756 protein-coding genes, 8 tRNA genes, 2 rRNA genes, 2 other RNA genes, 16 pseudogenes and 2 riboswitches (2 of these 786 only partly in view) are annotated in these 813580 nt (G+C 59.7%); of the genes and pseudogenes, 353 read left to right on the forward strand and 431 right to left on the reverse strand.

The genetic code is table 11. From position 1 onward, the window contains the following. The 3 genes in view from cobN to cobU are tightly spaced (at most 9 nt apart) and all read right to left on the reverse strand, a layout consistent with a single transcriptional unit that may run on beyond the window. Window positions 1–2446 carry the 5' portion of a cobaltochelatase subunit CobN gene (cobN, locus tag NBG89_RS08830; RefSeq protein WP_431322495.1) on the reverse strand. The gene continues 1337 nt to the left of window position 1, outside the view, so only the first 2446 of its 3783 coding nucleotides appear in the window; the start codon lies at window positions 2444–2446; its stop codon lies beyond the left edge, outside the window. A 9-nt stretch (window positions 2447–2455) separates the two neighbouring features. Further along, window positions 2456–3505 carry a cobalamin biosynthesis protein CobW gene (gene cobW / locus NBG89_RS08835; protein WP_431322496.1) on the reverse strand — a complete coding sequence of 350 codons (1050 nt, stop codon included), beginning with the start codon at window positions 3503–3505 and terminating at the stop codon, window positions 2456–2458. A gap of 5 nt (window positions 3506–3510) precedes the next feature. Next, window positions 3511–4035, reverse strand: a complete 525-nt coding sequence (cobU, locus tag NBG89_RS08840; RefSeq protein ID WP_431322497.1) for a bifunctional adenosylcobinamide kinase/adenosylcobinamide-phosphate guanylyltransferase — start codon at window positions 4033–4035, stop codon at window positions 3511–3513. Window positions 4036–4164: 129 nt separating this feature from the next. Then, window positions 4165–4561, reverse strand: a riboswitch (cobalamin riboswitch). A gap of 243 nt (window positions 4562–4804) precedes the next feature. On the opposite strand from cobU, the gene NBG89_RS08845 reads away from it, so the two are divergent. After that, a complete protein-coding gene (locus NBG89_RS08845; RefSeq protein ID WP_431322498.1) occupies window positions 4805–6595 on the forward strand; it encodes a chloride channel protein in 1791 nt (596 codons plus the stop codon). On the opposite strand, the gene NBG89_RS08850 is transcribed toward NBG89_RS08845, so the two are convergent. Then, complete coding sequence (locus NBG89_RS08850; protein WP_431322499.1) at window positions 6592–8046, reverse strand: cobyric acid synthase; 1455 nt, start codon at window positions 8044–8046, stop codon at window positions 6592–6594. The genes NBG89_RS08845 and NBG89_RS08850 overlap by 4 nt on opposite strands. Before the next feature lie 561 nt (window positions 8047–8607). On the opposite strand from NBG89_RS08850, the gene NBG89_RS08855 reads away from it, so the two are divergent. Together NBG89_RS08855 and NBG89_RS08860 are read left to right on the forward strand one after the other, a co-directional pair. Beyond that, a complete protein-coding gene (locus NBG89_RS08855) occupies window positions 8608–9606 on the forward strand; it encodes a glycine betaine ABC transporter substrate-binding protein (RefSeq protein ID WP_431322500.1) in 999 nt (332 codons plus the stop codon). 145 nt (window positions 9607–9751) lie between these two features. Further along, window positions 9752–10099 carry a hypothetical protein gene (locus NBG89_RS08860; RefSeq protein WP_431322501.1) on the forward strand — a complete coding sequence of 116 codons (348 nt, stop codon included), beginning with the start codon at window positions 9752–9754 and terminating at the stop codon, window positions 10097–10099. Between the two features lie 7 nt (window positions 10100–10106). Here NBG89_RS08860 and NBG89_RS08865 read toward each other — a convergent pair whose 3' ends face one another. Next, window positions 10107–10262: an entericidin A/B family lipoprotein gene (locus NBG89_RS08865; RefSeq protein ID WP_088694404.1), complete on the reverse strand. Its 156-nt coding sequence runs from the start codon at window positions 10260–10262 to the stop codon at window positions 10107–10109. Between the two features lie 92 nt (window positions 10263–10354). Then, entirely contained in the window at window positions 10355–11296 is a 942-nt protein-coding gene (locus tag NBG89_RS08870; protein WP_431322502.1) for a LysR family transcriptional regulator, read from the reverse strand. Between the two features lie 72 nt (window positions 11297–11368). On the opposite strand from NBG89_RS08870, the gene NBG89_RS08875 reads away from it, so the two are divergent. The 6 genes from NBG89_RS08875 to NBG89_RS08900 all read left to right on the forward strand — a co-directional run bounded on the left by NBG89_RS08875 (window position 11369) and on the right by NBG89_RS08900 (window position 16144). Continuing rightward, window positions 11369–11530, forward strand: coding sequence for a hypothetical protein (locus NBG89_RS08875; RefSeq protein WP_431322503.1), 162 nt, complete (start codon window positions 11369–11371; stop codon window positions 11528–11530). Between the two features lie 85 nt (window positions 11531–11615). Beyond that, a complete protein-coding gene (locus tag NBG89_RS08880; RefSeq protein WP_431322504.1) occupies window positions 11616–12428 on the forward strand; it encodes a class I SAM-dependent methyltransferase in 813 nt (270 codons plus the stop codon). A gap of 340 nt (window positions 12429–12768) precedes the next feature. Next, window positions 12769–12996, forward strand: a complete 228-nt coding sequence (locus NBG89_RS08885; protein ID WP_431322505.1) for a hypothetical protein — start codon at window positions 12769–12771, stop codon at window positions 12994–12996. 186 nt (window positions 12997–13182) lie between these two features. Continuing rightward, window positions 13183–14337, forward strand: coding sequence for a glycosyltransferase (locus NBG89_RS08890; RefSeq protein WP_431322506.1), 1155 nt, complete (start codon window positions 13183–13185; stop codon window positions 14335–14337). Window positions 14338–14627: 290 nt separating this feature from the next. Next, the gene (locus NBG89_RS08895) at window positions 14628–14825 is read left to right on the forward strand and encodes a hypothetical protein (RefSeq protein ID WP_431322507.1); all 198 of its coding nucleotides are present in this window, start codon (window positions 14628–14630) and stop codon (window positions 14823–14825) included. A gap of 299 nt (window positions 14826–15124) precedes the next feature. Next, window positions 15125–16144, forward strand: a complete 1020-nt coding sequence (locus NBG89_RS08900) for a GlxA family transcriptional regulator (RefSeq protein ID WP_088694409.1) — start codon at window positions 15125–15127, stop codon at window positions 16142–16144. Window positions 16145–16161: 17 nt separating this feature from the next. Here the strand turns inward: NBG89_RS08900 and NBG89_RS08905 are convergent, their stop codons facing one another. The 7 genes from NBG89_RS08905 to NBG89_RS08935 form a co-directional block, all read right to left on the reverse strand. Continuing rightward, window positions 16162–17493 (reverse strand): GGDEF domain-containing response regulator, encoded by a 1332-nt coding sequence (locus NBG89_RS08905; protein ID WP_431322508.1) that lies wholly within the window; start codon window positions 17491–17493, stop codon window positions 16162–16164. Window positions 17494–17677: 184 nt separating this feature from the next. Next, complete coding sequence (locus tag NBG89_RS08910) at window positions 17678–18508, reverse strand: response regulator (RefSeq protein WP_431322509.1); 831 nt, start codon at window positions 18506–18508, stop codon at window positions 17678–17680. A gap of 146 nt (window positions 18509–18654) precedes the next feature. Further along, the gene (locus tag NBG89_RS08915; protein ID WP_431322510.1) at window positions 18655–21168 is read right to left on the reverse strand and encodes a GcvT family protein; all 2514 of its coding nucleotides are present in this window, start codon (window positions 21166–21168) and stop codon (window positions 18655–18657) included. Window positions 21169–21375: 207 nt separating this feature from the next. After that, window positions 21376–21639 (reverse strand): hypothetical protein, encoded by a 264-nt coding sequence (locus tag NBG89_RS08920; protein ID WP_431322511.1) that lies wholly within the window; start codon window positions 21637–21639, stop codon window positions 21376–21378. 121 nt (window positions 21640–21760) lie between these two features. Then, on the reverse strand, window positions 21761–24301 hold the full coding sequence (locus tag NBG89_RS08925; RefSeq protein ID WP_431322512.1) for a mechanosensitive ion channel domain-containing protein: 2541 nt from the start codon (window positions 24299–24301) through the stop codon (window positions 21761–21763). Window positions 24302–24381: 80 nt separating this feature from the next. Continuing rightward, entirely contained in the window at window positions 24382–24939 is a 558-nt protein-coding gene (locus NBG89_RS08930; RefSeq protein WP_431322513.1) for a DUF924 family protein, read from the reverse strand. Between the two features lie 41 nt (window positions 24940–24980). Then, window positions 24981–26420, reverse strand: a complete 1440-nt coding sequence (locus NBG89_RS08935) for a DHA2 family efflux MFS transporter permease subunit (protein ID WP_431322514.1) — start codon at window positions 26418–26420, stop codon at window positions 24981–24983. Between the two features lie 302 nt (window positions 26421–26722). On the opposite strand from NBG89_RS08935, the gene NBG89_RS08940 reads away from it, so the two are divergent. Further along, window positions 26723–27835 (forward strand): acetate/propionate family kinase, encoded by a 1113-nt coding sequence (locus tag NBG89_RS08940; protein WP_431322515.1) that lies wholly within the window; start codon window positions 26723–26725, stop codon window positions 27833–27835. 10 nt (window positions 27836–27845) lie between these two features. Here NBG89_RS08940 and NBG89_RS08945 read toward each other — a convergent pair whose 3' ends face one another. Both NBG89_RS08945 and NBG89_RS08950 read right to left on the reverse strand, forming a co-directional pair. Beyond that, window positions 27846–28502 (reverse strand): CBS domain-containing protein, encoded by a 657-nt coding sequence (locus NBG89_RS08945; RefSeq protein WP_431322516.1) that lies wholly within the window; start codon window positions 28500–28502, stop codon window positions 27846–27848. A 300-nt stretch (window positions 28503–28802) separates the two neighbouring features. Further along, a complete protein-coding gene (locus NBG89_RS08950) occupies window positions 28803–29957 on the reverse strand; it encodes an amidohydrolase (RefSeq protein WP_431322517.1) in 1155 nt (384 codons plus the stop codon). 155 nt (window positions 29958–30112) lie between these two features. Between NBG89_RS08950 and NBG89_RS08955 the strand changes: the two genes are divergently transcribed. Further along, window positions 30113–30898, forward strand: a complete 786-nt coding sequence (locus NBG89_RS08955; protein WP_431322518.1) for an IclR family transcriptional regulator — start codon at window positions 30113–30115, stop codon at window positions 30896–30898. 212 nt (window positions 30899–31110) lie between these two features. Further along, window positions 31111–31470, forward strand: a complete 360-nt coding sequence (locus NBG89_RS08960; RefSeq protein ID WP_088694418.1) for a response regulator — start codon at window positions 31111–31113, stop codon at window positions 31468–31470. Between the two features lie 90 nt (window positions 31471–31560). Here NBG89_RS08960 and NBG89_RS08965 read toward each other — a convergent pair whose 3' ends face one another. From NBG89_RS08965 to NBG89_RS09010, 10 genes are all read right to left on the reverse strand, one after another. Further along, window positions 31561–33222 carry a phosphoethanolamine transferase gene (locus NBG89_RS08965; RefSeq protein WP_431322519.1) on the reverse strand — a complete coding sequence of 554 codons (1662 nt, stop codon included), beginning with the start codon at window positions 33220–33222 and terminating at the stop codon, window positions 31561–31563. Window positions 33223–33402: 180 nt separating this feature from the next. Beyond that, window positions 33403–34917: a glycerol kinase GlpK gene (glpK, locus tag NBG89_RS08970; protein WP_431322520.1), complete on the reverse strand. Its 1515-nt coding sequence runs from the start codon at window positions 34915–34917 to the stop codon at window positions 33403–33405. 149 nt (window positions 34918–35066) lie between these two features. Next, the gene (locus NBG89_RS08975; RefSeq protein WP_088694421.1) at window positions 35067–36791 is read right to left on the reverse strand and encodes an ABC transporter substrate-binding protein; all 1725 of its coding nucleotides are present in this window, start codon (window positions 36789–36791) and stop codon (window positions 35067–35069) included. A 78-nt stretch (window positions 36792–36869) separates the two neighbouring features. Further along, on the reverse strand, window positions 36870–37151 hold the full coding sequence (locus NBG89_RS08980) for a DUF2160 domain-containing protein (RefSeq protein WP_088694422.1): 282 nt from the start codon (window positions 37149–37151) through the stop codon (window positions 36870–36872). 16 nt (window positions 37152–37167) lie between these two features. Further along, the gene (locus NBG89_RS08985; RefSeq protein ID WP_088694423.1) at window positions 37168–37995 is read right to left on the reverse strand and encodes a carbohydrate ABC transporter permease; all 828 of its coding nucleotides are present in this window, start codon (window positions 37993–37995) and stop codon (window positions 37168–37170) included. Window positions 37996–38009: 14 nt separating this feature from the next. Next, a complete protein-coding gene (locus NBG89_RS08990) occupies window positions 38010–38876 on the reverse strand; it encodes a carbohydrate ABC transporter permease (protein WP_088694424.1) in 867 nt (288 codons plus the stop codon). 2 nt (window positions 38877–38878) lie between these two features. Next, complete coding sequence (locus NBG89_RS08995) at window positions 38879–39949, reverse strand: ABC transporter ATP-binding protein (protein WP_431322521.1); 1071 nt, start codon at window positions 39947–39949, stop codon at window positions 38879–38881. 11 nt (window positions 39950–39960) lie between these two features. Continuing rightward, window positions 39961–41037, reverse strand: a complete 1077-nt coding sequence (locus tag NBG89_RS09000) for an ABC transporter ATP-binding protein (RefSeq protein ID WP_431322522.1) — start codon at window positions 41035–41037, stop codon at window positions 39961–39963. A gap of 41 nt (window positions 41038–41078) precedes the next feature. Next, window positions 41079–42596, reverse strand: coding sequence for a glycerol-3-phosphate dehydrogenase (gene glpD, locus NBG89_RS09005; RefSeq protein ID WP_431322523.1), 1518 nt, complete (start codon window positions 42594–42596; stop codon window positions 41079–41081). Between the two features lie 213 nt (window positions 42597–42809). After that, window positions 42810–43628 (reverse strand): AraC family transcriptional regulator, encoded by an 819-nt coding sequence (locus NBG89_RS09010; RefSeq protein WP_431322524.1) that lies wholly within the window; start codon window positions 43626–43628, stop codon window positions 42810–42812. A gap of 108 nt (window positions 43629–43736) precedes the next feature. On the opposite strand from NBG89_RS09010, the gene NBG89_RS09015 reads away from it, so the two are divergent. Continuing rightward, window positions 43737–44948, forward strand: coding sequence for an MFS transporter (locus tag NBG89_RS09015; protein ID WP_431322646.1), 1212 nt, complete (start codon window positions 43737–43739; stop codon window positions 44946–44948). Window positions 44949–45029: 81 nt separating this feature from the next. Here NBG89_RS09015 and NBG89_RS09020 read toward each other — a convergent pair whose 3' ends face one another. The 9 genes from NBG89_RS09020 to NBG89_RS09060 form a co-directional block, all read right to left on the reverse strand. Beyond that, complete coding sequence (locus NBG89_RS09020) at window positions 45030–45797, reverse strand: SDR family NAD(P)-dependent oxidoreductase (RefSeq protein WP_431322525.1); 768 nt, start codon at window positions 45795–45797, stop codon at window positions 45030–45032. A gap of 400 nt (window positions 45798–46197) precedes the next feature. Continuing rightward, window positions 46198–47457: a glycerate kinase type-2 family protein gene (locus NBG89_RS09025; protein WP_431322526.1), complete on the reverse strand. Its 1260-nt coding sequence runs from the start codon at window positions 47455–47457 to the stop codon at window positions 46198–46200. A 41-nt stretch (window positions 47458–47498) separates the two neighbouring features. Beyond that, window positions 47499–49154 (reverse strand): GMC family oxidoreductase, encoded by a 1656-nt coding sequence (locus NBG89_RS09030; protein ID WP_431322527.1) that lies wholly within the window; start codon window positions 49152–49154, stop codon window positions 47499–47501. Window positions 49155–49166: 12 nt separating this feature from the next. Continuing rightward, window positions 49167–49946 (reverse strand): 3-ketoacyl-ACP reductase, encoded by a 780-nt coding sequence (locus tag NBG89_RS09035; protein ID WP_431322528.1) that lies wholly within the window; start codon window positions 49944–49946, stop codon window positions 49167–49169. Next, entirely contained in the window at window positions 49943–51448 is a 1506-nt protein-coding gene (locus NBG89_RS09040) for an FAD-dependent oxidoreductase (protein WP_431322529.1), read from the reverse strand. Before NBG89_RS09040 ends, NBG89_RS09035 begins: the two co-directional genes overlap by 4 nt. A gap of 21 nt (window positions 51449–51469) precedes the next feature. Next, on the reverse strand, window positions 51470–52585 hold the full coding sequence (locus tag NBG89_RS09045) for an ABC transporter ATP-binding protein (protein WP_306919061.1): 1116 nt from the start codon (window positions 52583–52585) through the stop codon (window positions 51470–51472). A 4-nt stretch (window positions 52586–52589) separates the two neighbouring features. After that, window positions 52590–53534: a carbohydrate ABC transporter permease gene (locus NBG89_RS09050; RefSeq protein ID WP_088694435.1), complete on the reverse strand. Its 945-nt coding sequence runs from the start codon at window positions 53532–53534 to the stop codon at window positions 52590–52592. Further along, window positions 53531–54484 (reverse strand): carbohydrate ABC transporter permease, encoded by a 954-nt coding sequence (locus NBG89_RS09055; protein WP_431322530.1) that lies wholly within the window; start codon window positions 54482–54484, stop codon window positions 53531–53533. The genes NBG89_RS09050 and NBG89_RS09055 overlap by 4 nt, the downstream gene beginning before the upstream one ends. Window positions 54485–54565: 81 nt before the next feature. After that, complete coding sequence (locus NBG89_RS09060) at window positions 54566–55825, reverse strand: ABC transporter substrate-binding protein (protein WP_088694437.1); 1260 nt, start codon at window positions 55823–55825, stop codon at window positions 54566–54568. Between the two features lie 332 nt (window positions 55826–56157). Here NBG89_RS09060 and NBG89_RS09065 point away from each other — a divergent pair, with 332 nt between their 5' ends. Beyond that, window positions 56158–57210 carry a LacI family transcriptional regulator gene (locus tag NBG89_RS09065; RefSeq protein ID WP_431322531.1) on the forward strand — a complete coding sequence of 351 codons (1053 nt, stop codon included), beginning with the start codon at window positions 56158–56160 and terminating at the stop codon, window positions 57208–57210. Window positions 57211–57409: 199 nt separating this feature from the next. Here NBG89_RS09065 and NBG89_RS09070 read toward each other — a convergent pair whose 3' ends face one another. Genes NBG89_RS09070 through NBG89_RS09090 form a run of 5 tightly spaced genes read right to left on the reverse strand, consistent with a single transcriptional unit; the run spans window position 57410 to window position 63357 of the window. Continuing rightward, window positions 57410–58921 (reverse strand): aldehyde dehydrogenase family protein, encoded by a 1512-nt coding sequence (locus NBG89_RS09070; protein ID WP_431322532.1) that lies wholly within the window; start codon window positions 58919–58921, stop codon window positions 57410–57412. Beyond that, a complete protein-coding gene (locus NBG89_RS09075; protein WP_431322533.1) occupies window positions 58915–59694 on the reverse strand; it encodes an enoyl-CoA hydratase/isomerase family protein in 780 nt (259 codons plus the stop codon). Before NBG89_RS09075 ends, NBG89_RS09070 begins: the two co-directional genes overlap by 7 nt. Then, window positions 59687–61300, reverse strand: coding sequence for an acyl CoA:acetate/3-ketoacid CoA transferase (locus NBG89_RS09080; RefSeq protein WP_431322534.1), 1614 nt, complete (start codon window positions 61298–61300; stop codon window positions 59687–59689). The genes NBG89_RS09075 and NBG89_RS09080 overlap by 8 nt, the downstream gene beginning before the upstream one ends. 9 nt (window positions 61301–61309) lie before the next feature. Further along, entirely contained in the window at window positions 61310–62314 is a 1005-nt protein-coding gene (locus NBG89_RS09085) for a Gfo/Idh/MocA family protein (RefSeq protein ID WP_431322535.1), read from the reverse strand. After that, window positions 62311–63357 (reverse strand): LacI family DNA-binding transcriptional regulator, encoded by a 1047-nt coding sequence (locus NBG89_RS09090; protein WP_431322536.1) that lies wholly within the window; start codon window positions 63355–63357, stop codon window positions 62311–62313. The genes NBG89_RS09085 and NBG89_RS09090 overlap by 4 nt, the downstream gene beginning before the upstream one ends. A gap of 257 nt (window positions 63358–63614) precedes the next feature. On the opposite strand from NBG89_RS09090, the gene NBG89_RS09095 reads away from it, so the two are divergent. Beyond that, a complete protein-coding gene (locus NBG89_RS09095) occupies window positions 63615–64781 on the forward strand; it encodes a dihydrodipicolinate synthase family protein (protein WP_431322537.1) in 1167 nt (388 codons plus the stop codon). Between the two features lie 911 nt (window positions 64782–65692). Here the strand turns inward: NBG89_RS09095 and NBG89_RS09100 are convergent. The 3 genes from NBG89_RS09100 to NBG89_RS09110 form a co-directional block, all read right to left on the reverse strand. Continuing rightward, window positions 65693–65769: transfer RNA gene (locus NBG89_RS09100), tRNA-Arg, on the reverse strand. A 50-nt stretch (window positions 65770–65819) separates the two neighbouring features. Continuing rightward, window positions 65820–66125 carry an ETC complex I subunit gene (locus NBG89_RS09105; protein ID WP_088694445.1) on the reverse strand — a complete coding sequence of 102 codons (306 nt, stop codon included), beginning with the start codon at window positions 66123–66125 and terminating at the stop codon, window positions 65820–65822. A gap of 186 nt (window positions 66126–66311) precedes the next feature. Continuing rightward, complete coding sequence (locus NBG89_RS09110; RefSeq protein ID WP_431322538.1) at window positions 66312–67958, reverse strand: phosphoethanolamine transferase; 1647 nt, start codon at window positions 67956–67958, stop codon at window positions 66312–66314. Window positions 67959–68139: 181 nt separating this feature from the next. On the opposite strand from NBG89_RS09110, the gene NBG89_RS09115 reads away from it, so the two are divergent. After that, window positions 68140–68216, forward strand: a tRNA-Pro gene (locus NBG89_RS09115). A gap of 218 nt (window positions 68217–68434) precedes the next feature. Further along, window positions 68435–69073, forward strand: a complete 639-nt coding sequence (locus NBG89_RS09120) for an outer membrane protein (protein WP_431322647.1) — start codon at window positions 68435–68437, stop codon at window positions 69071–69073. Window positions 69074–69133: 60 nt separating this feature from the next. Here NBG89_RS09120 and NBG89_RS09125 read toward each other — a convergent pair whose 3' ends face one another. Together NBG89_RS09125 and NBG89_RS09130 are read right to left on the reverse strand one after the other, a co-directional pair. Next, window positions 69134–69616, reverse strand: a complete 483-nt coding sequence (locus NBG89_RS09125; protein ID WP_431322539.1) for a DUF192 domain-containing protein — start codon at window positions 69614–69616, stop codon at window positions 69134–69136. Continuing rightward, window positions 69616–70194, reverse strand: coding sequence for a cold-shock protein (locus NBG89_RS09130; RefSeq protein WP_007535143.1), 579 nt, complete (start codon window positions 70192–70194; stop codon window positions 69616–69618). The genes NBG89_RS09125 and NBG89_RS09130 overlap by 1 nt, the downstream gene beginning before the upstream one ends. Before the next feature lie 194 nt (window positions 70195–70388). On the opposite strand from NBG89_RS09130, the gene gloA reads away from it, so the two are divergent. The 3 genes from gloA to NBG89_RS09145 all read left to right on the forward strand — a co-directional run bounded on the left by gloA (window position 70389) and on the right by NBG89_RS09145 (window position 72321). After that, window positions 70389–70829, forward strand: coding sequence for a lactoylglutathione lyase (gene gloA / locus NBG89_RS09135; protein ID WP_431322540.1), 441 nt, complete (start codon window positions 70389–70391; stop codon window positions 70827–70829). 156 nt (window positions 70830–70985) lie between these two features. Beyond that, the gene (locus NBG89_RS09140) at window positions 70986–72050 is read left to right on the forward strand and encodes a YcbK family protein (protein ID WP_431322541.1); all 1065 of its coding nucleotides are present in this window, start codon (window positions 70986–70988) and stop codon (window positions 72048–72050) included. Window positions 72051–72246: 196 nt separating this feature from the next. Next, window positions 72247–72321: transfer RNA gene (locus tag NBG89_RS09145), tRNA-Glu, on the forward strand. A 66-nt stretch (window positions 72322–72387) separates the two neighbouring features. Here the strand turns inward: NBG89_RS09145 and NBG89_RS09150 are convergent. From NBG89_RS09150 to NBG89_RS09160, 3 genes are all read right to left on the reverse strand, one after another. Further along, complete coding sequence (locus tag NBG89_RS09150; protein WP_431322542.1) at window positions 72388–73542, reverse strand: tyrosine-type recombinase/integrase; 1155 nt, start codon at window positions 73540–73542, stop codon at window positions 72388–72390. Next, entirely contained in the window at window positions 73532–73717 is a 186-nt protein-coding gene (locus NBG89_RS09155; RefSeq protein ID WP_431322543.1) for an XRE family transcriptional regulator, read from the reverse strand. Before NBG89_RS09155 ends, NBG89_RS09150 begins: the two co-directional genes overlap by 11 nt. Before the next feature lie 70 nt (window positions 73718–73787). Then, window positions 73788–74147, reverse strand: coding sequence for a hypothetical protein (locus tag NBG89_RS09160; RefSeq protein WP_431322544.1), 360 nt, complete (start codon window positions 74145–74147; stop codon window positions 73788–73790). Between the two features lie 41 nt (window positions 74148–74188). Between NBG89_RS09160 and NBG89_RS09165 the strand changes: the two genes are divergently transcribed. From NBG89_RS09165 to NBG89_RS09180, 4 genes are all read left to right on the forward strand, one after another. After that, entirely contained in the window at window positions 74189–74401 is a 213-nt protein-coding gene (locus tag NBG89_RS09165) for a hypothetical protein (RefSeq protein WP_431322545.1), read from the forward strand. Between the two features lie 295 nt (window positions 74402–74696). Beyond that, window positions 74697–75887, forward strand: coding sequence for an AAA family ATPase (locus NBG89_RS09170; RefSeq protein WP_431322546.1), 1191 nt, complete (start codon window positions 74697–74699; stop codon window positions 75885–75887). Window positions 75888–76375: 488 nt separating this feature from the next. Beyond that, a complete protein-coding gene (locus NBG89_RS09175; RefSeq protein WP_431322547.1) occupies window positions 76376–77347 on the forward strand; it encodes an MT-A70 family methyltransferase in 972 nt (323 codons plus the stop codon). A 172-nt stretch (window positions 77348–77519) separates the two neighbouring features. Further along, entirely contained in the window at window positions 77520–78458 is a 939-nt protein-coding gene (locus tag NBG89_RS09180; protein WP_431322548.1) for a hypothetical protein, read from the forward strand. Window positions 78459–78784: 326 nt separating this feature from the next. On the opposite strand, the gene NBG89_RS09185 is transcribed toward NBG89_RS09180, so the two are convergent. Together NBG89_RS09185 and NBG89_RS09190 are read right to left on the reverse strand one after the other, a co-directional pair. Then, the gene (locus tag NBG89_RS09185; RefSeq protein ID WP_431322549.1) at window positions 78785–79210 is read right to left on the reverse strand and encodes a hypothetical protein; all 426 of its coding nucleotides are present in this window, start codon (window positions 79208–79210) and stop codon (window positions 78785–78787) included. 10 nt (window positions 79211–79220) lie between these two features. Then, window positions 79221–80522, reverse strand: coding sequence for an AAA family ATPase (locus NBG89_RS09190; RefSeq protein ID WP_431322550.1), 1302 nt, complete (start codon window positions 80520–80522; stop codon window positions 79221–79223). Between the two features lie 570 nt (window positions 80523–81092). Here NBG89_RS09190 and NBG89_RS09195 point away from each other — a divergent pair. The 4 genes from NBG89_RS09195 to NBG89_RS09210 all read left to right on the forward strand — a co-directional run bounded on the left by NBG89_RS09195 (window position 81093) and on the right by NBG89_RS09210 (window position 84686). Next, window positions 81093–81659: a hypothetical protein gene (locus NBG89_RS09195; protein WP_431322551.1), complete on the forward strand. Its 567-nt coding sequence runs from the start codon at window positions 81093–81095 to the stop codon at window positions 81657–81659. Between the two features lie 244 nt (window positions 81660–81903). After that, window positions 81904–83205 (forward strand): phage major capsid protein, encoded by a 1302-nt coding sequence (locus NBG89_RS09200; RefSeq protein ID WP_431322552.1) that lies wholly within the window; start codon window positions 81904–81906, stop codon window positions 83203–83205. 1154 nt (window positions 83206–84359) lie between these two features. Then, the gene (locus tag NBG89_RS09205; protein ID WP_189638060.1) at window positions 84360–84509 is read left to right on the forward strand and encodes a hypothetical protein; all 150 of its coding nucleotides are present in this window, start codon (window positions 84360–84362) and stop codon (window positions 84507–84509) included. Window positions 84510–84611: 102 nt separating this feature from the next. Then, a tRNA-Glu gene (locus tag NBG89_RS09210) sits at window positions 84612–84686 on the forward strand. A gap of 282 nt (window positions 84687–84968) precedes the next feature. Here the strand turns inward: NBG89_RS09210 and NBG89_RS09215 are convergent. The 3 genes from NBG89_RS09215 to NBG89_RS09225 all read right to left on the reverse strand — a co-directional run bounded on the left by NBG89_RS09215 (window position 84969) and on the right by NBG89_RS09225 (window position 88522). Then, complete coding sequence (locus NBG89_RS09215; RefSeq protein WP_431322553.1) at window positions 84969–86300, reverse strand: NAD(P)/FAD-dependent oxidoreductase; 1332 nt, start codon at window positions 86298–86300, stop codon at window positions 84969–84971. Window positions 86301–86409: 109 nt separating this feature from the next. Further along, entirely contained in the window at window positions 86410–87636 is a 1227-nt protein-coding gene (locus NBG89_RS09220; RefSeq protein WP_431322554.1) for an adenylate/guanylate cyclase domain-containing protein, read from the reverse strand. A gap of 121 nt (window positions 87637–87757) precedes the next feature. Further along, the gene (locus NBG89_RS09225; RefSeq protein WP_431322555.1) at window positions 87758–88522 is read right to left on the reverse strand and encodes a TIM barrel protein; all 765 of its coding nucleotides are present in this window, start codon (window positions 88520–88522) and stop codon (window positions 87758–87760) included. 210 nt (window positions 88523–88732) lie between these two features. Between NBG89_RS09225 and NBG89_RS09230 the strand changes: the two genes are divergently transcribed. Then, on the forward strand, window positions 88733–89671 hold the full coding sequence (locus NBG89_RS09230) for a lytic transglycosylase domain-containing protein (RefSeq protein WP_431322556.1): 939 nt from the start codon (window positions 88733–88735) through the stop codon (window positions 89669–89671). Between the two features lie 288 nt (window positions 89672–89959). Here NBG89_RS09230 and NBG89_RS09235 read toward each other — a convergent pair whose 3' ends face one another. The 4 genes from NBG89_RS09235 to NBG89_RS09250 form a co-directional block, all read right to left on the reverse strand. Continuing rightward, complete coding sequence (locus NBG89_RS09235) at window positions 89960–90211, reverse strand: hypothetical protein (RefSeq protein WP_431322557.1); 252 nt, start codon at window positions 90209–90211, stop codon at window positions 89960–89962. A gap of 84 nt (window positions 90212–90295) precedes the next feature. After that, a complete protein-coding gene (locus tag NBG89_RS09240; RefSeq protein WP_431322648.1) occupies window positions 90296–90817 on the reverse strand; it encodes a DUF992 domain-containing protein in 522 nt (173 codons plus the stop codon). Window positions 90818–91046: 229 nt separating this feature from the next. Next, window positions 91047–91976, reverse strand: a complete 930-nt coding sequence (locus tag NBG89_RS09245) for a sugar ABC transporter substrate-binding protein (RefSeq protein ID WP_431322558.1) — start codon at window positions 91974–91976, stop codon at window positions 91047–91049. A 210-nt stretch (window positions 91977–92186) separates the two neighbouring features. After that, window positions 92187–92522 (reverse strand): group II intron maturase-specific domain-containing protein, encoded by a 336-nt coding sequence (locus NBG89_RS09250; protein ID WP_431322559.1) that lies wholly within the window; start codon window positions 92520–92522, stop codon window positions 92187–92189. Between NBG89_RS09250 and NBG89_RS09255 the strand changes: the two are divergent. After that, window positions 92426–93154 (forward strand): annotated as a pseudogene (locus NBG89_RS09255) (IS110 family transposase); the annotation flags it as partial. The gene NBG89_RS09250 and the pseudogene NBG89_RS09255 sit on opposite strands and share 97 nt — an antisense overlap. 206 nt (window positions 93155–93360) lie before the next feature. Here NBG89_RS09255 and NBG89_RS09260 read toward each other — a convergent pair. Continuing rightward, window positions 93361–94395 carry a sterol desaturase family protein gene (locus NBG89_RS09260; RefSeq protein WP_431322560.1) on the reverse strand — a complete coding sequence of 345 codons (1035 nt, stop codon included), beginning with the start codon at window positions 94393–94395 and terminating at the stop codon, window positions 93361–93363. A gap of 140 nt (window positions 94396–94535) precedes the next feature. On the opposite strand from NBG89_RS09260, the gene NBG89_RS09265 reads away from it, so the two are divergent. The 6 genes from NBG89_RS09265 to NBG89_RS09290 all read left to right on the forward strand — a co-directional run bounded on the left by NBG89_RS09265 (window position 94536) and on the right by NBG89_RS09290 (window position 100497). Next, the gene (locus tag NBG89_RS09265; RefSeq protein ID WP_431322561.1) at window positions 94536–95543 is read left to right on the forward strand and encodes a LacI family DNA-binding transcriptional regulator; all 1008 of its coding nucleotides are present in this window, start codon (window positions 94536–94538) and stop codon (window positions 95541–95543) included. A 95-nt stretch (window positions 95544–95638) separates the two neighbouring features. Then, complete coding sequence (locus NBG89_RS09270) at window positions 95639–96469, forward strand: sugar phosphate isomerase/epimerase family protein (protein ID WP_431322562.1); 831 nt, start codon at window positions 95639–95641, stop codon at window positions 96467–96469. Between the two features lie 37 nt (window positions 96470–96506). Next, window positions 96507–97634: an S-(hydroxymethyl)glutathione dehydrogenase/class III alcohol dehydrogenase gene (locus tag NBG89_RS09275; protein ID WP_431322563.1), complete on the forward strand. Its 1128-nt coding sequence runs from the start codon at window positions 96507–96509 to the stop codon at window positions 97632–97634. 277 nt (window positions 97635–97911) lie between these two features. After that, window positions 97912–98226, forward strand: coding sequence for a MocE family 2Fe-2S type ferredoxin (locus tag NBG89_RS09280; RefSeq protein WP_431322564.1), 315 nt, complete (start codon window positions 97912–97914; stop codon window positions 98224–98226). 6 nt (window positions 98227–98232) lie between these two features. Then, the gene (locus tag NBG89_RS09285) at window positions 98233–99456 is read left to right on the forward strand and encodes an NAD(P)/FAD-dependent oxidoreductase (RefSeq protein WP_431322565.1); all 1224 of its coding nucleotides are present in this window, start codon (window positions 98233–98235) and stop codon (window positions 99454–99456) included. A gap of 39 nt (window positions 99457–99495) precedes the next feature. Further along, the gene (locus NBG89_RS09290) at window positions 99496–100497 is read left to right on the forward strand and encodes a Gfo/Idh/MocA family oxidoreductase (RefSeq protein ID WP_431322566.1); all 1002 of its coding nucleotides are present in this window, start codon (window positions 99496–99498) and stop codon (window positions 100495–100497) included. A gap of 100 nt (window positions 100498–100597) precedes the next feature. Here NBG89_RS09290 and NBG89_RS09295 read toward each other — a convergent pair whose 3' ends face one another. The 8 genes from NBG89_RS09295 to NBG89_RS09330 all read right to left on the reverse strand — a co-directional run bounded on the left by NBG89_RS09295 (window position 100598) and on the right by NBG89_RS09330 (window position 108627). Continuing rightward, window positions 100598–100864, reverse strand: coding sequence for a hypothetical protein (locus NBG89_RS09295; RefSeq protein WP_088692048.1), 267 nt, complete (start codon window positions 100862–100864; stop codon window positions 100598–100600). 967 nt (window positions 100865–101831) lie between these two features. Beyond that, a tRNA-Lys gene (locus NBG89_RS09300) sits at window positions 101832–101907 on the reverse strand. A gap of 124 nt (window positions 101908–102031) precedes the next feature. Beyond that, window positions 102032–102943 (reverse strand): PhzF family phenazine biosynthesis protein, encoded by a 912-nt coding sequence (locus tag NBG89_RS09305; protein WP_431322567.1) that lies wholly within the window; start codon window positions 102941–102943, stop codon window positions 102032–102034. A 65-nt stretch (window positions 102944–103008) separates the two neighbouring features. After that, a complete protein-coding gene (locus NBG89_RS09310; RefSeq protein WP_431322568.1) occupies window positions 103009–103755 on the reverse strand; it encodes an NUDIX hydrolase in 747 nt (248 codons plus the stop codon). Continuing rightward, window positions 103752–104861 carry an endonuclease/exonuclease/phosphatase family protein gene (locus NBG89_RS09315; protein WP_431322569.1) on the reverse strand — a complete coding sequence of 370 codons (1110 nt, stop codon included), beginning with the start codon at window positions 104859–104861 and terminating at the stop codon, window positions 103752–103754. Before NBG89_RS09315 ends, NBG89_RS09310 begins: the two co-directional genes overlap by 4 nt. Before the next feature lie 68 nt (window positions 104862–104929). Beyond that, on the reverse strand, window positions 104930–105958 hold the full coding sequence (locus NBG89_RS09320; RefSeq protein ID WP_431322570.1) for an ABC transporter ATP-binding protein: 1029 nt from the start codon (window positions 105956–105958) through the stop codon (window positions 104930–104932). Next, a complete protein-coding gene (locus tag NBG89_RS09325; RefSeq protein ID WP_431322571.1) occupies window positions 105946–107640 on the reverse strand; it encodes an ABC transporter permease in 1695 nt (564 codons plus the stop codon). The genes NBG89_RS09320 and NBG89_RS09325 overlap by 13 nt, the downstream gene beginning before the upstream one ends. 9 nt (window positions 107641–107649) lie before the next feature. Then, window positions 107650–108627 (reverse strand): ABC transporter substrate-binding protein, encoded by a 978-nt coding sequence (locus NBG89_RS09330; RefSeq protein ID WP_431322572.1) that lies wholly within the window; start codon window positions 108625–108627, stop codon window positions 107650–107652. Between the two features lie 162 nt (window positions 108628–108789). Here NBG89_RS09330 and NBG89_RS09335 point away from each other — a divergent pair, with 162 nt between their 5' ends. Further along, window positions 108790–109848, forward strand: a complete 1059-nt coding sequence (locus NBG89_RS09335) for an aldo/keto reductase (protein ID WP_431322573.1) — start codon at window positions 108790–108792, stop codon at window positions 109846–109848. 25 nt (window positions 109849–109873) lie between these two features. Here NBG89_RS09335 and NBG89_RS09340 read toward each other — a convergent pair whose 3' ends face one another. Next, a complete protein-coding gene (locus NBG89_RS09340) occupies window positions 109874–111094 on the reverse strand; it encodes a PLP-dependent aminotransferase family protein (protein ID WP_431322574.1) in 1221 nt (406 codons plus the stop codon). A gap of 219 nt (window positions 111095–111313) precedes the next feature. On the opposite strand from NBG89_RS09340, the gene NBG89_RS09345 reads away from it, so the two are divergent. Then, window positions 111314–112414, forward strand: coding sequence for a branched-chain amino acid aminotransferase (locus tag NBG89_RS09345; RefSeq protein WP_431322575.1), 1101 nt, complete (start codon window positions 111314–111316; stop codon window positions 112412–112414). A 236-nt stretch (window positions 112415–112650) separates the two neighbouring features. On the opposite strand, the gene NBG89_RS09350 is transcribed toward NBG89_RS09345, so the two are convergent. Further along, window positions 112651–113100 carry a YidB family protein gene (locus NBG89_RS09350; protein WP_431322576.1) on the reverse strand — a complete coding sequence of 150 codons (450 nt, stop codon included), beginning with the start codon at window positions 113098–113100 and terminating at the stop codon, window positions 112651–112653. A gap of 152 nt (window positions 113101–113252) precedes the next feature. On the opposite strand from NBG89_RS09350, the gene NBG89_RS09355 reads away from it, so the two are divergent. Further along, window positions 113253–113510, forward strand: coding sequence for a GlsB/YeaQ/YmgE family stress response membrane protein (locus tag NBG89_RS09355; RefSeq protein ID WP_088692036.1), 258 nt, complete (start codon window positions 113253–113255; stop codon window positions 113508–113510). Window positions 113511–113600: 90 nt separating this feature from the next. Continuing rightward, window positions 113601–114188, forward strand: a complete 588-nt coding sequence (locus tag NBG89_RS09360; protein ID WP_431322577.1) for a class I SAM-dependent methyltransferase — start codon at window positions 113601–113603, stop codon at window positions 114186–114188. Window positions 114189–114237: 49 nt separating this feature from the next. Here NBG89_RS09360 and ilvC read toward each other — a convergent pair whose 3' ends face one another. The 3 genes from ilvC to NBG89_RS09375 all read right to left on the reverse strand — a co-directional run bounded on the left by ilvC (window position 114238) and on the right by NBG89_RS09375 (window position 117023). Beyond that, on the reverse strand, window positions 114238–115257 hold the full coding sequence (ilvC, locus tag NBG89_RS09365) for a ketol-acid reductoisomerase (RefSeq protein WP_088692034.1): 1020 nt from the start codon (window positions 115255–115257) through the stop codon (window positions 114238–114240). A 46-nt stretch (window positions 115258–115303) separates the two neighbouring features. Continuing rightward, the gene (locus NBG89_RS09370) at window positions 115304–115969 is read right to left on the reverse strand and encodes a TetR/AcrR family transcriptional regulator (RefSeq protein ID WP_026371979.1); all 666 of its coding nucleotides are present in this window, start codon (window positions 115967–115969) and stop codon (window positions 115304–115306) included. Window positions 115970–116117: 148 nt separating this feature from the next. After that, window positions 116118–117023, reverse strand: coding sequence for an AraC family transcriptional regulator N-terminal domain-containing protein (locus NBG89_RS09375; RefSeq protein WP_431322578.1), 906 nt, complete (start codon window positions 117021–117023; stop codon window positions 116118–116120). 189 nt (window positions 117024–117212) lie between these two features. On the opposite strand from NBG89_RS09375, the gene NBG89_RS09380 reads away from it, so the two are divergent. Beyond that, window positions 117213–118259: an NAD(P)-dependent alcohol dehydrogenase gene (locus tag NBG89_RS09380; protein WP_431322579.1), complete on the forward strand. Its 1047-nt coding sequence runs from the start codon at window positions 117213–117215 to the stop codon at window positions 118257–118259. 35 nt (window positions 118260–118294) lie between these two features. On the opposite strand, the gene NBG89_RS09385 is transcribed toward NBG89_RS09380, so the two are convergent. Both NBG89_RS09385 and NBG89_RS09390 read right to left on the reverse strand, forming a co-directional pair. Next, the gene (locus tag NBG89_RS09385) at window positions 118295–119566 is read right to left on the reverse strand and encodes an NAD(P)/FAD-dependent oxidoreductase (RefSeq protein WP_431322580.1); all 1272 of its coding nucleotides are present in this window, start codon (window positions 119564–119566) and stop codon (window positions 118295–118297) included. A gap of 129 nt (window positions 119567–119695) precedes the next feature. Continuing rightward, the gene (locus tag NBG89_RS09390; protein WP_431322581.1) at window positions 119696–120160 is read right to left on the reverse strand and encodes an Lrp/AsnC family transcriptional regulator; all 465 of its coding nucleotides are present in this window, start codon (window positions 120158–120160) and stop codon (window positions 119696–119698) included. 159 nt (window positions 120161–120319) lie between these two features. Here NBG89_RS09390 and NBG89_RS09395 point away from each other — a divergent pair, with 159 nt between their 5' ends. The 4 genes from NBG89_RS09395 (at window position 120320) to NBG89_RS09410 (ending at window position 123993) form a co-directional block, all read left to right on the forward strand. Further along, window positions 120320–121039: an aspartate/glutamate racemase family protein gene (locus NBG89_RS09395; RefSeq protein ID WP_431322582.1), complete on the forward strand. Its 720-nt coding sequence runs from the start codon at window positions 120320–120322 to the stop codon at window positions 121037–121039. A gap of 66 nt (window positions 121040–121105) precedes the next feature. Then, on the forward strand, window positions 121106–122023 hold the full coding sequence (locus tag NBG89_RS09400; RefSeq protein WP_431322583.1) for a bifunctional helix-turn-helix transcriptional regulator/GNAT family N-acetyltransferase: 918 nt from the start codon (window positions 121106–121108) through the stop codon (window positions 122021–122023). Between the two features lie 60 nt (window positions 122024–122083). Further along, window positions 122084–122695, forward strand: a complete 612-nt coding sequence (locus NBG89_RS09405) for a TetR/AcrR family transcriptional regulator (RefSeq protein ID WP_431322584.1) — start codon at window positions 122084–122086, stop codon at window positions 122693–122695. Window positions 122696–122763: 68 nt separating this feature from the next. Further along, on the forward strand, window positions 122764–123993 hold the full coding sequence (locus NBG89_RS09410) for an MFS transporter (RefSeq protein ID WP_431322585.1): 1230 nt from the start codon (window positions 122764–122766) through the stop codon (window positions 123991–123993). Here the strand turns inward: NBG89_RS09410 and NBG89_RS09415 are convergent. Then, window positions 123979–124395, reverse strand: coding sequence for a winged helix-turn-helix transcriptional regulator (locus NBG89_RS09415; RefSeq protein ID WP_431322586.1), 417 nt, complete (start codon window positions 124393–124395; stop codon window positions 123979–123981). The two genes, NBG89_RS09410 and NBG89_RS09415, sit on opposite strands and share 15 nt — an antisense overlap. Window positions 124396–124512: 117 nt before the next feature. On the opposite strand from NBG89_RS09415, the gene NBG89_RS09420 reads away from it, so the two are divergent. Then, the gene (locus NBG89_RS09420) at window positions 124513–125400 is read left to right on the forward strand and encodes an SDR family oxidoreductase (protein ID WP_431322587.1); all 888 of its coding nucleotides are present in this window, start codon (window positions 124513–124515) and stop codon (window positions 125398–125400) included. Between the two features lie 56 nt (window positions 125401–125456). On the opposite strand, the gene NBG89_RS09425 is transcribed toward NBG89_RS09420, so the two are convergent. Then, window positions 125457–126209, reverse strand: coding sequence for a pyridoxine 5'-phosphate synthase (locus NBG89_RS09425; protein WP_431322588.1), 753 nt, complete (start codon window positions 126207–126209; stop codon window positions 125457–125459). Between the two features lie 427 nt (window positions 126210–126636). Here NBG89_RS09425 and NBG89_RS09430 point away from each other — a divergent pair, with 427 nt between their 5' ends. Then, window positions 126637–127323, forward strand: a complete 687-nt coding sequence (locus NBG89_RS09430; protein ID WP_431322649.1) for a MerR family transcriptional regulator — start codon at window positions 126637–126639, stop codon at window positions 127321–127323. Between the two features lie 16 nt (window positions 127324–127339). On the opposite strand, the gene NBG89_RS09435 is transcribed toward NBG89_RS09430, so the two are convergent. Further along, window positions 127340–128467: an ATP-dependent DNA helicase gene (locus NBG89_RS09435; RefSeq protein ID WP_431322589.1), complete on the reverse strand. Its 1128-nt coding sequence runs from the start codon at window positions 128465–128467 to the stop codon at window positions 127340–127342. 146 nt (window positions 128468–128613) lie between these two features. Here NBG89_RS09435 and NBG89_RS09440 point away from each other — a divergent pair, with 146 nt between their 5' ends. Genes NBG89_RS09440 through NBG89_RS09450 form a run of 3 tightly spaced genes read left to right on the forward strand, consistent with a single transcriptional unit; the run spans window position 128614 to window position 130299 of the window. After that, window positions 128614–128994, forward strand: a complete 381-nt coding sequence (locus NBG89_RS09440) for a COG4315 family predicted lipoprotein (RefSeq protein ID WP_431322590.1) — start codon at window positions 128614–128616, stop codon at window positions 128992–128994. Between the two features lie 10 nt (window positions 128995–129004). After that, window positions 129005–129520 (forward strand): RNA polymerase sigma factor, encoded by a 516-nt coding sequence (locus NBG89_RS09445; RefSeq protein WP_431322591.1) that lies wholly within the window; start codon window positions 129005–129007, stop codon window positions 129518–129520. Next, entirely contained in the window at window positions 129517–130299 is a 783-nt protein-coding gene (locus NBG89_RS09450; protein WP_431322592.1) for an anti-sigma factor family protein, read from the forward strand. Before NBG89_RS09445 ends, NBG89_RS09450 begins: the two co-directional genes overlap by 4 nt. A gap of 3 nt (window positions 130300–130302) precedes the next feature. Here NBG89_RS09450 and NBG89_RS09455 read toward each other — a convergent pair whose 3' ends face one another. Genes NBG89_RS09455 through nthA form a run of 3 tightly spaced genes read right to left on the reverse strand, consistent with a single transcriptional unit; the run spans window position 130303 to window position 131892 of the window. Further along, a complete protein-coding gene (locus NBG89_RS09455; protein WP_088692016.1) occupies window positions 130303–130674 on the reverse strand; it encodes a nitrile hydratase accessory protein in 372 nt (123 codons plus the stop codon). Next, window positions 130661–131320: a nitrile hydratase subunit beta gene (nthB, locus tag NBG89_RS09460; protein ID WP_431322593.1), complete on the reverse strand. Its 660-nt coding sequence runs from the start codon at window positions 131318–131320 to the stop codon at window positions 130661–130663. Before nthB ends, NBG89_RS09455 begins: the two co-directional genes overlap by 14 nt. Beyond that, entirely contained in the window at window positions 131317–131892 is a 576-nt protein-coding gene (gene nthA / locus NBG89_RS09465; RefSeq protein ID WP_431322650.1) for a nitrile hydratase subunit alpha, read from the reverse strand. Before nthA ends, nthB begins: the two co-directional genes overlap by 4 nt. A 151-nt stretch (window positions 131893–132043) precedes the next feature. Between nthA and NBG89_RS09470 the strand changes: the two genes are divergently transcribed. Further along, window positions 132044–133324, forward strand: coding sequence for an SDR family oxidoreductase (locus tag NBG89_RS09470; RefSeq protein ID WP_431322594.1), 1281 nt, complete (start codon window positions 132044–132046; stop codon window positions 133322–133324). Beyond that, window positions 133324–133800 (forward strand): DUF2269 family protein, encoded by a 477-nt coding sequence (locus NBG89_RS09475; protein WP_431322651.1) that lies wholly within the window; start codon window positions 133324–133326, stop codon window positions 133798–133800. Before NBG89_RS09470 ends, NBG89_RS09475 begins: the two co-directional genes overlap by 1 nt. Here NBG89_RS09475 and NBG89_RS09480 read toward each other — a convergent pair. Next, a complete protein-coding gene (locus NBG89_RS09480; RefSeq protein ID WP_431322595.1) occupies window positions 133792–134385 on the reverse strand; it encodes a LysE family translocator in 594 nt (197 codons plus the stop codon). The genes NBG89_RS09475 and NBG89_RS09480 overlap by 9 nt on opposite strands. A gap of 160 nt (window positions 134386–134545) precedes the next feature. Between NBG89_RS09480 and NBG89_RS09485 the strand changes: the two genes are divergently transcribed. Beyond that, entirely contained in the window at window positions 134546–135394 is an 849-nt protein-coding gene (locus NBG89_RS09485; RefSeq protein WP_431322652.1) for an aldo/keto reductase, read from the forward strand. Window positions 135395–135428: 34 nt separating this feature from the next. Here the strand turns inward: NBG89_RS09485 and ilvN are convergent, their stop codons facing one another. Both ilvN and NBG89_RS09495 read right to left on the reverse strand, forming a co-directional pair. Beyond that, window positions 135429–136001 (reverse strand): acetolactate synthase small subunit, encoded by a 573-nt coding sequence (gene ilvN, locus NBG89_RS09490; protein ID WP_016554457.1) that lies wholly within the window; start codon window positions 135999–136001, stop codon window positions 135429–135431. 27 nt (window positions 136002–136028) lie between these two features. After that, window positions 136029–137822: an acetolactate synthase 3 large subunit gene (locus NBG89_RS09495; protein ID WP_431322596.1), complete on the reverse strand. Its 1794-nt coding sequence runs from the start codon at window positions 137820–137822 to the stop codon at window positions 136029–136031. A gap of 346 nt (window positions 137823–138168) precedes the next feature. Here NBG89_RS09495 and NBG89_RS09500 point away from each other — a divergent pair, with 346 nt between their 5' ends. After that, entirely contained in the window at window positions 138169–140241 is a 2073-nt protein-coding gene (locus NBG89_RS09500) for a helicase HerA domain-containing protein (RefSeq protein WP_431322597.1), read from the forward strand. A 12-nt stretch (window positions 140242–140253) separates the two neighbouring features. Here the strand turns inward: NBG89_RS09500 and miaA are convergent, their stop codons facing one another. Continuing rightward, window positions 140254–141144: a tRNA (adenosine(37)-N6)-dimethylallyltransferase MiaA gene (gene miaA, locus NBG89_RS09505; protein ID WP_431322653.1), complete on the reverse strand. Its 891-nt coding sequence runs from the start codon at window positions 141142–141144 to the stop codon at window positions 140254–140256. Between the two features lies 1 nt (window position 141145). Between miaA and serB the strand changes: the two genes are divergently transcribed. Both serB and NBG89_RS09515 read left to right on the forward strand, forming a co-directional pair. Beyond that, complete coding sequence (gene serB, locus NBG89_RS09510) at window positions 141146–142036, forward strand: phosphoserine phosphatase SerB (protein WP_431322598.1); 891 nt, start codon at window positions 141146–141148, stop codon at window positions 142034–142036. Continuing rightward, complete coding sequence (locus NBG89_RS09515; RefSeq protein ID WP_431322599.1) at window positions 142033–142599, forward strand: GNAT family N-acetyltransferase; 567 nt, start codon at window positions 142033–142035, stop codon at window positions 142597–142599. Before serB ends, NBG89_RS09515 begins: the two co-directional genes overlap by 4 nt. Before the next feature lie 78 nt (window positions 142600–142677). On the opposite strand, the gene NBG89_RS09520 is transcribed toward NBG89_RS09515, so the two are convergent. The 5 genes from NBG89_RS09520 to NBG89_RS09540 all read right to left on the reverse strand — a co-directional run bounded on the left by NBG89_RS09520 (window position 142678) and on the right by NBG89_RS09540 (window position 147956). Further along, on the reverse strand, window positions 142678–144273 hold the full coding sequence (locus tag NBG89_RS09520) for a DegQ family serine endoprotease (protein ID WP_431322600.1): 1596 nt from the start codon (window positions 144271–144273) through the stop codon (window positions 142678–142680). A gap of 188 nt (window positions 144274–144461) precedes the next feature. Then, window positions 144462–145391 carry a protease modulator HflC gene (gene hflC / locus NBG89_RS09525; protein ID WP_431322601.1) on the reverse strand — a complete coding sequence of 310 codons (930 nt, stop codon included), beginning with the start codon at window positions 145389–145391 and terminating at the stop codon, window positions 144462–144464. Window positions 145392–145394: 3 nt separating this feature from the next. Beyond that, complete coding sequence (gene hflK / locus NBG89_RS09530) at window positions 145395–146480, reverse strand: FtsH protease activity modulator HflK (protein WP_088692003.1); 1086 nt, start codon at window positions 146478–146480, stop codon at window positions 145395–145397. A gap of 153 nt (window positions 146481–146633) precedes the next feature. Continuing rightward, window positions 146634–147149 carry a dihydrofolate reductase gene (locus tag NBG89_RS09535; RefSeq protein ID WP_431322602.1) on the reverse strand — a complete coding sequence of 172 codons (516 nt, stop codon included), beginning with the start codon at window positions 147147–147149 and terminating at the stop codon, window positions 146634–146636. Window positions 147150–147161: 12 nt separating this feature from the next. After that, the gene (locus NBG89_RS09540) at window positions 147162–147956 is read right to left on the reverse strand and encodes a thymidylate synthase (RefSeq protein WP_431322603.1); all 795 of its coding nucleotides are present in this window, start codon (window positions 147954–147956) and stop codon (window positions 147162–147164) included. A 282-nt stretch (window positions 147957–148238) separates the two neighbouring features. Here NBG89_RS09540 and cmoA point away from each other — a divergent pair, with 282 nt between their 5' ends. The 6 genes from cmoA (at window position 148239) to NBG89_RS09570 (ending at window position 151370) form a co-directional block, all read left to right on the forward strand. After that, entirely contained in the window at window positions 148239–149000 is a 762-nt protein-coding gene (gene cmoA / locus NBG89_RS09545; RefSeq protein ID WP_431322604.1) for a carboxy-S-adenosyl-L-methionine synthase CmoA, read from the forward strand. Between the two features lie 14 nt (window positions 149001–149014). Further along, window positions 149015–149758 (forward strand): methyltransferase family protein, encoded by a 744-nt coding sequence (locus tag NBG89_RS09550; RefSeq protein WP_431322605.1) that lies wholly within the window; start codon window positions 149015–149017, stop codon window positions 149756–149758. A gap of 44 nt (window positions 149759–149802) precedes the next feature. Continuing rightward, window positions 149803–150172: a transfer-messenger RNA gene (gene ssrA / locus NBG89_RS09555) on the forward strand. Between the two features lie 127 nt (window positions 150173–150299). Further along, on the forward strand, window positions 150300–150809 hold the full coding sequence (locus NBG89_RS09560; protein WP_431322606.1) for an SspB family protein: 510 nt from the start codon (window positions 150300–150302) through the stop codon (window positions 150807–150809). A 50-nt stretch (window positions 150810–150859) separates the two neighbouring features. Continuing rightward, the gene (locus NBG89_RS09565) at window positions 150860–151054 is read left to right on the forward strand and encodes a DUF4169 family protein (RefSeq protein ID WP_431322607.1); all 195 of its coding nucleotides are present in this window, start codon (window positions 150860–150862) and stop codon (window positions 151052–151054) included. Window positions 151055–151151: 97 nt separating this feature from the next. Beyond that, complete coding sequence (locus tag NBG89_RS09570) at window positions 151152–151370, forward strand: ribbon-helix-helix domain-containing protein (protein WP_431322608.1); 219 nt, start codon at window positions 151152–151154, stop codon at window positions 151368–151370. Between the two features lie 102 nt (window positions 151371–151472). Here the strand turns inward: NBG89_RS09570 and NBG89_RS09575 are convergent, their stop codons facing one another. From NBG89_RS09575 to NBG89_RS09585, 3 genes are all read right to left on the reverse strand, one after another. Continuing rightward, window positions 151473–155216 carry an AsmA-like C-terminal region-containing protein gene (locus NBG89_RS09575; protein ID WP_431322609.1) on the reverse strand — a complete coding sequence of 1248 codons (3744 nt, stop codon included), beginning with the start codon at window positions 155214–155216 and terminating at the stop codon, window positions 151473–151475. A gap of 183 nt (window positions 155217–155399) precedes the next feature. After that, complete coding sequence (locus tag NBG89_RS09580) at window positions 155400–156812, reverse strand: FAD-binding oxidoreductase (RefSeq protein WP_431322610.1); 1413 nt, start codon at window positions 156810–156812, stop codon at window positions 155400–155402. A gap of 108 nt (window positions 156813–156920) precedes the next feature. Next, window positions 156921–157955: an aldo/keto reductase gene (locus tag NBG89_RS09585; RefSeq protein WP_431322611.1), complete on the reverse strand. Its 1035-nt coding sequence runs from the start codon at window positions 157953–157955 to the stop codon at window positions 156921–156923. Window positions 157956–158051: 96 nt separating this feature from the next. Here NBG89_RS09585 and NBG89_RS09590 point away from each other — a divergent pair, with 96 nt between their 5' ends. Both NBG89_RS09590 and NBG89_RS09595 read left to right on the forward strand, forming a co-directional pair. Further along, complete coding sequence (locus tag NBG89_RS09590; RefSeq protein WP_431319775.1) at window positions 158052–158954, forward strand: LysR family transcriptional regulator; 903 nt, start codon at window positions 158052–158054, stop codon at window positions 158952–158954. A 161-nt stretch (window positions 158955–159115) separates the two neighbouring features. After that, window positions 159116–160210: an AbrB family transcriptional regulator gene (locus tag NBG89_RS09595; protein ID WP_431322654.1), complete on the forward strand. Its 1095-nt coding sequence runs from the start codon at window positions 159116–159118 to the stop codon at window positions 160208–160210. On the opposite strand, the gene NBG89_RS09600 is transcribed toward NBG89_RS09595, so the two are convergent. Further along, a complete protein-coding gene (locus NBG89_RS09600; protein ID WP_431319776.1) occupies window positions 160170–161057 on the reverse strand; it encodes an AraC family transcriptional regulator in 888 nt (295 codons plus the stop codon). The two genes, NBG89_RS09595 and NBG89_RS09600, sit on opposite strands and share 41 nt — an antisense overlap. Window positions 161058–161090: 33 nt before the next feature. On the opposite strand from NBG89_RS09600, the gene NBG89_RS09605 reads away from it, so the two are divergent. Continuing rightward, window positions 161091–161498, forward strand: coding sequence for a DUF2000 family protein (locus NBG89_RS09605; protein ID WP_431319777.1), 408 nt, complete (start codon window positions 161091–161093; stop codon window positions 161496–161498). A 51-nt stretch (window positions 161499–161549) separates the two neighbouring features. Here NBG89_RS09605 and NBG89_RS09610 read toward each other — a convergent pair whose 3' ends face one another. The 4 genes from NBG89_RS09610 to NBG89_RS09625 all read right to left on the reverse strand — a co-directional run bounded on the left by NBG89_RS09610 (window position 161550) and on the right by NBG89_RS09625 (window position 167967). After that, the gene (locus tag NBG89_RS09610) at window positions 161550–162215 is read right to left on the reverse strand and encodes an OmpA family protein (RefSeq protein ID WP_431319778.1); all 666 of its coding nucleotides are present in this window, start codon (window positions 162213–162215) and stop codon (window positions 161550–161552) included. Between the two features lie 194 nt (window positions 162216–162409). Continuing rightward, entirely contained in the window at window positions 162410–163405 is a 996-nt protein-coding gene (locus NBG89_RS09615; protein ID WP_431319779.1) for a flagellin, read from the reverse strand. Window positions 163406–163654: 249 nt separating this feature from the next. Further along, window positions 163655–166807 (reverse strand): efflux RND transporter permease subunit, encoded by a 3153-nt coding sequence (locus NBG89_RS09620; protein WP_431319780.1) that lies wholly within the window; start codon window positions 166805–166807, stop codon window positions 163655–163657. Next, window positions 166804–167967 (reverse strand): efflux RND transporter periplasmic adaptor subunit, encoded by a 1164-nt coding sequence (locus NBG89_RS09625; protein ID WP_431319781.1) that lies wholly within the window; start codon window positions 167965–167967, stop codon window positions 166804–166806. Before NBG89_RS09625 ends, NBG89_RS09620 begins: the two co-directional genes overlap by 4 nt. A 396-nt stretch (window positions 167968–168363) precedes the next feature. On the opposite strand from NBG89_RS09625, the gene NBG89_RS09630 reads away from it, so the two are divergent. Next, window positions 168364–170850 (forward strand): ATP-dependent helicase, encoded by a 2487-nt coding sequence (locus NBG89_RS09630; protein WP_431319782.1) that lies wholly within the window; start codon window positions 168364–168366, stop codon window positions 170848–170850. 152 nt (window positions 170851–171002) lie between these two features. Here the strand turns inward: NBG89_RS09630 and NBG89_RS09635 are convergent, their stop codons facing one another. The 4 genes from NBG89_RS09635 to NBG89_RS09650 form a co-directional block, all read right to left on the reverse strand. Beyond that, window positions 171003–171398, reverse strand: a complete 396-nt coding sequence (locus tag NBG89_RS09635; RefSeq protein WP_431319783.1) for a hypothetical protein — start codon at window positions 171396–171398, stop codon at window positions 171003–171005. Window positions 171399–171743: 345 nt separating this feature from the next. After that, a complete protein-coding gene (locus NBG89_RS09640) occupies window positions 171744–172091 on the reverse strand; it encodes a hypothetical protein (RefSeq protein WP_431319784.1) in 348 nt (115 codons plus the stop codon). A gap of 32 nt (window positions 172092–172123) precedes the next feature. Further along, entirely contained in the window at window positions 172124–172525 is a 402-nt protein-coding gene (locus tag NBG89_RS09645) for a DUF488 domain-containing protein (RefSeq protein ID WP_431319785.1), read from the reverse strand. A 74-nt stretch (window positions 172526–172599) separates the two neighbouring features. Continuing rightward, complete coding sequence (locus tag NBG89_RS09650; RefSeq protein WP_431319786.1) at window positions 172600–173292, reverse strand: methyltransferase family protein; 693 nt, start codon at window positions 173290–173292, stop codon at window positions 172600–172602. A gap of 540 nt (window positions 173293–173832) precedes the next feature. On the opposite strand from NBG89_RS09650, the gene NBG89_RS09655 reads away from it, so the two are divergent. Both NBG89_RS09655 and pncA read left to right on the forward strand, forming a co-directional pair. Next, complete coding sequence (locus tag NBG89_RS09655; protein WP_431319787.1) at window positions 173833–174330, forward strand: hypothetical protein; 498 nt, start codon at window positions 173833–173835, stop codon at window positions 174328–174330. 397 nt (window positions 174331–174727) lie between these two features. Beyond that, the gene (pncA, locus tag NBG89_RS09660) at window positions 174728–175354 is read left to right on the forward strand and encodes a bifunctional nicotinamidase/pyrazinamidase (RefSeq protein WP_431319788.1); all 627 of its coding nucleotides are present in this window, start codon (window positions 174728–174730) and stop codon (window positions 175352–175354) included. Here the strand turns inward: pncA and NBG89_RS09665 are convergent, their stop codons facing one another. Beyond that, window positions 175355–175603 (reverse strand): DUF2164 domain-containing protein, encoded by a 249-nt coding sequence (locus tag NBG89_RS09665; RefSeq protein ID WP_431319789.1) that lies wholly within the window; start codon window positions 175601–175603, stop codon window positions 175355–175357. It lies immediately after the preceding gene. A 133-nt stretch (window positions 175604–175736) separates the two neighbouring features. Between NBG89_RS09665 and NBG89_RS09670 the strand changes: the two genes are divergently transcribed. Continuing rightward, a complete protein-coding gene (locus NBG89_RS09670; protein ID WP_431319790.1) occupies window positions 175737–176453 on the forward strand; it encodes an AzlC family ABC transporter permease in 717 nt (238 codons plus the stop codon). Window positions 176454–176455: 2 nt separating this feature from the next. Next, on the forward strand, window positions 176456–176764 hold the full coding sequence (locus tag NBG89_RS09675) for an AzlD domain-containing protein (protein WP_431319791.1): 309 nt from the start codon (window positions 176456–176458) through the stop codon (window positions 176762–176764). Window positions 176765–176779: 15 nt separating this feature from the next. On the opposite strand, the gene NBG89_RS09680 is transcribed toward NBG89_RS09675, so the two are convergent. Beyond that, the gene (locus tag NBG89_RS09680; protein WP_431319792.1) at window positions 176780–178615 is read right to left on the reverse strand and encodes an aminopeptidase P family protein; all 1836 of its coding nucleotides are present in this window, start codon (window positions 178613–178615) and stop codon (window positions 176780–176782) included. 280 nt (window positions 178616–178895) lie between these two features. Here NBG89_RS09680 and NBG89_RS09685 point away from each other — a divergent pair, with 280 nt between their 5' ends. Beyond that, window positions 178896–179069 carry a hypothetical protein gene (locus NBG89_RS09685; RefSeq protein WP_183754615.1) on the forward strand — a complete coding sequence of 58 codons (174 nt, stop codon included), beginning with the start codon at window positions 178896–178898 and terminating at the stop codon, window positions 179067–179069. Window positions 179070–179225: 156 nt separating this feature from the next. Here the strand turns inward: NBG89_RS09685 and NBG89_RS09690 are convergent, their stop codons facing one another. Genes NBG89_RS09690 through NBG89_RS09700 form a run of 3 tightly spaced genes read right to left on the reverse strand, consistent with a single transcriptional unit; the run spans window position 179226 to window position 181853 of the window. Next, window positions 179226–180104 (reverse strand): 50S ribosomal protein L11 methyltransferase, encoded by an 879-nt coding sequence (locus tag NBG89_RS09690; protein ID WP_431319793.1) that lies wholly within the window; start codon window positions 180102–180104, stop codon window positions 179226–179228. Window positions 180105–180118: 14 nt separating this feature from the next. Beyond that, window positions 180119–181246 (reverse strand): FAD-dependent oxidoreductase, encoded by a 1128-nt coding sequence (locus NBG89_RS09695; RefSeq protein ID WP_431319794.1) that lies wholly within the window; start codon window positions 181244–181246, stop codon window positions 180119–180121. Between the two features lie 4 nt (window positions 181247–181250). After that, window positions 181251–181853, reverse strand: coding sequence for an SCO family protein (locus NBG89_RS09700; RefSeq protein ID WP_431319795.1), 603 nt, complete (start codon window positions 181851–181853; stop codon window positions 181251–181253). Between the two features lie 354 nt (window positions 181854–182207). Here NBG89_RS09700 and NBG89_RS09705 point away from each other — a divergent pair, with 354 nt between their 5' ends. The 3 genes from NBG89_RS09705 to NBG89_RS09715 all read left to right on the forward strand — a co-directional run bounded on the left by NBG89_RS09705 (window position 182208) and on the right by NBG89_RS09715 (window position 185250). After that, window positions 182208–184172 carry a methyl-accepting chemotaxis protein gene (locus NBG89_RS09705; protein WP_431319796.1) on the forward strand — a complete coding sequence of 655 codons (1965 nt, stop codon included), beginning with the start codon at window positions 182208–182210 and terminating at the stop codon, window positions 184170–184172. A gap of 2 nt (window positions 184173–184174) precedes the next feature. After that, window positions 184175–184642, forward strand: a complete 468-nt coding sequence (locus NBG89_RS09710; protein WP_007534808.1) for a chemotaxis protein CheW — start codon at window positions 184175–184177, stop codon at window positions 184640–184642. 197 nt (window positions 184643–184839) lie between these two features. Continuing rightward, window positions 184840–185250 (forward strand): GFA family protein, encoded by a 411-nt coding sequence (locus NBG89_RS09715; RefSeq protein WP_431319797.1) that lies wholly within the window; start codon window positions 184840–184842, stop codon window positions 185248–185250. Between the two features lie 13 nt (window positions 185251–185263). Here NBG89_RS09715 and NBG89_RS09720 read toward each other — a convergent pair whose 3' ends face one another. Both NBG89_RS09720 and NBG89_RS09725 read right to left on the reverse strand, forming a co-directional pair. Beyond that, complete coding sequence (locus NBG89_RS09720; protein ID WP_431319798.1) at window positions 185264–185758, reverse strand: CreA family protein; 495 nt, start codon at window positions 185756–185758, stop codon at window positions 185264–185266. Between the two features lie 63 nt (window positions 185759–185821). Continuing rightward, complete coding sequence (locus tag NBG89_RS09725) at window positions 185822–186412, reverse strand: 3'-5' exonuclease (RefSeq protein WP_088692060.1); 591 nt, start codon at window positions 186410–186412, stop codon at window positions 185822–185824. 260 nt (window positions 186413–186672) lie between these two features. On the opposite strand from NBG89_RS09725, the gene NBG89_RS09730 reads away from it, so the two are divergent. After that, a complete protein-coding gene (locus NBG89_RS09730; RefSeq protein ID WP_431319799.1) occupies window positions 186673–187194 on the forward strand; it encodes a GNAT family N-acetyltransferase in 522 nt (173 codons plus the stop codon). A 33-nt stretch (window positions 187195–187227) separates the two neighbouring features. Here NBG89_RS09730 and ligA read toward each other — a convergent pair whose 3' ends face one another. The 9 genes and pseudogenes from ligA to aqpZ form a co-directional block, all read right to left on the reverse strand. After that, on the reverse strand, window positions 187228–189393 hold the full coding sequence (gene ligA / locus NBG89_RS09735; protein WP_431319800.1) for an NAD-dependent DNA ligase LigA: 2166 nt from the start codon (window positions 189391–189393) through the stop codon (window positions 187228–187230). Between the two features lie 108 nt (window positions 189394–189501). Next, window positions 189502–191175 (reverse strand): DNA repair protein RecN, encoded by a 1674-nt coding sequence (gene recN, locus NBG89_RS09740; protein ID WP_431319801.1) that lies wholly within the window; start codon window positions 191173–191175, stop codon window positions 189502–189504. 5 nt (window positions 191176–191180) lie between these two features. Beyond that, complete coding sequence (locus NBG89_RS09745) at window positions 191181–192050, reverse strand: outer membrane protein assembly factor BamD (protein ID WP_431319802.1); 870 nt, start codon at window positions 192048–192050, stop codon at window positions 191181–191183. 275 nt (window positions 192051–192325) lie between these two features. After that, the gene (lpxC, locus tag NBG89_RS09750) at window positions 192326–193282 is read right to left on the reverse strand and encodes a UDP-3-O-acyl-N-acetylglucosamine deacetylase (protein ID WP_431319803.1); all 957 of its coding nucleotides are present in this window, start codon (window positions 193280–193282) and stop codon (window positions 192326–192328) included. Window positions 193283–193570: 288 nt separating this feature from the next. Beyond that, the gene (gene ftsZ, locus NBG89_RS09755; protein ID WP_431319804.1) at window positions 193571–195295 is read right to left on the reverse strand and encodes a cell division protein FtsZ; all 1725 of its coding nucleotides are present in this window, start codon (window positions 195293–195295) and stop codon (window positions 193571–193573) included. Window positions 195296–195351: 56 nt separating this feature from the next. Then, complete coding sequence (gene ftsA / locus NBG89_RS09760; RefSeq protein ID WP_018858330.1) at window positions 195352–196683, reverse strand: cell division protein FtsA; 1332 nt, start codon at window positions 196681–196683, stop codon at window positions 195352–195354. Next, window positions 196680–197612: a cell division protein FtsQ/DivIB gene (locus tag NBG89_RS09765; protein ID WP_431319805.1), complete on the reverse strand. Its 933-nt coding sequence runs from the start codon at window positions 197610–197612 to the stop codon at window positions 196680–196682. The genes ftsA and NBG89_RS09765 overlap by 4 nt, the downstream gene beginning before the upstream one ends. After that, complete coding sequence (locus NBG89_RS09770; protein ID WP_431319806.1) at window positions 197600–198526, reverse strand: D-alanine--D-alanine ligase; 927 nt, start codon at window positions 198524–198526, stop codon at window positions 197600–197602. The genes NBG89_RS09765 and NBG89_RS09770 overlap by 13 nt, the downstream gene beginning before the upstream one ends. Window positions 198527–198754: 228 nt before the next feature. Continuing rightward, a pseudogene (aqpZ, locus tag NBG89_RS09775) lies at window positions 198755–199441 on the reverse strand (aquaporin Z). A gap of 216 nt (window positions 199442–199657) precedes the next feature. Between aqpZ and NBG89_RS09780 the strand changes: the two are divergent. Next, window positions 199658–200962 (forward strand): MFS transporter, encoded by a 1305-nt coding sequence (locus NBG89_RS09780; protein WP_431319807.1) that lies wholly within the window; start codon window positions 199658–199660, stop codon window positions 200960–200962. Between the two features lie 123 nt (window positions 200963–201085). Here the strand turns inward: NBG89_RS09780 and murB are convergent, their stop codons facing one another. The 12 genes from murB to mraZ all read right to left on the reverse strand — a co-directional run bounded on the left by murB (window position 201086) and on the right by mraZ (window position 214887). Beyond that, window positions 201086–202060, reverse strand: coding sequence for a UDP-N-acetylmuramate dehydrogenase (gene murB, locus NBG89_RS09785; RefSeq protein ID WP_088691958.1), 975 nt, complete (start codon window positions 202058–202060; stop codon window positions 201086–201088). Continuing rightward, entirely contained in the window at window positions 202057–203472 is a 1416-nt protein-coding gene (gene murC / locus NBG89_RS09790) for a UDP-N-acetylmuramate--L-alanine ligase (protein ID WP_088691957.1), read from the reverse strand. The genes murB and murC overlap by 4 nt, the downstream gene beginning before the upstream one ends. Next, window positions 203469–204593: an undecaprenyldiphospho-muramoylpentapeptide beta-N-acetylglucosaminyltransferase gene (murG, locus tag NBG89_RS09795; protein ID WP_431319808.1), complete on the reverse strand. Its 1125-nt coding sequence runs from the start codon at window positions 204591–204593 to the stop codon at window positions 203469–203471. The genes murC and murG overlap by 4 nt, the downstream gene beginning before the upstream one ends. 6 nt (window positions 204594–204599) lie before the next feature. Further along, window positions 204600–205754 carry a putative lipid II flippase FtsW gene (gene ftsW / locus NBG89_RS09800; protein WP_431319809.1) on the reverse strand — a complete coding sequence of 385 codons (1155 nt, stop codon included), beginning with the start codon at window positions 205752–205754 and terminating at the stop codon, window positions 204600–204602. 1 nt (window position 205755) lies between these two features. Continuing rightward, complete coding sequence (murD, locus tag NBG89_RS09805) at window positions 205756–207168, reverse strand: UDP-N-acetylmuramoyl-L-alanine--D-glutamate ligase (RefSeq protein ID WP_431319810.1); 1413 nt, start codon at window positions 207166–207168, stop codon at window positions 205756–205758. Between the two features lie 7 nt (window positions 207169–207175). Beyond that, on the reverse strand, window positions 207176–208276 hold the full coding sequence (gene mraY, locus NBG89_RS09810; RefSeq protein ID WP_431319811.1) for a phospho-N-acetylmuramoyl-pentapeptide-transferase: 1101 nt from the start codon (window positions 208274–208276) through the stop codon (window positions 207176–207178). Window positions 208277–208297: 21 nt separating this feature from the next. Then, complete coding sequence (locus NBG89_RS09815; protein WP_431319812.1) at window positions 208298–209731, reverse strand: UDP-N-acetylmuramoylalanyl-D-glutamyl-2,6-diaminopimelate--D-alanyl-D-alanine ligase; 1434 nt, start codon at window positions 209729–209731, stop codon at window positions 208298–208300. Beyond that, window positions 209728–211188: a UDP-N-acetylmuramoyl-L-alanyl-D-glutamate--2,6-diaminopimelate ligase gene (locus NBG89_RS09820; RefSeq protein WP_431319813.1), complete on the reverse strand. Its 1461-nt coding sequence runs from the start codon at window positions 211186–211188 to the stop codon at window positions 209728–209730. The genes NBG89_RS09815 and NBG89_RS09820 overlap by 4 nt, the downstream gene beginning before the upstream one ends. A 67-nt stretch (window positions 211189–211255) precedes the next feature. Then, window positions 211256–212998: a peptidoglycan D,D-transpeptidase FtsI family protein gene (locus NBG89_RS09825; RefSeq protein WP_431319814.1), complete on the reverse strand. Its 1743-nt coding sequence runs from the start codon at window positions 212996–212998 to the stop codon at window positions 211256–211258. A 2-nt stretch (window positions 212999–213000) separates the two neighbouring features. After that, the gene (ftsL, locus tag NBG89_RS09830) at window positions 213001–213405 is read right to left on the reverse strand and encodes a cell division protein FtsL (protein ID WP_431319815.1); all 405 of its coding nucleotides are present in this window, start codon (window positions 213403–213405) and stop codon (window positions 213001–213003) included. Window position 213406: 1 nt separating this feature from the next. Beyond that, the gene (gene rsmH, locus NBG89_RS09835; protein ID WP_088703409.1) at window positions 213407–214432 is read right to left on the reverse strand and encodes a 16S rRNA (cytosine(1402)-N(4))-methyltransferase RsmH; all 1026 of its coding nucleotides are present in this window, start codon (window positions 214430–214432) and stop codon (window positions 213407–213409) included. 17 nt (window positions 214433–214449) lie between these two features. Beyond that, complete coding sequence (gene mraZ / locus NBG89_RS09840; RefSeq protein WP_431319816.1) at window positions 214450–214887, reverse strand: division/cell wall cluster transcriptional repressor MraZ; 438 nt, start codon at window positions 214885–214887, stop codon at window positions 214450–214452. A 580-nt stretch (window positions 214888–215467) separates the two neighbouring features. Between mraZ and NBG89_RS09845 the strand changes: the two genes are divergently transcribed. Next, window positions 215468–215662 (forward strand): hypothetical protein, encoded by a 195-nt coding sequence (locus NBG89_RS09845; RefSeq protein WP_431319817.1) that lies wholly within the window; start codon window positions 215468–215470, stop codon window positions 215660–215662. 40 nt (window positions 215663–215702) lie between these two features. Here NBG89_RS09845 and rnpB read toward each other — a convergent pair. The 5 genes and pseudogenes from rnpB to NBG89_RS09870 form a co-directional block, all read right to left on the reverse strand. Beyond that, window positions 215703–216098, reverse strand: an RNA gene (gene rnpB, locus NBG89_RS09850) — RNase P RNA component class A. Between the two features lie 105 nt (window positions 216099–216203). Beyond that, window positions 216204–217399 (reverse strand): annotated as a pseudogene (locus tag NBG89_RS09855) (FAD-dependent oxidoreductase). Window positions 217400–217499: 100 nt separating this feature from the next. Next, on the reverse strand, window positions 217500–218024 hold the full coding sequence (locus NBG89_RS09860; protein ID WP_431319818.1) for a lytic transglycosylase domain-containing protein: 525 nt from the start codon (window positions 218022–218024) through the stop codon (window positions 217500–217502). A 261-nt stretch (window positions 218025–218285) separates the two neighbouring features. Continuing rightward, window positions 218286–219050, reverse strand: coding sequence for an N-acetylmuramoyl-L-alanine amidase (locus NBG89_RS09865; protein WP_431319819.1), 765 nt, complete (start codon window positions 219048–219050; stop codon window positions 218286–218288). Then, window positions 219047–219754 carry a TerB family tellurite resistance protein gene (locus tag NBG89_RS09870; RefSeq protein WP_431319820.1) on the reverse strand — a complete coding sequence of 236 codons (708 nt, stop codon included), beginning with the start codon at window positions 219752–219754 and terminating at the stop codon, window positions 219047–219049. Before NBG89_RS09870 ends, NBG89_RS09865 begins: the two co-directional genes overlap by 4 nt. A 365-nt stretch (window positions 219755–220119) precedes the next feature. Here NBG89_RS09870 and NBG89_RS09875 point away from each other — a divergent pair, with 365 nt between their 5' ends. The 3 genes from NBG89_RS09875 to NBG89_RS09885 all read left to right on the forward strand — a co-directional run bounded on the left by NBG89_RS09875 (window position 220120) and on the right by NBG89_RS09885 (window position 223071). Continuing rightward, complete coding sequence (locus NBG89_RS09875; protein WP_431319821.1) at window positions 220120–221331, forward strand: pyrophosphate--fructose-6-phosphate 1-phosphotransferase; 1212 nt, start codon at window positions 220120–220122, stop codon at window positions 221329–221331. A 58-nt stretch (window positions 221332–221389) separates the two neighbouring features. Next, window positions 221390–222025 (forward strand): LysE family translocator, encoded by a 636-nt coding sequence (locus NBG89_RS09880; RefSeq protein ID WP_088691941.1) that lies wholly within the window; start codon window positions 221390–221392, stop codon window positions 222023–222025. A 113-nt stretch (window positions 222026–222138) separates the two neighbouring features. Further along, entirely contained in the window at window positions 222139–223071 is a 933-nt protein-coding gene (locus tag NBG89_RS09885; RefSeq protein ID WP_431319822.1) for a transglycosylase SLT domain-containing protein, read from the forward strand. Here the strand turns inward: NBG89_RS09885 and NBG89_RS09890 are convergent, their stop codons facing one another. Further along, a complete protein-coding gene (locus NBG89_RS09890; protein ID WP_431319823.1) occupies window positions 223072–224451 on the reverse strand; it encodes a serine hydrolase domain-containing protein in 1380 nt (459 codons plus the stop codon). A 171-nt stretch (window positions 224452–224622) separates the two neighbouring features. Here NBG89_RS09890 and NBG89_RS09895 point away from each other — a divergent pair, with 171 nt between their 5' ends. The 4 genes from NBG89_RS09895 (at window position 224623) to NBG89_RS09910 (ending at window position 228780) form a co-directional block, all read left to right on the forward strand. After that, a complete protein-coding gene (locus NBG89_RS09895; RefSeq protein ID WP_431319824.1) occupies window positions 224623–225867 on the forward strand; it encodes a DUF3419 family protein in 1245 nt (414 codons plus the stop codon). Between the two features lie 50 nt (window positions 225868–225917). Further along, window positions 225918–226535, forward strand: a complete 618-nt coding sequence (locus NBG89_RS09900) for a class I SAM-dependent methyltransferase (RefSeq protein WP_431322655.1) — start codon at window positions 225918–225920, stop codon at window positions 226533–226535. A 131-nt stretch (window positions 226536–226666) separates the two neighbouring features. Further along, complete coding sequence (locus NBG89_RS09905) at window positions 226667–227464, forward strand: glycoside hydrolase family 25 protein (protein WP_088703416.1); 798 nt, start codon at window positions 226667–226669, stop codon at window positions 227462–227464. 83 nt (window positions 227465–227547) lie between these two features. Then, entirely contained in the window at window positions 227548–228780 is a 1233-nt protein-coding gene (locus NBG89_RS09910; RefSeq protein ID WP_431322656.1) for a lytic murein transglycosylase, read from the forward strand. A gap of 507 nt (window positions 228781–229287) precedes the next feature. On the opposite strand, the gene metF is transcribed toward NBG89_RS09910, so the two are convergent. From metF to NBG89_RS09930, 4 genes are all read right to left on the reverse strand, one after another. Continuing rightward, window positions 229288–230187: a methylenetetrahydrofolate reductase [NAD(P)H] gene (gene metF / locus NBG89_RS09915; protein ID WP_088691935.1), complete on the reverse strand. Its 900-nt coding sequence runs from the start codon at window positions 230185–230187 to the stop codon at window positions 229288–229290. A gap of 4 nt (window positions 230188–230191) precedes the next feature. After that, the gene (locus NBG89_RS09920) at window positions 230192–231214 is read right to left on the reverse strand and encodes an ArsR/SmtB family transcription factor (RefSeq protein ID WP_431319825.1); all 1023 of its coding nucleotides are present in this window, start codon (window positions 231212–231214) and stop codon (window positions 230192–230194) included. Between the two features lie 165 nt (window positions 231215–231379). Further along, window positions 231380–233029 carry an energy-dependent translational throttle protein EttA gene (ettA, locus tag NBG89_RS09925; RefSeq protein WP_431319826.1) on the reverse strand — a complete coding sequence of 550 codons (1650 nt, stop codon included), beginning with the start codon at window positions 233027–233029 and terminating at the stop codon, window positions 231380–231382. Window positions 233030–233209: 180 nt separating this feature from the next. Continuing rightward, complete coding sequence (locus tag NBG89_RS09930) at window positions 233210–233944, reverse strand: ribonuclease T2 family protein (RefSeq protein ID WP_431319827.1); 735 nt, start codon at window positions 233942–233944, stop codon at window positions 233210–233212. Window positions 233945–234101: 157 nt separating this feature from the next. Between NBG89_RS09930 and NBG89_RS09935 the strand changes: the two genes are divergently transcribed. The 4 genes from NBG89_RS09935 to NBG89_RS09950 are packed head-to-tail and all read left to right on the forward strand — an operon-like array spanning window position 234102 to window position 238880. Further along, window positions 234102–235031: an alpha/beta fold hydrolase gene (locus tag NBG89_RS09935; protein WP_431319828.1), complete on the forward strand. Its 930-nt coding sequence runs from the start codon at window positions 234102–234104 to the stop codon at window positions 235029–235031. A gap of 16 nt (window positions 235032–235047) precedes the next feature. Then, window positions 235048–236004: a DMT family transporter gene (locus tag NBG89_RS09940; RefSeq protein WP_431319829.1), complete on the forward strand. Its 957-nt coding sequence runs from the start codon at window positions 235048–235050 to the stop codon at window positions 236002–236004. Between the two features lie 18 nt (window positions 236005–236022). Then, entirely contained in the window at window positions 236023–237225 is a 1203-nt protein-coding gene (locus NBG89_RS09945; RefSeq protein ID WP_431319830.1) for a CaiB/BaiF CoA transferase family protein, read from the forward strand. Beyond that, window positions 237222–238880, forward strand: coding sequence for a thiamine pyrophosphate-binding protein (locus tag NBG89_RS09950; RefSeq protein ID WP_431319831.1), 1659 nt, complete (start codon window positions 237222–237224; stop codon window positions 238878–238880). The genes NBG89_RS09945 and NBG89_RS09950 overlap by 4 nt, the downstream gene beginning before the upstream one ends. Window positions 238881–238919: 39 nt before the next feature. Here the strand turns inward: NBG89_RS09950 and NBG89_RS09955 are convergent, their stop codons facing one another. From NBG89_RS09955 to NBG89_RS09965, 3 genes are all read right to left on the reverse strand, one after another. Beyond that, window positions 238920–239264: a RidA family protein gene (locus NBG89_RS09955; protein ID WP_007802370.1), complete on the reverse strand. Its 345-nt coding sequence runs from the start codon at window positions 239262–239264 to the stop codon at window positions 238920–238922. Window positions 239265–239336: 72 nt separating this feature from the next. Further along, window positions 239337–239675, reverse strand: coding sequence for a TIGR01244 family sulfur transferase (locus NBG89_RS09960; protein ID WP_431319832.1), 339 nt, complete (start codon window positions 239673–239675; stop codon window positions 239337–239339). Between the two features lie 69 nt (window positions 239676–239744). Further along, window positions 239745–240584, reverse strand: coding sequence for a DUF4432 family protein (locus NBG89_RS09965; RefSeq protein WP_431319833.1), 840 nt, complete (start codon window positions 240582–240584; stop codon window positions 239745–239747). Window positions 240585–240832: 248 nt separating this feature from the next. On the opposite strand from NBG89_RS09965, the gene NBG89_RS09970 reads away from it, so the two are divergent. Next, entirely contained in the window at window positions 240833–242167 is a 1335-nt protein-coding gene (locus NBG89_RS09970) for a L,D-transpeptidase family protein (RefSeq protein WP_431322657.1), read from the forward strand. 70 nt (window positions 242168–242237) lie between these two features. Here the strand turns inward: NBG89_RS09970 and NBG89_RS09975 are convergent, their stop codons facing one another. The 6 genes from NBG89_RS09975 to NBG89_RS10000 all read right to left on the reverse strand — a co-directional run bounded on the left by NBG89_RS09975 (window position 242238) and on the right by NBG89_RS10000 (window position 249788). Then, window positions 242238–242951, reverse strand: coding sequence for an AAA family ATPase (locus NBG89_RS09975; protein ID WP_431319834.1), 714 nt, complete (start codon window positions 242949–242951; stop codon window positions 242238–242240). Window positions 242952–243179: 228 nt separating this feature from the next. After that, window positions 243180–244331, reverse strand: coding sequence for an iron-containing alcohol dehydrogenase (locus tag NBG89_RS09980; RefSeq protein ID WP_431319835.1), 1152 nt, complete (start codon window positions 244329–244331; stop codon window positions 243180–243182). Continuing rightward, window positions 244328–245713, reverse strand: a complete 1386-nt coding sequence (locus NBG89_RS09985; RefSeq protein WP_431319836.1) for an aldehyde dehydrogenase family protein — start codon at window positions 245711–245713, stop codon at window positions 244328–244330. The genes NBG89_RS09980 and NBG89_RS09985 overlap by 4 nt, the downstream gene beginning before the upstream one ends. Before the next feature lie 107 nt (window positions 245714–245820). Continuing rightward, the gene (locus NBG89_RS09990) at window positions 245821–247188 is read right to left on the reverse strand and encodes a glutamine synthetase family protein (RefSeq protein ID WP_088692054.1); all 1368 of its coding nucleotides are present in this window, start codon (window positions 247186–247188) and stop codon (window positions 245821–245823) included. A gap of 147 nt (window positions 247189–247335) precedes the next feature. Then, window positions 247336–248889 carry an amino acid permease gene (locus NBG89_RS09995; RefSeq protein ID WP_431319837.1) on the reverse strand — a complete coding sequence of 518 codons (1554 nt, stop codon included), beginning with the start codon at window positions 248887–248889 and terminating at the stop codon, window positions 247336–247338. Window positions 248890–249014: 125 nt separating this feature from the next. Beyond that, window positions 249015–249788, reverse strand: a complete 774-nt coding sequence (locus NBG89_RS10000; protein WP_431319838.1) for an N-formylglutamate amidohydrolase — start codon at window positions 249786–249788, stop codon at window positions 249015–249017. 176 nt (window positions 249789–249964) lie between these two features. On the opposite strand from NBG89_RS10000, the gene NBG89_RS10005 reads away from it, so the two are divergent. The 6 genes from NBG89_RS10005 to NBG89_RS10030 all read left to right on the forward strand — a co-directional run bounded on the left by NBG89_RS10005 (window position 249965) and on the right by NBG89_RS10030 (window position 255427). Then, entirely contained in the window at window positions 249965–250837 is an 873-nt protein-coding gene (locus NBG89_RS10005; RefSeq protein ID WP_431319839.1) for a MurR/RpiR family transcriptional regulator, read from the forward strand. Window positions 250838–251017: 180 nt separating this feature from the next. Beyond that, complete coding sequence (locus tag NBG89_RS10010) at window positions 251018–252121, forward strand: ABC transporter substrate-binding protein (protein ID WP_431319840.1); 1104 nt, start codon at window positions 251018–251020, stop codon at window positions 252119–252121. A gap of 70 nt (window positions 252122–252191) precedes the next feature. Next, window positions 252192–253085 carry an ABC transporter permease gene (locus NBG89_RS10015; RefSeq protein WP_431319841.1) on the forward strand — a complete coding sequence of 298 codons (894 nt, stop codon included), beginning with the start codon at window positions 252192–252194 and terminating at the stop codon, window positions 253083–253085. Beyond that, on the forward strand, window positions 253082–253870 hold the full coding sequence (locus NBG89_RS10020) for an ABC transporter permease (RefSeq protein ID WP_088691919.1): 789 nt from the start codon (window positions 253082–253084) through the stop codon (window positions 253868–253870). The genes NBG89_RS10015 and NBG89_RS10020 overlap by 4 nt, the downstream gene beginning before the upstream one ends. 14 nt (window positions 253871–253884) lie before the next feature. Beyond that, window positions 253885–254946, forward strand: a complete 1062-nt coding sequence (locus tag NBG89_RS10025; RefSeq protein WP_431319842.1) for an ABC transporter ATP-binding protein — start codon at window positions 253885–253887, stop codon at window positions 254944–254946. 175 nt (window positions 254947–255121) lie between these two features. Then, window positions 255122–255427, forward strand: a complete 306-nt coding sequence (locus NBG89_RS10030) for an NIPSNAP family protein (protein ID WP_431319843.1) — start codon at window positions 255122–255124, stop codon at window positions 255425–255427. A 54-nt stretch (window positions 255428–255481) separates the two neighbouring features. On the opposite strand, the gene NBG89_RS10035 is transcribed toward NBG89_RS10030, so the two are convergent. From NBG89_RS10035 to NBG89_RS10055, 5 genes are all read right to left on the reverse strand, one after another. Further along, window positions 255482–256483 (reverse strand): ABC transporter ATP-binding protein, encoded by a 1002-nt coding sequence (locus NBG89_RS10035; protein ID WP_431319844.1) that lies wholly within the window; start codon window positions 256481–256483, stop codon window positions 255482–255484. 12 nt (window positions 256484–256495) lie between these two features. Next, window positions 256496–257578 (reverse strand): Gfo/Idh/MocA family protein, encoded by a 1083-nt coding sequence (locus NBG89_RS10040; protein WP_431319845.1) that lies wholly within the window; start codon window positions 257576–257578, stop codon window positions 256496–256498. Further along, window positions 257575–258417: a carbohydrate ABC transporter permease gene (locus NBG89_RS10045; protein WP_088691914.1), complete on the reverse strand. Its 843-nt coding sequence runs from the start codon at window positions 258415–258417 to the stop codon at window positions 257575–257577. Before NBG89_RS10045 ends, NBG89_RS10040 begins: the two co-directional genes overlap by 4 nt. Window positions 258418–258427: 10 nt before the next feature. Further along, complete coding sequence (locus NBG89_RS10050; protein WP_088691913.1) at window positions 258428–259375, reverse strand: carbohydrate ABC transporter permease; 948 nt, start codon at window positions 259373–259375, stop codon at window positions 258428–258430. 186 nt (window positions 259376–259561) lie between these two features. Continuing rightward, a complete protein-coding gene (locus NBG89_RS10055; RefSeq protein WP_431319846.1) occupies window positions 259562–260821 on the reverse strand; it encodes an ABC transporter substrate-binding protein in 1260 nt (419 codons plus the stop codon). A gap of 520 nt (window positions 260822–261341) precedes the next feature. Here NBG89_RS10055 and NBG89_RS10060 point away from each other — a divergent pair. Genes NBG89_RS10060 through NBG89_RS10070 form a run of 3 tightly spaced genes read left to right on the forward strand, consistent with a single transcriptional unit; the run spans window position 261342 to window position 263912 of the window. Further along, on the forward strand, window positions 261342–262226 hold the full coding sequence (locus tag NBG89_RS10060; protein WP_431319847.1) for a BadF/BadG/BcrA/BcrD ATPase family protein: 885 nt from the start codon (window positions 261342–261344) through the stop codon (window positions 262224–262226). Then, window positions 262223–262987 carry a GntR family transcriptional regulator gene (locus NBG89_RS10065; protein WP_007802416.1) on the forward strand — a complete coding sequence of 255 codons (765 nt, stop codon included), beginning with the start codon at window positions 262223–262225 and terminating at the stop codon, window positions 262985–262987. The genes NBG89_RS10060 and NBG89_RS10065 overlap by 4 nt, the downstream gene beginning before the upstream one ends. 49 nt (window positions 262988–263036) lie before the next feature. Next, window positions 263037–263912, forward strand: a complete 876-nt coding sequence (locus NBG89_RS10070; RefSeq protein ID WP_431319848.1) for a hypothetical protein — start codon at window positions 263037–263039, stop codon at window positions 263910–263912. A gap of 89 nt (window positions 263913–264001) precedes the next feature. On the opposite strand, the gene metH is transcribed toward NBG89_RS10070, so the two are convergent. Next, window positions 264002–267775, reverse strand: a complete 3774-nt coding sequence (gene metH / locus NBG89_RS10075; RefSeq protein WP_431319849.1) for a methionine synthase — start codon at window positions 267773–267775, stop codon at window positions 264002–264004. Window positions 267776–267947: 172 nt separating this feature from the next. Here metH and NBG89_RS10080 point away from each other — a divergent pair, with 172 nt between their 5' ends. Together NBG89_RS10080 and NBG89_RS10085 are read left to right on the forward strand one after the other, a co-directional pair. Further along, window positions 267948–269213, forward strand: coding sequence for an AGE family epimerase/isomerase (locus tag NBG89_RS10080; protein ID WP_431319850.1), 1266 nt, complete (start codon window positions 267948–267950; stop codon window positions 269211–269213). 154 nt (window positions 269214–269367) lie between these two features. Beyond that, a complete protein-coding gene (locus NBG89_RS10085; RefSeq protein ID WP_431319851.1) occupies window positions 269368–270621 on the forward strand; it encodes a D-arabinono-1,4-lactone oxidase in 1254 nt (417 codons plus the stop codon). Between the two features lie 33 nt (window positions 270622–270654). On the opposite strand, the gene NBG89_RS10090 is transcribed toward NBG89_RS10085, so the two are convergent. The 7 genes from NBG89_RS10090 to NBG89_RS10120 form a co-directional block, all read right to left on the reverse strand. Then, the gene (locus tag NBG89_RS10090; protein ID WP_431322658.1) at window positions 270655–271140 is read right to left on the reverse strand and encodes a heme-degrading domain-containing protein; all 486 of its coding nucleotides are present in this window, start codon (window positions 271138–271140) and stop codon (window positions 270655–270657) included. 94 nt (window positions 271141–271234) lie between these two features. After that, entirely contained in the window at window positions 271235–271846 is a 612-nt protein-coding gene (locus NBG89_RS10095) for a flavin reductase family protein (protein WP_431319852.1), read from the reverse strand. Window positions 271847–271849: 3 nt separating this feature from the next. Beyond that, window positions 271850–272590 (reverse strand): aspartate/glutamate racemase family protein, encoded by a 741-nt coding sequence (locus NBG89_RS10100; RefSeq protein ID WP_431319853.1) that lies wholly within the window; start codon window positions 272588–272590, stop codon window positions 271850–271852. A gap of 4 nt (window positions 272591–272594) precedes the next feature. Further along, the gene (locus tag NBG89_RS10105; RefSeq protein ID WP_431319854.1) at window positions 272595–273416 is read right to left on the reverse strand and encodes an ABC transporter permease; all 822 of its coding nucleotides are present in this window, start codon (window positions 273414–273416) and stop codon (window positions 272595–272597) included. 1 nt (window position 273417) lies between these two features. Next, entirely contained in the window at window positions 273418–274332 is a 915-nt protein-coding gene (locus NBG89_RS10110; RefSeq protein WP_431319855.1) for an ABC transporter permease, read from the reverse strand. Window positions 274333–274518: 186 nt separating this feature from the next. After that, the gene (locus NBG89_RS10115) at window positions 274519–275817 is read right to left on the reverse strand and encodes an ABC transporter substrate-binding protein (protein ID WP_431319856.1); all 1299 of its coding nucleotides are present in this window, start codon (window positions 275815–275817) and stop codon (window positions 274519–274521) included. Window positions 275818–275846: 29 nt separating this feature from the next. Continuing rightward, window positions 275847–276929 (reverse strand): ABC transporter ATP-binding protein, encoded by a 1083-nt coding sequence (locus NBG89_RS10120; protein WP_431319857.1) that lies wholly within the window; start codon window positions 276927–276929, stop codon window positions 275847–275849. Between the two features lie 268 nt (window positions 276930–277197). Here NBG89_RS10120 and NBG89_RS10125 point away from each other — a divergent pair, with 268 nt between their 5' ends. Next, window positions 277198–277911: a GntR family transcriptional regulator gene (locus NBG89_RS10125; protein WP_431319858.1), complete on the forward strand. Its 714-nt coding sequence runs from the start codon at window positions 277198–277200 to the stop codon at window positions 277909–277911. A 52-nt stretch (window positions 277912–277963) separates the two neighbouring features. Here the strand turns inward: NBG89_RS10125 and NBG89_RS10130 are convergent, their stop codons facing one another. Next, window positions 277964–278347, reverse strand: a complete 384-nt coding sequence (locus NBG89_RS10130) for a hypothetical protein (protein ID WP_088691897.1) — start codon at window positions 278345–278347, stop codon at window positions 277964–277966. Window positions 278348–278581: 234 nt separating this feature from the next. After that, a complete protein-coding gene (locus NBG89_RS10135; RefSeq protein WP_431319859.1) occupies window positions 278582–279262 on the reverse strand; it encodes an SIMPL domain-containing protein in 681 nt (226 codons plus the stop codon). 215 nt (window positions 279263–279477) lie between these two features. Between NBG89_RS10135 and NBG89_RS10140 the strand changes: the two genes are divergently transcribed. Further along, window positions 279478–279553 (forward strand) — tRNA-Ile (locus NBG89_RS10140). 289 nt (window positions 279554–279842) lie between these two features. On the opposite strand, the gene NBG89_RS10145 is transcribed toward NBG89_RS10140, so the two are convergent. Both NBG89_RS10145 and NBG89_RS10150 read right to left on the reverse strand, forming a co-directional pair. After that, entirely contained in the window at window positions 279843–280352 is a 510-nt protein-coding gene (locus NBG89_RS10145) for a hypothetical protein (RefSeq protein WP_431319860.1), read from the reverse strand. Between the two features lie 374 nt (window positions 280353–280726). Continuing rightward, a pseudogene (locus tag NBG89_RS10150) lies at window positions 280727–280848 on the reverse strand (damage-inducible mutagenesis protein); the annotation flags it as partial. Between the two features lie 180 nt (window positions 280849–281028). Here NBG89_RS10150 and dinB point away from each other — a divergent pair. After that, the gene (dinB, locus tag NBG89_RS10155) at window positions 281029–282120 is read left to right on the forward strand and encodes a DNA polymerase IV (RefSeq protein WP_431322659.1); all 1092 of its coding nucleotides are present in this window, start codon (window positions 281029–281031) and stop codon (window positions 282118–282120) included. 361 nt (window positions 282121–282481) lie between these two features. Here dinB and NBG89_RS10160 read toward each other — a convergent pair whose 3' ends face one another. Beyond that, window positions 282482–282952 (reverse strand): thermonuclease family protein, encoded by a 471-nt coding sequence (locus tag NBG89_RS10160; protein WP_431319861.1) that lies wholly within the window; start codon window positions 282950–282952, stop codon window positions 282482–282484. A gap of 111 nt (window positions 282953–283063) precedes the next feature. Here NBG89_RS10160 and NBG89_RS10165 point away from each other — a divergent pair, with 111 nt between their 5' ends. Next, a complete protein-coding gene (locus NBG89_RS10165) occupies window positions 283064–283264 on the forward strand; it encodes a hypothetical protein (protein ID WP_431319862.1) in 201 nt (66 codons plus the stop codon). Between the two features lie 169 nt (window positions 283265–283433). After that, the gene (locus NBG89_RS10170) at window positions 283434–284057 is read left to right on the forward strand and encodes an SOS response-associated peptidase (protein ID WP_431319863.1); all 624 of its coding nucleotides are present in this window, start codon (window positions 283434–283436) and stop codon (window positions 284055–284057) included. Window positions 284058–284464: 407 nt separating this feature from the next. On the opposite strand, the pseudogene NBG89_RS10175 reads toward NBG89_RS10170, so the two are convergent. From NBG89_RS10175 to NBG89_RS10185, 3 genes and pseudogenes are all read right to left on the reverse strand, one after another. Then, window positions 284465–284917 (reverse strand): annotated as a pseudogene (locus tag NBG89_RS10175) (hypothetical protein); the annotation flags it as partial. 283 nt (window positions 284918–285200) lie between these two features. Next, complete coding sequence (locus NBG89_RS10180; protein ID WP_431319864.1) at window positions 285201–288377, reverse strand: efflux RND transporter permease subunit; 3177 nt, start codon at window positions 288375–288377, stop codon at window positions 285201–285203. Window positions 288378–288411: 34 nt separating this feature from the next. Next, window positions 288412–289602 carry an efflux RND transporter periplasmic adaptor subunit gene (locus NBG89_RS10185; protein ID WP_431319865.1) on the reverse strand — a complete coding sequence of 397 codons (1191 nt, stop codon included), beginning with the start codon at window positions 289600–289602 and terminating at the stop codon, window positions 288412–288414. Window positions 289603–290014: 412 nt separating this feature from the next. Here NBG89_RS10185 and NBG89_RS10190 point away from each other — a divergent pair. The 4 genes and pseudogenes from NBG89_RS10190 to NBG89_RS10205 all read left to right on the forward strand — a co-directional run bounded on the left by NBG89_RS10190 (window position 290015) and on the right by NBG89_RS10205 (window position 293256). Then, window positions 290015–290805 (forward strand): annotated as a pseudogene (locus tag NBG89_RS10190) (DUF2092 domain-containing protein). Continuing rightward, window positions 290802–291131, forward strand: a complete 330-nt coding sequence (locus NBG89_RS10195; protein ID WP_431319866.1) for a hypothetical protein — start codon at window positions 290802–290804, stop codon at window positions 291129–291131. The pseudogene NBG89_RS10190 and the gene NBG89_RS10195 overlap by 4 nt, the downstream one beginning before the upstream one ends. A gap of 99 nt (window positions 291132–291230) precedes the next feature. After that, the gene (locus tag NBG89_RS10200; protein WP_431319867.1) at window positions 291231–292319 is read left to right on the forward strand and encodes a DNA topoisomerase IB; all 1089 of its coding nucleotides are present in this window, start codon (window positions 291231–291233) and stop codon (window positions 292317–292319) included. Window positions 292320–292446: 127 nt separating this feature from the next. Further along, window positions 292447–293256 (forward strand): Ku protein, encoded by an 810-nt coding sequence (locus NBG89_RS10205; RefSeq protein WP_088703427.1) that lies wholly within the window; start codon window positions 292447–292449, stop codon window positions 293254–293256. A 19-nt stretch (window positions 293257–293275) separates the two neighbouring features. On the opposite strand, the gene ligD is transcribed toward NBG89_RS10205, so the two are convergent. The 6 genes from ligD to NBG89_RS10235 all read right to left on the reverse strand — a co-directional run bounded on the left by ligD (window position 293276) and on the right by NBG89_RS10235 (window position 299311). Next, window positions 293276–295789, reverse strand: a complete 2514-nt coding sequence (ligD, locus tag NBG89_RS10210) for a DNA ligase D (RefSeq protein ID WP_431319868.1) — start codon at window positions 295787–295789, stop codon at window positions 293276–293278. Between the two features lie 2 nt (window positions 295790–295791). Beyond that, complete coding sequence (locus tag NBG89_RS10215) at window positions 295792–296625, reverse strand: Ku protein (protein WP_431319869.1); 834 nt, start codon at window positions 296623–296625, stop codon at window positions 295792–295794. 33 nt (window positions 296626–296658) lie between these two features. Further along, window positions 296659–296928, reverse strand: a complete 270-nt coding sequence (locus tag NBG89_RS10220; RefSeq protein WP_431319870.1) for a hypothetical protein — start codon at window positions 296926–296928, stop codon at window positions 296659–296661. Window positions 296929–297083: 155 nt separating this feature from the next. Further along, a complete protein-coding gene (locus tag NBG89_RS10225) occupies window positions 297084–297422 on the reverse strand; it encodes a hypothetical protein (protein ID WP_431319871.1) in 339 nt (112 codons plus the stop codon). A gap of 465 nt (window positions 297423–297887) precedes the next feature. Next, complete coding sequence (locus NBG89_RS10230) at window positions 297888–298913, reverse strand: substrate-binding domain-containing protein (protein ID WP_431319872.1); 1026 nt, start codon at window positions 298911–298913, stop codon at window positions 297888–297890. A 167-nt stretch (window positions 298914–299080) separates the two neighbouring features. After that, on the reverse strand, window positions 299081–299311 hold the full coding sequence (locus tag NBG89_RS10235) for a hypothetical protein (protein ID WP_431319873.1): 231 nt from the start codon (window positions 299309–299311) through the stop codon (window positions 299081–299083). On the opposite strand from NBG89_RS10235, the gene NBG89_RS10240 reads away from it, so the two are divergent. From NBG89_RS10240 to NBG89_RS10265, 6 genes are all read left to right on the forward strand, one after another. Continuing rightward, window positions 299229–300494: an ABC transporter substrate-binding protein gene (locus NBG89_RS10240; protein ID WP_431319874.1), complete on the forward strand. Its 1266-nt coding sequence runs from the start codon at window positions 299229–299231 to the stop codon at window positions 300492–300494. The two genes, NBG89_RS10235 and NBG89_RS10240, sit on opposite strands and share 83 nt — an antisense overlap. Window positions 300495–300580: 86 nt before the next feature. Further along, entirely contained in the window at window positions 300581–301567 is a 987-nt protein-coding gene (locus tag NBG89_RS10245; protein WP_431319875.1) for a carbohydrate ABC transporter permease, read from the forward strand. Continuing rightward, window positions 301567–302397 (forward strand): carbohydrate ABC transporter permease, encoded by an 831-nt coding sequence (locus NBG89_RS10250; protein WP_431319876.1) that lies wholly within the window; start codon window positions 301567–301569, stop codon window positions 302395–302397. Before NBG89_RS10245 ends, NBG89_RS10250 begins: the two co-directional genes overlap by 1 nt. A gap of 12 nt (window positions 302398–302409) precedes the next feature. After that, complete coding sequence (locus tag NBG89_RS10255) at window positions 302410–303438, forward strand: ABC transporter ATP-binding protein (RefSeq protein WP_431319877.1); 1029 nt, start codon at window positions 302410–302412, stop codon at window positions 303436–303438. A gap of 73 nt (window positions 303439–303511) precedes the next feature. Continuing rightward, window positions 303512–304297, forward strand: coding sequence for a ThuA domain-containing protein (locus NBG89_RS10260; RefSeq protein WP_016554600.1), 786 nt, complete (start codon window positions 303512–303514; stop codon window positions 304295–304297). 11 nt (window positions 304298–304308) lie between these two features. Continuing rightward, complete coding sequence (locus NBG89_RS10265) at window positions 304309–305415, forward strand: Gfo/Idh/MocA family protein (protein WP_431319878.1); 1107 nt, start codon at window positions 304309–304311, stop codon at window positions 305413–305415. A gap of 59 nt (window positions 305416–305474) precedes the next feature. On the opposite strand, the gene NBG89_RS10270 is transcribed toward NBG89_RS10265, so the two are convergent. Then, window positions 305475–306635, reverse strand: coding sequence for an aminotransferase (locus NBG89_RS10270; protein WP_431319879.1), 1161 nt, complete (start codon window positions 306633–306635; stop codon window positions 305475–305477). Window positions 306636–306726: 91 nt separating this feature from the next. Beyond that, the gene (locus NBG89_RS10275; protein ID WP_431322660.1) at window positions 306727–307374 is read right to left on the reverse strand and encodes a Crp/Fnr family transcriptional regulator; all 648 of its coding nucleotides are present in this window, start codon (window positions 307372–307374) and stop codon (window positions 306727–306729) included. 295 nt (window positions 307375–307669) lie between these two features. Between NBG89_RS10275 and NBG89_RS10280 the strand changes: the two genes are divergently transcribed. The 6 genes from NBG89_RS10280 (at window position 307670) to cydX (ending at window position 314573) form a co-directional block, all read left to right on the forward strand. Then, on the forward strand, window positions 307670–308248 hold the full coding sequence (locus tag NBG89_RS10280) for a GbsR/MarR family transcriptional regulator (RefSeq protein ID WP_037132914.1): 579 nt from the start codon (window positions 307670–307672) through the stop codon (window positions 308246–308248). A 4-nt stretch (window positions 308249–308252) separates the two neighbouring features. Further along, a complete protein-coding gene (cydD, locus tag NBG89_RS10285) occupies window positions 308253–309947 on the forward strand; it encodes a thiol reductant ABC exporter subunit CydD (protein ID WP_431319880.1) in 1695 nt (564 codons plus the stop codon). Next, window positions 309944–311632: a thiol reductant ABC exporter subunit CydC gene (gene cydC / locus NBG89_RS10290; protein ID WP_431319881.1), complete on the forward strand. Its 1689-nt coding sequence runs from the start codon at window positions 309944–309946 to the stop codon at window positions 311630–311632. Before cydD ends, cydC begins: the two co-directional genes overlap by 4 nt. Before the next feature lie 76 nt (window positions 311633–311708). Next, window positions 311709–313289, forward strand: coding sequence for a cytochrome ubiquinol oxidase subunit I (locus NBG89_RS10295; RefSeq protein WP_431319882.1), 1581 nt, complete (start codon window positions 311709–311711; stop codon window positions 313287–313289). A 6-nt stretch (window positions 313290–313295) separates the two neighbouring features. Beyond that, complete coding sequence (gene cydB / locus NBG89_RS10300) at window positions 313296–314450, forward strand: cytochrome d ubiquinol oxidase subunit II (protein WP_431319883.1); 1155 nt, start codon at window positions 313296–313298, stop codon at window positions 314448–314450. Window positions 314451–314462: 12 nt separating this feature from the next. Then, on the forward strand, window positions 314463–314573 hold the full coding sequence (gene cydX, locus NBG89_RS10305) for a cytochrome bd-I oxidase subunit CydX (RefSeq protein WP_018857158.1): 111 nt from the start codon (window positions 314463–314465) through the stop codon (window positions 314571–314573). 126 nt (window positions 314574–314699) lie between these two features. Here the strand turns inward: cydX and NBG89_RS10310 are convergent, their stop codons facing one another. Next, window positions 314700–315188: a GAF domain-containing protein gene (locus NBG89_RS10310; RefSeq protein WP_431319884.1), complete on the reverse strand. Its 489-nt coding sequence runs from the start codon at window positions 315186–315188 to the stop codon at window positions 314700–314702. Between the two features lie 367 nt (window positions 315189–315555). On the opposite strand from NBG89_RS10310, the gene NBG89_RS10315 reads away from it, so the two are divergent. From NBG89_RS10315 to NBG89_RS10325, 3 genes are all read left to right on the forward strand, one after another. Then, a complete protein-coding gene (locus tag NBG89_RS10315) occupies window positions 315556–315816 on the forward strand; it encodes a hypothetical protein (RefSeq protein WP_088695394.1) in 261 nt (86 codons plus the stop codon). A 62-nt stretch (window positions 315817–315878) separates the two neighbouring features. After that, window positions 315879–316364, forward strand: coding sequence for an NUDIX domain-containing protein (locus NBG89_RS10320; RefSeq protein WP_431319885.1), 486 nt, complete (start codon window positions 315879–315881; stop codon window positions 316362–316364). 115 nt (window positions 316365–316479) lie between these two features. Further along, entirely contained in the window at window positions 316480–317466 is a 987-nt protein-coding gene (locus tag NBG89_RS10325; protein WP_431319886.1) for a DMT family transporter, read from the forward strand. Window positions 317467–317545: 79 nt separating this feature from the next. Here the strand turns inward: NBG89_RS10325 and NBG89_RS10330 are convergent, their stop codons facing one another. From NBG89_RS10330 to NBG89_RS10350, 5 genes are all read right to left on the reverse strand, one after another. Further along, window positions 317546–317899, reverse strand: coding sequence for a hypothetical protein (locus NBG89_RS10330; protein WP_431319887.1), 354 nt, complete (start codon window positions 317897–317899; stop codon window positions 317546–317548). Between the two features lie 165 nt (window positions 317900–318064). Next, window positions 318065–318367 carry a hypothetical protein gene (locus NBG89_RS10335; protein ID WP_431319888.1) on the reverse strand — a complete coding sequence of 101 codons (303 nt, stop codon included), beginning with the start codon at window positions 318365–318367 and terminating at the stop codon, window positions 318065–318067. 102 nt (window positions 318368–318469) lie between these two features. Beyond that, window positions 318470–318892: a secondary thiamine-phosphate synthase enzyme YjbQ gene (locus tag NBG89_RS10340; protein ID WP_431319889.1), complete on the reverse strand. Its 423-nt coding sequence runs from the start codon at window positions 318890–318892 to the stop codon at window positions 318470–318472. An 86-nt stretch (window positions 318893–318978) separates the two neighbouring features. Continuing rightward, window positions 318979–319332, reverse strand: coding sequence for a DUF1428 domain-containing protein (locus NBG89_RS10345; protein ID WP_088695388.1), 354 nt, complete (start codon window positions 319330–319332; stop codon window positions 318979–318981). A 172-nt stretch (window positions 319333–319504) separates the two neighbouring features. Then, window positions 319505–320524: a LysR substrate-binding domain-containing protein gene (locus NBG89_RS10350; protein ID WP_431319890.1), complete on the reverse strand. Its 1020-nt coding sequence runs from the start codon at window positions 320522–320524 to the stop codon at window positions 319505–319507. A gap of 486 nt (window positions 320525–321010) precedes the next feature. On the opposite strand from NBG89_RS10350, the gene NBG89_RS10355 reads away from it, so the two are divergent. After that, entirely contained in the window at window positions 321011–322036 is a 1026-nt protein-coding gene (locus NBG89_RS10355) for a porin (RefSeq protein ID WP_431319891.1), read from the forward strand. Between the two features lie 224 nt (window positions 322037–322260). On the opposite strand, the gene NBG89_RS10360 is transcribed toward NBG89_RS10355, so the two are convergent. The 12 genes from NBG89_RS10360 to dnaG all read right to left on the reverse strand — a co-directional run bounded on the left by NBG89_RS10360 (window position 322261) and on the right by dnaG (window position 335847). After that, a complete protein-coding gene (locus NBG89_RS10360) occupies window positions 322261–322641 on the reverse strand; it encodes a DUF427 domain-containing protein (RefSeq protein WP_431319892.1) in 381 nt (126 codons plus the stop codon). Between the two features lie 142 nt (window positions 322642–322783). After that, on the reverse strand, window positions 322784–323671 hold the full coding sequence (locus NBG89_RS10365) for a DMT family transporter (RefSeq protein WP_431322661.1): 888 nt from the start codon (window positions 323669–323671) through the stop codon (window positions 322784–322786). A gap of 70 nt (window positions 323672–323741) precedes the next feature. Continuing rightward, window positions 323742–324542 (reverse strand): AraC family transcriptional regulator, encoded by an 801-nt coding sequence (locus NBG89_RS10370; protein ID WP_431319893.1) that lies wholly within the window; start codon window positions 324540–324542, stop codon window positions 323742–323744. Between the two features lie 111 nt (window positions 324543–324653). Further along, window positions 324654–324815, reverse strand: coding sequence for a hypothetical protein (locus NBG89_RS10375; RefSeq protein ID WP_431319894.1), 162 nt, complete (start codon window positions 324813–324815; stop codon window positions 324654–324656). A 103-nt stretch (window positions 324816–324918) separates the two neighbouring features. After that, window positions 324919–326109 carry a DUF930 domain-containing protein gene (locus NBG89_RS10380; protein WP_431319895.1) on the reverse strand — a complete coding sequence of 397 codons (1191 nt, stop codon included), beginning with the start codon at window positions 326107–326109 and terminating at the stop codon, window positions 324919–324921. Window positions 326110–326274: 165 nt separating this feature from the next. Beyond that, window positions 326275–326568, reverse strand: coding sequence for a GYD domain-containing protein (locus tag NBG89_RS10385; RefSeq protein ID WP_088695383.1), 294 nt, complete (start codon window positions 326566–326568; stop codon window positions 326275–326277). Window positions 326569–326776: 208 nt separating this feature from the next. Next, entirely contained in the window at window positions 326777–328828 is a 2052-nt protein-coding gene (gene rpoD / locus NBG89_RS10390) for an RNA polymerase sigma factor RpoD (RefSeq protein ID WP_088695382.1), read from the reverse strand. 455 nt (window positions 328829–329283) lie between these two features. Continuing rightward, the gene (locus tag NBG89_RS10395) at window positions 329284–329631 is read right to left on the reverse strand and encodes a GFA family protein (RefSeq protein WP_431319896.1); all 348 of its coding nucleotides are present in this window, start codon (window positions 329629–329631) and stop codon (window positions 329284–329286) included. 9 nt (window positions 329632–329640) lie between these two features. Then, window positions 329641–330678: an L-threonine 3-dehydrogenase gene (gene tdh / locus NBG89_RS10400; protein ID WP_431319897.1), complete on the reverse strand. Its 1038-nt coding sequence runs from the start codon at window positions 330676–330678 to the stop codon at window positions 329641–329643. 21 nt (window positions 330679–330699) lie between these two features. Next, complete coding sequence (locus NBG89_RS10405; RefSeq protein ID WP_431319898.1) at window positions 330700–331887, reverse strand: glycine C-acetyltransferase; 1188 nt, start codon at window positions 331885–331887, stop codon at window positions 330700–330702. A gap of 118 nt (window positions 331888–332005) precedes the next feature. After that, entirely contained in the window at window positions 332006–333862 is a 1857-nt protein-coding gene (gene recQ, locus NBG89_RS10410; RefSeq protein WP_431319899.1) for a DNA helicase RecQ, read from the reverse strand. After that, window positions 333862–335847, reverse strand: a complete 1986-nt coding sequence (gene dnaG / locus NBG89_RS10415; RefSeq protein WP_431319900.1) for a DNA primase — start codon at window positions 335845–335847, stop codon at window positions 333862–333864. Before dnaG ends, recQ begins: the two co-directional genes overlap by 1 nt. A gap of 661 nt (window positions 335848–336508) precedes the next feature. Here dnaG and NBG89_RS10420 point away from each other — a divergent pair. After that, entirely contained in the window at window positions 336509–337387 is an 879-nt protein-coding gene (locus NBG89_RS10420) for a hypothetical protein (RefSeq protein ID WP_431319901.1), read from the forward strand. On the opposite strand, the gene NBG89_RS10425 is transcribed toward NBG89_RS10420, so the two are convergent. Further along, entirely contained in the window at window positions 337388–337840 is a 453-nt protein-coding gene (locus NBG89_RS10425) for a GatB/YqeY domain-containing protein (protein WP_431322662.1), read from the reverse strand. It lies immediately after the preceding gene. A gap of 274 nt (window positions 337841–338114) precedes the next feature. Between NBG89_RS10425 and carA the strand changes: the two genes are divergently transcribed. Beyond that, window positions 338115–339320: a glutamine-hydrolyzing carbamoyl-phosphate synthase small subunit gene (carA, locus tag NBG89_RS10430; RefSeq protein ID WP_431322663.1), complete on the forward strand. Its 1206-nt coding sequence runs from the start codon at window positions 338115–338117 to the stop codon at window positions 339318–339320. A gap of 154 nt (window positions 339321–339474) precedes the next feature. Then, a complete protein-coding gene (locus tag NBG89_RS10435) occupies window positions 339475–339768 on the forward strand; it encodes a hypothetical protein (protein ID WP_431319902.1) in 294 nt (97 codons plus the stop codon). A 55-nt stretch (window positions 339769–339823) separates the two neighbouring features. Here NBG89_RS10435 and NBG89_RS10440 read toward each other — a convergent pair whose 3' ends face one another. Then, window positions 339824–340354, reverse strand: coding sequence for a dihydrofolate reductase family protein (locus NBG89_RS10440; RefSeq protein ID WP_431319903.1), 531 nt, complete (start codon window positions 340352–340354; stop codon window positions 339824–339826). Window positions 340355–340658: 304 nt separating this feature from the next. Here NBG89_RS10440 and NBG89_RS10445 point away from each other — a divergent pair, with 304 nt between their 5' ends. Beyond that, window positions 340659–340979 (forward strand): antibiotic biosynthesis monooxygenase family protein, encoded by a 321-nt coding sequence (locus NBG89_RS10445; protein WP_431319904.1) that lies wholly within the window; start codon window positions 340659–340661, stop codon window positions 340977–340979. Window positions 340980–340993: 14 nt separating this feature from the next. On the opposite strand, the gene NBG89_RS10450 is transcribed toward NBG89_RS10445, so the two are convergent. The 3 genes from NBG89_RS10450 to NBG89_RS10460 form a co-directional block, all read right to left on the reverse strand. Continuing rightward, window positions 340994–342397 (reverse strand): MATE family efflux transporter, encoded by a 1404-nt coding sequence (locus tag NBG89_RS10450; RefSeq protein WP_431319905.1) that lies wholly within the window; start codon window positions 342395–342397, stop codon window positions 340994–340996. Between the two features lie 144 nt (window positions 342398–342541). Beyond that, window positions 342542–343789: a TCR/Tet family MFS transporter gene (locus NBG89_RS10455; RefSeq protein ID WP_431319906.1), complete on the reverse strand. Its 1248-nt coding sequence runs from the start codon at window positions 343787–343789 to the stop codon at window positions 342542–342544. A gap of 121 nt (window positions 343790–343910) precedes the next feature. Then, window positions 343911–344849: a LysR family transcriptional regulator gene (locus NBG89_RS10460; RefSeq protein WP_431319907.1), complete on the reverse strand. Its 939-nt coding sequence runs from the start codon at window positions 344847–344849 to the stop codon at window positions 343911–343913. A 109-nt stretch (window positions 344850–344958) separates the two neighbouring features. Between NBG89_RS10460 and NBG89_RS10465 the strand changes: the two genes are divergently transcribed. Next, on the forward strand, window positions 344959–345954 hold the full coding sequence (locus NBG89_RS10465; RefSeq protein ID WP_431319908.1) for an aldo/keto reductase: 996 nt from the start codon (window positions 344959–344961) through the stop codon (window positions 345952–345954). Between the two features lie 37 nt (window positions 345955–345991). On the opposite strand, the gene ypfJ is transcribed toward NBG89_RS10465, so the two are convergent. Beyond that, window positions 345992–346909, reverse strand: coding sequence for a KPN_02809 family neutral zinc metallopeptidase (ypfJ, locus tag NBG89_RS10470; protein WP_431319909.1), 918 nt, complete (start codon window positions 346907–346909; stop codon window positions 345992–345994). 143 nt (window positions 346910–347052) lie between these two features. Beyond that, entirely contained in the window at window positions 347053–347361 is a 309-nt protein-coding gene (locus tag NBG89_RS10475) for a phosphatase PAP2 family protein (RefSeq protein ID WP_431319910.1), read from the reverse strand. Between the two features lie 324 nt (window positions 347362–347685). Between NBG89_RS10475 and NBG89_RS10480 the strand changes: the two genes are divergently transcribed. Both NBG89_RS10480 and carB read left to right on the forward strand, forming a co-directional pair. Then, window positions 347686–348714, forward strand: coding sequence for a zinc-dependent alcohol dehydrogenase family protein (locus NBG89_RS10480; RefSeq protein ID WP_431319911.1), 1029 nt, complete (start codon window positions 347686–347688; stop codon window positions 348712–348714). Window positions 348715–348886: 172 nt separating this feature from the next. Further along, window positions 348887–352372 carry a carbamoyl-phosphate synthase large subunit gene (gene carB / locus NBG89_RS10485; RefSeq protein ID WP_431319912.1) on the forward strand — a complete coding sequence of 1162 codons (3486 nt, stop codon included), beginning with the start codon at window positions 348887–348889 and terminating at the stop codon, window positions 352370–352372. A gap of 56 nt (window positions 352373–352428) precedes the next feature. Here the strand turns inward: carB and NBG89_RS10490 are convergent, their stop codons facing one another. After that, complete coding sequence (locus NBG89_RS10490) at window positions 352429–353460, reverse strand: alpha/beta fold hydrolase (RefSeq protein ID WP_431319913.1); 1032 nt, start codon at window positions 353458–353460, stop codon at window positions 352429–352431. A gap of 417 nt (window positions 353461–353877) precedes the next feature. Here NBG89_RS10490 and greA (NBG89_RS10495) point away from each other — a divergent pair, with 417 nt between their 5' ends. Together greA (NBG89_RS10495) and NBG89_RS10500 are read left to right on the forward strand one after the other, a co-directional pair. Further along, complete coding sequence (greA, locus tag NBG89_RS10495; protein ID WP_007534180.1) at window positions 353878–354354, forward strand: transcription elongation factor GreA; 477 nt, start codon at window positions 353878–353880, stop codon at window positions 354352–354354. A gap of 31 nt (window positions 354355–354385) precedes the next feature. Further along, the gene (locus NBG89_RS10500; protein ID WP_431322664.1) at window positions 354386–355435 is read left to right on the forward strand and encodes a glycosyltransferase family 4 protein; all 1050 of its coding nucleotides are present in this window, start codon (window positions 354386–354388) and stop codon (window positions 355433–355435) included. 9 nt (window positions 355436–355444) lie between these two features. Here NBG89_RS10500 and NBG89_RS10505 read toward each other — a convergent pair whose 3' ends face one another. The 4 genes from NBG89_RS10505 to NBG89_RS10520 form a co-directional block, all read right to left on the reverse strand. Next, window positions 355445–356467, reverse strand: coding sequence for a glycosyltransferase (locus NBG89_RS10505; RefSeq protein ID WP_431319914.1), 1023 nt, complete (start codon window positions 356465–356467; stop codon window positions 355445–355447). Continuing rightward, on the reverse strand, window positions 356464–357495 hold the full coding sequence (locus NBG89_RS10510) for a glycosyltransferase (RefSeq protein WP_431319915.1): 1032 nt from the start codon (window positions 357493–357495) through the stop codon (window positions 356464–356466). The genes NBG89_RS10505 and NBG89_RS10510 overlap by 4 nt, the downstream gene beginning before the upstream one ends. 12 nt (window positions 357496–357507) lie before the next feature. Further along, a complete protein-coding gene (locus NBG89_RS10515; RefSeq protein WP_431319916.1) occupies window positions 357508–358317 on the reverse strand; it encodes a glycosyltransferase family 2 protein in 810 nt (269 codons plus the stop codon). Between the two features lie 106 nt (window positions 358318–358423). Continuing rightward, window positions 358424–358891, reverse strand: coding sequence for an Lrp/AsnC family transcriptional regulator (locus tag NBG89_RS10520; protein ID WP_007534169.1), 468 nt, complete (start codon window positions 358889–358891; stop codon window positions 358424–358426). Window positions 358892–359126: 235 nt separating this feature from the next. Here NBG89_RS10520 and trxB point away from each other — a divergent pair, with 235 nt between their 5' ends. The 5 genes from trxB (at window position 359127) to NBG89_RS10545 (ending at window position 364053) form a co-directional block, all read left to right on the forward strand. Next, window positions 359127–360101, forward strand: a complete 975-nt coding sequence (gene trxB / locus NBG89_RS10525) for a thioredoxin-disulfide reductase (RefSeq protein ID WP_431319917.1) — start codon at window positions 359127–359129, stop codon at window positions 360099–360101. A gap of 23 nt (window positions 360102–360124) precedes the next feature. Then, complete coding sequence (locus NBG89_RS10530; RefSeq protein WP_007534166.1) at window positions 360125–361021, forward strand: LysR family transcriptional regulator VtlR; 897 nt, start codon at window positions 360125–360127, stop codon at window positions 361019–361021. Window positions 361022–361562: 541 nt separating this feature from the next. Continuing rightward, a complete protein-coding gene (locus tag NBG89_RS10535) occupies window positions 361563–361856 on the forward strand; it encodes an ArsR/SmtB family transcription factor (protein ID WP_088695360.1) in 294 nt (97 codons plus the stop codon). A 200-nt stretch (window positions 361857–362056) separates the two neighbouring features. Then, complete coding sequence (locus NBG89_RS10540; RefSeq protein ID WP_088695359.1) at window positions 362057–363178, forward strand: alkene reductase; 1122 nt, start codon at window positions 362057–362059, stop codon at window positions 363176–363178. Between the two features lie 71 nt (window positions 363179–363249). Continuing rightward, window positions 363250–364053 (forward strand): aminoglycoside phosphotransferase family protein, encoded by an 804-nt coding sequence (locus NBG89_RS10545; RefSeq protein WP_431319918.1) that lies wholly within the window; start codon window positions 363250–363252, stop codon window positions 364051–364053. A gap of 46 nt (window positions 364054–364099) precedes the next feature. Here NBG89_RS10545 and NBG89_RS10550 read toward each other — a convergent pair whose 3' ends face one another. Next, a complete protein-coding gene (locus NBG89_RS10550) occupies window positions 364100–365110 on the reverse strand; it encodes an NAD(P)H-binding protein (RefSeq protein WP_431319919.1) in 1011 nt (336 codons plus the stop codon). A 90-nt stretch (window positions 365111–365200) separates the two neighbouring features. Here NBG89_RS10550 and NBG89_RS10555 point away from each other — a divergent pair, with 90 nt between their 5' ends. After that, on the forward strand, window positions 365201–366112 hold the full coding sequence (locus NBG89_RS10555) for a LysR family transcriptional regulator (RefSeq protein ID WP_431319920.1): 912 nt from the start codon (window positions 365201–365203) through the stop codon (window positions 366110–366112). A 28-nt stretch (window positions 366113–366140) separates the two neighbouring features. Here NBG89_RS10555 and NBG89_RS10560 read toward each other — a convergent pair whose 3' ends face one another. Next, entirely contained in the window at window positions 366141–366422 is a 282-nt protein-coding gene (locus tag NBG89_RS10560) for a DUF2188 domain-containing protein (RefSeq protein WP_088695356.1), read from the reverse strand. Between the two features lie 228 nt (window positions 366423–366650). Between NBG89_RS10560 and NBG89_RS10565 the strand changes: the two genes are divergently transcribed. Next, window positions 366651–367748, forward strand: coding sequence for a calcium:proton antiporter (locus tag NBG89_RS10565; protein ID WP_431319921.1), 1098 nt, complete (start codon window positions 366651–366653; stop codon window positions 367746–367748). A gap of 20 nt (window positions 367749–367768) precedes the next feature. On the opposite strand, the gene NBG89_RS10570 is transcribed toward NBG89_RS10565, so the two are convergent. From NBG89_RS10570 to NBG89_RS10580, 3 genes are all read right to left on the reverse strand, one after another. Further along, window positions 367769–368923: a GGDEF domain-containing protein gene (locus NBG89_RS10570; RefSeq protein ID WP_431319922.1), complete on the reverse strand. Its 1155-nt coding sequence runs from the start codon at window positions 368921–368923 to the stop codon at window positions 367769–367771. Window positions 368924–369062: 139 nt separating this feature from the next. After that, complete coding sequence (locus NBG89_RS10575) at window positions 369063–370265, reverse strand: pyridoxal phosphate-dependent aminotransferase (protein WP_431319923.1); 1203 nt, start codon at window positions 370263–370265, stop codon at window positions 369063–369065. A 54-nt stretch (window positions 370266–370319) separates the two neighbouring features. Further along, the gene (locus tag NBG89_RS10580; protein WP_431319924.1) at window positions 370320–370619 is read right to left on the reverse strand and encodes a hypothetical protein; all 300 of its coding nucleotides are present in this window, start codon (window positions 370617–370619) and stop codon (window positions 370320–370322) included. A gap of 20 nt (window positions 370620–370639) precedes the next feature. On the opposite strand from NBG89_RS10580, the gene NBG89_RS10585 reads away from it, so the two are divergent. Genes NBG89_RS10585 through NBG89_RS10595 form a run of 3 tightly spaced genes read left to right on the forward strand, consistent with a single transcriptional unit; the run spans window position 370640 to window position 374960 of the window. After that, the gene (locus NBG89_RS10585; RefSeq protein WP_431319925.1) at window positions 370640–372976 is read left to right on the forward strand and encodes a marine proteobacterial sortase target protein; all 2337 of its coding nucleotides are present in this window, start codon (window positions 370640–370642) and stop codon (window positions 372974–372976) included. Beyond that, window positions 372973–373755, forward strand: a complete 783-nt coding sequence (locus NBG89_RS10590) for a class GN sortase (protein WP_431319926.1) — start codon at window positions 372973–372975, stop codon at window positions 373753–373755. The genes NBG89_RS10585 and NBG89_RS10590 overlap by 4 nt, the downstream gene beginning before the upstream one ends. A 56-nt stretch (window positions 373756–373811) precedes the next feature. Next, the gene (locus NBG89_RS10595) at window positions 373812–374960 is read left to right on the forward strand and encodes a PQQ-dependent sugar dehydrogenase (protein WP_431319927.1); all 1149 of its coding nucleotides are present in this window, start codon (window positions 373812–373814) and stop codon (window positions 374958–374960) included. 8 nt (window positions 374961–374968) lie between these two features. On the opposite strand, the gene NBG89_RS10600 is transcribed toward NBG89_RS10595, so the two are convergent. Next, the gene (locus NBG89_RS10600; protein WP_431319928.1) at window positions 374969–375454 is read right to left on the reverse strand and encodes a DUF3052 domain-containing protein; all 486 of its coding nucleotides are present in this window, start codon (window positions 375452–375454) and stop codon (window positions 374969–374971) included. A 112-nt stretch (window positions 375455–375566) separates the two neighbouring features. On the opposite strand from NBG89_RS10600, the gene NBG89_RS10605 reads away from it, so the two are divergent. From NBG89_RS10605 to NBG89_RS10615, 3 genes are all read left to right on the forward strand, one after another. Beyond that, window positions 375567–376481, forward strand: coding sequence for a DMT family transporter (locus NBG89_RS10605; RefSeq protein WP_431319929.1), 915 nt, complete (start codon window positions 375567–375569; stop codon window positions 376479–376481). Between the two features lie 465 nt (window positions 376482–376946). Beyond that, on the forward strand, window positions 376947–377162 hold the full coding sequence (locus tag NBG89_RS10610) for a cold-shock protein (protein WP_007534130.1): 216 nt from the start codon (window positions 376947–376949) through the stop codon (window positions 377160–377162). Between the two features lie 141 nt (window positions 377163–377303). Further along, window positions 377304–377711, forward strand: a complete 408-nt coding sequence (locus NBG89_RS10615) for a BA14K family protein (protein ID WP_088695347.1) — start codon at window positions 377304–377306, stop codon at window positions 377709–377711. 64 nt (window positions 377712–377775) lie between these two features. Here NBG89_RS10615 and NBG89_RS10620 read toward each other — a convergent pair whose 3' ends face one another. Beyond that, entirely contained in the window at window positions 377776–378423 is a 648-nt protein-coding gene (locus tag NBG89_RS10620; protein ID WP_431319930.1) for an MBL fold metallo-hydrolase, read from the reverse strand. Window positions 378424–378655: 232 nt separating this feature from the next. Between NBG89_RS10620 and NBG89_RS10625 the strand changes: the two genes are divergently transcribed. Together NBG89_RS10625 and NBG89_RS10630 are read left to right on the forward strand one after the other, a co-directional pair. After that, the gene (locus NBG89_RS10625) at window positions 378656–379264 is read left to right on the forward strand and encodes a DUF1236 domain-containing protein (protein WP_431319931.1); all 609 of its coding nucleotides are present in this window, start codon (window positions 378656–378658) and stop codon (window positions 379262–379264) included. 238 nt (window positions 379265–379502) lie between these two features. Further along, complete coding sequence (locus tag NBG89_RS10630; protein ID WP_431319932.1) at window positions 379503–379757, forward strand: hypothetical protein; 255 nt, start codon at window positions 379503–379505, stop codon at window positions 379755–379757. A gap of 190 nt (window positions 379758–379947) precedes the next feature. Here the strand turns inward: NBG89_RS10630 and NBG89_RS10635 are convergent. Then, a pseudogene (locus NBG89_RS10635) lies at window positions 379948–380059 on the reverse strand (branched-chain amino acid aminotransferase); the annotation flags it as partial. Between the two features lie 282 nt (window positions 380060–380341). Here NBG89_RS10635 and NBG89_RS10640 point away from each other — a divergent pair. From NBG89_RS10640 to NBG89_RS10655, 4 genes are read left to right on the forward strand one after another with little or no spacing between them, the layout of a single operon-like run. Next, window positions 380342–380839: a MarR family winged helix-turn-helix transcriptional regulator gene (locus NBG89_RS10640; RefSeq protein ID WP_431319933.1), complete on the forward strand. Its 498-nt coding sequence runs from the start codon at window positions 380342–380344 to the stop codon at window positions 380837–380839. Beyond that, on the forward strand, window positions 380840–381541 hold the full coding sequence (locus NBG89_RS10645) for a response regulator (protein WP_025581889.1): 702 nt from the start codon (window positions 380840–380842) through the stop codon (window positions 381539–381541). Between the two features lie 28 nt (window positions 381542–381569). Beyond that, window positions 381570–382949: an ATP-binding protein gene (locus NBG89_RS10650; protein WP_088695343.1), complete on the forward strand. Its 1380-nt coding sequence runs from the start codon at window positions 381570–381572 to the stop codon at window positions 382947–382949. Between the two features lie 6 nt (window positions 382950–382955). After that, on the forward strand, window positions 382956–383537 hold the full coding sequence (locus NBG89_RS10655) for a DUF1349 domain-containing protein (protein ID WP_431319934.1): 582 nt from the start codon (window positions 382956–382958) through the stop codon (window positions 383535–383537). Here NBG89_RS10655 and NBG89_RS10660 read toward each other — a convergent pair whose 3' ends face one another. From NBG89_RS10660 to NBG89_RS10675, 4 genes are all read right to left on the reverse strand, one after another. Then, the gene (locus tag NBG89_RS10660; RefSeq protein ID WP_431319935.1) at window positions 383538–383879 is read right to left on the reverse strand and encodes a tRNA-binding protein; all 342 of its coding nucleotides are present in this window, start codon (window positions 383877–383879) and stop codon (window positions 383538–383540) included. It lies immediately after the preceding gene. A gap of 13 nt (window positions 383880–383892) precedes the next feature. Continuing rightward, window positions 383893–384711: a pyrroline-5-carboxylate reductase gene (gene proC, locus NBG89_RS10665; RefSeq protein WP_431319936.1), complete on the reverse strand. Its 819-nt coding sequence runs from the start codon at window positions 384709–384711 to the stop codon at window positions 383893–383895. Beyond that, on the reverse strand, window positions 384712–385212 hold the full coding sequence (locus NBG89_RS10670; protein ID WP_007789996.1) for a YbjN domain-containing protein: 501 nt from the start codon (window positions 385210–385212) through the stop codon (window positions 384712–384714). It abuts the gene before it with no gap. A gap of 392 nt (window positions 385213–385604) precedes the next feature. After that, the gene (locus NBG89_RS10675) at window positions 385605–385865 is read right to left on the reverse strand and encodes an accessory factor UbiK family protein (RefSeq protein ID WP_088695340.1); all 261 of its coding nucleotides are present in this window, start codon (window positions 385863–385865) and stop codon (window positions 385605–385607) included. Between the two features lie 284 nt (window positions 385866–386149). Here NBG89_RS10675 and lgt point away from each other — a divergent pair, with 284 nt between their 5' ends. The 7 genes from lgt to NBG89_RS10710 all read left to right on the forward strand — a co-directional run bounded on the left by lgt (window position 386150) and on the right by NBG89_RS10710 (window position 392775). Then, entirely contained in the window at window positions 386150–387031 is an 882-nt protein-coding gene (gene lgt / locus NBG89_RS10680; protein WP_431322665.1) for a prolipoprotein diacylglyceryl transferase, read from the forward strand. Between the two features lie 25 nt (window positions 387032–387056). After that, window positions 387057–388157 carry a class I SAM-dependent methyltransferase gene (locus NBG89_RS10685; RefSeq protein WP_431319937.1) on the forward strand — a complete coding sequence of 367 codons (1101 nt, stop codon included), beginning with the start codon at window positions 387057–387059 and terminating at the stop codon, window positions 388155–388157. 96 nt (window positions 388158–388253) lie between these two features. Then, window positions 388254–389048 (forward strand): peptidoglycan editing factor PgeF, encoded by a 795-nt coding sequence (gene pgeF, locus NBG89_RS10690; protein ID WP_431319938.1) that lies wholly within the window; start codon window positions 388254–388256, stop codon window positions 389046–389048. A gap of 5 nt (window positions 389049–389053) precedes the next feature. Beyond that, the gene (locus tag NBG89_RS10695; RefSeq protein WP_431319939.1) at window positions 389054–390205 is read left to right on the forward strand and encodes a M24 family metallopeptidase; all 1152 of its coding nucleotides are present in this window, start codon (window positions 389054–389056) and stop codon (window positions 390203–390205) included. Window positions 390206–390358: 153 nt separating this feature from the next. Then, entirely contained in the window at window positions 390359–391186 is an 828-nt protein-coding gene (locus NBG89_RS10700; RefSeq protein ID WP_431319940.1) for a hypothetical protein, read from the forward strand. A gap of 106 nt (window positions 391187–391292) precedes the next feature. Continuing rightward, complete coding sequence (locus tag NBG89_RS10705; protein WP_431319941.1) at window positions 391293–392225, forward strand: ribose-phosphate pyrophosphokinase; 933 nt, start codon at window positions 391293–391295, stop codon at window positions 392223–392225. Window positions 392226–392481: 256 nt separating this feature from the next. Continuing rightward, a complete protein-coding gene (locus NBG89_RS10710; RefSeq protein ID WP_431319942.1) occupies window positions 392482–392775 on the forward strand; it encodes a Kazal-type serine protease inhibitor domain-containing protein in 294 nt (97 codons plus the stop codon). Between the two features lie 39 nt (window positions 392776–392814). Here the strand turns inward: NBG89_RS10710 and NBG89_RS10715 are convergent, their stop codons facing one another. From NBG89_RS10715 to NBG89_RS10730, 4 genes and pseudogenes are all read right to left on the reverse strand, one after another. Beyond that, complete coding sequence (locus tag NBG89_RS10715) at window positions 392815–393492, reverse strand: peroxiredoxin-like family protein (protein WP_088695332.1); 678 nt, start codon at window positions 393490–393492, stop codon at window positions 392815–392817. An 86-nt stretch (window positions 393493–393578) separates the two neighbouring features. Continuing rightward, window positions 393579–396833 carry an adenylate/guanylate cyclase domain-containing protein gene (locus NBG89_RS10720; protein WP_431319943.1) on the reverse strand — a complete coding sequence of 1085 codons (3255 nt, stop codon included), beginning with the start codon at window positions 396831–396833 and terminating at the stop codon, window positions 393579–393581. Window positions 396834–396945: 112 nt separating this feature from the next. Beyond that, window positions 396946–398400 (reverse strand): hypothetical protein, encoded by a 1455-nt coding sequence (locus NBG89_RS10725; protein ID WP_431319944.1) that lies wholly within the window; start codon window positions 398398–398400, stop codon window positions 396946–396948. Between the two features lie 84 nt (window positions 398401–398484). Next, window positions 398485–398859: pseudogene (locus NBG89_RS10730) on the reverse strand (EAL domain-containing protein); the annotation flags it as partial. Window positions 398860–399272: 413 nt separating this feature from the next. Between NBG89_RS10730 and NBG89_RS10735 the strand changes: the two are divergent. The 5 genes from NBG89_RS10735 (at window position 399273) to NBG89_RS10755 (ending at window position 404447) form a co-directional block, all read left to right on the forward strand. Further along, complete coding sequence (locus NBG89_RS10735) at window positions 399273–399887, forward strand: 50S ribosomal protein L25/general stress protein Ctc (protein WP_431319945.1); 615 nt, start codon at window positions 399273–399275, stop codon at window positions 399885–399887. Window positions 399888–400071: 184 nt separating this feature from the next. Further along, window positions 400072–402432: an EAL domain-containing protein gene (locus tag NBG89_RS10740; protein ID WP_431319946.1), complete on the forward strand. Its 2361-nt coding sequence runs from the start codon at window positions 400072–400074 to the stop codon at window positions 402430–402432. A 23-nt stretch (window positions 402433–402455) separates the two neighbouring features. Continuing rightward, window positions 402456–403175 (forward strand): substrate-binding periplasmic protein, encoded by a 720-nt coding sequence (locus NBG89_RS10745; RefSeq protein WP_431319947.1) that lies wholly within the window; start codon window positions 402456–402458, stop codon window positions 403173–403175. Between the two features lie 90 nt (window positions 403176–403265). Then, entirely contained in the window at window positions 403266–403982 is a 717-nt protein-coding gene (gene pth / locus NBG89_RS10750) for an aminoacyl-tRNA hydrolase (RefSeq protein ID WP_431319948.1), read from the forward strand. Window positions 403983–403985: 3 nt separating this feature from the next. Further along, window positions 403986–404447 (forward strand): GNAT family N-acetyltransferase, encoded by a 462-nt coding sequence (locus tag NBG89_RS10755; protein ID WP_431319949.1) that lies wholly within the window; start codon window positions 403986–403988, stop codon window positions 404445–404447. Between the two features lie 63 nt (window positions 404448–404510). Here NBG89_RS10755 and clpS read toward each other — a convergent pair whose 3' ends face one another. Continuing rightward, a complete protein-coding gene (gene clpS / locus NBG89_RS10760; RefSeq protein ID WP_088695416.1) occupies window positions 404511–404822 on the reverse strand; it encodes an ATP-dependent Clp protease adapter ClpS in 312 nt (103 codons plus the stop codon). Between the two features lie 179 nt (window positions 404823–405001). Between clpS and ychF the strand changes: the two genes are divergently transcribed. Then, entirely contained in the window at window positions 405002–406105 is a 1104-nt protein-coding gene (ychF, locus tag NBG89_RS10765; RefSeq protein WP_431319950.1) for a redox-regulated ATPase YchF, read from the forward strand. Window positions 406106–406127: 22 nt separating this feature from the next. Here the strand turns inward: ychF and NBG89_RS10770 are convergent, their stop codons facing one another. Next, window positions 406128–407207 carry a hypothetical protein gene (locus tag NBG89_RS10770; protein WP_431319951.1) on the reverse strand — a complete coding sequence of 360 codons (1080 nt, stop codon included), beginning with the start codon at window positions 407205–407207 and terminating at the stop codon, window positions 406128–406130. An 80-nt stretch (window positions 407208–407287) separates the two neighbouring features. Here NBG89_RS10770 and NBG89_RS10775 point away from each other — a divergent pair, with 80 nt between their 5' ends. Continuing rightward, window positions 407288–407758 (forward strand): MaoC family dehydratase, encoded by a 471-nt coding sequence (locus NBG89_RS10775; RefSeq protein WP_431319952.1) that lies wholly within the window; start codon window positions 407288–407290, stop codon window positions 407756–407758. Further along, window positions 407755–408222 carry a MaoC family dehydratase gene (locus NBG89_RS10780; RefSeq protein WP_431319953.1) on the forward strand — a complete coding sequence of 156 codons (468 nt, stop codon included), beginning with the start codon at window positions 407755–407757 and terminating at the stop codon, window positions 408220–408222. Before NBG89_RS10775 ends, NBG89_RS10780 begins: the two co-directional genes overlap by 4 nt. 299 nt (window positions 408223–408521) lie before the next feature. Here NBG89_RS10780 and NBG89_RS10785 read toward each other — a convergent pair whose 3' ends face one another. From NBG89_RS10785 to petA, 4 genes are all read right to left on the reverse strand, one after another. Then, window positions 408522–409064, reverse strand: coding sequence for an adenine phosphoribosyltransferase (locus NBG89_RS10785; RefSeq protein WP_088695319.1), 543 nt, complete (start codon window positions 409062–409064; stop codon window positions 408522–408524). 116 nt (window positions 409065–409180) lie between these two features. Beyond that, complete coding sequence (locus NBG89_RS10790; protein WP_088695318.1) at window positions 409181–410077, reverse strand: cytochrome c1; 897 nt, start codon at window positions 410075–410077, stop codon at window positions 409181–409183. A gap of 26 nt (window positions 410078–410103) precedes the next feature. Then, on the reverse strand, window positions 410104–411381 hold the full coding sequence (locus NBG89_RS10795) for a cytochrome b (RefSeq protein WP_431319954.1): 1278 nt from the start codon (window positions 411379–411381) through the stop codon (window positions 410104–410106). A gap of 13 nt (window positions 411382–411394) precedes the next feature. Next, window positions 411395–411973, reverse strand: a complete 579-nt coding sequence (gene petA, locus NBG89_RS10800; RefSeq protein ID WP_431319955.1) for a ubiquinol-cytochrome c reductase iron-sulfur subunit — start codon at window positions 411971–411973, stop codon at window positions 411395–411397. 286 nt (window positions 411974–412259) lie between these two features. Here petA and NBG89_RS10805 point away from each other — a divergent pair, with 286 nt between their 5' ends. Beyond that, window positions 412260–413192: an endonuclease/exonuclease/phosphatase family protein gene (locus NBG89_RS10805; protein ID WP_431319956.1), complete on the forward strand. Its 933-nt coding sequence runs from the start codon at window positions 412260–412262 to the stop codon at window positions 413190–413192. Here the strand turns inward: NBG89_RS10805 and NBG89_RS10810 are convergent. Beyond that, window positions 413148–415067 carry an ABC transporter ATP-binding protein gene (locus NBG89_RS10810; protein WP_431319957.1) on the reverse strand — a complete coding sequence of 640 codons (1920 nt, stop codon included), beginning with the start codon at window positions 415065–415067 and terminating at the stop codon, window positions 413148–413150. The two genes, NBG89_RS10805 and NBG89_RS10810, sit on opposite strands and share 45 nt — an antisense overlap. Window positions 415068–415249: 182 nt before the next feature. On the opposite strand from NBG89_RS10810, the gene NBG89_RS10815 reads away from it, so the two are divergent. Then, entirely contained in the window at window positions 415250–415459 is a 210-nt protein-coding gene (locus NBG89_RS10815) for a CopG family ribbon-helix-helix protein (protein WP_088695313.1), read from the forward strand. Between the two features lie 61 nt (window positions 415460–415520). Here NBG89_RS10815 and NBG89_RS10820 read toward each other — a convergent pair whose 3' ends face one another. Next, on the reverse strand, window positions 415521–417377 hold the full coding sequence (locus tag NBG89_RS10820) for an ABC transporter ATP-binding protein (RefSeq protein ID WP_431319958.1): 1857 nt from the start codon (window positions 417375–417377) through the stop codon (window positions 415521–415523). 384 nt (window positions 417378–417761) lie between these two features. Between NBG89_RS10820 and NBG89_RS10825 the strand changes: the two genes are divergently transcribed. After that, window positions 417762–418223 (forward strand): tRNA (cytidine(34)-2'-O)-methyltransferase, encoded by a 462-nt coding sequence (locus tag NBG89_RS10825; protein ID WP_431319959.1) that lies wholly within the window; start codon window positions 417762–417764, stop codon window positions 418221–418223. Window positions 418224–418420: 197 nt separating this feature from the next. Next, on the forward strand, window positions 418421–420067 hold the full coding sequence (locus NBG89_RS10830; RefSeq protein ID WP_431319960.1) for a Na/Pi cotransporter family protein: 1647 nt from the start codon (window positions 418421–418423) through the stop codon (window positions 420065–420067). A gap of 3 nt (window positions 420068–420070) precedes the next feature. Here NBG89_RS10830 and NBG89_RS10835 read toward each other — a convergent pair whose 3' ends face one another. Then, window positions 420071–420331, reverse strand: coding sequence for a hypothetical protein (locus tag NBG89_RS10835; protein WP_431319961.1), 261 nt, complete (start codon window positions 420329–420331; stop codon window positions 420071–420073). A gap of 166 nt (window positions 420332–420497) precedes the next feature. On the opposite strand from NBG89_RS10835, the gene hemF reads away from it, so the two are divergent. From hemF to NBG89_RS10850, 3 genes are all read left to right on the forward strand, one after another. Then, window positions 420498–421412 (forward strand): oxygen-dependent coproporphyrinogen oxidase, encoded by a 915-nt coding sequence (gene hemF, locus NBG89_RS10840; RefSeq protein ID WP_088695309.1) that lies wholly within the window; start codon window positions 420498–420500, stop codon window positions 421410–421412. Window positions 421413–421504: 92 nt separating this feature from the next. Further along, the gene (locus NBG89_RS10845; protein ID WP_088695308.1) at window positions 421505–421762 is read left to right on the forward strand and encodes a hypothetical protein; all 258 of its coding nucleotides are present in this window, start codon (window positions 421505–421507) and stop codon (window positions 421760–421762) included. Between the two features lie 120 nt (window positions 421763–421882). Beyond that, window positions 421883–422068 (forward strand): DUF1059 domain-containing protein, encoded by a 186-nt coding sequence (locus tag NBG89_RS10850; RefSeq protein WP_025581808.1) that lies wholly within the window; start codon window positions 421883–421885, stop codon window positions 422066–422068. Here the strand turns inward: NBG89_RS10850 and NBG89_RS10855 are convergent. The 3 genes from NBG89_RS10855 to NBG89_RS10865 are packed head-to-tail and all read right to left on the reverse strand — an operon-like array spanning window position 422065 to window position 424588. Beyond that, entirely contained in the window at window positions 422065–423321 is a 1257-nt protein-coding gene (locus NBG89_RS10855) for a CCA tRNA nucleotidyltransferase (protein ID WP_431319962.1), read from the reverse strand. The genes NBG89_RS10850 and NBG89_RS10855 overlap by 4 nt on opposite strands. Beyond that, the gene (locus tag NBG89_RS10860) at window positions 423318–423968 is read right to left on the reverse strand and encodes a CoA pyrophosphatase (RefSeq protein ID WP_431319963.1); all 651 of its coding nucleotides are present in this window, start codon (window positions 423966–423968) and stop codon (window positions 423318–423320) included. The genes NBG89_RS10855 and NBG89_RS10860 overlap by 4 nt, the downstream gene beginning before the upstream one ends. Then, window positions 423965–424588: a DUF1285 domain-containing protein gene (locus NBG89_RS10865; RefSeq protein ID WP_431319964.1), complete on the reverse strand. Its 624-nt coding sequence runs from the start codon at window positions 424586–424588 to the stop codon at window positions 423965–423967. The genes NBG89_RS10860 and NBG89_RS10865 overlap by 4 nt, the downstream gene beginning before the upstream one ends. A 158-nt stretch (window positions 424589–424746) precedes the next feature. On the opposite strand from NBG89_RS10865, the gene NBG89_RS10870 reads away from it, so the two are divergent. The 5 genes from NBG89_RS10870 to NBG89_RS10890 are packed head-to-tail and all read left to right on the forward strand — an operon-like array spanning window position 424747 to window position 432004. Further along, window positions 424747–425757 carry an AAA family ATPase gene (locus NBG89_RS10870; RefSeq protein ID WP_431319965.1) on the forward strand — a complete coding sequence of 337 codons (1011 nt, stop codon included), beginning with the start codon at window positions 424747–424749 and terminating at the stop codon, window positions 425755–425757. A gap of 12 nt (window positions 425758–425769) precedes the next feature. Continuing rightward, window positions 425770–426690, forward strand: a complete 921-nt coding sequence (locus NBG89_RS10875) for a DUF58 domain-containing protein (protein ID WP_431319966.1) — start codon at window positions 425770–425772, stop codon at window positions 426688–426690. Next, on the forward strand, window positions 426687–429500 hold the full coding sequence (locus NBG89_RS10880; protein WP_431319967.1) for a DUF4159 domain-containing protein: 2814 nt from the start codon (window positions 426687–426689) through the stop codon (window positions 429498–429500). Before NBG89_RS10875 ends, NBG89_RS10880 begins: the two co-directional genes overlap by 4 nt. 1 nt (window position 429501) lies before the next feature. Further along, a complete protein-coding gene (locus tag NBG89_RS10885) occupies window positions 429502–431571 on the forward strand; it encodes a hypothetical protein (protein WP_431319968.1) in 2070 nt (689 codons plus the stop codon). Between the two features lie 4 nt (window positions 431572–431575). Continuing rightward, window positions 431576–432004: a GNAT family N-acetyltransferase gene (locus NBG89_RS10890; protein ID WP_431319969.1), complete on the forward strand. Its 429-nt coding sequence runs from the start codon at window positions 431576–431578 to the stop codon at window positions 432002–432004. Here the strand turns inward: NBG89_RS10890 and NBG89_RS10895 are convergent. Together NBG89_RS10895 and NBG89_RS10900 are read right to left on the reverse strand one after the other, a co-directional pair. Then, window positions 431997–432264: pseudogene (locus NBG89_RS10895) on the reverse strand (MFS transporter); the annotation flags it as partial. The gene NBG89_RS10890 and the pseudogene NBG89_RS10895 sit on opposite strands and share 8 nt — an antisense overlap. Window positions 432265–432371: 107 nt before the next feature. Further along, a complete protein-coding gene (locus NBG89_RS10900) occupies window positions 432372–432872 on the reverse strand; it encodes a GNAT family N-acetyltransferase (RefSeq protein WP_088695415.1) in 501 nt (166 codons plus the stop codon). A gap of 269 nt (window positions 432873–433141) precedes the next feature. On the opposite strand from NBG89_RS10900, the gene NBG89_RS10905 reads away from it, so the two are divergent. Next, window positions 433142–434128 carry a glutathione S-transferase family protein gene (locus tag NBG89_RS10905; protein ID WP_431319970.1) on the forward strand — a complete coding sequence of 329 codons (987 nt, stop codon included), beginning with the start codon at window positions 433142–433144 and terminating at the stop codon, window positions 434126–434128. A 9-nt stretch (window positions 434129–434137) separates the two neighbouring features. On the opposite strand, the gene NBG89_RS10910 is transcribed toward NBG89_RS10905, so the two are convergent. Then, window positions 434138–434575, reverse strand: coding sequence for an NUDIX domain-containing protein (locus NBG89_RS10910; protein ID WP_431322666.1), 438 nt, complete (start codon window positions 434573–434575; stop codon window positions 434138–434140). A gap of 113 nt (window positions 434576–434688) precedes the next feature. Here NBG89_RS10910 and NBG89_RS10915 point away from each other — a divergent pair, with 113 nt between their 5' ends. The 4 genes from NBG89_RS10915 (at window position 434689) to NBG89_RS10930 (ending at window position 437825) form a co-directional block, all read left to right on the forward strand. Then, window positions 434689–435597, forward strand: a complete 909-nt coding sequence (locus tag NBG89_RS10915; protein WP_431319971.1) for a metallophosphoesterase family protein — start codon at window positions 434689–434691, stop codon at window positions 435595–435597. A gap of 150 nt (window positions 435598–435747) precedes the next feature. Next, window positions 435748–436308 carry a tetratricopeptide repeat protein gene (locus tag NBG89_RS10920; RefSeq protein WP_431319972.1) on the forward strand — a complete coding sequence of 187 codons (561 nt, stop codon included), beginning with the start codon at window positions 435748–435750 and terminating at the stop codon, window positions 436306–436308. Between the two features lie 166 nt (window positions 436309–436474). After that, the gene (locus NBG89_RS10925) at window positions 436475–436981 is read left to right on the forward strand and encodes an RNA polymerase sigma factor (RefSeq protein ID WP_431319973.1); all 507 of its coding nucleotides are present in this window, start codon (window positions 436475–436477) and stop codon (window positions 436979–436981) included. Window position 436982: 1 nt separating this feature from the next. After that, complete coding sequence (locus NBG89_RS10930) at window positions 436983–437825, forward strand: anti-sigma factor family protein (protein WP_431319974.1); 843 nt, start codon at window positions 436983–436985, stop codon at window positions 437823–437825. 109 nt (window positions 437826–437934) lie between these two features. On the opposite strand, the gene leuA is transcribed toward NBG89_RS10930, so the two are convergent. The 4 genes from leuA to NBG89_RS10950 form a co-directional block, all read right to left on the reverse strand. Further along, the gene (gene leuA / locus NBG89_RS10935) at window positions 437935–439650 is read right to left on the reverse strand and encodes a 2-isopropylmalate synthase (protein WP_431319975.1); all 1716 of its coding nucleotides are present in this window, start codon (window positions 439648–439650) and stop codon (window positions 437935–437937) included. Window positions 439651–439981: 331 nt separating this feature from the next. Beyond that, on the reverse strand, window positions 439982–441166 hold the full coding sequence (locus NBG89_RS10940) for a benzoate/H(+) symporter BenE family transporter (RefSeq protein WP_431319976.1): 1185 nt from the start codon (window positions 441164–441166) through the stop codon (window positions 439982–439984). 103 nt (window positions 441167–441269) lie between these two features. Further along, window positions 441270–441998, reverse strand: coding sequence for a class I SAM-dependent DNA methyltransferase (locus NBG89_RS10945; protein WP_431319977.1), 729 nt, complete (start codon window positions 441996–441998; stop codon window positions 441270–441272). A gap of 87 nt (window positions 441999–442085) precedes the next feature. Further along, window positions 442086–442673 carry an ATP-dependent Clp protease proteolytic subunit gene (locus NBG89_RS10950; RefSeq protein ID WP_431319978.1) on the reverse strand — a complete coding sequence of 196 codons (588 nt, stop codon included), beginning with the start codon at window positions 442671–442673 and terminating at the stop codon, window positions 442086–442088. Window positions 442674–442887: 214 nt separating this feature from the next. On the opposite strand from NBG89_RS10950, the gene NBG89_RS10955 reads away from it, so the two are divergent. Both NBG89_RS10955 and NBG89_RS10960 read left to right on the forward strand, forming a co-directional pair. Next, window positions 442888–443691, forward strand: a complete 804-nt coding sequence (locus NBG89_RS10955) for a DUF2076 domain-containing protein (RefSeq protein ID WP_431319979.1) — start codon at window positions 442888–442890, stop codon at window positions 443689–443691. Window positions 443692–443839: 148 nt separating this feature from the next. Then, the gene (locus NBG89_RS10960; protein WP_431319980.1) at window positions 443840–444634 is read left to right on the forward strand and encodes a glycosyltransferase family 25 protein; all 795 of its coding nucleotides are present in this window, start codon (window positions 443840–443842) and stop codon (window positions 444632–444634) included. A gap of 80 nt (window positions 444635–444714) precedes the next feature. On the opposite strand, the gene queF is transcribed toward NBG89_RS10960, so the two are convergent. The 5 genes from queF to NBG89_RS10985 all read right to left on the reverse strand — a co-directional run bounded on the left by queF (window position 444715) and on the right by NBG89_RS10985 (window position 451662). Continuing rightward, the gene (gene queF / locus NBG89_RS10965) at window positions 444715–445179 is read right to left on the reverse strand and encodes a preQ(1) synthase (protein ID WP_431319981.1); all 465 of its coding nucleotides are present in this window, start codon (window positions 445177–445179) and stop codon (window positions 444715–444717) included. Next, window positions 445180–446094 carry a CDF family cation efflux transporter EmfA gene (gene emfA / locus NBG89_RS10970; RefSeq protein ID WP_431319982.1) on the reverse strand — a complete coding sequence of 305 codons (915 nt, stop codon included), beginning with the start codon at window positions 446092–446094 and terminating at the stop codon, window positions 445180–445182. Between the two features lie 267 nt (window positions 446095–446361). Beyond that, window positions 446362–447081, reverse strand: a complete 720-nt coding sequence (locus NBG89_RS10975) for a DUF2161 domain-containing phosphodiesterase (protein WP_431319983.1) — start codon at window positions 447079–447081, stop codon at window positions 446362–446364. A gap of 15 nt (window positions 447082–447096) precedes the next feature. Then, complete coding sequence (locus NBG89_RS10980; RefSeq protein ID WP_431319984.1) at window positions 447097–449286, reverse strand: anthranilate synthase; 2190 nt, start codon at window positions 449284–449286, stop codon at window positions 447097–447099. 258 nt (window positions 449287–449544) lie between these two features. Next, complete coding sequence (locus tag NBG89_RS10985; protein ID WP_431319985.1) at window positions 449545–451662, reverse strand: TonB-dependent receptor domain-containing protein; 2118 nt, start codon at window positions 451660–451662, stop codon at window positions 449545–449547. Window positions 451663–451925: 263 nt separating this feature from the next. On the opposite strand from NBG89_RS10985, the gene NBG89_RS10990 reads away from it, so the two are divergent. Further along, window positions 451926–452777, forward strand: a complete 852-nt coding sequence (locus NBG89_RS10990; RefSeq protein ID WP_431319986.1) for an extensin family protein — start codon at window positions 451926–451928, stop codon at window positions 452775–452777. A 41-nt stretch (window positions 452778–452818) separates the two neighbouring features. On the opposite strand, the gene NBG89_RS10995 is transcribed toward NBG89_RS10990, so the two are convergent. Both NBG89_RS10995 and NBG89_RS11000 read right to left on the reverse strand, forming a co-directional pair. Then, the gene (locus NBG89_RS10995; protein ID WP_431319987.1) at window positions 452819–453085 is read right to left on the reverse strand and encodes a hypothetical protein; all 267 of its coding nucleotides are present in this window, start codon (window positions 453083–453085) and stop codon (window positions 452819–452821) included. A 49-nt stretch (window positions 453086–453134) separates the two neighbouring features. Further along, window positions 453135–454814: a formate--tetrahydrofolate ligase gene (locus tag NBG89_RS11000; protein ID WP_431319988.1), complete on the reverse strand. Its 1680-nt coding sequence runs from the start codon at window positions 454812–454814 to the stop codon at window positions 453135–453137. A gap of 159 nt (window positions 454815–454973) precedes the next feature. Between NBG89_RS11000 and NBG89_RS11005 the strand changes: the two genes are divergently transcribed. Both NBG89_RS11005 and NBG89_RS11010 read left to right on the forward strand, forming a co-directional pair. After that, window positions 454974–455486: a TIGR00645 family protein gene (locus NBG89_RS11005; RefSeq protein WP_431319989.1), complete on the forward strand. Its 513-nt coding sequence runs from the start codon at window positions 454974–454976 to the stop codon at window positions 455484–455486. Window positions 455487–455736: 250 nt separating this feature from the next. Next, complete coding sequence (locus NBG89_RS11010) at window positions 455737–456462, forward strand: LuxR C-terminal-related transcriptional regulator (RefSeq protein WP_431319990.1); 726 nt, start codon at window positions 455737–455739, stop codon at window positions 456460–456462. An 8-nt stretch (window positions 456463–456470) separates the two neighbouring features. Here the strand turns inward: NBG89_RS11010 and NBG89_RS11015 are convergent, their stop codons facing one another. The 3 genes from NBG89_RS11015 to NBG89_RS11025 form a co-directional block, all read right to left on the reverse strand. Further along, window positions 456471–457595: a DUF2333 family protein gene (locus NBG89_RS11015; RefSeq protein WP_431319991.1), complete on the reverse strand. Its 1125-nt coding sequence runs from the start codon at window positions 457593–457595 to the stop codon at window positions 456471–456473. Window positions 457596–457697: 102 nt separating this feature from the next. After that, window positions 457698–458771, reverse strand: coding sequence for a hypothetical protein (locus NBG89_RS11020; protein ID WP_431319992.1), 1074 nt, complete (start codon window positions 458769–458771; stop codon window positions 457698–457700). Window positions 458772–458845: 74 nt separating this feature from the next. After that, the gene (locus NBG89_RS11025; protein ID WP_007789867.1) at window positions 458846–459448 is read right to left on the reverse strand and encodes a thymidine kinase; all 603 of its coding nucleotides are present in this window, start codon (window positions 459446–459448) and stop codon (window positions 458846–458848) included. A gap of 235 nt (window positions 459449–459683) precedes the next feature. On the opposite strand from NBG89_RS11025, the gene NBG89_RS11030 reads away from it, so the two are divergent. The 8 genes from NBG89_RS11030 (at window position 459684) to ade (ending at window position 468601) form a co-directional block, all read left to right on the forward strand. Further along, window positions 459684–460640: a choline ABC transporter substrate-binding protein gene (locus NBG89_RS11030; RefSeq protein WP_088695278.1), complete on the forward strand. Its 957-nt coding sequence runs from the start codon at window positions 459684–459686 to the stop codon at window positions 460638–460640. A gap of 81 nt (window positions 460641–460721) precedes the next feature. Continuing rightward, the gene (gene choW / locus NBG89_RS11035) at window positions 460722–461567 is read left to right on the forward strand and encodes a choline ABC transporter permease subunit (RefSeq protein ID WP_088695277.1); all 846 of its coding nucleotides are present in this window, start codon (window positions 460722–460724) and stop codon (window positions 461565–461567) included. After that, window positions 461564–462616: a choline ABC transporter ATP-binding protein gene (gene choV, locus NBG89_RS11040; protein WP_431319993.1), complete on the forward strand. Its 1053-nt coding sequence runs from the start codon at window positions 461564–461566 to the stop codon at window positions 462614–462616. The genes choW and choV overlap by 4 nt, the downstream gene beginning before the upstream one ends. 32 nt (window positions 462617–462648) lie before the next feature. After that, a complete protein-coding gene (locus NBG89_RS11045; protein WP_431319994.1) occupies window positions 462649–463401 on the forward strand; it encodes a HugZ family protein in 753 nt (250 codons plus the stop codon). A 96-nt stretch (window positions 463402–463497) separates the two neighbouring features. Continuing rightward, the gene (locus NBG89_RS11050; protein WP_431319995.1) at window positions 463498–463815 is read left to right on the forward strand and encodes an ArsR/SmtB family transcription factor; all 318 of its coding nucleotides are present in this window, start codon (window positions 463498–463500) and stop codon (window positions 463813–463815) included. A 265-nt stretch (window positions 463816–464080) separates the two neighbouring features. Continuing rightward, window positions 464081–465409, forward strand: a complete 1329-nt coding sequence (locus NBG89_RS11055) for an aspartate aminotransferase family protein (protein WP_431322667.1) — start codon at window positions 464081–464083, stop codon at window positions 465407–465409. Window positions 465410–465663: 254 nt separating this feature from the next. After that, window positions 465664–466767: a branched-chain amino acid ABC transporter substrate-binding protein gene (locus tag NBG89_RS11060; RefSeq protein ID WP_431319996.1), complete on the forward strand. Its 1104-nt coding sequence runs from the start codon at window positions 465664–465666 to the stop codon at window positions 466765–466767. A 136-nt stretch (window positions 466768–466903) separates the two neighbouring features. Beyond that, window positions 466904–468601 (forward strand): adenine deaminase, encoded by a 1698-nt coding sequence (gene ade, locus NBG89_RS11065; RefSeq protein WP_431319997.1) that lies wholly within the window; start codon window positions 466904–466906, stop codon window positions 468599–468601. Between the two features lie 4 nt (window positions 468602–468605). Here ade and NBG89_RS11070 read toward each other — a convergent pair whose 3' ends face one another. Both NBG89_RS11070 and NBG89_RS11075 read right to left on the reverse strand, forming a co-directional pair. Beyond that, window positions 468606–470255, reverse strand: a complete 1650-nt coding sequence (locus NBG89_RS11070; protein WP_431319998.1) for an alpha-glucosidase — start codon at window positions 470253–470255, stop codon at window positions 468606–468608. 66 nt (window positions 470256–470321) lie between these two features. After that, complete coding sequence (locus NBG89_RS11075) at window positions 470322–470558, reverse strand: hypothetical protein (protein WP_431319999.1); 237 nt, start codon at window positions 470556–470558, stop codon at window positions 470322–470324. 150 nt (window positions 470559–470708) lie between these two features. Between NBG89_RS11075 and NBG89_RS11080 the strand changes: the two genes are divergently transcribed. Both NBG89_RS11080 and NBG89_RS11085 read left to right on the forward strand, forming a co-directional pair. After that, entirely contained in the window at window positions 470709–471629 is a 921-nt protein-coding gene (locus NBG89_RS11080) for a sugar kinase (RefSeq protein ID WP_431320000.1), read from the forward strand. Between the two features lie 156 nt (window positions 471630–471785). Then, window positions 471786–472952 (forward strand): glycosyltransferase family 4 protein, encoded by a 1167-nt coding sequence (locus NBG89_RS11085; RefSeq protein ID WP_431320001.1) that lies wholly within the window; start codon window positions 471786–471788, stop codon window positions 472950–472952. Between the two features lie 4 nt (window positions 472953–472956). Here the strand turns inward: NBG89_RS11085 and NBG89_RS11090 are convergent, their stop codons facing one another. After that, window positions 472957–473970: an alpha/beta hydrolase gene (locus tag NBG89_RS11090; protein ID WP_431322668.1), complete on the reverse strand. Its 1014-nt coding sequence runs from the start codon at window positions 473968–473970 to the stop codon at window positions 472957–472959. Window positions 473971–474129: 159 nt separating this feature from the next. Here NBG89_RS11090 and NBG89_RS11095 point away from each other — a divergent pair, with 159 nt between their 5' ends. Continuing rightward, complete coding sequence (locus tag NBG89_RS11095) at window positions 474130–474567, forward strand: MarR family winged helix-turn-helix transcriptional regulator (protein ID WP_431320002.1); 438 nt, start codon at window positions 474130–474132, stop codon at window positions 474565–474567. Window positions 474568–474578: 11 nt separating this feature from the next. On the opposite strand, the gene der is transcribed toward NBG89_RS11095, so the two are convergent. The 3 genes from der to NBG89_RS11110 form a co-directional block, all read right to left on the reverse strand. Beyond that, window positions 474579–476003: a ribosome biogenesis GTPase Der gene (der, locus tag NBG89_RS11100; RefSeq protein WP_431320003.1), complete on the reverse strand. Its 1425-nt coding sequence runs from the start codon at window positions 476001–476003 to the stop codon at window positions 474579–474581. Between the two features lie 15 nt (window positions 476004–476018). After that, on the reverse strand, window positions 476019–476702 hold the full coding sequence (locus NBG89_RS11105; protein ID WP_431320004.1) for a tetratricopeptide repeat protein: 684 nt from the start codon (window positions 476700–476702) through the stop codon (window positions 476019–476021). Between the two features lie 104 nt (window positions 476703–476806). Next, the gene (locus NBG89_RS11110; RefSeq protein WP_431320005.1) at window positions 476807–477391 is read right to left on the reverse strand and encodes an NnrU family protein; all 585 of its coding nucleotides are present in this window, start codon (window positions 477389–477391) and stop codon (window positions 476807–476809) included. 117 nt (window positions 477392–477508) lie between these two features. Here NBG89_RS11110 and NBG89_RS11115 point away from each other — a divergent pair, with 117 nt between their 5' ends. Then, a complete protein-coding gene (locus NBG89_RS11115; protein WP_431320006.1) occupies window positions 477509–478507 on the forward strand; it encodes a polysaccharide deacetylase in 999 nt (332 codons plus the stop codon). 71 nt (window positions 478508–478578) lie between these two features. Here the strand turns inward: NBG89_RS11115 and NBG89_RS11120 are convergent, their stop codons facing one another. The 3 genes from NBG89_RS11120 to NBG89_RS11130 all read right to left on the reverse strand — a co-directional run bounded on the left by NBG89_RS11120 (window position 478579) and on the right by NBG89_RS11130 (window position 482227). Beyond that, complete coding sequence (locus tag NBG89_RS11120) at window positions 478579–479472, reverse strand: amino acid ABC transporter substrate-binding protein (RefSeq protein WP_431320007.1); 894 nt, start codon at window positions 479470–479472, stop codon at window positions 478579–478581. Between the two features lie 156 nt (window positions 479473–479628). Beyond that, window positions 479629–480894 (reverse strand): peptide antibiotic transporter SbmA, encoded by a 1266-nt coding sequence (sbmA, locus tag NBG89_RS11125; protein WP_431320008.1) that lies wholly within the window; start codon window positions 480892–480894, stop codon window positions 479629–479631. A gap of 127 nt (window positions 480895–481021) precedes the next feature. Then, window positions 481022–482227, reverse strand: coding sequence for a YbfB/YjiJ family MFS transporter (locus tag NBG89_RS11130; protein WP_431320009.1), 1206 nt, complete (start codon window positions 482225–482227; stop codon window positions 481022–481024). Window positions 482228–482355: 128 nt separating this feature from the next. On the opposite strand from NBG89_RS11130, the gene NBG89_RS11135 reads away from it, so the two are divergent. After that, window positions 482356–482925: a PadR family transcriptional regulator gene (locus NBG89_RS11135; RefSeq protein WP_431320010.1), complete on the forward strand. Its 570-nt coding sequence runs from the start codon at window positions 482356–482358 to the stop codon at window positions 482923–482925. A gap of 4 nt (window positions 482926–482929) precedes the next feature. Here the strand turns inward: NBG89_RS11135 and map are convergent, their stop codons facing one another. The 7 genes from map to NBG89_RS11170 all read right to left on the reverse strand — a co-directional run bounded on the left by map (window position 482930) and on the right by NBG89_RS11170 (window position 488790). Then, the gene (gene map / locus NBG89_RS11140) at window positions 482930–483688 is read right to left on the reverse strand and encodes a type I methionyl aminopeptidase (RefSeq protein ID WP_088695258.1); all 759 of its coding nucleotides are present in this window, start codon (window positions 483686–483688) and stop codon (window positions 482930–482932) included. A gap of 105 nt (window positions 483689–483793) precedes the next feature. Further along, window positions 483794–484855: an LLM class flavin-dependent oxidoreductase gene (locus NBG89_RS11145; RefSeq protein ID WP_431320011.1), complete on the reverse strand. Its 1062-nt coding sequence runs from the start codon at window positions 484853–484855 to the stop codon at window positions 483794–483796. A 151-nt stretch (window positions 484856–485006) separates the two neighbouring features. Beyond that, on the reverse strand, window positions 485007–485423 hold the full coding sequence (locus NBG89_RS11150; protein ID WP_431320012.1) for a DoxX family protein: 417 nt from the start codon (window positions 485421–485423) through the stop codon (window positions 485007–485009). A 29-nt stretch (window positions 485424–485452) separates the two neighbouring features. After that, on the reverse strand, window positions 485453–485920 hold the full coding sequence (locus NBG89_RS11155; RefSeq protein ID WP_431320013.1) for an SRPBCC family protein: 468 nt from the start codon (window positions 485918–485920) through the stop codon (window positions 485453–485455). Window positions 485921–486021: 101 nt separating this feature from the next. Then, window positions 486022–487281, reverse strand: a complete 1260-nt coding sequence (locus NBG89_RS11160) for an RNA polymerase sigma factor (RefSeq protein WP_431320014.1) — start codon at window positions 487279–487281, stop codon at window positions 486022–486024. Next, window positions 487278–487652 (reverse strand): YciI family protein, encoded by a 375-nt coding sequence (locus NBG89_RS11165; protein ID WP_088695253.1) that lies wholly within the window; start codon window positions 487650–487652, stop codon window positions 487278–487280. The genes NBG89_RS11160 and NBG89_RS11165 overlap by 4 nt, the downstream gene beginning before the upstream one ends. 196 nt (window positions 487653–487848) lie before the next feature. Further along, window positions 487849–488790: an MYG1 family protein gene (locus NBG89_RS11170; RefSeq protein ID WP_431320015.1), complete on the reverse strand. Its 942-nt coding sequence runs from the start codon at window positions 488788–488790 to the stop codon at window positions 487849–487851. Between the two features lie 278 nt (window positions 488791–489068). Between NBG89_RS11170 and NBG89_RS11175 the strand changes: the two genes are divergently transcribed. Then, on the forward strand, window positions 489069–489539 hold the full coding sequence (locus NBG89_RS11175; protein WP_431320016.1) for a DUF995 domain-containing protein: 471 nt from the start codon (window positions 489069–489071) through the stop codon (window positions 489537–489539). A 93-nt stretch (window positions 489540–489632) separates the two neighbouring features. After that, on the forward strand, window positions 489633–490712 hold the full coding sequence (locus NBG89_RS11180; protein WP_431320017.1) for a helix-turn-helix transcriptional regulator: 1080 nt from the start codon (window positions 489633–489635) through the stop codon (window positions 490710–490712). Window positions 490713–490836: 124 nt separating this feature from the next. On the opposite strand, the gene glpK (NBG89_RS11185) is transcribed toward NBG89_RS11180, so the two are convergent. Continuing rightward, window positions 490837–492330 (reverse strand): glycerol kinase GlpK, encoded by a 1494-nt coding sequence (gene glpK / locus NBG89_RS11185; RefSeq protein ID WP_431320018.1) that lies wholly within the window; start codon window positions 492328–492330, stop codon window positions 490837–490839. Window positions 492331–492507: 177 nt separating this feature from the next. On the opposite strand from glpK (NBG89_RS11185), the gene NBG89_RS11190 reads away from it, so the two are divergent. The 3 genes from NBG89_RS11190 to xdhB are packed head-to-tail and all read left to right on the forward strand — an operon-like array spanning window position 492508 to window position 497124. Beyond that, the gene (locus NBG89_RS11190; protein WP_431320019.1) at window positions 492508–493284 is read left to right on the forward strand and encodes a 3-hydroxybutyrate dehydrogenase; all 777 of its coding nucleotides are present in this window, start codon (window positions 492508–492510) and stop codon (window positions 493282–493284) included. A 34-nt stretch (window positions 493285–493318) separates the two neighbouring features. Next, entirely contained in the window at window positions 493319–494785 is a 1467-nt protein-coding gene (xdhA, locus tag NBG89_RS11195) for a xanthine dehydrogenase small subunit (protein WP_431320020.1), read from the forward strand. Then, on the forward strand, window positions 494785–497124 hold the full coding sequence (gene xdhB, locus NBG89_RS11200; protein ID WP_431322669.1) for a xanthine dehydrogenase molybdopterin binding subunit: 2340 nt from the start codon (window positions 494785–494787) through the stop codon (window positions 497122–497124). The genes xdhA and xdhB overlap by 1 nt, the downstream gene beginning before the upstream one ends. Before the next feature lie 33 nt (window positions 497125–497157). Here the strand turns inward: xdhB and NBG89_RS11205 are convergent, their stop codons facing one another. Next, on the reverse strand, window positions 497158–497361 hold the full coding sequence (locus NBG89_RS11205) for a hypothetical protein (RefSeq protein ID WP_431320021.1): 204 nt from the start codon (window positions 497359–497361) through the stop codon (window positions 497158–497160). Between the two features lie 101 nt (window positions 497362–497462). On the opposite strand from NBG89_RS11205, the gene NBG89_RS11210 reads away from it, so the two are divergent. Then, entirely contained in the window at window positions 497463–498368 is a 906-nt protein-coding gene (locus NBG89_RS11210) for a LysR substrate-binding domain-containing protein (protein ID WP_431320022.1), read from the forward strand. Here NBG89_RS11210 and NBG89_RS11215 read toward each other — a convergent pair. Further along, window positions 498365–498697: a hypothetical protein gene (locus tag NBG89_RS11215; RefSeq protein WP_431320023.1), complete on the reverse strand. Its 333-nt coding sequence runs from the start codon at window positions 498695–498697 to the stop codon at window positions 498365–498367. The two genes, NBG89_RS11210 and NBG89_RS11215, sit on opposite strands and share 4 nt — an antisense overlap. Before the next feature lie 745 nt (window positions 498698–499442). On the opposite strand from NBG89_RS11215, the gene puuD reads away from it, so the two are divergent. From puuD to guaD, 3 genes are read left to right on the forward strand one after another with little or no spacing between them, the layout of a single operon-like run. Next, window positions 499443–500681, forward strand: a complete 1239-nt coding sequence (puuD, locus tag NBG89_RS11220) for a urate hydroxylase PuuD (protein WP_431320024.1) — start codon at window positions 499443–499445, stop codon at window positions 500679–500681. Further along, window positions 500678–501109, forward strand: coding sequence for a COG3650 family protein (locus tag NBG89_RS11225; RefSeq protein ID WP_431320025.1), 432 nt, complete (start codon window positions 500678–500680; stop codon window positions 501107–501109). Before puuD ends, NBG89_RS11225 begins: the two co-directional genes overlap by 4 nt. A gap of 41 nt (window positions 501110–501150) precedes the next feature. Beyond that, window positions 501151–502458, forward strand: a complete 1308-nt coding sequence (gene guaD, locus NBG89_RS11230) for a guanine deaminase (protein WP_431320026.1) — start codon at window positions 501151–501153, stop codon at window positions 502456–502458. 60 nt (window positions 502459–502518) lie between these two features. On the opposite strand, the gene NBG89_RS11235 is transcribed toward guaD, so the two are convergent. Then, window positions 502519–503412 carry a LysR family transcriptional regulator gene (locus NBG89_RS11235; RefSeq protein WP_431320027.1) on the reverse strand — a complete coding sequence of 298 codons (894 nt, stop codon included), beginning with the start codon at window positions 503410–503412 and terminating at the stop codon, window positions 502519–502521. 120 nt (window positions 503413–503532) lie between these two features. Here NBG89_RS11235 and NBG89_RS11240 point away from each other — a divergent pair, with 120 nt between their 5' ends. Next, window positions 503533–503928: a (R)-mandelonitrile lyase gene (locus NBG89_RS11240; protein WP_431320028.1), complete on the forward strand. Its 396-nt coding sequence runs from the start codon at window positions 503533–503535 to the stop codon at window positions 503926–503928. A gap of 13 nt (window positions 503929–503941) precedes the next feature. Then, window positions 503942–504931 (forward strand): aldo/keto reductase, encoded by a 990-nt coding sequence (locus tag NBG89_RS11245; protein WP_431320029.1) that lies wholly within the window; start codon window positions 503942–503944, stop codon window positions 504929–504931. Window positions 504932–505130: 199 nt separating this feature from the next. On the opposite strand, the gene NBG89_RS11250 is transcribed toward NBG89_RS11245, so the two are convergent. Next, entirely contained in the window at window positions 505131–505982 is an 852-nt protein-coding gene (locus NBG89_RS11250) for a LysR family transcriptional regulator (RefSeq protein ID WP_431320030.1), read from the reverse strand. 94 nt (window positions 505983–506076) lie between these two features. Here NBG89_RS11250 and NBG89_RS11255 point away from each other — a divergent pair, with 94 nt between their 5' ends. From NBG89_RS11255 to NBG89_RS11270, 4 genes are all read left to right on the forward strand, one after another. Continuing rightward, window positions 506077–507045: a quinone oxidoreductase family protein gene (locus NBG89_RS11255; protein ID WP_431320031.1), complete on the forward strand. Its 969-nt coding sequence runs from the start codon at window positions 506077–506079 to the stop codon at window positions 507043–507045. 76 nt (window positions 507046–507121) lie between these two features. Beyond that, window positions 507122–508264 carry an alpha-hydroxy acid oxidase gene (locus NBG89_RS11260; RefSeq protein WP_431320032.1) on the forward strand — a complete coding sequence of 381 codons (1143 nt, stop codon included), beginning with the start codon at window positions 507122–507124 and terminating at the stop codon, window positions 508262–508264. Between the two features lie 395 nt (window positions 508265–508659). Further along, window positions 508660–508890: a hypothetical protein gene (locus NBG89_RS11265; protein WP_431320033.1), complete on the forward strand. Its 231-nt coding sequence runs from the start codon at window positions 508660–508662 to the stop codon at window positions 508888–508890. Between the two features lie 351 nt (window positions 508891–509241). Continuing rightward, the gene (locus tag NBG89_RS11270) at window positions 509242–509922 is read left to right on the forward strand and encodes a hypothetical protein (protein ID WP_431320034.1); all 681 of its coding nucleotides are present in this window, start codon (window positions 509242–509244) and stop codon (window positions 509920–509922) included. A gap of 189 nt (window positions 509923–510111) precedes the next feature. Here the strand turns inward: NBG89_RS11270 and NBG89_RS11275 are convergent, their stop codons facing one another. Then, window positions 510112–511188 carry a DUF3616 domain-containing protein gene (locus NBG89_RS11275; protein WP_431320035.1) on the reverse strand — a complete coding sequence of 359 codons (1077 nt, stop codon included), beginning with the start codon at window positions 511186–511188 and terminating at the stop codon, window positions 510112–510114. A gap of 336 nt (window positions 511189–511524) precedes the next feature. Between NBG89_RS11275 and NBG89_RS11280 the strand changes: the two genes are divergently transcribed. Next, window positions 511525–511653, forward strand: a complete 129-nt coding sequence (locus NBG89_RS11280; protein WP_431320036.1) for a hypothetical protein — start codon at window positions 511525–511527, stop codon at window positions 511651–511653. Between the two features lie 33 nt (window positions 511654–511686). Here the strand turns inward: NBG89_RS11280 and NBG89_RS11285 are convergent, their stop codons facing one another. From NBG89_RS11285 to NBG89_RS11325, 9 genes are all read right to left on the reverse strand, one after another. After that, entirely contained in the window at window positions 511687–512097 is a 411-nt protein-coding gene (locus NBG89_RS11285; protein WP_431320037.1) for a DUF2442 domain-containing protein, read from the reverse strand. After that, window positions 512090–512290 carry a DUF4160 domain-containing protein gene (locus NBG89_RS11290; RefSeq protein ID WP_062369716.1) on the reverse strand — a complete coding sequence of 67 codons (201 nt, stop codon included), beginning with the start codon at window positions 512288–512290 and terminating at the stop codon, window positions 512090–512092. Before NBG89_RS11290 ends, NBG89_RS11285 begins: the two co-directional genes overlap by 8 nt. A gap of 217 nt (window positions 512291–512507) precedes the next feature. Next, on the reverse strand, window positions 512508–515975 hold the full coding sequence (locus NBG89_RS11295) for an AAA family ATPase (RefSeq protein WP_431320038.1): 3468 nt from the start codon (window positions 515973–515975) through the stop codon (window positions 512508–512510). A gap of 3 nt (window positions 515976–515978) precedes the next feature. Further along, window positions 515979–517205 (reverse strand): metallophosphoesterase family protein, encoded by a 1227-nt coding sequence (locus tag NBG89_RS11300; protein WP_431320039.1) that lies wholly within the window; start codon window positions 517203–517205, stop codon window positions 515979–515981. A gap of 550 nt (window positions 517206–517755) precedes the next feature. Then, window positions 517756–518019: a hypothetical protein gene (locus NBG89_RS11305; RefSeq protein WP_431320040.1), complete on the reverse strand. Its 264-nt coding sequence runs from the start codon at window positions 518017–518019 to the stop codon at window positions 517756–517758. Between the two features lie 1032 nt (window positions 518020–519051). Further along, window positions 519052–519573, reverse strand: coding sequence for a hypothetical protein (locus tag NBG89_RS11310; RefSeq protein WP_431320041.1), 522 nt, complete (start codon window positions 519571–519573; stop codon window positions 519052–519054). Between the two features lie 344 nt (window positions 519574–519917). Further along, a complete protein-coding gene (locus NBG89_RS11315) occupies window positions 519918–520232 on the reverse strand; it encodes a hypothetical protein (RefSeq protein WP_431320042.1) in 315 nt (104 codons plus the stop codon). Further along, window positions 520229–522001, reverse strand: coding sequence for a hemagglutinin repeat-containing protein (locus NBG89_RS11320; protein WP_431322670.1), 1773 nt, complete (start codon window positions 521999–522001; stop codon window positions 520229–520231). The genes NBG89_RS11315 and NBG89_RS11320 overlap by 4 nt, the downstream gene beginning before the upstream one ends. Then, window positions 521917–522399: a hemagglutinin repeat-containing protein gene (locus NBG89_RS11325; RefSeq protein WP_431320043.1), complete on the reverse strand. Its 483-nt coding sequence runs from the start codon at window positions 522397–522399 to the stop codon at window positions 521917–521919. Before NBG89_RS11325 ends, NBG89_RS11320 begins: the two co-directional genes overlap by 85 nt. Between NBG89_RS11325 and NBG89_RS11330 the strand changes: the two are divergent. Continuing rightward, window positions 522299–522622: pseudogene (locus tag NBG89_RS11330) on the forward strand (flotillin domain-containing protein); the annotation flags it as partial. The gene NBG89_RS11325 and the pseudogene NBG89_RS11330 overlap by 101 nt on opposite strands. 10 nt (window positions 522623–522632) lie before the next feature. Here NBG89_RS11330 and NBG89_RS11335 read toward each other — a convergent pair. The 9 genes from NBG89_RS11335 to NBG89_RS11375 all read right to left on the reverse strand — a co-directional run bounded on the left by NBG89_RS11335 (window position 522633) and on the right by NBG89_RS11375 (window position 528473). Next, window positions 522633–523373 carry a metallophosphoesterase family protein gene (locus NBG89_RS11335; RefSeq protein WP_431320044.1) on the reverse strand — a complete coding sequence of 247 codons (741 nt, stop codon included), beginning with the start codon at window positions 523371–523373 and terminating at the stop codon, window positions 522633–522635. Window positions 523374–523376: 3 nt separating this feature from the next. Further along, window positions 523377–523733 (reverse strand): hydroxyisourate hydrolase, encoded by a 357-nt coding sequence (uraH, locus tag NBG89_RS11340; protein WP_431320045.1) that lies wholly within the window; start codon window positions 523731–523733, stop codon window positions 523377–523379. After that, window positions 523730–524230, reverse strand: a complete 501-nt coding sequence (locus NBG89_RS11345; RefSeq protein ID WP_431320046.1) for an ureidoglycolate lyase — start codon at window positions 524228–524230, stop codon at window positions 523730–523732. Before NBG89_RS11345 ends, uraH begins: the two co-directional genes overlap by 4 nt. Before the next feature lie 4 nt (window positions 524231–524234). Further along, window positions 524235–524597: a HepT-like ribonuclease domain-containing protein gene (locus NBG89_RS11350; protein WP_431320047.1), complete on the reverse strand. Its 363-nt coding sequence runs from the start codon at window positions 524595–524597 to the stop codon at window positions 524235–524237. Further along, window positions 524594–524884, reverse strand: a complete 291-nt coding sequence (locus NBG89_RS11355) for a nucleotidyltransferase family protein (RefSeq protein WP_431320048.1) — start codon at window positions 524882–524884, stop codon at window positions 524594–524596. The genes NBG89_RS11350 and NBG89_RS11355 overlap by 4 nt, the downstream gene beginning before the upstream one ends. Before the next feature lie 55 nt (window positions 524885–524939). Continuing rightward, a complete protein-coding gene (uraD, locus tag NBG89_RS11360) occupies window positions 524940–525437 on the reverse strand; it encodes a 2-oxo-4-hydroxy-4-carboxy-5-ureidoimidazoline decarboxylase (protein WP_431320049.1) in 498 nt (165 codons plus the stop codon). Then, window positions 525437–526360, reverse strand: coding sequence for an allantoinase PuuE (gene puuE, locus NBG89_RS11365; RefSeq protein ID WP_431320050.1), 924 nt, complete (start codon window positions 526358–526360; stop codon window positions 525437–525439). Before puuE ends, uraD begins: the two co-directional genes overlap by 1 nt. Window positions 526361–526458: 98 nt before the next feature. Next, on the reverse strand, window positions 526459–527181 hold the full coding sequence (locus NBG89_RS11370) for a DUF1045 domain-containing protein (RefSeq protein ID WP_431320051.1): 723 nt from the start codon (window positions 527179–527181) through the stop codon (window positions 526459–526461). Between the two features lie 113 nt (window positions 527182–527294). After that, complete coding sequence (locus tag NBG89_RS11375; RefSeq protein WP_431320052.1) at window positions 527295–528473, reverse strand: NAD(P)/FAD-dependent oxidoreductase; 1179 nt, start codon at window positions 528471–528473, stop codon at window positions 527295–527297. Here NBG89_RS11375 and mnmD point away from each other — a divergent pair. Then, the gene (gene mnmD, locus NBG89_RS11380; protein WP_431320053.1) at window positions 528472–529188 is read left to right on the forward strand and encodes a tRNA (5-methylaminomethyl-2-thiouridine)(34)-methyltransferase MnmD; all 717 of its coding nucleotides are present in this window, start codon (window positions 528472–528474) and stop codon (window positions 529186–529188) included. The two genes, NBG89_RS11375 and mnmD, sit on opposite strands and share 2 nt — an antisense overlap. Window positions 529189–529362: 174 nt before the next feature. Here mnmD and NBG89_RS11385 read toward each other — a convergent pair whose 3' ends face one another. Both NBG89_RS11385 and NBG89_RS11390 read right to left on the reverse strand, forming a co-directional pair. After that, window positions 529363–530298 carry a HEPN domain-containing protein gene (locus NBG89_RS11385; RefSeq protein WP_431320054.1) on the reverse strand — a complete coding sequence of 312 codons (936 nt, stop codon included), beginning with the start codon at window positions 530296–530298 and terminating at the stop codon, window positions 529363–529365. A gap of 598 nt (window positions 530299–530896) precedes the next feature. Next, entirely contained in the window at window positions 530897–533737 is a 2841-nt protein-coding gene (locus NBG89_RS11390) for a response regulator (RefSeq protein WP_431320055.1), read from the reverse strand. Between the two features lie 259 nt (window positions 533738–533996). Here NBG89_RS11390 and NBG89_RS11395 point away from each other — a divergent pair, with 259 nt between their 5' ends. The 3 genes from NBG89_RS11395 to NBG89_RS11405 all read left to right on the forward strand — a co-directional run bounded on the left by NBG89_RS11395 (window position 533997) and on the right by NBG89_RS11405 (window position 537259). Continuing rightward, window positions 533997–534413, forward strand: coding sequence for a hypothetical protein (locus NBG89_RS11395; RefSeq protein ID WP_431320056.1), 417 nt, complete (start codon window positions 533997–533999; stop codon window positions 534411–534413). Window positions 534414–534746: 333 nt separating this feature from the next. Next, entirely contained in the window at window positions 534747–536417 is a 1671-nt protein-coding gene (locus NBG89_RS11400) for a DEAD/DEAH box helicase (RefSeq protein WP_431320057.1), read from the forward strand. A 200-nt stretch (window positions 536418–536617) separates the two neighbouring features. Further along, window positions 536618–537259, forward strand: coding sequence for a bleomycin resistance protein (locus NBG89_RS11405; RefSeq protein WP_431320058.1), 642 nt, complete (start codon window positions 536618–536620; stop codon window positions 537257–537259). On the opposite strand, the gene NBG89_RS11410 is transcribed toward NBG89_RS11405, so the two are convergent. Next, window positions 537256–538167, reverse strand: coding sequence for a DMT family transporter (locus NBG89_RS11410; RefSeq protein ID WP_431320059.1), 912 nt, complete (start codon window positions 538165–538167; stop codon window positions 537256–537258). The two genes, NBG89_RS11405 and NBG89_RS11410, sit on opposite strands and share 4 nt — an antisense overlap. A gap of 356 nt (window positions 538168–538523) precedes the next feature. On the opposite strand from NBG89_RS11410, the gene NBG89_RS11415 reads away from it, so the two are divergent. From NBG89_RS11415 to NBG89_RS11425, 3 genes are read left to right on the forward strand one after another with little or no spacing between them, the layout of a single operon-like run. Continuing rightward, complete coding sequence (locus tag NBG89_RS11415; RefSeq protein ID WP_088703096.1) at window positions 538524–539933, forward strand: circularly permuted type 2 ATP-grasp protein; 1410 nt, start codon at window positions 538524–538526, stop codon at window positions 539931–539933. Next, window positions 539933–540874, forward strand: a complete 942-nt coding sequence (locus NBG89_RS11420) for an alpha-E domain-containing protein (protein ID WP_431320060.1) — start codon at window positions 539933–539935, stop codon at window positions 540872–540874. The genes NBG89_RS11415 and NBG89_RS11420 overlap by 1 nt, the downstream gene beginning before the upstream one ends. Window positions 540875–540885: 11 nt before the next feature. Continuing rightward, a complete protein-coding gene (locus NBG89_RS11425) occupies window positions 540886–541710 on the forward strand; it encodes a transglutaminase family protein (protein ID WP_431320061.1) in 825 nt (274 codons plus the stop codon). Window positions 541711–541786: 76 nt separating this feature from the next. On the opposite strand, the gene NBG89_RS11430 is transcribed toward NBG89_RS11425, so the two are convergent. The 5 genes from NBG89_RS11430 to chvE all read right to left on the reverse strand — a co-directional run bounded on the left by NBG89_RS11430 (window position 541787) and on the right by chvE (window position 548305). Further along, a complete protein-coding gene (locus NBG89_RS11430) occupies window positions 541787–543220 on the reverse strand; it encodes an aldehyde dehydrogenase family protein (protein WP_431320062.1) in 1434 nt (477 codons plus the stop codon). A gap of 70 nt (window positions 543221–543290) precedes the next feature. Further along, window positions 543291–544286 (reverse strand): AraD1 family protein, encoded by a 996-nt coding sequence (araD1, locus tag NBG89_RS11435; RefSeq protein WP_431322671.1) that lies wholly within the window; start codon window positions 544284–544286, stop codon window positions 543291–543293. A gap of 111 nt (window positions 544287–544397) precedes the next feature. Continuing rightward, a complete protein-coding gene (gene mmsB, locus NBG89_RS11440; RefSeq protein WP_431320063.1) occupies window positions 544398–545606 on the reverse strand; it encodes a multiple monosaccharide ABC transporter permease in 1209 nt (402 codons plus the stop codon). Beyond that, on the reverse strand, window positions 545603–547141 hold the full coding sequence (gene mmsA, locus NBG89_RS11445) for a multiple monosaccharide ABC transporter ATP-binding protein (RefSeq protein WP_431320064.1): 1539 nt from the start codon (window positions 547139–547141) through the stop codon (window positions 545603–545605). Before mmsA ends, mmsB begins: the two co-directional genes overlap by 4 nt. A 99-nt stretch (window positions 547142–547240) precedes the next feature. Further along, window positions 547241–548305: a multiple monosaccharide ABC transporter substrate-binding protein gene (gene chvE / locus NBG89_RS11450; RefSeq protein ID WP_431320065.1), complete on the reverse strand. Its 1065-nt coding sequence runs from the start codon at window positions 548303–548305 to the stop codon at window positions 547241–547243. Between the two features lie 273 nt (window positions 548306–548578). On the opposite strand from chvE, the gene NBG89_RS11455 reads away from it, so the two are divergent. After that, window positions 548579–549586, forward strand: a complete 1008-nt coding sequence (locus NBG89_RS11455) for a LysR family transcriptional regulator (protein ID WP_431320066.1) — start codon at window positions 548579–548581, stop codon at window positions 549584–549586. A gap of 57 nt (window positions 549587–549643) precedes the next feature. Then, window positions 549644–550114, forward strand: a complete 471-nt coding sequence (locus tag NBG89_RS11460) for a hypothetical protein (protein ID WP_431320067.1) — start codon at window positions 549644–549646, stop codon at window positions 550112–550114. Here the strand turns inward: NBG89_RS11460 and NBG89_RS11465 are convergent, their stop codons facing one another. Beyond that, window positions 550115–550360, reverse strand: a complete 246-nt coding sequence (locus tag NBG89_RS11465; RefSeq protein ID WP_431320068.1) for a hypothetical protein — start codon at window positions 550358–550360, stop codon at window positions 550115–550117. A 151-nt stretch (window positions 550361–550511) separates the two neighbouring features. Here NBG89_RS11465 and iolG point away from each other — a divergent pair, with 151 nt between their 5' ends. Continuing rightward, on the forward strand, window positions 550512–551504 hold the full coding sequence (gene iolG / locus NBG89_RS11470; protein WP_431320069.1) for an inositol 2-dehydrogenase: 993 nt from the start codon (window positions 550512–550514) through the stop codon (window positions 551502–551504). A 142-nt stretch (window positions 551505–551646) separates the two neighbouring features. Here iolG and NBG89_RS11475 read toward each other — a convergent pair whose 3' ends face one another. Beyond that, window positions 551647–552462: an oxidoreductase gene (locus NBG89_RS11475; RefSeq protein ID WP_431320070.1), complete on the reverse strand. Its 816-nt coding sequence runs from the start codon at window positions 552460–552462 to the stop codon at window positions 551647–551649. 89 nt (window positions 552463–552551) lie between these two features. Between NBG89_RS11475 and NBG89_RS11480 the strand changes: the two genes are divergently transcribed. After that, window positions 552552–553001, forward strand: coding sequence for a winged helix-turn-helix transcriptional regulator (locus NBG89_RS11480; RefSeq protein WP_431320071.1), 450 nt, complete (start codon window positions 552552–552554; stop codon window positions 552999–553001). Window positions 553002–553035: 34 nt separating this feature from the next. On the opposite strand, the gene NBG89_RS11485 is transcribed toward NBG89_RS11480, so the two are convergent. Beyond that, on the reverse strand, window positions 553036–554259 hold the full coding sequence (locus NBG89_RS11485) for an ROK family transcriptional regulator (protein WP_431320072.1): 1224 nt from the start codon (window positions 554257–554259) through the stop codon (window positions 553036–553038). A 225-nt stretch (window positions 554260–554484) separates the two neighbouring features. Here NBG89_RS11485 and xylF point away from each other — a divergent pair, with 225 nt between their 5' ends. From xylF to NBG89_RS11505, 4 genes are all read left to right on the forward strand, one after another. Then, window positions 554485–555525 (forward strand): D-xylose ABC transporter substrate-binding protein, encoded by a 1041-nt coding sequence (gene xylF, locus NBG89_RS11490; RefSeq protein ID WP_431320073.1) that lies wholly within the window; start codon window positions 554485–554487, stop codon window positions 555523–555525. Between the two features lie 263 nt (window positions 555526–555788). Beyond that, a complete protein-coding gene (locus NBG89_RS11495; protein WP_431320074.1) occupies window positions 555789–557102 on the forward strand; it encodes a sugar ABC transporter permease in 1314 nt (437 codons plus the stop codon). A gap of 14 nt (window positions 557103–557116) precedes the next feature. After that, a complete protein-coding gene (locus NBG89_RS11500; protein WP_431320075.1) occupies window positions 557117–557911 on the forward strand; it encodes an ATP-binding cassette domain-containing protein in 795 nt (264 codons plus the stop codon). A 130-nt stretch (window positions 557912–558041) separates the two neighbouring features. After that, window positions 558042–558118 (forward strand) — tRNA-Arg (locus NBG89_RS11505). A 199-nt stretch (window positions 558119–558317) separates the two neighbouring features. On the opposite strand, the gene NBG89_RS11510 is transcribed toward NBG89_RS11505, so the two are convergent. Genes NBG89_RS11510 through NBG89_RS11530 form a run of 5 tightly spaced genes read right to left on the reverse strand, consistent with a single transcriptional unit; the run spans window position 558318 to window position 562954 of the window. Beyond that, entirely contained in the window at window positions 558318–558701 is a 384-nt protein-coding gene (locus tag NBG89_RS11510) for an FMN-binding protein (protein ID WP_431320076.1), read from the reverse strand. 13 nt (window positions 558702–558714) lie between these two features. Beyond that, complete coding sequence (locus tag NBG89_RS11515; protein WP_431320077.1) at window positions 558715–559590, reverse strand: FAD:protein FMN transferase; 876 nt, start codon at window positions 559588–559590, stop codon at window positions 558715–558717. A gap of 24 nt (window positions 559591–559614) precedes the next feature. Then, window positions 559615–560472, reverse strand: coding sequence for an aldo/keto reductase (locus NBG89_RS11520; protein WP_431320078.1), 858 nt, complete (start codon window positions 560470–560472; stop codon window positions 559615–559617). 43 nt (window positions 560473–560515) lie between these two features. Continuing rightward, the gene (locus NBG89_RS11525) at window positions 560516–561499 is read right to left on the reverse strand and encodes an aldo/keto reductase (RefSeq protein ID WP_431320079.1); all 984 of its coding nucleotides are present in this window, start codon (window positions 561497–561499) and stop codon (window positions 560516–560518) included. A gap of 15 nt (window positions 561500–561514) precedes the next feature. Then, entirely contained in the window at window positions 561515–562954 is a 1440-nt protein-coding gene (locus NBG89_RS11530) for an MFS transporter (RefSeq protein ID WP_431320080.1), read from the reverse strand. 131 nt (window positions 562955–563085) lie between these two features. Here NBG89_RS11530 and NBG89_RS11535 point away from each other — a divergent pair, with 131 nt between their 5' ends. The 6 genes and pseudogenes from NBG89_RS11535 to NBG89_RS11560 all read left to right on the forward strand — a co-directional run. After that, window positions 563086–563979: a LysR family transcriptional regulator gene (locus tag NBG89_RS11535; protein WP_431320081.1), complete on the forward strand. Its 894-nt coding sequence runs from the start codon at window positions 563086–563088 to the stop codon at window positions 563977–563979. A 114-nt stretch (window positions 563980–564093) separates the two neighbouring features. Beyond that, on the forward strand, window positions 564094–565170 hold the full coding sequence (locus NBG89_RS11540) for an alpha/beta hydrolase (RefSeq protein ID WP_431320082.1): 1077 nt from the start codon (window positions 564094–564096) through the stop codon (window positions 565168–565170). A gap of 157 nt (window positions 565171–565327) precedes the next feature. After that, a complete protein-coding gene (locus NBG89_RS11545) occupies window positions 565328–565825 on the forward strand; it encodes an N-acetyltransferase family protein (protein ID WP_431320083.1) in 498 nt (165 codons plus the stop codon). A gap of 348 nt (window positions 565826–566173) precedes the next feature. Then, entirely contained in the window at window positions 566174–567184 is a 1011-nt protein-coding gene (locus tag NBG89_RS11550; RefSeq protein WP_431322672.1) for an alpha/beta hydrolase, read from the forward strand. A 10-nt stretch (window positions 567185–567194) separates the two neighbouring features. Next, entirely contained in the window at window positions 567195–567611 is a 417-nt protein-coding gene (locus NBG89_RS11555; protein ID WP_431320084.1) for a carboxymuconolactone decarboxylase family protein, read from the forward strand. Beyond that, a pseudogene (locus NBG89_RS11560) lies at window positions 567608–568078 on the forward strand ((R)-mandelonitrile lyase); the annotation flags it as partial. The gene NBG89_RS11555 and the pseudogene NBG89_RS11560, both read left to right, overlap by 4 nt. Before the next feature lie 151 nt (window positions 568079–568229). On the opposite strand, the gene NBG89_RS11565 reads toward NBG89_RS11560, so the two are convergent. The 6 genes from NBG89_RS11565 to NBG89_RS11590 all read right to left on the reverse strand — a co-directional run bounded on the left by NBG89_RS11565 (window position 568230) and on the right by NBG89_RS11590 (window position 574704). Next, complete coding sequence (locus NBG89_RS11565; RefSeq protein ID WP_431320085.1) at window positions 568230–569828, reverse strand: MFS transporter; 1599 nt, start codon at window positions 569826–569828, stop codon at window positions 568230–568232. Further along, the gene (locus NBG89_RS11570) at window positions 569825–570268 is read right to left on the reverse strand and encodes a DoxX family protein (protein ID WP_431320086.1); all 444 of its coding nucleotides are present in this window, start codon (window positions 570266–570268) and stop codon (window positions 569825–569827) included. Before NBG89_RS11570 ends, NBG89_RS11565 begins: the two co-directional genes overlap by 4 nt. Before the next feature lie 162 nt (window positions 570269–570430). Beyond that, window positions 570431–572413, reverse strand: a complete 1983-nt coding sequence (locus NBG89_RS11575; RefSeq protein ID WP_431320087.1) for an amidohydrolase — start codon at window positions 572411–572413, stop codon at window positions 570431–570433. Beyond that, window positions 572413–572700: a XapX domain-containing protein gene (locus NBG89_RS11580; RefSeq protein WP_065377045.1), complete on the reverse strand. Its 288-nt coding sequence runs from the start codon at window positions 572698–572700 to the stop codon at window positions 572413–572415. Before NBG89_RS11580 ends, NBG89_RS11575 begins: the two co-directional genes overlap by 1 nt. Before the next feature lie 65 nt (window positions 572701–572765). Further along, complete coding sequence (locus NBG89_RS11585; protein WP_431320088.1) at window positions 572766–573455, reverse strand: hydrolase; 690 nt, start codon at window positions 573453–573455, stop codon at window positions 572766–572768. A gap of 316 nt (window positions 573456–573771) precedes the next feature. Beyond that, window positions 573772–574704 (reverse strand): VOC family protein, encoded by a 933-nt coding sequence (locus tag NBG89_RS11590; protein WP_431320089.1) that lies wholly within the window; start codon window positions 574702–574704, stop codon window positions 573772–573774. Window positions 574705–574814: 110 nt separating this feature from the next. Here NBG89_RS11590 and NBG89_RS11595 point away from each other — a divergent pair, with 110 nt between their 5' ends. Beyond that, window positions 574815–575714: a LysR substrate-binding domain-containing protein gene (locus NBG89_RS11595; RefSeq protein WP_431320090.1), complete on the forward strand. Its 900-nt coding sequence runs from the start codon at window positions 574815–574817 to the stop codon at window positions 575712–575714. A 40-nt stretch (window positions 575715–575754) separates the two neighbouring features. Here NBG89_RS11595 and NBG89_RS11600 read toward each other — a convergent pair whose 3' ends face one another. From NBG89_RS11600 to NBG89_RS11610, 3 genes are all read right to left on the reverse strand, one after another. Next, complete coding sequence (locus NBG89_RS11600) at window positions 575755–576441, reverse strand: gamma-glutamylcyclotransferase (protein WP_431322673.1); 687 nt, start codon at window positions 576439–576441, stop codon at window positions 575755–575757. A gap of 116 nt (window positions 576442–576557) precedes the next feature. Continuing rightward, the gene (locus tag NBG89_RS11605) at window positions 576558–577016 is read right to left on the reverse strand and encodes a Rid family hydrolase (RefSeq protein ID WP_431320091.1); all 459 of its coding nucleotides are present in this window, start codon (window positions 577014–577016) and stop codon (window positions 576558–576560) included. Between the two features lie 97 nt (window positions 577017–577113). After that, entirely contained in the window at window positions 577114–577950 is an 837-nt protein-coding gene (locus NBG89_RS11610; protein WP_431320092.1) for an alpha/beta fold hydrolase, read from the reverse strand. Window positions 577951–578991: 1041 nt separating this feature from the next. Between NBG89_RS11610 and NBG89_RS11615 the strand changes: the two genes are divergently transcribed. Then, entirely contained in the window at window positions 578992–579210 is a 219-nt protein-coding gene (locus NBG89_RS11615; protein WP_431320093.1) for a hypothetical protein, read from the forward strand. A 165-nt stretch (window positions 579211–579375) separates the two neighbouring features. Here NBG89_RS11615 and NBG89_RS11620 read toward each other — a convergent pair whose 3' ends face one another. Next, window positions 579376–579741, reverse strand: coding sequence for a hypothetical protein (locus tag NBG89_RS11620; protein WP_431320094.1), 366 nt, complete (start codon window positions 579739–579741; stop codon window positions 579376–579378). 1017 nt (window positions 579742–580758) lie between these two features. Between NBG89_RS11620 and NBG89_RS11625 the strand changes: the two genes are divergently transcribed. Next, on the forward strand, window positions 580759–581052 hold the full coding sequence (locus tag NBG89_RS11625; RefSeq protein WP_431320095.1) for a hypothetical protein: 294 nt from the start codon (window positions 580759–580761) through the stop codon (window positions 581050–581052). Window positions 581053–581097: 45 nt separating this feature from the next. Here NBG89_RS11625 and NBG89_RS11630 read toward each other — a convergent pair whose 3' ends face one another. The 5 genes from NBG89_RS11630 to NBG89_RS11650 all read right to left on the reverse strand — a co-directional run bounded on the left by NBG89_RS11630 (window position 581098) and on the right by NBG89_RS11650 (window position 588755). After that, complete coding sequence (locus NBG89_RS11630) at window positions 581098–582417, reverse strand: glucoamylase family protein (protein WP_431320096.1); 1320 nt, start codon at window positions 582415–582417, stop codon at window positions 581098–581100. A gap of 121 nt (window positions 582418–582538) precedes the next feature. Continuing rightward, window positions 582539–584986 (reverse strand): phosphoketolase family protein, encoded by a 2448-nt coding sequence (locus NBG89_RS11635; protein ID WP_431322674.1) that lies wholly within the window; start codon window positions 584984–584986, stop codon window positions 582539–582541. A gap of 68 nt (window positions 584987–585054) precedes the next feature. Next, entirely contained in the window at window positions 585055–586731 is a 1677-nt protein-coding gene (locus NBG89_RS11640) for an ABC transporter ATP-binding protein/permease (protein WP_431320097.1), read from the reverse strand. Window positions 586732–586931: 200 nt separating this feature from the next. Next, on the reverse strand, window positions 586932–587228 hold the full coding sequence (locus NBG89_RS11645) for a hypothetical protein (RefSeq protein WP_431322675.1): 297 nt from the start codon (window positions 587226–587228) through the stop codon (window positions 586932–586934). A 333-nt stretch (window positions 587229–587561) separates the two neighbouring features. After that, on the reverse strand, window positions 587562–588755 hold the full coding sequence (locus NBG89_RS11650; RefSeq protein WP_431320098.1) for an MFS transporter: 1194 nt from the start codon (window positions 588753–588755) through the stop codon (window positions 587562–587564). 431 nt (window positions 588756–589186) lie between these two features. On the opposite strand from NBG89_RS11650, the gene NBG89_RS11655 reads away from it, so the two are divergent. The 11 genes and pseudogenes from NBG89_RS11655 (at window position 589187) to NBG89_RS11705 (ending at window position 599520) form a co-directional block, all read left to right on the forward strand. Continuing rightward, on the forward strand, window positions 589187–590317 hold the full coding sequence (locus NBG89_RS11655) for an alpha/beta hydrolase (protein WP_431322676.1): 1131 nt from the start codon (window positions 589187–589189) through the stop codon (window positions 590315–590317). A gap of 170 nt (window positions 590318–590487) precedes the next feature. Next, entirely contained in the window at window positions 590488–592101 is a 1614-nt protein-coding gene (locus NBG89_RS11660; protein ID WP_431320099.1) for an arylsulfatase, read from the forward strand. Window positions 592102–592158: 57 nt separating this feature from the next. Continuing rightward, window positions 592159–593138, forward strand: a pseudogene (locus tag NBG89_RS11665) (AAA family ATPase). A 10-nt stretch (window positions 593139–593148) separates the two neighbouring features. Then, window positions 593149–594097: pseudogene (locus NBG89_RS11670) on the forward strand (DUF58 domain-containing protein). Window position 594098: 1 nt separating this feature from the next. Further along, window positions 594099–594614: a DUF4381 domain-containing protein gene (locus NBG89_RS11675; protein ID WP_431320100.1), complete on the forward strand. Its 516-nt coding sequence runs from the start codon at window positions 594099–594101 to the stop codon at window positions 594612–594614. Then, window positions 594601–595331: pseudogene (locus NBG89_RS11680) on the forward strand (VWA domain-containing protein); the annotation flags it as partial. The gene NBG89_RS11675 and the pseudogene NBG89_RS11680, both read left to right, overlap by 14 nt. A gap of 31 nt (window positions 595332–595362) precedes the next feature. Beyond that, window positions 595363–595686: a hypothetical protein gene (locus NBG89_RS11685; protein WP_431322788.1), complete on the forward strand. Its 324-nt coding sequence runs from the start codon at window positions 595363–595365 to the stop codon at window positions 595684–595686. Between the two features lie 115 nt (window positions 595687–595801). Next, window positions 595802–596776 (forward strand): formylglycine-generating enzyme family protein, encoded by a 975-nt coding sequence (locus tag NBG89_RS11690; protein ID WP_431320101.1) that lies wholly within the window; start codon window positions 595802–595804, stop codon window positions 596774–596776. Window positions 596777–596790: 14 nt separating this feature from the next. Then, the gene (locus NBG89_RS11695; protein WP_431320102.1) at window positions 596791–597768 is read left to right on the forward strand and encodes an HAD family hydrolase; all 978 of its coding nucleotides are present in this window, start codon (window positions 596791–596793) and stop codon (window positions 597766–597768) included. A gap of 68 nt (window positions 597769–597836) precedes the next feature. Then, window positions 597837–598367, forward strand: a complete 531-nt coding sequence (locus NBG89_RS11700; RefSeq protein WP_431320103.1) for a DUF1269 domain-containing protein — start codon at window positions 597837–597839, stop codon at window positions 598365–598367. 151 nt (window positions 598368–598518) lie between these two features. Further along, entirely contained in the window at window positions 598519–599520 is a 1002-nt protein-coding gene (locus NBG89_RS11705; RefSeq protein ID WP_431320104.1) for a DUF4105 domain-containing protein, read from the forward strand. A 67-nt stretch (window positions 599521–599587) separates the two neighbouring features. On the opposite strand, the gene NBG89_RS11710 is transcribed toward NBG89_RS11705, so the two are convergent. The 7 genes from NBG89_RS11710 to NBG89_RS11740 form a co-directional block, all read right to left on the reverse strand. Further along, window positions 599588–601327, reverse strand: a complete 1740-nt coding sequence (locus NBG89_RS11710; protein WP_431320105.1) for a tetratricopeptide repeat protein — start codon at window positions 601325–601327, stop codon at window positions 599588–599590. 155 nt (window positions 601328–601482) lie between these two features. Further along, window positions 601483–601803, reverse strand: coding sequence for a hypothetical protein (locus tag NBG89_RS11715; protein WP_431320106.1), 321 nt, complete (start codon window positions 601801–601803; stop codon window positions 601483–601485). A 202-nt stretch (window positions 601804–602005) separates the two neighbouring features. Beyond that, window positions 602006–603214, reverse strand: coding sequence for an adenylate/guanylate cyclase domain-containing protein (locus tag NBG89_RS11720; protein WP_431320107.1), 1209 nt, complete (start codon window positions 603212–603214; stop codon window positions 602006–602008). 144 nt (window positions 603215–603358) lie between these two features. Beyond that, complete coding sequence (locus tag NBG89_RS11725) at window positions 603359–604225, reverse strand: efflux RND transporter periplasmic adaptor subunit (protein WP_431320108.1); 867 nt, start codon at window positions 604223–604225, stop codon at window positions 603359–603361. Continuing rightward, window positions 604222–604431, reverse strand: coding sequence for a DUF1656 domain-containing protein (locus NBG89_RS11730; RefSeq protein WP_431320109.1), 210 nt, complete (start codon window positions 604429–604431; stop codon window positions 604222–604224). Before NBG89_RS11730 ends, NBG89_RS11725 begins: the two co-directional genes overlap by 4 nt. After that, entirely contained in the window at window positions 604428–606521 is a 2094-nt protein-coding gene (locus NBG89_RS11735) for an FUSC family protein (RefSeq protein ID WP_431320110.1), read from the reverse strand. Before NBG89_RS11735 ends, NBG89_RS11730 begins: the two co-directional genes overlap by 4 nt. Beyond that, on the reverse strand, window positions 606511–606978 hold the full coding sequence (locus NBG89_RS11740; protein ID WP_088695003.1) for a MarR family winged helix-turn-helix transcriptional regulator: 468 nt from the start codon (window positions 606976–606978) through the stop codon (window positions 606511–606513). Before NBG89_RS11740 ends, NBG89_RS11735 begins: the two co-directional genes overlap by 11 nt. Window positions 606979–607388: 410 nt before the next feature. On the opposite strand from NBG89_RS11740, the gene hisC reads away from it, so the two are divergent. Then, window positions 607389–608447, forward strand: a complete 1059-nt coding sequence (gene hisC, locus NBG89_RS11745; protein ID WP_431322677.1) for a histidinol-phosphate transaminase — start codon at window positions 607389–607391, stop codon at window positions 608445–608447. A 238-nt stretch (window positions 608448–608685) separates the two neighbouring features. After that, on the forward strand, window positions 608686–608910 hold the full coding sequence (locus tag NBG89_RS11750; RefSeq protein ID WP_088695005.1) for a hypothetical protein: 225 nt from the start codon (window positions 608686–608688) through the stop codon (window positions 608908–608910). 126 nt (window positions 608911–609036) lie between these two features. Here NBG89_RS11750 and NBG89_RS11755 read toward each other — a convergent pair whose 3' ends face one another. From NBG89_RS11755 to NBG89_RS11765, 3 genes are all read right to left on the reverse strand, one after another. Then, on the reverse strand, window positions 609037–609879 hold the full coding sequence (locus NBG89_RS11755; protein WP_431320111.1) for an aspartyl/asparaginyl beta-hydroxylase domain-containing protein: 843 nt from the start codon (window positions 609877–609879) through the stop codon (window positions 609037–609039). A 153-nt stretch (window positions 609880–610032) separates the two neighbouring features. After that, complete coding sequence (locus NBG89_RS11760; RefSeq protein ID WP_431320112.1) at window positions 610033–610374, reverse strand: SMR family transporter; 342 nt, start codon at window positions 610372–610374, stop codon at window positions 610033–610035. Window positions 610375–610390: 16 nt separating this feature from the next. Next, a complete protein-coding gene (locus NBG89_RS11765) occupies window positions 610391–610951 on the reverse strand; it encodes a TetR/AcrR family transcriptional regulator (protein ID WP_431320113.1) in 561 nt (186 codons plus the stop codon). A gap of 146 nt (window positions 610952–611097) precedes the next feature. Here NBG89_RS11765 and NBG89_RS11770 point away from each other — a divergent pair, with 146 nt between their 5' ends. Further along, on the forward strand, window positions 611098–611487 hold the full coding sequence (locus NBG89_RS11770; protein ID WP_431320114.1) for a group II truncated hemoglobin: 390 nt from the start codon (window positions 611098–611100) through the stop codon (window positions 611485–611487). Between the two features lie 8 nt (window positions 611488–611495). Beyond that, complete coding sequence (locus NBG89_RS11775) at window positions 611496–611864, forward strand: DUF423 domain-containing protein (protein WP_431320115.1); 369 nt, start codon at window positions 611496–611498, stop codon at window positions 611862–611864. Window positions 611865–612044: 180 nt separating this feature from the next. Here NBG89_RS11775 and NBG89_RS11780 read toward each other — a convergent pair whose 3' ends face one another. The 5 genes from NBG89_RS11780 to NBG89_RS11800 all read right to left on the reverse strand — a co-directional run bounded on the left by NBG89_RS11780 (window position 612045) and on the right by NBG89_RS11800 (window position 614947). Next, window positions 612045–612359: an antibiotic biosynthesis monooxygenase family protein gene (locus tag NBG89_RS11780; RefSeq protein WP_431320116.1), complete on the reverse strand. Its 315-nt coding sequence runs from the start codon at window positions 612357–612359 to the stop codon at window positions 612045–612047. 10 nt (window positions 612360–612369) lie between these two features. Next, the gene (locus tag NBG89_RS11785; RefSeq protein WP_431320117.1) at window positions 612370–612639 is read right to left on the reverse strand and encodes a hypothetical protein; all 270 of its coding nucleotides are present in this window, start codon (window positions 612637–612639) and stop codon (window positions 612370–612372) included. After that, window positions 612636–613043 (reverse strand): DUF2325 domain-containing protein, encoded by a 408-nt coding sequence (locus NBG89_RS11790; RefSeq protein ID WP_431320118.1) that lies wholly within the window; start codon window positions 613041–613043, stop codon window positions 612636–612638. The genes NBG89_RS11785 and NBG89_RS11790 overlap by 4 nt, the downstream gene beginning before the upstream one ends. A gap of 111 nt (window positions 613044–613154) precedes the next feature. After that, complete coding sequence (locus tag NBG89_RS11795) at window positions 613155–614444, reverse strand: TonB family protein (protein ID WP_431320119.1); 1290 nt, start codon at window positions 614442–614444, stop codon at window positions 613155–613157. 59 nt (window positions 614445–614503) lie between these two features. After that, a complete protein-coding gene (locus NBG89_RS11800; RefSeq protein WP_431320120.1) occupies window positions 614504–614947 on the reverse strand; it encodes a hypothetical protein in 444 nt (147 codons plus the stop codon). Between the two features lie 139 nt (window positions 614948–615086). Here NBG89_RS11800 and hemP point away from each other — a divergent pair, with 139 nt between their 5' ends. The 7 genes from hemP (at window position 615087) to NBG89_RS11835 (ending at window position 620068) form a co-directional block, all read left to right on the forward strand. Further along, window positions 615087–615269 carry a hemin uptake protein HemP gene (hemP, locus tag NBG89_RS11805; protein WP_431320121.1) on the forward strand — a complete coding sequence of 61 codons (183 nt, stop codon included), beginning with the start codon at window positions 615087–615089 and terminating at the stop codon, window positions 615267–615269. Window positions 615270–615278: 9 nt separating this feature from the next. Next, window positions 615279–616331 (forward strand): hemin-degrading factor, encoded by a 1053-nt coding sequence (locus NBG89_RS11810; RefSeq protein ID WP_431320122.1) that lies wholly within the window; start codon window positions 615279–615281, stop codon window positions 616329–616331. A gap of 8 nt (window positions 616332–616339) precedes the next feature. Then, on the forward strand, window positions 616340–617236 hold the full coding sequence (locus tag NBG89_RS11815; RefSeq protein WP_431320123.1) for a heme/hemin ABC transporter substrate-binding protein: 897 nt from the start codon (window positions 616340–616342) through the stop codon (window positions 617234–617236). A 2-nt stretch (window positions 617237–617238) separates the two neighbouring features. Further along, window positions 617239–618351, forward strand: a complete 1113-nt coding sequence (locus tag NBG89_RS11820; RefSeq protein WP_431320124.1) for a FecCD family ABC transporter permease — start codon at window positions 617239–617241, stop codon at window positions 618349–618351. Window positions 618352–618361: 10 nt separating this feature from the next. Then, on the forward strand, window positions 618362–619153 hold the full coding sequence (locus NBG89_RS11825) for a heme ABC transporter ATP-binding protein (protein WP_431320125.1): 792 nt from the start codon (window positions 618362–618364) through the stop codon (window positions 619151–619153). A 141-nt stretch (window positions 619154–619294) separates the two neighbouring features. After that, window positions 619295–619657 carry a DUF883 family protein gene (locus NBG89_RS11830; RefSeq protein WP_189638102.1) on the forward strand — a complete coding sequence of 121 codons (363 nt, stop codon included), beginning with the start codon at window positions 619295–619297 and terminating at the stop codon, window positions 619655–619657. Between the two features lie 9 nt (window positions 619658–619666). Further along, window positions 619667–620068: a hypothetical protein gene (locus NBG89_RS11835; RefSeq protein ID WP_431320126.1), complete on the forward strand. Its 402-nt coding sequence runs from the start codon at window positions 619667–619669 to the stop codon at window positions 620066–620068. A gap of 82 nt (window positions 620069–620150) precedes the next feature. Here NBG89_RS11835 and NBG89_RS11840 read toward each other — a convergent pair whose 3' ends face one another. Both NBG89_RS11840 and NBG89_RS11845 read right to left on the reverse strand, forming a co-directional pair. Then, the gene (locus NBG89_RS11840; protein WP_088695022.1) at window positions 620151–620705 is read right to left on the reverse strand and encodes an RNA polymerase sigma factor; all 555 of its coding nucleotides are present in this window, start codon (window positions 620703–620705) and stop codon (window positions 620151–620153) included. A gap of 9 nt (window positions 620706–620714) precedes the next feature. Further along, a complete protein-coding gene (locus tag NBG89_RS11845) occupies window positions 620715–620876 on the reverse strand; it encodes a NepR family anti-sigma factor (RefSeq protein WP_245312480.1) in 162 nt (53 codons plus the stop codon). Between the two features lie 301 nt (window positions 620877–621177). On the opposite strand from NBG89_RS11845, the gene NBG89_RS11850 reads away from it, so the two are divergent. The 5 genes from NBG89_RS11850 to NBG89_RS11870 all read left to right on the forward strand — a co-directional run bounded on the left by NBG89_RS11850 (window position 621178) and on the right by NBG89_RS11870 (window position 626554). Next, window positions 621178–621972 (forward strand): response regulator, encoded by a 795-nt coding sequence (locus NBG89_RS11850; RefSeq protein WP_431320127.1) that lies wholly within the window; start codon window positions 621178–621180, stop codon window positions 621970–621972. Between the two features lie 198 nt (window positions 621973–622170). Further along, entirely contained in the window at window positions 622171–623178 is a 1008-nt protein-coding gene (locus NBG89_RS11855) for a sensor histidine kinase (protein WP_431322678.1), read from the forward strand. A gap of 367 nt (window positions 623179–623545) precedes the next feature. Further along, a complete protein-coding gene (locus tag NBG89_RS11860) occupies window positions 623546–624907 on the forward strand; it encodes an NAD(P)-dependent oxidoreductase (RefSeq protein WP_431320128.1) in 1362 nt (453 codons plus the stop codon). A gap of 15 nt (window positions 624908–624922) precedes the next feature. Then, complete coding sequence (gene preA, locus NBG89_RS11865; RefSeq protein ID WP_088695027.1) at window positions 624923–626236, forward strand: NAD-dependent dihydropyrimidine dehydrogenase subunit PreA; 1314 nt, start codon at window positions 624923–624925, stop codon at window positions 626234–626236. 78 nt (window positions 626237–626314) lie between these two features. Next, window positions 626315–626554, forward strand: coding sequence for an SEC-C metal-binding domain-containing protein (locus NBG89_RS11870; RefSeq protein ID WP_431320129.1), 240 nt, complete (start codon window positions 626315–626317; stop codon window positions 626552–626554). 86 nt (window positions 626555–626640) lie between these two features. Here NBG89_RS11870 and ftrA read toward each other — a convergent pair whose 3' ends face one another. Then, window positions 626641–627639, reverse strand: a complete 999-nt coding sequence (gene ftrA, locus NBG89_RS11875) for a transcriptional regulator FtrA (protein ID WP_431320130.1) — start codon at window positions 627637–627639, stop codon at window positions 626641–626643. A gap of 68 nt (window positions 627640–627707) precedes the next feature. Here ftrA and NBG89_RS11880 point away from each other — a divergent pair, with 68 nt between their 5' ends. Together NBG89_RS11880 and NBG89_RS11885 are read left to right on the forward strand one after the other, a co-directional pair. Then, complete coding sequence (locus NBG89_RS11880; RefSeq protein ID WP_431320131.1) at window positions 627708–628121, forward strand: rhodanese-like domain-containing protein; 414 nt, start codon at window positions 627708–627710, stop codon at window positions 628119–628121. Between the two features lie 101 nt (window positions 628122–628222). After that, complete coding sequence (locus tag NBG89_RS11885; protein WP_431320132.1) at window positions 628223–629290, forward strand: glycosyltransferase family 4 protein; 1068 nt, start codon at window positions 628223–628225, stop codon at window positions 629288–629290. 34 nt (window positions 629291–629324) lie between these two features. Here the strand turns inward: NBG89_RS11885 and NBG89_RS11890 are convergent, their stop codons facing one another. Next, a complete protein-coding gene (locus tag NBG89_RS11890; protein WP_431320133.1) occupies window positions 629325–629981 on the reverse strand; it encodes a TetR family transcriptional regulator C-terminal domain-containing protein in 657 nt (218 codons plus the stop codon). 302 nt (window positions 629982–630283) lie between these two features. On the opposite strand from NBG89_RS11890, the gene NBG89_RS11895 reads away from it, so the two are divergent. From NBG89_RS11895 to hydA, 3 genes are all read left to right on the forward strand, one after another. Continuing rightward, window positions 630284–631537, forward strand: coding sequence for a Zn-dependent hydrolase (locus tag NBG89_RS11895; RefSeq protein WP_431320134.1), 1254 nt, complete (start codon window positions 630284–630286; stop codon window positions 631535–631537). Between the two features lie 64 nt (window positions 631538–631601). Next, entirely contained in the window at window positions 631602–632237 is a 636-nt protein-coding gene (locus NBG89_RS11900; protein ID WP_431320135.1) for a LysE family translocator, read from the forward strand. A gap of 16 nt (window positions 632238–632253) precedes the next feature. Next, a complete protein-coding gene (gene hydA, locus NBG89_RS11905; RefSeq protein WP_431320136.1) occupies window positions 632254–633711 on the forward strand; it encodes a dihydropyrimidinase in 1458 nt (485 codons plus the stop codon). A 9-nt stretch (window positions 633712–633720) separates the two neighbouring features. Here hydA and NBG89_RS11910 read toward each other — a convergent pair whose 3' ends face one another. Beyond that, window positions 633721–634134: a cupin domain-containing protein gene (locus NBG89_RS11910; protein ID WP_431320137.1), complete on the reverse strand. Its 414-nt coding sequence runs from the start codon at window positions 634132–634134 to the stop codon at window positions 633721–633723. Window positions 634135–634229: 95 nt separating this feature from the next. On the opposite strand from NBG89_RS11910, the gene NBG89_RS11915 reads away from it, so the two are divergent. The 7 genes from NBG89_RS11915 to NBG89_RS11945 all read left to right on the forward strand — a co-directional run bounded on the left by NBG89_RS11915 (window position 634230) and on the right by NBG89_RS11945 (window position 643812). Beyond that, window positions 634230–635018 carry an ABC transporter ATP-binding protein gene (locus NBG89_RS11915; protein WP_088695037.1) on the forward strand — a complete coding sequence of 263 codons (789 nt, stop codon included), beginning with the start codon at window positions 634230–634232 and terminating at the stop codon, window positions 635016–635018. 36 nt (window positions 635019–635054) lie between these two features. Further along, window positions 635055–635939: an ABC transporter permease gene (locus tag NBG89_RS11920; protein ID WP_088695038.1), complete on the forward strand. Its 885-nt coding sequence runs from the start codon at window positions 635055–635057 to the stop codon at window positions 635937–635939. Further along, window positions 635936–637063, forward strand: a complete 1128-nt coding sequence (locus NBG89_RS11925) for an ABC transporter permease (protein ID WP_431320138.1) — start codon at window positions 635936–635938, stop codon at window positions 637061–637063. The genes NBG89_RS11920 and NBG89_RS11925 overlap by 4 nt, the downstream gene beginning before the upstream one ends. Before the next feature lie 56 nt (window positions 637064–637119). After that, window positions 637120–638091 carry an ABC transporter substrate-binding protein gene (locus NBG89_RS11930; protein ID WP_431320139.1) on the forward strand — a complete coding sequence of 324 codons (972 nt, stop codon included), beginning with the start codon at window positions 637120–637122 and terminating at the stop codon, window positions 638089–638091. A gap of 396 nt (window positions 638092–638487) precedes the next feature. Then, window positions 638488–639678, forward strand: coding sequence for an efflux RND transporter periplasmic adaptor subunit (locus NBG89_RS11935; RefSeq protein WP_431320140.1), 1191 nt, complete (start codon window positions 638488–638490; stop codon window positions 639676–639678). A gap of 10 nt (window positions 639679–639688) precedes the next feature. Further along, window positions 639689–642982: an efflux RND transporter permease subunit gene (locus tag NBG89_RS11940; RefSeq protein WP_431320141.1), complete on the forward strand. Its 3294-nt coding sequence runs from the start codon at window positions 639689–639691 to the stop codon at window positions 642980–642982. 149 nt (window positions 642983–643131) lie between these two features. Beyond that, a complete protein-coding gene (locus tag NBG89_RS11945; protein WP_431320142.1) occupies window positions 643132–643812 on the forward strand; it encodes a Crp/Fnr family transcriptional regulator in 681 nt (226 codons plus the stop codon). 3 nt (window positions 643813–643815) lie between these two features. Here NBG89_RS11945 and ureG read toward each other — a convergent pair whose 3' ends face one another. From ureG to urtA, 16 genes are all read right to left on the reverse strand, one after another. Next, window positions 643816–644427, reverse strand: coding sequence for an urease accessory protein UreG (gene ureG / locus NBG89_RS11950; RefSeq protein ID WP_007790259.1), 612 nt, complete (start codon window positions 644425–644427; stop codon window positions 643816–643818). A 94-nt stretch (window positions 644428–644521) separates the two neighbouring features. Beyond that, on the reverse strand, window positions 644522–645193 hold the full coding sequence (locus NBG89_RS11955; protein ID WP_431320143.1) for an urease accessory protein UreF: 672 nt from the start codon (window positions 645191–645193) through the stop codon (window positions 644522–644524). Between the two features lie 6 nt (window positions 645194–645199). Continuing rightward, window positions 645200–645670 carry an urease accessory protein UreE gene (ureE, locus tag NBG89_RS11960; protein ID WP_431320144.1) on the reverse strand — a complete coding sequence of 157 codons (471 nt, stop codon included), beginning with the start codon at window positions 645668–645670 and terminating at the stop codon, window positions 645200–645202. Between the two features lie 96 nt (window positions 645671–645766). Then, window positions 645767–646618 carry a GGDEF domain-containing protein gene (locus NBG89_RS11965; protein ID WP_431320145.1) on the reverse strand — a complete coding sequence of 284 codons (852 nt, stop codon included), beginning with the start codon at window positions 646616–646618 and terminating at the stop codon, window positions 645767–645769. A 342-nt stretch (window positions 646619–646960) separates the two neighbouring features. Then, the gene (gene ureC, locus NBG89_RS11970; protein ID WP_431320146.1) at window positions 646961–648670 is read right to left on the reverse strand and encodes an urease subunit alpha; all 1710 of its coding nucleotides are present in this window, start codon (window positions 648668–648670) and stop codon (window positions 646961–646963) included. A 3-nt stretch (window positions 648671–648673) separates the two neighbouring features. Further along, window positions 648674–649303 carry a Urease operon accessory protein gene (locus tag NBG89_RS11975; protein WP_431320147.1) on the reverse strand — a complete coding sequence of 210 codons (630 nt, stop codon included), beginning with the start codon at window positions 649301–649303 and terminating at the stop codon, window positions 648674–648676. Window positions 649304–649319: 16 nt separating this feature from the next. Next, window positions 649320–649727, reverse strand: a complete 408-nt coding sequence (locus NBG89_RS11980) for a lysozyme inhibitor LprI family protein (RefSeq protein ID WP_431320148.1) — start codon at window positions 649725–649727, stop codon at window positions 649320–649322. A gap of 18 nt (window positions 649728–649745) precedes the next feature. Further along, entirely contained in the window at window positions 649746–650051 is a 306-nt protein-coding gene (locus tag NBG89_RS11985) for an urease subunit beta (RefSeq protein WP_431320149.1), read from the reverse strand. A 10-nt stretch (window positions 650052–650061) separates the two neighbouring features. After that, the gene (locus tag NBG89_RS11990; protein WP_431320150.1) at window positions 650062–650316 is read right to left on the reverse strand and encodes a DUF1272 domain-containing protein; all 255 of its coding nucleotides are present in this window, start codon (window positions 650314–650316) and stop codon (window positions 650062–650064) included. Window positions 650317–650323: 7 nt separating this feature from the next. Then, window positions 650324–650626 carry an urease subunit gamma gene (locus NBG89_RS11995; RefSeq protein ID WP_007533656.1) on the reverse strand — a complete coding sequence of 101 codons (303 nt, stop codon included), beginning with the start codon at window positions 650624–650626 and terminating at the stop codon, window positions 650324–650326. A 20-nt stretch (window positions 650627–650646) separates the two neighbouring features. Beyond that, window positions 650647–651468 carry an urease accessory protein UreD gene (locus NBG89_RS12000; protein WP_431320151.1) on the reverse strand — a complete coding sequence of 274 codons (822 nt, stop codon included), beginning with the start codon at window positions 651466–651468 and terminating at the stop codon, window positions 650647–650649. A gap of 180 nt (window positions 651469–651648) precedes the next feature. Next, a complete protein-coding gene (urtE, locus tag NBG89_RS12005) occupies window positions 651649–652344 on the reverse strand; it encodes an urea ABC transporter ATP-binding subunit UrtE (protein WP_431320152.1) in 696 nt (231 codons plus the stop codon). Window position 652345: 1 nt separating this feature from the next. Then, the gene (gene urtD, locus NBG89_RS12010) at window positions 652346–653101 is read right to left on the reverse strand and encodes an urea ABC transporter ATP-binding protein UrtD (protein WP_431320153.1); all 756 of its coding nucleotides are present in this window, start codon (window positions 653099–653101) and stop codon (window positions 652346–652348) included. Window positions 653102–653107: 6 nt separating this feature from the next. Then, entirely contained in the window at window positions 653108–654271 is a 1164-nt protein-coding gene (gene urtC / locus NBG89_RS12015; protein ID WP_431320154.1) for an urea ABC transporter permease subunit UrtC, read from the reverse strand. Beyond that, entirely contained in the window at window positions 654268–655887 is a 1620-nt protein-coding gene (gene urtB / locus NBG89_RS12020) for an urea ABC transporter permease subunit UrtB (protein ID WP_431322679.1), read from the reverse strand. The genes urtC and urtB overlap by 4 nt, the downstream gene beginning before the upstream one ends. A gap of 187 nt (window positions 655888–656074) precedes the next feature. Beyond that, the gene (gene urtA, locus NBG89_RS12025) at window positions 656075–657367 is read right to left on the reverse strand and encodes an urea ABC transporter substrate-binding protein (RefSeq protein WP_431320155.1); all 1293 of its coding nucleotides are present in this window, start codon (window positions 657365–657367) and stop codon (window positions 656075–656077) included. A gap of 219 nt (window positions 657368–657586) precedes the next feature. Between urtA and NBG89_RS12030 the strand changes: the two genes are divergently transcribed. Then, window positions 657587–660973: a hybrid sensor histidine kinase/response regulator gene (locus NBG89_RS12030; RefSeq protein WP_431320156.1), complete on the forward strand. Its 3387-nt coding sequence runs from the start codon at window positions 657587–657589 to the stop codon at window positions 660971–660973. Further along, window positions 660966–661877 carry a response regulator gene (locus NBG89_RS12035; RefSeq protein WP_431320157.1) on the forward strand — a complete coding sequence of 304 codons (912 nt, stop codon included), beginning with the start codon at window positions 660966–660968 and terminating at the stop codon, window positions 661875–661877. Before NBG89_RS12030 ends, NBG89_RS12035 begins: the two co-directional genes overlap by 8 nt. Window positions 661878–661906: 29 nt before the next feature. On the opposite strand, the gene NBG89_RS12040 is transcribed toward NBG89_RS12035, so the two are convergent. The 7 genes from NBG89_RS12040 to NBG89_RS12070 all read right to left on the reverse strand — a co-directional run bounded on the left by NBG89_RS12040 (window position 661907) and on the right by NBG89_RS12070 (window position 668530). Continuing rightward, window positions 661907–662878, reverse strand: a complete 972-nt coding sequence (locus NBG89_RS12040) for a 2-hydroxyacid dehydrogenase (RefSeq protein ID WP_431320158.1) — start codon at window positions 662876–662878, stop codon at window positions 661907–661909. A gap of 125 nt (window positions 662879–663003) precedes the next feature. Then, a complete protein-coding gene (locus NBG89_RS12045) occupies window positions 663004–664128 on the reverse strand; it encodes a branched-chain amino acid ABC transporter substrate-binding protein (protein ID WP_088695057.1) in 1125 nt (374 codons plus the stop codon). A 119-nt stretch (window positions 664129–664247) separates the two neighbouring features. Beyond that, on the reverse strand, window positions 664248–664601 hold the full coding sequence (locus tag NBG89_RS12050; RefSeq protein WP_088695058.1) for a DUF6867 family protein: 354 nt from the start codon (window positions 664599–664601) through the stop codon (window positions 664248–664250). A gap of 24 nt (window positions 664602–664625) precedes the next feature. Next, window positions 664626–665354, reverse strand: coding sequence for an ABC transporter ATP-binding protein (locus tag NBG89_RS12055; protein ID WP_007533642.1), 729 nt, complete (start codon window positions 665352–665354; stop codon window positions 664626–664628). Then, on the reverse strand, window positions 665354–666208 hold the full coding sequence (locus NBG89_RS12060; RefSeq protein WP_431320159.1) for an ABC transporter ATP-binding protein: 855 nt from the start codon (window positions 666206–666208) through the stop codon (window positions 665354–665356). Before NBG89_RS12060 ends, NBG89_RS12055 begins: the two co-directional genes overlap by 1 nt. Window positions 666209–666228: 20 nt before the next feature. Then, window positions 666229–667623 carry a high-affinity branched-chain amino acid ABC transporter permease LivM gene (gene livM, locus NBG89_RS12065; protein WP_431320160.1) on the reverse strand — a complete coding sequence of 465 codons (1395 nt, stop codon included), beginning with the start codon at window positions 667621–667623 and terminating at the stop codon, window positions 666229–666231. A gap of 4 nt (window positions 667624–667627) precedes the next feature. Beyond that, complete coding sequence (locus tag NBG89_RS12070; RefSeq protein WP_088695062.1) at window positions 667628–668530, reverse strand: branched-chain amino acid ABC transporter permease; 903 nt, start codon at window positions 668528–668530, stop codon at window positions 667628–667630. Window positions 668531–668973: 443 nt separating this feature from the next. Here NBG89_RS12070 and cysQ point away from each other — a divergent pair, with 443 nt between their 5' ends. The 3 genes from cysQ (at window position 668974) to NBG89_RS12085 (ending at window position 670936) form a co-directional block, all read left to right on the forward strand. Beyond that, window positions 668974–669768, forward strand: coding sequence for a 3'(2'),5'-bisphosphate nucleotidase CysQ (cysQ, locus tag NBG89_RS12075; protein WP_431320161.1), 795 nt, complete (start codon window positions 668974–668976; stop codon window positions 669766–669768). A gap of 129 nt (window positions 669769–669897) precedes the next feature. Further along, window positions 669898–670461 carry a DUF2793 domain-containing protein gene (locus NBG89_RS12080; RefSeq protein ID WP_431320162.1) on the forward strand — a complete coding sequence of 188 codons (564 nt, stop codon included), beginning with the start codon at window positions 669898–669900 and terminating at the stop codon, window positions 670459–670461. A gap of 58 nt (window positions 670462–670519) precedes the next feature. Further along, window positions 670520–670936 (forward strand): hypothetical protein, encoded by a 417-nt coding sequence (locus NBG89_RS12085; RefSeq protein ID WP_431320163.1) that lies wholly within the window; start codon window positions 670520–670522, stop codon window positions 670934–670936. A 16-nt stretch (window positions 670937–670952) separates the two neighbouring features. Here NBG89_RS12085 and NBG89_RS12090 read toward each other — a convergent pair whose 3' ends face one another. Next, window positions 670953–671693 carry a LuxR C-terminal-related transcriptional regulator gene (locus NBG89_RS12090; protein ID WP_431320164.1) on the reverse strand — a complete coding sequence of 247 codons (741 nt, stop codon included), beginning with the start codon at window positions 671691–671693 and terminating at the stop codon, window positions 670953–670955. Between the two features lie 404 nt (window positions 671694–672097). Between NBG89_RS12090 and NBG89_RS12095 the strand changes: the two genes are divergently transcribed. Next, complete coding sequence (locus NBG89_RS12095) at window positions 672098–672373, forward strand: DUF1153 domain-containing protein (protein ID WP_007533628.1); 276 nt, start codon at window positions 672098–672100, stop codon at window positions 672371–672373. A 322-nt stretch (window positions 672374–672695) separates the two neighbouring features. Then, entirely contained in the window at window positions 672696–672977 is a 282-nt protein-coding gene (locus tag NBG89_RS12100) for a GNAT family N-acetyltransferase (protein ID WP_088695065.1), read from the forward strand. A 103-nt stretch (window positions 672978–673080) separates the two neighbouring features. Here the strand turns inward: NBG89_RS12100 and NBG89_RS12105 are convergent, their stop codons facing one another. After that, window positions 673081–673431, reverse strand: a complete 351-nt coding sequence (locus NBG89_RS12105) for a hypothetical protein (protein ID WP_007790305.1) — start codon at window positions 673429–673431, stop codon at window positions 673081–673083. A gap of 442 nt (window positions 673432–673873) precedes the next feature. Here NBG89_RS12105 and ctrA point away from each other — a divergent pair, with 442 nt between their 5' ends. Further along, window positions 673874–674575, forward strand: coding sequence for a response regulator transcription factor CtrA (gene ctrA, locus NBG89_RS12110; RefSeq protein ID WP_003542362.1), 702 nt, complete (start codon window positions 673874–673876; stop codon window positions 674573–674575). Window positions 674576–674709: 134 nt separating this feature from the next. Here the strand turns inward: ctrA and NBG89_RS12115 are convergent, their stop codons facing one another. Continuing rightward, a complete protein-coding gene (locus NBG89_RS12115; protein ID WP_088695066.1) occupies window positions 674710–675072 on the reverse strand; it encodes a response regulator in 363 nt (120 codons plus the stop codon). A gap of 112 nt (window positions 675073–675184) precedes the next feature. Next, window positions 675185–675832 carry a histidine phosphotransferase ChpT gene (chpT, locus tag NBG89_RS12120; protein WP_431322680.1) on the reverse strand — a complete coding sequence of 216 codons (648 nt, stop codon included), beginning with the start codon at window positions 675830–675832 and terminating at the stop codon, window positions 675185–675187. A 190-nt stretch (window positions 675833–676022) separates the two neighbouring features. On the opposite strand from chpT, the gene NBG89_RS12125 reads away from it, so the two are divergent. Then, complete coding sequence (locus NBG89_RS12125) at window positions 676023–676622, forward strand: DUF1134 domain-containing protein (protein WP_431320165.1); 600 nt, start codon at window positions 676023–676025, stop codon at window positions 676620–676622. Window positions 676623–676742: 120 nt separating this feature from the next. After that, the gene (locus NBG89_RS12130; protein WP_431320166.1) at window positions 676743–677903 is read left to right on the forward strand and encodes a hypothetical protein; all 1161 of its coding nucleotides are present in this window, start codon (window positions 676743–676745) and stop codon (window positions 677901–677903) included. 2 nt (window positions 677904–677905) lie between these two features. Here the strand turns inward: NBG89_RS12130 and NBG89_RS12135 are convergent, their stop codons facing one another. Further along, on the reverse strand, window positions 677906–678724 hold the full coding sequence (locus NBG89_RS12135) for a TrmH family RNA methyltransferase (protein ID WP_431320167.1): 819 nt from the start codon (window positions 678722–678724) through the stop codon (window positions 677906–677908). Window positions 678725–678728: 4 nt separating this feature from the next. Continuing rightward, complete coding sequence (locus NBG89_RS12140) at window positions 678729–679115, reverse strand: hypothetical protein (RefSeq protein WP_431320168.1); 387 nt, start codon at window positions 679113–679115, stop codon at window positions 678729–678731. Window positions 679116–679157: 42 nt separating this feature from the next. Here NBG89_RS12140 and NBG89_RS12145 point away from each other — a divergent pair, with 42 nt between their 5' ends. After that, window positions 679158–680192, forward strand: coding sequence for an RluA family pseudouridine synthase (locus NBG89_RS12145; RefSeq protein ID WP_431320169.1), 1035 nt, complete (start codon window positions 679158–679160; stop codon window positions 680190–680192). 160 nt (window positions 680193–680352) lie between these two features. Further along, a complete protein-coding gene (gene rpoH, locus NBG89_RS12150; protein ID WP_088695072.1) occupies window positions 680353–681261 on the forward strand; it encodes an RNA polymerase sigma factor RpoH in 909 nt (302 codons plus the stop codon). A gap of 75 nt (window positions 681262–681336) precedes the next feature. Here rpoH and NBG89_RS12155 read toward each other — a convergent pair whose 3' ends face one another. Beyond that, the gene (locus NBG89_RS12155) at window positions 681337–683670 is read right to left on the reverse strand and encodes a hypothetical protein (protein ID WP_431320170.1); all 2334 of its coding nucleotides are present in this window, start codon (window positions 683668–683670) and stop codon (window positions 681337–681339) included. 60 nt (window positions 683671–683730) lie between these two features. Continuing rightward, window positions 683731–685029: an adenylosuccinate synthase gene (locus NBG89_RS12160; RefSeq protein WP_431320171.1), complete on the reverse strand. Its 1299-nt coding sequence runs from the start codon at window positions 685027–685029 to the stop codon at window positions 683731–683733. Window positions 685030–685226: 197 nt separating this feature from the next. Here NBG89_RS12160 and NBG89_RS12165 point away from each other — a divergent pair, with 197 nt between their 5' ends. After that, the gene (locus tag NBG89_RS12165) at window positions 685227–686144 is read left to right on the forward strand and encodes a DMT family transporter (protein WP_431320172.1); all 918 of its coding nucleotides are present in this window, start codon (window positions 685227–685229) and stop codon (window positions 686142–686144) included. Here NBG89_RS12165 and NBG89_RS12170 read toward each other — a convergent pair. Continuing rightward, window positions 686141–686986, reverse strand: coding sequence for a GNAT family N-acetyltransferase (locus tag NBG89_RS12170; RefSeq protein ID WP_431320173.1), 846 nt, complete (start codon window positions 686984–686986; stop codon window positions 686141–686143). The genes NBG89_RS12165 and NBG89_RS12170 overlap by 4 nt on opposite strands. Window positions 686987–687274: 288 nt before the next feature. Beyond that, entirely contained in the window at window positions 687275–687757 is a 483-nt protein-coding gene (gene greA, locus NBG89_RS12175) for a transcription elongation factor GreA (protein WP_431320174.1), read from the reverse strand. A 326-nt stretch (window positions 687758–688083) separates the two neighbouring features. Between greA (NBG89_RS12175) and NBG89_RS12180 the strand changes: the two genes are divergently transcribed. Then, the gene (locus tag NBG89_RS12180; protein WP_431320175.1) at window positions 688084–688461 is read left to right on the forward strand and encodes an SGNH/GDSL hydrolase family protein; all 378 of its coding nucleotides are present in this window, start codon (window positions 688084–688086) and stop codon (window positions 688459–688461) included. A gap of 757 nt (window positions 688462–689218) precedes the next feature. Here NBG89_RS12180 and NBG89_RS12185 read toward each other — a convergent pair. From NBG89_RS12185 to ung, 3 genes are all read right to left on the reverse strand, one after another. After that, window positions 689219–689827: an alpha/beta hydrolase gene (locus NBG89_RS12185; RefSeq protein ID WP_431320176.1), complete on the reverse strand. Its 609-nt coding sequence runs from the start codon at window positions 689825–689827 to the stop codon at window positions 689219–689221. Between the two features lie 11 nt (window positions 689828–689838). Next, window positions 689839–690771: a VOC family protein gene (locus NBG89_RS12190; protein WP_431320177.1), complete on the reverse strand. Its 933-nt coding sequence runs from the start codon at window positions 690769–690771 to the stop codon at window positions 689839–689841. 138 nt (window positions 690772–690909) lie between these two features. Next, entirely contained in the window at window positions 690910–691611 is a 702-nt protein-coding gene (gene ung / locus NBG89_RS12195; RefSeq protein WP_088695082.1) for a uracil-DNA glycosylase, read from the reverse strand. 153 nt (window positions 691612–691764) lie between these two features. On the opposite strand from ung, the gene NBG89_RS12200 reads away from it, so the two are divergent. The 4 genes from NBG89_RS12200 to NBG89_RS12215 all read left to right on the forward strand — a co-directional run bounded on the left by NBG89_RS12200 (window position 691765) and on the right by NBG89_RS12215 (window position 697083). Then, window positions 691765–693189: a phosphomannomutase gene (locus tag NBG89_RS12200; RefSeq protein ID WP_431320178.1), complete on the forward strand. Its 1425-nt coding sequence runs from the start codon at window positions 691765–691767 to the stop codon at window positions 693187–693189. Window positions 693190–693224: 35 nt separating this feature from the next. Beyond that, a complete protein-coding gene (locus NBG89_RS12205; RefSeq protein WP_431320179.1) occupies window positions 693225–694652 on the forward strand; it encodes a mannose-1-phosphate guanylyltransferase/mannose-6-phosphate isomerase in 1428 nt (475 codons plus the stop codon). 95 nt (window positions 694653–694747) lie between these two features. Further along, the gene (locus NBG89_RS12210; protein WP_431320180.1) at window positions 694748–696064 is read left to right on the forward strand and encodes a UDP-glucose dehydrogenase family protein; all 1317 of its coding nucleotides are present in this window, start codon (window positions 694748–694750) and stop codon (window positions 696062–696064) included. A gap of 2 nt (window positions 696065–696066) precedes the next feature. Beyond that, complete coding sequence (locus NBG89_RS12215) at window positions 696067–697083, forward strand: NAD-dependent epimerase (RefSeq protein WP_431320181.1); 1017 nt, start codon at window positions 696067–696069, stop codon at window positions 697081–697083. Between the two features lie 15 nt (window positions 697084–697098). Here NBG89_RS12215 and NBG89_RS12220 read toward each other — a convergent pair whose 3' ends face one another. The 6 genes from NBG89_RS12220 to NBG89_RS12245 all read right to left on the reverse strand — a co-directional run bounded on the left by NBG89_RS12220 (window position 697099) and on the right by NBG89_RS12245 (window position 706459). Beyond that, window positions 697099–698880 (reverse strand): putative bifunctional diguanylate cyclase/phosphodiesterase, encoded by a 1782-nt coding sequence (locus NBG89_RS12220; RefSeq protein ID WP_431320182.1) that lies wholly within the window; start codon window positions 698878–698880, stop codon window positions 697099–697101. A gap of 183 nt (window positions 698881–699063) precedes the next feature. After that, a complete protein-coding gene (locus NBG89_RS12225) occupies window positions 699064–699960 on the reverse strand; it encodes an NAD(P)-dependent oxidoreductase (RefSeq protein ID WP_431320183.1) in 897 nt (298 codons plus the stop codon). Then, window positions 699957–700940, reverse strand: a complete 984-nt coding sequence (gene denD / locus NBG89_RS12230; RefSeq protein WP_431320184.1) for a D-erythronate dehydrogenase — start codon at window positions 700938–700940, stop codon at window positions 699957–699959. The genes NBG89_RS12225 and denD overlap by 4 nt, the downstream gene beginning before the upstream one ends. Before the next feature lie 141 nt (window positions 700941–701081). Next, on the reverse strand, window positions 701082–704282 hold the full coding sequence (locus NBG89_RS12235) for an efflux RND transporter permease subunit (RefSeq protein ID WP_431320185.1): 3201 nt from the start codon (window positions 704280–704282) through the stop codon (window positions 701082–701084). 123 nt (window positions 704283–704405) lie between these two features. Then, window positions 704406–705596 carry an efflux RND transporter periplasmic adaptor subunit gene (locus NBG89_RS12240; RefSeq protein WP_431320186.1) on the reverse strand — a complete coding sequence of 397 codons (1191 nt, stop codon included), beginning with the start codon at window positions 705594–705596 and terminating at the stop codon, window positions 704406–704408. 41 nt (window positions 705597–705637) lie between these two features. Next, complete coding sequence (locus NBG89_RS12245) at window positions 705638–706459, reverse strand: alpha/beta hydrolase fold domain-containing protein (RefSeq protein ID WP_431320187.1); 822 nt, start codon at window positions 706457–706459, stop codon at window positions 705638–705640. A gap of 168 nt (window positions 706460–706627) precedes the next feature. Here NBG89_RS12245 and NBG89_RS12250 point away from each other — a divergent pair, with 168 nt between their 5' ends. Beyond that, window positions 706628–707539 (forward strand): LysR substrate-binding domain-containing protein, encoded by a 912-nt coding sequence (locus NBG89_RS12250; protein ID WP_431320188.1) that lies wholly within the window; start codon window positions 706628–706630, stop codon window positions 707537–707539. A 240-nt stretch (window positions 707540–707779) separates the two neighbouring features. Here the strand turns inward: NBG89_RS12250 and NBG89_RS12255 are convergent, their stop codons facing one another. Continuing rightward, entirely contained in the window at window positions 707780–708679 is a 900-nt protein-coding gene (locus tag NBG89_RS12255) for an SDR family oxidoreductase (protein ID WP_431320189.1), read from the reverse strand. 83 nt (window positions 708680–708762) lie between these two features. Continuing rightward, window positions 708763–709500 (reverse strand): SDR family oxidoreductase, encoded by a 738-nt coding sequence (locus NBG89_RS12260; RefSeq protein WP_431320190.1) that lies wholly within the window; start codon window positions 709498–709500, stop codon window positions 708763–708765. 122 nt (window positions 709501–709622) lie between these two features. Between NBG89_RS12260 and NBG89_RS12265 the strand changes: the two genes are divergently transcribed. The 3 genes from NBG89_RS12265 to NBG89_RS12275 are packed head-to-tail and all read left to right on the forward strand — an operon-like array spanning window position 709623 to window position 711500. Then, window positions 709623–710513, forward strand: coding sequence for a LysR family transcriptional regulator (locus NBG89_RS12265; RefSeq protein WP_431320191.1), 891 nt, complete (start codon window positions 709623–709625; stop codon window positions 710511–710513). A 47-nt stretch (window positions 710514–710560) separates the two neighbouring features. Then, window positions 710561–710881 carry a hypothetical protein gene (locus tag NBG89_RS12270; RefSeq protein ID WP_431320192.1) on the forward strand — a complete coding sequence of 107 codons (321 nt, stop codon included), beginning with the start codon at window positions 710561–710563 and terminating at the stop codon, window positions 710879–710881. A 28-nt stretch (window positions 710882–710909) separates the two neighbouring features. Beyond that, window positions 710910–711500 carry a DNA-3-methyladenine glycosylase gene (locus NBG89_RS12275; protein ID WP_431320193.1) on the forward strand — a complete coding sequence of 197 codons (591 nt, stop codon included), beginning with the start codon at window positions 710910–710912 and terminating at the stop codon, window positions 711498–711500. Between the two features lie 3 nt (window positions 711501–711503). Here the strand turns inward: NBG89_RS12275 and NBG89_RS12280 are convergent, their stop codons facing one another. From NBG89_RS12280 to NBG89_RS12290, 3 genes are read right to left on the reverse strand one after another with little or no spacing between them, the layout of a single operon-like run. Continuing rightward, window positions 711504–713045, reverse strand: coding sequence for a DHA2 family efflux MFS transporter permease subunit (locus NBG89_RS12280; RefSeq protein WP_431320194.1), 1542 nt, complete (start codon window positions 713043–713045; stop codon window positions 711504–711506). Continuing rightward, entirely contained in the window at window positions 713038–714264 is a 1227-nt protein-coding gene (locus NBG89_RS12285; protein ID WP_431320195.1) for an HlyD family secretion protein, read from the reverse strand. The genes NBG89_RS12280 and NBG89_RS12285 overlap by 8 nt, the downstream gene beginning before the upstream one ends. Then, a complete protein-coding gene (locus tag NBG89_RS12290) occupies window positions 714257–714721 on the reverse strand; it encodes a MarR family winged helix-turn-helix transcriptional regulator (RefSeq protein ID WP_431320196.1) in 465 nt (154 codons plus the stop codon). The genes NBG89_RS12285 and NBG89_RS12290 overlap by 8 nt, the downstream gene beginning before the upstream one ends. Window positions 714722–715130: 409 nt before the next feature. Here NBG89_RS12290 and NBG89_RS12295 point away from each other — a divergent pair, with 409 nt between their 5' ends. Beyond that, on the forward strand, window positions 715131–716306 hold the full coding sequence (locus NBG89_RS12295; RefSeq protein ID WP_431320197.1) for an efflux RND transporter periplasmic adaptor subunit: 1176 nt from the start codon (window positions 715131–715133) through the stop codon (window positions 716304–716306). After that, window positions 716303–719497: an efflux RND transporter permease subunit gene (locus NBG89_RS12300; protein WP_431320198.1), complete on the forward strand. Its 3195-nt coding sequence runs from the start codon at window positions 716303–716305 to the stop codon at window positions 719495–719497. The genes NBG89_RS12295 and NBG89_RS12300 overlap by 4 nt, the downstream gene beginning before the upstream one ends. Here NBG89_RS12300 and NBG89_RS12305 read toward each other — a convergent pair. The 4 genes from NBG89_RS12305 to NBG89_RS12320 all read right to left on the reverse strand — a co-directional run bounded on the left by NBG89_RS12305 (window position 719492) and on the right by NBG89_RS12320 (window position 723851). Beyond that, a complete protein-coding gene (locus tag NBG89_RS12305) occupies window positions 719492–720499 on the reverse strand; it encodes an acyltransferase family protein (RefSeq protein ID WP_431320199.1) in 1008 nt (335 codons plus the stop codon). The genes NBG89_RS12300 and NBG89_RS12305 overlap by 6 nt on opposite strands. A gap of 47 nt (window positions 720500–720546) precedes the next feature. Beyond that, on the reverse strand, window positions 720547–721812 hold the full coding sequence (locus NBG89_RS12310; protein WP_431320200.1) for an O-antigen ligase family protein: 1266 nt from the start codon (window positions 721810–721812) through the stop codon (window positions 720547–720549). Between the two features lie 10 nt (window positions 721813–721822). Beyond that, the gene (locus NBG89_RS12315) at window positions 721823–723094 is read right to left on the reverse strand and encodes a polysaccharide biosynthesis/export family protein (RefSeq protein ID WP_431320201.1); all 1272 of its coding nucleotides are present in this window, start codon (window positions 723092–723094) and stop codon (window positions 721823–721825) included. 76 nt (window positions 723095–723170) lie between these two features. Then, the gene (locus NBG89_RS12320) at window positions 723171–723851 is read right to left on the reverse strand and encodes a sugar transferase (RefSeq protein ID WP_431320202.1); all 681 of its coding nucleotides are present in this window, start codon (window positions 723849–723851) and stop codon (window positions 723171–723173) included. Between the two features lie 773 nt (window positions 723852–724624). On the opposite strand from NBG89_RS12320, the gene NBG89_RS12325 reads away from it, so the two are divergent. Together NBG89_RS12325 and NBG89_RS12330 are read left to right on the forward strand one after the other, a co-directional pair. Further along, entirely contained in the window at window positions 724625–724891 is a 267-nt protein-coding gene (locus NBG89_RS12325) for an exopolysaccharide production repressor protein (protein WP_088695106.1), read from the forward strand. Window positions 724892–725028: 137 nt separating this feature from the next. Continuing rightward, complete coding sequence (locus tag NBG89_RS12330; protein WP_431320203.1) at window positions 725029–726030, forward strand: glycosyltransferase family 2 protein; 1002 nt, start codon at window positions 725029–725031, stop codon at window positions 726028–726030. Between the two features lie 11 nt (window positions 726031–726041). On the opposite strand, the gene NBG89_RS12335 is transcribed toward NBG89_RS12330, so the two are convergent. Then, window positions 726042–727001 carry a glycosyltransferase family 2 protein gene (locus NBG89_RS12335; protein WP_431320204.1) on the reverse strand — a complete coding sequence of 320 codons (960 nt, stop codon included), beginning with the start codon at window positions 726999–727001 and terminating at the stop codon, window positions 726042–726044. A gap of 548 nt (window positions 727002–727549) precedes the next feature. Here NBG89_RS12335 and NBG89_RS12340 point away from each other — a divergent pair. The 6 genes from NBG89_RS12340 to NBG89_RS12365 all read left to right on the forward strand — a co-directional run bounded on the left by NBG89_RS12340 (window position 727550) and on the right by NBG89_RS12365 (window position 736019). Continuing rightward, window positions 727550–728668, forward strand: a complete 1119-nt coding sequence (locus NBG89_RS12340; protein ID WP_431320205.1) for an acyltransferase family protein — start codon at window positions 727550–727552, stop codon at window positions 728666–728668. A gap of 3 nt (window positions 728669–728671) precedes the next feature. Next, window positions 728672–729466 carry a glycoside hydrolase family 16 protein gene (locus tag NBG89_RS12345; RefSeq protein ID WP_431320206.1) on the forward strand — a complete coding sequence of 265 codons (795 nt, stop codon included), beginning with the start codon at window positions 728672–728674 and terminating at the stop codon, window positions 729464–729466. Between the two features lie 1265 nt (window positions 729467–730731). Continuing rightward, a complete protein-coding gene (locus NBG89_RS12350) occupies window positions 730732–731730 on the forward strand; it encodes a glycosyltransferase family 2 protein (RefSeq protein WP_431322681.1) in 999 nt (332 codons plus the stop codon). Further along, entirely contained in the window at window positions 731727–732653 is a 927-nt protein-coding gene (locus NBG89_RS12355) for a glycosyltransferase (protein WP_431320207.1), read from the forward strand. Before NBG89_RS12350 ends, NBG89_RS12355 begins: the two co-directional genes overlap by 4 nt. Next, on the forward strand, window positions 732650–733657 hold the full coding sequence (locus NBG89_RS12360; RefSeq protein WP_431320208.1) for a glycosyltransferase family 2 protein: 1008 nt from the start codon (window positions 732650–732652) through the stop codon (window positions 733655–733657). The genes NBG89_RS12355 and NBG89_RS12360 overlap by 4 nt, the downstream gene beginning before the upstream one ends. A 4-nt stretch (window positions 733658–733661) precedes the next feature. Next, window positions 733662–736019 (forward strand): polysaccharide biosynthesis tyrosine autokinase, encoded by a 2358-nt coding sequence (locus NBG89_RS12365; RefSeq protein WP_431320209.1) that lies wholly within the window; start codon window positions 733662–733664, stop codon window positions 736017–736019. Here NBG89_RS12365 and NBG89_RS12370 read toward each other — a convergent pair whose 3' ends face one another. Continuing rightward, window positions 736020–736757 (reverse strand): metallophosphoesterase family protein, encoded by a 738-nt coding sequence (locus tag NBG89_RS12370; protein WP_088695114.1) that lies wholly within the window; start codon window positions 736755–736757, stop codon window positions 736020–736022. It abuts the gene before it with no gap. Between the two features lie 159 nt (window positions 736758–736916). On the opposite strand from NBG89_RS12370, the gene NBG89_RS12375 reads away from it, so the two are divergent. Then, the gene (locus NBG89_RS12375; protein ID WP_431320210.1) at window positions 736917–738017 is read left to right on the forward strand and encodes a monooxygenase; all 1101 of its coding nucleotides are present in this window, start codon (window positions 736917–736919) and stop codon (window positions 738015–738017) included. Between the two features lie 3 nt (window positions 738018–738020). Here NBG89_RS12375 and NBG89_RS12380 read toward each other — a convergent pair whose 3' ends face one another. The 4 genes and pseudogenes from NBG89_RS12380 to NBG89_RS12395 all read right to left on the reverse strand — a co-directional run bounded on the left by NBG89_RS12380 (window position 738021) and on the right by NBG89_RS12395 (window position 742805). Beyond that, window positions 738021–738485, reverse strand: a complete 465-nt coding sequence (locus NBG89_RS12380) for an RrF2 family transcriptional regulator (RefSeq protein WP_088695116.1) — start codon at window positions 738483–738485, stop codon at window positions 738021–738023. 187 nt (window positions 738486–738672) lie between these two features. Then, window positions 738673–739875 (reverse strand): adenylate/guanylate cyclase domain-containing protein, encoded by a 1203-nt coding sequence (locus NBG89_RS12385; protein WP_431320211.1) that lies wholly within the window; start codon window positions 739873–739875, stop codon window positions 738673–738675. Between the two features lie 30 nt (window positions 739876–739905). Beyond that, window positions 739906–741525, reverse strand: coding sequence for an MDR family MFS transporter (locus NBG89_RS12390; protein ID WP_431320212.1), 1620 nt, complete (start codon window positions 741523–741525; stop codon window positions 739906–739908). 113 nt (window positions 741526–741638) lie between these two features. Beyond that, window positions 741639–742805, reverse strand: a pseudogene (locus NBG89_RS12395) (HlyD family secretion protein). Window positions 742806–742941: 136 nt separating this feature from the next. Between NBG89_RS12395 and NBG89_RS12400 the strand changes: the two are divergent. Continuing rightward, the gene (locus NBG89_RS12400) at window positions 742942–743844 is read left to right on the forward strand and encodes a LysR family transcriptional regulator (RefSeq protein ID WP_431320213.1); all 903 of its coding nucleotides are present in this window, start codon (window positions 742942–742944) and stop codon (window positions 743842–743844) included. 9 nt (window positions 743845–743853) lie between these two features. Here NBG89_RS12400 and NBG89_RS12405 read toward each other — a convergent pair whose 3' ends face one another. Continuing rightward, complete coding sequence (locus tag NBG89_RS12405) at window positions 743854–744111, reverse strand: hypothetical protein (protein ID WP_431320214.1); 258 nt, start codon at window positions 744109–744111, stop codon at window positions 743854–743856. Between the two features lie 345 nt (window positions 744112–744456). Continuing rightward, window positions 744457–746508, reverse strand: coding sequence for an NAD(+) synthase (locus tag NBG89_RS12410; protein WP_431320215.1), 2052 nt, complete (start codon window positions 746506–746508; stop codon window positions 744457–744459). Window positions 746509–746785: 277 nt separating this feature from the next. Between NBG89_RS12410 and NBG89_RS12415 the strand changes: the two genes are divergently transcribed. Together NBG89_RS12415 and NBG89_RS12420 are read left to right on the forward strand one after the other, a co-directional pair. Then, on the forward strand, window positions 746786–747871 hold the full coding sequence (locus tag NBG89_RS12415) for an NAD/NADP transhydrogenase subunit alpha (protein WP_431320216.1): 1086 nt from the start codon (window positions 746786–746788) through the stop codon (window positions 747869–747871). A 346-nt stretch (window positions 747872–748217) separates the two neighbouring features. Next, window positions 748218–749258, forward strand: a complete 1041-nt coding sequence (locus NBG89_RS12420) for a porin (RefSeq protein ID WP_431320217.1) — start codon at window positions 748218–748220, stop codon at window positions 749256–749258. A 163-nt stretch (window positions 749259–749421) separates the two neighbouring features. On the opposite strand, the gene NBG89_RS12425 is transcribed toward NBG89_RS12420, so the two are convergent. Both NBG89_RS12425 and NBG89_RS12430 read right to left on the reverse strand, forming a co-directional pair. Then, a complete protein-coding gene (locus NBG89_RS12425; RefSeq protein WP_431320218.1) occupies window positions 749422–749916 on the reverse strand; it encodes an RrF2 family transcriptional regulator in 495 nt (164 codons plus the stop codon). A 232-nt stretch (window positions 749917–750148) separates the two neighbouring features. Beyond that, a complete protein-coding gene (locus tag NBG89_RS12430; protein WP_431320219.1) occupies window positions 750149–751177 on the reverse strand; it encodes a CorA family divalent cation transporter in 1029 nt (342 codons plus the stop codon). Window positions 751178–751443: 266 nt separating this feature from the next. On the opposite strand from NBG89_RS12430, the gene NBG89_RS12435 reads away from it, so the two are divergent. Then, window positions 751444–752349 (forward strand): universal stress protein, encoded by a 906-nt coding sequence (locus tag NBG89_RS12435; RefSeq protein WP_431320220.1) that lies wholly within the window; start codon window positions 751444–751446, stop codon window positions 752347–752349. 46 nt (window positions 752350–752395) lie between these two features. Here the strand turns inward: NBG89_RS12435 and NBG89_RS12440 are convergent, their stop codons facing one another. After that, the gene (locus tag NBG89_RS12440; RefSeq protein ID WP_431320221.1) at window positions 752396–752740 is read right to left on the reverse strand and encodes an ArsR/SmtB family transcription factor; all 345 of its coding nucleotides are present in this window, start codon (window positions 752738–752740) and stop codon (window positions 752396–752398) included. 107 nt (window positions 752741–752847) lie between these two features. On the opposite strand from NBG89_RS12440, the gene NBG89_RS12445 reads away from it, so the two are divergent. Beyond that, window positions 752848–753594 (forward strand): glucose 1-dehydrogenase, encoded by a 747-nt coding sequence (locus tag NBG89_RS12445; protein WP_431320222.1) that lies wholly within the window; start codon window positions 752848–752850, stop codon window positions 753592–753594. Between the two features lie 206 nt (window positions 753595–753800). Here NBG89_RS12445 and NBG89_RS12450 read toward each other — a convergent pair whose 3' ends face one another. Then, on the reverse strand, window positions 753801–754544 hold the full coding sequence (locus tag NBG89_RS12450; protein WP_431320223.1) for an ROK family protein: 744 nt from the start codon (window positions 754542–754544) through the stop codon (window positions 753801–753803). Window positions 754545–754710: 166 nt separating this feature from the next. Here NBG89_RS12450 and NBG89_RS12455 point away from each other — a divergent pair, with 166 nt between their 5' ends. The 5 genes from NBG89_RS12455 to NBG89_RS12475 all read left to right on the forward strand — a co-directional run bounded on the left by NBG89_RS12455 (window position 754711) and on the right by NBG89_RS12475 (window position 761047). Continuing rightward, window positions 754711–757119, forward strand: coding sequence for a glucan 1,4-alpha-glucosidase (locus NBG89_RS12455; RefSeq protein ID WP_431320224.1), 2409 nt, complete (start codon window positions 754711–754713; stop codon window positions 757117–757119). Window positions 757120–757328: 209 nt separating this feature from the next. Further along, complete coding sequence (locus NBG89_RS12460) at window positions 757329–757532, forward strand: hypothetical protein (RefSeq protein WP_431320225.1); 204 nt, start codon at window positions 757329–757331, stop codon at window positions 757530–757532. A 190-nt stretch (window positions 757533–757722) separates the two neighbouring features. After that, entirely contained in the window at window positions 757723–758460 is a 738-nt protein-coding gene (locus tag NBG89_RS12465; RefSeq protein WP_431320226.1) for a response regulator, read from the forward strand. Continuing rightward, window positions 758460–759809 (forward strand): HAMP domain-containing sensor histidine kinase, encoded by a 1350-nt coding sequence (locus NBG89_RS12470; RefSeq protein WP_431320227.1) that lies wholly within the window; start codon window positions 758460–758462, stop codon window positions 759807–759809. Before NBG89_RS12465 ends, NBG89_RS12470 begins: the two co-directional genes overlap by 1 nt. Window positions 759810–760138: 329 nt before the next feature. After that, on the forward strand, window positions 760139–761047 hold the full coding sequence (locus NBG89_RS12475; protein WP_431320228.1) for a DUF1003 domain-containing protein: 909 nt from the start codon (window positions 760139–760141) through the stop codon (window positions 761045–761047). Between the two features lie 204 nt (window positions 761048–761251). Here the strand turns inward: NBG89_RS12475 and NBG89_RS12480 are convergent, their stop codons facing one another. From NBG89_RS12480 to NBG89_RS12500, 5 genes are all read right to left on the reverse strand, one after another. Next, window positions 761252–762304 carry an alpha/beta fold hydrolase gene (locus tag NBG89_RS12480; RefSeq protein ID WP_431320229.1) on the reverse strand — a complete coding sequence of 351 codons (1053 nt, stop codon included), beginning with the start codon at window positions 762302–762304 and terminating at the stop codon, window positions 761252–761254. 215 nt (window positions 762305–762519) lie between these two features. Continuing rightward, window positions 762520–762738 carry a hypothetical protein gene (locus tag NBG89_RS12485; RefSeq protein WP_431320230.1) on the reverse strand — a complete coding sequence of 73 codons (219 nt, stop codon included), beginning with the start codon at window positions 762736–762738 and terminating at the stop codon, window positions 762520–762522. Between the two features lie 243 nt (window positions 762739–762981). Next, window positions 762982–763713: a peptide-methionine (S)-S-oxide reductase MsrA gene (gene msrA, locus NBG89_RS12490; RefSeq protein ID WP_431320231.1), complete on the reverse strand. Its 732-nt coding sequence runs from the start codon at window positions 763711–763713 to the stop codon at window positions 762982–762984. Window positions 763714–763725: 12 nt separating this feature from the next. Beyond that, entirely contained in the window at window positions 763726–765492 is a 1767-nt protein-coding gene (locus tag NBG89_RS12495; RefSeq protein ID WP_431320232.1) for a cytochrome c biogenesis protein DipZ, read from the reverse strand. A gap of 134 nt (window positions 765493–765626) precedes the next feature. Beyond that, window positions 765627–766304, reverse strand: coding sequence for a type 1 glutamine amidotransferase domain-containing protein (locus tag NBG89_RS12500; protein WP_431320233.1), 678 nt, complete (start codon window positions 766302–766304; stop codon window positions 765627–765629). 230 nt (window positions 766305–766534) lie between these two features. On the opposite strand from NBG89_RS12500, the gene NBG89_RS12505 reads away from it, so the two are divergent. The 3 genes from NBG89_RS12505 to NBG89_RS12515 all read left to right on the forward strand — a co-directional run bounded on the left by NBG89_RS12505 (window position 766535) and on the right by NBG89_RS12515 (window position 768640). Then, entirely contained in the window at window positions 766535–767467 is a 933-nt protein-coding gene (locus tag NBG89_RS12505) for a LysR family transcriptional regulator (RefSeq protein WP_088695140.1), read from the forward strand. A gap of 137 nt (window positions 767468–767604) precedes the next feature. Beyond that, window positions 767605–768318, forward strand: coding sequence for an SDR family NAD(P)-dependent oxidoreductase (locus tag NBG89_RS12510; protein WP_431320234.1), 714 nt, complete (start codon window positions 767605–767607; stop codon window positions 768316–768318). Window positions 768319–768400: 82 nt separating this feature from the next. Further along, a complete protein-coding gene (locus tag NBG89_RS12515) occupies window positions 768401–768640 on the forward strand; it encodes a tautomerase family protein (RefSeq protein WP_088695202.1) in 240 nt (79 codons plus the stop codon). Window positions 768641–768733: 93 nt separating this feature from the next. Here NBG89_RS12515 and fabI read toward each other — a convergent pair whose 3' ends face one another. The 10 genes from fabI to NBG89_RS12565 all read right to left on the reverse strand — a co-directional run bounded on the left by fabI (window position 768734) and on the right by NBG89_RS12565 (window position 779297). After that, window positions 768734–769516, reverse strand: a complete 783-nt coding sequence (fabI, locus tag NBG89_RS12520) for an enoyl-ACP reductase FabI (protein WP_431320235.1) — start codon at window positions 769514–769516, stop codon at window positions 768734–768736. A 42-nt stretch (window positions 769517–769558) separates the two neighbouring features. Then, window positions 769559–770731 (reverse strand): acetate/propionate family kinase, encoded by a 1173-nt coding sequence (locus NBG89_RS12525; RefSeq protein ID WP_431320236.1) that lies wholly within the window; start codon window positions 770729–770731, stop codon window positions 769559–769561. A 4-nt stretch (window positions 770732–770735) separates the two neighbouring features. Beyond that, the gene (locus NBG89_RS12530) at window positions 770736–771704 is read right to left on the reverse strand and encodes a phosphate acetyltransferase (protein WP_431320237.1); all 969 of its coding nucleotides are present in this window, start codon (window positions 771702–771704) and stop codon (window positions 770736–770738) included. Window positions 771705–771763: 59 nt separating this feature from the next. Beyond that, entirely contained in the window at window positions 771764–774013 is a 2250-nt protein-coding gene (locus tag NBG89_RS12535; RefSeq protein WP_431320238.1) for a DUF3141 domain-containing protein, read from the reverse strand. Between the two features lie 324 nt (window positions 774014–774337). After that, window positions 774338–775102 (reverse strand): ABC transporter ATP-binding protein, encoded by a 765-nt coding sequence (locus NBG89_RS12540; RefSeq protein ID WP_431320239.1) that lies wholly within the window; start codon window positions 775100–775102, stop codon window positions 774338–774340. Continuing rightward, window positions 775099–776139: a FecCD family ABC transporter permease gene (locus NBG89_RS12545; protein WP_431320240.1), complete on the reverse strand. Its 1041-nt coding sequence runs from the start codon at window positions 776137–776139 to the stop codon at window positions 775099–775101. Before NBG89_RS12545 ends, NBG89_RS12540 begins: the two co-directional genes overlap by 4 nt. Then, a complete protein-coding gene (locus tag NBG89_RS12550; RefSeq protein WP_431320241.1) occupies window positions 776136–777152 on the reverse strand; it encodes an ABC transporter substrate-binding protein in 1017 nt (338 codons plus the stop codon). The genes NBG89_RS12545 and NBG89_RS12550 overlap by 4 nt, the downstream gene beginning before the upstream one ends. Before the next feature lie 178 nt (window positions 777153–777330). Next, a riboswitch (cobalamin riboswitch) is annotated at window positions 777331–777557 on the reverse strand. A 21-nt stretch (window positions 777558–777578) separates the two neighbouring features. Continuing rightward, complete coding sequence (locus NBG89_RS12555) at window positions 777579–777926, reverse strand: hypothetical protein (protein WP_431320242.1); 348 nt, start codon at window positions 777924–777926, stop codon at window positions 777579–777581. Between the two features lie 227 nt (window positions 777927–778153). Then, window positions 778154–778636 carry a peptide-methionine (R)-S-oxide reductase MsrB gene (msrB, locus tag NBG89_RS12560; RefSeq protein ID WP_431320243.1) on the reverse strand — a complete coding sequence of 161 codons (483 nt, stop codon included), beginning with the start codon at window positions 778634–778636 and terminating at the stop codon, window positions 778154–778156. Between the two features lie 265 nt (window positions 778637–778901). Further along, window positions 778902–779297, reverse strand: coding sequence for an organic hydroperoxide resistance protein (locus NBG89_RS12565; RefSeq protein ID WP_088695150.1), 396 nt, complete (start codon window positions 779295–779297; stop codon window positions 778902–778904). Window positions 779298–779450: 153 nt separating this feature from the next. On the opposite strand from NBG89_RS12565, the gene NBG89_RS12570 reads away from it, so the two are divergent. The 4 genes from NBG89_RS12570 (at window position 779451) to NBG89_RS12585 (ending at window position 781967) form a co-directional block, all read left to right on the forward strand. Continuing rightward, the gene (locus NBG89_RS12570) at window positions 779451–779957 is read left to right on the forward strand and encodes a MarR family winged helix-turn-helix transcriptional regulator (protein WP_431320244.1); all 507 of its coding nucleotides are present in this window, start codon (window positions 779451–779453) and stop codon (window positions 779955–779957) included. Between the two features lie 1137 nt (window positions 779958–781094). Beyond that, window positions 781095–781331 (forward strand): 30S ribosomal protein S21, encoded by a 237-nt coding sequence (gene rpsU, locus NBG89_RS12575; RefSeq protein WP_007791329.1) that lies wholly within the window; start codon window positions 781095–781097, stop codon window positions 781329–781331. A 64-nt stretch (window positions 781332–781395) separates the two neighbouring features. Continuing rightward, window positions 781396–781590 (forward strand): hypothetical protein, encoded by a 195-nt coding sequence (locus tag NBG89_RS12580; protein WP_431320245.1) that lies wholly within the window; start codon window positions 781396–781398, stop codon window positions 781588–781590. Window positions 781591–781709: 119 nt separating this feature from the next. Beyond that, window positions 781710–781967 carry a DUF982 domain-containing protein gene (locus NBG89_RS12585; RefSeq protein WP_007791322.1) on the forward strand — a complete coding sequence of 86 codons (258 nt, stop codon included), beginning with the start codon at window positions 781710–781712 and terminating at the stop codon, window positions 781965–781967. 130 nt (window positions 781968–782097) lie between these two features. Here NBG89_RS12585 and NBG89_RS12590 read toward each other — a convergent pair whose 3' ends face one another. Further along, the gene (locus NBG89_RS12590; protein WP_088695156.1) at window positions 782098–782397 is read right to left on the reverse strand and encodes a DUF2934 domain-containing protein; all 300 of its coding nucleotides are present in this window, start codon (window positions 782395–782397) and stop codon (window positions 782098–782100) included. Between the two features lie 183 nt (window positions 782398–782580). Here NBG89_RS12590 and NBG89_RS12595 point away from each other — a divergent pair, with 183 nt between their 5' ends. Then, window positions 782581–782841 (forward strand): YMGG-like glycine zipper-containing protein, encoded by a 261-nt coding sequence (locus NBG89_RS12595; RefSeq protein ID WP_431320246.1) that lies wholly within the window; start codon window positions 782581–782583, stop codon window positions 782839–782841. Between the two features lie 219 nt (window positions 782842–783060). Here the strand turns inward: NBG89_RS12595 and NBG89_RS12600 are convergent, their stop codons facing one another. Together NBG89_RS12600 and NBG89_RS12605 are read right to left on the reverse strand one after the other, a co-directional pair. Continuing rightward, complete coding sequence (locus tag NBG89_RS12600; RefSeq protein WP_431320247.1) at window positions 783061–783816, reverse strand: adenylate/guanylate cyclase domain-containing protein; 756 nt, start codon at window positions 783814–783816, stop codon at window positions 783061–783063. A gap of 88 nt (window positions 783817–783904) precedes the next feature. Continuing rightward, window positions 783905–784620 (reverse strand): annotated as a pseudogene (locus tag NBG89_RS12605) (3-keto-5-aminohexanoate cleavage protein). A 299-nt stretch (window positions 784621–784919) separates the two neighbouring features. On the opposite strand from NBG89_RS12605, the gene NBG89_RS12610 reads away from it, so the two are divergent. From NBG89_RS12610 to NBG89_RS12625, 4 genes are read left to right on the forward strand one after another with little or no spacing between them, the layout of a single operon-like run. Then, window positions 784920–785540: a TetR/AcrR family transcriptional regulator gene (locus tag NBG89_RS12610; protein ID WP_088695160.1), complete on the forward strand. Its 621-nt coding sequence runs from the start codon at window positions 784920–784922 to the stop codon at window positions 785538–785540. Further along, window positions 785537–786502 carry an HlyD family secretion protein gene (locus NBG89_RS12615; RefSeq protein ID WP_431320248.1) on the forward strand — a complete coding sequence of 322 codons (966 nt, stop codon included), beginning with the start codon at window positions 785537–785539 and terminating at the stop codon, window positions 786500–786502. The genes NBG89_RS12610 and NBG89_RS12615 overlap by 4 nt, the downstream gene beginning before the upstream one ends. Continuing rightward, the gene (locus NBG89_RS12620; protein WP_431320249.1) at window positions 786499–787449 is read left to right on the forward strand and encodes an ABC transporter ATP-binding protein; all 951 of its coding nucleotides are present in this window, start codon (window positions 786499–786501) and stop codon (window positions 787447–787449) included. Before NBG89_RS12615 ends, NBG89_RS12620 begins: the two co-directional genes overlap by 4 nt. After that, on the forward strand, window positions 787446–788606 hold the full coding sequence (locus NBG89_RS12625) for an ABC transporter permease (RefSeq protein WP_431320250.1): 1161 nt from the start codon (window positions 787446–787448) through the stop codon (window positions 788604–788606). The genes NBG89_RS12620 and NBG89_RS12625 overlap by 4 nt, the downstream gene beginning before the upstream one ends. A gap of 44 nt (window positions 788607–788650) precedes the next feature. On the opposite strand, the gene NBG89_RS12630 is transcribed toward NBG89_RS12625, so the two are convergent. Together NBG89_RS12630 and NBG89_RS12635 are read right to left on the reverse strand one after the other, a co-directional pair. Next, window positions 788651–789295, reverse strand: a complete 645-nt coding sequence (locus NBG89_RS12630) for a Vgb family protein (protein WP_431320251.1) — start codon at window positions 789293–789295, stop codon at window positions 788651–788653. A gap of 9 nt (window positions 789296–789304) precedes the next feature. Continuing rightward, window positions 789305–790525 (reverse strand): helix-turn-helix domain-containing protein, encoded by a 1221-nt coding sequence (locus NBG89_RS12635; RefSeq protein ID WP_431320252.1) that lies wholly within the window; start codon window positions 790523–790525, stop codon window positions 789305–789307. Window positions 790526–790647: 122 nt separating this feature from the next. Between NBG89_RS12635 and NBG89_RS12640 the strand changes: the two genes are divergently transcribed. From NBG89_RS12640 to NBG89_RS12660, 5 genes are all read left to right on the forward strand, one after another. After that, a complete protein-coding gene (locus NBG89_RS12640; protein WP_431322682.1) occupies window positions 790648–791451 on the forward strand; it encodes a DUF899 domain-containing protein in 804 nt (267 codons plus the stop codon). Beyond that, a complete protein-coding gene (locus NBG89_RS12645; protein WP_431320253.1) occupies window positions 791451–791732 on the forward strand; it encodes a hypothetical protein in 282 nt (93 codons plus the stop codon). The genes NBG89_RS12640 and NBG89_RS12645 overlap by 1 nt, the downstream gene beginning before the upstream one ends. A 142-nt stretch (window positions 791733–791874) precedes the next feature. Then, entirely contained in the window at window positions 791875–792753 is an 879-nt protein-coding gene (locus NBG89_RS12650) for an aldo/keto reductase (RefSeq protein ID WP_431320254.1), read from the forward strand. Window positions 792754–792985: 232 nt separating this feature from the next. Then, entirely contained in the window at window positions 792986–794446 is a 1461-nt protein-coding gene (locus tag NBG89_RS12655) for a CHAD domain-containing protein (protein ID WP_431320255.1), read from the forward strand. 220 nt (window positions 794447–794666) lie between these two features. After that, window positions 794667–795455, forward strand: coding sequence for a hypothetical protein (locus tag NBG89_RS12660; protein ID WP_431320256.1), 789 nt, complete (start codon window positions 794667–794669; stop codon window positions 795453–795455). A gap of 93 nt (window positions 795456–795548) precedes the next feature. Here NBG89_RS12660 and NBG89_RS12665 read toward each other — a convergent pair whose 3' ends face one another. Next, on the reverse strand, window positions 795549–796253 hold the full coding sequence (locus tag NBG89_RS12665) for an SDR family oxidoreductase (RefSeq protein WP_431320257.1): 705 nt from the start codon (window positions 796251–796253) through the stop codon (window positions 795549–795551). A gap of 129 nt (window positions 796254–796382) precedes the next feature. Here NBG89_RS12665 and NBG89_RS12670 point away from each other — a divergent pair, with 129 nt between their 5' ends. The 3 genes from NBG89_RS12670 to NBG89_RS12680 all read left to right on the forward strand — a co-directional run bounded on the left by NBG89_RS12670 (window position 796383) and on the right by NBG89_RS12680 (window position 798560). Beyond that, on the forward strand, window positions 796383–797291 hold the full coding sequence (locus tag NBG89_RS12670) for a LysR substrate-binding domain-containing protein (protein ID WP_431320258.1): 909 nt from the start codon (window positions 796383–796385) through the stop codon (window positions 797289–797291). A gap of 234 nt (window positions 797292–797525) precedes the next feature. Then, window positions 797526–797885: an RT0821/Lpp0805 family surface protein gene (locus NBG89_RS12675; RefSeq protein WP_088695171.1), complete on the forward strand. Its 360-nt coding sequence runs from the start codon at window positions 797526–797528 to the stop codon at window positions 797883–797885. Between the two features lie 381 nt (window positions 797886–798266). Then, complete coding sequence (locus NBG89_RS12680) at window positions 798267–798560, forward strand: DUF3175 domain-containing protein (protein ID WP_431320259.1); 294 nt, start codon at window positions 798267–798269, stop codon at window positions 798558–798560. Here the strand turns inward: NBG89_RS12680 and katG are convergent. Beyond that, on the reverse strand, window positions 798499–800679 hold the full coding sequence (gene katG / locus NBG89_RS12685) for a catalase/peroxidase HPI (RefSeq protein ID WP_431320260.1): 2181 nt from the start codon (window positions 800677–800679) through the stop codon (window positions 798499–798501). The two genes, NBG89_RS12680 and katG, sit on opposite strands and share 62 nt — an antisense overlap. Before the next feature lie 470 nt (window positions 800680–801149). Between katG and NBG89_RS12690 the strand changes: the two genes are divergently transcribed. Beyond that, window positions 801150–802349, forward strand: coding sequence for an IS256 family transposase (locus tag NBG89_RS12690; RefSeq protein WP_431320261.1), 1200 nt, complete (start codon window positions 801150–801152; stop codon window positions 802347–802349). Between the two features lie 483 nt (window positions 802350–802832). Here the strand turns inward: NBG89_RS12690 and NBG89_RS12695 are convergent, their stop codons facing one another. Next, window positions 802833–803756 (reverse strand): glycosyltransferase family 2 protein, encoded by a 924-nt coding sequence (locus NBG89_RS12695; RefSeq protein ID WP_431320262.1) that lies wholly within the window; start codon window positions 803754–803756, stop codon window positions 802833–802835. 180 nt (window positions 803757–803936) lie between these two features. Between NBG89_RS12695 and NBG89_RS12700 the strand changes: the two genes are divergently transcribed. The 6 genes from NBG89_RS12700 (at window position 803937) to NBG89_RS12725 (ending at window position 810450) form a co-directional block, all read left to right on the forward strand. Then, on the forward strand, window positions 803937–804728 hold the full coding sequence (locus tag NBG89_RS12700; protein ID WP_431320263.1) for an NAD-dependent epimerase/dehydratase family protein: 792 nt from the start codon (window positions 803937–803939) through the stop codon (window positions 804726–804728). Beyond that, window positions 804721–805500, forward strand: a complete 780-nt coding sequence (locus NBG89_RS12705) for a glycosyltransferase family 2 protein (RefSeq protein WP_431320264.1) — start codon at window positions 804721–804723, stop codon at window positions 805498–805500. Before NBG89_RS12700 ends, NBG89_RS12705 begins: the two co-directional genes overlap by 8 nt. Then, window positions 805497–806663: a DegT/DnrJ/EryC1/StrS family aminotransferase gene (locus NBG89_RS12710; protein ID WP_431320265.1), complete on the forward strand. Its 1167-nt coding sequence runs from the start codon at window positions 805497–805499 to the stop codon at window positions 806661–806663. The genes NBG89_RS12705 and NBG89_RS12710 overlap by 4 nt, the downstream gene beginning before the upstream one ends. Window positions 806664–806674: 11 nt before the next feature. Beyond that, the gene (gmd, locus tag NBG89_RS12715; RefSeq protein WP_431320266.1) at window positions 806675–807754 is read left to right on the forward strand and encodes a GDP-mannose 4,6-dehydratase; all 1080 of its coding nucleotides are present in this window, start codon (window positions 806675–806677) and stop codon (window positions 807752–807754) included. Window positions 807755–807756: 2 nt separating this feature from the next. Further along, on the forward strand, window positions 807757–808701 hold the full coding sequence (locus tag NBG89_RS12720; RefSeq protein ID WP_431320267.1) for a GDP-L-fucose synthase family protein: 945 nt from the start codon (window positions 807757–807759) through the stop codon (window positions 808699–808701). A gap of 735 nt (window positions 808702–809436) precedes the next feature. Next, a complete protein-coding gene (locus tag NBG89_RS12725; RefSeq protein WP_431322683.1) occupies window positions 809437–810450 on the forward strand; it encodes an aldo/keto reductase in 1014 nt (337 codons plus the stop codon). A 35-nt stretch (window positions 810451–810485) separates the two neighbouring features. On the opposite strand, the gene NBG89_RS12730 is transcribed toward NBG89_RS12725, so the two are convergent. The 4 genes from NBG89_RS12730 to NBG89_RS12745 all read right to left on the reverse strand — a co-directional run. Beyond that, window positions 810486–810725 (reverse strand): hypothetical protein, encoded by a 240-nt coding sequence (locus NBG89_RS12730; protein ID WP_431320268.1) that lies wholly within the window; start codon window positions 810723–810725, stop codon window positions 810486–810488. Window positions 810726–810901: 176 nt separating this feature from the next. Further along, window positions 810902–810978 (reverse strand) — tRNA-Met (locus NBG89_RS12735). Between the two features lie 247 nt (window positions 810979–811225). After that, window positions 811226–811340 (reverse strand): 5S ribosomal RNA (gene rrf, locus NBG89_RS12740). Between the two features lie 112 nt (window positions 811341–811452). Further along, a 23S ribosomal RNA gene (locus NBG89_RS12745) occupies window positions 811453–813580 on the reverse strand (it continues 672 nt past the right edge of the window).

Here is an 813580-nt window from a genome sequence, read left to right on the forward strand (position 1 = left end):
TCAACCGCGTTTCGATCTCCGCGAGAACAGCCTGAGTGGCATCCCAACCTTCCGGACAACCAAGCTCGCCGGCGACCAGACGTGCCGCAAGCAGTTCGATCCGCTCGACGGTATCGCCGTTCGTCCGCCATATAGCATCCCCAGCGCTTGCAAGAACATCAGGAAGCGGACCGCTCCAAGCCTCCGCCATGTCGCAATCGAGCGGGTCCAACTCCAAGCCCAGGTCCGCGGCAATAGCGCGCTGAAGGCTGCGGTCACCGCCCTGGCCGAGCCCGCGCGGAACCCGCGCCAGTGCAACCGTCAGATCCGTCAGCAGCCGGCCCTGCGGCGAGACGCCGAAAACATGCAGGCCGTCGCGGATCTGCATCTCCTTGAGATCGCAGAGATAGGCGTCGAGTTTCTTCAATGCCTCGGTCTCGCTTTCGCCCTTGTCGATGCCGGCATCGCGATCAAGGCCGATATCCGCGACGAGATCGAGGATCTGCTTGCTGAGAAGCCGGATTCGGCGCGGATCGCCGCCCGATGCCTCGTAATATTCGTCGACCAGCGCCTCCAGATCCTTCAGCGGCCCGTAACTCTCTGCACGCGTCAGCGGCGGCGTCAGGTGATCGATGATGACAGCAGCAGAACGACGCTTTGCCTGCGTTCCCTCACCGGGATCGTTGACGATGAAGGGATAGAGATGCGGCATCGGGCCAAGGATGGCTTCCGGGTAGCACTCCTCTGACAGCGCCAGCGCCTTACCGGGCAACCATTCGAGATTGCCGTGCTTGCCCATGTGAATAACGGCGTGAGCGCCGAACTCATGACGAAGGAATACATAGAAGGCGAGATAGCCATGCGGCGGCACGAGATCCGGCGAATGGTAGCTTTCCTTCGGATCGATGTTGTAGCCGCGCGCCGGTTGGATGCCGACCAGCACCTCGCCAAGCCGCATGAAAGGCAGCGCAAAGGCGCCCTCCACGACATAGGAATCAGCTTCCGGCTCACCCCAGCGCGCACCGATTTCATCCTGAATCTTTTTCGGAAGATTTCCGAAGAAAGCTTTGTAACGACTCAAGGAAAGCGATTCACGAATAAGCTTCCCGTCGCTGCCTGAGTTTGTCGGCCCCTCCATCAGGCGCCGGATCAACTGATCGCCGTCGGCAGGCACATCCTCTACCGCATAGCCGGCGCCGCGCATGGCTTTCAGAACCTCGACAGTGCCCGCTGGCGTATCCAGCCCGACGCCGTTGCCGAGCCTGCCATCGCGGTTCGGATAGTTCGCGAGGAGTAGCGCGACGCGCCTCTCACCAGCGCTAGTGGTGCGTAGCTTCGCCCAATTCGCGGCAAGCCTCGCGGTATAGCGCATCCGTTCGATGTCGGGCTCGCTGCCGACAATGTTGGCCTCGACCCTCGCATCGTAACGGGCCGCCGATTTGAAGGAGACGGCACGAGACAACACCCGCCCATCCACTTCGGGCAGAGCGACGTTCATGCCGAGATCGCGCGCAGAGAGCCCCTGCGAGGACGAGGCCCACGCCTGACGCGACGACGCTGAAAAGATCGCCTGAAGCACAACGGCATCATTGGCCTCGAGCACCGTCGGCTCGCGATCCGCGCCCGGCGCCGACACGGCAAAGCCTGTCGTGTTGATCACCACCGCGGGCTTGATGACATCAAACACGCTTTCCAGAATGCCCTTCGACACCGGATCCTTGAGGCTGTAGGCGAATACCGGCAACGGCCGGATGCCCTCCGCCAGCAGCGTGTCGACAAGAGCTTCGACCGGCCTTGTCTCGCCGCTTTGCACAAGCGCGCGATAGAAGCTGATAGCGACCGTCGGGAGACGCGTGTTGTCCCGAAGAGCGCGAAGCCGCTCGTCGCAGGCAGCCTTCCACTCGTCGACCCCAAGCACGCCCTTGCCCGGCCACCATATGCCCGCCTTCATCAGCGGCGACGCCGCTTCCGGCTTTTCCGCGCCTGACAGCATCGCACCGGCATAGGAGAGAAACGCCCGCGAATTGCCGTCGCCACCCTCGATGAGATATGCCCAAAGCGCGTTCAGATCCTCAAGCGGAACATTCGAAAACGGCGTCAAACCCGCATCGGGCTTCGAATCTCCCGGCAACACGGCGATCAGCGCGCCAGACCGCGCCGCTACTGCATGAAGCGCCTCCAGCGCATAGTGGAAGTAACTGGCGCCACCCAGCGCCCTGACGACGATCAGCTTCGCATGGCGAGCTGTCCGCTCGACATAGGCATCGACCGACATCGGATGCTTGAGGCTCATCAGACTTGCGAGCCGCAGCGAAAAGCCAGTCACCGCTTCGTCGTAAGCGGCGGCCATCGCTGCAAGCTCGGTATCGGCAGCCGACAGGAACAGGACCTTGCCGGGAGACTGACCGAGATCGATCGCCTCCTCGCCGTCGCTGATCGTTCCCTGCTGTGCCAGAAGCAGATGCATGGGTCTGCCTTATGCCAGCGCTTCGATCGCCTTGCGTACCGCCGCTTCGTCCATCTCGTGCAGGCCGATGACGACGAGGCGGGTGCCGCGCGCTTCGCCCGGCGCCCAGGCGCGATCGAAATAATGGTCGATGCGGCTTCCGACCGCCTGCAACTGCAGACGCATCGGCTTGTCGGGAACGTCGACGAAGCCCTTAAGCCGCAGCACGTCATGCTCGCCGATGATGCCCTTCAGCGCATCCACGAATGAGGCAGGCTCGGCAACCGGGCCAAGCTCGACCACGAAGCTGTCGAACTCGTCATGATCATGCGGCACGCCGTCCTCATGTTCGAGCTCGTGATGGGACTTGCGATTGACTACATCGTCTTCCGTTCCGACACCGAGCCCAAGCAGCACGCTCGCCGGGACCTCGCCGTTGCGCGCCTCGATCATCACGGGCTTGCGGGCGATACGCGAAGCGACCTCGTCGCGGACGCGGCCAAGGCCGGCGGTGTCGAGCAGGTCGGTCTTGTTGAGCACGATCAGATCGGCGCAGGTCAGCTGGTCCTCGAAAAGCTCCTCGATCGGGCTCTCATGGTCGAGCGACTCGTCTTCCACGCGGCGGGCCTCGACGGCATCGTGATCGTCGGCAAACCGGCCAGCGGCGACGGCGGCGCTGTCGACGACGGTAACGACGCCATCCACCGTGACCTGCGTGCGAATGTCCGGCCAATTGAAGGCCGCAACGAGCGGCTGCGGCAGCGCGAGACCAGAGGTTTCGATGACGATATGGTCGGGGCGCTGCTCGCGCTCCAAAAGCTTCGTCATCGTCGGAATGAAGTCGTCAGCAACCGTGCAGCAGATGCAGCCGTTGGTGAGCTCGATGATGTCGTCCTCGGTGCAATTCTCGGCGCCGCAGCCCTTGAGCACCTCGCCGTCGACACCGAGATCGCCGAACTCATTGATAATAAGCGCGATCTTCTTGCCGTTGGTGTTGGAAAGCAGATTGCGGATCATCGTCGTCTTGCCGGCGCCGAGGAAGCCGGTGATCACGGTCGCCGGGATTTTCTGCTGGTTCATGAAATTCAACCCTTCATCTTCAGCGGCAGTCCGGCCGCGATAAAATACACATCCGCGGCCTGAGCCGCGATCATTTGATGCAAGCGGCCGGCATGATCCCGGAACTCCCGGGCCATGCGGTTTTCCGGAACGATGCCGAGGCCGACCTCATTGGAAACGATGACAAGGCGCGCACGCGCCGTCGGCAGATACGCGGCAAGCGAGGCAAACTCGGCCTCAGTGTCGCGCTCTTCCATCATCAGGTTGGTGACCCAAAGCGTCAGGCAATCAACAAGGATCGCCCGTCCCTCGCCATCGATCGCCCGCAGGCAGCCGACCAGATCAAGAGGCTCTTCGTGGGTATGCCAGAGATCGCCACGGTCAGCCTTGTGCTTGTCGATACGGGCGCGCATCTCGTCGTCCCAAGCCCGACCCGTCGCCACGTAATGGCGCTCCAGGCCGATCGAGACGACTACTTGCTCGGCAAAGCGTGATTTTCCCGAGCGCGCACCGCCCAGGACAAACGTCGCGCCGGATGATAGAGGGCTCATCGTAGATGCTGTCCGATCTGCGGAAGCGATCCGGAAGAAACCGGAACGGCTGCAGAGCGCAGCCGGCAAATCTGTCTTTCAGCCATGACAACCTCCGTGCTGGCAGCGGGCATCGCCCAGGAATGGGCTTCTCGCCCGGCACGGTTGGCAGGTCTCCTGGCTCGCGGGTTTTGGCCGCGACCGGGGCAGACCGGAAACCGGTCGCCCCAGATCGTGCCAGCGGGTCCTCCTCGCCTTCCCGGCTGCATTTCATGAAAAGGCGGACGATTCGTAGACGTAAGAGGCGTCCTGCCCCGGTTGATCATGATGCACTGCCAGTGACTTTTCCGTCGCCACTTCCGCGCCACCCGCCTGCACCATCGCAGACTGTCAGCCACGCGAAACCAACGTCGGACGGAAAACCCTGACCGCTCTACAGTCGCGGGGTCGGCTATGATGACGGTGCCCTGATTGGGTCCACCGCTTCACATTCCCTTTTCATCCGCACCGATTCAACCGGTCCGGAACCATCCGTTATGAATTCATCGTTAGGCAAGGCCACTGGCGAAGTCAATCAAGCCGTCGCTGAGTGGAATGCTAATGCATGCCTAAAACCACACCAAGACGACCTTCTCTACCAAATTTATCGTCTTTTATCAGTAGTTTACGTCACAAATAATTATTGCCGGCGCCGGGCTTTTGCCGCAATTGCGTCGCAAGCGGGTCGCGCCATTGGCTTGCCCTTCCCTCACCGCACTTGATCGCGCCTGTACCTGCCTATTTTCCTGTCATGCTCCTAAAAATCAATATCCGCCGTTTCGGTCCGTTTCATACCCTTCTCGATATCGGGCGGATGCGCGCTCTGCTGCGGCGCAGCGAGATGGGGATGGTCATCGCCGGCGCGATGGTCGGGGTAATCTCCGGCCTGGCCGTGACAGGCATGAGCCTCGTTTCCCGCGAAATGCACAGTCTCATCTTCGGAATCAGCGACGTCGACAGGTTGAGCTCATCGCAGATCGACAACAAGCTCCTGTTGCTGACCGCACCGGTTTGCGGCGGCTTGCTGCTCGGGCTCTTGCTGTTTGTGCTTGCCAAGACCCGCAAGAAGCCAATGGTGGACCCGATCGAGGCAAACGCGCTGCATGGCGGTCGGCTATCTCTCACCGATAGTATTCTGGTTGCGGTCCAGAATCTCATTTCGAACGGCTTCGGTGCCTCGGTCGGCCTAGAAGCCGGCTACACGCAGTTGGCGGCAGGGCTGGCCTCTAAACTTGGCCTCAAACTACAACTTCGCCGCTCGGACCTACGTGTTCTCGTCGGATGCGGCGCAGCGGGAGCCATTGCAGCCGCTTTCAACGCACCGCTGACGGGCGCCTTCTATGCATTCGAGCTCATCATTGGCTCCTACACCATCGTTTCGCTGACGCCGGTCGTCGTTTCCGCACTGGTCTCGACGCAGATTGCGCGTCTGCTCGCCGGCAGCGATTTCCTGATCGACGTTGGCAGCTTCGGTACAGTCATGCCAGCCGACTATGTACCGGCCCTCCTCCTCGGCGCGTTTTGCGCGGGCATCGGGATCATGATCATGCAGGGCGTCGCCTGGATCGAGGAATTGGCTCGCAGGAGTTCCATCACAACGCCGCTGCGTCCTGCCCTTGGCGGCATCGTCGTCGGTCTGCTCGCGCTGATCACGCCGCAGGTGCTGTCAGCCGGCCACGGCGCGCTACACCTCAATCTCGGACGCGATATCGCGATCCCGGCACTTGTGGGTCTTTTCCTCCTGAAGGCCTTCGCCTCCGCTATCTCAATCGGCTCCGGCTTCAGAGGCGGCCTGTTCTTCGCGTCCCTTTTCATGGGGGCGTTGGTGGGGAAACTCTTCGCCTATTCCGCACCCTACTTCGCTCACGCCACGCTGACACCCGTCATCTACGCGGTCGTCGGCATGAGCTCGCTTGCGGTCGCCGTTATCGGCGGGCCACTGACGATGACGTTTCTCGCGCTCGAAATTACCGGCGACTTTCCAATTACCGCGCTGGTGCTGGCGGCGGTCATCACCTCCTCGCTCGTCGTGCGCAGCACCTTCGGCTACTCCTTCGCAACATGGCGCTTCCACCTGCGCGGCGAGAGCATTCGCAGCGCTCACGATGTCGGCTGGATCCGCAACTTGACTGTCGACCGCCTGATGCGCGCCGATGTTAAGACGGCCAACGCTGCCCTCACCATCGACGGATTCAAGGAACGCTTCCCCATCGGTTCGGCGCAGCGCGTGGTCCTGGTCGATGATACAGGCAAATACAGTGGCCTCGTTCTCGTCCCGGACATTTACGCAAACCTGACCGACACCGACGAAACCGGCAAGGATCTCAGCGAATTCATCCGCTACAAGAACGATTTCCTGCAGCCGCAAATGAACGCCAAGCAGGCAGCCGCCATCTTCGACAAGACCGAAAGCGAAGCCCTCGCCGTCGTCAACAATCTGATTGAGCGCAAGGTCGTCGGACAGCTGAGCGAGGCACATACGTTGCGCCGCTACAGCGAAGAGCTCGATCGCCGCCGCCGCGAAATATCCGGCGAGATCTAGCCGAAGAGTTCGTCAAGCCAGCGGCGGTCAAGACATGCTTCCAGCTCGGCTGCGACGTGGTCCAAGGCCTTCTCGACACCGGCACGATAATCGCTCGCCTCGCCGGAAAGGCCGAAACTCCGGAGCAACCGAGATCGATAGAAGTCGCTCGCGAAAAGCCCATGCAGATAGGTTCCGACAATTCGACCGTCTGCAGATACCGCACCATCCGGCTTTCCATCAACGATCGCGAACGGCCGGCCACAATCTTCTCCGGCCGTGATGCCGAGGTGGATCTGATAGCCGGAAAGCGGGGAGCCGTCCTCCACCGCTGTCGCAACACTGTTGCGGACGGTCTTTTGAGGCGCCATCTCCGTCTCCACGTCAAGCAACCCGAGACCCGCCACCTCCGTCGCATGCCCCTCAATACCCAGCGGATCATGCACCTTCCACCCGAGCATCTGATAACCGCCGCAAATACCGATAACCCGCCCGCCGCGCTTCACATGGGCCAGGAGGTCGGCATCCCAGCCCTGCGCACGCATATCCGCAAGGTCAGATATCGTTGATTTCGAGCCCGGCAGCACGACCAGTTGCGCATCCCCGGGCAGCCGCTCGCCCGCACGGACGAAAACCAACTCGACATCAGGCTCGGCTCTTAGCGGATCGAAGTCGTCGAAATTTGCGATCCGGGAAAAGACCGGCACGGCAATCTTGAGTGCGCCGCTGCCACCGCGTGCCAACCTCTCCAATGCCACCGAGTCTTCGGCCGGCAATCGCGATGCCTGCTTGAGCCATGGCACAACGCCAAAGCACGGCCAGCCGGTGAAGCGGCGCACCGCGTCGATGCCCGTGTCGAACAGCGAAACGTCACCGCGAAACTTGTTGATGATGTAGCCGGATATCATTGCCCGGTCTTCAGCGGAGAGGATCGTGTGGGTGCCGACCAGCGACGCGATCACGCCACCGCGATCGATGTCGCCAACGAGGACCACAGGCACGCCGGCGCGTGTCGCAAACCCCATATTGGCGATATCGCCGGCCCTGAGATTGATCTCGGCAGGCGAGCCAGCGCCTTCCACGATCACAAGATCCGTTCCGACCGAAACCTCGGAAAAGCTCTGCATGACGTAGTCGAGCAGTGCCGGTTTGAGCTTCTGATAGTCTCGTCCCCTGGCCTGCCCCCAGACCTTCCCTTGAACGATGATCTGGCTGCCGAATTCGGTCTGCGGCTTGAGCAGAACGGGGTTCATGTGCACCGAGGACGGCACCCGCGCGGCGAGCGATTGCAGCCACTGCGCGCGACCGATCTCGCCGCCGTCGTCAGCCACGGCAGCATTGTTGGACATGTTCTGGGGCTTGAAAGGACGAACCGAGAGGCCACGATTGGCAGCAAGCCGACAAAGACCCGCAACAAGAACGGTCTTGCCGACATCGGAGCCGGTCCCTTGCAGCATGATGGCCTTGGTCATTGTCGTGGAACTCCGGAGAACTCGACCCGGCCTACAACGGCGTCTCTGCTGCGGTCAATCTCAGGCGCTGAAAATGCGAAGGCCGCGTCAACCGTTCGGTTGCGCGGCCTGCCGAAATACGCTGGCGCGTTCGCCCATACACGACGAAGCTCACGTTCTCCGGGACGCACTACCTGATCCGGAGAAGCAGCGGTGTCCCCCGCTACGCAACAACAGATAGCGCCACATTGTTACCGGAAGGTTAGCAGCCCCTTGAGCAAAGATGAATTTCGGCATTTTCTGACTTTTCTCGACGATCAGGGCGGCGCTGGCAGCTTTGCCGGCGCGATCTTACGGCGCAGACGGTAACCTTTTGGTGAGACCGGCATTAACGATTTCAAATCATACGCTTAGACTCCGTACCTCAAGCGCAGAAGACAATTGATTTCCGCAACTGAACGCGTAGGCTGCGCATCAAGGTGCCAAGACGAGCACCACAGCGACAGCCCGGACAAACAGCACAAGGGGTCCCCGCAAGCGGAACGCCTAGGTTGTGGCCGCGGCAGCAAAAGGGAACGCAAGATGAGATCTCTCTGCACTTCAATCCTGCTCACCCTCGGAATTTATGCAGCGGCCGCATCTGCGCAGGCTGCCGACTGCGGTAACGTCACCATCGCCGAGATGAAGTGGGCTTCGGCCGGCATTGCCGCTAACTTCGATAAGTTCATTCTCGAGAAGGGGTACGGCTGCTCGGTCAAAATCGTCCCGGGCGACACGATGCCGACGTTCCTCTCGATGAACGGAAAAGGTGAGCCGGATATTGCTTCGGAGTTCTGGATCAATTCAGTGCGTACCGAACTCGATAACGCGGTCAGGGAGGGCAAGCTGATCCAGGCGGCCGAAATCCTCTCAGAGGGTGCGGTCGAGGGCTGGTGGATACCGAAATTTATCGCCGATGCCAATCCCGATATCCGCAGCGTAGAGGACGCGCTCAGGCATCCCGAGCTCTTCCCGGCACCAGGCAATTCATCGCAGGGCGCGGTCTATAGTTGTCCCGTCGGGTGGAGCTGCCAGATTTCAACGGCAAATCTGTTCCGCGCGCTTGGAGCCGACAAGAATGGGTTTCAGCTTGTTGAGACGAGCAGCCCGCAAGAACTTGATGATTCCATCGCAACCGCGTTCCAGAAAAAGATCGGCTGGCTTGGCTACTACTGGGCCCCGACAGCCATTCTCGGCAAATACGACATGACCCTCCTCAGCTTCGGCGTCGGTCATAACAAGGCAGAATGGGACAAATGCACATCGGTCCCCGGTTGCGCCCGGCCGCAAGTAAACTCTTATCCCGTCTCGCGGGCCTACACGATCGTCACAAAATCCTTCGCCGATCGGGCCGGACCAGCGATGGACTACTTGAAGGTCCGGTCATGGGACAACATGACGATCAACGAAGTGCTGGCCTGGCAGGACGAAAACCGCAAGAGCAACGAGGAAGCCACGATTTACTTCCTGCAGAACTATGCCGCCCTGTGGACCAAATGGGTTCCGACCGATGTCGCTCAGAAGGTCAAGGCCGCGCTCTAGGGCAAGCAAGACGATCGCCCGCCGAACGATCGGTCCGCGCATACGATGAGCACCTCTTCCCTGTGATGTTGCGGTTTTCCTATAAGCAGCGACTGCTTGCGCCCGAATCGCGCCAAACCGCTTGCCCCAGACAAGGAGAACAAAGATGACATCTGTTCCATTTCCCGACCGAGACACAATCGCTTCAAAGTTTGCGAGCCTTGGCGAGCAGGAAAAAGCCTACGTTGCCCTCTTGATGGAAAACGCGGCACAGGACGAAAACCTCATCGACGGCCTGCACCGCCACCTGAACAACGCCGCAGGCGCGCCATTCCTGAACACGCTGAAACTCGAGAACCTTGGGAAATGGATTGGCGAGGCGGCACCCGCCCGACTGCAGATACGCCTAATGGAGGCTGCGAAATCAAGCCAGCATCCCGCCTATGCGGCGTTCCGGACCGGTCTTTCGCGTTCCGGCGGGCTGGAAAAAGCCTACCCGCCGGCAGCGATCTGACGCGGCTTTACCGGGTGGCAGCGCGACCGACTGAACGACCTGCATCCTGCGTCGCATTGACGGCATTTGCCGTGTCGCGACCGATGCCGCGGATCGTGTTTCCACACGAAGAGAGCACGAGCAGAATTGCTAGGGCGGAGCCGATCTTGGCCATTGTCATCATTGCGAAATCCTTCTTTTTCAATCGTCCAGGCGCGGCGACTCCCGCCACGCGCGTTAAACCCCGGAGGAAGAAAAGAGGTCCCCGCTATGTTGTCAAGCGGCAACGGCCTTTGCTTTTTCGGCAAAGGCAAAGCGGATGCTTTCGGCGACAGCCCGCATCGGGTTGTTCATCTGTGACGCGGTAAGCAGCCTGATGTCGAAGGAACCAAGCTCGGGCAATCCTTCCTGCAGGCCGAGAATCGTCATCTCATCGGTGACGTAGGAGCGCGGCAGCGGCGCGATTGCCAGGTCGGAGATCACGGCCGCGCGCTGTGCCATGGTATGGCCGCTGAGAAAAGCGACACGATAACCGCGCTTCATGCGCTCAAGTTGAGACAGCGCCTCGGAGCGCCAGATGCAGCCATCCTCCCAGATCGAGATCGGTAGCGGCTCACGACGATGCGCCGTACCGCACTTGGCGCCGGCCCATACCAGTCGCTCCCGAAATACAATCTCGCCGTCAGTCGGCAGCGGACGAGTCGCGCAATTGATCAGCGCCAGATCCAGCCGCTGCTCCTCCATCCGCTTCTTGAGCCCGATGCTCATGTCGATGGTGACATCGACCATGATGCTCGGAAAACTCTCCGCGAAGCTTTTCAGGATGCTCGGCAGCAGTCGTTCGCCGATATCCTCCGGCGCGCCCAGCCGCACCACGCCACTGAGTTCGGGCATGATGAACCGCGAAACCGCCTCGTTGGACAAAGCGAGAATGTTGCGCGCGTAGGAAAGCAGCACCTCGCCGTGCTGGGTCAGGCTGACCGACCGCGCATCCCGCAGGAACAGCGTGGCACCAAGCTGTTCTTCGAGCTTCTTGATCTGCATGGAGACCGCCGATGGCGTCCGGTAGACCGCCTCGGCAGCGGTGGAAAAATTGCCGGTCTCTGCGATGGCAACGAAGGTGCGCAGCACGTCGTTATCAAGCAAAGGAATGGGACGGCGAAAGGGGATGCTCATCGTCACATCTTTCAATTTTTCTGAATTTGAATTCCATATCATTTTGTTTGATTGAAAGTCAACCCGGCAATACTCTTCCTTCCTAGCGGCTAATACTGATGAAAGGAGGCCGCGATGAACACTCTCAGCGCTATCTTTGACATCTTCTACGCATTCAGATCGCGACAGATCTCCCGCCAGACACGCAATCGCACGCGCGATCAGTTGGCGCGGCTGCCGAGACATCTCGCCGATGATCTCGATCTGCAAGCCTTGGGCATGACCGAGCCTCGCTGAGACGCGAGATCCCGTCAGCGGCTTCAAAGACACGGTGAAAGGCTCTAATATACGCTCCGCGGCGCGACTACGGAGCGTAACGACCATGGCGACGAACGACGCGTGTTTCCACGGCGACATCCCCGCAGCATATGATCGGTACATGGTGCCGATGTTGTTTGACCCTTATGCAGCTGATTTGGCGCAGCGCGTGGCGTCGATTGATCCGCACCGCGTTCTCGAGGTCGCAGCGGGGTCCGGCGCTCTGACGCGTGCGATGTCGTCAGCACTTCCGCACGCCGAAATCATCGCCACCGACTTGAACCAGGCCATGTTGGATGTCGCCGCATTGAGACATTCTGGGGGGCATGTCGTTTGGCAACAGGCTGACGCATCGAGCCTACCCTTCCCCGCGCAGACCTTTGACGCCATCGCTAGCCAGTTCGGCGTCATGTTCTTTCCCGATAGGGGCCGCGCCTACCGCGAAATCCTCCGCGTGCTGAAGCCGAAGGGCACGTTCTTTTTCAACACCTGGGACTCAGTCGAGAACAACGCCTTCGCAAAAGCCGTCAAGGCTTCGACGGATACCCTGTTTCGGGATGATCCGCTGAGCTTCTTCCAGCGCACGCCGCATAGTTACGTTGACGCCGAGGCGATCCTATTGGAGTTGGAACAAGCCGGCTTCCAGTCGGCGACCTTCGCAAGGGTCGAAAAGACTGCCCGTGCGCCCTCGGCAAGGGACGCGGCGACAGGCTTCTGCAAGGGCAGTCCGCTCCGCACGGAAATAGACGCCCGCCAGTCAAAGGTCGATGTCGTTGCTCGTGTGGCCGATACGCTAGAGCAGGTTTTCGGCATGGGACCGATCGAGGGCGGGATGTCTGCATTTGTATTCACAGCCGAGGCCCCGCGCCAGACCTAGCAGCTCTGGGCGATCCGTTTCCATGGCACAGAAGCAACCTCGGTCATCAAAGAAGGGGTCGACCGACTGCGTCGCCCATAAAGCCACCCAAAACGACTCTGACACCGTCGGAACATCCTGTGCGGAGCGACGTTCCCTTTATGCAACGCACCCTTTGTCGTTGCACTGACTGCGTTTCCCTCAACTGCAGTCACAGAGGCCCGGCGCTGTCCAAACCAGCACCGGGCTTTTCGCTCTCGCTCACCATTCACCTTTTAGATAATTCAGAGCCATCTAAAATACAGCTTGAAATCGCCGTCTCGGTAATGATGATGCTTGCCTTCAGCCAGGAGGGGTATCGATGTCACAATACCACGAGACGCGGCGGTTCAAATGCACCAGTGATGCTGGAAATGCCTGCGTCGTCATCGAACAGATCAGGATTGCTGATGAGGCAGTCGCCGGCCCACGGACAGATTACATGACTGTCGATGGCGAGGTCGCCAATCGACTCGACAAGAAGCACTTTCTGATCCTGATGAAGGGCGAGATCGTCAAGATTCAGAGAGCTCTAAGGAAAAAGCACTGAGCTGGCGTCAGCCGGCGTTGCCCCCTCGGAGGCCGTACGCCGTGGTGGTGTTCCTGCCAGCTCGGAATGGACTGAGATGTCGCCGAGCATATATGTCATCAGCGCGTCATCTGACAGTGATGTCTTAACGCACCGAGCGCTGCGACTCGTTTTTCATTCCGGCGCTGTTCACCGCTGGAATGACTGATGCTGTATATCATTGCCGTCGCCGGTGCCCTGCTGGCAGCCAATACCCTCAGCCTTCTGATCGCGGGGTGGCGGATTCGCTCCCGCCAAGACAGGACGCCAAGCGTCGCCACGCGTTCGCCTGTCTCGATCGTGATACCTCTTTGCGGAGTGGAACAATTCTCACGCGAGACACTCCAAAGCGCGCTTAGCCTGGATTGGCCCGACTACGAGGTCATCTTCTGCGTTGCCGACAGGGCCGATCCCATCATTGGTTTGGTCGAGCATGCCCTCCGAACAAAGCCGCTCGCAAAGGCGAAGCTCCTTGTCGGAGACGACCGCATCAGCGCAAATCCGAAACTCAACAACTGCGTCAAGGGTTGGAACGCGGCGTCGCATGAATGGGTCGTCCTTGCCGATTCCAACGTCATGATGCCGACGGACTATCTCACACGCTTGTTGGCCGCCTGGCGGCACGACAGCGGGCTTGTCTGCTCGACGCCACTTGGGTCCCGTCCCAACGGATTTTGGGCGGAGGTCGAATGTGCCTTCCTCAACACGCATCAAGCGCGTTGGCAATATGCCGGAGAGGCCCTTGGATTTGGCTTCGCGCAAGGCAAGAGCATGCTATGGCGCAAGAAGATGCTCGACGCCCACGGTGGCATTCAGGCACTTGCCGCAGAAATCGCCGAAGACGCCGCCGCCACAAAGCTGGTGAACAGCATGGGCCTCAAGGTGCATCTCGTCGCCGGGCCATTCGAGCAGCCCCTGGGGAGGCGGACCTTCAGCGAGATCTGGGCAAGGCAATGCCGCTGGGCGCGGCTGCGACGCGTCACCTTCCCGCACTTCTTCGCACCGGAGATCCTGCTCGGTGTAGCGCCACCCTTGTTGCTATGCTTGAGTGCTGCCTTCGTGTCTGGAGCCAGCCTCTTCGCAACAGCGTTAGCGGTTTTGTGCGCCGCCTACATGCCGGAGCTTACTCTTGCGGTTCGCAAGAATTGGCACCTGTCCCCGCTGTCACTCGTCGCAATGGTTACGCGCGATGCCTTGCTTCCAATCATCTGGATGCGGAGCTGGTTGGCGGGAAGCTTTGATTGGCGCGGAAACAGGATGGTGATTGGATCGCAGGAGTCGCGCCTCGAAGCTGGTGTAGCTGGCCCGATCGCAAGCCCCTAGCAACGGCCGGCATTCGACGCCGCTCGTATGCCCTTGGGTAAGACCGTGCCGGCGGTATGGCTGCAATGTTCGGCGGCACCGTGCTAAAGTGTCCCCTATCCCGCGAAATCCTCCTATTCGCTTTATCGTCGCAATTGCGATGAGCGCCTCTGCTCGGTCTGTGCACGTTGCCGCCATCATTCAAAAACACTGATGGTATCCATAAACTCTATTCGTTTGATTGATGGGAGCGAAACACCCATATTCTAATCATGAAACAAGCGTCATCCGACGAGGAAAGGAAAACGGACATGACGACGATTACCTTCAGGCACACCAAGACGCCCTCAAGCGAAGCCCATCTGCATATTGCTGACTACGCCCGCAAGCTGGTTCATGCATGGCATCAGTGGCAGGTTGCCCGCGAAATCGAATCCATGCCTTTCGACATGCGCAAGGACATTGGCTGGCCGTCAGCGGATGACGCGGATGAACGCAAGGTTATGTAATGAATCCGACATTCCTCCCCCGCGTGAAAGCGGCGCCTTGCCTTCGTGCAGCGCCGCTTTCTCCGTCTTTAGGGCCACCCAATTAAATCTTGAATTTCAGATACATGTATTCTGCAAAATCGCCTGTTTTTGAACTTTTGAAGACAACGATCGTCATTTGATCATCGTCAATTTCAGCAATGTCGCAAATTTGCTCTTGGCGGCCGCATTTATCCATGAGAATGTCGCTTTCAGGATATCGAAACGACGTATTCCAAGCAACGAATAGTGCATTCGCACCTCCAGCAGGGATTTGTCTCATGAACAAGATGTCGCATAAGCAACGGTCTCTCGTCTTCTTCATGGTCCCGCAGTTTACGATGCTGCCTTTCTCGGCGGCAATCGATACGCTGCGTATCGCCAATCGCATGCTTGGCTACCAAGCCTATACATGGCGGCTGACTTCGGTTGACGGGCAGAAGGTCTATTCTTCCTGCGGCATCGGCGTCGAAGCAAACACGTCGCTTTCCGACGAGCGCCGCAACCTCGGTGGCGAGCATCGCCCGAGCATGGTGCTGGTCTGTTCCGGCATTGATGTCGAGGACTTCAATAACAAGTCCGTCAGCGCCTGGTTGCGCGAATCCTACAATCGCGGCGTTGCCGTCGGCAGCCTCTGTACGGGCGCACATATCCTCGCGCAGGCGGGGCTTTTGAATGGCAAGCGCTGCGCGATCCACTGGGAAAACCTGCCGGGCTTTTCGGAAGCCTTTCCGCAGGCCGAGGTCTATGCCGATCTCTATGAGGTGGACAGCAATCTCTATACCTGTGCCGGCGGCACCGCGTCGCTCGATATGATGCTGAATCTGATCGGACAGGATTTCGGCGAAACACTGGTGAACCGAGTCTGTGAGCAGCACCTGACCGATCGCGTACGCAGCCCGAACGACCGCCAGCGCCTGCCGCTGCGCGCGCGTCTCGGCGTCCAGAATGCCAAGGTTCTTTCCATCATCGAACTCATGGAAGGCAATCTCTCCGAACCACTGTCGCTTCTGGAAATCGCAGACGGCGTCGACCTGTCACGCCGGCAGATCGAACGGCTGTTCCGCCAGGAAATGGGGCGCTCGCCGGCCCGTTATTATCTGGAAATACGACTTGATCGCGCCCGCCATCTGCTGGTGCAGTCTTCCATGCCGGTCGTCGAAGTGGCCGTTGCCTGCGGCTTCGTTTCGGCCTCGCACTTCTCCAAGTGTTATCGCGAACTCTATCATCGCTCGCCGCAGCAGGAGCGTGCAGAGCGCAAGATGACGATGGCAACAGCACGCCAGTCTATCGCAGCGTGATGTCAGCCCCGGGGCGGCTACTGGGCCGCCTCCTCCGTCATACGCGCGTCGGAATAGACCTGATTGCGCCCCCTGTGCTTGGCCATATAGAGAAACTGGTCAGCGGCGTTCAGATAGTTGTCGAAGGTTTCGTGGTCGGAAATTTCCGCAACGCCAATCGATACGGTAACGGAAAGCTCTTCGTCATCCGCCATAACCTTCAGACGTGAGATATCTGACCGTATCTCGTCACACAGCTTGCTCGCGGCAATCGAATCCATCATCGGGAACAGGATCGCAAACTCCTCCCCGCCAAGGCGCGAAAGCAGGTTGTCGCCCCCGTCGAAGATCGTCGCCAGCCGATCTGCAACCGCCTTCAGCACCTCATCGCCGATCTCATGCCCATAGGTGTCGTTCAGCCGCTTGAAATGATCGATGTCGAGCACCGCAACGGCGGCCGTGGCGTTCTGACGCAGGCAGTCATTCACCAGCTTCGGTCCGAGATCATAGAAATAGCGGCGATTGTAGAGCCCAGTCAGGTAGTCGCAGGCAGCAGCTGCCCGGAGCTGCTTCATCTGTGTCAAGGTCTCGACATTGTTGGCGATCCGGCACTGCAATTCTTCGGCCACGAACGGCCTGAAGAGAAAATCGGATGCACCGGCCTTCAGGAAGCTTGCAGAGAGCATGCGATCGTTCGAAGACGAAACCCCGATGATCCGCAGCCTGTCCGAGCCGAAGCGTCGCCGTATCCGCCGCGTCAATTCGTAGCCGCTAATGTCGGGCATATGATGATCCGTGACGACAATCTCGATATCGTCGTAGGCCTCGAGCGCGGCGAAGGCTTCGGGCCCGGACGCAGCCTCGACAACCACGTATTGCTGCGCTTCGAGCAGCCCGACAAGGACATGGCGCGCGGAATCAACATCGTCGACCACCAGAACCCGCGTTTTCCTGTTCGACAACACCCGTCTGACGCTGGCGACAACGTTGTCGAGCGCGAACTCATTGTCCTTCAGCACATAGTCGATAACATTGCGCTCCATGATGCGGTTGCGCGTATCGAGGTCGAAAGTGGCGGTGAAAACAATGGCCGGAATGCCAGCCTGTATGGTGCAGTCGAGCGCTTCGCCATAGGGCGCGTCCGGCAGATTGAGGTCGACAATCGCCATTGTGTAATCGCTCGGCGCATGGGCGATCGTTTCTTTAAGAATTTTCAAGGAAGAGCACGGCTTGACGTTTAGCCCGAGTTCCGCATGAAGGCGGTAGCAGAGAACGACGGAAAACATCCGGGAATCTTCAACCAGGAGTATCCATTGACCACCGAAACGTGGTCCGGATCCATCGCGATGGAGATCCTCCTGGAAAGCCATTCACCCCTATCCCCCAGAAAGCCGCAGCGGTCCGAATCGACCATCTTCTCGACTTATGTGAAGATAACTCACAGAAACACGCGTGAGAAGATATCGAGACTTGGCAATACTTGAAATTGCATAAATCTCGATTTCAAGCGGGTGGGAGCGCCTCCGCCTAACATCGTCGGGCGGAGGCAGTGTGTCAGGCAACGGCCCGTTCCTTGCGCATCGACTGGATCTGCAGCAGGGTATCGAGGTTCTGGTTGACGCGGCAGTAGAACTCCTCGTCGATGAACGGCCGTAGCATGAAGTCGTTGCCGCCGGCCTTAAGGAAGCGCGCCGACAGCAGCCGGTTCGACGATGACGACACGCCGATAATGCGCAACTCATGCGAACCGATGCTGGCGCGGATGCGCCGGGTCAGTTCGAAGCCATCGATATCGGGCATGTTGTAATCGGTGATCATCAAACCGATGTCGCGGTTGGCCTTGAGGATCTCAAGCGCCTTGGCACCGCTGTCGGCTGTGCTGACCCGGAAATTGTACCGCTTGAGGCGGCTCGACAACAGCGCGCGAGCCGTCGGGCTGTCATCGACGATCAAAACGTGATGACGATGGTTGGTCAGGAAGCGGCAGATAGACTCCGCAAGAAGATCGACGGCGAAGACGTTGTCCTTGAGGATGTAGTCGACGATGTCTTTGGCCATCAGCTTGTCGCGCATGCCTTCCTGGAAGGTCCCGGTGAAGACGATGGTCGGGATGCTGAGATCGACCAGGTATTCCAGTGCCTCGCCGTTCTCGGCACCCGGCAGATTGATGTTGGAGATGGCCAGCGTAATCGGGTCGGTCGACTTGTCGTAGGACAGCTGCAGATCTTCGAAATTCCGGCAGATTTCCACGTCGATATCGAACAGTTCCTTCAGCCGCTTGCCGATCATCGACGTGAATACGTTCGAATCCTCGGCCAGAATAACGCGCGCATCAGCAAACATGCCTCCGGAATATTGCATTCCCGAAATACCCAAAAACGCCATTTCGAAACCTTTTGATAAAACTCCTGTCCCCGGCTGAAATCGGTACAATACCTGATTTGAATAAGTATTAATCGGCAGCCTTCATTGACCAACAAAAAGGCGGCCACGAGGGCCGCCCTGATATTCTTCAAAACATGCTTAAGAGACTATGCGCGCAGCGCCGCATTGTCTGGATCGAAGGGGCTCTCGCCCACGACCGTCGCGTTGTACGTCGTGCCGAGGATCTTGATCTTGAGCTTCGTGCCTTCCTTCGCATAGTCGGGCCGCAGCATCGCCAGCGCCAGCGAGCGGTTGATGCGGAAGCCGAACGTGCCGTTTGTCGCACGCCCGACGAGCTCGCCCGCCTCATTGTAGATAGCCTCAGAACCGCGGGCATCGACATCATTACCCGTCTCAACGACCAGGGTGGCGAAGTTCCACTTCAAGCCCTTGTCCTTATAGGCCAGCAGTCCCTCGCGGCCGAGGAATTCCTTCTCCGGCTTGATGAAGCGGTCAAGCGCCGATTCGTAGGCGTTGTACTCGATCGACATTTCGCGGGGGATGAGGCGGTAGGACTTCTCGACCGACATCGACAGCATCGCGCGAATACCGAACGGTTTGATGCCGAATTCGGCCCCGGCTTCCATCAGCTTGTCGAAGATGTAGTTCTGCATCTCGATCGGATGATGCAACTCCCAGCCAAGCTCGCCGACGAAATTGACGCGCAAAGCATGTGCACTCGCAACGCCGATCGAGATCTCCTTGCCGGAAAGCCATGGGAAATCCTTGTTCTCAAGGCTCGTTCGCGTGAGCTTCTTGAGCAGGTCACGCGACTTCGGACCGGCAAGCACGAGCACGCCCAGCCGTTGGGTGATCTGCTGCAGACGAACGGAACCGTCGGTGGGCGCGAGCTTACGCAGATAGTCATGGTCATGCGCCTCATAGGCGCCGGCCGAGACGAGATAGAAGCGGTTCGGCGCCCATTCGTAGACCGTGAACTCGGCCCGCACGCCGCCATGGACCGTCAGCATGTGGCAGAGAGCGATGCGGCCGCGCTTCTTCGGGATAGCGTTGGCAAGGATCGATTCCAACCAGGCGCGCGCACCGGGGCCCGAAACCTCCATCTTCGCGAAGGCCGACATATCAAGCACGCCAACATTCTTGTGCACGTTCATGACTTCGTTGCCAACGTGCTCGAAGTAGTTCGACCGACGGAACGACCACCGCTCGAGAATGCGACCGTCCTCTTCAGGATCGGAGTGATTATGGTTGGTGAGAACATCCTCGCCGACACCGATCTGGTCCTTCGGCAGGTCGTAGCCTTCAGGTGCAAACCAGTTGGCGCGTTCCCAGCCATAAACAGAACCGAAAACGGCGCCCAGCTTCTTCAGGCGGTCGTAAACCGGCGTCGTCTTCAGCGGACGGGCGGCAGCACGCTCTTCATCGGGATAGTGCATGGTGAAGACGTTCGCGTAGGCCTCTTCGTTCTTCGCAACGAGGTATCCTTCGGTCGCGTAGGGGCCGAAGCGGCGGGGATCGACACCCATCATATCGACGGTCGGCTCGCCGTCCACGATCCATTCCGCCAACTGCCAACCGGCACCGCCCGCTGCGGTGATACCGAAGGAATGCCCTTCGTTGAGCCAGAAATTCTTGAGGCCCGGCGCCGGGCCGACAATCGGGTTACCATCAGGCGTGTAGGCGATGGCACCGTTATATACCTTCTTGATGCCGACCTCGCCGAAGGCCGGGACACGGGCAATGGCGGTCTCGATATGCGGCATCAGCCGATCGAGCTCTTCCTGGAAGAGTTCGTATTCGCTCTCGTCCGATGGACCGTTGACATAACAGACCGGTGCGCCGTGCTCATAAGGCCCGAGAATGAGGCCGCCGTTTTCCTCGCGCATGTACCACGCGCTGTCGGATTCGCGCAGCACGCCCATCTCTGGCAGACCCTTGGCCTTGCGCTCGAGGATGGCCGGATGCGGCTCGGTGACGATGTACTGGTGTTCGACCGGGATGACTGGAATGTTGATCCCGACCATCTCACCGGTCTTGCGGGCAAAGTTGCCGGTACAGCTGATGATATGCTCGGCGGTGATTTCGCCCTTGTCTGTCGTCACCTTCCACAGACCGTCCGGCTGCTGTTCGATCGCTGTGACGGTGGTGTTGCGGTAGATCGTAGCGCCACGGTCGCGTGCACCCTTGGCAAGCGCCTGTGTCAGATCAGCCGGCTGGATGTAGCCGTCATCGGGATGCTGGATCGCACCGAGCAGACCGTCGGTCTCGCAGAGCGGCCAGATTTCCTTGACCTGTTCGGGCGTCAGCACGTTCACCTTGACGCCGATCGTCTCGGCGATGCCGGCATAGTACATGTACTCGTCCCAGCGATCCTTGGTACGTGCCAGGCGGATGTTGGAGACTTGGCTGAAGCCGACATTCATGCCGGTTTCCTGCTGAAGCTCCTGATAGAAGCGAACCGAGTACTTGTGGATCTGACCAACCGAGTAGCTCATGTTGAACAGAGGCAGCAGACCAGCAGCATGCCACGTCGAACCGGAGGTCAGTTCCTTGCGTTCAATCAGGACGACATCGTCCCAGCCTTTCTTGGCAAGGTGATAAAGCGTCGAAACGCCAACGACGCCGCCGCCGATGACCACTGCGCGCGCATGTGTCTTCATGGAGAATAACCCTCTGTTCTACTAACCTGTCCGACGAATACCGCCGACGGAAATCGCCTTCACGAACTATGCAGCGAGGCCGAGCTTACCAAATGCCTGTTTACGACATGGGGAAAGCTTGCCGCGACTGCATGCAAATAGGCAAGCCGCAAAAGGCCTTTGGCCGAAAATCCGTGGACAAAAATTGTGATCAGAGAGACCCGTCGTTCACTTTACGACGGCCGATCCTTTGACGATGTCGATCGTTTCGCCACCGTCGAGGCCGATCCGGTCACCGTCGGGTGCGGTGATAAAGCAGCCCGACGCGCAGAACGTCTCCGATGCGCCGGGATCGAGCACAAGCTGCATCTTGTTGCCGCCCTCAGTGAGGACGATCACGACGGCGGCGCTGTCGGTATTAGTGATGGAAGCTGCGTGAGTCTGGCCTGCGGCCGCGAGTGAAAGAAACAGTACGACGGCAAATCTTGCCATACAGTGTGGCGCGGATGAAGCGCCCTCCCTTGGAGCGTCTCGGCGCTGCTGCCCCCAGCAACGAAAACCCGATTGCAGACGTTATATGGCGACCGCTCTGAACGGCCGCTGAACAACGCCTTCACCCCTTGAGATTGCCATCAGCCGCCTTGCCGCGCAACCGCCGCACCGTCCCAGCCTCTTCGTCCAATTCGCTCGCCTCGGAGACGTCCTCAATCTTCGCCGGCACCTTGCCTGCGGTAGTCGTGGTTCCGACCTGATCCGGCTGGCGATGGAACACGACATCGCTCTGAGGAAGCGGGATTTCGACCCCCTCTTCCCGGAACCTTTTGAGGATCGCGATACGCAGATCGTTCCGGACCTTCAAACCATCACCCATGTCGGCAAGCATGAAGCGAAGCTCGAAGTCCAGCGAATACGGCCCGAAGCGCAGGAACTCCACATGCGGCTCAGGATTGCGCAGGACCACGGGTACCGCGTTGACGAGCTCGAGCAGAATATCCATCACCTTCTGCGGATCGGAATCATAGCTCACCGAAACCGGAATTTCCGACCGGCCCATCTTGTTGCGATGGGTCCAGTTGCCCACGGAAGCATTGATCAGTTCGGAATTCGGAACAATGATCGACTGCTTGCGGAACGTCTCGATCTCGGTCGCGCGAACGGAAATCCGCTTCACGATGCCTTCGGCCGTGCCGGAGACGACGTGGTCGCCGACCTTGAACGGACGCTCGACGAGCAGGATCAGGCCGGAGACGAAGTTCGACACGATGTTCTGGAGGCCGAAACCGATACCGACCGACAGCGCGGAGGCAACAAGTGCGAAGCTTGAGAGGTCGATGCCCGCGGCGGAAACGCCGACAATCGCCGCAAGACCGACACCGAGATACCCGATGCCTGTCTTGACCGAATTCCGGACCCCGAGGTCGACATGGCTGCGCGCCATGATGTTGCCGTCAAGCCAGCGCTGGATCCAGCGCGTCAGCAGGTAGCCGCCCGCAAAGAGCAGAATGCCGGTCATTATCCCGATCAGCGAGATGCTGATCCCGCCCAGCCTGACCTCGGTAAGAAGGCGGTAGCCGATCAGTTCAAGATCCTGAATATGGAAACCCCATAGGAGCAGCACCAACGGAATCCCAACCATCAGCGCGATGGCCGAGATGCACATGCCAACCAACAGGCCCGCTTGGTCGATGGCGACGGGGCCGAGCTTGAAACGCTTCTGGAGGAACCGACCAAGCGATGTCTCGCCAAAAGTCTCGCTGCGTGAAATCGCTTTGCCGGACAGAAGACCAATATAGGTCGTGACGATGATGGCACCGGTGATGATCAGCTGCGTTGCAACGAAGCGCGCAAGCCCGACATAGCCGGTCAGCGCCGTTATGATCAGACCTGCGCCCAGCACGCGCAAAATGATCGCCATGCCGTGCGGCCAATGGCGTCCCGGCGCATCCGGATCCCCGTTTCGAGCCAACATCGGACGACCGAACGATGCCGCGATCAGGATGAAACCGATGATCAGGGCAGCTATCAGACTCTTGACGACGGTAAGGACGAGCGGAGATCCCATCGCTTCGCTGATGCTACCGAAGAGGTAATCAAGCGCGTTGACGATGGCCATCGCCAGCAGGCAGGCGCCGATCGAGCTCGCGCCACGGTTCGAAAGCTTGACGAGACGCCAGTGCGGTTCCTTCGGCGCAAACACTGCGTTGGTGAAACGCCTGACGAAATAGATCAGCCCGATCGCGCCGAAGAGCGCCCCGATGATCGGCGCAATATCCGGCCTCAGAACATTGAAACTATTGAGGAAGAAGTAAGACGTCACCAAGAGCGCCGCGAGAGCAAACGTCCGGATCAGGGTGGACCAGAAAGCGATGGAGAGACGGTTGATATACGAGGGCTGCTCGACCGTCTCCTTGCGCTGAAGGTAGCGGCCGAAGATGCGGTAGCCACCGGACAAGAGCACCAATGCCGTCACGAGCGACATCGCGATGGCCGCAAAGAACGCGAAAGCCTTGAACTTCAGTACGAATCCCAGCCAGCTGCCGAGGGCTTGGATGAACTCCGTGCCCTCCCGGACGAAGGCGCTCGCCGCATCATCGATAACGGAAAGCGAGACATCGGTGCGCCGCAGCAAGGTGGCAGCAAAGAGCTGTCGGCGGGTTTCGGCAATAAGGTTGCCAAGCTTGCCTGTGGAAGCGGACAGCGTTTCGGCATCACCGGTAACGGCGTTGATCTGGGCGCGCTCCGCGGTCAAAGCGTTGCGTTCTGTCGTAACGATCTCCGCTTCTGCTGGCTGACCCTCCTTCGGCGGATCGCCCAACTCGGCAAGGCGGTTCTTGATCTGATCGAGCCGCGGTCTGAGGCCAACGGAAATGTTCAGAACCGCGCGACCGAGTTCGTCGGTCTTTCCGGCGAGAGCCACCAACGCGTCGTCATCGTCGTTCTTCTGCTTGACGCCATCCTCCAGGGAGACGAGATCCTGCTTTGCTTTCTCGATCGCCTTCGCCGCCTGCTCGATTGGGCTGTCAGCGACAGACGCCTCGGTCGCCTGCGGCGGCGAGGCCTGCGGTGCGGCCGTCTGCGCGCCCGCGAGGTTCGCACCGGCGCCCGCCAGCGCTGCGACTAGGAAAATGCGAAGCAAGAGTTGTGTCGGCCGCAAAATATCCCCGCTCGGGTTGGCTGGATCAGATTGGATTCCAGCTTTTCATAAGAAAGAAAGGCGACAGAAAGGCGACGTGATCAGAAGCCTGTGCCCGGCTGTGCCAGATATTCCAGTTCTGCCGTCGTCGATTGACGTCCAACGAGAACATTGCGATGCGGAAAGCGACCGTAGGCCGCAATCACTTCCCGATGGCGAAGCGCATAGTCGATATATTCCTCGTCACCAAGCGCCTTGAACAGAGCGACTGAACGTTCCTGCTCTTCCAGATCTTCGCAATGCTCGAAAGGCATGTAGAAAAATGTCCGGCATTCCGGGTCAACCTGTTGATCCGCTCCAGCCTCCAACGCGAGCTTTGCCTCGCGCAGCGCAATCCCGTCGGTGGCAAAGGCGAGCGGTGTGGCCCGATATATGTTGCGTGGAAACTGGTCGAGCACGATCACCGCGGCAAGCCTGCTGTGCGGCGTCGAGCGCCATTCCTCCGTCACCCCGCGCGCGAGCGCAAGATGGGTGTCACGGAAGCGCCGGCGAATATTTCGATCGAGTTCCAACGCCGCCTTGAACCATTGATCCCGCCCGCACTCTTCGAACCAGAAGCCGTAGACCTCCTGAGGCGTGCAGACATATCCAAGTTCCATCTTTCCTCCCGACAAAGGTCGGTCGACCCCAAGTTGACCGACTATTTCGTACCGATCTTGTGACCTGACACCTCGGCGCCTGCATCCGGCGCCAACTGCAGGAAGCGCAATGACGATATGACGCCAATCGCACCAACGACAAGAAAGGCCCAGCGGAAATCGACGAGCTCCGGCCCCTCGACACCGCGCAAGGCAACGGAAATGTTGAGCACCGCTGCCGCAATCGCGACACCAAGCAGCATTGAAACCTGCTGTAGCATACTCGACAGCGTCGAAGCGGAACTGCGCTGTGCCGGATTGATATCGGCAAAAGCGAGAGTGTTCAGTGCCGTGAATTCCATCGACCGCGAGAGACCGGCAATCATCAGCAACACGTAGATGATGGCGCGCGGACACTCGGGCACCAGAAAGCCGCAGGCCGCAATCGACAATGCAGCGATCATGCCGTTGAAGAAGAGCACGGTCCGAAATCCGAGCTTGGCAAGCAGCGGCGTCGTCACGGCCTTCATGCCGAGATTTCCAAGGAAGTAGACCAAGAGATAGGCGCCGGCCTCGATCGAGCTCAAACCGAAGCCGAGTTGGAAGAGGAGCGGCAAGAGGAACGGCGTCGCATTGATCGCGACACGGCTCGCCGTTCCGGCTGAAAGGGTCGCGATGGCAAAGGTCTGCGCTCTGAAAGCGGACAGGTCGAGCAGCGGATTACTGACCCTAAGGAAATGCAGCGTCGCCATGACGGACAGGACAATGCCCGCCAGCAGCATCAGCAGGATTGGTAACAAACCACCGTGCGATTTCACCGAGAGTTCAAGCGCCGCAAGCAGGAAGGTCAACCCACTGGCGCTGAGAATGAACCCAAGCACATCCAGCCGCCCGGCCTCCTCCTCACGCTGTTCCGGCACGAAACGGAGAACCAGCGCCATGCCGAGCACCCCGATCGGCAGATTGATGAGAAAGTTCCAATGCCAGCTTGCATAGGTAGTGATGAAGCTGCCAAGCAGCGGACCGATGACCGGAGCCGTCAGCGCAGGCCAGGTAATCAGCGCGATCGCCTGGACGAGTTCGGATTTGCGGGCATTCTTCAGGACAATAATCCGGCCGACTGGCGTCATGAGTGCGCTACCGGCTCCTTGCACGGCGCGCGCGACTACAAACTCGGCAAGGCCGTCGGAGAGCCCGCAGAACAGCGAGGCAATCGTGAAGACGGCAATGGAGGCCATGAAGATCCGACGAGCGCCGAACCGATCCCCAAGCCATCCCGAGAGCGGAATGAAGGCCGCCATTGTCAACATGTAGACGGTGATGCCGATGCTCATCGATACGGGTTGAACGCCGAAACTGGCTGCCATCTGTGGGAGGGACGTGGTGACGATGGTGCCATCGAGAATCTGCATGAAAAACGAAACGGCAACGACCAGCGCGACAATCTTTGCCCTGCGGATGCTCTCCGCATCGTCTTTCTCTATCGTCTGCGTAGCTGTCATTGATCTGCCAATGTGAATTGGATGCCTTGGGAAAGAACAGGCAGAGAAGCCGAGTCCAATGTGTGCCTGATGGCAGTTCCGCTAGATAGGCCGATCAGCGTGGCGCGGAAAGAGAAAATCCTGAGATCTCAAAGGATTTTGATCTTCAAAAGACGGCCCACCCACGCCGTATGCAACTCGCTCTGCGCGAAGTTACGAAGCGAGAACAATTGACAGCTATACCTTCTGCGGCCACCGTGGCGCGCAAGAGCGGCGAAGCGGCGGCACCGCGCTCCCGACGCAGGGACTTGGAGCATAATTCGATGATCGACACGCTGCTTGTTCTCAACACCGGTTCATCGAGCCTCAAGTTTCAGATCTTCGAGGACAGGGACTTGAACGTGCTGATGAGCGGCAAGGTCACCGGCATTGGTGATACAGCTGAGCTGCGCGCAAAGCTCCCCGATGGACGGGAGACGCAAACCTCCCTGCCCGCGGACACTAATCACGATTCGGCCCTCAGCGCCGTAATGGACCTCATCGACGGCCACGACCATGCCTGGCGCACGGCGGCGATCGTCCATCGCATCGTCCACGGCGGGCAAGCTTTCGTAGAGCCTGTCATTGTCACCCCGGACGTCATGCGTCGTCTGGAAGCGTTGATCCCGTTGGCGCCGCTTCATCAGCCGCACAACCTCGCCGGCATAACCGCTTCGGCAAGGCTCGCAAGCGGAGCGCCTGACATCGCCTGCTTCGATACCGCCTTCCACGCAGGGCACGACATATTGACCAGCAGTTTCGCCCTGCCGCAGGAAATGCGCGACAAAGGCATACGCCGCTATGGCTTCCACGGGCTTTCCTATGACTGGATCTCGCGGGTATTGGCGCAGGACTACCCGGACCTCTATGCCGGCCGCGTCGTCGTCGGCCACCTCGGCAATGGCGCCAGCCTCTGCGCGTTGAAGAACGGTATCAGCGTCGATACCACGATGAGCATGACCGCGCTTGACGGCATACCCATGGGAACGCGTAGCGGATCAATCGATCCCGGCGCCGTCCTCTACATGCTTCACGACCTCGATCTTGGCGTCGAGACGGTTCAGGACATCCTCTACGAGCGCTCCGGCCTGAAGGGATTGTCCGGCATCAGCAACGACGTCGAGGCGCTGCTTCGCAGCGACGATCCGCAAGCCGCCTTCGCGCTGGAATACTTCGCCCTCAAGACGGCCCAGCATGCCGCGATGATGGCCGTCTCCATGGGTGGCATCGATGCTTTCGTCTTTACTGGCGGGATCGGCGAGCACGCCGCCCCCGTTCGCGAAGCAATCCTCAGAAGGCTCCGCTTCCTCGGCGATTTCAAGATGCTCGTGATCCCGACAAACGAGGAACGCCTTATGGCAACCTATGCCAGAAAGCTCCTCCGCTCGGCAGCATGAAGGTCGCCGACTAGGCCAGGCCCAGCTTGTCGATGAAGCCGCTGACGCCCTTGACGTTCTCCACCAGGACACGGATGGCGCGGCGCTCCAGTTCGCTGGAGACAGTCCCCTCAAGCACGGCCCTGGAATCCTGAACTGTTACCTTGATCGCATCGGTGTCGAGACCAAGGTCGCCCTGCAGTCGCGCGCGAATGGCACGAGCGAGGGCATCGTCACCGCTTGCCGTTCTCGCGGTTGGTGCTGCAACGATGCCCTTGAGGAGATCGATACGGCTGACAATGCCGAGAAGGCGCTTGCCGCTGACGACGGGAACGCGCTTCACCTTGCGCTGGAACATCACTTCGGCGATAGCAGCCGCCGGCGTATCCGGTGTGACACTGATCACGCTCGCGGACATGACATCTGAAACCCGCCAACTGCGGCTGCGGATATAGTTGTCGAAATCGACGAGTGACGTTTCATCAGAGTTACCGGCAGATCTGCCGCCACCAAACTCGATCCGCCGCATGAGGTCGCCCTCCGTCAGCACGCCACAAAGATTGCCGTCATTGTCGATGACAGGCAGGCCACTGATGTCCTTGGCAACCATCAGGTCGATTGCCTGATGTATGCTGCTGTCGGCGCTGATCGTCGTGATGTCGGTGTTCATGATGTCTTGAGCAAACATGATAATCCCATTGCGCTCTGGAGGAAGTCGAATGGTGCCGATCTGATGCCCGGCGCAAACAGCGCACATATCGGTCGCCAAAAATATTGCGCAAATCCACCCGCAAGTCGATCAGTGATCGTGATCTTAATTTCAACCAGAGAGTTTAGTTCAATTGCGAGCGCAAGCAATTGCGGAGACGATCAGCTGAACGGGGTCAAAGCCCCCTGGAAGCGGCACCTCGCCTTGCTCCAATCGTCGGCCGGAATGTTCAGTAGTTGAAATGTTCAGTAGTTGATAGGCAAGGCCAGTACGGCGCGCTCAGCCGAGAATGTTCCTGATGGCTCGCATGAAAACCCGCGAACCGGTTGCAATCAGCTCATCGGGAAAGTCGTAATCCGGGTTATGCAGTCGCGGATGGTCCTCGCCTGCCCCGAGAAAGAACATCGCAGCGGGCGCCACGGTCCGGAACAGACCGAAATCTTCCGATGCTTTCATTGGCAGCAGACTGCTTGTCTCGTCGTGGCTGACACCTTCGTCACCCAGAGCGCGCAGCAACACCGCAACCGCTTCGGCGGAATTGTAGCACTGGTGGAACACGTCCTCGTAGCTGATCTCCACCTGCAACCGTCCGGCCTTTGCCTCGGTCAACACAAGTTGCTCGGCGCGTGAGACCAAAGCGGCCATCGCTTCATCAGTCAGCGTGCGTAAGGTCGCCCAGATTTGCGCCTCACCGGGACTTATGCCGAAAGCCGGCTCACCGAGACGCGCATGCGTGACCGTGACCAGCGAGTAATCCGGTCCGAGCGGCCGATTGTTGCCCAATGCCGTCAGATCGCCAAGCAGCCGGGCCAGCACAAAAGTCGGTGCGGTGCCCTGCTCCGGATAGGAAGCATGCGATGTCTTGCCCTTCAGAACGACCTTCATTCCCCGCGACGCACAATTAACAGGTCCCTCTTTCAGGAGGACGTGTCCAAGCGGGATGCCCGGAAAATTGTGGAGCGAGAGCGACATGTCGGGCGTCAGCGAGGCAAACTTCGGATCCGCGAGCACCGCCGCTGCGCCCGCGCCATTTTCCTCGGCTGGCTGGAACATCAGGACTACCCGCCCTCTCGCAGGCCGCCTCCGTCCGAGCCGCTTCGCGAGTGCCATGAGGATGGCCATATGGCCGTCATGGCCGCAGAGGTGGCCCCTGCCTGGTACGGTCGAGCGGTGCGGAATATCGCCGATTTCCTCGATCGGCAGGCCGTCAAGCTCCGCACGGATCATGATGGTTGGTCCTGAGGTTACCCCCTCGTAGACAGCAGCAACGCCGTATCCGCCGATGCCAGCAACGATCTGGTCGGGTCCGGTGGTACTCAGCACTTCCGTTACCCGCAATGCGGTTTTCGCCTCCTCCCCGGAGACTTCTGGATTGCGGTGAAGCTCTCGTCGAAACATCTTGATTTCGCTGAGCTCTCCATCCGTCAAAAACATCGTCGACATCCTCGGAATACAAGTGGCCTTACCACGTGAGGCTCGAACCTAGCCTGTCCGTTTTTCATAGTCGATGGAGAAGTTCGCTGCATAAGCTCCCGCTTTTCGGCAACGACACATTTGTATATGTAAGTTGATATTCACAGGGGAAGTTGATGGAAGCAGAAGACGTCGATCGGTACCGTGCTCCGGCACTGGACAAGGGGCTCGATATCCTTGAGCTTTTGGCCGGCGTCGAGGAAGGGCTGACCCAAGCGGAGATCGCCAAACGTCTCGATCGCAGCCCGAACGAGTTCTATCGCATGCTCGACCGCCTCGTCCGGCGTGGCTACGTCACCAAGCTCGAGGGCGATCGGTTCACCCTCACGCTTAAACTGTTCGGCCTGTCCCAGTTGCATGCGCCAACGCGCCGACTGGCATCCTTCGCAACACCACTGATGCGTGACCTCGCTCAGCGGACCAAGCAGGCAAACCACCTGGTCGTTTTTGATCGCGGTTCGGCAGTGGTGATCGCCCAGCATGAGGCGCCGGATTATTGGGGTATCTCGATCCGCGTCGGCTCGCATATGAGCCTTTTCGACACCGGTTCCGGCCACGTGCTTCTCGCCTTCCGAAGCGACGAAGAGCGGAAGATGATGATCGCGGAACATGCCCGAAGCCGTGAAGAAGTCATCCTCGGCCCGGCATTTTACGAGCGGCTCGCCCATATTCGCGAGCGCGGCTACGAAATGATGGCGAGCGCTCAAACAGCCGGCGTCCATAATCTCTCGGCGCCGATCCTTGGGCCGGACGGACGCTGCATTGCAGCCCTCACCTGCCCCTATATCGCCCTGGTCAATGCGCCGGACGCGCCTGACATCAGCCAGACGATCGCCATGGTGATGAAGACTGCGGGCGAGCTTTCGCTTTTGGCCGGCTCTGACGTCAGGACACCGGCGTGAGTTTGAAGGATATCCGTCCTGGCCGCTTACCGCTGTGCAGCCTCGAAGTGCCCGCCACCGCAATTTTCAACACGATCCCACACGGCTTTAAGGCCATTGTCAGCTAGCGGTCGCATTAGAAACCCTGGCGACGCTGCGCGACGCCCCCAAGCAAACCATCGGATGGCTGGGCATGCTGCCGAGAGGCAGGCACGCAGCAGGGAAGATGACGCGTGAACGTATTATTGGTTGAGGATAATGTCCTGTTGGGAGACGCCGTGCGCGATCATATCGCGGCCGACGGTCATTCCGTCGACTGGTGCCTCAACCTTGCGGAAGCGACAGAGGCGGCCGGGACCGGCAGCTACGGCGTAATCCTGCTCGACCTGCGACTGCCTGATGGCAACGGCCTTACTCTGCTAAAGGCGCTTAGACGACAAGCAAATGCCGTCCCCGTCATTATTCTGACAGCGTATGACCAGGCCTCGGATCAGATCGAGGGCCTGCAAAGTGGCGCAGACGATTTCCTGGTGAAGCCCTTCGGGCTTTCCGAGCTTTCCGAGCGCATGAAAGCGGCAAACCGCAAGCATTAAGACTGATTTGGCCGCCCCAGAAAGAGGCGGCCAGTACCAGCGGGAGGCTCTCAGCCGCTGCGGCAGCAGAGCCGTCGCCCAGTTAGCTCATCACGGGATACTTGCAACCTTATCCGTCTGCCGGCGGCACGCCGCGAAGACATCCAGATGCGGATCATACACTTTGGTCGCAACGTCCATGAGCCCAAGCACGCTGTGGAAGAGGTTGTCATGCGAGCGCTCCACGTCGGTCTGCTTGGCCATACAGCTCATATCGAAGCCGGCGGATTTAGCGAGTTCGTCGCCGACCCAGACAAGGAACGGCACATGCGTCTGCTGTGACGGCGCCACGATATAGGGCGCACCGTGCAGATAAATGCCGTTCTCGCCAAGCGACTCACCGTGATCCGATAGATAGATCGCCGAACCAGCAACTTTGTCAGCATGCTGTTTCAGCTTATCGATCACCGTCGAAACGATGTGGTCTGTATAGAGGATCGTGTTGTCGTAGGCGTTAGTAATCTCCTGAGGCGTGCAACTGCCAAAGTCATTGGCCCGACAGTCGGGAACGAAACGTCGGAACTCGTCGGGGTAGCGCGCGAAGTAGGCTGGCCCGTGGCTGCCGAGCTGGTGCAGCACCAGCACGCTGTCGCCCTTCACATGATCGAGCCAGTCATCGACCTTGTCGAGCAGAATAGCATCAAGGCATTCACCGTCCTTGCAGAAGCGCGGATCGGCAGACTGCGGCAACGAAGTGTAGGCAACGCGGTCGGTGACATGATAGCTGCCAGTGTCATTATCCAGCCACGATACGTCTACCTTGGCGTGGCTCAGCACGTCGAGAAGGTTCTCGGTCGCAAGGCCCTTGCGGTGCGTATAGGCAGTCCGCGGGTAGATGGAGAACATGCACGGGATCGAGATTGCCGTCGCCGTGCCGCAACTGCTCGTTTTCGGGAAATAGACGACATTCCGCTTTTCGAGTTCCGGATTGGTTTTCTGCGAATACCCTCCAAGAGAAAAATCATCGGCACGCGCCGTCTCGCCCGCAACGATGATCGTCACGCGCGGCTTGTTCAGACCCGCCCGGTTGACCCGATGGGCATCTGTGCCAACCGGCTCGGCAACGACGTGCGCATCCTCCTCTGATGAAACGGCAAAGCGAATGGTGCTGGTGATCGGCACAAAAGGGTTCAGCCGCTCGAGAATGTCCCGGTGCGCCCGCCCGACGCCAGCAAAGGCGCGATAGTCGCCGAACCCGACGACCACGAAGACTGCCAGACAAGCCACGATCACGCCGGTGTTGTGAGCAAGTTTTGACAGCAGCGGGCGATGCCGGATGCGCACCCACATAATAAGAACTGACGGCACTATGCCGGTGAGCAACATATGAAGCGCAAAGCGCGGCGTTATCAGATGCCCTGCCTCCGCGCCCGTCGACACTGCAGCGTTGCGGATCATTTCCTTGTCCACGACCACACCGAACTGATCGGCAAACCAGGAGCCGGCGGCGGCCGCGAGAACGAAGAGGATCAAAAACGGCTTGGTGACATACTTGGCCGAAAAGGCCGTAATAATTGCCATGCTGACCGCTGAAATACCGATCACAAAAAGTACAAATGACAGATGATCGGTCGCGAAATAGCCGTACGCGGTGCTCCAGAACGATCTATTTGTCACCAGAAGCAAGTAGAGAGTGGTAACAAGGCAAAGCGTCACGCTGCCGATTGCAGGCCGCCGTTCAATCAGGCGGACCTTGGTGGCACTATCTTTCAATTGGTCGTCTCCGCGTCCAGATCTTAGCGTCGACGGCGGCAGGATCGAATCATAGATAGTCCACGGCGTCGACAATATTTGCCAGCCATGGCCAGATTTTCTGACAGTCACCTGAATGCTTGGGGACGAAGCGTCCAAAGGACGCGTAGAGAAATCAATTCCAGCGACGGCCTCAGGCGTTCAGACCAACTGATTGCCGTATTGCGCGCCCGACAAGGTGCGTGACACCGCGTTACGCCAGCCAGCGATCTTTGTCTGTCGCTCCGCCTCCTCCATGGCAGGCTGGAACCGCCGGCTGCACGCCCATGCCTTTCCGAAATTCTCCTGATCGGGCCAGGCTCCCGCTCTGGAACCGGCAAGCCAGGCAGCGCCCAGTGCCGTTGTCTCGACGACAGCTGACCGGTCCACCGGGTTGCCGACAACGTCGGCTAGACGTTGCATCGTCCAGTCGGAACTCGCCATGCCACCATCGACGCGCAGGACCGTCTCGATGTGATGGCCGCCCCAATCCTTCCGCATCGCGATGAGGAGATCGAGCGTCTGGTAGGCGACGGATTCGAGAACGGCATGTGCCAACTCCGCCGGCCCGCTGTTTCTGGTCAAACCGAAGATCGCACCCCGCGCCTCCGGGTCCCAATAGGGAGCACCGAGGCCCGTAAAGGCGGGCACGACATACACCTGCTGATTGGGATCTGCTCGCGTCGCCAGGGCGCCGCTTTCCGACGCCTGTGAAATGAGGCCAAGACCGTCACGCAGCCACTGAACGGCCGCGCCGGCGATGAAAATCGACCCTTCCAGCGCATAGGTCGTTTTGCCAGCTAGCCGATAGGCAATGGTCGTAATCATGCGGTTGCTGGAGGTGACGCAATCCTGCCCCGTATTCAGCAGGGCGAAGCAGCCTGTCCCATAGGTTGATTTCATCATGCCCGGCTTGAAGCAGGCATTGCCGATCGTCGCCGCCTGCTGGTCGCCAGCAACCCCGAGGATCGGGACCGGCGCGCCGAAGATATCAGCATCGGTGACGCCGAAGTCGTCAGCGCAGTCCTTGACTTCAGGGAGCATGGACGCCGGGATACGGAGAAGCCCGAGCAGCTCTTCGTCCCAGCGACCCTCCGTTATGTTGAAAAGCAGCGTTCGCGATGCATTGGTGGCGTCCGTCGCGTGAACACGTCCACCAGTCAGATTGAAGATCAGCCAGCTGTCGACAGTGCCGAAACATACCTCGCCGGCCTCGGCGCGTTCCCGCAATCCACTGACGTTGTCGAGCAGCCAGCGGAGCTTCGTGCCCGAAAAGTAAGGATCGAGAAGAAGCCCGGTCTTCGCGCTGAACAACTTCTCATAGCCGTCCGCCTTCAGACTGTCACAGACTTCCGCGGTCCGCCTGTCCTGCCATACGATCGCCTTGTGAAGCGGCCTACCCGACTTGCGCTCCCAGACGACCGTCGTCTCTCGCTGGTTGGTGATGCCGATCGCGGCGATATCAGCCAGCGGAATGTCGGCATTCGTCAGCGCTTGCCGCGCCGTGCTGACCACGCTCGTCCAGATTTCATCCGGATCATGCTCGACCCAGCCCGGCTGCGGATAGAATTGCTTGATCTCCTCTTGTGCAGACGAGATCATCTTCATCCCGGCGTCGAAGACGATCGCACGTGATGACGTCGTGCCTTGGTCGATCGCGAGAATATGGCCGCTCATTGTCTTCTCCGGCGCAATAGTTCGCCTTGCCGCCGCAAACGCGCCGGCTCATACGATAGGTCATTTCTAAGGGTGGTTGGTGCCGGCGGCGACCTAGCGCCGCCGGCATTGCTATTGGTCGGGCCTCGTACCCGACCAAAGGCCGCTGATCACTTCGACTGCCAGCTCTTGACCAGTTCGTCGTAGTTGACGGTAACCGGCTTTTCCTTCTCGTTCTCGATCTTCAACTGGGGAGCGAGGTTGCCCTTGGCCACCGCGTCCTTGTTCCAGTATTCCAGATCATGCTCTTCGGCGAGCTTCGGACCGATATCGCCCTGAACCTTCGCACGCTCCAGGCGTTGCAGCACCTTTTCCTGCTCACCGCAAAGCGAGTCCATGGCTTCCTGCGCGGTCTTCGCGCCGGAAGACGCATCACCGATTGCCTGCCACCACAGCTGCGCGAGCTTCGGATAGTCAGGAACGTTCGTGCCAGTTGGTGTCCATTGGACGCGAGCCGGAGAGCGGTAGAACTCAATCAAACCGCCAAGCTTCGGAGCGCGTTCGGTGAAGCTCTTATCGCGAATGGTCGATTCGCGAATGAACGTCAGACCAACGTGGCTCTTCTTCACATCGACCGTCTTCGACGTGACGAACTGCGCGTAGAGCCATGCCGCCTTAGCGCGGTCGACGGGCGTCGACTTCATCAGCGTCCAGGAACCGGCGTCCTGGTAGCCGAGCTTCATGCCGTCCTTCCAGTAGACGCCGTGCGGGGATGGCGCGAAGCGCCATTTCGGCGTGCCATCGTCGTTGACCACCGGCAGGCCCTTCTTGACGAAGTCTGCGGTGAAGGCGGTATAGGTAAAGATCTGCTGCGCGACCTCACCCTGGGACGGAACGGGACCGGCCTCGGAGAAGGTCATGCCCTGCGCGGCCGCCGGCGCGTACGCCTTCAGCCAATCCAGATACTTCTGGATCGAATAGACCCCTGCCGGGCCGTTGGTGTCACCGCCGCGCGCGACGCACGAGCCGACCGGCCGCGAGTTCTCGTCGACCTTGATGCCCCACTCGTCGACCGGCTTGCCGTTCGGAATGCCCTTGTCGCCGTTACCTGCCATGGAGAGCCAGGCGTCGGTGAAGCGCCATCCAAGCGACGGGTCCTTCTTGCCGTAGTCCATATGGCCGTAGACCTTCTTGCCGCCGATCTCGCGGCCGGTGAAGAACTCGGCGATATCCTCATAGGCCGACCAGTTGACCGGAACGCCGAGATCGTAGCCGTACTTCGCCTTGAAGTCGGCCTTGTTCTTCTCGTCGTTGAACCAATCGTAACGGAACCAATAGAGGTTCGCGAACTGCTGGTCGGGCAGCTGGTAGAGCTTGCCATCCGGGGCGGTGGTGAAGGACTTGCCAATGAAGTCGTCAACGTCGAGGCCCGGGTTCGTAACGTCCTTGCCTTCGTTCGCCATCCAGTCAGTCAGCGAGCGAGCCTGCTGGTAGCGCCAATGCGTACCGATCAGATCCGAGTCGTTGATGTAGGCGTCGTAGATGTTCTCGCCCGACTGCATCTGCGTCTGCAGCTTCTCGACGACGTCGCCTTCGCCGATCAGGTCGTGGGTGATCTTGATGCCGGTGATTGCGGTAAACGCCGGCGCCAGCACCTTGGATTCGTATTCATGCGTGGTCAGCGTTTCGGAAACCACCTTGATGTCCATGCCGGCGAAAGGCTTCGCCGCATCAACGAACCATTGCATTTCCTTTTCCTGGTCGGCGCGGGAAAGCGTCGAGAGCTCACCGACTTCCTTGTCCAGGAAGGTTTTCGCCTCATCCATGCCGGCGTAGGCGGAGCCCGCCATGGCCAGCAACATGCCTGCTGTTGTCGCTAGTAAATGCTTTCGCATAGTATCCTCCCAGGGTTGCGATTGCAGTCGTCACGTTTCAGGCGGCCAGTACCCCCGGCCATCTGTCTTTTCCTACCGTCACACGTAGCGGAAGACGCCGATGGCGTAGACTACGGAGAGGGCAAGAGCCCACCACAGGTTAGGTCCGACAAGACCCAACCATGCGAGATGAATGAATGCTGCGCCGAGCAGCGATACGAAGAGCCGATCTCCTCGCGTGGTTTCGAACCTGAGGATTCCCACACGCGGCGAACCGCCCGGTGCGAAATACTCCCAGACGCTCATGCCAACCAAGAGCATGAAAATCGTCAGGAAAAACAGTGCAGTCGGCAGCGTCCACGCCATCCAGGAAAAGTTCATGAGTGGTCCTCCCTTGTCAGACGCGGCCGAGCGCGAAGCCCTTGGCGATGTAGTTGCGTACGAAGTAGATGACGAGCGCGCCGGGAATGATGGTCAGCACACCGGCAGCCGCCAGAACGCCCCAATCCATCCCTGCAGCGGAGACGGTGCGCGTCATGATCGCCGAAATCGGCTTTGCGGCAGTCGTCGTCAGTGTCCGTGCAAGCAGAAGTTCCACCCACGAGAACATGAAGCAGAAGAAGGCGGCGACACCGATGCCTGATGCGATCAGCGGCATGAAGATCTTCACGAAGAAACGCGGGAAGGAATAGCCGTCAATGTAGGCGGTTTCGTCGATCTCCTTTGGCACACCGGACATGAAGCCTTCCAGGATCCAGACCGCGAGCGGCACGTTGAACAGGCAGTGGGCGAGCGCCACCGCTATGTGCGTGTCGATGAGGCCAAAGGCTGAGTAAAGCTGGAAGAACGGCAACGCAAAGACCGCCGGCGGTGCCATTCTGTTCGTCAGCAGCCAGAAGAACAGATGCTTGTCGCCCAGAAACCGGTAGCGCGAGAAGGCGTAGGCCGCGGGCAGCGCCGCCAGTACCGAGATCACCGTATTCATGACGACATAGATGATCGAATTGATGTAGCCGTTGTACCAGGACGGATCCGTAAAGATCACACCATAGTTGCGCAGTGTCGGGTTCTGCGGCCAAAGCGAGAAGGTGCCGGTGATCTCGGCATTCTCCTTGAAGCTCATATTGATCAGCCAATAGATCGGCAGCAGCAGGAAGATGATGTAGATCGTCGAAACGACCCAGGAGAAGTTGCCCGCAGGCTTGTATTTCATTGTCTGAGCCATGGTCCTCTCCTTTCTCAGGCGTTTGCGTCGCTGCTGGTCATGACGGTGTAGAAGACCCACGACAGCAGCAGGATGATCAGGAAGTAGATGATCGACATTGCCGCTGCGGGACCGAGGTCGAACTGGCCGACGGCCATCTTCACAAGGTCGATCGACAGGAACGTGGTCGAGTTGCCGGGGCCGCCGCCGGTGACGACGAAAGGCTCGGTGTAGATCATGAAGCTGTCCATGAAGCGCAGCAGCACGGCGATGAGCAAGACGCGGTTCATTTTCGGCAGCTGAATGTAGCGGAAGACGGACCAGCGCGACGCGCCGTCGATCTTCGCCGCCTGATAGTAGGCGTCCGGGATCGAAACGAGGCCGGCATAGCAGAGCAGCACCACAAGGCTTGTCCAATGCCAGACGTCCATCACGATGATGGTGATCCATGCATCGAGGGGGTCGCGGACATAGTTGTAGTCAAACCCCATTGCCTCAAGCGTATGGCCGAGGAGGCCGATGTCGACACGACCGAAAACCTGCCAGATGGTCCCGACCACGTTCCATGGGATGAGCAGCGGCAGCGCCATCAGCACGAGGCAGACTGGCACGCCGAGACCCTTCTTCGGCATGTTGAGCGCGATGAAGATGCCGAGCGGGATCTGCAGCGCCAGAATGATCAGTGAGAAGGCAAGGTTCCGCTGCAGCGCCGCCCAGAAGCGGTCGGAATGAAGCGTCTGCACGAACCAGTCCGTACCCGCCCAGAAGAACTCGTTGTTCCCGAACGTATCCTGCACCGAGTAGTTCACAACGGTCATCAGCGGAATAACGGCTGAGAAGGCCACCAGCACCAGAACCGGCAGAACCAGAAACCAGGCTTTGTTGTTCCAGGTCTTTTCCATGCTCAGCCCTCCCTGCCGACGCGCCAGGAATTGGCGTAAATATTGATTGCAGCCGGATCGAAGGTCACCCGCGCATCGGCCGGGATTTCAAAGTCCTCCGTCACGACGATGGCAATCGGCTGCCCGGCAAACGTCGCCCGTATGATCTTCTGCCGACCGATGTCCTCCACCCTGTTGACGCTGACAGGCATTCCCTCGCGGCCGAGATTGACGAATTCCGGACGGATGCCGAGCTCGGTCTTGGCCCCGGCAGCCGTTTGCGGTGCATAGTCCAATGACAGTGTCTCGCTGCCGATGCGGACGGCATTGCCCTGCAACTGCACCGGCAGAACGTTCATGCCCGGTGAGCCGATGAAGTAGCCGACGAACGTGTGGCTCGGTCGCTCGAAAAGCTCTGCAGGCGTGCCGATCTGGACAATCTGCCCCTCGTACATGACGACGACCTTATCGGCGAAGGTCAGCGCCTCCGTCTGATCGTGGGTAACATAGACCATGGTGAAGCCGAACTGCTTGTGCAGGCGCTTCAACTGCGAACGCAACACCCACTTCATATGCGGGTCGATCACGGTCAGAGGCTCGTCGAACAGGATCGCGTTGACATCGTTGCGGACCAATCCGCGACCCAGCGAGATCTTCTGCTTCTGGTCGGCCGTCAGGCCCTGTGCCTTGCGTTTAGCCATCCCGCCGAGATCGATCATCTCAAGAATATCGCGAACGCGGCGATCGACTTCCGGCTCGGCAACACCGCGATTGCGCAGCGGAAAGGCCAGATTGTCGTAGACGGTCATGGTGTCGTAGATGACGGGGAACTGGAACACCTGCGCGATGTTGCGCGCCTGCGTGGAAAGATTCGTCACATCGTTTCCATCGAACAGGATGCGGCCATGCGATGGCTGCAGCAGGCCGGAAATGATGTTCAACAGTGTCGTCTTTCCGCAGCCGGATGGACCAAGAAGCGCGTAGGCGCCGCCGTCCCTCCATTCGTGATCGACTTCGCGAAGCGCGTAGTCGGCGTCAGACTTCGGATTCGGTCCGTAGGCGTGGCGGATGTGGTCGAGCGTGATGCGTGCCATGTCCTTCTCCCTTACGCCTTTGCGCCAGTTGCGATTGCGCGACCGTCGGTGCCAAAAGCCATGACGTGACGCGTGTCGAGATAGATATCGACCTCGGTATCCGGATCGATGTTGTGAATGCCGTGGGCGAGCATGACCCAGCGCACGCCATCGAAATCCAGGTGCACGAAGCTCTCGGAGCCGGTGATCTCCGAGATCTGCGTGCGAGCTTGCAGCCTCGCCGCGGTCGGGGTTTGCAATGAAAGACCGAGGTGATGCGGATGGAAGGCGATCGTCACGGGACCATCGACCATTCCGGCCAGGTGCGAGGGCACCGGCAACATGTCCGCACCCTGCCTCTGGAACGCTCCGCCAACCTTTACGACATCAATGAAATTGAGTGGCGGATCAGCAAAGGTCTTCGCCGTCACAAGGTCGAACGGATTTCGATAGACCGATATGGTCGGCCCGAACTGCGTCACACGTCCTTCTGAAAGCGTCGCCGTGTTGCCGCCGAGCAGAAGCGCTTCGGAAGGCTCTGTCGTGGCGTAGACGAAGATGGCGCCGGATTGCGCGAATATCCTAGGCAATTCAGCCCGCAGTTCCTCGCGCAGCTTGTAGTCAAGGTTGGCGAGCGGCTCATCCATCAGCACCAGGCTGGCATTCTTGACGAGGGCGCGAGCAAGCGCCGTGCGCTGCTGCTGACCACCTGAGAGATTGAGCGGCGTGCGGTCCAGATAGGGCGTGAGGCGCAAAAGATCGGCGGCTTTGCGCACTTCCCGGTCGATCGTCGCCGTATCCTTACCCGCAATGCGCATCGGCGAGGCGATGTTCTCGTACACTGTCAGGGCCGGATAGTTGATGAACTGCTGGTAGACCATCGCGACATTGCGCTTCTGCACCGGCATGCCAGTCACATCAACACCGTCAAAATGGACCGAACCGCTGGTCGGCCGATCGAGCCCGGCCATCAGCCGCATCAGCGACGTCTTGCCGGACAGCGTCGGCCCCAGCAGCACATTCAGCGTGCCTTTTTCAAACGCAAGATCGGTCGCGTGGATGTGATACTCCCCGCCCACCATCTTTGCAGCGTTCCGCAATTCAAGCATTCCGGTTCCCGTGCCTCCTCAACAGCGGGGACATTACTGCTTCAACCAGCCATTTGTGCCGGTCGCGCAGCCATGTACTCCTCCAACAGCGCAGCCTGTTCCTTGGTCAGACGCAGGCCGTCCTTCGTTCTTCGCCAGAGCACATCGTCCGCGCTTCTGGCCCATTCGTGATCGATGAGATAGCGAACTTCGACCTCATAGAGATCGCCGCCGAAATAGCGTCCAAGCTCCTCGGCGCTGGCCGCACGGCCAAGCAGGACTGATGCCTTTGTGCCGTATCGGCGCAACAGCCGCCGGGCGTGACGGTCGGCGAGGAACGGATAGCGACCCTTCAGCTTTCCGACTTCCGCCTCATAGCCGGTCGCAGCGAAATCCCCGCCCGGCAGATGACTCTTAGCTGTCCAAGGCGTGCCTTTGCCGCCGATCGCCGCGGCGATCTTTTCCAGCGCATGCTCGGATAGCCGCCGATAGGTCGTGAGTTTGCCACCAAAGACGTTGAGCAGCGGGGCATCCTTGCCCTCGCCTTCGATCTTCAGCACGTAGTCGCGGGTCGCCTCCTGCGCCTTGGAGGCGCCGTCGTCGAACAGCGGCCGCACGGCCGAATAAGTCCAGACGATATCTTCCGGCCGCACGGGTTCCTTGAAATACTCGCTCGCCGCGTTGCAGAGATAGGTCGTCTCTTCCTCGGATATCTTCACATCTTTCGGATCGGCCGAGTAGTCACGGTCGGTGGTACCGATCAGCGTGAAGTCCTGCTCGTAGGGAATGGCGAAAATGATGCGGTTATCCGGATTCTGGAAGAAATAGGCCCGCGGATCGTCGAACTTCTTCTTCACGATGATGTGGCTGCCCTGCACGAGCCGTACATGGTGGGCTTCGTTCTGCCCGAAAGCCGCACGAATGACATGATCGACCCATGGACCGGCGGCATTCACCAGCATTCGCGACTGAAAGCTGTTGGATTGCCCGCTAACAGTGTCGATCGTTTCGATCGACCACAAGCCGTTCTCGCGCAGCGCCGAAACGACCTTCGTCCTTGGCATGATTAGCGCGCCGCGGTCGGCGGCGTCCCGGGCGTTGAGAACGACCATACGCGCGTCGTCGACCCAGCCATCCGAATACTCGAAGGCCTTCGTGAAAAGTGCTTTCAATGGTTTGGCAGCCGGATCGCGGCGCATGTCGAGAACCGCGGTCGGCGGCAAAAGCTTGCGACCGCCGAGATGATCATAGAGAAACAGTCCAAGCCGGATGAGCCACGCCGGGCGGATGCCGCCCTTGTGATAGGGCAGCACGAACCGCATTGGCCATATGATGTGCGGCGCCATTGCCCAGAGCACTTCGCGCTCCATCAGCGATTCGCGCACCAGACGAAATTCGTAGTGCTCGAGATATCGCAAGCCACCATGGATGAGCTTGGTCGCGCCGGAGGACGTGCCGGACGCAAAGTCGTTCATCTCGGCAAGCGCAACCGAATAGCCGCGCCCAACCGCATCACGCGCGATCCCGCAGCCATTGATACCGCCGCCGATAATGAAAAGATCGTGAATCTGACGGCTCACGTTCCCCCTCCGAGCCAAAATATACCGCAACGCAACATGCCTGCGCATTTGCGAAAGTAAATGCAATTAAATCGAAGATTATTCGAATGTCAAACGAATGTTTTTCGAATTTTCGAAACCCACAGGCTTGCTGTGAAGGTAGACGTCACACCGAGGCGCGGCGCCGATATCGCGCGGCCTTGCGAAACAGCGAATCCATCGTCCGGAAAACCCTCAATACTGTTCAGGTGCTCTGAAATAACTGCGGGGCGCGGCCCCCATCATCCGCCTGAACATGGTTGTAAAGGCGGCGACGCTGTCGTAACCGAGGTCGAGGGCAACGGCCGTAACGTTCTCCCCGGCGGCGAGGCGGGGCAAGGCGGTGAATACCGCAGCTTGCTGGCGCCAGATCGACAGACTGATTCCCGTCTCCTTCCGGAAGAATCGGGTGAAAGCACGTCGGCTCATGGCAAGCTGGTCCGCCCAATCGTCGATCACCAGCCGGGCGCTCGGACTTTCCATGAAGCCGCGGCAGAGCGCCGCCAAGCGAGTATCGGAGGGAACCGGCAATCCCAACGGCCTGTCAGGAAGCCGCAAGACCTCCTCAAGCAATAGCGCCATGACGAGATCGCGCCGGTCGCTCTTGGCGTCCGGCGGCGACACGGCCTCGATGAACAGTGCCCTGGCAAAGTCGGTCACGGCTACGACACGCACGACCGACGGCGGATCGGCCAAGGCACGGGGCGCGACATATGCGGACAGCATCGTGACATCGCCGAGCATGTCGACCGTGTGGACGAGACCCGCCGGGATCCAAAGCGCATGCTGCGGCGGTACCATCCAGCGCCCCTGTATGGACGACACCATGGCGACACCGGCGCGGGCATAGACGAACTGCGCACGGCTATGGCTGTGCGGCTTCACATGGTAGCCAGCCGGGTATTCCGACGGGATGGCGTAGACCGGCTCGGAGGCGGCCTCGATGGCTGCAAGACGCTCCACATGGAGCCTGGCCAGCTCGCTCATCGCCAACCCATGTCTGGATTTTGTCATTTTGGCCCACTCGCGAAATAACAAGACCAAAACACGAAAGCGGGACAGCGGCAAGTCCGCTATCTCCAGATCGTCAAGGGACGGAGTAAAATCGTGACAAACAGCGCAATGACGGCAGAGAGGCACTCTGCGGAACAGACGGTTTTCGGCATCATCATGGCGGTGAGCTTCTGCCATCTCCTAAACGATACCATGCAGTCGCTGATCCCCGCTCTCTATCCGATGATCAAGGACGGCTACGGCCTCGATTTCACGCAGATCGGCTTCCTTGGCCTGGTGTTTCAAGTCACTGCATCGCTCCTACAGCCGCTAATCGGCATCTACACTGACAAGCGCCCATTGCCCTACTCATTGTCTGCCGGCATGGGCTTCACGCTCATCGGTTTGGTGCTGCTCGCCTATGCGCACGCCTATTGGGTTCTGCTGATCGGTGCGGGCGTCGTCGGCCTCGGCTCCGCCGTATTCCATCCGGAATCCTCACGCGTTGCCCGGCTGGCATCAGGCGGACGCCATGGCCTTGCTCAGTCGCTATTCCAGGTTGGCGGCAACTTCGGCTCGGCGATCGGTCCGCTTTTGGCGGCCTTCATCGTGCTGCCGCGTGGCCAGCATAGCGTTGCATGGTTCTCGCTTGCAGCGCTGACCGGCATGATCATCCTGTGGCGCGTCGGCGCCTGGTATGCCGACCACCGCAAGAACAATGCCGGCCGCAAGGCAGCGGTACCTGCCGTACATCTCCCGCGCGCGAAGGTGATCGCGGCGATCGGCGTCCTCGCGCTGCTGGTGTTCTCGAAATACGTCTACATGACAAGCCTTTCGAGCTACTACACCTTCTACATGATCGAGCGATTCGGCGTGTCCGTGCAGCACGCGCAGATCCTGCTGTTCGTATTCCTCGGCGCCGTCGCCATCGGCACCGTCGCGGGCGGTCCCGTCGTCGACTGGTTCGGCACCAAGTTCGTGATCTGGTTCTCGATCCTCGGCGCCCTGCCCTTCACGCTTGCCCTGCCTTATGCCGACTACAGCTGGACTGTCTTCCTGACCTTCCTGATCGGCGTCATTCTCGCCTCGGCCTTCTCGGCCATTGTCGTCTTTGCGCAGGAGTTGGTTCCAGGTCGCGTCGGCATGATCGCCGGTCTGTTCTTTGGCTTTGCCTTCGGTATCGGCGGCATCGGCGCAGCAGGCCTCGGCATGGTGGCCGACCACATGGGCATCGAGTTCGTCTATAAGATCTGCTCGTATCTGCCGCTGCTCGGTCTGCTCACCATCTTCCTGCCCGATATCGGCAAAGGCCGCCGCCACGCCACGAAAGCGGGCAAGTAAGCGAGTTCTGCAGCGCACGGATGACAGGGGCCGAGATCACGATCTCGGCCCCTTTATTTTGCGCTGGCAAGTCTCGCGCACCTAGATAGCGGTGAACCCATTATCGACAAAGAGATGCGCGCCATTGACGAACATCGATTCGTCACTGGCGAGGTAGAGCGCGGCGCGCGCCACGTCCTCAGGCTCGCCGATCCGGCCCTGCTGAGCGGCAATGGCAGCGTCCGACACATCGACGCCAAGCTTCTGCAATTCGCTGACCTCACGCAATCCGTGCGGTGTGCGGATGAAGCCGGGGCAGACGGCATTGCAGCGAATGTTCCGGTCCCTGAACTCCACCCCGATCGCGCGCGCGAACATATGCACCGCGCCCTTGGTGGTGTCGTAGAGCACTTCCATCGGCGTTGCCGCCACTGCCGAGATCGATGAAGTGCAGACGATGGAACCACCACCCGCGGCTATCATCCCAGGCAGCACGGCCCGCGTCATCAGGAACATCGAACGCACGTTGACCGCATGGAGCCACTCCCACTCATCGAGCGTGGTCTCGAGGAACGGCTTGATGACGATCGTCCCCGCGTGATTGAAGAGCACCGTGACGGCGCCGAACCTTTCTTCCACACCCTTGACTGCCGCGATGACGGCGGCCTCTTCCGACACGTCGGCGATCCAGTAATCGGCGACATGGCCTGCCGCGCTGATCTCCTCCGCCGTTTGGCGAGCCGCCGCTTCATTCCGGTCAATGATCGCCACCTTGGCGCCCTCGGCAGCAAAGAGACGCGAGGCCGCCCCGCCCATGCCTGTCGCGCCACCTGAAACAATTGCGATCTTCCCTTTCAGCCGGTCGACCATGACCAATCCCCTTTTCCGTTGTTCAGCCTCGCTCACTCCTCGTCGAGGAACGCACCCGCACGCAGTGTTGAAGAGAGTCCCGTCCGATGTCCAGACGGTACGCCGAACCGCCGGTAACCTTACCAAATAACCAACAAAGCAGCTTTTGGTTGTCTCAAGGCGCGACACCGGGCATTTGTATTTTCAGCGGCTCACCATCAGCCGCGGTCCGGAGGGGTCCGGATCGATAGAGCCCGCCCCTGAGGGGCCTGGGGCGGGCTTCCTCAAACACAACAAAGACATAAGTGTTGGTGACGTCGTGCCGACAAGGCTTGCCGCGCACTGATTTACCGTTGCCTGCGCTTGACGCAGACGCAAACGACCGGCACACGCTAAAGCTGCTCGCCCATTCGCTGCCAGCCTACTTTACAAGAAAAGCGCGGAAATCATTCACGTTCGTACCCGTCGGTCCCGACACGAAGAGATCGCCCGCGAGGTTGAAGGCCGACCATGCATCGTGGCGCGCGAGGAACGCCCGCGCATCGCCGCCGGCGCTCCTGATGCGCGCCACCGTCCCGCCGTCGCAGAAGGCACCGGCATTGTCTTCGGACCCGTCGATGCCATCGGTATCCGCAGCCATCGCCACGACACCGTCGACGCCCTGAAGATCGATTGCTGCGGAGAGGAGAAACTCGGAGTTTCGTCCGCCTTTGCCGTATGTTCCAGATCCGATGCTGACGGTGGTCTCCCCACCGGAAAGCAGCACCAGAGGCTTTGCAACCGGAGGCGTCGCCAAAAACTCACGAGCAAGCGCCGCGTGCATCCGACCGATATCCTTCGCCTCGCCTTCGATCGAATCCGAAAGAATAAGAGGTTGCACGCCAAGGGATCTTGCACGCTCGGCAGCAGCCTCCAGGGACACCCGCGCCGAGGCAATCACATGGACCTCGTTGTTGGCGAACATGCGATCGCCGGCCCCTGGCGCTCTGGCGTTTCGGATACAGTCGATCACACGCGCCGGGAGATCGATCCGGTAATCCCGGATCACGCGCAGCGCCTCCTCGGCATCGCTGCTGTCAGGCACCGTTGGCCCCGACGCAACGAAGGCCGGATTGTCTCCCGGAACATCGGAAACGACAAGGCTGACGACCTTTGCCGGGTGAGCAAGAGCGGCGAGCCGCCCGCCCTTGATGCGAGAGAAATGCTTCCGCACGACATTCATGCCGGAGATCGGAGCACCCGACGCCAGGAGCGCTTCGTTCAGGGCGCTTTCGTCGGCGAGGGTGAAGCCGGTCGGTGGGGCCGGCAGAAGGGCAGAACCGCCACCGGATATCAGGGCGATAACCAAATCGTCGGAAGTCAGCCCGTGCAGATGGTTCATGAGCGCCTCGGCGGCGATGAGACCCGCTCTATCTGGGACGGGATGAGCCGCCTGTAGAATCTTGGTCGATCGGCAGTCCGCGACCGGCCCGTGCCTGGCAACAACCAGACCGTCGAATGGGTGAGACCAGGCGCGCTCGAACGCCGCCGCCATTTGGCTTGCTGCCTTTCCCGCTCCGACAACGATTGTCCTGCCTTTCGGCGGATCTGGCAGATGGCGAACCAATGCCTCGTACGGGTCGGCGGCCTTGACCGCCTCCTGAAACAGGGTTTGCAGGAAAGCGCGTGGATCGGAAGTCAAACCCTACTCCATTTTCAAAGTTCGCAGCCCGCACACTCGGTCTAGCTGACGACTGCCCTTGCCCTCGGTCGCGTTTCGTTGCGCTCGTGAGCAAAGATCGCTGCGGGCAACAGTGGCAGCCCCCGGATAAGGTCGGAGCCTCGTTCGCCAACCATGATTGTCGGTGCGTTGGTGTTGCACGATGGAACTCGCGGCATGACCGACGAATCGCACACGCGAAGCCCCTCGAGACCATGGACCTTGAGATCGAGACCGACAACAGATTCCGGTCCCGTCCCCATCTTGCAGGTGCCAACTGGATGGTGATCCGTCTTCGCGTTCGCACAGCCATAGTCGAAGAGCTGCTCGTCGGTCATGACCCTCGGGCCCGGCAGTCGCTCGGCCAGAACGTAGGGCTTGAGCGCGGCCTGCTGCATGATCTCCCGCGCGATCTTCAATCCTTCCAGTGACATGGCCTTGTCGTGCGGGTCGGACCAATAGTTCGGATCGATCAGAGGCGCAGCACCCGGATCAGCCGAGGAAAGCCGCACGGTTCCACGCGAACGTGGATGCAGGTAGGCCGAATTCAGGGTCACACCGGCATTTTTCAGCCGCTCGACCCCAGCCTCAATGCCGGATCCCAGACCAAGGTGGAACTGGATATCAGGCGACCGCGCGTCCGGATCGGCATACCAGAAGCCACCGGTCTCGAAGAGAGAAGAGGCAACCGGACCCGTTCGGAACAGGACATACTGGACACCCGCCCAGATCGTTCTGTGAAGCTTCGCGACGCCATCGTAGGTGTGGTCACCGGTGCACTCGGAAATGACGAAGAGATCGAGGTGGTCCTGCAGGTTGCCACCGACGCCAGCGAGGTCGTGGTGTACCTTCACCCCTACCGATCGAAGATGGTCCGCTGGGCCGATCCCCGATTGGAGGAGCAACTTGGGCGACCCGATCGCACCCGACGACACAAGTACCTCGCGTTCGGCGCGGACGATTTCGGGGCCCCGCTCCGTCGCGATCTCGACACCGACGGCGCGATGCCCCTCTAGGACGATGCGCGCGACCCTGGCGCCAGTCCGGACCACCAGGTTCTTTCGCGCCTTTATCGGGGAAAGATAGGCCAATGATGCCGAGGACCGACGGCGGTCGCGCTGCGTCAGCTGATAGAAACCGACGCCCGCCTGCTGCCGGCCATTGAAGTCGTGATTGTAGGGAATCCCAAGTTCCTGCCCAGCCCGGATATAGGCGTCGCAGATCGGCAACGGAGAGGCAGGCATCGAGACACCGAGGGGACCGCCATAGGAGTGAAAGTCATCGGCAAAGCGTTGATTGTCCTCGGCGCGCTTGAAGTACGGCAGTATGGAGCGATAGCCCCATCCCTCGCATCCGTCCTCGCTTGCCCAGAGGTCGTAGTCTGCGGCGTTACCCCGGGTATAGAGCTGCGCATTGATCGATGAGCCGCCGCCGATCACCTTCGCCTGCGTATAACGCAGCACCCTGCCCTTCATGTGCTTTTGCGGAACGGTCTCCCAGCCCCAGCTCGCGACGCCCTTCGTCATTTTCGCGAAGCCCGCGGGCATGTGGAACAAGGGATTCCAATCGCCGCCGCCCGCTTCAAGCAGCAACACGTTGACGCTGGGGTCTTCGCTGAGCCGGTTGGCCAGCACGCATCCCGCGGGACCGGCGCCGGTAATAATGTAGTCGAAACGCATATTTCTATCCCGTTACAAGCGAGGAATGGACAGGCCACCATCGGCGTCGATCACGGTGCCGGTGGCAAAACCGAAGTCGCCGGACGCCAATGCCGCACAGATTTTCCCGAGGTCATCAGCCTCGCCCCATCGTTTCATCGGCACGAGGCCACTTTCGATGAGGGCGTCATATTTCGATGTCACGCCGGCAGTCATGTCGGTCCGGATAATCCCGGGGCGCACCTCGAAGACGGCAATCCCCGAATCCGCGAGCCGCAGTGCGAGCCCCTGCGAGAAAGCGGCAAGACCAGCCTTGCTGATGCAGTAGTCCAATCGTTCCGGCGAACTCGCCTCGGCTGAGACCGAGGTGATGTTGATGATCGATCTCGGATGGGGAGCCGCTCCTGTCACGAGCATTGCCTTGACGACGGCCTGCGTGAAAAACACCGTGCCCCTGAGGTTCGTCGCCATGATCGTATCGAAGTTTTCCGGAAGCAGACTTAGGAAATCACCACGGACGACCGCTGCCATGCCGGCATTGTTGACGAGGCAATCGATGCGGCCGAAGTTCGAAAGCACCGCACGCACGGTCTCGTGATGCCTAGAAACATCCGAAACATCCGCCTGTAGATAAATCGCATCCACTCCGAAACCGCGAAGCTCGTTGATGACGTCCTGGCTCTCCTCTGCTGCTCCAACGCCCGTAATCACGATGTTGTAGCCGCCTTTAGCCAGTGCGGTCGCAATCCCGAGACCGATGCCGCGGCGTCCGCCGGTGACTATGGCGACTGGCCTTTCAACACCTTCCGTCATGCTTGCAGGTCCTTCGAAGCGATATGGTCGGCAACCCGCAATGCCTGACTGGCGACCGTGAGAGCCGGGTTAACCGCGGCCGAGGTCGGCAGGAAGCTGGCATCCACCACAAAGAGGTTCCGGTGGTCGTAGGAACGGCAATAAGGATCCAGCGGCGCGCTGGCGGGGTCGTTGCCGATCCTGACGGTGCCGCACTGGTGAGACGGCGTGCGTTTATCGAACGGCTTTGAAAGAACGATCGGGAATCCGATCGACTTGAGGACCGCCTTCAGCTTCTCGACCAGTTCGAGGTGTGCATCCCAATTCGTCCGTTGCCACTGCAGGACGATACGCTCCCCATCCACCCGTACGCGGCTTTCCGGGTGAGGTATATCCTCACTCATCGCATAGAAATCGATCGCATGGCCGGTGATGTTCTGGAGCAGCCATTCCGGTGCCCAGGGCAGTGAGCCCTTCAAGACCTTTGCCGAGATTCTGCCTAGCAACTGAACGTTCCCGAGCGGCGGACCACCGTTGCCATCCGACAGATAAAAATCATTGAACCCAAACGTCTTTTGATAGACAGACGTGTTCCGATAGGTCGGCGACACGGCGATCACCACCGACGAATTGTGGTTCATAAAGTTCCGCCCGACCTGATCGGAGGAATTCGCAAGCCCGTTCGGGTAACGCGCGTCAGCCGAACGCAGCAACAAGACAGCAGATTGGACAGCGCCGGCCGATAGAATGACCAGCTTCGGAGCGACAGCCAGGTCCTCGCCGTTCTTGCGGTAGCGGACCCGCACGATATTGCCGTTTCCGTCAGCCTCGAGCCTCGTCACCCTCGCGTTTGTCTCGAGGCGGACATTCGGATATTCCAAGGCCTTTAGCAACGCAGCGGTCTCCGCGTCCATTTTCCCATCGCGGGAATTGGGGTGCGCGTCCCAAGGTGTCCTGGCCTTGGACAGCCAAGCGTCGACGTTTACCCCCAACGGCAGCGAAAACGGGTGCAGGCCTTTCGCCTTAAGCCGCGCTCTGACATCGGCAATCGGCGGCTCGTCGGGAACCGGCGGATAGTCGTAGTTGACCGAGTGTACGGGCTCCGTCGGGTCGTCTCCGAGGTTTCCCCGAACCTCGTACATCCGTTCTGCGCGGCTATACCACGGCTCCAAAGCCTCATAGGGAAACGGCCATGCAGGCGAGACCCCTTCCCTATGGCGGATTTCCTCGAAATCCTCACTGCGATAGCGCGAAAGCACTGCGCCGTAGAATTTCGAATTGCCGCCGACATTGTAGTAGTTGCCGGGATTGAACGCGGTACCGTCCGCCTCGTACCACATCTCCTTCGGGCGAAAATGCCCACGCTGAAAGATGGCCCGTTGGTCGCGGTTCTCCGGGCAATCGGCAATGAAGTCGCCAGCCTCGAGGATCAGGATTTCGGCCCCGGCTGATGCCAACCCCGCGGCAACGGTGGACCCACCCACGCCCGACCCTATGATGACGATATCAGGAGTGCTGCTCATTTCCGAAAATCCGGCTTTCGACTACGCGATACGCGTCTGGCTTTGGGGATCGAAGAAGACCGCCTTGTCGAGATTGAACGCCAGGCGAGCGCTCTGCCCCGGCTGAATTCGGGCGTCCGCGCGTAGACGCGCCACGACTTCCTTCCCGCCAAGCTTTGTCACTGCAAATGTATCCGATCCCGCCGGTTCCACGACTTCGATCAGGCAATCGCTTTCGGCTAGCGCCTTAGCGTTACGGTCCGCGCCATCCGGGTCGGTCAGCGCCTCCGGTCGGATGCCGAAGACGATCTCCCGTCCCGCATGCGCCTCAAGCGCACCATTGCCTGCTGTGACCGGGAGCCGGACCGGCTCCCCGTGCGGACGGGCCAACGATACGGTCAGCCCGGCAGCACCCTTCTCGATCGTACCCGCGAGAAGATTCATGGCCGGCGACCCCATGAAATCAGCGACGAACATGTTGGCGGGGTTGTTGTAGATTTCCGCAGGCGTTCCGAATTGCTGCACCTCGCCATCTCGCATGACTGCGATCTTGGTTGCGAGCGTCATTGCCTCGATCTGATCATGGGTCACATAGACGATCGTCGTACCGGTCGCCTGGTGCAGCCGCTTGATTTCGATACGCATGTCGACACGCAGCTTGGCGTCTAGATTTGAGAGCGGCTCGTCAAACAGGAAGAGCTTGGGATCGCGCACCAGGGCGCGGCCCATAGCAACGCGTTGCCTCTGGCCGCCCGAAAGCTGGCTCGGCTTGCGATTGAGCAGATGGCCGATCTGAAGCACCTTGGCGACCTTGTCGATCGCCTTGTTGCGCTCCTCAACTGGTACGCCGCGCATCTCCATACCGAACGATATGTTCCCGGCGACCGTCATGTTCGGATAGAGGGCGTAGCTCTGGAACACCATCGCGATATCGCGCTTCGATGGATGCAGGTCGGCGATGCTTCGACCATCGACGCGAATGTCACCCTCCGTGATCGATTCCAGGCCGGCGATGGTGTTGAGCAACGTGGACTTGCCGCAGCCGGACGGGCCGACCAACACCAGGAAGCCGCCCTTCTCCAGTTCAAGGTTGATGCCCTTCAGGATCTCCAACGAGCCAAAACGCTTCTTGAGACCAGAAATTTCGAGGAAAGCCATTGGATTATCCTTTGACAGCGCCCGCCATCAGGCCACGCACAAAGTAGCGGCCGGCGAGAATGTAGACGAGGAGTGTCGGCAGGGCTGCGATCATCGCCGCGGCCATATTGACGTTATATTCAACGACACCCGTGGAGGTGTTGACGACGTTGTTCAGCGCCACGGTCATCGGCATGGAATCGCCCGTTCCCGCATAGGCCGAGGCAAACAGGAAGTCGTTCCAGATATTGGTGAACTGGTAGATGACCGTGACCACGATGATCGGCAACGAATTGGGCAGCATGATGCGTCGGAAAATCTGGAAGAAGCTTGCACCGTCCACCTGCGCAGCCTTCACCAACTCTGTCGGGAAAGCTTCGTAGTAGTTGCGGAAGAACAGCGTCGTGAAGCCAAGGCCGTAGATGACGTGAACGGTGACCAGATTGACCGTCGAATTACCGAAGCCCAGCGACACGCCGATCTGATTGCGCAGCGTTGCCCCGAAGCGTCCGAGGCTACCGAGGATGGTCGCCATGGGCAGGAGAACCGACTGGAACGGAATAAAGCAGGCAAACAGCATCAAGCCGAAGACCAGCGTATGGCCCGGGAAGCGCCACTTGGTCAGGATATAACCATTGAGCGCACCCATGATCGTTGAGATCGCCACGGCCGGAACGACCATCTTGATCGAGTTCCAGAAGTAGCCCTTGATGCCGGCGCAGGTCAGGCCGACACAGGCCTCGCCCCAGGCCTTGAACCAGGGATCGATGGTGGGTGCTTTCGGCAGCGAAAGCATGTTGCCGTTCTGGATCTCATCCATGGTCTTGAACGAGGTAACCAGCATGACGAACAGTGGCATCAGGTAGATGATCGCGAATATGACCAGCAGGCCGTAGATGAAGATCCGGCTGAACATTCTGCGGCGGGACGCGCTGGCTGCGTCGGACATGGTCGAGGTGACAGCGCTCATCGCGATTTCTCCCGCAGCTCGGAATAGAGATAGGGAACGATGATCGCCGAGATCGTCATCAGCATGATCACGGCACTCGCCGAACCGACCGCCATCTCATTCCGCTTGAACGTGTATTCGTACATGAAGTTGGAAGGCAGCCAGGCCGAGCCGCCGGGGCCACCGGATGTCAACGCCACCACGAGGTCGTAAGACTTGATCGCCATGTGGGCGAGCACAATGAAAGCCGACAGGAAGATCGGTCGCAGTAGCGGAATAATGATGCGCCGATAGAGCTGGACCGTGGTTGCGCCGTCGATCTGCGCCGCCTTCATGATCTCGCCATCGATGCCGCGAAGGCCGGCAAGAAACATCGCCATTACGAAGCCGGACGCCTGCCAGACGCCGGCGATCACGACGGTGTAGATCACGAAATCCTTGTTCTTGATCCAGTCGAAGTGGAAGCTCGTCCAGCCGAACTGATGCAGCGTCTGCTCAAGGCCAAGGCCCGGATCGAGGAACCATTTCCAGGCAACGCCGGTAACGATGAAGGAAAGCGCCATCGGGTAAAGAAAGATCGGTCGCAGTATGCCCTCGCCGCGGATCTTCTGATCCAACAAGATCGCCAGAAACAGTCCGAGCGCCAGGCAGATGCCGACATAGAGCACGCCGAAAATGCCCATATTGGTGATCGAAGTGTACCAACTGGAGGGCGGATCGCTTTCAAACGTCCAGCGCCAAAGCCGTTGATAGGCGCGCGGCCCCGTCAGGGCGTAGGACGGAAAGGTCTTGGAATTGGTGAAGGACAGATAGACCGTCCAGATGATGAAGCCGTAGACGAAAACAAGCGTGATGGCGAAACTCGGCGCGAGCACGATCTTCGGCAGCGCGTCCTGCAGCCGCGCGCGGATTGAAATTGGCGTTCCCCGGTGCGGCGCGAGAACGGTTTTATCTGTAGCGATGGTGCTCATGGGGTCATCTCCTCCAACGAGATCGTCCGTTGCGGAATCTTCCCCGCCACGAAGGGCGGGGAAGACCGTGGGAGGCCTTGATTACTTGGCGTCCTCGATAGCCTTGACGAGTTCTTCGACGGCCTGATCGGAGGTCTTGATCTGGCCATGTACGAACTTGGAGATGACGTCCTTGTAGGCATTCGCGACTGCCGGAGGAGCGCCATAGCCCTGCGCCAGCGAACCGAACAGCGTGCCGCCTTCGTTCGCCTTCTTCAGGTCGGCGATACCCTTCTTGCCGCAAGCGTCGAAGTCGGTATCCGGAACGTCAGTACGAGCAGGAACCGAGCCCTTGACGACGTTGAACGCAGACTGGAAGCTCTTAGACAGCGTTGCCTTGGCAAGCGCGACCTGCGCCGCCTTGCGATCATCAGGCACGTTGAACATGCCGAACATGTCGGAGTTATAGATCACGCTGCCGTCAGTGCCGGGGAAGCGGTAGCACAGGAAGTCCGTGTTCGGCGTCTTCTTGGCCGCAACGAATTCGCCCTTTGCCCAGTCGCCCATCACCTGAACGAGCGCATCGCCCTTGATGACCATGGCCGTTGCAAGGTTCCAGTCGCGTCCGGAGAAGTTCGGGTCGACGTAGGTGACGATCTTCTGGAGATTGTCGAACGACTTCTTCATCGTGTCCGATTTCAGCGACTCCTCGTCGAGATCGTTCATGGCCTTCTTGTAGAACTCGGGACCGCCCGTCGACAGCACGATCGAGTCAAACATGGTCGCTTCCTGCCAGTTTTGTCCACCGAGCGCCAACGGAACGACGCCGGCAGCCTTGGCCTTGTCGAGCAGCGCGATCAGGTCGTCGAAGGTCTTTGGCTCGGTGCCGCCGATCTTGTCCATGACAGCCTTGTTGATCCACAGCCAGTTGACCGAGTGAACGTTGACCGGGGCTGCAACCCACTTGCCGTCATAAACGGAGAACTTCTGCAGAGCCGCCGGAACCGCCTTGTCCCAGCCCTCGGCCTTCGCGGTCTCGGTGAGATCCCCCATGACGCCCGCCTGAGCATAATCGAGAACGGTGTAGCCGAGCATCTGCGAGGCCGTCGGATAGGTGCCCGCAGCGACCATGGCCTTGAGCGCGGTCATCGCCGCATCACCGCCACCGCCGGCGACCGGCACGTCCTTCCAGGCAAATCCTTCCTTCGCCAGATCCTGCTTGAGGACATTGAGGGCCGCAGCTTCGCCGCCCGACGTCCACCAATGCAGCATCTGCACTTCTTTCACGTCGGCGGCCTTGGCGGCGCCGAGGCCAGCCACCGTCATTGTCACCAAAGCAGTCGTCATCAAAAACTTGCGCATCGTTTTCCTCCCGGTTTGCAAGTTCACAAATGCGGAAAATCCGCGTTCAAAAGCCCGTGCACACTCCCCGCACAAAGGCTCTGGGTACCACGGCGCGAACGCCGCGTGGATTAATTTAAAACGTTATAAACTTAACCAAGTCAAGTGACCCGCTTTCCCTTTCCACGTTAGGAGCAACATCGATTTTGACCTGTTTTTGTTGATTTTTTAGACAAAGCTACAGAATAAATCGAACTGAGTCCAAAATTTAAAACGTTTCCAGTCCAGCATTGCATCGGCTTCGCTGTCGCGTTAGTGTCCCGCCATCCGTCCCCTTTGGAGGAAAGCCGAGCGTGTCTCGCATCGCAGTGCCGCCCACGACCAGATCGACCCGCAGGAGCGGCAAACCAACGCTGCGCACCATCGCGGACATGGCAGGCCTCGCCGTAACCACGGTGTCGCGAGCGCTGTCGGACGACCCGGTGATCAATCATGAAACCCGTAAGCGTGTCCGCGAGATCGCGATTGAGGTCGGCTATTCCCCCGATCGTGCCGCCCAGCGCCTGAAGACCGGCCGCACAAATGTCATCGCCATCCTGCTTGAGCCGCACGAGGAAATTCTCGGCTATGGTACCTCGATCATGTCCGGCATCGCCAAGGCGCTGCAAGGCACCGCCTACCATCTGATCGTCATGCCCAACCTGCCCCACACGACAAACATCGAGGCGGTCAACTACATCATGCGCAACCACATGGCCGACGGTTTGGTAATGTCGCGCACCGAGCCTTTCGACCCGCGCGTGCGATTGCTGATGGAGCACGATTTTCCGTTCGTCACGCATGGCCGCACCGAACTCTCCACCCCGCATCCTTATGTCGACTACGACAATTTCACCTTCGCCTACGAGGCAACCAAGCGGCTGATCGCCAAGGGACGCCGCAAGCCGGCCCTGATCAGCGGCCCGATGCAGTTCAGCTTCGGCAGCCATATCCTGCACGGCTTCATGACAGCCGTACGCGAAGCCGGCTGCGCCTATGAGGTCATCTCCGAAATAGACCTCGATCATCCGGCCGGCGCGATCCGCGACCGCATCGCCCGACGCCATGGCGAACCCGATCCGCCGGACGCCTTCACGTGCGGCGGCGAAGTCTGCGCGCTCGCCACTATAACAGGCATGAGCGACTGGGGACTTACACTCGGTGTCGAGTACGACATCGTCGCCAAGCAGACCTCGCAGCTCCTCTCCGCCATTCAGCCCAAGGTCGAGACCATCTACGAAGACCTGACAGCCACCGGAGAGCAGATAGGCCGCATCCTCAAGAAACGGATCAGCGGCGAGACGGATATGGACCAGTTGCAGGTGCTGCTGACGCCACAGCCTCCCCTTTCCGTTGGCTGCAATTGACAGCTGCATTGAGAAACCGCGAGTGCCGGAAATGACGTCCAAGCGTGGCGGCGTATCTTTGTGCATCGCAAAGTCCCGGGACACAGCCGCGAGGAAGTGAGGAGCGCGCGACTTCCAACGCGCGAACGTCGCGCAACCTGCGAATGCCCACCCAGCCATATTACCCCTCCTTTCTCTCACTTGAGTTCCTTCGGCAACCTTACCGCGGCATCCACCAGCCGGTGCGGCCGCCGATATGCATGTTGAGCGTCTTGGTCTCGGTGTAATCCTCCACTGCGTGACGACCGAGTTCACGCCCGAGGCCGGATTGCTTGTAACCACCGAACGGCAGCTCGGAGGCCCCGTCCATGAAGGTGTTCATCCAAATCGTTCCCGCTCTCACCTTGCGCCCGACGGTCAGACAGGTATCGAAATCGCGGCTCCAGACGCCTGCCGAAAGGCCGTAGTCGATCGCGTTTGCGATCTCGATCGCCTCCGCTGTAGTTTCGAACGTGAGCACGGAGAGGACAGGGCCGAAGACCTCTTCACGGGCAACCGCCATGCCGGGCGTCACGGCCTCTAGAATGGTCGGCGCCATATATTGTCCCATGCCGAGGTCGAGCTTCTCGCCGCCATGTGCGACTTGCGCCCCGCTGCTGGTCGCGCCGGCCACGTAGCCTGCGATCTTCTCCAAATGCTGCGGCGTGATGATAGCACCAACTTGCGTGGTTGGATCGAGCGGGTCGCCGACCTTGACGTCCTTCGAGAGTTCAGCGACGCGCTTGACCACATCGGAAGCGATGCTCTTGTGCAGGATCAGGCGGGAACCCGCATTGCAGCACTCACCAGCATTGAAATAGGCACCGAAGACTGCGGCGTCGCTGAATGCATCGAGATCCGCATCCGGGAACACGATTTGCGGGTTCTTGCCGCCGAGTTCCAGCGAGACCTTCTTCAACGTCTGCGCGGCGTTCGTCATGGTTAGCTTGCCGACACCGGTGGAGCCGGTGAACGAAACCATATCGACCTCCGGATGGGAGGCGAGCACTGCTCCGACCTCGGGTCCCGTACCGGTGACAATGTTGACGACACCGTCCGGAACGCCAGCTTCTTGCAGGATTTCGCCAAGCACGAGCGTCGATCCCGAAGTGAGCTCCGACGGCTTGACGACCGTGGTGCATCCGGCAGCAAGGGCAAAGGGAAGCTTTTGGCCGACGATCAGGAACGGAAAGTTCCATGGGGTAATGATCGAGACCACGCCGATCGCTTCGCGCAGCACGACGCCGAGCGTACCGTCTCCAAGCGTGTTGTAGCTTTCGCCGTGCAGATCCCGGGCAAGGGCCGCTGCATATCGCCAAATATCAACCGAGCCGGCTATTTCGCCACGCACCTGCGAGATCGGCTTGCCCGCCTCGATCGCATCCAGAAAGGCCAGTTCTTCCGCACGAGCCGCGATCAGATCGGCAGCCTTGAGCAAGATGGCCGAGCGTTCGGAAGCGGTCATCCGCGGCCACGGACCGTGATCGAAAGCCTTGCGGGCAGCAAGGATCGCCCGTTCGGCATCCGCCTTGCTGCCGGTCGGAAAGCGGCTCACAACGATGCCATGGCTCGGAGCAACGCGCTCGATCGGCTGGGCAGACCCAGCTTCCCACTTGCCGTCGACCAGCATCTTGAAGTCGCGGGCCTTGTGGTCGCTAAGCGCTCTCGGATTGACCAGAACCGTCATTACCATTCTCCCTTGAATTGAGCCGGGCGCTTCTCGCTGAAAGACGCGACGCCCTCTTTGAGATCGGCGGTTTTCGCGACTAGGATCGACCCCAGTGCCTCGACGGCAGTGCCGTTGTCCTCGCCATTTGCCGACGCGATCATCAGCTTCACGATCTCCAGCGCCGCAGGTCCTCTCGACGCGACCCGTCGCGCATATTCCTTGGCGGTATCAACCGCGTTTCCGCTTGATGTGACCGCGTCAACGATCCCGAGCACACGGGCTTCCTCGGCGGTGAATAGCTCACCACCCAGCGCCATGCGGCGAACCACCTGCGCCCCGAAGCGCTTCACAAGGCGTTGCGTGCCGGACCAGCCGGGAACCATGCCCAGTCCCGTTTCCGGAAGTCCGATCTTGATGTGCTCTTCGGCAATGCGAATATCCGCGACACCGGCAAGCTCCAGCCCGCCACCGAGAGCGTGGCCATTCAGGGCCGCAATCAGCGGCACCCTCAGTGTCGCAAGCCTTTCGAAAACGCGGTGTCCGTGGCGCACCCAGGCATGGCCGAACTCCTGCGGCCGCATTCCGCCCCACGCCTTGATATCGCCACCAGCCGAGAAACCCTTGCCCTCGCCCGTCAGGATCGCCGCGCGCACCTCGGCGTTCGCCTCGACTTCATCGGCCGCATCCGCCAATGCCTTCAGCATGTCCAGGTCAAGCGCATTCAGCTTCTCGGGCCGCGACACCGTCATGATCGCGACGTGATCCTCGACCTGGATTTTGACCGTGCCGCTAGCCATTGAAGACACCCTCCAGGACGCGGGTGCACTTCTTCGGCAGGGACAGACCGATGTTTGCTTCGCCGAAGAGCGTCGCATCCATGACCTTGAGGTCCTTTGCCACGATGAGCGGAAACTCGGATTGATCGAGGATGTGGGCCTTAAGGTCGATACCGGGTGCAATTTCCGTCAGAACAACCCCTTCCGGTGTCAGCTTCATCACGCACCGCTCGGTGATATAGGTGATGTCTTGCCCCTGCTCGATCGCCCGCTTGCCGGAGAAGGTGACATGCTCGACCTCGTTGACGAGCTTCTTCAGCTTGCCTTCCTTCTCGATGACAAGCTTGCCGTCGACGATGCCGAGCTTCGCGCCGGCATTGAACATGCCGGAGAACACGATCTTCTTCGCGCGCGCGGTGATATCGACAAAGCCGCCTGCCCCGGCAGTAACGTGAGGTCGGAAGGAAAGCTTCGAAACGTTGACCGAGCCATCCTTGCCGATCTCGAGGAACGAGAGGAGCGAAGCATCGAAGCCGGCGCCCTGGAAATAGGTGAACTGGTATGGCGACGGCATATAGGCATCCGCATTGGAAGCGCAGCCGAATGCGAAATCGAGCAATGGAACGCCACCGACAGCGCCCTGTTCGATCACCCAGGTGACCGAGCCGTGCAGCCCCTCCTCAAGCAGGATGCGCGGCACGTTGGCGGAAATACCGAATCCGAGGTTGACGCAGCTACCGGCCTCAAGCTCCTGGGCCACGCGGCGGGCGATGACCTTCTGGATATTGAATTCCGGAACACGGAACGTGTCGAGCGGCCGGAAAATCTCACCCGAAATGGCGGGATCATAGAGCGTCTGCGTTGTCTGCTTCTGGTCCGGATCGACGATGACATAGTCGACCAACATGCCAGGTACACGCACGTCGTGCGGCTTCAGCGAACCTTCCTTGGTGATCCGCTTAACCTGGGCAATGACGATGCCGCCATTGTTGCGGGCAGCAAGAGCCTGATCCAGACCGCCGAGATAGGCGCCTTCATGCTCATAGGTAAGGTTGCCGCGCTCGTCGGCCGTTGTTGCACGGATGATAGCGACCTGCGGCACGATCGACGGGAAGAACAGCCAGTCCTCTCCTTCGAACAGGACGCGCTTGACCACGGGTTCCTCGGCACCAAGGTCGTTCATCGCACACCCCTGCCGTCTCGGATCGACGAACGTGTCGATACCGACCTTCGTCAAAACGCCGGGGCGCTTGGCAGCGGCCTCCCGGTGAATATCGAACATGATGCCCGAGGGAATGTTGTAGGCAGGAATCTCGTTGTTCGTGATCATCTGCCAGATCAGCGGTGGCTCCGCGCTCGATGGCCCCGATGGATAGGAACCACCGAGGATCTTCTTCAGCAGTCCCTTCTTGGCGATATAGTCAACACCCTTGATACCGCTCATGTCACCGGCTGCGATCGGATGCAGCGTCGTGAGATCCCGGGGATGGCCAGTGCTGTCGAAACGCTCACCAATCGCCTTCAGCATCAGGTCAGGGCAACCGAGGCCGCTTGATGACGACACGGATACGACGGCTCCGTCGGGGATCAGTGCGGCAGCTTCAGCCGGAGTGATGTGCTTGCTCATCGGGATTACTCAAAGTCCTGTTTCGATTTTCACGGCAGAACCACGTTTGGCCGCCTCGACAACAGCAAGGCCGGTCGCGAGCGACCAGATTCCATCCTCCGCCGTTGCCGAAGGACGGCCTTTGCCGCCTACCGCAGCGTGGAACGCCTTCAGCGCAGTTTCGTAGAGATTGCTCGCATTGGTCGGCAGCTGCTGCTCGCCATCGACGTTCTTCAACGTCACCGTTCCAACCGGGCGCTGGGTCATGACATTGCGGCCGACCAGCGAGCCTTTGGTGCCATGCACCTCAAAGCCGGTTTCGGCATATTTGGTGGTGAAGGCATCATGAAACTGCGCGAGGATACCGTCCTCGAAACGCATCACGCCCATGACGCCATCTTCGACGCCGGGCTTACCCATCCCCGCCGCCTGCGAGAATGCAACGACCTCGACCGGATCACGCCCGAGCACGAACCGCAGCGTGTCGGTGTCGTGAACAGTGATGTCAAGAATGACGCCGGCACCGGCTTCCGGCTTGTCCAGTCGCCAGCCTTGCAAGTGGACCGGCAGATAGACGGCATGAAAGACGCGCGCGGCAAGCGGCTTGCCGATTTTGCCCGCAGCGATGGCGTCTCTCATGGCAATGTGGGTGGAGGCGTTGCGGAGATGGTGGTTCGTGGCGAGCACAACACCAGCGTCCTTTGCCGCCTTCGCCATGGCGTGCGCATCCCGCAGCGACATCGCCAACGGCTTTTCGCAAAGAACATGCTTGCCGGCACTCGCCGCAGCGATCGCCTGATCGCGGTGAAGTTCGTTGGTTGTCGAGATGTAAACCGCCTCGACATCAGGATCATTCACGAGGGCATCGACGTCAGTGACGAGCCTTGGTATCCCGTTCTCCGTCGCATAGGACCGGCCGCGCTCGGCGCTGGAGCTCATGACTGAGACGATATCGCCATCGGTTGCGCGGATAGCCCCGATCACCCATTCGCGCGCAATGGTGCTCGCGCCAATCAGCCCCCAACGAACCGTCATGCCATCTTCCTTCCTGCATTCTTCTGCGCGGCTCCACAGCTCTCGCGAACGACAAGCCGAACAGCGGTCGTCACGCTTTCGGGCTCCGCCTTCCCTGCATTGATCTGTTTGAGCAGAAGCTGGGCTGCCCGCCGGCCCATGCTTTGCGGATCAACGGAAATGGTCGTGAGCGCCGGGACTGCCGTCTGCGCCTCGATCACGTCGTCGAAACCGACGACAGCAAAATCACGACCCGGCTCCAGACGACGCGCGCGCAGGCCGTCACACACACCGAAGGCGACCGCATCATTGAAGCAGACCGCTGCTGTTGGCCGATCGCCAATCGCTATCGCTCGCCCGATCGCATCGACGCCGCCCGCCCTCGACGGCGCTGACGAGACAACGAGTTCCCCATGAAAGCCGAGGCCGGCCGCGCTCATGCCGTCGGCATAGCCCGCAAGACGCTCCTCGAAGACCGCCGTATCAGGAAATCCACCGAGAAACGCAATTCGGGTGTGACCCAAAGATGCCAGGTGCTCGACCGCCGCGGACGTCCCGCCCTGATTGTCGGAAACAATCGATGAGACTTTCGCACCAGGCAGGCTGCGAACAACGACGACGACCGGAATACCTGCGGCAACGAGCGGCTTGAAATCCGCCGCCTCGGTCGCGCGTGCAGGAGAGACGATGAGACCCGAGATTCCGTGTTCTCTCATGGAGGCAACAACTTCCCGCTGCCGGTCGATGCTCTCGCTCGTATTCGAGAGGAACTGCACGAACCCAGCTGACTGCACAACCATGTCGACGCCAACCGCAAGCTCGGCAAAGAAGCTGTTGGTCAGGTCATTGACGACAACACCGATGATCTTCGATTTCGCGCTCGCTTGGCGAAGGTTCGCAGCCCCACGGTTATAGACATAACCAAGCTCGCGCATCGCGGCATTGACCTTGACCCGCGTCCCCTCGTTCACGAGCGGCGACCCTTGCAACACCAGCGACACCGTCGACTTCGAGACGCCGGCAGCCTTGGCGATGTCAATGACGGTCACCCGCCCCTTGGTCATGAATTTCCTCCCGGCGTTCGCGCCAACTTGAATGCCACATAATTGGAACGTTCCAATATGTCAAGAGCAATTTCCGATGAGCGCAACGCTCAAACTCAATGGAGAACACCATCTATCTAACTGTATACACTGCATTTATCCTATAAAAATCAATCAAAATATCCTCGCCCTTGGTGAAAAAGGATGGATCAAAAGAATCTAATTGAAATTTGGAACGATCCAAATTATTGCGTTGTCTCCTGTCGAGGAGGATCGCAATGAGTTTGTTTTTAAATCTGCCGAACACTGACGACTGCCCCAGCGAGTACCGTCTTGTCGGGACGCCGATCGAGCGCCCGTCCACACCGCCGAAGTTCAACCGGATTGCCTACGCGGCCGCCCATGTCGTATCCGATCCTCGAAGGGAGCTCGACCCCTGGGGCCGTCCCGCGATCGACTGGGACACAACGATCGCCTTCCGCCGACACCTGTGGAGCCTCGGCTTCAAGATCGCCGAAGCAATGGATACCTCTCAGCGCGGCATGGGCCTTGATTGGGCTGGCGCGCAGGAATTGATCCGGCGTTCATTGGAGGAAGCTCGCACCATTCAGGGGGCGGATCTTGCATGTGGTGCCGGCACTGATCATCTGGCAGCATCCGATGCGCGATCGATCGACGACGCCATCAAGGCATACGAGACACAGATCGAGTTCGTGGAAAAGAACGGCGGCCGGGCCATCATGATGGCCAGCCGCGCCCTTGCCCGAGTGGCCTCCTCAGCGGACGACTACGTCAAGGTCTATGGCAGAATTCTCTCCCAGGCCAAGGACAAGGTCGTCTTACACTGGCTCGGAGACATGTTTGATCCGAACTTAGCCGGCTACTGGGGGAGCGCGCAGTTTGAACCGGCGCTCGAGTGCGTTCTCAGAATCATCAATGAGAACAGGGAGAAGGTCGAGGGGATCAAGATTTCGCTGCTCGACAACGCCAAGGAAGTGCAGTTGCGCAATCGGCTTCCGGAAGGCGTTCTGTGCTTCACCGGAGACGACTTCAACTATGCGGAGTTGATCGAAGGCGATGGCCGCCGCTATAGCCACGCCCTCCTCGGCATTTTCGATGCCGTTGCCCCTTCAGCGTCGAAAGCGTTGGCGTCGCTTGCCGCGGGTGATGCCGCCACCTTCCGATCCGTGATAGAGCCCACCGTTCCGCTCTCCCGCAAGATCTTCGAGGCGCCGACGCAGTACTACAAGGCCGGCGTCGTGTTCCTGGCCTGGCTGAACGGTCACCAGAGCCATTTCAGCCTTCCTGCTGGCCTGCAATCGGCGCGTGGCGTCAATCACTATGCCGACATTTTCCGCCTTGCCGACAAGGCAAACGTCCTCGACAAACCAGAGCTTGCCGTCGCACGCATGCGGCATTTCATGGGCGTATTCGGCATCGAGTGAACTACCGAAGAAGTGGCTTGCGCGGGGGCGTGGACAAGGGGAGCCGGGGACAGTTTCTGCGCTTAAGGCGCAGGTCGGGTCGGGATTGTACTTTTCCCAGCCACGAACTTTCCGCATGCCCTGGCTCATCTGGGCTCTTGTTCGGCTATCCTACTAATAGCTGCAGGGGCGGTCGTTGTTGAATCCGAGTGCACAAGCTGAGTTTAGCGAGGAGTTTTGGTTCCGCTGGCTGGTTGTCGAAGTGCAAGCAGATGCCATCATCGCAAGACTCATCAGCGCCCCGGCCACCAAAAAATTGCGAAGTCGGTTCATCTGTTTCTCCTTGGCAGGACCAAACATCATGATGTTGCTCCGAGAAAATTCGGAGGAATCTCGTCCTCCTCGGTCAACAGGCATCCGCCCCGCACTTGAGACAAACGGAGTTCGGCTCGACGCTTTCTGGCCAAGCGGCCTACTGAATTTCAGACCTCCGATCGAAGTCGACAACAGTCCCCTGTCGCGATGCCTCCTCTTGAGCCGCTTGGATGGCCTGCTGGATATAGTACACGACGAGGTCGTAGTCCGGGCTCTCCCGCGAGGCGATTTCCCACGCGACGTTTAGAGTAAAGACTAGTTGTTGGACAATCGTTTCAGTCATGACTGCGTACCCCCGAGCCACGAAAATCCTAGGGGCCGTCCAAGTTCACAGCAACCTCAACAGTCCGACCTACCGCGCGAAAATGTCACCAACGGTGTAGTAGGATTTACCATAGCGCTCACCAAGACCCCCAAACGACTTCGAGAGGCGGCTCCTGCCCCTTAGGATGCGCTAATTCCCGAGGGATGGATTGTTCCGCTGCCGTACCGCAAAGGCATGGGCCAACTGCAATATCCGGAGGAAATCGCCGGCAACATCGGCCCGGAGAAAAGAGTGGCGACCCCTGCAGGAATCGAACCTGCGACAACCTGCTTAGAAGGCAGGTGCTCTATCCAGCTGAGCTAAGGGGCCGAGTGACCTAGGCCTCAGGCCTTGGTCAAATCAGCGGGCATGAAAGCGGATCAATGCGTCCAAGGCTGTGTCCGCGTATAGCGGAAATTATCAGGGTAAGCCACAGTCTGACGCTGCGGATCCTTCGGAGCGATGACCCGATAGTCGATGCCGTTGCGCTTCGCATAAGCTTCAGCGAGTTCCTGCGTTTCGAATGTCAGCTTCAACTGCTGGCGCATATCCGAGGAAGACGTGTAACCCATGATCGGATCGATGGTACGCGGCGTCTCCTGATCGAACTCGAGCACCCAGGTATTTGTCTTTGCCTTACCGGACTGCATCGCGGTCTTGGCTGGACGGTAGATCTTGGCAGACATTGCTGCAACGCCTCCGAATTAGCGGGCTTTCACACTCGAAACTTCACACTGCCCCAATCCGAGGCCTCTCTTCATCCAAACTGTCGCACAAAGAGATGAATTTTGCTTACCGACGAATCCCTTCCTTTTCAAGAAAAAAGCCAAGGCGGCCGACGCTCGAGTTTCCAACCATTTCCGATAGCCTTCCTATCCAGCCGCCGCGTCACGGCATGCTGCAAAGAGGTCGAGCTTTGCATCGTACAGACTAGTTGCCACATCCATCAGCCCGAGGACGCTGTGGAAGAAATTGTCGTGGGAAGTGGGTTCCGCCGCCCGGCGCGCGAGGCAGTCCGTGTCGATCTTCGCGGCCGCGCTGAAGTCCGGCGCAAGCCATGCGATGATCGGCACATGCGTTTGTTGCGGCGGCGCAAGAAGATCGGGCGCTCCGTGCAGATATAGACCATTCTCGCCCAGCGATTCGCCGTGGTCCGACACATAAAGCATAGCGGTCGATTCGGAATTGCCATGCCGTTTTAGGATGTCGATCACCCTCGCCAAGACATGGTCGGTGAATAGAACCGTGTTGTCATAGGCATTGATGATTTCCTCCCGCGTGCAGGCGCCGAATTCGGCGGTCCGACAATCGGGGATGAAGCGGCGGAAATCGTCCGGATAGCGCTGATAGTAGCCGGGGCCGTGACTGCCGTTCTGGTGAAGGACGAGGACGCTATCGCCCTTTACGCCGGAGAGCCATTCATCCAGCCTATCGAGCAGCGCCGTATCCAGGCATTCACCGTCACGGCAAAAACGTGGATCGGCGGCATCTGGCAGGAAGCGGTAGGGAATGCGATTGGCAACTGTGTAGCTGCCCGTATTGTTGTCCCACCACTCCACTTTGACTTTCGCATGGCCGAGAATATCGGTCAGATTGTCGGTCTCGAGTCCCTTGCGTAGCGTATATTGCCGTTTCGGATAGACCGAGAACATGCAAGGGAGAGATACGCCGGTTGTCGTACCGCAACTCGTCGAATTGGTATAATAGACGACATCTCTCGCCTTCAGTTCCGGATTGGTCTCGCGGGAATATTCGCCGAGCGAGAAGTTTTGTGCACGCGCGCTCTCCCCAACCACGAGAACGATCACTCGCGGCTTATGATTCGGGTTCGATGAGCGCTGATGGGCATCCAAGCCCAGGGGGCGACGCGCGATGCTGCTGTCACTCTCCGATACAAACAGGTAGCGGGCGGCGTTGCCGATCGGAATGAAGGGGTTGAAGGATAGGATAATATCGCGATGCAGGCGTCCAACCGCTGCATAGGTCTGCGAAAAGCCGAGGCCCGCCGCCACGAACACGGCCAGGCACGGTAGAATGACAGCCATGTTCCAAGCAAATTTCTGCGGAAATGGTCGATGCACGACGCGAACCCAGAGAATAAACAGTGACGGCAACATTCCGGTGAAAAACAAATGCAAGAGAAAGGCCGGCGTAATGAGGTGCGCGGCTGCCTCTTGCGTCATGATCGCCGCATTTCGGATCATCTCCTTGTCGATGACGATGCCGTATTGATCAGTAAACCAAGCGGCCATCACCGAGACCAGCACGAAAAAAATCAGAGCCGGCTTAATGAGATATTTCACCGAAAAAGCTGTCATCGCAGCAATCGTAACCGCAACAATAGCGATGACGAAGGCGATGAAGGCCACCGGATAGATTGCGAGATGCGTATAAGCCCGTGTCCAGAAAGTCGCGTTGGCCACAGCAAGAATATAGACGGCGACGAGAACTGACAGCGTGACGCTGCCGAGGCACGGCCTTAGCCTCCGATGCTGCTGCGTCTCATCGAAATCATCCAATCCGCTCTCCGCGACCTAAATGGTGGCGGCATGATCCTGGCCGCTCGATCGTTGGCGCTGATGTCAACCTTTCCTGACACCAACCTGAACGAAGAGGGCGCTTGCATCAAGCATTGGGGAATACGCGATTTTAGATATTGCGGGCGCGAGGCGAACCGTGTATTGCCCTCCCTCGTCGGCACGGAGTGTAGCGCAGTCTGGTAGCGCATCTGGTTTGGGACCAGAGGGTCGGGAGTTCGAATCTCTCCACTCCGACCACTTTCCTCTTTCACAGCGTCACCAACGATCGCGGACTGATCCTCGAGCGAGAATTGCTGCGCCGTTTCCCCCTCGTTACAGCATCTGTTCTTGGCTCGCTCCAGGGGCGGCAATGGCACTAACACGCGAAAATTGCAAAGAAACCGATTGTTAAGGCTGCATAAGATATCGTTCACCATATTCAGCTGCACTTTGTTAACGCTACGGGGAACCTCATGATGTCGTCTTTGCGGATTTCGCTCACTCTCGTCGTGACCGCGCTTGCTCTGCCGGTCCGCGCTGCCGACCTCGCACCCGATCTCTCGGTGATGCCCGTTGCACCTGCCCCAGTTTTTAGCTGGACCGGACCATATGCCGGCCTGCGCGGCGGCATAGGGTTCCTGAATAGCGATTTCAGCGTACCCGGCGCCAGTTCGTCGGATGACTTTAACGGCGGCCTCGTTGGCGGCTTCCTCGGTGCGAACTACCAGATGGACAGCATCGTGATCGGTATTGAGGGCGACCTTTCCTACACCTGGAACAAGAAGGATCTGACTGTCCTTGGCACGCCCACGGAAGCAGGAACAGACGTTTCCGGCTCTGTCGTCGGTCGTGTCGGCTACGCCGTTGATCGTGCCCTGATCTTCGCGACAGCGGGCTGGGCCGCGACACGTGCCACGGTTGATACGCCGGCTGGCGACGAAGACAAGACCTTCAACGGCTGGACGGTCGGCGCGGGCCTCGACTATGCCTTTACCGACAACCTCTTCGGTCGGGCGGAATATCGCTACAACGATTACGGCAACGAAGATATCCAGGGAGCAAACGTCGATCTTGATGAACAAGTCGTCTCCGCGGGCATCGGCGTCAAGTTCTAGTCGCCGCCGCCGCTGACAGAGATCTCATGGCGGAGAACAGGCGCTCCGATGGGCGCCCTCCTACTTCTTCTTTGTGGTCGTCGCGCTCATCACCTTGTCGCCCGGCTTGATGCCGAGCTTGGCGGTCACGCCGGCATTGAGTTCGATCACGTACTTCACCTCCGTCATCGAATCGATGATGTCCCGGGAGTACGGCACCGCGTTCTGTTTGATGTTACGGATCGTGCCCGTCGAATCGACGAACAGCATATCGAGCGGCAGGATGGTGTTTTCCATCCACATCTGGACCCGCCGCGAAACGCCGAAATCGAAAATCATGCCGGCGTCGTCGGCCATCTCCTTGCGATACATCAGCCCACGCTGGCGCTGCTCGTTGGTATCGGCGATCTCGACCACGAAATTCAGCCGTTTGCCGGAGGCTGTCTGAATGATCAGCGGCTCCTTGTCGAAGGTCATCGGCTGTTGGGAGAAAGCCGGAAAGGCGAGGATGAAAAAAAGCGCCGCAAGGGCGCTTCTGATCCAATGGACGGCCGACATACGCATCAGTGCGCGCGGCTCACCGGGCTCGGCACGTCCGGATGGATCTCGGCGGCCATCAGTCCCTTGTCGCCATCACCGTAACGGACGAGGACGACCTGACCCGGACGCAACTCCGTGAGACCAAATCGGCGCAACGTTTCCATATGGACGAAAATGTCTTCCGTTCCCTCGCCGCGCGTCAGGAAACCGAAGCCCTTGGTGCGGTTGAACCACTTGACCAGCGCGCGTTCCAGCCCGCTCGTCGCCGTGACTTGCACGTGGGTGCGAACCGGCGGCAGCATCGAGGGATGTACCGCCGTCGACTGATCCATGGACAGGATCTTGAATGCCTGATAGCCGCGTTCACGGCGCTGGATCAGCGCAACGATCCGCGTGCCTTCGAGAATTGTCTGGTAGCCGTCTCGGCGCAGACAGGTCACATGGAGAAGGACATCCTGCATGCCGTTGTCAGGGACGATGAAACCGAAGCCCTTGGCCACGTCGAACCACTTGACGACGCCGGTGATTTCAATGAGGTCGACCGCTTCCCCCGCGAGTTGATCGAGGTCGGTGAATTCCTTTGATGAAATTCTGTCAGCCATGTCGCCAGCCCCTCAATACGCGTCACACTGTTACGGTTAACTGATTCTTGAGATCAAGATTAACATGTTGGTAACGGATTAGCGCAAGTCCTACTTTTCGATTATTCCCAGTTGCCAATCATACTCCGCTGTCTTGCCCGAAACTGGTGGTCCGCCACATAAGAACCCGACGCCCCGCTTAGAGAGGAAATAGAATGCGTTATCTCCACACCATGGTCCGCGTGAAAGATCTGGACGCCTCCCTGCATTTTTACACCACGCTCTTCGGTCTTGAGGAGGTCAGGCGCACGGAGAACGAGAAGGGCCGCTTCACGCTCGTCTTTCTTGCAGCTCCCGGCGACAAGGCCGACGCCAGTGCCAAGGGCGCGCCCTGCCTGGAGCTGACCTATAACTGGGACACCGAGGACTATACCGGCGGGCGCAATTTCGGTCACCTCGCCTATGAGGTCGATGACATCTATGCCACCTGCCAGACGCTGATGGACAGCGGCATCACGATCAATCGTCCGCCGCGCGACGGCCACATGGCCTTCGTGCGCTCGCCGGACGGTATCTCGATCGAGATTCTGCAAAAGGGCGGCAGCCTTCCGACCGCCGAGCCCTGGGCTTCGATGGGCAATACCGGCGCCTGGTAAGCCGAGGCTTTTGCGAGGCTTGCGACTTTTGCGATTTCGGACTTGCGTGTCCGCGTCACGCTTGCCGCAGCCGGGTGGCGCAGGCACTCTCCAGTCGACTCGAGGCGAAGCATGCGGTTTTCGCGCAGCTTTCGCCGTCCCCTGGAGAATGCTCGCGTGCTCGCTGTTGAAAAACGGATAGCTTTAGGACCCGCCCTTCTGATCGCCACATCGGCGCTGATGCTCAGCGGCTGCGTGTCGGAGAAAAAGGCCGCCGATGTCGCGTCCGTCCTCGCGCCGGTCGAGCCGGCAGCAGCTGCGCAGCAGGCCGCGGCAGCCACGCCGGTCCAACCAGGCTATCGCGATCCCATGGTCGCGAATGTATCGGGCGCTCAGCCAGCGCAGGCTCCGGACGCGCAGCCGATGGCAGCAGGATCAGCCGCTTCGGCTCCCGCAAACATCGGCGGACTGGCAATGCAATCAACCGGCATCAACGCGCAGGCGATGAGCATCTTCTCGGCGCGCGCAGTGTCGCAGAACAATCCGACCTCGACCCAATTGCAGCCCGCCGGCGGCAATGCCTACGCGCCGGTTGGTGTCAGCCCCGTACGCTCGAGCGTTTACAGTAGCCAGGTGCCGGTCGATCGGTCCCAACAGACGCAGCAGGGTCAACCCTTGTTGCCACAGCAGTCCTCACAGAACACGAGCACGCAGAGCGCGCCGGTGCAGAGCGCGTCACTTTCGACGGGAGCCCTGGCAGGGCAAACGGTAAATGCGCTCTACAGCGCGCCGAGGCAAAACCTGCTCGGCAGTCTTTCTGGACTGCTGCAAAAAGCCTCCCTGCCCGGCATGACGCGGATTGCGCCCAACGGCCTGCATCTTCAAAACGACAAGGTGGAAGTCGGCTGCTTCAAGCCAAACCTGATGGACGTGATCAAGGCGGTCGAGACGCATTTCGGCAAGCCGGTCATCGTCACATCGGGCTACCGCGACCCGAATCACAACCGCATGGTCGGCGGCGCCGAAGAATCCATGCACAAGACCTGTGACGCGGCCGACATTCAGATCGACGGCGTGTCAAAATGGGATATCGCAAGCTATGTCCGATCACTGCCGGATCGCGGCGGCGTCGGCACCTACTGCCATACCGACTCGGTACATCTCGATACCGGAAAGAACCGCGACTGGAACTGGGCTTGCGGCGGCAGGGCCGCTCCGGCGACCATCGCTCGCGCTTTGTGAGGCCGGCGCTTCGCCGTTCATAACGCTGCGTAAGCTCGCCTCGCGAATTCCTAACATGGACGAATAGCGTCTTGATTCGGCTACAATAAACGCCATTTCGCTCTCGCAAAAAATCCTGTCATTTTTTTGAAAAAAATCGAATTTGCCGCTTGCGGGATTCAAAGTGCCTGACTATAAGGGCGCCACCACGAAGGAAGCGCCCTTCGTCTATCGGTTAGGACACCAGATTTTCATTCTGGGAAGAGGGGTTCGACTCCCCTAGGGCGTGCCATCGTTGTTTAAAATCAATTACTTACGTTGCCGGGTCACCATCGAGTCACTTATTGATAAGTGACCGTCACTTTTCGGCTGCGCGAAGGCGCTTTACCTCGGCTGACCGCTTCTTCGCGGCGGCGGCGGCGCGGAACGCCATCGGCTCCTCATTCAGCTGATCCATGTAGATTGCCGTCGTCGTCGGCGACCGGTGGCCCATCGCTTTTTGCACTGTGAACAGGTCAGCACCGCCCTCGGCAATCTCGCTTCCGAATGTCCGCCGCAGTCCATGCAGGGTATAGCCCGGCTCCAGCCCGGCCTGCCGCGCCCAAACCTGCATCTGGTTTGAAAGGCTCTTTGGCGAGAATGGCTTGCCCGCCTGCGTCTTTAGGATCGTTCCGCCCTTCGACCGGTCCAGCGCGTTCAAGACCATCTCAAGCTCTGCCCTGACGACCACCGTAACCTTGACGCTGCCGCCATTGTTCTGGTTTTTTTGCGCCATGAATTCGATAACGGTGGCGACCTGTATCTGGTCGTTCTCATCGATGTAGCGCTTGGTCCGTAAATTGTCCCATTCGATTTTCGCGACATCGCCACGGCGACCGACACCGTAGCGGGCCAAGGCATAGGCGGTTCTCGCGCCGCTTCCCGGCTGATGGCGGCGCTCGAACTTCTCGCAGATATCGTCCGGCCAGACCTTTTCCGGCGAGGACGGCGGCAATTCCACTTGCTCGATATCAGAGCCCAAATTTCGCAAGCACCATTCCTCGCGGATGGCCGCGGCAAACAGCTTGCGGATCACGATCGCGACCCGCTTGGCCTTATGCGGCGCATGGGATGCGACGGTTTTGCGCAAGCACGGCAGCATTTCGGCCTCCGGCGTGTCAACCGGAGCCTCGGCGAAAGTCGCCTTCGATGTCTTCGTCATCGGCGCTTCGAGAAACGCCAGCGCATGCCGGACATGTCCCTTGATGGTCTTATGCTCATAGGCTTTCCATTCATCGCTCTTTTGCCAAGCGATGAAGGCATCCCGAAAGGTCGGCTTCTTGATGGCTGGCTTGGCCTCGGCGGCGGGCGCATCGACCAGCAGCCTAAGCTTTTCATAGGCGGCGGCGAATTCCTCCGAGCCGATATCCGCCGGGAGAGTCTTCTGACCGATCCGCGGATGACGAAAGACCAGTTTGCCGTTCTTTAGCTGGAGGACGTGGGGGAAGTCCAAGAATTTCGATTTACGAGCCATTGCCGCGCCCCCTAAGTGCCTCGATGGCCAGCGCCAGTATGGTCGGATACCGGAATGACCTGCCTTGCTCGATGTGCTGCAAGCTTCTCAGCGGCATCTTAAGAATTTCCGCCGCCCTGGACTGTGTTAATGCGCCGTCCCTGCGCCATTCCTTTACCGTTTCGCTCAGTTCCATTGCCCTTCCCTTTCGATCTGATGGCAGGAAGGTGTTATCCCCACGACGGGCAGAAGCAACTCGAACCCGCCTACGTGACGGGCCGCGAATCCAGCAATTTCTGAAAGGCCGAACGGGTATCCTGTTCTTGGTCTGGCAGGCTTTCGAAGGCTACATCCAGCGCTACCCGGTCCCAGATGACACGTTTGTTCACCTGCTTTGGCGGTGGCAAGCGGCCCTCTTTCACTAAGGTATCGAAGAGGCTAAGGCCGAGGCCGAGATAGCGGGCGGCGTCAAATCTACCAAGGCCGCGCGGCGGGTAGGCATGCGGATTTCCGGCTTTTTCAGACATATGGAGCGTCCCCTTTCCCTTCCAAAGGCAAGAAGGCGCTCCGATATGGCCTTCAAGTTTTTTCATCTTCAGCTTGATAACGATAGCCTGAAGTTCCATAATCTGGCAAGTTCCATAATCTGGAAAGCAAGGGTGACCCGATGAGTGACGACAGGCTCTCTAATCGTGAGGCGACCGAGCTTTACGGCCTTCGCCGTTTCGAAATTTTCGTCTTGCAGAGGCATGCGGGCTTCCCGCGTGGCGAAAAGCGCGTGCCGGAACTGAAAACAAGCCGGGTCAAATACTCGCGGCGCCAGATCGAAAAGTGGCGAGAGGGTATCCGCCGCCTCGCCGCCGAACTTAAGACCGCATGAACAGAGTAACGCCCGGCGGGACCGGGCGCTGGAAGGGAAACAAAAGTCACTGAGAATACCGACAATATAGCCCCTTCCCTGCGCCGATCCAAGCCCGCCGGTAGCGCCGTACGAAAGGCGAAACCGTAATGCAAGGCAGGCTCTGATATGCGCGGCGGGGCGCTCCATCCCCGCCTCAATTGCCCCATTGCCGGGGCCGCTCTCTCCCGCCGAATCTCAAAATATTGCCTTTTTGGAAATATTTCCCCGCACCTCCAGCGGACCTCCGGCGTCCCGACCTTGCTGGAGGGCCGCTGTGACTGACTCCGTTCCATCTCCATCTGTAATCCTCAAGCCGTACCGCTTCCGCGACGAAGCGACCATTCCGGTTCGCCCGTGGCTGATGCGCGGCCTGCTTCTTCGCCGCCAGGTAGGTGCCCTCATCGCCGCTGGCGGCGTCGGGAAGTCCGTCCTCGGCCTCGTTCTGGGCTTGCATATCTGTGCGGGCCGCGATTTTGGGCCATGGAAATGTCTCCGGGAATGCAGGGTGGCCGTTCTCTCGATCGAGGAGGATGAGGACGAACTCGACCGGCGACTGCATGCAATCCGCAATCACTATGGCTTCGGCCAAGACGACGCGGCCCAACTGTTCATCGTCACTATTGCCGCCCTACCCGTTCTGGCCGCCTGCAACAGCAAGGGGACCGTCGAGCCGACCAAGATTTGTGCTGAATTGGAAAGGCTATGCCGGGTGCAGCAGATCGAGGTTTTGATCGTTGACCCGCTGATCGAAGTCCTCCAGATCGCGGAGAATGACAACGGCCAAATGAAGGCCGGGACAGCGCTGATCCGCCAGATCGCCCGTCGGCTCAATATCGGTATTCTGCTGACGCATCATACAAGAAAGGGTGCTGTTTCGCCGGGCGACGCTGACGCGGCCAGAGGCGCAAGCTCCCTAATAGGCCTCGTCCGTACATGCTGGACGCTTTCGCCGATGAGCGAAGCCGAGGCAGCAGCTTTTGGCATAGACGACGCCGAGGAGGCCGCGCGGATCTTCCGCGCCGATAATGCGAAGTCCAACTACGAGCCGAGACGCGGCAAGGCGGTCTGGTTCAAATTCAAGAGCCTCACACTTGCAAATGGCAACGAGGAAAAGGCGATCGAGGGCGATAGCGTCGGCGTCCCAATCCGCTGGATTCCCCGCAACCGGCTAGGTGAGAAATCGATATTCGAGATCAACCGCGTCCTCGATCTGATCGACAAAGGCATGCCGGGAACGAGCGATCTCTTCGGCTTCAAGCGCAGTGGCGGCTCAGCAAGATGGGTCGGCTTTGTCCTCGTCCGCGAGTGGGAGTTCACGGAGCAGCAAGCCACCGACGTGATCGAGGATTGGAAAGACAGCAAGCTCCTCTACGAGAGCAAGTTTGAGGCGAGTAAGAGCCGTGGAGAAAAGCTCGGCGTCCGCGTTGATCCAACCAAAAGGCCATCCGAGGCAATGCCATGGTGACGTGTCCCAAACCCAAAAATATTTGGGAAATGGTGCCGACAAGAACGGCTTCCCAAATGTCTCAGGTGCCTAAGAGAAAAAAAGTTTGGGAAAGTACGTCCCAAAACCTCCCTTTAATTGGGAGGTATTTGGGACTGGCATACTTACCCAAAAGGTTTTTCTCGTTCCTCAAGGCACTTGGAGCCACCGCTGCTTGCAACCTCCAATGGAGGAGCGGCGATGAATAGGAGTTTCGTAGAGCTCGAAGTCAGGCCGGGCACACGCATACTTTACGACCATCAGGTCTTTCGATGCGAGGCCATTGCGCCGCTCCTGGCCGACGACGGCTCGGATCGCGGGCTGGTGCTGGTTTGGGAAACCCGCTGCCCTCATTGCTTCGCGCCGTTCTTTTTCACCACGGCAATGAACTGCGAGTTCCGGCCATCGCGGCGGTGCGCGGCGCATCGCGCTCCAGGCAGGCCGGTATTTCCGAAAATGGGGAGGAAAGCATGAACGACCTGATCGCGACGGACGTCGAATCCGCCGCCGCCTACATTGCCGAGCCATGGCACAAGGGCATCCAGTCGATCTTTGAAACCGGGCGGCGGCTGATCGAGATCCGGGATCGCTTCAAGGACGAACCGGGCAAATGGTCCCGCCTCGTCGGGCGCGACAAATGGGAGGGGCAAGGCATGCTGCCGTTCGGGCGTTCGCAGGCCCACCGGCTAATGACAATCGCTGCGGATCCGCGGCTCGTCCCACATGTGGGACGGCTCCCCGCCGATAGTATGACGCTCTACAATCTGACGAGGCTCCCAGCCGATCAGTTCACAGCTATGCTTGCGGACGGCACCATCAACGCTGACATGGACCGCAATGACGCGCGGATCGAGCTACAGAAGGCCGAACGGCTGGCGAAGCTGGAGGCTATCAGTCAAGGCAATCGCGCCCTGCAAAGCAACCAGCGATACAGCGTCTTGCTTGCCGATCCGCCGTGGCGCTACGAGTACCCGCCAATCGGCAGCGAGAACCGCCGCCCGGAGCGCCATTATCCAACGATGGGGCTGGACGAGATTTGCGCGCTGCCGATAGCCGATATCATAGCCGACGACGCGATTTGCTTCATTTGGGCGACTTCACCGATGCTGATGGAATGCGGGCAAGTTCTTGCCGCCTGGGGATTCCAGTACCGCGCGTCGGCAATTTGGGACAAAGGAGTCCCCGGCCTCGGCTACCATTTCCGTAACCAGCACGAACTGCTGCTGGTCGGCAAGCGCGGCGAGGTTCCCGCGCCACTGGCCGGAACGCAGCCGCCGTCGATCTTTCGCGAGCCGCGCCGCGAGCATAGCCAGAAGCCGGACTGCGTCCCGGAAATGATTGAGCGGCTTTATCCCCGTTTGGCAAAGATCGAGCTTTTCCGGCGTGGCCCCGCAAGGCCGGGCTGGGATGCATGGGGTAATCAGGCGAAGGCCGCGGATTAGCATCCGGCGGCGGGCCACTTTCCCGAATGGAGGAGAAAGGCATGAGCGACCAAGGATCGAACGGCCCATTCCTATTTGGGGCACCTGCTAAGGCTTGGCGCGCGAGTGGCACTCTGGACATCCGCACGACTGGTGTGACTAGCTGCCCCCCTAGTCTGATGGAGTGATTCGGATGCGTCACCTTGTCGTCGGCGCGGGAGCTTCTGTAGCGCAAGCTTCTGAACTCGGCGTACCCAAGGAGTTTTGGCCGCCTACAATGGCGAACTTTGCCCGCAAAACATGGGCGAACTACGCACCGTGGCCGTTCCTACAGGCCTTCCTGCAGTATAAAGGTGTCACGCTCGCGGCAGATAGCGATCCGAGAGAAGACTTCTACGTGCTCGAGCAAAACGGCAATGCCAATATCGAACAATTCATCGAATTCGCTTGGTCAATAAAAGACAATCTACCATCCGAATGGCATGGTGCTTGGAACGGCTTCATGCGTTTCGGCATAGGTGATCCTATCGCCCTTCTTATCAACCAAGGCTTTCAGAAGCACGGGATTGATTTCGTAGACCTACCTGTCACGCGAAGGATGCTCTCCAGATTCACCAGCGACGATTTAATCTTAAGCCTCAACTACGACACGCTTGTTGAAATAGGGCTTCAGCAAAACGAAACGAACTTCACCTACCTGCCGAATGTAACTCCTGCAATGAACATCCCTGTCTGCAAGCCGCACGGCTCGCTCAACATGGCTTTTGATGAAAACGGCTTTTCTTTCGGCGATCCTCGCAACCTTTTTCCCCTTTTCCAAACGGGTGATCCGAGGCTACCGTACGTTGGGTTGATACCCCCTCGGCTGAACAAAACATACGAGCAAACCCCGATGGCGCGGAAGATGCTTCTCCCCGTCGAAAGCAGAGCACCTCAAAGCATCGTAATGTGGGGGATCGGGATGACGGAAAGCGACATCGACCTGAACGAGATCTATAGGGGCTGGGCTAAGAAAGCTGAATTCGTTGACGTGATAAATCCGGATCCGAAGGTCGCGCCTCTAATTGAGACCGTGATCGGGCTTCCTGTGAGACGTTTTGCCGCCGCTGACGAGTGGCTACAGCAAGAATAGGCGACCGGATTGGCAGCCGGCAGCACCATTGCTGGCGTCCTATGGGCAATGGGGACAATCCTAGCGACGGTGGCTGTCCTCAGCGCGATTGGTTTGGCGAAATGGTGCGGGGACGGCCAACCTGACGCGCATTCCACGAAACGCCTACTGCGCTGCCGGTAAGCCCTTCGCGATGAGCAAACTGCGATTTCGTCCCATATGTGGGAGGCCGCACGAGGACGCTCGCCGCGCTAGAAAGGTGCCGTTGCCTGGCGCTTCTTTGCACCTTCCAATAGGTATCAATCCTTTGGCGGGCGCTCTGCTTTCACGCAGCCGCTATCCAAGTTTCACTTTGGGCCAGTCGAACTCAATACCTTTTCAAAAACGAAATCGTCGTTCTTTGTAACGACGTGGAGCGGCCCCCCGAAACTTTTTCGGAACGATGCTTGAAACTTTTGCAGTGTGGAGTTCGCCTTTGGATAGCCGTTTCCAACAATCAGCCCAGCGAGCTTAGGCATGTTGTAGCCGATACCACGGAGAAAAACCGCGGTGGCTTCGACTTGCTTCGCCCCATGCTCGATGTGCTTCCCTTTTAGTTCGACGATAACTGTCCCGACGCCTTGTTTTGTGACCACCCAATCGGCGCAGGTTGAATTCTTAATAACACAACCGTCCATTTGTATCTTGTGGTGAATTGTGTTCTGCGGATTAACGAAAACGGCCTTTCGACCGCGCTCTTCCACCTTTACATTGGACACCGTCGTGGTGTCCACGCAAGCCCCGTTAATCATTGGAAAACTCGACCTCCAGCAACTCGTTGAAGGTGCGCGACAGGTCGCCGGAAACCTCGTCAAGGTATTCGCCGTCTATCAGACCCTCCTCCGACATGATGTTAGACACCTTGCCATCAATGATAGCGTACGCAGTCGTTTCAGTTGCCTGTAACCAAGACCGTTGAGGCACGATACGCTCAATCTTCGCGGAAACTTTTTTGTCTGAGCCAGTGCCCAATTCACCAGCCTTCAACAGATTGTTGATCTTTGTCAGTACGTACGGACTGTGGGTCGTTACGAGCATCTTTTGCTGACGTGAGGATGATGCCGAAACCATGCTCGCAAGGTAGTCCAACAGTGTACTTTGAGCCGTGGGAAACAAATGAGCTTCCGGTTCCTCGATGAAGATTAGAGACGAGCCATCGTTGCGCAGGCCAAATAGCCCAGTGGAGCGCCAGTTACGAAGGGATATTACAAGCCACAATGGGAGCAGCTCTTGTTGGCCGGATGATAGGACGTTGAATTGGAGCTTTCGGCCATCTACCGTCTCGATGTACTCGTTATCACGTTCGAAACGAATTTCGCCGCCGAAAAGCGCCATGGTTAGTTGGTGTTCTTGGGATCCCTGCGAGGATTCTTGCAGCAGTCCCATCCGCAAACGCTCGCGCGCGGTCGTGTAAAGTCGCCCGAAACTTAGAGTGGCAGGGTCAAGGAGCCCGCTATATTCGAAAGCACCGACGCTCTTGCCGAGACTTGTAAACCAAGAGCGACCTGCGGGCACGAACACTTGGTCCCTGACATGCTGTCCATCAAGGATTTCGTCGAGAATTTCGTTATGGAACCTTTGTATTTGGGAAAGCACGCGCCACGGTCTAGTGGTTGAGAGCTCGCTCTGATCAGCGTCGTTCTGGAGCGCATTGTGGAAATTGCTATCCAGGATTTCATAGTGAGTGAGCAAATCCAAAGAGATCTTGAGTTCGACTTTGTTTGAGGGACGGCTCGCAGAACCTCGGCGCCTAATCTGAATCCAGAATGGGCCTGTCTCAAACCGGATCTTAAATACGCCGCTACCCCAAGCGGGCGACGGAAACCACTTTTCAAAGTCTTGTTTGATTCGCTCTTCCAGATCGTGGACAGAGAGCCGATCTTCTGCGGCAAATGGAAGGTTTATGATTGTATCATTAAAAAAGTAAAGAAGCTTGGAAATGACACTCTTTCCCGATGCCTGCGGCCCTATGAGCAAAGTTAGATTAGCAGGTGTAATTTCTGCAGACCTAATGCATGAGAAATTCGTGATCGTGAGTTGTTGCATGCGATGGAAGTCCAAGGAGGAGATAAGGCCAGATTGTTGTCGCAGGTTCACGTAAACTATTCGTTGTGTATGTTCCAGAGTGGCCACCCGGCATGACACTATTTTTCCCGGAGCGGTAGTGGACTGCGCCCACAGTCCCGATGCCTTGATGTGCACCAGCGGGATTTGGATTGCATCGAACGACAATGCCCAGAACGAAGCACAGAAGATCAGTGGCGGGGGGAAGGCACTAGAGGAAGGCCTACCTTCTAAGGACCGACGCGGGGGATCGCGTTCTAGTTTCCGGGTTATCGATTTTTAGGGTCTGTTTCCTTCATTGATACAGTTGTGCAATCCTACCTGAACACGCTCTGATCGGCCTTCACCGGGACTAACGTATGTTTTGTAGTTCTGCACGCCAGTCTCAATGGCGGGTTTTGGCCCTAAGCGGTCATTGGAAAACCCGTCAGAAAAATGGATAAAGGAACGCAGCTGCTATGAAACACCCGCGATTTGTCGAAGCCCCCCACATCGCGAGACGGTCCATGACTTCTCGTGCGAGACATGTGCTGCCGGCAACTTACGGAATCTATGTATGACCTGCGCCGCGTGTTTGGAGTGAATATGGCGATTGAGTCCCTGTATTGGAAAGAAGAGCTTGCCCGGATCGCGAAGAGCATTCGCCCGGCTTCCAAGCCGAAGCGTTGGTCGGAGCGTGCCGTTTGCGTAGTTGAGCGCGACGTGATGATTGGCTTTTTTATCGTCCGCAGGATGGTCGAATTGCATAAGGTGTCTTCAAAGATATCGAAAATGCAACTGGATGTGTTCAGCGCCCCCGTCGCAAAGAATGTGACGAAAATGAACCGATTCGCGCTTGACGAAAATTACAGCTGGAATGCGGAAAAGGCCGAGCGAAAGTCGGTTGCCTACATCTGCAACCAGTGCATCCATGCCTTTATTAGCTTTGTGGATCGCGGTCCCGATAGAAATTGGTCTAATTTGCTCGTGGTGTCGGACTACGACCGCAACAACGTCATTTGGCGGGTTCCATTCAAAACGATCAGTACCTTGTTCGAAGCGACGTCGAACGACTGGCCCGTGTCTATGGAAATGATCTACGACGCAAAACTAGCCGATTACAAGGTGACTACGAACTGAACGAGAATGCATACTGTCAGTCGGAAATCGACCTGACCGATGGTTATATCCAGCCCACGGTGAATTACAGTCGATGATCGTCCGACGGCCGCTTTTGGCGCAAACCAGCCGTGTGGCCCCTATCCACCAGCCTCGCCAAGCGGTCCCCGCCCGGCGACATGTCATTTCGGTAGCGAAACAATTTGTGGTATGATCGGCGCGTTGGATAAAGCGCCGGTGGCCCAGCCCGGCATTGGCAAGGTCGATGGCCCTCGCGCTTTCTCTTCTCAGCGCCGAGGGCCGTTTCATGCGCACGCCAGATACCGAATCCATCCTGAAAGCCGTAGAGGAGACATTTGGCGATGTCCGCGCCTACATGGACGACCAGTTCGGCCAGCGCGAGCGCAAGAGCGGCCTGATGTTCAAGACTTTGAATGACCGGCTGGATGAAACCAAGCGGCTGGCCATAGCCAACCGGCGGCAGATCGATACCGGCGCGAAAAGGCGCTCGTCGCCGCGCGCCATCCTTATCAAGAGCCTGACGGCGAGGGTGATGGCCATGGCGCTGAAGCACGGCGTGCCGGATCAACTTGCCGAGCAGCTTTACGGCGCGGGCAAGATTGTAGAGGCCACCCGCGATCCGGTCGGCTGGCTGAGAAAGGCCACGACAAATCCGGCCCGAACCGATGTTGCCGGGTGGGCCACCGAACTGGCGAATCCGGGCGTCTATGGCGGCGTGCTGGCCGAGATTTCACCGACATCGGTCTATGCCGCCCTGAAAGCGCGCGGGATCAGCGTGAACCTGACCGGCACCAGCGGCTTGAGATTTCCCGCCAGGGCGACGGGCTCGATCCCCTCGCCGTTCGTTGGCGAGGGCCAGCCGATCCCGGTAAGGCAGCTTAGCCTGTTGCAGGGCGCATACCTGACGCCGCACAAGTGCGCCGCGATTTCGCTTTTTACCTCCGAGCTTGCCAAGGCCTCGACGCCATCCGCCGAGGCTGTCATCGGGCAGGCGCTGGCGGAGGATATCGGCATTAGCGTCGATACCGCATTGCTCGGCAATGCGGCGGGGACCGCTACGCAGCCGCCCGGCCTCTTGTTCGGCGTGACTCCGCTGACGCCAGCGGCGGCAACCGATGCAGCAACCGCGGCAACCGCAGATATGGCGGCGCTGGCCGCGGCTATCAATCCGGCGGCGGCATCGCTCGTCTTCATCATGGGAAGCGCGCAGGCGGTCAATGCGGCCATGCTGGTGCCGGGATTCGGCGCGGTGGATGTCATCACCTCCGATACCGTCCCGGCAAAAACGGTCATCGCCCTCGATGCCGCCGATTTCGTCAGTTCCGTCGATGACGGCGAGGTCCGAGTAGAAAATGATGCGACGGTCATCAGCCGGGACGACCCAACCGCGGTCAGTAGCGGAACGTCCGGCGCGGGCGCGGATACCGCCGCGCCGCATGTCAGCCTGTGGCAGGTCGATTGCATCGCCATCCGGCTGATTGAGGATATTTCGTGGGCGATGCGCCGGGCGGGCCGGGTAAGCTTCGTCCAGAGCGTGAAATGGTGAATTCGCCAAGCCAAGTCAGGCAATTGGCGAATAGCGGGCGACGGCCTCGAAAGCCTGAGAGGCCGCCGCCTGTCAGGCAGGACACCACGCGATATTGTTACTCATGGCATTCTGGATGTAGTGTTGCGGCATCCAATGGAGGGCGTCAAAGATGGCGAAGTCATCGGACGACAAAGGTGGCGATAAAACTCACGGCACAGATCAAATGATAATCAAGACTCTCGGACGCAACCTCTCATACACGTTCCTGTTTGCAGCCCTTACCGCGATAGTCGTGACCCTAATCGTGGCGTTTTTTGATTGAGCTTGGGGTACCGAGTATCCCTCGGCGCGCTACAACCTTTCGAGGCGGGTATAAACCTCGCCGCCCGTATCGATCACCAATCGTCTGGCTGTCGGGGAAGACGAGTGCGCCGACACAGAGGCATAAGCGGCGGCGGGCCTGAGTTTAGGCTCGCCGCCCCATCATTGCCTCAGCTGACTAGCCATTGGAAAACGTCGTCAAGGTCGGCGGAATAGTCCGAACCGAAAACAACACAATTTCTGTCGTCTGCCAGCAGATATCCCCCTACTTCCGGGTCCGGATTCCTGACGAGCAAGAACCCGGCCTCTTTAGCAAGACGATAAGCGTCCATTTCGGGAGCGATGAACTCCCATTCTATGTCTATTATCATGGCGAGTGCCTTTTTCAGTTAGAAGAAAAAGTACCGCGCCGTGCGATGCCTGCCGTGTCATGAGAACGGTGCAATGCCGTGACCTAGCTTGCATTCGGTCCCTCCCGGCCATGTTCTCACAACGCCGAGGCAACACAAATCACTTTCGTGCGTCCCAACAGACGAGCGTAGATAGGTACGAAAGCGGAACGTGAATAAGTGACTCCCGGCGGCAATCGCGCCATTTCGATAAGTGACTCGGCTGTGCAAGCTATTGAAAACAAAACAAGTTGGCATACCCCTAGGGCGTGCCACTTCTCTTGATCTTCATGATCTTTCCCAGTCTAAATACAATACCTAAGGAATGATCCATATGCGGCCCTTGCCGCATGAAGATCAGGCCTCTGTCATCGGCAACGGGGCGCTCATTCGGCTTCACCTCAAGTCCAAATCCGGCTACGAACCGGTTTCGATACCATCGCAGTCGAGAAGACAGAGAAGATGGAAAAACAGAAAACAAAATCACGAGATTGGTTCGAGGTCATTGTCGGCAATGGCAACGTGAACGTCGGCATTGCCCGACTCTTGTTACTCGTGTTGGTATTCATTATCGTCTTCGGGACGATTATGTGGGCTATCCTGCCGCAGTAGCGACGATCGCCACACTCCCCGTCTAGGGCGTGCAGCTTCTCTTTACCGCGAAGCTCGAGCGTCTTGTCGAACCGCCGGTTCGTTCCTATTTCTTTGCCTAATGCGCCCTTCGTCTATCGGTTAGGACAACAGATTCTCATTCTGTAAAGAGGGGTTCGATTCCCCTAGGGCGTACCAGACCTCTCGATGACAAGCTGGGCCCAGACGGCGCGCAATAGCGATATAAAACTCGTCACGGTTGCGGATCCACAAGGGTCGACGCGCTGCCTTCGGGCACTTGGAGCTCTAGCATCGGGAGATCTCGCAGGCGCGGCAAGAGCCACTGTAACAGGTGCGGAGTCGACAAAGCCAAAGGAAGGCGAGCCGGATCCAGGCGCCGTAGCCGTGGCAAGCGCATTCGAAGTGGTGGCAGCGCGGCACCGAGTTAGGCAGCGCGTGCGAAGCGCTCCCCTCGCCCAATCAAAAGCCACTAATCAGTTCGACCTTCGAGCCGTCGCTGAAGCGCTCGAACCGGAACGCTTTCGGATCAACGACGGGCGTCCTGCTCATAACGATATCGGCCATCAGTCGTCCTGCCGCCGGCCCAATGCCGAAGCCGTGCCCGGAAAACCCGGTCGCGATGTGGAAGCCTGGAATGGAATCGACCGCCGAGATGACAGGTACGGCATCGGGCGTGACATCGATGTAGCCTCCCCAACGCTGGGCGATTTCCGCCTTCTCGAAGACCGGAAACGCCCTCTTCAGGCCTCCGAGTGCATCCTGCGTCAATTTTTTCGAGGGCACCGGATCGAGAACCCGGTGATATTCGAACGGACTCGCGTCATCCATCGACCAGCGCCGCGGAATGCGCAGTTCGTCAAAGAAGCGGCCAGCAAGGCGGAAGGACAGTGACTTCCACTCCGACCTCAATGCCGGCAGAAACGCTGCAGCGTAGCGGAATGAGGTTGGCACGATATCGACGATGTTGTCGTGCCCGCAGGCGACTGTATAACCGCCGTCCTGCCGTTTGCGGATGGCGAAATCCTTGGTCCAGATCGCCTGTTCCGGTCCACCGTTCAGCGGCTTTGTGCGCATCACGCTGTTCAGCACCTTCAGTTGCGGCAGGTCGATGCCGAAGCGCCCGGCAAACAGGCTGGACCAAGCCCCGCCGGCCAGAACCACAGCCTTGCAGGCGATCGCGCCACGCTCCGTCACCACGCCGCTGACGGCTCCCGCCGAGGTCTCGATGCCGCGGACGGCGCATTCCGTCAGAATGGTCGCTCCCTTGTCACGCGCCGCCTCGGCGATCGCCGGTGCCGCCTTTTGCGGCTCCGCCCGGCCGTCAGCCGGCGTGTAGAGCCCTCCGGCCATGCCCAGTCTCGAGCCGGGGATGGTTTCGGCGAACTCCCGCGCCGTCAGCATCCGGGATTCGATCTGATGGCCGTCGAGGTTGGTCCGCCAGCGCTCGTAGTCCGCGAGATCCTTCTCATTGGTGCAGGTGAAGATGATCCCCGCTCGTTTGAATCCCGTATCGCGCCCCGTGCGTTTGTCCAGGCCATCCCAGATCCTCAGCGCCTCCGCCATCAGCGGCACTTCACGCGGATCGCGCATCGCAATCCGCACCCAGCCCCAGTTCCGGCTGGACTGTTCCTTGCCGATCCCGCCCTTCTCGCAGAGCGTCACGCGCAAGCCGCGCTCAGCAAATTCCAGCGCCGAGGAGCAGCCGATGATGCCGCCACCGATCACAACGACATCGCATTCTTTCGGCAGCTCCTCGTCACCATGGACGGGAACAACATAAGGACCGGGCATCTGGGATTGTCTCCTGGCAGGGACTCAAGATCGTTCGGCTATCGTAGCCCTACAACCCCGCCATGCATTTAGGAACCCTATGCGCCCTTCGTCCCGGATACTGCAGCTTTCAGGATTGCTTGAAGGCAAAGACATCGACAGGTTCGCCTAGTCCCCGGAGGGGGAATGAGCCGAGGCTCTCCATGCCTTCCTGGCATGTGGCCATCTCGACGAATGCTCTGGAGAACAATACTGGCCGCTTGATCTCCTTCGTCAGGCTTTCCAGGCGCGAGGCGACGTTGACCGCAGGTCCGATGACCGTGAAGTCGAGCCGCCGTCGCGAGCCGATGTTGCCATACATCACGTCACCGACATGCACGCCGATGCCATAGCGCAGCACCTGGCGGCCTTCCCGCGCGTTCTGCTCGTTCAGCGCGGCAACAGCGCCCTCCGCCTCCTTGATCGCCAACAACAGATTCTGGCAGGCCATCGGATTGGTCAGCGGGAAGATCGCCAGCATGCCGTCTCCCATGAACTTAAGGATCTCGCCGCCGTGATTCTCGATCGGCTCCGACATCGCGTCGAAGTAGCCGTTCAGCAACTCGATAACGTCGTCGCGCGGCCAGTGATCCGAGATCGTGGTGAAGTCGCGCAGATCACAGATCAGTATCGCCGCCCCAACTGTCGCCCCGCTGCCGCGCGTCGTCGCGCCCGCAAGGATCTCTCCGCTGGCATGCGGCCCGACATAGGTCTCCAACAGCGTGCGTGCCAGAATGTTCTTTAGCCGGATCTCGGTCACCAGGGTCAAAGCTGGCAAAAGATCTTTGAGAAAAGCGATATGTTCGTCGGCGAAGCCACCGGGCCGATCACTGGAAAAGGTCGCGATATGGCGCTTGCCGAGCGTGTGTTCCATCGGCCAGGCGATATATTCCGTGAGCCCGTCATGGATCAACTCGTCATAGAACTGATGGTGGCCGTCACCGTCGTGCATCGCCTCGAGGTCTTTGCGGACTTCGATCGCGCCGCTGAAAATTTCGTTCACCGGGCTGTTGCGAAACTGCGGAGTCTTCTCAACGCCGTAGCCGAACGTATCGATCTTCGCTTCGGCCAATCCGACTTTCCAGAGAATACGTGCTCCGAGCCATTGGGGATGAAGCGTTCTGAAATGTAGCGACGCTCGCGCCACCGGGACGCCTTCATCCCGCAGCCGCTGGCACATCTGCACGAATATGTTGTCGATGAAGCGCTCATCGCGCGTTTCGGTGACTAGCCAATCGATGATCTTTCGTCGACGCGAGGGCCACACGCCTTCGCTCTGGTCCATGAAATACGAAGGCACGTCCGACAGGGATTGCATGGCTACGCTCCACAAATACAGTCGCCTCCCGATTGCGGGAAGACATTACTCATCCTTAGATGGTGCACGGCCCTGCAGATTGAAATGGCTGAGAACCATCCGAGTATGAATTACCCCGCTTTCAGCCAAGCATACGTCGGGTCGCTGCAATTGTCGCGGCGCTCTCTGCCAACGGTCTGTACTCCAGCCCGATTGCACCACAATAACCTTGTTCGACGAGCCAACCGACCCGTCGCTTAAGGTCGATATTGCCGCTACCGGGCTCGTTCCGTCCCGGATGATCAGCGATATGGACGTGGAAAACGCGGGCGATATTGCCGCCGATCACCTCGGCCGTTTCCTCGCCCATAACGGCGGAATGATAGACATCGTAGACAATGCCGATCTCGGGGCGCCCGGTTGCTTTTGCGATATCGAGGCCCTCGACCGTTGAGTGGAGGAAATAGCCGACGTGGTCGATCAACGTGTTGAGAGGCTCAAGACCAAGGCGAACCCCGCTGCCTTCAAGAATCTCGCCGGCGGCAGTCAGGGTTTCAATCAGCGCCGCCTTCTGCTCTTCGCGAGACTTGCCGGGAAGATCGTCACCCGCCTGCGCAATCAATGTGTGGGCACCGAGGCGCCTGGCCGTCTCCATCGAACTCTTCAGGCCTTTCAGGAATGCTTCCTTGTTGGCACGATCGGTCAGCGCGATCATCGGTTCAGCGACAAAGCTGGTGAGCTCTATGTCAGTTTCCGTCAGCGCCCATTCGATGCTGCCGATATCTTTGTTTGTCCATTTCCAAAATTCGACGGCCTCCACGCCATACCTGTGCGCAAGCCGGATCCTGTCTGCAAAGTTGTCGGCCTCGGCAGCGAACAGCCATTCGATGCAAGCGGAAAGTCTCATTGGCGGCCTCGCTGAATCGGGAACTATTCTTCCCGACAATAGTCGAGCGGCGGCAACAGGCATACGGCAAAAACCTTCCACGCGTCGTTTCTGTCTTGACGTCATATTCAGCATTGCTAACGTGTAAGGGCGTATTAATCTCCCAACTCCGCCCGTCATTCATTGACGGGCGTATCTTTTCCGGCTTGGACCAGGAATCGTAGAGAGACGATGGCGGCAGTGGGCGTATCGTTCGGCAAAGGCTTAATGATTCTCATTGCCGGCTTTCTGCTGGCGCTTCCCGAGATTGCCTTTTCCCAACCGCCAGCCGCTACATCGCATCGCGTCTGCGTCTACTCACTAGCGATACCTCAGTCCGGCGAGCGCCTTTGCATAACCCGCGAAACGTATGGCCGCGATCTCTGTGTCGCGATCGATCACTTCGCGCGGGAAAACCATCTGCCGCCGGAATATTTCGCCCGACTGATCTGGCGTGAAAGCAGCTTTCGAGCAGGCGCCGTCAGCCCCAAAGGCGCGCAGGGCATTGCCCAGTTCATGCCCGGCACTGCAAGGCTGCGCGGGTTGAGGGACAGTTTCGATGTTCTCGAATCCCTCAAGGAATCAGCACGCTATCTCGACGAGTTGCGAACACGCTTTGGCAATCTCGGCCTTGCCGCCGCAGCCTATAATGCCGGCGAGCAGGGACTCGCCGATTATCTTGACACAGGCTTGTTGCCTTTCGAAACGCGCAGCTACGTCCTGGCCATAACCGCGAATACGATCGAGCAATGGAAAAGCGATCCTCCGGTCGACGCCGCGCAATTTCTTAGTCCGGACAAACCCTTCATTGATGGCTGCATAGAGCTTGCCAGCAACCGCCGCCTGACCGAGAGCGCCTCGGCTCAACAGGGTCCATGGGCACCATGGGGCGCCCAGCTTGCGGCGAACAGCAGCGATGCCGCAGCACTTCGCCTGTTCACCGCGGTCGCACGTCAACTGCCGTCGCCGCTCGCGGGTGAAGAGCCGGTCATCGTGCGCATGCGTGACCACAGCTTCGGCTTCAGGCCGCGCTACGCAGCCCGTATCGGCAGGCAGACTCGCGCTGAAGCTGACAAGGTTTGTATGACTGTCCGCGCCGCTGGAGCCGCCTGCACCGTTTTTCGAAATTGAGATAGTTCCGATACCGCAGCGAAGACTTTTTGTGGCGCACCCATGAACATTGGCCCGGGTTGTGCGTTTCCCCCGTGGGAGGAAAAGGCCATGCATAGTACGCAAAACAGACAGATTAGAAATCCAGGGCCCCGGGGTAGTATCGCCAAGCAAGGCAGGCACACCGGTGCCGATTCCGCAGAAGAGCGCAAACTGCACAAACTTCTCGGACGCCACGTCCCCGAACACGAAATTCAGACGAACACCACTAGTAAGCCGCCGAAACTTCGATAGCCGCGGCCCAAAGTATCAGAAGACCAGGAAATCCGGGGCCGTCTGCTGGGAGGTCAACTTAAGCGTTCCATCAGGCTGGACCACGTATTTCTCGAACGTGCGGTAACCCCATTTTCCCAGGAACGTGTTATTGACCACCGTTCCCGGCGGGTACGGCGAGTGCGCGACGCGTCCATAGGTCAGGCTACCCGGAACAGGCTCCGGCGGCGGCCCAGTCGTGCTGCAGCCGGCGAGCGCCATCGCAATGAATATAGCGGCATACTTCATGGCTACTTCCTTTGCCGCCCCCAAAATCCTGGCCGCATACCTCCGCGGCCAGAATTACATATCACCGCCGGTGGCCGATTTACCTCAACCCTGCGGCGTTAGCGTCATGGACGTTCCGGTAGCAGCAACATTGATACCGAGCTGACCGGTCACGCTCAACGTCTGCAATTGGACCGAACCGCTGGTGCCGCCAACGAGGATATTGGCGCCCACACCGGCGACGAGCGTCGCTTCGGCAGACGCCCCCTGGTACAGACCGCCGAGGGAACCGCGATGGTATCCTGTCGTCGGTGCAAACACTGCCCACACAATCCGTCCGCGCGTGGTAAAGCCGACATCGACCCCCAGCTTGCGGATCGCGCCCGTATAGCGATCCGGCGCCCCACTGTTCGAAACCGGGCTAAAAACGCAGTCAACCGATTTGGCCGAACCAAGGACGTAACCGATACCGCCACCGACATCGCAAGTCAGGATCCCGATCTTGACCCCATCACTCAAATCGGGCTGGGGCTCATTGTAGGTGCTCACCAAATCGGCGGCGAAAACGCTCGAGGCCAGGGCTTGCATCAGGGATGCGGCAGCAACAACGGTTGCGATCTTCTTCATCATTTTCTCCTTGTATTGCACGGAGATAAATAGCGCATCGCACCGATTTACCAAGCTCGCGAACGCATGGCTGCCCTTCGGATCTTGCAGCCTAAAGAAACTGTCTGGACAGTAGTCCGCGCCGCTGCGACGGGCACAAAACACCGATCCGGGCCGCTGAAATAGCAGATCACGGCGAGGCAGTCGGCCTCGCCGTGATCTGTGTGCTCAGACCGTGAGGCGATCCGAGCTAGTTGAGGTTTTCGAACTGGCCCATATTCTGCCGAGTCACGAGCTGGAACGGAATCCAGACTTCGCGATCAAGCTTCTCGCCTCTCACTGCCTTCAGGGCTGCGTCGATCGATCCCTTGCCTTGGCCTTTAGCGTCCTGGAACACGGTGACCTTGAGGTCGCCGGCCTTCATTGCCTGCAGCGCCTCAGGCGTGGCGTCGATGCCGGCGACGAGGATCTTTTCAGTCGAGGCACCTGAATTCTTCAGCGCGGCAATGGCACCTAGCGCCATCTCGTCGTTGTTGGCGATGACCGCATCGAATTCCAGGCCCGACGTCAGCCAGTTCGAGACCAGATCAGCACCGTTGACGCGGCTCCAGCTTCCGACCTGCTCCTGAACCACTTTCAGGCCGCTGCATTCGGGTGTCTTGATGACGTCATGCACATCCTGCGTCCGCTGACGAGCAGCCTGACTCGTCAGGTCGCCGATCATGACAACAACATTTCCCTTGCCGCCGAGCATGCGACAGACTTCCTTCGTCTGCAGCGTCCCGGATTCGATTTCGTTGGAGCCGACAAACGCCTGCTGCTTGCCAAGAGTCGACAGATCGGTCGGCTGCACGTTCACGTAGATCAGCGGAATGCCGGCCTCTTCCGCAACCTTACTGAGCGCGGGAGTGCCGTCGGAATCGACGGGATCCACGATGATCGCCGATACGCCGCTGGTCGCAAAGTTGCGGACCTGATCGAGCTGCTTGTTGACGTCGGTCGTCGCATCCTCGATCTGCAATTCGACGCCGATCGATTTGGCATAGGCGTCCATGCCGTTGACGATCAGCGTCTGGAAGTTGTTCGACAGCGTCCCCATTGAAACGCCTATGCGTTCGGCGGCATGAGCTTGAGTTGCAAGCACCAGGGCGAGCGCGCTGGCGCTCAGGAATTTAAGCATATTCTCCTCCCAGAGATGATGCGGCACCCGATGTCCGCATCAAGACGGTAGCTGCGCCCACTCCCCTCGTCCGCGAAAATAGTGATGAAAAAACCTCAACTTGAGAGGTTCGCTGGCTCGGAAATCGGCATAGGGGGCGATCGATGTGATCGCACGCCCGCCACACCACCCGGCATGCGGGTCCGCACCGGGCGGTTCGAGAGATTGAGGTTAGACGAGCCTGGGCATTCCAAGTTGGTCAGCCCATCTGATGGTGAGGATGCTGTTGAGGAGCTTGCCGCTATTGCGCCACCAGCGACCGGCATTTGCTGCCACTTGCTGGGCCACCCCAGGTTTCGCTCCCCTTGCCATCATTTCCCGAAAGATCGTCCTGCTGTGCTTCCATTGCTTGAGCTGGATAGCCCTCACACGATGGCGCATCCACTCGTCCAGCACTTGCCAGAACCGAGGTGTTTGCGCCAGCCGGAAGTAGGCTTTCCATCCGCGTCGATCTTGGCGCGATTTTCCTTTCACTGGAACTGTCAAAATCCGTTTGGCTGGTGACATCGCTATCGCCGGGCAGCGAGAAGATGTCCCGCCACTCGGTCCCTGGCGGCGACATGCCGGCACTACTGGCGTGCCTGAATGCGCTGCGCGAGAAGGCACGCGCTCGTGAAGGCAAGCTCTATCGGGTGATCGCCATCCAAGAAGCAGGGCTCGATGGTTTCTCGATCCATCGAGCCCTCGCCGCGCAAGGCTGGATCACCAGCCATGTGGTCGACGCCGCATCGATCGCGGTGCCACGCAGGCACCGCCGCGCAAAAACGGACAAGATCGATGGCGAAACACTGGTTCGCACGCTGATGGCGTGGATGCGAGGCGAGCCACGGGTCTGCTCAATGGTGCGCGTGCCGACGGTTGAGGATGAGGATAGCCGCAGGATCGGCCGGGAGCGCAAGGCCCTGACCGCAGAGCGCACCATGCATATCACCCGGATCAAGGGGTTGCTCTTCAGTGTCGGCATCCGGGACTATGAGCCGACGCGTCGCGACCGGCGCGAGCGCCTGGAGGAGTTGCGGACGGGCGACAGCCAGCTGCTACCCGCCCATCTCAAGGCCCAGATCGGTCGCGAGCTCGACCGGCTCGATTTACTGGCCGAGCAGATCAAGCTCGTCGAGGCCGGCACTTTGCTTACAGCTGCCTTCAGACCCCGCCTCGCGGCGACGCCCTTGCTGTTCGGCTAACGGTTCCCATCACCAGGGCCCGCAGAGGACTCTCACCTCCAAGTCATCGGCCGGATACCATCTCGGCCAATCGGTGCTCGCGCACCGCGCGCCATGCCTGGCGCACCAACAAAAAGCCCGGCATATCGCCGGGCTCTGAGCTCAGGAGGATGATTGCTCTTTCAACTTGCCTGCTGCTGTTGCCGGGCTTTCTTTTCCTGGCGCCGGCGGGCCTGCTCCATGAACCGCTTGTCCATCCGCTTCTGCGCTTCCGCCGAACCGTCGTGGAAGGTTCCGAACCACTTGTCGAGCGGGATCACGCCGTCAGCGTAATTGCACTCGAAGTACTTGTGATGGAGGTAGTGGTCATATGCATGGGTATCGATCGCGCTGTCCTCGCCGAAGACGATCTTATCGAAGCCGGCGTGGCCAGGGGCTGGGGCAAGCCCCGCATGCACGAGATGAAACATCGCATGGACCGGGTTGGACGGCACGATCCAATGGATCAAGACGCCCGAGAAATAAAGCAAATGCTCCACGGGATGCATGGCCAGGCCTGACCACGGGCCGGGGTTGACGTTGTTGTGATGCAGCTTGTGGACGGCATGGTAGAGCGGCGGCCAGTGAATCAGGCGATGCACAAGGTAGAAATGCAAGTCGCGGAATGTCGGGATGAGAAGCATGACAATGCCGCAGTAGACCGGGTGATCCGCGAACGCGACATAGGGAACGATGCCGTTCGCAAATGCCCAGAGCGTTAACGCCTCGAAGGCGGTCCAGATCGGAACGGCGCTGGCAAAGGTCCAGATCACGTTGTCGACGGTCTGATTTCCGAAGAGGAACGCGTCATTGCCGACCGACGGCCATTTTGCGTTGTACTTGAAGCTCGTTCCCTGCTTGCGCTGCATATAGAGGCGCAGATGGAACATTCCGAAAAACACAAACACGAGCGCGGCATTGCGAACCAGGAGATAGGCGATCCAGCCGATAGAGAAGGTCTTCGTCGTTTCGAACGACGGCGTCGCGTAGAGCCAGAGAAGTGTCCCGATAACCGCGTAGAGGACGTTCCAGGGCATAAGATAGCCCGGATAGCCGAAGACCCATTTCAGGAATCGGATCGGCTGAACCGGCCAGACAAAGACAGGTGGGTAGGAAAGCAGCTTGGCGGGCGCCCAATCGCCCCGTTTGTTGCGCTTTCCGTAAAGTGTATCGTCCATCGCCACTCCTCCGCATCGAATATCTCTAAAAATACCGAAGTAGCGTGTGGGAGCCCACAGATTGCTTGAGGTGTTTTCCTCATTTTGCAACTGTGCTCCTATGCCGCCACTGACCGATAGTTTCGGCGGGAGGAGCAAACATGTCCAAAGTAACTTTGAAGGATGTCGCTCGAGAGGCGAAGCTCGGATTGGCGACAGTCGAGCGCGTCATCAATGGCCGCGGCGGCGTCACCGAGAAAACTATCGAGAAGGTTATCCGGGCGGCCAAGAAGCTGGAGTACGGGACACGCCAGTCGCATTTCAACCGCGGCGCAATCCGCATAGAGGTCATCCTCGTTCGCCCCGAAACGAGTTTCTTCGCGCGGTTGAATCAGGCCTTCGAACGGATCGCCGCGTCGCTGGACAAGAATGTCATATTGCACCGGACCTTCGTCAAGGAAAGCGATCCAGTTGGCATGGCGCGTCACGTCGCCAATCCGGCCTTCCGGCGTTCCGGACTGATCATATGCGCACCCGACGATGCGCATGTCAGCGCCAGTCTCCGAAAGGCCAGCGCAGCCGGCGTGGAAGTGGTTCAGATCGTTGCCCGCTGCGATCCTGATATCCCGTTCGTCGGCATTGACGACTACGCCGCGGGCCGTTGTGCCGCCTACTACATGACCGGCATGCTTGTTGCCCGCGCTGGAAAGCTGGTTGCACTCTGTCATAGCGGCGCCTACGCAAATCACCGTCAGCGCATCAAAGGGTTTTCCGACTACATCGAGGAGCACGGCCGCACGGAGCATTCCTTCTCGCTTGTCATGTTCGGCCATGACGACGATCTTCAATCGGCGGAGCTGTTGAGCGAGGCGCTTCGGCGCAACCCTGATATCATCGGCGTTTATTCGGCCGGCGGCGGCGACGAAGGCGTGGCGATCGTCCTGCAACAATGGGCAAAGCACAAAGACGTTTACTGGGTCGGCCACGAGCTGACGGACAAGAAGAAACGTCATTTGCAGTCCGGCCTCATGGACATATGCATCGACCAGACGCCCGAGGTTCAGGCACGACGGGCCGTCGACATGATCCTGCACAAGCTCGACATCATTCACACCGAGATCATCACCGATCCGGTACGCTTCATGACGATCAATGCCCAGAATGTTTAGCTACTGTGCATTTGATCAAAACGCCTCAGGGAGCACACTCGCCAACGCCGCAATTTCGTGCTGTCTAGCCCTCAACCGAACCTGAGGAGGCGCCGATGCAATCCCTATCCGTCTTCCAGTCGCTCTGGGCAATGGAGCGCCGCAGCGCCGTCCAGCCGGAACTGTCGCTTGAAGAGAGCATCGAGCAGATCGCGGAAGCCGGCTTCGATGGGGTGAGCGCCCACTGGTACGACCGCAGCTACGTCAGCCGCTTGCATTCGCTTCTGAAGCCGCACGGGCTGAAGGCCGAGGGCCAATGCTTCCCGAAGAGCCTGGACGATCTGAAGCCTGCGCTGGAGAACGCCGCCGAATACGGGGTCGCACACCTCTGCCTGCAGCCCGATGTCCGGCTTCGCCGCATCGAGAACTGTCTTCCGCTGCTCGAAGGCTGGCAGCGATTGAGTGAAGAGGCGAAGATTCCGGTCTATGTCGAGACCCATCGCGACCGGATGACCACCGACCTCTTCTTCACGCTCGATCTCTTGGATCAGCTTCCCAATCTCCGGCTGCTCGGCGATCTGTCGCATTTCCTTGTCGGGCGCGAATTCGCATGGCCCGTGTCGGCGGAAAACCATGACATGATCCATCGCATCCTCGACAGCTCATGGTCCTTCCATGGGCGGGTCGCGTCGCGCGAACAGGTGCAGATAGAAATCTCGTTCCCGCACCACCAGCCATGGCTCGATCTCTTCATGGACTGGTGGGAGTATGGTTTTCGAAGCTGGCGACGTCGGGCGGGCCTTGATGATACACTCGCCTTTACCTGTGAACTCGGGCCGAAGCCCTACGCCATCACCGGCCGCGACGGGGAGGACGCGACCGACCGGTGGGAAGAAGCACTATTGCTGAAAGAGCGGGTGAAAGAACTCTGGGCCCGCACCGCCTGACAATCGACCGCACGTAACAATCTGGGAGGAATTCGACATGGACGTTCGCGCCGCCGTTGCCGTTGAGGCTGGCAAGCCGCTTGAAGTGATGATCGTTCAGCTGGAGGGACCGCGGGCCGGCGAAGTGCTGGTCGAGGTGAAGGCGACGGGCATCTGCCACACCGACGACTTCACGTTGTCGGGCGCCGATCCGGAAGGCCTGTTTCCGGCGATCCTCGGCCATGAGGGTGCCGGCATCGTCGTCGATGTCGGCCCGGGCGTGACCTCGGTGAAGAAGGGCGACCACGTCATTCCGCTCTATACGCCGGAATGCCGCGAATGCCCGTCCTGCCTGTCGCGCAAGACCAATCTGTGCACCGCCATCCGCTCAACGCAAGGGCAAGGCCTGATGCCGGACGGCACCTCGCGGTTTTCGATCGGCAAGGACAAGATCCATCACTACATGGGCTGCTCGACCTTCGCCAATTACACGGTGCTGCCGGAGATTGCCGTTGCCAAGGTCAATCCGGACGCCCCGTTCGACAAGATCTGCTATATCGGCTGCGGCGTCACCACAGGCATCGGCGCCGTCATCAACACCGCCAAGGTGGAGATCGGATCGACGGCCATCGTCTTCGGGCTTGGCGGCATCGGTTTGAACGTCATCCAGGGCCTCAGGCTTGCTGGCGCCGACATGATCATCGGCGTTGATCTGAACAACGACAAGAAGGCCTGGGGCGAGCGCTTCGGCATGACGCATTTCGTCAATCCGAAGGAGGTCGGTGACGACATCGTTCCCTACCTCGTCAACATGACGAAGCGCGGAGCCGACCAGATCGGCGGCGCCGACTACACCTTCGACTGCACCGGCAACACCAAGGTGATGCGCCAGGCGCTGGAAGCCAGCCATCGCGGCTGGGGCAAGTCGGTGGTCATCGGCGTTGCCGGCGCCGGCCAGGAGATCGCCACCCGTCCCTTCCAGCTGGTCACCGGCCGCTCCTGGATGGGCACCGCCTTCGGCGGCGCCCGCGGCCGCACCGACGTCCCAAAGATCGTCGACTGGTACATGCAGGGCAAGATCGAGATCGACCCGATGATCACCCACACCCTGGCCCTCGAAGACATCAACAAGGGCTTCGAACTCATGCATTCCGGCGAAAGCATCAGAAGCGTGGTACTGTATTAGGCGTGTCGTAGTCTCGGTCCACAAAGACTGAACTTCCCTCGCAGCACCAGAGCGCGCCTGCAGCAATGGCGCGCCCTGGCTATGCCACAACTCTCTCGCCGGCCCGGCCGCTCCCGCCATAGCGGATGAAGTCTTTTCATCAGGAGCAGATCCCGTTCCGCACCCAACTCTCCGGGGCACGCTATCGACAATTGAGGTTTTTTGATCATTTTTTCTACCGCGCGAAACCGCGTTTTGGCCTAGCCTCAATCAAGCAATGCAAGCTTGGGAGGACCTGATGAGCGCGTGGATTAAGGCCTGTGGGATCGATGACATCGACAATGAGGACGTGATCCGTTTTGATCACGACGGCAAGACCTTCGCCATCTACCGGAGTCCTGATGACAGCTTCTATGCGACCGATGGAATGTGCTCCCACGAAAAGGTGCATCTCGCCGACGGATTGGTGATGGACAACATCATCGAGTGTCCAAAACACAATGGCAGGTTTGACTACCGCACCGGCGAGGCGCGCGGGGCCCCTGTCTGTGTCAATCTCAGAACCTACAGAACAAAGGTGGAAGACGGCAGCGTCTACCTCGGCCTGGAGTGACGCGCCATGCAGGAGTTTGTCATCGTCGGCGGCGGTCAGTGTGGCGCCAGAGCAGCGCTCGCGCTGCGCGATCAGGGATTTGACGGTCGCATCACCTTGATTGGCGAGGAACGGCACCTTCCCTATGAGCGTCCGCCCCTATCGAAGGAGCACCTGATGTCGTCGGAAGGCATCGAGCCTCCCTTCATCGTCAGCAGCGGCGTGCTCGCGGAGCGGTCGATCGAGATGATGACGGGTGACACCGCCGTCATATTGGACCGCGAGAGCCGTTCGGTAGAACTGGCGAGCGGACGCCGCGTTACCTATGATAAACTGCTGCTCGCGACAGGTTCGTCACCACGCAGGCTCCCCTCTCTGGAAGGCATGGAGCATGTCTTCTATCTGCGCACGCACGACGATGCACAGCGGCTGTCGCAGCGTCTTGTCCCCGGCGGACATCTGGCGATCATCGGCGCAGGCTTCATTGGTTTGGAGCTCGCTGCAGCGGCAAGGCAAAGAGGTCTCGAGGTCACGGTCATCGAAGCTCAGCCCCGCATCCTGATGCGGGCGGTACCGGAAGCGATCGCTTCGCGCGTTCATGCGCTCCACGAGAGACATAGCGTGCGCATCCTTTGCGGTACAAGCGCCGGGCGAATCGCGGCGCACGCCGCTGGCATCACTCTATCCCTGAACGAGGGTGAAGTGCTGGACGCAACGACCCTGGTCGTCGGCATCGGCGCCGAACCTCGCTGCGAACTCGCGCAACAGGCAGGCCTTTCGGTCGAGAACGGTATCGCCGTCAACGCCGCGCTGCAGACGAGCGATCCGGCGATCTATGCCGCTGGAGATTGCTGCTCCTTCCCCTACGGAGACAAGAGGATCCGTCTGGAAGCGTGGCGCAACGCGCAGGATCAGGGGGCGCACGCATCCGCCAATATGCTGGGCGCGGAAAAGCCTTATGAGATCATTCCCTGGTTCTGGTCGGACCAATACGATTTCTCGCTGCAGATCGCCGGCTTGGCCAATGAGGCAACGAGCACGATCACTCGGCAGATCGATGAAGAGACGGTGGTGCTATTTCATCTTGCCAACGATCAGCGGATCCTTGCGGCGAGTGGCTGGGGACGCGGCAACCGGATTGCGCGGGACATCAAAGTGGCCGAGATGTTGATTGCGCAGCGCGCAAGGCCCGCGCCGGACGCGTTATCGTCGGCCGCGGTGAGCTTGAAATCTCTCCTGTCACGGTCATAGACTTGCCGATAGGCAGCGATTTTTCGAATGGGAGGGGCAATGAAAGAGGCCAGGATCGGCATCATCGGAACCGGCGTCATGGGTGCCGATCACGCGGCCATTCTCGCGGACGGCGTCGCAAACGCTAGGCTGGTCGCCGTGCAGGATTTCGATCGCGGTCGCGCCGAAAACATTGCCGCATCCCTGAGCGTGCGCGCCATCGCGAATGCAGATGCGCTGATCAGCGATCGCGACGTCGATGCCGTGATGGTCTGCTCGCCTGATGGCACTCATGCAGCGCTGGCGCTGAAGGCGATTGCCGCGGGAAAGCCCGTCCTCGTCGAGAAGCCGCTGGCGGCAAGCCTGGAGGATGCCGAGGCGATCATTCGAGCGGAAGTCGCAGCCGGAAAGCGTCTCGTGCAGGTCGGTTTCATGCGGCGCTTTGATGCCGGTTACGTCGAGATGAAACAAGCGCTCGCCTCCGGTGAACTTGGGCGACCGCTTTTCCTCCATTGTGTTCACCGAAACGCCGTCGGCCCGGACTACCTCACATCGGAACTGGTGATTGCCAATTCCGCCGGCCACGAATTCGATATCGCTCGGTATCTTCTCGGTGAAGAGATCACCTCAGTGATTGTCGCCAGCCCACCGGCAACCCGAAACGCCCCGAACAGACAACCCCAGTTCATCTTGCTGCAAACTGCGTCCGGTGTCGTAGTCGACATCGAGGTCTTCACTGACGCGCAGTATGGCTACGACGTCCGTGCCGAACTCGTCTGCGAGGACGGAACCGTCGCTCTGGACCCCAGTCCGGCGACGACGCTCCGCGCCAAAGGCCACGATGGCTTTCGAACGCCTGCCGATTGGCGGCCACGGTTCCGGCAGGCCTATCGCGCACAGTTGGAAGCCTGGACGGCGGGCATTCTCACACGGACACCCTCAGGCTCAAGTGCATGGGACGGCTACATGGCAATGCTAGTAACAAAGGCCTGCCTGCATGCCTGGAAGACGGGAAACCGTGCGGCCGTCGAGCTCCCCGAAAGGCCGTCCTTGTATCGATGAAACGAACACCTGGGGGAGAATCTAGCTTGCAGCTGGCTCCCAATCGGAGGGGCGGCAAGCTATCAAACGAGAAGAGCCCCGCTTTACGCGAGGCTGTTCGCTATTCGCAAACCGTTCTGTACCTGGTGATGTAGTGGTTATGACTCCGGTGCTGGTAAGGCACCCGCCAGCATACGTCGCGGTAAGCGTAACGCGGCCGATCGTAGTCACGGTATCTTGGACCGTATCGGTAATAGCGAGGTGGTGGCGGATCGTCATAGTACCTTGGGCCGCCGGAGCCGAATTCGAAATAAACACCTTGCGCGCCGGCAGGAGCACTCACCAGTACTGCTGCGAGGCCGGCCACTGCGATAATCAACCGTTTCATGGTCAGTCTCCTTTCTATGGAGACTTAACGCGTTGACGTGGCGGTAGTTCAGCATTTTTTGGTCTTATAGGACCTAAGTCCTATCACCATCAGACATCTCAAACGCAAGAGAGCCCCGCGGTGTCGGCGGGGCTCTTGAAAATCGTGACATCTTAAAACGACGTGCCTAGGGCGGCACGGCCTGAACTGAAACGTCCTCGTTCCGATTCGGTTCCCGAGGATCCTTCCTTGCCTATGCCGGCCGTGGCGTAAACCCACGCGCGGTATCGATTAATGCACGCAATTGCTTCTCGTCGCCGACACCCTGGCGGTAAAACTCAATGATGATTGAGGCGATCCGCTCGGATTCATCCGAGGAGGCGTCGATTTCCTGCTCGTTACGGATGTGATCAAGCACGCGGTGGCAGACCGACAGGGTCTCTCGAATGCAACGGCTCGTCGCAGCGACTGTAGCGCTTGTGAGACATAGTAGTTCCCCCTCCTCCGGAGGCAGAAAGGAGCCCCGCAGGAAGCGGGGCAAATGACAGGGACGTTTGGAAAGGCCAAGGCGGGGTGTGCGGGTCGCCTTGGAACTCTACTGAGAACGCGACGTCGGACTGTTGGTTCCCATTATCTTGCGACGTCTTTCTGCTAGCCTCCCCAATGCCGGCGACACCGTCGAGCGATTGACAGTTTGCGAATACATTTGATCGACCGGTTGGAGAACGAATTGAATATCGCGATTGGCCTCATCCTGTCGAGAAAGCTGGAGGCTGAGCGCCTCCAAACGACTGAGAAAGTCACACGCGGCGTTGAAGCGATGCCGTTGCGGCCCGAATCCGCCAGTTGTTCCAACTCTCATGAAACCCAACAGCGCAGAGCTCCGGCGCTATGGGACCGAGAGCAACGGCAGCGGCGTCACGTTGGTGATTCGGGAGGAAGCCGCGACTTGAGAGCTTCCTCTTAAATCTTTGATATATAAGAAAAATGGTGGGTGATGTAGGGCTCGAACCTACGACCCGCTGATTAAGAGTCAGCTGCTCTACCAACTGAGCTAATCACCCGTAACCGCCGTGTTGCGCGGTGTGAGGGGGCGTATAAACAGGATCGTTCGGCTTGTCTAGCACCTGCCCGAAAATTCTTTGGTTAAAGACGAAGATTTTTGCGCATGGCTGAAATGCAATGAAATCAAAGGTCCAGCGTTCCGCTGGCGATACGCACCGCCTGCCCACCAATCCGGGCATTCGAGATCGCTCCGCCTTCGACATCCATATGCAGATGGATCAAGGATGGTCGACCCATCTCCACACCCTGCTCGATCATTACGCCGTGGTGTCCGTCCGTCAGGCGGTCGAAATGGTGAATGGTGCCGGATAGTGCGGCCACTGCCGCCCCGGTTGCCGGGTCCTCGACGATCCCCATGCCGCTTGCAAACATCCGCGCATGGAACTTCGCGGCATGATTTACACCACCCCGACAGTAGATATAGGCCGAGGCAAGTGCGCCATCGACGAAAGGAACGGTCGCTTCCCAAAGTTGCGGATCGAAATCCATTCGCTGCGCCGCGCCAACATCGTGAACTGGAATCATGAGGAACGGCACTCCCGCACTCCAAAGCGACGGTACGTGGTTCTCAAAGCCGATTTCCGTCGTCTTCAGCGACAACGCATTGGCGATCCCGAGCTTGTCGAGCGGCATGGTGATCTGCTGCGACTTCCGCGGCAGATCGAATTCGGCAAAACTCGCCTCCCCCTCCCGAAGCCGAACCGCGCAGCGCACCGGCCCGACATTTTCCTCCAGCACTGAAACGAGATCGATGGTCGATTTGCCGTGCGCGTGCTCGGCGAGAGCAATCGCGGTACCGACCGTCGGGTGTCCCGCAAAGGGCAACTCACGACCGGGCGTGAAAATACGAATCCGAGCCGTATAGGCTGGATTGTTTGCTGGTAGGACGAAGACCGTTTCAGAGAGGTTCATTTCCTTGGCGATCGCCTGCATGGCGTCGCCGCTGAGTTCGTCGCCATCGAAGATGACGGCGAGCGGATTTCCGGCGAGTCTGCGGTCAGTGAACACGTCATAGACGCTGTAGCTTCGCGCCACATCGGCCTCCTGTCTCGGTCCTCGTTTCGCCAAACTGCCCGACCGGGCGACCGAGCGCAAGGCGTTTAAGAGCCGTGCTTTTCTCCAAAGTACCAGTCGATCACGGGGAGCATTGCAATATTGTAGGGATGCACTTTCGGATCGGCCGAACGGATCGCAACCACGCCGGCAATCTCCTTGTCATCAGCAACCAGCATGTGTGCTTCGATCTTCTCAATCATCTCCTCGGCAGTCAGATCGAAGCGGAAGAGCCGCAGCACTGTCACCGTGCGCCTGACATGGCTTGCATAGTAGCGGTCACCGGCTTCGGCCTCGTTGAGGTCGAGGCCCGTTTCCTCCCTCACCTCGCGACGCATGTTCTCTTCGACGTCGCAGCGACCGCCGGAGATGTCCTCAGGTTCCAGCGAGCCGGCGGCAAAATACACCTGACCCGGATTGGCCGTGTGGCTCCCCATGCGGATAGCCACGAGCGCACTGTCTGAGCTTTCAAGGACGGGATAGGCGAACAGATGGATGCCCCCGTTCCTATTCAGCTGACGTCGCCACCACATGAATGTCGAGAATGGTATGAGGTGGCCCTCGGCAACCAAACCGGTATCCGTCAGAGCCAGTCGCTTCTGGAAAACCATCCTGCCATCAAACAGCGCAGGGTTTGCCGCCGTTTCCTTCTCCCAATTCTCCCGGATCGCCTCGCGCTCGGCGACATAGAAGGGATGGTCTCCGGCCAGGACCCGAAGATCCAGCCCGGCAATGGGAAATACGGTCTGTTCCGGCGGCCAGCCGGCGAAATCCTCGGAAAAATGAAGGTTCATATCAAATCCAATGTCATGACAACGGGGCAATGGTCGGAAGCCTTCGGTCGATCCCAGCCAGTGCGGGGATAACGCTCGACCTCCTGGCCGGGTGGGAAAACCGTACGGTAGGGCTGTCCATGCCGGACGATCTCCGGCATGCGACTGGCATTCGTTCTGGCGAGAACCGGCGAGAGCCAGATGTAATCAAGCTGACACAGCCACTGCTCTTCGGGTCCGCGGGCATGGTAGAGCGTCCAGCGATCGAGCGGATTACGGCGACGGACGACGTTCTCTGCAAAGCCATCATGGCTGAAAACGTCGAGTGCACTGATGCCCTCGTCCTGATGCTCGAAGCGGTATCCCGTGCGGCGGCGCCCGATGACGTCGACGCGCTCCTGATAATCGTTCATGTCGCCACATATAACGAACCGCTTGTCATCGGTGTGACCGCCGAAGCGGTCTTCGATGATGCGGCGTACCGCCAGCGCCTCGGCCCGCCGCACGGGCATCGTGCCAAGCCTGCTGTCGACGCCATTCGTGCGCGGCCCGTCCATCGATTTGAAATGGACCAAGTAGAGCGACAGCGGGACGCCACCGATCTCGAGCTCGAGTTCCAGGCAGTCCCGCTTGAAGATCTTGTCGTCGATGCGGTTGGTCAGCGCCAGTTGGTCGTTGAAGAGCCCCAGATCGCGATAGGTGAGCATCGCATGGCTCTTGATCTGCTTGAGCTCGATCTTCTGCCCATCGCGTGTCTCTTCACGCATCAGGACCGCAACATCGATCCCGCGGCTGTCGTTGCCCTCGACGAGATACTTTTGCCGGTAGCCGTTACCGACCATCCTGAAGAGATAACCGTATTCGAAAGCCTGCAGCGCTTCCATGTTATCGACTTCCTGCAGGCAGAGAATGTCGGCATCGGCGTCGGCAATCGCCAGCGCCGTCATCTGTCGGGTATCATCGGTGGAAGCGATCACCCGCGCCTGCTCGAGCTGCTGATAGACGCCTTCGCTGCGCACTTCGAAAAGCTTGATCACCCGGTCTTGGCGCAGCTGGTTGCGGAAACCGGTAAAATCGAAACGCGTCATCAGATTTTCAACGTTGAAAGTAGCAAGGCGGAGCGACATCGAGCATTTCCGATTGGCGTTATGCCATTAGTAGTGGCTAAGTCCCGCTTCGGAAAGACGTTTCGCGATCAGAGACGCCAAGCGGCGCGCACTACGACCCGCACGGATTCACCGACCTCAAGGCGCTTCCGGCTGAAAGCCCGAAGCGCCTGCCCGTCGGCAAGCAGCAGCCTCACTGCATAGCGCTCGCCTTCATAGAGGATGCTGCCGACGCGGGCAGGAATGCCCTCCCCTACGATCAGGACATCCTCCTGACGAGCCAGTATGTCTGCCTTCGGAAGATGGTCGGGCTCTATCGAGAACAACGGTTCGAGTGCGCTCCAGTCGAATTGCCTGATGTCACCAGCCGGAGATGGAAGTGAGAGAATTGCACCGCGGCCAATCAACCCGCCAACCAGTCGCCCCTCCGGATGGGCATAAATTTCCGCCGGCGGTGCAGCTTGCAGAAGGCGGCCTTCGGACATGACAGCGACATCGGTTGCCAACGCCATTGCTTCGCTCTGATCGTGCGTGACGTAGATCATCGTCGCGCCCGAGCGCTGGTGAAACTCGCGAAACGTTTCCTCCATCTCCTGCTTCAGGTGACGGTCGAGATTGGCGAGCGGCTCGTCGAGCAGCACGACGTCAGGTGACGAGACAAGGCAGCGTGCCAGCGCCACGCGCTGTCGCTGGCCACCCGAGAGATCGGCGGGGCGGCGCTCGGCGTAATCGGCGAGTCTTACCGTCGCCAGCGCCTCGCCTACTTTCTGTCTGTAAGTCTCGCCGGAGATACCGCGCACCTTCAGGGGATAGCCGACGTTGTCCGCGACACTCATATGCGGCCAAAGCGCATAGGATTGGAACACCATCGCCATGTTGCGCCATTCCGGCGGCAGCGAGCGGGAAGCGTCGGCGAGCAGCCGCTCCCCGAGATGGATGGAACCGTCCGTCGGCGCCTCGAAACCGGCGATCATGCGCAGTACCGTCGTCTTGCCACAACCCGACGGTCCGAGCAGTGCCAGAAAGCCGCCGTGCCGCACCCTCAGGGAAAAATCGGCCACCGCCGCACGACCGGTCCCGAAATCCTTCGCTAGGTGGTTGAGGATCAGTTCCGCCATGGGACGACCCCTCTCGGCAAGCGCTTTGCCATCAGTTCCAGAAGCAGCATCATGAACACGACCATAAGGACCACGAGCACAGACAGGGCCGATGCCAAATCGGAACTGCCGCTGTCGTCGAGATTGTAGATCGCCACGCCAAGCGTCTGTGTTCCCGCAGACCAGAGGAGTGCGGAAATCGTAAGCTCATTGCAAGCAATGAGGAAAACCAGAATGACCGACGCTCCCGCAGCCGGAGCAATCAACGGCACGGCAATATCGAAGAGCCGCCGGAAGAAGCCTGCCCCAGAGAGCCTTGCCGCCTCCTCAAGCGCAGGGTCGAGCTGGTGAAACGCACTGATGATCGGCTTCAGGCTCACGGCGAAGAAACTGGAAAGATAGGCGATCAAGATGATCCAGATCGTCCCGTAAAGGGTCACGTGCAGGATAGGAATCGGCGCGGCAAACACGAGAATGAAGGACACGGCCATGACGATGCCGGGCAGTGAATAGGGAATCTCGATCAGGCTTGAAACAGTGCGGCTGAAAAGGTCTTTACGTCGCTTCAGCGCGTAGGCCGCAAGCACAGTCACCACAAGGAGACACAGTGCCGTCCCGGCAGCAAGAGAAAGAGAATTGACAAAGGCCGTACGCGTAACAACTTGCCGGAAGAGGATTTCATGGAAGGCATTTGCCGACATCGTCTTGAAGGTGAGCGACACACCATAGGCGGGGACGAGCGCACCAGCGAGGAGCGCAAAGAACGGTGCTGCCAACATGAAGAAAAGGCAGAGCCAGAGCAGCGGCTGCACGACAAACTTCCAACCTCCCAACTCGAAGGCCGCGGTCGGGCCCGAAAGCCCAAGCACGCGGTAGTCGCGTCCACGCAAGGTACGGTCCTGAATGGCGAGTCCAGTAACGGAAATGATCGCGATGATCGCCGAAAGCACCGCCACGTCGCCGAAAGTCCGGCTTGTGAAGGAAGAGAACTTGGTGAAGATCAGCGTCGGAAGCGTGTAGATCGAGGCGGGTATGCCGAGAATGGCAGGAATGCCGAAGTTGCCTGTGCAGGAAACGAAGGAGATTGCGGCGCCGGCAATGATGCCCGGCAGCGAGAGCGGCAGAATGATATCGCGGAAAACCTGAAAGCTGCCGGCGCCGGCAAGACGGGCAGCCTCGACGCCATCGCGGGGTAACACCATCAAGCCGGCGCGAAGCGCGAGATAGACGAGTGGCGCATGCTGCACTCCATAGAGCAGCGAAATGCCGCCAACAGAGTAGAGAGGCTGCGGGGATCCGAGCGGAGGCGCAATGTGCAATGCCTTAAGCGGCGGGCTTGAAGGCCCGGACATCTGCACCCATGCCAGCGCTGTCACCTGCGGCGGTATCATCATCGGCAGCACGAACAGGAAACTCAGCACACCCTTGCCACGGATATCCGTCAGCGTCAGCAGGAACGCGAAGGTGCAGCCGATCGCAAGCGAAATCAGTGTGCCGAAGACGGCCGTGACAAGTGTGTAGTAGGTGGCCGACCAGAGCGCGGGATCGCTCAGCACGGCGCCAATACCATCATTTGAGAGTGCGGCGATGCCTGTCATCGCAAGCCGCGCCAGCGGCAGCACGCTCAGGATCAGGACAATGATAACAACAAAAGGAAACAGCCAGCCGGGCTGGCTGCTTCCGGAACGAACATATCCGTGCATCAGCAACGATCAGTTCGAGCTGTAAATGCCGGAGAAGGTCTTGAGGTCCTGATCGGTGTTCTTCAGTGCCTGGACGGCATTGATCGGCAGCACTTTGATGCTGTCGCGTGCCGGGAAGCCCTGCGGCAGCTTCATCCCGTTGCGAGCCGGGATATAGCCGAGCTTGAGGAAACCTTCCTGTCCCTTTTGAGAGAGGACGTAATCAACGAATTTCTTTGCAGCTTCGACATTCCTGGAGCTGGCGAGAATGCCGACCGGCTCCGTTACTGCGGAGACGCCTTCCGTCGGGAATACGAACTCGACCGGCGCGCCCTTGGCCTTTTCGCGGATCGGCATGTAGTCGACGATCATGCCGAATGCCTTTTCGCCCGAAGCGACCGACTTAAGGACCGCACCGTTGCCACCGGCAGCCGTCGCGCCGTTGGCGGCGAGATCCTTGTAGAAGTCCCAGCCGAGGCCGTCGACACCGGCCAGCGTCTGCGCGTGAATGAGGGCGGCGCCCGACGTCAGCGGGCTTGGCATGGTCATGAGACCCTTGGCTTCAACCTTCGTCAGATCCTTCCAACTGGTCGGCTTGAACGCAGCCGATGTGTTGTAAACAATGCCGGTGGTGATCAGCTTCGTGGAATAATAGTAGCCGTCAGTATCATAAAGCGAAGCGTCGTAGCTCGCGGCTTCCGGCGACTTGTATGCAAGCAATTTGCCGGCTTCCTTCAGGCGCTCGAGCGTCACCGTGTCGGCAATCAGCAGGACGTCGGCAACGGGATTGCCGGCTTCGATTTCCGCCTGCAGCTTTGCCATGATCTTCGGCGTGCCATCACGTACCCAGTCCACCTTGATGCCGGGATTGGCGGCCATGAAGCCATCGACGGTCGCCTGCGCATCTTCGTTCGGCTGGCTCGTGTAGAGAACGAGATTGGCGGCGGATGCCGGAATTGCAAGCAAGCTCGCTGCGAGCAGCGCGGCGGCGGAAACGATCGTCTTCATGGCGGATCCTCGATGGTGGGAGAGCTGTTCCTTAGCCATCGCGGATAACATGATTGTGACAGCCGGCTTCGCGACGCTAACGTGCAATCGTGCTCTTGACCCGCCTACCCCGCCCCTATCTTCTACCGCACGTTTTGACTCATGCATTTTTGGAGGACGCAAATGGAATACCGGCTTCTCGGCCGTTCCGGCCTCAAGATTTCGACTGTGACGATGGGCACGATGACGTTCGGCGGCCAAGGCTGGGCAAAGATGGTGGGCGATCTCGGGGTCACCGAAGCGCGCAGGCTCGTCGACATCTGCCTCGACGCCGGCGTCAACCTCATCGATACGGCTGACGTCTACTCACAGGGCGTCTGCGAGGAAATCCTGGGCGAGATCATTGGCGGGCCGCGAAAGAATGGCGTGCTGATCGCGACCAAGGCCCGCTTCCCGATGGGAGAAGGACCGAACGACGTTGGTTCCTCCCGCTACCATCTCATCAATGCGTGCGAAGCCAGCCTGCGACGCATGAAGACTGACGTCATTGATCTTTACCAGCTTCACGAATGGGATGGCCAAACGCCCCTCGAAGAAACCATGGAGGCGCTAGACACGCTCGTCCGCCAGGGCAAGGTCCGCTATGTCGGCTGCTCGAATTTCTCAGGCTGGCATATCATGAAGGCCCTTGGCGTCAGCGAGAGGGAAAAGCGCGAACGCTTCGTCAGCCAGCAGATCCACTACACGCTCGAAGCGCGCGATGCCGAGTACGAGCTACTCCCGATCAGCATCGACCAGGGGCTCGGCGTGCTCGTCTGGAGCCCGCTCGCGGCCGGCCTGCTTTCCGGCAAGCATCGCCGCAACCAGGCAGCACCGGAAGGCTCGCGTCAGTTCGCAGGTTGGACCGAGCCCCCGATCCGCGACGAAAACCGTCTCTGGAACATCGTGGAAACGCTGGTGGCGATCGCCGACGACCGTGCTGTGTCGGCAGCCCAGGTGGCGCTTGCTTGGTTGATAGGCCGCAAGGCTGTCACGTCAGTCATCATCGGTGGCCGCACCGAAGCCCAGTTCAAGGACAATCTGGCAGCCGCCGAGCTGAAGCTGACCGAAGACGAGCGCAAGCGCCTCGATGCGGTCAGCCTGCCACCTGTGCTTTATCCGTATTGGCACCAGCTCAACACTGCAAAAGACCGGCTGAGTGAGGCCGATCTGGAATTGTTCGGCCCGCACTTGAATCGTTAGTTGGTTCTGAAAAGTCGGCGGCCAATCAGCCGCCGATTTCACCGGCGATCAGCGCACCAAGGCGGCTGATCCCCTCCTCGATCATCTGATCGTTGGCGCAGGAGAAGCTGACGCGGAACGTGTTCTCGCCGGAGCCATCGGCGAAGAATGCCTTGCCGGGGACGAAAGCGACCTTGGCCGTTTCAAGCGACTTGGCGAGCAGCGTGGCACCATCCATGCCATCAGGCAGCGTCACCCAGATGAACATGCCGCCTTCCGGCTTGGTCCAGCTCGTACCGGCAGGCATGTACTTCTCAAGCGCAGCCAGCATGACATTCCGGCGATGACTGTAGACAGACTTGATCTTCGCGACCTGAGCATCAAAACCGCGTTCCGCGACGTGCGCGATCGCCATCTGATTGATCGTCGAGGAGTGCAGGTCGGCCGCCTGCTTCATCAGCACCAGCTTACGGATGACGGGAGCATTGGCAACGATGAAGCCGACGCGAAGACCTGGAGCCAGCGTCTTCGAGAAGCTGCCGCAATAGATCGTGCGGGTATCGTTGATGTGACCCTTCTTGGCAATTTCGGTCGCAAGGATCGGCGCGATCGGCGTCCCGTCGTAACGCAGTGACTGATAGGCTGCGTCTTCAATGACCGCGATATCGAGATCTTCTGCCAGGGCCAGGACGTTCTCTCGCCCCGCCTGATCGACTGTCTCGCCAGTTGGGTTGGCAAAATCGGCCGAGAGATAGGCGAATTTCACCTTGCCGCCCGCAGCCGACGCCTGCGCCTTATAGGAGTCCGGCGTGCGGTTGCCGTTCGGCGTCAGCTGGTCGTAGCTCGGCTCGTAGGCGTTGAAGGCCTGGAGCGCGCCGAGATAGGTCGGGCAGGTGACAAGTGCCGTATCATTGGGCGACAGGAAAAGCTTGCCGAGATAGTCCAAGCCCTGCTGCGAACCGGACACGACGAAGACGTTCTCAAGCTCGCACGGAATGTTGAGCGCGGCCATTTGCTTGACCAGCCATTCACGAAGCGGCTTGTAGCCTTCGCTGACCGAATACTGCAGCGCCGAGTTCACGGCTGAACTGTTGAAGATATCGGCGTAAGCCGCCTTGAATTCCTGATCGGGGAAAAGTGCCGGATCCGGAATTCCACCTGCAAAGGAAATGATGTCAGGGCGGTCGAGAAGCTTCAGGAGTTCGCGAATCTCCGATGCGCGCATACGTGAAGAACGCGTCGCGAATATGCTTTCCCAATTCAACATGGGCATTTCCTCGTAATTTTTTGTCTTTACGCGACAGAACCACGCAACAAAAGATAAGTCAACATTACTGACCTATTTGTTTGCTACCGTGACAATTTCAGGAAACGAGGGTCACTTCTATGATCAGAAGCCAGAACCGGCCGAAATCGATCTTTTCAAGACCCACTCTGTGGCGGTAGTGTCGCCGCCACTATCCAATATGCTATGAAGGTGCCAGCAATGCCCGCGTCGTCGAACACTCCTAAAATCAAGATCGAATTCCATACGTCGCCGGTCTCGGAGGCCGATCGAACTCAGGCCCTGGAATCGCCCGGCTTTGGAAAGGTCTTCACGGATCACATGGTTCTGGCACGGTGGACTCCCGAGCACGGCTGGCACGATGCGAAGGTTACGCCCAGACGGTCTTTGGAACTCGATCCTGCCAGCGCGGTGCTGCACTATGCTCAGGAAATCTTTGAAGGCATGAAAGCCTACAAGGCGGACGATGGTCGCATTCTGCTTTTCCGGCCTGAAGAGAACGCCCGCCGTTTTGCGCAGTCGGCGGCCAGGATGGCGATGCCCGCCGTTCCGACAGAGCTTTTCCTCAAGGCGGTCGAAGAACTTGTCCGTGTCGACAAGGAATGGATTCCATCAGGCGACGGCAGCCTCTACCTGCGCCCATTCATGTTCGCCAACGAGGCATTCCTCGGCGTCCGCCCCGCCCAGGAGTATATCTTCTGTATCATTGCCTCCCCTGTGGGCGCCTACTTCAAAGGTGGAGCGAAGGCGGTCTCCCTGTGGGTCGAGACTGAATATACCCGTGCAGCGGCCGGCGGCACCGGTGCTGCCAAATGTGGCGGAAACTACGCCGCCAGCCTCGTGGCACAGGCTGAAGCGGCGAAGAAGGACTGCGACCAAGTCGTGTTCCTTGATGCAGCGGAACATCGCTGGGTCGAAGAACTCGGCGGGATGAACGTATTCTTCGTCATGAATGACGGATCTGTCGTAACCCCGCCTCTCGGCGGCACGATCCTGCCGGGCATCACGCGCGCCTCGGTGATCGTTCTCGCCGAAGAAAGGGGCTTGCGCGTCGAGCAGCGTCCCTACTCGTTCGCGGAATGGCAGAACGATGCGGCCACTGGCAAGCTCGTGGAAGCCTTCGCTTGCGGAACCGCAGCAGTACTCGCGGGCATCGGCCTGGTGCGGCACGCGGGCGGCGAATTCCTGATCGGAGACGGACAAACCGGCAAGCTGACCAGCGAGCTGCGTCAGGAGCTCGTTGGCCTGCAGAAGGGCGTAACGAACGATGAGCGCGGCTGGACACGTCGCATCCTGGCCTGAGGTCAACGGGGCGGCGAGCAGCGGACCACCAGTAAATTCAGAGATTTAGAAACCGGGCGGCGCCCGGTTTTTTTGGCAGGACGAGAGTAAAAGTCATGGCTTGCGGCGCTATGCTTCAGCCGTTGGCAAAATCAAGGAGTTTCGGGGTGGTATCGGGAAAAACACTCCTTCGCCCCCGCTTCCCGACGGGAAACGGGGAAGATCTTTTCTGAGACTGCAGCTCGAACGTGCCGAGCTCAGGAATGGAACAGGGCCGCGATCTGCTCTTGCGTCGGCAGCTGGCCGCGCGGCGTCAGCTTGTCGACCACTCCAGGCAGAACGGTCGACAATTGGTTCAGTAGCTCCTGCTCACTGATTCCCGCCTGACGTGCGAGATCGCTGATCGTCTTGGAGCCCAGCGCATCATTGAGACTGCCAGGTGCGATCGGCCTGTTCTGCCCAGGCTGGACCCAGGAGTCGACAGTATCGCCCTGCCCGGCTTCCGTCAGCTTGCCGAGAAGACCGCCGAGACCGCCGAGCCCACCGAGAAGCCCGCCGTCACCGGCCTGCGGGTTGGTCTGCTGAGCGGCTGGATCCGTCTGGCTTCCTCCGCCGCCGAGGAGCTTCCCCACCAGCAACGCGCCAAGTGCGATCATGATCGGCTTCGATATATTTCCGCCTGGAACAGCGTCGTCAAAGATACCCATGCCATCCTCCTTTTCGATTTCTTCATTTCCATGAACAACAACTGTAGAATGAAAGCATAAGGTTCTCGCGAACCTTGAATTCCCCGACGAGCTATTTAGCTTAAACGGGAAGATGGTCTGAATATTCAACCAATCAAGGAGGGGAATGGCAGATGTCAGTAATCGGTTGGATTATCCTTGGACTGATCGCCGGGTTCATCGGCAGCAAGATCGTCAACAAGTCGGGCGCGGGCATGTTGATGGACATCGTCCTCGGGATCGTCGGAGCGATCGTCGGCGGCGTCATCTTCAGCTTCTTCGGCGCATCCGGCATAACGGGCTTCAATATCTACAGCCTCGTTGTCGCCGTCATCGGTGCCGTCGTCGTTCTCTGGCTGTACCACGCCGTCAGCGGGCGCCGTTCCATCTAGCTCTGTTTTTATGTCGACGGGATGAGCGCCGCCTCAAAGGCGGCGACTTTGTGCGTGTAACTCCGGCCTTGGGTCATCGGGCGAACGATCATGGCAAACGAGAGTACATCTTCATTCTACGACGACAACGCGGCCACCTATGCCGCGCGGCAACGCACGCTGCCGGTTCGACGGCTGGACGCCTTTTTGTCGCTGCTGCCGCCAGGTGCAGCCATTCTCGATCTGGGCTGCGGCGGCGGCCAGGACAGCGCCTACATGCTATCGAAGGGCTTCGACGTGACGCCGTCAGATGGATCGCCGGCGATCGCGCAGCAGGCGGAAACCCTTCTGAAGCGCCCTGTCGCCGTTCTGCGCTTCGAGGATTTGGATGAGGAAGAAGCCTTCGACGGAGTATGGGCCGAGGCGAGCCTGTTGCACGTCCCACGGGCAAACCTCTCTAATGTGCTGGAACGCATCCGCACTGCTCTGCGGCCGGGCGGCACCTTTCACGCCACCTTCAAGGCGGGTGAGGCCGAAGGGCATGACGGCTTTGGCCGCTACTACAACTACCCGTCGGCGGAACTGCTCTCGGAAATGCTGAGCAACGGCGGCTGGCATAACATCGTCATCAGCGAGGGCGATGGCACCGGCTACGACGGAAAGCCGACCCGGTGGCTCGCGGTACGGACGCAAAAATAAAGGCCGGAGCTTTCGCCCCGGCCCTCGTGAGCCAGCAGTTTGAAACCGCTTAGTTGACGGACTTGTCGACCAGCTTGTTCTTGCCAATCCAAGGCATCATGCCGCGAAGCTTCGCACCGACTTCCTCGATCTGGTGGCTGTCGTTCATGCGACGGATGCCCTTGAAGCGCGAACCGCCTGCCTTGTATTCCTGCATCCAGTCTGACGTGAACTTGCCGGTCTGGATGTCGTGCAGGACGCGCTTCATTTCAGCCTTGGTTTCAGCCGTGATGATGCGCGGGCCGGTGACGTATTCGCCCCACTCTGCCGTGTTCGAGATCGAGTAGTTCATGTTGGCGATACCGCCTTCATAGATCAGGTCGACGATGAGCTTCACTTCGTGCAGGCACTCGAAGTAGGCCATTTCAGGCGCGTAGCCAGCCTCAACCAGCGTTTCGAAGCCGGCGCGGATCAGCTCGACGAGACCGCCGCAGAGAACGACCTGTTCGCCGAAGAGGTCGGTCTCGCACTCTTCGCGGAAGTTGGTTTCGATGATGCCCGAACGGCCGCCGCCGACGCCGCAAGCGTAGGAGAGAGCGAGTTCAAGAGCATTGCCCGAAGCGTTCTGGTGAACGGCAACGAGGCAAGGAACGCCGCCGCCTTTCTGGTATTCGCCGCGAACCGTGTGGCCCGGGCCCTTCGGCGCGATCATGACGACGTCGAGCGAAGCCTTCGGCTCGATCAGGCCAAAGTGAACGTTGAGGCCGTGTGCGAAGGCGATTGCAGCGCCGTCACGGATGTTTCCGGCGATATCAGCCTTGTAGATGTCGGCCTGCAGCTCGTCAGGCGTCGCCATCATGATGAGGTCGCCCCACTTGGCGGCGTCGGCAACGGTCATGACCTTGAAGCCGTCGGCTTCCGCCTTCTTGATGGTTGCCGAACCGGCCTTAAGCGCGATCGCCACGTTGGCATGGCCGCTGTCCTTGAGGTTCAGGGCGTGTGCGCGACCCTGGGAACCGTAGCCGACGATGACGACGTTCTTCGACTTGATGAGGTTGAGATCTGCATCACGATCGTAATAGACGCGCATTTGAATTTCCTTCCCTTTGCTTGTCCTGTGACTGTTGTAAGTGGGATCAGCCGACCAGCGGCATCTCCGCCAAAACCTTTTCCGTGCCATACAGGCGCAGGAAGGCGGAAACGGCCCTCTCCGCCTGACGCGCGGTATCCTTGAGGCCCGGCTCGCCGAGCAGCATGCGAACATGCAGATCGGAAACGATCAGGCCGTAAAGCGTGTGATATGCCTCGTCGGCATCATGGAACCGAAGCAAGCCGGCGCGCTTGCCGGAATCGATCAGCCCCATGGCGCGGCGATCGATCTGGCGGCGACCCCGCTCCAGAAGCAGTTTGCCGAGCTTGGAGCCGTCGCGATGCGACTGACCGATGGCAAGACGGTTGAGCGCCAGTGAGACGTCGCCGGCGAGCACTTCTAGCAGATCCTTCGAGAAGATGACGAGGTGGTCGTGGAGGCTCGCCGAGGTCAGCCGCTCGCCATTTCGCTCGAAGGTGCGTACCTTACTCGCTTGGTAGGCGATCATGGCAGATAGCAGCCCGTCGCGGTCACCGAACCACTTATAGAGGCTTTCCTTGGAGCAATTTGCGGCGCGGGCAACGCCCGATGTCGTCAATGCCTTTTCGCCGCCATCTACGAGCAGCTGCAACGCTTGCTCTAGAACGGCGTTTTGGCGCGGCGAAAACTCGCTGGGCTCCAAATTATCGACAGACACGGCCTCACTCCCGATAAGTACCGTACGGTACGGTTCGCACGCTTTATGCTGCAAACCACTGTGCGCGTCAAGCGGCACAAAGGGAAAATTTCACGCTGCAGCGCAGCGCCGAATCTCAATACAGCTCCTGCCCCGACCAAATCCAACAACGCCAACGGGCGCCTCACGCACCATCAAGCGGTTCGCGTGCCGCCTCGACGTCTCGCACAGGCGACAGACCGTAGACCCGGCTGTATTCGCGACTGAACTGCGAAGGACTTTGATAGCCGACCCGATGCCCGGCCGTGCCGGCATCCAGCCGCTCGACCAGCATCAAACGACGTGCCTCATGCAGCCGCAGCTGCTTCTGATACTGCACCGGCGTCATCGCCGTGATGGATTTGAAATGATGATGGAAGGACGACACGCTCATATTGACCTGCTCGGCGAGATCCTCGATGCGCAGCGGCCGCGCGAAGTTCTGCCGCAGCCAGGCAATGGCCCGTGCGATGCGGTTGCCATGACTATCGGCGACCGCGATGTTGATCAGCCGGCCGCCATCGGGGCCTGTAAGCACGCGGTAGAGGATTTCCTGTTCGATCAGCGGCGCCATTGCTGTGATATCCTTCGGACTATCGAGCAAGCGCAAGAGCCGCACGGTCGCGTCCAGAAGCTCCGGTGTCGCGACATTGACTGCAATCCCGCGGCCTCTCCCCGGCATAGCCGGCCGCGGCATAGCGGCCCGGCTCAGCAATTCAAGGACCTTTTCGCTGTTGATCGCAAGCGTCAGACAGATATGCGGAACCTCCGCGCTCGCCTCGACCACCCGCCAGATGACAGGCAGATCGAGCGACGTCAGAAGGTAGTCGCCGGCGCCGTAGTTGATGACATCGGTGCCGAGACGAAGGCTCTTGGCACCCTGGATGACAATGGCGATGCAAGGTCGGTAGCTGCCGTGGCAAGGCGCGCTCGGCGTATGTCGGCGGCTGATCCCCAAACTCTCGATGGCAGTGCGGAATTCGCCCTCGGCGCCGGCATATCGAGCGGCGATCGAAGCGATCTCCTGATAGGGATTGAACGGCAGGGTCATGCGAAAGAAACCTTCATCTGCGGCGCCGGCGGGATGTGGACTATCTAGGATAGGTTCGAGCCCCCGAGAATAGCCCTTCCCCTCAATTTTGCAGGATCGTGCAAAAAGCTCGGAGGATCGCTCTACCGCACCGAAGACGTTCCGATGCATTTTCGGCCATCCGCCCAGCAACCCGAAAGGAAGTCCCGGATGCCTATTGCAAAAGGCTATGCCGCCACTGATGCATCTAAGCCGCTCACGCCCTTCACCTTCGAGCGCCGCGATCCCAATCCTGATGATGTCGTGATCGACATCAAGTTCGCCGGCATCTGCCATTCGGACATCCACACCGTCCGCAACGAGTGGAAGAATGCCGTTTACCCGATCGTACCGGGCCATGAGATCGCCGGTATCGTCTCGGCTGTCGGCTCGGCCGTGACCAAGTTCAAAGTCGGCGACCGCGTAGGCGTCGGCTGCTTCGTCGACAGCTGCGTCGGCTGCGCGACCCGCGACGTTGACCGCGAACAGTACATGCCCGGTCTCGTCGGCACCTACAATAGCGTGGAAGCCGACGGCAAGACGGCGACCCAAGGCGGCTATTCCGACTCGATCGTCGTCAAGGAAGGCTACGTCATGTCCATTCCGGACAACCTTCCACTCGACGCTTCGGCCCCGCTGCTCTGCGCCGGCATCACGCTCTACTCGCCGCTTCGCCACTGGAATGCCGGCCCGGGCAAGAAGGTCGCGATCGTCGGCATGGGTGGTCTCGGCCACATGGGCGTCAAGCTCGGCGCTGCCATGGGTGCTGATATCACTGTCCTATCCCAGAGCCTTTCCAAGAAGGAAGACGGGCTGAAGCTCGGCGCCAAGGAATATTATGCAACCAGCGACGAGGAAACCTTCAAGAAGCTTGCCGGCGCTTTCGACCTGGTAATCTGCACTGTCAGCGCTGAAATCGACTGGAATGCCTATCTCGGCCTGGTCAAGGTCGACGGCGCCTTCGTCGTGGTCGGCGCGCCGGAAAACCCCATCCCGGTTGCTGCCTTCGCGCTGATCCCGGGCCGCAAGAGCATTTCCGGCTCGATGATCGGCTCGATCAAGGAAACCCAGGAAATGCTCGACTTCTGTGGCGAGCACAACATCGTCTCGGAGATCGAGAAGATCAACATCCAGCAGGTCAACGAGGCCTACGAACGCGTTCTAAAGAGTGACGTGCGCTACCGCTTCGTCATCGATATCGCCTCGCTGGCGGCGTAACCAACGCAAAGGGCGGCTTCGAGCCGCCCTTTTTATTATGCGCGATTGTCGTCTCGCATTGTTTCCTTCTGGGTGATCAGCCGCGCGCTATGTTGGCCGCTAAGGTAAATCCAAAGCCAACTCCAGGCCACCGCAAAACGCGACCGTGTCCCGATCAGGAAGTAGATGTGGGCAATGCCCCATATCCACCAGGCGATCCAGCCTTTCAGCTTGATACGGCCAAAATCGATAATGGCTGCACTTTGCCCGATCGTCGCAAGGCTGCCCTGATGGCGATAGCGGAATGGTGGTGGCGTTGGTTTCCCCGCAAGGCGTGCCCGGATCACCTTCGCAGCATAGGCGCCCTGTTGTTTGGCAGCGGGCGCGATCCCCGGTACCGGCGCCCCTCCGTCCCGCGTAACGGCAGCCGTATCCCCGATGACAAAAACATCCGGATGCCCCGGAGCCGTCAAATCTCTCTCGACGACAACGCGCCCGGCCCTATCAGCCGCAACATCGAGCCACTTGGCGGCGGGCGACGCCTGAACACCGGCAGCCCAGACAATCGTGCGGCTCGGAATAAATCCCTCGCTCGTCTCGACGCCTTCTGTCATGCACTCCACGACGCGCTCGCCGATATGTAGCTCGACACCGAGCTCCTGAAGTGCCTTGCTGGCATAGGCGGAAAGCTCCTCGGCAAAGGTCGGAAGCACGCGCGGCCCCGCCTCGACGAGCACCACACGTGTCTTGCGCGTATCGATATTGCGGAATTCGCGCGGCAGCGTCTTGCGCGCAAGTTCGGCAATAATCCCGGCAAGTTCGACACCAGTCGGACCGGCCCCAACTATCGTGAACGTCAGGAGAGCGTCGCGGACAGCGGCATCGGTTTCCGTCTCGGCCCGCTCGAAAGCCAGCAACACACGCCGCCGGATTGTCGTCGCATCCTCCAGTGTCTTCAACCCGGGCGCGACCGGTTCCCACTCATCTCGCCCGAAATAGGCGTGCGTTGCCCCCGTGGCGAGCACGAGCGTGTCATAACGCAACGTCATGCCGTTACGCAAAGAGACTTCCTTCATAGCGGTATCGATACCAACCACCTCGCCTAGCAGCGTCGTCACATCCGGGCGGTCGCTATAGAGGTGTCGGATGGGCCAAGCGATTTCGGAGGTGGAAAGAATTGTCGTCGCTACCTGATACAGTAGCGGTTGGAAGAGATGATGATTGCGCCGATCGACCAGGGTGATGCGGACGCCAGCTCCCTTCAGACTGTTGACCAACTGCAATCCGCCGAAGCCGCCGCCGACAACGACGACATGGTGTTTGCTCATGACCTGCCTTTCCGTGCCATTTCGCTGTAGCGAATGTCGTTGATTGCAGGCAGCTTTCAACCGCTGTTTCAGCATAGCTCGCCTGCTTCCGGCGGTTATCGTGCGCGTCCAATTCGACGTTGAGGTCACTCAATGTGCATAGGCAACGGGTATCGATGTTCCGCTTTTCAACAATTCCATCGATATCGACGCGGACACGTCGAAGAGTTCGATCTTGCGGACAATCTGCTTGTAGATCACATCATAGTGCTCGACGCGCGGGAGCACGATCTTCAGAATGTAGTCGTGGTTCCCGGTAAGCCGGTGCGCTTCCACGATCTCCGGAATGCTGCCGATCACCCGGCGAAACGCGTCAATCCATTCGTCGGTGTGGTGCGCGGTCTTGATCAACGCAAATACCGTCGTCGGCACTCCCATCTTCTCTCGATTAAGCACGACGATCCGCCGTGCGATATGGCCGGTTTCCTCCAGTCGCTGGATGCGGCGAGAACACGCAGAGACCGATAGCGCGACCTTTTCGGAAAGCTCCGTCACCGAAATGCCCGCATCGGCTTGCAACAATTCCAGGATTCGTCGATCGCGATCGTCCAGCATCGGCCCCATAGATCTCGAGATATAATTTTGCACAATATCGGATATTTGCGCAAAACTACAGCGCAATCAGAGAGTTTCATACAAACAATGCAAACCATTTGCGCGATGATCAATGCATGATTTCGCCAATAGGAAATTCCAGACGGGAGCATGACAACAATGCAGACAATCGGATTGATTGGCGGGATGAGCTTCGAAAGCTCGGCGGTCTATTATCGCTTGATCAATGAGATGGTGCGCGAGCGCCTCGGCGGACTCACTTCGGCGGACTTGCTGATGCACTCGGTCAATTTCGAGGAGATCGTCGCTATGCAGAAAGCGGGCGACTGGGGCGCCGCCGCAAACCGGCTCGGCGATGTAGCTCTGCGTCTGCAGATCGCTGGCGCGCGTTGCGTACTCATCTGCACCAACACGATGCATCTCATTGCCGACCAGGTGGCCGCGCGTATCTCCGTGCCGCTGGTCCACATTATCGACGAGACCGCGAAATCGCTGAAGGCCTCCGGTCGCAAACGACCGCTGTTGCTTGCCACGCGATACACGATGGAGCACGGCTTCTATGCTAGCCGTATGAAGAGTTTCGGCATTGACATCGTTGTTCCTGAAGCCAGCGACCGAACTGTCGTACACGACATCATCTTCAACGAGCTCTGCGCCGGCAAAGTGCTCAACGGCTCGCGTGACAAGCTCATGCAGATTATCGAACGCGAGCGCGCCAAGGGCGCCGACAGCATCATTCTTGGCTGCACGGAAATCTGCCTGATCCTCGACCCGAAGCATCTGCCCCTACCCGGCTTCGACACGACGGAAATCCACGCGAGAGCCGCTGTCGAGTTCGCACTTAGTGATGAGGCGGTCCAGGAGGTCGTCGCCGCCTGAGCGATAAAAGTAGTTGACTCAGTCCAATAAAAGCAGGACAAAATCTTCTATCAGGAGATTTTGTCCATGTCCGACTCTGGCTTGATTGACACCGCGCGCGAGTTCAATCGTTTCTACACGAACTTCCTTGGGGTTCTTAACCGGGCCTATCTCGATACCGAGTTCACGCTGACCGACGCGCGCGTCCTCTTCGAGATCGGCTCCCGCAAGGGCGTCAGCGCCGGCGCACTTGCGCGCGATCTGCAACTCGACCCTGCCTATCTCAGCAGAATCCTGAAGCGTTTCCGCGCAGACGACCTGATCGAGACGAAGGCTGATCCCGGCGATCTGCGCAGTCAAATCATCACAGTCACCACTAAGGGACACAGCCAATTCGAGGAACTTGGCCGGCGCTCCAACGCTCAGATAGCGGAACGCTTCTCGAACCTCATCGACGGCGAGCCCCAAAGCGTGGTGTCGGCAATGGCTGCCATTCGGGCGCTTCTGGATCCCGAGGCCGCGCCTCCTCCGCTGATCATTCGCGCCCATCGCCCCGGCGATATCGGCTGGATCGTCCAGAGTCAGGGCAAGGCCTATACTGAAGAATACGGCTGGGATATGCGCTTCGAGGGTCTTGTTGCTGAGGTAGCGGGCAAGTTCCTGGCGAACTTCGATCCATCGATGGAGTATTGCTGGATCGCCGAGCGTGGCGGCATCAACATCGGTTCGATCCTTGTCACGAATGGTGGAGACGGTGTTGCGAAGCTCCGCCTGCTCTATGTCGACAAAGCGGCACGCGGGCTTGGCCTCGGCAAAATGCTGGTCGACGAATGCATCCGCTTTGCCAGGGCAAAGAAATATCGACAGATAACGCTCTGGACGAACGATGTCCTGCACGCGGCGCGCGGCATTTACTTGAAGGCCGGCTTCCGCCTTGTCTCCGAGGAGCGACACCGGATGTTCGGGCCGGAGGAAAACGGGCAGACCTGGGTTCTTGATCTCTGATCTGCGGGATCGAAAAAGTTTCGCTTGATTTGGAAACGATCATTTCCTAATTAGGTCGCCATGACCACGGCGACCCTTTCAACCCGGACACGCGGCAGACCGCGCGAGTTCGATCGCGATGTAGCGCTCGACAAGGCGCTGCAGGTGTTTTCCGAGCGTGGCTATCATGCCGCGTCAATCAGCGAACTCACCGAGGCCATGGGCCTTGCCTCGGGCAGCGTCTACAAGGCTTTCAAAGACAAGCGCGGCATATTCCTCGCAGCCTTCGACAGATATCGCACCGTGCGTCGCGGCCTGCTGGACGCACGCATGGCAAAAGTTGGAACCGGCCGTGAGAAAATCCGTGAGCTCCTGGCCCACTATGCGCTCTCGTCACATGGCGCCTCCGGCCGTCGCGGCTGCCTTGTCGTTAGCAGTGCGAACGACCTTGCACTCTTCGACGAGGAGGCAGCCGAACGTGTCGCAGCGGCCTTTATGGCCAACGAGAACCTGATCATCGATCTCCTCCGCCTCGGCCAAAGCGACGGCTCGATCGCAGCCGAGATTGACGTCGCGGCCACCGCCCGTACGCTCCTTTGCGTCACCAAGGGAATGCGCGTGGTGGGCAAAACGGGACGACGCGAGGAGGACATGGTCGCCGTCGCCGACACTGCAATGAAGCTTATTACGTGATCGGGTTGAGATCGACCTGCCTAAACGCGCAACCTTTCAACTATCCGATAGTCCCACCGGAGCCTACTATGAGTCTTTCGACCACCACGCGGGAAACCGTCGCGCCACAGACGATCTCGCCGTTGATGACATTTCTTTTCGCTGCCACCTGCGGGCTCGTCGCGGCCAATCTCTATTACGGCCAGCCGCTTGCAGGCCCGATTAGCGCATCCCTTGGCTTCACACCGGCAGCAACCGGCCTGATCGTCACCCTGACGCAGATCGGCTACGGGCTTGGCCTGTTGTTGATCGTTCCGCTCGGCGACCTGCTTGAAAATCGCCGACTTGTGCTGACACTCATTGCCATCTCAGCTGTCGCTTTGGTCGGCGCGGGCCTTTCGTCGACACCCGCGATGTTTCTTCTGGCCTCGCTATGCATCGGCCTTTCCTCGGTTGCCGTCCAGGTCCTTGTTCCCTTTGCTGCCCACATGGCGCCGGACGCAACGCGTGGCCGCGTCGTCGGCAATGTCATGAGCGGACTGCTCTGTGGCATCATGCTCGCACGGCCCTTCGCCAGCTTCGTTGCCGAGGCAACGTCCTGGCATATGGTCTACTTCCTGACTGCCGCTCTCATGATCGCGCTCGTCGTCATCCTGAGGGCCAACCTGCCGGTCCGGGTTCCCCACACGAGGCTCAGTTACGGCAAACTGCTTGCCTCGATGGCAGATCTTGCTCTCCATTCGCGCGTTCTCCAGCGACGTGCACTTTATCAGGCCGGCATGTTCGGCGCCTTCAGCCTGTTCTGGACCACAACGCCCCTACTGCTCGCGAGCCCTGAATTTGGGTTGACGCAGAACGGCATCGCACTGTTCGCGCTGGCCGGCGCAGCGGGTGCCATTGCCTCGCCAATCGCCGGACGCCTCGCCGACCGCGGGTTGACGAAAGCTGCCTCCACCCTGGCGATGCTGCTTGGAATGTCGGCCTTCCTGATCAGCCAATTCGCGACGGACGGCTCGCTGACAGCCCTCTCATTGCTGACGGTAGCGGCGATCCTGCTTGATTTCGGCGTGACGACCAATCTGGTCTGCGGTCAGCGCGCCATCTACGCGATCAGCGCCGAACATCGCAGCCGCCTGAACGGTCTCTACATGGCGACGTTCTTTACCGGCGGGGCGATCGGATCGGCGGTGGGTGGCTGGGCATACGCCACCGGCGGTTGGACGATGACCGCGTGGATCGGCTTCTGTTTCCCGGCCCTCGCGTTCCTTCTTTTCTTGACGGAAGCCCGCGGCCGGCAGCCAATCTCAGACGGCGGCTGAATCGAACCTGAGCCGGGCGGCGCGAACCAAATCATGGTTTTCTTCCGCCCAGTTCAGCAACAAGGCCAGGGTGCCGTAGAGGGAGTGGCCCAGATCGGTCATGCGATACTCGACACTCGGCGGCTTGGTCGGAAACACCTCCCGCTCGATATAGCCGTCGCGCTGCAGATCCCGCAGCGTCTGCGTCAGCATGCGCTGCGAGATGTCGGGGATCATCCGCCGCAGTTCGCCGAACCGATACGGACGCTTAGACAGAGCCTCGAGCATCAGCGTCGACCACTTGCCGCCAATCTGCTGCATCATGTCCCGCACCGGGCAATTGTTGAAATCAAGGTTGCTGAGATCGACGTCACGACGAACGCTGGAGGTCTTCTTCTTCAGGTTGACGACGGCGCCACTCATCCCTTGGTTCCCTTTTGGTAACGTAGAGCGGAAAAACTGCCTTCTTTACAGCGCGCAGTCAATTCCTAATCTATAGTTAGTCTCTTTTTGAGACCTTCACGAACCTAGAGGAAAGACATGAGCGAGACCATTCTCATCACTGGCGCCGCCGGCCAGCTCGGCCAGCGGGTCATTCATCACCTGCTCGAGACCGAAAAGGTTCCTGCCGCAAAGATCATCGCCGCGACGCGCGATCCCGCCAAGCTCGCAGACCTCGCCGCCAAGGGTGTCGTCACCCGCAAGGCGGATTTCGATGACACCGCCTCGCTAGAATCTGCCTTCACGGGCGTCGATCGGTTGCTGATCATCAGCACCGACGCGCTTACAGTCCCCGGTCAGAGGCTCAAGCAGCACAAGTCGGCGGTGGATGCAGCCATCAAGGCGGGCGTCAAGCACATCGCCTACACGTCGATGCCATCACCAGACAAATCGCTGGTGACTTTCGCACCGGACCACCTCGGCACCGAAAACGCCATCAAGGCGACGGGCATCCCTTACACCATCGTTCGCAATGCCTGGTACATGGACAACTATCTCCACGGCATGCCGCACAATCTCCAGTCCGGAAGCTGGTACACGGGCAGCGGCGACGGCAAGGTTTCGAACATCTCTCGCGAAGACTGCGCGCGGGCGATCGCAGCGTCCCTCGCCTCGGGCGCCAAACAGAGCGCGACCTATACGCTGACGGGAGCCGAATCCCTGAGCGCCGGCCAGATCGCCGCCGTCCTGGCCGATGCGGTTGGAAAGCCGTTGAAGGCCGTCAGTGTCACGGACGAACAACTCGGCCAGGGCATGCGCGGCGCCGGCCTACCCGACTTCGTCGCAGACATGCTGGTTTCTGCCGACGCCAACATCCGCGCCGGCAACTTTGATCTGGTAACAGCCGATTATGAAACGCTGACCGGCAAGAAGCCCGAAACGCTCAAGGACTTCTTCGTCGCACACAAGACCGCTCTTATTGCCTGAGTTGGTCCAGGAAGCCCGCTTCGCACCACCGGAGCGGGCTTCCAGCTATTGCCGTCTTAGATATCTTGGCCGCACGCCCGGCAGAACCGTCGCACCGTTTCCGCCATGCCGAATTCGAGTGCGTCCGCCGTCAATCCGTGTCCAATCGATACCTCGGCGAGCTTCGGAATGCGCCTTACGAGCGGCGGCAAATTAGCCACTGTCAGATCGTGTCCCGCATTGACGCCCAAGCCGATCGCCAGTGCCGCATCCGCCGTCTTGCCGAGCGCCTCCAGGATTGGCTCTGCCCGTTCGGGCGCGTCATAGCAGCCGCCATAGGGTCCTGTATAAAGCTCGATCCGGTCAGCGCCGACCGCCTTGGCGATCGCGACAGCCTCGGCGTCGCCGTCGCCGTCGGCGAACAGTGATACTCGCGTACCCATCTTCTTCAGCCGCGCAATGACGTCTGTCAGGAAGTCGCGGTGCTTGCGGAAGTCCCAGCCATGATCGGAGGTTGCCTGCGAGGGATCGTCCGGAACCAGCGTGACCTGTTCGGGTGCCACGCCAGCGCAGAGGTCCAGGAACTCATCGGTCGGGTAGCCCTCGATATTGAATTCGGCGTTCGGGAATTCGTCGTCGATCAGGTTTCGGATGACGGGCAGGTCCGAGAAACGGATGTGCCTTTGGTCGGGCCGTGGATGAACAGTCAATCCGCTCGCGCCGGATTGCAGGGCGATCCACCCTAGCCCCTCGACACTCGGCCACGGAAGGTCTCGGCGGTTGCGCAGCATCGCGATGGCATTGAGATTGACGGAAAGCGTGGTCGGCATGACAGGATTCCACTGAAGCAAAAAGATGATCGTTTCTAAGCCAATGGATCGGTACGGGCCAACGAGATTCGTACATGAATGCATGTGAATCTGTGATGAAGCGCCTGGTTCACCCATCGGCGCGACGCCTGAAGTACAACTGGTTCGATCTTCGCGCTCTAAGCGAGCAAAGCGTTTCTGCAACGTTGATTTTTCACGAGAACCCCCATCGCCAAAGACAACGTCCCAGCCAGATTGCGCTGCAAATTAAAAGTCACTAATTTTGATACTAACAAATTACGTCGATCACGAGTAACGTGTGCCCATGATATCGAAGCGAACGCCGCCAGGTGCTTCGATGCCCGAACCGGAAACGATAAGAGGGAACCCCACTCAACCACACCCTTTTGCAATTTGCAGACGCACCATGAGCGCAATGGGAGGGACCATGGCAGAAGGTTACAAGCACGGGTTCACGCCAGACCTAGCGACAAAAGCGCGACCACGGCACCGTTTCCTCCCTTCAGCGGCCCTCCCCGCCGACTTGCCCCGCGGAAGAGTAGCGATCGCCGACATGGCCAATGCCTTCGGTGTCACCCATCGAACCCTCCATTTCTACGAGGAAAAAGGGCTGATTTCGGCGAGTCGAATCGGCCTTATGCGCGTCTATGAGCCGGGCGACGTTATGCGCATGGCGGTCATCAACGCTTGCCGCGAGGCCGGTATGGCGGTGGCTGTGATCCAGGACCTGATGACTGACCTCGTGGAGGCCGACTCTCAGGAGGCCGCCGAGGCTTTATTTCGCGATGCGCTGGTGACCCGTAAACGCGAACTCAGCGCGGAAATGTCCACATTGCATCGGCAGATGCAGCAGGTCAGCGACCTTCTCGATCGCGAAGCAACCGAGGATCCGCCGCTCAACGACAATCAGAGCGGATCAACCCTCACGGATCAGGAGCTACGGTGCCTGGCGCTGATGGCGGCGGGGCTTTCGACCCAACGCATTGCGCGCACGCTCGACCTTCGAGATGACGCTGCACAATCACTTGAAGCCGGCATTATCCAGAAATTTCACGCCAACAATCGCTTTCAAGCGATAGCCAAGGCGGTCATGCTCGGTGTCGTCCAGGTCTGACGCCTAGGCAAATGGCCTAACGTACGATCGTCAGCGTCTCTGCTGCGCGCGTAATCGCGGTGTAGAGCCAGCGCTCGCGCGTATCGCGGAAGGCCCAGCTTTCGTCGAACAGAACGACATTGTTCCACTGCGAACCCTGCGCTTTGTGAACCGTCAGCGCATAGCCGTAATCGAACTCGTCGTAGCGCTTGCGCGTGTTCCAAGGGATCTCGCCTTCGACATCCTCGAAAGCCTGCTTCAGCAGTTTGATCTTCGCCGCGCCGCGATCCATGTCGTCGTCTTCAGGTCGGATCAACAGGTTTATACCCGGCTTAGTCGTCTCCTTGGACGACGTCATTACCTGCCAGAGCGAACCGTTGAGCAAACCCTTTGCCGGATCGTTGCGCAGGCAGACGAGTTTGTCCCCCGTTTGCGGATACTCGGCCGTAAAGCCCTTCAATTCGCGAAGGCGCTGATTGTACCGGCGTCGCGTTCGATTGGTGCCGACGAGCACCTGATCGGCATCGAGAACCAGCGACTGGTTCACTTCGTTCTTCGAAATCACCTGCGCGGCGCCGTAATCGCCATGCATGATCTCGTTGCCTTCGCGAACCTGCATGGCGAGCTTGATGATCGGATTGTCTCGCGCCTGCCGGTGAATGTCGGTCAGCAGATAGTCCGGCTCCTGATTGGTAAAATAACCGCCGCCGGAGACAGGCGGCAACTGGCCGGGATCCCCCAAAACGAGGATCGGCGTGCCGAAGCTCATTAGGTCTCTGCCAAGCGCTTCGTCCACCATTGAGCATTCGTCGACGATGATCAGCGCTGCCTTCGCAACAGGGCTTTGACGGTTGATCGTGAACATCGGAGCGATGGAAGTCTTCCCCGTCTCCTCATCCTCGACTGCTTCTTCTCCACGCGGACGATAGATCAGCGAGTGGATCGTCTTGGCATTGCTGGCACCGCGCGATCGCAACACCTGTGCCGCCTTTCCCGTAAAAGCGGCAAACAGCACATCGCCGTCCACATGCTCGGCGAAATGGCGCGCAAGCGTCGTCTTCCCCGTACCGGCATAGCCAAACAGGCGGAAAAGCGGTGTCCGCCCTTCCTTCAGCCATTGGGAAACGGCCTTGAGGGCTTCATCTTGTTGCGGAGCAAATTGCATCGTGAGTCGACTTGGCAGGATTCGCCTGACATAGGCAACCCCGAAAAATCTGGACGAACAGCGGATCGCAAGGGAATAAAACCGCCGTCGAAGGTGTCTCATGTCCGGCAACGCAATCAAGCGTGCCCAACACGTGAGGAGAGCCCATGAAATCCGTAAAGATCCTGATCGCCTTGGCCATTGCATCCGCCGCCGCGACGTCCGCTTTTGCGGCCCCGCCGGTCAAGGCCGTAAAATCCAGCAAGGGCGACGTTCTTGCCGGCGACAACGGCATGACTCTTTACACCTTCAAGAAGGACAAGATGGGCGTTTCCAATTGCTACGACGATTGCGCCAAGAATTGGCCGCCGCTGAAGGCCGCTAGCGGCGCGAAGCCAGAGGGGGCATACTCGATTGTCGAACGAAAGGACGGCACCAAGCAGTGGGCCAAGGACGGCATGCCGCTCTATTTCTGGGTCAAGGACAAGAAGATGGGCGATATCACCGGTGACGGCGTCGGCGGCAACTGGGATCTCGTCAAGCCGTGAGCGAACCGATTTGAAGACACCAGGGCAAGATAGCTTCGAGGGCCAGATCCTGGCCCTCCTTCCTTCGTTGAGACGCTACTCTCGCAGCCTCACCCGCTCCGACGCGGATGGGGAGGATTTGCTGCAGGATTGCGTCGAGAAGGTGCTAGCTCGTCGCGGACAATGGCGGGGTTTGAATCTGCGCGGCTGGGTGCTGACGATCATGACGAACCTTTATCGCAATGGCCGCCGCCAGACGGGTCGCGCGCCGTTCGTGGAGCTCGACAGCTCTGAGGACATCGTGTCGATGGATCCGCCCCCCGATCCACTGAAGCATTCGCGGCTGGAGGACGCGCTGAACAGCCTTTCGGAGGAAAGTCGTTCGGTGCTGATGCTGGTCGTCGTCGAAGGCTATACCTATCAGGAGGTCGCCACCGCCCTCGACATCCCGATCGGCACGGTTATGTCGCGCCTGTCACGCGCACGCCAACGGATAGGAGAGCGCATGAAGGCTGACAATGTCATTACGCTTCGGAGACCGAAATGAACGAGATCAACCAGACCGTGACCGAAGCGGATCTTCATGCCTATACCGACGGACGGCTTCCCGAGCAGGCACGCGCGCGCATCGAGGCATGGCTCAATGACAATCCGGATGATGCCGCCAAGGTGGCGGAATGGTCCACGCAAAATGCCGAAATCCGATCGCTCTTTGCACCTTATGAAAGATCCGCGGACGGTGACGCAGCGCTTGTCACCGGCAGCAGACAACCTGCAAACTGGCCGAAGCGCCTGGCGGCGGCGGCCGTGGTCATAGCGGTTTTCGGTCTTGGCGCGGTGAGCGGCCATTACGGCTCGACGCTGTTTGAAAAGCCGGATTTGCAACTGACGGAACTCGAAACACTTCCCAACGAAGCCCGTAACGCCTTCCTGATTTACGCCGGTGAAGTCCGCCATCCCGTCGAGGTCTTTGCCGACGAGGAAGCCCACTTGGCGACCTGGCTCGGCAAGCGGCTCGCCATTCAGAACCTTCGGGTTCCGAACCTGCAGGAGCTCGGCTTCAAGCTGGTCGGGGGGCGCCTGTTGCCCGTCGACGGCAGGCCGGGCGCGATGTTCATGTACGAGGATCAGGCCGGCGAACGGCTGACGGTCCTGGTCGGCCGCAACGCGAATAACGGATCGACCAGTTTCCGGTTCGCCTCGTCCGGCAATGTCGAAACCTTCTATTGGATCGACGGCGAACTCGGCTACGCCGTGACCGGCGAGGTCTCACGCGATGTACTGAGAAAAGTGGCGGAGGAATGCTACAGGCAGTTTCCGTCCTGAGTGTCAGCGCAGCGGATCGTTGGCAAGCTCGATCGGCTTACCGTGCGGCGTCGCCTCTGCCGCCCGCTGCCAGCTTTTCTGCAGATCGAGGATGATGTCGGCATCAGCGACGCCATGTTTGACGAGAATCGCCGAAAGGGCCGCCACCCAGCAATCGAAATAGTCACCGCCGTCTTCGGCGCGGCCGGGCTCGTGCAACTCCCGAGACAGGGTCTCTGCCCATTCGCTCCAGGTGAACAGGCCTCGCTCGTGCAGGTGCACGGTCATGGCGAAGGCTTCCGCAGCCCAAGGCTCCGGAAAAACCGGCTCGCCATCGGACGACTTCGGCAGTTGCGGCGATTGCGCGAGCGGTGAACGCGTCTCACACTGACTCAAGATAGCTCTCCCACGCATCGATCGAAACGCTGAGCGTCGGGTCGGCACCCTCGCCCCAGATCTCGCTGCCATCGAACACGACCGTATAGACCCATTGCGGATTTTCGCCCTTTCCATGCGCATTGTCGTCAGGAAAGACGAAGGAGCCCTGAACGGCCTCGACGACGCCGGCTTTTGAACGAGCGTAGCGGGGCAGCCGCGTGTGTGTCGTCGGATTGAAATTTATGGTTCGAACCCTGTCCCCGGCTGCAAAGCGGGGTGGCGTCGTGACAGGTCGGTCGCAAGGACCGCCCTTGGCGAGCACACCCGCCACCATGTCGGCCTTCAGGACACGCTTGGGCGCAGCTCCGTCCGTTTGCTTGTGGCCGGCATCGATCTCGTCAGCTGTCACGAAGCCGTGGCGCTGCAGGAGGACCTCCAGCGCCCGCGTCCAGATCTCATAATAGCTCGCGCCAAGATAATTCGCCGGCGGAATGTTCTCGCGCGCATGCCGGCTCTCATCGATATTCCAGGCGCCAAGCGCACCGCTGGAAAGCGTAAGACCGAGCGCACGCTTCTCCCACTCCGCATGGAAATACGGCTCGTCCTTTTCGGGTGCGACGGGGCCAAACCCCATCAGACCGCCAAGATCGTGCGGACCGTTCATGACGCATCTCCCGGCACAGTCGCAACACCCGTTCCGATCATCGCGTCACGGCTGACCAGATCGGCAAGCTGGTCCTCGCTCCACCCATCTGTGCCTTCCGGCCGCTCAGGAATGACGAGATATCGCAGCTCTGCCGTCGAATCCCAGACGCGGATCTTCTTGCAGTCAGGCAGTGTCACGCCGAATTCGGCCAGCACGCCGCGCGGGTCGATAACCGCACGCGAGCGATAGGCCGGTGCCTTGTACCAGACCGGCGGCAGGCCGAGCACCGACCAGGGGTAACAGGAGCAAAGCGTGCAGACGACGAGATTGTGCGTATCCTCAGTGTTGAACACAGCGCGCATGTGTTCCCCCTGACGGCCCGTATAGCCGAGGCTCGCGATCGCAGCCGTCGCATCGCGCCGCAGCCAGTCCGCAAAAGTGGGCTCGCTCCAGGCTCTGGCGACGACGCGCGCGCCATTGCGCGGACCGACCTTGGTCTCGTAGGCCTCCACGATCGCGTCGATCGCCGCCGGATCGATCAGCCCCTTCTCCGTCAGGACCGTCTCCAGCGCCCTCACTCGCGCCTGCATGTCGGTGTAGCGGTTATCGTGATCATGGTCATGCTGGTGATCGTCGTGGTGCACGAAATAATCCTCGGCCAATCTGAGGGTATCTTTAGGCTCTCGCGCGTGTCACGCCAAGACCTCTTCCAGATGCAACTTTTCGGTTAAGTTCGGTGTCATGAACATCCTGATTCTCGGCGCGACAGGCTTTATCGGCTCGGCGGTAGCATCCCGCCTGCTGGCTGACGGGCATAGTGTGACTGGCCTCGGCCGCAATCCGTCGCGTGCTCATCTAAAATTCCCTGATATCAAATGGATCGCAGCCGATCTGTCAAAAATGCTGCACGCCGAAGACTGGAGTGCGGTCATTGGAGGCTATGGCGCGGTCGTCAATTGCGCTGGCGCCCTGCAGGACGGTCTCTGCGACGACCTGGCGGCGACGCAATCCAAGGCGATGCAAGCGCTATTTGCGGCTGCACAAGAAACGCGCCCTCTCATAGTGCAGATATCAGCACGAACGAATGGCGCCGCTGCCGACCTGCCATTCCTGGCGACGAAACGTCACGCTGACGAAGCGCTCGCGGCAAGTGGCCTGCCTTGCGTAATCCTGCGCCCTGCCCTCGTCCTCGGCCGCAATAGCCATGGCGGTTCGGCCCTGCTGCGCGCGCTCGCGGCCCTGCCCTTCGGCATCCCCTTGGTCCATGCAACAAGTCCGGTTGCGACAGTCGCGCTTGACGACGTTGCGGCGGCCGTAAGCAACGCTGTCATGGGACAGTTCGGATCGTGCACTGACGCGGATCTTGCATCGACTGAGCAATTGACGCTCGCCAAACTCGTTACCCTCCACCGGCAATGGCTGGGTTTGCCGCATGCAGACGTGGTTTCCCTGCCTGAGATCGTTGCCCGACCTGTCACCCGGCTTGCGGATGCCGCCGGTCACCTTGGATGGCGATCACCCTTGCGTTCCACCGCCATGGCCGTCATGGCGGAAGGCGTTCAGCCAAACGCCGGCAGTAACCTAGGCATCGCGGCCGCGTCGGCGCAGGACACGCTGCGCACGAACCCGGCCGGGGTTCAGGATCTTTGGTTTGCCAGGCTCTATCTCCTGAAACCGCTGATGATTGCGACACTGTCGAGCTTCTGGCTGCTGTCGGGCGTTCTGCCTCTCCTCGACATTCAACGTGTCGCCACGCATTTCCACCCCCTGCTGCGGGAAGGCTCGGCCACGTCGCTTACCGTATTCACCTGCCTGATCGATGTGATGCTCGGTGCGGCCGTCCTCGTACGACCATTCGCCCGGAGAGCTATGCAGGGCATGATATTGGTCTCGCTGAGTTATCTAGCCGGTGCCACAATCATCGAACCCTCTCTGTGGCTCGACCCGCTTGGCCCCTTGGTGAAAGTGCTGCCGTCGCTGGTGCTGACATTGACCGCCCTCGCGATCGTGGATGAGAGATGATGCTCGAACAATTGCTGCTGCTGGCACACGTGATCGGCGCGACAGTCCTGTTCGGCACGGGCGCCGGGATCGCTTTCTTCATGGTGCTCGCCCACAGGACACGGGATCCGAAGCTGATCGCTCATGTCGCAGGGACCGTCGTCATCGCTGATACGTTGTTTACGGCGACGGCTGCAATTTTCCAGCCGGTAACAGGCTATATGCTGGCGAGACAGATCGGCTGGGAACTGACAGAGGGCTGGATCGCCCTCTCGCTGCTGCTCTACGTTTTTACCGGTCTTTTCTGGTTGCCGGTCGTCGGTATCCAGATTCGTATGCGAAACCTCGCCCGCGCGGCCGCCATGTCACGCACGGAGTTGCCCACCGACTATTTCCGGCTCTATCGCATCTGGTTTGCTTTTGGATTTCCGGCATTTTTCGCAGTTGTCGGCGTCCTGTGGCTGATGGTCAACAAACCGACGATCGCGCTATTTTAGCATCGGCCAGAGGCTGAGGACCAACAACACGGCCATGGTGATGTTGAACCATTTGAGCCGTGCAGGATCCGACAACCAATCGCGTAGTGCAGAGCCAAACCCGGCCCAGGTCGACACGCTCGGCACATTGACCAGCGCGAAGGCGCCTCCGACGATCAGGACACTCGCCAGGTAGATGTCGGGGATGGTGTAGGTCGCCATTGCGGTCACCGCCATGACCCATGCCTTCGGATTGACCCATTGGAAGGCCGCCGCCGACAGGAACGACATCGGCTTCGCGCCGCTTTTGCCTTCACCGAGAGTACGCGATGTCGCGATCTTCCAGGCGATCCAGGCAAGGTAGGCCCCACCAGCAAACTTCAGCGCCGCGTAAACAACTGGCGCCGTATGAAGCAGCGCGCCCAGTCCGAACCCGACGCCGATCAGCAGCGAGAAGAATCCCGCCCCGATGCCCAACATATGCGGAACGGTGCGGCGGAAGCCGAAATTCACGCCCGATGCGAAGAGCATCATGTTGTTGGGGCCGGGTGTTATCGACGTGGTAAAGGCAAACAGGACGAGTGCCAGGAATGTATCCAGCGGCATGAGACCTCCCAGAGGCCCGCGATTGCTTGGGCGAGCTCAATTGATTTAGGTCAATATAACTGACCTAAATCCGCCATTCCACGCAATCATTGTCATGGTGACAGGATTGGTGAAAGATTGCGGGGCCATACAATCTCGTTCGAAAGCCGGAATGATGACCATGCGAGATGACGCGATCCCAACCATCAGCTTTCCGAATGGTGCAGAGGTCCCCGCCCTCGGCCAGGGCACCTGGAACATGGGCGAGAATTCCACCGAGGCGAAGCGGGAAATAGAAAGCCTGCGCGCGGGCCTCGATCTCGGCATGACGTTGATCGATACTGCGGAAATGTATGCAGAAGGTGGAGCGGAGAAGATTGTAGGCGAAGCGATCCGAGGACGACGGGATGAGGTCTTTCTCGTCAGCAAGGTCTACCCCTGGAACGCCAGCCGGAAGGGGACGATCGAAGCCTGCGAAGGCAGCCTATCGCGCCTCGGCGCCGACCACCTCAACCTCTACCTGCTGCATTGGCGCGGCGATCACCCGCTCGCTGACACCGTCGAGGCCTTCGAAGCACTGAAGGCATCCGGCAAGATCGGCGCCTGGGGCGTTTCCAACTTCGATACTGTTGACATGGAGGAACTGCTGACGGTCCCCGGGGGACGCAATGTCGCCGCCAACCAGGTTCTCTACAACCTGTCGCGGCGTGGCGTTGAATACGATCTGCTACCCTGGTGTCAGAAACGTCGGATCCCGATCATGGCCTATTCGCCGATTGAGCAGGGACGCATCCTGCATCATCCGGAGCTGATCCGCATCGCCAAGGCCTATCAGGCGACGCCAGCGCAAGTGGCGCTTGCTTTCCTGCTGGAACGCGACGGTGTGATCGTCATCCCGAAGACGTCGAGCGCAACTCGCGCCGCCGAAAACCGGGACGCCGTCTCGCTCGACATTACCGATGGAGATTGGGCCGTGCTGGACGCCGCCTTCCCGCCTCCGGCAAGAAAAAGGCCGCTGGAGACGGTCTGATCCCCAGCGGCCTAAAGTGTCACTGCCTGGAGACTTACATGCCCTGCTGGCCACGGTTCATCGCGGCAATGCCGGTACGGCAGACCTCGATGAGGCCGAGTGGCTTCATGATCGACACGAACTGGTCGATCTTCGAGGACTTGCCCGTGATCTCCAGGATGAAGTGATCGACCGTCGCATCGACGACCTTCGCATGGAAGGCGTCGGCGAGCCGAAGCGTCTCGGCGCGGGTCTCGCCAGTGCCGACGACCTTGACAAGCGCCACTTCACGCTCGATCGGACGTTCCTGACCGAGTTCGCGGGCGCGTACCGTCAGATCAACCACCCGATGAACCGGAACGATGCGCTCAAGCTGCGCCTTGATTTGTTCGAGGACATGCGGCGTACCACGCGTCACGATGGTAATTCGCGACAGATGCGCCTGATGCTCTGTCTCGGAGACGGTCAGGCTCTCGATGTTGTAGCCGCGGCCGGAGAACAGGCCGATGACGCGGGCAAGGACGCCCGGCTCGTTGTCAACGAGGACCGAAAGCGTATGGCTCTCGGCCGCCGCCGTCTCTGGCGAGATGAAGTAGGCAGAGCCCGTCGGCTGAAGATGTGCGTTCATGATCGTGGGGTTTCCTCTACCTTGATATCAAACGAGCTGCCGGCCCTTGGCGTCGATCGCATTGGCGACCGCCTCGTCCGTGGCTTCATCCGGCAGCAGCATCTCGTTGTGAGCCTTGCCTGAGGGGATCATCGGGAAGCAGTTGGCGAGATTGGCGACGCGGCAATCGAAAATGACCGGCTTCTTCACGTCGATCATTTCCTGGATTGCGCCGTCCAGATCATCAGGCTTGTCGCAACGCAGACCAACGGCACCATAGGCTTCGGCGAGCTTGACGAAGTCAGGCATTGCCTCCGTATAGGAGTTGGACAGACGGTTGCCATGCAGCAGTTGCTGCCACTGGCGAACCATGCCCATGTACTGGTTGTTCATGATGAAGATCTTGATCGGCGCTTCGTACTGGATCGCCGTCGACATTTCCTGAATGCACATCTGGATCGAGGCATCGCCGGCGATGTCGATGACGAGGCTTTCGGGATGCGCGATCTGCACGCCGAGCGCTGCCGGCAGGCCGTAGCCCATGGTACCCAGGCCGCCCGAGGTCATCCAGCGGTTCGGCTTCTCGAAGCCGTAGAATTGCGCGGCCCACATCTGGTGCTGGCCGACTTCGGTCGTGATGTAGGTGTCGCGATCCTTGGTCAGCGCATAGAGGCGCTCCAGCGCATATTGCGGCATGATGACGTCGTTGCTCTTGGTATAGGCGAAGGAGTTGCGCGCGCGCCAGCGGGCGATATCGGCCCACCAATCGGCGGTCTGGCTCTTCTCCGGCTTCTTCGGCAGCGCCCGCCACAGGCGGACCATATCTTCCAGAACGCTTCCAACATCGCCGCGAATACCGAGATCGACGCGAACGTTCTTGTTGATCGAGGACGGGTCGATGTCGATATGGATCTTCTTCGAGTTCGGCGAGAAGGCATTGATGCGGCCGGTGATGCGGTCGTCGAAGCGGGCGCCGATGCAGACCATGACGTCGCAGTCATGCATCGCCATGTTCGCCTCGTAGGAGCCGTGCATGCCGAGCATCTTCAACCAGTTCTTGCCTGACGCCGGATAGGCGCCGAGGCCCATGAGCGTCGAGGTGATCGGGAAATCCGTCAGCTCGACCAGCTCGCGCAGCAGCTTGGTGGCCTCGGGGCCGGAATTGACAACGCCGCCGCCGCTATAGATGACCGGGCGCTTTGCGCTCGCCATCAGTTCAACGGCCGCCTGGATCTGGTGAAGATCGCCCTGAACCTTCGGCTGGTAGCTCTTCTGGATCGCATGGGCTGACGGCGGCGTATAGGTGCCGGTCGCAAACTGCACGTCCTTCGGAATATCGACGACAACAGGACCCGGACGGCCGGACTGCGCGATACGGAAGGCCTCGTGGATGATCGCGGCCAGATCATTGACATCCTTGACCAGCCAGTTGTGCTTGGTGCAGGGGCGCGTGATGCCCACCGTATCGCACTCCTGGAAGGCATCCGAGCCGATCAGCGAAGTCGGAACCTGGCCGGTCAGGCAGACGAGCGGGATCGAGTCCATCAATGCGTCCTGCAGCGGCGTGACGGCATTCGTCGCACCTGGACCGGAGGTAACGAGCATGACACCGACCTTGCCGGTGGAGCGGGCGTAGCCTTCGGCCGCATGGCCGGCGCCCTGCTCGTGGCGGACGAGAATGTGCTTGATATCGTCCTGCTGGAAGATCTCGTCGTAGATCGGCAGCACTGCGCCACCCGGATAGCCGAAGATATGCTCGACGCCGTTGTCCTTCAGCGCCTGAAGGACGATCTCCGCTCCCGTCATCCGATTGCCTGCTGCCTGATTGTCCGTGCCCGTCATGTTTCTTTTCCGTTTTGACTGCTGGGATTTGAGTTTTGTGGTCCGGAGCCCGAAATTCGGGCATAAAAAAAGGCCCCTGTGGGAGCCTTCGTCTAGCGCATGGGTGGCTATCGCCGGATGGTTACACCATCCTGCCCATGCGCCTTCCCACCACGATAAGAGCTGCTGCGATTTTCATGGGGCGAAGTGATAGACAGAAAATTTCGCATCGTCAACGCATGCCGAAATAAAAAATCGAGCGGCATCTTACCGGCCGAACATGTGCGAGAGAATGGCGCGCCTGTCGCAAAAAGACTTTCTTAAACGTTCGCTCATATCCTCCTTTGCTACCGCAGGGAGTAGCCCTTTGCTGAATAAGGACTTGCACACGTCAGGCAAGGCAGGCGAGCATGACCGCCGCGATGACCAGACCCCAGGCAACCGGTTTCTCGGTCGCGTTGTTGCGTGCAGCGGTTCTCGCGCCACTATCGCCGCCGTCGCCGAAGCCGGCGGCACCGAGTTGGCAGAACTGTGGTCGGTTGGCAGGCTGATTTCGATCAGCGTCGGGCGAAACCGTGTGGTCGCCCTTGTCTACTCCATGAACACCGGCAGCCACAGCTGGGGTGAAGGCGAGGACAACTACTTCCAGATCGAAACCGAACTGCTTGGCGAAGTCCGCGTCGACGAGGATGGTCGCGAGCAGTTCTCGACCGGCATCTCGCGCTACCCCTATCTCGGCGCCATCGCCCACCGCATTCGCGCAAGCGACCTCATGCGGATCTATGATGCTGGCACTGGAACGACGGCCGTCATCGGTAAGCTCACCCAGGACGAGAGCATCGACGCCGCGATCCACATCCCCTCAATGCTGTCGAAGCATTTTGCGATCGTCGGCTCAACCGGCGTCGGCAAGTCGACCGCCGTCTCACTCCTCCTGCATAAAGCGATCGAGGCCGACCCGAAGCTGCGCGTCCTGATTCTCGATCCGCATAACGAGTTTGCCGCTGCCTTCCCGAAGCACTCCGTCGTCGTCGACACGGATACGCTCGATCTGCCGTTCTGGCTGATGAGGCTAGAGGAGTTCGCGGAGGTCGTCTTCAGAGGTCGGGCGCCCATTCCCGAAGAGGTCGACATTTTGCGAGACTTGTTGCCGGAGGCAAAGCGCGCCTTCCGCGGTAGCGACAGTTCTCTTGTCAGGCGCACGACGGAGAAGAGTTCGATCACGGCGGACACACCGGTTCCCTACCGCATGGCCGATCTGCTGGCCCTGATCGACGAACGCATCGGCCGCCTTGAAGGCCGCAGCGAAAAGCCTCTGCTCAGGTCGCTGAAGATGCGCGTTCTCGCTGCCATCAACGATCCGCGCTACCACTTCATGTTCTCCAGCAACACGATCAGCGACACGATCATGGAGACGGTAGCGGAAATCTTCCGCATCCCCGGCGACAACAGGCCGATCTGCACCTTCCAGTTGTCCGGCATCCCCTCCGAGGTCGTGAACTCAGTCGCTTCGGTTCTTTGCCGCATGGCTTTTGAAATCGCATTGTGGAGCGACGGCGCCATCCACATGCTCGTCGTCTGCGAGGAAGCGCACCGCTACATTCCGTCGGATCCGAATCTAGGCTTCTTCCCGACAAGACAGGCAATCGCCCGCATCGCCAAGGAAGGCCGCAAATACGGTGTCTCGCTGGGAATCATCACCCAGCGTCCCGGCGAACTCGATCAGACGATCCTGTCGCAGTGCTCGACGCTGTTTGCCATGCGCCTTGCCAATGATCGCGACCAGGAAATCATTCGTTCGGCTATTCCAAATTCGTCAATCTCGACGACGAGTTTCATTTCTTCGATCGGCAACGGCGAGGCGATCGCCTTCGGTGAGGCGATCAGCGTTCCGATGCGAATGCGCTTCTCGCGCGTCGAGGAACGTTACTTGCCGAAGGCAAACGGCGCCAACGTGAAGGCTAGCGACGAGGATCCTGACAACGTAGACTTGCGCAAGATCGTGACGCACATGCGCGCTGTCAGCGGCCCCGATATTTCGGCGTTCCAGCAAAGCTATTCCGCCGCCATGCCGCCCAGCGGCCCCTATGAGGACGAGGACGACTATGACGACTTCGACGGGCCGCTCGCACCATCTTCCTACCCGTCGACACCAATGGTTGCCCGCGTACCAACAACACCGCCACTTGCCCCGATCGAACCCTATCGCCGGGATATGCTGCCGGGAGCGGCCTCCCCGCGCGAACCTCTAGCTTCCGCGGCACCGGAAACATCCATCGACAGTCGCCTGGAAGCTTTGAGGCGCGAAGTCCGCCGAGAACCGGCACCGGGACAAGGCGACAATCCAACGGTCGCAGGGAGCATTCGCCGCGAACCCGGCATGTCCCTGCGTGACAGCATACTGAAAAAACCGCTCAGCAGCCTCAATAACAAGGAATAGCGCCGCGCGGCCCTACGGCAGGCGCTCCCAGCTTTCGTCCATCTGGTTGCGAAACCAGGTCATCTGCCGCTTGGCATATTGCCGCGTCGCCGCCGCACCCCGCTCCAGAACTTCGTCGCGGGTGAGCTCGCCCCTCAGCATCGCCGCGATCTGCGAGACGCCGATCGCCTTCATCACGGGCATATCAGCGGACAGCGAAAGCGAGAGCAGCGCCTTCACCTCGTCCTCAGCCCCCTGCTCCAGCATCTTTTCAAATCGCCCGTTGATCCGCTGGTGGAGGACGGCTCGCTCCGGTTCGACGACGATCTTGCGGGCCATCGAGGGGTCGACGATCACAGGCCCGGCTTGTGTCTGGAAATTAACAATCGATCGGCCAGTCGCTTCGATAACCTCCAGCGCCCTTACGATCCGCTGCCCGTCCTGCGGGCGAAGACTGCTGGCAACCGCGGGATCGCGCTCTTGCAGTTGTCGATAAAGTTCGTCAGGCCCCTTCTCCTGCAGGCGCGAGCGGAGGCTGTTGCGCACGTCGTCCGGTATTGCGGGCATATCCGAAAGCCCGCCGGTCAACGCCCTGAAATAAAGGCCGGTTCCGCCAACGAAAATCGGCCTCCGCTGGTCAGCATGAAGGCGTTCCAGCAGATCCGTAACGTCGCGCAGCCATGCGCCTGTCGAATAGGCCCGACCTGCCGGGACATGACCGTAGAGGTAATGCGGCACGCCCTGCATATCCTCTTCAGAGGGCCGCGCTGTCAACACGCGCAGCGTGTCATAGACCTGCATGCTGTCGGCGTTGATGACGACGCCACCGTGCTCTTTCGCCAATTCGATGGCGAGCGCGGACTTGCCGCTGGCGGTCGGCCCGGTTATCAGGATCGCATTCAATGCGCTCAGAAGGTTTTCCATCATGGCCCTCGTTGCCACGCTTGTTGCCAATCCGTCAAATCCTGTTCTCACGCCCGTCATTGCCGAGCAGGCAGCCGATACGGTGAAAGCTTCCGGCCTCTATTGGCTGGCTGACGGAATCGCCTGCGATATCGCGTTGAGGGACGGGACGGATGCGGACGTCGCTCGAGCCGACATTCTCACCGTCATCGGCAGCGCTGCGATCGACCTCGTCGTCCAGGATGCCGAGACGCGCCGCAAAAAACTTCTGATCGCGGATATGGACTCCACCATGATCGGTCAGGAATGCATCGACGAACTTGCCGCCGAAGTGGGCCTTAAGGAAAAAGTCGCCGCAATTACCGCTCGGGCCATGAATGGTGAGATCGCCTTCGAGCCGGCACTGCGCGAGCGTGTCGCACTCTTGAAGGGCCTGCCGATCTCGGTCGTCGACGAGGTTATTTCCAAGCGCATCACATTGACTTCAGGCGGCCCAGAACTGATCGCCACCATGAAGTCCAAGGGACATTATACAGCGCTGGTCTCCGGCGGCTTCACCGTCTTCACCGGCCCCATCGCAAAAACGCTCGGCTTCAACGAGAACCGCGCGAACGTTCTGCTGGAAGAGAACGGTGTGCTCTCCGGTTTCGTATCTGAACCTATCCTCGGCAAACAAGCCAAGGTTGATGCGCTGAACGACATTTCAGACAAGCTTGGCATTTCGCCAGATGACGCCATTGCCGTTGGCGACGGCGCAAACGATCTCGGAATGCTTCAACTTGCCGGATCCGGTGTCGCGCTGCACGCCAAGCCGACCGTTGCCGCGCAAGCCAAAATACAGATCAATCACGGCGATCTCAGCGCCCTGCTCTATATCCAGGGCTACCGCAAAACCGATTTCGTAACGCCATGACAGTGATCCTAACGACCGATCGCCTGATTTTGCGCAATTGGACCGAAGAGGATCGGTCGCTTTTCCACGAAATCAATTCCGATCCCGACGTGATGGAATTTTTCGCTTTCCGTCGCGATCGCGCCGAAGCGGATTCTATGCTGGACACCATCCGCGATAGCATCGCAACGACAGGGCTCGGCTTCTACGCGATGGCTCTGAAGGAAACCGATGAGCCGATCGGCTTTTGCGGCCTCTGGAAACCGAAGCTCGAACCATTTCTTCCCGCCGGCACCATCGAAGTCGGCTGGCGTCTTGTAAGGCGGCATTGGGGCAAAGGCTATGCGACGGAAGCCGGAACAGCAGCACTACGCCACGGCTTCACCCAGTTCGATCCAAGCGAAATCGTTTCTTTTGCGGTGACAGACAACCATCGCTCCACCGCTGTCATGCACCGGCTTGGTCTGCATCATGAACCCGATCGCGATTTCGACCATCCCAGCATTCCAGACACTCATCCGCATCTGAAGCGCCACGTTCTCTATACGATCACCCGTCAGCAATGGGAGCGTCGTATCGGCTGACGCCGATTGCCTCCTCGCCGACACCTCGAAAGACGCAGCCATTCGATTTGGTGAGGGGGTGAGCGGGCCTTCGTCTCGCTATTCCATAGGCACGGCTACGAAGCGCAAGTCGCCGTTTGCCGACGCGATCATCATCTGCGCATTGCGCCGGCCTTCCTGCTTCAGCGACTGCACCTTCGCAGCCACCGCTTCAGGCGAGCGCATGAACTCCTGCGCCACCTCAACGATCACGTCGCCAGGCTTCAGGCCCTTTTCCGCCGCGAGCGAACCGGGTGTGACCTCAGCGACGAGCACACCGTCGACGCTTTCAGCGATGCCGAAGGTCTTCCGGGTCTCGGCGCTCAGTTCCGACAGCGAGAGGCCGAGGACATTCTTGGGATTCGTTGCATCGGGTGTCGCCTGATCCGTCTTGCCCTTGCCATCCGGCATAGGCTGGCTCTGCTGGTCATCGGGCTCATCCATATCCTGGTTTTCACCAGGATCCGGGTTGATGACACCACCCTTGTTGTTGGAGTCGGCATCGTTCGAAGCAGCCTGATCGCTGTCTTCGAGGCGGCCGAGCTTCACCTTCACGGTCTGCTCCTTGCCGTCGCGAAGAACGACGACGTCGACTTCCTTGCCCACCGGGCTCTCAGCCACCACCCGCGGTAAATCACGCATCTCGTTGACGGGCTTGCCGTCGAATTTCAGGATAACATCGCCGGCCTTGATCGAGCCGTCATCGACCGGCCCCCCCTTGATGACACCTGCGACCAGCGCACCCTTGGCGCTTGAAAGCCCCAGGCTATCCGCGACATCATCGGTAACCGGCTGGATACGCACGCCGAGCCAGCCACGGCGCGTTTCGCCAAACTCGCGCAACTGCTCGACGACGCCGGCCGCCAACTCGGACGGCACCGAGAAACCGATACCAATCGATCCGCCACTCGGCGAAATGATCGCCGTGTTGATACCGATAACCTCGCCCTTCATGTTGAAGAGCGGACCGCCGGAATTACCCTTGTTGATGGCCGCATCCGTCTGGATGAAGTTGTCGTAAGGCCCGGCGTTGATGTTGCGTCCGCGTCCCGAAATGATGCCGACGGTCACCGAACCACCGAAGCCGAACGGATTGCCGATCGCCATAACCCAGTCGCCGATGCGCATCACGCTGGAATCACCGAATTTCACAGCCGTCAGCGGCGCCTTTGGCTCCACCTTCAGCACCGAAAGATCGGTCTTCGTATCGGTTCCGATCAGCTTCGCCTTCAGCTTGCTGCCGTCGGCGAAATTGACTTCGATGTCGTCGGCACCTTCGATCACGTGGTTGTTGGTAACGATGTAGCCTTGCGGATCGATGACGAAGCCCGAACCCAGCGAGTTGACGTTGTGGTTACCGCCCTTGTTACCCTTCTGCTTGTTGAAGAAGTCGTTGAAGAACTCCTGGAAAGGCGAACCGTCGGGCGCGCGCGGCGCCGGGCCAACCCCTTCATCGTCCTTGACATTCTGTGACGTCGAAATGTTCACGACGGCATTGAGGAGCCCTTCAGCAAGATCGGCAACGGATGCTGGACCGTTCATCGATGGCGTGGCCTGTGCTTGGGCGGCGCCTGTGAAACCAATGTTAGCCAGAAGTGCGGCGCCGGCCAGGAGAGCGAGCGATCGTCTGAAGGTCGGGCGGGTCGTCGGGGCCATCAAGCATCCTCATTTCAAATAAAACGCACTCTGAGCACCAGCATAAGGCGGAATGATGGAGGGTGAAATCACCTTTTCGCGAAATCCCGTGCAATCTCTCCGCTGCGCTCACCATCATCATGCTGGAACGTAAAAAGGGCCGGCAAAGCTGCCGGCCCTTTGTGTTTTTGCAGATCCCGATACGCCGATCAGTTCGCCGGCGCGCTCGGCATCGCCGGCGGCGGTGCGTTTCGTGGCGCGCCGCTTGCGTCGTTGAAGAAACGGAAGAACTGCGAGTTTGGCGAGATCACCAGTGTCGTGTCCTGCGACGTCAGAGCCGTCGAATACGCGGCCATGGAGCGATAGAACTCGAAGAATGCCGGATCCTTGCTGAAGGCATCCGCAAACAACCGGTTCCGTTCTGCGTCGCCCTGGCCGCGCAAGACTTCAGAATCGCGTTGCGCCTCGGCGGTGATCTCAACCACCTGCCTGTCTGCGATAGCCCGGCGGCGCTGGCCTTCTTCCGTACCCTGCGCACGCAGGAGTTCGGCTTCGGCAAGACGCTCAGCGCGCATGCGGTCATAGGTCTTCGGCGCAACTTCGCGCGTCAGATCCGTACGACGGATGCGGACGTCCTGAATGTTGAGGCCGAGATCTTCGGCATCGCGATGCAGATCGTCGCGAACCTCAAGCATCATTGCCACACGCTCTTCCGACAGCGCGGCGTCGAAGTCGCGCAGACCGTAGACACGGCGAAGCGAAGAATCGAGCTGCGTGCGAAGGCGAGCTTCCGCTGCCTCGCGATCGCCCGAGACCGTTTCGCGGAACTTGCGGACGTCCCTGATGTCATAGACTACGAAGGCGTCGACATCGAAGGTCGCGCCACCACGAACCTGGACACGAATGTTGTCGAGGTCGAAGCGAAGCGCCTGTCGCTCCACGATCTGGACGCGGTCGGCATCCATGAAGGCGAACGGCAGCTTGAAGTAGATGCCCGGCTCGGTCTTCACAGACTGGATCTGACCGAAGCGGACAACGATTGCCTGCTCACGAGCGTTCACCACGAAAATCGAGGAGTAGAGCCCAACCAAGACAACGGCGAGGAGGCCGAGAATGAGAGGAAGCCTGTTCGATGTCATGGCTCAACCTCCCTGCTGTGCCGGTTTGCCGATCTCATTGAGCGGCAGGTAAGGAACCACCCCCTGCTTCTCGTCGATCACGACCTTCTTGGAATTCTTCAGAACCTGCTCCATCGTTTCGAGGAAGAGACGCGTCCGGGTTACCTCGGGCGCCTTCGCATATTGTTCGTGGATGAACGAAAAGCGCTGAGCCTCACCTTCGGCTTCCTTGACGACGCGATCCTTGTAGGCCGCTGCCGCTTCGCGGATCTGGGCCGCGTCACCGCGCGCCTGACCGAGCTTCTGGTTAGCATACTGATTGGCCTCTTCGACCAGTCGCTGCTTGTCCTGGTCGGCACGCTGCACTTCCTCGAAGGCATCCGCCACTTCACGCGGCGGCGCCACGTCCTGGATCGTCACCGCCCCGATGGAGATACCAGCCCTGTAGCGGTCCATCGTTCCCTGGACGATGTTGGCGACCTCCGTCTCGATCGGTTGACGATTGTCGCGGAATGCGTCCTGGGCGGGACGGCGGCCGACGACTTCGCGCATGGCGCTTTCTGCGACCTGCTGCAGTGTCTCAGCCGGGTTCTCGACGTTGAAAAGATATGCCTTCGGATCACTGACTGTGAAGAAGACGGAGAACTGGACGTTGAGGATATTCTGGTCGCCGGAAAGCATCAGCCCGCTCGGCGAGGAGGAAGACGTCGATGCTGAGCCGATATTCTGCTGCTGCATCGTCACCTTGACGATTTCGACGGTCTCCATCGGCCACAAATGGAAATGCAAGCCAGGTGTGGAAATCTCTTCCTTCGGATTACCGAAACGCAACTCGACGCCGCGCTCGTCCGGCTGGACTATGTAGATGCACTGGAAGAGCCAGAACACAACCAAAATCGCCGCCACAATGACGAGAACGCCGCCATTGAACCCGCCGGGTACAATGTTGCGCAGTTGATCCTGGCCACGCCGGATAATGTCTTCCAGATCGGGCGGGCCGCCCTTACCACCGCCGCCGCGCGGGCGGTTGGGCCCTTGCCCCCATGGTCCCTGATTGTTACCGCCGCCGCCCCAAGGGCCGCCGCCGCCATTCTGATTGCTCCAGGGCATCAAAACCTCGTTATTCGTTAAACTCCCGATCGCCCAACCCACGGGGGCGGCGGATACCGGCGATCGTGACCGTTATAGGTATCGCCGCATCCGCTTTCAACGCAGCATGAGGAACTTGGCGATATTTATTGGAAGATAGTTGCTTTTCAGCGGTTAGCGCCGATCATAGACAACGAATTTCGTAGGATAGCTATCCTTGTCGCCTGCCGGCACGTCAATGGTCTCAGTCGCCTTCCAGAGTGCCGGCTCAATCGCTGGAAACGAGGTGTCGCCGTCAACGGAGGTTTCGACGTGGGTGACGCACAACCGATCGGCCAGATCGACCGCCTGCGCATAAACCTGCCCACCACCGATAATGCAGATTTCGCCCTCGCCTTTCTGGCGCGCAATTTCCTCGGCAAGATTGACGGCTTCAGTCAACGAACCGGCCATGTGCACATCGGGGTGATCTATTGCCCCCGCCTGCCTGGAGATAACGATATTCGCTCGTCCCGGCAGCGGCTTGCCGATGGACTCGTAAGTTTTCCGGCCCATGATCACGGGCTTGCCAAGCGTTAGAGCCTTGAACCGCTTGAGATCGGTCGAGAGGCGCCATGGCATGTCGCCATCCCGCCCGATGATACCGTTGTTGGAAACGGCAACCACAATGGTCCTGCGAATTTCAGACATCAAACTCTCCGATCAGACGGCGATCGGCGCCTTGATGCTGGCATCGGCCTCGTAGCCGATCAGCTCGAAATCGTCGAATTTGAAACCGAAGATGTCCTTCACATCAGGGTTGATCCGCATGAAAGGCAACGGCTTCGGCGCGCGGGTAAGCTGTAGCTTCGCCTGCTCGAAATGATTGTGATAAAGGTGGGCGTCACCCAGCGTATGTACGAAATCCCCGAGCTTCAGGCCCGTCACCTGCGCCACCATCATGGTTAACAGCGCGTAGGAAGCAATATTGAACGGCACGCCGAGGAAGATGTCGGCCGAGCGCTGGTAGAGTTGGCAGGAAAGCTTGCCGTCGGCAACGTAGAACTGGAACAGGCAATGGCACGGCGGCAGCGCCATATCGTCAACCTCGGCCGGGTTCCACGCGGAAACGATATGCCGGCGTGAATTCGGATTCTTGACGATGCCCGCGACGAGATTGGCGATCTGATCTATGTGACCGCCGTCGGGAGCCGGCCAGGAGCGCCATTGGGCGCCATAGACCGGCCCAAGGTCGCCGTTTTCGTCCGCCCATTCATCCCAGATCGAGACGCCATTGTCCTTGAGATAGCCGATATTGGTGTCGCCACGCAGAAACCACAGAAGTTCGTGGATGATGGACCGCAGATGCAGTTTCTTGGTGGTCAAAACCGGAAACCCCTCATGCAGGTCGAATCGCATCTGATAGCCGAACACGGACCTCGTGCCCGTTCCGGTGCGATCGCCACGATCGGTTCCGTGTTCCATCACATGCTTCAAGAGGTCGAGATACTGCTTCATCGTTCGCCGCCGATTCCGTTTCCCGTCTATTTAAGCCCTTCGCTCTTCGAAACCAATCATTGCGCGCTGATTATCCCGGCAAATCTCGGAGGGGGGACCGGCGGAGGACGTCAGAGCACGACATGGCTCGCAATGCAGAACGGAGGCGCTTTCAGGCTAGCGTCAGGTTCACATGTCTCCCTCTACGTGGCGCGGGGGCGCTCCACGGGGATTCAACACGACAACCGACGGCATTTCATGCCATAACCCCCTTGGGAACCGCACGCGAGTTTGGGGGAAATCATGACAGAGAGCCTAGTACGGTTGCAGCTGCGAACGGAGCGGCGCGACGAAGTATTCGCCGAGCAGGACCAGCCTATTGGCGACTTTACCTTCAACGCGAAAGTCGCCGACGTCTTCGATGACATGGTCAGCCGATCGGTGCCCTATTACGAGGAAATGCAGCGGATGGTCTGCGAGCTGGCGCAAGATTTCGCCAGACCGGAGACCAATCTCTATGACATCGGATGCTCGACGGCGACGACATTGCTCACTCTCGATCGTGTAATCGATCCAACGGTCAATTTCGTCGGCATCGACAACGCCCCTGACATGCTGGAAAAGGCCAGACAGAAGATCGAGCAGGCAGACACGCAGCGATCGGTAGATCTCAAAGTCGCCGATCTCCACCAGGGTCTCCACATGGAAAATGCCAGCGTCGTCACGATGCTGCTGACGCTGCAGTTTATTCGCCCCCTATTTCGCGAGCGCCTGATGAAGATGATCTTCTCAGGATTAAACAATCAGGGGTGCCTGCTGCTTGTCGAGAAGCTGACCAGCGAGGATACGGCCTTCAACCGCTTGTTCATCCAGCATTATTACGACTTCAAGCGGCGCAACGGATACTCCGAAATCGAGATATCGCAGAAGCGCGAGGCGCTCGAGAATGTGCTCATCCCCTATCGCTTGGAAGAGAACATGCAGCTTCTGAAAGAAGTCGGATTCCGCAGCGTCGAGGTCTTTTTCCGCTGGTATAATTTCTGCGGCATCGTCGCCGTTAAGTAAGGTTGGGACGTCAGATGAAAGCAACCATGATCGGCATTGGGAACTTCTTCTTCAAATACCGCAATCAGGCGTTTCCGCTCATAATCGTAGCCTTGTTCCTGATGTCGCCGCCACCGACGGAAATTGCTGGAAGCGTCGCGGCAGAGCGTGTCAAAGACCTGATGGCGCTTCTGGTCATATTTTCCGGTCTGGCACTTCGAGCAAGTGTGATCGGCTACGCTTATATCAAGCGGGGTGGTCTGAAGAAGCGCGTCTATGCCAACGACCTGGTGACCGAGGGGATGTTCGGCGTCTGCCGCAATCCGCTCTATGTTGGAAACATGCTGATCTATGCGGGCGTATTCCTGTTGCATGGAAATCCGGTGGTCGCAATTCTAGGCATAGCGCTCTTTTTGTTCATCTACCAATGCATCGTCTATGCCGAAGAAGCGTTCCTTGAGGACAAATTTGGAGATGCCTATCGGGCCTATTGTGCCGACGTTCCTCGCTGGCTTCTCCGTTTCAGCAATTTTTCGACGTCGACCCAGGGGATGGTGTTCAATGTGAAGCGCGTGATCGCGAAGGACTATTCCACGGTCTCCGCCGCGTTGCTGGCTGTTCTCCTGATCGAGATCTACCGTGTCGTCGGCGCCACGAGTGTGCCACCTGTGCACGTCTATGCCCTCGCCTCCTTGATTGCGATCGTGGCTGCGGCAACCGGCGTAGTGAGCATGCTCAAGAAGCGCGGTGCCTTCAAAGAGCACAAGGCAACCTCCTAGGACGGTTGCCAACTGTCTCTCCACGACACGGTTTTGTGACAAGGCCTCTTCCCATCCATCGCGGAAAACACTATATCAGCCATGCCGGTCCTCGGGCCGGCTATGGCGATAAATGAGCGGTGTAATAAACCTATTGGACCCGGGGGCGGTACCCGGCGCCTCCACCAAAAACCGGCGGGCTGCCAAATCGATGGCCGGCTTTTGATGGGGGCGAAACAGGATCGACAAGGGTGTAAAGATCGTCTTTTTGCTCGGCATTGTACCGCCGTTATCGGGCTAAAATTGTAGTTGCAAACGACAACTATGCGGAAGCTCGTCTCGCTGCTTAATCGCGGTGTGACACTTCAAATAAAGCCCTAGTGGTTCGCACCTCTAGGCGGGGTCCGAAGGCACCTGGCAACAGAAGCCTTCACCTTCTCCCTTGTGCGCAAATCATGTATGGTTTGGTCAAGCGTGACTCGGCTCAGGCCTTTTCCGCGGCGTCTTAGCATGCCATACAGCCTTGGGAAACGAGTCCGAACCAAAAGAAAGACAGGAAAGCATGGGGCAGGATCACATCCGTTACGACATTCTGGCACAGGACGCACTGCGCGGCGTCATCCGCAAGGTTTTGTCTGAAGTTGCCGCGACGGGCCGCCTGCCGGGTGAGCATCATTTCTTCATCACCTTTCTCACTGGTGCGCCAGGTGTTCGCATTTCGCAGCATCTGAAGGCGAAGTATCCGGAGCAGATGACCATCGTCATCCAGCACCAGTTCTGGGAGCTGAAGGTCACAGAGACGAGCTTCGAGATCGGCCTTTCCTTCTCGGATGTTCCGGAAAAACTGTTCATTCCGTTCAACGCCATCCGCGGCTTCTACGACCCGTCCGTGAACTTCGAACTGGAATTCGATGTGCCTCTCGCCGACAGCGACGAGCTTCCGGCCGCAGAAATCACCGCTTATCCGGTGGCATCCGACAAGTCGGAGGAAACGCCCGCCGCCACAGCGGACGGCGAGGAAAAGAAGCCTGGTTCGGTCGTCTCGCTCGACGCCTTCCGAAAGAAGCAGTAAAACAAAGGGAAGCAACTGCTTCCCTTTTTCAATTCCGATCGAGGCCAGCCGTGACCGCCGAAGTCGTCAATCTCCGTCAGTTCAAAAAGAAACAGGCCCGCGCCGACAAGGAGAGACAGGCGGAGCAAAACCGCATCTCCTTCGGCCGCACCAAGACTGAAAAGCAGCTCACGAAGGCGCTCAACGAGAAAGCCGAACGCTCTCATCAACTAGGCCGGATCGAGAAACCCGAAGACGACAAATGAGCGCCCAGAGAAACGGAAAAGATTCAGAGATCAATCAGTTGGACGGTTTTCTGGAATCACATCCTCGGCAACTTGAATCGAATTCTGAAGCCTTGGGATGATCCGCAAGCACTCAGCGACCCTGCACGGACACCGCACCAGCTTCTCCCTGGAAGACGAATTCTGGCTTGAACTGAACACAATCGCCAAGGCGCGCGCAATTCCGCTCGCAGCCCTGATTTCCGATATCGATGATCAGCGCCAGCCGGAGAGCAACCTCTCGTCAGCACTACGCGTCTATGTCCTTCAATGGCTGAAATCCGAGAATATCAGTTAGGCTTTGCAACCGGCATGTCGATGCATTGCAGACTGTAAACCACCGGCAGTGACGGGTGGCAGAATTTCTATGATGGCAAAGCCCACGATGTCTCAGACGTGATTACTGCGGCATCTGCACGCCCGGCAGCCCAGGTATCGTTTTGAAATTGAGAGAGTTTTCGGGCGGTATCGCAAGCTGCTCCTGCGCACGCCGCGCGGCATCCGCGGCAGCCTTCTCTTGCGCCGCCCTGGCGCGTGCTTCAGCATCGGCTTTCGCCTTGGCTTCTGCCTCAGCCTTTGCCTTCGCTTCGGCTGCTTGTCTCTCGCGCTCGGCCTGCGCGGCCAAAGCTCTCAGACGCTGCTCTTCAGCTTGCTGCTCTGCTTCGAACGCCACAGCCTTCTGGCGTTCCGCGTCATTGAACTTGTAGAGAGCGACTTCGCGACGCAGTCGCTGCTTTTCCAGCACATTCGACTGCAGACGCTCGACGCGCCGGCGCTCGCGCTCGAAGGCGCGCAGCGACAGGAAACCGGTGATATCGGTAACGTCCATGGTACGCCCAGGTGACGCAAGCAGCCCCGAGAAGTCGAGGCGTACCGCAGGCTCCGCGCCGGGAAGCACCTCGCTGCCCGGATTCAGCGCAATATTGAGCGACGCATTGATGCGCTGCTGTGGCAGGTCGATCTGGCCGTTGCCAACAACCTTCGCCTGATCGGTCGTCACGCTGACGTTCTGAAAGCGCAGAACCCCGTCCGTCACGTTGAACGGAATGGCGGTCGGCGGCAGCTTCGCTTCGCCGTTATTGAGCAAGGTCTCGACGATCGGGTGGACTTTGCCGGCATTCAACTGATCCTGCATCGGATCAGTAGCGGCCAGCAACGGCGCCAGCATGCCAAGATTGAGCCCACGTACGCTGATATCACCGAGCTTCACTTCACCGGAGCCATTCAACGAACCGGCGATATCCTTCATCGACTTCCCCGAAGCTTCCAGAGAGAGTGCCAGCCCGAACTTCCCGTTTGCGACGGGAGCTCCATCGCGCGGCCACACGACCCCGGCGAGGTCCGCGTCCGCCAGAGTAAGCTTTGTCTGGAAGAAGCCCGTACCATCGGCGTTGGTAAAGAGCAGATTGCCGTTCAGGCTACCGCCATCCCAGCCGCCCTTGATGTCGTTCAGCTGGAGTTCGTCGCCTTTGTAGGCCACATTGGAGATGAAATCCGAAATCGGACCCGACCAGCCAGGCCAGAATTGCTTGGCCGAAAGCTTGAGGTTGACGTCCATGTCCTTGAAGACTGGCAAGCCCAACGCCGCGCCCGACAGGTCGCCTGTCGCCGCATCCGTCATTGGCCCGTAGACCGCTTCTCCGAGCCAGGCGGCATCGGCCTTGGAAAGTGCCAGCTCGCCCGTCGCCGTTGTCTTCTCCGCTTTGCGATCGACGGTCAGCACGCCGTTGAACTCGTTGTCGGCGGCATGTCCTGCGATATTCGCAAAGGCAATCTTGTTGCCATCAATGGTCGCGTTCGTCGTCAGTTTGAACGGCAAGCCCGTACCCATCTGCGGCATGGCGATACCGTTCATGACAAGATACGGATCAAGGTCCGCACTCTCCAGCGATACCGCAAGCTGCCCGTTCATGAAGGCCTGCGGACGAACATCCACCTTGCCGCCAGCGGTGAACGAGGTACGGTCGGTGGCAAACGTCAGCTGCGCATCCGCGGGCTCCGTGCCTTCAGCCTGCACCTTGAGTGTCAGACGGCCGTTCGCGTCCGCATCGACCGGCAAGGGATCGAGGCCGGCCTGCCCAAACAGGATCGACGTGACGCTGTTTTCGAGCGTCGCCTCCAGGCTTGTCGTACCCTTGCCCGTCAGCGCCAGAAGATCCGACATGCGATAATCGAGATTGACACGGCTGCCGTTGCTCACCCCGGCCAGCGTCAAGGTCAGACCGTCGCCCTCGTCTCCTCCAAGTGTCAACGCTCCGCGCAGGGCGGTATTGGTGTACCAGGCAGCGTTGCGCACGAGCCTGTCCATGACCGGATGCTGCGGCAGATGCTGCTTGAGCATGGTGAAGAACGAGCCCGGATCGGCCGATTTGAAGGTGATTTCTCCGGACCCCTTGTAGTCCAGCAAGGAGCCCTCGGCGCGACCCGTCGCGGTCACCTCGGCACCCGCCAGATTCTTGACGGAAAGCTTCTCGACGGCCAAAGCGCCGTCGGCAATTGCGAAGCTTGTTTCGACGTCGGCCGCTTCGACACCAAAGGCCGTAAATTTGTCGGCCTTGAGCCGCGCGTTGATTTTGTGATCAAGCACGTTGTCGCCGGCATCCTGACCGGTGAACAATCCTGTCAGCGCGCGTAGCGCATCCAGATCGAGCGCATCGCCGGCAAGCGCCACGTCCAGGGTCGGAGCTTGATTGGCCACCGCCTGCCGGTCCAGCCTGCCCTTGAGCGTCGCCTGCCCCACGGCAATTTCCAGATTGTCGAACGTCTGCCGGTCGTGCGTGAGATTGACATCGGCGGAAAAACCCGCCTGTCGCAGTTGCCGGATTGCAGGATCGACGGAGCCTGCAAGCCACGCCGCAAGGCCAGTGGGCTGGCTGGATGCCACGGTGAGCTGCCCCACGAAGGATGCTTGCCCCTGCAAATTAAGATTGCCTTGGCCCTCCACTTGCGTGCGACCGGGTAGCGTGCCGACCACATTGGCGATCGTCCACCCCTTGCCGGCGGGTTCGACATCAAGCTGAATGTCGCGGATCGTCGTGTCTCCGGCGACGATCGCCGGCAACCGGATGCTCGCCTTCCCCGGAACCTGCGGCACAGGGACTTGCGAAACGATCTGGATCAGCGCGTTCAGTCGCTGCCGGGCCGAAAGACTGGGGTCACGGTTCGTCTTGCCGTTTGCCCCCTGATTGCCGATACGATTGACATCGATCTGCTGGCCATTCGCAATCAGCAGGAATTGCGGCTTGCTTCCGGTGTCGAGTGTCGCCTCTCCGGTGACGACATAGGGATCGTCCGTAGGCCCGACCTCCAAACGATATTCCGGTATCCGAACGCTTTCGTTGGTGAGCTCGAACGTCCCTTTCAACCGTGGAGGAACATCGGCCTTGTCGGTCTTCTTGCCATTCCGGTTCTCGATCGACGCAGAAATCGTTCCCTGATAGTTCGGTCTGCGGTCTACGAGCTTGAGTTCACCATCCAGATCGACCGTCACGGGGTGCTTGTCAGGCTGCAGCCGCGTGCGCATCCGCAGGACTCCGTTCTCATCCGGCTGATTGCTGGCGATCGTGAAGTTGCCATGCTCGCCGTCCAGAGCTGCATCACCCTCGATCCGCCACGGACCGGCAAGCGACTTGGCCGACATCTCGGCGTTCAGACCCGTAACGTGCCGCGAGCGCCCCGATTGATCGTCGATGAACTGAAGATCGCCACCGCTGACGTGAACATTCTCGAGAACAACCGTCCTGGCCGGAATTTCAGGTTGACTGCCGCGCGTCCAGTCGAGCGTGCCATCCTTCAGCAGCCTCAGCTTCACCTTCGGGTTGACGACGCGCATGTCGAAGATCAGCGCTTCGCCCGACAGGAACGGCGCAAGTTCGGCGTCCATCGAGAACTGCTCGATCTGCACGATCGGCGATCCGTCGAATTCCTGCCCGACGCGCACGTCATGCAGCGTCACCGACGGAAACGGCAGCAGGCGCGCATCCACCGCACCATGGACCACGACCTTCTTGCCGATAATGCGGCTTGCCTGATCCTCGAAATTCTTTCGGAAGTCGGTCCAGTCGATAAACAGCGGTGCCAGCAGCGCCACGAACAGCGCCACCACAATCACTCCGCCCAAAAAGACGAGGAACCGGCCTACCAACTCAACATTTCTCCATCTGGGAATCCATCGCGGACACTAGAGCATGATACCGAAAGCTGTGAAGCAGCTTTCGGGCAACATCATGCTCTATTTACTTGATTTGGAGATGAATTCGCCTCATCGCCAGTCAATCTTCCGCTGCGTCAATCTCGGCCGGTCCACGACGCGGCGGAATTCCCGCTCTCAGCCGCGATGGAATATCTTGCCGGGATTGAAGATATCATCCGGATCGAGCGCCTTCTTGACCTGCCGCATGAGTTCGACGGTGCCGCCGAGCTCCTCTTCGAGAAATGCCATCTTACCCTGACCGATGCCGTGCTCACCAGTGCAGGTACCATCCATTGCCAGAGCGCGAGCGTTGAGCCTGCCGACAAAGGATTCGGCTACCGCAATGCCCTCCTCCGTCTTGTCGTCGAACAACAGAAGCACATGGAAGTTCCCATCGCCGGCATGCCCGACGATCATCGCCAGCAAACCATGTTCCTCGATATCGGCCTGCGTTTCGCCGATGCAATCGGCAAGACGCGAAATCGGCACGCAGACGTCCGTTGAGAGCGCGGCCATTTCAGGCGCCAGCGCTCGCGACGCCCAGTAGGCATCGTGCCGTGCCTTCCAAAGCTTGCTGCGCTCCTCGGCGTTGACTGTCCAAGAGAACTCACCGCCTCCGCATTCGGAGGCGATCTCGGCAAACTGCTCCGATTGCAGGGCAACGGTTTCGTCCGAACCGTGAAACTCGAGAAAGAGCGTCGGTTTTTCCTCGTAGCTGAGCTTTGAATAGGCATTGCACGCGCGAATTTGCAGCGCATCGAGAAGTTCGATACGGGCAACCGGAATGCCCATCTGGATGGTCATGATGACAGCATCGCAGGCAGCGCGAACGGTTGGAAACGCGCAGACGCCGCCGCCGATCTTCTGCGGAATACCTTGCAGCCGCAACGTTACTGAGGTCAAAATGCCCAGCGTGCCTTCCGCGCCGACAAAGAGCCGGGTCATATCGTAGCCGGCGGACGACTTGCGTGCGCGTCGCGCGGTGCGGATTTCCTCTCCGTTCGCGGTGACCGCGGTTACTGCAAGCACATTGTCCTTCATCGTGCCGTAACGCACGGCATTCGTTCCCGAAGCGCGTGTCGAGGTCATGCCGCCAATCGAGGCATTGGCGCCGGGATCGATCGGGAAGAACAGGCCAGTATCGCGGAGATAGGTGTTTAGCTCCTCCCGCGTCACGCCGGGCTCGACGGTACAGTCGAGATCCTCAGCATTGACTTCAAGAATCCGGTTCATTCGGCTGAAATCAATCGATATACCGCCGTTGGGCGCGTTAACTTGCCCCTCCAGCGACGAACCGGTACCAAAGCCGATGACCGGCACCTTGTGTTCGGCGCATATCTTCACCGCAGCCTTTACATCATCGGCACTCTCGGCAAAAAGCACGCCGTCGGGCAGCTGCGCCGGAATGTAAGTGGTGGTATGTGCGTGCTGCGCGCGAAAGGCTTGACCGGTCTGGAAGCGCTCACCGAAGCTCTGTTTCAGAACACCGAGGGCGGCGGCGATGCCAGCCTCGTTCCGTGTTCCGGTCTGTGCATCTTTGAGCGCCATCTCTTTGATCTCCTTCGCCTTCGCTGCCGGGAGGCAGGTTGGTATGAGACAAGAGACGGCGCCTGTCTAGTACAAGATTGGGAAGAACGGTTCCCTGCCGGGTGCCGCCTAGACCAACGGCGGATTGAGCCGCGCGAAGGCCTCCTGTCTGCGGTACGGGAAGTACGGATAGGGTGCAGTCACGGCACTCGCCTTATCGAGCTTTTCCACCTGTTCCTTCGACAAGGACCAGCCGACAGCACCGAAATTCTGGCGCAATTGTTCCTCGTTGCGCGCGCCGATGATGACACTGGAAACGGTCGGGCGACCGATCAGCCAATTGAGCGCGATCTGCGGGACGGTCTTGCCCGTCTCTTCGGAAATCTCGAACAGCACGTCGACGATATCATAAAGCTTCTCATCATCGACCGGCGGGCCGTAGTCGGCCGTCTGGTGCAGCCGGCTGCCTTCCGGCAACGGTTGGCCACGCCGGATCTTCCCGGTGAGGCGGCCCCAGGCAAGCGGACTCCAGACCAACGCGCCGACGCCCTGGTCGGCAGCAAGCGGCATCAGTTCCCATTCGTAGTCGCGACCGGCAAGAGAGTAGTAGACCTGATGCGCGACATAGCGCGGGTAGCCATGGCGCTCCGCGATCCCGAGCGACTTCATCAGCTGCCATCCCGCGAAATTGGAGACGCCGACATAGCGGATTTTCCCTGCCGCGATCAGCCCGTCCAATGTTGCGAGTACCTCTTCGATGGGTGTCGAGGCATCGAATGCATGAAGCTGCAGCAGGTCGATATAATCAGTCCTAAGCCGCTTCAACGCGTCATCAGTCGAGCAGATGAGGCGCGAGCGCGACGTTCCCCACTCAGCAGGTCCATCGCCCATCGGCAACGCGATCTTGGTCGAGATCAGTACGGCGTCGCGCCGGCCAGCGATCGCCTGGCCAAGGACTTCCTCGGAGGCGCCGCCCGAATAAACGTCTGCGGTGTCGAAGAAATTGACACCCGCTTCCAGCGAAATGTCGATCAGGCGCCGGGCTTCGGCTGCGTCCGTATTGCCCCATGCACCGAAGAGCGGACCCGAGCCTCCGAATGTTCCCGCGCCGAAGCTCAAAACCGGCACCCTGAGGCCTGATGCGCCGAGATTTCTATATTCCATGGTCGGTCTCCTGTTGTGGACTTCAGAAGAGATAGACACTGAATTTACCGTGATATAGATTGCCGGAAGGAAAACTATCCATGAATTGAAGTCATCATGAGCAGGCAAGACATCAATCGCTCCGGCGAAATGGAAGTCTTCGTGCGCGCCGTCGAACTCGGCGGCTTCACGGCCGCTGCCCGCGCCTGCCGCATGACACCGTCCGCCGTGAGCAAGCTTGTGGCAAGGCTTGAGGCCCGCCTTGGCGCTCGCCTCGTCAACCGTTCGACCCGCAAACTGCATTTGACGCCCGAAGGCTCCGCCTTTTACGAGCGCAGCGTTTCCATTCTTGCAGACATAGCGGAAGCCGAGCGCTACGCATCATCAGGCGAACAAGCCACAGGCCCCATCCGCATCAACACCAGCGCCTCCTTCGGCCACCATATTCTTGCGCCGCTGGTTTCCGAATTTCTGGCGCTCAATCCCGCCGTCACGCTCGACATCTCGCATACAGACGTCATCGTCGATCTGGTCGAGGATCGAGCCGATGTCGCGATCCGCGCCGGACCGCTGAAGAGCTCCAGCCTCATTGCGCGAAAGCTCGGCTTCACCCGCAAGCTGATCGTGGCATCGCCGGATTATTTGAAGCGCGAAGGCGAACCAAAGACCATCGCCGACCTGAAGCGCCATCGCCGCGTCGGCTTTTCCTACGCGCGCAGCGTTCAGGGCTGGCCCTTGCTCGATGGCGGCGAGACCATCGCGCTGCCGATTACCCCAGGCGTCCAGGTGGGCGACGGCGAAGCGATGCGATACATGGCGCTATCAGGCGCGGGGCTTGTCCGCCTCGCCACCTTCACCGTTCGCGCCGACATCGAGGCCGGGCGGCTGGTCCCGGTTCTCGAAAACATCAATCCGGGCGACATCGAGGAATTCTACGCCGTCTACATTGGCCAGGGCGGCCCGTTGCCGGCTCGCGTGCGGGCGCTGCTCGACTTCCTGGCGGAGCGCGTCAGCCTCTGACACCGCGAAACCGGCAGGATTTCGCAATTGACCGCTTCCCCGGCTGACGCCTATATCGACGCATATCCTCCGGTCTCCGGCCGGCCTCTTTGCCAGCCAGTGCTGCTCCCCTGTTTCGCTCGATCGCGGTTCCAGCATTTGGCAAGACATGCATGGGAATCATGCCGTTGCGCGACGCCAGCCGCTTCTTTCGATACGCCAGCCTGCCGCGGTGGATCCTCCTGCTCAGCGTCTCAACCCTGCTTGTAGTCGGGCTCGAAATGCTCGGGCTGCCAGCCTCGCTCCTGATCGGCCCGATGGTGGCGGCTATCATCCTTGCCTTGTCCATCGGTCAGGGATCGCTTCGGGTGCCGCGCTGGCCCCTCCTCTTCGGGCAGGCGCTCGTCGGCTTTCTGATGGCGCGCGCCATCACCGTCGACATCCTGAAGATGATGGCGACCGATGCGCCACTCTTTCTCGCGATGATCTTCTCCGTCATCGTTGCCGCGGCCGGTCTTGGCTGGCTGCTGACGCGATGGCAGGTCTTGCCGGGAACGACGGCGGTTTGGGGTTCCTCGCCAGGGGCAGCCTCCGCAATGGTCATCATGTCCGAAGCCTACGGTGCCGACGCCCGTCTCGTCGCGTTCATGCAGTATCTCCGGGTGGTCTTCGTCGCCGTGGCCGCCTCGGTCGTCTCGCGCCTGTGGGTTGCCGCCGATGGCGGCGCGCCGCCGGCATTCATCCTCTTCCCGCCGGTTGATTGGCAGGCGCTGGCCGCCACTGTCGCCCTCACCGGCCTGTCGGCCTATGTTGCCGTCCGCTTTCGCATCCAGGGTGGCACCATCACTGTGCCGCTGGTGCTCGGCTCACTGCTGCAGGGCTCAGGCTTGCTTACCATCGAGCTTCCGCTCTGGCTGCTGGCGATCAGTTACGCCTTGATCGGCTGGAACATCGGCCTGCGTTTTACCCGCGGCATCGTCATGCATGCTGCTCGTGCTCTCCCCCGCGTGGCTGCCTCAATCCTACTGCTGATGTCGATCTGCGGCTGCATGGCCCTTGCACTGCACAAATTCGCGGGCGTCGATCCGCTCACGGCCTACCTTGCCACCAGTCCCGGCGGCGCCGATTCTGTAGCGATCATCGCGGCGTCGAGCGACGTCGACGTGCCCTTCGTGATGGCGATGCAAACCGGCCGCTTCCTGGTGATCCTGTTTACCGGCCCAATGCTGGCACGCTTTATCGCGCGCCGATCCGGCCTTGCGGAGAAGCCCGTCTAAGGCTCGCCCACTGGCCTGGCGTCATGCCATAGGCCTTCTTGAAATGGCGCGTGAGATGACTCTGGTCTGCAAAGCCGGTCGCCGCCGCAACGTCCGAAAGTCCGTCACCCGCCCCGATCATGGCGCGCGCCTGCTGCAGGCGCCGCATGAGGAGATAGCGATGCGGGCTTGTCGCAAAGGCCGCTCTAAAGTGCCGCGCGAGGGAGAACCGGTCGAGACCGGTGACAGTCTCCAGCTGGCCGGATCGCACAGCTTCTGTCGCATGCGCTTCGAGATAATCGCGCGCCAATCTTGCGCGCTGCCACGCCACGTTCCCGAGCGGCCGCTGTGGGGTCTTCGCATGCTTTGCAAGTCCGCCTGCAACACGCGAAACGAAGTCGTCGACGAAGAGCTCGTCGAGTTCGCGATCCAGCTCGCCAAGTGCTGCGAGCAACGTACCGGCCAGCATGGGATCCCCGATGACAGGCTCGTCGACGAAAGGCAGCCCGATCTTGTCCACTTCCAGGCATTCGAGCAGCAGCGCCGGCTCCAGATAGAGCATCCGATATTGCAGGCCGTCATCGGTACCGGCACCGCCATCATGCTCTTCGTCCGGGTGAAGGACGATCACTTGCCCCGGCATGCTGAAGCGTCGCTGGCCGCGATAGGAGAAAGTCTGCACACCCTTGATCGTGACGCCGAGCGCATAGGTATCGTGGCGATGAAGCTCGAACGCTTTGCCGGAAAACTGCGCTTCCATCCGTTCGATGCCGGGAAAGCCCGGCGCAATCATGATCCCGTCTGCGCCGGGCTGCGCGCACAAACGTTCAAGACCCTCGAAGGCGTGACTGTTTACATCCTGGTCCAACGCGACTTTCGAACCCGCATGAAAGAGACTGGCATGTTTGATACCAAAATTGCGATCGTCCTGCGAAACAATCTTGCATCCTGGCAGAAGCTGAACGTCACCGCTTTCCTGATGAGCGGAATTGCCGGACAGAACCCAGAGATCATCGGTGAATCGTACAAGGATCGCGCAGGCAATCTCTATAATCCGCTCTCCATCCAGCCGATCATCGTCTTGTCGGCTGAAGGCGAGACGCTATCCGCAATTCACCGTCGCTCCCTGGAGCGCGGCATAACCTCGTCGCTGTTCATCGAGGAAATGTTCGCTACCGGCCACGACGCCGCCAACAGAGCCGCCTTTGCCGAATATGCGCCTGACAATGCCAAGGTTGTCGGCATAGCCATCCGGGCAGAGAAAAAGATCGTCGACAAGATCACCAAGGGTGCGACGATGCATCAATAACGAAAACGGCCGGGCGTTGGCCCGGCCGTTTTTCTTGACTGAAAATGTGGATCAGCTCTGGGTGACAGGCGCGATCTGGATTTCAACGCGGCGGTTCTGGGCGCGACCAGCTTCCGTAGCGTTGGAAGCGATCGGCTGCGACGGACCGAAACCGACGGCAGAAACACGGCGCGGATCGACGCCCTGCGTGCCGAGATAGTCGGCAACCGACATGGCGCGGCGCTGTGACAGATCCTGGTTGTGCTGCAGGCTGCCGGTGGAGTCGGTATGACCGTTCACGTCGATCAGGGTGCGGTTGAACTTGCGCAGGACGATCGCGACAGAATTCAGCGTCGGATAGAAACCAGCCTTCACGGCATCCTGATCAACATCGAACGTAATGTTGGACGGCATGTTCAGGATGATGTTGTCGCCGCGGCGGGTCACCGAGATGCCGGTTCCCTGGAGCTGAGCGCGCAGTTCGGATTCCTGCTGGTCCATGTAATTGCCGATCGCACCACCCGCGAGCGCGCCAACGCCGGCGCCGATCAGCGCAGCATTGCGACGTCCAACCGGCGAGCCGCCGACAGCCAAGCCGGCAAGCGCGCCAACGCCTGCACCCAGCAGCGCCCCACCTGAGGTGTTCGACATTTTCTGCTCGCCGGTATAGGGGTCGGTGGTGGTGCAGGCACTAAGGTAAGTTGCAGCAACAGACAAAAGTATGAATTTCTTGATCATGGACAGGCTTGTCTCCAATTCGGTGTTGATGCGACCAGTATTAAGGATTGCGGCAACAAGATGAAGCTGATGCTTCAGATACCGGAAATTGAGAAAAATGCACAGCTACTGCGGATCGTAAGCCACAGTGGCAGGCCGAGCAGTCATGTCGCCCATTGAGACACGGGCGAGGCGTCGCTTATCAAGACAACCTGTCAAAAGTTCTGGAAGAGTTGGCGAACTTTGTCGTAGCTGGCATTGGCGATGTTCAGTGACTGCAAACCTAGCTGCTCCTGCGTCTGCAGGGCCTGCAGCCGGCTTGACTGCTCCTCCATGTCCGCGTCGATCAGGCGGCTGATGCCGCGGGAATAGGAATCGTCCAGCGACTGCGCGAAGTCGCTCTGGATACTAATGCGCTTTTCGAGTGCGCCGAAGGCCGAGCCGACTGTTGTCATCTGGTTCAGCATCATGTCGACGACGGTGATCATCTCCGTCACCTGCGCCTGGGTCGTCGTGCTCGAAACCCCAATTTCGACTTGCCCTGCCGTGTTACCGGCCCCCTTCAGCATCACATAGTTTTGCGAGGCGCCGGCCTCGGTGGCAAAATACTGAGAGGTCAGAGCGCCATACTCGCCGGAACCAGTCGTGCGGTCATCGATCAGGTAGCGCGCATCCTTAGATGTAGTAGCTCCCACCGGCGCTAGATCGGCCTCGTAGCTTAGCATGTCGACCTTCACCGTTCCGTCGGAATAGCGGATGAAGGAAGACGGGATCTGCCTTGGCTTTGATGGATCGGCAGAATCGTCGATCGCAACCCAGTTGTCGCCGTTGAACTCTGCCGACTGCGCAACCGATCGCAGCTGATCTTTCAGCTGGGTGATGTCGGTGTTGATCTTGTCCTTGTCGACGCCGGACTCGGTCGCTGCGACCAGCTTCGCCTTGATCTCGCTGACGAGATCGATCGCGCTGTCGACCGCGTTGTAAGCTGTGCCCATGGTGGCAGCCGCGAGACCAAGGGCATCGCCAATGGCCGACTGGGCTTTCTGATCGGTTTTCAACGTCGAACTTATCGCCCAGTAGGCGCCATTGTCGGATGCTTTTTCCACTCTGAGGCCAGTAGTGACCTGCCTCTGGGTCTTGGTCATATCGCGACCGATGTCACGCAAAACATATAGCGCGGCATCCACCGAAGTGCGCCGATAAATGCTCAAGGTACTGTACTCCGAACACAACAATACACTGATACAAGCGAACCGTACCGCGAACGATCATTGTCCGGGAGCGCCTGAACGAGGCACCAGGGCGGCCCTCTGAAAACGCTGGAGGACCTATCGGCTTCAGTCGGAATGATTGCTGCCCATGCTTAAAAAACATCTAAAGTTCAGGGTAAATTCATCCAATCCTACAAGTTTTCATAAACTATAAGTCGCAGCCTTTGCCCGCCAGGGCAGCGGGCGGCTTTACTCCGCCGCTTGCAGTCGGCCTGCCTTTGATGCCGGGGCGCGCGAGGCGTGCGCCATTTCTTCGTGGAGGCGCTCTTCCTCGTGAGCATGCGGCTTCGCGAAGCGGGCAATCAGCAGGTAGGCGACCGGCGTGATGTAGAGCGTCACAAGTGTCGCAAAGCCGAGCCCCCCGACGATGACCCAGCCGAGTGCGATACGCGCCTCTGCGCCGGCCCCGTGCGCGAAGACCAGCGGGACGCCGCCGAGGATGGTCGCGATCATCGTCATCATCACAGGGCGTAGACGCAGCGCACACGCCTTCTCGATCGCCGTGCGTACTTCCTCCCCACGATCGCGCAGTTGGTTGGCGAATTCGACAATAAGAATGCCGTTCTTCGCCATCACGCCGACAAGCAGAACAAGACCGATCTGGCTATAGATATTCAGGCTCGATCCGGTGATAACAAGCGCGAAGACAGCGCATGCGAGCCCGAGTGGTACCGTCGACATGATGATGACCGACGACAGGACGCTCTCGAATTGCGCGGCCAGAACCAGGAAGATGATGACGATGGCAAAGCCGAAGGTTAGCGCCATGCCACTCGAATTCTCCTCCAGCGTTGCCGCTTCGGCGAGTGGGACGAGACGGGCGCCCGCCGGCAGGACCGACTTAGATATCTCGGTCACTTCCTTGACCGCGTTTCCCAGCGAGAGGCCGTTCTTCAAACCAGCCGTGATCGCCACCGACGCAAGCTGCTGTTCGCGGTTCAGCTGTGGCGCGACCGAGCCTTCCGTCAGCGATGCGATCACCGACATCGGAACGATCTTGCCGTCGCCCGTCTTCAGGAACACGTTCTCGAGATCAGTCGGATCGTCGAGCGGTCGGGTGTTCGAGGTGAGCAGCACGGGATAGGCTTCCCCCTTGACAAAAACATCGACGACCGACCGGCCCTCCAAGAGCGACTGCATCGCCGTTGAAAGACCCGTGATGTCGATGCCGAGATCGGACGCGCGCTCGCGGTCGATCGTCACCGACACCTGAGCCTGTGTCGGCTCGTTGGTCAGTCGCGGCGTGTCATAGTGGCCCGTCGCGTCGAGGACCTGCACCAACCGAGCGGCCGCGACAGTCAGCGCCTCGTGGTCGTTGCCGACAAGCGCCATCTGCAATCCATTGCCGGCGCCGCGAATGCGCAGGCTGTTCGACTGGATCGCATTGCCGCGCAGTGCCGGGACCTTTGCCGCCGCCTGGTTGATGTCGGTAACAATCTCCGCCTGCGTGCGTTGGCGTTCACCCCATGGCGCCAGTGTCAGCACCATGAAGCCGCTATTGACCTGCCCGCCCTGCCCTGAGATCGAAAAGACGTTGCTGATATCGCCGCTGTCGACGAGCGGTTGGAGATACTCTTCGACCCGTTGCATCTTGTCGCGGGTATATTCGAGACTGGAGCCTTGCGGCGTCGTCAGGCGCATCATCACGAGGGCGCGGTCTTCGTTCGGCGTCAGTTCGCTGCGAACTGTCTGGAACGCAAGAACAGCTGCTCCCGCGAAAAGCATGGATGCAACGATGACCACGAGTGGTGCATTCAGGCAGGCATGGAGCGACCAACGGTAAGCATTCGCGAACCAGGTTCCGAAACGACCGAGGATACCGTGATCCTCGAGCATTTCCTTCGTCAATATTCGCGACGCCAGCATCGGACATAAGGTCAAGGCGACGATCGATGAGAGACCAACCGAGAAAGCCAGCACGAAGCCGAACTCGCGGAACAGGCCGCCCACCTGCCCCGGCAGGAAGGACAGCGGAATGAAGACCGCGGCAAGCGTCGCGGTCGTGGCGATGACAGCAAAGAACACCTCGCGCGTGCCAAGCACGGCGGCCGCCCGCGGCCCCATGCCTTCCGAACGGCGGCGCACGATGTTTTCGAGGACGACGATCGCGTCGTCCACCACGAGACCCGTCGCCAGCACGATCGCGAGCAGCGTCAGGATGTTGATCGAGAAGCCGACGAGATAGACTGCCGCGAGTGTACCGATGAGGGCCACCGGCATACTGACGGCCGGAATGATCGTCGCGCGCCAATCTCTGAGGAAGAGATAGATCACGCCGGTGACGATGACGGCAGCGAGGATCAGCGCCAGCACGACCTCGTGTATCGCCCCTTGGATGAAGACCGCATCGTCACTGGTGATGGCGATCCGCGTCCCATCCGGAAGTGTCTTCGAAAGTTCAGCAACGGCATCCTTGATGCCGTTCGAGATATTCAGCGTATTCGACTGCGCCTGGCGGATGATGCCGAGGCCAATGCCGGGAACGCCGTTAGAACGCAGCGCCGTCTGCCCGTCGCGCGGTCCGAGCGTGACATTCGCCACGTCCCCGAGGCGCACGTGGTTCTGCAGGATGACGTTGGAGAAATCCTCCGGCGTCTGCAGGCTTGCCATCGCACGCACAACGATCGTCTGCGTCGGGCTCTTCAGCGATCCGGCCGGCACATCGAGTGCAGCGCTGGAAAGCGCCTTCGTCAGATCGCCAACCGTCAGCCCGCGGCTGGCGAGTTCGCTTTGGTTGACGTCGACGCGGAAGACCTTCTCCTGGTCGCCATAGGTTTCGACATCGGCAACGCCGTCGACCGAAGCAAGCCGATCGATAACCTGGTTTTCGACGAGAAGGGTCAAATCGTCCATGTTGAGTTTGGACGAGGTGACGGCAAGACGCATGATTGGTTGAGAATCGGAATCCGCCTTGACGATCTGCGGTGCATCCGCCTCCTCGGGCAGGCGATCGGCGATACGACCGATGGCGTCGCGCACATCGTTCGCCGCAACGGCGAGATCGACCGAGTCGGAGAATTCGAGTGTCACGCGGCTCTGGCCGAACTGAGAGCTGGACGAAATAGACTTGAGGCCACTGACACGGGCGGCCGCGCCCTCGATCACCTTCGTCAGTTCCTGGTCGATCGTCTGTGGAGAGGCACCGTCGAACGTGGTGCGAACCGTCACGACAGGCCGGTCGACATCAGGCAGTTCGCGCACTTCGATCCCGGCATAGGCCGCAAGGCCGGCGACGATCATGAGGGTATTGAAGACCAGCGCCAGGATCGGGCGCCGGACGAACAGCGCGGTAAAGGTCTGCTTGCCGGAAGCCGGCTTGTCCTGCATCTCGATCACGTTCATTGCGTGGCAGGCTCCGAGTTCGACGCGGCTTCGTTGGCAACCCGCACTGCACCGCCGTCACGGACGCGCTGCAGGCCTTCGGTAACGATCGCGTCGCCGTCCTTCAGATCGGCCTTGACGAGAATGTAGTCGGGGTTGCGCTGCACGATGCTGACGCGCACCTTGCCGGACTTGCCGTCGACAACCCGCCAGACAAAGGCCCCTTGAGAATCCCACTGCACCGAGAGCGGATCGACTGCCGGATACTGGTCGCCGCCAAACTTCATCCCGACATTGAACGACATGCCTGCGCGCAGTTCGTCCGATGCGTTGTCGATGCGGGCCCGCACGCGCATCGTGCGGCTGGCGGCGTCAATGCGATTGTCGATCGCTTCGACCACACCCGAGAAAACGCGACCAGGCCGAGCGACCGATGTTGCCTCGACCGGCTGGCCGACCGTGATCGTGTTGGCGAAGCGCTCCGGCACCCAATAGTCAACAAGAATTTCAGTCCGGTCGTCGAGGGTCGCGACCGGTGTGGTCGTCGAGACGTTGTCGCCAACATTGACTGGAATGATACCGACGATGCCATCGATCGGCGCAACGATGCTGCGGCGCTCAAGATTGAGCTCGGCGGCCTGCAGTTGCAGCCGCGCACCCTGCTCCGCGATCTCGGCATCGAAGACGTCCATCCGCGACACGCTGGATTTGATGTTATGGTAGAGGCTGGACTTTTCGATAGCGCTCTTCAGCGCAACGTCCGCCTGCCCGCGCGCGATGACCTGCTCTTCGCTATCGAGCTTTGCCAGAACCTGACCCTTGGTGATCTTGTCACCCGACTTGATCAGGATCTCGCGGATCGTGCCGCTCGCCTGCGGCATCACCACGACGGAGTGAATGGCGTCACCCGTGCCGATGGCGCTCAGCCGATCATTGACGATGCCACGAACAACGGCTTGTATGGCGACCAGAACGGGCGCATGGGCCCCGCCGCCGCGGCGCCTTGATTGTCCCTCTGCGTTAGCCGCAGGCTGCGGCGCCGTCCCCGGCGCCAGCTTGGAAACCTCAGCGAAACCGGCCCTGCGCAGCGTCTCTCCAGCACCGGGCACAAAGTAAACCCATCCGGCAAAGCCGGCCGCAATCACGACAAGGCAGATTATAAACTGCTTCCAGAATGGCATTCACGTCTCCAGAGGGAGAGAGGCTGGTCCAGGGTCTATCGAAAGAGGCGTTCGCAGGACAAATTGCCGCACGTCTGCGACAATATTGTCCCTTTGCTGATCACCGGCAAGCGAATTGACCCTTGATTACTGAATTGTAATTCAAGACTGAGTTACCACCGACGCATCTCCCAGCCGCTTGCATCCGTGTTGTAGAGTTTCGCCTTCAAGGTCAAATAACGGTTTTGTTTTCTGACCCGTAGCGACGATGGCGCTCGCTCCAGCCGCATGTGCAAGCAATTCCCGCAATCCAGCGCTCTTGCATACCTGACGTAGACTGAGGACAGCGACCCGAACAGGAATGAAAGCAGAACATCTTTTCTGGTCTTTCCAACCCGAATCACTACATTACGCGCCATGAGCAATAGTTTCGACGATATCCCTTTCTTCGATGAAGAGCCGGGCGAGCCGCCGCGCAAGCAGCCGGCCCCTGCCGCTCCCGTTACCGGAGGGCTCGCCGCCCGCGCCATGGCCGCTCGCGATGGCGGTAAGCGCCCCGATTATCTTTCTGGCCTGAATCCGGAACAGACCGAAGCCGTCGAAACGCTGGAAGGCCCGGTTCTCGTGCTCGCCGGCGCGGGCACCGGCAAGACACGCGTCCTAACCACCCGCATCGCCCATATCCTGAACACCGGCCGTGCATTCCCCTCGCAGATCCTCGCCGTCACCTTCACCAACAAGGCTGCGCGCGAGATGAAGGAACGTATCGCCGTGCTCGTCGGCGGCGCTGTTGAGGGCATGCCCTGGCTCGGCACATTTCACTCGATCGGCGTCAAGCTTCTGCGCCGCCATGCCGAACTCGTCGGCCTGCGCTCCGATTTCACGATCCTCGACACCGACGACGTCGTCCGCTTGATCAAGCAGCTCATCCAGGCGGAAGGCCTCGATGACAAACGCTGGCCCGCCAAGCAGTTTGCCGGCATGATCGACACCTGGAAGAACAAGGGCCTCGGCCCGGGGGACATTCCCGAAGGCGACGCCCGCGCCTTCGCCAACGGCAAGGGCCGTGAACTCTACTTCGCCTATCAGCAACGGCTTTCGACGCTGAACGCCTGCGATTTCGGCGATCTCCTTATGCACCCGATCGCGATTTTCCGGAGGAACCCGGATCTTCTCAAGGAATATCACGGCCGCTTCCGCTACATTCTCGTCGACGAGTATCAGGACACCAACACCGCCCAATACATGTGGCTGCGGCTGCTTGCGCAGCGCCCCAAGGGCGAGCCGCAAAACGTCTGCTGCGTCGGCGACGACGATCAATCGATCTATGGATGGCGCGGCGCCGAGGTGGACAACATCCTCCGCTTCGAGAAGGATTTCCCGGGCGCCAAGGTTATCAAGCTGGAGCGTAACTACCGGTCAACGGCACATATTCTTGGTGCCGCAGGCCATCTGATCGCCCACAACGAGGGCCGCCTCGGCAAGACCCTCTTCACCGACCGCAGAGATCCTGAAGACATCAAAGTCCAAGTGCACGCCTCATGGGATTCCGAGGAGGAAGCCCGCGCCATCGGCGAGGAAATCGAGCAGCTTCAACGCGGCGATGCCAGCGGCAAGCGGCATCTGCTGAACGACATGGCGATTCTGGTCCGCGCCTCATTCCAGATGCGCGAGTTCGAAGACCGCTTCGTAACCCTCGGCCTCAATTATCGCGTCATCGGCGGCCCCCGCTTCTACGAACGCCTCGAAATCCGCGACGCCATGGCGTATTTCCGCCTCGTCGCGCAGCCTGCCGACGATCTAGCCTTCGAGCGCATTATCAACACCCCGAAGCGCGGTCTCGGCGATACGACCGTGCGCGCGCTTCACGACTATGCCCGCGCCCGCGACATTCCGATGCTGGCGGCTGCGGCCGACATGATCGAGACGGACGAGCTGAAGCCGAAGGCGCGCAAGGCCCTCTTCGACGTTATACAATCCTTCCGCCGCTGGCAGGAAATGCTGGAGAACACGGCGCATACCGAACTCGCCGAGCAGATTCTCGAGGAGTCGGGCTACACCGACATGTGGAAGAACGACAAGTCGGCGGATGCGCCGACCCGCCTCGAAAACCTGAAGGAACTCATCCGCTCGATGGAGAGCTTCGAGTCGATGCGCGGCTTTCTCGAGCACGTCGCGCTGGTCATGGACGCCGAGCAGAACGAAAATCTCGACGCCGTCTCGATCATGACGCTCCACTCCGCCAAGGGCCTGGAGTTCGATACTGTCTTCCTGCCCGGCTGGGAGGAAGGCCTGTTCCCTCACCAACGTTCGCTCGACGAAAGCGGCCGCGCCGGTCTCGAGGAAGAGCGCCGCCTCGCCTATGTCGGCATCACCCGCGCCAAGCGGCGCTGCCATATCTGGTTCGTCTCGAACCGCCGCATCCACGGCCTCTGGCAATCGACGATCCCGTCGCGGTTCCTTGACGAACTGCCGGAAACGCATGTCGAAGTTGCTGAGACGGAGCAGAGCTATGGCGGCTATGGCCGGGGCGGCGGTTACGGCCAGTCCCGCTTCGACAAGGCCGATCCCTTCGCCAACTCCTCCTATACGACGCCCGGCTGGAAGCGCGCCCAGCAGAACAAGACGGACGCCACCCGCGACAACTGGGGCACCCGCTCCGGTCATGCCGTCGAACGCATCGGCTACGGCGAAAGCGGCCCGCGCGGCCGCACCATCGACGGCGAACTGGTGGCGAAATCCACCGCCACGGAACCCTCCAAATTCAAGACCGGCGACCGCGTCTTCCACCTGAAATTCGGCAACGGCAACATCGTGGAGATCGAGGGCAACAAGCTGACGATCGAGTTTGATCGCGCGGGACAGAAGCGCGTGCTCGATGGGTTTGTGGAACGGGTCTCCTAAAGCGAAGCCCGCCGGTTCGCAAAGCCCTATGAGCCCCTAGCGATACTGCAAGGCGCCCCTCACCCATTCGTGACTTCGTATGCCGTCGCCTCCCCCGTGTAGTGGGCCTCGTTTGCGCAGCTGCGGATCCAGCGCTAAAGCCTTTCTAGAATTTAAGAGGCACGTAGCTTCTTCTGTTCATTCAGTGCCGATACAAACTGGAACGCAGACACCGGCACAGCACCGAACGCAAACTGGCGCAACGTCGAAAGGAAGTTGGACTGCAACTCGGGTTGTATAAAGCCGCCGAACATCAGCATAAATGCCGCAAAAACCAAACCCTGGAGAATAGCGTATTCAGCTATTCGGGCTACGGATCGTTCCCGCAGGTTTTCGGGCGGAAAGAAACCAGCTAGTCCCTTCATCGCAAGCAAAAGGAGCGGAAACAGCAAACCAACCTTGAAGAGACTGGTCAGCGAGGAGGTCTCCTCAGTGAGGTACAAGCCCAGTGGAATGACAAACGCGGGCACGAGAAAGAAGAGATAGTCTCTGAGCACCTGGTTTTTCACTGTTCAGCTCCATATTTTGTCAATCAAAGATTGTAGTTTCCTGCAAATTGCTGTCAACGGACTGTGTGCTCGAAATTCTTTGTCAAACCGAGGACACGCTTTCCGTAATCCCTGAGTTCACCCTCAGGCTATAGAGTGACGCCCTCGACCCCGAGTTCCTTGCATACTGAACTCCCGCGCGCACCGATCGCGGGAGAGAAGGGGGACGCAGACGACGTTATTCGCTATCTTTGATCGTTGCCGTCCCGTACTGTCCGACCATTGCCTTTGCCTGCAACGAGATCGTCCTCGGACCTGATACCGAAGATACGCAAACGAGCCAGTCCGCGCTGGCATGGCGCCCGCTCACCCCAGGATCGTCATCGACCCCAGCCCCAGTATGTCGTTGAGTAATGCCAGCCCGATCCCGGCGGCGACGATGGCAATCCCGATCAAAAACAGCCGCCTGGCCCGATCATATTTGGCGGCGATGAGCGAATCCCTGGCCAGCAGATCGGCGAAGACCTTGACTTGCAAGGCAATCCCTGCCGTCAGCAGCAACATCGGCAGGATATCGATCCGGCTCCAGTCATTCGGATTCGAAGCCCAGCTACTCACGAAACTCAGGGAAAAACCGAGGATGATGCCGGCAGCCGTCAGCGAACCGTTGCGAAAGGTCGCATCGATCTTCTCCTCTGGACCGGGCTCGGTCATTGGCTTTGGCGCTGGGTGATCCTCCGCAGCCATTAGGCGCAGCCCTCCGCAGCAAAAGCCGCGCCGCGTTCTTCAAGCAGGCGCCGCAATACGCTCCGATGGCAGTGCTTCTCGTTCTCGCAATAGCAGCCGATTGAAAAATGGCTGGCGTGCGAAAGCGTGGCGAGCAGGTCGAGCACATGGCTCGCCTCCGGCACTTTCATTTCCTTCGTGAAGCTGCTCACGAAGGCCGCCCATTCAGCGTCCGTGGTCGCTGCCTTCGCTTCCGTCACCAGCGCCTGGCTCGGCGAAAGGACTGGGAGCCAGACGTCATAATAGTTGCGGCTGGAAAACTCTTCCTTCGGCACGCCCCGGGGCGGTCGCCGGACGGTGCCGATGCGTACGCCCTCGCCTTTTGCCCGCGGCGAACCCAATTGAACGACACTGATAGCCACTGCGCCCTCCCTCAACCTGACGCGATATTTACCGCAAGGGTCGCCTCCTCACCAGCCCGCCTCGGTTTGATGCATCACCAGATCCCCGGCAACAAACGCCATCGGACCTGACTACGGTACTCGGCATAACCGGCCAGGTTCCTCACAAGATACTTCTCCTCATCAAGCAGCCGTGCGACCAAGCCGCCAATGACGGGGAACACGACGAGCACACCCAAATAAGAACCGAGCGCCAGAGGCACACCGAAAAACATCGCCAGCGCCGAGGCATACATCGGATGGCGCACCACACCGTAGAGGCCGGTCGAAATCACCCGCTGCTCCGCCGTCACGCCGACTGTCGCCGCGGCAAACGAATTCTGCCGGAGCACGAAGAAGCAGCCGATAAAGCCAGCTGCGATCAATGCATTGCCGAGAAGCACGAGGGAGCTCGGCACAACCGACCAGCCGAACCTGTGGTCCAGCGCCGAAACCACGAGGAGCGCAAGGATCGCGATGCTGTTAAAGGACTGTATGCGCTTCTGCGACGGCTCGCGTTCCGCCGCCGGTCCGACGCTCATGCGCTTCCGGACCAGAGCCGGGTCGCGCTTGACGAAGTAGGCCGTAAGGGCTGCGCACCACCCGCAGAAATGTACGAGAAAAAGCCAGCCTTGCCAGTAAGATAGGGATCCCGCAGCTAGGAAGATCATTACCAGCATGACGAGACAAAACTTGACCGTCGCCACCGTTGCTTGCCGGCCGATACTCTGAACGCTACTCACCATCATCGTCACCACTCGCGTCTTGGTAGCGCGAGATCTCCTATCGGATAGATTGGCTGCATTGCGGGCGCGTCAATGGCGCACCAAGCGCTTTCGCGCGATCATGGCGGAAGAGTGCAACCACCCGAAAGCTTGGATCAAGACAGCTCGCTGTTGGAAAAGCGGCCGGGCGGACTTCCACGAGACGCATGCGGATTGAGTCGGGAGCCGATCTTGCATGGCACAGGCGCCTCCGCCATGCGAGATCGACAAAATGCCGCAGGCGGACCGCCAACGCTGAAGCACCTCAAAATGGCAAATCCGAGCAAGAACGCGACCGACGAGAGTGAGAACACCTCCGCCGGGCGCAAATCACTGGCCGGCAAAGCCAAACAAATCAACGGGATGAGATAGGTTGACGAAAGGTTAACTCGCTTCACCCAGCCGGTCAATCGGGCGAAGTTCATCATGATATTCCTGCTTTGACGTAGTGTGCAAATCGCCCTAGCCCCTTTGTGGCTGCCCATGAAAGGCGGATTTCACGATGAATTTGCAAAGGAGGTTCAAGTGACCAGTGTTTCCTCTATCGGAAGTGGCCTGTCCCAATACAGCTCCCTTTCCAGCCTCGACAAGAATGGCGACGGCATCATTTCAGCCGATGAGCTCGCTGCCGCCAACAGCAACTCGACATCCACCTCGTCGAAATCTGCGACGTCCACAAGCAGTGACGATGGCGCCAGTGTCACGCAGAAGATCGCCGGCGATATCCTGTCGATCATGCTGCAAATGCAGCAGTCGAGCGCGAGCGACGACGACAGCAGTACCGACGACGACTCCAAGGGCATTCTCGCCTCTCTGGACACCAACGGCGACGGCAAGCTGACAAGCGACGAGATCCTCTCCGCAGACACCTCCAGCATTGCGTCCAGCGCTTCCGGCTCTGACGATCCGATACTCGCTGAAGTGCTCGATGACATGCAGACGGCTCTGCGCGCCTATCAGAATACCTACGGCACGTCAGCCGCAGCCGACACCGGTAGCAACGACGAAGTTCAGACAGCCTGACCGATCGTTGACGGCTCCGCCGGGGGAGCCGAAAATGATCAGCGCAATTGATAGCGACAGCGCATTTTTGCCGCAAGCATTCAAAGTCACGCTTCCCTTGGTTGCCTCGAGCCGAGGCCAAGGACGAGAAAACGCACATTTCATTGAGATCAATCAGTGGCCCGATATCGCGCCGTCATCTCCGTCGAAAGCAAGGCGCAATAGAAATGGTTGCCGACACCATTGGCACATCTCGCAGCCCGGTTGCCGGTTCTGTGCTATGCTTACATCGCCTTTTACGGGCTGACGGACCCGACCTTTTCAAGGCTCGCTCCGCCCCTGCGGCGAAGCGTCTCGGCGCTTGCGCCTTCGTTCGGCCCTTGGCATGGTGCAATGCAAAATCGTGGGAGTCGCACCGATGAAAGCCTTGCTTCTAGTCGATATTCAGAATGGCTTTTGCCCGGGCGGCAATCTTCCGGTTCCCCACGGCGACGAGGTTGTTCCCATCGCAAACCGGCTGATCGAGAGCGGCAAATACGACCTGATCGTCGCCTCCCAAGACTGGCATCCGCCCGGCCATGGCAGTTTCGCCTCCTCAAATTTCGGCAAGAAGCCATTCGAACTGGGCACACTGTCCGGCAAGCCACAGATGATGTGGCCGGACCATTGCATTCAGGGCACGGCGGACGCGGAACTGCATCCCGACCTCAAGATGGGCAAGATTGATCTCATCCTGCAGAAGGGCGAGAATCGTGGCGTCGACAGCTACTCGGCCTTCCGCGACAATGATCAGGACGCGCTCACGGGGCTCGCCGACTTTCTCGAAGGGCAGGACGTCACGGAACTCGATGTTTGCGGCCTCGCAACCGACTATTGCGTGAAGTTCTCGGCATTGGATGCGACCGAAATGATGCCCGGCGTGCGGGTTCGCCTCATCGAGGACGCCAGCCGCGGCATTACCTCGGAAGGCGTTGCAGCGGCAATCGGGGAAATGCGCGCACGCGGCATTGACATCGTCACCAGCCGCCAAATTCTGGAAGGCTGATCACTCCGTCGCATTCCGTTGCAACTGATAGACGTCCTCGGAAAAGTCATCCATGCGTCTGGCGAGCGCGACTTGCGCGTCTTCAAGCCCCTTCCTGTAGTACGCGGCCCCAACTTCCTTCGCAAAGAATTCGAGAACGAACTCCGCTTTCAGGAGGCCGATCGGCTGGTCCAGTTCGCTGTCGAAATAATGCTGGATCCGCGCGATGAGTTCAGCCTTTTCCTCTTTCGAAAATTCGATCTGGTCCATCTTTGCTCCCCGAACGGCAATCAATCGCGCGTGCACCGTTCAGCGAAATCGATCGTTCAATCAAGGAAATTTGCTTGCGACAAATACCGCCCGTCCTTAGACGAGGGACAAAATTCCAGAAGGATTATCGCTGATGACTCGCGCTGATTTTTTCGACGGTTTGCGCGGTGGCTCGGCCGTAGCACTGGCCTCGGCCCCCTTCGGGGCGTTGTTTGGAGCGCTCGCGGTCGATAACGGCATGTCGCTCTCGGAACTGACCTTTATGAGTGCCACGGTCTATGCCGGCGCGAGCCAGATGGTCGGCATCGAGCTCTTTGGTCACAACGTCCAGGCGTGGCTGATCGTCGCCTCCATCCTGGCCGTCAACTTTCGCCATGTCCTCTATTCGGCGGCACTCGCCCCATATATCAAGCACTTCTCGCCGCTACAGAAATTCTTCACGTTTTTCCTGCTGGTCGATCCGCAATTTGCGGAAACGGTCAAACGGGGCGAAGCAGGCAAGCCGGTTACCTTCGTCTGGTATCTCGGCTTCGGCATCATCATCTACATACCGTGGGTCCTGGTAAGCCTGCTCGGCGGATTGCTCGGCAGCTACATCGGCGACCCGAAGTCGATCGGCCTCGACATCCTGCTGCCCGCCTATTTCCTCGGCATCGTCCTCGACTTCCGTCATCGCGACAATTTTGTCCCGGTCGCTTCTATCAGCGCGGTCGCCTCCGTCATCGCCTACCGCTACGTCGGCTCGCCTTGGCACGTCAGCCTGGGTGCCGCGGCGGGCATCATCCTTGCCGCCCTGTTCCCGCCTCCGCCGCACGAGCAGGAACTCGAATCCGAGCTGCACGAGGTATAACGATGGCCTTCGATCTTCACATGGCTCTCGTGATCGTCGCGGCGGCTGTTGCAACCTACGCAACCCGCATCGCCGGCTACATCCTCATCACCACGATGAAGCGCATTCCGCCGCGCATGGAGGCCGCGCTGGCCGCAGTCCCCGCCGCAGTCTTGACGACGCTTGTTGCGCCGGCCTTCTTCATCGGCGGCTGGGACTCGAAGCTCGCCCTGCTCGTGGCTCTCATCGTCGGTCTGCGCGCCTCGCACACCTGGATGCTGATTGTCGCCTGGCTCGTCGTCATGAGCTGGCGCCACACGATCGGCATGTGACGCCAGCGGCGATTCTCAATATTCCAGCGGCAGGGTCGCGTTCTCCAGCCATGCCTTGACGTCGTGGTCGTGGATCAGTGGCATCAGCGCCTCGCGGCTGCGCTGATGGTAGTTATTGAACCAATGCAGCTCGTCATGTGTCAGAAGTTCCGGAATAACCAGGCTGCGATCGATCGGGCAGAAGGTCAGCGTCTCGAAGCCGAGCATCGGCATGTCACCGCCGTCGATCGCTTCCGCCTCTCGGACATAGATCAGGTTCTCGATCCGAATCCCGAAAGCGCCGGGCCTGTAGTAGCCCGGCTCGTTCGAGAGAATCATGCCTGGCAGTAGCTCCTGCGTTGAGAGCCTGGAGATACGCTGCGGCCCTTCATGCACCGATAGATACGAACCAACGCCGTGGCCGGTGCCATGCGCGAAATCAACCCCTGCTCGCCAAAGCGCGATGCGGGCCAGCGGATCGAGGTCGCAGCCGCGCGTGCCCTTCGGAAAGCGCGCCGTGCTGATCTGGATCATTCCCTTCAGCACCAGCGTGAAGAAACGCTTTTGTTCTTCAGTGACCGACCCGATACCGACCGTGCGCGTAATATCCGTCGTGCCGTTGATGTACTGGGCGCCGGAATCGATCAGGAAGAGCTCTCCAGCCTCAAGCTTGCGGTTCGTTTCCGTTGTCACGCGATAGTGCATGATGGCCGCGTGTTCACCGGCACCGGAGATCGTGTCGAAGGAGATGTCCTTCAGCGGGTTCTGCATACTCTGGCCGACGCGGGCGCGTGCTGCTTCCAGCTTCTCCGCCACCTCGATTTCGGTCACGGTCCCCGGCTTCGTCTGCGACAGCCAGTGGAGAAATTCGACCATCGCCGCGCCGTCCTGCAGATGCGCGGCTGCGGAACCGTTGATCTCGACGTTGTTCTTGACGGCTCGCGGTAGCTTGGCGGGATCATTCCCTTCGACGACCTCACCACCTCCCTTGCGAATAATCTCCGCCAGGGCATACGAGGTAAGGTCCGGATCCACGAGAACTCGACCGCCATCCTTTGCAACCGCTGCCAGCCTCTTTTCGAGTTCCGAGGGAGGAAGCTGCGTACACATCTGCGCGAGATAGGCTTCGGCCTCGATACCAGTTTTGCGCTTATCGAGGAAAAGGTCCGCCTTACCGTCGGCATAGATGATTGCACGCGCCAGCGGGTGCGGCGTATGCGGCACGTCGGCACCGCGAATATTGAAGATCCAGGCGACCGAAGACGGATCCGCGATCAGCGCCGCCTTCAGGTTCTTCTTTGCAAGGTCAGCTGCGATCGTCGCGATCTTGTCGGTTGCGAGCACGCCCGCTTGCACGATGTTCTGGATCGTCACCTGCCCGAGCGGCTCTTGCGGCCTGTCGCTCCAGAGCTTGTCGAGAGGATTGTGAGGCAGGACAACGAGGGAACCGCCAATCTCGGCAAGTGCCTTTTCAAGTCGCCGCACTTCTGCGCCGGAATGCAGCCAGGGATCGATACCGAGGCGCAGTCCCTTGGAGCCGTTCTTCGCAAGCCAGGCACAAGGCGGTTCGTTCACAAGGTCCCCACCGGTGAAGACGGAGTTGTCTACTTGCTCGGCAAGTTGCGTCACGTAGCGTCCGTCCACGAAGACGATCGCCGCCGAACGCGTCACCAGCGCGACGCCCGCCGACCCCGTGAAGCCCGTCAACCATGACAAGCGCTCCGAACAAGCCGGGACATATTCACCGTTGAACTCATCGGCGCGCGGCACAAGAAAGGCGTCGATACCAAGCGCATCAAAACTTGCGCGCAAAGCCGAGACGCGATCGCGGCCGAATTGTGGCGTCGAGGTGACTTCAAAAGACTGGAACATGCTCAATAACCTGGTTTGTGTACGAATCCTTCACCGAAGGGATTGGGCTATGTTATCGGAATTTCAGGCGAATACGAGAAATTCGCGGAGTGATGCTTAAGCGAAAGCCGCCCAATAATTCGGCGGAAATGAGGCGCCGATTCAGAAACTGGCACGCTTTATGCATTCAACGCATGGCTCCCATGAATGAAACCCTCTCCCTCAGCTTTTCTAAATCGCTATATAGGCGCCATCAAACGGGTTCGAGACGAACCTGAAACGAAACAAAAGGAATTCAGATATGACTGCCCCTCTGTCGCGCTTCGCTTACAGCAGCCCGGTGCAGGCTGGCGAGCGCCAGACTGTGCGTCACATCATCGGCTCGCGCCGTCCGCTGCATGAGGATACCCTCAAGATGCTCGGCGCCGGCCAAAAGGTTACGCGCCATCAGGTCGCAACCAGCTACGCGTTCTGAGCAACTCGCCGCTCCCTTCTCCTCCTCCCTCACGGGACCGGCGATCAGAACAAGTGGAAGCCCGCTCGAGCGCTCCTCCTCCTTCGAGCTCGCGGGCATGACCGGGAAACTGGTCTCAAGGCGGTGCCATTGGCACCGCCTTTTCTTTTGCCCATCTCAGGGGCGGTCGAGATGGATCGTCACCCAACCGTTGCGCCAGATCGTGCGGACATGCCGCAAATGCGCACCATTATAGGCCGCCAGTACCTTCCAGCGCTGCGAGGCCAGAATACCGGAGAGGATAACGGAACCGCCGGGCGCCAGGTGATTGACGAGCTGTGGCGCCATTTTGATCAACGGTCGCGCCAGGATATTGGCGATGATCAGATCGAAAGGACCGTTGGCCGCAAACGTGGTCGAGTGAAACCCCGGCGCCGTCGCCGTTGAAATACCCGACGCGATCCCATTGCTTCTGATGTTCTCGGCCGCGACCCGCGTTGCGATCGGGTCGATATCGGTGGCGAGAACCGGAATGTTCCGCAGCTTCCTTACGGCAATCGCCAGAACGCCGCTGCCGGTTCCGAGGTCGAGCGCATTCCGTACCGGGCGGGAGCGAAGAACACGATCGATCGTCTCTAGGCATCCGGCCGTTGTCCCATGGTGACCGGTACCGAATGCCTGGCCCGCATCGATCTCGATAGCAATGTCGCCAGGCCGCGCCTTGTCGCGGTCGTGTGAGCCATGGACAAGAAACCGCCCTGCCCGAACCGGCTTCAGCCCCTCGAGTGATTTCGCGACCCAATCGACATCCGGGATAATCTCACGTTTGACCTTAGCGTCGGGAAAGCTCGTCTTCAGTGCTTCCTCGACACGAGCCCGAACTTGCGCCTCGTCCTCGCGCATCATGTAGACCGAGGCTTCCCAAATGTCCTTCTTCTCATCGATCTCAGTCGTCGCGATGGCGAAGTCTTCTTCGCCGAAGACATCGGACAGCAGGTCCAGAATCTCACCTGCCTGCACTTCGGTCGTCGTCACATAAAGGCGTATTTCACTCACAGTCCGTCTTTCTTCTATAGGGCGCCATCGATCCAGGGCGGCGACTGCGTATCATATCCCGACACGCTGCGGAGCAATTTTTGCGAGAACGCCGGTATCCGCAAAATCAGCGGCACGGCAAGATTGCGGATCGCGATTGCTATCGGATTGCTCATGGTGATTAACGATGTCAACTGATACGTCTGCTTCAGCACTGTTTTGACGGCCGGCATCCTGAGTTCGGTATACTCTCTCTCCCGCCCCTCGGAGATTAGCCAGGCGAGCCAGCATGCGTCCTCAATCCCAAGGTTCATCCCGCGCGCACCGGCTGGCGAATGTACGTGCGCGGCATCGCCGGCCAGAAACACATTGCCCTTTGCCATCGCGTCGACGTGGCGGAAGTGAATTCGAAAATCGGATGCCCATACGCGCTCGGCGACAGGCGCGGGATGTTGAATGCGGCTTTCGAAATCCGGGAGCGTCGAGATGTAGCGCAGCACATCGCGCGTAACAGGAATACGCCCGATGATACCGGGATCGACCAAGCTGATCTCGGCAAAGCCCGGATCGATCGGCGCAGCATAACGAAAGTCGGCCAGATAGAAGCTGCTCTCCAGCGACTGCCCAGGAAAATCGATGCCCACGGCTTTGCGCACCGCCGAATGGGATCCGTCCGCCCCGATCACGACATCGAAATCGGTGGTTTCCACCGAGCCGTTAGCCTTTCGCAGCGTCACCTGCGGTTTCGCAAGGTCGCCGGAAACCGTCTCCACGACGGTTTGCCACTCCGGAACGATCTCGTAATCGGAGAGCTTGCCAAGCAGCAAGCGCTCTGTATGTCCCTGCGCCAATGCGTAGATCGCGCCGTAGGGACCGCGAAGCCTGGTCGTGTCGAGGTCGACTAGCTGTCTCGCCTTAGCCGTGATCCGGAACCGCGCGATCTGCTGCGCTTCTTGCAGTATGGCATCGGTCACGCGGGAGGGTGAAAGCAGCGTCAGCGTCCTTGCATTGACGCCAAGTGCGCGGCTTTCCGTGAGCGACACAGGCCCGGCATCGCTATCGACGATGCGCGGAAGGTGTCCGCGCCGGGCCAGTTCAAGAGCGGCAGTCAGACCAGTCGCACCGGCCCCGGCGATCAAGATGCTGCGATGCCCTGACGCCATGCCGTCATCCCTTGCTGACGAGGTTCTCCAGTTTTTTTACAGCCGTATCGGGATTTTCGCCATAGGCGATGGTCCCGGAGAACCGCCCTGCTGAATCGAGCAGGAAGACGGAGGCAGTGTGGTCCATCGTGTAGTCGCCGTCCGGTTTGCTTTCGTCCACCGGAACCTTCTTGGCGTAAACCCGGTAACCCTTGATGACGTCGGCAACTTTGTCGGGAGCGCCAGTAATGCCGACGATCCGCTTGGAGACATTGGAGACGTACTCGTTCATGACTTCGGGTGTATCGCGCTCGGGATCGACAGTCACGAAATAGGCCTGCAGCTTTTTGCCTTCAGGATCTACCTTCTCCAGCCAACCGTTCATTTCAAACAGAGTCGTCGGGCAAACTTCTGGGCAATGCGTGAAGCCAAAGAAGAGTGCCGTCGGCTTGCCGCGGAAGGCCTGCTCGGTGATCGGCTTGCCGTCCTGGCCGACCAGCGTGAAAGGCACGCCGAACGGTCCCTCGGAGATCGCCTCGTTTGTTTTGGTGACATTGAGCGTCAGCCAGCCGAGAATTCCGGCCATTAGCAACACCGCAACCCAGACCGCTATGCGGACAGTCTTCATCTATCGAACCTCTGAGATCGGGATCATTCCCGCCTCCCGCGTGATATCGCCTCGTTCTCCGGGACGCAATTCAACAAGACGTTTTCCCAAAGGCGACCGATTGCCCCACCGACACACGGAAAAAGCGCAATCCCGACAGGAAAATAAAATATTTTCAAATACCTACCAAATTAATCAAGGGCGCCTGCAATCTTTGAGAGTTAGCAAATACTTAAAAATACACCTCTATATTTAGCCATGGATAGAACGCCCGCCGTTCTCGTGACATGACGTCTGCCTGGCACTTCAACCCCGGCTATCCGCGTGAGCGCCAGATGCATGCCGCGTCTCATCGCGGAGGGGGATGATCGTCAAATGACTGATATGAAAGTGCGCAAGAGCCTCTCTGTAGGCCAACGTTTGTGGACACTGGCCGGTGCGGCGTTCATTGGCTTCGGTTCGATGCTTGGGGTTGGTTGGTACCAGAACTCGGGCGCCGATCTCGCTCTGAGGCACGCCAACGAGATCCAGGCCAGTGTAGACCACATCAACGAGATGCGCGCCGCAAACCTTACTCTCATTCTTGCCGCCATGGACACCATCGTCGATCGCGGCGATCGCAGCGTCAAGCCCGAACGCTTGAAACTGATGAACGATGCAATCAGTGAGTTGCAGAGCAGCTCCAAGGAGATGCATCGCCTGGGAGAAGAGCTGAACGCAGGAGACCTGCTGTCTACCTACGATGCTGACGTGGCGGCCCTCGGGCAGAACATTGTCGGAAACCTAAAGGCTGCCGTCGAATCAGGCGCGCCAGACAGCGAATTCGACAAGCTGGATGACGCCATCGACGGCGGCGGCGACAAGGTGGGCTCGACACTGGACAAGCTCGCGCGCGAAGGCGGCGAACTAGCCAAGAAGCGGATTGATGACGCGGACGCGATCTCGCAGCAGGCGATCCAGATCCAGCTCGCACTTGGCGTCGTGGCCATACTGACGATGGCGATCCTGCAGTACATCCATGGTGGTGCCATTCGCCGCGGCATCGAGGGCGTGCGCAAGAGCATGCAGGGGATCATGCGTGGCGATCTCGATAGCCATGTTCCCGCCACCGACCGTGGCGACGAGATCGGCGACATGGCGCGCGCCGCCGAGAGCTTTCGCCTCGCCGCAGTCGAGAAGCTGGAACTCCAAGCGCGGAGCGAAAGCGAACGCCAGCAGAGCGATGCCGAACGCCGCAGCCGCGAAGCGGCAAAACTGGCGGATACCGAAGCCCTCAACAATGCGGTAAATGCACTGGGCCATGGCCTTACACGGCTCGCCGGCGGTGACGTGACTGTCACCATCGAGCAGCCTTTCAAGCAGGAACTGGAACGCCTCCGCAGCGACTTCAATCTGGCCACAGCCACCCTCCGCCAGACGATGGCCGGAATCTCCCAGAACGGCGTCTCCATTCAGGCGAACAGTCAGCAGATGCGCTCGGCGGCCGACGACCTTGCAAAGCGCACGGAACAGCAGGCCGCCTCGCTCGAGGAAACCTCCGCGGCCCTCGATCAGATCACGGCAACGGTCCGCAACGCTGCCAGCCGTGCCGAGGAAGTCAGCCACATGGTGGCCCATACCCGACAGAACACGACGAAATCAGATGTGGTCGTCACCGACGCCATGGCCGCCATGGAGCGAATCGCCACGGCCTCGCGCGAGATCGGAACGATCATCAACGTCATCGATGAGATCGCCTTCCAGACCAACCTCCTCGCCCTCAACGCCGGCGTCGAAGCAGCCCGCGCAGGCGAAGCCGGCAAGGGTTTTGCGGTCGTGGCGCAGGAAGTCCGCGAACTCGCCGGTCGTGCCGCCGGTGCCGCCAAGGATATCAAGGCCTTGATCGGAAAATCCGGTGCCGAAGTAAAGGCAGGCGGTGAACTCGTGACGGCAGCCGGTGAAGCGTTGCGCCAGATCGGGGAAGATGTTTTGCGCATCGACGAGCATGTTAAATCAATCGTAACCTCTGCGCGCGAACAATCCACCGGACTGAACGAAATCAATTCGGCCATCAGCCAGATGGACCAGGTCACTCAGAAAAATGCGGCCATGGTGGAAGAAACGAACGCAGCAAGCCACGCGCTCGCCACCGATGCCGACAGCCTGATCCACCTGATCCAGACATTCAAGATCGGCGAGGGCATGAATGCCCGTTCCACGCCGCGGGAAGCCACCGCAGTCTCGCATCCGAAACCATCTCCCGCACGAAGCCTGATCGGCAAGGTCGCGGGCGCATTCAGCGGCGGCGCAGCCGCCAGGGCCATGGCCGCACCGGCCGGAGACAACTGGGAAGAATTCTGATCATGAACAACACCATCATCAACCAGACCGGCTCGCATCTCGAGATCGTCTCCTTCCATCTCGGAGAGCAGGAATTCTGCATCGATATCATGGCGATCCGCGAAATCCGCGGCTGGGCGCCGGTAACGCCGATGCCTCACACACCGCCTTACGTGCTCGGCCTCATCAACCTGCGCGGCGCGGTGATCCCCGTTATCGACATGGCTTGCCGCCTCGGCATGAAGATGACCGAGCCATCCGAGCGCTCTGCGATCATCGTCACCGATATCGCCGGCAAGCTCGTCGGCCTGCTAGTCGAGCAGGTTTCCGACATGATGACCATCAAGAGCGAAGACCTGCAGCCGGCGCCGGAGATCATTCCGGAAGCGCAGCGCGCCTTCTGCCGCGGCATCGTGGCTCTCGAAAAGACAATGGTCTGCTTCCTGAACCTCGACACAGTCATTGCCGACGAGCTGGCACAGGCGGCTTGACGAGACCGGCGGGTTCGGCAAAACCCGCCATCCCAAGGGAACTTTGAGCCGCTCGCGCCGGAACCGGCGCGAGCGGCTTTTTTTCTGCATGCCATTCTTAGGGCCGCATTGCAGGCTATTTACTCACCGCGCGTTCCGCACAGCTTTGGCTGAACAAAGCACAGGGCGGGTGTTTGAAGAGCAACGGGGTACGGAACATGAGCGAGGCGAAGACCCGTCACACCGGGGGATGCGGCTGCGGCGCGATCCGCTACAGAATTGACGAAGCGCCGTTGGCGAGTGGCATCTGTCACTGCCAGACCTGCCGAAAGGTTGCTTCGGCTCCCACCTTGCCGTTCGTCACTTTCCCTGTGCGAACACTGGTCTATGAACAAGGAGCTCCGCGGGCCTTCGCCTCTTCGAAGGGCGTCGTGCGCACGTTCTGCGGCTTGTGCGGCTCTCCGCTCAGTTATCAAAACGATGTGGACCCCGACTTGATCGACATGATGACCGTCAGTCTCGACGAGCCGAATGCATATCACCCAACCTTTCACGTCTGGACGTCCGAAAAGGTGTCGTGGGATGTCATCTGCGACGAGCTACCGGCACACCCCAAAAGTCGCGACTAGCGCGGACGTGCTGCTATCGCGGCTTGCCGTTCTTCCACGTGACGTTCTGCCCATATAGCGGGATGGTGGAAATCGCCATCTTGGCCGAGCCGTCGGTCAGTTCGCGGGAATGCGAGAGATAGATCAACGTGTCATTCTCTTTGTCGTAGATCCGGTTGACGACCAGCTTCTTCCAGATCAGCGACATGCCTGTCTTGAATACTTCGTCACCGCCCTTCGACAGATCTATGTCGCCGATCTCGATCGGCCCTGTCTGGCGGCACGAGATGGAGTTGTTCGAGGGATCCTCGAACCAGTTGCCGTTCTTCACGCGGTCGATGACGCTGCGGTCGAAATAGGTGACGTGGCAGGTCACACCCTTCACTTGCGGGTCAGCCACCGCATCGATGATGATGTCGTTGCCGATCCAGTCGACCCCGACCTTGCCGACTTGATCAGCGGATGCCGTGCCGGCGCAGAGGCCGATGAGCGAGGCGGCAGCGAGCGCGGTGTAGCTTTTTCCGGACATGGCGATTCCCTGATTAGATCCGCATCTAAGGTAAGTGCGAGGGATGCCTTTACAAGGAAGGCTTCACGCCTTCCTGCAGGTGCAGGCCTCGTATCCGGTTGAAGTCAGTCGCCCTGGCTTCATGCCGATCAGCGCCGGAATGGCGTTGACCGCTGCGGCCCCGACTGTCTTTGCCATCGCAATCGCCGCATGAGCGCAGACGGCAGCGTCTTCGCCGGCATTGTGATGGGCGAAACGCAGGCCGAGATGCTCGGCGATCATGTTCAGCCGATGCGAGAGGAAGTGCGGCCAGATCCTCTGCGCCATCTTCAGGCTGCAGAGATAGGTCAATTCCGGATAGGATTGCCGATAGAGATCGAGGCTCGCGCGCCACACGCTGAAATCGAAAGAAGCGTTGTGCGCGATCATGGTCGCGCCCCGGAAATCATCGTGGAACTCGTCCATCACCTCCGGAAACTCCGGCGCGTCCTCAACATGCTCCGGCCGGATGCCATGGATGGCGATGTTCATGCCGGAGAAGCGCATCTCCTTCGGCCGGATCAGCCGCTCCTCGACGCGGGTGACCTTGCCGTCCTCGATCCATGCCAGCCCGACCGAGCAGGCACTGCCACGCTGTTCGTTGGCTGTCTCGAAATCAATGGCAATGGTTTTCAACGAGATTTCCGATTCGATTGCATTGATCTGGCATAGCTTCCCCGCCCTCTCCGCGCAAATCCGGCGGTTGACATCCGCAACCGGATTGCCAAACATGGCGCCCATGAACGGATCGATGACCACTACGCTTGTGCTGACGACCACCCTTGCGGGGTTGGCGGGAGCGATGGTGCGTTAGAAGCAGTCCGTCATCCCCTAAACCCTGCCGAGGCGAGCAGGGTTTGGAAACCGGCTCTCCTCAAACTGAAAAGGAGAGTTGCATGCAGAAAAATCCAAGCCGCAGAAAAATACCGGTCGGACTACTGATCCGAGCCATCCGTCCATCCGACACCGAAGCCCTGGCAACGCTGGTCAATCTGCCGGGCTTTCGCGCTGGGACCTTGCGTCCACCCTACCAGAGTATCGAAGAAACCCGCCGCCATCTCGAAAACAGCAATCCGGACGCGATGCGCCTCGTCGCGACGATTGACGAGCAGATCGTGGGCGACATCGGCATGACCCGCTATCGTGGTCGTCGCAACCACGTCGCCAGCATTGGCATGGGCGTGCATGACGATTTTACCGGCCGCGGCATCGGTAGCGCGCTGCTCGCGGCGATCATCGACGCCGCGGACAACTGGCTGAACGTCATGCGCCTGGAGCTGACCGTTTACACCGACAACGAAGCCGCCCTCGCCCTCTACAGAAAGTTCGGCTTCGAAGAGGAAGGCATACTTCGTGCCTACGCCTTCCGGGCCGGCAGCTACGTCGATGCTTATGCGATGGCGCGCATCAAGCGATAAAGGAACGCTTTGAGGTCGACGAAAACCGATTTCTCACCCGCTGATGAGCGCCAGCCACTCGTCCTCGTCCATCGTCTGGACACCGAGCTCGCGCGCCTTGTCGAGCTTGGAGCCCGCTCCCGGCCCCGCAACGACGATATCGGTCTTCTTTGACACCGACCCCGCGACCTTGGCGCCAAGGCTTTCAGCCCGCGCCTTGGCCTCGTCGCGCGTGAACTTCTCCAACGAACCGGTGAAGACGACAGTCTTACCGGCGACGGGGCTGTCTGAAGCTGAGACTTTCTCTGCCGGCAGGGGCGTCCCGTCGTTTAACTCAGCAAGCAGGCGCGAGATGACCTCGACATTGCGAGGTTCCTTGTAGAATTCGACGATCGCGCGCGCCACGATCTCACCGATGCCTTCAATAGCGTTGAGGTCGTTCCAGGCATCGCCGGAAAGCGACGAGGCAGCTTTCATCGCTGCCTCGAAATCGGTGTAGGTGCCGTAGGAGCGCGCCAAAAGCTTGGCCGTCGTCTCGCCGACGTGGCGGATGCCAAGCGCATAGATGAACCGGTGCAGTGCAATGTTCCGCCGCTCATTGATCGCCGTATAAAGCTTGCCGACGCTAACCTTGCCGAAGCCTTCAATGTTCTCGAGCTTGGTGAGCGAGCCAGCTTGCCGCTTCTCCAGCGTGAAAATATCTGGTGCTGTTCGGATCTGCAGTGACGGATCCTCGCTCTCGAAGAAGAAATCGACCTGCTTCGACCCCAGGCCCTCGATATCGAAGGCATTGCGCGAGACGAAGTGCTTCAGATGTTCGGTCGCCTGCGCACGGCAGATGAAACCACCGGTGCAGCGCGTGACTGAATCGAGCTTGCCCGTCTTCTCGTTCTTCTCTCGCACAGCATGGCTGCCGCAGACCGGGCATTTTTGCGGGAAATCGTAGTTGGCGGCGTTTGCGGGGCGCTTCTCCATGACAACGTCCAGCACCTGCGGGATAACGTCCCCCGCCCGCTGCACGACGACCGTATCACCGATCCGGATGTCGTGCCCGACTTCGCGAATACGTTCGCCCGAATTGCCGATGCCTTCGATGTAATCGGCGTTGTGCAATGTTGCATTGGTCACGACGACGCCGCCAACCGTAATTGGCGTCAGCCGTGCGACTGGCGTGAGCGCACCGGTGCGGCCTACCTGGATATCGATGTTCTCGACAGTCGTGAAAGCTTGCTCTGCCGGGAACTTATGCGCCGTGGCCCAGCGCGGGCTGCGGGAACGAAATCCGAGCCTTTGCTGCAGTTCCAGGCTATCGACCTTGTAGACGACACCGTCGATATCATAGTCGAGGTCAGGTCGCTTCAGGCCGATCTCATCGTAGTGGGCCAAAATATCGGCGACGGAATTCAGCCGCTTCATCAGCGGATTGACTGGAAAGCCCCAGCTCTTGAACACCTCGACCATCCCGAACTGCGTCTCGGAGGGCATGTCGGACATTTCGCCCCAGGCATAGGCGAAAAACCTCAGCTTGCGGCTCGCCGTTACCTTGGCGTCGAGCTGCCGCAGCGATCCGGCAGCGGTATTGCGGGGATTGACGTAGGTCTGCTTGCCCTCGGCTTCCATCTGCTTGTTGAGTGCCAGGAAGTCGCTCTTGGCCATGTAGACCTCGCCGCGCACCTCGACGATGGCGGGCGCCCCCGCAGGCAGTGTCTGGGGAATCTCCTTGATCGTGCGGATGTTGGCCGTGACGTTCTCGCCTGTTGTGCCGTCGCCGCGCGTTGCCGCGCTCACCATCCTGCCGTTCTCATAGCGGATCGACATGGAAAGACCGTCGATCTTCGGCTCCGCAGTAAAGGCAATCGACTGGTCCGGCAGCCGGCCGAGGAAGCGATAGACACTCGCGACAAAATCCTGCACGTCCTCCTGCGAGAACGTGTTGTCGAGCGACAGCATCGGCCGCGCATGGACAACGGGCGCGAAGGTTACCGAAGGGGCGACACCGACGCGCCGCGACGGACTGTCCTCGCGAACGAGTTCCGGAAAGCGCGCCTCGATCGCGTCGTTGCGCCGTTTCAGTGCATCATACTCGGCATCGGAAATCGCCGGGCGATCCTCGCCGTGATAAAGCTCGTCGTTGTGGGCGATCTCCTTGGCAAGCCGCTCAAGCTCGGCGGCGGCATCTTCGATCGTCAGGGCATCAACGGCTATGGCTTCGGTCGACATACGGCTCTCGCTCCACGGAATCTGGAGTCGGTTTTAGAGCAAAATGAGTGGATTGAAAGAGAGCGAGAGGTCCTCGTTTGCCCTCTCCCCAATTCGGCGATCAAGAATTCAACCGTTCCCGGCCAGCAGCCGGGCAGCCGCTGCCCTCGCCTCTTCCGTCACCGAGGCGCCTGCCAGCATGCGTGCGATTTCCTCGGTACGGTCGCCAGGCGCCATCGTCGCGACGCGTGTCGCGATCTTCTCGGAACCTTCGGCAGCGGGGCCTTTCGAAATCAGCAGATGCGTTGCCGCCCGCGCGGCGACCTGCGGCGCATGCGTGACCGAAAGCACCTGTACACGGTCGGAAAGCCGCTTCAGCCGCTGACCGATCGCATCGGCAACCGCCCCGCCGACCCCGGTATCGATTTCGTCGAAAACGAGCGTCGGTGCGGAACCGCGATCGGCAAGCGCCACCTTCAGCGCCAGCAGGAAGCGCGAAAGCTCACCGCCTGACGCCACCTTCATGATCGAACCAGGACGCGTGCCGGGATTGGTCTGAACGTGGAACTCCACCACGTCGATACCTTCAGAGGTCGCGTCCTCCGGATTGGTGGTGATCTCCACCATGAAGCGCGCACGTTCCAGCTTTAGTGCCGGCAGCTCCGCCATGACGGCAGCAGCCAGGGCGTCGCCGGCATGATGACGCTTGTCGGAAAGCGTCCGCGCCGCCGCGTCATAGTTCGCCCTGGCGACACCGACCTCGGCTTCGAGCTTGGCCAGCTTTTCCTCGCCGGCGTCGACATCGGCAAGATCGCTGATCATGCGGACCGCCAGCGCCGGCAGTTCGGTTACCGGAACGGAATATTTGCGGGAGGCGGCGCGCAAGGCAAACAAGCGCTCTTCGACGCGCTCGAGCTCCTTCGGATCGTATTCCGTCTTCCTCAGCGCAGCCTCGACTTCCATCTGGGCATTGGAGAGCTGGTCAAGAGCGGCGTCCAGAAGCGCCACGGTATCTTCCAGCAGGCCCGGGGCCTCGTGGCTCTTGCGCTCCAGCCTGCGCACGAGCGAGGCGATGTGCGGCACAGGAGAAGCATTGCCGTTGAGGAATTCCGAGGCCTCGGCAATATCGCCGGCGATTCGTTCGGCCTTCATCATTTTTTGGCGACGGTCGGCGAGTTCGTCCTCCTCGCCATCCAGCGGCGAAAGCTTTTCCAGCTCCTCGACGGACGACCGCAGATAGTCCGCCTCGCGGGCGGCATTCTCCACCTTCTCACGCTGCTTCTTCAGCGTCCGCTCGGTATCGCGCCAAATCCGGTAGAGGTTGGAAACGGCCGCAGCGTCTTCGTTCGCGCCGGCGAAGGCGTCGAGCAGGATACGATGGGCGTGGGTGTCGACGAGCGCACGATCATCATGCTGACCGTGAATCTCGACGAGCATCTGTCCAGCCTGGCGCATCAGCTGAACGCTGAGCGGCTGGTCGTTGACATAGGCCTTCGTGCGGCCGTCGGAGTTTTGGACACGACGGAAAATAAGATCGCCATCGTCATCGATGCCGTTTTCGCGCAGCAGCTTGCGGGCGCCGTGATCCGGGCCGACGTCGAAGACAGCCGTCACCTGCCCTTTGTCCTCGCCATGGCGAACAAGACCACCGTCTCCGCGCCCGCCAAGGGCGAGCGAAAGGCTATCGAGCAGGATGGATTTGCCAGCGCCGGTCTCCCCGGTCAGCACCGAGAGGCCGGTCTCAAAGGCGAGATCCAGCCGCTCGATCAGGACGATATCGCGGATCGAAAGCTGGATCAGCATTGGCCTCAGGTACCGAGCAGGAGTTTCTTGCCTGCGGCAGCAATCCACGAACCGGGGTTTTCACGCGGCTCGGTGCCACCACTCTTCAGCAGCTTGAAGGAATCCGCGTACCACTGACTGTCAGGATAGTTGTGGCCGAGAACCGCAGCTGCCGTTTGCGCCTCTTCGACAATGCCCATGGCGTAATAGGCTTCGACAAGACGCGCTAGCGCTTCTTCGATCTGGTTGGTATTCGGATACTTCTCGACGACCGTGCGGAAGCGCGAGATCGCCGCGAGATATTCCTTGCGTTCCATGTAGTAACGGCCGACCTGCATTTCCTTGCCGGCCAGCTGGTCACGCGCGAAGCGGATTTTCGCCTGCGCGTCATCGACGTATTCGGAATCCGGATAGTTGTCGATAACCGCCTGCATGGCCTCAACAGTCTTCGCAGCCGCGCGCTGATCCTGAGTGACATCCACGATCTGCTTCGAATAGGTCAGGCCGATCAGATACTGTACATAGGGAGCATCCTTCGACTTCGGATACTGCGCCATATAGCGGTTACCGGAGGCAAGAGCGTCGTCCAGACGGCCCTGACGGTATTTCACGAAGGTGCTCATCACGAGCGCCTTGCGCGCCCATTCCGAGAACGGGTTCTCGCGGTCGATCGCGTCGAACTTGCGCGCCGCTTCGGCCATATTGCCGGCCTTCATGTTGGCGAGGCCCTGCGTGTAGAGAACATCCGGCGGATCGCTCTCGACGCCGAGCTTGGTAATATCGATATCGGGGTCCGACTGGCATCCGGAAATTAAGGCACCTGCGCTCAGCACCAAGAGCGATGCGAACAAAGCGCGCGCTGTCTTCATCATACTTTCAGACCCTGCATAACCCATCGGAACAATCCCAACGCCGCCATCCCTCAACGGCAGCCACGCCTTGCTGGCGTTTCTAGCCACAAATGTGGAGCCAGAGCAACGCAATGATGACGCATTAACGCATTTTTGTGGCGATGCAGGCGATAAACACCGGTTTTACACCGCGAAAGCTGCGCCTGTTGTCGCTAAACATCTGCGGCAACACATGTATCGGGGAATCACCGTGAGTCTGTTCCCCATAAAGAAACCGCCTCCCGAAGGAGGCGGCCCTGGCCTAGTAAATGCGATGGAGGTCATGCCGACCAGGGAGCAAATTCCGGTGCGTTGACCCGGATGAAGTCCCGGGCAGCAACGCGCTGACGCGGCGCAGACGTCTCGACCACTTCGTAGGCGGTCGGATCGCTGAGCAACGCCTTGAGAGCATTGGCATTCATCTTGTGGCCGCCGCGATAGGAGCGATAGCAACCGATGAAAGGAACACCGGCTAGCGCGAGGTCACCAACGGCATCGAGTGCTTTGTGGCGCACGAACTCGTCCTTGGCGTAGCGCAGGCCTTCAACATTGATAACCGTATTATCGTCCGAGATGACGACGGAATTCTCAAGCGACGAACCAAGCGCGTGGCCGGAGGCCCAAAGACGCTCGACATCCCGCATGAAGCCGAAGGTACGAGCGCGCGACAGTTCGGACTTGAACGTCGCAGCCGTCATGTCGCCTTCCCACTTCTGCCGACCGATCAGCGGGCAGTCGAAATCGATCTCGACTTCGAAGCGCATGCCGTCATAGGGGCGGAACTCGCTCCACGAACCGCCATGCTCGATGCGAACCGGCTTGGTGACACGGATGTAGCGGCGCTTCACGCCAAGCGATACCAGGCCAACCTGTTCGATCGCTTCGATAAAGGGCATCGAGCTGCCGTCCATGATCGGCATTTCCGCGCCATCAACCTCGATCACGACGTTGTCGAGACCAAGCGCGTAGACTGCAGCCATGACATGCTCGATCGTCGCGACCGAGCGCGCCGGCGAGAAACCAAGAACGGTGCAGAGATCTGTATTGCCGACCTGCGAGGACACGGCACGATATTCGGAAACCTCGCCGTTCTCATGCATGCGATTGAAGACGACGCCAGTGTCAGCTTCTGCCGGGTTGAAGGTAATCGAAACGTCAGCACCGGAATGGACCCCGATGCCCGAAAGCGCGATCGGGCGCGATACTGTCGTTTGAAAACCCAACATGCCAATAACCATAAATTTTTGCCTTTATTATCCCTGGTGATCCGCTGTGGCTAACATGCCGAACCATCTGCCAGGGTTCATTTCACTCCGTCAAAGCCTCACCATAAAGCGCAAGAGGACGGTTTCTTGAGCACATACATACGTGCGCCGGGGTTCCAATCCAAATCACTGTTTCTTTCGCATTGTTACGAAAGCATGTCCTTGAAATAACAAGGCAATTAGCGCCGGATTCAAGGTTTTGAAACGGCAATGCCCGGGAGCGTACTCCCGGGCATCCTTGTGGCGATTCTATCCGTTGCCTCAGTTCGACTGGCGGCGCAGGAATGCAGGAATTTCAAGCTGATCGTCTTCCTGCATCATGCGAGCCTGTGGAACGGTACGGCCCTGATCGTCGAGATTTCCGCGACGTGGTGCGTAGAGGCTTGCTTCCGGAGAAAGCGGCCGGCGCTGCTGCGACGCGGCTGCCGGAGCGGATGTCATTTCCGGAGCAACTTCCTCTTCGCGACGACCAAGCGAGTTGGTGATCCGCTTCAGGAGACCCATCGGACCACGCTCCTCGTGAGCGTGAGACGGAGCGGCCGGCTGCGAGCGATGGTCAATCTCTGCCTGCACGACCGGCGGGAAATCCTCCACCTTCGGCATACGGACGGCCTGCTGGGCGGCCACCGGCTGCTGCATGACCGGCGCGGGTTGGCTGATAACCGGCTGCTGAACAGGCTGGCTCATGACTGGTGCATGAACCGGGGCCTGCTGAACCGGAGCCGGGCGAATGATTGGAGCGGCCTCCGGCGCAGCAAAGATCTTGCTCTGCGGACGGAAGGTCTCTTGCATCGCCGGCTGCTGAAGGGGAGCTGCTGCCCGTGGGGCGTGGATCTCAAGCTCGCGCTCCATTTCGACCTCCGCCGCGCGGATTGCCTGCGCAACTGGGTCGACAGGCTTCGGGGCCTGCTGCATGACAGGTGCAGGCTGAATTGCGGCCGGCGCCGGAGCGACGGCCGCGGAAGGACGGATAACCGGCTTTGCGACTGGCTGGAATGTCTTGCCGGCGGCTTCGTTGATCGCACGATCGATGCCGGTTGCAACAACGGACACGCGGATGATGCCCTCGAGAGATTCGTCAAAGGTCGCGCCGAGGATGATGTTCGCATCCGGATCGACTTCTTCGCGGATGCGGGTCGCGGCTTCATCGACTTCGAAGAGGGTCAGGTCACGACCGCCGGTGATCGAGATCAGCAGGCCCTGTGCACCCTTCATGGAGGTTTCGTCGAGCAGCGGGTTGGCGATTGCAGCTTCGGCAGCCTGCATAGCGCGGCCCTGGCCGGATGCTTCGCCGGTACCCATCATCGCACGGCCCATCTCGCGCATGACAGAACGGACGTCGGCGAAGTCGAGGTTGATGAGACCTTCCTTCACCATCAGATCGGTGATGCAGGCAACGCCGGAGTAGAGAACCTGGTCTGCCATCGCGAATGCATCGGCAAAGGTGGTCTTGTCGTTGGCGATGCGGAAAAGGTTCTGGTTCGGAATAACGATCAGGGTGTCGACCGACTTCTGCAGTTCCTGGATGCCCTGCTCGGCAAGCCGCATGCGGCGACCGCCTTCGAAGTGGAACGGCTTGGTAACGACACCAACCGTCAGGATGCCCTTGTTACGGGCTGCCTGCGCAACGACCGGAGCAGCGCCCGTGCCGGTGCCGCCGCCCATGCCGGCGGTGACGAAGCACATGTGCGTTCCGTTCAGGTGATCGACGATCTCGTCGATGCACTCTTCAGCAGCTGCGCGGCCGACTTCCGGCTGCGAACCAGCACCGAGACCTTCGGTGACGTTGGCGCCGAGCTGGATAATGCGCTCCGCCTTGGTCATCGTCAGCGCCTGGGCGTCCGTGTTGGCAACGACGAAGTCGACGCCCTGGAGGCCAGCGGAGATCATGTTGTTGACAGCGTTGCCACCGCCACCGCCAACACCGAACACGGTGATACGCGGCTTAAGCTCAGTGATATCCGGCTTTTGCAGCTTGATAGTCATGTTACCGTTCCTTCTCTTTATGGCCGCATCGCCACGCCGGCCAATTCACTCAATTATCAGAAGCTTTCCTTCAACCACTGCCCCATGCGGGCAAAGCGGCTGGTATTTCCCCCAAGCGACATGAGCAGACCGCTCTGTGACGCATGTGTTTCCTGGTCCGCGACCTGCGGATAGATCATCAGACCGACGGCGGTCGAAAAGGCAGGGCCCTTCGCTGCAGTCGGCAGGCCCGAGACGCCCATCGGACGACCGATTCTGACGTTGCGGGCAAGAATGCGGCGCGCAACTTCGGCAAGGCCGGTGAGCTGGCTCGCACCACCCGTCAGCACGACACGCTTGCCGACGATCGGGCTGAAGCCCGAGCGCTGTATGCGGTCGCGGATCAATTCCATTGTTTCCTCGATACGGGCGCTGACGATGCGCGATACCAAAGCGCGCGGCACCTGCGTCGGCAGGTCGCGTTCGTCTTCACCAATCGGCGGGATCGAAATCAATTCGCGCTCGTCCGAGGAATTCGGCATGGCGGACGCATGAACGACCTTCAGGCGTTCGGCATCTTCGATACGGGTCGAAAGACCGCGGGCCAGATCAGTGGTGACGTGATGGCCTCCGAGGCTGACGGCATCGGTGTGCACCAGCTTACCTTCCGCGAAGACGGAAATCGTCGTCGTGCCACCGCCCATGTCGATCGCAGCACAGCCGAGCTCGACTTCGTCGTCGACGAGAGCAGCCAAGCCGGAAGCGTAAGGCGTCGCAACGATTCCCTCAACCGAGAGATGCGCGCGATTGACGCTGAGTTCGAGGTTCTTCAGCGCAGTGCGCTCGGCGGTGACGACGTGCATGTCAACGCCGAGAACGTCACCATACATCGACAGCGGATCGCGAATACCGCGCTCGCCGTCTAGCGAGAAGCCGGTCGCCAGCGAATGCAGCACGGCACGATCCTGTCGCAGCGACTGCTGGCAGGCAGCCGACAGAACCTTCTTGAGGTCGTTCAGTTCGACTTCTTGGCCGCCAAGATCAATGGTTGCGGTGTAGATATCGCTCGTCAAGCGACCCGCAGTAACGTTGACGATCAGGCTCTCGACGGTCAGGCCGGCCATGCGCTCGGCGGCATCAACGGCAAGACGGATCACGCTTTCCAGCGCATCGAGGTCGGAAATCGCACCCGTCTTGATACCGCGAGAGCGCTGATGGCCGATCCCGATGATTTCAATGTTGTGCGTGCGACCGGGCAGCACCTGGCTTTCCTCGCGGGGGGTCAGGCGGCCGATCATGCAGACGACCTTCGTCGAGCCGATGTCCAGCACCGAAACGACATGGGACCGCTTCGACGAAAGCGGCTTCAGGCGCGGCAATCCGAAATGGGACGAACCGAACAAGCTCATATATTTTGCCCCGCCTTCTTCAAATCCTTGGTCCGCTGATCAAGCACAAGTTGCCGGCGCGCCATCGCTTCCGGCGTCAACTGAATTGCCGTGCGGTCGGTGAGCCTGAGATCAACCGCAGCGATATCGCGCTCCAGAAGGTCCTGCTCCTTCATGAACTTCGACAGCCGCGCCAATGCCAGATCGACATCGTCTTCCGGCAGTTTGACCGCAATGCCGTTGTCCATATGCAAATCCCATCGACGACCCGAAACCCAGACGTAGGCCTTCACCCGCGCCTTGATCTCCGGCCAGTTTGCGAACTCGGCTTCTAGCGAGGTTGCAGCAACCTCAGCACCGCGACCGACCACCAGGGGCAACTGCGAAAACTTGTTGTCGCGCAGCGGAGCGATGACCGAGCCACCCTTCTCCACGAGAGAAAGCTCCTGGCCATGCTGCCAGATGGCGTAGGCCTGGCGCTCCTTGAGCTTCACCTCGATCGTCTTCGGATAGATCTTGCGAACCTCGACGTTCTCGACCCAGGGCAGCTTGGCAATCTTCTGGCGCGCTGCATCAACGTCGAGCGCCACGAGCGAGGTTGTACCGTCCAGCCCCAACAACTGCAGAATCTCAATTTCAGAGGTCTCGGAATTACCGGACACTTTCACGTCATCGATCGCAAAGCCGGCAGCGGTCGTCGTCGCCTGTGCAACGGCCTCGGTGTGACCACCGAGCGACATGCCGTAAAGACCGGTCGCGGCAAAGAAAGCCAAGGCGGAGACCGTCCCGACATGAGCCGGAATGTGGATGCGGCCACTTCCGAGACTGACAAGAAAGCGAACGACACGCCGCAACGGGCGCGGCAGAATCAGCCGACCATCACCCTCGGGATACGAAGGCGCCGCCTGATGACTCGGGCGCCCTATTCTTTTAACCGTCACCGAGAACAAGAAGCGTCCTCCACCATCCAACGGAGAAATTCCCCAAACGAGTAGCCGGCATGAGCGGCCATTTCGGGCACCAGGGAGGTTGGCGTCATGCCCGGCTGAGTGTTGATTTCCAGCCAGATGATTTCGCCATCTTCGGAGAAGCGATCGTCATAACGAAAGTCGGAGCGACTGACGCCACGGCAACCAATTGCTTGATGCGCCCTTAACGCCAATGATTGTATTTTTTGGTAAATATTCGGTGAAATTTCCGCCGGAATGACGTGTTTCGATCCACCCGCGACGTACTTGGCATCGTAGTCGTAGAAGCCATGCCCCATCGGCACGACCTCGGTCACGCCGAGCACCTGATCCCCCATAACGCCGCAAGTCAGCTCTCGACCGTAGATGTAGCGCTCGACAAGAACCTGTTCGCCGTAGCGCCATTCCGGGGAGCTGATGATCTGCGGAGGATGGGATTGATCCTCCTGAACGATTACCACACCGAAGCTGGAGCCTTCTCGCACGGGCTTCACAACATAGGGCGGCTTCATCGGATGCTCTGCCGGAAAGGCGAAGCGATTGATCACCTCGGACTGAGCAACAGGAATACCGGCAGCGGCAGCAACCCCCTTGGCCTTCTCCTTGTCCATGGCAAGCGCCGACGCCAACACGCCGGAATGGGTATAAGGAATCTCGAGATATTCGAGGACGCCCTGGATCGTGCCGTCCTCGCCGTAGGGGCCATGCAGCGCATTGAAAACGGCATCAGGTCGTAATGCAGCAAGCTTCGCTGACACGTCGCGATCGACGTCGATCCGCGTCACCTGGAAGCCCTCAGCCTCAAGAGCATCCGCGCACGCCGTCCCGGAAGAAAGGCTTACCGGCCTCTCCGAAGAAAACCCACCCATCAGGACAGCGACATGCTTACGACTCATCAACACCCCCAAAAATAACCTGCACACTGAGTTCCGACGCTTGCACCAAGCTTGTTTCTCGTCCGAATCTCGTTCGGTGATGCAGGTGTATTAGAGCCCGATTATGGTTAATGAAGTGTTTACTTTCGTTAATTTTTGCCGCGGAAGGCCGCCAGGGCATGGCCGCGCAAGATGCAAAACCCCGCGGCAACGGCGCGTGCCGTGCGGGGTTTCCACAAGGAAATCGCATCAGTTCGGGGCTTCCTCGCCCGTTAACTTCCAAACAAGACCACCCAGAACACCGCCCACAAGCGGCGCGACCCAGAACAGCCAAAGCTGCCGCAAGGCCCAGCCGCCGACGAACAACGCCTGCCCTGTCGAGCGTGCAGGATTGACCGACGTCTTGGTGACCGGAATCGAAATCAGGTGAATCAACGTCAGTGCAAGACCGATGGCGATTGGCGCGAAACCTGCCGGCACCCTGGTGCTCGTCGAGCCTAAAATGATGAAGACGAAGAACGACGTCAGGACGATTTCGATCACCAGTGCAGAAGAAAGTGAATAGCCGCCCGGCGAATGCTCGCCATAACCATTCGCGGCAAAACCCCCGAGCTCGAAACCGGCCGCTGGCGACGGCATAGAGCACACCCGCGGCAACGATCGCGCCAATAACCTGCACCACAATATAAGGAATTACGCGACCCGCTGGGAACTTGCCGGCCACGGCAAGACCAACGGAAACTGCCGGGTTGAAGTGCCCACCGGAAATGCCGCCGACGGCAAAAGCCATTGTCAGGACCGTGAACCCAAAGGCAAATGCAACCCTACAAAGCCAATTCCAAGCTCGGGAAATGCTGCGGCGAGCACGGCACTGCCGCATCCACCAAACACGAGCCAGAACGTTCCAAGAAATTCTGCAATAAGACTTTTCTGCATATTTCCCTCCCACGCTCAACCAGAGCGTTCATGAGGAACGCTGCTTCATATTGATTCTGGTCAAGTGACTATGCGCGGCGTCGATGAGCTGAGAAAATGCAAAGCCTACTAATCTTTTTTTCGTTTATTGCCCTGCGGGCATTTGCGCCGCATTAAAATTGCGTTAAGAGCCGCCTGCCTTTCACAGGCATTTCTATGATCCCAATTGGAATGAAAATGTCAGACGCGATATCCAGAGTATCGCCGGCTCCCGCTTCATCGAACAGTGCGCAAGTCAACTCGCCGGCGCGCGTTCTGATCGCAAGCCTCGTCGGCACCACGATCGAATTCTTCGATTTCTACGTATATGCAACTGCCGCCGTGCTGGTCTTCCCGACGCTGTTCTTCCCGAACAGCGACCCGACGACCGCGCTGCTTGCGTCCTTTGCCACCTTCTCAATCGCCTTCTTCGCCCGTCCGCTCGGCGCCGTGGTCTTCGGCCATTTCGGCGACAGGATCGGCCGCAAGACGACGCTCGTCGCCGCCCTGCTCACCATGGGCATTTCGACGGTTGTGATCGGCCTTCTGCCCTCCTACGAATCGATCGGCGTCGTCGCGCCGCTGCTGCTCGCACTTTGCCGCTTCGGCCAGGGCTTCGGCCTCGGCGGCGAATGGGGCGGTGCAGTGCTGCTCGCCACAGAAAATGCGCCAGAAGGCAAGCGCAGCTGGTACGGCATGTTCCCGCAGCTCGGCGCGCCGGTCGGCCTGTTCCTGTCATCGGGTATCTTCTGGCTGCTGCTGCAGGTCATGTCTCAGGATGCGCTTCTCAGCTGGGGCTGGCGCGTTCCCTTCATCTCGTCCATCCTGCTGATCGTCATCGGTCTCTGGGTCCGCCTCTCGATCACCGAGACGCCGGCTTTCCAGAAGGCGATCGACAAGCAGGAGCGTGTAGCCGTCCCGGTTGCCGTGCTCTTGCGCAAGCACAAGCGCAGCCTGTTCCTCGGCACCTTCGTGGCGCTGGCAACCTTCGTACTGTTCTACATCGGCTCGGCTTACCTGCTGTCCTACAACGTCAAGGTCCTCAAGATCCCGTTCCTCGACGCGCTTGAGATTCAGATCGTCGGTTCTGTCGCCTTCGGTATCTTTATCCCGATCGTCGGCAAGCTTGCGGAGCGCTTCGGCCGCCGCGAGGTCCTGATCATCACCACCGTGCTGATCGGTATCTTCTCGTTCTTCCTGCCCGGGCTGATGACCGGCGGCGAAGGAAGCATCGTGGTCTTCGCGATCGTTGCGATGGCGCTGATGGGCATGACCTACGGCCTAATCGGCACGGCTCTTGCCGCGCCCTTCCCGACTGCCGTCCGCTACACTGGCTCGTCGATCACCTTCAACCTTGCCGGCATTTTCGGCGCTTCGTTGGCGCCCTACATCGCCACCTGGCTGCAGGCAAACTACGGCATGCAGTATGTCGGCTACTATCTCGGTCTCTCTGCTGTCATCACTCTGATCTGCATCCTGGCCTCGGGCCGCGACGAAATCTGAAATTAACCTGCATTGATAACAAAAAGGCCGCAAAATCAAGATTTTGCGGCCTTTTTGTTATCTATAGCACAAGCGGAACGAGCTACTTCCGGTCGCTCGTTGCAGGAACGTTCCCGACACTGGCTATTCGCTGGTTACGCCCTGGAAAGGGCGGACTTCGCGTCCTGGCATGAAGACGCCGAAACGCTTGATTTCCCACTCAAGCTTGATACCGGAATTCTCGAAGACCTCACGGCGGACCTGTTCACCGAGATATTCGAGATCGTATCCCGTCGCTTGCCCCATGTTGATCATGAAGTTGCAGTGGAGCGACGACATTTGCGCGCCACCGATTACCAGCCCGCGGCACCCCGCTTCATCGATCAGCTTCCAGGCGGAATGACCTTCGGGATTCTTGAAGGTCGAGCCGCCAGTCTTTTCGCGGATCGGCTGGACCGTCTCGCGATGGTTGCGTACGGCATCCATCTCGGCCCGGATCTTGGCGCGATCCTCGCCGTACCCTTCGAAGAGCACCGACGTGAAAATCAGATCGTTCGGCACGGACGAATGGCGGTAAGAGTAACCCATGTCCGCGTTCGACAAGACATGTTTATTGCCCTTGCGGTCAACCGCGTTCACCTCGACGAGCCGCTCACGCGTCTCCGCGCCGTTGGCGCCGGCGTTCATGCGTGCTGCGCCGCCGATGCTGCCGGGAATGCCATAGTAGAAGTGGAAGCCGCCGATGCCGTTATCCATTGCCATGGCCGCGACGTGCTTGTCCGGGCAGATCGCGCCGGCGCGGATGCGGTTCTCGCCCGCGAGCTCGACCGAGCCGAAGCCCTTAGCCGAAAGCCGCAAGACGACGCCAGGAATGCCACCATCGCGCACGAGAATGTTGGAGCCCACGCCGACGACAGTGACCGGAACCTCTTCCGGCAAAAGCTTGAGGAAAGCAATAAGGTCGTCCTCGTCGTGCGGCTGGAACATCAGTTCCGCCAAACCACCAGCGTGGAACCAGGTCACACGGTCCATCGGTGCATCCGGCGTGATTCTTCCACGGATGTCCTTTACACTGCCGCCGAGCGACGCAAGAAGCTTTTCCCCATTCACCTGTTTCATGCAGATATTCCCGAAAGGCTTTCCAATTGCTTGGGCAACGCTGCCGCCCAGTACGTGATACTCCCAGCCCCCAACAGAACCACAAAATCCCCGGGCTTTGCAATCTCTGCGACCATTTCAGGCAAAAGCTCTGGGGACGGCAGGAAGCGGGCCTCGCGGTGGCCACCGGATTTGATCCGCGACACCAGTGCCTCGGAGTTCACCCCTTCGATAGGATCCTCACCTGCGGCATAAACAGGCGCAAGGAAAATGCTGTCCGCGTCGTTGAAGCAGGACGCAAACTCCTCGAAGAGACTCGATAGCCGCGAATAGCGATGCGGCTGATGCACCGCGATCACGCGACCCTTGCAGGCCTCACGCGCAGCCCGCAGCACCGCTTTGATCTCAACCGGATGGTGGCCGTAGTCATCGAAGATCTGTACGCCGTTCCACTCACCGGTCAGAGTGAAACGACGCTTGACGCCGCCGAAGGAGGCGAGTCCCTTGGCGATGTCCTCGCTCGACATGCCGAGACGGTTGGCGACCGCGATCGCGGCAGTGGCATTGGAGATGTTGTGGCGTCCGGGCATCGGCATGACGAGATTGTCGAGCTTGATGACCTGTCCGGTTCGCCGGCGGCGGATCTCGACGTCGAAGATAGAACGCGGACCCTCGACACGGACATTCATGAAACGAACGTCAGCCTGAGGATTTTCGCCATAGGTAATGATCTTGCGGTCCTCGATGCGGCCAACCAGCGCCTGGACTTCGGGATGGTCGAGACACAGTACGCCGAAGCCGTAGAACGGCACGTTCTCGACGAACTGGCGGAATGCAGCGCGAACGGCATCAAAGTTGCCGTAGTGGTCGAGGTGTTCGGGGTCGATGTTGGTGATAACAGCGACATCGGCGGGGAGCTTCAGGAAGGTGCCGTCGGACTCGTCGGCCTCCACCACCATCCACTCACCCTCGCCCATGCGCGCATTGGTGCCGTAGGCATTGATGATGCCGCCGTTGATCACCGTCGGGTCGAGCCCACCCGCTTCCAGCAACGTCGCCACGAGCGAGGTCGTCGTGGTCTTGCCATGCGTGCCGCCGATCGCAATCGCATTGCGGAAACGCATCAGTTCGGCAAGCATCTCCGCCCGGCGTACGACCGGCAGCAGCTTTTCGCGCGCAGCCACGAGCTCGGGATTGTTTTTCTTGATCGCAGTCGAGACGACCACCACTTCAGCGTCACCGAGGTTCTCTGCCTTGTGACCGACGAAGACTTCGATGCCCTTGTCGCGCAGACGTTGCACGTTGGCGCTGTCGGCCTGATCCGATCCCTGCACGCGGTGACCGAGATTATGGAGCACCTCGGCAATGCCGCTCATGCCGATGCCGCCGATGCCGATGAAATGAACGAGGCCGATGGCCTTCGGCATTTTCATGCGCGTTTCCCCTTGAACTCTGCAATTGTACGTCGTGCCGCAATAGCCTCTACCATGTCGGCAAGCAAGTTCGCAGCATCGGGTTTACCCGCCTGCTTGGCTGCAGCGGCCATCCGGGCAAGCTTTTCCGGGTCGTTCATCACGTGGGTGAGGATCGAAGCGATCTTCTCGGGCGAAAGCTCGGCCTGCGCAATGACCTTGGCGCCGCCGGTCGCCGCAAGCGCTGCCGCATTCGCCGCCTGATCGTGATCCAACGCATGCGGATAAGGCACGAGCACTGCCGGGCGCCCGATCACGGAAATCTCCGAAACTGTCGATGCGCCGGAACGGCAGATGACGAGATGTGCCGCAGCAAGTCGTTCGGCCATGTCCGTGAAGAACGGCGCCGTATCCGCAGCCATCTTCAGTTGAGCGACGCAGGCGCTCAACATGCCCATATCTTCCGGCCGCACTTGCTGGGTGATGCGCAGGCGATCGCGAAGCCCGTCCTCAAGCAAGCTAATCGCCGTCGGCATCGTCTTGGAGAAATACTGCGCGCCCTGGCTGCCGCCAAAGACGACGAGATTGAAAGGCTCACCGGGATTGGATGGAGAATACGGCACTTTCGCCGCCTCGATGATTGCCGGGCGCACCGGATTGCCAGTTGTCACCGTCTTGTCGGGAAACTGCCCGCCGCCCTCAGGCAGGAACCCGCCCGCGATCGCCTGCACACGGCTCGCCAGCGCCTTGTTGGCGCGTCCCATCACCGCATTCTGCTCATGAATCATGGCAGGCACGCCAAGGCGCGTGGCGGCCAGCAGCGGCGGTACGGTCGGATATCCGCCGAAGCCGACAACCACCACGGGCTTGAGACGCGCGATCAGTTTCTTGGCGGCCCGCATACCGCTCCAGAGCGTCCACAGAGAGCGAGCGACGGCAACCGGGTTCTTCGAACCGATCGTCGCCGACGGCACGACGTGGATTTCGTCGGCGGGGAATTTGCCGGCATAACGCTCGGCACGGCTATCGGTGACCAGATGCACGGAATAGCCGCGTTCCTTCAGCTTGTGGGCCAGGGCCTCCGCAGGAAACACATGGCCGCCGGTCCCCCCGGCGGCAAGCAGGACGATGCCTTTGCTCATAGGCAGTTACTCCGCCGGCATACCGTGCGCGACGCGGAAGAGGCTCCGATCCTGCGCACGTTTTTCCGGCCTATGACGCGTCAGCGCAAGAATAAACCCGGCGGTGACGCAGATAGCGACCATGGACGAACCGCCATAGGAAATCAGCGGCAAGGTCATACCCTTTGCCGGCAGCAGTTCGAGATTGACGCCTACGTTGATGATCGACTGTATGCCGATCTGCAACACGAGGCCAGCGACGGCAAAGCGGTTGAAGTCGTTCCGTTCCTTGTAGGCATGCGAGAGACCGCGCAGCACGAGAACGGAAAACAGCGCGACCAGCGCCATGCAGAAGACGATGCCGAATTCCTCGGCTGCGACCGAAAAGATGAAGTCGGTATGCGCATCAGGGATGATACGTTTGACGATGCCCTCGCCCGGGCCTTGGCCGAACCAGTCGCCGCGGATGATCGCTTCGCGCGCCGTATCGATCTGGAAGGTGTCGCCTTCTCCGGTCAGGAACTTGTCGATGCGCAGCGCCACGTGCGGGAAGATGTAGTAGGCGCTGACGAGCCCGCCGACACCGCCTGCACCGAGCACGATGATCCATATCCACGGCATGCCGGCCATGAAGAACATGCCGCCCCAGACGGCGGTCGTCAGGATCGTTTGTCCAAGGTCAGGCTGTGCGACCAGAAGTGCTGCGACAATGCCGAAGAGGATGATGGCGAAGAGATTGCCTGGTATCTCAGGCTGCCTTGCGTGCTCGGCAAAGAGCCAAGCGCAAACGACCACGAAGGCGGGCTTCATGAATTCGGAGGGTTGGATCGAGATGCCGGCCAACGTGACCCAACGGCGGGAACCCTTGACTTCGACGCCGAAAAACAGTGCCAGCAGCATCATGCCGAGCGCAGCGATCAACAGGATGATCGCCGTGCGTCGCACCTGGCGCGGCGTCAGGAAGGACAGCCCAACCATCACGGCGAGTGACGGGATCATGAAAGCCGCATGGCGCTTGACGAAGTGGAACGGCTCCAGCCCGATACGCTCGGCAACGGCTGGCGAAGCGGCGAACGACAGCATGAAGCCGATGCCCATCAGGAAGATGAACATCGCCAGAAAAAAGCGGTCGATGGTCCAAAACCAATCGGCCAGAGGCCCACGTTCCGCGCGGCTTACCATGTCACTTATCTCCTGTTGCCGAATCGATCAGCATGGTGATTCCGTCGAGCGCTGCCACATGGCTGACAAATGCATCGCCCCTGACTTCAAAGTTCTTATATTGGTCGAAGCTTGCGCAAGCCGGGGATAGCATCACGGCCAGCGGGCCGCTTTCATCCTTTTCGGCATCCGCAGCCGCGTGCGCGACGGCGCGCTCCAGCGTACCGGAAATCTCGTATGGCACCGCCTCGCCAAGCGTCGCGGCAAATTCGGCCGCCGCCTCGCCAATCAGGTAGGCCTTAGCGATGCGTGGAAAGAAACCCGTCAGTGAGGTGATGCCTCCGGCTTTTGGCAATCCACCGGCAATCCAGTAGATGCGGTCATAGCTCGACAGCGCTGGAGCTGCCGCGTCAGCATTCGTAGCCTTGGAGTCGTTGACGAAAACGACGCTGCCGCGACGTCCGACCGGCTGCATGCGATGCTTGAGCCCAGGGAAGGACACCAACCCCGCACGTATTTCCTCTTCGGAGACACCGACTGCAAGGCACGCAGCAACCGCTGCCGCGGCATTCTGCGCGTTGTGGCCACCGCGTAGTGTCTGGATGCCGTCAAGATCGGCGATCGGCTTCGTCGCGCCTCCCGAGGCTCGGATGAGCTTCGTTCCTTCTGCATAGATGCCATAGGGAAGCGCATGGCGACGGGAAATTCGCGTAACCTTGCCGCCGGCTCGCTCGATACGATCTGCGATCATCTCGCAGTGGCTGTCGTCCACACCGACCACAGCGACACCGCTGCCGGCGACCAGACGCTCCTTGATGTCGGCATAGTGCTGTATCGTGCCATGACGATCGAGATGATCCGGCGTCAGGTTGAGCAGGATACCGGCGGACGGATTGAGCGTCGGCGCAAGGTCGATCTGGTAGGACGAGCATTCGACGACGTAAAAGCGTCCATCCTTCGGCGGGTCGAGCGTCAGCACCGCCGTCCCGATATTGCCGCCGAGCTGAGTGTCGCGACCGCTCGACTTCAGGATATGCGCGACCAGCGCGGTCGTCGTCGACTTGCCGTTGGTGCCGGTAATGGCAATGAACGGGCAATCGGGCGCGTGCGCCCGGCGCTCGCGCACGAAGAGCTCGACGTCGCCGACGACATCGACGCCGGCGGCACGCGCAAGATCAACCGTCCAGTGCGGCTTGGGGTGCGTCAGCGGCACGCCCGGTGAAAGCACGAAAAGCGACTGCGCGCTCCAGTCAATGGTACGCAGATCGGCGGTATGGATACCCTCGGCCGCCGCTTTGGTGACGCTATCCGGATTGTCATCCCAGGCGGTCACCTCGGCGCCGCCCAGTTTCAGCGCGCGCGCCGTGGCAAAGCCGGAACCGCCGAGCCCGAACAGCGCGACCTTCTTTCCTGACAGCGTCGTAACGGGGATCATCGCCGCCTCACCGCAGCTTCAGGGTGGAGAGGCCAAGCAGGGCGAGACCGACCGCGATGATCCAGAAGCGGATGACCACCTGGCTTTCCGTCCAGCCCTTCTTCTCGAAATGGTGATGGATCGGCGCCATCAGGAAGACCCGCCGGCCGGTCATCTTGAAGTACCCGACCTGGATGATGACAGAGAGCGTTTCCATCACGAACAGGCCACCGATGATCGCCATGACGATCTCGTGCTTGGTAGCGACGGCAACCGTACCGATCGTGCCGCCAAGCGCCAGCGAGCCGGTGTCGCCCATGAAGATTGCGGCGGGCGGCGCGTTGAACCAGAGAAAGCCGAGACCGGCGCCGATGACGGCCCCGAGCACCACCGAAAGCTCGCCGGTGCCCGGTACGAAGTTGATCTGCAGATAGTTTGCAAAGACGGCATTACCCGCGAGATACGCAATCACCCCGAAGGATGCTGCGGCGATCATCACCGGCACGATGGCGAGCCCATCGAGACCATCGGTCAGGTTCACGGCATTGCCGGCGCCGACGATCACGAAGCCGCCGAAGAAGACGAACATGATGCCGAGATTGATCATGAAGTCCTTGAAGAACGGGAACGCGATCGATGAGCCGAAGGTCGAGCCCGCGGTTCCGGATGCAAGTGCCGTTCGCATCATGAAGTAAACGGCAATGCCGGCGATCACGAACTCGATGCCGAGTCGCGCCTTGCCGGAGAAGCCTTTGTGGCTCTGCTTGGTGACCTTGAGGTAGTCGTCATAGAACCCGATCGCGCCGAAACCGAGGGTGACGAGCAGCGTGGCAACGACGTAGACGTTCGAAAGATCAGCCCACAGCAGCGACGACCCGACGATACCCGCGAGGATCATCAGGCCGCCCATGGTCGGCGTACCGGCCTTCTTGAAATGCGTCTGCGGACCGTCGGCGCGGATCGGCTGCCCCTTGCCCTGGCGGATGCGCAGCGAATTGATGATCGTCGGACCAAAGAGGAAGACAATGAAGGCGGACGTAAACAGGGAGGCGCCCGTGCGGAAGGTAATGTACCTGAACAGATTCAAGAATTTCAGGTGTTCCGACAGTTCGACAAGCCAAATCAGCATTCAGGGCCCCTTGTTACCCGCTCAAAAATCGCGTTGCGTGTCGGCAAATGGCGGGAATTTGTCAAGGAGCGCGGCGACGATCTTGCCGAAACCGATGCCCAGTGACGATTTTACCATCAGCACGTCGCCAGCCGCGACAGCGTTCAATACATATTCTGCTAGTTCTTCGGTCTTCTCGTAGTGGACGACCTGCACGCTCTCGGGGAGCGATTCCTTCAGCGCAACCATTTCGGGCCCGGCGAGCCAAACATGCTCGATACCGGCTGCGAGCAACGGCCCCGCCAGATCCGAATGAACTTTCTCCGCGTAGTCACCCATCTCCAGCATATCGCCAAGCACAGCGATGCGCCGCCCAGCGCCCGCTGGCACCGAACTCGCAAGCACAGCGATTGCCGCCCGCATCGAAGCAGGATTGGCGTTGTAGCTTTCGTCGATGACAGTGAAAGTGCCGTGGTCGATCGTCAGCCGATGACGGCGGCCCCTGCCCTTCTCCGGCTGGAGCGTCGCAAGGGCGGTGATTGCCTGGTGCATGTCCGCACCGACAAGCTTGACAACACCAAGGGCGGCCAGTGCATTTTCGGCGATGTGCCGGCCCGGTGCGCCGATCGCCACCTCCTTCGTATCGCCGTCAATGGTGATCCACAACGTCGAACTTTGATCGGAGCCGTTAAACTCCGCCAGGCGGAAATCCGCCTTGGCGTGCTGACCGAACGAATGGATGTGCTGGATACCTTGGGCCTGCGCGGTACGCTCCAGGAAGTTGAACTGATCGTTGTCGCGATTGAGCACGACCTGCCCGCCCGGCACGACGCCTTCGAAAATCTCCGCCTTGGCGGTCGCGATTTCCCGTATGCTCTTGAAATTGCCGAGATGAGCCGGCGCGATCGTCGTGACCACGGCGACATGCGGCCTGATCATCTTGACCAGCGGACGGATCTCGTCCGGATGGTTCATGCCCACTTCGAAGACGCCGAAATAGGTATCAAGCGGCATCCGGGCGAGCGTCAAAGGCACGCCCCAGTGATTGTTGAACGAGGCCACCGAAGCATGCACCTTGCCCGATGGGGACAAGACGCGCCGCAACATCTCCTTGGTCGTGGTCTTTCCGACTGAACCGGTCACGGCTATGATCTGGGCGCGAGAACGCGCACGCGAGGCAATCGCGAGCTTGCCGAGTGCCGCCAATACATCTTCGACGACGATCACTGGAACGGTGAGCCGCCCCATGGCGGGAAGGCGAGCTTCGCTGACGACGAGAAGAGCGGCGCCGTTTGCCATTGCCATCGACGCAAAGTCGTGGCCGTCAACGCGGTCGCCCTTGATGGCGAAGAAGGCTTCGCCGGGCGCAATGGAGCGGCTGTCGATGGAAATCCCGGTAGTGCCCTCAGGCAAAGTGCCGAACGGCCGCCCTGCCATGGCCGCAATCATGTCTTCCGTCGTCCAAAGCCAGTTCACGGTTTCAGCTCCTCCAAAGCCTTACGCAATTCCGCGTGATCCGAAAAAGGCAGGGTGACGCTCCCGATCGTCTGCCCTTCTTCGTGCCCCTTGCCGGCAACGATCAGCGTGTCGCCAGATGTCAGCATAGCAACCGCCGTGCGAATTGCCTCCGCGCGATCGCCGACCTCGGTTGCGCAGCCTGCGGCCGCCATGATCTCGGCACGAATGGACGCCGGCTCTTCCGAGCGCGGATTATCATCGGTGACGATCACCACGTCGGCCAGACGGCAGGCGATTTCACCCATGATCGGGCGCTTGCCGCGATCACGATCGCCGCCGCAGCCAAATACGACGATCACCCGGCCGGTCGTAAACGGCCGAACGGATTCCAGAACGTTGGAAAGCGCGTCGGGCTTATGTGCATAGTCGACATAAGCGAGTGCACCGTCCCTGGTGTGGCCCACCAATTCGAGACGGCCGGATGCGCCCTGCAGCTTTTCGAGCGCCGCCATGGCGACCTTCGCCGGCACGCCCGTCGACATCGCAAGACCCGCCGCCACAAGGGCGTTCGCGACCTGGAAATCGCCGGCAAGCGGAATATCGACCTCGAAGATTTCGTCGCCGGCATGGATTTCGGCCACCTGCTTGTGGCGGAAATGCTCGACGCGCTTCAGCGTCAGGTAGTCGCCCTTGCGACCAACGGTGCGAACATCGTGGCCCGCATCGCGCGCAGCTTTGACTGCTTGCTCCGACCACGCATCGTCGGCGAAAATCACCGCCGGTGCGCCCTTCGGCAGCAGCGTATCGAACAGCCGCATTTTCGCGGCCATGTAGCTTTCGACCGTCGGATGGTAGTCCATATGATCGCGGCCGAGATTGGTAAAGGCAGCGGCCGCGAGCCTGACGCCATCGAGGCGACCCTGATCGAGACCATGGCTGGAGGCTTCCATCGAGGCATGCGTGACACCCTCGTCGGAAAGCTCGGCCAGCAATTTGTGAAGCGACACCGGATCGGGTGTCGTTAGCGAGCCGTATTCGTTGCGTGTCGGCGAGACAACGCCCGTCGTGCCGATCATCGCGGCCGGATGTCCGGCATAGGCCCAGATCTGCCGGGTAAAGGAAGCGACAGACGTCTTGCCAGCTGTGCCGGTCACAGCAACCATCGTTTCCGGCTGCCTGGCATAAAAGTGAGACGCTGCGATCGACAGGAAGCGACGTGAATCGTTCACGACGAGAACGGGTATGGAAGTATCAATACTATGGGACGCAACGGCCACGACGGCGCCGCGTGTAGCCGCGTCCGCGATAAAGCCTGCTCCATCAGCCTTCGTCCCGGCGACAGCAACAAACACCATTCCGGGTTCGATCTTGCGGCTGTCGGACGAGACGCCTGAAACCGCCAGCGCTCCGACAGACCCAGCCAATTGATCTTCAAGTTCCGGAAATGCATCTCCGGCGATGTCTCGCAAGTTCATCGAATGTACTTTTCTCTCTCAAGCCGCCGCGCCCCCGTGGCGAATCGGCTCCGACATTCATTCAGACTCAATAAGACACCAACATGGCCGATCCGTCGTCACCGAACTTCGGTTCCACACCGAGAATAGGCGCTGCACGAGCAATAATGTTCTTCACCATAGGCGCTGCCGTGTACGCGGCGATGTTCTGCCCCTTCTCGCCATTGTGCGGTTCATCGCAGAACGTCAGCACCACATATTTCGGGTCATCGATCGGAAATGCCGCAAGGAAGGCGTTGAAATTGAGGTTCGACGCATAACGGCCGTTGACGACCTTGTCCGCCGTGCCGGTCTTGCCGCCGACGTTGAAGCCGGGAACGTCGGCATTACGGCCCGAGCCCTTGATGCCGTTCAGCTTGAAGAGATAACGAACGTCGTCGCTGGTCGTCTTCTTGACGACTACTTCTGCAACTTCGTCGGCCTGTTCGCGGTTACGCGGCAAGAAGGTCGGCTCAATCAGCTTGCCGCCATTGACGAGTGCCGCACCGGCAACCGCCGTCTGCAGCGGGGTCGTGGAAACGCCGTGACCGAAGGAGATCGTCACCGAGTTGATCTTCTTCCAGACCTTCGGCTGGCTCGGCATCTTCACCTCGGGTAGCTCGGTCCGCATCTTGGTTAGCAGACCGAGTTTCGTCAGATAGTCCTTCTGCGCATCGATGCCGACGATGTCGATGATACGGGCGGTACCGACGTTCGACGAGTACTGGAACACCTCGGGCAGCGTCAGCCAACGGCGCTGGCCGTGGAAGTCGTGGATGGTGAAGCCGCCGATACGGATCGGTTGCGTCGCATCAAAGCTGTCGTTGAGGCTGACCTTCCCGGTGTCGAGTGCCATTGCGAGGGAGAAGGTTTTGAAGGTTGACCCCATCTCGAACGTGCCGTTCGACATGCGGTTAAGCCATCCTTCCTTGGCGCCTTCCAACGGGTTGTTGGGATCGAAATCCGGGGCCGATGCCATTGCCAGCACTTCACCGGTATGAATATCGAGGATAACAGCGCCGGCGCCTTTTGCCTCGTAGTTCTTGACGGCATTGACGACGACGTCGCGCACGATGTTCTGGACACGGATGTCAATCGACAGGCGAACCGGCTCGAGCGGCTGGTCGCTTGTCATGCCGACTGAAGCGAGGTCGGCAAGACCCTGATCGTCAATGTATTTTTCCATGCCGGCAACGCCGCGGTTATCGATGTTGACGTAACCGAGGATGTGCGCCGCAGTCGGGCCGCCCGGATAGAAGCGGCGCTTCTCCGGCCGGAAGCCGATGCCGGGAATGCCGAGCGCGAGAATCTGGCTTTGCTGCTTCGGCGTCAGCTGGCGACGCAGCCAAGCAAAGTGGGAGGTGCGGTTTGCGAGCTTCTTATAGGTACCCTTCATGTCAAGGTCGGGCAGGACCGTGGCAAGTTTCTCGACCGCCTCGTCAGCGTCAACGACCTTATTCGGCTCGGCAAAGAGCGAGACCGTGCGGATATCGGTCGCCAGCACTTCGCCGTTTCGATCCAGGATATCCGGACGCGAGGCCATCAGACGATCCGGTGGCAGGATACTGGACACGACCTCGGGATCACGGATCGCGTATTCGACAAGACGCCCGCCGATGACGCAATAGACCCCGAGGAAACCGACGATCAGGAGCCCAACGCGGCTCTTGGCCTGTCCCGCCCTCTTCTTTCGCGATCCCTCAATCGGCATATTGCCGCCGAGGCGGTTGTGTGTGCCGGCGGAGAAATGCGCCTGGCTCTTCAAGACCATGATGCGTGAAAGAAACGACATCTCTACTCCACCGATCCGGTTGCCATCATGTCTTCTTCTTCGGCCTGTGGCGCTACTGCCTTCGGCTTTGCCTTTCCAGAACCGGCCTTCGCTTCGGTAACGTCAGGAACAGGGACCTGCGACTTCAACATCGGCAGTTCCTTGGTATGGACGAGCGACGTTGAAGCCGTTGGCTGCAACTGAAGCTCACCATTGTAGTTGTTGACGAGACGCTCGAGCCTGTTCGGCTGGGACAGCAGCGCCCAATCTGCCTTCAGCAGATCGATGGTATCCTTCTCGAGCTTGATCTCCGCTTCGAGGCGATGAACTTCCTCGAGCTTGAGCTCGGCATGGTGCTTGATCGTGTAAGTGACAGCCGCAGCCGCTGTCATGACACCGACGAGGATGAGGTCCAAGGTTCTCAGCATATCAGGCTCCGAGCTTTCCGAGACTCGCCAGATTCGGCAATCCGAAGATGGAAATATCTGCTGCTTCAGCGGGTGCCGCAGTGCGCAACCCTGCCCGCAACTTGGCTGACCGAGCCCGCGGGTTTGCAGCGGCTTCAGCCTCGCTTGCCGAGACCATGGGCTTGCCGATACGCTCAAAGGTCGCCGCACGCTCATGCGCCACCGGCAGATGACGGGAGCCCGAAGCCTTGCCCGCGCGATCGGAGAAGAACGTCTTGACGATCCGGTCCTCGAGCGAATGGAAGGTAACGACAACAAGACGTCCGCCGGGCTTCAGGACGCGCTCGGCCGCAAACAACGCCTGCGCCAGTTCGCCCAGCTCATCGTTGACGAATATCCGGAGCGCCTGGAAGACACGCGTCGCCGGATGAATCTTGTCCTTCATCTTGCGCGGCGTGACGAGCTCAATCAACCCGGCCAGATCGCGCGTGGTCTCGAATGGCTTTTCAGCCCGCCGCTTTTCAATCGCATGCGCGATGCGCGGCGACTGACTTTCCTCTCCGAGAAAATGAAAGATTCGAATCAGATCTGCGACCTTGGCGCGATTGACCACATCGGCCGCGGAAACGCCTGCAGCCGACATACGCATATCCAGAGGTCCATCCTTCTGGAACGAGAAGCCGCGCTCTGCTTCATCGATCTGCATTGAAGACACGCCGATGTCGAGCACGACCCCATCCAACCCTTCGGATGGAGCAGCCTCGGCCAATTGAGAGAACTGCGAATGAACGAGCTTCAAACGACCCTGGCTCTCCGCGACAAGGGCCTGACCGGCTTCGATAGCAGTCGGATCGCGATCCAAGGCGATCACACAGGCACCAGCGCCAAGAATGGCAGAAGTGTAGCCGCCGGCGCCGAAGGTGCCATCCAGAATGATTTTGCCGGGCAACGGCTCGAGCGCAACCAGAACCTCGTTGAGAAGAACCGGAATGTGGCGAACCGGTCCGCCACCGGCATCAATTGAATCTCCGCCAGGATTCGCCGCCATTCCGTTCCCTCGTACCGTTAGGAACGCCCGCCCGCCAGCCGACGCCCTCCTCGTGCCTGCATCTGGGCAGCCTGAAATGCCTGCGGCTGCCACAGCTGAAAATGATCCGCCCGACCGACGAAGGTCACCTCGTCCGAGATACCGGTGAAGTCGCGGATGAAATCCGTGACCATCAGCCGACCTTCCGCATCGAGCTTCATGAAGATACCGCCCCCGTGGATGAGAAGCGACATCTCGTTCGCGTCCGACGAAAACGGATCCTCCGCAGAAATCTGACGCTCGAATCTCTCCAGGAGATCCGGACCGCCGACACTGATCGCCGGAAACACAAAGTCCTGGAAGCAATAGAGCTCCTGAACATTGCGCTGCGCCAGCACGGATCGAAAGGCCGCCGGCACGGAAACCCTGCCCTTGGAATCGATTCTGTTGGTCGCATTTGAAAGGAAGCGGCCCATGACACGAAACATCCGTTCCCGAAAGAGCCCGGACTGAACTCACAAGCCCGGAACCTCGAAATTCAGGCACAGCTTCGCGAGCCGAATGAGCAAGACCCCATCCGGCGCTTCCGGAACGGAAGACACCTTGGCTTTGCGATTGGTGGGCACATACTTGCCCTTGCGCAGTGCATGAATGGGATAACATGGGACCATATGGGCGTCAATGGGAAACGCCCGTCTCACGATGAGCGCAGTATCGAAAATTTATAAGCTGTTAAGTTTAACAAAGGGTTAGGATCGCGCTTGCCGATGCCAGGCAGGCGCGCTTCAAGCACGCTCCGGAAGGCGGCACATGTTTCATATCGGTACAGCCAAATATGCGATTTCCAACAAAGGCTTAGGGCTCGCTCCTCAACGGTGGCGGACGCCGGTCGGAGGCGCCCGCATGAAGAGGTCTGCGGCCGCTATCTCCTTTGAAGTAGGCGACCAAGCTATTCGGATATTACCACGTGCAAAATAATAAGGAGCCGGAGAATTGAATTAGTTCAGCGCTACAGCATATTACTAAAAACTAAATAAGTAATCGTGGAGTAATGCTATGACAAACTTCACATTAAAGGGACTTCTTTACGGTCGCTTTGAGCCGGAAAAGCGTATTTCGTTGTCGCAGTCTGGCATGACGACCGATATCCAATGCGATTCCTGCGGCAAGATATTCAAACGCTGGTCCATTCTCGCCCGTAGCAGCACCACCTGCGATGAATGCCTGGCGAAGGCACCGACCGCCCACTAACAATCGTCAACATCAACAAGACACGTCTCTGCAAAGACAGTTCGCCAGCTGGCCTGTAAGCCGGGTTCTGTATGGCCCCGGCCAAAGCCGGAACGTGGCAGCCATTCCTCTGGGACAGCGTTTGCACGCTGCCTCACGCAACCCACCCGGATGACTGACCTGGAAACCGGCCGGAAGGCTCGCGCCTACCACGTCATCCCTATTCGGTCTTGCTCCCGGTGGGGTTTACCTTGCCATCGCCGTTACCGGAGATGCGGTGGGCTCTTACCCCACCCTTTCACCCTTACCTGCCGAGGCAGGCGGTTTGCTTTCTGTGGCACTTTCCCTGAGGTCGCCCTCGCCGGACGTTATCCGGCACCGTGTTTCCGTGGAGCCCGGACTTTCCTCACCCTACCGCCTTTCGGCATTGGTAAAGCGCGGCTGCCCGGCCAACTGGCACGGCTCCCTTAGCGGAGACGCGAAGCGAATGCCACTGAAATATCGTGGGTCTCTACGCATACATGCAATAGGCGACAAGGCACCTCCCCGACCGGATGCGTGCCTAACGGAAGACGGGCGTCAGCTCCCTGCCAAAGTCCTCGGCGCCGAGCCAGCCTTGCGTCATAACGATAGCGCCCAGTCGGCCGAGCTCATCGGATGACTTTGCGGCAACAAAATTGCCACCTGCCAAAACTGCAATTCGGGGAGAATCCGTATAGCCCACATAGGGATAGGCTGTTGTCGTGAAGCTTGCCACACACGGCGCGGAGGTGGTCGGGCAGCCAGCCAGAGCCGGCATTAGTTGGAGTGCCGTTGAGACCAGATTATCGCGCTCCAGCAGATCGCCGTCAGAGTGAAACCACGCCGCGATATCTTCGAGCGTTTCGAATGACCGCGCCTCAAGATCGCCGCCGAGTTTCAGATAGGTCCGACCGTCAGGGTACCGCACAGGCGGCAAGATAAAGACGTGGTCCTCGTCGCGGTCGCCAAAGACGATCGTTGAAGGCATTTTTGCGAAAATCGCCGTCTCCCGCTCGCCAAGTTCAAAGAACGCAACGGTGCGGGCAGCAACTCTGATCTCGATGGGCGCTGGCAGGAGATTGTTGAAATTGCTGAAGCCGCCGGCGGCGACCAGTACGCGCTCTGCAGTATAGCTCTTGCCGCCTGCGCGGACTTCGATGGATGCGCCTTGGTCGCGAACGGAGGTAACGGTCGCGTCGATGGCCGTCGCACCCGCGTCCTCGGCAAGTTTGGTTTGCGCCCGAACCAAAGCGCGCGGATTGATGTGGCCTGCCCGCAGCCCTTCGAAATAGCCGTCGAACGACGGATTGAGGGAAAACTGCGGAAAGCGCGCGCGCAACGCCGCCGGCGTCAACAATTCGACGTCGAGATTGAGCGTTTCGCTCACCTGCAACGCCCGACCGAGATACCCTTCACCCCGTCGCGTGGGCGGCCCGGCAAACAGACAACCCACTTGCGAGAAAAAGGAAATACCGCTTTTCGCTTCGATTTCCCCGTAGCGATCGAGCGATCGAGCGAGCGAGCCGCGAGCGTCGCCCAGACCATATCGTCGTCGAAGGACCGCGTGATGCGGGCCTCGTCATAGTGGCTGGCAAAAACACCATTATGGCTCTTGCGCTCGACCGGTTCACTGGGGCCGATGAGCGCAATACCCTCAATCATCCCGGAAAGATGGCGGGCAGCAGCCGCGCCCATCATTCCGCGCCCGACGATGATCACCTTGAAATCAACTGCCACGTGTCACCTCATTTCCGAGGCCAGATAACACAGGCGTGATGTTGAATCATATTGTTAAGTGCCTCGTCGAAGTGACTCTCGAACAGGCAGTTTCAGCTGATCAATCGAGCATCGCCAGGACTTTGCCGCAATAGGCCTTCGAGACCGGATTCATGCGGGTTGCGCCATGGCCGGCATTGTACTTCAGAATCGTGTCGCAGGTCTCACCACCGCCAAGCTGATGCGCCGCGGCCAGGTATTTCATGCCGAACTTGATGTTCGTCTCCGGATCGAACAATCCCTTACTCGTCCCCGAATAGCCCATCATCCTTGCCGTCGCCGGCTTGATCTGCATGAGACCTATTTCGCCCGCGCTACCGCGTGCATTCGGATTGAAATTACTCTCTACACGCACGACCGCTTGAGCAAGCTCGACCGGCACATTGTACTGGTTTGCGTATTTGACGATGAGAGCTGAATACTGGTTGGTCGTGGTCGTGAAGTCCGGCATCGCATAGCCACTAGTCCGGTCAACAGTCTTCAAAGGAACCGTCTGAGATCTTGCACCCCATTCGCCCGCGAACGCGCAATTCATACCCATCAACAGTGCGCCCGCGCACACTGTAGCAGAAATAAACCTATTCATTCAGTCTAATTACTCCGACCCAAAGAACTTCCGGATCTTGTTTGAAATAACAATCCGGACACATGCAGCAGATCTATGTTAGATATTCTGCAACAATTCTTTTTGTTTCAATTGACGACCGCTAGAAACCCCAAACAAAACAAGCGGTGCCGTTCGACGATTGGCGTTAGACCATCGCAATGAGGAGATAATAGGGAAATGATGTGGCGACGTAGCAGACTCTCGAAATCCCGGGAGTCAGCGCCACTTCAAAAGTACTACTTATGAGCAGTAACGCGGAAGCGACGCCAGCAGACGGTGCAGCGTGTCAATCGTCGAAAAATCCGCAATTCCGTCGATTCGGGCGGGCCGAAAATGCCGCTGGAAGGCCTCGACCTCGCCCGCCATCTTGTCGGAGAATTCGCCTGTAATTTCCGTCGCATAACCGTAGAGCGAGAGCATCGACTGCAGGGCTTCGACAGGTTGGCCGCGGTCGCCGCGTTGGAAAAATCTTCCACCGGAGATCGGCGCGGGCTCAACCCAGTGGCCGATACCGGCCCTGTGGAGCTCTGACCAAGGAAATTTTTCTCCCGGATCCACCTTCCGAATCGGCGCCACATCGGAGTGTCCGAGCACCCTCTCGGGGGCAATGGACCAACGTTGGCCGCAATCGCGACACAATTCGATGACCGCCCGAATTTGTTCTTGGGGATACTCTGGAAGTCCGCCAGGATGACCGGCATTGGCAATCTCGATCCCGATCGACAAAGAGTTGATGTCGGTCTCGCCCTGCCAGTAACTTTTGCCGGCGTGCCAGGCACGACGCTCCTCGGGCACCAGTTGGAGAACTGCGCCATCTTCACCTACGAAGTAGTGGCTCGACACCTGGCTTTCGTCGCGACAGAGCCACTCCAGCGCTCCCTCGGGCGTCGGCATGCCTGTGTAGTGAAGAAGGATCATGTTAGGCTTGCGCCCGTCCGCACGCTCGCCGTGATTGGGCGAAGGACGAACAGTTGCCTTCCGGTAATCGGCCTCGAATGAGGTCATGCGGCGCGGCGTTCCTTCTCGATCGCCTCGTAGGCTGCATTCAGCGCAGCCATACGCTCGTTGGCAATGGCATGGAACTCGGCCGGAACGCCGCGGGAAATCAGCCGATCCGGATGGTGTTCGCTCACAAGCCCATGATAACGGCGGCGAATCGTCGTGAAGTCGTCCGATGGCGAAACGCCGAGCACCTTGTAGGGATCGCGACCCATGGAGACATGGCGCGCGGCGATCCGTTCGAAGTGCTCTTCATTCATATGGAAGATCTCGCCGACGTGCCGCAGGAACGCCAATTCCTTTTCATGGATGAGCCCGTCGGCCTTGGCGATGTGGAAGAGACCGTCCAACACCTCTTCCAGTACCGGGCAATTGGCTGCGCATGTCACGCATAAGGACGAAAGACGTTCCGCATAGGCTTCATAACCGGCGACGTCCTGACGCGCCAGATTATAGAGGCGAGCGACATTCTTTGCCTGCTCGGGCGGGAATTCAAAGATCTCACGGAAGGCATTCACCTCCTTCTCGCTCACGATTCCGTCCGCCTTTGCCATCTTCGCCGACAGAGCGATGATGGCGACCGAGAAGGCGACCTTGCGGCGCGTCTCGGGATCACCCTCGAAAACTGTCCGGATAGCCTCGACCACAGCAGAAAGAACGTTACCCGCGGTGTTGCCTATGGCATTCAGCAGTTTTTCCCAGAAGGACATAAAGGTCTCTCGCAGTGCAAATAGGAGAAATACCTTGACCAAATAATGCCTGCCTTTGCAAGGCGGCGATTGGTCGTAGGGTTGAATAGACTTTTCACAATTCGTTTATGGTCATAGTGCGAAGCCTCGCAAGATCGCGTACGGGGCAGGTTCCAATTGCGGCCGGCGAGCGACGATCGCGCTTTCCACAGCCCTTCTGAAGTGCGATCTCGAGCTTGAAACGATTATATCATCGCTTCTGTCTATCTTCGCCGTTCCGGGCCCTATTTTCACAATAACTACACTTTACATGCCTCTTTCCCTGTCGCATCCATGCGTCAGGTAAGCAGCACGCAACAGCGCTGATATGAGACATTGGAGGGATCATGGCCAAACAGAAAGTCGCAATGCTCACGGCTGGAGGCCTGGCACCCTGTCTGTCGTCCGCGGTCGGCGGACTGATAGAACGCTACAGCGACGTGGCGCCTGACATCGAGCTTGTCGCCTATCGCTCCGGCTACCAGGGCGTGCTCCTCGGCGACAGCATCAAGATCACTGCCGACATGCGGGAGAAGGCGCCGCTTCTGCATCGCTATGGTGGCTCGCCAATCGGCAATAGCCGCGTCAAGCTCACAAATGCTGCCGATTGCGTGAAGCGCGGACTCGTCAAAGAAGGCGAAAATCCGCTGCGCGTGGCTGCCGAACGGCTCGCCAGCGATGGCGTCACCATCCTTCACACGATCGGCGGCGACGACACCAACACCACGGCCGCCGATCTCGCGGCATATCTCGCCGCCAATGGCTACAATCTGACGGTCGTCGGTTTGCCAAAGACGGTCGACAACGATGTCGTGCCCATCCGCCAGTCACTCGGCGCGTGGACGGCCGCCGAAGTCGGCGCGCACTTCTTCGACAACGTCAGCAACGAGCAGACGGCAGCACCGCGCACCCTCATCATCCATGAGGTCATGGGACGTCACTGCGGCTGGCTGACGGCGGCGACCGCCCGCGCCTATCTGCAGCGGACGAAGAATTATGAATATGTCGATGGATTGATGACGAATGCCAAGATGAAGAGCATCGACGCAGTCTATCTGCCCGAAATGGCATTCGATCTCGATGCGGAAGCGGCTCGCTTGAAGGAAGTCATGGACCGAACGGGCCATGCGACCGTATTCGTCTCGGAAGGCGCCTGCCTTGACGCCATCGTGGCGGAACGCGAAGCGGCCGGCGAGACCATCAAGCGCGACGCCTTCGGCCACGTGAAGATCGACACAATCAATGTCGGCGGTTGGTTCCAGAAGCAGTTCGCGGGCCTCATCAATGCCGAGCGCTCGCTGGTGCAGAAGTCCGGCTACTTTGCGCGTTCGGCCCCCGCCAACGGCGATGACCTTCGCCTCATTCAGAGCATGACCGACCTTGCCGTCGAAAGCGCGCTCAACAAGGTATCTGGCGTCACCGGTCACGACGAAGCGCAGAACGGCAAGCTCAGGACGATTGAATTTCCGCGCATCAAGGGTGGCAAAGCCTTCGATGTCTCAGCCGACTGGTTCGGCGAAGTCATGGATACGATTGGGCAGAAATACCGGACCGCATGATTGACTGACCGTTAATATGGTGTCTTTGTTTTTGCCCTAGGGAATAGGAGGAGATTCCATGTCGCTCGAAGCCTGGTTCGCTTTTGCCGCAGCGTCTGCAATCATGCTCGCCATCCCGGGCCCGACGATTCTCCTCGTCGTTTCCTATGCCCTCGGCCATGGACGCAAGACGGCGCTCGCGACGGTAACTGGCGTTGCGCTTGGCGACTTCACCGCGATGACCGCATCGCTATTCGGATTGGGGGCCGTGCTCGCGGCCTCCGCGACGCTGTTCACCGTGCTGAAGTGGATCGGCGGCGCCTACCTGATCTGGCTCGGAATCAAGCTCTGGCGTGCGCCGGTGATTTCCGAACCGATGGCAGACAATGACAACCTGCCCGAAAAGAAATCGCTCAAGGTTTTCCTCCACGCCTACGTCGTGACGGCTCTCAACCCGAAGAGCATCGTATTCTTCGTCGCATTCGTTCCGCAATTCTTGAATCCGTCTCAGCCGTTCTTCGGCCAGATGCTCATCATGGAAGCCACCTTCCTGGTGCTCGCAACCATCAATGCCTCCATTTATGCGCTGGCTGCAAACGCGGCACGCGGCCTGATCCGCAAGGCAAGCGTTCAGCGCGCAGTCAACCGTACCGGCGGCACTTTGCTCATTGCCGCAGGCGCCGTCACGGCCGGCTATCGCCGCATCGCCGCGTAAAGATTTTCGGCGGGTTGCAGCGAAGCAACGAATACGTTAATTGCGGAATCTGGGCTTAAGGTTTTTGATAACTTCTAACGCTGCCGGGGCGGCGCATTCACGAAAGTGAGAGTATGGTAGCGATCGGTTTTTCCGGCCTGAAACGCAGTCTCATCGTTTCGACGATGCTCTGCGGCGTTGTTGCCGGATGCACGAGCGTCGAATACACGTCGCAGGCAGAATTGACCGCAGCCCAGACCGTTGTTCCGACACCCAAGCCGGGCGAAGACGCTACGCTTGCAGCCGTGCCCGCCGGCGAGGGAGCGACGCAGACGGCGATGATCACCGCCGCCGATCAAGCGGCAACGGCTTTGGCAGCACCCGCTATGCCGGCGGCCGATCCTTCTCAGTTAAGCGGTCAAGTCCAGGCGACGACGGCAGCTGGTTATGCGCAGATTCCGCTTACACCGGAGATGACCGCGATTCAGTCCGTTGTGCCGATCCCGCGCCCGGGCACACCTTCCCCGTCGACGCAGCTCGCTTTTGCCGCGACGCCTCAGGCCGGTAGCGCCATCGCGGCGCTTTCCGCAATCGATACCACGCCGCATCCGATGATGGACTACGGCTTCGACACGTCGGGCCCATCCGACCCGCCGACTGCGCCTCCCATGTTCAGCGACAGTGACGACGATGGCGCCCCGACCGTTGAGAAGAGTGCGATCACCAAGATCATCGACAAGTACTCGAATCTTTACCAAGTGCCCGCTTCGCTGCTTCATCGCGTCGTCCATCGCGAAAGCCGATACAATGCGAAGGCCTATAACAAGCGCGGCTACTTCGGTCTGATGCAGATCAAGTACAATACGGCCAAGTCCATGGGCTACGAAGGCGAACCCGCCGGCCTGTTTGACGCCGAGACCAACATTAAATATGCCGCCAAATATCTTCGTGGCGCATGGCTCGTCTCCGACAACAGCGAAGACAATGCAGTCCGCCTTTATGCGCGCGGCTACTATTACGACGCCAAGCGCAAGGGCATGCAGGACGTCGCGAACGGCAACTACTGACTACTGCCGAGGCAGCGTCGCTAGAATCTCCTTCACTAGGACCTGTGGCTTATAACGGAGCCAACTCGGCGTCAGCCCGAGCCTGACGACGACAAGCTTGGCCGACGGCACGATCGCAACGCTCTGCCCATCGTGCCCCTCCATCCAGAAGGTGTCATCTGGCAGACCGGCCACGGCGCTGCTGTCGCCGCCCGGCGCGGCAAGCCAGGCCTGCGCCTGCGTATATTTGCCACCCGAGGCCATCGTCGGCGTCCTCATCGCAGTCATGAACCGCTCCGGCAACAGCCTCTGTCCATTCCAGACGCCGTCCTGAAGAAGGAACTGTCCGAAGCGCGCCCAGTCCCGCGCGGTGGCGTAAAGGTAGGAACTACCGGCAAAGGTGCCACGAGCGTCAACTTCCAGTACAGCGCTCGACATGCCGATCGGATCGAACAGTGCCGTTTTTGGATAGGTAAGCGCTGCCTGCAGGTTGCCTATCCTGTCCATCCATATCTTTGAGATCAGGACCGACGTGCCGCTCGAATAGTTGAAGCGCTCGCCGGGGCTCGCCTCCAACGGGAGGCTCGCTGGTAGCGCCGTCATATCGGGATCGAGATAGAGCATGCGTGTGACATCGGCGACCGTGCCATAACTCTCGTTGAAGGCCAGGCCGCTCTCCATGCCCAACAGATCGCTGAGCTTGATTTTCGAATAATCGCCGTCCTGCCACTCCGGCAGGAGTGCAGCGTCATCGAATGCGATCTTGTTGTCCAGCATCAGCCGGCCAACGATCGCCGCGTTTATGGTTTTCGTCATCGACCAGCCGATCAGCGGCATTGTCGGACTGAAACCATCCCCATAGCGCTCGGCAATGATACGGCCATTGTGAACGACGACAACCGCACGCATTGCCGGACCGGTCAAATCGCCGTCTGAAAGCAGCGCCTCCAAGTGGGTGTCATTAGCCTTCGCGACGGCATTGCCGTCCGGCCAGATAGCGTCGTTTTGCGGTTCTGGGGCGACCGGGTGATCGGCCACTGCGCCGGCCGCCGCTTCAAAGTCACCGTCCGGCACGCTGCTGCAGCCAAGCGTGCCGTGGTACATTGCATAGCCCGGTGCGAAGAGCCCGAGAATGCGCGCAGTAACCCGTTTTCCCTGCCTGTCGACAGCCACCCGTACCAGCCGCAACAACGGATTTCCCGGAGCTTGAACATCTTCATAGAGCACCTGCTCAGGATCGCGCCCTGCGAGAAACACGTTCGAGCAAACGATCTTGGCCGCATAACCGTCACCCACGCGCAGCAACTCAGGTGGCCTGGCATAAAGCCAAGCAGCGCCCGCAGCGACGATGACGACCAACAGAAGAGCAAGTGATTTCAAGAGACGCAGCACAAATCGCATGAACGATCCTCCTTGCTGCAAGAGAAGCAGGAAAGCTCGCCGCGCGAAAGGCCCAACGCCCCGCATGGTTTTCCATTTCTGCCAAACGAAGCCCCTGCCCACAGCCGGCGTCATCAAACTGTAGTGACGGCGCGCTAAACGCCCTGAACGCAAAAAGGGTGAAAGACTCATATGACGGAATTTGCACCGGATGCCGGCTTCCGCAAGAACCGGAAACTCAAGGCAGCTCTTCTCCGCCACAGTGCCTTTTCCAAGGCCGGCTTTTCTGAACGGCTTTTCGGCCTGTTGTTTTCCGGTTTGGTCTATCCGCAGATCTGGGAAGATCCCGATCTCGACATGCTTGCGATGGAGCTTCAGCCCCATCATCGCGTCGTGACGATCGGCTCCGGCGGCTGCAATATGCTCGCTTATCTTTCCAAGAGCCCGGCATCGATCGATGTCGTAGACCTCAATCCGCATCACATCGCCCTCAACCGCCTGAAGCTTGCCGCGTTCCGTCATCTTCCTAGCCATGCCGATCTCGTCCGCTTCCTCGCCACTCCGCGCGAGACATCGAACAGCCACGCATTCGACCAGTTCCTCGCTGCCAATCTCGACGAGCCGACCCGGACCTACTGGAACGGCCGCAAGTTCGGTCGCCGGCGCGTCACGGTGTTCGACCGCAATATCTACGAAACCGGTCTGCTCGGACGGTTTATCGGTGCAGCTCATCTTCTTGCCCGCCTCCACGGTGTCGACCTGACCGAGATGACGAAAGCGCGTTCGTTGCGCGAGCAGCGCCAATTCTTCGACGAGAAGATCGCGCCGCTCTTTGATAGACCGGTCGTACGCTGGATCACCGGTCGCAAGAGCTCGCTGTTCGGCCTAGGCATCCCGCCACAGCAGTATGATGAACTTGCAAGCCTCGCGGCGGATCAGTCGATCGCGCCGGTCCTGCGCCACCGTCTTGAGAAGCTCGCCTGCCACTTCCCGATGCAGGAAAATTATTTTGCCTGGCAGGCATTCGGTCGCCGCTACGCGCCGAAGGGCGAAGGTCCGCTTCCGACCTATCTCGAGCCCGCTCACTACGAGGCGATCCGTGCCAATGTGGATCGCGTCACCGTTCATCATGCAAGCTTCACCGAGCTGCTCGCTGGCGAACCCGCCGCCTCGCGCGATCGCTATATCCTTCTCGACGCGCAGGACTGGATGACGGATCAGCAGCTCAACGATCTCTGGGCCGAGATCAGCCGCACCGCCCGCGAAGGTGCAAGGGTAATTTTCCGCACCGCAGCCGAAAAGAGCATCATCGAAGGGCGTCTGTCGCCTGCAATCCGCGATCAGTGGACCTACATGGCAGAGAGCTCGCTCGAACTGACGGCATTGGATCGTTCGGCAATCTACGGTGGCTTCCACATCTACAGGAAGACGGCGTGAGCGAGCTCGGCGTGACCCCGGTCGCAAAGGACAACGGCCATGCCGCCCTGATGGACGGCATGTACCGTTATCAGCGCCACATCTATGATCTGACGCGCAAGTATTACCTGCTCGGCCGCGATCAGGCGATCCGCAATCTGAATGTGCCCGCCGGCGGAACCTTGCTGGAGGTCGGTTGCGGAACCGGTCGAAATCTGGCGCTGGCCCACAAATACTACCCGACGGCTCGGCTCTATGGCCTGGACATATCGCAGGAGATGCTGATCTCCGCGCGCAAGACATTCGAGACCAAAGCCACGCTCCCGGATTTCCGCGTCGCCGACGCGACGGCCTTCACACCACGGGAGTTCGGGGTTGGCGGCTTCGACCGCGTCCTCATCTCCTATGCCCTCTCCATGATCCCAGACTGGGAATGCGCAATCGATTCGGCCATCGCCGCCCTCGTCCCTGGTGGCGAATTGCACATCGTCGATTTTGGTCAGCAGGAACGACTGCCAGACTGGTTTGCTCGCCTCCTCAAGGCATGGCTGCGGAAATTTCATGTGTCGCCGCGCGCCGATCTGAGGCACGTCCTCGAGTCCCAAGCCTCTGAAAATCAAGCACGACTAATATTCGAGAGCATCTGCGGCGGATATGCCTGGCGGGCTGTCATTGTGACCAAACCTTGACATTTCGCTTGAAACTAACCGAATTTTTACGTTGTTATGGGAAATAGAGGGGACATTCCTCTGCTGGACGCGTCTATTACGAAGGTCGAGCTGTGGGGCAAAAATTCCATTCGTTTCGCGACGGAACATCTATGCGCCGGCTTCTGTTTTGCGTTTTGCCGTTGGCTGTCATGCTCGCCGGATGCACGTCATCGGGCTATGACTATCTCGAAACAGCGTCCGTAAAGCCAAAAACACGCTTTAAGGACACCGATCCTCAGGACTTCGGATCAAAGCATCCGGAGCTGCAACCGATCCACGGCATCGATGTCTCGAAGTGGCAAGGCGATATCGACTGGCAGACGGTCAAGAGTTCCGGCGTCGCCTTCGCTTTCATCAAGGCGACCGAGGGCAAGGATCGCGTCGATCCGCGCTTCAATGAGTACTGGCAGCGCGCTCGCGCTGTGGGTATTCCGCACGCTCCCTATCATTTCTACTATTTCTGCTCGACGCCCGACGAACAGGCCGACTGGTTCATCAGCAACGTGCCGAGGGAATCAATGCGCTTGCCGCCGGTCCTCGACGTCGAATGGAACTCGGAATCGAAGACCTGCCGCTATCGACCCGATCCGGCGACCGTCCGAGCACAACTCCAGCGCTTCATGGATCGTCTCGAGGCCTATTACGGCAAGCGCCCGATCATCTATACATCGGTCGACTTCCATCGCGACAATCTCGTCGGCTATTTCCAGAACTATCACTTCTGGGTTCGCTCCGTCGCGAAGCATCCTGAAGTTACCTATGCCGACCGCCGTTGGGCCTTCTGGCAATACACGTCGACTGGCGTCATCCCCGGAATCAAGGGGCCAACGGACATCAATGTCTTCGCGGGATCGACGCAGAACTGGCACAACTGGGTAGCCGCGGTATCCAAGGACACGAATTCTTAGTAACGTCCGGCGGTCTTTCTTGCTTCCGTCACAATCATTTGGGAAATCGACGGAAATTCCATTTGATGACGAGGATCGAAACTATGTACCGCTCGCCCGCAAGCCGCACGGCACTTGCACTCCTTTTTGCTGCCGGTCTCGCCACCGGCGCTGCCGCGCAGACGCCGGCACCGAGTGCACCGGCTTCGCAGACAGCTGCCCCGGCATGTGACGGTGATCTCTCCGAATTTCTGGCCGGCGTGAAGGCCGACGCGATCGCAGCAGGCGCATCCGCAGCGGCGGCAGACAAGGCGCTGGAAGGCGCACAGATCGACCAGAAAGTCTTGAGCCGCGACCGTGCCCAGGGCGTGTTTAAGCAGACCTTCCTGGAATTCTCGCAACGGACCGTCAGCCAGGCTCGCCTCGACGTCGGCCGCCAGAAGATGAAGCAATACGCCGATGTCTTCGCCCGTGCCGAGCAGGAATTTGGTGTGCCGGCCGGCGTCATCACCGCCTTCTGGGCAATGGAAACCGACTTCGGCGCCGTGCAGGGCGATTTCAATACCCGCAACGCCCTGGTCACGCTTGCTCACGATTGCCGCCGGCCGGAGCTCTTCCGTCCGCAGCTGATTGCCCTCATCGAAATGGTTCAGCACGGCGACCTCGACCCGGCAACCAACACCGGTGCCTGGGCCGGCGAAATCGGTCAGGTTCAGATGCTGCCCCGCGATATCGTCGCCTACGGCATGGACGGAGACGGTGATGGCCACGTACGCCTCAAGCAGAGCGGCCCCGACGCCATTCTGACCGCGGCCAAGTTCATCCAGCATCTCGGCTTCCAAAAGGGCCAGCCGTGGATCCAGGAGGTTACTCTCCCGGAAAACCTCCCCTGGGAAAAATCAGGTATCGGCGGCCCTCTGACGGCCGGTGAGTGGTTTGCCCTTGGGGTCACGCCGCGCGACGGCGACACGAGCTTCGGTAACCTGCATGGCGACCTTATACTGCCGCAGGGCCGCCTTGGTCCGACCTTCATCGCTTACCCGAACTTCCAGATCTACCTCGAATGGAACAAGTCGTTCATCTACACGACTTCGGCGGCCTATTTCGCGACCCGCCTCGCCGGCGCCGAGACCTATCTCAAGGGCACGCCCGAACAGGGGCTTTCCAACGATCAGATGAAGGAGCTGCAGACGAAACTCGGAACGCTCGGCCATGACGTTGGCAAGGTCGACGGCATCCTGGGTTCGGGGACGCGGGTTGCAATCCAGAAGGAACAGCAGCGTCTCGGCATACCGGCAGACGGCTGGGCAACACCGACGCTCCTCAATTCTCTCTGATCACGCCTCATTAAGCACTCGCTTCGGGCCGGGTTTCGCACCCGGCCTTTCATTTGCGCGGATTATTCCATGGTTTCAGAGGCTTCAAGCAAAGCCTTCATCTTGCCGCAAGTGTGAAGACAGGATCGCCGACTTTAACGGCAGGTTAAAATCTGTGAATATTTTTCTGCAGGAATTTATTTCACGATTTCAGCGAATTAGCGATAGCGCCGCGTCGACGATGTGACATTTTCGCCGCAGCGCAGTATAAAATCCGCTTTCCAAGCGACACAATCACGACATATTATCGCACCGTTAACGCGAGGAGACAGACATGGGACTTACACAATCCTTGAATGTCCTTTTGGTCAGCGCGGCGTTTGCATTTGTATTGACAATGCTTTTCATCTGAACGTCGTGGCAATCGAACAGTACCGAGACTCCTGAGTAGCGAAACAGTTCAATGAATCGGAAAGGCGCATCCCACGAGGAGATGCGCTTTTCTTTTTGTCTTCTGATGGAAGCAGCCTATGCGGCGGCACCGGCCTTTTTAGCGCCTTCCCGTGTGAAGCCGAGATTGGTCAGCACGGCCGAAACGAGCGGCGCCCGGTTCATGGTGTACAGGTGGAAATCTGTGAGCCCGCGACGGGCTAGATCCTCGATCTGTTCCGCAGCGACCTCGGCGGCTACCTTGGCTCTCTCCTCCGGCTTGTCGTCGAAGCCCGCAAAACGCTCATCGAGAAACGCGGGTATGACAGTGCCGCAGGCGCCGGCGAAGCGCTTCAGCTGCGTCAGGTTCTGGATCGGCATAATGCCGGGCACGATCGGAATGTTGACGCCAGCGGCCCGCACCTTTTCCAGATAGCGCTCGAAATTATCGTTATCGAAAAAGAACTGCGTCAGCGCCCGGGTTGCGCCGTTATCCGCCTTCTGCTTCAGCATGTCGATGTCGGCAGCCGTATCGCGACTCTCCGGATGCTTTTCGGGATAGGCGGAGACCGAAATCTCGAAATCACCGATCTCGCGCAGGCCGGCAACCAGCGCCGCCGCATTCGCATAGCCGCCCGGATGCGGCTGGTAGGGCGCCCCGACGCCTCCGGGCGCGTCGCCGCGAAGCGCTACGAAATGCTTCACGCCAACCTTGCGGAAGGTCTCGATGACGCCGTGCGTTTCATCCTTCGTCGCTCCAACGCAGGTAAGATGCGACGCTGTGGCAAGCGGGGTTTCAGCAATGAAACGCGAGACTGTCGCAAGCGTTGGTGCCTTGGTGGTGCCACCGGCGCCGTAAGTCACCGATACGAAGTCCGGGTTCCAGTCCTGCAACTCGCTGACCGTATTCCACAGCTGACCTTCCATCTCTTCCGACTTCGGCGGAAAAAACTCGAAGGAAATGCCGATCTTGCGGCGCGCGTCGCTGTTCAAAGCCATATGATTATCTCCCGGCAAGTATGGGTTCGGCACCTTCACTCGCTGAGGAGGCCATAAGGCGCCGGGGGTCGCGCGCAAGCCAAACAGTGACAGTGAGCCCCTGCCCGCTTTGATGACCCGGATGAAGATCGACGACCTGCTCGACATCCAGCCCAGCCTTGCGCAGCCAGTCGGATATAGACTGATGCGAGAAGCCGAGGCGAACGTGCGCATGCTCGTCACGAAGGTATTCCAGCCCATGCGGCGCCAGATCGATGATAACCAGCCGTCCGCCTGGCCGCAGCATGCGCGCTGCCTCACCGATTGCGATCTCGGGCTGATCGAAGAAGTGCAGTACCTGGTGTATCGTCACCACGTCAAAATCCTGGGCCTCAAACGGCAGATTCAGAATATCGGCGTGACGAACAGATGCCTTGGTGATTCCTGATTTATCGAGATTGGCGCGCGCCACGCTCAACATATCGCGGCTGGCATCCACACCGATCGCCCGGCGATAGAGGCCGGACAGCAGTTCAAGGATCCGCCCGGTTCCGGTGCCAAGATCGAGAAGCGAGTCAATCGGCTGGCTCCCAAGCATCCGAATGACGGCGGCATCGACCTCTTCGTCAGCCGCATGCAGACGGCGAAGCTCGTCCCACTCGGCGGCGTTGCGACTAAAATAGGCCTGCGCGCGCTCAGCCCGTTGACGCTTCACTGCAGCCAGGCGCTCGCTGTCACGCAGGATCACCGGATCATTCTCGGATGCATGCGCGAGCAGGCTGCGCACGAACGTCGCTGCCTTGCCATCCTGCCGGAGCCGGAAATAGGCCCATGCGCCCTCCTGGTAGCGATCGATGAGATCCGCTTCGCCCAGCAGCTTTAGGTGACGAGAGATACGAGGTTGGGACTGGCCGAGGATTTCGGTAAGATCAGTAACCGTCAGGTCACCGGCAGCCAACAGAGCCAACAGGCGCAGACGCGTCGGTTCGCCGGCCGCCCTGAGGACGTCCACCAACGCATCCAATCCAAGTCTGATAGGCTCACTCATACCCGATCCAATCAACATATAAAGATATCTTTATGTGATTTGAACAAGTGTGGCAAGCTGGAATTCCATCCGTTCACGAAATTAGCTGCTCGGATCGCGACATCGGTGCGCGCAAAAAAAGCCCCGGCGAACCGGGGCTTTTAGATCTGGAGCGATTTTAAGCGATCAGCGCGTCAGACGCTTGTAAGTTACCCGATGCGGGTTGATCGAGTCGACACCGAGACGGCGCATCTTGTCCTTTTCGTAGTCTTCGAAGTTGCCTTCGAACCATTCGACATGGCTGTCGCCTTCAAAGGCGAGGATGTGCGTCGCCAGACGGTCGAGGAACATGCGATCGTGGCTGATAATAACAGCGCAACCAGCGAAGTTCTCGAGCGCGTCCTCGAGTGCCGCCAGCGTTTCCGTGTCGAGATCGTTGGTAGGTTCGTCGAGCAGGATGACGTTGCCGCCGGCTTTTAGCATCTTGGCGAGGTGAACGCGGTTGCGCTGACCGCCCGAAAGCGTGCCGACCTTCTGCTGCTGGTCACCACCCTTGAAGTTGAAAGCACCGCAATAGGCACGGCTGTTCACTTCATGCTTACCGAGCTTGATGATGTCGTTGCCGCCGGAGATTTCCTCCCAGACGGTCTTGTTGCCGTCGAGGGCGTCACGACTCTGGTCGACATAGCCAAGATCGACAGTCTCACCGATACGGATTTCGCCGTTGTCGGGCTTTTCCTGGCCGGTGATCATCCGGAACAGCGTCGTCTTGCCGGCGCCGTTCGGACCGATGACGCCAACAATGCCCCCGGGCGGCAGCTTGAAGGTCAGGTTCTCGATCAGCATTGTATCGCCGTAGCCCTTGGTAAGATTCTCAGCCTCGATGACCACCTGGCCGAGACGCTCGCCGACGGGAATGACGATCTGCGCGTCGCCGGGACGACGATCGGCGGCGGCTGCCACCAGCTCGTCGTAGGCACGAATACGGGCTTTCGACTTCGCCTGACGGGCCTTCGGGCTGGAGGCGATCCACTCCTGTTCGCGCGACAACGCCTTCTGGCGGGAGGCTTCTTCGCGGCCTTCCTGCTGCATGCGCTTGGCCTTCGCCTGCAGGTAGGCCGAGTAATTGCCCTCGTAGGGAATACCACGGCCGCGGTCGAGCTCAAGGATCCAGCCGGTGACGTTGTCAAGGAAGTAACGGTCGTGGGTGATCATCAGCACGGCACCCGGATATTCGCGCAAGTGCTTTTCGAGCCAGGCGATCGTCTCGGCGTCGAGATGGTTGGTCGGCTCGTCGAGCAGCAGCAAGTCCGGCTGCGCCAGCAGCAGACGGCAGAGCGCCACGCGGCGCTTCTCACCGCCCGAGAGTTTTTCGACCGAGGAGTCGCCGGGCGGGCAGCGCAGCGCGTCCATCGCCATTTCGACCTGGCTTTCGAGGTCCCAGAGATTCTGGCTATCGATGATATCCTGGAGCTTGGCGCCCTCTTCCGCCGTCTCGTCGGAATAGTTCATCATCAGCTCGTTGTAGCGGTCGAGGATCGCCTTTTTCGGAGCAACACCTTCCATGACGTTTTCAAGAACGGTCTTGGAATTGTCGAGTTGCGGCTCCTGAGCGAGATAGCCGAGCGTAGCACCTTCGGCGAGCCAGGCCTCCCCCGTATATTCCTTGTCGAGACCGGCCATAATACGCAGCACGGTCGACTTACCGGCACCGTTCGGGCCGAGGATACCGATCTTGGCATCCGGATAGAAAGAAAGGTGGATATTCTCCAGCACCTTCTTGTTGCCGTACGCCTTGTTGAGGCCGGCCATATGGTAGATGAACTGACGTGCCATTGATTGCTCGCTCCGCGGGGGAATTTAAGTTTTGCCGCTATGTAGGCGAATTGGGTCAAAGGAGCAACGCGCGGCGGCCAAAAACCAGAGGCTTTTGTAACCGTCGTCGAGAACGGGACCTAGATGGCCACTGCTCTGCAGCAGACAGGCCCAAGCTTTGGCTTTCCGTGAGCGGCAAGATCAAAACCCTGCCGCGTCCACGACGCCATCATTGCAGCCGAACGACGTCCGCCCTGCTCCTTGGATGAGGTCGCGCAGGCTTGTTTCGCCATTCGATGTCGCGTCTTCCGAAAGGCCAATCGTGAGTTCACTGATGACGCGGTTTCCACCGGCACGCCGGCAACTCATCTTGACGCGATCTCCCGCGCCAGTCCCAAAGCTTTTATCAAATGCGGCCTTGATCGCCTCCGCCGTCAGCGGCTTGCCTACATTGGTCGCGAACAAATCGCGGACCGCCGAGGCATTGAGTTCGTCGATCAGCCGGACTGACGTGGCGAAATAGTCGTCGGCACTCAGCTTGGTGCACGTGCCGTGTTTGATCCACTCATGCCGTTCCAAGCCGGATTGCGTTCCGGGCATGGCCTTCTCGAGCGCGGCCTTGGTCGCGGCAGACAGCTCTACCTCCGGCAGTCTCTTCCAGTCGCCGTCCTTGTCCGCGGCGCGCAGGTTGCCGGAGACGTCGCAATAGTCCTTGCGCATCGGCCAGAGCCCATGCAGCGAGAAATTGGTTGCATCGAACCTGTCCTTGGTCTGGTTGCTGCATTCCGGTTTGCGCTGGTTGGTTTCACAAAATGCGGGTTGCCAACTGGCCGCCAGAATGAAGCGCGTTCTTCCCGCGGCATCCTCGGCTCCTGCAGCGCCCGCGGCCGTGATCGCAATCAGGAATACAGCCATGCGCAGAAATGGATTGCTCATCTTCATCCTCACAAAGAACAATTCATGAACAGGAAATCACGCCAAGTTCGTTTTCACAACCCTCAATCCGTAGGGTGCGAAAATCCCGTCGCATAAATATTTGGACGTGTTGCATTTTCTGGGTGATCTGATCTTCTCCCGCCAACGGGAGGATCTGATGTTCGCAGATACGCAAAGCCTTGAAACGGCGAACGCCTCGCTTGGTTTTCATCACGAACCGGCACAATTCGAGGCACGCGGAATTATCCTTGTCTCCCATGGACTGGCCGAGCATTCCAAGCGCTACGCCCGTTTCGCGGCAGCGATGGCGGCTCGCGGCTACCATGTCTTTGCCTTCGATCACCGTGGACATGGAGAAACGACTGCGCCGGATGCGCCGATCGGGCGTTTTGCCCGCAGGGACGGTATCCGGCAGGTGATCGACGATGTCGGCTCTGTCCGTGAATATGCGGCAAAGCGGTATCCCGGCCTGCCAGTCATCCTATTCGGGCATTCGATGGGAGGTCTCATCGCGCTTAACGCTGCGGTCACCCACCCCGAGAAATATGACGCCGTCGCCGTCTGGAATTCGAATTTCAACCCGGGCATCTCCGGGCGAGCCGCGCAGGCGATCCTGTTGGCCGAACGAGCCCTGAAAGGCTCCGATGTTCCGAGCGGTATCTTGCCGAAGCTCACCTTCGGCACTTGGGGAAAGTCCATTGCCAATCGTCGAACAGAGTTTGACTGGTTAAGTCGCGACCCGGTCGAGGTTGACAAATATATCGCCGACCCGCTGTGCGGCTTCGATGCCTCGGTGTCCCTCTGGCTCGATATCTTCGAACTGACGTTTCGCGCACCACAAACGCCGCATCTGGACCGGCTGCCGAAGCAGATACCCATCCACCTTGTAGGAGGCGGGCAGGATCCGGCAACAGATGGCGGAAAAGCGGTGATCTGGCTTTCAAACCATTTGAAAGCGCATGGCTTCTCCCGTATCACGACACAGATATATCAGGACATGCGCCACGAAACGCTGAATGAAATTGGAGCGGACGCGGCCATCACCGCATTCGCCGACTGGTGCGACGAAGCGATCGCAAGATCCTGAACTGAAGGATTTCGCGATGAGCCATGGTATTTCTTCCCGTCCCACCTCCACTTCGGAGGTTTCGACCGGCATTCTCCTGATGTTCCTGTCGGTGCTCGTATCGCCGATCATCGACATCTTCTCCAAGCTCGCGATCGCCACGATTCCTGCGGCAGAGATCACAGCCGCCCGCTTTGTCGTGCAAGCGCTGTGCATGTTGCCGATCGTCATCTGGCGCGGAAGCTGGAAAACCTTCTCCTGGCGGGCGAACATCTTTCACGCCATCCGCGGCGCCATCATAACCGTCTCCATGATCTCCTTTGTCGCGACACTGAAGTACATGCCGGTCGCCGACGCCATCGCGATCTTCTTCGTCGAACCGATCATATTGACGATCCTGAGTAGTATCTTCCTCAAGGAGACGATCGGTTGGCGCCGCTACACGGCCTGCGGCGTCGGATTCTTCGGCGCGATGCTGATCATTCAGCCAAGCTTCCAGGAGGTCGGCTACGTCGCGCTCCTGCCTGTGGTCAGCGCGTTCTGCATCGCCATATTCGCCTTGATGACCCGCGTGCTGTCGCACCGGGAAGATCCGTGGGCGATGCAGCTTCAGATGGGCGTCTGGGGTTTGCTCTTCTGCGCCATCCTGCTCGCACTCGGTAGCGGCACGGGCTCTGACGTCTTTGATGCGGTGATGCCGGATGGCCGCGGCTACCTCTACCTGCTCGGCGTCGGTGTCACGGCGGCCATTGCCGGCATCTTCGGCGTCTATGCCTACCGTGCGGCACCCGCCTCGATATTGGCACCCCTGCAGTATTTCGAGATCGTGTCGGCGACCATCTTCGCCTGGCTCGTATTCGGCGACTTTCCGGATGCGCTCAAGTGGCTCGGCATCCTGATCATTATCGCATCGGGCTTGTACATCATTTGGCGCGAGCGACGCTTTGCATCGAAGCCGGTATCCGATACACCTCAATCGGCCCTGGCGCCCTGATCTGCTCGTGGGAGGAACATGACGGACAATCAGCCCCAAAAGCCGCCTCTGTCTGGCATACGCGTGATCGAGCTTGCGCGGGTGCTCGCGGGTCCATGGGCGGGCCAGATGCTGGCCGATCTCGGCGCCGACGTGATAAAGGTCGAAAACCCGGATGGAGGCGATGACACCAGGCACTGGGGACCGCCCTTTGTCGAGTGTGCCGACGGCGAAAACCTCTCCGCCGCCTACTACCATGCGGCCAATCGCGGCAAGCGTTCAATTACTGCCGACCTGAAGCGTGAAGAGGATCAGGAACTGGTCCGCCGCCTTGTCGCCACAGCCGATGTCGTCATCGAGAACTTCAAGCTCGGCGGGCTTGTCAAATACGGTCTCGACTACGAGAGCCTGAAGAAAATCAACCCCAAGCTTGTCTATTGCTCGATCACGGGCTTCGGCCAGAACGGTCCCTATGCCAGCCTCGCGGGCTACGATTATATCGTTCAGGGCATGTCCGGCTTCATGTCGATTACCGGCGAACCCGACGGGCAGCCGATGAAAGCAGGCGTTGCGATCGCCGATATCTTTACCGGCATTTATGCGGTCGCAGCCATCGAGGCCGCGCTTATCCACACACAGAGGACGGGTGAAGGGCAGTTGGTCGATATGGCACTGCTCGATGTACAATCGGCCGTACTCGCCAACCAGAACATGAACTATCTGGTCTCCGGTCGGGCGCCCACGCGGCTTGGAAACGCGCATCCGAATATTTCCCCCTATGAAGTGGTGCCGGCCACCGATGGTTATCTGATCCTCGCGGTTGGCAATGACGGCCAGTTCCGCCGCCTGTGTGCGATCCTCGGCCTCGAGGGCATTGCCGACGACCCCCGCTTTTTGACGAACAAGGCGCGCGTCGCGAACCGTGACGAGCTCCGCAGGCTCGTTTCCACCGAAACGCTGAAATGGCAGAAGACCGACCTGTTGCGGGCCTGCGAGGCGGACGCGGTTCCTGCCGGCGCGATCAACACCATCGAGGAAATGTTTGCGGATCCACAAATTCAGGCGCGTGGGTTGCGGGTAGATCTCGCCGACGCAAAGGGCACCGTCATTCCCGGCGTCAGGACGCCGGTCGTGCTATCGCGGACGCCCTTGCGCTACGAGCGTCCGAGCCCGAGACTGGGGGAACATCAGGAGGAAGTTCTGGCGGAGCTCGCCGAACTTGAGAGGAAAAGACCATCATGAAAAAGACTGGCGGGGAACTGATCGTCGAGGCCTTGAAAGCGAATGGGGTGAAACGCCTCTCCTGCGTGCCCGGCGAGAGTTTCCTTGCCGTTCTCGATGCGCTTTATGACAGCGACATCGAGGTGATGGTCTGCCGCCAGGAAGGTGGCGCGGCCATGATGGCAGATACCTGGGGCAGGCTCACCGGCGAGCCCGGCGTGTGCATGGTCACCCGCGGCCCCGGTGCCACGAATGCTACCGCAGGATTGCACATCGCCCGGCAGGATTCCATTCCGATGATCCTCTTCATCGGGCAGGTCCAGCGCGACGCAAGGGAACGAGAGGCCTTTCAGGAGGTCGAGTTCCGCCGTGCCCTGACGGAATTCAGCAAGTGGGTGGGTGAGATCGACGACGCTGCGCGCATTCCGGAGTTCGTTACCCGCGCCTTTGCAATTGCAACCTCCGGCCGTCCGGGCCCAGTCGTGCTGTCACTGCCCGAAGACATGCTGCGCGATGAGGTCGAGGCGCCTCGCGCCAAACGCTATTCGCGCGTCGAAGCCCATCCCGGCCGCCGCCAGATCGACGACTTTTACCTGCGCCTACTAAAAGCGGAGCGACCGATGGTCATCGTCGGCGGCACGCGCTGGGATGCGGACGCGGTCGTCGACCTCAAGGCCTTCTCTGAGCGCTTCGCACTGCCTGTCGGCTGCTCGTTCCGTCGGCAGATGCTGTTCGACCATCTACACCCGAACTACGCCGGCGATGTTGGTATCGGTATCAACCCTGCACTAGCGAAGGAAATCAAGGAAAGCGATCTACTGATATTGCTCGGCGGTCGGATGTCCGAGATGCCGTCCTCCGGCTATACGCTGATCGACATCCCCTACCCGCAGCAATCGCTCGTCCACATTCATCCTGACCCCTCAGAGCTTGGCCGTGTCTACCGCCCCGACCTTGCAATCTGCGCGAGCCCGAGCGATTTCGTTGCCGATCTTGCTGATCTCGAGGCACCAAGCGAACTCAGATGGGCGGAGCGCGCCGAGCGGATGCACCAGGCCTACATCGCCTGGTCGACACCGCCTCAGACCGGTCCCGGCCCGGTCCACATGGGACCGATCATGGAGTGGATCGAGGCAAACACGCGCCCTGACACAATCTTCACCAACGGCGCCGGAAACTATGCCACCTGGCTGCACCGCTTCCATCGATTCCGTCAGTTCAACACCCAGGCGGCGCCGGCGTCCGGCTCCATGGGTTACGGCATGCCCGCCGCGGTGGCTGCCAAGCAGCTTTTCCCCGAACGCGAGGTCATATGTTTCGCCGGAGACGGCTGCTTCCTGATGCACGGCCAGGAATTTGCGACCGCCGTGCGCTATAACCTGCCGATCATCACCGTTGTCATCAACAACGGCATTTACGGCACCATCCGGATGCATCAGGAGCGCGAGTATCCGGGGCGCGTCAGCGGCACCGATCTGACCAACCCGGACTTTGCCGCTCTTGCCCGCGCCTACGGTGGCCATGGGGAAACGGTCGAGACGACGGAGAGCTTTGCAGCCGCCTTCGAGCGCGCAAGGGCGAGCGGCAAGCCCTCGATTATCGAGGTAAAGCTCGATCCGGAAGCCATTACGCCGACGCGTACCCTTTCCGAAATCGCCCAAACAAAAAGCCGGTGAACGAACCCACCGGCTTTCGAGATTTCAATGCCCGTCGACTTAGTCGAGGGCGGCCGTAACCGTAAACTCGACCTTGTACTTCGGGGCTGCAAGCTTGGCTTCGCTGGTTGCGCGAGCCGGCGTGTTCGCCGGATCAACCCAGGCTTCCCAGGCAGCATTCATTTCTGCGAAGTAGGACATGTCGGAGAGATAGATCAGCGTCTGCAGGATCTTCGACTTGTTCGAGCCGGCTGCAGCGAGCAGGCGATCGACTTCGGCGAGCGCCGACTTGCACTGTTCCGTGACGCTCTCGCCTTCGCCGACCTGGCCAGCGAGGTAAACGGTGTTGCCGTGGACAACTGCGCCGCTCATGCGGGCGCCGGCGTCGATACGCTTGATGCTCATGATGTTCTCCTGTTTACGAACGAACGACGCCGCTGGGATCGAGCGGCGCCGGATCTGGTTTGCCGATCAACGCTAGGCGCGAATGTGGTGCGTTTTCTGATAGATCGCGGTCGAGCGGGCGCCGGAGCGGCAGTAGCCGAGCATCGGGCGCGGGAATTCATCGAGCGCGTCGACCATGCCGGCGATCGCTTCCTCGGTGACGCCCATCGGGCCGACCGGCACGTGTGCCATATCGAGGCCGAGTTCCTTCGCCCGCGCTTCCACCAGAGCATAGGGTGTCTGGTCCGGGCTCTCGCCGTCCGGGCGATGGCAGACGATCGATTTGAAACCCAGGGTCTTGATCTGATCGAGATCCTCGACCGAAATCTGCCCGGAAACCGAATATTCGTCGTCGATCTGGCGAATGTCCATCGCTAATCCTCCTGAAATCTTGGGCTGAATGACTACGCCGCCCCATGGCCAGCGTCAACCGCAGATCACTCAAACGAAGGCGAAGCTGAGCGCATAATTTCGGCTCTCTCCGGGCTTCAGCATGACGAACTCACCCGATGCCTCCAACTCGGAGCGCGACACCCAACGATGTGATACCGGCTCAATACCGAGCACGTCGGCGGGCGCCTTCTGATTGCGCCAGATCTGCAGGTGCGGAAGCGTCTCGGCAAGGACGCGCACCTGAAGAACCTTGCCACCGGTCGCAGCAATAGGGCCAAGCCGGACCTCGGCAAAGCCACCCTCCGTTGCCGGCGCCTCTACACAGAAGATTCCACCCGGCTCCTCGCCGAAATTCCATGGGAATCCACCGCCATCGAGCATCTTGCCTTCGAGACGTGTGCCGTCATCGAACCATTTCCCGCCGATATTCATATGGTACATCAGGAAGGTCGGCACGATCTCGTCGCTCGCGTTGACGACCTTGTCCTTGAGATTGACCTCGCCTGTCCGCCCGTCGATGAACCAGTGGCGCTCGATACGGGCGGGCAAGCCTTCGACCGTCACGATGTCGATATCCGCCCGGCACTCGGCATTCCCGTTCTCGAATTTCGTCCAGAGAATCCTGGCTGCGTGGCCAGCTCCCGAACCATGCAGGGGATAGACCTTGCCATCAGTATGGCCTGGAACCGGTTCGCGGTGACGGATGTGGTCCGGTCCACAGGTAAAGAGGAAGCCTTGCACGGAATGCGAAATCCGTGCATCGCCGTCATCGGGAACCGCCGTCTTCGGAGCGATATCGACACCGTTGACGACACATCCGCCGACGTCCATCAGCGACGCTTCGTCCAGGATCAGTTTCGGCCCTGTTGCGGCAGCAAATTCAATCATCGTCCAACGTCCTCCCGGTAGCGGCCTCTGCAGCGTTATGTCTCGGCAGGGATTTCGTCAATCACGACGGCTCGCCTTGCCATGTGGAACTGGCTGGCCTCTCCAAATGTTTATGACTAAAGGAGAAATCACGGGATTTTTATCTTTTGTTCAGCACGATTCCATAAATTCCACACTAGCGTCAAAATTCGCGGGTGTGTGTCGACCAAGTCACTGAAGGGTATGAAGACGTGAATCGCTTTGTAATAATGGGATTGTCTGCCGCAACTGCCCTGCTCGTCATCGCTATCGCAGCGCCGTCTGCCGATGCCCAGCAGTTTTATAACGGACGGCAAGGCGACGTTGTTTTCGTGGCGCCGAACGGTGACATTCTCGATTATGTCCCGTCGGGCGCGGCTTATGCGCGCGATCGACGCGGCAACCGCGTGCTGGTCGATCCCTACGGCAATGTAATTGCGACCGAGATGCGCGCCCGCGGCTATTACCCACGCCCGCCGGTGCGCGACGCGTACAATGGCGATGCCTACTACGGCGACGATCCCTACGGCGATGGTCGTTACGCTGAGCGGGGCGCTGTGACGGGCTCGATCCCGCGCAACGCTCCGATCGACCGCCAGCCGCTCGATGATCAACCCTACCCGCAAGGAAACGACTACGCGTCCATCGAGCCGGACCAGCAATCACCAGATGTGACGCAGCCGAAGCCCTCTCAGGAGCCGGTGATCACCCTCAAGAACAAGTCGAAGTCGGAGATCGTCGCCTTGCAGGTGTTCCTTGATCGCGCCGGCGTGTCCCCTGGCGCGATCGATGGCCACATGGGCGCAAACGTGACGAAGGCGATCTATGCCTATCAGCAGATGACGGGCGAGACGCTCGATCCTAATAACACCGACGCAATTCTTGAGCAGCTGCGCATGAACGGCGGACTGCCGCTCGTCAGTTATACGATCACGCCTGCGGACGCCGCCGGCCCGTACGTTGCCGCCATCCCCGAGGACTATGCGCACAAGGCTGCGATGTCATCGCTCGGCTACACCTCGACGACAGAAATGCTCGCCGAGCGCTTCCATATGGACGAAGGATTCTTGAAGGAGATGAACCCGGGCGTCGATTTCACGGTCCCCGGCACGATCGTCAAGGTCGTCAATCCCGGTGAAGTGAAGGTGGGATCAGTCGCGCGCATCATTGCCGACAAGGGCCGCAAGCAGGTCTTTGCTTATGACAACGCTGGCAACCTGATTGCCGCCTACCCCGCCTCGATTGGCTCCACCGATACGCCTTCGCCATCAGGCACGGTGACCGTCGAGCGCGTCGCCTTCAATCCGGGCTACACCTACAATCCGAAGATCAATTTCCAGCAGGGCGCCAACGACAAGATCCTGAACATTCCGCCAGGTCCGAACGGCCCGGTCGGCACCGTCTGGATGGCACTCTCCAAGCCGACTTACGGCATTCATGGAACGCCAGAACCATCGAAGATTGGCCGTACCCAGAGCCACGGCTGTATCCGCCTGACGAACTGGGATGCCACCGAACTGGCAAAGATGGTCAAGCCGGGCGTTACAGTCGAGTTCACCGACTGACCTATCCTGCCCGTTCCACCACCAAAAAATGCGCCCCAGCGGGCGCATTTTGTTTTTCGGACAATTTCCGCTAGGCCGCCGAGCGGATCAGCGGGCCAGTGCTGCGCGCCGGCTCCGGAAGCTTCACCGGGACCTTGCCCATGATCTCTTCAGCAAAACAGCGAGCGTTCTCCCGCGCCTTGTCGAGGTTGCTGACGCGAGCGGGATCGAGGGAGTAGAGCGTGCCCCCGCAATCAAAGAGATCGCGGAAGGCCGACCGCTCGATGATCGCGGTATCGAGCACCGGAACCTGCCGCTCGCTCAGCAGCGACTTGACGATCGAGAGTGCCCGCGTCGTCACCATCGAGTTGACGCGCGTCAGCACGACCGAGTGCCCGATGCGGATACCGGCCTTCTCATCGAGATATTGCAACAGTTCGAGGACCTGCGCGCCTCCCCTGGCGTCCATGGCGCATCCCTGTATCGGGATCAGCACGTGGTCGGAGAGCCCGATCGCCGTCGCAAGCAGCGGGTTCCGCGCGCCCGGAAGATCGATGATGAAGTAGTCCGTACTGTGCTTGTTTTCCGAAATGTGCAGCGGCAGCGATGCCGACGTGACGAAATCGATCACCGAGATATTCGCCACATGCCCGGACACCTCATGCCATCGCGTGATCCAATGCTGTGGATCGGCATCGAGGATTGTCACCCGATAGCCCTTCTGGGCAAGTTCGGTAGCGAGAAGAAGAACGGCTGTCGTCTTGCCGGCGCCGCCCTTGGTGTTTGCGAAAGTGATGACTGGCATGGTCGGTCCTCGAAGGGATGCGAGCCTCTCTATGGCTCTGTCGCGCACTCTCGGAAGCATTGTGCGGTTAACGCATCCTTTCCAATCATGGTTAATAACTTCTAAACGCAACGCCTGAAATTGCGGCCGGCATTTCTTGCACTCGCGCGAATGGCCACGCGCCAGGACAAACAAAGCCCGGAAAGCAAGGCTTTCCGGGCCACTTCAGGTCCGCCATCTTCTCTAAGTTCAGAAGCAATCCTTAAAGAGCGCCTTGGTATTTTCGAGCGTCATCTTGACCGGATTACCGCCGGCGCTTGGATCTTCGATCGCCATTGCCGAAAGTTCATCGATTCGATCCGGCTTGATCCCCATCGCGGACAGGCTGTCGGGAACGCCGAGTTCGGAACGGAGCTGCAGCACGTAGCTATAAAAGCCGTCGAAGCCTCCGGTGATGCCGAGATAGGCCGCTGCACGCGCGATCTTCTCCTCGATCGCCGAGCGGTTAAAGCGCAGCACAGCCGGCATCACCACAGCGTTCGTCATGCCATGGTGGGTGTTGTAAACGGCGCCGATCGGGTGCGACAGCGCGTGGATGGCGCCGAGGCCCTTCTGGAAGGCGACCGCGCCCATGGCGGCAGCCGACATCATGTTGGCGCGGGCTTCGAGATCGGTGCCTTCCTTGTAGGCGCGCGGCAGGAATTCCTTGACGAGGCGCATGCCTTCCAGCGCGATGCCTGCTGACATCGGATGATAGAAGGGCGAGGAATAGGCTTCCAGGCAGTGCGCGAAAGCATCCATGCCGGTACCGGCGGTGATGATCTTCGGCATGCCGACCGTCAGTTCGGGATCGGCAATAACGACGCCCGGCAGGAACTTCGGATGGAAGATGATCTTCTTCACATGCGTTTCGGAATTGGTGATAACGCTGGCGCGACCGACTTCCGAGCCGGTGCCGGCCGTCGTCGGCACCGCCACGATCGGCGCGATGCCCTCGAGGCTGGCGCGCGTCCACCAGTCGCCAATATCCTCGAAGTCCCAGACGGGCCGCGTCTGGCCGGCCATGAATGCTACGCATTTACCGAGATCGAGGCCGGAACCGCCGCCGAAGGCAACCACACCATCATGGCCACCATCCTTGAAAGCCTTGACGCCGGCCTCGAGGTTCTTGTCGTTCGGGTTCGGATCAACGTCGGCGAAGATCGCGCGGCCGAGACCGGCGTCTTCGAGAATGTCGAGCGCCGTCTTGGTGATCGCCATCGACGCCAGGCCGCGATCGGTGATCAGCAACGGCTTCTTCATACCGAGGCTCTTGCAAGCGTCCGCCAGTTCCTTGATGCGCCCCCGGCCGAGCTTGAAGGCTGTCGGATAGCTCCAATTGGCTGTGATGTTGCTGGTCATGCTGTGACTTTCTTCAGATGGTAGGATTTCGGACGTGTCAGATTGTGGAAGCCGATGATCGACAGTGAGCCGCCACGGCCGGTTTCCTTGACGCCGGTCCAGCAGAGCGCCGGATCGAGATAGTCTGCGCGGTTCATGAACACAGTGCCGGTTTCGATCTCGCGACCAAGCCGCCCTGCCCGCTCGGGGTCCTTCGTCCAAAGCGAAGCCGTCAGGCCGTACTGGCTGTCGTTCATCAGGGCGATCGCTTCGTCGTCGCTCTTCACCTTCATGATGCCGACGGCAGGGCCGAAGGTTTCTTCCCGCATGAATGCCATCGAGTGGTCGACGTTGACGAGGATCTGTGGGGCGAGATAGGCGCCGCCATCGTCCTGGGGAAACAGCTTCGGATCGACCAGCGCCTTGGCACCCTTGGAGACCGCATCGGCGATCTGCTCGCGCACGACCTTGGCGAAACGCTTGTTGGCCATCGGGCCGAGCGACGTTTCCGGGTCAAGCGGATTTCCGAGCTTGTAGTTCGAGACCCATGCGACCGACTTCTCGACGAAGCTGTCATAGAGCGATTCATGCACATAGATGCGCTCGATACCGCAGCAGCACTGCCCGGAATTATAGGTCGCACCGTCCATCAGCGTATCGACGGCAGCATCGAGGTCGGCGTCCTCCATGACGTAGCCCGGATCCTTGCCGCCAAGCTCGAGACCAAGACCGGTAAACGTGCCGGCCGCCGCCCGCTCCATTGAACGCCCGCCTTCGACCGAACCGGTGAAGTTCACGAAATTGAAGCTGCCGGCGGCGATCAGCGCAGACGTCGTCTCATGATCGAGGAAGACGTTCTGGAAGACGTCCTCGGGAACGCCTGCCTCGACGAAGGCCTGCACCAGCCGCTCGCCGACGAGAAGTGTCTGCGACGCATGCTTCAGCACAACCGTATTGCCCGCCATCAGCGCTGGCGCGATCGTGTTGATCGCCGTCATGTATGGATAATTCCACGGCGCCACAACGAACACGACGCCATGCGCATCGCGCTCGATGCGGCGCTCGAACTTGTCGCTCTCTTCGACGACCAGCGGCGCCAACGCCTCGGCAGCGATCGATGCGACATAGTTGGAACGCTCGTTAAAGCCCTTGTACTCGCCGCCATAGCGGATCGGGCGACCCATCTGCCAGGCAAGCTCGGGCACGACGACGTCGGACATTTCATTGAGCCGTGCAACGCCCTTCAGCACAAGCTGAACACGATCTTCCAGCGGTCGCTTCGCCCAGGCCTTCTGCGCTTTGCGCGCACGCGCCACCGCCTCCTTCGCCGCTTCCAGCGAAAGCGCCAGACGCTCGGCGTAAACCGATCCGTCGACCGGTGAAATGCATTGGATCATTCCCATGATCTTCATCCTATGTTTTCGCATGCCGAAACCGGCGGACACCCCAAACAATCTCCTCAGATATGGAAATCGTGTGACGGGACGCCATCCGGCCTTGGCTACGCCTATTATGCTCTTTCGAAACCGCGCGCCACTTCCCAGTCGGTGATGCGACGATCGTACTCTTCCTGCTCCCACTCGGCAGCACGGGTATAGTGGTCGATGACGTCATCGCCGAAGGCACTGCGCAGCATCTTCGATTTCGTCATGGCAACCGTTGCCGCGCGTAACGTGCGCGGGATCTCGCGGACGCGGCGAGCGCCGTAGGCGTCACCGACAAACGGCGCCTCGAGTTCCATCTTGTTCTCGATGCCATCGATGCCCGCGGCAAGGAGCGCCGCGAAGGCGAGATAGGGATTGAGGTCCGAGCCGCCGACGCGGCACTCGATGCGGATCGCCTTAGTCTCGTCGCCGCAAAGACGGTAACCGGCGGTGCGATTGTCCTTGCTCCAGATCGCCTTTGTCGGCGCGAATGTGCCGGCCATGAAGCGTTTGTAGGAGTTGATGTAAGGCGCAAGGAAATAGGTGATCTCGCTGGCATGTGCGAGCAGACCGGCAATGTAGTTTTCCATCAACGGCGACATGCCGTATTTGCCCTTCTCGTCGGCAAAGAGCGGCGTCTTGCCGTCCGCGCTCCAGAGAGACTGGTGAATGTGCGACGAGCTGCCGGCGGCGTTGTAGTGCCATTTGGCAAGGAAGGTGATTGCTCTGCCCTTTGACCAGGCGATCTCCTTACAGCCGTTCTTGATGATCGCATGGCGGTCGGCCATCGTTAGCGCGTCGGCATAGCGCACGTTGATCTCTTCCTGACCGGCGGATGCTTCGCCCTTCGAATTCTCGACAGGAATGCCGGCTCCCTGAAGCCCGGTGCGGATTGCCCGCATGACCTCTTCTTCCTTGGTCGTCTGGAAGATGTGGTAGTCCTCGTTATAGGCGCTGGCGAGCTTCAGGTTGCGATAGCCTGAGGCATGCGCCGACTCGTAGGTCTGATCGAACAGGAAGAACTCGAGTTCGGAGGCCATGAAAGCCTTCATGCCCATGTCTTCGAGGCGCTTGACCTGCTTCTTCAGGATGGCGCGCGGCGAATGCGGCACCTCTTCATGCGTGTGGTGGTCGAGCAGATCGCAAAGCACAAGCGCCGTGCCTTCAAGCCACGGAATGCGCCGCAGCGTTGAGAGGTCCGGCTTCATCGTGTAGTCGCCGTAACCCTTTTCCCAACTCGTCGCCTTGTACCCGGAGACAGTTTCCATCTCCATGTCGGTGGCAACGAGATAGTTGCAGCTGTGCGTTTCCTTCCATGCGCTCTCGAGGAAGTATTCGGCCTGGAAACGCTTGCCCATCAAGCGGCCCTGCATATCCACCTGGCATGCCAGAACCGTGTCGATGCGCCCGTCGGCAACATCCTGCTTGAGATCGTCGAGAGTATAGATGCTCATATTGAATCCGCCTGAACCTTGAACTGAAAAATCGGGGCAACGAAAGAGCATGCCGTGAAACGGACGCGCCGTATCTGATGCGTTTTCGTTGAGCCGGGATACGGGGCCGCCAGAGCGGCCCCGCGGTTATGGAGGGAAGTCGAAACCTCAGGCCTCGCCGACGGCCTTTTCGGCAGCCGCAATCTCGGCCTGACGGCGCGCGACTTCGTCGCCGATCGGCGGCCCCTTGAAGCGGCGGCTTTCGAAGCCGAACCATACGATCGCAGTCAGCAAGAGGAAGCCGACGGTAACGTAAAGCGCAGCGCCGTTCGGCGGCTGGATGCCAATGACGAAGATCAGGACCATCGCGATGATCGACAAGACTGCAAACAGCTTGAACATGCCTTCACCGAGGTTCCACGGACCCATCTTGTCCCACTTCGATGTGCCCCAAGCGAAGAGGCCGAGCGTGATCGGGATCGCGAAGGAGAAGAAGAGGAAAATGACCGTGCACGAGACAACGATCGTGTAAACCGGCGTCTCACCGATCTTCATGAAGTCGAGTGAGGTGAACCAAACGAACAGTACCGACAGGATCGATCCCGTCCAGATGGCCGCGACCGGCGTGCGATGCTTCGGGCTGACCTTCGACAGCGCCTTTGAGGCCGGCAGACCGCCGTCACGCGAGAAGGCGAAGATCATGCGCGAAACCGACGTGACGGTTGCCAGACCGCACAGCCACTGGCTGACGAAGATGGCAAGGTAGAGCAGATCCTTGACGACGGGGTTTACCTGACTGTCCATTGCCCAGAAGAACACGTTCCAGCCCTGCTTTGCCGCATCGTCCATGTTCGGCAGCATCAGCACGAAGGCGCAAAGCATGATGTAGCCGAAGAGCGCAGACCACAAAACGGAAGAGACCATACCGCGCGGAACGGAATGAGCGGCCTTGACTGTTTCTTCCGACGTGTGCGCCGAAGCGTCGTAGCCGGTGATCGTGTAGATCGGCAGCAAAAGGCCGAGCAGGAATACCCAAGTGCCCGAAGTCGACGGCCAGACGTTGCCGCCCGCTTCGCCTGAATAGTTGGCGAAGGTGAAAAGGCGGGCCAAATCGTAGGACGGAGCAGCGAGCAAGCAGACTGCGGCAAGAGCGATTGCCGTTGCGAAGATCAGATAGCCCGAAAAGTCCGTGAGCTTCGCAGTCAGTCCGATCCCCATGTGGTTTACCAGCGCCTGAGCGCCGGTAATGACAACCAGGAAGAGGATGCGAACTGTCGTCGTGTCCGTCAGACCGAAGTAGCTCGTCCCGAAGGAGCCCATGAAGAAGTAATAGGTACCGACGTTGATCGCGCCGAGAACCGTGACGAGGCCGAGCAGGTTGAACCACGCGGTGAGCCAGCCGGTGAAGCGGTTGCCGAGGATTGAACCCCAGTGGTAGAGGCCGCCCGCGGTCGGATAGGCCGAGCTGATTTGCGCCATGGCCACGGCGAAGACCAGCGAGACGAAGCAACCGACCGGCCAGCCGATACCGATGGCCGCGCCGCCGGCACCCGCCGTGGCTTGCGCCAGCGAGTTGATGCCGCCGGAAAGAATGCAAATGATTGAAAACGAGACGGCAAAGTTCGAGAACGAGCTCATCCGCCGTTCCAATTCCTGGGCATAGCCCATGGAATGCAGGATATGCATATCCTGCTTCTTGTCGTGATCCGTGTAGTCGGACATGACTTCCCCCTGTTTAGCGATCAGCCGCGGGATTGCGGGTGATCATCCAGTGCCAAAGTGCCCGTGACGTTTTCGCCTACGGGCGATCGCAGTTAGACTGCTCCCTGGGGTCTTTTTCTTTGTTTTCAGGCGTCCAGGCTTTGCCGGAGAAGCCCTGTCAGATAGTCGGCCACGACCCCTTGACCGTCTTGATCTGAGATGAGGTCGTTGCGGACCTCGATCATTACATTGCGCAGCCCGTTCGAAAGCCCGTGCAGAACCAGCGTGTGCGTCACGCCATCCGCAGGGCCATAGGGCTCGTTGCGTTCGATTTTGTAGAGAGGCGAGCCGGTCAACGCCACGTTCAAAACGCTGTCAGCGAAACGGCTGTCTTTGTCATGCAATATACCAATTTCCACGGCCCGCATCTTGCCGTGATACACCGGAGTGAAACTATGGATCGTCGCGATCACCGTCTCCTGCCCCCTCGCCTTGCGATCGCGAATCAGTGCGCGAATGGCGTCGTGGAAAGGAATATACAACGCTTCGGTTCGCGCGAGGCGTTCTTCCGCATTGAGGCCGGCGTTGCCCGGTATTTCGTAGATTTCGCTCTTCTCGGGCATGGCGCCAGCTGACTCCGGCGGCCTGTTGCAATCGTAGATCAATCGCGAAAATCGCTGGTGGATGAGAGTGGCATCGAGGGTTCGGGAAATCCCGCGTGCAACCGCCAACGCGCCCGGATCCCATGCGATGTGGCTTTCCAACGCCTCGGCGGACAGACCGAGTGTCCCGTACCGCTCAGGAAGCAACCGGGACGCATGTTCGCAGATCACCAGTAACGAGCTCCTGCCGTTCGGCCGTTCGACCGTAACGCACTCGCCTTCCGCTTCGCTTAGGACCTTGAACTGAGCAGGCACCACAGCCGCATCCCGATCATTAATAAAAAATGTACAAGAAAAGAATTCTTCAGGTTCCGACGACTGTCAAGCACGCCCTGAAAATTTCTTTTCATGACAGCAGTTGACATGGATTGTGACAGCGTTGTTAACTTTCAGTGGGAAAGTGGCACAAGACCAATCCCGGGGAGCAAGTAAGCGTGACCGCTGCGTCGAAGACAGTTTCGGACGTAATCCATTCGCATTTCGGCACGCTCACGCGGGCCGAAAAGCAATTGGCAGAGAGCCTGTTGGACAACTACCCCGTCTCCGGACTGGGGAGCATCACGACGATTGCGGAGAACGCCGGTGTGTCGACACCGACAGTCGTGCGCATGGTTCAAAAGCTTGGTTTCAAGGGCTATCCCGATTTTCAGGCGCACTTGCACCAGGAAGTCGAAGCGACGATCTCAAACCCGATCACCAAGCATGACCGCTGGGCCTCCAACGCGCCGGGCACGCATATTCTCAACCGTTTCGCCGACGCCATCATGGGCAACCTACGCCAGACACTGAGCGCGCTCGATACCGCAACCTTCGACAATGTTGCCTCGTTGTTGTCGGATCGCAAGCGCAGCCTTTATTTTATCGGCGGACGCATCACCGGCGCGCTGGCCGAGTACTTCTTTACCCATATGCAGGTCATTCGGCCGAACACCGCGTTGCTGTCTTCCAACTCCAGCAGTTGGCCGCAATACGTGCTCAACATGAATCCCGGCGACCTCCTGGTTATCTTCGATATCCGTCGCTACGAGCAGGAAATGGTCAGCCTCGCGACGGCCGCCCGCAAGAGTGGAGCCGAGATCGTCGTCTTCACAGATCAATGGGGGTCGCCAGTCGCCAAGCTCGCGCGTCACACGTTTCGTGTCCAGATCGAGGCGCCATCGGCATGGGACTCTTCCGTCGTCACTCTCTTCATCGTCGAGGCACTGATCGAGGCCGTTCAGAGCTCAACCTGGGATGAGACGAAGGAACGCATGAAGACCCTGGAGGGTCTGTTCGAGCAAACCAGGCTCTTCCGCAAACTTAGTTAGGAGGGAAAATAAGACAGACAGATGACGTGAAGCATTTGAGCGAACAACGTGTCGTAAACGAAGCATCGCCGCCAACTGCCTGCTATACAAAGAAAAAAGAAGGTCATCAAACTGTCACGAAAGCTTCACGTTACGTCAGTAACAGCATCGTCGGACACTGAAACCCGAAGGAGAACAACAGTGATCTCTAATATTTCAAAAATGCTCTCGCTTTCTACTGCGATTGTCGTTGCTTCTACTGCAATCGCAGCTGCTGAACCAAGCGCTGAACTCATCGCTGCCGCCAAGAAGGAAGGCACGCTGACGACGATCGCGCTTCCGCACGACTGGTGCGGCTACGGCGACGTCATTGCCGGCTTCAAGGCCAAGTACGGCCTCGAGGTCAACGAACTGAACCCGGACGCAGGCTCGGGCGATGAAATCGAAGCAATCAAGGCCAACAAAGGCAACACCGGCCCGCAGGCTCCTGACGTTGTCGACGTCGGCCTCTCCTTCGGTCCGTCGGCCAAGGCCGAAGGCCTGATCCAGCCGTACAAGGTCTCCACTTGGGACTCCATTCCCGACAGCGCCAAGGATGCTGACGGCTTTTGGTACGGCGACTACTACGGCGTTCTCTCCTTCCTCGTGAACAAGGACCTCGTCAAGGAATCTCCGGCTGACTGGGCTGACCTGAAGAAGAGCGACTACGCCAACACTGTTGCTCTCGCCGGCGATCCGCGCAGTGCAAACCAGGCCGTACAGGGCGTGTTCGCTTCCGGTCTTTCGGCTGCAGGTGGCGACGCCGCAAAGGCCGGCGAGGAAGGCCTGAAGTTCTTTGCCGAACTCAACAAGAGCGGGAACTTCGTTCCGGTCGTCGGAAAGGCCGCACCGTTTGCTCAGGGCTCAACCCCGATCATCGTCGCGTGGGACTACAATGCCCTTTCCTGGGGTCAAAGCCTGAAGGGCAACCCTCCGTTTGAAGTTGTCGTTCCGAAGACCGGCGTTGTTGCCGGCGTTTACGTTCAGGCGATCTCGGCCTTCGCTCCGCATCCGAACGCTGCAAAGCTCTGGATGGAATATCTCTACTCCGACGAAGGTCAGCTCGGCTGGCTGAAGGGCTATTGCCATCCGATCCGCTTCAACGATCTGGCAAAGAACAACAAGATCCCGAAGGACCTTCTTGACAAGCTCCCGCCGGCCGCTGCGTATGAGAAGGCAATCTTCCCGACGCTCGAACAGCAGGCAGCAGCCAAGGAAACCATCACCAAGAACTGGGATTCGGTGGTCGGCGCCAACGTCAAGTAATGTTTGAAACTGCCTCTCCGCCGCGAGGCGGAGAGGCGTCCAGTCAGTTGCCCGATAAGGCCGTCCGTCTATGAGCAGTGTTTCAACCGCCGTCGTCAGCACCACGCCCCTGATAAACCGTGACAGAGTGATCGACTGGCTCGGCATCGCGCCATTCATGATCTTCGCGCTGATGTTCTTGATCATCCCGACGGTTTATCTGGTAGCGGGCGCTTTCCTTACGCCCGAAGGCGACCTGACCCTCAGGAACATTGCCGACCTGTTCACGCCGTCGATCCTCAGTGCCTATTGGATCAGTATCAAGGTGTCGGTGGCATCGGCCCTCGGTGGCGCGTTGATTGGCTTCTTTCTCGCCTGGGCAGTCGTCCTCGGCGGCCTGCCGAACTGGGTTCGTTCGGGCCTCCTGACCTTCTCCGGTGTTGCCTCCAATTTCGCGGGCGTGCCCCTCGCCTTCGCCTTCCTCGCCACGCTCGGACGCACCGGTCTCGTAACCGTTTTGATGCGTGACTGGCTTGGCTTCAATCTCTATTCCACCGGCTTTAACCTGCTGAGCTTCTTCGGTCTCACCATCACCTATATGTACTTCCAGATCCCGCTGATGGTGCTGATCCTGACGCCGGCGCTCGACGGCATGAAGAAGGAATGGAAGGAAGCAGCATTGATCCTCGGCGCGACCAATGGCCAGTACTGGCGCATGGTCGCCTTCCCGATCCTCTGGCCGAGCCTGATGGGCACGACACTACTTCTCTTCGCAAACGCCTTCGGTGCGATCGCCACCGCGTATGCCTTGACCGGTAGCTCGCTCAACATCGTGCCGATCTTGCTCTATGCGCAGATCCGCGGTGACGTGCTTCACAATGCCAACCTCGGCTACGCCCTTGCCCTCGGCATGATCGTCATCACCGGTCTGTCCAACCTCCTCTATATCCTGCTGCGCATGCGCGCCGAACGGTGGCAAAAATGAAGACATCACGCCTTGGAGCTTGGATCGCCATTGCGATCGGCGCGATCTACTTTGTCCTGCCGCTCATCGCCACCGTTGAATTCTCACTGCGTATGCGCCGCGGCACCTACAGTTTCGACGCCTACGCTTCGGTTTTCTCCGATGCGCAATTTCGCGAGACCTTCGGCTATTCGATGCTGATGGCGTTGCTGACGATCGTTTTCGGCATGCTGCTCGTGGTTCCGACGGCCTATTGGGTGCGGCTGCGCTTGCCGCAGATCCGTCCTATCGTCGAGTTCATCACGCTGCTGCCGCTGGTTATCCCGGCAATCGTGATCGTGTTCGGCTACCTCAGAATGTATAATTCGTCGTCGATCCTCCCGCTCACCGGCTCGACCTCGGGTACGAATATCCTGCTCGTCCTGTCCTACATGACGCTGTCGTTGCCCTACATGTACCGCGCCGTCGACACCGCCATGCGCGCAATCGACGTGCGTACGCTCACCGAGGCGGCGGAAAGCCTCGGCGCAAGTTGGACGACGATCATGTTCAAGTGCATTTTCCCGAACGTCATGAGCGGCGTGCTCTCGGGCGCCTTCATCACACTTGCAATCGTCATGGGCGAATTCACCATGGCCGCGCTCCTCAATCGTCCGGCCTTCGGGCCATACCTCCAGCTGGTCGGCGCCAACCGCGCCTACGAGCCGTCGGCCTTGGCTGTCATCGCCTTCTCGATCACCTGGCTCAGCATGGGCCTGCTGCAACTCGTCTCCCGCTTCCACAAAGCCGCCCCGGCTAAGTCGTAAGGTATCTGGTTTTCATGGCTTTTCTCGAACTCGCAAACCTCAAGAAATCCTTCGGCAACACGCAGGTCGTGCATGACTTCAACATGCAGATCGAGAAGGGTGAATTTATCTCCTTCCTTGGCCCATCGGGCTGCGGCAAGACGACCGTTCTGCGCATGATCGCGGGCTTTGAAACGCCTTCGGGCGGCCGCATCGCGATCGGCGGCAAGGAGCAGAACAATCTGAAGCCCAACAAGCGCAATATCGGCATGGTCTTCCAGGCTTATGCGCTGTTTCCCAACATGACCGTTCACGACAACGTCGCCTTCGGCCTGAAAGTCGCCGGCACGCAACCCGCCGAGATTGATGCCCGCGTCAAGGAAATGCTCGGGCTGATCAAGCTCGACCATCTTGCCGACCGCTACCCCTATCAGCTCTCCGGTGGCCAGCAGCAGCGTGTTGCGCTTGCCCGCGCGCTTGCCGTGCGTCCGCAGGTCCTGTTGCTTGACGAACCACTGTCTGCTCTCGACGCCAAGATCCGCGTATCGCTTCGCGAGGAAATCCGCGCCATCCAGCAGAAGCTCGGCATCACCACCGTCTTCGTGACACACGATCAGGAAGAAGCTCTCTCGATCTCCGACCGCATCGTCGTCATGAACGCCGGCCGCGCCGACCAGATCGGCACGCCGTTCGAGATCTACAACACGCCCGCGACGCGCTTCGTCGCTTCCTTCGTCGGCACGCTCAACATGATCGAAGCGAAGGTCGTTGATCCGGCCGCTAACCGAATCCAGATCGGCGATCAGGGCGTGACCTTGAAGCAGTCGGTCGCCGCCTTCAACGCCGGTGATACCGTATCACTGGCGCTCCGTCCGGAAGCCGGCTCACTGGCCGAGGGAACGCCGAGCGATACGAAGCTGACGGGCCAAGTCGTGTCCGCCCACTTCCTCGGCTCGGTCATCCGCACGCGCATGAACGTCGGCGGCAATGTCATTTCCTTCGACATGTTCAATAGCCCAGGCGTTACCCCTCCGGCAGCCGGCGAAACAGTGACGCTTCGCTTCATGGCAGCTGATCTGCTCGTCATCCGCGACTGATCGGGCACTCCGCGTCCACTTTTGCGGTTTTGCCACGCGCGTTTCCGGATTTCCGGCGCTGTATTTTACAGCGTCGGAAATTGCATCAACGACAGCTGAAACGCTTTCGTTCAGAAAAGTGAGCGTCATTTCCCCGCCAAGACGACGCCGGCACGGCCCCAAACAGGATGTTTCAATGATTACCTGCTACCTGCGTTATACGATCGACCCATACAAGATCGCCGAATTCGAGGAATATGCGCAGCTCTGGATCCCGATCGTCAATCGAATGGGCGGCACCCATCACGGCTATTTCCTGCCATCCGAGGGCGCCAACAACATTGCCGTCGCGCTGTTTTCGTTCCCGAACCTCGCGACCTACGAAGACTATCGCACGCGCATGGCAAGCGACCCGGAATGCCAGGCCGCGTTCGATCTCGACAAGCGGAACCGCAGCATCATCAGCTACGAGCGCAGTTTCATGCGCCCCGTTCTTGGCTGATCGGTAGAAATGGAAAGCCCCGCTCGATGGCGGGGCTTTTGGTTTGTGGCAGACTTAGCGGATCGCCTTGTCGTTCGCATCGAAGCGATGCATGTGGCTCGTGTCCGGCGTCGCATAGACGATCTCATCGGGCTCATACTTGTGCTCCCCGAAGAGCCGCGCGGTGATAAGACCGCACTGCTCGGATTCGAGATAGATGATCGTATCCGCACCGAGATGCTCGACATGCACGACCTTCGCCCGCCAAGTGCCCTGCTCGCGCGAAAGGGTCAAATGCTCCGGGCGGACGCCAACGGTCTTTGCGCCGCCGTCGGCGACCTTGTCACCTGGAATGAAGTTCATCATCGGCGAGCCGATGAAGCCTGCAACAAACGTATTTGCCGGGCGGTTGTAGAGTTCCATCGGCGAGCCGACCTGCTCGATCGCACCGGCATTCAGCACCACGATCTTGTCGGCAAGCGTCATCGCCTCGACCTGGTCGTGGGTGACGTAGATCATGGTCGCCTTCAGGCTGCGGTGCAGCCGGGCGATCTCGAGACGCGTCTGGACACGCAAGGCGGCATCGAGGTTCGACAGCGGCTCATCGAAGAGGAAGAGCGCCGGCTCGCGCACGATCGCGCGACCGATAGCGACACGCTGACGCTGACCACCGGAGAGTTCCGCCGGGCGCCGGGCGAGATATGGTTCAAGCGACAGCATCGAGGATGCCTTGGTCACCCGCTTGTCGATCTCCTCTTTCGCCGTGCCGGCTTGCCTGAGCCCAAGACCCATATTGTCCTTGACCGTCAGGTGGGGATAGAGCGCGTAGGACTGGAACACCATCGCGATGCCGCGTTTGGCGGGAGGCGTCAACGTCTCCTCTTTGCCATTGATGAATACGGCGCCAGAGGTGACGTCCTCCAATCCGGCAATGCTGCGCAAAAGGGTTGACTTGCCGCAGCCCGAAGGTCCGACGAAAATGACGAACTCGCCGTCCTTGACCTCCAGGTCGATGCCCTTCAGCACCTCATGCGTGCCGTAGGTCTTGCGGATAGATTTGAGTTGAAGCGATCCCACTAGTCGTATTCCTTACAGTTTGACCGGCTCTTGGAGCTTGACGGCTTGGCCGGTACGCACGCTTTCGTCGGCGGCGAGGCAGATGCGCAGCGAAGCGACAGCGTCTGCCATGTGGCGGTTGAGGTCGATGTCCTCGCGAATGGCTTTCAGCATGAAGGCCTGTTCGCGGTCGCAGAGTTCCTGATGGCCTGGCTCGCCTGCCATCGTCATGTCCTGGTCCGGTCGGATGAACTTGCCGTCGGGTCCCGTTTCCGCAGTGTGCAGGCGAATAACCGAGGTCTTGGTGTGAGCGTCGATATCGTCGGACTTGGCGTTCGGGTCCATGACGATCGAGACCGATCCCTTCGGCGACATGATGTCCTTCACGAAGAAGGCTGTTTCCGAGATCATCGGCCCCCAGCCGGCCTCGTACCAGCCGACGGAACCATCCTCGAACTGCACCTGAAGCTGCCCATAGTTGTACATGTCAGGCGCGATTTCGTCGGAGAGCCGCAGCCCCATCCCTCGTACTTCCACCGGCTTGGCATCGGTGATCTGGCACATGACATCGACATAGTGCACGCCGCAATCGACGATCGGCGAGGTCGTCTCCATCAGCGATTTGTGCGTCTCCCACGTCGGACCACTGGACTGCTGGTTGAGATTCATACGGAAGACATACGGCCCACCGAGCTTGCGTGCCTCCTCGATCAGTCGCATCCAGGAGGGATGGTGGCGAAGGATATAGCCGATCACCAGCTTCCGCCCGGCCTTCTTCGCCGCCGCCACGACACGCTCCGCATCGGCTACCGTCGTAGCAAGCGGCTTCTCGACAAAGACGTCGCAACCGGCCTCGAAGGCAGCGACCGCATAGTCAGCATGCGTGTCGGAATAGGTGCAGACTGCGCAGAGATCCGGCTTCAACTCGGCAAGCGCTGCCTGGAAATCCGAGTAGATCTCGTAGCCCTGCAATTCCTCCGGCAGCTTTGGTTTGGACCGGTTGACCAGCCCGACAATCTCGAAGCCGGGATTGTTGTGATAGGCCAGCGCATGGCTGCGTCCCATATTGCCGAGGCCGGCGACGAGAACGCGGATTGGCTTGTCGGACGCACTCACTTGACCGCTCCCGAGGTGATACCGCGGATGAGCTGCCGCGAGAAGATGACGTAGAGAACGAGGATCGGCAGGATTGCCAGCGAAAGTGCCGCAAGCACTGCGTTCCAATTGGTCACGAACTGCCCGATGAAGATCTGCGAGCCGAGGGTGACGGTCTTCGTCGCCTCAGCCGGCGCGAGGATCAGCGGGAACCAGAGATCGTTCCAGATCGGGATCATCGTGAAGACGGCGACCGTGGCCATAGCTGGCCGCACCAGCGGCAGCACCAGCCGGAAGAAGATCGAATATTCCGAGAGCCCATCGATGCGGCCTGCATTCTTCAGGTCATCGGAGACGGTCCGCATGAATTCCGACAGGATGAAGATCGCCAGCGGAATGCCTTGCGCGGTGTAGACGAGGATCAGCGCCGTCAGCGTGTTGACGAGGCCGGCTGCCACCATCCCCTGCAGGATGGCGACCGTGCCGAGGCGGATCGGGATCATGATACCGATCGCCATGTAGAGACCGGTTAGCGTGTTGCCCCTGAATTTGTATTCAGAGAGCGCGAAAGCCGCCATCGCGCCGAACAGCAGCACGAAGAAGATCGAAACGACCGTGACGATGAAGCTGTTCTGGAAATAGGTCGCGAAGTCACCCTGCCCCAGCACCGTTTGATAACCGACAAGGCTGAAGGTCGAAGGTGTCGGCACCTGCATCGGCGAGCGGAAGATCGCGTTGCGGTCCTTGAACGAGTTGATGATCGTCAGGAACACCGGGAAGATGGCAACCAGCGTATAGCCAATGAGCGCCAAGTGTACGAGACCGGTGCGGATGGGGGATGTGCGTGCTCTGTTGGACATGGCGCACTCCTCAGAACTGGTACCGGCGCATGCGCCGCTGGATGGCAAAAAGGTAGAACGACACGCCGGCGAGAATGATCAGGAACATGACTGTAGCGATTGTGGCGCCCATCGAGCGGTCGCCAAGCTGCAGCTGGAAACCGAAGAAGGTGCGATAGAGCAGAGTGCCCAAGATATCAGTCGACATATCGGGTCCGGCAAGCGCACCCTGCACGGTGTAGATCAGGTCGAAGGCATTGAAGTTGCCGACGAAAGTCAGGATCGAGATAATGCCGATGGCAGGCAGGATAAGGGGCAGCTTGATCTTCCAGAACTGTGCCCATCCGGTGATGCCGTCACACTCGGCGGCCTCGATCACCTCTTCCGGGATGCTGAGCAGCGCCGCGTAGATCAGCATCATCGGAATGCCGATATATTGCCAGTTGGAGATCAGCGACACGGCAACCAGCGCCGGCCCCGACTGTCCGAGCCATGGAGCGAAGAACGACTTCATGCCGACGAGGCTCATCAGCCACGGAGCTACGCCCCAGATCGGCGACAGGATGAGCTTCCAGATGAAGCCGACAATCACGAAGGAGAGCAGCGTCGGCAGGAACATGGCCGTGCGGTAGAACGCTACGAAACGAAGCCGCGGCGTCGACAGCAGCGCCGCCAACGCGATGCCGATCGGGTTCTGCACGCACATGTGGATGACGAAGAAGATGAAGTTGTTGACTAGCGCGTTCCAGAAGTCATGTGCCCAGCGGGCATCGCCGAACAACACCTTGTAGTTCGCAAAGCCGACGAAGGCAGGCACGCCATCAACGGTGTTGTAGAACGAAAGCCGCAGCGTTTCGATCAGCGGCAGGATCATGATCGCCGAATAGACGAGGAATGCCGGGAAGAGAAAGACGCCGATGTGCCAGCGCACGGGGCGCTTGATTGGAACGACATCGACAGCGGATAGGGCTTCGCTCATGGCTTTTGCCTGTTCTTCTTGGCTGCACCTGGCGCGGCGCATCTGACACGGCGGGCAGAACGCCCTTCGCTCTATTCGTCTCCCCGTCCCTTCGGGTTTCGAAGGAGGCGGGGAGAGGAAAAGCGGACACGAAATTGGCTTTGAGCCGGAGTGAGGGACGGCTGATGCCGTCCCTCACATCGCAAATCACTTGCCCGGCTTGAACCAGCCATTCAGGCCGTCCTGCAGCTTCTTGGCGGCATCAGCCGGCGTAACAGTGCCGTTGATGACGTTTGCAGAAGCGACCCAGGTCTCGTTTTCGAGGTTCGGCGTACCGCGCGACAGGATCTGGTAGGTCGAGCGGATCGTCGACTTGAACGGGCCACGCCAGGAGACGAATTCCTGGGCCAGCGGATCGCTCATCTTCACCGGCGTCGAGTTCAGGCTGAAGAAGCCCGGCAGCGCGTTGGCATAGATTTCGGCAAATTCCGGCGAAGCGACCCAGGTGAGGAACTTCTTGGCTTCCTCGGCATGGGTGCTCTTGGCGTTCAGGCTGACGCCGATATCCGGATGGTCGGAGATATAGCCCTGGTCACCGGCCTTCGGAACCGGCGGCGGGAACGCGCCCATCTTGAACTGGGCCTGACTGTTAAACAGCGAAATCTCCCAGGAACCGGCCGGATAGATCGCGGCGCGGCCGAGCGTGAAGAGGTTCTGGCTGTCCGAATAGGTCTGGGCTTCGAAACCGTCGCCGAGATAAGGCTTCCACTTGGCGAGTTGCTCGAAAGGCTGGACCCATTCCGCATCGGTCAGCTTCTGCTTGCCGCCAACGAGTGCCAAGCGGCCATCTTCACCCTTCCAGTAGTTCGGGCCGATGTTCTGGTAGCCCATGGTCGCGGCTTCCCAGAGATCCTTCGTACCCATGGCCATCGGGATATAGGTGCCGTCAGCCTTGATCTTGTCGAGGGCGGCGAAGAATTCTTCTTCAGTCTTGGGAACCGAGATGCCGAGCTTATCGAAGGCATCCTTGTTGTAGATGAAACCATGGATGACCGAGGCCATCGGCACGCAGAAGGTGGACTTGCCGTCATCTGTCGTCCAGGCCGCCTTGGCGACGGCCGAGAAGTTCTCGATGCCCGGCAGGCTCGTTAGATCAGCGATCTGTTTCTTGTTGAAGAGTTCGAGCGAGGCGTCAAACGGGCGGCAGGTGATGATGTCACCAGCGGAACCGGCATCCAGTTTGGCGTTCAGCGAGGCGTTGTATTCGGTCGGCGCGGTCGGCGAGAAAACGAGCTTGATGCCCGGGTTCTTGGCTTCGAATGCCGGGATGATCTTTTCCTGCCAGATCTGCAGGTCGTCGTTGCGCCAACTTTCAATCGTCAGCGTGACGTCGGCGGCATGAGCAACGCCAACTGATGTCAGTAGGCTGGATGCCAGCAAGAAGCCCTTAAGTGCGGTGTTCTTCATTTCCCTCTCCTGTTTTATGCGCCGATGAGGCGCTGTTCCTGACCTGAAACAAGCGTTCGCGTGCATGAGGTCACACGCAACGCCACTTTAAGGGCCGTCAACAACTGCCGGCCCGAAGCTCAACCGGCACGACAGGTCACCCCGTCGGCCAGACAGCGTACCCGAACAAGAAACCGATCCGGCACAGCCATGAAAGGGAAAACTGATGGCGAGAACGGCTTGCAGGCGGCAGAGCCGCCACGGCCGAGTCCGCATTTCATCGAGTGGCCCGGCTTATCTCTGTCCTGCCGGTTTATCGCTGCCCGATGCGCTGTTCCCTTTGAGTTGAATTAAGGCCAAAAAAATACCAATTGTCCAGCCAATTTTAACATCGAAGCAACAGAAATGCCGCATTAAAAATTTTATCACTTAAAATCAATGGCATAAAAAGATGAACTTTTGCCACGCTTTGCACTTGGTAAATGGTATTTTTTTGGTATTGTAATGAAAACAAGGGGAATGAGCGGATTTTGGTGGTTCAATGACAGAACTTACGATCGGCATTGATGGCGGTGGTTCCAGCTGCCGTGCCGCAGTGACGGATGCGACAGGACGTGTCCTGGGTCGTGGCACGGCCGGCCCATCGAACATCCTGTCCGACCTCGACAATTCATTGCTCAACATCATTGCATCGGCCAAGAACGCGTTGAGCGACGCCGGCCTGCCCCCTGAAACCGTTTCCAGCGTAGCAGCCGTCATCGGCGTCGCCGGCGCAAATGTCGGCGACTATGCCGAACGGATCGAGCGCGCCCTGCCCTTCGCCAAACGTCGTATCGTCACCGATGCGACCACCGCGCTCCAAGGCGCACTGGGCGATTCGGACGGCGTAATCGGCGCCTTCGGCACCGGCTCTGTCTACAATGCGCGCCACAACGGAAAGCTTTACGGCATCGGCGGCTGGGGCTTCATTGTCGGCGATCAGGCAAGTGGCGCCCGTCTCGGCCGTGACCTGTTGGAACAGTCCTTGCTAGCGCACGACGGCGTGCGCCCCTCCTCGCCTGCGACTCAGACGGTCATGGCCGAGTATGGCGACGATCCCGAGCGTGTCGTGGAATTTGCCCATGTCTCCCGCCCCAATGACTTCGCTCGTTATGCGCCTGTCGTCTTTGAGGCTGCCGCTAAGGGGGACCCTGTTGCGACGGCGATCGTGCGGAACGCAGCGGCCTCGATCAGCGAGAGCCTTGATGCGCTGCTCTGGCCGGAGTGCGAGGCGATCTGCCTGTTGGGTGGACTCGCGAGAGCTTACCGTCCATGGCTTGCAGAACGTCACATTAGCCTGCTGCGAGAGCCCAGGGGAGATGTCCTGCAGGGCGCCATCGATCTCGCGGTAAAGTTTTTGCACGAGGAAGGAACAGGCGCGGCATGACCGACGATTTCGCAAGCCTCCTTTCCCCCGAGCGCCTTCAAGCCGGCGGCACTGGCCCGCTTTATGTCAAATTGCGCCGAACGCTGGAAGATGCCATTCGCACGGGCACCCTCAGCCATGGCGACGCCCTGCCGCCCGAACGCGATATCGCGGAATTTGCAACGGTCAGCCGGGTGACTGTGCGCAAGGCGATCGATGAGCTTGTTGCCGACGGCCTGCTTGTCCGCCGCCACGGCTCCGGCACCTTCGTGACGAAGCCCGTGTCGAAGGTCGAACAGCGCCTGTCACAGCTCACCTCCTTTACCGAGGATATGGCCCGTCGCGGCATGACCTCGCGCTCCGAATGGCTCCACAAGGGCATTCATACACCCTCGCCCGATGAAATGATGATTCTCGGCCTCGCAACCGATGTCAGAGTTTCACGCCTCAGCCGTCTGCGCATTGCCGACGATCAGCCGCTGGCAATTGAAAACGCCAGCGTCTCCGGCGAATTCCTTCCGGATCCCTTCGTCGTGACGACGTCGCTCTATGCGGAACTTGAGCGTCGCCAGGTCCGCCCGGTGCGCGCCGTGCAGCGGATTTCCGCGACAAACATGAAGGAGGCCGACGCCCATCTCCTCGGCGTCCCCGTCGGCGCCGCGGGGCTGTCGATCGAACGCATCTCCTATCTGGGTTCCGGGCGCGCGGTCGAGTTCACCCGCTCGCTCTATCGCGGCGACGCCTATGATTTTGTCGCCGAACTGACAATCGGTGCGCCGTGATGCCTGGTCGCATTGAAGGGACGACCAAGGGCGTCTATTCAATATGCCCATGACGACTCGCATCACGATCCTCGACAGCATCTCCGATCCCGGAAATCCCGCAAAGCCGAACGACGACAGCTTCGGCTATAACGACGCCTGCGCCTTCGTCATCGACGGTGCGACGGGCCTCGGCGATCGCCAGTATATGGATGAGGCAGGCAGCGACGCCGCCTGGATCGCCCGGCATTTCGCCCGCGGCTTTCAGGATCAGATCACTCGTGAGTCCAGTGTCTCGGAAGTTGCACGCGGTCTGTCGCTGGCAGCCCACGCAACGTTCCTGAGCCGCCACGAGAGTGTGCCGCGTTACGCCTGGCCATTGACCGCGTTCGCGATGCTGCATCAGACAGCCGATAGCTTCCATTTCATCGGCCTCGGCGACTCCTGCCTTTTTCTACTGGAGGAAAACGGCTTCGCCACCATGCACATGGCAATTCCGGGCGCCTACCAGCATGAACAGAACCAGGCGCGAAAGCACATTGCGCGAACGGGCGGCATCACGAAGGAAGGCGGCGCGCTCGGCAATTCCGAGACCCTCGCCTTGTTGCGCCAGCATCGCGAGCGGCAGAATACGCCGGAGAGCGGGGTTTGGACCCTCGGCCTCGTACCGGAGGCCGCCGACCATCTGGTTTCCGAGCGGCTTGATATCAGAGGCAGGGCGCATGCGATCGTCTGCAGCGATGGCTTCTCGGACCTCGCGGTCCTCTACGCGGCCTATGATTCCGAAAGCCTCGTGCGCACCGCGCGCGAAAAGGGTCTGCGGTCGATGGTGGAGGAACTCAGGCGCTTCGAACGCGAGATCGATCCGGAGGGGCTGCGCTATCCGCGCTATAAGCAGAGCGACGACACCACGGCCCTGCTCGTCGAATTGGTGCCCAGCACCTGAGACGGTTTCCGATTCAGTTTCAGCGCCTTGCGGCGACAAGCTGAATCAATCTGTCCAGTTCTTGAATCAAATCCTGAAGACGCAGCCGGTCAGGCCGCGTCCTCGATGTCCTCGTCACGCTTGCGCGGCACGTAGTTCAAAACCGGCCCAAGCCAACGCTCGACCTCAGCAACGTCCATGCCCTTACGGTTCGCGTAATCCTCGACCTGATCCCGCTCCACCTTGGCGACGCCGAAGTAGTAGGAGTCGGCGTGGCCGATGTAGATGCCGGAAACGGAAGAACCCGGCCACATCGCGTAGCTTTCGGTGAGCTTCACCCCTGCCGCCTTCTCGGCATCGAGCAGGCCGAACAGCGTCTTCTTCTCGGTGTGGTCTGGCTGCGCCGGATAGCCCGGTGCCGGGCGGATACCGGCATATTCCTCGGTGATGAGCTGCTCGTTGCTGAGATGCTCGTCCTTGGCGTAGCCCCAATATTCGCGACGCACCTGTTCGTGCATACGCTCGGCGAACGCTTCCGCGAAGCGGTCGGCCAGCGCCTTCACGAGGATCGACGAGTAGTCGTCGTTGGCGCGTTCGAAGCGTTCCGCGATCGCAACCTCCTCGATACCGGCCGTAACGACGAAGCCTCCGACATAGTCCTGAACGCCGCTCTCGACAGGCGCAACGAAGTCCGACAGCGCAACGTTCGGCCGGCCGTCGCGTTTCGACAACTGCTGACGCAGTGTGAAGAAGGTGGCAAGCTCTTCCTTGCGGCTATCATCTTTGAACAGACGGATATCGTCGCCAACCGCGTTCGCCGGCCAGAAGCCGATGACGGCGCGCGGGTGGAACCACTTCTCGTCGATGATCTTCGTCAGCATCGCCTGCGCATCGGCCCAAAGCGCACGCGCTGCCTCGCCCTGTTTCTCGTCCTCGAGAATAGCCGGGAACCGGCCTCGCAACTCCCAGGTCTGGAAGAACGGCGTCCAGTCGATGTACTTGGCGATGTCAGCCAGATCGTAGCCGTCGAAGACCTTGGTGCCGAGGAAGCTCGGCTTGGTCGGCTTGTAGGCCGCCCAATCGACCTGCTGCGCGTTCTCGCGGGCGCGGGCGAGCGGCAGACGCACCTTCTCGGCCTCGCTGCGCGCATGCGCCGCCGCCACCTTCGCGTATTCGGCGCGGATGTCAGCCACATAGTCGTCGCGACCCTCAGGTGACAGCAGCGAAGAAACGACGCCGACCGCACGGCTGGCATCGGTCACATAGACTGTCTGCCCCTTGTTGTAGCCCGGATGGATCTTGACGGCCGTGTGGACACGGCTGGTCGTGGCACCCCCGATCAGCAGCGGCAGATCCAGTCCCTGGCGCTCCATTTCAGCAGCCACATGCACCATCTCGTCGAGCGACGGCGTGATCAGGCCGGAAAGACCGATGACGTCGACCTTCTCGGCAACAGCAGTCTCGAGGATCTTCGTTGCCGGCACCATGACCCCGAGATCGATGATCTCGTAATTGTTGCAGGCGAGCACGACGCCGACGATGTTCTTGCCGATGTCGTGGACGTCGCCCTTCACGGTCGCCATCAGGATCTTACCGGCAGCCTTCCGATCATCGCCACCGTTCTGGCGCTTCTCTTCCTCCATGTAAGGAAGGAGTACGGCAACCGCCTGCTTCATCACGCGGGCGGACTTGACGACCTGCGGCAGGAACATCTTGCCGGAACCGAAGAGATCGCCGACCACGTTCATGCCGGCCATCAGCGGGCCTTCGATGACGTGCAGCGGCCGTTCTGCCTGCTGGCGGGCTTCCTCGGTGTCGGCCTCGATATATTCGGTGATGCCGTTGACGAGCGCGTGCTCCAGCCGCTTGGCGACTGGCCATTCACGCCAGGCAAGATCCTGCACCTTCGCTTCGCGGGTGCCGGCGCCACGGAAGCGTTCGGCAACCTCAAGCAGCCGCTCTGTCGCATCGGCGCGGCGGTTCAGCACCACGTCTTCGCAGGCTTCGCGCAGCTCCGGATCGATCTGGTCGTAGACGGCGAGCTGGCCGGCGTTGACTATACCCATGTCCATACCCGCCTGAATGGCGTGGTAGAGGAACACGGCATGCATCGCCTCGCGCACCGGCTCATTGCCGCGGAACGAGAAGGAAAGGTTCGAGACGCCGCCCGAGATATGCACGAGCGGCATAGTCTTGCGGATCGTCCGCGTCGCCTCGATGAAGTCGACGCCGTAATTGTTGTGCTCTTCGATGCCGGTCGCGACCGCGAAGACGTTCGGATCGAAGATGATGTCTTCAGGAGGGAAGCCTGCCTTTTCGGTCAGGAGCTTGTAGGCACGGGCGCAGATCTCGACCTTGCGCTCGTAGCTGTCCGCCTGCCCCGTCTCGTCGAAGGCCATGACGACAACAGCAGCACCATAAGCATGCAGCAGCTTCGCCTGCGCCAGGAAGTTCTCTTCGCCTTCCTTGAGCGAGATCGAGTTGACGATCGGCTTGCCCTGGACACGCTTCAGGCCGGACTCGATGATCGAGAACTTCGAGCTATCGATCATGACAGGCACGCGCGCAATATCGGGCTCGGCAGCGATCAGGTTCAGGAACTCGACCATCGCCTTTTCGGAATCGATCAGACCTTCGTCCATGTTGATGTCGATGATCTGCGCGCCGTTTTCCACCTGGTCGCGCGCGACGTCGAGCGCTGCCGTGTAGTCGGCATTGGTGATCAGCTTGCGGAATTTGGCGGAGCCCGTGACGTTCGTGCGCTCGCCGACGTTGACGAAGGGAATGTCCTTGGTCAGCTCGAAAGGCTCCAGGCCCGACAGCGACATGAAGGGGCGATGCTCGGGGATCGGACGCGGCTTGTGCTTGGCAACGACCTCAGCAATCGCCTTGATGTGCTCCGGCGTCGAGCCGCAGCAGCCTCCGACGATGTTGACGAGGCCCTCGCGGGCAAACTCATCGATCTGCGCCGCCATCAGTTCCGGCGTCTCGTCATACTGGCCGAATTCGTTGGGCAGGCCGGCATTCGGATAGGCGCAGATGAAGGTGTCGGCAACGCCCGATAGCTCCTGCAGGTGCGGACGCATGGCGTTGGCGCCAAGTGCGCAGTTGAGGCCGATCGTGAACGGATTGGCATGACGCACCGAGTTCCAAAAGGCCGACGGCGTTTGGCCGGACAGAGTACGGCCGGAAAGGTCGGTGATCGTGCCCGAGATCATGACAGGCAGGCGGACGCCCTTGGCCTCGAAGCGCTCTTCGCAGGCAAAAATCGCTGCCTTAGCGTTCAGCGTGTCGAAGATCGTCTCGATCAGGATGATATCGGCGCCGCCATCGATCAGGCCGTCGATCTGCTCCGCATAAGCTGAACGCAGGTCATCGAAGGTGACGGCGCGGAAGCCCGGATTGTTGACATCGGGAGAGATCGACGCGGTACGGTTCGTCGGGCCAATCGCGCCGGCGACGAAGCGGCGACGCCCATCCTCGCGCTCGGCGCGGATTGCCGCACGACGCACGATCTCGGCGCCTTCCTTGTTTAGAGCGTAGACTTCGCCTTCCATCGCGTAGTCGGCCTGCGCGATCCGTGTCGACGAGAACGTATTGGTCTCGAGAATGTCGGCGCCAGCCTTGGCGTACTTGTAATGGATCTCTTCGATCGCATCCGGCTGCGTCAGGATCAGAAGATCGTTGTTGCCTTTCTGGTGGCAGGCACAGCCGATGAAGCGGTCACCACGGAAATGGTCTTCATCGAAGCCCAGTCCCTGGATCTGCGTGCCCATGGCGCCGTCAAGAACGAGGATGCGTTCGCTGGCGGCTTTCTTAAGCGCAGCAAACACTTCACTACCGTCGCGCTTTGCCCCTTCGGAACCAAACAGAGTATCAAACACGGGCGGACTCCTTGACGTCGTTGCAGACCAGCTGACCAAATCACATAAAGATATCTTTATGTCAATATATGCCTGTCATGTGGCGCCTTTGCGGCGCTTGACAGATGACAGACTCGGGCGGCCCCTATATAGGCGGTTGCGAAGGATTTGTGCACGAAATCGGAGGAGTATCATGGCACCTGCAAACGGTGACGCCGCGCTCGGAAACTGGACCACCCGCACCTACCACCGCAACTGGCTTCTTGCACAAGCAAACGGGCTCTTCGATTTCTTCCAGCACAATTCCATCAACCCAAAGGGCGGTTTCTTCGATCTCGACGACACCGGCAAGCCGCTCAATGCCGCGGGCCAGGTCCGTCCGATCCATATCGCGTCGCGCGCCGTTCACTGCTTCGCGATCGGCACGTTGCTCGGTCGTCCGGGTGCCGCCGACGTCGTGGATCACGGCATGCAGTACATCTGGAAGCATCACCGCGACACCAAGAACGGTGGCTACTTCTGGTCTCTTGACGACAACGGCCCCGTCGATTCAAACAAGCAGGGCTACGGCCACGCCTTTGTCCTGCTCGCAGCCTCCTCCGCAAAAACAGTCGGCCATCCGCTTGCCGACGGCATGCTTGCCGACATCACCGACGTCCTGAACACGAAGTTCTGGGAAGCCGCGCACGGCGCCATCGCCGAAGAGTTCACCGCCGACTGGCAGCCTCTCGACGGCGGCAACTATCGTGGCCAGAACTCCAACATGCACCTGACCGAAGCGCTGATGGCTGCCTTCGAGGCAACTGGCAACCGCGACTATCTCGCCAAGGCCGAAAGCATTGCCGACCTCGTCATTCGTCGTGCCGCCGGCTCCGTCGGCTGGCGCGTGGCCGAACACTTCAGCACCGATTGGGTCCTCGACAAGAATTACTATCATCCGAACGAAATGTTCCGCCCGGCAGGTACCACCCCCGGTCATTGGCTGGAATGGGCGCGCCTCCTTCTTCAGCTCTGGGTGCTTGGCAACAAGAAGCATGACTGGATGCCGGATGCAGCCAAGAGCCTGTTCTCGCAGTCGATCGCCCTCGGTTGGGACGATAGTAAAGGCGGCTTCTTCTATACGCTCGACTGGCAAGACAAGCCCGCCAAACGCAACAAGCTGTGGTGGCCTGCTTGCGAGGGCGCCGGCGCCGCGCACTTCCTCAACGAACACCTGCCGAGTGACTACCATGAGGAACACTACCGCAGGATCTGGAATGTGATCGAACGCTCCTTCATCGATCACAAGAATGGCGGCTGGCATGAGGAACTGACGGAAGACCTGGTGCCTGCCCATACGATCTTCCCTGGCAAGGGCGACATCTACCACGCCCTGCAGGCGTGCCTGATCCCCCTCTTCCCGGCGAACGGAAGCCTGACCAAGGTCATTTCCGAAGCGGGCGGGCAAGATCTGATTTGAAGCGCACGCCACCTCAATGGCGCTCGGCCATCATTTCCAGTGGTATCGCGTCGGCGCCGTGACTAGAACGGCGGACGCGACGCACCGGCAGAAACGACGACTGGTCGTTGGAATGGCTGTGCGATAGAAAACAAATCGGTGCGAGGTTTTGTCTATGACGCGGGTTCCAACGACCAATTGGGCAGCAAGTTTTCACTATGGCTTTCGCGACTGCCTATACCCGTCTTCCGTGGACGCGGTTTGCGAAATCGTGGCGCGTTCGCCAAAGATAAAAGCGGTGGGCTCGGGCCATTCATTCAACGCAATCGCCGATGGCGAAGTGGCCCTGTCGCTTGCCGAGCTACCGATCAACCCTGTGATCGAAGGCGATGGAACACAGGTTTCCGTTGGCGGTCATTGCACCTATGGAGAGCTTGCACTTTTCCTCCATCGGCATCATCTCGCCGTTCATAATCTAGCCTCGTTGCCACATATTTCGATTGCCGGAGCAATTGCCACGGCAACGCATGGATCAGGCAACCGAAATGGCAACCTGGCGACAGCGGTTTCCGGGCTTGAAATTGTTTCAGGCGACGGTCGCCTCATAAAGGTAGTACGCGGTGATGCCGATTTCCCGGGAATGGCAGTACATCTGGGCGCGCTTGGCATCGTCACGCGGGTAACGCTTGACGTCCAGCCGGAATTTCAGGTCGCGCAGTACGTTTACGAGGGATTGGCCTGGGACAAGCTGTTGGCCAACCTCGATGAGATCATGGCCGCGGGCTACAGTGTCAGTGTGTTCACGCAATGGGGTCAACAAGCCGGATCGATTTGGGTCAAGAGAACCGCATCAGCCGATGAGTGGCCCACCGCCATCCACGGCGCAGCGCGCGCGATGGTCAACAGGCATCCCATAAGCGGATTGGATGCGCAAAATTCCACGGAACAGTTGGGGCAGCATGGCCGATGGTCCGACAGGCTCCCGCACTTCAAGATGGGGTTCACGCCCAGCAACGGCGAGGAGATACAGTCCGAGTTCCACATTCCGCGGGAATACGGAGCAGCCGCTGTCGACGCGTTGCTGTCAATCCGTGAAAGGTTTGCGCATTTGGTGCAAGTAGCGGAATTCCGGACAGTCGCCGCCGATGAACTGTGGCTCAGCCCTCAATATCACCGAGACACGCTCTCGATCCATTTTACCTGGGTTCGGAACCAGGAAGCAGTCAACGCGGCCGTGGAGCAAATTGAGCAAGCGCTCTTGCCCTTCGCGGCCTTGCCGCATTGGGGCAAGGTCTTCACCGGGCGCCACATCGGCGCCAAATATGAAAAGCTTCCCGAGTTTGCGCGCCTTCGAGACAGGATGGATCCGGAACGGACGTTCTCTAACCCATGGTTGGAAAACGCCATATTCGGTTCAAGTGGAAACTAGACGACGTCCGCAAACGAGGTTGTCTACCTGACATCACGCCAGACGCAGTGCATCGAGATCCTTCGCCAACATCAGTGCCAGTGCCTCGACCGCAAGGTTGTGGTCGTCGCGTTGCGGCAGCCCCGAGACTGTGACCGCGCCGATGCAGCCAGTGCCCTTCACATTGATCGGGAAGCTGCCGCCGTGCGGTGCATAATCGGCATCAGCGAGGCCGTTGTCGGCGACAGTCTTGCCCTTCTGCTTGAGATCGAGACCGATCGCGTAGCTGCTCTTGAAATAACGCAGCACCAGATTGCGCTTGCGCCGCACCCACTGGACGTTGTCCGGCGTGACGCCCGGGAGCGCAGCATAGAAGACCGGCATCGAATGCAGCGTAATATCGATCGCAATTCCGAGGCCACGTTCGGTTCCAAGCTCCTGCAGGAGCTTGCCGAGCTGCCATGCGGTCGTGAGATCGAAGGTATCGAAACTCAATACCTTTTCCTGTTCCGCGATCCGCTTGAGGTCTTCTTCGGGCATGGTCACGTGGGCTCCCTCTCCTGCAAGGCTTTTTTCTGAAGAAATGCAAGCGGAGGGGAAAAGTAAAGCGGAATCGTAGCGATGCCACGGAGCTTTACAATTTGGGAGTCAGCATTTCGAAGCGGTCGCGGATCGTCGAACAGGTATCACCGCCGAGACGCGCAATGGCGTCAACCTCTGCAGGATCGACGCGTAGCCTTTCCGGATCGACGACGCCGTCGCGATAGTGCGCATAGACGATTTCGCCCATGATGATCTGCCGGGACTTGCCGAGCTCCAGCGTGAGGTGACGCCTGCACTCGAAGGCTGCCGGCGCTTCCGCGATCCACGGCGAGGCGACTTTCTGGCCGGGGACTGCTGTCAGACCGGCCTCCCTCAGTTCATCGACGCCGCGAGGATATTTCGAGCCGCAGACATGCATCGCCTCCGCGATGGCAAAGGACACGATGTTGACCGTGAAGACCTCGGTCATTCGGATGTTGTGACCAGTGTCCTTAAAGGACATATCGGGATTATTCTCGACACCAAGCGCCAGGATCGGCGGATCGGCCGAGAGGCAGTTGAAGAAACTGAAGGGTGCGGCATTGGTCCGGCCGTGTTCGTCCACTGTCGTCACCAGCGCGATCGGCCGCGGAATGATCGTGCCGATCATCAGCTTGTAGCGTTCGCGCTCGGAGAGCGTCGCGAAATCGAAGGACACGGTCACGGATCAGCCTGTCGCCCGGATCGGCGCAAAGGCGCTCATCGCGCCTGCAAACGGCTTCGCCAGCGGCGATGCGTAGGAACCGCGCTTGCTGGTCGATAATCCGAGTGAGACCAATGTCTCCGCCTGCTTAACCGCCGCAGCCACCCCGTCGACCACGGGCACGCCGTAGATATCCTGTAGATCGCGAGCGAGATCCGTCATGCCGGCGCAGCCAAGCACGATTGCCTCCGCGCCATCCTCTGACAGCGCCCGTTCGATCTCGGCACGCAGCTTGCCAATAGCGCCCGAGGCGGGATCTTCGAGCTGAAGGACCGGTATGTCAGAGGCGCGCACCTTGACGCGTCCGCCCATGCCGTAGCGTCGGACAAGATTGTCGATCAGCACGCGTGAGCGCTCCAGCGTCGTCACGACGGTAAACCTCTGCGCCAGAAAGCCGGCAGTGGCGACCGCAGATTCGCAAAGTCCAAGCACCGGTACGTCGGCAAAGCTGCGTGCCGCATCGAGCCCCGTATCATCGAAGCAGGCGATGATCGCGGCATCATATGCGCCAGCCCGCTCCCTGAGTTCACTCAGCAGTCCGGGAACTGCAAGTGCCCCGTCATAGTGTCCCTCGATCGACGCTGGCCCCATACGAGAGGTCGCGGCGACGATGTCGGTGCCGGAGGCCGCGACAGCGCGAGCCGCGACGGCTGCCTTCTCGGTCATGGACACTGTCGTATTGGGATTGACCAGAAGAATGCGCATTGGATCAGCTTATCTTTGCCTGACGCCGGCGCAGCATGAGCATGATGCCGAGCGCAACGAGAATGATGGTGAAGGAAAACAGGGTCGTCACCGTGCCAAGCGCATAGAGCACCGGCGTCGTGACATTGGTGGTCATGCCGTAGATTTCGAGCGGCAGCGTATTATAGCTCCCTGACGTCATGAGTGTGCGGGCGAACTCGTCGTAAGAAAGCGTGAAGCCGAACAGCCCGACGCCGATCAGGCTCGGCGCGATCATCGGCAGCACGACATGCCGGAAGGTCTGCCAGGAGGTCGCTCCAAGATCGCGCGCAGCCTCCTCATAGGCTGGCGAAAAGCGGTTGAAGACGGCGAACATGATCAGCACGCCAAACGGCAGCGTCCATGTCAGATGCGCGCCGAAGGCAGAGGAGTACCAGGCGGGCTTCAGGCCGCTTTGCTGGAAAACCACGCCGATCCCGAGCGAAATGATGATCGATGGCACCACGAGACTTGCGACCGTCGCATAGAAAAGCACGGTCGATCCGCGGAACCGGCGGCGAAACGCCAGACCCGCAAGCAGCGAGACGACGACAGTAACGACCATCACCATCAGCCCCAGCGTGAATGAGCGGCGGAAGGATGCGCCGAAATCCCCGACCGCCTGCTTCTCGAACAGATTGAAAAACCAATGCAGCGAGACGCCGTTCAGCGGGAATGTCAGGCCGCCATCCGGGCCCTGGAAGGACAGGATCAGGATTGCCGACAGCGGCCCGTACAGGAACAGCACGAAGACGAGGAAGAAGGCTGCGAGCACATAGAATTCGAAGGTACGCTTCTCGTGGTTCATCTCACAGCTCCTTCCGGATATCGACGACGCGCAGGATCGCTGCGACCATCATCAAGACGACCACAAGCAGGACGACCGCATTGGCAGCCGCTGCCGGATACTGCAGCAGCGACATCTGGTTCTTCATCATCAGCGCGACCGAGGCGCTCTGGCCACCGGACATGACCTGCACCGTCGAGAAGTCTGCCATGACGAGAGTGACGACGAAGATCGTCCCGATCGCCATGCCGGGCTTTGCCAGCGGCAGTACGACATTCCAGAGGATCTGCCAGCCGCTGGCGCCGGCGTCGCGCGCCGCCTCAAACAGCGAGCGATCGATACGCATCAGCGTGTTGAAGATCGGCGTGACCATGAACAGCGTGTAGAGATGCACCATCGCGAGAACGACGGCGAAATCGGAGTAGAGAAGCCATTCGATCGGCTGCGGCACGATGCCCATCTGGACCAGCGCTGAATTGACCAGACCGTTGCGACCGAGCACCGGGATCCAGGAAATCATGCGGATAATGTTGGAGGTCATGAACGGCACGGTGCAGACCAGAAACAGGATCATCTGCGTGGTCGTCCGGCGGATGTGAAAGGCGAGGAAGTAGGCGACCCAGAAGCCGATGACGAGCGTCAGTCCCCAGACGATCACCGTAAATTTCAGTGTATTGAGATAGGTTTTCCAAGTGACCCATGAACCGAGCGTGTCGGTGTAGTTCATGGTGAGAAATGCCGGGTAGAGACCGGCGAAGTCATAATCCCAGAAACTGACGACGGCGATCATGGCGATCGGCAGGATGAAGAAGAAGCCGAGAATGAGGATCAGCGGCATTGCCTGCAGATAGGAGGCAGCCCATGCCGGCCATCCGAACCTCCCACGGCTTGTCTGTTCCGATTGTTGGTCGGCCTGCGAAGACGCGATCGTCGCCATGTTCCGGTCTCTCCGTTGTCGATGCCCTCCCCCCAAAGGAACTGGGGAGAGGGCCTGGCAGAAGCGGTTTGCCCTAGAGCCGGACGATTTTAGGTCGAGCCGACCTAAAATCTGAATCCGCCTCTAAATCATAAAGTTAGAGCGGGATTTCAGCCGAAAACCACCTACACTTTTCGGCATCCCGCTTTAGGCGGCGATGAATTCGTTCCAGCGGCGAACCATGTAGCGGTCTTCGTCCATGACGGAGTTCCAGCACGCCACATGACCCATGCGCTCTTCGAACGAACCACCGTCGCGAACGGCACCAGCCTTCTCCATGACCTTGCCTTCCGGCGAGAGGATATCGCCCTGCGCCGGCTTGCCTTCGATCCAGTAGCCCCACTCGTCGGCCGTCATGAAGTTCTTGGCCGTGTCCATGCAGGCGGAATAGTAGCCTTGGCGGTTGAGATAGCCGCCGACCCAGCCGGACGTATACCAGTTGATGTACTCGTAAGCTGCGTCGAGCTGGGCGCCCTTGAGGTGTGAGGCAAGGCCGAGACCGCCGCCCCACGAGCGATAGCCTTCCTTGAGCGGCTGATACTTGCAGGCGATGCCCTTGGAGCGGACCGCGGCGACGGCCGGCGACCACATGGACTGGATCACGACTTCGCCCGACGCCATCAGGTTGACCGACTCGTCGAAGCTCTTCCAGAAGGCGCGGAACTGGCCATCCTGCTTCGCCTTGATCAGGAACTCGATCGTCTTGTCGATCTCTGCCTTGGTCATGTCGCCCTTGTCGGCGTACTTGATGTTGCCGAGCGCTTCCATGATCATCGCGGCGTCCATGATGCCGATCGACGGGATGTTGAGGATCGAGGTCTTGCCCTTGAACTTCGGATCCATGATATCGGCCCAGGTGGTGATATCGCGGCCGACGAGATCGGGGCGGATGCCAAGCGTATCGGCATTGTAGATGGTCGGCATCATGGTGAAGAGTTCGGTTTCGCCCTTGGCGAAGGTCTTGGCATCCGCGCTCTCGACATAGCCGACAGTGTGCGGTGCCGTGCCCTGCGCGATGACGCTGTCCGGCTTCAGCTTGCCGTTCTTGAAGAGCGGGACGACCTTGTCGTAGTACTTCAGCTTCTTGACATCCATCGGCTGGATGACACCGGTCGGATAGACCTTCTTCAGGATCCAGTATTCGATATCGGCGATGTCGTAGCTATCAGGCTGCGTCACGGCGCGCTGTGCAGCGGCGTCGGAATCGGTCGCCGTCATCTCGAGCGTGATGCCGAGGTCCTTCTTGCACTGCTCGGCAATCGCGTTGATGTTCGAGACGCCGGTGCCGAACTGGCGAAGCGTGATGTTCGACTGCGCCCAGATGGTCGGGAAGCCGGTGATCAGGCCGGAGCCGGCGGCCGCACCGAGGGCAGCAGCCCCAGTCTTGAGCAGGCTGCGGCGAGAAATCCCCGCTGCCGTCTTGGTCGTTTTCGTTTCAGTTGTCATGTCAGTTCCCCTTCTTTTTGCTGGTGAGGTTATGCGCGGCCAAGGAGGACCGCGTCCTCCAGAGCCCAACTCAGAGACACCGCATCGCCGACCGATACGGGTTTGGCGAAGTAATCGCCGTCACTCGCGATGACCGTGAAGTCGTCACTGCCCGCGCCGGCAACGGTCATCTTCACCGAGGCGCCGCGATATTCGATGTTGGAGACGACGCCGTTGAAGCCGAGCGTCTTGTCGCTTGCCGCATCGAGCCGGACCCGGTCGGTGCGAACACCGATGTCGACAGCATCGCCAGCCATCTTGCCGTTACCCCGCACCGAGAAGGTCTGCCCCTCCGGCACCTCGAGCGTGGTGACGCCGTCCAACGAGGACACAACGCGGCCGGAGAGAACATTGTGGTCACCCATGAAGCGGGCGACGAACGCTGTAGCCGGTTCCTCGAACACCTTCCGCGGTGTTGCCGCCTGCTCGATCTTGCCGTCATTCATGATGACGATGATATCGGCGAGCGCCATCGCCTCTTCCTGGCTGTGCGTGACATGGACGAAGGTAATGCCGAGCGTCTTTTGCAGCTTCTTGAGCTCGGCACGCATGCGGATCTTCAGGAACGGATCAAGCGCCGATAGCGGCTCGTCGAGCAGCAGCGCTTCAGGATCGGTGATCAGCGCGCGCGCCAGCGCCACGCGCTGCTGCTGGCCGCCGGAAAGCTGTGCCGGTCGCCGCGTCGCATAGGCGTCCATCTGCATCAGCTTCAGCATCTCCAGCGCCTTGGCGCGACGCTCTTCCTTCTCGACACCCTTCATCTTCAGGCTGAAGGCGACATTGTCGACGAGATCGAGATGCGGAAACAGCGCATAAGACTGGAACATCATCGCCGTGCCGCGTTTGGCAGGCGGAAAGTCCGTGACAACAGTGTTGCCAAGCCGGATGTCGCCCGAGGAAATGCTCTCATGTCCAGCAATCATGCGCAGTGTCGACGTTTTGCCGCAGCCGGAAGGCCCGAGAAAGCAGCAGTAGGAACCGGCCGGAATCTTCAGGCTGATGGAATGGACCGCCGTGGTGGCGCCATACACCTTGGAAACGGATACGATATCGATCTCTGCGGCTTTCGACATTGGTCTTCCTCTGTTTGAGAAAGACAATGCATCTGCCATGCCAGTTTCCATTGCCGCGCATCAAGCGGCGGTAAATCAAAGGCTTGCCATCAGGATTGCGCCAGATATGAAAAATCGGGCGGCATATGAATATGCACACAAAATAGGCTATCGTCTGCAATTCGTGCAGAACATCGTATACAATTTAGCCGAAACTTTGCGCACAAATTCCATTTAACTTTTGCGCGAAACGCAGATATCATTTCCCGGTCAAAAGGTATCCGAGTTCATGAAGTCCACCGCAACGGCCCTGCAGATCGCAGAGGATTCAGCCGACACAGGCGCACAACAGATCCGCGACGCGATCCGCGATGCGATCGTCGAGCGCCGCCTTTCGCCGGGAACCAAATTGTCGGAGAGCGATGTCGGCAATCTGTTCAACGTCAGCCGTACGCTCGCTCGCGCCGCCTTGCAGGCTCTTTCTTATGAAGGCCTGGTCAGCGTCGAGAAGAACCGTGGAGCGTTCGTCGCCTACCCCTCGCCAGAGGAAGCGCGCCAGATCTTTGCCGCCCGCCGTCTCGTCGAGCCCGGAATCTTGCGCGAGGCAGCAGCCAAGATTACGCCTTCGCAAATCCAGCACCTGAAGCAATTACTGCTCGAAGAAGGGCGCCTGATCGGCGAGCGCGGCCAGACGGCACGGCGCGCCGAGATCAAGGCGTCAGGCGACTTTCACCTGATGCTTGCCGGCATATCCGGAAACGCCATCATGCAGCGATTCATGGATGAACTGGTTGCCCGCTCGTCGCTGGTGATTGCTCTTTACGGCCAATCGACCATATCGAGTTGCGGCCATTCCGAGCATGGCGACATCGTCGCCGCAATCGAACGGAATGATCTTGACGAGGCATGCAGACTGATGCTGCACCATATTGCGCACATCGAGGCCGATCTCGACCTGCGCGAACGCAAGAGCGTCGGCCTCAAGGAGGCCTTCGAACTATAGCAAATTTTCACGTGGGAGCGGGATTGCGGCCATATGACCGCAATCCAGCAACTCAATTGCCGGAGCGACGCTCGGCTGTCTGTTCTGCCACGGCGACAATATCAGCCGTGCCGTTTGCAAGCAGGCGCTTGCGCACGAGGACGCCCATGACACGGGCGGCAGTCGAGAAACTCATCTGGTCGAGCGGTCCTTCGCCTTCCCAGGGTTTGGTAAGCCGTTCGGTCACGGCTCCGACGATGTTCATCGGAACGATATCGTCGCATAGACGCATCGCTTCGAAGACCTGACTGATGGGTACAACGCGTCCTTCGAAGGTGACGATCGGTTCTGTGAGTTCCGTATCCCACTCTTCAAAGGCATAGAGGGCTTCGCGGAAGAGTTCCTGAAGGGTGAACGGGGCGTGTCCATTGTGAAGCGGCGGCAAGGCATTCGTCATGTCTGTCTCCTCTTTAGGGCTAGTGCCATTCCTCCTCTTCGGCCGGCAGCGACGTGGGAAACAGAACTCAGGGTTCCCTGCGGGCCGAAAACACGATCGATGTTATAGTGTAATATATGCGTGATAAAGCCTTTTATTGCCCGAAGGTTCCACGGCGTTCGACAAAAACAAACAGGCCATTGATATTGCAGCGAATATCAATGGCCATTGGTCACGGATCAAACCCGTTGACGATCAGTGAGCGATCGAAAATGTCACGTTGACCGTAACATTGTAGCTGGTTTCACCGCCCTGAACCGGCACGGCTGAGTCTGCCGCCTCCTTCATCATGGCAGCCCGTAAGACCGGTACCGGCTGCGCACGCGGCGACGTCTCGCTGATCTCGATCACGCGCCCGAGTTTGACATCGGCAGCCCCGGCCAGAGTCCTTGCCCTCTCAATGGCGTTGGCGACGGCTTTCTTTCGCGCCTCTTCCATCACCTTCTCCGGCTTGTCATTCGTGAACTGAATGTCTCCACCCTGGTTGATGCCGAGCGTGACAGCTTCGTCGAGGATGGCGCCGAGCCTGGACAAGTCGCGGACGCGCACGCTTAGCGAATTGCTGACCTGGTAAGCGATCAATTCCGGCGGCTTAGGCTGGCCATCGTTGGACTGCGGGTAGTTAAATTGCGGCTGCACGGCAAAACCTGAGGTCTGCAGATCCCGCTCCGCGATGCCCGCCTTTTTCAGCGCGGCAAGGACATCGCTCATCGCCTTGTTATTTTCGTCGAGCGCCTCGCGCGCCGTCTTCGCCTGTTTCACGACGGAAAGGTTGAGCACCGCCATGTCGGGCGCGATACTCGCCTGCCCTTCGCCGCTAACGGAAATCACGGCCTCACGCGGCTGCGAATCAGCCGCCAGCGCCGGCAGCGCCATAGTAGCGGTCGGAAGACCAAGCAGAAGGCTGAAGACGATTGTTCTGGTGTTCGGCAGCACGGTGTTTCACTCCCTGATTGTGAAGTCTCGAGTGTCGTCTTGCCGATTGATTGTGAAGCTATTGCGGCAGTCCCTTGTGAGCGCTGGAGAATTGCGTTAGAGCGGAACCCGTTCCGGGGAACCATTGCGCCGGACACGGCAGCCAAACCGCTGCAGGGCCTGTAGCTCAATGGTTAGAGCCGGCGGCTCATAACCGCTTGGTTGGGGGTTCGAGTCCCTCCGGGCCCACCATTTTCCTCCGATCTGGGGCCGTTCGCGACAACGATAGCAGCCGTATTTCCGGGCACGCTGCGAATTCTCTGCCGGCGATGAAAATTATTTAATATCAGTGGCATATTGGGAGTTTCATGGCGCTTGGCGAGCGCTTCATGCCCGCTTAGATTGGAGTTCAAATCTCTCCTAGACGACCTCCTGCACAATCGGCGCCGCGTTGCGCCGCAAAGAAAGACGAGCCGAGAGCAGACTTTCCGTTCACGACCCTCTTGACCGCCGTCAGCCGAGCCAAGACCCTTGCCCGTCGTCACCGCTTCGTTGGGCACCCCTTTACCAGTCGAGATATCTGGTCTCGCGCCCCCGTGAGTTCAAAGCCGGTGCTGTATTCCACATCCGCCTCGACGGCGTACATAGTGGCGAAATCAACGCCAGATGTGAGGGCGGCAAGCAACTTCGGATGTTTTGAGAGAACAGTCGTTCGCCGATCGGGACTATTCCCGTCGAGGCGGATCGTCTCTTTATACCTCCCAATCTCGAAGCGCGCCGATCGCAGGCCCATCTCACCAACCGTGGCATCGCCAATCTCGAAAATGAGACCGTTCTTGGCGTCGCAGCGCACCATGTAACAAGCCTCGTTGTCTGTCGCATCAACGAGAGAGCATGTTCCGACCGCTCCGGCATGCGAACCGGTAAGCTTGACCCATGGAGCAGGCGGCTCGACTTCCTGTGCGAGCACGGGCAATGCCGTAAGGCACGCGCCAAACACACAGGCTGCAACGCCAACCATGACTGCGACTTCCGGTCTGCTGAACCTCATCCTATCCTCGTTTTTCTACGACGTTGCGAGCCCAATAGCGTCTCGACGTGGGCGCGCTTGTCAAGATCGATTAACAGGAGACGCAGACCAGCAGGCGGATAGCGCTTGCGATCGCCTCACTTGCTCTGAAAAGCAGCTTCAGCGATCGCGACAGGATCAACTGCTCATGGTAATCTATCTCTCTGCCGAGACGTTCATCTTGTTGGGGTTGCTGAGGACTGAGGGGGCGGTGCGATAGGCAAGCCGAAGCCGATCAACGACCTTTATTCGTGCGTTCGAAAAGGGTGGAGAGATGCGGGAATGCAACCTTCGGCTCATCAAACGCGCTTTGGCGTCACCGAGCGTATCAATGTGCAGGCCCGGAACAAAGAGGTCACGGGACCTGACCCGCCACCAGCAAACTCGTGGATTGCCCCGAAGGACAGTCCACCACCCGGTAGATGGTCATCGATATTTGCGAGACGCCGAATGGCACGGTCTGCTTCCGGCGTGTCATGCCGCCTTCGAGATGCGAAATGCGTTCCCGAAGCTCGGTGATGACGGGGGTGCGCCGGATTGCGCCATCTGTGGCCTTCGTCAATTCAAGGGTTCCGTCTCGTTCAAAAGCGGGTATGTTCCAGGATGAACGGTGCAGACGGCATCGACCGGTGTCAGGCTCTTCCTGAAGCGCACATCGATGGTTGACCCAACCCTACTCGCGGCGCGGACCCGCAAGATCATCCATATCGACATGGACGCCTTCTATGCTTCCGTCGAACAGAGGGACAATCCGGAGCTTCGCGGCCAGCCGGTTGCCGTCGGCAGTTCGGAGGCGCGCGGGGTGGTAGCGGCTGCAAGCTACGAGGCACGCAAGTCCGGGGTCCATTCGGCAATGCCGTCAGTGACGGCAAAGCGGAAATGCCCCGGCCTCATCTTCGTGAAGCCGCGCTTCGACGTCTACAAGGCCGTGTCCGCCCAGATCAGGGAAATCTTCGCCGAATACACGCCGCTGATCGAGCCGCTGTCTCTCGATGAAGCCTATCTCGACGTGACCGAAAACCTCAAGGGCATGGAGATTGCAACCGACATTGCTCTCGAAATCAGAGCAAAGATCAAAGCGGTAACTGGCCTGAACGCATCGGCTGGCATTTCCTACAACAAGTTTCTGGCCAAAATGGCGAGCGATCTGAACAAGCCGAATGGTCAGGCGGTGATCACGCCGAAGAACGGGCCGGCCTTCGTCGCCGCCCTCCCCGTCAAGAAGTTCCACGGCGTCGGTCCGGCGACCGCCGAGAAGATGCATCGTCTCGGTATCGAGACGGGAGCCGATCTGCGCGACAAGGACATCGAGTTCCTGGTCTGGCATTTCGGCAAGTCAGGGCCGTACTTCTATGGCATCGCACGCGGCATTGACGAGCGTCAGGTGAAGCCAGACCGGGTGCGCAAATCGATCGGAGCGGAAGACACTTTCGCCGAGAATATTCATGCCTATGGCCAGGCAGTGGACGAATTGAAACCGTTAGTCGCCAAGGTCTGGCGTTACTGCGACGCAAACAGCATCACGGGCAAGACCATCACACTTAAGGTCAAGTACGCCGACTTCACGCAGATCACCCGCGCCAGGACGATTGGCGAACCGTTCCGATCCGCAGAGGAAATCGAGGAGACAATTTGCGTGTTGCTGGAGTCCGTCTTTCCGACGCGGAAAGGGATACGCCTCCTCGGTGTGACGCTCTCCTCCCTGGAGCGCCAGACCGACATGGGCATAGAGCAATTGGTACTGCTGTGACGTGCCCCTAGCCTATCTCCGTCCGTCGCTACCACGCGGTACGGGCAGTACCCAGCGCGAACGAATGGGAGGACGATACATGCGCAACGTGGGATTTCACCGACATGACACAGTTTCCCGGACAGCTAAGTTTGTGCTGAGCAAGGTGCTTGAGCAGTTCTTCGACGTTGCGCTTCTCAGTAAGCGGAAATGTAAAAGTCATCCAAGTTCCTCCAAATAGCAGACTTCGTAAGCCATTTAAGGTTTGAACTGTTCTGCACCGCAACAAGAATTTTTAAATGAAATAATTAAAATCGATTAGCATTTTAGTTCAAAAGTTTAAAATCGATTTAAGAACTCAAGGACTTGAAAAGCGACTAGCTCAACCGCACCACGGTCGCGGTGTCGGCGGGCATCTGGTTCCACCACAGACGAACGGAACTGCCAGCCCCTCGCCGATCATGATGCTGCTGACATCGTGCCCGCCCGCATAAAGAACTGCACAGGAGCGACCATAATTGCATCGGTCAGTTCCTTCGGTATCCGGCTTGCACGCGCAAGGAACCCTTGTGAGTTTGACCGGACCGGCCACCACCAATTCCTTGAGGCGTGCCGTCGCACGGTCGCCAAGTTCCTTTTCGGATGTACAACGCGGACTGAACACCTCGGGCGCATTGTAGCCGACGAGCCGGGTACCGCTGATCTCGCCTTCGACATGGATTGTATCGCCATCGGTGACCGTGAACCTCGACGACGCGAACTCGTTCCTGGCCGACGACGGCACCACGGTTGCCGCGTGGAACTTGCTGCCGGTGACAAACTGAAAGCATGCAATCACAGCTAGGACTACCACTGCCGCTAGGAACCTCTTCGCGCTCCAACTCGGGCGATACGACCGCCGGCTGGTGAACCTCGGTTGACGGTAGCTGGGTAAACGGTGATGACTGGACGATGATGTCCGTGGTTGAAATTGGACGACGTTGGAGCGATTTCCGAGCGCCTCGAAGACCTTTCTCCACTGCTTGTCGGTGAGAGCGAAGCTGTCGCCACTACGATTGATGCGAGCCAGGATGTCGGTGAGGAACTTTCGCTGCCACGCGTTCAGATTGGAGCGGCGCAACGCGACCTCGATATCCTTTCTGAGATTACTGGCGGTTTCCATTGAACACCCGATCCTGTTTGACGGACTTTAGACCGCAAACAACTAAGGGATGCTTTCAGCGGCAACTGGTGCCGGAAGTCGAAAGGAGTCGATGCCCTTATCCGGTTGATGCCTTGAATGTTCGGCCGGGATATCCGACGTTCGGCTGCAGACACAGGGAGATGACTGCCGCATGTGTAATCTCTACCGGATGGATGATCGCGACTGGGTCAACAAGTGGGCGCAGGATGCCGAGAGCCTGATCAACCCTATGCCGGCATACCAGATCAACCCGGATCAATGGGCACCTGTCATCCGAAACACATCCGATGGCACAAGGCAGCTCGCGAACTGCCGCTGGGGCCTTCCCTCTCCGCCATATATGCAGCGGAAGGCGGCGGAGGCCCGAGCCGAAAAGCTGCGGAAAAAGGGACTGCCCGTCGACATAGGCGAACTGCTACGGATGGAGCCGGACGGCGGCGTAACGAACATCCGAAATCTGACTTTGCCACATTGGAAGCGCTGGTTCGGCGTGGAACACCGATGCCTCGTGCCCGTGACAACCTTCGCGGAGCCGGACCCGGCGAGCAAGGATGAGGGCGGAAAGACCCCGAACGCCTGGTTCTCGGCTGGCCCCGAAAACATCGCCCACCTCGCCGTCCTGTCGATTTCCACGGCGTGGTCGACTTCGAATGAGTTTGTCTTCTTGACTAAGTCACTTAGTTTCCTGAAGCGCACGATCCTGGCCAAGCGAGAGAATTTTCGATCTGCCTTTCTGGGGTCAATTTTGACCTGTCGCACGGTTCACGGAGGCTGATATCGAGCGCCTGCTGCAGGACCCTGGCAAGGTGTTGCCCTGGAGGCGGGACCCGAGAGGTCAGCCTACCCGTTGGTGACCTCTCAAGCCCTCTCAGGGGACTCGAAGGTACCCCTGCGTGTCCTTTTTTGGCGGAAGGACAAGGCCAACTTAGTCAGAGCGTGCACGCTTGAAAAGTTGGACCAAGGTCCGACCGCAAGGAGGGAGGCTGCAGGAGGGTTTGTCCGCGACATCCCAAAGCCTCCCTCATCCTTCGGGGCAGAAGGACAAGGTGCAGTTAGCGCATGCGGAGCGATTGGGTAGTCGGACCAAGGTCTGACGAATTCACAACCATTTTGCGAATCGAGACCGATACGTCCCGGCACCCAATCACCCAGCGTACTGAAGACCGTGAAAGCAAAAGAAAATCACAATCCGTGAGCTAGGACCTTTTGGCAGGCCGGAGACAACCGCGCCATATTCTCTCTAAGGCAGGCGATGCCGCGTCCGCCGCCAAGCGGAACGGCGCGGCAGTAAGATCGGAAGTCCGGCCCGCAGGCCTCGCGAGCAATGACCATCTCCTCCCGCGGCGAAAGCTGCGGTGCGGCCGTTGCTGCGGGCGCGGCAGCTTTAGGTGTGCCAGCATCCGGCGTTGCTGGCGCGTTCGACGCCCCTGAAGACGATTTCGGAGTGGCGGCGCTGCCGCTTCCGCCGAGCGCGCTGATTGCCTGCTTGCATCCCGACGACAGCGACGCTTCATGCTGCTGCAGGCAGGCAAGGGCCTCCTTGCCACCCGGCGTGACACCGGAGCAATCGGAAATGAAATCGGTACGGCAAGCGGATTTTATTGCGTTGCGCTGCGCGTCGGTCGGCTGTTGTGCCAAGGCGCTCGCGAACAAGGCGACGACGCCGATCGCGGACAAGCCAAGTCTCATTTTCCACATGCCATGTTTCAGGGATGCGATTTCCAGTGATGACGAGAAATTCTCCATAGTTCCTCTCCTGCGGAAATCACAGTGTCGACCATGTCGGCATCGTGAGGCTGCTCCTAACCCTCTCCTTCCGAGGGCGCTTCCTTGCTTTATCCACGGGGCGATCAAGCGCGACGCGCCTGTGTGCTTCCCAAGCCGAGGATCGCAATTCTCAATGCGGTATCATTTCCGTTCAGCGGTCTGTCGCCGCATCGCTTGATGTCTGCGCGCCCGGAATCGGCAGCGCACGGCGCTTCCGATATTCCTCGAAATGCTGCAGGATCACGTAGAAGGACGGCACCAGCAAAACCGCCAGGCACGTCGATGCGATCATGCCGCTGAAGACGGAAATACCGATCGATCGGCGGGCGTTGGCGCCAGCCCCCGTCGCCAGCACCAACGGCAACACGCCGAGGATGAAGGCGAACGAGGTCATCAGGATCGGGCGGAAACGCAGTCGCGCCGCAAGCACGGCGGCAGCGGCAATCTCCATGCCCTGCATGCGTTTTTCCCGTGCATATTCAACGATCAGGATGGCGTTCTTGGAGGAAAGCGCGATGAGCAGAATGAGACCTATCTGCGTGTAGAGATTATTTGCGACCCCGAGCGCCGTCAGTGCGCCGACCGTCCCGAGCAGAGCAAGGGGAACGGCGAGAATAACGGCGAACGGCAATATCCAGCTTTCGTACTGTCCGGCCAAAACGAAATAGACCAGAAGAATGGCAAGACCAAAGACGTAGTAGATCTGGCTACCCACCGCCCTTTCCTGATAGGACAGCGCTGTCCACTCGAAGCCGGCGCCAGGCGGCAGTGTCTGATCGGCGATCTGCTCCATGACATCGAGCGCCTGCCCCGAACTGAAGCCGGTGGCGGGGCCGCCGACGATCGTGGCGGTTGGATAGAGATTGTAGAGGCTGATCAGCGACGGGCCTGGCGAGCTTTTAACGTCAATTACCGTACCAAGCGGGACCATGCTGCCATCGCCAGCCTTGACCTTTAGATTACGGATATCATCCGGCCGCACGCGAAAATCCGGAGTCGCTTGCACATAGACCTGGAAGGTCCGGCCGAACTTATTGAACTGGGTGACATAACTCGAACCGACATAACCTGAGAGAGCCGAGAACACCTGCCCGACTGTGACGCCGAGCGTCTCGGCCTTGATGCGGTCGACCGACACCTCAAGCTGCGGAGCGTCCGCGCGGAACGACGTCTGCAGCCGCTGCAGCGAGGATTGCGAATTTCCGTGCTCGACGATCGTATCGGCCAACGTCTGCAATAGCGAGAAATCGAAGCTGCCGTCCTTGAGCAGCACCTGCATGGTAAAGCCGCTGGCATTGCCGATACCCTGGATTGCCGGTGGGACCACGACCAGAGTATTGGCTTGCATGACACTTTCCAGAGCGCCGTTCAAATGCTTGTATATCGACAGCAGGTCCTGGCCTTTTTCCTTTCCGCGCACGTCCCAGTCCTTGAGAATGACGTAGGCGACACCGGCATTCGGCAGGCTTGCGCTGTTGTCGAGGACCGAAATGCCGCTGATCGTCAGAACCTGGTCGACGCCCGGCGTCTGCTCCGCGATTGCGCTGACTTGCTGCATCACGGCATCGGTACGTTCCTTCGACGCACCATCAGGCAACTGCGCACTGATCAGCACGTAGCCTTGATCCTCGATCGGGAGGAAGGCCGTCGGAAGCCGGGTCAGCCCCCAAAAGGCGACCCCGATCAGCGCCAAGCCAACAAGCACTGCGACCGCGCTGTTGCGCACGAGGCCGCCAACGAGCCTGGAGTAGCCGTTCTCGGCCGCATCATAGACTCGGTTGAAGCCGCGATAGAAGAGGTTGCGCTTTTCCGGCGGCACGGGCGGTCGCAGCCAAAGAGCACATTGCGTCGGCTTCAGCGTGATGGCGTTGATCGCGCTGATCAGCGCGGTCGCGGCGATGACAAGCGCAAATTGCCGGTAGAGCTGTCCGGTTAGGCCCGGCAGGAAGGCGGCCGGAATGAAGACGGCCATGAGGACCAGCGTAATACCGATGACGGGGCCGAGGAGCTCGTCCATCGCCTTCTCTGCCGCCTGTCTGCCGGGCATCCCCTCCTCAATGTGACGCGCAACCCCCTCGACGATGACGATCGCGTCATCAACGACGATGCCGATCGCAAGCACGATCGCAAACAGCGTCGACAGATTGACGGTGAAACCGAGGGCCGCCATCGCAGCAAATGCCCCGATAATCGTCACCGGAACGGTTGTCGCCGGCACGAGCATGGCCCGCCAATTCTGCAGGAAGAGCAGGATCACGATCAGGACCAGAACGCCGGCCTCGATCAGCGTCACGTAGACTTCGCGGATCGACGCCTTGACGAATTTCGTCGTATCAAACGGCATGCTGTATTCGAGGCCGGGCGGAAAGCTCTTCGAAAGCTCCGCCATCTTCGCCCTGACGGTCTCGGCCACCGCGATGGCATTCGCCTCCGGCAACTGGAAAATGCCGATACCGGTCGCCGGTCGCCGGTTCTGCAGGAAGGACTGGCTATAGGTCTGCGCCCCGAGCTCGACACGACCGATGTCGCGGACACGCGTGATCCTGCCGCCGCCTGTGGAATCGACCTTGACGATGATGTCTTCGAAGTCAGGGGCGTCGTTCAGTCGGCCGCTGACGTTGAGCGTGTACTGGAAGTCCTGCCCGCTTGGCACCGGCGGCAATCCTACCTGCCCTGCGGTGACCTCCTGGCTCTGTTGCTGTACCGTGTTGATGATGTCCTGCGGCGTCAGCCCCCGGGCTTGCAGGAGATCCGGGTCCATCCAGATCCGCATGGCATACTGGCCGGCGCCGAAGACGCTGACATTGCCGACGCCGGGAAGCCGCGCAAGTTCGTTCTGCAGGTTGATGACGGCATAGTTCGACAGAAACAGGCTGTCGTAACGGCTATCCGGCGAAGTAAGGCTGACGAAACCGAGGATCGATGTCGACTTCTTCTGTGTCGTCACGCCCTGCACCTGCACTGCCTGCGGCAGCGACGGCATCGCTATCGCAACGCGGTTCTGGACCAGGACCTGCGCCTGGTCGGGGTCCGTGCCGATGGCAAAGGTGACGGTTAGCGAATATGTGCCGTCGCTGGCGCTGGTCGACTGCATGTAGAGCATGTTTTCGACGCCGTTGACCTGCAGTTCTATCGGCAAGGCAACGGTATCGACGAGGGTCTTGGCGCTCGCGCCCGGATAGCGCGTCGTCACCTGTACGGTGGGCGGAACCACATTGGGATATTGAGCGACAGGCAACTGAAACAGCGCCACCGCGCCAATCAGGACGATGACCAGGGCAAGAACATTGGAGAGCACCGGCCGCTCGATGAAGAAGCGCGAGATCATCTGCTTCGCCTCCTGTATCGGGCCGGGTCTCGGTTCATGGGACTTTCGATCCGCTCGGATCCCCTATTGCAGAGGCGGCGTCTATCGTGCCTTTCTCAGGCGTAACCTTCATATCGGGCACGGCCCGTTGGATCCCGGCCATGACGACCCAATCCCCTGCGTCGAGACCCGACTCGATGACCCGCATCGAGCCATTGCGCTGGCCTATTTTGACGAGCTTCTGTTCAATCACGTCGTCCTGCCCTAGCACCAGCACATAGCTGCCCTGTTGGTTGGTGCCGATCGCATCATCGCGGACGAGAAGCGCCTCCTCCTTGTGGGCAACCGGAACACGAACGCGGACGAAAAGGCCCGGCAGGAGTGCGTGGTCCATGTTGTCGATAATACCCCGAACCGAAAGCGTGCCCGTCGAAGCATCGATCTGCGGCGCCACGTAGTCGAGGTGACCCTTGTGCGGATACCCCTCCTCATCGCCGAGCCCGATTTCCACCGGTATGCTCGGGAGGTCAGCCTGAGTCAGCTTACTTCCTGCCTTTGCGAGGCTCTGCTTGATCATCAGCACCTGCGCTTCACTGACGTTGAAATAGACATAGAGTGGGTCGGTCTGAACAATCGTGGCAAGCTTTGTCGGGCCGGACACGCCGACCAAGGCTCCGACATCAACGAGGTGGTCGGTCACCGTGCCGTCGAAGGGCGCCACCACTTCGGTATATCCGAGGTTGATGTTTGCGAGATCGAGGCTCGCCTGCGCGTTCAAAATGGCGGCGTTTGCTTCGTCAAGCGTCGCCTTGGCGCTGTCGACAGCCGTCTGCGTCGTCACTTCCTGCTTCATGAGATTGAGCTGCCGGTCGTATTCCTGCTTCGCCCCGACTTGCGACGCCTGCTGCGAGGCCAGTTGCGCCTGCGCCTGGTCGACCTGTGCCTTATAGGTGTCCCGCTGGATGCTGAAGAGGCGGTCGCCCTTCTTCATCGGCGTACCGTCCTTGTAGTCTATTGATTCCAGAAAGCCCTGCACGCGGGCTTCGATGTCGACAGCGTTGATCGCGTCTGTATTGCCCGTCAGCTCAAAATATTCAACCACCGGCTGCCGTAGCGGTTGCGCCACATTTACCTTCGGCGGCGGCGGCGGCACGTAAGCATTGCTGCCGCTGTCGCATGCCGATAAGGCAGCGACCACAGTCAAAATAACGATAAGATGCAGCCCTCGATACGACCTATCGCGCATTTTTCTGCCCCGATGCATGCACGAGCTTCGGATTTCATGCGTGCCCCTGGCGGATCCCACCACTCCATACGCCGGGGCGGAGTGTAGTATCAGACAATATTTCCGCATTTCCGCGAAAGGCAATAGTAGCGCACGCGATAAATAGTTGGCGATACGGGCCGAAATGTGTGACAAAAGATGAACTTACAGTTACATTTCGGCCGCAAGAAAAAGAAACGTACAGTAGCCGAACCCCTGTCCAGAATCGGATCGAGGGGGCTGGGCCGTTCGTTTTCCGCGTCCTAACAAGCACGCCTTCCAAAGGAGTAGCTTTGTCTACGCCTTTCTGACGATGGCAATGCCGCCGGCAACCTCAAGGTACGCTGCATTCACCGCGCACCCAATCTACCATTGTAAAAAAAGAGGGCGTGACATGTCGAAATTCACGATGCTGGCGCCATTCAGGGCACGACTTGCCATCTGCGCGATCACTGCCGGATTGAGCTTTCCAACGGCGCATGGGCGGACGATTCGAAAGAACTCCTGAAGGCGATGTCCGACTATATGGCGGCGCAGAAGACGTTCTCCTTCGACTATGTCTCGTCGGTGGAGGCGGTGACGCCAGCCTTTGAAAAGCTACAATTCGTCAGCTCCGGCACCGCCACCGTCAGCCGACCAGACAAGATCCGGCTAACGCGGATCGGCGGCTTTGCCGACCTGGATGTTGGCTTCGACGGGACGAAACTGACGGTACATGGCAAGAATCTCGACGCGTACGCCCAGGTCGATGCCAAAGGGACCTTGGACGAGCTTTTTGATCGGCTGCAAAACGCCGGTGCGGAAATCCCCGGCTCCGATCTCCTGCTTTCAAACAGCTTCGATGCGCTGATGGACGGCGTAACCGAAGCCAAGCATATCTCAAGCGCCGTCGTCGATGGTGTGGAATGCGAATATCTGACCTTCCGCAAGAACGGCGTCGATTGGCAGATCTGGATCGAGGCCGGTTCTAAGCCAATACCGATACGCTACATCGTCACCAGCAAACATGTGGTGCAGGCACCACAATACATGCTTGAGGTCCGAAACTTCCGCACCGGCGAAAATGCGAAGCTGGCAGATTTCGCGATCAAAATTCCCGGAGACGCAAAGAAGGTTGACCTCAGTGAACTCGGTCAGATCGATGAACTGCCAGCGCCAACCGAGCCGATGGGAGATGCACAATGAAAACTGTCGTACGGGTTTTCGCCTTTGCGCTCGTAGTTGCGTTTACCTGCCTTGACGTCAACATGGAGGGAAGCGACCTGACCACCTTGACCGTCAGGGCGTTGCCCCCCGCCGAGGCCGAAATCGGCCGCCCCCTGACGCCGCTCTCCTATGCAGGCGCCGCCCGTCGCACGACACGCCGCGTTGTACGAAGGACAAATGTCTATCTCAGCACCCTTCCTGCCGGCTGTGTTTATGGAGCTTACCACGGAGGGTATTACTACCGCTGCGGATCACTCTATTATGCAAAGAGCGGCGCCACCTATGTTCAGGTGGTCATCGAATAGCGGGCTCGCCCTGCGTTCCAGCAGCCATCGGTGGAGCCGCCAAAAGGTTGCCGTCGCTTAATCGGAACCTACCGACGGCAACGGCGTTTCACGCTCATTGTGGACCAGAGAGCGACTTATAAACAGCAACTTGACGAGAAACCGGCGGCTGCGCCTGGCGAGCTACCGGCGCTCGGCGGTCTGGTCTTCATCGCGAACCTGGAGACTGGCATAACAAGGCGGGCCGTAAAGAACGGGTTTGTCTATTACGACGCCGAAGGCACACGCATCAGCGACCGGACGGAACTCGAGCGTATCTCGGCGCTCGCAATTCCACCCGCCTACACCGAGGTTCTGATCTCCGCCGACGCGAATTCGCACCTTCAGGCGACGGGCCGCGACGCGCGAGGCCGCAAGCAATATCGCTACCACTCCGAATGGACCGCGGCGAGAGAAAGAAGCAAGTTCGAACGGCTCGCAGATTTCGGATCGGCGCTGCCCGCGATCCGCAGGAAGGTAGACTCCGACCTCCGGCGACGGACACCCAACATCGATAAGGCACTCGCAACGATCGTTTGGCTGCTCGATAACCTTTACATCCGCGTCGGCAATGCGAGCTACGCTGCTAAGAACGCGTCCTTTGGCCTGACGACACTGCGCAACAAGCATGTGAAAATATCGGGATCGAGCATTCACTTCCGCTTCAAGGGCAAATCAGGGAAGGAATGGCGCCTGAGCCACAGCGACAGGCGCATCACCCGTGCCGTGCGCATGCTGCAGGAACTACCCGGCCAGCAACTTTTCCAGTACATCGATGACGATGCGATCTGCCACCCCATCCAGTCACAGGATGTCAACAGCTACATAAGACAAGCATCCGGAGCCGACTTCAGTTCCCGCCAATTCCGCACCTGGGGCGCAACCCAGATGGCCGCTACCGCCCTTGCTACGGTCGAACCACATGAAAGCCAACGAGGACGCACTCGGCAGATTAACATCGTCGTCGATACAGTTGCCGCCCGGTTGGTCAACACCCGCGCGGTGTGCCGCTCGTCCTACATCCATCCAAAGGTATTCGAAAGCTTCGAGACCGGCAAACTTGCCAAGCTCGCGAGTGCCCGACCGAGCCGAAGTGCCAGACTGCTGCGCTGGATGGATCAGGATGAAATTGCCGTGCTGCGCTGGCTCAAGCGTCTTACTCTGCGTTGAGAGCGCTATCCCTCGGTATTTGCACGTTTTGCGACGCTTGCCATGGAACCAAACTGTTGCTCGCGCCGTTATGGGGAATTACCGCAAATGCGGCCAAGGGAGATGGCGCCAGAGCGCCAGGGCGCAAATGGCACGTCAGACCTATTGGAAGGGCTATCTCAAGCTGTCACTCGTCACTGCCGCGGTGTCGCTGACACCGGCGACGACTGATAGCAATCAGCTCCGATTTCACGTCCTGAACCGAAAGACAAAGAACCGCGTCGAAAGCCGCTACGTCGACAGCGTCACCCACAAGCCGATCGCCGACAAGGATCAAGCCCGAGGTTATCCGCGCGGCGAAGACGACTATGTCATTCTCGAAGACAAGGAACTCGATGAAGTCGGCCTGGAAAGCACGAAGACGATCGACATCGATACCTTCGTGCCGCGCGGCTCGATCGACTGGATCTGGTACGACAAACCACATTTTCTGACGCCGGAGGACAAGGTCGGCACGGAAGCCTTCTGCGTGATCCGTGAATCCATGAAGGCGAACGATGTCGTCGGCATAGCGCGGCTTGTTCTCTACCGGCGTGAGCGCGCGGTGCTTTTGGAACCGCAAGGCAAGGGCATTATTCTCTGGACGCTTCATTTCGGCGACGAAGTTCGCCCGCCGGCCGCAACCCTGGACAGCCACAGCAAGGTTGATGACACCGTGCTCTCCCTGATGAAAAAGCTCGTCAAGGACCGGACGGAGGATTGGCAGCCCGCCATGGTGCAGGATCCGATCCAGAAGCGCCTGAGAGCCATGATCCGGGCGAAGCAGAAGAGCCTTGTTAAAGCCGCACCGCCTTCATCCAAGCGGCCGGCATCCAAACCGACGGGCAATGTCGTCAACATCATGGATGCCCTGAAGAAGAGCCTCGCCAAGGAAACGGGACGTCCGAAATCTCATTGAGAGACCGCAGCCGCTTCCGCTACTTTCGCTTCTCAAGGGGAACGGCGGCGGCGAAGAAATCCGCCCATGGATCGCTGCGCAAGGCATCGAGGCGTGCCGGGGCGTTGTCGACCGTGAAATAGGCCGGACCGATTTCCTCGGTCAGCTCGTTCCACTCAAGCGGCATCGAAACAGCTGCCCCCGGACGTGCACGCGTCGAATAGGCGGCGACTGCCGTGTTGCCGCGGCCGTTGCGCAGATAGTCGATGAAGATCTTGCCGTTCCGCTTCGCCTTCGTGGCGGTCGCGAGATATTTGTCCGGATGATCCTTGGACATGCCATCGGCCAGCGCCTTCGCGAAGGCCTTGACCGGCGCCCAGCCGGCCTTCGGTTTCAGCGGCGTCACGACATGCAGCCCCTTGCCGCCGGACGTCTTGACAAAGGCCGCGAGGCCCGCAGCTTCCAGACGCTCCTTCAGTTCGTAGGCCGCGGCGATCACCTCGGCCCAGCTAACGTCTTCGGCCGGGTCAAGGTCCATCGTGATCATGTCGGGCCGCTCCCAGCTCGCTGTCGTCGCGCCCCAGGGATGGATCTCCAGCACGGCCGATTGGACGAGGGCCACCATCCCGTCAAAGTCGGTGATGCGCAGCAACTTCTCGCCACCCCTGTCCTTCGGATCGGTGATCTGCTCGATATGCGAGTTCATGCCCTTCCAGGCGTGCTTTTGAAAAAACCGCTGTCCGGCGATGCCGTCGGGACACCGCAACAGTGCCAACGGCCGCTTGGTCACATAGGGTTCGACGAAGCGCCATACTCGGGCATAATAGCTGGCCAGGCCCTGTTTGGTGACCCCCTCCTCCGGCCAGTAGATGCGATCGGGATGGGTGAGCGCGACGCTGGATTGAGGCAGTTCCTGAGCAGTCGTCGTTGTTGCTTCGGGCATCACGTCCTCTGGCGCCTTGTCTTCTCTCAACCCGCGAAACGCGGCATGCCGCAAATTGTTGTCCGCCGACCATGCCTGAAACTCAACCTCGGCAACGAGCTTCGGTTTGACGTAGACGAGCCCTCGACGCTCCTCTGCGGTGAGCTCATCGTCAAACGAACTCTCCGTCTGCTCCATCGCCGACAGTATCTCATAGAGCTCATGCGCGACATTGACGCTGAAACCCGTTCCGACCCGGCCAACATGCTCCAGCTTGCCATTGCGGTAAACGCCCATTGCCAGCGAGCCGATCGCATTATTCATCGCGGTCGAAGGCACATAGCCGCCGATCACCAGTTCCTGCCTCTGCAGGCATTTCGATTTGACCCAGTCGCCGGTACGCCCCGACACGTACTCGCTGTCAGCCAGTTTTGAAATAATCCCCTCGAGCCCGAGCTGGCGGGCATGATCCAGCACAACGGCACCCTTCTCGGTAAAGTGCTCGCTGTAGCGAAGTCTCGCGTCGACATCGGCAAGCAGGTCCGCGAGCAAGGCTTTGCGGCTGGTCAGCGAGACCTGCTGCAGGTCGTACCCATCGAGATAAAGCAGATCGAAGGCATAGAACACGAAGCGATCGTGACGGGCTGTGCTGAGGTCGTTCTGCAAGGCCGAAAAGTCCGAAGCGCCGGTTTCGCGCTCGACGACGATTTCGCCATCGAGGATCGCCGACTTTGCCGGCAGTGCGGCAAACGCCTCGACGATTTCCGGGCCAAACTTGCCGGTCCAGTCGAGCCCGCTGCGGGTCAGCAGGGTTGCCCTGCCCTTCTCAAGCCGAACCTGCAGCCGATATCCGTCGAACTTGATCTCGTGAATCCATCCTTCTCCTGACGGAGGCTTGGCCTTGAGCTTGGCAAGCTCAGGCTCGATGAAAACAGGCATCGCCGCCTTCTCGGCCCCCTTCGGCCACTCGTGACGTTTTGGCTTCGCTGGGCTTCCTGCAGACTTAGAAGAGACGGACTTTGGCGCTCCCTTGGGACGAGAGTTCCAGGTGGCGTCAGGGTGCTTCGCCACTTCCTCGATCTTGCGGCCGGTTTTCACCGATTCAGGCCGCTGCTTGAGAATGTTGCCCTTGTGGGTAGCCTCCGCATCCTCTGCCTTGATGAGCAACCAGTTTTCCTGGCGCTCGCCCGGCTTGCCATGCATGCGAACCAGATGCCAGCGGCCGCTCAGTTTCTCGCCGTCGAGGTCAAATTCGAGATGGCCCTTCTTGTAGCCCTTGTGGGGATCGCCATTCGGCGTCCATGTGCCACGATCCCAGACCAGCACCGTGCCGCCGCCATACTGGCCCTTCGGGATGATGCCTTCGAAGTCGCCATAGTCCAGCGGATGGTCCTCGACATGGACGGCAAGCCGCTTCTCATCGGGATTGAGGCTCGGGCCACGCGTGACGGCCCAGCTCTTCAGCACCCCGTCGAGCTCGAGCCGGAAGTCATAGTGGAGCCTTGTCGCGTCGTGCTTTTGAATGACGAAGCTAAGCGCGGCTTGTGCTGGAGGCTTGCCGCCACGCCGGCTCCCCCGCGGCTCCGGCGTTACCTTAAAATTGCGTTTGGCTTGATAGGCCTCCAGAGCCATCGTCAGCTCGCCTTCGTCTGCCCGCTATCGGCCCGCGCTGCCCTTCTGGCTCGCGGCTTAGCGCTCAGTTTGGCGCTCTGGCGCAGGGCATCCATGAGATCGATGACCTTGCCCTGCGGCTTTGGCTTCGCCTTCGGCAGTTCCCTGCCCTCGATCTTCGCCTTCACCAGCTCCGAGAGCGCCGTCTCGTATCGATCCTCGTATTCCTGCGGATTGAAGGTCCCCTTCTTCGTGCCAATGATGTGGCCGGCCAGTTCGAGCATTTCCTTGTCGAACTTCATCTCAGGAATGTCCTTGAAGACCGTGTCCGGCTTGCGGACCTCGTAGTCGAAGCTCAGGGTCGTCGCGATGATATAGTCGTCCTGCGGCCGGATCAGGACCGTACGGTTCCGGCGGAAGAGCACCGCTTCCGCGATCGCGGCAACCTTCTGATCGCGCATCGCACGGGCGATCAGCCCGAGTGCCTCTTCGTCATCCTCGCTGACGGGCGCCAAGTAGTAGGGTTTGTCAAAATAGAGCTTGTTGATTTCGCTGTAGGGCACGAAATTCTGGACGTTCAGAACCTTGTCGCTCTCCGGCATGACGCCGGCAATCTCATCACCCTCTATGACGATGTATTCGCCATTGTCCAGCTGGTATCCCTTGACCTGGTCATCACGCTCAACTGCCTTGCCGGTCTCGCTATCGACGAACTGCCGCTCGACCCGATGGCCGGTCTTCCGATTGATGATGTTGAATGAGATGCGCTCCGAGGTCGAAACCGCCGTGTATAGTCCCACGCTGCAAACAAGGTCTCCAACCTTGAGATGGCCTTTCCAGCTTGCCCGCGCTGCCATGGCATTCCCCTCAGGTGTTGTTTTGCATTCCCCTCAGGTGTTGTTTTGCAATTTGCGCTTCCGCCGCTCATCAATGGCTATGATCTTCTCGACGGATGCGATCTCATCGCCCGTGACGACTGGCACCGGGTCGGCAGCGATAGCCTCGAGGACTTCCTTCGACAGTCCCCCATTGCGAATGACCCATTCCAGCGTCTCGCGAGTCTGACGCTCGGCCTTAAGCTGAGCATAGAGCGCAATGATCAGCCTGTCCCGGGCATCCACCTGCTTGCTCTTGCGATCAATTTTCCGGATCTGAGGCACCTGATCACCCGCCTGCGTCGACAACGAAGGGATTCAATGGATCTGAGGCGAAAAAGTTCCGGCGCTCGGCTGCGGGCGCCGGATTTTTTCCTTGCCTGCAGCCCGATGGGCCAAACAGGAACCGCCGACACCCTTTCGGCGCTGCCGTTAGTGTTTTACGGATCGGTCGGGATACTGGAACCAGTGACCGAAACTGGATCGCTCGCTGGAAATGTTCCTTCCAGTCCTTCGTCCAGCTGTTCGTCCATTGCGGTCTGATCGCCGGCAGCACGAGCGCTTGGCCGCGCTTTCAATCGGTCGGCGCTCGCCCCATCCGTATCGGCTGCCGCCATCACAGCCTGGGCTCGCTCGATCGCGTTCATTGAGTTGAGGGATTGCTTGTCGTCATTGCGTAACTGGACGGAAATGATCTCCCCTCCATCGCCCACGAATTCAATTGTGAAACCGAGTTTGCCACCCTTTTCGGGAATGACCTGCGTGCCGACGACCTGCATGACGCTCTCCCTTATTGAGTTTTTTCGAACCCCAATAAGGTAAGCCGAAAGGCTGGAAGTGTGACTGTCCCTCGATCATCACCTGCATCTCAGTGATCGGTTCTCTCAGCGGCCGCGGCATCTTTCATGTCACCTCCTTCAGCTCTTCTTCCCGAGGAAACGAGTGGCCGCAACCGAATGTTCCGAGGCATGTCGACGACGCGATAGGCAAAAAAAAGCCACCGCTACTCACGGTGGCTGGGAGTTTGAAGGTCATAACCTCCAGAGGGAACAGTTGCCCATCGACCGGGAGGATGGTCGACATGCGTGAGCAACTGTCGTCAATATGCGATTTTGCCGCCGCCCGCTCAATCAACCAGGCACCGAAATTCCACTGACGCGGAAATCATCTTTCCATCGTTTCGGAAAAACGCGCGATATTTGACCCACAGCCACGCCAGGAAAGCAGCATCCGCAACGATGACATCAGGACGTGGACTGCCTGGCCGGGCCCGTCGATTCGCGCAAAATCAGTTCGACGGGCCATAGTTCGTGGATCTCCAATGGAGACCGTCCCGACAACAGTTGCAGCACAAGATCGGCACATCGCGTTCCAGCCGCGCGCATGGATGACCGCGTTGCCGAAAGCGACGGCACCATGTTGTCTGCCGTCAGATACGGAAAGACGTCGTCATGAGCGATAACAGAGACGTCCCGGCCAATTTGAAGCCCCAGCGACCGGGCCGCGCGGTAAACGCCGAGTGCCGTCATCATCGAACCCGCGACAAAAGCCGTCGGCGGGTTGGGCTGCTCGAGGAATGATCGCGCGAAGCGGAAGCCGAGTTCGTCGGTGAAGTTGCCGCTCGCCATCAACTGCGGATCAGGTTCAATGCCGTGGCTTTGAAGAGCCTTGCGGAAGCCGCTATCGCGATGAAGCGCATAGGTCGCGCCCGGCCGGCCGTTGATCATGGCAATTCGCCGATGACCGAGATCGATCAGATGTGACGTCGCGCGCTTGATCGCGGTTTCGTTGTCGATATCAAGCCAGGCGTGCGGAACATCGATGGCCGACCGGCCATGGACAAGAAACGGCATGCCGAGTTCGTGGAGCAGCGCAATGCGCTCATCATTGGGTTTGGGCGAGTGGACGATGATCGCATCGACGCGACGGCTTTCCACAAGTCGGCGGTAAAGCTGCATCTCGTCTTCCTGGTTCGGATGCGCCATCGGGATGACGAGAATGTCCGTCTCCTCCGCCACTAGCCGCTCCGCCATGCCGGCCATGAATTCAGCAAAATGGAATTCGCCGGCACGCCCCATCACCACGCCGATCGCGCCGGCCCTGCCCGTCTTCAGCCGCACGGCGTTGACGTTCGGGCTGTAGCCCAGCCTGACGGCGGCTTCCGCGACGCGGGCACGCGTGGTCTCGCTCACCTCGGGATAGCCACTCAGCGCACGACTGACTGTCGTTGGAGACAATCCGACCTGTTTCGCGAACTCTTTAAGCTTCATTCAACATTGCGTCTTTCGTGCTCGTCTATCTGGCTGATCACCGCCAAGTGCTGATCTTTCTTATGACCTAAGCATAGCAGCTTACAAACAGCCAAACCGTTTTCAATTTTAGATATTCCTCGAGGAGAGTTTTTGACCTTTTCCCACAACCGAACCAAGGAGCATCCCTATGATTTTGCTTTGTTATCAATATGTGATCGCGGTTGTACGACTTTGACACGAGTGCCCGCTTGACTCAATATCGACCTTCTGACAGTTTTTTCTAGCCAAACCGTTTTCAATTTTTCCGATGTTTGGTTCTTTTGGGAGGAAGATATGAAGTTTCGTTTCACAGCGGTCGCCGTCGCGGCCGCGCTGATGGGTGTCGCACAGCCCTCGCTCGCTGCAAATATCAGCATTTCCGCAAGCTCGACCGGCAAGAACCTCGACCTGTTCCGCAAGCAGCTCGATGCGTTCGAGAAGGCAACCGGCAACAAGGTCAGCATCGTGACCATGCCGTCCTCTTCGACGGAGCAGTTCTCGCAGTATCGCCTGTGGCTCGCCGCCGGCAACAAGGACGTCGACGTCTATCAGACCGACGTTATCTGGGCTCCGCAGCTCGCCGACCAGTTCGTTGACCTGAGGGATGCCGCGAAGGATGTCGTCGGCGATTTCTTCCCGTCGATCATCGCCTCGCAGACCGTGAATAGTCGCCTCGTCGCCATGCCGCTCTACACGGATGCGCCGGCGCTCTTCTATCGCAAAGACCTGCTCGACAAGTACGGCAAGCAACCGCCGAAGACCTGGGACGAGATGGCCGCGACCGCCAAGGAGATCCAGGAAAAGGAACGCGCCGCCGGCCAGAAGGATCTCTGGGGCTATGTCTTCCAGGGCAACGCCTACGAGGGCCTGACCTGCAACGCGCTCGAATGGGTGAAGTCGTCGGGTGGCGGCCAGATCATCGAGCCGGACGGCACGATCTCGGTCAACAACGAGAATGCCGCGGCAGCACTTGACCGCGCCAAGGGATGGATCGGAACGATCTCGCCCTCCGGCGTCCTCGCCTACCAGGAAGAAGAGTCCCGCGGCGTCTGGCAGACCGGCAATGCCGTCTTCATGCGCAACTGGCCCTATGCCTACTCCCTCGGCAATGGCGCGGACAGTGCCGTCAAGGGCAAGTTCGACGTAACGACGCTTCCGGTTGCCAAGGAGGGCGACTCGCCATCCTCGACGCTCGGCGGCTGGAACCTTGCGGTCTCCAAGTACTCGCAGAACCAGGACGCCGCGATTGCCCTCGTCAAGTTCCTGACGTCCAAGGAAAGCCAGAAGCAGCGCGCCATTGAGCTCTCCAACCTGCCGACGCTTGTGGCGCTCTATGATGACAAGGACATCGCCGCCGCGCAGCCGTTCATGCCGAACTGGAAGCCGATCTTCCAGAACGCCGTTCCGCGTCCGTCGGCATCCGCCAAGGTCAAGTACAACGAGGTCTCCTCGAAGTTCTGGACCGCCGTTCACAACTCGCTTTCGGGCAACGGCACGTCTGCGGAAAACCTCGAGCTTCTCGAAGCCGACCTGACATCGCTGAAGGGCGATAACTGGTGATCGACAGCATCGGCAGCGGCGGACGTTCCGCCGCTGCCTTTTTTCTGAAGACGCCACCGTCAATCGCCTCAAGAAGCGGGTACCTCATGACTGAAGCCGCAGTTTCCTCAAGCGTCGGATCGCGAGCGCGCGCCGTCAAGACCTCGTCGGACCTGCGCTCCGAGCGCATCCGTTCCGCCTGGATATTCCTGGCCCCCACCCTGTTCATTCTGGCCGTCGTTGCTGGATGGCCTCTTTTCAGAACGATCTATTTCAGCTTCACGAACGCATCCCTCACGAGCCTCGGCGACGCCCAGTTCGTCGGCTTCAAAAATTATCTCTCATGGATCACGCTTAAGAGCGGGCGCACGGTTTATAGCGGCCTGCTTGCGGACCCAAACTGGTGGCGCGCCGTCTGGAACACGATGAAGTTTGCGTTCCTGTCGGTGACCATCGAAACCATTCTCGGCCTCATCGTTGCCTTGGTGTTGAACGCCAATTTCCCCGGCCGTGGCATCGTTCGCGCCGCCATTCTCATTCCCTGGGCGATCCCGACCATCGTGTCCGCCAAGATGTGGGCCTGGATGCTCAACGACCAATTCGGCATCCTGAATGACATCCTGCTCGGCATGGGCCTGATCAGCCAGAAGATCGCCTGGACCGCCAATCCCGAGACGGCAATGATTGCCGTTCTGATTGTCGACGTCTGGAAGACGACGCCCTTCATGGCGCTCCTCATCCTTGCCGGCCTGCAGATGGTTCCCGCCGATATCTACGAAGCCGCCAAAATCGATGGCATCAATCCGATCAAGGTGTTCTGGCGGTTGACACTGCCATTGGTCCGCCCGGCCATCATGGTCGCCGTGATCTTCCGCATGCTCGACGCCCTGCGCATCTTCGACCTGATTTACGTGCTGACGCCGAACAATGCGCAGACCAAAACCATGTCGGTTATGGCACGCGAGAACCTCTTCGACTTCGACAAGTTCGCCTACGGGGCGACAGCCTCGACGGTGCTCTTCCTGATCATCGCGACAATCACCGTGCTCTATATGTGGCTCGGTCGCGTCAAACTCGGTGGGAGCGAACGCTGATGCTGCTGACCCTGACAAAGAACACACTCTTCTATCTGCTCGTCACGATCATCGTCATCATCGCCGTCTTCCCGTTCTACTATGCGATCCTGACGAGCTTCAAGGCCGGTACCGCCCTATTCGAGGTCAATTACTGGCCGACCTCGATCTCGCTCGCCAACTACACGACGGTCCTGACGACGGGCAGCTTCATCCGCAGCCTCGGCAACTCCCTGCTCGTCGCCATCCTCGTGGTCGCCGCCTCGCTGCTCCTCGCCGTTACCGCATCTTACGCACTTGCCCGCGTCAATTTCCGTGGTCGCGCGCTTCTGATGCTGACCATCCTGTCGGTCTCGATGTTTCCGCAGATCGCCGTGCTCGCCGGCCTGTTCGAGCTGATCCGCTGGATCGGCATCTTCAACACGCCCTTTGCGCTAATCTTCTCCTACATGATCTTTACCCTGCCCTTCACGGTCTGGGTTTTGACCACCTTCATGCGCGACCTGCCGATTGAAATCGAGGAGGCGGCGATCGTCGATGGTGCCTCGCCATGGGTCATCATCACCCAGGTTTTCATGCCGCTGATGTGGCCGGCTCTGGTCACGACAGGCCTGCTTGCCTTCATTACGGCCTGGAACGAATTCCTCTTCGCCCTAACATTCACCTCATCGGACGCTCAGCGAACGGTGCCGGTTGCCATCGCCCTGCTTTCGGGCGGCAGCCAGTTCGAAATCCCGTGGGGCAACATCATGGCAGCATCCGTCATCGTTACGGTCCCTGTCGTTGTCCTGGTCCTGATATTCCAGCGGCGCATCATTTCCGGCCTCACCGCCGGCGGCGTCAAAGGTTGAAGAAAACACGATATGGCACAGATTAGACTCGACAATATCCGCAAAAGCTTCGGTGCGCTTGACGTCATCAAGGGCGTCTCGCTCGATATCCGCAAGGGCGAGTTCATGGTCTTCGTCGGCCCGTCCGGCTGCGGCAAGTCCACGCTCTTGCGGCTGATCTCGGGGCTCGAGGACATCACCTCGGGCACGCTTGCCTTCGATGGCGAGGCGGTCAACCGCTACGCGCCGTCGAAGCGCGGCATCGCCATGGTCTTTCAATCCTATGCGCTCTATCCGCATATGACCGTGTTCGAGAACATGGCCTTCGGGATGAAGCTGTCAGGACGCACAAAGGAAGAGTCCAGGGCCCGCGTCGAGCAGGCGGCCGGCATGCTGCAGCTCTCGCCCTATCTCGAACGCCTGCCGCGCCAGCTGTCGGGAGGCCAGCGCCAGCGTGTCGCGATCGGTCGTGCCATCGTCCGCGATCCCAAGGTGTTCCTGTTCGACGAGCCGCTGTCGAACCTCGATGCGGCGCTACGCGTCGCAACGCGACTGGAGATCGCCAAGCTTCACCGCAGCATGCACGGCACGACCATGATCTACGTCACCCACGACCAGGTCGAGGCGATGACGCTCGCCGACCGCATCTGCGTTCTGCGGGATGGCGTCGTCGAGCAGGTCGGCACCCCGCTCGAACTCTACGAAACACCGAATTCCGTGTTCGTCGCCGGCTTCATCGGTTCGCCGAAAATGAACTTCCTGACCGGCGGGTTCTCGGCGCCCTACAACGCCCACACGATCGGCGTTCGCGCCGAACACATGGAGATCGTCCAGCAGGCACCAGCCTGGACGGGCACCGTCATCCATTCCGAAATCCTCGGCTCGGACAGCTTCGTCTACCTCGACATCGGCACCTCGGAACCGCTCGTCGTTCGCGAGACAGGCGTATCGAGCCATCAACCCGGCCAGAAACTCGGGGTCGCCCCGGTTCAAGGCTCAGTTCACCGTTTCGACCAATCCGGACGCGCGCTCGAAAGGGTTCCCCTCAAGGGCGCGGCCTGACACCACCCAAAACCACAGGATCTGGCCGCTTCCCATCGGTTCCGGTCCACCATTCGCATGAAGGAGCAATCACTTGGCTATTCGCACCATTGTCTGGGGTGAAAACATCCACGAAACCACCAATGCCATCGTTCGGGGCATCTATCCCGAAGGCATGCACACCACCATCGCCAACGCGCTGAATACCGATCCGGCGATCCAGGCGACGACGGCGACGCTACAGGAGCCCGAGCACGGCCTGACGGAAGCCCGCCTTGCCGAAACCGATGTTCTCACCTGGTGGGGCCACAAGGACCATGGCGCGGTCTCCGACGTCGTTGTCGAGCGCGTCGCCAAGCGCGTCTGGGAAGGCATGGGCCTGCTGGTCCTGCACTCCGGTCACTTCTCGAAGATCTTCAAGCGCTTGATGGGCACGCCCTGCGCGCTGAAGTGGCGCGAAGCCGGCGAGCGCGAGCGCCTGTGGACGATCAACCCGCGCCACCCGATCGCCGCTGGCCTCGACGAAAACTTCGTTCTCGAAAACGAGGAAATGTACGGCGAGCAGTTCTCCGTGCCGGAGCCGCTGGAAACCGTCTTCATCTCCTGGTTCCAGGGCGGCGAAGTCTTCCGCTCGGGCCTCACCTGGCGCCGTGGTGCCGGTAACATTTTCTACTTCCGCCCTGGCCACGAAACCTATCCGACCTATCATGATGCCAACGTCCAGAAGGTACTCATCAACGGCGTGAAATGGGCCTATAACCCGCAGGGCGATCTGAAGAGCATCACCGATGCCCCGAATGTTCCGGTCGAAAAGGCTCTCGAGCCGATCGTCGAACGCGGCCCGCGACTGCATCAGGCCGGCGAAGCCGGTTACCGCTGAGGAGCACACATATGCGACTACTCGTTCTTGGCACCGGCTCGATGGCCAGAAACCAGGTTGCCAACTTCCTCGCCATCGACGGCGTGGAAGTTGTCGGCGCCGTCGATACCGACCCGGCGCACCTTGCCGAATTTGCGGATCACTTCCACATCGAGAAGCGTTTCCAGACGCTCGAGGAAGCGATCGCATGGGGTGAATTCGACGCGGCCACCAACGTCACGCCCGATCGCATCCACCACGCGACCAGCCTGGCGCTGATCGCTGCCGGCAAGCACGTCTTCTGCGAAAAGCCGCTGGCGGAGCATTACGACCACGCACTGGAGATGACGGAAGCCGCAGAGGCTGCCGGCGTCATCAACATGGTCAACCTCACCTATCGCAACGTCGCGCCGCTGCAGCGGGCCCGCGAAATGGTGCTGGCAGGTGAGCTCGGCACCATCAGGCACGTCGAGGCCTCCTATCTGCAAAGCTGGCTGGTCTCGCGCGCTTGGGGCGACTGGCGCACGGAATCGCGCTGGCTGTGGCGCCTCTCGACCGGTCACGGCTCGAACGGCGTGCTCGGCGACGTCGGCATCCACATCCTCGATTTCGCGGCTTACGGCGCGGCAACCGATATCGACCACGTCTTTGCCCGCCTGAAGACCTTCAACAAAGCTCCGGGCGGCCAGATCGGCGAATATCTGCTGGATGCCAATGACAGCTTCACCATGTCGGTCGATTTCACCAACGGTGCGCTCGGCGTCATCCATGCGACCCGCTGGGCAACCGGCCATCTCAACGAGCTGAAGCTTCGCATCTATGGCGAAAAGGGCAGCCTCGAGGTCATCCATCGCCCGGATGGTTCCGAACTGCGCGGCTGCTTCGGCGACGACATCGAGACCGCCACATGGCGCGATATCGAGGTCCCCGCGGTGCTGACGAACTATCAGCGCTTTGCCGAAGCGGTCAGAACCGGAAAACAGGACGACCCGACTTTCCGCCACGCTGCAAACCTGCAAAAGGTCCTCGACCTTGCGATCGTGTCGGAGAAGGAGCGGCGGGAGCTCAATCTGCTGGAGGCCACCGAGCAGGATAGCCCGGCAGACAAGCGGATACCGCCGCTGACGGTCGTCGTCTGATACGAGAATTAGCAGAGAAGAATAAAGGCCTGCTGCAGCGGGCCTTTATCATTTCGAAGCTACCGGAGACGATCCGCGAGCAGAGCAATCGAAGCCGCATCGGCGTTGGCAAAGGCGAGCCTGAGATAGTGCTCCTGACCTTCCCCGAAATAGCTCCCCGGCAGGCAGACGACGCCGGCTTCCTTCGCCAGGCGCTCTGCGACAGCGGCCGAGCTGAGCTCCTCGAAGGGATGGCGGATAAATGCGAAATACGCACCGACCGCGCCGATCTCCCAGCCTGGCAGTCCCGACATCACCGTCCTTAATGCATCGGCGCGGCGCGCGATCTCCAGACGATTATCGGCTCGCCAGTCGGCAAGGATCGGCATCGCTTCAGCGACGGCAACCTGTGCTGCGCGCGGCGCGCAGATCTGCATATTGTCCATGACCTTGGTGATCTCGGCGACGACGTTGACGCCGGCCGTGATCGCACCGAGGCGATGGCCGGGAATGCAGAAGGATTTCGAGAAGCTGTAGAGCAGGATCAGAGTTTCTTCCCAGCCCGGGATGCCAAGCAGCGGATGCGGAGCGCCGTAGCCTTCGGGGAGGAAGTCGCGATAGGTCTCGTCGACGATCAGCCATGCTCCGTGTTTGCGGCAGAGCGTAAACAGCTCGAGCAGCAACTCAGGTGGATAGACGGCGCCCGTCGGATTGTTCGGCGTGACGACCGCCAGCACCTTGGCACCGGCAGCCAGGGCCCTTTGCGCCGACTGAACCTCGGGCAAGAAGCCATTCTCAGCATCGCACTCGACCAGAACGCGCTTGATGCCGAGCATCGATAGCGTCGTCTCTTGATTGAAGTAGAACGGATTGGTCAAGGCCACCGTATCGCCGGAGCCGGCGAGTGCAATGGCCGCCGACATGAAGGCCTGGTTGCAGCCCGCGGTGATATGAATGTTGGCGGCCGAAACCGACGCGCCATAGACATCAGACATATGCCGGGCATAGACGTCTCTCAGCACGCCCTCACCCTCGATCGGACCATAGCCCGTCGTCTTTGGCGAAGATGCCGCTTCGCCAAGCAACCGCAACATTTCGGGATGGGCCGGATAACCGGGCACCGCCTGCGAAAGATCGACCAGCGGCCCCTTGCCGCCCCTGTATTCGCGAGCCCAGGCGAGAACGGACGGAATGGGTGGCGGAGAAAGGCGGGAAACAAGCGGATTGGCAAAGGCAGACATGCAGATCTCTTATTGAACGAGGTGAACCATCACTCCTGCACGGAATGGGTCCACTCGGCAACATGCATTCAAGAATGTCACCCAGGGATCGTCAGGAACCGCAGCAGGCCTTGAGCTTTGACAGCTTCGGCACCTTGATATGTCTGTTGGCGACGATAAAGATCACGCCGTCGGTTTTCAGCTTCGACATCTGGCGGGACACTGTCTCGATCGTCAGCCCCAGGAAATCGGCAATGTCGGCCCGCGACAGCGGCAGGTCGAATTGGCGCTTTTCGCCGACAGCCTCGGGATCGAGATGGGTCGCGATCATAAACAGGAAGCTTGCGACCTTCTCCGCTGCCGTCTTGCGCCCGAGCGTCACCATCCAGTCCCGCGCTTCGTCCAGCTCGCGCAGCGTCTGTTCCATCAGACGCCCGGCAAGAGTAGGGTTGTTTTTGACCATCCGCTCCAGCGCAGCCTTCGGAATGCGACAAAGGTTGACGTCGGAAGCCGCCTCCACCGACACGTCATTCTCATCCGCATTCAGCCTGCCGAGAAGGTCGGGCGCAAACTGCAGGCCGACGATCTGCTGGCGTCCGTCCTCCAGCGTCTTCGTGAGTTTCACGACCCCGCGGATCACGGTGGCATAGGATTCGACCGGCATCCTCTCGCCGGCCAACTCATCACCGGATGGATGATTGACCAAGCGCGTATGCGCGGAAAGCGCCAGCAGCTCGTCGGCGCTGAGTGCACCGCACATGCCCTTGTGGCGGACCTCACAGCTTATGCAACGCACTGGTATGTTTGAATTATGTATATCTTTGCGCATCAAATCAGCTCCACGCAAAAACATAGACTACAGCCGCAGCGAGAGAACAGCGTTTTCTTGATCGCAATCAAGGTGTCGGCATTCGGGGCCGGCGGCGCCGACGATATTCTCATCACTGACCGCGACACCAAATTGCCGCAGCCCCGACTTGCCAATTGCCCATGGAGCTGGTCCAGCTATAGTGATTTCAGAAATTTCTGAAATCACAGACATAACGGAAACCGAAATGAACCTCCCGCCGCTTGTTCAATCCTTCGTTTTGCACTTCGGCGAGATGGGCTCGCGCTGGGGCATTAATCGCACGGTCGGCCAGATCTATGCGCTGCTCTACGTATCCCCTTCTCCGCTCTGCGCCGAGGAAATCGCCGATTCCCTCAGCATCTCGCGCTCGAATGTCTCGATGAGCCTGCGGGAACTGCAGACCTGGAACCTTGTCCTGCTGAAGCACAAACCGGATGACCGGCGCGACTTCTTCACCACACCCGACGACGTTTGGCAGATCCTGCGGACACTGGCGGAAGAGCGCAAGAAGCGCGAGGTCGACCCGACACTATCGGTCCTTCGCGAAATCCTGATGCAGCGGCCCGCTAGCGAAGCCGAACGTCATGCTCAGGAGCGCATGAGCGAGATGCACGCACTAATCGAACAGCTAACGCATTGGTATGAAGACGTAAAACAACTTGAAACCGAGCGGCTTGCAACGCTACTCTCTTTAGGTGCGAAAGTGACAAAGCTGCTGGAGGCCAAGGATCGAGTCGTTTCGCTCGGACGCAGCCGCCGGCCCAATCCTGCGAACAAGAGTTAGCGCTATGGGGAGTGCTTACTTAGACGCAAATGGAAAGCAGGCTTTCGGCAAGCCGGCAAAACCTGTGCCCAGGCACGGCAAGCTGCGAAAGGCAGCTGCCGTCCAGACGCTGGCATCCCTCCTCTGGATCCCGCAGGCGGCAATTCTTGCCGCCGCAGTTGGCCGCATCGCGAGCGGCGGGGGCTTCAACGACGTCTTGCGGCTCGCGGTCTATATCGCACTGCTTGGGATCGCGAAAAGCTGTCTCGAGGCGGCTGGCGGCCGCATGGCATTTCGCGCAGCACGCACCGAACTGACAGCGCGGCGCGAACTTGCCACAGCAGCCCTCGCCAGGCGCTCGCCGATCGACAGCACGAGACCCAGCTCCGGCGAAGCCGCAAGCATCATCGGTGAACAGGCCGAGATGATCGTTCCATATCTCTCGCGCTTTCAGCAGGCGCGCTTTAAGGCGAGCGCCGTGCCGCTCGCCATCCTGGCCTGTGTTTTCCCGATTTCGTGGATTGCCGCCTTCATTTTCCTGTTCGCCATGCCGCTGATTCCGGTCTTCATGGCATTGATCGGCTGGCGTGCACAGGCAGCCAGCGAGAAGCAGCTTGCTGCGACCGGTGGCCTCAACGGCTTCCTGCTCGATCGCTTGCGTGGCATGGCCACGATCCGTTCGCTCGATGCCGTCGATGCCACCGCGACGAGGTTGAGGGCCGACGCCGATTCGCTGAAGGCTCGCACCATGGCTGTCCTGAAGATTGCCTTCCTGTCGTCGGCTGTTCTGGAGCTTTTCGCGGCGCTCGGCGTCGCGCTGGTCGCCGTTTACATCGGCTTCTCCTTGCTCGGAGAAATTCGCTTCGGCGCCTGGGCCGGCGGCCTCGACCTGACGAGCGGTCTCTTCGTGCTGCTGCTTGCTCCCGCCTTCTTCGAGCCGCTGCGTGAACTCTCCGCTGTCTGGCATGACCGGGCCGCCGGCGAAGCTGCGATAAAGGCGATCGATGCGCTGAGTGCGAAGGGTCTTCAACTGCCCATCGAGAGCGATGCATCCGCAAGCGAAACAGCGGCGGGCGCCATCCGACTGGAGAATGTCGGCTTCCGCTATGGCAAGGACAGTAACGCCGCCATTGATGGTTTCGATCTGAGTATCCGTCCCGGCGAGCACGTTGCACTGCTCGGCGCCAGCGGTTCGGGCAAATCGACGCTGCTCGCACTGATTGCCGGCCATGCAGCCTGCGAGACGGGCAGCGTCACGATCGACGGACGGCCGGCCAATCCTGCCCTTCACGGCAGGATCGCGTGGATCGGCCAGAAGCCGCACATATTTGCGGGCACGATCGCAGGCAACGTTTCGCTTGGCCGGCGGAACGTTTCCACGCAGTCCGTCGCAGAAGCGCTCAAACTCGCAAAGCTCGGCCGCTTCGCCCGCCTTCACGCTCGTCGTCCGCTTGGCGATGGTGGCGTGGGAGTGTCGGGCGGCGAAGCGCTGCGCCTCGCCATCGCCCGCGCCGCCTGCAATCCAGAAGCCTGTATCGTGCTCGCGGACGAACCGACCGCACACCTCGACGCCGAAACCGCAAACGAGATCACCGAGAGCCTGCTTGCTCTTGCCAAGGGTCGGACGCTGATCGTCGCAACCCATGATCCGCGGCTTGCTGCCCCCATGAACCGGACTGTCGTCCTCGATCCCGAGATTGCACGGGGGGCCGCGGAATGAGTGCATCGCTCTCCAACCTCAAGCCAATCGTCAAGCTTTTCCTTACCGAACGCCGCCGTGGCCTGCTGCTCGGGGCCGCGCTTTCGGCGACCACGGTATCGGCCGGTATTGCCCTGCTCGGCCTCTCCGGCTGGTTCATCACCGCAGCCGGCATCGCTGGACTTTCCGCGGCAACGATTGCGACCTTCGACGTCTTCATGCCGTCGGCCGGCATTCGCCTGCTTGCGCTCGGCCGGACCGCTTCGCGCTACGGCGAGCGACTAGCCACCCATGACGCGACGCTGAGCGTACTCGCGGCTCTGCGTGAACGCCTGTTCCGTGGGTGGTCAGCACCCGGCGCCGCGCGCGAGCTTGCACGCCGGCCGGCCCGCCTCCTCTTCCGCCTGACAGGCGACATCGACGCGCTCGATTCCCTTTATCTGCGCGTGCTGGTTCCGGCAGCCGTTGCGATCGTCGCAGCACTTGCCGCGAGCGTCACTCTCGGCCTCATGAACCCGTATTTCGGACTGGCTGTCGGCGGCGTCTTGCTTGTCGCGGGTCTTGGCATTCCCCTGTTCGCCGGAAGTCGAGCAGTAAAGCACGCCCGTCAACGCACCTATGGCATCGAAGCCATTCGTGCCCGCACCATCGACCTCGTCGCGGGACAGACCGACTTGCTGATGGCTGGACGCCTCGATGCCCAAAGGGCGGCAATTGCCGATGCCGACCGCTACGCCGCAAGTGCCGATGATCGCCTGAACAGCATCGAAGCCGGCGTCGCATTCGGTTTCGGCCTCACAACGACCGCTTTGCTCGCGGGTTCACTGCTGGCAGTTGCAGCGCTGGCCGGCGGGGGCGAAATCAGCCCGCCGGTCGCGACACTGGGTATCCTGATCACATTCACCGCAGTCGAACCCTTCGGTGCGCTGCGCCGCGGCGCCATGGAGCTAGGTCGTACCCTTCTTTCCGCACGCCGAATCGCGCCTCGCCTGTCGGCAAATGAAGAGGTGCGCAGCAACACGACGCCCCATCCTGGATTTGCGTTTCGGTTGGAAGGAGTTACCGCCGGATACGACGCGGAGACACCCGTGCTTCACAACGTCGACCTCGACCTGAAAACGGGCGCAAGACTAGCGCTGGTTGGCGCCAGCGGCGCAGGCAAATCGACACTCCTTTCGCTCCTCGCGGCCGAAATGCACACCCGCCAGGGACGTGTCGAGTGCCTCGAAGCCACCCTGCTCACCCAGCGCACGCAGCTCTTTCAAGATAGCCTTCGCGGCAATCTCCAGCTCGCAAACCCCGATGCAAAGGATGCGGCACTGCGCGAGGCAGTTGCCGCCGCCGGCCTCCTGCAGGATGTCGCCGCACTGCTGCGCGGCCTCGACACGCCTCTCGGCGAAGGTGGCATGGGGCTCTCAGGCGGGCAATCGCGCCGCCTCGCCCTTGCTCGCCTCTTCCTCCGCGACACGCCGCTCTGGCTACTGGACGAACCGACGGAAGGTCTCGATGGCACGACGGCGCGCGACGTCATGAACCGTCTGTCGGACAAAGCTTACGGACGCTCGCTCGTCATCGCCACGCATATCCGTCGCGAGGCGGCAATAGCGGATGTCATCGCCGTCATGGAGGATGGGCGCATCGTACAGGTTTCACGCCGTGGAGAGGCGGCGTTCGAAAAGGCTCTGGACCGGCTGAGACCGGACTGAGCCATACCGCATGACCGTCTGGCAATCCGGCTTGGCGGAAACTCTTCATACCCCGTGGGGTCGTGGGAGAAAGACAATGGAACTGGACATAGTCGCGCTATCGCGCTTTCAATTTGCGCTTACCGCGCTTTACCACTTTTTATTCGTGCCTTTGACGCTCGGGCTCTCAGTGCTGCTTGCCATCATGGAAACCGTCTACGTCATGACGGGCCGCCAGATCTGGCGGCAGATGACGAAGTTCTGGGGCATACTCTTCGGCATCAACTTTGCGATCGGTGTTGCCACCGGCATCGTCATGGAATTCCAGTTCGGCATGAACTGGAGCTATTACAGCTACTACGTCGGCGATATCTTCGGCGCCCCGCTCGCAATTGAAGGGCTGATGGCCTTTTTCCTCGAGGCAACCTTTGTCGGCCTGTTCTTCTTCGGATGGGACAAGCTTTCGAAAGTCGGTCACCTGGTGGCGACATGGTGTGTGGCGCTTGGCTCCAACTTCTCGGCGCTCTGGATCCTGGTCGCCAACGGCTGGATGCAGAACCCTGTCGGTTCGGCGCTCAATCCGCAGACCATGCGCATGGAAATCACCAGCTTCTTCGACGTGGTCTTCAACCCCGTCGCCCAGGCAAAGTTCGTCCACACCGTCTCGGCGGGTTACGTCTGCGCCTCGATCTTCGTGCTCGGCGTTTCGGCCTGGTACATGCTGAAGGGGCGCCACCTTGAAATCGCCAAGCGCTCGATGACGGTGGCTGCTTCCTTCGGCCTTGCCTCGGCGCTGTCAGTCGTCGTCCTCGGTGACGAGAGTGGCTACCTCACCACTGAAAACCAGAAGATGAAGCTTGCGGCAATCGAGGCCATGTGGAAGACGGAACCGGCACCCGCCGCCTTCACCGCCTTTGGCTTCCCCGATCAACAGGCCCGCGAAACACATTTTGCCATCCACATCCCATGGGTCATGGGTCTGATCGGCACGCGCTCGCTGACAACGGAAACTCCTGGCATAGACAAGCTTGAGCAGCAGGCAGAAACCCGCATCCGTGACGGCATCAAGGCCTACGATGCATTAATGCAGATCCGCGCCGCCCCAACGCTTGATGGGGTTGCACCAGCGGTCCGCGCTTCCTTCGAAGATCTCGGCCACCAACTCGGCTATGCCCTTCTTCTGAAGCGCTATATCGATGATCCACGCCAGGCAACCGACGCACAGATCACCCAGGCTGCACGCGATACCATCCCGCATGTGCCGACACTCTTCTGGGCGTTCCGCATCATGGTCGGGCTCGGCATGTTCTTCATCGTCCTGACGGCAACCTTCTTCTGGCTGTCGGCGCGGCGCCACTTGGACAAGTACCCGCTCCTGCTGAAGATAGCCGTCTTCGCCATCCCGCTTCCCTGGATCGCCATCGAATCGGGCTGGATCGTTGCCGAGATCGGCCGCCAGCCATGGGTTATCGAAGGTGTGCTGCCGACGGCAATGGCCGTGTCGAGCCTTGGGGCAAGCACGGTTCTGCTGACAATCTGCGGCTTTGCCGCGCTCTACACCACGCTGATTATCGTCGAGATGACGCTGATGATCAGGGCAATCCAAAAGGGACCGGAGCCGGACAATGAGCCGGAAGCCGAACTGATCTCCGAAACCCTCGTTCCAGCCACGGAGTGACACATCATGATCCTGCACCAACTCATAGACTATGAAATCCTGCGCTTGATCTGGTGGCTGCTTCTCGGCGTGCTCCTGATCGGTTTTGCCGCCACGGACGGGTTCGACCTTGGCGTCGGCACGCTGCTCCCCTTCGTTGCCAAGACGGATATGGAACGCCGCGTCGCCATCAACACGATCGGCCCTGTCTGGGAAGGAAACCAGGTATGGCTGATCGTCGGCGGCGCCGCTACGTTCGCCGCTTGGCCCCCACTCTACGCTGTGTCGTTCTCGGGCTTCTATCTTGCGATGTTCGCGATCCTGCTGGCGCTCATCCTGCGGCCTGTCGGCTTCAAGTACCGCTCGAAGCGCGAGAGTGCGCGCTGGCGCAACAACTGGGATTGGGCGTTGTTTATCGGGGGTTTTGTGCCATCGCTGATCTTTGGCGTCGCCGTCGGCAACGTACTGCAGGGCGTACCGTTCCGCTTCGACCCGGCTGACATGCGTATCTTTTACGAAGGGTCGTTCTTCGGATTGTTGAACCCCTATGCGCTGCTTTGCGGCCTGCTCTCGGTCGCCATGCTCATCATGCACGGCGCTTCCTGGCTGGTCTTGAAAGCCAGCGGCCCGGTCGCTGAGCGAGCAAGAAGCTACGGCAGCTTGGCCGCGGTCGCCGTTATCGTGCTTTTCGCGCTCGGCGGTATTTTCCTTGCGCTCGGAGTGAACGGCTACAACATCACCAGCGAGATCAACCCGGCCGGCCCATCGAACCCGCTTCTGAAGACCGCCACACACGACGGCTCCTGGCTGGCGAACTACCGAGCCCATCCGTGGATGATGATTGCGCCGGCTCTTGGCTTCCTTGGAGCAGCGGCAGCGTTGCTCGCGATGCGGGCAAAGTGGGAGGGTGCGACCTTGCTCTTCAGCAAGCTCTCGATCTTTGGCATCATCTCGACCGTCGGTCTCTCGATGTTCCCATTCATCCTCCCATCCTCGCTCGATCCGAATTCGAGCCTGACGGTATGGGATGCGTCCTCGAGCCACACGACGTTGTTCGTTATGCTCGTCGTGTCGCTGATCTTCCTGCCGATCATCCTCGCCTACACCGCCTGGGTCTACAAGGTCCTTTGGGGCAAGGTCGACGAAGCGACGGTCAACGACAAAAGCGGCCACGCTTACTGAAGGAGAAAGACGATGTGGTACTTCGCATGGATCCTCGGTCTGCCGCTAGCGGCCGCTTTCGCTGTCCTCAATGCCATGTGGTATGAGCTTATGGACGACGAGGCAAAAAAGAAGAAGCAATAGCGACCTCGCATGTCTGCAAAAACAATTGAGGGCGCGCGCTCCAAAGCCGCGCCCCTGCTCTACATGCATGGGCCATATCAGGATCTCGGCTATAGACAGGAAAAGTACCACCGAGCCCGTAGCAGCTCAGTAGCTTGCCTCGATGAAAATCCGAGCCAGAGCTTCGACGCCCGCCTGATCCTCCGCGTCGAAGCGCGATGCGGTCGGGCTGTCGAGATCGATCACCCCCAGGATCTTGCCATTGTGATGAAGCGGCACGACGAGCTCCGAGCGTGAGGCGGCATCGCAGGCGATATGCCCAGGAAAGGCATGCACATCCTCGACGAGGATGGAAGTCCCCTTCTCCACCGCGGTTCCACACACTCCGCGGCCAACGGCGATTCGAACGCACGCGGCCTTGCCCTGAAATGGTCCGAGGACCAGTTCCTTTTCCGATTTCAGAAAGTAGAAGCCCGCCCAATTTAGATCCGGCATCATCTCGAACATGAGAGCCGACGTATTCGCAGCATTGGCGATCGTGTCGGTCTCGCCATGCAGCAGACCCTTCAGCTGCTGGCAAAGCTCCCGGTAGAATTCGGCCTTGTTGGCGGAATTTATCGTCGCAGCCTGAAACATATCCGTTATCCTGTTTGCGTGGTGAGCGTCGATATAGGGACACGCATGCCGATTGCCAAACGCAATCGTGATCGGCAGGGGGCGCGACGATGTCACTAGATGGCGATACTTGTTACCAGCCATCTTGCCGGTCGATGATCCGACTCTATCTAGTGAGTGTCGCGACCTATTATGGATCGCGAACCAAGCCGGCCGGCAGCTGCGGTTTGCGCACGGCGATATCAGGCGACGGTCACATCAAGCGCCCGCCGCCCCCATTAGGGCAATCCGATGAGCGGTGCTGCTCTCCACTGGAGGCTGCCATGAGATCATGAAAGCCGCTCGGCCAGGCAGATAGATCCATTGATTTCAAGCAGAGGTAAGAACGATGACACCGGAAGACAGACGGGCGGTCTTTAGCCACCGCCAGATAGCGGCAATCATAGAAGGCATCATGCAGGAAGACGGCACCGAGGAGCCGATCATGGGAAAGTCGCTTGGCGAGGCGATCCTCTTCGTATCCGAAGAAGCGGCGACCAGCGCGTCCAGCGCCCATGTCATTTACGGCGAGAATGGCTCGCTCAGCTATACGGATTGCCTGAGCGTTTATCGCGACTACGGCGTGGCTCTTCGCCAGACCCCGAATTGAGACAGCGTGCTGGGCGCCTCACGCCCAGCACTCCTCCCGACAAGCAGAAGGACGCAGTCGACATGGCGAAGCGAAGTGCAGGCCTGCTGATCTACCGCCTCCATGACGGTGACTACGAGGTTCTGTTGGTTCACCCCGGAGGCCCCTACTGGGCAAAGAAGGACGTAGGAGCTTGGTCGATCCCCAAGGGTCTCGTCGAAGAGGACGAAGATGAACTTGATGCAGCAAGACGCGAAGCCCGCGAAGAGCTCGGAATAGACGTCGAAGGCAGCTTTCATCATCTCGGCGACTATAAGCAACCCGGTGGCAAGATCGTCGCGGCCTGGGCTGTCGAAGCCGACATCGATCTTGAGGCAGTCGCCAGCAATCACTTCCGGATGGAGTGGCCGCCGCGCTCTGGCGTGATGGCAGAATTTCCCGAAGTCGACAAAGCCGAATGGTTCACACTGTCCGATGCCGAGCAAAAGATCCTGAAAGGACAGCAACCGCTGCTCGTGGATTTCCTTCGACGGCGGTCACAGAGCCCGGTGGAAGCATATGTGAGCTAAGAACCGATGACAGCCGCGCTCGCGATTGTGCATGGCAGCCATTCGCGATCGGCTATCGCTTTGCCACTGGCTGTCCGTAAAAGGTAAAAGACCCTCCTCCAGACGAATCTGACAAATGACAGCCCCTTCTTCAGTACTGCGCGGTGTTCTCGTCGCGTTTGGCGCCTATGCCGTATTTGCCTTCAGCGATGCATCGATCAAGATGCTTCATGGCGGCGTGCCTGCCTATCAGATCGCCTTCGTCGGCGCAGTTTTCGGCTGTGCTGCACTCCCCTTCATCAAAGGAAGGGGCGATTCCTGGTTCGATGTCCTCAGGAGCACGAACCGCCCTTTGTGGCTGCTAAGGTTCGCCTGCGGTGCGATAGGGGCGATAGCCTCGATCATCACGTTCACAAAACTGCCGATGGCAGAAGCCTTCTGCCTATTGTTTCTTCTGCCGTCGTTCGTGACAATACTGTCCGTTATCTTCCTCGCAGAAGATGTGCGCTGGCAGCGCTGGGCCGCGGTGATCGTCGGCTTCATCGGTGTTCTGGTCGTGCTGCGTCCGGGCTTCCGCGAGTTATCGGTTGGCCATCTGGCGGCGGCGATCGGTGGTTTGGCTGCGGCAATCTCGATCGTCGTGATGCGCAAGATGGGTCCAGCCGAAAAGCGCCTGTCGCTATATGGTGCCGCGCTGCTCGGCACCATTACCGTCAGCGGCATCCTCATGCTGCCCGAGATGGTTGTTCTGACCCCGCGTCAGTGGCTGTTCATCGCAAGCTATGGCCTGCTTGGCGCCGCCGGCAACGTGCTGCTGATGACCGCCGCGCGGCTGGCGCCGGCAAACCTGGTCGCCCCTCCCCAGTACAGCCAGATGCTCTGGGCAATCGCATTCGGATATCTGATCTTCGATGATACGATCGACCTTCCGATGGCCGCCGGTATCGTCCTGATTGTCTGCTCGGGCTTGCTGACACTGGCTCGTGAAAAGAAGCGCGGAACGCCGCTGCCGCGGGCCGTCGTTTCGGCCGACAACCAGGCGCCGCTTGCAACCTCGACCAACAAGACCGTCGAGGTAGACCAACCAGCTCAAACTCATTCGCACGCGGTTTCTCAAGCCTAAAAGAAACCGCCTTTGCTTAAGGTCGAAAGACCTTGGCAAAGGCGGTTTCTAATTGCTCGGAGTCTGGCGATCGTGACCGTTAGCGGCGCAGGACCGGGCAGCCACGGACGTTGCCGAAGCTGATTTCATCCGCGCCACGGCGCGTCCAGCCCTCGACGATCACACGGCGAGGCGTGACATCGACCACGCGTGCACGACGGAAGCCGTAGTCGCGTGCGATGTCTTCAGCAAGCCGCGGATCACAGCCACGTACACGCCGCGGCGGGGGCCGATCGTAGTCAGGCGGTGGGGGACGGTAGTAGCCGGGGGGCGGTGGCGGGCGACCGCTGCCAATGTAGACGTCTACCTGGGCGGAAGCCGGTGCAACCGCTCCGGCTAGGGTGCCGGCAGCGAGCAGTGTCGCAAGGCCCGCTTTGGCCAGAAATTGCATCATCGAAAGTTCTCCATCAGGGTACGGAAGGGCCCGCCCCACTACACTCTTCCCGGCAAGGTCAGGTGTAACCCCGCCGGATTTGCGCATTCATATGCGATTCGCACAAGGCAGGCTGAAAATGGCGCGGCCAAGGCAAGCCGAGGGCGCCATTGTGGATGAAACAATTTAGCGGCGGATCAGCGGGCAGCCACGAACGTTGGCGAAGACCATCTGATCCCAGCCCCGGTAATTCCGGCCGGAGACGACGACACGGCGCGGTGTAACATTGGTGATGCGCGCGTAGCGCAACCCCGCCCAGCGCGCCTTCCGAACAGCCTGCACCGGCGAGCAGGCATACACGGGACGATATTGGGCGCTGACGACAGGCAGACGTCCCCGTTCGGAAGCCGAAGCATTCGGTGCCGTGAACGGAATCGAGGCCAACGCGATGAGGGCGGCAAACGAAGCCTTGGCGAGGAAATGGGCCATGATACTACTCTCTGAACGATAACTTGCATCTCCCGTGCGGGATTATGCAGACCATAACCCTATGAAAATGAACGATCTTCGAACCGGCCGTTCAGTTGTGGTTCAGCCACCGAGATGCAGCACGATCTCGCGCCGATGTGGCCTGTCGCGGTGTTCGAACAGGTAAATCCCCTGCCATGTGCCAAGCGCGAGCTGACCGCCGATAACCGGAATACCGATAGAAACCTGGGTCAGTGCGGCCTTGATATGCGCCGGCATATCGTCAGGTCCCTCGGTAGTATGAACAATCCAACGCATCGAGGGATCGGAGCTAGGCGGTACCAATCGCCGAAAGAATGCATCGAGGTCGGTGCGAACATCCGGATCGGCATTCTCTTGGATGAGCAGCGAGCACGAGGTGTGGCGCACGAACACTGTCAGCAGCCCCTCGGCCGCGCCATTGGCGCGAACGAAGGAGACCGCTTCCGAGGTAAATTCGTAGAGGCCCTGGCCTCTGGTGGAAATGTTGATGATCTTTTGGGCCACGGCCACGATTCCGCTTTCGTCTCTTTTGTCAGACGTGGCGCCGAGCTGCCCTCATGTCAATGCAGGTTTCCCCGCTGCTCTGCTGCTCAAAGCTGCAGGAAGGGAACGAACCCACCAAAGATCATCCGTTTGCCATCGAAGATCGACTTCCACTCGTCGCCTTGAAGACGAGGATCCGCCATCACTTTCGTCATGATCTCGTCCCGCGCCTGACGGGAGTCATAGACGATCCAGGAAAAGATGACGACTTCATCGTCCGCCGCCTGCACGGCACGCGGAAACGAGGTCAATTCCCCATAGGGCACGTCGTCTGCAATGCATTCCACATACTCCTTGGCACCGTATGACTTCCATACCGCGCCGGTCGTGGCGGAAAAGGCCTTGTACGCCTCGATGTTCTTCTGCGGAACGGCCACGACGAACCCATCGACATAGGACATGTCTTTTCTCCCTTCTGCGTTGTTGCACGTCCAAGGACGAACGGAGTTGGCTTGGACCGACATCCCTCTGCGAATTAAGATTAGGCAGGATCGGCGACAGGCAAGTGAATTGCCGCAACTTCCGTACAGGAATGCAGATGGTGAAGATCGATCTCGCTGCGCTCGATGAGGTCTACGCGGGCTGGGCTCCCGACAGCTCGACAAGCTGCGCCCGATCCCTTGGTTGCGCCTGCATGTCGGCCTTCTGGCACTGTGTTGTGACGCGCAATGTTCGGAACTGTTCCACGAGAAAATCGACAAGCGCCCGAACTGCCGTCGGCAGTCCTCGCGATGCGGTGAAGACGAGATAGATTGTCGCCTGCGACATCTGGTGATCCGGCAGAAGGCGGACCAACCGGCCGTCGCGTATTCCTTCGGCACAGATATGGTCGGGCAGAAGCCCTACCCCGACGCCGGCATAGATAGCCTCAAGCACCGCCGAGACGCTTCGGCAGCTCATGCGAGGTTTGTGCTGGTGCCGGTATCGGGTGCCATCCGGTCCAGTGAATTCCCAGACATCCAAGTCCTGCCACTCTGTCAGCGGCCCAGCAAACGATACCGTTGGAGCGTCGGCAAGACATTCGACGCCTTCGATCGACGGCAGCGAGCTCGCCACCTTCTGGTTGGCGACAAGAATCAAATCCACCTTGCTGAGCACCCGCATCGTCAGCTCGGAATCGGTCTCCTCAATCAATTGCGCGCGAACCGCAAGATCGAGACGCTCATCTATGACGTCGACCCGTCGATCCGTGGTGAGTATCTGTAGCTGAACCTTCGGGTATCGATTAAGAAACTCCGGAATCATCGCGCCAAGCGAGCCCTCCAGCAATCCGGAAGGCATGCTCATACGGATTAGTCCCTGTGGCTCGCCTGTTGCATCGTTGATTGCCTTCGCCGCGCGATCTGCTTCACGCAACATGTTTTCGCAGTGATTGTAGAAGGCGCGCCCGATCTCCGTTACCCGGAACCGCTTGACCGTCCGCTCCAGCAGTCTGACACCAAGCCGCGCCTCCAGCGCAGTAATGTGCCGGCTGAGCTTCGATTTCGGCATATTCAGCACTCGCCCGGCAGCAGAAAAGCCGTTATGGCGAACAACTGCGGCAAAATAGACGAAATCGTTCAGATCCTGGAAAACACCCTCTGCGTTGAGCATCTGGGCACCTCTTTCGATAAACGCGATGGGCCTGCAACTGCTATCGCTTAGCGTTCCCGACGGGCGATGCCAACAGTCCAACACAAGTTTTCGTTCCAAATTTGGAACACTGCGTTCCAATCCCTGCCCTTCAAACCAGTCGCCGCCGGGACTATCTGCGGGGAGATTTCCTTGGGCGCCATTGCACTGATGGCGCCAAACGCGCTCTCTCGAGCCTCCGAAAACAGCATTGGTTATCCCGAGATCCGCAGAACTGCGGCGAGAGCCGATTCTGTGTCTATGTATTTGATATTGTTACATAAAAACCACATTGAAAACCAAAGAACAGTCGCAAACACGGATTTCGTTGCCCGGAGAATTGATAGATTTAATCAGGGATGAAATGAAGGCTTCAGCGGTTCGCTGATCCGCCAGCCAAAAGGCAAACTATCGGAACGGCCCCATCTCCCGAGGCGGCGGTTCAATCGAAAAGGAAATGGATTTTAAATGAACATACGGATGGCTTTGTTGACCTCCGCAGCAGCTTTTGCTGCTGCGTCCACGCCGGTCTTTGCTGCTGACGCAATCGTTGCAGCCGAACCCGAGCCGGTTGAATACGTCCGCGTCTGCGACGCGTATGGCACAGGCTACTTCTACATCCCGGGCACCGAAACTTGCCTCAAGATCAATGGCTACATTCGTTTCCAGGTTGACGGCGGTCCGGATGAGAAGGGTACGTCGGACTGGAACGCCTTCACACGCGCTCAGGTTCAGTTCACCGCAAAGAGCGACACGGAATATGGTCCGCTCACCGGCGTAATCGTTCTGCGTAACAACGGCGACAACTCTTCGACCAACTCGACCCTGGACTCTGCCTACATCGACATCGCCGGCTTCCGTGCTGGTCTGTTCTACTCCTGGTGGGATGACGATCTTTCTGGCGAGCCGGATGTTCTCTCCAGCTTTGAAACGCTGCACAACTCCATCCGCTACCAGTATGAAAACGGCGACTTCTACGCCGGCATCAGCGTAGACGAGCTGGAAGACGGCTACTTCAAGACCGGCGAAAACCCGAACAATGTCGGCGTTGCCCTCGGCGTTGGCGGCAAGGCCGGCGTGGTCAGCTACCAGCTCATCGGCGGTTACGACACCGACAACGAAGAAGGTGCTGTCCGCGGCATGATCTTCGCTGATATCGGCCCGGGCACGCTCGGCCTGGCAGCAGTCTATGCGACTGGCCCGAACTCCTACTACTCTCAGTCGGAATGGACTGTTGCTGCCGAATACGCAATCAAGGCGACCGACAAGTGGACCATCACCCCGATGGCCCAGTACTTCGGCAACTACGTGCCTGATCTCGACAACTTCCACGGCGACTCGTTCGACGGTCTGGGCGACGCATGGAAGGTCGGTATCACCGTCGACTACCAGATAGTCGACAACCTCTACGCCAAGGCAACGGTAGACTACACCGATCCGGACGACGCCGACGAAGTCACCAAGGGCTTCTTCCGCCTGCAGCGCGCGTTCTAACTTGAAATCCCGGCGCCCTGGATCAACCTGGGGCGCCGCTCAGTATTCGTGTTTTCTGATCCGATTGACCTCCGATCAGTTACGGGGATTGGTCCGGTTTCCCTGCCGGACCAGTCCTTGTTTCCTCCCAAGCGTGCCGCTCTTCCGCGGCGAAATATCTCGATTGACGAGTGCCCTTAGGGCGGACGGTCCTCACGTACGACCGCCGCTCCCTTGGAACGACGCTAGCCCGGCAATTCCTCGATGGAATCGACCCGATCGGGATAAAAAGCCAGATATTCGGCGATCTCACTGACGGCCGCATACGGACTTTCATAGGTCCAGACCGCATTCGCGGAGCGTTCAGCGCCCAAACCGATATCAAAATACGAAGCTTCCCCCTTATAAGGGCAATAGGTGTGGTGATCACTTCGAGTGAAAAGCGCCATGTCGACATCGGTGCGCGGTATGTATTGCACGGCGGGATAGGACGCTTCTTTCAGCGTTAGCGCCTTGCGGCTGTCGGCAATGATGTGCCCGCGCAGCTTTACGACGACGCGCGCCGGATTTGGTCTGACCGTGATTGGATGATCGGGACCCGGAATCTTCATCGGTTGTGCGGACATCGGCAGCTCCTTTCAGTCAGAAATTAGATATAGGAGTTGCCACATCATATTGCAGGAGCCTGCCCGGCTCCTGCGGATTTCGGAGACTGCAGGGCCCAGGGACTATCGGCCCTCTTCCGACGGCGATAGCTCGAGCACGACGCTAATTGGTCGTGGCCGCCCGCCGCTGAAACAGCCCAAGCCCAAGGACAGCCGCCAGCACGCACCCGACGCCGCCGATCTGGTATCCGGAAAGCGGCTCACCGAGCACCACAAAAGCCATTAACAGCGCAGAGACCGGCGCGACCGCCGTGAAAAGCGACGCCTCAACACCACTCACACGCTCCGCTCCCGCGTACCAGAGGATGAAGCCGGCAACGGTCGGCACCAGCGCGTAATAGATAACCGCCGACGTCGCGCCTACTGGAAATGTGTTCGGCACCCCTTCCACCCCAGCGGCCGCAACCATGGCAACGACGAAGCCGATCCCCGTCATCAACGCGGATTGCGTCAGCGCCGGGATCGGTGAACTGAGGTTCTTGTTCAGGAGTATGAACAGGCTCTCGCAGACCACGGCTCCAAAAACCAACGCGTTGCCAAGCAGAGAGCCACTCCCTGCATCGGGCGAAAGAGCAATGAAGAGAACGCCGGTTGCCGCCAGCGCGATTGCGAGCACCATCGATGAATGAGGCCGTTCGCCGAGAACCACAACGGAAAGGGCACCAGCCACAACCGGCAGCGTTCCGATGATGACCCCCGCGTCGGCGGCCGTGGTCAGCTTCAGGCCCGAGATCAGCAATGTTGTGTAGCCAACACTACCCGCGCCGGCCTGAACGACAAGGATGATCCAGTCACGCGGCGCCAAGCTCGGCAAGCGCGTCCGGGTCAGGCGCATCAGCCATACAAAGAATGGAAAGGCTGCGGCAAAGCGCAGCGCAGTCGCGGTGAATGGCGGCATGCCAGACGCGATGACCCGGCTTGCGACGACCGTGCTGCCGACGGTGATCATGGCCAAAGTCAGATAGAGGTAACCCTGCAAGTGTCGCTGCATCATCTTCTCCTGTTTGCGCAGAAGAGAAACGAAAACCGCCTGGCGATCTTGTATGAAATTGCAGGCGCAGTCAGACGACCGCATTCGCATAGGCGCGTGGAGAGACGCCATACTTGCGCACGAACACCCGCGTCATGTGGCTCTGGTCGACGAAGCCGCTGCCAACGGCAGCTTCCGCCAGGGGCGTGCCGCCGGCAATTAGACGTCGGGCAAGATGGATGCGGCGCTGAACCAGATAGGCATGCGGCGTCATGCCGGTCGCCTTGGCGAAACCCCGCAACACCTGAAACCGGCTGAGCCGGCTTGCGCGGGCAAGGTCGGACAGCGAGATCGAGGCCGTCGGATCGCAGTCAATCAACTCCTTCGCCCTCAGGATGGACTGGGGAGCCGCCTGCCCATCCCCTTGCACGGCCTCCGCGACGACACGAGCGACGAGTTCAAGCAGTGCTTCCTCACGCTTTAATCCATGCTCGCCCGCATTTGTCACAAGCGAGAAGGCCGCGTCGAAGTGCGTGGCGATCGCTTTGTCATGCAGGACCGGATGAGAAATCTCGACAGCCGATCGTCGCCCCTCGGTAATCTCGGACACGTTGGCAGCGATAATATCGGGATCGAAGTAGAGTATCCGCCATGACCTGCCCTCACCGATCGGCTTGCCGTCATGCACTTCATTCGGGTTGACCGTAATGATATCGCCGGCACCAGCCTCGACCATGCCGCGACCACTCAGGGACTTTTGCGCACCTGACGAAACCAGCCCGATCCCGAACTGCTCATGCGTATGGCGCGCGAAGCTTTGGCTGCTATCCGCCGCGACCGCCTCGATGCCGCGGATGGCTGACCTGAGCATGCGAAATTGATTGCGAGCCATGTCTGCGCTTCCGAGCTTACGACGCATAGTGCCAGCGCAGGCCGCTGAAAACAATGTGGAGGGAAATCGGCTGGGAGCGCGAGCGCGTCAGCGATCAATGTCCGTGGCTGATCAATGGATCGTTTCGCAAAGATCGTCGCCGGCAAGAACCGAAAAAACGTCCTCAAGCGCGGCGACCAGGATGTCGGTAAGCTCGTCCCCGCGATTCTCGACGAAGGCAGCCTTGGTTGCTTCATCCTGTAGTTCGAAGAAGCGCTCGATCTCGTTCGACATCTCATTGTCCTTTCACGCGCCACCGACATGTAGCGATGCGGCAAAGCTATCCCGGCTGTCTTGTGCCGAACTGGAGCCAGTTTCGCAGCGGCCTTTCCCACAGTTAGAAGCTTGGAAGCCCTCGACTTTTCCATTGGCTCTTCGGGATCGGATTTCCGACGTCATAAGCAAAGGATACCACCTTTGTCGCATCGGCATCGACTTCGCATCGAAAGCTTAGATCATACCAGCGGGCACTGGCACGGAATGCAACTCCCCTCAGTTCAAGGACGGTTCCCTGCGCCAATCCAGCGCGTGGTACCATTTCGGGGCTATACCCGGAGGGCGAGTGTATCAATTGCTGACGCAGCTCCGAACTGCACAGTTCCGCCACGCGAGCACGGCGCGGCAGATCACCCATTGCGGTTCGCGCCACAGGGTCGTTCGTCATGTTCTGCGAGAAGAGTGTCTTCGCCTCCGTCAGTTCGATGGGCTTGTCCGCCTTGACGGTTGCCGTCGCATCGGGTCTTGCCGCAGCGGGCGCCTTTCCCTGCTCGAAGCTCGTCGTGGCCTCGCTTTCGGCTCCGGCGGCAGGGCCGTTCTGATCGGCATGGCTATCCGCTAGGTTGACCTGCGGGAGTTCGACATCATCAGGAACCGGATTGGCCGGCGGGTCGTTGCTGTCAGGTGCCTTGGCCGCCTCTGCCGTTTCCTCCGGCTTCGCCTGATCCTCCTGGGGCGCAGGCTTGGTCTCCGGTAAAGGCTTCGGCGTATCCGACTTCACGCCGGCGACGGACGCATCTCCCTCAGTCGATTTTTCTGGTCCGGTATCCTTGTCGCCAAATTCCGTCACGGGCCGCAGCACCGGCAGGGGCTGCGGCTTTGCAGCCTGCTCCTTGGATTGGGCATCCTTTGCAATTGCTTCCGGAGGCTTTTCCGGCGGCTTCTCTTCTGGCGCCTTTGCCTGCTCGGGCGGAGGCGGAGGCGGTGGTGGTGGAGGCGGCGGTTGCTCAGCCTTCTCCTGCTTCGGCGGTTCCGGAGGCTTCTCAGCCGGCTTTTCTTCCGGCTTCTTCTCTTCCGGCTTAGGCTCTTCGGGCTTGGGCTCCTCCGGCATCTTCAGCTCCGGCGGCTTCTCCTCGGGTTTCTTCTCCTCCGGCGGCGGCACGAGGTCGACACTGACCGTCTCCTCCTCAGGCTGGGGAGCCGGTGCGGGCAGCTTCACGAGAAAGAAGGCGACGACGGCAAGGTGCAACAGCACGGAGGCCACGATGCCCCAGCCGAATGCGCCCCACTTCTTCGCCGAAACCTGCTGCATACCTACGAACGATGCCCTACGCCACGCTACCGATGTGGCCTTTTAAGAAGGCATCATCAAGCCGTAAAACAAAAAAGCCTCTTGTCGCACGGACGCGACCGTGTCCGTGCGACCCTTCGTCCACATGTTTGCTATGGTTGCCCTGGGCCGTGCCGCCTCCCAAGGCTATCCGAGCGACCCTATGATCTCGCGGTAGGCGGCCTCAGGAAATGCCTTCAGCGTTCGCGTGCGCACATTGCCGGCCGTCGCAAGCTGCAGGGTGAACCGTGCCATCACGGCATCGTCCGGCGCCTCGCAGACGGCAACCATGTCGTAGTCGCCCATCGTCAGAAAGAAATTCTTGAAGGAGCCGCCCATATCACCGAGCGCCTTCTTTGCTGCGTCCAGTCTCTTTGCCGAGTCGCGTGCAGTGCGAATGCCTTGATCTGTCCAGTTGATAAGCATGACATAAGTGGTCATTGCACACCTCCCACCGGAGGGTCTTGGCCTACGCAACAGGCTATGGCGACCGTCGCTCATGCGCTGTGGTCGGTCCTGTCCCCCGTGGAATGTACCTTACTCCTGTCCCCATTCGACAACAAGAAACACCATGGCCCGCGGACGCGCGCCAAAAGCAAAAGCCGGGCACAAGGCCCGGCTTTCGGATGCATTGGTCGAAGATGGAAGCTTAGCTGTCCAGGAAGCTGCGCAGTTTGCGCGAGCGGCTCGGGTGCTTGAGCTTGCGCAGCGCCTTCGCCTCGATCTGGCGGATACGTTCGCGCGTGACCGAGAACTGCTGGCCGACTTCTTCGAGCGTGTGGTCGGTATTCATGCCGATGCCGAAGCGCATGCGCAAGACGCGCTCTTCGCGCGGCGTCAGCGATGCAAGAACGCGGGTCGTCGTCTCGCGCAGGTTCGCCTGGATGGCGGCATCGATCGGCAGAAGTGCGTTCTTGTCCTCGATGAAATCGCCGAGGTGTGAATCTTCTTCGTCGCCCACGGGGGTTTCGAGCGAGATAGGCTCCTTGGCGATCTTCAGGACCTTGCGGACCTTTTCGAGCGGCATGGCAAGCTTTTCGGCCAGTTCTTCCGGCGTCGGCTCGCGACCGATTTCATGCAGCATCTGGCGCGAGGTACGAACGATCTTGTTGATCGTCTCGATCATGTGCACCGGAATACGAATCGTGCGGGCCTGGTCGGCGATGGAACGGGTGATCGCCTGACGGATCCACCACGTCGCATAGGTCGAGAACTTGTAGCCGCGGCGGTATTCGAACTTGTCGACCGCCTTCATCAGGCCAATGTTGCCTTCCTGAATGAGGTCGAGGAACTGCAGGCCGCGGTTCGTGTACTTCTTGGCGATGGAAATGACGAGGCGAAGGTTCGCTTCGACCATTTCCTTCTTGGCGATACGTGCCTCGCGCTCGCCCTTCTGCACCATGTGCACGATACGGCGGAATTCCGAGATCGAGATGCCGGTTTCCGTTGCGAGATTCTGGATCTCCTGGCGGATGTCGCGGATCGTCGTATTTTCGCCCTTGGCGAACTCCTTCCAGCCGCGTGCGGCCAGATTGCCGATCGACTTCATCCAGTTTGGATCGAGCTCGGCGCCCTGATACTGCTCGAGGAACGAGTCACGCTTGACGCCATAGGATTCAGCCAGACGCAGCAGGCGCCCTTCGTTCTGAACGAGGCGCTTGTTGATATCGTAGAGCTGCTCAACGAGGGCGTCGATGCGGTTCTGGTTCAGCGACAGAGACTTGACGGCCTTGATGAGCTCATCCTTGAGTTCCTTGTAGCGGCGTTCCTGGGCGGACGACAGCGTGCCGGTGGCAGCAAGCCGCTGCTCGACCTGCTGGTCCTGAAGCTTGCGCAGCTTCTTGTAGGTCTCGGCAATGATGTCGAGCGTTTCCATGACCTGTGGGCGCAGTTCCGCTTCCATGGCGGCGAGCGACAGGTTGGATTCGTCCTCGTCTTCCTCTTCCTCTTCCGGAGGCAGGCCCTCGCCGCCGACATTGGTGATGTCGTCGTCGCCGGAACGGACGCGGCGCGTCTTTTCCTTCTCTTCGGCAGCCTTGCGGTCGGCCTCGATTTTCTCGGGGCTCTGGAACTGCGGTGCAGCTTTGGCTTCCGGGCCGGAATAGGTCGTTTCGAGATCGATGATCTCGCGAAGCAGCGTCGTGCCTTCGTTGAGTTCATCGCGCCAGATGATCAGCGCCTGGAACGTCAGCGGGCTCTCGCAGAGGCCGCCAATCATGGTTTCGCGGCCAGCCTCGATGCGCTTTGCGATCGCGATTTCGCCTTCGCGCGACAGAAGCTCGACCGAACCCATTTCGCGCAGATACATGCGAACTGGATCGTCCGTGCGGTCGGTCGGTTCCTTCTTCTTGGCGGTCGCAAGAGCGGTACCGCCGGAAGGTGCGAGTTCGCCGCCTTCGCTTTCCTCGTCGGAGCCGGAATCATCATCGTCGCCGCCGGCAGTGGCTTCCTCGGCTTCTTCGTCTTCGATGACGTTGATGCCCATGTCCGACAGCATCGACATCGTGTCTTCGATCTGCTCGGACGTCACTTCTTCGGACGGCAAAACGGCGTTCAACTCGTCCATCGTCACGTAGCCGCGCTTCTTCGCGGCCTTGATCATCTTCTTGACCGCGTCATCGGAAAGATCGAGAAGAGGGCCGTCGGTGCCGCCGTCGCGTTCGACTTCCGCTTCTTCGTTCTCTTTGACCTTCGTTGCCATTTATGTCGTCGCCTTCCTGACGCTATTCAAACTCGCCGCAGTGAACGGCCGTGCGCAGCCGATACGCCGCAAACGACCGTCTCGAATCACCTAGTCCCACCTAATGGGATGAGATTTAATGCCTGATTAACCACGATTGCCGGCGCCGGACGACAGAACTTAAAAGTCATCATATGTCCGGCCATGGTTGTGCGATCCGCCCTTGACCCAGTTCACCGCTTTCCAAGTCGAACGGTGATTCCCACATTTTTTGTTCTCGTCAAGCTTTTCTAGCAAAAAAGCCTCAGAAAACCCGGAAAAAGCCTTATCCACAGGCCCGGAACCGCTCAAGCGATTGCCAAGCTTAGATAGGATGTCACCACAAGAAGACAAGAGCGGCCGGCATTCTTCTTAGGCGGCAAAGTTGCCGCCAAGATTCGTGGTGCCCGCTGCCAATTGTTCGTGCTGGGCAAGCTTTAATGAGACTGCCCATCCCAGGGTTGGATCTCCAGACTTGCAAGATCGACCGCGGGAATGCAGCGGACGTTGATACAGGCCATCTCGGCGCCGTCAGGCATTTTGGCTTCTGCAAAAGGAGCGATGCCGCACGTGCCGCAGAAGCGGTGCTGGATCGTGTGCGTGTTGAACGTATAGGTCGACAGGTTCTCGCGCGGCGTTTTCAGGGTGAACTTGTCGCGGGGCACGAAGGCCAGCAGTCCCCCGCGCCGCCGACAAAGCGAGCAATTGCAGTCGAGAGCCGAGGTGAACTCTCCCTCCACTTCAAATTCGATTTTGCCGCAATGGCAGCTTCCTTCGTAAAGCATCGATCCTCCTCAGTTCCAATCCATAACGACCTTGCCCGAGTTGCCCGAGCGCATCGCTTCGAACCCCTCCCGGAAGTCATCAATTCCGATCCGATGCGTGATGACGGGCGAAAGATCCAACCCCCCCTGCACGAACGCAATCATCTTGTACCAGGTCTCGAACATTTCGCGGCCGTAGATGCCCTTCAGATTGAGCATCTTGAAGATGACTTTGTTCCAGTCGATCTCGAAGCCGGCGGGTGCGATGCCGAGGATGGCGATCTTGCCGCCATTGTTCATCTTGTCGATCATGTCGCGAAAAGCCGGCGCCGCCCCGGACATTTCCAGCCCGACGTCGAAGCCCTCGGTCATCCCGATCGACTTCATCACATCAGCAAGGTTCTCCTTCGAGGCATCGACGACATAATCGATGCCGAGTTTGCGGGCGAGATCAAGCCGATGCGGGTTGATATCAGTGATGACAACCTTGCGTGCGCCCGAGCGCTTGGCAACCAGCGCGCCCATGATGCCAATCGGCCCGGCGCCGGTAACAAGGACGTCCTCGCCGACGAGGTCGAAGGAAAGCGCCGTATGCACCGCATTGCCAAACGGATCGAAGATCGCGGCGATCTCATCCGGAATATCGTCCGGGATCGGCACCACGTTCGCCTCGGGAATGCAAACGAACTCTCCAAAGGAACCGGGACGGTTGACACCGACGCCAAGCGTATTGCGGCATAGATGCCCCCTGCCCGCGCGGCAGTTGCGACACTTGCCGCAAACGATGTGTCCCTCGCCGGAGACGCGCTCCCCGACATGGTATTTCGTGACGGCCGAGCCAATTTGCGCAATCTCGCCACAGAATTCGTGACCGACAACCATCGGCACCGGAATGGTCTTCCGTGCCCATTGGTCCCAGTTCCAGATATGGACATCGGTGCCGCAGATCGCGGATTTCTTCACCTTGATCAGCACGTCGTTCGGCCCGACCTCGGGAACCGGAACATGCTCCATCCAAAGCCCGACCTCCGGCTTCGCCTTGACCAGCGCCTTCATCATGTTCGACATGATCTTACTCTCCCAAACGCTTTAAATGACACCGAGTTCGCGGCCGGCTTCCGCGAAGGCAGCAATCGTCCGCTCGACGTCGGCCCGCGAATGCGCTGCCGACATCTGCGTGCGGATGCGCGCCTGTCCCTTCGGCACGACAGGGAAGGAGAAGCCGATCACGTAGACGCCCTTTTTCAACATCAGCGCCGCCATGTCCTGCGCCAGCTTGGCGTCACCGAGCATGACCGGAATGATCGGATGTCCCTCACCCGCCAACGTGAAGCCGAGTTTCGTCATTTCGGAGCGAAACAGCGCTGCATTGGCCGCCAGCCGCTCGCGCAGCGTGTCGCCGTTCTCGATGAGATCGAAGACCTTGAGCGACGCAGCCGCAATGACCGGCGCCAGCGTGTTCGAGAACAGATAGGGGCGCGACCGCTGCCGCAACCAGTCGACGATTTCGGCCTTGGCCGAGGTATAGCCGCCGGAAGCACCACCGAGCGCCTTCCCAAGCGTGCCCGTGATGATGTCGACCCGACCCTCGACACCGCAATGCTCTGGCGAGCCGCGTCCGTGTTTGCCGACAAAGCCGACGGCGTGGCTGTCGTCGACCATGACCATCGCGCCGTACTTCTCGGCGAGGTCGCAGACGCCCTGCAGGTTGGCGATGATGCCGTCCATCGAGAACACGCCGTCGGTGGCGATCAGCTTGAACCGGCTGCCTTCCGCCTTCTTCAGCTCCTCCTCCAGCGCCTTCATGTCGTTGTTGGCGTAGCGGAAGCGCTTCGCCTTGGAGAGCCTAACGCCGTCGATAATCGAGGCGTGGTTCAGCGCGTCCGAGATGATCGCGTCCTCCTCGCCGAGGAGCGTTTCGAAAAGCCCACCGTTGGCGTCGAAACAGGAGGAATAAAGGATCGTGTCTTCCATGCCGAGGAAGGAGGAAATCCGCGCCTCGAGTTGCTTGTGCTCCTCCTGCGTGCCGCAGATGAAGCGCACCGAAGCCATGCCGTAGCCATAGCGGTCGAGCGCCTTTTTCCCCGCTTCGGCAAGGTCCTCGTTGTCGGCGAGCCCGAGGTAGTTGTTGGCGCAGAAGTTCAAAACGCGCTCACCGGAGGCCACGGCGATCTCGCCGGCCTGCTTGGACGTGATGACACGCTCGGACTTGTAGAGCCCGGCATCCTTCAGTACGGCAAGTTCGGTGCGAAGATGGGAGAGGAATTGCGAGGTCATTGAATGCCCTTCTTGTGATGTTTCCCGATGCCTTGCACTAACACATAGCCAAGCGCCTGTCTTGCCGTCGTCAACGCCCGGTTTCGCGGGCGTAGATCGGTCAAAGCATATCCAGCGGCTAGTCGTCGTGGCTGAGGATCACATCGAGAAACGCGTCGCCATATCGTTCAAGCTTCGATTGGCCGACACCCGAGATACCGAGCATCTCCTTGTGCGTCCGCGGTCGCTCGGTCGCAAACGCAATGAGTGTCGTATCGGGAAAGACGACATAAGGTGGCACGCCAAGCGAACGCGCGATCGCCGTTCGTTCCGCGCGCAAAGCTTCGAAGAGTACACCGTCTCCGCCGGATAGAACGGAGCGACGTTCGACCTGCGCCGTTCGCTTCGAACGTCGTTCCGCAGCCGGTCGATCCTTGCGGAAGAAGACCGACCGTTCACGCTTGAAGACGGCGCGGGCCTCCGGCTCGAGCTTCAGGGCGCCAAACGCCTCATTGTCGACCCGGACCAGTCCCATCGCAAGCAGTTGCCGAAAAACCGATTGCCACGTGCGGGCCGGCAGGTCGTTTCCGACCCCGAAAACCGGCATCGTCGTGTGGCCGAAACGCTCCGTCTTCTCGTTGACGTTGCCAAGTAGCACGTCGACCACGTGCCCAGTGCCGAACCGCTCGCCCGTTCGATAGATCGCCGCAAGCGCCTTGATCGCCACCTCCGTTCCGTCCCAGGTTTCTACCGGCTTCAGGCAGGTGTCGCAACTGCCGCACTTGCCCGCATGGGCTTCGCCAAAATGCGCGAGGATCGCCTGGCGGCGGCACGAGGCAGTTTCACAGATTGCCAGCAGTGCATTGAGCTTGGAGCGCTCGACGCGCTTGATTTCGTCGGCTGCACCACCCTCGTCGATCATCCGGCGGCGCTGGATAACATCGGCCATGCCATAGGTCATCCAGACTTCGGAAGGCAGGCCATCGCGGCCCGCGCGCCCCGTCTCCTGATAGTACGCCTCAACCGAGCCCGGCAGATCGAGATGCGCGACATAGCGCACGTTGGGCTTGTCGATCCCCATGCCGAAGGCGACGGTAGCGACGAGGCAAAGCTCATCCTCTTTTAGAAAGGCATCCTGGTTGGCATCGCGAAGCGCCCGGTCCATGCCGGCGTGATAGGGAAGCGCCCGGATCCCCTGCCCGTTCAGCCACTCGGCCGTATCCTCGACCTTGGCGCGGGACAGGCAGTAGACAATACCGCTGTCGCCTTTGTGTCCGGAAAGAAACCGCAGCAACTGCTGGCGCGGCTGATCGCGTTCGACAATTTCATAGGAAATGTTCGGGCGATCGAAACTGGTTGTAAAAACCTTGGCATTGTTCAGTGCCAGCCGTTCGACAATATCGTCGCGAGTGTGAGGGTCGGCCGTCGCCGTCAGCGCGATGCGCGGCACCCCGGGATAGTGTTCGGCAAGCCTGCCGAGTTCGCGATACTCCGGCCGGAAGTCATGTCCCCACTGAGAAACACAATGCGCCTCGTCGATGGCGAAAAGCGAGATCCGCGCGTTGCCAATCGTATCGCGGAAGCCATCCATGAGAATGCGCTCCGGCGTGACGTAGAGAAGATCGAGCTTGCCCGCAGAAATCGCCCGACGAACCTCGATAAACGCCTCGCGCGACAGCGCGGAGTTCAGCGCCGCCGCCCTGATACCGAGCTGCTTCATCGCCTCCACCTGATCGCGCATCAGCGCGATCAGCGGCGAAACGACGATCCCCACGCCCTCGCGGCAAAGCGCTGGAATCTGGAAGCAAAGCGACTTGCCAGCCCCCGTCGGAAAGAGGACCACCGCATCGCCGCCAGAGACGACGTGCTCAACCACCTGCTGCTGCTTGCCGCGGAAGGCGGGATAGCCGTAGACACGGTTGAGAATGCCAAGCGGCGAACGCTCCGCGCAGAACAACGCATCGCCAGCGGAAAATTGCCGATCTGACGAATCCATCAATGGCTCGCCGCTCCCTTGACGCGGCCGGAGAGCACGCCGAAACCGTCGATAATGGCTTCCTGGTTTTCGAGGCGAAGTCCCTCGAAATGGACCTCCTGCAGCGCACGCATCAGCTGGTCGATCACCTCACCGTTGCCAGCCTCGGTCGCCTCGGCGATCTCGCGTTCGAGCTCGATCTTCTGGAAGCGCAGAGCCTTGGCGCGCTTATGGAAGGCGAGCGCCTGCCGATATCCTTCGCGCGCATCCTCCATCGCCGCCTCCGATGTGGCGATCCAGAGGCGGGCATTGCGGATCTGCTGTTCAAGCCCCTGCAGCAATGAGCCGAAGCCCTGCTCCTCCATACGCTCAAGTAGATACTCGCGGGTCAGATGCGGCCCGGCGACGGCCGCAGCAGCCCCGAGCATGACAGACCAAAGCCTCTGCAGTTCGCGGTTGTCGTAGTCGATAGAGGCGATCTCGTCATACTCGTCCTGCATTAAGGCAGGATGATTGATAACCGTCAGCGCCAGCACGCTTTCCCGCAAGGCCGGGGTTTCCTGATGACCTTTAACCAGACCGGAACGTGCGAGCCGGTCGGAAATGCCCCCGCCAGAAAGACGCGGGCCACGCGGGCCCTCGTTGCCTCGGCCACGAGCTTGGCCAGAGCCACGATCGAAGCTTCGCCGCTCATTGCCGCGATTCTGGAATTGAGGCTGGAAGAAGCCGTTCAGGCGGTCGCGCATATCCTGCTGGTAGTGGCGACGCACATTTTCATCAGCAATGACGGCAACCAGCTGCTTCAGCCGCGCTTCCAGCTCTGCCTTGGCCTCAGGCGTCTCGAACTGCCCGGTATTGATTTCGCGACTCCAGATCATCTCTGCCAACGGCTTGGCCTGGCTCATCACCTTGTCGAAAGGCGCTCGGCCTTCATTGCGCACCAGATCGTCTGGATCCTTACCGTCAGGCAGCAGGGCGAAGCGCACCGTGCGGCCCGGCTTGATATGAGGAAGCGCCAGATCAGCGGCGCGATTGGCAGCGCGAATGCCGGCGCCGTCGCCATCGAAGCAAAGCACGGGTTGCGGCGTCATCTTCCAGAGGAGTTCGAGCTGGTTTTCGGTTAGCGCCGTCCCGAGCGGCGCCACGGCATTCTCGACGCCGGCCTGATGCAGCGCGATCACATCCATATAGCCTTCGACGGCGATGATCGTGCCCTCGCCGTTGGCGCCCTGTGTCGCTCGGCGGGCGCGCGCGAAATTGTAGAGCACGTTGCCCTTGTGAAAGAGCTCGGTCTCGTTGGAGTTGAGATACTTGGCCGGCGCATCCGGAGACATGGCCCGCCCGCCAAAGGCAATCACTTTCTCGCGGGACGATAGAATCGGGAACATGATGCGGTCGCGAAAGCGGTCGTAGGAGACCGGCACATCCGAGCCGTGGACAACCAGGCCGCAAGCCTCGATCTGTTCCTTGCCAATGCCCTTGCCCGCCAGAAACTCCTTGAGGGCATTGCGGCTGTCGGGCGCGAAGCCGAGCCGGAAGGTCTCGATCGTGCGTCCCGTCAGCCCGCGGTCGCGGAGATAGGCCCGTGCCCGCGCGCCGTTAGCGGTCTGCAACTGATCCTGAAAGAACTTGGTCGCAAGCTCCATCACGTCGAGAAGCGACGTGCGCTCCTTTTCGCGCTTCTCCATGACTGGATCGGCAACCGGCATGGCAACACCCGCCATGTCGGCGATCTGCTGCACGGCCTCCGGGAAGCTCAGCCCCTCCAGATCCGTCAGGAACCGGAAGTGATCGCCGGTTACGCCGCACCCGAAGCAGTGGTAACGCCCCTTGCGATCCTCACAGTGAAAGCTCGGCGACTTCTCGCCGTGAAACGGGCAGCAGGCCCAATAGTCGCCGCGCGAGACGTTGGTCTTACGCTTATCCCAGCTCACACGACGCCCAATCACGTCCGAAATCGGCACGCGATCGCGTATCTCGTCGAGAAAGGAATTGGAAAAGCGCATGTGAACCTCTTAATTGCGGTCCATATAAGCAGGTTCATCAGCACATGCCACGGCATTTGGCCAAAGGACGCGCTATTCACAGGAACCTACAACCTTCGGAATTCTCTAGGGCTGGGCGTTCAAAAATGCGTTACCACCCCTGCGACAGGGGGTGCGACACTGAAAGCCTCAACCCGCGTTCTGCGTGTATGCGAGGCTAGCGTGCCAAACGCCCATTTCTTACCAATCGTCAAAAATCGATGACAGAACAATAGCTTCGCAATTGCGCCAATGGTGATCGACTATCGCGAAGCGACAGCCTACGCCACCAATGACACACATAAGGCAGTCCCCGGCGCCAATCATTATTTTTTTGTAATTTGAATCACTTGCCGCGTCGCAATAACTTCAAGGCCAACACAGCGATCCCCGTGCGAGGCACCATCCCTACCCCCGGCGCCGCCTCGCAAGGGTGTCTTTGCAAGTAACCGGTGGCTTGGATCTCGGTCCTGCGTCGCCACCGAAAGCAAAGAGCAAGAAGGCAGGAGCACCCCCAGCTCCTGCCTTCTTTAATTTCACCCAAAAGTTTTAGGTTCGATATTTCCGCCTCCATCAGCGTCCGTGGAAGGCATTGACAGTTATCGCCCGATGCCTAATGAAAGCGACCTATCGGGATGGTCGAATGCCACATAAAGTTGAAGATTTCTTAGAGAGCGACGCCTTCTTCGTGGCCGTGCTGCATTGCGCCCGCGAAATGCTGACAATCTATCGCGAGAGTCCGCGCATCGCGTCGATCTTTGCCGCGCAACAGCGCTGGCTGATGGCCCATGCCGGCTTCGCCCTTCATTTCGGCTATCCGGGCGAACCGAAACTCGGCCTCTATTCGGGCCGCTTCATCGCCTTCGTCGTGGCCAACAAGATTGCAAGCCGAAACACCGCCGCAGCCTTCATTCAGGAAATGCTTGCCTACAGGTTCCTTCGTCCGGTCGAGAGTACAAGCGACAAGCGCACACGCCTGCTGGAGCCGACGGAAACCGCCCACGAACACTTTTTCAGATGGCTCGCCACCCATCTTTTCATTCTCGACAGTCTGGACGGCGGTAATCGGCTGGACCGCATCAACGCCGACCCGGCGGCCTTCTCCAGGATACAGCCGCTGATTTCCAAGGCGATCATCGATAGCGACGCCGTCCGTGACCCCGGCGCAACGTACAGTCTGTTCAACTGGGCTAATTCCGGCGGCCTGATCATGGACTACCTCATGAGCCGTATCGACAACTTCGATCGCAGCTCGGAACGGGCTTACATCGGGCCGCTGCCGCTCAAGGAAATCCGTGATCAGTTCATGATCTCCAACACGCACCTGAAACGCCTGCTGACGCAGGCGTCCGAAATGGGAAGCATCGGCTGGACCCAGCCGCCCTATAAGGGCGACACTTGGATATCGCACGCCTTTGTCATGGAATATTGGGGATATCAGGCGGCAAAATTCGCCGTTATCGACGCCGCCGCGGAGGCAGTGCTGGGGCCCGCCGCCAGAAAGACGGCGAGCCAGCGCTGATCAGTTCAGCTGTTCCTTGACGGCTCCGGAAGCCTTGGAGAAATCCATCTGTCCGGCATAGCGCTCCTTCAGAACGGCCATCACCTTGCCCATGTCCTTCGGGCCGGCGGCGCCGATCTCGGCGATGATCGCAGCGATGTTGTTGCGAACCTCCGCGTCGGAAAGCTGCTTCGGCAGGAAGTCCTGCAGCACGGTGATTTCGGCGCGCTCCTTGGCCGCCAGTTCCGGCCGGGCGTTCTCTTCGTAGATCTTCGCCGATTCGTCGCGCTGCTTCACCATCTTGGCGAGGATCTGCAGAATCTCGTCATCACTGGCCTCTTCTTTGCCAGCGCCACGATGGGCGATATCCCGGTCCTTGATCGCGGCCTGAATCAGGCGAACGGTCGAAAGTCGCTCAGCGTTCTTGGACTTCATGGCATCCTTGAGGGCGGCGGCGAGCTGATCGCGCAACATCATAATCACTCCTGTTTGAATGCCGCTTCATAAACCACGCGAATGCATGGGATCAAATAAATTGCGGAAAATGCCGGCAGAAAGCGCGAGAAAACCGGCAGAATGTACGGTACAAAGATTGACCTTGCGCAATAGCGTGGCTATTTACCGCCACCTGCACCAAAATTCGTGATCAGGCCTGAGAGCGCGTGCCTTGCCGCGCGCATATGCTTGCGAACCAAATGGCCAGCCAACGTTGCCCAAGAACGTGTGGCTGCCGGAAAACGGGATGAAGATGACCGCGACAGCACCCTGGACAACCGAAAAGCCGACCGCCCTGCTCGTTCTTGCAGACGGAACCGTCATTGAAGGCAAGGGGATCGGCGCGACCGGCAAGGTCCAGGCCGAGGTGGTCTTCAACACGGCGCTGACTGGATACGAAGAGATACTGACGGATCCCTCCTATCTCGGCCAGATCGTCACCTTTACCTTCCCGCATATCGGCAACATCGGCACCAACGACGAAGACATCGAAGACCTGACGCCCGCAGCACGCCACGGCGCGGTCGGCGTCATTTTCAAGGCCGACATCACCGATCCGTCCAACTATCGCGCCGTCAAGCACCTCGATGCCTGGCTGAAGGCTCGCGGCATCATCGGCCTTTGCGGCATCGACACGCGCGCGCTGACCGCCTGGATCCGTGAAAACGGCTCGCCGAATGCAGTCATCGCCCACGATCCGAACGGTGTCTTCGACGTTGAGACGCTGAAGGCGGAAGCCAAGGCCTGGAGCGGCCTCGAAGGCCTCGACCTCGCCAAGATCGCTTCGTCAGGCCAATCCTCGCAGTGGGCGCAGACCCCGTGGATCTGGAATGAAGGCTACGGCGAGCTTGCGCCCGAAAATGCCAAGTACCACGTCGTTTGCCTCGACTACGGCGTGAAGCGCAACATTCTTCGCCTGTTTGCCGGCCTCGATTGCAAGGTCACAGTGTTGCCGGCTACGACGAGCGCCGAGGACGTGCTTGCGATGCAGCCGGACGGCATCTTCCTGTCGAATGGCCCGGGTGACCCCGCCGCAACAGGTGAATATGCCGTTCCGGTCATCCAGAAGCTGATCAAGACCGACATCCCGGTCTTCGGCATCTGCCTCGGTCATCAGATGCTCGGCCTCGCGCTCGGCGCCAAGACCGAAAAGATGCACCAGGGCCATCACGGCGCCAACCACCCGGTAAAGGACCACACCACTGGCAAGGTCGAGATCGTCTCGATGAACCATGGCTTCGCGGTCGACACGAAGTCTCTGCCGGATGGCGTTGAAGAGACCCACGTTTCCCTGTTCGACGGCACCAATTGCGGCCTGCGGGTATCAGGCAAGCCGATCTTCTCGGTGCAGCATCACCCGGAAGCCTCCCCCGGTCCGCAGGACAGCCACTACCTCTTCCGCCGCTTCATCAATCTGGTGCGCGCGAAGAAGGGCGAGGAAGCCCTCGCCGAACGCTGAGACGCATCCGTTCCATTTTTCGAAAGCCCGCTTCCGGGCGGGCTTTTCTCGTTTTGAAGCGCCACGCGGAACAGCAGTTGCCGCCACGCGATATCCGTTTGAATAGTGTCGAGAGTGCTGATTTACTCAGCTTCCGGTCAGGAGGCCACCAGCCATGAGATTCTTGGTTCTAGCAGTTGCGTGCTTGCTCCCGACAGTATCTCTTGCCGCCGGGCCCGTGAAGGTCGATGCAAAAGATTACAGCTGCGCACAGCTCGCGCAGATCATCCGGCAATCCAAGAAGGTCTATGTCCGCCTCGGCTTCGGGGGCCGCAACTTTCGCTATCCGCCGGCCCAATGCGGTCCCGGGGACAAGCTGAGTACCGCCAGTTTGCGTGACCGTACCGGCAAGCAGTGCCTCCTGGATTACGCCTGCGTCAATGATCCGATGTCGATGTATAATTACTAGGTCGTAGATTATAAGCGCGCAGCCAGCGCCGGACTGAGGCGGGTTGGTCGCGCGACTATGCCGGAACGTATGTCAACCTAATCACGTCCGCGCCAATTCGATCGCTTGCCACGAGGCGCAGCGGCGGCCGCGGGCCGGCGAAGAACCGCTTGCCGTGACCAAGCACGACGGGGTGGAGGTACATTCGATATTCATCAACAAGACCGAGGTCGGTCAGACTTCGCGCCAGCTCGGGCCCGGCAACCTCAATCTCCCCATCCAGTCGAGCCTTCAGCTCGCGTATCGCTGCTTCGATGTCATCCGCGACAAGCGTGGCGTTAGGCCCGACTGATTGCAGCGAGCGCGACACGACCCATTTCGGTTGGCGCCGCCACGCCGCTGCATATTCACGCTCTTCCTCGTCCCACTCGGAATGGTCTTCGTCCCAATATCGCATCACCTCGTACATGCGGCGACCGTATACGCTTCCAGCAAGGCCGCTTACGTCGTCGATGAAATGACGAAAGAGCACCGGATCGGGCGCAAATTCCATGTGGTCGACATAACCATCCAGGGATTGGTTCAAAGCGAACACGAGCTTAGCCATGCCGAAAGATCTCCTCCTCGAGCTCCTCAAGAAAGGCCCGCCCGATGCCACGCAGAAATGAAGGTGGTGACAATCTGACGCCGCTTCGTCAGCGCGACCAGTAACCAGTGCGCACAAAGCAGACCCGCCCAACCACCACTCTCAGTCATTCCGATTTATGGGCTCACGGCCTGACCGGCGCGCCGGATGCGGGTGACGGGAGGGTTAGTCAGATGCGGTGGCCATATGTTTCGACCTATTGACCTCAACTTAACTTGAGGAATTACAACCCGCCTTTGTGACATCCAAAGCAAAGGAGATAAAGATGAACGGAGCGTTTTACCGGATCGACAAGTTTGCTGTTCCGGAGGCTGCGCGCGAGGAATTCCTGATGAACGTGCTGAAAACGCACGAAGTTTTGCAGGCACAGGAAGGCTTCATCAGCCATCAGGTTCTGGAACAGGTTTCGGGCCCTGGCGAATTCAACTTCGTGACGATCGCCCAATGGGAAAGTGCCGACGTGATCGACCGGGTCAAAGCCGTGGTGCAGGCGGCCCATCGCGCCCGAAACTTCGATCCGCAGGCGCTGTTCGAACGGCTCGGCATTCGCGCCGACATTGCCAACTACAAGCCGATCGCAGCTTGATCCCGAGTGGCCGGCTAGACGCCGGCCATGTTCTTTTCGCGGCGGAGAAGCAGATAGAAGCGTCCGCAAAGCATCACGGCTGCCGCCGCAAGCCCGACCAGGAATCCGAACCAGATGCCGATGCCGCCGAAGCCAAGCGGGAACGCAAAGGCCCAGGCGAGGAAGAAGCCGATCGGCCAATAGGCAATCAGCGCCAGGATCATCGGCACACGCGCATCCTTCAGACCGCGCAGCAGGCCATTGGCGATTGCCTGCAGGCCATCGACCAACTGGAAGAGCCCTGCCACAACGATCAACGGCCCGGCATAGGCAAGCACCTGTGGCGCCTCCGGCAACTTCGTATCAAGGAACCAGCTTCCCAGGAACTCAGGCGCAACGGCAAACAGGATGCCACCGACACCCGCGATCAGGCAGGCGATGACGACGACTGCGATCGAGGCCCGAACAATCGCTGTGTAATCGCCCTGCCCGTGCGCCACGCCAACCCGAACGGTTGCCGCCTGCGACAAGCCGAGCGGGATCATGAAGGCGATCGAGGCCCATTGCAGAGCGATACCGTGGGCCGCAAGCTCGATCGTCCCGATATGGCCCATCAGCAACGAGGCAACCGTGAAGAGGCTCACTTCGGCCAGGATCGTGACGCTGATTGGCAGACCAAGACGCACGACCTCCCAGAATGCCTTCCAGTCGGGACGCCAGAACCGCACGAAGATCTCGTAGCGGCGCGTGTCCGCCCTGCTCTGCACGTAGCCGAGGATGAACATGAAGCCAGCAGTCTGCACGACCACAGAAACGATCGCCGCACCTTCCAGCCCCATCGCCGGAAAGCCGAAATGCCCAAGCACCAGCGCATAGGCGAAGAAGGCATTCAGCAAGAGCATCGTGATCGTCACATTGAGAATGACAGCGGCGCGACCGATCGCACTGACGAGCGCACGCATGACGTTGTAGAGCAGGCCAGGCAACACGCCGAATTGACCGATCAGGATGTAGCCATGCGCCAGCGCCGCCACCTCGGGCTTCTGCCCGGCGGCAAGCAGGATCCGCTCGGAATTGAAGAATGCCGGCAGCATGATCACCCAATAGGCGAGCACGACCCAGAGCCCCATGCGCAGCGACCGGCGCACGCTGACGACATCGCCTCTGCCGTAGGCCTGCGCGACCATCGGTATGACGGCGATCGCAAACCCCGAGCCGAAGACGAGTATCGTGAACAGGAACTGCGCCGAGAGCACCATGGCGGCAAGATTTTCGGCGCCGAGGCGCCCCACGATCATCACGTCGGTGGTGTTGATGCCGAGTTGGGCAAGCTGTGCACCGATCAGCGGGATGCCGAGCGCCAGCGTGGCGCGAAAATGCGCAGCCCAATGGTTATCGGTTTTCGGCGCAAGCTTGCGCGCGTCGATCGGCGTGTCCATGACACCAGTCCTGTGATTGAATCGCTGATTGGCCGCAAGTTGCGGCAACATAATCAGGAGGGCTTAGATCAAAGCCCGGCAAAGAACTACTCAAAATCATGCAAATGATGAAAAATTCATCATCGCATCACAAATCCTGATAGCTCATTCTGCCGGCTGCTCTACCACCTTAGCCGTCTTGACGGTGCGGACCTTGGCGAGAAACACGATCGCTGCAATCAGGATGATAATGGCCGCCAGCAGATACGGCGCACCTGCAAAGCGCACCGGCGCTTCTGGCCCCGTAAAGTAGCCGAACATCTGCGTAAAGATGAGTGGCCCGACGATCGTCGTGATGCTGCTGAGGCTTGTGAGTGCCCCTTGCAACTCGCCTTGGGCTGACGGCGGCACCTTGCCGGCCGCAATGCTTCGCAGCGGCGGGTCGGCAACGTTTTCCATGACAGTCAGCACGATCACCGCGTAGACCATCCAGCCCTCCCAGGCGAAGGCGTAACCTGTCAGCCCGACCACGGAAAAAGAAAGACCAAGGACTGCTGTCTTCCACTCACCGAGCACCGGCACGATTTTCGGCAGGACGACACCCATGACGAAGGCAGCGCCAATACCATAGATACCTAGCGACAGCCCGATCTGCCCCTCGCTCCAGCCATAGCGATAGGTCGACACGAAGGACCAGACGGCGGGATAGACGGCATGCGCCAGCCAAAAAAGGAACATGACCGCGCAGATAGGCCCAATACCGGCGTAGTTTCGCATCTGCTTCAGAGTGCCCAACGGATTGGCGCGCTTCCACTCGAACGTCCGGCGATGCTTTGCCTCCAACGTCTCGGGAAGCATGAAGTAGGCGGCAACGAAATTCACGAACGACAGAGCCGCAGCCCCTAGGAATGGCACGCGGGGACCGAACTCGCCAAGGAAGCCGCCGATGACCGGACCGATCGTGAAACCGACGCCGAACGCAATGCCGATCAAGCCGAAGTTCTTCGCCCGATTATCATCATTGCTGATGTCGGCGATGTAGGCGGAACAGGTGGCAAAGCTGCCGCCACTGAACCCGGCAAGGGCGCGACCGATGAAGAGCATCCAAAAGCTCGTCGCCACCGCGCAGATGAAGTTGTCGATCGCAAACGTCAGCACTGACAGTAGCAGAATCGGTCGCCGCCCGAAGCGGTCGCTGAGATTGCCGAGGAATGGCGCAAACAGGAATTGCATGACCGCATAGACGACGAGCAGCCACCCACCTTCGAGTGCCGCCTCGCTCACGGATCCCCCGGTCAATTGTTCGAGATAGGCCGGCAACACAGGCATGATGATCGCGATCCCGATCACGTCGAGAAACAGGATCATGAAGACGAGGAAAAGCCCACGGCGAACGAATTTCGGATCGAGCATCAAACATCTCTACAGCAGGTTGTTTTCTGAAAAGACGATCTCGTCGCCGGTCATGTTACATAGCTCACGCATTTTAGGAAACAATCCGTGAACATTTCAAATCTTTTGATAGGCTCACGACTTATGTTGATCGAGAACCGGAACAAACGGCGATTTTAGCCTCTTTCCGCTGCTCGCCTTTGACGAAGTCGACGAAGGCCCGAAGTGCGGGCGGCATATGCCTGCGGCTCGCATAGTAAAGAAAGGGGCCGGAGAATTCCATCACCCATTCCTCGAGGATCGGCACCAGCGCTCCCGTCTCCATGGCAGGCGCCAGGGCCTCCTCGAAGGTCCGGATGACACCGAGTCCTGCGACTGCGGCCGAAACTTGCATGTCGATCGCGTTGGCAATGATCGGCCCCTTCGGCGTAATCATCAGCGTCTCGTCCCCCCGCTCGAACTCCCAGGGCAACGCGGCACCGCTGAGGAAGCGATGCCGCACGCAATCATGCTCGAGCAGATCGCGCGGGTGACGTGGAACACCGCGCCGCTTAAGGTAATCAGGCGCGGCCGCCGTGACATATCGTTGCCTGCGCGGTCCGATTGGCACTGCGATCATGTCGCGCTCCAACCGCTCGTCATAGCGGATGCCGGCATCGTAACCGGCCGCCAGCACGTCGACGAATGTATCCTCGCCGACGATATCGAGCGAGATTTGCGGATAGCGCTTGAGGAAACGGTTGGCGAGATCGGGCAGAAAAAACCGCGCTGCAATTGTCGGCACATTGAGGCGAAGTGTCCCGCTCGGACTATCGCGAAAGCTATCGAGTTGCTGCAGAGCCAGGGAGACCTCGCCCAGGGCAGGTGTAAGACGCTCCAGCAGCCGCTCGCCCGCTTCTGTCGGCGTAACACTGCGGGTCGTCCGGTTGAGCAGGCGAACGCCGACGCGCTCCTCCAGTCGCCGCAGCGAGTCGCTGAGCGAAGAAGCCGAGACACCGCGCTTGCGGGCGGCGGCACGAAAGCTGCGCTCCCTTGCAACGGCCGTGAAGGCATCCAAATCATCGAGGGGAAGATCTTCCATTGTGCATTTTCCCGTACAGGCTGTTCGCATTGATACAGATTATCGTACGACGCCAGGCGCGGTAAGACTACTCCCGACGATCAACACCGACACGACGAAGGAGACCGAAATGGAAAAGTATCGTTTGGGAAAAACCGGGCCTATGGTGTCGGCCATCGGCTTGGGCTGCATGGGGATGTCCGGCATGTACGGGCCATCCGACCGTGGTGAAAGCATTGCGACGATTCATGCCGCCCTCGACGTCGGCATCAATCTGCTCGATACTGGCGATTTCTATGGCATGGGCCACAACGAAATGCTGCTCGGTGAGGCGCTGAAGGGCAGTAAGCGGGACGACGTCGTCATCAGCGTCAAATTCGGCGCCCTGCGCGATCCAGCCGGCAACTGGAGCGGTTACGATTCCCGACCGGCGGCAATCAAGAACTTCCTTGCCTATACGCTGAAACGCCTCGACGTCGACTACATCGATGTCTACCGCCCTGCCCGGCTCGATCCCAACGTTCCAATCGAGGAAACGGTGGGCACGATCAGCGACATGATCAAGGCAGGATATGTCAGGCATATCGGCTTGTCGGAAGTCGGCGCGGACACCATTCGTCGCGCCGCCAACACTCATCCGATCTGCGACCTGCAGATCGAATACTCCCTGATCTCACGCGGCATCGAGGAGCAGATCCTGCCGACCTGCCGCGAGCTCGGCATCTCCATCACCGCCTACGGCGTTCTCTCTCGCGGCCTGATCAGCGGGCATTGGCAAAAGGGTCAAGGACGCGGCGCAGGCGATTTCCGCGGCATGAGCCCGCGGTTTCAGGACGGCAATGTCGATCAGAACCTCGCGCTCGTCGAGGAACTGCGCAAGATCGCGGACGCAAAGCGGGTTTCTGTCGCTCAGATCGCCATAGCCTGGGTGGCCGCTCAAGGGCAGGATATCGTGCCTCTCGTCGGTGCGCGCAGACGCGACCGGCTGACCGAAGCACTCGGTTCGCGCGGCGTGCAATTGTCGGCCGAGGACATGGCTACCATCGAAAGGGCCGTACCGAAGGATGCCGCGGCCGGCGCCCGCTATCCCGACGCCCAGCTCAAGCACATGGACAGTGAGAAGTAAGATGGCCAACCTCTCCGCGTGGAGAGGCTGTTTCAGATCATACAGGCCCTGAGAACGTATCACAGGCGGTCAACTGCCCGCTGTCGAAGCCGCGCTTGAACCAGCGCGCCCGCTGCTCCGAGGTACCGTGGTTGAAACTCTCAGGCACCACGTAACCCTGGCTGCGCTTCTGCAGCGTGTCATCGCCAATTTGCTGGGCTGCGTTCAACGCCTCCTCAAGATCGCCGGCTTCGAGAATGCCCTTCTGATCAGTGAACTTACCCCAGATGCCGGCGAGGCAATCAGCCTGCAGTTCGACGCGAACGGACATCTTGTTAGCCTCCGCCTCGCTCATCCGCTGACGCGCCTGGTTGAATTTCGGCAGGATGCCCAACAGGTTCTGGACGTGGTGGCCGACTTCATGCGCAACGACGTAGGCTTCGGCGAAATCGCCGGAGGCGCCGAATTGGCGGCTGAGCTGGTTGAAGAAGGCCGTGTCGAGATAGACCTTGTGGTCGCTCGGGCAGTAGAAGGGGCCGGTCGCCGCCGAGGCAAAGCCACAGGCAGACTGCGTCTGTCCGGAAAAGAGAACGAGGCGAGGCTCTTCATACTGACGGCCCATGGACTGGAAGATCCCGTTCCAGGTATCCTCAGTCTCGGCAAGGACGGTGCGAACGAATGCAGTCATTTCGTCGTTGGCGGGCGTCTGGCCTCCCGATTCGCTCTGCTCGTAGCCCGGTCCGCCGGTCGTCATGCCACCGTCAAGGACCTGCAGCAGGTCGATGCCCATGGCCTTGAAGATAAGGTAGATGACGACGAGGAAGATGATCGTGCCGATGCTCAAGCCACCGCCACGCCGGCCCATGCCGCCACCGGATGGAAAACTGAAACCTCCACCTCTGCCCAATCCGCCCATGGACGGATCGCTACGACGATCCTCGATGTTGTCGGACTGACGCCGGCCTTTCCATTCCATGACTGCTCCCTCGAGCTAAAGCTTCGGTCGTTAAGGGTCATGTATATATCTCGGCGATCGGGAAATTCCAGCTACCCGAGGGAACTGTTCTTGGCAGAAGACGATCGAACAATCTGATCCGAAATTCGGTACAGCTCAGTCCATTAGGCGGTCACGGCGGTAGCCTGTCGAGTGTCCGAGACCGATCTCGATTCGCGATCCATCAGCGTCTTGAGAGCAAAATGGCCTAACCCAACGACAAGCAGCGACGCATAGCCATCAATCGCATAGTGCCAACCGAGATAAACGGAGCTCGCTATCACAAATGCAGTATAACTAAAGGCGATGATCCCCAGCCTGCGCGAGACCTCTGCAGCGAAAAATGCATTCAGGGCGATCAGCCCAACATGTACGCTCGGGAACGCCAGATGCCCGAGCCGAGTCCAGACGCTCCGTGCTCGTGAAGCGACCATAGGTAATGCTGAAACATGCTCGCTGTCGTGGGACCATCAGACGATGCCAGGAAGTTCGCTAGTTCTGCAAAGCGCTGGCTGTTACCGGTTGCCGCGCTGTAGAAGACCGGTCCAGCGGATATGAAGATTCCGGCGAAGATGTTTCCACAGACTACCCAAACAAACATGAACATGCAGACATAGCGGATGCGCACCGACCTAAGAACACGAGCCAAAGCGAATATTTTCTTCATGCAGGCAACGAGTACTTCGCAGGCCGGGCTCCTTGACGAAGGATCGGCGATCGGGCCTCTTTGCGCAAGGAAGTCTGAGAGGAGACAGGCGATGAAAGCGGTGCGGCTCGAAAGACCCGGAAAGCTGGCCTTGCGTGAGATGGAGCGGCCAGAACCAGCTCGCGGCGAATTGCTTCTACGTATAGAGGCCTGCGGCATCTGCGGTACCGATCGCCATCTGTTCAAGGGAGAGTTTCCTTCGAGACCCCCGGTCACGCTCGGCCACGAGTTCGCCGGGATCATCGAAAAGCTAGGCGACGGTGTCAGCGGTTTTCGCGAAGGCATGCGTGTCACCGGCGATCCGAACATCGCCTGCGGCCGCTGCCCCGAATGCCAGCGCGGCCGCGTCAATCTCTGCCATAACCTGCAGGCGATCGGCATCCATCGCGACGGCGGCCTTGCCGAATATGTCTGCATCCCGCAGCAGCAGGCCTTCGAGCTGCCCGACACGCTGCCTCCCCTCTACGGCGCCTTTTGCGAGCCGCTTGCCTGCTGCATCCACGGAGTCGACCTGGCCGAAATTCGCACCGGCTCTTCCGTCATCGTGCTCGGTGGCGGCGTGATCGGTTTGCTCGTCGTCCAGTTGGCCCGGCTCGCGGGAGCGACCAACGTCGTCCTCGCGACCCGCAGTGAGGAGAAGCGCGTGCTCGCCGAGAAGCTCGGCGCGACCGCGAGCGCGGACCCCTCGACTGAAGACATCGTCGCACGCCTGACGGCAGCAAACGGCTTGCTGCCCGGCGGCGCCGACGTCGTGATCGAATGCGCCGGCGTTGCCGAGACGATCGAGCAAGCGCCGAGCCTCGCGCGTCGCGGTGGCACGGTCATCATCCTCGGTGTCATGCCGCAGGGTGTGAAAGTCGGGATCGAACCGTTCGATCTCCTCTTTCGAGAGATCAAGCTTACAAGCTCGTTTATCAATCCGTTCACGCACCGGCGAGCCGCCGATCTCATCGCGTCGGGCACCATCAAGGTCGAGCCGCTGATCTCCCGTCGAATCGGCCTCGAGGCGGCGGTCGAAGCAATCTCCAACCCCGCCCGCCGGGGCGAGATCAGGGCGCTTGTCGTACCGGGTATCGACTAGGCTCTCGCAAGCTCTGCCAATTCCTGTCGATTCCGCAATTTATGGGGTTCCGTTTACAAATACATTTGCCTATAAGCCGCTTCTAGCCTGAAAAGACCATCATATGCGCGACCCGGCCGGTGCCTCCCACCCTGGCCGGCTTTCTGCGCAGCTAGGAAACGGAAAAGAGCCCATGCCGAAGCGCCAAGATATCAAATCGATCCTCATCATCGGCGCGGGACCGATCGTCATTGGCCAGGCTTGCGAATTCGACTACTCCGGCACCCAGGCCTGCAAGGCGCTGAAAGAGGAAGGCTACCGCGTCATCCTCGTCAACTCCAACCCGGCAACGATCATGACCGACCCGGGTCTTGCCGACGCCACCTATGTCGAGCCGATCACCCCCGAAGTTGTGGCCAAGATCATCGCCAAGGAACGTCCCGACGCGCTGCTGCCGACCATGGGCGGCCAGACGGCGCTTAACACCGCGCTTTCCCTGAAGCGCATGGGCGTCCTCGATCGCTACAATGTCGAGATGATCGGCGCCAAGCCGGCCGCGATCGACAAGGCCGAGGACCGCGCGCTCTTCCGAGAGGCGATGGCGAAGATCGGCCTCGAAACCCCGCGCTCGATGCTTGCAAACGCCACCGACATCAAGGATGCCGACCGCAAGACCCACGAAGCCGAGCGCGCCAAGCTGCGCGAGAGCCTCTCCGGCGCCGAGCTCGACAAGGCGCTCGACGAGCTGGAAAACCACTGGAACCTCGGCGAGAGCGACCGCAAGCAGCGCTATATGGCGCATGCCATGGCGATCGGCGCGCAGGCACTTGATCACGTCGGCCTGCCTGCCATTATCCGCCCGTCCTTCACGCTCGGCGGCACCGGCGGCGGCATTGCCTACAACCGCTCGGAATTCTTCGAGATCGTCAACAGCGGCCTCGACGCCTCGCCGACGACAGAAGTCCTGATCGAAGAGTCGGTGCTTGGCTGGAAGGAATATGAAATGGAAGTCGTCCGCGACAAGGCGGACAACTGCATCATCATCTGCTCGATCGAGAACATCGACCCGATGGGCGTCCACACGGGCGACTCGATCACCGTCGCGCCCGCGCTGACGCTGACCGACAAGGAATATCAGATCATGCGCAACGCGTCGATCGCGGTTCTGCGCGAGATCGGCGTCGAAACCGGCGGCTCGAACGTGCAGTTCGCCGTCAACCCAGCGGATGGCCGCCTCGTCGTCATCGAAATGAACCCGCGCGTCTCGCGCTCGTCCGCCCTCGCCTCCAAGGCCACCGGCTTTCCGATCGCCAAGGTTGCCGCCAAGCTCGCCATCGGTTACACGCTGGACGAACTGGAAAACGACATCACCGGCGGCGCAACGCCCGCGTCGTTCGAGCCGTCGATCGACTATGTCGTCACCAAGATCCCGCGCTTTGCCTTCGAGAAGTTCCCGGGTGCCTCGCCGGTACTCACCACCGCGATGAAGTCTGTCGGCGAAGTCATGGCAATCGGCCGCACCTTCGCTGAATCGCTGCAGAAGGCACTTCGCGGTCTGGAAACCGGCCTCACCGGTCTCGACGAGATTGAAATTCCGGATGTCGAAGAAGGCGAATCCAGCCAGAACGCGATCCGAGCCGCTATCGGCACGCCGACGCCGGACCGTCTGCGCATGGTCGCCCAGGCGCTTCGCACGGGCATGAGCCCGGAAGAGGTACACGAAGGCTCCAAGATCGATCCGTGGTTCATCGCCCAGTTCAAGTCGATCGTCGACATGGAGGCCCGCATCCGCGAACATGGCCTTCCGACCGACGCCGCGAACCTGCGCATGCTGAAGGCAATGGGCTTCTCCGACGCCCGCCTCGCCACGTTGACGGGCAAGCGTCCGAAGGAAGTCGCCGAACTCCGCAACAGCCTGAACGTCCGTCCGGTCTTCAAGCGCATCGACACCTGCGCTGCCGAGTTCGCCTCGCCGACGGCCTACATGTACTCGACCTACGAAACGCCCTTCGTCGGCGCGCTGCGCTCCGAAGCCCAGGTTTCCGACGGCAGGAAGGTCGTCATTCTCGGCGGCGGTCCGAACCGTATCGGTCAGGGCATCGAGTTCGACTATTGCTGCTGCCATGCCGCCTTCGCGCTGAAGGATGCCGGCTACGAAGCGATTATGATCAACTGCAATCCGGAAACGGTCTCGACCGACTACGACACGTCGGACCGCCTCTACTTCGAGCCGCTGACGGCCGAAGACGTGATCGAAATCCTGCGCGCGGAGCAGGAAAAGGGCGAAGTCGTCGGTGTCATCGTTCAGTTCGGCGGCCAGACCCCGCTGAAACTTGCCGAAGCACTTGAGAAGAACGGCATCCCGATCCTCGGCACCGCGCCTGACATGATCGACCTTGCCGAAGACCGCGACCGCTTCCAGAAGCTTCTGATGAAGCTCGACCTCAACCAGCCGAACAACGGCATCGCCTACTCGGTCGAGCAGGCCCGTCTCGTCGCGGCTGAGATCGGCTTCCCACTGGTCGTGCGCCCGTCCTATGTTCTCGGCGGCCGCGCCATGCAGATCATCCACGCCGAAAGCCAGCTGCAGACCTACCTGCTGGATACCGTCCCGGAACTCGTGCCTGAAGACATCAAGCAGCGCTATCCGAACGACAAGACCGGCCAGATCAACACCCTGCTCGGCAAGAACCCGCTGCTTTTCGACAGCTACCTGACCAACGCCATCGAAGTCGACGTCGACTGCCTCTGCGATGGCACCGACGTCTACGTCGCCGGTATCATGGAGCACATCGAGGAAGCCGGCATTCACTCCGGCGACAGCGCCTGCTCGCTGCCGCCACGGTCGCTCTCGAAGGAGCTGCTCGACGAGCTGGAGCGTCAGGCCAAGGCCATGGCCAAGGCCCTGAACGTCGGCGGTCTGATGAACGTACAGTTCGCCATCAAGGACGGCACCGTCTATGTGCTGGAAGTGAACCCGCGCGCCTCGCGAACCGTGCCCTTCGTCGCAAAAACGATCGGTGCTCCGATTGCCAAGATCGCCGCGCGCGTCATGGCAGGCGAGAAGCTGGACGCCACTTTTGCCGCCTACGGCGAAAAGCCGGATCCGCGCGCGCTGAAGCATATTGCCGTCAAGGAAGCCGTCTTCCCGTTTGCGCGCTTCCCGGGCGTCGATACCCTGCTCGGCCCGGAAATGCGCTCGACCGGTGAAGTCATCGGCCTCGACACCGATTTTGCGCTAGCCTTCGCCAAGTCGCAGCTTGGGGCGGGCGTCGAACTGCCGCGTGAAGGCACCGTCTTTGTTTCCGTCCGCGATGCGGACAAGGCAGGCGTTCTGCCTGCGATCCGCGTTCTCGTCGGCGAAGGCTTCAAGGTGCTGGCAACCGGCGGCACGCAGCGCTTCCTGGCCGAAAACGGGATCACCGCGACGAAGGTCAACAAGGTTCTGGAAGGTCGCCCGCACATTGAAGATGCGATCCGCAACCGCCAGGTTCAACTGGTGATCAACACCACCGACGGCAACAAGGCAATCTCCGACTCGAAGTCGCTGCGCCGAGCGACCCTCATGCAGAAGGTACCCTACTACACGACGATGGCAGGGGCCGAGGCGGCCGCGCAGGCAATCAAGGCACTGCGGGCCGGCAACTTGGAAGTTCGTCCGCTGCAGAGCTACTTCTGATAAATAGGGCCGGCGCGTCATCAGCGTCGGCCTTTCTTCTTGCGGCCTCGAAGTCGCTAGATTCGCGCCCTCGCATCCTGCGCGTCCGCCTTGACGTTCCAGGCATCCTGAAAGGCCGGTCGCGGCCGATCCAGCAAAATCAGCTTACCCCCTTCTTCACGCCGCGTCGGAATGGCGTGGCGATCGATCGCACCTTCCAGCGTCATGGCAAGGTCGCGGGCAAAAACCCGATTGCCGATGTGCCATGAGTGGGTCCATGAACCAATCTGCGGCTGCGAAGCTGGATCGACCGTCTTGAAATATTCACCGCAATTGACATCCACCGCCTTAGCGTTAACGGACGCCGGCAATCCGACACGACCGACGCGCGGCGCGACGCCGAGCCTCTTCGCGTTGGACACCGCAAGCACGGAATCGAACGGATTGGAGTAGTTGGTGAGCCGCATGATCCGGCGGAACATCGGCTGATTCCAGTCGCTCGCAAGCGATAGGCTGTCGGTAGAGACATCGCCGCCAATAAACGCGACCTGGCCGATGCGCCAGTCTGCCTTGAAAAGATCGCCCTGCTTGTCCGATTGTGCAAAGGCGTCCATGATCACATAGCAGCCGGTGGAATGACCAAGCAGATGCACATTGGTTTCGCAGCCGGTCTGCTGGCTCTGCTTCAGGAGCCGAATACCCTTCGTCACGAGCTCGCTTGCGACAGCGGCGGCATCCGATCGGTCCTCGAGATAGTTCAGTGTCTGATTGTCGCTCGGCCAGTCGAAGGCCACGATCTCGCCATGCCAGCCTTCCGCGCGCATGTCGGCGCGAAGCTGCCTGATGCGTTTTAGAACCGTCGGAATGTCGTTGTTGTAGCCGTGCACGAAGATGAGCACATCGCCGCGCGGGCCGATCGAGTTCGGGTTTTCGTCCCCATCCGCGAGCCCCTGCACCTCCGCGACCCAGTCCTTCGCGCTGGAGACTGCCTGGCGCGCATCGTATCTGTCGAGCGCAGCAGGTACCTTCAGAAATTTAATCGGTCCAGGTTCGGCAATTAATGCATCGCCGGACCGCTTTCTGGCACTGATGATATAGTTGTCGCTCATCTTCCCCTCCTGCGCCAACCAGCCCATACCGCCTGGGACGATCGTATCAGCTTACAGATTCAACCCGATGACGCCAACGCTCGACCGCAACCCGTGAGCGCAAACAATGCCGCTGCCCCATTTGCGATCACCGGCCTTGGCTCCGCCTGCTGGAGCTGGCAGCGGTAATGCTCTACATTCAGAACCCACCATCCTCTATTCACTATGGGTTTCAGTCCCCAAAAGTCAGGAGTGCCCGGGTTTTCGGTCGCAAACAGCGCGCCTTCGAGTAGCGATACGAATTTTATGGAAATCAGCGGTGGCGATCTGCTATAACGACAGAAGTTAGGATTGTTGCACGGTTCCGAAGTTCCCCTTCGGGACCTGTTTTCTTTTGTGTCCGCGGCTAAGCGGATGCGGGGAGTGAAGGACAAAAAAATGGTTGATAAGGTACCGATGACGCAGGGTGGTTTCGTCAAGCTGCAGGAAGAACTGCGCTGGCGTCAGCAGGAGGAACGTCCCCGGATCATCGAGGCGATCGCCGAAGCCCGCGCGCATGGTGACCTTTCGGAAAATGCCGAATACCATGCCGCCAAGGAAGCCCAAAGCCACAACGAAGGCCGGATCAGCGAGCTCGAAGACCTGACTGCTCGCGCCGAAGTCATCGACCTGTCGAAGATGTCCGGTGACAAGATCAAGTTCGGCGCCAGGGTGAAACTCGTCGACGAGGACACCGAAGAAGAAAAGACCTATCAGATCGTTGGCGATCAAGAAGCCGACGTCAAGGCTGGGCGAATTTCCATCTCGTCCCCGATCGCTCGTGCACTGATCGGCAAGGAAGTCGGCGACTCCATCGAAGTCAATGCGCCCGGCGGCTCCAAGGCCTACGAAGTCCTTTCCATTTCCTGGGGCTGATTGATCCGTGGACGGTCTCGGCCAACCGGCTATCGTCAACGTTAGTGACGTCGAGATTATTGCGCCGAACTTCAAAAAGCGGCTCTCCGGCGTCACCTCAACCATCATTCAGTTGATTCCGGTCCAGCGCGCACTCGGCGAGAAGATTGCCGCTCTTGGACCGGGCCTTCCGGCATCCCTGCCGCATATCCACTTTCGTGACTTGTTGAAGCTATGGCAGCCGCCGCGTGCCAAGCGCTTTCGCATATGGCACGCCCGTCGCAACATCGAGATGCTGCCCGCCATTCTGATGCGCGATATCCTGCGCATGCCGTTGAAGATCGTCTTCACGTCAGCCTCTCAGCGCCGCCACACCGGCTGGACCAAATGGCTGATCTCCAGAATGGATGCCGTCATCGCAACCAGCGGTAAGACGGCGAACTATCTGGAAGTCCCGAACACGGTCGTGCTGCACGGAATAGATACGACCCGCTTCTCGCCAGCTGATGACAAGGTAACTGCCAAACAGTTGCTTGGTCTCGATGCCACGAAGACGATCGTCGGCTGCTTCGGCCGCGTGCGCCATCAGAAGGGCACGGATCTTTTCGTCGACAGCATGATCCGCCTGCTGCCAACCCGGCCGGATTGGATCGCCATTGTTGCCGGACGCGCAACAGCCCAGCACGCCGAGTTCGAGAAGGAACTGAAAGCGCGTGTCGCTACAGCCGGCCTGGTCGACCGTATTCTTTTCGTCGGCGAACACACCAATATCAACGATTGGTACCGAACGCTCGACCTCTTCATTGCGCCGCAGCGCTGGGAAGGTTTTGGTCTGACGCCGCTCGAAGCGATGGCAACGGCCGTCCCTGTTGTCGCTACCGACGTCGGCGCATTCCCGGAACTGCTAGTAACGGGCGCCGACGAAACCGGCGTTATCGTCCCGCGCGATGATCTCGATGCAATGGTTCAAACGTCCGGTCTCTTCATGGACAACGAAACCCGCCGCCAGCAGGCCTCGGTTCGCGCGCGCGCCCACGCAGCCGCTGCCTTCAGCATTGAGGGTGAAGCCCGAAAGCTCAGCGCGGTCTACCAGTCGCTTTGAGCGACAGCCTCAAGGTTTGCGTCTGAAAAGCTCAAGATAGGCGTTGGCAATCGCTTCTTCGGAGAACTGCTTCATCAGCGTTTCGCGCCCGCCCGCGGCAACCTTTGCGGCGAGCACCGGATTGTCGATTAGCCTTGCGATGGCCTGCGAGAACCCATCGGTATTCCCGATATCAACGAGAAGCCCATTGTCGCCATCCCGCATGAACCAGGAAGGGCCTTCGGAGCGGCTGGAAACGACGGGCCTGCCCTGCGCCCAGGCCTCCAGAATGACATTACCAAGCGGCTCGTGGTTTGACGGCATGACGAAGATATCGGCAGCCGCCACGAACGGTCGCGTGTCCTTCTGCCAGCCCAGAAAACGCACCCTGTCCGTCACGCCAAGATCCGCCGCGACCTTCTTGACGTTCTCCAGTTCCTCGCCTTCGCCCGCCAGCCACAAATAGACGCCCGGAAGCTTCGCAACCGCCGCCGTCAGCAGCGCGAACTCCTTGCGCGGCACGAAACGGCCCATCGACATCACGACGGGCGCATCCGCTGGCGTGTCGAACGTCGCGCGATCGACCGGGGCCACTTGCCCAGTGCTCGTGAAGTTCGAGATCACCTCGACTCCCCTCGTCCAGCCCAGCTCGCGCACATGTTCGGCAATGCCAGGCGTGTTGCAGACGAGAATGTCGGAGTTCTTGAAATAGCTGAGATTGGTCGGATAATCCCCCAGCCTGGAGATCTTGATGCATCCCTTGTGGTCAGGCATCAGTTCGCTCGCGCGAGGTGCCCAGGCCATGATCGCATCTGGCTGAATCCGTCGGGCCTCGCGAGCAACGCACAGCGGCAGGAGAATCCGATCCAGCGACAGGTTGCGGAAGTTGCTTTCATAAATCCCGACTGAAGCCGGCAGATCCTTGCGCCAGATCCGATCGGGCCGGATGACCGCGCTCTGCTCGACACCGCGCAGGGCCAAGGCGTTGACAAGATGCACGAAGAACCGCTCGGCTCCGCCATCCTTGCCAAAGTGGAAATGCATCACCCTCACGGTTCGCTCTTCCCGGTTTCGAACAAACGGATGTAAGCCTGCGTGATCGCTTCCTCGGAGAAACGGTTCGCAAGGGTGTCTTGGCCGCCTTTGATCAACGAGGTGCGCAGGGCCGGATCGTCGCGAACGCGCGCGATCGCATTCGCAAGCCCATCGACATCGCCGCAATCGACCATCAGCGCGTCCTTGCCGTCCGTCATCACCCAGCTCGGTCCCTCGGCGCGAGAACCAATCGTAGGCTTGCCGGCGCCCCACCCTTCAAGGCACACGTTCCCAAGCGGCTCGTGCAGCGAGGTCACGGTAAAGACATCGGCGGACGCAAGATACGCATAGGCGTTGGTCTGCCATCCCGCAAATCGAACACGGTCGCGTAAGCCGAGCTCGTCAGCAAGTTTTTCAAGATTCTCGCGCTCCGGCCCATCGCCCAGCAGCCACAGAAATGCGCCCTGTGTCTTTGCGATGGCCTTGATCAGCACATCGAAGCCCTTCCGCTTTACGAAGCGCCCCATGCCGATGACGACGAAGGCATCTGCAGGTGTTTGCAGTGCTTCCCGAGCAATTGGCTCGCTTGGAGCCGAGCGGGTGAAATTTGCAATGATTTCAACGCCGCGCGTCCAGCCGAGTTCGCGTACCCGCTTGGCGATATCGGGTGTAATACAGATAAGCGTTTCGGAATTGCGATAGTAGCCGAGGTGCTCCGGATAATCTCCGAGCCGTGAAATGCGCCGAGCGTTCTTGTACCGCGGCATGAAACGGCTCGCGCGCAATTGCCACGACATGATCACATCAGGCTGAAATTCATTCAGGATGGCGCGCATGCGCGCCGACAAGATAAAGCGCGAAAGCGAAATGCGCCGAAACGTCCCCTCATAAACCTCGCCGCATTTTTCTATATCCTTGCGCCAGCTGCGATCGGGGCGAATGAGCGCGCGTTGCTCGATGCCACGATCGTGGAGCGCATTGACGAGGTTGACAAAGAAACGCTCGGCACCACCCTCCTTGCCGAAATGAATATGCATTACCTTCATCGCGATGGAACCTTAGTGTCTTCCTGCGTCGTCAAAGCTCGGATGCCGCTCCGCGGCCCTGCGCTGATACAACTTCGCTTGCGTGAGAAACGCGTAGACTGCGCCAGTCATAGCCTCGATAAAGCCCGATTGTCCGCAGCGCCACAGGCCGTTGTGAAAATACAGACGCCAGAAATAGAGCAAAGGACTGAAAATTAGCCTGACAAAGGTTGTCCCCTCGCCCAAGGCGAAGTGCTGGTCAGCCTTCAAGGTCGAGTATTTGTTCTCCTTGAGGATTTGCTCGTCGATGACCAGTGGCCGGAAGTGAAGCAGGCTCCCCGATGGGGCATCCTGAACCCGCCCGGTCGGCACGATGCCTTCGTGAACAGTTTGCGTGAGATCATAAGCGCCTCTGCCTTTGCGGATGAGCCGTAGGTTCTTCCGCTCGTGCACATGCTCGGGCGTATAACCGTAGCCGATCAGATAGGGGCGGCGCGCTACACGCCAGCCAACGATATCGTCTGAAGCGGCAATAAGCTCTGGCAAAAGCTTTCTCAACGGCGCATCGAGCCGTTCATCGGAATCAATGTTCAAGCGCCAGGGCTGCGTGCACTGATCAAGCGCAAATTGCTTCTGCCCCGCGTAGCCACGCCACCTCTCGTGAAACAACCGGATCGGCCATCCCTTGTCGATGTAGGATTGCAGCAGGGCAACGGTGCCGTCCGTCGAACCAGAGTCAACGACCACAATCTCCGCGCACTTATCCAGGCTCTCGATGCAATTGCCGAGATACGCTTCTTCGTTCAAGCAAATGATGAACGCGGAAATAGGCAACTTGGTCATTGAACGAGCTTCGTGTCTTCTTTCGCGGCAAAACGGCTAGCAAAGCGCCTTCATTAAGGCATAAGCCGTTTCATTCATAGAGCATTGCTTGCTGCTCTTTGGCCGCTCAGACTTCGACCAAGCCCACGCGCTTAACCTGTCTGATCGTCAGCATCGTCCGGACGGTATCGACGTGCTCGTTCGCCGTCAGCACCTCGATAACGAAGTCCTGGAAGCGCGTCAGGTTCTCTGCCACACAATGCAGAAGGAAGTCGCTGTCTCCTGAAACCATCCAGGCCTGACGCACCAGAGGCCACTGCGCCGTCGCCGCTGCGAAGGCCTTGAGGTTGGCCTCCGACTGATGCTTGAGGCCAACCATGCAGAAGGCAACAAGATCGAAGCCGAGCTTCGGGCTGTTCAGCATCGCGTGATAGCCTTCGATGACGCCCGTCTCTTCGAGCTTTCGCACCCGGCGAAGGCAAGGCGGTGCCGAAATGCCGACGCGGTCGGCGAGCTCGACATTGGTCATCCGTCCGTCTGCCTGCAGCTCACGCAGTATCTTTATATCGATGGCATCGAGTTCGGCGCGAAGCACAATCCTGCCCTTCCTTTAATTCGTGATCGCCAGCTTCTATATAAAGCGACGAAATTCGCAAGAAAGTTTCAACTCAGCGATGGATCGTTGCACAGCGCGCCCGAGAAAGCCTTGTTGGTAACGCAAGGCTGCCCTTGAATAAAAGCACTGGACGTTCATAAATGGCGAATGGATCGCGAAACGGCCTCATTCGCCTCTTAGCCGCCGCTCTCCTGACAGTCGAAAGGAAATACCCATGTCCGCCCGCCACACCAAGGTGCTCATTATCGGCTCCGGCCCTGCCGGCTACACGGCTGCCGTCTATGCAGCCCGTGCAATGCTGAAGCCAGTTCTGATCGCCGGCATGGAGCAAGGCGGACAGCTGATGATCACCACCGATGTGGAGAACTATCCGGGCTTTGCCGATCCCATACAGGGACCATGGCTTATGGATCAAATGCTCCAGCAGGCAAAGCATGTCGGCGCGGAGATCGTCAACGACATCGTCACCGAAGTCGAGATGAACCAGCGCCCGTTCGTGGCCCGCACAGATAGCGGTCAGGTCTGGACAGCCGATACGCTGATCATCGCGACCGGCGCCAAGGCGAAGTGGCTGGGCATCGAGAGCGAGCAACATTTCCAAGGCTTCGGCGTCTCTGCTTGCGCGACCTGCGACGGCTTCTTCTATCGGAACAAGGACGTCATCGTCGTCGGCGGCGGCAACAGTGCTGTGGAGGAAGCCCTCTACCTCTCGAACATCGCGAAGTCGGTGACGGTCGTGCATCGTCGCGACAGCTTCCGTTCGGAGAAAATCCTTCAGGAGCGTCTGTTCTCGAAGGAAAACATAAAAATCCTCTGGAACACCGAGGTCGCGGAAATCACCGGCACGCCGTCCAAGCCGCCAATGCCGCCGTCCGTTACGGGCGCCCGCCTTCGCGACACGCGCACGGGTGCAATCACCGAGGTTGCAGTCGACGGCGTCTTTGTTGCAATCGGCCACGCTCCGGCGACTGAGCTCTTCAAGGGCAAGCTGAAGCTGAAGGACAATGGCTATCTCTGGACCGCACCGGATTCGACGGCGACCAGCCTCGAAGGCGTTTATGCCGCAGGTGACGTGACCGACGATACGTTCCGCCAGGCGATAACCGCCGCCGGCATGGGATGCATGGCAGCTCTCGAAGCCGAACGATATCTGACGGGCCATATGCCCGTTGCCGTGGCCGCGGAGTAGGATCGGCTATGAGGGGTGGTGGAATGCCATTGGATTGGGACAAGCTGCGTATCTTTCACGCAGCTGCCGAAGCGGGTTCGTTCACGCACGCTGCGGATAAACTGCATCTGTCTCAGTCCGCGATCAGCCGCCAGGTAAGCGCGCTAGAGCAGGATGTCGGCACCAAGCTCTTCCACCGCCATGCGCGCGGTCTGATCCTGACAGAACAGGGCGAACTGCTCTATCGCACCGCTCACGACGTGCTGCTGAAGCTCGAAACCGTGAAGATGCAGCTGACCGAAACGACGGAGACGCCGACCGGAAAGCTGCGCGTCACCACGACGGTCGGCCTCGGCCAAGGGTGGCTGACGGACAAGATCCAGGAGTTCATGCAGCTCTATCCGGACGTCCAGATCCAGCTGATCCTCGACAACGAGGAAGTCGACGTCAACATGCGTTACGCGGATTGCGCCATCCGTCTACGTCAGCCGGTGCAGTCCGATCTGATCCAGCGCAAGCTGTTCACCGTTCACATGCACGTCTATGCGGCCCCCTCCTACATCAACCGCCATGGCGAGCCACAGACGGTCGAAGACCTCGACAACCATCGCATCATCACATTCGGCGAACCAGCACCGAGCTATCTGCTTGACGTCAACTGGCTTGAGGTTGCTGGACGCTCGTCCGATAACAAGCGCATCCCGCATCTGCAGATCAACAGCCAGACCTCGATCAAGCGCGCCTGCCTGCTTGGAATGGGCATCGCCTGCATGCCTGACTATATTGTTGGACGCGACCCTGGCCTCATCCAGCTGCCAATCAACGCGGACGTGCCCTCGTTTGACACCTATTTCTGCTATCCCGACGAAATGAAGAATGCCGCCAAACTGAAGGCTTTCCGGGACTTCATTGTCAGCAAGGCGCGCAACTGGAACTTTTAGTTGTCCAGCCCAGAAATACAAGCCTTGCAATGCATGCATGTCTGGCATGCATAAATTGGGGTTGCCGTCTGCTCATTAAAACACCATATCGCTTATAGCTGATGCACACGGTGGCTTTTCCTCCCAGTTCCACCGCATTAGCTGTTCCCCTCTGGAGGTTTTGACCTTCACACCTATAAGGGCCCCGATCTTTCGGCGGCCCTCTTTTTTTGCCCGATTTTTTCGCACTGCAGCAGAAAATTGTGCAGCGCATAGCAGGCATGCGCAAACATGCATTGCAATCTGCCTCTCAAAGCATCATATCCCACTCAGCTGATGCATTTCGTGGCTTCTCTCCCAGTGCCACCGCGTTAGCTGTTCCCCTCTGGAGGTTTATTGACCTTCACACCTTTAAAGGGCCCCGATCTTTCGGTGGCCCTCTTTTTTTGCCCAAAATTTAGCCAGGCAGGAAACAATAACAATTCACGCCGTCGTGACTTGCATATCGAGAATGGTCAATCCATATATCGTCTAGAAACGATTTATAGTTCGACGAACGACGATGGACAAAGACGAAATCCTGAAGGCGATAGCCCACCCGACACGGATGGAGATCCTGAATTGGCTGAAGAATCCCGAGGATCACTTCTCCTCGCAGGAGCATCCGCTGGAGATGGGGATATGCGCCAGCCAGTTCGAGCGATGCGGCCTCTCTCAATCGACTGTGTCAGCACATCTCGGGACGTTAAGTCGTGCAGGCCTCGTAACGACAAGGCGCGTTGGCCAATGGATCTTCTACAAGCGCAACGAAGAAACCATCGCGGCTTTCCTCAATCAACTCTCGAAGGATCTGTAGGATGCTGGTTGCCTTTGCGATGCGTTGTCCGAGCGCACTCGTGCTCGGCACCCGTGTGTACGAAACCACGACCGGGCAGCACCGCTTGCGACCTCTGCCGTTGATCGGGCGTGTGGCAACCGCCCTCACCTATCCCTTCGCCGAATGGCAGGCACGTCCGCCTCGGCCGAGTGATCTCCCAGCACTAAGAAAGGACTCCCATGAGCAAGCTTTTCGAACCGACAAACGTTGGCGATATTGCCATCAAGAATCACATTGTGATGGCGCCACTTACGCGTAACCGATCGCCGGGCGCCGTTCCGAACGACCTCAACGTCGAATACTACCGCCAGCGGTCGGGAGCTGGGCTGATCGTGACTGAGGCAACGGCCATTACGCATCAGGGCCAGGGCTACGCAGACGTTCCCGGTCTCTACTCTAAGGAAGCCATCGACGGCTGGAAGCGAGTGACTGACGCCGTGCATGCAGCGGGCAGCAAGATTGTCGTTCAGATGTGGCACGTCGGCCGTATCTCACATACGACGCTGCAGCCGAACGGCGGCAAGCCAGTTTCCTCGACGAATACGGCCGCGAAGTCCAAGACCTATCTCGTCAATCCGGATGGTACGGGAAGCTTCGCGCCGACCTCTGAGCCGCGGGCCCTCGAAACTTCGGAAATCCCAGGCATTGTCGAAGACTATCGCAAGGCAGCGCGCGCCGCGATCGAAGCTGGTTTCGACGGCGTCGAGATCCACGCCGCAAACGGCTATCTGATTGACCAGTTCCTACGCTCCGGCATCAACGACCGCACGGATCAATATGGCGGCTCGGTCGAAAACCGCGCACGTTTCCTCTTCGAAGTCGTCGACGCTATCACCGCCGAGATCGGCGCTCGCCGCACCGGCATCCGGATTTCACCCGTGACGCCGGCAAACGACTCCTCCGACCCGGATGCACAGTCGATCTTCACCTATGTGGTCGAAGGTCTGGCAAAGTATGATCTCACCTATATCCACGTCGTGGAAGGTGCGACCGGCGGCGATCGCAACTATCAGCAAGGCGACAAGCCCTTCGACTACAAGGCGCTTCGCGACGCCTACGAGAAGGCTGGTGGAAAGGCGAGCTGGATGGTCAATAACGGCTATGACCGTGACATGGCAATCGACGCCGTGGAAAGCGGCCGCGCCGACCTCGTTGCGTTCGGCAAACCGTTCATCTCCAATCCGGACCTCGTCCAGCGCCTCAAGGACAACACGCCGCTCGCGGGCCTTGACCAAGCGACACTCTATGGCGGCGGCGCGACCGGATACGTCGACTATCCGACGCAAGAGAAGGCGGCCTGAGCCATATCTACCAAGGAGATCCCGCCATCCGGCGGGATTTTCATTTTCGAGTGCGTGGTTAGCATGACACCATGTTCGAATCGCATCTCAAGCGCTGGCGACTGACTGTCGACGGTGAACCGATCATTACCCATTCCAGCCACCTGTTGCCCGTCCTTTGGGACGACAGGCCCGCGATGCTGAAAACCTCCAGGGACGAGGCAGAGCGCGCGGGAGGCGCCCTGATGCAGTGGTGGGACGGCATCGGTGCGGCAAGGGTCTACGCGCACGACGGCGAAGCCGTTCTGCTCGAACGCGCGATGGGCCGGCGCTCGCTTCTGGCGATGGCAATGGATGGCGCTGACGATACGGCAACCCGCATCATTTGCAGCACTGTCGCAAAGCTTCACGCGCCACGCGAGCAGCCCAAGCCGGAGCTCATTCCGCTGACCCGCTGGTTTCGCGACCTCGCGCCGGCGGCGAGCGTCCATGGCGGCATACTGGTTCAGTGCAATGCGATTGCCGAAACATTGCTGGCAGACCAGAACGATCCCGTCGTCCTGCATGGGGACATTCACCACAGCAACATCCTTGATTTCGAACAGCACGGCTGGCTGGCGATCGACCCGAAAGGCCTTATCGGCGAACGCGGCTTTGACTACGCCAATATCTTCGCCAACGAAGACCTTCCGACAATAAACGCTCCCGGTCGCCTGCAGAGGCAGCTTGGGATCGTCGCTAGCGAGGCTCGCCTCCAGCCGAAACGACTGCTTCAATGGATTGTTGCTTATTCCGGCCTGTCGGCCGCCTGGTTTCTCGGCGATGGATCGACCGTTCAAGCCGAAAGCCCGCTTGCCGTCGCACGCATCGCACTGGCCGAGCTACAGCGCACCTGACATCGAGGACGCCACGAGGCCGAATGCGCGAACTTCGAAACCCGTACTAATGGACCGCTGACACCGAAACGCGACCTTCGACCTCCCGGCCGGTCGCCGGCAGGCAACCGAGCGAGACCAACGAGGCATGAACAGCCTCGTCGATTTGTGTGTGTGGCTCGCTGCCGAGCTCGGCGACCAATCGGTCGTTCGACATCCGCAATGGCTCCCGCCAGAGGTAACGCATCTCCTTCAACTCGTGCATGAAGGTAACGAAGGGAGCGGCCAGCGGCACCACCCACCAGGGAAAAGCCTGTGTCTTTAGTCGGTGGCCAGCCACCCGTTTGATGGCGTCCACCATCTGATAACCATCGACGTCCCAGAATCCGTCCATGTGATAAACGGCAAACGATGGCAGGCGGTCACCGCATTCGACGAGACGGACCATCGTTTCCGCGACATCAGGCAGATAAGCCCATTGGTGCCCGATACCTCGCCGCGCCGGATTCTTGACGGTGGTCAGCGGTTTCCCCGGCGTGACCATACCTTGCGAGAACCAGCTGTTCGCGGCCCCGGGTCCAAAGAAATCGCCTGCACGAACGATAGTGACCCGCAGACCAGCCCGCGAGGCAATCTCCAGCCGCCTTTCCATTTCGACGCGTATCGCTCCCTTCTTCGTAACGGGATGTTGCGGGCTGTCTTCCCGAAGAACCGGAAAGGCATCCGGTCCGAAATTATAGACTGTGCCCGGCAGAATTACGCGCGCACCGACGGAACGTGCGGCAGCAATGGTGTTGTCGAGCATCGGGAGAACGAGCTTTTCCCAATCGCGGTAACCCGGCGGATTGACCGCGTGAACGATGAGGCTGACACCTTTCGCCGCGGTCATGAGATCCTTCGCGTTCATCGCGTCTCCTTGGACCCAATCGAAGTCGGGCGCTTTCACGCGGGCCTTTGCTGCATCCCGGTTCAGCGCCCTTACCCGCCAACCGCGCGCGGCGAGCGTCCGGGCGACTTCGCCTCCGATCCCGCCGGTTGCACCTAGCACCAAGGCAATCTGTCCATTCTGTTCCGTCATGATGATCTCCGTCAGTTCGTAAACGCATCATGCCGTCGCTCCTGCCTAAACAAAATTGACTAAATTCGTAGCGCTGATATACATAAATACATGAACAGAGAACCCGACTGGCATTTCTATCGAACGCTGCTGGCTGTACTGGAACATGGATCGCTTTCGGCGGCAGCGCGCGAGCTTGGCCTGACACAGCCGACGGTCGGACGGCACATCGACGCGCTGGAGGAAGCAATCGGCTCGCAGCTCTTCGTCCGCTCGCCGAACGGTCTTTTGCCCACGGACGCGGCCCTTGAATTGAAGCCGTACGCCCAAACGCTAGCGGCGACATCCGCCGCCCTGTTGCGAACTGCGTCGGGACATCGGGAGCGGGTTGCAGGTACCGTCCGGATAAGTGCCAGCGAGGTCATCGGTGTCGAGGTACTGCCGCCCATACTCACACCTCTCATGGCGGCGCATCCGGACCTCAACATCGAGCTCTCGGCATCGGACGCCATCGAGGACCTTCTCAATCGGGAGGCGGATATTGCCGTAAGGATGGCAGAACCGGTTCAGGAACAGCTCATCGGCCGCCGTATCGGAGAGATACCGCTCGGCTTTCACGCCCACCGCCGCTACCTCGAGCAACACGGCCTGCCCCAGGAGATTGCCGATCTCGCCCGCCACCGCCTTGTCGGTTTTGACCGGCAGACCGCCTATATCAGGACCATGATGGCGCGCTTTCCATTGCCGGATGGCCTCGCCTTCGGTTTCAAGAGCGACAATCCACACGCGCAAATCGCAGCAATTCGGGCCGGATTGGGGATCGGAATTTGCCAAATGGGTATTGCGGCACGAGATCCCGATCTGTTGCCAGTCCTGCCGGAGTCTTTCCGGATACCGCTCGACACCTGGGTCGTCATGCATGAAGGAACCAAAACCGCGCGCCGCTACCGCGTCACATTCGACGCGCTGGTAGACGGCCTGACGAAATATGTGAAAGGAACGGCGCGCAAGCACGCAGGATGATCATCGCATCGGCAACGATATAGCATCCTTATGCGCGAGGCGAGGTTTCGCTGGCGTGGCTTTTCCAGGTGCCATCGACAACCTCCGTCTCCGGCCGATCACCACCTTCGGCGTATTCCTCGTGCCATTTCCCCTTGTCATCCTGCCAGCTGATCTCGGCGGAGTCACCGCCAACCTGCTGTTCGGCCGCAACGATACGGGCTGCTTCGAGCGCTTCGGAGTGTGTCGGGAATGCTTCGGAATAGACACCGCCCAACCGGTAGGCCCAGCCCCCGTCGTGAGGAACGACCTCGTAGACCACCTTGACCATACATCTCACTCCTCTTCTTGTTCGCGCCCGAACACTGACCGGATTGCATCCAGTTCTGCGCGGGCCGCGTTGCAAGAGACGAGTGGGCGCCGCGATATGCTTCCGGCTGACCGATACGTTAGTATTCCATTAAATTCCCAAGACTGCAAACGCACTCCTCCCCGTGCTCGCTTGCCATGCAAAATCATCGCTTTAGACTTGTTGGGTGAATCAAGGTCGGAGCTTTCCGTGGAAATCGTGTCGCGACTGAAAGACGAAATGTTCTTGGTGCTGGCAATGGTCGTCGCCGCTGTCGCGTATTTCTCGGAACACGCTGTCCTTGAGATGGGGCGCGGCGCAGCGCTGATCGCGGCCGCAGCGCTTGTCGCCACCATCGTCGTTGCCTCGGTTCGCGTCGCCCATCATGCGGAGATTCTGGCAATCAAGGTCGGCGATCCCTACGGGACGATGATTCTGACGCTGTCAGCCGTTGCCGTAGAAGTGATCATCCTTGCGATCATGATGAGCGGCGAAAGCTCCCCCACCCTTGTTCGCGACACGATCTATGCGGCCCTGATGCTCGACATCAACGGCATCCTTGGCCTCGCCGCCCTGCTCGGCGGCTTGAAACACGGAGAACAGCCATATAACGACAATTCGGGCAAGACCTATGGCGTCATGATCCTGACCGCCATGGGCATCTCGATGATCGTCCCGGAATTCGTGCCTACAGATAAATGGCACTATTATTCCGCCTTCACCATCGTCGCGATGATCGCGCTCTACGGCCTATTCCTGCGCATGCAGGTCGGTCAGCACAGCTACTTCTTCAGCTACGCCTACCCTCGAAGCGAGCGGAAGAAATCCGATCCGGCGGAGCACTCAACCGAGGAGTCCACGGCCGCGTCCGTCGCGACGATCCTGATCGGCGTAGTGATCATCGGCCTGCTGGCGGAGTTCATGTCGGCTTTCATGACGGAAGGCTTGCGAGATACGAACGCTCCCGTCGCCCTGACCGCCATCGTCGTGGCGGCGATTTCTGCGGCGCCCGAGATCCTGACGGCGCTGCGAGCGGCGCTGCGCAACCGCATGCAGGCGACCGTCAACATTGCCATGGGTGCCTCCCTTTCGACTGTCATCCTCACGGTTCCGGTTATGGAGGCGATCGCCCTCTATACCGGCCAACCTTTCATCATGGCCATGACGCCCGTCCAGACGGTTATGGTGGCGATCACGCTGATCGCGGCCGCGATCAACCTCAACGACGGCGAAACCAACGCCATCGAGGGCATGACGCATTTCATCCTCTTTGCAACGTTCCTGATGCTGTCGGCGCTCGGTCTTTGACGATCTCAACAAACAAATCGTCACGCAGCGGCGCGGATGCTCGGCTCGAATAGAACCGCACGGTCACGGCCGGAATCCTTTGCAGTATAGAGCGCGGCGTCGGCCATTTTGAACAGATCGGTCAGTGAGCACTGGCGTTCCCCGACGGCGGCAACGCCGATGCTCACCGTCAGCGATATCCGTTCGCCGCCACATTCCACCGTAAGACCGTGTACGACATTGCACAGGCTCTCCGCCATCGCGAGAGCCTTGCTTGCAGCCGTCTTTGGCAGGTACGCTCCGAACTCTTCTCCACCCAATCGGCCGAAGCGGTCGCCAGGCCGCAGGTTGCGACGGATCGCCTCGACAAACGATACAAGAACAGCGTCACCGGCATCATGGCCGAAGCGGTCGTTTACCTGTTTGAAAAAGTCGAGATCCATCAACAACAGCGCGTTGCCCTCGAGCGCCGTGCGCGGCATGCGCGACATGAACCAGCGCCTGTTGCCGACGCCCGTCAGCATGTCGGTCTCGGCAGCACACCGCAATTCCGCTTCGGTCCGTTCGGTGACAAGGATGATGACGAACAGCGCAATTGCGAATTGGCACATGATGCGCAAGAAGAAGGCCCATATCGGCGTCATAGGCGCGACGTCAGGAACAAGAAGGCCCACGATCACGAGCAGGGCCAGCAACGCGCCAAGCGCGATTGGGATGGCAAGCAAGAGCCGGACCGGCAATCGCTCGCGTGCACGATCTCGCAATACGCACACCGCGGATGCTGCAAGCGACGCAAATGCAAAGCCGTTGCCGATGGTGCCGCGCATATAACCCACGACATGAAATTGCGTCACGAACGCAAGGATCGCCACAACGGCCGGAATGGCAAGGGCCCACCAGTCCATGCGCCGTTGCTTGCCGCTGCTCAATCCGCGAATGCCGATCCAGAACAATGCGTATCCGGTGACACCCAAGGTAACGCTGCCGAATCCCCAAACAGGAACCGACAGAAGATGCTGTTCTCCCAATCCAGCAAGCGCCGACGCCAAAGCCAGTGAGAAGTAACTCGCGGCAAGCGCTCCCAACCCTTCACCGCTGCGCGACTGAAGACGCATGTAAATGAAGCACAGAGCACCTACCAGGAACGAACATTGGTGCAGCAGGAGAACGGTCGCCAAGTCGAGATGAATGGTCATGATCCCGAAAACATCAGAGTCAGAGAAGTTGGGCCGACAGATAGGCGACAGTTGTTAGCGAAGATTGAATTGCCCGCCTGCAAAAAAGAACCCGCCGTTTCCGACGGGTTCTTTTTTCAGCAATAGGTAGATCGGAGGCTTACTTGCAGGCGCCGCAGAAGCGCTGAATGCGCTTGCAGGCTTCCTCGAGCAGGGCTTCCGACGTCGCGTAGGAGATGCGGAAGTTCGGGCCGAGGCCGAAGGCCGAGCCATGAACGACGGCAACGCCTTCGCTCTCCAAAAGTTCAGACACGAAGTCTTCGTCCGTCTCGATGACCTTGCCCGATGGCGCGGTCTTCCCGATCAAGCCGGCGCAGGACGGATAAACGTAGAAGGCGCCTTCCGGCGACGGGCATGTGATGCCCTTGGCCTGGTTCAGCATCGATACGACGAGGTCGCGGCGGCCTTCGAAGATCTTCTTGTTGGCGGGAATGAAATCCTGCGTGCCGTTCAGCGCTTCGACGGCGGCCCACTGGGCAATCGAGGTTGCGCCGGAGGTCTGCTGGCCCTGGATCATGTCCATCGCCTTGATGAGCTGCAGCGGGCCGGCTGCGTAACCGATACGCCAGCCGGTCATGGCATAGGCCTTGGAGACGCCGTTCATCGTCAGCGTGCGGTCGTAGAGCTTCGGCTCGACTTCCACAGGCGTGACGAACTTGAAGTCGCCATAGGTCAGATGCTCGTACATGTCGTCGGTCAGAACCCAGACATGCGGATGCTTGAGCAACACGTCCGTCAGCGCCTTCAGCTCGTCCTGCGTATAGGCAGCGCCGGACGGGTTGGACGGCGAGTTGAAGACGAACCACTTCGTCTTCGGCGTGATCGCCTTGTCGAGATCGGCCGCCTGGAGCTTGAAGTTGTTTTCCTGCGTTGCCGAAACGATGACAGGCGTGCCGCCGCATAGCGATACCATTTCCGGGTAGGACACCCAGTACGGCGCCGGGATGACGACTTCATCGCCCGGGTTTAGCGTCGCCATGAAGGCATTGAAGAGGATCTGCTTGCCGCCGGTACCGACGATCGTCTGCTCCCAGGAGTATTCCAGGCCGTTCTCGCGCTTGAACTTCGCGGCGATCGCCTTGCGCAGCTCAGGGATACCGGAAACCGGCGTGTACTTTGTCTCGCCGCGGTTGATCGCGTCGATGGCGGCCTTCTTGATATTGTCTGGCGTATCGAAATCCGGCTCGCCGGCGCCGAGGCCAATCACATCGCGTCCTTTTGCTTTCAGCTCGCGCGCTTTCTGGGAAACGGCGATGGTGGCTGAAGGCTTCACACGGGAAAGAGCATCGGCAAGAAAGGCCATGATATCGGTCCTATACGGTTGATTTGGGCAGAAGGCCGGGACCGGAATTCTGCGCTAAGCTCTATGTCCAATGTGAGCAGGCATTTCAAGCGCAAAGGCGTGATGGTGCCAATGATTCTTCGTGATCGGTCGGCTCATGCGATTGCCGATTCGCGACATCGCCCGCTTAGCCCGATGAATCATTTTGCGAAGTACCTGAAGCAGTTTCTGAAGAGAGCCCGATTTACGCCCTGAAATCAAAAACTTCGCCTTTTTCAGGCTTTGCCACGAATTGGCCGCAACAAATGCCGCGGCATGCCGCAATTCGGTCGCGAGCGCGCCGAGATCGAAGCCGCATTTTGTTGCATCCGACATTGGTTATTGAGGGCATACCCATGTTTCTGGAAGACGAACTTGTCATAAGGCGCCTTCGCGCCCATCGTGTATCCATCTCACTGCTGGTTGCATTCGTGGCTTTCGCCGCGTCGATCCTTATGACGTTCGGCCTCGTCACGACGGTTTACGCCGAAGAAGGTCAGCAGAAGGTCGAGCAGCTCGCTGGTCTCGTTCGACCGAACGACGTCAACAGCGGCTCGCTCCTCTTTCCCGCCAAGGAACCCGGTTACTTTGTCGAGGCACCGCGCCTGAAGACCGATGTGCAGATGGACGTGTCCGGGCCCATCGCCCGCGTCAAGGTCACGCAGCGCTTCCAGAACCCAAGCAAGGGTTGGGTCGAGGGCACTTACGTCTTTCCGCTTCCGGAAAACGCCGCGGTAGACGTGCTGAAGATGCAGATCGGCGAGCGCTTCATTGAGGGTCAGATCAAGCCGCGCCAAGAAGCGCGCGAGATCTACGAACAGGCAAAGGCGGAAGGCAAGAAGGTTGCCCTTCTCGAGCAGCAGCGCCCCAACATTTTTACCAACCAGGTCGCCAACATCGGCCCGGGCGAAACGATTGTCGTGCAGATCGAATACCAACAGGCTATCCATCAGTCAGGCGGCGAGTTCTCGCTGCGCTTTCCGATGGTCGTCGCCCCGCGCTACAATCCCGCGCCGATCGTCCAGACCGTGGAATTCAACAATGGCGCCGGTTTCGCGGTCCCGACTGACCCGGCGGATAATCGCGAGAGGATCGAGGCGCCGGTTCTCGATCCCCGCGAAAACGCCAAGATCAATCCCGTCGCGCTTACCGTCAATCTCAAGGCCGGTTTCCCACTCGGCGACGTAAAGTCCTCCTTCCACAACGTAGAAATAAAGCAGGACGGCGACCAGAACCGGATGATCTCGCTCAAAGGTGAGAGCGTTCCTGCTGACAAGGACTTCGAACTCACCTGGAGGGCTGCGCCGGGCAAAGCGCCAAGCGCCGGCCTTTTCCGTGAGGTCATCAACGGCAAGACCTATCTGCTCGCCTTCGTTACACCGCCGGCAACCCCTGATGCATCCTCGCATGCGGCCAAGCGCGAAGTCGTCTTCGTCATCGACAATTCCGGCTCCATGTCTGGCCCGTCGATCGAGCAGGCCAAGGAAAGCCTGGCGCTTGCCATCTCGAAGCTCAATCCCGACGATCGCTTCAACGTCATCCGCTTCGACGACACGATAACCGACTACTTCAACGGCCTCGTTGCCGCTTCACCCGACAATCGTGAGAAGGCCATTGCCTACGTTCGCGGACTGACCGCCGATGGCGGCACCGAAATGCTGCCGGCACTGCAGGATGCGCTGCGCAACCAGGGTCCTGTCGCAAACGGCGCGCTTCGCCAGGTCGTGTTCCTGACGGATGGCGCAATCGGCAACGAACAGCAGTTGTTTGGCGAAATCAGCCAGAACCGCGGCGACGCTCGCGTCTTCACCGTCGGCATCGGCTCGGCCCCGAACTCCTATTTCATGACCAAGGCCGCCGAGATGGGTCGCGGCACCTTCACCCAGATCGGGTCCGCGGACCAGGTCGCGAGCCGCACGGGAGAGCTTTTCGCGAAGCTGCAAGCCCCGGCAATGACCGATATCGCGGCAACCTTCGAAGGTATAAAGGCCGAGGACATCACCCCGAATCCGATGCCTGACCTCTATGCGGGCGAGCCGGTCGTCCTGACAGCCGAACTGCCGGAGGAAAAACCCGCCGGCAAGCTGCATATCATCGGCAAGACCGGCCTTCAGCCCTGGCACGTCGACATGGATATCGCAAATGCCGCCAATGGCCAGGGCATCTCGAAGCTCTGGGCGCGGCGCAAGATCGATGATCTCGAAGCCCGTGCCTACGAACGGGAAGACCGCGCTTCGCTCGACAAGGACATCGAGGCAATAGCGCTCGCCCACCACCTTGTCTCGCGCGTGACCAGCCTCGTCGCAGTCGACGTCACACCGGCGCGTCCGACCGGCGAACCTGTCGGCTCCGCGAAGTTGCCGCTGAACCTGCCCGACGGCTGGAATTTCGAGAAGGTCGTTGGCGAAGAAGCGCTGCCCGCACCTGCCAGCCCGCCCGATCATGCGATGGCAACGCCCCAGCAGGAATTTGCCCAGCTTGCGGCATCGCGTATGGCTGCCGCGCCGACTGCGAAGGCCGCCGGGCTGATTGCGCAGAAGTCTGCATCGGTAAAGCTGCCACAAACGGCAACGCGAGCAGACGAGCAGATCGTCCGCGGCATCTTCATGCTTCTCGCCGCACTGATCGCAGCAAGCGGGCTCGCCATCTGGCGCCGGCGCGTGCGCGGCGTCTTCGCAGGAGCCAAGCAATGACGCCAGTGAGCTCGCGAGCAGGAGTTCGAAACCACGAAGCGGAGGAGTTCGGTCCGCTTCCAACCTATCTCGAGCTCGCCATGGCAACCGCGGCGGCGACTGCTTACGATACGACGACGGGACAGGAAAGCCGCACGCTGTTGCCCCGTCTCTCCATTGTTGAAAAGGCCATTGCCGTAAGCATCGCGGCGCTTGCGCTCTACGGAACGCTGTTGGTCGCCGACGGGCTCTACATCAAGGCCAAGGCGAACCTCTCGCAAATTCTCCTGAAGAGGGCCTTTGCCGCCGAACTTCGCGGCGAAGACACCAAGCCGTGGCCCTGGGCGGATTTTACAACCGAAGCGGAGGTCTCCGCACCTCGTCTCGGCAAGCACGCGATTGTCCTTTCGGGCGCCTCCGGAGAGGCGCTGGCCTTCGGCCCTGCCTGGCTCGCCGACACGCCCCAACCCGGCGATGAGGGAACGTCTGTCATCGCCGCCCACCGCGACACCCATTTCCGCTGGCTGAAGGATGTTAAACCCGGTGATGAGATCGAGGTTACGCGTCGTGACGGCAAGGTGCTGACGTTCAAGGCAGGCGAAGGTCGCGTCGTGCCGTGGGACCAGAGCGGCATTGATCCGGCAGCGCAAGGTCGCCATCTCATACTCGCGACTTGCTGGCCTTTCGGCGCGACGGAACGCGGCCCGCTGCGCTATATCGTAGAAGCGGAACTCGTTGATCCGCAGCCAGCCGCCACTGTGCCATCGTCAAACACAAAGCCGTTATCCGGGGGCAAATGAGGTTGAAGCAGATGGCCGACGCTCCAGGTTGACCCGGACAGAAATTGGGACGGACCATGACGACACTTGCAAGGCTTCGATACGGGCTCTTTTTCGCAACCGCAGTGTTGGCCGCTGCCCCAAGCCTCTCCGCCGATATCGTCAAGACGAAGACCGTCGAGTTACAGGTCGATACGATTGTGACGGGACTCGATCATCCCTGGGCGGTCGAGGTTCTCCCAGATGGTTCCTACCTCGTCACCGAGCGACCGGGGCGGTTGCGGATAATCCGTGACGGCAAGCTCTCGGCTCCCATCGGAGGCATACCTGATGTCAATGCCCGCGGCCAAGGAGGCCTGATGGACGTCGCGCTCGCGCGTGATTTTGCAACGAGCCGCAAGATATTCCTAACCGCTGCGACTAGCGCCAAGGGCGGCTCCGGAACCGAGGTATTCAGCGCGACGCTGTCAGAGGACGGAACAAAGCTGAACGATGTTAGATCCATCTTCGCGATGAAGCGCTTCACCGGTGGCAATATCCAGTACGGCTCACGAATCGCCTTCGCCAAGGACGGCTCGCTGTTCATCAGCATCGGCGACCGCGGCGACAGGGATCGTTCACAGGACTGGAAGGATGACGCCGGCTCCATCATCCACATCAACGCCGATGGCAGCATTCCTGACGACAATCCCTTCAAGGACGGAGCCAAGGCGCTTCCTGAAATATGGTCGAAAGGTCATCGCAATCCGCAGGGCATCGCCTTTGATGCCGCCGACGACAAGCTTTACACGGTAGAGCACGGCGCGCGCGGCGGTGACGAAATCAACCACATAGAGCCCGGCAAAAACTACGGCTGGCCGATTATCACCTATGGCCGTGATTATTCCGGCGCCGAGATCGGCGAAGGAACCGCCAAGGAAGGACTTGAGCAACCCCTTTACTATTGGGACCCGTCCATCGCGCCGGGGGCACTGGCCATATACCACGGCAAGATGTTCCCTGAATGGGATGGCAACTTCCTCGTCGCGGCGCTGAAATTCCAGCTGCTTTCGAGAATGCAGCGCGACGACAGCGGAGCCTTCGTCGCCGAGGAGCGGATATTCGATGGCTCCTATGGCCGCATGCGTGACGTGGTCGTTGCGCCCGATGGCGCCCTGCTGATCCTCACGGACGAGGACGATGGTGCCTTGCTGAGAGTGTCGCGAGCGCCGGCCAACAATGGCTGATGCAAAGTCTAGAGACCGGCGCGCAGTTCCTTTCGGATCACGAACTTAAGGCCGGACCATGTCTCGTCTATGGCGCAGACTTTGACATCGACCATTCCCAAAGGCAGGAAAATCGCTCGCAGCAGATCTTCGGTGATTGTCGTCGGCACCCGTGCCGCTTTCTTGGGCCAGGAAATCCATAGCATCCCATCGGGTTTGACAACGCCCGAGAGAACTGGTGCCATCTCCTCTAGGGCCGACCGGCGGGTTTCAAAAACGTGGCCGTAGTCAAAGCGACGCTCGATCATCGATGGCAGAGCAGTCTCGACGGAGGAGAAATGATCAAAGGCTTGAATTTCGGCGATCTCGGGCACAGCGATCAGAAGTGCCGCCTGCCCGTCCCTCAGACCCAGCTTTCGTGTCAGCGAACTGCCCGAATACCCCGCCGGCGCAGCATCCCCTTGCTGTCGCAGCGCATCCTTTTCGCCCGGCAATGAAACCGCTTTCCTTGTCATTCGTTTTTTGCTCTCAGGCGCCAGCGCAGTGGCGACATTCTTCACCCTTGCCCAAACGAAAGGCAACTGTTAACGCTCGGCCATACTCTCCCGCTCCCGCACCGAGGACGAAATGACGCGCATTCAGGCGAACCTCCTTCTATTGCTTGCAGCTGCCATCTGGGGCGGTGGCTTTGTCGCGCAGTCGACGGCAATGAAGGCGATCGGTCCGTTCTGGTTCATCGGCCTGCGCTTCATGATCGCGGCTGTGGCGGTTCTGCCGTTCATGCTGTTTGAGGCACGCAAGGCGCCGGTCAAGACCGCGCCGCGCCATCTCAAGCTCTACCTGTTGACCGGTCTTGCGCTGTTCGGTGGCGCCACCACCCAGCAGATCGGCCTGCAGACGACGACCGTGACGAACTCGAGTTTCATCACCGGGCTCTACGTCGTGATCGTCCCCTTGATCGCCGTCGTCGTCCTTCGCCGCTCCCCGCACTGGATCATCTGGCCGGGTGCAATCATGGCCGTTTCCGGCATCTATTTGTTGTCAGGCGGACAACTCTCGGCACTGACGACCGGCGACTTACTTACGGTCGTTTGCGCAATCTTCTGGGCCGGACAGATCACCCTGGCGGGCACCACGGTATCGGACACCGGTCGTCCGCTTGCACTCTCGGCCGCCCAGTTTGCCGTGACCGCCGCCTGCGCGCTTGCCGTTGCCGTCATCGCGGAACCGATCAGCTGGGAGGCGGTCTGGGCGGCCGCTCCCGAGATCCTTTATGTCGGCCTCTTCTCCTCCGGTGTCGCCTTTTCGCTGCAGATCATCGGCCAGCGCTACACCACTCCATCGCAAGCAGCGATCTTCCTGTCTTCGGAAGCGCTCTTCGGCGCCTCTCTCGGCGCCCTGCTCTTGGGCGAAACCATGCCGCCACTCGGCTACGCCGGCTGCGCGTTGATGTTTACCGCTATGCTTCTGGTTGAAGTCGTGCCCGAAATAGCGCGCCGTCGTGCTTCGGACAGACTGAAACCGAGCCCAAATTTGGGTTGAATGTCCCGAAAAGAAAAAAACTTTAGCTTTTGCGTAGTCGCGCTATTGTTGCATTTTTGGCAAAATCTGCTCCCAAACTATATTGCCAACGATATAAAGCCTTGATCCGCGGCGGCTAACGACCAATTTTTTGCTCAAGACGCGCGAAAATGCCGCTCAGAGAGGCGTATCTGCACAGAGGCGTTAAAAAACTTTTGCTTGCCAAAACTTAATAATCGCAGCACTCTCACCGTGTTCGGGCATTTTGCGAGCATGGGAAGTCCTTAGGAATGTGCGCGCCGGAGACGCTAATATTCCGGTCAACCGGTTCCAATAAAGCGGGCGTCAGTTTCGCGGGGAATGTGGTTGAGCTAGAGGGGACCTTTTTCTCACATTTCAATGATTGCCTGCTAACGTCTCCGCGAGGAGGCAATATCAGTGATGCTGCCCGTGTGGATGGCGGGCAGAGATAAAAGGACCTGACGCATGGCCGAGACTGGCACTGTAAAATTCTTCAATACCGACAAAGGTTTTGGCTTCATCAAGCCGGACAAGGGCGGGGCGGACATCTTTGTACACATTTCTGCCGTTCAGGCTTCAGGCTTGGCCGGACTGACGGAAAATCAGAAGGTTAGCTTCGACACGGAGCCGGACCGCCGCGGCAAGGGCCCTAAGGCTGTCAACCTGCAGATTGCAGGCTGAGCCTCCAGCCAACGTTGTCAATTCGAGTTGAAGCCCGGCAGCGATGCCGGGTTTTGTCATTCAGCCTGCATTCACCTCGCGGCCCTTACCTTGCCATCATCAAGGTGCAGAACCGGAATCGGTTTAAACAGGGAAAGACAAATGAACAGGCTTGCGAAAACGCTCCTAATGACGGCAACCGCTGCAGCCCTCACGGTATCATCGATCGGCGTTGCATCGGCAGGTGATTGGCACCGCCACCACAGCGACGACGCACTTGTGGGCGGCGCCGTCGGCCTCGCAACGGGCCTGATCGTCGGCTCTGCCATTGCCAGCGCGCCGCGCTATGACGAGCCGCGCTACATCGATCCGCCGGTCTATGAGCCGGAATATGAAGCCGTTCCGGTTTATCGCGCTCCCCCGCCTCGTTACTATCGTCCGGTCGCTGACATCGAGCCCTGGACTCCGCAGTGGGAGCGCTATTGCTCTTATCGCTATCGATCGTTCGATCCGGCCAGCGGCACGTTTATCGGCAATGACGGTCGCAGCCACTTCTGCAACGCCGGCTGATAGCCTGAACGCATGGTCAGACACGAAGCGCCGCCTTTCAGCGGCGCTTTTTTGTTTTTGATGCTCAGATCCCCTGCAGGAAGGGATTGCTGCGTCGCTCGTCGCCGATCCGGCTGCCCGGCCCGTGCCCGCAAATGAAGCCTACGTCATCGCCCAGCGGCAAAACCTTGTCGCGGATCGAATCGAGCAATTGCTGGTGGTTGCCCCCCGGCAGATCAGTTCGACCAATCGAGCCGTTGAACAGGACGTCGCCCAGATGGGCAAAGTTCTGTGCGCGGTTGAAATAGATAACATGGCCCGGCGCGTGGCCTGGCGTGTGATAGACTTCGAACTCGTGAGTGCCGAAGGAAACCTTGTCGCCATCCTTCAGCCAGCGGTCGGGAACGACATTCTGCATGCCTGGCGGAAGGCCATATTTCTGCGCCTGCGCCTCGACCCGCTGCAACAGGGGAAGATCGTCCTGATGCGGGCCGACGATATCAATACCCAGAGCCTCCTTGAGCTCCTTCGCACCGCCGGCGTGATCAAGATGGCCGTGCGTCAGCCAGATTTCCTTGATGCTGAAACCGTTCGACTTGATGGCCTCTAGGATCGCCGGCACGTCCCCGCCTGGATCGACCACGACGCCCTCCTTCGTCTCAGGATCGAAGAGGATCGTGCAGTTCTGCTGGAAGGGTGTCACCGGAATAATACCGGCCTGGAGCATGCCCATGAGTGCCTCGCTTCTCTCTCTCTGTTCCGTGTCCCTATAGTCCGAAACGGCGTCGCGCACAGCCCACGATTTATAGAAGCAAAGGCCGTCAATGCCCCCACACCCGGGACTTCGGCACCGGTTCCGTTTGAATTTAACACATTGATACAATCGTTTACCGGCGAGACTGTGGGCGCGGGAACATCACCATCAACCAAACGTTACCTGCCTGTAGAAGACAAGGAGAAACGAGATGACCTTGAAGCGAAATCTGTTCCTGGCGGGCGCGATCGTCGTGGGAAGCGCCGGTCTTGCCCAGGCGGACATGGTTGCCACGGCCATCAACGATCTGAACGTTCGTGCCGGCCCCGGCCCGCAGTATCCTTCCATCGGCATAGCGACGCGCGGCTCGCAGACAATCCTGGACGGCTGCATCCAGGGAAGCCGTTGGTGCCGCGTTGACGTCAATGGCGTCCGTGGGTGGGTCTATGCGCAATATCTGCAGGTTGAACAAGGTGGCAGCAGCGTCATTGTCGAGCAACACCAGGCCGACCTCGGCGTGCCTATCGTCACCTATGAGACGACGGCAAGCATCGCTCCTGACCCGGCTCCAGGGGACGAACTGTTGGGACCTGTTGGTTCTATCGAGGCGATCAGCCCGCCTGAGACCGTCACGACTTATGTTCAAACCAATCCGGCCCGGACCGTCCGCCTCCGTGGTGATGTGGTCGTCGGCGCGTCGGTACCCGACAGCGTGACGTTCCAGGAAATTCCGGACTATCAGTATCGATATGTCCGCATCAACGATCGGCCGGTCCTTGTGGATCCCGGTACCCGTCGCATCGTTTACGTCTACAACTGACTATGGTGGACAGTTGGAAAAAGGCGCCTTCGGGCGCCTTTTCTTTTGACGGCAGCATGGAAAACTTTCACGCGTGGGTTGCTCTCCATTCCACTTTACATTCAATCATGATAAGATACTGCAATTCAGACGATATCCCCTGCTCCCGGTCGGACGTCGGATCGCCTGTAGGGCTGGCGATCTTCTCGGACCACCCAGCCGGCAGAGGCGTTTTGAGGAAACGCGAAGGAGGGAAATCGTGGAAGCCTTATTGCCCATCATCACGCAGGCGATAGCAGGCGCCGTCGGCGGCAACGTCGCAAGCGGAGCGCTGAAACAGGTTGCAATCAATGCCGTTGCCCGAACGATCGCCGGCGCTATCGGCGGCATGCTGCTCAGCATGGTAGGTGGTGAAGCCGCAATGACCGGCCTCATTGCCGACGGCATCGGCGGCTTGATCGGCGGCGGTATCCTGTCGACGATCGTCGGCGCCGTAGCAGCTCGCGCAAGATAAACAGGGCGTCAAGAAAGCGGCCGAGCTCGCAAGGAACCCGGCCGCTCCTGTCAGCGAAGATCACTCGGCTGCCGTGGCTGCCCGAGATACCTCTTCCGTTAATCGTTCATCTGCATTTCGCTGATCGTCCCGGCCTAATTTATGTGGGCTGATTTCCAAAACCGACGTCACTTCGGCCAACCGTCATAGGCGCGCGACCTCCTCCGAACATCGCGCTCGCGTAGTACAGCCCGTGGGTCAATATGTGGATCTTTGCGTCTTCACGGCACGAACGTGCCGTTGGACCAGATTTCGCCGTCCAATTGGTCAAAGGGTTACTGAAGTCACGTCGCACTCCTCCGACGCCCGCACGCCATTGCTGTTGATTGTTGTCCTCGATACGTTTTATCCACTGGCGCAGCGGAACATTACGCATTGTAGTGAAGTTTGCGAAGTCAGGCCAAATTTCCATTGGAAATGGCGTCCTCTCTTCCGGCTTCGCAACGCATAGGGAAGCTAGCAACAGCACAAAGATACGTCACTAATGCTGACATATTTTTTCGAGGACTTCCCGGAAGGTGCGCAGCAAGAAAGGAAATGCCAAATTGGCACGCCAGACGAACCCGAAGGCGGGCAAGCCCGAACCGCTCAAAATGCCGATGGAAAACACCGAAACCATCGATTTCGAGATCATCGAGCTTCTGTTCTTTTCCTATCGCGACTTCGTTTCCGATCCTGACGCCATTCTTGCGGAGATCGGCTTCGGGCGGGCGCACCACCGTGTCGTTCATTTCGTTAACCGCAACCCGGGCATGACGGTTGCCGATCTGCTGGATACGTTGAAGATTACCAAGCAGAGTCTTGCAAGAGTGCTCAAACAACTCATCGATTCGGGGTATATTCGACAGATTGCGGGGCCTGAAGACAGGCGGCAGCGCAAGCTCTATCCTACCACGATGGGGCGCAAGCTTGCTCTTGCTCTGGCAGAGCCGCAATCGCGCCGTATTGAGAGAGCATTCGACGGGGCTTCCCCGGAGGTACGGGAGGGCATAAAGGCCTTTCTGAGAGGTATGCGAAACAGACCAAACTCGAGAGCGGATTGAATGGCGACAAAGACAGTGATTTCGGACGACGCTGCGCACTTGCTTGTTGTGGATGACGACACGCGTATCCGCGCTCTGCTCAACCGCTATTTGACCGAGAACGGGTTCAGGGTGACGGTAGCCGCGGATGGCGCTGAGGCACAACGCAAGCTCGCCGGCCTGGATTTCGACCTGATCATCATGGACGTGATGATGCCGGGAGATTCGGGGATCGAGGTGACCAAGGGCCTGCGCACAATCAAGAACGTGCCGATCATCATGCTGACAGCGCTTGCGGAATCGGGCAGCCGCATCGCCGGACTGGAGGCTGGCGCAGACGACTATCTGGCAAAACCCTTCGACCCGCGCGAACTCGTGCTGCGCGTCAATAATATCCTACGCCGCAATGTCTCGAACGATGCGCCGAAGATCGAACAAGTGATGTTCGGACCATATACCTTCTCCCTGACGCGTAAGGAGTTGAAAAAAGCCTCCGAAGTGGTCCGGTTGACGGATCGCGAGCAGGAAATCATGCTGCTGTTCGCCAAGCGCGCTGGCGATACCATTCCGCGACATGAGCTCATCGGTAACGATGTTGATGTCGGCGAGCGCACCATCGATGTGCAGATCAATCGCCTGCGGCGCAAGATCGAGGATGACCCCGCAAATCCGGTCTGGCTGCAGACGGTTCGTGGTATAGGATACCGATTGAGCATCGATTGACAGTCGCAACCGCAGGACCGGCGACCATATGGTGACATTCGACTCTCTTCGGCGCGACGACCGCTCGCCCGCCCGCGGATGGCGATGGATGATACGCAGGCTACGGCTCTATCTGCCGACCGGTCTCTATGTTCGGTCGTTGCTGATTATCATTATCCCGATGGTGCTGTTGCAGTCCGTCGTCGCCGCCGTGTTCATGGAGCGCCATTGGCAGATGGTGACGCAGCGCCTTTCGGCGGCGGTCACGCGCGATATAGCGGCGATCATCCAGATCATCGAGACCTACCCGCAGGATACGGATTACAGCGAAGTCACCCGCATCGCACGCGACCAGATGAACCTGCAGATCTCGATCGAACCGGACGGCGATCTGCCGCCGCCGCGCACAAAGCCCTTCTTCTCCATCCTCGACGGAATCCTGAGCGACGAGATCAGCGACCAGGTCAAGCGCCCGTTCTGGATCGACACATTGGGCGATTCCAATCTCGTCGAGATCCGCATCAAGCTCGAGGATAAGATCCTTCGCGTGCTGGCAAGGCGCAGCTCGACCTACGCCTCCAACACACACATCTTTATCGTCTGGATGGTCGGCGCCTCGCTAGTGTTGATCGGCATATCAATCCTGTTCCTGCGCGGACAGATTCGACCGATCCTTGCGCTGGCGAACGCAGCCGAAAGCTTCGGCAAGGGCCAAAAAGCTGACAATTTTCACCCGCGTGGCGCAGACGAGGTTCGGCGTGCCGGCCTCGCCTTCATTCTGATGCGAGAGCGCATCGAGCGGCAGATCGAGCAGCGCACAGCGATGCTGACCGGTGTCAGCCACGATCTGCGCACGATCCTGACGCGTTTCAAGCTGCAATTGGCGCTCGCCGGCGACAATCCCGACCTGCATGGCCTCAACGACGATGTCAACGATATGCAGTCGATGCTTGAGGCCTACATGGCGTTTGCCCGAGGCGAGGTCGAAGAGGATGTCGGCGACATGAAGCTCAGCGAGCTTTTCGCTCGATTGGAGGCAGACTTCGAGCTTCACGACGGCAAGGCGCTTACCTACTCGATCGAAGGCGACGATGAGATCTTGGTGCGCCCGAACGCCTTCACGCGTCTTGTGACCAACCTCGCCTCCAATGCCCGCCGCTACGCCAACACGCTCGATATCAACGCTAAGCACAGCGCCAAGTGGCTGACGGTAACCTTTGACGACGATGGCCCGGGGATTCCCGAGAAGAACCGCGAGGATGTCTTCAAACCGTTCTTCCGGCTCGACGAAGCACGGAATCTCGATGCCTCCGGCACCGGCCTCGGCTTGGCAATCGCCCGCGACATCGCCCGAAGCCATGGCGGCAACGTCACGCTCGGCGACAGTCCCCTCGGCGGCCTACGGGCGACCGTCCGCCTACCCGCGTGAGAACAGATGACGATCGATCTCAATCGAATGAAATGGCTGAACCCGCCGTCTCGCTGTGAAGACCGCGACGGTGAGTTGCATGTCTGGTCCGGACACAAAACCGATTTCTGGCAGGGAACTTATTACGGTTTTCATCGCGACGACGGACATTTTCTGCACCGTCAGCGACAAGGTGACTTCACCGCCGAGGTTTCCTTCTCGGGACACTACCAGGAACTCTACGACCAGGCCGGCCTCATGGTACGGGCTAACGCAAAGCATTGGATGAAATGCGGGATCGAATATACCGATGGCGCCAAGCATTTCAGCGTCGTCGCGACCAATGGCAATTCCGATTGGTCAGCCTTTCGGATCGACCACCCATTCGAGCGTATGGGCGTGCGGGTGACACGAAACGGCGATGCCCTGTTCATTCAGTACAAGACAAACCGCATGGAAGACTGGCGCATGGCACGCCTTGCATGGTTTGATCCGGCATTTACGGAAATTTCCGTCGGCCCCACGTTCTGCTCGCCGCAACGCGCCGGCTTCGAAGCCGTATTTCACGATTTCTCGCTCACCGATCCGCTGTCGCGCGAGATCCACTGATCACATCAGTTTCTTGCCGTTCGGCACGGGCTTGTCGGTCACCGCAAGAACGATGGCGCCCGCCTCATCCTCGAACCCGAGCGTCAGGACTTCCGAACGAACCGGGCCGATCTGTCGCGGTGGAAAGTTGACCACGGCGAGAACCTGCCGGCCGACAAGGCTCTCGGGCGTATAGTGAACCGTGATCTGGGCCGACGACTTCTTGAGGCCGATGTCAGGCCCGAAGTCGATCAGCAGCTTGAAGGCCGGCTTACGGGCTTCCGGGAACGGACTTGCCTCGACGATCGTACCGACACGGATGTCGACACGCTCGAAGTCGGCATAGGTGATTTCGTCGGTCATGTTCTTGATGCCCTCAGCCGGCAAGCTCTTCGGCGCGCTTGCGCGCTGCGGCAAGGGCCTTGTCGAAAAGCGGCTGCATCGCATCGTCGGCCATCAGCACGGAAAGCGCCGCAGCCGTCGTGCCGCCCGGCGATGTCACGTTCTGCCGAAGCCGCGAGGCGTCGTCGGGGGACTGGTGCAAAAGCTCACCAGCCCCCGCGACTGTTTCCCGTGCAAGGCGCATGGCAAGGTCCGCCTGCAAGCCAAGTTTACGGCCTGCCTCTGCCATACACTCGACGAGATAGAACACATAAGCCGGCCCGCTTCCTGACAGAGCCGTGACGGCATCGATATCCGCTTCGGTCGGAACCCATTCCACCGGACCGGATACACGCAACAGAGAATCGACTTGCCCTCGCTGCGCATCCGTGACGCGCGCATTGGCAAACGCGCCCGTGACGCCGCGACCGACCATGGCCGGCGTATTCGGCATGGCGCGCACCATCGCGGACTCGCCGAGATGCCTTTCAAGGAACGACAGCGTCTTGCCGGCAGCGACCGAAACAACGACGGTTTCCGGCCCCACCGTTCCCTTGACCGGAGGTAGCACGACATCCATCACTTGCGGCTTGACCGCAAGGAAAAGAACGCCTGCCGTTAGCCCAGCGGGAGCCGAGGTAACATGGGTCACGCCGGCATCGTTGATCGTCTTCAGCATCAGGTCCGAGGGGCCAGGATCGATGACGACGATAGAAGAACCAGGCACGCCGCTCTTCAGCCAGCCGGAGAGCATTGCGCCTCCCATATTGCCGGCACCGATGAGAACGACAGGACCTGAAGCTGCAGATGACATTTACGCCTCGCCGACGGTTTCGAAGAGAACCGCTTCCATCGCGCGGTTCGCGTCCATGCCGGACCAGATCACGAACTGGAAGGCCTGATAATACGCCTCGCAGGTGTCCAACGCACTAGCGAGCAGAACCTCGACCTGTCGATTGGTCGGCTCGGCACCTCCGGCAAGCAGCAGCGACTGCCGGAAGATGATGACATCTTCCTGGCGCCACAGATCAAAGTGTCCCATCAGGACCTGACCGTTGATTGCCGCCAAAAGCTTGGTGACTTCGTTGACACGCTGTTCGGGAACCTTGACGTCGAAGGCGCAGCCAAGGTGCAGCGCCTCAAACTCTTCCATCCAGGAAAAGGAAACGTGGTAGTCGGTCCACTTCCCTTCAACCGTCATCGCAATCTCGTCATCGCCCGACCGCTCGAAAGACCAGTCGTTATTGGCGGCGACGTACTCGATCATATCGACCGGGTTCGACTGACGCTCGACTTCCAATTCCATGAGGCTCATGCAGCACCTTCTTGACCGGAGTGAATGCGAACCAACTTCGTCAACGAGACACAAGGAGAACACACGCAACAGCCGGAACCACCAACCCTGATGACCGTTGAACCGCTACCAGACTTAACGCAGTCAAACCTGCCTGGAGCTTACCAACCGCTTCGAATCATCATTTAAAATCAGTGTATAATGGGCTAGGCGACGCGCCAGCCCCTTAGCGCCGTTTTAGGGAACGGCACTGTGGAAAGCTTTTCGGATTTCCATTCAGAAGGAGGGTTTAAATGACTCTGCCCATTGATCTTTTTGGCAGTGTCCACAGGTGGATAACGGCACCTGGTTTTTAGGCCGCAGCCGCGGCGTGTCTCATAAAGGTCACACCACGGCCTGTGTCACAATGGGAATTACTTACCCTTAGCCGCAAGCTTGGCTTCAAGGGCGGCGATACGGGCAAGCAGCGCATCATTTTCATCACGCGCCTTGATCGCCATTTCGCGCACGACCTCGAACTCTTCGCGCTTGACGATATCGAGCGTATTCAACCAGCGCTCGGCCTGCGCATTGAATGCTGTCTCGATTTCCTTGCGCACACCCTGGGCAGCGCCGGCCGCATCCGTCATCAGCTTGGCGAACTCGTCCATGATGCGGTTTGCTCCAGTCGTCATGGCGGTTTTCTCCCTTTGCTATAGACCAGTTAGCGCCACTTCGGCGCGCCTCGAGAATGAGGTAGGGCTTCGCCACCAAGGATGCAAGCGGTTTGCTCTGGATAAGCCTTCCGGCAGCCGCGCGATCGTCAACAATCGACTTGACCGGTTTTGATCCCAGCGCCATCTTCCGCCCACACCGAGCTTGGCGCGCCTTTAGAAAGTCGCAAAGGACGCCTTGAACTGAAGCGCGTTGACGTCCGATCGAATACTCCATGGGACTCACGCCAGCGAATGGGAAAACCTTGCCGACAGTAGCCAATCTTATGGCGATCATGCCGTTCCCCGAGATCGACCCGATCGCCTTTTCGCTCGGCCCACTCTCAATTCACTGGTACGGACTGGCCTATGTCGCCGGCATCATGCTCGGCTGGTACTATGCGCGCCAGCTCGCCGGAAACGACAAACTGTGGCCGGGTGACGCTTCCCCGATTACCAAAGTGCAACTCGACGATTTCATCATCTGGGTCGCGCTCGGCATCGTTCTCGGCGGGCGCATCGGATACATCCTCTTCTACGATCTACCGTCGGTTATCGAGAGCCCGATTCGGGCGATCCAGATATGGAACGGCGGCATGTCGTTCCACGGTGGATTGACGGGCACTACCATCGCGATGATCATCTTCGCCCGTCGCAACAGCGTACCGATCTGGAGCCTCTTCGATATCGTCTCGGCGGTCGTCCCGATCGGCCTATTCTGTGGCCGTATCGCCAACTTCATCAATGGTGAGCTTTGGGGCCGTTTGACCGATGTGCCGTGGGGCATGGTCTTCTGCAACCAATATATCGAGCGGGCCAACGGCTACTGCCCCGGCGGCGACTTTGTTCGCCACCCCAGCCAGCTCTACGAGGCAGGCCTCGAGGGCATCGTGCTGCTTCTGGTTCTGGCAGCGCTGATCTATGGTTTCCGTGCCCTGAAGACCCCTGGCTTTGTCACCGGCGTCTTCGTTTGCGGCTATGCACTATCTCGCATTCTCGTTGAATTCTTCCGCGAACCGGATGCCCAGCTGGGCTACCTGCTGGGCACCAATTGGCTCACCATGGGCATGGTGCTTTCCACGCCGATGGTACTGCTGGGAATCTGGGCCATGCTTCGAGCCCGCCGTCAGGCCGCGCTTCAGCACTGACCGCAGCTGGACAGGAGGGAGATACATGAGCACCGCGCTCGGTGAGAAGATCAAGGCTATCATTCAGGCGAACGGCCCGATCAGCGTCACGGACTTTTTCTCGCTGTGCCTCGCCGATCCTGAACATGGTTACTACAAGACCCGCGAACCCTTCGGAAGCTCAGGCGACTTCGTGACCGCACCGGAGGTGAGCCAGCTTTTTGGCGAGATGATCGGCGTCTTCATCGTCCATGCCTGGCAGCGACACGGAACGCCCACCGGTGTCCGTCTTGTCGAAATCGGCCCCGGTCGCGGCACGATGATGTCGGATATGCTGCGCGTCATTGCCCGGATCGCGCCACCGCTTTTCGAAGACATGACAGTGCACCTCGTCGAGACAAGCGGGCGCCTGCGCGACATCCAGCAGGAGACGCTAGCGTCCCACGGCCACAAGGTCAGCTGGCATCAGGGTTTCGATGAGATCCCGCCGGGATTTTCGCTCGTCGCTGCGAACGAGTTGTTCGATGCGATTCCGATCCGTCAGTTCGTGAGGACGCCGGCGGGCTTCCGTGAACGAATGGTCGGTATCGACGCCGCGGGCGAACTGACGTTTGGTGTCGGTGTGGCAGGGATCGATTCCGGCCTCCTCCCCTGGCCGGAAGCGGACGTGCTCCCGGGAACAATCTTTGAAGTCTCGCCGGCACGCCAGTCGGTGATGCTCGCCATCTGCGACCGGCTGAAAGAACATGGCGGGACGGTTGTCGCCATCGACTACGGGCACCTCGTGAGCGGCTATGGCGACACGCTGCAGGCGGTGCGCATGCATGAGTATGATCCGCCGCTGGCCCACCCCGGCGAAGCGGACCTGACGAGCCATGTCGATTTCCAGGCATTGGCGCAGACCGCGACTTCGGCCGGTGTCTACGTCAACGGCATGCTCCACCAGGGCGATTTTCTCGTCGGCCTCGGCATTCTCGATCGCGCCGCCGCGCTTGGCCGGGATCGCGAAGCACATATGCGGCAAATTATCCAGACGGCAGTCGACCGGCTGGCGGGCGAAGGTGAAGGCCGTATGGGCGAACTCTTCAAGGTGCTGGCGGTCTCACACCCCGCCGTGGATTTGATGCCTTTCCGTTCAGTGGATTGACAGCGCGAGCACCACTGGGCCAACATCCGCCGCGGTCGACTAGGCTTCGCCATCGGTAATGGCGCCCAGGCAATTCAAGCAATCTCGGAAGTTTTAATGACGCAAGCAGCATCTCCGGCACCGATCCAAAGCGCGCTGCTGAAAGAGGCAACCGGTGACGCGATTCTCCACGGCTATTTCACCCGGCAAGGCGGCGTATCGGATGGCATCTATCGCGGCTTGAACGTCGGCCTTGGCTCGAATGACGAACGCGAGAAGGTTCAGGAGAACCGCCGCCGCGTGGCAAGCTGGTTCGAGTTGCCTGTCGAGCGCCTCGCTACCGTACACCAGGTCCACTCCCCCGATGTGGTCATTGTTGACAAGGACTATGATGGCTCCCGCCCCGCAGCCGATGCGATGGTGACCGCAACTCCGGGCATAGCGCTTGGCGTGCTGGCTGCCGATTGTGGACCAATTCTCTTCGCCGATTCGGAAAACGGTGTCATCGGCGCCGCTCACGCCGGGTGGAAAGGCGCTCTTACCGGCGTGCTAGAAAATACGATCGACGCGATGGTCCGACTAGGCGCAAAGCGCGAGGCAATCGTAGCCTGCCTCGGCCCATCGATCAGCCAGGCAAGCTACGAGGTCGGCCCGGAATTCGTTGAACGCTTCGTCACACAGGATCCATCTTACGGGCGCTACTTCGTACCCTCCGGAAAGCCGGGGCACGCGATGTTTGACCTGCCGGCCCTGACGGTCGATCGGCTGCGCGCCGCCGGTATCCGCGCAGAAAGCCTGGGGCTCTGCACTTATCCCGACACCGAGCGTTTCTTCTCTTATCGCCGGACCACACATAACAAGGAGCCGGATTACGGCCGGCAGATTTCTGCAATTGCAATCAGGGAGATTTAAGAGGCATGGCCCTGCACTTCGACAGACCCGAATTCGCCGTCCGCCTCGCACGTCTGACAGACAAGATGCGCGAAGAGAAGCTGGATGCCCTGCTGCTCTTTGCCCAGGAAAGCATGTACTGGCTGACCGGCTATGACACCTTCGGCTACTGCTTCTTCCAGACACTTGTCGTCAAGGCCGATGGGACGATGGCGCTGATCACGCGTTCCGCCGACCTGCGCCAGGCCAAGCACACCTCCATCCTGGAAAATGTCCAAATCTGGGTCGACCGCGTCAATGCCGACCCGACCGTCGACCTCCGGAACCTGCTCGTTGAGATGGACCTGCTCGGCGCCAGGATCGGCGTCGAATATGATACCCACGGCATGACGGGCCGCATTGCCCGGATGCTCGATGCGCAGTTGACGTCCTTCGGCCAGATCGTCGACGCATCCTATCTCGTTAGCCACCTGAGGCTGATCAAGAGCCCGGCCGAGGTCGCATATGTCGAACGCGCCGCGGTGTTGGCTGACGATGCGCTGGATGCGGCACTCGCGCTGACCACGCCGGGCGCAGATGAATCCGACATTCTGGCCGCCATGCAGGGTGCTGTATTTGCGGGCGGCGGCGACTACCCCGCCAACGAGTTCATCATCGGCTCTGCCGAGGATGCCCTCCTCTGCCGCTACAAGGCCGGCCGCCGCAAACTGGACCCGAACGATCAGTTGACGCTCGAATGGGCGGGCGCCTACGCCCACTACCATGCGGCAATGATGCGAACCATCGTCATCGGCGAACCGAGCTATCGCCACCGCGAACTCTACAACGCCTGCTTCGAAACGATCCAGGCGATCGAAACGGTCCTGAGGCCGGGCCACAGCTTTGGCGACGTGTTCGATATGCATGCGAAGATCATGGACGAGCGCGGCCTGTCCCGCCATCGTCTCAATGCCTGCGGCTACTCGCTGGGCGCCCGTTTCTCGCCATCCTGGATGGAGCATCAGATGTTCCATGTTGGCAATCCGCAGCCGATCGAGCCGAGTATGTCGCTCTTCGTGCACATGATCATCATGGATTCCGACACTGGAACAGCGATGACTCTCGGGCAAACCTATCTGACGACCGACGACGCGCCACGCGTGCTTTCCCGGCAGTCTCTGGACTTCATCAACGTCTAGAGCGGCATGCTGAAAAGTGTGAGCGGTTTTCAGCTGAGATCCGCTCTATTCATTAGACGCAAACCATTGCGGGCAAGAATCCGGAATTGACACAGACCGGCGCCGGCCTTCATAAAGTGTGCGGGGCCGGCACTGGGAAGGATGTAACGAGGGATGACGCGAGTTGCGACTGCGCCAATGCTCCTTGCCTGCTTTGCCCTGACCGCCTGTAACACCACCGACGCCTTGGTCCCCCTGGTCGACATCGGTGATTCTTCCACAAACATGCGCTCGTCGCCGGTAACGCAGGGCGATGTGGAGCGCATGGCGGGAACCGCCCCCCGCCAGCAGGCCTTTGCCACCGAACAACGGTCGAACGGATATCATCCTGCCTACAATCAGACGGGCTATCGGCAAGGTTCCGGCGCACCGCCGACCACGATGGACGCCCAGGCTTTGGCGCTGGAAAACGACACCCGCTCGCCCGCGGCGGCCGCGCCGATCAAGGCTCAGACGCTGTCGGAGCCGATATCCAACGCCCAGGCCGAGGAAGAGGACATGGTGGAAGCGCCTGCTCGTGAGCCGCCGCGGCAGCAGACCCAGACGGCGACGCTGAACACCAGCGCATCGTCACGTAGCACGACCGTCCGCTTCCTGCCGATCATCGGTGCGCCGGTCCAAGCCGTCACACCGCTTTCGCGCCAACTCGGAGCCGAGGCGCGGTCACATGGGTTTTCGATCAAGAGCTCGAATGACAGCTCCAGCGCCTACATTCTGAAAGGATACCTCTCCGCCTTTTCCGACAGCGGTAAGGTGACCGTGGTCTACGTTTGGGACGTTCTCGACGGTGCAGGCGCACGCCTGCACCGCATTCAGGGACAGGAGAGCGTGCCCTCGGAAGCGCAGGACCCTTGGGCTGGCGTTCCGGCTTCGGTCATGCAGCAAATCGCCTCGAAAACCATCACCGAATTCTCGTCATGGCGTGATGCTCGCGGCGGTTAAGCCACAAGCTTTTTAGAAATATGAGCCGAGATGACGCCTTAGGCCTTGCATTCAGGAGCAAGCTGGCTAAAAAGCGCGGCTATCAGCAGGAAATAGGCGGACCAAGATGAAGGTTTTCGCAGGCAATTCGAACCGGCATCTCGCCGAAGCGATCTGCAGCTATCTCAATGTGCCCTTGGGCAAAGCCAGCGTCAGAAGATTTGCCGACCAGGAAATCTTCGTCGAAATCCAGGAAAACGTCCGTGGCGAGGACGTGTTCGTCGTTCAGTCGACGTCCTTCCCGACGAACGATCACCTCATGGAATTGCTTATCATGATCGATGCGATGCGCCGCTCGTCCGCACGCCGCATCACCGCCGTCCTTCCCTATTTCGGCTATGCTCGTCAGGATCGCCGTGCCTCCGGGCGTACGCCGATCTCGGCCAAGCTTGTCGCGAACCTGATCACGGAAGCCGGCGCCGATCGCGTGCTGACCCTCGATTTGCACGCAGGACAGATTCAGGGCTTCTTCGATATCCCGACGGATAACCTCTACGCCATCCCGGTCCTGACCCGCGATATCAAGGCCAACTACGACATCAGCAACGTCATGGTCGTTTCGCCAGATGTCGGCGGCGTCGTTCGTGCGCGCGCGCTCGCCAAACGCCTCGACTGTCTGCTGGCGATCGTGGACAAGCGCCGCGACCGTCCGGGTGAATCCGAAGTCATGAACATCATCGGCGAAGTTGAAGGCAAGGATTGCCTGCTGATCGACGACATCGTCGATTCCGGCGGCACGCTCTGCAACGCCGCTGACGCGCTGCTTGCCCAGGGCGCCGCGAGCGTCACCGCCTATATTACCCACGGGGTTCTTTCAGGCGGTGCGGTTACCCGCATCACCTCCTCGAAGCTGCGCGAACTCGTTATCACCGACTCCATCCAGCCGACGACCGCTGTCCAGTCAGCCCACAACGTCCGTGTTGTAAGTACGGCGAGCCTGATTGGTGAGGCGATCAACCGGACCAGCCAGGAAGAATCGGTTTCCAGCCTGTTCGACTGAAGCGTCCCGAAATTCTCAACGGCCGCAGAGGTTTGATCTTCCCCGAAAATGCAACTTGCGCTAGGATTTGAAAAGAAATCCACGTGGGGGAAGAATAATGACGCTCGCCGGATTCCTGTCGCTGCGAAAGTTCGCCCTATTGGCGCTCATCCCGCTTCTTTCCGCCTGCGTCGACGTCGGGCCCAGTTATTCGCGTCCGCCGCCTCGCCCACCATCGCATCCGTCGCCTCTCCCGCCGAGGCCGCAGATGTGTACCATGGAATACGCTCCGGTTTGCGGCCAGCGTGGGGCGCGTGTCCAGACCTTCTCCAATGCGTGCGAGGCCCGCGCAGCGAACTTCACGGTGATCGGCCGCGGCCAGTGCCGCCGACAGCCCGGCATAACAATCCGCCCGCAGCCTCCCGCACCGCCGCGACCCGGTGGTATCTGCACACGCGAATACCGGCCGGTATGCGGCCAGCGTGGTCAGCAGATGCGGACCTTCCCGAATGCCTGCGAAGCTGGCAACAGCGGCTTCCGGATCATCGCCCAAGGTCAATGCCGCCGCTGATTTCAGCAGCGGCTAACCTATTCGATTCAAGCAGCCGCATTACGCAGCCATATGGGATGCGGCTGACATAACTTCTTGGGGTGCTGGCACTCCGAACATGTGCCGTCCCTCATCTGGAACTTCGGTAAAGCACCAGCGAACGACGCCGTCGCGGTCGAGCAGGAATTCGCCGACCAGTTGCCCCTCACCCGTTGCAATCATGCGCTTGTCATCGTCGGTGAATTCATAGCCGTCAGCCTTGTCGAGATAGTCGACAGCTGCCATCGGAGCCATCGGCTCAGGCAGATCAGGCAGGTCGACGCGCATCGCGGTGAGTGTGTCGAGGCTCACCTTGTAAGGCCATGCCGTTTCTGATTGCGTGAACTCGATGTTCGGAAGCCCGAAGGCTCGATGCGATATTCGGTCGGGATCAGATGCAGCCAAGACGTTTGGCAGGGGGTGATAACGGAAATAAAGGCGCGCCCGGTCGATGGGCGTATTGACGATCGTCAGGCTCTCGATGCCCTTCTGCTGGAGGTCGCCGGCAAGGCTTGCCATCGCAGCGATCTGCCGCCGGCAAAAAGGACAGTGGAGCCCGCGAAACAGGCCGACCAGCACAGGTTTCTGCCCTCGGAAGTCATCGATCGAAATTTTGCCCTGACGCGTGATTGCATCGAGAACGACGTTTGGCGCGCGATCGCCGGGCTGCAGTGGTCTTTCGCTTTGACTTTCGGGCATGACACCCTCCCTCGCTTGCGCATCGGCGGAAAGCCGAGCAGAAGAAAAAATAGCGAAAACTCAGCACTTTACCTGCCGGCATTGAATCAATCCAGGAAGGGCAGCACGACGAGTGCGTCGGGATCGAGCCCATGCCTGACGCAAACGTCTTGGGCGAGTGAAAAGTATCGCTCGGCCTCGGCCATGTCGTCCTTTTCAAGGTTCAACGTCGCGAGCCCATCATAGCACGGAAAGAGGAGCTGCGGTTCGCCGATTTCACGCGCGAGCTGAAGCGCTTCCTCATAATAGTTCCACGCGAGGTCTGGTTGGCCATGACATTGATGGATCTGTCCGAGCACGATGAGCGGCACCGCCAAGTGATCGCGCTGGTCCAGCGCCCGATCGATCTCGATCGCTCTCTCCGCCGCCGGGACTCCCTCCTTGGCGCAATTGTCCGTGAAGGTGCAGCAGGCGACAGCGAGATTGGCAAAAAGACGAGCCTGAAAGCCGAGATCGGAAATCCGCGTGGCGACCTCCAGGCCTTGGCGGCACACATCGATGGCGCGTGCCGGATCGACGATCGTGTAGAGCACTCCAAGATTGGAATAGGCGCGGCAGGCAGCGCTCAGCAATCCGGCCGCCTCGGCCACCTCCAGGCTTCGCTCGACCTCGTGTACCGCGTCGCGATGCCGCCCCAACCGTGCCAGTGCTACGCCCTTCGTATTCAGCGCTTCCGCACGCACCTGCGCGGACTCAGACGCAGCGGAACCTGCCTCGTCGATCGCCGCTGTATCGAGGCAGGATAGCGCATCATCGGCCCAGCGTGCCGCCGCGCTTTGATCGCCCATTCGGAAGGCAAGATGCCCACGCTCCTGAAGAAGATGGGCAAGCTCAATCGGCGCATTGCTCTCGCCGAGCAGCGAAGCTGCCTGGGCATAGTCGGCATCGGCAAGATCCCTTCTGCCGGCGGCGAGATTGAGACGGCCAAGCTTTCGAAGGATCCGTGCCGCACCGGGCCGATCGCCGACCCTCCTTAAGGTCGCCAATACGCGCCCATAGTGTTCACGTGCTATGTCCCGCTCTCCCGCCGGCCCGCATAGATCGGCGAACCGCTCAGAAAGGGCAAGCAATTGCGAACTGGCCTGCGGATTTTCCGAAATCGCCGCAAGCGCTTCGCGGTAGAGACGCATCGCATCGTCATTGGCGTAGGTCTTGCGGGCCAAATCGCCCGCAGCCATGAGATATTGCACACCCTCGCTCGTCTCACCCGCCCGGCAGTAGTGACGGCCGAGCTGTGCAATGTCCTCGAGCCGATCTGGTATTCCATGATGCATCCGCTTGATCGCCGCGCCGATGCGTGCATGCAACTGCTTGCGACGCTGTAGCAAGAGATTGCCATAGATGGCATCGTGCAATAGCTGTTGCGGAAAGCGATAGGAGGTCGCCTTGGTCGCAGCAGCGCCGGGCATCTCCTCGACGATCTCCGCCTGGCAGAGATAGTCCAGCCCATGCTCAACGCGGGCAGCGTCCGACGCGACAGCACGAAGCAGCGCGGGATCGAAGCGTGGGCCGATGACGGCAGCTTCCTGCGCCAAGCGCTTGATTTCAGGCGGCAAACGGTCAACGCGCGCAAGCAGCATCGCCTGCAGGCTCATCGGTATCTCGGTCCCCATTTCAGCGCCCGCAACACGCCAAGCTCCACCATCGGAACGCAGCACGCCTGTCTCGATCAAGGCACGAACGATCTCCTCGATGAAAAGAGGATTGCCGCCCGCGCGTGCGAGAATGCGAGAACGCGTCTTTGCAGGCACAGAGCTGTCCCTGCCGAATAACTGGGCCAGCAGCGCCTCGCCGTCCTGAACCGGGAGCGGCGCGAGTCGCATGAGCGTGTGGTTGATCCGGCTTGACTCCAGGCCCTCGCCCTCCGCAACCGACCGCCCTGTCGTCAGCATCATCAGGCGCGTTCGCTCCAGTCTGTCCAACACGAAACGAAGCGCCTCAATCGACGCGGCGTCCGCCCAGTGAAGATCCTCCACGACAAGCAGCAGCGGGCTGAGCGACAGGCGTCGCTCGAAGAGGGTACGGGTGGCGTAAAAGATCTGCCGCCGAAGTTGCTCCGGCTCGACATGGCGCAGCGCTCCTTCGGGATCGCCCAGGCCAAGGACGTAGGATAAAAGCGGCGTCAGACCGGCGACCTCGGTCTCGCTAAAACCAAGATCAATCAATCCTGATACCAGCAGTTCCGCAGTCCGGGCTGCCGTTTCCCGCTCGGCTATTCCATAAGCGCTGCGCAGAACGGCTGCGAGTGTACCGTATGACTGCTCGCCAAGCGGCGAACAGACAGCGCGGCGCACGACAACGTCACGAAATCGCTCTCCCTCAGAGACCGTCTTCAGGAACTCCCTGACCAGCCTTGACTTGCCGATGCCGGCCTCGCCGATGAGTTGGACGAGTTGCGCACTTCCGCCACAGGCAAGATCGAGGCAATCGGACATTCGCGACAACTCCGCGTCACGCCCGATGAGTTCGGCGTGTAGTCCGAGGCTCTCCAGTCCGCGCGCCGCATGGGGTGTCTCCATCCGCCCGAGGAGACGATGCACCTGCACATTGCCCGTCTTCCCTCGAAGCGTCAACGAGCCGAGATTTTCGAAGGCGAATGCATGCCGCGTCAGGCGCCAGGTTACCGGCCCGACGAGAATCTCACCGGGCCCTGCCATGGTTTGCAGTCGCTGGGCCGTGTTCACCGTGTCGCCGGTCACTGAATAGGAACGCGCTGCCGCAGCCCCGAAGCCACCGCTGACCACCGGTCCGGTATTGATGCCGACATGCAGCTGCAGCGGATCACCACCGGCCAGATCCAGCCATTTGGCGCCAAGACGTTCGGCGCCCGCGATCATGTCGAGCGCTGCGCAAAGCGCACGATCGGGATCATCCTCATGTGCCGTCGGCGCACCGAACAACGCAAGCAGCGCGTCGCCGACGAACTTGTCGACAAAGCCGCCGTAGGCTTCTACCGCGCGCGTCAACTCTTCGAACAGCTCGTTCTGCAGGGAGCGCATCAGTTCGGGGTCGGTTCTCTCACTGAGAGCGGTAAAGCCACAGAGGTCAGCAAATAGAACAGTCAGGGGACGCCGGTCGGCCACATCGTCCAGTGGCGACGGAGGCGTGACCGGCTGCGGCGCCTCAGCTGGAGCAGCAGAGCTCTCGGCCCGACCGAGGGCATTTCCACACTTCGGGCAAAACGCGAAATCGGGCTGGCAAGCCGCTCCGCAGGACGCGCACAGAACAGGTTGTCTTGCGCCGCACTTGGGACAGAACGCAAAACTGCTTTCGATCGCAAAACCACAGGCGGCACAATTCATCGGGCCTGCCTCTCGGAAGCGTATCGCCCTCACCTGAGCAAACGCTTAGAAAGACAGCATGAACCTGCCTGGGGCGCCCTGCAAGAGCCCCGCACCTAGAGTTGCAACAGGCTCAGTCCGCACCCTTGATGACCTGGCCGTTGATCGTGACGGATCCGTTGCGAGCAACGCTGATATCCCAGCGCTGACGCCCATCCGGATCGGTCTTCGCAAAGCCCTTCGCCATCATCAGGCTGAACGAAACTTGATTGAGATCGGAGTTGGTCTTCGCAAGCTCCTGAACGGCAGCGATGGTCTTGTCCAGATCCCGCGCCAGAACGGTGACATCCATGGAATAATCCTTGGACGTGTCGATCCGCCCGCGGACCTTGCCGGAAATCTCGGCATCATACACGCTCGACACCGCGCTGATTTTCGGGAAATCCATGACCAGTTCACCGCCCTTGAAGAGCCGCTCGGCCGCTTTCTTGCCGCTGTCCTCCGATGCGGTGCCGCCGGCGAAGTCAACTTTGAGAAACTCGTCGCCAAAGGCCGCGAAATCCATATCGGCAATGGCGAACTTCAGCTGGAATTCCTGCGGCACGAACGCCGAGTAGGCCGCAGGAACGATGGGGCTCGCGAAGCTGATCTCTTCCGCCGTCACACCGACTCCGAACCGCGTGGCGTTGGTCGGACCGTCGAGCGTGACCTCGTAACCGACGTTCTTCGCACCGCCGTTTCCTGCAGCGCTCGACACTGTCAAGTTGTTGAAGCCAATCGTTTCGTTGAAGCTCGTGAGCAACGGGAACGCATCGCGAAGCATCGCCTTCAACTTGTCGCTGTCCGCCGTGGCAAGCTTCTTTTCGTCCGCGTGGTCAATCGCGAACATGATGATGTCGCGAACCTTGTTTGCAGGCAGGCCGTTCACCGCCGCCGCGAAGTCAAATGCGTCAGCGCGAATTTCGACCGGCGGCACCTCTTGGCTACTGATCTTCTCGAGGAACCCTGTAGCGGAACCGCTGGTGGCAAAGTTCGTTGTGCCAGCCGCGGCCCCCTCCGATGACGTCACCTTGTACTTCATGCCGTCAAAGCTGGCGTTGACCTCCTCGGTTTCGGTCTTCGACGAAAAGTTCACGGCGTTCGTGGAGAAATCACCCGAGCGGAAATAGCTAATCGCCGGGTCGAAGATACCGCTGAACACGAAGGCATCGATAGCGTAGGTAAAATCCGTCTTCGCCTGTCCCGGCGCCTTGAAGTTGCCGGAAACATTGAGGGAGTTGTTCCCCTCCACGCTCCATAGACCGGTGTCTAGCGGTGTCGCGAACATCGACCACGGCGTCAAGCCGGTGATCGCCAAACTGCCCGGATCGACTTTCTTCAGGAGCTTCGCAAGATCGTAGATAATCTCGTAGCGAGTCCCTGCCGGATTCACGGTCACGAAGCCTTCTTTCGCGACGCTCCTCGGCAGCAGCTTCGTCAGGCTCTCTTCAACTTTCTTTGCCCCTGCCTGGTTGACGTCGGCCGCATAGGCCGCGGATGCCAGACCGATTGCGATCGTGCTCGTTGCCGCAATGAGATTGAGCCGCATAACCTGAATTCCTCCGCCACCTGCGTTTTGCGAGCATGTGAGGTTTCCGGGCGGCGGATGTCAAGCTGTGTTACAGCGCAGCGGTCAGGCCGCGGCGTCGGTTTCCACCGCAACTGACGAGCGATCCGCGTTCTCGACTACACCTGTTCCGTCGGCATTGACGAAAGCCTCGATGTCGGGACGTGGCACCGGCCTTCCGAAAAGGAAGCCTTGTACCTGCAGGCAGCCTTCGCGGCGAAGGAAATCAACATGCTCCTCCCGCTCCACGCCCTCGGCGAGAACCGGAATATTTAGGCTCTGCGCAAGAATGAGCGTCGAGCGAACGATCGCAGCCGACTGCTTGTTGGTGACGACGCCATCGACGAAGGCACGATCGATCTTGATCTTATCGAAGGGGAAACTCTGGAGCGTCGACAGCGAGGAATATCCGGTGCCGTAGTCGTCCATTGCCACCTTGACGCAGGCAGATCACGGTTGCGAAGATCAGATGCGGCCAGCTTTGTTCGGCAACAATGCAGGTAAGAAGACGAGGCATCGGAGGGACCAGGTTGCGTTTTGGCCTTCATAGCAACGCCGACATTTTGTATTACTTAATCTCGCGGGAAATCCAGCTGTATGGTTAAGCTTTCGCGATCCGCTTCAACCTCCGGAATCGTTCGAGCGACACCGCTCGCCGGCAGCTTGTTTGGAATCGTGGCCCCTTATCGATGACAGGCACCAGCTTGCCTTTCCGTCACATCTATACTATAGCGCACGCGTCCGCGCAGACACCCTTGGAGGCAACGCGGATGAGGATGGGGTAACCCGCCTCCAGTTCCGCGGCAAGCATAAGCCTCCGCGGGGCTCTCCAAATAACCTCGGAAGGAAAAGTCATGAGCCACGAAAGCTACGAGCTCAAGGCCGAGGCGCGCGAACGGGTTGGTAAGGGGTCCGCCCGTGAACTTCGCCGCAACGGTTTGATTCCCGCTGTCATCTATGGTGACAAGCAGGCCCCCATTTCTATCGCTCTCAGCACCAATGAGGTGACGAAGCGCATTCACGCAGGTGGCTTCATGACCACCATCGCGACCATCGAAGTCGACGGCAAGAAGTACAAGGTTCTGCCGAAGGACTATCAGCTCGATCCGGTCCGCGACTTCACGATGCACGTGGACTTCCTGCGCGTTTCCGGCAACACCCAGGTTACCGTTGAAATCCCGGTTCACTTCGTCAACGAAGAGAAGTCCCAGGGCCTCAAGGCTGGCGGCGTTCTGAACATCGTTCGTCACGAAATCGAAGTTCATTGCCCGGCCGATGCAATCCCGGAATTCTTCAACATTGACCTCAGCGGCAAGAAGATCGGCGACAGCATCCATATCTCCGACCTCACCCTGCCGAAGGGTGTAGCGCCGGTTATCGCCGACCGCGACTTCACGATCGCAACGATCATCGCCCCGGCCGGCGGCGTTGACGAGACGGTTGCGGAAGAAGGCGAAGCAGAAGCCTGATCGCTTCCATAATTTGTAAAGCATAGGGCCCGCTTTCTTGCGAAAGCGGGCCCTTTTCGTTGGCGGTAGGGAGCCCGTTTCAGCAACATTTAATACATTTCGTGAAACCATGCCGGTACGTTTTTGAAGACCCGCGGGCGTAGAAAATCGTGGATGCAAAGTGCGGCTGGGAGCAAACGGAACAATGAACAATTCCGTTGAAAATCGTTTTTTGGCAATTATTTGCGGAGCATTGCTGCTCTTCGTCGCCCCACTGTTCGTCCTTTTTCTTTTTCTTTCCTCTGAGCGCGCAGACAAGGAAATACGTGACCACATCTCGGTTCTTCTTGTCGCCAATTCTCAGGCGCTCGCAAAGCCGCTCTGGGACCTTGACGACGACAGCGTGACCCAGATCAGCGCGACGATCGTTTCGCAGGGCGCCATCGTCAAGGTTCAGGTCCGCGACCAGTCGGGGCAGCTCGACGTCACACAGTCGACTATACCGAAGTCGTTTAACGGCAGCCTCGTCCAGGTGTCGCGCGCGATCATATACAACACCATCGACGGCCCGAAAAATCTGGGCACCATTTCCGTGTTCTATCCGGCGCTCGGTCTCTTCTCCGGCCTCAAGCACGAAGAAGTCGTCTTCATGTCGATCTTCATCTTCGCCGTGCTTGCCGTATTCAGCGCTGCCTTGATCGGCAATCGTATCTTCATCATCCGGCCGCTGATGCGCTTGACGGCCGCGGTCGAGGCCACGCGCCAACTCGGATCACGGCAACACGTGAACTGGCAGTCTAACGACGAGATGGGCCGCCTCGCCCGTGGCTTCAACGAGATGCAGTCGAAGCTCGAAAGCGAGGAACGCGAATTGAAGCTCGCGCATCGCCGTGCCGTCGACATCTACGACCTGACCCCCGCCATGCTCTTCTCCCTTGACGAGGACGATCGCATTACCGCCGTCAGCGACTACTGGCTCGTCGCGACCGGCTACGACCGACCGCGCGTGATCGGCCGCCGGTTCGCCGACCTCGTCGCTACAGATACGCGCGAAGCCTTCCTCAAGCGCAAGAACGATCTCGAGGGCGGCCCCGCAGTCGATGTCACGGTCAAGTTCATCTGCGCCGACGGTAACATTATGGATGTGCTCATCCTGGAATCGACGGCGGCGACCGCGGGTTATGATCGGCTCTCGCTGTCGGTTATGACCGATGTCACCGAGCTCAAAGCCTCCGAGGCCCGCAACCACCAACAGGCCATCAGGGACCATCTGACCGGCCTGCTGAACCGTCAGGGATTCGAGTCAGTGCTCGACACAAAAATTCAGGAGGCGGATGCGGCAGGCCAGGAACTCGCCTGCCTGTTTATCGATCTCGATCGCTTCAAATGGATCAACGACAATCTCGGCCATGCCGAGGGCGACAGGGCCCTTCGTGAGTTTGTCGACCGGTTGAAGATGCACCTGGCACCATCCGATCAAGCGGCCCGCCTGGGCGGCGACGAATTCGCCATCCTTCTCCCGGCAAAGGATGCCACCCGCCGGGCAAGCGCGATGGCCGAGCAGATTGCCTCCATCTTCATCGAGCCGTTCGGTCCGGACCTGCAAATGAGCGCCAGCGTCGGTATCGCCATTTACCCGCTCCATGCTGCGAATGCATCCGAGCTGCTGCAGAAATCCGACATGGCCATGTACGCAAAGAAGCGTGACGGCAAGAACGGTGCGCAGCTCTTCGACAACAGCATGATGGACCGTACTCGGGCCCGCGCCGAAATCGAGACCTACATTGAGGCCGGCCTCGCCGAGGACTGGTTCGACGCCTACCTGCAGCCGATCGTCAATCTGAACGGCCGCTGCATCGCGGGTTTCGAGGCCCTGATGCGCCTCAACCATCCGCAAAAGGGCTTGATGGCACCGGCGGAAATCATCCATGTCGCCGAGGAAACAGCGAAGATTATTCGAGTCGGCAACGTCATCATGGAGAAGGCGATCGCCCATCTTGCCGCCATTTCCAGGTTACCGGGAATGCAGGATAGCTATCTCGCCATCAACTTCTCTCCCTTGCAGTTCGAAGACGCCCTGCCCGCGCGTCTGGCGGCACTGCTTGGCCGCCACGGCATTCGCCCTCAACGCATCGTTGTGGAGATCACCGAGGCGGTGCTGATGCATAACAATCCGCAAATCCACACTGTTGTCACCGAGATGCGCCGTTTCGGCTGCAGAATTGCCCTCGATGACTTCGGTACCGGCTATTCCTCACTGAGCTATCTCAATCGCTTTCCGGTCGACATCATCAAGGTCGACCAGTCGTTCACCCAGTCGATCAACGACACAAATGATGATGTCCGCGAAAAGAGCCGCACGCTGGTGGAAAGCATCACGACGCTATCCCACAAGATGGGCTGCACTGTCATCGCCGAAGGCATCGAGACCGAGGATGAATGCCAGACGCTTCACGAAATGGGCCTCGACTTCGGCCAAGGATATCTGTTCCACCGCCCACAGCATGCCGCGGCTTTGATCGAGCGTTTGTCCGCAGCGGAACAGCCTATCGCGCGGGCCTCTTGAACACAGGGAAGAAGGTCAACACGATGAAGAGACTGCTGCTTTCCATTCTGTTGGGTCTCGCTGCCTCGACCCATGCCATTGCAGCCGCCGTCACACTCGCGACGGAGGAATATCCTCCCTTCAGCTACCGCGACGGGAAAGCAATCAAAGGCGCCTCGGTCGAGCAAGTCGAAAAGGTGATGAAGGACGCCGGCATTGAATACAAAATCGAGATGATGCCTTGGGCGCGAGCCTACGCCCTCGCCCAAAACACGCCTTTGGGCTGCGTCTTCACGACCGCGCATAATGCGAAACGCGATCCGATGTTCAAATGGGTCGAACCACTACTGGTCGATCGCAACATCCTCATTACCAAGAAGGGCTCCGGCGTGACAGCCAAGGATCTCGAGGAAGCCAAGAAATACACGGTCGGTACCCAGCGCGAAGACTACACCGAGATGACGCTGAAGGAGGACGGCTTCACCAAGCTCGACATCGCCACCGACTTCAACGCCACACTGCGCAAGCTACTCAACGGTCGCATCGACATGATGCCGATCTCCGAGATCTACTTCGGCAAGCTCAAGGCGGAACAGCCCTTGGAGATGGTTACGATACTCTCCACCCAGCCGATGGGGATAGCCTGCGAGAAGAACTTCCCAAGCGATCTGCTGACCAAGATGCAAGCCGCACTGGACAAGCTGATTGCCGATGGCACGCAGAAGGCCATCTTCACCAAATATGGCCTGAGCTCCGCGGACTGATTTTTCTGCGGCTGCGGCCACTTCGCCTTGACTTTGACGCCGTTTCGCGATGGTGAACGGATAAAGCACATTGCAAGGAATGAACGAGCCATGCTGATCATCGCGGGTCTCGGTAATCCCGGCGGCAAATACGCCGGAAACCGCCACAACATCGGCTTCATGGCCGTCGATGCCATTTACCGTCGCCATAATTTTTCGCCTTGGTCGAAGAAGTTCAAGGCTGAGATTGCCGAGGGCGAGATAGCAGGCGAGAAGGTGCTGCTCATCAAGCCCCAGACCTACATGAACCTCTCGGGCGAAGCCGTCGGCGAGGCCATGCGTTTTTACAAACTGCAGCCCGCCGACCTCGTTGCGATCTATGACGAACTCGACTTGCCCTCCGGCAAGGCCCGCCTCAAGACAGGCGGCGGCCACGGCGGCCACAACGGCATCAAGTCGCTGGACGCTCATTGCGGCAAGGAATATCGCCGGCTGCGACTTGGCATCGGTCACCCCGGTGTCAAGGAACTTGTGCAGCATCACGTTCTCAGCGACTTCGCAAAGGCCGACCAGGCCTGGCTTGAACCGCTGCTAGATGCGCTTGCCGACAATGCCGACATGCTGGTTCGCAAGCAAGATTCCCAGCTGATGAACAAGCTGGCCCTTGCGCTCGGAGGCAAGGTCGAAGAGGAGAAGCCGAAGCCGGAGAAGAAGGCGGCGGCAAAGTCCCATATCCACCAGGCCCGCAATCACAATCAGCCAAAGCTGCCTGCAACTGGGCCAATGGCTGAAATGCTGAAGAAAATGTTCGGCAACAAGGGCGACTGAACCATGTCTGCCGGCGAACTCGTCATCCGCGCCGCCGAGATTGGCGATCTGCCGGGCGTGCTTGCCCTTTACCATGAGCTCAACCCAAGTGATCCGGTCATGGACCGCGCGTTTGCCGAAGAACGGTTTGAAGCGATCCTCGCACAGCCTGGCATGACGATTTTCCTCGGCGTGGCGGGTCGAGCCCCCGCGTCGTCGGTGACGCTGGTCATCGTCCCCAATCTGACCCGGCATGGCGCGTCTTATGCACTGATCGAGAACGTTGTTACTGCTGCCGATCACCGGCAGCGTGGCTACGGACGGGCCTTGATCCTGCATGCCATCGAAACTGCATGGAAGGCCGGCTGCTACAAGGTGATGCTCCTTACCGGCTCGAAGGATCCGGCAACGCTGCGTTTCTACGAGAACTGCGGCTTCAGACAGGACAAGACCGGCTACCAGATCCGACGACCGGCTGACGACTAAGCTCAAGCAGCCCGAGCCTGAAAAGAAGGAGAAAGCTAGGAAGCCTGGTTAGAGAACGCCAAGCTATTCCTCCGGCTCCGCCGTCAGCATCAGGGGAAAGCCGGCCTCCTTGGCATAATCCATCGCCTCCTTGACCTTGGTCTCGGCGATATCTTTCGTACAGACCACGACGACGCTCGATCCCATCTTGTGCGCTGTCATCATCACACGATAGCCAACCTCCTCACTCATGCGGAAGACAGCCTTGAGGATCATCACGACGAATTCGCGCGGCGTGTAATCGTCGTTGAACAGGATGACCTTATAGAGCTTCGGCCGATCCAGCTTCGGTTTCGACTTTGTCTTCGGTTTAAGGGCAATATCGTTGTCACTCATCGGAAACCCACCGTTGATGACATGGAGAAGCGAGAACAGATCGCCAATATCTATATTGCGCTGCAAAGGCGACCCTTCAACCCTCGGAATGCAAGAGACTTGCGCGAAAAGCTTGACCGCAAGGCGCGTTTTATCCCATAGCCAGCACCAACGAATTCAAAAACAGCAGGTTTCTGGCCATGGGCTTCAAATGCGGTATCGTCGGTCTGCCGAACGTCGGCAAATCGACCCTCTTCAACGCGCTCACAAAGACGGCAGCAGCACAGGCGGCAAACTATCCCTTCTGCACGATCGAACCGAACACCGGCGAAGTCGCCGTTCCTGATCCCCGCATGCAGAAGCTCGCAGCGGTCGCCGGCTCCAAGGAAATCATCCCGACCCGCATCTCTTTCGTAGATATCGCCGGCCTGGTGCGCGGCGCTTCGAAGGGTGAAGGCCTCGGCAACAAGTTCCTCGCCAATATCCGCGAAGTCGATGCAGTCGTGCACGTGCTGCGCTGCTTCGAGGACGACGACATCACGCACGTCGAGGGTCGCATCAATCCTGTCGGCGATGCCGACACGATCGAAACCGAGCTGATGCTCGCCGACCTCGAAAGCCTTGAGCGCCGTGTCGAGCAGACGCGCAAGCGCGCCACTGGCAAGGACAAGGATTCGATGGCGCAGCTGCCGGTCATGGAAGCCGTCATCAAGCTGCTGAACGAAGGCAAGCCCGCTCGCCTGCTTTTGAAGACTCTGGCGCCGGAAGAAATCGAGATCCTCAAGAGCCTCAACCTCCTGACCTCGCATCCGGTCCTCTATGTCTGCAACGTCGCGGAAGCCGACGCTTCGACCGGCAACGAGCACACCAAGGCAGTCGCCGCCATGGCCGAGAAGCAGGGCGCCGAATGCGTCATCATCTCGGCCGCGATTGAATCCGAAGTGGCCCAACTTCCCGAGGAGGAAGCGGCGGAGTTCCTCTCGGCGCTCGGCCTCGAGGAAGCCGGTCTCGACCGGTTGATCCGAGCCGGTTACCACCTGCTCGACCTGATCACCTATTTCACGGTTGGCCCCAAGGAAACACGCGCCTGGACGATCGTGCGCGGCACCAAGGCGCCGCAGGCGGCTGGCGTGATCCACACGGACTTCGAACGTGGCTTCATCCGCGCTTTCACCATCGGCTACGACGACTACATCAACTTCAAGGGTGAAGTCGGCGCCAAGGAAGCCGGCAAGGGCCGCGACGAAGGTAAGGAATACGTCGTCCAGGACGGCGACGTCATCCACTTCCGCTTCAATACCTGACGCGAACCGAGAAGCTGCCGCCCTATGCCGGCGGCAGTTTCGCCTGCATGGCAACCGGCAGCCTGCCCATGACGAACCGACGGAGCGGCATCCATCCCGTCCCGATGACCAGCACGATCGCGCCAACAGTCAGAAGCGTGATGTAGATGTAGGTATCGACCCGCGCGTCCCCCAGGCGGAAGATTCCGTAGAGCGCAAAGCCCAGCGACAGCAGGCCTGACGTCACGAATGCGCGCCGGTCAATGATGAGGCCAATCAGCATGAGCGCGGCGACGGTCACAACCACAACCGGCGTACGAAACGATACCGTCTGCAGCGCGGCCAGCGTGCCGCCGCTGAGCCCAGCAAGCGATATGACACTGTAGAGCAAGGCCGGAGCTGCACCGAGATGGAGCCAGAAGGCAACGTCGGAATTGATTGTACGACGAAGCGGGTCGCGCAGATCGAATGTCATCGCCAGTGCGAAAAGACCGACCGCACACGCGATCGCGATAATCGACAAGACGATGGGATGATTGACCTCGAAGAGTGGATCACCGCTCAGCCAGCCAAGCGCCCGCAGAATCAATTGCAGCGCGACCACTGCCGCCCCCATGATCGTCAACGCAAGCGCGAGCGGTACGCGATAGAGCAGGTAGAAGAGCCCTAGCACGATGGGAAAGGCAAGGGTGTACTGCAGCGCAACGTTGCCACCTATCGGGATAAAGGAAGGCGAATCTTCCAGCCATTGCGCGGCGACAACTGCCGTCCAGATGGCAAGCGCAATCGTCAGCGCGACGGCGGGCAACGCCAGCCTCTGACGTCGAACAAGGATCTCGACGAGGACGACGATCGCTGGCAACACGGCATAAACCGAAGCGATACCCCACAAGCCGGCCAACGCCACGACAATGCCGATGGTTATCAACACGTCATGGAAGCCACGGACGAAGCTTGGCGTTTCGGTATCCGAAAAAGGCACCGACCGTGAAGGCGCTTCGGACGACAGTTGATCGACCCTGACGCCGTGCGCGATCAGGAATGGTAGTAGCCGCTCAGCAGCCTGGCGCGGAATGAGACCCTCCCGCGCGGCTTCATCAAGGATCAACTTCAATTCGGGCATGGTCAAATTCTCGCGGGAATCGTTGAGTCGCTTCGAATGCTATTGTAGTCGTTTTGAAACTCCTACGAGGGAAGAGGAATTTGTCCGTTCAGAAACTTACCTTCGAAGATTTCCAGCCGGGGCGACGCTTTGCGCTCGGGCCGCGGTCGGTAACCGCAGCGGAGATCATCGAGTTCGCCCGCGAATTTGACCCGCAGCCGATGCATCTGGACGAGGCGGCCGGTCGCGCCAGCATCCTCGGCGGCCTGGCGGCATCCGGCTGGCATACCTCGGCGCTGTTCATGCGCATGATGGCAGAGAGCTTTCTCGTCAATTCGTTCTCCCAAGGCGCGCCCGGCGTGGATTTCATGGAGTGGCGAAAGCCTGTTCTTGCCGGAGATACACTTTCAGGCCATTCGACGGTCATAGAAACCCGAGCACTGCGCTCTAGGCCCGGCATCGGCATGGTGAAGTTCCGCCATGAAGTTTTAAATCAGAAAGCAGAACTCGTCTGTCGCGCCGAAAACTCGATCATGTTCGTCAGGCGTGAAACGCTGGAGAAGATCGCATGATTATGGCGGAACGCTACGCCGCCGGCGAGAAGACCGACATCGGAAGCTATCTATTTACGGCCGAACGGATCATTCACTTTGCCGAGCGCTTCGACCCTCAACCATTTCACTTGGACGCGGAGGCTGCGAAGGCCACGCTCTTTGGCGGTCTCTGCGCTTCGGGATGGCACACTTGCGCGGCCTGGATGAAAACTTTCATCGCCTACTGGAGCGCCGAGTGCGCGCGCCTTGCAAGCGAGGGAGTGAAACCACCCAAGCTTGGTCCCTCCCCTGGGTTTCAGAAGCTTCAATGGCTGCGACCGGTCTACGCCGGCGAGGAAGTGGCCTACTCTGTCACGTTCCTTGCGAGTCGTCCCCTGGCGTCCCGTCCAGGGTGCCGGCTGAACAGTATTCTGTGCGAGGGGATGATCGCTGACGGCACGCCGGTCATCCGGTTCGAAAGCACCGTCATCGAATTCGAGTAAGCGCGGGCCTTAGAGCCTTTCAGGGCAAATTGAAGCGTTCTGCCGGAACAGGTTTTCGTCAGGGCAGAGACGATTGGCGAAGGGCATATCCCAAAGTACGTCCGAGCCGATCGCCTCTGATCCTGGTGGAACGATGCCCGGCCCTAGCTGGTTTGCAAGCAAACCACCGGGGTTGGCTGAAACGGCCCGCTGATCGACCGTCCGGCTTGGCCGTAGGAAATGGCTACGACGCGCGCCGGCCGGTCGACCATTCGACTCCGTTTGAGCCAACAGAACGCTTCAATTTGCCCTGAAAGGCTCTAATGGCCCGCGAACTCCACCAGCGTACGGACGTCGACGCCTAGCTCTTCCAGCTTCTTGCGGCCACCGAGATCCGGCAGGTCGATGACGAAGCAGGCTGAAACGACCTCCGCCCCCATCTGCCGCAAAAGCTGCGTGGCGGCGACCGCCGTTCCTCCGGTCGCGATCAGGTCGTCGACGAGAATGACCTTCTCACCCGGCTGCACCGCATCCCGATGCATCTCCATCTCGTCGACACCGTATTCCAGGCTATAGGCTACCCGCACGGTATCGCGCGGCAGCTTGCCTTTCTTGCGGATCGGTACGAACCCCGCCGAAAGCTGATGCGCGACCGCACCGCCCAGAATGAAGCCCCGAGCTTCGGTTCCGGCAATCTTGTCGATCTTCAACCCGGCATAGGGCTGCACCAGTTCATCGACGGCGCGGCGGAAGGCGCGCGGATTGCCGAGAAGCGTGGTGATGTCGCGGAAAATGATGCCGGGCTTCGGGTAGTCCGGGATGGAGCGGATGCTGGCTGCAAGCTCCGAAATCGTATCGCTCATGGAATGTCCATACTCTGCAGGCTTCAATTCGGCCGCACAGTATCAATTGCCACAGTCGGAACCAACAAAAAAGGCGGCCCAAAGGCCGCCTTTCACTAGACTCTGGAGCGAAGCTCTCAGTGTTCCTTGTTCGCGTAGACCGAACGCTTGGTCAGGTAGATCAATCCCGTGAAGATGGCCAGGAAGACCATGACCATGAAGCCCGTACGCTTGCGCTCCTCAAGGTGCGGTTCAGCGGCCCACATCAGGAAGGATGCAACGTCCTTGGCATACTGGTCGACCGTCGCCGGCGAGCCGTCGTCATATGTTACCTGACCGTCGGAGAGCGGCTTTGGCATGGCCAGCGCGGCAGCATTGGCGAAGTACGGGTTGTAGTGCGTGCCTTCAGCGACCTGAACACCAGCCGGCGGCTGCTGATCGTAGCCGGTCAGCAGCGAATAGATGTAGTCAGGACCACCTTCCTGATAGCCGCCGACGAAAGGGATCATGTCGATCAGAAACTGCGGGAAACCGCGCTCGATACCGCGCGCCTTCGCGATCAGCGAGAAGTCCGGAGGAGCCGCACCGTTGTTGGCCGCTGCGGCCGCTTCGTGGTTCGGGAACGGCGACGGGAAGTGATCCGACGGAATGGCCTTACGGGTAAACATGTCACCACTTGCGTTCGGACCGTCCTGAACTTCGTAGTTCGCCGCTAAGGCCTTCACCTGAGCGTCGGAGTAGCCAAGATCCCCAAGTGTACGGAAAGCCACAAGGTTCATCGAGTGACAGGCTGCACAAACTTCCGTGTAGACCTTCAGACCGCGCTGCAGCTGGCCCTTGTCATAGTGGCCGATGGGACCAGCAAAGGTCCACTCTTCATGCTTTGGATGAAGCAGCGGATAGTGCGGCGTTGCGCCTTCCGCATGATGTGCCGGCTCAGCGCCGTTCGATGATGCGGCTTCCTGGGCGAATGCCGCGCCGCTCAAACCAGCGACGACAGCAAGCGACAGGAGGCTTGTAACAAGCTTTTTCATGTTTCTCTTCCCTTCCTGTCGCACGTTCAGGCCTTGACCGGCTCAGCGGCCGCCGCCTTGTTGCGCTTTTCCAGAACCGCTTCCGTAATTGAATTGGGCAAGCGGCGCGGCGTCTCGACGAGGCCGAGAACCGGCATGGCAACCAGGAAGAAGGCGAAATACAGCAGCGTGCAGATCTGCGAGATGGTTGTGTAGAGGCCCTCGGCAGGCTGGGAACCGAGCCAACCGAGAACGATCGCATTGGCGACGAACAACCAGTAGAACAGCTTGTACCACGGGCGGTAGACAGCCGAGCGAACCTTCGAGGTGTCGAGCCACGGCAGGAAGAACAGTACGATGATGGCGCCGAACATGACCAGAACGCCTGCAAGCTTCGAGTCGATCGGTCCGATATTGAAGGTGATCGAGCGCAGCATCGCGTAGAACGGCAGGAAGTACCATTCCGGAACGATATGGGCCGGCGTCTTCAACGGGTCAGCCGGGATATAGTTATCCGGGTGACCGAGGAAGTTCGGCATATAGAAGACGAAGTAGGCATAGACCAGCAGGAAGATCGAAACGCCAAGCGCATCCTTGAGGGTCGCATAAGGCGTGAAGCGAACGGTATCCGTCTTGGTCTTGACTTCGACGCCTGTCGGATTCGTTTGGCCGACAACGTGCAGCGCCCAGATATGCAGGACGACAACGCCGGCAATAACGAAGGGCAGCAGGTAGTGCAGCGAGAAGAAGCGGTTCAGCGTCGGGTTTTCGACGGCGAAGCCACCGAGCAGGAACTGCTGGATCCACTCGCCAACCAGCGGGAATGCCGAGAAGAAGCCGGTGATAACCGTCGCGCCCCAGAAGGACATCTGACCCCAGGGCAGAACGTAGCCCATGAAGCCGGTCGCCATCATCAGGAGGTAGATCAGAACACCGAGGATCCAGAGAATTTCGCGCGGCGCCTTGTAGGAGCCGTAATAGAGACCGCGGGCGATGTGCAGATAAACGGCAACGAAGAAGAAGGACGCGCCGTTGGCGTGCATGTAGCGCAGCAGCCAGCCGTGGTTTACGTCACGCATGATCTTCTCGACGGAGTTGAACGCAACCGTCGTTTCCGCGGCATAGTGCATGGCAAGCACGACACCGGTCAGGATCTGCACGACGAGCATGACCGCAAGCATGGCGCCGAAGGTGTAGGCATAGTTCAGGTTACGCGGAACCGGATATGCGACAAAGCTGTCATAGACCATGCGCGGCAAAGGCAGGCGCGCGTCGATCCACTTCTCAAGGCCGGTTGATGGCTCGTAGCTGGAATGGCCACTCATAAATCAGTCCCCCTCAACCGATCTTGATTACTTTATCGGAAATGAACGAATAGGTCGGGATCGCCAGGTTCTGCGGCGCCGGACCTTTGCGGATGCGGCCGGCCGTATCGTAGACCGAGCCATGGCAGGGACAGAACCAACCATTGTATTCGCCGGCCTGACCGAGCGGGATGCAGCCCAGATGGGTGCAGGAGCCGATCATGACGATCCAGTTTTCCTTGTCCTTGCCGGCGGAACGGTCGACACCGGTCGCCTGCGCGTCGGAAGGCAGGTTGGCGTTGCGGGCAACCGGATCCTTCAGGTCGGACAGCGACACTTCATCGGCCGCCTTCACTTCCTCGGGCGTACGGTTGCGAATGAAGATCGGCTTGCCGCGCCACTTGGCGGTCAGCGACATTCCGGGCTCAAGACTGGAAACGTCGACTTCGATGGAAGCCAGAGCCAATGTCGAAGCATCCGGACGCATCTGATCGATAAACGGCCAAGCGACCGCAACGGCGCCCACGGCGCCCGCCATACCAGTGGTGAGATAAAGGAAATCACGGCGAGTGGGCTCACCCGTGATCTCGCTTGTCGTTTCGTGTTCGCTCACGGCTTAAACCATCCTCTGCGCAATTTTTGCGGAACTCCGCCCTTCCCCTCGCGGCGGCGAATCTGTCGCGACACAATTCGACCATAGATTCCCCACCAATCCGGCGCGTTCTAAGCTTGATCGCAAATTATGTCCAGCCTTGGCAAGGCCATGAGGGCACAATGTCGCGGGAATTTTCAGATGATTTTCGAAGACAATCACATGCTTGCCACAGTTGTGCATTGCACCAATTCGAACCTCGTGCTAGGCGAGCGCCACTAACCTCTCCCTATCCCAGCGCCCGCCGATGAAAGACACTTTATACTGCATAGGGAGTGTCCTCCTCTCGCTGTTGCTGGCGCTGATGTCTTTGCGCTACATCACACACGTCTGGCTTCTCGCCTTCGTTTACAGCTTTCAGATCCATTTTGCCCTGGCTGCGGTCGCGGGGTGCCTCGTCCTTCTACTCCTCAAACGGCACTGGTATGCCTACCTGCTACTGACCGTCGCGGCAGTATTGCTGGGGCATGGCGTTATCATGCTGAGGGAATTCGCCTCCCCGCCAGCGGCTGCTGATACGCCACCACTTTTCAGCGTGATGTCCTTCAACATCGAGCACGAGAACTTCTCCAATGCCGGGCAAATTGCGGCTTTCATCGTCGCCTCGAATGTCGATGTCGTGAACATCCTGGAGGCAGCTCCGCTTCGCCCCTATATCGCACGCCTGTCCGGCACATATCCCTACCGCATCGGCTGCGGCGAAGAGATCAACCAATGCGACACGCTCGTCCTCTCGAAGCGTCCATTCATCGAGAAGAAAGTCCGCAGCCTTGGCGAACTGTGGCAAAATCGGCTGACATATTCGGTCATCGACTTCGAGGGAACGAAGATCAATTTCCTCGCGGCCCATCTCGCCAAACCCTACTTCGATGACTTCCAGGGAGACGAACTCGACGATCTCGGGTCCGTGACGGGCGCTATCGACGGGCCGCTCGTCCTTACCGGAGACTTTAATTCAGCGATCCTGGACCCACGCATCCAGCGTTACATACGCACGACTGGCTTTCAGACGATCTTTCCCGAGCCGGCGACCTGGCCGATCAGGGCGCGTGACTTCGGCATCAGCATCGATCACGTCCTCGTCCGTCCGCCGCTGCGATTGAAGTCCGTGCAGCGGATCGCGGACAATATGGGATCAAACCACTTTGGCCTCATCGCCGAGTTTGCCATCGACCCTTGACGCTGGCCGCGACACGTCGAAATCGGTGGCAAGGAACCCACCGGATTGCCGCGCCCAGAGATCGGCGTAGAGACCTCCACGTTTCAGGAGGGTCTCATGCGTGCCCTCCTCTATGATCTTGCCATCGTCAACGACGATCAGTCGGTCGAGTGCGGCAATGGTCGAGAGCCGATGCGCGATGGCAAGCACCGTCTTGCCTTGCATGAGGCCGATCAGATTGGATTGGATCGCCTCTTCCACTTCGGAATCCAGCGCCGATGTGGCTTCGTCGAGAACGAGTATTGGCGCGTCCTTCAGCATGACACGAGCGATCGCGATGCGCTGGCGCTGGCCGCCGGAGAGCTTCACCCCACGCTCGCCGACATGGGCGTCGAAGCCCTTACGGCCATTCTGATCTTGCAGGCGCTCGATGAAGCCAAGCGCCTCCGCACGCAATGCTGCCTCCGTCAGTTTCGCCTCGCCCGCATCAGGGCGCCCAAACAGGATATTGTCCCGGACCGAGCGATGCAGCAGCGACGTATCCTGACTGACGACGCCGATCTGCATCCGCAGAGACTCCTGGCTGACCGCCGCAATATTCTGGCCGTCGACCAATATCTGCCCGCCTTCGAGGTCGTACAGCCGTAGCAGCAGGTTCACCAGCGTCGACTTGCCCGCACCGGAGCGCCCGACGATGCCGACCTTCTCACCTGGTTCGATCGCGAGCGAAAAGTTGTCGATGACGCCATCTGGCCTGCCATAGTGAAAAGAGACGTTCTCGAAGCGGATGCCAGGCTGGCGGATAACAAGATCGCGGGCACCCGGGCGATCGACGAGCCCGAGCGGCTGCGAGATCAACTCGGCGGCATTCTGGATTGTGCCGAGGTTACGCATGATGCCGTTGAACTGGGTCATCAGCCGACCGAGAAGGAAATTGAGGCGCAGCACAAGTGCCAGCGAGAAGGCCACCGCACCGGAACTGACGAGACCGGCCAGCCACAGATGAACGCTCAGTCCGGCCATTGTAACGATCATGATGCCCGAGAGCAGCGCCATCGAGGCGCGAACAGCGGTGATGAAGCGCGTGAACCGCAGTACGGTATGCTGATAGAAGTCGAAGCCCTGCCGCATGTAGCGGTCGCTCTCATCGTCGCGGGCAAACAACTTCAGTGTCTGGATATTGCTGTAGGCATCCACCATACGCCCGTTGATCATCGACGCGGCTTCAGCCGTTTGCCGGGAATGGAATCGGATGCGCGGCACGAAATAACGCGCGAGAACGCCGAATACACCGAGCCAGCAGAGCACGACCACGGCAAGCGAGAAGTCCAGCCTGGCGACAAGGACCAGCGTCGTCGCCGCATAGATACCGACGAACCAGACGCTCTCCATCAGCGACGTCACCAGGTCGCCCGTGGCCTGGCCGGCCGACCAGACCTTAGTGACGACGCGGCCGGAGAAATCGCTTTGAAAGAAAGAGAGCGATTGCCTCGAAACATGCAGGTAGGATTGCCAGCGCGCCAGATTATAGAAGCCGGGCGTGATCACCTGCTGATCCACGAGCGCAATCAACAGCGCAACGACAAAGCGGACGATGCCGATAAGCACGAGCATACCGAACAGTTCAGCGCCGTGCGCTGCAAGAAGGCCGCTCCAGCCTGCCGCCGGTGTGATCGTCGCGAGGATATCGACAAGCCGGCCAACGAACCAGAAGAGCGCCGCTTCGATTGCCGCCGACATGCCGCCGAGGACGAGCATGGCCACGAACGGCGCCTTCGCCTGACCGATGTAGAACCAGATGAATCCAAACGTGGAGCGCGGTGGCTGAATGTTTTCCCGCGGCGCAAAGGGACTAATCCAATTTTCGAAGACACGGAGGAGTCGTTTTATCAGCATAAATGCGATATAGGCTTATTAACCAGAGCGGGAAAGCAACGGCCCCAGGGCGCAACCTTATATTTTCGTAACAATCGGTAACAACAACGGCATCGCCGTTGAATGAGACTGACCTCGTGACAATCTCGGGGTACAATGGATTCTTACGGGAGACGGCCGCGATGCAAGCAAGGAAGACAGTCATGTCGAGTATTCCGCTGCCCCTTGCGGAACGACTTGATGCAATCGTTGAACAGTTGGAAATATCCTACGACGAAGTTATCGCCGAGGCGATCTCTGCCTGGGTCGATCGTGAGGAAGAGCGGCGTCTGTTTGCGTTGCGTACGCTTGCGTCGACCAACAGTATGCTTGTCGAAGGAAACCGCGTGAAAGACTGGGCAGACAGCCTCTGATCCGAAACACGTCAAACGCAAATGAGAAGCCCTCCCCGCACCCGCAGGGAGGGCTTCTGGTTCATTCGGCCGCCTCTTCCGCTTCTTCGGAATGGTCGGCCAGGAAGCCGCCCGACTGGCGGTTCCACAGGTCGGCGTAAATGCCGCCCTGTTCGACAAGCTCGGCATGGGCTCCTGCCTCAATGATCTTGCCCTTGTCGAGCACGATCAAGCGATCCATCTCGGTCAGGGTCGACAGGCGGTGAGCGATTGCAATCACCGTCTTGCCTTCCATCAGCGCAAACAGGTTTTCCTGAATCGCTGCCTCGACCTCGGAGTCGAGCGCCGACGTCGCTTCGTCGAGCACCAGGATCGGCGCGTCCTTCAGGAAGACGCGGGCGATCGCGACGCGCTGACGCTGGCCGCCGGAGAGCTTCACGCCGCGTTCGCCGACCTGCGCGTCAAGCCCTGTCCGGCCCTGCATGTCGACAAGCCCTTCGATGAAGTCCCAGGCATTGGCGCGTCTGGCGGCTTCGATCACCCGGGCATCCGTCGCATCCGGGCGGCCATAGGCGATGTTGTCGCGGATCGACCGGTGCAACAAGGACGTATCCTGCGTCACAACACCGATCAATTCACGCAGGCTCTCCTGGGACACGCCCGAAATGTCCTGCCCATCGATCGTGATACGGCCAGCCTCCAGATCGTAGAAGCGCAGCAACAGGTTCATCAGCGTGGTCTTGCCGGCGCCGGAGCGACCGACCAGACCGACCTTCTCACCCGCCTTGATGTCGAGAGAGAGATTGTCGATGACGCCTTTGCCCTTGCCATAGTGGAAGCGGATGCGATCGTAGTGGATTGCGCCCTTCTTCGCTGACAGCTGCGGCGCGCCCGGCTTGTCGACGATGTCGTGCTTTTTCGTCATCATCTCCATACCGTCATAGACCGTGCCGATGTTCTCGAACAACGCCGAGACTTCCCACATGATCCACTGCGACATGCCGTTGACACGCATGGCAAGACCAATGGCGATGGCGATGGCGCCCACCGAGATCTGCCCGTTCAGCCAGAACCAGATGGACAGACCCGACACCACGAAGAGTGCCACGCAGTTGTTCACATAGACAGATATGTGAAACAACGTGACGCGGCGCATCTGCGCATGAACGGTTCCGAGGAACTCCTCCATGCCGCTACGCGCGTAGGTCTCCTCGCGGCCGGCATGTGAGAACAGCTTGACGGTCGCGATGTTCGTGTAGCTGTCAACCACCCGCCCGGTCATCATCGAGCGCGCATCCGCCTGCTGCGCCGCGATCTTGCGAAGCCGTGGCACGAAGTAGGAGACGATGCCGATATAGACGGCGAGCCAAACGAGGATCGGTATCATCAGCCGCCAGTCGGCGGCAGCGATAACGATGATCATCGACAGGAAGTACGTGACAACATAGACGAAGACATCGAGGATCTTCATCGTCGTCTCGCGAACCGCAAGCGACGTCTGCATCACCTTCGTCGCAACGCGTCCGGCGAACTCGTTGGCAAAGAAGGTCATGCTGTGACGCAGCAGGAAGCGATGCATCTGCCAGCGTGCGATCATCGGATAGTTGCCGAGAAGCACCTGATGCATGATGAGCGAATCCAGCCCGGCCGCAAGCGGCAGGCCAATGAGGATCAACGATCCCATCCACGCCAACCTCGGCCACTCCGTTTGCAGGAATGTCGTCTTGTCGGCTTTGGTCAGCCAGTCCACGATGTCGCCCAGGAACTGGAAGAGCGCCACCTCGCCGACGGCGATCAGCGCTGTCAGGACTGCCATGATGGCGAGCCACGGTGCTGCCGGCTTCGTATAATGCCAGCAAAATGCAAAGAGGCCCTTCGGAGGAGCAATCGGCTCCTCGCTGGGGAAGGGATTGAGTCGCTGTTCGAACCAGCCAAACATGAAAATGCTCCGAAACTTGATCGCTCCGGCCTCCCGACTCGCGCAAAACGGCGCTTGAGCTCATATGGGAACCGGACGTTCACGGGGCGAGGCCACGACAGCCGCGCAATGGATTAGAAATGGGAATTCAGGAAAGAAATGGCACTAGGCGTGCCAGATCGCCACTCGTGGGTTCACGCATCGAGAGCGCATACGCGGCAACATTTCCATCTGGCGCTCCCTTTTGGCGATTAAAAGATGTGCACCCTTAACGCGAATTAAGCAGAATTTCCAGCCCCGACCGGCCGGAAACTGAACAATTATAGGCCTAAATGCGTCCTGTTGCGCCAAAATCACAGTTGCAATAGGTGTCTCTCGACGAAAGCGGAAACGACGACATCCACTATGGCAGACCTCAGACTAGCCCTCTATCAGCCTGACATCCCGGGGAATACCGGTACCATCCTGCGTCTTGCCGCCTGCCTCGGCTTTGCCGTCGACATCATCGAGCCGGCAGGTTTTGACATATCGGATCGCAATCTCAAGCGGGCTGGTATGGATTATATCGCTGCTGCCGCCCTCACCCGCCACGTCAATTGGGACCGCTTCGAGGAATGGCGAAAGTCCACGGGCCGCCGCCTGATACTGGCATCCACCAGGGCGGCCGAACGCTACACCGACTTGGAGTTCCTGCCCGACGACATCCTCCTGTTCGGCCGCGAGAGCGCCGGCGTCCCCGATCACGTGCACGCGGCAGCGGACGCCCGTATACTTGTCCCCATGGTGGAGGGCCAACGCTCAATCAACGTCGCCGTCTCGGCGGCAATGATCGTTGGAGAGGCCATGCGGCAGACAGTCTGGCGTTGACTTCTGGCCTCAGTGACGCAAATGCCGATGCAGCCTCAGAATATGTCGCGAAGGGCGTTGTGAATTTCCTCAAGCGGCGTATAGTTTTTAGCCGGACAATAAAAAGAATGTCCGGAAAGCCATGTTTTCAATCACTTGGCAAAGAGAGATTCGAACAGAACGACGCTTGTTTGTGCAAGACGTAAAAGAAAGGCAGCATGGAATCCACCATCGTCATGATCAACCTGTTCGGCGCGGTAGCTCTGCTGCTGTTCGGTCTGGCACAGGTGAAGGACGGTGTCTCTAGAGCGTTTGGGGCGCGGTTGCGCACCGGCCTTGCCACCGGCACGCGCAGCGGCCTGCGCTCGTTCGTGTCGGGCTTCTTCGCGACGATCGCGCTGCAGAGCTCGACTGCCACGGCGTTGATGGTCGCCTCGTTCGTCGAGCGCGAATTGGTGAAGCCGCGCATGGCGCAAATCGTCTTGCTCGGTGCCAACGTCGGAACCGCTGTGACCGCCTGGATCGTGGCAACCGGCATAGAGTGGCTGTCTCCACTGGTAATCCTCGCCGGCATGGTCCTCCATCGCAGTGGCTCGTCGTCGCGTCAGGGCGGCGGTACGGCGCTGATCGGCATCGGTCTGATGCTGTTGTCGCTGCATTTGTTGAGCAGCGCCACGGAGCCGATGCGCCAGTCGCCGGCGCTTGGTGCCTTCATTGCCCTGCTCGACAATGCCTGGCCGGTCGCACTGGCCTTTTCCGCCGGCATCGCTTTCATCTCGTCGTCGAGCCTTGCGGCAGTCGTCCTCATTCTGTCGCTCGCCTCAACGGGCATCCTGTCGGCGGGACTGATCATCGTGCTGGTGCTCGGCGCCAACCTTGGTGGCGCCATTCCGCCTGTCATAGCATCGCTCTCCGGACCGGCTGCCGCCAAGCGTGTCACCCTTGGCAATCTGATCGTCCGGGCCATCGGCTGCCTGGTTGCGTTACCGCTCGCGAGCTTCGGTGCCGAATTGCTGGAAGCACTGCCACTGGCACCCGCAAAGCTGCCTGTGGACGCCCACCTCGGCTTCAACCTGATGCTTGCAGCACTTGCATGGCCGTTCTCGCGTCCCTTGTCGCGACTGATGCTCAGGCTGGTACCGGAACAGGCGCAGCCGGACAGCGGACCGAAATATCTCGACCAACACGAACTTTCGACGCCAGTTGTCGCCCTTGCCAGCGCCACGCGCGAGGTTCTCGGCGTCGGCGATCTGATCGAACGGATGCTGCTGCGCGCGTCAAGCGCTTTTGAAAGCAATGACCTGGCGAAGCTCAAGGAAATTCCATTACTGGAGAAACGCGTCGACAGCCTGCAGCAGGAAGTGAAAATCTACCTTTCCAAGCTAGGGCATGGTGGCCTGAGCGAAGAGGACGGTCGCCGCTCCATCGTCATCATCGACTATGCGATCAACCTCGAACACATCGGCGACATCATCGAGAAGGGCCTGATGCCGCAGGTGACGAAGAAGATCTCGCTCGGCTTGAAATTCTCCGAGGAGGGCTACGAAGAACTACGAAAGCTCTTCCACCTGACGATCGACAATCTGCGGATTGCCCAGACGATCTTCGTCACCCGCGACTTCAATCTCGCCAAGCAGTTGATGGAGGTAAAGGTCGAGGTTCGCCGGATGGAGAAGCAATCGTCGGAGCGACATCTGGAGCGCCTGCGCGATGGTCGCGCCGACAGCCTTCAGACAAGCTCGCTGCACCTTGACATGTTGCGCGACCTGAAGCGCATCAACGCTCACATCGTCTCCGTCGCACACCCAATCCTCGACGAGAGCGGACTGCTGATCGAAAGCAGACTGAAAGGTGCGGCCGAATAGCGCTCAATCGGCGGACGGCAAGCGGCGCATCGTGAATTCGATCTGATCGCCTTCCAGCTGACGCCAGCTCTCGACTTCTGTCCAGTACGCCGCCTTGGGATACTCGTCGAACCATTCGCGCGCCTTGGCGCGAGCCTCAAGCAGGTTGAGGCAATATGTTTGACGCACGAAACGGTCATTCTTCCGGCGTGTGCCCTCCGCCCGGTGGGTAGCAATCCGTCGTTTGAGACCCTCGAACGACGGAGGTCCAGGAATTTTCGTCATGAGCCTACCTCTGTGGGAAAAGGTAATATCGAAAGTCGCGTTTTGCGAGTCGAATCTGAGGAAGCCTCAATCACCCGCTATGCTGGCAGGACCGTGCCTCACCTGCTATCAGAACTGAAAAGACGAAAGCGCGAATCGACCTCTGACGTGCCCGGAGAAAGATAAGATGGAAAGACCCGAACTTCCGATCGGCCTGCCTGACGATATCGAAGAGAAGAAGTCCGTCGCCCGCGCCTGGTTCGAGAGCCTTCGCGACACTATCTGCGCCTCCTTCGAAGCGTTAGAAAACGAACTGACCGGCCCGCTATCGGACAGAGAGCCAGGCCGTTTCGTGGCCAAGGACTGGTCCCGCGAGAATGGTGCAGGCGGTGGCGGCCGGATGTCGATGATGCACGGTCGCGTCTTCGAGAAAGTTGGGGTGCACACTTCCACCGTCTATGGCGAGTTCGCGCCCGACCTCCGCGCTCAGATGCCTGGCGCCAAGGAGGATCCTCGCTTCTGGGCTTCCGGCATCTCGCTCATCGCCCATCCGGTCAATCCTAACGTGCCCGCCGTGCACATGAACACGCGCATGGTGGTGACCTCAAGCCGATGGTTCGGTGGCGGCGCCGATCTGACGCCGGTGCTTGACCGCCGCCGCACGCAAGAAGACGAGGACAGCCAGTTGTTCCACAAGGCGATGGAGATCGCCTGTCGCAGCCACTCCGGCGTCGCCGATTACGCTGCTTACAAGACATGGTGCGACGAGTATTTCTTCCTCAAGCATCGCAACGAGCCGCGCGGCATCGGCGGCATCTTCTATGACTGGCTCCATTCCGGCGAGGAAGCAGGCGGTTGGGATGCCGATTTCGCCTTCACGCGCGATGTCGGCAGGGCATTCGCCATGGTTTATCCGCGGATCGTTCGCTCGAACTTCAATAAACAGTGGACAGACGCGGATCGTGACGAACAATTGATTCGCCGTGGGCGCTATGTTGAGTTCAATCTGCTCTACGATCGAGGTACAATCTTTGGCCTCAAGACAGGAGGAAATGTAGAGTCCATTCTCTCGTCTCTGCCCCCTCTCGTGCTCTGGCCTTGACCAGACAAATAAAGAGGGCTGGAGGGCTTAAATTCGGAAACTGGACCACTAAGTTTAGGCATGTACGCGTAACAATCGGAGGAGGATTGTTCATGACGATACAAAGCAGCTCTGCGGCATCGGCGGGTGCTCACGAGCCTCTTATGCCGTTGGATACGCCCGAGTTTCTACGCCGGATTGCGGAACGGCTGCGGGCAAAAAGCGGCTCCGACTTGCCGCTTTCCTGCTTCATCGAGCAGGTAAAGCTACAACTGGCCGGTGGCAAGACGCCGGAGGAACTCGACCTCGCGGCAAATCAAGACAACAAAGCAGCAGTAGATTGCTACAGAGCCTGGGCGATGCCGGAATAACGAGAAAATGACCGCCGGCCGGTCCTTCGCGCCGGCCGGACCGGAACCTTCTTACCGCTTCGAACATTCAAACATTGCGGTAGCGCGCAATGGCATGAAATCCGACAGAAGGAGGAAAAAATGAGACTCTTCGAATGTGGAACTCTTGTCCCCGGATGCGACTGGCATACCCGGGCGAATGATGATGCGGAGATCGTCCGCCGCGTCGTCGAGCACATGAGGAGCGCTCACGGGGAAACCGTGATCCGCGAGAACATGATCGACAACATCAAGGCCCGGATTCGCAACGAGGCGACGGCCGCTTAGCTATTTGTCAGACTGTTCAGCCGGGCGAGCAGCGCCGCCCGGTCCGGAGTGAAGTCTTCTCCGACCCAGAAATCTTCCAAAGCCGACAGCGTCTCACCAACCTGCTTCCCGGCCGGCACGCCCGCACCCAAGACGTCGCCGCCATTGATCGGGAACTGCGGCTTCCTCCAGCCTTGCGCCAATTCAAGCAGCTTACTGAGCCTCGCGGAGCGAGCCATCTCCTGCATGTCGCCTTCCGCCTTGCCCCGTGCCGTTGCCAGCGCAAGTTTCAAGCGTGTTAGTATCCCGTCCGCGCCGTGCCGGTAGAGCAATCGCGCAAAGGCAGCCGACGACAATTCATCATTGATAACAGGCGCTTTGGCCCATGCTTTGAACCAGGCGGCCTCGGCATTGGAAAGCTTAAGGCGTATTGCCATCTTCTCCAGCCGATCAGCATCGGGTGGAATGATGGCGGCGAGGCGTAGAAGCGGATCCGGTCTCCAGCCAAGCACTTGCTCCGTGCCGATCAACGTCGGAATGGTGTCGATACCCCACTTCTCTGTCTCCGGCAGGATTTCGCTGAGCACGCCGACCTGCCGCATCCACAGGAGTGCCCGGCCAGGATCACCGGCGCCGAGCAACTTGCGGAGTTCCGACCACACCCTTTCGGCGGAAAGCGTCTTCAGCTTGTCCCGAGCCGATGCGCATGCCCTCAGCCCATTCGCGTCCGGACGACCGGAGCCATAATAGGCGAAGAACCGGAAAAATCGCAGGACGCGCAGATAGTCCTCGGCAACACGCGTCGCCGCGTCCCCGATGAAGCGGATATTGCGCTTCTCGATATCGGCAAGACCACCGACCAGGTCGATCACATCACCTTTGGCGTCGACATAAAGTGCATTGATCGTCAGGTCGCGACGCTCCGCATCCGTCTGCCAATCCGAACTGAAGGCGACCTTGGCCCGGCGCCCGTCAGTTTCCACATCAGCCCTCAGCGTCGTGACCTCGAAGGGCTTGCCATCAATGACAAGAGTGACGGTGCCATGTGCGACCCCCGTCGGAACAGCCTTGATGCCAGCGCCAGCCGCACGCTCGATGACCTGTTCCGGCGTGAGCGTCGTCGCAACATCGATATCACTGACCGGGAGCCCCATGAGACTGTTGCGGACCGCACCGCCGACGACGCGCCCCTCTCCTCCATCGGCGTTGAGCAGCGTGAACACGCGCGTCAGCGCCGAGTCCTTGAACCATGCCTCGTTGCCAAGGTTGGTCATGCATAGAGCCTTTCATAGAGGGTGCGAACGATGCCGGCGGTAATGCCCCAGATCATCCGGCTTTCATAGGGCATCCGGTAGAAATGCCGTTCGAGTCCGTCGAGCACGCGCCGGTCGCGCCTATGATTGGCCGGATTCATGAGAAAGGACAGCGGCACCTCGAAGACGTCATCCACTTCCGTTGGATTAAGCTTCAGCTCGAAACCGCGCCGGACAACCGCCAGCACCGGCGTAATGCGGAAGCCCGTCGACGCGAGATAGTTCGGAAGCCGCGCCACCGTCTCTACGAACGACCCGTCGATACCGATCTCCTCCTCGGTTTCTCTGATTGCAGCCTTTTCGGCGGAGCCGTCGATAGCGTCGATCTTCCCACCCGGAAACGCAATCTGTCCGGAGTGCTTGCGCAGCGTCGCCGTGCGCTGTGTAAAAATTACATGCGCATCATCACCATCGTCGATGACCGGCACCAGCACCGCAGCATCTCGAAGTTTGAAGGTCTCAACCTGAGTAACAATATCGGGGTTGAGAATATGATCGCCATGGTCGCGCCAGGAGAGATCCACCGGGCCACCACTCTGGTGAAGGGCGCGACGGCGGAATTCAGCCGCTGAGTAGAGCGAACGGTTTTCGATCAAAGCATTGGTCATCGGGAAAGTGCATCCAGTTCGTCCGCGGGCATTACGGGAAAGGTCATCCCCCCGGAGCGGAGACAAAACATCGTCTTGCCATCGACTTCAAGGCGCTCGCCGAGTTCGACGAGTTCGTACATGATGGGCCGCGAAACCAGTGCTTCCAGCCGCCCACGCACATGAAGATAGGGCTTCAACTCGCTGTTTTCACCATGAATTACAAAGCGAATGGAGTGCTCTGGCCCGGCTTCGACCACGTCGCCGACATTGGTCCGGAACGTCAGCAGCGGCTCACCATCCCTTTCACCGGCGTTCATTTCAACGGCCACGAACGGCGCATCTACAACGCGGATACCCACCCTTTCCACGGGTGTTACAAGGTAGGTCTTCCCATCCTCATCCTTGCGTAGGACCGTCGAAAATAACCTGACAAGCGGCGTCCGGCCGATCGGCGTTCCCATGTAGAACCACGTGCCGTCCGCTCGGATTTCCATATTGATATCGCCGCAGAACGGCGGATTCCACTTGTCGACGGGCGGAAGGCCGCGGGCTTTGGCTCCTGCGTCGCCGGCCGCGCGCGAAATCAGCGCGGCAAGACCGGCCGCATCCGTTATCGCCTTGATCTCTTCGGCTGCCATTCTTCTGTCCCGGTTTGTCTTTAACTCCAGAGGGTCACGAGATAGTCATTCGGAACGAACTTGTCAGCCCGCAACATCTCCATAACTCTATCTGGTATGACGATTGCGTGTAAGTCTGCCGATTCGCGACGAAAGATATCAGCCGCTGGAGATGCCTTATGGGTATGATGAAGACCGAAGCCCCTCTCGATGAAAAGGCGATCATCGCCGCGGCCGAGAAGGCCCTTGCAGATATTGCCGCCGCCCGGGGCGAAGTCTCCAAGGTCATCTTCGGCCAGGAAAGCGTCGTGGAGAACACCCTCCTCGCGGTTCTCTCGGGCGGCCATGCCTTGCTGGTCGGCGTCCCAGGCCTTGCCAAGACCAAACTCGTCACGACGCTCGGCGAAGTGCTCGGCCTTGCCTCCAACCGCATCCAGTTTACACCGGATCTGATGCCCTCCGATATCCTGGGCTCGGAAGTGATGGACCAGGACGACAGCGGCCGCCGCTCCTTCCGTTTCGTCAAGGGCCCGGTGTTCGCCCAGCTCCTCATGGCCGACGAAATCAACCGCGCGTCGCCGCGCACGCAGTCGGCCCTGCTGCAGTCCATGCAGGAATACCACATCACCGTCGCCGGGCATCGCTATGACTTGCCCGCTCCGTTCCACGTCCTTGCCACCCAGAACCCGCTGGAACAGGAAGGCACTTATCCTCTACCAGAGGCACAGCTCGACCGCTTCCTCCTCCAGGTCGACGTCCACTATCCGGAGCTCGCCGCGGAACGACAGATCCTGCTCGAGACGACCGGAATCAGCGAAACGGCGCCGCAAGCAATCCTGAACGCGGAGCGCCTCGTCGAAATCCAGACGCTCATCCGCCAGATGCCGGTCAGCGACAAGGTTGTCGACGCGATCCTCGCGCTTGTCCGCTCGGCTCGCCCCGGTCAGGGAAATGCGGCAACCGACAAGAACGTCGCCTGGGGTCCGGGTCCGCGCGCTGGCCAGGCTATGATGCTTTGCGCCCGCGCTCGCGCTCTATACGAAGGCCGCCTTGCACCATCAGTCGACGATGTCCACGCGCTCGCCGAACCCGTACTGCAGCACCGCATGGCGCTGACGTTTGCCGCGCGGGCGGAAGGCATGTCGGTTCGTGACGTCATTGGTGGGCTGGTTAAGCAGGCCAAGGGATAAGGAAGCGTCTGCGTGGCACCCATCGGACAGATCGTCAATCCGACCTCGGGCAATGATGCGCTCGCCCGCGCAAGGCAGCGGGCCAGCCTTGTGCCGGATTGTCTGGTCGAGGCCAAGCGGATCGCAAACACCGTCATCGCCGGCTGGCACGGCCGTCGCAAGCGCGGCATTGGCGAGAACTTCTGGCAGTTCCGTCCCTATAGCGAAGGCGAGAGCCTGTCCCGCATCGACTGGCGCCGCTCGGCACGCGACGACCACACCTACATCCGTGACCGCGAGTGGGAGGCAGCCCATACGGTCTGGCTTTGGGCCGACATGTCTCCCTCAATGATGTACAAATCGACGTTCGGAAATGCCTCGAAGGAAGGCCGGGCGCTCGTTATCATGCTGGCGCTTGCCGAAATCCTGGCGCGCTCTGGCGAACGAATAGGATGCCCAGGCGTCATGGAACCGATCGCCGCGCGCAACGCCGCGGAACGACTTGCAACGGCGCTGATGCACGCGCCGCTGAGCGGAGGACTGCCCGACACAGCCATGATCCGCGGCTGGAGCGAACTCGTGCTGATCGGTGATTTCCTTGATGATGCATCCGCGGTCATGGCGCGCATCGGTCCCCTGGCGCGGCGCGGTCTGCGCGGCCACGTCATCGAGATCGCCGATCCGGCCGAAGAGCTTTTCCCCTATGATGGCCGCACCGAATTCACCGATCCCGAGACGGGGTCGAAGCTGACATCCGGCCGGGCCGAGCATGTTCGCGAAGCTTATACCCGCGCCTACCTCGGCCGCCGGGATGATCTCGGCCAGGCGTTGCGTCATATGGGCTGGACCTTTGTCAGCCACCGGACCGACCATCTCGCCTCCGAAGCACTGGTCGCCGTTCACATGTATCTCTCGGGCATGCCCGCGAGGATAACGCAGGGAGAACGCACGTGAGCGCTCTTCCCTTTGCCTTCGCCTACCCCGCAATCCTCGGCGCGCTCCTCGCCCTGCCGATCATCTGGTGGCTGCTGAGACTGACGCCCCCGCGCCCGAAGACGGAAGTCTTTCCGCCGCTGAAGATTCTGGCGACGGTCCTGAAGCGGGAGGAAACCCCGGCCCAGAGCCCCTGGTGGCTGACCTTGCTGCGCATGCTGTTGGCCGCTGCCGTCATTCTGGCTATCGCCGACCCGGTCTTCAATCCGCGTACGAATTCAATCGCTTCCGGTGGCCCGCTCGTGCTCTTTGTTGACAACGGCTGGGCCACGTCACCAGATTGGGATCGCCGCGTGAAGACGGCCGACGCGCTGATTGATGACGCAGAATCTGCTGGTACTCCGGTGGCGATCGCCTTCACCGCCGACCCGACCAACGATGCCGTCCCCGGTACGGCAGCCGTCGCCCGCGACAAGCTGCGTGCCGCGGAACCGAAGCCGCTTGTGCCGGATCGCCAGCGCGCTTTCGAAGCTCTCCGCGCCGCGCTGAACGGCGTCCATCCAGGCACTCTCGCTTTTCTCACTGACGGTGCCGCTGCAAGCGAGAATGACGCGACCGTCCGCGAGCTTTCCGATCTCTCGCCAGCTCAATTGCGACTGATTTCCGGGGACGCGAACGAGACGATCGCGATCACGTCGGCAAACAATGCCGCCGATGCGATGACGGTAACCGCCACGCGCCTTGACAATGCCGCTGCCGCCTCGCGCCTGATCACCGCGCAGGACACGCAGGGACGCGCGATCGCGGCTGGCTCGATCGACTTCCAACCGGGTCAGAGCGTCGCGACCGGATCGATCACCGCACCGTTTGAAATGCGCAACGATTTCGCGCGCGTCAGCATCGATAACCACGCAACGGCTGGCGCCGTGCATCTGCTCGACGACGGTTTCAAGCGTCGCCGTGTGGTTCTGCTATCAGGTGAGGTCGGTGACACGTTCCAACCACTGCTTTCGCCGCTATATTACATCCAGCGCGCCCTGCAGCCTTATGCCGACCTGATCGAACCGAACACGCCCGATCTTGCCACCTCGATCCCGGATCTGCTGTCGCAGAATCCATCTGTCATCATCATGGCGGATATTGGCCGCCTGCCCCAGGGAACCTACGAGCCGCTGCAGCGCTGGATCGCGAACGGCGGAACGCTCGTTCGCTTTGCAGGTCCGCGCCTTGCCGCCGCACCCGCCGACGATCCGTTGGTGCCGGTGACGTTGCGCCAGGGCGAACGTGCATTGGGTGGCGCGCTGTCCTGGGCCGAGCCGCAGCCGCTCGCCGAATTTCCGACCTTTGGCCCCTTTGCCGGAATGCCGAAGCCGACGGATGTTACGGTCAAGCGGCAAGTTCTCGCGGAGCCGACGCCGGACCTTGCAGAACGCACTTGGGCAAGCCTCGCCGATGGCACGCCCCTCGTTACGACTAAGCCGATCAATGCAGGCAGGATCGTCCTGTTCCATGTCAGCGCCGAAGCGACGTGGTCCGACTTGCCGATCTCCGGCAATTTCGTCGAGATGCTGCGTCGCCTCGTCCAGCTGTCGCGTTCCGGCGGCGTTACCGCCGAGGCCGCCGGCGCCTCGACTGCTGAGGCCTTGCCGCCTTTCCGGTTGCTGACCGCGAAGGGCGCACTCACGACCGAAACCGGCACGGCGCGTCCGCTGATCCCGAACGCCAAAGTGACGCCGGTTGCAAGCTTCGATAACCCACCCGGCCTCTACGGATCGGAAGAAGGATTTACGGCGCTGAACGTCCTGCCGAAGAATGCCGAACTGAAACCGCTAGATGCCTCAGGTCTCACCGTCGTGCGCGAAGGGTTGATCGGCGGTGAAACCTGGTCGGCAAAGCCTGCGTTGTTCCTGATCGCCTTCCTGTTGCTGCTGGCGGACAGCCTGATCGTGATGTTCATGAGCGGTGCCTTTTCGAGGCTGCGCTCGGCGGCGCGTACAGCAGCGCTTGTCGCAGTGGCGGTCAGTGCGGCCTTCTTACTGCAGCCGGGACAATCAAATGCCGATGACTCCAAGCCCGGCGACGATCAGACTTTCCAGCGGCTCGACAATACGCACCTCGCCTATGTCGTCACCGGCGAACAGGAGGTCGACCACATATCCGAACGCGGGCTGGAAGGCCTGACGGAATTCCTGACATACCGCACCACGTTGGAGCCATCGCCGCCTGTCGGCGTGGATCTCACGAAGGATGAGCTCACCTTCTATCCGATCATCTATTGGCCGATCTCGGCGACCGCGCCCATGCCCTCGGCCGCTGCGATCAACAAGATCGATGCCTATATGCGCGCGGGCGGAACCGTGCTCTTCGATACGCGCGATCAGTTTAGCGCGCTCGACAGCAATGGAAGCTCGGTCAGCGCCAATGGCGAGCGATTGCAGCAGATCCTTGCCAATCTCGATATTCCGCCGCTGGAACCGGTACCGTCGGACCACGTGCTGACGAAATCGTTCTATCTGCTCTCAAGCTTCCCCGGCCGTTACACGGGCAGCCCGCTCTGGATTGAAGCACGCCAGGAAAATCGTCCCGAAAACGCCAAGTCGGCGGCCACGGCCGACGGTGTTTCCCCAATCCTCATCACCGGCAACGATTTTGCCGGCGCCTGGGCCGTCGATGACAACGGGGTACCGATGTTGCCGACGGTCCCGCCGGACGAGACACAGCGCGAATACGCCTATCGCAGCGGCGTCAACATCATGATGTACATGCTAACCGGCAACTACAAGACCGATCAGGTCCATGTCCCAGCTCTCCTAGAACGGTTGGGACAGTGATATGACAGTTGATCTTTCGCCCTTCATCCCTTGGCCGCTCTTGGCGGGTCTGGCGATCATTGTTCTGGTAACTGCAGCCTTTGCCATCTGGCGCCGCGTGCGTGGCGCGTGGATCCGCTCGATCGCGGCCCTTGCTTTGCTGGCTGCCCTCGCCAACCCGCTCTTGCTGCAGGAAGATCGCGAGCAACTGTCGACGGTCGTGCCCGTGATCGTTGACCGCAGCCAGAGCCAGCAGACGCCTGAACGCATCAAGATGACCAACGATGCCCTGGCGCAGCTGAAGGATCGCCTCGCCCGCTTCCCCAACATCGAACCACGCTACGTCGACGCGACGGAACCGGAAGACTCGGACGCTCCCTCGACGCGGCTGTTCAATGCGCTTTCCGCCGCTGTCGCGGATGTGCCGCCCGCCCGCATCGGCGGCGCCATCATGCTGACGGACGGTGAAATCCACGACGTTCCCGGCGTCAACCAAGCCCTCGGCTTCGATGCTCCGATCCACGGCCTGATCACCGGCAAAGCGAATGAATTCGACCGCCGCATCGAGGTGGTGAAGGCGCCGCGATTCGGGATCGTCAACGAGGAGCAGCAATTGATGCTGCGCGTCTTCGACGATGGGCCGAGCCCTGGTGGCACCGCAAACGTCACGGTGAAGCTCAACGGTAACGAGATCGCCACGCTTCAAGCCACGCCGGGTCGCGACACGCCGTTTTCGTTCAAGGTCGAGCGCGGCGGCAGCAACGTTCTGGAGTTTTCGGTCGCCACCCTCCCGGGCGAAGTCACCGACGCGAACAACCGCGCGGTCCACTTGATTGACGGCATTCGCGAAAATCTGCGCGTTCTGCTCGTCTCCGGCGAACCGCATGCCGGCGAGCGCGCCTGGCGCAATCTCCTGAAGTCGGATGCCTCGGTGGACCTCGTCCACTTCACCATTTTGCGTCCGCCCGAAAAGCAGGATGGCACACCGATCAACGAACTGTCGCTGATCGCCTTCCCGACCCGCGAATTGTTCGTCGACAAGATCAAGGATTTCGACCTGATCATCTTCGACCGCTACCAGCATCGCGGCGTGCTACCGATCCTCTACTACGATTATATTGCCCAGTACGTTGAAAATGGCGGCGCCCTGTTGATCGCTGCGGGCCCCGAACATGCCGGCCAGGATTCGATTGCGCTGACGCCGTTGTCGTCGGTACTCCCGGCCGCTCCGACCGGCCAGATGATCGAGAAAGCCTTCTACCCTCGGCTTTCGGAAGAAGGTCGCAAGCACCCCGTTACCCGCGGTCTCGATGGTTCCGCTGACGAACCGCCGCATTGGGGCCGCTGGTTCCGCAGCGTCGATGTCGACCCCCCGCAGGGCCAGACGGTCATGGTCGGCGCAGACAACCATCCGCTGCTCGTTCTCAACCGCGCCGGACAGGGCCGCGTTGCCATGCTGCTCTCTGATCAGGGCTGGCTATGGGCCCGTGGCTTCGAAGGCGGCGGCCCGCATGTATCTCTCTATCGCCGCGTCGCCCACTGGCTGATGAAAGAGCCGGCGCTTGAGGAGGAGGCCCTCACGGCGCGCGCATCCGGCCGCACGCTGGAGATCACGCGCCAGACCATTGGCGCGGATCCTGGCAACGCGACGGTTCGCTATCCCTCGGGAAGGATGGAAACTCTGCCCCTGACGCAGGCCGAGCCCGGCCTGTTCAAGGCCGAGAAGAAGATGGACGAGATCGGCCTTTTTGAGATCCGTAATGGCGACGTGACGACACTCGCGCATGTCGGCGCGGTCGATGCTCCCGAATTCAAGGCAATGATCTCGACGACTGACGCGTTGAAGCCTGTCTCCGATAAGACAAAGGGTCTCGTCACCCGCGTTTCCGATACCAGCGGCACGATCAGCATTCCGCCGATCCTGCCGGTCCGCGGCCAGATCCGCGTCGCCGACGACGATCGCATGCAGATCCATCTCACCAACGAAACGGTGCTGAAGGGCATCAACACCCTACCGCTATTTGCCGGCTTCGCCGGTGTCGGTATCTTGCTGCTTGCCTTCGGCGCCATGTGGTGGCGCGAAGGGCGTTAGCGGCATGGCCGAGTTTGAAGTGACTTGCTCGCCGACCGCCGATGATCTCACGGCGATCGGCGACGCACTGTCGGCCTTCAATATTCATGACGTCGGCCCTGCCGAACGCCAACCGCTGGCAGTTCTCATCCGGGATACCGACGGCAACGTCACCGGCGGCCTGTCCGGCTATACCGCCTGGGGCTGGCTCTTCACGCAGTTGCTGTACATTCCCGACGAGGAACGCGGCAAAGGCATGGCTGGCAAGATTCTGGCTTTGGCTGAAGAGGAAGCGGCCGCGCGCGGCTGTCACGGGGCCTGGATCGATACCTTCAATCCACAAGCCCTGCGGGCATATCAGCGGCAGGGCTACGAGATATTCGGCGAATTGCCGGAGTTTCCGAAAGGCCGTACCCGCACCTTTCTGCGTAAGTCGCTTCCGGAAATCAGCTGAGCGCAGCCGGCCGCGTTTCGGCATCAATTGCCATCGCGGCTATCGCCGCCACGACCAGCAGGCCCGCCAACAAGCCGATCGCCAGACCTAATCCGCCCGAGACAACAAACGTCATCAGCGATGGAGCAAGCAAACCGCCGCGCCATCGCACCCGCGAAGCCCATGCCCGTCGCCCGCGACGCCGCGGGATAGAGCTCAGACATATAGGCGTATAATGCCCCCCATGTCCCAAGCAGGGCAAAACTCCTGACCAGCACCGCGATCCAGCGCCTCGTCCATGGAAATACTGCTCTTGCGCTGGCCTCTCAAGCCACTGAAAAATCACACGAAGTGCGTCTGAGGTCTATGGCTTAATATTGCAGGGGGCCTATTTCCGCCAGCCGATAGTGCCCTTCAGCCTGCTATGTGCATCCTCGGCAAGCGGCACGACCAGTACGCGAGACGGATCAACGGGGCCCGGAAACGTCAGCGCATTGTGGGCTACCCGCTCGAATCCAAGCGGGCAATAGTAAGGCGGATCGCCGACGAGGATGACCGCCTCCGATCCCTTGCGACGTGCGGCGTCGATGGCAATCCGGACGAGTTCCCGGCCAATGCCACGACCCTTGTGCGACGGCCGCACGGCAAGCGGCCCAAGCAGGTGCCCACTAACCGAACCGGCCTGAACGGGCGTCATGCGCACCGACGCGATCGTCTCTCCGTCATCGGCGCAGATGAAGGAAAGCGAGAGATCGTGTGGTCCCTGCTCACGGATCCGCGCTGCGGCGCGCGTATGCCGGCCAGGGCCGAATGCTTCTTCGTTGATATGTTCGATTGTAGCGTCGTGCGACGCATCCTCAGTGAGGTAGACCAGATCGTGCTTGTGCATGATGAGACGGAAACCAGATAGACAGAATTGATGGATCTCGAGCACGCCCTTCGGCGTTCGGGAGCATCAGCGTCGTCGCAGGTTTCTCGGTGCAAACATCAAATCGGGTTCCAGAAATGTAAAATGGCCGATAGCAGGAAAAAATTCAGTCGTCCAATGGAATTTAGCGCAGCGTCGCGCGGCGTGACGCAGTGTTCAATCTTTACCGCCCTGCAAACGCGTTGAGCGTACGATATGTTCGAGCCAAGGAAAATTTGAAGGATCACAACATGGGCATGCTGGTTGATGGCGTCTGGCGTGACGTCTGGTACGATACGAAAGAAACCAAGGGGCACTTCAAGCGCGCCGCTTCCCAGTTTCGAAACTGGATTACAGCCGATGGAGCCGCTGGCCCATCCGGAACGGGCGGTTTCAAGGCGGAGGTCGATCGTTACCACCTCTATGTCTCGCTGGCATGCCCCTGGGCGCATCGGACGCTGATCTTCCGCAAGCTCAAGAAGCTCGAGGACGTCATCAGCGTTTCCGTCGTCGATCCGCTAATGCTGTCGAACGGTTGGGAGTTCAAGGTCGGCGACGGCGCCACCGGCGACCATCTCTTCGCCACCAAGACGCTCTGGGAAATCTACGTGAAGGCCGATCCGCACTATTCCGGCCGGGTGACTGTTCCGGTCTTGTGGGACAAGAAGACCAACACGATCGTCAATAACGAATCCTCCGAAATCATCCGGATGTTCAACAGCGCCTTCGATCATCTGACGGGCTCGACCGCCGATTTCTATCCCGACGACCTGCGCGCCGATATCGATGAACTCAACGCTGTCGTCTATGACACCGTCAACAACGGCGTCTACAAGGCCGGCTTTGCAACGACGCAGGAAGCTTATGGCGAGAATGTCGTCAGGCTCTTCGAAACGCTGGATATGCTCGAAGACCGTCTCGGCAAGGGTCGTTATCTCTTCGGCGATCGGCTGACCGAGGCCGATTGGCGACTGTTCACGACTTTGGTTCGTTTCGATGCCGTCTACGTCGGCCACTTCAAATGCAACATCCGTCGCATCAACGACTATCCCAATCTGTCGGCTTATCTGCGCGATCTCTACCAGACGCAGGCTGTCAAGGAGACGGTGAACTTCCGTCATATCAAGGATCACTATTACCGCAGCCACAAGACAATCAATCCGACCGGCGTTGTGCCTGTCGGCCCTGCGCTCGATCTCGATCGCCCGCATAGTCGTGCCCGATTGGCAGCGGCCTAGCCCTGTGCACTACCAGACGTGAGCGGGCTCCTCTTCGCCCGCGAGTTCCGCCAGACGGCGGCGCGTTGCCTCGGTCGTACCCGATGGCAGATCATCGACTGCGAAGAAACCGCACTCGACGATTTCCCGATCCGGCGGCCGGGGTGCCGTCTGCTCCACCTGTGTCTTGTAGAAAAGGACGTGGTCGCGGCGGCTGGCCGCCCTGTTGAAATAGATGTGGAAGAGCTGCGGCCGGCCGAGAATACGCAAATTCCCCTCCTCTCGGAGCTCCTTGACCAGCGCTTCCTCGGCAGTCTCGTTTCGCTCGAGCCCGCCGCCAGGCATGTGCCAGCCGGGTACGTAGCTGTGCCGTACGAGAAAGATACGGCCCGCCGAATCGAAGCAGGCGGCGCGGACACCCATCGTCATTCCACGCGCCACCGCAAAATAAATATGCACGATGCGCATCAGCACTCGCGACTGCCAGGGGCGGATAGTTCCGATCACGCTCTTTCCAATTCCACTAATCCGTTCAAGCAGATGTGTTTGAATTGCAGACCGACTGGGCTATGTGTCGTCGCATGTTCAAGCTCGCGCACATCTCCGACATTCATCTCGGCCCACTCCCTCGCCTTTCGGTCCGCGAGCTCTTTTCCAAACGCATTACCGGCTTTGTGAACTGGCATCGCAATCGGCGCAAGCACCTTTTCGGTAGCACATTGGATCTGCTGCTCGATGACATACGTGCCAAGCAAGCCGACCATCTGGCCGTCACCGGCGATCTGGTGAACCTCGCGAGCGGGCTGGAAATCCGTGCCGCTGCCGCATGGCTGAAAGAACTCGGTGATCCCGCCGACAATTCCGTCGTACCCGGAAACCACGATGCCTATGTACCCGGCGCCTACGAAAAATCGGTGCGCGCATGGTACGACAATGTGCGCGGCGACCTCGCTCCGGCCGAATGGCAGGAAGATCGCCACGTCTTTCCCTATCTCCGCGTCCGCGGCAAGATCGCCATCGTCGGCTGCTCGACGGCGGTCGCAACGCCCCCTTTTGCGGCCAGCGGCTTCTTCGGTGAGCGCCAGGCCCGCGACACCGTGAACATGCTGCGCGCGGCCGGCGAGGCTGGCCTGTTTCGGGTCGTGATGATCCACCATCCGCCCATCCGTGGCGCCACCTCCTTCCACAAGCGGATGATCGGCATCCGCCGCTTCGGCGCCGTGATCTCTACCGGCGGAGCCGAGCTGGTGCTTCACGGCCATACGCATTTGAACACGCTCCACTGGCTACGCGGCCAGACAGGCCCGGTCCCAGTGGTCGGCATCGCTTCGGCATCGCAGGGACCGGGAGGATTGAAACCCCGCGCCGCCTACAATCTGTTTTCGATAGATGGGGCTCCAGGCGCTTGGGAACTGACTGGAGAACGCTTCAGCATCAACTCGATGGGCGACGGCGTTTCCAGTGAAAGCGTCGATATCTTCAAGGCTTAGCGCCGTTTCTGGAATCATCTTCTTGTCAAGCTGATTCAGAAATTCAAGATGACGATAACTTGAATTTCGGGAAGCATCCGAGATCTTGGCAATTGGCGATCGCCACGTAAACTTGTCGTCTCTGCATTATCAATTCACGGGAGTCATTGCATGCCCATGGCGCCTATCGGTCTTCGCGGTCTGGCTTTGGCAGGCTTGCTTGCCCTCGCAGTCTCTTCATCCGCCTTTGCGATCGGCAACGAGAGCGACGAAACCAAGCCACCGCCAAAGACTGAAACGACGACGAAATGCACGGACGGCAAGGTCTGGGATGCAAAGCGCAAGGAATGCGTGGTCCCGAAGAAGAACTCGTTCAACGACGACGAGCTTTACAAAGCAGCGCGCGAATTCGCCTATGCCGGCCAATACGACAACGCCTTGACCGTACTTCAGCTTGCCAAGAACCAGAACGATCCGCGCATCCTGAATTACCTCGGCTATGCCAACCGCAAGGCGGGTAGAATAGAGCTGGGAATGTCGTATTACCGAAAGGCCCTGCAGGCCGACGAGAATTATATTCTGGCACGGTCATATATGGGCCAAGCTTTGGTGGAACAGGGTGACGTACAGGGAGCGCGCGTCCAACTCGTCGAGATCCGGGATCGGGGCGGTGAGCAGACCTGGGCTTACCGCTCGCTGCTGCAGGCATTGAACGGTTACCGCACGTATTGAGACCCGAGGCAGAGCCTGACGAAGAAAAGCTTTGAGAACCCGTGGGATAGGCTGCGGGATGCTTGCGAAGCATCCGGTACTTGTTTCATAAAGGACACAGAGGCGATATAAATCGATTGCCTGCTGGGCGTTCTGCCCGAACGCCCATGCACTACTTGGAAAGACCATGCGTCAACCCGTGACGACCATCGATATTAGACGCGACCTAGTGGGCCTTCTGCCCCGGCTGCGGCGTTTTGCGATGACCCTTGCAGGTGACGCGGCGAGTGCGGACGAACTCGCGCAAGCGGCGTGTGAGCGCGCGATCGCCAAGAGCAACCAATGGAATGGCGAAGGCCGCCTGGAGAGCTGGGTTTACGCCCTCGCCCGCCAGCAATGGAGCGACGACCATCGCCGGCGCAAGCCGCACCCGATCGCCAGGGGCAATGTCACCGATATCCGGGAAGCGAGCCGCGATCGTATTTCGCTCGTCGATCCCGATGTCATCCACCGCATGATCGCCGACATGCCCGAGGGCACGTCCAGCGCCTTTTTGCTGGTTGTCGTCGAAGGACACAGCTATCGGCAGGCGGCCGACATCATGGGCATCACCATCAACATCGTCGTAACCCAGCTTGCCGCGGCTAGGCTGCATTTCGCCAGTGTCGCCGACAACTATCCTCACAGGTACTGAATTGCTCGATTTCAAAAAACTGCCGCTCGACGCTCAGCTAGCCGCCCTGCTGGACGGCGAGACGACGCCCGAACAGAAGCATGAGCTCGAGCAGCGCCTAGCCATCGACGAGGGCGCCAAGCGGCTCTACGACAAGCTGCGACACGGCACCGATTTCGGAAAGCACCGCCTCGACGACGTTCTCAAGGAACCGGTTCCCCTCGCCCTCGTTCGCTCGATCAAGAGCGCAGAGCCGCCAAAGGCCCCGGTTGCGCCGCGCGTTTCGCGCCCCTCGCTCAAGCTTGCGCCGACCAGGCCGCAGGCCCTCGCGGCGGCAATCATCCTCTTCATCGTCGGTTGCGGCATCGGCTTTTTCGCCGCTGGCAGCACCAGCAAGATGCAACCGGCCGCCCCGACAGCGATCGAAGCCGCCGTGGAATCCAGCGAATGGTTGACAGACGTTGTCGCCAACCAGCGGCTTATCGCCCGCCAGCCCCGTCATATTTTCGAGGTGCCGTCGACGCAGGCGGAGGAAATTGCCACCTGGCTGACCTCAACAGTGGGCGTTGCGTTCCGCGTGCCTGATCTGACGGAACAGGGCTGGACGTTCCAAGGCGCGCGCGTCTTCATCGGCGACGGCCGGCCGGTCGGCCAGCTCGTCTACACCAGCTCCGATGGCGACCTGGCTTCCATCTGCTTCCGCAAGGATAACTTGCCGTCCGAGGCCGACGATTTCAAAGAAACGATCAAGGACGAGATTGGCGTGGTCGCTTGGCACAATGCCGGCACGTCCTATGTGCTTGTCGGCCCATCGTCGGAAGCCTCGCTCGGGCAACTCGCCATACAGGTCGCTACGTCGATCTGATATCCGCACGTCTCGCGCTGCCACTGGCCGCCCGCGATCAACGGTGCGACGCTCTCTCGACACTGTATAGGAAAGAAGTGCAGCGGATTAATCCGCTGCACGGATCGCGTCAGGATTTTCCGGCTTTGACCTCGAGCACCCGGTTTGCTGCAGAGACGATCGCCTCGAGCGACGCACCGACAATGTTTGTGCTGATGCCGGCGCCAAACAGTTTGCCGCCAGGATAGGAGGTCTCGACATACGAGATGGCGGCAGCGTTCGAGCCGTGCTGCAGTGAATGCTCCGAATAGTCCTCGACCGACATGTCGATGCCGAGATAATGCGAGAGAGCATTGATGAAGCCATCGACCGGGCCATTGCCCCTGCCCTCTATGCGCTTCGCCTCACCGTTATCGGTGATCTCGGCGGCAACGATGCGCTGCCCCTTGCGCTCGGGGTCGGCATAGGTGTGATGGTCGACGAACTTGATGCGGCCCTCCGGCTGCGTCACGTAGCGCTCGATGAAGCGGTCGTAGATCCGCTTCGACGGCAACTCCTTACCCTCTTCATCGGTGATCCGCTGAATGTCTTCGCGGAACTCGACCTGCAGGTTGCGCGGCAGGTTCAGCCCGTAGTCCTGCTGGAGGATATAGGCGATACCGCCCTTGCCGGACTGCGAATTGATGCGGATGATCGCCTCGTATGTGCGGCCGACATCCTGCGGATCGATCGGCAGGTAGGGCACTTCCCAGATCGGGTGATTGGCGACTTTGATCGCCTTCATGCCCTTGTTGATCGCGTCCTGGTGCGAACCGGAGAAAGCCGTATAGACCAGTTCGCCGACATAGGGGTGGCGCTCGCCAATCGGCATCTGGTTCGAATATTCGAAGACTTCCTTCATCCGCACGATATCGGAGCAGTCGATCTCAGGGTCGACGCCCTGCGTGAACATGTTCAGCGCCATGGTGACGACATCGACGTTGCCCGTGCGCTCGCCATTGCCGAACAGCGTACCTTCGACACGGTCTGCACCCGCCAGCAGTGCCAGTTCGGCGGCGGCAATACCGGTACCGCGGTCGTTGTGCGGATGCAGCGAGATGATCAGGTTCTCGCGGTTGTCGAGGTTGCGGCACATCCACTCGATCTGGTCGGCATAGACGTTCGGCGTCGCCATCTCCACGGTGGAAGGCAGGTTGATGATCAGCTTGTTGTCGGGCGTCGGCTTCATCACCCCGATGACAGCATTGCAGATGTCCAGGGCCACTTCGAGCTCAGTGCCGGTGAAGCTCTCCGGGGAATATTCGAAGCGGTAGCCACCGCCGGCCTTGGCGGCCATATCGGAGATCATTTTTGCCGCATCGACGGCGATCTGCTTGATACCCTGGACGTCCTTGCCGAACACAACGCGACGCTGCAATTCGCTGGTGGAGTTGTAGAAATGAACGATCGGGCGGTTCGCGCCTTCCAGCGCCTCGAAGGTGCGGGTGATCAGCTCCGGACGGCACTGCACCAGTACTTGCAGCGATACGTCGTCGGGCACATTGCCCTGCTCGACGCACCACCGCGCGAAATCGAAATCGGTCTGCGAAGCGGAAGGGAAACCGATCTCGATTTCCTTGAAGCCCATGTCGAGCAGCAGCTGGAACATGCGGGCCTTGCGGTCGTGACCCATCGGGTCGACCAGCGCCTGGTTGCCGTCGCGCAGATCGACCGAGCACCAGATGGGCGCCTTGGTCAGCGTCTTTGACGGCCATGTGCGGTCCGGGATGTTCACCTGCGGATAGGCGCGATACTTGATCGCCGCCTCGGGCATGCCTTTGGTTTGGGAGCGGGTGTTCGTGTCCATGTCTTCTCTTCCTCTTCCCGTCATCTGGCCAGCCGCGTCATAGCGTATCGGGTCTGGCTTGGCGATGACGAATCCGGTGCAAAAGCATCCGGTTGATCAGTTTTCGGGATTGGTCACGAGGAGCGATGGCCTGGGCGGGCTTTCGGCCGCCGGGCGCTCCTCAACGGACCCGGCAACCGCGCGTAAGGCCGAGGAGAAGAAGCGATGTCAGGGCGCGCGTATTGTCACGGAGCGCGATGCGCCCGCGAACAATCTGCTCGGAAATCATGATGCCCGTGTTCTTCATGGTCGCGCTTATAGCCGGGGTACAAAAAACTGGCAATCCCTCCGTCTATTTTTTCGCTGCTTGCACAAAACGTGACAGCGCCAGCATCAGCCCTCCGGCGAGCAATCCCCAGAATGCGCCCGAGATACCCGCGAAGGAAACGCCCGATGCCGTCACCAGAAACGTGATGGCCGCCGCCTCCCGCGACTCCTGCGCCTGGAAGGCCGACATAGCGGAACTGGAAAACGCGCCGACCAGTGCGAGACCGGCCACCGCCTGGATCAGGATAGGCGGCGCCAAGGCCACGAAGGTCGTCACCGCCCCCGCCAGCAGGCCGAGAATGACATAGCATATGCCCGAGACGAGGACGGCCCAGTAGCGCCGCGCCGGATCGGCATGCGCGTCCTGACCGGCGCACATCGCCGCCGTAATCGCAGCGAGATTCACCGCATGGCCACCAAATGGCGCCGACAAGATCGAAAACAGTCCGGTCACGGAAAAAAGCGGCCCCGGTTTCGGCTGGTAGCCATTGACCTTCAGGACGGCAATGCCCGGAATGTTCTGCGACGCCATGGTTACGATGAAAAGCGGCAGGGCGATGGAGACGAAGGCCGGCAGGTTGAAGACGGGCATAACGAACTCGACGGGGGGCCGCAGCGCCTGCTCGACCGAGCCGAGCGCTCCCTCGGGAATATCCACGCCGAGGGCAACCACCAGCACGAAGGCCGCCAGCGCTGCCGGCACCGCCCAAAGCCGCTTGAACGCACCGACAACGATCCACGCCACCACGATCGGCAAGCCGAGCAGCGGATTGAAGCCGATCGCCCTCACCGGCGCAAAGCACAATCCGATCAGGACGCCGGCGAGCATCGCATTGGCAAGAGGCGCGGGAATGGCCGCAACCGCCCGGCCGAGCGGCTTGAACAGGCCGGCGATGACGATCAGCAACGCGCAGATGAGAAACGCGCCGACCGCCGCATTGAACCCGCCTTCGACCACACCGGTACTTGCAAGCAGTGCCCCACCCGGAGTGGACCAAGCGATGCTGATAGGCAGCCGCGTGACGGAGCTGAGGAAGATTGCGCAAAGCCCCAGCGCAATCGACAGCGCCATAAGGCCCGACGCCGCCTGCGCATCCGTCGCACCGACACTCTGCAGGCCGTGAAGCACCACCGCAAAGGAGCTGGCAAACCCCACGAAAGTGGTGAGGATGCCCATGAACAGGCTTTGGATGGAAAAGTCTTTGAGCATAGCGGAACTCGATCGGCGGAAAGTCCGCATGGAAGCCGTATCGCGCGGACTTGCGCAAGTGCAGATTGGCACCATTCGGTACCTATCGGTCGGCTCTATACGGCTAGACCTTTCGGACGACGAAAATCATTTCCTCTGAGGTCCGTTCGTCGAAAGGTCCGCGGTGCCAGTCACCATAGACCACCTCGACCTGTAGCGCGGAAGCTTGGAGGTAGCGTTCAATCTCCTCGCGCGATAAGAACAACAACTCGCTTTTCGAAACCAGTATCTCATCCGGGAAATGATAACGCGTCTCGAAATGAATCCGGCCACTGCTGTAGGAGATTACGTCACGCGCCTCGCGGATGACGCGCCCCTCCTGATTAACCTCGAATGCCCCGCCGTTCCATCGCGCCTTCCAGTCTATTTCGGGATTGCGGGATTCAAAGACGATGCAGCCGTCACGCGCCAGATGCTCGCGCATGGCGGCAAAGGTGGCGAGGATGGAGGTCTCGTCGAGCAGCACTTGAAAGGCATGTCCGGTCATGATGATTAGATCGAAGCGCTTATCGGATCGGAAGTGCTGGGAAAGACACTCTACCCATTCGATTCTGTCGCCATGCAGCTTGCCTCTAGCGATATCAAGCATCGTCCGCGAGGGATCGGCACCGGTCACATCATGCCTGCATGCCGCATAGGCGTCCCACATCAGCCCGGTGCCGCAACCAAGATCGAGGATTGACTTCGGACCGCCATCCGCGAGCGAGAGGTAGAAATCCCGATCCTCAGACCAGCCGCAAGCAAGATCATAGAGGGCGGCCAAACGCGGATGCTCGTAGTGCAGATCGGGCATATCAAAACTCCGCGGTTCGGTTGCGCAAACGCAAAAAGCGCCCTCGCCCGCCATCCGGCAAGCAAGGGCGCTTCTCATAACACGAAATCAGATCTCGGACTGCGACGTGATGATGCGCGAAACGAGGCCGTAGGCCTTGGCTTCTTCTGCCGACAGCCAGTAGTCGCGGTCGGTATCGGTAGCGATCTTCTCGTAAGGCTGGCCCGTGGCTTCCGCCATGATCTTGTTCAAGCGCTCGTTCATCTTGATGATCTCACGAGCCTGGATCTCGATGTCGGACGCCATGCCGCGCGTGCCACCGGACGGTTGGTGGAGCAGGAAGCGGGTGTTCGGCAGGCAAAGGCGCTGCTCCTTCGGCGCCGCGACATAGATCAGCGCGCCGGCCGATGCGACCCAGCCCGTTCCGATCATCCAGACCTTCGGCTTGATGAACTTGATCATGTCATGGATCGAATCGCCAGATTCGACGTGACCACCCGGGGAATTGACGTAGATGCGAATATCGTCGTCGTTGGCGGCTGCGAGCGCCACAAGCTGCGTGCAGACCTTCTGCGCGAGTTCCTGCGTAATCGGCCCGTAGATGAAGATCGAACGCGACTTGAAAAGGTTCGCCTCCGTTTCCTTGCCGAGCGGCAGTTCCTTCGTCTTGTCGTCCTGTTCTTCTTCTTCGTACATTCGAACCTCTCTTACGTCGAATTCGGGTTCCTCGCACATAGTGCGACTCCATGCGTAAAACAATGCGGGAAAAAGACAAGCCACGGAACGGATGAAGATATGGTTAGGCAGGCGGCGAGGCTTACGGAAATGTAATTTGGGTGGCTTTGAAAAGTCGGAATCCATTCCTACGTCATCCCTAGCGAAGCATCGCAAGCAACAAAGGAGCCCGGCCATGTCGCCCGAAGAACGCCAACTGCTGACCGCCCTTTTCGAGCGCGTCCGCACCGCATCGGCAACGCCGCGTGACCACGACGCCGAAGCGCTGATTGAGCAGGGAACACGCGAGCAGCCCTATGCCGCCTACTATCTTGCACAGGCCGTGATCGTGCAGGAAAAGGGGCTGGAAGCGGCGGCCAATCACATCAAGCAGCTCGAAGAGCGCATTCGTGTGCTCGAGGCCGATCAGAGCGAATATCACAAGGCCGAACAGGGCGGCGGCTTCCTGAGCTCGATCTTCGGCAGCAGCCAGGCGCCACAGCAACCGGCGCCACCGCCACCCTCCTCAGGTCCCTGGGGTAGCGCCCCGCGTCAACAGATCCAGCAGGATCGCGGTCTCGACACCGCCCCCCGCGCCATGCCGCCGCAACCGACCGGGCCCTGGAGCCCGCAGGCGGCAGCACCCTCTGCAGGCGGCAGTTTCCTGCAGGGCGCACTCGGGACGGCGGCTGGCGTCGCAGGCGGCATGTTGCTTGCCAATTCGCTGAGCGGGATCTTCGGGAGCCACATGTCGTCGCTTGGCTGGGGCGCACCGCTTGCCGGGAGCAATCCCCTCGGCAACGCGCCGACAGAAGAGACGGTCATCAACAACTATTTCAACAACGACGGCGACAAGCAGCAGACAGCTGACAACGCGAATGACGATAACGACAACAACGGCACTGCCAGTATTCAGCAAGCCGACTACAACACGAACGACGACGACGCCGTCGATGACGATCAATCCGACTTCGACAATGACGACAGCTTCGATGTCTGAGCCAGCCTGACGGCCTTCCCGGAGGCCGCCCGATCCGCTGCCGCATCCACGCGAAGACGTCGCGGCGCGCCGATGATCAATCTTGACGGTAGAAGCAGAGTTCTCAATAAGATCAGGAACGCAACGGCCATCGACCAGGCAAGATCTGTTGAATATCCTTATTATCAGTCGCAAGTCCGAGAACGCGAGAAGACATTTTCAGTCCCGCCAGATGGCGAGACTTGGATTGGAATATCGCTTTCTCGATGCATTCGAGGCGAGCGATCTGTCGCCCGAAGACTGCCAGGAAGCAGCCAACCACTGGCCAAGCCCAACGCTGCGCCAGGACATTGCCTGCTTCACATCGCATCGAATGGCGTGGAAGGCCGTCGTAGAGCGAAATGAAAAGACAATCATACTGGAAGACGATGCCGTCCTTTCGAGTAATATTGCCGACGTGATACGAACTATCCGCGACCGTGACGACGATTGGAACTGCGTCTACGATCTGGAATTCGTCCCCCTGCCCCATATCGTGGCGAAACTACCGCTTTGGACAGATGATCCCAGCGGCTATCGGGCGACACGTGTCTTTCAAAACCGGCTCGGCTTGGCAGGTTATGTCATCGGCCCGCGTGCAGCCGCCAGGATGCTTGAGGATACGAAGAACTATGCATTGGTCGATGCATACTTCTGGCATCGATCGTGGATTGCGGCCGTTCAGATCGAACCGGCCCCCGTGGTCCAGCTCCGCTTTCTCGAAGACAGCGCAAGCAAGGCGCCCTTCCTTCGGGCGTCGGAAGACGATGTGTTCAGGCCAAAGAGCAAGCTGAGCAAGCATTTGATGCGCTTGCGTCTCGAACTGGTGAAGGCGCGCAATCTTCTCAGAGCAGGGCTTCACAGCGAGAAGCGGCAGATCCAAATGGATGTCGCCAAGTTTCCACTCGACCACAACAACGTTTGAGGTCTGGGCTGCTCAGCCAAATCGGCAACCGCCGCCCCTTTGGCGACGGGATAACGGTCTGTCTCAGGCAGCCCAACGGATCAGCCGCGACCGCGATAGGTGGCAACGCCTTGGTCGGGCAGAAAAACGCCCTCGGGCGGCTTGCCGGTCTGCCAGAACACGTCGATCGGAATGCCACCGCGCGGATACCAGTAGGCGCCAATCCTGAGCCACTCCGGGTCGAGCAACTCGACCAGCCTCTTGGCAATATAGACCGAGCAATCCTCATGGAAGGCGCCGTGGTTGCGGAACGCATGCAGGAACAGCTTCAGCGACTTCGATTCGACCAGCCACTCGTTGGGGATGTAGTCGATCACGATATGGGCGAAATCCGGTTGCCCTGTCATGGGGCAGAGCGAGGTGAATTCCGGCGCCGTGAAGCGGACGACATAATTGGTGCCGGCGTGGCTCGACGGCACCCTCTCCAGAACCGCCTCCTCGGGCGATTTCGGAGATTCCGTCTGGCTGCCCAGCATGGACAGGTTGGATACGTCTGTTTTGGGCATTCAAGCCTCCTTGATGACTTTGACGCGGATGCCGTGGGCCTTTTCGCCTTCGGGCTCGACGTGAATGGCGATGCTGGAGCCCGGATGCGCCGCGCGGATGGCATCTTCAAGGCGATCGCAGATATCGTGCGCCTGCCTTACAGACATGGTAGCCGGCACGACAAGATGAAAATCGACGAAGGTGACCGTGCCGGCGCGGCGCGTCTTCAGATCATGCACGCCGATCGAGCCAGCGGCATGGGTAGCAATCGCCTGCTTGATCGCCTCCTCCTCCTCGAGCGTGACCGCCTGATCCATCAGACCGCCGATCGAATGAGAGATCACTTTCCAACCCTGATAGAGAATATTGACCGCAACCAGAATGGCGAGCACGGGGTCGAAGATTGCATATCCGGTGGCCAGCGCCAGCATGAGACCAATCAGGACGCCGACCGAGGTGACGACATCGGACATGATGTGCTGACCATCCGCCGTTAGCGCTGCCGAGCGATACTTACGCCCGGTCCTAATCAGGGTCTGCGCCCAGACGGCATTGATGACGCCAGCGACGAAGTTGATCGCAAGACCAAGCGCTGGCGCGTCCAGCATACGCGGCTGGAAGAGCTGCCCAATCGCCTCGTTGACGATCAAAAGCGCCGCCACAATGATCAACGCGCCCTCGGTCACGGCCGAAAGATATTCCGCTTTATGATGTCCGAAGGGATGGTCGTGGTCGGCCGGCTTTTGCGCATAGCGGATGACGAAGAAGGCGATGAAGGCCGCAACGACGTTCACCGTCGACTCCAGGCCGTCCGACAGCAGCGCCACCGAACCTGTCACCCACCATGCGACCATCTTCAAGCCCATGACGCCCAACGACATCGGGATACCCCAGAGCGCCAGCCGCCGAACCGTGAGATTGCCCTTCTCGTCCATTTTCATCCCCTGCGCAGACATCAGTGCGGATGCGAATGAATTGCAGAAATCAGCCCATTCAAACGCAAAACCGCCCGCGCGAAAATCGCGCAGGCGGCCCATGAGGCTCATATGTGCGATGATACCTATTTTGTCAAACACAGGCTGCAAGAAAGCTGGCGAGCCCCTCATTTTCTGCAATCCGACACGATTGTCCCGTCGGCCGGGTCCTGGCGCCAAAGCAAGCTGCACACCCGCCCAACGTCGATGCCACCGCAGACAGGATCGCTATAAATAGACCGAGGAGCGTTCAGAGCTTGCAGACGTTGGACCACCGGCGATCTCGGCCGCGATGCTGATCGATTGTGGCCAACGAAGGAGCGCCGCCTTACCTGCTGGCGTCAGGGCATAGACGCCCTTCTCCCGCCGTTCGAACCAGCCATACACATTGGCGAGCAGGATCTTGCCCGCGTCCGCTGCCAGCGCTTTCATATCGCGCGGCCGCACCATCCCCTGCTGGAGTGCCGCGGCACAGATTAGCGCCCGTTGGCGATAGGCCGTCATGACAGGCGCACGTGTACTGCCGCCGACCGCTGGATCGCCGCGCCGACGCTGATGCTCCCTGACGAGCCGCGACCGGCGTTTCGGATTGGTGCGCGGCATCGGCGAAACCGAACTGACGATGACGCTGACCTCGCCGGCATCAGACACGCCGAGCATACCGATCCCCAGCCGGCGACAAAGATCGCGATAGCGCTTGTCGGCCTCGCGCCCGCGTCCCTTGGCGGAGACGCGGGCGGCAATCCAAACCTCGTCGCTCATCGCGGCTCGATCAACGGCCTGCAGGACAAGCTCGAGATTGAAGCTGAGTTTCAGCTCACACACCACGACGACCGGCGGCTCGCCCTCGGTTAGGCCGACGAGATCACATCCGCCGATCTCGCCTTTGACGACGTAGCCCGCCGCCTCCAGAAAGCCTTTGACCGGCAGATAGAGCGAGGTTTCCATCGACAACCGCCGTCGTCAGGCCGCCCTTGTCTTTGCCTTGCGGGACAGATGCGCGACGACATTCTCGATCATCCGCATGCCGGCGTCGCCGCCGAGCGTCATGATCGATTCCGGATGGAACTGTACGGCGGCGATCGGCTCCTTCTCGTGCTCGATCCCCATGATCGTGCCATCCTCGCTTTCCGCCGTGATGATGAAGTCACGTGGCAACGTCGAGGGATCGGCAAAGATCGAGTGATAGCGCCCTACCGTCACCTCCTTGCCGAGGCCAGAGAAGACGATGCCGGGCTCCAGCACACGGATGCGCGACGGCTTGCCGTGCATCGGCAGCGCCAGATGCCGCAGCTCGCCGCCATAGGCCTCGGCCAGGGCCTGCAGGCCAAGGCAGACGCCAAAGATCGGCAGATTGCGGGCCCGCGCCTTCTTGATCGTCGCCTTGCAATCGAAGTCCTTCGGATTGCCGGGACCCGGCGACAGCACAACGAGATCAGGATTTAGCCGGTCGAAGATTTCCTCCGGCACCGGCGTACGGACGGTAGAAACAGTCGCCCCCGTCTGGCGGAAATAATTGGCGAGCGTGTGGACAAAGCTGTCTTCGTGATCGACAAGCAGGATCTTGACGCCCGTGCCGACGGCAGCAACGTCGCGGCCGACCTTGCCGGAGTTGCCGGCCTTGGCATCGCGGATGGCGGAAAGCATGGCGGAGGCCTTCAGTTCGGTTTCGGCTTCTTCTTCATGAGGATCGGAATCGTTGAGCAAGGTCGCCCCTGCCCGGACTTCGGCGATCCCGTCCTTGATGCGAACCGTGCGCAGCGTGAGGCCAGTGTTCATGTCGCCGTTGAAGCCGACCATGCCGATTGCACCGCCGTACCAGGCGCGCGGGCTCTTCTCGTGGCTTTCGATGAAGCGCATGGCCCAGAGCTTCGGCGCACCGGTGACCGTCACGGCCCAGGCGTGGCTGAGGAAGCCGTCGAAGGCATCCATGTCGTCGCGCAGGCGACCCTCGATGTGATCGACCGTGTGGATGAGACGCGAATACATCTCGATCTGGCGGCGGCCGATGACCTTCACCGAACCCGGCTCGCAAACGCGGCTCTTGTCGTTGCGGTCGACGTCCGAGCACATCGTCAGCTCGGACTCATCCTTTTTGGAATTCAGCAACTTGAGGATCTGCTCGCTGTCAGCGATCGGATCGTCGCCGCGCTTGATCGTACCGGAGATCGGGCAGGTCTCGATGCGGCGGCCGGAGACACGCACAAACATTTCGGGCGAGGCACCGACCAGATATTCCTGATTTCCGAGATTGATGAAGAAGGAATAGGGCGACGGGTTGATCGCCTTCAGCCGCTTGGAAATGTCCGACGGCTTGCTGTCACAGCGCTCCATGAACTTCTGGCCCGGAACCACTTCGAAGAGGTCACCCTTGCGGAAGCTCTCCTTCGCCTTGACAACGAGGTCGGCATACTCGCCGGGGCGATGATCGCTCTTCGGCGGAATGGCATCGGTGCGCTGGAAGGGTTCTGCCGGAATGTCGCCGGCCTTGCCCTCGGTCGAAAGCCCGCCCTTTTCGAAGTCGTAGCGGTCGATCCAGGCCTTGGCCGAATAGTTGTCGACGACAAGGATCTCATCGGGCAGGTAGAGAACCATATCGCGCTGGTCGGCCTGGCGCGTCAGCTTCAGATTGATCGCATCGAATTGGAAGGCAAGATCGTAGCCGAAGGCGCCATAAAGACCGAGGCTGGCATCCGCCTGGGAATAGAACAGCTCGGTGATGGCGCGCAGAACGGTGAACACCGTCGGGATCTTCGAGCGCTCCTCCTCGGTAAAGGCGCGCTCAGGCGTCTTGACAGTCAGATCCAGCCGCCGCGCCGTCGAAGTGCCAAGCACCAGATCCGAAACCGTCTTTAGCCGCTCCGCGACAAAGCCGAGGATAACCTCGCCGCGCTCGTTATAGGCTTCGATCCATACGTGGCGACCGTTGCAGGAAATACCGAGCGGCGGATCGACGATAGCGGTATCCCAGCGGGTGTAACGGCCCGGATATTCGTAGTTCGACGAAAACACCGCGCCACGGCGCTCGTCGAGCTTGTCGATATAGGACGAGACCGCGTCAGCGTAGGGGATCGCCCTGCGCTGCCGGGTGACCGATATGCCGCCCTTCGTCTCGTAGATTTCCGCTCCGTCATCCCGAAGGATCGTTACCATTGTTCCACTCCGTTATCGGGCCCGGATGACAGGCAGCCTAAAAACAAAAAAGCCGCCTGGCGTTTTCCGGGCGGCTCACTCGTCGTCTTTGGACACGATTGGTCGAGGCCGCCTCAGCGAGCCCACCACCAAACTGCAATGTTCAAGGACGTGTGCATGGGCGGAATTGTTAGCGTGAGATCGGACCGAGCGCAAGAGCCTAATCCCACGAATGAAAAAGGGCGGCGCAGTGGCCGCCCTTCGCGATGCGCGAGCCGCTTAGAAGCGTGCGCGTGCCGTGATCATGAACGTGCGCCCACGACCGGTTTCAATGGTGTTGCCGGCAATCGTGCTAGACGCAGGCGTGTAGGTCTTGTCGAAGACGTTGGTGACGCTTCCAGTCAGCTCGAAGCCCTTTTCGAACTTGTAGTTCGCAAAGAGGTCGACCAGTCCGTAGCCCGGCTGATACGGGCTGGTTCCGGCGGCAACATTCACGCTTCCGACGTAAGCTCGGCTGACGGCATAGAAGCGCGAGCCAACGGTGAGGCGCTGATCCTCGAGGAAGCGAGCACCGAGCGTCGCGCTGAAGATACTGTCAGGCAGGTAGCTTTGCACTCCGAAGCCGTTGACCTGCGAGGGCAGGTTCGTATCCGTGTAGGTGTAGGCAAGATCACCGAAGACAAAGCCCGCATCGTAGGCGGCCTGCAGCTCGAAGCCGCTCACTCTGGATGTGCCCGGATTATTGACGAAGAAGATCTGCCGACCACCGTTGAGAAGTGCGGCGGTGATGTAATTGTCGATGTTGTCGTAGAAGTAATTTGCCTTCAGGCGGAAGCTATCGCCCGCATCCAGCAGTCCATCAAACTTGATATTCGCGCCGATTTCCCAACCCTTGGAGGTTTCCGCCTCCAGGAACGGATTCGGGAAGAAGCTCTGCGTTCCCCCTGGATGTGTACCGCCGGCAAAGATCTCGTTGACGGTCGGCGCACGCTGGGTTTCCGCGTACGTCACGTAGGGCTGGAACCACTCGGTCGGATTCAGTGCGAAGGTGACACTCGGGTTCAGACGCCCCTCTGACTTGTCCACGGTGTAGGGACCAGCTGGCAAGCCCAACGGGTTCCCGGCAACGACAGCGCCCGATCCGTCGAGGTCGAAATGGTCGTAGCGCAAACCAAGCGTCAGGTCCGCCATGCCGTAGGTCAGCGTGGTCGTGTCGAAGACGCCGAGGATAGCGCTCTTGCCACTGCCATTGACGCCACCCAAAGGCTGCGTCCGGCTGTTGATCACGTCATAGTCGTCGTGGAAGTATTCGACACCATATTTGGTGGTGACAGCGACGTCGCCGACATCGAACTTGGACGTGTTGGAGACATCGAAGCCAATGCCGGTGTCCTTGATCCGGCGACCGGCAGCCGAACCGCCGCCCGTGGCGTTCGTGTCGTACTGCATCTCAAGGCGGTTATAATAGAAGTTCGTCTTGAAATCGATCAAGTCGTTGTCGCCAGGCGTATAGGCATAGCTGGCGGCAAACGTCTTGTTCTTCACGTTCTGGAAGTAGGAGTTCGCGAAGAAGTCGTTGTCGTAGCTGATCCCACCGAGTTTGATGGTGTTCTCGGCGTTCGGCGTGATTTCCGCCTTCAGCATGCCCGAAAGCAGGTCCTGCTCGGTGTAGGGCACCGTAACGCCATCACCGTTTTCAAAATTGCGCGGATCGCTCTTGCTGATACCACCGAGAACGGCAAAGACATCGTTGAACCGATAGGCGCCGATAGCCGACTCGGACCAGCCGAGTTCGTTGGTCCCGACCGTCGCGGAGACGATGCCGCCGTAGTTCTTGTCGCCCTGGATCAGATCATCGATGTCATAGGTGCGGAAATTGACCGTGCCGGCCAGCGCACCGCCGCCGATACCGGTAACTGATCCACGGGTCACGTCGATGCCCGCCAGGAACGCCGGATCGATGTAGGTAAAGCCCTGCGCCTCATGGCCAGTGAACCGGAAGTTCTGGCGGACGCCGTCGATCGACATGTTGACGCGGCCGGACCCCTCGAAACCGCGAATGTTGACGGCTACACCGGGGTTCTGAGGATTGTTGGCCGTCGACGTTCCGGGAACGCTGCGCAACAGATCATCCGTACCCTGACCGGCCTGGAGATTGATCTGGTCCGCGGTGACCGTGCTCGAAGGACCCGGCTTGGTGTAGGGATCGTTGGCCGCCTGCCGGCTGCCCTTCACGATGATTGGCGAGAGGAACGTATCAGCTTCGTTCTTGGCTTTCTGCTCTTCGGCGGTCTGCGCGGTCGAAGGTGCGCTTTGTGCGAAGGCGATGGCGGAAGGCATAACGATGGCGAGTGCCGTGCAGGCAAGTAGAACCGAGCGAGAGTGCCGGACGATCATGAAAACAACCCCTTGAGATAATGTCACCGGGCTGGCTGGTCGTGACGCGACTGCGTTTTCGATGGGCTGGCTAGGCATTCAGGCGAAGATTTTCGCCTTCTTTTTGCCGCATAAAAAACATGAGTATTATTGTCAATATATAAGATCAAAGTTATCTTGATTTGATAACTCATATTTTTATCGCAACGATCAGCGTTGCGAAACTGCAACGAAAATCACATCCGCACGTTCTCCTCCCGCATCAATATACAACGGGTGGATGCGTGAAGAAGATCATCGTGATTCTGGCAGCGCTGAGCTGCATCGGACTTTTGGCCAGCGCCAGCCTGCCGAAGAAGGGCCCCCAGCCGCAAATACGGCCAGCCGAATACGGCCCTGCCCCCCAAGCTCCAACGCCTCCGCCGAAGCCTGAACCAAAGCCGGATCGGCCCGATGCGGGAACACCGTCGACCGAGCCGCTGCCGACCGACACTTCTGCCGAGCCGGAGAAGCAGGGACCGAAGCTGCCTTCTCAGCAAACGCTGGAAGAGCAGCATCTGACAATCGCAGCAGAAAGCGACGAGGCACATTCCGAATGTGTCAAAGAGCTGCAGGGCCTTGGCGTCGTCTTCAAGGACATATCGCGGATCGACGATGGCAACGGCTGCGGCATCGACAAACCGATCAAGGTCACCGAAGTGTTACCGGGCATAAAAATTAAACCGGACGCGGTCTTTCGATGCCCTGTCGCCCTCGCACTTGCTCGCTGGATGAAGGAGAGCGTGATACCGGCCGCCAGCGTCGCGGCATCGGATCAGGGAAACATTGTCAGCGTCAATCAGGCATCATCCTATATCTGCCGCCTGCGCAATGGGGCGGAGACCGGCAAGGTATCAGAGCATGCACGCGGTAACGCGATCGACATTGCAAGCTTCAGCTTCGACAAGGGCAAGGACATCGCCGTGCAGCCCCGCAGGGAAGATCCAACACTGATCGGAGCCTTCCAGCGCACGATCAGCGCCGCCGGCTGTCTCTACTTCACCACGGTGCTGGATCCCGAAAGTGACGCAGCCCACGAAACGCACTTCCATCTCGACGTGTTGGAGCGGAACGGAGGATATCGTTATTGCCATTAGCAGGCTTCGCTAATTTCAGCCGACGCTCCGGGCGTGCTCAGTCAGTCGCCTCTTTGCCGAGTGCAGACATAGGGTGCCTTGATGCAGGCGATGCTAGGCGTGGAACAAGCGGCTTTACCATCGACCACGGCACAGATCGAACACTGATCGCTGAATTCCATGCAGTCGGGATTCCTGTTCATAAAATCGGCCATGCTTTGTTCGGCAGCAACCCGCTCGTCAGCCACAGCGCCGTTAACAGCCAGCAAAAGGACTGCCGCCACCGCAAAAACATGGCGTTGAGCAAAGCTACAAGGTGACATCGCCATTTCCAATCCAAGCCGGTGAACCGCATAGCTCCCCGCATTGCGGAGAGATTCAGAACAATCCCTCGATATAGCCCTGATCATTGAGATAGATCCGCTCCGCCGAGGGCGATCGCGGCAGGCCGGGCATCGTCATGATCTCACCGGTGATGGCAACGACGAAGCCCGCGCCGGCCGAGAGACGCACTTCACGAACCGGCACGATATGCCCTTCGGGCGCCCCCCGCAGGTTCGGATCGGTCGAAAAGGAGTATTGCGTCTTAGCCATGCAGACCGGCAGATGCCCGTAACCCTGCTCCTCCCAGGCATGCAACTGGTCCCTGACCGCCTTGTCAGCGGTCACCTCACCTGCGTGGTAAATCTTCGATGCCACGATCTCGATCTTCTCGAACAGGGAGACATCGTCGGGATAGAGCGGCGCAAATCGCGACTGTCCCGATTCCGCAAGCTCGACCACCTTGTAGGCAAGCTCCTCGATGCCGGCGGAGCCCTCGGCCCAGTGCCGGCAGAGGATCGCCTCCGCCCCCAAGCGCGAGACATATTCTTTCACCGCTGCGATTTCCGCGTCCGTATCCGAGACAAAGTGATTGATGGCGACGACGACTGGAACGCCGAACTTGCGAACATTGGCGATATGGCGGCCGAGATTGGAGCAGCCTTTCTTCAGCGCGGCAACATTCTCGGTTCCAAGATCGTCCTTCTTCACTCCGCCATTCATCTTGAGCGCGCGCACCGTCGCAACAATGACAGCGGCATCCGGTTTCAATCCCGCCTTGCGGCATTTGATGTCGAAGAACTTCTCCGCCCCGAGATCCGCGCCGAAGCCTGCTTCGGTCACGACATAGTCACCGAGCTTCAACGCCGTTTTCGTGGCGATGACCGAGTTGCAGCCATGCGCAATGTTGGCGAACGGGCCGCCATGCACGAAGGCCGGATTGTTTTCTAGCGTCTGGACGAGGTTCGGCTGCATGGCGTCCTTCAGGAGAACCGCCATTGCCCCGTCCGCCTTCAGGTCACGGGCAGAAACGGCCGACTTGTCGCGACGGTAGCCGACGATAATGTTGCCGAGACGCACTTCCAGATCCTCGAGATCCTTGGCGAGGCAAAGTATGGCCATAACCTCGGAAGCGACGGTGATGTCGAAGCCGTTTTGTCTGGGAAAGCCGTTGGCCACACCGCCCAGCGAGGAGACCATCTCGCGTAGAGCCCGGTCGTTCATGTCCATCACGCGTCGCCAGGTGACACGCCTCAGATCGATGTCCTGCTCGTTGCCCCAATAAATGTGATTGTCGATCATTGCAGCGAGCAGATTGTGGGCGGAGGTGATCGCGTGGAAATCGCCCGTGAAATGCAGGTTGATGTCTTCCATCGGAATGACCTGCGCATAACCGCCGCCCGCGGCCCCGCCCTTCACTCCGAAACATGGTCCAAGCGAAGCCTCTCGGATGCAGACGATCGCCTTCTTGCCGATCCGGTTCAGCCCATCGCCGAGGCCGACGGTCGTCGTCGTCTTGCCCTCGCCGGCTGGGGTCGGATTGATTGCCGTGACGAGGATCAGCCTGCCATCGGGCTTGTCTGCCTGCGCGGCAATGAATTGCGCGCTGAGCTTGGCCTTGTCATGCCCATACGGCGCGAGTTGCGCCTGAGGGATGCCGAGCTTTTCACCAATTTCGAAAATCGGCTTCTTCTCCGCCGCACGCGCAATCTCGATGTCGGATTTGTACGCTGTCATCCCCGTTTCCCCGCGGTTCTCCACGCTCGATCGGCGTCACATATTTGTTTCAACGGGATAGCGAAATATGCCGAGACTGTGAATAGTGCGCTGGTTGCCCAAAGCTCATCCAAGCAGCTATCTGTCAGGCATTGATTCCATATGTTGCGAGGACCAGACATGAAATCACTCGAGCTCATCGTCGAGCGCATCATCCTATCGAGCCGCTGGATACTCGTGGCCTTCTATCTCGGCCTATCTCTCGCGCTCGCCGTCTATGCTGTCTCCTTCGGCTACAAATTCCTGAAGGTGGCCGGCGGCGTATTCGTCCTCAACGAGGGCGAAATGATCCTCGCCATGCTCGGCCTGATTGACGCCGCACTGGTCGCCAGCCTCATCGTCATGGTGATGATCTCCGGTTACGAGAATTTCGTCAGCCGCTTTGACGAGCGCGAGGACGATGTCTCGTTCATCGGCAAGCTCGACGCCGGCAGCCTCAAGATCAAGGTCGCGTCGTCGATCGTGGCAATTTCATCGATCCATCTGCTGCAGGTCTTCCTGAATGCCGAGCAATACACCGATAGCAAGATCATGTGGCTGACGGCGATGCATCTGGCGTTTGTCGTCTCCGCGGTGATGCTCGGCTTCCTCGAGCAGATAACCAAAAAGGCGAAAGTGGCGGACAAGATCTGATCGTGAAGCGATTCGCAGGCGATTGGTGTCTTCCGGACGAACTTCCATATTTCCTTCGATGCTGCGCGGAGAGCCGGTCCCGTTTCCTTGGGTTGCGTTTCGAACAACAAGCGCCGCAACCATAGGACGATTCTGTGGTTAAAGTAATACATTTGAAATTAATCGCTGCGTGCGCGGCCGTTTCGCACTAGCAAATATATCAGTTTGCATATTCTATAGCGCTGAAATGAAGGTAAGCAGGGACGCATTGATGTCTTACATGACTACCTCGGAAAGGCAGCTGTCTCTGGCCACGGAGATTTCAGCTACCAATACCAGGGCCGAATTCGCACAAATTCTCGTCAAAGTAGCGCGCGCCTATGGCTTCCGGCATATCACCTTGATGCTTGCGCCCGCTCCTGAAAGCGTTCTCCTCAAAACCCTCCTCATTGAAACATCGCTTCCATCCGCCTACTTCAACCAATTCGACCGCGCCCGCATCATGCGTTTTCCCATGCTGTCGATGGGAATGGGCGACTCGGCTCTGCCGCGCTCATGGAGCCTTTCCGACAACTCCTGCGCCTACACTTTCCCGAACGAGTTGAACAAGCTTCAGCACGAGTTCGGCATTCCGACCGGCGTTGCGCTCCCGGCATATACCCGTAACGGTGAGCGAATCCTGTTCTGGCTGGCCGGGGACCGCCCGGTACTTGGACAAACCGAGCTCAACGAACTCGCGATGGTGACGCTCCATCTGCTTGACGCCTATCACCGCACGAAGCAGTCGAAGGTCACCGAGCATACGCCGCTTTCTGCTCGCGAACGCGAGGTCGTTCGCTGGACGGCGCAGGGAAAAACGTCGATCGAGATCGGCCAGATCCTCTCGTTGTCGGATCACACCGTGAATGCCTATATGACCAGCGCCATCAAGAAACTCGACTGCGTGAACCGGACGCAACTTGTCGCCAAGGCGATCCGGATGAAGCTGATCAACTGACGCGACGCTCAGCGATCGAGCACAGAGCGAATTTCGACGAGATTCGACCTGACGCGAAGAATATAGAAGCCCATCGTCGCCAGATGGCTCGGCATGATCCAGCCGTCCTCCCGACCGTTGGAAATAATTGCCGGCTGAATTTGCAACGCCGCCTGGAACTGCCTCATCGTTGCGCCGAATATGGCGCCTAGATTGCGCTCCGCAACGACCTGGGAAAAGTCGGACTGTGCGGCGGCAAGGATCGCGTAGTAGGCATAGAGCTGCCCATAGGCGAACCAGAAGCGGTCGTCTGCGCGTGTGTCGAACCAGCCGCGATGATGATTCTGTGAGCGGTCTGCAAGCACGTCCGAGGTGCTGCCGAGATCGTTGGCGATACGATCGATGAACTGGATGAGGTTATCCGCGCGTCCATCGAAGATCGCGTTGCAGGCTGCCAGATCCGTATTGAACTTGCGCAGGCTTTCGAGAGCGGAGCGATAATAGCTCGGTGTCGGCGTCTTCGGCCCGAACGGATCAAGTCCAAAATACCAGCTGTATTCGTCGAACTGCAGGTTGCCGCGCGCTTTCTGCAGGTCGTTGTTGATCCCCGAGGTGCCGCGCACACGTCCGAGCGTGTCGACCAGTTCAACCGAGGTGCGGCGAACCGCCTGATTCACACCACGCTGGAACGACGCCTTATTGTCGAGAAACGGCGTATGATCCCAGTCGATGCCGAAAAGGCCGAGACGATAGAGCAGCATGGACGAGATCCACGCATTCTGATTGACGTTGAAGTCGACCAGGTCGGCAACGACATCGACGATGGCAGAGCGCTGGCAGGTCTTGGTAGTCGCCGCGCCGTCTGTTGACGGTAGCTCCTGCCCGGCAGCAACCTTTCGCTCAGAAAGTCTGTATTCGTTGACGAAGGACGGGTTGAATCCGGACCAGACCTGCGTCTGCCAGATGAAATAGCAATAGAGAACGGCAAGCAGCCCGATAAAACCAAGGATCGGCAACCGAACCATCCAGGTGCGCTGCACGTACCAGCCGCGGGCGGCGATAAATGGCCAGAACGCCCAGGCAAAGAAAATCCGCGCCCAGCGTCCGATGGTCCGGCCGATCAGCCTGAAAAAACCGGCGATCCGGTCGAGCATCGTCTTCTCCTTGCCGTGGTGGACAAAAATTGCCTGCGCAATGACATATGCGCTCGCTCGGGGAAGGACAATATCGTGCTGATATTATTGTTTCTTCGGAGCCTAGGAGCGCAGAAAGCGGAAACGCAGCCGCTTGGAGATCTTCGTCGCATCGATGAGCGGCCCTCCGGAGCCATCGTCCGGCTCGGGCCCGAAGGTCTCGAACTTGTTCGCGAAGGCGGCATCGGCGGCTCGCTTGCGGTGCTCCAGTTCCTGCGGCACCAGCATGTTGCGCTCGAACAATTCAATCGGACCGGCAATCGCGGGAAAAAGCTCCGCCGAAATCTGTACCTTTGACCCGGGAATGTCGGTGTCCACCTGCGCCTGATAGATCAGTAACCGCTCTTCGGTGTCGATCACCATCTTGCGGCCGAGAACGTTGCACTGGCCGACCTGGCTATTCAGCGCATCGACGAAAACCTGGAAGAGATTGATGAAGCGTTCGCGGCGCTGACTTTCCTCGCGCATTGCGCGCTCTTCATCGGCTGCACGGTCGGCCTGCGCTTTCAGCGCGCGGCGCTCCTCTTCCATGCGTTCCCATTCGGCCCTGCTTCCGTAGAGACCGATCCTGCCCTGCGTCGTCAACGCCTTGGCGTTCAATTCCCGGATGCGAAGGCGGGCGATATCGATCCTGTCAACAAGCCGACGGCGCTGTTCGACGATGCCGATCAATCCGTGCTCGGCCAACTTGTGAAAGTCGATGGCAATCGTGCGGTAGCTCGCAATAACCGCGGCGGTTTCGTTCGACTTTACCAGGAGGTCGCGCAACCGCTCCACAACAGGCGCAGCGCGCACCCGCGCGCTATGGCGACGCCACATCCGCTGGCGCGAAAAGCGACCAATGAATTTCTCGCCTGGCGTCAGGCCACGGAAACTGTCGAGATCTGCCGACACCTTGACCGTCAGCGTGTCGAGGACGGACACGAGTTCCGCGAGGAGATTGGTCAGGCTCGCGCCGTTCGTGACAAAGGCCTGGAACCGTCCATTCTCGACAAGGAAACGCTCATCGTCGACAGCAGCCCCTTGGCGGGCAAACTCACTGATGAAATCGACACAAACCTTGGCTTCAAGACGCAGCTGTTCCACGAGCGCTCGTGCCGCTTCCAGCTGAGTATCGAAGGAGAAAGGCTTGCGCACCGGGACGCCTCCATGAATCGGTTACCGCGAACCTAGCGTATAAGCCGCCGAACCGGAATCGATTTGAGGAATGGTCACACCGCTTCGGCGAGCCATTGCCCGTTCATGGCATCATCCCAATGGCGCCGACAGAGCGACACGTACTTTTCGTTGCCTCCGACATCGATCTGCGCACCTTCACGCAGCACCTTTCCTTCCGCATCAAGACGCACCACCATTGTCGCCTTGCGTCCGCAATGGCAGATCGTCCGCACTTCACGCATCTCGTCAGCGATCGCGAGAAGCTCCTCGGAAGCCGGAAAAAGCTTCCCCTGGAAATCAGTCCTCAGGCCATAGACCATGACCGGAATGTTCATCCGGTCGACGATCCGGGCAAGCTGCCAGACATGCTCGCGCGTCATGAAGTGAGCTTCGTCGACGAAGACGCAAGCAATGGGTTCCCCCTCCTTGCTGAGCTCGCCAATCAAGGCCTGCAAGTCTGCCTCCGGTTCGAAGGCGACGGCGCTGGCCTGCAGTCCAATCCGGGAGCCGATGATCCCCTTTCCGGCACGCTCGTCGAAGGCCGCTATCAGCAAAACGACGCGCATGCCGCGCTCCTCGTAATTGTAGGAAGCTTGCAGCAGCATCGTCGACTTGCCGGCGTTCATGGTCGAGTAGTTAAAATAGAGTTTTGCCATCGTTTTCTCCGTCTTTCGCTTCTTGAAAGCTCGAAACGTCAAAGAAAAGTCCCCCATTTTGATAATCACAGGAAATTCCCGGCCGAAAATGCCCAAAACCCTTGAAATTCCGGCACTCCGCGAAAAAGTGCTCACGTCGCAATCGGGTACTCCAATGCGGCGCAAACGCGCTCAGGTCGCTTGTAAAACTCGGCTATTGGTGATTGGCTTGGGAACGTAAGACTGGGAGTCTAAAATGAAAACAACAAGCGTATTCAAACTGACCACCGCCACCGCAGTTGCCGCTCTCTCTGTCGCAACCGCTGCATTCTCCGCCGACCCGGACAGCTGCTCGACCGTCCATTTCTCGGACGTTGGTTGGACGGATATCACCGCAACCACCGCCACTGCTTCCGTGGTCCTGAAAGGACTGGGCTATGCCCCCGACGTCAAGGTTCTTTCGGTTCCGGTTACCTATCAATCACTGAAAAACAAGGACATCGACATCTTCCTGGGTAACTGGATGCCGACCCAGGAGAAAGACGTTCGTCCCTTCCTCGACGATAAGTCGGTGGAGTCCTTTGGCCCGAACCTCGTTGGCGCAAAATACACGTTGGCAACCAATGCCAAGGGCGCTGAACTCGGCATCAAGGACTTCAAGGACATCGCCGCCCATAAGGACGAACTCGACGGCAAGATCTACGGGATCGAGCCGGGCAACGATGGCAATCGCCTCGTCATGGACATGATCGACAAGAACACCTTCGGCCTGAAGGGCATGGAAGTGGTTGAATCGTCCGAGCAAGGCATGCTTGCGCAAGTCGCCCGCACAGAGAAGGAAGGAAAGCCGGTCGTCTTCCTCGGCTGGGAACCCCACCCGATGAACGACAACTTCAAGCTTACCTATCTGACGGGTGGCGACGACATCTTCGGACCGGACTTCGGTGGCGCCAAGGTGTTCACCAACGTTCGTGCGGGCTACCTCAACGAATGCCCGAACGTCGGCGCCTTGCTCAAGAACATGATTTTCTCTCTGGAAATGGAAAATCAGGTGATGGGCAAGATCCTGAACGACGGTGACGAGCCGGAAAAGGCTGCGACGGAATGGCTGAAGGCCAATCCGTCCGCGCTGGATCCGTGGCTTGCGGGCGTGAAGACTCGCGACGGCAGCGGTGACGGCCTTGCGGCTGTCAAGAAAAGCCTCGGCCTGTGACAATGACGAACGGGGTGGTTTGCACCACCCCGCTTCCGATATCATCGCTATTGTTCTTGCTCTTTCTGGATAGGCGAGCCCTTGACTTGGATCACTGAATCTAAAATTCCCATCGGCGCGTGGGCGAAAGCTTTCGTGGATTGGCTGACGTCGAATGCCGATTGGTTCTTCAACCAGCTTGCCTTCCTGTTGTCGCACGTCATCGACGGGCTGCTGTTCGTTTTGCAGAAGCCGCATCCTCTGATCGTCATCCTTGCCATCGGCGGGATTGCCTACTGGCTGCGGCGCTCGATCGTTGTGGCGGTATTCACCTGGCTTGGGCTGCTGCTCATCATGAACCAGGGCTACTGGAAAGAAACCACCGAAACGCTCGCGCTGGTTCTGGCATCCACTTTCGTCAGCATGCTCGTCGGCATCCCGCTTGGCATTGCTGCCGCGCGCCGCGCTTGGGTCTACGCGGCACTGCGCCCAATTCTTGACTTGATGCAGACCATTCCGACATTCGTCTATCTCATTCCCGCGCTTATTCTTTTCGGCCTCGGCATGGTTCCTGGCTTGATCGCCACTGTCATCTTCGCGATCCCGGCCCCGATCCGCCTGACACGTCTGGGCATCATCTCGACGCCGCCGTCGCTCGTCGAAGCCGCAGAGTCTTTCGGCGCAACGCCGATGCAGGTGCTGCGCAAAGTCGAACTGCCTTACGCTACCCCGCAGATTATGGCAGGCCTGACGCAGACGATCATGCTGTCGCTCTCGATGGTCGTGATCGCCGCGCTCGTCGGCGCCGATGGTCTCGGCGTGCCGGTTGTTCGCGCGCTCAATACGGTCAATGTCGCCAAGGGCTTCGAAGCTGGACTCTGTATCGTTATTCTCGCGATTATTCTCGACCGCATGTTCCGTGCGACAGGTGAAGGAGAAGGCGTATGACCGCGGTCCGCTTCGACAACGTCAGCATCGTCTTCGGCGATAAACCAGAAAGCGCCCTCGCCTTGGCCGATCAGGGCAAAAACCGTGACGAAATCGGGGCCGCGACCGGTCTCGTTCTCGGCGTGGCGGATGCCTCGCTCTCCGTACAGGAAGGCGAAATCCTGGTCCTCATGGGCCTTTCCGGCTCCGGTAAATCAACCTTGCTTCGTGCCGTGAACGGGCTGGCGCCCGTCGTGCGCGGCGAGGTTTCGGTCGCAACGCCAAACGGGCTCTGCAACCCCTACAAGACCACCGCGAAGGGCTTGCGCGACCTGCGCATGCACACTGTCTCGATGGTCTTCCAGCAGTTCGCGCTCTTGCCATGGCGCACTGTGGCGGAGAATGTCGGTTTCGGTCTCGAGCTCGCGGGTATGCCGGAGGCCGAACGCAAGAAACGCGTCGGTGAACAGCTCGAACTCGTCAACCTGACCAAATGGGCCGACCGCAAGGTCAATGAGCTCTCCGGTGGCATGCAACAGCGTGTCGGCCTTGCCCGCGCCTTTGCCACGGGTGCGCCGATCCTGCTGATGGACGAGCCGTTCTCGGCGCTCGATCCGCTGATCCGCACGCGCCTGCAGGACGAACTTCTCGAGTTCCAGCGACGACTGAAGAAGACCATCCTCTTCGTCAGTCATGACTTGGACGAGGCGTTCCGCATCGGCAACCGGATCGCCATCATGGAAGGTGGGCGCATTATCCAGTGCGGCACCCCGCAAGACATCGTCAAGAACCCGGCCGACCAGTATGTCGCCGACTTTGTCCAGCACATGAACCCGATCAGCATGCTGACGGCGCGGGACGTCATGCAAGCCGGTCTCGGCCACGCAGCCGCAGGCGCCAGCGTCAGCGGCACGGCACGTGCCGAGACGCCGCTGATCGACATCCTCGATGCCCTTTCACGCCAACCTGGCAGCATCGGGGTTGTCGAAAACGGTGCGATCGTCGGCACCATTTCGGCGCAAGACGTCGTCGAAGGCTTGACGCAGCATCGCCGCAAAGAAGAGGCTTGATCCTACCGTCCGCTTCCGCCAAAAAAGTGGACATGAAAGATCAAGCTTCCGTTCTCAGGGAAACCGACGGAGAAGCCCGCAAGCTCGCTCGCACGCTTCTCCGTTCGGCCCGTTACGCCGCAATCGCCGTTCTCGACCCCGGGACCGGTTTTCCCTTTGCCAGCCGGGTTCTCCTTGGCACCGACATCGACGGTGTTCCCGTCATTCTCGTCTCGGGCTTGTCGACGCATACCCGCGCGCTCGACGCCGATCGCCGCGCTTCGCTTCTGACAGGCGAGCCTGGCAAGGGCGATCCGCTTGCCCATCCACGCCTGACGACCCAATGCCTTGCCGAACCGGTCGAGCGCGACAGTGAGGTCCACGCGCGAATTCGCAGCCGCTTCCTCAACCGCCACGCAAAGGCAAAGCTCTATATCGATTTCCCTGATTTCCGTTTCTTCCGGCTTGTGCCGCAGTCCGCAAGCCTCAATGGCGGATTTGGTCGCGCCTATGTGCTGGAAGGCGAAGATCTGACGATTCGATCTCCCGGCAACGAAGCCGTGGCAGCGCAAGCGGACGCGATAGTGCAAGAATTGCTAGCCAGGCACCCAGACCTCGCGGCCAGGGCCGCAGCGAGCCTGAAGGCCGGCAACGGCGATTGGCGCATTTGTGGAGTGGATTGCGCCGGTTTCGATCTCATTTCGGGTGATTTGCTTTTGCGTTGCGAGTTCGACGCCGTCGCACAGACCGTTGAGGACGTTTATTCACATATATCTAACATGAAATACGCAATACCTGAAATTTAGCTATATACAATCTTGACGCTGTATTGATAGTTTTCGCCGTCCGGCATTGAGCGGGAACGTGCGTTTTTGAAATTAGTTTCACATCAGGAAGAAGGTATGGACACAATCGATTTAACCGCCAATGCAAACGTTGCCGCTGCCCTGTTGTCGGCAATGGCGAACCCGAAGAGACTTCTCATTCTGTGCAACCTCGTGAGGGGCGAAATCCCGGTTGGCGCGCTGGCGCAAGAGGTCGGTTTGAGTCAGTCCGCGCTCTCGCAGCACCTTTCCAAACTGCGCGCCCAGAAACTGGTAAAGACGCGCCGCGACGCCCAGACGATCTACTACTCGAGCAATTCCGAGCAGGTTCTCAAAATCCTCGAAGCACTCACGGACATCTATACTGTTCAAAACCGCACAATGTCTGCGGCGTAGGGACGCGCTGACATAACGTCAGCCTATAAGCCGCGCTGCCGAGGGATGCATCCGGAATAGTGCGGCACCTTATTTCAGCACGTCTATCATATTCTTAGACCGGCAGAAATGCCGGTCTATTTTTTTGTGGTGTCCACTGGAGCGACGAGCAAGCCGCAGCGTCCGCAGCTTGACGCCCGGAGAAGCGCTGATAATTTGACCGGGCAGTAAAAAACCGCCTCAGCCAATACCGGGAACGGCCTCCAAAACGGCCATGGAGAACATGATGTCCAACCGCCTCAATACCACGCCAAACGACCTCCGGGCCTTTTGGATGCCCTTCACTGCGAACCGTCAGTTCAAGAAGGAGCCGCGTCTCTTTGTCAGCGCCAAGGACATGTACTACCAGACCCATGACGGCCGCCAGGTGCTCGACGGCACCGCCGGCCTGTGGTGCGTCAATGCCGGCCACTGCCGGCCGAAGATCACCGAGGCGATCCGCGAACAGGCCGGCGAACTCGATTATGCGCCGGCCTTCCAGCTTGGCCATCCCAAGGCCTTCGAACTGGCGAACCGCCTCGTCGATATCGCGCCCGAAGGCATGGATCACGTTCTCTACACCAATTCGGGGTCTGAATCGGTCGAGACGGCGCTCAAAGTCGCACTCGCCTATCATCGCGTGAGGGGCAACGGCTCGCGCTTCCGTCTGATCGGCCGCGAGCGCGGCTATCACGGCGTCAACTTCGGCGGCATCTCCGTTGGCGGTATCGTCTCCAACCGCAAGATGTTCGGCACCCTGCTAACAGGCGTCGACCATATGCCGCACACCCACCAGCCGGGCAAGAACGCCTTCACCCGCGGCCAGCCCGAGCATGGCGGCGACCTGGCGACCGAGCTTGAGCGCATCGTCACGCTGCACGACGCTTCGACCATCGCAGCCGTCATCGTCGAGCCCATCGCCGGCTCGACAGGCGTCCTGATCCCGCCGAAAGGCTACCTGCAGAAGCTTCGCGAAATCTGCACCAAGCACGGCATCCTGTTGATCTTCGACGAAGTCATCACCGGCTTCGGCCGTCTGGGCGCCCCGTTCGCTGCGCAGTATTACGACGTCAAGCCTGACATGATCACCACCGCGAAGGGCCTGACCAACGGCGTCATTCCGATGGGCGCGGTCTTCGTCACCGCTGAGATCCATGATGCGTTCATGAACGGCCCGGAGCACATGATCGAGTTCTTCCACGGCTATACCTATTCCGGCAATCCGATCGCCTCGGCGGCCGCACTTGCCACGCTCGACACCTACAAGGAAGAAGGCCTTCTGACCCGTGCGGCGGAACTCTCCGACTACTGGGCCGATGCGCTGCATTCCTTGAAAGACTGCCCGAATGTCATCGACATCAGGAACACCGGCCTGATCGGCGCCATAGAGCTCGATCCGATTGCCGGCGAGCCGACCAAGCGCGCCTTCACCGCCTTCCTGAAGGCCTATGAGAAGGGCCTGCTGATCCGCACCACAGGCGACATCATCGCGCTCTCGCCGCCACTGATCATCGAGAAGCACCACATCGACGAGCTTTTCGGAAAACTGCGCGAAATCCTGCAAAACAACATCTAAACAACGCGTTTTCGGGCCCGTTTTTGCCAAATCCGGCAAAAACGGGCCCTATTTCTTTATCTTCTTGCGAAATCAGCAGTAAATTCCTAAGAAACTTGCTGCGCACCCGCCGAAGCCAAACATGGCAGGCGGATGCTTCGGCCGCGCGGCCGCTGATCGTCTCTTGGCGCATCCCGCAAGGGCTGTTGTACGATCTGGGCTTGCCGCTGCGGTACTTAAATCGCGGGTTTGAAACCCACCCAAGGAGAAAGAAAATGAGTCTGAAGACTTTGTCGGCGGCCCTTGTCGCCTCGCTTGCCTTCGCGCCGCTCGCCCATGCAGACATCACGATCGGCCTTATTGCGCCGCTGACCGGTGCGGTTGCCGCCTATGGCGATCAGGTGAAGAATGGCGCGCAAACTGCGGTTGACGAGATCAACAAGAAGGGCGGCATCCTCGGCGAAAAAGTCATCCTCAAATACGCCGACGACGCCGGTGAACCCAAGCAAGGCGTTTCCGCCGCAAACCAGCTCGTCGGCGATGGCATCCGCTTCGTCGTCGGCCCGGTCACCTCGGGCGTGGCGATCCCGGCATCCGACGTTCTCGCCGAAAACGGCGTCCTGATGGTCACTCCGACTGCGACGGCTCCCGATCTCACCAAGCGTGGCCTCGCCAACGTCCTGCGCACCTGCGGTCGTGACGATCAGCAGGCCGAAGTCGCCGCCAACTACGTCTTGAAGAATTTCAAGGACAAGCGTGTCGCGATCATCAACGACAAGGGCGCCTACGGCAAGGGTTTGGCGGATGCCTTCAAGGCCACGCTGAATGCCGGCGGCATGAAAGAAGTACTCGACGACTCGCTGACCCCTGGCGACAAGGACTTCAGCGCGCTCACCACCCGCCTCAAGGCTGAGAACGTCGACGTCGTCTATTTCGGTGGCTATCACCCGGAAGGTGGCCTGCTGGCCCGCCAGCTGCATGACCTCTCCGTCAAGGCGACAATCATCGGCGGCGACGGCCTCTCCAACAGCGAGTTCTGGAACATCGGCACCGACGCAGCTGGTGGCACGATCTTCACCAATGCCATGGACGCAACGAAGAGCCCGGACTCGAAGGCAGCAGCCGACGCGCTGAAGGCCAAGGGCATCCCGGCCGAAGCCTTCACGCTCAACGCCTACGCCGCAGTCGAAGTGCTGAAGGCCGGCATCGAGAAGGCAGGCAGCGCCGAAGATTCCGAAGCAGTCGCCAAGGCGCTGAAGGGCGGCGAGCCGATTTCGACCGCAATCGGCAAGCTGACCTACGGCGAAACCGGCGACCTGAGCTCGCAGAGCTTCGCGCTCTACAAGTGGGAAGGCGGCAAGATCGTTCCGGCTGAATAAGCTGTCGATCTCCCGATCGCAATCGCCGGGCGTCCCTGTGGGCGCCCGGTTTTCGTTTGTGGCCCGGATGGTAAGCCGATCTCGCTTTGTCGGACACATGGGCTATAAGTGGTAAAACGCCAGCACGAGGATGCCCATGACTGCCAAGCTCGAACGCCTCATTGACCAGGGAACGGGCCGTTTGCCCGCCGATATCGTGCTGAAAGGCGGACGTTTCTTCGATCTCGTGACCGGCGAACTGGTGGAGTCGGATATCGCGATCGCTCAAGACCGTATTGTCGGCACGTGCGGCAGCTATGACGGCGAAACCGAGATCGATATCTCGGGAAAGATCGTCGTGCCTGGCTTCATCGACACCCATCTCCATATCGAGTCATCGCTGGTGACGCCGCACGAGTTCGACCGCTGCGTCCTGCCCTACGGCGTGACCACCGCCATCTGCGACCCGCACGAGATCGCCAATGTTCTCGGCACCGAAGGCATTCAGTATTTTTTGGATTCCTCGCTGGAAACAATCATGGACATCCGCGTCCAACTCTCCTCCTGCGTGCCCGCCACGCATCTGGAAACATCCGGCGCCGACCTGCCGATCGAACGGCTCCTTCCCTTCCGCCATCATCCTAAGGTCATCGGCCTTGCCGAGTTCATGAACTTCCCCGGCGTGATCCACAAGGATCCGATCTGCATGGCGAAGCTCGACGCTTTCCAGGGCCAGCATATTGACGGCCACGCCCCACTGCTCTTGGGCAACGATCTCAACGGCTATCTCGCAGCCGGCATCCGCACCGAGCACGAATGCACGAGTGCTGCCGAAGCGCTGGAAAAAATCCGCAAGGGCATGCACATCCTCATACGCGAGGGCTCCGTGTCGAAAGATCTCGCAGCCCTGATGCCCATCATCACCGAACGCCTGTCACCCTACCTCGCGCTTTGCACAGATGACCGCAACCCGCTCGATATCGCAGAACAGGGCCATCTCGATTACATGATCCGCACTGCCATCAAAAGCGGCGTGGAGCCGCTCGCCATCTACCGCGCTGCCTCGATCTCGGCTGCCCGTGCTTTTGGCCTGAGAGACCGCGGTCTCGTCGCCCCAGGCTGGCGCGCGGACCTCGTGGTCATCGACCGCCTCGAAAACTGCCGTGCGGACCTCGTCTTTGCGGCGGGTCGCCAGGTGACGACAGAGCTTTTCGCCACGCGCAAGCTCGTGGAGCCGGTCGGCCTCGACAGCGTCAAGGCTAGGCCTGTCAACGCCGCCCATTTCGGCGTTCCTGTGGCCGATGGCGAAACCCCTGTGATCGGCGTCACCCCCGGCAAGATCATCACCGAACATCGCCGCTACCGCCTGCCCGTGAAAGGCAACCAGACCGACGTCGATCTCGGCAACGACATCATCAAGGTCGCCGTCATCGAGCGGCATGGCAAGAACGGCAACCATGCCAACGGTTTTGTCCAGGGTTTCGGCCTGAAGAAGGGTGCGATCGCCTCGACCGTCGGCCATGACAGCCACAACATCTGCGTCGTCGGCGTCGGCGAGGATGACATGGCGCTCGCCGCCAATCGCCTCGGCGAAATCAAGGGCGGCTTCGTGGTCGTAGAGGATGGCAAGGTCACCGGTGAGATCGCCCTGCCCGTTGCTGGCCTGATGAGCCTCGATCCCTACGAGACGGTGCGCGACACGCTCCACCATCTGCGCAAGGCCGCCTATGCGCTCGGCACGACACTGGAAGAACCTTTCCTGCAAGTCGCCTTCCTGCCGCTGCCGGTCATTCCGCACCTGAAGATCTCAGATCGCGGAATGGTGGATGTCGACAAGTTCGCCCTGATCGGGTGAGCGTCTAGCCAGCCACCCGCGCACAGAACGCGTCGAGCGCTGCGAGCTTGATCGGACCGCTTCCGGTTGCCGAAGCGAAGCCCGGCATCGCCAATCGTTCTCCGATCACCATTCCCGCCGGCGGAATGAATTGTGCGGGCTTGCGCGTCAGATTGAAGACAAAGAGCAGCCTCTCGCTGCCCTTGGCACGCGTAAAGGCGAGGAGGTCCTGATTGGTCCCGATGAACTCCATCGCCCCGTCAAGCAATGCCGCGTGGCTCTTGCGGAATTCGAGCGTCCGCCGGTAGTGGTTCAGCACGGAATGCTGATCGCTCTCCTGCGTGTCGACGGAAAGCGCCGCCTGCTCGTAAGGCACCGGCAACCAGGATTTTTCGGCGGTCGTAAAGCCGGCATGTGCCTTAGCTGCTTCCCAGGGCATCGGCGTGCGACATCCGTCGCGCCCCTTAAAGGCCGGCCAGAAGCGGATGCCATAGGGATCGCGCAGATCCTCGAAGGCAAGCTCGGCTTCGGGAAGGCCGAGTTCCTCGCCCTGATAGAGGCAGATCGATCCACGCAGCATGGCCAGCACCGACAAGGCGAGCTTGGCGATCAGAGGCCGCTCCGCTTCCGTTTTGGCAAAGCGGCTCACATGACGGTTGACGTCGTGGTTTGAGAAAGCCCAGCAGACCCACCCATCGGCGACCGACTTCTGGAAGGCATCGACGCAGCCGCGGATATGTGTGGCGGTAAAGTCTGGTCCGAGCAGATCGAATGTGTAGCACATGTTGAGCTTGTCGCCGCCACCCGTATAAGCGGCCACCGTCTTCAGCGAGCGGGCACCGTCACCCACCTCGCCAACCGTCGCGCGCGCCTCGTAGCGGTCAAGAAGCGTGCGGAACCGCTGGAGGAAGCCGATATTTTCCGGCTGCGTCTTGTCATAGAGGTGGTTCTGCATACCGTAGGGGTTCGTATCCGGTGCATCGAGGCCGGCATCGCTTTCGTCTGGCGCATGCGGAGGATTGTCGCGAAGCAGCTTGTCGCAGAAGTAATAGTTGACCGTATCGAGGCGGAACCCGTCGACGCCGCGGTCGAGCCAGAACTTCACGGTGGCAAGCACGGCGTCCTGGACCTCCGCGCTGTGGAAATTGAGATCCGGCTGCGAGGTCAGGAAGTTATGCTGGTAATATTGCCGGCGCACGCCGTCCCACTCCCATCCCGGCCCGCCGAAGATCGAGAGCCAGTTGTTGGGTGCCGTCCCATCCGGTTTCGGATCCGCCCAGACATACCAGTCCGCCTTGGGATTGGTCCGGCTCGAGCGGCTTTCGACAAACCAGGGATGAACATCAGCCGTATGCGAGATCACCTGGTCGATGACAATCTTGATGCCGAGCCCATGGGCCGTGGCCATCATCTCATCGAAGTCATCAAGCGTGCCGAAGATCGGATCGACGTCGCAATAGTCCGAAACGTCGTAGCCCATATCGGCCATGGGCGACTTGAAGAACGGCGACAGCCAGATCGCATCGACGCCAAGGCTGGCGATATAGGGCAATCTCCGGGTAATGCCCTTCAAATCCCCGAGGCCATCTCCGTTCGTATCCTGAAAGGAACGTGGGTAGACCTGATAGATAACTGCACCCCGCCACCAGTCCGCCGTCTTGCCTGCAACCGACATCAGCCAATCATCTCCCGCATCATCCAATGATGCCAAGACTAAAGCGGGCGCGACAAAAAACAACCTTCAGCCGAGATCCGTCGAACATCCCAGCTTCCGCATTTTGCGCCTTATCTTTTCACGGTGCTTGATGTCCTTGCTCGGCAGCTTGCCGCCCACGGCGTTGCGCTCCTGCATGGCAAGTGTCTGACAATCCATCTTTCGCCCCTTGCCTCCGCCTCCGTGTGCGTAAGCGGGAGCAGTTGAATGGGATAGCGCCGCGACAAGTGAAATGGCGATCAGAGAAACTGGGATCTTCTGCATGGCTGTCCCCATAGCCGCATGATCGCCATTATCGGCCCCGCCGACGAGGTCAACAATCCGGCCTAAAGCCGCAGTCCCATGCCGCTCGCGGCTTGTCAGGAAGGTGCTCTGCGCGTATCAGCGAAGCGGGAAAATTCAGGGAGGCTTTCTGTGAGCGGGCGTTTTTTATCGATCGGTGAGTGCATGGTGGAGCTTTCACAGGCGGGTGCCGGCTTGCTGCGCAAGGGCTTTGCCGGTGATACGCTGAACACCGCCTGGTATGCCCGCGCCTGCCTGCCTAAAGGGTGGTCGGTGGACTATTTTACCGCGCTCGGCGACGAAGCCATGTCCGATGAGATGATTGCCTTCTTCAATCAGGCTGGCGTCGGCACCGAATTTATCAGGCGCATCAAGGGCAAGGCGCCCGGTCTCTACATGATCAGCCTCAAGGAAGGCGAACGTTCGTTCAGCTACTGGCGCGACAACTCCGCCGCTCGCCAGCTGGCTGCTGAAGCGGAGCTTCTGCGCGAGGCGATTGAGGCCTGCGATGTCATCTATTTCTCCGGCATCACGCTTGCAATTCTGTCGCGCAATGACGCCGATACGCTACTCGCCGAGGTCCGCCGCGCCAAGGCGGCCGGCAAGATTGTTGCGTTCGACCCCAACATCCGCCCACGGCTGTGGTCGGGTTATGACGTGATGCATGCGACGATCAGCGAAGGCGCCCGCGCCTCGTCTCTCGTCCTTCCGAGTTTCGATGACGAGGCCACGCACTTCGGCGACGTTTCGATAGAGGCGACGATCCAGCGGTACCGCACACTTGGGGCCACCGACGTGGTCGTCAAGAACGGCGCAGAAGGCGCTACGCTGAGTTTTGACGGCGTGGAGAGCTTCGTCCCGGCCGAAAAGGTCGAGCAGGTTGTCGACACGACCAGCGCTGGCGACAGTTTCAACGGAGCTTTTCTCGCCCGCTACCTTGAAACGAAAGACGCCCCGGCGGCAGCGGCATTTGCCGCAAAGGTCGCTGCACGTGTGGTCAGCGAACACGGCGCCCTCGTCGCCTGGGAAAAGCTCGGCATCAAGAAGGCTTGAGCAACACCGAACGATCGGCGTAACGCGACTGTAATATTTCCATCATCGACTGCCGCCAGAATGTGAGGCGCGGGAATCGAGTCTCCGGGTCTGCCCGGAATTGGGCCGGCGCCCCCGCGGGCGCGGCATGGATGGAATTGGGGCGTGCGACAACATATGTCGGATGTTGGAGGCAACGAAGGCCGGGATGCATCTCGGCTAGATGTGGCGGAACGGCTGGTTATTGTCAGCGATGCCTGGCATCCGCAGGTCAACGGCGTCGTCCGTTCGATCGAGAACACCAATCGCGAACTGGCTAAGATGGGCATTGAGGTGGCAATGGTGACGCCGCAGGGCTTTCACAGCATCCCTTGCCCCACCTACCCCGAAATTCGTCTGTCGATCGCCAGCTACGGCCGCGTCGCGCGCGAGATAAAGAAACACATGCCCTCCTACGTTCATATCGCGACGGAAGGGCCTCTGGGGCTGACGGCGCGGCGCTGGTGCCTGAAGAACCGCATGCCCTTCTCCACCAGCTACCACACGCGCTTTCCGGAATACGTCTCGGCCCGCCTTCCCGTGCCAGAGAGCTGGCTGTATGCGTTCGTTCGCTGGTTCCACAACTCAGGCGCCGGTTGCATGGTCGCAACCCCGAGCCTTGCGCGCGAACTCTCCGAAAAGGGCATCCGAAATCTCATGCCGTGGAGCCGCGGCATCGACGCCGATCATTTTCGTCCGATGCCTCTGGAAGATGCGCCATTCGGCCTTTCTCGCCCGATCTTCATGACAGTCGGCCGCGTTGCCCTGGAAAAGAACCTGCCGGCTTTTCTGGATCTCGACCTGCCCGGATCGAAAGTCGTCGTGGGTGACGGACCGGCGCGCGCCGAGCTCGAGAAGCGCTACCCGGATGTGCATTTCACCGGCCTGAAGGTCGGCGAGGAACTGGCGAGGGTCTATGCCCAGGCGGACGTCTTCGTCTTCCCATCACTGACGGATACGTTCGGCAATACAATTCTGGAGGCGCTCGCCTCGGGTGTTCCTGTCGCCGCCTATCCTGTCACCGGTCCGCTCGACATTATCGGCGAGGATACCGACGTCGGCACGCTCGACGATGATCTGAGGACGGCTTGCTTGGCTGCGCTGTCTGCCTCGCGCGAAAAGGCCCGTGAACTCGCGCTGCAATATTCATGGGAAGCGGCAACGACGCAGTTCATAAACAACATTCGCGCCGCCAACGGCGTCATTACGCCAAAGTGGAAAAAGGCCTGGCAATTTGCTGCCAAGTCGCTGCCAAGAACAAAAAAGCCCGGCGACGCCGCCGGGCCTGTCTCATCGGGAGCCTGATCCGCTATTTCTTGAGTGCCTCGCGCAGCGTCTGGCTGGCGATAGAGATTGCACCGCGCGTTGCCGGCGTCTCGGCGATGGCGTTCAGAAGCACGAAGTCGTGGATCGTGCCGTTGTACCGGATCGAGGTCACCTTCACGCCGGCCTGCATCAGCTTGCGGCCATAGGCCTCGCCTTCGTCGCGCAGCACGTCGTTTTCATCCGTGATGATCAAGGCAGGCGGCAGGCCGTTCAGTTGATCGAGCGAGGCCTGAAGCGGTGAAGCAGTCGGTTCCTTGCGCTTGGCTTCATCCGGCAGATAGGCGTTCCAGAACCACTTCATCGCCTCCTTCGTCAGCCAGGGACCGTTGGCGAATTCGTTGTAGGAGCCCGTTTCGAAGTTTGCATCAGTCACGGGATAAAAGAGGACCTGCTGGTCGATTGCCGGACCGCCACGCTCCTTGGCAAGCAGGGTGACTGCAGCCGTCATGTTGCCGCCAACGCTGTCGCCGGCCACCGCCAGACGGCTCGCATCGACATTGAATTCTTTCTCATGTTCGCCGACGTATTTCGTAGCGGCATAGGCCTGCTCGATCGCGATCGGATAACGCGCTTCCGGCGAACGCTCATAATCGACGAAGACAACGGCGGCGTTGGCGCCATTGGCGATCTCGCGGACGAGACGGTCATGCGTGTCGGCATCGCCGAGAACCCAACCGCCGCCATGAAAATACATCACGACAGGCAGTTTGCCCTTCGCGCCTGCCGGACGGACGATACGCAACTTGATGCTGCCGGCCGGGCCGGCCTTGATCGTCACATTCTCTTCCTTCGCTGCGACTTTCTTGAAGTCGCCTTTCTGGGCGCCGGCAAGCACGCCACGGGCATCGGATGGAGACAGCGTATAGATCGGCTTGGCGCCAGCGAGCGCGTCGATAAACTTCTGGGTCGTCGGTTCCAGCACCGGATCGGCAGCGGCGCCGAAGGTCGTGGCTGCCAGAATGGTCGCTGCGGAGACTGCGGTCTTGATGGTCGACATCATCTTGTCCTTTCGATTGCGGTCCGTTGTGAACACGCCTTGATTTATCGCACGATTATTTATTGCGCGATTTAAATTTCAGCAACGCAACTATGCGAAAAAGATCATTGCGATTATTTATCGCGCGATATATTGTTGTGCGATTTTGGAGATCCCGACATGAGCGACGATCTGAATCTCGACGATTTCATCTGTTTCGCCCTCTACACCGCGAACCATGCGATGAACCGCGTCTACAAGCCTATGCTGGACGCCTTGAACCTGACCTACCCGCAATACCTGGTCATGGTTACGCTCTGGAAGGAGGATGGCCAAACGGTCGGTGCCATTGGCCAGAAGCTGCTTCTGGAATCGAGCACGCTCACCCCTCTCCTCAAACGCCTGGAAGCGACCGGCTACATCAAGCGCGAGCGTGGCAGGGACGACGAACGTGTCGTTATTATCCGTTTGACCGATGAAGGCCGGAAACTTAGAGCGCGCGCAGCTTCCATTCCCGGCTGCATCGTCAACGCGTCAGGCCAGGAATTTTCGGAACTGAAGCGGCTGAGGGCGGAAGTCGTTGCGCTGCGCGATGCGTTGGAGAGCAGCGCAGCCTGAGCGGCCTGCCCTCAGGTCCGCTTCTTCTTCGACTCGTACGGATTGTCGGGCGAACGATAGTGAATGCGGATCGGCACGCTCGGCATGTCGAAATCGTTGCGCAGGCCGTTGATCAGATAGCGGGTGTACGATTCCGGCAGCGCGTCCGAGCGCGTGCAGGAGATCATGAAGGCCGGCGGGCGAGCCTTCACCTGCGTCATATACTTGAGCTTGATACGACGGCCGGAAACTGCCGGTGGCGGATGCTGAACCTGCTGCTGCTCCAGCCAGCGATTGAGGCGCGCGGTCGAAATGCGCTTGTTCCAGACCTTGTCCGTATCGATGATCGACTGCATCAGCTTGTCGAGCCCGCGGCCGGTCTGGCCGGAGATCGGCACGGCGCGGATGCCACGCGCCTGCGGCAGCAACCGGTCGGTCTTTTCGCGCAGATCCGCGAGAACCGCCTGCGGCTCCTCGATCATGTCCCACTTGTTGAACGCGAGCACGGCAGCTCGCCCTTCGCGCAGGACGAGATCGACGATGTGCAGGTCCTGCTTCTCGAACGGAATCGTCGCATCGAAGACAATGACGACGAGCTCGGCGAAGCGGATGGCGCGCAGCGTATCGGCGACGGAGAGCTTTTCCAGCTTTTCGATTACCTTCGCCTTGCGGCGCATACCTGCCGTATCGAACATCTTGATGGTGCGACCACGCCAGTCCCATTCCACGGAGATGGAGTCGCGCGTGATGCCGGCTTCCGGTCCGGTCAGCAACCGGTCTTCACCGAGGAAGCGGTTGATCAGCGTCGACTTGCCGGCATTCGGACGGCCGACGATCGCCACGCGCAGCGGCTTGGTGTCGTCATATAGAGGTTCTTCCTCTTCCTCGCCGTCCTCACCGGTCGGCTGCGGGATGTCGACGTCGGTGACGGCGACATCTTCCTTCGGCGGAAACGCGCGATCTTCGCCGAGCGCGGCAATAATAGCGTCTCGCAGGTCGAGCATCCCCTGCCCGTGTTCGGCCGAGATTGGCGTCGGCTCCCCAAGGCCGAGCGAATAGGCATCATAGAAACCGGCGTCCGATCCGCGCGCTTCCGACTTGTTGGCCACGAGAACCACCGGTTTGCCTCGACGGCGCAGCATTTCAGCAAGCGCCGTGTCAACAGGCGTCAGACCGGTCTTGGCATCGACGACAAACAGAGAAAGGTCGGCTTCGTCGATCGCCGCTTCGGTCTGCGCACGCATGCGGCCCTGCAGGCTCTCTTCATGGGCCTCTTCAAGACCAGCGGTATCAACGATGGTGAAACGCAGGTCGACCAGCCGTGCCTCGCCCGGGCGACGGTCGCGCGTGACACCCGGCGTATCGTCGACAAGCGCCAGCTTCTTCCCAACCAGGCGGTTGAAAAGCGTCGACTTGCCGACATTCGGGCGACCGACAATGGCGACCGTAAAGCTCATTGAAATTCCTTACTTTCAGCCCTGTGCGGCGGGCGCCTTGCCGGATGCGGTGATGTTATCAAGCATCATCTGGGCACGATTGGCAACATTGCGCGGGCTCTGCGCATCGTCGGCGATCGCCTGGAACCACTGGCGCGCCTGGGTCATATTGCCGGCCTTATAGGCGGCAAGGCCAAGCGCTTCGCGGGCGGAGTGGCGGAAGGCGTTGCCGGGAACAGCCATTTCCTCCACCTGTGCGGAAACCTGATCGTAGGTGCCGCTCTCGATCAGCAACCAGCCGGCGCGCATCTTGGCGGCATCGCGCACGGCTGCCGGTGCGGCATTGTCCTTGCCGATCACGCCGAAGGCGGCAACGGCACCTGCCGTATCACCCTTCTGGGCCAGCACGCTGGCCGCGCGCAGCCGCGCCAGGATCGGATAGGATCCGTGACCTTCCTTTTCCAGCGTCTCGAGCGCTGCCAGCGCCTCGTCGTGTTTGTTCTCATCGGCAAGCTTCATCGCGGCGATGAACTTGTCGCCCGTGCCGGAGGACTGGTTATCGTCCCAATATTCATAGACCTTGTAGCCAATGGTACCGAGCACGATCAGGACAGCGAGCGCAATCAGGTAGCGACCAAACCGACGCCATGCGCCTTTCACCTGGTCGGAACGCAGTTCCTCATTGACTTCACGAATGAAGCTGTCGTCGTTGAATGCCATTCTCGTCTCCGGGCGCGGATATGCTTCGACATGCGGATTGCACGCACATTGTGGGGCCTTCTACCCCATTTTTCAGCAGTTGTAAGGGGGATTGGAAAGATTCGTCACATAACGATCGGAGCCACCCCGATCAACAGCTCATGCAGCTTGAACGTGATAAGTGCCCAGGCCACGACGCCGATGATCACGGCATAGAGGTCATACTTCCCCGAGACGAAGGGCCGTAGCGTAAGCCTGCCTGCCCGTTCGCGGCGCTTTAGCGCAATGCGCAGGATGACGCCCCATGCGAGGAAGGCACCGAACAGGAGCACCGAAGAGGTCTCGCCGTTGGCCAAGAGATGCGCGAAAGCCCAGATCTTCACCGACAACACCATCGGATGCTTCGTCTTGACCGCGATATGCCCCATCGGCAGCAGCGAGGCGACCAGACAGATCAAGGCGAGCAGCATCAGGGTCAGCGTGATATGCGCCATCCAGACCGGTGGAGTGTAGAGAATGCCGGTCACCTGTCGGGCCTGACCGAAGCCATAGATGAGCAAGATCAGCGAGAGAATGCTGACGACCGAATAGACGCCCTTCCAACCGTTCTCGCCAAGACTGTCGATCATGGACTGGCGAAAACCGGGCGCAATGACACGGATCAGATGAAGCCCTAGGAAAATGATAATACCGACGACGAGCAATGCCATGGCGATCTCCTGTGCGTTTTCCGAGACTTAGCCGCAGCGGCACAAAAACGCTAGCGTCACCGCAGCTTCGCCGCATTTCTGTAACAGGAAAACCGCAAACAAATTGTCGCGGTGTCCATGTTTCGTTCGTTTTTCAAAGCCTCCCTCGCCCTCTCTTTGCTCATTCCCAGCGCGGCGGGCGCAGTCGACCAGCCGAAACAGCTGGTTATCATCTCCTTCGACGGCGCGCACGACAACGCGCTCTGGCAGAAGAGCCGTGAAATGGCCGCGAAGAACGGCGCGCATTTCACTTATTTCCTCTCCTGCACCTTCCTGATGAACCAGGCGGCCAAGAAGGCCTATCAGGCACCGCATGAAAAACAGGGCAAATCCAACGTCGGCTTTGCCCAGAGCGACGACGAGATCCGCCAGAGGCTCGGCAATATCTGGCACGCCCACCTCGAGGGCCACGACATATCGAGCCATGCTTGCGGCCATTTCGATGGCCGCCAGTGGAGCGAAGCCGACTGGTCGAAGGAATTCGCGACATTCCGCGCCACACTGAAGAGCGCCTGGAGGAGCGTCGATCTCGAAGAGCCGAAGGGCTGGCAGGACCTGGTCGATCACGGCATCCACGGCTTCCGCGCCCCCTACCTCTCGGCGACGCCGGGCGCAGACATGATAGCAGCGGAGAAAAAGGCCGGCTTCACCTATGACGCAAGCCTCGTGACCAAGGGACCCGCCATGCCGCTTGAGGAGGCCGGCATCGTCCGCTTCGGCCTGCCGCTGATTCCCGAAGGCCCGCGCGAGAAGCCCATCATCGGCATGGACTACAACCTTTTCGTTCGCCATTCCAACGGCGAGGAGGACAAGGCCGATTCGAAGGCATTTGAAGAGCGTTCGTATGCGGCCTTCAAGGAGGCGTTCGACAAGCAGTACACGGGCAACCGTATTCCGCTGCAGCTCGGCTTCCACTTCGTCGAGATGAACGGCGGCGCCTACTGGCGCGCGCTCGACCGGCTGGTGAGCGATGTCTGTCACCGCGCAGACGTCGCCTGCGTCAGCTATTCCGAAGCTATTCCAATGATCGAGGCGCGCGGCAAGTTGCAGGAACAGACGCAAACGTCAGGGCTATAGGAAGTACTGCCATCACGTATGCTTTTGCCGGGCATGAGAAACGCCGCGCATGAGATTGGACGCGTGGGCTCTCAATCGGGCACATGCTCCATGATGATTTGCGTGTGCAGCATCGGCGCCGCCTCGGCTCCGAAATAGGTTTCCAGCAGCGGCAGAAAATCCTCCGACAGATAGAACTCCGTCAACGCCCGATCGGCCAGCAGGCGGAAATCGGCGTCATCGCGTGGTAGCGCGATCGCATAGGGTTCATGCGTAAAGAGCCGATCGCCGATCTCGAGTGAGGACGGATCGTGCGCCCGCTTGGCGAGGCTGATCAGCAGCGCCTGATCAGCGATATAGGCATCGATCTTGTGATCCTCCAGCGCCTTGAGACCGTCCTCGTGCGTTTCGAAATCGGCAAGTTTCGTCTTCGACACCTGGGTTGCCAATGCCTCGCGCAGCGTTGTGCCTGTTGTCGTGCTTGCGCGCACGCCGATTACGCGTGTGGATGCAACATGCTCGCTAACGGCACGAACAGCGGGCTTTTCCACAAAAAGAGTCTGCAGATAATTCGGCGAATCCTTGCGGAGCAGCGCGGTCGCCCCCGTCAGGAAGATTGGTTGTGAAAAGTCAACGATCTCCCGCCTCTTCAAATTGACGGTGATCGCACCGCAAAGCAGATCGACCTGTCCATTTTTCACTGCATCGAAGCCGTTCGCGAGCGTCATCTCAATGTATTCGCGCTTCAATTGCGGAAACTGATGCGCTATTTCATCGGCAATCTTGCCGCACAGGTCGATAGCATATCCCGTCGGAGCGGCGCCCGGCTTGTTGGAGGAGAAGGGCGCCTCGTCAGCGATATAGCCGATGCGCAGGCTCATGCGCTGGGTGATCGAGTCGAGCGTCGCGGCACCCGCCGCGAAAGCAGAAAGGCAAAGGGCAAGATTCGCCAGCAGAAACCGTCTCATGCACTCTGCGACAGGCATGATCCTCATCTCCGAAAAACGAGTACAACCTCAAAGGCGTACTCGCAGATTATGGGCCGCCCGCCATTTGTCAACCGAGGCAGCTGCCGGCGCAAAAGCGGCACGAACGGCATGACGGCATTTGCGACCCATTCCGGTTTCCTGCAGCCGACGGAATTAGCCGTCGGCGTGGATGATGCCCGCCTCGCGCTCCAGATAGCGCTGGTCGATATCTGGCAACGGCTCGCCCTCGATCGCGGATTCGAAGGTGCGCAGGCGCTTGTAGATCGACAACAGCTCGACGATCGTTGTCCACGAATTGACCAAATACTGGAAGGAGCCGCGCACCTGATCGAACACGTTGTTGATCTGCGTCATCAGGCCAAGCGTCAGCTTGCCGGCGACAATCGACGGCACGAGCACGATGAGGCTGAACAGGTTGTCGGCCTGCAGATAGAAGATGCGGGCGACGTTGAAGTACATGTAGTGGAAATAGAGCCGGAAATAGTTGCGGCGCACGTTGGCAAAAAGCTCGGCCACCGTTGGCGGCGTCGCGCGGTCCGCGTGGTCTTCGCCGTAGACGAGTTCCTTGCGGTACGAGGCCTCGACACGCTGGTTACGGAACTCGAGGCCCGGCAGCTTGATACCGACCAAACCGAGGAAAACCGTTCCGAAAATCGACCAGAACAGTGCCGCCCAGACGAGCGCATGCGGCACCTCGCCGATCAGCGGCAATTCCGTGATGTTGGCGCCGATCTTGAACAGCACTGGCAGGAAGGCGATCAGCGTCATGACCGAGCTGACAAGGCTGACTCCAAGGCTTTCCACCGTCGAAGAGAAGCGCATCGTGTCTTCCTGAACACGCTGCGAAGCACCTTCGATATGGCGAAGCTTCGGCCAGTACGACATGTAGTATTCGTTCATCGCCGTGCGCCAGCGGAAGATCCAGTGGCTGACGAAGAAAAGGTTGAGCACGCCGACGGTGATTGCCACGAAGGCGATGCCGGCAAAGCCCAACATGCCGAGATAGAGCTGCGCCGCGGTGACTGGTGCCGTCTTCGCGAGCGCTTGCTGGATCAAGTCATAGAAAGGCCCATACCAGGCGTTGATGGCAACGCTCACCTGAACCGAGAAATAGGTATTGAAGATAATCAGGGCGGAACCCAGCACCGACCACAACTGCCAGCGATGCGGGCTGTAGGTGAACCAGAACGCGGCGAAGAGCGCGACTGCCACAGTATAATAAATATAGAACCAGAGGAATGGAGCCGACCAGAAGACCGAGACACCGATCGGAGCTTCCTCTCCTGGAGGCAGTGGCGCGAGGCCAATCACCGAACCGAGGCTGGAGCCCACGAAATACCAAAAGAGAACGGCCAGAAGTGCCCAAGCGACAGCTGAGATGAAGAAAAGCCTAGGCTTGGGGAAATAGGATACGAACACGGGAGAGCTTGCTTTCCTGAACTGGAGTCTTCGGAGTCTCTAAACAGACCAATTGCGGCGAAAACTACGGCAGTTCGCAAAGGGCGGCAATGGGCTCACCCTATTGTTACGCACTTGTAAGGCACTATCACAGCTTCCTGGCGACCGGCATCACCAGCATCGCGCACACCAGCAGCGCCGCGGCCGCGGCGTAAGTCGGCGTCGTGAAGCTGCCGGTTCGCTCGGCCATCCAGCCCGCGACGATGGGACCGATGATCTGCCCGACCCCGAACGCCGCCGTCATCGTCGCAAGGATACGCCGCGGGCTGGCCGGCGAGAGCTTGCGGCCGATCTGTAGGCCATAGGCGGTGATCGCGAGGAAGGTCGCGCCAAACAGGGCGCCACCGATGAGCGGAGCCACCGAGCGAGGCAGGAGAACGGTCGCCAGCACCCCGACGGCCTCGATCAGCAATGCGGCCACATACACCCTCCCCAATCCGAGCGGACGGACGAAGGGCTTCCAGGCGAAGAGCGCCACCGACGCCGTCAGACCGGCGATGAACCAGCAGAGAAATTCGACCGTCGGCCCGGCAGCGTCCATGCGCGCGATCGTGACCAGAAACGTGCCGGTAATCACATAGCCGAACCCGAACAGGCCATAGGACGCCACCACGAGCAGCATTGGGACGCTCCAGGCGATCCGCGGTTCCTTGCCAGTCTGCGCCGCGGCAGCCGGCCCCGCCGGAAGCAACCACCAGACCGCTATCAGGCTCAAGGCCGAATATAGGGCACCGCCGATCCAGGATGCCCGCCAAGCGTCTGCGCTTCCATCAAAGAGCAGCCCGACCAGCAGAACCATGACGGACGAGAGCGCAATGCCAGCACCCGGGCCACCGAAATGCGCCGCTTGCACATGGTCATTACCGGCCAAGGCCCCGTGGCTGAGCACAATCTGCGAGCTGAAAACGAGAGCAAAGGCGCTCGCAACACCCGCCAGGAAACGAATGACGGCAAAGGCCGGAACGGATGTCGTCATGGCCATGGCCGCAAGAAGCAACGCCGTCGCCGCCAGTGCAAGAAGCGCCACCTTGCGCTCCCACCCAGTTGCCCAGCCATAGGCAGCGAGAACCGCGCCGACGAGATAGCCGACGAAATTCGCAGAGGCGATGACGCCTGCATCGGCGGCCGATAGCGGCACGCCGCTAATCATGCTCGGCAGGATTGGGGTGTAAGAAAAGCGGCCAAAACCCATGGCAGCTGCCATGGCGATCGCGCCTGCAAGTCCGGTCCTGAACAGGTTCTCGGGGAGAGTTTCATTGCGTGCCAACATGGCGTGTTTATCGCGCTGCAGCATGGCGGCGACAATCAAGAATTTCTGATCGATTGATCAATCGCACGAAATCATGCCGACGCCCCTTGAAAGTGATTATCTTACGATATATGTTTTACGACATAGTGAAAGATACATCAAAGGAGTGACTTATGAGAGGTTTTAGAGGTGGAATGATGGGCGGCGGCGGTTTTCGCATGGGGCGGAAATTTGCGTCGGGCGACCTGCAACTGGTGATCCTGGCCCTACTGGTGGAGCAACCCCGCCATGGCTACGAGCTCATCAAGCTCTTGGAAGAGCGCTCGGGCGGCTTCTATGTTCCAAGCCCCGGCGTAATCTATCCGGCGCTAACCTACCTGGAAGAGACCGGCCTTGCCGACGTCGAGAGCGAAGGCACCAAGAAGCTTTACCGCATCACGCAGAGCGGTCGCAGGCTTGTCGAAGACAACCAGTCGATGATCGACATGACGCTCGGAAAATTGGAAAAAATCGGCGCGAAGATGGCGCATGTCCGCAGGATCTTCGACCCCGAGAGCCGCAATGGCGATCGGGACGAGGACGGCTTCCCGGAAGACAAGAGCGAGGTCGCAACTGCACGCATGCTGCTGAAATCCGCACTTCGGCTGCGCTATCCCTGGTCGAAAGAGGAGGCCAAGCGTATCGCCGGTATTCTCGAGCGCGCGGCCGGTGAAATTCTTGCCGGCGGACGTTCGGGCGAGTGAAGGCTCAGGCGCTGCCTTCCGGCAGCGTCATGATCAACGGACCATTTCGCGTTGCGACGATCGTGTGTTCGTATTGCACGGTCGGAGCCTGCGGGTCCGAGTAGAGCGTCCAGGCGTCGTCGCCCCCCTCCGCCCAAGTTGCACCAAGCGAAAGGAACGGCTCGACAGTGAAGACAAGGCCCTCCGTTATCATCCGCTTCTCGGATGGATCCGGCCAGGTCGAGAGTTCGGCCGGTTCCTCGTGCAGCGAGCGGCCGATCCCGTGGCTCGCCAGATTGGCGACGAGGGTATAGCGGTTCTTCAGGGCAAAGGCGCCGACCGCCTGTCCGATCTTGGCGAGCGGCTCGCCCGATTTCACCTGATTGAGGCCGACCCACAGCGCCCTTTTGCCATCACGGCAGAGCTTTTCGATCTTTGACTTGTGAGGTGGAACACTGAACGACGCGCCCGTGTCGGAAAAGAAGCCGTCCTTCTCCGCGGATACGTCGATATTGACCAGATCCCCCGGGCGAATGATGCGCGGTCCCGGAATGCCGTGGGCGATTTCCTCGTTGACGCTGATGCAGGTCGCGCCCGGAAACTGATAGCAAAGTTCGGGCGCGGAACGCGCGCCGGCATCTTCAAGCACCTTGCGGCCGATCTGATCGAGCTCCAGTGTCGTGATGCCGGGCTCAAGCGATGCGCTCATCACCTGCAAGGCGTTGGCGCAGATTCGGCCGATTTCCTTCAGCTTGAGGAGTTCGTCTTCGCTTTCAATGATCATGGATGTCTACCCGGCCTTCTGGGGCCGGTCGGCCGGCTCTCGATCAGGATGAGAGCACGACGGCGTTCGGAATCCAATTCATCCTTTCGGCATCATGCTCTAGCTTCAGGCGGTGGCTTTCGCCTCTTGGCTGCTTTCAGTCAATGCCTTTCTGACGATTGGCGCGACTTTCGTGCCATACAACTCGATGCCGCGCATGATCTGGTCGTGGGGCATCAGGCCGATCGCCATCTGCAGCAAAAAGCGGTCGTTCTTGAACAGCCGATGATGCGTGATGATCTTCTCGGCCACCAGTTCCGGCTCACCTACGAAGAGCGCACCGTTCGGTCCGCACGACATATCGAAATGTGCCCGGTTGGTTGGCCCCCAGCCACGCTCGCGGCCAATCCGGTTCATCACCTCGGCCTGCGGGCCGTAGAACTGATCGGCCGCGGCATCCGTGGTATCTGCGATGAAGCCGTGCACGTTGATGCTGGTCTTCAGCTTCGATCCCTCCTGCCCGGCCCGGCGCGCTGCTTCGCGGTAGAGATCAAACAGCGGTGCGAAGCGTCGCGGCTCGCCGCCGATGATCGCCAGTGCTACCGGCAAGCCCATGGCACCGGCGCGGGCAACCGATTGCGGCGTGCCGCCGACGGCGACCCACAAGGGCAATGGGTCCTGCAGCGGACGAGGATAGACGCCACGTCCATTGATCGGCGCGCGCAATTCACCCGACCAGGTGACAGTTTCCTGATCGCGGAGCGCCATCAGCAAATCGAGCTTTTCCTCGAAAAGCTGATCGTAATCCTCCAGATTGTAGCCGAACAGAGGAAACGACTCGATGAACGAGCCTCGTCCCGCCATGATTTCGGCGCGTCCGCTGGAAAGCAGATCGAGCGTCGCAAACTGCTGGAAGACCCGAACCGGATCGTCCGAACTCAAGACCGTCACGGCGCTGGTTAGCCGGATATTCTTGGTTTTCACGGCAGCGGCAGCCAGCGCAACGGCGGGAGCGGAGGCCGCATAGTCCGGCCGGTGATGCTCGCCCAACCCGAAGACATCCAGCCCGACCTGATCGGCGAGCTCGATTTCCTCAAGCAGATGCTTCAGGCGCTCTACCCCCTCCTCACCCTTGCTTCGGTTAGGACTCGGGTTTACGTCGGCAAAGGTGTAAAGGCCTAGTTCCATGGCTCGCATCCCGTTGAATCTACAGATGGAGATAGGGACGGAGCGACCTCGGCGCAAATACAAATTCTGGAAGCGATCGTTCGAGAATATCGATAGGTAGTCCGCCACGACTTGGGATCGCGGCGGAATTCTGATTCTGAAATCAACGACTTCAAAGCTTGAATGGAATCATTTTCCGAACGGCCTCATATCTCAGATAAAGGCCGCCCCAGGCAATCAGCCCGAGATAGACGCCGAACAGCAAATGCGAAAAGATCGGGCTCCCGACGCGCAGATGCGTCGCGATCGCGCCGCCGAGCAGACCTGTGAGCAGAATTGCCCCGAGTACCGACGTCCGCGGGATTGCATAGAGCAGCGCGCACAACAGCGTCACGATGCCGAGGCCGCGAGCAAGCATCGGATCGCCCGAGTAGCCGAGCGCGGTCATCGTATCCGTGACCGGCGCGATCGGCACCAGCTTGATCGCCCCGTCGAAAACGAGGAAGGCCACGATCAACCCGCTCATGACAGTGCCGGTGACGGTTTGCCAGCGCGGAAGCCGGGCAGTTGAATCAACAATTGCGGACATCCCTCTATCCCCCTATTTCAAGTCCGATTTCAGATCCTGGGAAGGAGTTCGGCGAGCTGATCGGCGCATTTGCCCCAGCCCTCGTGGAAACCCATCTGCTCGTGCTGCTCCTTGTCGGTGGACGTCCAGTGCCGGGCCTTGGCGGTGTATTTCGTTCGGCCGTTGCCGAGGTCTTCGAGCAGGATGATGCCGACGAAAAACGGCTTTTCAGACGGCACCCAGGAGCTGGTGAAGGCGTCGGTGAAAACGATCTTTTCGTTCTCGACGATCTCCAGATAGACGCCGCGGTTTGGAAATTCCTGGCCCTCGGGGCTGCGCATGACAATGAGGTTCGAGCCGCCCGGACGTACGTCGAGCTTGGCGTCCGCGATGCTCCAGGGACGCGGAACGAACCACTCCTTCATCAGCACGGGATCCGTCCAGGCCTTAAAAATCGTCTCGCGCGGGGCGTCGAATTCGCGGACGAGAACCAGTTCGTGTTGAGCTTCCTCGGTCATTTCAGCATTCTCCTGTTGAACGAAACCTGTTTTCGATCAGGTTGTTACAAGGACGTGGGAGCTTTTCCGGTTCCGACAACCGGATAGGATCTTTTTAAAGATTATTTCGCGACCGGCTGCGCAGCCCCATGGGCGAGGCTGTCGATCTGCTGGCGGATATGCGCAGCTTCCGCTGCCGAGTGAGCAAGCGCGATGGCGCGATCGAAGGCCTCATGCGCCTCATGGGCGCGGCAGAGTTGCTTCAGCAGGCCGCCACGCAGACCGTGATAGTAGAAATAGCCGTCGAGCTTCTCGCCGAGCGTTTCGACGAGCGCCAGCGCCACTTCCGGTCCTTTGAGCTTGGAGACGGCGACAGCGCGGTTGAGCGTAATGACGGGCGACGGCTGAACACGCTCCAGCGTCCGATAAAGCAGCTCGATCTCTTCCCAATCGGTATCTTCGGCGCGCTCGGCGCGGGAATGCAGTGCCGCGATGGCGGCCTGCAGTTGGTAAGGCCCCGGCTGGCGATGGCGGATCGCCTTGTCGAGCAACGCCAGCGCCTCATTTATCAGCTCGCGGTTCCAAAGCGAGCGATCCTGATCCTCGAGCAGCACGATATCGTTTTCGCCGTTGAAACGGGCCTGGCGCCGCGAAATCTGCAGGAGCATCAGCGCGAGCAGCCCCATTAGCTCGGGCTCGCCGGGAAAAATGCGCAGTAGAAGCCGCGCAAGCCGGATCGCCTCGTCGCTGAACGCACAGGCCTCGTGCTTCGGATCGGCCTGGCTGTAGCCCTCGTTGAAGATGAGGTAGATCATCGTACTGACGATCGAGAGCCGCTCGGCACGTTCCTGCGCATCCGGCGTCTCGAAGGGCACACCTGCCTTGGCAACCCGCGCCTTGGCCCGTGTAATCCGCTGTTCCATGGCGCTTTCGCCGACGAGGAAGGCACGAGCGATCTGCTGCACGCTAAGACCCGAGACGATGCGCAGCGCCAGCGCGATCTGCTGCGTCGCCGGCAGATCTGGATGGCAGCAGATGAAGAGCAGCCGCAGGATATCGTCGCGATAGTTGGAATCGTCCAGCCGTTCTGCAATATCGCTTTCCGCGTCGCCGGTATCGGAGATCAGTTCCTCATCCGGAAGCGCCTGCGTCTTTGAGCGCTTGCGCACGGCGTCAATGCCGCTGTTGCGGCCGACGAAGATCAGCCATGCCGTCGGATCGCGCGGCGGCCCCTTGTCCGGCCAGGTGCGGATGGCGCGCAGGCAGGCCTCCTGAAAGGCCTCTTCCGCGATATCGAGATCGCGGAAGTATCTGAGCAGCGCGCCAAGCGCCTTCGGTCGGGCCGAAGCAAGCGTCACGTCGATCCAGGCAATGTCTGTCATGTCGCAGAAGCTCCCGGCCGGAACACGTAGAACGGCCGAATTTCATAAGAGGTGGAACCGGGATTGACGGTGGAAAGCTCCTTGGAGAAGGCGACGGCCTCCTCCAGAGTATCGAAATCAACCACGTAGAAGCCGAGAAGCGCTTCCTTCGTTTCCGCGAAGGGACCGTCAAGAACGAGCGGTTCTTCCTTGCCCTTGCGCACAGTCGTCGCCGCCGTCGTTGGCATCAGCCGGCCGACAGGGCCAAGCTTGCCGCGTTCTGCCAAGGGTGCCTGGACGGCGTAGAGCTTCGCCATCACGGCGTCCTCTTCCTCCTTGGTCCAGGAGAACACGGTCTCTTCATTGGCGTAACAAAGGATTGCATAAAGCATGTCTTGCTCCTCTTCCTGAATGACGAAGGAGTAGCGCGACATCCGACAGGACGCAGCAAAAAATTGTAGCGTGCAGAAGGAGATGCTGAGTGCTCGTCAGGAGCAGCAGGAATGGCGAACGCGATATGAGACCAGGCAGACGGCGCCTACGCCGCTGCCCTCTCAAGACCACCAGCCCGAGAAGCGTTACGCTACCTCAGTTCCCATCTGTTTGGACCGAGCCGACGGCAACGGCGTCTTGCACCGCCAACTCAGCCATAGCCAATGCAGCCCCGCGGGTCTTGGCTGCTGCAACGAAGCGGCCGTTGTGGCAGAACGTTGCGCCTTCCACGCCGCAAGCAGCCTCCAGATCGTGATTGGTCAGGCCGGCCCAGGCAGCCGGCAGATCCGCGCGAAGCTCAAACCCCTCGTCCCCACGGCGAATGCCGGTCACACACCAATCCCTTTCTCGCGGGTGAACGACAAAGAGAAGATGGTCGGCGCCCGCCTTAACGATCGCGGGACGGAAAGGCATTCCAGCCGGAAGTTCGAGGACGCGCCCCGGCCCCGTGCGCTCGATTGCCTGCAGGACAAGCGCCTCGGCCCGCAATTTCGCAGCGCTTTGGGCGATCTTCGCGTCGACGAAACTTCGAGCGACGGCCACTGCATCCTGAAATCTCAGATTTTCAGCATCCGGATCAGTCTCATCGAACACCGGCTTCAATGTTTCGAGCAAGGCCGGCAAGGTCAATCCGGCCAGCGGCCCCGAGGGGCTGAGCGCGCCATTATCGGTCAGATCGATCGGCAGCACGAAGGCGAGATCAAACGAGGCATGCAATGCATCGACGTGGGCTTCGAAAACACCTGTGGCAACCAGGTAGTCGCGGCCGTAGTGCTTCCAGATCAGACCGAACGAGCTGTAGGGCTGCCCATCCTCGCGCAGCGGCGCACCACGCTGATGGTGGTCGAAGAGACGCAAAGCGGGGTCATATCCGCCGCCGACGTCATAGATGATGCGATCGGCGCCTGGCGTGATCCACTCTGGTGCCCTGCTGCGGATCAGACGGGCCTGCGGGAAAAGCCTGGTCAGGATGACGCTCGACAGCACTTCATCGGCATGGAAACCACCGGAATGGGTGACGAGGAAATCTGGTGTCATGCCAGGATGCGCCTTGGTTGTTTGCGACGGCCGCTTGCGGTCGGCAGCACATAACCCTTGCTGGCTGCTATCTCAACCCGTCATTGGCCAATTCCTTCTTTGGTTCGCGATCGAAGACGGCAACCCACACGACGGCGCCCTCGCCGGCATCCGCCGGACTTCATGCTCCATGCGGTCTATATCACTTGATATATGCGCTGCGGCTAATGCCTCGCTATCCTGCCTTGATCGAGGGGTCGTGAGCCCGATACCAGATATCAAGCGACAGGAGGGAGGAAATGCGGTCGATTTCTCTGGTGCTGCTGATGGCGTTACCCGCTGTCGCTCATGCACAGGCTTTGCCAAAGGGGGCGACGCCGCTGTCTGCAGCCGAGATCAACGCTATGTTCGCCGGAAAGACCTATTCCTTTCAGGAAAAGGGCCAGGATGGGAAAATGAAGCCGATTGCCTGGTACCTTGGCGAAGGAGGGAAGATGCTAGGCTATACCGGTAACGGCCCGTCCTATGCCGAGGGCACATGGTCGGCATCCGACGGCAAGCTATGTGTATCGAACCACTGGGAAGGATCCTGGGGGACCTCTCAGTCAAACGATTGTCAAGCCTGGGCGCACGATCAAGGCAAGTCCCAAACGGTTTATCGCGCCGAAACGAGCAAGGGCGGGAAATACGCGAAATTCTCGCCGAAGTTGTCTGATGGCGACACGATCTCTCAAAAGATCGATGCGCTGAAGGCAAAGCTAAAGAAGTAAGTGCTCCTGCTCACCAGGTTCGGTTCGTCTCAAGTTCCGCTGATGTCCCGTCGTTTCCGCCTGTGTTAAAGTGCGCGGAAAAGAGGGGCGGAAATGGATTATGAATTCATAGCCTCAATCTACGAGGCCGCTGCAATACCGGACTTATGGAAGGGGCGCGGGCTTTTGGACCAGCTTGCGTTGCGGAGCCATTGCAAAGACGGTGTGCTGATGGGAATGCCTCCGGGAGGGGAACTCCGTTGGATCGGAAACGACTCTGCGGTTCCGAAAATGGAGGTTTATGTCAGCGAGAACTGGATCGCTCGTAATCCTTATCTTCTGAACGAGGAACGTGTTCGGAAGTTTAGCGAGCCTCGCTTCCTGATGGATACCGAGGTGATGTCGGTCGAAGAGATGATGGAAAGCGACTATTATCAAGGGTTCATGCGACGCTACGGCTGCTTCTGGCATACCGGAACATCGATCAGTTCGCCGTCCGGGGACATCATAAAACTGTCGGTGCATCGGAGCTTCGAGGAGGGGCCGCTGCCGAGCGAGGTGACAGGTCGTCTCACTGAGTTACGGCCTCACCTTGCCCGAGCGGCCCTGCTTGCGTCGCGCCTCAAGTTTGAACAGATCAAGTCTACGGTCGATGCGCTGGAGAGCCTTGGGATCTGGGCGGGCGCTTTGAGGAACGGAAAGCTGATCGTTGCCAACAGCGGCTTCAGTAGGCTGATACCGGAGGTCATCCGTGACTCGCGTCACAGGCTGGTCTTTGCACAGCGAACCACGGAAGCCCGTTGGCAGGCGCTGATCGAGGGCGGCGTCGTGAAGCTGGGCGGATCCTTTCCGATCGCCGCCGACGAACAACACCCGGCAATGGTCGTCCATGCATTGCCGATCGCCGGCGAGGCCCATGACATTTTCGCCGCTGCGGACCTGCTTCTTGTGATAACTCCGGCGATTAGGGAGGCTAAGGTCGACGACGGCCTCCTTGCGGGTCTGTTCGACCTGACGCCTGCCGAGGCGAGCGTCGCGCGCGAGATCGGGCTTGGCCAGAGTGTGGAAGTTGTCGCCAAGGCCCGAAACGTCTCCGTCGGTACGGTCCGCGCTCAGCTCCACACGGTTTTCGAGAAGACCGGAACGAGTGGTCAGATCGATCTCGCCCGCCTTGTCGTGGGACTTGGCAAATAAACCGGTCTACGCGCGAATGCAGAGCTAGGCGGCCGCCCGATCGAAACCGCCACGCAACGGCACAGCGGATTGGCGACCATACAGAAAAGATGCCTGATCCCCAACCAAGCGACACCCGCGCCCGTCACAGATCGGCAAGCGTACGCTTGACGGCACTACGCCACCCCTTGAGCTTTCCCACGCGCGTCTTCTCATCCATCTCGGGTTCAAAACGGCGGTTGCACTTCCAGCTCTTGGCAAAGCCCGCGCGATCCGGCCAGACGCCGGCCCGGCTGCCGGCAAGCCATGCGGCGCCAAGCGCCGTGGTTTCGAGGATGACGGGCCGGTCGACGGGCGCGTCGAGAATGTCGGCAAGCCGCTGCATCGTCCAGTCGGAAGCAACCATGCCGCCATCGACGCGAAGAACAGTGCTCTCCACGCCGCCCTTCCAATCCTTGTGCATGGCGTCGAGCAGATCACGCGACTGGTAGCAGACAGCCTCGAGCGCGGCACGCGCGAATTCCCTCGGGCCGCTGTTGCGCGTCAGGCCGAAAATCGCGCCGCGAGCATTCGCATCCCAATGCGGCGCGCCAAGGCCGGTGAAGGCCGGAACGAGGTAGACCTCCTGCGTCGGATCTGCGGCCTCGGCAAGCTCGCCGGTACGCGCGGCCGTATCGATGATGCCGAGCCCGTCACGAAGCCATTGCACCGCAGCGCCCGCGATGAAGATCGATCCTTCGAGCGCATAGGTCGTCTCGCCGTTCAGCCGATAGGCGATCGTCGTCAGCAGCCGGTTCTTCGAGCGAACCATGTCGCCGCCGGTGTTGAGCAGCGCAAAGCAGCCGGTGCCGTAGGTCGACTTCATCATGCCCGGCTCGAAGCAGGCCTGCCCGATGGTTGCGGCATGCTGATCGCCGGCAACGCCGAGGATCGGGATCTCCGCGTCAAGTATCCCCTTCTCGGTCGTACCGAAATCATCGGCGCAGTCCTTCACCTCGGGCAACATCGCCGCCGGAACACGCAGGATATCAAGCAGATCCTTGTCCCAGGTATTGTCGGCAATGTTGTACATCAGCGTGCGGGACGCATTCGTCGCGTCGGTCGCGAACACCTTGCCGCCGGTCAGCCGCCAGATCAGGAAGGTATCGACCGTGCCGAAGCACAACTCCCCCTTCGCGGCGCGCGCCCGCGCGCCCTTGACGTTCGCGAGCAGCCACGAAAGCTTGGTGCCGGAAAAATACGGATCGAGGAGAAGGCCGGTTTTCCTGGTGAAGGTCTTTTCGAGATCCTGCCTCTTCAGCTTGTCGCAGTCGCTGGCCGTACGCCTGTCTTGCCAGACGATCGCGTTATGGATCGGCTTGCCGCTCTCGCGCTCCCAGACGACAACGGTCTCGCGCTGGTTGGTAATGCCGAGCGCCGCAATGTTCTTTGCCTCGATTCTCGCCTCGCGGATCGCCGTCTTGATGGTCGAGACAACGGAATCCCAGATTTCCTCGGGATCGTGCTCGACCCAGCCGGATTGCGGGTAAATCTGGCGGAATTCCTTCTGGCCCGCACCGGCGATCTGCATCTTATCGTCGAAGACGATCGCCCGTGTCGATGTCGTCCCCTGATCGATTGCCAGAACATATCCGCTCATGCCTGCCCCCCGCTGATCGTGATTGTCGGGAAAAATCAATAGGACAGGAGGGCGAGCGAGGAAAGCACCCAGCCTCTCTTCGACACAAGAGATTTGGCAGCAGCGCAATTGCCAGCAGCGATGCTTTGCGCATAACCTCACCTCCATTGCGTCGCAAAAAGGCTTGAGGAGAAGAGAATGGCCAGAACAGTCGTCGTCACCGGATCCACCAGCGGCATCGGGCTTGCGATTGCGACAGCCTTTGTCGGCAAGGGCGACAACATCATCATCAACGGCTTCGGAAAGCCCGAGGAAATCAAGACGATAGTCGAGAAGCTTGAATCAGTCTCGAAGGCGAAGGTGATCCATCATCCGGCGGACATGGCAAGGCCGGCTGAAATCGCGGATCTGATCGAGACAGCGGCCAGGACCTTCGGCAGCGTGGATGTGCTGGTCAACAATGCCGGCATTCAGCATGTCGAGAAGATCGAGGATTTCCCGATCGAAAAGTGGGACCAGATCATAGCCATCAATCTCTCCAGCTCGTTTCATACGATGCGGGCGGCGATTCCGCTGATGAAGGCGAAAAAGCAGGGCCGCATCATCAACATAGCCTCCGCGCACGGCCTGGTCGCGTCGCCGTTCAAATCCGCCTATGTCGCGGCAAAGCATGGTATATTAGGCCTGACGAAGACCGCGGCGCTCGAACTTGCCGAATTTGGCGTGACCGTGAACGCGATCTGCCCGGGCTATGTGCTGACGCCCCTCGTCGAGAAACAGATACCGGATACGGCCAAGGCACGCGGCATGACCGAGGAACAGGTCAAGACCGAGGTGATCCTCAAGGCCCAGCCGACGCATGAGTTCGTCAAGGCGGAAGAGATTGGCGCGCTGGCCCTCTACCTCGCAAGCGACGAAGCCCGGCAGGTGACAGGCACCCATATCTCGATTGACGGTGGCTGGACTGCGGCATAACCATTCAAAACAAAGATAAAAACCTGGGAACGATATGACCGACAGCATCCGCTTCATCCTGAATGGCGAGGACGTCACGCTCAGCGATGTCCGGCCGACCGAGACGCTTCTCGACTATCTCCGGTTGAAGCGCCGGCTGACCGGCACGAAGGAAGGATGCGCAGAAGGTGATTGTGGCGCCTGCACCGTCCTCGTCGGACGGCTGATCGACGGCAAACTGCACTATGAGTCCGTCAATGCCTGCATCCGCTTCATGGGATCGCTGAACGCCACCCATGTCGTTACCGTCGAGCATCTGGCTGCCAGGGACGGCACGCTGCATCCGGTGCAGCAAGCAATGGTCGATTGCCACGGTTCGCAGTGTGGGTTCTGCACTCCGGGCTTCATCATGTCGATGTATGGCCTTTGGCTTTCCAACGACAAGCCGAGCCGCGCCGATATCGAAAAGGCGCTGCAAGGCAATCTCTGTCGTTGTACCGGTTATGAGCCGATCGTGAAGGCCGCCGAGCAGGTGAGTTACACCCGTCCGAGCGCGCTCTTCGACCCGCTCGAGAAGACCCGCTCCGAAATCATCTCGCGCCTCTGGGCGATGCGAAGCAGCCAGACCATCTCGATCACTTCGACAGAGGGACGGCTGGTCCTGCCGGGGTCGCTAGACGCGCTGGCACGCGTTCTGGCCGAAGAGCCTGCCGCCACCATCGTCGCGGGATCGACCGACGTAGGGCTCTGGGTGACCAAGCAGATGCGTGCCTTGGATCCGGTTGTCTTCATCAACCATCTGACCGATCTGCAATCGATCACCGCGGGCGATGGCGGCTTTACCATCGGCGCAGGCGTTACCTACAGCCGCGCATTCGAGACCATAGCCAGGAAGGTGCCTACACTTGGCCGTCTCATCAACCGCATCGGCGGCGATCAGGTGCGCAACATGGGCACGATCGGCGGCAATATCGCCAATGGCTCGCCGATCGGCGACACGCCACCGCCCTTGATTGCCCTTGGCGCCACCGTGACGCTGCGGTCTCTGGACGGGGCACGCATGCTGCGGCTCGAGGACTTCTTCATCGCTTACGGCAAGCAGGATCGGCGCCCGGGCGAATTCGTGGAGAGCATCTTCGTCCCCTATCCTGCCGAGGACACGCAGTTTGCCGTCTACAAAGTCACCAAGCGCCGTGATGAGGACATCACCGCGGTTCTCGGAGCATTCTATCTCACGCTGGACGACGAAGGCGACGTCAACGATATCCGGATCGCCTTCGGCGGCATGGCAGCAACGCCGAAGCGCGCGCGCCACGTCGAGAACGCGCTGATGGGCAAACCCTGGACCGAACAGACGATCGAGACGGCCCGGGCAGAATTCGACGCCGACTTCCAGCCGCTGACCGACTGGCGCGCAACGGCCGAATACCGCCAGCTGACGGCGAAAAATCTGCTGACGCGATTCTTCCTGGAAACATCAGGCGCACCCGCTGAACTCCACCGCTTCGAAGAGGTGGCATGATGGACAAGTCGAGCTTCGCCGATCCCAAATTCATCATCAACGGCGCGATGCACGATCAGCAGCGCCACGATTCCGCGCACAAGCATGCGACTGGCTCTGCCGACTACATCGACGATCTTCCTGAGCCTGTCGACCTGCTGCACGGCGCTTTGGGCCTGTCCGACCGGGCGCACGCCGAGATCGTCAGCATGGATCTCTCGGAGGTCGAAGCAACACCGGGCGTCATCTGGGTGTTCACCGGCAGGGACGTCCCAGGCGTCAACGACGTCAGTTCCAACGGTAGCCACGACGAACCGTTGCTCGCCGAGAAAAAGGTCGAATTTCACAACCAGCCGATCTTCGCCGTCATTGCCGAGACACGCGAGATTGCCCGGCGGGCGGCCCGTAAGGCGAACATCGAATACCGCGACCTGCCGCATTGGAGCGATATCGACGGCGCGCTTGCCAACGGCAGCCCCCTCGTCATCACACCGATGACCCTGCAGCGCGGCGATGCAAAGTCGGAAATGGACAATGCACCGCGGCGCCTGAAGGGCCAGATGCGGATCGGCGGCCAGGAGCATTTCTATCTCGAAAGCCATATCGCCATGGCAATCCCCGGCGAAGACGACGAGGTTACCGTCTGGTCGTCGACCCAGCATCCGAGCGAGATCCAGCATATCGTCGGACACATTCTCGATATCCCGTCGAACGCGGTGACAGTCAATGTCCGCCGCATGGGTGGCGGTTTCGGCGGCAAGGAAACCCAGGGCAACCAGTTCGCAGCCCTTGCCGCAATCGCCGCCAAGAAGCTGAAGCGTGCGATCAAGTTCCGGCCCGACCGCGACGAGGATATGGCCGCAACCGGCAAGCGCCACGATTTTCTTGTCGATTACGAACTTGGCTTCGACAACGACGGACGGATCCACGCGGTCGATGCGACCTACGCTGCCCGCTGCGGCTTCTCGTCCGATCTCTCGGGGCCTGTTACCGACCGCGCGCTGTTTCATGCGGATTCCAGCTACTTCTATCCGCATGTTCACCTGGCATCGAAGCCTCTGAAGACGCACACGGTCTCGAACACCGCCTTCCGCGGCTTCGGCGGCCCGCAAGGCATGCTCGGTGCGGAACGCTTCATCGAAGAAATTGCCTACGCCGTCGGCAAGGATCCGCTTGAGATCCGCAAGCTGAACTTCTACGGACAACCCGGCTCGGGTCGCACGCTCACCCCCTATCATCAGGAGGTCGAGGGCAACATAATCGGTCGCATCGTCGACGAGCTTGAGGAAAGCGCCGACTATCAGGTGCGCCGCAACGCAATCGTCGAGTTCAACCGCAATAACCGTTATATCCGCAAGGGCATTGCACTGACACCGGTGAAGTTCGGCATCTCCTTCACCATGACCGCTTTCAACCAGGCGGGCGCCCTCGTTCACGTTTATCAAGACGGCTCGATCCACCTGAACCATGGCGGCACGGAGATGGGCCAGGGTCTCTACACGAAGGTGGCGCAGGTGCTGGCCGACGGCTTCCAGGTCGACATCGAGCGGGTAAAGATCACGGCCACGACGACAGGCAAGGTCCCGAACACCTCGGCCACCGCAGCATCGTCAGGATCGGATCTGAACGGTATGGCAGCTTACGATGCCGCCCGCCAGATCAAGGAGCGGCTGGTCGCTTTTGCCGCCGAAAAATGGGGCGTGCCGCCGACGGACGTTGTCTTCTTGCCGAACCGCGTCCGGGTTGGCGACAAGGAGTTTGCCTTCCCCGATTTCATCAAGCAGGCCTATTTCGCCCGCATCCAGCTTTCCGCCGCGGGCTTCTACAAGACGCCCAAGATCCATTGGGATCGCGCGGCCGGCCGTGGCACACCGTTCTATTACTATTCCTATGGCGCGGCCTGCTCGGAAGTATCGATCGATACGCTGACCGGCGAATACATGATCGAACGGACCGATATTCTCCACGATGTCGGTCGCTCACTGAACCCGGCGATCGATATCGGTCAGGTCGAGGGGGCATTCGTTCAGGGCATGGGATGGCTGACAACGGAAGAGCTGTGGTGGGACGAGAAGGGTCGGCTGCGAACGCACGCGCCCTCGACCTACAAGATCCCCCTCGCCTCCGATCGCCCGAAGAGCTTCAACGTCCGGCTGGCGGAATGGTCTGAAAATACCGAAGCCACGATCGGCCGCTCCAAGGCGGTGGGCGAACCACCCTTCATGCTGGCGATTTCGGTACTGGAAGCGCTGTCGATGGCCATCGCCAGTGTCGCCAACTACAAGGTCTGCCCTCGGATCGACGCACCGGCAACGCCCGAGCGCGTACTGATGGCCGTCGAGCGAATGAAGAAAGTCTAGCAAAAAGGGCAGCACTTGAATGCTGCCTCACGGCTACCGCAGGAACTCGATGTCGCAGCGCGGCTCGCGCCCGTCCATGAAACCGAGGTCGCGCTTGATGCGATCCGGCATACCCTCGAGCTCCAGCCGGTCCCATCCCGAAAGCCGACGCAGCAGTCTCCGGCCAAGGTCGGACAGCCAACTGGAAGCCCGGGCAGCCCTTGCTTGCTTGTCCTGCTCGATAGCAGCGCAATCCATGACATCACCTCAATAATCTGATCTATTAGGTTGCAGGTTGCGCCAATAAATGCTGCAATTCCAATCGAACGATCATCTGGATGCATAAAGAGAGCTTATCCATGAAGCTGTCGAAGCAGTTTCCGTTGAACGCCTTGCGGGTCTTCGAGGCCGTCGCGCGACTCGGCAGTTTCACCAAGGCGGGCGACGAGCTCGGCATGACGCAAACGGCCGTCAGCTACCAGGTAAAACTGCTGGAGGAGAATATCGGAGAGCCGCTCTTTCTGCGGCGTCCGCGTCAGATCGCGCTGACCGACGCTGGCGAGCGGTTGGCGCCCAAGGTGACAGAAGCCTTCGCGATGTTGCATGACGCGATGGCGTCGGTTCGCGAGCAGATCGAGGACACGCTGATCATCCACTCGACGGCCACATTTGCGCAACAATGGTTGTCACGCCATATCGGCTCGTTTCAGCTGAAGCATCCAAATATCGCTGTACGGCTAATCACCTCGGGATCGCTGGTGGATTTCAATCGCGAGGCCGCCGATATCGCCATTCGTTGGGGCAAGGGCGACTGGCAGGGTCTGACCGCACATAAGATCATGAGTCTCGATTTCACGCCGATGTTGAGTCCGGCGCTGGCCGAGAAGGCCGGCGGCATCAACACGCCCGCCGATCTGCTGCGTCTGACACTGATAAGTGCGAGGGATCCGTGGTGGCTGCAGTGGTTCAAAGCCGCCGATGTCGATAAGCCGGGCCTGGAGAAGTTTCCGAAGAATGAATTCGGCACTCAGGTGCTGGACGCCAATATCGCCATGGCCGGCCAAGGCGTCGCTATTTTGAGCCCCGGCCACTTCCTGGAGGACATTGCCGCGGGACGGCTTTATCAGCCGTTTGCCCTAACGGCCAATGACGGGCGAGACTACTGGCTGGCCTATCCGGAGAGCCGTCGCAACGTTCCGAAGATCAAGGCATTTCGAAACTGGATTCTCGAGGAGATGAACGTCACTGGCACCAACGGCATCTAATACCCCATTTCCGGGGCGTAGAAACAGCGCGGTGTATCCTCGTTCGGGAACAGGCAAAGATGATAATCCCCGTCACCGGAACGCATCGCCTTCCCCATGGGAAGCAGGAAGACATGTGCGTGCGTGACAAGCCGGTGATCGCCCGGCAGAAGCGTCACCCGATAACCGCGCGGCGTGATCGCCACACTTTTCGGCGGGATCATCTGGCAATCCCCGGTTTCGCTATCGCCGTTGCAGCAGAAGGGCTCATAGCTCCAGCCGGACGGCGCGTCATGGCCGTAAGCGCCGGACGCGAATGCAATCATCACCCACACAAGAATGCTGCGCATTGGCATCTTCTCCGTTGATGAATGCGCCGCCGGAATGAAGCGGTTTCCACCTCATCCCGACGGCCTCAAAGTGAAATTGTAATCGAACCGTTACATTTCAAGCCACTTTGCGTGCTGCAAGGCGGCGTAGACGAACCGCATTTTCAAAGATGCTTTACCATTCGCGGTGTTCACCGATCGACCGTTGGCAAGCCGTCTCCGCGATGGCTGACATCTCCAGTACGGACGAGCATCCGATGAAAAAACGTCGATATGTTGGCTTAGTGCGCGGCGTTTTAACCCCGGTCTTGCTGCATGCCGGGGAACATCAAGTTCGGGCAGAGAAACTGATTGCGCGGCGAGATCCACAAGATCAGTGCTCGGACATTGATATGTTTGTGTATTACGGCCCCATCCGGATCGAGTTCGTTCGCGTTTGAAGGACAAGACCGGACAGACGCGAGATTCGACGCAATCGGCTACAGGGGCTGGACCGTCCTGTCGATCACCGTCTCCCGGGTCGGCATGCTTCACACCGCCTTGATCTCTAGCCGAGCTGAAATCAAAACAACAGGCCTGGCCTTTCCCATCAGGTTTTGAGCCCGGGACTGCGTGGATGCTTCCGGGTCACCTTTTCAAAAGTTCGTTACCGCGATCGAGTGCAGGTTATTCTCTCGCCAATAGCTAGGTGCGAGCCGCCAATCCCCTTTCCTCCGGGCACGACTTTCTGCAATGTGACGAGTCGAGAGAAGAACAGGGGAAGTCAATGTATGAATATGCCATTGCGTGGGAATGGTTGGCCTTTGCGGCCCGCTGGTTCCACGTCATAACCGCGATTGCCTGGATCGGCTCGTCCTTTTACTTCATTGCACTCGACCTCGGTTTGGTGAAGCGGCCGCATCTTCCACCCGGCGCCTATGGCGAGGAGTGGCAGGTTCACGGTGGCGGCTTCTACCATATCCAGAAGTATCTCGTAGCCCCGGCGCAAATGCCGGAGCACCTGACCTGGTTCAAGTACGAAAGCTATTTCACCTGGCTCTCCGGCTTCCTGATGCTCTGCATCGTCTACTATGGCGGCGCCGACCTCTTCCTCATCGATCGCCATGTGCTCGACATCAGCGCCCCGGTCGCGATCCTGATCTCGCTTGCCTCGCTCGCCGTCGGCTGGATCATCTACGACCTCTTGTGCAAGTCGCCGCTCGGCAAGAACACCTGGGGCCTGATGGCGGTGCTCTATGCCGTGATCGTCTTCATGGGCTGGGGCTATACGCAGCTGTTCACCGGGCGCGCCGCCTTCCTGCATCTCGGCGCTTTTACGGCAACGATCATGTCGGCCAACGTCTTCATGATCATCATCCCGAACCAGAAGATAGTGGTCGCCGATCTGATCGCCGGGCGCACGCCCGACGCGAAATACGGTGCGATCGCCAAACAGCGTTCGCTTCATAACAACTACCTGACGCTGCCTGTCATCTTCTTCATGCTGTCGAACCATTATCCGCTGGCTTTCGGCACCGCCTACAACTGGGTGATCGCGGCTCTCGTTTTCCTGATGGGCGTCACAATCCGCCACTGGTTCAACACGACGCACGCCCGCAAGGGTCGCCCGACCTGGACCTGGATCGTCACCGTCATCCTCTTCATCCTGATCATGTGGCTGTCCACGGTGCCCAAGGTGCTGACCGGCGAGAAGGATGCGCAGGCAGTTGCTCCCGCCTTCCAGCAATTCGCCGGCGACGCGCATTTCCCGGCGGTCAAGCAGCTTGTCGGTACGCGCTGTTCAATGTGCCATGCCGCCGAGCCTGTCTATGAGGGGCTGGCGCGACCGCCAAAGAACGTCCTTCTTGAAACCGACGCGGAAATTGCCGCTCATGCGCGCGAGATCTATATACAGGCGGGCCGCAGCCACGCCATGCCGCCCGGCAACGTGACTGACGTCACCCCGGATGAGCGCAAGCTACTCGTCGCCTGGTTCGAAAGCGCAGTCGAAGGCAAACAGGAATGATGTCAGCCGCCCTTCGCTTCATGCTCCTTGCGTCCACTCTGACCGCATGCGGCCAGAGCAGTGCGGACGCAACGACAGCCAAGGGCAGCCCGACGGCACCTGCAGGCGATTTTGCGGGCGATCTCAACGCGCTCGGCACGGAGCCCTTCTGGGCGATCAAGATACGCACCGACGGCCTCACCTTCAGCCGCCCGGGAACGGAGGACGTCAAGATCGCCAACCCCGGCCCGGTCATCGACAAGGATCGCGCCACCTGGGCGATCGCCGACGGACCGACGCCCTTCAAGCTGACACTGACCAAGGGGGATTGCTCAGATGGCATGTCCGATCGCCACTACACACTGAACGCGGTTCTGGTATTCGCAGACAAGACCATGTACGGCTGCGCCGACGCTCCGGCGGCCATTGCCGCCCAGCCGGCGCCCTGACGCGAACGCCGCGCAACAAGACAATCGAGAGGCAGAAAGCCATGACACACACCCTTCTCCGCGGCCGCCTCCTCTCCTTCCTGCGTGCGCCTCAAGACCTTGGTGACACCGGAAGCTATCTTTATGAAAGCGACGGCGGCCTCTTGATCAAGAACGGCCTGATAGTTGCCTGCGGTGCCTACGACAAAGTCAGTGCGCAAGCCCCCGCCGAAGCCGTGACCGTCGATCATCGTCCGCATCTGATCATGCCTGGCTTCATCGACATGCACCTGCATTTCCCGCAGATGCAGGTGATTGCCTCCTACGCCGCAAACCTGCTGGAATGGCTGAACACCTACACCTTCCCCGAAGAGTGCCGCTTTGTCGAAAGCGATCACGCCGAGCGGATCGCCACGCATTTCTACGATGAGCTGCTGCGCCACGGCACGACGACGGCTGTCGCCTATTGCTCCGTCCATAAGACCTCCGCCGACGCCTTCTTTGCCGAGGCGCTGAGACGCAAGATGCGCATGGTCGGCGGCAAGGTGATGATGGATCGCAATGCCCCGCAAGGCCTGCTCGACACGCCTCAGATGGGCTATGACGAAACCCGCCAGATCATCGCCGAGTGGCACGGCAAGGGCCGGAACCACGTCGCCATCACCCCCCGCTTCGCGATCACCTCGACGCCGGCGCAGATGGAGGCCACCCAGGCGCTTGCCCGCGAGTTTCCCGACCTGCACATCCAGACGCACCTCTCCGAGAACCACGACGAGATCAAATTCACCTGCGAGCTTTATCCCGAGGCGATCGACTACACCGATATCTATGCCCGCTACGGCCTGCTCGGCGACAAGACGCTCTTTGGCCACTGCATCCATCTTTCGGATCGCGAGGCCGATGCGATGAGCGAGGCAGGCTCTGTCGCGGTCCACTGCCCGACCTCGAACCTCTTCCTTGGCTCCGGTCTCTTCCCGCTGAAGGCGCTCGCACGCCGTCAAAAGCCGGTGCGCATCGGCGTCGCCACCGATATCGGCGGCGGCTCCAGCTATTCGATGCTGCGCACGATGGACGAGGCCTACAAGATCCAGCAGCTGCTCGGCGAACGCCTGAACCCGCTTGAAAGCTATTACCACATGACATTGGGCAACGCCCGGTCGCTGTCACTTGCCGACAGGATCGGCACGCTCGATGTCGGCTCCGACGCCGATATCGTCGTCCTCAACGCCGCCGCAACGCCCGCCATGGCACTGAAGATGGAGGTCGTGAAGACGCTGCCGGAAGAGCTGTTCCTGTTGCAGACTATGGGCGACGACCGCGCGATCGCGGAGACTTACGTGGCGGGCGTTGCGGCCAAAAGCGCAATCTGAGATCCGCCGCACGTCGACATCGGCCCTCTGCCCGCAATCAGCGGGCAGATCAGGCTCGTGTCACGCCCGATAGCGAAGCGCATTGACCAGCAAGGCAAAAGCCGGCGACGTCTGCCGACGGCTAGGGTAATAGAGATGGTATCCTGGGAAAGGCGCGCACCAATCCTCAAGAACGCGAACGAGCCGTCCATCGGACAGAGGCTGCCGCACCAGCGCTTCCGGCACAAAAGCCAGACCAAGCCCCGAAAGGGCTGCGTTCAGCCGTAACTGCGCGTTGTTGAACACCAGCTGGCCTTCCACGCGCACCTTCACTTCGCGCCCGTCCTTCTCGAACTCCCAGGCATAGACCCCGCCATAGGTGGGCAGGCGCAGGTTGATGCAGTTGTGGTCGGTCAGATCAGCGGGCGTCTGCGGCTTCGGCCGCCGCTCGAAATAGGCAGGCGCTCCCACGACGGCCATCCGCATGTCAGGGCCAATGCGCACGGCGATCATGTCCTTCGCCACCTGCTCGCCGAGCCGAACACCGGCGTCGTAACGCTCGGCGACAATGTCGGTCAGCCCATAATCGACGATGATCTCGACGTTGATATCGGGATAGTGCGGCAGCAGCCTTTCCAGCGCCGGCCAGAGGACCGCATCGGCGGCGTGCTCTCCCGCCGTAATGCGGATCGTACCCGCCGGCTTCTCGCGAAATTCGCTGAGCGCGGCCAGCTCACTCTCGATCTCGTCGAAACGCGGTCCGATCGAACTCAGCAGCCGCTCACCTGCCTCCGTCGGCGACACGCTGCGCGTCGTGCGCGTCAGCAACCGCAGGCCGAGGCGTGTCTCCAGGCCGCGGATCGTATGGCTGAGCGCCGACTGCGACACGCCAAGCTTGGCTGCGGCCTTCGTGAAGCTTCTCTCCCGCGCCACGGACAGAAAGGCGATGAGGTCGTTGATCGATTGTCGCGCCATTCATGAATCTCACTCATAAGCTTATGCCGTTTATACCATCTAATCGCAGGAAAGCATCCGCACTAGATCTTCCTTTAGTCAGCCGAGCAGCGCGCTCCTCAGATCACGAAAGGACGAAAGATGAAAATCAGGCGAAACGGCTCCGATCCATCCGCCAAGGGACCGGCGGACTACTTTACCGGAACGGTCCGCATCGATGCGCCGTTCCAGGGGACATCACCGGCGCGCGTCGGCGGTGCAGCGGTGACCTTCGAGCCCGGCGCGCGCACCGCCTGGCACACTCATCCGCTCGGTCAAACACTGATCGTCATCTCCGGCAGCGGTCGCGCGCAGCGCGACGGCGGACCGGTCGAAGAAATCCGCGCCGGCGACATCGTCTGGTTCGAACCGGGCGAGAAGCACTGGCACGGTGCGTCTGCGACAACAGCCATGACCCATATTGCGATCGCCGAAGCCCTCGACGGCAAGGTGGTCGACTGGATGGAAAAGGTCACTGACGAACAATACCGGGCCTAGGAAAGAAAAATCCATGCAGAAGCGCACACTCGGAAACAGCGGCCTCGAAGTATCCACCCTCGGCCTCGGATGCATGGGGTTGAGCTACGGCTACGGGCCGGCAACGGACACCGCGGACGCAATCAAACTGATCCGCGCCGCCTTCGAACGCGGTGTCACATTCTTTGACACTGCGGAAGCCTACGGCCCCTACAAGAACGAAATTCTGCTCGGGGAGGCGCTGGCGCCGTTCCGCGACAAGGTCGTCATCGCCACCAAGTTCGGCTTCAATTTCGGCCTCGATGGCAGCCAGAGCGGCATGAACAGCCGCCCCACCCATATCAGGGAGGTTGCCGATGCGGCGCTGAAGCGCCTCAACACCGACGTGATCGACCTCTTCTACCAGCACCGCGTCGATCCGGACGTGCCGATCGAGGATGTCGCCGGCACGGTCAAGGACCTGATCCGCGAAGGCAAGGTCAAGCATTTCGGCCTTTCCGAGGCGGGCGTCAGGACGATCCGTCGCGCGCATGCGGTCCAGCCGGTCGCCGCCCTCCAGAGCGAATATTCGCTGTGGTGGCGCGAGCCGGAACAGGACATCCTGCCGACGCTCGAGGAACTCGGCATCGGCTTCGTTCCGTTCAGCCCGCTCGGGAAGGGTTTCCTGACAGGCGCGATCAACGCGGAAACCACCTTCGACAGCAAGGACTTCCGCAACGTGGTGCCGCGCTTTTCAGCCGAAGCCCGCAAGGCCAATCAGGCGCTCGTCGATCGCCTGGGCGAAATCGCCCTCAAGAAGGGTGCAACGCAGGCTCAGGTCGCCCTTGCCTGGCTGCTGGCTCGCAAGCCCTGGATCGTTCCGATCCCCGGCACGACGCAGATGCACCGCCTGGAAGAGAATATCGGCGCCGCCGCCGTGCAACTGACCGGTGACGATCTTGCTGCCATCGAAACCGCGCTCGCCGGCATAAAGGTTGAGGGCGACCGCTATCCGGCGCATCTGCAGGCCAGGGTCGACCGCTGAGCGGCGGCCAGACGAACGGAGAGGATCTGCCATCACTGACGGTATCATCGAGGGTGGCCGGCTCAGCCACCGACCGGAACCGGAGGATAACGTGAAGCCTTATGTCATCCTGCATATGGGATCGAGCATTGACTTCCGGAAGCACTTCGAAGGCGATGTCGTCTATCTACGCTACCGTCCGCGGTAATGCCGGCAGTGGCTAGCCCGACCACAAGATCGATTTGAGCGCATCCATGACAACGCGGATGATCGGCACGTTGCGGATATCGGCGTGCACGACCAACCAGAGCTCCCGCGTCAGTGACTGCCGCTGCGGGATCGCCTCAACGAGATCATCAACACCAGTCAGCATGAAATTCGGCAGCATGGCAATGCCGCCGCCTGCGCGCGCAGCGGCCAGCTGGAATTCCAGCGTCGTTGCCCTGAGCGTCACCTTTCTCCCCTCAGTCGCCTCAGCAAGCCGGATCGACTGCGGCGCGCTCGCCATCGTTTCATCATAGGCAATGAAGGTTCTTTGCGCCTCCGGCGTCGCGGCCAGATAAGCAGCCTTGGCATAAAAGCCGAAGGCGACTTCTCCAAGCTTGCTGATGACGAAATTGCCCTGCTCCGGTTTCGTCATGCGAACAGCAACGTCCGCCTCCCGCCTGTCGAGCGAGGCGTAGCGCGTCTCGCCGACGATAGTAATGCCGATATCCGGGTGCCGGGCTTGCAAGGCGACGAGCGCCGCCGGCAACATCGCCGCCGCAAGTGTCGGTGGCGCGCTGATCCGGACCTCCCCGGCAAGCGTTGCGCCGGCGGCAAGCCCCAGCCGCTCGACGGCTTGCGCCTCCTGCCCCATCCGCTCCGCCATTCCAGCCACCCGCTCGCCCTCCGGCGTCAGCACAATGCGGCGACCGCGCCGGTCGATCAGCTTCACGCCCATCTGCTCCTCGAGCCCGGCAACCCGGCGGGCAACCGTCGCGTGCTCCACGCCGAGGGCGCGAGCGGCCCCGAGCAACGTTCCGGCGCGAGCGAGCGCCGCGAAATAGCGAAGGCTTTCCCAATCGATCATTGTTCATTTCTTCCCATTCAATGAGAAACAATAGGGAATTTTCGATCACAACACCATGCGCGATGATGCCTGTACCAGCAATCGGAGAGAACCCATGGACAAGGTCGTTACGCTTCTCGCGCCTGGCGGCATCGAGCAACTGCAGGTTTCGGGACGGCTGCCGCAGGAGCCCGGCGCAAGCGAGATCCGCATACGCCACGACGCGATCGGCATGAATTTCCTCGATATCTACCACCGGCGCGGGCTCTACGCCCTGCCGGCCTATCCCACCGTGCTCGGCGTCGAAGGCGCCGGTACCGTCGAAGCCATCGGAAGCGTAGTCACGACCTTGAAGCCCGGCGATCGCGTCGCGTATGCCGGCGCGCCGGTCGGCGCCTATGCCGCGACGCGGCTCTTGCCAGCGGCCCGCGCCGTTCGCCTGCCCGATGGCGTGTCTTCAAAGATCGCGGCCGCGTCCATGCTGAAGGGGCTGACGGCCTACATGCTGCTGACGAAGACCTATTGCGTCGAGCGCGGAACCACCGTTCTCATCCACGCCGCCGCCGGCGGGCTCGGAAGTATTCTCGTGCGATGGGCAAAGCACCTCGGCGCCACGGTGATTGGAACCGTGAGCTCGGAGGAAAAGGCCGATCTCGCGCGCCGCCACGGCGCAGACCATCTGATCGTCGGCCGCAACGCGGATGTCGTAGCCGCTGTTAAGGCGCTGACAGACAACAGCGGCGTCGATGTCGCCTACGACGGCATTGGCGCCGGCATGCTCGCAAAGTCCATCCAGTCAGTCCGTCCGTTCGGTGTCGTCGCGACAATCGGACAGGCTGGCGGGCCGATCCCGCCTGTCCCGGTCGACGAGCTTCGCCCGGGAAAGTCGCTGACGCATCCAAGCATCATGGCCTACATAGCGGACACCCCGGCGTACCTGACGGCGGCTGAAGCCGTGGTCAAGATGCTGGCTTGCGGCGTCACCGCGACAATTGCCGGTGAATACCCTCTTGAAGAGGCTGCGCAAGCCCAGCAATACCTCGAAGACGGGCATGCCGCAGGCAGCCTGATTCTTGTTCCGTAGGCGACGAAAGAGATACACAAAGCCTCGGAAATCATGTTAAGGGCCATGGCGTTATTCAGATGTGAAAGTCTTATCCATGGCCAATCCTCTCACGATCGCCGACCTGAAAAGCCTCGCCCAGCGCCGCGTCCCGAAGATGTTTTTTGACTACGCGGATTCCGGCGCCTGGACCGAGTCGACATACCAGGCGAATGAGAACGATTTTGCCAAGATCAAGCTGCGCCAACGCGTGCTCGTTGACATGACGAACCGCACGCTGGAGACGACGATGATCGGCCAGAAGGTTTCGATGCCGGTAGCTCTCGCCCCGACTGGGATGACCGGCATGCAGCACGCCGACGGCGAAATGCTGGCGGCGCGCGCCGCAGAAGAATTCGGCGTTCCCTTCACGCTGTCGACGATGAGCATCTGCTCGATCGAAGATGTCGCGTCTGTCACCACGAAGCCCTTCTGGTTCCAGCTCTACGTAATGCGCGACAAGGACTTCGTGCTGAACCTGATCAACCGCGCGAAGGCGGCGAAATGCTCCGCCCTCGTGCTGACCGCCGACCTGCAGATCCTCGGCCAGCGCCACAAGGACCTGCGCAACGGCCTTTCCGCACCGCCGAAATTCACCCCGAAGCACGTCTGGCAGATGGCGACACGCCCTTTCTGGTGCCTGGACATGCTGCAGACGAAGCGCCGCACCTTCGGCAACATCGTCGGCCACGCGAAGAACGTTTCCGATCTTTCCTCGCTCTCTTCCTGGACCGCCGAGCAGTTCGACCCGCAGCTCTCCTGGGCCGATGTCGCCTGGATCAAGGAACAATGGGGCGGCCCGCTGATCATCAAGGGCATCTGCGACGTCGAGGACGCCAAATCGGCCGCCGAAACCGGCGCCGACGCCATCATCGTCTCCAACCATGGCGGCCGCCAGCTCGACGGCGCCCCCTCTTCGATCAGCATGCTCGAGCCAATCGTCGATGCCGTCGGCCACAAGATTGAAGTGCATCTGGACGGCGGCATCCGCTCCGGCCAGGACGTGCTGAAAGCAGTCGCTCTCGGCGCCAAGGGCACCTATATCGGCCGCCCCTTCCTTTACGGCCTCGGCGCCATGGGCAAGGAAGGTGTCACACTCGCCCTCAACATCCTGCGCAAGGAAATGGATGTCACCATGGCGCTCTGCGGTAAGCGCGACATCAACGATGTCAACGCGTCGATCCTGCTTGGCCGTCAGTAAGCATTTCAATGAGTAGGCGGTTCAGAAAAGTCACGAATCCCGACTTTTGCGACATTTTTGACTGGTCACATCCGACACGGTTTAAAAGGCCCGCCTTCGCAAGCCCTTAGCCGATCTAAGCCTTATCGGCTCAAGACTCTCGGTCTCAATGCGGACGGAGATCTGGAAACTGCTTGGCTGCGAACGGAAATTCGTGCCTGGCCGCCCTCGGCTGACGATCTTGAAGTCGGCAATGTCATGCATCAAAGCTCCCGGACAGGCGCGCCGAGACCGGCTACGTTCGCCTCGATCATTTGCCAAGCCGCATCCATCGAGCAAGGGTACCTTACTAAAGTATCGGGCCTTCTTCCTTGCAATACCGGCAGCGATGATCGAGCCAACACAGGAGGTCACCCATGCCGAGAATTGAAAGAAGGACAACCGAAGATGCCATCCGGGTGATTGGATGGGTCGATGACGAAGGGAACTTGATCAGCGATGTTCCGGATCGTTTCCAAGCTCAATTCATGTTCGTGAACGAGCGCAATGCTAAAACCTACTTGTCAGGCTGTACCCTGGCCGAGCAGGGTCTCAGCCACTTTGCGTTGTTAATGTACAATATGCGCAAAATTAAAACTTCGGATTGAATTATCTCTAGCATAACGCAATTGCACCAGATACCACTAGAGCGCGACTCGACTGAACAAGGCGGTTGCGAGAAGCCAAAATTTCGATCGGCCTTCGACCGGGCATCCCAACGTCATTTTATTAAGACCGCATTGCATTTTCTTCCGGATCATCAACGTATCGGTTCCATACATGGCGAAGAGACTGCTGCTTCTGAACACGCTCGTGGTCGTAGGGTTTGTCGCAGCGTGGACCGTAAATCAGATGTATTTTTCCGCGAAAAATGATTTTAAATATCGCCTTACAGTAACATTTTCTGAAAATTATCATCCAGTGGTGGCAAATAGCGCTCGGTGGGAGACGCAACGTCTATGCGCGCGTTTATAGTAGCAACCCTTCTTTTGCTGCTCACAGCATCCCTGGCCCTTTTTGCATTCGTCTGGTCGAGAGACGTCTTTTACGTCGTGGATACCTATCGTTACCGGCTCACAGTCAACTTTATGGTCGACGGTAAGCCTTTGTCTGCCAGCGGTGTCGTGCAGGAGACCATTCACAAGCCACCCTGCATTTTGTTGGAACAGACATGTGGGCACGTGTCGATAAAAGGCGACGCTATTCCCGTGCAGTTTCCCAATGGAAAATCGGCATTTGTGCTCCTGCTGGTCGTTGATGGTCACAGAATTGCCGTCGGGGAATATCCCAGCCACGAGTTGCCTAGGAGTTCCGCGACCGGAAAATTGAGTGCATCAGCGCAACAGGAATTTGCAGTAAGCGACAAATTTCTCCCCGACATTGTCTATTTTTCGAGAACCGACGATCCCTATTCAATGACTATTGTCGATCCACAAAAGATCGATGAGGTAGGCGGCCCTGGCGCCAAGTATGTCAATGCAACCATTGCGGTGACTGATGACCCCGTTACGCGCGTTATGAGCAATTATCTTCCGTGGCTCTCTACTTTCAAGTCTCATCTGGATGCTTCCAAAGTGGACTTTTCTCGATACGTGCAGATGCAAAACCTAGTCAGGTATCTAAGGAGAGATGACCTATGACTGATGATTTGATGAATGCGATACTCGCAATGAACGCGTATGACTTCGGGGCAAGCAAGTCTCTGGACGGCACGCAACATATGCAGATAGGCGAATGGACAATCACAAATATCGCAGATCCAAGAGAAGGTCCCTGACGGACCGAGCGGCGCGCACGGCGCACGAGCTTTGGGAAAGGTATGGTTCGGATCAGTCCGCAGACAGAATAGCGTCGACAATCACAGGTCCGCCGTCGCACATACCGTCGGAGAATATCGCCAGTCGATAAACTTCGACGGATCCCTCCGCATGGCTGGTCAAAACCGCCATTCCTTCCGGTTTGACTTCCTTGTCACACTGCGCCCTCTTCGCTTCCGATAGATCGAGAGGTCCCAGGTCTGTGGTATTCACGGGTGCCTTGCGATCAGCCTCCTCGTCGACCTTCCATAACGCGATCGACCAGCCTACATCACGATTGTCGTCGTCAGGCCCGAGAAGGAGAAGGATCCCTCCATCGACCGAGGCCATGTCGCGGATCGCCCTACCCCTCGCCACACGAATGCGAAAAGGATCCCTGGCATTGCCCTGGGTGACGAGCGATGGTGATGTGCCCGCCTCGAAGACATAAGCAATAGCTCCGCTTCCGGCCGCCGTTTCGTCCCGTGCCGTCGGCCCCCGCAGACCGAAATAAAGACGTCCGTCGTATGCAGCCATTCCTTCTATGTCGAAACCGCCCTCCTTGGAGCCGAGGCACTTACCGACTGATCCCCGCAGGTCGTCGCTGAGTACTTTCGTAATATCGAACCCGTCCTCCAGATCTTTCAGTTTGCCGTTTGACTTGCGAAGTGGGAGTCCGGTCGCCGGATCATAAGCGATCCTGACAAGTCGATGGCTTCCTTCGTTTACCTGGCAGGGGTCTCTCTTGTCGGCGTGCGAACCCGAGACATAGTAGAAGGCACCGTCGGCTGCGACCGCTTCCGCATCCATTTCACTGTCGTCAGGACCGAGGTCGATCGATTTCTTTCGAACTTCGTATTCTGTCTCGTTGATAGCAATGGTTCGGGCTTCGGCCCCCTCGTCGAAGGCGACAAGGCAGATGTGCTTCCCGTCAACAACGACAGCACATGCGACCCCGCTCAACGACCTGCGGGTTTTCTTTTCCAGATCGAAGTCGCCAGTGGTTCGCAGGGGTCCGCCGATGACCTTGATTTCGGCACGAGAAGGCGTTGCCGGCAACCACGAAATACCGAGCATGGCGACAAAGAGAAGCGCTGAGGATCGCAACATTGTTCTTGCCCGGATCTTGGCGTGGTAAAGTGAAAAGTCACAATATCGCGCAACGGTAGAGCTAAAAATCCCCCAGAAGGCTTATTCTCCAGGACCAAATGGCGAAAACCTGTCATCGAGCCCAGCCACTTACCTAAATATGGACTCGTCGTTAGCAATGTCCGTTACAACGTCGGTTGTAGGGGGTATTGCCGAATGCCGGAGATTTTTTGCAGAAGACCCAAAGCGGCTTCGACTTGCCCTAGCGGACCGTCGCCAAGCGCGAAGAATTGGGGATCGGGCCTGCCTTCGGCCGTGAATTGCGATGACAACTACGCGCAAATTGCGGGCGTGTCCTTGCCCACAGTAGAAGACCGGGTTGGGCCGCAGGCGGACCTTTCATCCGCGCCGGAGCCCTACCCCGGCAGCGAACGGTTTGGCGACTGGGTCTTCGGTCCGGGTGGCAACGTCGTTGAGCGCTCGTGACGGCCGGGCTAGGCGCCAGCCATCTGCAAGCGCCTAGCCGTTCTTCCGGGGGCGTCCGCCCTTGGCACCGTTGGCACGGCTTGCCTCCACCTTGGCCGTTGAACGGGATTGACCGCCTCGGCGCTGCGCATCCATGAACTTCGCAGTGCCGAATATGCCGTTCATCAACCCGGCGATGGTAAAATCCACGTCTAGGCTTTCCCAATGCAGGCCGGTCTCGCCGAGAAGCTCTACCTCCGCCAACTGCGCAACGGTTGCATTCTCCAGGCCCTGCATCGATCGGGCAGGCACCATGAACGCCGCGCCATTGGTGAAATCCACGACGATGCGGCCGGATGCCTCATCGAAACGGACTGATGCCGGGATGGGCGCGCGGGCGCGTTCTGCCTCCCCCTTCACGGTAGCTTCTCGGTAGTGACGATCTTCAAAGACAACTTCACCCATGGATGCTCTCCCATTTTTCGATGAACAGGCGCTTGTTCGCCTGAACGATGGCAAGCGCTACGCTTAAATCGCGCTTCTTCATTCCTCGGTTTGAAATCACGGTGAGATCGAGGATATTGATGCGGGCTTCCCCATCTCCATAGACATGAGTGTGCGCCGGTTCGTGGTCATCCGTGTAAATGACAAATCGCATTCCTGCTTCGCGGAGAACGGTGACCATGCTCCAAAATAACCTAACAACTTGGGTTTTTCAAGAGCCAGCGCTCGACTCAAGACGGCGCACCTCGGATGCGTACTGAGGGAACACACCAAAGAGTATTTGAAGAAGTGGGAGGTCGGGTAGTTTCCGTCGACGGCGACGTCCAACCCGCGATGTTACGGATGCACCGCAATATCGTTGCGTCTACCAATCAATAGCCTGACGCGGCAGCGACGCGCTCGAATCTGATGATATCAACGTCACGTCCCAGTAGCTCGGATGCGATTTCGACGACCTTGCCCTCGTGTGTGAACAGGATCGGCTGGAACGCCCCCCCTCCAGATGCCAGAGTTCTCAACCCGGAAGCCTTGCGCTCGTCATCGAACGATTGAAATACATCGTCTGTTATGAAAGGCAGTGGCTCGTTGCGGCTGCAGAAGTCCTCGATGAAGGCCAACCGGAAGGCGAGGTAAAGCTGATCTGCGGATCCTTCACTCAGCGCTTTCGTCGGGAGCCGCTCGCCGTCGGCTCGTTCTGCCTTGAGCCTTATCGCATCCTGATCGTCGAATTCCTGAACCAAGCGAACGAAGGAGCCGTTCGTCAAGGTGGAGAAGTACTCGCTTGCGCGCGCGAGCAGCGGATCTGCCTGTGACTCTCTATAGCGTTCCAAAGAGGTGGATAGCAGTTTCGAGGCGAGCCTCAGAACAGCCCACTGACGGGCCAGATCCTGTGTCTCTTGTTCCGCAGATGCCTTGTCGAAAGCAGCCTGCTCCGCGCTCATTCCTGTTTCAAGCGACTCTTTTGTCGATGCCAGTTCAGCGAGTCTTCCCTTGAGCTTGCCGAACATGTCGAACTGTTGAGAATCCTCGGCCGCCAGCGCCTCGATCTCCAAATCGGCGGCGACGCGATCGAAGTCGTTCAGTTTCACCCGGATGTCTTGTTCGCTGATGCCTCTTGAATGGAGCGACAGCCTCCGCCGACTGTCGTCGAGCTTCTCGACCACGGCACGACGCCTTCCCAGACGCTCGAGAAGTGTCTTGCCGTCCATCTCAACATTCAGGCGAGCCAACTGAGCCGCTACATCCTGACTGATCGACTTGCGTTCTTCGGCTATCTGGTGAAGTTCGCCGGATACTCGCTCCCGGCTGGTAGCGAGATGTCGGTCACGATCCTCTGCGGATTGTGCGTCGGTCATTCGTTTGTGGAGGATATCGACAGCGAGCAGCGGAGCAAGTCTGGCAAGATCGTCGCCGATCGATTTGCATACTGTCGACAGCTTCTCCTCGAATTGGTCTATGTTGCGTGTCATACCGTCCACGCGACGCTGCCTGTTCTGTCTTTCGGCATAGCAGCGTGGGATTTCTTTCCAGACTTGGATTGCAGCCTCCGCCATCTCCAGGGTTGGAGCATTGTCGAGGCCGAAAGCAGCGCATGCTTCAGCGAATTGGGATTGCCACTCATCAACTTTCATAGCCAAGGCAGCAATCTTGCGCTCACCGTCAGCAATGTCCCTCGCCAGAGCTTCCTGGCGGGCGCGCACCATACGCCTCTCATCCCACGCCTTTGCCAGCTCCGTCAGTTTTGCCTCCACGAGCCTGACATTCGACGAAAGCGGACCGGCAAGCGTGGCATTGAGCCCGATGGCGGTTGCGATGCTCGCGAGTTCAGATGTGACTTGGACATTCCGGCTTTGAAGAATGCGAAGCTGATCTTCCAGGTCCCGGACGCTCTCGCGCCTTTTGGCGATGGCATCGATGCTGCGGAGCCATTTGCCCATCTGATCGATATCGAGAACAGGGATTCCTGCATGGTCGAAAAGTCGCGAAAACGCGGCCAACACACCTTCCTGGTGATCCCGTGCGGCCTCGAGTTCAAGCTCTCCGGCACCGAGGTCACTATCAATTCGAGCCAACCTCAGCGTTAGCTCCGAGTGGCGGGCGGTTCGCTCAGCTTGCGAAAGTGCTCCGTCCGAAAGCTTGTCCGCCTCGTGAACGAGCACTGGCAACGCACCGTCCCAGAGCGTGCCGGACTGAAGTCCGAGAATGGCCTCATCGCGAACTGCCCTCGCCTCTTCGATCATCGAACGGGTAATGAGGTGCCGATCATCTTCGAGGTCCGAAATGAGCTGTGTTACGTCCTCACGCTCCAAACGCCGCTCTGCCTGCCTTTCCCGGGCACGCTTCACACGGTCGAAAGCTGCAACAAGATTCGGGCGGTGTTTCTCCAACTCAACTTCGTCCGGAAGAGGAAGCTTTAGAAGGCCTTCGAGATCCTCGACCGGAGGGGCCAGGCGAGCCTTCGCCTCGCCAATATCCTGGCGTGCCCTTGCTAGCGCGGTGTCGATCTCGTCAATCCGTTCGACCGATCGGATATCTGGCTGGAGGGCACCAAGGCGCTCCTGCAGATGCCCGACATCTTGAAGCGTACCACCGCTCTCAGTTCGTTGCATACGGCTGAATTCTGAGGCCTGGTCTTCCAGGCGCTCCCGCAAACCCGTCTCGGCGCGCTTCAGCTCGTTGCCATCGCGAATAAGACCGTTGAGACGATTGATTTGGGCATCAGCTGGCTGCGCCTGGATGAGTGTCTCAACCGATCCCCTGTGACCCGCCCGTCGACCGAGACCAGCGAGCTCAAGATCGAAATCCGCCACCTCTGCCCGGACCCTAGAGAAATCGGCCTTCGCTTGAGAATACGCCACTTTTTCCGTGAGGAGTTCGTGGATCAGATCTCGCTGCTTCAAAACAGCAGGGTCGAGCTGTAGTGCCTCGAACTCGCCCCGAATACGCTCGCGCGTCTCAATGGCGGCCGCTTCCTTTGTGGCGAGTTGCTGGAGACGCTCCAGTTGGTCTTCAAGCTGCTGCTCGATCCCCTTCGGGACTGCGGCAATCTCGTCAAACTCCGCAAGTCCGGCCAACTCTGCATCGACATCGGTCAAAAGCGGTTCGAGCGTGCGTAGGTTCTGTAGAAGATCAAGACGAGTTTTCGTTCGCAAACGCGCGTGACCGAGCTCTTCCAACTGGCGCTCGACCTCACGGATTTCATCAGAAAGCCGCTTCCAGTCGGGCGAACGGAGTTCATGAACTTTCTCGGACTGCCGCGCAGCTTCATGACGATCGAGCGCCTGATAAAAGGCCCGATCCTTCGATTTCCGCTGAGAGAAGATCGCGTCAGCCTCACCGTCCAAACTCTTGCGCAACTGAGTGAGGCCAGTCAGTCCGGACGCGGCCGAGAACAAGAGGCGGCCGATCTCGCCATCGCCTGTCGCCATCTCCTCACCCCCTTGACGGAGTCTGGCAGAATCCATTCCGAAAGCCTTTTCAAAGACTGACCGGTTCACCCCGCCGATAAAGGGAGAAAGGATATCATCCGCAAGAGGGGTCTCCTGTTCCGAATTGGCGACCAATGTTGCTTTGCGGCCTTTCCGACGCCGGAAATCGATCGATGCTCCGTCGCGTCGCGTCAGACTTGCGCCAACTCTGAGAATAGAGGGCTCGAATTTGTGCAATCCGGCAACTTCGTTCTGAAAACCAAACAGGAGGTCGGATAGGGCACGGAGCATGGTGGACTTGCCCGCCTCGTTCGGCCCGAAAACGATATGCAACTTGGCATCCGGCCGAAACGGGATGGATCGGTCCGAAAGTGAGCCGTATCGGAGAAAATCAAGCCGATCGAAGCGCATGGTTCAACCCGCGGACGCCATTCGTGCCAGAAGCAGTTCACGCGCCTCTTTCAGCAGTTCCACATTTGTAGCGCCAAGCGGGCTATCGTTGGAGGCGAGGCCTCCCGGCATTTTCGGCAAGATTTCCATCAAAATCTCATCGACATGGATAGCGTCATTCCCATGAGCCTCCAGCGCTCCGAGAAGTTCAACTCCCGCAAAGGGGGTCTCAGCGACGGACACCGCAGGGGAAAGCCGCAACTCCAGTTTCTCGATCCAGATGTCACCGTAGGCCCGCTGGCAGGCCGCGAGCATCTCGTCCTGCCACTGCGCTCGATCACGCGCCAGATCGTCATAGAACGCACAGGTCCCAGAAATCCGGATGCGTGCAGCAACTGGCTTGCCGTCGAACTCCGCTGACATCCGGGTCGTTTCTTCCTCGATCCGCTTCAATACATCCACATCGAGGTCGCCCTCGCTGACTTCGACGCCGATTGAGATGAATCGGGCACTGTCCACGATAAGGCGATCAACGGTCGCGATGCCATCATCAACAGTGACAAGTACTGCACCCTTTGCGCCTTGCTCACGGATGCTTCGACCCTGGAGATTACCTGGGAAGACAACCAACGGATCGGAAGCGACTATCTCAAAGTCGTGGACATGGCCAAGCGCCCAATAATCGTATGCGCGGGAGCGCAGATCGTCGACCGAGCACGGAGCATAGGCCTCATGCCCCTCGCGCCCGGTCATCGAGGTGTGCAGAACCCCTATGTTGAACCAGCCTGCAATTGCCGAAGGATAGCCGATGGCTAGATTTTCGTATGCCGCCCGGTCTGTAAAGCCCTGTCCATGGAGGGCGACCTTCTTTTCCTCGATGAAGAAGGTAGCGGGCTTGCTCGTTGTAAATTCGTGCACGTTGTCGGGTAGCGTGATTGTCTTGGTAATCACGCTCGCTGCATCGTGGTTTCCGCGTAGCAGGTAAACTGGAATTCCCGCCCGCTGCAGTCGCCCCATTTCACGATTGAAGAACAGACCGACCTTGTTGTCCTTCCAGTCCCCGTCATAGACGTCTCCGGCAATAACCACGAAGTCGACGGCGAGTTCGACCGCTCGGCTGACCAGCAGCGTCAAAGCCTGCCTGGTCGCCCTCGAAAAAAGCGCGGCGAGCTGCTCATCCTTTACCGAAAGGCCTCGGAAAGGGCTCCCGAGATGAAGGTCAGCGGCATGAATGAATCTGAACGAGGTCACGACTCTTCTTCGGTGTGGTGCTTAATGCTCGACTTTAACGCGGTCATTTTCCGCGTGTAGCCAGTTAGAACCGTTGTCCACTAGTTTCGATGGATTACGGCATTCTCGCCGATAGACGACTCGACAGCGAGCGGCCGCGGCGAACGCCGAGCAAAGCTCCCGGTTCTTCATTTCCGCAGATAGCTCTTCTTTCCGCCATCGGACATGCAATAGCGACCACCACGCGGACCTGTGCAGTAAGTCCCCGATCGGCAAGAGCATTCGCCGCTGACGGCAGGTGACATCTCCGCTTCCGCTCCGCCGAGGAGCCCGACGGCTCCTCCCATATATGCCGAACACGATTTCTTGCTGGCCGAGACGGACCCATCGTTGCAAAGGAAAGTCTCGCCCTGACAACCCGCTATACCGCCCTTGGCGCCACTGCATGGACGATTGGCAGCTTCGATCGCACTCGTCGGGGTCATCACAATCGCAAGCACGACAGCGAGAAGTCCTTTGCGGAGCGAATTATCGCGCGAGCGGCCAGCGCCCGTCCCATTGAAAGGCTTCCTCACTGTGCAGACGCCATCGCATTCCCCGAGACGAGCATGTCATCTCGAACCAACAACTCGCCATCGGACTTAAGCGCTTCGATGCGAGCAATGATCACGTCACGCAACTGGCTGCTGGTCGCCTTGAAGCCTAAGCCGCGGGCGACAGCGTTCACGGCTTCGTTCTCCGTAGCACCCAGGCTCGTGGAAATGAGAGAGGTCAGTCCCTGATCGATTTCCATTGGCGGGATCATCTCGATCCGGCGCAGGCTCGGAGATGCCACGGCGCTTCTGTCGCGAAGACGGGTTTCGTGCCGGACGGGCGAGGCACTCTTTGGCACTCACGAAGGTCTATTTTCCTCGTATTGGATCTGCTGCATCCTTTGTACGGTATGCGTTGCGGGATTTCCTCGATTGGCGTTTGAGTTTGTTTCGCGTGCGCGACGAAATGCATGAGGGAAGCCCGACTCTCGGCTAGCAACTGCTGCGCTTGATGGCGTCATGTGAGGGTGGGTGGTGATGCTTCGACAAACTTACGGTCCGAAGGTGACGCGAGAATTCGCAGTGATCAGGGTAGTGTTCCCATTGGTTGGATTGGTGATCTGCATCACCATTCTTGGCCTTTATCTATGGCGACTGCATCATTTTGAGCGCTCCGTCGCGACGATAGAAGCGGTCTGGGAAGAGGAAGTTAATCGTCGTGGGGCGACGATCATAACGATGGCAGAACTGTCTTTCTCAAGGACTGCTCCCACTGGGGAGTCCCTCGCATGCAGATACAGTTTTGAGATCGGCACGCCTCGTGATGGATTTAAGGTTGGGGATAAGCTCGACATTGTGCCAGCGACTGGAACTTGCCAGCGGGCTGATATCATTGGGCGGAGCGAGCGAAACCTGTAGCGCTCTCCATGTTTCAGTCGACCTCAGGAGCTCGACGCTTTTCCAAGGCAGTAGCTCAATGAGATTCCGCTATTGCAGGATGTCTTCGGCGGGCGGAGCCACCACACGTGTGGTGTCATAATCCATGGTCTCGGACAAAGTCTTGGACGGATACCGCGCATCATCATCGGGAAACCGGCGTACGACCTTACTGAGCCTCTGGAGATCCGAAGTGAGCCAGACTTCGGCACTGGCCATCTGGTGCGGATGGCGATTGTGCCAATATGCGCGAAAGTGAGGCCCGTCAGTGTTGTCGACGTAGGAGCAGGAGGTAAACCTCGGATAGGCCACGACAGGCTGCGGCGCGGTCGTTGTCGTCCACTTCGTGTCGCTGCCGTTTCTTTCAAACGCTTCCGACGCAGTCCTTCGAGCCTCCATCAGCGGAATACACGCTCCTCGGGCGTCGTTGCCGCCTGCTCGAGCTTGAGCGAGATGTCGCCGATCGCCTTGGCGGCCTTTGCCGCCGCATCCTGATAGAGTTCCTGCGTCTTCAACTGCTCACGCAGGATATTCTGCAGATCCGGAAGTCCGGGAAGCGACGTGTTGGTATTCGCCGTATCGCGACGCAGGTCGTCGACGTTCTGGGTCTGGTTCGCCGGGTCGGTGATGATGATCTGCCCCGGAGAGACGGCAGCCAGCGCCTTTCCGGTGGCGCTCTCGCCCTCGCTGAGGTGCGGAGCAAGCGATGGCCCGAGCAGCGACAGGCCGCCGCCATAGGTGTCGGCCTTCCACTTCGAATAGGTGTCGACGTCCTGCCACGTAAGTGTGCCAGTCTCGAGCCGATTGTCGCTTGCCAGCGCCTGGCTGCTGATGACCCCGCCAATCAGCGCGGTATTGTTGCCGACGGTGATATCGAAACCACTGGAACCAGAATGGATGCCGGATTGCTCCGAGACCATGGCGGCATCGCCATTGGCCTTGTGCCAGATACCGACAGATCTTTTTTGGCCAGCATCGTGCCGGAGTGTTGATCAAGTCACCTTTGATGTTGACGCTATCGCCTGCCATCAGCGCACCGGAGGCGGTAAGCTCACCCATCTCAGTGCTGGGGATATAGACGGCCGGCGCCGGCACCTCGATGCCGTTGACGAGTTTCTTCCCGTACCAGACCAGCGGTTCGGTCAGGGCCGCGACCTGCTCGGGGCGAGAGGTACTTGGCGTTCCGGAGACCGAAGCTGCCTTCCAATTCGGCCATGGCAACGGGGCCGATAATGATGGCCCATGGATATCGGGCAAACGCCCCCTAGCTCTCAGGGCAGGAGATGTGCTTCAAACGCGAGGCGCCCATCACATCGATCACAATCCACCCAAAACGATCGATTTCAATTTGATTGCCACAAACGATACATCGATCGGGCCAACCATCTTGGCGCCAACTTGCTAATTCGGACAGTGAGGCACCATATGCATATGCTGTCCATTCTGCTCTACTGAACCCGAGTTGATTTTGCACGTCCGCAGCTAAAGAAGAATCTAGTATTTCGTCAAGCGCCTGCTCTGCTTGCTGAACACTGATCCGCCCCTCGATGAGATCACTGAGAATGTCACCTTCACTCATAGCTTAATCTTCCGCCCTGGAACCGGAGGCTTATAAATTTCACCTGTCGTCGGATCTGCGGACCCGAGGTGCCTGCCTTTGTTATCATACACTTCAATATCGTTGTGAGTGTAATCCCACTCATAGTAGCGCGTTTTGGAACCTGTTCCAGATTTCTTGCGGCCGTTGCCGGCGTTGTCCAACTCCTGCCAAACCTTGCTCTCTCCTTTTGTGGGATTTGTCAGCCGACCATCATCCGCCTGATCGCCTCCGGTGTCAGTCTTTTCGTTGTACACGACCAGCATGCCGCCGGAAGAAAGCTGACCTGCTACATCGCCAAGCATTGAGGCTGGCATGTTTGCCCCGGCGACCTTCCCGGACATCAATTCATAACCACCGTTATCCGTAGTGACCAGCACGAGCGAGACCTGCTGACCTGTGGGCAGAGTGACGACGACGTGGCGACTGAGCTCATCTTGTTGGCCAGTCATGCGGATTGTCGTACCGTCAGCGAGCGTCTGCGTATGATCAACTGAAGCGCCGGCAGAAGTCGGATCTAATAGGAGGAAGATGGCTCCAGCGATTGTTGGAGTGGCAGCGCGCTTTGCAATTGTGGTGGCAACGGCGACCATGCTCTCGAAGGACGCAAGGCAAGTCAATGCTCCTTGCGGCGTTACGGCCACGGTTCCGCCGGGCGTTGGGATCAGGCAGGAGGATGCGGCATGAGCAGGAGTGACAAGCCAGTCGAAAAGATTGAAACCTGCATCTCCACTCTGCTGGCCGCAGCTCATCAACGCGGCTCGAACCGTAGGATCATCCTCATAAGCCAAGAGCTTCTTAACCGAGTCCGAATCAGGCAGTGATAACTTGCCGTCATTGACCATCCGGTCAATTGCCGCGCTAACCGCCTCGGCGATGGTCTTGCCCGCCTCCACAACCGCCTTTAGGCTGTTGGTCGACAAATACACCTCAAGCTCTACATGCTTGTCCCTGGTGATCTCGTAGGCCTTGTCTGGGTCGCGGTTGAGCTCATCGAGCGGGCGCGTGGAAGTGCCGTCCTGTTCGAGCGCCGCCTGCTGTTGCTGGTCGCGAATGACGATGTCGCCTGGCCCGACGGTGGCGCGAACCGTCTGGCGCGTATCGTCGAGCTGATAGGAGCCCTCCAACGTGTGGTTAGTGGTGGAATTGCCGTTCTCGTCTTTGCCACTGGAAAGATCGATGCCGAGCTCGACGCTGAAACCTTCGTAGTTCTTCTGGCCATCGAAGTTGTCATAGGTCAGCGTGCCGGTATCGAGGATGAGGTCGCCGGATTCGGAGATGATCTTACCGGCACCCAGATGAGTATTACCGCCGACGATGATGTCCATCGTCCCGGTTGAGACGAGACCCGACTGCTCGGTGATCCAGTTGGTTTCGCCGGAGCCGCTGCCACCACCGATCTGCACGCCGGACAGGAGCTGGCCGCCGCCCAGGCTGAAGCCACCGGAAACGGAGTGGTTGGAGCTGGCCCCGGTGTCGGGAACGGAGAGGATGGTCAGATCGCCACCGACATTTGCGGTCACCGTATCGCCGGAGACCACCGCGCCCGCGAGACGCGTATCGTTTCCTGACTCCAGGGTGACGTCACCGGTGCCGTTGACGTGACTATTGACCTGAGTGGTCCCATCCGCGTTGGACTTGCCAGCCGACGCACTGGCACTACCTGTCAGTCCGCCGCTGACGCCCTTGATGCCGACGCCGGCGGAAGTGCCGAAGCTTGCCCCTCCTGACGTGCTGGTCGTCGATGTGATGCTGTTGCTCGCCTGGGCGACGTTGCCGACGCCGTGTTCTTGCCAAAGGTGCTGTCGGAGCGTTGCTGGGTGGCGACAATGTTGACATCGTCGCCAGCTTCGAGGTTGGCACTGCCGCCGGCCTTCAGCGAGGAACCGGCGACAAGGATATCGTCGCGAGCCTTGATCGTCGCATCGGTGCCGGCCGAAAGCTGCGACTGCTGCTGATCGGTCGATGTCGTCGTCGTGTAGCCGTCGCTGGTCTTGCGGGCGAGGCCCGCGGAGACGACATTGACGGAACCCGCCTCAGCAGTGACGGCTATCAAGCCGATCGAAAAGATCTCCGACATCAAGATTTTCGATACCGGAGGCATGCTTGGTCGCGGTAACGGCGCGACCACCGGAAACGGCATCGGCATGGGCGACGGCCTGGCCGCGCAGCTTCTCTCCTATCAAGCCAACAAGCCGATTCTCGACCGGTTGATGAAAGAAGCAGGCTTCGACGGCGATAACGCTGTCTCGTCTCTGCTGGACAATCTGGACACCGGCAAAGCCAACGGACTAGCAACGACGTCGACAAACGCAGCCTCCATCGATACCGCCCCGCCCGCTCCCAAGGCGCCTGGCAAGAAGGACGTTTGAAAATCGGCAGCTACGGTATCCAGCCCGTCGCGAGCGCGCCTGCCCACTCCGGGCGGGCGTTTTCTTTTGCGAGTCGCGACATGGCCATGTGGTCGTAGGCGACGGTGCGGAAGATCGGGAGCCAGCTGGTCTCGCCCTTCTCCAGTATGCAATAAGACGCCAGCGGATGGCCGGTCTCGACCTTGTGGTGGTGCGGCAGGTCATCGTCATAGGCCGGGCAGCCGACGCTGCCGGGATTGACGATCAGCCTGCTATCGCTGAGGCGAACCATTCGCGGGATATGGCTGTGGCCGCAGAGGATCAACGGGAAATCCGCGCCCTTGGCCAGCGCCTCGATCTCCGCCAGCGGCTTCAAAAAGACATGTCCTTCCGTAGACACGGACTCCAGCCAATAGGTACTGTCGTTCGCCGGCGTCGCATGGCAGAGGAAGACCTCATCACGGTAGACCGCGCTCGGCGGCAGCCCGCGCAACCATTGCAGGTCGTCCGCCGTCAGCTGATCAAACGCCGCCGCATCGGAAGCGTGCATGGCCTCGCGCTGTTGTTCGATCAAATAGCGATCGTGATTGCCGCGGACGGTCAGCATGTCCCGCGCCCGCAGCAGCCCGGCGGTTCGCCCTGCTGTCAGCGGGCCGCTAAAGCAGTCGCCGAGATTAACGATATCGGTAATGCGCTGCGCGGCGATATCGGCCAGCACCGCCTCCAGCGCCATATCGTTCCCGTGAACATCCGCGATCGCCGCAAATCGCATGGCTTAGCTACCGCGATAGGTCGAGTAGCCGTAGGGCGAGATCAACAGCGGCACGTGGTAATGCGCGGTCACGTCGGCAATGCCGAAGCGGATCGGCACGAGGTCCAGAAAGGCCGGGTGCGGCAACGCGATGCCCGCCGCGCGCAGATAGTCGCCGGCATGAAAGAGCAGTTCGTAAGTTCCCGCCTTGAAACTGTCGCCATTCAGGATCGGCCCGCCGTCGACGCGGCCGTCGGAGTTGGTCCTGACCGTCTTCAGGTGACGGCGGACGTCGCCTTCAACATGAAAGAGATCGATCCTCAGCCCCTCGGCCGGCTTGCCGGAGGCGGTATCGAGTACGTGGGTGGTCAGTCCGGTCATAGGCTGGGCTCGCTGATGATGTAGGGCGTTTCGAAGAAGTATTCTTCCAGATTGTTGCCGGGTCCCTCGCGATCGACGACAAGGAAATCACTGAGGGCACTGAGCGACATCAGCGGATGGTGCCAGGCGTTGCGGCGATAATTCACGCCCTGATCGCCCCGCGCCAGGAACACCAGAGGACGACCGGGCCGGCCGTCCTCGTCCTCCGCGACGACAACGAGGTACGGGCGACCGGAGACCGGCGAAAAGCTCTGACTGCCAAACGGATGCCGCTCCATCATGCCGATCTCATAGGGAAAGACCCGAGGCTGGCCGCGAAAGAGGTTGATGATGACGCGCGCGCCCTCGCCCACCGCTTCGGCGGCAGCGAGCGCATGGAAACGCTCGGTCGTGCCGTTGTTGATATAGCGCATCGTTGCCGGATCGGCTTCGATGACATCGCCGAAAGGCGCGAAGGCGGATTTGGTCAGGGGAAGAATATCAAGGAACTGAGACATGTCGTTATTCGCCTTGGATGCGCCAATGGCGTATCGACTGAAGCTGCGAGATAAGGTCCGCCAGATCGCATTTGACGGTAGCCCAAATGGCCGAAAGATCCGCACGGTAATAGTCGTGCACAACTAGGTTCCGCATTCCCTCTATCTTTGACCAAGGAAGTTCGGGATGCTCGCGAATGAAATCTGGGTCGTTGATGCCAATACGAGCCGCCGCCTCGCCCAAGAAGACCAGCGACATCGTCACAGCCAGTTGGGTCCTGATATCCGCCAGAAAGGCGCTTTCGGTCATACCGTCGGTCAGTGTACGTGCCTGCTCGGCCGCCTGCTGCATCCGATCGATGTGCTCCACCAGCCGTTCGACGCTCATACCACGGTCGCTTCCGAAAGAACGCGTTCGCGTTTCCTGTCCGGCAACCCTTCTGGTGTTACAAGATCGACCTTTATACCAAGCGTTTCCTTCAGTTCCTCCAGCAACCCGCCGAGATCGAAAAGAGTCGTGCACGGCAACGTATCCACCAGAATATCCAGATCGCTGTCCGGCCGATCTTCACCGCGCGTCACCGAACCGAAGACACGCGGGTTCGCCGCGCTGAAGCGCTTGGTCGCTTCGCGAATCGCCTGCCTGTTCTTCTGCAACACTTCTGAGGGCTTCATGACGCAACTATAAGTCACGGGCGCAAAAGAGAAAAGCACCAAGGAGCCGCCTGTCTCAACGCCCTGGAAGCATCGTTTCAAGACGCAGGAACGCGATGCGCTCGACCTCAGCCGTGGCCGCTTCGAACTCTTCGTCGCGCGTGTTGCCGATGCGTTTTTCAAAGGCCGTCAGGATGTCGTCCTTGTTCAAGCCCTTGACAGCAATGATGAAGGGAAAGCTGAATTTCTCGACATAGGCCGTATTGAGCTCGGAGAAACGGACATGTTCCTCCGCACTCAGCCGGTCGAGCCCAGCGCCTGCCTGCTCCTTCTTGCTGTCTTCGGTGAGTTCGCCCGCTATCGCGAGGCGTCCTGCAAGATCGGGATGGGCGCGCAGTACGCTCAGCCGCTCCTCCGGGCTCGCCGCCCGGAAGATCGCGACGAGCGCCGTATGCACACGATCCACCGTCAATTCATCTCCGACGAAACCATCCTCATAGGCACGCTCGGCAATGAACGGCGAATGTTCGAAAACACCGCCGTAGCGCGATACGAACTCGTCACGCGAAAGCATCAGATCGTCTCCGGCTTGTGGTGCGTATGCCAATGCTGGGCGATCTCGAGACGCCTTGGGATCCACACCTTGTCGTGCTTCAGCACATATTCCATGAAGCGCTTCAGCGCCGCCGCGCGACCGGGACGACCGACCAGGCGGCAATGCAGGCCGACAGACATCATCTTCGGGCTGCCCGCCTTACCTTCCTCATAGAGCGTGTCGAAGGCATCTTTGAGGTAGGTGAAAAACTGATCGCCCGAGTTGAAGCCCTGCGGCGTAGCAAAGCGCATATCGTTGGTCTCGAGTGTATAGGGGATGATCAGGAACGGCTTGTCGTCGATACCTTTCACCCAGAACGGCAGGTCGTCGGCATAAGAGTCCGAGGAATAAAGGAAACCGCCCTCCTCCATGACGAGGCGCAGCGTGTTGTCGGAGGGCTTGCCCTGATACATGCCGTAGGGCCGCTCGCCGGTCAGTTCCGTGTGCAGGCGCACGGCTTCCTGGATGTGCTTGCGCTCGACGTCCTCCTGGAAATCCTTGTATTCCAGCCACCGGTAGCCATGGCTGGCGATCTCCCAGCCGGCCTCCTTCATGGCCGCAACCGCTTCCGGATTGCGCGCCATGGCCAAGGTCACGCCGTAGACGGTGGTTTGAACGTCGAGCTCCGTGAACATCCGCCACAGGCGCCAGAAACCGGCGCGCGAGCCATACTCATAGATCGATTCCATGTTGAGGTTGCGCTTGCCCGGCCAGGGCGCGGCACCGACGATTTCCGACAGCAGGTTCTCGGAAGCCGGATCGCCATCAAGGATACAGCTCTCGCCACCCTCCTCGTAGTTGATGACGAACTGGACGGCGACGCGCGCATCGCCCGGCCACTTCGGATCGGGCGTATTGCGTCCATAACCGATCAGATTGCGCGGATAAGTCTCGGATACCATGAAATCACCTTCCTGAAAGTCGGCGAAACGGTAGCATCCGGAGAGGGAATGTCGAGACGGAAAGTACGCAACAGAGTTTCACCTTTACGGACAAAGCCTTAGGCAAATGCAGGCACGCGATCCCGCCGGGCACTGACCTTGCCCATCGGGTGCAGCGAATGCACGCGAAACGGTCCGCCATTCCCCTCTTCGATCATCAGAGCGACATTCGCCACCTTGATAGGATTGGCAAGCACTGGCTCGAATACATTGCGAAGCGCCTGCTCGACCCTGGGCATGTCGCACTGACTGACAGGGCCGGTCAGCGGCATGTGGAAGCGAAATTCGTCCATCACATAAGGGTTTCCCCAGCGGTGCAGGTTGGTGAACTGCGCCGCCGACAGACCGCCGGGATCCGTACGCTCGATTTCCGCCTCACTCAACGGCGCACGAAAACGATCGAACTCTTGGACAACGGCGCAGGCGAGATAGTGAAGATGCTCGCAGGGCAACGACGGAGCGAGGCTATAGAAGCCGCCGACCCGCGCGACCTCCAGCTTCCTGATCTGGAACGGCGAAAGCGTACCGCAAAAGCGCATGAGATCCCGCAGAAGTTGCACCTCCGACATGTCGGCGGCAAGGCGGAAGGGCGCCTTCAGAACACCGTGAAAGCCGTAGCGGCGCGGCATTGCCGTATGGAAGGCAATCTCGTGGATACTCAATCCGCGGATGGCGGTCGGCTCGACCATCTCCCCGGAAAACACGTTCCGGCCCAACCAATTTGCAGCCACATGCGAGAGCGGGTCGCTCGCAGCTGGCGTAAAGCAAATGGCATAGCGCATGCAATTTCCTCCGTCGAACATACGGCGCGGCCATCCCTTGGCGCCGCGGTTGCGCTAGCAGATAGGTGATTTGCATGACAGATTAACGAAAGGCAGGAATTGCTAATTCACGTTTAGCGTGAAGCCACACGAATGTGATTAGCAAGGAGGAAGCTGTCTGGCAGAGCAAAGCGCGGCTGGCGACCGGCCGCCAGGTCGACCGCTGCGGCGGCAAGACGGTGGGCGACACCAAAACTGACCTTGAAGCCACCGGTCAGTGCGATCAATCCGTCATGGTCGGGGTGGACGCCAATCATCGGGTCACGGTCGATTGCCTTCGGCCGCAGACCGGCCCATCGTTCAAGCACGGGTGCGCTCCGCAGCGCCGGCACCAATTGTCCGGCTGCCTCAAGCAGCGCGTCGAGTTGTCCATCGGTCGAAAACGGCTCGTCGAAGCGATTCTCGCTGGTACTGCCGACGGCGACGTGGCCTCCCTCATGCGCAACAATATACAGCCCGTCGCGGAAGATCGTCGGCAAGGACGGGTCTATATCGACTTTCAACAACGCTGCCTGTCCTTTGACGGGCTGGCCGAGCGGCCTGGCAAGGCCAGCGGTGTAGCGGCCCAGCAATGGAAAGGATTGGTGCCCGGCCGCAACAAGGCATCGGCCGAACGCAACGTCACCTGCGGTCGTTCTTGCAACCTTGCGTCCAAAATCGAGATCCTCGACCGAAACATGCTCGGCAACCCGCACATGCCGGCCTTCGCGCAGCGATGTGGCCAGTACAGCAGTCAGCGACCGGGGAGCAACCCTAGCGGCAAGCGTATCGTGCACGAAGCCACTTTCGCAAGCCATGGCATCGAGCCAATTGTCCTGAGGAGGCCTATTAAGGACATGCCAGTGGAACCGCCGCTCACCCGCGATCCAGCGATCGTCGGCATCGCGGCTATGGCCAAGCGCAATCTCGCGCAAGTGAGGCTTCGGCAGTGGGATGAGACGCCCTGAACGGCGATAGCCTGCCGAAAGGCCAGTCTGCTCCTCCAAAGCAGCAATTTCCGCCTCCAGCGAAACCAGCGCATCGAACTGGAATTGCTTCTTGGCGTTCCACTTGTCCGGCATATGCGGCATGAGCGCGCCGAGCAGCCCACCGCTTGCGCCATGGCCAAGCCGATCGGCGTCGACGAGCAATGCGTCAATGCCAAGACGCTCCGCGTGAACCGCCGCCCACAATCCCATGATGCCGCCGCCGACGATCAGCAGGGAAGTCGATGATTGACCGGACGACTGGGCCGGACTATCGGCTTTGGTCATGACAGATACGGATCCTGAAAAAACTCCTGGCGCGCAGCAGCCGCTCGAATGGCGCGACGGCGATATGCCCTATTCGCCGGCTTTTGGCGACCATTTTTATTGCCAGACGGACGGTAGGCTTGAATGTGGGCATGTCTTCCTTGCCGGCAACGGTCTGCCGCAGCGCTGGCAGGATCAGGGCGACTTCCTGATCGGCGAACTCGGCTTCGGTACCGGCCTTAACTTTGCCGAAACCTGGCGACAGTGGAAACTCAATCGGCGCACGGGGCAGAAATTGCACTTCATGTCGTTCGAGCTTTATCCGATGCAACGCAGGGAAATCGACCGCGCGCTGTCTCATTGGACCGAGATCGACGCGGAACGGCAAGCCCTGGCTGCAGCATGGCCGGAGACACCCAAGGGCACCGTGTCCCTAAGCCTTGATAGCCAGACGACCCTCAGCGTCGTCTGTGGTCGCGCGCTAGACGGGGTCGAAGCCGCCGAAGCGGGCTTCGATGCTTGGTATCTCGACGGCTTCGCGCCGTCGCGCAACGCTGACATGTGGTCCGGGGAACTGATGCACCTCGTCTGCGAAAAGACGCAAACGAACGGAACCTTTGCGACTTACGCCGCAGCCGGCTTCGTCCGGCGCAATCTGCTCGCGGCGGGCTTTGTCGTCGAGCGTCGCAGCGGCTTTGCCGGCAAGCGCGAGATGCTTTGTGGCATCAAATCCTAGTTCGTGCCTGTCCATAAACGGCGGTTTTTCGTCGATTTCTGCGGGAGTTTGGCGGCAGAGAGGATGTGGGGAGACGACCGGTACCATACTGAAGGCGGTGCGTTTCCATTTGACTGCTGTTCATGACGAAGCCGCTTAGACCAACCGTCGTCCCGCGCCGGTATTGACTAACTTTCACACGGAAAGTCGCTCCTTGCATACCGTTTCGACGAGAGTTTGAAGAGCCTTCACGCGCTCGACGAGCCAGGCGAGCTCCTCGTTGCTGATTGTGTATTTCGACGAATATCGCGCTTCCACATAGGCCCGCGACAGCAACTCGAAGCAGCGCCGTGAAAACCGGCTTTCACGCGGCCATGCCTCGACCAGCCTGATATCAAGCCCTTCGCCTTGAGAGCGAAGAACCTTCAGACGATGAGATTTGGGGCTGTAGAGGGTCAGCGTCAGTAGAGCGCAGTGATAGTAGCTTTCGCAGGCTTGGTGAAGCATGAAGGCTGCATGATTTCTATCTTCTTGAACTGCGTAAAATTGCGCGCCTTCCAAGAACTTTCCCGCGTTAAAGAACCATCGGTCGAAGTGCGTTTTGGCTTCAAACCGCTCGTCCTCCGCCGTCAGCGGCTTCGGTTGCGCCAGCGGATGGCCGGGCTCCTCGTAGAGGGGAATGCCGTCTCTGGCGATGTCGACGAAGAAGGGGCGACCGCGGGACAGCTGGTCGTTGACATCGGCCAACGTGTGGATGATCGGCACGACCGGGGTTTCGATGCGGTGCGCGATCTGCTCCGTCAACAGCCGCTCCTCGATGTTCTCCCAGAGTTCCTGCTCCTCGGCAAACGCCTTGCTGTTGACGACGATCAACAGATCGTAGTCGGAGCGATAGCCGCTCAGGTGATCCTCGACCCAGTCGCCGCGGCCATAAGAACCATAGAGAATGACCTTCAGGATCCTGCCGAAATTGCGCTTGGCCGACAGCTTGCCGGCCTGGAAGCCATCGACCTCGGCAAACAGGATCTCGAGGATGCGCGCCAGTTCGCGCCGCTTCCTGTCCGGCAGATGTTCGATATGGTCGGTCAGGGTCAAAGCCGCGTCAAAGCCTTCGGTCAGAATCGCATCCATCGTAGCGGTTCCATGGTGATTGCGCATCTAAACGTTATACGGGAAAGCGCCTGCAAGTACAATCAAGCTCCAGCCGGGCGTCATGCTGCAAGGGCGGCGCACATCTCTCCAATCGTTCGAACTCGTCTCGATCGCGGTTGCGCTCGGAGTCGCGCTGAAGCTCGTCCAACCGTAAAACCCGCTGTTCGGCGGGATCTGTTCTTATGTCTGCGGTATGTTGTACGGGATCATGCCTGGATGACCTCTGTGATTTTTGGTTCGCCTTCTTCGATCTCACCTTCGGCGGCCCTCTTCCTATCCGCTCGCCCGGGCTTAGCGGCCTCGATCGCAACCCCCAACGCATCGTGAAATTCAGCGATCTCGTGACTATACGCGTTTCCGGCGGCACCAAGTTCGCCTGCGTGGGCTCGAAGATGGTTTGGGCGGGCTTCGGACGCCAATCCGAACAGGCTAAAAGCCAAGCCTGTTTCGGGATGGAAGGCTGTCGGTGAAGACACGATTGACAGCCTGACCAACCCAAAGTCCTGCTTTCATGTTTGCATTCCTGCCGCAATTCGTCGATGCCAACGCGGGGCTCGTCTGATTGCAGCTTCCCGTTCTAGCTATAGCTCGCCGAGCGACCCGTCTGTCGCCCGTTCCTGCCCAACCACAGCTCCAGCTTCTCTTCGAGCAGCTCCGGGCTGATTGGCTTTGACATGTAATCATCCATGCCTGCCTCCAGGCAAAGGTCGCGATCGGCCTCCAGCGCATGCGCGGTTACCCCAACGATTGGAACGCGATGGCCTTGCCCGCGCTCCCGATCGCGTATCGCGCGCGTCGCGTCATGGCCGTTCATCACGGGCATCGAGACATCCATCACGATGATGCGCGGGGTGTGGCGGTGCCACGCTTCCACCGCCTCCTGGCCGTTGCCGACAACGAGAAAGCTACGACCGCTTTCCCGCAAGATCTGGGTGAAGACGATCTGGTTGACTTCGTTGTCTTCCGCGACCAGCACGTCAATGAACTCCGTCAGCGCCGTCTCGGAAGGCTCGGCCTTGGGCAGCGGCGATGGCATCGCTTCCGCGCTAGACTGCATGACAGCAGCAGCGGCGACCTGCTTTGTCCGGCTTGCACGCACGACGTCTGCGATGGTGTTCCTCAGCACGTTCGCCCTCGCCGGCTTCATCAGATAGGCTTGGCCGTTAAGAGCCGCGAACTCTTTTTCGGTTCCGGAAATGTCCATCGATGTCAGAAAGATAATCGGCAGGCGCTCGAAGCGGCTGTCGGTGCGCAGTTTCCGTGCGATCTCGGCGCCATTCATGCCAGGCATCTGATAGTCCAGCACGACTGCATCGACCCCCAAGCCAAATTCATGCGCAGCCTCGAGGATTGCAAACGCCGCAGGTCCGTCTTCGGCGGCGGCGCCATCGAAGCCCCAAAGAGCCAACTGCTCGGTCAGAATCTGTCGGTTGACCGCATTGTCGTCGACGACGAGAACATGGGCGCCCCTCACGTTGACCGGCAGCGTCTTTGGCGCCAGCCGAGCCGCGGCCACGACGAAAGGCAGGTTCACGGTAAAGACCGAGCCCTCACCCGGCCGACTGTCCACCTCAAGATAGCCACCAAACAGGTCGACTAGCCCTGCAGTGATGGCGAGGCCGAGGCCTGTTCCTTCGTGACGACGTGTAGAGGATGCGTCTATCTGCGAGAACTTGTCGAAAATGGACTCCAGCTTGTCATCCGGAATGCCGATGCCAGTATCCTCGATCCGGATGCTCGCCATGATCTCGTCTTGCGCGCCCGGCGCAAAGCTAATGTCCACAAGGACGTGACCGTGCTCCGTGAACTTTACCGCATTGCCGACGAGATTGGTGATGATCTGCCGGAAGCGCCCCGCGTCGCCGATCACAGCCGACGGCAAATCGGGCGCCGTGCGCACGAGCAGTTCGATGTTCTTTTCGGCCGCGGGCGAAGACAAGAGGGTCGCAACATCCTCGATCGCTTCGACAAGATCGAACGTCGTGCGCCGGAGCGTCATCTGGCCGGCATCGATCTTCGAGAAATCGAGAATATCATTGATGATCGTCACCAGTGCATTGCCTGATTTGACGATGATATCGATGAACGTCTTCTGGCGCGTATCAAGATCGGTCTTCGCCAACAACTCCGCCATGCCGAGGACACCATTCATTGGTGTCCGGATCTCGTGGCTCATGTTCGCCAGGAATTCCGATTTGACGCGATCGGCCGCCTCCGCCCGCGACAGGAGCCGCTCGAGCTCGGCCTCTCGCTCCTTCGCTTCGGTGACATCGGTAAACAACGCAATCCAATGCTGCCGCTCGCTGATGGTAGCGTCAAGGTTAACCCAACGTTCGCCAGCGACATGGAATGGAGTCGAGATCGGCTTCCCGGCTGCGATGTTGTCTCGCCAACTCGTGAGGATTTCGTCCTCCTGGCCGTGAAAATCCCCCCGCTCGGCGCAGAACCGGAAGAGGTCGATCCATCCCCGACCGACAGTCAGGTACTCGGGCGGTATCGCCAGGATATCGCCAAGCGGATCGCTCGCGAGCAGGATGATCCCGTCCTGCACGATCAGAAGACCCTGGGACATGGCGCGCGTCGCATCATGCATCAGATCGCCCATATGCTCGAGCGCCGCCCGCGTTTCGTGGACTTCCCTTTCGCGCTCACGAACTGCGGTCACATCCGCATAGGAAAGTAGAACCCGGCCATTGGAGAGACTTCTGCCATCGAACAGCACCCGCTTGCCACCGACCCAACCGAGCTCCACCGGCCGCTGTTCCCTCTCCGCCGCCTGGAAATGCGCCTCGCGCCGAACAAGAATCTGCTCCGGCGTCACTTTGGCGCCGTAGCGCCCAAGCTTGTGATTGTGGCGGATTACGTCGATGAACGCCCAGCCGTCGAAGCGGTTGTCGCGCGGCAGATCCCAGACATCGTAAAACTCGTCGTTGGCGTAGAGAACGTTGCGCCTGTCGTCCAGGATCATGACGCCGACGGGAAGAGCGCGAAGGATGTTGTCAAGATCCTCGGTCAGGGCCTGGCTGCGGGCCAAATCCGACGCCGGCCTGTCGCCATCCCGGCGAGGTGCTCGCCTCTCGAAAAGACCGAGCACGTAGACACGGTCTTCGGAAGGCGAGAAGCTTTCGATGCGCACCCGCTCGTGTTCAGCGCCGCTGCTGTCAAAGCAAACGGCATTTTCCTCACTTGCGAAAACGAGCGCGCGCCGCTCCTTGTCTTCGCGGGTCTCCTCTTCCGGCGTGTCGATCAATTCGCGGCTCCGGTGGCCGATAAAATCAGAAATTTCCTTTCCAAAGAAGGACGCATAGGCCTCGTTGACTGCGACGTAACGAAGCTCGCTGTTCTTGACATAGGCAGGGCGATCCAGATCTGCGATCCGGCGGCAGGCCAGTTCGAGAAGGTCCCCGTCCGATGTCAAAATCAGTCCCCAGTCAGAAAAAGTTCGCTCGTCGAGCAACTATAGCTGCGCCGCTTTAACAAGGCTTTAACCATGATTTAGGGGGCAATGAGCAATGTGCGCATTGGCCGGCGCCGTATGATCACAAGCAGTAAACATCCAGGAACTGTGGTATAGTTTCAGTCGTTTCTAAAATGAACTCGTTCAGCTGGCCCCGTAGACCCGAACGGCTTCTCCTGACGGCTTCAAGAACAAGCTTCGTCAACGAAAGGAGACGACCATGTCTGTACTTCATAAAAGCATGGCGGCGGGCTTAATGGCATTGACCCTGACCGGGACAACGTTCCTCCCGGCAACGCCCGCGAATGCCCATAGCGACTTCTGGGGCGGCGTCGCGGCTGGGGCTGTCGGTGGCATCCTATTGTCGCAGATCGCACGCCCCTATCCCTACTACGGCTACTATCCTGGGCCGTATTACCGGCCCTATTACAGGCCCTACTACAGGCCTTACTATGGATCCGCGTATCGGCCCTACTATGGCTCCTATTACCGGCCCTATTATGGATCGTACTATCGATATCCGGCCTATCGAAGCTACTACAGACCGTATTACCGCGACTACTACGCCCCCCGTTGTCATGTTCAATGGCACCGCAATGGATGGGGCGAGGCTTACCGTACAAGGGTTTGCTATTGAAAACTGAGCTGGTTTGAAGTGTCACAGGGCCTTCGCGCCGGCGCTCGGTCGACCGGCCGCTATTGACTTTTGGCCCGAACTAGACCAAATGCAGGCCAGCTTTCACCTTCCGGCCGCCGCGTGAGCGTGCTCCTGCCAGCAAATAGGATGCAGGAAGAAGGGCAAAAGCGCATTTCATACAGGCCGCATCCCAAGACGCGGCAGAAGCGCTGGAAAGCTTTTTCCAACAAGACAAGTTCCCACTTCACGCGGGGTGCTTGACGCCAGAATGACACCGGGCCGCACTCTGCGATCCGGCGGATTTGTTTTGGCGCGCCCTAAAAAGGTTATGAATTGACCAATTTTGAATCGCTTGGTGTCTCCAAGCCGATCGTCGCCACACTTTTCCAGCTCGGCATCGAAAAGCCGACCCCCATTCAGGAAAAGGCGATCCCGCTTCTTCTCGAAGGCCGCGATCTCATCGGCCTTGCCCAGACCGGCACCGGCAAGACGGCTGCCTTCGGCCTGCCGCTTATCGAAAAGCTCATCCCTGAAGAGCGCCGTCCGGACAACCGTACCACCCGCACGCTGATCCTGGCCCCGACCCGCGAACTGGTGAACCAGATCGCCCAGAACCTGAAGAACTTCCTGCGCAAGTCGCACCTGCGCATCAACGTCGTCGTCGGCGGCGTGTCGATCAACAAGCAGCAGCTGCAGCTTGAAAAGGGCACCGACATTCTCGTTGCTACGCCTGGACGCTTGCTCGACCTCGTTGCCCGCCGTGCTATTGGCCTCACCGCCGTGCGCTACCTCGTTCTGGACGAAGCCGACCAGATGCTCGACCTCGGCTTCGTGCACGACCTGCGCAAGATCGCCAAGATGGTGCCGAAGAAGCGCCAGACAATGCTGTTCTCGGCAACCATGCCGAAGTCGATCGCCGATCTCGCCGGCGAATACCTAACGAACCCGGTCACCGTCGAAGTGACGCCTCCGGGCAAGGCTGCCGACAAGGTCGAGCAGTATGTCCACTTCGTAAACGGCAAGAATGACAAGACCGACCTTCTGAAGAAGTCGCTCACCGAGAACCCGGATGGCCGCGCCATCGTCTTCCTGCGCACCAAGCATGGTGCGGAGAAGCTGATGAAGCATCTCGACCACGTCGGCTATTCCGTCGCCTCGATCCACGGCAACAAGAGCCAGGGCCAGCGCGAGCGCGCCCTCAAGGCCTTCCGTGACGGCGACATCAAGACCCTGATCGCGACCGACGTCGCAGCCCGCGGCATCGACATCCCGGCCGTCAGCCATGTCTACAACTACGACCTGCCTGAGGTTCCCGACGCCTACGTCCACCGCATCGGCCGTACCGCCCGCGCCGGCCGCGACGGCATCGCGATCGCCTTCTGCGCACCCGATGAAACCCGCCTCCTGCGCGACATCGAGCGCCTGATGAACATCAGCATCTCAGTCGCAAGCGGCGAAGCACCGGCCAACATGAACGCGACCCCACGCCGCGGCAACGGCAATGGCGGCAACCGCGGCCAGGGTCGTGGTGGTGAGAACCGTGGTGGTGAGCGTCGTGGCGGCGAGGGCCATCGTGCAGGCGGCCGCCCAGAGCGTCGTCCACGCCCCGAAGCCGGCGACGAAGTCCGCGCCAACAACGAGGAACGCCGCGAGCGTCGTGCCCGCCCCGAGCGCCAGCCCCAGCGCAACGAGGACTTCCGGGGCCAGCGTCGCGGTGAGCCGACGCCGATGACATCGGGCCCCGATAATGATCTGGCCACGACGTCGGACTTCCGTCCGGCCCGCAAGGCGCAGCGCCCGCAGCATGGTAACCATGCCAACGGCGAGAACCGCCATCATCCTGGCGGCGGCGCCCGCAATGCACACGGCCGCCCGGCCCGCAAGCACGGCGAAGATCGCGGTGCACAGGCCCACGGTGGCGGTGAACGTCGCGAAGGCAACGGCGGCAACCGTCGCGGTGGTCCCTCGCGTGGTGGCAACAGCCAGCGCCGCGAACGCGCCTGATCAAAAGCAGGGGCGGGAGAAATCCCGCCCTTTACAATGCGCATCTTGCGGCGCCAGATTGATTCCTCATCATTTCAATCCTGCCTTGTACCGACCCGCCAGCCGCGGTAGCATGATGGCGCTGCTGTAGGGCGCGTCGGCTTCAAGCCGGAGGGGCATTGCCCGCCTACGTACGACAAAGTCAAACGTAGTCCGCGCCCATGCCAAATATCGAAAACCTCAAAAAGCAAGCCAAGACTTACCTGCGATGGCATCGCGAACAGTACTTTCCCGTTGCCGCACAGATCAGATGGATTCTGCCCAGATATCGAGATCAAAGCGACCGAGCGATCATGGATGCAGACTTCAGGCTCAGCGACACGCAGGAGCTTGCCGCCAGAAAGCATGGCTTTGCAAATTGGCCGGCGCTGGTCGAAGGGATCGAAACCATGACGAAATCGACAGTGTTGGACAGCAGACGCCCGCTGATGCTCTCCGCAGAGCCGCAGCTCTTCGTCTCCGACATCAATGCCTCATCCCAATTCTACGTCCGAAAACTCGGCTTTGAAATTGCGTTCCTCTACGGCGAGCCGCCCTTCTATGCTCAAGTCTTTCGCGGCGGCGCACGCTTAAACCTGCGAAAGGTCGGGGCGCCGGTTTTCGACACTGGATTCAGAGCCCGAGAGGTCGATGCCCTCTCCGCAACGCTTACGGTCGATGATCCGAAGCAGTTGTTTCTGGAGTATCGGGCTGCCGACGCTTCGTTCCATCAGCCCTTACGCAACGAGCCATGGGGCGCGCGCACTTTTATCGTGCAGGACCCCGACGGAAACCTGATCGCCTTTTCAGGGACGGCTCCCTAGGCGCGCTGAAGCTCCTTCGCATCCCGCAGAGGAACTTTCACCGGTCTGTTGGTCAGATATACCCCGGTCACCACGACGATGGTGCCGAGGATCAGTGGCAATGTCAGCGGCTCGCCGAAGGCGATAAAAGCCTCGAGTGCCACCGTCGGCGGCATCATGTAGATGAGCGATGCCGCCTGCGAAACCTTGCCCCGGCGGATGAGATAGAGCAGCAGTCCGACGCCGCCCATCGACAGGCCGGACACGGACCAGATGAGCGCCCCAATGGCCTGTGCCGATCCGTCGAAGCGCATGCGCTCGAAGCAGAGCACCAGCGGCATCGTGACGATCAGGGCACCGACAAATTGCAACGTGGCGATGGGAAGAAGCTTGCCGGTCTGCAGATGCTTCTTCTGATAGAGCGTTCCGTAGGTGACGGAACACATGGCGATAAGATTGATCGCCAGCGGCACGGCCGCATGCGCCAGATCGGCCGTTGCCGGATCGAAGAGCTTCGGCGAGATCGCGATGGCGATACCGAGGAAGCCAAGCAGCAGGCCCAGCCTCTGGACGCCCTGCAAACGCTCGCCGACGAGGAGCGGCGCAGCCATCGCCGTCAAAAGCGGCTGCATGGCAGCAATGACTCCGGATATTCCCGCCGGCACGCCATTCGCAATCGCCCACCACAAGCCGCCAAGATAGAAGCCGTGCAGGAACATACCGGAATAGAGTGCCTTGAAAGCAACAGCCCGGCCCGGCCACGCCGCGCGCATGGCAAGACAAAGGCTGAGAAACGCCAGCGCCGAAAGCGCATAACGCACCGCGAGGAACGTGAAGGGCTCTGAATGTATCGCGGCGTATTTCGCCACGACCCAGCCGGTTGACCAGAGGAAAACGAAGATGACGGGTGCAATGCGATCAAGCAACATGAATTGGTCCTGGGGCAACGGATTGCCGCGCTGATAGCCGACCGGTGGCCCCGCCGTCAAAGGCGAAGCATTGATGCTTACCTGCAGTTTCGTTGATGGGTGGCGCGATCGACAGAGATACGGCTGGGCCCGAAAATGAATCGAATGCCGATCTGAAAATAATCAGGCGCCTATATTTTGAGCGACCACCAGGGATTGACGGCCACCGCAGCCATGTCAGATTTTGATAAATGCCCAGTTTTTTGGCTCTTTTGGCCACTTGGGAGGATTTTACAAATCTCACCCCCGAACTGTGCATGGTTCTTGCATTGCTTATTGCGTTGTATTCAAATGAACAAAAAAGGGGAGCCACACCTTTGGCATTTGATGAAATGATCACCGGGGACGAAAATCCTCGTCAGCCATATGAGAAATATTTTGAGTGGTACAATAACCAAGATCGAACGCATCTAATTGCCAAATCCCGGGACGCGGAAAACATCTTTCGCAAGACGGGCATCACCTTCGCTGTCTACGGACACGCAGACTCCTCCGAAAAGCTCATCCCCTTCGATATCATCCCCCGCATCATCTCAGGTCGCGAATGGCGCAAGCTCGCCCAGGGCATCGAACAGCGGGTGATCGCGCTCAACGCCTTTCTCGACGACATCTACCACAAGCAGGAAATCATCCGCGCCGGCCGCATTCCGCGCGAACTGATCGAGAGGAATGACGCCTTCCTGCCGGAGATGATCGGCTTCCGTCCGCCGGGCGGCGTCTACACGCACATTGTCGGCACCGATATCGTGCGCACCGGCGAGGACGAGTTCTACGTGTTGGAGGACAACGCTCGCACGCCATCCGGTGTCAGCTACATGCTGGAAAACCGCGAGACGATGATGCAGATGTTCCCGGAACTGTTCCACGCCAACAAGGTCCGGCCGGTCGAGGACTATCCCTACCTGCTGCGCCAGAGCCTGGCGTCGCTGGCGCCTCCGGGCTGCAAGGGCAAGCCGCGCGTCGCCGTGCTCACGCCTGGCATCTACAATTCCGCCTATTACGAGCATTCCTTCCTCGCAGACACCATGGGCGTCGAGTTGGTCGAGGGCTCGGATCTTCGCGTCATCGACGGCAAGGTGAAAATGCGCACGACCCGCGGCTATGAGGCGATCGACGTGCTCTATCGCCGCGTCGACGACGACTTCCTTGATCCCCTCACCTTCCGGCCGGATTCGGCGCTCGGCATTCCTGGCATCATGGACGTCTACCGTTCCGGCAACATCACCATCGCCAATGCACCGGGCACCGGCATATCGGACGACAAGGCGATCTATTCCTACATGCCCGAGATCGTCGAGTTCTATACTGGGCGCAAGCCGATCCTGGAAAACGTGCCGACCTGGCGCTGTTCCGAACCACAGAGCCTCAAATACGTCCTCGAGCATCTCGAAGAGCTTGTCATCAAGGAAGTACACGGCTCCGGCGGCTATGGCATGCTGGTCGGACCGACGGCCACCAAGAAGGAGCGCGCCGATTTTGCCGAAAAGCTGAAGGTAAAGCCCGCCAACTACATCGCACAGCCGACGCTTTCGCTCTCGACCGTGCCGATCCTCGTCAACAAGGGAATTGCGCCGCGTCATGTGGACCTGCGCCCCTATGTTCTCGTTTCCGACAAGGTGCAGATCATCCCTGGCGGATTGACCCGCGTGGCTCTTAAACAGGGCTCGCTTGTGGTCAATTCCAGCCAGGGCGGCGGCACAAAAGATACCTGGGTATTGGAGGACTGATGCTCGGAAGAACTGCAAACGGACTCTACTGGATGTTCCGTTACTTCGAACGCGCCGAGAACATCGCGCGCCTCATCGATGCCGGTCTGCGCATGTCTCTGACGAGAAGCGGAACCGGTGACGACGATTGGGACGGCGTCCTGCAAAGTGCGGGCGTCCGCGAGACCTACGACGAGGGCCACAGCAAGCTGACGAGCGCCGACGCGATCGACTACCTGCTACGCGATAGGAGCAACCCTTCGAGCGTCATGTCCTGCGTCGACTATGGGCGAAACAACGCCCGCATGGTGCGCACCGCGCTGACACGCGAGACGTGGGAAGCAACGAACGAATTCTGGATCGAGCTGAAGGCGCTGCTGTCCAAGCGGCTGAAGGCAGCGGAATTGCCGGAAGCGATCGATGCCATCAAGCATCGCGCCGGGCTGATCCGCGGTGCCTTCCACGGCTCCATGCTCAGAAACGAACTCTACAATTTCGCCCGCATCGGCACCTTTATCGAGCGCGCGGACAATACGAGCCGTATTCTCGACGTGAAGTACTATGTGCTCCTGCCCTCGGTCTCCGCCGTCGGCACGTCGATCGACAACATCCAATGGGAGTCGATCCTGCGGTCCGTCTCCGCCCACCGCTCCTACAGCTGGGCCTATGACGGCGAATATCGGGCGATGAACATCGCCGACTTCCTGATCCTCAACGGCCAGATGCCACGCTCGCTTGCCTACTGCTACGAAAAGATCGTCAGCGAACTCGGCTATCTCGCCAAGGATTACGGCGAACGGTTGCCGGCACACGACACGGCAGATGCCATCCGCAAGAGCCTCCAGACGCGCGCCATCAAGGAGATCATGGACCAGGGCCTGCATGAGTTTCTGGAAGATTTTGTCACGCGCAACAACCAGCTCGGCATGGAAATTTCCGACGGTTACCGGTTCTATGCATAGGCGGGCACGACATGAAACTTAAGATCAGCCACGTTACCGAATATCACTATGAGGAACCGTCCGCCTTCTCGCTACAGCGGTTGCGGCTGACGCCGCCGACCGTGACCGGACAGAGGATCCTCAATTGGTCGCTGCATGTCGAGGGCGCGAAACCCGAGGTCGAATATGACGACCAGTTCGGCAATCACATCAACCTCGTTTCGCTGGAAGGCGAGCAGCGCACGACCCGCATCGTCGCAGAAGGCGAAGTCGAGACCGAAGATCAAAATGGCGTCCTCGGCGCTCACAGCGGGTTCTGCCCGCTGTGGCTGTTCCTGCGCGAGACGCCGAGGACGAAGCCCGGCAAGCTCGTCAAGGAACTGATCAAGGGCGTCAGCGGTGACAACGAACTGGCTCGCATGCATGCGCTGATGTCGGGGATTCACGAGGCAGTGGCCTACCGGCGCGGAACCAGCGACACAGAAACGACAGCGGAGCAAGCGCTGGAGAAGAAGAGCGGCGTCTGCCAGGATCACGCCCATGTCTTCGTCGCCGCGGCACGCAGCCTCGGCGTACCGGCGCGCTACGTCTCCGGCTACCTGATGATGGAAGAGAAAGTCGAGCAGGCGGCAACGCACGCTTGGGGCGAGGCGCATGTCCCGGGCCTTGGTTGGGTCGGCTTCGACCCGGCCAACAACATCTGCCCTGATGCACGCTATGTGCGCGTCGCCTCCGGCCTCTGTTACCGCGACGCGGCCCCCGTTTCAGGCATGCGCATCGGCACGCCGGGAGAAAAGCTCTCGGTCGTCGTCAAGGTCGAAGATCAGGGGCAGATGCAGAGCCAAAGCCAGAGCTGAAGGAGGCCTGCGAAGAATTCGTATCGAGACCTTGTCCGAGCCGCCGCACAGCGGCTCGGTTCCTTTTGGGCCATCGTTAAGCCAGCGTATAGGCCGTCTTGACGCTCGTATAGAACTCGGCCGCGTACTTGCCCTGCTCGCGCGGGCCGTAGGACGAGCCTTTGCGGCCACCGAAGGGAACGTGGAAGTCGACACCTGCGGTCGGCAGGTTGACCATGACCATCCCGGCCTCGGAGTTGCGCTTGAAATGCGTCGCGTGCTTGAGGCTTGTCGTAGCAATCCCGGCTGACAGGCCGAACGGCGTGTCGTTGGCGACGCTGAGCGCTTCTTCGTAGTCCTTGACGCGGATGACCGAGACAACAGGACCGAAGATCTCCTCCCTGCTGATACGCATCTGGTTCGTGGCTTCCGTAAACAGCGTCGGCTGCAGATAGAAGCCAGGCGTCTCACGGTTGATGAGTTCGCCGCCGAAGGCGAGCTTGGCGCCCTCTTTCCGGCCGATCTCGATGTAATCGGTATCCGTCTTCAGCTGCCTTTCATCGACCACAGGGCCGATATGCGTGCCCGGCTTCATCGCGTTGTCGACGACCAGCGTCTGAAGCTTTTCCGTCAGCGCCGCCACGAACTTGTCGTGGATGCCTTCGGTGACGATCAAACGCGAGGACGCAGTGCAGCGCTGGCCGGTGGAGAAGAAACCGGAATTGGCTGCTGCTTCGACAGCAACCGTGAGGTCAGCATCGTCGAGGACGACCATCGGGTTCTTGCCGCCCATTTCGAGCTGGAACTTGCGGTTATGCTCGATCGAGGCGGCTGCGACGCGGCGGCCGGTGCCGGTGGAACCGGTAAACGTGATGCCCGTAACATCCGGACTGTCGAGCATCGCCTGGCCGACAACCGAGCCCTTGCCCATGACGAGGTTCAGCACGCCCTTCGGCAGGCCGGCACGGTGCAGGATGTCGACGATTGCCCAGGAGCAGGCCGGAACGAGTTCGGCGGGCTTGAAGACGACGGTGTTGCCGTAGCAAAGCGCCGGCGCGATCTTCCACGCGGGAATCGCGATCGGGAAGTTCCAGGGCGTGATGATACCAATGACACCGAGCGGATCACGGGTGATCTCGACACCGATGTTGGGGCGAACAGATGGGATGACCTCGCCAGCAAGGCGCAGCGCCTCGCCGGCGAAGAATTCGAAGATCTGCGACGCGCGAATGGTCTCGCCGATCGCCTCGGGAAGCGTCTTGCCCTCTTCGCGGGCGAGCAGCGCGCCGAGTTCATCCTTGCGCGCCATGATCTCGTCGCCGGCCTTCTTGAGGATGACATGACGTTCCCAGATACCAGAGCGTGACCAGGCAGGGAAAGCTGCTTTGGCGGCGGCAATCGCATTCTTCGTATCTTCGGTCGTACCGTCCGCATAGAGGCCAACGACCTCGTTAGTGTCCGACGGATTGATGTTCTTCGTCACGTCCGAGCCGACCCATTCGCCGGCTATGAGGTTTTTATAAATGGTCATGGGCTGACTAGGCCTCCTTCACCGTTCTGTAGAAACGGTCCGGCCGCCGAAGCGGCCGGGCCTTACAAAATCAGAGCTGCTTGACAGCAATCTCTTCTTCAGCGGCAATCTTCAGAGGGTTGCGCAGCGGCAGGCCGAACTCGGCGACTTCGATTTCGAAGACATCGCCCTCTTCCGTCTTGATGCCTTCTGCGAAGGAGAGCGTCGCGGTGCCGAACATATGAACGTGAACGTCGCCGGGCACACGGAACAGGCCGTACTTGAAGTGATGATATTCGAGATTGGCGAAGGTGTGCGACATGTTCGCTTCGCCTGACAGGAAGGGCTTCTCGAAGATCACCTTGTCGCCACGCTTGATGCGCGATGTGCCGCGGATATCCTCGGGCGCAGCACCGATACGGATCTCGGGACCGAAGCTTGCCGGGCGCAGCTTGGAATGCGCGAGGTAGAGGTAGTTGATCCGCTCAGTGACGTGATCGGAGAACTCGTTGGACAGCGCAAAGCCGACGCGAAACGGCGTGCCGTCTTGCGCAATGACATAGATGCCGGCCATTTCGGGCTCTTCGCCGCCATCAAGCGCGAAGGACGGAGAAACGAGGGGTGCGCCGGGAGCAGCCGAACCGTAGCCGTTGCCCTTGTAGAACCACTCGGGCTGAACGCCCTTCTCGCCCGCTTTCGGCTTGCCGTTCTCCAGGCCCATCTTGAACATCTTCATCGAGTCGGTGAGCGTGTCGTCAGCCGCCTCGGAGGTCTTCTTGTGCATGGAGTCGCGCGTTGCAGCCGAACCCAGATGCGTTAGACCGGTGCCCGTCAGATGCAGGTGCGCGGCGTCAGGATGCGTCATCGGTGGCAAAAACTTGCCTTCGGCATAAGCCTTTTCGAGGTCGACCGCATCGCCCAGGCCATGCGCTTCGATTACCTTTAGCAGCGACTTGCCGCTGTTTGCGGCTTCCATTGCCAGCGCGTAGACGCTGCCGGCATTCTTGACGGCTTTCGCGGTACCGCCCGGCTCGCGCACGGCGACAATGATCTCTCCGTTCGAACCCTTGATCTGCGAAATGAGCACGGTCTTCATCCTTTTTTCGATAGCGCGGAAAATGCTCCGCCAATCCGGCTCCCCAAAGAGCCGGATTGGTAACTTCACATGACTGCGAATGCCTGGGCAGCGCCGGAGCGCTTAGCCCTTGTTCTTGTTGTAGACGTCGAAGAAGACGGCGGCGAGAAGCACCAGTCCCTTGACCATCTGCTGGAAGTCGATGCCGAGACCGACGATCGACATGCCGTTGTTCATGACGCCCATGATGAACGCGCCAATGACAGCGCCGGTGATTTTACCAACGCCGCCGGACGCCGAAGCACCGCCGATAAAGCAGGCCGCGATGACGTCAAGCTCGAAGCCGACGCCCGCCTTCGGGGTCGCCGAGTTCAGGCGAGCCGCGACGATCATGCCGGCAAGACCAGCCAGGACACCCATGTTGACGAAGGTGTAGAAGCTCAGCCGCTCGGTGTTGATACCGGAAAGCTTGGTGGCTTTTTCGTTGCCGCCCATGGCGTAGATGCGGCGGCCAATCGTCGTGCGACGTGTCACGAAGGTGTAGGCCGCGATCAGCACAAGCATGACGACGAGAACGTTCGGCAGGCCCTTGTATGTCGACAGCTGGAAGCCGAGGAACAGGATCGCCAGCGCGATGACCACGTTCTGGCCGATGAAGAAACCAAACGGCTCAACATCGATGCCGTGGCTCTCGTTCACCTTGCGGCGACGCCAGGCAAGAAAGAACAGCACGGCCGGGATGATGATGGTCAGGACCAGCGAGGTTGAATGCAGCGGGATGCCACCAATATCGATCATATCACCCGGCAGGAAGCCCGTCGAAATGACCTGGAAGTCCTTCGGGAACGGCCCGATGTTCTTACCGCCGAGCACGAAGAGCGTCAGACCGCGGAAGACGAGCATGCCAGCGAGCGTGACGATGAAGGCCGGAATGCGATGATAGGCGATCCAATAGCCCTGCGCAGCACCGATTGCACCGCCGAGGACCAGGCAGAGGATGCCCGCCACCACGAAATTCATCTGCATATTGACGGTCAAAATAGCCGCGACCGCACCGACGAAGGCGACGATCGAGCCGACCGACAGGTCGATATGCCCCGCCACGATGACGAGCAGCATGCCGAGCGCCATGATGACGATGAACGAGTTCTGCAGAACGAGGTTCGTCAGGTTGACGGGCTTGAACAGGATACCGCCCGTATAGAACTGGAAGAACACCATGATCGCGACGAGCGCAATGAGCATGCCGTATTCACGAATGTTGCTGCGGATGTAGTCCGCAACGGAAACGACGTTGCTTTCCTCGGTGGCTGAAGGGTTGACCGGAGTCATTGTTTCTTCTCCCCTGAGCGCATGATAGCGCGCATGATGGTTTCTTGGCTCGCCTCTCCCTTTGGCAGTTCCGCAACGATACGTCCTTCATTCATGACGTAGATGCGGTCGCACGTGCCAAGCAATTCCGGCATTTCCGATGAGATCATCAGAACGCCTTTGCCGTCGGCGGCGAGCTGGTTGATGATAGTATAGATTTCGTATTTTGCACCGACATCGATACCGCGCGTCGGTTCGTCCAGGATCAGAACGTCGGGATCGGAGAACAGCCACTTCGACAGCACGACCTTTTGCTGGTTGCCGCCCGAAAGATTGACCGCTTCCTGGAAGATGCTGGAGCTGCGGATGCGCAGCTTCGAGCGATAATCCGACGCGACCTTCGATTCCTTGATCGTGTCGATGACCGTGGCGCTCGACACGCCAGCCAGGTTGGCGAGCGTCGTGTTGTGCACGATGTTCTCGCCAAGTACGAGGCCGAGATGCTTGCGGTCCTCGGTCACATAGGCGAGACCGGCATCGATTGCCTTGCGAACGGTACTGACATCGACCGGCTTGCCATGCATGAAAACGTCGCCATGGATCTTGTGGCCGTAGGACTTACCGAACAGGCTCATAGCGAACTCGGTGCGACCGGCGCCCATAAGGCCCGCGATGCCGACCACCTCGCCCTTGCGGACGGTGACCTGGATGTCATGCAGGACCTGACGGTCACGGTGATGCTGGTGATAGGCGTTCCAGTTCTTCACCTCGAGGATCGTCTCGCCGATCGGAACGGAGCGCGGCGGGTAACGATCGGCGAGCTCGCGGCCCACCATGTTCTTGATGATGATGTCTTCGCTGATCTCTTCGGTCTGACAGTCGAGCGTCTTGACCGTCATTCCGTCGCGCAGAACGGTGATCTGGTCGGCGACCTTGCGCACCTCGTTCAGCTTGTGCGTGATGATGATCGATGTCAGGCCCTGGTTGCGGAACTCGATCAGAAGCTCCAACAGCGCGTCGGAATCCTTCTCGTTGAGCGAAGCCGTGGGCTCGTCGAGGATCAGCAGCTTCACGCTCTTCGACAGCGCCTTGGCGATTTCGACAAGCTGCTGCTTGCCGACGCCGATATCGGTGACAAGCGTTTCCGGCGACTCCTTGAGGCCAACCTTGCTCAGCAGCTCTTTCGTGCGCTTGAAGGCTTCCTGCCACTTGATGATGCCGTTCTGCGCAACTTCGTTGCCGAGGAAGATGTTTTCGGCGATCGACAGGAGCGGCACCAGGGCCAGTTCCTGATGGATGATGACGATGCCGATTTCTTCGGAATCCTTGAGCGCCTTGAAATGACGGACGTCACCTTCGTAGACAATGTCGCCGTCGTAGGTTCCGGCCGGGTATACGCCGGAGAGAACTTTCATCAGGGTCGACTTTCCGGCCCCGTTTTCACCCACCAATGCGTGGATCTCACCCTGGCGAACCTTGAGGTTCACATTCTCAAGCGCCTTCACGCCTGGGAACGTCTTGGTGATGTTCCGCATTTCGAGGATTGTATTGTCCATGGTCATAATCCAGCGCCAGCAGCCACAAGGGACGCGGCGATCATAAAATTGAAGACCGGAACCCGCAAGCAGCGGGTTCCGGCCAACGTGGTACAATTATTACTTCAGCTGGTCAGCCTTGTAGTAACCGCCTTCGACGAGGACCTTCTCGTAGTTGGTCTTGTCAACTGCAACCGGGGTCAGCAGGTAGGACGGAACAACCTTCACACCGTTGTCGTAGGTCTTGGTGTCGTTGACTTCCGGCTCCTTGCCTTCCATCAGAGCGTTGACCATGCCGACGGTAACCTTTGCGAGGTCACGGGTGTCCTTGAAGATCGTGGAGTGCTGCTCGCCAGCGATGATCGACTTGACCGACGGAACTTCAGCATCCTGGCCGGAAACGACCGGGAGCGGCTGGTCCGGGGTGCCATAACCAACGCCCTTCAGCGACGAGATGATGCCGATAGACAGACCGTCGTAAGGCGACAGAACTGCATTGACCTTCGCGTCGGTGTAGTTAGCCGAGAGCAGGTTGTCCATACGAGCCTGGGCCGTTGCCGCGTCCCAACGCAGCGTACCAACCTTGTCCATGCCGGTCTGGCCGGACTTCACGACGAGCTTGCCGCTGTCGATGTAGGGCTGCAGGACAGACATTGCGCCGTCATAGAAGAAGAAGGCGTTGTTGTCGTCAGGCGAACCACCGAAGAGCTCGATGTTGAACGGACCCTTGCCATCCTTGAGGCCGAGGGCATCAACGATGGAAGTTGCCTGCAGAACGCCGACCTTGAAGTTGTCGAACGTCGCGTAGTAGTCGACGTTAGCCGAGTCACGGATCAGACGGTCATAAGCGATGACCTTGATGCCTGCGTCGTGAGCCTTCTGGAGAACGTCGGAAAGCGTCGTGCCGTCGATAGCGGCGATGACGAGAACCTTAACGCCCTTCGTGACCATGTTCTCAATTTGAGACAGCTGGTTCGGAATGTCGTCGTCAGCGTACTGCAGGTCGGTGCTGTAGCCAGCTTCCTGGAGCTGCTTGACGATGTTGTTACCGTCATCGATCCAGCGAGCGGACGACTTTGTGGGCATTGCGATGCCGACAGTCCCCTTGTCGGCTGCCATAGCCGGCATTACGAACGAAGCGACGCCAAAGGCCGCCGCTGCCATCAACGAGATAATGGATTTCATATCTCTCTCTCCCTTAGTTAATAAACGCACGGACGAAAAATCGCCCGCTCCGAAACTGTGGCAGGTTCCGTCTTGGATAATACTTCAGATGGTGAGAAACGAAGTAGGTCTCCTCCACGCTCTCACACGTGTTGAGTGCCAACCAGCACACGGCGGCAAACTGGTATGGATTCCTATAACTGTCAAATAGAATAACTGGCAAAGTGCATAACAATTTTGGTATATCGTTAAAAAGTATTACTTTTGATGGAACGCGGTTGGGAGGCCGCAACCATGGCGTTCATTTCAGACCCACAGACCGATGCCCATGTGGATATTCAAACGGATATCTTCGGTGACGACGCCCTTTTGAGATCGGGGCTTAAACTGAATCACCTGCGAATGATCGTCGCAATCGAAGATAGCGGGCAAATTTCAGCCGCTGCCGAGGTGCTCAACATTTCGCAGCCGGCGGCATCGCGAATCCTGTCGGAAATGGAGTCGATCGTTAAGATGCCGCTCTACGAACGCGTGGCCCGCGGCGTTGTACTGACGACCTTCGGACAGGCGCTTGCTCGGCGGGCGCGCAAGATCATGCTGGAATTGCGCGAGGCTGGCCGCGAGATTGCAGAACTGAAGACGGGAAAGGGTGGCGCCGTCTTCATCGGCGCGGTTACCGCGCCGGCCATGAGCCTTGTGGTGCCGGCGATCAAGCGGGTTAGAACTGCCCTGCCAGGCATAGAGGTGACCATACAGGTAGAGACGAGCAATGTGCTCGCACGCGAATTGCTTGCCGCTCGGCACGACTTCATCATCAGCCGTATCCCGGACGATCTAAATCCGCGTTTGTTCCAGGTCCAGGAGATCGGCGTGGAAAAAGCCTGCCTGATCGTGCGGGGCGGCCATCCGCTATTGAAGAAGGGGATCGTCTCCCTCGAGGACCTCCCGCAATATGATTGGGTCTTCCAGCCGGCGGGGACGCTGCTGCGCCGGACGATCGAGGACCTGTTCCTGTCTCGAGGCGTGGCCCTGCCGGAAAATATCGTCAATACCTCGTCGTTACTGCTCACCTGCGCGACGGTTTGCCAGACCGATGCAATCGCTCCGATCGCGCTTGACGTTGCCCAGTTCCTGGCAACCCACAAGTCGAAGGCGTCCGATGTGCGGGTGTTGCCGATCGATTTCGAGATCAATGTCAGACCTTATAGCCTGATCACTGTGAGGGAGCGGGCACTCCCCCCGAGCGCGCGGCTGCTCTACGACCTGGTGCTGGACGAAAGCAAGAAGGCCGCGGCTAGCTGACAAGCCTTGCACCATTTTGCTCGCATCTAATGCCCGCCGCCAAAGGAGGGCAATCAAATGCTGTTCGGCCAATCGGTATTCCAGTCCGTGCTCGACCGCTTGAAAGCGGAGGACGAGACTGTCGAACAGGATGCGCCCGCTTCGGCCCGTGTCAGTGGTCTCAACACCGGACTTGCTTTCAACGTCATGGAAGGAGTCTCGGCATCGTCAGCTCGGCCCGACCAGGCATACTTCGAGACAATGGAGTTCGCCCCGTCGGAGACTGCAGCCGAGCCCTCGCCGCCTCCCGAACCGGAGCCAAAACCGATGATGCCGGATTATCTCGCACGCATCACGGCAGACGACATCGCTGCCGAACTGGACATTTCAGCGCTCGATACGGCGCAAAGTCTCGGCATGAAACGCCGCGCCTTTGCCAAGAAGAACCACCCTGACCGCGTCGATCCGCGGTTCCGTGAGAATGCCACGAGGCGGATGACGACAGCCAACCTGTTGATCGACCAGGCGCTGCGTCGCCTTGCCCGCTAACTAGTCCGCGTCCTTCTTGTCTTCCTCGTCATCGGACAATGGCGGCGTGGAGCTCTCCGCCGATTGCGGCTTGTAGGTCCAAAACAGCATATAGGCCGCGTAGACGCCGGCGCCGCCCGACAACACTGCCCAGAACGGATCGCCGGTGGTGATTTCGACCAGCGCCCAGCCGAAACAAACGGCCACAATCAGAATGCGGACCCAGAGCGGGCGATAGGCCGGATGTTGTGGATCAATCAGTTGCATCTCGTTCCCATAGCTAAATTGTCACACGTCTTTAAGGTGGATTTTGAAAATGTGAAAGAGCGCCGGCTTGACGTAGCGGACATAAAATGGAATGAAAATTCCACATTACATGCAATTCGGTTCATCTGTTCCGAATCCAAGGGAGGTTCTCATGACTGTCAGATTTGGTCTTCTCGGCGCCGGCCGTATCGGCAAGGTTCATGCGAAGGCGGTCAGCAGCGACGCAAACGCTGAGCTCGTCGCCGTTGCCGACGCCTTTCCGCAGGCCGCCGAAGCGATCGCGTCGGCCTACGGCTGCGAGGTCCGCACGATCGAAGCGATCGAAGCCGCCAAGGACATCGACGCCGTCGTCATCTGCACGCCGACCGACACCCACGCTGATCTGATCGAGCGCTTCGCGCGCGCCGGCAAGGCGATCTTCTGCGAAAAGCCGATCGATCTCGACGTTGCCCGCGTCAAGGCCTGCATCAAGGTCGTCGACGAGACCAAGGCCAAGCTGATGGTTGGCTTCAACCGCCGTTTCGACCCGCATTTCATGGCCGTTCGCAAGACGATCGACGACGGCCGGATCGGCGACGTCGAAATGGTGACGATCACATCGCGCGATCCAGGTGCTCCGCCGGTCGACTACATCAAGCGTTCTGGCGGCATCTTCCGCGATATGACGATCCATGACTTCGACATGGCCCGCTTCCTGCTTGGCGAAGAACCGGTCGCCGTCAGCGCGACCGCCGCTGTCCTCGTCGACAAGGCGATCGGCGAAGCCGGTGACTACGACAGCGTTTCGGTAATCCTGCAGACGAAGTCCGGCAAGCAGGCAATCATCTCCAACTCCCGTCGCGCCACCTACGGCTACGACCAGCGCATCGAAGTGCATGGTTCGAAGGGCATGGTCGCGGCGGAGAATCAGCGTCCGGTCTCGATCGAGGTCGCCAATGGCGATGGTTACACCCGCCCGCCGCTGCACGACTTCTTCATGACCCGCTATACCGAAGCCTACGCCAACGAGATCGCGAGCTTCATCGCCGCGATCGAGAAGGGCACGAAGATTGCGCCTTCCGGCGCCGATGGCCTGGCGGCTCTGGCACTGGCCGATGCTGCCGTTCAGTCCGTCAAGGAAGGCAAGCTCATCAAGATTGGCTGACGGCCCTCTCCCGACCGAAAGCCACCTGTGAAATGGCCGGGTCCCTGCCCGGCCATTTCTCGTTTCGTCGGCACGCCCGGCGGAACGTACGGCGAAAATCCGGTTCACCAGCGCAAAGCGCTTGGAATGCCGCGATTGACGCTCAATCGGGAAGTCTGTTGAATTTCCGAAGGCTCTTGTCGACGAGGGACTCAGGCAGGAATCGGCGGAGGAAGCGGACCTGTCCCGCTGCTTTTCCGGCAGTATAGCGTCTCTTGGGCAACGCCGCATTGGCAGCCCGGACGATGGTTTCGGCCACCACCTCGGGTGCATCGCCCTTCGCGACGATCTCGCGCATCAGCGTCTCAGCGCTAGCGCGCACCGCATCGTAGACTGCTAGCGGTCGGTCAGGTCGCGTGATGTTCTCTTCGAAGGCGGTGCGGGTGACGCCCGGTTCGACGAGCACGACGCGGATGCCGTGCGTCCGCACTTCGTGGTCGAGAGATTCCGAATAGCCTTCGATGGCGTGCTTGGTCGACGCGTAGAGCGCGTTGTAGGGAGCCGGGATCAGCCCGAGTATCGAGCTGAGATTGATGATCCGGCCCCGGCGCTGCCGCCTCATCACCGGCAGGACCGCATTCGTCATTCGGATGGTGCCGAAGACGTTGACGTCGAATACGGCTTTCGCCTGCGTCGTCGTCGATTCCTCTGCCCCGCCGAGCAAGCCGATCCCGGCATTGTTGACGAGCAGGTCGATCCGCCCTTCCCGGCTTAAAACCTCGTCGACGACGCTCTCCACGGATTGATCGTCGATGACGTCGCAGATCAGCATCGTGATCCCATCCGGGGTATCGGGCATCGGCCTTCGGCTGGTGCCGAAGACGCGATAGCCATCGCGCTGCAGCGCTTGCGCCGTCACAAGCCCGATGCCGGAGGAGGCACCCGTTACCAGAGCAATGCAGCGTTCTTTTTTACTCATCGGTTTCCGCTTTCATTTTGTCATGGAACATCGATGAGCAATCAGTTACTATCATTTTGATAGCAAGTCACTACTAAAAAGATACTGACATGAAGAATCTTTCGAACCAACCCTGCCTGATCGCCCGAAGCTTGGCGATTGTGGGGGACGCGTGGAGCATGCTGATCGTGCGCGACGCCCATGCGGGGCTGACCCGCTTCGATGATTTTCGCAAGAGCCTCGGGATCGCGCCGACGATGCTGACGGGACGCCTTTCAGCGCTGACCGAGGAGGGACTGTTGGAGAAACGTCGCTATTCCGATCGTCCCCCGCGGTACGAATACGTGCTGACGGAAGCTGGCCGCGACTTCTTGCCGGTTCTGTTTGCGATCGGCGCTTGGGGACGCAAGCACCGCGGCGGCGGCGAGGTGAACCGCTTCTTCGACAAAGAGACCGGAACGGAGATTGATCCCGTCACTGTCGACCGCGCCACCGGCGCTCCGGTCGGAACACGTCCTATTCGTATCGTCGTGCCCGATGGACCGCCCCAGGATAGATGAAACGGAGCCGTGTCAGAGTTCTTGGGTCGACGGTCTAGTCCGATCCCTGAATGCCGGATAGAACCAGTTCCTGATCGATCAATGACAATGCCCTGTCCAGGTGCCCCCCGAAGACGAGGATCGGCTCGTCAGGCACAACGCGGATCTCCGGCATCCCTTCCATCCGCACGACATGCGCCTGGGCAAGCCCTTCCTCGATCCCCTGTCGCAACAGATCATAATAGCGTGTCCCCGGACCCGTAATGGCGATCGGCATGCGCTCCGTCAGGCTGAGGAGACGCGAAAGTCCGTTTCCGAGTGCGATACCGGCCTGCCTGAACGCAAAGGCAGACATGCGATGCCCCTGGCGAGCTTGCGCAGCGATCTTGTCGAGTTCCGCGACCGGCACGAACTTGGCCGGGATCGTATCGAGCGGCACCTCGAAGGCCATGCGCAGAATCGCGTAGAAACCCGCATAGGCCTCGATGCACCCCTTGCTGCCGCAGCGACAAAGGCCACCGTTTGCCATGTGCAGCATATGTCCGAAATTCGGGGCCGATATCTCTCGCTCGCCCTGCCCCGTGCGCCGGACAATGCCAAGCCCGATGCTATGTCCGAGCGATAACGCCGCAAGCGACCGGAAATCGGCCGGCCTCGTATTCGCCTCGTGCGCGCCGAGTGCGGCTGCGACAAGCTGCGTCTCATTGCCCAGAATGATCCTGGCCTGCCAGTCCGGTCGCAGGGCCGATTCGAAGTCGATCTGGTTGCTGCCGAAAATCGGTGACCACACCAGCACAGGGTCCGTGGGATGCACCAGTCCTTTGCTGCTGATGGATATCAGCAGCACCTTTTCCTGGGGTAGCTTCGAGCGCGAAAGAATGCGGGTGAGCCCCTCCCTTATGGAGGCAACAAACCGCTCGGCACCGGCGGGATCATGCGATCTTTCCTCGCTGAACCGATCAATCAGCTTGCCGGCGTAATCGACCAGCGAATATTGCACGCCATCCGACGAAATAATCACGACGACGAGGTAGCCACAGTCGCGCCGTTGCCGAAAGAGAACGCGCGGACGCCCTCTTCCGCTCGTTGCCTGGTGCTCGGATTTCTCAATGATCTGCGCTTTCTCTAGGTCGGCGGTGATCGCTGAAATCGTCGCCGAGGAAAGCTTAGTAAAGTCGGCAATTTCCGTATGCGCGAGCGCACCATGTCTTCGAAGCGCGGCGAGCACGAGAACGCTATTTCGCTGCCGGACCAATTCCGTGCTCGACTTGGTCAGCATATATGCCGGCCCTCTCCCCCTCGTATTCCGCCCTCGCTCACACAGCATCTCCAGCAGTTTTCCGCAACGGAAACGAAGCTGATAGTGCGGTGTTGACAGTTGAAAAAATCTCTGACACTAAATTTCTCGACTGTCGAGAAAATAATTCGAACTTCTCGCCAGCGAACCGCGGCGGCCGGAGGAACCACTGGCTGGGGCTGGCCGCATCTCACTCGGGAGGATATTGTGAAGTCTATTTTGAAGCTGATGGCCGGGGCGGCCATCCTCGTGTCGGTGCACACTGCAGCCATGGCTGCCGATCTCGTCGTTGGCGTTTCCTGGTCGAACTTCCAGGAAGAGCGTTGGAAGACGGACGAAGCAGCCATCAAGAAGGCACTGGAAGCCAAGGGCGCCAAGTACATTTCGGCTGACGCCCAGTCGTCTGCCGCAAAGCAGCTGACAGACGTTGAATCGCTGATTTCGCAGGGCGCGAATGCACTCATCATCCTCGCTCAGGACTCAGATGCGATCGGCCCGGCCATCGAAAAGGCCGCTGCTGAAGGTATCCCGGTCGTCGGCTACGACCGCCTGATCGAAAATCCGGCCGCTTTCTACATCACCTTCGACAACAAGGAAGTCGGCCGTCTCCAGGCTGAAGGCGTGTTCAAGGTCAAGCCGGAAGGCAACTACGTCTTCATCAAGGGCTCTTCGTCCGACCCGAACGCGGACTTCCTGTTCTCGGGCCAGATGGAAGTGCTGAAGGCCGCAGTCGATGCCGGCAAGATCAAGAACGTCGGCGAAGCCTACACGGATGGCTGGCTGCCGGAAAATGCGCAGCGCAACATGGAGCAGTTCCTGACCGCGAACAACAACAAGGTTGATGCCGTTGTTGCTTCGAACGACGGCACCGCCGGTGGCGCCATCGCAGCCCTCGACGCCCAGGGCCTCGCCGGCTCCGTTCCGGTTTCCGGTCAGGACGCCGACAAGGCCGCTCTGAACCGCGTCGCGCTTGGCACGCAGACGGTCTCCGTCTGGAAGGACTCGCGCGAACTCGGCAAGCGCGCCGCCGAAGTCGCACTCGACCTCGCTGCCGGCAAGAAGATGAGCGAAATTGAAGGTGTTCAGACCTTCAAGGGTGGCGCCAAGGGCGTTCCGATGGAGTCGGTCTTCCTGAAGCCGCTTCCGATCACCAAGGATAACCTGAACGTCGTCGTCGACGCCGGCTGGATCTCCAAGGCTGAAGCTTGCCAGGGCGTCAAGGCCGGCAGCGTCAAGGCTTGCGACTAATCGACGTCCGCAAGGCATAGATTGCCGGCGCCGCAACGGCTGAAACCGTTGCGGCGCCGGATGCGGATTTAAGCCGTCGCTCGATGGTCTATCCGCCTCACCCAACCATCGCGGCCTTGATTCCCTGCCGGTTTCATGTCGCGGGACAGAGCGACCGAAATTCGGAAGCACGGCGATGGTCAGTACAAGAACGGGGCGACGCCGCGGCATCGATGTGATGCGAAGCGGATCAAACGTCCAAACAATGGGGGAACGGCAAACCCATGGCCGAAATGGTAAAATCCACAACTTCAGGCGGACCGAGCATGGCTGAGGGTAACCTCGTCAGCCGCTTCTTCCGTGCGACCGAAATCGACACGCGCCTTCTCGGTATGATCGGCGCGCTGCTCATCATCTGGATCGGTTTTCACATCATCACCGGCGGCCTCTTTCTGACGCCAAGAAATCTCTGGAACCTTTCGGTCCAGACGACCGATATTGCGATCATGACGACCGGCATGGTTCTCATTATCGTGACCCGCAATATCGACCTCTCCGTCGGCTCCGTGCTTGGCCTCTGCGCCATGATCATGGGCGTGACACAGGCGAAAATCCTGCCCGAATTTATCGGCTTCGACAGCCCGTTCACCTGGATCATCACGCTGATCGTCGGCCTCGTCGCCGGCGCCCTAATCGGCACCTTCCAGGGCCTCATCATTGCCTTCCTGAACGTTCCCTCCTTCATCGTGACGCTCGGCGGCCTGCTCGTCTGGCGTGGCGCCACCTGGCTCGTCACCAGCGGCCAGACCGTTGCCCCAATGGACCAGACCTTCCGCATCATGGGCGGCGGTGCCGAAGGTTCGATCGGAGCCACCTGGAGCTGGATCGTCGGCGTGCTCGCTTGTCTTTTCGTCATCGGCAGCATCCTGAACTCGCGCCGCCAGCGCAAACGCTTCGGCTTCCCGCGGCGCCCGATCTGGGCCGAGTACTTCCTGTCGGCACTGTCCTGCGTCTTGATCCTCGGCGCTGTTTGGATCGCCAACAGCTACTACTGGCCGATCAACATCGCCAAGAAATACGCAGAGACAAACAATATTCCTTGGCCCGAAACCGGCCTGGATATCCCCTATGGCATTGCCGTGCCGGTTCTGATCGCCATTGTGGTCGGCATCATCATGACTTTCATCGCCACCCGCCTGCGCTTCGGTCGCTACGTCTTCGCGATCGGCGGAAACCCTGAGGCGGCAGAACTTGCCGGTATCAAGACCCGCTGGGTCACCGTCCGCATCTTTGCGCTGATGGGCATGCTCGCCGCGGTCGCTGCCGCCATCTCGACGGCGCGCCTCAACGCAGCCACCAACGCTCAAGGCACCCTCGACGAGCTTTACACCATCGCGGCAGCCGTCATCGGCGGCACGTCGCTCGCCGGCGGTACCGGCACGATCGCCGGCGCCATGCTCGGCGCGCTGGTCATGCAATCGCTCCAGTCGGGCATGGTGCTTGCCCATGTCGACACTCCGCTGCAGAGCGTTGTCGTTGGTGCGGTGCTCGTTGTCGCCGTCTGGCTCGACACTGTCTATCGTTCGCGTGCCAAGTAAGAGGAGTCCCAGATATGACTGATCAACTTACTCCCCAGAACGCTCCTCTCGTCGAACTGAAGAACATCTCGATCTCCTTCGGCGGTATTCACGCCGTGGACAATGCCTCGGTCGATCTCTACCCCGGCGAAGTCGTCGCTCTTCTCGGCCACAACGGTGCCGGCAAGTCGACGCTCATCAAGATCCTCTCCGGCGCCTACAAACGCGACAGCGGCGAGATCCTGATCAACGGCGAGCCGGCCGACATCCGCAATCCGCGCGATGCGAAGAAGTACGGCATCGAGACGATCTACCAGACGCTCGCCGTCGCCGATAACGTCGACGCCGCCGCTAACCTCTATCTCGGCCGCGAGCTGCGCACCCCCTGGGGCACGCTGGACGACGTCGCCATGGAAGCCTCGGCGCGCGAGGTGATGGGACGTCTCAACCCCAACTTCCGCCGTTTCAAGGAGCCGGTAAAAGCGCTTTCCGGCGGGCAGCGGCAGTCGGTGGCAATCGCCCGCGCGATCCTCTTCAACGCCCGCATCCTGATCATGGACGAGCCGACGGCCGCTCTCGGTCCGCAGGAAACGGCACAGGTCGGCGAGCTGATCAAGCAGCTGAAGAAGGAAGGCATCGGCATCTTCCTCATCAGCCACGACATCCACGACGTCTTCGACCTCGCCGACCGCGTCTCGGTGATGAAGAACGGCCAAGTCGTCGGCCACGCCCGCACTGAGGACGTTACCAAGGACGAAGTGCTCGGCATGATCATCCTCGGCAAGGTGCCGCCCAAGGCCATCCCCGGCCCCGGCGCCATGCAGGTCTGAGCCGCAGATGTGAGACATAAGAGTCCGCCGCTCGCAAGAACGGCGGACTTTTCATTTTGTAGATTGAAGCCAGCGAGAAGCTAGGCTAAGAACCACCCATCGGACAGGCGATTCAACCCGCCTCAGGCATGCACCCGTAGCTCAGCTGGATAGAGTGTTGGATTCCGATTCCAAAGGTCACAGGTTCGAATCCTGTCGGGTGCGCCATTTCCAGAGTGAGATCGCCACATAAATGCGGACTAGACACCACTAAACGCGGACTGTGAACACATAAACACGGATTGGCGCTCGAGTTCCGAGTCCATCGAGATTGGACGGCTTCCGATTGCACTGAGCGTCGTTGGGGTGCCCTGAGCGTCCAGGTAGGCTGGCCCACCGGTCAGCGCCACGGATGCTAGCTTATGGTCTACCTGCGCGCTGCTTGTTCTCTGATCTGGCGGAGCGCGTCGTTGAATCCTTTCGGCGTCCCGCTGGAACCTGCCAGCCTTCCCACCCTGACTTGATCGATACGTCTACCAATGACGACCTTTGGCACAGCATCCGCGAACGCACGTTGCAATTCCAACGAACGAGGCACATAGGCGTGCGGTGTCACAGTGACTGCAGTGATGACTCCGTCCTTCAGCGTCACCCGGACAGTGATGTGAGAGGGCTGCCCGCCATATTCGCCTGTCGCCGTATAATCGCCGTCGGCGTACCGCGGGGGACGCGCGCCTTGTGCCTCGGCCTGCCCTGAGAGCGTCACGGAGAGCGCCGCAGCCATCAGGATATTGCTGGCATATTTTCGCATGGTGGATCCTTTCTCATGTGAATAGTTCGCCTTCGAAGTCTTTAGAAGCCTCGACGCGCCCGTCTGCGAACATGCGGACGTATGAGAAGTCGAAGGCGGTCGCCAGACGCGAGGCGGACCCGAAGAAAAGTGCGGTTGCAAGACCGTCTGCGGTCGCCGCATCGTCGGCGATGGCCCAGGTTGCGATTACATCCATGGTCGGTTCACCCGTACGACCATCGAGAACGTGATGGAGATTGCCGCCCCACTGTCTCCGGTTGGCTGCGGAAGCGCAGAGAGATCTGTTCAGCAACTTCGCGATGCCGATCACCATTGTCGGATCGAGAGGGTGTTCCAAACCGACTTCGAGGGCAGACCTTCCGAGGTGGCGCATATCCCCACTGCCATCAACGATGAAGTCCCGAACGCCCGCCGTCTCGAGGACGTCAGCTACAAGATCAACGAGATATCCCTTTCCGACGGCGCCGAGGTCGATCGTAAGCGGCCTTCGCGTCGACAGCTCGCTTCCTTTCCGGACCACGTCGCGCGGCCAGCTTGCGCGCGGCAGGCTGTCGTCGCGCAGCCGCGGCGACAGAAAATATTCGCGGTCGTAGCCGAGCAGTTCGAGGTCTCGGCCGATCAGTGGATCGACGGCCCCATCCGTTGCTGCGTGAAGTCGATCGTAGAGATCGAACATCGGCTCTGCTTCGGATGGGAAGGTGAACGAACCGCCGTCGACGGCTTCGGAAATCCTCGCGATGATCGAGTCCTTGCGAAACCGGGAATACGTACAGTCGAAGCGACTGACGATTCCCAGGAGCTCTTGCCGGATCCCAGCGTCGATTGGCGCAGGCGTGTCGATCTCCCAGGACGTCCCTATGGCCTCGAACCTGAAGCGCGAGAGCGCCATGCCGATACCCGTCCCTGCCTCAGTTCAAAGCTTGCGGGTGCCCAGCCACTTCACTTTTTCCGGATCGCGATGATCGAAGAAGCTGCTGGTCTTCTGGTCGAGCGCGCTGATCGAGACGACATCGTCTTGGTCGAGTTCGAAGTCGAAGGCCGAGAAGTTCTCGACCATGCGTTCTTTCCGCACGGACTTTGGAATCGCCACGATATCGCGCTGAATCAGCCACCGAAGCACGACCTGCGCAACGCTCTTGCCGTGCTTCTTGCCGATCGACTGCAAAAGCTCGTTCGTAAACAGCCCGTTCTTCCCTTCCGCGAACGGACCCCACGCTTCAGGCTGCACGCCGTATTCCTTGAGAATTTGCTGAGCGTCGTCCTGGTGATGGAATGGGTGAATCTCGATCTGGTTGACCGCGGGGACGACCTTGTTGTGGAGCACGAAGTCCACCAGACGGTCGGGATAGAAGTTGCTGACCCCGATCGCGCGGATGCGGCCCGCCTCGTACAACTCCTCCATCGCGCGCCAAGTGCCGTAGACGTCGCCGTAAGGCTGGTGAATGAGCCAGAGGTCAAGGTAGTCGAGCTGCAGCTTGTTCAGCGAACGATCGAAAGCGGCCTTGGCCCCCTCGTACGTCGCGTCCTCGATCCAGAGCTTGGTCGTGACGAACAGCTCCTTTCGATCGATACCGTGATTGCGGATCGCGATGCCGACCGCTTCTTCATTGCCGTAGGAGGTCGCGGTATCGAGCAGACGGTAGCCGACGTCGATCGCATCGCGGACGCTGCGCTCGCACTCGGCGGGATCGGGAACCTGGAATACGCCGAATCCGAGGATTGGCATATGGACCCCGTTGTTCAGTGTGACTGTGGGTACGGTGGTAGTCATCTTCATATCCTTTGTCTGGGTGGGGAGCTTGTGCTCGCTGGTCTTATTTTCCGACGCGTGCCTGAAGGTGCGCGGGGTATCTGTCTCCGACGATGTCGATCTTCGCGAGGGCGTCGGCGATTTCGGAAGCGTCGCTGGCGGTGAGCTCTACCGAGGCGGCGCCGAGGTTTTCCTCAAGGCGGTGCAGCTTGGTGGTGCCGGGGATCGGCACGATCCAATCCTTCTGGGCCAGCAGCCACGCGAGCGCTATCTGGGCAGGCGTGACGCCCTTGGCTTCGGCGATCTGCGTCAGAGCCGCCACGACAGCCTTGTTCGCCTTGAGGTTCTCCGCCTGGAAGCGCGGAACCACGCTGCGGAAGTCGCCGGGACCGAACGTCGCCGTTTCGTCGATCTTGCCCGTCAGGAAGCCCCTGCCGAGCGGGCTGAATGGCACGAAGCCGATACCGAGTTCCTCAAGCGTCGGGATAATCTCCTTCTCGGGCTCGCGCCAGAACAGCGAGTACTCGCTCTGGAGGGCGGTCACCGGCTGCACAGCATGGGCCTTGCGCATTGTCTGCGCACCAGCTTCGGACAGGCCGAAGTGCCGGACCTTGCCTTCCGCGATGAGGTCCTTGACGGTTCCGGCAACGTCCTCGATCGGGACGTTTGGATCGACTCGGTGTTGGTAGAGAAGATCGATCACATCCGTTCGCAGCCGCTTCAGCGATCCGTCGACGGACTGGCGGATGTAGGCGGGCTGGCTGTTCATGTGCTGGCCACCATCCGGGCTCGGGAGTTCGAAGCCGAACTTGGTAGCGATCACGACCTTGTCCCGGATCGGCTGGAGAGCTTCCCCGACGACGTCCTCGTTGGTGAACGGGCCATAGACCTGTGCCGTGTCGAAGAAGGTCACACCGCGGTCATGAGCCGCCCGGATGAGAGCAACGGCATCTTTCGTATCGGTCGCCGCTCCATAGCCGTGGCTAAGGCCCATGCATCCGAGACCGAGCGTCGATACCTCGAGCGATCCGATAGTTCTTTTCTTCATTTTCATTCTCCTTGATCAGGCCGCGCATTCGGTCGGCGCAGCTTCTTCCTGGGACTGAGACTGCCGCCGTGCGGCAGGAACGATGGTCAGAAGCGAGATCACCAGTGTCGCCACCAGCATGACGGTTCCTGCGTCGAACGCATGGGAAACCCGGTAGGCTGTCAGCCCGGCTCCGCTGAGACCATTCGATCCGATGGCGGCAATGGCGATGAGAACGCCGAGGCCGACCGAGCTGCCGATCTGGTGTGCGACGTTCACAGCCCCCGATGCTGCTCCGGCATCCGCATGATCGACCAGCGCGACACCGGACGATGTCAGTGGGCTGAGTGTCAGTCCCTGGCTGATGCCGATCAACACCATCGGTAACGCCACCGCCGTCCAATAGTTCGAACTGACCCCCGCCCGGCTGAGCCATGCCATGGCGGCGATGCCGATCAGCATCCCCACGACGAGAACAGTATTCCGGCCCAAGCGCCTGATGAGGCGAGGCACGATCACCGCGACCGGGACATGCAGCATCGTCGCCGGGACGAAGGCAAGACCCGCCAGCGCCGGGCGCAGACCTGCGACTTGCTGCAGATACAGCGTCGTGAAGAAGAAGAAGCCGACCATGGCGCTGATGTAGAGGACACGCGCACCATAGGCGCCCGAGCGCTCGATGTCAGCGAACAGGCGAAGCGGAAGGATCGGCTGCTTGGCACGGCACTCGATCAACACGAAGGCTCCGAGCATGATGAAGGCGGCGACCAAAGTTGCGAGCGTTGCGATGTCCCATCCCGCCTGTGCGGAACGGATGAATCCGTAGACGAAAGCGGCCATGCCCAGGGTCGAAGTCACTGCGCCAGGCAGGTCGAACGCTCCCGGCCGCTTATTCGTCTCGTGGATGTAGATGCGGGCGGCGATGACCATGGAGATCCCGATCGGCAGATTGATCAGGAACCCGACGCGCCAGGAGAGCCAGTCGGCCAGAAGTCCGCCGACCACCAGACCGACGGTCGCGGAGACTCCAGCCGCCGCGCTATAGAGCGAGACCGCCCGGACACGTTCTTCGCCTTCGTCGAAGGTGGTCTGCAGAAGTGCGAGTGTTGTCGGCGCGAGGATCGCCGATCCCAGTCCCTGGATCGCACGCCACGACAGCATCCATACCGATGACTGCGAGGCTCCGATGGCGATGGAGGCGACGGTGAAGATCGTCATGCCGACGACGAACATCCGACGGCGGCCAAGTATGTCCCCGGCCCGCGCGCCAAGCAGGAGGAAGCCGCCGAAGGTCAGCGTGTAGGCGCTCTGAACCCATGCAAGCCCGGCATCCGTGAAGCCGAGTTCGTTATGGATCTTCGGCAGGCCTGTGAGAACGACGGAGATGTCGAGCACGATCATCACGTAACTAATGAGGATGATCGCAAGGATCGCAGTCTTGTTCGATGGCGTGGTAGCTGTGTTTGCGTCAGACATTGCAGTCCCATTGACTTGCTCGCTTGACCGTCCTCCGCGGCAAGCTGCGTTGCGATGCCGGGAAGATAGCTCTTGCTCACCATATCGATTAGGGGCAGTAATCAGGATGAAGCTATAAGGATGTCTAATGAATGCCGCAGGAAAACTTCAACGATCTGGTCGCCTTCGTAGCCGTCGCGCGGGAGGAGAGTTTCACGCGGGCGGCGGTGAAGCTCGGGGTCTCCCAGTCGGCGCTTAGCCAGACCGTCCGGGGACTGGAAGAACGGCTCGGCCTGCGCCTGCTGACGCGGACGACACGCCGCGTTTCTCCGACGGCGGCGGGCGAGCGGCTTCTCCAGACGGCCGGGCCGCGCTTCGAGGAAATACAGGCGGAGCTTGCGGCCCTCACCGAGATGCGTGACAAGCCAGCGGGGACGGTCAGGATCACGGCCGGAGAGCACGCCGCGATCTCGGTCCTCGCGCCCTCGCTTGACAAGTACCTGCCTGACAATCCCGATGTCAATGTCGAGATCACCGTCGACTACGGCCTGACCGATATCGTTGCGGAGCGCTACGATGCAGGCGTCCGGCTCGGCGAGCAACTTGCCAAGGACATGATCGCGATCAAGATCGGACCAGAGATGCGCATGGCCGTGGTGGGCGCACCCTCCTACTTCCGCCAGCACCCGTGGCCGGAAGTCCCACAGGATCTCACGGCCCACAACTGCATCCAGATGCGCATGCCCACACATGGCAACATTCTGCAGTGGGAGTTCGAGAAGGATGGCCACGAACTGAATGTCCGTGTGGAGGGACAGATGGTGTTCAACAACATCGCGATGCGTCTGGACGCAGTCCGACGCGGTCTGGGCCTTGCCTACATGCCAGACGATCTGGTGGCCGATGATCTCGCCAGGGGCACTCTGATCCGCGTTCTCGAAGACTGGTGCGCACCGTTTCCCGGATATCACCTCTATTATCCGAACCGCCGCCACGCTTCCCCGGCATTCCAGCTCGTCGTCGACGCGCTCCGGTACAGAGGTTGATAGGATGAATTGATAAGGAGAGCTAATACCCTCAATCGGAAATGCCTCCCTAATCATCTGAATGGTGGTCGGGTAGTCTCCTGCCAGCTCAACGTTTCAAGGCAGGTACCGCACATGTTCGCCAGAACTCTATCAGCCATCTCGATTTCCGTACTGCTCCTTTCATCGGGCGTAGCTAATGCCCAGAGTGGTTCGAAGCAGGAGCCGCTGACGATTGAGGAGCAAGGAAGCTTCGCCGTCGGCGGCACCGTTTCGAGTACGCCCGGAACCTTCGACAACAACGCTCCCACGGCAGCAGGGCAAACCCTGCATGGCGACCACGCCTACGTGTTCTACCAAATCCCGCCGAATCCCAAGCCTCTGCCGATCGTGATGCTCCACGGTGCGTTCCAGTCCGCCCGAAGCTGGGAGACGACGCCTGACGGCCGCGAGGGCTTCCAGAACATCTTCCTTCGCCGCGGCTACCCGGTCTATCTCGTCGATCAGCCGCGCCGCGGCCGCGCAGGCAACAGCACCGTCGCGACGACGATCGAGCCGACGCCATACGATCAACTTTTCTTCGACCAGTTCCGTATCGGCAAATGGCCGGAGTATTTCCCGAACGTCCAGTTCTCCCGCGACACCGCAGCACTTGATCAGTTCTTCCGCTCGGTGACACCCAACACCGGGCCGTTCGACGCCAACGTGATCTCCGATGCCATGTCCGTGCTGTTCGACAAGACTGGTCCGGCCATCCTATTCACTCATTCGCAGGCGGGCGGCCCCGGCTGGTTGACGGCGATCAAGAATCCGAACGTCAAGGCCATCGTCGCGCTTGAGCCGGGAAGCGGCTTCATCTTTCCGGAGGGCGAGGTTCCAGCCGACATGCCGAGCGCCGCTGGAACGCTCAAGGGCGAAGCGGTGCCTGTCGCCGATTTCGAGAAGCTGACCAAGCTGCCGATCGTCATCTACTACGGTGACAATTTCCCAACCGAGCCGACGGCCGAACGCGGCCAGGACAACTGGCGTGTGCGGCTCGCGATGGCGAAGCTCTGGGTCGATGCGGTCAACAAACACGGCGGCGACGCTACGCTCATTCACTTGCCTGACATTGGCATCAAGGGCGGCACGCACTTCCTGATGTCGGACCTCAACAACGTCGAGATTGCCGACCAGATCGCAAAGTTCCTGGCGGAAAAGAAGCTCGACTGATCCATTGAGGCCCCCGTGGTTGTAGCGATGAAAGACGCTCGTCGCGTCGCTTCAGCATCACACTAGCAGGCACACAAGATTTCGAACGATCTCCCGGCGGGCACGTTAGGCTCGAAGACAATCGCCGGGCCTCCGGTGCCTATCTCGCGGTATCAACATGTCCGATCAGCACCTCGAATCGATCATCATAAGACCCGCAGTCCGAGCTGATGCCACAGTCCTCGGATCCTACGGCGCCGCGCTGATGTCGCTGCACAACAAGTTGGATCCAGCCCGGTTCATTCCCGCCGGGCCAACCACACCCGACAAATACGCTTCGTGGCTCGCGAGCCAGGTTGTCCGCGAGGACGTCGTCGTCCTCGTAGCCGAGGATCGGAATTCTATCATCGGTTATGTCTACGGTGCGCTCGAGGGCGCCGACTACATGGCTCTCCGAGGTCCTGCGGGGGTTCTTCACGACATCTTCGTCGATCCGCAGAGGCGGAGGGAAGGTGTCGGCAGACGCTTGCTAGAACAAGCCATCACAAAGCTTGCAGGAAAAGGGGCTCCGCGGATCGTCCTTTCAACCGCCTACAAGAATAAGGGCGCTCAAGCTCTATTCGACCAAATGGGTTTCAGAGCGACAATGGTCGAAATGACGAAGGATTTCGGGTGACCGAACCTTACGCCATCGGCGCCCGACCAGGCATGGCCACCCTCTAGCGAAACCACGCGAAACCTTGCCCGCTGCTACTTGCAGCCCCGCCATCTCGATCATCCGTCGGGAGGTCCGCCGATTTTTATTCCATCACAGCTTATCAAGTGATCGTGATTAATAAGGACTCCTAATAGGCTCTAGCGGCACAAGCCGTCTAATCGCACGAGATGTGAGCCGCTATCTTTTCTCCGACGATACCACCGACTTCAGGAGCCGGACATGACGGAAGTCATAGACAGCAGACGACGCGAGTTTCTGGGCGCGACCGCGCTGATCATCTCAGGTGCCATCATAGGAGTTCCAGCAATGACCACCATTGAAACTGTGGCAGCCGACCACAGGCAGAACCCATTCACACTCGTCTACGACGGTGCGATCACCAAGAACGAACCGGGCAAGGTGAATATCCACCCCGTGACCTGCAAGCTCAACAATCTCGATATCGTGGCGAACGTCTATACGCCCGCCGGCTACGATCCTGGCAAAAAATATCCGACGATCGTACTCGCCCATCCCAATGGTGGCGTGAAGGAACAGACGACCGGTCTCTATGCGCAGCGACTTGCGGAGCGGGGCTTCATCACGATAACCGCCGACGCCGCCTATCAGGGTGGAAGCGGCGGAGCGCCGCGCAACGTCGACAAGCCCCAGTACCGCATCGAGGACATTCACGGGATGGCGGATTTCATCAGCGGCTTCCCCGGCGTGGACACCTCGCGCCTCGGGCTGTTCGGAATCTGTGGTGGAGGCGGCTACTCTCTTGCTGCCGCCAAGACCGACAAGCGCTTCAAGGCGGTTGCGACGTTGAGCATGTTTAATTCTGGGCGCGTTCGTCGGAACGGCTTCCAGGATTCGCAGATGGACACGATCCAGAAGCGGCTGCAGCAGGCTTCGGCGGCCCGTGCGCAGGAAGCCGCGGGCGGCGAAGTGCTCTATGCCGGCGACGCCAACCTCACGGACGCGCAGATCGACGCGCTCCCCTTCGACCTCTATCGCCAGGGGTATCACTACTACTGGCGGACCAACGCCCACCCTGGCTCGACCTTCAAGTACACGATGAGCAGCCTGATGGACCTGATGCGCTGGGACGCAACGGAGGAGATCGGCCTCATAGATGTCCCGCTTCTGATGATCGCAGGCACCGCCGCCGACACCCTCTACATGACCGAAGACGCGTTCCTCAAGGCCACAGGCACGAAGGACAAGGAACTCTTCAAGATCGAGGGTGCGAAACACATCGAAACCTACTGGGTCCCTAAGTACGTGGATGCGGCGCTGGGCAAGCTGGCGCCGTTCTTCGACCGCACGCTGGTCTGAGGAGGAAGCGATGACGCGCCACCTGTTCCTGAACGCGTTTCTAACCGTCGGCATAGTTCTGGCGGCGCTCCCCGGCGTCGTCTGCGCCCAGCCCGTCAACGAACCGAAGGAAAGTCCAATGACCTCTCGTGCCCAGCAACTGATGGGGGACACGGCCCCGAAACTGGCCGAACTGACTGATGACGTACTCTACGAGGACATCTGGGAGCGACCCGGTCTGTCCAAGCGGGACCGGAGCCTGGTGACCATTTCGGCCCTAGTCGCGCTGAACCGCCCCGATCAGCTCAAATCACATATTCGCCTCGGCCTGCAGAACGGCCTCAGCAAGGACGAGCTCGTCGAGACGATCACGCACATGGCTTTCTACTCCGGATGGCCGAGCGCCGTCTCGTCGGTGGCAATTGCCAAGGAGGTCTTCGCCGAATGACCGAGAAGAAGATGACGATGGCTTCCGCGGTGGCGGCCGCAGCGTTCGCGTCAACGTCGGCCGCCTTGGCAAGCGAAGCGATCACCATCACGCACGCGCGATCGCAGCCGGCGGTCGTCGGAGCCCCTGACAGGTTCACCGGGTCCGTGCGGGTCGAAGACAACTTCAAGGCAAAGGCGCCAGCGACGGTGGGCGGCGCAACCGTCACTTTCGAACCCGGCGCGCGCACTGCGTGGCACAGCCACCCTCTCGGCCAGACCCTCATTGTGACGAGCGGGGTGGGCGTTGTTCAGATGTGGGAAGGGCCGCATCAGGAGATGCGGTCCGGTGACACCGTATGGATACCGCCTGGCGTGAAGCACTGGCACGGCGCGTCTCCGAGGAATGGAATGACGCACATCGCCTTCTCGGAGTCCTTGGATGGCAAGTCTGTCGACTGGCTTGAGTTGGTCACCGATGCCCAGTACTCCTCTTCACCCACGACAGTGAACGCGCGACGATCATCGTCGCTGCATGCATCGTCAATTTGGGTGGTGACACTCAGAGGAGGATCATCAGCCCAGTTCTCAAGATCACATGGTTGGGTGACGGCCGTAGCCGCCACCCTCAACTTACCCGTCACGCCGCCCGCGGTCGATTGATCGTCAGGAAGTGGCGGACAACGGGCTTATCGGAACCGACATGGTAGGCCAGCACCTTGCCCTGCAGGTCGGCGTCGGCGTTGGAAACCCGCTTGTGCTGGCGAAGATGTTCAGCCCAGGATTCCACCATGAACCACTCCACGATCTTCTGCGGGTCGGCCGAGTCCTCGGTGACGCCCCATCCGTAGGCACCGTCCCGGCGGCGCTCCATGGAAAGATGGTCGAGGGCATGCAGGAATGCGCTCCGGTTCTGCGTCTCGATCTTGTACTCGATCAGGATCAGAACCGGGCCACGGTCATGGGCAACGGGTTCGGCGACAAGAGGCTCGGGCCAGTGGTTCGACGGCACCAGGTCGGCATCGCCGGCCGGAAGCTTCACACGGTGCATGAGGACTCCGGCCACAAGCAGGCCGACGGCCCCGATGATCAAGGTGGACTGGATGCCGACAGCCTCGCCGACCGCACCCCAGCCAAGGCTCCCGGCAGTCATCGCACCGTTGAAGACGGTCAGGTAGACGGCGAGGCCGCGACCGCGCACCCAGTTCGGAAGGACGGACTGCGCAGTGCCGTTGAGCGTTGTCAGGGCGGTGATCCATGCACCACCGAGGAAGAGAAGGACGATGATGGCGACCCACTTCGGTGGAACGAGAGCAAGGACTCCCATGACGGCGGCGGTGATAACCGCCGCGCCGACAAGTAGGCCGTCGGAACTCAGCCGTTCGCGCAGCTTCGGCATGATCAAGGCGCCACCGATCGCGCCTGCACCGACTGCACCGAGCAGGATGCCGTAGAAGCTGGCATCACCACCCAGCAACTGCCGGGCGACGAGCGGGAGGAGCGCCCAGACGGCGCTGGCAAAGGCGAAGAAGATCGCGGCGCGCAGGAGGACGACGTGCAGTGGCGTGCTCGAGCGGGTGTAGCGAAGCCCGGCGCGGAAGGCACCGAAGAAATTCTCCTGAAGCGCGTCGTTGGCATTCTTGGCCCGCGGCCACCAGACCAAAGCTGCGATCACCACGGCGTAGCTTGCGACATCCGCGCCGTAGGTGATCGCAGCTCCAAAGGCTGCGAGAAGCAGGCCGCCCGCGGCAGGCCCGATGGAGCGGGCGATATTGATGCCGAGCGAGTTCAGCGCCACCGCGCTCTTCACGTCCTCGCGCTTCACCAGTTCCGGAACGATCGCCTGCCAGGTCGGTCCCATTAGCGCGGCTCCAATCCCGCCGAGGAAGGTCAACCCGATCAGAGCGCTTACCGAGAGCATGCCCGTCTGAGAAAGGACCATAAGCGAGGTGCTGACGGATGCCAACAGGAGCTGGACGGCGATCAGGAACTTGCGGCGATCAAGGATGTCGGTAAGAACGCCCGCAGGAATGGCAAGCAGGAAGATCGGCAGGGTTCCGGCCGCCTGGACCATGGCGACCGCGGCCGGCGATGCCGAAAGATCCGTCATCAGCCAGGAGCTTGCGACATCGCGCATGAAGCTTCCGGTATTGCCAATCACGGTGGCGATCCAGAGGACCGCGAAGACAGGCTGGGCAAGGGGCGCAAAGGTTCCCCCGGATGTTTTTGCGGCGCTCATCTGCCTGCTCCCTTGGTGAGGTCGAATGCGGCGACGAAGAGGAATGCGCCAGCGAGGCCAACATGTTCAAAGAAGGCGTTGGTCGCCATCATGCGGTCCATGCCGGGAGCCATCTCCCAGAAACGGAGGGCGATGAGCGTTGCCATGAGCGTGAAGCCAGCGAGCGCCAGCGCTCCGATCCAGCGAAACAAGCCCGATACCACCATGGCTGAAGCCGTCAGCTCGAACACGATGACGGCGACCGCAAAGAACGCGGTAGGATGAAGACCGAAATGATCCATCTCAGCCAGTGCGCCGCTGAAGTCGAAGATCTTGGTAAGCGGACCTTGTATGTAGGCAGCGCAGAGTGCGAGCAGTGAAACGGTTCGCGTGATCGGAGAGCCCATAATGCGCGTCAGGCCGCTTAAGATCGGGTTCGACGTGGGGGATAGGTGGGTCATAATCTGCTCCTGCATGTTCGCCGCGAGCGGCTGCTTTTGACGGAGCGATATTGACTGGTTGCAGCGGCACCAACAATTGCAGCAATAGTTTCGATTTAATTGCAAAATGAGCAATTATGAAGTGATGCTCGGGCGACTGGATGCCACCCGAGCTAGGGCTTGTCAGACGGCCCAGCAGGAGCAACCGAGTGCGCCAAAGAACCCCTTGAGGTCGGCGATAGGAAGCTTGGATGTCCAGGCTCCGGCATGGTCGTGGCCGTGGACGCCGCAATCGCTGGCGCATCCGCATGTGGAGATGGCGGTGCGGCGCAAGGATCGAGCGCCCGCGCCCTCCGGTTCGCCCCAGGCCGCGTAGCCGCCGAACTTGCGTACGGGAGACCAGTCGGGCATCGCGGGCGGGATGTCGTTCTCGTCGAGCGTCTTGAAGTCGCCTGCACCATAGACGATCTTGCCGCCGACCATGGTCAGTTCCGAGGTGAGGAACGAAATCTCGTCCTCGGCGCAGGAGAAGAAGTCCTTGTCCGGCACCACAAGATCGGCGAACTGACCCTTCTCGATGCGGCCCTTCTTGCCCTCTTCATTGGAGAACCACGTGACCTTCTCAGTCCACATGCGCAGCGCGGTCTCCCGGTCGAGGCAGTTGGCTCGCGGATAGAGTTGCATTCCGCCGACAGTCTTGCCGGTGACCATCCACGACAGCGAAACCCACGGATTGTAGGAAGCAACGCGCGTCGCATCGGTGCCTGCGGAGACATTCACGCCCTTGTCGAGCATGCGACGGATCGGCGGCGTGGCCTCGGCCACGCCGTGACCGTACCGCTCAACGAAGTATTCGCCCTGGTATGCCATCCGGTGCTGCGTGGCGATGCCACCGCCGAGTGCGGCGATGCGGTCGATCGAGCGATCCGAGATGGTTTCGGCATGGTCAAAGAACCAGTTCAGTCCTTCGAGCGGAATGTCCTTGTTGACCTTCTCGAACACGTCGAGGGCGCGAGAGATCGTCTCGTCATAGGTGGCATGCAGACGCCATGGCCAGCGGTTTTCCGCCAGGACCCGGACGACCTCTTCAAGCTCGCTTTCCATCTCCGGGGCCATCTCCGGACGGGGCTGGCGGAAATCCTCGAAGTCGGCGGCGGAGAAGACAAGCATCTCGCCGGCGCCGTTGTGGCGGAAGTAATCGTTGCCCTGCTTGTATTTGACCGACTGCGTCCAGTTCAGGAAGTCCTGCTTCTCTTCCTTCGGCTTCTGGGTGAAGAGGTTGTAGGCCAGCCGGACCGTCATCTGGTTCTCGTCGGACAGCTTCTGAATGACCTCGTAGTCGTCAGGATAGTTCTGGAACCCGCCACCCGCGTCGATAACGCCTGTCACTCCAAGGCGGTTCAGTTCGCGCATGAAGTGGCGGGTCGAGTTGACCTGATAGTCCAAAGGAAGCTTCGGGCCTTTGGCAAGCGTCGAGTAGAGAATGCCCGCATTCGGCTTGGCCAGCAGCATGCCCGTCGGGTTGCCGTTGGCATCCCGGGTGATCTCGCCACCGGGCGGGTTCGGCGTGTCACGGGTGTAGCCGACTGCGCGGAGAGCGGCGCCGTTGAGCAGCGCACGGTCATAAAGGTGCAGAAGGAACACGGGCGTGTCGGGCGCGACAGCGTTGATCTCCTCGATCGTCGGGAGGCGCTTTTCCGCAAACTGATGTTCGGTGAAGCCGCCGACGACGCGCACCCACTGCGGCGCGGGCGTGATCGCCACCTGGCGCTTCAGCATATCCATCGCATCAGCGAGCGAGCGCACGCCATCCCAGCGCAGCTCCATGTTGTAGTTCAGGCCACCGCGAACGACGTGGGTATGGTTGTCGATCAGGCCGGGCAGAACACGCTTGCCCTTGAGGTCGACGATCCTGGTGCCGGAACCAGCCAGAGCCATGACCTCGCTGTCGGATCCGACTTCCAGAAACAGCCCATCCTTGATGGCGATCGCCGTCGCATTCGGATTGGTCCGGTCAAGGGTCGTCACGCGGCCATTGTGGAGGATCAGGTCGGGATACATGGTGTCTACTCCGGTCGGGTTGAGATTGGCGGCTGTTGCCGGGAACAAGAGGTTCGAGAACGCCAGGCTCGATGCGCCTCCAAGAAAGGATCGACGCGTCGTCATCAGCTCCGCTCCTCGACATTCGCCTTCGCCTGATGGGCAATCTCGATACGATCGGTGCCCTTCGGCAGGTGGCCGAACACGTGCGGCTTGATCTGATGGATCCAGGAAATGGCCGCCGGCTCCTTTGTCCAAAGCGACTTCGCGAGCGGGAGGATCTGCTCGCCCACCAGAATGCCGAGAAGGCCGACCAGGGCAATGACAGGTGGCGCGGGTGATCGGACATTGAGCAGACTGTAGACGATGCCGACAAGCAGGCCTGCGCCAAGCGATAGGAGATAGACTTTCATGGGATGTTCTCCAGTTGCGGAAAAAGCCGCACCGATGGGGTCATCGGAGCGGCCTGATCTGGCCCTTACTTTGCGGGGTTCGGGCCGATGCGCTTGCCGTGCGTAACGCGCTCGGCGGCTTTGTGGACCATGGTGTAGGCGTAGTCGATGCCCATGCCGTAGGCGCCGGAATGTTCCTTCACCAGCGCGGTCACCGCATCATAGGTTTCCCTGCGGGCCCAGTCGCGTTGCCATTCGAGCAGGACCTGCTGCCAGGTGACCGGGATCACTCCTGCCTGCACCATCCGGTCCATCGCGTACTTGTGCGCGTCGGCGGAAGTGCCACCGGAAGCATCCGCGACCATGTAGATCTCATAATCCGGAACATCATGCAGAGCCGAAAGTGCGAAGGTGGTGTTGCAGACTTCCGTCCAGAGGCCGGAGACGACGATCTTCTTGCGGCCGTTCGCGGCATTCTTCGCCAGCGCGTCGCGGACATTCTGGTCATCCCAGGAATTCATCGAAGTGCGCTCCAGAATATCATTGTCAGGATATACGGCTAAAAGTTCCGGATAGGTGTGGCCCGAGAAGGATCCCGTTTCCACCGTCGTGATGGTGGTCGGAATATTAAAAATCCTGGCGGCCTTGGCGAGGCCGACGACATTGTTCTTCAGCGTCTGGCGGTCGATCGATTGGACACCAAAGGCCATCTGCGGCTGCTGATCAATGAAGATGAGCTGGCTGTTCGCCGGGGTCAGGACTTCAAGGTTGGACATGGTTCTTTCCTCTTCGGTTGCGGCCCGCGTGCGGTGCCAGAAAATGGTCAGCAGCGGTCGACGGACGCCGTCGAGCGGCGCTCCCTCTGCAATTCTTTGAGTGTTGCTGGCTGCGTTCCGGGCCGGTGCACTCGTCGTCTTGGCTGCTGAAAACAAACTTACCGCGCCGTCACGATCCGAGGAATTGCAATAAGACTTTCGATTGAATTGCGTGATTTGAAATAATCGTTGGTCGGGGGAGCACGTTAGAAAAGGAAGAACGCCGCGATCCTTTCGGATCACGGCGCTGTCATTCCAAGCTTTCGGTGACTGCTGCTTATGCCGCCAGCGGCACGAGATTAGCCTGGATCTGTTCGCGGTATTCCTCGTATCTGACCGGAAGCTTAAGGGCTTCCCCGAGATGGGCTGTATCCTCGTCGCGGTTGAATCCGGGCTCGTTTGTGGCGACCTCGAAGAGGATACCGCCCGGCGTGCGGAAGTAGATGGCCCAGAAATAATCGCGGTCGATGACGGGGGTGACCTGGTAGCCGGTGTCCATCAGCGCCTTGCGCACCTCGAGCTGCTTCTCGCGGTTGTCGACAGCGAATGCGATATGGTGCACCGAACCTGCACCCTGTCGCGCGAACGGAGTCTTCGGCAATGCCAGTAGATCGATCGTGTCCGCTCCGTTGCCGTTGGGTATGATGAAGCGTACAACGTCGCCCTCCTTTTCGGCGCGCTCGTAGCCCATGAAGCCGAGCAGCTCCTCCGTTGCAGCGGTGTCGTGCAGGCTGAAGCGTGCGCCAGCGAAACCGCGGATGGCCGCATCATCTGGAATTCCATCTGCCAGCCATGGAGCACGCTTGTCGTCAGCGGACTCGATAAGCGCAAAGCTGTCGCCGTCCGGTCCCATGAAGCCGAGTCGGTCGACGCCGAAGACAGTATCGCGCTCCAGACCGTCCACGCCTTGGGTTGTGAAGCGATCCTGCCAGAACTTCAGCGATCCCTCGGGAACCGAGAACTGGGTCTCGCCGACTTCACCGACACCGGGGCGGCCGAGCATCATGTTCGGGAACGGGAAGTAGGTCATCACCGTTCCGGCCGAGCCCGTCTCGTCACCATAGTAGAGGTGATAGACGCTCGGGTCGTCGAAGTTAACAGTCTGCTTGACACGACGAAGACCAAGCGTGTCGGTGAAGAAGCGGTTGTTCTGCCGCGCGTCCGATGCCATCGACGTCACGTGGTGCAGTCCCTTGATGTCCTTGATCATCTTGAATCCTCTCGGTTGTGTTCCGGTGTTGATAAGAATGTAGACCCGTTGATCGCTGCTCGGAATTGCAATATTCCTTTTGATTGAATTGCAATTTATGAAACAATGAGATGAACGACTACAAAGCTCTTCGAACCTTTCTGCTCGCCGCTGAGAAGCGGAACTTTGCCCAGGTCGCCCGCGAACTGGACATGACGCCAGCAGCCGTCACACGGGCAATCGCCGCCCTCGAGGCGGAACTTGGCGTGCAGCTCTTCGTTCGCACGACGAGACAGGTATCGCTGACAACCGACGGCGCAATCTTTGCCGCGCAGATCCAGCCAGCGGTCAAGACTCTGGAGGACGCGCGACGCGAAGTAATGAACGCACACAAGGCGGACGAGGGTCGGCTGCGTATCAGTGCGCCGACATGGTTCGGCAAGACGGTGCTGCCGCCGATCCTGTCTGGGTTCAATGAACGCTATCCGAAGATGAGCTTCGAGATCTCGCTGTCCGATGGATTGGTGAACATCGTCGACGACGATTACGATCTGGCGATCCGCATCTCGTCGCAGCCTTCGGACAAGTTCACGATCTGGAGGAAGATCCGGGTGGTGCCGCGCATCCTGGTCGCCGCTCCTGGAAGCAGATTCGCCGACATGCAGCACCCTAACGAACTGAGGCCCGACGACTGCCTCGCGTACAGCGGCGAAAGCCGGCGTGAGAACTGGGTGCTGTCGGACGGCGGGTCAAGCATTACGATTTCGGCAGGTCGAGCCTTCAGCGCGAACAGCGGAGAGGTTCTGGCGGACATGGCCGCCGGCGGCGCGGGTGTCGCGCTGCTTCCAGGATTCAACATCGCCGATCACATCAGTAGCGGTCGCCTTGTCCACGTCTTCAAGGGATGGGCGCCGCCGGACCTGTGGCTGACGCTGTTCTACCCGCCCTACCAAGCCCTCCCGCCAAGGATTGCGTCATTCTCCAAGTTCTTCGAGGAGCAGGTCGCGGCAAAGATGGTCATGTTGGACTGACGCACGCAAATGTCCGTCACCATGATCTGGCACACCCGTTTCAGATTCGATCATGCTGTTGGAGTGCTCGAAGCCTAGCTGCGACTATTTGCTGTAGCTGCCACAGGTTTCGATCATAGATTTTGCGATCCTCCAGATCTGAAACCGTCCGATGCAGGTATTCCGCGCAAGATCCGGCAGGTCCACATGCCTGGGCGATCAACCCTGCCGCCTCTTCGAGGGGGATCTTCTCCGTGAGCGGAGATTGCCTGCCGCTCGCCCAGAACGTGAGCGCCCGGCGCACACCCGTCGGTGTCTTGACCGCAACCCAACGAACCATGTCGCACACTTCGGCATACCGAATCTCTCGCGCCAGAAGAGCACGCAGATTCTCCCTCTTGGTGGTGCACGGAAGCTTGAGCACAAGACCCGAACAGCTTCCTCCTGGCCGAAGCGCGAGCATGAGACCGGGCGCGTCTGAGGTGGCCCTGAGCCGCTCAATCCTCAACGAGAACGCACGGTGCCAGCCGTAAGCGACCGCCTCTTCGCTGGCGGCCACCTCGAAACCCGGGTTCCACATCAAGGATCCGTACGCGAACACCCATATCTCCTCGTCACCAGCCTCTTCCTCAACCCTGCTGACGAGGTCGTCGAGCTGCTCGGGCGGGATCGGATTCCAATTGGGTTCCGGTCCCTCGTCTTCGACGATTCTGATGGTCGTGGCGACGAGGTCGGGGGTAAGTTCCATGGTAGCAGGTGCGGGCGCCTTGGCGGACGGTGTCTTTGGCATCGTGTGAACCGTTCAACGAGTTTGCCGCCGGAGACCCATCGTCTCCGGCGGTTCATGGAGTAGCTGCCGCCCGATCAATCAGCGGGACGGTTGATGATTGCCCGGAAAGTGATTTCGACGATCTGCTCGGGGAAAGCCAGCGCCGAAACCCCGATCAGGTTGCTGGCGCACTGAGGCACATCCGTGCCGTACATTTCCTTGCGGACCTTGGATCCGGCCGCAAACGCGCTAGGAACATCAAGCACGTACAGTGTCTCTTCAACGACATCGTCGAGGGTCGCACCATATCTGGCGAGTAAAGTCTTTGCGTTGACGTAGGTCTGGCGGATCTGGCTCTCCATCTGCGAGAAGTCCGCAGGCCGCTTATCGTCATCGAGTTCCGCCGGAGCGACAAGATTGCCGTTGTCATCGTGGCTCAACTGGCCCGAGACATAGATTGTGTCCTTGACCTGCACGGCCTGAACGTATCCGAAGGCGCGCTCCCAGGCGACGCCATGGTTCTCTACTTTCTTGGACGGATTGCTGTTCGTCATGCTAGGTTCCTTTCATTGAATGATGGCGCGCTAAGTAGGCACTCGTGGTTCATGGAGGCGACGGATGCGTGGGAGGCCGCACTCGCCGCCGGACCGATCAGGCCTTCACGAAGGCCAGGAGATCGGCATTCAGGACATGGGCGTTGACGGTCAGCATGCCGTGCGAGAAGCCGGGATAGGTCTTGAGCGTGCCATTCTTCAGGAGCTTGGAAGACTTCAGTGCGGAGTCTGCGATCGGCACGATCTGGTCGTCTTCGCCGTGTAGGACCAGCGTCGGCACGGTGATGGCCTTCAGGTCTTCCGTCTGGTCGGTTTCGGAGAAGGCCTTGATGCCGTCGTAATGGGCCTTCGCGCCGCCCATCATGCCCTGACGCCACCAATTCTGGATCACGCCTTCCTGGACTGTGGCACCATCACGGTTGAAGCCGTAGAACGGGCCGGCCGGAACATCGCGGAAGAACTGCGCGCGATTGGCGGCAAGCGCCGAACGGAAACCGTCGAACACTTCGATCGGCAGGCCTTCCGGGTTGGCTTCGGTCTTCAGCATCAGCGGCGGAACAGCGGAGACGAGAACCGCCTTGGCGACGCGGCCGGCTGGCTGGCCGTGCTTGGCGACGTAGCGAGCGACTTCACCGCCGCCGGTGGAGTGACCGATGTGGACGGCATTCTTAAGGTCGAGCGCTTCGACGACTGCGAAGGCATCCGCGGCGTAGTGATCCATATCATGGCCGTCGGAAACCTGGGCGGAACGTCCGTGACCACGGCGATCATGAGAAACGACGCGATAACCCTTCGACAGGAAGAACAGCATCTGGGCATCCCAGTCGTCCGACGACAGCGGCCAGCCGTGGTGGAAGACGATCGGCTGAGCGTTCTTCGGACCCCAGTCCTTGTAGAATATTTCGACGCCGTCCTTGGTGGTTACATATGCCATTGTCTTGGTTCCTTCGGTTGAGCTGGATGCTGATGCAGCCTCGGCTGCTAGATTGAGAGACGGTGAAATCGCCATGGCTGCGACGGCGGCACCAGCGGAAAGGAGTGCGCTCCTGCGTGTCATGGAAGAAAAGGTCTGGGTCATTTTCGGCTGCCTGCGGCTTCTTCGTTGAGGCATCAGGCGACACTGCGTTCGTCTGACGGGCTGATAGTGACGCAAGCGTAGGGCGCTCACAATTGCGCCAATAGTTTCGATTTTATTGCGGAATCTGAAACGGTGACGGTGGTCGACGGTCCCGATGGCTCCTCAACATTTCGTCACGCTACGGTCCGATCAGCCCAGTTCCTGAGTGCTAAAGCGGAGGCAAACGCCCTCCCCTTCGCCAGCAGCTTTGGTGGAAGTTCCGGCTTTGGACCTTGAGGGTGTCGATATGAAGGTTCGGAATGAAGATATCGCGCACCTTGTTTTGCTTGGGACGGTCTCCGCTGGCGGCACATCTTCGGGATAATAAAGTCGGGCGCCAACCTTCTTGTTTATCCGCGGTACCAATTTGCTCAAGAACATATGCAGTTACCCATTTTCCAATGCGTTCTCGAAACGCCGGGAAGCGCTAGCAACTTCTCGAGGTCTTCCCAGCCGATACTGTGCTGGACAAGGTCTACGGGACAGAGCCCATAGATTGGACAGCCGGTGCCGACCTGCAAAAGATCGGCGAACGGCGTGCCGCGTATATCGCAGCCCTGAAGGCAGCATTCTTCAGTTGGACTGAGCATGTCCACATCCATATCGGCATTCTGTCCGGCGGCGTGCGAACCGCGGGTGATTGCCGGCCAGTTTGTCGATTTGCTCCGCGATGCTGATTTTGACTATTTCCTTGAGGGCAACATCCGCGGTCCGGAGGGCCGAGTTGATATCGTTCGAGGCCGCTTCATCGCCATAAGTGAGAACGGGGCCTGAATGGGAATGGAGGTAAGCTGGCACAGTCAGGCGGGGTGCAGACCGACGACAACCGCGATCATGGCGGGATCGGGATACGTGGCAATGAAACATGTGTATCATCGCGGACGGCTCCTCGACGGCCCCGACGGTGGCGCGCTTACCCAGGCGATCATCCGCGAGCTGGAAGACGGGTATGTCGTTTCAGATCAGGCAATGACGCCTGAAGCCCTGCTGGCGCAACTGCCGCGGCTTCACGAGAACCTGTATGGTTTCTACGTCTGGAAAGATCTGGACCACGACTATTGGAAAAGGGACCAGTAAGCTTGCAAGCGCCGGAGGCCGAGGGATTGACGCCGGGTAGGCTTGCTGGCCTCATGCGATGCAAATGCGGCCACAAGCGCGCGCGCTTGATATTGGGGGGACTCTGAGATGACGAAATCGCGTTTGATAAAAATCTTCATTCTAGCCTTGCCAGCGCTGCTCCTATCAGAAGCGGTTCGAGCGGACACGCTCCCACTTTCGAAAATCAATCGCAAAATTGAGGCCCACATTCAGCGCGGCAACACGAGGAAGAACGTTCAATGCCTCGCCTTCATATTGAAGGACTTTCAGGAGCGAAAAATCCCCAAGTCGAGGATTCTCGTCACGTTCGACGATCCGAACATTGACGGTATTGGCATCGGACTGGACGAGACGGACGAGATTTACACTTGCGAAGCCGGCGAACTGCGATCCTGGGAAGAAAATGAGTATCAGGTTGCGAAGAGATTTTAGCAGGGCATTCCCATGACCAACGCTGAAAAGCTGAAAGCGCTCCGCCTCGAGCAGGTATTCGATGCGGATCGGGGACATCGACGACGAGCTCGATGAACTGGATGCCTACGACTACGGTGCGGAGGAGTGAAGTCGCCTCGGCTGGATCGGAAGTGTTCGTGATTTTAACAAGCTTAGTGACGAAACCAAAATCAGCCTCCTGTAAGCTTCCGGCTTTGGAGCAGTGCGATTGATCACGACCCGTCACCTCACTTATGCGGTTATCTGCTCTGCCTTTTTGCCGGCTTGGCCGGAGCATATTCGCTATCCGGTTTATCGCTCGAAGGCATGGATCGGAGCCGCTTCAGCTACGAGTTTAGGAGGTGCGGCTATCCGCGCTGTGACACTTTGATAGTGCATGACAGATGGCTCGACGAAGCTCTCGCGAAAGCGCAGCGAAGCACGCATTGATCATGGGCGATGCCGACGCCGACAGGTTCGATCCACCGAAGCGGGAGAAGCCGAAGAAAGAGAAACGGGCGATAGGTAGGAACGAAACTTGGCGAGCCGCGTTGAGCGACCAGAGACGGTGGGCTGTCATTTCCCTACCGTTCCTATTTCACGTCCCTTCCTCGCCCCGCTAGGCCCACTGCGGGGCTCTCTTTTGGCCCTGCGAGACTTTGGTCCGTCTAGTGATCCGCGCAGATCGGCGTAAGGGGCAGGACAAAAAGGAAGCTCTCGCCCTATGCGACAGCTCCGGGAACATCGGCGGAGTTACTTTTTCGGCGCAGCGCTCTTGCTTGCCGGAGCTGGTATGGCGGCCTTTGGAGGAATCTAGGATCGGCTTCTGGCCCCGCCTTGCGGCCGCTAGCCCGGACGACGAGCGTATTGTCGATGAAAGACAGCCGAGCGCAAGAGCCATAGCGGCCATCCTGTCATGACGAACAACCCTGGCGCGCGCCTTCCTTTCCTATGGCGAATGAAACCGAGAACGTACAGGCGGCGCGTTCCGAGATGGTGACAAGGCTTCCAAGCAAGGGTAAGAAAATACAGGGTCGACTAAAGGTTTGACTTGCGACATTGTAGTATTGCTGCAGTTCCAGCGGGATGCATGTCATGTCGTACTCGCAAGCACTACCAGTCTACGCGTCCATCCTGGTGACGGGCATAGTTGCGCCGATCTTCGCTTTGTCAGCCGCCGAAACGGCGGCGGTCAAATCAGCGCGGAACCAATCGATATCAATCCTGGTCGCGGCAAACCTCGAACAGGGAAAACTAACGGCGCCCGCCACATCGATCGACTGGTGGCTGCGGGAGGATATTGTGCACGCGTCGCATGTCACCGACAGCACGAAGAGGGTCTTCAATCCAAACTGGTTAAACGACTATCAGCTCCGAGGCTCCCATTGATCCGGCCTAACTGTCGAAACTGCACGATACCCCACAGCGGATCGGCTATAGCCATCCGCCAGAAAAGCCGGCCCGCCGCAGTCCCCTGACAATCGGTTCGCAATTGCGCATCAGATTCCACAGGAAGCCGGTTCGATAATTCTCGATCATCAGCGCCACCGGCCCCTGATCGATCCCGAAATGGTAAGGGCTGATCCACCACCCGGTCTGGCTGGTTGCATCCTTGAAGGTTTGGTTGAACGACGGCTTGAAACCGTAAAGCCGCGTCATCCCCAGATTCATCTGAGCGAAATTCCGCACCGTTGGGATAACGATCTCCGGCGCAAAAGGCAGGGACGCCACAACAACCCAGGGCGATACGGTCCCGTCATCCGGCCCGAATGGCGCGCCGCGTGCGATGTAGTCGAAGAACTCGCGACTGACCCCGCCGACATCCGCCTTCACCCAGCCCGGGCCATCGCTCGCGGTAAATCCCCAGCAATGCTCGCCGTATCCCTCAAACTGCATCGGATTCCGGATCGCATACTCCTGCTGGACAAAGGTCGCTTGCCGGCTGTTCTCGAAATAGTCGCTGCCATGCTCGCGCATGAATTCGTCGTTGATGCCGCGGAAATCGATCCACATATGCGACAGTTGATGCGTGAAGAGCGGACCGGAGTAGAGCAGTTCACGCCCGAAGATATTCCGCCAGTCGTAGCTTTCCGTATAGGCCGCGTAGCTCTCAGGCGGCAAAGGATGTGTAGGCGAACCAAGCCCCAGTATGTAGAGAAGCAGGCCCTCGTCATAGCCACGCCAGCGATATGGAATGAAGCCGCTTTCCGGCCGCCAGCCGTGCGTCAGCGTCGCGCCGTGATTGCGCGCCCAGTTCCAGTCCGCTCGCTCATAGAGTGCTGCCGCAAGCTGCCTGATCCTGACCTCGTCGGCTGTGTCTCCATCGAAAAAGGTGGCGACCGTCAAAGCCCCGGCAAATAGAAAGGCCGAGTCGATCGTCGACAGTTCGCAGTTCCACACCCGCCGCCCGGTCTCGATGTCGAGGAAATGATAGAAGAACCCCTTGTAGCCGGACGCGTCGGGTTCCGGCCCCTGGTGACATTGCATCAGGAACTCGAGCCGCCGCCTGGTAATCTTGGCAGCGAACTTGCGAATAATGACGCCGCGCTGCACGACAATCGGAATGGTGGCGAGCGCCATGCCGATCGCTGCGATGCTCGCCGGTGCGCTCTCCTCCGTCTTGTCGCGAACCAACCCGTTGTCCGGGTTCGTACAATGCAGATAGTAGAGCAGCGTCGAGAATTGCAATCGTGCGAAGGCCTGGTCGCTCGGCGCGTCCTCCAGACCCGGGGCGATTGAGGGTACCTCGATCATGGCTTCCTCCCTCCCACACGACGCTATCCCGCCTCGAAATCGCGCCTCGTTGTCCACCGCGATGCGCAATCATGGCCTGCGCACCGTATCTGCTCCCCTGCCTCAGTCGCGTCTGGACGGCTTAGATGTTGTCGCCTTCCGTCGACGTCTTTTGCGTCCTCGCTGGCCGCCCTTGGACGCCCCACTTCCAACCGGTTATTTCAGGCATGTCATCGCCATGCTTTTCAATATACTGCCGGTGTTCGATCAGCTTCTCGCGGATCGCCTGCTTGAAGTAAGCGGCGCGGGCACCGAGCTGCGGCAGTCGATCGATGACGTCTTCGACAAGGTGAAAGCGATCTAGCTGGTTCAAAACGACCATATCGAAAGGCGTCGTCGTCGTCCCCTCCTCCTTGTATCCGCGCACGTGCAGATTGCCGTGGTTGGTGCGCCGGTAGGTCAGTCGGTGAATCAGCCAAGGATATCCATGGAAAGCAAAGATAATCGGCTTGTCCTTGGTGAAGAGCGCATCGAAATCACGGTCCGAAAGCCCGTGCGGGTGTTCGCTTGCCGGCTGCAACTTCATGAGGTTGACGACGTTAATGACGCGCACTTTCAATTCCGGCAAATGTTCGCGGATCATTTGAACCGCCGCCAGCGTCTCAAGCGTCGGAACGTCGCCACAGCACGCCATCACGACGTCAGGCTCGCTGCCCTTGTCATTGCTGGCCCATTCCCAAATGCCGAGACCCTCGGCGCAATGCTTGATCGCTTCATCCATCGTCAGCCACTGCGGCGCCGGTTGCTTGCCGGCAACGACGACGTTCACGTAGTTGCGGCTACGCAAGCAATGGTCGGTGACGGAAAGCAGCGTGTTGGCATCCGCCGGCAGATAGACGCGGATCACTTCGGCCTTCTTGTTGACCACATGGTCGATGAACCCCGGATCCTGATGGCTGAAACCGTTATGATCCTGTCGCCAGACATGCGAACTCAGGAAATAGTTGAGCGATCCAATGGGCCGCCTCCAAGGTATGTGATTGCACACCTTCAGCCATTTGGCGTGCTGGTTGAACATCGAGTCGATGATGTGAATGAAGGCCTCGTAGCACGAGAAGAAGCCGTGCCGTCCGGTCAAAAGATAACCTTCTAGCCAGCCTTGGCACTGATGTTCGCTCAACACCTCCATCACCCGGCCATCGGGCGACAGGTGATCGTCCTCGGGGTAGATCTCTGCCATGTAGCAACGGTTGGTAACCTCAAGCACGTCCTGCCAGCGGTTCGAGTTGTTCTCATCAGGGCTGAACAGCCGGAAGTTCTTGCTGTTCATGTTCAGCTTCATGACGTCGCGCAGGAACTTGCCCATCACCCGGGCGGATTCGGTCGTCGTCGCGCCGGGGCTCGGCACCGAGACGGCGTAGTCACGAAAATCCGGCATCTTCAGGTCACGCAGCAGCAAACCACCGTTCGCGTGCGGGTTGTCGCTCATCCGGCGAGTCCCAGCCGGAGCGAGCGCCGCAAATTCGGCGCGCAGCTTGCCGTCGTTGTCGAAAAGCTCTTCAGGCTTGTACGTCTTCATCCACTGCTGAAGGATCGCGATGTGTTCCGACTTGTCCATCTCGCCCATCGGAACCTGGTGCGATCGCCAATAATCCTCGCATTTCTTGCCGTCGATTTCGCTTGGGCAGGTCCAGCCCTTTGGCGTGCGGAAAACGATCATCGGCCAGGCCGGCCGTTTCAGATTGCCCTTCTCGCGTGCCTCCCCCCAGATCCGCTTGATCTCGGCAACGGCTGTATCCATTGCGGCGGCCAGTTGCTGCTGGACCTTGTCGGGCTCGTGCCCTTCCACGAAGATCGGCGCATAGCCCATCCCCTCAAAGAACTTCCGCAATTCGTCCTTTGGGATGCGGGCTAGGAAGCATGGATTGGCGATCTTGTACCCGTTGAGATGCAGGATCGGCAGCACGCATCCGTCACGGGCGGGATTGAGAAACTTATTGCCATGCCACCCCGTCGCAAGCGGACCCGTTTCCGCCTCGCCGTCGCCAACGACACAGGCGACGATCAAATCCGGATTGTCAAACGCCGCGCCATAGGCATGGCTCAAGGCATAGCCCAGTTCGCCGCCCTCATGGATGCTTCCTGGCGTTTCGGGAGCGACGTGGCTCGGAATGCCGCCGGGAAAACTGAACTGCTTGAACAGCGCCTGCATCCCTTCGGCGTCCTGGCCGATATTCGGGTAGACTTCGCTGTAGGTCCCTTCCAGATAGGCATGCGCGACCAGCGACGGCCCGCCATGGCCCGGTCCGATCACGTAAATCATGTTGAGGTCGTCGCGCTTGATCACGCGGTTCAAATGCACATAAAGCATGTTCAAGCCGGGCGATGTCCCCCAGTGGCCGAGCAGCCTTGGCTTGATGTGCTCCCGCTTGAGTGGTTCCTTCAATAGCGGATTGTCGAGCAGATAAATCTGCCCGACGGAGAGATAGTTCGATGCGCGCCAGTAGGCGTCCATCAAGCGGAGTTCCTCTGCTCCAAGCGGAGTGGCCGTTGCCTGATAGTCGTCGGTTGCAAGAGCGGTGTTCGTCATCATCAGCCTCCTATCGACTTTTTCGTCGTCTCAATCTCCGTGCTGCACGCCGCGAAGCATCCGCACGGTTATCTGGGTTTCCTCCATTGCCATCCGCCACTATCGCCAAGGTCGAGAATGGCATCGTAGGCCGATATGTTAGCGGCGCTCCCGATGTGGACGCAGGCAATGCCGTCATTTGCAAAGCGTGTCACGATCCGGAAAAATGTATCCCAGCCAACCATAACCTCGGTCCTCTCAAGCAAGATGACATACGGCTTCGCAACGCATACGCTCGCCAGCATCAGCAAGTGCTGCTCTCTTTGCGTCAGAAACGTATGCCACTCCACTTCTTGTTGAAATCCCCCTGCCTTAGAAATGCGCTCGAGCTCGAATTCGGCAAGTAGCAACGAAATCCGTTCGTCCGAAATTTCTGAGTTCGCAGCGGGAGGAACAAGCAGCTGTCGAAGTGTACTCGGCGGAAGATAGGGCTGCTGCGGCAGGAAGCGTATCCGTTCCCCAGCCGGGCGAAAAATTCGGCCAGAACCGGGACAAGCAATACCTGCTGTGGCCCTGAAAAACGCGCTCCCCTGGTCTTCTCGGGCGCACGTCACCAGAACGCGGGCACGAGCCGGAATAACCGCCGTCAGATCCTGTAACAACGGCGAGCCATCCCGCTTGGACAATATCGTGAGCTTCTCGTACGACAGCTCTTCCCGGGTGCTATCGATTTGAATCTCGGGTCGACTGCGCTGCGAGTTCTCTATCGCCTCTAAGAGCGTACTGAGCCGCGCCACCACTGCGGCAAAATTGGAGATCGAGTTGAATTGATTGATTATCAGCGAAAAAGCACCCACCAGCATCGCGAATGCTGCCGCGGACTGCGTAATCACCCCAAATTCGATATCACCGCGGAAGAAGGCCGGTGCGACAATCAAGGCGGGGATGATCTGGATCAGCCAGTTGTAGCCCGTCGTGAAGAAGCCGACATTGCGGTTGACGGACGTTATGTTGCGAAAGTTGGTCACCAAATCATCAATTCGGCCCGCAAGAAAGGATTTCATGCGCGGCTCACTGCCCGTCAGCATTATCCGCTCGGCATTCTCCCTCGCCTGAATGAGACCCGTACGGAAACTTGCCTCTTTATCGAGCTGGTCATAGTTCAGCTTGATGAGCGGGCGCCCCAGCCAGATCGTAAGAAGCGAGCCGCAGGCCGCATAAACGACCGCCACGGAAAACAAGACGGGGTTGATCGATAAGAGCACCCCTGAGAAAGAAAGGATCGTTAGTCCACTGCTGAAGATCATCAGCAGGAAAGACAATGTCGTCACGGTGAATGCGCGGATATCTTCCGAAATTCGCTGATCCGGATACGAGAGTTCTCCCGAAACACCGAGACGGTAAAAGGCTCCGTCGGTAAGATAGAGATTGACGGCGCGACGCGTCAGAAAGTCTCTCCAGGTGAGTGCTAGCCGCTCCTCGGTAAAGCGCGCAAAAACCGATGCGATCGTGGAGCCAGCAAACACGAGAAGATAGAATACGGCTTGCCGGACGAACTCCGCGATCTGCCTGTCGGCGATCGCCGTCATGAAGTTCCGGCCCACGAAGCTGTTCAGCACATTGAGCCCGTTGATCGCGAGGAAGAGCGCGACAAGGCATACCGTCAGAAGCTTTGCCGCGCCACCGACCTCCGAGGACATGAAAATTCGCACCGAGCGCAGAAAGCGCCCCGCCGTTACCCTGAAAGGAGTTCGCAGTTCTTCCATGCCTTTTCCCCTCGCGTCGCACCAATGCCTGAGCTTCGCTTTATCGGTGAAGCCCGTCTCCGCGACGCCTCCTCGAAGGCTATTCGTGCGACATAAGTTGGGAGCTCAACTTCGAACGATATCCTGGCAACTCTCCACCGCCCACACGAATGACAGCCCCTGTTCGAGGCCAATGGCCCAGAAATCGCAGCGTTGCGGGGCTAAGATTTGAGGTCGTGCGCCTGCCCTGACGCGCGCAGTTCCTTGAGGGTTTTGCCCACGCAGCTTCCCCCGTCGGATCCGCCCACGGCCTTTGCCTTACCGTTCAGCGTAATCGTGCCGGCAATCCGGTCGGAGGCTGAAAAAGTCGCGGTTCCGTCCTGGGTCACCCTCGACAAATAGAATGCGTGATAAGTGCCCTTGTACTCACAGCTGATAACCAGCGGAAAATCCTTAAAGGGATCTTGTGCGTACGCAGACGTGCCGGACAGAAGCGACGCCCCACAAGTGGCGAGCATTGCAATCGATATTTTAAGAAAAGGCGACAGATATACCATTGATCGAACCTCAACTGCGTGAAGAGTCTCGAGGCATGCATACAAGTGGCTATTAACTGCGCTGAGTATGTCGCAGCATGCCGCTACTAGGCAAGAAAATTGTGGCCGACGACGACACAATTCTACCGGGAAAAGAAACCCTTAGAGTGGTTCGAACGCTCCCCCCTCCCCCGGAGTACCGGTCTTCCCCGCCGGGCTAGGGCGAGATACTCCGCGGTGCCAAAGCACGTTGGCCAACGCGATTGGACTCGCGTCGACCACCGTTTTAGGACGTGTACGTTCTCGTCGCCCTGACTAGGCGGGCTGGGTCGCTCTGTCGGCGTTCGATGCCAAGCGACCGTCCAGAGCGCCGCTCCATAGCGTCAGAACCAGGGCTCCCACGACGAGGATTGCTCCAACCCAGGGCGTCGCCCCGAGCCCCAGCGAGGATTCCACCACGAGGCCGCCGATCCATGCGCCCGCGGCAATGCCGAGGTTGAATGCCGCGATATTCAGGGCCGATGCCACATCGACAGCGGCGGGGCGTACCTGCTTTGCCAATTGCACGACATAGATCTGCAGGCCGGGCACGTTAGCGAAAGAGAGGAAGCCGAGCGCAGCCAGCGTCGGAACGGCCAGCCAGGGCGACGGCGCCGTGAAGCTGAAGAGCACCAGCACGATTGCCTGGGCAACGAACAATCCGGTCAAGGCATGTACCGGGCTGCGATTGGCAAACCGCCCGCCGGCGACGTTGCCGATGGCGATCGCGATGCCGTAGAGCACGAGAACGAGGCTGACGGTGCCGGCTGCAAATCCGGTGATCTCCTGCAGGATCGATGCAAGGAATGTGAAGGCAACGAATGTGCCGCCGTAGCCGAGCGCGGTCATGGCGAAGACGATAAGCAGACGGCCGCTGCCGAGTACACGGATCTGGTCGCCGATGCTGGCGGCCGGCGCCTTCTTCAGGTTCGACGGCAGCAACACGGCAATCGCAATAAAAGCGATTGCGCCAAGGCCGGCAACGGCAGCGAAAGTTGCCCGCCAGCCGAACACCTGTCCAATGAGCGTTCCGAGCGGAACGCCGGTGACGATGGCAACCGTCAGGCCCATGAACATCATGGCGATGGCTGAGGCGCGACGGTTTTCGGGAACGAGATCAGCCGCGATGGTCGAGCCGACAGAGAAGAAGACGCCATGCGCAAAGGCCGAAAGCACGCGCGCGACCAGCAATGGCGCGTAGCTCGGGCTGATTGCCGCCATCCCGTTGCCGATGACGAAGAGCGCCATGAGGCCCAGAAGCAGTGGCTTGCGCTCGATACGTCCGGTCAACGCCGTCAGCACCGGTGCGCCGAAGGTGACGCCCAAGGCGTAGACACTGACGATCAGTCCGGCCAACGGCAGGCTGATGCGAAGATCTGAAGCGACAGTCGGCAACAGGCCGACGATGACGAATTCTGTTGTTCCGATCGCATAGGCTGCGATCGTCAAAGCGAAGAGAGCAATTGGCATGACGTGCCTCGAATGAACTGCCGGCCTGCCGGCGTGGTTGACTGGCGAACATATGGAGGCACTGGATTTCAGTGATAAGCGGTCACTTCGTCCAAGGATCTATGAACTGAATTCACAAAAGCAAAGGAAGTACAGCAAGGAGTGCCCCAGGGAGCGGATCGATGGCAGCTAGCGACGGAACAGCGCGCAAGGCTCGTTGCGGTTCGGTAACACTTGCCCAAAACTCGTCGCGGCACGTAGGCATCTGACGCGAATTGCACATAACATCGGCTTGGTTACTGTAATGTACTTTCACTTTCGCCCGGCCACCGTAAGGTGCTTGCGTTTTCAATGAGGGAACCGGAAACGTGATCGCTGCCCGCACTGTTCGGACACTTGTACCGCTGCTCGTCGCCGCACTTCTTGCCGGTTGTGGTCACCCAAGCGGGGTCATGGCACCCGTTGCGGCGACGTCGAACACCGCCAAGGTCAGCATGCTGGTCGCGACCACGCGCGAACCCTCCGGCGACCCTGCAACGCTCTTCACCGGCGAACGCAGCCCGAAGCCCTATCTGACTGCCGTCGACGTCTCCATACCGCCGAAACGAGAGCCCGGCACCGTCCAATGGCCGAAGCGACTGCCGCCCAATCCGGCGACCGACTTTGCAGTGACCGGCGTGAAGGAAATCGACACGATTCCACAGGGGCGCGCCTGGTTCCACCAGAATATCCAGGATGGGCGAGCACTGGTTTTCGTTCACGGCTTCAATAACAAATACGAAGATTCGGTTTTCCGGCTCGCCCAGATCGTCCACGATTCCGGCATGCAGGCGACCCCTCTCCTTTTCACGTGGCCTTCGCGCGCGCAGGTCACGGCCTACGAATACGACAAGGAAAGCACCAACTATTCGCGCACGGCGCTCGAACAGGCCTTGCGAACGCTGGCCGCCGACCCTGATGTAAAGGACATCACGATCCTTGCACACTCGATGGGTACCTGGCTCACCATGGAGTCGCTGCGACAGATGGGTATCCGCGACGGCCACGTGAACAGCAAGATTCATAACGTCATTCTCGCTTCGCCCGATATCGACATCCAGGTCTTTGCCAAGCAATTCGCGGAGATGGGCACGCCGACGCCAAAGTTCACGATCTTCGTATCTCAGGATGACAAGGCGCTTGCGGTGTCGAGTTTCATCACGGGGAAGGTCTCGCGTTTGGGCGCGATCGACCCGACTGTCGAGCCCTATCGTTCGAAACTCGAAGCCGCCGGTATTACCGCAATCGATCTTACCAAGGTGAAGGGCGAAGGTCTGAACCATGGCAAGTTCGCCGAAAGCCCCGAGATCGTTCAACTGATCGGCCAGCGCATCATCACGGGACAGACGCTGACGGACTCGAACGTCTCGCTCGGTCAAGGTCTCACTGCCGTCGTCGGTGGCACCGTCACCACCATCGGCAATGTCGCCGCCACCGCGGTCGCGGCGCCTGTCACGGTGCTCGAACAGCCAACGCGGGCCAAGAAGCGTCCGGTCGATGAAACGCTGCAAGGCGACCTCAAGGTGCAGCCGCTCACGCAGTAAGCGTGCGCGTTCCACTCGTTGTTACGTTTTGACGCTCGTTTGTTTACCGTAACGTACTTACCGAGTGACGCTCTTCAGTGGGAACGTAGGCTCGTCGAAAAATGCGACGACCTGCCCACAACCAGGAGAGCGTAAATGTTGGATGACCTGAATAGACAAGGGGGATCGCAATGAGCGCGTCTCTCTCGAAACGGCTTCGGCATGCCGGCGCGGCGCTTGCCCTTTCGCTGGCCTCTACTTCGCTCAGCTACGGCGCTGCTCATGCACAGCTGGCGGCACCGGCTCAGAACACGGCAAAACCGAACATCCTGGTCATCTTCGGCGACGACATCGGCCAGACGAACATCAGCGCCTATTCGATGGGGGTCATGGGCTACAAAACGCCCAACATTGACCGGATCGCCAAGGAAGGTATGCTGTTTACCGACTACTACGCCGAAAACAGCTGCACCGCCGGCCGCTCGACATTCATCACAGGCCAGGTTTGCCTCCGCACGGGCCTTTGCAAGGTTGGTATCCCCGGTGCGACCGTCGGCCTGCAGGCGCGTGACATTACCATTGCACAGGCGCTGAAGCCGCTCGGTTATGCGACGGGCCAGTTCGGCAAGAACCATCTTGGCGACCGCGACGAGTTCCTGCCCACGAAGCACGGCTTCGACGAGTTCTTCGGCAACCTCTATCACCTAAATGCCGAGGAGGAGCCCGAGCGTCCCTACTACCCGAAGAATGACCAGGCGTTCGTGAAGAGCAACTCGCCGCGCGGGGTCCTGCATTCGTTTGCCGATGGCAGGGTCGACGACACCGGAGCCCTGAACCGCAAGCGCATGGAAACGATCGACGACGAAACGACAGCAGCAGCGATAGACTTCATCCAGCGGCAGGCCAAGGAAGGAAAGCCCTTCTTCACCTGGATGAACACGACTCGCATGCACGCCTTTACGCACGTGCGCGATTCCATGCAGGGCCAAAGCGGAATGCCCGGCAACGAATATGCGGACGGCATGCTCGAGCATGACGGCGATGTCGGCAAGCTCCTGAAAGCGCTGGACGATCTCAACATCGCCGACAATACGATCGTCGTTTACACGACGGACAACGGTCCCAACCAATGGTCATGGCCGGATGCGGCGACGACCTCCTTCCGAAGCGAGAAGGACACCAACTGGGAAGGCGCATTCCGTGTTCCCGCGATGGTTCGTTGGCCCGGCCACATCAAGGCCGGCGACGTGTCTAACGAAATGATGTCCGGGCTCGACTGGTTCCCGACCCTGCTTGCGGCCGCCGGCGATAACGACATCAAGGAGCGGCTTCTCAATGGCACCAGCATCAACGGCAACCAGTTCAAGGTCCATCTGGATGGCTATAACCAGCTTCCCTATCTGACGGGACAGCAGCCGAAGTCGGGACGCGACGAATTCTACTATTTCAACGATGATGGAGAAGTCGTCGCCTATCGTTATGGCAACTGGAAGATCGTGTTCTGCGAACAGAGGGAGCCGGGCGGCTTCGTCGTATGGGCTAACCCTTTCACCTGCCTGCGTGCACCGAAGGTCTTCAATCTGCGCATGGACCCCTACGAACGCGCCGATGTCGTCTCCGACCAGTATTACGACTGGCTGGCGAAGAATGCCTATCTCATCCAGTACGGCGTCTGGCGGGTCGCTCCATTCCTGCAGACGTTCAAAGACTACCCTCCCAGCCAGCGCTCGGCGAGCTTCAGTATCGACCAGATGGTCGAGGCCCTGATGCGCTCCATGGACCAAGGCCCTGCGACAGGAAAGTAGCAACAGCCATGAGCGGGCTGCCTTTCGAGCGCCCGCTCATCTGTTTAGGGGGGAACCATGACTGCGCGCGACGATATTCTCGACCTCGGCAAAAGGATCGGGCAGTCAATCATCGGCCAGGAGACGATGGTTGAGCGCTTGCTGCTCGGCCTCCTCGCCAACGGCCACCTCCTGGTCGAGGGCTTGCCGGGGCTTGCCAAGACGCGTGCTATCAAGAGCTTGGCGAAAAACCTGGATGCAGAGCCTTTCCCGCATCCAGTTCACCCCTGACCTGCTCCCCGCCGACATCACCGGCTCGGAGATTTACTTCAGCGAAGGCGGCAAGGGTGAGTTCAAATTCCAGCGGGGACCGATCTTTGCCAGCCTGATCCTTGCCGACGAAGTCAATCGCGCGCCGGCCAAAGTGCAGTCAGCGCTTTTCGAGGCGATGGAGGAACGGCAGGTGACGGTCGGCGGAAAGAGCTACGTCTTGCCGCCTCTCTTCATGGTCATGGCAACGCAAAACCCGATCGAGCAGGAAGGCACCTACCCTCTTCCCGAAGCTCAGCTCGACCGCTTCCTCATGCATGTCGAGGTCGGTTATCCCGATGGAAAGTCCGAGGCGGCCATCATGCGTCTGAACCGGGACGAGGAAACCGCAGCACACGGTGGCACGAAGCCCGCCGAAGAGCAGAAGCTTAACCCCCCAGTCCGTTTTCGACGCCCGCAAGGAGATTGGCGCGGTTACCGTTTCGAGTCCGGTCGAGGACTACATCGTCGCACTGGTGCTCGCCACCCGCTATCCTGACAAATACGACAAGGATCTGGCGGAGCTTCTGCAGGTTGGCATCAGCCCGCGCGGCGTGATTGGCCTCGACAAGGTCTCCCGGTCCTTTGCGTGGTTCAAGGGGCGGGATTACGTGACGCCCGATGACGTCAAGGCAGTCGTGAACGATGTCTTCCGCCATCGTCTCATCCTGTCTTACCAAGCACATGCGTCGAATACGACGCCTGACCAGGTGATCAATCGCATCGTCGAGCTCGTGGCCGTCTCTTGAGGACCGCGCAATGCCGACAAATCCCGATGCAGAAGGCATCCACGTCTCAACCAGCCAGCTGGTAGCTCTGGAAGGTCGCGCCCGCGATCTGAGTTTCGTGCAGAGAGCCAAGAGCCATCGCCTGCTTGCCGGTCGCATGCAGTCTTCCATGCGTGGCCGCGGACTGACATTCGAGGAACTGCGGGACTACCTGCCTGGCGACGACATCCGCACGATCGATTGGCGCGTCACCGCGCGCACGACGAAGCCGGCAGTCCGTGTCTACTGCGAAGAAAAGGAAAGGCCGGCACTGGTCGTCGTCGACCAACGCATCAATATGCTCGTCGGCAGTCGCCGCTCGATGAAATCGGTCACGGCGGCGGAAGCGGCCATACTTTGCGCCTGGCGCATTCTCGGCTCCGGCGACCGTGTCGGGGGCTTTGTCTTTAATGACGAAAGGATCGACGAAATAGGCCCACATCGCAGCCGCGAAGCAGTGATCGGCTTTGCCGACCGGATCGCGACTCAGAACGCCGAATTGAGCGCGAGCTATTCCGGCACCGTCTCTCGATGCACTCGACACCGTCGTCGAACGCGTCGCCAATATCGCGCATCACGATCATCTCGTGATTATCATCAGCGACTTCGACGGCCACACGACGGCGACCCGCGACCGTTTGCTGCGCCTTGCCGCCCATAACGACGTGATCTGCCTCTTGGTCTATGATCCCTTCATGCTGGAACTGCCGCAATCGGGGAACATCGTGGTCAGCGGCGGCAACCTCCAGGCTGAGCTGGCGCTGAGGCAAGGCAACGTGCGCCAATCGATAGACCGCTTCGCCCGAGAACGCGGCCGGGAACTGCGCACCCGGCAGCGTGAACTCGGCCTTCCCATGCTGCCCATCTCCACAGCGGAAGAAACGGCGCCTCAGCTCCGCAAATTGCTGGAACAGGCCGCCTGGCGCCAGAGGCGGCGGTGACATGGAACCGGCCGGCACCTCGTTGGACCCGATGACTGAAACAGCGCTGCGTTCGCTGAAGGACATCGCCGTGCCGCCGCCGGTTTCGTGGATGCCTCAGACATGGGGCTGGGCCGTCCTGGCCGCGATCCTGACCCTGATCCTTGCTATAGCGTTTCTGCTCTGGCTTCGCCACTATCGCGCCAATGCCTACCGGCGCGAGGCGCTGACGCTGCTTGCTGGCGTGGAAGCGAAGATCCGCAATCCCGAGACACGGCAGTTCGGTGTTCGTGACCTCGCGATACTTCTAAAGCGTGTCGCTCTTGCCGGCTGGCCTCGCGACGATGTTGCTTCCCTCGCCGGCGCGGCCTGGGTGAAGTTTCTCGAGGTCCACGGTGATCGTGCGACCAGCCGTGCGCTACAAGCCGTGCTTGATGATCTCGAATATCAAACCAGCGAAGGGAGCGGCGCGAATACGGAAACCGAATTGATTGCTGGTGCGCGCAACTGGATCGAGCGTCATCATGTATCAGCTTGATCATCCATGGCTGCTGGTGTTGCTGCCGCTACCCCTCATAGTCTGGTGGTTGTTGCCTGCCCATCATGAAACCTCGGCATCGGTGCGCTTGCCTTTCTTTGACCAGGTCGCAAGCGCGGTCGGCATCACGCCGACATCGGGCTCGGTGATCGCCCGGCGAAGTTGGCCGCAACTGGTTGCCGAAGCCCTTGCTTGGTGCCTCATCGTGGTCGCCCTCGCCCGCCCGCAATTCGTCGAGCCGCCGATCGAGAAAATCGAACCCCAGCGTGATCTCGCTGGCACTCGACCTTTCGCAATCCATGGACACTCGTGACTTTCGTGCTCCGGATGGGACCACACGTCCACGCGTCGACGCGGTTCGCACGGTCGCCGCCGATTTCGTTACCAAGAGACCGGGCGATCGCATTGGCTTGATCGCCTTTGGTGACGCTCCCTACCCACTCGTCCCCTTCACGATGGATCACCGTACTGTTCAGGCAATGATTGCCGAAACGCTGCCCGGAATGGCGGGGCCTCGGACCGCGCTTGGCGATACGATTGGCCTTGCCGTCAAGATGTTCGAGAAGACCACCGATGCCGCCAGCTAAAGCAGCCGACATAGCCAAGCAGAAGGGCGTTGTTATCCATGCAGTCGGGATAGGCGACCCGGCGGCAACCGGCGAAGACAAGCTGGACACTGCGGCCTTGCAAAAGATCGCAAGCGACACAGGTGGCCGCGATCCGGCAATGGTTGACGCAACAGCGGCAAATGCGCGCAGAATCCGAGCCGGAGCGCTTCCGCCGGATGCTGCACGCCGTCAAGCATGAGACACCGCAGGGCGTTTACGCTTCGCTCGACCACTGGTGCCGTGCCGTTGGTTACCGGACGGCTTCGGCCTGGGCAGCCGCCTGTGGCGACACAGACCTTTGCTGTCACGTCGAGCAACTCGATCGATTGCTCTACGGCTCCGGCTCATCGGAGGCTACGCTCGATGGGGCAGCACTCGCGGCTGCGATCACGCGAAACAGGCATGCGCGGCAACACGCGCCACGCACGACGCGCGGAAATCCGTTGCCCGAGTTGAATCCATAGGGCCGAGCAGCAGATTTACGCCTGATGTAACGTTTTCTGGAAGGCATGTTACCGTAACGTACTTACGGCTGAAGCAACGCGTGGCGATACTCAGGGCAGGCTTTCGGAGGCGACGATGGCACTGGCATTTGACGCAAAACACCGACCGCAACGTCAGGGCGGCGACCATGACGACCTCGTGTGGATACCTGGCCGGACCTTCGTGATGGGTTCCAACGACCACTATCCGGAAGAGGCCCCGGCTCATCCCGTGACCGTGGACGGCTTCTGGATCGAGGCAACGCCGGTCACGAACCGTAAGTTCCAGGAATTCGTCAAGGCAACCGGCCATGTCACAATGGCCGAGAAAGCCCCAGACCCGAGAGATTACCCCGGCGCCTTGCCGAACATGCTACGGGCGGGATCTCTCGTCTTCGCGCCACCCAAAACGGTAAGCGGCACCGACATTACCCAGTGGTGGAAATTCAAGTTCGGCGCCAACTGGCGGCGGCCCTATGGCGGCTTGAGCGATCTCCGCGGCAAGCTGGACCATCCGGTCGTGCATGTCGCCTATTCCGATGCGAAGGCCTATGCCGAATGGGCGGGAATGGACCTGCCGACGGAAGCGGAGTGGGAACTCGCAGCCCGCGGCGGGCTTGACGACACCGAGTTTGCCTGGGGCCACGAACTCATGCCCGAAGGCGTCGCGATGGCCAACACCTGGCAAGGCACGTTCCCGACCCACAGCACGAAACCGGCCGGCAAGGATCGAACGACGCCCGTGCGTTCGTTTCCGCCGAACGGCTACGGCGCCTATGACATGATCGGCAACGTCTGGGAGTGGACATCGGACTACTGGTCGACCCGCCATCCGGAACCAGCTGCGAAAGCCTGCTGCATCCCAGAGAACCCTCGCGGCGGCGGCAAAGAGGCCAGCTATGATCCCAACCAAGCCAACATTCTTATCCCAAGGCGCGTGCTGAAGGGCGGCTCGCACCTTTGCGCCCCGAACTATTGCCGGCGTTATCGCCCGGCAGCCCGCCACGCTGAGCCGGAAGATACCTCGACCAGCCATGTCGGCTTTCGCTGCATCAAGCGCGTTGCAACCTGATCAGGAGTATCCAGATGTCCCGGTATGCGCGCGCCGTCCTGCTTTTTCTGCTGCTTCCAGTGAGCGCGTTCGGACAGGAACTTCCCTCGTGGAATGAGGGCAAGTCGAAGCAGGCGATCGTCGACTTCGTCAAGAAGGTGACGACAGAGGGCGGTACTGACTACGTGGCGCCTGAGGACCGTATCGCCGTCTTCGACAATGACGGAACGCTGTGGACGGAGCAGCCATTCTACTTCCAGCTTGGTTTCATGTTGGATCGGGTCAAGACACTCGCCCCGCAACACCCCGAGTGGAAAGAGAAGGAACCCTTCAAATCGATCCTCGCCGGCGATCTCAAAGGCGTCGCAAAGAGCGGCGAGCGGGGCATCGTCGAGCTTGGAATGGAGACCCACGCAGGAATGACGACCGACGACTTCCGCAAGATCGTCACCGACTGGTTCGCCACGGCGAAACACCCCAAGACCGGAAAGCCCTACAATGAGATGACATTCCTGCCGATGCGCGAACTCCTGGACTACCTGCGCGCAAATGGCTTCAAGACCTTCATTGTCTCCGGCGGCGGCGTCGAGTTCATGCGCCCCATCACGGAGAAGGCATACGGCATTCCGCCCGAACAGGTCGTCGGCAGCACGATCACGACGCAATATGCCCTGGTCGGCGATACGCCGGTTCTGAACCGGCTCCCGAAGATCGATTTCGTCGATGATGGTCCCGGCAAACCGGTAGGGATCAACAAGTTCATCGGCAGACGCCCGGTCTTTGCTGCCGGCAATTCGGACGGAGACTACGAAATGCTGCGCTGGGTGATGGCCGGTCAGGGGCCTCACTTCGCAATGATCGTTCATCATACCGATGCAGATCGGGAATACGCATACGATCGCAAATCCGACTTCGGAAGGCTCGACAAGGCACTTGATGAGGCCATTGCGCGCAACTGGCTGCTCGTCGACATGAAAGCTGACTGGAAGAAGATCTACGCGTTCGATCAATAGTCCCGGCTGGCACAGTTTTGCCCGCCGTCATGCTCCATATGCTCGCTGTCAAACGAAAGGAACAGACAATGTCGGAACTCGTTGTTATCGGCTTCGATGCCATGGATGAAGCAGACAAGGTGCTGCTGAAATTGAACAGCCTGAAGAAGGAATACCTCGTCGATCTCGAAGATGCAGTCGTGGTGGTCCGAGACGAGGCCGGCAAGGTCCACCTCAAGCAGAGCCTCAACCTGACAGCAATCGGTGCCACGTCAGGCCTGTTGTCCGGTTCCCTCTGGGGCGGTCTCGTCGGCCTGCTTTTCCTCAATCCGCTCGCGGGCTTTGCGATCGGCGGCCTCGTCGGTGCAGGCACCGGCGCGATCTCCGGCTCGCTTGCCGACTACGGCATCGACGACGAATTCATCAAGTCTCTTGGCGGAACGATACCGAATTCCTCCTCCGCTCTCTTCGTCCTCGTGCGCAAGGCGCAACCGGAGAAGGTTCTCGCCGAGCTCCAGGGGCTGCGTGGCCGCGTCCTGAAAACGTCGCTGGCGCCTGATCAGGAAGAGCGGTTGCGCAAGGCGCTCTCGGACAATCCGAGCGAAGCCGCATCCGCATAATTCAACGGGCGGCCCCGCTCGCACCGCTAGTGTGATCCGGGGTCGCCGTTGAAGCGAACGTCCCTGTTTCTGATGGTTTGCGGTTCCTGCGAGACCGCGCGATATTGCCCCTTCCGATTGGCAGGCAGGCGCGTTCGCGAGGGGCGAAACAATGGCAATCATCTCCACTGCGGCGAAGCGGCGAATTCTCGCACTTATCGCTCGCTTCGCCTTCCGGCTGGCCGTTGTCGCCTTCGCGGGATGGTTTGCGCTCGCCGCCTTCTATCAGGCCCCTTCGGCATGGAAATGGCCGACCATCGCTGCCAGCTTTCTCGTCGGACTCATGGCCATTCTGATTGTCAGACGGCGGCCGCTGCTTGCCGGTGCACTTCTGTTGGCGGCAATGCTCGCCGTTTCCTACTGGTGGAACAGCATCAAGCCGAGCAACGATCGGGAATGGGCGGCCGACGTTGCCCACGGTGTCACAGCAACAATAACAGGCGACCAAATCACCCTCCACAACGTCCGCAACTTTCAATGGCGGACAACTGAGGACTTCGATCCAATTTGGCAAACCGGGCAATATGACCTCGCCTCACTCCAGTCGGTCGATCTGTTGAACTCCGTCTGGAGCAATCCCGCGATTGCCCATACCCTTATCAGCTTCGGTTTTGCAGATGGTAGACACGTCGTATTCTCGGCCGAGATCCGAAAGGAGCAAGGCGAGGCATTCTCGGAGATCGGCGGCTTCTTCAAAGAATTCGAACTGGTGCTGATTGCTGCCGAAGAAAGCGACATCGTCCGCCTGCGCACCAACACCCGCCGGGAAAGTGTGTCGCTCTATCCGCTCCGGCTCTCGCCTCAGATCGCACGCGCCCTCTTCCTGTCCTACCTAGAGAAGGCCAACGCGCTTGCGGCTCAGCCGGAATTTTACCAAACGATCACAGCAAACTGCACGACAATCGTCTTCAAGCTCGCTCGGCTGATCGATCCCGGCATCCCGCTAGACTGGCGCATCATCATATCCGGTTACCTGCCGGACTATCTCTACGACCACGGACTGATCCGTACCGACCTCCCCCTCGACCAGGTCAGGAAACAAGCCGAGATCAGCAGCCGGGCACAAGCCGCCCCAACCCCGAATGACTACTCGAGGGCAATTCGAACTCCCTAGACGGTCGCTAGGCGCGTTGCAGCGAAGCCGAAGGGGGCCCGGCGCAAGACATCCGCGACGAAGATACTTAAAACGCAGTAGCTACACCCTCAACCTTGAAGCGGGCGCCCGCTTTCGTCAGCCCTTCCTCAATCGATGCGGAAAACACCGGCTGATACCGTCGCTGCGCCATTCTCTTCCGGAAGGTCGTCTCGAAATCTGGCGCGAGTTGCCGGAGTTCGGCTAGCCGCGGGGCGGCTTCATCCGACCCAAGCTGTCCCAGTGCTGCCACACGCAGGACGCTGATCAGGAAAGCGCTATCGCTCGTCTGCTCAGCAAGCAGCGAGGCCTCCGACCAATCTCTTCGCCGGTAAGCGTCGAGCGCGAGCACGAGAACCGCGTCGCGCGGGACGACATCAACCGACTTGCCGGCATCGCGAGCCAAAGAAATGCCCGCATCGAAATAGCCCGACGAGAACAGGACAAGGGCAAGCTTTGCTGCCACATCGGGGTTATTGGGATTGAGCGCCAGCGCGCGGTTGCCTTCGGCGAGTGCCGCGTCCATCCGCCCACTGTAGAATTGTGCCAACATCAATGCGATATGAGCCCGATCGGAGAGCGGCGCTAAAGAAACGGCCCGGCCAGCAAGTTCAAGCGCACGCGCCATCTTGCTGTCGTCGGCAGCTTCCGCCTGTTCCGCCGCCAGCACCGTTGCGAGCGCTGCCGTTGCGTCGGCATCATAACTGTTAGCCGCGATCGTTCGCTCGAGGCAACCGATCGTCTGCCCGATGCCCGATGCCCCACCGCCGTCGAGCTCGTACTCGGCCCGAAGGACGCATGCGTTGCCAAGCGAGCGCTCGGCCGCATTGTGGGTTTCGATATTGTTGATCACGCCGCGTATCGTAGCAAAGCGGCGTGCAAGCTGCGCAACCAGTTCACCGCGTACCGCCGCAGCCGTTCGCCCGGTGGCATCGACCCTTTCAAGGCCGGATTTCAGAAGGTCGCCCGTCTCGGTGTCGACGATCTGCCACCAGATGCTGCGATCGTGGCCATCACCATAGTACTTCATATCGATCGCATAGGTGTTCGATTTTGCCGGGCGAAGCACCGAGGCAAGCGGTCTTTCGCGCCGCGGAACCTGTGAAACCGTCAAAGTCTGGAATTGCGTCAGGGCGGTCAACAGCATGTCCCGCGTAACAGAGGCCTCACCGCGCAACGCCTCGTCCATGGCGGCCAGGGTGATGACAACGGTCGGCTTGGCGGTCATGATCGGGCGTGACGCGTAGACGGCGACACCGCCCGCCACCGCCGCAATCATCAGCAGCCCCAGGGTTGCCACCGCCAGCCACGACCAGCTTCGGGCGGCGGAAACAACGGTTGGGGAAACCTGAGCAGAAACGACGTCTATAGGGTCTACGTCGACCACTGCGGAATGCTCTTCCGCATCGACGTGCGGGAAATTTCCCGGCGGCAGCGTGAAAACGGCGACATAGCGCCCCCTCGGCAGTTGAACCGTGACGCCACCCTCCGTGCCGAAGGCCTCGTAGTACTGGCTAAGCGAGGATCGCAGCCGGCTCAGTTCGATGCGGACGATAGGATCGAGCGAGGGATCGAAATTGCTTTGCCGCCCGAGCACATCGACGGCGATGGAATAGGCTTTCACGCCCTCCGCACAACCGGCGAATTGCTGTTCCACGATATATCTGAGAATGCTCCGGCTTCGTTCGGTAGCTCTAAACCGCTCGTCGGCGAGCAGACGCTCCAGCTCTGCAAGGGCTTCTGGGCATGGGACTTCTTGACCCGCGCCATGCTGTTCTTCAGCTCTCATCACTGCAGCCCCGCCCCTGCTACGCAATGCTCAATGCCAAGTAGAACAGATGGGGCTATTGCGCAGAAAACAAGAGGTTGCAATATGAAATGCTAACAAAACCGAAACGTGATTGGGGGCTGGCCTATCCACTGGTCCTAATCCGGCACGCCGCCTCAGTGCTCAAGGCAGTACTTCGTCACATCTGCCTCGATCTCCGCGCAGACGATTTCATACTCATTGACCATCGCACGGTTCGCATCTCCGCCGGCACTTCTCAGCCGGTCAAGAGTGGAGCTCGCATCTTCATAGGCTTCGCAAAGACTGCGAAGGGATTCCGACTTCTCCCCGATCGAGTGAAGTCGTCCACGCACGGCGGGCAGCTTCAGCATAAGGCGACGCAGTCCTCGGCGCTCAGCGTCTGTGGACGTTCTTACCTCGTCGTTTTCCTTGCCCATGAAGACCACCCCGGCTTCGGTCGGCTTCGTCGGAGGCATGTTATCGACGGGGCTGTTCGATGGAAGTACGCAACGGTAACAAACGCGTATCAATCGACGCCGCCGGCTCTTGTTACGTCGGCATTAGCGCGTTGCGCATCCGCACAAATGAACTGAGGTGCAGAAGGAGCCGCTTGTCCAGTCGAAACGCCCAAACTCGCCGGAAACGAAACACAAATGTTCGCGGCGCAACCGGGCGCGGCTAGATGGCCGGTATCAGCGTGAAGAGTTCCTGCGCGCGATTGACACCGCGCAGTACGTGGAGACCGATCGAATGCAGGCTGTCGATCTGTGATGGCGGAATGATCGCCGCAAAACTCGCCGACATCAGCAAACGGCTGTGCAGCGACGGGCAGAGGGAGACGATGCGGCTAACCTCGTTGACGGCTGGCCCGATCACCGTGAAATCAAGGCGGTCTTCACTGCCGATGTTGCCGTAGAAGACGTCGCCGAGATGAAGCCCGAGATAGACGTCGGTCACCGGCCTGCCCTCGATGCGCCGTTGCGCATTGAGATCGAGCAGGCGCTTGTCGAGCAGCGATCGCGCCTTCAGCGCCGCAGAACAGGCCTCGCTGGGCCGCCTGCCCTTGAATATCGCCAGCGTGCCGTCGCCCATCAGCTTGAGTACCTCGCCTCCGGCCTGCTGGACCGACGAGATCACTGCATCGGCATAGTCGTTGAGCATCGGAATGATCTCTTCCGGATCGACCGTATCCGATATATGCGTGAAATTGGCGAGGTCGGAAAACCAAAGGGCCGCCGAGATACGGTCGCTTTGACCGCGGGTGATCTTGCCGTGCAATACCTGATTGGCAGCATCCTGCCCCAGGTAGACCTTGGCAATCGTGCCGGCCACACCGCTGATCGTCACGCATTTAACAGCCAGCGCCAGGCAGGGAAGCAGATCGCGCAGTACGGCAATGTCACTTTCAGAGAAGCCTCCCGTCGACCGGGTGGCGAAGTGAGAGAAGAAGCAGTCGATGTCTCCGATCGTCCCACCGTCTCCGAACCGGTGCGCCATGGCGATGAAGTCCGTGAAATCAGCGGCCTTCAGATCATCGAGCAGATAGAACTCGGTCGGATCGCCCTCGGTCAGATTTCTGCGGACCTCTCCGGACCCCGTCGTTTCCAAGTGATGGAAGGCGGAGCGAAGCCAGTTGTCAGCGATCACGCCAGGATCGGAGAAGCCGTATTCCGAGACGCGTTCGATCGGCTCCCTGCTGTCCCAGCGGAACGCTCGGCGTTCATAGATCGGATGCAGAGTATCCATGACGGCAACGGAGCGCTCGATCGGAAGTCCGTTCGCGCGACACCGTTCGCAAAACCCGGCGAGGAGGTCCGCTTCCGCCACGCCCTTCAGTCCGCTCTGCATCAGCCAGGCGGTGATTTCTATGACGTGGCGGTCGTCCACGGCGGTCTCCTAGAACCGGGGCGTCCATTTGTTTTTCTCGAGCCGAGCACCTTCGCCGTGCCACAGCTCCCTTCACCCGGTCATCGATGGACGCCCAGACCGGTGGCCTTAAAGTTTGCGAAAGCGGCTCTCGGAGACGCCCGATCAATTGACGATAGTGACGCTTGCCGTGCGACCGGCGACCAGCGCCGTATCGTCTGGCAGAGTATCGAGCGCCACCCGTACCGGAACTCGCTGAGCAAGCCGAACCCATGTGAATGTGGGCGTTACGTTGGCGAGCTGTGCACTGGTATCGCTTCGCTCCCGGTCTTCGATGCCACCAGCAACGCCGTCGACATGCCCCTTCAGAGGTGTCTTGCTCCCCATCAGATAGACGAGCGCGGGATCACCGACCTTGATGCGGTTCAGCTTGTTCTCTTCGAAATAGCCCGCGACGTAATAGGAATCGCTGTCGATCAACGCGGTAACGGCGGTGCCCGCCGTCACATAGTTCCCCGGTTGCATCGAGAAGTTGGTCAGCACGCCGTTGACTGGCGCGCGCACCACGGAGCGGTCCAGATTAAGTCGCGCGGTGTCGCGGCTGATCACTGCCTGGTTATAGGCGGCTTCGTCCTGTTGAACGGTCGTTTCGGCCTGCTGGATCTTCTGCCGCGTTACCGAGCCCTCGCCGAGCTTGCGATAGAGCTCGACATCACTTCTTGCCATGTCGAGCGCCGCCTTGCTGCTCTCCATTTGGGCTTCGGCTTGGCGCAGGGCAAGTATGAGGCGCGCCTGATCGATGCGGAAGATCACGTCGCCCTTGTGGACAGCCTGATTGTCCTTGGCGTCGACCTCACTGACGATCCCGGAGACATCGGCCGCAAGCCGTACGACGTCGGCGCGGACCTTGCCGTCCCGCGTCCAGGGCTCGTCCATATAATAGTCCCACAGATGCCAGCCGAGCACTCCCGCCAAGGCAACCATGACGCCGGTGAGCAAGAAGCGACCGGAATGAGCGAGAAGCGATTTCATAATGACACCTTATTCAAAGACAGCGCGATTGCGCCAAGCAGGCAGAAGTACATGGCCGTATCGAAGAGCGGTCGATGCCAGACCAGCCGGTAGAAGTCGACAGACGCCAGCACGCGCCGCAGGATGGCGTTGAGGAGGTAAGCGACGAGCGCGATGACGCCGAGCGTCGGGATGAAGATCCCGTAAATGTCGATATCAGGTCTCATGCGGCATGTTCCTTTGCGGTTCGTCCTCCCGCGCCGGCTGCAGCGACTACAGGGAGGGAAGCTGCATCGGGGTAGAGGGTATATCTGAGCGCGGTCATCGAGCGGCGCGCTCCTTCGATCGCCGAAGACTTGCCCGCTTCGACCAATGCCCCCAGCGACTGATCCAGCGTCTTGAGCAGGTTTTCGTCAGGCTGCGCGTCCCGGCTCTTCTGCTTCCGCTGATAGTGGGCCGCGATACCAGACAGCACGTTCTCGATCGGCTCGCGTTTGTCGCGTGACACCAGCTGCTTGTGGCGCTGGAGATCCAGCGTGTTGAGGCCGTTGCGCAGGTCGCGCAGAATGTCGGTCTGTGCGACTGCGGATTCGGCCGGGATCATCGCCAGGCGCGGAGCGACCAAACCAAGCCGGTCGACCATGCGATATAGCAACTTCGTGAAGTCGACCTCCTCAGGTCGGCGCGCCGCAGCGACGATATCGGTCCAGCCGGACCGGAGCAGGCGGTAGGCCGTCCACTCAGCCCCAACAGAGCGAACGAGGACTGTCGTTCCGCAGGCAATCACCATTCCGATGATCATGGCCGCATTCGAATTGACGAAAGAGGCGAGATCGAGATTCAGGCGGTCCTGCAGCGTCAACATGTTCGGCAGGTTCACGCAGAAACCCATGCCATAGAGAGCAAGAGACGGCTTGGTCATCAGCAACCCGGCCGGCACGAGCATCAACCCGAGTGCGGCGGCGAGTTCGACATAGTTGTGAATCAGCGGCATCAGACCGTATTCGAAGACGAAGGCTGCAATGACGGTCACGATCGCCACATTGACGAACTTGATCATCATCGGCGCGGGATCGTCCATCGACGAAAAGATGCAGCAGAGCACACCAGCCATCATCGCAGCCGCGCTGCCCTGAGGCCAACCGGTATAGATCCAGAGAGCTGTCGCGATGAATGTCGCCAGCATTACGGACAGGCCGGAGTGAATGGCCATTCCGTAATCCTTGTGGATCGGAGCCCGGTCGAAGGACGTGCCGAAACGACGCCAACGAAGATCATGATGAGACCCGGATTCGATGTCCTGGCGGAGGCTGAGACAGTCTCCCCAGATTTGCACGAGATCGCGGATGCGCGCTGTGAAGTTATGGGCCAGCAGACCGTTCCACTCCTGTTGCTCGCGCCCCTCCTCCTCGGCCTTCGCCATCAGGGCAAGGAGCTGTTGGCGCTTATCCTCGGCAAGAGGCGCACCACTTTCGAGCAGCGTTGTGACTTCGCTTACCAGCGCGGTGATCGCAGGTGTGAAGTTGCCAGCTGTCGCCTTGTCGAGCGCGTGCAGTACGTCGGCTAGGCCGGAAACGATCGGCAGCATCGCAACCATGCGCTGTTGCAATATTCTGGTGCGGCCGACGATGTCGCGCAGCGCCGAGGTATCGTAGGCGACGTGGGTGGTGAAGCTATGGAGATCGACCGCATCGGCAGCGAGCCGGCGGGCCGCCGCCAGGAGCGAAGGATCGCGTCCCCTGCCCTTTAGCGTGCCGGTCGCAAGCTCGGCGCCATCACGTAGCCACGCATTGATGCGCGCCGCCAGAACCGGCCCGGCGTGTCGAGGAAAGAAGATACGATTGACAACCGCCGCGCAGATAATGCCAAGCGCGATTTCGACGACACGGGCCGTTGCATAGGTAAAGGCCGTATCCGGGTTTGCGACGATCGGGAAACCGGTCAGCGCGGTGGTATATCCGGCCAGCATGAAGCTGTAGCTGCGTGGCGTCCGGTCGAGCAGGCTGACACCAAGGCAAAAGGCCATCCACAGCGCGATCGCAAGCGTCAGCATTTCAGGCGAATTGACGAGGTTGGGGATCAGGATCACCGTAACCGTACCGCCGAGTGCGGTGCCAATCAGTCGGTAGAGCGCCTTCGACGTGCTCGCACCCGATAGCGGATGGGCGACGATGTAAACCGTGCCGACCGCCCAGTATGGGTTTGTCAGGTCGAAGCAAAGCGCAAGACCAAGCGCCAGCATTGCGGCGGCGAAGGTCTTGATGGAAAAAACGACGTCCCCCAGGCTGGGATCGGTCGCATTCTTGCTACTCGTCATTTTCCTGTATTCCGGATAGGGCCGCGGTTTTCGCCGCGATGGCGCGCAGGACCTCCAGGGCGGCCTCGACCTGTTCGGGATCAAGGTCGCCTAGGATCTGTGCTCGCAGCTCCGCCGCACAGCTTTCGGCGCGCTCGGCGACCGCTGTGCCTCCTCCGGTGAGTTGCACCAGCTTGATGCGCCGGTCCGTTTCATCGGGGACCCGGCAGATCAAGCCGTCATTTTCCAAACTGTCGAGAACCCGCACAAGCGTCGGCCCTTCAACACCGACCCTTTCAGCCAGAACACCCTGCGGTATCCTGTCGCCATGTCGAAGCAGCGCAATCAATGGCGCAGCGCTGGCGTCCGACAGGTTGTGCTCGGTCAGGACGGCATTCAAAGCCCGACGCCACCCGCGCCCACAGACCATAAGCAGCGGCGCGAACTCAGCCCAAGTTTGTTTCAGATTCATTGGCATGAAATTAGATAATATCCTATCGATTAGAATGCAATGATGTTTTTGCCGGAACGCGGGATTGTGGTTTGCTGATCGCTTTCATGACCGATCACCTCCCCTTCGTTGTCGTAGGCGCCTTCCCTTTGGACCACCCGTGGAAGTCTGTTGAGGAAGCAAAAATTGCCGCAGGTCGTGATAGCTCGGAGAAACGCCGAGCATCCCGTTGAAGAGCCCATGCGCCGACACGCACCGGCGCATCAGCAGCGCCCGGACCGCTTGCAAAATAGGGCCGCTCTAGCCGGAGCCACCTGCCGAAAATATCTGCGTTGCGCTGGTTGCCGCCGGCCACCGATTTTGCGACGGTGCGAAATCAGCGGCTAAACGGCTGCTTTAATTGCGGTATTTACGACAGCATCGAATTGGAAGTTATAATGAGCCGTTTTTGGAGTCCGCTTGTTCATTCTTTGACGCCTTACGTTGCGGGCGAGCAACCGACAATCAGTGGGTTGGTCAAACTAAACACCAATGAAAATCCCTATGGCACATCGCCACGCGCCATCGCAGCGATCTCAGAAGCTGCAAACGATACTCTCCGGCTCTATCCGGACCCGACAGGCTTACGGTTGCGCGAGGTGATCGCCGCCCGCTATGACCTCGATCCGGACGAGGTTTTCGTTGGAAACGGCTCCGACGAGGTTCTGGCGCATACTTTCCACGCTCTCCTCAATCATGAACAGCCGCTGCTTTTTCCCGACATAACCTACAGCTTCTATCCAACCTATTGCCGCTTGTATGGAATACGCTCTCGTCGAGTTCCCCTTGATGAGAACATGCAGGTTCGGATTGCGGACTACCAGCAATCCTGCGGAGCAATCATCCTGCCGAATCCCAACGCACCGACAGGCGTGGCGCGGCCGCTCTCTGAAATAGAGACCCTGATCCGAGAGCATCCTGATCAAGTGGTCGTTATCGATGAGGCATATGTGGATTTCGGCGGTGAAAGCGCGATCCCGCTCGTAAGGGAGTATCCGAACCTTCTTGTTGTCCAGACTTTTTCAAAATCGCGGGGTCTCGCCGGACTCCGCGTTGGCTTTGCGACCGGACAACGACCGCTGATCGAAGCACTGGAAAGGGTCAAGGATAGTTTCAACTCCTACCCACTGGACAGGCTCGCCTTGGCGGGAGCAATTGCGTCCTGGGAAGACGAAGACTGGTTTCAGCGGCACCGCGATTTGATTGTGGCGAGCCGGGAGCGTTTGACCATCGCTCTGCGAGCGCTTGGTTTTGACGTTCTCCAATCCTCCGCCAATTTTCTGTTTGCACGGCATCGCGAAAGATCCGGTGCGGAACTGGCGACAGGATTACGGGACAAAGCGATCCTGGTGCGGCATTTTCCGACGGAACGGATAGAAAACTATCTTCGTATAAGCATCGGGACCGATGCTGAGTGCGATAAGCTTTTGGCAGCTTTCCAACAGATACTGAGCTAAGGGCAGCCGGGCGAAATTTTGCTCATTCGAGCGCAAAACTCCATTCAGTGTTCTTTAACGAAAACGGCACATATTAGCAGTGCTGGAAGTACCATATTAGTGCATGCGCGGCCGCCATTTCCATTTTGATGCAACCGCGGCGGCCGCGTCTTAACCGACCTCATGCGCTTAACCATACAGGCTAACCACTAAATTAGCATCCAATTGAAAATACGGCGGATTGTGGCACCCTGCTGCCATGTCGAACATCAATTCTCCGAAATACAGCGCCGAAGACATGGGACGATCGCGGGAATGCGAAGCCGTCTGCAAAACGGCAATCACCGATGTTGTCCGTCGCGCGGTAGCGGCGGGATGGCGGGAAGAGGAAATCGCCCTTCATCTCGCGGATGCTGCTGAAAACTATGTCATGTATCTGGCCACCAAAGCGAAACGCAAGGTGATGGCGGCCAACAACAACTGAGTAACCTTCGACCGCCGGCGCGATTCATTTCCATCGGCGTTGGCTCAGAACTTGACCGTTTTACGGTATCTGACGACAAAAGCCCCGCGCTTACGGAGCCTCTCTATTGGTTGCGCGATCGGGTGTTCAATTCTGCGGCCTGTTTCTGAAGGCCTCCGCTTCCGCGTAGAACTTCTTCTCCCATTCCTTGTGGTTATCCAACCCTTCACGAATGAATGGTGTAAACACCGCAAGGTTCATCAGCGCCCAGTTGACGATGCGAGCCGGGAACTTCAACGGCTTCACGAAATCGACGAAGAGCACCACGCGCGTCTTATCGGTGTGGTTCCAGGCCTCGTGCTCGTAAGCATCGTCGAAAATCAGAGCCTTACCTTCTTGCCAGTGGCAGATCTCATCCTTGACCCGGATGGCCAACTTGTCCGCAGGCTCAGGCACGATCATACCGAGATGGAGGCGAAGCACGCCGTTGTAAGGTCCGCGATGAGCCGGCAGGTGCTTGCCGGGCTCGAAAATCGAGAACATGGCGGTTTTCAATCCAGGTATCTTCTGCACCGCCTCCCAGGTTTGCGGGCACGCTTTGATGTTCTGTTCCGATTTCACACCGAAACCGACAAGGAAGAAGGTCTTCCAGCCACCATCGCTGGAAATTGTCTTCACGTCTGTCGAGATATCCTGGAATGTCGGCAGTTCGCTCTGCCGCACAAGCACACGGTCCAGTTCCGAACGGATTTGCGGCCACGCCTTCTCTACCTCAGAGGCCCATGGGAATGTTGCGTTATCGTAGACCGGCGGATTGCCTAGCTTGGCGTATTTGAAATTCAGCCTTTCCGCCCACGCAACGACCCCCATGAAAAAGCGAGTGATCGCTCCCGCTCGATCCATCGGCGCAATGCCGGCGGTGTTGAAGGACTGGCCTCCCGTTGCGGATGGATTTTCAGAAAGGCCTACGTCGGCGGTACCGTCAGTCATGGGTTGTCCAATGCGTAGAATAAGCCGTGAAAAACTCAGGAGGATATGGATATGGCAGCATTTTTTCACAAGCCCGCGCGGAAGCGGTCAAATGTCGCGTCGACATTCGCGGGAGCGCAGCGGCTCAAGGTGGTTAGCTAGATGTGCCCCAAATCAATGGGAAATGGATTTCGAGAAAACGTTGACCACCAGCACGCCGGCGATGATCAGCCCGAGCCCGATGATGGCAGGCGCATCAAGCCGTTGCTTGAAATAGACGAGGCCGACGGCAGAAATCAGCACGATCCCGAGCGCGCTCCAGATTGCATAGGCGATGCCCACAGGAATGATCTTTAGCGTCATCGACAGACAATAGAATGCGGCAGCGTAGCAGACAACCACAACAACCGCCGGCCCGACGCGGGTGAACTGCTGCGACAACTGCAGCGCCGTCGTGCCGATTACCTCAAGCGCGATCGCAGCAAAAAGCAGCGCGTAGACGAGGGCGGGAGCCATAGCGGGGAGTCCTACTCTACTTGTTGGTCAGTTCGACGAGACGCGCAATCAGCGCAAGCCGATCGCCGCCGTTATCATGGCTGCCGAGCATGTCGGCAAGCCATAGGCCATCGGCTGCAAACCGGACGATCTGTGCATCGACGGACGAATCCGTACCGACATATTCCTCCGTCCGCTCCTGCACCCATGCGCGCCAGCGCTGGCGAAGCCGTGGCTCCGCGAGCAGCGCCACGGTGATCTGCGCCCAATGGGCGGCTTCGTCTGGGCTTTCCTTGAGATCGGAGACGGCATGCAGATAGGCGCGGCTGAAGCGGCCATGCGGCACCGGGTCTTCACGCATGCGCTCATCGATATCGGCGTCGAAGCGATCCAGGAGGCTTTCGAAAAGGGCATCCAAGAGCGCATTCTTCGTCGGGAAGTGGTGCAACAGTCCACCCTTGCTAACCCCTGATGCGCCGGACACGGCATCCAGTGTCACAGCCGCCATACCTTGCTCCATCGTCAGCCGAGCGGCTACGTCCAGCAATTGCTGGCGTACGATGAGAGGCTGCTTGCGGCGATGATGAGCGAGTGACATGGCGATAAAAGATACCGTCCAGACGGTTTTGTCAAGGAATTTGTGAGCGACGGGCAGACGACGGGCGAATTGCCGCGGAGTGTTCCAGGCGGTTGCAGTCCCGTTCCTCGCGGTGCATTAAGAGTTCGATTTCGAGGAATGGAACCGTGACGGAAAAAGTCATTACGCTTTATGAGGCAATTGGCGGCGATGCGGTCGTGCGTGCGCTGACGCGCCGCTTCTATGCGCTGATGGAGACGCTGCCGGAGGCGAGGCACGTTCGCGCCGTCCACCCGCCGACGCTGGAAGACAGCGAGGAGAAATTTTACGAATACTTGACCGGCTATCTCGGCGGCCCGCCGCTTTACACCGACAAGCGCGGCCATCCGCGCCTCAGAAGCCGGCATTTCGTTGCCGAGATCGGCCCTGTGGAGCGCGAGGAGTGGCTGCTCTGTTTCCGTCAGGCACTTGAAGAAACCATCGCCAATCCGAAGCTGCGCGAGATCATTCTCCCGCCTATCGAGCGGCTCGCATATCACATGCAGAACAAGGAATAGAACCAACCATGACACTGAACGCGCGTATTGCGCCGCTATTCTATCTGGTTGCCGGCCTGTTCGGTTTTGTCGGCGTGGCGCTGGCTGCAGCCGCGGCGCATGGTGGTGGCGACGCGCACCTGGTTGCTTCCGCCTCGGCAATGTGCCTGGCGCACGCCCCCGCCCTGCTTGCTCTTGCCATCGGCGCTGAAAAACTCCGGACCGCATGGCTCGCCGGCATTCTTATAGGCGTCGGCACAATTCTGTTTGCCGGTGATCTCGTCGCCTTGCGCTATGCGGGTTCCGGATTGTTTCCGGTGGCCGCGCCCACCGGCGGATTTGCCATGATGTTCGGCTGGCTAGCGATTGCAGCGGGCGCTTTCATCCGCCCACGCTGATCGACCAGTTGAAGAGTGTGCATCCAAACCGCTGTAGATTGCCATGCGGGTCATGGACATGGAACTCTTTGCCCCACGACCGCCGTCGCTTCAGGGAGGTCAGAGGCGCCCAACCGCTTCTCTTGATGTTCCGCATGGAGTGCTGCAATCCGACCGCCACCAAGATCGAACTCTGCCCCTTCAGATGCCGGGCACGACGTTGAAACCTTCGAAAACTGGCGGCCCTTTGTACATGGCCTTGCGCTCGCCGGCACTGCGGTGCGCGGCGCGGAAGTTTTCAGACTTCGTCCAGTTCAGGAAGTCCTCTTCGCTCTGCCAGAGCGTATGCGAGGAAAACAGGGTGTAGTCCTCCTCCGTATTCGTCTTGCCCCGCAGCAGACGGAACTCAACGAAGCCGGGCACCTGCGAGAGGCTGGAATCACGATTGCGCCAGACATTCTCGAAGTCTGCCTCGGACCCGATCGCAACCTTGAAGCGGTTCATCGCAATATACATAAAATGACCCTCAAGCTTTGTTTTTCGCGCCCGCGCGCGCCGGCGCGAAGGCCACGACATTATTGCCGTTAGCAGCCTCCAGTCCAAGCGGCTTCTCGGGATTCTGCCCGGGCATCCGTGCCTCCCAAAGGGGAAACTCCGATACGTTGGGATAGTCTCTGCGTCGCTCGGCATTCCGGAGCAGCAGTTCGTAAAGTTCCGGCACAAGGCCGTCGCCTGTTTGAGCGGCAAGCTTGTGCAGGCCGATCATCATGACCCCGTCAGGGTGTTCTTCATTCATCGGGAATTGTCTCGCTCGTTCATTGTCTGCAGCGCACGTTCCAGACTCGACTTGCTGCCGTTTCGAAGCGGGATGAAGGCCTTGCCGAACTTCTTGCAGCCGGTCTTCACGCGCAGGCAGGCATCGTGGCTGATACAGTCGATCGGGCAGAAAACGCAGTCGACCGAGGGAAGCACGGTATCGATTCGGGAGACCGCCTCGCGCAAACCGCCGTCGTGATGGATCAGTTCTGCCCCGAAGTTGCTGGCAATCTGGCGAAGGTGCGCCACCTGGCAGTCCCGTCCGCCGACATACAGGAAACTGCGTCCATCAAGTTTGGACTGCCCGGGCGTTTCCTGAACCGACTCGACAGCGGCGTTGACGCGGATCTCGCGGTTGGAACCCTTCTTCGTCTTTCGAGCCATTTCCCACCCGTTCGCTCGTTGATCGTCACACGATTCCTGCGTGTGCCGGGCGACCTTATTAAACTTGATTTTTAGAGTAAAGTATAAAGTTGATTATATAAATCATATTTATCAGCGCCCCGTCACCTGAACGTCCTGACTGAACGACCAGACTGGCTTGCCCCACTCAGCAGGGAGTGGAGGGAACGGCGCGGCGCGGCGAATACCCTCGACAACAGCTTGATCCAGCTCGGGAATACCTGAGCTGCGCGCGATCGAAAGACCGTTCAGATCGCCGCTGGCCCCGATTGTCAGGTGAACGCGAACACTCATTGATGTGCTCATGCGCTTGTATTCCGACGGCACCTTGACGGAGCGACGGATCCGGGATTGCACTTTGCCGGGATAATTGGCGACAGCCGCACTTCCCGCACCGCCACTGCTACCAGCCCCACGCGAATTCTGGTTCGATGTTGCCGTCTCGCTCCCGTCGGCGGACCCTCTCTTGGAATCCTGCTTGTTTTCACCGCCAGATCCTGCGGATGGTTGAGCCTTCTTCGGTGGCTCCTTCTTCTCGATCGGCTTTTTGACGGGCTTTTCCACTTTCGGCTTGGGCTCAGGCGTCGGCTTGTCCGGCTCGGGAGCAACCGTTGCCGTTTCCACCGGTTGAACCGGCCTGATCTCGTCCGGCGCCGCTTGAGTAACCGGAGGCGTTTCTGCAAGAACCGCGGGTGCTACCTGGGTCGCCATAGGCTGCACGACGGATGTCTCAGCCGATGACAACGACGTCAAAACCTCCGGTTCAGCGGCAACGATATTCTCCTGTGAGACGCGAGCGACTTCTTGAGGGGGCGCAACGGCCACCAGCTCGGTAGGTGCCATCTCCGTCGGGGTCGCCACGGTCGGCTGCACCGTCTGCGTTTGCACGGTCTCGGCCACGATCTGCTCGGGCTGTGGCTCCTCAGCCTTCTCGCCCGCCGCCGCTTGGTCCGCCTCCGAATCGCCAAGGATGATGACACTCACCACTTCGCCGGCCTCTTCGACCGGATCCTGCGGTGTGACCACAAACCCGGCGACTAGGATTGCAATGACAGCCGCGTGACACGCGAAGGAGCTCAGACAAGCCATCACCACGTTGCGCTGACGTGGTCTTGCGCTCTCTTCCTTTTCGACGCTTGCATCCATCGACGGCGCGGCAGCGACGCTGCTGCTCGCGGTTTGCGGGTCCTGTGGGAAGGACTCGATCAAGGCAAGGCGCGCGTAGTGGAGCGTAACCTCGGCGGCTGGCTGGCGCGGCACATTGCGAAGGTCCGACAATTCATGCCCCGGATGCATGCCGGGATTGTTGTCGTTCATTCCGCCGTCAGCGACCGGCTCCTCAACGAGAATGATTCTCGATTCGGATTTTGCTGGAACTGCCATTTGTGCCTGCCTCGGCCCGTTGAAACAGAAAATCGCCGGCTGTCATGCCGGCGAGCCAATCAACCCTCGAAGGGAATCGAAACCTGGGAACGGGTCACAAGACCCTTCATGCACTCGCCTGCAGCCGGCCCGTCACAGACCGGCGCATCGTTGATCAGCAGGCGCGTCATGCTCTCGCACTTGACATTCGGCATGTCGAACTGACGGACGCGCTTCTTGCCCTGCGGCAGATCGCGGAAGTCCAACACGGTGACCCGGTCGACCGCATTCTTGTCGTTGAAGAAAGCAAGCTCGAAGGAGATCTTGTTGATCGGCGCGGCGAGATTGTTGAGCGCAACGAAGGTCATCATGCAGCCCTTCTGTGAAGGCGCGAGACCGTTCAACTCAACTTCAAGGCCCTTGGCCGCCGACGCTGCTGCTGCATCCTGAGCAAAGACTTGCGAGGCACCCGCAACCACGATCAGACCGCTCGTCAAAAGTGCCGCAACCTTGCTCACTGCCATTCCTCCATCAGTAGGGTCTAAAACTTGACTTATAAACTCCGCTATTGCGTCATTAAAAAATGATGACTATGAAAGTCAAGATAATTATGGGTTTTCCCGGCGTTGGGCGCCGCGGATCGAGCGGAAATAACCGACCGAAATGATGGTTGAGAAGCCAGATAGCTTTAGTCACGCGTCGCTGCAGCGCGCCCCAACGGCAGAAATGCGCGTTCTGGAAAGTGCAGACATTTTTCGCGGAGCGACCGAGATCATGATCCGTCACGACGGCGTGGTCTACCGCATGAAAATTACCCGTCAGGGCAAACTCATTCTCAATAAGTAGGGCTAGGACATGACTGAAACCACGAAACCGGCTCCCGCCGACATTCGCGCATTCCGTGCAGAGAATCCGAAGATGCGCGAGCGCGATATCGCCGCTCAGCTTCAAATTTCGGAAGCAGCGCTTGTTGCAGCCGAGGTCGGCATCAGCGCAACCCGGATCGACGGCAGCGCCTTGAAGCTCCTGGAACGGGTCGCCGAACTCGGCGAAGTCATGGCTCTTTCCCGCAACGAAAGCGCTGTTCACGAGAAGATCGGCGGTTACGAGAACATCACCGCCGGACCACACGCGTCGATCGTGCTTGGGGAAAACATCGACCTGCGCATTTTCCCAAATCGCTGGGCACATGCTTTCGCCGTCTCCAAGAAGGATGGCGACCAGGAGCGCCTGAGCCTCCAGTACTTCGACAAGGCCGGAAACGCCGTTCACAAGATCCATCTCCGCCCGAACTCTGACGTCGAGGCCTATCGCGCCATCGTCCGTGATCTGAAGCTTGAAGACCAGTCGCAGGAGTTCGTCGCGGATCTGACGCTCTCGTCCATGGATGAAAGCGGCGAAGTCACCCGCGATGAACTGCGCGAGCACTGGAGCAAGATCACCGACACGCATGAATTCTTCGGCATGCTGCGCAAGCTGAAAATCGGCCGCCAGGCTGCCGTTCGCACCGTCGGCGACGACTATGCATGGCAGCTCGACAAAACGGCGACGGCAGAGATGATGCACGCTTCGGTGACCGCAGGCCTGCCGATCATGTGCTTTGTCGCCAACAGCGGCATCGTCCAGATCCACTCCGGCCCGATCTTCAACGTGCAGCCGATGGGTCCGTGGATCAACGTTCTCGATCCGACCTTCCACCTGCACCTTCGTCAGGATCACATTGCCGAGACGTGGGCCGTGCGCAAGCCGACGAAGGACGGCCATGTAACCTCGCTCGAGGCCTACAATGCCGAGGGTGAAATGATCATTCAGTTCTTCGGCAAGCGCAAAGAAGGCAACGACGAGCGCGACGATTGGCGCTCCATCATGGAAAACCTGCCGCGCGCAGAAACCAGCGTCGCGGCTTGAGCAAGGGGATGACGATGCGTAAGGAACCGCAGAGCAAGCGGCTTCAGGTGATGGCGTTTTCGGTGGCAGCTATTGTGCTGTCGCTGGCTCCCGTCTCGAATGGTACAGCAGCCGATAAACTGGATACGACGCGTCTCGTATCCGTCGGCGGCGATGTCACCGAGATCATCTATGCGCTCGATGAGCAGGATCGGCTGATCGCTCGCGACTCGACCAGCATGTATCCGGAAGCGGTCATGAAGCTGCCCGATGTCGGCTACATGCGCGCCCTGTCGCCCGAAGGTATCCTTGCGATGAACCCGACAGCGATCATCGCGATCGAGGGATCAGGACCGCCGGAGGCGCTGAACGTGCTGAAAAACGCGAGCGTCCCGTTCGAGACGGTGCCGAACGCCTACACGCGCGAAGGGATACTTGCGAAGATCGATCGGGTCGGCGAGCTGCTCGACCAGCCCGAAAAGGCAAAGGCATTGGAAGGAAAGGTCGGCGCGGACCTGGACGCCGCCATCGCCGACGCCGCCAAACGTCCCGAAGGCGAGCGCAAGCGTATCCTCTTCATCCTCAACATGCAGGGCGGCAAGGTCATGGCTTCCGGAACCGGCACGGCTGCTGATGGCATCATCACGCTGTCGGGTTCGGTCAACGCCGTGGGCAACTTTCCCGGTTATAAGCCCCTGACCGACGAAGCGATCATCGAGGCCAAGCCTGATGTCATCCTGATGATGAATCGCGGCGACGGGTCGGCCACGAAGAATGAAGATCTTCTCAAGCAGCCGGCGCTGGCCCTGACGCCTGCCGCGCAGAACCAGGCGATCATCCGCATGGACGGCCTGTACCTGCTCGGTTTCGGCCCCCGCACCGCAAGCGCCGTCCGTGAATTGAACGCGGCGATCTACGGGGGGTAATAATGGCTCTGCAGGACGCCATGCGACGGAAGCGCGCCATGTTTTCGCTGACAGGTCTCCGGGAACTTCGCAGGGCTGGCGATCGTAGCCGCCTCGCCCTGCTGGCAATCCTTCTGCTTGCAGTCGGCTCCGTCCTGTCCTTGCTGTTTTCGGTGACAACGGGTGCTTCCAACGCCTCGTTCCTCGACGTCATCGCCAACGTGGCCGGCTCAGATGATGCGCTGAACGCCAGAGACCGGATCATCATCTTCGATATCCGCATGCCCCGAGCGATCCTGGGTTTCCTGGTCGGCGGCTCGCTTGCCGTCTCGGGTGCGATCATGCAGGGTCTTTTTCGAAATCCGCTTGCGGATCCCGGCCTTGTCGGCGTTTCCTCTGGGGCGAGCCTGGGCGCTGTCGTGATCATCGTGCTCGCCAGCACCTTTGCCGCGCCACTTTACACGCTGCTGGGCATCTATGCGCTTCCGATCGCCGCTTTCGGCGGTGGCCTAGCCAGTACGTGGCTGCTCTACCGGATTGCAACGGGGAACGGCCAGACCTCGGTCGCCACGATGCTGCTTGCCGGTATCGCGCTTGGCTCGCTTGCCGGGGCGCTCACCGGACTGCTGATCTACATGGCCAACGATCAGCAACTCAGAGACCTCACTTTCTGGGGCATGGGATCACTTGCCGGGGCGACATGGGCTAAGATTGCGGCCGCCGGGCCGATCATTCTTCTCTCCTTTGCCGCCATACCGTTCATCGCCAGTGGTCTGAATGCCATCACGCTTGGCGAAGCGACGGCCTTTCACATGGGTGTCCCCGTTCAACGGCTGAAGAATATCGCCATCGTCAGCGTCGCCGCAGCGACGGGTGCTTCGGTCGCGGTCAGTGGAGGCATCGGTTTCGTCGGCATCGTGGTTCCGCATGTGCTGCGCATGTCAATCGGCCCTGATCATCGCTTCCTGCTGCCTGCCTCGGCGCTTCTTGGCGGCTCTCTGCTGATTTTCGCCGATGTCCTTGCCAGGACCATCGTCGCGCCGGCCGAATTGCCGATCGGTATCATAACGGCGGCTGTCGGCGGCCCGTTCTTCCTTTGGATTCTGTTGCGCCATCGCGCACGCCTTGCCATTTGAGTATAAAGCAATGATCGAAGTATCCGGTGTTTCCGTGCGCCTTTCCGGCAAGACCATTGTTAGCCAGGTCGGCTTTGCCGCACAGGCTGGTCAGCTGACGGCGATTGCCGGCCCAAATGGATCAGGCAAGACGACCACGATGAAGGCGGTCTCGGGCGAACTCCCCTACTCCGGCTCCATTCGGCTCAATGAGCAGGAAGTGACCGCGCTGCAGCCATGGCAGCTGGCAACGATGCGTGGCGTGCTGCCGCAAGCAAGCACCATCTCCTTCCCGTTCACGGTGCGCGAAGTGGTCCGCATGGGCCTCACGACTGGCGTCAATCGTAATCCCGAGAAAGCGGAGCAGACCGCCGCGGAAGCGCTGAGCGCCGTCGACCTCGGCGGCTTCGAAGGGCGCTTCTATCAGGAGCTTTCGGGCGGCGAGCAGCAGCGCGTGCAACTTGCCCGCGTCCTCTGCCAAATTGCCGAGCCGATTGTCGACGGAAAGCCGTGCTGGCTTCTACTTGACGAGCCGGTATCCAGCCTCGACATCAGCCACCAGCTGACAATCATGACCTTGGCGCGAAAATTCTGCGAAGCCGGTGGCGGCGTCATCGCGGTCATGCACGACCTCAACCTGACCGCGCTTTTTGCCGACCAGATCATTCTTATGAAATCCGGCCAAGTGGCTGCGAGCGGTCGCGTCCGCGAAGTACTGACGGATGAGACTATGGAGTCCGTCTTTGGCTGTGCTCTGCGGATCAATCAGGTTCCGGAAGATGGCACGCCTTTCGTGCTTGCTCATAGTGCGGTCCAAACTTGATGCAATCCAGCGTAGCGGAACTTTTGACCGGCGCCCGCGTTAAGCAATTGACGATGTAGGTCATTGCCGGGCGACAATCTTCATGCAAACTTCGGCGACGGCCTTGTGTTGAACCAGGCCGCGTCCGAGCGTGCCTTACTAATGGAGAAAATCGTGGCCTCTTCGCTCCTCCACCCCATCCGCAGCCGGCGCAATGGCGGCGGCACGCTGCACAATATTGAATCCACCATCGAAGAGCAGATCGAGTCTCTTCGCGAGGAGATCGCAGCACTGACGAAGATTGCTGGGAAGCAGTCGCGGAAATCGAGTGATCGCATCCGCTATCAGGCAGCTGCCAGCTACGACGATCTGCTCGCTCGCAGCGAGGACCTAATCCACGAATTGCAAGAAGGCTACCTTCGCGGCGCGAGCGAAGTGCGCAACACCGTGCGCCGGCACCCCGTCGCAACCGTCGGGGCGGCGGCAGCCTTCGGGCTTGTCCTTGCTCTCCTTGCCCGCCGTTAAGGAGGCTAGATGCTCTTCCCGCTCCTCAGCCTGCTGGTAGGCACGAGTGTTCACCGGACCGTTGCGCGGACCAAGCGCAACGGTATTTTCGTTGCAATTGCCGTCGTACTGTTGTTGACCGCCTACGCGCTCGCCGTCGTGGCTGGCGCGATATGGCTCTCGGGCATTTACGGTCCGATCGGTGCAGCACTCTTCCTTGCTGCCGCGGCGCTGCTGATTGCCGTCGTCGTTCTCATCGTCATGATGGTGATCAATGCGCAGGAGGCGCGTCGCGCCAAGGAACGCAAGCAGGCGCTGGAATCACTTGCCGCAGTCGGCATTGGCCTCGTACGGGCTCAGCCCCTGCTGACGGCCGGGCTTCTCGCGGCGATCGTCATGGCCAATCTCATGGGCCCGAAGCGAGACGACTGACGCTTAGACAGCTCTATCGTGCAACACGAGAAAGGCCGGCGCTCGCGGGCGACCGGCCTTTTTCTCGCCGTCTATACAGGTATCAGAAGGCAAAGGCTTTGGAGGTAAGCGGCGACGATGTCGCGTCTGGTCCGAAATCCGCCTCGCCCGAAATCTGAAGGAGCTCCTGCAGACGCTGACGAGCGCGGTTCACGCGGCTCTTGATCGTACCGACTGCGCACCCGCAGATCTCGGCGGCCTCCTCATAGGAGAACCCCGAGGCGCCGACCAGAATGATCGCTTCGCGCTGGTCCGGCGGCAATTGATCGAGCGCCTTCTTGAAATCCTGCAGATCGAGCGCCCCATACTGAGCCGGGTGCGTCGCCATGGACTCGGTGAACAGGCCATCGCTGTCCTGAATCTCGCGTCCACTCTTTCGCATCTGGCTATACAGCTCGTTGCGCAGGATCGTGAAGAGCCAGGCCTTCATGTTGGTGCCCATCTCGAAATGATCCTGTTTCGCCCAGGCCTTCATGATGGTATCCTGAACGAGATCATCAGCCCGGTCGTGCCGGCCAATCAACGAAATCGCAAAGGCTCGGAGGCTGGGTAGCGACGCGAGAAGCTCGCGCTTGAAGCTTGGTTGCTGCTTTTCCATGGAGCCACCTTACTTCACAGCCTTGGCTGACGCCACGAGTTCGGCCTGGTCAAGTTTCTCGAGCAAATCGAGAAAGCGGTCCGGAATCGCCTCGTCCTGCACGGCAGCATAAAGCGATCGCAACTTCACGCCGATCTGGCTGTTCGGGTCCAGAATATCGCTTGCGCGCATTTCCAGCCGCTGCCGATCCTTTTCATTTTTCCGTGTCGTCATCAATCGTCGTCACTTTACTTTGTTATCCGCTCGTTCTGACACGTCGCCTTAAGTTTGTCATAACTAACTCAGCCGCTTAGACCGGCTGATCAGTGAACATCCCGTCGCGTGTCATGAAACCAATGCGATGAGCCCTCTGTTTGTAGGCACGATAATGCCGCTGAGAAAAAAAAGTTCCTATGTGTCAGGAACATTTTTACACTCCGTCGCGTTTTAACCGCCATTGAGGCCGTTTACCGGCCGCTAGTGGGAGCTTTAAATGACACTTTCGACTCGAATTGCGCCGCACCTTCCTTACTTGCGTCGTTATTCCCGCGCGCTTACTGGAACGCAGACGTCGGGCGACGCCTATGTGGCCGCCGTGCTCGAGGCGATCATTACCGACATATCCATTTTCCCGGATACCGCGGATGACCGCGTCGCATTGTACAAACTTTTCACCACGCTGTTTGGTTCCGTCACGATCCAGATTCCAGAACCTGCCTCACCATACGTGTGGGAACAGCGCGCGACGCTGAACCTTGCCAAGGTTTCGCCCCGTGCCCGTCAGGCTTTTATCCTCGCCTCTGTCGAGAACTTTCGAGTTGCGGAGATCGCCGAAATCCTGGGCGAGGAAGACGACGAAGTCGTCAGCTTGCTCGACAACGCATCACGCGAGATCTCTCGCCAGGTTGCCACGGACGTCATGATCATCGAGGACGAACCGTTGATCGCAATGGACATCGAACAGATGGTGGAAAGCCTCGGTCACCGCGTCACTGGGATCGCGCGCACGCACACTGAAGCGGTTGCCCTCTACAACAAGACCCGTCCAGGCATGGTTTTGGCAGATATTCAGCTTGCCGACGGCAGCTCCGGTATCGATGCGGTCAACGACATTCTCAAGACAGCGAGCGTGCCGGTGATCTTCATCACCGCCTTCCCGGAACGATTGCTGACCGGCGAACGCCCGGAACCGACGTTCCTGGTCACGAAGCCGTTCAACCCCGATATGGTCAAGGCATTGATCAGCCAGGCGCTTTTCTTCAACGAATCCACCAAGGCGGCGGCCTGAAGGAGTTCGCGCCTTGAGGAACAATAGGAACGGAAGGGCGTTTCGGTGAGACTGGGACGCTTTTCCGGCCTTAGGCTTTTTTTCAGCGCCCTCCTCTAGGATGAGCTTCCCGATCAATGGGCATCTCTCTCAGCGGCACCGAGAGAGGATCAATATGGGAAAGGCGACTAGGTGAATAGGAGTGAACCAGTGCCCGGCATGCCCTTCGCGCTGGAAAATAGAGCGGCGCTGTTGCAGCGCGCCCTCGGAAGTGCCGGAATATCAGTGATCTATCAGGATCCTGACCTGTCGATAATCTACGCTGACAACCTTCCTCCGCATTTTCAGCCAGCTGCGATACCGGGTGGTACAGACGCCGATCTATTCGGTGAGACACATGGGCGCAATCTGGAGAAGATGAAGCGGCAGGTCTTCGAGACCGGCAAATCGGCTACCACCGAGGTCGAAATTTCGGTCGACGGAGAGATGCGCACCTACGAGCTGAAGATCGAGTGTGTTGGCACCGACCGGGCCCTCGGGCTGCTTTCCGTCATTTCCGAGGTGACGGACGCACGGCACCGCGAAAAGGTGCTGAAGTCCCTTCTTCGCGAGCTATCGCACCGCTCGAAGAACCTTCTCGCCATCATTCAGGGCATTGCCACACAGACGGCCCGCAACACCATCTCGCTGGAGGGCTTCCTGGTGAAGTTTCGCGGGCGACTGCAATCCCTGTCGAATTCACAGGACTTGATTACCGACTCCAGTTGGCGTGGCGCATTCCTGTTCGAACTCGCTGAAAAGCAGTTCGCCCCCTACTGGCCCGAAACGGCCGGACCGATGCCGATCACAGGGCTCAACGTCCACCTGACGCCCAACGCCGCTGTCCACGTCGGCTTGGCGTTGCACGAATTGATCGTTAACTCCGCCTCTTACGGCGCGATCGCCGGCAGCACGCCCGCCGTCACCCTCAGCTGCCACGAAATCGCCTCCGCCGGGCGAAGGGCAATCGAGGTTTCGTGGGCGGAAACGCTCTGCGATCCAACCGAAGTTCACGAGTTCAGCGAAAACAGCTTCGGCAAAACGGTGCTGGAGCGCGTAGTCCCCTCCTCTGTCAACGGCAAGGCCGAGCTGACGCTGGTACCCGGACGGATCGAATATCACCTGACAATCCCCGACGCCGAATTCGAAATTCTCAGGCACCCCCCTCAAAAAGCGGCAATGCGCTAAACGAAGAACAGCCAGTGCGAGGGCGGCGCACCGGCTGTTCTTTCACTCACCGGGAGGGGACCGTGAGTACGTCCAAACGATGGGTTGGGGGCGCGCATGTTGGGTCGATGCGGTCATCGTTTGGATACCGCAGTAACGGTCAAGTATCCAAATGGTTCCCGGCACAGATCAGAAAAATTTCGATTTCTTTGTTTTTTTATTTGCAGGCGGCGAGCACGAGCAACCAGCCGTCTCCAACGGCGAAAATAATGATATTAAAACAACATGATAGACATTGGTTTCTTCAAAAAATTTACCGTTTGATAAATTTTTGAAGCTGAGTTACGCTTTCCCTCACTGGCCGTTTACCAATAATGAGGGAACTTCAATGGAACGACTGGGAACTGGGATTCGTGCTGGCCGGCTTTCGCCCGCCGAGTACGAGTCGAATTTCTCCGATCTTCATCCGCGCCTCGACAAGCACGAGGCGCTGGTCGCAGCTGACCGCTGTTATTTCTGCTACGACGCGCCGTGCATGACGGCCTGTCCCACCTCCATCGACATTCCGCTGTTCATCCGGCAGATCGCCACCGGCAATCCGATCGGATCGGCAAAGACGATCTTCGACCAGAATATTCTGGGTGGCATGTGCGCCCGCGTCTGTCCCACCGAAGATCTGTGCGAGCAGGCCTGCGTGCGCAACACGGCAGAGGAACGCCCTGTCGAAATCGGTCGTCTTCAGCGCTACGCCACCGATACGGCCATGCAGGCGGACAAGCAGTTCTACAGCCGCGCCGCCTCGACCGGAAAGAAGATCGCCGTGGTCGGCGCCGGGCCTGCCGGCCTTGCCGCTGCCCATCGCCTTGCGGTGAACGGCCATGACGTCGTCATCTATGATGGCAAGGCAAAGTCCGGCGGCCTCAACGAATACGGCATCGCTACCTACAAGGCGGTCGACGACTTCGCCCAGAAGGAAGTCGACTACGTCCTCGCGATCGGCGGCATCGAGGTGCGCCACGATCAGCAACTGGGTCGTGATTTCTCGCTTGCCGATCTCCAGTCGCAGTATGACGCCGTCTTCCTCGGCATCGGCCTTGCCGGCGTCAATGCGCTGCGCGTCGAAGGCGAAAGCCTGCCCGGCGTTGATGACGCTGTCGATTTCATCGCCGGCCTGCGTCAGGCCACCGATAAGGGCGAGGTAGCGATTGGCCGCCGTGTCGTCGTTCTCGGCGGCGGCATGACCGCCATCGACGCCGCCGTGCAGGCCAAGCTGCTTGGCGCCGAGGAGGTGACGATCTGCTATCGCCGCGGCAAAGAGCACATGAACGCCTCGGAATTCGAGCAGGATCTCGCCACCTCCAAGGGCGTTATCATCCGCCATTGGCTCGCCCCGAAGTCCATTCTCGCACAGGACGGCAAGGTCGCCGCGATCGAGGTGGAATATACCAGGCTGGTCGATGGCCGCTTGTCGACGACCGGTGAAACCGGCGTCATTGCTGCCGATCAGATCTTCAAGGCGATCGGTCAGACGTTTGACGCGTCGGGCCTAGGTGCGCTGCGCATGGAATCCGGCCGCATCGCCATCGATGCGGATGGCAAGACTTCGCTCGACGGCGTCTGGGCCGGCGGCGACTGCGTGGTCGGCGGTGACGACCTGACCGTTTCGGCAGTCGCACAGGGGCGCGACGCCGCTGAATCCATCAACCGTATGCTTGCTGCCGGCGCGCAGCCGGCCGTTGCCGTCGCGTGAAGGGGAGAATGAACAATGGCTGATCTCCGCAATAATTTCGTCGGCATCAAGTCCCCGAACCCATTCTGGCTCGCCTCCGCGCCGCCGACCGACAAGGCCTACAACGTCGAACGCGCCTTCAAGGCCGGATGGGGCGGTGTCGTCTGGAAGACGCTTGGCGAGGAAGGGCCGCCGGTCGTCAATGTCAACGGCCCGCGCTACGGCGCGATCTGGGGCGCCGACCGCCGCCTGCTCGGTCTCAACAACATCGAGCTCATCACCGACCGCGACCTCTACACCAATCTGCGCGAAATGAAGCAGGTGAAGATGAACTGGCCGGACCGGGCGCTGATCGCCTCGATCATGGTGCCCTGCGAGGAGAACGCCTGGAAGGCGATCCTGCCGCTGGTCGAAGAGACCGGCGCCGATGGCATCGAACTCAACTTCGGCTGTCCGCACGGTATGTCGGAACGCGGCATGGGCTCCGCGGTCGGACAGGTGCCTGAGTATATCGAAATGGTCGTGCGCTGGTGCAAGCAGTACACGCGCATGCCTGTCATCACCAAGCTGACGCCCAACATCACCGACATCCGCAAGCCGGCCCGTGCCGCGAAAGCCGGCGGCACCGATGCGGTATCGCTGATCAACACGATCAACTCGATCACCTCGGTCAATCTCGACACCTTCTCGCCCGAACCGTCGATCGACGGGCGCGGCAGCCACGGCGGCTATTGCGGCCCGGCGGTGAAGCCGATCGCGCTCAACATGGTCGCCGAGATCGCCCGCGACCCGGAAACCTACGGCCTACCAATATCAGGCATCGGCGGCGTCACCACATGGCGCGATGCGGCCGAGTTCTTGGCGCTCGGCGCCGGCAACGTACAGGTCTGCACGGCGGCGATGACCTACGGCTTCAAGATCGTCCAGGAGATGATCACGGGTCTCTCCGACTGGATGGACGCCAAAGGCCACCGCAACCTTGACGATATCACCGGCCGCGCAGTGCCGAATGTTTCCGACTGGCAGTACCTCAACCTCAACTACATCGCCAAGGCGAAGATCGACCAGGATGCCTGCATCAAGTGCGGTCGCTGCCACATCGCCTGCGAGGACACTTCGCATCAGGCGATCACCCAATTCGTCAATGGCGTCAGGCACTTCGAGGTGATGGAAGAGGAATGCGTCGGCTGCAACCTCTGCGTCAACGTCTGTCCGGTCGAGAACTGCATCACCATGGAGCAACTCCCCGTCGGCGACCTTGACAAGCGCACCGGCAAGATCGTCGATCCGAACTATGCAAACTGGACGACCCATCCGAACAACCCGATGGCTCGCCAGGCGGCGGAGTAACTGCTTTGCAACGCCGCGGAAGAGTTTCTTTCGCGGCGTTGCCTATGGAAGGCCCTATGCTATCGACGCCTCGCTGCATTGTCGCAGCTCTCTTTCCAGAGGAGGCAGCCATGGCTCGCAAACACCTCACCGATTTCAGCTTTTGAGATCACGTCCAAGCGGCGTAAATCCTATCCATCCGAAACGCGTGTCAAAACCGGCCGACAGTTTGTCAACGGCGATGTCGAACTGGTCGAAAAGCTGGGCCGAAATGACCCCTGCCCCTGTGGTTCACGGAGGCGCTTTCAAGAACTGCTGCCTGAAATCCGGCCGCCATGACGGCATCCATCGCCACCACTACTTTTAGGGAACGCGACTAAATCCAGGACGGCAAGCGCATGAAAAACCGTGCGCTTGCCTGCGGTCTAGCCGTCCACACCCGCAAACGTCTTCCGATATGCCCCAGGGCTCGTGCCCAGCCGTTTGCGAAAATGGTGCCGCATCGTCGCCAGCGTTCCGAAGCCGCTGGCTTCTGCGATATCGTCGAGGGACGCGCTGCTTGCTCTTTCCAGAAGTTCACGCGCATGGCGAAGCCGCTCTTTGAGCAGCCATTCGCCCACGGTTTGCCCCGTTGTGCTTTCGAACCGACGTTGAAAGGTTCGCTGGCTCATCCTGGCCTTCGCCGCGAGCAGGCTAATCGGCTGCTCCTCGTCCAGCCGCTGCCGCATCCAGTCGATCAGCGGACCAAGCCGGATGCCTTCGCGCTCCTGCGGCACGGGCGCCTGGATGAACTGAGCCTGTCCGCCTTCGCGGTGCGGCGGCAGAACCAGACGCCGCGCGACGCTGTTGGCCGCCTCGGCGCCGAAGTCGCGACGGACCACGTGCAAGCAGAGATCGATGCCAGCAGCGCTGCCGGCGGCCGTCAGCAGACTACCTTCGTCCATGTAAAGCACATCGGCATCGAAGTTGATGTCGGGATAACGCTTCGAGATCGAGGCGACATACCGCCAATGCGTCGTGGCACGGCGATGGCGAAGAAGCCCGGTCGCTGCAAGCACTGCAACGCCGGAGCATAGCGACATGATCCGGGCGCCACGCTGATGGGCCGCGCACAACGCATCGATCAGTGCATGCGGAACCTCGGCATCTATGGAGCGCCACCCCGGCACCACGATCAGGTCCGCCTCCTCAAGCACCTCCAGCCCATGGTCGACGGAAACCGCAAGGCCGCCACCCGCTCTCAGAGGCCCGGGTTCAACCCCGCATACCGAGTAGCGATACCACTCTTCCCCCATTTCCGGCCGATGCAGGCCGAAGACTTCGTATGCGATGCCGAATTCGAAGGTGCAGAGCCCATCGTAGGCTAGCACCACGACATGCAGGCCTTTCAGTGTTTTTGGCATGATCTTTACGCTAACCGTCATTATGGCCAATTTCGCAAAGCCATAACATCAGCGATGGTCGACGGCAACTTGAACCGGAAGGAAACGCCATGCCGAGCTTCGTTGCCGAAATCCCCACCGCCTCTCCTGAAGCCACCGCCGCCTATTATGCCCGGAAGCTCGCTTTCGAAACCGACTGCTGGGATGTTCACGCATCGCTCGTCGCAGGCCACCTGGACTTCGTCCTGCTCGATGTTCGCTCCCCGACGCACTACTCCGCTTCGCACATTCCGGGCGCGATCAACCTGCCGCATGGGAAGATGACGGCCCACCGCATGGCGGAATGGCCCGCCGACACGCTTTTCGTCGTCTATTGTGCCGGCCCTCATTGCAATGGCACCGACAAGGCAGCCCTGCGTCTTGCTAGGCTCGGACTTCAGGTGAAGGTCATGATTGGCGGAATGACGGGTTGGACCGACGAAGGCTTTGCCTTCGATAGCGGCTCGGAAACCGCTGCAGCCTAGCGTCGGGTGTACTGCGGGCGAGGACCTGCAGCACACAAGCGGGAGATTGAATTTTCGTCCATCGATGCGATAGTCGGGAGGCGCAAAGGGTAGCCTCCTGCATGACACGTCATATTGTTGCGATCGGTCAATTGCCTCCGCCGTTCAACGGCTTCTCGCTCGCGACCAGAAGCATGATCGCGCTTCTCGAGGAAGGAAACAGCGTCACCAGCCGCAACGTTTCCCCGCCATTCGGCAAACTGTCGTTGCTCAAGCATCCAATCAAGCTCAGTCGTGTCCTCCGCGCCTGCCGCCAGCTCTTCCGTGATCGCAAGCATGTCAACCGGATTTGCTATCTTGCCTGTGAAGGTGGCCGTGGCTTGCTCTACACGGCGCTGATCGTATTGGTCGCGAGACGGCTGGCCTATCCCATCTATCTGCATCATCACAGTTTCAGCGATATCGGCAGTGCCAGCTTACTGATGCGATGTGTCCTGGCTTTCGGCGGTAGCCGATTGCGGCACATCTTCCTGTGCGATGTCATGCGAGACAGTTTCACGGATACCTACCAGCGCCGCATGCGCAGCAATATCGTCTCCAATGCTGCTTTCGTGGTACCAACGGAACAGAACGGCGCACCGCAATACCGCACGACTCTTGTGATCGGAATGCTGAGCAATCTCAGCACCGAGAAAGGTCTCGACACCTTCCTTGATCTCACAAGGCAAGCACGGCATGAAAGCTTGCCGATCAGGGCGATCCTGGCGGGTCCAGCCGGCCCTGGCGAGCGCGCCGCGATTGACGCCGCCGTCATGGAAGTGGGCGATATACTGGATTACCGGGGTGCGTTGTATGACGACGAGAAAGCCGCCTTCTATCGTGAGATCGACGTGTTCGTCCTCCCGACGACCTACGGCAACGAGGCGCAGCCGCTGGTGATTTTCGAGGCGAAGGCGGCCGGAAACGCGGTGATTTCCACCGACCGTGGCTGTATCAGGAAGCAACTGGACGAAAACGATCTGCTTGCCCCCGTCGACGATGAATTCGTGCCGACGGCATTGGCGTGGCTGTCCGCCATGGCGCCGGGACCGGAATTGCATGCAAGACGCAGGGTGATCCGCCAGGCTTACGGCGCCCGCCACACCAAGGCTCTTGCAGCAGTCAACGCGCTCTTCGATTTAGAGGAATGATAACACCATGCCGGACGCTTGCGCGCCCGTGACATCAGGACACGTTTGGCATGGACTTGACCTTCAGCCCATCGATGAACAACTGCTCGAGGAAGCGCGCCGCATCCTCGAAGCGACCGGCGCCTGCATGCTCCTGCCCAAGCACCGCCCTCACCTGAACGTCGAAGTCGGCATAATGCTGCGTCGTTGACCAGATCGAAAAGATCAGGTGATAGGGGTCACACTTCGCAATCTTCCCCGCCTTCGCCCAGCTACGGATAACGTCCGCCTTTTCGTCCACGAGTTCCTTTAGCGGCCCCTTCAGCTCATCCTCGACGTGCGGCGCCCCTTGTAGCATCTCGTTGGCAAAAAGCCGGCTCTCGCGCGGGAAATCGCGGGCCATTTCAAGCTTACGGCGGATATAGCTGCGGATCTCGCTTTCGGGATTGCCGTCGGCATCGAAGGCTCTCAGTGGCTCGAGCCAAGTATCGAGCACCCGGTCGATCAACGCCCGATGCATCGCTTCCTTGGTGCGGAAATAATAGAGCAAATTGGGCTTCGACATGCCGGCGACTTCAGCAATCTGGTCGATCGTGGAACCACGAAAACCGCTGACCGAGAACACATCGAGCGCGGCTTCAAGAATCTGCTCTTCCTTCTCTTCCTGAATGCGCGTGCGCCGCTGGGTCTTGGCTGCTCTCGGGATTGCCATATCGATCTTGTTTTCCCTTCAAATTCAACCGTTTCACTCAAGATTGGACGAGCGCGGCACCTTGCCGCAAAAACGAGCAGATGCCGGTAATTTTGTCTGTATTTTTCCTGATTTTCGTCTTGAGCCCAGCGCCGGAAGTTGTAATGTTTACCAATCGGTCAAATTATCGATCAGATGCAAAACAAAGGCAACTGGCGATTTTCCGGCGCTAACAAAACAAACAAGAGCGCTCGGATACTGACCACGGGAACAGGCGGACATGTGAATTGCATGGCCGCAGAAAACAGGTGAGGACTTTAGACATGGTGGCAGCACCAGGCGAGAACATGCGCGTCAACGGGGACCGTCTTTGGGACAGCCTCATGGACATGGCAAAGATCGGCCCGGGCATTGCTGGCGGCAACAATCGCCAGACGTTGACGGATTCCGATGCCGAAGGGCGCAACCTCTTCAAGACATGGTGCGAAGGCGCCGGCCTGACGCTCGGCGTCGACAAGATGGGCACGATGTTCGCGACCCGTCCCGGCACCGATCCGGACGCTCTACCTGTTTATGTCGGCTCGCACCTCGACACTCAGCCAACCGGCGGCAAATACGACGGCGTGCTCGGTGTCCTCAGCGCACTGGAAGTCGTTCGCAGCATGAACGACCTCGGCCTCAAGACCAAGCACCCGATCGTCGTCACCAACTGGACCAACGAGGAAGGTGCGCGCTTTGCACCGGCCATGCTCGCCTCCGGCGTTTTCGCCGGCGTCCATACACTGGAATATGCCTATGATCGCAAGGATCCCGAAGGCAAGACCTTTGGCGACGAACTGAAGCGCATCGGCTGGGTTGGCGACGAAGAGGTCGGCGCGCGCAAGATGCACGCTTATTTCGAGTATCATATCGAGCAAGGTCCGATCCTTGAGGTCGAGAACAAGCAGATCGGCGTGGTCACGCACTGTCAGGGCCTGTGGTGGCTCGAATTCACCTTGACCGGCAGGGAAGCCCACACCGGCTCTACGCCGATGAACATGCGCGTCAACGCGGGGCTTGCCATGTCGCGCATCATCGAAATGGTGCAGGCCGTGGCAATGGAGAACCAGCCGGGTGCCGTCGGCGGCGTCGGTCAGGTGTTCTTCACCCCGAATTCGCGCAACGTCCTGCCGGGCAAGGTCGTCTTCACTGTCGATATCCGCTCGCCGGATCGGGCGAAGCTCGACGGAATGCGCGCCAGGATCGAAGCGGAAGCGCCAAAGATTTGCGAAGCACTCGGCGTCGGCTGCACGATCGAGGCGATCGGCCACTTCGCGCCAGTGACGTTCGACCCGACACTTGTTTCCCGCGTGCGCGGCGCTGCCGAACGGCTCGGCTACAGCCACATGAACCTGATCTCCGGTGCCGGCCACGACGCCTGCTGGGCAGCAAAGGTCGCTCCAACCACGATGGTCATGTGCCCCTGCGTCGGAGGTCTCTCGCACAACGAAGCGGAGGACATCTCGAAGGAATGGGCAACAGCCGGCGCGGACGTCCTATTTCATGCCGTGGTCGAGACGGCGGAGATCGTGGCGTGACCGCCCAATCGGCAACGGACGACATTCTTAAAGAAGACCTGCGGCTGACATAGGAAAAGCACCCATGGATCTGACAACTATCCTTGCCTTCGTCGCAGTGACGACCTTGCTCGTTATCTCCCCCGGCCCAAACGGTGTCCTGATCGCCAAGACCGTCCCCGCCTCGGGCCGATTGGCCGGCTTTGCCAATGTCGCCGGCTTCGTCTCCGCCTTTTACCTGCATGGCGCGTTTGTCGTCTTTGGCGTCTCGGTCATTCTCGCACGCTCGGCGGAGCTGTTCTTCGCGGTCAAGATGCTTGGTGCCGCCTATCTGTGCTGGGTTGGCGTCAAGGCACTGATGCAGGCCTGGCGTAATCCGCTTTCATCGCGGCCGATCGCTGCCCCTTCAAAACGCCGGCGGACCCTATTGGCGGCCTATATCGAAGGCTTTCTGACCAACGCCCTCAATCCCAAGGTTGCGATGTTCTATCTCGCGGCCTTCCCCCAATTCGTGCCGATGGAAAAAGCGACCGCAGCCAATATCTTCCTTCTGGTTTTCATTCATTCCATGATCAACCTGGTCTGGTTTAGCGCCATGGTCGTCGTGTTTTCCCGCCTTGCCACACTGACCCGAGGAGGCAGAATGCAGCGCTGGATCAAGGCGGCAACAGGCGTCGTCTTCGTCGGCTTCGGTCTAAAACTCGCAACCATGCGCGCCTGAAAAGCGGAGGTTCATCATGACATCAAAGATCATTAAAAACGGTACCATCGTCACTGCGGACCTGACCTACAAGGCGGACGTGAAGATTGAAGGCGGCAAGATCGTCGAGATCGGTCCGAACCTCTCCGGCACCGAAACGCTCGATGCGACGGGCTGCTATGTCATGCCTGGCGGTATCGACCCGCACGTCCACCTCGAGATGCCGTTCATGGGCACCTATTCCTCCGACGACTTCGAAAGCGGCACGCGCGCGGGCCTCGCCGGCGGTACGACCATGGTCGTCGATTTCTGCCTGCCGGGGCCGGAACAGTCGCTCCTCGAGGCGCTGCAGATGTGGGACAACAAGACGAGCCGCGCCAACGCCGACTACTCGTTCCACATGGCAATCACCGGCTGGAACGAGCGCGTCTTCAACGAGATGGAGACGGTGGTCAAGGACAAGGGCATCAACACCTTCAAGCACTTCATGGCCTACAAGGGCGCGCTGATGGTGAACGATGACGAGATGTTCGCCTCCTTCCAACGTTGCGCCGAACTCGGCGCGTTGCCGCTGGTCCATGCCGAAAACGGCGACGTCGTCGCCTCGATGACTGCAAAGCTCCTCGCCGAAGGCAACAACGGCCCCGAAGCGCACGCCTATTCCCGCCCGCCCGAAGTCGAAGGCGAGGCAACCAATCGCGCCATCATGCTCGCCGACATGGCCGGCGTGCCGCTCTATGTCGTGCACACCTCCTGCGAACAGGCGCATGAAGCGATCCGCCGCGCCCGCCAGAAGGGCATGCGCGTCTACGGCGAACCGCTGATCCAGCATCTGACGCTCGATGAAAGCGAATATTTCGACAAGGACTGGGATCATGCCGCCCGCCGCGTCATGTCCCCGCCCTTCCGCAACAAGCAGCACCAGGACAGCCTCTGGGCCGGCCTGCAGTCCGGTTCTTTGTCTGTGGTGGCGACCGACCATTGCGCCTTTACCACCGAGCAAAAGCGCTTCGGCGTGAAGGACTTCTCCAAGATCCCCAATGGCACCGGAGGCCTGGAGGACAGGTTGCCGATGCTGTGGACCCATGGGGTCAGCACTGGCCGTCTGACGATGAACGAGTTCGTTGCCGTCACCTCGACCAACATCGCCAAGATCCTCAACGTCTATCCGAAGAAGGGCGCCATCCTGGTCGGCGCCGACGCCGATATTGTCGTCTGGGATCCGAAGCGCTCAAAGACGATCTCGGCCAAGACACAGCAATCGTCGATCGACTACAATGTCTTCGAAGGCAAGCAGGTCACCGGCCTACCGCGCTACACGCTGACGCGCGGCGAAGTCGCGATCGAGGAAAGCACGGTCAAGACGAAGGAAGGGCACGGCCAGTTCGTCAAGCGCGAGCCGTTCCAGGCGGTCAACAAGGCGCTATCGACATGGAAGGAGCTCGTGGCGCCCCGCAAGGTCGAACGTTCAGGCATCCCGGCGACGGGGGTCTGATCCTTGGCATCACTCCCGCACCAGCCGATCAAGCTCCGGAAGCAGAACGACGCTTTCCTGCTCGTTCGGATCGGTGCGGGCGATGATCGCGGTGCACGGGGTACTGCTGAGATTGGCAGGCAGATGCGGCACCCCGGCGGGGATGTAGAACAGCTCGCCGGCATGCACGACGACATGATGCTCCAGCTCGTCGCCGTACCAAGTGTGGGCCTCGCCGGAGAGCATGTAGATCGCCGTTTCATGGGACTCGTGCAGATGCGCCTTGGCCCGAACGCCGGGCGGAATCGTCAGCAAATGCATGCAGATACCCTTGGCGCCGACTGTCTCGGCCGCGATGCCTTCGAAGTAACTGAGCCCCTGCTTGCCGTCATAGGCATGACTGGGGCGGACAATGTGACAGGTGGGCTTTGATGTCGCGTCCATCGTCATCCTCCATGGACCTTGCCGGAACAATGAAAACCGCTACTCATACTATCACGCAAACCGCACAAGCGCGGGCAAAACAGGATACACAAGCATTGACGCAAGCTGCCTCCGTCGTATCCGCCAAGGACCTCTGTCTGACCTACCCGGCAGACGATGCTCCTGTGCAGGCGCTGACGAACGTCAACCTCGACGTTCGCAAGGGCGACTTCGTCTCCTTCATCGGCCCGTCAGGCTGCGGGAAGACGACTTTCCTGCGCGTGATCGCCGATCTGGAGAGGAAAACATCGGGCGAGATCACCGTCAATGGCATGACGCCGGAGGAGGCACGCAAGGCTCGCGCCTACGGCTATGTCTTCCAGGCGCCGGCCCTCTACCCGTGGCGCACCATTGAGAAGAACATCGCCCTGCCGCTTGAGATCATGGGCTACGCGTCAGCTGACCAGAAGAAGCGCATCGGCGACGCGCTCGACCTCGTGAACCTCTCCGGCTTCGAGAAGAAGTTTCCCTGGCAGCTGTCCGGCGGCATGCAGCAGCGCGCCTCGATCGCCCGCGCGCTCGCCTTCGACGCCGACCTGCTGTTGATGGACGAACCCTTCGGCGCCCTCGACGAAATCGTTCGCGACCACCTGAACGAGGAGCTTCTGAAGCTCTGGGCGCGTACCAACAAGACGATCTGCTTCGTCACCCACTCGATCCCCGAGGCGGTCTATCTCTCCACCAAGATCGTGGTGATGTCCCCTCGCCCCGGCCGCGTGACCGATATCATCGATTCAACGCTTCCGCGTGAACGCCCGCTCGACATTCGCGAGACGCCGGAGTTCCTCGAAATCGCCCATCGTGTACGTGATGGTTTGAGAGCGGGGCATAGCTATGAGCACTAAGGCGTTAAGCGTCAGAACCGGTACGCGGGGGCGCCCATGAAGTCGGATACGCTGAAAGACAGGCTCGTCCCCGTCCTGACAATCCTCGTGGTTCTGGTCGCGGTCTGGTACGTCGCGGCGGTCCTGATGAACGCCGCCTTCCAGCGCGACATGGATCAGCGGGCCAACCAGACGCCTGATACCATCGAATTCATCGAAAAGACGCTTTCGCAACCGAAGCCGTTGCTGCCGGCCCCGCATCAGGTGGCGCAGAACGTATTCGAAAACACGTTCCTGCGGAAGCTCTCGAGCAACCGCAGCCTCGTCTACCACAGCTGGGTCACGCTCTCGTCGACGCTGCTCGGCTTCGGCTTTGGCACGCTGCTCGGCATCGTGATCGCGGTTGGCATCGTTCATATCAAGGCGCTTGACCGCAGCCTCATGCCGTGGGTCATCGCCTCGCAGACCATCCCGATCCTGGCGATCGCGCCGATGGTGATTGTCGTCCTCGGCGCCATCAACATCACTGGCCTGATCCCGAAAGCGCTGATCTCGACCTATCTGTCCTTCTTCCCGGTCACGGTCGGCATGGTGAAGGGGCTGCGTTCGCCGGAGGTCATGTTTCTCGATCTGATGCGGACCTATAACGCGACGCCCGCGCAAACCTTCTGGAAGCTGCGCGTTCCGGCCTCCGTGCCCTTCCTTTTCACCTCGATGAAGGTTGCGATCGCAGCAAGCCTTGTCGGCGCCATCGTCGGCGAACTCCCGACCGGCGCTGTCGCCGGCATCGGCTCGAAGCTGCTCGCAGGCTCCTACTACAGCCAGACAATCGACATCTGGGCGGCACTGGTCGCGGGCTCGGTATTGGCCGCAAGCTTGGTCGCCATCGTCGGCCTCGTCGCCAAGATCGTCGACCGTTCGATGGGCGGGAGGCCGGCATGAAGCAAATGTCCTTCTCCTGGCAGGGCGTTCTTGCCCTGGTGCTGACGGCGATTGCGATCATCACCTTGCCGATTATGGCCGAAGGCGCACCGGACCCGGTGTCGTCAATAACGGTAAGCCTAACGATCGCGCTGATCGTCGCCCTCGCCTTCGTTTCCTTCTCGTCCTTGCCGAAGCCATATATCGCTGCCGTTCTGCTTGTCGGTGCGCACTGGGCGGCATGGGTACTGCTCGCCGGCGTGACCGGAAACGAAGGTTTGGCAACGAAGTCCTTCTTCCTGCTGATGGCCGCCTGCTGGCTGCTTGCCTGGCGCTGCGTCACCGAACTTTCGGCAGTGACGCCGTCTTCAAGTTTCGGCCGAACCTGTCTGCGGCTGCTGATCCCGGCGATCTTCGGCGCCTGGATCTTGATAATTTGGGAAGCGCTGACACGCGGCGCCGGCATTCCCTTCGTCCTGCTGCCGCCGCCGAGCGCCATCGGCGCAAGGATCGCTGGCTCGTTGCCAATCCTGGCAGACGACGTGCGTCAGACGATCTTCAAGGCAGTGTTTGCCGGTTACATCATCGGCTGTGGTGCAGGCTTTGTCGTCGCGATCCTCGCCGATCGTGTTGCTTTCCTGCGTCGCGGCCTCTTGCCGATCGGCAACATGGTGTCGGCGCTGCCGATCATCGGTGTGGCTCCGATCATGGTGATGTGGTTCGGCTTCGATTGGCAGTCGAAGGCGGCCGTCGTCATCATCATGACCTTCTTCCCGATGCTGGTGAACACGGTCGCCGGCCTCGCCGCGTCCGGTCCGATGGAGCGCGACCTGATGCAGACTTACGCCTCCAACTATTGGCAGACACTGCTGAAGCTCCGGCTTCCAGCAGCGATGCCCTTCATTTTCAATGCATTGAAGATCAACTCGACGCTGGCGCTCATCGGTGCCATCGTCGCGGAGTTCTTTGGTACGCCGATCGTCGGCATGGGCTTCCGCATCTCCACGGAGATCGGGCGCATGAATGTCGACATGGTCTGGGCCGAAATCGCCGTTGCGGCGCTGGTCGGCTCGATCTTCTATGGCGTCGTCGCCCTCGCCGAAAGGGCGGTGACTTTCTGGCATCCGTCTATCCGTGGTGGCTAGGCGTCGCTTTATTCCCGCGAATGGGATTGGGGCATAACTTCAGAGGGAAAAAGAAAATGAAAAAACTGATTATTGCGATGATGGCGAGCGCGATGTCGCTTGCAGCAGCCCATGCGATGGCTGCCGACAAGGTGACACTGCAGCTCAAGTGGGTGACGCAGTCGCAGTTCGCCGGCTATTACGTCGCCAAGGAAAAGGGCTATTACGAGGAAGAAGGCCTCGATGTCACGATCAAGCCGGGCGGCCCTGACATCGCGCCGGAACAGGTGATCGCCGGCGGTGGCGCCGACGTCATCGTCGACTGGATGGGCGGCGCGCTGGTTGCCCGCGAAAAAGGCGTTCCGCTCGTCAACATCGCCCAGCCCTACCAGAAGTCGGGCATGGAAATGATCTGCCGCAAGGACGGCCCGATTAAGAGCGAGGCCGATTTCAAGGGCCATACGCTGGGCGTCTGGTTCTTCGGTAACGAATATCCGTTCTTCGCCTGGATGAACAAGCTCGGTCTGAAGACCGACGGCGGCAAGGATGGCGTAACGGTGCTGAAGCAAAGCTTCGACGTGCAGCCGCTGCTGCAGAAGCAGGCCGACTGCATCTCCGTCATGACCTACAATGAATACTGGCAGGCAATCGACGCTGGCTTCAAGCCTGAAGACCTCATCGTCTTCAACTATACCGCCATGGGCAACGACCTTCTCGAAGACGGTCTCTATGCCATGGAAGACAAGCTGAAGGACCCGGCCTTCAAGGAGAAGATGGTCAAGTTCGTCAAGGCTTCGATGAAGGGCTGGAAATACGCAACCGAGAACCCCGATGAAGCTGCCGGAATCGTCGTGGACGCCGGCGGTCAGGACGAACACCACCAGAAGGTCATGATGGGCGAAGTCGCCAAGCTGATCGGCGACGGCACGGGCAAGCTCGACACGACGCTTTACGATCGCACGGCCAAGGCTCTCCTCGACCAGAAGATCATCAACAAGGAGCCAGCAGGCGCCTGGACGCACGACATCACGGACGCTGCATCCAAGTAATTTGCAACGACGAGACACGAAACGCGCGGAACTTCCGCGCGTTTTTCATTTTTTTGCTATTTTTTACTAAGAAGTTTCGCGATCGATGTCGCATCGAGCGTGGCTCGGACGTCATAGCGACGATGCACGATCAACTAACGGAATGCTTGCATAACCGTGCAGTGATTGATCTGCATCACAATGGTAATTATTGTGTTCGAATGAGGAATTATTTTCCGCCGGGCTTGCGCGAGGGGCAAATAGCTACCACGTAAAAGCCGAATTTGCCGGATGAGGAACTTCTTAAGTAGGTGTCGGCAAAAGAGCGGAAATACTTCTGAGAACACCGATACGGGAACTGACCATTCGCGACGTGGACGACGCGCGAGCCTGGCCGAGCAAACTGGACAACGACGCATGGCACGTACGCCTGTTAAGATACTTCGCGCCTCCACCCTGCTGATCGCGGCAGCTGTTGCCTCGGCGGCATTTGCCCAGGAACAGCCGGTTACAAAGCCGCAGCAGAACCTGCCGGCCATCGTGGTGACCACGGCGTCAACCCGCACGCTCGTTGACCGCGTCGTTGCGACCGGTACGGTCAAGCCTGTCGAGGAAGTCTACATTCAGCCACAGGTCGAAGGATTGTCGATCCGTACCCTGAATGCCGATGTTGGTGACAAGGTTCAGGCCGAGAGCAAGCTCGCGACGCTGAACGACGACGCACTCATCCTGCAGAAGAGCCAGATGCAGGCCACAAAGGCCAAAAACGAGGCAAGCCTCGCGCAGCTTCGCGCGCAGCTCATCGAAGCGCAGGCCAATGCAGAGCAGGCGCGCCAACAGCAGGCGCGTGCCCAGGAAATGGGCAAGAAGGGCACGGTTTCCACGGCAACTGTCGAGCAGGCGGATGCCGCAGCGGCGTCTGCCAACGCGCGCGTCGATTCCGCACAGCAGGCGATCCAAGTGGCGATTGCCGACATCAAGGTCACCGAAAGCCAGATCGCCGATGCGGATCTGAAGCTGGCGCGCACCGACGTCAAGACACCAGTCGGCGGCACGGTAGCCGCTAAGAATGCCAAGGTTGGCGCGATTGCGCTCGGTACCGGCGATCCGCTCTTCACGATCATTCGTGACGACAAGATCGAACTGGTTGCCGAAGTCGGTGAAAGTGACATCGTCAAGATCGGGCCCGGCCAGAAGGCAACACTTTCGCTCTCGGGCAGCCGCGAGAAGATCACTGGCTCCGTGCGCCTGGTCTCGCCTACGGTCGATCCGCTCACTCGCCTGGGTCTTGTCCACATCCTGATCGATGACAGCAGCAAGGCCCGTTCCGGAATGTACGGCAGCGCTGACATTGTCATACGCACGGCACAGAACGTGGCATTGCCAGTGTCGGCCGTGTTGAGCGGCAACGAGGGATCCTCCGCCCGTAAGGTCGAAAACGGCGTCGTCAAGTTCGCCGCGGTGGAGACCGGCATCCAAGACGGTGCCTATGTTGAGATCGTAAAGGGATTGAAAGCCGGCGACGAAGTCGTAGCCAAGGCGGGCGCCTATGTCCGCGATGGCGACCACATCACGCCGGTACACGAACAGCCACCGGCTTCCAACTGAGAGATGACCGATGAACTTTTCAGCCTGGTCTATCCGAAATCCAGTCGCGCCGCTTCTGGCGTTTGCACTTCTGCTTTTCGTCGGCATTCAGTCCTTTAACAAGCTGCCGATCACGCGCTTTCCGAACATCGACGTTCCGCTTGTTTCCATCGTCGTCACCCAAAGCGGCGCTTCGCCCGCCGAGCTCGAGACACAGGTCACGAAGGAGATCGAGGACGCCGTTGCCAGCATAACCGGCATCGATGAGATCCAGTCGACGGTGACAGATGGCCAGTCGCAGACGGTCGTCATGTTCCGCATGGAAGTGCCGACCGAGCAGGCTGTTCAGGACACCAAGGATGCGATCGACCGCATCCGCAGCGACCTGCCGGCAAACGTCGAAGAGCCGATCGTCTCCAAGGTCGACGTCGAGGGCCAGGCGATCCAGACCTTCGCGGTCTCCTCGCCCGATATGACGCTCGAAGAGCTTTCCTGGTTCGTCGATGACACGATCAAGCGCGCCCTTCAGGGGCAGGCCGGTATCGGCCGCGTGGATCGTTACGGCGGTGCCGAGCGTGAGGTACGCATCGAGCTCAACCCCGATAAGCTCAATGCCCACGGCATCACCGCCGCGAGCGTGAACCAACAGCTGCGGGGCACCAACGTCGACCTCGGCTCCGGCCGCGGCCAAGTGGCGGGCAGCGAGCAGGCGATCCGCGTGCTCGGCGATGCCCGCAATGTCGCGGAACTCGCCAACACCACGATCGCGCTGCCGAACGGTCGTTTCGTCAAGCTGTCCGACCTTGGCGCCATCAAGGACACTTATCAGGAGCCGAAGTCCTTCTCGCGCTTCGATGATACACCAGTCGTCACCTTCGGCGTCTTCCGCTCGAAGGGCGCCAGCGAAGTCAGCGTGGCGGAGACTGTTGCCAAGAGCCTCGACAAAGTTCGGGCCGAGAACCCGAACGTCGGCATCGAGCTGATCAGTGACTCCGTCTACTTCACCTACGGAAACTATGAAGCCGCCATCGATACACTGATCGAAGGCGCGTTGCTCGCCATCGTCGTGGTCTTCCTGTTTCTCCGGAACTGGCGCGCAACGCTGATTTCGGCTATCGCGCTGCCGCTGTCTGCGATCCCGACGTTCTGGATCATGGACCTGATGGGCTTCTCGCTGAACCTCGTCAGCTTCCTAGCCCTGACGCTCGCGACCGGTATCCTCGTCGACGATGCGATTGTCGAGATCGAGAACATTGCCCGCCACATCAAGATGGGCAAGACGCCCTATCGCGCGGCAATCGAGGCGGCAGACGAAATCGGCCTCGCCGTTATCGCAACGACCTTCACGATCATTGCAGTGTTCGTGCCGGTGTCGTTCATGCCCGGCATTCCCGGCCAGTACTTCATTCAGTTCGGCCTGACGGTTGCTTTCTCGGTCTTCTTCTCACTCATGGTAGCCCGTCTCATCACGCCGATGATGGCCGCATATCTCATGCGCGCGGAAGACGGCATCGAAGATCATCACGACAATGATGGTCGCTTCTTCCGCGGCTATACGCGGCTTGTGCGCGCCACGACCCGGCGTTGGTGGACGCGCTACCTGACGTTGATCGCGGCGATCGGCTTCCTTATCGGCTCCGTCATGCTGCTTGCGCAGGTGCCCGGCAGCTTCCTTCCGCCGGAAGACGCGTCACGCATCGTCCTATCCGTCGAGCTGCCGCCGAACGCGACCCTCGAGGATACTGAAGCGGCGACGGATGCGATCTACAAGGACGTAAAGGATATCGATGGCGTTGAAAGCGTCTTCGTTCTTGGCGGCGCGTCGCCGAAGGGCGACCTCGAACTGCGTCGCGCGACCGTAACGCTCACGCTCGATAAGCTTGACCAGAGGCTTTCGAAGAAACTGGTCGATAACTTCCTCGGCGGTCTCCCGATCATCGGACCACATCTCCCCAAGGTGGAGCCAAAGGGCCGCGTTCGGCCACAGTGGGATATCGAGAAGGAGGTCTTCGCCAAACTCCATCGTATCCCCGATGTGCGCATTCTGAAACTCAACGACCGCGGAGAGCGCGACCTGTCGTTCAACTTCCTTTCGAAGAACGAGAAGGACCTGAACGACGCTGTCGGTATCCTGGAGTCAAAGCTGCGTGCCGATCCGCTGCTGGCAAACGTCAGTGCCGAAGGCGCCCTGCCCCGTCCTGAACTTCAGGTCCGTCCTCGCAAGGACCAGGCTGCCCGTCTTGGCATCACTCCGCAACAGATCTCCGAGACCATCCGCGTCGCCACCATCGGTGACATCGATGCCGCCCTCGCCAAGATCAACCTGGATGATCGCCAGATTCCGATCCGGGTACAGGCGTCGCTCAACATGCGCCGCGATCTTGCCGCTCTCCGGGCACTGAAGATCCAGACCGCGAGCGGCGGCACCGTGCCGCTCTCCACCGTCGCCGATATCGACTATTCGGAAGGCGTCAGCTCGATCAAGCGCAACAACCGCTACCGCGTCGTCGCGATCGGCTCCGACCTGCCGCAGGGCGTCGCACTCGATACGGCATCCGCCCGGTTCCGCCAGATCGTCAAGGAAGCAAATCTTCCTCCGACGGTCCAGCTCGCCGAGAGCGGCGACACGAAGGTGCAGGCCGAAATGCAGCAGAGCTTCGTCAATGCCATGTTGATGGGCCTGATGCTGGTGTTGACCGTGCTGATCCTCCTCTTCAAGGACGTGATCCAGCCCTTCACCATCCTGTTCTCGCTGCCGCTTGCGATCGGCGGCGTGGCAGTCGGACTGCTGGTCACCCAGAACCCGCTCTCGATGCCTGTGATGATCGGTATCCTGATGTTGATGGGCATCGTCACGAAGAATGCGATCCTGCTCGTCGATTTCGCAATCGAGATGCGCCATCGCGGCATGGAACGCGTGGAAGCCATGGTCGAGGCGGGCCGCAAACGCGCCCGTCCGATCATCATGACGTCCATCGCGATGTCGGCAGGCATGCTGCCGTCGGCGCTCGGCGTCGGCGAAGGCGGCTCCTTCCGCGCACCGATGGCGATTGCGGTGATCGGCGGCATTATCGTGTCGACCGTGCTTTCACTGGTCGTCGTGCCCTCCTTCTTCCTGATCATGGACGATCTGTCACGCCTGCTCGGCTGGATCTTCGGTCGCCTCGTGGGCAAGAAGGACAAGGAAGATCTGGCAATGTCCCGTGAAGAGCTCACGCAGGCTGTCAGCGCTCTCGAAGGTCGGGTAACCGCTATCGAGACTCCGGAAGGCAAGCGCGCCAAATCCGGCAATGTCGTGCGTCTGCCGCCTTTCGCGGCGGAGTAGCCGCTCAAACTTAAAGCCGGGGTAACACCACGGGGTAACACCCCGGCTTTTTTATTGGCTGACATTTGATCGAGATCAAGTCCTGAACCGCGTCTCCCGGTTACCCTGGCCAATATCAGGTGGCATCCGCCGCCCCACAGGAGAAACAGATGACCGAAGTTTTGAAACTGAGCAGCGCGCAGCAGGCGATGCTTAGTGGTGCATTGATCGCGTCCAGCCTCGACGCGCATGAGCGACGCGCTCTGCTGTCTTGCGCGGCGGCGGTGCGCTATGAGCCGCAGGATGTTCTGTTTCGTCAGCACGAGAAGGCACGGTACTTCTACTGCGTGCTGAGCGGCTATGTTCGTCTCTATCGCGGCTCTGAAGGCCGCGAAGCGGACATCAGCATCTGCGAGCCGGGCCAGAGCTTCGGAGAAGGCCTCGTGCTCGCGGGCGAAGCATACAATTATGGTGCCCAAGCGATGGAACACGCGATCCTCGCCCGCTTCGACATCGCGCAGGTTAAGGCGCTGCTGGACGAATTGCCGCGCATTGGCGTCGCCATCGCGCGCAGCCTCTCGCAGCATCTGCTTTCGACCATGGATTGCCTGGCGCAGGACCGCATGCAGACGAGCCCCCAGCGCGTCGCGCACTATCTGCTAGCGCACTGCACCAGTGAAGGCACGCGGGCCTCCTTGCGTCTTCCATTCCAGAAGAGCCTCCTGGCGCGAAAGCTGGGTCTGGCACCGGAAGCGCTGTCGCGCGCTTTCTCCACGTTGCGCGCATCAGGCGTAAGCGTTTGCGGCCGTGCTATCGCGATCGAGGATGTGGACCTGCTCAGGCAGGTCTGACCTCTAGAGACCGCCATGCTCTTTCAGGAAGCTGACGATGGAATTGACACCATCGCCGCGCTTCATGTCGGAAAAAACGAAGGGGCGTGCCTGGCGCATCCGTGTCGCGTCGCGGTCCATGACTTCCAGATCCGCACCGACATAGGGGGCCAGATCCTTCTTGTTGATGACGAGAAGGTCGGACTTGGTAATGCCAGGGCCACCCTTGCGCGGGATTTCCTCACCCTGGCAAACCGAGATGACGTAGATCGTTATATCAGCCAGATCAGGAGAGAAGGTGGCGGCCAGGTTGTCGCCACCTGATTCAATGAAAACGACGTCCAGATCGGGAATCCGCTCGTTGAGACCGGCGATAGCCTGCAAATTGATTGTCGCGTCCTCGCGGATTGCCGTATGCGGGCAACCGCCGGTTTCCACACCCACGATCCGATCCGATGGCAAAGCCTGCATGCGCATCAGTGCCTCGGCATCCTCGGTCGTGTAGATGTCGTTCGTGACGACCGCGACGGAGTATTCGTCACGCATGGCCTTGCAGAGTTTCTCGGTGAGCGCCGTCTTGCCCGAGCCAACCGGCCCACCGATGCCTACGCGCAAGGGTCCGTTTCCTGATTTCATATTCTGAACTCCAATAATAGCCGATGATAGCGCCCCGCTCGAAGAGCGACCACCGGCAAATGACGCAGGTCGTGACCGAACCTTCCCGGACAAGCTATGACCGAAAAAGCCGCGTCGACTGCGTCTCGTGGCGCAGCGACATGATATCGGCCTGGATGGTTGCCGATCCGAGATCGTCCAATGTTGAAACGGCTGCCCGCTTCGCAACCGATATTATGTCGCCCTCCAGCCGCGACAGGATGGCAACACCATCCTTCTGCCCGGCAACGCCGAGACGGATGCCTGCGGAAACCGCCTGCGACAGATAGGCGTGCAGGAATGCCGCAACCGCCTTCTCCGACCCAACCCCATGCGCGCCCGCAACGGCGCCGATGGCCACCGGATACGCTACGTGCCGCGGCAATCGATCGAAGACCTCGTCCGGCCATGCACTGGCCGCAGACAGGAACGCGTCGCCCAGCAACATCGTTTCCTGATGACGCTCGCGCGAGCCGGCAAGCGCTTCAGCCAGCTCGGCGAGTTCACCGAGCCGCGCCGGCTGTCCGTGACAGCGGTGGCTCTCGGTGAGAAGAACGGCGTCATTCCACACAGCGCCACGCTCCAACAGGTTCGTTGCCCACGTCGCAAGCGAATGAGCATCGGTGACCAATCCATCGTGGATGGCGCGCTCCAAACCTCCTGAATACGCGAAGGACCCAACGGGGAAGGCTGGCGAAAGCCACGCCATCAACCGCAGCAACGCCTGCAGCTCGGCATCTTCAGTCATATCAGTTCAGTCGTGCGAGTGATGATCATGCGCATGGTCATGACCATGCGAATGATAGGCGCCGCGAGCAGGCTGGAACGGCTCGGCGACTTCCCGAACCGTCGCGCCAAGCCCTTCGAGCATGGAACGGATCACATGATCACGCAGGATGAGAATGCGGTCTTCCTCGATCTGTGCACCGAGATGCCGATTGCCGAGATGCCATGCGAGTTCGATCAGGTGCAGACGATCCCTGCCCTTCACCTCGAAGAGCTTCTCGTCGGCGGCCACGATTTCGATGAGCTCGCCATCCTCGAGAACCAGCATATCACCACTTGCAAAGAGCACCGGTTCCTTGAGATCGAGCATGACCATCTCGCCGTTTTCGAGATGGAGCAGCTTCCGCCGCAAATGCCTCAAGTCGTGCGGCAGAACGACCTTTCCGATCGGGTTCGAGGAAGGCGTTCCGGCGGGCAGATACGAAGTAACGCGTTGCATGACATGTCCAATTCGCTTGAGATTGCGACCATGCAAAATAGCCCCTTGCGATGCAAGAAGGAATGAGGCGTTGACGGCAGCGCCGCGCGATTTTCCTCAGGCCAGCCGCGCCTCGTCACAATCCACATTCATCGCGCGAGCAGCCGCAGCCTCCGCCGGCAGATGCCTGCGCCAACCCGGATGGAGCCCTTCGTTCTCATGTACCACACGGTTTCGACCGAGCGCCTTCGCCAGATAGAGTGCCTTATCTGCCGAGGAGTAGGCGCCCTCCTTGCTCCGCCCCGGTTCGAGCTCCGCGATGCCGGCCGACACGGTAAGTGCGACCACGCAATCGTCGGTAACGATGGGATGCGCCGCCAAGCGGTCGCAGACCGACCGCACTCTCTCGACCCGCTGCTCCTGCGAGCCGCCGACAACGATCACGCCGAATTCCTCACCGCCCAGCCTCGCCGCGACGGAGTGCCCGTCGAAGGCGGCGGCCAGGATGGCCGACACGGTCACGATCACGGCATCGCCACTGGCATGGCCGAAGCGATCATTGATAGCCTTGAAACGGTCCACGTCGAAGATTGCGAGGCAGGCGTCTCCGTCGACCTGCTCCAATGCCTCGGTAAAGGCACGCCGGTTGAGAAGACCTGACAGCACATCGGTCCGGCTCAGTTGCTCGAACTCCGCACGCGAGACGCTGAGCTGATGCATCGCGTGACCCGCCACGAGGGACAATACACTCGAAACCGCGCCGCCTATAAGCCACGACAGCAAGACGCCGTAGACGACGCCGTGAGCGAGCGGCACTGGCAACATTCCTATCCAGTCGAGCAGAGGCAATACGAGCGTAGTCACCACCGACGACAGCGTCACCGCAAGGAAGCTCATCTTGAGAGCGAACACGTAAATTGTGTGGCGATCCTGGAAATCGCCAAGCTCCGCCTGGAGTGAAATTCTCATGCGAATCGACCTTCTTGCCCACCGCTAGGCACATTGCTTAGAGGCCAACTGCTGCCGAGTTCTTAAGTGAATTGTTAAGATTCGAACGAGTTTGGTGAATTGATCGCCGATTGAAAACTGCTCAAGAACGTGACGTTCTCAGAGATGAATCACTCAATAAGTCAGAGGAAATAAGCTACTGTTTTCATGAGAATTTTCTGACTTCGCAGCGGGGAATGTCCTATTACGGACAGACCGCCCCAAGGTGGAACAGGCAAAAACAGAAAACAACTCTGGGAAGATTCCGATTTAACGTATAGCTTTAAGAGCGGCCGGCACCTCGCGCCGGCCTCACCTGATCGACTAGAACAGGAAATAACGCTGTGCCATCGGCAGAACCGTCGCGGGCTCGCAGGTCAGCAACTCGCCGTCGGCGCGGACTTCATAGGTCTCCGGATCGACTTCGACATGCGGCGTCAGGCTGTTGTGGATCATCGACGCCTTGGAAATGCCGCCGCGGGTGTTCTTCACCGCGACGAGATCCTTGGCCACACCCAACCTGCCCTTCAGACCGGCGTCAAGCGACGCCTGCGAGACGAAGGTAACGGATGAACTTGTCCGCAGCTTGCCGTGGGCGGCAAACATTGGTCGGTAGTGCATCGGCTGTGGCGTTGGGATCGACGCATTCGGATCGCCCATGGGTGCCGCTGCGATGGAGCCGCCGAGCAGCACCATCTCAGGCTTGACGCCGAAGAAGGCCGGGTTCCACAGCACGAGATCCGCGCGCTTGCCGACTTCGATCGAGCCGATCTCATGGCTGAGACCCTGTGCGATCGCCGGATTGATCGTGTATTTGGCAATGTAGCGGCGGACGCGGAAGTTGTCGTTCTCGCCCTTCTCTTCCTTCAGTCGGCCGCGCTGACGCTTCATCTTGTCGGCCGTCTGCCAGGTGCGGATCGCGACCTCGCCGACGCGGCCCATGGCCTGGCTGTCGGACGAGATGATCGAGAAGGCACCGATATCATGGAGAATATCTTCAGCGGCGATCGTCTCCTTGCGGATGCGGCTTTCGGCGAAGGCGATATCCTCGGGGATCGACGGTGACAGGTGATGGCAGACCATCAGCATGTCGAGATGCTCGGCGATCGTGTTGACCGTGTAGGGACGCGTCGGGTTGGTGGACGACGGAATGACGTTCGGCTGGCCGCAGATCTTAATGATATCGGGGGCGTGGCCACCACCGGCGCCTTCCGTATGGAAAGCGTGAATCGTGCGGCCCTTGATGGCACCGATGGTGTCTTCGACAAAGCCGCTTTCGTTCAGCGTATCGGTATGGATCATCACCTGGATGTCGTATTCGTCGGCGACCGAAAGGCAGCAGTCAATCGCCGCCGGCGTCGTGCCCCAATCTTCGTGCAGCTTCAGCGACGACGCGCCGGCCAGCACCATTTCCTCGAGCGCCGCCGGCAGCGAGGCGTTGCCCTTACCGGCAAGCGCGAGGTTCATCGGGAAGCCGTCGAAGCTCTCAATCATCCGCTCAATATGCCAGGCGCCGGTGCAGGTGGTAGCGAGCGTGCCATGTGCGGGGCCTGTGCCGCCGCCCAGCATGCAGGTAACGCCGGACATCAGCGCTTCCTCGATCTGCTGCGGGCAGATGTAGTGGATATGCGCGTCCATGCCGCCGGCCGTGATGATCTTGCCTTCGCCGGCAATCGCCTCGGTCGAGGGGCCGACAATGATATTGACGCCCGGCTGGGTATCGGGATTGCCCGCCTTGCCGATCGCCGCGATACGGCCGTTCTTGAGCCCGATGTCGGCCTTCACGATGCCTGTGTGGTCGATGATCACCACATTGGTGATGACGGTGTCGACGGCACCTTGCGCCCGCGTCGCCTGGCTCTGCCCCATGCCGTCACGGATCACCTTGCCGCCGCCAAACTTCACTTCTTCGCCATAGGTAGTGAAGTCCTTCTCGATCTCGATGAAGAGCTCCGTATCGGCGAGCCGCACCTTGTCACCGGTGGTCGGGCCGAACATACCGGCATAGGCGGCGCGGGAAATCTTGTAGGGCATATGTCAGGCTCCTTGGGAGGAAGAAAGGGATGCGCTCGCCGGCAGCCGCGTGACGCGACCGGCGGCGACATAACTATCGACAAGCTGCCGCTCGGCAGCGAAGGGATGCCATTCCCAGCCAGCGTGGCCGAAGCCCGCGAGATCGATGGCCGCCTCGGGAAATCTGTTCATCACCTCGGCGATCACGATCATGCCGCTGCTCGGCACGACGTAAGGCGCCGGGTGGTAGGCCGCGAGCGCCTCGTCCACCGCTTCATGAATCACTTTGTCAACGACCACATGCGCCTTGCCAACTTCCGCACAGAACGCATTGAATTGACGCGTGTAGTCGTTGCAGAAATCGTCCAGCTCGGGATGCGTCACCGCAAGCGGCGCACGCAGTTCCGCGAACTTCCGCGGATCGCGCACGCTCCAGATCGCCGCAGCTTCACGCACCGCGGGATGCTCCCGCCACGCCTGCGAAGCGAGCATCGCTTTACCGGGGCGCCCGGTATTGCAGACCGCGACGACATCGGTACGGCCCGGGCTCGCCTCGTAAGACCGGCATTCGTTAAAGCGGATCACGAACGCGGCATCCGCTACCGCTACCGCGGCCGCCGCCTGCGCTCCGATCTCTCCGTTGCCGATGATCATGATTCTGCCAACCACCTCAGTTGCCCATCGTCTCTGCGAGTTCCTTGAGCTGTTTGGTGCGCTGGTCCGTCAGCCCGGCGATGCAGCTGGCGACGAGCATCGGTTCCATCGTGCCGCCGCGCGCCTGGAAGCCTGTCGTCTCGCACTCCGCATCGCGAAAATCCACCCACGCGCGCTGCGCTTTCACAAGCGCCTTCTCGGCACCGCCATCGGCGCCGAGATCCTTATCGAGCCCAGCAAGCGCGGCACGGGTGACCTTGTATTGAGCGTTCAGTGCCTTATCGGCGGTTTCCTGACGCGCCTGTTCACAAGCCGTCATGTCGGCCTGTGTGACAGGTTTTTTGCAATCCAGATCTTCCGCGTTGGCGCCAAAGGCGATGAACGTGGCAACGCCGGCCGCCAGAAGATACAAGCTCGCGCGCATCGTCTCCTCCCCGATCACTTAGAGCTTGCCCATGACGAGCTGGCGGAAGCCATAGACCTCGCGCTTGCCGGAAAGCGGAATGAGGGTTACCGAACGCGTCTGCCCGGGCTCGAAACGGACGGCCGTACCTGCCGGGATATCGAGCCGCATGCCCTGCGCCTTCTCCCGATCGAAGGAGAGGCCGGCATTCGTTTCAGCAAAATGATAATGGCTGCCGACCTGGACCGGACGATCGCCGGTGTTCGAGACCTCGATCATCACGGTCGGCGCACCGACGTTCAGCTCGATCTCGCCGCTAGCGGCAATGATTTCTCCTGGGATCATGATTTTCTCCTCACGCGGCCTTGGTGGGCGCGCAACCCTCGGCCTTCAGAACGCGCTTTGTCGACGCGGGGTATTTGGCAAGCTTCGCAACCGGACGCACTGGGCGGCGCACGAACTCGCCGCCGCAATTCGGGCAGACGCCGCACAGGACGTCGGCAACACAATCGGCGCAGAACGTGCACTCGAAGGTGCAGATCATCGCCTCGGAACTGTCAGGTGGCAGGTCCTTGTCGCAGCATTCGCAATTGGGGCGTAGCTCCAGCATCGGGACCTCAGCGGATCGGCTCGTGGACAGTCACCAGCTTCGTGCCATCGGGAAAGGTCGCCTCGACCTGCACGTCATGGATCATCTCCGCAATACCTTCCATGACCTGGTGACGACCGATGACATGGGCGCCGGCTTCCATCAGTTCCGCAACCGGGCGACCATCACGCGCGCCCTCGACGACGAAATCGGTAATCAGCGCGATCGCTTCGGGATGATTGAGCTTGACGCCCCGCTCCAGCCGCCGCCGCGCGACCATCGCCGCCATCGAAATCAACAGCTTGTCTTTTTCTCTCGGTGTGAGGTTCATCGTGCATCCATCTGCTTGAACTAGAGATTCCAGACTTTCGGTACCGGCGCTCCATTGCGCAAGATCGAAATGATCGGGATGAGAATTTTTCTGAGCGCAAAGCCATCAGGCGCCGAAAGGCGCACGATAAGCTTGCCGGCCCAGCTGCTGGCGCCGCCCATATGGCCATCGAGCAACGGACGTACCGCGCCAAGGTAGGCTTCCGCCCGCGGCCCGACATAAAGCACCGTCGCAAACGCGACCTTGCCGCCGAGCACGGCATCGGCGCCAGAAAGCGATGCGATATTGCCCTGCATCTGCAGGTCCTCGGCATGGCAGAGCCTGCCTGCCTTGCGAATGCGCCAGCGGTCGCGAAAGAGGCCGGTGTCCACCGCCTCCCCCATCGCCTTGCGGCCAAGCAGGATGGCCTCGACCGCCAGGAATTCGGCATCATCCTCGATATCGACTTCGAGCCGACGAAACAGCGACGAGCGATCGAACAGAATGGTTTCCTGCGGCAGCCAGTCCACCCGGGCGTTCGTGCCGACGGTAATGCTGGTGTTGACCTCGGCTGTTCCGGCTGACGCCTTGTAGATCTTCTCGCAGGCCTGTGTGGTGACGTCGATACGGGCGCCGGGGCCAGCCACAACGCTCCAGTTCATCCGGTCGCCGCCGGTGAGGCCACCCGCGGTATTGATGATGACGGCTTCCATGGAGGAATCGAACGTATCCGGAAGGCGGATCTTGGCCGCTCCTTCCTGATAGAGCTCCTTTAGGCGCGTCCGCCCGTCGAGCGTCTTCGCAGCCAGATGCGCGCGCCCCTCGGCTCTCTGCGGTCTCGTGGCTGCCGCCGCGTTCGTCATTCCATCCCTTTCCAATGCACCGCCGGTTGACCCGGCCGTTTTTCATTGAAGTCACTAACCTGCAGAAATCAAGCAATTCCCGTGCCGTGCCGAGACGCTCTCCACGATCGGGCCGGCGGCAGCGAGATCCCTCAGAGACTGCCGAGGAAAACAGCATCTGCCCAACAGATAACCATGGGATCAGACGGTCAGATGACGACGTGCTTCCGGCGTATCGAGCGTTTCCGCAAGACCCTCGTGAACGATCTCGCCGCGATCCATGATGTAGACATAGTCGGCAAGTTCGCGGCAGAAATCGAGATATTGCTCGACCAGCAGGATCGCCATGCCGGTACTGTCACGCAGATAGCGGATCGCCCGGCCGATGTCCTTAATGATCGACGGCTGGATGCCTTCGGTCGGCTCATCGAGCACCAGAATCTTCGGTCGCGTCACCATCGCCCGGCCGATCGCCAGCTGCTGCTGCTGCCCGCCGGACAAATCCCCGCCGCGCCGCCCGAGCATCGACTGCAGCACCGGAAAGAGGCTGAAAATATCATCGGGGATGGAGCGATCCCGACGTCCGAGCGGCGCAAATCCGGTCTCGAGATTCTCCTTGACCGTCAGCAAGGGAAAGATCTCACGGCCCTGCGGCACGTAGCCGATGCCCTGCTTGGCCCGCGCAAACGGCGGTAGTCCGTTGAGCTTCACATCATTGAAGCTGACGCTGCCGGCAGACAAGGGATGCTGGCCGGTAACGGCGCGGAGAAGAGAACTCTTGCCCACGCCGTTACGCCCCAGCACGCAAGTGATCTTGCCCATTTCAGCCTTGATGGAGATGCCGCGCAGCGCCTGCGCCGCACCGTAATGAAGATTTGCATTCTCGACTGTCAGCATCTCACCGCCCCAGATAATTCTCGATCACCTTCGGATCGGAGCTCACGAAATCGATCGATCCCTCGGCCAGCACCGAGCCTTCGGCCAGACACGTCACCTTGACACCGAGGTCGCGGATGAAGCCCATGTCGTGCTCGACGACGACGACCGAGCGGGTCTTGGCGATCTCTTTCAGCAGGATCGCGGTTTCGGCGGTCTCGGCATCGGTCATGCCGGCGACCGGCTCGTCGACCAGAAGCAGCTTCGGCTCCTGCGCCAGAAGCATGCCGATCTCCAGCCATTGCTTCTGGCCGTGCGAGAGATTGGCCGCAAGTTCGTCGCGCCGATGCGTCAGCCGCACCGTCTCAAGGATCTCATCGATACGCGCCTTGTCTTCGCTGGCGAGCCGATAGAACAGCGTCGCAAAGACCCCACGCTTGCGGTTCAGCGCCAGTTCCAGATTGTCCCAGACGGTGTGGCTTTCGAAGACCGTCGGCTTCTGGAACTTGCGGCCGATCCCGAGTTGGGCGATGTCGGCCTCGTCTCTCTTCGTCAGGTCGACGTCGCCGCTGAAGAAGACCTCGCCTTCATCCGGTCGCGTCTTGCCGGTGATGATATCCATCATCGTCGTCTTGCCGGCACCGTTCGGGCCGATGATGGCGCGCAGCTCACCGGGTTCGATGACGATCGACAGCGAATTCAGCGCCTTGAAGCCGTCGAAGGAAACCGAGACGTTATTGAGATAGAGAACGCTGCTTGGTTTGACGTCAGGGATCATGATCGCTCACTCCGCCGGCTGGATTTTTGCGTCGACGCCCTCTTCCTGAAGCGCGGGCGGCGTGGCCTCGGTCTTCGGCTTGCGGCGCGTGAGATACTGTCCGATCGTGCCAACGATACCCTTCGGCAGGAACAACGTGACGAGCACGAAGAGACCGCCAAGCGCAAACAGCCAAAACTCGGGGAAGAGACCGGTAAAGATCGTCTTGCCGCCGTTGACGAGAATGGCACCTATGATCGGACCGATCAGCGTCGAACGACCACCAACCGCCGTCCAGATGACGACTTCGATCGAGTTGGCGGGCGCAAATTCACCGGGGTTGATGATACCGACCTGCGGCACATAGAGCGCACCGGCAATGCCCGCCATCATCGCCGAAACGACGAACGTAAAAAGCTTGAAGTGCTCGACACGGTAGCCGAGGAAGCGTGTGCGGCTTTCCGCATCGCGCACGCCGACCAGCACCTTGCCAAACTTCGAGCGGACGATGGCCGAGGCGATCATCAGAGACAACGCCAGGAAGATGGCGGTCGCGGCAAAAAGCGCGGCGCGCGTTCCGTCCGCCTGGACGTTGAAACCGAGGATCTCCTTGAAATCGGTCATCCCGTTGTTGCCGCCGAAACCCATGTCGTTTCGGAAGAAGGCGAGCAGCAGTGCATAGGTCATGGCCTGGGTGATGATCGACAGGTAGACGCCGTTGACGCGCGAGCGGAAGGCGAACCAGCCGAAGACGAAGGCCAGCAGCCCCGGCACCAGCAGAACCATCAGCGCCGCGAACCAGAACTTGTCGAAGCCGTACCAGAACCAGGGCAGTTCCTTCCAGTTCAGGAAGACCATGAAGTCGGGCAGAATGGGGTCACCATAGACGCCGCGGGAGCCGATCTGGCGCATCAGATACATGCCCATCGCGTAACCGCCGAGTGCGAAGAAAGCGCCGTGACCAAGCGAGAGGATGCCGCAGAAGCCCCAGACGAGATCGAGTGCCAGTGCCAGCAGCGCGTAGGTGAGGTACTTCCCGAACAGCGCCATGATGTAGGTGGGGATGTGCAGCGGATTGGTCGGCGCGGTCATCAGGTTGAGCACCGGCACCAGCAACGCGACCGCAAGCAGCATGACGATCGCAGCAATGATCTTGCGATCGAGAGACCGGAGAAGGAAGGCCGTAATCATGCTTCCACCGCCCTTCCTTTGAGTGCGAAGAGCCCACGTGGACGCTTCTGGATGAAGAGAATGATGAGGACGAGCACCAGGATCTTGCCGAGAACGGCGCCGGCGAAGGGTTCGAGGAACTTGTTGAGGACCCCGAGCGACAAGGCACCAACCAGCGTGCCCCAGAGATTGCCAACGCCGCCAAAGACCACGACCATGAAGCTGTCGATGATGTAGCTCTGGCCGAGGTTCGGCGAGACGTTGTCGATCTGCGAGAGCGCGACGCCCGCGATACCGGCAATGCCGGAGCCGAGCGCGAAGGTGAAGGCATCGACCCAGCCGGTGCGGATGCCCATCGAGGACGCCATGCGGCGGTTCTGCGTGACGGCGCGCATCTGCAGGCCGAAGGCCGAGCGCTTCAGGAGTACGAGCAACGCAAAGAACACGACCATCGAGAAGACGATGATCCAGAGGCGGTTCCAGGTGATCGAGAGACCGCCTAGTTCGAATGCACCGGACATCCAGCTCGGATTGCGGACCTCGCGGTTCGTCGGTCCGAAGATCGTGCGGACCGCCTGTTGCAGGATCAGCGACACACCCCAGGTGGCAAGCAGGGTTTCAAGCGGACGACCATAGAGATAGCGGATGACGACGCGCTCGATGACAAGGCCGACAAAGCCGGTAAAGAGGAAGGCCGCCGGCACGGAGAACGCCAGCGAGTAGTTTCCGAGTTCCGGAAAGGCGGAGCTGGTGTACTCCTGCACAACGTACGTCGTGTAGGCGCCGATCATCACCATTTCACCATGCGCCATGTTGATGACGCCCATGACGCCGAAGGTGATGGCAAGGCCGATCGCTGCCAGCAGCAGCACAGATCCGAGCGACACCCCGTACCAGACATTTTGCCCGATATCCCAGAGCGCCAGGCTGCGGTTGATCGCGTTGATATGTGTCCGGATGGCGCCCTTGAGCTCGTCTGGGGCGGTCGTCATCGCGGAATTCAGAATGGTCAGCGCATCGCGCCCGCCGCGCGCCGCAACCGTGTCGATCGCGGCCTTCTTCTCTTCGGCGCTAACGTCGCTCTTCAGCACCATGACGGCGCGCGCCGCTTCCATCGCATTCTTGACCTCTGCATCCTTCTCTTCGGCGAGCGCAGAGGTAAGGAGATCAAGATTTGCCGGATCGGCGTCCTTGAGCAGTCCTTGGGCCGCCGCAAGCCGGGCGCCGCGATCCGGGCTCAATAGGGTTAGCTGGCTCATGGCGGTGGCAATCACCGTGCGCAGCGAATTGTTGATCTTGACCTTGGACATATAGTCAGGATCGACGTCCGAGACGACATCGCCGGAAATCGGGTCGGCGTAGGTCGGCTCATCTTCAGTGCCGCCCTGCACCAGCACGGGGCCGCCGGTCTCGGAATTCACATAAAGCTGGCCGTCGCTCAAAAGCTGCAGGATCTCGCCGACACGTGGATCCTTGGAGGCGACGAGTGCTTTGATCGCGGCTTCGCGCTCAGGGAAATCGCCGACACCGAGCGCGTCGATCAACGGGTGGATATCTTCCTGTGCCTTCAGGGCGGTCGCGAATGCGGGCATCGCCAGGCACAACGTAAGAAGCAGGATCTTGATGGCGCGATACATCGGCTTTCTTGCCTCGGTCATCATTGGCCTTCCGGCGCAATCGGGGAAATCTGCCTTCCAATCGGCGCGATCCGGTGGATCGATCGCCGCGAAGCTTGAAGGCTGCACTTCGCAGATGGACCTTCCGCCCGGACAGGAGAGACCGGGCGGAAGTCTTCAGGCGTCAGAGTGACGGGGTGGCGCGCACTCAGGAGCCCTTGCCGCCGCATTTGCCCGAGGCAACGTTGAAGTTGCCGCAGTTCATTGGCTTGCGCCAATCGGAGATTAGGTCTTTCGAGTCAGGCAGGTAGTCGGACCATTCGTCGCCAACGACTGCCGGGGTCTGCTGAACGATTTCGAACTGGCCGTTCGCCTGGATTTCACCGATCAGCACCGGCTTGGTGATGTGGTGGTTCGGCATGACTGTCGCATAGCCGCCCGAAAGATTCGGAACCGTGGTGCCGATGATCGTATCGAGAACCTTGTCCGTGTCGGTCGTGCCCGCAGCCTGAACAGCCTTAACCCAGGCGTTGAAGCCGATATAGGCAGCTTCCATCGGGTCGTTCGTCACGCGCTTGTCGTTCTTGGTGAAGTCGTGCCACTGCTTGATGAACTTCTTGTTCGCGGGGCTTTCGACCGACTCGAAGTAATTCCAGGCAGCGAGGTGGCCGACGAGCGGCTTGGTGTCGAGACCGGCAAGCTCTTCTTCGCCGACCGAGAAAGCGACAACCGGGATATCGGTTGCCTTGACACCCTGGTTGCCGAGCTCCTTATAGAACGGGACGTTCGCGTCACCATTGATGGTCGAGACCACAGCCGTCTTCTTGCCGGCGGAACCAAATTCCTTGATCTTCTTCACTTCTGTCTGCCAGTCGGAGAAGCCGAACGGCGTGTAGTTGATGATGATGTCTTCCTTCGGAATGCCCTTGGATTCAAGGTAGGCTTCCAGGATCTTGTTCGTCGTGCGCGGATAGACGTAGTCGGTGCCTTCGAGCACGAAGCGCTTAACGCCTTCCTTTTCCATCAAATAGTCGACCGCCGGGATCGCCTGCTGGTTCGGAGCAGCACCCGTGTAGAAGATGTTGCGCGAAGACTCTTCGCCTTCGTACTGGACCGGGTAGAAGAGGATCGAGTTCAGCTCTTCGAAGACGGGCAGCACCGACTTGCGTGACGAGGACGTCCAGCAACCGAAGACGGCCGCGACCTTGTCCTTTTCGATCAGTTCGCGTGCCTTTTCGGCAAACAGCGGCCAGTCGGAAGCCGGATCGACGACGACGGCTTCGAGCTTCTTGCCGAGAAGACCGCCCTTCTTGTTCTGCTCGTCGATGAGCATCAGCATGGCGTCTTTCAGCGTCGTTTCGGAGATCGCCATCGTGCCGGACAGCGAATGCAGAACGCCGACCTTGATGGTGTCGTCAGCCGCAACGGCTCCATGGAATGCGGCCGTGGCCGACATGACGGCGCCGAGTGCGGCGCCCGTGATATAGGACTTGAGATTCATCTGGTTGATCCCCTCTTCTTGTTCGACAACAGGCCGAAAACCGGCAGTTAACTGTTGCTTAAGGGACTATCCGGTGCTGCAGCGCGAAAGCGTATACGCAATATGACGTAGTGGACGGGGCGAAATGTGCAGTTTTGCGCTGCGCCGCACTCTTAAGCCTCGTGTCGTTCCGTGTTACGAACGCATGACAAGGGGAACAAAAGGGGCTGGCACCAAGGCATGGCAGCGCGGCAACGCATCATTCCGGTCCGGCGCGAATACAATCGCTGGGTGGCGAACCAGACGCTGGAAGACTACGCGCTGCGCTTTACCGCAAAGAGCGCCCGGCAGTTCTCGTCGCAACGCATCTCGCAAACCGCGATCGGCGCCATTTCCTTCCTCGCGCTCGAAGCGATCGGCGGCGCGATCACCCTCTCCTATGGCACAACCAACGCCTTTTTCGCCATTGTCGTCGCCTCGATCGCCATGCTTGCCATCGGCCTGCCGATCAGCCGCTATGCGATCCGCCACGGCGTCGATATCGATCTGCTGACGCGAGGCGCGAGCTTCGGCTATATCGGCTCGACGGTCACGTCCCTGATCTATGCCAGCTTCACCTTCATGCTGTTTGCGATCGAGGCCTCGATCATGTCCGGCGCTCTGGAGCTGACGCTCGGTATCCCTCTGTGGATCGGCTACATCGTCAGCGCCCTCATGGTCATTCCGCTGGTCACGCACGGCGTTCGGCTGATCAGCCGGTTTCAATTGCTGACTCAGCCTTTCTGGATCGTCCTCAACGTCCTGCCCTTCCTGTTCATCGCCGTCATGGATTGGGAGAAGTTCGATCTCTGGCGGGCTTTTGCCGGTATCCGCCATGCGTCCGGCCCGCCCGGTACCGTCGCCCCCTTCGATCTCGTCGAGTTCGGCGCCGCCTCCGCCGTCATTCTGGCGCTGATGTCGCAGATCGGCGAACAGGCCGACTTCCTGCGCTTTCTGCCGCCGGAGAAGCAACGCAACTGGCGCCACCGCCTCGCCGTCTTCCTCGCCGGCCCCGGTTGGGTGATCATCGGTGCGCCGAAGCTGCTCGCCGGCTCCTTCCTCGTCGTGCTCACCTTCGCGTCGGGCGTGCCGGTCGATCGTGCCGCCGATCCGGCCCAGATGTACCTGACAGCCTTCGGCTACATGATCCCCTGGCACAATGCCGCGCTGCTGCTGATGGCTGCCTTCGTGGTGGTCTCGCAGTTGAAGATCAACGTGATGAATGCCTATGCCGGCTCGCTTGCCTGGTCGAATTTCTTCTCCCGCCTCACCCACAGCCATCCCGGCCGCGTCATCTGGCTCGTCTTCAATGTGGCAATCGCGCTTCTGCTGATGGAGCTCGGCATCTACAAGCTGCTGGAAGAAACACTCGGCATCTTCTCGATCATCGCCATGGCCTGGCTCTGCACGATCTCGGCCGATCTCTTCATCAACAAACCGCTCGGGCTCGCCCCTCCCGGCATCGAGTTCAAGCGTGCCCACCTCTACGACATCAACCCGGTCGGCCTCGGCGCCATGACGCTGTCGGCCGGCATTGCGCTCATCGCGCATTTCGGCGTTTTTGGTTCCATCGCCGCCTCGCTCGCGCCCTACATCACACTCGTCGCCGCACTGATCGCGTCGCCGCTCATCGCCTGGGGCACGAAGGGCAAATTCTACCTCGCGCGCAAGCCGCGCCACAGCTGGAAGAACCTGACAAACATCACCTGCTCTGTCTGCGAGCATCCCTTCGAACCGGAGGACATGGCCTGGTGCCCGGCCTATGCGGCGCCGATCTGCTCCCTCTGCTGTTCGCTCGACAGCCGCTGTCACGACATGTGCAAGCCGAAGGCGCGCTTCAACGCACAGGTCGGTGCGGTCGCCAAGGCAGTCCTACCGGACACGGTCGTTGAGAAGCTGACCACCCGCCTCGGCCGCTACGGCATCGCCGTTGTGCTGGCACTGACGGCCGTCGGCACGATCCTTGCCATGATCGCCCATCAGGTCTCCGCAGCCTCGCCGGAAACCGCCGAGGTGGTGAACCGCACCATCCTGATCGTCTTCTTCGTCTTCGCCGTCATCGGCGGCGTCGTTTGCTGGTTCTACGTGCTCGCGCATGACAGCCGGGTCGTTGCCGAGGAAGAGTCCTCGCGCCAGAATACGCTGCTGCTGAAGGAAATCGCCGCCCACAAGAAGACCGACGCGGCACTCCAGACCGCCAAGGAAACCGCCGAAGCCGCCAACCGCGCCAAGAGCCGCTATGTCGTCGGCCTCAGTCACGAATTGCGTACGCCGCTGAATGCCGTGCTCGGCTACGCGCAGATTCTCGAGCGCGACGAAACCATTCCCACTCCGCGGCAGTCGTCGATCAAGGTCATCCGCCGCAGCGCCGAGCATCTCTCCGGCCTCATCGATGGTCTCCTCGATATCTCCAAGATCGAAGCCGGGCGCCTCCAGGTCTATTCCAACGAGATCAACATTCAGGACTTCCTGGATCAGATCGTCGACATGTTCCGCCCGCAGGCGCAGGCTAAGGGATTGACCTTCCATCACGACCGTTCACCCGCCCTGCCCCAGTTCGTACGCACCGACGAGAAGCGGCTGCGCCAGATCCTCGTCAACCTGCTCTCCAATGCCATCAAGTTCACCGACGAAGGCAGCGTTACCTTCGACGTCGGGTATCGCAGTCAGGTCGCGACCTTCACCGTTACCGACACCGGGCGTGGCATTGCCGAGAAGGACTTGAGCCGCATCTACGAGCCTTTCCAGCGTGGCGAGGCCGACAGCATCCGCCCAATGCCGGGCCTTGGTCTCGGCCTGACGATCACGCAGCTGCTGACGAACACCCTCGGGGGTGAAATCTCGGTAAGCAGCGAGAAGGATCGCGGAACAGTCTTCCGCGTTCGCCTCATGCTTTCCGCCGTGCTTCGCGAAATGACGGTTCCGCCGCAGGAAAAGAAGATCGTCAGCTACGACGGTCCACGACGCACGATCGTCGTCGTGGACGACAATGAGGACCATCGCGACATGATGCGCGAGGTGCTTGCTCCTCTCGACTTCGTCGTTCTGACCGCGGCAAGCGGCGCAGACTGCCTGACCTTGATCGAAGGCATCCAGCCCGATCTGTTTCTCGTCGATATCTCGATGCCGGGCATGAATGGCTGGCAACTCGTCTCGCGCCTGCGCGCAAGTGGCCAGACCGCTCCGATCGTTATGCTGTCCGCCAATATCGGCGACGCCGCCGCTCACCGCGATAGCGACGACAGCCACAGCGATGCCATCGGCAAGCCGGTCGACATCAAGCAGCTGCGTGACAAGCTTGCGCTGCATCTGGGCTTGAAGTGGATCTATGCGGAGGCGATCCAGCCTGCCCCCACGAAACATGATCGATCGATGGTCAGCCCGGGACCCGCTCACATCCAGGAATTGTTGCGGCTTGCCGAGATCGGCTACATCCGAGGCATCGAGGCAAAGCTCACCGACCTTGCCAAGGTGGAAGCAAATCAGCCATTTACAGATGAACTTCGTTCCTATGCGGCCTCATTCGATCTGAACGGCCTCATGAATTTCCTGCACCGCTTCGATGAGAAGGTAGAGACCCTTGGCTGAGTTCCCGCGCGATATCGTTCTGCTGGTCGATGACTCGCCTGAGGCGTTGGGGTTCCTGACCGATGCTCTAGAGCAGTCCGGTTTCTCCGTACTGATAGCGACAGCGGGCTCCGCCGCGCTGAACATCGTGGAACGGATTACCCCCGACATCATTCTGCTAGATGCGATCATGCCATCCATGGATGGCTTCGAGACCTGTAGGAAACTCAAATCCAATCCGGCGATCAGCCAGATACCAGTCATCTTCATGACCGGTCTGACGGAGACCGAACATGTCGTTCGCGCTCTTGAATCCGGAGGCGTCGACTACCTGACGAAGCCGATCAATATCGATGAACTGCGAGCGCGGATCGGTGTCCACTTGCGCAACGCACGCTCGACACAAAGCGCGCGCGTTGCGCTGGACGCCGCCGGTCGGCATTTGCTTGCCGTCAAGGGCGACGGTGACATTCACTGGTCGACGCCACAGGCGACACGTCTCGTCAACGCTGCAATGAACAGAGACGACGCTATGGACACGGTGGTCAGCAAGATTGCCGAATGGATGAAGACCCGCCCGGCCTCAGCCCGCGACGGCGCGATCTCGCTTTCGCATGCCGGCAAGGACGTGCTTCAGCTTGCCTTTCTTGGCGCGATCGGTGCTGACGAATATCTGTTTCGCCTGACAGCAAATAACGCACGCGCCGACGACGAGGTGCTGCGCCGGCATTTCTCGCTGACACAGAGAGAGTCCGAAGTGCTGTTATGGATTGCGAAGGGCAAAGCCAACCGCGATATCGGCGAGATTCTCGGTCTGTCGGCGCGCACGGTGAACAAGCACCTCGAACAGATCTATGTGAAGCTCGGCGTCGAAAACCGCGCCTCCGCAGCGGTCAAAGCCGCTCATGTTCTGCACGAGACGTGACCGACCATCCGGCGGATCGAACCGACAGCTCAAACAACGCGATCAGGTGGCGATCTGCCCTCGAAGAAGGCGGTAACATTGTCCACCACCTTCATCCCCATGGCCGTGCGGGTTTCCTCCGTCGCGCTGCCGAGATGAGGTAGCAGAACAACATTCTCCATGGCCCTCAACGCGTCTGGTACGTGCGGCTCGGCCGCATACACGTCAAGCCCGGCGCCGCGGATGACGCCGCCCTTGAGGGCCGAAATCAAAGCGACCTCGTCGACAACATCGCCGCGTGCCGTATTGATCAGGAAAGCACCGGGCTTCATTGCCGCAAGCCGCTCTGCGTTCATCAGGTGCCGGTTTTGCGCGCCGCCTGGGCAATGCAGGGATACGAAATCGGATTGCGCCAATGCGTCCTCGACCGTTGGCAATTGACGGGCGCCATAGCGCGCGGCTTCCGCGGGATCGACGGGAGACCTGTTGTAGAAAACCACGTCCATGCCGAAGCCGAAATGACAACGCTGCGCGAACGCCTTGCCGATGCGCCCAAAGCCGATGATGCCCACCGTTTTGCCGGTGACCTTCGTCCCAATCATATGCGTCGGGCACCACCCGTCCCACTCGCCGGAGCGGACCTGACGCTCTCCCTCGCCGCCCCGCCGGGCAACCGTCAGCAGCAGCAGCATGGCGATGTCAGCCGTGCAATCGGTCAGCACGCCGGGAGTATTTGTCACCACGATCCCGCGATCCCTGGCGGCATTAGTATCGATATGATTGTAACCGACGCCGAAATTGCCGAGTATGCGTGTGCGCGGTGTCGCCACATCAAAAACAGCTGCGGGCAACTTGTCCGAGACCGTCGGCAGAATTGCATCGTACTCTCCGATCGCCCGGGCCAGCGCCTCCACACTCATCGCCTGATCGTCCAGATTCAATGTTGCATCGAACCGTTCCGAAAGAATGCGTTCGACGGCTGACGGCCAGCGGCGTGTGACGAGAATGCGTGGCTTGGACATGGTCACCTGTTCCGGATGCTGTGATTGGCCTTCTAGCCAGTAGCGCAAAAAGACCGACGGGCCAAACGGAAGAAGCCCGGTCTTGCGACCGGGCTTCCAAAATCTGCACAAGCGGGGATGAACCCTTACTTGGCTTCCTGCGGGAAGTAGCTGTACTTGCCGTCCGGACCCTTCTTCCACTCGTACATGATGTAGCCGGGAAGCTTCGGGTCGCCCTTTTCGTCGAACGACATGTCGCCGAGAACGGTCGGGAACGGGCCTTTTGCCTTCAGTGCAGCGGCAACGGCTTCTGCGTCCGTCGAACCAGCAGCCTTCGCACCGCCAGCGATCGACTGGAGTGCAGCGTAGGAGTAGAGCGTATACGCTTCCGGGTTGAAGCCGGCGGCCTTGAACTTCGCAACGAGGTCCTTGTTGGCCGGGTTAAGCGTCGGATCGGGACCGAAGGTGTTCAGCGTGCCGGCAACTGCGTCGCCAGCGATCGATGCCAGTTCGTTCGAAACGATACCATCACCGGAAACCAGCGTAGCCTTGAGGCCCTGGTCTGCAGCCTGACGGATGATCAGACCAGCTTCGGTGTGGAGACCACCCCAATAGATGATCGACACGCCGGCTTCCTTCATCTTGGCGATGAGGGCCGAGAAGTCCTTGTCACCAACGTTGATGCCTTCGTAGAGGGCTTCGGTAACGCCAGCAGCGTTCAGAGACTTCTTGGTTTCGTCAGCGAGACCCTGGCCGTAAGGCGTCTTGTCGTGAACGACAGCGATCTTGGCGTCCTTGAAGTGGTCAGCAAGATACTTGCCGGCGATTGCACCCTGCTGGTCGTCACGGCCGCAGGTACGGAACGTGTTCCAGAGACCGCGCTCGGTGAACTTCGGGTTCGTAGCGGCCGGGGTGATTTCGAGCATGCCGTTTTCAGCGTAGACTTCGGAAGCCGGGATCGAAACGCCCGAGTTGAAGTGGCCGATAACGAACTTGACGCCGTCAGCAGCGAACTTGTTCGCAACCGAGATGCCCTGCTTCGGGTCGGAAACGTCGTCGCCGAGTACGATCTTGACCTGCTCGCCGTTGATGCCGCCAGCAGCGTTGATGTCGGCGGCCGCCTGCTCTGCGCCCTTCTGGAGCTGAGCGCCGAAGGCGGCGTTCGGGCCGGTCAGCGGACCAGCAACGCCAACGATGATGTCGGCCCATGCGTTGCCGCTGAAGGCGACCATCGCCGTCAGAGCTACAGCCGACAGGAGAGACTTTTTCATTCTATTACTCCCAATTTTTTAGCGGGTTCTGTTCCACTACCCGGCGCATTACCCACTTTACTGCGCCAGGAAACTTGTTCCACTCGAAGGGGCAATCTGTCCCTAGATTCAACCGGCTGTCAATGTTTTGCCTTCCAGGAGAAGGGGGACGTCTTTTGGTATAGCCAGTAGTAGTTATTGACCATCTGATTGGTCCGGCGATAGCGATAGCCAGCCGTCGAGAAGATCAAAAGAAGGACGAAGTCGATCACATAGTAAAAGAGACTGAGGACCGGTCCATCGAACAGTGCGTGATGCAGGAATTGCATCGCGCCGGCGAGCAGAACCGTATAGGCGATCACCAGAGGATAGCCGCTCCAGCTCTCCGCCGCGGCTCTGCCGGCCCGCCACGCCGTCCAGAACCCGATCAGCACGACAAAAAGCCGAATGGCGCTGCGCACACCCGTATCGCCCTCAAAGAAAAGTCCCTGCATATCAAAGTCTCCTCTTCGTCATGCTCAATGACGCCCGCCTTCAAGATAGGCGGCACGAACTTCCGGATTAGCCAGCAGCTCCGCACCGGAACCGCTCATAGTGACCTTGCCGTTGACCATGACATAGGCGCGGTCCGACAAGCGCAGTGCTGCAAAAGCGTTCTGCTCCACGAGGAAGACGGTCAACCCCTCTTCCTTGTTCAACTTCTTGATCGCCTCGAAAATGCCCTTGACGATCAGCGGAGCAAGACCAAGCGAGGGCTCATCGAGGAGCAGAAGCTTCGGACGCGCCATCAGCGCGCGACCGATCGAAAGCATCTGCTGCTCGCCGCCCGATAGCGTGCCGCCGCGCTGGCCCTGCCGCTCCTTAAGGCGCGGAAACATCGCAAAGACTTTCTCGACGTCCTCTTTGAAGTATTTCAGATTGTCGAGGCCGGCACCCATCTGGAGGTTTTCCATGACGGTCATGCGCGGGAAAATACGCCGCCCCTCCGGCGACTGGGCGATGCGCAGCCGTGCAATCTCGTGCGTGGGCAAACGCGTGATGTTTTGCCCATCGAAGATCACCGAGCCGGCGCGTGCCTGCGGGCTTCCGCAAATCGTCATCATCAGCGTCGACTTGCCGGCGCCGTTGGCACCGATCAGGCTGACGATCTCGCCCCGATGGACCTCGACGTCGATTCCGGCCAGGGCCCGGATGTTGCCGTAATAGGTTTCAACGCCCTGAACGTTTAGAAGTGGCTGACCAGTCATTAGTGCGAGCCTCCTTCGAGGTTCTCTACGGCTGCAATCACTTCTTCCACTTCCTCGTCCTCGACACCGAGATAGGCCGCGATAACCCGCGGATCGTGCTTCACTTCTTCAGGCGTGCCGTCGGAAATCTTCTGGCCGTATTCTAGCACGACGACATGGTCGGAAATTTCCATGACCACCGACATGTCGTGCTCAATCAGCAGGATCGACGTGCCGCTGTCCGTACGGATGCTGCGCAGCAGCGCGTTCAGCGCAGCCGACTCGCGGGGATTGAGGCCAGCGGCGGGCTCGTCGAGGCACAGAAGCTCCGGTTCGGTACACATGGCGCGCGCAATCTCGAGCCGGCGCTGAGCGCCGTAAGGCAGATCACCAGCCGGGTCATCGGCGCGATCGATGAGATCAGCCTTCTGAAGCCAGTGGCGCGCCAGTTCGATGGCGTTCTTCGCCTCGGTCCGATACGGCCCGATGCCCACGAGACCCATCAAGGTGAACCCGGACGCCTTCATCAGCTTGTTGTGCTGGGCGACGAGTAGATTTTCGAGAACCGTCAGGCCGGAAAACAGCCGAATGTTCTGGAACGTGCGGGCGACCTTAGCTTCTTTGGTAATTCGGAAGTCCGGAAGGCGTTCCAGCAAGAACTCCTTGCCGCCCTTCTGCTTCAGCGTGATCATCCCCATCGTTGGCTTGTAAAAGCCGGTGATACAATTGAAGACCGTCGTCTTGCCGGCACCGTTCGGGCCGATGAGTGCGGTAATGTCGCCGCGCTTGGCTTCAAATGAGAAGTCGTTAATCGCCATCAGGCCGCCGAACTTCATCGACAGGTGCTCGACCTTGAGCAGAGTATCGCTGGTCATATTGATTTCCTGAGAGCTCATCAACCGTGGCCCTCCTTGGTGAAGCTTCCGGATACGGCCTTGCGCTCCTTGAGGAAGGCTGTCGGTTCACGCGATCCCACGAAACCGCGCGGCTTGATCAGCATCACGACGACCATCGCCAAACCGAACAGCAGCATGCGATAGAGCTCGGGTGTGAAGTCCGGTCCGAAAATCGCTTTCAGGAAATCCATCTCACGCAGCAGTTCCGTGCCGCCGACCATGACGATTGCGGCAATCGCAATACCCGTCAGCGAACCCATGCCGCCGAGGACGACGATGGCGAGGATGACAGCCGATTCCAGGAAGACAAACGATTCTGGAGAAACGAAGCCTTGGCGGGCAGCAAAGAAGGAGCCCGCGAAGCCGCCAAACATGGCGCCCGTTGCAAAGGCCGTGAGCTTCGTCGTCGTCGTGTTGATGCCAAGGGAGCGGCAGGCGATTTCATCCTCGCGCAGGGCTTCCCATGCGCGGCCAATCGGCATCCGGCGCAGGCGGATCGTCACATAGGCGGTCAGCATGCAAAGGGCCAGGATCAGGTAGAACAGAAAGATCTTGTAGTAGGCCGAGGACATCGGAAGATGGAAGAGCTTCGCAAAGCCGCCGGCGCTCGCATCAAAGGGAATGCCAAAAAGCGTTGCCTTTGGGATACCCGAGATGCCGAACGTGCCCTTGGTGAGATCCGTCCAGTTGATAATCACGAGACGAATGATTTCACCGAAAGCGAGTGTCACGATCGCGAGGTAGTCACCACGCAGGCGCAGGACAGGGAAGCCCAGAATGACACCCCACAGCGCTGCCAAAATACCGGACAGAGGCAGCAGCACCCAGAACGACAGTCCGAAATAGCTGGATAGAAGCGCGTAAGAATACGCTCCGATTGCGTAGAACGCGACGTAACCGAGATCGAGCAGGCCGGCGAGACCGACAACGATGTTCAGCCCCCAGGCCAGCATCACGTAGATCAGGATCTGGATACCAAAGTTATCCACCCACTTCAGCGAACCCTGCGGGCCAGCAACAGCATAGATGAACGGGGGATAGAGCAGCAGCGCCACGAGCGCGATCTTCAGAAAATGCGTGTGAAAAAAGCCCTTCTCGGTCGAGATGTCCAGCTCGCCACTGCGTGCCTTTTTCAGCTTGCGGGCATCCAGATGCGGCTTCACAAAAACGACCATCAGGAAGCGGCCGACGGCAGCAATCGCGACGAAGATGGCCAGGAGGCCCCAGCGCTGAACAATGATGAGTTCGTTGCTGATGTTCTGATCGGTCTTCAGACCGACATACAGCACGAACATGCCGAACGCGATCAGGGCTGCGAACAGGGCTTCTTTAATACCCGTCTGGACAAGTCCGGCTTTGGCGGGCTTGTCAGCGGAACGTACAACATTTTCCATGACGTTAAACCTTCTCGACTTCCGGCCGGCCCAGGATACCCGTCGGCTTGAAGATCAGCACGAAAGCGAGGATGGCGAATGTCGCCACATCCTTGTACGCGATGGTGAAGTAAGCCGACCACAGCGACTCGATCAGGCCAATCATCAACCCGCCCAGAACAGCGCCTGGAAGCGAACCGATGCCGCCGAGAACGGCCGCGGTGAACGCCTTCACACCCGGTACGAAGCCATCGTTGAAGTTCACGACACCATAATACATCAGATACATCGTGCCCGCGACCGCAGCGAGCGCCGCACCCATGATGAAGGTGATGGAAATCGTCTGATCGACATTGACGCCCAAAAGAGCCGCCATCTTGCGGTCCTGCTCGGTTGCGCGCTGGGCACGGCCGAGAGACGTGTGATTGACGAGATACCAGAACACCGTCAGCAGCACGACCGTAATGAGGATAATGACGATCTGCTTCAGCGAAATGGAAATGCCGGCAATGTTGTAGACGGTGCTGACCAGCGGCGGAATCGGCTTGTTGCGCGGACCCTGCGTGACCTGAATGAAGTTCGACAGCGTGATCGACATGCCAATCGCGGTGATCAGCGGCGCGAGACGGAAGGATCCACGCAGCGGACGATAAGCAACGCGCTCAATCGTCCAGTTCCACAAACTCGTCATCAGCATCGCAATGAGCAGCATGACCAGAAGCAGAACTGCAACCGGAAGGCCCGCGAACATGGAAGTGAGGACGAGAAAGACAATAAGGCCGGCAAAACCGCCAAGCATGAAGATATCGCCATGGGCGAAGTTGATCATGCCGATAATGCCGTAAACCATCGTATAGCCAATAGCCACAAGGCCATAGATGGATCCAAGAGTCAGCCCATTAACGAGCTGCTGGACAAAATATTCCATATGTCATTTCCCCTGGATGCAGACCGCTTCAGCCGGCATCTCTTGTTATTAGAGCCTTTGATGAGCCCTTGATTAAGGATTTCATACCGCTTTCAAACCAAAAGGGAAGTGCAAAATCGCAAAGCTCCAAAGTTCTTTGCCGTTTTAGTGAAAATGACTTTTTTACGGTCAGGAATTCGCTTTTTTTGGCACGCAGAGCTCAAGAAAGCGCTTTTTGACTGTAAACGGCACAGATGCCGCAGAACATCGCCACCGGAGACCAGTCGCTGCCAGCTGCACGTAGCTGGAATTCTCTTCATGGAAGCATCGCTTCGCATTTTTGAAACGCGACCAAATGCACACGACGAACTTACGCGGGATACGATTCCCATCGCCGGAAGAATTGCCTATATAGAGCAAAGCGCTTTACACAGGCGCGACATGTGACATCCGGAAGGCGAGCAATGCTCGAAACATTTGAGCGCGCCGCTCTCGAAGCGGGCAAGGAAATCATGCAGGTGTACCTTGAGGGATGCCCGTCGGCCAGGAAGGCTGACAACAGCCCGGTCACCATCGCCGACGAGCGGGCCGAGCGCATTATCATCGCACAGCTTGAAGCAGCCTTCCCCAACACGCCGATTATCGCGGAAGAATCGGTGGCGGCTGGCAACACCCCTGTGATCGGCAGGTCGTTCTTCCTTGTGGACCCGCTGGACGGCACTCGGGAATTCATCGACAAGCGGCCCGAATTCACCGTGAATATCGCCTTCATCAGCGACGGACGCCCTCTTGCCGGGATCGTCTACGCCCCTGCCCTTGGCGTCGCCTTTGCCGGCGAGAACGACAGGGCCGAGAAGCTCTTGGTCGATGAGCATTTTCACGTGAGCCGGCGGACAGCTATCCAGGTGCGCTCGCAACCGTCCGACCGGACGGCGTTGGCAAGCAGATCCCACAACAGCCCCGAGACGGACGCCTTTCTTGCGGCAAACGCCATCTCGCGATGCACCAACATCGGTTCTTCCCTGAAATTCTGCATGCTGGCCGAAGGGCTGGCTGACGTCTATCCGCGCTTCACGCGCACGATGGAGTGGGATACGGCTGCCGGCGACGCCGTGCTGCGCGCCGCGGGCGGCTCGACGGTCACGCTGGACGGATTGCCGCTGACCTACGGCAAGACCTCACAGGCGCATGACAGCGACTTCGCCAACCCGAGCTTCATTTCCTGGGGCAGCACCAAATCCGCGCTGCAGCGGGCATAACCCCGTCGAAAAACCAAGCAAAATCAGCAGGACGCGCGCCTCGCGGTCCACGCCCCGTTCACCGCATCTAGGAGCCTCGGTGAATGAAACCACGCCGGGCTGCGCCGGCGATTCCGGGAGCTGCAAGCCGTGTCTGACCAGACGAACAATCTCGCCCTGCCCTACATCCTGCCGTCCCAGGCACAGAAGCACGTGACCCACAACGAGGCGCTGCAACGTCTCGATGCCATAATCCAACTCTCGATCGCGGGCGAGCCCTCCCTTCCACCGTCTGACGCTTCCGAGGGGCAATGCTATCTTGTTGCCGAAGGAGCCGGTGGCGCGTGGTCCGGAAAGGACGGAATGCTGGCCCTCCGCCAGGACGGCGCCTGCATCTACATCGAGCCGAAGACGGGCTGGCGCGCCTTTTTCATGACGCAAGGCCAACTCCGTGCCCTCAGCAACGACGCGTGGCGGGCGATATCGCTTGATGACGACGGTTCCGTTCCCATGATCGGCGTCAACACATCGCCCGATGCTGTTAACCGCCTGTCAGTCGCTTCGGACGCAAGTCTCTTCAACTCATTCTGGCACTGGACACCAGTTGAAGGTGAACAAGTCCGCCACCGCGGAAACGGGCACCCTGCTGTTTCAGACTGCATGGTCGGGTCGGGCGGAAATGGGTCTCGCCGGAAGCGACGAGTTTTCCGTTAAGGTCAGCGGCGACGGCAGCGATTGGCTGACTGCTCTGACAATTTCACCCCGAGGTGCCGTGAGAACTCCAGCAAGGCCGACCGCGCGGGTGTCCTTGGCCGCAGGAACATCCACACCGGCATCCGGCAGCCGAACCGGTTTCAGCGATTTTCATGTGCTGCAGGGTGGCTTCACCCTCGGCCCGGTCGTTTTGTCCGGCGTCGGCGATCGCCTGCTTATTCCGGAGACCGGTCTCTACATCCTGCTGCTGACAGCAAGCACATTATCTTCTTACGGGCACGCGGCAGTGGTAGAAGCAAACGGCACAACGGCACTTGCATCCGCTGTTGGCCCGGCTTCGGCTGGCGTGGCGCGTCATACTGCGTGCGCGCTGGTGTCACTGACTGAAGGGGATTGGCTGGCCCTCCTGCATGACGGCAGTGCGCAATATGAGTTTGGAGCCACGAAGACCGAACTCTCAGCAATCATGCCGTAAATTAGATCGATGATGCCTAGAGCAGGCGATAGCGGAATGCGCGGGCAATTGCCTGCATGCGATTGACGGAATCGAGCTTTCGCATCGCACTCTTCAAATAGCCGACGACTGTATGGGCGGAGAGATCAAGAATAATCGCGATCTCTTCACTGCTCTTTCCCGCAGCCGACCAGCGCAGGCATTCGACTTCCCGGCTGCTGAGGCTTTCCGTGGGCTGCTCCGGAGGGTTCTGCTGTCCGTATAACTCTAGGAATTCCATCGCGCGAAAAACCTGCTCCATCGCCTCCGCACGAGTTAGGCGCACGCGATCCCCCGAGAACACAAAAACGTACTGCCGCAAATGCATGTCATGCAAAGCAAACGCAAAGGTGCTTTTCAGGCCATGCACCCTGAAGAGTGTCGTCAGCTGCTGGTTCTCTTGATTTGCCGCCGCGCTCTCGAAAGGCGGGTTATCGCAAAAGACCGGCATCGCCGTCCTTTTGAGAGCAGCGAGAAGCTTGCAGCAATAGAAGAGGTCTGTTTCCTCATAGAAATTGATGAGCTCTTGTGGCCAATTGCCGACAAGATAGTTGCTGACGAAGCCACTGCGGTCTCCGCGCGGAAATTCGGCCAGCAAGTAGTGATTGAATCCAGCCTCTGTTGCTATTTCGGCGACGTAGTCGCTGAATCGTTCCATGGACATTTTCTGCCCAGACGCGATCCGCGAAAAAACAGTATCGCCCGCGCCGTCGCGGACGGCACGTTCTTGTCTCTTCATTCTCTTGTCCCTCGGCGGCAACCTTCGGCTCGACTTCTTCATCTGCCGACCCTAGAGAGGTCGCACAGCATCCGAGAAAAGCAAAAGCCTCCGTATCAAAAGGATACGAAGCAAACAGCCTTAGTCATTCCGGACACTACAGTAAGAACGGAGACGAATTCTTGCGCTCACAACTATGTTGCAGCGCTTATAAATTGGCGATTATCAATTGCCCACCGACCATTACGCATGGCTCCTATGCGCTCACCACAAATTTACGCCGGGGAAGTCTGCAACGGACGCAAATCGCTTCTTGGCCGGTCGACGCCTAAATTTCTTATCAAAGTGTTACGATGCGCTTAGGCAATTCTTAAATGTGACAAGCTAGAGTGGCTGCCGTGGTCTTGAGTTGTGTAGAGAGTCCAATGACCGAAATGATACGTCCCCGAGTAAAATATGTCATCGGCCCCGATGGCAGCCCGCTGACGATTGCGGATTTGCCGCCGCCGAACACAAGGCGCTGGGTTATCCGCCGCAAAGCAGAGGTTGTAGCGGCCGTTCGTGGTGGCCTGTTGAGCTTGGAAGAAGCCTGCGAGCGTTACACGTTGACTGTCGAAGAGTTTCTGTCCTGGCAGTCTTCCATTAACAGCCACGGCCTTGCCGGTTTGCGCACAACGCGCATCCAGCAGTATCGTCACTGACAAGCCCTTTCGGGCAACGAATTCTACGTTTCGGGCCGATTGGATCTCCTGAGGAGGATCCACAGACGGCCCGAAATCATTAACGCAGCCAGATGATGCCCTGCTTCCATCAGCTGCTAGAAGCCTCACCATAGCTTTTCTGCCCCATGGACCACTCGGCAGGAACTCGATCGGTGACCAGAAATCGCTGCCGGCCTGGTACCGGCAGCAATCTCCCCTACCGTGCGTCTCAATCGAACACAGTGTCCTTGCCGGCCGGCTTGGCGCGGCTGAGACGACATGCCAATTTCCACCAACAGCGAAATATTGATGAGGAATGGCAATGGACATCAAGAACGAAGAGAACGCTTCCGGCGGCCGCTACGTCGCAGAGGTGGAAGGCCACCAGGCCGAAATGACCTACTCCCGCACTTCGCCCAAACTCGTCATCATTGACCACACCGGCGTTCCCGATGCGTTGCGCGGCAAAGGCGTTGGCCAGGCACTTGCGCTGCATGCAGTCGAGGAAGCACGCAAAGGCGGATGGAAGATCTTTCCGCTATGCCCTTTCTTCAAGGCGCAGGCACAACGTCACGAGGAATGGCGCGACGTCGTCAACGGCTAGCGTTGCAAACACGAAAAGCCATGTATGACGGACGCGACAGCCCATCATGCATGGCTTTTTTCGAGGCGATGCCCAAGCGCCAAGTTGCGCCCGTTTCCTGCCTTCAGGCTCTTGCCCGGACTGCGCCGTCGCGCTCTTCCAGCGCGGCTGCACGTGCATATTCCGCCTGCATCTCTTCGAGCGCCTGTTCCAGGGACTCTTCCTGCATCTTCAGCTCCTTGATCGAGACCTGAAGATTATCCGCGCGTTGGCGAGCTGCCTTCGCGAAAGTCGGATAGGCGAAGTGATTCGGGTCGGAAATGCCGGACTTCTTCTCTTCGACGACGATCTGGCTCTCCAGATCCTTCGTCATCCGCTCAAATTCGGACATCATCATCTGCAATTGCTGCAGTTGGCGACGTTTTTCGTTCACCTGAAATTCCTTCAGGCGAACTAGGCTCTCACGCGACTTCATACGCATTACTCCAGTGATGCGAGACCCCTGCTCCACTTTAAATCGCCCCGGCGGGCCGCTTTGACACGGACTGCCGAAAAAATTTCCGTCGGTATTAACAAAAACCTACCGCTGGTAACCTTTCGTTTACGGGCATCGTTAATGATAGTGCCGATGATTTAAGGGTCGGTAAACACAACTACGCGATTTCCGATACCGTTTCATTGGTGAGTCGAATGAATCGCTTACCAGCCGTTCTTAATGTAAAAGTTAAGGATTTGGCTTTGCGAATTCTCGTTGGAAAACAGCGGAATGGACAAATTATTTAATAAATTGATTACCTCTTGCCAGAGTGAATCAGAATTTGTTAACCATTTCGTGGCAGCTTCCAAATCACGCAGTGACATATTCGGTATCGCGTAGGGGGCCAGACCACCTTTCGGCGGCGGTAAAGGGGATAAGAATGCGGGTACTACTCATCGAAGATGATAGCGCGACAGCGCAGAGCATCGAATTGATGCTCAAATCAGAAAGTTTTAACGTCTACACCACCGATCTCGGTGAAGAAGGCGTCGACCTCGGGAAGTTGTATGATTACGACATCATCCTTCTCGATTTGAACCTTCCCGACATGTCCGGATATGAAGTGCTTCGCACTTTGCGCCTGTCCAAGGTCAAGACACCGATCCTGATTCTGTCCGGTATGGCCGGCATTGAAGACAAGGTTCGCGGCCTTGGTTTCGGCGCTGACGACTACATGACCAAACCGTTCCACAAGGACGAGCTGGTCGCGCGCATTCATGCGATTGTCCGCCGTTCCAAGGGCCATGCCCAGTCCGTTATTATGACCGGCGAGCTGATCGTTAACCTCGATGCAAAGACCGTCGAAGTCGGCGGCCAGCGCGTCCACCTGACGGGCAAGGAATACCAGATGCTGGAGCTGCTTTCGCTCCGCAAGGGCACCACGCTCACCAAGGAAATGTTCCTGAACCACCTCTACGGCGGTATGGACGAGCCGGAACTGAAGATCATCGACGTCTTTATCTGCAAGCTGCGCAAGAAGCTCGCAAATGCTGCCGGCGGCGCAAATTATATCGAAACTGTCTGGGGCCGCGGCTACGTTCTGCGCGAGCCGGATGGTGCCGAGTACGCCGAAACCGCCTAACGTTTCATCCCCTTTGCCAGCTCAAAGCAATCCCGTCCGTTGTGGCGGGATTTCTGTTTTTGGCATGCAAGCCGTTTTGGACACATCGAAAAGCCGCCCGGAGGCGGCTTCGATCGGCTGAGAGATCTTGGAAACTATGCGGCGATCGCACGGTTGCCGAAAACGGCCGTGAGAATCTTGCGGTCGAACGGCTTGAGCAGAAAATCAGTCGCCCCTGCCCGCTTGCCCATCATCAGCTTCTTGAGATCGGCCTCGACCACGCAATAGTAGATCTTGACCTCCTTGCCGCCTTCCATGCCGCGAATGGTCGAAATCAGCTCGAGTGCATTGTCCATACCGGAATCGACGATGAGGTATTCGGGGAGTTGAACCTGGCAGCTGGCGAGAGCTTCAACGGCGCTCGAGGCTTCACTGACCATAAAGTCGAGCTCGGAAAGGATGCGCTTTCCCACCTTCCGAACGACATCCGACGAGTCGGCGATCATAAACCTCTGCATGGCTGCTCCTTGCCCCAGCTTCTGTCCCGGCTGGCGTCTTACCCAGCCAAGGATAGAAACATTAGGCTAAGGATTTATTACCTCGACGAGCCGAAACGGGCCGAGGTCTTCATCAAACAGCGACAACGTCAGCGGTAAATGTCAGCTCTTCCGTGGTTGCGCCGTGGCCGAGCGCCATGCCGCATTCGTCAGCGAGCAGCACCGTATAATACGGCTGGATCGAATGGGCATCGATGGCTTCCTCGATTTCCCCGATCGAAATCTCCACGAATTTCGGCGGCAGGCGCATCAGCTTGCCCTTCGCGACAATCTTGAATTTTGCGTCAAGCTCGGGGTTCTCAAGCGTGACTTCGATGACGCCGCCGCGTGGAATCGACGAATAGGCCACCAGGAAGAGATTGAGCAGCAACTTGACGCGGTTCTTGGCGATGATCGCACGCGGACCAGTCCAGACAACCTCGGTCTTCTTCTCGGCGGCTGCGAAGTCCTTCGCCGCGCGTTCGGCTTCGCCGGTATCGATCGAAGCCCCGACCGATCCGGAAGCACCAAAGGCAAGCCGGGCGAACTTCAGACGGACAGAGGCGTTGAGCGCGCTTGTCCTGATAAGATCCATCGCGTCGGCATCGGCGCCGCCCTCGTCCAGAAGCTCCAGACCGTTGTTGATTGCACCGACCGGCGAGATAACGTCATGGCAGACGCGACTGCACAGAAGCGCTGCCAGGTCCGGGCCGGTCAGGGTGAGGTTTGGATTCTTCGACATCATCGTCTCCAGGGGCGGCAAGATCATTCCGCCATCTATCTTGCATCATCAAAATTGCGCGAAGTTTGCGGCCGTACTCGGCGCCATAATGACACCATATTTGGTAAACCGATTGTTAAGACCATACGCGCAAAATGAATCAAACGCCGGAAACGGCTCATCGTACCGACCATGATGAACGGATGACACCATGCGCTCCCATTTCCTCGGAAGATTTTCCGCCATCTGCCGACTCTTTGTTGCGCTGACCCTTTCGCCCCTCATCCTTGTTCCGACCAAGGCAACGGCACAGCAACAGTCCAACGGCGGCCAGTACTCCATGCAGGAAATCGTCGACGCCGGGCACTCGTTCTTCGGCTCGACGAGTGGCGGGCTGGCCAAGGTGATCGAAGCGGCTTTTCAGAAATACGGCCTTCCGAACGGCTACATTCTCGGCCAGGAAGGCTCTGGCGCCTTCATCGCCGGCCTCACATACGGCGAGGGCCAGTTGAACACAAAGAATGCTGGCGAACATCCGCTCTACTGGCAGGGTCCGTCGCTCGGTATCGACTATGGCGGTCAGGGCACGCGAGTCATGATGCTGGTCTATGACCTGCCCTCGACAGACGCCATCTACGCCCGCTTCGGCGGCGTCAGCGGTCAGGCCTTCGTGATCGCTGGCTTCGGCATGACGCTTCTCAAGAACGAGAACGTGCTTGTCGTGCCGATCCGCACCGGCGTCGGCGCGCGCCTCGGACTGAATGTCGGCTACCTCAAGGTAACGCCGAACCCAACCTGGAATCCTTTCTGATTTCCATCCGCGCTAGCGAACTCTCGCTCGCCGTTACCTTTCCGCCACTTGCTCTACGCGTCAGGTCCGCTTAATCATTGGTCCTGACGCAAATCAACCTCTGGAAGCCGTGGCGACGCCGTGATCGAATATGCTCTCTTGTTCGGATTGGGCTTCTTGACGGCAGCGTTCCTCGTTTTCCTGGTGTCGCCTGCTGTTCACCGCCGCATTGTCTGGTACACGGAAAATCGGATGCGCGCGACGATGCCGCTCAGCCCGCAGGAAGTGCGGGCACAGAAGGATATGGTCCGGGCCTTTTATGCCGCGGAAAATGCCAAGACCACACAGGACCTGGTGCGCGAGCGCGAAAAGTCGCTGGCGCTGCAACTGAAGCATGACGCGCTGGCGCTCGATGCGGGACGGTTTGCCGCCGAGATCGGTGGGCTGCAGGCCCAAATCAGTGACATGAGTGTCGAAGCTGCGGAACAGCGCTCGCACCTGCGCAAGGACGAGAACTATATCAGCCAGCTGAAGACCAGCCTTCACATTGCCGAGCAGGCAAGCGCCGCCAAGGAAGGCGAGCTAGACGCTCTTCGCATGCGCCTCAACAAGCTTGCAGAGCAGACCGACAATCTCAAGATCGATTTGGCGGCGCGCGAGACCGAAATCGAGAGTGTGACATTCAAAGCAAACGCGATCCGCGTCGAGCGGGACAATCTTCGCCAGGACGTGAGCCTGTTGCAGAAGCGCGCGAAGGATGCGGAGCAGGCGCTCGCCCAGCACGAGCACGCAGTCATCCGGCTCAAGGACCAGGCGGACCGCGATGCGGCATCGGTGGCCGACAAGGATGCACTCCTCCGACGCCGCCAGCAGGAAATTGCCAAGCTGAAGGAACAGGTCAAGGCCGTAAACGCTGAACTGCGCAAAGCAAACCGCGCGCTCCGCAGCGCAGGCCTCCCGCCTGTAACCGCAGATTCGGTTTCACAGGAGCGGGCAACAGAGGAAACGATGACAACCGAACTCGATACCGCTGCGATTGCGGCGCGCCTGAGCGACGAAGTGCGCAAGCGCAGCGCCGCCGTCTCAGAACAACTTCTGAAAGCGAAATCCGACTCTGGCCACGACGGCGCGATACGCGAGGAGATCGCCGGCATCGCCGCAAGCATGGTTGCGTTGACCGCCATCAACGAAGGTCCCTCCTCGCCGATCCGCGACCTTTTGCCGGACGCCACCGACGCTCAGGATGGCGAGCGCATCAACCTCGCGCAACGCGCGGCCACGATCTTGTCCGAGCCGGGCTGAAATCAGATCAGTTTTGCAGCCGATGACATGGCGAACAGGGCAATGCCCGTTGCCGTCGCGACGTTCAAGCTGTCCAATCCTTCCGATTGTGGGATGCGCGCGCTGCGGAAGCGCTCCAGCACCGCGGGAGGCAACCCCTCGCCTTCCGTACCCACAACCAGTGCCATGCGCTCCGCCGGTGGTATGGCCCGAATGTCGGTCTCGCCGCGGGGCGAAAGCGTCCAGATTGAAAAGCCGTTCGCCGCAAGCCGTGTCAGCACGTCAAGCGCCGTGCCCTTCCGTTCGTAAGGAACGCTGAGCACGGAACCGACGGAAACGCGCAGTGCCTTCCGGTAGAGCGGGTCACACGACGTCTCGTCTAGAAAGACACCGTCCGCCTTAAAGGCGGCCGCATTGCGGAACATGGACCCGGCATTGTCATGGTTGGAAATGCCGCATCCCACGAGAACCAACGAACGCGCCGGCAGTCGGTCGATAAGGTCGAATTCAGCCACCTCGCGCCTGCCAAGCGCCAGCACGCCGCGATGCAGATGAAATCCGACGATCCGGTCCAAAACCTCCGCCTCGGCGACATAAACCGGCACATTGTCCGGTAGCCTCTCGAGGATTGGAGCGACGCCATCGACACGGTTCTTGAGCAACAGCACTTTTTCAGTCGCAAAGCTGCCGCTGCGGCTCGCCTCCGCCAGCATCCGAAGCACCACCGTACCCTCCGCGATGAAGCGGTTCTGCCGGCCGGTCAGATCGCGCTCGCGAATGTCGCGAAAGTCAGTGATACGCGGATCGTCGGCACTCTCGATGGCAATGAGGCGAGAAGCCATTGCTCTAGCCGCCGTTAATCGTCACATCGGCAACAATGCGCCCCGACAGAATGTCGACGACAAGCGACTTCTTAATTCCGTTGGCTGTGGCCCCGAAGAACATGATCTGGCCTCCCGAGAGCGACGAGGACTGGATGACAAAACCCGGAGGCAGCGTTGCCGTCACAGACACCGGCGCATCGGAGGGAACGCCCGCGGATGTTGCGGCCACGGGTTCCTTCGCAGGAGCCCGCATCGTCTTGTAGACAACGGCGCCGAAGACAGCCATAAGGCTCACGAACATGATGATGCCTGAGACGATCTGCAGGCGGATCATCTTGCGCCGGACACGTTCCATCGCCGGATCAAGGGGCTTTTCGTCCTGATCGTCGTCTGGCTGGATATTCGTCATATGTGGCGTTCCGTTCTATAAATCATTCGGAGAAGAAGCGTCTTGAGCGACCCCTTTAAACAAGCATCCGGCATTAGAAAAGTCCTCACCGCTGACGAGAACGCTGAAGGCCGTCTGGACGCGTGGATGACGGCACAGCTTGGTGAAGAGTTTTCGCGCAGCCGCGTGAAGGTGCTGATCAAGGAAGGCCAGGTGTCGGTGGCCGGCAAGGTTGTCGCCGATCCGCAGAAAAAGGTGCGTCCGGGCGATACCTTTGAGATCCTGCTGCCTGAGCCCGAGGATCCGACGCCGCAGGGTGAGAAAATCCCGCTCGATATTCTGTACGAAGACGACGACGTCATCGTCATCTCCAAACCGGCTGGCCTGGTGGTGCACCCCGCGGCTGGCAACTGGACGGGCACACTCGTCAACGCGCTAATCTATCATTGCGGGGACAGTCTGTCGGGCATCGGCGGCGTGCGTCGTCCGGGCATCGTCCACCGGCTGGACAAGGACACCACGGGCGTAATGGTCGTCGCCAAGAACGATATCTCTCATCGCCACCTGTCGCTTCAGTTTGCCGATCACGGGCGGACGATGCCGCTGGAGCGCGCCTACCAGGCGATCGTCTGGGGCCGTCCTCGCTCGTTGACCGGAACCATCAATGCCCCGCTCGGCCGCTCCGTCGGCGACCGTACGCGCCGAGCCGTCAAGCGACCCGAAACGCAGGATGCCGACGAGGCAATCACGCACTACGAAGTTCTCGAGCGCTTCCATGAGAACCCCGACGCGACATCACTCGCCTCGCTTGTCGAGTGCCACCTCGAAACCGGCCGCACCCATCAGATCCGCGTGCACATGGCACATATCGGCCACCCGCTGCTCGGCGATACGGTCTACGGAGCAGGTTTCAAAACCAAGGCAAACCTGCTTCCGGATGCTGCCAGGAAGACAGTGAACGCCTTCGGAAGACAGGCGCTCCACGCCTACATGCTTCAATTCGAGCATCCGCGCACCGGCGAGGTTATGCACTTCGAAGTGCCGCTGCCAGAGGACATGGAGGAACTGGCAAACGCCCTAAGGGCCCAGCCGGAGTAACGCCTTCGTGAAAGGGCGTGCGGCCTTGAACCCCTGTTCCGCCATACTTATCTGTACATTGACTTAGTGCGGGCTTGGATAAAGCCGCACGTCCCGGTTTGCCTTTCGACGCAGGGGCGCGTTCCATCGGGAACCGGAATTCAGATAGGAGGGTGCTTTTATGGCCCGAAATAACTTGCCGTCCATTACCGCCGGCGAAGCCGGTCTCAATCGTTATCTCGACGAGATCCGCAAGTTCCCGATGCTGGAGCCGCAGCAGGAATATATGCTAGCGAAGCGCTATGCGGAACACGGCGATCGCGAAGCCGCACACAAACTCGTCACCAGCCACCTGCGCCTCGTTGCGAAGATCGCGATGGGCTACCGGGGCTATGGCTTGCCGATCGGCGAAGTCGTCTCCGAAGGGAACGTCGGCCTGATGCAGGCCGTCAAGAAGTTCGATCCGGAACGTGGTTTCCGTCTTGCCACCTATGCCATGTGGTGGATCAAGGCCTCGATCCAGGAATACATCCTGCGTTCCTGGTCTCTGGTGAAGATGGGTACGACCGCCAATCAGAAGCGACTGTTCTTCAATCTGCGTCGCCTCAAGGGCCGTATCCAGGCCATTGACGACGGTGACCTGAAGCCGGAACACGTCGCTGAGATTGCCACCAAGCTGAACGTCTCCGAGGAGGAGGTCGTCTCGATGAACCGCCGCCTGTCGGGCGACGCGTCGCTGAACGCACCGATCAAGGCCTCGGAAGGCGAGTCCGGCCAATGGCAGGATTGGCTCGTCGACGACCATGACAGTCAGGAAGAGGTTCTGATCGAGCAGGACGAACTCGACACGCGTCGCCGTATGCTGGCGAAGGCGATGAGTGTTCTGAACGACCGTGAACGCCGTATCTTCGAGGCGCGTCGTCTCGCTGAAGATCCGGTAACGCTGGAAGACCTCTCGTCCGAGTTCGACATCAGCCGCGAGCGCGTTCGTCAGATCGAAGTCCGCGCATTCGAAAAGGTTCAGGACGCCGTTCGCAAGGAAGCTCTCGAACGCGCCAAGGCCGTTCGGGTGGTGGAAGCGACGGCGTAACGCTCGATTGTAGTTCAAGCAAAAAGGGCGGGACCGTTTGGTCCCGCCCTTTCTTTTTGTCGACTCGACAGTCGCCTACTGACTGGTCGATACATCGCCGAAAGCGGCCCATTCCTTGATCGCGGCGTTGAACGCCTCCGCGCCTGTAGTGCCCTTCTGCATTGTCAGAAGTGCACGGCGACCGTTGCGATACGTGATCGGAATGTCGATCCAGTCGCGGCTTGAAAGGAGATCGAGGTTCGCCTTGCGCGCGTCCGGATAGTCGTTAAGGGCGATCATGTGGAAATCGTCGGTGATCTTTGCAGGCACAGCAATCAGGGCGTCGCCGCGATCCTGTTCGGTGCGCTTCATCGAAATACGCTGAACGCTTTCGATGGCGCCGCCTTCAAAATTCGGCGGCAGCGAGAAGACCACCTCGACGATATGGCTCGCCGGCAGCGACGGATCGGAGTTGCGCTTGAACGTGAGCTGTGCCGACAGATTGCGTTCTGGAACGGTTACCGTCGCCTGTACCGTCGCTTCCTGCCTGCCGTCGGAGCCCGCCTCGTGCTGGAGACTCCAGACGACGGCCCCCTGGATGGCGGTCGGCGAACTCTGACCGATCCGCTCCTCGTATAGGAACATCTTCTCGGTGGAACCTACCGGCGCAGCTTGCGTGGCTCCAGCCGCCGCTGGCGTCGTCGCCGCTGGCGCAGTCGCAGGCGGGGCACTCGTTGCGGGCGTCGTCGAGGTCACTGGCGGGGTCGTATCCGCCGCTGCAACGTTCTGCTCGGCTACCGACTTTCCTTCGGCCGTCGGCGTTCCCGGCACGGAAGCGGGGCCGCTGTCCACCTCTGTACCATCGACAAGAAGCCGCTGGTTGAACTTGTTGTTGACGGAAGCGCCATCATTCAAGGAAGCAACCTCCTTGTTTGCCTCAGCCGGCTTTGCCTCGCCGGTCTGCGGCGTTGCCGCACCGGGCTTGGTGGGCGTCTGCTCGTTCTTCGTGCCCTGCGAAGGAGCCGCGCTCACGAGGTTCTTCACCATTGACGACAGCGCGTCCTTATTGGTCCAGGCGGCATATCCGCTACCACCGACCGCGCCCAGCGCAATGAGAATCGTTACGATGGAGCCGATGCCGAAACGGCGGCGCTTCGGCTCCATACGGAGGTTTTTGCCCTGGAACTTCGCAGCAACCGCACTGTCAAGATCGGCTGCCGGAATGCCGTCATCATCCTCGGCAACGACGCCACGATTGTCGTATCCGCGAAGTGGCTTTGCCTCCTGCCAGGCCGGATTGGTTTCCGAGGCAGATTTTGCTGCCGGCGTCCCATGAATTTCCGAGAAGAGATCGCCGTCGTCAAAATGGGCGTTGATCGGAACCTTCTTGCCGCTTTCAATCGGCGGCAAGTCGTCGAAGGCCGCGGACTCCCAGGAGAAGCCCTCATTTGCGGCGGGCATCTTCACGCCGCCTGGCGTATGGTCGATCCCTGCGATGACGTCTTCGAACGCACGTGCCGCTTCATTTGCGGGAGCAACTGGCGCCGCTTCCGAAAACTGCCTGAGTTCCTCGAGTGCCCAATCCGTCTGCGCATCCTTGGCGGGAGGCGCCGGTGTTTCCTCCACGGGCTCTGTCCACACCGGATCGAAATGCCCGGCGGCATCTGCCCGGAGCGGCTCCTCCTGGCTGCGATCCACGAATTCCTCCGGAGGACGGTCCAGCCCAAGGACCGGTTCGACCAGACGGTTGGTCAGATCGTAGTCACGCGCAATCGGCTGCGCCGGTTCAGCATAGGTTGGCTCGACCGGTTCGACCAGCGGCTCCTCTTGCGCGACAACATGCTCTTCTTGACCGCGCCGATCCTCGTAGACAACCTCTTCGGAATGAGCAGCCTGCCAATGCTCTACAGGCTCGGCTTCCTCGACGGGAGCCGCCTGCTCCTCATTCGCCCAAGGTTCCTCCTGCTGCGCCGTATGCTCCGGCTCGGCAGCAACAGGTTCCTCATAGTGAGGCGCAGGCTCTTCGGTCGGCTCTTCGTAGCCAGGCGCCGATTCTTCGGCTGCCACGTGATCTTCGTGGACCGCCGCACGCGACGGCTCCTCGACTACGGCTTCGTCGGCAAGCGGTTCAGGCGCGGCAGCCTCCGGCTCAGGGGCGGCATCGACGCTTGACTCAACGGCGGTCTCATCTGCGAGCGAGGCATCATCGACCGGAACGGCTTCGGCATGTTCCGCTTCGACTTCGCGGATTGCAGCTTCGAGCTTTTCAAGCTGCCGTTGCAACATCGCTTCCGGTGGGCGCGGCTTCATATTCTCGAGCTGCCGCTGAACAGCACCGCGAGCACGCTCGTAGACTTTCACCCGCATCTCGGGAGTATTTTCAGACAGGCCGTCAACCGCCCGCCGGATAACTGCGATAAAATCCGCCATTCGTACTTTCTCTAAGAGTGCGGTTCGCCCTGCGAACCGCACAAATAATGACCCGTGACCTTAGTCCTCAAACGGATCGGTCACAAGTATCGTGTCGTCTCGCTCAGGACTTGTAGACAAGAGAGCGACAGGCGCCCCGATCAACTCTTCGACCTGGCGGACATACTTGATTGCCTGGGCCGGCAGATCGGCCCAGCTGCGCGCGCCGACAGTCGATTCCTTCCAGCCTTCAAGTGTAACATAGATCGGCTCAACGCGTGCCTGTGCGCCCTGGCTGGCGGGAAGATGATCAATCTCTTCACCGTCGAGCTTGTAGCCGACGCAAATCTTCAGTTCGTCCAGGCCGTCGAGAACATCGAGCTTCGTCAACGCGATCCCGGTAATGCCGTTGGTTGCAACGGACTGGCGCACCAGCGCCGCATCGAACCAGCCGCAGCGACGCTTACGGCCGGTTACCGTGCCGAATTCGTGGCCCTTTTCACCGAGGAACTGGCCAATGTCATCATGCAGCTCGGTCGGGAACGGCCCCTCGCCAACGCGCGTGGTGTAGGCCTTTGTGATGCCGAGGATATAGCCGAGCGATCCTGGGCCCATGCCCGAACCGGCCGCAGCCTGACCGGCAACCGTGTTCGAAGATGTTACGAACGGGTAAGTGCCATGGTCGATGTCGAGCAGGCTTCCCTGCGCGCCTTCGAACAGAATGCGGGCGCCCTTGCGGCGCTCCTTGTCAAGGAAAAGCCAAACGGTATCGCGGTAGGGAAGCACGCGATCGGCGATCGACGTCAGTTCGGTCATGATCGTGTCATGGCTGACCTCGGCGACGCCAAGGCCGCGACGCAATGCATTGTGATGCGTAAGAATACGGTCGACCTTGCCAGGCAGCGTGTCCAGATCAGCGAGATCCATCACGCGGATGGCGCGGCGGCCGACCTTGTCTTCATAGGCCGGACCAATGCCGCGGCGCGTGGTGCCGATTTTCGTACCGCTGTTGGACGCGGCGTCTTCGCGGTAGGCGTCGAGCTCGCGGTGCAGCGAAAGAATAAGCGTTGCGTTGTCGGCAATGCGCAGGTTCTCGGGAGAGATTTTTACGCCCTGCTTCTCCAGCTTCTCGATCTCGGCGATCAGCGCATGCGGATCGACAACGACGCCGTTGCCGATCACGGCCATCTTGCCGGGACGCACGACGCCGGATGGCAAAAGCGACAGCTTGTAGCTGGTTCCGTCGATAACCAGCGTATGGCCTGCATTGTGTCCGCCCTGATAGCGCACAACGATGTCCGCACGTTCCGAAAGCCAATCGACAATCTTGCCCTTGCCTTCGTCACCCCATTGCGAACCGACCACGACTACGTTCGTCATTCACGTCTTCCTGTTAAAGGCGGATTTAACCGCACCCTTCTCAAACCCGCGCATCTATAAAGCTTTGTCACGGGGAAAGCGACCCTGTTGTGCCGCCGGAATCGGCTTTTTACGTGACAAATCAGCCATCATCGGGCTATTGGCCAATCATACTCTGAGGTTGAGAACCGCATCGCCGTCATCTGGAAGAATCGCCTGTGCAGGTCGCCGCCTATATTTCTCTCGTCGTCGCAGCACTCTGCTGGGGCGGAAACGCGGTGGCGGGCAAGCTCGCGCTTGGTCACGTTAGCCCGATGATGCTGACGTTTCTGCGCTGGTTCCTTGCGACAGCGCTCATTGCCGCCGTTTCGGTGCCGCAGTTGAAACGCGACTGGCCGATCGTCCGCAGGAATCTGCCGCTGCTCTTCTTTTACGGCGTCATCGGCTACACGCTTTTCAACGCGATGCTTTACTCGGCCGTCAAATATACGACCGTGATCAATGTTGCGATCGAGCAGGCCGGCATTCCGATGCTGATCTTCCTCTTGAATTTCGTCTTCTTCCGCACAGGCGTTTCGGCCGCGCAAATCGTCGGCTTCGCCATGACACTCGGCGGCGTCGCATTGACCGCCGCGCATGGCGACCTGACAACCCTGCTGCAACTTGGCCTCAACAACGGCGACGGCCTGATGCTGATCGCTGTCGCCGCCTACTCGGTCTATACCATCTTCCTGCGCTGGAAGCCGCTGCTCGATTGGCGCACCCTGATGGCTATCCCCGCGCTCGGTGCGACGCTGACCGCAGTGCCGCTTCTTATTTGGGAGAGCACACAGGGCGCTGTTCGGCTACCTGACAACAAGGGTTGGCTGATTGCCTTCTACACGGCAATCTTCGCCTCCTTGCTTGCGCAGATCCTCTATATCAAGGGCGTCGAGGCAATCGGCGCAAATCGCGCCGGGCTCTTCATCAACCTTGTGCCGGTGTTTGGAACGCTGTTATCCGTAGCGCTGCTTGGCGAGCGCCTTCAGCCTTTCCATTTGATTGCGCTTTCGCTCGCCTTGGGCGGCATTGCCATCGCCGAAAAAGGTCGCCCCCAAAAGGCCGCCTCAACCGCCCCCGCCTCGCCTATGGACTAGCCGAGTTCCAGCGTCGTGACGCCGAAGATATTCTTCAGCGGAACGACGGGCGCTGTTCCCCGATACATCCGCGCCGTTTCGAAGACCGGCGCCAAGCCCATGCTCTCGGCAAGCTCAGCCGCCTCGCCATTGCTGGTCGGAATGTCAATGAAGACCTTGGCCCCTTTGGCGTGTGGCGTGAGGGCTGAAAGCAAGGCTGCCGCGCTATCACTGTCGGCGGCAAACAGCGGACCGATCTTGTAGCCGTCATAACAACGACGGATAGTTCCGTACCCACGAATCTTGCCGCTCTTGCGCACCACCGCCGAATGCCGGTCCCTGCGCGCCGCACACCATGACGCCACAAACGCCGGCCGCGGTGCCGGAAAGATCGTTGCGTCGTAGCGCAGCAATCCGTCGAGTTTATCCGATACAGCCTGAGCGGCCAGTGTTGACCCAGGCACGGCCGATATCACACCGCCGTAGCGAACCGTCCGGTAGGCCTCTTCGAAGCCGGCCTTGCGGTAATTGTCCTGCTGCGCGGGGACACCGTCCAGCCCAATGCTGCGGCCTTCCGCGGACGCCATGCCAGCATTCCAGATGGCCCTGCCATAGCCCTTACCCCGAAAATCGGGATGGACGATATAAAGCCCCAGGAAAGCGAAATCTTCGCCATATTTGACGACGGAAATCGAGGCGACCGGCACCTCCCCTAGCACGCCAACGAAAAATCCGGACGGGTCCGCATCATGGAAGGCAACCGAGTCGTCGAGGCCGGGATTCCATCCCTCCTGACGTGCCCACTCGAGCACTAGCTCTAACTCACCGGGTCGCATCGGGCGAACGGCAAACTCCGAATTCATGCAACGTCCCTAAATCAGATCGACCGCAAGTTCGCACTTGCGGGACAAATAAAGATCAAAGTCTAACAGCCGTAAGCCAACCGACGGCGAAGAAACATGTTCACGGCTAAGGCGATCTGCAGCGATCGTCATGAAGCACGACCCGAAAATTCTTCGCATCGCAACCATCATGGAACAGGGAGATTACAATCTCAAGATAATTACTTAAGAGAACATGAAGATGCGCCCAGCTTCAGAGTTCAGAGAAGCATAAGCTGATCGAAAATCGTACGAGCGTCACATTCGCATCTACGCGATGGCGATGACCTCAAGCTCTTGACCACCGAGACTGACGACATCTCCGATCGTCTTGCCGATGAGAGTTCTCGCCACCGGAGATACAAAGGAAATCGATCCGGCTTTGGGATCGGCTTCATCCTCTCCCACGACCCGATATGTCTGCACGCGCCCGTCGTCCCGGCTGAAGGTCACGGTGCTTCCAAAGGCAACGATATCAAATGAAATCGGATCAGGCATAACCTGCGCCGTGCGGACGCGCGTAGTAAAGTAGCGTAGATCCCATAACGGGTTCGCTGCTTGCCGCCGCCGCTCATTTACATCTTCGATCGTGCTCGCGGCATCATAGGCCTCGCGCGCTTGCTGCAGTTGCAATTCAAGAGCCTTCAGGCCCGCTTCCGTAACGAGGTTCGGATGCGACGAAATTGGACGGTCAGGCAAAAGTGTCTCCGAAGCAGCTTCGGCACTTTCCTCTTTGACGAAGGCAACACTCAATTTCGAAACTCCGCTCTTTGGTCTCTGATTTCGCAACGCTCAGCCGATGGGTCGCGATTGATCGAAACAACCCATATTCCGCAATGGCGTGACACCGGTTGTTCGGCGGTCGCCGTGCAGTCGATCTTATACCATCTCGTCCAATGGTCACAGCCGGGCAAGAACAACGACCGCACCTCCCCTTCCGAACGAACCGCCTGAGCCGCCCGATTGCCGCAAGCCGCCATGGCTAGTTTCGGCAAATGGGTTTGGCTACCCGGCTGATTTTCCTCGCTTGCTCCAATCGAAATAGGACCACATTCCCATTCATCGCTGTGGAGCCTTTCATGTTTCTCGGTCTCAGTGTCAGTCCAATTCAGCCAGCGCATCGCGCCATGCCCAAACAACGTTCCGTTGTCGCCTTCGGAGATAGCCTGACAGCGGGCGCCGGCGCATCGTCCCCCGACCACTCCTACCCCGCGTTGGCGGCCTCTTTGTTCGACCCGCCTCGTATTATCCTCAATTGCGGCATGGGTGGCCAGACGTCCACCCAGATCGCCGCTCGTCAGGGAGGCAAGCCGTTGCTGCTCGCGGTGCAGGGTCCCGAATCCAAGAACCTGTTTCCGCGTAGCCGCGACTGGATGGCTTCCTTTGACGCCGGTGTCATCGACGGACTGGCTCACGAGTTGCTAGCCTCGGGGATCGACGACGCCGGGCTCCCCTAAGGCGACGTTCGCATTCATGGAACAGCGACCGCCACGTTCACGGATGTCGGACGACAGATATATGGCTCCATAGCCGCAAACCGCGAAGTCGAACCAGGTAGCCACTGGACCATATCGGGCGAGGCTCAACTCATCGGCGGCTCGACCAGCAGCGTGAACGGCTTCAATCTCCTACTCATTCAGGCGGACAATACCTCCCCAGCCGCCGTGTCGCCTGAGGCCGCGTTGGCACCGAATCTAATCCTGGAGAGTAGCCAGTCCTTGAAACGGTTGGATGCGAACTCCGGGTCAGCAAGCAGATTACCGTCCTTGATCGCCTCCACCAACACCGCATCGGATTGAATAATACGAACCTCGCCTTCCACTCGGGAGTTGTCGGTAAGCCCGTTTGTGGTGGCGGCTGCCGGGTCAAGGAGATTCCTTGAACTTGTATCGACAAGAACCAACGACTGCGCGGTGTAGCGAGGCGTGAGCGAGAAGACCAGGGCGATGCTTCACCAGGAAGATTGGTAGTCCGACCAGCAATATTGTCCGAGCTCGCCGGTGGGCCAATCCAATCAGCGTTCGGAGGTCCGCGACATCGTTCATGCGAATGCAAACCCTCAACTAGCTACAGCTGAATACCCGCTTAGGTTTTATCGCGCAAACAATTACCACAGCGGAAACGTTTCACAACCAGAGATAAGCCTATTGGATTATCACCCTCCGCATTCGAATGAGGCCAGTGGGATGACAATGACCAGCCCACTGGATTCGCTTATTGATACGGCTCGAAGAACCTGTGAATGGCATCGATCTCGTTCGGCCTGATATCGTGCCCGCCTGGATGCCATTCCGTCGTGACGGAAGCGCGCTGTTCTTCGAAGTAGTCCGCCAAGGCCTTTGTCACCGGCGCCGGGCTGATCGGGTCGCGCTCGCCGGCCGTGATCAGTATCTTGCGCCCGATCAAGGCGGGGTTTGCCTTCGGTTGAAACGGAATCAGCGGATGCATCAGAACCGAAGCATCGAATAATCCCTTCTCGATCGACACGTTGGCAAGGATGTTTGCCCCGTTCGAAAAACCAAGGCCGAGCGCAGCGCTCGCCTCGTGTTGCTTGGCCAGCGTTGCGACAAAGGACGCCAACTTCTCCGTTGCCCGGCCAAGGTCCGCCATGTCGTAGACGCCCTCGCCGGTACGCTTGAAGAAGCGTGCGGCACCAAACTCCGAGACGTCCCCTCGCGGCGAGACAATCGTCGCTTCCGGCAGTAGGCGCCGCCCGAAATCGAAGAACTGGTTTTCGTCGCCACCCGTTCCGTGCAGCACGAAGAGGATAGGCTTTCCGGGTGCACCGGCCTGCAGCCGGTGCACATAGCTATTATCGGTCATTGTGCGTCCCCTTAAGCTTCCAGTGGTTGCAAGTGCTGTTCAAGAAGGGCACGCAGGTGCTGATGTTGCTGTGGCAGCTTCAGTGCCTCGCCGAGATGCGCAGTGTCTTCGTCCCGGTTGAAGCCAGGCTCGTTGGTCGCGACCTCGAACAGGATGCCGCCCGGGGTCCGGAAATAAATCGCCCAGAAGTAATCACGGTCGATCACTGGCGTGACTTGGTAGCCGGTATCCATCAACGCCTTGCGGACCTCGAGCTGCTTCTCGCGATTTTCTACGGCAAAGGCCACGTGATGTACGGACCCTGCACCCGGCAGAGCGCGAGAGACATTTGGCATGGTTTCGAGATCGACGAGATGCGCGCCATTCCCACCCGGAATGGCCAGGCGCTTGACGCCATCGCGTTCTTCCTGAACTTCGTAGCCCATGAACTTGAGTAGTTCTGACGTGGCGCCATTATCGCGCAAACGCATGGCGACCGAGTGGAACCCGCGGATCGCATGATCCTCGCTGATGCCGCCATGCGTCCAGGGCAGACGACTGTCATCCTTGACTTCAACCAGGGCAAAGCCATCACCATCGGGACCGGCAAAATTCAGACGCTTCTCGCCGAATGTCTCCTCGCTCTTCAGGCCGGTGACATTCAACTTCTTCAGGCGATCGCTCCAGAAGCCGATCGAGCCCTGCGGGACCGAGAAAACAGTCGTGCCGACTTCGCCGGTTCCCGGCCGACCTTGCGCCATCTTCGGGAATGGGAAGTAAGTCATGATCGTGCCGGGTGCACCGGTTTCGTCCCCATAATAGAGGTGATAGACATCGGGTGCGTCGAAGTTCACAGTCTTCTTGACGCGGCGCAGACCCAGCGTGTTGGTGAAGAACTGGTTGTTTGTGCGGGCATCCTCCGCCATTGATGTGACGTGGTGCAGACCCTTGATTTGATCAAGCATTTGAGACCCCTTTCTTGCCCGCCCAGCGGGCTTCGGATGGGGTATAGATGATCGCTGGGGACCGATTGGAATAGCCCCGACGACCGGAACGCATTGTCTCTTTTTGGTGAACGACAAAACGCAATCGTTCAGAGATGATTAGACGTCTCCCGGATTCACCGGCAATTGCCAGTCAATCGACGCCCGACCATGCGCCTGCAAAAAGGCATTGGCCTTGGAGAAATGGCTGCAGCCAAAAAACCCGTTGTGAGCGGAGAGCGGCGATGGATGCGGCGCCTTTAGCACGAGGTGACGCCTTGAATCGACGAAGGCCGCTTTGCGCTGAGCATAGGAGCCCCAGAGCATGAAGACGACGGCATCGCATTCGTCATTGATCTTACGAATGACCGCGTCGGTAAAACGCTCCCAGCCTTTGCCCTGATGTGACGCAGCCTGCGCCTCCTCAACTGTCAGCACGCTGTTCAGCAACAGGACCCCCTGCCGCGCCCAATGCTCCAGAAACCCGTGTCGCGCTGGCGTAATCCCCAGATCACTCTGCATTTCCTTGTAGATATTGACGAGCGAAGGCGGAATGCGAACGCCGGGTCGAACGCTGAAACAAAGTCCATGCGCCTGCCCTAGCCCGTGATAGGGATCCTGCCCCAGGATCACGACCTTGACATCCGCCAGCGGTGTCAGGTCGAGAGCACGGAAATATTCAGATCCCTTGGGAAATATCCGTTTGCCACCCTGCTTCTGGGCGAGGAGGAACGCCTTGAGTTGCTGCATATAAGGGCTGGTGAATTCGCCGGCGAGAGCGTTCCGCCAGCTCTCTTCCAATGCGATCGATTGTTCATTCATCGACGGTCCTCGCCCGCTCACACGCGCTTTCAGCTTGCCACGAGGCGGGAATTGGCAGACATTTTATTGTTCGCCGGGCGTTAATATTTACGAGCATTGCGTAATTGCGTTCAAATCGCTGACGAATTCAAGGCATCCGGGGGCTTATTCAAAATGAAATTCGGAACGAGTGGGCTTCGCGGCCTGTCTGTCGACCTCAAGGGCCGGGCTTCGGCGCTTTATGCTACAGCCTTTGGTCGCTATCTGCTCGATGCTGGGATGGCGCGCCGCGGCGATGTTATCCTGATTGGCCAGGACTTCAGGGATTCCAGTCCGGAGATCGCAGCAAACTGCGCCGATGCGCTTGATGACCTCGGCTTCGACGTCGGCGACTGCGGCGCGGTGCCAACGCCGGCGCTGGCCCTTTACGGCCTTCAAGAAAAGGCCGCCTGCCTGATGGTCACGGGCTCGCACATTCCAGCCGATCGCAATGGCATAAAGTTCTACCGGCCGGACGGCGAGATCGACAAGGCAGACGAAGTTGCGATTACGAGCGTGGCAACCGAACTCGATCGTGCCGGCTTTGCGTTCGAGCCTCGCGGGACAGAACCACGGGACGTTTCCGCCGAATGCCTGGCGGTTTTCCGCGAGCGCAATTTCAACCTCCTCCCTGCCGACTGGCTCGTCGGCCTGAAGGTCGGCGTCTACCAGCACAGCACCGTCGCCCGTGACCTGCTGGGGGAGGTCCTTGAGCATTTCGGCGCAACGGTCGTGCCGTTTGGCGGTTCGGAAATGTTCATACCTGTGGACACCGAAGCCGTTTCGGACGAGACGGTTGTCAAACTCGAGGAAGTCGCAAGACAGCATGGCCTTGACGCCGTTGTGTCTGCGGATGGTGATGCCGATCGTCCTTTGGTGGCAGACGAAACCGGCATGCCGTTGCGGGGCGACCTGCTCGGGCTGATCGCTGCAAACTTTCTCGGTGCGCGATCAATCGTCACGCCGGTGACCTCGAATTCCGGCATCGAAGCTGCTGGTCACTTCAGCGTCATGCGCACCCGTGTCGGTTCTCCCTTTGTCATAGCGGGGATGCAGGACACAGTCGCGGCCGGCCAGACCCATGTCGCCGGCTTCGAAGCAAACGGAGGCGTGCTGACCGCCAGCGACTTTACGGTCAATGGCCAGGTGCTGCGCGCCCTGCCGACGCGCGATTGCTTCGTACCCATCCTGGCGGCGCTCGCTCTTGCCGCATCCAGACGCCAACCGCTGTCGACGATCGCCGCGGCGTACCATCTGCCGTTTGCCGCAGCCGACCGTCTTGAGAATTTTCCGGTGGAGACCAGTGCCCGGTTGATGGCCTATCTTCGCGCCGGCCCCGCCAATCTCGCGGTGTTTCTGCAGCCGATCGGTGAGGTCGGCAGCGTCAGCGACATTGACGGGCTTCGTATCACACTGGCGGATCGGCGCATCATTCATTTCCGCCCCTCGGGCAATGCCCCCGAAATGCGCTGCTACGCCGAGGCGGAAAGTGAAGCTGCCGCGGCGACGTTGCTGCGTTCCGGTCTGGAGCGCATCCGCTGGTGGGCACAGGCGAATTGATTGGCGAAGCAAGTAAATATTCAAGGACACTCCAAATGACACAGAAAATCGTTCCCGTGATCATGGCCGGCGGCAAGGGCACTCGCCTCTGGCCTCTGTCGCGTGCCGCAGCGCCGAAGCAGTTCATCCAGTTCATCGGCGATAAGACGCTTTTCCAGGAAACGTTGCTACGCGTGTCCGATCCATCGCTTTACGAGGCACCCGTCGTTCTCACCAACGAGGAGTTCCGTTTTCTCGTCGCCGAGCAGGCACGTGAACTGGATATCGACCTCGCCGCCATCCTGCTCGAGCCGGTTGCCCGCAACACCGCCGCCGCTGTCGCAGCGGCAGCGACGCTCGTGCGCAAGCGCTTTAACGAAGACACGATCATGCATGTGCTCGGCTCCGACTATGAGATCGTTGCCGACGACACCTATTTCGACTGCGTCCGCATCGCAGCCGCCACAGCCGCCCAGGGCAAGCTCGTGACCTTCGGCATCCAGCCGAGCGAACCGGCAACCGGCTACGGCTATATCGAAGGCGGCGAAACATTGGCGACCGGTGCACGGGTTGTGGCGCGCTTCATCGAAAAGCCGCCACTTAGCAATGCGGAAGAGATGCTCGCCGCAGGCGGCTTCTACTGGAACTCCGGCATGTTCATGTTCTCGGTTTCGTGTCTGCTCGATGAGTTGCGCACCCATGCTCCGCAGACGCTCAAGGCCGCCGGAGAGGCCGTTGCAAATGCAAAGACCGATCTCGATTTCACGCGCCTCGACAAGGCGACATTCGCCACAAGCCCGAACATTTCGATCGACTACGCCATCATGGAGAAGACGAGCAACGCCGCCGTCGTCCCCTCGCCCTTCAAATGGTCGGACCTCGGCAGCTGGGATTCCGTCTGGAAGAGCGGCAGCCGCGACGAATATGGCAATGTGGCAGCCGGCAACACGACGGTCGTCAACACCAAGAACTCGCTCATCATGACCCATGGCGTGCATCTCGCCGTCCAGGGCATGGACGACATCGCCGTCATCGCCAGCGAGGACGCCGTCTATGTCGGGCGCCTGCAGGATAGCCAGGACGTCGGAAACCTGGTGAAGATGCTCGCTGCCGCCCCGTCGACATCGCAGCTGACAGAGACACACCCGACGTCCTACCGCCCGTGGGGCGGTTATACATCGGTGCTGAACGGCGACCGCTTCCAGGTCAAGCGCATCTTCGTGACGCCGGGTAAGAAGCTGTCGCTGCAAAAGCACCATCACCGCTCCGAGCACTGGGTCGTCGTCAAGGGCACGGCCGAAGTGACGATCGGCGAAAACGTGCAGATGCTCAGGGAAAACGAGTCCGTTTACATCCCGCTCGGCGAAGTCCATCGCCTCGCCAATCCGGGCAAGATCATGCTTGAACTGATCGAAGTCCAGACCGGCTCCTATCTCGGAGAGGACGATATCATCCGCATCGTCGACGAGTTCGGGCGCAGCTGATCACTGTTGTCTTGAACTTATAAACTTCCGCCTGTAACACGATCGCGGTCCCGCCAACCGGCCGGGCCGCGATCGCTATCTCAGGGAATGAATCCATGCGTATTGTGATGATTGGCTCGGGTTATGTCGGCCTCGTCTCGGGTGCCTGCCTTGCCGATTTCGGCCATCATGTCACTTGTGTCGACAAGTCCGTCGCGAAGATCGACGCCCTGGAAGCCGGCAAAGTTCCGATTTTCGAACCCGGTCTCGACAACATCATTGAGCATAACCGCACCGCCGGTCGCCTGGATTTTTCGAAAGAGCTGGCGACATCTGTTGCGAAAGCAGACGTCGTCTTCATCGCCGTCGGCACACCGTCGCGCCGTGGCGATGGCCATGCGGACCTGAGTTACGTCTATGCCGCCGCCCGCGAGATCGCGGCCGCGGTATCCGGATTTACCGTCGTCGTCACCAAGTCGACCGTTCCTGTCGGCACCGGCGACGAGATCGAGCGCATCTTCCGCGAGGAATTCCCCGAGAAAGACATTTCTGTCGTTTCTAACCCGGAATTCCTGCGCGAGGGCGCGGCAATCACCGACTTTAAGCGCCCTGATCGCATCGTTCTCGGCACCGAGGAGCCGCGCGCAGTCGAAATCATGCGCGAGGTCTACCGCCCCCTCTATCTCAACGAAGCGCCACTTTATTTCTGCGAACGCCGCACCTCCGAGCTGATTAAGTACGCGGCCAACGCATTCCTCGCGATGAAGATCACCTTCATCAACGAGATCGCCGACCTTTGCGAACAGATCGGCGCCGACGTACAGAAGGTGGCCAAGGGCATCGGCATGGACAAGCGCATCGGCGACAAGTTCCTGCATGCCGGCCCCGGCTACGGCGGTTCGTGCTTCCCCAAGGACACACTGGCGCTGGTCAAGACCGCCCAGGATCACGACAGCCCGGTTCGCCTCATCGAGACCACCGTTGCGATCAACGACAACCGCAAGCGTGCCATGGGCCGCAAGGTGATCGCCGCCTGCGACGGCAATGTTCGGGGCAAGAAGATCGCTATCCTCGGCCTGACCTTCAAGCCAAACACCGACGACATGCGCGACGCACCGTCGATCACCATCATCCAGGCGCTGCTGGACGGCGGCGCCAACGTTCATGCCTACGATCCCGAAGGCATGGAAATGGCGAAGGAGGTCATCGGCCCGATCACCTACGGCAACGACCCATATGAGATTGCCGAAGGCGCGGACGCCATCGTCATCGTGACGGAATGGGATGAATTCCGGGCGCTCGATCTCAAGCGGATGAAATCGCTCGTCAAGACACCAGCGATCGTTGACCTGCGCAACATCTATCCTGTCGCCGAAGTCACAAAGCACGGTTTCAGCTATTTCGCGGTCGGAAAGAAGAACGAGAAGAAGTAGAGATGCGCTATTTCATCACCGGCACTGCGGGCTTTATCGGCTTTCATCTCGCCCGCCGCTTGCTGCAGGATGGCCACGAAGTCGTCGGCTTCGACGGCATGACGCACTACTATAATATCAAGCTGAAGCACATGCGCAACGCGGCGCTGGCCCAGTTTCCGGCCTTTCGCCCGGTGACAGCCATGCTGGAAGATCGCAAGGCCCTGGAAGAGGCCGTGGCGAGCGCTGCGCCCGATGTCATCGTGCATCTCGCAGCCCAGGCCGGCGTACGCTATAGCCTCGAAAATCCGAAAGCCTATCTGACGTCCAACCTGGAAGGCTCCTGGAATATCCTCGAGATCGCCAAGGACGTCGGAGTCAACCATCTCATGCTGGCTTCGACCTCATCGATCTACGGTGCCAACCCGTCCATTCCGTTCCGCGAGACAGACCGGGCGGACGAGCCGCTGACCTTCTATGCGGCGACAAAGAAATCGATGGAACTGATGGCGCACAGCTATGCCCATCTCCATAAGATCCCGACAACAGCCTTCCGTTTCTTTACCGTCTACGGCCCCTGGGGCCGTCCTGACATGGCCCTCTTCAAGTTCGTCAAGAACATGCTGGAGGATCAGCCGATCGAGATTTATGGCGAAGGCCAGATGAGCCGCGACTTCACCTATATCGATGACCTCGTGGAGGCGGTCGTTCGACTGTCGTCCGTCGTCCCGTCGGAAGCCAATCGCGTGGCCGACGAACAGGTGGAGACGCTCTCGCACCAGGCGCCGTTCCGTGTCGTGAACATCGGTGGCGGTCAGCCGGAGAATCTGATGACCTTCGTCGAAACCGTCGAAAAAGCACTCGGCCAGCCGGCAAAGCGGAAGATGCTGCCAATGCAAAAGGGCGACGTGCCGCGCACCTTTGCCAGCCCTGATTTGCTGGTGGCCCTGACTGGATACAAGCCGGAGACGACACTGGATGTCGGCGTGAGGGCCTTCGTCGACTGGTATCTGGAAGCACGCGGCGAACTCGAGCCATAGAGACACTGCAACCGGCTAGCGGCGAAGATTGGCGGCCTGCGTCGCCTTTTTCGAAGCGAAAATGCTGTCGATCTCTGATGCCGGTAGCGGATGACCGAGCGCGAAGCCCTGTAGCGTTTGGCAGCCAAGCTTGGCGAGCGTCACGGCATGGTTTTCAGTCTCCACACCCTCAGCGATCACGTCGACACCGAGCGCCTTGCCGATCTCGACAATCGACTTGACGACGCGACGCTGCTCGGAGGAAGTATCCACTTCGTTGACCAATTGCCGATCGATCTTGAGCCGAGCCGGGCGTAGCCGAACGAGGCCAATAAGCGAGGCGTGGCCCGAGCCGAAATCATCGATCTCGATCTCGATTCCCATTTGCTTGATGCGGTCGACCGTCTGCAGAAGTTCATCGTCGCAGTCGTCCAGAAAGATGGTCTCGACCAATTCGAAAACCAGGGCACCTTCCGGTATCTCGAGTGTCTCCAGATCGCCGATCAATTGCGGATCATAGAGGCGCTGTCCTGAAATATTGACCGATATCCGAGGCAAGGTTGTACCGTGCTGCTCCCACGTCAGGCGGTCCGCGAGCACGCGTCGCAGGATCGAAGCATCGATCCCGGAAGACAAGCCGAACTCGTCGGCGATCTTCAGGAATATACCGGGCGAGAGCGTGCCGCGCTCGCTGTGATGCCAGCGCGCCAACGCCTCGATGCCCACGACATCGCGAGTGTTGGCATCGAGCTGCAACTGGTAAAACGGAATGATATCGCCCTGTTCCAGCGCAAGCTTCAGCTCTTCGGCAAGGCGCCGCTTGCCCATCAGATCGTCTTTGAGCTGCTGCGAGAAGAACTCGATGCGGTCGCGCCCTGATGTCTTTGCCTGGTAGAGCGCGATATCAGACTCGGCGAGCAGATTGGAGCCAGAGCGATCTGCCGACCAGGAAATGCCGATCGACGCTCCCGATTGCAGCATTTCGTGGCCAAAGCGGATCTTCTTCTTCAGGCGCCGCTGCACGTCACGCGCCATCCGGTTCAGTTCCGTCAACCCTCCGAAGTTGACGAGCAGAATAACGAATTCGTCGCCACCGATACGCGCCGCCATTGTGGCTTTCGGAATGGCAGCCTCAATCCGCAAGGCTGCGGCACGCAATACGGTGTCGCCCGCCGCATGGCCATGACTGTCGTTGATCTGCTTAAACTCGTCGAGGTCGAGATGCAGGACCGCAAGTGTGGAGACTGAGGCGTCTTCGGCCAGTTCCGCCAGGCGCTTGTCGAAAAGGCGACGGTTGGGAAGGCCCGTCAGATAGTCGTGCTCGGCCGCATATTCGATGCGTGCGCTGCTCTCTTCCAAAGCGAGGGCCCGTGCCTCGGCGACCGCGCGCTGGCGCGCCGCCTCATTCGCAAGGAGTACATCAGAGGTAACATCCCACTCAGCACCGATGAAGGAAGGAGACCCTTCCTCGTTCACGTAGAAATGAGCACGCGATCGGATATGTCTTATCTCTCCGCTCGGCCAGACGATCCGGAATTCCGAATTATATTGCCCGCCTCTGGCAGCAGCGTCGTCGAACTCTTTCTCGGCGCGTTCTCGATCGTCGGGGTGAATCGCATTTGACCAGACGGCGGTCGGAACCGGACCGTTCCGCATTCCGGTCTGGTAAAGTCGATGCATCTGGACATCCCAGGAGATCTCATTCTGATCGAGGTTGTGCTCCCATACGCCAATCTGTGACGCATCGAGTGCAAGCTCAAGGCGCCGCAGGATGTCCTGGAACTCTCGTTCGGACCGTGTGGGACTGCTCGATACCAACGCCGTCCTAGCCTCACGTAACTTCAAGTTACAGTATGGTGTCAGACCTCCAATGAGGAAGTTCATTATGCGTGCCGAACCAACCTTTTGGCGAGAGATTAATTAGAACGCACTAAAAATCCATCAACAATTGCAGGCCGAATGCGTCACCAATCTTGTCAGAGACCCGAGTGTCTAGGCAATTCAGCCTTTCGAGGAACGACCGTTCTTTTCTTCGAGCTGCAACAACAGACCACTGTGATCGGTCTCACCGCCACCGTGCTCGACAAACTCGGCAAACTCGGCACGGACCGCTTCCGTCAGAGGTAGAGTCAAAGCGAGACTTCCCGCCGTTGCGACGATGTTGTTCAGGTCCTTCAGCTGCAGTTTTGAAGGGCCGGCGGTGCCAAAGTCACGATCGACCATTCGCTGGCCGTGGACATCAAGAATACGACTTTCGGCAAAGCCGCCCCGGATCGCCCGGCGGAACGCCTCGCGCGAACCGCCACCCGCCTCAACGAGCAGCATCGCCTCGGCCACGGCACCTATCGTTATTGCAACAATCTGCTGGTTCCCGAGCTTTGCAAGCTGGCCGCAACCGCTGGGTCCAACATGGGTAACCCGGCCAAGTGGCGCAAAGACGTCGGCCAGCTCGCCGATCAAAGCGGCATCGCCGCCCGCCATGATCGCGAGCGTACCAGCAGTCGCCCCAACCACGCCGCCCGAGACCGGCGCATCGAGATGACTGATGCCACGCTCGGCGAGCTTCAACGCATGTTCGCGCGCCGCGTCCGGGGAAATAGAACTGGAATCGATGACCACCGCGCCAGCGTCAAGCGCCTCTGCGGCGCCCTGTTTGAATAGTACGTCCTCCACTGCCTTTCCGTCAGTCAGCATGGTGAGAACCACGGATGCCCCCCTGACAGCTTCAGCGGGCGTATCGGCCACAACCGCGCCATCGCGAACAAGGTCTTGCGCCTTCGCGCGATTGCGGTTCCAGACCGTGACGGCAAAGCCCGAGCGCAGCAGCCTACGAGCCATCGGCGCTCCCATCAGCCCGGTTCCCAGAAACGCAATGCTGCGCGATTTTCCGGTCGTCATAGCCGCCCTCCCAGTTCATCCTCGATATGCACGCGAATAATGTCGTCGAACGAAGCATCGGCGACGAAACCCAGCTTCTTCGCGCGCTCGGCCTCGAATGCCTGCGGCCAGCCGGACACGATCTTCATGACCAACTCGTCGGGTTCGCATCGGATGAGGCCGACGGCCTTCTCCCCTGCGATCTTGCGCAACGCCTCAATCTGTTCTCCGACGGTAGCGCTGACACCTGGCATCGTCAGGCTGCGGCGTGCGCCGAGTGGCTGGAGGTCGATGCTGGCGGCATGGATCAGAAAGCCGACGGCCGAACGCGGCGACGCATGCCAATGGCGGACAGTTTCGGGCACCGGCAGGATCGCCTCCTGCCCGACCAACGGCTCGCGCACAATGCCGGAGAAAAAGCCGGAGGCAGCCTTATTCGGTTTGCCGGGACGGACGCAGATCGTCGGCAACCGGATGCCAATGCCATCGATGAAGCCTCGGCGCGTGTAGTCCGCCAGCAGCAATTCGCCCATCGCCTTCTGGGTGCCGTAGCTCGTCAGTGGCGTGAGATTGAAATCGTCAGGAATTACCTCGGGGAAAGGCGCTCCAAACACCGCAATGGACGAGGTGAAGACGACGCAGGGCCGATAACTGTCCTGCAGATGCGCAGCACGGATCGCCTCAAGGAGAGCACGCGTGCCCTCGAGGTTGATTCCGTAGCCCTTTTCGAAATCCAGCTCAGCCTCGCCGGACACGATCGCAGCCAGATGAAACACCACATCCGGTCGCGAGGCGACAATTCGCGCGGCCTGCCCTGGGGCAGAAACGTCGGCAGCGCTCGTCTCCACACGGCCGGCAAAGCCGTCCGGGGCGGCCGGTGTGACGACGTCGACAAGGGAAAGGCGAGTGATGGCCTGGCCTGCGAGACGCCCGTCAGCGACGAGTCGCGCCGTCAATTTGCGCCCGATCATTCCCGCTGCACCGATAATCGCGATATGCATTGGCCGCCTCCATCAGTCCTTGCAGCGCGCGACTGCCCTCGCCCGCCATGCTCTTCGAGACATAGCCGCATGGCCGGTTCATGAAAACAGGAAAGGCGGAGCAATGCTCCGCCTTTCCACGTCTCGCCGCCTGAGTGGGGGCTATTCGGCAGCGAGTCGTATGATTTCGGCTTCCTCTGCGTCGTGCTCGTGCTCTTTGTGCTGGATCAGCGGGCGGTTGCCCGACAGCTTGCGAACCAGAACGTAGAAGACAGGTGTCATGAAGATGCCGAAGAAGGTGACGCCGATCATGCCCGAGAACACGGCGACACCCATGGCGGCGCGCATTTCGGCACCGGCTCCGGTCGAGACGACCAGCGGCACGACACCCATGATGAAGGCCATTGAGGTCATCAGGATCGGGCGCAGGCGCAACCTACTTGCCTCGATGGCAGCCTGAACTGGAGTCCGTCCTTCGAATTCCAGCTCGCGAGCGAATTCCACGATCAGGATCGCGTTCTTCGCAGAGAGGCCGACAAGGACGACCAAGCCGATCTGCGTGAAGATGTTGTTGTCTCCACCGGTCAGCCAGACACCCGTCAACGCAGCCAGCACGCCCATCGGCACGATCATGATGATCGCGATCGGCAGGGCAAGGCTCTCATACTGCGCAGCGAGCACCAGGAACACCAGCAGCAGTGCCAGCGGGAAGACGATCACGCCGGAGTTGCCCGCCAGGATCTGCTGATAAGTCAGATCCGTCCATTCGAAGCTGATGCCCTTCGGCAGGGTCTCGTCGGCAATCTTCTCGATCGCCGCCTGAGCCTGGCCGGAGGAGAAGCCCGGAGCTGGACCGCCGTTGATATCGGCGGAGAGGAAACCGTTATAACGGTTGGTCCGCTCCGGCCCGGTTGTCGCGTTCACCTTCAGGAGCGCAGACAGCGGGATCATTTGGCCCGATGCCGAACGAACCTTCAGCTTGCCGATATCCTCGGGCTGCGCCCGGAACTTGGCATCGGCCTGGACGCGCACGCTGTAGGTACGGCCGAAGGCGTTGAAGTCGTTGACATAGAGCGAACCGAGATAGATCTGCAGCGTCTCGAAAACGTCGGTTACCGGGACGCCCAGCTGTTCCGCCTTCTCACGGTCGAGATCGGCATAGAGCTGCGGAACATTGATCTGGTATGCGGAGAAGATACCCGTCAGCTCAGGCGTCTGGTAAGCCTTGGCGATCATCGCCTTGTTGGCCTCGTCGAGCACCTGATAGCCGAGACCAGCGCGGTCTTCGAGCTGCATCTTGAAGCCGCCCGTCGTGCCGAGACCGTTGACCGGCGGCGGCGGGAACATCGCGATGAAGGCATCCTGGATCGCCCCGAACTTCTGGTTCAGGGACATGGCGATCGCACCGCCCGAAAGCGCCGGCGACTTGCGTTCCTCGAAATCCTTCAGCGTCACGAAAACGATGCCGGCGTTCGAGGAGTTGGTGAAGCCATTGATCGACAGGCCCGGGAAGGCAATCGCATGCGCGACGCCGGGCTCGGCCATGGCGATGTCGCTCATCCGCTTGATGACGTCTTCGGTGCGGTCGAGGCTGGCGGCATCCGGCAGCTGCGCAAAGCCGATCAGATACTGCTTGTCCTGAGCCGGTACGAAGCCGCCAGGTACTGCATTGAAGAGACCGTAGGTCGCGCCCGCCAGCACCACATAGACAAGCATGACGATGCTCTTGCGCGACAGCAGACCGCCGACACCCTTGCCATAGCCCCGCGAACCGGCGCCAAAGGCTTTGTTGAAGCCACGGAAGAACCAGCCGAAAACCACGTCCATAGCGCGTGTCAGCCAGTCACGCTTGGCGTGATGGTCCTGCAATAGCAGCGAAGCCAGAGCCGGAGACAGCGTCAAGGAGTTGAAGGCCGAAATGACCGTCGAGATCGCGATCGTCAGCGCGAACTGACGATAGAACTGTCCGGAGAGACCACTAATGAAGGCGAGCGGCACGAAAACCGCGACGAGCACCAGCGCGATCGCTATGATCGGGCCAGACACTTCCTTCATGGCCTTGTAGGTGGCTGCCCGCGGGCTGAGCCCGTTTTCGATATTTCGCTCGACGTTTTCGACAACGACGATCGCGTCGTCCACCACGATACCGATCGCCAGCACGAGTCCGAAGAGACTGAGCGCGTTGATGGAGAAGCCGAAAACATACATCACCGCGAACGTGCCGATGATTGAGACCGGAACGGCAATCAGCGGGATGATCGAGGCGCGCCATGTCTGCAGGAACAGAATGACGACGATAACGACGAGCGCGATGGCTTCGAGCAGCGTATCGACGACCTTCTCGATCGACGAACGAACGAACTTCGTCGTGTCATAGACGATCTCGTAGCTGACGCCGTCAGGCATGGCGGTCTTCAACTCTTCCATCGTCTTCTGGACTTCGTCCGAGATGGTGATGGCGTTGGAGCCCGGGGACTGGAAGACCGGGATGGCGACCGCCGGCTTGCCATCGAGGATCGAGCGCAGCGAGTAATCGGCAGCGCCGAGTTCGATACGGGCCACGTCGCGCAGGCGGGTGATCTCGCCGTTTGTACCGGTCTTGACGATGATGTTGCCGAATTGGTCAGGCGTCTGAAGGCGGCCCTGCGCATTGACGTTAAGCTGCAGGTCTACACCCGACAGGCTTGGCGAAGCGCCGATGGTGCCGGCTGCGGCCTGCACGTTCTGGCCGCGGATCGCATTGGTGACGTCGCTGGCGGCAAGGCCGTGCTCGGCAGCCTTCTGCGGATCGATCCAGACGCGCATCGAATAGTCGCCCGAACCGAAGACCTGTACCTGACCGACGCCGTCGATACGCGCCAGCCGGTCCTTGATGTTGAGGACGCCGTAGTTGCGCAGATAGGTGATGTCATAGCGGTTGTCAGGCGAGATCAGGTTCACGACCATCATCAGGTCGGGAGAGCTCTTGACCGTGGTGATACCGATGGTCTTCACCTCTTCCGGCAGGCGCGGTTCGGCCTGAGACACGCGGTTCTGAACGAGCTGCTGTGCCTTGTCGGGGTCCGTGCCAAGCTTGAAGGTGACCGTCAGCGTCATGACGCCGTCCGATGTCGCCTGGCTGGACATGTAGAGCATGCCCTCGACGCCGTTGATCTGCTCTTCGAGCGGCGTGGCAACGGTCTGGGCGATAACCTCCGGGTTTGCGCCGGGATAGGTAGCGCGCACCACGATCGATGGCGGAACGACTTCCGGATATTCGGAAATCGGCAGTGAACGCAGGCCGAGCAGACCGGCGACCACAATGAGGACCGATAGGACTCCGGCGAACACCGGACGGTCGACAAAGAATCTGGAGAAATTCATTTCAAAGCCCTCTCCGGGATGAAATCTGGGATGCAACGACCCTCTCCGGCGGTTGAGAGGCCGCCGGTGGGTCAGGTCATTTCGGAATTCCGGCGGAGCGCCGAGGCGCGCCGCAGCTTCGGCTTACTGGGCCGTCGCCACTTTCTCTTCCGCCTGCGGTGCAACCACGGCGCCGGGACGGATACGCTGCAGGCCATTGACGACGATCTTGTCGCCAACGGTCAGCCCGCTTTCGACGATACGCTGGCCGTCGGCTGTCGCGCCGAGCTGGACCGGTCGGTAGCTGACCTTGTTTTCGGCATCGACGACGAACACGAACTTCTTGTCCTGGTCCGTGCCGACTGCGCGGTCGCTGATCAGGATCTTGTTCTCGGCCTTCGGCTCGCCCATGCGGACGCGAACGAACTGGCCGGGGATCAGCTTGCCGCCGGGATTGTCGAAGACAGCGCGAACACCGATGGTGCCGCTTGCCGCGTCAACCTGATTGTCGATCAGTTGCAGCTTACCCTTGATCGGGGTTCCCTGATCCGCCAGCGTGCCGACCTCGACCGGGATCTGCTCGACCGCCGGGACGGCGCCATCGCCAGCCGGCAACTCGGCGAGCGCCTTGGTGACCATTTCCTCACTGGCGTTGAAGCTTGCGTAGATCGGATCGACCGACACGAGCGTCGTCAAGGCCGGTGATGTAGAGCCGGCGGCAACGAGGTTACCGACGGTGATCTCGATCTTGCCGACACGGCCGGCAACCGGTGCGCGGACTTCGGTGTAGCCGAGCTCCAACTGTGCTGAACGAAGGGCTGCCTGAGCGGTGCGAAGGCCGGCCTGCGCTTCGGTGAAGGCATTCTGACGCTGGTCGAGATCACTTTGCGAAATCGTCTTGTTGTCAGAAAGCCTGCGGCCACGCTCCAGTTCGATCTGAGCGATATTGACCTTCGCATCGGCGGAAGCAACCTGGCCTTCGGCCTGGGAAACAGCCGCCTGATAGGGCTCGGGATCGATGGAGAAGAGCGGGTCACCCGCCTTCACCAGCGCGCCTTCGCGGAAGTGCACGGATTGGACCGCCCCAGCGACGCGTGAACGGATCTGGACACGGTCGACGGCCTCGAGCCGCCCCGAAAACTCCTGCCATGTCGTTACATCACGGCTGGCGACGACGGCAACCGTTACCGGCACAGCGGGAGCCTGCGCAGGTGTGGATGCAGCCGTGGCGGTCGTGCTCATCGGCAGTTCGAAAAAGATGGCCGCGGCCGAAACGGACGCGACAAGCCCTAAGCCGGCGCCCACGAGGGCCCAGCGCTTCTTACTGGACGTCATTGGTACTCTCCTTACGGCCCTCTCTCAGTGGCCGAATTCAATCAGTTCGTCTTCAATGCAATAGGTTGGCTGCTAATATCCCGAACAAAGCTTTCGAATTGGTCCGTGATCGTCTGTTCCCAATTCGGTGCCTGTTCGCATTTCCCGCCATAAAGCAATGGCCAGCCTGCCCCGGCGGGTAGGACATTCCGGCGAACTGCAACGCCTGCCTGCTTCAGGCGGTCGGCATAACCCAGCGTCTCGTCACGAAGAGGATCATCCTCGGCCGTCAAAACGAGTGCCGGCGCCACCCCTGCAATACGCGAACACAAGCAAGGTGCCGCATAGGGATGACAGCCGCCGCCACTGAGATAGTGGCTCCAGCCCTCGGCCCAACGCTGGCGCATGCCGATACCATCCGCCTTGCGGATGGACGACGTGCCCATGAAAGGATCAAGCAGCGGCGAAATCAGCACCTGGCCATTGAGCGCATCCGCATAGTGGTCGCGCGCCTTGAAAGCGACGCCGGCAGCAATGTTCCCACCAGCCTCTTCACCGGCCACGATCAGCAGCGAATTGCGGTCGCCGATACCGGACGCGCGCTTGTTGGCAAGATAAGAAAAGATAGAATAGCCAACTTCGAGCGGCTTCGGAAAGACATTGCCCAGCGGTGCATTGTAATCCGGGACGGCAACGATTGCGCCGGCCTTGGCCAAGCTCTCCGCAACCAAGCTATCTTTGACGCCCGACTGCAGAAAAGCTCCGCCGCGAAAGAACAGTACGATCGGCGAACCCTTGCCAAATTCGGCGCCCTGATAGACGCGTGCGGAAACGGGGCCGGTGGCCACCTTCTCCATCACTATGTCTTTCACCTGCACCGTCATCGTTTCGGCTCTCGTTTTCACCGACATAACGTGTTGCGAGCCGCGACGGCTTGCAATTTCTGCAAAAAAGATATTGTTATTCCTCTGACGGAATAAGAAGCTTCAGAGCGATTACACTGTTCCGAATTTCGAACAATACTGCAGTGCAACCTGCTTAGGTGATTTCCGATGGACCAGCTCTCGGCAATGCGCGCTTTCATCCGCGTCGTAGAGACGGGCAATTTCACACGGGCCGCCGACACGCTCGCCATGCCCAAGGCGACGGTGACCAATCTCATCCAGGGGCTTGAAGCGCATCTGCACACCAAGCTTCTTAACCGCACCACGCGCCGCGTCATGGTGACGACCGATGGCGCGCTCTACTATGAGCGAGCGGCACAGATCGTCTCCGAACTCGAGGAACTGGACGGCAGCCTTTCGAACTCGCAGGGCCTGCCCACCGGCCGTTTGCGCGTCGAAATGGCGGGCGCCTTCGCCGACTGGATCGTCGTGCCCGCGCTCTGCGACTTCTACCAGAAATACCCGGATATCCGGGTTGATCTGGGCGTCGGCGACCGCACCGTCGACTACCTCGCGGAGAACGTCGACTGCGCGCTTCGCGGCGGCACGCCCGCCGACCAATCGCTGATCGCAAGGCGCGTCTCGGAAGTGGAAATGCTCACCTGTGCCGCACCGCTCTACATCGAAAAATTCGGCATTCCGACTCGCCCCGAAGAGCTGGAAAACGACCATTATTCAGTGAGTTACTTCCGCGCACAGACCAACCGGACGCTTCCCTTCGAATTCCGCAAGGACAATGAAGATCTGGAGATCAATCCTCGTTACCTGCTATCGGTCAATGACAGCCGAACTTTCGTCAATGCGGCATTGAACGGGCTTGGCATTGCTCAGCTGCCGCGCTTCATGATTCGCGACGCTTTGGCCAAGGGCGACCTCGTGGAAATCCTGCCGGAATGGAGCCGTGAACCCTTCCCGCTCTACATCGTCTATCCGCCGAACCGGCACCTCAGCAATAAGGTCCGCGTCTTCGTCGACTGGCTGGTGAAACTGCTCTCGGATGCGAAACTGAACGACCGATGACGCAGTTGCGGCCCGGAAGGAGTTCCTTCAACGGGCCGCAACTGTCTGTCATCGAATTCCTTTCAGACCCTGCCGCGTCACCAGGGAAATGGCTCGACCGGTATCTGAGGTTGGCGCCAAGAGTTGGAGGTCTTCCAGTCGCCTTTACTGGAGTTATATAATCCTGCTTCTTGCCATTTGTTAAGTGCTGATTCGTGCACAGCAGGTTCGCGAAAACGGAACAATGGGAACCATCACGGTTTAGTGAACAGCCGGCTTGAGGAGATCCTCCAGCCCGATCCGCCGGAACATTTCGGCGCGAACCCGATCGGCAACGCCATTGACCACCTCGGCACCGTCTTCCGACGGATCGACATGCGTACGGAATGGACGCTTGCCGAAGGGCATCGCGATGACCTCCGCGGTCGCCGTCGCGACTGAACCGGCATCCGCGTCGACAGGTTCCAGCGCTGCAAGTCCCTGCAGCGCCTGTTCCGGCACACCTTTGTAGGGTCCGTCGTTGTATTCGGCTGCGCGCGCCGTATCCGCCGGCGAGCCGGAATGTGCGAAGTGATTGGTGCCTTTGGTGAAAGCACCCGGCACGATGATCGCGGTTTCGATACCCCAGCGGGCAAGCTCGGACGCATAGGAGACCGCAACCGAGTCCATCGCTGCCTTGGCCGCGAAATAGGGGGCGAGATAGGGCGGCGTGCCGCCCCGCGTGCTGGACGATGACACCCAGACGACGAGCCCCTTGCCCCGCTTGCGCATATGGGGAAGCACGGCGCGGTTCACCCGCTGCGTCGACAGCACATTGATGTCGAACAGCTCCGCGTATTGCTCCGGCGTGAATGCTTCGGCTGGTCCGAAGGACATATGACCGGCATTATGGATGATCACGTCGAGCCTGCCCGCCTCTTCGAGGACTTTGGCGACGCCGGCGTCAATGGAGGCTTCCGAGACAACGTCAAGTTCGACCGAACGGAGGTCGGCATTGTTGTCCCGGCGGAATGCAGCGATGTCAGCGACAGCCTTTGCGTTGCGACCCGCTGTATCGCGAATGCCGGCGTAGACGATATGCCCTTCCCTGGCGAGAGTGCGGGCGGTGAGAGCGCCGAAGCCGCTGGATGCTCCGGTAATGACGATGACCTGCTTTTCCATTGTCCTATTCCTTCTAACGCGACTGTTGACATCTAGTGTTGGAGATCGGCGGCGGGCCAAACTCGCCGTAGCGAGATCGGAGATCAGACCATGCCCCCATTGGCGCGCAGCACCTGGCCGTTGATCCAGGCGCCGTCCGGGCCGGCGAGGAAGGAAACGGACGCGGCGATATCTTCTGGCGTTCCCAGCCGCTCCAGTGGGTTCATCTTGGCCATGCGGGCGATCAGCTCATCCGATTTCCCATCAAGGAAAAGGTCAGTTGCTGTCGGCCCGGGAGCCACTGCGTTGACATTGACGTTACGGCCGCGCATTTCCTTCGACATGATCGTCGTCAGCGTTTCTACAGCCGCCTTGGTCGCGGCATAGACGCCATAGTTTTCGAGCTTCAGACCGACGACACTCGTCGAGAAGTTGATGATGCGGCCACCGTTGCGCAGACGCTTTGCGGCTTCGCGCAGGGTGTTGAAGGTGCCCTTCACGTTGACGCTGACCTGACGGTCGAAATTGGCATCGTCGGCATCGGCAATCGACGAGAGCTGCATGATACCTGCATTGTTGACCAGCACATCGATGCCGCCGAAGGCTGCTTCCGCAGCATCGAACATCCGGCGGACGGCTTCGGGGTTGCTGACATCGGCCTGCGCCGTCAGCGCCTTGCCTCCGCTCTGCTCGATCTTCTTCACAAGCTCCTCGGCGAGCGCCATGTTTCCTGAGTAGTTGACGACGACGGTGAAACCGTCCCTGGCCAAACGTTCCGCGATTGCGGCGCCGATGCCCCTCGATGCACCAGTGACCAGTGCGACCTTGTTCTCGTTGCTCATTGCCTTTCTCCTTCATCCTGTGCGGCTCGCCGCGTTTTCGATGAGAAGAAGATGCCGCTTTTCGAAGCGCGGATAATCAGCCATTATTCGGCATCACTATCCGGATATGGCGAACAAACAAAATGGACAGATTCGATGCTATGCGGGTATTTTCCCGCGTTGTGGAGAGACGCAGCTTCACGCTCGCAGCAGAAGATACCGGCCTTCCGCGCTCCACGGTCACGGATGCGGTCAAGCAGTTGGAAGCCCGGCTCGGCGTGCGCCTGCTGCAGAGAACCACGCGCCATGTCAGCCCGACGCTCGATGGTGAAGCCTACTATCAACGCTGCCTCTCCATACTCGCCGACATCGAGGACGCGGAAGGTGCCTTCGCCGGCGCCAAGCCGAAGGGCATGCTGCGCGTCGACGTGCATGGCACGCTTGCCCGCCACTTCGTACTGCCGAGCCTTCCGTCCTTCCTCGAGACGTACCCGGACATCGAGTTCTACATGAGCGAGGGCGACCGGCTGGTCGATCTCGTTCGCGAAGGCATCGATTGCGTGCTGCGGGTTGGCGTGCCTGGTGACAGCGACATGGTGGCGCGACGCGTCGCCATGTTGGAGGAAGTTACCCTTGCAGCTCCCCGCTACATCGAGAAACATGGCCTCCCCGAACATCCCGACCGGCTCCACGGTCATCGGATGGTAGGCTTCCGCTCGAGCGCAACAGGCGGTGTCCTGCCTCTGGAATTCCTGGTCGGCGGCATCATCCGCAACGTCACCCTGCCCGCAACGGTAACCGTCAACGCCGCCGAAAGCTTCATGTCGGCAGCACGGCTCGGCCTCGGCCTGATACAAGTGCCGCAATATCATGCGGAAAAGGATTTGGCCGATGGCACGCTCGTTCACGTGCTGCCGGATTTCCCACTGACGGAGACGCCGGTTTCTCTCCTCTATCCCCGCAACCGACAGCTTTCTCCACGCGTTCGCGTTTTCATCGACTGGTTAGTGAAGGTCTTTGCTCGACAATCCTAGCGAAAAGCGTTTCACTTGGAGCAACTGTAAGAACCAGGAGACTTTCCATGGCTATCACAGACGTCACCGTGCACCCGAAGGAAGGCTCTTTCGCCATCATTTTCACGGATCAGTCCGGCAACAACATCTCGGTCACGCTCTACGCCGCGGCCTCTCCCGGCCTGACGAGCGACAATGCAATCACCCGTGCAAGGGCGTTGCTCGCAACAACACTGCAGAGTTCGCAGGCAGATGGCGCACGCGGCAAGGATGCTGCGCTTCTCGAAGAAGAACTGGAAGAAGGTCTCGAGGACACTTTCCCGGCAAGCGATCCCGTATCGGTGACGGGCTCCTCCATCCCGGCGCATGACCCGAAGGTCGGCCATTAAAGCCTCACGGACCAGAAGCCTGAAACAGATGACGCATGCCGTCGGTGCGATCGGCGCCGCTCCCCTCGCCGGTCCTGATCTCTCGCGCTTTTTCGCGCGTGATGCGGTTGCCGTCGCCCGGGATTTGCTCGGCTGCCAGTTGCGCGTCGGCGATGTCGGCGGACGGATAACCGAGACCGAAGCCTACTTCCCTGATGATGAAGCCTCGCACAGCTTTCGCGGTCCCACGCCGCGAAACGGTGCGATGTTCGGTCGGCCAGGCAATGTCTACATTTACCGCATCTACGGCATGCATTGGTGCCTGAATTTCGTCTGCACGCCCGGATCCGCCGTGCTGATCCGCGCAATCGAGCCGGAAGCCGGCATCGCGACCATGATTGAGCGCCGCGCCAACGATGCACTGACGCAGCTCTGCAGCGGTCCCGGCAAACTCTGCCAGGCGCTCGGTATCGATTTCACGCTGAACGACAAGCTGCTCGATCGCCCACCCTTCTCGATCGCCCCATCCGCTCCTGTCGAAATCGTTGCCGGCAAAAGGATCGGCATAACAAAAAATGCCGAAGCACCATGGCGCTTCGGCATTTCCGGCTCTCGTTATCTCAGCAAACCGTTCCGCTGAGCATCACTCCATGACGGCGCTATGATCCATGACAGGGGCGACTTTCGGCTTGCGCAGCAGCAGCGCCAGCGGAATGACCGCGAGCGACATCAGCATCAACAGCTTGAAATTGTCCATGTAGGCGATGATCGTCGATTGCAGGGTGATCACGTCGTTGAGCGAGGCGCGACCGGCGGCTGTCAACGGACTCATCGCCTGCGCCGCCGTCGCCTCGAAGGCCCGGTTGAACGGCGTCACATAGGCAGCGATATTCTCGTGGTTCACCTGGGCGTTCTCGACAAGAAGCGCTGATACGATCGAGATACCGACGCTTGAGCCGATGTTGCGCGACAGGTTGTAGAGGCCGGTCCCGTCGCCGCGCATGTGCGCGGGCAGCGTCGAGAAGGCGATCGTCGTCAACGGCACGAAGAGGAAGCCGAGCCCGGCGCCCTGAACGAAGCCGACGGAAACGATTGTCCACTGCGAAACATCGGGCGTCCAGCCGGTCATGTCGTACATCGCCCAGGCCGTCAGACCGAGTCCCGATACCAGCAGCAAGCGCGTATCGACCTTGCCGATCAGCCTGCCGACGATAAACATGCAGAGCATCGTGCCGAGCCCGCGTGGCCCCATGACGATGCCCGCGGTGATGACGGGATAGCCCATCAGCGTCTGCAGGTAGGGAGTCATCAGCGCCAGTGAGGCGAGATAGGTGATGCCGATCACGAAGATGAAAAGCATGCTGACCGAGAAGTTCCGATCGAGAAACAGCCTCGGGTTCACGAAGGACTTCTCCGCCGTCAGCGTATGCACGATCAGGAGGTAAAAGGCGGCGGCGCAGACGATCGCTTCGATCATGATCTCGCCGGATGCGAACCAGTTCAGCTGTTCGCCGCGATCGAGGAAGAGCTGCAGCGATGCGATGCCGAGACTCATCATCCCGAAACCGAACCAGTCGAGCTTCGCCAGCGCATCGAGCTTCGTCTCCGTGACGTAGATCACGATGCCTGCAAACGCCAGCGCGCCGATCGGCACGTTGATGTAGAACACCCAGCGCCAGCTGATGTTATCGGTCAGCCAGCCGCCGATCACGGGTCCCAGGACCGGCCCGACCATGACCGAGACGCCAAATAAGGCCATGGCCGAGCCGCGCTCCTCGGCACTATAAATGTCGAGGAGGATGCCCTGAGAGAGTGGAACCAGAGATGCGCCAAAGAGGCCCTGCAGCAGGCGGAAGGCCACGATCTGGTTCAGTGATTGCGCTAGACCGCAGAGGACCGAGGCAACGACGAAGCCGGCAATCGCCGCCAAAAGCACGCGCTTGCGCCCGAACTTGGCGGCCAGAAAACCGGACGGCGGCGTCATGATTGCGGCCGCCACGATATAGGAGGTCAGCACCCAGTTGATTTGGTCGGCGCTCGCCGAGACGCTGCCCTGGATATAGGGCAGCGCGACGTTGGCAATCGTCGTGTCCAACGCCTGCATGATCACCGCCAGGATGACGCAGGCCGTTATCCAACCGCGATTGGCAACCGGGGTGACCGGAGATGATGCAGCGTTATTCATGATCCTTGCCGCCGGAGCGGCCCAAAAGCTTGGAAACGAAATCCGGAAGACCACGGGCGCGACCCGTATCGACGTCGACGACCGTGCTCATGCCGACACGAAGCGGCGGCTTGCCCGCTGCGTCATCGATGCTGACGCGCATCGGAATGCGCTGCACGACCTTGACCCAGTTGCCTGTCGTGTTCTGCGCCGGCAGCAGTGAGAAGCTGGAACCGGAGGCCGGGCTTATGCTCTCGACCTTGCCCTTCCATTCCACGCCCGGATAGGTGTCGACATAGATAGTCACCGGCTGGCCGGGCTTCACAGAGGTCAGTTCCGTTTCCTTCGGGCTCGCGGCAATCCAGAGATTGTTGTCCGAAACCAGCGAGAAGGCCTGCGTGGACGCCTGCAGGTAGGAGCCCGGCTGCAGCGAATTGACGTTCGTCGCGATGCCATCGAAGGGCGCCCTGACGACGCTGTGGTCAAGTTCGCGCTCTGCATCATCCACCTTCGCCTTGGCTTCGAGATAGAGCGGGTTCTGCTCAACTGGCTGGTCGGCATTGCCACCCAACTGTGCCAGCGTTGCGGCGGCCTCGGCCGTCGCGACGGCAACCTTCTGGTGGCCAGCATCGAGATTGTGCTTGGCCTGATCGTAGGCGGTGCGCGTCGCAGCCGAACTGTTCAGCAGGTTCTGCTGTCGATCAAACTCGGTCTGATAGTAGGGAATATCGGCTTCGGCTTGCGTGATCTCGGCAAGCGACTGCTGATAGCTGGCCTTCAGATTGAGGATCTGGTTGCGCACGGCGCCAAGCTGCGCTTCAGCACCGTCGAGAGCGATCTTGAAAGAGTCCTGCCGCAAGCTGAAGAGCACCTGGCCCTTCTTCACCGCTTCGTTCTCATGCACGTTGATTCGGTCGACGATACCGGAAACGTCGGTTGTCAGCCCCACCATGTCAGCCTGGATATAGGCATTGTCGGTCGACATGATCTGACCGCCGTTGACGTAGTAGTACCCGCCGACGACGAGCGCGACCGGCAACAACGCGAACAGAACGGGACGCGTGAGACTGCGCCGGCGGCGGACCTGAGTGCCGCCGGGCGCAGCCACTGCAGTAGCGGGCGCGGAATTGGATGAAGGCGCCTCAGCTACCGTTTCCTCGCGAGGGGAAGCGTCGTTTTCTTCAACTGGGTTCTTGGCATTTGCGTCTGCAACGACGCGCAGGGAGGACTTCTCAGCCATGTTTTGTCTCATTTTCGGCGACTGGGGTTCGGCAGGCCTGTACTAGGTTTGTTTTCATCGCGGTTAGAATGCCGAACAGCTGATCGCGCTGTTTGGTAGGGATGCCATCGAATGCTTCGCCGCGTGTCAGATCACCAAGCTCGCGCATCTCGGCCAGAAGCGGATGGGCCTCGTCGCGCACATAGAGAAGCCAGACACGGCGATCAGTCGGATGCTGCCGGCGCTCGATAAGACCGCGGTCGGCGAGCTTGTCGAGAATGCGGACAAGTGTGATCGGCTCGATCTCCAGGATCTCGGCAAGCCCGCCCTGATGAATCCCCTCATTGCTGCGCAGGTAAGCAAGCGTCTTCCACTGCGACCGCGTCAGCCCAAGGCAGCGCGCACGCTGCTCGAACCGCTTGCGAAGCAGCCGTGCAACGTCGTGCAACAAGAAGCCGAGAGTAGGATTTCCGTTCATGGGAACCAGTGTCGATAATAAATAGCACACTTATTATATGCTCAGATATATTAAGCGTGTGCAGGGCACAATAGGCGCCGTTCCAGATTCCGCATCTGCGGCCAAAATGCCGCATAAGGATACGCGCGGAGATTTCGAAGGCCTTTCGAAATTGCAACCGGTTGGCATTTGCAATTTCGACCGGCAGCCGTTTAAAGTAGAAATCCAGAGGGTTATCGGAAATGCCGTGGTCTTTGGTCGATCACCTTTTCTTGATGACGAGTGCGCGGCCGACCGCCGTGATCGTGATTTGCAATAGCATAGGCGAATAAGGGCCAGAGCCCTTGTTCAGAGACATCAAAGACATGAACCGCATCACATCAGCATAAGCGACGGCAGCGCTTGCGGCCGTCCGGATAAGGAAACCGCCATGCCTTCCTCCTTTCGACGTCTGCTGACTATTGGCACCCTGGCTCTCCTGCCGTTCACCGCGGCGATGGCACAGCAGCCAGGCTCTCCCCCTCCCGTTTCTGTCGCCAAACCTGTCGTCCGCGATGTCATCGACAATGACGAATTCATTGGCCGCTTCGAACCGGTCGATCAGGTATCCGTGCGCTCGCGTATCGGCGGTTACCTGCAGGAAGTGCACTTCACCGACGGCGCGCTCGTCAAGCAGGGTGACCTGCTCTTCGTGATCGACCAAAGGCCGTTCATCACCGCGCTGAACGAAGCGAACGCGGCGCTGGAAGTCGCCAAATCCACGCTCGTCTACGCGGAAGCACAGTTCAAGCGGGCCGAGAGCCTTGCGACGAGCGGCAGCCAGTCGATTTCGATCCTTGATGACCGCCGGCGCGAATGGGTCTCGGCGCAGGCGAACGTCCGCGGCGCGCAAGCGACAGCCGATCGCGCGGCACTCGACCTCGAATATACGAAGATCACAGCTCCGATCAGCGGCCGCATCGACCGCCGGCTGATCTCCGTTGGTAACCTTGTTCAGGCTGACCAATCGATTCTGACGACCATCGTTTCGGTCGATCCGATCGACTTCTACTTCGACGTCGATGAACGCCGCCTTCTCAACTTCGCACAGACGGCCCGCGCCCGCGGGGTCGATCTGCAGCAGGGCGGTGGCGGCGTCGAGGTCGAGGTCAAGATCACGGATTCGAACGAAAAGCCGTTCAAGGGCAAGCTCGACTTCGCTGAAAACCGCATCGACAGCGAGACCGGCACCAAGCGCATACGGGCGCGCTTCGACAATCCGAATTACGTGCTGCAGCCAGGGCTTTTCGGTCGCGTTTCCGTTGAAGCGTCGAATGTCTACAAGGCGATCCTCGTCCCCGACGAGGCTATCGGCTCGGACCAGAACCAGCGCGTCGTTTATGTCGTCGGAGATGATGGAACGGTCACGGCAAAACCGGTCCGTCCGGGTCCACGCCTGTACGGCTATCGTGTCATCCGCGAAGGCATGGACGGCAGCGAGACGATCGTCATCAACGGCCTTCTGCGCGCCCGCCCCGGCTCGAAGGTCACGCCGCAGGTGGTCGAGCTCCCGCAAAGCCGCGAGGAGATTGCGCCTGAAGCCGCCGGCCTGGAGCTCAGCCGATGAGATTTGCACACTTCTTCGTCGACCGGCCGATCTTCGCGTCGGTGCTTTCCATTGTGCTGTTGATCGTCGGCGGCATTGCCTATTTCCAGCTGCCCGTAGCGCAGTACCCGGAGATTGCACCGCCGACCATCGTTATCCGTACCTCCTATCCCGGCGCCGACGCCGAGACGATCGCCAACACCGTGGCGACCCCGATCGAGCAGGAGGTCAACGGCGTCGAAGACATGCTTTACATGTCTTCTTATTCTACTGCCGATGGTTCGATGGCACTGACCGTCACCTTCAAGCTCGGCACGGACCTCGACAAGGCACAAGTGCTTGTCCAGAACCGCGTTGCCATCGCCGAACCACGCCTTCCCGAGGAAGTTCGGCGCATCGGCATCACGACGGCGAAGAGTTCGCCCGACCTGATGATGGTCGTGCATCTGCTGTCACCGAACTCTCGGTATGATCAGCTCTACGTCTCCAACTACGCACGCACGCGCATCCGCGACACGCTTGTTCGGCTCGATGGCGTTGGCGACGTCATCCTGTTCGGTGAGCGCGAATATTCGCTGCGTATCTGGCTCGATCCGCAAAAACTGTCGGCCTATGGCATGACCTCCAGCGACGTCGTCGATGCGCTGCGCGAGCAGAACGTGCAGGTCTCCGGCGGCTCGATCGGCGGACCACCGGCGGCCGGCACCAACGCCTTCCAGTATACGGTGACGACCCAAGGGCGTTTCTCGGATGCAAGACAATTCCGCTACGTCATCGTCAAAGCGACCGCGGAAGGGCGTCTCGTCCAACTGCAGGATATCGCCCGCATCGAACTCGGCGCCAAGGACTACGTCACAAACAGCTATCTGAACGGCAAACCGGCCGTCGCGCTCGGCATTTTCGCGCGTCCCGGCACAAACGCTCTCGCGGCAGCAGCGGAAATCAAGAAGACGATGGAAACCGTCTCTCAGGATTTCCCGCAGGGTCTCAGCTACGATATCGTCTACAACCCGACCGAATTCATCGCGGAATCCATCAACGAGGTTTACAAGACCATCGCTGAAGCGGCCATCCTCGTCGCTATCGTCGTTCTTGTCTTCCTGCAGTCCTGGCGAACGGCGATTATCCCCATTGTCGCTATCCCGGTCTCGCTGATCGGTACCTTCGCCTTCCTGCTTGCCTTCGGCTTCTCGCTCAACATGCTGACGCTGTTCGGTCTCGTGCTGGCAATCGGCATCGTCGTCGACGACGCGATCGTTGTGGTCGAAAACGTCGAGCGCAATCTGGCAAAGGGAATGACGCCGCGAGAGGCCGCGCATGTGACGATGAACGAGGTCGGCACAGCGGTCGTTGCAATCTCGCTCGTGCTGATCGCCGTGTTTGCTCCAACGGCCTTCATCCCCGGCATCTCAGGTCAATTCTATCGTCAGTTCGCGGTGACGATCTCGGTCGCGACAGCGATCTCGGCGCTGAACTCCCTGACCCTGTCGCCAGCCCTTGCCGCACTGGTGCTGAAGCCCCACGAGGAGCACGAGAAGCATCGCAACCCTATCGCGCGTTTTGGAAGTGCGCTCGCGAGCGGGTTTAACAAGGGCTTCGACGGGCTGAGTGCGGGCTACTCCTGGATTGTGCGACATACCGTGCAGACGGTCGCCGCGCTCTGCGTCGCGCTGCTCATCTTCGCCGGTCTGCTCGGCGCGACATATTATATGGGTAGGATCGTCCCGAGCGGTTTCGTCCCGGTCATGGATCAGGGCTACGCCATCGTCGTCGTGCAGCTGCCGGATGGTGCAGCGCTTTCCCGCACCGACGCGGTTATCGAACGCGCTTCGGAGATCATCCGCAACACGCCGGGCGTGAAGAATGCGGTGGCCTTCTCGGGCTTCAGTGGCGCGACCTTCACCAACGCTTCCAACGCCGGCGTTGTCTTTGCTGCCTTCGACACCTTCGAAAACCGCCTGGAGCACGGCCAGACCGCCACGAAGATCATCGGGCAGCTCTATGGCAGCCTCCAGGCGATTCAGGAAGCCTTCATCATCGCCATCCCGCCGCCGCCGATCTCCGGTATCGGCAACGCGGGCGGCTTCAAGATGCAGCTCATGGATCGAGAGAGTTCGGACATGCGCCGCGTTCTCGGTGTTGCCTATCAGCTCATGGGCATGGCGAACCAGACAGAGGGTCTGACCGGCGTCTTTACGACGTTCTCCGCCAACAGCCCGCAATACTTCCTCGAGATCGATCGCGACAAGGCGCGCACCCTGAACGTACCGATCTCCAACATATTCGACACGCTGTCGATCAATCTTGGCACATCCTACGTCAACGATTTCAATGCCTTCGGGCGCGTCTACCAGGTGCGGGCCCAGGCCGACCAGCAATATCGCGTCGAGCGCGACGATATCCTCGCGCTCAAAGTGAGATCGGCAACCGGAGCACTTGTCCCGCTTGGCACGCTGGTCGATATTCGCGATACCAGCGGCCCCTCGCTCGTCCAGCATTACAATATGTACGTGTCCGTACCCGTGCAGGGCAATGCCGCTCCCGGCGTTTCGACGGGCACCGCATTGGACAAAATGGAGGGCCTTGCGAAGCAGATAATGCCGGCAGGTACAACCTTCGAGTGGACCGAAATCGCCTTTCAGGAACGGAACACCGGCAACACGGCGATCTACATCTTCGCCCTCTCGGTCGTCTTCGTGTTCCTGGCACTGTCGGCACAGTATGAAAGCTGGGTCCTGCCGCTTGCCATCATCCTGATCGTTCCCCTTGCGATCCTTGCCGCCTTGATCGGCGTCCATCTGCGCGGAATGGACAACAACATCCTGACGCAGATCGGGCTGATCGTGCTGATCGGGCTGGCGGCCAAGAATGCGATCTTGATCGTGGAATTCGCGAGACAGGCGCAGGACGAGGGCAAATCGGCTGTCGAGGCCGCAATCGAGGCCAGTCACCTGCGTTTGCGGCCGATCCTGATGACCGCTTTCGCGTTCATCTTCGGCGTCGTGCCCCTAATGATCGCGACCGGCCCCGGCGCCGAAATGCGTCAATCGCTCGGGACGGCCGTTTTCTCAGGGATGCTTGGCGTAACGATCTTCGGTCTGTTCCTGACGCCCGTTTTCTACGTCGTGCTGCGCGCGCGCCGGCGAAAACAAGTGGCGCAGGCCGAGACCGCGCCGCCCTCCGAGGAGGCTGCCGCCGAGACCTCGTCATGAAGGGCGCCGCTCGGCGGCGCTCTGTTTGAGCAGATCTGAGGAAAGGATCTTACGAAGCGGCTTCTCGACGAGCTCGTAGGCCGCCGCTCCGAGGATCGTCCCGCCGACAACGGCGATCGCGATCGTCGGTGTTGTCGACAGCCCGACCACGCCTGCAGCCTTGACGATCACGGAGATCGCCAGCGTGTGCCAAAGGTAGATCGAATAGGATGCATCGCCGAGATAGGTGAGAAGCGGCACACGGCCGATGCTGCCGTCCGCTTCTAGCGATACCATTCCATAGACAAGCGCCATGGCGAGCGGCCCGCAAATCGTTTCGTCGAAGTCGGCACCGATCAGGAAGATCGCGGCAAAGCCGGACAACGATGCGCCGACGCAAGCAAGCCCCAGGCTGGTGCCTGCGATCCACCGCCGGATCCACAATTCGGCGAGAAAGACGCCTCCGAGAAATTCCAGAATGATCGGCCGCGTATAGGTCTTTAGCACCGGTGAGGCGGGCTCGAAGAGAAGGCCGATCAGGAAAAAGCCACCGAAGATAGCCGTCAGATACGCCAGCCGCCAGCGACGCGGCAGGAAAAGCGCCCCGGCAAACAACACATAGAAGAACATCTCGAAATCGAGCGTCCAACCCTGGACGAGGACCGGCCAGATATCACCGGTGCTCGGCGATTGAGCTGGAATAAAGAAGAGCGAGGACAGAATATGGGCGCCGGTCAGCTTCAGGTTCGGAAACAGGCCGACCATGGCACCGGCAATCATTACGCTCGTCACCAGCCAGTAGGACGGCGCGATGCGCCGAATGCGATCGAACAGGAACCCTTGCGGCGTCATCGGTCGGCGGTCGCTGATGACCCACATGATGAAACCGCTGATGACGAAGAAAACGTCGACGCCGGCGGCACCAATAGCGAAATGCTCACCGGTCCTTTCCGCCGCGTGGAAGACCACAACGGCGAGTGCCGCGAAGGCGCGCAGATATTGGATGCCGTAAAGTGTCTTCATCCGGTTTCCTCGGAAGACCGATCAAGACCGGTCAAAAGTGCATGACGTTATTGAGTGATGGGCTCTAGCGACTTCTGAGTTCGCCATGAACTCACCGCCGGCTGGCGGCGTGCGGTCGCCAGCTTTCCGGCCGCAAAGTAGAAAAGAAACGTCCCAACGTTGTACGGAGTCAGGATATCAATCTCGACGAAGGAGCGGATCGTCAGCAGGACCGCGATCGAGAAAAGCAGATAGGATTCGACATTCCTGAAATCCTCGATGACGCGCCGCAAGTGCCCCCACAAAATCCGCAGCAGCATTGCCGCCAGGGTGATGACGCCGGCGAGCCCCAGTTCGACTGCCGTTTCGATATAGGTGTTGTGGAAGTGGAAGCCGCTCCGCGACCCGATAAAAAATTCTTCCCACAGACGCTCCGGCTCGGAGAAGCCCTGGACCCAGTAGGCTTGGTAGCCGATGCCGAAGGCCGGGTTCTGCTTTGCCGCCTCGATCCCCTGCTGCCAGAGATAGGTGCGTCCGGTCAGCGTGGAGTCCTTTCCGAAGATCCCGAGAACGGCATCGACCGCCCCTAGATAAACACCCGCAACGGCAAGAATGATGACCGCGACGCCACCGCCGACGACCAGCAGTTTGCGGTGATCGGGCGTCAGTGCGAGGACGACACGCAGTCCCATCATCAAAGCAATCACGACGGCGGTGGTCAGCACCGATGTCGCGGATTGGCAGGCGATCAGGCAGTAAGCAGACAAAAGCCCGACCACGCCAGAGGCCGCCATCCAGAGGCGCCTCTCACCGAAGATGAAGACAGCCGCGAAGGAGACAATCACGCCAAGCGACGCATAGAAGCCAAGCTGGTTCTTCGAGGCGAAGGCCCCCACGAAACTGACGGTACCGTCCAGCGGATCATACTCGTAGTAGCCAAACAGCAGCGAGTACACGAGAACGATCCCGACGCCCGCGATCATGCCCACCGTCAGGGTTCTGACGTCGAGCACGCGTACCGCAATCAGGGCGCAGATGACCTGCGTGAGGTACTGGATGCTGGCTCGCAGGGAAATGCTGGGAACGGCCGACCAGAAGACAGACAGGAAGGCGAGCGCCGCGAAGGCATAGATCCAGAGATAGCGCCCATGGCTACCGAGGACCTTCTTGTAGTCCACGGCAATCAGCGGCAGCCACAGCCCATAGTAAAGCAGGATCGCCACCTGCCCGAACTTGATCGAGTAGGCGAAACAAAAAAGTGACAGCGCCACGGCGGGGATGGCATAGGCCGCATTCCCGCCTGGCTGAATGAGCACAGATTTTGCGATCCGCATTGCGGCCTCGTTATCTCATCGCCAATCCGGCAGTGACCTTGATCAAGTCGCCGGGCTGGAGTGCGGTATTTTCCTGAACCGGAATCTCCTTCGCCTTGCCGTCGACTTCGCGGACGATCGAATAGGCGATGCTCGCGGCCCCGGTGCTCGCGTCAAAGCGGGCAGCATCAGTCGACTGCGTCAACGCCTCCGCCATCAGCGAGTTGCTGGTTTCGAGCTTGAGATTGAGTTCATCGAGTTGAGCCTCGGCATTCTGAAGTTCCTGGGCAAGCTGCGCATCCCAGTCGTTCCGAAGCGTGATCTCGTCCTGATTGGCCTTGCTGATGTCCTGCTTGGCCTTCAGCGAATTCGTATCGATATCGAGGAGCGTCGCCTCGGTATCCGCGGCCCGCTGCTCAGCGGCCATCTTGCGGTTGCTGAGCGCCAGCCCTCTCTCGGCGAGATCCTCGACCTTGTCGCGATCCTCAGTTGCCAACTGCAGCTGACGGGTCTGCGTGTCGGTCTTCTTGGCAAGCGTCTCGACCTCACTTTGAAGCAGTTGCTTGAGGTCGGCGAGCGCCTGAAGCTGCAGCGTCAAGCGCTTCTTGCGCGTGTTCATGAGAGCCGTTTCGCTGTCAAGCAGAGGCTTCGCCTCCGGTTTGTCCTGAAGCTCCTTCGGCATTTCGATCGTATCCTGATTCGCGATCTCAGCGCGCAACCGCGCCTCCTTCACCAACAGGCGCGCCCGGTCGGCCATGTAGACGACCGCGTCACCCTTGGCGTTGATGAAGTCGCGGGCGAACCGTTGCCCGGCGTCCGCGCGGCGCAGACCGCCTGCAAGACTCACTGCCTTAACGATCGTGAGATTGGGCGCAAACGGATATTCGCCGGGCTTTTCAACGTCACCGGACAGATAGACCGGCCGGAATTCCGAAAGTTCCACCGAGGCAGACGGTCGGTCCTTCAAAGCAAATTGCTTCTGCAGAGCCGAGCCAATCTCCTGGGCGATCGCATCCGTCGTTTTGCCGGATGCAGGCATATCACCGACGAAAGGCAGGGAAATGCTTCCTGAGGGCCCGACGGTGTAGTCCCCACTGACGACCGACCAGTCGCGGATGCTGCCATCCGCGGTCTGCCATTCGGCCACCCGGATCTTCAGCTTGTCCATAATACCGAGACGGTAGTCGTCGGCAGCGGCAAGCGATGACGAAGCCAGAAAAGCACCAAGTCCGGCTGCGATAACCACACCGGATCTTAGCGTGCGACGTCTTCCGGCCTTGCCGTCAAGAAAGCGTTTTTCCATGAACCTTCCCCGTATTTCGGCACGACAAGCCGCAAGGCGTTGCCGCGCAGTACTGTTTGGATTTTGAGATGCGGCCTTAGTAGCTGCCGCGTTGAGCGCATACTGCCGGGATTGTGCGTGCGATGATCACGACATCCCGAACCAGCGACCAGTTTTCGACATAGTGCGTGTCGAAAGCGACGCGGGTTGCGTAAGAAACGTCATTGCGTCCGCTGATCTGCCAGAGGCCCGTCAGGCCAGGGCGGGATTGCAGATAATAGACGGCCGCGTTTTCGTACATTTCGAGTTCGTCTCGAACGACTGGACGCGGACCGACGACGCTCATTTCGCCGCGGATGATATTGAAGAGCTGGGGCAGCTCATCAAGGCTCAATTTGCGTAAAACAGCACCGACCGCAGTGACCCGGGGGTCGTCCTGCAGCTTGCGCGTTGCACGCCACTCTTCCATGGCCTTCGGATTGTTGCGCAGGTACTCCTGCAGAACCTTGTCACCATTGGTGACCATTGTCCGAAACTTCAGGCAACGGAACTCCTGGCCATTGTGGCCGATGCGGCGATGCCCGTAAAAGATCGGCCCCCTGTCGGAGAGCTTCACTAGCAACATCACCATCAAAAAAAGCGGGCTCAGAAAGATGAGCCCGAGGCAGGCGGCGGACACATCGAATGCCCGTTTCGCGATCCCGCCAGTCGGCGGAAACACGCTCTGATGAACTGCGCCATAAAATGGCGAACTGTCCGATCTCGTCGCAGACTTCATAGAGGTAACTCCACTTATGTTTGCCGTTTGGTCGGGTAGGCTCAGGCGCTTAGCTAGCCCTGACGAATTCGAAGTGTATGAGGTGATTTTGTTTTTTTAAGCCACAATTTTAAGACTGAGGCTTTACGAGGGGTTTTTGCGGCCGCCGTTCAACTTTTTTGTTTTTAAGGTTCTGCTGAAACAGCTATACAATTCTTTGGCGATGCCGAAATAATCTCCGCGTGTATCAATAAAAGTCTCAGGCATTGCTGTGTGGGCCAAAGATACTGAAGTCTAGGTCGTTCGGGCCCGGTGCTGGCAATTGATGGTTTGCATTCGCGGCTTCTGGGAAAGCCCTGGTTTCTATTTGCCGCAGAGCTTGCTTATTGCATCGCACCATACATTTTGCACTGCACCAGCTAAACGTTTGAAATTAAAACTTTGTAATAAAAGTTGAACGAAAAACCATCCTGACCCGCTCCGTACGGTCGACATTGTGGCACTAATAGTAACGTGTATTGCCAAATTGCGCGCAACCAGTGATGCGCCTGATAATTTTTAATCATCTTTCGCGAAAGCGGCCGACTAGCGGCAGCAAGTGGCATTTTTACCAATAGCCGGAAGAAACCTTTAAGATCGTCGCTGTACTACCCATTTCGCAGACGCAAAAAACGTCTCCAGAGCTTCAGTTGAAACAGGAAGTCCTGTAAAACATTATCCTAGGAAGGATCCTGATGGCGGTTTCGTCTTCAACGATTGTTTGTTGAACGAAGCTCCGATGGAGGAGGCAACAGATGTATGCACCTCGCGTTATCTTCAGCATGCTCGGCGCGCTGGCCGTATTTGCTGTGGCAACGTATTGGCTGAGCGGTTCCCTCGCCGGCACCGCGATCAAGACCGCGATTTGCGCCGTCCTGCTCCAGGCCGGCTACTTCGGTGGCGTGCTTTACCTTGTCTGGAAAGAATCGAAGAGCCGTACGATTCGTCCCGCAGTGAAGCGCGAAGAAACGGAAAAGCTGCCCGTGACGCCCTTCAAGGGCTCTGAACCGTTCAACCGCTAAGCATCGCGATTCGAACCGCGGTCGTGCCTCTCCGGCATGGTGAGTGTCCGCGCCCGTAACATCATTTGAACGGCCACCCGTTGTCCGCCACATTTTGACGTCTTAGTTGTTGGAGCGAAAAACAACGGAGGCTACGCGTGGCAAAAACGGCAAGCATTTGCGTCATCATCGCAGCCAAGAACGCGGCGGATACCATCGAAGCCGCCGTTAGATCGGCGCTTCTGGAGCCAGAAGTGGCCGAAGTGGTCGTCGTCGACGACGGCTCCAGCGACGGCACGGCAGAGACTGCAAGACGTGCGGACGACGCCAGCGGAAGGCTGAATGTCGTCCGATTCGATCAGAACAAAGGCCCGTCCGCCGCCCGCAACCACGCCATCGACATCTCTTCGGCACCCCTGATCGCAATCCTCGACGCGGACGATTTCTTCTTCGAGGGACGCTTTCGCCGGATGCTTGCCGAAGACGACTGGGAGTTCGTTGCAGACAACATCGCCTTCGTCGATGCAGATACGGCAAGCCAGGCACCACAGCGCCTCCAGCAATTTGCCGAGAGCCCGCTGTTCCTGGATCTACCCACCTTTGTCGATGGCAACATTTCCAAGCGTGGCGTCCGCCGCGGTGAAATCGGCTTCCTCAAGCCGATCATGCGGCGGGCCTTCCTGGACAAGCATGGCCTAAGCTATCGCGAGGAGATGCGGCTTGGGGAGGATTACGACCTCTACATCAGGGCGCTGGCGCTCGGAGCGCGCTATAAGGTCATCCACAGCTGCGGCTACGGGGCTGTCGTGCGCGGAAATTCGCTCAGCGGTCGCCACCGCACCGAAGATCTTCGCCGCCTTTACGAGGCCGATCGCGCGCTCCTGACATCGTCAAGATTGGCGCCGGAAGCCGCCGAGGCCGTGCGTCGGCACGAGCGGCATGTGCGCGGCAAATATGAGTTGCGGCGGTTCCTCGACATCAAATCGCAATCGGGCCCGCTGGCAGCAATCGCCTATATCGCAACGAACCCGGCAGCCTTCCCGCCCGTTGCAACAGGCATCCTGATGGACAAGACGGAGCGCCTGCGAAATCCGGGTGGCGTTTCCGTCACCGCGCAAGGCAATGGCTTGAGATATCTTCTGAGCGCCCCGGCCAAATAGCCGGGGTTCAACTATCTCGAAAACTTCGCGGCTGCCAACTGCAGCGCGCTCTGAAGCAAACGGGGGTCGCGCGCTGTCCAGCGCGCGAGCAATCTGAAATCCGGCTTCTTGCGGCGACGTAGTAGGCCGATCTGGCTCCAGATCGCCTGCTTTCGCGCGGTGTTCTTGTGCGCCTTGATCGTCTCGACCTCCTGGGGCCTGCTGGAGAACCGGCTTTCCAGCTGGTCAAGCGCCATCCAGGTGATGAACTGCTGCTTGAGAAACTCCGGCGAAGCGTTGTCGACGCCGTGGAAGATGTTGATGCCTTCCCCACGCAACGCCCCCGGCTCTCCGCAGAGCAGCGCCTGTTTCGCCGCGATGATGCAATCGCAGAAGAACAGCACATCCTCGGCCGCCAATCGCAGGGCAGCGTCGAAACGAACCTTCTCGAACAGCGGGCGGCCAATGACCATGCAGGACATGTGCAGGAAGGCCCAGTTTTTCAGCATGACGCCGGCGAGATCCGGCACATCGAGGATCAGCGGCTTGTCCAACAGACGCCGCGCCCCCTCCTCTCTCTCGAGAGCGGCGATGCCGAAATGGTAGTCGAACTCCTCGCCCCCTTCGATGGACGCCCAATAGCAGTCGCCACCGAAAGCCTCCATCGCCGTGGCCGCATTGGCCAGATGATCGGGTGTCCAGACATCGTCGGAATCGAGAAAGGCGACGTATCGCGTTGCCTGCGGCACATGATCGAGGCCAGTGTTCCTGGCGCCGCCCGGCCCAGCATTCTGCTGAGCGATCACCGTGACGCGCGCCCTATCCTCATCCGACAGGAGCGCGAGGTCCGCATCCGGAGAGCATGGTGACTGGTCGTCGACGACGATGACATCAACATCCTTGAAGCTTTGCGAGAAAACCGACGCCAGGGCGCGGCTGAGAATGCCGTCCTGACGCTGGTAGAAGGGGATGATGATCGTGAAGGTCGCCATACTCTCTCCTTGAGATACGGGAAGTGATGTTTTCCGCCCCAGCGCATCTAGGGGTGAATGAAGGCATAGCAAGTCTGCTGCACTGCAAAATGATGACGCTCATTTCGGCCGAAGTTTGTCAAAGCGGATGAGTAGATCGGATCATGCCACGCCGTATCGAAACGAAACGACTGCTCGGTCCCGGGCCGCAATTCGGCCACGATCAGAACGGTTCGTCAGCCTCGCGTTGTAACAATCGTTCACCAGCCAACAAAAACTTTCAGGTCCTTTGGCGGGGAAAGGACCCAGAAATTCATGAATATCATCAAGTTATAAAATGCACTGCTCCTGTTGACGTTCAGGACGATTCGGCAGCCCGACACGTCGGCTTTTTCCCATACTGAGCCAGGACAGGACGATTGTTACGAAGTGGGACCGCCGATCACTTTTTGCTGCAGTGCCATATTTTCTTCCGTGAATCCGCCCTAACTTCGGCGTGCGGGCTCGAGTCTGCTCTGATTGAAAACGGTCGCAAGGGGAGGTGCGGCCCAAAAGGGGTGACTGATAACGTGAATGTTGATGCGAATGTATCGTCGCGGATCAATCTGATGCGCATCGTGCTCATTTCGGGCATTGTGTTCGTCCATATACCGTTCGACGCCGCCAGCAGTCCCTATGACGGGACCTACGGCGCATTTGACTGGATCCGGGTTTTCCTGACGGAGGCGCTTTTTCGCGTCGGCGTTCCCTGCCTGAGCGCGATCTCCGGCTATCTGCTGTTTCGTAGCGGGCAGGAAAACTTCAGCTACAAGAAAACCGTGCGCACGAAGGTGCAGACGGTGTTTCTGCCGTTCCTGCTTTGGAACTGCGCGTTCATTGCAGCGATCATTCTCGCCACCAGCGTTGGGATTGGCGACGGCTATTTGCCTGACCCGCTAGACGCGTCCGGCCGCGATCTCATGACGCAAGTGCTGGCGGTGGAGAATTTTCCGGCGAACGTACCCCTCTATTTCCTCCGTGATCTCTTCGTCTGCATCCTGCTTTCGCCGATCCTGGCGTGGCTGATCAGCCGCGCTCCGATTCTGACGTTGACCGCCTTGCTTGTGATCGCACTGGTTCCGGAGCTCTCGATCTATATCGTTCTCAAGCGCTCGATCCTCTTTAGCTTCAGTCTCGGCATCTTCATTGCCCTGCAGCAGGTCGACCTGAAGGCTCTCGACCGCTTTGCGCTGGTTGGCATCTTCCTGTTGCTGGCGGCCTCGGCACTTCTGGCAACGGCCATCTTCTTCACAGGCCCTTCCCTGCCCGATTGGGTGCAATTCTTCCGCAATGCGCTAGCAATCGTCGGCGCGCTCGGCTTCTGGCTATTGTCGGCACCGCTGATCAAGACGCAGCTAGGTCAACGGCTTGCGAAGACGGGAAGCCTTAGCTTCTGGATCTTTTGTGCTCATTATCCGCTGCTCATTTTTCTCTGGATCCTGTGGGGCAAGACGGACATGAGCTTCTATCCGCTCTTTTTCGTCCTGTCTTTCGCCCTGCTGTTTCCGTTTCTCGCACTGTCGAACGGGCTGTGCCGACGGAACTTTCCGCGCCTCTACGCAATTCTGACAGGCGGCCGGACCAAACGGTCCGCAACCCCGGCGTCGCCCAAGGACGTCTCTCGCAAACTCGTTACACAGCAAAGGTGACACATGACGACCCAAATCGCCCATGCGCGAAAACTTTGCCTCAGCCTTCTAAGCATCACGGCAGCCTGCGTTTCAGCGCTGCCGGCTTTGGCACAACAGGCATCCGGAACGTCCTTTGTCGATGACTTCGACAAGATCAATCGTGGCTTCTGGTACGTTTCGGACGGCTGGAACAACGGCGCCCACCAGAACTGCACTTGGTCGAAGAACAACGTTAAGGTCGAGAACGGCGCCCTGCAGCTCTCGTTCGCGGACGGAAAGTCCAAGGACCGGAACTATCTGTGTGGCGAGATCCAGACGACCAAGCGTTACGGCTATGGCACCTATGAAGCCCGTATCAAAGCCGGCACCGGTTCGGGTCTCAATTCCGCGTTCTTCACCTACATCGGCCCTGCCGACAAGCAGAAGCACGATGAGATCGACTTCGAAGTGCTGGGCAAGAACACCGGCGAGGTGCAGGTGAACCAGTATGTGCAGGCCAAGGGCGACAATGAGAAGCTCGTTCCGGTGGGCAGTAAAGCCGATGAGGGCTTCAATGACTATGCCTTCATCTGGGAAAAGGATCGTCTGCGCTACTACCTGAACGGCAAGCTTGTTCAGGACGTTACTGATCCCTCGAAGATACCGTCCACCCCGCAGAAGATCTTCTTCAGCCTGTGGGGTTCGGACACGCTTTCGAACTGGATGGGTCGTTTCGACTACACGAAGCCGGCCGTTCTCAGCGTCGATCGCGTGGCTTTCACCGCGCTCGGCGACAAGTGCCAGTTCCCTGAATCGATCGCATGCACGCTCAACTGACCAGCGTCCCGCAGGCACTCAGCCCGGCAGAGGCCGACACACAAAAAGGAACGTCGATGCTCAAAGTGCTCTACCTCGTGCATGATCTGTCAGACCCCGCCGTGCGGCGGCGGGTGCTGATGCTGCGCGAGGGAGGTGCTGAAGTCGTGCTCGCCGGTTTCCGCCGTGGAGAGAACCGGCTTGCCGAAATGCATGGCGTCACGCTGATCGAACTCGGGCGCACGGCCGATGCGAAGTTTGCGCAACGCATGAGTGCTGTCGCAAAGGCGATAGCGGGCCTCAAGGCGCTGTTGAGGAACGTGGAAAAGCCCGATCTCATCATGGGGCGCAATCTGGAAGCGCTGGCCGTCGCGCACAAAGCAAACGCACTTTTCGGCGGCAGCGTTCCCGTTGTCTACGAATGCCTGGATATCCATCGCCTTCTGCTGCGCGACGACATGATCGGCAAGGCGATCCGCCGTGCCGAGGCGCATTTCGGCAAACATGCAAAGCTGATCCTGACGAGTTCCCCTGCCTTCATAGAAAACTATTTCAATCCTCGATCCGGCGTCAAAGCCGAGACGCTTCTGATTGAAAACAAGGTTATTTCCCTCGAGGAAGCAGCCATCGAGCCGGCATTCGGCCGCCCCCTGAAGCAACCGGGGGAGCCGTGGAAGATTGGCTGGTTCGGTGCGCTTCGGTGCCGCAAATCGCTCGGCCTGCTCGCCGATTTCTCGCGCCGCATGGAAGGCAGGGTCGAAATCGTTCTGCGCGGTCGCCCGGCCTACTCCGAGTTCGACGATTTCGACGCGTTCGTGCGTGACGAGCCCTATCTCCGTTTCGAAGGCGCCTACCGCAACCCCGAAGATTTGCGGACGATCTATGATGACGTCCACTTCTCATGGGCGATCGACTTTTTCGAGGAAGGCCTCAATTCGAGCTGGCTTCTGCCGAACCGGCTCTATGAGGGCTGCCTGTACGGCGCTGTCCCGATCGCCCTTGGGGGCACCGAGACGGCACGTTTCCTTGAGAGCCGCAACATCGGCCTTGCACTTTCGGAAGCGACCGTTTCGCAGCTCGAACATCTGTTCGAAAGCATGACCGGCGATCGTTACCGCGCATTGAGCGAGGCCGTCGCCGCCAAGGATCGCAAGACCTGGCTTGCCGACCGCAGCGATTGCGCTGCTCTCGTCGCGAGCCTTTCCCGCCTTGTTCCGGCCACCGCAGAGAGGGGCGGCGCCGGCGCAATTACTCCCACAAGCGTATCTCCAGAAGGGTGGACAACCATGAAGCCTGATGTCGGTGCCAGCGTCTCCAGTCTCATCATCATTCCCTGCCTGAACGAAGAAAAACACATCGAGGCTCTGCTGGCCAAATTGAGCCTCGAACTCGATCACATGAATGCCCGGATCGTCGTTGCCGACGGCGGCAGCAAGGACGCGACACGCGACATCGTCGCCCGCATCAGCGCCGCCGATCCGCGGATCGTGTTGCTGCACAATCCTCGTCGGATCCAGAGCGCAGCAATCAATCTCGCCGTGCAGACCTTTGGCCGAGACTACGATTACCTGATCCGCATCGACGCGCATGGCGACTACCCAGCCGATTACTGCCGTCGCCTTGTGCAGGAAGCCGTGCTGACTCAGGCAGACTCCGTCGTGGTCGCGATGGAAACCGTCGGCTTCGGCGCCTTCCAGAAGGCAACGGCCTTTGCTCAGAACTCCAAGCTCGGGAACGGCGGCTCCAAGCATCGCGAGGGCGCCAAGGGTCATTGGACCAATCACGGCCACCACGCACTGATGCGCATCGCAGCCTTCGATGCCGTCGGCGGCTATGACGAGACCTTCAGCCATAACGAGGACGCGGAACTTGACTACCGCCTGAAGCAGGCAGGCTTCGGCATCTGGATGACCGACAAGACCCGGATGACCTACTATCCGCGCTCGACCATCTCGACGCTGTTTCGCCAGTACCTCGGCTACGGTCGAGGTCGGGCAAAGAACATTCTCAAGCATGGCAGCTTGCCTAATCTTCGGCAGATGCTTCCGCTTCTCGTCGTACCGGTCTTTATCGGCGCTTTTCTTGCCGTTCTGAACTGGGCGGCCGTCATCCCATTCAGCCTCTGGGCCGTTGCATGCGTGGGCTATGGCTTCTGGATGGCCATTGGCCACCGGAACCCGTACGGGCCGCTCGCCGCCGTTTCAGCGATGGTGATGCACTTTGCCTGGTCCGCAGGCTTCTGGATGGAGCTTCTGAGCTTCCGCGGCAGAAAGGTCTCCTCGTGAGTGATGTGAAACCCATGCAGATCGACATCGGCGTTTGCACATATCGCCGCGCCTCGCTTGACGAAGCGCTGCTTTCGCTGGCGGTCCTCGCCGTGCCTGATGGCGCAACGCTGCGGATCATTGTGGCGGACAACGACAAGATTCCGAGTGCGAAGGAACGGACCGATGCGCTTCGCCCGACCATTCCGCATGAAATTGCCTATGTGCACTGCCCCGCCTCGAACATCTCGATTGCCCGCAATGCATGTCTGGACAATGCGACCGGCGACTTCCTCGCCTTCATCGACGATGATGAGGACGCCAGCGAAGAATGGCTGGTGGAATTGCTTGCTGTCGCCAGCAAGACCAAGGCGGATGCCGTCCTTGGCCCTGTCCGCAGCGTCTATTCCTCCACGGCTCCGAACTGGATGCGCGAGGGCGACTTCCACTCCACCCTGCCCGTCTGGGTCGGCGGCGAAATCCGCACCGGATACACTTGTAACGTCCTCCTTCGCCTCGACTCGCCCCATGTTGTCGGGCGCCGCTTCAACCTGGCGCTTGGGCGTACCGGTGGCGAGGACACCGAATTTTTCAGCCACATGCATGCCGATGGCGGCGGGATCGCCTTTGCGCCCGAGGCCTATGTTTATGAACCGGTGACAGAAAGCCGCGCTGGCCTATCCTGGCTCGCCAAACGCCGCTTCCGCTTCGGCCAGACACATGGGCGGCTGCTCCAGGAAAAGAACACCGGCTTGCAGCGGCTAAAGCAGATCGGCCTCGCCGGCGCCAAAGCAGTCTTCTGCTATGCCGCGGCGCTTGCCTGCATCTTTTCCCCGATCCCTCGGTATCGCTACGCCCTTCGCGGCCTCATGCATACCGGCGTGGTCAGCGGTCTGCTGGGCGTGCGTGAAATTCGTCAGTATGGAACGGCGGAGGCCGCATGACGCAAACCCAACCCGACGTCAGCTTCATCGTCGCCGCCTATAATGCGGCGGAAACGCTCGCCAAGGCGATCGATAGCGCGCTTGCACAAAGAGGCGTCTCGGTCGAGGTGATCGTCGCTGATGACTGCTCGACGGACGAGACGAGAACCATTGCGGATCGCTACGCAGACAGGAACGTCAAGCTGCTGGCGCTCGCCCGCAACGGTGGGCCTGCGGCAGCGCGTAACGCGGCCCTGTCGGCCGCGACAGGCCGTTGGCTTGCCGTTCTCGATTCCGACGATACCGTCGAACCGGACCGGCTGCGGCGTATGATCGAGCGCGCCGAGAAGGCTGACGCTCAGATTGTAGTTGACAATCTCCGTGTCATTCGCGCCGACGGCACTCCGCCGGAGACGATGTTTACCGCACAATCGCTGGCAGAGACGCCCGAGCTGACGCTTCCCCTATTCATACGATCGAATGCCCTGTTTCAGACAACGCATAATTTTGGTTATCTCAAGCCAATCTTTCAGCGCGCCTTCATCGAACAGCATGGGCTACGCTTCAACGAGGCCCTCAAAGTCGGCGAGGACTATCTGTTCCTCGCCTCGGCTATGGCACTTGGTGGACGCTGCGTGATCGAGCCAATCCCCGGCTACGACTATCAGATCCGCGAGGGATCGATTTCGCGCGTTCTCGCCCTTCACCACATCGATGCCATGATCGAAGGCGATAAGGCTTTCCTTCGAGATCACACGCTGGATGCGGAGGCGGCGGCCGCACAGGAGTTTCGCGAACGAAGCCTCCGCCGAGGCCGCGCATTCCTCATCCTCGTACAGAACATCAAAGACCGGTCGATCTCCGGAGCGATCAAGACGGCTTGGAGCAATCCGTCGGCGGTGGCGCATCTCAAGATGCCGATCGCCATTCGGATCCATCGCGCACTCGCGCCGCTTCGCCACTTGGTAAGTCCCCGGACCGACCTGACAGCCATCGATGGCGTGACCCGCTCCCGCAAAGGATAGAGCCATGAACCAACGGAACCTGACCTTGCACAGCACTCTGCCCAAAGCGGACGACGATTCCGATTCCTTCATCGACATCGATCGCCTGATCGCAATTCTCATCCGCCGCTCCGGATCGATCGCGCTCTGCGTTGCGGCGACCGTGACGCTTGCCGTCGTCTTTCTGCTCTTCGCGACGCCGCAATATACGTCGATGACGCAGATCCTCCTCGACGACGACATCGCGAAATACGCGCAGGATCCGACGCCGGCCGCCAGCTCGCAGCAGGTCGACATGCAGATTGCCAGCGCCGTCGAAATCCTGAAATCGAACCAACTTGCGCTTCGCGTGGTTGATGCCGAGAAGCTGCAGGACAATTCTACAATTCTTGACCCTTCACAGTCGCCGGTCGAGCTAATCAAGTCCGGCGTGAAGCTGATCGTCAGCGCCTTGGCGCCTGGCGGTCCGCCGGTAACGGAAGACGATGCGCGAAACGGTCGCCGTCAGAAGGCAGCCGCCTTGCTGCAAGAGGCTGTGGCGGTATCGCGGGTCAATCGCAGCTCCGTTCTCGCAGTTTCCTTCCGCTCGACCGACAAGCAGCTCGCGCAACGGATCACCAAGGCATACGCCACCGCCTACCTCAATGACCAGCTGAACGCCAACTTCGACGCGACGGAAAGCGCCTCGGTGTGGCTGCAGCAGCGCCTCGCGGATCTTCGCGAACGGTCGCAGCAGGCAGCACTCGATGTCGCGAAGTTCAAGGCCGAGAATGGCCTGACGTCCGCCAATGGTGAACTGATGTCGGAACAGCAGCTTGCCGACCTCAACAAGCAGCTGATCGTCGCGCAAGCCGACAGCGCCAGTGCTTCGGCCCGTTACAACCAGTTCAAGTCAATCGTCGACCTCGGCCCCGACAGCGCCGTCAATAACGCGGCAATCTCGTCCGGCCAGACGGACAACACGGTGATCCAGGACCTGCGCACTCGCTATGTCTCAGTGAACAAACGCGAACAGGAGGTCGCCACAAACTTCGGCGAGAACCACCCGCAGGCCGTCGCACTGCGCGCCGAAAAGCAGGACCTGACCCGGCAGATCTATCAGGAACTGCAGCAACTCACCTCCAGCTACCGCAACGAGTTCGAGGTCGCCCGTTCACGGGAAGCCTCGCTTCGCCAGAACATTGAACACCTGACGGGCAAGAATTCGGAAGCCGACAAGTCGCTCGTCCAGCTCAACGATCTCGAGCAGCGTGCAACGGCCTTGAAGACACTCTACGAATCCTACCTCGGCAAGTACGAAGAGGCCTCGCAGCAGCAGTCCTTCCCCATTGCCAAGGCTCGTGTGATTTCTGAGGCAGGCGTGCCGGTTTCGCCGTCCAGCCCGAAAAAGACCATGACGCTCGGCCTTGCCATCGTCCTCGGCCTGATGGCCGGCGGTGCGCTCACGGCATTCCAGGAATTCCGTGAGCGTTTCTTCCGCGTCGAGGGCGATGTCAGGACGATCCTTGGACTCAAATTCCTCGGCTACCTGCCGCTAATCGGCAAGCCACCCCGGGAGAGCAAGATCTTCCGGCCCCGCGCCAATCCTCCGGTTGACCCGGCGGAAACGGCTGCCGATTCCGGCGCAACTTTCGAACGCATCATGCGTGTTGTGCTGGAAGCGCCGCGGTCGGTCTTTGCCGAAACCCTGCGCAATGCGAAGCTTGCGAGCGACGTCATGTTCCAGGGCAAATCGGACCGCGTCATCGGTGTCGTTTCAGCGATGCCAGGAGAAGGCAAGTCGACCACGGCTGCCAATTTCGCGGCGCTTCTCGCCTCCAGCGGCAAGCGTACGCTGCTCATCGACGCCGACCTTCGCAACCCCGGCCTGACGCGCATGCTGAGAACCCCTCCGCAGCAGGGTCTCGTCGAGGCCGTTCTTGGTGAGGTTCCGTGGGCGAGCGCCGTCAAGGTCGATCCGCTGACGAAGCTGGCAATCCTGCCGGTTCTGCCGAACGATCATCTCATGCACACGAGCGAACTGCTGGCTTCGCAGGGCATGTTCAATCTGATGGAAAATGCGCGCAAGATGTTCGACTACATCGTTGTCGACCTCGCGCCACTCGGCCCGGTCATCGACGCCAAGGCATTCGCCCCGCAGGTCGACGGCTTCCTGTTCGTGACCGAATGGGGCTCGACACCAACGAGCGTCGTGCGTGACCTTCTAAACGCCGAGCCGCAGATCAAGTCCAAGATCCTAGGTGTGATCCTCAACAAGACCGACATGACCGAACTCGGCAAGTTCACCAACTTCGGCGGCACCGAACGCTACCGCCACAAATACGTGAGCTACTACACCGAAGAGACGTCGAAGAAGCGGGAGCCGGCGGAAGCCGGCGCCTGATCAGGTCTGGAATAGATGCACCCGCCCCTTCCATAGCCTGGCAACGGTGAGTTTGCCGCTGTGGAAGGCGCCGGTATCGAGATTGAGCCTCATTGGCAGAACCTCCGGCTCCTCATTCGGCGTGTGGCCGTGAACGATCACCTTCGGTAGCGGCTGACGGCTTTCAAAAAAGCGATGACGGATGAAAACGAGGTCGTCGTCGCTTTGCGCATCGATCGGCAGCATTGGATCGATGCCCGCGTGCACGAATAGCACATTCGGTGTATCAACGAAGATCGGCAGGGAACGCAGAAAATCCACGTGCGGCTTCGGAATCGACTGCTTGACGAAGCTATCGAGCTTGGCGGCGCTCGAAAAAACCAGCGGTAGCTGCTCCGGGTCGAGCCCGTAGGAGCGCAGAAGCGCATCCGACCCCATTCGCATCCAATCCGAGAAGGAAACCAGACCATCAAGATAGTCGAGCATCGTGGTCTCATGGTTCCCGGTCAGGCAGATACGGTCGAAATTCTCGGGCGGAAGCCCCATCAGGTGCGAGATCACCTGTGCCGATGACGGCCCGCGATCAATGTAGTCGCCGAGCGTGATGATCAACTTGCGCCCCGGGATCGCGGCGGCATCGTCGATGATCGCCTGCTCTGCCTTCTGCAGCAGGTCGAGTCTGCCGTGAATGTCGCCGATGGCATAGATCGGAATATCGCCAGGATCCAGTTTCAGCCGCTCACGGACCGTCGAAGGCATGTTGAACCTCTCATTGCAGGCATCGAAGCATCACAGTGCTTCGCATTGGCGCAATCAAACGACAATAAAATTCAATCGCTCGTGCATTCGTAGAAAAACGCGCCTTATCATTGCACCTGCAATCCATCAATCCTAGAGGCGCAACTGATGGGAGGAGTGATGGGGACCGTATCGCGGTTTCATGACCGGACAAGACCCACCGCGCACCGTATAGAAAGCGAGGAAGAGGCGATAGCGACCGCACGCCGTCTTGCCGCGAACTTCGCGCTGCAGGCCAGCGAGCGAGATATCAATCGGGTCTTTCCTCGCGCGGAACTCGACGCCCTTTTTCAGTCGGGACTGACGGCCGTCACAGTTCCCCCTGAGAACGAGGGGCTGGATGTCGCCAACGCACTTCTCGGCGAGATCGTCGCCATCATCGCTGAAGGCGATTCTTCGATTGCCGAGTGCCTTGAGCATCATTTCACCGTACTCGAACAGTTCCGGAACGACCCGAGCGAGGAGCGAAGAGACTTGCTCTTCGCTCGTGCGCTCGCCGGCGATCACTTCACGGCGACAGCCTTCGACACGGCGGGCGCAGCCAGTCCGCTCGGTGTCGCCTATGAACTGAAGGGGCGGAGCTTGAGGTCCCCCGGCCTGCTTTTCGCCGATTGGATCGTGGCCGACGCAATCGATGCCGAGGGCGAGCAGGTTCGCTTCTATCTTGCCCGCGCGAGCGAAGGCCTGCAAATCATCGATGACTGGGATGGTTTCGGACAGAGGACGAATGGTGCCGGGACAGCGGTCGCCCAGGGCGTCACCGGCGACGCGAAGGCTGCAACGGACGATGGGCCGCGCCGTCACACGACGGCTTCGGCCCTGGCTGCCCTTCTCCATGCGGGCACAGACCTCGGCATTGCCCGGGCCGCTCTCGCCAATCTTCGGGAGTTGCCGCGCTCAGCCGATATCGGAAAGCTTGCCTTCTCCGTGCAAGCGGCTGCCGCGCTCGTGGAAAGTGCCGGCGGCAAGCTCGATTTTTCTCAGGTCGGGCCGTCTGCCAGCACGATCGATGCCGCGTTCTTCTCTGCTTCCACCGCCAAGATCACCGCAAGCCGGACCGCCCTTGATGTCGCCAACGCACTGTTCGAGCTGTCGGGCAACGGCGCGACAAGCATCGGCCGGAATCTCGATCGATATTGGAGAAATGCACGCATTCGTGCGAACGATGCGGCCGCTGACGATCTGTACCGGGCGGCCGCAACGCACTATTTCGGCGGCTGACGTTTAGTTGGCGACCGAGAGAGCCGCTTCTTCGTCGGCATCGTCCAGTTTGTTGCCGGATGCGACGAATTGCTCGAGCGTCATGTTGTCGAGAATGTCGGCGATCGCGTCCCGGACCTCAGTCATGGAGCGCCGCACCTGACAGGTCTCGGGATCCGAACAGTCGTCACAGGCTTCGAAGGCCGTACGGCTGGCACAACGGATAGGCGCTAAAGGACCATCAAGCGTACGGATGACATGGCCGATCCGAATTTCAGATGCCGGACGCGACAATGAATAACCGCCGCCCGGGCCTTTCTTCGAACGAAGAATGCCGACATTTCGCAATTCCAAGAGAATTGTATCAAGGAATTTCTTTGGAATGTTGTTGCGCGAAGCAACGTCATTAATGAAGGCCGTTTCCCCCGGTGCAAGCCGCGCCAAGTCGACCAGTGCCTTCAAACCATACTTTCCCTTTTTCGTCAGCATTTCTTGTTGCCCTACGCCCCCGTACTCTCCATCCCATTATTCAGCAAATAACGCCAAAACCGTGAACACACAACAAATAGCTATTATTTATATAGTTTATATTCGCCTTCCACTTTCCCTTAGACATATCGGCGCTTGCGCCCGACTTCACGGCGCGATGGTCCTTTCGAGCAATCGTTGAAAAGGCTCACGATTCCGGCAAGCAGAAGAGCTCTACCTTCTCCGGGAACCCCTTAAACGCGTGCCGCCCGGCCGAGACGGCTTCGGCGCGCGCCTCTTTCCGAAATCTGCCTGACATCAAGAGCGGGACGCGCAAGTCTCCGCACGCCGTCTGGATGCGGCTGACGAGGTTCACATCGGGGCCGATCAAGGTGAAGTCGAGGCGACGGCCGGAGCCGATATTGCCGTAGCTGACTTCGCCATGGTGCAGGGCAATGCCGACATTGAGAGCAAAATCCTCGAACTCAAACCGATCAATCTCACGCAAAATGCCCTTGGCTGCCATCAACGCCGAAGCGCTGCTGCGGGCAGGATCGTATCCGGGAAAGAACGCAAGGACGGCATCACCCATGAATTTCAAAACTTCGCCGCCTTCCCGCGTGATGGCGGGAATGACCTTGTCGAAATAAGCGTTGAGCAACTCGAGCACGCTGTTGCTTGGCAGCCTATTCGAGATCTCCGTGAAACCACGCAGATCGCAAAGCAAAAGAGCCGCCTCGATGGATTCGATCTCTCCTTGCCGAACTCGCCCGGCAAGGATGCGCTGCGCTGTCAGCGGACCTATATAAGTATCGAGCAGGCTGAGTTCGACTTGCCGCATCACCCGCAATTCGCAGGTGTTGCGCAACGCTGGTAGGATCCGCTCGAGAACCTGAATTTCGGCAGGCGTAAAGCCGCCCGGTCGCCGTGTGCCGAAGGCCGCCGCACTCACCGGCCCGTCGGCATTGCAAAGAGGCGCGATCATCAATTGCACGAGCCCACGGCCGGCAAAGATATCAATATCCTGCCAGCGCCCATGCATACTCTCGCCCAGCCCGACGACGAGCGGCTCGCGGCTGTCCATCACCTTGCGCAAGGGACTGCTGGCAAAAGTCTGGCGCGCGCTATGTTCGCGATCGTGGATCTCGACCGGGTCGCCGGGAGCCCAGGCGAGTGTGCGGCCGATCAGTTCCGGATGAAGCGTCATGAGGTGAAGCGTCAAGCGATCGATCGGCAGTCCTAGTAGCAGCAGGCGGCGGCCGAGGGTGGAGATCAGGCCGGGCTCATCGAGCGCATGGCATTCATCGCCGGAGAGCCACTCGATCAGCGACAATAGTGAGTTTGTACTGGCTGCTACGCGATCCGTCTTTGAAGCGCGCGTCTCAGTTTCGATTTGGAGGAGGCGGTTCATGGCGTTTCTCCCTGATGGCGGAGTGAGGCGCTAGTGAGCGCCGCCCCCGGACAGATGACCTGGCTTCTTCAGCAGCAACGTTGCGAGCAGTGCGACGAGCAATGCGGCACCGAGCACGAAGAACGTGTCGCTGAAGGCCATGATGTTGGCCTGCTTGCGCAGCTTGAACGCGATGGCAACGACGGCCTTGTGGGTGGCAACGGCCTGATCGCTGACACCGTGGCTCATGAAGTAGGCGGTCAGCTTTGCGACACGATCCCGGGTGGCTTCCTCGAACACCGAGACCGGATTTGTCAGGATGTTGGAATGGAATTGCTCGCGCTTGGTCAGAAAGGTCTGCAGGCTTGCGATGCCGACGGCGCCCCCGAGATTTCGCATCATGTTAAACAGCGCGGATGCAGAGCCTGCATTCTCCTGCTCGATGCCTGCCGTTGCGACGGCCGAGAGCGGCGCGAAAACAAGCGCCTGCCCAACGGCGCGGATGACGTTCGGCCAGAAGAGCTGGTCGCTCGCATAGTCGGCGGTCATGTAGACATTCATGAAGTTCGAAGCGGCAAACAGCGCAAAACCGACGGCGATCAGCAAACGAACGTCGAAGCGCTTCATCAGACGGGGCACCAGCGGGATCAACAACAGCTGTGGAATGCCCGTCCAGGCGAGGACCATGCCGATTTGCTCGGAATTGTAGCCCTGGATGCGCGACAGATAGATCGGAAGAACGAAGGCAGAGCCATAAAGGGCGATCCCGAGCAGGACGTTCGCCACAATGCCAAAGCCGAAATTGCGACGGGCGAGAAGCCTGAGGTTTAGCAGCGGATGAGCCGTCTTCAGCTCGATAATGAGAAACAAAGTCAACGAGACGACGGCGATGATCGACAGTCGGATGATGAAATCCGATCCGAACCAATCCTCTTTGTTTCCTTCCTCCAACACCGTCTGTAGGGCGGCAAGGCCGATTGCCATGGTGATGATACCCGGCCAATCGCCCTTTGCGAGCAAGCCGAGTTTCATTGGAGCGCGATCGAGCGACGCCCAGAGCATTCCCACCATCAGCAAACCGGGAAGCAGATTGACGTAGAAGATGAACTCCCAGCCATAGTTCTCGGTCAGATATCCGCCAATGGTGGGCCCGATGGCGGGAGCAAAGGTCGCCGAGAGGGCAAAGAGCGCCAGACCGATCGGCTGCTTGGGCTTCGGCAGCAGCGTGATGATAATGGTGAAGGCCATGGGGATCAGCACACCGCCGGCAAAGCCCTGGACAGCACGCAGCACGATCATCTGCTGGAGGTTCGATGCAAAAGCGCAGGCGACCGAAAATAGTAGGAACAAAATCGCGTTCGTCAGGAGGTACCTACGGACGGAAAAGACCTGAGCGAGCCAGCCGCTGAGAGGGATGACCACGATCTCCGCAATCAGGTAGGAAGTCGAAATCCAGCCGCCGTCGTCCTTACCCGCGCCGATCGCGCCCTGGATGTCCGCGAGCGAAGCGTTGACGATCTGGATATTGAGGACGGCCATGAACGCACCGAGCGTCGAACCGACGACGGCGCTCCACATGCGAAAGGCGCTCATCGCAGCTGCGGGCTTCGGAGCCGCAGCGTCCACAGGACGCGGGCTCGAATTGTTGGCGACGATCTGAAGTGTAGCCATGACGTCTCTCCTTCCGGCTATGCGGAAACAATCTCATGACGAGGTTCGGCTGATAATTCGGGAAAGGAGGGAAGGATTATCCAGTCTGACTGGATGATCCTTCCCGGGACCACCTATCTGACGGCCGCTTTGGTATCGATTTCCGGCTCGACGGACATTCCGGCGCGAAGCAAACCGCTCACTTTCTCGTCATCGATGACGATCTTTACCGGGATGCGCTGGACGATCTTGGTGAAGTTGCCGGTTGCATTGTCGGGAGGCAGCAGCGAGAACTCTAGCCCGCTCGCGGGCGAAATGCTGCCGACATGGCCCTTGATTTCCACGTCGGGGAAACTGTCCACCTTGACCTCGACAGGCTGCCCGGCGCGGACATGGGTGAGCTGTGTTTCCTTGAAGTTGGCGACGACGTAGACGGAATTGAGCGGGACAACTGCCATCAACTGCGTCCCCGAGGTTACGAACTGTCCGACTCGAATGGTGCGGGCGCCGACGGTGCCGTCGACCGGAGCGATGATCTTTGTGTAGGAAAGGTTGAGCTCAGCCTGATGCTGGGCGGCGGCGGCGCGCTCACGCTGCGCGACAGCCTGCTCGCGCTGTGTCTGAAGAACGGGCACCTTCTTTTCCGCGGCAACCAGCGCGGCCCGATCCCGTTCAAGTGCCGCCTGCGCCTGATCGCGAAGTGATTGGCTCTGTTCCGCCCGCGACTGCGTGCCGGCACCGTTGGTGATCAACCGCTGCGAACGGGCCGCATCGGAACGGGCAAAATCGAGCGTCGCCAGTGACGCATCGATCGTCGCCCTCGCCTGGCCGATGATCGACTGCTGCAGCTCGATCTGAGCATCGAGATTGGTGATGGCAGCGGTGGCTGCCTTTACGTCGGCTTTGGCCTCGGACAACGCTGCCTGATGGTCGCGATCATCGATCTTGGCAAGCACCTGCCCAGCCTTGACCGCATCGTTGTCGCCGATAAGGACTTCGGCGACGTAACCCGAAACCTTCGGCGCAACCGTCGTATAGTCGGCCTTCACATAGGCATCGTCGGTAGATTAGATGAAGCGGCCAACCGTCCAATAGTGATGGCCATAGTCGGCTGCAAAGGCGGCGCCGGCAAGAAGCGCAGCAGCAATGATCGTTCGCTTGACGATTTTGCGGCTGTTCTTGCCGCTGGCTTCGACGGCAGGTGCGACATCCGCAGCCGGTGCGACCGGGGCTTCGGCGACCTTTGCGACCGCGGGGTCGCCGGCGACCTCGAAGGCTTCCTTGCGGGGTAATTCGACCATTGTCCTTCTCCTGTGACTTGCCTCGCCACGCGAGGTCAAATTCGATGAGATGGACAATGCACCGTCAGGTCTATTCTGATAATCTGCTTAGATCGGGAAGGATCATCAACTCAGAGCGGATAATCGGAGAACCCCAATGGACCGGCTGACGAGCCTTGCAGTCTTTGGCCGCGTCGTGGAGTGTGGCGGCTTTTCAGCAGCCGCACGCCGTCTCAACATGTCGGTGACGATGGTTGGCAACCACGTGCAGTCCCTCGAGGACAGGCTCGGCGTCAGACTGCTCAACCGCACGACGCGCAAGGTCAGCCTTACGGAAACCGGCAAATACTACTACGAACGCTCCGCTCAGATCCTGGCTGACCTCGAGGAAGCCGACGGCATCGCCGGAGCGATGAGTTCGACACCGCGCGGCACGCTCAAGGTCTATACCAGCGCCGCTATCGTTCGCTTTCTGCTGCCCGTTGTCAGCGAATTTCTTGAGCTTTACCCTTCGGTCGCCCTCGACCTGAGCGTGGGGGAACGGATGATCGATATGATCGAGGAAGGGTGTGACCTCGTGATCCGCACCGTGCCGCCGCCAGATTCAAGCCTTATCGTCAGAAAGCTGACGCCGTGGAGGCACATCCTCGTATGTTCGCCAAACTATCTTGAGAACCATCCCATGCCGCGGGTGCCAGCGGATTTGACCAACCACAACTGCCTGCAGTATGCCTACTACCCCTACGGAGACGAGTGGCGCTTCGAAGGTTCAGATGGCGCCGAGGTGAGCGTAAAGATCGGCGGCAACATCGTATCCAATAGCGCCGAGACGCTACGGCACCTCACAACGACCGGTCAGGGCGTCTTCCTGGCACCGAGTTTCGTTGTGTTCGATGATGTTGCCTCGGGAAGTTTCGTTCGAATGATGACTGATTATCGTGCCGTCGAGTTCAGCATCAACGCCATCTACCCAAACCGCAATCACCTGCCCACGAAAGTTCGCCTGTTCATCGATCTGCTCGCGGAGCGCTTCGCGGAGCATCGAAAATGGATGACGTAAGGCCCTCGGTCAGTTCGTGTTTTGCGTCGGCGGTGGCGCGACGTTAGGGCTGTTGGCTCCGGCCGGCACTCTTGGTGCGGGGCTTGTGCCGCCGCTTGTCCAAACACTGAACGCCAAAACGACCATCGCCACCACGAAGACGACGGCGCCCAGCAACGCCCAGATGGAAAGACTGCGCCCTTCTCTGGACAGGGCCTCTTCCTGCGCTTCGTAGGCAGTGTGCCGATCGGTCGAGTGATCGTCCGGCCTGTTGTCATTGGCTGTCATCGTTGCACCTCCGGCAACGAAACGCAGCCGGTGTTCGGCAAGTTCCAGGAGATCAGATCAGAGGATCGCGGCCCTCGGCCACGCTGAGGTTCAGTTCGCGAGCGATGTCCTCTGCATCCCTTTTGCTGAGGCCGACGAAATCCCTACCGTCCGTCGCCGCCGGCAGGGACGTCAAGGTATCGATGATCGCCCACCTTCCACGTAGGTCCTGACGAATCTCGTAGCGGGGGAGATCTGGGAGATCTTCAGGTGGACAAGGTTCATCCGTCACGCTTCAAAGCTCCCTCGGTGTTCTCCTGGATCTTATCTGCTGCGATGCCCCCCTTTTGCAAGGCACTCTTTGGCTTAACCCTTTACATCAGGAACATTGGCTTTCAATTCCTTCAGCCATATCCGTGCGTTACCGTCGGACGGCGCACGCCAATCGCCACGTGGAGACAGCGAACCGCCCGACGTCACTTTCGGGCCATTCGGCGATGCCGACCGCTTGAACTGGCTGATCGTGAAGAACCGGAACAGGAAAACCTCCATCCAGTGCTTGATCACAGGCAGATCGAAGCTGCGGCGCTTGTCGGCTGGGAAGTGCGGCGGCCAGACGCCTGCCTCGGCATCCCGCCAGGCATTGTAGGCAAGGAAGGCGATTTTCGAGGGGCGAAGGCCGAAACGCGTCGTGTAGAAGAGAGCGAAGTCGTGTAGATCATATGGCCCGATCTTATCCTCCGTGCTCTGCATGACGCCGTTCTCATCAGCCGGAACCAGTTCGGGCGAAATGAGCGTGCCAAGAACACTCTCCAGGGTCTCATTTGCCTCCGCGTTGAAATCCCCGGAGCGGATCACCCAACGGATCAGATGCTGGATCAGGGTCTTCGGCACCGACGCATTGACGTTGTAGTGGCTCATCTGGTCGCCGACGCCGTAGGTCGACCAGCCGAGGCCGATTTCCGACAGGTCTCCGGTTCCGAGCACCAGCGCATTCCGCTGATTTGCAGCACGGAACAAGAAGTCGGTGCGTAGGCCAGCCTGGACGTTTTCGAAGGTCGTGTCGTAGACCGGCTTGCCGCCCGCGAATGGATGCTTCAGGTCCTTCAACAATTGCAGCGCCAGCGGCCTGATGTCCACTTCCTCGGCGGTGACGCCCATGCTCCGCATCAGCGCCCAGGCGTTCGACTTGGTGGCGTCGCCCGTTGCAAATCCCGGCATGGTGAAGCAGAGAATGTCCGACCGCGGCCAGCCGAGCTGGTCGAAGGCGCGCGCCGCGACGAGCAGTGCATGGGTGGAATCGAGCCCGCCCGAAATGCCAATGCAAAGCCGCTTGATGCCGGTCGAGCGCAGCCGCTTCATCAGCCCCTGCACCTGTATGTTGAACGTTTCGTAGCAATCCTGATCGAGCCGGCTTTCATCAGCCGGCACGAAGGGGAAGCGCGCAACATCGCGCTTCAAGCCTATGTCACCCTTCGGCTTCTTGAACGGGAACCCGACCCGCCGGAATTCGTGTTCGGCGGTGAGATTGAGCGTGGCCGCATCGTTGAACGTGCCGGTTCGCAAGCGCTCGAGCCGCAGCCGTTCAACATCGATATCCGCCACGCACATCTGCGATGTCGTCGGAAAGCGATCGGTTTCGGCAAGCATGCTGCCAAGCTCGTAAATGCAAGCCTGACCATCCCAGGCGAGATCCGTCGTCGATTCGCCGGGGCCTGCGGCGGAATAGACGTACGCGGATAGGCTGCGTGCCGACTGCGCCGAGCAGAGAAGCTTGCGGGTATCGGCCTTCCCGACAGTTATGTTGCTCGCCGAAAGGTTGGCGAGGATCAACGCGCCCGCCAACGCGCCGAAATCGCTTGGTGGCGCCGGAGCCCAGAGATCCTCGCAGATCTCGATATGGAAGACGAAATCGTCCATATCCTCAGCCGCGAAGATGAGGTCCGTGCCGAAAGGCACGCTCTCGCCGGCGACCCGAATGCTTTCGCCGCGGACGCTTCGTCCGGAGGCAAACCAGCGCTTCTCGTAAAACTCGCGATAGTTCGGGAGGTGCATCTTCGGAATGACGCCCAGAACACGCCCCGCGTGAACGGCGACAGCGCAATTGTAGAGCCGTCCGCCGCTCTGCAGCGGCGCGCCGATAAGAAGTACCGGCGTGAGCTCGCGACTTGCCCGGACAATCTCGCCGATCGCAGCATCCACGCCCTTGAGTAGCGCGTCCTGCCCCAGCAGGTCGTCGATCGAGTAGCTGGAGATCCCGAGTTCGGGGAACACCATGAGGCCAACGCCCTCGGCATGTCCTTGTCGCGCCAGCTCCAACGTCGCCTGCGCATTGAAATCGGGATCGCCGATCTGGCACGTCGGCGTGCAGGCCGCGACGCGGACAAAACCTTGATCATAAACCGAATAGAAATTCACCAATGCCTCCAGCAGCCACGCGTCTTATGCCTGACCATTACATCCAAAAGCCGCCAGGCAAAACCTGATCTCACACTGCCAGCGACCTTATTCGACATCACTCATGCAAGCTACGACCAGTATCCTTTAAAATGAAAGACTTATCACCAGTTGTGACGATGCAAAAATTTACAAAGCAGCCCAAAATAAAATTACGAAACTGTCATAAAACTATGGAAGAGACGGCCTATATCGCTCGCGCGCCGCATTTCGATTTACCCCTTTTCCAGAGCGATGAATGTCCAACCTTGTCCGCGTCCGTGCCGGGCTTCTTCGGGAAACACATCCCGGTGAGCGTCGTGTCGCGTTGACGCCGGAGGATGTGCGGCGCCTTTCCGGACGAATGTCGATTTGGTTCGAGCGCGGATGCGGCGTCGGCGCAGGCCATGCGGACGACGCCTATATCGCCGCCGGCGCAAAGCCCATCGAGTTCGCTGACATGGTATCCTCGTCGCACATGTTCGTCAGCGTGCGACAGCCGGCAGCCACGCGGGTATTTCCGGCGACCTCGATTCTTGTCTTCCTTGGTTCGAATGCACCCCAGGACACCCGTCCTCTCGCTGGACAGCAGCCACTCCATCTCGACATCGCCCAGCTTTCCGGGATGCAAGGCCTAAAGGGTGCGGATATCTCTTCGAGACAGGCAGCCATCACCGGTCACGCCGCCGTCTTGGAGGCAGCAAGGCAATTCGGCATTTCGCATCCGATGCTAATGGTGGACGGAAGCTTCGTACGACCGGTCAAAATGGCCGCCTTGGGCAGTGACGCAGCAAGCCTGCAGGCATTGGCGACCGCACGCCGCCTCGGCGCACTGACCCATGGCTTTGGCCTTGGAAAAGATTTGCAAGCGAAGATCGAACGACTCGGTGCCAAATTTCTCGACACGTCCTCGGAGCAAGAATTGGCGCGGCTTCGCCAAGAGCTTTCCGGTCCCCTGTCGAAGATGCAATTGATCACGACCAGCGTCGTGAATCCCGGTCAAACTGCCCCCGCGCTGATTGACGAGGACATGGTTTCGCGGCTCAGCCCGGGAACGGTCATCATCGATCTCGCCGCTGAAAGTGGCGGAAATTGTGCGCTGACCAAGTCCGATGAGACCATCAACATCTTCGGCGTTCGAATCATCGGCTCCACGACGCTTGCAAGCGACGAGGCAGCCGAGGCGAGCCGGCACTTTAGTAGCGGGCTGACAAATTTGCTGGAACACCTGATCGACGGACATGGCACTCTCCGGCTCGATCCCGGCGATTCCGTAACGGCCGCGCTCACGGATAAGGCGCATCCAGCAAGGCGCATTTTCACCATGATTCCGGCACGCGACTGAAGAAAGGATGAACGCGACCGCGCGACGAAATGCTGCAATGCAACATTGTTATCCGGATAACATGAACTACAAAAACGTGTTGAGTAACAATTGGTTATAGCCTGCGGTAGTAAACGTATTCTTGCGCAGAAAACGATAGTTGCCTTTGCGCAACACCCAAATTCCGCCTTGCAGCAAAACTCAATTTTGACGGTATCTATGATTGATACATTTGATCGGAAATGTAATTTGGCGCTGCGGACGTACCGCGTTTCCCGCAAGGGCTTGTACGAAACAATTTGGGGTAGGTAGAGCCGGTTTTCGGCAGTGATGACCTGTGCCCAATCGACAGAAGATTGGACTGATTATGAACATTAAGATGATCCTCATGAGCTCGGCGGCGGCCTTGGCTGCTATCTCGAGCGCACAGGCTGCTGACGCCATCGTTGCTGCCGAGCCGGAGCCGGTTGAATACGTCCGCGTTTGCGACGCTTACGGCAGCGGCTACTTCTACATCCCGGGCACCGAAACCTGCCTGAAGATCAGCGGCTACATCCGTTTCCAGGTCAACGCCGGCCCGAATGCCAGCGCGACCAAGGGCAGCGGCGCCAATGTCGCCAACGACTCTGACTGGGACGCCTACACCCGTGGCCAGGTTCAGTTCACTGCCAAGAGCGACACCGAATACGGCCCGCTCACTGGTGTGATCGTCCTGCAGACGAATGCCGACAACGCTTCCTCACAGGCGGCTTTGCTTGACTCCGCCTACATCGACATCGCTGGCTTCCGCGCCGGTCTGTTCTACAGCTGGTGGGACGATGGCCTCTCGGGCGAAACCGACGACGTCGGCAGCAAGGTTACGCTGCATAACTCGATCCGTTATCAGTATGAGGCGGACAACTTCTACGCTGGCATCAGCGTTGACGAGCTGGAAGACGGCTACTACAGCACCGGCGAAAACCCGAACAACGTCGGCGTAGCAGTCGGCATCGGCGGCAAGGCTGGCGTATTCACCTACCAAGTCACGGCTGGCTACGACACGGATAACGAAGAAGGCGCTGTTCGCGCCATGGGTACGGTCGCTATCGGCCCGGGCACCCTCGGCCTCGCAGGCGTCTATTCGAGCGGCCCGAACTCCTACTATCAGGCTGCTGAATGGGCAATCGCTGCTGAATACGCGATCAAGGCGACCGACAAGCTGAAGATCACCCCGGCTGTCCAGTACTACGGCAACTACGGCATCACTGCGGGCGACTTCAACGACAACAACGATGCCTGGAAGGTCGGCCTGACGGTTGACTATCAGATCGTCGACAACCTCTACGCCAAGGCAACCGTCAACTACCTCGACCCGGACAACGGCGACGACGTGACGACTGGCTTCTTCCGCCTCCAGCGCGCATTCTAATCAAAAAGCGGCGCCGCGTTTCTGCCTCTGTCTGTGGTTAAAGCCACAGGGAGAGGCAGCGCGGCGCCGCGCTTGACAGTTTCTGATCAGATTGACCTCCGATCAGTTAGGAGGGGTGGCTCGGGTTCCCTGCCCGGCCGCCCCTTTCATTTTGAGGATAACACTATTCGGCGGCGTGGCGGTCGCTCACGAAGCTCGCATCCGCCGGCTGCCGGGCGCCGGCCGATTTCTGTGCCTCGAGGCGGCGTAGCTCCGCCACGCTGTCTTCGATGGTCACCGAACCAAGCATGTCGACGACGGCCCGCTCGGCTCGATCGCAAAGAAACTCCGAGAGATCGCCGATATTCTCGCCCACAAGGCCCTCATGCGGGATGTCGTGCCGGGTCGCCCAGATCTTCTTGTCGCCGGTTACAGCAGCATAGATCTGGCTGAGCAATATCTGGTTGCGCGGCCGCGCCAAGCTGATACCGCCCTTGCCACCCTGAGCGGTGGCGAGGATGCCGCCTTCATTAAGCGGCAGCAGCAGTTTGCGTACGAAGCTGGCGCTTGTATCGAGCCCTTGCGCAAGTGATTGGCTCGTGGTGCGGAGATTTGCCTCTTCGTTGACAGCCACACTGATGACAATCTGTAAAGCAGTCGAAAAGCGCGTGTCGATCATGCTGAGTTGGGGCCTTACGTCTGAAGCCGGAGATCACAGATATTTGCCGCGCAAATCCATTGTCAAGAACGCGTGGTTGAAATCACGGCGACGTGACTGAAACCTCGGGTAAGGCGCGGAGATCAGCGACGCGGCGCGCATAGCGAAATGACGATGAAGGCCGTGGCCACCCACATGGCGCGTGCTGCCCTCACTGCCGGAACGCATTGCCTGTACACGTAACTGTCACTGGCTAGAGCCAGCCGATCCGCCGAAGCACCCAGAGCGTCGCAACCGATGTGACCGTCACGAACACAACGATGATGATGAAGGCCCAGGTGTCGTTGACCCCCGGAATGCCTCCGACGTTCATCCCGAACAAGCCGGCCACCACGCTTGGCGGCAGCAGCAGGGCCGCCAGCGCCGCCAGTCGGTTGGAGTTGCGCGCAATCCGCTCACTGATCACGGTCGAAAGGTCGTCATGCAGAATGCCCGTGCGGTCGCGGATAGCGTCGAGGTATTCAATGAAGCGCATCAGCTTGTCGATCACTTCGCGCATCCGCAACTTGTCGCGCTCAAGGAGCCATGGCGCGTCGTCATGCTCGATACGGTTCAAAGCATCGCGTTGCGGTGCAAGGTAACGGCGAAGCTGAACGGACCGCCGGCGCAACAGCTTCAAGCGCTCGCGCACCTCGCTTGCCTCACCGTGAAAGATCATCTCGTCAAGCTCGTCCACCTCTTCATCCATGGAGTCGAGCACGGGCTCCAGGTCGCGCACAAGTTTGTCGCCGATCAGCGCCAGGAGATCTCCAGTTCGATGCGGGCCTTTGCCTTTCTCGAGCGCCAGACGAATGTCGCGAAGCGCGGTAATGTAGTGACCGCGGTCCCGTAGCGAGATAACCTTGTCGACGTCGACCCACATGTGCAGCGGCACGAGATCGATATCGGTCTGCTTCTCCAGCTCTTCGTCCGGAGCGGTCGCGCACACGCCGCGAAGGATGATCAAGAGCCCATCGTCGACCGGTTCGACGCGTGGCCGCGTCTCCTCTTCGAGAAGCGCTTCCCTGACGAAGCTGTCGAGGCCGCTTTCCCTGTTGATCCAATCGGCCGCCGCCGCATGATTGCGTTCGAAATGCAGCCAGATGATCCCGTCCTCGGGCTTCCATCGTCGCGCTTGGGCAATATCCAGCTGAGTACAGCCACCCCGCCCGTCCAAGAGCAGGGCGAAGCGTAATCCGGGCTCCGCGCCATAACTGAGCTTAGAGGTAGCTGGCATCTCCATCGCGCACCGCACATCGCCAGAGGGAACCCAAAAATGCAGCCAACACAAAAGCTTGGCACCCGAAATTCTAACAGGTCGCGATCAAGGCGCAAGACCGCTGCAAACAATGCCAGCGACATCACGCCACCTGTAGTGCCGGCGCCCGCCTAGTCGACAAGTTCTCAAAATAGGTCGCCTACATCTGCCGAGACGATTTCAACACCGACCGTATTGGCGTATTATCACCGGGTAACTCTGCGAGGCCGATCCAAGGAAGGAGGGCCGGCTTGACCACGACAGCCAGCGATCACCAAAACTGGTCACAAGGCTTCAACGCGCCTAACGCAGGCGCAGTGCCGCGCAACGTTCGTGACCTCACTCGGGATGCCGATGTTATCGCGCTGCTGCCCGATCCGGCTTCGGCACAGTCCTGCCTGGATCTGGCCGACGACGCGGCCGATGCCGTGCAGGATAGCATCGCCGCCGTACACATCGGTGCCGACCCACTGGCGATGCTTGTGTCGGCTGAGGAAATCGAATTGCAGATGCTGCGGGAGCTTGAGGAAGGATCGACCCACGAGCGCTACGAGCGCGTCAAGCGGCTCTTCGGCGAATGGAAACTCAGCGCTCCTCACCGGCAAAGCCTGGTACTCGGCGACTGCCAGGGTGACCTGCGCCGCTGCGTCGGCGACGTCTGTCAGAATGCGTCGCTTGTCATAACGCCCTACAGGGGCAACCTCGATGCCCGCGATGTCTTCCACAATGTCCTCTTTCATGAAGGCAAGCTTGTGCTCGTCCCGCCGGCCAGCGGCTACCGCGGACGTCTGCTGGACCACGTGCTGATCGGCTGGAAGCCGCATGAGCATGCGCGGCGCACAATGGTTGCTGCAAGGCGTTGGCTCCTTGCCGCCAGCCGCATAACCGTGCTCTGCGTCGACGATAGGCCGAACAGGCACTACGAGACCACCGCGAGGGAAATCTGCCGTCAGCTGGGGCTCGATGCCGAGATTGTCGTGACCTCGTCAACCGGCCGCTCGGTTGGCAACACCATCCTCGACTTTGGCGCATCGGTGAACGCCACGTGCATTCTGATTGGCGCGTTCAAGCACGGTTATCTGCTCGAACTTCTCCTCGGCCGTGTCACCTATCGCCTGCTGTCCCATGCCACCGTTCCCCTGCTGATGAGCCATTAAACGAAACGCCGAGCGCAAAGACGGCTCGCCCAACCCGTTATGGCTGTCAATCTGCCTTCGCCTCTCGGGGAAGCCATCCGTAAGCACTCAGAATGGCCGCAGCGAGACCTGGAAAGCGTTCATCCAATTCCGAACAGCGCGAATGGTTACGCATTTCCACACCCTGACGCTCGCAGCGGACAAGGCCTGCCTCGCGCAGCACCTTGATGTGGTTCGATAGTGATGACTTGGGGATTACGCGCTCGCGCATGTTGGCAAACGCAGCGCACGTCCCGCCCGAACCGCTGCCTGCAATTTGCGCGAATATCGCCGCACGCTCCGGATCGGAGAGGGCATGCAGGATCGCTTCAGGCCGTACGTCCTCTATTGCTGGATGAAAGAGCGGTCTCATGATTTTTGTATATGGGGGCTTGAAACCAAGATCAACAGTTCCGAATTTCCGAACTACGGAACAATGCCGCCATTTCCGACGGCACTCCAAGTAGAAAGGAATGCAGGATGGGTAAGCTCGCTGGAAAAGTCGCCGTCGTGACGGGGGGCTCCAAAGGGATCGGCGCCGCGATCGCAAGGGCACTCGCAGCCGAAGGCGCACAGGTGGTGGTCAACTACGCTTCGAGCAAGGCGGGAGCAGACGCAGTGGTCGAGACGATCACGGCGGCAGGTGGCAAAGCCATCGCAGTCCAGGGCGACGTTTCGAAGGCCGAACAGGCGCAGGGATTGGTGGACGCTGCGGTCAAGGAATTCGGTCAGCTCGACGTGCTGGTCAACAACTCCGGCGTCTACGAATTCGCGCCGATCGAGCAGGTGACCGAGGAACAATATCGTCGCATGTTCGACGTGAACGTTCTGGGCGTCCTGCTGAGCACCAAAGCAGCGCTCAAGCATCTCGATGAGGGCGGCAGCATCATCAACATCTCGTCGGCGGCGACCAGTCTGGCTCCGCCAGCCTCCAGCGTCTACACCGGGACCAAGGGCGCAGTGGACAGCATTACCAGCGTGCTTGCCAATGAGCTGGGGCCGCGCAAAATCCGGGTCAACGCGATTCTCCCGGGCATCGTCGAGACCGAGGGAACCCACACAGCAGGGTTTATCGGCTCGGATTTCGAGCGCAGCGCAGTGACCCAGACCCCGCTCGGCCGCATCGGTCAGCCGGACGACATCGCCGGGATCGCCATCTTCCTCGCTTCCGACGATGCCCGCTGGCTGACCGGCGAACGACTGGTCGCCAGCGGCGGTTTTCGCTAATGATCCGTTGATGGTGCGCGTGCTCCTTCACCGGGCACGCACATCGCCTCGCGGCTGTAGCGCGCGACGGCTTAGACGCGGATCGCTGCGCTTCCTGCAGCTATTGGTTTCCGATGGCCCCGCTCCCTTTGAAGATGGATGGCAGCGCTCTTTGGGGAATGGCTCCATATCGGCCTTTGGCGCGATCCGGCCGGAGGCGTTGTCGCTCAAATCTGCAGGCTATCGTCCAGCCAGACACGGAAGCCGCCGCGAAAAGCGTTGTCGTTATTGCCGCGTCGACACTTCGGCGGCAACTCCTTGAGTCGGTCGACATTGCCGCCGCCGATGACGATGTAATCAGGCAGTAGAGCAGCCGCCAGACGATCCGCGACATCGAAGACCGATTTTCGCCATTTGCTTTTGCCCCGCTGCTTCAAACCACGTTCGCCGACATAGTCCTCGAAGGTTGCTTTCCGGTAAGGCATGTGTGCCAATTCCAGAGGCATGCAGACATTCTCGGCGATCATGGCCGAGCCGAGGCCGGTGCCGAGGCCGAGGAAGAGCATCCGGCCCTTCTCATAGCTGCCGATCGCCTGCATCAGTGCGTCATTGACCATCCGCACCGGCCGGCCGATGGCGACTTCGAAATCAAAATTCTTCCATCCGGGGCCAAGATTGAAGGGATCGGCCGCAGCCCGGTTGCCGACCACGGGGCCGGGGTAACCCATGGTGACGACATCGTAATGCCAGTCGCTGGTAAGATCGCGCAGCGACGCCACCATCTTGGTCGCCGTCATCTGGTCGCCAGATTCGACCGCGCGCCGCTCGCTGCCGCTGCTGAGTTCGACCTTCACATGCGACCCACCGACATCGACGGCAAGCACGATACGGCCGGCTGGCGCAGCACCGGCCTCGGGCCTGCCAGAGGTCCGCACCTGCTCCGCAACAGGGCTTCCAGCTATGTCTGTCATCTCTTTCACGCTCCTTTGCCCGGTCCGTGCACTCAATCCTTCCCGCGCTGCGTATCGGCGCAAGATCGGTACCGTCTGTCAAGCGCCACGCGCAATGCGGTGTCGCTTGATTTCAACCCAAGGATGGCTCACTGAAGATGGTGCATACTAAGCGGAGGATCATCACTTGAGCTTTCCGATCTTACCCCCCGGTTCCATAGACCCTCCCGGCGCTCCCGGTATTGAGCCTCGCTGGACATCAAGTGATAAGAGCGCGGTCGGTACCGCCATTGGCCCGGCAAGTCCCGTTTGGTTCACGGCAAGCCACGGCATCCTCAACGAGATCTATGCGCCCCGGCTCGATATGGCCTGCGTGCGTGATTTCGGTTTCATCGTGACGGCCGATGACTACTTTTCCGAGGAGAAGCGCGACGCCGATCATCAGGTGCAGGCGATCGAGGATGGCGTTCCGGCTTTCCGCCTCATCAACACTGCCCGCGATGGTCGCTATCGCATCACCAAGACCGTCTTCTCAGATCCTGAGCGGGAGGTCGTGCTGCAGGACGTCCGCTTCGAGGCGTTGATCGGCAACCTTTCCCGCTACCAGCTGCATGCTCTCGTAGCGCCGCATCTCGTGAATGGGGGTGCCGACAACACCGCCTGGTGCGCCGATTTCAAGGGCAGGCCGATGCTGTTTGCCGAGGGCTCCGGACGGGTGCTCGCGGTTGCCGCCTCTGTACCCTGGCTGGCACGTTCGGCAGGCTATGTCGGCTTTTCCGATGGCTGGCAGACGCTGTCGCGTGGCGAGGGACTGAAAGAAGAGTACAGCTATGCCGCATCCGGCAACGTTGCGCTATCGGGAACGCTCGACCTGCAGGCTGGCGAAGGGCGGGCACTGGTCGCCATAGGCTTCGGAACGCAGCCGGAAGAGGCTGCATTCCGTGCAATCCTCAGCTTGGAACAGGGTATCGAGCCAGCGCTCAGACGTTATCTGAGCGGCTGGCGGGATTGGCAGGCCGGCCTGCTTGCCCTCGACGAGCCCCATAATCCCACCCAGTTGAACCAATATCGTGTCAGTACCAGCGTGCTTGCCACCCACTGCGACGATGCCTCCGGCGCCATCATCGCCAGCCTTTCCATCCCGTGGGGCTTCAACAAGAGCGACGACGACCTCGGTGGCTATCATCTGGTCTGGACCCGCGATCTGGTGGAAACGGCAGGCGGATTGCTCGCCGCAGGCGCCAAGGCCGATGCGCGTTCGGTGCTCGATTATCTTTCGGCGATCCAGGAAGCGGACGGCCATTGGGTGCAAAACGCCTGGCTCGATGGTCGGCCCTACTGGCACGGCATCCAGATGGACGAGACGGCCTTTCCCATCCTGCTTTACGACATGCTTTTGCGTGCCGGCGTGATCGGTCTCTCGGAGACCGGCCGATATCTGCCGATGATCGAGGCCGCCGCGGCCTATATCGTCACGAATGGGCCCGCCACCCAGCAGGATCGCTGGGAAGAGGACGCGGGCTACTCGCCCTTCACGCTCGCCGTCGAGATCGCCGGGTTGCTCGCAGCGGCTGATGCGACGGAAGCGGCCGGGCGGTTGTCTGCTGCGCAATATCTGCGGGAGGTGGCTGATGGCTGGAACGAGCGCATCGAGGAGTGGACCTACGCCACCGATACGGAGTTGTCGCGCCGTCTTGGCATCGACGGTTACTATGTTCGCATTGCCACGGCGACGGACGGCGCGTCTTCGCTCGGTCGAGACTTCATCCCGATCCGCAACCGCGACGATGGCGGCGCCGTGCTCGAGGCGGACCTTCTCCTCAGCCCCGACGCGCTCGCCCTCGTACGGTTCGGTCTCCGGGCCGCCGACGACCCCCGCATCCTAGGCACGATCGCAGCGATTGACGCCGAGTTGCGCCGTGACCTGCCGACCGGATCTTACTGGTACCGGTACAATGAAGACGGCTACGGCGAACGGATCGGTGGCGCCCCGTTCGCCGGCCGCGGTGTCGGGAGGCTTTGGCCACTTTTGACCGGTGAGCGCGCCCACTACGAACTCGCCGCCGGACGACGGGACGAGGCGCAACGCCTACTGGCAGCGCTGGAGGCCTCGGCTAGCGGTGGCGGGCTCCTGCCGGAGCAGATCTGGGATAGCGATGATGTGCCGGAACGCGAGCTCTTCCTCGGTCGTCCTTCCGGCAGTGCCATGCCCCTGGTCTGGGCTCATGCGGAACATATAAAGCTGCTGCGCTCGATCCGCGACGGCGTAATCTTCGACATGCCGCCGCAGACCTTTGCTCGCTATGTCGCGGCAAAGCCTGCGCCAGCGCCTTTCTCGTGGCGGCCAAACGCCAAGCGCATCCATATGGCGCCCGGCCGCGCCCTGCGCATCGAATTGCCTGAGCCCGCCCTGATACACTGGTCCACCGACGGTTGGGCAACTGCCACCGACAGCCATGCCCGCGATACCGGCTTTGGCACCTACGTCTGCGACCTGCCGACGAAAGCGCTCGGTCCCGGCACGATCGTCTTTACGGTTTTCTGGACGGATACGCAGCGGTGGGAAGGTACGGATTTCAAAATCGAAGTGGTTTGAACCCCTCCCCGAAAGCACATTGCTTGTCTGGAAAATCACGCTGGGCGTCCAAATCCTCGGACCTGCCCAACCAGCTTGTCGAAGCAGGCGATTGAGCGCAAGAGTCGCGACGCCGGCATCTGCGAGATAGGTTTCGCTAAGCATCGTCCATGCAATACAGCCTGTTTCGGGGGAACGAAGGAACTATACCCTCTAGGAAAGGAGACCGGATGTGCCGAGATCGACGAGAGATGACGCCGAATGCGGATGCCATCATGCCGTTTCCCGCGCAAAACAAGTTTACCCGCGATTTGCGAGCCGCCTCGGTCGCAAAAGGCTCGGCGGACTTTCTGTCGTTGTGGGCAGGAACTGGAGAAGGTGAGCTTTGGCAGGGCTCGACCTCCGAACTGATCGACAGCCTGTTTGCTGGATAGTTACCGACCAACCGCCGTCGCGCCAACTTGAGCGATTTCCATGACTTCTCAAGAGAATTCAAGGTACAGAGATTGTGTCGCAATGTATCCAACGAGCAGCAGGATACAGCGAGATGCAAGCCTGAATGCCGCAAACATATGCCGGATACATCAAGGGCGTCGGTAGCAGTGCAATAATGGAGATCGCGCGATGGAACATATCGACCACATCCTGATTGTCGATGACGATCGCGAAATAAGGGAGCTCGTATCGAGCTACCTGAAAAAGAATGGCCTGCGCGTCACCGCCGTTTCGGACGGGCGGCATATGCGCTCCTTTCTCGAAGCGAACTCGGTTGATCTAATCATCCTTGACGTCATGATGCCCGGCGACGACGGCCTCGTTCTTAGCCGCGAGTTGCGTGCCGGCCGACACAGGGCCATACCCATCGTCATGCTGACGGCCCGCACCGACGAGATGGATCGCATTATCGGTCTCGAGATGGGTGCGGACGACTACCTCGCCAAACCGTTTTCGGCACGCGAATTGTTGGCCCGCATCAAAGCTGTCCTTCGGCGTACCCGTATGCTGCCACCCAATCTGCAGGTGTCGGAGGCCGGTCAATTGCTGAGCTTCGGCAAGTGGAAACTGGACACCACGGCACGCCACCTTATCGATTCCGACGGGACGGTGATCGCGCTTAGCGGTGCCGAATATCGCCTGCTGCGCGTCTTCATCGACCACCCCCAGCGCGTTCTCAACCGCGACCAGCTTCTCAACCTGACGCAGGGCCGCGACGCCGAGCTTTTCGATCGGTCGATCGACCTTCTGGTCAGCCGTGTCCGCCAGCGTCTCGGCGACGACGCCCGAGAGCCGATCTATATCAAGACCGTCCGCAGCGAGGGTTATGTCTTTTCAATGCCGATCGAGATCACCGAGGCCCGCTGATGGCGACGCACGCCCTTCTGAATGGATTTCGCCTGTGGCCACGCACCCTCGGAGCGCGCCTGTTTCTTATTCTGCTTGCCGGTCTGGCGATTGCGCATGCCATGTCGTTCACAGTGCTGTTTTTCGAGCGCTACACGGCTGCAAAGTCGATGATGTTCAACACCCTCGAAAACGATGTTTCGACCTCAATCGCTATCCTCGATCGGCTCCCACCGGACGAGCGCGCGGATTGGCTCGATCGTCTTGATCGGGGGAGCTACAGATTTGTTCTGGGGCCGGGCCTGCCGGGAACGCCGGCGCTCGACGCGCGCGGCACCGAAATTGCCTCCAAGGTGAGGACGGCGATCGGGTCCAAATATCCGATCACGGTCGAAACCATCCCCGGTCCGAACTTTCGCCTCCAGGCGCATCTTGCTCTCAGCGACGGCACGCCCTTGACGATAGACGTCAACCCGGCTGGCGTCATGCCTCTCGCCGACTGGCTGCCCTATGTACTCGTCGCACAACTGGCTTTGCTGGTGCTCTGCAGCTGGTTTGCCGTGCGTCAGGCCATTCGCCCTCTGGTCAACCTGGCGAAAGCGGCAGACACGCTCGATCCGAACGTGAAAACCCCTCGCCTCAGCGAGACAGGGCCAAGCGAAGTCGCCTACGCTGCGACCGCCTTCAACGCAATGCGCGAGCGCATCGCCCAATATCTCGAGGAGCGCGTACAGATACTCGCGGCCATATCGCATGATCTGCAAACGCCGATCACGCGCATGAAGCTCAGGGCTGAGATGGCCGAGGATTTCGGCGATCGAGATAAGTTGATGCAGGATCTCAGCGAGATCGAACGGCTCGTCAAGGAAGGCGTCACCTATGCGCGCAGCGCCCATGGCAACGTCGAGAAAGCGTCGCGCATCGACCTTTCGTCCTTCATCGAGAGCCTTGTCTACGATTATCAGGACACCGGCAAGGATGTTGCGATAACGCAGATAAGCAACGGCGCGATCATGACGCGCCCGCACGCCTTAAGGCGCGTGCTCACGAATCTCATCGACAATGCGCTGAAGTTCGGCGGCAGCGCCGAGATCGAGGTACAGCGTCGCGCCGACGAGGCCATCGTCATCAGGGTGATGGATCGTGGGCCCGGTATCCCCGATGACCAGTTGGAAGCTGTCCTCAAACCCTTCTTCCGCCTTGAGCAGTCGCGTAGTCGCGACACCGGCGGAACCGGCCTTGGATTGGCTATCGCCGTGCAGCTTGCCGCTGCAATCGGCGGGTCGCTGACGCTGCACAACCGGGACGGTGGCGGCCTGGTGGCCGAGATAACCATCACTCACTATGGACAAAAGAACGGCAGCCCTTGACGGCTGTCGCTGAAACCGGTCATCCGAGTATCAAAGGGAGTCCCGCCAAGGCACGTCGAGACTATTCCAATGGCGGTGATGGGCCGATTGCTGCAATTGGTGGCATCCGCTACTCGTAACGCCGTGGTGGCGCCATTCCTGCCAGTGCCGAGGGACCGAAAATATGGCAAAAGAACATCCGCCTGCGTCTCTAAAGCAGGCTGCGGCGGGTCTCTTGGAACCCCTGCGAGGGCAGCCATCAAGCCCCTAAGTTTGCGGGGGAGATCAATGTCACAATCCTGTTCGGATTGATGGCTAGACGGGCGAAAATCGGGAACGAGGATCAGCAGATGGCAGAAGAGAAGCCCTTGGACTTTGCAGGAGAAATCGTCGACTTCGACGCCGGCCACGGAGAGGCTGCCACCGTCGAGATGGATGACTACACCAAGAGCCTCGCTCAGGCCAAGGCAAAGTCAGTCAAGCTGGTGGACGCGATCACGGGCGCCACATTGAAGAAAAAGGAGGCCATCCATTTTGACGATATGCGCCCCTCGCTCGCGGATTTCATGCGGCAGAAGCACCCAGGCCTCCGTTCGGACGACTACATCAGCCGCAAGGTGGTCGATGACTATCGCGGCCAGTACATTGCCGAGCTACTGCGCGACGAACGAGGCGAGCTCTCCAACCTGGAGGACGAAGTCGTCGAGAGCCTGAAGAGCCACGACACGCTCGCCGAAAACATCGAAGAGGACTACGAGGAACACCGTTCGATCGGCGACCGCGTCGCCGATGTCGTCGCAGCCTTCGGCGGAAGCTGGACCTTTATCATTTCCTTCTGCTTGTTCCTCGCCGTCTGGATGGGAATCAATCTGATGCTTGGCGAGAAGGCTGCCTTCGACGTCTATCCCTTCATCCTGCTGAACCTTATCCTTTCGACCATTGCAGCGCTGCAGGCGCCGATCATCATGATGAGCCAGCGCCGCCAGGAATCAAAGGATCGGTTGCGGGCGCTCAACGACTATAAGGTCAATCTGAAGGCCGAGTTGGAAATCCGCCACCTCCATGAAAAGGTCGATCACCTGTTGAACCGGCAGTGGGAACGATTGACCGAGATCCAGCAGATCCAGATTGAAATGATGCTGGAACAGGCCAAGGCCGCCAATCGCGCGCTGAAGATGAGCAAGGCGCAAAAGACCAAAACCAATGCGCTCAAGAACCTCTTTAGCACCACGCCCAAGGCGGAAGAGAGCGACGAATAGGTAGAATAGCCGCTCCGACAGGGACGGTTAATCCAACATGCTGGGTGTCACATATCAAACATATGAATGAGCCGCCCATGAATGGTTTGAACCAACTCGCCGAAAGCCGCGGTTGGTAGGCTTCGCTACCCAACACCGCAAAATTCAAACCACGTGAATTGGAGGACGTCGCGGCGAACCGCTGCGCTGCCGCCGGGAAGCCGATCAGAATCGATCGACGTCGATCACGGCCTGCGCAAAGGCTTGCGGTGCCTCTTGCGGCAGGTTGTGACCAATGCCGCCGGTGATCAGCCGGTGCTCGTACTTGCCCGAGAACTTCTTGGCATAGGCCGCCGGTTGCGGATGAGGCGCGCCATTCCCATCGCCTTCCAGGGTCATCGTCGGCACACCGATAACCGGGAACTTGGCCAGCCGCGCTTCGAACTCGTCATACCTGCGCTCGCCCTCGGCCGCACTGATCCGCCAACGGTAGTTGTGGATGGTGATGTCGACGTGATCTGGATTTTCAAGCGCAGCGGCGCTGCGGTTGAAGGTCGCGTCGTCGAAATTCCATTTCGGTGACGCAAGCTGCCAGATCAGCCTGGCGAACTCGCTCCGGTATTGTTGATAGCCTTCGCGCCCACGTTCGGTGGCAAAGTAGAACTGATACCACCACGCGAGCTCCGCCTTCGGCGGCAGCGGCGCCTTGTTGGCTTCCTGACTGCCGACAAGATAGCCGCTGACGGAAACCAGCGCCTTGCAACGCTCAGGCCAAAGAGCCGCGATAATGTCTGCGGTCCGGGCTCCCCAATCACAACCGGCAATCAGCGCCTTTTCGATCTTCAGCGCATCCATGAGCGCGATGATATCAGCAGCGATTGCAGCCTGTTGACCGTTGCGCATCGTCTGGTCGGAGAGGAAACGCGTCGTGCCGTAGCCACGCAGATAGGGCACGATGACGCGATAGCCGGCTGTGGCGAGCAGCGGTGCAACATCGACATAGGTATGGATGTCATAGGGCCAGCCGTGCAGGAGAATGACCGGAGGCGCGTCGCTCGCTCCAAGTTCGGCATAGCCAACATTTAGCAGACCGGCATCGATCTGCTTGATTGTGCCGAACGACGTGTTGGTGCCCGGCGCGATGGCGGGAATGCGGGCGGCGCCCGGTGTCGCAGCTTGTGCAACGCTCGTCCCGATGACGCCCAGTTGCGCGGCCGCGACAGTCAGAGCCGCCACGCCCATGAACCGCCGCCTCTTTTGATTGATTTCCTCTGCCATCGATGTTCTCCAGATTGCGTTAAAGACATTCTTAGAAGCCGGTAGGCGTGTGTACCCAATGTGTGCCCGATGGCGGGAATTGCATGCAGGTGTAGGGATCAGGTCGAGAGATACATTGGCATACATTCGGCGATAATTGAGCGACCTGAGCTGAGTGTTCGGCTCAGCGACACTCAGGTTCGGGGAACCGGGCCATTGTTGGCAAACGCGGGAATCTAGCGGAGTCCGCCGACGACAGCTGCGAATACGTTGTCGGACGACGTCGCCACGAAGGAGGCCTTCGCAATCTGCGCGGGCGCCTTCGAGCCAGCATCCGGCAATGACAACGGTAGGAACAGTGCCGCGATCGGCGGCGGCTCATCCGGAGCACTATCCCAGGCGCATGGCACAGCGGCCAACGCGAGCATTGCGAAGGTGGTGATTAGAATGCGCATTGCTTTCTCCTCAATTGCTTGGCCCGTTTAGACCAATCCGGAACCCGGATCCCTCCAGGGGAGCGGTAAAATTCAGCGTGACGGCTGCGCGTATCTCGAATGTGTTCGGACGCGTCAAAACTGTATTGCGGTGTAGGCGCCGATTGAGCCGCTTCGACCGACCCCGATCCGGAATCATATCGACCCTCCAATGCCGCAGGCGATGCATCCGCCCGCGGCATACCTATGGCCAAGGTCAACTGCCTAGTCCGCGACGAGCACTGGTCGCTCCCGATACTGCGCCGAGAAAAGCTGCTTCAGAGCGTCGATTTTCGGCTGCTCGTAGATGTAGACATAGGGTTGGCTGGGATTGTTGTAGACGTAGTCCTGATGATAGGCCTCCGCGCGATAGAACGTCTTCCCGACTTCGATCGAAGTCACAATCGAGCGATTAAACGCGCGTTCCTTGCCCAGTTGCGTGATGTAGTCGGAGGCGACCTTTGCCTGCTCGCCGTTCCGTGGAAAGATCGCCGAGCGGTACTGCATCCCGATATCAGGCCCTTGCTGATCCACCTGCGTCGGGTCGTGAACCACAGAGAAAAAGATCTGCAATAACTGGGCGTAGGTGACTTGCTGCGGATTGAAGACGACCTCCACCGCTTCGGCATGACCGGTCTGCCCGGTCTCGGTCATCTCGTAGGTCGCAGTCGCAGCACTCCCGCCGGCATACCCAGCCGTGGCGCTCACAACGCCGACAACGTGCTGAAACACCCCTTGGACGCCCCAGAAGCAGCCGCCAGCCAGCACCAGCGACTGCGTTTCCGGCGCTGCGGCCACGTCATGCAGGGCTAGAGGAACGCGCCTGGCCTCCTCAGATTTCGATCCGCCGTTCAATTTCAGCGCAAGGCCGCTGCCACCCATCACCGCCAGAACCACAAGGCCGAGGCGTGCGATAGTACCGACAGAGGTCGAAGAGTTTTCCCGTCGATTTTTCATTGTTCTGTCCTTTCATCCGAAAGTGAAGACGAATGCTTCGACACCAGGATCGAAGAAGCGGATCTCGAACGTCCGTTCCCGCACGTCTCCCGACTGGCGCACCAGTTGATAGAGCCGGGTTTCCGAAACAGTGCCGTTGCCTTCGGCGTCAATATCCGAACCGTGGTCCGCGCCTGGCGCTGCGCCGTCCACCTTCACCTGAAAGCGGATCTTCCTGCCGTCCGCGCCGGGTCCAAGCACGAGATGCAGATCCCGCGCGCTGAACCGATAGGTGATGCCTCCGCCGGCCTGATCCAGCGAGGCCTGCTCATCGCCGACGGTCCACTTGCCTGTCAAACCCCATTCGTTGAGATTAGGTTTTCCCACCGTGTAATCACGCGCAACATCTGTTCCCACACCTTCCGGCGAGACGAAGTTGGCGGCGCGGAGGTATCCGATATAGGATTCACCGGACTGCAACTGCGCGAGGTCGGGCGCCGCCTCGGAACCCTTGGCGTCCGGCGTGACGGTGGCCGCGTCGGCCTTCTTGCTGCCCGCAGCTTCCGCCAGCAGATCCTGGATCACCCGTTCGGATTGTTCGTAGTCTCCCTCGCCAAACTGGGTGTGACGGATCTGGCCCTTAGCATCGATGAAGTAGTGGGCAGGCCAGTAGTTGTTGCCGAATGACCGCCAGATCTTGAAGTCGTTGTCGATCACGACGGGATAGCCGATCTGAAACTTGTCGATCGCCTGACGGACATTGTCGATCCGCTTCTCGAAGGCAAATTCCGGCGAATGGACGCCGATCACGACGAGGCCCTGATCCCGGTATTTCTCGGCCCAGGCCCGAACGTAGGGGATTGTCCGAATGCAGTTGATGCAGGAGTAGGTCCAGAAATCGACCAGAACGACCTTGCCGCGCAATTCTTCGGCCGTGAGCGGCTTCGAATTCAACCATTCCACCGCACCCTCAAGCGACACGAAGCGACCAAGCACCGGCAAATCGCTCTGGTATCCCTTACGCGGATCGTTCGCGGCAAGCTGCATCGCATTGCCGGTCGGCCTACCGGCGACATCGCTTGCGTCATGCAGCCTGTCGAGCAGCGACTGCTCGATGCGGGTGCTGCTCGCATAGGAGAGGCGCGACAACAAACCAGTATCGAGTCCAAGCGCAATTGCCGCAACGCCGGCCAACACGGCGACGCCGAGCGCCTGCCGCAGACGTTCGCTAACCCCGAGCGATCGCTTCATCGCGGCAAACACCTTTCCTCCGGCAAGAACAGCCATTGAAAGCGAGGTAGCGGCACCTGCGGCGTAGGCCGCCAGGAGGAGCGTCGTCTGCACGTTCGCCCCCTGCAGCGCGGCACCGGTCAGGACAAGCCCGAGGATCGGGCCGGCACAGGGTGCCCAGAGAAGACCGGTCGCGACGCCGAGAAGGAAGGAGGTGCCGGCACTCCCCTTCTTGCCGCTTGCCTGCTGCGAGAGGCGGCTGCCCAGTGCCACGGCCGGCCGCGTTACCACCGCCGCCATGCGCGGTGAAAGCAGCGTCACGCCGAAGCCGGCGATCAAAGCGATGGCAGCGTATCGGCCGATTTCGTTGGCGTGCACGGCCCAGCTTCCACCGACCGCAGCAAGCGTTGCCACGCCAGCGAAGGTCAGGATCATGCCGACCAGCATCGGCAGGATGCTTCTTGTAAACGGTTGACCTGCCCGCGACAGGGCGAATGGCAGGACCGGAAGAATGCAGGGGCTGACAATGGTCAGCGCCCCTGCAAGATAGGCGATGAGAAATAGGATCATTTTCGTACCCTGCAGTTGACCGGTGCTTACGCACTGGTCGTTGACGGTGGCTGCAGGGGATCAGTCCGAAGTATCCCGGATATGTCGTGTTCCACCCGATTTGTATCAGAATGCAAGCGACCGCAGCCGCTGGCTCAAGAGTTCAGAAGCTTCAGCAGTTTCTTGGCAGCCGAGCCGGATGACGCTGGGTTCTGCCCCGTTATCAGCCGCCCGTCGACAATTGTAAAATCGATCCAATCGCCGGCCTTCTCATAGTGTCCACCTAGACGCTTCAACTCATCCTCGACGAGAAAGGGCACGACCTCGGTGAGATGGACAGCCTCCTCCTCGCTGTTCGCAAAGCCGGTGACACGCTTGCCCTTGACGAGCGGCTGCCCCTGGTGGGTTACCTTTTTTAGGACCCCGGGAGCATGACAAACCAAGGCGATCGGCTTGCCCGCATTGTAGAAGCTTTCGATCAGGGCGATCGAGTTCCTATCGTTGACAAGGTCCCACATCGGACCGTGACCACCGGGATAGAAGACGGTGTTGAAACCTTCCGCCTTGACGTCGCTGAGTTTTGCCGTGTTTGCCAGCTCCTTTTGCGCGGCAGGATCGCCCTTGAAACGCGCCATCGCCTCCGTCTGGTTGGCCGGCTCGTCGCTCTTGGGATCGATCGGCGGCTGCCCACCCTTCGGCGACGCCAAGGTGATCTCGGCGCCCGCATCCTTGAACACATAGTAGGGCGCAGCAAACTCCTCGAGCCAGAAGCCGGTTGGCCGGCCGGTATTCCCGAGTTGATCATGCGACGTCAAAACCATCAGAATCTTCATCGTCAATCTCCCTTTGTTGAGCGAACGCAAGACGCGGTTTGGCCGGTCACTCTCGTATCCCGCGAGCACTTCACCCCCTGGGCTTGTCATCGACCCCTGAACAGGTGCCGGCTTACCCAACAGATAGAGCGGTGTCGCAACCTGTCCTGCCCCACCTCTCGGTATTTACTTCCTGCCGATTTCGGGTGAATACTCGCCGCCGGACAATCACTATTCCGCGAGGCGGCACAATGGATCGCATCGACGCAATGAAGGTGTTTGTGACGGCGATTGACGAGGGCAGTCTCGCCGGAGCGGCCCGCAATCTCAAACGATCGCCGACGGCAGTCAGTCGCGCCCTGAGCTTCCTGGAGGCGCATGTCGGTGTCGAATTGCTACACCGGACGACCCGGACGCTGAAGCTGAGCGAGGCAGGTCAACGCTATGCGGCAGCCTGTCGGCGCGTGCTGGTCGATCTTGAGGAGGCCGACATGCTGGCGGGGGGCGAGCGGGCGGCACCGCGCGGAACCCTGACCATTTCGGCACCGCCGATTCTTGGAGAAGAGGTGCTGCGCCCGATACTGGACGACTTCCTTGACCTTCACCCGACGGTTTCTGTCCGGTTTCTGATGCTGGACCGGTTCGTCAATCTCGTCGACGAGGGCGTCGACCTTGCCGTGCGTATCGGCCACCTGTCGGACTCCTCGCATGTCTCCACCCGTCTCGGTGGCGACGTGCGACGCGTCGTGGTCGCCTCTCCTCGCTATCTCGCCGACCATCCGCGCATCAACGAACCCGCAGACCTGGCGAAGCACCAGATCGTCGCGTTCAGCAATTTCGGCTTGGATTCCTGGAGCTTCACGCCGACGAAAGGTTCCTCTATCCCGCGCACGGTTCACTTCGCGCCGCGGTGCATCGTCAATAGCGTTCGTGCCGCGGCCGCTTCCGCTGCTGCTGGCGGCGGCCTGACGAGGCTCTATTCCTACCATGTCGCATCTTATGTGCGCGACGGACGGTTGAAGATCGTCCTCGCCGACGCCGAATACCCGCCGCTGCCCGTGCATCTGCTTGCGCCGCATGGCCGCATGTCGGTGCCGAAAGTTCGCGCCTTTGTGGATTTCGCAACGCCTCGCCTACGGTCCGAATTCGCGCAAATGGCAGCAGCTGCAGGCACTCTCGCCTGATTATGCCGAAATCCGGTTGATTGTCGCTCAGGCAGCGGCAATTCTCCCAGATGCAGAACGGATCTAAATCAATTGCACCACGCCGAGGGCGTAGGGCGGCCCAACGCAACGGCCGCGGCAATTGGAAGGATCACATCATGAGCATGCAACAGAAGGTCGCCATTATCACAGGCGCATCGCAAGGCATCGGCGCAGAATTGGTGCGGGCCTACCGCGACCGGAACTATCGCGTCGTCGCCACCTCCCGGTCGATCGAGCCCAGTTCGGACAGCGGCGTCCTCGCCGTCCCCGGCGATATCAGCAAGCCCGAAACTGCCGAGCGCGTCGTCCGCGAGGCGCTTCAGCGCTTCGGCCGCATCGACACACTGGTGAACAATGCCGGCGTTTTCCTGGCCAAGCCGTTCGTCGAAATGACCCAGGAAGACTACGACCATAACCTCGGTGTCAATGTGGCCGGCTTCTTCCACATCACCCAGCGCGCCGCCGCGGAGATGGTGAAACAGGGTTCGGGCCACATCATCAACATCACCACCAGCCTCGTCGACCAGCCGATCGCTGGCGTGCCCTCCGTGCTTGCTTCCCTGACCAAGGGCGGTCTGAACGCGGCCACCCGGTCGCTGGCGATGGAGTTCTCGAAGAGCGGCGTTCGTGTGAACGCGGTCTCTCCAGGGATCATCAAGACACCGATGCATCCGGTCGAAAGGCATTCGGCACTCGCCGGGCTGAATCCGGTCGGCCGCATGGGTGACATTCGCGACGTCGTCGACGCCGTCCTCTATCTCGAGACCGCGGGCTTCATCACCGGCGAGATCCTCCATGTCGACGGCGGCGCGAACGCCGGCCGCTGGTAGCCAGCACACTACGGAGCAGCAGCGCTGCAGCAGCGCGGCAGCCGTCAAAGACGCAAACAATTCTCTTTCATTGGAGACTGCAATGCCTATCGTCACTGTACAGGTTACCCGCGAGGGAAGCACACCCGACCGCAATTCGGTAACGGCCGAGGAAAAGGCCGCGATCATCAAGGGCGTCAGCCAAGTGCTGCTCGACGTCCTCAACAAGCCGCTTGAATCCACCTATGTCGTCATCGAAGAAGTCGATCTCGACAATTGGGGCTGGGGCGGTCTGCCCACTGTGCAATACCGCAAACAGCGCGCCGCCGCAGCCAATTCCTGACGCTGCCGAACGCCCGTGCCGGACCCGTCGCCACATAGGCGGCGGGTCTTGGCGCTCGTGCATTGCCTTGAAGAGCAACCCGCACGCATCGCATCAGTCAATGATGTGATAGCCGCCGTCGATGTAGATCGTATCGCCCGTCATCAATCTCGCCGCGTCATGAGCCAGGAAAGCAGTCGCCATACCAACGTCATCGATGGAGACGAGGCTGCGAGTCGGGGCGGTTTCCTGCGCCTTGCTCAGGAGTTCGTCGAATTCCGGGATGCCGGACGCCGCACGTGTCGCCAGCGGGCCAGGTGAGATGGCGTGAACGCGTATGCCCTTAGGCCCAAGTTCGGCGGCAATATAGCGAACGGCGCTTTCGAGAGCCGCCTTGGCAACACCCATCACATTGTAGTTCTTCACCACCATCTGGCTGCCGTAGTAGGTCATCGTGAACAGCGTGCCGCCGCGTTTCATCAGCGGTTCGGCGAGATGGGCCATGCGGATGAACGACCAGCAGGAGACGTCCATCGTCTTCAGGAAGCCGTCATGCGGCACATCGACGACACGTCCCTGCAGCGTATCCTTGGGCGAGAAGGCAATTGAATGCACAACGAAATCGAGTTCGCCCCATTGCTCCGTAATACGATCGAAGACGGCCTCGAGCTGTCCCGGCATCGCAACGTCCAGCGGCATGAAGATGGACGCTTCGAGCACATCGGCCAGCGGCTCGACGTAGGGCTTGGCCTTGTCGTTGAGATAGGTCACCGCGAGCTCCGCGCCCAAGGAGCGAAACGCTCTGGCACAGCCCCAAGCGATCGACTGATCGTTCGCGATGCCGACCACCAGTCCGCGTTTTCCTTCGAGAAGCTTGGCTTTTACCTCGGGAATCATGTCAGCCCTCTCTTCAGCCCTAAAACTTGCACGTGGCGCGACCTATGCTGCGATAAGCGCGAGCGTATGCCGCGCGATCATCAGTTCCTCGTCTGTCGGCACAACATAGATGGCGACCTTGCTGTCGTCGCTGGAGACAAGCAGATCACCGGCGTCGTTCCGCGCCGGATCGAGGAAGGCGCCAAGCCATTCCAGCTTCTTTGCAATCCGTGCACGCATCACCGGCGAATTTTCCCCGACGCCAGCGGTAAAAACGAAGGCGTCCAGCCCGCCGAGCACAGCCGCCAATGCACCAGCATTGAGGCCGATGCGATGGACGAAATGGTCAAGCGCGAGCCTCGCGCTGGCCTCGTCGCTGGCAAGCAGGTCGCGCACGTCGTTGCTGATGCCGGAAAGCCCCTTGAGGCCTGACTCCTTGTAGAGGAGGTCCTGCAGTTGTGGTGCAGTCATGCCATGCTGCTGGAGGAGGTATAGCAGCACACCGGGATCGATCTGGCCGCATCGCGTGCCCATCGGCAGGCCGTCGAGCGCGGTAAAGCCGAGCGTACTCTCGACGCTCACGCCCTGATGCAACGCGCACATCGATGCCCCGCTCCCAAGATGCGCAACGACAACCCGTCCCTTGCCGACAGCGGGCGCGATCTCAGTCAACCTTCCGGCCACATATTCATAGGACAGGCCGTGAAAGCCATAGCGGCGGACGCCCTCCTCGAAATAACGTTGGGGAATCGCATAGTGGTCCGTCATCGGGTCATGGCCGCGATGAAAGGCCGTGTCGAAGCACGCTATTTGCGGAAGCTCTGGCTGGCGTTCCAGCAGCACATGGATCGGCGCGAGATTGTTCGGCTGGTGCAAAGGCGCCAGCGGCGCGTACTGCTCAAGTTCGCGAAGCAACTCCGTATCGATGCGCGCCGGACGTGAATGGTTGGGGCCGCCGTGGACAACGCGGTGACCGACGGCGATCGGCCGCCCCTCCTGTCTCTGCCGCAGCCATTCTCCGACCAGACGCATCGCCGCCGGCAGGTTGGGAACAGCTTCGAGCGGATAATTTTCGTTCGTCAGTTGCTCGCCGCCGGCGCTCTTAATGGCGAGGTGCGGCGCGGTTCCGATCCCTTCCATCTGTCCCTTAATCAGCCGTACCAGCGAATTTGCGACCGAAAACACTTCGAACTTCAGGCTCGATGAACCGGCATTCACGACGAGGATGGTATCCATGGCTTCAACCGCCCTGTATCGGTGCCGTGCGACGACGCGCATCGGCAAGCAAGACTGCGACGGCGCAGGAGGCGAGACGCGCCCGGACCGAATCGGCGCGGGATGTCAGGATGATGGGCACGCGCGCACCGAGAACGACGCCTGCCGCATCCGCCCGTGCCAGAAAAGTCAAGTTCTTCGCCAGCATGTTGCCGGCCTCGAGATTGGGCACAACCAGGATCTGGGCATGTCCGGCAACCGGCGACTGTATGCCCTTTATCCTTGCCGCTTCCGGGTCGATCGCATTGTCGAAAGCAAGTGGACCGTCGAGAATGCCACCCGTGATCTGCCCGCGCTCTGCCATCTTGCAGAGAGCGGCTGCGTCGATGGTCGAGGGTATCTTCGACGTGACGGTTTCGACGGCAGAAAGGATCGCCACCCGCGGTACGCCGAGGCCGACCTGCGTGAAGAGATCGATCGCATTCTGGATGATATCCCGCTTGGCATCGAGATCCGGCGCAATGTTGATTGCGGCATCAGTGATCAATAGCGTTTCCGCATAGTGCGGGACATCCATGACGAACACGTGGCTGATCCGGCGCGCCGTCCTAAGTCCAGTGGTGGACGAGGTCACGGCCCGCATGAGCTCATCCGTGTGCAGGCTCCCCTTCATCAGGAGGTCGGCACCGCCCTCCCGGATGATCTCTACTGCCCTGGCCGCCGCTGCATCGCTATGCGGCACGTCGACCAGTTCGAACGGCGAGATATCGAGGTTGTGTGACTGGGCGACCGCGCGCACCTTCTCTGCTGGCCCAACAAGGATCGGACGCATCAATCCGACCTCAGCCGCCTCGACCGCTCCACGCAGCGATGTCTCGTCGCAGGGATGGGCGACGACCGTTCGCATCTGCGGGACCTGCTTTGCCTTTGCGATCAGCCGCTCATATTTCTGATGACGACCAGATTCTTCATCAACGCTGTCCAAATCCGACATCTGCACATGCTCCGTGTTGAAGGACGAGGGCAAGTCCCCGACGTTTGCGCAACCTTTGGCTAGTTTGCACGCCTCACGGCCTTGAGTGGCGTCGGTTTCTTCGGCGGCGAAGCAGGTTCGGCAAGCGGCTCCGACAAAAGATCAAAGAGCCCGACGATCCGCTGCCAACGCCGCTCGGCTTCTTCGGAAAGCGGCCCACGCGCATTCAAAACCTGCTGGAGGGAAGAAAGCGCTTCCCTGCGAACACCCTCCTCTGCCGGCAACAGACGGGGAATTGCATTCACGGCAGCTTCCTCGTCGATCAGCAGCATGAGGAACTGATCACGGATCAACGCCTTGAACTCCGAAAGCGTCATTGCAGGCATTCCGTTCTCGGCGCTCCGCATCCGCCGGATCGCGGCAAATCCACGCTCATCGGCTGCGCCGCTTGCCATGGCGACGTAAAGCAGGCTGCGCGCTAGGCCTTCGCGAAGCCCGCCATTGCCGATCTGCGCCTTGAGTTCCTCCACCTTCGTCCTGAGGACCTGACGATGGAGTCCGGTCTTGCTGGCGCGCCGGTGTGGCTTCGTATCCGACGGGTCGATACCGACCGCCGCCTGCAAAAGCGGAGAGCCATAGACGGAGAGGAACGTCGCCTCGCTCAACGCCTCTATTCCTTCGCGCCATGCATCCAGCCCCGCAACAATCTGCCGCGAGAATGCCTGTTCCAACGCCAGGAAGGGATTGTCGGCAGCAACCGGGCGCCGCTCGTCCTCAACGTCAACGGCAAGGTCTGCAATCGGCGCCATCAGGGGATTGACGTCAGAAAACAGCTCGTACTGCAGCCGGAGTGGATGCGCTTCGCGCAACCGATCGGCCGCCCACTCGGGCATCATCGCGCGGACAACAGGCTGGAGGAACGTCCGATAAAGCGAGAGGTTGATTTCCGACACCTTGGCGACCGTCGCAAAGCGGCGGTCGTCCTCGGCGCTATTGCAGCCGAGCGCTCTGATATCATCGAGCGTCCTTGCCTCGCAGCGCATGATCCAATCGCCCTCGACGAGATCGCCGCCGATGGTCTCATCGGTCTTAGCTTCGAAAATCGCCTCATAGAGGCCTAGCGGCAACGCATCGATCAGGTCGATGTTGCTGGAGAATTCTCCGTGCTCCTTGCGGGCAACGCTCGCGGACACGAAGATCCCGAGATGGCCGATGGTTTCGTGAACGGTGTAGACGATCGTCTGCCCGTGCGAACGTATCTCGTTTACGTCATCATAGAGGTCCAGGACCCACCCGAGCGCTTGTGCGGGGGGCGTGATGTTATCCCCTTTGGAGCAGAAGACCACGATCGGCGCACGAATGTTGCGAAGATCGATTGCCTCGCCGTTGGATGCCTCGATACGACCTGCCGCGAGATTGTTGCCAACGAAGAGTTCATCGACGATGAACTGGATCTCTTCGGCATTCAGGCTGACGTGTCCGCCCCACCATTCCTCGAAGCCGAGATAGCGCGGCGCTTCGGTGTCGATCTTCGAGTAGAGATTATACTGCTTGGTCCAGAGCGTGTTGGCAGGATTCTGGTTCTCGAAATTCTGAACCAGCCAGGCGCCGTCGAACTGTCCGTGGCCAAGGTCGCTTGTCAACGCGGTGAGCCAGCTGCCACCCAGCAACCCGCCCGTATAGCGCATCGGATACTTGCCGCGCTCACCAGCCCAATAGGACAGCGGCGCGCCGGCAATGATAATCGATCCGAAGAGTTCCGGGCGCATGGCAGCGAGCATCATGACGGCCCAGCCCGCCTGGCAATTTCCGATCACGCAGGGCTTGGCGTCGGCCTGCGGATGCAGCGAAATGACTTTCTCCAGAAAGATCGCTTCCGCTCGAGCAATGTCTTCGATCGTCTGTCCCGGCACCGGCTGGGGAAGGAAGCCGATGAAATAGCATGGATGCCCAGCTCTCAGCGCGACGCCGATTTCGCTGTCTGCTTTGAACCCTCCGATGCCCGGCCCATGTCCGGCTCTCGGATCGACGACAACAAACGGTCGGCGTGTCTGGTCAACCTCTATTCCATCAGGCGGGACAATCCGGACCAGCGCGTAGTTGACCGGCCGCTCGAGCGTGCGTCCATCGAGCACAATTTCGGGTGTGAAGCTTAGAACATGCGGCGCTGTCGCTTCGGCATGAGCCCGGTATTGGTTGCCGCGCTTGCGCATGACGTCCCAGAACAGCACGCTGCGCTGAGCGGCATCCAAGGCATAATCGAAAGCAAGACCGGCTGGGCCAAACTGAGCGGCGAAACCGGCCGTCGGAAGATAGGAAGAGTACCGCATGCCAAAGCTCCCTCGTTCACCCTCTCATCGAGGATCAAGTTCCTATGCTCGCGATAGTATTCTCGCTCTGCGTCCACTCTGTGAACGAACAGCTCGCGCTGTCAGACACATGTTTTGTTAGCAGATGCAGCATAGGCGCATCGGGCGGAGCACCCAACGTATTTTACGGTAGCATACGCCGTTCTTGAATGGCGCCCATGTAGGGAAGGCCGGTTTCTCGGCGAGCTCTCTTGTAAATCCGCAGCAGGCCCGAAGGCCTGGTCCATCTCGCCCTGACAAGGCTCGATGACCGGCCCAGCCGCGCACCTCCCATTGAGAAGCCAGTCAGGCGATAATGTATTGAATGTTGCATCGCCCATGAATCGGAGACGTCTCGACATGCGCCTGCACGCCGAACACGTCGCCGATCAGATCCCGCGTCAGAACGTGCTGCGGAGTCCCGATCGCAACGACCGAACCCTGCTGGAGAACAGCCAGTTGATCGCAGAACATAGCGGCTAGGTTGAGATCGTGCAGGGCGATGACACAGGTGACGCCGAGCCTGGAAATCAGGCCCAGGATTTCGAGCTGATGCTGGATGTCGAGGTGGTTCGTCGGTTCATCGAGGAGTAGTTCAGCCGGGCTCTGCGCAAGGGCACGCGCGATATGGACACGCTGGCGCTCGCCGCCGGAGAGCGTCTGCCAAAGTTGCGTCGCTCGGCCTTCCATGCCGACGCGGGACAGCGCCTCATCGACTGCAGCATCGTCCTTTACTCCCAGGGGTGAAAGGGCGCCGCGATGTGGCGTGCGACCGAGGCGTACAACATCCCTTGCCGTCAGTTGCGTCTCGGTTGTGGCCTGCTGCTCGACGAAAGCAATGCGGCGCGCGAGATCGCTCCGCGCCAACGTCGTAACGTCGCTCTCGCCCAAGCGGATAATACCGCTACGCACCTTGCGCAAACGACAGATCAGCCGCAACAGGCTCGACTTGCCGGATCCGTTCGGCCCGAGCAGGCCTAGAACCTTTCCTGTCTGCACCGTCAGGCTGACGCCGTTGACGATCAGCGAGTTGCCTGCTGCAAAGCTTACATCTTCGAGCCTGATGCTCATGCGGTCCTCCGAGCGCGATACAGGATGACCGCAAAGGCCGGTGCGCCGAACAAGGCCGTGACGACCCCGATCGGCAGGACCTGTTGCGGGATGATGATCCGCGAGATGATGTCGGCACCGATTAGGAAGATCCCGCCGCCGAACATGGTCGCCGGAAGCAGGCGATCATGCCTGGCCCCGACGAGGAACCTCGCGGCATGCGGAATGACCAGCCCGACAAAACCGATTGCGCCAACCATGCTGACCACGGTTGCGGTCATCAACGCCGTCGTTCCAAGAAGCACCACCTGCACGCGCCTGACCGCAATGCCCAACGATGCCGCTGCATCTGTTCCGAAGGCGAACGCATCCAAGGGTCGCACATGGAACAGCGAAACGGCGAAACCGAACATCGTCACCGGCACGACCAGATAGACGTCAGGCCAGCGGACGCCGCTCAGCGACCCAAGCAACCAGAACATGACGCCCCTTGCCTGCTCGGCATTTGCCGAAGTCGTGACGATATAGGACGTGACTGCGTTGAAGAGTTGCGATCCGGCGACGCCGCAAAGAATGATGCGCTCGCTGCTACCTCCGGCGCGTGCCGCAAGAAAGGCCACGAGCAGGAAGGCGACAACAGCGCCGATGAACGCGCCACCTGACAGGCTCAGAACACCATAGCCGAAGCCGAGCAGCATCACGCAAACCGCGCCGGTCGAGGCTCCTGCGGAAACACCGAGCACATAGGGTTCTGCTAGCGGGTTGCGCAGCAACGCCTGCAGAACTGCCCCGCTGAGCGCGAGGGACGCCCCCGCACTTGCAGCCACCAACGCCCGGCTCAATCTATAGTCCCAGATGATGCCTTGATGAATGCGGCTAAGCTCGAAAGCCGAACCGAACAGGCGGTTCAACACGGCCTTCGCGGTCGTCGCCAGCGGGATCGATATTTCCCCTATCGAAACAGCAAGACCGATCATCAGCGCGAGCAAGGAGAATGCAGCAATGACGAGCGCAGCATGCGCCCACCATTGCTGCTGCTTGAGAATGGCGCCGCTCACTGCGCCAGACCGAAGGAATTGATGCCCTTCGCCAGTATCTCGATGCCGTCGATCGTCCGGATCGTCGGGTTCATCGATTGGGCATCCATCGTCACAATGCGCTTGTTCCTGACGGCATCGAGTTGGCTCGTGACCGGATCTTTTGCCAGAAAGTCGAGCTTTACCGCAGGGTCATCGGCCGCATACCGTCTCCGATCCATCGTCGCGATAACGATCACAGCCGGATTGGCCTCCGCAATCGTCTCCCAGCCGACGAGCGGCCACTCCTCCTCTGTCGCAACCACATTCTGCGCACCGAGCGTCTTCAGAATATAGGCCGGGGCGGTGTTCTTTCCGGCGATGAATGCATCTCCGTTGACTTCCTTGCTGGAGAACCAGAAGACGACCAGGAGGTTCTTCGCAGCAGCGCCCGCAACCGATGCGACCGCCCGCGCTTCACGCTGCCTCAGTTCGGCAATGAGCGCATCGCCGCGTTCCTTGATGTCGAAGATTTCGGCAAGTTCAGCGATCTCCCGATAGATCAGGTCCGTCGTGAACAGTTCCTTGCGAACGCCGTCGCCGCTGTCGGCATTGATCTTGGCGACGCAATCTGCCGGCGCGATGTAGGTGTTGATGCCGAGTTCGGCAAATTGCTCTCGCTTGCCGACAGACCCCTGTTGGCCGACGTGCCATTCAAACTCGGCGGCAACCAGATCCGGCTCCCGTCCGACGACGGATTCAAAGCTCGGATCGTTGTCGGCAAGCCGTTTGATCCTGGCGTTGACTTCGGCATATTGCGGCAAGACCGGGCCGACCCAAACTGCCGTTCCGGCAATCCTATCCGCCAACCCGAGCGAGAAAAGAACTTCGGTCATCCCCTGACCGATCGATACGATCTTGGCCGGCGCCTTGTCGAAGACGACCTCGCGGCCGCAATTGTTGATGATCAATGGGTACTGGGTGGCGGCGAGACTTGGCGCTGTCAAGCCAACAAAGCCGAAGGCAAGTGCAATGGCTGCAAGAAATTTACGCATAGGGATCTCGATTGGGAGGGAAGGAACCAGCGTTTATTGCCGGCGCAACCGCCAGGAATGACGGCACGCCGCGCTAACGCTAGCGGCGGAAAACCCAATCGAGACGGATGTGTGCTCTATGTCGGTGGAGGCGCAGGTCAATCATGTCTGTTCCTTTCCGGGCATCCCCGCCCGGGTGATTGGATCGTGATTGACGGCAGGTCTCCTGGCTCACGAATATGTGCCTTCATCTGCCTTCCCGCGACTTCGTCGCAGTGGCATGGCCCAAGGGCCCTTGGATGAGCGGCAATCCGCTTACAGTTGCGGGGGCAGCCACGGTTTTGGTCCCTCTTGGGTCGTCCTCACCGTGTTCCCTATTAATCCCCTCAGAGTCGTCCTCGGGGAACCGTCGCGCTCAGTTACGCTGGCGAGCGGCGCGACGTCAAGTCAGCGGTTGGTCGGCGCCCGTCCCGGTTGGCTCTGCTGCATATCCTGAAACCCGACTTCAGGACATCCGCGGATGTTGGCGAAGGTGATCTCGCGGCGATCGCCCCATTCGGTCAATCCCCTCAGCGTCAAAACGTTCTCGTCGCGATAGACAAGATCCGTGCGGTAGATGCCGGCGCGGCGGGCCCGGTTCTGCGCCTGACTGACGTTGCAGGTGCCTTCCGATGGCGACACATGCCACGTGCTCGTACCACTGCCGTTGGATTGCCAACCGCCTGACTGGCCTAAAGCCGTCGCCGGCAAAAGGACTGCGAAAAACCCCAAGGTCGTATGGAAGGCCGCCTTCATAACCCCTGCCTCGATTGCGCGCGAAGTGTTGCCACAAGCGCCGAGATGATGCGGCCAAAATAGCCGGACCGATGCATAGCGCAATCATCTCCAGCCTAGGCTGCACGCCATTTACAACAAATCGCGAGGAAGTCGCCCATCAGCGTTGATGAACGGTTAAAAGTGCTCTGCTTGCCGGAGCAATCGCCGTCTCGACGCCGACGATTGCGCTCAGGCACGGCAAGCATCTATCGTGCTGGCTCTCCTTCTGGACGACCACGTGCAAGCTTGTCAGGAAGCGGCAGTCCGTTCGGGGTGAATTCGAGCGAGCCCGAGTTTATGCAGAAGCGCTCACCTGTAGGAGGTGGGCCGTCAGGAAAGACATGTCCCTGGTGCGCGCCGCAACGCGCACAAACGACTTCTGTCCTGAGCATACCGTACCGGGTGTCACAAACGCGCCGCAGGTGGTCGTCGGCTGCCGGGGCAGTGAAGCTCGGCCAGCCTGTACCACTTTCGAATTTCGCAACTGCCTTGAACAGGGGAAGGCCACAGAGCCGGCAGGTATAAAGCCCCTCGCGTCGCTCGTGGAGAAACACACCACAGAACGGTGCCTCCTCACCATGCTCCAAGAGCAGATGCCGATCCTCCTCGCTGAGGTCCGCCACAAGCTGCTGCATCAGTTCCCGAGTGGGAGGGGTGAGATCGAACTGCAATTCGACGATGTCACGCATTCTTGTTCTCCTTCAATCCCGGTGAATTCTCGAAATCGCTTGGCTGGATTACCGTTGCCAAAGACACCACCAACGGCGCCGGCAACCGCGGCGGAGCCAAGCAGGCTATGCCATGTGATCGATGATGCTGGAGCTGTCATGACATCCTCCATCTTGAGGTTGCTCGGGATGCGGCCACAATTTCACTGAAGGCGGCGCGCATCCTGCTGCATGATGGTGTTGGCGATACCTTGGATCGGTTCTCGCAGAGAGCCTTCTCACCTGTTCAAACGAGGGTGAGCGCCACGTCAATGTTGCCCCGCGTTGCCTTGGAGTAAGGGCAGATCTCATGTGCTGCGTGGATGAGTTCCTCCGCGACATCACGCTCGATGCCCGGTACGCTCACGTTCAAGCGTGCACGCAGGAAGTATGAACCACCGTCGGCGTTCAGATCGATTTCCGTGTCAATCTCAGGCTCAACGGGCAGCTTGATCTTTCTTTGCGCTGCAGCGACCTCAATGGCGCCGATGAAGCAAGCAGACCATGCGGCGCCGAAGAGGCGTTCGGCGGCCGGGTGCGGCTGTGACAACTGAAGGTCAAGCTCGCCATCGCTGCTGCGTGTGAAACCGTCGCGGCCACCCTTGTTGTGGGTCTTGCCGGTAAAGAGGAGCTTCTCGGTCATGGTAAAATCCTTTTTGGTTGCGCTAACTACTCGTATCCGCTTCAATCGGATACGATCTAAATAGGTTGACGAAAACCCGTTGTCAATACGATTGCGATTTAATCGGATGCGATTTATATAAAGGACATGACGAACAATCGAATAGGATCTCCCATGTCCGCATCCAAAACCGCCAAGAACCTGGAGACAGGGATGCCCTCTTCCGGCGAGAGCGACAGCAAGAGCAACAAGCTTTCAAACTTTCTGTGCTTCGCGGTCTACTCGGCAAATCTGGCCTTTGGCCGCGCATACAAGCCGATCCTGGACAAGCTGAACCTGACCTACACACAGTACATCGCAATGGTCGCCCTCTCCGAGAAGGACGACCAGACCGTGGGAACGCTCGGCGAAAAGCTCTTCCTGGAATCAAACACGCTGACGCCGATGCTCAAGAAACTTGAAACCTTGGGCTATATCCAACGCAGACGCGATCCCGCCGACGAGCGGCAGGTGAGATTGAGCCTGACTGCAGCCGGACGCGATCTCGTCGCGGCGGATCCCGGCGCTCCGCTGGTCGAAGCAACCGGCCTCGGCGAGGACTTTCCGGCCGTCCAGAAGTCCGTGGTACGGCTGCGCAACAACCTCCTGAAGGCAACGCAGGACGGATCTGAGAAGGATTGAATTCTCTCCGCCGGCGAGCGTCGATGCGTTCGGCGCTCGCCCCTAATCTGGTGGCAGATGCCACACCGATCAGCCAATCGTCGGGCAGCAACCGCGAAAACTCGCTGTAGATCTCGGCAACGCTTGGACGATCACTAGCCATCGAGCGTTCATCGGCGTTCGCGGCAGCGATGGCCGATAGCGCTGAGTGCATGAACCTGTTCCCGTGCCAAATCCTTTCTGCTCAATTTATATCGCGTCCGAATACATCGTACGCGCTTTAAATGCGCAAACCAAATCTCGACGTCAACATATCTGCGATTTAATCGGATGCGATTTTTGTGTTCAAGTGCGAGTGGCCGAAGCATTCTTTACTTATCTGAGCGATAGACCGCGCGGGCGCCCCCTGGGATGTCCGCGACGAATGTGGACCGCATCTGCAGCCATGACGGCGCACGGGTGCATCATACAAAATGGGGTTGCTGGCAGATCGCCATATCACCGTTCAAATCCGACATTCCCCCGAAAGGCTCATGGCGGTTACACGCGCAACTCGCTGCCGCTTCGAAAGTATATGTGGATTAACGCATGTGATAAATTCCATATCGCTGCACTTCAGGTAGCATGTGCTTGGATGATTACATTTCCTAGTCATCAAGAGGTCACTGCAAAACTCACATCGTTTGTTTTGCGGTGACCTCGCCAAAAATCCGCGAGCGGCGGATCCAGCCCCCCAGCACCTATGACATCAAGCATGTGACCGTTGACGAAACGCGATGCTCCTGGACGGATGACAGGTCCGCGGGACCAAGGCCTTGCAACGGGTCGCTCGCGTTCCCATCTTATGGCGGTCACCCAAAAATACGAACCTGACACGGTCGACGCCTCGCGCGTCGTGTCTTGCCGCTTTTCTCCGGTCTGCGTGATCGAAAACCGGCGCCGTGTCGAGCATGCCGCAAGAGCGGCAAAGGACTTCAACTGAACAAAACCGATATCGCCGCCGCCCCAGCGGCGGGTCCGCGCGAGCGCGACGACGCCGCTCGCGGCCCGGACAAAAACTGGAAACCTTATCCCTGCCTTCTCACGCGCCGTGAACTGCAGGAACTGATCGCTCAGCAACTTGGCTGAGACGCACCCCAACTCTGCAAGGAGAAAAAGATGCAGGTCATCGTCAGAGACAACAACGTCGAACAAGCCATGCGCGCACTGAAAAAGAAGATGCAGCGCGAGGGACTCTTCCGCGAAATGAAGGAACGCCGATCCTACGAAAAACCGTCGGAGCGGCGAGTGCGCGAGCGAGCGCAGGCAATCGCCAGGCAGCGCAAGGCTGCCAGGAAGAAGTTGCAGCGCGAAGGTCTTTTGGCCTCGCCGAGACGGCGCTCCTCCAGCCGATAGGCGTTCAGAAACATTTGCCGTCGGGTGTTCTCGACGGCAGCTCCATCCCGCGAAAGGATCAACTATGGAAGAACTGCACAGCCTGACGGTTTCCGATGAACGGCTAGAGGACTGCCGGGAGGTGATCGAACCTGATCTCCAGGAGCTCATTCAAACAACAGTCGCCTCCGGCTTCTCAGCCGAAGAGGTTCTGATTGCGATCAGTGAACTCGTGGCAGAGGACTATGCCGTGTTGGCCAAATACCCGAGCGTCCACTGATGTCCCGAACAGATCGGCGAATGAACATCCCAGCCGAGTCATGATCTCATGAGAGGTTGATCGTTTTGCGCAAACACCTACATCCCGCTTATCGCTCGTTGGCAGAGAGGAGGTTCGTCATGAACACGATCGGCCACGCAACCGAACCAACGTGGGCGGCACCCGTGGCAATCCAGATTGGGACACGACCCTCTGAATATATCCATGGTCCGGCCGAAGCGGTTGAGTATCTGGAACACCGATGGCCGCTCCAAAGCAGCATGCACGTCGAGGCGGCCAAGCGCCGGTGCGTGGAGGCCATGAACCACCTCGCGCACCTGGAAGCCGCCAGAGATGCATTTGTCGCAGCTGCTGTGGAAGCCAAAGTGTTGGCCTAATCAATTCCGAGGCGGAGGCGGCGTGCAATCATCGCCGTCTTCGCCGCCCGCCCATTGCTGACGGCCCCAACCGCTATGTCCAAATAAATGGACACGCCGCGTGGACCACGTTGGCTCAAAGCCGATAAATCTAATGCGTCGTGACGGACTTGGGTGAGCGTGAGCGACGGGGTTTGCTTGCGGGAGACGCGGCTATTGCAATCTCGGCAGCTTTCGTCTTCTTCGCGGCAGGCTTTTCACCCGCGGACTTCGTTGCGGTTTTCGGCTTCGCGGATTTCACCTTGACGGTCGGCTTCTTCGCCGCATCGACGCGTTCGCCAAACTCTTTGAACGCCTGCAGCCAATGCTTCATATCCTGACCGTGAGGGCGTCCCTCCTGCTCCCAGATCTCATAGGCACGACGGCGAATGTTCTCTTCATGCTCATTCATGACGGACCCTGCTCCTGTTGAAACCAATCTTAATTGGCGCAAGCGATCCAATAGGCAATGGAGACACCAGCATCGGTTGATCGAAAGAAGCCGGCAATAGCAGCGAACGCAACGTAGCGATTGTCTTTTCCGAAATGTCTCTATCTACCGTCGCGCGAACAAACTCAGCAGGAAGGAAACAAAATGAAACGCGTATCGATTTTGCTGCTTCTGGCAGGAGCCACGATGGCCGGATGCACGCCGACCCAGCAAGGGGCGGGAATTGGTGCAGCCTCGGGCGCGGTTATCGGCGGCGTGGCGACCGGCAACGTCCGCGGTGCCGCTGTTGGCGCTGCCATAGGTGGCGCCGCCGGCGCCGTCATCGGCAATGTCGCCGGGCAGCCCGGCCAATGCTACTACCGCGATCGGTACGGCCGGCGATACGTCGCCAACTGCCCACGCTGATAGCGCCAGGGCGCGGCAAGCGCGGCTGGCTCAAGTCAAGTGCGGAAGATCGCTACCGCGGCGATAACAAGCTCGGCTTGTTCGCCGCGTTCGCTTCGTTTGGAAGAAACTCCTGCCTTCAGGTCTATGCTCGTTGATTGGCCCTCCTCACTGATCGAGAGGGGGCGTCATTAGGCATCGAATTGGCAAGGCTCCATCTGCCGCTGTGCAGTCGGAAAATCAACTCCGAACCAGCACGCTCGCCTGTACCGGCAGCTCAATACCTTTCAGCGAAAGCGCACGGACATGCGCTGCGGATGTAAGATGCGCGGCCTGAGCGGCGGACTCCGGCGACATGACGATCTCGCCTGCCCCTGCTTGCGATTCCAGCCTCGACGCAAGATTAACAGCACCGCCAATCGCCGTGAAATCGCTGCGGAAGCTCGAAAACTCACCGATCTCAACCTCGCCGGTGTGAATGCCGACACCGACACCGAACGTGTGATCACGATCGAGGCTTTCGAACGCTGCTATGCAATGTTGCTGTATGTCGAGCGCCGCCATAACCGCGGCGGCGGCGTGATCCCTTCTCAGGATCGGAAAATTGAAGATCGCCATCAAGCCGTCGCCCATTTGCTTGTTGACGATACCGTCGTGGGCCCAGATCGCTTGCGCACATCGATCGTGAAACAGGCTGACAATCTCACTCAACCTGACCGGCTCGATATGCTCCGAGAGGGCAGTGAACCCTCTGATATCAGCAAACAAGATGGTTGCGGTCGCAGTAACATGGCGCTGTTTCTTGACGTAGCGAAACGACCGCTCGCAAATCGTGCAGATATTGGGGTTCATCTTGCTGCGGGTGACGCCAAATATGCGAAACGGCAGTGCAAGCGGGCCGCGGATTGGGATAGGAACGTGCATCTGATCCCAGCACCCCCGGCAGATTTGGGCATCCTTGTGACTGACCGGATCCGTTGGTTGGGAGGTTGGCATCCGCGACCTCCGACAAAAGGCTGGTCGTTACCCTGATTGAAAACAAACTTCTAATATTTGCCGGCATTTTGCAACTCAGGTGAAGCTTTTAACCACGAAAGATCGCAACCGCGGCAGCGACAAGCTCTACGTTGTTGGCTGCCACTTCCCCGCTTGGCAAAAGTTTTCCATCCTCGAGACCGACGCGTGTGGAATAGCATCGCTCCTTCGCCAGCCGGACGAACGGCCACACCGTGGCGTCGAAACCATGCAAAAGGATGGGTCGGCGCACATTGGCGCGCTGTAGCCTGACGATTATCTCCTCGCCGACATCGATTGCGGCTTGCAAGTCCGCCTCGTTATCGAGCTCAACGAGGATACGGAAAACGTGCTCATGTCCCTCCAGACCGATGTATCGTTCGGCATCCGCAACCGATGCCAGGCCGGCTTCGATCCCAATCCCTTTTTGACGCAGCAATGCCATGATGGACGGCGCGTCGCTCTCCGAGAGGTTCACCGACGCATAGTCCGGCAGGACACTCCAGCGACGAATGGCCTCCAAGTTCGCCGGTCGTCGCCTTCAATCCAGGCGCCGGTGGACACGCCGAGAAGCGAGCCAGGACAGGCACGCCGAACCGCATCGATCGTGTCATCGACCGCCGCGAGGCTCTCCCTCCCGTCAATGCCCCGCGGATGAATGTGGAGTTCGGCAGCACCTGCGGCCACCGCCCTAGCTGCGTCCCTTGCCATCGTCTCAGGTGTCAGAGGCAATTTTGGATGGTAGTCGATCGGCCGCGCGCCATTGATGCAAGCTTGAATGATCATGGGAAATCCACGCTGCTTCCATCTTACCTGACGCACTTGACGCCTCGGAACGCAAAAAGGCAACACACCGTTTTATCTGCCCATTTCGTGGAGAAGCGCTACTCCGGGCGATACTAAAACGCGATCCAGTGCGGGATCAGCGTTGATCAACAGCATCCCTGCACCCGGAACCGATATCTCGGCCGCCTGAATCTCCAACCGCGTGGGCTCGGGAACACTGGCGTGTTCAATATTCTCTTGCAAAAAAGCACGCATAATGATAATGACTGTCCAGTCAGTCATAATAGAAAACAGCAACGATGCCAGAGAAAAAGCGAGAAAGACGGGATCCGGAGCAGCGTCGGGCCGAGATTTTGGCCGCCGCCTTCGCCTGCTTCGCGGAACGCGGTTTCGCCGCGACCCGCATGGAGGATGTCGCGGCCCGCGCCGGCATCGCCAAAGGCACGGTTTATCTGCATTTCCCTGACAAGGAGCGACTCTTCATCGAGCTTGTGTCTGGCATCGCGACGCCTCTCCTCGGTGAAGTCGGCGGCATGGTCCAGAACGAGGCCATCCCAGCGCGTGCAGCTGTGTCAATGTTCTATGGGCTCTTCAAGCACCAGGTTCTGGAGACGGAGCGCCGGCATCTGCTGCGGCTGATCCTCGCCGAGGGTCCGATGTTCCCCGTTGTGACCGAATTCTATTACCGCGAGATCATCACCAAAGGCCTCGCGATCATACGCGTCCTGCTTGCCCGCGCCGCAGCGCGCGGTGAACTGCGCAATCCCGCTGTCGCTGATGTCCCGCAACTGGTTATGGCGCCGGCAGTGATGTCGATCATTTGGGCGACGCTTTTCGAAGGCTACGAGCACCTCGATACGCAGAAACTCTTCGACACGTTCCTTGACACGCTCTTCGTGCCGGAAGGAGGCACGATATGAAACGGATCCTCATCGTCGTCATAGTGGCCGCCGTGGCACTCGCCACCCTGCCCTTCCTGTTCTCCGACAGATCCCAGCGCGCCTACCAGGGGTGGATCGAGGCCGACACGCTGTTCATCGGCGCTGACACGAGCGGCCGCGTGGTCAAGCTCGATGTCGCCGAGGGCCAGGCAATTGCGCCCGGTGCGCCGCTCTTCAGCTTGGACTCTCAGAGCGAGGAGGCCGCCGTCGGCGCCGCACGCGCTTCATTGGCGCGCCTGCAGGCCGAACTGGAACTCGCCGAAGCCAAGCAAAAGCGGCCGGAAGAGATCGACATGCTGCGCGCCAGCGAACGTGAGGCGATCGCCCGGCTGGAGCTGGCATCGCAAGACCTCGATCGCACCCGTGTGCTCGTCGAGCGCGGCACCGCGACGAAGGCGACCCTCGATACGGCGACGGCCACGGAAGCCGCCAACCGCGCCGTCCTCGACAATGTCCGCAGCCAGATCACGCTTGCCAATCTGCCGGCCCGCGTTGAAATGCTGCGCCAATCGAGGGAAGCTGTCGCTGCGGCGAAGGCCGATCTAGCCTCGGCGGAAGCTGCGCTCGCCCGCCGCTTCGTGTCCGCTCCGGCAACGGGCAGCATTGAAACGATCTACTACCGCACCGGCGAGGTCGTCCCTGCCGGCCGACCGATTGTCGCGCTCTTGCCGCCAGAAAACGTCCGCATCCGCTTCTTCGTGCCCGAGACCGAGATCGCGTTGTTCTCGCTGGGTCAATCGATCCACGTCGCTTGTAATGCCTGCCAGCCCACCGATGCAAAGATCAGCTTCATCGCAAAGACCGCCGAATATACACCCCCGGTCATCTACAGCCTCGAGGAGCGCGCCAAACTCGTCTACCGCGTCGAGGCGATCCCCACTGATCCAAACGCACTGAGCCCTGGCCAGCCGGTGGATGTCAGCGCGGGAGCCAGTCCATGAGCGACACGGCAACGGTGGTCGACACTCCTGAAACGGTGATCGACGTCCATCACCTCACCAAAAGTTTCGGAAGCCGAAAGGTAGTCGACGATCTGTCCATGTCCGTGAAGAAAGGCCGCATTCACGGCTTTCTCGGTCCGAACGGCTCCGGCAAGACGACGACGATCCGCATGCTCTGCGGCCTGCTGACACCGGACAGTGGCGACGGCACATGCCTGGGTTTCGACATTCTGACCGAAAGCGATCGCATCCGCCGCCGCGTCGGCTACATGACGCAGAAGTTTTCGCTCTATCAGGATCTGTCAATCCGGGAGAATCTTGAGTTCGTCGCCCGCGTCTACGGCTTGGCGGATGCTCGCGGCAAAGCAAGCGCCGCGATTGAGCGTCTTGGCCTGAAAGGGCGCGAAGGGCAACTTGCCGGAGAACTCTCGGGCGGCTGGAAGCAACGCCTCGCGCTCGGCGCCTGCATCCTACCCGACCCCGCTCTGCTTCTCCTCGACGAGCCCACAGCCGGTGTCGATCCCAAGGCCCGCCGGGATTTCTGGAACGAGATACACGCGCTCGCCGCCGACGGCCTCTCGGTGCTCGTTTCCACCCACTATATGGACGAAGCGGAGCGCTGCCATGAAATCGCCTATATCGCCTATGGCAAACTGCTGGCGCAGGGAACAGTGGACGAAGTGATCGCGAGCACCGGTCTCGTGACTTGGACCGCCTCCGGGGCGGGCGTGCAACGTCTCCAAGCCGAACTGGAGAACCAGCCGGGTGTCGACATGGTCGCGCCCTTCGGGACCAGCCTGCATGTTGCCAGCCGCGACCCCAAGGCGCTTGAAAAAGCGATCGCGCCATACCGAGAACAGTCCGATCTCAAGTGGCAAGAGGGCGAAGCGACGCTGGAGGATGCCTTCATCGATCTGATGCGCCGCTCGGAGGACAATTTCCAATGACGATGACAACGGCGAACGGCAATCACAACGGCAACGGGATCTCATTCGGGCGCTTCTGGGCGATGACCATCAAAGAATTCATCCAGATGACCCGTGACCGCATAACGCTGGCGACGATGGTCGCCTTGCCGATCATGCAGTTGTTCCTTTTCGGCTTTGCAATCAACACGACGCCGCACAATCTGCCGACCGCAGTGCTGATGCGCGAGAACACCGACGTCGGCCGGTCGATACTGGCGGCGCTGGAGAATACCGATTTCTTCCAGATCCGTTATGTCGTCACCCGAGCCGAAGACATGGATTCGCTTCTGGAATCCGGCAAGGCCCTGTTCGTCGTGGAGATCCCCAACGGCTTCGAGCGCTCGCTTCGGCGCGGCGATACGCCATCGCTGCTGGTCGCTGCCGATGCCACCGATCCGGTCGCGTCGAGCTCGGCGCTGGGTGCGCTTTCCGGCATCGTGACGTCGGCGCTCGCCAACGACAGGCAGGTCGAGTTCGCCGAACCAACCAAGCCCGCCTTCTCCATCGTCCAGCACCGCCGTTACAATCCGGCCGGTTCATCGACGCTGAACATCGTACCCGGACTGCTCGGCACGATCCTGACGATGACGCTGCTGATCTTCACGGCCCTCTCCGTCACCCGGGAGATCGAGCGCGGCACGATGGAGAATCTGCTCTCCATGCCAATCAAGCCGCTGGAAATCATGCTGGGCAAGATTGCGCCCTATGTGCTGATCGGCCTCGTCCAGTCGCTGCTTATTATTGCCGCCGGCCTGCTTGTCTTCGGCATTCCAATCCTCGGCAACCCGGCTTCACTCGCGGCTGCGACCACGCTCTTTGTCATCACCAATCTGTCGATCGGCTACACCTTCTCGACGATCGCTGCCAATCAGTTGCAGGCCATGCAGATGGCGATGATGTTCTTCCTGCCGAACATCCTGCTGTCGGGTTTCATGTTTCCGTTCGCCGGCATGCCGAAATGGGCGCAATGGATCGGCGAGGCCCTGCCGTTGACCCACTATATCCGGATTGTCAGGGCGATCATGCTGAAGGGCGCCAGTATCGAGATCCTTGCCTACGACACGATCGCCCTCGCATGCCTGATGGCAGTCGCCATGCTGATTGCTGTCCGCCGCTTCCGCAGGACATTGGACTAGACGGTTTCAGCGGGATTTCGCCGGCGCCGCATATCCAGGAGAGATCATGACCGGCTGACTCGGGGCCGTCGGATGGCACGGACCTTGCCACTGTTGCCACCGCCACAATACAGCCGATCCGCGCCATCGGACTCAAGTCCCGATACGCCTATGCCCGCCGGCATGTCGATGCGTTCCAGCACCCGTCCGGAGTCGGGGTCAATGCGTCGGACATCGCACTCATCGCTTTCCCAGGTGGCGTGCCAGAGCTCGCCATCGACCCAGGTCACCCCGGTAACGAAACGATTGGACTCGATGCTGCGAAGAAGCGTGCCGGTCTCCGGATCGATCTGATGGATCTTCCGGCCACGATACTCTCCCACCCAAAGCGTCCCCTCCGCCCAGGCGAGCCCGGAATCGCCGCCATTGCCGGGAGCCGGGATCGTCGACAGCACCTCGCCGGTCTTTGGATCGATCTTCTGGATCCGGTCCTCGGCAATCTGGAAAAGATAGCGCCCATCAAAAGCGGTTCCGGCGTGCGCCGCAACGGCGATTGTATGCTCGACCTCACCAACATCGGGATCGAGGGCATTAAGCCTGTCGCCGGATGCGAACCAGACATGCTGGCCGTCATAGGTGACGCCGCCCACCTGGTTCACATCCGGAAAGGGGCCATATTCACGAAGGATTTCAGCTTTTGAGTGTTTCATGGGCCAATCCTAGTCATTGGGCAAAGGACCTGGGAGTAACAAAGTTGACGGGAACCCAGGCAACGAAGGGATCGTCCACCGGCGCGCGGGCCCGCGCCCGAAGGAGCGCACTTTGCCTGTTTCCGCGAGTGCATCAAGCGCCCGCTGCACAGTACGCGGGCTCGCTCCGATCGCAATCGCCAGTGCCGAACTCGACCAGGCCTCCCCGTCGGCCAGAAATGCGAGGATCTCACCATTCTGCTCCTCGATGGGCGGAGCCAGGATGACCACCTCGCTGGCGCGACGCGGCGCCAGCACAAAGCCGTCCTTGGTTGCCTCGATATCCGCTATGCGGTGAAGCTCACCGCGCAGACGCCCGACTTCAACACGCAGCCTGGCGCGGTGCGATTCATCGGCATCCTTCGCGCCGAACGCTCGGGCAACGAGCATGTTCCGCGACACGTCTACTGGCCAGTTCTCCGCAAGCGCACGAGCCAGCGCGAACAAGACCGGACGCGTCGTCAGCGAAACGAGCTCGTCGCCATTTCGCACGACATAACGGCATGCATCGACGACCAGCGCCCCTGACGTCAACACCGCCTCGACCTCCTCCAGCAGCAGGAATCGCTCGTCACCTTGCCCGATCAGCCTCGCTGCCGGTATTTTCAGAACTTGGGACACGGCCTCAACTTCCGCGTCGAGGGCTGGAATACCGGCCTCGCGCGCAGCATTTTCCGCACGACGCAGGGCCGCGCGTGCCGCACTCGTGCGAAGACGACGAATGGCAATCCCCCCAACGACCAGTTCGTGGGCAGTCCGCAACGGAGGCGGAAGCGGCGCCGGATCGACGCCCGTGAGCAGGCGTTCGGCCTCATCGAGATGGCCGATGAGCAACAACCGCCGGGCCTCGAGATGCCGCGCATGGGCAGCGTTCAAGCGGTCATCATGCGCCTCCAGCACTTCCCGCGCGGCGGTAAGTGTCTTGGCCGGCCAGGTCAGATCACGCGAGACGAGCGCGATTTCCGCCTCGGCAACGAGGCAGCGCGCTCGTGCAACAGGTTCCCTTGCTCCGAACGCACGGGCAGCCATCTTCAGCAGAGCCTTTGCCCGGACGAGATCGCCAAGCTGCGCCATCACGATGCCGCGAAGCGCAAGGGCGGGCGCATCGTTGCGCAGCGCTACCCTCTTCAAGGCGCCGAGAAGATCACCGGTCGAAAGTAGCCTCGCCGCGGCGATGATCATCGAGTCCATCGAAATCCCGTCAAACTTGTAACTCCCACCCTCGCCCGCTCCGGCCCTAGTCTGCTCACGACCACCAAGCAGGCCGCAACTGGCGGCATGCTACGTCAACAGACATCAAGAGGAGAAGTATGATGACGATGCATATTACAGGCACACGCGAAGAATGGCTTGCGGCACGGCTCGAACTGCTCGCCGAAGAAAAGGAACTAACGCGGCGCAGCGATATGCTGGCGCAACGCCGACAGGAACTGCCCTGGGTACGAATCGACAAGGACTACCGGTTCGAGACTGACAGCGGCAGCGCTTCGCTGGCCGACCTCTTCAAGGGCTGTTCGCAACTGCTCATCTACCACTTCATGTTCGGCCCTGACTATACGGCCGGATGCCCCTCCTGCTCGTCGATCGCGGACGGCTTCAACGGCGTTGTCGTCCATCTCGAAAACCATGACGTCGCCTTCACCGCCGTTTCCCGCGCGCCGCTTCCCAAGCTGCAGGCCTTCAAGGAGCGGATGGGATGGACCTTCGATTGGGCCTCCTCCTTCGGTAGCGATTTCAACCTCGACTTCAGCGTCTTGTTCAGCGAGCAGCAGCAGCGCGAGGGCGGGATAGAGTACAATTATCGCCATGAACCGCCCCTGGCGGGGCCGCCGAGAGGCCAGACCGTTCAGGAATGGAACCTGAAAGGCAGCGACAGCCCGATCGCCCAGATCGCGGCGTCCACCGGGACCGACATCGCTACATACACGCGCGACCGGCCGGGTCTCAGCGCCTTCGTACTCGAGGATGGCGTGGTTTACCACACCTACTCGAGCTATGCCCGTGGCCTGGACGGTATTTGGGGCATGTATCAGTGGCTCGACCGCGCACCCTTCGGCCGCAATGAGCAGGGCATCTGGTGGCAGCGTCACGACGAATACGGCCAGAGGCAAGGCTGATGCTTTCCGTCGACCAGACCCGGCGCAACGCATCGGCCGACCCACCGACCGAGAATGCAGCGAGCATCGCCGAGTGGCTGTGCCTTGCGGCAGCGCCAACCTTCGCCATCATGGCGATTGTCACGATGGCAAGCGGCGGAGCAGATATGATCTGCTCCGCAACGCAGGGCGCATTTCCAATGGATGGCATGGCGGCAATGTACCTGCTGATGTGCGCCTTTCACCTGCCGCCCTGGCTGCGGTTGATTTCCAGACGTGCGGTTGGCCCTACTCAGCCATGAAACCCGGACCCCGGAGCCACCGTTGGGACCCTTGTCCAGGGCAATGACGGGCTGCAAAGAATGACTTGTATTACTCCCTGCCCGCTCCACCTTAAGCCCCGAGTAAAGCTACCCAACCAGATAGGCAACCGGGAGAAGGTCAGTGCCAGATAGTTCCACGATCTCAGCAGCTGCATCGGGTCAATTTTCGATCGGCAACATAACCATCAATCGCCTTGGCTTCGGTGCCATGCGTGTTACGGGTCCAGGTATTTGGGGACCGCCTGCGGATAAGGCAGGAGCATTGGCCACCTTGCGCCGCCTGCCCGAGGTTGCCGTCAATTTCCTAGATACAGCCGATTCCTACGGCCCCGACGTGTCCGAGGAACTCATCAGCGAAGCGCTGTATCCCTACAAGGGGCTGTTGATTGCGACCAAGGCAGGTCTGACTCGCGAAGGACCGGATATCTGGACGCCGAACGGGCGGCCAGACTACCTCCTCGAGCGAACGAAGGGCAGCCTCAAGAAACTTCGCGTCGACCGGATCGATCTGTGGCAGCTGCACCGCATAGACACCAAGGTTCCGCGCGACGAGCAATTCGGCGCGGTAAAGACGCTCTTGGACCAGGGCCTCATTGCCCATGCTGGCCTGAGCGAAGTTTCGGTTGAAGACATTAAGGCGGCTCGAAAGGTATTTCCTGTCGCGACAGTTCAGAACCGCTACAACCTTGTCGATCGAGGCAGTGAGGATGTGCTTGACTACTGCGAGCGCGAGGGCATCGGCTTTATTCCCTGGTACCCACTGGCGGCAGGCGAGTTGGCCCGCCCTGGTTCCATCCTCGACAGGCTGGCAAGGAAATATGAGGCTACGCCGAGTCAGATCGCGCTCGCTTGGGTGCTCAAGCGCAGCCCTGTGATGCTGCCAATTCCCGGAACCTCCAGGGTGAAGCATCTCGAGGAAAACGTAGCGGCGGCAAACATCACCCTCGAGCAAGAGGACTTTGCAGCGCTGGATACGGCGGCTCGCCAAGCTGGCTCCTAGCGCCGGTGTAGGTACCACCGTCCATCAGGCGCCCAGCGCGAGATGATCGAAAGGATGTCGCCGCACGTCGGAGGGGCAGCGACCTTCGGCTGCGATCTTTCCTGTGAGTATCCTGCAGTTGCATTGTTGCTGACGTTTTTTTGTCATCAGGACGTTTTGTCCAGATGGCACCGCTCTATTTCTAGTCACAAGATTGCGTCCCCACCATCATGCGACCGAGCGGAGACCGCCGTTGGCAACCGAAACAGAATTGAAGCTCGAACTGAGCGCCGATGCAGCCGAGACACTGTTGACGTCCAGCTTGCTGGGCGATCCCGTTTCTGTGGATTCCCTGACTTCCATTTACTTTGACACTCCCGACCAACAAGTGCGGCACGGTGGTTATTCGCTCCGAGTTCGTCAGGTTGGCGAAGCGCATGTCCAAACCGTCAAGGCAACCGGGTCGAACAACGCCATTTTTGCGCGCTCCGAATGGGAGGTCCCGGTAGCAGGCAACGCACCTGTGATTGATTACACGACGCCGCTGAGAGCTGAACTTGATATCGAGGGCAGCGATCTCGTCCGACAGTTCTCCACCTTCGTCAAACGGCATCGGTGGGATGTAGAGGAGGACGGAAGCAAGATTGAAGTTGCCCTGGACACGGGCTTGATTGCCGCCGGCGACCGCCAGATGCAGATAAGAGAACTGGAGCTGGAGCTGAAGGACGGCAAGCCAAGCGCGCTGTTCATCGTCGCCCGCAAGATAGAAGCCCTTGTCCCGATTCGCATTGGTGTCTCGGCAAAAGCCGAGCGAGGATACCGCCTGGTCGGCGAGCAAGCGTCGGTGTACAAGGCCGACCCCGTGCATCTTGATCGCGGTCTACGTGTCTCCGCTTCGTTCCAAGTCATCGCCGAAGCGTGTCTTCGGCATTTCCGACTGAACGAATCGATCCTCCTGGACAACGCGAATCCACTCGCACTCCACCAAGCTCGCGTGGCGCTAAGGCGACTGCGGTCTGCCTTCTCGCTCTACAAGGCAATCCTGGTCGATCCAGAATCTGAGCGGCTCAAGGAGGAATTGAGATGGTTGGCCGGCGTTCTCGGCGCAGCGCGGAACATCGATGTAATGGTCACAAGGGTCGGAAACGGCGGCGAGATCAAAAGCCGTCTGCTTGAAGCGCGCGACAGCGCCTATGAAGACGTTTTGAACGCGCTTTACGGTTCGCGTGCCAAAGCCCTTATGCTCGACCTCAACGAATGGCTCCACTGCGGAGCGTATCTCACGCTGGCGGAAACCGCGGAGGTCCGCGACGGGCCGATCGTCGACTTCGCAATCGAGGCTCTCGACCGCCAACGCAAAAAGTTGAAAAAACGGGGCAGGTCTCTTGTCGAAGCCGACAACGAACACCGGCACGAGGCGCGCAAGGCCGCGAAGAAGCTCAGATACGCAAGCGAATTCTTGAGCTCATTGTTCAGCAGCAAACGGGCAGAGCGACGGTACGCGAAGTTCATCAAAACGATGGAACAATTGCAGGACGAACTCGGCCTTCTCAACGACATGGCAACCGCACCCACCGTCATTCACAATCTGGAGCTGGATTCGCATCCCGACGCCGAATCCTTGTTGGTTGCCGGCAACAGCGAGAAGCTTGTCAACGCTGCCCAATCGTCTTTGGACGAACTGATGGAGCGAAAAAGGTTCTGGCGGGGATGAAGTAGACTGCCGAAGTCCTGTACCCCTCGAACCTGCCGGAGATTCTCGGCGCACCACATTCCGAAACCCGCCGACAAAACGCGATCGTCCGTTTCAGATATGAGAAACGAAATATAAGCACTTTGCGAACGCAGGACTTAGTGGAATCTACGATTCCAGTTCAGGTTGGTGAATCGGGGTCATTTGTGACCTGAACGCGAGGGGGACAGGTTCATTATGTATGGGTAGCAGGATTTTGTTGATCGCGTGCGCTATCGCCGCATCGGCATTTGTCACGCCTTTGCGCGCTGCAGACCTTTTGCCGGCTACGGCACCGCAACCTCAAGCCCAGCAACCGAACGGCTGGACGTTTTCGTTCGCTCCCTACTTCTGGGTTGCGGGCCTCGATGGCAAGTCTCAAGTGTTCGGCCTTCCGACCGTCGACCTGCATGAGAACTTCGGCGACATCCTGAAGGATCTGGACTTTGCCTTCATGGCAGCGGGCGACGCGCGCTACGACCGGTTCAGCATTTTCACCGACATCAACTATGCGCGCGTAACGACGGGTGCTGCCACGACGCGTGGCGTCGTTGCCGACGAAGTCGACGTCAAATCGGTCACGTTTACCTCGTTGCTGGGCGTCGGATATACCGTTTACCAGGACGCGAAGGCCCGCCTGGATGTGACCGCAGGTGCCAGATACTGGCATGTCGAAACCAGAATCGCGCTGAACGGTGGGCTCATCGGAAATCTGTCGCGCACCGACACAGCCAACTGGGTGGATGGAGTGGTCGGCGTCAGAGGCGACTACCTGCTGACTGACAAGGCCTTTCTGACAGGCTTGGCGATGATCGGCGGCGGCGGCGCCGATCTGGACTGGGATGTGCTCGCCGGTGTCGGCTACAAATTCAACAACACGGTCTCTGCCGTTGCCGGGTATCGCGCCCTCGGCGTCAACTACAGCAACGACGGCTTCACCTACGACATGATCCAGCACGGCCCAATCATCGGGGCGGTCATCCACTTCTAGTGGACATTCCTATTCCCAGCAGCCAGATCCGCTGGGGCGAGTTGTTGAGTGCGCCGATCCAAACGGCGACGCACTCAGCAAGCCTTTTTCCGGTTACACCGAACGGGTCAGGCCACCGTCGACGCGAATGTTCTGCCCCGTCATATAGGCTGCTCCCGTCGATGCGAGGAACGCAACGGTCGCGGCGATTTCCTCGCTCGTGCCGTAACGCTTCATCGGAACGCTATCGCGGCGCTCTTCTGTTGCCGGAAGACTGTCGATCCAGCCGGGAAGGATATTGTTCATGCGGATGTTCTCGGCCGCATAGGTCTCCGCAAATATCTTGGTGAACGACGCCAACCCGGCACGGAACACGGCCGACGTTGGGAACATCGGGCTCGGCTCGAACGCCCATGCCGTGGAAATATTGATGATGGCGCCGGCCTTCTGCTTCTGCATGTGCGGCGTCACGAGGCGCGTCGGGCGAATGACATTCAGGAGGTAAACCTCCATACCCCGGTGCCAGTCTTCGTCCGATATGTCGAGGATGGGGGCGCGGGGCCCGTGGCCCGCGCTGTTCACGAGCACATCGATGCGTCCCCAGGTGGAGATTGCGAGATCAACGAGCTTGCGGAGATCGTCATTTGATTGGTTGGAGCCGGTTACACCGACACCCCCCAGTGTTCTTGCGAGTTCCTCGCCCTTGCCCGACGATGAAAGGATTGCCACCTTGAACCCGTCGACCGCAAGACGCTTCGCGGCAGCAGCGCCCATTCCGCTGCCGCCGGCCGTGATCACCGCTACCTTTTCTACTGACATCGCACTCTCCTGTCTTAAAGAGGATCCGCACACCATTGCGGTCTACAGTTGGCCATGAAGTGTGATATCATTGGTGTGGCGTCAGTGCGAACCAGTTCCGTTCCCAGCAAGCAGTAGAAAATCTATCGAATGGCAGAAGGTATCAGGCGTCTTCCCTCCCTCAACGGCCTTCGCGTGTTCGAGGTGGTTACCCGGCATTTGAACTTCCGCCTGGCAGCGGAGGAAATCGGGGTGACCCAAGGAGCTGTAGCCCAGCAGATACGGGGCTTGGAAGCAGAGTTGGGCTTGAAGCTGTTTGACAGGCTTCCACGAACGCTCTCGTTGACTGAGGCGGGCCAAAGCTACGTGACGAACATCCGCCGCGCATTTGAACTGATCTCGGAGGCAACCGAAACGCTGAAGCCGGAGCCGCTTCACCTGACGATCAGCGTTACGCCGACATTCGCCTCGAAGTGGCTGATCCCGCGCCTGCCGGACTTCACAGCAACTCATCCCAACATCGATCTGCGCATTCTGGCGAGTGATCGTATTGCCAATTTCCAGACCGACGCAGTCGATCTCGCGGTTCGCCATGGCCGACCGCCCTTCGGACCGAACTTGAACGCTGAGCTCTTATTCAATCACATCATCATTGCCGTCGGCAGTCCCCTGCTGGTGGAGAAGCTCGGCCGCCCTTCTCAAGGCGACAACCTCGCACACTATCCGCTCCTTCACGACGGCCACGACCTTTGGCCGCAGTTTCTCGAGTTGGCGTTTCCGCACACCCCACTGGCAGGCGCCAAGAACATCCGGTTCAATCAGACGTCGCTGGCGATAGAGGCCGCGATTGCCGGTCAGGGCCTTGCTCTGACAAGCACCTTCTTCGTGGAGGACGACTTGGCGGCGGGGCGCCTTCTCCGCGTACTGCCGACGGAACTCACGGTTGGCACCGACTTTTACGTCGTCTCGCCACGTAAGCCGCGCCATCCCGCATCTGTGGCTGCGGTAAGGAATTGGCTTGCCCGTCAGACATGTGGCAACCGTCCGGATTGCGTTTAAGCCAAGGTCGGCGGCCATAGAAACCCTTTCCCGAAGGCCCCGATGAGACATGCACCAGCATCAACATCGAGCGCGGCCGGTGTCGGGAAAAGGTCAGATTGCGGTGGAACGCGCCAGCAAAAACAGCAGATTCCACAGAACAGACTGGCACTGTTCCCATTTCTATAGTAGCTCCTAAGCTTGCTGTCAGAAATGCACGCTACGATGCGGGAGAACTATCATCGGAAAGTCTAGATGACGCGGAAAAACATAGGCTCATTGCAATTGGCCGTTCTGGCCTTGCTGCTGGCAGGATGCACCAAGGTGGAGCCTTTGGAAACCGCCGCCGTCAGTCAGTCGATCCCGACGCCCGCGAAGACGGATCAGGCGGTTATCGCAGATACAGTCAGCCGCGGCCCTGTCGGAGTGAAGCCCCTTGCCTGGGCCAACCCTTCGACCGGAAGTGCGGGCGTGATCGAAGAAATCGGCGTTGATCCCGAAAGTTCATGCCGCGCCTTTGTCACCACCCAGCGTACGCTCGAGGGAGAAACTCGGTTCAAGGGCCTTGCTTGCCCGTCCGGTGACTCCGACTGGAAGCTCGGACCCGCGCAGTAACTGAGATCGCCGCATCCTCATCTGGGACCAAGCCAAGGAACATCGCACGCTGGCCGAACAGCCGTGATCATTCTCCCGGGTAACTCGCACGAGCACGGACTCGCTCTCATTGCCGGCGGTCAAAGGAGCGCGCAGGTATCTCATCCCAGACCACCTAGCGGATGCAGTCCCTACGGATCGAGGCTCGGGCGCTACTGGGGTTTGATCTGAGATCCCAAGCTGCTCGCAGTGAGGCTTTGGTGATGCTTTGCGTGGTTGTACGGTCAATCGCCTTGTTTGCAGCCGCTCGACCAAGCAGCCCAGCGCCAAGAAAATTGCTGACCGCTAAAGCAGTCGGCCGAACGAAGCCGGCGTCGGAAGTTGAGTCCGTTCCAATCAGCCATGTCGATGCTGAATTTCTATATCAACGATGCAGGACAGCACTTCTCCAAGCCGCAACGCAAAGAGCTGGATAAGGTCAAGGACCAACTTCGCAGGGTTTCGGGCGAAGCCCAAGGGATGAGAAGCAGTAAGCTCCGGCGTCGATTGGGACCCGGACCACAGCCAAGCACGGCGACAACCGAGAAGGAAGCGTGGACGCGGCTCAGCGCCGCGTCCACCAATTTCTTAGCAATCAAACGAGATCAAAACGATCGGCGTTCATTACCTTGGTCCAGGCTGCCACGAAGTCCTTGACGAACTTCTTCTTGGCATCGAACTGGCCATAGACTTCCGCAAGGGCGCGAAGTTGAGAGTGCGAACCGAAGATCAGGTCGACGCGGGTGCCGGTCCACTTGAGTTCGTTCGTCTTGCGGTCACGCCCCTCGTAAACACCTTCCTTGCCGGCGACCGGAGACCACTGGGTACCCATGTCGAGCAGGTTGACGAAGAAGTCGTTCGTCAGTGCTTCGGGACGAGACGTGAAGACGCCATGCTCGGGCTGGCCAGCCTTCAGCACGCGCAGTCCGCCGACGAGAACCGACATTTCCGGAGCGGTCAGCGTCAACAACTGGGCGCGGTCGACGAGCGCTTCTTCCGGCTTCATGAACTGGCGACCGCCGACATAGTTGCGGAAACCGTCGGCGCGCGGCTTAAGCGCAGCGAAGGAGGCCGCATCCGTCTGTTCCTGCGAGGCATCCGTGCGGCCAGGCGTGAACGGCACGGTGACGTCGTGGCCGCCGGCCTTTGCCGCCTTCTCGACACCGGCGGCACCGGCGAGAACGATTAGGTCGGCGAGCGAGATCTTCTTAGCCCCGGTCTGAGCGGCATTGAAATCCTTCTGGATACCCTCGAGGACGCCAAGCACCTTGGCAAGTTGGGTCGGCTGGTTCACCTCCCAGTCCTTCTGAGGCGCAAGCCGGATGCGTGCGCCATTTGCGCCGCCGCGCTTATCCGAGCCGCGGAAGGTCGAGGCAGATGCCCAGGCGGTCGAGACCAGTTCCTGCACGGACAGGCCGGTTGAGAGAACCTTGTCCTTCAGTTCGGCAATGTCCGCATCGTCGACCAGCTTGTGATCAACGGCCGGGATCACATCCTGCCAGATCAGGTCTTCCGCCGGCACTTCCGGCCCGAGGTAACGGACCTTCGGCCCCATGTCGCGGTGGGTCAGCTTGAACCAGGCGCGAGCGAAGGCATCTGCAAACTGATCGGGATTTTCAAGGAAGCGGCGAGAGATCTTCTCGTATGCCGGATCGAAACGCAGCGACAGGTCGGTGGTCAACATCGTCGGAAGATGCTTTCTCGACGCGTCATAGGCATCGGGAATCGAAGCATCGGCGTTCTTGGCCTTCCACTGCTTCGCGCCGGCCGGGCTTTGAGTTAGCTCCCATTCAAAGCCGAACAGGTTTTCGAAGAAGTAGTTGCTCCACTTCGTCGGAGTCTGCGTCCACGTCACCTCAGGACCGCCAGTGATGGCATCCTTGCCGACGCCGGTACCAAACGAACTCTTCCAGCCGAGCCCCTGATCTTCGATCGCCCCGCCTTCCGGCTCTGCGCCGATAAGCGACGGGTCGCCGGCTCCGTGCGTCTTGCCGAAGGTATGACCGCCGGCAATCAGCGCTACCGTCTCTTCATCGTTCATAGCCATACGGGCAAAGGTTTCACGGATGTCGCGGGCAGCCGCGACCGGATCGGGGTTGCCGTTCGGACCTTCGGGATTGACGTAGATCAAGCCCATCTGCACGGCGCCGAGTGGTTCAGAGAGCTCACGCTCGCCACTGTAACGCTCATCGCCCAGCCAAGTGGCCTCTGGACCCCAGAAGAGTTCCTCGGGCTCCCATACGTCGGCGCGACCGCCGGCAAAACCAAAGGTCTTGAAGCCCATGGATTCGAGCGCAACGTTACCGGTCAGGATCAACAGGTCGGCCCAGGAGATCTTGTTTCCGTATTTCTGCTTGATCGGCCACAGAAGACGGCGAGCCTTGTCGAGGTTGGCGTTGTCCGGCCAGCTGTTGAGTGGGGCGAAACGCTGCTGACCGGCACCTGCACCGCCGCGGCCGTCAGTGATGCGGTAGGTGCCGGCGCTGTGCCATGCCATACGGATGAACAAACCGCCGTAGTGACCGAAGTCGGCCGGCCACCAGTCCTGCGAATCGGTCATCAACGCATGAAGGTCCTTCTTCAGCGCATCGAGGTCGAGCGTCTTGAATTCCTCGGCATAGTCGAACGCCTTGCCCATCGGATCGGAAAGAGCGGAATGCTGGTGAAGAACCTGCACGTCCAGCCGGTCCGGCCACCAGTCGCGATTGGATCGACCACGGGGCGCACTGCCATGCGCGACAGGACATTTTCCTGCGCTGTCGGGTTTCTGGTCCATAACGTTCTCCTTGATTGCTTTGAATTTTCTGCCGTCCAAAGGGGGATCTGCCAAACCACGAGGCTCGGTCACATCGCCCGGAAACGGTTTTCGGCACTCAGGCCGAGGGTACCGGTCGACACATCCTCCCTTCGCTCCTTCATATCGGAAGCAGATCATAATTCTAAGTTGGATTTATTGATCGTTACGATAAGTAAAAGCTATGAAATTGGCGAACAACGTTCGCTTCAAAACTTTGCCAAAACACCCGATAACATGCGCAGCATAGGCACCGATAACGCCAGATTCCGGCTCCAACCTACCGACAGACCGGGTCGTGTCCCTGGGAGAGGTGTAACTCGGCGGTAGCGAAGCCGCTCGCGAGCGCGCCCTCAACAGCGCTGTAGCGAGTGAGCGGCTTTGCGGGTGGTCATCAATGTTTTTCCGGTAGGGTCGGGTTGTTCAAGACCAACCTGATGGAAAGAGCACTGATGACCGATGACATGATGAACCTGCGCTCGCTCGTTGAGAAGAGTGCCGATGCGGATTTGTTGCGTGAGATGATCGGCTTTGCGGCCGAGAAGCTGATGGAGCTGGAGGTCGGCGCCAAGACCGGCGCGGCCTATGGCGAGAAGAATGCATTGCGGCTTGCTCAACGTAACGGCTACCGTGAGCGGGATTGGGAAACGCGGGCCGGAACGGTGGAACTGCGTATCCCCAAGCTCCGGACCGGCAGCTATTTCCCGAGCTTCCTGGAGCCGCGCCGCATGGCCGAGAAGGCTTTGACCGCCGTCATTCAAGAAGCTTACATCCAAGGTGTCTCGACCCGCTCTGTCGACGACCTGGTCAAGGCGATGGGGATGTCGGGCATCTCCAAGAGCCAGGTTTCCCGCCTGTGCGAGGAGATCGACGATAAGGTCAAGGCGTTCCTGGCCCGGCCGATCGAAGGCGATTGGCCATACCTCTGGATCGATGCCACCTATCTGAAGGTCCGGCGCGGCGGGCGCATCGTTTCCGTCGCCGTCATCATTGCGGTCGGCGCCAACACCGATGGGCGGCGCGAGGTGCTCGGCATGGAGATCGGCACATCGGAAGCCGAGCCGATCTGGACCGAGTTCCTGCGCAAGCTGACCAGGCGCGGCTTGAGCGGCGTCAAGCTCGTCGTCTCCGATGCCCATGAAGGCATCAAGGCTGCCGTTTCCAAAGTCCTCTCGGCCACCTGGCAGCGCTGCCGGGTCCACTTCATGAGAAACGCGCTCGCCCACGCCGGAAAGAGTGGTCGACGGGTGGTGTCCGCCTTCATCGCCACCGCCTTTGCCCAGGATACGCCTGAGGCCGCAAGCACCCAGTGGCGTAGCGTTGCCGATCAAATTCGCCCGAAAGTGCCAAAGCTCGCAAATCTCATGGACAATGCCGAGGAAGATGTGCTCGCCTACATGACCTTTCCCAGGCAGCATTGGACCAAGCTGCATTCGACAAATCCCATCGAGCGCCTCAACGGCGAGATCAAGCGCCGCACCGACGTCGTCGGCATCTTCCCCAACGACGATGCCATCGTCCGGTTGGTCGGGGCACTCCTGCTCGAACAGAATGACGAATGGGCCGTTCAACGATCCCGCTACATGACCCTTGAGACCATCGCACAAATGAGCGATGATCCCATCATCAGCCTGCCCGCTGCGGCGCGCTGACCCATTCCCGGCCCAGCCGGAAGGCACGGCGATCAACAAGCCGAGCTACACCACTCCAAAAGACGCGATCACAGACCGCGCGGGTAGTGGGTGCAGAGCGGCTGCAGCCCCAGAAAGCCGCAGTACGCAGAATCAACGGATCAAATCGTGTGGAAGGGCTCGCCGCCGCGGATCGGTTATCAGCGCGGGACCGTTGGAAGACCACCGCATCAAACAGGACCGTGCTGGCGTCGATACAGTGCTGGCGTCGATGATAAACGAGGTCACGGCGACTGAGAGACTTCGAGTTCGGCATTGGCGAGCCCGTTCAGCCACCCGTCGCGCCAGGCTCTTGCCGACGCGTTCAGGAGATCTTCGATGAAGCCGAAATCGCTGCGATAGGGGTTGGGCTCTCTAATTTTTGGGAATCGGTCGCGGGAGTATCGAAACCAATGCGGGGCTTTAGATGCTCAGAGTTCGCGAAGGATCCGCCTCACCAGTCCTTCAACCAATGGACTGCAACGGCACTTCCGGCACTTCGCCACCAAGGATGCGGTCAGCGAAACACAAATTTGAGAGGCCGTAGCGTTGAAAGAGCTCATTATCCTGATTGGCCCGGAACTCGGCCTGGTCCTGAGGTGAAGAGAAATATTTCCCGATCAGAAGCGGCAGACGGGTGCTTTTCAGCCTTCTTTGCTGAAAATGGTTCCAGAACAACGAATCGCCCACCGACTTGATAAGGGAGCCGTCACCAAAATAGCTCGGATAGTACTTACCGACCGCCTTGGTATTCCAAAGTGTTGCCGGACCGAAAGTGCCGCGTTCGCCCGCGCCTGAACCAAGTCTAAGGCGCTCACGCGGCTGCGGCGGCCAATCCGGCGCAAATTCAGAGGCGATCAGCATCGGCGCTTTGAAAGGTTCATCGAGATGCGATTTGTCGAAGCATACCAGCCATTCACCGCCAACCAGTGCGGCGGAGGAAGCGCAGGCCGCACCAACCAATAGCTCAACTGCATTGGTGGCCAACCGGTCGTCCATGTTGAGGTTCATCACAAACAACGATTTGCTTAGGGCCACCGCCGCTGACCAGGCTTCATAGATCGAGAGCGGGCGGGAAAAGACATAGCAGTCCGCGTCAAGCCATTGGGGCGGCATATCGCCATTGTCGAAGATATAGACAATACGCACCCCAACACTCTGCTGACGCAGGTTGATATAGTGTGACTTCAGCAATTCATGCTTGTCGTTCTGACGGTGCCATACCGCACAGAACACGGTGACCAGCGCCGTGTCAAAATCGCTCTGCGTCCTTACTCGAGTATAGTGCATGTCGGGGAATTCCTTTCGCGTAAGGTTCGCGCATGGCACAGGCGGCATTGGTGTTGACCAAGGAGATGGCATGAGCCGGGCATTCGCGTCAATTGCCATGACCAGAAATCCTGGGGGCGGCGAGCCGGGCATCTGAGATCGCCATTTTGAGGTGTTTGCTGCGTCGCGAAGAACTCGCAGCGGCTGGAAATAAGGGAATTGGATGCAGCAGAAGTGCGACCTGACCTCTGCCAGCCGAATGGTCTCGGCAGGGCGCCCAGTCGGTGGAGGGGTGCGTGCATGCGTGTCCTGATAACCGGAGCGGGTGGCATTCTGGGCAGGCATGTTGTACGGCATTTTGCTCGTCTCTCGCCCGGCGCGGACGTGATCACCAACAAGGTCGATCTGACAAATCTGGATGCTACGCGAACGGCAATCGCCGCCCTGGAGCCGATCGACAAGGTTATTCATCTGGCAGCTTTGGCGTCGGTAGCATCAGTCAAGGCCAATCCTGCGAGTGCCTATGCGGTGAACGTCGGTGGCACGATCAATTTACTTTCGGCACTTGAAGGGCGCGCTGCCTCATTCCTCTATTGCTCATCGAGCCATATTTACGCGCCATCTAACCTGCCGATAAGCGAGGACGCCGCAAAGGCCCCTTCCTCTTTCTACGGGCGTACAAAATGGGTGGGCGAAAGCGTTGCCGCCGACATTTGCGAGGCGTCCGACCGCGCCTTTTGCGCCGCGCGTGTCTTTTCGATTCACGACCCCGCCCAAACTGGCTCCTTTCTTCGCCCATCCATAGAGCGCCGGCTGGTAGAAGAGGACCTGAGCCAACCCTTCCAGCTTCCAGGCGGGGACAGCATCCGGGATTTCCTGCCGGCGGAAGAAGCGGCGAAGCTTATCGTGCGCCTTGCGCTCTCTTCGGCATCTGGGCCTGTCAACGTCGGTTCTGGCCGCGGCACCACCATCCGAGATTTCGTGCAGGGTTTCAGCCCGCGGCCCCTCGACATCAGAGCCACCGGCGGCTCCGACACCCTCGTCGCGGATATTTCGCGGCTTAGACAGTTACTAGGAGACTCCGATGTCTGAGACTGTTTCCATCGTCATTCCCACTTTCAACCGGGCTGAAATGCTGCCTGTCGCCATCAACAGCGCATTAAGCCAAACAAAGGCGTGCGAGATTATCGTCGTCGACCACGGCTCCACAGATGACACGCCGAAAGTTGCCGAAGCTTACGGCGACCGTATTCTCTACGTCCGCCGCGAACGGGATTTCGGGCCGCATTTTTGTTGGCTTGAAGGTGCGCTGCATGCCAGCGGCGAATTTGTCCACCTTCAGTATGACGACGATTGGATCGCACCAACTTTTATCGAGGCATGTCTTTCGGTCATCACACCGGAAACCGGCTTCGCCTTTACTGGCGCGGACGTGGTAGACGGCCCCGGCCTGCCCACGAAGCTTCGCCAGTTCACCGACTGGCTGCCGGCCACAGGCACCTATCCGGTTCACGCCGTGGAGAGACAGATTCTCGGCTCGCTGATTTCGCCCGGAGCGGCGCTCTATCGCCGTCAGATCCTGATTGACGCGCTCTATCCGGGGCGATTGCCGCTTCAGATTCACGAATATCGCGGCGTCGGCCCCGACGCCTTCGTCTCGCTGCTCTCGATGCTACGCTATCCAGCGGTCGGTTTTGTGCGTGAACCGCTCGCCTTCTTCCGTTTTCACGAGGGCTCTATCACCATCGACGCCTTCGCATCTGGCGAGAAGACCGCGAGACTGCGGGCCGCTTATGCAGAAGTAACCCGCCACTATCTCGAAATGAAAGTGATGCGCGCTGTGCGCATCAGGGAGGAAGCATGACTCTAGGGCGCCCGATTCGCCTTGCCGAGGAAACCATCGATCAGAGTGAGCTCGAGGTGCTTTCCGAGTGGATGCTCGCAGGCAACCGCCTGACCAAGGCCGAGCAGACGCTCGCCTTCGAGCAGGAATTTGCTACCTGGATGAACTGCCGCCACGCGGTTTATGTCAATTCCGGCTCGTCTGCGAACCTTCTGATGATCGCCGCACTCAAAGAAGCAGGCCGCCTGCGTAACAACAAGGCGATCGCTGCTGCCGTCAGTTGGGTTACGACGGTTTCCCCGCTCCTCCAGCTCGGCTTCGATGTACGCTTGTGCGATTGCGATCCGAAGTCGCTGGGCATCGATCTCAATCATCTGGAAGATCTTTGCCGCAAGGATCCGCCGGCGCTCCTTATCCTCGTGCACGTTCTGGGCCATGCTGGCGACATGGACGCCATCCGCGAAATCTGCCAGCGCTACGACATCATCTTGCTGGAGGATTCCTGCGAGGCGCTCGGCTCAACCTACAAGGGCCGCAAGCTGGGTACGATCGGCACCGCAGGCAGCTTCTCCTTTTATTACGGGCACCACATCTCGACCATCGAGGGTGGTATGGTTGTCACCGACGACGCCGACTTGCACCAGTTGATGCTTTCGCTGCGCTCGCACGGCTGGAGCCGCGATCTCATGCCGGAACTACGTCAGTCCTTGGCAGAGAAGAACGGGGTCGACGAGTTCAAGAACCTCTACACCTTCTACCATGCTGGCTACAATCTGCGCTCCACCGACCTCCAGGCATTCCTCGGCCGTTCGCAGCTCAAGAAACTCGATCAGATCGTCGAACGTCGCCGCATCAATTTCGACCTCTATTGCAAGGCGCTCCCTGATTTCTTCTCCCAGTCAGGGGATACGGAAGTTCTATCGTCCTTCGCCTACGGCACCTTTATCGAGAACCGGCTCGAAACCTACAAACATATCAACGCACTCGACATCGAGTGCCGTCCGCTGATCTGCGGCAACATTGCGCGCCACCCCTTCTGGCTCCGTGATCATCCGCGGCTCGCCCTTCCAAACGCCGACAAAGTACACGACTACGGCATCTATCTGCCGAACCACCATAATCTGAATAAAGCGGACATTGTGCGCGTGGCCGACGCCTTCGCCTCTGTCGCCCGCCCCTGCTAAGAGCGAACACCATGACGACGAATACGGCTGCAAAGCGCGCGCTGATCACCGGCGTAACCGGACAGGATGGTTCCTACCTTTCAGAGCTCCTGCTTTCCAAGGGTTATGAGGTGCACGGCATCAAGCGCCGGTCATCGAGCTTCAACACGGCGCGCGTCGACCACCTCTATGAAGACGTACATCAGGCAAATCGCCGCTTCACGCTGCATTATGGCGACATGACAGACTCCACCAACCTGATCCGTATGATTCAGGAGGTACAGCCAGATGAAATCTACAACCTTGCCGCCCAGTCGCACGTGCATGTGAGCTTCGAGACTCCGGAATACACGGCCAACGCCGACGGTATGGGCACGTTGCGCATCCTGGAAGCGCTGCGCATCCTGCGCATGGAGAAGACCCGCTTCTATCAGGCCTCTACCTCCGAGCTCTACGGCAAGGTGGTAGAGACACCGCAGAAGGAAACAACTCCCTTCTATCCGCGTTCGCCGTATGGTGTCGCCAAGCTCTACGCCTATTGGATCACCGTCAACTATCGCGAATCCTACGGAATGCACGCCTCGAACGGCATTCTGTTCAACCACGAAAGCCCGCGTCGCGGCGAAACCTTCGTGACCCGCAAGATCACCCGCGCCGTGGCGGCCATCGCCGCTGGCGATCAGGACCGCCTCTATCTTGGCAATCTGGATTCCATGCGCGACTGGGGTCATGCCCGCGACTATGTTGAGGGCATGTGGCGCATTCTGCAGCAGGATAATCCAAGTGATTACGTGCTGGCGACGGGGCGCACCGTCAGCGTTCGTGAATTCGTTGAAACGGCTTTCCGGGTTGTCGGCATCCATATAGAGTGGCGTGGCGACGGCGTCGAGGAGCGCGGTTTCGTGCGTGGTACGGATCGCTGCCTGATCGAAGTTGATCCACGCTATTTCCGTCCGACGGAAGTGGATCTCCTGCTCGGCGATCCCACCAAGGCCGAAAGAGAACTCGGATGGCGTGCCACGACAACGCTCGAAGAAATGATCATTGAAATGGTCAATTCCGATATTCAGGAACATGCGTCAAACTCGGTTCATCAGAGAGACAAGGACTGAGGATGAATCCTGTTTTTGAGCTTGACGGAAAACGGATATGGGTCGCCGGCCATCGTGGGATGGTTGGCTCGGCTTTGGTCCGGATCCTCTCGCGATTGAATTGCGAGGTGCTGACGGTACCACGCAGCAAGGTTGACCTGACGGATCAGGCCGCGACGCGGCGCTGGCTTCTGGATAACAAGCCGGATGCCGTCATCGTGGCCGCAGCCCGCGTGGGCGGCATTGCCGCCAACAGCGCCTCGCCGGTTGCCTTCCTCTACGACAATCTCATGATCGAGGCGAATATCATCGAAGCTGCGGCTCGCGCGGGGGTGAGCAAGCTTCTCCTACTCGGCTCTACCTGCATCTACCCGCGTGACGCCGAACAACCGATCCGTGAAGAATCACTTCTCACGGGTCCGCTTGAAAAGACCAACGAGTGGTATGCTATTGCCAAGATCGCCGGCATCAAACTTTGTCAAGCCTATCGGCAGGAGCAAGGACGCGACTTCATATCAGCCCAGCCGACTAATCTTTACGGGCCTGGCGACAACTATGACTTGGAAACGAGCCACGTTCTGCCAGCATTGATCCGCAAGGCACACGAGGCCAAGGCAAACAACGCAGAATCACTGACAATCTGGGGCAGCGGCACCCCGCTAAGAGAATTCCTCCACGTGGACGATCTGGCCGAGGCCGTGGTCTTCTTGTTGGGGAACTACTCCGGTCCACTGCCGATTAATATCGGCTCCGGTGAGGAACTGTCGATCGCCAAGCTTGCTCGCCTCGTCTGCGAAACCGTTGGCTTCAACGGCTCGCTGACCTTCGATACCACGCGGCCAGACGGGACGCCGCGTAAGCTTGCCGACCTTCGCCGCCTGCATGAGCTTGGTTGGAACAATGCACGCCCGCTCACGACTGGCCTCAAACAGACCTATGAAAGTTTCCTCAGCATCCGCGGCACCTGATTGTCGCTTACGCTATCGGCTTCGAAGGAACGTGGCTTAAGATCTGACCCGCCGCAATAACTACATCAATGTGCTTTCCGCGATCAAACATCGCCTCGCGGCTGGAAGGTCTGAACCGGGACTATGGAACCTCGATCCTTGTCAGCAGTTCGGGATTGGTTGCGGGGGCCTGATGGCATGGAGACTTGTATGAGCCTCAAGCCGGTCCAGCATTGACAATTTCCGCTACGCCAGCACCGGCCATGATGCACAGTAATCTTGCAGTCCTAAATCGGGCCGCAGCCAGTCAGTCTGCTTTTTGGAGAGAACCGACGTCGGGCTCTACTCCCATTTGAGGCGTGGCGAAGGAACCGAAGCCGCAGTCGAACGCGATTTCGCCAAGCGAAAGGGCGCGCCGAAACGCTTGTGCCGGAAAGCTCGCAGGTGCCGATGCTGTCTCAACCCGGTGTCGTCACGGAATTTATCATAGAGGCGGCATCGTCGCTTTAGGGTGAGCAAAATCGGCGGACCCCATTTGCCAGATCTCCGCACAATCATAAGCCGTGCCAATGCGGACATACTTTCCCTTGCCGCCCTTTCAAGACGACGATTTTGCATTACATTGCCGGATCTATGAATTTTCTTCGCATATCCTGCGAACCCTTGCCGGTTACCGGTGGGGCCCCACCTCCTCTATCTCTTCATCCAACCCGGGCTTGACCTGGTTCACGCAAACCAGAACGAAAGGATAAGATGATGACTCTCAAGGATATTTTGCCGAGCAAGCTTGGCTTTGGCGCAGCCCCGCTCGGCAACATGTTCCGCGATATTCCGGAGGAAGAGGCGCTGGCAACTGTAGAGGCCGCCTGGAATGATGGCATTCGCTATTACGACAATGCGCCGTTCTATGGCGCCGGCCTCGCGGAGATCCGCATGGGCGAGGCGCTTGAGAAAAAGCCGCGCGACCAATATGTGATCAGCACCAAGGTTGGCCGGGTCATCCTCGACGAGATCGAGGATGTCAGCACCCGCGACCTCGGTGAGAAAGGCGATGTGTTCAAATACGGCCGCCCCAATAAGATCGTCAACGACTACTCGGAAAACGCCACCCTACGCTCGATCGACGACAGCCTGAAGCGGCTGAACACTGATCACATCGAGATCGCCTTTGTCCATGACGTCGCCCAGGATTTTTACGGCGACGAGTGGCTCAGCGTTTTCGAGAGCGCGCGCAAAGGCGCCTTCAAAGCACTCGACCGGTTGCGAGACGAAGGCGTGATCAAGGCCTGGGGCCTCGGCGTCAATCGTGTCGAGCCGATCGAACTGCTGCTCGCGCTGGAGGGTCCGCGTCCGGATGGCTTCCTGCTCGCCGGCCGCTACACATTACTCGATCATGACCGTGCCATTCAGCGCGTCATGCCGAAAGTTGCCGAACGTGGACTCGGTATCGTCGTCGGCGGCCCCTACAGTTCCGGCGCGCTGGTAGGCGGCCCGAACTTCGAGTATGCCCCGGCAACGCCTGCAATTCTCGACAAGGTGGCGCGGATCAAGGCAATCGCCGATCGCCATGGCGTGAGCATGAAGGCGGCTGGGCTGCAATTCTCCCTCGGCCATCCGGCGGTCGCAGCCGTCATTCCCGGTGCGAGCAAGCCGGAGCGCATCGCGGAGGATCGCGCAGCACTCGCAGAGGTGATCCCGCCGGATTTCTGGCGCGAGATTCGTCAGGCCGGCCTGGTCAATCCGGATGCGCCACTGCCTGTCGCGGGCTGAAGGCGTGAGATCGATCAAGAGCCTCGTTCATTCAATCATGGGCGAGGCTTCTGTCGTCGGGTCCGCGGCGAGAAATTTCTGCGTGCGCGGCACCGTGAAATCGAGGAAGGCCCGCACGCGGCCGGCATGAGTTGTGCCGCGCGATAGAGCGCATGGATGTCGCCGAAATCCGAGACCGTGTTGTCCGCGAGAATCTCGACCAGTTCCCCCCGCGCAATCGGGTCGCGAACGTGATCGTCGGCGATGCGCCCGATTCCCACGCCGGCGATCGCCATCCGGCGGATCGTTTGGCCATTGTTGACCAGTAGCCACTCAGCATCCGCTCGACGATGCGCCCGCCCGGACGGTTAGGCTGAGCTTGAGACGGAGTTAAAACGCAAAAAGCTCCTCGACGCTTGGGCGGAGGAGCTTTAGAGCAAATATCCCGAGTGGGAGGATTTTCAAGTTTGTTTGGTTGCGGGGGCAGGATTTGAACCTGCGGCCTTCAGGTTATGAGCCTGACGAGCTACCGGGCTGCTCCACCCCGCGTCCAGCGCATTCGGCTTTACCGAATGTCGCGGCGGCGTAACCGCTTGGCGGTTATGCCTTCTTCGTGAGCAACTTGCGAAGACAAGTTGTTCATGTAAGGGACGCACCATCAGACGAGCTGTCCGGTGCGCCGATTTTTCATTCTGTATATAGGGCCCAAATCAGAAAGGACCGCTTTAGGCGGCCCTTTTTGTTTCGGCTTGGGCCGTCATTTCATGATGAGAAGATTTGTTGTTGCGTTTAGCAGACCTGGCAGCGACCGACTCTCCCGCGTCTTAAGACGAAGTACCATAGGCGCTGGGGCGTTTCACGGCCGTGTTCGGAATGGGAACGGGTGCAGCCGCCCCGCCATAACCACCAGGTCAGCGAAGCGCAACAATTGAGAAGCTGGCAGGCATTCGCCTGTTTTCTTTTGAACACGTTTAGGCGTCACCCCGACACGCTTGTGTCGGAGATGAGCATTGATCAATGAGAACGATCAAGCCAATCGAGCTATTAGTACCGGTAAGCTTCACACATTGCTGCGCTTCCACACCCGGCCTATCAACGTGGTCGTCTTCCACGGCTCTGATAGGGAATACTCGTTTTCAGGTTGGTTTCCCGCTTAGATGCCTTCAGCGGTTATCCATTCCATATGTAGCTACCCTGCTATGCCCTTGGCAGGACAACAGGTCCACCAGAGATATGTCCATCCCGGTCCTCTCGTACTAGGGACAGATCCTGTCAATATTCCTACACCCACGGCAGATAGGGACCGAACTGTCTCACGACGTTCTGAACCCAGCTCACGTACCGCTTTAATTGGCGAACAGCCAAACCCTTGGGACCTGCTCCAGCCCCAGGATGCGATGAGCCGACATCGAGGTGCCAAACAACCCCGTCGATATGGACTCTTGGGGGTCATCAGCCTGTTATCCCCGGCGTACCTTTTATCCGTTGAGCGATGGCCCTTCCACGCGGGACCACCGGATCACTATGACCGACTTTCGTCTCTGCTCGACTTGTCAGTCTCGCAGTCAGGCGGGCTTATGCCATTGCACTCGACGACCGATTTCCGACCGGTCTGAGCCCACCATCGCGCGCCTCCGTTACTCTTTCGGAGGCGACCGCCCCAGTCAAACTACCCACCATACACTGTCCCGGATCCGGATAACGGACCGCGGTTAGACATCCATGACGATAAGGGTGGTATTTCAAGGATGGCTCCACGGAAACTGGCGTCCCCGCTTCAAAGCCTACCACCTATCCTACACATGCCGACACGAATGCCAGTGTAAAGCTATAGTAAAGGTGCACGGGGTCTTTCCGTCTGACCGCAGGAACCCCGCATCTTCACGGGGAATTCAATTTCACTGAGTCTATGTTGGAGACAGCGGGGAAGTCGTTACGCCATTCGTGCAGGTCGGAACTTACCCGACAAGGAATTTCGCTACCTTAGGACCGTTATAGTTACGGCCGCCGTTTACTGGGGCTTCGATTCAAAGCTTGCACCTCTCCTCTTAACCTTCCAGCACCGGGCAGGCGTCAGACCCTATACGTCGTCTTGCGACTTCGCAGAGCCCTGTGTTTTTGATAAACAGTCGCTACCCCCTGGTCTGTGCCACCCCACCACACTTGCGTGCGAAGGGGTCACGCTTCTTCCGAAGTTACGCGTGCAATTTGCCGAGTTCCTTCAACATAGTTCTCTCAAGCGCCTTGGTATACTCTACCTGACCACCTGTGTCGGTTTCGGGTACGGTCTATACGGTGGAGCTATTTCCTGGAACCGCGTCCCTGCAAGATCAATCCAATAAGACCTTACAAGTTGAGCAATCCGTCACTACCACCAGGCCCACGAATATTAACGTGGTTCCCATCGACTACGCGTGTCCGCCTCGTCTTAGGGGCCGGCTAACCCTGCTCAGATTAACTTTAAGCAGGAACCCTTGGTCTTTCGGCGAGAGGGTCTCTCACCCTCTTTATCGTTACTCATGTCAACATTCGCACTTCCGATACCTCCAGGATGTCTCACGACTGTCCCTTCACAGGCTTACGGAACGCTCCGCTACCACGTGTATTGCTACACATCCTCAGCTTCGGTGCATGGCTTCAGCCCCGTTACATTTTCGGCGCAAAGACCCTTATTTAGACCAGTGAGCTGTTACGCTTTCTTTAAATGATGGCTGCTTCTAAGCCAACATCCTGGTTGTTTTGGGATCCTCACATCCTTTCCCACTTAGCCATGACTTGGGGACCTTAGCTGGAGGTTAGGGTTGTTGCCCTTTTCACGACGGACGTTAGCACCCGCCGTGTGTCTGCCGACTAGTACTCCTGGGTATTCGGAGTTTGGTTAGGATCAGTAAGACGGTGAGTCCCCATAGCCCATCCAGTGCTCTACCCCCCAGGGTATTCGGTCGACGCTCTACCTAAATAGATTTCGCGGAGAACCAGCTATTTCCGAGTTTGATTGGCCTTTCACCCCTAGCCACAAGTCATCCCAATCTATTGCAACAGATGCGGGTTCGGTCCTCCAGTTGGTGTTACCCAACCTTCAACCTGCTCATGGCTAGATCACTCGGTTTCGGGTCTAATGCAACAAACTAAATCGCCCTATTCAGACTCG

The sequence above is a fragment of the Rhizobium sp. YTU87027 genome, assembly GCF_050644135.1.
Taxonomy (GTDB): Bacteria; Pseudomonadota; Alphaproteobacteria; order Rhizobiales; family Rhizobiaceae; genus Rhizobium.

What these genes read in the sequence shown, in the direction of transcription:
- NBG89_RS11215 (WP_431320023.1), bottom strand. Translation starts at nt 498,697, where the DNA reads ATGCGCAGCATTCTTGTGTGGGTGATGATTGCATTCGCGTCCGGCGCT.
- NBG89_RS12495 (WP_431320232.1), bottom strand. Translation starts at nt 765,492, where the DNA reads ATGATCCTATTTCTCATCGCCTATCTTGCAGGGGCGCTGACCATTGTC.
- NBG89_RS10740 (WP_431319946.1), top strand. Translation starts at nt 400,072, where the DNA reads ATGAACAATTCCGTTGAAAATCGTTTTTTGGCAATTATTTGCGGAGCA.
- NBG89_RS11825 (WP_431320125.1), top strand. Translation starts at nt 618,362, where the DNA reads ATGATCGAAGTATCCGGTGTTTCCGTGCGCCTTTCCGGCAAGACCATT.
- proC (WP_431319936.1), bottom strand. Translation starts at nt 384,711, where the DNA reads ATGTCATCTGCAGCTTCAGGTCCTGTCGTTCTCATCGGTGCCGGCAAT.
- NBG89_RS11205 (WP_431320021.1), bottom strand. Translation starts at nt 497,361, where the DNA reads ATGGATTGCGCTGCTATCGAGCAGGACAAGCAAGCAAGGGCTGCCCGG.
- NBG89_RS11245 (WP_431320029.1), top strand. Translation starts at nt 503,942, where the DNA reads ATGCAGAAGCGCACACTCGGAAACAGCGGCCTCGAAGTATCCACCCTC.
- NBG89_RS10275 (WP_431322660.1), bottom strand. Translation starts at nt 307,374, where the DNA reads ATGTGCGGTGCACTCAGCGCCGACGAGCTGCTGGCGCTTTCCGCGCAT.
- NBG89_RS09415 (WP_431322586.1), bottom strand. Translation starts at nt 124,395, where the DNA reads ATGAGTGGCGCCGTCGTCAACCTGAAGAAGAAGACCTCCAGCGTTCGT.
- NBG89_RS11525 (WP_431320079.1), bottom strand. Translation starts at nt 561,499, where the DNA reads ATGAAGAAAAGAACTATCGGATCGCTCGAGGTATCGACGCTCGGTCTC.
- NBG89_RS10365 (WP_431322661.1), bottom strand. Translation starts at nt 323,671, where the DNA reads ATGCAGCGACACTTGCAGGGTTACCTCTATCTGACTTTGGCCATGATC.
- NBG89_RS10850 (WP_025581808.1), top strand. Translation starts at nt 421,883, where the DNA reads ATGAGACTCTTCGAATGTGGAACTCTTGTCCCCGGATGCGACTGGCAT.
- NBG89_RS12345 (WP_431320206.1), top strand. Translation starts at nt 728,672, where the DNA reads ATGACGACCCAAATCGCCCATGCGCGAAAACTTTGCCTCAGCCTTCTA.
- NBG89_RS09085 (WP_431322535.1), bottom strand. Translation starts at nt 62,314, where the DNA reads ATGACGGTTCGTTGGGGGCTGATTGGCGCGAGCACCATTGCGCGCGAA.
- NBG89_RS12245 (WP_431320187.1), bottom strand. Translation starts at nt 706,459, where the DNA reads ATGACGGTGCAGGTGAAAGACATAGTGATGGAGAAGGTGGCCACCGGC.
- NBG89_RS11350 (WP_431320047.1), bottom strand. Translation starts at nt 524,597, where the DNA reads ATGAGCGTCGAACGGCTGGTGGAGCACATCGATCGGATGCAGCAGGCG.
- urtD (WP_431320153.1), bottom strand. Translation starts at nt 653,101, where the DNA reads ATGATCCCTGACGTCAAACCAAGCAGCGTTCTCTATCTCAATAACGTC.
- NBG89_RS09390 (WP_431322581.1), bottom strand. Translation starts at nt 120,160, where the DNA reads ATGCTGGACGATCGCGATCGACGAATCCTGGAATTGTTGCAAGCCGAT.
- NBG89_RS12615 (WP_431320248.1), top strand. Translation starts at nt 785,537, where the DNA reads ATGAAACGGATCCTCATCGTCGTCATAGTGGCCGCCGTGGCACTCGCC.
- NBG89_RS09155 (WP_431322543.1), bottom strand. Translation starts at nt 73,717, where the DNA reads ATGGAACTGAGCGAAACGGTAAAGGAATGGCGCAGGGACGGCGCATTA.
- NBG89_RS10405 (WP_431319898.1), bottom strand. Translation starts at nt 331,887, where the DNA reads ATGACCTCGCAATTCCTCTCCCATCTTCGCACCGAACTTGCCGTACTG.
- NBG89_RS12480 (WP_431320229.1), bottom strand. Translation starts at nt 762,304, where the DNA reads ATGGCAGAGGAAATCAATCAAAAGAGGCGGCGGTTCATGGGCGTGGCG.
- NBG89_RS10650 (WP_088695343.1), top strand. Translation starts at nt 381,570, where the DNA reads ATGGTGACATTCGACTCTCTTCGGCGCGACGACCGCTCGCCCGCCCGC.
- dnaG (WP_431319900.1), bottom strand. Translation starts at nt 335,847, where the DNA reads ATGCGCTTTTCCAATTCCTTTCTCGACGAGATACGCGATCGCGTGCCG.
- NBG89_RS12240 (WP_431320186.1), bottom strand. Translation starts at nt 705,596, where the DNA reads ATGACGTCCAGTAAGAAGCGCTGGGCCCTCGTGGGCGCCGGCTTAGGG.
- NBG89_RS11600 (WP_431322673.1), bottom strand. Translation starts at nt 576,441, where the DNA reads ATGGAACTTACCCCCGACCTCGTCGCCACGACCATCAGAATCGTCGAA.
- queF (WP_431319981.1), bottom strand. Translation starts at nt 445,179, where the DNA reads ATGCCCAAAACAGACGTATCCAACCTGTCCATGCTGGGCAGCCAGACG.
- NBG89_RS11495 (WP_431320074.1), top strand. Translation starts at nt 555,789, where the DNA reads ATGGCCGAAATGGTAAAATCCACAACTTCAGGCGGACCGAGCATGGCT.
- NBG89_RS11015 (WP_431319991.1), bottom strand. Translation starts at nt 457,595, where the DNA reads ATGCTCGACCGGATCGCCGGTTTTTTCAGGCTGATCGGCCGGACCATC.
- NBG89_RS10335 (WP_431319888.1), bottom strand. Translation starts at nt 318,367, where the DNA reads ATGGCCCATTTCCTCGCCAAGGCTTCGTTTGCCGCCCTCATCGCGTTG.
- NBG89_RS12090 (WP_431320164.1), bottom strand. Translation starts at nt 671,693, where the DNA reads ATGAAGAGACAAGAACGTGCCGTCCGCGACGGCGCGGGCGATACTGTT.
- NBG89_RS10660 (WP_431319935.1), bottom strand. Translation starts at nt 383,879, where the DNA reads ATGACCGACGAAATCACCTATGCCGACTTCGAGCGTGTCGACATCCGT.
- NBG89_RS12125 (WP_431320165.1), top strand. Translation starts at nt 676,023, where the DNA reads ATGCGCTCCCATTTCCTCGGAAGATTTTCCGCCATCTGCCGACTCTTT.
- NBG89_RS12275 (WP_431320193.1), top strand. Translation starts at nt 710,910, where the DNA reads ATGACGCATGCCGTCGGTGCGATCGGCGCCGCTCCCCTCGCCGGTCCT.
- NBG89_RS09610 (WP_431319778.1), bottom strand. Translation starts at nt 162,215, where the DNA reads ATGATCAAGAAATTCATACTTTTGTCTGTTGCTGCAACTTACCTTAGT.
- NBG89_RS09730 (WP_431319799.1), top strand. Translation starts at nt 186,673, where the DNA reads ATGCAGAAAAATCCAAGCCGCAGAAAAATACCGGTCGGACTACTGATC.
- NBG89_RS08890 (WP_431322506.1), top strand. Translation starts at nt 13,183, where the DNA reads ATGCTGTATATCATTGCCGTCGCCGGTGCCCTGCTGGCAGCCAATACC.
- NBG89_RS12055 (WP_007533642.1), bottom strand. Translation starts at nt 665,354, where the DNA reads ATGACTGGTCAGCCACTTCTAAACGTTCAGGGCGTTGAAACCTATTAC.
- NBG89_RS09995 (WP_431319837.1), bottom strand. Translation starts at nt 248,889, where the DNA reads ATGTCCGACTACACGGATCACGACAAGAAGCAGGATATGCATATCCTG.
- NBG89_RS12280 (WP_431320194.1), bottom strand. Translation starts at nt 713,045, where the DNA reads ATGAATAACGCTGCATCATCTCCGGTCACCCCGGTTGCCAATCGCGGT.
- NBG89_RS09825 (WP_431319814.1), bottom strand. Translation starts at nt 212,998, where the DNA reads ATGTCGTTTCTTTCACGCATCATGGTCTTGAAGAGCCAGGCGCATTTC.
- NBG89_RS10245 (WP_431319875.1), top strand. Translation starts at nt 300,581, where the DNA reads ATGACTGAAGCCGCAGTTTCCTCAAGCGTCGGATCGCGAGCGCGCGCC.
- NBG89_RS09235 (WP_431322557.1), bottom strand. Translation starts at nt 90,211, where the DNA reads ATGAAGTATGCCGCTATATTCATTGCGATGGCGCTCGCCGGCTGCAGC.
- NBG89_RS12375 (WP_431320210.1), top strand. Translation starts at nt 736,917, where the DNA reads ATGGGGACCGTATCGCGGTTTCATGACCGGACAAGACCCACCGCGCAC.
- ilvN (WP_016554457.1), bottom strand. Translation starts at nt 136,001, where the DNA reads ATGAACGCACATCTTCAGCCGACGGGCTCTGCCTACTTCATCTCGCCA.
- NBG89_RS09030 (WP_431322527.1), bottom strand. Translation starts at nt 49,154, where the DNA reads ATGCGTTTCGACTACATTATTACCGGCGCCGGTCCCGCGGGATGCGTG.
- NBG89_RS12160 (WP_431320171.1), bottom strand. Translation starts at nt 685,029, where the DNA reads ATGACGAACGTAGTCGTGGTCGGTTCGCAATGGGGTGACGAAGGCAAG.
- NBG89_RS10105 (WP_431319854.1), bottom strand. Translation starts at nt 273,416, where the DNA reads ATGAACCACGAGAAGCGTACCTTCGAATTCTATGTGCTCGCAGCCTTC.
- puuD (WP_431320024.1), top strand. Translation starts at nt 499,443, where the DNA reads ATGTATGAATATGCCATTGCGTGGGAATGGTTGGCCTTTGCGGCCCGC.
- chvE (WP_431320065.1), bottom strand. Translation starts at nt 548,305, where the DNA reads ATGAAATCCATTATCTCGTTGATGGCAGCGGCGGCCTTTGGCGTCGCT.
- mnmD (WP_431320053.1), top strand. Translation starts at nt 528,472, where the DNA reads ATGACAGATACGGATCCTGAAAAAACTCCTGGCGCGCAGCAGCCGCTC.
- NBG89_RS10230 (WP_431319872.1), bottom strand. Translation starts at nt 298,913, where the DNA reads ATGAAGCTTAAAGAGTTCGCGAAACAGGTCGGATTGTCTCCAACGACA.
- NBG89_RS12660 (WP_431320256.1), top strand. Translation starts at nt 794,667, where the DNA reads ATGGGTAGCAGGATTTTGTTGATCGCGTGCGCTATCGCCGCATCGGCA.
- NBG89_RS12370 (WP_088695114.1), bottom strand. Translation starts at nt 736,757, where the DNA reads ATGCCTTCGACGGTCCGTGAGCGGCTGAAACTGGATCCTGGCGATATT.
- NBG89_RS09105 (WP_088694445.1), bottom strand. Translation starts at nt 66,125, where the DNA reads ATGTCTGCCAAGATCTACCGTCCAGCCAAGACCGCGATGCAGTCCGGT.
- NBG89_RS08940 (WP_431322515.1), top strand. Translation starts at nt 26,723, where the DNA reads ATGATCGACACGCTGCTTGTTCTCAACACCGGTTCATCGAGCCTCAAG.
- NBG89_RS10745 (WP_431319947.1), top strand. Translation starts at nt 402,456, where the DNA reads ATGAAGAGACTGCTGCTTTCCATTCTGTTGGGTCTCGCTGCCTCGACC.
- NBG89_RS10725 (WP_431319944.1), bottom strand. Translation starts at nt 398,400, where the DNA reads ATGCGGCTCAATCTCATTGCGGCAACGAGCACGATCGCAATCGGTCTG.
- NBG89_RS11645 (WP_431322675.1), bottom strand. Translation starts at nt 587,228, where the DNA reads ATGCTCGCCACTTGTGGGGCGTCGCTTCTGTCCGGCACGTCTGCGTAC.
- NBG89_RS09715 (WP_431319797.1), top strand. Translation starts at nt 184,840, where the DNA reads ATGAGCGAGGCGAAGACCCGTCACACCGGGGGATGCGGCTGCGGCGCG.
- NBG89_RS09190 (WP_431322550.1), bottom strand. Translation starts at nt 80,522, where the DNA reads ATGCAACAACTCACGATCACGAATTTCTCATGCATTAGGTCTGCAGAA.
- NBG89_RS08985 (WP_088694423.1), bottom strand. Translation starts at nt 37,995, where the DNA reads ATGGCTCAGACAATGAAATACAAGCCTGCGGGCAACTTCTCCTGGGTC.
- mmsB (WP_431320063.1), bottom strand. Translation starts at nt 545,606, where the DNA reads ATGACTCCGGTCAACCCTTCAGCCACCGAGGAAAGCAACGTCGTTTCC.
- NBG89_RS11630 (WP_431320096.1), bottom strand. Translation starts at nt 582,417, where the DNA reads ATGATCGAGGTACCCTCAATCGCCCCGGGTCTGGAGGACGCGCCGAGC.
- NBG89_RS10830 (WP_431319960.1), top strand. Translation starts at nt 418,421, where the DNA reads ATGGAATCCACCATCGTCATGATCAACCTGTTCGGCGCGGTAGCTCTG.
- NBG89_RS09685 (WP_183754615.1), top strand. Translation starts at nt 178,896, where the DNA reads ATGACTGCCCCTCTGTCGCGCTTCGCTTACAGCAGCCCGGTGCAGGCT.
- NBG89_RS10195 (WP_431319866.1), top strand. Translation starts at nt 290,802, where the DNA reads ATGAAAACTGTCGTACGGGTTTTCGCCTTTGCGCTCGTAGTTGCGTTT.
- NBG89_RS12135 (WP_431320167.1), bottom strand. Translation starts at nt 678,724, where the DNA reads ATGGCTTCTCGCCTCATTGCCATCGAGAGTGCCGACGATCCGCGTATC.
- NBG89_RS09570 (WP_431322608.1), top strand. Translation starts at nt 151,152, where the DNA reads ATGATCCGCAAGCACTCAGCGACCCTGCACGGACACCGCACCAGCTTC.
- NBG89_RS12315 (WP_431320201.1), bottom strand. Translation starts at nt 723,094, where the DNA reads ATGGAAAAACGCTTTCTTGACGGCAAGGCCGGAAGACGTCGCACGCTA.
- NBG89_RS09910 (WP_431322656.1), top strand. Translation starts at nt 227,548, where the DNA reads ATGTACCGCTCGCCCGCAAGCCGCACGGCACTTGCACTCCTTTTTGCT.
- greA (WP_007534180.1), top strand. Translation starts at nt 353,878, where the DNA reads ATGGTTGATAAGGTACCGATGACGCAGGGTGGTTTCGTCAAGCTGCAG.
- NBG89_RS11935 (WP_431320140.1), top strand. Translation starts at nt 638,488, where the DNA reads ATGGCACGTACGCCTGTTAAGATACTTCGCGCCTCCACCCTGCTGATC.
- NBG89_RS10940 (WP_431319976.1), bottom strand. Translation starts at nt 441,166, where the DNA reads ATGCTCAAAGACTTTTCCATCCAAAGCCTGTTCATGGGCATCCTCACC.
- NBG89_RS12630 (WP_431320251.1), bottom strand. Translation starts at nt 789,295, where the DNA reads ATGAAACACTCAAAAGCTGAAATCCTTCGTGAATATGGCCCCTTTCCG.
- NBG89_RS09480 (WP_431322595.1), bottom strand. Translation starts at nt 134,385, where the DNA reads ATGCCGCTGGATACATTCCTGGCACTCGTCCTGTTTGCCTTTACCACG.
- NBG89_RS11760 (WP_431320112.1), bottom strand. Translation starts at nt 610,374, where the DNA reads ATGGCTCCCGCCCTCGTCTACGCGCTGCTTTTTGCTGCGATCGCGCTT.
- NBG89_RS11705 (WP_431320104.1), top strand. Translation starts at nt 598,519, where the DNA reads ATGGCAATCATCTCCACTGCGGCGAAGCGGCGAATTCTCGCACTTATC.
- NBG89_RS10350 (WP_431319890.1), bottom strand. Translation starts at nt 320,524, where the DNA reads ATGCTCAACGCAGAGGGTGTTTTCCAGGATCTGAACGATTTCGTCTAT.
- xdhA (WP_431320020.1), top strand. Translation starts at nt 493,319, where the DNA reads ATGACCGACAGCATCCGCTTCATCCTGAATGGCGAGGACGTCACGCTC.
- NBG89_RS10610 (WP_007534130.1), top strand. Translation starts at nt 376,947, where the DNA reads ATGGCCGAGACTGGCACTGTAAAATTCTTCAATACCGACAAAGGTTTT.
- NBG89_RS10955 (WP_431319979.1), top strand. Translation starts at nt 442,888, where the DNA reads ATGTCGCCCGAAGAACGCCAACTGCTGACCGCCCTTTTCGAGCGCGTC.
- NBG89_RS09045 (WP_306919061.1), bottom strand. Translation starts at nt 52,585, where the DNA reads ATGGCTTTCCTCGAAATTTCTGGTCTCAAGAAGCGTTTTGGCTCGTTG.
- NBG89_RS10310 (WP_431319884.1), bottom strand. Translation starts at nt 315,188, where the DNA reads ATGTTTCAGGCTGCGACGATAAATTCCGCCAACAAGGCCGAATTCTAC.
- NBG89_RS08915 (WP_431322510.1), bottom strand. Translation starts at nt 21,168, where the DNA reads ATGAAGACACATGCGCGCGCAGTGGTCATCGGCGGCGGCGTCGTTGGC.
- NBG89_RS10710 (WP_431319942.1), top strand. Translation starts at nt 392,482, where the DNA reads ATGGAATACGCTCCGGTTTGCGGCCAGCGTGGGGCGCGTGTCCAGACC.
- NBG89_RS12500 (WP_431320233.1), bottom strand. Translation starts at nt 766,304, where the DNA reads ATGAAGATTCTGATGGTTTTGACGTCGCATGATCAACTCGGGAATACC.
- NBG89_RS11095 (WP_431320002.1), top strand. Translation starts at nt 474,130, where the DNA reads ATGAGCGACGATCTGAATCTCGACGATTTCATCTGTTTCGCCCTCTAC.
- NBG89_RS12205 (WP_431320179.1), top strand. Translation starts at nt 693,225, where the DNA reads ATGACACAGAAAATCGTTCCCGTGATCATGGCCGGCGGCAAGGGCACT.
- chpT (WP_431322680.1), bottom strand. Translation starts at nt 675,832, where the DNA reads ATGTCGAAGAATCCAAACCTCACCCTGACCGGCCCGGACCTGGCAGCG.
- NBG89_RS09125 (WP_431322539.1), bottom strand. Translation starts at nt 69,616, where the DNA reads ATGCGTATGTCGGCCGTCCATTGGATCAGAAGCGCCCTTGCGGCGCTT.
- NBG89_RS12070 (WP_088695062.1), bottom strand. Translation starts at nt 668,530, where the DNA reads ATGGAATATTTTGTCCAGCAGCTCGTTAATGGGCTGACTCTTGGATCC.
- NBG89_RS09650 (WP_431319786.1), bottom strand. Translation starts at nt 173,292, where the DNA reads ATGATGGTGAGTAGCGTTCAGAGTATCGGCCGGCAAGCAACGGTGGCG.
- NBG89_RS09745 (WP_431319802.1), bottom strand. Translation starts at nt 192,050, where the DNA reads ATGGGTTATGCAGGGTCTGAAAGTATGATGAAGACAGCGCGCGCTTTG.
- ypfJ (WP_431319909.1), bottom strand. Translation starts at nt 346,909, where the DNA reads ATGGAATGGAAAGGCCGGCGTCAGTCCGACAACATCGAGGATCGTCGT.
- ftsW (WP_431319809.1), bottom strand. Translation starts at nt 205,754, where the DNA reads ATGGTAAGCCGCGCGGAACGTGGGCCTCTGGCCGATTGGTTTTGGACC.
- NBG89_RS09985 (WP_431319836.1), bottom strand. Translation starts at nt 245,713, where the DNA reads ATGGGAATGATCCAATGCATTTCACCGGTCGACGGATCGGTTTACGCC.
- NBG89_RS09400 (WP_431322583.1), top strand. Translation starts at nt 121,106, where the DNA reads ATGTCCGACTCTGGCTTGATTGACACCGCGCGCGAGTTCAATCGTTTC.
- NBG89_RS09905 (WP_088703416.1), top strand. Translation starts at nt 226,667, where the DNA reads ATGCGCCGGCTTCTGTTTTGCGTTTTGCCGTTGGCTGTCATGCTCGCC.
- NBG89_RS10705 (WP_431319941.1), top strand. Translation starts at nt 391,293, where the DNA reads ATGAAGGTTTTCGCAGGCAATTCGAACCGGCATCTCGCCGAAGCGATC.
- NBG89_RS10135 (WP_431319859.1), bottom strand. Translation starts at nt 279,262, where the DNA reads ATGGCGCTGCCGGCGCTGGCGGCTGATTCGCAGCCGCGTGAGGCCGTG.
- NBG89_RS11145 (WP_431320011.1), bottom strand. Translation starts at nt 484,855, where the DNA reads ATGGAACTAGGCCTTTACACCTTTGCCGACGTAAACCCGAGTCCTAAC.
- NBG89_RS08860 (WP_431322501.1), top strand. Translation starts at nt 9,752, where the DNA reads ATGACATCTGTTCCATTTCCCGACCGAGACACAATCGCTTCAAAGTTT.
- NBG89_RS10825 (WP_431319959.1), top strand. Translation starts at nt 417,762, where the DNA reads ATGGCAGACCTCAGACTAGCCCTCTATCAGCCTGACATCCCGGGGAAT.
- NBG89_RS11520 (WP_431320078.1), bottom strand. Translation starts at nt 560,472, where the DNA reads ATGACTACCACCGTACCCACAGTCACACTGAACAACGGGGTCCATATG.
- NBG89_RS10535 (WP_088695360.1), top strand. Translation starts at nt 361,563, where the DNA reads ATGGACAAAGACGAAATCCTGAAGGCGATAGCCCACCCGACACGGATG.
- NBG89_RS10395 (WP_431319896.1), bottom strand. Translation starts at nt 329,631, where the DNA reads ATGCTTTACGAAGGAAGCTGCCATTGCGGCAAAATCGAATTTGAAGTG.
- NBG89_RS11515 (WP_431320077.1), bottom strand. Translation starts at nt 559,590, where the DNA reads ATGGCGCTCTCGCGCTTCAGGTTCGAGGCCATAGGGACGTCCTGGGAG.
- NBG89_RS12700 (WP_431320263.1), top strand. Translation starts at nt 803,937, where the DNA reads ATGCGTGTCCTGATAACCGGAGCGGGTGGCATTCTGGGCAGGCATGTT.
- NBG89_RS12695 (WP_431320262.1), bottom strand. Translation starts at nt 803,756, where the DNA reads ATGGCAATTGACGCGAATGCCCGGCTCATGCCATCTCCTTGGTCAACA.
- NBG89_RS11565 (WP_431320085.1), bottom strand. Translation starts at nt 569,828, where the DNA reads ATGAGCGCCGCAAAAACATCCGGGGGAACCTTTGCGCCCCTTGCCCAG.
- NBG89_RS12095 (WP_007533628.1), top strand. Translation starts at nt 672,098, where the DNA reads ATGACCGAAATGATACGTCCCCGAGTAAAATATGTCATCGGCCCCGAT.
- NBG89_RS11150 (WP_431320012.1), bottom strand. Translation starts at nt 485,423, where the DNA reads ATGTCCGCAATTGTTGATTCAACTGCCCGGCTTCCGCGCTGGCAAACC.
- NBG89_RS10120 (WP_431319857.1), bottom strand. Translation starts at nt 276,929, where the DNA reads ATGTCGAAAGCCGCAGAGATCGATATCGTATCCGTTTCCAAGGTGTAT.
- NBG89_RS10865 (WP_431319964.1), bottom strand. Translation starts at nt 424,588, where the DNA reads ATGGCAGCCGAAGAGATCAAGGCGATAACGGATGCGGCCGGTCTTGCC.
- trxB (WP_431319917.1), top strand. Translation starts at nt 359,127, where the DNA reads ATGTCCGCCCGCCACACCAAGGTGCTCATTATCGGCTCCGGCCCTGCC.
- urtB (WP_431322679.1), bottom strand. Translation starts at nt 655,887, where the DNA reads ATGTATCGCGCCATCAAGATCCTGCTTCTTACGTTGTGCCTGGCGATG.
- NBG89_RS09060 (WP_088694437.1), bottom strand. Translation starts at nt 55,825, where the DNA reads ATGCGCAAGTTTTTGATGACGACTGCTTTGGTGACAATGACGGTGGCT.
- NBG89_RS09890 (WP_431319823.1), bottom strand. Translation starts at nt 224,451, where the DNA reads ATGCGATTTGTGCTGCGTCTCTTGAAATCACTTGCTCTTCTGTTGGTC.
- NBG89_RS11965 (WP_431320145.1), bottom strand. Translation starts at nt 646,618, where the DNA reads ATGAGAATTTCACTCCAGGCGGAGCTTGGCGATTTCCAGGATCGCCAC.
- hemP (WP_431320121.1), top strand. Translation starts at nt 615,087, where the DNA reads ATGATGGTTGAGAAGCCAGATAGCTTTAGTCACGCGTCGCTGCAGCGC.
- NBG89_RS09950 (WP_431319831.1), top strand. Translation starts at nt 237,222, where the DNA reads ATGAAAAAGACTGGCGGGGAACTGATCGTCGAGGCCTTGAAAGCGAAT.
- NBG89_RS09385 (WP_431322580.1), bottom strand. Translation starts at nt 119,566, where the DNA reads ATGAGCAAACACCATGTCGTCGTTGTCGGCGGCGGCTTCGGCGGATTG.
- NBG89_RS11835 (WP_431320126.1), top strand. Translation starts at nt 619,667, where the DNA reads ATGCTCTTCCCGCTCCTCAGCCTGCTGGTAGGCACGAGTGTTCACCGG.
- NBG89_RS11765 (WP_431320113.1), bottom strand. Translation starts at nt 610,951, where the DNA reads ATGTCACTCGCTCATCATCGCCGCAAGCAGCCTCTCATCGTACGCCAG.
- NBG89_RS12040 (WP_431320158.1), bottom strand. Translation starts at nt 662,878, where the DNA reads ATGTCCAAGCCACGCATTCTCGTCACACGCCGCTGGCCGTCAGCCGTC.
- NBG89_RS11485 (WP_431320072.1), bottom strand. Translation starts at nt 554,259, where the DNA reads ATGCTGACCAAGTCGAGCACGGAATTGGTCCGGCAGCGAAATAGCGTT.
- NBG89_RS11800 (WP_431320120.1), bottom strand. Translation starts at nt 614,947, where the DNA reads ATGGCAGTGAGCAAGGTTGCGGCACTTTTGACGAGCGGTCTGATCGTG.
- NBG89_RS11370 (WP_431320051.1), bottom strand. Translation starts at nt 527,181, where the DNA reads ATGCGCTATGCCATTTGCTTTACGCCAGCTGCGAGCGACCCGCTCTCG.
- NBG89_RS10835 (WP_431319961.1), bottom strand. Translation starts at nt 420,331, where the DNA reads ATGACGAAAATTCCTGGACCTCCGTCGTTCGAGGGTCTCAAACGACGG.
- tdh (WP_431319897.1), bottom strand. Translation starts at nt 330,678, where the DNA reads ATGTCGAACATGATGAAGGCGCTGGTCAAGGCGAAGCCGGAGGTCGGG.
- urtC (WP_431320154.1), bottom strand. Translation starts at nt 654,271, where the DNA reads ATGATTACGGCCTTCCTTCTCCGGTCTCTCGATCGCAAGATCATTGCT.
- NBG89_RS11790 (WP_431320118.1), bottom strand. Translation starts at nt 613,043, where the DNA reads ATGGCTCGAAAGACGAAGAAGGGTTCCAACCGCGAGATCCGCGTCAAC.
- NBG89_RS09885 (WP_431319822.1), top strand. Translation starts at nt 222,139, where the DNA reads ATGGTAGCGATCGGTTTTTCCGGCCTGAAACGCAGTCTCATCGTTTCG.
- NBG89_RS10265 (WP_431319878.1), top strand. Translation starts at nt 304,309, where the DNA reads ATGCGACTACTCGTTCTTGGCACCGGCTCGATGGCCAGAAACCAGGTT.
- NBG89_RS12380 (WP_088695116.1), bottom strand. Translation starts at nt 738,485, where the DNA reads ATGCTGACGAAAAAGGGAAAGTATGGTTTGAAGGCACTGGTCGACTTG.
- NBG89_RS10560 (WP_088695356.1), bottom strand. Translation starts at nt 366,422, where the DNA reads ATGGTCAAGGTGGTCTACGAGGTCGTTCCTCACGACGGGGGCTGGGCC.
- NBG89_RS11090 (WP_431322668.1), bottom strand. Translation starts at nt 473,970, where the DNA reads ATGTCGACCATCAAGACCGCAGTCTCCGCAGCGACCATTCTGGCAGCC.
- NBG89_RS09780 (WP_431319807.1), top strand. Translation starts at nt 199,658, where the DNA reads ATGTCAGACGCGATATCCAGAGTATCGCCGGCTCCCGCTTCATCGAAC.
- NBG89_RS11640 (WP_431320097.1), bottom strand. Translation starts at nt 586,731, where the DNA reads ATGGAAGAACTGCGAACTCCTTTCAGGGTAACGGCGGGGCGCTTTCTG.
- NBG89_RS09320 (WP_431322570.1), bottom strand. Translation starts at nt 105,958, where the DNA reads ATGGCGGAACTGATCCTCAACCACCTAGCGAAGGATTTCGGGACCGGT.
- NBG89_RS10345 (WP_088695388.1), bottom strand. Translation starts at nt 319,332, where the DNA reads ATGTCCTATGTCGATGGGTTCGTCGTGGCCGTTCCGCAGAAGAACATC.
- NBG89_RS09180 (WP_431322548.1), top strand. Translation starts at nt 77,520, where the DNA reads ATGCGTCACCTTGTCGTCGGCGCGGGAGCTTCTGTAGCGCAAGCTTCT.
- NBG89_RS12425 (WP_431320218.1), bottom strand. Translation starts at nt 749,916, where the DNA reads ATGATCGACACGCGCTTTTCGACTGCTTTACAGATTGTCATCAGTGTG.
- NBG89_RS12645 (WP_431320253.1), top strand. Translation starts at nt 791,451, where the DNA reads ATGCTTTCCGTCGACCAGACCCGGCGCAACGCATCGGCCGACCCACCG.
- NBG89_RS11735 (WP_431320110.1), bottom strand. Translation starts at nt 606,521, where the DNA reads ATGACGAGTAGCAAGAATGCGACCGATCCCAGCCTGGGGGACGTCGTT.
- NBG89_RS12720 (WP_431320267.1), top strand. Translation starts at nt 807,757, where the DNA reads ATGAATCCTGTTTTTGAGCTTGACGGAAAACGGATATGGGTCGCCGGC.
- NBG89_RS11995 (WP_007533656.1), bottom strand. Translation starts at nt 650,626, where the DNA reads ATGAACCTCACACCGAGAGAAAAAGACAAGCTGTTGATTTCGATGGCG.
- NBG89_RS09870 (WP_431319820.1), bottom strand. Translation starts at nt 219,754, where the DNA reads ATGTCCTTCTGGGAAAAACTGCTGAATGCCATAGGCAACACCGCGGGT.
- NBG89_RS11160 (WP_431320014.1), bottom strand. Translation starts at nt 487,281, where the DNA reads ATGACAGACATTGCCTGGATCGACGTGACGCTTGCTTCGGCCCGACCG.
- NBG89_RS11615 (WP_431320093.1), top strand. Translation starts at nt 578,992, where the DNA reads ATGAAACATGTGTATCATCGCGGACGGCTCCTCGACGGCCCCGACGGT.
- NBG89_RS09350 (WP_431322576.1), bottom strand. Translation starts at nt 113,100, where the DNA reads ATGGGTATCTTTGACGACGCTGTTCCAGGCGGAAATATATCGAAGCCG.
- NBG89_RS10185 (WP_431319865.1), bottom strand. Translation starts at nt 289,602, where the DNA reads ATGCGCGATAGGTCGTATCGAGGGCTGCATCTTATCGTTATTTTGACT.
- NBG89_RS11210 (WP_431320022.1), top strand. Translation starts at nt 497,463, where the DNA reads ATGAAGCTGTCGAAGCAGTTTCCGTTGAACGCCTTGCGGGTCTTCGAG.
- NBG89_RS11830 (WP_189638102.1), top strand. Translation starts at nt 619,295, where the DNA reads ATGGAGAAAATCGTGGCCTCTTCGCTCCTCCACCCCATCCGCAGCCGG.
- NBG89_RS10385 (WP_088695383.1), bottom strand. Translation starts at nt 326,568, where the DNA reads ATGACCACTTATGTCATGCTTATCAACTGGACAGATCAAGGCATTCGC.
- NBG89_RS12705 (WP_431320264.1), top strand. Translation starts at nt 804,721, where the DNA reads ATGTCTGAGACTGTTTCCATCGTCATTCCCACTTTCAACCGGGCTGAA.
- NBG89_RS09080 (WP_431322534.1), bottom strand. Translation starts at nt 61,300, where the DNA reads ATGAGCAAGCACATCACTCCGGCTGAAGCTGCCGCACTGATCCCCGAC.
- NBG89_RS12460 (WP_431320225.1), top strand. Translation starts at nt 757,329, where the DNA reads ATGTGCCGAGATCGACGAGAGATGACGCCGAATGCGGATGCCATCATG.
- NBG89_RS10440 (WP_431319903.1), bottom strand. Translation starts at nt 340,354, where the DNA reads ATGGCTAAGCTCGTGTTCGCTTTGAACCAATCCCTGGATGGTTATGTC.
- NBG89_RS11180 (WP_431320017.1), top strand. Translation starts at nt 489,633, where the DNA reads ATGGATTATGAATTCATAGCCTCAATCTACGAGGCCGCTGCAATACCG.
- NBG89_RS12045 (WP_088695057.1), bottom strand. Translation starts at nt 664,128, where the DNA reads ATGAAAAAGTCTCTCCTGTCGGCTGTAGCTCTGACGGCGATGGTCGCC.
- NBG89_RS12000 (WP_431320151.1), bottom strand. Translation starts at nt 651,468, where the DNA reads ATGACGAACGCGGCGGCAGCCACGAGACCGCAGAGAGCCGAGGGGCGC.
- NBG89_RS10325 (WP_431319886.1), top strand. Translation starts at nt 316,480, where the DNA reads ATGACAGCCCCTTCTTCAGTACTGCGCGGTGTTCTCGTCGCGTTTGGC.
- NBG89_RS08910 (WP_431322509.1), bottom strand. Translation starts at nt 18,508, where the DNA reads ATGGCGTTTTTGGGTATTTCGGGAATGCAATATTCCGGAGGCATGTTT.
- NBG89_RS12535 (WP_431320238.1), bottom strand. Translation starts at nt 774,013, where the DNA reads ATGCGGTACTCTTCCTATCTTCCGACGGCCGGTTTCGCCGCTCAGTTT.
- NBG89_RS11795 (WP_431320119.1), bottom strand. Translation starts at nt 614,444, where the DNA reads ATGGCAGTTCCAGCAAAATCCGAATCGAGAATCATTCTCGTTGAGGAG.
- NBG89_RS10025 (WP_431319842.1), top strand. Translation starts at nt 253,885, where the DNA reads ATGGCTTTTCTCGAACTCGCAAACCTCAAGAAATCCTTCGGCAACACG.
- NBG89_RS11480 (WP_431320071.1), top strand. Translation starts at nt 552,552, where the DNA reads ATGAAGAATCTTTCGAACCAACCCTGCCTGATCGCCCGAAGCTTGGCG.
- NBG89_RS08885 (WP_431322505.1), top strand. Translation starts at nt 12,769, where the DNA reads ATGTCACAATACCACGAGACGCGGCGGTTCAAATGCACCAGTGATGCT.
- NBG89_RS10445 (WP_431319904.1), top strand. Translation starts at nt 340,659, where the DNA reads ATGAACGGAGCGTTTTACCGGATCGACAAGTTTGCTGTTCCGGAGGCT.
- NBG89_RS11785 (WP_431320117.1), bottom strand. Translation starts at nt 612,639, where the DNA reads ATGAATGAAGAACACCCTGACGGGGTCATGATGATCGGCCTGCACAAG.
- NBG89_RS11455 (WP_431320066.1), top strand. Translation starts at nt 548,579, where the DNA reads ATGGCGTTCATTTCAGACCCACAGACCGATGCCCATGTGGATATTCAA.
- NBG89_RS09355 (WP_088692036.1), top strand. Translation starts at nt 113,253, where the DNA reads ATGTCAGTAATCGGTTGGATTATCCTTGGACTGATCGCCGGGTTCATC.
- NBG89_RS11270 (WP_431320034.1), top strand. Translation starts at nt 509,242, where the DNA reads ATGCGCGCGTTTATAGTAGCAACCCTTCTTTTGCTGCTCACAGCATCC.
- NBG89_RS09090 (WP_431322536.1), bottom strand. Translation starts at nt 63,357, where the DNA reads ATGACCAAGGGGCGGGTGACCGTCATTGACATCGCCAAGGCTGCCGGC.
- NBG89_RS11940 (WP_431320141.1), top strand. Translation starts at nt 639,689, where the DNA reads ATGAACTTTTCAGCCTGGTCTATCCGAAATCCAGTCGCGCCGCTTCTG.
- rsmH (WP_088703409.1), bottom strand. Translation starts at nt 214,432, where the DNA reads ATGGCGGCGAATCCTGGCGGAGATTCAATTGATGCCGGTGGCGGACCG.
- NBG89_RS09955 (WP_007802370.1), bottom strand. Translation starts at nt 239,264, where the DNA reads ATGAGCATCAAGCGTATCGACGCCGGCGCCCGCATGAGCGGCGCAGTT.
- ftsL (WP_431319815.1), bottom strand. Translation starts at nt 213,405, where the DNA reads ATGCTGAGAACCTTGGACCTCATCCTCGTCGGTGTCATGACAGCGGCT.
- NBG89_RS11895 (WP_431320134.1), top strand. Translation starts at nt 630,284, where the DNA reads ATGGTGGCAGCACCAGGCGAGAACATGCGCGTCAACGGGGACCGTCTT.
- NBG89_RS12710 (WP_431320265.1), top strand. Translation starts at nt 805,497, where the DNA reads ATGACTCTAGGGCGCCCGATTCGCCTTGCCGAGGAAACCATCGATCAG.
- NBG89_RS10770 (WP_431319951.1), bottom strand. Translation starts at nt 407,207, where the DNA reads ATGCCCGAATTGAAGTTGATCCTTGATGAAGCCGCGCGGGAGGGTCTC.
- NBG89_RS09295 (WP_088692048.1), bottom strand. Translation starts at nt 100,864, where the DNA reads ATGAAACGGTTGATTATCGCAGTGGCCGGCCTCGCAGCAGTACTGGTG.
- NBG89_RS09070 (WP_431322532.1), bottom strand. Translation starts at nt 58,921, where the DNA reads ATGGTAATGACGGTTCTGGTCAATCCGAGAGCGCTTAGCGACCACAAG.
- dinB (WP_431322659.1), top strand. Translation starts at nt 281,029, where the DNA reads ATGGTTGACCCAACCCTACTCGCGGCGCGGACCCGCAAGATCATCCAT.
- NBG89_RS09435 (WP_431322589.1), bottom strand. Translation starts at nt 128,467, where the DNA reads ATGCAATTTGCTCCGCAACAAGATGAAGCCCTCAAGGCCGTTTCCCAA.
- NBG89_RS09425 (WP_431322588.1), bottom strand. Translation starts at nt 126,209, where the DNA reads ATGCCGACCACGCTTTCCGTCAATCTCAATGCCATCGCGATGCTGCGC.
- NBG89_RS10655 (WP_431319934.1), top strand. Translation starts at nt 382,956, where the DNA reads ATGACGATCGATCTCAATCGAATGAAATGGCTGAACCCGCCGTCTCGC.
- NBG89_RS12450 (WP_431320223.1), bottom strand. Translation starts at nt 754,544, where the DNA reads ATGACAGACATAGCTGGAAGCCCTGTTGCGGAGCAGGTGCGGACCTCT.
- NBG89_RS09395 (WP_431322582.1), top strand. Translation starts at nt 120,320, where the DNA reads ATGCAGACAATCGGATTGATTGGCGGGATGAGCTTCGAAAGCTCGGCG.
- NBG89_RS09450 (WP_431322592.1), top strand. Translation starts at nt 129,517, where the DNA reads ATGAACGAGATCAACCAGACCGTGACCGAAGCGGATCTTCATGCCTAT.
- NBG89_RS08990 (WP_088694424.1), bottom strand. Translation starts at nt 38,876, where the DNA reads ATGGAAAAGACCTGGAACAACAAAGCCTGGTTTCTGGTTCTGCCGGTT.
- NBG89_RS11595 (WP_431320090.1), top strand. Translation starts at nt 574,815, where the DNA reads ATGAACGACTACAAAGCTCTTCGAACCTTTCTGCTCGCCGCTGAGAAG.
- NBG89_RS09475 (WP_431322651.1), top strand. Translation starts at nt 133,324, where the DNA reads ATGCTCGAACAATTGCTGCTGCTGGCACACGTGATCGGCGCGACAGTC.
- NBG89_RS10805 (WP_431319956.1), top strand. Translation starts at nt 412,260, where the DNA reads ATGAAAGACACTTTATACTGCATAGGGAGTGTCCTCCTCTCGCTGTTG.
- NBG89_RS10020 (WP_088691919.1), top strand. Translation starts at nt 253,082, where the DNA reads ATGAAGACATCACGCCTTGGAGCTTGGATCGCCATTGCGATCGGCGCG.
- NBG89_RS09630 (WP_431319782.1), top strand. Translation starts at nt 168,364, where the DNA reads ATGAGCAATAGTTTCGACGATATCCCTTTCTTCGATGAAGAGCCGGGC.
- NBG89_RS10085 (WP_431319851.1), top strand. Translation starts at nt 269,368, where the DNA reads ATGACGCGGGTTCCAACGACCAATTGGGCAGCAAGTTTTCACTATGGC.
- NBG89_RS10600 (WP_431319928.1), bottom strand. Translation starts at nt 375,454, where the DNA reads ATGACAAGGAAAGCGGTTTCATTGCCGGGCGAAAAGGATGCGCTGCGA.
- NBG89_RS10065 (WP_007802416.1), top strand. Translation starts at nt 262,223, where the DNA reads ATGACCGACGATTTCGCAAGCCTCCTTTCCCCCGAGCGCCTTCAAGCC.
- NBG89_RS12640 (WP_431322682.1), top strand. Translation starts at nt 790,648, where the DNA reads ATGACGATGCATATTACAGGCACACGCGAAGAATGGCTTGCGGCACGG.
- NBG89_RS11285 (WP_431320037.1), bottom strand. Translation starts at nt 512,097, where the DNA reads ATGGGTGAAGTTGTCTTTGAAGATCGTCACTACCGAGAAGCTACCGTG.
- NBG89_RS10870 (WP_431319965.1), top strand. Translation starts at nt 424,747, where the DNA reads ATGGGTATGATGAAGACCGAAGCCCCTCTCGATGAAAAGGCGATCATC.
- NBG89_RS10715 (WP_088695332.1), bottom strand. Translation starts at nt 393,492, where the DNA reads ATGCCCGAAAGTCAAAGCGAAAGACCACTGCAGCCCGGCGATCGCGCG.
- NBG89_RS09405 (WP_431322584.1), top strand. Translation starts at nt 122,084, where the DNA reads ATGACCACGGCGACCCTTTCAACCCGGACACGCGGCAGACCGCGCGAG.
- NBG89_RS11535 (WP_431320081.1), top strand. Translation starts at nt 563,086, where the DNA reads ATGCCGCAGGAAAACTTCAACGATCTGGTCGCCTTCGTAGCCGTCGCG.
- NBG89_RS10070 (WP_431319848.1), top strand. Translation starts at nt 263,037, where the DNA reads ATGACGACTCGCATCACGATCCTCGACAGCATCTCCGATCCCGGAAAT.
- NBG89_RS10915 (WP_431319971.1), top strand. Translation starts at nt 434,689, where the DNA reads ATGTTCAAGCTCGCGCACATCTCCGACATTCATCTCGGCCCACTCCCT.
- NBG89_RS09720 (WP_431319798.1), bottom strand. Translation starts at nt 185,758, where the DNA reads ATGTCCGGAAAAAGCTACACCGCGCTCGCTGCCGCCTCGCTCATCGGC.
- NBG89_RS12620 (WP_431320249.1), top strand. Translation starts at nt 786,499, where the DNA reads ATGAGCGACACGGCAACGGTGGTCGACACTCCTGAAACGGTGATCGAC.
- NBG89_RS12225 (WP_431320183.1), bottom strand. Translation starts at nt 699,960, where the DNA reads ATGACGACCGGAAAATCGCGCAGCATTGCGTTTCTGGGAACCGGGCTG.
- NBG89_RS11085 (WP_431320001.1), top strand. Translation starts at nt 471,786, where the DNA reads ATGTCGGATGTTGGAGGCAACGAAGGCCGGGATGCATCTCGGCTAGAT.
- NBG89_RS11980 (WP_431320148.1), bottom strand. Translation starts at nt 649,727, where the DNA reads ATGCGCGCGAGCTTGTATCTTCTGGCGGCCGGCGTTGCCACGTTCATC.
- NBG89_RS09050 (WP_088694435.1), bottom strand. Translation starts at nt 53,534, where the DNA reads ATGAGCGCTGTCACCTCGACCATGTCCGACGCAGCCAGCGCGTCCCGC.
- NBG89_RS10055 (WP_431319846.1), bottom strand. Translation starts at nt 260,821, where the DNA reads ATGAAGAACACCGCACTTAAGGGCTTCTTGCTGGCATCCAGCCTACTG.
- NBG89_RS11890 (WP_431320133.1), bottom strand. Translation starts at nt 629,981, where the DNA reads ATGGCAATCCCGAGAGCAGCCAAGACCCAGCGGCGCACGCGCATTCAG.
- NBG89_RS09290 (WP_431322566.1), top strand. Translation starts at nt 99,496, where the DNA reads ATGAAAGAGGCCAGGATCGGCATCATCGGAACCGGCGTCATGGGTGCC.
- NBG89_RS10810 (WP_431319957.1), bottom strand. Translation starts at nt 415,067, where the DNA reads ATGCTGATAAAACGACTCCTCCGTGTCTTCGAAAATTGGATTAGTCCC.
- NBG89_RS12050 (WP_088695058.1), bottom strand. Translation starts at nt 664,601, where the DNA reads ATGCAGGGACTTTTCTTTGAGGGCGATACGGGTGTGCGCAGCGCCATT.
- NBG89_RS10280 (WP_037132914.1), top strand. Translation starts at nt 307,670, where the DNA reads ATGAACCTCCCGCCGCTTGTTCAATCCTTCGTTTTGCACTTCGGCGAG.
- NBG89_RS12600 (WP_431320247.1), bottom strand. Translation starts at nt 783,816, where the DNA reads ATGCCAACCTCCCAACCAACGGATCCGGTCAGTCACAAGGATGCCCAA.
- NBG89_RS10180 (WP_431319864.1), bottom strand. Translation starts at nt 288,377, where the DNA reads ATGATCTCGCGCTTCTTCATCGAGCGGCCGGTGCTCTCCAATGTTCTT.
- ligD (WP_431319868.1), bottom strand. Translation starts at nt 295,789, where the DNA reads ATGGCTCTGGAGGCCTATCAAGCCAAACGCAATTTTAAGGTAACGCCG.
- NBG89_RS11430 (WP_431320062.1), bottom strand. Translation starts at nt 543,220, where the DNA reads ATGACCATTTATAAAAACCTCATAGCCGGCGAATGGGTCGGCTCGGAC.
- NBG89_RS12515 (WP_088695202.1), top strand. Translation starts at nt 768,401, where the DNA reads ATGCCTATCGTCACTGTACAGGTTACCCGCGAGGGAAGCACACCCGAC.
- NBG89_RS10235 (WP_431319873.1), bottom strand. Translation starts at nt 299,311, where the DNA reads ATGCTGATATTTGCAGCGAGCGAGGGCTGTGCGACACCCATCAGCGCG.
- NBG89_RS11975 (WP_431320147.1), bottom strand. Translation starts at nt 649,303, where the DNA reads ATGATCATCGGCAACGGAGAGATCGGAGCGCAGGCGGCGGCCGCGGTA.
- NBG89_RS11120 (WP_431320007.1), bottom strand. Translation starts at nt 479,472, where the DNA reads ATGCCTGTCGCAGAGTGCATGAGACGGTTTCTGCTGGCGAATCTTGCC.
- NBG89_RS10950 (WP_431319978.1), bottom strand. Translation starts at nt 442,673, where the DNA reads ATGTACGAAGAAGAAGAACAGGACGACAAGACGAAGGAACTGCCGCTC.
- nthA (WP_431322650.1), bottom strand. Translation starts at nt 131,892, where the DNA reads ATGCAGGCGCGAGTGAGGGCGCTGGAGACGGTCCTGACGGAGAAGGGG.
- NBG89_RS09240 (WP_431322648.1), bottom strand. Translation starts at nt 90,817, where the DNA reads ATGAAGAAGATCGCAACCGTTGTTGCTGCCGCATCCCTGATGCAAGCC.
- ftrA (WP_431320130.1), bottom strand. Translation starts at nt 627,639, where the DNA reads ATGACGGTTAGCGTAAAGATCATGCCAAAAACACTGAAAGGCCTGCAT.
- NBG89_RS09165 (WP_431322545.1), top strand. Translation starts at nt 74,189, where the DNA reads ATGAGTGACGACAGGCTCTCTAATCGTGAGGCGACCGAGCTTTACGGC.
- NBG89_RS08850 (WP_431322499.1), bottom strand. Translation starts at nt 8,046, where the DNA reads ATGACCAAGGCCATCATGCTGCAAGGGACCGGCTCCGATGTCGGCAAG.
- NBG89_RS12365 (WP_431320209.1), top strand. Translation starts at nt 733,662, where the DNA reads ATGAACCAACGGAACCTGACCTTGCACAGCACTCTGCCCAAAGCGGAC.
- NBG89_RS11135 (WP_431320010.1), top strand. Translation starts at nt 482,356, where the DNA reads ATGAGAGGTTTTAGAGGTGGAATGATGGGCGGCGGCGGTTTTCGCATG.
- NBG89_RS12680 (WP_431320259.1), top strand. Translation starts at nt 798,267, where the DNA reads ATGTCGATGCTGAATTTCTATATCAACGATGCAGGACAGCACTTCTCC.
- NBG89_RS10465 (WP_431319908.1), top strand. Translation starts at nt 344,959, where the DNA reads ATGGAAAAGTATCGTTTGGGAAAAACCGGGCCTATGGTGTCGGCCATC.
- NBG89_RS11290 (WP_062369716.1), bottom strand. Translation starts at nt 512,290, where the DNA reads ATGCGATTTGTCATTTACACGGATGACCACGAACCGGCGCACACTCAT.
- NBG89_RS10450 (WP_431319905.1), bottom strand. Translation starts at nt 342,397, where the DNA reads ATGGACACGCCGATCGACGCGCGCAAGCTTGCGCCGAAAACCGATAAC.
- NBG89_RS11685 (WP_431322788.1), top strand. Translation starts at nt 595,363, where the DNA reads ATGCGCGCAGAATCCGAGCCGGAGCGCTTCCGCCGGATGCTGCACGCC.
- NBG89_RS09000 (WP_431322522.1), bottom strand. Translation starts at nt 41,037, where the DNA reads ATGCTTGAATTGCGGAACGCTGCAAAGATGGTGGGCGGGGAGTATCAC.
- rpoH (WP_088695072.1), top strand. Translation starts at nt 680,353, where the DNA reads ATGGCCCGAAATAACTTGCCGTCCATTACCGCCGGCGAAGCCGGTCTC.
- clpS (WP_088695416.1), bottom strand. Translation starts at nt 404,822, where the DNA reads ATGAGTGACAACGATATTGCCCTTAAACCGAAGACAAAGTCGAAACCG.
- NBG89_RS10720 (WP_431319943.1), bottom strand. Translation starts at nt 396,833, where the DNA reads ATGAATTGTGCCGCCTGTGGTTTTGCGATCGAAAGCAGTTTTGCGTTC.
- NBG89_RS08880 (WP_431322504.1), top strand. Translation starts at nt 11,616, where the DNA reads ATGGCGACGAACGACGCGTGTTTCCACGGCGACATCCCCGCAGCATAT.
- NBG89_RS10250 (WP_431319876.1), top strand. Translation starts at nt 301,567, where the DNA reads ATGCTGCTGACCCTGACAAAGAACACACTCTTCTATCTGCTCGTCACG.
- NBG89_RS10030 (WP_431319843.1), top strand. Translation starts at nt 255,122, where the DNA reads ATGATTACCTGCTACCTGCGTTATACGATCGACCCATACAAGATCGCC.
- NBG89_RS09230 (WP_431322556.1), top strand. Translation starts at nt 88,733, where the DNA reads ATGGCGGCAGTGGGCGTATCGTTCGGCAAAGGCTTAATGATTCTCATT.
- NBG89_RS11555 (WP_431320084.1), top strand. Translation starts at nt 567,195, where the DNA reads ATGACGCGCCACCTGTTCCTGAACGCGTTTCTAACCGTCGGCATAGTT.
- ettA (WP_431319826.1), bottom strand. Translation starts at nt 233,029, where the DNA reads ATGGCACGTCAGTTCATCTACCATATGGCCGGCCTCAACAAGGCGTAC.
- NBG89_RS10905 (WP_431319970.1), top strand. Translation starts at nt 433,142, where the DNA reads ATGGGCATGCTGGTTGATGGCGTCTGGCGTGACGTCTGGTACGATACG.
- NBG89_RS10170 (WP_431319863.1), top strand. Translation starts at nt 283,434, where the DNA reads ATGTGTAATCTCTACCGGATGGATGATCGCGACTGGGTCAACAAGTGG.
- NBG89_RS11710 (WP_431320105.1), bottom strand. Translation starts at nt 601,327, where the DNA reads ATGAGAGCTGAAGAACAGCATGGCGCGGGTCAAGAAGTCCCATGCCCA.
- NBG89_RS09970 (WP_431322657.1), top strand. Translation starts at nt 240,833, where the DNA reads ATGGGATTGTCTGCCGCAACTGCCCTGCTCGTCATCGCTATCGCAGCG.
- NBG89_RS09020 (WP_431322525.1), bottom strand. Translation starts at nt 45,797, where the DNA reads ATGGTCGACCGGCTGAAAGGGAAGATCGCAATTGTTTCAGGTGGCGCG.
- ctrA (WP_003542362.1), top strand. Translation starts at nt 673,874, where the DNA reads ATGCGGGTACTACTCATCGAAGATGATAGCGCGACAGCGCAGAGCATC.
- NBG89_RS09875 (WP_431319821.1), top strand. Translation starts at nt 220,120, where the DNA reads ATGGCCAAACAGAAAGTCGCAATGCTCACGGCTGGAGGCCTGGCACCC.
- NBG89_RS11115 (WP_431320006.1), top strand. Translation starts at nt 477,509, where the DNA reads ATGTTTCGTTCGTTTTTCAAAGCCTCCCTCGCCCTCTCTTTGCTCATT.
- NBG89_RS10530 (WP_007534166.1), top strand. Translation starts at nt 360,125, where the DNA reads ATGCCATTGGATTGGGACAAGCTGCGTATCTTTCACGCAGCTGCCGAA.
- NBG89_RS12420 (WP_431320217.1), top strand. Translation starts at nt 748,218, where the DNA reads ATGAACATTAAGATGATCCTCATGAGCTCGGCGGCGGCCTTGGCTGCT.
- iolG (WP_431320069.1), top strand. Translation starts at nt 550,512, where the DNA reads ATGACTGTCAGATTTGGTCTTCTCGGCGCCGGCCGTATCGGCAAGGTT.
- NBG89_RS11225 (WP_431320025.1), top strand. Translation starts at nt 500,678, where the DNA reads ATGATGTCAGCCGCCCTTCGCTTCATGCTCCTTGCGTCCACTCTGACC.
- NBG89_RS11165 (WP_088695253.1), bottom strand. Translation starts at nt 487,652, where the DNA reads ATGCTTTATGCAATCCTTTGTTACGCCAATGAAGAGACCGTGTTCTCC.
- NBG89_RS11060 (WP_431319996.1), top strand. Translation starts at nt 465,664, where the DNA reads ATGAGTCTGAAGACTTTGTCGGCGGCCCTTGTCGCCTCGCTTGCCTTC.
- NBG89_RS11530 (WP_431320080.1), bottom strand. Translation starts at nt 562,954, where the DNA reads ATGTCTGACGCAAACACAGCTACCACGCCATCGAACAAGACTGCGATC.
- NBG89_RS10330 (WP_431319887.1), bottom strand. Translation starts at nt 317,899, where the DNA reads ATGATGCAATTTCTGGCCAAAGCGGGCCTTGCGACACTGCTCGCTGCC.
- recN (WP_431319801.1), bottom strand. Translation starts at nt 191,175, where the DNA reads ATGCTGATCCAGCTTTCGATCCGCGATATCGTCCTGATCGAGCGGCTG.
- NBG89_RS12595 (WP_431320246.1), top strand. Translation starts at nt 782,581, where the DNA reads ATGAAACGCGTATCGATTTTGCTGCTTCTGGCAGGAGCCACGATGGCC.
- NBG89_RS12670 (WP_431320258.1), top strand. Translation starts at nt 796,383, where the DNA reads ATGGCAGAAGGTATCAGGCGTCTTCCCTCCCTCAACGGCCTTCGCGTG.
- serB (WP_431322598.1), top strand. Translation starts at nt 141,146, where the DNA reads ATGGCCCTCGTTGCCACGCTTGTTGCCAATCCGTCAAATCCTGTTCTC.
- NBG89_RS12350 (WP_431322681.1), top strand. Translation starts at nt 730,732, where the DNA reads ATGAAGCCTGATGTCGGTGCCAGCGTCTCCAGTCTCATCATCATTCCC.
- NBG89_RS12400 (WP_431320213.1), top strand. Translation starts at nt 742,942, where the DNA reads ATGGACCGGCTGACGAGCCTTGCAGTCTTTGGCCGCGTCGTGGAGTGT.
- NBG89_RS12215 (WP_431320181.1), top strand. Translation starts at nt 696,067, where the DNA reads ATGCGCTATTTCATCACCGGCACTGCGGGCTTTATCGGCTTTCATCTC.
- cydB (WP_431319883.1), top strand. Translation starts at nt 313,296, where the DNA reads ATGATCCTGCACCAACTCATAGACTATGAAATCCTGCGCTTGATCTGG.
- NBG89_RS11235 (WP_431320027.1), bottom strand. Translation starts at nt 503,412, where the DNA reads ATGGCGCGACAATCGATCAACGACCTCATCGCCTTTCTGTCCGTGGCG.
- NBG89_RS10255 (WP_431319877.1), top strand. Translation starts at nt 302,410, where the DNA reads ATGGCACAGATTAGACTCGACAATATCCGCAAAAGCTTCGGTGCGCTT.
- NBG89_RS10540 (WP_088695359.1), top strand. Translation starts at nt 362,057, where the DNA reads ATGAGCAAGCTTTTCGAACCGACAAACGTTGGCGATATTGCCATCAAG.
- NBG89_RS10585 (WP_431319925.1), top strand. Translation starts at nt 370,640, where the DNA reads ATGTTTCTGGAAGACGAACTTGTCATAAGGCGCCTTCGCGCCCATCGT.
- rpsU (WP_007791329.1), top strand. Translation starts at nt 781,095, where the DNA reads ATGCAGGTCATCGTCAGAGACAACAACGTCGAACAAGCCATGCGCGCA.
- NBG89_RS08945 (WP_431322516.1), bottom strand. Translation starts at nt 28,502, where the DNA reads ATGTTTGCTCAAGACATCATGAACACCGACATCACGACGATCAGCGCC.
- NBG89_RS11260 (WP_431320032.1), top strand. Translation starts at nt 507,122, where the DNA reads ATGGCCAATCCTCTCACGATCGCCGACCTGAAAAGCCTCGCCCAGCGC.
- NBG89_RS12675 (WP_088695171.1), top strand. Translation starts at nt 797,526, where the DNA reads ATGACGCGGAAAAACATAGGCTCATTGCAATTGGCCGTTCTGGCCTTG.
- NBG89_RS09285 (WP_431322565.1), top strand. Translation starts at nt 98,233, where the DNA reads ATGCAGGAGTTTGTCATCGTCGGCGGCGGTCAGTGTGGCGCCAGAGCA.
- NBG89_RS12260 (WP_431320190.1), bottom strand. Translation starts at nt 709,500, where the DNA reads ATGAGCAACGAGAACAAGGTCGCACTGGTCACTGGTGCATCGAGGGGC.
- NBG89_RS11475 (WP_431320070.1), bottom strand. Translation starts at nt 552,462, where the DNA reads ATGAGTAAAAAAGAACGCTGCATTGCTCTGGTAACGGGTGCCTCCTCC.
- NBG89_RS09605 (WP_431319777.1), top strand. Translation starts at nt 161,091, where the DNA reads ATGTTTGATACCAAAATTGCGATCGTCCTGCGAAACAATCTTGCATCC.
- NBG89_RS10045 (WP_088691914.1), bottom strand. Translation starts at nt 258,417, where the DNA reads ATGTCCAACAGAGCACGCACATCCCCCATCCGCACCGGTCTCGTACAC.
- NBG89_RS08895 (WP_431322507.1), top strand. Translation starts at nt 14,628, where the DNA reads ATGACGACGATTACCTTCAGGCACACCAAGACGCCCTCAAGCGAAGCC.
- NBG89_RS09680 (WP_431319792.1), bottom strand. Translation starts at nt 178,615, where the DNA reads ATGTTCCAGTCTTTTGAAGTCACCTCGACGCCACAATTCGGCCGCGAT.
- NBG89_RS08930 (WP_431322513.1), bottom strand. Translation starts at nt 24,939, where the DNA reads ATGGAACTTGGATATGTCTGCACGCCTCAGGAGGTCTACGGCTTCTGG.
- NBG89_RS12570 (WP_431320244.1), top strand. Translation starts at nt 779,451, where the DNA reads ATGTCCGCATCCAAAACCGCCAAGAACCTGGAGACAGGGATGCCCTCT.
- NBG89_RS12415 (WP_431320216.1), top strand. Translation starts at nt 746,786, where the DNA reads ATGTCCAACCTTGTCCGCGTCCGTGCCGGGCTTCTTCGGGAAACACAT.
- NBG89_RS12270 (WP_431320192.1), top strand. Translation starts at nt 710,561, where the DNA reads ATGGCTATCACAGACGTCACCGTGCACCCGAAGGAAGGCTCTTTCGCC.
- NBG89_RS08980 (WP_088694422.1), bottom strand. Translation starts at nt 37,151, where the DNA reads ATGAACTTTTCCTGGATGGCGTGGACGCTGCCGACTGCACTGTTTTTC.
- cmoA (WP_431322604.1), top strand. Translation starts at nt 148,239, where the DNA reads ATGACAGAGAGCCTAGTACGGTTGCAGCTGCGAACGGAGCGGCGCGAC.
- NBG89_RS08975 (WP_088694421.1), bottom strand. Translation starts at nt 36,791, where the DNA reads ATGCGAAAGCATTTACTAGCGACAACAGCAGGCATGTTGCTGGCCATG.
- NBG89_RS11855 (WP_431322678.1), top strand. Translation starts at nt 622,171, where the DNA reads ATGCCCTTCGCGCTGGAAAATAGAGCGGCGCTGTTGCAGCGCGCCCTC.
- NBG89_RS09975 (WP_431319834.1), bottom strand. Translation starts at nt 242,951, where the DNA reads ATGCCAGTCATCACTTTCGCAAACACCAAGGGCGGCGCCGGCAAGACG.
- NBG89_RS10675 (WP_088695340.1), bottom strand. Translation starts at nt 385,865, where the DNA reads ATGACGACTGGAGCAAACCGCATCATGGACGAGTTCGCCAAGCTGATG.
- NBG89_RS12440 (WP_431320221.1), bottom strand. Translation starts at nt 752,740, where the DNA reads ATGAGACCGCTCTTTCATCCAGCAATAGAGGACGTACGGCCTGAAGCG.
- NBG89_RS09965 (WP_431319833.1), bottom strand. Translation starts at nt 240,584, where the DNA reads ATGATTGAATTTGCTGCCGCAACAGGGCCGAAACTGATCCTGGACGAA.
- pgeF (WP_431319938.1), top strand. Translation starts at nt 388,254, where the DNA reads ATGACGCAAGCAGCATCTCCGGCACCGATCCAAAGCGCGCTGCTGAAA.
- NBG89_RS10455 (WP_431319906.1), bottom strand. Translation starts at nt 343,789, where the DNA reads ATGCTCGATCCGAAATTCGTTCGCCGTGGGCTTTTCCTCGTCTTCATG.
- NBG89_RS10380 (WP_431319895.1), bottom strand. Translation starts at nt 326,109, where the DNA reads ATGCAGCAGGTTTCGGCGAAGAAGTGGGGCGCATTCGGCTGGGGCATC.
- NBG89_RS11845 (WP_245312480.1), bottom strand. Translation starts at nt 620,876, where the DNA reads ATGCGCGCAAGCGATATTCTGGACCCGAACAGCCAGATCGGCGTGAAG.
- NBG89_RS12140 (WP_431320168.1), bottom strand. Translation starts at nt 679,115, where the DNA reads ATGACGAATATCCAGCCAGACGACGATCAGGACGAAAAGCCCCTTGAT.
- NBG89_RS12285 (WP_431320195.1), bottom strand. Translation starts at nt 714,264, where the DNA reads ATGGCTGAGAAGTCCTCCCTGCGCGTCGTTGCAGACGCAAATGCCAAG.
- NBG89_RS10115 (WP_431319856.1), bottom strand. Translation starts at nt 275,817, where the DNA reads ATGACAACTGAAACGAAAACGACCAAGACGGCAGCGGGGATTTCTCGC.
- mraY (WP_431319811.1), bottom strand. Translation starts at nt 208,276, where the DNA reads ATGCTGATTTGGCTTGTCGAACTGTCGGAACACCTGAAATTCTTGAAT.
- NBG89_RS10855 (WP_431319962.1), bottom strand. Translation starts at nt 423,321, where the DNA reads ATGACCAACCTTGGCAACGAGGCATGGTTCAAGGACTCGGCGCTGACG.
- NBG89_RS11810 (WP_431320122.1), top strand. Translation starts at nt 615,279, where the DNA reads ATGACTGAAACCACGAAACCGGCTCCCGCCGACATTCGCGCATTCCGT.
- murG (WP_431319808.1), bottom strand. Translation starts at nt 204,593, where the DNA reads ATGAGCAAAGGCATCGTCCTGCTTGCCGCCGGGGGGACCGGCGGCCAT.
- hisC (WP_431322677.1), top strand. Translation starts at nt 607,389, where the DNA reads ATGAGCCGTTTTTGGAGTCCGCTTGTTCATTCTTTGACGCCTTACGTT.
- nthB (WP_431322593.1), bottom strand. Translation starts at nt 131,320, where the DNA reads ATGAACGGTCCGCACGATCTTGGCGGTCTGATGGGGTTTGGCCCCGTC.
- NBG89_RS12185 (WP_431320176.1), bottom strand. Translation starts at nt 689,827, where the DNA reads ATGACCGATAATAGCTATGTGCACCGGCTGCAGGCCGGTGCACCCGGA.
- hydA (WP_431320136.1), top strand. Translation starts at nt 632,254, where the DNA reads ATGACATCAAAGATCATTAAAAACGGTACCATCGTCACTGCGGACCTG.
- NBG89_RS09625 (WP_431319781.1), bottom strand. Translation starts at nt 167,967, where the DNA reads ATGCCATTCTGGAAGCAGTTTATAATCTGCCTTGTCGTGATTGCGGCC.
- NBG89_RS11930 (WP_431320139.1), top strand. Translation starts at nt 637,120, where the DNA reads ATGAAAAAACTGATTATTGCGATGATGGCGAGCGCGATGTCGCTTGCA.
- metF (WP_088691935.1), bottom strand. Translation starts at nt 230,187, where the DNA reads ATGGCTTTGAACAGCGACGCGCGCCGCAAGATCGGCATTTCCTTCGAG.
- NBG89_RS11620 (WP_431320094.1), bottom strand. Translation starts at nt 579,741, where the DNA reads ATGTCCCCGATCCGCATCGAATACCTGCTCGAGGCGGAGCGCTTTCAG.
- emfA (WP_431319982.1), bottom strand. Translation starts at nt 446,094, where the DNA reads ATGGACGAGAAGGGCAATCTCACGGTTCGGCGGCTGGCGCTCTGGGGT.
- NBG89_RS10645 (WP_025581889.1), top strand. Translation starts at nt 380,840, where the DNA reads ATGGCGACAAAGACAGTGATTTCGGACGACGCTGCGCACTTGCTTGTT.
- NBG89_RS08905 (WP_431322508.1), bottom strand. Translation starts at nt 17,493, where the DNA reads ATGGCTTTCCAGGAGGATCTCCATCGCGATGGATCCGGACCACGTTTC.
- NBG89_RS09335 (WP_431322573.1), top strand. Translation starts at nt 108,790, where the DNA reads ATGGAATACCGGCTTCTCGGCCGTTCCGGCCTCAAGATTTCGACTGTG.
- NBG89_RS10420 (WP_431319901.1), top strand. Translation starts at nt 336,509, where the DNA reads ATGCCACATAAAGTTGAAGATTTCTTAGAGAGCGACGCCTTCTTCGTG.
- NBG89_RS10670 (WP_007789996.1), bottom strand. Translation starts at nt 385,212, where the DNA reads ATGAGCCTCATGGAATTGGAAGTCGAGCGTCAGTCGAACCCGGTCGAT.
- NBG89_RS10700 (WP_431319940.1), top strand. Translation starts at nt 390,359, where the DNA reads ATGACGCGAGTTGCGACTGCGCCAATGCTCCTTGCCTGCTTTGCCCTG.
- murB (WP_088691958.1), bottom strand. Translation starts at nt 202,060, where the DNA reads ATGAAACAGGTGAATGGGGAAAAGCTTCTTGCGTCGCTCGGCGGCAGT.
- ureG (WP_007790259.1), bottom strand. Translation starts at nt 644,427, where the DNA reads ATGAAATCAGGAAACGGACCCTTGCGCGTAGGCATCGGTGGGCCGGTT.
- NBG89_RS12360 (WP_431320208.1), top strand. Translation starts at nt 732,650, where the DNA reads ATGACGCAAACCCAACCCGACGTCAGCTTCATCGTCGCCGCCTATAAT.
- NBG89_RS12510 (WP_431320234.1), top strand. Translation starts at nt 767,605, where the DNA reads ATGAGCATGCAACAGAAGGTCGCCATTATCACAGGCGCATCGCAAGGC.
- NBG89_RS10945 (WP_431319977.1), bottom strand. Translation starts at nt 441,998, where the DNA reads ATGCCCGATCTGCACTACGAGCATCCGCGTTTGGCCGCCCTCTATGAT.
- NBG89_RS11395 (WP_431320056.1), top strand. Translation starts at nt 533,997, where the DNA reads ATGTCTGTACTTCATAAAAGCATGGCGGCGGGCTTAATGGCATTGACC.
- NBG89_RS09015 (WP_431322646.1), top strand. Translation starts at nt 43,737, where the DNA reads ATGACGGCAGAGAGGCACTCTGCGGAACAGACGGTTTTCGGCATCATC.
- NBG89_RS09040 (WP_431322529.1), bottom strand. Translation starts at nt 51,448, where the DNA reads ATGAGCAGCACTCCTGATATCGTCATCATAGGGTCGGGCGTGGGTGGG.
- NBG89_RS09035 (WP_431322528.1), bottom strand. Translation starts at nt 49,946, where the DNA reads ATGACGGAAGGTGTTGAAAGGCCAGTCGCCATAGTCACCGGCGGACGC.
- NBG89_RS11275 (WP_431320035.1), bottom strand. Translation starts at nt 511,188, where the DNA reads ATGTTGCGATCCTCAGCGCTTCTCTTTGTCGCCATGCTCGGTATTTCG.
- NBG89_RS09270 (WP_431322562.1), top strand. Translation starts at nt 95,639, where the DNA reads ATGCAATCCCTATCCGTCTTCCAGTCGCTCTGGGCAATGGAGCGCCGC.
- ychF (WP_431319950.1), top strand. Translation starts at nt 405,002, where the DNA reads ATGGGCTTCAAATGCGGTATCGTCGGTCTGCCGAACGTCGGCAAATCG.
- NBG89_RS11590 (WP_431320089.1), bottom strand. Translation starts at nt 574,704, where the DNA reads ATGATCAAGGACATCAAGGGACTGCACCACGTGACGTCGATGGCATCG.
- NBG89_RS11780 (WP_431320116.1), bottom strand. Translation starts at nt 612,359, where the DNA reads ATGTATATTGCGATGAACCGCTTCAAGGTTGCGATCGGGTCCGAGGCA.
- NBG89_RS10125 (WP_431319858.1), top strand. Translation starts at nt 277,198, where the DNA reads ATGAAGTCCACCGCAACGGCCCTGCAGATCGCAGAGGATTCAGCCGAC.
- NBG89_RS08900 (WP_088694409.1), top strand. Translation starts at nt 15,125, where the DNA reads ATGAACAAGATGTCGCATAAGCAACGGTCTCTCGTCTTCTTCATGGTC.
- NBG89_RS11055 (WP_431322667.1), top strand. Translation starts at nt 464,081, where the DNA reads ATGTCCAACCGCCTCAATACCACGCCAAACGACCTCCGGGCCTTTTGG.
- NBG89_RS11295 (WP_431320038.1), bottom strand. Translation starts at nt 515,975, where the DNA reads ATGCGCTTCGATCGGCTTGATTTTCTCCGATACGGCTCACTTTCGGAC.
- NBG89_RS12115 (WP_088695066.1), bottom strand. Translation starts at nt 675,072, where the DNA reads ATGCAGAGGTTTATGATCGCCGACTCGTCGGATGTCGTTCGGAAGGTG.
- NBG89_RS09535 (WP_431322602.1), bottom strand. Translation starts at nt 147,149, where the DNA reads ATGTCTGAAATTCGCAGGACCATTGTGGTTGCCGTTTCCAACAACGGT.
- NBG89_RS10580 (WP_431319924.1), bottom strand. Translation starts at nt 370,619, where the DNA reads ATGTCGGATGCAACAAAATGCGGCTTCGATCTCGGCGCGCTCGCGACC.
- NBG89_RS09520 (WP_431322600.1), bottom strand. Translation starts at nt 144,273, where the DNA reads ATGGCCCCGACGACCCGCCCGACCTTCAGACGATCGCTCGCTCTCCTG.
- NBG89_RS10480 (WP_431319911.1), top strand. Translation starts at nt 347,686, where the DNA reads ATGAAAGCGGTGCGGCTCGAAAGACCCGGAAAGCTGGCCTTGCGTGAG.
- NBG89_RS12325 (WP_088695106.1), top strand. Translation starts at nt 724,625, where the DNA reads ATGTATGCACCTCGCGTTATCTTCAGCATGCTCGGCGCGCTGGCCGTA.
- NBG89_RS12155 (WP_431320170.1), bottom strand. Translation starts at nt 683,670, where the DNA reads ATGGCGGATTTTATCGCAGTTATCCGGCGGGCGGTTGACGGCCTGTCT.
- NBG89_RS09580 (WP_431322610.1), bottom strand. Translation starts at nt 156,812, where the DNA reads ATGGCGCTCAAAGATGCACAGACCGGAACACGGAACGAGGCTGGCATC.
- NBG89_RS10090 (WP_431322658.1), bottom strand. Translation starts at nt 271,140, where the DNA reads ATGCCCGAAGAAGACCTCAAGCGGATCGCGGAACAGGAAAAGGTATTG.
- NBG89_RS10130 (WP_088691897.1), bottom strand. Translation starts at nt 278,347, where the DNA reads ATGACGAATGCCTTGCCGCCGCTTCACAATGGACACGCCCCGTTCACC.
- NBG89_RS11990 (WP_431320150.1), bottom strand. Translation starts at nt 650,316, where the DNA reads ATGCTGGAGCTACGCCCCAATTGCGAATGCTGCGACAAGGACCTGCCA.
- NBG89_RS12690 (WP_431320261.1), top strand. Translation starts at nt 801,150, where the DNA reads ATGACCGATGACATGATGAACCTGCGCTCGCTCGTTGAGAAGAGTGCC.
- mraZ (WP_431319816.1), bottom strand. Translation starts at nt 214,887, where the DNA reads ATGGGCCGCTTCCTTTCAAATGCGACCAACAGAATCGATTCCAAGGGC.
- cydC (WP_431319881.1), top strand. Translation starts at nt 309,944, where the DNA reads ATGAGTGCATCGCTCTCCAACCTCAAGCCAATCGTCAAGCTTTTCCTT.
- NBG89_RS12300 (WP_431320198.1), top strand. Translation starts at nt 716,303, where the DNA reads ATGAGATTTGCACACTTCTTCGTCGACCGGCCGATCTTCGCGTCGGTG.
- NBG89_RS09900 (WP_431322655.1), top strand. Translation starts at nt 225,918, where the DNA reads ATGGACGGCATGTACCGTTATCAGCGCCACATCTATGATCTGACGCGC.
- NBG89_RS11605 (WP_431320091.1), bottom strand. Translation starts at nt 577,016, where the DNA reads ATGACGAACAGCAATCCGTCCAAGAAAGTAGAGAACCATGGCGTCGCC.
- denD (WP_431320184.1), bottom strand. Translation starts at nt 700,940, where the DNA reads ATGCATATCGCGATTATCGGTGCAGCGGGAATGATCGGGCGCAAATTG.
- NBG89_RS12385 (WP_431320211.1), bottom strand. Translation starts at nt 739,875, where the DNA reads ATGAACCGCCTCCTCCAAATCGAAACTGAGACGCGCGCTTCAAAGACG.
- NBG89_RS09675 (WP_431319791.1), top strand. Translation starts at nt 176,456, where the DNA reads ATGGCCTTCGATCTTCACATGGCTCTCGTGATCGTCGCGGCGGCTGTT.
- NBG89_RS10590 (WP_431319926.1), top strand. Translation starts at nt 372,973, where the DNA reads ATGACGCCAGTGAGCTCGCGAGCAGGAGTTCGAAACCACGAAGCGGAG.
- NBG89_RS11635 (WP_431322674.1), bottom strand. Translation starts at nt 584,986, where the DNA reads ATGACGAACACCGCTCTTGCAACCGACGACTATCAGGCAACGGCCACT.
- NBG89_RS10570 (WP_431319922.1), bottom strand. Translation starts at nt 368,923, where the DNA reads ATGACCATTCATCTCGACTTGGCGACCGTTCTCCTGCTGCACCAATGT.
- NBG89_RS12725 (WP_431322683.1), top strand. Translation starts at nt 809,437, where the DNA reads ATGACTCTCAAGGATATTTTGCCGAGCAAGCTTGGCTTTGGCGCAGCC.
- NBG89_RS12305 (WP_431320199.1), bottom strand. Translation starts at nt 720,499, where the DNA reads ATGAAGACACTTTACGGCATCCAATATCTGCGCGCCTTCGCGGCACTC.
- NBG89_RS12255 (WP_431320189.1), bottom strand. Translation starts at nt 708,679, where the DNA reads ATGGAAAAGCAGGTCATCGTCATTACCGGAGCATCCAGCGGCTTCGGC.
- NBG89_RS10790 (WP_088695318.1), bottom strand. Translation starts at nt 410,077, where the DNA reads ATGAAAAAGCTTGTTACAAGCCTCCTGTCGCTTGCTGTCGTCGCTGGT.
- NBG89_RS12210 (WP_431320180.1), top strand. Translation starts at nt 694,748, where the DNA reads ATGCGTATTGTGATGATTGGCTCGGGTTATGTCGGCCTCGTCTCGGGT.
- NBG89_RS11585 (WP_431320088.1), bottom strand. Translation starts at nt 573,455, where the DNA reads ATGTCCAACCTTGAAGTCCTGACCCCGGCGAACAGCCAGCTCATCTTC.
- NBG89_RS09440 (WP_431322590.1), top strand. Translation starts at nt 128,614, where the DNA reads ATGAAATCCGTAAAGATCCTGATCGCCTTGGCCATTGCATCCGCCGCC.
- NBG89_RS09315 (WP_431322569.1), bottom strand. Translation starts at nt 104,861, where the DNA reads ATGTCGCTCCGCCTTGCTACTTTCAACGTTGAAAATCTGATGACGCGT.
- lpxC (WP_431319803.1), bottom strand. Translation starts at nt 193,282, where the DNA reads ATGGTTATTGGCATGTTGGGTTTTCAAACGACAGTATCGCGCCCGATC.
- preA (WP_088695027.1), top strand. Translation starts at nt 624,923, where the DNA reads ATGGCTGATCTCCGCAATAATTTCGTCGGCATCAAGTCCCCGAACCCA.
- NBG89_RS11775 (WP_431320115.1), top strand. Translation starts at nt 611,496, where the DNA reads ATGACACTGAACGCGCGTATTGCGCCGCTATTCTATCTGGTTGCCGGC.
- NBG89_RS11240 (WP_431320028.1), top strand. Translation starts at nt 503,533, where the DNA reads ATGAAAATCAGGCGAAACGGCTCCGATCCATCCGCCAAGGGACCGGCG.
- NBG89_RS12320 (WP_431320202.1), bottom strand. Translation starts at nt 723,851, where the DNA reads ATGAAGTCTGCGACGAGATCGGACAGTTCGCCATTTTATGGCGCAGTT.
- NBG89_RS09550 (WP_431322605.1), top strand. Translation starts at nt 149,015, where the DNA reads ATGAAAGCAACCATGATCGGCATTGGGAACTTCTTCTTCAAATACCGC.
- NBG89_RS10785 (WP_088695319.1), bottom strand. Translation starts at nt 409,064, where the DNA reads ATGAGCGATACGATTTCGGAGCTTGCAGCCAGCATCCGCTCCATCCCG.
- mmsA (WP_431320064.1), bottom strand. Translation starts at nt 547,141, where the DNA reads ATGGACAATACAATCCTCGAAATGCGGAACATCACCAAGACGTTCCCA.
- NBG89_RS12170 (WP_431320173.1), bottom strand. Translation starts at nt 686,986, where the DNA reads ATGAATTCGGAGTTTGCCGTTCGCCCGATGCGACCCGGTGAGTTAGAG.
- NBG89_RS09495 (WP_431322596.1), bottom strand. Translation starts at nt 137,822, where the DNA reads ATGACGGGCACGGACAATCAGGCAGCAGGCAATCGGATGACGGGAGCG.
- NBG89_RS11510 (WP_431320076.1), bottom strand. Translation starts at nt 558,701, where the DNA reads ATGCGAAAATATGCCAGCAATATCCTGATGGCTGCGGCGCTCTCCGTG.
- NBG89_RS11030 (WP_088695278.1), top strand. Translation starts at nt 459,684, where the DNA reads ATGAAAACAACAAGCGTATTCAAACTGACCACCGCCACCGCAGTTGCC.
- NBG89_RS09880 (WP_088691941.1), top strand. Translation starts at nt 221,390, where the DNA reads ATGTCGCTCGAAGCCTGGTTCGCTTTTGCCGCAGCGTCTGCAATCATG.
- NBG89_RS09010 (WP_431322524.1), bottom strand. Translation starts at nt 43,628, where the DNA reads ATGACAAAATCCAGACATGGGTTGGCGATGAGCGAGCTGGCCAGGCTC.
- NBG89_RS12565 (WP_088695150.1), bottom strand. Translation starts at nt 779,297, where the DNA reads ATGACCGAGAAGCTCCTCTTTACCGGCAAGACCCACAACAAGGGTGGC.
- NBG89_RS09820 (WP_431319813.1), bottom strand. Translation starts at nt 211,188, where the DNA reads ATGAACTTGCGAGACATCGCCGGAGATGCATTTCCGGAACTTGAAGAT.
- NBG89_RS12405 (WP_431320214.1), bottom strand. Translation starts at nt 744,111, where the DNA reads ATGACAGCCAATGACAACAGGCCGGACGATCACTCGACCGATCGGCAC.
- NBG89_RS12265 (WP_431320191.1), top strand. Translation starts at nt 709,623, where the DNA reads ATGGACAGATTCGATGCTATGCGGGTATTTTCCCGCGTTGTGGAGAGA.
- NBG89_RS09160 (WP_431322544.1), bottom strand. Translation starts at nt 74,147, where the DNA reads ATGGAACTTCAGGCTATCGTTATCAAGCTGAAGATGAAAAAACTTGAA.
- NBG89_RS09200 (WP_431322552.1), top strand. Translation starts at nt 81,904, where the DNA reads ATGGCCCTCGCGCTTTCTCTTCTCAGCGCCGAGGGCCGTTTCATGCGC.
- NBG89_RS10685 (WP_431319937.1), top strand. Translation starts at nt 387,057, where the DNA reads ATGAGCACCGCGCTCGGTGAGAAGATCAAGGCTATCATTCAGGCGAAC.
- NBG89_RS11000 (WP_431319988.1), bottom strand. Translation starts at nt 454,814, where the DNA reads ATGACAGCGTACAAATCCGACATCGAGATTGCGCGTGCGGCGGAGAAG.
- NBG89_RS10980 (WP_431319984.1), bottom strand. Translation starts at nt 449,286, where the DNA reads ATGGTAACGATCCTTCGGGATGACGGAGCGGAAATCTACGAGACGAAG.
- NBG89_RS12310 (WP_431320200.1), bottom strand. Translation starts at nt 721,812, where the DNA reads ATGCGGATCGCAAAATCTGTGCTCATTCAGCCAGGCGGGAATGCGGCC.
- NBG89_RS11700 (WP_431320103.1), top strand. Translation starts at nt 597,837, where the DNA reads ATGTCGGAACTCGTTGTTATCGGCTTCGATGCCATGGATGAAGCAGAC.
- urtE (WP_431320152.1), bottom strand. Translation starts at nt 652,344, where the DNA reads ATGCTGACAGTCGAGAATGCAAATCTTCATTACGGTGCGGCGCAGGCG.
- gloA (WP_431322540.1), top strand. Translation starts at nt 70,389, where the DNA reads ATGCGTTATCTCCACACCATGGTCCGCGTGAAAGATCTGGACGCCTCC.
- NBG89_RS11575 (WP_431320087.1), bottom strand. Translation starts at nt 572,413, where the DNA reads ATGACGACGCGTCGATCCTTTCTTGGAGGCGCATCGAGCCTGGCGTTC.
- NBG89_RS11265 (WP_431320033.1), top strand. Translation starts at nt 508,660, where the DNA reads ATGCCGAGAATTGAAAGAAGGACAACCGAAGATGCCATCCGGGTGATT.
- NBG89_RS12390 (WP_431320212.1), bottom strand. Translation starts at nt 741,525, where the DNA reads ATGGCTACACTTCAGATCGTCGCCAACAATTCGAGCCCGCGTCCTGTG.
- NBG89_RS08950 (WP_431322517.1), bottom strand. Translation starts at nt 29,957, where the DNA reads ATGTTTTTGACGGATGGAGAGCTCAGCGAAATCAAGATGTTTCGACGA.
- NBG89_RS09220 (WP_431322554.1), bottom strand. Translation starts at nt 87,636, where the DNA reads ATGCAATCCCTGTCGGACGTGCCTTCGTATTTCATGGACCAGAGCGAA.
- NBG89_RS10320 (WP_431319885.1), top strand. Translation starts at nt 315,879, where the DNA reads ATGGCGAAGCGAAGTGCAGGCCTGCTGATCTACCGCCTCCATGACGGT.
- NBG89_RS10145 (WP_431319860.1), bottom strand. Translation starts at nt 280,352, where the DNA reads ATGAGGTTCAGCAGACCGGAAGTCGCAGTCATGGTTGGCGTTGCAGCC.
- NBG89_RS11460 (WP_431320067.1), top strand. Translation starts at nt 549,644, where the DNA reads ATGCTGTTCGGCCAATCGGTATTCCAGTCCGTGCTCGACCGCTTGAAA.
- NBG89_RS09920 (WP_431319825.1), bottom strand. Translation starts at nt 231,214, where the DNA reads ATGAGTGAGCCTATCAGACTTGGATTGGATGCGTTGGTGGACGTCCTC.
- NBG89_RS09410 (WP_431322585.1), top strand. Translation starts at nt 122,764, where the DNA reads ATGAGTCTTTCGACCACCACGCGGGAAACCGTCGCGCCACAGACGATC.
- leuA (WP_431319975.1), bottom strand. Translation starts at nt 439,650, where the DNA reads ATGGACACGAACACCCGCTCCCAAACCAAAGGCATGCCCGAGGCGGCG.
- NBG89_RS09130 (WP_007535143.1), bottom strand. Translation starts at nt 70,194, where the DNA reads ATGGCTGACAGAATTTCATCAAAGGAATTCACCGACCTCGATCAACTC.
- NBG89_RS10475 (WP_431319910.1), bottom strand. Translation starts at nt 347,361, where the DNA reads ATGGTCGCTTCACGAGCACGGAGCGTCTGGACTCGGCTCGGGCATCTG.
- uraD (WP_431320049.1), bottom strand. Translation starts at nt 525,437, where the DNA reads ATGCTTTCGCGTGACGAGTTCGTATCGCGCTACGGCGGTGTTTTCGAA.
- NBG89_RS09930 (WP_431319827.1), bottom strand. Translation starts at nt 233,944, where the DNA reads ATGAGCAATCCATTTCTGCGCATGGCTGTATTCCTGATTGCGATCACG.
- NBG89_RS10815 (WP_088695313.1), top strand. Translation starts at nt 415,250, where the DNA reads ATGTCGAGTATTCCGCTGCCCCTTGCGGAACGACTTGATGCAATCGTT.
- NBG89_RS10370 (WP_431319893.1), bottom strand. Translation starts at nt 324,542, where the DNA reads ATGGCTCGCAATCAATTTCGCATGCTCAGGTCAGCCATCCGCGGCATC.
- NBG89_RS09275 (WP_431322563.1), top strand. Translation starts at nt 96,507, where the DNA reads ATGGACGTTCGCGCCGCCGTTGCCGTTGAGGCTGGCAAGCCGCTTGAA.
- NBG89_RS11255 (WP_431320031.1), top strand. Translation starts at nt 506,077, where the DNA reads ATGGACAAGGTCGTTACGCTTCTCGCGCCTGGCGGCATCGAGCAACTG.
- NBG89_RS11730 (WP_431320109.1), bottom strand. Translation starts at nt 604,431, where the DNA reads ATGAGACCTGATATCGACATTTACGGGATCTTCATCCCGACGCTCGGC.
- NBG89_RS11860 (WP_431320128.1), top strand. Translation starts at nt 623,546, where the DNA reads ATGGAACGACTGGGAACTGGGATTCGTGCTGGCCGGCTTTCGCCCGCC.
- NBG89_RS09710 (WP_007534808.1), top strand. Translation starts at nt 184,175, where the DNA reads ATGAACAACACCATCATCAACCAGACCGGCTCGCATCTCGAGATCGTC.
- NBG89_RS10890 (WP_431319969.1), top strand. Translation starts at nt 431,576, where the DNA reads ATGGCCGAGTTTGAAGTGACTTGCTCGCCGACCGCCGATGATCTCACG.
- NBG89_RS09700 (WP_431319795.1), bottom strand. Translation starts at nt 181,853, where the DNA reads ATGAAGACTGTCCGCATAGCGGTCTGGGTTGCGGTGTTGCTAATGGCC.
- NBG89_RS10735 (WP_431319945.1), top strand. Translation starts at nt 399,273, where the DNA reads ATGAGCCACGAAAGCTACGAGCTCAAGGCCGAGGCGCGCGAACGGGTT.
- NBG89_RS10315 (WP_088695394.1), top strand. Translation starts at nt 315,556, where the DNA reads ATGACACCGGAAGACAGACGGGCGGTCTTTAGCCACCGCCAGATAGCG.
- ureE (WP_431320144.1), bottom strand. Translation starts at nt 645,670, where the DNA reads ATGCAACGCGTTACTTCGTATCTGCCCGCCGGAACGCCTTCCTCGAAC.
- NBG89_RS12525 (WP_431320236.1), bottom strand. Translation starts at nt 770,731, where the DNA reads ATGGATACCATCCTCGTCGTGAATGCCGGTTCATCGAGCCTGAAGTTC.
- NBG89_RS11190 (WP_431320019.1), top strand. Translation starts at nt 492,508, where the DNA reads ATGGCCAGAACAGTCGTCGTCACCGGATCCACCAGCGGCATCGGGCTT.
- NBG89_RS08870 (WP_431322502.1), bottom strand. Translation starts at nt 11,296, where the DNA reads ATGATATGGAATTCAAATTCAGAAAAATTGAAAGATGTGACGATGAGC.
- NBG89_RS11880 (WP_431320131.1), top strand. Translation starts at nt 627,708, where the DNA reads ATGCCGAGCTTCGTTGCCGAAATCCCCACCGCCTCTCCTGAAGCCACC.
- NBG89_RS10460 (WP_431319907.1), bottom strand. Translation starts at nt 344,849, where the DNA reads ATGGAAGATCTTCCCCTCGATGATTTGGATGCCTTCACGGCCGTTGCA.
- NBG89_RS12730 (WP_431320268.1), bottom strand. Translation starts at nt 810,725, where the DNA reads ATGGCGATCGCCGGCGTGGGAATCGGGCGCATCGCCGACGATCACGTT.
- map (WP_088695258.1), bottom strand. Translation starts at nt 483,688, where the DNA reads ATGATCATTGAAAGCGAAGACGAACTCCTCAAGCTGAAGGAAATCGGC.
- NBG89_RS12190 (WP_431320177.1), bottom strand. Translation starts at nt 690,771, where the DNA reads ATGCTTGATCAAATCAAGGGTCTGCACCACGTCACATCAATGGCGGAG.
- recQ (WP_431319899.1), bottom strand. Translation starts at nt 333,862, where the DNA reads ATGGATTCGTCAGATCGGCAATTTTCCGCTGGCGATGCGTTGTTCTGC.
- NBG89_RS09360 (WP_431322577.1), top strand. Translation starts at nt 113,601, where the DNA reads ATGGCAAACGAGAGTACATCTTCATTCTACGACGACAACGCGGCCACC.
- NBG89_RS11425 (WP_431320061.1), top strand. Translation starts at nt 540,886, where the DNA reads ATGAAACTTAAGATCAGCCACGTTACCGAATATCACTATGAGGAACCG.
- NBG89_RS12505 (WP_088695140.1), top strand. Translation starts at nt 766,535, where the DNA reads ATGGATCGCATCGACGCAATGAAGGTGTTTGTGACGGCGATTGACGAG.
- NBG89_RS11840 (WP_088695022.1), bottom strand. Translation starts at nt 620,705, where the DNA reads ATGGAAAAGCAGCAACCAAGCTTCAAGCGCGAGCTTCTCGCGTCGCTA.
- NBG89_RS09945 (WP_431319830.1), top strand. Translation starts at nt 236,023, where the DNA reads ATGACGGACAATCAGCCCCAAAAGCCGCCTCTGTCTGGCATACGCGTG.
- NBG89_RS12200 (WP_431320178.1), top strand. Translation starts at nt 691,765, where the DNA reads ATGAAATTCGGAACGAGTGGGCTTCGCGGCCTGTCTGTCGACCTCAAG.
- NBG89_RS12445 (WP_431320222.1), top strand. Translation starts at nt 752,848, where the DNA reads ATGGGTAAGCTCGCTGGAAAAGTCGCCGTCGTGACGGGGGGCTCCAAA.
- gmd (WP_431320266.1), top strand. Translation starts at nt 806,675, where the DNA reads ATGACGACGAATACGGCTGCAAAGCGCGCGCTGATCACCGGCGTAACC.
- NBG89_RS11325 (WP_431320043.1), bottom strand. Translation starts at nt 522,399, where the DNA reads ATGCCGATGCCGTTTCCGGTGGTCGCGCCGTTACCGCGACCAAGCATG.
- NBG89_RS09585 (WP_431322611.1), bottom strand. Translation starts at nt 157,955, where the DNA reads ATGGAATATAGAAATCTCGGCGCATCAGGCCTCAGGGTGCCGGTTTTG.
- NBG89_RS11385 (WP_431320054.1), bottom strand. Translation starts at nt 530,298, where the DNA reads ATGGATGCGATTCTGACCGAAGGCTTTGACGCGGCTTTGACCCTGACC.
- NBG89_RS10995 (WP_431319987.1), bottom strand. Translation starts at nt 453,085, where the DNA reads ATGGCGATGTCACCTTGTAGCTTTGCTCAACGCCATGTTTTTGCGGTG.
- NBG89_RS11170 (WP_431320015.1), bottom strand. Translation starts at nt 488,790, where the DNA reads ATGACACCAGATTTCCTCGTCACCCATTCCGGTGGTTTCCATGCCGAT.
- NBG89_RS10595 (WP_431319927.1), top strand. Translation starts at nt 373,812, where the DNA reads ATGACGACACTTGCAAGGCTTCGATACGGGCTCTTTTTCGCAACCGCA.
- NBG89_RS11820 (WP_431320124.1), top strand. Translation starts at nt 617,239, where the DNA reads ATGGCTCTGCAGGACGCCATGCGACGGAAGCGCGCCATGTTTTCGCTG.
- NBG89_RS09120 (WP_431322647.1), top strand. Translation starts at nt 68,435, where the DNA reads ATGTCGTCTTTGCGGATTTCGCTCACTCTCGTCGTGACCGCGCTTGCT.
- NBG89_RS12100 (WP_088695065.1), top strand. Translation starts at nt 672,696, where the DNA reads ATGGACATCAAGAACGAAGAGAACGCTTCCGGCGGCCGCTACGTCGCA.
- NBG89_RS11815 (WP_431320123.1), top strand. Translation starts at nt 616,340, where the DNA reads ATGACGATGCGTAAGGAACCGCAGAGCAAGCGGCTTCAGGTGATGGCG.
- NBG89_RS08935 (WP_431322514.1), bottom strand. Translation starts at nt 26,420, where the DNA reads ATGACAGCTACGCAGACGATAGAGAAAGACGATGCGGAGAGCATCCGC.
- NBG89_RS10860 (WP_431319963.1), bottom strand. Translation starts at nt 423,968, where the DNA reads ATGACCAATGCTTTGATCGAAAACCGTTCGCTCTACTCAGCGGCTGAA.
- NBG89_RS10050 (WP_088691913.1), bottom strand. Translation starts at nt 259,375, where the DNA reads ATGAGCGAAGCCCTATCCGCTGTCGATGTCGTTCCAATCAAGCGCCCC.
- NBG89_RS10240 (WP_431319874.1), top strand. Translation starts at nt 299,229, where the DNA reads ATGAAGTTTCGTTTCACAGCGGTCGCCGTCGCGGCCGCGCTGATGGGT.
- NBG89_RS11130 (WP_431320009.1), bottom strand. Translation starts at nt 482,227, where the DNA reads ATGCTGCAGCGCGATAAACACGCCATGTTGGCACGCAATGAAACTCTC.
- NBG89_RS11690 (WP_431320101.1), top strand. Translation starts at nt 595,802, where the DNA reads ATGGCACTGGCATTTGACGCAAAACACCGACCGCAACGTCAGGGCGGC.
- NBG89_RS10695 (WP_431319939.1), top strand. Translation starts at nt 389,054, where the DNA reads ATGGCCCTGCACTTCGACAGACCCGAATTCGCCGTCCGCCTCGCACGT.
- NBG89_RS09470 (WP_431322594.1), top strand. Translation starts at nt 132,044, where the DNA reads ATGAACATCCTGATTCTCGGCGCGACAGGCTTTATCGGCTCGGCGGTA.
- NBG89_RS09205 (WP_189638060.1), top strand. Translation starts at nt 84,360, where the DNA reads ATGGAAAAACAGAAAACAAAATCACGAGATTGGTTCGAGGTCATTGTC.
- NBG89_RS12485 (WP_431320230.1), bottom strand. Translation starts at nt 762,738, where the DNA reads ATGCGCATTCTAATCACCACCTTCGCAATGCTCGCGTTGGCCGCTGTG.
- NBG89_RS09245 (WP_431322558.1), bottom strand. Translation starts at nt 91,976, where the DNA reads ATGCTTAAATTCCTGAGCGCCAGCGCGCTCGCCCTGGTGCTTGCAACT.
- NBG89_RS10615 (WP_088695347.1), top strand. Translation starts at nt 377,304, where the DNA reads ATGAACAGGCTTGCGAAAACGCTCCTAATGACGGCAACCGCTGCAGCC.
- NBG89_RS09195 (WP_431322551.1), top strand. Translation starts at nt 81,093, where the DNA reads ATGTATGACCTGCGCCGCGTGTTTGGAGTGAATATGGCGATTGAGTCC.
- NBG89_RS12665 (WP_431320257.1), bottom strand. Translation starts at nt 796,253, where the DNA reads ATGTCAGTAGAAAAGGTAGCGGTGATCACGGCCGGCGGCAGCGGAATG.
- NBG89_RS09515 (WP_431322599.1), top strand. Translation starts at nt 142,033, where the DNA reads ATGACAGTGATCCTAACGACCGATCGCCTGATTTTGCGCAATTGGACC.
- NBG89_RS10985 (WP_431319985.1), bottom strand. Translation starts at nt 451,662, where the DNA reads ATGATCGTCCGGCACTCTCGCTCGGTTCTACTTGCCTGCACGGCACTC.
- uraH (WP_431320045.1), bottom strand. Translation starts at nt 523,733, where the DNA reads ATGACCGGACTGACCACCCACGTACTCGATACCGCCTCCGGCAAGCCG.
- NBG89_RS12475 (WP_431320228.1), top strand. Translation starts at nt 760,139, where the DNA reads ATGGCAGAAGAGAAGCCCTTGGACTTTGCAGGAGAAATCGTCGACTTC.
- NBG89_RS10625 (WP_431319931.1), top strand. Translation starts at nt 378,656, where the DNA reads ATGACCTTGAAGCGAAATCTGTTCCTGGCGGGCGCGATCGTCGTGGGA.
- NBG89_RS12430 (WP_431320219.1), bottom strand. Translation starts at nt 751,177, where the DNA reads ATGGAGATGCCAGCTACCTCTAAGCTCAGTTATGGCGCGGAGCCCGGA.
- NBG89_RS09670 (WP_431319790.1), top strand. Translation starts at nt 175,737, where the DNA reads ATGACTCGCGCTGATTTTTTCGACGGTTTGCGCGGTGGCTCGGCCGTA.
- NBG89_RS09895 (WP_431319824.1), top strand. Translation starts at nt 224,623, where the DNA reads ATGACGGAATTTGCACCGGATGCCGGCTTCCGCAAGAACCGGAAACTC.
- NBG89_RS08920 (WP_431322511.1), bottom strand. Translation starts at nt 21,639, where the DNA reads ATGGCAAGATTTGCCGTCGTACTGTTTCTTTCACTCGCGGCCGCAGGC.
- NBG89_RS11945 (WP_431320142.1), top strand. Translation starts at nt 643,132, where the DNA reads ATGACCGAAGTTTTGAAACTGAGCAGCGCGCAGCAGGCGATGCTTAGT.
- NBG89_RS09960 (WP_431319832.1), bottom strand. Translation starts at nt 239,675, where the DNA reads ATGGACATTCGCCAGATCGACGACGAATATTCGGTTTCCGGGCAGATT.
- NBG89_RS10925 (WP_431319973.1), top strand. Translation starts at nt 436,475, where the DNA reads ATGCGTCAACCCGTGACGACCATCGATATTAGACGCGACCTAGTGGGC.
- NBG89_RS11985 (WP_431320149.1), bottom strand. Translation starts at nt 650,051, where the DNA reads ATGATCCCAGGAGAAATCATTGCCGCTAGCGGCGAGATCGAGCTGAAC.
- NBG89_RS09620 (WP_431319780.1), bottom strand. Translation starts at nt 166,807, where the DNA reads ATGAACGTGATCGAGATGCAGGACAAGCCGGCTTCCGGCAAGCAGACC.
- NBG89_RS11715 (WP_431320106.1), bottom strand. Translation starts at nt 601,803, where the DNA reads ATGCCTCCGACGAAGCCGACCGAAGCCGGGGTGGTCTTCATGGGCAAG.
- NBG89_RS11675 (WP_431320100.1), top strand. Translation starts at nt 594,099, where the DNA reads ATGGAACCGGCCGGCACCTCGTTGGACCCGATGACTGAAACAGCGCTG.
- NBG89_RS09380 (WP_431322579.1), top strand. Translation starts at nt 117,213, where the DNA reads ATGCCTATTGCAAAAGGCTATGCCGCCACTGATGCATCTAAGCCGCTC.
- NBG89_RS09980 (WP_431319835.1), bottom strand. Translation starts at nt 244,331, where the DNA reads ATGACCAGCAACATCACAGCCAATTGGAGCTATCCGACAGCCTTCAAG.
- NBG89_RS10920 (WP_431319972.1), top strand. Translation starts at nt 435,748, where the DNA reads ATGCCCATGGCGCCTATCGGTCTTCGCGGTCTGGCTTTGGCAGGCTTG.
- cobU (WP_431322497.1), bottom strand. Translation starts at nt 4,035, where the DNA reads ATGAGCCCTCTATCATCCGGCGCGACGTTTGTCCTGGGCGGTGCGCGC.
- NBG89_RS12590 (WP_088695156.1), bottom strand. Translation starts at nt 782,397, where the DNA reads ATGAATGAGCATGAAGAGAACATTCGCCGTCGTGCCTATGAGATCTGG.
- cobW (WP_431322496.1), bottom strand. Translation starts at nt 3,505, where the DNA reads ATGAACCAGCAGAAAATCCCGGCGACCGTGATCACCGGCTTCCTCGGC.
- NBG89_RS12250 (WP_431320188.1), top strand. Translation starts at nt 706,628, where the DNA reads ATGGACCAGCTCTCGGCAATGCGCGCTTTCATCCGCGTCGTAGAGACG.
- miaA (WP_431322653.1), bottom strand. Translation starts at nt 141,144, where the DNA reads ATGGAAAACCTTCTGAGCGCATTGAATGCGATCCTGATAACCGGGCCG.
- NBG89_RS12625 (WP_431320250.1), top strand. Translation starts at nt 787,446, where the DNA reads ATGACGATGACAACGGCGAACGGCAATCACAACGGCAACGGGATCTCA.
- NBG89_RS10545 (WP_431319918.1), top strand. Translation starts at nt 363,250, where the DNA reads ATGTTCGAATCGCATCTCAAGCGCTGGCGACTGACTGTCGACGGTGAA.
- NBG89_RS09590 (WP_431319775.1), top strand. Translation starts at nt 158,052, where the DNA reads ATGAGCAGGCAAGACATCAATCGCTCCGGCGAAATGGAAGTCTTCGTG.
- NBG89_RS10080 (WP_431319850.1), top strand. Translation starts at nt 267,948, where the DNA reads ATGGCACCTGCAAACGGTGACGCCGCGCTCGGAAACTGGACCACCCGC.
- NBG89_RS11355 (WP_431320048.1), bottom strand. Translation starts at nt 524,884, where the DNA reads ATGAAGCCCTCAGAAGTGTTGCAGAAGAACAGGCAGGCGATTCGCGAA.
- fabI (WP_431320235.1), bottom strand. Translation starts at nt 769,516, where the DNA reads ATGATTCCCGAGGTAAAAGCCAAGCTTCTCGAAGGAAAACGCGGACTG.
- NBG89_RS12030 (WP_431320156.1), top strand. Translation starts at nt 657,587, where the DNA reads ATGGCAGCGCGGCAACGCATCATTCCGGTCCGGCGCGAATACAATCGC.
- NBG89_RS10435 (WP_431319902.1), top strand. Translation starts at nt 339,475, where the DNA reads ATGAGATTCTTGGTTCTAGCAGTTGCGTGCTTGCTCCCGACAGTATCT.
- NBG89_RS09845 (WP_431319817.1), top strand. Translation starts at nt 215,468, where the DNA reads ATGACAAACTTCACATTAAAGGGACTTCTTTACGGTCGCTTTGAGCCG.
- NBG89_RS11420 (WP_431320060.1), top strand. Translation starts at nt 539,933, where the DNA reads ATGCTCGGAAGAACTGCAAACGGACTCTACTGGATGTTCCGTTACTTC.
- cydD (WP_431319880.1), top strand. Translation starts at nt 308,253, where the DNA reads ATGGGGAGTGCTTACTTAGACGCAAATGGAAAGCAGGCTTTCGGCAAG.
- NBG89_RS09560 (WP_431322606.1), top strand. Translation starts at nt 150,300, where the DNA reads ATGGGGCAGGATCACATCCGTTACGACATTCTGGCACAGGACGCACTG.
- NBG89_RS09215 (WP_431322553.1), bottom strand. Translation starts at nt 86,300, where the DNA reads ATGCCCGGTCCTTATGTTGTTCCCGTCCATGGTGACGAGGAGCTGCCG.
- NBG89_RS11010 (WP_431319990.1), top strand. Translation starts at nt 455,737, where the DNA reads ATGTCTTACATGACTACCTCGGAAAGGCAGCTGTCTCTGGCCACGGAG.
- NBG89_RS11465 (WP_431320068.1), bottom strand. Translation starts at nt 550,360, where the DNA reads ATGCAACTGATTGATCCACAACATCCGGCCTATCGCCCGCTCTGGGTC.
- NBG89_RS11310 (WP_431320041.1), bottom strand. Translation starts at nt 519,573, where the DNA reads ATGGTCTCGGAGCAATCCGGCATCCATTCTGGTTCCAGTGGTTTCGAT.
- NBG89_RS10910 (WP_431322666.1), bottom strand. Translation starts at nt 434,575, where the DNA reads ATGCGCATCGTGCATATTTATTTTGCGGTGGCGCGTGGAATGACGATG.
- NBG89_RS11110 (WP_431320005.1), bottom strand. Translation starts at nt 477,391, where the DNA reads ATGGCATTGCTCGTCGTCGGTATTATCATTTTCCTAGGGCTTCATCTG.
- NBG89_RS10555 (WP_431319920.1), top strand. Translation starts at nt 365,201, where the DNA reads ATGAACAGAGAACCCGACTGGCATTTCTATCGAACGCTGCTGGCTGTA.
- NBG89_RS11740 (WP_088695003.1), bottom strand. Translation starts at nt 606,978, where the DNA reads ATGCCAATGAATCTGAAACAAACTTGGGCTGAGTTCGCGCCGCTGCTT.
- guaD (WP_431320026.1), top strand. Translation starts at nt 501,151, where the DNA reads ATGACACACACCCTTCTCCGCGGCCGCCTCCTCTCCTTCCTGCGTGCG.
- NBG89_RS10550 (WP_431319919.1), bottom strand. Translation starts at nt 365,110, where the DNA reads ATGACGGAACAGAATGGACAGATTGCCTTGGTGCTAGGTGCAACCGGC.
- NBG89_RS08995 (WP_431322521.1), bottom strand. Translation starts at nt 39,949, where the DNA reads ATGGCACGCATCACGCTCGACCACATCCGCCACGCCTACGGACCGAAT.
- NBG89_RS11925 (WP_431320138.1), top strand. Translation starts at nt 635,936, where the DNA reads ATGAAGCAAATGTCCTTCTCCTGGCAGGGCGTTCTTGCCCTGGTGCTG.
- NBG89_RS12335 (WP_431320204.1), bottom strand. Translation starts at nt 727,001, where the DNA reads ATGGCGACCTTCACGATCATCATCCCCTTCTACCAGCGTCAGGACGGC.
- NBG89_RS11410 (WP_431320059.1), bottom strand. Translation starts at nt 538,167, where the DNA reads ATGTTGCTTGATCGCATTGCACCCGTCATCTTCGTTTTCCTCTGGTCA.
- NBG89_RS12290 (WP_431320196.1), bottom strand. Translation starts at nt 714,721, where the DNA reads ATGAACGGAAATCCTACTCTCGGCTTCTTGTTGCACGACGTTGCACGG.
- NBG89_RS11885 (WP_431320132.1), top strand. Translation starts at nt 628,223, where the DNA reads ATGACACGTCATATTGTTGCGATCGGTCAATTGCCTCCGCCGTTCAAC.
- ureC (WP_431320146.1), bottom strand. Translation starts at nt 648,670, where the DNA reads ATGCCCTACAAGATTTCCCGCGCCGCCTATGCCGGTATGTTCGGCCCG.
- NBG89_RS11405 (WP_431320058.1), top strand. Translation starts at nt 536,618, where the DNA reads ATGCCAAATATCGAAAACCTCAAAAAGCAAGCCAAGACTTACCTGCGA.
- NBG89_RS10510 (WP_431319915.1), bottom strand. Translation starts at nt 357,495, where the DNA reads ATGAAGGTAATGCATATTCATTTCGGCAAGGAGGGTGGTGCCGAGCGT.
- NBG89_RS12105 (WP_007790305.1), bottom strand. Translation starts at nt 673,431, where the DNA reads ATGAAGTCGCGTGAGAGCCTAGTTCGCCTGAAGGAATTTCAGGTGAAC.
- NBG89_RS11315 (WP_431320042.1), bottom strand. Translation starts at nt 520,232, where the DNA reads ATGAGTGAAGGTGACATTCTCAGTGATCTCATCGAGGGGCGGATCAGT.
- NBG89_RS09990 (WP_088692054.1), bottom strand. Translation starts at nt 247,188, where the DNA reads ATGAGCATCTATACTCTCGACGATCTCAAGCAGGATGTTGCCGACGGG.
- NBG89_RS12635 (WP_431320252.1), bottom strand. Translation starts at nt 790,525, where the DNA reads ATGGACTCGATGATCATCGCCGCGGCGAGGCTACTTTCGACCGGTGAT.
- NBG89_RS11655 (WP_431322676.1), top strand. Translation starts at nt 589,187, where the DNA reads ATGGCACCCGTTGCGGCGACGTCGAACACCGCCAAGGTCAGCATGCTG.
- NBG89_RS11755 (WP_431320111.1), bottom strand. Translation starts at nt 609,879, where the DNA reads ATGACTGACGGTACCGCCGACGTAGGCCTTTCTGAAAATCCATCCGCA.
- carA (WP_431322663.1), top strand. Translation starts at nt 338,115, where the DNA reads ATGACCGCGACAGCACCCTGGACAACCGAAAAGCCGACCGCCCTGCTC.
- pncA (WP_431319788.1), top strand. Translation starts at nt 174,728, where the DNA reads ATGAAAGCCTTGCTTCTAGTCGATATTCAGAATGGCTTTTGCCCGGGC.
- NBG89_RS11105 (WP_431320004.1), bottom strand. Translation starts at nt 476,702, where the DNA reads ATGGCATTCAACGACGACAGCTTCATTCGTGAAGTCAATGAGGAACTG.
- NBG89_RS12060 (WP_431320159.1), bottom strand. Translation starts at nt 666,208, where the DNA reads ATGACCAGCGATACTCTGCTCAAGGTCGAGCACCTGTCGATGAAGTTC.
- NBG89_RS12235 (WP_431320185.1), bottom strand. Translation starts at nt 704,282, where the DNA reads ATGAATTTCTCCAGATTCTTTGTCGACCGTCCGGTGTTCGCCGGAGTC.
- NBG89_RS11345 (WP_431320046.1), bottom strand. Translation starts at nt 524,230, where the DNA reads ATGTCTCAGTTCCTTGATATTCTTCCCCTGACCAAATCCGCCTTCGCG.
- NBG89_RS11550 (WP_431322672.1), top strand. Translation starts at nt 566,174, where the DNA reads ATGACCACCATTGAAACTGTGGCAGCCGACCACAGGCAGAACCCATTC.
- NBG89_RS10270 (WP_431319879.1), bottom strand. Translation starts at nt 306,635, where the DNA reads ATGTCTGCCTTTGCCAATCCGCTTGTTTCCCGCCTTTCTCCGCCACCC.
- NBG89_RS08955 (WP_431322518.1), top strand. Translation starts at nt 30,113, where the DNA reads ATGGAAGCAGAAGACGTCGATCGGTACCGTGCTCCGGCACTGGACAAG.
- NBG89_RS11920 (WP_088695038.1), top strand. Translation starts at nt 635,055, where the DNA reads ATGAAGTCGGATACGCTGAAAGACAGGCTCGTCCCCGTCCTGACAATC.
- cydX (WP_018857158.1), top strand. Translation starts at nt 314,463, where the DNA reads ATGTGGTACTTCGCATGGATCCTCGGTCTGCCGCTAGCGGCCGCTTTC.
- NBG89_RS09055 (WP_431322530.1), bottom strand. Translation starts at nt 54,484, where the DNA reads ATGAGCACCATCGCTACAGATAAAACCGTTCTCGCGCCGCACCGGGGA.
- NBG89_RS10015 (WP_431319841.1), top strand. Translation starts at nt 252,192, where the DNA reads ATGAGCAGTGTTTCAACCGCCGTCGTCAGCACCACGCCCCTGATAAAC.
- ftsZ (WP_431319804.1), bottom strand. Translation starts at nt 195,295, where the DNA reads ATGACTATCAAGCTGCAAAAGCCGGATATCACTGAGCTTAAGCCGCGT.
- msrB (WP_431320243.1), bottom strand. Translation starts at nt 778,636, where the DNA reads ATGCGTGACATCGTCGAATTGCAGTTCGATCTCACCCCTCCCACTCGG.
- livM (WP_431320160.1), bottom strand. Translation starts at nt 667,623, where the DNA reads ATGGAAAATGTTGTACGTTCCGCTGACAAGCCCGCCAAAGCCGGACTT.
- ade (WP_431319997.1), top strand. Translation starts at nt 466,904, where the DNA reads ATGACTGCCAAGCTCGAACGCCTCATTGACCAGGGAACGGGCCGTTTG.
- katG (WP_431320260.1), bottom strand. Translation starts at nt 800,679, where the DNA reads ATGGACCAGAAACCCGACAGCGCAGGAAAATGTCCTGTCGCGCATGGC.
- NBG89_RS10100 (WP_431319853.1), bottom strand. Translation starts at nt 272,590, where the DNA reads ATGCGCATTCTTCTGGTCAATCCCAATACGACAGTGTCCATGACCGAG.
- hflK (WP_088692003.1), bottom strand. Translation starts at nt 146,480, where the DNA reads ATGCCCTGGAGCAATCAGAATGGCGGCGGCGGCCCTTGGGGCGGCGGC.
- NBG89_RS10490 (WP_431319913.1), bottom strand. Translation starts at nt 353,460, where the DNA reads ATGAGCGACAACTATATCATCAGTGCCAGAAAGCGGTCCGGCGATGCA.
- NBG89_RS10780 (WP_431319953.1), top strand. Translation starts at nt 407,755, where the DNA reads ATGATTATGGCGGAACGCTACGCCGCCGGCGAGAAGACCGACATCGGA.
- NBG89_RS11660 (WP_431320099.1), top strand. Translation starts at nt 590,488, where the DNA reads ATGAGCGCGTCTCTCTCGAAACGGCTTCGGCATGCCGGCGCGGCGCTT.
- NBG89_RS09540 (WP_431322603.1), bottom strand. Translation starts at nt 147,956, where the DNA reads ATGAAGCAGTATCTCGACCTCTTGAAGCATGTGATGGAACACGGAACC.
- NBG89_RS12465 (WP_431320226.1), top strand. Translation starts at nt 757,723, where the DNA reads ATGGAACATATCGACCACATCCTGATTGTCGATGACGATCGCGAAATA.
- NBG89_RS11335 (WP_431320044.1), bottom strand. Translation starts at nt 523,373, where the DNA reads ATGCGATTTGCGGCGATCGCGGATGTTCACGGGAACGATATGGCGCTG.
- NBG89_RS10820 (WP_431319958.1), bottom strand. Translation starts at nt 417,377, where the DNA reads ATGTTTGGCTGGTTCGAACAGCGACTCAATCCCTTCCCCAGCGAGGAG.
- NBG89_RS09175 (WP_431322547.1), top strand. Translation starts at nt 76,376, where the DNA reads ATGAACGACCTGATCGCGACGGACGTCGAATCCGCCGCCGCCTACATT.
- NBG89_RS09310 (WP_431322568.1), bottom strand. Translation starts at nt 103,755, where the DNA reads ATGAACCTTCATTTTTCCGAGGATTTCGCCGGCTGGCCGCCGGAACAG.
- NBG89_RS12580 (WP_431320245.1), top strand. Translation starts at nt 781,396, where the DNA reads ATGGAAGAACTGCACAGCCTGACGGTTTCCGATGAACGGCTAGAGGAC.
- NBG89_RS12540 (WP_431320239.1), bottom strand. Translation starts at nt 775,102, where the DNA reads ATGAGCATCAGGCTCGAAGATGTAAGCTTTGCAGCAGGCAACTCGCTG.
- NBG89_RS11175 (WP_431320016.1), top strand. Translation starts at nt 489,069, where the DNA reads ATGCGGTCGATTTCTCTGGTGCTGCTGATGGCGTTACCCGCTGTCGCT.
- NBG89_RS10215 (WP_431319869.1), bottom strand. Translation starts at nt 296,625, where the DNA reads ATGGCAGCGCGGGCAAGCTGGAAAGGCCATCTCAAGGTTGGAGACCTT.
- NBG89_RS10205 (WP_088703427.1), top strand. Translation starts at nt 292,447, where the DNA reads ATGGCACGTCAGACCTATTGGAAGGGCTATCTCAAGCTGTCACTCGTC.
- NBG89_RS11750 (WP_088695005.1), top strand. Translation starts at nt 608,686, where the DNA reads ATGTCGAACATCAATTCTCCGAAATACAGCGCCGAAGACATGGGACGA.
- choV (WP_431319993.1), top strand. Translation starts at nt 461,564, where the DNA reads ATGACCGCGGTCCGCTTCGACAACGTCAGCATCGTCTTCGGCGATAAA.
- pth (WP_431319948.1), top strand. Translation starts at nt 403,266, where the DNA reads ATGCTGATCATCGCGGGTCTCGGTAATCCCGGCGGCAAATACGCCGGA.
- NBG89_RS09640 (WP_431319784.1), bottom strand. Translation starts at nt 172,091, where the DNA reads ATGACCGAGCCCGGTCCAGAGGAGAAGATCGATGCGACCTTTCGCAAC.
- NBG89_RS11250 (WP_431320030.1), bottom strand. Translation starts at nt 505,982, where the DNA reads ATGATCGATTGGGAAAGCCTTCGCTATTTCGCGGCGCTCGCTCGCGCC.
- msrA (WP_431320231.1), bottom strand. Translation starts at nt 763,713, where the DNA reads ATGAAAAATCGACGGGAAAACTCTTCGACCTCTGTCGGTACTATCGCA.
- NBG89_RS09095 (WP_431322537.1), top strand. Translation starts at nt 63,615, where the DNA reads ATGAGTTTGTTTTTAAATCTGCCGAACACTGACGACTGCCCCAGCGAG.
- NBG89_RS11025 (WP_007789867.1), bottom strand. Translation starts at nt 459,448, where the DNA reads ATGGCAAAACTCTATTTTAACTACTCGACCATGAACGCCGGCAAGTCG.
- NBG89_RS10375 (WP_431319894.1), bottom strand. Translation starts at nt 324,815, where the DNA reads ATGTCGAACGAGATCGAGCGCTTCTTCGAACTACAGGATGAAGCAACC.
- NBG89_RS11910 (WP_431320137.1), bottom strand. Translation starts at nt 634,134, where the DNA reads ATGGACGCGACATCAAAGCCCACCTGTCACATTGTCCGCCCCAGTCAT.
- NBG89_RS09345 (WP_431322575.1), top strand. Translation starts at nt 111,314, where the DNA reads ATGCCCGCGTCGTCGAACACTCCTAAAATCAAGATCGAATTCCATACG.
- NBG89_RS10575 (WP_431319923.1), bottom strand. Translation starts at nt 370,265, where the DNA reads ATGGCCTTTCTTGCCGATGCTCTTTCCCGTGTGAAGCCTTCAGCCACC.
- NBG89_RS09265 (WP_431322561.1), top strand. Translation starts at nt 94,536, where the DNA reads ATGTCCAAAGTAACTTTGAAGGATGTCGCTCGAGAGGCGAAGCTCGGA.
- NBG89_RS11375 (WP_431320052.1), bottom strand. Translation starts at nt 528,473, where the DNA reads ATGACCAAAGCCGATAGTCCGGCCCAGTCGTCCGGTCAATCATCGACT.
- murC (WP_088691957.1), bottom strand. Translation starts at nt 203,472, where the DNA reads ATGAAAATGCCGAAGGCCATCGGCCTCGTTCATTTCATCGGCATCGGC.
- NBG89_RS09340 (WP_431322574.1), bottom strand. Translation starts at nt 111,094, where the DNA reads ATGTTGAATTGGGAAAGCATATTCGCGACGCGTTCTTCACGTATGCGC.
- NBG89_RS10355 (WP_431319891.1), top strand. Translation starts at nt 321,011, where the DNA reads ATGAACATACGGATGGCTTTGTTGACCTCCGCAGCAGCTTTTGCTGCT.
- NBG89_RS09225 (WP_431322555.1), bottom strand. Translation starts at nt 88,522, where the DNA reads ATGAGACTTTCCGCTTGCATCGAATGGCTGTTCGCTGCCGAGGCCGAC.
- NBG89_RS10795 (WP_431319954.1), bottom strand. Translation starts at nt 411,381, where the DNA reads ATGAGTGGCCATTCCAGCTACGAGCCATCAACCGGCCTTGAGAAGTGG.
- der (WP_431320003.1), bottom strand. Translation starts at nt 476,003, where the DNA reads ATGAGCTTTACGGTCGCCATTGTCGGTCGCCCGAATGTCGGCAAGTCG.
- NBG89_RS12470 (WP_431320227.1), top strand. Translation starts at nt 758,460, where the DNA reads ATGGCGACGCACGCCCTTCTGAATGGATTTCGCCTGTGGCCACGCACC.
- ilvC (WP_088692034.1), bottom strand. Translation starts at nt 115,257, where the DNA reads ATGCGCGTCTATTACGATCGTGATGCAGATCTCAACCTCATCAAGTCG.
- NBG89_RS11900 (WP_431320135.1), top strand. Translation starts at nt 631,602, where the DNA reads ATGGATCTGACAACTATCCTTGCCTTCGTCGCAGTGACGACCTTGCTC.
- NBG89_RS10060 (WP_431319847.1), top strand. Translation starts at nt 261,342, where the DNA reads ATGACAGAACTTACGATCGGCATTGATGGCGGTGGTTCCAGCTGCCGT.
- NBG89_RS12585 (WP_007791322.1), top strand. Translation starts at nt 781,710, where the DNA reads ATGAACACGATCGGCCACGCAACCGAACCAACGTGGGCGGCACCCGTG.
- rpoD (WP_088695382.1), bottom strand. Translation starts at nt 328,828, where the DNA reads ATGGCAACGAAGGTCAAAGAGAACGAAGAAGCGGAAGTCGAACGCGAC.
- NBG89_RS09865 (WP_431319819.1), bottom strand. Translation starts at nt 219,050, where the DNA reads ATGACCTCATTCGAGGCCGATTACCGGAAGGCAACTGTTCGTCCTTCG.
- NBG89_RS11610 (WP_431320092.1), bottom strand. Translation starts at nt 577,950, where the DNA reads ATGGCATATGTAACCACCAAGGACGGCGTCGAAATATTCTACAAGGAC.
- NBG89_RS10900 (WP_088695415.1), bottom strand. Translation starts at nt 432,872, where the DNA reads ATGCACAAGCACGATCTGGTCTACCTCACTGAGGATGCGTCGCACGAC.
- hflC (WP_431322601.1), bottom strand. Translation starts at nt 145,391, where the DNA reads ATGACATCGAACAGGCTTCCTCTCATTCTCGGCCTCCTCGCCGTTGTC.
- NBG89_RS09695 (WP_431319794.1), bottom strand. Translation starts at nt 181,246, where the DNA reads ATGGCGTCAGGGCATCGCAGCATCTTGATCGCCGGGGCCGGTGCGACT.
- NBG89_RS12530 (WP_431320237.1), bottom strand. Translation starts at nt 771,704, where the DNA reads ATGTCGGATTTGGACAGCGTTGATGAAGAATCTGGTCGTCATCAGAAA.
- NBG89_RS09150 (WP_431322542.1), bottom strand. Translation starts at nt 73,542, where the DNA reads ATGGCTCGTAAATCGAAATTCTTGGACTTCCCCCACGTCCTCCAGCTA.
- NBG89_RS10110 (WP_431319855.1), bottom strand. Translation starts at nt 274,332, where the DNA reads ATGGCGACGATCGCGTCTTCGCAGGCCGACCAACAATCGGAACAGACA.
- NBG89_RS11050 (WP_431319995.1), top strand. Translation starts at nt 463,498, where the DNA reads ATGGACACAATCGATTTAACCGCCAATGCAAACGTTGCCGCTGCCCTG.
- NBG89_RS11075 (WP_431319999.1), bottom strand. Translation starts at nt 470,558, where the DNA reads ATGCAGAAGATCCCAGTTTCTCTGATCGCCATTTCACTTGTCGCGGCG.
- murD (WP_431319810.1), bottom strand. Translation starts at nt 207,168, where the DNA reads ATGATCCCCGTTACGACGCTGTCAGGAAAGAAGGTCGCGCTGTTCGGG.
- NBG89_RS09325 (WP_431322571.1), bottom strand. Translation starts at nt 107,640, where the DNA reads ATGCACGGATATGTTCGTTCCGGAAGCAGCCAGCCCGGCTGGCTGTTT.
- NBG89_RS10360 (WP_431319892.1), bottom strand. Translation starts at nt 322,641, where the DNA reads ATGTCCGCACAACCGATGAAGATTCCGGGTCCCGATCATCCAATCACG.
- NBG89_RS09940 (WP_431319829.1), top strand. Translation starts at nt 235,048, where the DNA reads ATGAGCCATGGTATTTCTTCCCGTCCCACCTCCACTTCGGAGGTTTCG.
- NBG89_RS10755 (WP_431319949.1), top strand. Translation starts at nt 403,986, where the DNA reads ATGTCTGCCGGCGAACTCGTCATCCGCGCCGCCGAGATTGGCGATCTG.
- NBG89_RS10885 (WP_431319968.1), top strand. Translation starts at nt 429,502, where the DNA reads ATGACAGTTGATCTTTCGCCCTTCATCCCTTGGCCGCTCTTGGCGGGT.
- NBG89_RS10295 (WP_431319882.1), top strand. Translation starts at nt 311,709, where the DNA reads ATGGAACTGGACATAGTCGCGCTATCGCGCTTTCAATTTGCGCTTACC.
- NBG89_RS11545 (WP_431320083.1), top strand. Translation starts at nt 565,328, where the DNA reads ATGTCCGATCAGCACCTCGAATCGATCATCATAAGACCCGCAGTCCGA.
- NBG89_RS10620 (WP_431319930.1), bottom strand. Translation starts at nt 378,423, where the DNA reads ATGGGCATGCTCCAGGCCGGTATTATTCCGGTGACACCCTTCCAGCAG.
- NBG89_RS11695 (WP_431320102.1), top strand. Translation starts at nt 596,791, where the DNA reads ATGTCCCGGTATGCGCGCGCCGTCCTGCTTTTTCTGCTGCTTCCAGTG.
- glpK (WP_431322520.1), bottom strand. Translation starts at nt 34,917, where the DNA reads ATGAGCGGCCATATTCTCGCGATCGACCAAGGCACGACGTCATCACGT.
- NBG89_RS11580 (WP_065377045.1), bottom strand. Translation starts at nt 572,700, where the DNA reads ATGAAAGTCTATCTCCTATCGCTTGGCGCAGGCCTGCTTGTCGGCATC.
- NBG89_RS11650 (WP_431320098.1), bottom strand. Translation starts at nt 588,755, where the DNA reads ATGCCAATTGCTCTCTTCGCTTTGACGATCGCAGCCTATGCGATCGGA.
- NBG89_RS12550 (WP_431320241.1), bottom strand. Translation starts at nt 777,152, where the DNA reads ATGCGTAAATTTCTTGCAGCCATTGCACTTGCCTTCGGCTTTGTTGGC.
- NBG89_RS12555 (WP_431320242.1), bottom strand. Translation starts at nt 777,926, where the DNA reads ATGAAGGCGGCCTTCCATACGACCTTGGGGTTTTTCGCAGTCCTTTTG.
- xdhB (WP_431322669.1), top strand. Translation starts at nt 494,785, where the DNA reads ATGGACAAGTCGAGCTTCGCCGATCCCAAATTCATCATCAACGGCGCG.
- urtA (WP_431320155.1), bottom strand. Translation starts at nt 657,367, where the DNA reads ATGAATCTCAAGTCCTATATCACGGGCGCCGCACTCGGCGCCGTCATG.
- NBG89_RS11500 (WP_431320075.1), top strand. Translation starts at nt 557,117, where the DNA reads ATGACTGATCAACTTACTCCCCAGAACGCTCCTCTCGTCGAACTGAAG.
- NBG89_RS11570 (WP_431320086.1), bottom strand. Translation starts at nt 570,268, where the DNA reads ATGACCCACCTATCCCCCACGTCGAACCCGATCTTAAGCGGCCTGACG.
- NBG89_RS09330 (WP_431322572.1), bottom strand. Translation starts at nt 108,627, where the DNA reads ATGAAGACGATCGTTTCCGCCGCCGCGCTGCTCGCAGCGAGCTTGCTT.
- ung (WP_088695082.1), bottom strand. Translation starts at nt 691,611, where the DNA reads ATGAATGAACAATCGATCGCATTGGAAGAGAGCTGGCGGAACGCTCTC.
- NBG89_RS11540 (WP_431320082.1), top strand. Translation starts at nt 564,094, where the DNA reads ATGTTCGCCAGAACTCTATCAGCCATCTCGATTTCCGTACTGCTCCTT.
- NBG89_RS12180 (WP_431320175.1), top strand. Translation starts at nt 688,084, where the DNA reads ATGTTTCTCGGTCTCAGTGTCAGTCCAATTCAGCCAGCGCATCGCGCC.
- NBG89_RS08855 (WP_431322500.1), top strand. Translation starts at nt 8,608, where the DNA reads ATGAGATCTCTCTGCACTTCAATCCTGCTCACCCTCGGAATTTATGCA.
- hemF (WP_088695309.1), top strand. Translation starts at nt 420,498, where the DNA reads ATGGAAAGACCCGAACTTCCGATCGGCCTGCCTGACGATATCGAAGAG.
- cysQ (WP_431320161.1), top strand. Translation starts at nt 668,974, where the DNA reads ATGCTCGAAACATTTGAGCGCGCCGCTCTCGAAGCGGGCAAGGAAATC.
- NBG89_RS09260 (WP_431322560.1), bottom strand. Translation starts at nt 94,395, where the DNA reads ATGGACGATACACTTTACGGAAAGCGCAACAAACGGGGCGATTGGGCG.
- carB (WP_431319912.1), top strand. Translation starts at nt 348,887, where the DNA reads ATGCCGAAGCGCCAAGATATCAAATCGATCCTCATCATCGGCGCGGGA.
- NBG89_RS11155 (WP_431320013.1), bottom strand. Translation starts at nt 485,920, where the DNA reads ATGACCGAGGAAGCTCAACACGAACTGGTTCTCGTCCGCGAATTCGAC.
- NBG89_RS11045 (WP_431319994.1), top strand. Translation starts at nt 462,649, where the DNA reads ATGAAAGATCAAGCTTCCGTTCTCAGGGAAACCGACGGAGAAGCCCGC.
- NBG89_RS10845 (WP_088695308.1), top strand. Translation starts at nt 421,505, where the DNA reads ATGACGATACAAAGCAGCTCTGCGGCATCGGCGGGTGCTCACGAGCCT.
- NBG89_RS10975 (WP_431319983.1), bottom strand. Translation starts at nt 447,081, where the DNA reads ATGGAAACCTCGCTCTATCTGCCGGTCAAAGGCTTTCTGGAGGCGGCG.
- NBG89_RS09770 (WP_431319806.1), bottom strand. Translation starts at nt 198,526, where the DNA reads ATGAGTCGTAAGCATGTCGCTGTCCTGATGGGTGGGTTTTCTTCGGAG.
- NBG89_RS08875 (WP_431322503.1), top strand. Translation starts at nt 11,369, where the DNA reads ATGAACACTCTCAGCGCTATCTTTGACATCTTCTACGCATTCAGATCG.
- NBG89_RS11005 (WP_431319989.1), top strand. Translation starts at nt 454,974, where the DNA reads ATGAAATCACTCGAGCTCATCGTCGAGCGCATCATCCTATCGAGCCGC.
- NBG89_RS10225 (WP_431319871.1), bottom strand. Translation starts at nt 297,422, where the DNA reads ATGCAGGTCGTCGGCACGCAGGTCATTCCCGAAAAGGGTGGCAAACTC.
- NBG89_RS11955 (WP_431320143.1), bottom strand. Translation starts at nt 645,193, where the DNA reads ATGACTGAAGATGCCGAGCTGCAGGCGTTGCTGCGGTTGATGGCGTGG.
- NBG89_RS09375 (WP_431322578.1), bottom strand. Translation starts at nt 117,023, where the DNA reads ATGACCCTGCCGTTCAATCCCTATCAGGAGATCGCTTCGATCGCCGCT.
- NBG89_RS11850 (WP_431320127.1), top strand. Translation starts at nt 621,178, where the DNA reads ATGACACTTTCGACTCGAATTGCGCCGCACCTTCCTTACTTGCGTCGT.
- puuE (WP_431320050.1), bottom strand. Translation starts at nt 526,360, where the DNA reads ATGGTATCCGAGACTTATCCGCGCAATCTGATCGGTTATGGACGCAAT.
- NBG89_RS11070 (WP_431319998.1), bottom strand. Translation starts at nt 470,255, where the DNA reads ATGTCGGTTGCAGGCAAGACGGCGGACTGGTGGCGGGGTGCAGTTATC.
- NBG89_RS11625 (WP_431320095.1), top strand. Translation starts at nt 580,759, where the DNA reads ATGTCGTACTCGCAAGCACTACCAGTCTACGCGTCCATCCTGGTGACG.
- NBG89_RS10515 (WP_431319916.1), bottom strand. Translation starts at nt 358,317, where the DNA reads ATGACCAAGTTGCCTATTTCCGCGTTCATCATTTGCTTGAACGAAGAA.
- NBG89_RS10605 (WP_431319929.1), top strand. Translation starts at nt 375,567, where the DNA reads ATGACGCGCATTCAGGCGAACCTCCTTCTATTGCTTGCAGCTGCCATC.
- NBG89_RS09705 (WP_431319796.1), top strand. Translation starts at nt 182,208, where the DNA reads ATGACTGATATGAAAGTGCGCAAGAGCCTCTCTGTAGGCCAACGTTTG.
- NBG89_RS10425 (WP_431322662.1), bottom strand. Translation starts at nt 337,840, where the DNA reads ATGTTGCGCGATCAGCTCGCCGCCGCCCTCAAGGATGCCATGAAGTCC.
- NBG89_RS11725 (WP_431320108.1), bottom strand. Translation starts at nt 604,225, where the DNA reads ATGAAATCGCTTCTCGCTCATTCCGGTCGCTTCTTGCTCACCGGCGTC.
- ftsA (WP_018858330.1), bottom strand. Translation starts at nt 196,683, where the DNA reads ATGAGCTTGTTCGGTTCGTCCCATTTCGGATTGCCGCGCCTGAAGCCG.
- NBG89_RS09665 (WP_431319789.1), bottom strand. Translation starts at nt 175,603, where the DNA reads ATGGACCAGATCGAATTTTCGAAAGAGGAAAAGGCTGAACTCATCGCG.
- NBG89_RS08865 (WP_088694404.1), bottom strand. Translation starts at nt 10,262, where the DNA reads ATGATGACAATGGCCAAGATCGGCTCCGCCCTAGCAATTCTGCTCGTG.
- NBG89_RS12610 (WP_088695160.1), top strand. Translation starts at nt 784,920, where the DNA reads ATGCCAGAGAAAAAGCGAGAAAGACGGGATCCGGAGCAGCGTCGGGCC.
- NBG89_RS09250 (WP_431322559.1), bottom strand. Translation starts at nt 92,522, where the DNA reads ATGTCACCAGCCAAACGGATTTTGACAGTTCCAGTGAAAGGAAAATCG.
- glpK (WP_431320018.1), bottom strand. Translation starts at nt 492,330, where the DNA reads ATGAGCGGATATGTTCTGGCAATCGATCAGGGGACGACATCGACACGG.
- NBG89_RS09420 (WP_431322587.1), top strand. Translation starts at nt 124,513, where the DNA reads ATGAGCGAGACCATTCTCATCACTGGCGCCGCCGGCCAGCTCGGCCAG.
- NBG89_RS09595 (WP_431322654.1), top strand. Translation starts at nt 159,116, where the DNA reads ATGCCGTTGCGCGACGCCAGCCGCTTCTTTCGATACGCCAGCCTGCCG.
- NBG89_RS12295 (WP_431320197.1), top strand. Translation starts at nt 715,131, where the DNA reads ATGCCTTCCTCCTTTCGACGTCTGCTGACTATTGGCACCCTGGCTCTC.
- NBG89_RS09485 (WP_431322652.1), top strand. Translation starts at nt 134,546, where the DNA reads ATGCGAGATGACGCGATCCCAACCATCAGCTTTCCGAATGGTGCAGAG.
- ligA (WP_431319800.1), bottom strand. Translation starts at nt 189,393, where the DNA reads ATGTCGACCGAAGCCATAGCCGTTGATGCCCTGACGATCGAAGATGCC.
- NBG89_RS09280 (WP_431322564.1), top strand. Translation starts at nt 97,912, where the DNA reads ATGAGCGCGTGGATTAAGGCCTGTGGGATCGATGACATCGACAATGAG.
- NBG89_RS09075 (WP_431322533.1), bottom strand. Translation starts at nt 59,694, where the DNA reads ATGGCTAGCGGCACGGTCAAAATCCAGGTCGAGGATCACGTCGCGATC.
- NBG89_RS08845 (WP_431322498.1), top strand. Translation starts at nt 4,805, where the DNA reads ATGCTCCTAAAAATCAATATCCGCCGTTTCGGTCCGTTTCATACCCTT.
- NBG89_RS09935 (WP_431319828.1), top strand. Translation starts at nt 234,102, where the DNA reads ATGTTCGCAGATACGCAAAGCCTTGAAACGGCGAACGCCTCGCTTGGT.
- NBG89_RS09860 (WP_431319818.1), bottom strand. Translation starts at nt 218,024, where the DNA reads ATGAATAGGTTTATTTCTGCTACAGTGTGCGCGGGCGCACTGTTGATG.
- NBG89_RS09430 (WP_431322649.1), top strand. Translation starts at nt 126,637, where the DNA reads ATGGCAGAAGGTTACAAGCACGGGTTCACGCCAGACCTAGCGACAAAA.